Here is a 922,746-nt window from a genome sequence, read left to right on the forward strand (position 1 = left end):
ATGAGGGAAAAATGAATAAATTCAAGCTCGGCGCAGCAGCATTAGCAGTCACCCTGGCGACTGCAGGATGCGCAAACATGTCAGATACGGAGCGCGGCACGGCAACCGGCGCAGGTGTTGGTGCAGGTATCGGCGCACTACTCGGTGCCGTAACCGGCCCGGGCGGCGGTGGGCGCGCACTCGGCGGAGCAGCCATCGGCGGTGCTATCGGCGCGGTTGCTGGCAATATCTGGTCAAACAAGATGGAAAAGCAGAAACAGGCAATGCAACAAGCCACCCAAGGTACCGGCGTGCAAGTCAGCCAGACTGCGGATAACCGCTTGAAACTGGCAATACCTAGTGATGTTTCGTTCGCGACCGGCCGTGCCGATATCACGCCTAACTTCCGACCTATTCTGGAACGATTTGCGACGACGTTGGCCGACAATACTGCCACCACGGTCACCATCATCGGCCATACCGACAATACCGGCAGTGATGCAATCAATGATCCTCTGTCGTTACAACGTGCAGCAAGTACGCGCAACTATTTGACAGCACGCGGTATCTCACCAAATCGTTTTGGCATCGAAGGCCGAGGCTCGCATGAGCCAGTAGCGTCCAACGACACCAGCTTCAATCGCGCACAAAATCGCCGCGTTGAAATTTACGTCGCAGAACCACAACAAACTCAGCAACGCTAGTAGCTGAGTTAAAAGTAACCGGTGAATACGATTAAAGCCGGTTGCGATTGCCCAACAAAAAGCCGACTCAATGAGTCGGCTTTTTAATGCGTTCGTAATTTAACTCACTGCACGTGAGTTAAATTTTACTTTGCAGAAGCAGAAGCAGCAACCGGAGCAGCAACAGCGCTCGCGGAAGCCGAGCCAGACGCAGCCGCGGCAGCAGGCGCTGGAACAACTGGGTCTTTAAACTTTCCACCCGATGCATTCACCATGAAGACTACTGCGCGGGCGACTTCAACATCATCAAGATCAGGGTTACCACCTTTGGCTGGCATCGCACGCAAACCGTTAATCGCATAACCAATCACTTTGTCCTCGCCATCCGCAAGGCGCGGTCCCCATGCACTTACATCGCCAAATTTAGGCGCGCCAGCGGCACCGCTACCATGGCAAGCGACGCAAGTCGACTTGTACACTTCTTCACCAGTCAAAAATATCCGTGGTGCATTAACGTCTTTAAAAGTAAAACCTTCATCCGCGACTGGCTTCAATCGGGTTGCTATCGCTTCCGGAGTCTGTCCCTCAGATCCAGCCCCCGTTTTTTGCGCATTGGTGACGAACTCCACCAATAGCACGATACAAATAATAGGGACTAAAAAGCCTGCCAGAATAGCGATAATCAACTGTTTTGGCGTCTTGATTGCAGATTGTTCTTCGTTGTGTGCGTCGCTCATGTTTCCCTCAGTACAATTTTCAAAAACCGGTGGGCAAATACAGACGCGCGTAAAAAAAGACAGAACAACGCACGGTCTCTCGCCAAACCCTTGATTATAGTCGTAATAATCACAATTTGGGACGATAAAGCAACGTAATTCATGGACGAACACACCGAAAAACGGTATCCTTCGTACCTCTCATATGCGGCTGTAGCTCAGTGGATAGAGTATTGGCCTCCGAAGCCAAGGGTCGCTGGTTCGATTCCAGCCAGCCGCACCAATGAAAAGTATAAATATCAAAGAGTTACGCGCTTGGTGCCCGTGGCTCTTTTTTGTTTTCTACGGCCGACATCGCTTCGTGTAACCGCTGCGTAACCCCTCTCGATAAATACGAATGCAATGGCTTGATATCTATACAGCGTTTAATTTAATTAACGAAATTTTAAGTGCAGTATTTTATGCAAGACCGTTTCTCATCACGAATTTCGGAATGCCAAGTCGGGCAAATTAAGGCAACATAACGGGATGAACCGGGAATCTAAGGTGGACTGACGTGGCATCCCTATTCACCGCCTAAAAAGGTACAGCAAGCTGATGCCAGGTTCTTAAAAGTATCCTCGGCGTCACTGCCAGAGGAACAATTTTCACCCTGCCATCCATAGCCTGAATAACTAAACCGCGCTTGCCATTAGGTTGGGTTACGATTACCGGCGACGATATTGAAGCTGGCACGCGAATCGACATCTGATGCGGTGGCAAGGTTGGAAATGGCGCTTTTGACGGCGTGCTACCGGTCGTGAAATCTATTAACATAAGCTCTGAAGAAGGCGCATTATCCAAACCGGTATGGACGCCGGGTGTCATTGTCATAATAACCAACATGCCATTCAGTATTTGTAATTTTCCAACCACGCGCTCACCCCGATCCGGGAGTTCAACATACCATCCGCGCTGATTACGCCAGTTAATAGCATTTTTGCTGATCGTCCGACCGCCCTCAATACGGGAGAGCGTTTGTTGCTGCAACTGATAGGCGCCATCAATGGTCGTCACGCCATCAGGCTTCTCCCATAAGGCATAAACTGCCTGAACCTGGGTATCCGCAGGATCGCTTATCTCGAATAACTTCCCGGTCCCAAACATAATCATGCGTCCACCATTGGGATGACGTGCCATCACCGGCTGTTGAACAATCGGCTGAGGCTTTCCCTGGCGATCATGCGCGACATACAATGGCCGACGTTGATAACCGACAGTCCACGCATGCGGATCGGTGCTTTCCAAATCGAATTTCCACACATTGCCGCGTAAATCACCGGCATAGGCGGCGATAACTTCTCTGTGAGCGTTAAAGAGCAGGGCTGGCGTTGACAACCCGTTTGGTGCGGTTTTCCCCCCGTGTTCGGTATGAATTTTTTTTATCAGCGAGCCATCGGCGACATTCACCAGATAGAGCGTCGCTTTATTATTTTTGCTGTCGTAGCCGTTTCCGTATAAAGCCGCCCACTGCCCGTTACGTAACCGCACGACTGCGGCCTCACCAAACACATGCCCCATATCGTTATCGATCACACCGCCGCGCAATGTATCTGATCGCTCCCACATCACGCTCTTAGCACTCAAAGCATCGGGCGAGCTAACGTCGAGCGCAAAAACGCTTTTAGCACCCGCGCCAGTTGAGCCAAGGACGATTGTTTTCCACATCGGAGTTGATGCGCTTCCTCGTTGTAGATAAGCGTCGCCTTCCGTCAACTTGCCATCGACAAAATAGTGATGTTTGTGTTTATAATTTGGATCGCTGAGTAAGTGCAAATGTGGAAACACTGCATGGGGAATATACGCAAATCGCTCCGCACCGGTTGTGGCCTCGAATGCGTGCAACATACCGTCATTTGCACCGACATACAACATCGCCGTGCGCGCACTTTTTGCCCTTTCGTAATCCTGATAGATGCTTCCGCCGCCGTGAATATCCGCCAAAGCCGTATAACCCAAATGCGTGTTCTTAACATAAATCGGCAGCGAATTAACGATATCGCCTAACCTGCTTTTACGACTCCTGAAATGACCGATCTGATGCGACGCTTCTAAGGCTGGATCGCCCCGCACATAGGCCAACATTTCGATCGATCCTATCGTCGTTTTTTGTTGTTCCGTTAATCCGGACCATTGAAAGTCAGTAGCGCTGTTAGTCTCTGGATTCCAAGTCGCGATATTGCGCACTTTCCAGCCAGGAATGTGTTTCTCTGCATCCCATAAACGTGCTCCAACGCTACCATCGGCCTTGGCGTGATAGGCTTTTAACTGACCACTCCAATCATCGGCAGTAAAACTTGCGCGATACACAATCGATGCGTTATCGAGCAATGGATTGTTATAAATCAGACCAGAAGATCCTGCGGAAGTAAAAAATGGTAACTGAGATATACGACCGAAAGCAGGAGTAAAAATCGTGAGTCCGATCAATACAATCCCTGCTCTATAGATTATTTTTCTCAACATATTTTTTCCGCTCATGGCATTCTCCAGGTTCCAAATCTATAGTGATCACAGTCGTAAATAACTTTGCAACAATACCGTCACATTAGTGGTGACGCCGACACCACGTGCAGTAATGCGATAAGCCTTTAGGGGATCGGCAGGATTCAAGCCAAATTCGTAGTCACCGGTAAGCGCCATTTTTTCAATCATGCAACGGGGCGGCTTGACGAGGCCAACACTACTAACAATATGAGACGGAAGGCCGATAGAAATTACGTCACTACGCCAGTTTTCCGACAACTCCCAATGGTTTTTCCCTTGACTAATGCCGTCGGCAATAGGACCTTGCGGTAACTGAGGTGGAAACACCGCATGCGATATCGACAGTTCTTGGGCTAATTTTTCGCAATAGCGGAGCATTTGTTCCGCGGCTTCAAAAGCAAGTTGCTGACTCCGCAAATTTCCAGCCATTTTCTCTTCCAGAGTGACGTTACGAATTGCAGCAACACCAATAATCGTCATCACCAAAAGAAAAATCAGCGTTACCGGTAGTGCAATACCACGTGACTGGATGATCAGTTTTTTTATCGTCCAGATTACTGGCACGTTTGCTTTCATCATCAATGCACTATTCACTTTCACGGAACGAATATCGTCGTAAAACAGCGCACATCTTGATCGGTTGCAGCATTCAATGCAGCGGTTCGGCATTGTGTTTTATTGAGCACGCTTTCGCTGTCATTTGCCTCGCTTTCCGTACGGTTGCCTGGCTCTCTGAAATACACGCTAACGGCGAAACCCTTGGCCACGGAACCAGATATTTCACCCCAACCGCCAGCCATAGCATTCGCAAGCGCCGTGCGCCATTCGTAAATATCAAGAGCCGCAATTTCCGCATGCGTACAAGAAGAGGAAATAGCGCAGCCAGGCGCTTGCGGCACATCGCCGTTAGCGGGTGGATAGTTTTGTAAAGCCGGACTGTAATAACCTGCACGCGCACCCTGGATATTGGCGCGCACACGCTCAGCGAGATTGTGGCTATACGTGGCGGCTATCGCACGGTAATGGGCAACTTTTTGATATCGCAGCGCGGCCATTTGTAAGCCAGCCAGACCCATTAAAGAGAAGGCGGTAATCACGATAGCGATCAACACTTCAATAAGACCAGCGCCACCCGGATGATGTAATTTCACTGCGGCCAACAACTAGCCAAAGCCTTTCCGCTCAATGCTCCCACGCAGCATATGAGCGGCTTGGCAACACCCAAAGTCTGACAAAAAAACATCAACCCAGCGCAAATAACCATTATTTAATCTCATAGAATCAATGGCTGGAAATTATAGTCATCACGGACTGACTCAACAATAGGGAAAATACCTAAATCGTGCGAGTGAGGGCGGTATATATACTCACTTTGGATACACAATACAGCCTTGTAAACTGAAACCAAAGTGAAAAGCATTATTAGACTCTCTCAAAAAATTAATTTGCACTAAAGGTAACGCATCGAACCATTTTTCGGGCGAACTTTCTCTCATCAACTTTGTGGTCTCGCATATGACAGGTTTATGCGCTAAACCATCCAGGCGCTAACAATTTATCGCCGACATTTATGCGATATCCACAACGTATTATTTTGAAAATATAACCTCTTTTTTTACACGAATTAATAGCTTCACTCATTCCTTATCTGGAGATCGATGCATGAAAAAAATTAAAATATTTCCGCTGATTTTTACCGTTTTATTACTGTCCGTTTTGGGAGGATGTGCTACCGAAAGTTCGACGGCTGTTCCTGTTCAACAGGTAGAAACTGCTGGCAAACCGTATGTTGGTCAGCGCACCCAAATTGCGGTCGGAAAATTTGATAACCGTTCTAGTTATATGCGCGGCATTTTTTCTGATGGTGTTGATCGTCTTGGTGGTCAGGCAAAGACCATTTTGATCACGCATCTTCAGCAAACTAACCGATTTAATGTCCTTGATCGCGATAATCTGCAAGAAATTCAGCAGGAAGCAGCGATCAAAAAACAAGCTCAACACCTCAAAGGCGCAGATTTTGTCATTACTGGCGATGTCACCGAATTTGGGCGGAAAGAAGTCGGCGACCAACAGCTTTTTGGCATTCTTGGACGTGGAAAGATTCAAACAGCTTATGCCAAGGTCAACCTGAATATTGTCAACATTAAGACCTCCGAAGTCGTATTTTCTACGCAAGGGGCGGGAGAATACAATCTTTCCAACCGTGAAATCATCGGCTTTGGCGGCACTGCTAGCTACGACTCAACGTTAAACGGAAAAGTACTCGATTTAGCGATGCGCGAAGCGATCAATAAACTCGTCTCAGCCATCGATTCTGGCACATGGCAACCGACATTAAAAAATAACTAGAGCCTGATTAAAAACATGAAAAAATTATTTAGTAAACGATCAGTTTTGCCGATTGTGTTCTTGGGCTGCGTCTTGCTAAGTGGATGCAACACCGCACCAAAGACGCTTTATCAGTGGGAAGGCTACCAGCCCCAAGTATACGAGCACTTTAAAGGCGAACAGGGCGCAGAACAACAAATCAGCATTCTAGAACAAGATCTGCAGAAAATTCGCGCGACAGACGGCATGACTCCACCCGGCTATCACGCGCATCTGGGTATGTTGTATGCAGAGATCGGAAAAAACGATCAGATGGCGCAGGAATTTGAGACAGAAAAAACACTGTTTCCTGAGTCTGCAACCTACATAGATTTTCTATTAAAAAATTCAAAAAAATAAGGAAATACCTATGTTAAAAAAGATCCGAAATGGATTTGTATGTTTGTCGGTAATGCTTTTGGCTACCGGGTGTGTTGCACCCGTCAAGCAAATTGATCTGACTGCATTCAAGCAAAGTCGTCCCAAAACAATTTTGGTATTGCCACCTCTGAATGACTCGCCGGATGTAAAAGCGACATACAGCATGCTGTCGCAATTAACTTATCCGTTAAGTGAGGCTGGTTACTACGTACTGCCCGTGGCTTTGGTAGATGAAACGCTTAAGCAAAATGGCCTGACAAGCGCCAGAGATATGCATGATATTGCACCTGCCAAGCTCCAAAAAATCTTTGGTGCAGATGCGGCCTTGTATGTAAATGTAAAAAAGTACGGCGCAATTTATACCGTGCTTAACAGTGCTGTGGTCGTAACGGCCGAAGCGAGGCTAGTCGACTTAAGAACTGGGGATGTCTTATGGAATGGTTCAGCGACGGCATCAAGTAATGAAGAAGGTAACAACGCCAGTGGTGGATTGATCGGTATGTTAGTGACTGCAGCTATCACGCAGATTGCCAATAACATTACAGATAAAGGTTTCTCGGTGGCTGGTGTCACCAGTCAACGATTGCTCTCCACCAACAAGCCTAATGGTTTATTGTATGGTCCGCACTCACCTAAATACGGAACTGATTGATCTAACGAAAAAAGGGGCATGCCCCTTTTTTTTCCACCATGCGTCTAGTTTTAGGTAATCCTTGATCTGTCAGCGCTGTAGGCATCCTAAGTCTTAGCCGCTACTTTTTTTTACGCGTCCACAATGAGGTTTGTGTTGAGCCCATTCATAATGGCGCTGGTGGGGTTGACATTTACGCAGCCGTCAACGCGATGCCGGGGTCAGTCGAAATTGTTGGGTGCTTGCGATACCGTTTCCATCAAGACTTTGTATTGTTCTTGGTTGATGGGGTAGTTGTGCATCCGATAAATTTTGGCTAATGTACCCACTGTGATCACTTCTATTTCCCCTGCTTATTTAACAAGCAGGGCATTTAATCACATGGGTCAGTTTTAGGCGATCGTCAACAAGCAGCTGGCGTAGGATTGGAAGGCTTGGCTGCGGGCGTTTGTAAATATGCGGGATAGTAGGATTGCTAAACCTACTCTTTTTGCAAATAAAAATGTTGATTATTGCAAAGTAATTTTTGAATGTGTATGCATGTTAAGAGCTGCTTGATTAATCACAGTCTCTAACGTCATCAGTAGTTATTGGCCTCGCTAAAACGGTATCTTTATCAACGATTAAACGACTTAATTCAAACTGACATGATCCGCTTGATGGGAAAATCAATTCATAGTCTGCATTTACCCTTGGAGTGAAACCTACCTTTGCCATGCAGCCTTGATAGTATCTCGTGTAACTTGTTGTTCCGGTTGACATAGTACTAGCGCCAGCAGGCATTAGAAACGTAAATATTACAGGTCTATTTGCAGACAAGTACGCCTCCGCCGCTACAAATCCTTTTTTTTCTGAAAATGTAGTGGTTGGTATTCCTATTTTTTGACCGTTTAAATTTTTCTCAAATCCGAAAAGATAACTACTCGCAATATGTCCACCACCTGATAAGTTTTTAGGTAAACATTGGCTATTCGGATAGCCAGTCGACCCTCGATAATCGTTGAATACTTTTGGAATGATGACACGGATTCTAGCGCGCTCGCCATCTTTTGGCTCAGGAAATGTAACATTATTTTTTATGGCAGCACACCCCAAAAGCATAAGTGGGATGTTAAGAACTAAAAGAATTTTTTTCATAGAATTTTTCGTCATTTTTTTACTTGAAATCAAAACGTACATCTTTGACGATTTGGTATTTTCCCCAGTTAAAATTGCAAACCCGTGCAACTTCAACTTGATCTTTACTAACTGGTACGCATCCTCCTGATATCTCCACACTTTTCTCTCCCTGCTTTGAGAGAGGGAATTCAATTGTTAGGCCATCTGGAATCGTATGTTTTAACTTCACGTTTTCGACAAAATCATCAACTAAAGAAAAAATGATCACCTTGTCTGCTTTCAACGTGTAAACATCATGCTTAAAAATGTCTCCTGGCGTTAAGCACATTTGAATTTCAGTGTTTTCAATTTTTGTTTGCCTACAATCAGGCGTGGCGGCGTAAACAGCGCTTGATAACGTGAAGGTAATCGTTAAAAAAATTAGGTGTTTTCCCATGGGGCGTTCTTTCTAAGTAAAAATAATTCGGTTTCTCAACTGAGCAATATTAAAATTTCTTAAGAAAAATATACAAAAATCGAAATAAAATCCAATGCAATACCCGACCGTCGAGGTAATTTCTTATGCAGTTCATCACTGAGATTTTAGCCTGCCAAGCCATTGCCCTTTTTTCTTGTTAGTCTCGAACCCATAGTCACTGAAAGTTACCGCAGCTCTCAGTGAACAGCGCAATCCGCTCTGCGATAGTCATGATTTATTCCTACCGGCCCCAATCAATGGAAATGGAGAGGCAAGGTTATAGAATGCTCGGGGAGCGAAAATCTCTTAAAAAAAATGTCGCTATTTTAGCGAATTCATAATACTTATTTATGAAAATTATAGCTATTACAGTGCAATTTACCAATAGGTAAAAGACCTAAAAAATTATGCTTAAAACCGCATATTTTTCTAGAAAAAATATTGAATTTTTGTGCAGCCCGGAGACGCCGCGGTGATGTTTGCTTTAACTGGTATCGCGATTGACGCTGACGCTGACACCGAAGCCGCTGCAGCTTCTGTTTTGGGAATCGGCTCTAGTGATTTGACATTAAGGGACGTGGCGTGTCCGACGGTGATGGGTTAATCTACCGTCAAGGAATTATTAAACCGGCCTGCGATCTACAAAAATTGAAAGGGTTAGCAGCCCCTTTGTTAAGGAGTGCATAAAAGCGTATAAATCGACAGTATATTTTCCATTACTGTTCGCGGCTAGTTGCTTGGCAAGCGTTTTTTCATCAGGATGCAACTGCCGGTTATTAGCGACTATTTTTGTGTGTCATCTTCTTTATAGCTATTTTTTACTTTTTTATAGTTGTTATCAAAGGGCTTAATTTTTAACATTGCAGAACGGCTCGAAATACCACCCATAGCTCCAATTACAAGTCCAATACAAGACACTATCGATGTCGGATCAAATGCAAGACCTATAAAAATAAGGGCGACACCCGCCACACAAAGAACTCCTCGAATGAGGGGAGTAAAATTTCCGTCTTTTATAAATATGTTCATTTTGTATGATTGACTTCGATTTAGTTATTGCATTTGTGGGGAGTTTTTAGTTGCCTCTGCTGTTTCATTAATAACAGGTGCAAAAAGAGGAAACCTTTCTGACAAGAAGAAATTACCAATATCAATTCCACTAACGGATAAATAATTCCTAGGGTTCGGCTTTAACAATTGCTCCATTCCACCGGCTCTCAATCCTAGCAAGGTTGCCATAAGTGCGGCACTTTCAGCAACTAGAGTATGCGGCCCAGGTATAACACCAGCGGCAGCAGCCCCAAATCGTCCTGCTTGCGTAGCAAAGAATCCCGCAACATCTGCCATCTGATCTCTGGTCGGCAGCGGAGGATTTACCCTCACCACCGAACATTGCGCTCCGACACAATGTGCCTTTGCAATGGATTAAATATCCCCGACGAATTGTTCATGTTAAACGCCATATTTTCTGTCGGAGACCACCCCTAATTACCACCGGAATTTTGTGCAATGTATGTCATCAAATCCCGAGAAATATTGGAAGGAATCTGCTGTACTAATTGTTGCTTGCCATCTTTCCACCACCGACCATTTCGCACCATCATCGTAGACCGTCCCCGTATCGCCATTCACATCGACAATTGCGCCTGCATCGACGCCTTCTCCCAATGCCTTGTTGTTTGCCGAACGCATGGCATCTTCAACTTGCTCAACCGTGTATTTTCCATCGCTGTTCGCGGCCAGTCGCTTGGCAAGTGTTTTTTCATCAGGATGCAACTGCCGGTTATTCGCTATAAAAAATTAGATCATTTTGCATCCTCTTTTTCGTAACTGTCTTTCGCTTTTTTATAGCTGTTGTCAAATGGTTTTAAACCAAGTGTTTTTGCCCGACTACCATATCCTCCCATCGCCATGATCGCTAATCCTACAGAAGCTCCAATAATACGAATGTTTTGATTCTTTAATAAGCATAAAGAGGCTGTTATTATAAAAAATCCAATCAATAGAAGGATAGATACTGCTATACCCGTCAGGTTACCGTTACGTATTACATAAAATAAAAATTTTCTCATTCCTTGTTATCTCCATTTATCCAGTCCTTGGATTGCTCTGAAAACCGATTATTTTTTATATTCTCTAAAAATTCATTTGTAATAGGAGAGGTTAGACGTCCGCCCGATAATTTATCCGTAGCAAGACCAATTGCGCCAGTTATTCCGTCAATAAATACTTGTCCCACGTTCGGCCTCAATACCTGTTCAAACGCCGCCGCCCCAAATCCAGCAATAGTCGCCGTCCACGCCATCCCAAACTGAATGGCCGCTGCACCCTATGCTGCCGCATTCGGTTGCGATGCCAGAAAAGTCCCATAGGCTGTTGCCGCTGCTGCAAATCGGCCAGCCTGTGTAGATATATCGCTGGCTAAATCTGCACCTTGATTACGTTGTGCATCCCGCTCCGCCTGCGTTCTCGGAGGCGCAATTCCAGCAGCACAATCGGCGGCAGCTGCGCCGCAATGTGCTGTAGGGATTGGCAGTATATTTCTCGTCACTGGCGCTGTGTATTCACTATTGCCAGCATACGTGATCAAACTCGGTACAACATTATTATTGGTATTGCCTACAATATAGGCACGTAATGCCGCATCGTCCGGTGCAATTTGTTGCGTAAAGATGGGTTCTCCCTCTGCGGTTGTTCCAACTCTCATCCATGTGCCGTCGCCCAGATTTGTACCAATGATCGTATCTGGACTAGCTCCTTCCGTCTGACCATCTTTTGTCATCGACATGCCCCGCATTTGCTCTTCAACTTGCTCAACCGTGTATTTTCCATCGCTGTTCGCGGCCAGTCGCTTGGCAAGTGTTTTTTCATCAGGATGCAGGGAGCGGTTGTTAGTATCGGCATTCTTCCCAATCATGCCGCCAGCGCCAGCACTCTCCTTACCACCTCCCGCCAATGCCCCAGAAGCAGCACCGATCAAGGTCGCTCCCAGTCCCATCATATCGTTATAAGCCTGCAATCCTGCTTCGGTACTGGTGTCATAACCATTGTTCAGCAGATAGTCACTGATGATCGGTGACATCTTTTCCACCACCATGCCTGCGATCATGCCACCCGCGATACTGGTGTCGCCGAGCTTGGCCTGGATTAATCCCACGATGCCGTGCATGGCGATCTTTTGTGGGGAGCCTTCTGCAAATTTGAAACTCTTTGCGATGTCGCCGACCATGCCATTTAACGCCGCGCCAGCGAGGTCGGCGGCGCGTTGATTCTCTTGCGCCTTCTTTTGTTGTGCTTGCAGTTCTTGCGCCTGTTGCAGGGTGAGTGTATTGGCGAGGGTTGCATTGGCGGTGCTGGCGTCGCGCTCGGTGAGGGTGTCGGCATTTGCCTGACTCTGCGCGTCGGTCTCTGCATCACCCGTGCCGGTGATCGTTACCGTGGCGGGGCTGATGACACTCTTCGTCTGGCTGGTTTCATCGTTGTCTTTCGGCATGCCTGCGCCACCGTTGAGGTTGCCGAGGACGTTGGCTGCAATATTACTCATCAGGCCGCCGCTGGAGAAGCCTGCACTGAGGCTATCGGAGGCGGTGTGTTGCTGGTTGATCAGATCGCGGCTGGTCAGGCTGGCTGTGTGCAGTGTGTTTTTATCAGTTTCTGCGGTGCTGGTGATTGCACCGCCCTGTAGATCAGTATTGCCTTTGACGTTGATGTCAAAGCCACCGCTGCCAGCGGCGATTCCGCTTTGCCCGACCGCACTGTGATAGTTGTGTTCAACGGTCTGTTTGGCGTAGTTGACACTGCCGGTGGACACGCCGGCACAAATCGGTGGAATGCAGAGGCTGACGCTGAAGCCGCCGTTTTCCTGTTTGCTGTCGTAGTTGTTCTGGTCTTGCAGGGTGACGATGTTGAGATTGCCGCCGATGGTGGCTTTGACTTTATCGGCCGCAAGTTGTGCGCCGATCAGGTTGGTGTCGCCGCCGCTCTTCATCGTTAAGTGATCGGTCGCCGTGATTTGGGTGTTGTCATAGGTGGTTTCGCTGCCGTTGGCGTGGCCTTTGGACAGGGATGCGCCGAGCTGGAAACTGAGGCCGGTTTGTTCGCCGTTGGAACCCAAGGTCGCACCAATGCCGGCGTTGCTGCCGCTATTCGATGATTGTAGAGTGGCGGTGTTTTTGGCGGCGAGTAAATTGATATTTTTGGCGGCATCGAGCGCAATGTTCTGCGCTTGCAGTTTGGCGCCTTCCATGGTGATGTCGCCTTCCCGGGCGGTGATGGCAATGTTGTTGGCTTGTAGGGTGGTGCCGCGTGCTTGCGTGGCGCTGTTGCTGCTGTCCTGTTTGCTTTGACTGGTGCCGAGGCTGACGCTGACACCGAAGCCGCCGCCGCTTTTGTTCTGCGGATTCGGTTTGAGCGATTCGGCAGTGGTGGAGCTGATCTGACCGCCGCTGACGAGTTTGTAGGCGTCGTACCCCGATTTGAGTGCCAGCGCGCCTTTTAATCGATCATTGTCGGTATGTTGCGCTTCGGTGACTTGATCGCCGATGCGGGTGATGGCGCCGCCGATGTTGCCCGTTAAACTGCTGCCCAGGGTGACGCTGTGAGTTTCCGCATGGGTTTTACTGGCGGTGGCGTTGTGCACGGCTTGCAGATCAACGGCGTTACCGGCGAGGGTGATATTGTTCTTAGCCAGCAATTCGGCCCCTTGGGTGATGACGTTGCCTTGCCCTGTTCCCTTGTAGTGATTGTCTAATCCTGCTTGCAGATTCAAATTGCCAGCGTTGGCAGAAATCAGACTGGTGCTCTGGGTGGTGGCGTTTCCCGAGCCGGTTTGGGCGGCGCTGGTGTTGCTGAAATTGGTAAAACGCCCATTGAGTCCACCCTGAATGCCGAAACTGGTGCCGCTGTTGTGGCTGGCTGTGGCCGAGGTGTCGGTGTTGGCAGCGGCGAGGACATTGACGTTGCGTCCGGCGTAAATGCCGACATCCTGATCGGCGGTGATCGCACTGGCGGCAATCGTGGTGTCACGGCCACTGACCATGTTGACGTTGGCACCGCTGATGCTGCTGCCAATCTGCTGCGTACTGGTCCCGTTTTGTTGTTGATCCTGGGCGCTGTTGCCATAGCTGACGCCTTCGAGGAGATTGGCAGAGAAGCCGGATTTCTTTTCTGCGACAGCGTAGCGCGTTTGACTGGTTTCTTGCGCCGTGACAATGTTCAGGTCCCGCCCGGCATTGAGCGTGACGTCGTGTTGCGCAATGATCTGGCTGCCTTGGAGCGTGGCGTCACGCCCCGCCACGATGGCGATGCTGTCACCGGTCACACTGCTGCCAACGACTTGGGTAGTACGCTGTTGATCTTGCATGTGCGAACTGCTGGAGGACATGAAGCCGCTGCTGCTGGTGTAGATCTCCTGATCCTTGGTGGTGGTTTGTGCGGCGGCGACGATGTTGACATCGCGTCCTGCTGCGGCAGTCAATGCCGCGTCAGCGTGCAGGGTGGACGCCTGGGCGTTGATATCTTGTCCCGCGGCAAGGGTGAGGTTGCCGCCAGCGTTTATCTGTGTGCCGTGGACTTGGGTCTGACTTTCGTTGAGATGGTTTTGGTCACCATACGTGACATTCGACGTGGCTTGCGTGGTGACGGTGCTCAGATTGATATCCCGACCCGCAATCATGGCGGCGTCGCCAGTGGTGGTGATCGCCGTAACTTTTAAGTTGATATCGCGCCCACTTTGAATACTGAGTTGATCAGCGCTGACGCTGGCAACTTTGCTGATGCCGACGTTGACGCCATTTTTGCTGCTGGCGCTGGAGGTGATGCTTTCCATGGACACATCGCGCCCCGCCAGGATGCCGACGCGGTTGCCAGCAATGCTGCCGCCGTTGTTGATGAGGTCGTTGTCGGCGACTAACATGGTCGTGCCGGTCTTGGCATCGCTGCGTAGCGTGCCGGTGTTGTGAATGTCGGTGGCGTGGATTAAGGTGTTGTTGGATGCCTGCAACGTGCCGCCGTTATCGAGCGTGCCGTTGATGCTGAGGTCGATATTGCGACCGCTCATGACGGCGCCGGTAGGACTGACATCGCTGGCGTCCACTCTTGCCAGATACACCACGGGAACCAGGACGCTTTGCGTGCTGCCATCGGGCAATGCCACATTTTGCGAGACAAGCCAGACGATATCGGTGGTGAGCGCGGCCATTTGGGCCGCGGTTAAGGCAATACCCGGCGTCAATTGGAATTGCTCGGCACTGGCGACGCCGCTGCCCATCAAGGCTTGGTATTGTTCTTCGTTGGTGGCGAAGGTTCCCAAAAAGCGTTTGCCTGTAAGCTCCGTGATTTGATCATTGATCAACTTTTGTTCATAGAAGCCATCACCCAGCCGTTTTTGGGTGGTCATCGGATCGATACCGAGACGTCCTAGCAGGTAATCGCTGGAGATGAAGTTTTTGTAATTGGTGAACTTGGGATCGGTCTCAACCAGGAAGGGCGAGTGGGGGTTTTGGACGATAGGGAACAGTTGGTTATTGCCGATGCTGATATTCGGTACGGGCACGCCTGGTTTGCCGACTGTTTGGGGCGTGCCGGATGTGCCGGTGTTGCCGCCCGCAGCACCATCGGCTGCGCCTACCGTTTGACCGTCACCGACTAAGTCATGCCCGCCTTGATTGCCACCGATGGTGCTGTTGTCCCCTGCGGGCACCGTGTTGTTGTCGACGCCAGTGCCAACGGCGCCATTGTCGCCCTGGTTTGGCTTGGTTAAATCCAGTACCGTCCAGACCGGTAACGTAAACTGCTGTGAAGGTAAATTGACATCGTAGGCCTCGCCGTTGTTATCGTAGATGTAATGATTCTGATGCGGGTGTCCGTCTACCCAGTGATAGTAATTGTGACCGGCGGTCATCTGGTTGGTGGTCGTGATTTCGCCGGGCGCGCCGAGGTTGGTGATGTTGCCGACCTGACCGCCTAACGTGCCGCCAGCAATGATGGTGCTTTTGTCATTGGTGACATCGCCCGATAAGGTCATGTGGCGACCGGCGGTGATGTTACCGGGATCGCTGGACGTGACGGTGGTTTTTTGAACAATCTGGGTATAGTCCTGTTTGTAGAACTTTTCAAAGCGGTTGCCGTCCGGCAATACCAAGACGATGCCGCCATCGCCACTGTCGCTCCACGTGATCTGATCGGCGTTGTACCAGATGTCGGAACCGTAAGCGCGGTATTGCGTGACACGCCTGGTCTGTGCGGGATCGATCACCAGATGAGTGGTGAAATGGTTGTTCTGGTTGGTGAGCGTGGCTGTTTGGAACGTTAAGTCATTTCCTGCATCGATAGTGGCGGAAGCATTGATGATCGATGCTGCATTCCCTATTGCTTTGTTCTCCACATCCAACGCGCCACCCAGCACCATATTATTCAAGCTTTGGAGGGTGGCGTGTTCGCGGTTGAGGATGGTGTGCGCGCCAATCGTGAGATCGTTGCGTGCAGCGATGACACCGGCTTGATAAGTCGACCCATCGCTATTTAAGATGCCATCATTGGTCATCGTTTGCGCACCGATGGCGACGTCATCACCATAGATACGACCGAGGTTATAGACCGCGTTACTCGCTCTTATGACGGTATTGCCATTGCCCGCATTGATCAATGCACCGTACTGGTTGGTGACGTTGGCGGCTGACAAACCGAGATGACGCACGGCTTCGAGATTGCCTGCGTTAGTAAGTGTGCCGGTGGTGGAGACATGCAGATCACGATTGGCCGTGAACGTATTGCCGACAGTATTGGTGTAATCCCCTTGCAGATTGATGGTCGCATCCTGACCGGCGATTACTTTGCCCTCTCCGATGATGGTGTTGGCGTTGATGGTGGTATTGTTGTCGCTGCCGATATTGCCCGCTGCATTGGTCACGTTGCCGCTGGTGGAGAGCGCAATGTTGCCACCATCACCAGCGGTGTTACCGATTTGCCCATTGGTATTATCCAGGCTGGCGAGCGTCAAGGCGATATCGCCACCCGCACTGACTTTACCGGCGTTGTTGTTGAAGGTTGCATTGGCGTGATTAGCCTTGAGATGGCGTGCTGCATACAGACTGCCTTGCGCATTGTTGATACTGTTGGCAATGGCGAGTGTTAGATCATTAGCTGAGATGACGTGACCTTGCGTATTGGTCAGGTAATTTGCGGCAAGTGTCACATTACCGTTTCCGCTGATGGTCCCGGCATCGTTGGCAATGTTGCCAGCGCTGTTGATGGTGGTTGCCCCCGAACCGCTGTTGGCGATACGTCCGGCCGAATTATCTATGCTTGCACCAGAAAGAGTGAGTGTTGCACCCGCACCGTTCGCTTCAATGCGACCATTCTGATTGAGGATTGCCTGTCCGGCATGGGCAACAAGTGCATTGTCGCTTTGAATGACACCAGCATTGTTGTTCAGCACATTATCCGCGTTCAATAACAAGTCATCTTTGGTGTAGATCGTGCCGTCAGCATTGCCGATATCCGCTGCATGAATAGCGGCGCTACCGGCACTACCGATGAAGCCGCCGACGCCATCGGCAGCGCTGTTATTCAAACCTTGTTGCAGGGCTATAGTTAATGCCGAAGTACCGAGATTTTGAATGGTCCCGCCCGCATTATTGAGGCTGTTGGCATGCACCGTGAACCCATTCTTCATGGCTTCGGCTTTGCCGCTGACGTTGTTGAATTGTGCGAACGCCTGTAACGCAAGACTGTCTCCACCGAGATAACCGCTGTTGGAATTATCGATATCGCCGTTGCGCGCGGTAATCGTGGTTGCCCCTGCACCGAATACACTGCCTCCGGCATTATGGACGCTACCGGCATGCACCTGCGTCGCACCATTGGAACCGATGGTGCCGCCCGCATTTTGTAAAGCACTCTCGCCAACGTCAATGGTGAGTGCGCCCTGTCCGGCTAAAGATATAGTGCCACCGTTGTTGTTCAACTGCCGTGGCGTGAGAGTCAGATCGGTGCTGTTGGTTTGTATCACACCACCGTTGGCATTATCGAGTGTGTCGGTGACGTCGATAATGCTGGCGTCTTTGCCAAACTGGGCGATATGACCGCCTTGATTCGAGAGATTGGTGGCGTGAAGCGTGAGCTGATCGGCGTTGATTTTACCGTTGTTATTATTGAGTTGCGCGATGGTCGCATTGATCTTCGCCGCGTCCAATGTACCTTGTGCATTATTGAGCAATGCTGCTTGTAGCGCTAACGTATTGGCGGCCGCTAACCGTCCACCATCGTTATTGAGTTGATTGCCGATGTGCGCTGAGAGGTTGTTTCCAGCGGTGATACTGCCACTATTGATCGCATTTGCAGCGGTAAGCGCGACATCGCCATTGCCGCCGATGACGCCACCTTGTGCGCCATCGGCTGTCGTGCCCGCGATATTGCGCAATACGCCGCTTGCGTCTAAAGATAGTCCGCTGGCGTCGAGCGAGGTGATGCGGCCAGCGGTGTTGTCGATAGTGGCGGCGCTGGCTGTTAAGGCGTTGGCCGCTTGTAGGGTGCCTTGCGTATTGCGCAGGTCACCTGAAAGCTTGAGCATTGCATCACGATTGGCGATCAGCGATCCGCGAGAATTGTTCAAGCTAGTGCCAGTAAGCAGTAACGCGCCATTGGTGGCGATGCGGCCATTGACGTTGCTAATTGCGCCAGAGTTAATGGTTAATGCACCGCCGCCAGCTTGGGTAACAACACCGGCATCGTTCATAAAACTAGCTGATTGCAGATTGCTATTATTGGCATTAGTGGCGATGACGCCAGAAGTGTTATTCGTTATGCCGCTGGTAATGATGTTGGTATCGCTTGTACCGGACTGCGTGACACTCCCAGAAATATTGGAGAACGCACCGGAAGTGCTGTTAAACGAAGAAGTGTTAATGACGCCATGGTCATTGACTACCGTGCCAGTCGCCTGCAATACCGTGCCGCCTGCCGCCTGAATATTTCCGCCAGCATGGAGGATATCACCATTCGTTGCCGTCAATGTCGTCGCACCATTCGCGCTGGTGTGTGCGCCAGTGAGGTTCACACTAGCGCCCGTCATCGTGACATTATTGCCAGCAGTATTCTGACCTGTCGCGGTTAATTGCCCGTTGGCATTCAGTACCAGATTTCCGGCTTGCGTAGCCTGTCCGTTCGCATCGATACCGGCAGCTAAAATGCCGGTCGAGTTGATGCTGTTAGCTACAACACTGAGGTCGGATTGCGATGCCATTGTGCCGCTGTTGACGACTTGCCCCGTGCTGTTGATGCTGGCGCGCTGTGCGTAAAGAGTGCCGGTGTTGTCGATATCGTCGTTGCTGCGTATCGTCATCTGGCCACCAGCATGGGTTTTACCGTTGAGCGATACTTTGCCAGCCGCATCCAATACGAAGTCGCCGGAAGAAGCCATGTCGCCATACGTTCTTACGCCGACGCCCGCTTCCGTACCCACCAATTTAATCTTTTGCGCATATAAGCCACCAAGCGCAGAGGAATCGATGGCGACGGTCGGTTGCTCGCCGTCACCTTGTATGACCTCAATACCCGTCATATCAGGCGTGACACTATTGGCACCGGTGACGAACCCCAGATTCCGGGCTTGTAATTGCGCATTGAACGCCACTGAGCGTGAAATCAGCGAGAGGCTGTCGTTTTGTAGGGCGTTAATACCGTCACCATCGACTGCGATCTGGCCGCGTGTGACGCGATAAGCGGCCAGGCTGCCGTCACCGCCGAACTGCGCCACACCGGTCGTGAGGGTGACATTGCCACCGTTGATTACGCCGAAGCCATTCACGGATAAACCGTTCGGATTGGCGATAATGACGTCGGCGCGTTGACCGGCGACCTCAATGTAGCCATTGAGATGACTCGGCGCTACACCCATCGTTTCATTCAAAATAACGTTGGCACTCGTGTTGATCTGGGCGTTACCCTGAATGTATCCTGAGAGTGTGGTATTGACCGATGTCGGACTATTGTTCAATATCACGCCGTTGCGATCAACGTTAAAATCGGTGTAGCGATTGTGGCTCAGACCGGACCCATTCGGCTGCACAATCTGCACGACCGGTACGCCATTGCCAGCGCGATCGATGATGGGCGCAGGGCCACCATTCTTATAGGCAATCATTTGTGCGTGCACCGTCGTCACCTGCCCAAAGGCCGCCGCCACCAACACGCTCAAAAGTGCAAAACGCATCAGCGGGAAGGAGTCATTTGCCGGTGTATTGCCACCGGTTGCGCCTTTACCGCGGTTACGCGTGTTCTCGGCCACGGCTATGAACGTGCCGGAGGCGTGGCTAAACAGCGTGCGATAGGCGTTTTTATTCATGGGACAACTCCAATGCAACAAATCTGGTCTGATCTGTAAATGATGAGTGGAAAAAAACAGGAAGGACCCGTTTTTTAATATTGATATGTCACGTTAAAGCCAATGGATGGTGTAGCCGTTTTAAATTGCGCAGGTTTGTACAAAGACCATCCCGAAAACAAGTCATAGGTAAAACCTTTGTAGCCGCCACGCACGCCCACAGTTGCGCCAGCCAGGGTGTCACCGACTAAATACTGGACCGATGGTCCATAAACCTTGCCGAAGTCGACCGCCACATAGACCGACTGGGCCGTATTGGCAATCGGTAGACTGAGTTCATTGCGCAGGTAAAATCCTCGCTCGCCGGTCAGGGTTAATTCACCATCGAATCCGCGCACGGTGTATCGGCCACCGATAGAAAACTGATCTGTTGTATAGAGCGGAGAACGGGTGTTTTGCCCACGGAAGGTGGCGATGTAGGTCAGAGGTTGCGACGCCATTTGAAATGGCGCAACCAAGGTTACATCGACGGTTTGCATCGTGTACATAAACGTGGGGTAATCGGATGAACGGCCTTCTGGATTGCCCATGCCACCAAAAGCAGATGTGCCCCACCGATTAGCTAAGGTGACATCAAGCTGGGCATTGCCGATGTAATGGGTATGCACCCAACCGAGTTCCACAAACGCGGTATTGCGCTTTTGAACGCCAATGTCGACATCATCGATTGCGGTAGTGCTCCATCGCTTACCGACTTTGAACTGCCAGCTATTTTTTTGCGATGGATCGCGCTGGAATTGTTGTGTGACTTTGAATTCGAGATTCTTTGATTTGCCACTAGAGATATGGTCTTCGTTATTACCAGCAATCTTTTGGTGATAGGAATAGTCACTGGCAGAAAGTGCATAATTCCAATATCCCATCGGCACTGCGTAATACAAACTGTGGCCGCCCGTACCATGATTGTCGCCTTGACGATCAGCGTCGGTACTAATACCCAGATTGAGAATGTCAGAGACACCCAGTACATTATTCAATCCCAGATTAAAGCCACCTTGATATTGCCCAGTGCCTTTTGCGCCACCGTCATCAAAATTTGCGCTCAAGGTATAGGGTTTAGTGCGTTTGACGTCTAACATCACATCGCTCTCGCCAAGTGCATCGGCCGGTACGATCTGCATATCGACATCCTGATTCGGCACACGCTTAAGTTGTTCTAAACCCTGTTCGAGATCACGCAGATTAAGCAATTGACCCGCACCGGTTGGAAACGCATTACGTGGTGTGCCATGCAAACCCGAATCTGTATAACGGATGGCGTGAATCACGCCAGGTACCAAGGTCAGTGTGAGTGTTCCTGCTGATAAATCCTGTTCAGGAATGCCAATCCGCGTGGTGCTGTAACCATTTTGCATAATAAGGTTGGTCAGGCGCTGCACAATGACATTCAACCCTTGTTGACCGATACATTGGCCACTGTATTGATTCAGGTAGTTTTGTGCGAAACGAAAAGGATCGAAAGCCAGCTGACTTGCACCGGCTACGTGGGCGGCAGGTGATAGCTGCAATGGCACGACTAATTCAAATTGATTCATCTGAAAACAAGGTGACTCGTCAGGTAGCGTCAGCGAATGAATATCTGCTAAAGATCCAGTGGCGACAGCTGTTGGCAACACCACATTGGGTGCTTGCAATTGGCGCACGCGCTCAGCGGCCTCAAGCTGGCTGCGCCGACGTTGCTCTTCGCTGGCGGGAGTTTGGATAGCCTGACTATTGGCGTCGGAAAAAGTGCCTGTGAATAATAAAAATAAACCGATACTGTATTTAACTATGCTTAACCGCACATCACTTTGCTTGAGACAAATACTTTTTTTCATGAATTGCTTGGAGAGCCTTTACTAGAGCTAATACGGTGTAGACGAGACTTCGCACAAACGGGATGTCGTTTAATCGGACGTCATATGTTCTTGGAGCTGAATAGAGGACCGATTGAGTGCGCTTTTTTGTCTTCCGACGCTATTAGTCATAAATTATCAATGCAACAATATGACTATTCTTAAGAACCTTGAAACCGGTCGGTCGAAATTATAGCCATTGAAGGTTGATATAACCAATAAGTAAAAGACCTAAAATATTAGGCTTCAAAGTGCATATTTTTTTAGAAAAAAACTTAGGTGTGATAGCAAAACAGGAGAGAATTTAAAGGCAATGATGAAGGTTTTTTGTTTGAAAAAAAACTTAATCAGATACTTAGAACGTTGCTTGATAAACTATTTTTGACATTGTTTCGTAAATATTTTCGTAGCAGAGTTCATAATCAGCTGCAAAAAAACGCACATAAATTTTCAGAAATTGTATCCGGCAATAAGCCTAATCAATTGCCGCAAGACGTAACGGAAAAGTGATGCACACTTTTAAGCCGCTTTTTTTTGATGGCGCTGAAAGCAGAATCGACGCATGATGCGCCGCAGCGATATCACGCACGATCGACAATCCCAATCCAGCCCCGCTTGGGTTCAATTGTTGGGCTGAAGGTGCGCGGTAAAAGGCTGCAAAAACACGCTCGCGGTCCGCTTCAGGAATGCCGCTGCCACTGTCCTCGATTTCAAATAATCCGTGCTGAGTTTGATCGTCACGTCGCACGCGCAAAATAATTTTTCCATTCGGTGGCGTATAACGAATGGCGTTATCTACCAAATTCGTGATCAACTCATGCAGCATCAGAGGATTGCCGTTGATTGACACATCTTCTTCAGCATCAAATGATAAATCGAGTTGCTTCTTGACCGCTTGCGGTGCCAGTTCTACACCGACCTGACGCACTGCGGCGGTGAGCGACAGCGGTACCATCCCACCTTCGGCAACACCATGCTCCGCGCGCGCCAAAGTCAGTAGTCGATTCGCCAGATGTACCGTTGCATCAGTAGTCGATGCCATGCTGTGGACGATCTCACGAATATCACGTATCGATTGGGGGTCCTGTGGATTTCGTTCAAGTTCTCGCAACGCCAATTCTGCCTGCGTTTTTAATACGGTAAGCGGAGTACGCAACTGATGCGAGGCATCGGCAATAAAACGGCGCTGACCGGTAATCAAGGTCTGTAGACGTCCCATATAGCCATTCATCGCAGCGACCAGCGGCCGGACTTCCGTATGTACCTGACTTGCATCGAAATCAGTCAGATCGGTCGGCGTTCGGCCTTCAACGGCTGTCTTCAATTGCATTAATGGACGCAGCACTATTCTGACCGCGAACCATACTAACAACGCAGTGACGGTCACCAACAAGCCCTGCCGCCACAAAGTACCAAACAAAATTTGTCGTGTCAGCGCACTCCGCGCATCCATCGTTTCTCCTACCTGAATGAGGGCGATACCACGCATCGAATCGTCATACACTGGCTGGTAAAGTGCGGCTATGCGCACCGGTTCGCCACGGTAGATCGCGTGATAAAAACGCACCAGCGCAGGATAAATTTCTGAACGCGGGATGTTTGGTGGAAGCGCTGGCAAATCTTCGTAGCCGGAAATAAATTCACCTTTCGTCCCGGTCACTTTGTAATAAATCCGTCCCAGCGTGTCGGTCTCAAAACTATCCAGCGCAACGTATGGCACGTCAACCACGACCTTGCCATCAACGATCGACACGCGTTCGGCCAACGCTCGCGTCGAGGCCAGCAAAGCCCGGTCATACGCCAGATCAGCCACATCCAGCGCATTGCGATACACCGAGACAGCGTCTAGCGCTACCAGCAATAACAACGGGATAAGAAGCCAGCGTAATAATTGACTACGCAAGGTCCCAAGCGATTTTTGGGAGGCTTTATTCGACGCTTTTTCAGCGGATGCTGCAGAAAATATTGGCGGACGCATTATTCTGCTTGCGCCTCCAGCAAATATCCCAAACCGCGCAAAGTGGTAATGGCGACCTGACCGGTTTGATCGCTTGCCAACTTCTTGCGTAGTCGATGAATATAAATTTCAATCGCATCCGGATTGGCATCATCAGCGAGTGAAAAAACCTCATCAAAAAGCTTTTCTTTCGACACCACGCGACCAGCACGCGTCATCAATACCTCCAGCACCGCATGTTCGCGCGGGGTCAATGCTAAAAGCGATTCTCCATAAGTGAACATGCGCGAGACGGTATCAAACTGTAACGCGCCACAGCTATAAATCAAACCTTCGTTACCTTGCGCACGCCGCACCAAGGCCTTTACCCGCGCCTCAAGTTCTGCCAGCTCAAAGGGCTTGGCCAGATAGTCATCCGCGCCCAGATTCAGACCTTGCACACGATCCTGTACATCGCCGCGCGCGGTCAGAATCAAGACCGGAACTTTGCTGCCGCGGGCACGCAGACGCTTCAGGACTTCTAGTCCATCCATCTTTGGTAAGGTCAAATCTAAAATTACCAGCGCGTATTGCTGTGTATGCAAGAGAGAATCCGCGTCGGCACCGTTCATCGCGCATTCGATCGTCCAATGCGCATCTCGCAACGCCTTTGAGAGCCAACGCGATAATTCCACGTGATCTTCAATTAATAGAATACGCATAATCGTCAGAAGCCGTTTGAATGAGTCGCCAATATTTACATAGAATGGTCAGTTTGGCAAAACGCAGTTATTAGCTATGAAAAAAGTTAAAAAAAGCGCGCATCAGTATTAACCGATATTGTATTGCGCAGAGAGGCGCATAAAAATACAACATTTTTGATTCGATCCAGCGCTGAAAGGAAACTGAAAGATTCGACCGGCTATGATGCAATTAATTATAAAAACCCCTTGTTCCATTTCTGCCCTAATCGTCCTTGAAGTTTAAATAAGGTCGGTTGTATTTACACCCAGAAGGTGTAATAGCGACAGAGATGCGATGACAACACTAGATTGTGGGTGGAGACAATGAACTTTCGAACAACTTTGGCATACGCCAGTGCGGTCTGCTTGCTATCGACCGCTTTTGGCGTGTCTGCCAATACCATTGTGTCAACAAAACTGCCAAGCGGTACGCAATGTCTGGTGCCGGCCAAACCAGGCGGTGGCATGGATCTATCGTGCAAGCTTATCCAAAAGGGCTTGCTGCTTCCTTCTATTCATTATAAAAATCAGAAAAACGATATTCCTCTACGTATCAGTTATATACCTGGCGGAATCGGTGCAGTAGCGTGGAACGCAATCGTGACGCAACGCAGCGCCGAGGCGCAAACGCTGGTGATATTTTCTGGTGGTTCGCTGATCAATCTGGCACAGGGAAAATATGGACGCGCCAGCCCCGACCACGTGCGCTGGGTGGCGGCAGTCGGTGCCGATTATGGCATGATTGCCGTGCGTAGTGATTCGCCTTATAAGAATTTGGGCGATCTGATGAAAGCCTTAAAAGACACCCCATCCAAGGTCACCATTGGTGCTTCTGGCACGGTCGGTAGTCAAGATTGGCTGAAGGTATCCTTACTCGCCAGACAACGTCAAATTGATCCGAAAACCTTACGTTTTGTCGCGCTCGAAGGCGGTGGTGAATCATTTACCGCATTGCGCGCCGGTCATGTTCAGGTGGTATCTGGCGATGCGTCAGAAGCGACGCTGCACGCGCGGGATAGCGAGATTCGCATTCTAGCGATACTGTCCGACAACCGCTTGCCCGGCGCATTGGCGAACGTACCAACAGCGCGGGAACAAGGCATTAATGTGAGTTGGCCCATCATTCGCGGGGTCTATATGGGCCCGCACATATCCGATGCTGATTATCAGCACTGGGTCACCGCTTTCGACCAGATGATGGCGGCGCCTGAATTCAATCGTTTGCGCGCTGAGAGCGGACTTTATCCGTTTTCCCTGACCGGAAAAGCACTCGCCGACTATGTCAAAAAAACGGTAGATCAATACGGACAACAGGCAACCGCGCTGGGGTTGATGCGGTAGTCAGTTGATAGTTCGTCGGACAATAGTTCGTCGGCTGATAGTTATTCAGAAAATATCGTTTTTGCAATAGCAACAATGCTCGCTCGGTACACCCATGCCTACACAACCAATAATCAGGAGATAACACCTATGCTTACACCAAAAAAATCGTTGACCTTGTTGGTCACAGCAATCTCGCTAGCCGCCACCGGAAGCGTATTGGCGCAGACGCCCGCTGGATATCCTGCGGACTATAACAAGATCATTGAAGCGGCAAAAAAAGAAGGCAAGGTGGTGATTTATAGCGCCACTGATTCAAAAGCAGCCGAACCGCTGATCAAGGATTTCAGTGCCCTTTATCCAGGTATTAAAGTCGAATACAACGATATGAATTCGACCGAAGTCTACAACCGCTTTATCTCCGAGGCCGCTGCGGGCGGCACGACCGCGGATCTGCTGTGGTCATCCTCAATGGATCTGCAAGTCAAACTAGTGTCCGAAGGTTACGGTGCTGTGTATAAATCGCCGGAAGTGGGTGCGATTCCAGCTTGGGCGAACTATAAAGACACGGCGTACGGCACAACTTACGAGCCAATCGCGATCGTCTATAACAAGCGTCTGGTACCGGCCGATGAAGTTCCTACTTCACACGCGGCATTCACAAAACTGCTGACCACCAAAGCGGATAAATATCGTAATAAAGTCACCACTTACGACATCGAAAAATCGGGCGTTGGTTTCTCTTTCATTACCCAAGACGCACAAGATAATCCAAAATTCTGGGAACTTGCTACGGCACTTGGCGATGTTGCGGTGCGGGTTCAGTCTTCTACCGGCACGATGCTGGAACGGATTTCATCGGGTGAAAATCTGATCGGCTACAACATGTTGGGTTCATACGCGCTCAGCCGTGCAAAGAAAGACCCTTCGTTAGGGGTGGCGTTCACCACCGACTATAACCTGGTGATGTCACGCGTGGCGTTTATCAACAAATCGGCGAAAAATAGCAATGCGGCTAAATTGTGGCTCGATTATCTATTGTCGAAACGAGGACAAACTATCGTCGCCAATGAAGCACAGTTATTTGCGATTCGTAGCGACGTAACCGGTCCCTCAACAATGTCAGAGTTGACCAAGCAACTTGGCACGGCACTCAAACCGATTCCTGTTAGTCCAGCGCTGTTGCAATATCTGGATCAAACCAAACGTCTAGCTTTTCTGAAGCAATGGAAAGCGGCGGCGGGTAAAAAGTAATCTCTGGAATGTGACTGTTCGCAGCATTTTGTTCAAACTATTTAATAGCAAACTGCGCTAACGGTCGGTATCTCGCGCCTTTGCCAACTTTTACTTTTCTCTAACTGACTCTATCTAACTGATTTCTGAAAGTCGACCAACTGTCGTGTCCCTTACCAGGCGCAGGACGGAAGGTCACTTCACGTCTAAATTCTGAAGAGCGGTTGGTATTTGCGCTGATTTCACACGCCGTTCGCACGGGGATCACGCTTTTTTGGCACTCATTTTTTATCTGCATTCTGATCTGGACTGTACACACTATGCACACTCTTTCTGCTTCACATTCGCTAGCGCGCCGCACGTGGGCAGCGTGGCTTTTTCGCCTGAACTGGCCGCGCGGGCTGGTGGTGACACTGACCGCGCTGGCCGTGTTTGTCCCGCTGTCACTGATCTTTTATCAAAGCTTCTTGTCAGCACCCTTTTTTGCGCCGATAAAAGAATTAAGTCTGGAGCCGTATCGCTTTATATTTGACGATCCGGATTTTCGGCAGGCATTTGCTAATGGCATGATGCTTGCCGCCGGTCTTGCGTTGATTGCGGTGCCATTGGGCGGCATGTTGGCGTTTTTGATGATCCGTACTGACCTTCCCGGTCGTAGCTGGATCGCACCGTTGTTGCTTGTTCCTATTTTTGTCTCGCCGATGGTGATCGGTTTCGGTTATGTCGTATCGATGGGGCCGGTTGGCTTTTATACCGTCTGGGTCAAAAACCTGTTGAGTCTGGTTGGATTTGAAGGCGATCCGTGGAATGTGTATGCGTTTCCCAGCATTGTTATCATCGCTGGCCTGACCCATGTGCCGCATGTTTATCTGTATGCGTCCGCAGCACTCAAAAGCTTGGGTGCAGATGTCGAAGAAGCAGCCCGCGTCGCTGGTGCCTCGCCGCTTCAGGTTGCGCTGAATGTGTCTCTTCCGATGATCACGCCAGCGCTGGCGTATGCCGGTGTTTTGGTATTTTTCCTGGGCTTTGAAGTATTCGGATTGGTACTGGTATTGGGCGATCCTGAAGGTCATCTGGTATTGCCAACGTATTTATACAAACTCACCAACAAGCTCGGAACGCCGTCTTATCATTTGATGGCGGCAGTCGCCGTGTGTCTGGTTGCGGTTACGTTTCCATTAGTGATGATGCAGCGTTGGTTGCTGCGTTCGGCCAACAAATATGTCTCTATAAAAGGGAAGGGCGCACGCCAGAAGGCGCTGCCACTTGGAAAGTGGAAATGGCCTGCGTTTGCACTCATCGCGATGTGGATCATTTTCACCATCGTGATACCTCTTTCGGGTATTGCCTTACGTGCATTTGTGTCGCATTGGGGTTACGGCGTTTCGCTGGTAGACGCATTTACTGTGCAACATTTCATCGATGTCTTTGAGCAGCCATCGTTGATGCGCGGAATTCTTAATACTGTATTGATCGGCGTCATTGGCGGCGGTATCACGGTGGCCTGTTATTGCTGCATTGCATTGGCAATGCATCGCAAGCCGGACGGCATTACACGCTTTCTCGATTACAGCGTACTGGTCCCACGCGCCGTGCCGGGATTGTTGGCTGGTCTGGCATTTTTGTGGGTGTTCCTGTTCGTGCCTTCGGCGCTCAATGATGTGTTCAAGGGTCACGATAACTTCTTTGCGCACTGGATGGTAGATAGCGTGATTCCGGTCATGCGTGAACTACGCTCGACGATCTTTTCAGTATGGCTTGCGTATTCGGTTGTATGGCTGGCTTACGGCATGCGCCTGATCACCACAGCGCTATTGCAAGTAGGACCGGAGCTGGAAGAAGCCGCACGTGCAGTCGGCGCACGACGCGGTCAGGTCACCCGTCATATCACACTGCCGCTGGTACGTTACGGCTTGCTCGGCGCATGGCTGATGGTGTTTCTGATTTTTGAGCGCGAGTATTCCACTGCCGTCTATCTGCTGTCGCCGGGTACTGAAGTGATCGGTGCATTGATTGTCTCTTTATGGGCTTCGGGTTCGGTCGATCTGGTGGCGACGCTTTCTTTCATCAATATATTTTTAGTGGCTATCGGCCTCGGTATCGCGCTGCGCTTCGGCGTCAAGTTGCACGATTAAACCATCTTATTCAGGAAACGTATCATGAGCGAATTAAGTGTCAACAATCTCTATCTGGACTACGGCACCGGAGCCAGTGCCAATCAGATTTTAAAAGGTGTTTCGATGGAATTACAACGCGGCGAAGTCGTTGCGTTGTTGGGCCCATCCGGCAGCGGAAAAACAACATTGCTGCGTGCTGTCGCGGGACTCGAATCACCAAAATCCGGCACGATTCAAATCGGTGAACGTACCGTTTTTAATGGCAACGGCAAGCTGGAAATACCTGCCGAAGAACGTAATCTCGGTCTGGTATTTCAGTCGTATGCATTGTGGCCGCACAAAACCGTATTTAACAATGTCGCTTACGGTTTGCAGTTACGAAAAATGGGTAAAACCGACATTGCCGAGCGGGTTAACAACACCTTAACGCAACTGGGTCTGGGTCATCTTGGCGAACGCTTTCCGCATCAACTTTCCGGTGGTCAGCAACAGCGGGTAGCGATTGCGCGCGCTCTGGTTTACAACCCGCCAGTTATTTTGCTCGACGAACCACTATCGAATCTGGATGCCAAGCTGCGCGAAGAGGCGCGTGCATTTTTGCGCGAGCTAATCGTGCGACTCGGCCTGTCTGCGCTGATGGTCACGCATGATCAGGCCGAAGCGATGGCGATCTCGGATCGCATCCTGTTACTCAATAACGGCAAGATCGAACAGCAAGGTACGCCTCAAAGTATGTATCAGACCCCGGATACACTTTTCGTCGCCGAATTCATGGGTAGCAATAATCAATTGCCGGCAAAAGTGCTGCAGCGTGACGGTGATCTGGCGCTGCTGGAAGTGGAGGGCGGCACGGTAAAAGCCACTGCACGTGGTAGCAACAACGGCAAAGAGGCAATCGGGATCATTCGCCTTGAGCAGGTGCGCATCTCCAGCGAACCAGTCGAAAACGCCATCAAACTACCTTTATCCACGTGCATGTATCTGGGTGATCGCTGGGAATGTCTGTTTAAGAATGGTGACGCCGTAGACACCGTAGGACTGCGTGCTTACGCCAACCACCGACTTGATCCGGGCGAGTACTGGTTGCAGTTGCCGCAAGAGGCGCTGTGGGCATTTTAATGACTGAGCGCTGTTAATCAGGGCCGCTAATGAAATGACATTTTGTCGGTTCCTTAGATGTTATGAAGCTTTTTTGTAGTCCCACCGTTGTCCCATCATTGCCGCTGTAGATGGCAAGAAATTTAAGCAAATCACTAGAGGAAGACGAAATGAAAAGAAGTTTATTCGCCGCAGTTGTACTCAATACCTGTGCGCTGACCGCTTATGCGCAAAGCAGCGTTACCGTGTACGGACTGATCGATACTGGTGTGGAATACACCAACAACGCCAATGCAAAAAAAGATGGCGTCGTCCGTCTAAGCTCGGGTGCCATGAACACGTCGCGCCTTGGATTTAGAGGTGCTGAAGATTTAGGCGGCGGTTTGAAAGCCATATTCCAATTGGAAAGTGGTTTCAAAGTCGACACCGGCGAATTTGATAGCCCAGGTACATTGTTCGGTCGTCAGGCAAACGTCGGTCTGGAAGGCGCCTTTGGTCGGATTATTGCCGGTCGTTCATACACGACGACGTACGACTTTATTCTGCCGTTCGATTTGATGGGTTACTCGGGCCAATATTCCTGGGTTACGTCCGGCAATGCAACCGGTGGTCGCAAAGATGGGATGATTACCAACGCGGCCAATATCATTAAATACCAAGGTACTTTTGGTGGCGTCAAACTCGGCGCAACGTATGGATTCGGCGAAGTCGCTGGCAATAATAGCGATAGCGCTAAATACGCACTTGGCGTGGGTTATGTCGTTGGCCCGATCAGTCTGGCAGCGGCTTATGATCGCTCGAACGGTGCTGCCGTTCCGGCATTACGGAACGATTACGACAAAGCCACCAGCATTCATCTAGCTGGATTATATCAATTGAACGACGACTGGAAAATGAACCTCGGCTATCGCAATTACAAAAAAACACTGGCCAACAACGGTGCGGATTTGCGTAGCGACATGTTTTGGGGCGGCGCCAGCTACCGCGTGACGCCGGTGTGGACCCTGATTGGTCAAATCTACTATCAAAATATTAAAAATGTCGCGAGCGGCAAAGATGCCGACCCGATTATGTACTCTGCACGCGCCAAGTATGCCTTGTCAAAGCGTACGGACTTGTACCTTAGCGCCGCTTACGCCAAAGCCAAAAACAACCAACTGGTTGGGGTGTCTCGCGACGATGCTGGATTTAGTAATAGTCAGACCGGCGTGATTGGCGGTATTCAACATCGCTTCTAAAAACCAATCAAACAGATAATTCTTCCGCTGGAAAACACGGTTAATGTTTTTGAAAGTGTTTGAATCTGACTCTATAGTATCTGATGGAAGCCCGGTTGTAGGTTGATCGGGCTTTACCAATTGACGATTGGCGGAGCGAAATACCGCTTAAATCGATTCAAAAACGCCAGCAATGCGATTTTTCTGAACCTTATCCCAGCCAAATACTTTGCCGTTCATCGCCACGTAGACGCCATGCGGCAAAAATTGTGCGACGCCACAGGCAAATCCCAGATTAAACAGCGCATCCGAATTGGCAATCTCGTACGGAATCATGGCACCCGTGACCACGATTGCTTTGGCGAGATTGGCAGCACCCAACACCGCGGCGGTATCCTGCATGGTGTCGGTGCCGTGAATGATGACGATTGCCTCTTCCACCGCGTGCGTGCATGACGCCAGCACCCGGCGGCGGTCAATGTCTTGCATGTCGAGCGAATCCAGCAATGGCAATTCTTCCAGTTCTAGGTCTGCAGTGATGCGCGCGCGTGCAATCACTTGCGGTAAATGGCTGGCGGCAAAAGTCAGCTTGCCAGCGATTTCGTCATAGTGCTTATCAAATGTGCCGCCGGTGGCGATGATGCGGAGTGCCATACGCGTTAACTTTCCTTTTTTGGTGGCTGGGTATGTTGGTCATTGGTATTAGTGCGCTGTATTTCACGACGACCGGCTTTACGTCCACCGCGCCGTGAGAACAGATAAATCAGGTAAAGCAATATTAAACCGCCGAGACCCATTCCCCACGGCAGCAACGCTATTATCGGTGACGTGGGACCGCCCTGGCGTTGTATTTTTACCTGATCTGCCGTTATCGTCGCACCGTCCGGATTGCCGTATTGCTTCAGAACATAATTGCTCAATAAGGCAATCTGCGGATCAGTCAGATGTTGGGCAAATCCCGGCATGAAAGCCTCGTCGCTCTTTCCGTTGCTCTTTCCGTTACGTGACACGCCGTTAAGGATCACCATGAGGAGATTGCTCGGGTCCCGCGCGCCCACCACGGTGTTGTGAAATAACGATGGATAGTAACCACCCACTACGCCGGAACCGCTGGCTGAGTGACAGCTCGCACAATTTCCACTAAACAACTCTGCGCCACCGGACGCGACAATACTATTCGATACTAGCGCGATACCGCGTAAATCTGCGTCATCTTGGGATGGCGCTCCCCACGCGTAGCGCGGCTTGAGATCGCCTTCATTATGGATCGCCGGAACGCTGCGCAAATAAGTCACTATCGCCTTCACATCGGCATCGGTGAGATATTGCAGGCTGTGTTCGATCGCCTCGGCCATGCCACCGCCAGCGGAAGCTTTGTCTGGCACCACGCCGGTTTGCAAATATTGCACCAGTTCGGCGTCCTTCCAGCCGCCCACACCGCTGACGGCATCCGGCGTAATGTTATAGGCTGTCCAGCCACCCAATTGGGCACCGCTAAAGGCGAGCTTGCTATTGACGCCCATCGTGATATTGCGCGGGGTATGACATTCCTGGCAGTGCGCCAGTCCTTCAACTAAATACACGCCACGGTTCCATTCCACACTTTTGGCGGGATCGGGCTGCCAACGTCCTGGTGTGAAATTAAACAAATTCCAGCCCGCCAGCAATTCGCGCTGATTGAGTGGAAACGGTAGCTTGTTTTCCGGTGTTTTTTGGTTAATGGCGGGCAAACTGAATAAATACGCCTTGATTGCTAAAACATCGTCGCGTGAAAGTTTGGTAAATGAGGTGTACGGGAAAGCGGGATAGAGGTGTTCGCCGTGCTTTCCGATACCGAGATGCAGCGCACGGATAAACTCTTCGTCAGTCCAGGTGCCGATACCGGTTTCTTTGTCAGGCGTAATATTCGGCCCGTAAATGGTGCCGAATGGCGTCGCTAACGGATAGCCACCGGCAAACGGCTTGGCTTTGTCTACGGTATGACAGGCGATACAGTCAGCAGCTAGCGCCAGATACTCTCCGCGCTTGATCTGATCGGCACTGCTGGCCGGATTGGTCGCCGTAGCCATCGCTGCCGCCGATGCGCGTGAAGTCCCGTCAGACACCACCACATCGGCCGCCACCTGCGGTACCGACGTGACGACAGCCGCAATCGTCACAGGCAAGACTGAGTAAGTTGCCACACCCAAAGCGATGCTCATCGATAACGACACTAATAAGGATTTAACATAAGGAGCCGTTTTCATAGGACTGTCCTCAAGGTATCAGCGATGCGCAACGATAAGGCGGCAAGGGTCAGCGTGCAATTGACTGTTCCTGCAACCGGCATCACGGCGCTGCTGGCGATGAATAAATTTTCGTGATCGTGCGACCGGCAATGGGCGTCAACCACCGAATCGCGTGGATCGCCGCCCATAATCGTGGCACCCATAATATGGTTATTCGGGGCGAAATCATCCTCGAATTTGACCTCGGTTCCGCCAAACATGGCGGCGATACTGGCATAGGTTTCATGCGTCAGGACCGCGCTTTTTTTTACATAATCATCGATGGCGTAGGTAATCTCAGGTTGCGGAATCCCAAGCGCGTCGCGTTTTTCAGTGCTGGCGCGTATGCGGTTATCGGGATTAGGCAAAATATCGTGGAAACTGTTGAGATTGACAGTGCGGGCTGCCCGACGACGAATTTCTGCGTCCAGTTTTGAGCCGACCAATCCTTGCTGCAACGCAGCCTGCGCTGCGTGATTGGTCTGCGCCATGTTGTTTAAATGGAGTTTTTTACCTGCATATTCTGATCGAAAAGCGCCATCTCGCATATCGACTATGGACGTCATTTCAATCGGCCCACGTCCCGGCCACATGTCTTCGTTGGCAAGAAAAGTAACACCCGTACCGGGATGGTCCATCAAGTTGCGACCAACCTGATCAGAACTGTTGCCCATGCCATTCGGATGTTTATCATCGGTCGAAATCAGCATTAACTTTGGAATTTCAATACCATTTGCCGCCAGCACAAAATATTTTCCCGTCACTCGGTAGGTCGTGCCATCGGGATCTTTGTAATGCACCGCCGTGACATGGTCCTTGCTATCGACTTCGATACGGTACACCACGGCGTTCGGTAGCACTCTGGCACCAGCTTGCTCCGCTTTTTCGACGTGAATAATGCCGCTGTACATAGCGGCAATCGGGCAAATCGGCATGCAGTTATTGTTGCCGCAGCAGTTGGGACGTGTGTCATAGACGCGACTATTACGTGCCACCGGTTCAGACACCACTTTGTGACCGTTAGCATTGACGACGGCGCTAAAGCGCTGGTCATTCCACGACAACGGCAGATGATCCATTGGATACGGCTGCCTGCGCGGGGAGCCAAGATCGGTGCCATCGTTAGGGCCGGAAACGCCCAGTTCTACTTCAGCACGATAATAATAAGGCTCTAATTCGTCGTAGCTGATCGGCCAGTTTCGACCCACGCCGTAAAGATCTTTTATCTTGAAATCATTAGGCAAAAAACGCCATGCCGCCGCCGCCCAATGCCATGTCGTACCGCCGACCGCGCGGATGTATTGCGAGTTGTATTTATGCTCGCCTTTAAGGATCAGATAATTGTTTTCTGGCGAGTATTCTGGATGCGGCGCGTATTTGGTCGAAGGGTAAGGCGAGATGAAGTCATCTTTGCTGGCAGTATTGCGATAGTTTTCAACAATGCGCCAACGCTCCAGCCGTGGCCCGGCCTCTAACACCAGCACCGAGATGCCAGCCTTCGCCAATTGATGCGCGACCAGCGCGCCAGCCACGCCGGAACCGACTACGACGACGTCTGCAGATAAATTATCAGCCATCCTTATACCCTCGCTTTCATGGCCACTAGTTGCGCGGGCTTTTTCACCCAATAGCCGGGAGCAGCACGACAATAAGTCGGCACCACCACGGCATCGCGTACCGGATCAAACATGAGGGCTTGATCAAATGCAATCACTTTTGCCTGCACGCCGCTACCAACGACACCCAAATACCAGGCACTGACGATTTGATGCAAAACCTTGCTCAGGTCAGCGTTATCAGCAACCGCTCCAACCAACGCATCAACATCATTGATTTTTTTGATCTGCACAAATTGCCATAGATCAGCGGAATGCTTTTCGAACTCAACGAATTGCGCACTGAGCACCGCATAAAGGCGCGCGCTGACTGCCGAATTAGGTTTCAGTTTGGCGGTAAGCAATGCAGATAAGGCAAGAAAATCACTCTGCTGCTGAGTTTTCAGATTAGGTGCTGTGGTGACGCTAGTTGTTGTTTGCGCCGAGGCTTGCTGTAACCAGCGTGGCAGACTTATCACGGCAAAGCTTGCACCCGCCAGCAAAAACAGATCGCGTCGATTAAGGCGATAGGGCGATGTAGTAACGCTTAAATCATTATAAGGGGTTGCATGCGTGTCGCCAGGAAGGTTACGCTTGAGGAATTGATGGTCGCTTTGATGGCTACCTTGATGGTAAGCGCGATTATTATCCGAATTATCAAAATGACTATTGGATGGACCGTCTGGTTGATTGTTGGCTGGCGTGCCGTGTTGGCTTGATCGTTGGTCGATTGAGTGATCTGGACGTGGCTTCATGTGGCGAGTCCTTTCTGCCTTGTGGATGATCCGATTATACTGACGGGAGCTTTTTAATTGCGGGACCTTTTGCTAACATTTTTAGATGACATTTCCCTTTGACTTTCATTAATGCAATTTAGTTCATGAAACCTATAGCCCCCGGCACAGTCATCTTTCATCGCTATCGTGGATATGGCGTTATCGTCACGGTCAATTTGCTGACCGGTTGGATTTCGGCGCGTTTCGGTAGCGAAATACGCACGCTTGATCTAAATTTGTCCTCGGACGAGATCCAACATGCAGATGGCGAACCGATACTGTTTCGACATGCCCCGCCGGATCGGATGCCGCATGCGCGCCTGATGGCGATGCTGCGTGAGTTACACAACGCCGGTTATCAGCGTTTGTATTTATACACTTGGCCGAAACCCTCCGGCATGCATTGGCGCTGGCATTTATTTTGTGGCCGCCATAACTGGCTGGAGCGACCACGACGCGAGGGATGGTATGGCTCGGGCGCTGATTACAACTTTAATCCGATTCTGGGATGGGGCGACAATCCCGGAGCCTCGGCCAGTGAACTTGCCAGTTCACTGGCGCAATTCGACCCGCAAGGCTTTGCACAAGCGTTGGGCGATGATGAAGAGCACACGCGTTGGTTCGCCACGATTTGTGATGCGTTATTGCCGGATTATGCGTTTAGTCTGGCTTGGGATGCGAACGGCGCAGGCGGGCACGCGGCAAAGGCTGCAAGCATGCCGGATAGCTTGCCGGTTATCCCGGTCCGTAGCGGAGTACCGGAATACAGCGGACCGGCATTGCCGTGGCCGCCAGGATGGGCAAGGTTGTGGCACGGCGCCAGACGCACCGAGATACAGAACAATATCATCACGCTTAAGCTTTACGATTAAGCGCGGCGGTCTATAGTTAGCGATTCGCTAACGCAGCAGGATTTAATACGTTCTCTGGCGTATCGTTAGCGAAGTCCACGACGTTCTGTAGCGCAGTACGGAAATATAATTCATACCCGTCTTTTTCTACGTATCCTAAATGCGGCGAGGCCAACACGTTGTCCATTTTTAGCAAAGGGCTATCGTGCTTCAAAGGCTCGGACTCATACACATCAAGCGCCGCAAAACCGGGGCGTCCTTGTTGCAGTGCTGGCAACAAAGCGTCAGTCGCCACCAATTCGGCACGGCTAGTATTAACAAAAATCGCGGTCGGCTTCATACCTGCTAAATTTTCTGCTGTGACGATTCCACGGGTTGCCTCGTTCAAGCGCAGATGGAGCGACAAAACATCCGCTTCGGCAAAGAACTGCTCCTTTGAACTGGCGACCAGATAGCCATCTTCCAGCGCGGCAGCACGGCTGGCATCGCGGCCCCAGATCATCACGCGCATACCGAATGCTTTTCCATAACCGGCCACCATACGACCAATTTTTCCGTATCCCCACACCCCTAACGTGCGCCCTTTCAAGGCAACACCGAGACCGTTGAATTGCGGTTCTGACGATGCCGTTTGCCACAAACCTTGTTGTAAATTATGCACGTATTGCGGTATCCGTCGTGCCGCCGCCATAATTAATGCCCAAGTCAATTCAGCTGGTGCAGTCGGGTCACCAGATCCCTCTGTAATGGCAATATTTAACGCTGTAGCGGCGTCTACATCGATGTGACCACTTACTTTTCCGGTTTGAGAGATGAGCTTCAAATGGGGTAATTTTTGTAGTAGCGCTTTAGAAAGTACCGTCCGCTCACGAATGAGAACCAAAACCTCAAAACTGGCGAGACGTATCGCTAACTGGCCGCTTCCACGCGCAGAGTTGGTAAATACCTTCACTTCATGATCTTGTAATAATGCAAAACATTCGAGATGTCTGACGGCATCTTGATAATCGTCAAGTATGGCTATTTTCATATTATTTTTCGCGAGGAAAGATTTGAGGGAGTCATAAATTCACGATCTCGTAATAAAGCAACGGCATACGCAAAACCGCAAATACCTTACTACATTAGTTGGTCATTATTACTACAATTCGAGTGTACAATTAATACCTACTTGCCAGTAATTGCCGATCTGCACCATAGAAAAATAACATAAACACACCGATAAAGGGATGGTACAGCATCACAGTTTAATGCTCGGCAAGTTTGAAAAGAGTCCATTTTTACCGAATATAGAACACAGATAAAACACATGCTTTTGTTTTAAAAGATAAAAAACCAAAGTTAAGTAGCGTCGCCGCCAACCCGAGAATATTGCCGGCCAGTGATCATGAAGCGGCGGCCTGCCATTGCACCCAAACATTTCTAAAATTTCTATATTGGAGGTAGTTTTATGAATCACCCTTACAGCGCTCACATATTACGCGCCCTGGCCGTTACGCCGCCAGCCTTTGTCAAACAGCAAAAACTGATTAACTGGGTAAACGAGATTGCAGCGCTGACCAAACCAGAAGCCATTCATTGGTGCGACGGCTCTCAAGAAGAGTACGATCAACTGTGCGCTGAAATGGTCGCTGCTGGCACCATGAAAAAGCTGAATCAGGCCAAGCGACCAAATAGTTATCTGGCGTGTTCCGATCCTTCGGATGTCGCCCGCGTGGAAGATCGCACCTTTATTTGTTCTGCACAAAAAGAAGATGCCGGTCCGACCAATAACTGGACCGATCCAGCTGAAATGCGGATCACCATGGCAGGCTTATTCGAGGGCTGCATGCAAGGTCGGACTATGTACGTGGTGCCGTTTTCGATGGGTCCGCTCGGCTCTGATATCGCCCATATCGGGGTTGAACTCTCCGACTCCCCGTATGTGGCGGTCAATATGCGCATCATGACGCGCATGGGCAAAGCGGTGTACGACGTGTTGGGCACCGATGGCGAATTTGTACCGTGCGTGCACTCAGTTGGCGCGCCGCTGCAAGCCGGTCAAAAGGACGTGGCGTGGCCTTGCAATCCGACAAAATACATCGTTCACTACCCTGAGACGCGTGAAATCTGGTCGTATGGATCAGGCTACGGCGGCAATGCTTTACTCGGCAAAAAATGCTTTGCGCTGCGTATCGCCTCGAACATGGGGCGTGATGCTGGCTGGCTGGCAGAACACATGCTCATTCTTGGCGTAGAGTCTCCTGCCGGCAAAAAACACTATGTGGCCGCTGCATTTCCATCGGCATGCGGTAAGACCAACTTTGCAATGCTGATTCCACCGGTCGGTTTTGAGGGCTGGAAAGTCACCACTATCGGTGATGATATCGCCTGGATCAAACCGGGTGCCGATGGTCGCTTATATGCCATCAATCCAGAAGCGGGTTATTTTGGCGTCGCTCCCGGCACTAACGAAAAAACCAACTTCAATTGCATGGCGTCAATGCGAGACAACACCATCTTCACCAACGTCGCTTTAACCGACGATGGCGACGTCTGGTGGGAAGGCATGACCAAAGAAGCACCGGCGCATCTGATCGACTGGCAGGGTAAGGATTGGACACCGGCAACCGCCAAAGAAACTGGCGCGAAAGCCGCTCATCCGAATGCCCGATTTACGGTCGCTGCGACACAAAATCCGGTCATTGATGCGGCTTGGGATGATCCTGCCGGCGTACCGATTTCTGCATTTATCTTCGGTGGACGCCGTTCGACTACCGTGCCACTCGTTACAGAGGCGCGTAACTGGGTCGAAGGCGTATACATGGCGGCTACCATGGGCTCGGAAACTACTGCTGCGGCAGTCGGTCAGCAAGGCGTGGTGCGCCGTGATCCGTTTGCGATGCTGCCGTTCATCGGCTACAACATGAGCGACTATTTCCAGCATTGGTTAAATATGGGGCGCAAGATTGCCGCTTCTCCAGCGGAGATGCCGAAGATTTTCTGCGTCAACTGGTTCCAAACCGATGACGACGGCAAATTCATCTGGCCTGGATTTGGCGACAACATGCGAGTCTTGAAATGGATGCTGGACCGCCTGGATAACAATGCTGGCGGCGTGGAACATCTATTCGGAACAACACCACAGTTTAGCGATTTGCAATGGGATGGTCTTGCGTTTAGCGAACAGCAATTCGATCGAATTACATCGATAGATAAAGCTGCATGGCAGGCCGAAACTGCGCTGCACACCGAGTTATTCGAGAAACTGAAGTATCACCTGCCAAAGGAACTGGCAGAGGTCAAAGCGGCACTAGAAAAACGTCTCGCGCAGTAACCGTTTGATGGCATCCACTGTGCCAAAGTAATCCCATAAGCGCAATCGAGGTCCGGTTGCGCTTTTTTGCTTTTTAAAGGGATCTATATATATTTTTTTAATATATTTTCACTAAATATTACTTAAACCACAATTCTCACATCACAACGCACACTTGCAAGACGGGCAAAAAAAACCCACCAGCGCACCGCGTGGTGGGTAGAATCCACCCGGGGAGGATGGAGGAGACATTCGGTGAGGCAAAAAAAGTGTTAGGGTTGTGCCAGATACCGTACAAAACGATGATGCAAAAACGATCAAAAAATTACGCTTCCAAAATTACTACAACAGCAACTTAGACTGTCGAATGGGGCGAGATATACGCCGCCAGTTTCTGCAACGGCGCGTGCAACACATACATGATCGGAAATGCGATTGGCCATAAAGTCAGCCAATTTTCGATCCAGGTGCTGAAAAAATGTCCCTCAACACCAAACCACATCAACCGCATCAAAGCCGACATTAAGCCGGTCAATACACAGGATAAAACAAAAGAAGGCAACATTGACGCCAGACTGCGAGACTTTGGCCACGCATTAGCGTTAGGCTTGGGCGGGCGAATTGCTATTTGTCGCTTATCTATCGAGGCAAACTGTTGCTCTCGATCCGAATAGGTGTGCCGCCCCATATCGCCTCCAGAACTAGTTACTACTTGCTAACAAACGTAGTTCAGCGGCCAGACTTGGTTGGCTACCCGCCTCATCATTTGCCATGCGCCGCGCCAACTTGCGGCCGACCATCTTGTTTTCTGCTATGCGACTTTCCAACGATTTGCGTGGCTTGATTAGTAACAACGCCGCGCGAAAAAGGCCGCGTAATAACGGTTTAAATATCATGCCCAGCACTATCGCAACACACAATCCGATGATCGGCCACACCAACGTGCTGGCGGTTTCTCCGGCAAGGCGCATCAACGGAGAATCTAATAAAGCGGCGGAGGAAGTAAAGGCTAAAAATGACATGATATCTGGCTTGTTAATAATATTGATCTTGTGCATTGCAGTATATTATTTGCCGGACCACTGATCCAATCGTGATTTTGGATATCTGTTATGTCTCTTGCGTATACCTTCTTAAGCAAAATTTCGCTGAAAAGTAGAAATTCACCAATAGGTTTTCATCAGTCCGTTGATGATCAAACAATCATATTAGACTTTTGATAAGCATCATATTGCATCGCAATATATTTATAAAACTCTCGAAATTGTATTAGCCCCTTTTTCTCAACAGTTATACACTTAATGAATGCACTTATTTTGCATCTAAACTATCGATAGCCCGCTATTAACCGGATTATCATTACTGACACTCGATAACTGACCCTGGCCCGAACATGAGCTTTCTGACGCTTGATTTAAATTTACTGCGCGTATTCGACGCAATAATGACTGAGCAAAATCTCACTCGGGCCGCCAGTCGTCTGGCAATGACACAACCAGCAGTCTCCAACGCGCTCAAGCGCTTGCGCTATTCGCTCAATGACGAACTGCTGATACGCACCGCACACGGGGTCAAACCGACCCAATATGCAGAAGAACTATGGCCATCGGTACGACGTGCGCTGACTGATCTGGAAACGGCAATTACCCCCGAAACATTTGACGTCTCGCGGGCGCACACTACCTTTCAAATGGCAATGGCTGATGCAACAGCAGCACTATGGTTGCCGTCGCTGGTGCGCACCATTGAACAAGAAGCACCGCAACTGAATATCAGAATGGTCCCGCTAACCACACGTGATCCACGCCAAATGTTATTGCGTGGTGATGTTGATCTGGCAATTGGTTTTTTCCCCGGCGTGACAGCGCAGTTAGCCGGTAGTCAGACCACTTCTGCCTCACCGGTGCACCACGAACGCTTATATACGGGCGAATACGTGTGTGTCATGCGTAAGGATCATCCGCTGGCACAAGTTCCGCTCACGCTGGATGGGTATTGCGAGGCGCATCATCTACTGGTCAGTTTTTCTGGCCGGGCGCATGGGTTGATCGAAGAAATATTAACGGGCTTAAATCGCAAGCGCCGGATTTTGCTCACGGTAAATCAATTTTTCACGGCTGGCCGGGTAGTTGCCAGTTCAGATCTTGTTACCGTATTACCACGCCATTTAATTGGCGCCACCGGAATGACCGACGTGCTGGTGGCACGTGAGCTTCCCTTTGCCACGCCGGCCGTGGATGTCGACATGCTTTGGCATGAGCGCGACGTGCGCAATCCTGCGCACAAATGGTTACGCGCCCATCTGGCGGCAACAGCTCACGCGAAATTTACGCAGGAAATTGTCGAGAAAAAGTAATAGCGAGTAATTGCAAATAAACTGCAAATAAATTGCAACAATAGTGAGCAAATAAAAGCGATCTATTTGTTCGCGCAATAGTTGAGGCAAAAGAGATTGAGGTCAATATGTCGGTGTTAGATCACGTTTCCATTGCGGTTCCCGACTTTGCTACTGCCAGACCTTTTTACGACGCGATCATGTGTGCCTTAGGCGTCGAGAAGGTCTACGATCTCGACGATGCCATGGGTTATGGAACACGTTGCCATGCGGGCGAAGATTCTCACACCTATCTCGCTATTTATTTATAGCCAGATGCCAACTTCAATAACAAACGCCACTGGTGCTTTAAGGCAAAGACCCGCGAGCAAGTTCGTGGCTTTTACCACGCAGGAATGGAACAGGGTGGTCGTGATGATGGCGCACCAGGTTTACGGGTTGATTACCATCCCGATTATTACGGCGCCTTTTTGATTGATCCTGCAGGCAATCGCGTTGAAGCGGTATGTCATCGCGCGGAGTAAGTTGACCAGTGAATATCGACGATAAAGCTGCCCTACGGATGGTAAAGATTCGGCAGTCGCTCGTTCCCATTTAATTACGCCGAACAGTACAGAGCGACCTCCAAATCATCCATCATCCATCATCCGACCAAGCCAATCGTCATACAAATTACTCCGCAACCGTTATTGCCGCTGAAACGCAGCCAGTTGACGATATTGCTGTGAAAGTTGCTGTGGAATAGCGGCATAAATCGGCCATAATTGTTTATAAATCGCCACACTTTCGGGATGCGGTTGATGATGATGGGTCGATCCCACCATATCGGCAATCGCCTCAAGCGAGGATATGCGGCCTAACGCGTATAAACCCAATACAGCCGCGCCGAGGCACGACGACTCAACACTTTCCGGCACCACCACTTCCCGATCAAAAATATCTGCCATCATTTGGCGCCAAAGCGCAGAACGGGCGAAACCACCGGTCGCCATCATACGCCTGGTCGGTCCGATCAACTCTTCGATTCCCGGCAAAATGCTATACAAGCTGAAAATGACGCCTTCCAATGCAGCGCGAATCATCTGCGGCTTACCGTGGTGCAATGCCAATCCGAAGAATGAGCCGCGGGCATCGGCATTCCATAATGGCGCGCGCTCACCAGCCAGATAGGGATGAAATAGCAGACCATCAGCACCAGCCCTGACTTGTTGCGCGATGTCCATTAACGCTTCGTAAGGGTCGCGGTCGCAACGCAATGCCTCGGCCGCTTCTTGCGTCGCTAACTCGTCTCGCACCCACCGTAAAATACTGCCACCATTGTTAATCGGTCCACCAACTACCCAATGGTTTTCGGTCAATGCATAGCAAAAAGTACGGCCCGCCGGATCGGTCACAGGACGCTCAACCACTGTGCGCATCGCACCGGATGTGCCGATAGTGACCGCAACCTGTCCGGGCGCAATCGCATTGACGCCGAGGTTGGACAAAACGCCGTCATTCGCACCGATAATAAACGGCGTTGTGGTCATTAAGCCGAGTTGCTGTGCCAAGGTTGCTGGCAAATCGTCTAAACGATGTGTAGTCGGAACCAGTTGCGACAGTTGTGCTCTGTCAACCCCGATCAATGCCAGCGCAGCCTTGTCCCAATCCATCTCAAACAAATTAAACATACCGGTCGCAGAGGCGATGGAATGATCGACCAGCCATTGTCCGAACATGCGATGCATCACGTATTCTTTAATGCCGACAAAACGTGCACTACGCGAAAAAACATCCGGCTGATCATGCCGCAACCACATCAATTTGCATAACGGCGACATGGGATGAATCGGCGTTCCGGTCCGAGAATAAATCGCATGACCGTCCATTTCGTCACGAATTTTGTTGGCCCATGCGCCAGCCCGATTATCGGCCCACGTAATACTGTTGGTCAGCGGCTGATCATTTTTGTCGATCGCAATCACGCTATGCATGGCAGCGCTAAAAGAGACCAGAACAATTTCCGCAGGACGCACATGCGCGCTGATCCCGGCTTGTTTGACGGCCTGCGCGATACTGGTCAAGACGGCTGCGTAGATTTGTGCCGGATCTTGCTCGGCCATATCTGCTGCTGTTGATATTAAGGGATACTCCACCGCAAATTGGCTCACAACTTGACCATTTATCCTGAACAACACGGCTTTGGTACTGGTCGTGCCGATATCCACACCGAGCATAAATTCCTGAGTATTTTCCTCAACACTTCTTTGATTATTTTTAATATTGCGTTGCACCATAGGTGCTGTGTTCTGTGTTGATTGGAGTGACATCGTATTTCCTCGGAATTTGTTCTTTAATTCATAATGCACAAAAGCATCTACTTCAACCAATAGCGTCGGATGGTATAGCCGTTACTTTCAGGTCAACTATCGCCATTGCTATCAACATTACTATCACTAAAGCCATCATCAAACAATTCTAACCTGTGTTGCGGTCAAAACGATAGGCTCTAAAATGTATACTAATGAACAGTTTGGTAGCGCTATCATTTAATGGCGTATCTTGGACGACTCGTTATTTTCTGTCAAATTGTGTCCGAAAATAGTTTGGTTATTTTCTCTGTTAATTTGCTTTCCAGAGAATCTTATAAAAAACAAAACCGATCTCGCTCAATGACCCCGATAAGCGTTTCTTGGTCAGGTATTAAAATTTATCTAATCCTGAAAATTACAACAACATCACAACACTCGAAAATAGACGATAAAGCCAGTGCTAAAGCGCGTAAGATCAACTTTTAAGTAAAAAACTTGTTAGCGCGGACCGGTCAATTCACAGAAATAGAACGCACTATATGACTAAAGCAGAAACCCTGATAATAGGTAAAAACGAAAAAAATAGTATCTTGAGTACAAAAAAACAAGCGACAAAACAAACCACAAAACAGGATACGGAAGCGGTGAGTGCAAAAATCAACCTCGCACGTCGCGGACGTTCCACCGGCAGAGTGACCATTACGGACGTGGCAAAGGCTGCGAATGTCAGCCCAATGACGGTGTCGCGATCAATCAAATCTCCTGCTTCTGTCCAGCAAAATTTACGTGATCGCATTACCACCGTAATCAAAAAACTAGGTTATGTGCCGAACCAGGCCGCAAGCACGTTGGCGTCATCGAAGTCGCACGTAATCGGTGTCATCGTACCGTCGTTGACCAATGCGGTTTTTATCGATACGCTCAGTGGAATTCGCGATTGCCTCGGACAAGCAGGTTATCAATTTTTAATTGGAGAGAGTCGCTACTCTGCCGATAAAGAAAGTGAACTGATCGCAACCTATATGGCGCATGCGCCAGACGGTTTTTTGCTCACAGGTATTGAGCAGCAAGAATCTGCGCGAGTGATGTTGGCATCCAATAATATTCCGGCAGTCCGAATGTACGATCTTAGCAAAAGCAGTCATGATCTGACCGTCGGCTTTTCGCAAAAAAAAGCGGGCTACAGTGTTGCCAGACATTTCATCGAGCGCGGCTATCAACGTCCCGCGTTTATGGCAGCCCAGCTAGATCCCAGGTCAATGAAACGGCGCGAAGGTTTTAGAAAAGGTTTGATGGAAGCTGGACTGAATCCGAATCTGGAAATTCTGTTGCCAGTACCTTCGACCATCGAACTTGGCGCGCAGTTACTCGCCAAAATTCTGGCGCAGACCCCGAATTGCGACGCGGTATTTTGTTGCAACGATGACTTGGCCCTTGGGGTGCTATTTGAATGTCAGCGCCGTGGCATTGCAGTGCCAGCGCAAATGGCCATCGTTGGTTTTAATGATCTGCCGTGGGCCGCCCAATCCATTCCGGCAATTACCACAATCGTCACGCCACGCTACGACATCGGTTACGTCGCCGCCGAACTCTTACTGAAAACGTTAAAAGGCAAACCGATAGAAAAAGCCCGAATAGATCTCGGCTTTGAACTGGCAATTAGAGGAAGCACCTGAAAAATCGCCAGCGTGGGTGCTTTGGGAAAGCCCCCCGCCAGGGCGTTTTAGCATAAGTTCTGAGAGTATCAAGACTATCGAATTGGCAACTTTGTGGTATGTTTTACTTCTTCCATCACTGCGTAAGTATGGGTTTCACGCACACCTTTCAGCTGTAATAACGATTTCCCCAAAAACTCGCGATAAGCGTTCATGTCTTTTACCCGCGCCTTAACCAGATAATCAAAGCCGCCGGCGACCATATGGCACTCTAAAACCTCTGGGATTACCTGTACGCTTTTGCTAAAGGCATCAAACACCTCCGGGGTCGTACGATCCAAGACCACTTCAATAAACACGAGCAACGCGACATCCAGAAGTTGGGGATTGAGTTGAGCCGTGTAATGCATGATGTAACCAGCATCCTGCAATTTACGTACGCGCTCGAGACAAGCCGCTGGTGATAAATTGACGCGCCCTGACAAGTCTACATTGCTAATCCGGCCATCGTTTTGCAATTCGGATAGAATTTTTTTGCTTATTTTATCTAGCATTTTGCTTGTTTCCGGAAGAATTTTATTCGGTTAAATTTTCGCATTAATAACAAAATTTTGATAGAGACCTGTATTACCAGAATAAATCCATCGTGATGCCGCCTACAATCGAACGATTCGCCTGCACTTAGCATTATTCAGCAATTCTACCCGTTCCTCCCTTATTTTATTGTTTTTTTACCTATTTTGAGAAAATACCATGCCGACGCAATCCACGTTGACTTCCTCGCTGGGCGCAATCCCCTTCACCGAATTTCATGCTGAAGTGATTCGCAATCCATCGCCTTTGCGTTCAGCGATCACCGCCGCCTATCGCCGTGATGAATCGCTTGCGGTGCAATGGTTGCTAGGCCAGGTGGAAGATAGTTCGAGCGCAAGAGTGGCGAGTGCCCAACTGGCGAGCAAACTGGTGCAATCGGTGCGCGACAAACGTACACGTGCGTCGGGTGTAGACGCGTTAATGCATGAATTTTCATTGTCGTCAGAAGAGGGCGTGGCGCTAATGTGCCTTGCTGAAGCGTTATTACGCATTCCCGATCATCAGACCGCAGACCGATTAATCGCCGACAAAATCAGCAAAGGTGACTGGCGTCGTCATCTGGGCGAATCGCCATCAATGTTCGTCAATGCAGCCACCTGGGGCCTTCTGATCACTGGCAAATTAGTCAGCACCAATAGCGAGCGCGGTCTCGGTTCGGCGCTGACCAAACTCATCAGCAAAGGCGGTGAACCGCTAATCCGCAAGGGTGTAGACGTCGCTATGCGAATGCTGGGCAACCAATTTGTCACGGGGCAAACCATCGCCGAAGCGCTCGTCAACAGCCGCGACAATGAAAAACGCGGTTATCGCTACTCATACGATATGTTGGGTGAAGCCGCATTAACCGAAGAAGATGCGGCTGCGTATTATGTTTCCTATGAAACAGCGATTCACGCTATCGGCCGCGCCTCGAATGGTCGTGGGATCAAAGATGGTCCAGGGATTTCGGTAAAATTATCCGCCCTGCATCCACGCTATTCACGTGCTCAAAAGCATCGCACGCTGACTGAATTACTGCCACGCCTAAAAAAGCTGTTGCTGTTAGCCAAGCAATACGACATTGGTTTGAATATTGATGCCGAAGAAGCTGATCGACTTGAACTTTCTCTGGACTTAATGGAAGCGTTGGCTTTCGATCCTGACCTTGCCGGTTTTGAGGGTATTGGCTACGTCGTACAAGGTTATCAAAAGCGCTGCCCGTTCGTCATCGATTATCTGGCTGATCTGGCGCGCCGCAGCGGTCAAAAGTTTATGGTACGACTAGTTAAGGGCGCGTACTGGGACGCTGAGATTAAACGTGCGCAAGTCGATGGCATGCCCGGCTATCCGGTCTACACCCGCAAGGTCTATACCGATGTTTCCTACCTTGCGTGCGCCCAACAATTATTAGCTGCAACGGATGTACTTTACCCACAATTCGCCACACATAACGCGCGGACATTGGCGACTATTTATTGCTGGGCAGAAGAAAAAGGGATTAACGATTATGAATTTCAATGCCTGCACGGTATGGGTGAGACGCTCTATGATCAAGTCGTGGGAAAACAAAATCTGAACAAACCATGCCGAATTTATGCGCCCGTCGGATCGCATCAGACACTGCTGGCTTATCTGGTGCGTCGCTTGCTGGAAAATGGTGCGAACTCGTCGTTTGTTAATCAAATCGTGGACGAAAATGTTTCCATCGATATGCTGATTGCTGATCCATTGGAAGAATCCCGTAAGCTCGGCGGTGAACCGCATGCCAATATCGTATTGCCGCGTGCATTGTATGGCGCTGAAAGAAAAAATTCGGCTGGTGTTGATCTCAGCAACGAAGATGTTTTGCGTGACATCGATACCGCATTTCAGCAATTCCGCAGCAATCAATGGCAAGCCAAACCTTTACTTGCCGTCGATCAAGTTGGTGAGGAAACTACAGTTACGGCAACACGCGAAGCCCAGAAAATTTTGAATCCGGCCGATCATCGCGATATCGTTGGTACCGTAGTCGAGGCTAGCGCTGATGACATTGAAACCGCTCTGCATGTAGCAACATCTTACGCCATGGACTGGCAAACAAGGAAGCCCGCAGATCGGGCAGAGGTGTTAATGCGAGCTGCCGATTTGTTTGAAGAAAATCAGTTTGAATTGATTGCGCTGGCTATCCGTGAAGCTGGAAAATCGTTACCCAATGGCGTTGCTGAAGTGCGTGAAGCGGTTGATTTTTTACGTTATTACGCCGCCCAAATTCGTCATACGCAAAACGCGTTGGCGCTTGGTCCAGTAGTGTGCATCAGTCCATGGAATTTCCCATTAGCAATTTTTGTTGGTGAAATCAGCGCGTCGCTGGCAGCAGGAAATGTCGTACTTGCTAAACCGGCTGAGCAAACGCCATTGATCGCCACACGAGCAGTAGAATTGTTGCATCGAGCTGGTATTCCACGTGCTGCCCTGCAATTATTGCCGGGTCGTGGTGATACCGTGGGTGCCAGATTAACCGCTGATCCACGTGTAAAAGGCGTTATTTTTACTGGGTCAACGGAAGTTGCGCAATTGATTAATCGCACGCTTGCAGATCGCGCAACGAAGGAAAAAGTTGATCTGCCATTCATTGCTGAAACCGGCGGTCAAAATGTATTGATTGTGGACTCCAGTGCACTTCCGGAACAGGTCGTGGTTGACGTGCTGAGTTCGGCTTTTGATAGCGCTGGCCAACGCTGTTCTGCCTTGCGCGTTTTATGTTTGCAAAATGATATCGCAGACAAAACAATCCATATGCTGAAAGGTGCAATGCAAGAATTGTGTATTGGCAATCCCGATCGTCTGATTACCGATATCGGCCCAGTTATTGATGCTGAAGCGCAAGAAAAATTATTGGTGCATATTGATAAGATGAAGGTGACAGCAAAAGACTTCTTTCAATTGCCATTATCTGAGGCAGAAAACCATGGCACATTTGTATCCCCAACTTTGATTGAAATTGGTTCGCTGGGTGAATTGAAACACGAAGTTTTCGGTCCGGTATTACATGTTTTGCGCTATGCCCGCGAACAGTTACCGCAGCTCATTAACGCGATTAATGAGAGCGGTTATGGGCTCACGCTTGGGGTGCATTCGCGCATTGATGAAACTATCGATTTCATTTCACGCAGTGCACATGTCGGTAATATTTACGTCAATCGGAATATTGTTGGCGCAGTAGTGGGCGTGCAACCGTTCGGTGGAGAAGGTAAATCAGGGACCGGTCCAAAAGCGGGTGGCCCGTTATACCTGAAACGTCTGCAGCGCAACGCCGAAGCTAATTTAGGCGCGCATACCATTCACGAGGCCAATACGATTGTTCAAGAAGGCACGTCAGCATTGCAATCCTTATTGGGCTGGGCAAAAACGCACGGCCATCAACGTATTGCCGCGTTAGGTCAGGAATATATTCATCATAGCTGGCTTGGAACATCGATGGTCTTGCCGGGACCAACGGGTGAGCGTAATACGCTGTCGTTCGCACCCCGCGGTGCGGTGTTATGCAGTGCACGGACGGTCGCAGTCATGTTAAATCAGCTCGCAGCCGTACTTGCTACTGGCAACACACCAATCATCGAAGCGGCATCATATGCTTTAATACCAAGCGGATTACCAAAAGCTGTACACGACACTATTCGTATCATTGACACGGTTAGCAATACGACTGACCGTGCCGATAAAAATACTATCGCGTTACATTTTGCCCTGGTTGATGCTGCCGATCTGGAGCGACTGTATCCGTTATTGGCTGCCCGCGAAGGTGCTCTTGTGCCAGTACTTGAAACATCGGAATATGCACCAATTCCATTGTGGAGATTAGTGGCCGAACGCGCCCTATGCGTGAATACTACCGCAGCGGGAGGAAATGCCAGTTTGATGACGTTAGAAGCTTAAGGCTTCAACCTCTTCTGGCTTTATTGCGTGCTCGCGGGGCCATCGTTTAAAGCGATGGCCTTTTTTATTTGTGAAATTGCACAGAACGTCGATATTAGGCATTGGTGACATTCATCTTTAAACGTGAACTTTATTGCCGCGCTGTTTTACTGGCTATGCACCTAAGCGGCGTGAATCGATGCTAATCATCTTTTTATGAATCACTTTAGCGACGCCATCTGACACTAATCTCTGATTTAGGCATGTATAAATTCGTAGACATCCGATATTATCGTAATAGGTTCATGCGTAAACATTGCTTTTCTTCAAGCTATTAATCTGGTTAAATAGGCTGAATAAAGACTCAAAATACTCTTTTTACTACCTAACATCGCACGACGGCACCGCAAAAAACCATGCTTTTAACATGGTAGTGCTGAAAGATATATTGCATTCGCTGCCTGAGAGTTTGATGTGTGCACATCGACCAAGTGACTAGTTTTCACGTGATAAGTCCACGCTAACGATTTACTCTCCGATTGAAATTTGCAGCATGTCTAACCCCATATGTTTATCCCCATATTGATATGACTACTACCAAATTTCGCCTGTTAAAAATTTTTTCATGGTGTCTCGGCGGCTTATTTATTCTGCTGGCGTTATGCGTGGTTTTTATGCTGACTTTCGATTGGAATCTGGCACGCCCATGGCTAAATCAGCGCGTTAGCGATGCTGCAGGCCGCCCCTTTGCAATTAACGGTGATTTGTCATTACATTGGTTTAATCCGCAAACAGAAGAAACCAGTTGGCACAAATGGATTCCGTGGCCACAACTTACGGCGCAAAATATTGTGCTGGCCAACCCCGATTGGGCAAAAACCGGTCTGCATATGGTTGAAGTGGGTCAGGTCACCTTTACGTTACAGCCGCTACCGCTACTTGAAAAACGCATCATCATTCCGAACCTGCAACTCGATACGCCGGTCGTCATGCTTGAACAATCTGCGGATGGTAAGAATAACTGGACCTTTCCTTCAACAGGGCCGAGCCAATGGAAAGTAAACCTGCAAAAAGTGGTGTTAACGCAAGGCACGATACGGTTGCTGAGTCCAATAAAAAAAATTGATATCGACGCGCATATTGCGACTCTGCCGACCACTACAAAAGAGGGTTATGGGTTAGGTTGGAGTGTAAAAGGTAGTTTTAACAAAGCAGCAGTCAGCGGTAAAGGCAAAGCCGGCGCAGTATTATCGCTGGAGAATGTGAATGCGCCCTATCCACTAGAAGCGGACGTGCACATCGGAAAAACCATCATCGCGATCAAAGGAAGTTTAACCAAACCGAGCGATCTGGCCGCGCTCGATTTGCGTTTAACACTATCCGCAACAAGTATGGCTGATTTGTATCCGTTGACTGGTATTTTATTGCCAGCAACACCTCCGTTTTCCACAGAAGGACGCTTGATCGGCAACGTCAAGCCTGGCGGCGGCGAGTGGCGTTACGAGAATTTTAACGGTCACGTCGGTTCAAGCGATTTATCCGGGACACTCGATTATATGGCACGAGATCCAAGACCATTATTGAAGGGCACATTGGTATCAAATCAGTTGCGCCTGGTCGACCTGGGTCCGTTAATCGGGGCAGATTCCAATGCAAGTAAAGCTAACCGAGGCGTAGCACCAAATCAACCCGCCGACAAAGTGCTTCCGACTGAGCAGTTTGATACATCTCGTTGGGGCAGTATCGATGCTGATGTAAAATTTACCGCTAAAAAAATCATCCGGTCTGAGGCCCTGCCTATTCAAGACCTCAAAACGAATATCCATTTAAAAGACAGCCAACTATCACTGACGCCGTTAGATTTCGGTATAGCGGGTGGAAACCTGATTTCAACCATCAGGCTGGACGGTAGCGGTAAAGTTATGAAGGCCAAAATAACGCTTTCAGCTCGGCACCTGAAAATTAATCGTCTTTTCCCAACCCTTGAGTCAGCCCGCGCCAGCCTTGGTGAGATCAATGGTGATGCTGCCTTGATGGGTACGGGCAATTCTGTTGCAGCGCTAATGGCGACGTCTAACGGCGAACTCAAAACGTTGATTAACCAAGGAACCCTGAGTAAATTCATACTGGAGGCAGCCGGTCTGAACGTCGGTAATGTTGTCCTGTCTAAACTCTTCGGCGATAAACAGGTAAAGCTCAATTGCCTGGCTAGCGACTTTGTGATTGTCAATGGCGTCATGCAGACACGAACATTCCTACTGGATACGGATGATGCAATGATTACCGTCAATGGTCAGATTAATCTGAAGACCGAGGTTATGGCGCTGAATGTCAAACCAAAAAGCAAAGGTCTACGCATAATTTCCTTCAGATCGCCTCTATACGTCGCTGGGACCTTCAAAAACCCAGATGTAGGGGTTGATAAGGGTATCCTGGCATTAAAGGCTGGCAGCGCGATTGCGCTTGGCGTTCTATTTCCGGTCGCAGCGATCTTGCCACTGGTGAATATCGGCTCTACCCAGCAGACAGATTGCGCGTCGTTACTTGCAGAAGTCAAACTTAAACCTGTGATACCTCCGTCAGCACATTGAAACTTACAACTAGACTTTCACTAGATGTCTAAGCATGTTTTACTCGGCTTATAAATAGCAGTCGCTAATCATTCCATTAAGCGCCTTCAAAAATTGCAGCAAACGCCCTCCGCGCCAAGCGCTTCCTTCGGACGGTCAGGCGCTTTCCTATTCGGAGCGCAATTCAAGGTCAGGTAATGCTCGACAATCGCTTCTTGAGGTGCAAAAAGCGATTGTATCGTTCGTCCCGGATGCTTAGAGCGTTCATTCTGGCTTCTATAGCGTTTCATTCCTATTTCGACTCCTTATTTTGATTCCTTACTTCGCAAATTTGCACCAAATGTGAATCGCCTTAGGTGATTTTATGCACTAAGTGCCTCATTGGGTAAAGCCCCAATAGCCCAAATTGACATGCAATATGCCGTACGCGAACTAACCAGATGTGCTGGCTGATGTCGTGCTTAATATTTTAAATGAATAGAAGTAATGTGGATAAGGCTGTGGATATGTCGATCTATTAATGGGGATATCTCGTTATTGTTGACGCATTTCTTTTTTATTCAGCAACTATCCTTTACTCATACAACGTTTACTCAAGCTTTATTCACTCTTTAACAGTATGTTTACAAACAGATTTATGCTGTTATCCACAGAAAATGTCGTCGTTAACTATTACTACTATTTATATCTATAAATCGTTAACTAAAGAGATAAAAAAGATTTTTTCAAAAAAATAGAGCAAAAACCAGGTGTTTCACTCAGTTAAATCCGTTTAACTGACCTATTGAGAATTTAATTCTGCAAATAGTTGTTTGTAAGCTGTTTGTTTAAATGTGTTTTACTCGCAAATATGCTTAAAGCTTGGCTTTGATCGGTCTGTAGCCCGTGCAAGTTAAACGCTAGATGGCTTTGTTCTAGCTTTGAAAGAGGTAGAAAAAGGGATAAAAGAATAAAATTTTCTTTAGCGACATCAAAAAAACATTTTTCAGCTTAATACCGGATTAAAAAAGCAATTTTCTGAATAAAGCTGTGGATAACAAGTGAATAAGTTGTGGAAAATGAGGGTTTCTTGGTATATGCAATTGTTATTCAACAGATGCTCTCAAGTAGTACAGCGTTTACTCTGACGTTATCCTTGTTCTACGTTGCTGTTTACAAAAAGAAAATTGACGTTATCCACAGAAAAGGTGGTCGTTAACTACTATTACTATTTATATATATAAACAAGTAAACACTAATACGACTTTGAAGTAAGCGATATAAGACGAAGATTAGACAAAAACGTCTGTTCAAAAAATGTCTGGCAAGATTAAAGTTAAGTGAATTCGTAATAGCGCATGAAAGCGAATCAACTTATATCGGTCCAGTGCTTTAAGGTCTGTGGATAAGTCTTTGGATATCGAGATGAATAAGTTGGGTACAACCTACTAAATCTTAATAAACATTTTTTTATCCACCAGTTATGGTTAATGAATACATTGTTTAAGAGGGACTTATCCTTATCCTAAGTCATTGTTTTTAAATGAGATTTCTGACTTGTACACAGAAAAGTAGGGTGTTAACTACTACTACTATTTATATATATAAATCTATAGATTAAAAACATAAGGAAAAAAAGAGTAAAAGCGACTTTTTTTGGCAACGTTTAAAACAAAAACGAGCATTTATTCCGTTTGTAAAAAACAATTTATTCCTTTAAGGAATCATTTCTTATTGCCAATAGAAGGATAGCTTGCCTATATTTTTGTTGTCGGTAAGCTCCTAGTAAGCAACAAAGTGGATAAATAAGCATTTATGAATAAACAGGATATGAGCCCACGTTCTTTTAGGTGAAAAGTTAGTGATTTTTAAACATGACACTTGATGGCCTGCCAAATCGTATGAATGTGATTTTACAAATTGATGGTCGAGTCAAATTAGTCTCTTTGACTTGTCGTTAAAATAATATTTCTTAATTGCAACATATTATTAAAATAATTAATATCCACTTATAAAAAGCCCGCCAACAAAACTGATGGACGAGTCTTAAAGACTAAGCGACCAAGCTTATAAATGAGGATGACAAATGGAAGTAGCAGGAAAGTACGACTACATTATTGTTGGAGCAGGAACTGCGGGTTGTGTATTAGCTAATCGATTGACACGAAACCCCAATGTCAATGTGCTATTGATTGAAGCGGGAGCAAAAGACGACTACATTTGGATACATATCCCGGTAGGTTATCTTTATTGCATTAATAATCCACGTACCGATTGGTTGTATCGGACTGAGCCTGATTCTGGACTGAACAATCGCAGCCTGATTTATCCACGCGGAAAGGTGCTTGGTGGATCTTCTTCCATTAACGGCATGATTTATATGCGAGGCCAAGCCCGTGATTATGATCAATGGGCGTCAATTACTGGTGATACGTCCTGGCGTTGGGAAAATGTTTTGCCACTTTTTAAGAAAAGTGAAGATCACTACAATGGAGCGAGCGCTTTTCACGGAGTGGGCGGAGAGTGGAGAGTGGAAAAACAGCGATTGTCATGGCAAATTCTGGATGCTTTTCGGGATGCCGCCGCTGAGACGGGTATCCCAAAAGTGGATGACTTCAATCAGGGTAATAACGAGGGTGTAGGTTATTTTGATGTCAATCAAAAGCGTGGAATTCGATGGAATGCGTCAAAAGCATTTTTACGTACCGCAGCGACCCGCGGAAATCTAGAAATCATGACCGGTTGTCATGTAAAACGGCTTCAAATTAATGCCGGTGAAAATGGTTTGGAATGCACAGGTGTTGAATTTTTAGGCGGTGGCAAAGAATGGTCGGCAGAAGCAGCTAAAGAAGTTCTATTGTGTGCTGGAGCAATTGGTTCGCCGCATATTTTACAATTTTCGGGAATTGGCCCAGCCACGCTCTTGCAGCAAAACCATATTCCGGTTGTGCATGATTTGCCGGGTGTTGGAGAGAATTTACAGGATCACTTGCAGATTCGCATGGGATTTAAAGTCTCGGGCGTGAAGACGCTCAACATGATGGCGAGCAATTGGGTCGGGAAAATGAAAATTGGATTTGAATATTTGCTGTCACGCAGCGGTCCAATGTCGATGGCGCCATCGCAGTTAGGTGCGTTTGCTAAATCCGATTCCACCCAGGAAACACCTAATTTGCAGTACCACGTGCAGCCATTATCATTGGAAAAATTCGGCGATCCTCTGCATAATTTTCCTGCATTTACCGCCAGCGTTTGTAATTTGCGACCAACGTCTCGTGGTCATATTCGGGTCGCGTCGGGTGATCCTATGGTTGCCCCGAAAATCACGTTAAATTACCTTTCTACCGAGCTTGACCGTAAAGTAGCTGCGGCTTCTGTAGTGTTAACAAGAAAGATTGCTGCGGCCCCCGCATTGCGAAAATATGCACCAGCAGAGTTTATGCCGGGTAACGATTTTCAAACCGAAGAAGACCTGATTCGCGCTGCGGGCAACGTGGGTACGACTATTTTTCACCCCGTCGGTACTTGCATGATGGGTAAAGTAACAGACAAATTAGCGGTAGTTGATAGTAAATTACGTGTAATTGGCGTAAATAGACTGCGTGTAGCAGACGCTTCAATAATGCCAACGATTACTTCAGGAAATACAAATTCACCAACTATTATGATTGCCGAAATGGCGGCTAAATTTATTTTGGAGAAGGTTTCTGAATAGATCGGGCTTACGGCTAGATTTGCCAAATCAGGGTTACCGACAGTTTAACCAACATCTTGGTAACCACGCGATTTTCTGTGGCTTAAATTACCATAAAATGTTGTTGATTTGAGTTTAGTACTTATACGTATTGCTCAGTGTTCTGGTCCTCTGTACTATCCGTCAAACCAGTTTCAGTTGCTATCAACCTAATAAAAAATTTGTACCGATGGCTTGTCACGGCGCAAAGAAAAACCCTAAGGAGACAGGATGAGCGATTTCATCTTAGAAACGAAAAGCCTGACTAAAGAATTTAAAGGCTTTACGGCGGTAAGTGATGTCAATTTACAAGTTGAGCGCGGCCATATTCATGCTTTGATCGGTCCTAATGGTGCTGGCAAAACGACCTGTTTTAATCTGCTAACTAAATTTTTGATTCCGACGACCGGACAAATTTTGTTCAATAATCGTGATATCACCCTTTCTGCGCCTGCACAAATTGCGCGACAAGGGATTATTCGTTCTTTTCAGATTTCAGCCGTGTTTCCGCATTTGTCGGTGATGGAAAATGTTCGCATCGGTTTGCAACGCAATTTAGGCACCTCTTTCCACTTTTGGAAAAGTAGCAAAAGTCTTTCCCAGTTACGGGATCGTGCAATGGAGCTGCTGGCAGAAGTTGATTTGACGGAATTCGCTGATACCTTAACCGTTGATCTTCCTTATGGTCGTAAGCGGGCATTGGAAATTGCGACAACACTAAGTATGAATCCGGAACTAATGTTGCTTGATGAGCCGACGCAGGGAATGGGACATGAAGACGTGGATCGGGTTACAGCGTTGATTAAGAAAGTTTCGGCAGGTAGAACCATCCTGATGGTTGAGCACAATATGAGCGTAGTTGCCGGTATTTGCGACAAAATCAGCGTCTTGCAGCGCGGCGCGATTTTGGCAGAAGGCGACTACAAAACCGTGTCAACTAACCCACTTGTAATGGAAGCGTATATGGGTACTGAAGCAAGCACACTCGAAGGAGCGCATTAATGCCGTCTGTTATGTCTCAGCAAGGTTCTGAAAATACAGTGGAAAAATCCAGTAATTCGGTTAAACCACCTGCGCTTTGCATTACCGATCTGCAAGCTTGGTACGGCGAATCACATATTTTACACAGCGTGAATTTGACGGTAAATGCCGGCGAAGTAGTGACTTTACTGGGCCGTAACGGTGCTGGGCGGACGACTACGATGCGCGCGATCATGGGATTAACAGGTACGCGTAAAGGGTCTATAAAGGTCGGTGGTGTTGAAACTATCTCCTTACCAACGCATAAAATTGCGCATCTTGGTCTGGGTTATTGTCCTGAGGAACGCGGTATATTTTCTTCGCTTTCTACCGAAGAAAACTTGCTCTTGCCGCCGTCTGTTTCGAAAACTGACAAAGGTATGTCAATAGCAGAAATTTACGACATGTTTCCTAATTTGGAGGAGCGTAAAAATAGTCAGGGAACCCGGTTGTCTGGTGGTGAACAGCAGATGTTAGCGGTGGCGCGTATTTTGCGTACGGGCGCGCGGCTGCTGTTGCTTGATGAAATTTCTGAGGGCCTTGCACCGGTGATTGTTCAAACTCTAGCGCGTATGATTTTATTGTTGAAAGAGAAGGGTTACACCATCGTTATGGTGGAACAGAACTTTCGATTCGCAGCGCCGTTAGCTGATCGCTTTTATGTGATGGAACATGGACAGATAGTGGAAACATTTGGTGCCTCACAATTACAAGAAAAAATGCCCGTATTGAATACGTTACTGGGTGTTTAAAAAATAGTAGTCAATACAAAAAAACAAAAATAATAAAGCAAAAACAATAAAGTAAAAATAATACTAATACATAAGCTGATCACACTAAATGCGTGATTGTCAGGTAAAAATGGAGAGCAAATTGAAGATTAAATTGAAAGCAGTATCACTCGCAGTATTTTCCACACTGGCGTTTGGCGTCGCTGGATCTGCCACGGCACAGATATCTGGCGATACAATCAAGATTGGCTTTATTACCGATATGTCGAGTGTGTATTCGGATATTGATGGCCCTGGCGGTGCAGAAGCAATCAGAATGGCTATCGCTGATATGGGTGGAAGCATTAACGGCAAAAAAATCGAATTAATCGTGGCCGACCATCAAAATAAAGCGGACATTGCATCAAGCAAAGCGCGCGAATGGTTTGATCAGCAAGGCCTGGATATGTTGATCGGTGGGACCAATTCCGGCACTGCGCTGGCGATGGCAAAAATTGCTGCTGAAAAGAAGAAGCCATTTTTTGAAATCGGCGCGGGTAGCACACGTTTGACTAACGAAGAGTGCACGCCTTACACGGTGCATTACGCGTATGACACCTATGCATTGGCTAATGGAACAGGTTCTGCAGTCGTCAAGCAAGGCGGTAAAAGCTGGTATTTTCTGACCGCTGATTATGCGTTTGGAAACTCGCTGGAAAAAGATACAACAGCCGTGGTGAAGGCATCAGGCGGAACTGTTTTAGGTGCAGTCAAGCATCCGTTAAATGCATCTGATTTTTCTTCATTCCTGTTGCAGGCACAAGCATCCAAAGCGCAAATTATTGGATTGGCAAACGCCGGTGGCGACACCATTAATGCGGTCAAAGCAGCAAACGAATTTGGTATTACCAAGACTGCCAAACTGGCAGGTTTACTGGTCTTTATCAATGATATTCATTCGCTGACATTGAAGCAGACCCAGGGAATGTATTTGACCGATAGTTGGTATTGGGATCAAAACGATGAATCACGTGCCTGGGCCAAGCGATATTTTTCAAAAATGAAAAAAGAGCCATCGAGCTTGCAAGCAGCCGACTATTCTGCGGCCACGCAATATCTGAATGCAGTGAAAGCCATCGGTACCGATGATGGTGAAAAAGTGATGGCACAGTTGCGCAAGACAAAATTTAACGACATGTACACCAAAGGCGCCTACTTGCGCCCTGACGGACGCGTGGTGCATGACATGACCTTGTATCAGGTTAAGGCACCGGCAGAGTCAAAGTATCCATGGGATTATCTCAATAAAATTCAAACAATCCCTGCGGAAAAAGCATTTATGTCTAAAGCAGATTCTAAATGCGCGACTTGGAAATAATTGATGTAGTTGATATTAGCAGGTAGCAGGATTTTTGATATTTGTTAATACGATGCTCTTTGTCGCTGAATAAGCTGCAACTGAATTACAACTAAGTCCGTCACTCACGGCATGTCGTTTGCCTGACGCAATATGCGTCGTGAAACATATGCCTGAGTATTTTTTTATGATTCATCACTATTCCAGTTCTGTCCAAAATTCTTCTGCCGTCATGCTTAAAGTGAGCTTAGGCGTCAGCAAGGATACTGTTAGCTGAAGTAATCGGTAAGTAACCTGTTGTCAGGTATATTCTCGATTAATTTGACGAAAATTCAGGACCGAATTGAGTGTGATTTTATGATGACATTGCCATGGAATTGTTCGGCATCCCTCTGCAAGCCTTGATGAGTCAGCTACTGCTGGGCTTGGTCAATGGTTCTTTTTACGCCATGTTATCGCTCGGCCTGGCGGTAATCTTTGGCTTACTTAATGTAATTAATTTTGCGCACGGTGCGTTGTACATGATGGGCGCATTTTTGGCCTGGATCGGATTGTCTTATTTTAATCTGAACTATTGGGTCATGCTCGGTCTGGCACCGTTGATCGTTGGTGTTTTCGGCATCATCATCGAAAAAACCATGTTGCGCTGGCTGTACAAACTTGACCATCTTTATGGTCTGTTGCTGACCTTCGGTATTACGTTGATGGTAGAAGGTATTTTTCGCTCGTTTTACGGGGTTTCCGGTCAACCGTATTCGGTCCCTGACTTGCTGAGCGGTGCGACTGATATCGGATTTATGATATTGCCAAACTACCGTGCGTGGGTCGTATTTGCGTCGCTAGTCGTTTGTTTTGCGACCTGGTTTGTCATCGAAAAAACTAAGCTTGGCGCCTATTTGCGTGCTGGTACGGAGAACCCAAAACTGGTTGAGGCTTTTGGTATCAACGTGCCATTGATGGTGACACTCACCTACGGTTTCGGTGGTGCGTTGGCTGCCTTTGCCGGCGTGCTGGCGGCGCCGGTCATTCAAGTCTCTCCGTTGATGGGTTCCAATCTTATTATCGTTGTTTTCGCGGTGGTAGTGATTGGCGGCATGGGTTCAATCATGGGCTCTATCATTACTGGATTAGCGTTGGGTGTCATTGAAGGTCTGACGCGTGTTTTTTATCCCGAAGCATCGGCTACCGTGGTCTTTATTGTCATGGCAATCGTTTTGATGATTCGTCCTGCTGGTTTGTTCGGCAAGGAAAAATAGAAAATGAGCTATTCCGTGCGCTATTACCTCTCGGTAAAAAAACGCTATAACAAACAAGTTATCAACGACGCTAATCGTATGCAAGGATGGTCAGCATGAATAAAAAAGTTTTCTATGGTGTGATATTGATCGCCGCGCTGGCAGCGCCGTTTGGTATCTATCCCGTATTTTTGATGAAAGTATTGTGCTTTGCATTGTTTGCATGTGCTTTCAATTTGCTGATTGGTTTTACTGGTTTGCTGTCGTTCGGTCATGCTGCGTTTTTCGGCGGTGCCGGTTATGTTGCTGGTTATACGTTGACGAAATTGGGCTTGCCAACAGAAGTAGGGCTGATACTCGGCACCTTGACGGGCGCATTGATTGGCTTGGTCATGGGTAGTCTGGCGATTCGGCGACAAGGTATTTATTTCACGATGATTACCCTGGCGCTGGCACAGATGGCTTATTTCGTTTGCCTGCAAGCGCCGTTTACTGGCGGTGAAGATGGTCTGCAAGGCGTACCACGCGGCAAGTTGTTAGGCCTGATCAGTCTTGATAGTGACTTAACTTTATATTACGTTGTGCTGGCGATTGCGGTGCTTGGATTCGCATTGATAGTACGGACGATTAATTCACCTTTTGGTCAGGTGCTGAAAGCCATCAAGGAAAACGAACCGCGTGCGATTTCACTTGGTTACGATGTGAACAGGTACAAATTACTGGCGTTTGTTTTATCGGCGGGACTTACTGGGCTGGCGGGTGCAACCAAAACGCTTGTGTTGGGCTTTGAGACGCTTACAGACGTGCACTGGACCATGTCTGGCCTTGTGATATTGATGACGTTGGTTGGTGGCCTTGGTACGCTGACGGGGCCTATTGTCGGCGCTGTGATTATCATTGTGCTTGAAAATAAGCTGGGTGATATCGGCAGTTGGTTGGCCGTAGTGACGCATGTCGACTGGTTTAATGGTTTAGGTGAATCGGTGACGATTGTGACTGGCTTTATATTTATTGTCTGCGTGCTGGTGTTCCGGCGCGGGATTGTCGGTGAAATCGGAGCGTTGTTTAAGCGCCGGGTGGCTGATAATTAAACAGTTTCAGAACAGCTTTGGTGACAAAACTGTTGCACCGTTTAAAGCCCGCGCAGAGTAGTTGCGCGGGCTTTTTTAGTTTCTGTTTGCTCTGTTATTGTCACGATATATTGTTACGATATGTGCGGTCGTCAGTTTGCTGCTACCAGCTTGTGTCGATGATTTTTTTATCGGTATTTGATGGGTATCGCAAAAGGCGGTTTGCCCGTTTGCTTTATGACTTCAACCTGGATTCCGAGACAAGTCTCGACCGTCTCCGAGGTCATGGTAATGGTGGGCGCATCCTGTACCAGTATCGTTCCATCGTCCAGGTTCCCATTATTTTGACCTTTGAAATAGGGACAGAATGGATTTGAATCATCCCGTTATTACCGACGAAAATCATAATCGGTAACGCGCTGACAGCGGCGGCGGTTAAGATTACTTTTAATGCGCCATTGTCGACCTGACGTGCAGTTTGCCGCGCTGCCAGACGGTATGCTTGCGTGCGGCTCAGACCAACATCACGCAGTATGCTGAAAAATTGATGCTTGTCAGTCATACCGTTCGATGCCGCCTGGAACCTGGCAACACCGATGGCCGCTGCCGCTTCGCGATGACGTAATTTTTATTGCAGTTATTGCAGATGATTGGAAATCACTTCTGCCTGAGATGTGTCGGAGTTTAAAAACGCTGTCGTAGTCTGCTTGGATTGAATGGAGTCGCGCATGATTATTTTTCTTTTTATTATTGCAATTTAAGTCCGACAGTGAAACTGCGACCGGGTGCGGTATAGGCGTCTTTCACATTGGAACTTTCTGCTAAGCCGCGTACATCTGACCAATTCCAATATTTGCTATCGAATAAATTGCTTACTCCTGCGTACAGCGTGGCAAATTTGCTGAAGTTCAATCCGGCGCGCAGGTCGGCGATAGTAGAGGAGGGTGGCGCGAAATAGGTCGGCGTAGAAATATCTTTACGGCGCTTGCCGCACTGATAGTTGATGTCTGCCTGCACAAACCAACGTTCGCTTGGTTCGTAGCGCAATCCGAGCACCGCCATGAAGGGATTGACGGTGTCGAGCGGATTGCTTTGGCCGTTGGACCGCGTCGAACCTTTGGTGTAAGCCATACCGGTTTTGATACCGATGCCGTTCGAAAACTGCCAATCGAGTCTTCCTTCCAATCCGCTAATTCGGGCCTCACCGCGATTGATGTATTGAAAAATGTAAGGATCGACGTAGGGACGACCGCTGCCGCTGACAATTTCCTGTGAGATAAAGTTTTGATACCGGCCAGTGAATGCGGCCGTGCTGTAACGCAGCACGTTGCCTAAGTCGCTATTGATTTTGCCGCGCAACCCAATCTCTATCGTAGTGCTGGTTTCAGGTTTTAGATCAGGATTGCCGACAGTGGCATAACCGAACATCGGATTTCCGAAGCTATTGTTGACCTGATCTGGCGTCGGAGTGCGGAAGCCGCGTGCGTACTGAATGTAGGGTACGAGTGCTGGATTAATTTCAAGCATCAAAGCCAGTCTCGGCGAGATGGTGTTGCCGCTTGCGGGCGTGGCGTGACCGGTGTAAGCCGGATCGTTGCTTTTGGGTGTTAGCCGATAGGAATCAAAGCGCAATCCAGGTACCAGCGTCAAACCATCATATGGAGTGAGTGCAATCTCATCTTGCAAAAAACGCCAAACAATCCGTAGTCCGTGTCAGGGAAGGCTTTGTTTGGAAAAGGAGCCTCTCCAACGCCCGGTACGGTACCGTTACGCGCACCGCTGATGCGGGCCATGCTGGTGTCGACGCCCTAGATTAAGTTATGCTGCAGGCTGCCCGTGCTGAATCCACTTTTTGCCTGGGCCGAACCGCCGATTGTGTTCTCTTTATAGATATTGTCGCGGGTCCGATCAGCAGTAGGTCTGCGCTGTTCATACGAAGTTTGATGATTGTTGGCGTCTTGATAATGGAATTTCACGTGGGCGTTCTGGAGCAGCCAACTGCCATTTTCTTTGTTATCGCTGAATTCGTAATCAAAGCTGACACGATTGCGTTCGACGCTGTCTTTTGCGCGCAGGGCCAAAGTGGTCGGCGTAATGGCTAACAAGACGTCTGAAGTAGTCTTCCCTTCTTGATGGGTAAGGGTAAGGGTCAATTTGTCGCGTGGACTTGCTGTGAAGACCACTTTGCCGAGTAATGAATTGCTGTCACTGTCTTGAGGAGTTGCGGCATCACGATTCGGCCCGAGGATATGACGTTGGCCCTGGTTTGTGACTTCATGGTCCTGTCTTTTATTGGCGATTAACATGGCTTCAAAGCGTTCACCGTCGAACGCCGCTACCGCCGTAGTAGAGATACTGCCATCAATGGAATTGTAGGATGGTTTGATAGAAAAATATGTTGGTTTTTTGAAGATATCAAGAAAGTCGCCGGGGTCTTCGGTGATGAAGTTGACCGCACCGGTCAGGCCATCGCTACCGTACATGGACGAGGCGGGTCCGCGCAATATTTCCACCCGTTTGTAGAGATCCATCTCGCCATAGTCGCCGCGCCCGGCCTCTAAAGGGCCGAAGGAAAATGCACTCGGCAAACGAATGCCATCTTCCATTAGCAAGATACGATTGCCTTCTAGCCCGCGAATATTGATGCCTTCGTTGCCGCCACGACCGCCAGCAGTGGCTGCGGATGCGGGGCGGTAGGGCCCGCGTCGAACCGTAACACCGGGTTCGTATCGTAGCAAATCCTTAATATCCTTGGCTTGCTGCTCTTCCATGGCGGCGGCATTTATGACTGAAATACTGCTCGGCGTTCTGGATAAAGGCTTTTCGGATCGTGAAGCTGTTACTGATATTTCTTCCAGAGCAAGATCGGGATGAGAGTTATAGGCGGCTAGCGTTGATGTTGTGGCGGGGCTTGTTTGCAGCGACTGCGCTGAGCTCGGTAACGAGTAAACAGTGGCAACGAAAGCGATAAAGCGAATAACAGCGCGAGTAGAAGGGCTTGTGCCCGCGCGCATGGCGGCGGTAGGCTTCGATAAAGGAAGCTGGGATGAAGAGGCAAACATACGTACTCCAAGGTCAATAAAAAGCTTATTGGCTGGCGACGGTATGTTGCGGCTGGCTTAGATAAGTTGCGGGAATGGAAGCTTGCGTGAGCAGGAAGTCGCTACAAGACTAATGAAGAATCATTATAGATGAGAATAATTCCTATTTGCAAGGTTTCCGTTGTCCGTGGCGACCTGAAGTTAAGTCGGTCAGGTTGGGGCAGGTGATTGTCTGCTTGCCGCATCAACTTTGAATGAATGGGCAGTAAAGAAGGGCGGTTATTGTTGTGTATAGGTAAAATTGTGGGCTGTAACCTGGTAAAGATTTTTTACATTTACATTTACGTGCCGTGTACTGGATCATCTTATATCGGTATCATGCGACAAATCGCGGCCACAATAGGGATTGAACATGCCTGACTTAATATTTAACTTTGGGCTTCTCGCCATAGCCGGATTTCTCGCTGGATTAATTGACGCCGTGGTGGGTGGAGGAGGATTGATCCAAATCCCGGCTTTATTTTCCATGTTGCCTAACACCGTGCCAGCGACGGTACTTGGAACCAACAAGTTGGCCGGTATCTTTGGCACGACTGCTGCTGCCATCAACTATGGGCGAAGAGTTCGTTTGGCCTGGCGGGCAGCGTTGCCCGCAGCAGGTGCCGCTTTTGTATTTGCATTTCTGGGTGCATATACGGTCACTCATATACCGACGGATGCGATCCGTAAAAGTCTGCCATTTATTTTGCTAGCGGTTGCGGCATACACCTTTGCCAAGAAGGATTTCGGCAGTATTCATGCGCCCCGCCATAATGGATCTAAAGAATTGGTCATTGCGATACTGATTGGTTGTGGAATCGGATTTTATGACGGTCTTTTTGGTCCTGGCACAGGTAGCTTCCTGATTTTCTTATTTGTGCGGTTTTTTGGATTTGACTTCCTCGCTGCCTCTGCTGTATCAAAGGTTGTGAACGCCGCGACCAATTTTGCGGCATTGCTTTGGTTTGGCTACAGCGGACATATTCTTTGGCAACTCGCGTTGCTAATGGCGATCTGTAATGTCGCAGGTTCGCTAGTGGGTACGCGATTGGCCATAAAGCACGGCAGTGGATTTGTTCGTAAATTATTTTTGGTGGTGGTATCGGTCTTAATATTAAAAACAGCTTACGATGCGTTTTTAAAATAATAAATGGTTTCACGTGGAACAACGGGGTTTCAAAAACGAAAGATTTGTTTGGTTTAAGATAGTGAACGTCAAAACGAGTCGCAATTGTTTCACGTGGAACCATCCGTAAATCCGCCTTTACATATTTTCGCGAATCGTTTGAACATATCTCTCGGATAAGTTTGTTACTTACTAATGTTTGAATTGTGGTAAAAGCTCAAGTGTCGTGGGAACACGGCTGCTTTACCACAACCGAGTCAACAAGTGGGCGGTCAACGTGAAATGGATTTATAATCACGCCTCTGTTCACCCTCTCATCGAGGCGCATTATGCTCTTTCCTACAAATTTTGATGTAATCGTTGTCGGTGGCGGTCATGCCGGTACCGAAGCTGCCTTGGCCTCTGCGCGTATGGGTCAAAAAACCTTGCTGCTAACCCATAATATCGAGACTTTGGGTCAGATGTCATGCAATCCCTCCATTGGTGGCATTGGTAAAGGCCACCTCGTAAAAGAGGTTGATGCAATGGGTGGGGCGATGGCGATCGCGACCGATGAGGCTGGTATCCAGTTCAGGATATTAAATTCATCCAAAGGCCCAGCAGTGCGCGCCACGCGTGCTCAGGCAGACCGCATACTATACAAACAGGCGATACGTTCGCGGCTCGAGAATCAGCCGAATCTATGGCTATTCCAGCAGGCTGTTGATGATCTGATCGTTGAAGGCGATCGTGTGATAGGTGCGGTCACGCAAGTTGGTATTCGCTTCCTTAGTCGTGCTGTGGTTCTGACCACCGGAACGTTTCTCGATGGAAAAATTCACGTTGGCTTAAATAACTATGCGGCGGGCAGGGCGGGTGATCCTCCTGCGATTTCACTATCAGCTCGCTTGAAAGAATTGAAGCTGCCGCAAGGCCGGCTAAAAACCGGTACGCCGCCACGGATTGATGGCCGCACAATCGATTTTTCGGTCATGCAGCCGCAACCAGGCGATCTGGATCCCGTTCCGGTGTTTTCGGTGATGGGTAACGCGGCAATGCACCCAGCTCAGATGCCTTGCTGGATTACGCACACCAATTTGCAGACGCATGACATTATTCGTGCTGGCCTTGATCGTAGCCCGATGTACACCGGAGTCATTGAGGGTGTCGGCCCGCGATATTGCCCATCGATCGAAGATAAAATTCATCGCTTTGCAGGCAAGGACTCGCACCAGATTTTTCTGGAGCCAGAAGGCTTGACGACCAATGAATATTATCCGAATGGGATTTCTACAAGTTTGCCGTTTGACGTACAGCTGGCATTGGTCCGATCAATGAAGGGACTGGAAAATGCCCACATTTTGCGTCCCGGTTACGCCATCGAATATGACTATTTCGATCCACGCGGCCTTAAAGCATCATTGGAAACAAAACTCATCAACGGACTCTACTTTGCCGGTCAGATCAATGGCACAACAGGCTACGAAGAGGCGGCCGCCCAAGGCATGCTGGCGGGCTTAAACGCGGCTTTGCAGACGCAAGAGCGTGATGCCTGGACCCCAAGACGGGATGAGGCTTATCTAGGCGTGCTGGTCGACGATTTGATTACGCAAGGTGTACTTGAGCCGTATCGTATGTTCACCAGCCGTGCCGAATATCGCTTAAGTCTGCGTGAGGACAATGCCGATTTACGTTTGACTGAGATTGGCCGTCAGTTGGGTTGTGTTGGTGATGCGCAATGGGAGCAATTCGAGAAAAAACGCGAAGCCGTCGCGCTTGAAATGGAGCGGCTGCGTTCTACGTGGGTGAACCCACGCATTTTATCCGATGCAGAAGCTGAGAGAGTTGTCGGAGTGGCAATTCATCGCGAGTACGCGCTATCGGATTTGCTGCGTCGTCCCAACGTCTCTTACGATGCATTAATGACGCTAACGGGCATTGACGGTCAGGACTTGGGTGGGCCCGGCGTTGCGGATGGTACGGTCAAAGAGCAGGTCGAAATTCAACTCAAATATGCTGGATATATTGACCGTCAGGCGCGTGAAGTAGAGCGCCACGAGCATAGTGAAAATCTTAAATTTCCAACAGACTTTGATTACATGCAAGTGCAGTCGCTGTCGATGGAAGTGCGCCAAAAATTGCATCAGCATCGTCCGGAAACCTTCGGCCAGGCCTCTCGCATAGCAGGCGTGACGCCTGCCGCATTGTCCTTGTTGCTGGTACACGTAAAAAAAGGCACGATGAAAAAAATGGACAAGCTAGCTGATAAAAGTGATCAGGCGGCGTAGGACTTATGGCTTAATTAACGCCGAATTAATGCTTGATTCACGCTTAATCGCTATGCATTATTGCCGCAACATGGTCGAGATACTGAAGGAATGTCAGGATGAGTGAAGTAGATACCAGTGCTGGCGGCGCGCTCGCCGCCACTTTGCGGGATGGCGCGAAGACTTTGGGCATAGCGCTCAATGGCCTTCAGCAAGCGCAATTGTTGACCTATCTGGCGATGCTGGCGAAGTGGAATAAAACCTATAACCTGACGTCGATTCGCGAGCCGGATCAGATGATGACGCATCACTTGCTGGATTCACTGGCGGTGGTTCCTGCCTTTTCTGGTGCACAAAACGTGCTGGATGTTGGGGCCGGCGGTGGCTTGCCTGGGATGATATTGGCGATTTGGGCGATGACATCGCAGCCGGATATGCGCGTTTCCATGATCGATACGGTACATAAAAAAACGGCATTTTTGACGCAAGTTAAGGCAGAAATGGGACTAAAAAATGTCCGTGTTCACACTGCCAGAGTTGAAGAACTTGAAGTACCACAAAAGTTTGATGTCATTACCTCGCGTGCTTTTGCCGAGCTTTCAGACTTTATCAACTGGTCGGCGCATTTATTGGCAGACGGTGGTCAGTTTATCGCCCTGAAAGGTCTGCAACCAGCCGCAGAGATTGAGCGGCTACCAGCAGGATGGGAAGTCGTCGAGGTACGTCGGATCGCAGTGCCGGGGCTGGACGCCGAACGTCATTTGATTACCATTAAGCGAGCGATAGGATGATGAGAAATATTATATTTTCAATATCTTTTTCATTTTTTGCCATATTAACACCTTCAGTAACCCTCGCCCAAAATGTGGTGGCGGTGCCGTCCATCGATTTAAATCGGTACGCCGGTAAGTGGTATGAGATTGCACGTTTTCCGAATCGCTTTCAAAAGTCCTGTGCCGGTAACGTTACCGCTGAATATCGCACGCGCGTGGACGGGCGTATTGACGTGATAAATCGCTGTCAAAAAAATGATGGCTCGGTGGATGAAGCCATTGGGGTTGCTCGTCTCGCAGATAGTTCAGGTAGCGCTACCAATTCCAAATTAAAAGTGCGCTTTGCGCCAGCGTGGTTGTCATGGTTGCCGTTTGTTTGGGGTGATTATTGGGTATTGGATTTGGCACCCGATTATTCTTATGCGGTAGTGGGTGAACCCGGGCGTAATTATTTATGGATACTTTCGCGATCACCCAGCTTGCCAGAATCCAGTTATCAGGCCGCGATTCAGAAGGTTGCGAGGCAAGGGTTCGACGTGAGCCAACTCGTTAAAACCAAGCAAGACTGAGCTCTTTATGAACGCTTATTTTCACCTACTTGGTATCACTGAAGTGTGGCATTTAATTGCTGCGATGGCGGTGTTTTTGATGTTGCCGGGACCAGGCACGTTTTGCATTCTGACGAGCGCTGCCAAGAATGGTTTGCGTGGCGGATTTGCTGCCTTGATCGGGATGATGGTGGGCGATGCGGTACTGATGTTTTTGGCGGCGATCGGGGTTGCGGCATTGTTGCACGCGAATCTGCTGTTATTCAAAGGCGTGCAAGCTATTGGGGCCATCTATCTTGTCTATCTTGGCATTAAATTATTGCGCGCAAAAGGGAAGGGCGAGCCCGAAAGTAGAAAAGTGACTGTCGATGCCGGTGTTTCTTTTTCCCATACCGTGGATTGGCGTCGCGGGTTTTTCGTGACCTTGATCAACCCAAAGGCGATCATTTTTTATATGGCTTTTTTTCCGTTGTTTATTGATCCGGTCTCACAACGTGGCAGCATTACTTTTCTGACGATGGCTGCAATCATTTCCAGTTGCAGCTTGATTTACGGTAGTCTACTTGTGGCAGTCGGAAATGCAGCGGCTAAACATTTGGCGCGTCACCGCCTTCTCGCTGCGTTTGCTTCCAAAACGGCAGGGATTTTTCTGATAGGTTTTGGCATTAAAATCACGACGAATTAAATACATTTTGTGGACGTACGCAAAATTGCTCCAGCAACGATAGTCGGATTGTTACCTTGACCGGGCCTGGATGTTTTTTATAGGTGATCCAAGTTAATGCAATTTTACAAGTGCGTTGTCGGAACAATTTTGCGCAAGCCTTAACGCACTACATACTAAAAAAATATCACCTTATGGCAAAAATTTTCTGCGTCGCCAATCAAAAAGGCGGAGTTGGCAAGACCACCACTGCTGTGAACCTAGCCGCTGGCCTGGCGCAACTAAATCAGCGTGTATTGTTGGCTGACCTCGATCCGCAAGGCAATGCAACAATGGGTGCTGGCATCAACAAAGGCACGCTAAAAGGATCGATCTACGAGGTATTACTCGGGATGGCTGATATCAAAAGTGTTCGCGTTGTGTCGGAAACCGGCAATTTTGATGTGCTGCCCGCCAATCGCGAGTTAGCTGGTGCCGAAGTCGAAATGGTTGAGCTGGAAAATCGTGAAAAGCGTCTCAAGGATGCGATTGCCAGCATTGCGGATGACTATGATTTTATTCTGATTGATTGTCCACCGGCACTATCGTTGTTGACGTTAAATGGACTGTGCGCAGCAAACGGTGTAATTATCCCGATGCAGTGCGAATACTATGCCCTCGAAGGGCTGTCGGACTTGGTGAATACCATCAAAAAAGTGCATGCCAATTTGAATACCGATTTAAAAATAATCGGTTTGTTGCGCGTGATGTTTGATCCGCGTATGACGTTGTCGCAGCAGGTGTCGGCAGAGCTTGAGCAACACTTTGGCGATAAAGTTTTTAAAACGGTAATTCCGCGCAATGTGCGTCTGGCCGAAGCGCCATCGTATGGGATGCCCGGTGTTTGCTTTGATCCCGCCTCCAAAGGTGCGCAAGCTTATATTGCGTTTGGTGCCGAGATGGTCGAGCGCATCAAAACAATGTGATTGGCAAGGTAAATTAATATGGTTACGAAAAAATCAAAAGGTTTGGGGCGCGGTCTGGATGCGTTGCTAGGCGGTTCCACTGATATTACCGAAGCGGTGCCAACCATCGCAGGCGCGCCCTCGGTGCTGCCGGTTCTGGTGATGCAGGCCGGTAAGTATCAGCCGCGTACCCGCATGGACGAAGGCGCACTGACCGAACTGGCCGCATCGATAAAAGAACAAGGTTTGCTGCAGCCGATTTTGGTGCGGCCAATTGCCTTGCGCAATGGTGCGCAGCATTATGAGATTATTGCCGGTGAACGACGTTTTCGTGCGGCGCAAATTGCTGGTCTGACCGAAGTGCCGGTATTGGTCAAAGATGTCGACGATCAGACCACCGCAGCCATGGCGTTGATCGAAAACATCCAGCGAGAGGATTTGAATCCACTAGAAGAGGCGCAAGGTATCCATCGTCTGATTACCGATTTTGATTTCACCCATGAAAAGGCGGCGCTGTCGGTAGGCCGATCACGCAGTGCGGTCTCTAATCTGCTGCGTTTGCTCAATCTCGCCAAGCCGGTTCAAACCATGCTGATGGCGGGCGACATTGACATGGGCCATGCGCGTGCATTGCTGGCTGTCGACGCCGCTACACAGATTACGTTGGCGAATCAGGTCGTGGCCAAGCGGATGTCGGTGCGAGACGCGGAAAAACTGGTTACGCGCACGACAGCCGAACAGAATGCTATTGCGCGACCGGTCGGCAAAGGCAAGGAAAAATCTCGCGATATCGCACGGCTGGAAGAAGAACTGTCGGATATGCTTGCCACGACGGTGGCAATCAAGACCGGTGCAAAGAATCGTGGCCAATTGATTATCGATTTCTCCGATCTTGATACGCTGGATGGATTAATTGCACGGTTGAGAGGCCCCGAATAAAAATATCTTCGGTATCTTCGGTATCTTCGGTGTCTCTTGGATATAGTGATCGTCGTATTGCGTGTTTACCATTTAATATCCTGCATTCTAGTCTTGATAAAGAAGTGGCTTTATTATGCCCGTGCCATCCGCCGTATCAGCTGCCGCAGCGCCAACCATTCTTCTGTTGCCGGGACTTAATAATTCTGGCGATGGTCACTGGCAAACATATTGGGAGCAGATGTTGCCAACTGCTCAACGCGTGCAGCAGCAAGATTGGGACACCCCATGCCGTCAAGATTGGGTTAATACTCTGGACGCAGCAATTCAGGCATCGAACGGTCCCGTGGTTTTAGCTGCACACAGTCTGGGATGTGCACTGGTGGCGTGGTGGGTAGCGGAGCATGGTAATTGCCAAGGGAGTGCAGCAATGGTCAAAGGTGCGCTGCTGGTCGCGCCGCCGGACGTGGAGCGCGCCGACTTCCCAGCCTCGGTACGTGACTTCGGGCGGATGCCAAGGATGGCGTTGCCGTTTGATACCATCGTCGTTGGATCGGACAACGATTCTTGGTGTGAAATAACCAAAATACAAAGTTTTTCGGTCGACTGGAAGGCCACGTTTCACAATATTGGTGCACTTGGTCACCTAAACGCGGCGAGCGGGTTGCGTGATTGGCAACAAGGTCGGACGTGGTTGGCGCAAGTTGGTCGCATGCAATCTGTTGTATAGAATCATATAAGCTCATGATTCTTTTGCAAAAGTTTGACGAAAACAACACGCTGATCGTATAATCCGCGGGTTTCTAAAATTGCCGTAAGCGCACCTTTCTGACGCACGGCATTGAATAACATGGGATCAATATGTTGCGTATTGTGCTCTTGCAATTTATTGTCACTGTGTTTGTGGCAGGTGTAGCAGGATTATTGGGCGGTATGACGGGATTTATTTCTGCACTGCTCGGTGGATTGTGTTGCGCGGTACCGAACGGACTATTTGCATTACGACTTTTTTTCAGCGCGCGGAAACCTGGCGGCGCTGATCCGATATCCTTTTTTATCGGTGAATTTATCAAAATTGCTACGACGGTTGCGCTCTTGGGCGCAGTTGTATGGTTGTACCACGGTGTTAATTGGCTGGCTTTTGTCGTCAGCTTCATCGTGGTGCTGAAAAGTTACTTTATCTTACTATTTAGACGCCAATCATGACTGCAGCTGTACTCGACGCACAACTTACCCCCTCCGAATATATTGTCCATCACCTCGGACATCTTGCCACCGGTCACCAATCCAAGATTGTGGACTTTTCAATCATTAATATCGACACCGTTTTTTGGTCCGTTTTTGCGGGTGTCGTTGGCTGCGTGCTGATGTTTCTGGCAGCGCGTAACGCGACCGCCGGTGTACCTGGACGTTTTCAGGCTTTCGTCGAGATGATGGTTGAGATGGTAGAAAACCAATCGAAAGAAATCGTCCACGGTGATCGCAGTTTTATCGCGCCACTTGCATTGACCGTATTCGTTTGGGTTGCTTTGATGAACTCGCTCGACTTCTTGCCGGTCGATATGTTTTCGAGCTTCTTTAAACTGGTTGGTCTGGATGGCATTATTTCCCACCATCGCGCCGTACCAACTGCCGATTTGAACGGCACAATGGGTATCGCGTTGGGCGTTCTGGTTCTGATGTTGTATTACAGCGTCAAGATCAAGGGCGTTGGCGGCTTTGTGCACGAATTGCTGGCTGCACCGTTCGGTATTTGGCTTGCCCCGTTTAACCTACTTTTGAACCTGATTGAATTCGCTGCAAAAACCGTATCTCTGGGGATGCGACTGTTCGGCAATATGTATGCCGGCGAATTGTTGTTCCTGTTGATTGCATTGCTGGGTTCTGCGGCGACCACTTTTGGTTTCGTCGGACACGTAATTGCCGGTTCGATTTGGGCGATTTTCCATATCTTGATCGTGTTGCTACAAGCATTTATTTTTATGATGCTGACGTTGGTCTACATCGGCCAGGCGCACGAAAAACATTAAGCTTTGGATGTTAAATCCGCTCTAGGCGCGCAGGCATTTAGCCAAGCGTCACGAGCGGGGATCCACATCGGTTGGTAGGTTTTGTAGTTTTTATTTTTTTGATTTGCCTTTTGTATTAACTTTAACTTTGAAGGAATTGTCATGACGGATCTCTCTTTTGTTGCTTTGGCTTGTGGTTTGATTATTGGTTTGGGCGCAATCGGTGCTTGTATCGGTATCGCTATCATGGGCGGTAAATACCTTGAGGCATCCGCACGCCAGCCAGAACTGATGAACACTTTGCAAACTAAAATGTTCTTGCTAGCTGGTTTGATCGACGCTGCGTTCCTGATCGGTGTTGGTATCGCCATGTTGTTCGCTTTCGCAAATCCATTCGTCCCTAAGTAATTCGGGCAACATAGCCGATTCTCATTTTGCTGAAATTATTTCAGCACACGTTATTCTGAGAAGGAAATTACCGTGAACTTAAATGCAACATTGTTTGCGCAGTTCGTGGTCTTCTTTATCCTCGCCGGCTTCACGATGAAATTCGTGTGGCCGCCGTTGATGAAAGCGCTCGATGAGCGCACCAAGAAGATTGCGGACGGCCTAGCAGCCGCTGATCGCGGCAAGGCAGATCTGGCAGCCGCTGAAAAGCGGGTACAGGCAGAACTGGCGACAGCGCGTGACGAAGGTCAGAAGCGTATTGGCGAAGCCGAAAAGCGTGCGCAGCTAATTATTGATGAAGCCAAAAAAACGGCTTCAGACGAAGCGGCGCGTATTATCACGAATGCCAAAGCCGATGCAGATCAGCAAGTAACCAAAGCGCGTGAAGGTTTGCGCGGCGAAGTTGCTACTCTGGCCGTCAAAGGTGCAGAACAGATCTTGAAGCGTGAAGTCAATGCAGCGGCACATGCCGACTTGTTGGATCAACTGAAAACAGAGCTGTAATCATGGCTGAAATCGCAACGATTGCCCGCCCTTACGCAGATGCGCTGTTCCGTGTAGCCAAAACGCAAGATTTGGCTGCGTGGTCTGGTTTGATTATTGAGATGGCGCAAGTTGCCGCCCATCCTGATGTGCTTACCCTGGCGCGTAATCCTGCGGTGACACATCAGCAAGTTACTGACATCTTTCTTTCGTTATTGACGTCACCATTGTCTGTCGAAGCCAAAAACTTCGTCACCACATTGGTTGCCAATGGCCGTTTGATAGCATTGCCAGAAATCGCTGAACAATTCCACGTGCTGAAAAATGCCGAGGAAGGTGCCGCCGATGTTGAAATCGCCAGTGCTTTTGAGCTGTCTGCTGCACAAGTGCAAGAACTGCTGGTCACGTTGGAAAAGAAATTCGGTCGCAAGCTCAACCCTTCTGTCAAGGTTGACAGTACGTTAATTGGTGGAGTGCGCGTGGTGGTTGGCGATGAAGTGCTGGACACATCGGTACGCGCCAAGCTGCAACAGTTAAATGTCGCGTTAACGGCATAAGACAGCAGACTTTTTACTGAGCCTTAGCGAGCGTGGTGAAGATAGGGCGCACGGAGTGGAGCAACCGGAACGGTCTTAGACCATGAGGATTGTGAGCACCGCGCAACGCATTATTCGCGAGGCGCAGCAGGTTCCGAAAAAGTCTATTGCGGTAACAGCCGCGGTAGCTAAACTATAGCAACTGCATCAATTGCGTCAAACTGAGTGGCCCGAGTCCTTAGCGTAAGCCAAAGAGAAAAATTTTAGGAGTTAGTATGCAACTCAACGCGTCTGAAATCAGCGAACTGATCAAGAGCCGGATTCAAGGCCTTGGCGATACCGCTGAGATTCGAAATCAGGGCACGGTTATCTCCGTGTCCGACGGTATCTGCCGTATCCATGGTCTGTCTGACGTGATGCAAGGCGAGATGCTGGAATTCCCAGGCAATACATTTGGTCTGGCACTGAATCTGGAACGTGATTCTGTCGGCGCCGTTATTTTGGGCGACTTCGAGCACATTTCTGAAGGCGATACAGTCAAATGTACTGGTCGTATTCTGGAAGTGCCGATCGGTCCTGAACTACGTGGTCGTGTTGTCAATGCGCTGGGTCAGCCAATTGACGGCAAAGGCCCGGTCAACGCTAAGTTGACAGCGCCAATCGAAAAGATTGCACCAGGCGTTATTGCCCGTCAATCAGTTTCTGAGCCGATGCAAACCGGTATCAAGTCAATTGACTCGATGGTCCCGATTGGTCGCGGTCAACGTGAACTGATCATTGGCGACCGTCAAACTGGTAAGACTGCTGTTGCGATTGATGCCATCATCAATCAAAAGGGTCAAAACGTTACATGTATTTATGTTGCGATTGGTCAAAAAGCATCATCGATCAAAAACATCGTACGCTCGCTGGAAGCACACGGCGCGATGGAATACACAATCGTTGTCGCAGCGTCGGCTTCTGAGTCGGCCGCGATGCAATTCGTCTCGCCTTACTCTGGCTGCGCCATGGGTGAATACTTCCGTGACCGTGGTGAAGATGCACTGATCGTCTATGATGATTTGTCAAAGCAAGCTGTTGCATACCGTCAGGTATCGTTGTTGCTGCGTCGTCCACCGGGTCGTGAAGCGTATCCTGGCGATGTGTTCTATCTCCACAGCCGTTTGCTAGAGCGCGCAGCACGCGTGAATCCAGCTTATGTCGAGGCTTTCACCAAAGGTGAAGTCAAGGGCAAGACTGGTTCATTGACTGCTTTGCCAATCATTGAAACACAAGCTGGCGACGTTTCTGCTTTCGTTCCAACCAACGTTATTTCGATCACTGACGGCCAGATTTTCCTGGAAACGTCGTTGTTCAACGCTGGTATCCGTCCTGCGATTAACGCTGGTATTTCGGTATCGCGCGTTGGTGGTGCTGCTCAGACTAAAGTTATCAAGAACCTGTCCGGTGGTATTCGTACCGACTTGGCACAGTATCGTGAATTGGCTGCGTTTGCGCAGTTTGCTTCTGATCTGGATGCGGCAACCCGCAAACAGCTGGATCGTGGCGCACGTGTGACTGAACTGTTGAAGCAAGCACAATACTCGCCATTGCCGATCTCGTTAATGGCAGTAACGTTGTTCGCGGTCAACAAGGGTTTTCTGGATGATGTTGAAGTGAAGAAATTGCTGGCATTCGAAGCAGCTTTGCATGACTTCATGAAAACTAGCCACGCGCCATTGTTGCAAAAGATCGAAGAAACCAAGCAACTCGACAAAGATGCTGAAGCTGCGTTGTCTGCTGCAGTTGCTGATTTCAAAAAATCCGACGCGTATTAATTCTCTGGGGCTATAAGGAGTAATAACTCATGGCTACAGGCAAAGAGATACGCGGCAAGATCAAAAGCGTAGAAAATACGAAAAAGATCACGAAGGCGATGGAAATGGTCGCGGCGTCCAAAATGCGTAAAGCGCAGGAACGGATGCTGGCGGCTCGTCCCTATAGTGAGAAGATTCGTCATATTGCTTCTAACTTGTCGCAAGCGAATCCGGAATACACGCATCCGTTCATGACTAAGCAGGACAATGCCAAGACGGTTGGTTTTATCGTTGTCACAACCGATAAAGGTTTGTGCGGCGGTATGAATACCAACTCCTTGCGTCTTGTTACTGCCAAAATGCGTGAACTGGAAGCAGCGGGTAATCAGATTCAAGCAGTCGCAATTGGTAATAAAGGCCTGGGTTTTCTGAACCGGGTTGGCGCAAAAGTCATATCGCACGTGGTGCAACTCGGTGATACGCCGCATCTGGACAAGTTAATTGGCCCGGTCAAGGTATTGCTTGATGCATACGAAGAAGGTCGTCTGGATGCGGTGTACCTGGTGTACACCAAATTCATTAACACGATGAGACAAGAACCGCGACTAGAGCAATTGCTGCCTCTGTCAAACGAACGTCTCGCGGCCGACAATGATGGTGCCCACGCGTGGGATTACATCTATGAACCGGACGTACAAAGTGTTATTGACGATTTGTTATTGCGCTATGTAGAAACGCTGATTTATCAAGCGGTTGCAGAGAACATGGCGTCTGAGCAATCAGCGCGGATGGTCGCAATGAAGTCGGCAAGCGACAATGCCGGTAACGTGATTGGTGAGTTGAAGTTGATTTACAACAAGACTCGTCAGGCTGCGATTACTAAGGAATTGTCGGAAATCGTTTCCGGTGCGGCGGCAGTTTAGGTCACACAGTCAACGATTTTAAGGGCTCCTCAAAAAGCCGCAGTGAACGAATCAAAGTCAGGTCGTCGATGCAACAAATCCGGAAGCCGCAATGGGCACGGTGAGGATCGCAGGTTCGACATTGGTTCGTGTAACAGGTTTTTAGAGGTCGCCGCACGCAACGACCATAACGCGCAAGCGTTCAACTGAATTTAATTTTATATATTGAAGGAACGAAAATGGCTGATGGCAAAATCGTTCAGTGTATCGGCGCTGTTGTGGACGTTGAATTTCCACGTGACGCGATGCCTAAGATTTACGATGCCTTGAAGATGGAAGGTTCGGAACTGACACTGGAAGTACAACAGCAACTAGGCGACGGTATCGTTCGTACTATTGCGTTGGGCACCTCTGATGGTCTGCGCCGCGGCATGATGATCAAGAATACTGGTAAGCCAATTATGGTTCCTACCGGTAAAGCAACACTTGGTCGCATCATGGACGTACTCGGTAATCCTATTGATGAATGCGGTCCGGTAAGTCACGCGACAACAGCTTCTATTCACCGTAAAGCTCCTGCGTATGACGATTTGTCGCCATCGCAAGAGTTGTTGGAAACAGGTATCAAGGTTATTGACTTGGTTTGCCCGTTTGCCAAGGGTGGTAAAGTTGGTTTGTTCGGTGGCGCTGGTGTTGGTAAGACCGTCAACATGATGGAATTGATTAACAACATCGCTAAAGCGCACAGTGGTTTGTCCGTGTTTGCCGGTGTTGGTGAGCGTACTCGTGAGGGTAACGACTTTTATCACGAAATGGCTGATGCAAAAGTGGTCGATCTGGAAAATCCAGAGAACTCTAAGGTTGCCATGGTCTACGGTCAGATGAATGAGCCGCCGGGTAACCGTCTGCGCGTTGCGTTGACTGGTCTGACGATTGCCGAAGGCTTCCGTGACGAAGGTAAAGACGTGTTGTTCTTCGTCGATAACATCTATCGTTACACATTGGCTGGTACCGAAGTATCTGCGTTGTTGGGTCGTATGCCTTCTGCTGTGGGTTATCAACCGACACTGGCTGAAGAAATGGGCCGTTTGCAAGAGCGTATTACGTCGACTAAAACTGGTTCGATCACATCAATTCAAGCGGTGTATGTTCCTGCCGATGACTTGACCGATCCTTCGCCAGCAACGACGTTTGCTCACTTGGACTCCACCGTTGTGTTGTCACGTGATATCGCTTCGTTAGGTATTTATCCAGCGGTTGATCCGCTTGATTCTACTTCGCGTCAGTTGGATCCACTCGTGGTTGGTCAGGAACACTACGACACAGCACGTGCTGTGCAAGGTATTCTGCAACGCTACAAAGAATTGCGCGACATTATTGCGATTCTAGGTATGGATGAGTTGGCACCGGAAGACAAACTGTTGGTAGCACGTGCACGTAAAATGCAACGTTTCCTATCGCAGCCGTTCCACGTTGCTGAAGTATTTACCGGTGCACCAGGTAAATACGTTTCGCTAAAAGATACGATCAAGGGCTTCAAAATGATCGCTAGCGGCGAACTCGATCACCTGCCGGAACAAGCGTTCTATATGGTCGGTACAATTGAAGAAGCAATCGAAAAAGCCAAGAAAATCAACTAAAGCATAGCGATGTTGGTTGCGTGACGTTACTCGAACACAGGGATTGACCGTAAGGTCGATGTCTGCGCAGTGTAAGCGTGTAAGTAACGTAGTTGGCATCTGTTATGACAGTTTGATTGAACGGGTAAATGAGGACTGACGCAAAATTGTCCCGGCAAGACGCGCGGACGTAGACAGTACGCTAGTACGGCGAGGACAGCACAACGCCGCCGGGCTGATTTTGTGCAACTTCTATACATAAGGGTCTAACATGGCAAACACTATTCACGTTGACGTGGTTTCGGCGGAAGAGCTTATCTTTTCTGGCGAGGCTGAATTCGTCGCGTTGCCGGGTGAGTCAGGCGAGTTGGGGATTTATCCTCGTCATACGCCGCTGATCACGCGTATCAAGCCGGGTGCGGTACGCATCAAGGTGCCAGGTCAGGCGGAAGACGAATTCGTATTCGTTGCTGGTGGCCTGCTGGAAGTGCAGCCTGATACCGTCACCATTCTGGCCGATACTGCGATTCGCGGTGCCGATCTGGATGAGGCGAAAGCGACAGAAGCCAAGCGTTTGGCAGAAGAAGCATTAACCAATCAGGAATCGAAGATCGATTATGCAAAAGCCCAGTCAGAATTGACGACAGCAATTGCGCAGTTGGCAGCGATCCATAGATTGCGTTCAAAAGGCCGTTAATTCAGCAATCGGTACAAGAGATTGTTCCGATTTGGACGATGGTAGCAAACAAGCAGCTTCGGCTGCTTTTTTGTTGCCCGTGCCTTGCACGCAATGTGGTTGCTAATGAGCGGTAAGTATTCATCGGGCGCGAAATAGACTTCGTGTTTCTATCCCGATACAGATAAGAGCAGACTCAAGTAAGATAGGGTCATCACTGTCTTGTCTAAAATATACCGAGATATGCCGAGATATAACGAGAAATCCCGATTAACGCTGGATTCACGCCGTATTAAAGTTGTTGCACCAAAGTAGCAGCATTCGATGCCATCAGCGCGCTAACCTGAAGAGGAAAATCCTCCATGCCAGCAGCACCCATATCGTTATTCCTGTCTTCCGAACCCATCATTGCGATAGTCGGCATGTCCAATCGACCTGATCGCCCGAGTTATGGTGTAGCCCGCTATATGCAAGAGCATGGTTATCGGATTATTCCGGTCAATCCTATGTATGTAGGTACTCACATCCTTGGACAGCTTTGCTATAAAGATCTTTATGCTGCTGCGGGCGCTTTAACCATGGACAATTTAAAGATCGATATTGTTGATTGTTTTCGCAAAGCGAATGATATTCCCCCCGTTGTTGGTGAAGCTATCATGATCGGGGCGAGTACCATCTGGATGCAACTTGGCATCGTTAATCAGGATGCCGCCGACAAAGCCATCAAGGCTGGATTAACCGTTGTGATGGATCGTTGTATTAAGATCGAGCATGCCTTGGGTAATTTACACGGCGTATTGTAATTTTTTTAGAATATCAAAAAATTAATTTACTGTTGGTATCGGGCCTTTATTAAAGACCTGGATGTTTTCCTTAAATCAACGATTATGGTTGGATGACCGCCGGATTCGGAATGAAATGCGGCAGTCTGAAGTGTGCTGCTCGTTTATATAAAATGAATATGGCGTAATAAAGGAGTATTCGATGTCCGCTCAGAGTGAATTTCGCGCTGGTAAAAAGACTAAGCTTAAAGATGGGGATGCCAGCAAAAAGCCGCTTTCTAGCGGTGACAAGGATAAAGACAAGCAGAAGATACTGTCGTTGGCGACTGAAATCGGCCTGCAACAAGATTTGCTGTATGCCGGTCAACATCACAAATTGCTGGTTGTTTTGCAGGGAATTGATACCAGCGGAAAAGATGGAACGGTTAAAGGTGTGTTCAGCGAGGTCAATCCTGAGGGCATAAATATTGTTAGCTTTAAAGCACCAAGTCCGATTGAAAAAGCGCATGATTATCTATGGCGCGTCCATCAGCAAGTGCCGCCATCCGGCGAAATAGCGGTGTTTAACCGTAGTCATTATGAGGATGTTTTAATAACGCGGGTGCACGACTGGATTGATGATGCCGAATGCGAACGGCGTTATACGCATATTCGCGATTTTGAACGGATGTTGTCTGAGACCGGCACGACCATTATTAAATTTTTGTTGCACATCTCGAAGGACGAACAGGCTAGTAGATTGCAAGAGCGTATTGATGATCCGGCAAAAAACTGGAAATTTGATCTGCAAGATATGGAGGAGCGGAAAAGCTGGGATACATATCAGGATTTATTTTCTCGCGCTATTCAGGCAACTGATGCCGATCACGCGCCGTGGTATGTGATTCCAGCCAACTCCAAGACCCACCGTAATGTGGCGATAGCGAGTATCGTGCTTGAGACGTTACAAACATTGAAACTTAAACCACCCGCAGCCAATCCAGCGTTGGTCGGCCTCAAAATCGTGTAGGGTGTTGCTTTCAGGAGGATCCAGGTGCGACGATGGTTACCCGAATTAGTAGCGCTGCCGCTGTTGCCTTGGCTGATTTTTCAAGGCCGACGTACGCGCAAGATTACGCCGCGTTTGCCAGAGGCGGTCGGTCCGACCACTGGCTTGGCAAAGTCAGAAGTATTTGCCAGCAACCAGTCGGAGCCGGGACCACCAGCCTTGCAGTTACTGTCTTTTGGCGAATCACCGGTAGCTGGCGTCGGCGTTGCGACTCACTATGAGGCCATTACCGGCCAGTTCGCTGCCGCACTGGCGATACGGTTGGAGCGTCCGGTTGCATGGCAGGCGATGGGAAAGAATGGGGCGACGTTGCATAGCGCCATCAAAATCTTATTACCTCGCATTACCGAAAGAACGGCGCTGCAACATGTCGATGTGGTGCTCATAGCATTTGGCGTTAATGACAGCACAGCGTTTCGATCGCGGCGTCGTTACGCGGCTGAGTTGAAATATCTTTTGTTGCAACTACAACTGCATTTATCACCGCGTCTAATCGTCGTGGCTGGCGTACCGCCGCTCCATTTATTTCCCGCATTGCCGCAACCGTTACGCTTTGTGCTTGGCCTTAAAGCGCAAGAATTGGATATTGCGACTGAGAAAATCGTTGTCGAATTGTCGCCGCACATGAACGTGACACGCGTGCCGACTTTAAAAAATATGACCGATCCCGCTTTGCTGGCGTTTGATGGGATGCATCCGTCGGTCATCGGTGCTGCGACTTGGGGGCGCCAGTTAGCTGCCGCGGTGGCCCCACGTCTACAATATCGGAGTAAAAAAACGTCGGAAGTGGCGACAGCCAACGGAGCAGAGTAAGGCGGTTTTTTTTAAGCATTACCTTGTCCGCAGCAGTTCTCAAAATAAGTCTGTGCAGGGCAAAAAATGTTCTATTTGAGCCAGTGATTTGATATCTGATCGTAGTCGCCAGTGGCTTTCAATTGATGCATCCAGGTATCGACAAACTCTTTAAATGGCACGTCGCCACGCGGCAGCATGAACGCTTTTTCGGCAAACTGGAGTGGCTTGTCGGGATTAATTGCACACAACTCAGGATGTAATTTTGACTGCCATAAAGTCTCGCTGGCGTCGGTTACCATGATGTCCGCTTTTCCCGCGACGATTTGATCAAAAATAGTGACATTGTCAGGATGCGCGATGAGTTGGGCTTGCTTGAAGTGGGTCTTGGCAAAGCGCTCATTGGTTCCACCAGGATTGACAATAGCGCGTGTCCCGGGAACGTCTATTGCCGCCAGCGACTGAAATTTCGCCACATCTGTACAACGTGCAATCGCAGATTTGCCATCGACCATGTGAGAGACTGAAAACGAGACTTTTTTCTGCCGATCAAATGTGACTGAAACGCCGCCCATCGCAATATCGCATTTTTCCAGAAAGTCGTTGGTGAGTGTTGACCAGGATGTTTTGACGAATTGGGCCTGAACCCCTAGAGTTTTTGCTAATGATTGCGCCAGATCAACATCTATTCCTTCGAAGGTCTGGTCGGTTTTGTAAAACGTGAATGGCTTATAGTCGCCAGTCATGCATACGCGCAGTTTGCCGGTCTGCAAAATTTGATCGAGACGTGATGGAGGTGTATCGGGCGCAGCCAATGCGGACGCTGACAGCGAGATGGCAACCATTGCAGTAAATGTCGTCAGTGCGTAAAAATACGTTTTTTTCACAAACTCTCCGGAGTGATGGGCATATCGTTGACAGGTAAGAAGTAGAAAAAAAGCGAGATAAACAACTGGTTCCTTGCCAATTAAAACCATGCAAACTATTTTAGCGCGTTGTGCGATTCCTATTTGACTCTTTGCATTGTCTACTGCGCAAATTGGTGTGACCCAACTCGTTACGTAAGGTCGTGGTAACGTTATTCTTTTGTGCTGTTGTGATCGCAATGTTTAATATTGCGGCTGGCAACGCACCTGCATTTCCTGACAGGAGTTCATTATGTTGCAATTAAAAGACGCTTCTTTATTTCGCCAGCAAGCTTATATCAACGGTGTCTGGTCCGATGCCGATAACGGTGAGACTTTTCCTGTCACTAATCCCGCTACCGGCGAGACTATCGGCACGGTTCCTCTAATGGGTACGACCGAAACCAGACGTGCGATTGCTGCCGCTAACGCGGCCTGGAAATCATGGCGTCGTAAAACGGCCAAAGAGCGCAGCGTGGTTTTGCGTAAATGGAATGATCTGATGTTGGCGAATGCGGATGATCTGGCGCTGATCATGACATTGGAACAAGGCAAGCCGCTGGCTGAAGCCAAGGGTGAAATCACTTATGCAGCCTCTTTTATTGAATGGTTTGCTGAAGAGGGTAAACGCGCTGGCGGTGACACCATTCCATCGACCTCGCCAAATAATCGTATTGTTGTGATCAAGGAGCCGATTGGCGTTTGCGCGGCGATTACGCCTTGGAATTTTCCCGCAGCGATGATTACCCGCAAAGTGGGCCCGGCGTTGGCTGCGGGATGTCCGATGGTGCTGAAACCTGCGGAATCCACACCTTTCTCAGCGTTGGCGCTGGCAGTACTGGCGGAGCGCGCCGGTGTTCCAGCGGGTGTGTTTAGCGTTGTCACAGGCGCTGCCCGTGTCATCGGTGCAGAAATGACCAGCAATCCGATTGTGCGTAAGCTGACGTTCACCGGGTCAACCGGCGTCGGACGTTTGTTGATGGAGCAATGTGCACCAACCATTAAAAAACTATCGTTGGAACTGGGTGGAAACGCACCATTCATCGTCTTCGACGACGCTGATCTGGATGCCGCCGTCGAGGGCGCAATGGCGTCCAAATACCGCAACGCCGGACAGACCTGCGTCTGCGCCAACCGCTTGTACGTGCAAGCTGGCGTGTACGATGCATTCGCGGAGAAACTGGTAGCTGCAGTGGCCAAGTTGAAAGTCGGTGACGGTCAACAAGAGGGCGTCACACAAGGGCCGTTGATTGATCAAAAAGCAGTTGAAAAAGTTGAGCAGCACATTGCCGATGCATTAAGCAAGGGCGCGCGCGTCCTGGCGGGTGGCAAGCGTCATGCGTTGGGACATAGTTTTTTTGAGCCAACGATTTTGGCCGATGTCACTTCCGATATGGTGGTGGCGCGTGAAGAAACTTTTGGCCCGATGGCACCGTTGTTTCGCTTTACCACTGACGATGAAGTGGTGGCGATGGCCAACGATACCGAATTCGGACTAGCCAGCTATTTTTATTCACGCGATATCGGCCGTATCTGGCGCGTGGCAGAAGCGCTTGAGAGCGGCATAGTCGGTATCAATACCGGCCTGATATCTACCGAGGTCGCGCCATTTGGTGGCGTCAAGCAATCCGGTCTGGGCCGCGAAGGTTCGAAATACGGTATCGAAGACTATCAGGTCATCAAGTATTTGTGCATGGGCGGAATGTGATTCGTTGAAATACGTATCCTAATAATCCGGAAAAAATGGGATCGATTTGTCGATCCTTTTTTGATTCATTTTATCAAGGTCATGTCGTTGATATAGCACCACTCCATAAATGATATTTTCGTGCGCAGCAGAAATCTTTTTGCGTTGCTATAATCGTGCCTTACACCAATTTCCTGGTGTGCCTTCGGCGGTCGCGATCATTGTTTCCAGTTGCGTTACTTATCATTGTGACCCCGTTTCCAGATTGATCCTCACATGATGTCCTTGCCTTTATTCGCCCTGGCCGTTGCCGCTTTTGGTATCGGTACCACTGAGTTCGTCATTATGGGATTGCTGCCCAACGTGGCACGGGATCTGGGGGTATCGATTCCGGCTGCTGGAATGCTGGTCACCGGCTACGCGCTTGGGGTCACTATCGGCGCACCTATTATCGCCATTGTTACCGCTAACATGCCGCGCCGTAACGCATTGTTAAGCCTCATGGGTTTGTTCATTGTCGGCAATGTGTTGTGCGCGTTATCGCCAAATTACACAGTGTTAATGGTCGCGCGCGTAGTCACTGCGTTTTGTCATGGCGCGTTTTTCGGTATTGGTTCCGTTGTGGCCGCTGGCCTAGTTGCCCCGAATCGGCGGGCGCAGGCGATTGCGTTAATGTTTGCGGGACTAACTCTCGCCAACGTGTTGGGCGTGCCTTTCGGCACCGCTCTCGGCCAGTTGTTGGGTTGGCGGTCAACTTTCTGGGCGGTAACGGTCATCGGGATCTTGGCGGTGATCGCACTGGCAGCATGGCTGCCAAAGCAGATCGTTATGCAAAAAAGTAGTTTGCTTCAAGAGTTTAGGGTTCTTGCTGATCGCCAGGTATTAATGGTGCTGGCAATTAGCGCGCTGGCGTCGGCTAGTTTGTTCTCGGTGTTCACCTACATTACGCCCATACTGGAAGATGTCACAGGCTTAACACCGCATGCGGTAACGCTGGTGTTGTTGATTTTTGGTGTTGGCTTAACCGTTGGAAGCGCGCTGGGCGGCAAATTGGCAGACTGGCGTTTGTTGCCCTCTTTGATTGGATTTTTGATTGCGCTGGCGATTGTGCTGACCGTGTTTTCCGTCACCATGCATACGCCGGTTGCAGCGGTAGTGACGATTTTCATATGGGGTGTACTGGCTTTCGCCATCGTACCGCCGTTGCAGGTGTTAGTCGTGGATCGTGCCAGCGAAGCCCCCAATCTTGCGGCCACGTTGAATCAAGGTGCATTCAATCTTGGCAATGCGACAGGTGCCTGGGTTGGCGGCATGGCGATTGGGGCCGGTTTTCAATTAACGGTGTTGCCATATGCCGGCGTTGTCATGGTGTTAATGGCGCTCGCCCTTACGCTGTGGTCAGCATCTATTGGACGCACAAGTGGTTTGGCAATGACTGCTGGCGACTAGTTTAGCCAGCATTTGACGGTCATCCCCTTTCTAGCTGGTCAGTGAACGTATCAGAAAACCTCAGCATCAATGCCGCAGGCTGTGATTAGAATGAGATAATGCCGCATTCCAAAAGCTTGAGATTGCCTTCGATGCCCCAATTTGCCCCTCTTAAGAACGACACATTCCTACGTGCATTGTTGCGTCAACCAACGGATTACACGCCGTTGTGGCTGATGCGTCAGGCGGGACGCTATTTGCCTGAATACCGCGCAACGCGCGCGCGCGCAGGGTCTTTTCTGGGCCTGGCAAAGAATCCCGACTATGCCACCGAGGTCACGATGCAGCCGCTGGATCGGTTTCCTCTCGATGCTGCGATTCTATTTTCCGATATTTTGACAGTGCCGGACGCAATGGGTTTGGGATTGTTCTTTGCCGATGGCGAAGGGCCAAAGTTCGAACGTCCGTTACGGGATGAAAAAGCGGTGATGGCATTGTCTGCTCCCGAGATGGGCAGTCTTGACTACGTTTTCAACGCTGTGACGCAAATTCGGACGGAATTGGACGGCAAGGTTCCACTTATCGGTTTCTCTGGCAGTCCGTGGACGCTGGCGTGTTATATGGTTGAGGGCGGCGGTTCGGATGATTTCCGCACGGTTAAAACGATGTTGTACAACCGCCCTGATCTGATGCACCACATTCTCGCGATCAACGCTGCTGCTGTGGCAACCTATCTGAACGCCCAAATTGACGCCGGTGCGCAGGCTGTGATGATTTTTGATACATGGGGTGGCGCGCTTGCAGATGGTGCATACCAGTCGTTTTCATTAAATTACATGCGTCAGGTGATGAGTCAGTTAAAGCGGGAAAAAGATGGTGTGCCTATTCCTGCAATCGTCTTTACCAAAGGCGGCGGCTTGTGGCTTGAGCAGATCGCGGATATCGGGGCTGATGCGGTCGGACTGGACTGGACCGTCAATTTGGCCGAGGCGCGCGCTCGCGTAGGACATAAAGTAGCGCTACAAGGCAATCTTGATCCGGTGGTCCTGTTCTCGAATCCTGAACAGATTCGCGCTGAGGTGGGTCGTTTGTTATCGGTTTATGGACCGCCTTCTGCTGGGCATGGACATGTATTCAATCTCGGTCATGGTATTTCCCAGTTCACACCGCCGGAATCAGTCGCCGTGATGGTCGAGGCGGTGCACGAGATGAGTCGTAAGATGCGCTGATAAGTAGCGTCAAGACAAGGGTGTGTGGGATTGAAAATTTCGAACGCCTTTTTTACGCGAACCAGTCATTCTTTCCTTGTACATTGTGAACGACTAAATTGCCCGATCAGGATATTGGTTTAGTGGCTAGCGATAGTCAGCGCTCTGGTTTGGTGCTGTTTTACGCTAGAAATATTTTTCCTTAACACAGATTTAGCGTCGAATTAGACTAGTTATGCACAATAATTATTTGTTGCATCGCAGAAATTTTGCGTATCAATATTTTTAATTTGCCGTATTTTTAAAATTGTAAGTCATTGAATTATAAGAAGTTTTTTTTGCAATTACTTTCGATTATTTGTGAGAACTGGCGCGGGATATGACGCTAGGACCTTTTTTAGAAGGGTTACCCACAAAGTTATCCACAGGCACTGCGTGACTAAAAAAAAGTGCTTATGAAACCAGTACTTAACGCGTTTCCTCATGTTTTGCATGAGGTAAGCACACAAGACCGAAAAGATATCTGGATGCGATGGTCGCGGTGTTAGCCATCAAGTTTTTTTGAGCTTGATATTGATATGCGCTATTCGTGCTTGCAATTTTATTCAGTTCGGTTCTTTTTTATTGCGAACATAGTGGACTTGTGCACAAATTATCGGTTGCGGTGGATGTTGGGAAAAAATATAAAAATATATTTTTTGTGAATCGAGGACTTTGTAAGTCATTGATTTTTAAGGTCATTTTTAGTGCACTCAGTTTGGGCAATTCATCGAGTCCCGCGTATATACTGCGTTTGCGGCTGTCAAGTGGATGTTATCCACAAAGTTATCCACAGAACCTGTGGATAGTTTTAAAAGCGCTTATGAAACCGGCAGTTAGCTTCTTTCCTCAGGATTCACATTAACTTCGTGAAACAATGCATTCTTCAGGTTGTCCTTGACACCCCCCTTGACAGCAGTTTTGACTATCGCTGGCAGTCAACGAGTGATGCAGACGCCCGCCCGCAGATAGGTCAACTTGTGCAACTCTCGTTCGGTCGACGTGAGGTGGTTGGGATGATCGTTGGCAGCAGCGCGCATAGTGAGGTTCCAGCCGCGAAATTAAAGGATGTGCAAGCCGTACGATATCAGTTGCCGGCGCTGTCGCCTCATTGGTTGGCTTTATGTCAATTTGCGGCCGATTATTATCAGCGTCCATTGGGAGAGGTGGCGTTGCCGGGTTTGCCGAAAAATTTGCGCGCTTTAACCACAGTTGCGCTTGACCGCGGCTTAAAGAAACTACATCAGGTCAGCGTTGCGCACGATGCTACGCCAATCGATGTTCCGCCGTTGAACCCAGCGCAACAACGCGCCGCCGACGCAATTGCCAGTGCTACCGGCTTTGCGCCAACATTGTTGTATGGCGTTACCGGCAGTGGCAAAACCGAGGTGTATTTGCAGGCGGCAGAAAAAATATTGTCGCATGGTAATGGTGAGAACAATCCTGCCCAAATTTTAATCCTGGTTCCTGAAATCAATTTGACGCCGCAATTAGAGGGCAATATCCGTGCGCGATTTCCTGGTGTCATGGTCGCAACATTGCATAGCGGACTGGCTGAAGGCGAGCGCATGCGACACTGGCTCGCTGCTCATTTAGGGCAAGCCCGCATCATTCTCGGGACCCGACTTGCGGTGCTGGCGTCGTTGCCGCATTTACGCCTGATCGTTATTGATGAGGAGCATGATCCATCCTATAAACAGCAGGAAGGCTTGCGTTACTCGGCTCGCGATCTGGCTGTCTGGCGTGCACACCAGTTAAAAATTCCTATCGTTCTAGGCTCGGCGACACCCTCGCTGGAAACCTGGCATCACGCGCAGTCAGGGCGCTATCGAAAACTTGAATTACGTGAACGCGCAGTGAAGAATGCTGTTTTGCCGGCTGTGAAACTGGTGAATATGGAGCACGACAAACCGATTGAGGGTCTGACCTCTACGTTGATCAGCGCTTTAAAGCTGCGCTTGCAACGTGGTGAGCAATCGCTGTTATTCCTCAACCGACGTGGTTACGCACCGGTGATTGCCTGTGATGCTTGCGGCTGGGTCAGCAACTGCACGCGCTGCACTGCGTATATGGTGTTGCACAAGCCTGAACATCGACTACGCTGCCATCATTGCAGCCTCGAGTTGCGCATCCCCAAGTCTTGCCCGACCTGTGGCAATGTTGATTTGCAACCATTGGGGCGCGGGACGCAACGTCTGGAAGAGGGTTTGCAGGCGATGTTTCCGGAAGCGCGGGTTTTGCGGATTGATGCTGATTCAACGCGTCGCAAAGGCAGCGCTCAAAGCGCCTTCGATAGCGTGCATCGGGGCGAGGTCGATATTTTGATCGGTACGCAAATGGTCGCTAAAGGGCATGATTTCAAAAATCTGACCCTTGTCGGAATTTTGAATCCTGACACGGCCTTGTTCTCCCATGATTATCGCGCCAGTGAGCGCTTGTTTGCCCAGCTAATGCAGGTTGCCGGTCGCGCCGGTAGGGCAGCACAAAAAGAGGGTGGCAGCGTCAGTGAGGTGTTGATTCAGACGCGTTATCCGCAGCATCCTTTGTATTCGGCAGTGATCGCGCATGATTATGATCACTTTGCCAGCTCTCTTTTGGCTGAGCGGCAACAAGCGCATTTGCCGCCGTATATTTATCAAGCGCTATTACGCGCTGAGGCAAAGGAGCTTGAAACAGCGATAGCGTTTTTGCAAGAGGCCGCAACCTGCCTGGAGCATGGCGGTATTACGATGAATGATCCGATCCCCATGACGATGACGCGTGTTGCTAATGTGGATCGGGCGCAGCTCTTGATTGAATGCCCTTCAAGACCGGGCTTACAAGCTTTTCTTACTGATTGGATGGCTGTCTTGCGGACCATCAAGACGCGCGCCAAATGGTCGCTGGAAGTCGATCCGGTGGACATCTAACGAGTATAAATGATGTCGTATTAATATCAAAATGCAGTGTTCAATCGACTCTTCAATTTACTTGAGCACCGGTTATCCGTTCGTTTCGCATCCAACCTATCCCAATTTTCCGCCGGATTAAATGCGTAAGCGATACTGAATGTACCTTGCTTCATCCCGCCACCGTCTCGTTTTGGTATGAAATGTTGTCAAAGTAGGCCGGAAATTTCTTAAAATTGCCCGCTTAAGCATCATTATCAGAATTGTTACCCTCATTTTGGGAAAGTTCTCATATCTCGGAGGCGCATCTATAGCTAACCTTAGTTCCTAGGAAATCAATATTAAAACGGATAGTCACAAAATTATCCATTTGATATTTATTTGGAAAATCGAAGCGATCTTTGATTTTCAATGTTTGATTTTAAGGAGAAAGCATGCGAAAGATCCGACTGCGACAACAACAGATAATTTTAGCCGACGATCATCCCGTCATTATTGCCGGCGTGCGTGGCTATATTGATCGCTGTGCAGATCTTTCGGTGGCCGCAATTGCTAATTCGACTGATCAGTTACTGGCGCGATTAAAGGATACTGAATGCGATATTTTAATCACCGACATCTCAATGCCGATGCGCCGTATGAGTGATGGTTTGACACTACTTTCCTACATTAAGCGGCATCATCCGCAGATATGTTTAATCGTTCTTACGATGAATATGATGCCAGCCGTGTTGTATCAAATTATAAAAAGCGGCGCTGACGCTGTATTGCATATGAATGATGAAATTTCATCTATCCGGGATGCAATCGAGGGGACCGCGAATAGCACGCGCTATATCGGTAAATCAGTGCGCGAGATTTTGCGTGGTGGTCCGGTTGGGCAAATGCCAACAAAGCGCGAAACGGAAGTATTAAGAATGTATGCCGATGGCCATACAATGCAGGAGATAGCGCTACGCTTGAACAAAAGTGTGAAAACCATTGCCTTACAAAAAACCTCTGCGATGCGAAAAGTTGGTCTGCGTAATGACGTGGAACTGGGACGCTATTCAAGTGGCGGGATAACCCCTGACAACTTCATTTAATGTATTGCTAACCGACGATTTTTTATGGATGCGGTATGAATTTTGGTTGTCTATAAGTTAAGTTAGGCAAGTTCGTGTCAGCTTAAAAAATTCCTGTGCCGGAGGCTTGATCACTGATTGCGACTGTAGATAAGCAAGCGGATAAGTAAGCGATAAAGTGGGCAACTAATTAAGCAACTAGGTGGGCGACGCGTAAATTGGCTCTCACCCTCGCTGAAATCGCTATACTTGGTTAACACCGTCCAATCGTCGTATCGAGCAGCCAGGAAATCAGAATTAAATGAATAGTATCAAGCAAGATTCCGCATCGAATAGTCAATCACAGTCGCAGTCCAAGCATGAGATTCGACCTGGTCAATCCATTGAACTGTTAAAAGAGTTGCACATCTTGACCCGCGACGGCAAGTTGAATCAGGATAGTCGTCGCAAACTCAAGCAGGTGTATCACCTCTATCAGTTTATCGAGCCTTTATTGCAAGAAATCCAACGTGAGCATGCGAGTGTTCAACTGGTGGATCATGGCGCCGGTAAGTCCTATCTTGGATTTATTTTGTATGACTTATTTTTTAAGACGTTGAAGGACGGCTCGCATATTTACGGCATTGAGACGCGTGAAGAGCTCGTTATAAAATCGCAAGAATTAGCACGCAAATTGGCATTTCCTGGAATGTCGTTCCTTAACTTGTCCGTGGCTGACTCAACCGAGTCGGGATTGCTCCCCGAGCGCGTTGACGTGGTGACCGCATTACACGCATGTAATACTGCGACAGATGATGCAATACAGTTCGGCTTAAAAAAGAAGGCCCGCTTCATGGTGCTTGTGCCTTGTTGCCAGGCCGAAGTGGCCGCGGTATTGAAGAAAAATAAGGGCAAATCTCTCGGCAAGGAAGCGCTTACAGAAATTTGGCGGCATCCATTACACACACGTGAATTTGGAAGCCAGGTGACGAACGTTTTACGGTGTCTTCAACTGGAAGCGCATGGATACCAGGTCAACGTGACAGAGCTTGTCGGTTGGGAGCATTCCATGAAAAATGAATTAATTATCGCGACTTACAAAGATTTACCGCGTGCTCGACCCATACAACGGTTGCAAGAAGTGTTGCAGACTCTCGGGTTGGAAGAAATGCAGGAACGATTTTTTACACTGCCTGTCGGACAAGTTGAAAGCTAACTTTGTTGTAGAGTGACGGGGAATCGTCGAAAGTAATGTATTGGATAAAAGATATTTTATTTTAATCTCGACAATCCCGACGCTCACTAGTATTAGGTTTCATAACCTAGGAACGTAATAGCTTTATCGAATCGCTGTACAGTTTTTTTGGAAAAGTGGCGTTCCCATCGCGCCATTTATTTAAGGAGAGTGAAATGTCGAAAACTAGTGGTTCACATGCAGTCAATGAGTTTACAAAGGCTCCGCCGACCGAAGAGGGATTGACCGAGACCGTACAAAAAATTAATGCCGGGGCCGACGAGTTCGGACTTTTAAGTCATCCCGGACGCGTAGCCCTGGTGCAGAAGGTTACCGAGCAATGGGAGCAGGATTTTGTTGCTGGCTTTCACATTTCAGATGATCTTTCAAAAGCTGGCAAGGAATACGCTGCCATTGAGCAGGGTGATAAATATCCCAGTCTTTCAGATTCCGTGCGTGAAGCCGTATTAAGGCGGTTCGATGATCGCCACGGCGACGGTGGTCCTCGAAGCTGGCAGCAATTAAATGGTTCATAGCCGATAGCTGAGTGCGCTGGTTAAAGACGAAACTTAAACATCGCTAAATAAAATCATGCGAAGAGCAGTCGATATGCTGTCTAAGGCTGGCGCAAATAGCAGGTATTAAAAGAGTCTTTCGTTACGCCACATTACAGCGATAGTCGGCACAATTGCTTGAGTAGTGGAAACGTGTCACATGTGATCATGCACTATTCAGATTGCTGAAAATAAACTATGAAAATGGGAGTAGAGAAATTTCTCAGGGAGGTGAAACACCTCCCCACTTCTTCCCTCTTATCGTTCGACTAAATACCGCTAGCAATGCGGGATCAAAATGGCTTGAACCTCTAAGCGAATGATTTATTGACTCCAGATCGTTATTAAAAATTTAACGTCAACGTTTTAAAGCATGCGATGTCTTTTGGTGCGACCCACGCATCCTCGCTGATACTTACACCCGCTATGCGAATAAGAAGACGCCATTTCACCAGTCATAAAGTGCGGACTTTCTATCTATTTACACGAAGCCGGGCGGGCATCGGGATCGTCGCACCGAAAATGGGCCGCTGAACAACCAGTCAGCAGGGAGCACAGTACTAAAATAGCGAATGTAGCCTTCATAATCGGTTCCCCTTTAGGTTGAGCTGAAGCTGGAATTAGTCCAATCGTCGACATTGGCGCATTTCACATTTGAACAGCGCCTGTTGTCCATTTTGACAGGAAGTTTGATATGTCTCAACACCCGTTGTCCTGGCGATTAATTTAGCACTCATTGTCGGCTCGCAGCCGCTCTGACGTGCTAACCGTTCCACTTGCGCCCCCATTTCGCCTGAAGTTACTGTACTTGTTGCACTGGTCGTGTTTGGTTGACTGGAGCGGTCAGGTAGCGGCATCGTGATGATTTCTTCCGATGGGCTGAGAGAATCCTTGATTGATACCGGTGCTTCGCTAGCCATATCACCCAATTCGGCTTTGATGCTGGCGACAATATTACGGGTCTGATCGGGGCCGGAAATCAAGCTTTTCGACCGACTGCTTCGTACTTCAATCAAATAAGAAGGCACATTGCGTCCGGCTGGCGATATCGTCACGCTGATCACTTCTGTGCCACTCATCAACCCGGAACTACTTTGAGCGCGAATGCGGCCCTGAGCCTTGCTTTCATCCATTATTGTGAGGTTGCGTGTCACGCTACGGATCGCTGCGGTCCATACGTCGTCGTATGAGCGCGCCTTGGCCGTAAATCTCAGGCCACTGTCGTTCGGTTGAGATTGCCAATCGTTTCCGGTCGTGCAACTGGCTAATAGGAGTACTGCAATGCAAGCTGCAAAAAGTTTTTTCATTTTTCTGCTTTCGATAAATTAGTCGTTTATTCCTGCATTGTTTATCAGGGATAGTTGATCCGGAACAATAGTCCGTCCATGCGGTTCAACATCTTTGCCATAGCGATAGGATAACATCGTGCGTCACAATCTTCGAAAAACACCAATTAAGCTTCCTAAAAATAAACATCTTTCTCAGTTGTTCGTACGTAATTACGGGGGGTGATGCAAAGAATCACGGCATCCCATCTTGGATAATCAGCGCGGTTCCGACCCTATTAGTCCTGTGCTGTAGTCGTATTCTTGCTCCAGATTTGGGAGTAAGGGGAATAAGAAGAGGGCGATCCAATCAAGCTCGCGAGGAATGCGTGTTGCTATGGCATTATCACTTTGCCTTCCCTCTTTTGTATCGAGAAAAAAGAGCAAAGTCGGTGATCATGATGTTGGGAACACTCCGACGTCGATATTTCCAACTATAGGATGCACGCAGTTTCATGACAGCCAACTTGAACTTTCGATTGTCGCGCCGGATGGGCTTGATGTTTTTTATCTCCGGTGCAGCCGCGCTGGTGTATCAGGTGCTTTTTGCCAAAGAGTTGGCGCTCGTGTTCGGCAGCACTGCGGCGGCGACCTTTACCGTGTTAGCAACTTTTTTGGGCGGCATGGCAATTGGCTCTCTGATTGGAGGCGCACTTGCTGCGCGGGTAAAGCGCCCCGTGTTGGTATACGCCTTGGTCGAGTTGGCAATTGGGGTTTATTGTGTCGCCACACCAACACTATTTTCTTTCATTCAATGGATTTATGTGGCGCTGGCTACCGATTTATCACCGGAGGCACCGAGCTTGTTAGTGCTTCGCGTAGGACTCGGTGCGGGGGTGTTATTGGTACCCACAGTGTTGATGGGTATCACGCTTCCTTTATTGGCGCAGGCGCTGAATCCCCTAGGTGACCGTTTGGGTAAAGCGGTGGCCTGGCTTTACGCTTGCAACACGACAGGTGCAGCACTCGGCGCGCTGTTGACCAGTTACGCGGTTATTCCATTTTTTGGGGTGCGCATGACAACAGTCATCGCCGCTATCTTGAATCTGTTGGTGGCACTGGCGGCACTCGAACTCGCAAAAAAGCTGCATACGGCATCTCGTGCTCTACCCATTGTTAACACACCAAACAGTGATGTAACGCATCCTGCAAAAGCCGGCGAGCATCAAGACATTGTCCCTGTCGGTTCAGGCATCCTTGCCGGTGCGTTAGTGGCGTTGGGTCTCGGTGGCGTACTTTCCCTCGGGCTTGAGGTGGTGTACGTGCATTTGCTATCCATCGTCGCGGGCAACAGTGTGTATGCATTTGGTCTGATGTTGGCGACTTTTCTTGTCGGCCTGGCAATCGGCGGTGAATGCGGACGACGGTTACTGGAACGCTCTGGCACTGATCGCCCGGCATGGCTTGCCGTGACCCAGATTGCATTAGCAGCGACGGTTTCGCTGGGAGCGTGGGGTTGGGACATGATTCCCGTATGGTTTATTGGGTTTGGTCAGATTCCGGCATTCGCTTCTTTTGAATCGCGTGAGATCGTACGGGGATTGGTGTGCGCGCTGGTCATGATTCCTCCCACGGTCTGCATTGGCGCAAGTTATACACTGGCGATGGACCTTGCTACTTCGTCCACGTCCTCACGGCGTGGTATCACCATGCTCGGGCTGAGCGCGGCGCTCAATACGCTTGGTAACATCGCGGGCGTTTTATTGTTCGGTTTCGTTTTGTTGCCATGGCTTGGCGGCTTGGTAGTGAGCAAAATAGTCGCTGGAAGTGCGCTCCTGATTGCGGCGGTGGTCACCGTATCTGTTGCCACACATAGAACGCGACAGCGTTTAGGATCGGGCTTGGCGGTCGTTATCGTGCTGATCTTGATCAGCCCGAGTCGGCTGGATTACAACACGTTGAGTAAAGGTGCCAACGTCTACTTTACCGCGCAAAACTGGGGCACTGTAATTGATCACGCTGAAAGTATTGATGGCGGCTTAACCATGGTAACCCGTCACGCCAACCATGCCATAAATGGTGGCGTGGTGACCACATTGCTGACCAATGGAAAATTTCAGGGAAACGATGCGAAGAAGGGCGAAGTCCAGGCCCAAATAGGCTTTGCTGCCTTACCTTTGTTGCATCAGAATTTGCGAAACAACGCCCTTGTCATTGGTTACGGCACTGGTGCCACGAGCCGGGTTTTACATGACGCCGGATTTGCGCACATCGATATCGCAGAGCTTAGCCGTGATGTCGTGGCAATGGCTAATCGCTATTTTTCGGGTGTTAACGGTGGCGTGTCGTATTTGGCGCGGGTCCAGACGCACATTACCGACGGTCGTAATTTATTATTGCTAACGCCCAGAAAGTATGACGTTATTAGTATTGAAATTACCTCGATCTGGTTCGCTGGCGCGGCGTCGCTCTATAACCGTGAGTTTTATCAACTGGCGCGCTCACGGTTACGTCCTGAAGGCGTTCTGCAGCAATGGGTACAACTGCACCACATGGCGTCGACCGATTTGCTAACCATCATCGCCACGCTCCGCGCTGAATTTTCTTACGTGTCGCTATACGTAGTGGGTGGTCAGGGGATCTTAATCGCTACCAACGATGCTGCCCGGTCACACGCATCACCGGCCATCACGGCTGCGCTCGACACTTCACCGCAGCTCCAGTCAGTGCGTGAATTGGCCGGGCGGCACTTTGCCAGTATTGCCGATGACCTGTTGTTATCGCCAAATATGGTGGATACATTGTTGAACCGCTTCAGCGTGCAGCGTGAGAAATGGATTTCTACCGATAACAACTTAAAGCTGGAATACAACACGCCAAAGGCCAACGCCAATTCGCCTGACCGATCGTTCGAGGCCAATCTGACGCTTTTGCGTACAGTACCAAAACGCTAATCGTTATTGGTTGGTCGTTTAATTACCGGCCATCGCCAGCAAGTCACTGGCTTATCGCAGCAAATTTCCCAATACCTCAAGCTTGTAATAGTGTTTTTCATTATTTTTCTTACACAAAATATGCTGAAGCGCGCTTGTTGATGCCGATGTTTTGATCTGAGGAATATGGCGCTCCCATTATTTGGGAATAATATTTTGAAAGTTGAGAATTTTGGTCAATGATTAGTGCATGAGTGAAACTTTCCTCCCTGGCCCTGACAATCAACCGTCCACTTCATCGCCGAAAGCTGCGGCGACGCGTGAGCGGCCATTAATGGTGCTGTCAGTCATTGCATGGCACGGAAAACCGATTACCGTCAAGGAATTGAAGGAAGCAACAAAACTACCGCAAAGGGCGCTATACCGCCTGCTACTTCCTCTAAAAAAATGGGAATTAATACAAGAGCAAGACAATCTTTACGCTCCCGGTCCACTCAGTGTGCAACTTGCATGGGGCTTCAATCTCACCTCTTATCTCGTCACCAATGCGCGAACCGAGATGGAGAAGTTGATGAAACTGTGTGACGAAAGTGTTGGGCTGATGGTTGCCGTCAATAATCAGGTCGTGTGTCTCGACATGGTGGAGAGCCTGCAATCCCTGCGCTCTTCTTTTTCTAAAGGGCGCTCTCAACCTTTGCTGCGCAGTGCCTCCGCCAAAGCCTTGCTGGCGCATTTGCCGCTGTCGATAGTCGATGAAGTCATTGCTGTGCAGTTATCTGGTCAACCAAAAGAAGAGAGCCGGTTACGTGATGAGTTATCGACAATACGCGCTCAGGGATATGCCGTAAGTGAAGGAGAGGGCGATATGGGCGTTTGGGGTATTAGTACGCCCATTTTTAGCAAGTCAGATCACATGGTCGGCACGATCACATTGATGTCGCCTGCCATCCGCGCCGAGGACCAGCAACAAAAATTGATTGGGGTTGACGGTCAAGACCGCGATCGCGATCAGCGAGCGCTTAAAGTTGTATTGACAGGTATTTCTATAGGGGAAAAAATGCATCATCGTCGCTTCTTTATCGCACTTTTATTCGCAGTTAATTTTATCGTACCAACGTTGGCTAGCGCCCAATCGCCAGCTGTTATTCGTGTCGTTACCGATTCGACTTTTCCTCCTTTTGAATTTTTCAAGGACGGAAAAAGAACCGGCTTCGACATCGAATTAATAGAAACGCTGGCCAAGATAATGGGTAAGAAAGTCGAATGGACCGACATCGACTTTAAAGGCCTGATTCCGGGATTGATTTCTAAACGCTTCGATGTTGCCGCCTCGGCGATTTATATCACTAGTGAACGACGTAAAGTAGTCGATTTGACGGACCCTTACTATCCTGGCGGGTTAGTCATGGTGGTCAAGAGCGGCGACAACCGCATTCTTAAACCAGACGATCTGAAAGGCAAGAAAGTCGCGGTTCAGGTAGGGACGAAATCGGTGAACTATCTCAAGGAATACTATCCGCAGGCGCAGCGCGTTGAAGTCGAGAAAAATCAGGAGATGTTTAATCTGGTCGAAATCGGACGCGCCGATGCAGCGGTCACAGGAAAACCGGCCGCGTTGGAATACGTCAAAGTACGTCCGAGTTTGAAGGTCATCGATAAGCAGGTCAGCGTCGAATTGTATGGTTTCGCGGTGCGGAAAGACTTGCCGGAATTGACGCTGGCGTTGAACGCTGCACTCAAGAAATCGAAGCTGGATGGCAGTTATGACAAATTGGTCAAAAAATGGTTGGTTATGCCCAGCAAGCAATAACAGCAAGCCAAACAAATTTATAACAAATGAAATGCAGACTGAAATACAGGAGAAATTCCATTGAGCCTTGATTTTTTACCAGTGCTGAGCGGGTGGACTGATTTGGCGCGTGGCGCATTGGTCACGATCGAAATTACGGCAGTGTCGCTGCTGATGGGTTGTGTACTTGGGTTATTGGTCGGAATGGGGCGACTTGATCGGAGCAAACGACTCCGCTATGGATTATGCACAACCTATGTCACGGTCATTCGGGGCACGCCATTGCTGGTTCAATTGTTTCTGCTGTTCTTTGGTTTGCCTGAGCTCAATATCCTGCTACCGGCCTTTGCTTGCGGCATTTTAGGGCTGGGCATTTATTCTGGCGCCTATATTTCGGAAATTGTTCGCGGCGCGATTCAATCGATTGAAAAGGGGCAAATGGAAGCCGCCCGTTCGCTTGGCATGTCTTCCGCCACGGCAATGCGCACCATTATTCTGCCACAAGCCGTCGTGCGCATGATTCCCCCTTTGGGTAACGAGTTCATCGCATTGATCAAGAACTCGGCGCTAGTGTCGCTGCTGACGATCGCCGACCTGATGCACGAAGGGCAAAAAATTATCAGCGTCTCGTATCGTTCGCTGGAAGTGTATTTGGCAATCGCGCTGGTATATCTGGTGCTAACCAGTCTCACCATCGTGGCCTTGCAAAAGATTGAACGTCATCTAAGAGCTGGAGGGGCAGTGCAATGACATCCATCATCAAACTAAATGGTTTAGCCAAATCATTCTCAGGCAATCGCATTTTGCATGGCATCAATCTTGAAGTGAAGCCCTCTCAGGTGATCGTCATCATCGGGCCGAGCGGCTCAGGGAAAAGTACCTTACTGCGCTGCTGCAACGGTTTGGAAGTAGCAGAGAGGGCGATATTGAAATCTGCGGCAAAAAACTGTTGCGCGATAGCCAGATGCTTTCGAACCATGATCTTAACCATCTCAGAGAGCAAGTCGGGATGGTGTTTCAATCGTTTAATCTGTTCCCGCATTTATCCGTACGGGGAAACGTAACGGTTGGGCCGCGCAAAATTCAACGGCATGAATAACCACAGCGCCTAAACGTTAGCCCGTGAACTATTAGCAAAAGTCGGCCTTGCGCACAAGGCCGACGCGATGCCTGCGACCTTATCGGGCGGTCAGAAACAACGGGTTGCGATAGCCCGCGCATTAGACATGAAGCCTGAAGTCATGCTGTTCGATGAGCCAACGTCAGCGCTTGATCCAGAATTAGTCGGAGAAGTGTTGCAAGTCATGAAGGCGCTCGCTAATGAAGGCATGACAATGCTGGTCGTCACGCACGAAATGGGTTTTGCGCGCGAGGTGGCGGACATTGTTGTGGTGATGGCCAAGGCACCGATTTTTGAATTTGATGGGAAGAGCAGGTGGATTCGTCGCTCACTGCGGGGCCAGCGACTGATTTTAATGTCATGACCCGACGACAACAGCACACGCACAAGTTAATCTGTCTCGCGGTGTCAGGTCAGCTTCGCGTTCCCGCCCCTCATCTTGATCAGATTAACGTTGTGTATGTAATGCGAGGTGGGCTAAATATCGACCATCCAACGCAAGTCATATCACGATTGGCACCCGGCGATGCTGTTTTGCTGACGACACAAGACGACGAACTCATCCTTTCTGCTACGGACGCAGAGGTGATGTTGGTGAGCATTGGAAAAGCGGCGGAACTATAGTCCAGGAAGCGAGATTTACGGCAACCTTGAACAATTACTTACCAATACAAAATCGTGAAAAAATAACGCCTAACAAATCGTCAGGCGTGAAGGCGCCGGTGATACTGTTCAGTTTATCTTGTGCCAATCGCAACTCTTCGGCAAATAAATCCAGCGATTGATCACTGACAGCGTTGTCTAAAGTAGCGTGTTCCGAGGCGAACTTCAGATGTTCGCGGGCGGCTTTGAGCGCGATCAGGTGGCGCTCGCGGGCTAGATAGCGCGACTCGCCGGTTTGTTGCCAGCCAGCAATGCGAAGTAGTTCTATGCGCAGCAGATCCATGCCCAGATTATCTGTTGCAGAGAGGTAAATGTGCGTTGTATCGCCCATCAGATCGACTGCCGGACGATGTCCCGACTCATCGATTTTGTTCCAGATTCGAATCACAGGTACGGCCTGAGGAAAACGCGCGACAATTCGCTCGTCAGCCAAAGCCGGGCCGTGATTGGCGTCCAGCATATGCAGAATGACATCGGCTTTTTCGACCGCCGTCCAGGTACGTTCGATACCAATGCGCTCGACTTCATCGTTGGCCTCTTCTGCATCACGGATACCGGCGGTATCGATAATGTTGAGCGGTATGCCTTCGAGTTGGATGGTTTCTGTCACCTTATCGCGCGTGGTTCCGGCGATTGGTGTGACGATGGCCACGTCCGAGCCAGCCAACGCGTTGAGTAGTGATGACTTACCCACGTTAGGCTGACCCGCCAGCACGATATTCAACCCATCGCGCAGCAATGCGCCTTGGGCGGCCTGACTGAAGACATTATCAAGCGTGCTACGGATATTTTCTAACTGGCCGCGTGCATTGGATTTTTCGAGGAAATCGATTTCTTCTTCAGGAAAATCGAGCGTCGCTTCGACCAACATTCGCAGGTTGATAACCTGCTCCACCAGACTATGAATGACTTTGGAAAAAGCACCAGAGAGCGATTCGGATGCCGATTTGGCCGCCGCTTCTGTGGATGCTTCGATCAGGTCGGCAACAGCTTCTGCCTGCGCTAAATCAAGCTTATCGTTCAGAAAGGCGCGTTGTGTAAATTCGCCCGGTTCCGCCATGCGCAGATCAATTTCCTGGCCCGCTTCGAGGCAACGCGCCAGCAACATCTGCATCACGACCGGTCCGCCGTGACCTTGCAATTCCAGCACGTCTTCGCCGGTATAAGAGTGTGGCGCTTTAAAATAGATCGCCAGCCCTTGATCAATAATACCGCCTTCGGCATTTTTGAATGGTAGATAGGTGGCGTGACGTGGCATCAATTGGGCTTCGTCCACGCCGCAGACGGCTTGTATGATTGTGCCCAATTGTTTGCCGGAGATGCGGACGACGCCGATACCACCGCGGCCAGGGGCGGTAGCAATTGCAGCGATAGGAGAGGAATTTAGTGACATTGATGGATTGTACGTTTGATACTTGGCCGATAGTGGTTCGCAGAAACAAAAAAGCCCGTGAATCAATATTCACGGGCTTTTTTACGACAGTGTGTCGCTAACAATCATGCTCAGCGTACCGCTGCTTTGGTTTAGCTCTTGCTTTCCATGTTTTTGGTAATCACCCATTGCTGCGCAATTGACAGCACATTGTTGGTGATCCAGTAGAGCACCAGACCCGATGGGAAGAAGAAGAACATAACCGAGAAAATCAGCGGCATGAACATCATCACTTTAGCTTGCATTGGATCAGGCGGTTTCGGATTCAGCTTGGTTTGGATGAACATGGAAATGGCCATCACAACCGGCAAAATGTAGAAAGGATCTGGTGCAGCCAAATCATGAATCCAGCCGAGCCACGGCGCATTTCGCATTTCCACACTGGCGAGCAATACCCAATATAGAGAAATGAATACCGGAATCTGAATCACGATCGGGAGACAGCCGCCGAGTGGATTGATCTTCTCGGTTTTATACAACTGCATCATTTCCTGATTCATTTTTTGCGGCTCGCCTTTATGACGTTCGCGGATGGCCGTCATTTTCGGCGTGACTTTTTTCATTTTTGCCATACTGCGATAACTTGCCGCCGACAGCGGGAAGAACAATAGCTTGATCATGATTGTCAACGCGATAATGGTCCAACCCCAATTGCCCAGGACTTTATGGATCTTCGTCATCAACCAGAAAATCGGTTTAGCGATGATCGTCAGCCAGCCATAGTCTTTCACCAGTTCCAGGCCTGGGGCAGTGGCCTCAAGCACAGCCGATTCTTCAGGTCCGGAGAACAAGCGTGAATCCATGGTGACGCTGGCACCCGGTGCAATCGTGCCGAGTGGCAGAACGTTACCAATTGCATACAGATTCGTAGCAACTTTTTTGGTGAAAATTTCGCGTGGTGCGTTTTCTGGTGGAATAAATGCTGAAACAAAATAGTGCTGCATGATAGCGAACCAGCCGTCGTTAGACTTGGTTGCATGCTCTGCTTTCTTCTCCTCTATCTTTTCGAAAGCAAATTTCTGAAACTTGTTCGCTTCGGTATAGACTGCCGCACCAGTGAAGGTGTTGACGAAGCGTTGCTCGCCCTCGGGCTTGTTACCGTCACGTACCAATTGCAGATACAACGAAGGCGTGATTGCTGCAGTGCTTTCGTTGGTGATCGTGTGTTTCACATCAATCGCATAATCGCCGCGTTTAAATGTAAAGGTTTTTGTCAGCTTGACGCCACCCTGCGTGGACTCCAGCACCAGTTGAACCTGGTTACCATTATCCAACGACCGGGCACCGGGCAAAGCAACAAAAGTTGATTTGTGGTTGGGGAAGTTGCCACCGATTAAACCAGTGTCGGCCAGGTAAGTGCGCGTAGGGCTTGAATCGAACAACACTAGATTCTTGGTAGGATCAACCGTGTCGCGTTGTTTGAGCAACTCGAGGCGCTTTAATTGACCACCAATTGTGTCGATTTCGGCTTTGACAACATCGGTAGTGATGGTGATCGTTTCGCCTTTTGAAGCGGCTGCCGTATCAGGCACAGCGCTAGCTGGTGAAGCGGTTCCGGCAACACCGGCAGTTTGTGGCACGTCATTGCCAGCCGCGCCAGGAGTCGTTGCACCAGCAACCGGTGTGGAGCCGGCAGCACCGGCAGCGCCCGCAGCAGGTGCTGTCGGATTCGCGTTCGGAAAAAACATTGACGCGTTGCCATTATGACGTTGCCAGTTATCCCAAAGGAACAGCAGCGACAGGGAAAATACAACCCACAGGACGGTACGTTTGATATCCATAAGAGTAGTTCTCTAAGATTCAGGAATGGCTGCATCCGCATGGTCGTTCAGCGGAAGTTGCAGAGGGTTTGGCAGAGGATGCACAGGATGCGGCGGACGCAGACGGAGAGGATGGTACCGGATCGATTCCACCAGCGTGCCATGGATGACATTTTCCCAGCCGACAGGCGGCCAGAATGCTGCCCTTTAAGGCACCATGTGTACGAATTGCTTCGGCAGCGTAATCGGAACAGCTTGGATAAAAACGACAGTTCTGGCCCAAAAATGGGCTTATTCCCAATTTGTAACATCGCAACAGGAACAGTAAAGTCGCTTTCATGATTGCTTTCCGCATCTCTTTCGGCATCTTATTTTGTAGCACTTTTGAATCTTAAGATGCGCATCGCGTGCCCATCGTCTGTCGTCCGTCGCCTATTTATTAAGCGGCGGTGACAATACATTGTGAGGCGAATAATTTGACTAATTCGCTCCGCAACTCCCGCTTCAGATTTGCAGTCGTGGCAGGACCTGCTTTGGTGTTTACCGGTTTGGATAAACGCACAATACAGTCGATGGGCGGCAAAGATGTCAGGCGAAACAACTCACGCGTAACCCGTTTAACGGTGTTACGCGTAACAGCTCTCGGTGCCAGTCGTTTTGCGGCAACTACGCCTAATCGCGCCTTAGCATCAGGCAAGGGATTGACGCGTGTGTACAAAACAAAATGGGCAGTCCTATAGACTGGGCGCAAACGAAAAACGGATGAAAATTCATCCGTTTTAACGATGCGTCGGTCACGGGGAAAGCTCAGTATAGAACTCGATGAAGAGTTCTCTGAACGGTCGCCTGTCACGCAAGCTGCGCCGAGAATACGGCTTAAGCTGCTAGACGTTTGCGGCCTTTGGCGCGACGTGCATTCAGCACAGCGCGGCCGCCACGGGTTGCCATACGTGCGCGGAAGCCGTGGGTACGTTTACGACGTACGACGGAAGGTTGGTAAGTACGTTTCATTATGGTCTCGCTAATCAGCAGAAATAAATCGGAAATCGGATCTTTACACTTTGCGCGTTGCCAGCCGTTCGAGCTGGTCCGAACCGAATTACTGTTTTAACGCAGTGTCGGAGCAGTCAATTCGAGCAGTTAAGTTTGCAATCTCGCAATTCAACGTGCGGTGAACCTTGGATTAGAACGCATTTTCTGCTTGTTTGTCAATCACTTAGCGTATTTTTGATGCGCAACGCGTTGACCCGACAACGCAGAAAGTAAACGCCGTGCCTGTGGATAACTTTCCTCAGCAAGGGTAGAATAGAAGCTTATTGTGGCATGCGCTCTCTCTATTGGCGATATTTCAGAACCCTATAATGGGCTGAATCTGACTTAATCACTCGCTTATTTACTGCGCGCTTAGTAAAAGCAGCCGTCGATAGAGCAAAAAGAGCCACACAGGAACCGACATTTACCAACGTAAATATTGGTTCGTATAGAACAGAAGTCCCGATCATGGTTGTGGCTAGGATCCAAAGCAGGTATTAAAAGGTCCGGCCTGGAGCGCAATGATCTTCCTTCCACATTCTTTCACTTAGACGATTCATGGAAAATTTCTGGCAAAGTTGCTCCGCTCAGTTGGAGCAGGAGTTGACGCCTCAACAATTTAGTGCGTGGATAAAACCGTTATCCCCGATTGATTATGAGGATGGCAAGCTACGTATCGCAGCGCCAAATCGATTTAAGCTTGATTGGGTCAAAACACAATTCGCCAGTCGCATCACGACGTTGGCGGCAGAATTTTGGGAGGCGCCTATTGATGTTCAGTTCATGCTGGACCCGCGCACCAATGTTGCCCGCAAACCAAGTGTTTCGACGATGCCGGTAGCGCTGGACGGTGCGCATCCGAATTCGTCGCCGACATTTGGACATGGTGGCAGCAGCAACCACTTTGATCGTATGCCTGAAGCGCAGGCAGAATCGAGCGCCGTCATAGCGCGTCGCGACCAATCGCGGATTAACACGGAGTTAAGTTTCGATAGTTTCGTAACCGGCAAAGCCAATCAGCTGGCCCGTGCCGCAGCGATCCAGGTGGCGAATAATCCGGGTGTTTCCTATAATCCATTGTTTTTATATGGTGGTGTCGGTCTTGGTAAAACGCATCTGATTCATGCGATCGGCAACCAGCTTCTAGCGGATAATCCCTCGTCCAAGATTCGCTACATCCACGCTGAGCAATACGTTCGCGACGTAGTGACCGCTTACCAACGTAAGGGTTTTGACGACTTCAAGCGTTACTATCATTCTCTCGATTTGTTGTTGATTGATGATATTCAATTCTTCGGCGGCAAGAGTCGCACGCAGGAAGAATTCTTTTACGCCTTCGAAGCATTGATTGCAGCAAAGAAACAAATCATTATCACCAGTGATACCTACCCAAAAGAAATCACAGGCATGGATGATCGCTTGATTTCGCGCTTTGACTCCGGTTTGACGGTAGCCATTGAGCCACCGGAATTAGAAATGCGTGTCGCTATCTTGCTTAAGAAGGCGGCATCTGAAGGCGTTACCTTCTCGGATGACGTTGCTTTTTTTGTTGCAAAACATCTGCGCTCAAACGTCCGTGAACTAGAGGGAGCGCTGCGCAAGATTTTGGCGTACTCACGTTTTCATGGCAAAGACATCACCATTGACATCGTCAAAGACGCGTTGAAAGACTTGCTTTCCGTACAAAATCGCCAAATTTCTGTCGAAAATATTCAAAAGACGGTCGCGGATTTCTTTAACATCAAGGTCGCCGACATGTATTCCAAAAAGCGCCCTGCGAACATTGCGCGGCCACGTCAGATTGCAATGTATCTGGCAAAAGAGCTTACGCAAAAAAGTTTGCCAGAAATTGGCGAACTTTTCGGTGGCCGGGATCACACCACTGTATTGCACGCCGTACGCAAAATCGCCGGCGACCGGACCAAAAATCCCGAATGCAACCACGAACTGCACGTTTTAGAGCAAACCTTAAAAGGTTAGGGCTACGAATAATGATGCAGTTGGCGAGTTATCCACATTTGTGCCTTTCAGCCTGTGGATAACCTGGAGATTAGTGATGGTAGAGTCCGCGCAAGTGTGGTTTTTTTACAGTGCGAAATACTGCTCCAATCTCATTGAAAAAATGCAAAAGTGCGATTTTAAATCGATAAGTGTGGGTGAATTTCCTGTCGGAAACGTAAAATAGCACCATAAACCGGATGATAATGTACAAGTCTCCGATACTTTTCTTATTGATGTCATTCATAAGTAGTCGAAGTAAGTTACATTGTTAGGTTGGTTCAAGGCCACTCAGAATGGTTAAAATGAAGCGATATTTGTTGAATTTTAGATAATAAGGATATAGCTATGCAATTGGTCAAAACTAACCGAGATACTCTTCTCCGGCCACTGCAGATCGTGAGTGGTATTGTCGAGCGTCGGCACACATTGCCGATTCTGGCCAATATCCTCATTCGCAAGGACGGCGAAAAAGTCTCTTTTCTGTCTACTGACATTGAAGTGCAAATTACGACCAATGCAAATGTTGGCACTGGCTCAGAAGTTGTCGCAACGACTGTTGCTGCACGTAAACTTCTCGATATTCTGCGCGCATTGCCGGAGTCCGGTGAAGTCTCGCTGACACTGAGCAATAAGCGGATGACAGTGCAATCCGGCAAGTCCCGATTTGCATTGCAAACGTTGGCAGCTGAAGAGTTTCCGACCGTCGCCCAAGCTGAGCATTACAACGCCACCGTCACGTTGCCGCAAAAGACCTTGAAGCATCTCTTCAACATGGTCCATTTTTCGATGGCGCAGCAAGATATTCGGTATTACCTCAACGGTTTACTATTGGTGCTGGATGGCAATAATGTCATCGCTGTCGCCACCGACGGTCACCGTCTGGCGTTTTGCCAGGTCGCGACAGAGCAAGAGTTTGCCCGTCAGGAAGTCATCATTCCACGCAAAACCATCATTGAGTTGCAACGCCTGCTGGACGAAACCGATGAGCCGGTTCAGTTGGAAATCGCCAACAATCAGGTCAAATTATCGTTCGCTGACATTGAGTTGATCTCGAAACTGGTTGAAGGTAAATTTCCTGACTACACCCGCGTGGTGCCAAAAGGTTATAAGAACGATTTCACCATCGGCCGCGATCGTCTGCTGCGCTCGTTGCAACGCGCTGCAATTATGACCAGCGACAAGTTCAAGGGCGTGCGTTGGGTTGTCACACCAGGCAGTCTCAAAATCAGCTCAACCAATGCCGATCAGGAAGAGGCGATTGAAGAGCTAGAAATCGACTACGGCGGAGACAGTGTGGACATTGGTTTCAATGTCACGTATTTGCTCGACGTATTGAACAATTTGAAGGGCGAGAACGTTAATATTGCCCTCGGTGACGCTAATTCATCCGCGCTGATCACTGTCCCGGAAAATGTTGATTTTAAGTATGTCGTGATGCCAATGCGGATTTAGTGTCTGCAAAGGATATTGTGGCGTCGTGCCACTTAGCATTATGTGAAATGATGCGATATCGCGTCATATCACAAGTCGCATCGCAAGTTATATCGGGTCGCAAAAAATCGTCAAAGTAATGCCATCGTGACGTTGGGGCTTCGGCCCCTTTGCCACATTTAAGAAATCTGCACGTTGCGGATTTCCGCTTGGATTCACGTTTTTGTAGCAGTCTATTCAGAAGGTAGCCATGTCATCAATCCCACAAGACAACACCAATCAGCCGGTACCAGATACGTACGGCGCGTCCTCAATTCAGATCCTCGAAGGTCTGGAAGCAGTACGAAAACGTCCGGGGATGTACATCGGCGACACTTCAGACGGCACCGGCTTGCATCATCTGGTATTTGAGGTATTAGATAACTCGATTGATGAATCGTTAGCCGGTCATTGCACCGAAATCAACGTCACGATTCACTCTGATAATTCGATTTCCGTCACCGACAATGGTCGTGGCGTACCAACCGGCATCAAGTTTGACGACAAGCACGAGCCTAAGCGCAGCGCCGCAGAGATCGTCATGACCGAGTTACACGCGGGTGGCAAATTCGATCAGAACTCTTACAAAGTTTCTGGCGGTTTACATGGCGTGGGTGTCTCTTGCGTCAACGGTTTATCGAAGCTATTGAAGCTCACGATTCGTCGCGATGGCAAAGTGCATTACATGGAGTTTGTCCGTGGCGTCCCACAAGATCGTGAAATCGAAACCATCAATGGCATGATCGTATCGCCGATCAAAGTCATTGGCGACACCGACAAACGTGGCACCGAAGTTCACTTTTGGGCCGACGAAGAAATTTTCACGCACGTTGAATTTCACTATGAAATTCTAGCCAAGCGTATCCGCGAATTATCGTTCTTGAATAATGGCGTACGCATCAAGTTAACCGACCAACGTTCCGGTAAGGAAGAACTCTTTGCCTTCGAAGGTGGTACGCGTGGTTTTGTGGAATACATCAATAAAAACAAGAGCGTATTACATCCAACGATTTTTCAGGCAACCGGCGAAAAAGAGGGCGTAACAGTCGATGTTTCCATGCAATGGAACGACGCCTACAACGAGCAAGTCTTATGCTTCACCAATAACATTCCGCAACGCGATGGCGGAACCCATTTGACCGGATTACGCGCAGCAATGACGCGCGTGCTCAACAAGTATATCGAAGAACACGATTTCGCCAAACGCGCCAAAGTTGAAACCAGCGGCGACGATATGCGCGAAGGCTTAACTTGCGTCTTATCGGTCAAGGTGCCAGAGCCAAAATTCAGCTCGCAAACCAAAGATAAACTGGTCTCCAGCGAAGTCCGTTTGCCTGTAGAAGAAATCGTCGCCAGAACACTCAACGACTATTTGCAAGAAAAACCAAACGACGCCAAAATTATTTGCGGCAAAATTGTCGAAGCCGCTCGCGCGCGTGATGCTGCGCGTAAAGCGCGTGAACTGACACGTCGTAAAGGCGTCATGGACGGACTCGGCTTGTCATCCAAACTGGCCGATTGCCAGGAAAAAGATCCAGCACTCTGCGAACTTTATATCGTCGAGGGTGACTCAGCGGGCGGATCAGCCAAGCAAGGCCGCGACCGTAAATTTCAAGCGATTCTGCCATTGCGCGGTAAAGTCCTGAACGTCGAAAAAGCACGCTTCGAAAAAATGCTTTCGTCTGAACAGATCACCACCCTGATCGCCACCTTAGGCACGAGTATCGGACCAGACGAATTCAACGCCGACAAACTGCGTTATCACCGCATCATTATCATGACCGATGCGGACGTCGATGGCGCCCACATCCGTACCTTGCTGCTGACATTGTTCTATCGGCAAATGCCACAACTGGTCGAGCGCGGTCACATCTACATCGCGCAACCGCCGTTGTACAAGGTCAAGCACGGCAAAGACGAACGTTATCTGAAAGATGACGTTGAAGAAGTCCAGTACATGATGCAAGTCGCCTTAAACGATGCATCGTTGATTCCAAGTACCGGCACCGATCCAATCAGCGGCCCAGCCCTGACAGAATTGGTCCGTCAATACAACACCGCCAACGCCATCATCACGCGCCTGACCCGCGCCATTGACGGTGCGGCCCTGACCGCCATCATGACCGGCGTCACGCTCCAACTCGACACCGTAGAAAATGCTGAAATTTCAGCGCAGGCGCTCACCAAAGAAATCGGCGATCCTGCGGTCACAGTCGTCGTCAGGTCCGACGAGCTAACAGAAAAACATCAGTTACGTATCCAGCGCATGTATCACGGCAATGTCAAAGCCAGCATCATCGATAGCGATTTTGTCGCCAGTTCGGACTACAAAGTTCTATGCAACGCCGCTGCCACATTCAAAGGCCTCATTGGCCCGGCCGCAATGGTCCGTCGCGGAACCGGCGAAAAAGTCAAAGAATTCGCCATCACCGACTTCCATCAAGCCATGGCATGGCTGCGCGACGAAGCCGAGCGCGGCGTCAGCAAGCAGCGCTATAAAGGGCTGGGCGAAATGAACCCAAGCCAACTATGGGAAACCACCATGGACCCAACCGTACGCCGCTTGCTAAAAGTCCAGATCGACGACGCGATTGCCGCCGATCAAATCTTTATGACGTTGATGGGCGATGACGTGGAACCACGTCGTGCGTTTATTGAGATGAATGCTTTGCAGGCTGGGAATATTGACGTTTGATGTTGTCGGGTGACACGGAAAGTGAAATTTGTGCCAAGTAAGTGAAATAGTAGTGACACAGATAGTGAGAAAATCGTAAAAAGTGGAAAAACCAACCCAACAGGTTGGTTTTTCCACTTTTGGAGTCTGATAGGTTCCCGTGATTCGAGTGAGTGACCGTTTGCGGTAGTTTGGCACCTTGGATTTGCCACAGAAGAGCGAAATTAAGCTCCGCCGAATGAGTTTGGCATACCATGATAGATGTGACGGTCAAGCCGCTTTTTTGCCTTGGGGGCCGCAGTCATCTCAGGAAATGTGCGCGGTACCAAATACGAATCCACCCGAACCAACATTGCGCTTATGGAACAGACTGAACCAATATCAGCGGAATAGCGCTACCACTGGCGTATCGCGCTCGAATTAAAACTTCGAAAATCTAATGGAGACGCGTTCCAGGATTTCTTCTCCAATGTAATGGCCCATTTGCGGATATAAACAGACGTATTGGCGCTGAAATCTCAGCAAAGACAGTTAAATGTGCGTTAGACGTTTTAACGGACGCTAGGCAAGTGACTCATCAGGGTGAGCGCCGCTGGCGCCGATATCAATCAAATATCGAAGGATCTAAAGGATATACGAGCGATTAATTTCCTTGCGCTAACTTTTCTATGCTGCTCTACCTCTTGCAATCTACTGATAACATGACACTTTTATAAAGGACATGGCCGTACTGTGTCCTTTATGATTCGATAGTTTGTCCAATAGAAAGAAGCTGATGGCCTACACAGACATCAACAGCGAGGACCGTCTGGTGCAAGCCACCTTTGCCGACCATCTGCAAAAAGTGCTCGGCTGGGATAGTGTTTGTGCGTGACCTGCGAACGGCGCTGACCAGGCTCAATCCACAACTGCCGCCCGATGCGATTAATGAGGCGGTTACTAAGCTCTCTCACCACGATTTTTCGCGCACGTTGCTGCGGCATAATCAGGCATTTTACAAGTTAATACGGGATGGCGTGCCGGTGAGTTTCCGCTGGTACGCCATTATTCAAACACGATGAATTAACCAAGCGTATTTTTGGTGACTATGTTTCGCGATACGACTTCAAGCGCAGTGAAGAGGATGGTGCCACGGTCAAGTTAGTTTATGACAATCGTGGCGAGAAACTCGGGTTGGCGCGGCTAGACTTAAATGACAAGATCGCCGCCGTCGATCTCTGTTCCTTTGACCACGCTCAGGGCGCTGATCCGACGAAGATTTTTAGCGTATCGTTAAATATTTTGAAGATCCCGCGTTCGCACCGAAAGAATACGCAGTCCAACCCACTACCGCGATATTCGCTCGAATGAGTCATAGCTCAACGAATCGATCACTTCGGGAGGCACCTTCACTTACCGGGTACACTAAACAGTATTCCGCGCCCCAACTGCGCGATCTTATAAAGGCTATCTAATGAGCAATGCAAATTTATACATCCCACCCAAAGTTTGGTCCTGGGATCAGGAAAGCGGCGGCAAGTTTGCCAGCATCAACCGCCCTGTCGCTGGTGCCACGCACGACAAGGACCTGTCAGTGGGACGCCATCCGTTGCAGCTTTATTCGCTCGCCACACCCAATGGCGTCAAGGTGACGATCATGCTTGAAGAGTTGCTGGCCTTGGGCCACGCCGGTGCGGAATACGACGCCTGGCTGATTCGTATCAATGATGGTGATCAGTTCGGCAGTGGATTTGTTGGGGCTAACCCCAACTCCAAGATCCCGGCCCTGATGGATCACAGTGGTGAAACACCGGTGCGGGTGTTTGAGTCCGGCGCCATTCTTCAGTATCTGGCCGAGAAGTTTGGTGCCTTCCTGCCCAGCAGCGGCGCGGCGCGGGCCGAATGCTTGTCCTGGCTATTCTGGCAAATGGGCAGTGCGCCTTTTTTAGGCGGAGGCTTTGGTCATTTTTATGCTTACGCACCTGAAAAGTTCGAGTACCCTATCAACCGCTACGCGATGGAAGTGAAACGTCAGCTTGATGTGTTGGATCGCCAACTGTCAGAGCACCGCTTCCTGACGGGCGACGACTATACGATCGCTGATATGGCGGTATGGCCATGGTACGGCGCGCTGGTCAAAGGTCAACTTTACGAGGCCGGTGAGTTCCTCAGCGTGCATGCGTACAAGCATGTATTGCGCTGGGCCGATGAGATTGCATTGCGTCCAGCTGTCGTGCGCGGACGCAAGGTTAACCGCGCGTGGGGCGAACCCTCCGACCAACTACTCGAGCGTCATGACGCCAGCGATTTCGACCTCCGCACTGAAGACAAGCTTGCCCCTTCCACCTAGGGCAAGTCTCGCTGAACTGGTACGATGGTGACAGGCTAAGAACCGCTGTACCAGTTGTACCCCTGGTCTTCCCAATAGCCGCCGGGATACTCGTTGGTGACGAAGATCGCTGCAATGTGCTTGGGGTTCTTGAAGCCGAGTTTGGTCGGCACCCGCAGTTTTAACGGATAGCCATACTCGGTTGGTAGCGGTGAAGTGCCAAAATCTAATGCCAGCAAAGTTTGCGGATGCAATGCGGTTGCCATGTCGATGCTGGAGTAGTAGCGGTCGGCACATTTAAAGCCGACATATTTTGCCGTCGTATCAGCACCGATATGGGCCAGGAAAGTGCGAAACGGCACGCCGCCCCACTGGCCGATGGCGCTCCAGCCTTCGATGCAAATATGGCGCGTGATCTGCGACTCCTGTGGTAATGCCCTTAATTGCGCCAGGTTCCAGTTGTCCTTGTTACGCACTAGTCCAGAGACTTCCAGCTTATAGGTATCACCATCGATCTCCGGTGCGGAATCTGCGTCATAAAAAGCATTGAATGGAAACGGCTTGGTGATCATGCTGGCCGGATAGGTTTGCGCCAGATGATTGGCGCGAAACAACATACTTTGCACACGATCATTCCAGCGTGACATTGCCCACAATACCTTGTCGACCTGATCGCCATCCTGCAGGTTGCAGCCGCTTAGTAGCGATAACGCGCCCAGTGACAAACCCGAACGCAGGAACAGGCGGCGCTGCAGTTGCACCAGTTCAGGTTGTAGCTCACTGTTTTTCAGCAGTTTGTTTTTTTTCTCGCTCATCATTGCTGCTCCTGCTTGATAAGTTTTTTGCTGGAGTGGCGGGGTGCCCGTCCGGTTAGCATGGGCAGCAGCGTGCTCGGCACGATCAGCACCAGCGCCAGATGCACCACCACGAAGCCGACGATACCGGCCATGGCGATGAAGTGCACGCGGCGTGCAATGTCATAGCCGCCGAATAGGTCGACCAGACCATCCAACTGCACCGGTTTCCAGATCGATAAACCGGACGCTACCACCAGCACGCCAAGCAGCAACACGCCGATATACATTAGACGTTGCACGGTGTTATAGACGCCTGGCTGATGCGCCAGCTTTAAGGTCAACGCATCTTTTACATCGCGCAGCAGGGCACTGAATCGTAGCGGCAGGAAATGACGGCGGAAATGACCAGCGAGCAGGCCGTAGCCAAGATAGATCAGGCCGTTCACACCCAACAGCCACATCGCCGCCAGATGCCACGCGATCGCGCCGCCCAGCCATCCACCGAGAGTGGCCCAATGCGGAAAACCAAAGCCGAACAGCGGCGAGGCGTTGTAAATCGCCCAGCCGCTCATTACCATACAGACGATGGCGAAGGCGTTGATCCAGTGCACTATGCGCACCAGCAACGGATGAATGATGCGGCGGGGGTTATCGGCAGTCGCCATGAATACACCTTATCAAAAATCGTTACGGTCAGCTGGCCAGCCCGGCTGCCGGGTCGGCGGGTCGCCGGACCGCCGACTTCCCGCGATACAGCTTTACATCGGCGGCACTACGCCGTTGATTCCAACCAGGGCGCGACTTACTACTTCGCTACCATCGGCGGCTTTGGTAACAACAAATACGCCATGGGCGCCAGCAACCAGTAAGCTGCGGTCAGCTTTGTTGAGGCTAACGATTGGGACATCGGCCGGTACCACGATTTTCTTTTCACCATCAGGATACTTGACGGTGATGGTGCGGCCGCTGGTGACGACGACATCGCCGACAGTACCGTTGGTCATAGTGCTTTTCTTACCCAAGTCCCAGGCGTAATGACCTTCTCCCGATTTCATCCCCGCCGGAAAGACGGTTACTTCCAGCGCCTTCAGGTTGCCATCAGGTAGCGGTATGGCGGCGCTGCCGATGAAACTGTCTGATTTGATATCAGTGATGGCGGCATGGCTGACCGACATCACCGCCAGGTCGGACGCCAGTTTTAAGGTTAGTTTCTTACCGGCTTTGGTGCTGACTTCGAGAGTGTCTGGCGTCACTTTTTGAATTGTGGCGCGTACCCGCACTGGCGCTGCCGCAGCGGTAGTTTGGGCGATGGCGACGCTGCCATAGGCGAGCAAAGTCGTTGCAGCCAGGGCGGGAACAAGCCGACGTAAAAATTGTGCAGTTGTCATGGGAATAGTCTCGGTAGTTGCTGGGAAGTTCATAGTAGGCGTGCCGAAGTGTCTTATCGGTGACAGTTGAATGACAATATTGTCATTATTCGTGGCGCGCGAATTGATAGAATAGTGGCATCACCATCAAGGAATTAGCATGGCTATCCTCGTCATCGAAGACGATCCAAAAACCGGCGACTACCTCAAAAAAGGCCTGCGCGAATCAGGTTATGCGGTCGATTTGATTCGCAATGGCAGCGACGGTTTACACATGGCCCTGGAGAATTCCTATGACCTGGTCGTGCTGGACGTTATGTTGCCCGGTACCGACGGCTGGAAGATCATGACTGCGATCCGCGCTCGCCGTGATTTGCCGGTCATCTTCCTGACCGCGCGCGACCATGTAAACGACCGTATACGCGGGCTAGAGTTGGGCGCCGACGATTATTTGGTCAAGCCATTTTCGTTTACCGAACTGCTGCTGCGGATTCGCACTTTGCTGCGTCGCGGCGTGGTGCGTGAGGCGCATGCGCTGGATTTTTTTCAGGTTGCCGATTTGCAGCTTGATCTGTTGCGCCGCAAGGTCACGCGTCAGGGTGTCGATATCGTCCTCACCAACAAGGAATTTCTTCTATTGCATCTGCTAGTCAAACGCCAGGACGAAGCCTTGTCGCGCACCGTCATCGCTTCCGAAGTGTGGGACATGAATTTTGACAGCGACACCAATGTGGTCGACGTCGCCATTAAGCGGCTACGCGCAAAAATCGACAATCCCTTTGATCACAAACTGATCCACACGGTGCGTAGTATCGGCTATATGTTTTCTGAAAATCCATGAATCTCTGGCGTACCCGCTCACTGACCGTACGCGTCTCTTTTCTGTTCGCGCTGATTGCCTGCGCTATTGTTACCAGTCTCGGCATGTACTTATATTCGTCGGCACGACAGGCGCTGGAAACCCGTGCCGATTATGGGCTGATTGGCAGAGTAGAGCATTTCCGCACGCTGCTGCACGATCTCTACAACGTCAAGCAGATGGAAGATAGACCGACATTGTTTGAAACCATGCTGGGTAGCGAGAATGATGTACTGATGTTTGCCTATCCGGGTCAGGCACCGTTCGTACGTGTCAATCCGGATAATATGACGCCGCCGCCAATGTCGCCGGTGGGCTTGAATCAACCCTTAAAATTACCAGCACTGCAAACAGGTGAACGCGCCGATGGCGTCCGCGTACGCTGGATCTCGGCCGAGGCAGAAGTAGGGAGTGAGGGCACCAAAGTAGTGATCGTCGGTGCCCATGTGATGACGCAAGAATCGCATATGCTTTCTCAATACTATTGGCAGGTGATCGGTGCCGCTGCAACATCGGTGCTGCTGGCAGCGCTGTTCAGCTTCCTGGTGCTGAAGCGCGGCTTTCAGCCGTTAACTTCGATGGCCGGGCGCGCTGCCGAAGTCAGTCCGACCAATATTGCCGTACGCCTGCGCGAAGAAGACGCGCCGCAAGAGTTGCGGCGGCTAGCCCAATCTTTCAACGCCATGCTGGATCGGCTTTCCGACGGCTATGAACACCTGTCGCAGTTTTCGGCCGACCTCGCGCACGAGATTCGTACGCCGATCGGCGCCATGATGGGACTGACTCAGGTGACCCTGAACAAGGTACGCAGTGTCAGTGAATACCAGCAGGTTCTGGAATCGAATCTGGAAGAACTACAGCGCCTCAGCCGTATTGTGGAAAACATCCTGTTCCTCGCGCATGCGGACCATGCTGGTCTCGCTGTCGAAAAAACACCGCTGGTACTGGCCGATGAGCTGCACAAGATCGCCGAGTATTTTGAGGGTATGGCTGAAGAGCGCGATATCAAACTGGTGGTGGACGCGAGTGGAGAGCTGCAAGTCAGTCCGGTAATGTGGCGTCGCGCGGTCAGCAACCTCGCTGTGAACGCGGTGCGCTATGCGCTGCCGGGAAGTATTGTGCGACTTAGCAGCAAGCCGCAAGCGCAGGGAACATGGGTTGAAGTGGAAAATCAGGGTGATCCGATCCCGCAAGAACAGTTGGACCGCTTGTTCGACCGTTTCTATCGCGGCGACAAATCGCGCAGTGAATTTACGGAATCGAACGGACTCGGGTTGGCGATTGTACGCGCCATCATGCTGGTGCACGGCGGCAGGGCCGAGGTAAGTTGTTCAGCGGCGGGACTGATCCGTTTTAGCCTGTATTTCCCACAGACGCCGCAGGAAATACCCGCACGAACCTAAGAAAATGGCTCGCGCTATTGTAGCGCGTGCAACAGTCTGCTGACAGTATTTTGCTATCAGGCCTGGCGCAGAAGGGATGGGTCGCCGTTCAGTGCAAACGGCAGAGCACGGGCCCAGCGATTGGCGGAAAGCGAAAACGTCAGCGAGCGAACCTGGTGATACCACCCGGCTGGCACATACAGGAGCTCGCCAGCATCGACAATGCATTCGATCATTGTCGCCTTACGCGCTAGCGGAAATGTGTCGAAATCCGGTGCTTCTGGGTTAAACGGCGAGCCGACCAGGATCGCATTTGCCTCGCTGGTATAAAGGAATTCGTCTTGATGCGGCGGGGAGAGAAAAATCCGTTTGGTGCCCCATATCTGCGCAAAAATATTATCGTCGTAGTCGCAATGCAGCGGTGTCACCGTTCCTGGAGGGCCAAGCCAAAAGCGAGGCGGACCCATCTTGCCAAAATAGGCAGGCCAGTAGCACAGCTTATTCAATGCGCGTAATTCCAAATTACCCAAATAGGGCGGCAGGTCCTGCGGGTCAGTGGCGACAAGATCAAGATACGCAAGCATAGACATATCCTGCATGGCCCGATCAGGCGCGAATGCAGTATTGACATAGTCGCCTACCCTGGCGCGTACTGGCAAGTCGCCAAAGTGGTCGCGCAACGTTTGCGGTGTGAGAGCCGACAGAGGCCACCTTTGGACAAGTCCCGTGATCACAAATGGCAAGCCTTGTGCGGCACGCGTGCGAAACGCCGCAGTATCAAGTATGCCAATTCGAGGCACCGCGGAAATAGACGGAAGCGCGCGTCCGATGCGCCGTATCGCGTCACGCACTTCTTGTACTGACGTGATTCCGCGAACCAGCGCATCCTTGCGCTCTTGCGCCTGCTTTTTTGCGATAGCGTCCTCTGGTGTCTTGGCGTTTAATGCAAGCATAGGTGGCAACCGTGACGATACACGCGGTTGTGGCAGTGCTTGATTACTGCTGATCGAATTTTTCTCTGCTGGCATATGTTCCTATACGGTTCTCTTTTGGCTGAAGGTGGTTAGTGATCAAAAGTGATGATTGACCGATGGTCCTACTTTTGGTCCATCTCCATTCACACCGCCGCCCCTTCACTCTCAAGCCATGAGCGGAACAACATAACAAGATCATCTGCGGATTTCCCATCCGGAACATAGGTGCAATAGCTGCGCGACGGCAAACGCGGTCCGGTGAACGGCGCGACAAGTCGGCCAGCGGCGAGATCGCCTGATACCAGCGCCGTCGGTCCCATTGCGATGCCTATTCCATCGATGGCAGCTTGTAATGTCAGATAGAAGTGGTCGAAGGTCAGCGTGGCGGCGGGCTTGAGCGCCGGTATCTGTGCGCTCACTAACCAGTCCGGCCACAGCCGCGGAAGACTCGACGTGTGCAGCAACGTATGCTGCCGCAAATCCTCTGGCATGCATAGCGGCAGTCGCTGCAAAAGTGCCGGACTGCAAACCGGCATTCTCTCCTCGGACAGAAAAGGTCGCATTGCGTAGCCATAAAAGGTATCCGGACCGCCGCGGATGATGATGTCGTAGATATCTTTTAGACTCTCCACTGACTCGTTCGACGTTTCTACCCTAACGTCCACGTCGACATGCTCAGCGCCGAACTTGGCCAGTCTCGGCACCAGCCAGCGCAGCGTGAATGTCGCGGATGCATTCACGGATAGTGTGCGGGAGGCTGTTGTGGGAAAGCCATATTGTGCGGTTGACCGTGAAAGCTGCTCGAACAAGGGGCCGATTTCCGCTAAATAGGTCTTCGCCGCCGGAGTGAGCACCACGCGCCGGTTGTGTCGTTCAAACAATGGTGCGCTAAGCCACTCTTCCAGCAGGCGCACGTGCTGACTTATCGCACCTTGCGTCACATGCAATTCCGTAGCTGCCTCCTTGAAGCTACCGAGCCGACCTGCGGCCTCAAAGGCACGCAATGCATTGAGTGGAGGCAATATTCGCTTCATTCAGGATAGTTTTTTTAACGTGAACGTCCAATTTATCTGGTTTGTCAGCTTGCTGCAAGATAGATATCCTACTTACATCACGCCTAATCGGCGTAAATAGCGATGAGATGGCGAAAGAAAGCGGAGGGACATCCTTGCGTTCGCGGCTCATTCGCAGCTATCTCGCGCTAATTGATGGCACTTTTACGGCTGGCGCACCCGCCAGCGCGCTCTTTTTTTCAGGAACCCGCATGCTCAGTTATACCGGTGGTCTCGTCCTCTTTGCTGCTTTGCTGCACGCGAGCTGGAACGCGATGTTGCACGGCAACCGTGACCGGTTCCTGTCCATGACGTGGATGAGCATCGCCATCGGAGCGGTCTCCACGGTTGTCGTCCTGTTCATGCCATGGCCGCCCGTCGTAGCGTGGCCGTACATCGTCGCATCGGGGCTTGTGCATATCGCCTACAACGTCAGCCTTGTGCGGTCATATCGCCACGGTGATCTGGCGCAAGCGTATCCAATTGCGCGCGGCTCGTCGCCATTGCTTGTTACGCTTGGCGCGGCGCTGTTCGCACACGAGGCCATTGGCCCTTTGCACGTTCTCGGGATTGTGATGATATCGGGCGGCATCATCGCGCTCGCGCTGCAAGGGCGTCACGTGTCGCGCGCGGGTGTGCTGGCCGCGCTGACAACTGGCGCGACGATCGCACTCTACACCGTGATCGACGGCATCGGCGTGCGCTTATCCGACGGCCACGCGGTCGCCTATACTGCGGCGATGTTCCTGTTCTATTGGATGATGCCGGTGCTGTTCGTCGCAAAGCGGGGGCTTGCGGCGATCTGGACGCCATTACGGACGGCACCCATGTCGGTCAGTTCGTCTGTCGCTGGCGGCCTGGTGTCAATCGCGGCGTATGGCATCGTGATCTGGGCCATGCAGTCCGGTGCGATGGGCGCGGTATCGGCATTGCGCGAGACCAGCGTGGTGTTCGCCGTGCTGATGGGGCGCGTGTTTCTGGGGGAAGCAGTCAATGGCAAGCGCTGGTTTGCGTGCGTGATTGTTGCGGTTGGGGCGATTTGTCTGGGGCTTTGATTGCGGGTATCTGTTGCCATCAACTAATTTACCCCTTAATTGCAGGGATCGGCTTTCCGCTATGTTTGAGCAGGTTTAACTACAAATATTCAGAAGTGGTGGTCCTATCAATAGTGCCTCACGGTCAGAGTCAGCCCATTTTTTGGAACATAAAATTATTTACGAATCTGTTTTGATTTTCTTGCAGAAAGGTCTTCGTTTTCGAATATTTCAAGGAATTTGCTATTGTGACCTCGACCTACAGAAGGGTCGCATTCACAAAGATCATTACTTACTAAAAATGTCGGAATGCGTGCCGGTACGCTCGAAGTAAACCGCCTCAGCGTTTGGGGTGTAAATCAATACCCAATCCGGCTCTATATGAAGGTCACGGTTTGGCTTCCATTCACCTTTTAGAGGATGATCACCCAGTTCTCGCGGAAGAGTATCTCCCAAAAGAATCAAAGTAATGACATCGCGTAGCTTTTGCATATCCTTGCCGCGCTTTTCCGCTTGTTTTACGTCTAGTTTGAATTGTCCGGAATACTTTGGCAGCCGCATTAAATACCTAGCTGTTTAAACAGATCGGTCGCATCGGCCGCGCTAAAGATATCTTCGCCTCTTTGGCTTTTACGTAGCGTTTCAGCGGTCAACGCATTTGGGGTTTCATAGTCAGCAATGTAAAGACGCATCAAATCCCGAATAATTTGGGCGGCAGGACGATGACGATCTGCCGCGACAGCCATAAACTGGTCCCGTAATGCGGACTCCATTTTGATTGACATTTGTACTTCTTTAACCATTTTGGCCTCCCTGTGAATGATGAGCATCATCATTATACTAAATACCGTTATGCTACTTAATAGATACTCTTTAAGTATCTTAAAGGTATCTTATAAAAATGCTTTGCAGCACAATCAAGGCTAATGTTGTCACCATGCACAGCGGGATGAGGAACAACGTGGGCAAGATATGATCCTGATTGAAGTTTCGTCACCGCTATCGGTAAAAGCCCGTATCGCACAAGCTCTGCGATGGATCATTGTATGAAAGTCATCGCGCGACAATCAACCTTCACCAAATAGCGCGTGATGTCCATAATCTCTTGGCCCTATAGAGAAAGGGAACAGGTTTAGAAGCCTGATATATCCAAAGCGCACAGACCGCGAAAGGGTCATTTAACGTACGTTCAACTTGTTGCGCCTTTTACGGGTGGCAATAGTGGTGAGACTTCGGCCTGCCCGTTGCTTTGGATACTGGTCTTCTAACTCCGCTATTTGCCGCCCACCCTAATTGGAAGCAGGGCGCGGAGTAAACATTATCCAAGAAGCAGACATGCCAACCCAACCCAACCCAACCCAACCCAACCCAACCCAACCCAACCCAACCCAACCCAACCCAACCCAACCCAACCCAACCCAACCCAACCCAACCCAACCCAACCCAACCCAACCCACCTCGTCAACTGCTCCCGAGGCACTCCATCAAGCATTTTCATGGTTACCGCTCCACCTTAGAGCCGATCCACACGCACAATTTATTGCGATGACCACGGATGTCTGCCTAGGCATTCAGACCTGCGTTGATCTCGCGTATTTCAGTACGATGGATAGAGGTAGCGATACAACGCCAATGCTGGATATTGCAGATACGGACCGCTTGCTGCGCCTAGTGTCTATGTCGTCTCAGATGCTGGCGAACGATGCAGAAAGCCGAATTGATCAACGCAAGCACCGCTCTGACAAAATCCGCTCAGTGACTGATACAACCGATCCTCAACCTTAAAAGCACATCGGATCGTCAGGAAAAGAATCGGTCAATGATTTCCTGTCGCAACGGAAGCCCGCTGGCCCGGGCGCGCTGAAGCACGGTCCAGAAATAACGGTAGGTTGCGCGGTCATGTAATTCATTTTCATGGCTGATTGGTCCCCACGCGACGTCGCTGGCGGCGAGCAAAATATCACTGGCTTTCTGCACCTCCGACGATGCTGGACGCATAGCCGTCACGATCGGCATGATTTGTCCGGGATGTACGCTCCACATGCGCAAAAAACCGAATTCGTGGCGAGCGCGGTGGGCATCCTGTCCCGTTGCTGCGGGGTCGCGTATCGACAACGACACATTGTGGGCTGGCACTACGCCATACGACAAAGCAGCGGCGACGATATCGCATTTGGCACGTACTACCAGCGCGTGTTCGAATTGCTCCGGGCTTCGCATTGCAGAAAACGGGATAGCGCCCTGATGTCCACTGACGAAATCCATCAGCCCAAAATCCAGCACCTGCAAGCCGGGCAACGCGGCGATACCAAATACATCGCGCAAAGCGCCGTGCGTTTCGATCAGAATATGGATGGGAATATCACGATGCAAGCCAACCGCAGCACGGCGTTGTTCGATATAGTCGATCATTCTGGATGCATCGCCGGTGCTGCCTACTTTCGGCAAAGTCAAATAGGCCAGCCTCTCACCGGCCTCACCGATAAGAATATCAATATCATCGCGCCAGAACGGTGATGACGGATCATGGATGCGTGCACCGATCATGCCATGGCGATTGGCCGTCGAATTGATGACGCTAGCGGCCATGTGCGCGTGCTTTTGTTCCTCTCCCGCAGCGGCGCCATCTTCACAATCACAGGTGACGTCGAATACCGGTCCATAGTCTTGCTGCAATTGCAGCGCTTTGACCATCAGCTTTTCGCTGCCAGCATAGTGTTCGCAGGACGCGATGACCGGTGCAGACTTTTCACCTGCAAATAATGCCGTGGCAGGATGCGCGGCAATACTGACGCTAGTTTGGTCAGCTTGCATGGAAGATTCCATCTTTTATTCTTTCGTCGATAAATTAAATATTACGTTTGTGCACTTCGCCATTACGTTCAAAGTCACGTTCAAATCGCCCGCTGTTCGCGCAGCATGGCAATCGCTCGCGCGTCGAGTCCGAGCAAAGTGCGCAAGATGGTGTCTGTATCAGCACCCAAAGCGCCACCGAGGTGACGCAAAACTGCCGGCGTCTCCGACAACATCGGTACCGACACTGGCACCACGATTTCCCCGACGCGGGCGTCATTAACGGTGACCAAATCGCCCCGGGCAGCGTATTGCGGATCTGAAAAGATGTCATCAATACCCATTACCGGACCGCAAGGCACGCCCGCCCCGTCGCATCGCGCTATCACGTCTTTCAAGCTGTGGTCGCCGATCCAGCGTGCAATGGTGGCGTTGATCTCGCCGCGTCCGGCAAGCCTTTGGGGGTTGGTCGCATAACGATCCGGCCGCGCCAACTCAGGTTGTTCCATCAGGATTGCCAGACGTTCGAATATCTTGTCGCTTGAACAGGCCAGTGCCACCCACTTACCTTCTTTGGTCTGCCAGTGGCCATGCGGTACAACGTGCCCGACATCCGCACCCATGCGCGTGCGCACGTGGCCGAATTTTGCATACGCCGGTGCCAGTTCGTCGAGCAGGCGAAATACCGATTCATACAAAGAGACATCGATAACCTGTCCGATGCCGGACTGCTCGACCGTGCGCAATGTCAGTAGAACGCCAATCGCGCCCCACATGCCGCTGATGTAATCCGCTAACGAGGTAGAACCGGGTACCACAGGCGGACCGTCGGCCATGCCAGCCAGTTCGGCCAGTCCGCTGAATCCATGTGCGACGCGAGCGAAACCCGGCCGCTCGCGGTACGGTCCGGTCTGGCCATAGGCGCTTACACGCAGTAGCACAATGCGTGGATTTACCGCACGCAGAACCTCAAATCCGAGGCCCCATTTTTCCATCGTCCCGGGACGAAAGTTCTCCAAAATAACGTCGGATTGTTCGACCAGTTTCAGGAACAGGTCCCGACCCTCGGGAATCCGTAAATCGACTGTTGCAAAGCGTTTGTTACGCGCTTCACTGAGCCAGATCAACGTATCCCCGCATTCGGTCGGGGTGCCGAATTTGCGCAGCGGATCGCCAGTGCCCGGTTGTTCGATTTTGATCACTTCCGCGCCAAAATCCGCCAATATCGTGCCGGTGAAAGGGGCGGCGAGAAACGTGGCGATGTCGAGCACGCGTATGCCTTGCATCGGTTGCGATTGACTGTTAGCCCCAGCGTTGCTTACGGTATTCATCGTGCGACGTTCACTGCAGGAGAGGCCTGCTCAATAATATAAGCCGCACGTTGCTGGATCGAACGCGCTAATTTTGCATGCGCCAGATCGATCAATACGCCTTTCGAGCCGAAAGCACCATTGCCTTGGGCCGCTGACAGCGCAAGCTCTTCAAGCACGTTGGAGGCCCAGGATAATTGGGAAGCGGCAGGAGAAAACACCTCGTTTGCGATGTCGACCTGGCTTGGATGGATAGCCCATTTACCTTCAAAGCCCAGCGCTGTCGCGCGCACGGCAGATGCCCGATAACCCTCAACATCGCCAAAGTCTGCATAAGGCCCATCGATCGCCCGCAAACCGTAGGCACGGCAGGCGTTGGCGATGCGCGCTAGAGCAAAATGCCATTGGTCGTTCCAGTGGCGCTGACGCAAGCCATTCTGATCGGGCGCGGTAAGGACCGTATAATTTGGACTAGACGTGCCAAACACCACATCGTTAGTGCGCATATCGACGGTGTAATCGCCGACCCCAAAAATCATCGCCTCAAGCCGGTCGGAGGAGGCCGCGATCTCTTCGGCATGGGCGACACCTTGTGATGTTTCGATCAATACTTCGATACCGACGCGTTTGGCGCGGTTCTGTTCACGTTCGATTGCGGTCAGGATTTGCGCTACAAACTGGACATCAAATGCAGAACCAGCTTTCGGCAGCAATATCATATCCAGGCGTGGACAGTGCGTCACTATATCGATCAAATCGCGCAATGCCCATGGGGTATCGAGACCATTAATGCGCACCGCCACGGTCTTGTTACGCCAGTCGATGTTATTCAGGGCCACAATTGCATTTTTTCTGGCTTCATCCTTGCGATGATCGGCCACCGCATCTTCCAGATCGAGGAATAAGGTATCGACTGCACTATTTGCCGCCTTTACAAAGAATCGTTCGGACGTGGCGGGAACAGCCAGTTCAGAGCGTTGCAGCCGTTTGGTTCTGGGCTGGATGATAGTTGCAGACATATTTTCCTCGAATCGATGAAGGCACTGGGTTTGAAATTGATTCCGGCCGATGCGTAAAAGCTGCCATAGCGTCACTCAGCGGCGGTTAGCAGTGCAATGTGAACAGGCGGACAAGCGCAACAAAATACCGGTCCGGAATCTCATTGCAAGTGTACGAACAGCCGACTTGCTTAGACAAGCGCAATTAACTGATCGATTCTGAAGATTTTCTTAACAATGGGATGGATCGAGGTGTGGATTAGGAACAGGCGCATAAATCACTGTTTCCGCCAACTAAAGACTCTTATCACGCAGGTCATCTAAAACTTCAGTATCAATTACAATAGTGCTAATCCGAGACATTAATAAGAAAAAATGAATATTAATTTGAAGCTGCTTCACTCATTTCTGCTGGTCGCTGACCATAGCAGTTTCCGCGAAGCGGCCGAACGTGCGAATCGATCACTGCCTGCTATCAGCATGCAAATCAAGCAGCTGGAGAGTCAGCTCGGCGTGGTGTTGTTCCATCGCACTACGCGACGCGTCGAATTGACGCGTGAAGGTGAGCATTTGGTCATTAGCGTGAGAAAATCGCTGGCAGAAATCGAAGCGGGACTGATGCAATTGAAAAGCGCCGTGGATATTCAAACTGGCCAAATCACGTTTGGATGCGTCCCCACCGTCGCTAGTACGCGTTTACCCGCGATCTTAGCTGCCTTTGCGGAGGCTTATCCAGGGATCGTGATTACGTTGCGAGAGCTTGCCGCAAAAGAGTTAATGGAGGCCGTGAGACGCCGTGATGTCGACTTCGGGATTGGTCCGAAAACCGAAAAAATGAATGGCTTTAATTTTCAATCGATTCTTGAGGATGAATACTTTGCGCTGGTTCCACCAAATTACAAAACCACGCGCAAGACCCGCATCACAGTTGAAGAGTTAGGGAAGTTGCCACTGCTGAAGTTAAGTGCCGGTTCGGCTTTGCGCGGGCATATTGATATGGTGTTGCAATCGCGCTTTCCTGACCTTGAAACAAAATTTGAAATGATGCAAGTGACGACACTGATCGCCATGGCGGAGGTGGGATTAGGGGTTGCTCTGTTGCCGAAAATTTCTCTTCCTAAGCGTTCGACACTGCGCGCATTGCGGATCGTCGAGCCGGAAATCAGTCGTGAAATCGGTATCATCTCGATCAACGCGCACACGCTTTCTCCTGCGGCCACGCGGTTGGTGTCGTTCGTCGAACGCATGCTTCCGATGGATGACGCGAACGCTAAGTAATCATTACAAACATCCATGTCGTCTTGGTGTTCAGTGTGTTTTCAGTATCCGGTAGATCGCGGCGGGATTTCGAATTATTCAATTAAGCTAATGAATGCCTTACATAATTTGATTAGACTTATTGAATGCACTTTTCTAACATGGATGCATTAACCCAGTTTGAAAGGTATGCGATGGACTCTACCATTTTTCGTCAGGCGATGAGACAGCAGGTTGGTGCCGTTGCGGTGATCGCGGCCGGTGCCGACGGTGGCCGCACTGGCATGACCGCCACCGCCGTTTGCTCCGTGTCCGATACGCCTCCGATGGTTCTGGTGTGCGTCAATAAAAACGCCAGTGCACACGCCCTGATTAAAAGTGCGGGCCATTTTTCGGTCAACTTTCTGTCGGCGCAACAGGAAGATATCGCGGATTGCTTTTCGGGTGGGACCGGTTTGAAAGCCGAAGCGCGTTTTGCATTCGGAACCTGGTCCACGTTGCAGACCGGCGCACCGGTACTCGCCGATACGTTGGCGAGTCTCGATTGCGAACTGATCAATGAACATCAGTACGAGACGCATTCGATTTTCATTGGGCGCGTACGTGCTTGCAGCAAGGGCCTGGAAGACGAACCGCTTGTTTATTTTCGTGGAAAATTTACCAGCTTGCCCGAAGGTGTGGCTTTGTAAGAAGCACAAAATGCGGCAATATGCGGATACGGAATACGCACTTCACGTGACCGCAATTGCGGTCACGATTGCTGAGCGCAGAATCTAGCGATACATCTTTTTCCAGTCACCAGAGTTAGGGCGCGACAAGCCTAGATTTTCCCTCAACGTCGTGCCTGCGTACTCCTTTTGGAACAATCCGCGACGTTGCAGTTCTGGTACCACCAGCTGCACGAATTCTCTGTAGGTTCCTGGCATGTGCGTAGCGGCTAGTACGAAACCATCACATGCACCGCCAGTGAACCATTCTTCGAGCTGGTCGGCGACATCCGTTGGGCTGCCCACGAAGGTTGGCAATTCCTTGGTGGTTCCACGGCCACTAAATTTGAGGAATTCCGCTAGCGTTGGATTCTTTTTGCCACTCGCCAGAATGACCCGATCCAAAATGGCGCGCAATCCCGAAATCGATGAAAGTTCATCATCGGTAAATTGGTCATCCGGCCGCTTGCTTGAGAAATCGAAATTCAGCACTTCGGATAATAGTGCCAGCGAATCGATCGGTTGCACCAGCGCATCAATTGCAGCACGCCGGTCTTCGGCTTCGGCTTTACTGGATGCGACCACGGCATAAATTGCGGGAGCAACCCTCACGCTGTCCGGGTCCCGGCCATGCGCGGCAAGTTTTGCTTTGAATTCCTGATACCGTTTGCGCGCAACCTCGATATTGGGCTGAATGACGAATACCAGCTCGCCCCAGCGTGCAGCAAATTCACTACCGCGCCCACTTTGGCCAGCTTGTATCAATACCGGATGCCCTTGCTCTGAACGTGGTACGGTGAACGGTCCACGCGAGTTGAAAAATTCTCCATGATGGTCGAGGCGGCGCACTTTGTCCGGATCGGCAAACAGATTTGCTGCCTTGTCACCCACCAGCGCCCCTTCATGCCAGGTGTCCCAGTGACCAAGCACAACTTCGAGGAATTCATCGGCACGGTCATAACGCAAATCATGTTCCTGATGCTTGCTCACGCCGAAGTTGTTGGCTTCTGAATCGTTGAGCGAAGTAACGACATTCCAGGCCACCCGGCCGCGCGTCATGGCATCCAGTGTGGAAAACACACGAGCGACATGAAACGGTTCGTAATAAGTCGTTGAATAAGTCGCACCGAGTCCTAACTGTTTGGTCGCCAGACCCATCGCGGTGAGCACAACTACCGGGTCCAGTTTTACCGCCCGCACGCCGTTACGCACCGTGTCGGCATGGCTATCGCCATAGACATCTGGCATTGCGAGTCGGTCATCGAAAAACGCGAGATGAAATTTTCCCGCTTCCAGCGTGCGTGCGATGTCTTGATAGTACTCAGGTGTCAGATATCCGGCATTGGTTTCAGGGTGGCGCCAAGAGGCGACCAGATTCGAGCAGTTCTGCGCCTGTAGGAATGCAACCAACGCCATTTGTTTATTAGCCATGTCATCCTTGGATCATAGGTGTCGCATTAGCGCGACGATGATGCATGTTAAAAATAGGCTACGGCTACGTCCAATCAAATTATGTTAGGGATTGCTCAGTTATCTTGAATAGTTATTTTGGGACGTACGCAACTTCACAGGTGGTAATTAGCCTTATCCATTACTCGTCTTTTTTGAAGTATCGGTAAGATTATTTGATTTGTGACCACTCTATGGTTCTGATAGCATCATTTGACCCTCAATATTGTCAACCTACACCCAGATCGGAACAGCATGAGCAGGAAGAAGAAGGCAATCAGCACCAATATCGGGTGGAGTAACGCCAGCAGCATTACCTTGTTTGGTAAAGACTTTGTTTCCGAGATTCTGGGAAATCTCAATCTGGGCGATATGGGCTTTCTGGAGCTGACCGGCCGCATACCTAATCCCAATGAATCGCGGATGTTCAATGCGATGGTGGTCTCGCTGGTAGAACATGGTCTTACGCCAAGTTCGATCGTCGCTCGCATGACGTATCTGGGCGCACCGGAATCGCTGCAAGGCGCTGTCGCGGCGGGTTTGAATGGTCTGGGGTCCGTGTTTGTGGGCAGTATAGAAGGCGCGGCAAAAATGCTTTCAGAAAGCATGCCCGTGCCCGATGCAGAGGCTGACTTTGCAGCGTTAGCAGTCACAGCAGTGACGTCGTTCCGTGCGCAAAAGCGTATCGTGCCAGGGATTGGACACCCGTTTCATAAACCCATTGATCCACGTACGCCACGACTCATGGAACTAGCCCGCGAGACCGGTTTTGATGGTCCTTATCTTAAGCTAATTGTAGCGATTGCCGAGGAGGCAGCCCAGCGTAGCGGTAAGCTATTGCCGGTTAACGCGACCGGTGCCATTGGCGCATTGTGCTGCGAAATGGGATTTGACTGGAAAATTTGTCGTGGTCTGGGCGTAATGGGTCGCGCTGTTGGACTGGTCGGACACATCCTCGAAGAGTCGCGCAACCCGATGTCTGAAGAGATATGGCATTCGATCGAAGCGCGTGCCACGGCGCATATGAATCCGGATGCTGAGCCGGAGTAAGCGGCGGTCTTCAGAAGATAAATTAAAAGATAAAAAAACAGAAGGAGATCGCGACATGCAAGCAGGTATTTTTGTTAAAGATAAAGTAGTACTGGTAACAGGCGCAGGCGGCGGCATTGGTCGCGACTTTGCATTGGCACTGGGCCGTGAAGGTGCGAAGGTCGTCGTGAATGACCTCGGTGCAACCGTTAAAGGCGAGGGCCGTGACTTGTCACGTGCAATATCGGTAGTCGACGAGATTGTTGCCGCTGGCGGCGAGGCCATTGCCAACGGTGACAGCGTTGCCGATTGGGACGGTGCGAATGCCATGGTGCAGCAGGCGGTGGATACCTACGGCAAGATTGACTGCGTCATCAATAACGCTGGTATTTTGCGTGATAAGTTTTTCTTCAACATGAGCAAGGAAGAATGGCTCGCGGTCATTGACGTTCATCTAAATGGACCATTTTTTGTATCGCGCGCCGCGGCACCGTATTTCAAAAGCCAGCAGTCGGGTTCTTATATTCATATGGTGTCAACCTCGGGCCTGATCGGCAATCTTGGCCAAGCAAATTATTCTGCAGCCAAGCTAGGTCTGGCTGCACTGTCTAAATCGATAGCCATGGATATGGCAAGGTTTAATGTGCGCTCCAATTGCATTGCTCCCTTCGCGTGGAGCCGCATGATCGATGGAATGCCAACTGAGACAGAGGAACAGAAGGCACGCGTAGCGCGGTTGCAGCGCATGGATACCGCAAAGATTGCACCACTGGCTGTCTATCTGGCCAGCGATGATGCCGTCGATGTGTCGGGTCAGGTGTTTGCGGTGCGTGCGAACGAGATATTTCTCATGAGCCAAAGTCGTCCGTTGCGATCCATGCACACCGAAGAAGGCTGGACGCCACAGACGCTCGCCGACCGCGTGATCCCGGCAATGCGTCCAAGCTTTTATAAGCTGGACCGTTCGCAAGATGTGTTCGATTGGGACCCGGTCTGAAAGTGAGTTGTCATGGCGATCAACGTTGATTTCGTAAAAAATTGGTCCTCGCCAGTGGTGCGGCAGACTTACTCGGAAAAGGACGCCATCCTGTATGCGTTGGCATTAGGGTATGGCAGCCAGCCGAATAGTCCTGACGAGCTACGGTTTGTGTATGAAAAAGGGATGCAGGCGGTTCCTACTTTGGCAACGACGTTGTGTTATCCAGGCTTTTGGATCACCGATCCCCGCACCGGTATCGATGCCTCAAAAGCGGTGCATGGCGAACACAAAGTCATTTTTCATGCGCCGCTTCCTGCAAAAGGAAACGTCCGTGGCCAAAGCCGCGTCGTTGATTTGATTGATAAGGGGCCGGAAAAAGGTGCCTTACTTATCTTTGAGCGTGATATTTATAACGATGATACCGGTGTTCTTTTAGCGTCTATTGAGCATCGGACGGTGTGTCGGGCGGATGGTGGATTTTCGACAAATTCAGCCAATTTGCACAGTCCCGTAGCATCTGCGCCTTCGCCATTGTCGAAGTCACCTGCCACCGCTCCATGGCTGCAACGTGACGCCGATTATTCCGTCGACATTGCCTCATTACCACAGGCTTCATTGATTTATAGGCTTAGTGCAGACCCGAATCCGCTACATGCTGACCCGCAAGCTGCACGCGCAGCCGGGTTCTCGCGTCCCATAATGCATGGGCTTTGCACGTATGGAATCGTAGCCAGAGCGATCATGGCCGTCTGTTGCGAAAACAATGCGGATGCCTTAAAGACACTCGGAATTCGGTTTCTGGCACCGGTTTTTCCCGGAGAAACAATTCGTACTGAAATATGGAAAGACAGTGACGTTTTGCATTATCGCTGTCTTCTACCTGATCGCAATACAATCGTGATCGCTACAGGCACGGCTGACATAGCTTGAGCGAGCCAGCGTAGACTAACGAAGCAGAATGAATGCGGATTTGTCCCGGACCGGTTTGATTCGTTGATCTGGCCTCAGGCAGCAGCCTGATGCCAGATATCGGTCAGATCGCCCCATCCAGCTTTAAGTCCTCGCATTCCTGCTCTGTCAATCCAAGTACGTCACGAAGAACTTCAGCGTTGTGCTCACCGAGCTTGGGCGGATCGCGGCGATACGTCGGCGGCGTGCGTGACATCCGGATAGGGCTCGCTATCGCACGCACCTGACGGCCATCCGTCGTGCTAAGGTCGCGCACCATCTCGCGGGCGATGACCTGTGGATTAGCAAAAACCTGTTTTAAATTATTGATCGGACTTGCCGGAACACCGGCTGCATCCAGCAAGGCCTGGCATTCTGCCATTGTGCGTTTGGCCATTGCTGCGGAAACCAGTCCGGATAGGATATTTGCGTTGCGCATACGCAATTCGTTTCTGCAGAAACGGGGATCTTCGGCCACACCCGGCATTTCCATTGCCTTACAAAAGTTTCGAAACTGCCCATCGTTTCCTACAATTAGCATCAGGTCCCCATCACTGCAGGCGAAGCTATCACTCGGGTACACCGATGCCAGTCGATTGCCGGCACGTTGTGGCACATCGCCAGTGGCCAGGTAGTTCATGCCGAGATTAGACAGCGCCGAAACCTGTACATCGAGTAGTGACATGTCGATGTATTGACCCAGGCCAGAACTATGGCGCTCGTTCAGGGCCGCCAAAATGGCGACGGAAGAATACAAGGCGGTCATCAGGTCTGAGACCGCCACACCAGCCTTACGCGGGCCAGCGCCCGGCGTGCCGTCCGGATTGCCGGTCAGGCTCATCAATCCGCCCATAGCCTGCACGATGGTGTCATATCCGGGCCGCGCACTATACGGGCCGGTCTGACCGAAGCCAGTGATGGAGCAGTAGATAAGTTTGGGATTAATCTTTGACAGAGCGGCATATCCTAAGCCGTAACGCTCCAGCGTGCCAACCTTATAATTTTCAATGAGTACATCACTTTCGGCTGCAAGGCGTGCAATCAGCTTACGGCCGCTTTGCGTGGCGAGATTGATGCCGATGGAGCGTTTGCCGCGATTGCAGGACCAGAAATAAGCCGATTCATCGAGTGGTGTCTGCGGCGCACCTGCCACAAAAGGAGGTGCCCATTGGCGCGAGTCGTCGCCGCTGTCAGGACGCTCGACCTTGATCACATCCGCGCCGAGGTCGGCCAGCACCTGCGCCGACAACGGTCCTGCCAAAACCCGTGACAGATCCAGGACGCGCACGCCATCAAGCGCGCCTTTAGCACCGGTGGAGGAATTTTCAGCTTGCTTCATGCTTGCCTTTGCTCGAAGAACTTATAGATGGACCAATTGCCGTCGCAGACCAAAGGCTTAAAAAGGGGTGGGTACTTGATGCAGGCGACCATTAAGCTCGTTGACAATGCATCAGCAGTCGTCGTTTAGCTGCTTATTTAGCGACCTGATGATGGCTTTTTCCACACTGGTTTGCGTTTCTCTACAAATGCAGACAGGCCTTCTTTCGCATCGTCGGTGCCAAAGACGGTACAGGCGAGATTCACCGCTGCCGCCACGCCTTGTCGGTAATCGCCATCAATGGCGCGGGTGAACGCGGTTTTCCCGAGCTTCATCAGCTCTGGTGATTTGTCCGCCAACACCTTTGCCAGCTTGCGTGCTTCGTTTAGTAAATCAGCGGCCGGAGCAATGCGGCTAACCAAGCCCAGTTGCAAGGCTTCCTGTGCATCAAACGATCTACCGGTGAACAGCAGATCGAATGCACGATAGCGTCCCACCAGCCGGTGCAAATGGGTGTAGTGGACAGCGGGTAGCAACCCGATATCCAATTCCGGATAGCCAAAGGTGGCAGTATCCGCTGCAACAATCATGTCGCAGGTGATCGCCACGGACATGCCACCGCCGCGCGTCGTACCCGCAATCGCCGCAATCGATGGCTTGCCCAGATTGAACTGTACATCGCACAACTCGACGTAAAGCTTTTGCACCGCTTCATGAAATTGCGTCGGAGAACTTCTCAGGAAATCACCCAAATCCTGACCAGCGCAAAACCGTCCGGGTATGGCACTACCAATGATGACAGCCCGCACTTCGCTGTCTTGTCCCGCCTGCCTGAGCATTGCCAGAAAACTGTCCATCAATTCCCGCGTAATGGCATTGACCGGCGGATTATTGAACAGAATCTCGGCAATGTTATCCCGAACCTCGTATTGAATGACTGACATGGCTGATTTCCTTTACGTGCGAGAACCGGGATTCAGGTGGAATCGTCTAGTAGCTCTGTGCCGTGATGCGAAATGATAAGTTTAGCGTGACCATGCAACAAGTCAAATAATGCGAAGCATTATTAAACTTAACTAATGAGTCGGGGAAGTCTTTTAGCTCTAAAACGGTGTCTCCGGCTTGCTGATGATGCGCTCTCAAACGCCGATATTGAAAACATAAAAACTGAACAATGCTTCAGATTATTTTATTTGTTTTCGTAAAGGGACGGCAGTAATATTTTGGCACAGGACTCACTGCATCCCAATCGCACTGCGGAATTGGTCCAGAAAACTATAAAAATGAGAAAGGAGACGCTATGTTATGTTCCGCTCGGCTCGCCCGGCATCTTGTGATTCCAGCCCTTTTAGCAAGCGCTTCCGTGAGGCATTCGTCTGCCGTTGCTGCCACTGCGTTTGCCGCGTACCGCAGCTGATATGGAATTATCGCAACTTTTTAATGTGGTTCAGTTGGGTAATGCGCTCGCGCTGTCATCATTGTTGACGATCCTGGCCAGCGGCCTCGCATTGATCTTCGGTTTGCGTGACGTGATGAATTTCGCCCACGGTGCGCTGTACATGCTTGGTGCTTACCTCGGCTACACATTCTCGGGCTTGTTCGGTTTTTGGGTTGCACTCTTGATTGTTCCGATTCTACTGGCGCTGGTGGGACTAGCATTTGAGTATGGTGTCATGCGCGCATTTAAAAATCGTTCGCAGATGGAGGTGGCGCTAGTCACTTTTGGTCTGGCCCTGATCCTGGTCAAGCTGGTGACGCGCATCTGGGGTACTTCACCACTGTCGGTACAAGCACCACTATCACTGTCGAAGGCCATCGACCTTTTCGGTCATCCTTATCCGGCTTATAGAATATTCCTGATTGTGGTGGGATTTGGTACGTGTCTGGCACTGGCTATTTGGCTTAAGTGGACCCGCTCGGGCATGCATGTGCGTGCCGTCAGTCAGCAACCACTGGTTGCTCGCATGATGGGCGTCAATACTGATCGTCTTGGACTCGTTGTGGTATGCCTCGGTACCGGCTTTGCCGGACTGGCTGGCGTGCTGGCCGGACCTTATCTTTCGGTCGATCCCAGTATGGGCGCGAACGTGCTGATCAGTTGTCTGATTATCGTCGTTATCGGCGGGCTAGGCAGTATTGGTGGTGCAATCGCTGCGGCTGTGGTGTATGGATTTATCCAGGTCATCGGCGCGGTCATCTCACCGACACTGGCTGTGCTAGCGCCTTACCTACTGCTATTTTTTGTGTTGCTATGCCGCCCGCAGGGGTTTGGACGAGGAAGGGTCGCATGACGCGCTCAACACCAACATTGGGCGTCGAGGTTAAATTGCCAGCGATCGCCCCGCGCAATACGCTATCCGGATCGCTGAAGGCGGCTTTGATCGTGACGGCACTTGTCATCCTGGGCTTGTTCATTCCCTCGCTCGTCAGCAGCAGCTTTTATCTGGGGCTGATGATCAATACAATCGTGTTGGGAGTTGCCGCGATATCGATTGGATTTCTGGCCCATCAATGCGGGCTCATCATGTTTGGCGCTGCGGGTTTCACCGGCGGCGCTACGTACTTGTTCGGCATTGCAGTGACACAGTTCGGATGGAACGTCACGGCGGCCGCAGTATTTTGTCTGCTTGCAGCTACGCTATTGAGTGTGCTGATCGGTGCATTAGTGGTGCGTGCCCGACCGTTGCCTTTTGCGATGCTGACGCTAGCGCTGGCGCAAATGCTGCGCTCTCTTGTCATGCTGACCGATTTCAGATCCGTCACGGGTGGTGACGATGGACTCACGATGCAATGGGACGGATTGTTCTTTGGCCTGAATCAGGCGCAGCTTTCCCGACCGAGCACTTTCTGGCCGGTGGCATGGCTCGCCTTGTGCGGCGTCATGTTGCTGGCATGGGTGGTCGGTCGCTCGCGCACCGGACAAATCTTGCGCGCAACCCGCGCTAACGAAGAGCGCATGCGGTTTTCTGGCTTCAACACTTACTTGCCACGTGTATTCGCCTTCGCTCTGGCTGGCTTTATTGCTTCCGTTTCCGGTTTGCTGATGGCCTTGAATATGGCTTTTGCATCGCCCGAGCTGCTTGACTTTGCAACCGGTAGCAATACGCTGGTTGCCATGCTTGTCGGTGGCTCAGCCACCGTTGGTGGTCCGGTGTTGGGCGCATTACTCTTTGTAGTTGGACAGGATCGCTTTGGCGCGAGCGGTAACCTTGAGTTACTGACCGGTATAAGCGTAGTGCTGGTTATCGCTGCTTTCCCCGAAGGGATGATGGGATTTATTCGCCGCGGCTTACGTCGCATTACAGGACGCCATCATGTTGCGCATTGAAGATCTCGGCGTTTCTTATGGCAGTGTCAAGGCGCTCGAAGGTATCAACCTCGACATCGCCCAGCGTGGCGTGCTACATGGAATAATCGGCCCCAACGGTGCTGGCAAATCCACGCTGATGGACGCCATCACTGGCCGCTGCAAGTTGACGCGCGGACGCGTATTTGTTGACGGGCAGGATATCACTGACCGCTCCGTCATCTGGCGTCGTCGTCTTGGTATGTCACGCTCATTTCAGCGCACCAGCATCTTTCCCGGCATCAGCGTAGGTGAGCAACTGGAACTGGTAAGCAAGCAACTCTGTGAGACCGACTTGCGCGGCATCGTTGACACGCTTCAGTTGGGCGCAGTCTACGACCAGATCGCTGACAGCATTGCCTACGGCGACCAACGTCGGGTGGATATCGCGCTAGCCCTAATTGGCAAGCCAAGTCTGATGTTGCTCGACGAACCCGCCGCTGGTCTGTCAACTGCCGAGACCATCATATTATTCGAACATCTGGTCAAGATAGTACGGGAGCGAAATGTCACGGCCGTAGTGGTCGAGCACGACGTGGATGCCGTGTTCCGATTTTGCGATTCCATCACCGCGATTGACCTCGGCAGATTGCTGGCGACCGGCTCACCTGCCGAAGTGCGTGCCGATCCACGTGTCATCACCGCCTACCTTGGAACCGAAGCATGAAATCAAATCCGATGATCAGCACGGCTTTCAGGCCGATCCGGCCAGTCCACCGGAGCCCGGCATGAGCTTTATCCGGGTTAGGGGCCTCCGCGCAGGCTACGGCAAATCAGTCGTGCTGCGGGATATTGATCTCGATATTGACGAGGGCGAGGCAGTGGCCGTAGTGGGGAAAAACGGTGCAGGCAAGTCGACCTTACTCATGTCATTTTTTGGCGCTACTACGATCAGTGGCGGCTCCATTGAGGTCGGCGGAAGTCTGCTCAACAAGCTCCCGGCATACGCAGCGGCCAAGCAGGGCGTCACGATTTCACCGCAAGGTCGCATGATCCTCCCGCATCTGACAGTAGGTGAAAATTTATTGCTTGGCGCAGCCTGCGGGCGCAAGGGACATTGGACTGTTGAGACGGTCAACCGCCTGTTTCCAATATTGCAGGAGCGACGCGACAAGATGGGCAACGCGCTTAGCGGCGGCCAGCAACAGATGTTAGCGGTGGGCCGTGCCCTGCTGGGCAACCCGCGCGTGTTGTTGCTGGATGAACCTTCTGAAGGTTTATCGCCAGTGCTGGTGGACGATCTGGCACGGGTATTCAACCAGATTTGCGCCGCTGGGACTGGCATCCTGATGGTTGAGCAACACCTGAATCTGGTACGGCGGATTAGCCAGCGCTTCGTGGTGATGGCTAAGGGCGAAATCATTGATCGTGGTCAGACCGACAATATTGACTCGGCGCAGCACAGCGCTGCGCTGGCTTTTTAACTAAAAAAAATGGGGACAACGATGATAAAAAAGCTGTTGGCAATAGTGGTTGCCACGACGGTGATGCAAGGCAGCGTGTTAGCGCAGGAGAGCATCAAGGTCGGATTGGTCAATATCGACTCCGGCCCATTCACCGTTTTGGCACCGTTCGTGCAGGATGGTGCCACGTTTGCCATTGAAACGCTGAATGCGCAGGGCGGCGTACTCGGTCGCAAATACGCGTTGATCACCCAGAATCACGTCGGTACACCTGCCGCAGCGATTGCTGCCGTCAATCGGCTGGTAGAGCAGCAAGGCGTTACGTTTATAGCAGGTTTGAGCAGTTCCAGCACGTCGCTCGGTCTGGCGCCCAAGTTGGCATCCATGAATGCCCTATTTCTGGATACAACCGCTGCCGCGGATGACCTGACAGGAAAAAATTGCCAGCCTAATTATTTTCGCATTGGCGTCAGTGACGGTTACTACATCAAAGGCTTCCGCACCTTGCTCAAGGAGAGCGGCACTAAATCGTGGGATTTGCTCATGGGCGATTACGCGCTCGGTCACGACTATGCCAAACGGTTTTCGGCATTGGTGCAGGAAAAAGGCGGTTCGGTTCAAAAAACACTATTCCCGTCCATGACAGCGCCCGACGTGGGCAGTTATATCTCCCAATTACTGGTCAAGCCGGCCGATGGCCTGATGGTGGTCTATCCGGGAACCGGCGGCATTACGCTGGCCAAGCAACAACAACCGTTCGGCCTGTTTTCCAAGTACAAGTCTGTGCTATCGGTGTATTCCACCAACGACACAATCATCAGCGCCCAAGGCGATACAACGGCTGGCATGGTGTCCACGCAAAGCTATTACTGGTCCATGCCAGGCAGTCGGAATGCGGCTTTCGTCAAGGCGTTCGAGGCACGTTTCAAGCGCAAACCGACCTATCTTGATGCGGACGCTTACATGTCATTTGAAGTCCTGAACGCCGCTATTGCCAAGGCAAAGTCAACCGATTTGGTGGCGGTTCGCACGGCGCTGGCTGGCTTGAAAATGATGTCCATCGTGGGTGATGTCGAAATGCGTGCCGCCGATCATCAACTGTTGCGTCCGCTGGTAGTGGTGCAGGCAGTAAAAGCAGGTGAGGGCAAGGGCGACTTCGTCCTGAAGTCAGTCGAGCCGGTAGCGCAAGCGGCACCCGAGGCAAGCAGCGAATGCAAGATGTAGGAATGCAAAATGACGCACGTGGCCGCAACGCGACCACGCTGTATTTTCTACTTAACAAGGAGACGCAAACATGATAAGAAAAATGTTGGTAATTGCAGCGACAGCAATGGTGATGGTGCAGGGCAGCGCCTTTGCGCAAGAGACAATCAAACTTGGCCTGATTAATTTTGACGCCGGACCATTCGCGGTGTTTGCGCCGTTCGTCAAGGATGGCGCGACGCTTGCGGTGGAAACGCTCAATGCGCAGGGCGGTGCACTTGGACGCAAATATGAACTGGTCACCCAGTATCATTCAGGCGCACCGGCTACCGCAATTGCGGCCGCCACGCGCCTCGCCGAGCAGCAGGGTGTGTCTTTTATCGCTGGGCTGAGTAGTTCAAGCACGTCACTTGCGCTGTCTCCAAAGTTATCGGCCATGAACGTGCTGTTCCTCGACTCCACTGCCGCATCGGATGATCTGACCGGCAAGAATTGTCAGAAAAATTATTTCCGCGTCGGGCTCAATGACACCACCTTCATCAACGGCGTGCGCGCCCTGTTAAAAGATAGCGGAACAAAATCCTGGGATCTTTTCATGGGCGACTACGCACTAGGCCATGATTACGCCAAACGCTTTACCGCGCTGGTGCAAGAAAACGGCGGTACTGTCCAGAAAACCCTGTTTGTTTCCCCATCCGTGGCCGACGTTGGCAGCTACATCTCTCAACTACTTGTTAAGCCTGCCGATGGCTTGATGGTGCTGGCACCGGGCACGGCTGGCATAGTTCTGGCAAAGCAGCAGCAACCATTCGGTTTATTTGCTAAGTACAAATCGGTATTTTCGGTATTTTCCACCAATGAAACCATCATCGCCGCGCAAGGGGATGCCACTGCCGGCATGTTGACGCCGCAAAGCTACTTCTGGTCCATGCCGGGAGCACGCAATGCTGCCTTCGTGAAGGCCTTCGAAGCCCGTTTCAATCGTAAACCGACCTTTGTTGATGCCGATACCTACCTTTCTTTCGAACTGTTAAACCAAGCCATACTCAAGGCAAAGTCCACCGACGTCGCCGCCGTGAGGACAGCACTGGCTGGCCTAAAAGCCGCCACTATCGCGGGCGATGTCGAGATGCGGGCAGCGGATCACCAGCTTCTGCGTTCTCTCGTCATCACGCAGGCCACCAAGGTGGGCGACGGCAAGGGCGACTTGACGCTCAAATCGGTGGAATCAATGGCAAAGATCAGTCCCGAACTGAATACCGAATGCAAGATGTAAATTTTCAGGCGGTTGTTTCACTCCGCTGCCCTGAGTTTCAAATGATTACCCTCTCACCTGGTAACTAAAAATGGCCAATTTTTCATCAACTACAGCTTCCATCCTGCCCCGCCCTCGCTTCATCGAGACCTTGGCAGAAAAGCGCTTGTTCATCGACGGTCGCTGGGTGGCCGCACAATCAGGGCAGACCTTTCCCACTACCGACCCCGCCACTGGCGAGCTGTTGGCAAATATTGCAGATGGTGGCGCAGCCGATATTGAGGCTGCGGTGATCGCAGCGCGGCAGGCTTTTGAAGGGGCATGGGGTAAAACCAAACCGATCGAACGACAACGATTGCTGTTGCGTCTGGCGGATCTGGTAGAGCGTGAATACGCCCAATTTGCGCTGCTCGACACATTAGAAATGGGCATGCCGATTACGCGTAGCACTGCGGGTCAGCAGCGCGTGCTAGGCATGATTCGCTTTTACGCCGGACTTGCCACGGCCATTCATGGTCAGACTATCCAAAATTCGATACCCGGCGCAGTCCTGTCGTACACCGTCAAAGAACCGGTGGGCGTTGTGGGTGCCATCATTCCTTGGAATGGCCCCTTAAGTCAGGCCATCTGGAAGGTCGCGCCGGCGCTGGCAACTGGCTGCACCGTGGTTCTCAAGCCAGCGGAGCAGGCTTGCTTGTCTTCCCTGTTGCTGGCAGAGCTGATCGCGGAGGCTGGATTCCCACCGGGCGCATTTAATGTTGTCACCGGCGCTGGTGAAGCGGGTGCGGCGTTGGCTGCCCATCCCGGCGTCGACAAAGTTGCTTTCACCGGTTCGACCGAAACCGGACAGGCGATCGTGCGGGCATCGGCAGGGAACCTTAAACGCTTATCGCTCGAACTTGGCGGTAAGTCGCCCAACATTGTGTTCGCCGATGCCGATCTTGATGCCGCAGTTATCGGTGCGGCGAATGCGGTTTTCACCAACTGTGGTCAGATTTGCGTCGCTGGCACCCGCTTGTTTGTAGAGCGAAAAATTTACGATGAGTTTATCCATCGGGTCGCGGATATCGGTCGCAAGATGGTCGTCGGAATGCCGCAGGATCGCGCGACCGAAATGGGACCGCTGGCATCGACCCAGCAGCTGGAGCGGGTAATGCGTTACATCGACAGTGGTATTGCAGCGGGCGCCAACCCGATTGTCGGCGGTGCGCGCGCACTGGATGGCGCATTGTCCAACGGTTGCTTCGTGCAGCCGACTGTGTTTGCTAACGCCAAAGACGATATGCAAATCGTTCGCGAGGAAATCTTCGGGCCTGTTGTCAGCGCCATGCCTTTTGACGATATCGAAGAAGTAATCCGGCGTTCAAATAACACACCGTATGGTCTTGGTGCTGGTGTATGGACCCGCGATCTCAGCAAGGCCCATCGGATGGCGGCAGCGCTGCAAGCTGGCACAGTCTGGGTGAATTGCTATCTGCAACTGGATGCCGCGATTCCTTTTGGCGGTTACAAGATGAGTGGCTACGGACGTGAATCAGGCACTGAGCATCTCGACTACTACCTGAGCACCAAGTCGGTAGTGATCAGAACGGACTGAGCCTCTCCATGCAGACCTTGCGTGTTGGTGGAAAAAATGATTCAACGATCAGATCAATCTGCTCGTTGAATCGATTGACGATAAGCGTAAAAATAAAACGAAACCCGTGAAATGACCGATAACAACGCAGAATCAGGTGATGCCATGAATAGCTACCAAATCGTTGAATGGGGCAAACCGCTCCAGTTGCGCCTGCGCGAAAAGCCAGAGCCGCAAGGGGAAGAAGTCCTGGTAAAGATAGCGGCAGCGGGCGTTTGCCATAGTGACTTGCATATACGCGACGGGTTTTTTGACCTCGGAGGAGGGCGACGCCTGACCGCCGAGCAGTTCGGCTCAAAATTGCCATTGACGCTAGGGCACGAAATGGCCGGTACGGTCGCGGCACTCGGCCCCCAAGCGGTAGGCCCGGAAGTCGGAACGCCAGTCGTGGTCTATCCGTGGATAGGCTGCGGGGTTTGCACCGCTTGCCTTGAAGAACGCGATACCGATTGCGAGGCGCAACGCAGTCTGGGAACGCGCCGCGACGGCGGTTTTGCCGAGTACGTCATCGTACCGAAGGGCAGATATGTCGTGCCAACCGGCAATGTCGATCTCAAACTGGCATCCACCTTCGCCTGCTCGGGCCTGACCGCATACGGCGCTCTCAAAAAAATGCCGCACATGTCAGCCAATGATCGCCTGTTGATCATCGGTGCGGGTGGCTTGGGATTGGCATCGATTGCGATTGCGCCTTTAGTGACGGACGCCGTGCTGGTCGTCGCCGATCTTGATCCAATCAAGCTGGCGGCGGCAACGCAACAAGGCGCGCAGCTTGTATTCGATACCCGCACACCCGAGGCCGCCGCCGCCCTCAAACTGGCAGCCGGAGGACCGATTCGCGGGATCATCGATTTTGTCGGATCAAGGGAAACCGCGGAGCTGGCAATGGCCGTCGCAGTCAAAGGCACGGTGATTGTTATTGTCGGGATGATGGGCGGCAGTCTTGAGATTCCGCTGGCGCTGCTGTCCCCGCGCAACCTTACCATCCGTGGTTCTCACGTCGGGACGCTGGACGAATTGAAAGCGCTGCTGCAATTTGCGCAAGAAGGTCGATTGCCCGCGATACCAGTAACAACCCGACCCATGAGCGAGATCAACGAGATTTTAGATGATCTGGAGGCGCGTCGTTTTGTTGGGCGTGTGGTGACGGTGCCTTGAAGGGGGTTGTTGCGCCGGGTGCATACACAAATGCAGCGCGTCGCAAGAAGCGCTGTTATGGTTTGTTTCGCCACTTAGCCAGGCGGGCGTTGCATTCGAATTGAGGCAGCCGTGCGCCCGAGGCCAGCATCGCGTCTAAGCCATTTGCAGCCTGTCTGGCGGATATGATTAGATGTTCTACAAGACGGTCAAGTAGCCAGAGCGCGCCATATACCTGCAAACCGTCTTGCTGAGCTTGTCGTCGCAATTGCCCATCGCCAGTCAGCAAGGGGCGACCTGTGTCTTTCGCCAGAAGGTAACACGACACGTCAGCCAGTGAACTGTTGTTTTGTTCGATGTTGAGCTCAGACAAACGTGAGATGAGCGCACTGTCCAGCACTTCTATTTGAAGGCCTTGCTCAATTACGCTTCATGATCAAAGTCGTTCAACTCAAAAAGTACAAAATCTGTGCAGCAGAGCGTGAAAGGTAATCGAAATAACACGCTCAGAAGCCCTGCATGTCTAAAATCTATCCAAATATTTGTATCGCTAATATAAATTCGCTTCATTCTCGCCCCAGCGGGTCGGACAAACTGGTGTCAAAAGTGCCGACTGGTTGTTGGAGAAATTCTGCAGCGCGCGAGAGGGTGAAAATATCTTCGGCAAGCCCCCAAAAAACGAGCGATTCAAATCGTCTTGGACGCTCTGATAGGAACACACCAGGTTCATTCTTGCGCCAGCCATTCACGCTGAATTGAATGTTGATAGATTTGTACCCAGGCTCGCTGAGCAAACTGAGGTCCTTCAAACGGCGCAAAACGACTTGCATGGAAACGCCATATAACTGTTTGGCATTCAACAATTCGCGTGGATGAACCCGAGAGCGCTGATGGTGACCGAAATCAGTCTTGACGCGTTCTGCCGGATAGAGGAACGCTCCGGCAAATCGATGACAGCAAAGTTCTTTTATTTTTTCGGGCATTGAGGCTGGAAGTGCCATCACCCAGTGGCCGAGTTCGTGCGCTGCAGTAAAACGCATGCGTTCACCCGGACGGCTAGCATTAAGTGCCACCAGCACATGTTCCTCATCTTTGGTAGCCGCGCAGGCGCCATCAAAATCATCACAACCGCTTAAAAGCGCTACCTTGATGCCATGCTCTTCGAGCAGTTCGGTGAGATTGGCGATGGCGTCGCCACCTATCTTCCATTGGTCTCTTAGAGTTGATGCTGCATTTTCTGCGTCCTCAACTGAGATAACGGAGATAGATCGAGGAGCCATGACCGGGACGCTATTATCGGCGGCGTCAAAACATTTTTCGAGTTCGATATAACGTTCAAGATGTTCGCGGATTTGCTCTTCCACTTGCTCCTGACGATATCGCGGCATTTTTGCCAATTTTCGAAATTCCAGCGGAGCGAGAGAAACAGAATCTTTGCGGAAAAAATATTCCGGTTTTACCTCTAACGCTTTGGCCAATTGAATCAGGCGAGTTGAGTTCGGGGTAACTTTCCCCTGTTCGTACTTGCTCAGCCCTTGTTTGGTCACGTCGCCCAATTTTTGGGCTAAGCCATCAAGGCTCAGACCCCGTAAAATTCTGGCGCGTCGAATGCGATCGGCAATCATTGTTATCTCCTATGGTTGACAAAATATATTTTTCTTCTTAATTTGTCAACCATAGTCAGCATAAATCGACTTTGCTGGCCTGCATGAATCCACAATGCGGCAATCAACTTTCACAAAATTTGGCGTGATGCTCTATACTCCTTTAGTCCCTTAGAAAAAGGGGAACTGGTTTGACGACCTGACAACACAGAAGCACACAAACGGCGCAATGCCGGTTTTTTTTCGTGTGTACGTATCGTGCCTCTTTGGGCGGTGGTGGTGGGGAAGCCTTCGGGCTTGCCGGTTTTCTTTTGTGTACCGGTTCGTCAACCCTGTTATTTACCGCCCACCCGTTTGACGACGGGAGGTGATTAACTACACACAAAGAAAACATAATGCCTAACATTACGTCTTACCCTTTCTGTTCACCCGTTATTAGACGAATTCCTAAACAGCCGCCAGACCTATCCGATATAGTCTGTCACGCCGTTGGGGAGATGTCATCATGACCGACGCATCCAAACCGACCCAGTCAACAGCACCCGAGCCACTCCATCAAGCATTTTCATGGTTGCCGCTGCATCACAGAGCCGATCCGCACGCGCAATTTATTGCGATGACCAAGGACGTCTGCCAAGGGCTCCAGACTTGCATTGATCTGGCGCATTTCAGCACGATGGATCGCGGCAGCGATACAACGCCGATGTTGGATGTTACTGATACGGATCGTTTGCTGCGGCTGGCTTCCACCTCTTTACGGATGTTGGCGGATGCTGCGTCAAGCCGGATTGATGGGTTGGATAATCTAAATCGGCATGGTGTGCTGAGGACGGAAAAATAATTGAAAAAGCCAACCGAACCGGTTGGCTTTTTCAATATAAACACTTACAAAATCCAGTCAAAAATTCACTAATAATCCTGGCGAATAATGGTTGACCAATACTTAGAACGAATGGCTGACGCCCGAATAGAAGGCGTTCTGATTGACGCCAACAGCGCTAGTACCTGTCTCTACAGCAAAGCTGGTGAGTGCGCTGTTGCGTACAGTACCGATACTTGCATACAGCAGAGTGCGTTTGGACAAGCTGTAGTTTGTGCCCAGCGTGAACAGGTTGGCACTGCCGCTATTTTGGTTCAGCTTGACGTGATACGCGCCAGCGATCAGGGTCAGGGCAGGTGACAACTGGTAGTTAGCGCCTAGCCAAATCTGGTTCGCCTTGTCAGGATTGCCCGTGCTGCCGGTCATGCCGGGCGCGGATAGATTTTGATAACCGGCAAATAACTTCAGTCGGTCGATTGTGATCGTACCGCCTAGTGTCAACTCTTTTGAGAATTGAAACAGGGAAGAGTATTGGCCATTCGCGTCATTGGCGTAGTCATACATCGCGCGCAATTCATAGCTTGGCTGAATGAAAGCCAGTGAAAGACCGCCAGTGCTACCTTTTTTGGTCGAGCCAGCCACTTCACCCATGCCATACACGCCTTGGGCCGTGAAGCCGCCAATGGTTGGAGAGATGTAGTCGATTTCGTTGTTGTAGGTTGGCCAGTTACGTCCTTTTACCAGCGTTGCCGTGCCCATTGCTTGTTGTCCACTGGAATCCAGCGTCCAGACCACATCTGCGTATTCTGGTCAACGTGACCGCTCATTCTGGCCGATCGTGACCGCTGCGCCTGCGATGTTGTTACGCGGTTAAATTGTAATGTCTGCGGTCACGATGGGTCGATAGTTTTCTCCTTTTTGCTGGTTTTAGGTCGTTCTGCGCCACGCAGTGAATCGCCGGTCAGTGTCAGCCGATGATTGCGCTGCAGAATGCGGTCCAGGATGGCGTCGGCAATAGTGGCGTCGCCAATCCAGGCATGCCAATGGTCAACAGGAAGTTGACTGGTAATAATCGTCGCTCTGTTTGCCGCCCGGTCGTCAATCATCTCCAGCAAGTCGGAACGGGTCGTGCTGTCGATCGCGCCCATGCCCCAGTCATCAAGTACCAAGACATCGATCTTGGCGAGTTGGAGCAGCCATTTCCCAAAGCTGCCGCTGCCGTGCCGGATGCGTAGTTCTTCCTGTAGACGGGGTACGCGTTGATAAACAGCAGAGTATCCGCGCCGACAGGCGTACTGTGCCAGTGCGCAGGCCAGCCACGATTTGCCAGCACCGGTCGGTCCGGTAATGAGAATGCTGTGGCCAGCACTGACCCAATCTCCCAGCGCCAGACTCATCACTTCACGGCGGTCGATGCCACGCCCCGAGCGGGCATCAATGTCTTCAATCGCCGCTTGTGCGTATTTCAGGTGGGCGTTCTTAAGCAGGCGCAGGAGCTTGCGGTCATTGCGGCAATGGACTTCGCGATCAACCAAGAGTGCCAGACGTTCCTCGAAACTCATCGCCGCCATACTGGCCTGCGTCAATTGTTCCTCCAGTCCGGTCGCTAAGCCATCGAGTTTTAAGGTCCGCAATTGGGCCAGAGTGGTATGCATCATCATCGTTGACATCCTCATTGATAGTAATCAGGGCCACGCACATGGGCATGGTCAGGACTGACCCAATCGCCAACTGGGGCACACGGTGTGCGATCACGGTTATTTTTGAGAATGTCACGGACGTGGCGGTATTGGCAGGCACCGAGCTGTAAGGCCAGCATGCATCCTGCTTCAAGACGTGGCTTGCCGTAGCGCTTGGCCAATGACAGCAGACCAAGACAGGCACGGTAGCCGTGCTCGGGATGTCTGTTCTCGGCCATCAGACGCGTCACCGCCTCCGCTGTCGCCGTACCGATGGTCTGTCCCCAGTGAATCAGTCGCTGTGGCGTCCATTCCAATTGCGCACGATGCGCCACCGGCATATGCAGGGTGTCGGTGGTGAACCCGCCTTCGCCACTGTTGCGCGGATGACTGGCGACACGTTGACCGCGATGCAGGATTTCCACTGTCGTCGCTGTCATCCGGGCTTCCAGCACCTGACCGACCAGGGCTTGCGGCACACTGTAGTGATGGCGGCCGATCTCAACGTGGTAATCGTTATGCACCCTGACAGTCTTGAAATGCGCCATCTCATAACATTGCAATGGCAAAGGCCGTAGCGCCGGGACATCGAGTTGGGCAAACGCACTGGCGCGACTACCGGGTAGCTTCTGAAACGGCTTATCGTTAAGTACGCTCAGCAGCGGTGCGATGGCGACATCGACCTCGTGGACGCTGCTAAATTGCTGATGTCGCAGACGCGCCATGATCCAGCGCTCGACGATCTGCACTGCTGATTCGGCCTTCGCTTTATCCTGAGGATGACGCGGACGGGCTGGCAAGATGGAGGTGCCGTAGTGGCGCGCAAAATCGCGTACGGTGTCGTTACTGCGTGGTTCGTAGCGATTGGCGTCGGCGATCATAGCCTTCGGATTATCGGGAACAATCAACTGCGGTACCCCGCCGAAGAAGCGCAGCGCACGCGCTGTCGAAGTGAGCCAGTCGGCCATCGTCTCACGCGGCGTAGCACAGGCATAGGTGTAGCTCGATGCGCCCAGAGCAGCGACGAAGATGTGGGCACGGCTACCATCAGTGAGACCGATAGTCGGACCAGCATAATCAATGAACAGTTTCTCGCCAGCCCGGTGAATCTGGCGCATAGAGCGTTTGAGCTGTTTGGCAAACTGCCGGTAATTCACGCAGAACTGTGAGTAGGCATAGGTCTGGTGCTGGGCATAATCGGCACGATACTCTTCCCATAGCAACATCAGCGTCATCCCCTTGCGCCGCAGTTCGTGATGCAGCCTGGCGTAATCTGGCTGGACATGGTCTCGGGTCCGTTCTGGCGTGACCAAAAGCCGGTGCGCCAACTCGGTGTCGTCTACATCTTGCACCGCCGACCAGTCCAAACCGGCAACGGCGGCCAGGCCGACATACTTGGTGACGACTCCTTTTGAAATCCCCAGTGCTGCGGCAATCTGCTGGTGCGATAGTTTGGCATCCAGTTTTAAACGTAATACGTCTTTTATCTTACGCATAGTGATCCTTTGTACGGGCACGTTGTCTCCAGACAAACTGGAAGCGTACCCGTTCGGTTGCTCTATGCGTAACATCATCACGGTGCTGTACGACACCATTCCGGTATCGTGACCGATGATTCTGCTATCGTGACCGCCGATTCTGGTCGGGCTTGAAATCGGTCACGATAGACCGGAATGAGCGGTCACGATGCGCCAGAATGGTCGGTCACGATAGACCAGAATCGGTGGTCACGATCGGCCAGAATACCCAACATCGCTAGGAAGTGTCAGGTCACGACCAATTTTCAGAGTACCAAGGCTGCCGCTCAAACCGACTAACGAACGACGTGTCCACAGACCCGATCCACCGTTGACCGTGCCAGTGCTGCCGTCAAAGCCGTTTTCCAATTGGAACAGCGCTTTCAAACCGCCGCCCAGATCTTCGTTGCCTTGAAAGCCGAACATGCTGGTTCCCCAGACATTGCCATCAACACCCCATTTGCCGCCAACGATGGGTTTGTTGTTGGCATTGACGCTGCCGGTAAGCTGGTTACTTTGATAATTAATGCCGTCAACGACACGGCCGTAAATCGTGACGTTGGTTTGCGCTTGCGCGTTGCCAATGCAAGCACAAGCGAGTAGGCCAGCGACAACGACTGGTTTTGCCAGCAGCATTTTGAAAATTGTTTTCATTTCATCTCCTAGGTACAACACATGGTGTTAAACACCGATTCCGAGCTTTAAGTAACTCGATTTTTATTGTCAATTAAATAAAATATTTCTCACCTACAAGGCTTCGTCTCATAGGAGAGTGATCAACGAACAATTAATAAAGACAGTTGATTTATTAATTAAATGCGAATATATTACGAATCAGAAATGCGGTAAAGGACTTATCGATAAAACATAAAATATTTTTTAGATAACGTTGTTTGACGTTGCTTTCTATCTAATTGTTTAGAACCGGAGGAGACATAAATGAAACTTAAAAATCGCGTTGCCCTAGCTGTTTTGACCATGGTCGCAGGATTGGCCGCTGCCGCTGATCAACCGATCATCGGGCTGATCACCAAAACTGATACCAATCCGTATTTCGTAAAAATGAAGGAAGGCGCACAAGAAGCCGCTAAAGCCAAAGGCGCTAAGTTGCTGACAGCCGCTGGCAAGTCCGACGGCGATAATGCTGGTCAGATCGCGGCGATTGAAAACATGATTGCGGCGGGTGCAAAAGTTATTCTGATCACGCCAAGCGACGCCAAGGCGATCGTTCCTGCGTTAAAAAAGGCGCGTGACCAAGGCGTGATGGTGATTACCTTAGATAGTCCGACTGACCCGCAAAATGCGGCGGACGCGCTGTTTGCGACGGATAACTTCAAGGCTGGCGTTCTGGTTGGTCAATATGCCAAAGCAGCCTTTGGTGACAAACCGGCCAAGATCGCCACGCTGGATTTATTTCCTGGTCATCCGGTCGGCATCCAGCGTCATGATGGGTTCCTGCAAGGCTTTGGCATCAAAAAAGGTGATGCAAGCATCGTTTGTATGCAGGATAGTTTTGGCGATCAGGCTAAAGGTCAGACTGCGATGGAAAACTACCTGCAAAAGAATCCCGAGATCAACCTTGTCTACACCATTAATGAGCCTGCCGCAGCTGGCGCTTACAAGGCTTTAAAAGCCGCAGGTAAAGAAAAAAGCGTGATGATCGTCTCTGTCGACGGTGGTTGCGACGGTGTGCGCAATGTCAAGGGCGGGGTAATTGCGGCGACTTCCCAGCAGTATCCGCTACGGATGGCGTCCCTCGGCGTTGACGCGGGTGTCGACTACATTAAAACCGGCAAGAAGGTCAGCGGTTACGTTGATACCGGCGTCATGCTGATTACCGATAAAAAGCAAAAAAATATCGACAGCAAAGATAGTGCATTTGGCCTGAACGCTTGTTGGGGCATGAAGTAATGTGAACCGGGGCTGGCGAGTAAGCGATCGATTTGAGAGTCAGCTTATTTGAACGCTGCGTATTTAGAAGCCGACCCAACAGATGATTGCAAGGTCGCTTTTAAAGCTAATCGCCGCCAGCCCATTTCCTGAACCAATAAGGATACCAATTTATGAAGCGTTACTTAGATCATTTGCCTCCGCTGTCTTCGCTGGGGCCGTGTATTGCGCTATTAGTCGCATGTCTGTTTTTTTCAACGCAATCCGACCGCTTTTTGAGTGGAGAGAATTTTTCTCTGATTCTGCAACAAGTGATGGTGGTTGGTGTGATTGCCATAGGCCAGACGCTAATTATTTTGACGGCCGGTATTGATTTGTCTTGCGGCATGGCAATGGCGTTAGGTTCGGTTGTGATGACCAAATTCGCTACCGAACACGGCGTGCATCCGTATCTTGCCGTGATATGCGGGTTAATGGCCTGCACGTTGGTTGGCTACCTGAATGGCGCGTTAGTGACCAAGGTCAAATTACCTGCATTTATTGTCACACTCGGCACGATGAATATTGTCTTTGCGATTACGCAGGTGTATTCCGGGGCGCAAACAGTGACCAATCTGCCAGACGCATTACTATTCTTTGGCAATACCTTTCATATCGGCCAGACCAATATTACCTACGGCACGGTGCTGATGTTGGGGCTGTATCTGCTGACGTGGTTTTATCTGCGTGATACTGCGCCAGGACGGCATATTTATGCCGTCGGCAATAACCGTGAAGCGGCACGGCTGACCGGTATTGCGACCGATCGCGTATTACTCAATGTGTATATGCTGGCCGGTTTGTTATACGGCATTGCCGCACTTCTTTCTGTCGCCCGTATGGGCGTGGGCGATCCGCAAGCGGGCCAGACCGATAATCTGGATAGCATCACAGCGGTGGTGCTGGGTGGTACTAGTCTGTTCGGTGGACGCGGCATGATTGGCGGTACGCTGATCGGCGTCATGATTGTGGGCGTATTCCGCAACGGCTTGACCCTGATGGGCGTGCCATCCGTGTTTCAGGTGATGGTAACCGGTATTCTGGTCATTCTGGCAGTTGCTACCGACCAATTCACGCACAAGAAAGGTTGAAAATGACGACGAATAATTCAGCCATCATTTTTCAGGCACGTGGCATTACCAAACGGTACGGGCATGTGACTGCGCTTGATGGCGTCGATTTTGATCTGCGTGCCGGTGAAATTCTGGCCGTGATTGGTGATAACGGTGCTGGCAAATCCAGTCTGATTAAAGCTTTATCGGGCGCTCTCGTTCCCGATTCCGGAGAGATGCTGCTGGACGGTCAACGGGTCCAGTTTCGCTCGCCGATTGATGCGCGTCGCTATGGGATTGAGACGGTTTATCAGGATTTGGCTGTCGCGCCAGCGATGACCATTGCTGAAAATCTGTTTCTTGGGCGTGAGATATTGAAAGCCGGTTTTCTGGGAAAATTTCTGAAGGTGATCGATAAGAAGAAAATGCTGGCAGAAGCAATCAAGCATATGCAGGATCTGAAAATCGGTATCCGTTCCATGAATCAGGCGGTAGAGACCTTATCCGGCGGTCAGCGTCAGGGTGTTGCTGTAGCCCGTAGTACGGCGTTTGCCAAGCACGTCGTGATTCTTGATGAGCCGACGGCGGCGTTGGGCGTCAAAGAGGGCAATATGGTGCTTGAACTGATTCGACGGGTGCGGGATCGGGGCCTTTCGGTGATACTGATCAGTCACAATATGCCGCATGTGTTCGAGATCGCCGACCGCATTCACATTCAGCGGTTAGGCAAGCGCGTGGCAGTAGTCGATCCCAAGCACATCAGCATGTCAGACACGGTTGCCGTAATGACCGGTGCAAAAAATCCTGAAGACCTGCCGAAAGATGCCCATGCTTAAAGGTATCGACGCGCTGTTATCGCCGGAATTGCTGAAAATACTCTGTGAAATGGGGCACGGGGATGAAGTTGCGGTGGTAGATGCCAACTTCACTGCCGAGTCGTTGGGGCGGGGAAAACCGATTGTCAGGTTGCCGGGATGCGATTTGTATCGAACCTGTGCAGCCGTGTTGTCGGTATTTCCGTTAGATGCCGCAGTGACGCAGCCGGTCGCTTACATGCAAGTGTCTGATAGCCCGGCCGGATTCACGTCGACGGTTCAGTTATCGGTGATTGTGTTGTTGGAAGTGGGCGATTTGGCTAGGCCGGAACAATGCGAAGCGATGGAGCGGTTCAGTTTTTATGAGCGGGTTAAGCAAGCTTACGCGATTGTGCAAACGGGTGAGATGCAATCTTACGCCAATTTTATTTTCAAAAAAGGCGTCATTAACTGACAATTAGTAGCGTAACAATTAGCAGCACACTGAAGTTGACACATTGAGAGACGGTAAGATGCACCCCACAAGGGCGATGCTGAAAACTAACCACTTCCATGTCGCGCAAACCTGAATGCCTTGTCACGCAGAAGTGCTCTCTTGCGAGGGAAATGTGTTGTACGGGCACGCGGATGGAAAAGTGTGTAATTATGCCGCTGATGCTCTCCTGCAAGGAGCACAAATTGACGATAATGCGCAAGAAATTCATACTCTTACCTCAGAAAGGAAGCGGTAAAGCGCCGCTTCTATTAACATGAAAAATGAACACACGGAATCATCGGTGAGCCAGCCAGTCGACGACGACAGCGAATGGCTCAGACCGCGTGGTTCAAATCAGATTGGAATGAGTCAGTTTAATGAGCGCGTTGTACTGCAAGCAATACGATTTCACGGCAGTATGCCAAAAGCTGACCTTGCCCGACTCACCAAGCTCAGTACGCAAACGATCTCAATCATCATTAATCGTCTGCTCGAAGAAGGATTGGTGATAAAGCTTGCACCGTTGCGCGGCAAGGTTGGCCAACCATCCGTCCCGATAGCGCTCAATCCGGACGGTGCTTTTTCTATTGGTATCAAGATTGGTCGCCGTAGTCTGGACGTGTTGCTGGTCGACTTTGTCGGAAACGCACGCGAGCGGTCATCGTTGTCGTACGCGTTTCCCGACGCCGATGTGTTGTTTAACGAAATTGAACAGCAACTCAAGAATATGAATGGGCTGCTGGGTCCTAGACGCGCAGGGCGACTCAGCGGTATCGGTATCGCAGCACCGTTGGCGTTGGGTGGGTGGCAAACGCTTCTCGGCATGCCTCCCGAGCAAGCCGAAAAATGGAAGCAGCTTGATATCAGGGAACGCGTGCAAGGAATGACAAACCTGCCGGTCGAGTTCGCCAAAGACACTGCGGCAGCCTGTGTTGCGGAACTGGTCGCTGGGCGTGGCAGAAGTATTAAAAGTTTCTTGTATGTGTTTGTTGATACCTTTATCGGCGGCGGCCTTGTCATCGACAGTCATTTGCGAGGCGGTCTTCATGGGAACGCTGGCGCCCTTGCCTCGATCCCGCTCGGGCTGGCGAAAAGTGACAGCAAAACGGCACCTGATCAACTGTTGAGTGATGCGTCGCTGTTCAAACTGGAACAATTATTTGGCGCCGCGGGGCTGGACCAGGCTGCGTGCTTTGATGCCCGCGCATTGCAAGCGCCTTGGGTCACGCATACGCGCGCCTGGCTCGACGATGCAGCGCGTGCGATTGCACTTGCGATTAACAGCGCAACCTGTTTGCTGGATTTGGACAAAATTATTATCGATGGCTCTTGTGATCGAACACTGCTCGAAAAACTCCTTGAAGAAGTAGAAATTTCGCTCGGCTATTACAATTGGGAAGGGGTTATGCGTCCGGAAATTCTCGCCGGTACTATCGGCTCGGACGCCCGGGCAATAGGTGGCGCGCTGTTACCGCTGTATGCCAACTTTGCCCCGGATCGGGATCTGTTTCTCAAGTTAAGCAATTAACGTTGAAAGCACTTGCTGGATTCGTCATTGTTCGACACTGAAGGTGGTTGCTGGCAACCAAAAGGTAGGTCCCAACACAGTTACGCCACCGGCTAATGCAACGAGTCGGTTTTATCATCAATGAGCGAATAACGAGAATATTATGATAGCGACAATAGGGGAAGCACTGGTGGATTTGATCGAGCAACCGGACGGGCGTTTTCAAGCCTGTCTTGGTGGTTCGGTATGTAATTTCACGGTGGGATTAGCGCGACAAGGCGTCCCCACCGCCTACCTCAACCCGCTGTCACAAGATAAGTTCGGGAAGAAATTTTATTCTCTTCTTACCGACAATGGCGTCCATCTGGGTGCAAACGCAACGAGTTCGTGGCCGACTTCGCTCGCGGTGGTCAGTCTTGATGCGCAAGGTTCGCCGACTTACGCCTTTCACCGTGAAGCGGTGGCGGATAGGGATGTCAGCGCCGAGATGTTGATTTCACGCTTCCCAGAAGGCATGGAATTGCTGCACACGGGCGGACTGGCATTGGTCCCGGATGATCTGGAAAAGATCCTCACTGCGATAGACGAAGCAAAAAATCGTGGTGCCATTGTGTCGATTGATGCCAATTTGCGACCGCTGGCGGTGGCACATCGTGATGACTATATTGAAGGCGTCAAACGCGCTATTGCCCAGTCGCATATCGTCAAAGTCAGTGACGAGGATCTGGAGATTCTTGGTTTTGGCGCGCCGTCCCTTGCCGAACTGGCCAACATTTTATTTCAAGCATCAACGTTGCAACTGATTGCATTGACGCGCGGTGCGCAAGGTGCCGCATTGCTGACGCGTGCTCATCAGGTCGAATTGCCGACTCCAGGAGCGCTAAATGTGGTTGATACGGTCGGGGCGGGCGATTGTTTTCATGCCGGATTGATCGCTTATCTAAGGCGTTCGGACAAGTTGACCTCATCCCGGGAACTGGCCCAAGTTGATCAACATTTTTTGCGCGGTGCACTTCAACACGCGATTGCAGCGGCCAGTATTAACATTACGCGAGTGGGTTGTGATCCTGCGTCTTGGGAAGAGACTGAGCAATTTGTTCCTAGTCTCTGAATTCTGATTGGCATGATTGATCAATCCACCGACCCTATGACCCTGACAGCATACAGTGGAGTCAATGGGACGGGCCTGAACCTCGGATACACATCGGTTTTAGATATTCTAAATTTCCAGAATAATAAACTCTGTTTATGGGTGTCACTGATTCTGATAATGACATACGTTCGGTTGTGTTTTCTTATAACGGAAATAACACGGGCGACACAATTGGAATGGATGACATTTCGTTTGCAAGTAACGCCGTTGCTGAACCAACAAGCCTGGCATTGCTTGGACGAGGTCTTTTCGGTTTTGTAGCATCCCGCCGCAAATCATCGAAAAACCAAAACGCATAGATCTTCTTTTCTGGTGCCGTTCAAACGTCGCCGCGTGCGTCGTTTTTCGTTTACCAGTGCTTTATGTCGTCGAATTACCCAACGTTGCAACACTGACAAAGCGCCAACCTTAACGGGTTCGCTTTTTTATTTACATCGCTGACTCGCTGACTTTTTCTCGATCTTGCGTGTTGAAGGACCTGAAAAATCCACCTCGCCATAGCGGACCGACCATGAGCACAACGCGGCGTTTGAGAGATGGTCCATCAAACCTATTACGAGCACCAAAAATGCTAGAGCGATCTTTCAAACTAAATCGATCCGCACGTCCAATTTATTGAGGTAAGTGTGAAGATGCCTTGGCTTTGCAACGTTGGTGCAATAAACCCAATCGTCAGTGATTCGGTCCAGTCGAGCAATGCTTTACTCTCCACCTTTTTCTAATGGTTTTGCCCGCAATCTGCACACCGACATCCAATACTCCAAGCTCAATCGCACAGTATTTTTGATTGTTCGGACTGGATCCAAATGCCGAATATAATAAAAGACGGAAAACCTTTCACTTTCGGTGATGGTGGTCCGATAAGAAGGGAGATCAGTTCCACGGGCATCCGTGCCTATCGGCGCTTTGACGGCACCCTTCCAATAAAAATACTCGCGTAGAAGCGCAGACAATGCAGAGGAGGAAGAAGATGAGCCGTTATGGGTCACCCATGCCATGAACTTGCTTTGCTGAAGATTTTCGCTTCGTGGAGCAGGATCAATACGAAACATATGTCTATAAGGGAAAGGTATTACTTCGGCTGCGTGGGCCACTTGTTCAGCAGGGATACATGGACTCCAGCGGGTCGAATCGCGACTTGAACGACTATAAAAATTAAAAAATAAACGACAAGTCGATGTATCGGTCGAATTTTCTGCGCGTCCATGCCATGCTTCAGGTGTAAAAAAGATGACGTCGCCAGCTGCACCGGTCAACTGGGCTTCGCGCTTGTGATCAAGCATGATGTTTGACATGCAAAAAACAGGTGGTGGCGTATTCCGATGAGTGCCAGGAACGAGGCAGGTACTGCCGCTGCGCCAACCAATATCGTCCAACGGCATCGTGATAGACACAGAACCATGCTCGTCTTTGTGATAGCCCATTCTTCCAGTGCCCGGAGGAACTACTTGTAGCCATACGTTGGACAAATAAAAATCCCGGCCAACGACCCGCTCTATGGTTTCATAAACAGCAGGATTTTGTAAAGGCAAAAAAAGATCCGGCTCTATAAAACCAGCGTTATGATAAATCAGCGTAGGGGCGCGATCGTTGGGTAAGGGCGGCGTTGTTCGGGGGAGCATCTTTGTCGATCCAAAACCCTCAGAATGATCAAATCCATTGGGATATGCCGCTCTTAATCTATTGGCCGCAGCCAATACTCGATCCACAACTTCCGGTCCATTCGGTTGAACAAAACGAAAATACCCGTTTGTAAAAAACTGCGCCAGATCGTGCATGCTAAGTTGATTTGGAATGGACATGGGAACCTGACCGAAAGTTTATAATTAAATATCGAATGGTAGAGGATAGCCGTATTTACTACCCTGCAAGGAAAATATTTGAGATGGCGAATACGTGCGCAAAGCTTTCGGAGCAAACGGCTGGGGATAGCCATAATGGGCGATCATCACCGCCTTTTACCCAGCTCAGAGAACGCGGTGAACGCCAAGGGCGCAGAGAGCGTTTACCGCAATAAGCCGCTGGTTTGTCCAGGGAAGCGCTGATTTATTCGTTTAAAGATGGTTGCGGTGATGTGCGCCGTCATTGGCCCGACCGGCTATGATTCTGACGTCATGTCTTATGACGATGTTTGTCGCGACGACTATTTCAAGACGGAAATAAAAGTGCTAATTTTTTGAAAGCAGGGGAAATTTTAGAGGGGCGTTCTACACTGGAAGCCGCTTCACATCGCGACAAAACTACCTTTGTACCAAGCAATTGAGAATTTATTCTACGGACGATTCGCATGGTTTAAATCATGGCGCGTGTTGAGCCAAACTATATGCAAAGAATAGGCATTGGTGACTTTGGTGAACGACAAAAAAGCCACTGTAAGCAAAGAAAGGGCAAAACAAACGCCCTCTCTTGCACAGCGCAACAACGGTAATTATCTCGCCCTGACGCCACTCACGCCCTGATTGTGGTGCGGCGCAAGGCGCAGCGCGTAATACAGGATGGTCAACAGTACCAGCCATAACGGACCAACCATGAGCGCAACGCGGGTGTCCGGGAAATAGGCCATCAAACCTATTACCAGCGCTAAAAATGCCAATGCGATCCATGAGCCATAAGGCCAGAAAGGCATCTTGAAAGCGAGCGCTTTCCGTTCGGTTGGAGACAAAGATGCGCGGAAGCGCATTTGCGTGACCAGAATCACGCCCCATGTCCAGATCGCGCCAAAGGTTGACACTGAGGTGACCCACATGAACACTTTTTCTGGCACCAGATAGTTTAGCAATACTCCGAATAACAGCGCAACGACCGATGTCAGGACCGCCCAGCGTGGCACGCCGTTGGCCGATGTTTCAGCAAATGCGCGTGGTGCGTGACCTTGTTCTGCCAGATTAAACAACATCCGACCGGTGCTGAAAATGCCGCCGTTGCATGACGATAGCGCAGCGGTGAGGACGACAAAGTTAATGATGCCAGCGGCAGTCTTGATGCCAAGGCGCTCAAAGGTCATGACGAACGGACTGCCCTGGACGCCAATTCCATTCCATGGATAGATCGATAGGATGACAAACAGCGCGCCGACGTAAAAGATCAGAATGCGCCAGAACACCGAGTTGATGGCATCCGGGATCGATTTTTTGGGATTGGCTGCTTCGCCCGCGGTCAGGCCGATCATTTCTACGCCCAAATAGGCAAACATGACCATCTGAAATGACATGAGCACGCCTTGTACGCCGTGGGGTAAGAATCCTCCGTGGCTCCATAGATTCGAAATACCGATGGCAACGCCATGATTACCGAGGCCAAAAATGATCATGCCAAAGCCACCGACGATCATGAGTACGATGGTGACCACTTTGATCAATGCGAACCAGAATTCAAATTCACCATACGCTTTCACCGCTAATAGATTGACGGAACCCATCGCGGCTAATGCGGCTAATGCCCAAATCCAGCGTGGCACGTCAGGGAACCAGATACCCATGTAAATACCGACGGCGGTAATTTCTGCGATACACGTCACCAGCCATAAAAACCAGTAGTTCCAGCCAGTCAGATATCCCGCCAACGGGCCTATATAGTCTTTTGCATAGCGGCTGAACGATCCTGCAACCGGGTTGTGTACGGACATTTCACCCAGTGCGCGCATGATCAGAAATATGACTGCACCGCCGATAATGTAGGCCAGCATAATGCCGGGTCCAGCCATTTTGATGGCATTGGCTGATCCTAAGAACAGCCCGACGCCGATTGCTGCGCCAAGTGCCATGAGGCGAATCTGGCGTTCGCCCAAGCCACGATGAAGGCCCTGATCGGTTTTTTTCATTGTTTCATCTCCTGTTTTTTTTAACGTATGGACAATCAGATTGCCAATTTTTGGAACGGCAATCTGACGTAGCCTTGTCCCGGACCTGCTGTTAATATTTTTGAACGCAATGCGTTAGCGGCTAAGGAAGCATCGTTTTAAGATGTCATAGCGCCCTCTGCGCCACGATTATTTCCTTACCGACGATTCCTCCAGCCGGTGTTTATTGCTGCAAAAAGGCCATCTAATTCAATGTAGCGCTATGCTAACGCTCAGTAAGTAAGATTTGTAACCAAAAAACAGTTGAATTTCAGCAATAAATCATAAATAGATAAGCAGCTATGACAACGGCTTTAAGGGGATATTAAAAATGTCGCCGGCTTCTGAACCGGCAGTCAAGCCGTGTGTCAAAGTGTGTGTCCAGGATTTTGCTTAATGTTTCGATAAGAAGTTTTTTCGGACAAAATATGTGTATTGCTTTTAACCAATTGATCTTATCAATGCCGAGAAGGACGAGTCAGTTGTCGCTAATTTTGCATTTATGATCAAACGAGGATAAATATATGTTGCCAGGTGCGGAGGCAAATCCCAATGCGTGGACGGGTGTGGAAATGATTTTCATCTGCCTGTTTGCTTCGCTTTACTTTTCCTGCCTGTTTTTTTCTATCTGGAAAGGGTGTCGATCCGTTCGCCGACGCTGGTACTGGATAACCTGCGCAGGGCTTATCATTGTCGGGACGACGGGTATGATCTTTGCCGTTCCGGACTCACCAACCAGCGGCGAAATGCCGCGCCAATTCGGGCTTGGCGCAAGCCTCATGATGTTAGGTTTACTCGGCACAGCTATTGGTGCCACTCGCGGATTACTGCGTCGCGCCTTTGGTCGGCTAGTCCATTGAATTCGAGTTGGTTGAAGGGGCTGTCCATTTAGATTTACCCAGCGCTAAGATGATGCGCCGAATACCAAAGAACCGGACTTTTTGATTGATGTCGTGTCGGTGTGCGTGTGCACAGGCGGCCTCTAATTCAAATGCATTCCGCGCCGATCTCGTCGCCGCAATGTCTGACGATAGTTTCCCGCCGCACCAATCATGTCGTGTCTAGACAAAGATCAACAAAAAACTTCGGCCAGGATTGCTCCAATGCCGTTGATGAAAGCTTGCTCTATCAAACTAAACTTTCTCATTAAAAAAGGACCGTATGATCCTTCGACTTATCAGTGGTTTGGTCTTGACCTTGGCATTACAGAATGCGGTATTTGCGGGCCAAAGCTGTTCAGAAACGACCCCGAGTCCCAGCTCTGTCCGGATGGCCTTCAATAGCGCTAGCAAGCTTTCAAAAACACTAGACAAGGAACAGCCACAAGTTGCGTTAATTGCCCGCGTCGGCTCGGATTTGTCTAAGTACGGATTACGTTATTCCCACATTGCTTTCGTTCTTAAAGATCCAGCATCTGGTACTTGGCGCACCATGCATTTGCTCAACGCATGCGGTACTGCTACCTCGGCAATCTGGAAAGAGGGTTTGGCTAATTTTTTCCTTGATGATTTATTTAGCTTCGATTCGCTGTTAATGATTCCGTCTCCGGCGGCGCAGAAAAAAATTCTGGCAAAGCTTTCAAATCCAGCCGATTATCTTGCTTTATTTACCCCGCATTACAACATGCTGGCCTATTCATTTGCGACCCGTTATGAAAATTCGTATCAATGGGTATTGGAATTGCTAACCGTTATGCTTGCTGAAAACGTAAAAATAGACAGCCGTGAAAAAGCGCAACAATGGTTAAAGTTGATGGAATATGAACCCACCACGTTGGCGCTTGGTCCGATGACAAGGCTAGGCGGTCGCCTGTTTCGTGCAAATATTGCGTTCGACGATCACCCTGGCAAGCGGCGATACGCGGATCAAATTGACATCGTCAGCGTGGTGTCAATGACGCATTTCCTGAAAAAAATTGATCCTGCAGCAAAGCTAATCTTTGTGGCGGAGCCTGAAGTAGCGCCGCCATCTACTGCATTGGCTGCGTATCCATGCGAAGCGCCTGATCGTCCGTAAAAAGTTAGGACCTAATCCATGCTTCGTCACCGCTTAAACTTTTTGGTGCCGAAGCGGATTGAAGTAATAACATTAAGTTCTTGGCGCGCGTTTTAACCTATCGGACTGTCAAAGTCAGCACAATAGTCGGCGTTCTCAAAGACCAAGTGCAACACCTTCTGCTGTAAGGTGCCGCCATGGCGAAAATTTACAAACATTTAACTACTCAGGAACGCGCCGTCGTCATGACCATGCGCGACGACCTGTGCTCCACCCGATCCATTGCTAAACGCCTTTGCCGTTCAGCCAGCACGATTAGCCGCGAACTCAAACGCACCAGCGGTGCCGGCGTCTACGATGCCAATCTGGCCCACGCACAATGCCAGGCGCGTCGTGTCCTGCCGCGACGTCTTCCCAAACTGCACGCGGACGGGGCCTTGTTCCAGGTCGTCCGGCATCAGCTAAAACTCCTCTGGTCGCCGCAGCAAATAGCGCGCAAACTCAGGGCCCTTTGGCCCGACAATTCTGAGAAATCTGTGTCCCACGAGACCATCTACAACGCCATCTACTTGCACCCACGCGGCGAACTCAAGCGTGAGCTGATTGCCTGCCTGCGTCACCACAACCAGGTCCGTAAGCCACGCAGCCGTGGCACCGATCGCCGGGGTCAGATCCCAGATATGCAGAGCATCCACATCCGGCCTCCAGAGGTCGAGGACCGCCTCATTCCCGGCCATTGGGAAGGGGACTTGATCAAGGGTGCCGGCAACCGCTCATCGGTGGGCACGCTGGTCGAGCGCACGACCGGCTTTGTGGTGCTCGCCAAGATGGACAACGCAACCACCAAAGCGGTCGTCGACAGCTTCTCGGCGGTGCTCAACCGCGAGCCGGCAGCGATGCGCAAGACCATGACTTACGACCAAGGGCGCGAGATGCACGGCCACAAAATCCTCACCGAGCGCACCGGTGTTCAGATCTATTTCGCCGACCCGCACAGCCCTTGGCAGCGCGGGTCAAATGAAAATACCAACGGCTTGTTGCGCCAATACATGCCCAAGGGTTCGGACCTGTCGATCTACTCTCAGGACGAACTCGACGCCATCGCCTTGTCGCTCAATACGCGTCCAAGAGCAAGGCTCGATTATGAGTCGCCACTCGTCGTTTATACTCAGCACATCGCGTTGCTACAACATCCGACTGACACTGTTAATTAACCCAGTGTTGCGCTTGGTATTTGAAACCGCCGTCCTTTAACATCATTGGCAATGTGGGAAGTCCATTCACCTCAGACACCCACGTTGGCAATTCATCTCTCTTTGCCTTCAATTAAAGATAAGAAAATTTCGCATTGCTCCTAAGATAAATCGTTAACAAGTAGTAAATGCGAATCATTTCTATTATAATTGCCCAAGAAGCGTTTCTCTTGCGCAACTTTCATCCCTTCTGGTTTTACCTTAACAAGCTTTGTTAACCGCGCGTCATCGCGTCCCGATCGTGTCCAGCTCCAGCACTCCGTTAAACAATACGCTTGCGAGTTTCAAAACTATCTACAGCAATCATCACGGTTGGTTGTATAGCTGGTTATGGCGCAAACTTGGTTCGAGAGACGACGCGGCGGAACTGGCGCAGGATACATTTGTGCGTTTGTTGGCCAATAAATCTGCAACAGGTCTGCTTGAGCCACGCGCTTATCTGAGCACGATCGCTAATGGGTTGGTCGTCAATCATTGGCGGCGATTGTCATTGGAGCGGGCTTATCTGTCTGCGCTGGCGGCGCGACCAGAGATGGCAATGCCATCGCCAGAAGAGCGCGCCTTGGTGATGGAAACCTTATTTCAAATTGATACGATGCTCGATAAGTTGTCGACCAAGGCACGGCAAGCTTTTTTGTTGGCGCAACTCGACGGGCTGACGTACGGTCAGATTGCGATTCAACTTGGCGTTTCAGATCGTATGGTGCGCAAATATATGGCGCAGGCAATGTTGCAATGCGTATTACTGGTGGAGTTGGCGGGATGATCGATAAAGGCGTTTATCTGCCGCCTCCGCGCGCCAATCCGCCGGGTTCGGGCGCAAAAGACTTTAGCGTGTTGCAGGAAGCGGCAGAATGGTTTGCCGTGCTGCGATCCGAGAAAGCAAATGCCTACGATCACCGCCGTTGGGCTGTGTGGATCAATGCCACACCGTTGCATGCTGAGGCGTGGAGTCGTGTCGAGGCGGTCAATCAACAGTTTGGGTTGTTGTCTGCGGTACCAGCACACGCAGCGCTATCGGCACCCGGGCGCCAGCGACGCACGTTGGTGAAGTCTTTGGTCGCGCTGTGCGTCATGGTTGCTGTTGGTGATACGGCTCTGGATACCTATTCGGCGCGCACTTATCTGGCCTCGATGAAAGCGCAATATCGGACCTATATCGGGCGAACGCGTAAGCTGACACTTGAGGATGGTACTGTCGTGTGGCTCAACACTGACAGCGCGGTGGATGTTTACTACACCGGTTCTACGCGGCAAATACGATTGCGCGCTGGTGAAATATTAGTGCAAAGCGCACACGACACACAAATTCCTGCCCGTCCGCTGGAAGTATCCACGCCAGACGGTCAGGTGCGCGCACTCGGAACGCGGTTTACCGTGCGATATCAGGAAACCGGGTCGGCTGTTGCTGTGTTCGAAGGAGCAGTGGAGATAAGTCTGGCTAAAAGTAACGCAATCCAGTTGGCGCAAGCCGGATTCGCACGTGATTTCGGTGTTAGCTGGATCGGTGCGTCCAGAGTCAGCGACGAAAGTCGCGCAGCGTGGGTGAATGCATTGCTGACACCGGATAACATGCGTCTCGACGATTTTTTGGCAGAGTTGGGCCGTTACCGTCATGGTTACTTGGGATGCGCTCCCGAAGTGGCGTATTTGCGGTTGGTGGGCGTCTATCCGCTGGCCGATACTGACCGTATTCTGACGACGCTGGCAGCAACGCTGCCGGTTCATATCAGACGCAGATCATCGTGGTGGGTGACTGTAGAAGCGCTCTGATATTTTCTGTTAAGAAATATTTTTATAAAAATGGTTCCGCTTTTGGGATATCGCTTGGCAATGGATAAACAGTTGTTGCCATTGATGATTACCTTAAGGATTTCCATGTCTACATCCCATTCTCCGCACACCGTCCGGTCTCGAAATAAGCGTCATACTTTACATAACCTTCGGAACCCGCTGCCGTTGCCCTTTGTATGGCAACTCTGCGGGTTCGCGCTGCTGTCGGTTCCATTGTTGACGTCGATATCTGCTCAAGCGCAAGGGACCGCCGCAGTGACACACAATGCAGTGGTTAAAAGTTATGACATTGGCGCTGGCGCGTTGGGATTGGCGTTGCGTCAATTTGCTAGTCAGGCCGGTATTCTGTTGTCAGCGGACGCCAGTCTGATGGAAGGTAAGTCCAGTTCGGGGTTGCATGCAAATGTGGCGGTTCCGCAAGGTTTGCAGCAGTTGCTGGTTGGCACAGGGTTGACCGCAGTGGTGCAAAACGACGGTGGCTACATTATTATCCGTGCGCCTCAGGTGAGCGACGCATCCTTGACGGAATTACCTGAAATATCGGTCAACGCATCCGCCGGCAGCGGCTATCGTCCTGCACCGAATTCAACGACGCTGCGCTCGGACGCGCCGGTGCTGGACATTCCGCAAATCGTCAACGTCGTACCGGCGCAAGTTCTGAACGACCAGCGCCCGCGCAATATGGACGACGCACTGATCAATGTTAGCGGCATCACACAGGGAAATACCTTGGCTGGCACGCAGGACACGATCATGAAACGTGGTTTTGGGGGCAATCGTGATGGTTCAATTATGCATAACGGCATGCCGTTAGTGCAGGGCCGCGGGCTTAATGCCGCGGCTGAAAGTATCGAAGTATTGAAAGGGCCATCGTCGTTGATCTACGGTATTATGGACCCGGGTGGCGTCGTCAACGTGATCAGCAAAAAGCCGGAGCTGTTGCGCCATACCACGCTTTCGGCCACCGGTTCTACCTACGGTGGCGGCAAAAATGGCGGTGGAGTCACGCTGGATACGACTGGTGCTTTCGGCAATAGTGATCTGGCTTACAGATTGATCTTCGATCAGGTTGAAGAGGACTACTGGCGCAATTTCGGTACGCATCGGGAAACCCTCTTTGCGCCTTCGTTAGCCTGGTATGGACGCGATACGCAAGTCGTAGCCTCTTACGAACACCGCCAGTTTTTGTATCCATTTGATCGTGGTACAGCCATCAATCCGACTACCGGCCGACCGCTGGATATTCCGGCCACGCAACGGCTGGATGAGCCTTATGATCGCATGCAAGGGCAATCGGATTTGGCGCAACTGACGGTTGATCACCAGATCAATGATGTCTGGAAGGCGCATATCGGTTTAAGCTATAACCGCGAAACTTATGATGCCGAACAGCAGCGTTTATTCGGCGTCAACATCATCACAGGTGCGCTAACACGCAGCCACGATGCGACCCATGGCGCGTTAATTATGGATAGTTACGGCACCGCGTATTTGCAGGGCAGGGTTGATATCGCGGGTTTGCGCAATGATATCCAGTTTGGTACCGACTCTGAATACCGACGGATTTTCCGGGGTGATCTCTTGCGCGGCACCACGACCACGAATGGCAACTATTTGCGTCCGGTATATGGTCAGGACAAGTCGGTGTCCACCGTTTCGGCCTCTGACAGCGACCAAAGCGACCAGTTACACAACAGCGCGTTATTCTTTCAAGATTCACTTTATCTGGGTAAAAAATGGATTTTGGTGGGCGGCGGGCGTTATCAGACTTGGTCCCAAATCGCGGGTCGTGGTCGCCCATTTACTGCAAATACCAACACCACCGGTTCGATATGGTTGCCGCGTCTCGGTCTGATTTATAAGGTGTCGGACGAAGTCTCGTTGTATGGCAGTTATACCAAGTCGCTGAAGCCAACGTCGACTATCGCGCCGCTGCTTTCGGGCAATATTATCGACTCCTCGGTTGAACCAGAACAGGCGACTTCGTTTGAGTTGGGCACCAAATTTGATTTTACGACCGCGCTGACCGGAGCCATCGCAGTATTTGATATAAAAAAGAAGAATGTCCAGATTGTGCAATACAACGCGACTTCCAACCTGAACGAATATCGCACCAACGGTGCGGCGGCCTCTCGCGGTATCGAAGTCGATCTTACGGGTCAGTTAACCGAGCGCTGGAGTCTGATTGGCACGTATGCCTACATCAATGCCAAGACCACAAAAGATCCGCTTTATGCTGGCTATCGACTGGCTAACGTAGCCAAACAAACGGCCTCGCTGTACGCAGCGTACGATGCACGTCAGATTTTTGGAAATGACCAATTGCGGGTGGGCGGTGGTGCTCATTATGTCGGCGCACGGGCCATTGATTCTGCCAATACCTTTGAAATGCCGGGTTATACCGTTGCCGATGCGTTTGCCACTTACGACGCAAAAATTGGCGGTCAGGCCGTCAAGTTTCAGTTAAATATCAAGAACCTGTTCAACAAGACTTACTACCCGTCCGGCGTCAATCGGTACTTCGTTTCAATCGGCGATGCGCGTCAGGTCTCGTTCGTCACCAGTGTGGATTTCTGACCTATGAAAACGATTAATGATGCTTTTCCATCGCTGGCCCTGCGAGGCTTGAATGCGCTAGGTGCAGCGCTCCTGTTTGCTGGCGGCGCGTTGTCCGGCAATTCTGCGCTGGCGCAAGAAAATAGCTTGTTAGCGGCGATCACACACCACTACGCTGCCTGGCAGTGGTCATAGTTGGGGTTTTGCGGCACAAGATCCGACCCGTCCTTACCTTTTTATTGCCCGCCGTGAAAACGGACTCACGGTGTTTGATGTTGAAAAACAGCGCGTAGTACGCTCTCTCGATAACAGTGTGGGCGCAAATGCCGTGGTTTTCGTGCCGAGTGTGGATCGGGCTTACATTACCAACATGGACGGTTCTCTGACGATCGTGCGGTTATCCGATCTGATGACGCTGAAGCGCATTCCGGTAGCCGACGCAAACCTGAATAGTGCAGTCTACGAACCCGTCACTGGATGGGTGATTATCGCCAGCGGCCGCCGTGCAGACAAGTCGACTTTATTCGTCCTCGATCCAAAAGAGGACAGAATCGTCGCGCAACAAGATGTCGACGTCAAGAAAATTGATCCTCTTGTCGCTGTAGGTGACGGCACGATATTATTACCGATGCGGGATGAAGGCAAGGTCATGCGTATTGCAGCAGCAAGTCTGAAGACTAGCGCAATCTGGCGCTTTGATGGCTGTACGCAGCCAAGCGCACTGGCGCTTGATCCGCAAAATCGCCGGTTGTTCGTGGCTTGTCGCGGCAACTCACCTATTTTGGTTGTGGCCGATCTCGACAGCGGTGCGTTAAAGGCATCATTGCCCATCACGCATGCGGTCAATGCAGTTGCTTACGACGCAAAACGTCGGCGACTGTTGGTAGCAAGCGGTGTAGATGCGAATCTGACCGTGATCGCGCAATCGGGGCCAAATGACTATCGAACATTGGGTTTTGTCGGCACGCGACCCTGGGCGCACAATATGGCTTACGACCCTCAACGCGGTCAGGCGTATTTGTTCACGATGGATTTTACGCAACCAGCTCCGGGGCCGGACCTGAAGAAGCAAGATCCACAGTTTCATGCGGACTCGTTTTCGGTTTTGACGATGCAATTGCGGTAATACGGCACATGCGCATCTGGCGGCAATATCAATATAGCGCCGACCTGGCGCTGATGTGATTGGTTACACAGGCGCTAGCATGCATGGAATAATAGGCGCGGCAAAATTGTTTTGCCGACACTTACCAGACCATGATCAAAAAAAATAACCTTAGCGCATCCGCCAGTATTCCGCGCACCACTACGATCAATGACGTTGCGCGGGAAGCACAGGTCGGCAAAACCAGCGTCTCGCGTTATCTGAACGGCGAGATGGATGCGTTGTCGGAAGAGTTGCGTAAACGGATAGCGCGCGCTATCCAAAAGCTCGATTTTCGGCCGAATCAGATGGCACGTGGTTTAAAGCGAGGCCGTACGCGTCTGATCGGCATGGTCGTGGCAGATATCACCAATCCTTATTCGGTCGAGGTGATGCGCGGTGTTGAAGCTGGATGCCAGCAGCACGGCTATATGTTGATGTTGTGCAATTCGGCCAACGAACTGAAGCTTGAGCAACGCTATCTGGAGTTGCTAACTAATTATCGGGTAGAGGGATTGGTGGTCAATCCAATCGCGCTACCGGAGGAAGATCTGGAAGCGATCACGCGCACTGGCGTTCCGTTGGTGTTGATCGATCGTCGCGCCAGCCGTATTAAATGCGATATGGTTGGCCTCGACAATGACCAGGCTGCGAGGCTGGCGACGCAACATTTGCTGGATCAGGGTTATACGGCAATTCATTTTTTGACCGAACCTATCGGACTGATCAGTAGTCGCCAGGAACGCCACCACGCGATGCGCGCACTGGTTGATGCCAGCGCCGGAAAATGTCTCAGTGTCACCTCAGAAGTTGATCTGCGTGAACCGGCTACGCTTGATGCGGCATTGCGGCACTGCCTGGCGAGTACTGCCTTGCACCGGACTGCCATTTTGGCAAGTAACGGTCGCGTGCTTTTACGCGCGGCGCTTGCCTTACGTGAATTGGGCGCGCAATGGCCGAAGGATATCGGATTGCTCGGTTTTGATGATCCGGAGTGGGCAGGTTTGGCGGGCGCGGATATTTCCAGTATCCGGCAACCAACTTTCGATATAGGCCATGCCGCTGTCGAATTTTTGATACAGCGTATTGATGGTGTGGCAACTTCTGCGCGAGTACTCAGTTTTCCGGGCGAGTTAAAGATACGGGGCTCAACCCTCAACGAGATATCACAAAAAAAACCTTGACGAGGCATTTTTTACCGGCTATCTTGGAATCGGTTCCAAGCTATTTTTGCCTTATGAATTGTTTCTTTATGGGGAAAATTAATTAGTCACCAATTTTTTACGTCATAAAATGGAAACGGTTCCATCGCGTTGAATTGAAAAATAATGGAGCGTGTCACGCCGAAATTCAGGGTAAAAAAATAAAATATTCGAACATCTGCTGCACCGAGCCAACAGCGCCGTCAGCAAATCAGGAGACAGTTTTGCCGTTACCAAAGATCGTTATTGTCGCCTCATCTTTTGGCATAGAGTCCGTCATCAAACAAGGCCACGCCACGCTCGTGCCGCTTGCGGTGGCTGCCGGTGCGGATGGTATTGAGATCCGGCGCGAGCTATTTCATGATGCCGTTTGCCATAGCGTTGACGCGCTGCAAGCGCTGGCAAAAACACTCAATAGTCAACAGTTGCTCGCTGTGTATTCCGCGCCCACACCGTTATTTCTCGACGATGGCGCGCTCAATCTGGATGCACTTTCGGATCTGTTGCGCGAGGCCGAAGCATTAAACGCATCGTCCCTCAAACTCCAACTCGGGCATTTCGCGGGTGACGTTGACGTTAGTGCGTTGCGCGCCACATTGGCGGCCAGCAACGTTGCGTTATTAGTCGAAAACGGACAACTCCAAACCGGTGGACGAATCGCCGACTTCACCAATTTCTTCGCCATTTGTAGTATGGCAAAACTGCCTGTCGGAATGACTTTCGATATAGGCAACTGGATATGGGCGGGCGAAGATCCGCTCCGGGCGGCGCAGCAATTAACTCCCTACGTGCATTACATCCATTGCAAAGGCGTGGAGGGCGAAGGCATGCGGCGTTTTGCGGCCGCGCCCAATGAAGATACGCTGGCTTACTGGCGCAAGTGTCTGGCAGTATTGCCAAAGACCGTCCCGCGTGGAATCGAATACCCGCTGCCTGATCAGGGAATCGGGCCCGCCGCGAAGCAACATGTTGCACAGTTACGGTCGGTTTGACTATGGACGATAAAGGTTATTGAGGGTTATTGCCTTTGGACGTTATTTAATTTAGATGTGATTGCATTAAAAATGCCATATCAGGATTTACGGAGAATGTAATGAAAGAACTTGATGTTGTGACTTATGGCGAAGCCATGACCTTGTTTGTTGCCACCGAACCTGGCGATTTGGGTGACGTCACTTCCTTTGTCAAACGGGCCGCGGGTGCCGAGCTTAACGTCGCTATCGGGTTGGCGCGTTTAGGTTTTAAGGTTGGCTGGGCCAGTCGTGTCGGCGCGGATTCCTTCGGGCGTTTTATCCTCAAGACACTCAACGACGAGAACATCGATACGGGTGCAGTGACCATTGATGACCGTTATCGCACCGGCTTTCAATTAAAGTCGCGCAGCGACGATGGCAGCGATCCGCAAATCGAATACTTCCGTAAGGGTTCGGCGGCCAGTCATTTGTCATTGGCCGACTATAAGCCGGAATACTTTGGCGCAGCGCGTCATTTGCATTTATCCGGCGTAGCGCCGGCAATTTCTGAAACCTCATTCGAACTGGCGCTGCATATCGCGCAGGAAATGCGCGCCGCAGGAAAAAGTATCAGCTTCGATCCCAATTTGCGCCCAACCTTATGGGCCTCACGCGATGTGATGATCGCACGCCTGAATAAGCTGGCCGCCTATGCCGACTGGATCATGCCCGGCTTAGAGGAAGGACGGATTTTGACAGGATTGCAAACACCGCGTGAAATTGCAGACTTCTATCTGTCGGGCGGTGCTAAAGGTGTCGTCATCAAGTTAGGTGAAAAAGGTGCCTACGTACGCACCGCCGACCGTGCGTTAACCGTCGAAGCATTGCCGGTCGCAAAGGTAGTCGATACGGTCGGCGCGGGCGACGGTTTTGCGGTCGGCGTGATCAGCGCCCTGCTGGAAGGGCGCGATCTGGCGTTTGCGGTAGAGCGCGGTAACCGTATCGGTGGCATGGCTATTCAAGTCATCGGCGATAGCGAAGGATTGCCCACCCGCGCCAGATTGGATCAGGAAGAGTTGGCGATAATCTGATTTGTTTCGGATGAAGGCTGGATGATTTTTAAGAAGCCGATCTGAATAAAAAAACAAGATTCAACAAGTAATTCAAAAATTAAAATTCACTCTCAACATAGATTCAAAACTAAAGAGAAAATCATGGAGACAAAAACATTAGCAGTACGGCGTTGGTGGTACATCATGCCGATTATATTTATCACATACAGTCTGGCATATCTGGATCGCGCCAATTACGGTTTTGCCGCAGCAGCAGGGATTAACAGCGATCTCGGCGTCTCGCATGGCACGTCATCGTTGATCGGTGCTCTGTTCTTTTTGGGCTATTTCTTCTTTCAGATTCCAGGCGCGATGTATGCGCAGCGCGGTAGTGTCAAAAAGCTGATTTTCTGGAGCCTTATTTTGTGGGGCGCGTGCGCTGCGATGACCGGAATGGTCAGCAATATCCCCATGCTGATGGTGATCCGCTTTACGCTTGGCGTGGTCGAGGCAGCGGTGATGCCAGCGATGTTGATTTATATCTGTAACTGGTTCACCAAAACCGAACGCTCACGTGCCAACACGTTTTTGATCTTAGGCAATCCCGTCACGGTGTTGTGGATGTCGGTCTTATCAGGTTATCTGGTCAACAGTTTCGGCTGGCGTCACATGATGATCGCTGAAGGTATACCGGCAGTAATATGGGCGGTTATCTGGTGGTTTGTGGTGCAGGATAAACCGGCTGAATCGACCTGGTTATCACCGCAAGAAAAGGCTGATATTAAAGCCGCGCTGGAGTTGGAGCAAGCGGCGATGAAGCCGGTCCGCAATTATGGTGAGGCATTCAAGTCGCCAGCGGTCATGAAGCTTTGTGCGCAATATTTTTGCTGGAGTATTGGTGTGTATGGCTTCGTATTGTGGCTGCCATCTATCCTTAAAAATGCGTCGTCTATCAGTATGGTCGAAACCGGCTGGTTATCCGCAGTTCCTTATCTGGCGGCGATCATCGCCATGTTGCTGTCGTCATGGGCGTCGGATAAATTGCAGAATCGTAAGCTGTTTGTATGGCCAGCTTTGTTGTTGGCCGCATGTGCTTTTCTGGGTTCGTTCCTGATCGGGACCGGTCACTTTTGGTGGTCTTACACGTTACTGGTGATTGCCGGTGCCGCGATGTATGCGCCTTACGGTCCATTCTTTGCAATTGTTCCCGAGCTTCTCCCTAAGAACGTTGCCGGTGGCGCGATGGCGTTGATTAACAGCATGGGTGCGCTCGGTTCTTTTCTGGGATCGTATGTGGTCGGGTATCTCAATGGCGCAACCGGAAGTCCGTTGGCGTCCTATCTGTTCATGGCAGGTGGTTTGCTGATGTCGGTGTTGCTGATGCTATGGGTAAAACCGCCAGTGGAAGTGGTCGCGCCGCGTCATTTGCAACCGGCAACACGCTAACTATCCAAGGTGAAATACAAGCTATGCAACCAATAATCGTACTCTACAAAAAAGTGCCGGAAGATGTGCTGGCAATGTTGCAAGAGCGCTCTAAAGTACTGCAATTTGACAGCGTCAATGACGGTAATCGGGAGGCGTTCATCGCTGCATTAACCAACGCCGAAGGCATGATCGGTGCGAGTTTAAAAATCGATGCCGCGATCCTTGATGCTGCACCAAAACTGTTGGCGATTTCGACAATCTCGGTCGGGACCGATCAATTCGATGTAGATGATCTGACCCGCCGCAATATCGCGTTGCTGAATACACCAGACGTTCTTACACAAACCACTGCCGATACCGGCTTCGCTTTGATTCTGGCGACTGCACGGCGGGTAGTGGAAATGGCCGATTATGTGCGTGCTGGTGAATGGACGCGTAGTATCGGCGAGGCGTGTTTTGGTACCGACGTGCAAGGGAAAACGTTGGGTATTATCGGGATGGGTCGCATCGGCGGGGCTATCGCCCGACGTGCCGCATGTGGTTTTGGGATGCGGGTGTTGTACACCAACCGCACGCCCAACGTCGCTGCCGAAAAAGCCTACGGAGCGCAACTTACACCGCTCGATGATTTGCTGAAGACCTCCGATTTTGTGTGTGTTACCGTACCGCTAACGCCCCAAACTGAACGCATGATTGGCGCGCGCGAGTTGGCCTTGATGCCATCCCGGGCTATTCTGGTCAACATTTCACGCGGCAGTATTATCGATGAGTCGGCGTTAATAACCGCTCTGGAAAACGGTCAGCTTCGGGGCGCAGGGCTTGATGTATTTGAGCGCGAGCCGTTGCCGCAAGATTCGCCGTTATTGCGCATGAAAAATGTCGTCGCGCTTCCGCACATCGGTTCGGCTACGCATGAAACACGGCACGCAATGGCGGTCTGTGCAGCGCAAAATTTGATTGATGCTTTGGATGGCAAATATTCAGGGAACATTGTCAATCCAAAACGCTAACCCGACCAATATCTTGATTGACTGTATTGATGACACAACGCCCTCTTCAGTATTTCCACTATTTTTTAAAATGGAAATACTGAAGAGGGCGTCATTTTTTTACCTGTGCAGTGCGCTATCGAGGTGATCCGAAACATTCTGGCGATAGGTTACCGCCAACGCAAACGACATCCATCACGGATGTCGTTTGAAATACTTCTAACCCATTAACCGCAAGCTTTGCCATGATCGGCGTGATAGCCCTTGGTTTTTGCGTCAGCTTCTGACATGTAAGCACCCGCTTTGGTTTTGCCGTAATACTTGGTGTTTTGGCAGTGATACACCTTGGTGCTGGTATTTGCCCACACTAAACCGGGACCGCCACCGGGAGCGACCGCCGAGCTAGCAGTCGACGCTGCGCTTGGGGCAGCCATTGGTTTTGATGCTGGCGCTGGTGTTGCAGCCGGTGTCGCTGCTGGTGTTGTGGCTTTGGTCGCATACCAATCCTTCACGCCTTTATGGCCAGAACATGCACCACTTTTGGTTGCGCCGGAGTAATAAGTGCCATCTTTACATAGGCCGGTGCTTCCTGCGGGAGCGCCTGCCGGTGCCTGGGCATAGCTTCCGGCCGATGTCAGCAAAGCTAAGGCCAAACTTGCGGAGAGTAATAAAGTTTTCATTTTAAGTTCCTATACAGTAAGAAAAGTAAAAAAATCAGGTAAAAAGAGGAAAATGTTAGCCTTCTTGTATGCAACAACTAGCCCGATTTTGTCGATTTACTTTGATGGCGCGGGTTGTGTCGTTGCGGCTTGATTTTTTTGTTCAGCAGCTTTTTTGTTGGCCATATGGCGTCCAACCACACAACCACCAGCCGCACCGAGTACGGCATGGTGGCCCGCCACATGACCGGCAACGCCACCTACTGCAGCACCCTTCAAACAGCCTTTGGCCTCGACCAGTCCAGAGGTTCCGGCAAGGGTGAGTGCGCAGGTCAGCACAAAGATAATTTTTGATCGCATAATGATTCCTTTTCAAAAAATGTACGTCTGATAGCAATACAGAAACGCGCCTAAAGCCAAACTGGTTGACCCAGTAACAATTGTTTGCAAATAACCCCAGATGGTATTGTATATAGTTGATTTTAGGCAACGTAAGCGACGTTTGCCTCGCCTAATTATTGAGCGTTAAGTTGTGGCTTTCATCGGTGGCCGATGAGCAAGTTGCCCACATTCTTCCAGCAGCTCAACCCCTATCAAACCAGGTGGCTATCAATTCTCATTTTTCATTTTTCATTCAATAAAAAACGGCATGACCTGGGCCATGAGCGCTTCTGGTGCTTCTTCCGGAATATAGTGACCGCAGTCGAGGGCCTTGCCGGTGACGTTTTTGGTGAGTAGCTGCCATTCGTTGAGAGGATCGAAACACTTTTCGATGACGCCATGCGCGCCCCACAAAACTAACGTATCGCACTGAATTTTCTTGCCGTCGGCGAGATCCTTACGTTCGTGTTCAAGGTCAATGCTGGCGCTGGCGCGATAGTCTTCGCAAATGCCGTGAATGGTGGCTGGATCACTCAGACAACGCAGGTATTCAGCATACGCCTCCGGCGTAAATGGTCCGAGACCTGCGCTGCGTGCGCCGATGGTGTGCTCTAAATAGGCTTCGGGATGCGCGCCGAGTAGTATTTCGGGAAAGGGAGCGGGCCTGATTAAAAAGAACCAATGATAGTAAGTGCTGGCAAATTCCATCGTAGTTTTTTCATACATTGCCAGCGTCGGCGCAATGTCCAGCAAAACCAGTTTGAGAATCGCATCAGGATGGTCAAGTGCCATACGGTACGCAACGCGTCCGCCGCGGTCATGTCCCATGAGTAAAAATTGCTTGAAACCTAACGTTTTCATTAAGTCAATTTGATCCTGGCCGACGGTGCGCTTGGAATAATTGCTGTGATCAGCCAATCCGACTGGCTTGCCGCTATCGCCGTAGCCGCGCAAATCAGCAGCAATTACGGTGAAGTGTTGCGCAAGTTGTTGTGCCACTTTATGCCAGATCACATGCGTTTGTGGATGGCCGTGCAACAAAAGCAACGCTGGTCCATTGCCTCCGCGAACATAATTTATGTGCGTACCGTTGACCTCAGCGACGTGACGTTCAAATCCTGTAAACATGGTGTTTCTCCTCTTTATATTTGGATGAATTGTATAGCGCTTCTGTTGTTAATATTTCATTACAATCTGTCTTTAAAAGCCCGAAGTGGAGTGACGCCGAACTTGTTGTCGCATCTTCCCGCACCGCGGCACAACTAAAGGCACACTGACATTAGCTTAACCGGTGTCAGTTAAACCTTTCAGTAACACTGGCAAACGCTATTAGATCATCCAATAGAAACAAAGCAGCTTCAACTTGCATCTTGATAAGTCGCAACCTATACTCGGCGGGTAGCAATAGCTTTAGGTGTTTTGCGTGCAGTCGTGCGTAAAATTAAACGGGAAGTCGGTGCGTGCCCAGGCATTAATCCGACGCTGCCCCCGCAACGGTAAGCGAGTAAAAAGTTTGCAGTACGCCACTGTGCCAACGCATGGGAAGGCGCGAACTTCGAAGTCTGTCAGCAGATTTCACCTCGTGAGCCCGGATACCGGCCTAAAGTGTTATGCAGTTTGTGTCGCGGCGGGCGATTCAGATGGATTGCCTTGCCTTCCTGTGCACCCCGTCTTGTATTTCCTCGTCTTTTGCTGTCGCGCTTTCTGCATTCTTGCTGCACCTTTATGCCTTCCTGGTCACACTCCGTTCTGGTGCGGAGGCCGTGTGCCAGTCATATCGTTGTAAGTTATAAAAAAGGAAGATCGCTATGGCAATATCCTCAACTGGTCTTATTGATCACATTGTTACGGCAGCCCCTGCCGCCACCTGGAAAGATCGCGTTATTCCAGCATTGCTGAGTGCAATAGTCGGTCTATTGCTGGTTTACGCGATGGGGTTTTCTCACAACATGACATTGCATAATGCGGCGCATGACGGTCGTCATTCGGCTGGATTCCCATGTCATTGAGCGGGACTAACACTGGTGATTTTTTAGCAATAAAGCCGGGGGTTAAGCGCTTTATATCGTCAGTTCTGCTGGCTGGATTATTCGCCGGATTGGTACTCACCGCGGTGCAAAAAATACAAGTAACGCCGATTATTGCTCAGGCGGAAGTTTACGAGGAAGCGGCTGCACATGCGGCTGCAATCAAACCAGCGTCAGCGATAGCAAGCCTGCCTCCAGCGTCATCGGTGTCAACGTTGCCACCTTCCGCGACAGAGCATCATCACGAGGCGCAGGAATGGGAGCCGACCAACGGCATCGAGCGCACGCTTTATACCGTGATGGCAAACGTGACGATGGCGGTCGGTTTTGCACTCTTATTGGGTGCAGCGATTTTGCTACGTGGTGGCATTAGCGGTTGGCAAGAGGGATTGTTGTGGGGACTTGCCGGATATGTCGTCGTATTTGTTGCCCCTTCACTTGGCCTTGCCCCCGAAGTGCCGGGGACGCAAGCTGCGCCATTACTTGACCGGCAATTGTGGTGGACTGCTACAGCGACGCTGACAGCCATTTCTTTGGCTCTCCTCGTTTTTGGGCGTCATTGGTCGTTGAAATTGCTCGCTGTAATGTTGATTTTGACGCCGCATTTATTGGGTGCGCCAGAGCCGCAGATACACGGCGGTGCAGCGCCAGCTGAGTTAGCGAGGGCGTTTATTGTCGCAACAGCGATTGCAAACGGCCTATTTTGGCTTGCTTTGGGAGGCGCTTTCGGCTTTTTGAAGCGTCAATTTGGCGACCCCAAAGGCTAAATTTATCGCAAAAAAAGTAGCAGTCGAGCAAGTGTATTACGTAATATTACGTTTTATTTTTGACCGTGATGCAATTAAATGGAACTAGCTGATTGTGGATATGTTTGATGGATCAATTGCTGTTTTTATGTGCAATTTTTGATTCCTCTCATTCTTAACAATCATCATAGTCCTTCTATGAAATAACTGCACTAGCTGTTGTATGTTCCAAAGAAAAGCTTATGAGAACCCATTCCCGACACATTTTTATGTGTACCGGCCCACGTTGTACTGAAGATGGTGTGCGTGCTGAAGCCATGTTCGGCATTCTTGGCGCTGCCATTGATGCACGGCCGGAGTTGCGCGTTAAGCGCACGCGCACCCACTGTATGGTTGCCTGCAAAAATCAAGGCCCGTTGGCGTTGGTCTATCCGGAAGGAATATGGTATCGCTGCGAAGATGCGACCGCTATTGAGCGCATCGTCACCGAGCATCTTGAAAACGGTCATGAAGTGACTGATCTGGTGTTTCATCGACTTGGTAGCGGCGACGTCGTAACAGAGAAAGAAACCGATGTCTGACGCGCCACCTTATTCTCCTGGTTCTGCCATCGCGTTGCTAACGCACACCGCCAATGATTTAACGGTATTGCTCAGCGCTAAAAGCCAATTGCCGCAGGATTTTCCGCTCGTGACCGGGATCAACCTGCAAACGCTAGATAAAGAATCTCACATCGCTGATCTGTTGTCGGGTGATCTGGCTGGCACGCGGATTATTATTTTGCGTGTGTTGGGACGATTGGGAGGCGTGCCGGGTTTTAACGAACTACTACGCCATGCACGTGACAATGGTTGTTATCTGATTGCCATCAGTGGCACGGGTGAGCCCGATCCTGAACTCGCCGCCGTCTCGACCGTCTCTTCAGCCGTGGCAGAGCAAGCGTTGTCTTATTTTCATGCCGGTGGCAGTGTCAACCTCGCGCAGTTGTTGCGCTACCTTTCGGATCATCTGATGTTGACCGGGTTCGGCTATCTACCAGCGCAACCTTTGCCGGACCATGGCATCTATCACCCCGATCTGGCGGAGGGCGCGACGACAGCCGATTGGATGGCTGTGCACTCGGCGCAGGATAAATGTGACCGGCCGGGTGTTGGCATCGTGTTTTATCGCGCCCATTGGATGAGTGGCAACACGCGCTTTATCGACGCGATGATCGCGGCACTGGAACAACGCGGCATGAACGTTTTGCCGGTGTTTACATCCTCGTTGCGCAGCGGCGCCGATGGTGAATCCAACTTGCCGACCGCGTTGCGGTATTTCACGGCAGACGGAAAAAGTGGTAAACGGGAAAAAAAATCAGCGCTAATCGATGTCTTGATCAACACCACCGCGTTTGCCATGGGCGAGATTACCCCGGGCGGACCGACTCCCGCCGGATGGTCGGTATCGGTGCTGGAACAACTTAACGTTCCCGTGTTGCAAGCGATCACCAGCGGCATGACGCAAGATCAGTGGCAACAATCTGCGCGGGGTATGAACCCGCTGGATGCGGCGATGAACGTGGTTTTGCCAGAGTTTGATGGCCGTATCATTACCGTCCCCATTTCTTTCAAGACCAAAGCTGCCAGCGCCGCTGGTCAGATGATGGAATATGCACCGATGCCGGATCGCATCGCCAGAGTGGCGGGACTGGCACAGCGATTTGCGCGCCTGAAACATACGCCAAACGCGAATAAGCGCGTGGCATTTATTTTTACCAATGCCAATAGCAAAGCCGCCCAAATCGGCAACGCGGTCGGCCTTGATGCGCCCGCCTCGTTGATGGCAATTCTGCGGGCTATGCAAGCGCGAGGTTACCAAACGGGGGAGTTGCCGGAGAACGGCACCGCCTTGATTCATGACCTAATTGATCGCTGCGCGTACGACAATACCTATCTCACCGAACAGCAGTTACGCAACGCGGTTGGACGCGTTCCAGCCGCACAATATGCGCAGTGGCTGGCCGATTTGCCGCCAGAAATGCAAGCGCGCATGGTCGCCCAATGGGGCGCAGCACCCGGTGCGGCCTATGTGCACGACGATCACGTAGTGTTGGCAGGAATCGCGTTAGGCAATACCTTTGTCGCATTGCAGCCGCCGCGTGGCTACGGGATGGACCCGGACGCGATCTATCATCAGCCGGACTTACCGCCGACGCATCACTATTACGCGTTGTATCGCTGGCTGCGTGACACATGGCGCGCCGATGCGATCGTCCATGTCGGCAAGCACGGCACGCTGGAATGGTTGCCCGGCAAAGGTGTTGGCTTGTCGGAAAATTGCTTTCCCGATGCGCTGCTCGCGGATATGCCCTTGTTTTACCCGTTCATTATCAACGACCCGGGCGAGGGCGCACAGGCCAAACGGCGCGCGCACGCGGTCGTTGTCGATCACCTGACACCACCGATGACCACCGCCGACACATACGGCGCATTGGCCCAGTTGACGCAATTGGTGGATGAGTATTATCAGGTCGAAGTACTGGACCCCAGCAAGTTGCCGCTGTTGCAGCAACAAATTTGGGAACTGGTCAAACAGACCAATCTCGATTCTGATTTACAGGCAAGATTGCTGCACCACGATCATGACCACGACCACGACCACGACCATGACCACGGTCATGGAAACGGCGCACACGATCACCATGATCATGAAGCAGAGCATGATCATCCCCATGCTCACGACGACAAACTACCCGCCGCGCTCAGTACGTTGGACGGTGCGGGGGTTGCGCATCTAATCGAAGATCTGGACGGTTATCTGTGCGAACTTGGCGCGGCCCAAATTCGCGACGGATTGCATATTCTCGGCGAGCGTCCAGCCGATAATCAGTTAGTAGACATGCTGGTTTCGCTGGTACGACTGCCGAATCAGGATGTGCCGGGCTTGCAGGAAGAAATCGCCAAACTCTTTGGCTTGAGTATGGATATGTTGCTCGACAACAAAGGTCGTCGTCTAAACGCCGATCCCGCGCTGGCACGTTTGGCGCAGTGCGCGATTGTGACCCGCGCCGATGCCTTAGATGCGATTGATGTGTTATGTCGCCAACTGTTCGTCGCACTGCAAGAAAAAGCCTTCTCCACAGACGCCATCGAACCGGTTTTGACCGCGTTATTCGGCGGCGTCGCGGGCGCGGAAGCTGCCACTCAGCCGTTAATGCAACCGACCCTCGTTGTCACTGCGGCACGTCCTTTCAGCATGTTATCTCAGGCAAAAAAGTTTCAGATCAAAAGCAGCGTTGCGCGACCAGCTAACAAGATTGCGCCCGCATCGCTCATCTCATCCCAAACGACTGAGCGCTTTGTAGGATTGCGTCGGGTCATCACCTTCGCCTGTACCAATTTAGTCCCCAATCTGGCCCGTGCGACAGACGAAATCGATAATCTGCTCAATGGTCTCGATGGTGGCTATATTCCGGCCGGTCCGAGTGGATCGCCGACGCGAGGCATGGCGCACATACTGCCGACCGGGCGCAATTTCTATTCCGTCGATCCTCGCAGCGTACCTTCGCAATCGGCCTGGCGCGTGGGTCAGCAACTGGCGAATGAGGTCCTAAGCAGACATCTGCGCGAAACCGGCGCCTATCCCGAAAGTGTCGCCATCAGCATCTGGGGAACCAGCGCGATGCGTACCCATGGCGATGACGTAGCGCAGATTTTGGCGCTGCTTGGCGTGCGTCCGCTGTGGCGTCCGGAAAACCGTCAACTCACTGGCGTCGAGGTGATTCCGCTAGATCAACTCAAGCGCCCCCGTATCGATGTGACGACGCGTATCAGCGGTTTCTTTCGGGATGCGTTTCCGCAGTTGATTACACTCATTGATGACGCGGTGAACGCCGTGTTGATATTGGATGAGCCACTGACGCACAATTTTATCCGCAAACATTATCTGAACGAACTCGACGGCTGGCTCGGCAAGGGCATGCAAGAGACCGAAGCCAAACGGCGCGCTACGTATCGGATTTTCGGTGCCAAACCGGGCAGTTACGGTGCGGGAATTCTGCCGCTTATTCAGGAAAAAAACTGGCAGGCCGATACCGACTTTGCCGAAGCTTACGTCAATTGGGGTGGTTACGCGTATGGGCGTGAGGCGCAAGGGATCGATGAGCGCGACGCCTTCAGTGTGCGTTTATCCGGTGTACAGGTTGCATTGCATAATCAGGATAATCGTGAACACGATATTTTTGACAGTGATGATTACTTACAATTTCACGGCGGCATGATTGCGACCATTCGCGCCCTTACCGGCACGCAGCCCAAGCATTATTTTGGCGATAGTCACGATCCGGCCAGAGCGCAAGTGCGGGACCTGAAAGAAGAAACGCTGCGCGTATTCCGCTCACGGGTAGTGAACCCAAAATGGCTTGCCAGCATACAGCGGCATGGCTATAAAGGTGGTCTGGAACTGACCGCAACCGTTGATTATTTGTTTGGTTACGATGCCACCGCGCAGGTCATGGACGACTGGATGTACGAAGAGGTTGCCAGCACTTACGGCTTCGATCCAACCATGCAACAGTTTTTACAGGAGGCCAATCCATGGGCGCAAAATGCCATCGCCGAACGCCTGTTGGAAGCGGCCAGCCGAGGCATGTGGGCAGCGCCAAAACCGGAAACACTGGACGCATTACGGGAGCTGTATCTGCGCAGCGAAACGCTACTGGAAGCGCGGGGCGAAACCCCGCGTGCTGGCTGATGCCAAAATGAAGTCACATCGAGCTGGGATGTAAGCGTTCATGTGAGCGCGCATTTGAGTGCGTTAGTCCATGTAGAAAGGTCCAGCAACGTTGCTGGATTCGGATAAATAAGTATAGAGCTATGACAATATTGAATTTTCCTTTTTCCGCCATTGTCGACCAACCGCAGTTGAAGACCGCGTTGCTGCTGTGCGCGATCGACCCGACCCTTGGCGGTGTGTTGATTCGCGGCGACAAAGGCACCGCAAAAAGTACCGCCGCACGTGCCTTGCCAGCGATTCTGCCGCGCATTGAGCGGACCGTGGGATGTGCCTTTAACTGCCGCCCCGATGAGCCGTCAAGTTTATGCGATGCGTGTATCGATTCGGCTCGGACAGTTACGTCGGCGAGCGTACCGTTTGTGACCTTGCCGCTGGGTGCAACCGAAGATCGTGTCCTCGGCACGCTGGACTTGCAACGCGCATTGAAGGGCGACGCACGTACTTTTCAACCGGGTTTGCTGGCCGCCGCACATCGTGGAATTCTCTATATTGACGAGGTCAACTTGCTGGCCGATCATCTGGTCGATGTGTTGCTTGATGTGGCAGCGATGGGCGTCAATTCGGTACAACGGGAAGGTCTTTCGGTCAAGCATCCGGCGCGTCTGACGTTGATTGGCACGATGAATCTGGAGGAGGGAGACTTGCGACCGCAATTGCTGGATCGTTTTGGTCTCATGGTTGAGGTGTTCGCGCCGCGCGACAAAACACTTCGGTCAGAAGTAGTACGGCGTCGTATCCGGTATGAAGCCGATCCGACCGCCTTTTCTACACTCTGGTCGGTACAGCAAACAGCTTTGCTAGCCCAACTCACCGCTGCCCAAAAATTGCTGCCAACGGTCGAAATGAGCGATGCATTACTGGATCTGATCAGCCATCTTTGCTGCGAGTTTGAGGTTGCCAGTTTGCGTGCAGACATTGTTATGCACAAGGCGGCACGTGCATTGGCTGCGCTGGAAGGGCGCACAAGTGTCACGCCCGAGGATATCCGTCAGGCCGCGCAACTGGTATTGCCGCATCGTCGTCGTCGCAAGCCTTTTGAGCAGCCGGGTTTGGATCAAAATAAGCTTGATGAGTTGATGCAACAGACCACGGCACCTGATTTGCCATCGCCATCATCCAACGATGCATCAGAACATAATCCGGATCAGCAGGATGACACGGGAGACGACACGGGAAAATCGAACGACGCCGAACAGCATCAGGTATTTTCCATCGCCGCAGCCGCCAACGCCCGCCAACTCTCGATCTCCGGTATCAATGCCCACGGTGCAGCAGTCGTTGCCGGTCGCCGTAGCGACATTCAAGATGCTTCGCAAGGACGTATGGTGCGCAGTATTCCTGATCCGCATCCGCGTAGTCTGGCGATTGCCGCAACGTTGCGCTCTGCCGCGCTAAGAGATCCGCAAGACTTTCAAGTGACGAATCAAGATTTGCATGCGCAGGTCCGGGTAGGGAAAACGGCGAATCTTATTTTATTTGTTGTCGATGCTTCCGGCTCCATGGCAGCGCAACGTCGCATGGAAGCTGTGAAGGGCGCGGTGTTAAGTTTATTGACAGACGCTTATCAGCGCCGTGATGAAGTCGCCGTTATCACTTTTGGCGGCCAGTCCGCGCAATTGTTACTGGCACCGACGCGTGGGATTGATCTTGCTGAAAAGAGTTTGCGTGAACTTCCCACCGGTGGCCGCACGCCTTTACCGCATGCTTTGCAGTTGGCTTGCGAACTATTGCAACGACGCGCACAACAAAGCACAGCGGCAACCCCATTGCTGGTAATTCTCAGTGATGGCAAAGCCAACGTTGCGCTAACCACCGGCGGCGATCCATGGCGCGAGACCCTCGAATTGGCCGCACAACTGTTTGATAATGGCATTGCAGCGCTGGTGCTGGATACGGAAGATGGCTATTTGCGTCTGGGCCGAGCGGCGCAATTGGCCGAAGCGTTAGGTGCTGAATGCCTGACGTTGGAGCAACTCACTGCCGATAATCTGGCGTTGACGATTAGGGCGCGCATGCAATAAAAAGAGCGTGAAAAATCGTCACCGTCATCGTCATCCTCTTGATGACTGTTTATTTTATTTATGCTGTTTTGTATTGAAAGTTTTTTATGATCATCTGTATCGGCGCCGGTCCCGGCGACATTGGCTATCTCACACAGCGTGGCGCAGAATTGATTCGTGCTGCGGATGTCGTGGCGGGGTTTGATGCGGTCGTTAATGTTATCCAGAGCATCATTCCAGCGACTGCCGAAGTGGTCCTCATGAATTATCGTGATCAGGTCGCGCAACTGGATCTGGTGGCCAAAGCGCATCACGAAGGCAAACGCTGCGTCGTGGTGTTTATGGGCGATATTCACTTTAGCGGTTTTCAGTATCTGGAACGGGTTGAGCGTGCTTGCGGTCATTCTGTGGAGACTTTGCCAGGTATTTCATCGGCACAAATACTGGCTTCGCGTGCGAAGGTTTGTTTTGACGAAACCACGTTCATTACCTTCCATCGACGTGGCGATTTGACGCCGTTCAAGCGTCATCTGGTGCACGTGCTTCAGGATGCGCGCAATGCGATTGTTATTCCGTGTCCATGGGATGCCGCCCGTTCGTTTATGCCGCCGCATATTGCGACTTATTTGCTGGAGCAAGGTATTGATCCACAACATCCAACCGAAGTCTGGGAAAATCTGACACGCGCCGAGGCCGAGTGGCATGGCACGTTGGCAGAATGCGCACACAAGACGTTCAGCGACATGAGTATTATGTTGATACGGACGTTGGCACCGATGGATAGCCAGATCGAAGCGGCACCGGAGGCCAAATGAACCTTGCGCCTCCAGCATCCTCAGTCAGCGGCTTTGGCATCGTCATCGCCGGTCACGGTAGTCGCGATCCCGACGCCGTGCGCGAATTCGAGGCCTTGGTCACGTTGGTTCGCGCACGTGCGCCGCAGCATGCGGTGTCACATGGTTATCTGGAGTTTTCCAGCCCGACTATCGGTGATGCACTTGTTGCGGCAGTCAGTGCCAATGTGGCCGCAGGATCGACGCAGATAGCGGTCGTACCAGCCGTGTTACTGGCTGCGCGCCATGCCAAGAACGACATGCCCGCCGAAGTGCTGGCGATGGCGCGCGATTATCCGGCCATTGATTTTCACTTCGGTGCGCCGTTGAATTTACATCCGCAATTGTTGCAGCTGGCGCAAGAGCGCATCATCGCTGCCGAGGCCACATCCACCCAGACCATCCGTCGATCTGATACGTGTCTGGTGTTGGTGGGGCGCGGCACGACTGATCCTGATGCTAATAGTGAAGTTTCCAAACTGGCGCGGATGCTGGAAGAAGGCATGGGTTTCGGTAGCGCTATGGTGTGCTACTCAGGGACCGCCAAGCCACTTGTTGCGGATGGCCTCCGCGCTGCCGCACAGTTGGGATTCGCACGGCTTGTAGTGCTGCCTTTCTTCTTGTTTGATGGTGTATTGGTGAAGCGTATTTACGCCGCCGTGGACGATCTGCAACACCGCGAGTCGAATGTGGATATCGTGAAAGCCGGGTATTTCGGTGCACATCAACACGTCGCCGATGTCATTATCGAACGGGCGCGTGAGGCGGTCGCAGGCCGCGCCGATATGAACTGTAGCTTGTGCAAATATCGGGTGCAAATTGTTGGCTTTGAAGAGCAAGTCGGCGAACCACAGCGCGCCCACCATTTGCTGGTGCGCGGGTTGCTCGAAAAAGAGCTGCAAACTATGGCGGAGCCGACGACAGCGGTAGCAATGCCGTATGTGCCGCATCCAATTGAAGCCGAAAGTTTTCGCATCATCGCGGCAGGGCGTGACTGGTCGGCGTTTCCTGCTGCGCATCTCACGGTGCTACAACGTCTGGTGCATACCAGCGGCGATTTTAATGCGGTCGATAATATTTTTGTGTCGGCGGGTGCGGTTGAAACCGGGATTCGTGCTTTATTGCGCTGCAAGCAAATTGTCACGGATGTGACCATGGTGCAGACCGGATTGAAACGCGCTTTGCTGGAACAGCTCGGTATCGAAACCTGGTGCGGCGTCCATGATCGGGAGACCCATTTACTATCCGCTGCGCAAGGCATCACGCGCTCGGCGGCAGGTATGCGGCGTGCGTTTGAAAAGTTTGGTAATGACATCGTGTTAGCGATTGGTGATGCGCCTACCGCGATCATGGAAGTGACGCGGTTAATTCGTGATCACGGTTGGCGACCACAATTGGTGATTGGTTTACCGGTCGGCTTTGTGGGAACCCGCGAGAGTAAAGAGGATTTGCGCCGCTGTTTGCAAGTGCCACGCATTACGAATAGCGGCACGCGCGGGGGATCGCCGTGGGCCGCAAGCGTGGTCAATGGTCTGATGATCGACGCGCAGAATCAGCTTGCCGGGTATGTACCCGTCTGACGCATCTGCACCGGATGCCGAACGCGCCGAGTTCGATCTCGGCGTGTTGGCACCAAATGGTCTGAAGCGTGGACGCACAACCGGTAGTTGTGCAACGGCGGCAGTCACGGCGGCTTTGCGGTTGATGTTACACGGCGAAAAAGTACAGGAAGTTGACGTTTTTTTGCCAGACGGTAAGCATTTTTTGATCGTGCCGATTATGAAAGTTTGCTGGGTTGATGATGACGCGCAAGAAACCGTTCGGGCTGAAGTATTAAAAGATGGTGGCGACGATCCTGATAGCACGCATGGGGCGACAATCTTCGCCGAAGTGCGACGTAATGCGATTGGTGAAGTGCGGTTTTTTGCGGGTGAAGGTGTTGGTACTGCAACACAACCGGGTTTGCGCGTCGCAGTCGGTGAACCGGCGATCAATCCTGTGCCGCGCGCGATGATGCGGCAAGCAGTGGCGATGCAATTGCAAGGTTTGGCGAACATCGTCGTAGCGGATGCAGGCTTCGATCTTACCATCGGCTGCATGAACGGCGCAGAGATTGCGCGCAAGACTTTCAATCCCCGATTGGGGATTATCGGTGGCATCTCAATTTTGGGAACCTCGGGCATTGTAGAGCCGATGTCGATGGCGTCCTGGATCGCCTCCATCGAAGTATATGTACGCGTGGCGCTGGCTGGCGACGCAGACAGCGTGGCGTTTTTGCCCGGCAAGATCGGGCGTGAGTTTGCTAAAGACGTATTGGGTTTGCCGGAAAAACGTGCGGTACAGATCGCCAATTTTCTAGGCGACTCACTGGATTTTACGCAAACTGCGCTGGAAGAAGAAGGTCGCCGATTGTCGGTGTTATGGCTAGCTGGACATCCGGGCAAGCTGGCAAAGGTGTTGGATGGTGTCTGGGATACCCATTCCAGTAAAAGCAATATGGCCATGGGCGTAGTGGCACGCGTGGCGGCAGAGCGCGGTTATCCGGCTGCTTTGGTGGAGGAGCTGGCGAACGCCAACACAGTGGAAGCGGCAATGGAACGGTTAAAGGGCGCAGCGACTGCGCATGATGCGCAAGCGTTGTGGATGGATATGGAACGACGGATTGCTGTCTGCGCACAAAGTCGCGTGCCAGCGGTAGATCGGGTCGAAGTGCGCTTGTTTGATTTACACGGCAATGCTTTAGGGCAGCGCGATGCGTGAATGTGGATTGCAGGAGTCAAGTTTGACCGAATTAAAGGTGACTAAAATTAGTAAAGAAAATAACCTCGGCACTTTCTGGGGCGTTGGTGTCGGGCCGGGACCATCAGGATATCTGCCATTGGCAGCGCTGGAAGTTCTACAAAAAGCGGATTTGATTTACGCGCCACGTGCACGAAGTGCGGATACTTCGGTGGCGTTGCAATGTCTGGCTGGGATCGAACTAGGGCTTGAACCTGGATCGCCGCGTTTGCGCGAGATTGAATTTAATATGGACCCGGATCGTAATGTGCTGAGCGAGCATTATGCGCAACTGGCAGACGCTATTGCCATGGAGCTTCGGGCCGGTCGCAATGTGGCGTATTTGACCATTGGCGACACCATGACTTATTCGACTTATGGTTATGTATTGGCTGCATTGCTGACACGATTGCCGCATTTGCCGCATCGCACCTTTCCGGGGATTACCAGTTATGCCGCTGCCGCTGCCGCACTGGGCTGGCCGCTTGGAGAAGGTAAGGAGCGCACGTTGATCTTGCCATGCCCGGAAGATGCCGCGGCTTTGCGTCAGGAGATCGACACGCATGATGTCGTGGTGTTGATGAAAGTCGGCGCACGTCTACCGTGGGTGTTGGCCTTATTGCGTGACATGGGTATCGCTGAACATTGCGCCTTTGCGCGGCGGATTGGCCTTTCGGGCGAATTGATCGCAGCAGACGTGACCACGCTATCGGCGACCGAAGCGATGGGATATCTGGCGACGCTGCTGATTCGCAAAACACCGAGAGAAACTAGATAGTATGGAGAAGAGATAGTATGAAAGTTTACTTCATTGGTGCTGGTCCGGGCGCACCTGATTTGATTACCTTACGCGGTGCCAATTTGTTGGGTAAAGTTGGCATGGTGATGTACGCGGGATCGCTGGTTCCGACCGCGATGTTGCAGCATTGTCGCGCCGATGCGGAACTGTTAGACACGGCGACGCTTGATTTGGAACAGCAGCAAGCCTGTTATCAGCGTGCGCTTGAAAACAATTGCGACGTTGCGCGATTACATTCCGGTGATCCAGCGATTTATGGTGCCACTGCGGAACAGATGCGGCGGCTGGAGGCATTAGGAATCGATTACGAGATCGTGCCCGGTGTGTCCTCGTTCACTGCTGCGGCGGCGATGGTGCAATCAGAGCTCACCAAACCGGAAGTGTCGCAAACAGTGATTTTGACGCGGGTATCGGGACGTGCCTCGGCGGTGCCGGAGGCCGAAGCTATTGCCAAGCTGGCAGAGCATCGCGCCACTATGTGTATTTTCTTGTCGGGTCCGCATCTGAAGAAAATTGTGACCGATTTGCGTTTGCACTATCCCGCTGATACGCCAGTGAAACTGGTCTATCGGGCGACCTGGCCGGAACAGAAAATTTACGAAGGGACGCTCGCGACCGTGCTGGCAGAAACCAAACGCGGCAGCTGGAACCTGACCACGATGATGTTGGTGGGCGCAGCGTTGGGTCACGGCGAGCAGGTTGAATCAAGCTTGTATTCAAAGGAGTTTACGCATCTGTTCCGCGTGGTAAAGAAGGGAAAAAGAAAGCCAACAAGAAAGTAGATCAGCAAGTGGACGAGGACGTCGGACAGCAGGTGTCCGTTGAGTAAATCTGCCGACAGTTCTCTGGGCATCTGGTTAGTTCGTGCAGAGGCGGAACCGTTGGCTGCGGTGTTGCAATCGCATTTGGGTGGTGTGTGCTATCGACCTTGGCTGACATCCGTGGATACACTCGCCGAAATACCTGCCACCACTCAAAATAGTAATCAGAAGAAACTATTTGAGACGCACTATCGTCAACATTATCAATGGATTTTCATGGGCGCAACGGGTATCGCCGTGCGTTTTTTAGACGGATTGCCACAAGATAAACTGAGTGATCCAGCAATGGTGGTTGTGGATGAGGCCGGCCGATTTGCGATATCGCTGTTGGCTGGGCATGAAGGCGGTGCCAATCAACTTGCCTATCGCGTCGCTGCGGCGATTGGCGCGACGCCTGTGATCACCACCGCGACCGAGGCGATCAAGCCGCTCGTTGTTGGCGTTGGTTGTCGCAAAGATGTCTCGGCTGAGCAGATAGCCGCGGCTGTGTTGCTGGCATTGGGTCCGCGCAGTTTGGCGGAAGTAAGAGAAATTGCGACGGTTGATCTGAAAGCGAACGAACCTGGTTTGCTCGCATTTTGTCATCAGCATGCTTTGCCATTACGCATTTTTTCGCATGCAACGGTGGCGTCCCGCGCATGGGTTTCTCAAACATCGGCATGGGTACAACAGAATGTTGGGTTAGATGGCGTGTGCGAACCATGTGCCTTGATTGCTGCGCCGCGTGGTGCATTGATCGTACCGAAGACGGCGCTCAATGGCGTGGCGGTAGCGGTAGTGGAAGATCAGTTAATAAAAACCTACACATCGTAATGTAGCAAAGATGCAATAAAAAGAAGTTGAATCCGAAGGAGTAAAGAGAAATGACGGGTGTCTTGAATTTGGTATCGGTTGGACCTGGCTTTGCCGATCTGATCATTCCGCGTGCCGAAACGGCTTTGCGTGAAAGTAGCGTGATCGTTGCCTATGAGTTGTATCTGCGCTGGATTGCGCCGTGGATTGTCGGCAAAGAAATCCATACGCCGCCGCTGACGCAGGAGCGTGAACGCGCATTGCTAGCCATCGAAAAGGCGCGTGCTGGCGCGACCGTGGCGCTGATTTCCAGCGGCGATATCGGCATTTACGCGATGGCCGCACTGGCCTATGACGAAATCCGCGAAGACGATACTTTTACCGTCAACGTGATTCCCGGCGTCACCTCAGCCAACGCGTGTGCATCGTTGTTGGGTTCTCCGCTATCGCATGATTTTGCGACGCTGAGTTTGTCGGATTTGTTATGTCCTTGGGATTGGATCGAGCAACGCGCAAGCCACATCGCGCAGGCCGATCTGGCCTGTGTATTGTATAACGTGCAGAGCGCAGGACGGCAGGAAGGCGTTTATCGGATTCTCAATTTGATGCTGGAATTCAAAGCGCCGACAACGCTATGCGGCGTGGTCAAGAATGCTTATCGGCCCGGGCAAGAAGTCGCCATTTATTCGCTGCAAGAGTTGCTGACGCTTAAGTTTGACATGCTGACCACGATTGTGATCGGCAATCGATTTACGCAGCGCAAGCGCGGACAGATTTTTACGCCGCGTGGCTACAATGACTGGCGTGCGCCGGAAACAGAAGATGCGCGCAAGAGCGATAATAATACGGGCGTGGATAGCGGCGTCACTTTCCCCAAGGAGGCGACGTGGGTGTTTTCCGGCACTAGTGACGGTAACGCGTTGGCTAGTTTGCTGGCGGCTGACGGTAAGCCGGTAGTGGTTTCTGCCGCGACGGAATATGGCGGCGAGGTAGCGTTGCAAGATTGCCCGGGACTAATCGTCTGGGCGGGACGACAAGGGGTTGAGGCGCGTCGGCAAGCGCTGGTTAACAGTCGCGCCCGGGTCTTGGTAGACGCGACGCATCCCTATGCCAATCTGATTTCCGAACAGTTGATGCGCCTGTCGCAAGAATTGGGTATTCCTTACCTGCGCTATGAACGGCCGGGCGGGTTGACGGATGCGTTAGCAACGGCTGTCGCCAGACCGGAAAAAGCCATAGTGTGCGCAACGATGGAAGAAGCTGCGGAACGTGCTATGGCAATTGGCAAGCGGATTTTTTTGGCGACCGGTTCGAAGGATTTGGGTAGTTTTTTGCAAGCGCCTGACGCACAGAACACACAATGGTTCGCTCGCGTTACGCCTGAACCTGAAAATATTCAACGCGCCATTGATCTTGGTATGCCACGCAGTCATATCTGCGCGATGCAAGGCCCATTTTCGCAAGACTTCAATCAGGCATTGTGGCGTGACTGGCGCATTGATTGTGTGGTCACCAAAGACTCGGGCGAAGCGGGTGGGTATCAAGCTAAGGTGGATGCCGCCGCCGCGCTGGGGATTCCGTTGCTGGTAGTTCAGCGGCCAATTATGTCTTATCCTTTTACGGCGACAACTTTTGATGCAGTGCAAGTGCAGCTTCAGCAGTGGGATGCGGTATTTTCAACGCCATGATGAATGCAGATAACCATAGTCATTGCATGAGGACGCCATAATGCAGCCACCGATTCCTGTCACCATCGTTACGGGCTTTCTCGGCTCGGGAAAAACCACGTTGTTGAGTGGACTGGTGAAGCGACGTAATCGACGCCGCTTGGCGTTGCTGATCAATGAATTCGGTGAGATGGCGGTAGACGGTGTCTTGATGCGCGAAGTTGTTGATGGTAGCGATGGCGGTGATGATCACATCCGTATCCATGACTTTGCGCATGGTCTGATCGCGTATGGCAATGATGCGCAATTTATCCCTGCCATGCTGCAGATTGCCGAGCGCCGTGCCAACGTCGATCATGTGCTGATTGAGACGTCGGGTCTGGCATTGCCGACGGCTGTGATGGAATTGTTGCAAGGGCCGGAACTGGTCGCGACCTTTGTGCTGGATGCGACATTAGCGGTCGTCGACACCCCGTTATTATTGGACGATGCGTTTGAGTATGGCGCGGATGAGGCGGCAACGAGATTAAAAAGCGCATCAGCCAATGACTCGATTGCGACGCTCTTTGACCAGCAACTGGCCTATGCCGATGTGGTGGTGTTGAACAAAATAGATGGACTCGATGAGGGCGCTTTGCTGCTTGCAGAAAGCCGTGTGCGTGCACGTGCACCGAATGTACGTTTTCTGGAGTTAGCTTTTAACGCGCAACTCGATATTCGCCTTGCGTTAGGGTTGCGTTTGCATCAGGCCAAAGAACTGGCGCACAGCCATACTTATTCCCCGATCAGTCGTATGCCGGAGTCGGATGCGACGGTGTTGCCACACCAAAATCGGCTGAACGGCCATGTGCATTCTGGCATGGCGGCACACAGCCACGGCCTTGCCACGCATAAACACTTTCATGAGCAGGATCCGGGCTGGATGTCGTTTACCCTTCGCAGCACGGGCGAGCAATCGGCCGATCAGCTAAAAACGGCTGTAATCGCGGTATCACGCGCAACGCCCATCCTGCGAAGCAAGGGCTTTATTCGTAACAAGAGTTCTACGTCTACCTTGCTATTGCAGGGTGTGCGTACACGCGTCACCGTGACTGAAATGGCGCGTGCTGAAATAAATACAGCATCGACTCAGCAGTCTGAGCTGGTCTTTATTGGTTATCACTTGCGTCGCGCGCAGGTGGCGGCGTTATTGTCCGACTTGACCGGTACTGTCTGGAAATAATGGCGTTAGCAGACGCAAAATAGAAGTTACAGAATACGGAGAAAATACAATGAAAACCGACGAAGCATCCCATAAGCGTATGACCCAGCGGCATAAGGAAGGCTTTGAAAAAAAGAAGGCCGCCGCACAAAAAGAAAAAGGCCTGTTGATCGTCAACACTGGCACGGGCAAGGGAAAGTCCACTGCTGCTTTTGGCATGGGGATGCGTATCCTCGGTCATGGCATGAAGTTGGGCGTGGTGCAGTTTATTAAAGGCGCGCTGGAAAGTGCCGAGCGCACTATTCTGGGCGGACACGAAAATTGTGATTTCCATGTCGTCGGCCATGGCTACACGTGGGATACGCAAGATCGTGACGCCGACATGAAAACCGCAGCGGTTGGCTGGGCCGAAGCGGTGCGGATGATACAAGATCCATCGTACGATATGGTGATTCTGGATGAGCTGAATATTGTGTTGCGATATCAGTATCTGGAATTAACCGAAGTACTCGCCGTATTCGCCGCCCGACGCGAGATGTTACATATCGTCGTCACCGGTCGGCATGCCTCGGATGCGCTGATTGAGGCCGCCGATCTGGTGACGGAATTCCGTCCGGTAAAGCATCCCTATCAAACGCAGGGAATCAAGGCGCAAAAAGGCGTTGAGTTTTAACTATGTCTGATTCTGTGATTCGCTTCCCCGATGCGCCGCAACATCAAGTGCCGCACCATCGGGTGCCGGCCCTCTTTATCAGCGCGCCCGCTTCGCATCACGGCAAAACAACCGTGACCGCTGCGTTGGCGAGGTATCACACATTGCGTGGATTGCGGGTACGTGTGTTTAAGACTGGTCCGGATTTTCTCGATCCCATGTTGCTGGCGCTGGCGGCTGGCGGTGGTCATCCGGCGTATCAGCTTGATCTGTGGATGGCTGGGGAAGAAGCTTGCAGAAAGATGGTCTGGGATGCAGCGCAGGATGCTGACCTGATCTTGATTGAGGGTGTGATGGGGCTGTTCGATGGTCAGCCTAGTAGCGCAGATTTAGCCGTTCTGCTGGGCGTTCCCATACTGGCGGTGATTGATGCTACCGGCATGGCGCAGACCTTCGGTGCGGTGGCGTATGGTTTGGCACATTTTCGCAAGGATGTGCCGTTTGCTGGCGTGCTGGCTAATGCTGTTGCCAGTGCGCGGCACGCAGAGATGTTGCAAGAAGGGTTGCGTCCGGATTTGAACATCCCGTATTTTGGCGCTTTGTTACGCGGAAAAGATTTCGCGTTGCCAGAGCGCCATCTGGGCTTGGTGCAAGCGGCAGAAGTGGTTGATCTGTATGCGCGGCTTGATCGGGCGGCGGAGGGGATCGGCAATACCAAATTGGCAGACTTGCCGCCGGCAGTTACATTTGAGCGATCCCAGGTCGATGATCTTTTACCGACTTTGACCACACCATTGTGTGGCGTACGAATAGGTATCGCGCAGGATGCTGCATTTTCTTTTCTCTATCCTGCCAATCTGGATTGCTTGCGCGAGATGGGCGCAACGTTACATTTTTTCTCACCACTATCCGATCACAGTCTGCCCGATGTTGATAGTCTGTATTTTCCCGGTGGTTACCCAGAGCTTCATCTGCAATCGCTGCAAGACAACCCATCCATGAAGGCGGCCTTGAGAGAACATCACGCCAACGACAAACCGATTTTCGCCGAATGCGGTGGCATGTTATATCTTCTCGAATCGTTGACCGATAAAGCAGGTAAGCGGGCCAACATGGTCGGTTTGCTGCGCGGTCACGCTATTATGCAAGGGCGCTTGCAAGGGCTTGGTTATCAGTCTGCGGCAATGCCGGGCGGTGTTTTGCGTGCACACACTTTTCATCATTCGGTGATCGAGACGGAGATGATCCCGATTGCGCGTGGTGAACGACTGCATAATACCTCTGCGGGAGAAAAGATATTTCAGCAAGGTCATCTCGTTGCCAGTTATTTACATTGTTATTTTCCGTCCAACCCTGTTGCGGCCGCGCAGCTATTTTTGCCATAAACAACGATGAACCGATTTGATGATGCCGAGATAGCGGCGGTCTACAAGGCAATTGCAGAGCGCCGCGATATGCGCCACTTTCTGCCCGATCCGATTGATGCGGCCTTATTGGAGCGTGTGTTACAGGCTGCGCATATGGCGCCCAGTGTCGGTTTTATGCAACCGTGGCGCTTTATCCGCATCACTGACGCGGCTTTGCGGCTAAAGATGCACGCCTTGGTGGATCAGGAACGCATCCATACCGCTCACGCTTTGGGTGAACGGGAAGATGCTTTTATGCGCCTCAAAGTTGAGGGAATACGCGACTGCGGCGAATTGCTGGTGGTGGCGTTAATGGATCGTCGGGACGCGCATATCTTTGGCCGCCGCACATTGCCTGAAATGGATCTGTGTTCGGTCTCGTGTGCGATCCAAAATATGTGGCTGGCGGCAAGGGCGGAAGGAATTGGGATGGGTTGGGTATCGTTATTTGATCCTGAGGCATTGCGCCAACTATTGCATATTCCTGCTGACGCCAAACCGCTGGCGATATTGTGTCTTGGTCATGTCGAGGCTTTTTATCCACGTCCGATGCTTGAACTGGAAGGTTGGGCCAAGCGTCAGCGGCTACATGACCTAGTGTCGGAAAATGCGTGGGTTGAGGCGCATCCCGTGGTGACAGATCAACCATTGGAGGGAAAACACGATGCATGACAAATCGGGCCGTTCCAAGGTCGTCCGAACGTTGGTGTTAGGTGGTGCACGCTCCGGCAAAAGTACCTACGCCGAGCGGCTGGCCCAAGCAACGCAGCGTGAGGTGATTTATATTGCGACCGCTGCCGTCGAGGATAGTCATACCGATAGTGAAATGCAGGCGCGGATCGCACTGCATAAAGCCCAGCGTCCGGCGCAGTGGCACACGGTGGAACAGCCGCTGATGCTAGGCGCGGCGATTACCGAATGGAGTACGCCCGAGCGCGTTGTATTAATCGATTGTCTGACAGTGTGGTGTGCCAATTTATTGTTTTCCGAGGAAAAAAACTATCCTGATATTGGCAAAGTCATTCCACCCGAATTGTTCCATCAAGAGCGCGCCGCATTTTTACAGGCACTTGCCGATGCTAAAGGTGACGTGATTTTGGTTTCTAACGAAGTCGGAATGGGCATCGTGCCGCAGGGTGCGATATCACGCTGGTTTGTCGACGAGGCCGGTCGCCTCAATCAAGCCGTTGCTGCTGATTGTGAACGGGCGGTATTCATCGCCGCCGGTTTGCCGCTCATGTTAAAAGACACGGCATGTTGAGCGGTCTATCATTGACTACGCTGGCAGTGTTGGCGATCGCTGGCGTTGCGCTGGACATGTTATTGGGCGAGACGCGGCGCTGGCATCCGCTGGTCGGCTTTGGACGGATTGCCACGCTGTTGGAACGCAAGCTGAATGCTTGTTCGCCTCACCATCCAGGTCAACATCCCGCCGCTGTCTGGTGTATTTTGCGTGGTGTGTTCGGCTGGACATTGGCGGTGTTGCCAATCATTCTGCTAACGATATGGGCATTGTCTATCCTGCCCGCTATGGTAGCGCTCATCGTTCACGCTGTCCTTCTTTATCTCTGTATTGGCTTGCGCAGTCTCCGGGATCATACGGTGCCGATTGCGCAAGCACTGAGCGCCGATGATCTGGTAACTGCGCGTCATCTGACGTCGCGGATTGTCAGTCGCGATACCGGTCAGGCGCAGCCTGTCGATCTATCCAAAGCGGCGGTAGAGTCGTTGCTGGAGAACGGTAATGATGCGGTTTTTGGTACGCTTTTCTGGTTTGTGGTTGCTGGCGGCCCCGGTGCCGTGTTGTTCCGGTTGGTGAACACACTGGACGCAATGTGGGGCTATCGTAACGCGCGATATAACTGGTTCGGCCGCTTTGCCGCACGGGTTGATGATCTCTTTAACTGGGTCCCGGCCAGACTTACCGCTTTGTCGTATGCGGCGCTGGGCAAAACGCGTCTGGCATTCACATGCTGGCGGACGCAAGCGCCCGACTGGCCGAGTCCTAACGCTGGCCCTGTCATGTCGGCTGGTGCGGGTGCGCTGAGGCTGGCGCTTGGCGGCGCTGCGTCTTACGATGGGGTGATGGAAAGCCGACCGCCACTGGGCGCTGGCGTGGAACCCTGCGCGGAAGATATTCGCAGAGCATGGAAATTAGTATTGCGAACGACGATTTTGTGGCTGGTTCTGCTATCCATTGTGGCTGTTATTTTAATGTTGAGAACTGATCATGCGGTGTAAATATGCTTGAGCACGGGGGAGATATTCACGCGGCGATTGCCCACTTCGGACGCCCTCGGAGTGAGTGGCTGGACCTTTCCACAGGTATCAATCCGCATCACTATCCTGTACCGATGTTGGCATTGGATGCCTGGCATCGCTTGCCTGAAGCGGATTCCGGTCTGGCAATGGCGGCGGCGCACTATTATGGCGCCCCGGCGATGCTGCCGGTAGCCGGTACGCAAGCGGCGATCCAGGCGTTGCCATGTTTGCGCTCAACATCGCGGGTGGTGGTCGCAGCGCCGGCTTATGCGGAACACGCCCATTGCTGGGCGCGGGCAGGCCATACAGTGCGCGAGGTTGTTTACGCAGAATTGGAAACGGTGGTCGCCGATTGCGATGTCATGGTCGTGTGTAATCCAAATAATCCGACTGGCGCAACGGTTGCCCCGCAGATATTGCTGGAGTGGGCCGCGCAGCTTGCGGCACGCGGTGGCTGGCTGATCGTGGATGAGGCGTTTGCTGATACGACGTCAGCACTCAGTGTGGCGGCATGGTCTGATCAACCGGGGTTGATCGTACTGCGTTCAGTGGGGAAATTTTTTGGGCTGGCCGGATTGCGATTAGGTTTTGTAGCGGCAGAAAAAACGCTGCTGTCGACTTTGGCGGATCAGTTGGGACCGTGGTCAGTTAGTGGGCCAGCGCAGACGATTGGTGTTGCAGCGCTGTCCGACGCGCAATGGCAGCAGCACACGCGAGATCAATTGCGCAGTTATGGGCAACGTCTGCATGTGTTATTGGCGGCAAATAACATCGAAAGCAGCGGCAGCGCTTTGTATCAATGGTGGCCCGAACCGGCGGCACAAGCTTTCCATCAACATATGGCGATGCGGGGAATATGGGTGCGGCTATTTACGCGTGGCGCTGGTGGAATCCGGCTTGGTTTGCCATCGGATGAAGCTGGATGGGAACGTTTGCAACAGGCATTGGTAGAGTGGAAAACCGACGAGAAGTCGCATCAAGTATGAATATAAAATGTGATAATAAAATGATCTTTCCCTATAAAACGCTGATGATTCAGGGAACAACCTCGGACGCTGGCAAGACCACTTTAGTAGCGGCTTTGTGCCGCTTACTGGCGCGTCGCGGGATAAAGGTAGTGCCTTTTAAACCGCAAAATATGGCGCTCAATAGCGCAGTCACCGTGGGTGGTGGAGAAATCGGACGCGGTCAGGCCTTGCAGGCGTTGGCGGCGGGACTGCCACCGCATACCGACATGAATCCGATTCTGTTAAAGCCATCCAGTGACATCGGCGCGCAGGTGATTGTGCATGGGCATGTGCGGGCCGACATGAACGCACGCGACTACCATCAATACAAAACCACGGCGATGACAGCGGTGCTGGAGTCGTATCACCGTCTGGCAGCGCAATATGAGGCGATCATCGTGGAAGGCGCAGGAAGTCCCGCTGAGATCAATTTGCGGGCGCGGGATATCGCCAATATGGGCTTTGCCGAGGCGGTCGATTGTCCGGTCGTGCTGATTGCGGATATTGATCGTGGCGGCGTTTTTGCCCATATTGTAGGGACGCTGGATTGTCTGTCCGATAGCGAGCGTGCGCGTGTGGTGGGCTTTGTGATTAATCGTTTTCGGGGTGATATAAGTCTGTTGCAAGGCGGTTTGGATTGGCTTGAGGCGCGCACAGGAAAGCCAGTGCTGGCGGTGTTGCCGTATCTGCATGGCCTGACCCTGGACGCCGAAGATGCGATCCAATCGGAACAAAACGGGAAAGGCGCATTTCGCGTGATTGTGCCCTTGTTGCCACGCATCAGTAATCACACTGATTTTGACGCCCTACGTGCGCATCCTCAAGTTGATTTACGGTTCATTGCAGCGGGTCAGCCGCTTCCTCCCGCTGATCTGATTATTTTGCCGGGCAGCAAAAATACGCGTGGTGATCTGGCATGGCTGAGGGAGAATGGATGGCCAGAGGCATTGCAGAGACATTTGCGCTACGGCGGCAAAGTGATCGGTATTTGCGGTGGCTTTCAGATGATGGGCAAAAGTGTGATGGATCGGCATGGCGTGGAAGGCACTGCTGGCGTGACGGACGGGCTCGGATTGCTGGAGATGGAGACCGAAATGACGCTCAACAAGCAATTGACGCAGGTTGCGGGCCGCTGTGCGTTTGCAGATGCCAAGGTAAGTGGATATGAAATACACATGGGTATTTCACATGGCGCAGCACTTTCCAGGCCTGCGTTTTTTATTGATGATTCAAATGAAGTCTCTGGACGGAGTGCGGCAGAAGGCGCTCGATCAGCCGATGACCAGATTCTTGGTACTTATTTACATGGGGTTTTCGACACGCCCGAGGCTTTGCGCGCTGTATTGGCTTGGGCTGGTTTGGGGGACGCAGTGCCGCTCGACCTAATGGCGCTGCGAGAGGCAAGTATCGATCGTATCGCTGACGCAACACTCCCACTATTAAGGGCTTTGGAAAAATTGCGTTGATCTCCGCCAACTTGGGTTATCGTGCCGGTTCTATAGTGCAAATCCAGTTGTAGCGCGCATGTACCAGCTCTTTTGCTAAGAAAATTAAGCCACACCATCCACTATCAAACAAAGTAACTATGTTCACGATTTTCAAAACGGTACTCAGCAAGGTTGACCGACGCCTCCGCATAAAACTTTTTGGTATCTATGGATTCTTGCTGGTCTTCAATATTGTGGCATGGGGTTGGGCAATCATTGCCTTCCAGGGTCGCCCGGTTTTGCTTGGCAGCGCATTTCTTGCTTACAGTTTTGGCTTGCGTCACGCAGTCGATGCCGACCATATCGCTGCTATCGATAACGTCACACGAAAATTAATGCAGGAAGGGAAGCGTCCTGTTGCAGTTGGATTCTTTTTTTCATTGGGACACTCGACAGTCGTGTTGCTGGCGTCGATAGCCATCGCAGCGACGGCGTCGGCGCTCACAGGAGAAATGGAAGAATTCAAAGTAATCGGTAGCATCATCGGTACGTTGATATCGGCTTTTTTTCTGATCATTATCGGTATCATCAATCTGATGGTATTTCGGTCAATTTATAAAGTGTTTAAGCATCTCCGTAACGGTGGCGAATATGTTGAAGAAGACATTAACCATCTACTTAATAACAGGGGTTTTCTGGCCAAAATTTTTCGGCCGATGTTTGCCATGATATCGCGTAGCTGGCATATGTATCCGCTCGGTTTTTTGTTTGGGTTGGGATTTGATACGGCGACAGAAATAGGTTTGTTGGGAATCGCAGCGACTCAGGCTTCGAACGGTATCCCAATCTGGTCGATTTTGATTTTCCCGCTATTATTTGCCGCCGGAATGTCGTTGGTCGACACACTCGACAGCACGCTAATGCTAGGGATTTATGGCTGGGCTTTTGTAAAACCGATTCGAAAACTGTACTACAACATGACAATTACGTTGGTGTCGGTATTTGTTGCGCTGGCAATCGGTGGTATCGAAGTGCTGGGATTGATCAGCGAAAAATTAGTTTTGGAGGGAAAATTCTGGAACTTCATTAATACCTTGACCGGAAATTTTGGCAGTCTGGGATACGCTATTATTGCCTTCTTCATATTTAGCTGGATGGCATCAATCGCCTTCTATCGGTGGCGTGGTTACGATAACCTTGCCCCGGAACAATCTTCACAATAAACCTCATCCGTATCAGGGCGATGCATCAGAACGCCATATAGAATAGCCGGCGATGACGATGATTCTTTGATCGTAATATCGTCGATCTCAGTCATTGACCGGTTTAGTACGACCGTTATTGCTGTAGTTGATTTTTATTGAATGTTGTTGCCGAGGCTTTTTACTTGATTTTATTACTTGATTTTATTGTTGAATTTTATGGCTGAATTGAACCGGCATAAAAATACCATTCCTGCGATGTAGTTACCAGGAAGTGCTTAGCGCAATCCATCTCCTCATTTTGGCTTATATCTTTAGTTTAGTCGGCATATTTAGCTAAGGATTGAAAGTCTGCGCATCCGCGGATATTTCCTTATCCGCATCAGCATCACTATCACTATCATCCGGCTTAATTTTCTTGTTTATGAAATATAAGTGACCGGAGAAATGTCTTTCGATTTTCCACTTCTCCTCTATCTACTTAGCCGCCGCACAACAGACGATTAACTAAAAAATCTCGCCCTTTTTGTGCAATGGTACCTGCACGTGCCTCAAGCGATGCATCAACGGAATACGTAAAAATAGTTCAACAATTTATGTCTTAGCGTAAGCGTGGGTGGCAATGCGCTTACTAAGAAAATTCTAAGTATTACAAGAATAATCTACATCAAGAATTAGGAATGTCTTAGTGAGAAAGAGAGTTCTCTTGTAGGTATACGAACTTTTTTTCTGGAAAATAGACTTCTTTAAAAGGAAGCAAGCAATGACAACTACCAAGACAGGCTTACGCGTCGCGGTCCTGCCTCTGTGGCTGGCCATTTTGATGACCACGGCACATGCGCAACAGGCAGTGCCGGCGGCTCCCATCGCTCCAATGCCGACCGCTGCCACGGAAAAATCTCTCGTGCATGCGGTACTAAGTGCGCATAAAGTGCAGACCAAGGACGGTAAAGAAATATTTTCCGACGATGCTCTTCATGCCCGTCCGGGTGACGTAATCGAATACCGCGTTTTATACCGTAATGCAGGCGTGCAGGCGGTCGGCGATGTGCAGGCAACGTTGCCACTTCCAGAAGGCGCTACATATCAGTCTGAAAGTGCGCGGCCGATCAGTTTCATGGCGCGTATTGAAGGTGTGCCGGAGTTTTCTGATGCGCCGATTAAACGCAATATTGTGGAAGCGGGTCGGACAAAAGAAATCATTGTTCCAACCTCTGAATACCGTGAACTGCGCTGGAATCTTGGCGAATTAGCGGCAGGCCAAAGTAAAACAGTCAGTGCACGTATTGTTGTTCCCGGCGGCGCTATGTATGGCGTAAATAAGGTATCAACTCAGTAGCGATAAGTCTGGTGATAGCGGACTGAATCGATGTTTAAGTAAAAAAAATCATATGTTTTTCTGTCGTTTTCTTTCTTATTATTAGATCAGTTCAAAAATAACGCACTCAATACCTAATTTTCACGTTAAGAAATATTTCAATCAAGACGTAAAAAAATAGCAAGTGAAGAGTTTTTTCTACGTATTTTGAAATAAATCTGTCGAGAACATGCGCTACATCACTGAGAGTCTTAACGCTACGATTCGCTGAAAATTGCTGCGATATTAGCTGCGCATTATTCGATGTCAAAGCAACTCCTGGAAATAACGGCTTTCACTGCAGCGCGAAAGTTGCGGTTCGCTGTTGGATATGGTTGGCGGGCACAAACGCTCATTCTGACGCTCAATTCTGACATCGCACGTCAGACCCTCAGAAGCGGGTTCAACCAACGTCAGTTAGGAATGTTGGGTAATAAAAATAGTAGAAATATCAATCGAAAAAAGTGGTACTGCCTTATCTATCGTCGATCCATAGTGTGATCTGCGCAATTTTTTATTGATAGCTCAGTCAGTATGTTTGCTTTTTAGTTATTAAATAAACGAGGATTAACCAAAATGTTTTCACCAATAAGCCCTCTTAAAGATCGGCACTCTACGCGCTGGCAATGTGCTGTTGCCTGGATGATGACGGCGGTACTTCTAAGCGGCGTCGTGTCGCCAGTACTAGCGAAATCACGGATATTAGAGGGCGGGGCGCAACTTGGTACCGCAGCGACAGCGAAATATACCTTGCCTTCAGGACTTGTACAGAGTGCGACTTCCAATGTGGTCATCACCAAAATTCAAAATGTGTTTAGTTTGGCGCTTGAAGGTGACACTACGATTAGCGGTGTAAATAAATTCCACAACCGCATCCGCAACACGGGTAACGTGGCTATTAAAGAAGTCACATTGACAGCGTCAGACTTCTTGAACGTTTCTCAATATACCGTCTGGAGCGAGGGTAAAGAGACCATTCTGACCGCTGCATCTCCATCGTTTACTTTAGCGTTATCTGATACTGGTCTGGAGCCTGAAGAGTTGTTTTCATTTGAGGCGACGATACTTCAGGTGGCAAGCGATAAAGCTGCGCACGTGTCACTCACTGTGAGCGGTCCTGAGAATGCATCAGCCAAACTAATACAAGAATATGATCCGGCTATAGGCACCTTTGCAATCCGTCCAATTGAAAAGAAGATTGATATCGCACGTGGCGGGTTAGATACAAAAGATTTTGTTTACCTTTTTGATATTGATACCAAAGACGCCAGTACAACATATATGGGAATGACCGTTGACCTTTCCGGCGAAGCATTGAAAGGGCTGTCCTTTGATAAAAAGAACGGTTATCAAGTCTCAATACATAATGGCGATAATGTATGGGAAGCATTGGAACCAGGTACAGTGAGGCCGTGGGGGGAAGGTTATAAAGCCAAATTGACACAGGTTGATGACCAAAAATTCTTTCTCGCTCTAGAATTCCCTGCAAACGCCAAAACGGATAAAGCACAACTTCGATTTGTGGTTTTAGCAGACGATACCGCTGCATTAGGCTCTAGAATTCTACAGGCTGAAACGGGAAAAATTGCGGACATGAGCGCTACTGGTCTTGGCGCTGATTCTGCAAAAACACCGCCAATTAATGTCAATGTGACCGGTATCCTGCGTCGTGAATTGGGGCTTAGCTTGCCAGTCGGTGAGAGTGGAGACCACGCTGCTGTACCGGGACAAATTGTTAGTCTTAAGGCATTGATCGAAAACACTGGCGAAAGTGAAGATACTTTTGTGTTGTCGAGTGAAAGCGCAGATCTGCCAAAAGAGACGAAACTGGTATGGATTACCGGGACGCCGAATGACGATAAAGATGCGCCTGCAATAACGCTTGCTGCTGGAAAAAAACAAGTGATCGAACTTCAGGTTCAACTAGCGCCCTCCAATACGGAGGATGCCGTATCAGTCATGGCTGCAATTGCACATAAGATCACCATCAAAGCAACGCCAGAAAATAATAAGGATGAGGCGCTTACCAAGAAAGTCTCGTATACATTGGCGCTTGGCGATCGCACAGTAAGTCTGGTCGGTATTGCTGGAACTAATGAAGAAAGAATCGTTAATCATGTCGTTGTAGCCAATGATTCAAGCACAACTTTCAAGATACGCGTTAAAAACACGACTGAAGTCGCCTCACATGAAGCCTATATTGTCGGCGTAAAAGAGTCAGCCGGATTAGGTGTTCGCCTTTATCCAGCCGATGCCGGTGGCATATGTGGACCGGATGCTGGCAGTTTATCGTCATTCGATACCGGATTGATCTCAGGTGGGACGGATAAAGACCTTTGCGCGCAAGTGAGCGGATCAGCCACTAACGGTGGTCTTGGTAACCGCACTAAAGCAGGCATAGTGCTTGAAGTAGTGTCCAAGATTGAACACAACGGAAAAACCAAAGCTGAACTGCCGCTGAATTTATACGTGGCACAAAGTGAGACGATCCAGGACCAAACGCCGACTAAAGTGATTGAACCAAATGGGGTTGTCAGCTTTTATCACGAAATTCTCAATACCAGCGATATCAAACTTACCATCACTAAAAGTGATCTCGTCACCAAGATGGAAAGCGGCTGGACAGTTACGGCTACCTTGGTAGATGTCGATGGAGAGCCATTGCCAGCTCAATCTATCGAACTGGAAAGTAAAGAAAAAGTGCGTATCCAACTGACGATCACTGCGCCAGCAAACGTGCCGACGACCGAAACAGCCAGTATTCTGACCGTCAATGGTCAATTCCAATACACCGCAGTAACGCGTTTGCTCGGTGAAAATACCTATAAATTAATCGGCATATTTGACGGAAAACTAGTCAAGGAACAAGCGCTGGATGCTTCTTGTGACAGTTTGCCGGATGGCAAACTGTTTGGACAAAGCGAGATCATCGCCAAGCCAGCTGCATGTATTTGGTATCGCCTGACATTAGAAAATACAAGCGGAGTGGATTATGCGGATCTAGCAATTACAGATACGGCGCCAATGCATTCTGTGGTTTCTACGGACGCACCAAATCAACCTACATTGACGCTTATTGCTAAAGATGGAGCGGAGACGCCAGCGACCGCGCCAGCAGTCGCTAACGGACGAGTGGACGGACACCTTGATGCACTCGAAAATCAACAAAAAGCAGTACTCAAGTACCGCGTAAAAATAGATGGCCTACTTTAATTCGTAAGTCATTAGCTACTCGCACCGGTGTTATATCGGTACGAGTAGCTATTGCCATGTCGTCATGTTGATAAAGCCCTACTGTTGGTTGTCAAGATATTTCTCATTCGCTAGGTTCATTTAGCGGGCGGTATGTATTTCGCTCGTGGAAGGTACCGCTATTTTTTGTCTCGCTATTTTTTAATTCATTTTCTGTTTAACGCGCCGCGTCGTGTTCTAGCGGATCGGCCGGATGTATCAACATGCATATTCGTTTTTTTCAATTCTATAGTTTGCTTCTGTTAGGAAGCCTTTTTCTATTGCTTTTTATGGCGAGCGGCGCGTCCTATGGTCGTGCTCCTGCCGCGGATGCCGTCCTCAGTGTTCAGGCCCATGCCAGCTATAAAGAGGGGATCACTGGTTTAGCGCGTAGCGTTGTATCCAATCTGATACGCGTTAAGATCGCACCCGTAGAATATGTCACTTTTTCTGGGAATGGCGCTGTGCTCGCGCAGGCAGGGATTCGGTTAGTCGTTCCGCTGCGCTTGCATAATGCAGGGAATGTTACTTCTCAGTTGTCATTTTCCGCGGTATCCGTTAACGATGCAGCACCTGCGTTTTCGCTGAGTGCGCCAAAACTATACCGTGACGTGCGGCAGAGTGGTGAGTTTGACCCCACCGCGCCTTTGATTACTGACTTTAATCCATCCTCTCCTGCTGGAATTGGTTTGACGATGGAAGCAGACGAAACAGTCGCGTTGCTGATGGTCGCCGAAGTACCAGCCGACGCTGTGGGTAACGCTGCGCTTGAATTGATTGCAACCACTGTGCGTCAGCAAGCGCAAGCACGTATCGCTATCAAGGCCGCAATTGCCGACAGTGCATTATTGCGACTGGCGATGCAAGCTGCACCTTTATGGTACGCGGAAGACGGCGTCGTCAAAATGACGCTCAATGCGAAAAACATCGGTGCGTTTGCAGCTACCGGAGTGAGTAGTGTGAATAGCCTTCCCGTGATCATTGATGGGCAGGCACAATCCGTCGTTTTGTTGCGCCAAAACATTCCCGCGGAAGTCGCTTACGTAGCCGCTTCGCTAGTTGCGGAAAATGCGTCGATACAACGGTTGTATCGATACGATAGCGATCCGCAGTTTCAATATCGGACTATCAAGGATGGCGCAGGCGCATCTGCCATAACCAGTGCATCTGGTGAATCAACCGTCTCTGGTTCTGCAGTGTCCGGTCCGCGCGTGGCAGAGATCGCGCTGGCGATGCATGCGCTTGGCCCACATTCAGCTATGCAGGCGACGTTTACGTTGAAGGTTGGGCCGTCTGCACCGGACACGTTGACACTCCAAAGTGAAGGTTGGGCCGCTAATACCAACGCGCAAAGTAATCCGATTTTGCTGCGTCGGGCGATCACGGCAAGACCTGATATCGTGCCTTTTATACAATTTACCGATGTGGGTTTAGGTAATGGGGGTGAGTACATACTTCGCGTGAACAACATTGCTGGCGCTGTTACCGATAAACCCATGGTCTTGACCACTCATCTACCTGATGGCATTCGTGCCGCCAAAGTAGATGCAGGTAAACAATGGCAATGTGAAATCAGCAGTGTCAGTTTATTAAGTTGCACGACCTTGCAATCTTTGGCTGAAAATCAATTCAGCACCGATATTATTGTCAACGTGCTTGTTGATGAGACTGCGTTTCCTGCAGGAGAAAATTCCGTCTGGCTGCCGGGTACGGTGGCGGTCAGTGGTGGTGGCGAACCAGAAGCCAACACGACGAATAACCTTCTTCACTTTAAGAATAAAGCAACACGTGGCGCGTCCTTGGCGGGCAGTGTATGGATGGACCGAGGTCATACCGGAACCTACGATAGTGGTGATACGTTGTTAGCCGGATGGCGTGTCCAGCTTCAGACAGATCGCACCGCAGAGGTTTCTGCGAAGATTACTGAGACAGCCACCAGCCTTGCTAGTGTTGCGACTTATCGCGGCGTAGTGACTAGCGCACCTGATCCTATCGTTAAAGAGGCGGTCACCGACGCTCAGGGTCATTACAGTCTGACGGGTATCCCCGCCGGTGGTCCATATCGCTTGCGTTTTCTCGCACCAGGCGGTGCACGCGTGGGTACGCCGCAGGATGGCGTCATTGGCTCTCCACAGGCGAACGCGGAGCGCGATCAGGAAACCGGCGAGCTTGTATATGCACGTATCGAGGATAACCAGAATTTTTCGGAACAAAATCTACCAGTGTCATATAGCGGTCGTGTATTCGACGCCACGACGCGCAAACCGGTGGCGCAAGCAACCGTGCGTATTGCCATTGATGGCGGGGGCTTTGATCCTGCCAGTTATCTCGTCGGGAAGCCGGAAAAAGGCACAATAACCACTGATGCCGAAGGTTATTTTTACTACGCTTTTACTCCAAGCGCACCCGCTGGCAACTATACGTTATCGGTTGAAGCAGCTGGATATGAACCGGAATTTTCACGGGCTTTGCCACCGTTGGATACGCCGATGCATCTATCCGCCACGGGCCAAATTCCGCAGGTAATCCGTGCGGCGGAGAGCGCTGTTATTCCGGTTGCTACCGCTCCGGTCGTCTATTACAACAAAATCCAGCGGGAAGCGAATGCATCACGGCTGGTGAACAATCTATTGGCGATCGATCTGGTTGATGTTAGCGCTGGCGACGTGCTTTTCTTGCGCAAAGAGTCGGATCGCAGGGAAGTCGAATTGATCGACTTTTTAAATTACACGCTAGTCTTAAAATATAGTGGAAAAGTGGCGCGCAAAGGCTTCGATATCGCTGATCAATTGCCACAAGGATTTTCTTACGTGCCTGGTTCTGCGCGTATTAGCACCGGCGACACCGAGAACGGCGCAGGCGTTGCCCTTGAACCAGAGACGCGTGGCAATCTGTTACGCTTTGTGGCGGCCGATACCGTATTACAGAGCGACGCACCAGTGCGAATTCAGTACCGTGTCAGCGTCGGCGTGAATGCACGCGAAGGTGTGCGTGCAGAAAGTCGCGCCACCGCGCATTCGGGCAATCTGAGTTCCAATCAAGCCAGTGTTTCTGTTAATGTCATCGGTGGCGTATTTACCAGCGACGCTTACGTTCTGGGCAAGGTTACACTGATGTGTAGTGACCAGGATTATGCCGGTGGCGATGGCAGCGCTGATACTGCCAATACCATGGGCGTTCCAGGTGTACGTATTTATCTGGAAGATGGTACCTTCGCAGAGACCGATCAGGATGGAAAATACAGCATCTATGGCGTCAAACCGCTCACGCATGTGCTGAAGCTGGATAACACGACATTACCTGTTTCAGCCATTCCGCTGGCGACAACCAATCGTCATGCTGGGCGTGGTGAAAATCAGTTTATTGACTTGCGAAATGGGGAACTCGGTCGTGGTGACTTTACACTCGGTTGCGGCGCAGGAACTCTGGCGGATGTGCAGGTTCGGCGTGAAAAAGCGGCGGGTAATATCTCAGAAATCGAAACCGTCATAAAGCGGCGTTTTGATGTCGACCCATCCACACTAGACGGCAACAATACGGGCGGTAATCTTAAATCACTTCCGGCTACCGGACGAATCGGTGGCGGCGCGGCCAAGACGACGTTATCGACGTTGGCGACGTTAGATAAGTCGGCGCACAACATGACCGAAGGCGTATCAGCATCAAGCTCGGCATTAGCAACAGCTCCAGCATCACCGTCCGCACCAATATCTCGAGATTCCAGCCATTCGGTGACCACGACCTTATCCGATAATGTTGTCCGTTCTTTACCAGAACAGCAAGAGCGACCATTACAGAAAATAGAATCTGGCGATGTCCCTGTGTCGATTGAGGCAGAGCTACGGAATATGGATGCAGCGCTCGACTTTGTAGAGCTGAAGGATGCGCAGATTACGCCAACACGACAGATGCGTGTTCGTGTCAAAGGGAGTGTGACCGTCGGCGGGGCAGCAGCAAAAGCCATAAGGTTACAAGTGAATGGTGAATTTATTGGACTTGATCGTGTCGGCTCACGCAGTGAACTTGCATCGCGCAACATTGCTGTATGGGAATATATCGGCGTGTCGTTAAAAGCCGGTAAAAATGATCTGACGATAAGCCAAGGAGAGCAGCAGAAAAGCATCACCATCACGGCACCGGGCGACTTTCAAAATCTCATGATCGAAGTTGAGGGCCATGCCGAAGCTGACAGCAAAAAACCACTGCGCGTGCGCGTGCACGTCACCGACGCTAATGATATCCCTGTAACAGCGCCCACTCGGATCACGCTGAGTGCTAGTGCAGGGCAGTGGCTGGATGCCGCTGGTTTAGCTGGCGATAGTGTCTATAAAGGAATCATTAATGATGGTGTCGCCGCGTTTGATCTCATTCCGCCAGAGCAACCTGGCACACTCGTATTGCGGGCGATCAGTGGCCCGATTCAGGCCTCACGAGAAATTCAACTGGCTGCATCACTGCGGCCGATGTTAGCGACCGGTATCGTTGAGGGCGTAGTGAGCCTTCGCAACGGTTTGATCCGTCCTGTAGGAGAGCGTGATAGTTTCGAAAACGAACTGAGTCGCCTCAGCAGCACATGGGATAACGGCAAAATCACCGCCGGCGGTCGCGCAGCCTTCTTCCTTAAAGGCAAGGTAAAAGGCGAGTATCTCCTGACCGCCGCGTATGACAGTGAGAAGGACGTTAAGCAGCGCTTATTCCGCGATATTCAGCCCGAGCGCTACTATCCCGTTTATGGTGATTCCTCGGTGCGTGGCTTTGATGCCCAATCTACCAGCCGCCTTTATTTGCGGATTGACAAAGGTCACAGCTATTTGTTGTACGGCGATTTCTCTACCCAAGACGCAACTGGCGTGCGTCAACTGACGCAATACAACCGTGGTGTCACCGGTATCAAACAGCATTTTCAAACTGATGGTGGGCGCGTCAGTGGCACATTCTTTGCCAGCCGCGATAGCCTAACTCAGCGTGTTGTTGAAATTAGTCCAAATGGCACGTCCGGTCCATTTTCGGTGTTCGGTGCTGACTATCTCGAAAATAGTGAACGCATTGAGATCATCACGCGAGACCGTAATATGCCGACACGTATCCTTGCTACGCGGGTGTTGTCACGGTTTGCCGATTATGAAATTGAAACCATGAGCGGGACGCTATTGTTTAAAAGTCCAGAACCCTCGACCGATGCGAACTTCAATCCCAATACTATCCGCGTGACCTACGAATCAGACGGCAATGGTGCCAAATTCTGGCTATACGGCGGCGACATGCAAGTGCGCGTCACGGATGCTATAAAACTTGGTGCTGTCGCGATAGAAGACCGCAATCCAGTCGACCCACGTGCACTGCGCGGACTGACGTTAGAGGCCGATCTTGGGCGCGGAACATCGCTGGTCGGCGAGCTGGCGCAAACCGATACTGCCAAAGGTCTTGGGCGCGGTAGTCGGGTAGAGCTTAAGCATCAAAGCGCGGCACTAAAAGCAGGCATAACAGCGGTGCAGGTTGATGGAGATTTCGATAACCTGAATTCGCCCACTTCGGGCGGACAGATCGAAGCGCGCGCGGGTGCTGAATATAAGCTGGACGAACGGAATACGCTAAAGGCTGAACTGGTGCATGCCAGAACGTTAGCAAAAACCGGCAACGCTTCGGGTAGCGGATCTACCAACGTTTCTCCCGACACCAAACTGGAGGGAGCGCTGATCGGAATCGAACACGCATTCGATAGCGGAATACGGGCAGAAATTGGGACCAGGATGGTGCGTGGCACGGCGCAGGGCGTCAACGCAGATGGCGACATGGACACTGATGATTTGAACCTGAATACATTACGCATGCGATTGGGAACGCGTGTTCCCGGTGTGCCGAATGCCAGTGTTTATACTGAGTATGAGCGCGATATGCGTGATGCCGATAAACGCCTTCTGGCTTTCGGTGGAGAGTATCAGATAAAGCCCGGCACCAAGGTTTACGGACGGCACGAAGCACTATCGAGTTTGGGTAATATCTATGAACTTGGCGATAACCAAAAGACCAGTAATTACCGCACTGTGATCGGGGTAGAAACCGAATACATGCCGCAAGCCAGTTTGTTTAATGAATATCGTCTGGGCAGTGCCATTGATGGGCGCGATGCGCAGAACGCATTCGGTCTGCGCAATGGCTGGAATGTCGCACCCGGCTTGCGCCTCAATACTACCTTCGAACGTACCAAAGCGCTTAGCGGGAGCAACACGGATGAAGCCACCGCAGTGACCGGACAGGTCGAATATCTTGCTAACACGCGTTGGAAGGGCGGCGCAGGCTTGGAGTTGCGTCGCAGCGCGCTGGAAGATGCGATGTTGAATACGCTTGGTCTCGCGTTCAAGCTTGATCATGACTGGACTTTTTTGGGGAAGAGTGCCGTCTACATGGTCACCGGCCGTAACGGCAATAGTACTAACGGCGTGCGCGCGCGACAACGTCTGGGTATGGCGTATCGCCAGACCAAGCGCAATAAGCTTAATGCGTTGGCTTATTACGAACACCGTGTAGAAAATGGTCGTCTGGCTGCTATACAAGCAACCACTCGGCATGTGCATCTGATTTCTTCTCACGCCAGCTATCGCCCGTACGACGCATTGACGGTCTCCGCTCGGTACGCGTTCAAGCACGTCACTGAAACCGGTCACGGACAGCGCAGCGCTATGCATGGGCATTTGCTATCCGGTCGGCTTGCACGCGATATCACTGCCAAATGGGACGCCGGAATCGCCGGATCATTTTTTACCAGCAGCCTTGGTGAACGACTGCACGCGATCGGTGTAGAAGCTGGTTATCAGGCCAGCCAGGACCTTTGGGTTTCGGTGGGCTATAACGTATTCGGTTTTGAAGACAGGGAGTTCAGCCAGTTAGCTAATACCTCGCGTGGGATGTATTTCCGACTGCGCTACAAGTTTGATGAAAGCAGTTTGTAATATGAATTCCACCATTATTAAGTTGGTCAAAACAATTGTCCCATTAGCCCTTATACGGGTCGTGTTATGCAGCGTGTTGTTGTTGTTGTTGTTGTTGTCTGTCGCTGGGTGGGCGCAGGCTAAAGGTATAAGCACGTCGACAGAAACGGCAAACGTGGGCGACCAGAACGTCACCCTTAACAGTGTAAAAGACGACTGGGGCAACGAGTGGCCGGATGATGGATTGTGGTTGAAACCAGACGGCCCTACGCATCAGGTTGATAACCCGCTAGGCGCCATATTTAAATTTAGCGGTTTTGGTCGCAGTAATACCACAGCATTTGGCGTAAGAATGCGGACGAAGATTCCTGGTGAAAATTGGAGCGGTTTTCGGGAGGAAATACTGAGTGCGGAGAATATTGGATTAAATATTTTTGAGGTCGGCGTTCAGGAAAGCAAGGGCTGGTCTCCCGGTACGATTGTTGAACTCCAATATAAACCGAGGGAGGGAAATTCAGTCGCCAAAAACTGGACTGAACCAAAGCAATTCCGAATGAGCGCTAAGCCAAAGCCAGCAGTCTGGCGTTATCCGGCGAATAATACCGATCATATAAGACCGGATAATCTATTTCAAATTGGCGCTAATTCTAGTTCTGCTGCTGGCGAGGCGATTGCCACTGGCGCGAATGCTGGTGTCGATGGCGTAATGGTGTTGACGAATAGAAACGGCCAACCTGCGGTACAACAAAATCAAAATATAGCTCCGCTTTCTGTCGGAGGTGCTTTTACAATTGATATTATTGATAGTAATAACTGGAAACCAGGCGATACCGTTGACGTGACAATGTATGTTCGACGAGATGGAATTTTTTCCGATGCATCCATAACCCGAACATTTCACATGACTTATCCCGCGCCAAGCAAGGTGGACTGGGTCAGTCCGGCTAATGGCAGCCAGTACATTCTGGTGCAGGATAATCCATTACACATCAGTGGTAAGACTGATACGGGAGTGGATCAGGTGAGCGTATGGTGGAAAGAATTGGGTACGGATGGTACTGGTTCATACGAACCTGCGGTTGGTACGGTGTTAGATAGTAGTAATAATTTTGACGTCCAGATTGCCGGAAGTGTTAACTGGAAAGCAGATTCAACTTACGAGGTGCAATTCAAAGTCCACAGCGGAAAATTTTCTTCAGGATGGTCAGCAGTACGACAGATATATGTTCAGTATCCAGCACCGACGCGCCTTGATTGGATCAGCCCCGCTAGCGGTAGCGACTATGTTCCTGTGCAGGGCAATCCATTACATATTAGCGGTAAAACTGACAAGCGAGTGGACGCGGTGAGCGTAGGGTGGAGAGAGACAGGTACTGAAAGTTTTTATGAACCTGTGGTTGGCACGGTGTTAGATCGTAATAACAATTTCGATGTTCCGATTGCGGGGAGTGTTAATTGGAAAGCAAATACAACTTATGAGGTGTTATTCAAAGTCCACGCCGGAAAACTTGAATCAGGATGGTCGGAGGTACGACATATCAATGTTCCTCCTCCAGCACCTACACGTGTGGAGTGGGTGAGTCCAGCCGCTGATAGTTTGTTCAACACATTAGTTGGCAAACCGCTCACTATCAGCGGCAAGACCGATCCCGGCGTCAATCAAATCAATATAGCCTGGTGTAAAGAGAGTCATCTTGTTTGTGGTCAGACGCTTTTTCAAGATATCCCTGTGGTCGGCTCAGATGGCATCTTTAGCAACGTGCCTCTTCCAGACAGTCTGAACTGGGATCCTGGATTACCCTATATGTTAAAGTTTTATGCCAAACGAGATGGCGTATCATCGTTGGTCTCTGTGGAGCGACGCGTTCTGACGGCGCGCCCTGTACCGAAAATAGTAGAATGGACTACCCCTCCGGCAAATTATGTCTACCGTCCTTCAGTCGGCAACCCATTGCGCATCAGCGCGGTGACCGAAACCGGCGTTACACAAGTCAACGTTTTTTCAAAACGGCAGGGGAGCAATGACTCTACAGGCGTGTCTAAGACATTCGACGTTAAGCTCGATTACAATTATTTTTTTGAAAATATTCCGATCGAGGATAGTGTTAACTGGAAACAAAAAAATAGTTACCAGGTAAGAATCGCGGTCATTCGTGATGGTCTTTCATCTGAGCCGATCATCCGTAATTTTAACGTTCCTTACGAAGCGAAGCGCCTGGATTGGATCAATCCCATGACGGTGGAAAGCTTGTACGCACCCGGAGAGGGAAAGTCGTTGCGCATCAGTGGACAAACCGATCCTGATGTAACGCACGTCATCGTACGCTCAAAACTAAAGGGTGGAACTTACGGCCCCGAATCGATAACGAAAGTCGTTCTCAATGGCGAGAGTATTTTTGAAAATGTTGAGATTCTCGATAGCCCAAATTGGAAGATTGGTCAGTCATACGAGTTGCAATATAGAGTGAGAGCGGATTTTCTGACGTCAGCAAATTGGTCGCCTTCTCGCTTCATACACGTGATACCGCCACAACCAGTCTGGGTCAGTCCGGGTATCGATAGCTGGCTCAGTCCGTCGAGTGACAATCTCCTGATTATTTCCGGCAAGACCTTGCCTGGCGTTAATCAAATGAATGCCAGGTGGTGCACCGAGGATCATAAAATCTGCGGCTGGACGGAGGATCAGGATATTGCCACGGTTGGCGAAGATGGAATTTTTCGGTTCCCGTTAATCGATAGCAAGAATTGGCAAAATGGCAGGAAGTATGACGTCAATTTTCGGATTAAACATGGGGGTGTTGAATCTCTGGCATCCGTGGAACGACGATTTCAGGTTGATACTGTAGCGCCGGAAATCACACTTTTGCAGCAATCGATGTCGGATGAGGGCAACTATGTACTTGGTGGAACCGTCACGGATAAAGCTTCAGGCCTTGGTGTTAATGGTGATGGCAAAAAAGCACTTACGATTCGCTGGCGCTCCGATTCAAAACAGAAATGGTCAAATCCGATCTCTGCCGATGTGTTGTCATCTAATACTTTTGTGTTCGGTTTGACTGCGACGCAATTAGACAAAAATTGGACCGTAGAAGTAGAAATTTCGGCAACCGACCGCGCTGGTAATATCAATAAGCAGCAGGTATTTTTTGCCGAGCCAGCTGTAATCAGACTAGATGTCACGCGGACGAACTGGGAGTCAGCGACCATCGACGGGCACCGTACACGGGATGAACGCGAGCAATCGAACCCACTCGCGACGTCGGCCTCCAAAGGAAGTCGCCCTATTGCGTCTGCAGGAAGCGAAATGTTTGCGGGTGATACTTTTTCGTATAGCGTGACCGTGACTGGTGAAAAAGGCAAAGCCACGAGCCTTAACATTAACTACACGCTGCCGGATGAATTGGAACGCAACGGTGTGCCAGTTCTGACGCTTAGCAAGCCTGGATCTGTGGCGCTAAATCCGAACTGGGATGGCACTAAAAATCAATCAGATATGCTGGCAGAGGGTGCGCATCTCAACACGAAAGAGACGCTCAATATCAGCGTGCCTGTACGCATCAAATGGGATGCTGTGAAAGCACCCGAAAGCCACATTGGCGTCACTGCGGACGGCATCGAGGATCCGGGATATACCGACGTGGTAGTGCTGGTTCCCTATCAGGGTGAGTTAAAACTGGTAAAGCGCGTCGATAAAGAAAGCGCTAATGAAGGCGATACGCTTGCGTACACCATCAAGTTCAGTAATACATCCAATACTTTTATTGTGATGGAAGAAATACGAGATCCGATTGACCCACGTATGACGTTGGAAGATTTGTCTTGCGGCGATGATATACCGGCTGATATTACTTGCGCAGTAACCGCCTCGGATACGGCAGCGATCTGGGAATTTACAGGATACTTACCTTCAGGAGTATCGGGGTCGGTGGGATATCGTGCGACGATTACCAAGCCAAAGTGAGTATTGAAACGGGTTGTCGATGCGGACGCATCACGAAAATTCTTAACATGTATTTAGTGTACTCAAACTGTTAATAATGGCGACTAATATCGCTCATGGTGGAATTTGCTCACTACCTGTTATCCCGTCATCCCGGTTGACAGGTTTCGCAGGGAACAAGTGTGGTGTTTGAGTGATGTTATCCCTATGGGATAAATGTGATTGTTTGGCCCATTTTCATCTTAAAAAATGGTGAGCCAAATGATCGGCTGTTTGATTGAAGGGCCTTCGTCAAATTCAAAAAACGTATAACGATACAAATTTTGATTCGTTTTTTAACCTTGCGCGACATGCTACCGTGAGAGTCTGTTCTGCTGTTCAGTCCTTTTCAACTATAAGGCCAGCGAGACCAAACAAGGCGATGACATAGCATGGCGGAATATTTGAGTGATGGGCAACAGCAAAAAATCGCCGAGTTGTTGAGCAATCGCATAGCACGGTCCGAGTGGCCAACCTGGTTGTTGGTATTGCTCATTTATGGCGGTTGGGGTGCAACTTTGTGGTTTCGCTCCCGCCTTACTTTACTGCCCACGACCCTGTTATTGATTGGCTTTTGTGTCTGGTTTATGTCCTTGCAGCACGAAATTATGCATGGGCATCCGACGCGCTATCTCTGGCTAAATAAAATATTGGCATATGCACCGCTGGCAGTCTGGTATCCGTATTCGCTCTATCGCCAAAGTCACTTGCAACATCACAATGACGCGAATCTGACCGTGCCGGGACTTGACCCGGAAACCCATTATGTTGATGCCGCAGTATGGCAAGCAAGCGGTCACCTCATGCGCACCTTATATCGCTGGCGCAAGACTTTTTGGGGGCGGATGCTGGTTGGGCCATTGATGGCAATCATCTCGACGTGGGGGACCGCAATAGAGGAAATTTTGCATGGTGATATGCGCCATGGTCGGATGTGGCTGACGCACGGAGGATTGCTTGTTGGTATGTTGGTCGGGATACAGCATTTTTTCGATATTCCCTGGTGGTATTACCTGTTATTTATTGCCTATCCCGCCATGTCGGTGGCGATGGTGCGATCCTATTTTGAACATAGGGCAGCGGCTGATTGTAAGCATCGGATCGTGATCAATGAGGCGGGGTTGTTGATGCGCATCTTATTTCTCAATAATAACTACCATTTGGTGCATCACGATTTGCCGCGACTGCCTTGGTATTTGATCGCACGCGTGTATCAGGAGGATCGTGCTGATTATCTGTCGCGCTGTGGTGGTTTTCATCTCCACGGATACCGTGAATTGATGCGGGATTATGGGTTCAACCCAATCGACGATCCATTGCATCCGCTGCCCCCGAATCCCTGCGCGTTATAGTAGAACGGCCAAATTCGTTTCTAATGATAATGGTCGTTTCAGCAATGTGCTCGGCGTATTTCTGGATTTGGGCGTGCCTTGGTCCGCTTTAAGCGGGTATTTCAACTCACTTTTTCAATGCGCTAGCCGAGTAGGTATCTCCGATTAAATTCGCAACGGAATTTTCTTGCCAGGAATTGAGGCGGAACAGTGACGAACGCAGGCCTCAATAGATCTTTTTGACTCCAAAATCAATCACGTTACAGCGGTGGCTAATTGGCTAACTAACCGGCAAAGATGCCTATACGAGGTCAAGTATTGATTTTCAGCTTGTAGTATTCAAAGACTTTCCAATCGCATACGCTCTAAAATAGGGCAACTCGCTAAAATATTTTAAAAATGCAGACTTGGAAAGTAGCGCTGCCGATGTATAACGTCGGCCCAACATTGACCGCAGATTACGAGCGTTTTCTGGAGGCCGTTATTGCGGTGCTGCGCGCGCGCGGATGGACAGACGCGATTGAGGTGGTGCGCGATATCGACGATCTGGAGCATTTCTGGCTGCGTTCTGATCTCTTGCTGAGCCAAACCTGTGGCTATCCGTTGACAACCTCTTTGCACGGTCAGGTACAACTTCTAGGTACGCCGACTTATGATGTTCCCGGTTGCAGTGGCGTTTCTTATCGTAGTTTACTCGTTGTCCGGGCTGATGATTCGGATGCGGGAATGCTTCGGCCGATGCCCGCGTTAGCTGATTTCCGTGGAAGTACTGGCGTTGTCAATCAGTTGAATTCCCATAGCGGGATGAACGCCTTGCGCCATACCGTGGCACCTTTTGCCCACAAAGGCTATTTTTTTGATAAGGTACATGTATCGGGCTCACACCTCGACAGTCTGGTGATGGTGCAAAATGGGTCGGCAGATGTGGCGGCAATTGATTGTGTGACGTTTGCTTATGTCGCCCGCGCTTGTCCAGATAAAGTCTTTGGATTGCGCATTTTGCAAGAAAGTCTGGCGGCTCCGGGTCTACCATTTATTGCGTCTTTACAGCTTAATCAAACACAGTCTGTCATATTAGTAGAGGCCTTAGAGAAGGTGTGTGTAAATCGGCAGATCGCTGAGCCACTGCGCATCACTGGCTTGGCGCTTACTGTAGAAAAAGACTATCAAGCTATCATGGCGATGGAAGAATTTGCGATTGCGCTAGGCTATCTGCGGTTAGCATAGGAATTGATAAGGATAATGACAAAAATGACTATTCACTCTATGCGGCGAATGCGCGGCTTTTTAGCGCGGTTGACATTGATCGGCGGATGCGTAATAGCCGCTCATGGAGCGACCGCAGCATCGCCCATCGCACTGGCTTCTACGGCTTCAGGCGCCACCGTTTCACCTTGGTGTGCGAGTGGCAAGATCGTCAAATTTGCCGGACTCAATTGGGAGAGCGGCTCCGTTTTGACCGAGGTGATGCGCTCCGTCATGGAAAAAGGATATGGCTGCAAGACTGAAAGCGTTCCCGGCAATACGGTAGCGATGGAAGTAGCGCTGTCGAAGAATGACATTCAGGTGCTGGCCGAAGAGTGGGTAGGACGCAGCGATGCGTGGAATACGGCGGCGAAAGCTGGCAGCGTGATGCCACTCGGCAAAGTCATCGTGGGCGCCAGTGAAGGTTGGTACGTGCCCGAGTACGTGATAAAGGGCGACGCAAGTCGCGGTATTAAACCGATGGCACCGACGCTGAAATCAGTCGCTGATCTGCCGACCTACAAAACGTTATTCAAGGATATGGAAGAGCCATCAAAAGGACGTTTTCTGAATTGCCCAACCGGTTGGACGTGCGAAGGTGTCAACACACAAAAGCTCAAGGCTTATAAACTGACCGACAGCTACGTAAATTTTCGTCCCGGCACCGGACCCGCATTGGATGCGGCGATTACGTCGGATTATCAACGCGGCAAACCATTGCTGTTTTATTATTGGGCTCCTACTGCGCTGATGGGGAAATTTAAATTTGTAAAATTACAAGAGCCTGCATTTAATGAGGCATGCTTCAAGACTCTTGCGAACAAAGATACGCCAAATCCTTGCGGTTCAGCCGCGCCCGAGGCAGTGATTCAGGCTGGCGTTTCTACTGTTTTTAATAAGCAGGACCCAGTATTGAGTGCGTTTTTATCGAAGTTCAATATCCCACTCGACTTGCTGAATAAGTCGCTTGCCGACATGGCTGAAAAGAAACTGGCACCGCCACAAGTCGCTCAGATTTTTCTACAGCAGCATCCTGAAATATGGAAAAAATGGGTACCCGTGGATGTCGGTGCCAAGATCAGTGCGAGTGTGAAGTAATATGTTTTTTTCGCTCTCCTTAAAGTCAGCCATTAATAGCGGCGTTGATTGGTTGGTCACCCATTACGGCGATCATTTTCATGCAATCAGCGATGCGGTATTGACGTGGGTGCTGGTTCCGCTGGAAACCGCCTTACGCGCAGCGCCGCCGTGGTTGATCCTTCTGGCAATGGGATTGATGGCGTGGCACGCAACCCAACGTATTGTGATCAGTCTGTTGCTGGTGGCTTTGTTGTACCTGATTGGCGCGTTTGGTTTGTGGGATAAATTGATGCAAACACTGGCGCTGATGTTGGTATCAACGTTGATAACGTTATTGATGGGCATTCCGCTTGGGATATTGATGTCGCGCAGCACGTGGTTGCGTAAGGTATTATTGCCAGCGCTGGATGTGATGCAAACTTTGCCGACCTTTGTTTATCTGATTCCGGTATTGATGCTTTTCGGCTTGGGCAAAGTCCCTGCGATTTTTGCAACGGTGGTGTATGCGTTGCCGCCCTTGATTCGATTGACCGATCTTGGTATCCGTCAGGTCGACACCGATCTGACTGAAGCGGCCTGGTCTTTCGGGACCAGCAAATGGCAATTGCTGATCGGTGTGCAATTGCCGTTGGCCCGACCCAGCATCATGGCCGGAATTAATCAGTCCACCATGATGGCGCTTGGGATGGTGGTGATTGCGTCCATGATCGGCGCGCGCGGGCTTGGCGAAGACGTTTTACAGGGCATTCAGACGCTCGATACCGGCACCGGTTTGCAAGCGGGTATAGCAATTGTGATTCTGGCTATTGTGATTGATCGCATCAGCCAAGGTTATGGCCTGACGCGCCGCCAGCGTATTGCGCTTAAACAACCGCAGACCAAAGAGCAAACGCTGAAATGATCAAAATCGAAGCACGCCAAATCGTTAAAATCTTCGGTCCTCACGAACAAGAAGCGCTGAAGCAATTGCGCAATGGCAAAACCAAAGCCGACATTTTGCAGCAGCACAATTGTAATGTCGGTCTTGATCACGTCAGCTTACAAATCGCAGCAGGACAAATTTTTGTCATCATGGGATTGTCAGGTTCAGGAAAATCGACGCTGGTGCGCCACTTCAATCGCCTTATCGATCCGACGGCTGGTGAAATCTTCATCGATGGTCAAAATATCTTGACGCTGGATGCCGCAGGGCTGCGTGACTTGCGCCGCCGCCGAATTAGTATGGTGTTCCAGAATTTTGGTTTGTTGCCACATCAAACCGTGTTGGAGAATACGGCATATGGATTGCTGGTACGCGGCGACAACCGTGCTGAAAGTCTGGTTATCGCACGTGACTGGATTGAGCGGGTTGGGCTGACTGGGTATGAGGGCAATTACCCCGATGCCCTTTCCGGCGGCATGCGCCAGCGCGTCGGTTTAGCGCGTGCCTTGGCAATGGATACCGATATTGTGTTAATGGACGAAGCTTTTAGTGCACTCGATCCGCTGATTCGTAGCGAAATGCAAACGCAATTGCTGGACTTGCAGGCGACGTTGCAAAAGACAATTGTGTTCATCACGCATGATCTTGACGAAGCGTTGCGGATTGGAACCCGCATCGCCATTTTACGTGATGGAAAATTGGTGCAAGAAGGTACGCCAACCGATATTTTGCAAAATCCGGTAGACGATTATGTGCGACGCTTTGTGGAAAAGCGGGAGGTGGTATAGATGAGAAGTATTGTGCGATGTCATGCACAATATTGCTCAACAATTGCCTTATTTTCGTTTGGTCGGCGTAAACACTCTGCCATGGATCGCTGAAAGAATGGCTTCGATGGCCGGATGCTTGATTTTACGTTCATTCGATACGGCGTAAAACTGCTCATGGACCTGATCCAGCTTACCAATTTGTTCTGCGCCAAATTGTTCCTGAACGTCTGCTGCAAGCGCGGATGGTGCAGGAAATAATCCCAATCCGCTCCGTCCAAACGTATTCAACAACGCATTGTCATCGAATTCTCCGACCACGTCCGGGCGCAGATTGCGGGTTTCAAACCAGTGGTCGATGCGGCCGCGAATCAGATTGTTGCGCGTAGGTAGCAGAAGCGGTGCGCCGTTGAGGCTGGTCGGAAATTGGTCGCGATAGCGCTTTGCCAGTTCCGGCGTGCCAAATAACGCAATGTCGCTTTCACCCAGCAAATGGCTAAATACACGCAACGTGGTGCCGGATGGTACAGGACGGTCGGTCAGTACAACGTCGAGTTTATGTACCGTTAAGTCGCCTAGAAGTGACTCGAATTTATCTTCGTAACAGATTAGTTTGACCCGCTCTGGTAGTCTCAATGCGGCTTCCAGCAAGCGCGATGCGATCAGCTTCGGTAATGAGTCAGAGATGCCAACGGATAGCCGCAACATGCGGTCCTCGCTCGTGGCGGCAAGTGCCTCTTGCATTTGTTCGCCCAAGAGAAAAATCTGATCGGCATAACCTAATGCCATCCGTCCGGCCTCGGTCAGCACCAGTCGGCGTCCCTGTGGGGCCAGTAACGCCTTACCGATTGATTGCTCGAGCAGAGAGAGTTGCATGCTGATTGTCTGCACTGCTACGCCGAGCCGATCGGCTGCACCGGTGACGCTGCCTTCCTTGGCAACGACCCAGAAATAGTGGAGATGTCGAAAGTTTAATCCTGTTGATTTCATTGTTCTGTTTTTCCGAAGTAATACTTCAATTATCTTCGCTTTTTAAATGATTAGGGCAACGTTATGATGATTTTTCCTAAAACGAATTGGAGTCATTATGAAACCGACGATCGTTGCAAAAGGGGTAAAACTCAGCGCCAGATTACGCGAGTATGTCATTCATCGTCTTCGCATGACGCTCGACCGCGCGCACTACAGTATTCAGACTTTGAAAGTCCGTATTACGGATCAAAACGGTCCGAAGGGCGGAATGGACAAGCACTGCCAGATTCATTTAACCATGCCAGGGTTGCCTACGATTGTGGTGATCGAAAAAGGTAACGATATTGCCGCTATGGTGGATCAGGCTGCGCAGCGCGCCGCACAGGCAATTGACCGTTTGTTGTCCCGGGCAAAATCGATCCATCACAAGAAATTTGCTGCAACCGTCGCGACTGTTGCGGCCATGGTGACCGCCGACATTGCTTTGCCAGTAACAGAGCCGACGCTCATTTAATTTATTTTATTTTCACGAAAGGATCATGCATGAATAACCGTTACAACACACTCAGAAATAGCGCCTCCAGGTATTCGACGACCACGGTCCTGGATGGCGCGGCGCGGCAGGTTTTGCGCAACACCTATCTACTACTATCGCTTTGTCTTGGCTTTAGCGCAATCACGGCTGGCGTCACAGCTGCACTGCGTTTGCCGGGGCCGGGCATTCTGATCACGATCGCTGGATACTTTGGTCTGCTGTATTTGGTGACCAAAAATCGGGACCGTGGTTTGGGTGTGGCGATGGTGTTCGCTCTGACCGGCTTTATGGGCTATACGCTCGGTCCGATTATTAGTCATTACTTAAAGATGCCAAACGGCACTATGACGGTGATGATGGCGCTGGGTGGTACTGCGGCGATTTTTCTGGGTATGTCGGCTTACGCGTTGTTCACCAAGCGTGATCTGTCGTTTATGCGCGGGATGTTGACGGTGGGTATTCTGGTGGCTTTTGTTGCCGCACTGGCAGGAATTTTTCTCCAGATACCGGCGTTATCGCTGACGGTATCCGCGGTCTTCGTGTTGCTGATGTCAGGAATGATTCTTTATGAAACTAATAATATTGTAAGAGGTGGAGAAACCAATTACGTGATGGCGACGGTCAGTCTGTTCGTGTCAATTTTTAATCTTTTCACCAGTTTGTTGCAGCTATTGGGATTCGCTAACAAGGAATAAATAAGTACGCTGCCCAGGTGCGCTACCTACGCAAAATGACGACGCATCGCACCTTTGTATGTGGCTTGTGTATTTGATTTCTACTTCGCATATTTTTGTTAAACATCATCACTTCACGATCCTCGCTGAGGTTATTTCAGTGAGGGTTTTTATAGTCAACCATTGGAGGTTTCCATGTATTGCCCTGTATGTAAAGAGAAAGAGCTCGTTATGAGTGAGCGTCAAAATATCGAGATCGATTATTGCCCAAGTTGCCGCGGTGTCTGGCTTGATCGTGGTGAGCTCGATAAAATCATTGAGCAATCGATGCTTGAAATAACACCGGTTATCGAGCCGCCGATCAGATCTACGCGGCAGCAACCGAACTATCGCTCGGAACATCATGAGAAAGATTCTTCATCGTACGATAATCGCCATCGCCCCAAAAAGAAAGAGAGCTTCTGGCAAGAATTGTTCGATTGAGATGCCGTTGTTTTCGGCAGAAAAGGGTTTAAGAGGGCGCAAAACAGAGGATAAAAACATCCTGGTTTTGCGCCTTTTTCTTGCCTAAATTAATGTTACAGGTGTTTAGATGCAAGTCAGGATCGTTTTTCTTTGAGTCTATTTTGTCCTCAAAATTTTTCTATCCAATTGGTATTGAACAGGCGTTGAACGTTGCGTTAAGGATGCCAGCACACAGTTTGTGCGGTCCCACCATTGTCGAAGGCGGTTTGCTGATTTGCCTGGTCAACGGATAATGTTGCACAGCTGGTATCTTGAACCTGAGTCCCAATCGCGGTGGCCGTGAGCGTAAAGGCCGTTGCGGTCTGGATCGGAAGCGTAATCGTGTAGTAGGCCTGTGGCGACGCCAGAGGAAAGGCCGGGAGCGAAGCGCACGCCTGATTGTATGTAAAATTCTGGGCGTAACACCGTTCCAGTATGACCTGATTCTGGGATAGCGCGTTTAACGCATCGGCGCGATGTGATTTCAGCACGTAAGACGTATAACTTGGGTACGCAAAAGCGGCAAGAATCCCGATAATCGCGACCACGACCATGAGTTCGACAAGGGTAAAAGCCCGTTGCAGTTGCCTCGACAAATGAAATGGAGTTGTGTGCATACGCATAGTGCGCGCCTTTTATTGAAGTTGCCACCACGTCAAGCGTCGTGGTGTGTTGTTCGGATCACGAATAGACTTCTGCTGTCCTCCGGATTGGGTAATCAATTTGATGATTTGATTTTTTGAATTCGGACCGATTGGGATTGGGGTGCTGGAATAGCCCGTACCAAGCGGAAGACCGACGGCATTTGAATCAAGCGCATTAATAACGCCATCGCCGTTTGTATCTAGTTGTGGTTGTGAAAAGGCACCGCCGGTCTTAAAATTTAATTCCAGGAACGTGGCGGTAAACCCCGCATTGCAGGTATTCGCCGCCGGTGGCGTATTCAAGGTCGTTATAAATGCCCCATCAAGCAACCCCGGAGCCGTGACCACGCGTTGCCCGGCCACCAGCAAGTCGTCATACCAGCCTAACTTTTTAGTCCAGTCAATCGGCGTGCTGGTATCAAACAACAAACCTCCCGCGCCCACTGTCAGTGTTTGCACTTGCAGATTACTGCGGGGGGGGACGGTGGTATTTCCCGGTTTGTCCCAAATGGCATAAATGGTCTGTTTTAACTGATCGCTCAAATCTGCGACGGTCAGCAATTGGCCAGTGCCAAACAAGATGAATTGACCTTGCAGGCGCGGATAATTCGGATGGAGTGTGACGACGGGTGCGACAGTGATCGGTTGAATATTGCCGCTCGCATCGCGTGCCTGAAACAACAACCGTACTTGCCATTTCGATGGGGTAGCATTGGATACATCAATTGCCCAAAGATTGCCTTGTAAATCGCCGGCATAGACTTGCGTGACAGGCTGAGATTGCAGACCATCTGCATTTCCTACCGAGACGGTCGACAAGCCTTGCGCAAGCATGCTATTGCACGCCCCCGACACGGCAGCGCATAAATCTATTTTGGCAATAGTCTGTCCGGTACTTGGGTTGATCGCGTAGAGAACGGCCTTGTTGTTGGGGCTGTTATAGCCGTTACCGAAGAAAACCGCAAAATTCGGTGTAGCCGTAATCGGCGCAATTTGAGGCTCACTGTAGCTGAGGCCCATGTCGGCATCGGTAAATTCCCACAATACCTTGGCTGCTAGTGCTGCTTCGGTCGTCAAACTTTGCGGATTGGTTATATCGAGAGCATAGATGCTTTTTCCACCGCCGCCTTCGCCACCGACCAAAATGGTATGCCAGGTTGTATCGGGAAATTGGACATCGCCAGATTGTGGCGATCCGTCTACAAAGAAGAGATGGTTTTGATTGTAAATAGGGATCGTTAATGCTTGCAGATTGGGAAGGACAGCGTTCGGTATAAAAGCAAATTTTTCCGCACCAGTGGTTGCATCGAAGGCGTGCAGCATACCGTCATTTGCGCCGGCGTAAAGCATAGGTTGCCGTGCGGCCTGAGCCTTCTGAAACGCGAGATAACTAGTCGTCAAATACGCGGCGTTGGGTGTGCCGACATATAGTGGCTGACTATCGACGATATCTCCAAGAATATGTGACCGATTGCGGAAAGTGCCGCCGTTGCGCTTTTCCAGAGCCGTATTGCCGCGGATGTACTGGAGACGACTCTGTCCAAGATTATCGTTAGGTTGCATCAAAAGCTGTTGGGCCGGACTTAGGTTTACCCATTGATAGGGCACGCCATTGCCGCCTGAGTTAAGAGCTGGGTTGGTGGTGGCGACGACGCGCCCGGTCGACCATCCAGTTCCAATAACTTGCGTATCCAATAAAGATTGTGTAGTCGCCCCGCCCCATGGCGAAATGGTGGTTGGGATGCCATTTTTGTCGAGCGCCGTTGGGATGATACTGCCGGTCCAATCCTGATAGGGCGTGTCGTTTGGATTAAAACTGGCTTGATACTCGACCACGGTCCCATTCTGGAGAGACGGTGAATTGACGGCGGCGGCGGTCGTTGACTGGGTTCCTTTTTGAACCGAAACTAAAATAGTATTGAGATCGTTGACAAGATCACCTGGGCTGCTGGCGGGATAATAGTTAGCCGTTCCACCAGCGATTGCCATTGCTTGCAATGTGGCCGCGGCTTGCGGATTTACCGCGGGATCTACTCCGGCCCCTAAACCAATGACGTAAGTGCTGATACCAGCCGCATTCATGTTGGTAAGATTGGTAATCGTATCAATCAGCGCCTGGTCATTGCCCGGATTGGCGGTATTGAGGGAGCCATCCGAATTGAAATTGGCGGTCACGCCATAACCGACGGCTGCTGCACTACCTAATGGAGGCCAATATCTGCCGGCCAGATCCTGAGTTGGTAACCCGTCAGAAATGAGCACGACATATTGTTTGGGGATACAAGCAATGGTTGATCCTGCTACGCTCGCCAGATAACTTTGCGCCTTTGCCAATAATCCGGCGGTTGGTGCCTGACCAGCCACTGCCTTGATCTCAGCGGTGTTAGTGTTGTTGGTTTCGGGCGCTAAATAAGGTAAAAAAGCACTTACCGCAGCGGTCACTGTGGTGGTGGTCGGGGCTGCTCCCGCGGAAGTCATTGGAACAACAACATTTCCCGAGGTGGCGGATTGGCCTCCACCGTAGCCAAATCCACGCTGCACATACATGACCTGTCGTGAAAACGGTACGTATCCGGCGTTAGTGGGGCCGGTTGACTGATTGGCAGAAGGGGCGCTAAATTGGTAGGAAACATTAATCGACCCGCTGTTGTAATTACCTAATGAGTAATTTGGCGGAAATGGCGTGCTGGGGCTAATATTTCCATAGTTAATGTAGACGCTGGCCTGCGATCCGGCATAGAGAACATCATTGATGGTTGCGTCGTCGCTGGATGCGCCAATTTGCATATACTGCGAGTTTGCTACCGCCGAGGCAGAGTACAAACTGGAACCTATAATCGAAGCGCAATTATTTTGTACCGTCGCGCTTGCGGATGGGTAACCAAAACATGGATTGGTAACATAACGGTTGCCGCTTACCTGAGTATTGGTAAAGGTGAAACCGCTCGTTGCGGGAGACATGTAATACACCCACGTTGTATAAATCCTTGTGTTGTTTGTACTGTAGTTAAGGAGCGCAAAGTCGGTATTTTGCATGTAGGCCTGGATAATCGCCTGGATGCCGCCTTTGGCTACGTTCAGCCGACTGGCCCCGTTATCGGCCAGATTGCCGTTCTGACTGACCGTGTAAGGCGCATTGCCTGCCAGGTCGGCTGCCTGTATTGGTGGCGTGAAACCGGCAGGTACAAAATAGGTTACCGGGGAGCTGGAATTTTTTAGGCTGGCTAATCCGCTCGGCACACTACCAGACCCGATCATGATCGCGCCGCTTAGCGTCCCATCCATCGATTCTGAGTTACCCAGCGCAATTAAGACCTGCGGATGCGCTGGTGTGGATACGGTCAACGGTACCTGAGAAATCGCGAGCGTCACGCTAGGCTGGGCGTTTGCAGGAGGAATCGTTGTTGACGAAGCTAGCAAGACTGCCGCCGCCATTACGGCAGCAATGGCAGGCAGGTATTTCAAGCGCATCCTCGATTTTTGTTGTTGCTGCATACGTCGATCCTCTCATTTCTTCCGCGCTACTGTAAGTGATGCGAAGTGGCGGCTGACTTGTTACTTAATTAATCTTGCGCGCATATAGCGCTACTGTTGAATTTGTACCGTTGCCTGCAGCAATACCGGTGCGCCGCCACTGGCCCCAACTGCCCGCGCCGTGACGCGAAAGACGCGCGTGACTTTTTTCATGTTTTGACCCGGCAATACGACTGAGGGCAGAAGCTCAATAAAGTAGGCAGCGGCGGTGTTGGAGTTTCCCTGAAAGCTTGAAATCACCGCCGCACCACTCCAAAGAATGGTGGTCCACAATGGCGGATTGGCTGGGTTAAACAAATACAAGCCGTTGCCATTAGATTGAAAATTTCCTACCGGATAAGCACCCGCGAGGAGATTACTTTGGGCTTGATTCAGTGCCGCTTCAGCGGTTTGAAAGGCGATTTGCACATCGGCACTGTTGGTGGCGATGCGGGTTTGGGTACTATTTAACGCCACCAATCCGAGGGCGAGAATGGTCAACATTAACACTAGCATAACCGTGATCAGCAATACTGCCCCGCGTTGCGCGCGTGCTTTTTGTCCGCGAAAAGCACGTGCGCTAAAAGGTGGAACACTAAAAGAGCGTGAGGGAGTTTTCATGCCGCATTCCTCAGGTTGATCGTCATTTCATAGACGTGCCGTAAACGGCCATCGGCGGGCACCGTAACAGTGGTATTCAAGACGGTAAATTGGCGGGAGCTCGCATTTGATGTGGTCCCCGAACCAACTTGGCCCTGTATCAGAAACCCCAGGCGCACCGAATAGACTTGTGTCCAGTCTGTTACTGCATTGGCAGAAACATACTGGGTCAGGATGTTATTTGTGCCGATCCCATATAAAACCTGCATCGCTTCAACCCCCGGCACCAATGGCAGATCGGTCCAGACGCCATTGTTATAAGTCGATCGCATTAGCGCACTTTGATCGCCGCCGACACCTTGCGCTACATAAAAGGCAGTTTGTTGCAGGGGCACAAATAGCGCACCGGTTTGATAGTTGACCGCGAATACGCTAGTACTATTTGTACCAATCGCACCTCCAGTAGCCGCATGGGTAATGGTATTTCCGGCAATAGCGGTGATTTGAAAAATACTTGATTTCAGGCAATCAGAGACGATTCCGAGCTGACCAACTGCCAGACCTGTTGTATTCTGCAAGGTCATCGTTGCCGCACCTAACGGAATAACGGTCACCCCTACCGGCGGGGTATTCGGCATTGCACCCAGCAAAATCAGCACGTCACTGCCCGCCTGGACTTTGCCCGTCAGCGTCGCGTCTAGCGTCGGACTCCAATCGGTGGCGATCACATCATTCGCACTATTATCTTGCACGATAGTCAAGGTAGCGCCGCTGCCAGCATAGCCAAACAGCGCATTGATCGATGTTCCCAGCGTACCCAAAGGCGGCGGGCCACCGGCGTTAAGGTTGGACAAAGATTGCGTCAATGATGAACAACCATTAAAGCCTGCAGCGCGTATGACCGGCGTGACTAGTCCCGCAATAGCATTCTCTGCATTTTGGATGCTCGCTTGCGAATTCGTGGATTTGTAAATCTGCGTTTCCGCGAGATAAACGCTGATGATCGCGCCTACTAAAAATAGCCCAAGCGTGATGGCGATCATGAGCTCAATTAATGAAAACCCGCGGACGTTTTTATTTATCGGCTTCAAAGCGGGCCTCATAAGAGTGTCTGCACGGTAAATTGCGCCAGATTGGCGCTGGTCCCTTGAGTCTGCGTGGACGCCCCTAGTTTGCTTTGCGCTGGGGAGTCATCCCATTGCACCGTCACGGTAACCAGCGTGTTGTTACTGGTTGCTACGGCAGCGGTAACGACAGAGCCACGTCCGTTTGGTAATTGCGCGATATCCTTAGCAAGCCAGTACCATACGTCGTAGGCGGCTAACTGAGCCACGCTACAGGCCACAACGCTGCAATCGGGAGGGATCGTCGCCGGAGCGGCGGGAAGGACTGCGCCGGTCAGTAAATTATTGACGTTATAACTACCGCTAACGGCAGCAGGACTGTTAGCGCGGACGCGGTCGATGATGTCATAGGCTGATTGGACGGCCTGTTGTTTGAGATAACTCGCGCTATTCGCTTTGTGCGCTACCAACAACATTCCGGCAATACCGATCATGCCAAAAGCAAGTACAACAAGTGCAATCAGGACTTCCAGCAAGGCAAATCCGGTGCGGCGGTCGATGGTTCTTTTTTGACTCATGGCATTCCACCTTTTGCGCTTACTTTATGCTCACCGTTTGTGCTCATTTTTTACGATCATTTTTTTTGAATACAATCATTCGCTAAGGACAAACCAACGCGCCACCCCATACAGCGGTACCCGGCGTAGGCCCTTGCTGAATTGACCCCGTGACAATAACCTGAAGCGATCGTGCATAGGCCGCACCGCGGGTATCGCAAATTTTGAAATTGGATTGCGTGGTAGCAAGGCCGCGAGGGTCGAAGGTGATCGCAGTGGCCGTTACGCCACCAAAAGCCACCGCCGATAGCAACGGATCATTTGGTCCTGCACGATAGCTTTGCAAAAGCGTACCGATGCCCGCAGTGGGAACTGTTTTAACAATCCAACCGGTATTCCAGTTAGCGCCGCAAGTGACAGAACCGGTTGCGCCGACGGGGCAAACCTGCGTAGTGCCATTTTGCGTCAGCGCGCTAGCGCGGGCGTAATTCAGCGCGCTCATAAATGCATTTGCTTGCCCAGTCTGGCGATTATTGAGTAGCAACGTATTGAATGATGGCAGAGCAAGCGAAACTAAAATTGCGGCAATGGCAATCGTGATCAATAGTTCAATCAACGTGAACGCAGCAAAGCTTGAACGCTTGATCACTGAATTTTTCATCAAAGGTCGTTTAACTGAGACGTTAAATAGCCGCCATGTTGATAGGACATTACGGACGATATAAAAAAGATGCAGATAAAACGTGCATCGTCGCTAAACAGGCAAACGCACAATATAGAGGGAAGCGTGAATAAGTTATCTTGATGCAAGTCTGATGTCGCAACTTCAGGAAAAGAATACGTGCAAACCTTGTTTAAACAAAACTTTTTAGACGGACGGCAATTTTTTCCGGATCAGCGGTATTGGTCTCTGCAACGGAATATAAAATAAGGCAAATAAAATGGGATGTTGCGCTGTTTCAACTATTTTTCTGTGCTCAATCAGCGCTGTTTTCAGCGCTGTTTTTTGAACAAACATCGACGTTAGTTCGAGCGGCACTAAGGCTTTTATTTAATACACATCGCGCCGATAGCGCCCTTTGGCGATCAAGTCATCCAGCGCCGCTTCGCCGAGAATGTCGGTGAGTACGCTGTCAATCCCTGCGGCCATTCCATCCAGACTTCCGCAAACGTAAATAACCGCTCCGTCCTGGAGCCATTTGCGCAATTTATCCGCCGCCATACGCAAACGATCCTGAACATAAATTTTTTCTGGTTGATCTCTCGAAAAGGCGAAATCTGCGCCAGAGAGGACGCCGTCAGTCAACCATTGCTGAATTTCATCGCGATACAAGAAATCGTGCGCCAGATTGCGTTCACCGAATAACAACCAATTTGTGTGCTGGCCGGCGTGCGCCCGCGCACGCAAATGACCGCGCAAACCAGCGATACCGGAACCGTTACCGATGAATATGGACGGTGCGTCAGCAGCAATCAACTCGAAGGCAGGATTCGGCAACAAACGCATCTCTACTTCAGAACCCAGCGGAAGGTGTGCGGTAAGCCAACCGGATGCCAGACCAACACCATCTTCATGCATAACCTGACGCACTAATAAGTGGACGCTGCCATCGTTTGGAATTGAGGCGATGGAATAGCGACGCGTGCCGAGCGGTTGTAATTGATCGGCTAATTGTTGCGCGGTGACCGCCAGCATTTCGTTGTTGTGATGCGGCAATATACTCCGAGACAATATTTCACCGAGTGTGATTTCTTCGCCGTTATGGGTGATGATTGTCGCCGCTTTCAGCGCCAGTTGTTGGAGAAAAAAATCGACGCGCGCAATCGAATGGCGTGGTCTGACTTCAACCAATGCGCCAGAAATCCAATGCGTTTGGATTGCGTTCGGCAGGGAAAATTCCAGATGGAAAATAGGGTCGCCCTGACTGCCTGGATTGGATTGTCGGCGCGCATTCAGTCGCCATGATTGGTAAGCACCTGGTGAACGTTGGTCGTCAGATTCCGTAGTTACCGAAATGGCTATTGTCGTGCCTGCAACTTCGCTTAAAGAATGCTGCCAACGGGATAATGCAGCGCTATCGCCGTTATCGACTTCTATCATCGGAAAAAATGCTTGCGCGCCCTGATTTTGTAGCCAGTGATCCAAAGTATGGCCGAAACCACAAAACTGTGGATAAGCGCTGTCGCCCAATGCCAAAATGCCGTAGCGCAGATCTGGTAAAGAATGCCGTGAGGATGGCGATAATGGGGATAATTGTCGGGCAAAGCGTCGTGCGCTATCCGGTGGATCGCCCTCGCCAAAACTACTGGCAACCAATAGCACGCGATGGAAATGGCGTAAACGCTCGGGGTCCAACGTCGCAAAAGACTGTATAGACACCGATACGCCAGCCGCCTGCAACGCGGCTGCACTGCGTAAGGCGATACTCTCGGCAAATCCGGACTGGCTTGCGAAGGCGATCAGGAGTGGTGGCAGTGGCGGTGTTGATACTACGTTATCGCGCGTGGAACCAGCAGGATCGATCTTGGGGCCAGTGACGTTTTCAAGTGCGGCACGTTCGGTGCGCACCATGCGCTTTTTACGCCGACGATCCAGATATAACATCCAGCCTGTGATGCCGAAGAGCGGCAGTCCGAGCCCTGCGAGCGTCATGATGATGCGGCCGGTTAGTCCGAAATAACTGCCCATATGAAGCGGGTACACGCTGCCAATCAAGCGCCCGCCAGCAGATTTGTCGACATAGCGCTCAATTTTAGAAACTTTACCCGTCTGTGGCTGAATCAGCATTTGATTGCGGGCCCTTTCATGCGGCGGGTTTGCGTCGAGGTAGAAAATTTGGATTGGCTTACCGGGTTGTTCTGGCAAGCGCAAACGGGCGTTACTGTAGCCGCCGGTTTTTGCCGTCTCTTCCAAAAACGCCTGCCATGTCAGTGTCAAATCCAGATGACTCGCGGAATCATTCGATGAAGCCGTTGCATCGTCCGGTTTTTGGCGTCGTCCAGAAGATTTATCACCGCGTCCGGCACCTGTTTTTTGCATCCCATCGGCTTGTTTAGATGGCATTTGTTTGGCACTTGGCGTGTCATTGGCCAGCCAATTTGCCCCATCTTTAAACCAGTCGAAGGCCCAATACAAACCGGTCAGGCTAAAGACTAGATACATCACTAGCGCCCAGGTGCCGACCACCGAGTGCAAGTTCCACAAAAACGCACGTCCTGTCATTGAAAAATTGATATTGGTCCAGTTGCGCCACGCCAGCGGACGCCGCGGCCAGCGGAGATATAGTCCGGACAGCGCCAGAAATAGCAGGCACAGCGCGACACTTCCTGCGACCACTTTACCGATGTCTCTAGGAAGAAGGAACCAGCGATGCAACCGTTCCACAAAGGAAAAAAATTCATCACCTTGCAATGCTGGAAGCAACGCGCCAGTGACCGGATTGACATACCGTAGTTCGCCACGTTTTGCGCCCGGCTCTGGCGCAAAATTGACCCGCGCCGCCATATGTGGGTCGGCGAAGACCGTCACCTGTGCGACAGGATGGGATGGTTGTGCGCTCTGTATCCGCAAGATCAACTGATCCGGCGTCAGTGGTGTGATCTTGTTAGAGGATAACGTCATCACTCCGGGGTTCAGAAGATCCAGCAACTCTTCCCTGAACGATAATATCGCACCCGAAAGGCCAACCAGCATGAGCAAAGTTCCGGCAATAATGCCGATGAACCAATGCACTTGAAATAAGATTTTCTTAACCATATCGGGGAATCAAAAGGGAAGAGTGGTGAGTGGCTGGCAGATTTTTCGACCGTTGTCGTTGCATTGCAGATTGCGTTTTTTATGCAGACAATTTTGCAACGCTACGTGTTTCATATCGGAAGGTCTATGCTCACCTTGTTATTTATTCGGGATTATTATGCGGCATTATAGCTTGGGATAGTAATCATTATCATTCGCATTAAATGAATATTTAGCGCGAGACCTGTTCGACCATTATGTAAGCTCCCCAAGTTTTAAGGCAGTTGTTACGGTCGTTTCGTTTAAAAAGATAAAGAAAGAGTAAAAGCAGATTTTAAAGTAACTGTACAAAAACACAGTTATTCTATGTTTCTCAGTATAATCAGGCAGCGTATCTTCTAGTTGGTTGGCGGTAGGATTGATTAAGCGTCAGTTCTCATTTGTTTATATTTTAGTGATTCACACCACCATGACGATCAAACCCGTAATAGCGGCGGACATTATCGACAATCTCACACGTTGCGGATGGGCTAATCTCAAGAATCCTCTTTACCTGCAGTATCACGATGAAGAGTGGGGTGTGCCTTGTCACGACGAAACGCGGTTATTCGAAATGCTCAATCTGGAAGGCGCGCAAGCGGGTCTCAGTTGGGAAACTGTTCTCAATAAACGTGAAAATTATCGGATTGCGTTCGACCATTGGGATGCCGAAAAAATCGCGCGCTATGATGCCGATAAGGTGGCGGAATTGATGGCGAATGCTGGCATTATCCGCAATCGTCTGAAAATCGCTGCGACAATTAATAACGCACAAGCCTATTTGCGTTTGCGCGATGAGTTAGGTGGATTGGATGCCTTTTTATGGGCTTACGTCGATGGCAAGCCAGTGCGGGGTAACTGGTTTAGTGGGAATCCCAGCCCTGCGAAAACACCACTTTCCGATCGCATTTCAAAAGACATGCTCAAACGCGGATTTAAATTTATTGGTTCGACCATCATTTACGCTTACCTGCAAGGCGTTGGTCTGGTTGACGATCACACAGGTGAATGCTTCCGCCATCATAGTGGGAAGAAGTCCAAGAAGAAGTGAGGGCTTACGTCAATCGCCCCAACTGCGTTGTGCTTTCCTAGCCACCTCGGCGGCCCCGTATTAGCGTACTGTCTTCGTTGGCAGGGTTGGTAAGCCCGTTGCTGAGATGGTTTTACGGCAGTCCTAAAAGGTAAAGGAGTGGCTGGAACAGAGCAGTTAAGTTTCGCCGAAAAGTAAAATCGGGAATGGTGTGTAACAGTGCAGACTTCACCTGAAAATCACCAACGTCACCTCGGGTCAATATCAGTTGAAGTCCGCATTCTTAAAAATTACGCAAGTTAGTTAGTGCACGCTATCGATCCTTAACCGGAAAACGCCTGAATCCCTGTTTGCGCCCGACCAAGAATCAATGCGTGCACGTCATGTGTTCCCTCGTAGGTATTGACCACTTCCAGATTCACCATATGACGAATCACGCCATACTCATCGGATATACCGTTGCCACCTAACATGTCGCGTGCAAGCCGTGCCACGTCCAGCGCCTTGCCGCACGAATTGCGTTTCATCATGGACGTAATTTCAACCGCAGCGGTTCCTTCATCCTTCATTCGGCCGAGTCGCAAGCAGCCTTGTAATCCCAGTGTGATGTCGGTTTGCATATTTGCTAGTTTGAGTTGCACCAACTGATTTGCCGCCAAAGGTCGTCCAAACTGTTGACGATCTAGCACGTATTGTCGCGCCCGATGCCAACAGTCTTCGGCGGCCCCGAGTGCGCCCCAGGCGATGCCGAACCGTGCAGAATCCAAACATGTGAAAGGCCCCTTTAGGCCCCTCACGCCCGGGAGCAAATTTTCTTCGGGTACAAACACCTGATCCATCACGATTTCGCCAGTGATTGATGTGCGTAGGCCGACTTTGCCGTGAATCACTGGCGTTGATAATCCCTTCCAGCCTTTTTCCAGTATGAAGCCGCGAATCACGTCATCCTCAGTTTTGGCCCACACCACAAAAACATCGGCAATCGGCGAGTTAGTGATCCACATTTTTGCGCCTGATAACTGATAGCCGCCGTCAACTTTTTTGGCACGTGTGACCATACTGCCCGGGTCAGAGCCATGATTTGGTTCAGTTAAACCGAAGCAGCCAATTGTTTTTCCACTTGCCAGCGAGGGTAAGTATTGTTGCTTTTGTGCTTCGGAGCCAAAAGCATTGATCGGCACCATTACAAGCGACGATTGCACACTCATCATCGAACGATAACCAGAATCAACGCGTTCGACTTCGCGTGCTATCAACCCATAAGCAACATAACCTAAGCCACCGCCACCGTATTCCGTCGGGATCGTCGCGCCTAGCAATCCTAGCTCGCCCATCTCGCGAAAGATACTCGGATCGGTTTCGCCATTGCGAAACGAAAGCAGAACGCGCGGCGCAAGCTTGTCTTGCGCATAAGCACGGACCGCGTCCCGTACCATGCGTTCGTCGTCACTTAGTTGCTGATCTAGCAATAACGGGTCAGACCAATTGAAAGCTGCTTTAGGTTGTGCCATGTAATTTTCCGGTTGATGTTCTGCGTGATTGCTATATTGACCGCTGCTGTTGGTCGTTGTTTTGAGACCGCATTTTCAGGTTCACTTCGGGCTAATTGGAATAGATAGATTTCGTTAGATTGCTGATTGCAGCTTCGCCGTGATGGCGCTTTGATCATTTTATGGTAATCGATTTGTACGTATTTTGTATCTGTTTATCTACCGATTTGACTTGGGCTCTCACGTGGCCATTATCATTTTGTATGTGATTTTGTTTGTGCGCATCTTGATGATCGGTTTCCGTAGCGGGATAGACGCGAGTATCATCACGTCATTCGCAAAAAATAAGGGAAATTAGTTGTATTTTTGCTACTTTTCTGTTCGGTTCAGTATTTCGTCGACTGCATCGCAATATCGTCGCATCGTCATCGCACCGTCATAGCGCCATGAGACACCTTGCAATGCTACTCGACCGCGTCACTCCCTATTTTTACCTTTTCAGGATTTCACATGTCAACAGAACACTTTATCCCCGGCAAAGACGCCTCGCTAGAATCGTCGATCAGCTCTATGCAAGGCAAGCTGGAGGCGCTTGGTTTTCATATCGAAGAACGATCATGGCTTAATCCAGTCGATGGTTGCTGGTCGGTGCATATTCGTGATCGTGATTGCCCGTTGCTGTTTACCAATGGCAAAGGCGCGACTGAACAAGCATCACGTGCAAGTGCGTTGGGCGAATTTTTTGAGCGGCTTTCGTGTAATTATTTCTGGACCCATTTTTACCTAGGTGAAAAAGTGGCGAATGGCCCATTTGTGCATTATCCACGTGAAAAATGGTTTGAACTGAATGACGAAAGCGAAACATGGCCAGCGGGTTTGCTGACCCCGGAATTGCAAAAATTCTATAATCCGGAAGGCACAGTCGATGCCACGATGCTGGTCGATTACAACTCTGGCAACGAAGATCGCGGCATTTGCGCGATTCCTTACGTACGCGAACGTGATGGCGAGACCGTCTGGTTCCCGGTTAACATTATCGGCAATTTGTACGCCAGTAACGGTATGTCAGCCGGTAACACGGAAGCCGAAGCACGCACCCAGGCACTGTCGGAAATCTTTGAGCGCGACGTCAAGTTCCGCATCATCAAAGATGGTCTGTGCTTGCCGGATGTGCCGGAAGAAGTCATCGCACGTTATCCTCGTATCGCCTCCGGGATTCGCGCTTTGCGTGCCGCAGGCTTTGGTATTCTGGTCAAAGACGCGTCGCTCGGCGGGCAATATCCGGTGATGAATGTCACCTTATTAAATCCAACGGACCAAGGCTGTTTCTCCAGCTTTGGCGCTCATCCGCGCTTTGAAATCGCCTTGGAACGGGCATTGACTGAATTGCTGCAAGGCCGCGCGCTGGATGCATTAGGCGGCTTTCCGGAGCCGGGGTTTGATCTGGAAGAAATTGCACATTCACAGAATCTGGAAATTCACTTCGTCGATTCCAGCGGTATCATCAGCTGGAACTTCTTGCGTGATACACCGGATTTCGCGTTCAGCGACTGGAACTTCAGCAACACCACTGCCGAAGATTATGCATGGTCGATCGCCGCCATTCATGCCAAGGGTCACGATATTTATATCGCCGACTTCACCCATTTGGGCGTCTATGCGTGCCGGATTCTAGTACCCGGCATGTCAGACATTTACCCTGTCGAAGATTTGGAGTGGGATAACGTCAGCGTTGGCAATGAAATCCGCGAACCGATTCTGTTCCTGGCAGATCTGGACGATGAAGAATGCACCGATTTGCTGGGTGAATTGAATGAATTGGGATTAGCAGATCAGCGACCAGTTGCTGCATTGATCGGTTTGGTTGCCGACGTTGGTACGTTGTGGAAAGAACTACGTGTCGGTGAATTGAAAACGCTCCTGGCATTGGCCATCGGCGACCGTGAAGCGATTCGTGAAGGCTGTGACTGGATACGTCACTTCAATCAAATTAGCGCAGACCGTCAATTGGTTTATCGTTGCATCGAAAGCCTGATCGGTTTAGATGATGCCAAACCTTACGCCGCCGCCTTGCAACACCTATACGGCGCTGAAACAGTGCTGCAAGCGCATGCATTGCTGAATCGTGAACAACGGTTCTTTGGTATCAAATCGCCGGGCCTGAATCTCGAAGGTTGCGATATGCATCAGCGCTGGTTGGCGGCTTATGCCAAGGTACAAGTGGCTAAGTGAGGCAATAAGCATGATAGGAAGCTCGGAGTAACTCAAGATCGTCTGTGGCCTTGACTACAGGCGATTTTTTTGGGCTACCATCGACTCGAATGACTACCTAACGTCTTGACCCGCGCTTTCTGTCGACGTAATTCGCACGCTTTTTGCGGTTGAAATTGACTGTTTTAATAATTAAATCTATGAGCAAATTAACCTTAGACCGCATCCTGCAATCACAGGGTGTCGGTACGCGCAAATATTGCCGCACGTTGATTGATGATGGCGAAATCAGCATCAATGGTGAAGTAGTGAACGACTACCGGGCCAAGATCGCAACCGATGGTTTGGTCTTTGTGTTGTTTGATGAGGAATGGGTATATCGCGAGCGCGTCTATATTGCTTTACATAAACCGCCGAATATTGAGTGCTCCCGTAAGCCGAGTCATCATCCGGGCGTTTTGTCGATCTTGCCGGAGGAATTTACCTGGCGCGAACTGCAACCGGTTGGTCGCCTGGATCATGACACGACGGGTTTGCTGTTGATGTCGGACGACGGCACTTTTATTCATGCGCAATCTTCGCCGAAGCGCCATGTTCCTAAAGTGTATGTCGCGACCACGCACGATCCGGTGACACCAGAACTGGTCGCGCAATTGTTAGATGGCGTGCAATTAAACGATGAGCCGGCTCCGTTGAAGGCGGTCAGTTGCGCCATGATTGACGATAAACATATTGAGATCGTGCTTGAGCAAGGTAAATATCATCAGGTTAAGCGCATGTTGGCCGCAGCCGGAAATCATTGCGTCGCGCTGGAACGCACGGCAATTGGTGCAATGACGCTGGCCTCTCTGGCGTTGGAAGAAGGGGATTGGTGTTATTTGACGCCGGAACAACGGGCATTGCTGATACCGGCCTGAGATTGATCCTAAAACCGCGGCTAAAAAAAATAGGGAGAAAAGCGTTTGGCTTTTTCTCCCTATTTTGTTTTGCTCATTCTGTCATTAGCAATCTTGGAAGAGATTCGCCAACGGAATGCATATTTAGATCAATGCGAACGGATCATGGTGCCGAAAGCCTGCTCACTCAAGACTTCTAGCAGCAATGAGTGTTCAATGCGACCGTCGATAATATGGACTGCGTTGACGCCAGCTTTGGCGGCATCCAGCGCCGACGAAATTTTTGGAAGCATACCGCCAGAGATGGTGCCGTCTTCAAACATTTCGTCAATTTCGCGTGCTGACAAATCCGTTACCAGATTGCCTTCTTTATCCTGAACACCAGCGATATTGGTCATCATGATCAATTTTTCTGCGTGCAGGATTTCCGCTATTTTGCCCGCTACGACATCGGCATTAATATTGTAAGCCTGACCGTCTGCGCCGAAACCGATTGGCGAAATAATAGGAATGAAGGCATCGTCCTGCAACGCTTTTACCACGGCAGGATTGATTGCCTCGATTTCACCGACGAAGCCAATATCCAGAAACTGTCCTGGATTTTGCTTGTCCGGCATTTTCATCCTGCGTGCCCTAATCAGACCGCCGTCTTTGCCGGTTAAGCCAACTGCCTGACCGCCGTAGTGATTAATTAACATCACGATATCTTGCTGCACTTCGCCACCTAATACCCACTCGACGACTTCCATGGTTTCTTCGTCGGTGACCCGATGGCCCTGAACAAAGATACCTTGCTTGCCGATTTTTTTGAGTGCGTTTTCGATTTGCGGACCGCCGCCGTGCACGACTACCGGATTCATGCCGACCAGTTTTAACAAAATCACGTCGCGGGCGAAGCCATGTTTAAGGCGTTCGTCTGTCATCGCATTGCCGCCGTATTTGACGACAATGGTTTTGCCGTGAAATTTTCGGATATACGGTAATGCCTCTGCCAGAATTCCGGCTTTTACTTTTGGAGGAATGTTGGCAAGTTCATCGGTCAAGTCGAGCATGGGATATCCTGCGATAGTCTGAAAAAGGTGAGCAAAGAGCCGTGGATAAGCGTGGATGTCTGCGAGGTCAAAATTGGCCAACAGCAATCCGCAATTAGGTGTGCGGCAATGGGCGCGATTTTACATGGAAAAGTCGGAGCTTGTTGGGTGCAAAGCAGGGATGTTCGGATAAAACACACAATCACCCTTTTTGATCGGGATAATCGCTGATAAATGACGGCGCAAAGGAGGATTACATCGATCAATTTTATTGCTAAATAATTATTAACCGAATTGATGTCAAAGTTTGATGCAAGGCGTCACGACCAAAGCTGAGCGCAGTCATCGTAGAGGATAATGTGGTGCGGGTCGGGGGCGGGTTGAAGTAAAAAATGCGGTGGCGCGCCAGCATTTACACATTTCATGCCTTGCCTAAAATGTACTGGTTATGGCAACGATGTGTACTTTCTTGGTATTGTATTAACTCCGGGTGTGAGGGATCGCAGCACACCCGGTGCAATCAGCATTGCAGATTTACATCCGTCATTGGCTGACGTGGATCATTTCACGGACGATCGGATAGACTTCTTTGTTCCAGCGTCGTCCGCTAAACACGCCGTAATGTCCGACACCGGTTTGCATGTGGTGTGACTTCATGTAGCCCGGAATGCCGCTGCAAAGGTCGTGCGCAGCCATCGTTTGCCCGATTGCGCAGATGTCGTCATGTTCTCCTTCTACGGTCAACAGAGCGGTGCGTTTGATCGCCGCGGGTTTGATCAGGCGTCCAGCACATTCCAGCTTGCCCAACGGCAACGCGTACTCCTGAAACACATCGCGTATTGTGTCCAGATAAAACTCTTCTGTCATATCTAGCACCGCGAAATACTCTTGGTAAAAGGTGCGAGTGGTGTTGGCTTTTTCCAGCGCGCCTTCCACCAAATCGGAGTACAGCCCTTTAAATGCATTCACGTGGCGTTTAAGGTTCATGCTCATGAACGCGGAAAGCTGCAGGAATCCGGGATACACACGGCGCCCGCCGCCGGGATGGCGCTGCGGGACGGTACTAATCAGGTTCTTTTCAAACCATTCAAATGGCTTGCTGGTGGCCAGTTCGTTCACTCCGGTCGGATTGACCCGGGTGTCAATTGGCCCGGCCATGAGTGTCAGGCTACGCGGTTGGGCGGGATTACCATCTTCGGCCATGATGGCAGTGGCAACCAGAGCGGATACACAAGGCTGGCAGATTGCCACCATATGCGATCCCGGGCCCATCACCTCTAGAAATGCGATGAGATAAAGTGCGTATTCGCTCATGCCAAAAGGGCCAGCATCTAACGGTACGTCCCGGGCATTGTGCCAGTCGGTGATGTAGACGTCGTGATCCGCCAGCATAGTGCGCGCAGTTTCACGCAGCAACGTCGCGAAATGGCCGGACATGGGTGCGACGATGAGTACGCGCGGCTGATCGGTCACCCCCTCTTTCTTAAAATGCAGCAAGGTGCAGAACGGCATGACGTGCGCGACTTCTTCATGCACCAGTACGTCGTGAGTGCTATCTCCTTCGCCTACGTGTATGGTGTTGAGGCGAAAGTCGGGTCGGGTGTGGGTAACTTCAGTGCTTGCAAACATCTCATAAGCTGCAGAAAGTTTACGAACGCCTGGAGCCGCACTTAAAAAAGGGTGGGACATGGCCGTGACGGCGGCCTGTGTAAATAAACGCATCCCCGCCATCATGTCGGAATGCGCTTGATAGACTTGATACTTCATGAGTGCTCCCTTGCCCGAGAGTGGGCGATGCTGAAAGGCATTAGCAAGTTGCAGGCCATCGAATTTCTGGCATGAAGTTTGCTGAGCTGTTTCTGAAATTGTCGATTATCGAGCGACTCCGCCCACATGCGTTAATGACTAGGGAATCTGCATCATGGCACAAGCTACTCTCTCCATCAGCAGCAAGAATTATTCGTCGTGGTCGATGCGCGGCTGGCTACTGGTTAAATTCTCCAAACTGCCATTTGATGAGCAGATCATATCGCTTGATGATCCGGCTATGCGTGCCGAAATCCTATTACTGGCACCGTCGATGTTGGTACCTTGTTTGTTGCATGACGGGGTTAAAGTGTGGGATACCCTCGCGATAGGCGAATATTTACATGAAATCAAGCCTAAGGCGGGTTTACTGCCAGCTGACCGCGGTGCGCGTGCACATTGTCGCGCCGTTTGCGGTGAAATGCATTCAGGATTTTCTGCTCTGCGTTCCGCGTTGCCAATGAATTTGCGGGGCCAATTTAAGGAATTCAAGGTTTGGGCGAGAGCGCAAGCCGATATTGATCGCATTGTCACCATCTGGCACGAATGCTTTAATACGTATGGCGGACCATATCTGTTTGGCGCGACACCGTGTATAGCAGACGCTATGTATGCGCCAGTGGTAACGCGCTTTTTGACATACAACGTCAAGTTGGACGCCGTTTGTGCAGCCTATTGCGAATGTATTATGGCTTTGCCGCAAGTGCAAGAATGGGTGGAAGCGGCGAAGTTGGAACCGGTCGAGATTGAGGAACTTGATGCTGAGTTTTAATCATTGATTAATTGCCGTATAGGCATCTAGTTCTGTATTTTCTTTTGTGATTGTTCTTTTATTCTTTAGGGCCGATACCTGACATCGCGCTTTAATGTCTCTGAATAGTCCATTGCCAGCGTAAAAATGACGCTAAAAAATCTCATTCTTTAGTCAAGGTGGGATTTTTTTGACTGCATTGATTCTGTCGAATTTCCTTTGCGTTTCCTTGGGTTCATTATTTCCCTTCATAGGTAAAAAAGCGCTACGCCTCTTTGATACTGAAGAGTAGAGTTGCCTTATCATGGTGCAATCAGACGCTCCTTTTGGATGCATGATGGGTGCCAATATGGTGCGTGAAAATGACATCCGCTTACACACGGTCCAGGTCGGCAACGTGAATTTCTTTTTTCGTAGTTCTTATGAGATTTTGCTGCGGACAAGCGCCAATGAATTTGCTAATTTGCGGCAAAACAAGAGGCAATCGCCGCTAGTGTGTTGGGTATTCGCTGATTCCTGTGGGATACTTTATCGTGCAGAGCAGCGTTAAGGGACCCATTGAGGGTAAGAATAACGGGGCGCAATGAAGTGGGGAATCAACATGGCGGAATGTTTCGTTTGCAAGAGGCAATTTATCTGCGGCGTCCTTTCGCGCAGCGCGTCGACTTGTTGGTGTCAGGCGCTACCGGCGCTAATGCCTGTGCCATTAATGTTGGCAACAACGCCCACAATATCGTCAAATGTAGCGCAACCAGGTTGCTGCTGTCCGGAATGTTTACAAATTTTATTGCTTTTGTAGCAAGTTTAAATCCGACAAATAGTCTTTAGCCTTCGAAAAGTGCCGATTTCGCTTAACTTCGTTCGGGAAGTGTCGCTTCATCGCAGCTACGCACTTCCTTGTGGGTAAAGGTGGCGACGACCTTGGTTAACTGTGCCGAGGTCTGAGCGTTTAACAGCCGTAATTGGAAGGCCACCTTGCCAGCTGTTGCCTTACGCGCTTCTACTCGTATGCCGATCAGACCCTTTTCTTCCAGGCGGGCAACCTGAATTTGCGAGGCCTCTTCAGATTTGAATGTGCCGAGAGAGATGCCATAAAGGAGCGGTGGCGCATCTTGGATGACAAAGAAATCGGTGATGCCAAGGCCGAGCAATTCCTCCCCTTTTTTATTCGCCGCGTCTTGGCTCCCAAACGAAGGCAAGTACACGCGATAACTGGCAATTTCTTGCACTGGGCGGCGGATTGGCTGCACGGTTGGCGCGACTTCAGCTAACTGACTGGCAAATCGCCTTGCTTCAGCAGCGCTGAAATTGCCTACTTCAGTGCAGGCAAAGGCGCTGTTGGCAGCACTGTCTGTGCCATCTTTCTCGCCACCACCTAGATTAGCGGTTGAGGTAATCGCGGCATTATTTGCATTATTTGCACTATTTGAATTAGTCACACCGTTCTGGTTGGTCCTTGCGCTATTGCCTTTTTCACCCTCAGCCTCGGTTACTGGAACCAATTTAATTTTGTCCGCTTGCAATTGGTTAGTTAAACGGGCGGGCTCTCTTCCGTTCGAGATGAGGCCGATGCCCTCCACATAGCCGTGCTGTAACGCAAACAAACCTGCGTTGATTAATAGCAGCAACCAGAAAAATATTTTCAACATAAAGTGTTATTCGCTCAACGTTCGGTTTCTGCGGCAATGCTGGTCCACAGGCCAGTCAGGACCAAATGGTCAACTCTTTCATGGGGCGATGTCAGATAGGGTGCAATAACGCCAGCACTTCCACCCGTAAGAATACATTTTATTTCCATTCCCGGATGATGTTGGGTTTGCAGCGTCAATGCGGTCGAAATTGCGCCAACCTGCGCGGCGATACAACCGCTCATGATGGCATCCTCGGTGTTGTCCGCAAATGGTGTCGTGATCACGACATGGTCAAGGATGCGTGGCAACTGTGCCGTGCCGTGCGCCAATGCGTTCGCCATCAAGCCCAATCCAGGCAAGATCATACCGCCTATAAACGTGCCGTCGGCATTGATGACGTCAATCGTCGTGGCGGTGCCGCAGGTTGCCAATAACAGGGCTTGTTGTGGATATAGCCGATGTGCGCCGATTGCCGAAGCAAAGCGATCACAACCGAGTTGCATGGGATTGCGATAGGCGTTGCGAACGCCCGCCAGCTGCGGCACGGAGGCAAACCATTCCGGCAAAATACTGCTATCGAAGGCCAGTTGCAATATTTCATGCAGACGTGCACCAACCTTACTGCCCGCGACATTGGAAATCAACACGCGCGTTATCTGAAGGCCGCGCCAAAGGCCAAGCAACTCCGCAATTTCGTTATGCGCCACAGAGCCAATGTCTCGCCATATAGGAGGAGCGGTGGCATGGCCGAGGGTCGGAATAGTTGCCAAGGCCCACTTTATGCGCGTATTGCCAGCATCAATTAACAGTAATCCCATTCTTACGTTTCCTTTACCCGCAGCGAAATGTCGCCCGCCATGATAGCGACAGGTAACGCATCTTGCGCGGTTTGTAACAAAAATCGACCGATCTTATCAATCCCCAGCGCTGTGCCCTCATATAAAACCTTACCCTGATCCAGAATAACCACTTGTTGTCCTGCATGCGCGTGGAGTTGATTCCAGCGTGACACAAATGGGTTGAGGCCATCGTTTTGAAATTGTTGTAATGCGTGGGTCAGGTTGGATAGTAACGTCGCCATTAGCGCGTTGCGATCAGCCTCGACAGGGCAACTATCGGGTCCTGATCTTGGCAAATTGGCTATCTTGCGCTCAAGTTGCTGTTGTATATCAACCGGGATGGCAAGATTGATACCGACACCAATCACCGCCCAAGTGGAACGCTCGGCGTACCCGTTGGGCTGAGCGCTGCCACTCGCGGTTTCAATCAGAATGCCGCCCAGTTTGCCGTCGCTCTCGCCGTCCACTAACAGCAGATCGTTAGGCCATTTTAATCGAATGCCGAAATCGGTCTCTGCATTTTCCTGCTCCTGAGCGGCGCCAAAAGTCTGGTGCAAATACTGGTTTAAGCCGTCAGCAATCGCCACGCCGACGGCTAGCGGCAAGCCAATCAATTTTTGTAGGGGGCGATCAAAACGCCATGCCAGCGAAAACATCAACGCAGCGGATGGCGCCGAAAGCCAAGTGCGTCCAGCGCGTCCTCGACCAGCGGTTTGCTGTTCGGCAATGCGCAGCATCGGTCCAATAATCGCGTCGCCGTTGTGGTGCGCGTTTAGACCGGATGACCCATTTTGTGACCCTTGCGGGTTTTGTATTAGCGTCAGAAGGTCGGCGTTGGTGGAGCCGGTCTCAGCCACGACCTCAATTGTGATGTGATCGGGAAGTGATGCCGAAAGTGCAAAGATGCGCTCTGCAGAAAGAGTAGATGTCATGCCGCGCATTGTAGCGGATGCGCGCTGTCGTCAATTATTTCTTGGTGTGTATTTGCCATTGATGGAGACGAGGATAAGTATTTTGCGTATAAAAGTCTTGGTGCGGCGAGATTTTGTATCCATTCTCACTTAAACTTGATGCATGCCAAAATCCGATGTCCAACTCCCCGCGATCGCTCTCGCTCATCTTCATGATGGAGGTGATAACAAGACCGAGGACGGTGGTAGTGGCGATGTCAATGTCGATACACGCGTGGCAATGGTCCGCGGAAACTGGCAAGTCAATGCGATGGCGCAACCGGGCGTTATGCGAGGGCTGCAGTCAAGATTGAAAATGCTGGCAAGGCGCGCTGCACGGCAATCTCTCCAATGGGATTTGTCGCAGGTTACAGCGCTCGATCATATCGGCGCGCAATTATTGTGGAACGCATGGGGAAAAAAACGCCCGGATTCGCTGGTGCTTACGCGTCAGCAAAAGGATTTCTTCAAGCGCCTCGAAGATGCTGGGCCATTATCTTTGCCACCGCCACCACCGCGACGGCGATTGTTGATTGTCATTTATGATTGGGCGCGCGTCGGATTGGATCATCTGAGCGGCTTCGTCGCATTACTCGGACAATTTATCCTGGACTTCAACCGCATGGTGCGCACGCCGCGTCGGGCACCGTGGAAAGAGATATCCGCAAACATTTACCACATCGGTTTTCAGGCGTTGGGAATTACTGCGATTGTCGGGTTTCTGATTGGCGTAGTGTTATCGTTTCTCTCCGCGCAGCAATTGCACACTTTTGGCGGCGACATTTATCTCGTCAATATTCTCGGGATGAGTATCATCCGCGAACTGGGACCATTGCTGGCAGCCATTTTAGTGGCGGGGCGCTCCGGTTCTGCCATCACCGCGCAACTGGGTGTGATGCGGGTGACGCAGGAACTCGACGCGATGGAGGTAATGGGTTTGCCGCATGGCTTCCGTTTAATCTTGCCGCGTGTGATCGCTTTATTGATCGCGATGCCGTTGTTGGTGATCTGGACGGATGCGATTGCATTACTCGGTGGGATGACCGCGGCGCAGTTACAACTCGGATTGTCACCGACGTATTTTCTACAGCAATTGCCGGGCGCAGTCCCTTTGCCCAACTATCTGATTGGGCTTGGCAAAGGTGCGGTATTTGGTGGACTGATCGCCCTGGTCGCTTGTCATTTCGGTTTGCGCATTGAACCTAACACTGAAAGCCTTGGTCAAGGTACAACAACCTCCGTGGTCAGCGCGATTACTATTGTGATACTTGCTGATGCGGTGTTTGCAATTCTGTTTAGCGGGGTTGGATTTTGATGACTAATTTGCTGAGCAATCCACTTTTATCGACTCGACCATTAACGCCAGCCCCGCAGCCGGTCATTCAGGTCGACAAACTCTGGACCCAGTTCGGCAAGACAGTTGTTCTGCAAGACCTTGATCTGACGATTGAACAGGGTGAGATTGTTGGCGTGATCGGTGGTTCCGGTTCTGGAAAAACTACGCTCTTACGCCAAATTTTGGGCCTGAATCGACCTACGCGCGGCACCGTATCGGTCTTAGGGTTGGATATCAGTAAAGCTAGCGTTGATCAAATGGCTGCGTTACAAAACCGTTGGGGAATGTTGTTTCAGATGGGCGCGTTATTTTCTGCGCTGACGGTGCTGGATAATGTGGCGATGCCGCTGCGTGAGCTGCGTGCATTACCGGAAAGTCTGATTCTGGATGCCGCGTTGCTGAAGTTGCAATTAGCCGGCATTGGTCCCGAGCACGCGCTTAAAATGCCCTCTGATTTATCGGGTGGCATGATTAAACGCGTTGCCCTGGGGCGGGCGTTGGCGCTAGAGCCAGAATTATTGTTTTTGGATGAACCCACCGCTGGCCTGGATCCTGCGTCGTCCGCAGCGTTCGTTAAACTAATTCTGTCGCTGCATAAGGATATGCGCTTGACGGTTGTCATGATTACCCATGATCTGGAATCGTTATTGGCGATGTCGACCAAAATCGCTGTGCTGGCCGATAAACACGTTCTTGCCTACGACACGCCCGAGCAGGTGATGAAGATCAAACATCCCTTTATAGAAAATTTCTTCCTCTCGGCGCATTGTGAGCAGGACACAGTAGGATAGGCAGCATTATGGAAAATAAAGCACATGCGTTAATTGCCGGACTATTTACCGTCGTCTTATTGTTGGCGGCGATCTTTGGCGTCATGTGGTTCAACGGTGACCGCGTGCAGCGGGTACCGTATGAAATCGCCACCAAGCTGTCGGTTCCGGGCCTTAATCCGCAGGCGGACGTCCGGTATCGCGGTCTCAACGTTGGCAGAGTCGATACGATTGTTTTCGATCCGCAAAGTCCGGGGCAGATTCTAATTCGCCTGAAAATTAATCTTGATACCCCGATGACGCCGGCCACGTATGGTACGCTGGGTTATCAAGGCGTGACAGGGATTGCCTATATACAGTTGGATGATGATGGTAGCAATCCTGCCAAACTGGCCAGCAGCGCCAGTAAACCGGCGCGCATTACGCTGCGGCCGAGTTTGTTCGATAACATTCAAACCAAAGGCGCGGCAATTTTGTTGCAGGCAGAAGAAACCGTTGCCAAATTAAATGGTTTGCTCGCCCCTGCGAATCAACAAGTGATGGTGGCGGCGTTTAGTGATGTCAGTAAAACGGCGAATGCGTTTGAATCGATACCGCGACAGTTAGAGCCGACTCTCGCCAAGCTACCGGCGATGACCGAGCAACTGAATCAGGCATTGATGTCGATTACGACCCTATCCCAAAATATGACTGTACTGAGTCATACTTTGAATACCTTGAGCACCAGTTTACAGGGTCCGAATGGCGCGGTGTCCAGATTGTCGGCAACAATGGCGAACGTGGGATCAGTCGCCGATAGTGTGCAATACGACGCGCTGCCACGGTTTAATGTGCTGGCGTCAGAGGCGCGTTCGTCGGTACGTGCATTGAACGAGACGCTAGAACACTTTAATCAGCAACCGCAAAGTATTTTGTTTGGCAGCAAAGGCGTGCCGCCGGGGCCGGGCGAAGCGGGTTTTATTGCCCCTGTCAAATAAAATAGGCATAAGGAAATCGATGAACAAATTGAATGCGCTCTTTAAAGCTGTACTGGTGTTGTCCATTGTGGTTTTGGTCGGCGGTTGCGCTGCGCCAGCGGGTGTCTATGCCCGGTATGATTTTGGCCCTTTACCAGCGCTTGTAAGTTCGCCGACTGCGGCGATGATGACCTTGCCAGCTATCAGTCTGGCAGACGTTACTGCGCCAGCAGGATTGGATAATACGATGATGATGTACAGGTTAGCTTATGCGAATGATCTGCAATTGCGCCCGTATGCGACTTCACGCTGGACCATGTCACCGGCGCAGTTATTCAGCCAGCGTCTGAAGGCGCGTTTCGGTCAGGTTGGCGGTGCGGTGGTTTCTGTTTCGGACGGAGCACTTAATGTTCCAGTATTGCGGATCGACATGGATGATTTCAGCCAGATCTTCGACAGCGCTTCGCATAGCGTCGTAAAGGTCACCATTCGGGCGTCCATCTTTAATGGCCGACTTTTGCTAGGCCAGAAGATGTTCAGCCATTCAGTTGCTACGCCCACTCCAGACGCCGCTGGCGGTGCACGCGCTTTTTCAGTTGCCAATGATGCATTAATTGATGATCTGATGGAATGGTTAGCGGCGTTGCCGTTGAAGAAGTAGCTGAAAAACCAGGACTATGACAGCAGTACCAACAGAAGCACCTGCAAAAATAGCCGCCGAAATATGGCAGAAACAATCTTGATTCAGACTAGCAGTACGCGCTGTCTAATCCCACCCTCATAAAATCATCACCGGATGGTTAAACTTATGCCGGTAAAATTTACTTTTAAGCAATAAGGACAGATTGCAATGACTGGTTCGTCATTAATTATTGAGCGTAGCTCGTCATCCCCGTCGTCATCGTTTGCACGTGTCAGTTTATTGATATACCTGCTGCTGATTATTTATGCCAGTTGGTATCCGTTCAGCGGGTGGCGCGACGTTGGATTGACGCCGTGGGCTTTCTTATCGGCACCGCTGCCGCATTACTGGACCTTATTTGACGTCTGGACCAATATTGTCGGCTATATGCCGCTCGGGCTGTTGACCGTATTGGTGCTGCCGCGCAGAATTCCACTGACATTGACAGTCATCCTGGTCACCTTGGCCGGCATCTTGTTTTCGGGAGTGATGGAAGCGGTGCAGACGTATCTGCCCACGCGCGTGTCATCCAATCTTGATCTGTTAACCAACAGTATCGGTGCGCTGTCAGGCAGCATTATTGGCGCTATTTTCCGCTATCGGTTTAGTCCGGAGAACAAATTGCTGTTGCTGCGGGAACGGTGGTTCAATCGTGAAGCCAGCCATGGCATGGTCATGATTGCATTGTGGCCGCTGGCGCAACTGGCGCCATTGAATCATCTGTTCGGGTTTGGGCAAGTCACATCCATGCTGTCGACCTGGTTGTCGGACTGGTTTGAGCAGCCGATTGATCTGGCCGCATGGATGACCAACGACGTACAGCTATCGGCCGAACAATACTGGATGACGGAATCGATTATTACCGCTTGTGGTCTGGTCAGTGCGGGCTTAATGCTGATGATCGTGTTACGCAAAGACGCGCCGAAAGTCGCACTGACGTTCCTATTGATATGGGTAACGCTTTCGGTAAAAGCATTTGCGTCCGCGTTATTATTTACCCCGGAGAATGTGCTGGTCTGGTTAACCCCGGGAGCGTTGACCGGATTGCTGGTCGGTGCCGTGGTGTTGGTTACATTTGGATTTACACCGCAGCGCGTGCAACGCTGGGTTGCGGCATTGGCGGTGTTCGTCAGTTTGGTCTTTGTTAATGTTATCCCGGACAATCCTTACTACGTCGAAACGTTACAAACATGGTCATTAGGTAAATTTCTAAATTTCAATGGTGCGGCGCAGTTTTTAGCACTTTTGTGGCCATTTTTTACGCTTTGGTTTTTATTCCACCCTATGCACCGAGCGAAACGAAATGACTCCGGTGTATGATTATATTAACTATCCTAACTACTTTCTTTTTAGAGCTGTCCAGCTATGAGCGATAACCTGAGCGAAATTCCCTCCACCGAACCAACAGAAATTGGCTCCGTACCGCCTTTTTATGCCCATCATGTGTTTTTTTGCCTAAACCAGCGCGCACCGGGTGATCGAGTATGTTGTGCCAATAACGGCGCGCAAGCCGCCCAAGAGCATGCCAAGCGCCGTATCAAAGCACTCGGTCTGGCTGGCGACGGCAAGGTCAGAATCAATAAAGCCGGTTGTCTTGAACGTTGTGAAGAAGGCCCTGCGTTAGTTATTTATCCAGAAGGCGTCTGGTATACCTACGTCGATACGGAGGACATCGACGAAATTATCGACGTGCATATCGTCGGTGGAAAAATCGTTGAGCGTTTGAAAATTTAATTCCGAGAGTTTATACGTCATTATTTTTCAGCATAATATCCGCCTTATTATTTCTATCATTGGCTGACATGGACGAACAAAAATCCCCCTGAATGCGATACTATTTTTAGTCGCCGGGTATGTCAGCCAATTCGTTGAGAATCAAACGAGAAGACATGAACGCACAGACCACCTCTTTTTCTATTACCGGTCCCGCTGGCGCACTTGAATGTGCGCTGGACCTTCCCGCTTCGGATCAATTTCCAGAGCCAAGAGGTTTGGCGCTGGTCGCCCACCCACATCCGCTATATGGCGGAACCATGGACAATAAGGTTGCACAAACCTTGGCGCGTGGATTTCTGGCATTGGGATATGTGGCGGTTCGGATGAATTTCCGCGGTGTCGGAAATTCTTCCGGGGTCTACGATGAAGGTCGTGGTGAGACCGATGATATGGCCGCGTTGCTGGTCCACATGCGCGAAAAATATCCCGCATTGCCACTAGCGCTTGGTGGTTTTTCATTTGGCACTTTTGTGCAGTCACAATTGCAGCAACGGTTGATTACGGCCGGTTCGCCAGCAGAACGGTTGGTATTGGTTGGCACTGCTGCTGGAAAATGGCCAATGCCGACAGTTCCCGCAAACAGTATTTTGATTCATGGTGAACTCGATGAAACCATTCCGTTAAGTGCGGTATTTGAATGGGCGCGTCCGCAAGACATTCCGGTTATCGTCATTCCTGGTGCGGATCATTTTTTTCATCGCAGATTGCAACATATTAAGAACTTGATGGTCGAAATGTGGCATCGGGAATCCAAGGCCGGCTAAAGCGGCTATGCACACAAAATAATGAGTCGAAATGGCATGTCATTGTTCGGCGATTTTTGTCGATATTGGACTTGAAATCGTGACCACGTTATCTTGCGCAACTGAGGAGGCTATAATTCCGGTTAATTGTTTTTTTGTAGTTCCCTGGTTAAGTGCGTCTTTACCCTCTGGTTCTGCTACCTATTCATCCGTGCGATAGCTGTTTGCTGTCTGTCGTGCCAACGTCCTTAACACCGACTTCACCGATTTCATTCACTTATACCCTATGAAAAAAATATTCGCAGCCTTAGCTGCAACACTCTTGTCCGCTTCGGTTGCTTTTGCCCAGACATTGCCACCGCCATCCGTCGCTGCCAAATCCTGGTTATTGTTGGATACCACCAGCAATCAAATCGTTGCCTCGGGAGATGCCGATTTACGCGTCGAACCCGCATCGTTAGCCAAGATCATGACCGCCTATGTCGTGTTTGACGCTCTGAAGGACAAAAAACTGACGCTCGATCAGATGGTGACCGTCTCCGTACGCGCCTGGAAAGTTGATCCGAGCAGCTCGAAAATGTTTATTGATCCAGCGACGCCGGTATCGATCAGTGACCTGTTATATGGCCTGATGGTAGTTTCGGGTAATGACGCAGCAGTGGCATTGGCCGAAGCAGTATCCGGTACTGAAGACGCATTTGTGGTGCAAATGAACCGCGAAGCGCAGCGCATGGGCATGAAATCGACCCACTTTGGCAATCCGCATGGCCTGCCGAGCGCCGATACCTACACAACGTCACGGGATCTGGCGGTACTTGCCGCCCACGTTATCGTTGATTTTCCAGAGTTTTATAAAATCGATTCAACAAAAACGTTTACCTATAACAAGATCAAACAACCCAATCGCAACCGCTTGCTCTGGTCCGATCCTTCTGTTGATGGCATGAAGACCGGTCATACTAACAGCGCCGGTTATTCGATTATTGCATCTGCCAAACGTCCCAATGGTACTGGCGAACGTCGTTTGCTGGCAGTTGTTGTGGGGACCAACTCCGACCAGACGCGTACGCAGGAAGCGCAAAAATTATTGAACTGGGGTTTCCAGAACTTTGACACCGTCAAGCTCTATTCAAAGGGACAGGCGCTGGCCACGCCGCAGGTATGGAAGGGGTCAAAAAGCGAAATCAAGGTTGGATTTGACCGCGACATATTCGTGACGGTACCAAAAGGTGTCGCCGAAAAAATCAAACCAGTATTGGAGCGTACAGATCCGCTCATCGCTCCCATTGGCCTCGGCAACAAGATCGGCACATTGAAGATTATGGTGGGCGATACCGCGCTGACGCAGTTGGATGTGCTGGCCTTGGAAGAAGTGAATCAGGCGAGTATTTTTGGCCGGATCTGGGATTCGATTCGTTTGTTCTTCAAGAAGCTTTGGTAGTCTATTCAAATTAATCGGTTGAATGAGTGAATGAGTGAATAGCGCCCCTGTCATGCACGTGACCGGGGCGCAGTTATGTGGCGATGATGTGACTTCATTGGCTAGTTGCATGGTCAACGTGGATTTTTTTCGCGCGCCGCAATAATGTGATCGGTCACTAAACTCGGTAACAGTCGCAATATTGTGTTTTGTAAAACGAACACCAGTTAAAAATTTAAAACAGCATCCGGTTTCTCCAACAAAATCACGCGCTTAAACTCCGCCTGTATCCGTGCCAGCGCATCTTCCGATTCGGCCTCAAAACGCATGACTGCCACCGGCGTGGTATTCGATGCCCGCACCAATCCAAAACCATCCGAATATTCGACGCGCAGCCCATCAATCTTGATAATCTTATCAGCACCGGGAAACTCCGCTTGCTCTTGAAGAGCGGCAATTAGCGTGAAGTTTTCACCTTCGGCCAATGTTAATTGCAACTCAGGCGTACTAGTCGATTGCGGTAGTGCATTGAGCACCGCAGACGGATCACTTTCCCGACTTAACAATTCCAGCAATCGGACACCAGCATACAAGCCGTCGTCAAAACCATACCAACGGTCTTTGAAAAACACATGCCCACTCATTTCACCGCCCAGCGGCGCACCGGTCTCACGCATCTTGGCTTTGACCAGTGAATGGCCGGTTTTCCACATCAGCGGCTTGCCACCGTGCTGCGTAATCCATGGCGCCAGATGGCGCGTGCATTTGACGTCGTACAAAATTTCCTGGCCCGGATGACGGGTCAGGACATCAGCGGCAAACAGCATCAATTGCCGATCCGGATAAATGATTTGACCATCTTTGGTGACGACGCCCAGACGATCGCCATCGCCGTCGAACGCCAGGCCAATTTCTGCGTCAGAGGTTTGCAGCGCCCGAATGACATCCTGCAAATTCTCCGGATGCGCTGGATCGGGATGGTGGTTCGGAAATGTTCCGTCAACCTCACAAAACAATTCTTGCACTTCGCAACCCAGGGCGCGATAGAGTTCTCCGGCAAACGCACCTGCCACGCCATTGCCGCAATCGACCACAATTTTCATCGGCTTTGCTAGTTTGACGTCACTGAGAATGCGCTGAAGATAGGCTCCCTTAATATTGTGGGTGCAGTAACCACCCGGATGCTGGACTTGCGCGGCGGCCGCTGTCGCCGCACCTGAGACGATGCTCCGATAGAGTGCCTGAATGGTTTCACCATACATAGCTTCACCCGCCAGAACCATTTTGAAGCCGTTGTAATCGGGAGGATTGTGACTACCGGTGACCATGACGCCGGATTGTGTGCCCAACATATGCGTCGCAAAATACACCATTGGCGTGACGACAACGCCGAGGTCAATCACATCCACGCGCAAGTCTTGCAATCCTGCTACAAGGGCCGCCGCCATCTCAGCGCCCGATAACCGGCCATCACGGCCGACTATGACGGTTTTTTGACCTTTCGCAAGCGCGGCCAAACCGAAAGCCCGACCGATTTGCCGGGCTACATTAGCATCGAGCGTTTTATTTATGACGCCGCGGATGTCGTAGGCTTTAAATATAGAACTTTGTATTGATGGCATCATTTTTAATCCGTTGCTGAAGAGAAAAGTCATAGAACATAAACAACGCCAAAAAGTCTCTCTAATTTCGCTTGTATATGTCCTCGAATCGCACGATATCGTCTTCTCCGAGATAGCCGCCGGATTGAATTTCTATGAGATGCAATGGCATTTTCCCGGGGTTTTCCAGTCGGTGTTTTTCGCCGATAGGTATATACGTTGATTCGTTTTCAGTAAGAAATTTCTCCTCGTCTCCGCAGGTAATGCGCGCTGTTCCGCTTACCACGACCCAGTGTTCGGCGCGATGATGGTGCATTTGCAGCGATAGCTTTCCACCAGGATTAACTGTGATGCGCTTCACCTGGAAACGATTGCCAAGGTCGATTCCCTCATAACTTCCCCAAGGCCGATAGACGGTTGTGTGATTCAAATGTTCGGTACGATTATTTTTTTGCAATTCTTCGACGATCTTTTTTACTCTTTGAACCTGATCTTTATGAACTACCAATACCGCATCCTTGGTTTCGATAACTATCAGATTCTCAACGCCGACCACTGCCACCAAGCGACTTTCTGCACGAATCATTGAATTTTTAACATGGTCGGTATACACGTCGCCACGGAGTACATTGCCTTCGATATCGGCATCCAGTATTTGCGACAACGCAGACCACGATCCGACATCGTTCCAGCCTATCTCTGCTGGGACCACGACTGCATGGGCAGTGTGTTCCATTACTGCATAGTCGATCGACTCGGATGGACATTCCGCAAAGAGAACCTCATCGAGACGACAGAAGTCCAGATCGCTGTAGGCGTCCTTGAACGCTTTCTGACAACTGACGGCGATTGCTGGACGAAAGGCGGTGAGTTCTTCTAGGTAGCGCGACGCCAGAAACAAAAACATCCCACTGTTCCAGCTATAAGCAGGGTCTGCAATGAGCATTTCCGCGGTCGAACTATCTGGCTTCTCTACAAATCTTTCAACGGCGTAACAACCTTCAGTTCCGTCTGCCAACTTGCCACGGCGAATATAGCCGTAGCCAGTCTCCGGCCCGGACGGCACTATACCGAAGGTTGCCAGAGCACCGTTGCATGCAGCTTGTGCCGCACGCTGCACCGCCACATGAAAAGCCTTAACATCCGCAATCATATGGTCGGCAGGAAGCACTAGCATGAGTGCCTCTTTATCCTCTTTTAATAAAAAATGTGCGGCAGCGGCCACCGAAGGAGCAGTATTTTTTCCGCATGGCTCCAGTAAGATGCCCATGGGTGCCACACCGATGGCGCGCAATTGCTCTGCCACAAGAAATCGATGTTCGTTACCGCAGGTGATGAGCGGCGGCATCAATTCAGTCCAATCCAATAACCGCAACAGCGTTTCCTGCAACATCGAATAATTAGAGCATAAGGGCAATAGTTGCTTGGGCAGTGCCTCACGCGATAATGGCCATAAGCGTGTGCCGGCACCGCCAGCGAGAATAACCGGATAGATTCTCATGCGGCACCTACCGGCAGGACTGCGTTGAGGTCCCATCTGGGCTCTTGCAGATTATATTGTGACTCTGGCTTCACTAAAGTTGGCGATTCTATTGATAATACCGGCGTCAACACCGGCAGCGCTACCGATCGCTTATCGCGGGCATCGCCCCACGCGTGATGACCGGCTTCTGGTAAGTGCACCATTTCACCGGCACGGTTCACGCTATAGTCTTTGACTATAACCATTTCTTCGAGATAAGCGCCAGGGAAAATTCGCGTGTATTCAAATAAGGCGCTACGCACCACCTTCGAACCGGAACAAATGTGACTGCCATGTCCGATCCAGGTCGGCCCGATGATGGTAGAGCCAGCCTCAATCTGGCAACCGGCACCAATATAAACTGGCCCCTGAATGATCGTGTCTTGCCAGTTAATCTGGGTATTGAGACCCACCCATACACCATCGGCAATAGGTGTTCCCGGGACTTGAAGTTGCGCCACCTGGCCTAAAAGAACGCGTTGCATCACGCTCAGATAATCGGTGACGGTGCCAATGTCAATCCAGTTAAAGAACCGTTGTTGGGCGTAAAACGGTAGACCCTTTTCAGCCATCAACGGAAACAGATCAGAGCCGATGTCGAAGATCGTGCCAGAAGGAATCAGATCAATGGCCTCGGGCTCAAAGATATAGATTCCAGTGCTCGCAAAATTGGAGAGTGCTTCTTCTTGTTTCGGCTTTTCCTGAAACGATTTGATCCGTCCATCGGAGTCGGTCACCACCACGCCATAGTTATCGACTTTATCCCACGGTACTTTTTTGGTGATTACACTGACCATTGCACCTTTTTGCTTATGTTCAAGCAGCGCGGAAGCCAAATCCAGATCAATGAGCGCATCGCCACATATTACAATAGTCGTATCGTCGAAGAAGTTCGCAAACTCCTGAATTTTCTTGATGCCGCCAGCAGAACCTAAAGGTTCAGCAATCAGTTCCCCGCGCTCGTTGACATAACCTTCAAAGGAATAGCCGATCTGAACGCCGAACTGACTTCCATCCCCGAAGTAGTCTTCAATTTTTTTGTGCAAATAACTCACGTTCACCATAATATTTCGCACGCCATAACTGGCAAGAAATTCGACCAGATAAGCCATTACCGGTTTTCCCATAATCGGTATCATTGGTTTCGGAAGATCATAGGTCAAAGGACGAACCCGCGTACCCTTGCCAGCTGCCAATATCATTGCTTTCATTTTGTATACCTCGAAAATTTAATATTTAATTGCGGCTAATATTTTCAAATTTCCACCTGTCCGTCATGCCCTAAGTGCGGCGTTGTTACTTCAGACTTTAAGGTTTGTCGCGTGTCTAATTGATCTGTTGGGACGGTCGCCACGATGCTTCTGGCATGCAATCAAAAATTGGATAATGTCGATGGTGTAGCGTCGAATTAAGCGGCGGGGTTCAAGCCATAATCGATACAACCACTCGAGCCGGATGCTTTGTAAAAAAATGGGCGCGCGTGTTTTTTCGCCACTCCAAAACTCGAACAATGCCCCGACGCCGATCACGACATTTGCATGTAGCTTGCTGCGATTCAATAGTATCCATTCCTCTTGAATCGGATTGCCGAGGGCGACCAGCACCACTTCTGCATGAGAGAGGTTGATTGCGTCAATTAATTCGGCGTGATCATGTTCAAGGCCGGTATATCCGTCGCACTTGCCTACGACCGTCTGGCCTAACGCCATCTGAACATGTTCAACTGCTTTGGCGAGAGTTTCGGGCTTTGCCCCAAGCATAAATACACGCAGTGGTCTTTGTACCCCAGAAAAAAAATAGGGGATGAAATTCGTTCCGTTTAAATTTTCCGTAAATTTTTCACGACGGAACAAAAATGCGGCAATATCCAAGCCAATGCCATCATTAACAATGGTGGTGGAATTACTTTTCATTGTCCCTAGGAGATAGCGGCACTCAACGATAAAATTCGTGTTGGCAAAAAATAGTGACACCTTTCGTTCTTTCTTTACGGTTTGACGCAAGTATCTGGCCAATACTGGTGAAGTCGTCCTAGTGACCGGATAACCCGCGATAGCAATACATTTTTCTTCATTCATCAATAACTCCCTAAAAAAAACTTCTTACTACGCGGCCGCAGAGCAGTGCAACGGGCCACCGGTCAAAGTATTTCACTTGATGATCGCGTAAAGAATCGACGAACCCGCAGTGCTGCCATCAGCATTTCGTGCCAGGAACTGTTGAATGCTCTTATTTTCCAACCGGTAATAACGACGATGAATGGATACAAGAGGCAAGACACAAGTACGCCACCGCCAATAGAAGCCACATCGGTTAAATGATCCGGGATACACAGTAAATAGACGCTGAGTCCTACAAATAACATCACGCTGCCGACTAGAGGCGGAGCCAGCGCGTGCCACATCATGCGAAGGTTTAGATTAAGTATTCGATTCAGAAATACCTGCGAAATCGGATACACCAGCAAAAAGGCCCCACAAAATGAGAGGCTCATTCCGATCAATCCGAAGTTTTGAAAGATCGCAGAAAATCCTGCTGCCAGTAGTAATTGGATTATTCCCAGCAGTACTGGAACACGATTCTTACCCATCGCAAAAAACAGATAATCATTTAACTGCGTGACCGAGGACAGCAAATACAACACTGCTAATGCAGCAATCGTTGGTGCGGCAGGCAACCACTTCGTGCCGAACACTATCGCTACCAAAGGCTTCGCCAGCACCGCTTGAAAACATAGCAATGGCGCAACGCAGAAAATAGTGATCCCGAGTATTTTTAAATATCCTCTACGCAGCGCTGCTAAATCGGTACCCGCATCGGAGAATACGGGTAGTGCGACTTTGTGCATGGAGCTGGAGATGACCAGATACACGGCCGAGGTGACGCGCTTGGCAAGGTTATAGACGCCGGTAGCATATGGGCCAAGCAGTAAACTGACTAGTAATGCATCACCGTTGGTATTGACAAAACCAAGCAAACCGGACAATCCGACCTGGCGAATATCTGCCAGATAACGGCGCATCAGGGCGCTGTCGAAAACCATCCGTGGCAGCCAGCGACTTTGGGCAACAACCAACAGCAGGCCGAGACCGGATGCCGTTACCTGCTGTACTACCAGAGACATGCCGCCCCATCCATGCGCGGCCAGATAGATGCCGACCAGGCCACCGACGGTTATGGAGACAATGGACCGCACAGCGAGTTGTCGGAACATCATGTTGCGCACTAACCTGGCTTCATAGGCGCGCACTAAACCGTAAAACACAATCGATAAACTCATGCCTTGCAGCACCACTTTTAGGTCGGGTGCGCGAAATAGTGCAGAAATCAATCCAGCCGAAAAAAACATCGCGCCAGCGAGCACCAGGCTTGCCAACATGCAGCAGGTGAATACCCAAGAGTAAAGGCGGTCGGTTGGATCTTTTGTCCGCACGATGGGCATAGCAATCGCATCGAATACGACAAGTCGGGTGAAGAGGATAAAAAGATGGGCGGTCGTCAGCAAGCCAAAAGCATCGGGCGCAAGAAAGCGCGCCAGAACGGCAAAGATAATGAAAGACAAGGCTTGCTGAGCAAGGTTATCTACGATCGACCAGATCGAACCTGAAGCAACACCGCCCGATTGATTAATCTTCATCGCGGCGCTTCGTTCCATTTGATGTTCGGTTTCCCCATCATGTGTGTTCCTGTTTTTCGTTTATATTTTTGAAGTGGTCAACAATGCGTATTGGCTGAATACTCATTGATGTCATGCCACGTAATTGCCACATGAGTGCCGCATAAGTGCCAAGTAAATGCTAAATAAGCGATACAACAAGAGTGACATTTAGGCCAACTCAAGAGGGTTACATCGCTTGCTTTAACACCGCCATTTGTGGTTTCTCACCGTTTGCGTCGGGCAGCAGGTTGTATGGATATTCTGCTAACCATGGACCAGTCGACCAATAGGTCCAGCCGCGCCACGCCGAAGCGTTTTTTGTACTGTTGACAATGGCCGCTAACGCTGCCAAACATGGTGAAGTGGGATAGACCCCTACCTCCCCAAGAAATAAACGGTGTTGCGTCGAGATTGCCCATTTCGTCAGCTTTGACATGACCGTGGTTAATATTGCGGGATCAACACAGGTGTTATGGGTGCCCGAGAAATCTTCATCCGCATACTGATGAGTTTCGATCAGGTAATTATTTGCTGCGTCATGAAATGTGCGAAACGCATCCGCATTTGATACTCCGCTAGCGTCTGCAAACCACGCATGTGCACCACTCCAGCTTCCGCCCGCAACCAGAATCAGATTTTTGGCACCATTTTTCCGTAAAGCATCAACTGTTTCCTGCGCTGTTGCAGCCCATTTCGCTATCGGCAACTTACTTGGTTCGTTCATCAAATCGAACGCGACGTTAGTTGGGTCCCTGAAGTGCGGCAGTAACCGCTTCCAAAGATCGACCAGAGCGGCCGGTGGCACGGTAACCGAGCCGATAGGCTGACCGCGATATTCACCGTAATTGTGCACGTCAAGAATGATGCAGACATCCAGCAAACGTGCATCGGCGACTGTATCCATCATTAATTTGAGCTGCGGCGCGTCAAGGTCGCCGAATAGCGCTGGTTGGATTCGCTCCCATAAAAAAGGCAGCCGAAAAGTATTCATTCCTTGTGATTGAAAATGGCGCATATCGGCGATATCGGGATAGATATAATCGTGAAAAACTAATCCCGGTAACTTATTTGCGGCAAACTCCGCACCGCTTAAATTGACGCCGGTCAGGCGTTTGCTATCAAGGCAATTAGCAACTGCGCCATGTGTTATTGCAAAACAGCCCGCCAGGACGGCGAGAAACATTTTGACCGAAAATCCACTCCTCAAAGTGTGGCGGTGCGCAAATCTTATGGTATTTATAAAGGATTGTAATACGTCGCTACAGAAGTTTTTCATGGTCAGTTACCACCCTTGACGGAGAACGGTTGTGTACTTTTTGCGACTGGAAATAGCCCTAGGACCCTCTTCTTTAAACGATTTCCGAGAGATTTAATGAGGCGCGCTCCAGGCTTCTCGATATACTGAAAGTTAAGCCAGGAAACCAGCAAGACGATGATGACAAGTGAGGTGAAGAAAATAATATTAGCCCCGATCGAAACAAGATCAGCAGGCTGCCCTGGAAGAATTTTTTTGTATAAATACAGCACAGGCATATGCAGTAAATAAATTGAAAAGCTGCATTCACCGCAAAAAATAACTAACCTGTTTTCAAGAAATAATTTTCCAATGGCGGACGGAAACGTAAAACTGAAAACAAGAAAAGCGCCAAAAATTGCCGTCAATATGCTGTTGTAAAATTCTTTATTATCTGCGAATGGTAAAGATATCAATCCCATCTCCATTAATACTACCAACGAGACTAGAGCCAAATGTAAGAGCGTCATTGCTTTTCTGCCTTGTCCCTCCTTAATTTTTGAACGCATTGCACCAGCAATAACGCCGAACAAAAAAAAGTGCAGCTTTGAGCCCACAAAAGTTCCAGGGAAAATATCCCGGTATGACAATAAGACTATGCTGCCGAGAATCAAAGCCAGAAGGGCAACAATATCGAATCGCACCACGAGACGGCTGGCCGCAGCCCAGATAAAAATAAAGAGAAAATAGAATTCAACTTCGGGCGTAATGCTCCAGAAAACAGCTATGTTTCCGGAAAAAAGAATATGGCGAATAATATTTCTGTTTGTAATATCGTAAATAAAATGTGGATCAAGTTTCGTACTGATGATGTAAGCGATAAAAATAATAAACAAATAAGCAGGCGCGATTCTTGAAAATCTGGAGATTGCATACTCGATCACATCTGACGCCGAGAAATTTTTTTCTATGTAAAGATAAGCCATCAAAAAACCGCTGAGCGAAAAGAAAATCGTTACGCCGATTTCGCCGGAAAAATTTGTTCTCAGAGGAAGCGAAAACCAACTTACGAAATGCGTATACATCACCATTAACGCTGCTATTCCACGTAATCCGGTAATTTCATTTATTTTCGTTTTTGTCATGGCTGTATTAGACTCAATGTTATTCAAAACTATTTTTGATTAAAAAAAAGATAAGGCGTTTTAACGTGACATCATATTTTTTAAAGACATCTGCATATTTATTGGCGATATCTCGCCAGATCACGTCAGCGTCGACGACATGCTGTAATACCTGAGGGCAAAGGGGAGCCGGTATTGCCGTGAAATGGAAGTCTCAGAACACCGATACCATTCACCACCGCGTCAGGTGCGAGGAATTCCGCAGAGTTTCTAAACAATCGGTTAAGCGTCATAACCTTCAGAGGTTGGTCATGGTGTTCCCGCTGCTGTCGGGCGATATTTTGTACCACGTCTTCCATGCCACCGAAGGAAGGAGAACGTTGACGCACAATGAGCACGGCTTTAATAGGCATAGTGAAAGTCCTTTATGTTCGGGAGAAGGCTGCAGCGCATCCGGATGTCGCTGGTAATGTCATTTTTTGACGCGCTGCCAGGCAACCGACAAGGAACCAGAGAACGCCAGCGGTCTTCAAAGCGAATAACGACGTTCCGCTGACACTTAAGATCAGCGACATGTATAGGGTGATAGAGGCCCGAAAACGATCGCCTCTTTCGTCCTCCATGTTTACCAACCAGAACGCGATCCATAAAAAGAGACATAGCACCACACCAAGCCTTGTCAGCAGAGACGGATAGCCCATATCGCCGAAATAGATGTCAAATCCAACTCCACCAAATATCATTCCTAAGTCCAGACTCAGCAGCATCTTGCCACTAACGAACAGTCGCCCGATCACGCTATCGCTATACCGACCGTCAAAAAATAGGGCAATGCTCAACAGCATTCCTACGATAAGTAATGGCAAAGCAATCATCCAGATATTTTTTTTACTGAAAGGGATGCAGCGCATCAACACCAGAAAAGCTAAAGTAATCAATCCGTAGCGCGAGTCACTTAATGCAATCATCGTCATGGCTGCAAACACAAAGAAAAGCATGTTGACGAGATCGTTACTTCGCTTAGATAAACCCCACGCTCCGATGATCACCGCAAAATTACCAAGCGATACTGGCTCAAGAAAAATCGACGATATTCGGTGACCGCCAAGTAAGGCTGGCAAGATCGTTCTCCCAATGCCCTCCGGCCGCATGCCGTTCAGTCCTAAGACGCTGCCCTTAGTCCAATTCGAACCTGCTATCAGGCCGCCCTGAGTGACGTAATACGAAAAGATATTAAAAATACGGGAAAACGCATCCAGAAAAAATAATTCGAAAAAACCAAAAAATAGCACCACGAGCACCATCATTTTGAGTACACGGTCGGCATAATTGCTATCCCCAATATGACGCCCAAGAGCGTAAAACAGGAGTGGAATCATCACGTCCCGGAAACCCTTTGGATCTAGTTGGTTACGAAAAATCGCCATCAAAAACAGGTATGTCCCGACCAACGCGGCAACTGCCAGAAATTCAAGTCTGATGTGTCGGACCAATACCAGGAGAGCGGCAAGATAGATGAACGCTTCTGTTAATTCCACGCCAGCCATGGAAATGGGATGAATATTCGTATGGATCGCACACAAGACTGTCTGATACACCAATGCGCCGATCAAAATCCAAAATACCAGACCTTTATCCGGTATCTGTAGATCGAGCTGTCGAGGGAAAATAAAATTCCTGATGGCGGATAAATAATGCATATGGCTTATTGACCTTTAATAACGCAAAACGATTAAATCGGCCCTAAGGCGGTGCGATTGCTAATCACGGGAGCCACCGATGCTCGAAATCCTCGACTAAGTCCTCAATACCAACAATTCCTTTATCCCAGATTCAGTTCGTCCGTAATAATCAATCGACCGATTTCACTTTGGCATGCTCGGTATTGCCCTATTAATGCTGGCAAGCGTGGGCACATTTGGCACTGGGGTATCCCTGCCGGAGCCGACCCCGCGATGCGTCAATTCTTTTAATACAGCGAGTGCCACTCCAAGCATCAATCCCATCAAAATCGACAGAACGACGTTAAATTGAACATTGGGGCTCGACGGATGCATTGGTGTCGTTGCCACACTAAGTAAAGACACATCGGATTGATTGGAATTGCCTTCGAGATTAGAGCGGGTCAGGCGTAAATGGACGGCGTCGTAAGCGTGCTGTGCGTTATCAACATCTTCGACCAGAACTGCAAGCCCATCGCGGAAGCGGTTGAGTTCGAATATCCTGGTTCTTTGTGCCGCAAGTGCGGCGCGCACTTCGGCCTCACGCTGACGTAATATGCGGCCGTTATGCGAAGAGCCGTTATTTGTTGCTTTAATATTGCTGCTTAGCGCATCACGCAGGCCGTCTACTTCCGCTTGTGCAGCCTGATATTGAGGGTGATTAGGTGCCAGATTTTGTGATAACAGCGCAAACTTTGCTTCAGCTAGCGCCAGTGATGATTTCAGCGTCTGAACCAGCGAATTCGCAATGACGTCCGGCGAATCTACACCGCCACTACCCATTGCCTGTTTACTGCGTGACGACGCTTCCATTGCCTGTCCCTGAACGATCACCAACTGACTTGAAAGATCATTTAAACGCAGGGTTTCAACGTCCAGACGTTTATCGGTACTTATTAGTCCGTGCACTTGCTGGTATTCGGATAGGTTATGTTGTGCCGTTTCAAGGTTCGCGCGCAAGGTCTTGATCCTCTGTGCAAAATAGATTGCGGCTTGTCGTAACGGCGCTGCCTTGATTTCGAGACTGACCTGTTGATATGCCTTGGTGAAACCATTTGCCACAGTTGCGGCGAATATTGGATCGTTGTCTCTGACATTAATTTCGACCACGCTACTTTCTCGCGCTGGCGTCACATCGACCATTTTTAGCAACATATCAGCTAGCAAGTCGCTGATCGAGTCGCTACTTGCGATTTTGTCCAAACGCTGGCGTAAAAGTGGATCGTTCGCCAGACCTAGATTGGCAACAACTTTTAATGCCACAGTCTTGCTGGTAATGATGTCCATCTGAGTCGCCATGTAACCGGTAGCTAACTGTGCGGGCAAAATCTCTCCCGACACCGGATCGGTACCTTTATAGTTAATCAGTATCGTGCTTGATGCTTTGTACATTTTTGGTAAAAGTAGACTGACACCAGCAGTCACCATCACCACCAAAAACCATGTTATGAGCACGATTTTGTAACGAGTACGAAGTATGGTTAACAGTTGATAAAAATTCATGACTGCACCTTTGAAACAAAGCTAGTAAAAAATAAAATTAATGGCGCCGGCAATCCGGCGCGCACACATATTCATTGACTGGTGGATGCCCTGCCAGGCGCCTTTTTATAGAAAGCTATGGCGGTTATCAAAACAGACTTTCTTTGACGTACACGACATCGTCCGGTAACAATTCATCGTCATTTTTTACGCCAAACGTATGCACTTTTCCTGCTGTATTTTGACGCTTGACGCGTAAGCCGTTTTCCGTGCCGCGCGGTGTAAGGCCGCCGCCAACAGACAACGCTTGCATCACGCTCATATGCCGCTCTAGTCGATACCCGCCGGGATGTTGGACTTCACCGTAGATATAAAATTTAGGTGCCTGCTCGACGTACACCATGTCACCACTGATCAGCGGCATATTCGGCCTCATGTCAGCGGAGTGAACCATGTCGACAAGATCGACAATCTGCTTGTTAACTACGCCATTACGCGTAAAGATAATGGTTGCGGTATCGCCACCATTAGGACCAACACCGCCGGCTAGGGCAAGCATATCGGTGACAGTGCGTGGGCCATCAATGGGATACATGCCCTGGTGCAAAACGTGTCCAAGCATCGAAACCTTTTGACTTTGTAGTTCCGTGACCATGATGTTGACTTGTGCCGTGCGCAAAAAGCCACCGCTGACTAATAAGCCCGCGATCTTTTTTTCCGTGTTCGATGTCGATAATCCTGCCACCCCGACTTCACCTATGAGTGGAAAGGTAATGCTTCCGGTCTCACTGACTTTCGTTTCCAGGTTTAAATCACGATTTCCAAATACGGTTATTTTTACGACATCACCGGCGCCAAGCGGAATATCGGCCGCATGCGCGCTAAATGCTGCTAGCGCCGCTAGAACCACTAACAGTTCAAGTACGACTAAGTAAATTTTTTTTATCATTGTGCGCATCTTCATGAGGTGTTTCACCGTTGCGGAAAATTTGATCAGGGGTTCAGTTACCATTTTCTATTTCAGGTAGCGTGATGGTGCTGCCAATCGACCAATATCGATGCTGATAATAGTCATCATTTTTGTTTACTGCCGTTGCCGGGTGTGACTTTTTTCCAGATTGCTATCGCTTTTATCGACATACTCAAGTTTGGCGAACGGGCGTAAACGGGCAATTTCTTTTGCCGCTATTTCCTGCATGTTTTTTGCCATCAGGAAGCGTTCAATCTGCATTTTTTCCAACGCTGGCGGAACTGGGTTATCCACCAATTTTGTCACTGCGGAAAGTAAATTCCGGTCGCCATCTTTTAAAACAAATAGACGATTTTTTGCAAGGCTATGAAGCTGGTTATAGATATCAGCGGGCAACTCAGCGCTATCATAGGAAACGGCAGTTCTTATATACACAATTTTGTGCGCAGTCAGCCAAGCCTCTACCTGATCAAGTGATTTTCCCGCGTTCATTACCCCTTTTAGCTGGTTGGTGAAATTCGCTGAGGCAATACTTAATTGGTCGACATTAAGCAATTTTCGATGCGTGAACAATTCGGATGACTCCGAAAAAATTCATTCACATTGTTCTTGGTCGGCTGGTCGATTTTTCCTGTTTGTGTTTCCAGATACGCCTGCACGATTGCCTGTGTTTTGTAGCGCTCAATAATCTGTAACACTTTTGGATCACGGTCCAATTTTTGTCGCCGCGCTTCCTTCAACAATAATTTCCGGTCGATCAGCACTTCCAATGTTTGATTTCGCTGGGCTGGTGTAACTGCCACATTGCTGTCATTTACCGGATTTTCGTGTGCCAGTTCGTCCTCAAGTTGGCGCGTGGTAATTTCCTCTTCATTTACCCGTACCAAAATCTTGCTGGTATTCGTATCGGTATTGGTATTGGTATCACCGCACCCGCATAAGCTCAAGGCAGCAAGCGGCACGAGAAGCGACAATATTTTCAATATGGTTATCCTATTGCGGCTTAAAGCTGCACTAACGTAAAAGAGAGCATAAAAATTTTTTGAGCAACTCAAGGTGCGACTCCCGCCAATAAATACCGTCATTCTATTTTTCTCATGGCTAGAACCTTCACGCCTCGTTACCAGCTACGAAGGGCAAAGCCCGTATCTGTTGGCAGAATATTTCGTAAGTCTGGCGTGGCGTATAAGCTGAATGAAGCCGAATGCAATCCGATCGATACTCTGACTGAACGACGGCGTACCTGATACAGCAACAAGCAAAGCCCCGTCAGAAGTAGTGTCCATGACGCAGGTTTTGGTGGCGTTTGTTTTCTAAAACTTCTAAAGAGGTAATAGCGTGAATCATCCGCGGCATTGGTATGTGAGACCGTTTTTTGGGATACGTGATTTGCCTCGACGGAAGCGTGGGATTCTATCGTTGCAGCATCTCCAGGTCGGAAGATGCCGCCTGACTTATCAGACGCGATAAAGAAACCATGCCGCGTTATGGCAGCGTTCCTTAGACTTAATTGAGGGACAGAGATGGCTTGCTGAAAACTCACGCAATCAATATTTGGGGAGATAGTGTGACTGCTATCGCCAACGCTTACGTCAATTTTTTGGGCTGACCACAGGGTGTTGATTTCGTGCGATGAAAAATGAATAGATGGCGTTGTGGCGCTAACAATGCCAGCGTGCCCTGAGCTCATGAAACCCAACAACAGCATAACTATTTTCATCATATTTCCTTTAAGGATATGTACTGAAACGCGCAACACTTGTATGCAAAATTACCATCTTCTTCACCGATTCCACCTACCGGGACGCACGACTTAATTATTAATAGGCATTGTCTTTTTTTAATACTTCCTTGACCGTGCGCATGATAATTAACAGGTCCAGTCCTAGTGACCAGTTACGCAAATACTCCAAATCAAATTCGATCCTTGACCGCATTTTGTCCAGCGTGTCGGTCTCACCCCGGAAACCATTTATCTGGGCCCATCCGGTTATCCCGGGCTTTACTTTGTGTCGCAACATGTATCCCTTAATCAGTTTTCGATACATTTCATTGTGTGCAACGGCGTGAGGACGAGGGCCGACAATGCTCATGCGACCTTGTAAGACATTGATAAATTGCGGCAATTCGTCTAGCGATGTACGGCGTAAAAAGCCGCCAAAACGGGTCACCCGGATATCGTTTTTGGTAGCCTGATCCACCACCGCCCCGTCTTCACAAACGCCCATTGAACGGAATTTGTAGACCACTATTTCTTCCCCGTTCAAACCGTAGCGACGCTGTGCAAAAATGATCGGGCCTGGCGACGATAATTTCACACCAATTGCAATAGGCAACATAATTGGTAACAACATGATCTGAATCAGTAGCGCCAGGACGATATCGCTGCTGCGCTTTAGAACGCTCCGTAAGCCGGTGAATGGCGTTTCACAAATTCCAATGACAGGAATGCCGCCGACGTGATCAAGTCGCGCCTGAATAAGATCAAAGGTATAAATGTCGGGCACAAAATAGACGGATGCCGTCGTGTCTCTCAACTCTTCCATTAAGGAGGAGGAACCCGCATTTTCAGACATTGGCAGACAGATAAAAATGGTCCTAATTTTATGCGTACACGCGTAGAGAGCAACGTCGGCGATCAGGCCAAGATAGGGGCGTGACGGCATTGGGACCGCATACTTTTGGTTGAGCGCTAAGTGGTCATCAAAAAATCCGTGTACGTCCATGCCCGCATTACTGCGGGATGTCAAACGTCGTAGAATATCGGTCCCTAGATTATTCGCTCCGACGATGATAGCCGAGCGCACCTCCCGGTCTTTGCCAATATTGAATGCCAGCCGATAGGCAGTCAAACGACTTAATAAAAGCGCGAATGGCGCAAGCGTAAACCAGGTCAAGACGACTTGATCCGAAAATTCATATCGAAGCCCGGTACCCTGGCCAATTAGCGCCAACAGGCAAACGACTACTGCCCATCCCATAAAAATATCTGTTGCAAAAGCCAGTTTTTTCCCAGCATGTAAAGTGCGGTAAAGATCAATTTGTTCGTAAATAAACGAAGAAATAAAGAAGGCAATAATCATTAACGCCAAATAATTACCGGTAAACATTTCATCCTGAACGACGATGACCAAATAGAGAAGCCCAAGAATAATGGCTGGATCGAGCAAACGCTTGAAGAACGAAATGAGGGGGATATCATTCTCGGTCATTTTGTCTTACCTTAAAATACATGGCACGTATTGGCCGTGATGTCGTTGCTTGCGTATCGACCTGTAGCAATGGCCAGAACTTCTGTATCGCAGGCCTTTGATAGTGCGACCCGCTGACGAACAAAAATTTCTTCCTTTCGTAACAAGTCGAAACGGAGTATTAGAGGTGACCTCTGATAACTTGCTGATCACACCCAAATCCTGGGCCGCCGCTGAACTTGCCACTTTCAATAAATTATTTTTGTCTTTCATACCGTAACCAATATAAGGCGTGAGGAATCAAAGAGTGGTGTCATGAAATCAGTTGCAATGAGGTCGCCAATGTCCCCCAACGCAGCAATGCAGGAGTAAATAGGTAGTACTAAAATGGGTTTCCAACGTAACGATTGAGGCCCAGTGAGGCGTTTTAAACCTTTGCTCATTTAGCTATCTTTCTTTAATCGTCAAGACGCAGCTGGACGCAAAAATCCAACGTTCGAAAACATTTTTTGGTACGTATCGCGTTAATTTGTGGGAAAGACCGTCTTCCGACAATAAGGCCTTACTCTTCGGGTTCGCAAATAAATGTCGGTGTAATCAAAAACGGTAACGACCTGACAATTTGGTGTCAGATTTCTCCTTACCTGGGATCAACTTACGGTTTAATTCCACTTCAATCCAGCACGCAAACATAGGTTGTCCATCGACGATCACTGGTCGTCCGGCTCTATGTGCTTGAAATCCCGCGCGTCGCAACAAGCGCTCAACGCCAAGTGGTGAGACGGTGATGAGCCGCTTAGCCCCATGCTCGGCAGCACAGCGAATTGACTCCTGCATCAGGTTAATTGCAATCGGCGAAGAAAATTCGCCCATGGCCGAATTTGTTTGATGATTGAAATCCATCGCAGCAAAGCGAGATAACTCCCAGACCTCTGGTGTGTGGGGCATGGCCATGCCATGGAGAAGTTGGGGAAATACTTCGCCCAAGAGGTAAGGCGAGGTAGTGGGTAATAAACGGGCGCAGCCGTTCAAATTTCCATGTTCGTCATGCGCGACCACGTACACGGTATCTGGACGATCAAATTGATCTAACTCTGCCCCATTGCTACTCTCAAGGTTCCATTCAAGTGTTTCAATAAAGACTTTATGCCGGTACCTTGACATTTGCGTGATTAACTCGCTTGTTAAGAGGTCTCTAGCGCCCGAAATAACGTTCATTTTTCCACCCCAGAAAATTCTTATTTTTTTTCATATTGAAATGATGACGGAGTTCAAAAAGCTAGGTAACTGTCACTAATTACAGTCTTACGACGTAACAATAACGACTGATACTTGCTGACACTAAATGCACTTTTTGGTAATTTAATTTGCGCCTAAATTTTCGAACAGGATTGAGTCTTGAAAGCTGAGGCGGGAATATCAGCGGTGAATGGAGGTGTCGGTTGGATAGCCGCTGTATCACTTTGATTATTTTTCACGTGAGCCGAGGGATCTGTCGCTTGATTAGGCGTCCCGAACAGGCACCGCGGTAGCATGCAGATCATTCGATGTGTGCGAAAGTTGGACGGTAATAGAGTCGAAATGGAGGAGAAAATATTAGGTCGCAGCGCTGCATCAGGCGAAGATTTACTGGGAGTTATCTGATTACTTAAATAGCTATTTCGTGAGCCATTTTTTTGAGATGGAGAACTGGTTTGGTGAACTCTGCGTGTCGATGCGGCATTAGTATTTTAAATAAGATTTTAAGCACTATTTTACGTGCTACTGGACTTGCCGAGCGACACACGGTGATTTGCTCTTGCACTACCGGCTGTTAGTTAAATGTGTCACTAAATTCTTCCAGAAGAGCGATTTTTCGATTGCCGGATATCTGCTCGACCTCTCTGCTCATAACGATGCTGCTTGGTATCCGGCCCAATGTGGATGGAGGCTGTCGAGTACCGCATACGGGGGCTCAGCCCTGAAATGAAAAGGATCGGCTCTTTATGAAGAAGCTCTTCACATTGCAACCGCATATGCACCCATCGAGATGCGACTAGTTGTAAACGGATCATTTTAAGGGGGGGCGAGTTGAGTTGATTCTTGTGATGCATTTATTTTAGAAATACGGTAAATCTGAAAAAAAATTGAACGGCGATAGAGTTAACTGCTATCGAAAATTAACTGGAGCGGCAGATTTTTTATTTATTGACATTCTGGTCATGGTTGTGCTGATAAGTTGTCCTTCTACAAAAGAAGAAAATCATCGAAAGATATTCCAAAAATACAAATAATTGCGTGTATATTTCCTGTGTGACATTTTAACGGACATTATTTATGCATAAAAAAATTGTGAGGGAGTATGAATAGCTTTCAGGGAGATCAAGTTCAAGCCTTACTAACCGCAGAGAACGAGGCTGCCTTTTTTGCCGCGCTATCTGGTGCTGCTCATAAACTTGGATTCGACTATTGCGCGTACGGTATGCGGATGCCGCTTCCTATCTCTCAGCCGAAGTTGGTCATGCTCAACAACTATTCGAGAGCATGGAAACAGCGTTATTTTGAACAAAATTACCTTATGACCGACCCAACGATCGCACACGGCATGCGCTCAAGCATGCCATTGGTCTGGTCGGAAGAAATTGGTGTCAAATCTCGCCCTTTTTGGGAGGATGCCCACGCGCATGGTCTCGGTGTGGGTTGGGCCCAATCTTGCCACGACACAAGAGGCGTGGGAGGGTTGCTCAGCTTATCGCGCTCTGATGAAGCACTCTCATTAAAAGAACTGCATCACATCACGTCAAATTTAACCTGGCTGACCCACACCGCGCATGAGGGATTGACTCGATTGCTGGTTCCAAAGTTGATGCCGGAGGCTGTTGCGCGACTAACCGCGCGAGAAGTCGAAGTCCTTCGCTGGACCGCCGACGGTAAGACTTCTAGTGAAGTTGGTCATATCATGAATATTGCAGAGCGGACGGTGAATTTCCACATCACTAATACGCTAATAAAACTTGGCGCAGCAAATAAAGCCGGAGCCGTCATTAAGGCAGCAATTTTAGGATTGCTATAACCGGGGTTGGAGGAGCGTAAAAGAATGTGGGGCGCGTTGGATATCTCCCATTTCCACGTTTGACTATTTATGTTTTGCTATTAATAATTATTCCAGTATCTGGATATTTGGAATGAGAATTGGATAGAGCAAAGTTGTTACAATGTAGTACCGCGGGCGTCGAATTTCTATACTTTTTTTGCATACTCTGCTGTTCATACTTGTGCAAGAATCAAATCCCCCACCTTCTTAAGAAAATAATCATGCAAGATTCCATCGTCTATCTCAATGGCGTGATGACGCCCCTGTCCGACGCACGTATTCCTGTGCTGGATCGTGGATTTATTTTTGGTGACGGTGTGTATGAGGTCATTCCAATGTATTCCGGCAAAGCATTCCGTGCCAAGCATCATATGGCCCGCTTATTTCGTAGTCTTGCGGCGATAGATATTCCAAATCCGCATAAGGTTGAAGAGTGGATGGCCTTGATTAACCAAGTGGTCGCGCCTTATGGACAAGACGACCAGATGGTTTATATTCACGTTACGCGTGGCGTGGCGAAGCGGGCACATGCGTTTCCCAAAGACGTGATTACGCCCACGGTTTTCATCATGACCAATCCTTTGGTTCTGCCAAGCGATGCGGTACGCGCCAAAGGCGTATCATGTATCACTATGGAAGACCAACGTTGGCTGCATTGCGAGATCAAGTCGATTTCTTTGCTTGGCAACGTACTGGCAGCGCAAAATGCGGCTGAGCACGGTGTAATGGAAGCAATCCAATTCCGTGATGGATTTCTGACTGAGGCGTCGTCGTCTAATGTCTGGATTGTCAAAAATAACGTCCTGATGGCGCCCCCCAAGAATAACCTCATTCTGGAAGGCATCCGTTACGGTTTGATCGAAGAGCTTTGCGCCGCACATGATCTTCAGTTTGTTGCGCGCCAGATTTCGCGCGCGGAAGTAGTTGAGGCCGATGAAGTGCTGCTGTCATCGGCAACCAAAGAAATTTTGCCTGTGACCGTTATTGATGGCAAAACTGTTGGAAACGGTCAACCTGGCCCCATTTATAAGGCGTTATATCAAGCCTATCAGGGAGCGAAAGCCGCCTTGTGTGATTAAGGTGACCTTGATAGCTTGATTTGTCCCTCGGGCAACGTGTCTTTTGCTATGTTGCCTGATTTTTAGAAAGCAATCGTTATGACTATGCCGACCATTCCTCACGAAGACAGCCTGATCGTCTATCCGAGCGATTTTCCTATCAAGATTATGGGGCCAACGCACGACGCATTTGCGGAAACGATCGTCGGCCTAGTGGTGCAACATGACCCAACTTTTCATATCGATAAGCTTGAAGTACGACCATCCGCTAAAGGCAATTACACTGGTTTGACAGTCACTGTGCGAGCGACTAGTCGTGAGCAACTTGATAATTTATACAGCGCATTATCGACTCATCCGATGGTGAAAATGGTTCTGTAATCGTAATTATCAGGTTAGTGTATTGCGATCGGACGCTTGCCGAGCCAATGATTATGGACTAGTTATGCTATGGCATCGCGCGTGCCGTTTCGCGAGCGTCGAAAATAGGTTTGTGTCAATCGCAAAAATAAACAGTTGTTCTGGTTAACCGGGCCAACTGTTTTGTGCTTTAAATTCTGCTATTTCTTGTGTTAACCAGCCGTGAAAGGCTTGGACCTGTGGTTTATTCATGGCCTCCGGTAAGCAAGCAAAATAATACGCATTCGGACATAGCACGACAACATCGAACAACCGAATTAACTCACCGGCGGCGATTTCTTGTAGCGCGATGGCATGCCGCGTCAAGGCGATACCAAGCCCATCCGAGGCTGAGCGAAGTAGCATCGATGCATCTTGAATTCTCAAGCCACGACTTGGTTCTGGTAGCGTTATACCTGCAGCCTCAAACCACGGTTGCCAGGACTCCTCTGAATCCATGCGCAACAGCGTGCATTGCGCTAAAGCCTCTGGCTTTTCTGGCAAATGGCCTTGCCGATAACGAGGGCTGACGACCGGATAATAAAAATCATCCATCAATTTTTCCACCACCAATCCCGGATAGTGCCCGACGCCAAAGCGAATACCAACATCGATCTGTTCCTGCGCGAGGTCCTGGAGTTGGCTTGATGATTGCAGTACGACTTCCGTATCCGGGTGCAGGTCAATGAATTTCCATAACCGCGGTGCCAGCCAACGTGCGGCAAATGACGGTAGGGCTGAAATAGTGAGTCGTTTTTGCTTGGCATCGATTTTCAAGGCCTCTGCAGCAAGCGCAATTTCAGTCAGCGCTTTGCGTATCGTTGTGGCAAACCGTTGGCCTTGGTCAGTGATTGCGATGCGCTTGCCGTGGCGCGTGAATAATGCGAGGCCTAATTCGACCTCAAGCGCACGCACTTGATGGCTGATCGCACCGGGCGTCAGGCGTATTTCCTCGGCAGCGCGCGAAAAACTGTCATAGCGTGATGCCGCCTCAAAAGCCCGCAAGGCAGAAAGGGGAGGAAGTTTGCGTAGGTCGGCCATAGTTGTCGCGCATCCCTATGTGAATAAAATTAGCAAGAACGCGTGCAATTACTCGTTTTGTTTTACCGAATGTGTTGACTAGAATGTTGTTAGCGGTCCAGCAAAGATTTCCATCAGCTGCAATTAGGGGCTGACAGAGATTATCCGGGTGGATTATAGAACTATACCAGCAGTTATCGGAGAAACATGATGAGAAATTTATTCACTAAAGAGATGCAACAGCCATTAGCCCTCAACGCAGGCCAAGTGTTGTCGATGCAAGCAGAATCTGCAGAAATATTGCAAGTTTCCAGCGGTCGTGTCTGGGTCACTATTTCTGGTCAAAGTGACGATTACTGGCTGAATGCAGGTGATTATCTCAACGTGGCCGCTGGTAGTCTCATGGTTCTTGAGGCCGACAAGGGCCGTAGTGTGATGCATTTGCGTCCTCAAATTCCGGCAGTAAGTCGATTTGTTCAGTCTGGTCGCCTAGCGTTACTGAGCTAAAGCGATTGGCGGCATAGTTTTCGGCAAAAAAGACGTGGAATACCACGTTCTTGTTTTTCGAGAACATGGCGGATGACTGGGACTAGACTGCTTGGAAATTGATGCTGGCAATCGCCATGGGCTAGCAGGACGGATCGGCGAATTAAAGACTCTCTTCGCGCCATTGCAAAGAACCATGGCAGATGTCATTTGCCTCTCGCTGAAATCCCGGTGCTGCAGAAAGTGGTAACGAAAAGCACATGCTGACCACGTCGGTATGAGTCACTTCAGCCAAGATTGCACCGCTTTGCTGTAGCAACCGTCGTAAAGGTCCTTCCAAGGCATACGGTACAGCGGCGCGCAGCGTGACAGTCACGACCAATGCGATTTTTTCTGCCGTTAATAGGGCTTGTGCCACCGTATCGGTATAAGCACGTACTAGACCCCCAGCGCCCAATCGAATGCCACCATAATAACGAACCACGACCGCCAGAACCTGTTCCAAATTCTGATGGCGTAATACATTGAGCATCGGCAAACCAGCGGTACCGCCCGGTTCGCCATCATCCGATGCGCCAGAATGACCGCCAGCCAACAGCGCCCAACAAACATGGGTGGCATTCGGGTGTTCGCCGCGCAATCTGGCGATTTCAGTCAAAGCTTCAGGTCGTCCGGCAACAGCGGTGACAAAACCGATAAACGTACTTTTCTTAATATCAATTTTGCTATGCGCAGGTTGAGCTAAGCTAAATGCCATGTTTGATCCGCGTTAATTGGTCGTAGAAATAGAGTTTTTATTGATAAAAAGACATTGGAGTCTAGAAATACTCTTGCTCGAAAGGGTGTTGCTTACATAAATGCTAGTCATGTCAGTTAGGCCCGGGCAGATTACATTGAAGTAAAGTCACCTGAAGTTGATGCGAACTATCGCACGCAATCCATTTTTCGTTATGCCAATTGGTGAAATGTCACACACCTTTTAGGCGACCTTCCAATTCCCTACTTCTAGTTTACAACATACCGTCATTTGACCCGACCGCCAGATCGGTTATCCTGATGTTCCAGAATAGCTGATCGACTTTGCTGCGGTTGTTTTTCTCTATTCCCTCTTAACAGCACTTGTTTTAACACCTTTATTGTCGACATCTCTATGCCAAGAATTATTTCTGCCAATCTCAACGGTATTCGCTCCGCCACTAAAAAGGGTTTTTTTGAATGGATGAGCAAACAATCTGCCGATTTTATTTGCGTGCAGGAGTTGAAAGCCCAAGCTCCTGACATGTCGCCTGAAATGCTCGCGCCAGAAGGTTACGTCGGCCACTTCCACTATGCGGAGAAGAAAGGCTATTCAGGCGTTGGACTTTACAGCAAACGCGCCCCAAACGCGGTCCGGATTGGATTTGGAAACCCGGAGTTTGATGCGGAAGGCCGTTACGTTGAATGTGACTTTGGCGATCTAACGGTGATTTCACTGTATTGCCCATCAGGATCGTCCGGCGAAGAACGTCAATTAGCAAAATTTCGCTTTATGGAAAGTTTTCTACCGCATTTGCAAGAGTTGAAAGCCAGCGGGCGGGAAGTCGTGATCTGCGGCGACTGGAATATCGCCCATCACGAAATCGATTTGAAAAACTTCAAAGGGAATAAAAAGAATTCCGGATTCTTGCCTGAAGAACGCGCTTGGCTGACCCAGTTATTTGATGAGGTCGCGTTAGTCGATGTGTTTCGGACGGTGGACCCACGCCCAGAGCAATACACCTGGTGGAGCAATCGCGGCCAGGCTTGGGCTAAAAATGTTGGTTGGCGTATCGATTATCATATCTCGACGCCAGGCATTGCCGCAAAAGCACACACCGTCGCCATCTACAAGGATGAGCGCTTTTCCGATCATGCTCCGCTGACGATTGATTACGCGGATCAATAAGTTTAAAAATAAGCTTTAAATTCCGGCAAAAATTGGATAGGTGAGTTGCCTCATCTTTTCCACTTACCTGCGCCGATAACTCCCTGCATTGATTGTCATATTCCGCGCTTGGTTAACGCGTGTTCAATTATCGAGCTGTGTTGTTCACGCTAAAAACTAGCCTGTAAAAGTTGGCAGCTTTACCCATCCACCGTACCGCTACCCAGTGAGCGTTCACGGTGGATTTTTGCCGGATTCTTTTCACGAAACGGTAGCTCTTTCCCGGTTTTATTTCGTCGCCGTCAAGCCGACATTTTCCCTCTAATATCGCCAATATTTCGTTACGAAAACGAAGTAGCGTCCGGCTGCGCTGGGACCGCATCCGCAGTCCGCCACGCCTAAAAAATCGTGTCTCTTTTTTCGATTTTTTTGCAATTTATTCTGTGCGCTACCTGTCATTAATCGCATTGACTGCCTCCCTTCTCAAAATGTAACTTTGCCATCAGAAATGCCATATAAAAAATATTTTTTTGGCTTATTTTTTATGCGTCGCCGAATAAGTGGCCTTTTTTTTATTCAGTAGAAACATCTATAGATGTCAATTTTAAAAGGCACAAACGTGAATAAAATTTATAAATCTGTATGGAATGAAGCTACTGGTTCTTGGATAGTTGTCTCCGAGAATGCTAAGGGCAGAGTTAAAAGTAGCAAGGGCAGCAGATCCACCGCTATTCTGTCGATGACTGCACTGGCGTTCATTGGTATTCCAGCTTTGAACAGTTTTGCCCAAAGCTATATTGCCCCTGCGGGCAACAGTTACAGCCAGACATTAACAACCGTGAGCAATGGAAATACGGCTGCCTTCACGACCCCGTTCAATGCGAACGCGGTGGTAGGAAATGGCGCCATCTTCAATAGCTACACACTCAATACGGCCAATGCCGCGAACCTGCCAAATCTTCAAAGCAATCCTATTGCATTGCCCTTGAACCTCAATAACTACTGGGCTGTTAGCCCTACAAATCAGAACGCTTCAGTCACACAAGTGGATCCGGTGACGAAAGTGAATCGGACAGTTTCTGTATATACCGACGCCAGCCTTAGCTATGCCACAATCGGAGACGCGGGGAATTTCGGATTTATTGTCGCAACGCCCGGCACTGCCAATTTATATATTCAGGCCGGGATGGCGAGCGTCGACCACACAGGCGGCACACTGAACGTCAATATTGGTGATAACGTCAACACCACAGACAGTGGGAATGCGTTAAAGATTGCCGCGAGGCAAACGGATATTACTTTTGCCGACGGTACGGGTAGCGCTGCCAGCAACATTAACTGGACGTCAAAAAATCGTATTATTTTCGAGAGCACGCCGGTCATCGCTCCGGTTGCGGCGACAACTATTCAAGGCTACGTTACGCAATTTGGAGGGGCTGTCATCGCGCCGGACGGTGCGTTGTTTTCCGTCACAAATCCGGTCGCCTTGCAAACCTACAACGCCTATCTTATTAGCTTGGTGACAGGATCATTCGGCCTCACTCAGGCGGCTTACAATGCCGCCTTTAAACAAGCATTGGGAGCAGAGACGCCGATTACGGTGAGTGCCCCACAATGGACCAACGGACAGGCCAATACGACGGACGCTGCTGCCCTTGACGTCAAATATCTGAGTGTCATGCACGCTTCCGGCACCAATGCAACGGCGACACTAACAGGCACCGGTGTATTGGAAGTTGCGGGCTCGACTGACGGCGCCTTACGCGCTGATGGAGGGGGGCACATTATTAATAACGGCCTGCTATCTGTGATGCAGTTCAGTGGCAGCACACTTCGGTCAATTGCGATGACGATTGACGGGGCCGGCAGCACTGGCGTCAACAGCGGCGTCGTTACGTCTGGGGCATGGCTGAATGCCGACGGCACGCGAGTGCCGCAAGGACCACTCTCACAAGGTAACCTATATCAAAGCTTCGGTGCACAAGTGACCAATAATGGTGTCTTTACGAATACCGGCATCATTAATGCGGCGTTAGAAGGAGGGCCAGCGCAAGCAATCGGAATTTTTTTAAATGGTGGCGGCGCTGCAGCGAGTAACAGCGGGATTATTAATATTAGCGAGAGTTGGGGCAGCACTAATGCATCGGCACCAAATGGTCAAGCCTTCGGCGTTCTGATCCAGGGAGCCGGCAGCTTTGTTAATCAAGCGAGCGGTACCATTTATATTGGACGTGCACCGCAAGCGCACGCAGGGGACATAGTTCCTGACGTCGCCATCAATAAGGGAAATGTCATCAACGCTGCCATCATGACGAATGGTAACAATGTTTCTATTGTGAATGACGGTACGTTGACGCTCGGGTCGCTAGTCCAGGATGCGGCGGGAATTGCCGTGCTCGGCGCGACGAATTTTAGTGCCACCAATAATGGCGCAATAAATGTCAACGGTGGCGCTGGGCTGGCTGCCCCGCTTCAAAATGTCGGCTTTCTAGTGCTGGATTCAACTGTGGGTACTGGCGCTGGCGCGATCAACAATGGTGCAATTTCTGTAGTCGGCGCGAATAATGTCGGAATTAAAGTTCTCGATACAGGCAGTTTCGGATCTGAAATAACGTCCACGATCGCGGGCAGCATTACGGTAGCCGGCGGTATTGATCCGACTTCTGGAACACGCAATTATGGCGTCTGGGCCGAGGGAACCGGCAGTGGTGTCGCGACTGCCAATATTGACTCCGCAATCAATTTGACAGGGGTTGGCGCTATCGGTGTGTTGGCACGTGGAAACGCCGTGATTAATGTAGGAGCAGACGTGTTGCGTGATTTTGGCAACACGGATGAAATCGGATTTTTTATTGACGGCGCACATGCCAAAATAAATGTTTCGGCCGCGAATCTGATTGTAAATACCGATCGATCGACGCTGTTTCGCATTGCTGACGGTGCCAGTTTTAGTGGTCAGGGATTGAAGATGACCGCCAGCGGTATCAATAGTACTGCGTTGTTAGGTACGGGCTCAGGTACGGCGATCAAAATCGATAATGCGGTGATTAACGTCAACAACGCTGGCGCAACTGCCGTACTGATTGAAGGCGGGGCTACCGGCGATATTAGCGCATTGGCTGACATCAACCTTAATAGTGCAGGTGCCATTGGCGGCGTGGTCGATGGTCAGCAGCATAGTTTGACTGGGGCGCTGGTCGGGACACCCGATGCGGCGACCAGATTGACATCCGCAAAAGCGCTCACCGGCAGTGCGGACAATATCGTTGGCTTCATTACACGCAATTTGGGACAGCTCGATAACAGCGGTAATATTGCCCTCACCGGTACGGATAGTATGGGTATTGATGTCCAGCAGGCTGGACGTTTGAATAACACGGGAACCATTACCGTGGGTGGCGGTGTTGGAGTCAGGGCATCGGGTAGCGATGCAGAAATTTCCAACCTCGGCACGGTGACTGTCAATGCAGGAGTTGCTGGTGTGCAATTGGTGAATGGCGCGGCTTTGACATTGACCGGCACCAACAATAGGATTACCACCTCTGGCGCCGCCAGTGGGGTGCTGCTTGATACCCATGCCGCTTCACTCGACGCCAGCAATTTGACTATTACAGCCAATGGAACCGGTGCAGGTATCGAAAACAAGGCTGAAATCGGTGCTGTCAAACTCAACAACGTAACGATCAACGCCAGCAGTGGCTCGGCCATTCGTACAGCCACCAGTTTTGATCCAACCTCCAGCGTTACGCTGAACGTTCTGGGAAGCGGAACAGGTATTGCGTTCCAACAGTATGGCACCGGCGCAGATGTCGCCAGCAATGTGGTAGTCGGGCCGCGTTACGCGATCAACGTATCGGGTGTGAGTGGAACCGGCATCCAGGCAAAGACCACCGGCGATGTCATTACCAGCGGCTTGATAACTGTCAGTAATACACGCGGCGGTGCAGCGATAGTGGCGCATGATGCTGCCACGATTACCAATACCGGAACTCTCTCTTCCGCTAGCATCAGTTCTATTGGTGTCATTGATGCTTCTGGTACCACCGCTAAGATGATTATCAACTCTGGGACCATCGTTGCAGCAAGCAACGCTAACGTCGCGATTCTGGGCGGTGACGGCGGCGACAAGATTAGTCTGGTCGGTGGCGCAGTGACCGGTAAAATCAACGGTGGTTCCGGTGCCAATACGGTCAACTGGACCGGGGGCACACTCGCGGGTGAAATTAACCTGGGTTCAGGGAATAATAACAAGGCGTTGGTTGGTGCTGTCGACCTTGCAACTACACGTCACGTCACGGCCAATGCCGGTACCACGGGCAATACACTGGAATTTTCTGGCACCCAAAACGCCAGTCGTGGCTTTGGCTCGTTTACTGCAGACGATATGACGCGGGGCCTTAATATTGGTAATAGCTATAATGCCATCACGCTATCAAACGGTGCAGATATGCGCGTTATTGGCGATCTATCGATGCAGAGTGCCGCCTCTTCCCTTAACGTGGCCGATACTACTTCCGTATTGCGTATTGGCGGCAGCGGTGCTACCGCAGGTAGCGTATTAAACCGTAACATTACAGATAAGGGCAATGTTGTATTCGATAATCTCGATATCCAGAGTTACGGCGGTGCGATCAGTGGTAGCGGTAACATGACGCGTGATCTGACCGGTACAACTACCCTGACGGGTGGGAATACTTATAGCGGGATTACCACTGTCCTCGGCGGGACGCTGGCCGCGGGGGCGACCAATACCTTCAGTGCCGCATCCGTGCACACAGTTAATGTTGGGGCGACGCTGGATCTGGCAGGTTTTGATCAACGTATCGCGGGTCTGAACAACGGGGGTACTGTGCGTCTGTTTTCTTCTTCCGACGCACTCTTGGCTGGTACTCAACTCACCATCACCGGCCCGATAGCTGGCAATGGAGGCACGGTACTTTTAGGTTCTAAGCTCGGCGTAGATAGCAGTGCGACGGATGCCTTAGTATTGAGTGGTACCGCAGCCATCGCACAGGGAATGACAAATTTGCTGGTGGTGAATCGCGGCGGGCTCGGTGCGCTGACCACAGGAAGCGGCATCCCTGTCGTGTTGGTACAAAATGGAGCGACAGCGGATGTCGGGACGTTTGTGCTCGCAAACGCTGGTGGCCATATCGATGCGGGCGCTTATCAGTACCATCTGACGGATGCGGCTGGTACACGTTATCTGACCACTTTTGCGGCAGTTCCCGATATTAAAGTTACCACCAATCGCGCCTATCGTAATGAGGTGGCCTTGTATAACGCGCTGCCCAATATATTGCGGCAAGGTGATTTGGCAATGCTATCCACCTTGCATCGGCGTGTTGGCGATGAAAATAGGCAGATTGTGGTAGACGATGGCAGTGATGAAGGTTGGGTCAATGCAAATCGGCGCGGCTGGGGGCGTGCTATTGGCGGTAACATCAATATGGCTCAGGCAGGCGACGCGAGTTTGAGCAGTCACGCCAACATGGGCGGCTTTCAGAGTGGCGTGGACATTTACGCAGGTCACAATTGGGGCGTCGGCGTATATGTGGGCGCGCTTGAGACAAACAGTAGCGTCAACGGAAACGTCGGAGGTATTTTTGGAAGCGCTGGCACGATGCGCTCAGATAGTAAATTTATAGGTGGCTATGGGACGTACCTGGACAACGGTTTCTATACCGACTTAGTGTTTCAGTATGGCATGCACCGACTTTCTGTTACCGCCCCGACCACACAATCAAATAGTAATGCGTTTAGCACTATGGCATCGATTGAGGTTGGCAAGCGCTTCTCCTTGGGCCATGGGTGGGCTCTGGAGCCTCAAGCACAACTGATTTATGGTCGTAGCAAGCTCGACACCGTAGATATCGCAGGAGCCACTGTGCAGCAGGATGCAAATGGAAAAGTATTTGGCCGCCTTGGAGCCCGTATTACGACGGACATGGCGACTTCACTCGGACATCTACAGCCTTATGCACGCTTAAATCTATGGCATGGATTTTCAGGGAAGGACACAACGACTTTTGTGAATCCTGCTGCGACAACGCCAATATCAACAAGTGTCGGTTACACCTCAACCGAAACAGCGCTCGGATTAACCTTGCAGCTTGCCCCAATGACTAGCCTGTATGGTGAGGTAGGAAAATTATTCAGGGTAGGTAACAGTGACGATGCTCAGGTCAGATCATCGGTCGAAGGTTCAATTGGATTGAAAATTGGTTTTTAAACAGTTGCGCCGCATGCAGAATTTGTTTTAGCTGTATGTGGCAAACTGGTGGTGAAGTGATATAAAACGATATTCAGGGTCGTACTTCACCATCTATAAAAACCTTTAACTCCCCTTCGCCAAATTGCATCCATGTTTCATTTGTGGTCAACGGTGAAGTCACGATCACGGCGACGCGATCTTTGGGCGTGGTTACCTGAGAAAAATCGACTGTGACATCTTCGTCCGATAGTTTCGCCTCGGCAAATGGAAACTGGCGGATGATGTAATACAAATTGGTCGAGCAATGGGCGAAAAGTGCCGACCCATCGGATAGCATCATATTAAATGTGCCATGTTGCGCGATCTCTTTAGTCAACTCTTGCAACGCCATCGTTAATTGGGCCGTCGTCGGCAAGTTTTCGCCGAAACGTTGTCGTAACTCTTGCAGAATGTAGCAAAAAGCCAACTCGCTATCCGTATTGCCAACCGGACGAAAAGCGCCATTTAACGTCGGTGCGAAAGCCTTAAGATCGCCGTTGTGTGCAAATACCCAATAGCGACCCCATAATTCGCGCACAAACGGATGACAGTTTTCCAACGCCACCTGGCCTTGCGTCGCTTTGCGAATATGGGCGATGACGTTTTTTGACTTAATCGGGCAACGACGAATCAACTCAGCCACCGGTGAGGCAACAGCGGCCTGGTAATCGACGAAATGGCGTACGCCATTGCCTTCAAAAAAGGCAATTCCCCAGCCGTCGCTATGATGGTCGGTTTGACCGCCACGGGTCGAAAATCCGGTAAAACTAAATACAATGTCGGTCGGGACATTGCAATTCATTCCAAGTAACTGGCACATGGTTTCAGGTCAAGAAGTGGTATAAAAAGCCGCTTTACAACGAATCAACAAAGCGAAAACAGACTGCTAACGTTACCACGTGCAAGTCGTTTGACAAAAAAGAAATATCAACACGAGCAGTAGCCTATTAAAAATCAAAGATAACTACGGCACAACCTGCGCGATTTTCCACCTTTGAGACTTCAAAGTACCAAAGCATTCGTAGTCACCGATTGATGAATCTGATAACTTTGGATGTTAATGATTTTGGGAGCAAGGCGTCATGGATCAATTGGCGGCGATGCGTGCCTTTCGGCGGGTGGTGGAAAATGGCAGTTTTACCGCTGCCGCGGCTGAACTCAACCAGTCGCACACCATCGTTTCACGACAAATACGCCAGCTTGAAATTGAGCTGGGTGCACAGTTGCTCAATCGTACTACGCGCCGCTTTTCGCTAACCGAGGCAGGGCAGGAATATTACGAGCGATGCAAACAAATACTTAATCAACTGGATGACGCGGCAGAAGCCATATCTTCCCATCAGGCGAGGCCGTCCGGCACGCTGCGCATCAACGCACCGCAAGCATTTGGCACCATCGAACTGTCAAGTTGGCTGCCGACATTTGTGATGGCTCATCCACAGTTACGGGTGGATTTGGTCTGTAACGACCGTTTTGTTGATCTCATTGAGGAGGGCTTCGATGTCGCGCTGCGTCTGGCGCATGACTTGGCAGACTCGACCCTCATCGCTCGGCGACTTGCAGTAAGTGATTTACTGTTAGTGGCTTCTCCCGACTATCTTCAGCGGAATGGCATTCCACAAAATCCGCTGGAACTGGCGACCCACAATTGCCTGATATATTCTCTCGCCTCGAAGCCAAGCCTATTCACTTTCACGGCAACCGATGGAACGTCGCATCCGGTTGCGGTGCGCGGCAACTTGCAAGCCAACACCGGTATTGCGCTTCGTTCGGCAGCGCTCGCCGGTTTGGGTATCGCTGCAACCGCCTCTTTTATCGTGCATGAAGATTTACGTCGCGGCGCTTTGGTGCACGTATTGCCGTCATTTACGTTAAAGCCACGTGAGTTGTATGTGCTGTATCCACAAAATCGTCATCTTTCGCCGAAGGTGCGCGCTTTTGTGGAGTTTGCGAGTGACTGGTATCGGACGCCACGCTGGTAGTGATCGGCATGCTGTCAAAACGGCGGCCACCTTCGAGGGAGCGATGCGGGTCATTTTTTTGGGAAGATTGACCGCCGGTTCGCGCATTACAGTTTTGCGACCACGGCCCTTTGTTGCTGCGTTAAGCCGCCATAACCGTATGCCGCGGCGCGTGCATCGTGCACGTGTACATAACTTTCATGATGCAAATCGCCGAGCAAATCTGCCATTGCATTGAATACTGCGGCGATATAGGCGGCTTTTTCATCAGCCGTATTCGTTTCATCGGTGATACGAATAGCCAAAAAGAAGCTGGTTTTGTGTTGCGCGTGCAAACTCTCTCCCCCGACAAACCAATGGGCCGGATCGACGTGCGAAATAGCAATCGAGGTAAGCTCCGGTTTCTTATGCAAAATGTCCGCAGTCAATTGCGAAAGCGATTGCGCAACCTTGGCCGACGTTATGGCAATTGGCGGAGTTGATAGAAGTACAGTAAGTATGGGCATGATGTGCTTTCAATAGTATTTCGGACTGGCCCGCAACGCCCCAGCGGCGCTGTGCTTTCCTGGCTGCTGCTGATCTCGGGGAACCCGTCGGTCAGATGGAGACCAAAGTGTAGCCGCGCCGGAATCCGCAATACAGCCATCCCTAAACACATAATTCGTGCAAATTACGCACTAATCGTCACCAATGGATCGCTTAGTGTGATCGAAAGCAGGTTCGCACTCTTTGTCTTCTCTGTGCTAAAGGCAATCGATCCATCGATCCATCAATCTGCAAGTGGTAACGGGCTTGGTGGTTTGATCTCTTCCAGGCAAACCATCGATTTAACGCCCGCCACGCCCGGGACCTGCATCAACCGGTCGGTCAAAAATCCGGACAGCGATTTCAAATCGCTCGCCACTACTTTGAGCAAGTAGTCAAAATCGCCAGAGATGGTGTAACACTCAAGAATTTCCGGAAATGCGCGAATCGCTTGTTCAACCTTGCGGACCTGTTTGAACTGCTCACGCGCGATGTTCAAGCTGACAAATGCCGTAACGCCCAAACCAATCGCCGCAGGTTCTACTTGCGCCGCGTAACCACGAATAATGCCGTCCTTTTCGAGCCGCTGCACCCGCCGATAGCATTGCGGTGCCGATAGATTGACCCGATCCGATAACTCGACATTAGACGCCCGCCCGTTCGCCTGCAACGTGCGCAACAAAATTTTGTCATATCGATCCAATTTTTCCATTTATCATCTCATTCCTGCACGAATCATGCGTTTAAGTAGCGAAACATGCTTCATTATGCACAAATATTTTTATGCTTTGTGATTATCATGTAATCATAAACTGTGACCGGAGCGCATCATGAAAAACCCAGCCATCGCACTAGAAAATCGCTACAGTGCGCATAACTATTCACCTTTGCCTGTCGTTCTCAGCAGCGGGCGCGGCGTGTGGCTTATGGACGAAACAGGCAAGCATTATCTCGACATGATGTCCGCCTATTCGGCAGTCAGTTTCGGTCACAGCAATCCCACTTTAGTCGCAGCCTTAACCCGTCAGGCCAACCGGCTCGCCGTGACTTCCCGTGCGTTTTATACCGATCAACTCGGCCCATTTTTGCAGTTGCTGTGTGAAATGACCGGACAACCCAAAGCGCTGCCGATGAATAGCGGTGCAGAAGCTGTCGAAACCGCGCTTAAGGCCGCGCGGAAATGGGGCCACAAGGTGAAAGGAATTCCTGATAACAGTGCCGAAATCATCGTCTGCAAGGGTAACTTTGGGGGACGCACCACGACTATTATCGGATTTTCATCCGAGCCGCAATATCGTGACGGTTTTGGTCCGTTTCCGTCAGGCTTTGTATCAATACCGTTTGGCGATGCAGCAGCGCTGGAAGCGGCAATTACACCGCGAACAGCCGCTTTTTTGGTCGAGCCAATTCAAGGTGAGGGCGGTATTATCGTCCCGCCCGATGGCTACCTCGCTGCGTGCAGAGAAATTTGTACACGCCATAATGTCCTCCTTATTTGCGATGAAGTGCAAACCGGATTGGGTCGTACCGGCAAGCTACTGGCTTGCGACCACGAAAATGTCGTACCGGACGGCCTGATTCTGGGCAAAGCGCTAGGTGGCGGCTTGTTGCCAGTATCGGCATTTTTGGCACGAGAAGACGTCATGGCCGTGTTTACACCGGGCGACCACGGCAGCACTTTTGGCGGCAATCCGTTGGCCGCTGCGGTTGGTCACGCCGCGCTATCGTTGCTGCGCGATGACCATCTGGCGGCAGCCGCTGACCGCATGGGACAGCGCTTGCAAAGCGGCTTGCGCGCGATGTCGCATCCGGCCATCCGTGCAGTGCGCGGCAAAGGGTTGCTGATCGGGATGGAACTGGACCCGTCCATTATTTCGGCCCGCGCATTTTGTGAAATATTGCTGGAGTTAGGCATGTTGTCAAAGGACACGCATGAAACCGTGGTGCGGTTTGCGCCGCCGTTGATAATTAGCGCCAGCGAAATAGACACCGGACTCAACATCATTCGTAAGGCACTCGAAGCAATACCATCGGTCACCGCGCCAGCGGAACGGAGCTACGCATGACTTACGCCGGATATGACACGGCGCAAGCGGGCATCGAAAAAAGTGAATTGGTCGAAGCCAATGTCGCTAGCACGTTGAGCGCCACAAAATCAACTTACTTGATGTGTGCGCCAGATTACTTTGAAGTCGCATACGTCATCAATCCGTGGATGGCGGGCAATATTGCGCATGCCGACCACGATGTTGCCAGTTTGCAATGGGAACAATTGGTCAGTGAAATTGCCTCCGTTGCCATCGTTCAACAGATTCCTGCCAAAGCTGGCGTGCCTGACCTCGTGTTCACCGCTAACGGCGGCGTAGTACGGGGAAATAAAGTGGTGCTCTCCCGATTTCGCCATGTTGAACGACAAGCGGAAGAAAGTCATTTCGAACATTGGTTTGCGGCGCACGGATTTGAAGTGTTAAAACTGGCATCACATTTACCATTTGAAGGGGCGGGGGACGCCTTGTTAGACCGTCATGATGACTTGTTGTGGTTTGGACACGGCCATCGCTCTGACGTGGCTTGCGCAGAACCGCTTTCTCAACTGTTGGACGTTGAAGTACAACCACTGCGTTTGGTCGATGCGCGGTATTATCATCTTGATACCTGTTTTTGCCCGCTTGAGGGCGGCGAAGTGATGTATTTCCCGGACGCTTTTGATGCTGCATCACAGATAGCTATTGCGGCCCGTGTTCCCCCGCATCGACGTTTGATTGTCAGCGCAGACGACGCCTTGCATTTTGCATGCAATAGTGTCAATTGCGGCCAACACATTTTTCTTAATTGTGCATCGGTGGCGTTGGTTAATGTGCTCACAGAGCATGGCTACATCGTGCACCAAACACCACTCACCGAATTCTTAAAAGCAGGAGGCGCGGCTAAATGTCTCACTTTAAAACTAAATGAACCTGTGCCGTGCCAACAAACCATCCCTTCAGTTATCAGGCTAGTGGATGCTGTCGATTGCCAGGAATGATCCATACCAGCGCGTTAAGCTATTGTTTCAAAGAACATAACCCTTTGATTTAACGTATAATTTCTTCTATCCACCGTATGTCTAACCCGGCGCTGCCTGCGACCGGGTTTTTGCATTTTTTTGACTGCGGATCAATACCTGTTCATTTCAAAGACTAAAGTAAGCCTATGAAGCCCGTCGTCAACCAGATATCTCCTACCGAAACCCATTTGCGGCAGTTATTGTCGCAGCGTATTTTGATACTCGATGGCGCGATGGGCACCATGATTCAGCAATACAAGCTGACGGAGGAAGATTATCGCGGTGGTCCAGTTGGGCGCTTCATCGGCTTTCAAGGTCCCGGTCGCGAATTGTTTGTCAAAGGCAACAACGAATTACTGTCGTTGACCCAACCGCATATCATCAGCGAAGTGCACGAACAGTATCTGGCCGCTGGCGCCGATCTGATCGAGACCAACACCTTCGGTGCGACGACCGTTGCGCAAGACGACTATCACATGGCGCATCTGGCGTATGAGATGAACGTTGCCTCAGCGCGTTTGGCACGTGCCGCCTGCGACAAATATTCGACCCCGGACAAGCCGCGCTTTGTCGCTGGCGCGTTGGGACCGACACCAAAAACCGCGTCAATTTCGCCAGAGGTCAACGATCCGGCGGCGCGTAACGTGACGTTCGATCAACTGGTTGCGGCCTATCTGGATCAAACGCGCGCGCTGGTCGAAGGCGGGGCCGACGTACTCTTAGTCGAAACCATTTTCGACACGCTCAATTGCAAGGCCGCTTTGTTCGCAATTGATACCTTCTTCGAAGAGTCCGGTCTGCGCTTGCCGATCATGATTTCCGGCACCGTCACCGACGCATCGGGACGTATTTTATCGGGCCAGACTGTGCCCGCGTTCTGGAATTCGATTCGCCATGCCAACCCGCTGACCGTGGGCCTCAACTGCGCACTAGGCGCGGCCTTGATGCGGCCGTATGCCGAAGAATTGTCCAAGATTGCTGACACCTTTGTCTGCATCTATCCAAACGCCGGTTTGCCCAATCCAATGAGCGATACCGGGTTTGACGAAACGCCGGATGTGACTTCATCGCTGCTAAAAGATTTCGCCGAAAGCGGCTTCGTCAACATCGCTGGCGGTTGCTGCGGCACCACGCCGGATCATATTAAAGCCATTGCCGATACCGTCGCCAGCATTGCGCCACGCGTTGTTCCCGAGACGACGCACGAGATGCGTCTGTCCGGCCTTGAGCCTTTTACCATCGACGACAGTTCGCTCTTCGTCAACGTTGGTGAACGCACCAACGTCACTGGCTCGAAAGCCTTCGCTCGATTGATTCTTAACGAGCAATACGACGAAGCGCTGGCGGTAGCGCGGCAACAGGTCGAAAACGGCGCTCAGATCATCGACATCAACATGGATGAAGCGATGCTGGATTCGTTAGCGGCGATGACCCGTTTCCTCAACCTGATCGCCTCCGAACCGGACATCGCACGCGTGCCGATCATGATCGATTCGTCGAAGTGGTCGGTGATTGAGGCGGGCTTGAAATGCGTGCAAGGCAAGGCCATCGTCAACTCGATTTCGATGAAAGAAGGCTTGCCGGAATTTATTCGCCAAGCCACATTATGCCGCCGTTATGGCGCTGCGGTAATTGTGATGGCCTTCGATGAAAAAGGTCAGGCCGATACCTACGAACGCAAAATTGAGATATGCAAGCGCGCATACGATATTCTGGTCGAACAGGTTGGCATTCCCCCGGAAGATATTATTTTTGATCCGAATATTTTTGCGATTGCCACCGGTATCGAAGAGCATAATAATTACGCCGTAGATTTTATCAACGCCACGCGCTGGATTCATCAGAATCTGCCGTACGCCAAAATCAGTGGCGGCGTATCGAACGTCAGCTTCAGTTTCCGCGGCAACGACCCGGCGCGTGAAGCAATTCACACAGTATTTTTGTATCACGCGATCAAAGCTGGCATGACCATGGGAATCGTCAACGCCGGTATGATGGGCGTGTACGACAGCCTGCCCGCTGAGTTGCGCGAACGGGTCGAAGACGTGGTGTTGAATCGCCGTGATGACGCGACCGAACGCATGATTGAAATCGCCTCTACTTTGAAGGCTGGCGCCAAGAAGGAAGAAGAAACCCTGGAATGGCGCAGCGGCACGGTGCAGCAGCGCTTGTCGCATGCGTTGGTGCAAGGTATCACGCAATGGATTGTCGAAGATACCGAAGAAGCACGTCAGGAATTGCTGGATAACGGTGGTCGTCCGATCCACGTTATCGAAGGTCCGTTGATGGACGGTATGAACGTCGTCGGTGACTTGTTCGGTCAAGGAAAAATGTTCTTGCCGCAAGTGGTGAAATCGGCACGCGTGATGAAACAAGCGGTTGCGCATTTGATTCCGTTCATCGAAGAAGAAAAACGCCTTGATGAAGAACGCACCGGCATCGCCGCCAAGCCGAAGGGAAAAATCGTTATCGCGACGGTCAAAGGCGACGTCCATGACATCGGCAAAAACATCGTTTCAGTGGTCTTGCAATGTAATAATTTTGAAGTCGTTAACATGGGCGTCATGGTCCCGTGCTCTGAAATTCTGGCAATGGCAAAGGCAGAAAATGCCGACATCATCGGTCTTAGTGGTCTGATCACACCGTCGCTGGAAGAAATGGCCTACGTCGCTAAAGAAATGCAGCGCGATCCTTATTTCCGTAGCGTAAAAATGCCGCTGTTGATTGGCGGTGCAACCACCAGTCGCGCCCATACTGCGGTCAAGATTGCACCTAATTATGAAGGTCCGGTGGTGTATGTGCCGGATGCATCGCGTTCCGTGTCAGTGGCGCAATCGCTGCTGACGCCAGAACAGCGGGATCAATACGTTGCCGAAATCGCCGTTGATTACGAGCGTATTCGCGTCCAGCACGCCAACAAAAAAGCCGTTCCGATGTTGAAATTGGCAGATGCGCGGGCCAATCGTACCAAGTTGGATTTTGCGCCGGTAAAACCGAAATTCATAGGCCGTCGCCTGTTCAAAAATGTGGATCTCGGCACACTTGCTCGCTATATCGATTGGGGTCCGTTCTTTCAAACCTGGGATTTGGCAGGTCCGTATCCCGCCATTTTGACCGATGAAGTGGTTGGCGATGCTGCCAGCAAAGTATTCGAAGAAGGTCAGGCTTTGCTGAAGAAAGTCATTGACGGACGCTGGCTGACAGCCAACGGCGTGATCGCCTTGTTACCGGCAAATACAGTCAACGACGACGACATCGAAGTCTACACAGACGATACCCGTACGCAGGTTGCTTTCACCTACTACGGCGCACGCCAGCAAACGGTAAAACCGATCATTGATGGCGTCGCACGACCAAATCAATGCCTCTCCGATTTCATCGCGCCGAAGTCATCCGGCATCGCCGATTACATCGGCTTGTTTGCAGTCACCGCAGGCATCGGCATCGAGAAATACGAGAAGCGTTTTGAAGATGCGCACGACGATTATTCGTCCATCATGCTGAAGTCATTGGCAGACCGTTTAGCCGAAGCATTTGCAGAATACTTGCATGAACGGGTGCGCAAAGATTTGTGGGGTTATGTGCCGACTGAAGACCTGTCAAGTGAAGCATTGATCAAGGAATCTTATAGCGGTATTCGTCCTGCGCCAGGTTATCCTGCGTGTCCTGAACATACCGTCAAGGCCGACATGTTCAAGGTATTGCAATGCGAAGAAATCGGCATGCTACTCACAGAATCCTACGCGATGTTTCCTGGTGCGGCGGTATCAGGTTTCTATATGGCCCACCCGGAATCGAAGTATTTTGTCGTCGGCAAGATCGGTGACGATCAGGTCAGCGATATGGCGAAACGGCGTGACGTGCCGAAGGAAGAAATCGAACGCTGGATGGCACCGAATCTGTAACGTTATTGTTCAAGCCCTTTGTCTCAAAGGGCTTTTTTTATATCTCAAATACGATAGCGGTTGGTATCGATGACTGTGTTGATAGGCGCGCGCTGATCGTTGATGAGGATTACCGCTGTTCAAAGTCTTTGCTGAACCGCCTTGATCAGCGTTGATTATATGGCGCGTTCTTAGTTCGTATCCAGCAATCGGCAGTTGCGCAACTGGCTTGCGTCTGCGCCACTACATGCGGTCCGTTCCTCACCGTTCTATTCAGAATGGATACACCCCCGATACTAAGTCGAACACCTAACAAGCATTCAAACATCGTAAAAATGCAAACAATAGCGTTGATACTCGTCGTAAATTTCGATGACCAACTCTATTGAGAATGCTATGACAAGACAGGACGCATTACCAACGCGATTCGGAGTGGACAAAAAATGAGTCTACCCATTGCAGTCGCCATGACAACCCCGTGCAGTGATCGTAAGGGAGTGGAATGCGCAATAGAAATTATGCAGCTCCGTGACATCCCCGACATCATGGAAAAAATGGGCTGGCCTATCGCCGCACAGATTATGCGGCACTGGTTCGAGAACGACTCTGGTTGGGTGATGCCCAACGACGTAAAAATAGGGAAATTTGATCCTTGTAAACTGACGCCAGCGGAGTATGACGACCAGATTATCAAGATGGCGTGGTTACTGAAATTTCCGCGTGCGGTGGAGGCGTTTGATGATGTTTTGGAAAATTGGGCAACGGATAATGGAAAGGATGAGCTTGTTAAAAAATTAATAAAATGGGGTTGGAAACCAAAATCGATAGAGCCATGCAAGTTAGGAAGCCGCACCCTGTCTGCGCGTGAACTAGATAGTAAGTGCCAGGTGAATTACCGAGAATTTGGCACAAAACTAGATGTTATGGACGAGCTATACGGTGCTGTTGGCAAGGGCATTTTTAAACTGGCCGTAGTCGGCGAAACAAGCACCAATTGGTTGCTGCAACAGGACATATTTCATGTCAAGCATATCGGCATTTACTTACGCGATACCTACGACTTCAATACTACTAGCACTTTTGAAGAAATGGTTCCTTTGGGGGTATGGAGCAAAACGCGGTTACTTCCAAAAGATGAAATGGCTGCTTACATGTTGTTGTACAGCGCTATAAACAAAACAAACATGAGTAAACAATTTCCTAGTGTGGTCCCTGCCTTTAACGACGACTTCCGACGCTACCAAACGCGCCATAAGACAGGTGGGGATTTTGTGGTGTATTCGGATGTGATGTGGGTAAAAGTACCTAAAAAAATGGAGATAGCGCTACCGTGGCAAAAATCAAAATCAAAATCAAAATAAAATGGATTTTCATATTAATAGCTCTTCCTGTACTTGCCTATTTTACGTATAAAAATTGGCATGAGGGAACGCCTTACGGAGAAAAACAATATAGCCCGAATAAGGAGTTCTATTATCAGCGATACAAAGTCTTCACCATTGAGGAGTGGATTCCGTACGTGCCGATGCCAGGAGGAGGTTCTGACAGTTTGTTTTATGTAGACGGTTACGTCAGGGGATATACAGCAAACGGAGATTTTATTGGAGAAGCGTACGCACACGGAATGCCGATGGCAAACATATTCTGGATATATGACTTTCTTGTCGTGATGGATGGTGCTAGTAACAATGATGATGATGGACGAATTAAGTTTCCAAAAGATGTAGGTTTTCCATGATAAAAATCAGAAGAAAATGGCTTTTCATATTAATAGCCCTTCCCGTGCTTGCTTATTTTTCTTATGAAAATTGGCATGAGGGAACGCCGTACGGCGAAAAACAATATAGCCCGAATAAGGAGTTCTATTATCAGCGATACAAAGTCTTCACCATCGACGACTTGATTCCCTTCATGCCGCTGCCGGGCGGAGGTTCTGACAGTTTGTTTTATGTAGACGGTTACGTCAGAGCATATACGGCGGCCGGAGACTTTATTGGAGAAGCCTACGCACACGGAATGCCAATGGCAACCAAATCTTGGTGGCGCAATAAACTCGCAGTGATGGATGGTGAGGAAAGCGGCAAGGATGGCGAGGGCATAATTATCCTTCCGGGAAGTTCAAGCGAGCCATGATAAATATCAGAAAAAAATGGCTGTTCACATTAATAATGCCTCCTGATTGTCTATTTCAATATGTAAATATTCACCAGAAAATTCCATACGAAGAAAAAATATAGTCTGAACAAATTTTTGTTCTGTTAATAAAAAGCGGCCTGCTTAACATCTCAACAGGCCGCAAGTTTCATCATGATATTTTCCAATACGCCACATTCAGCGTCAATCCCACCAGCTCAATTTAATCCAGCAGTCTCCACTTAAACATCAATAGCCGCTTGCGAGTGCACCCGATTGCGTAATTCAAATTTTTGAATTTTCCCAGTTGAGGTCTTCGGTAGCGTACCAAAATACACGGCTTTCGGCACTTTGAATCCTGCCAGAATATTTTTACAAAAAATGATTATTTCCGCTGCCGTTACTGTTGCCCCTTCTTTTAACTCGACAAAAGCGCATGGCGTTTCTCCCCATTTTTCGTCCGGCTGGGCGACTACTGCGGCGGCTAAAACGTCTGGGTGGCGATAGAGCGCTTCTTCGACTTCGACGCTCGAAATATTTTCTCCTCCGGAGATGATGATGTCTTTGCTGCGATCCTTAATTTTGACATAGCCGTCGGGCATGCACACGCCGAGATCACCGGTATGAAACCAGCCACCTTCAAATGCTGCTTGTGTGGACTTTTCGTTTTTGAGGTAGCCCTTCATGCAGATATTGCCGCGAAACATGATCTCGCCAATTTCTAAGCCATTGGCTGCTACTGGTTGCAGCGTCGTCGGGTGCAATACGGCGAGCGATGTTTGCAGGTGATAGCGCACGCCTTGCTGTGATTTTTTGACGGCGCGGGCGTCGACGCTGAGTCCACTCCAATCGGCTTGTTCTGCGCACACGGCTGCGGGACCGTAGGTTTCGGTCAATCCATAAACGTGGACCAGATCGAAGCCCATTTCTTCCATTTTTGCGAGTACGGCGGCGGGCGGCGGCGATCCTGCGACCATGCCGCGTACGACGCCCTGTATGCCATCGCGCCATTCGGCGGGTGAGTTGGCTAATGCGGCATGCACAATCGGGGCTGCGCAATAGTGCGTAATTTTCTGTTCTTTGATCAGGTCAAATACCAGCTTTGGTTCAAACTTGCGCAAACACACGTTGACGCCGGCGCGCGCGGCAATTGTCCATGGAAAACACCAGCCGTTGCAATGAAACATCGGCAGCGTCCACAGATACACAGGATGCTTCGGCAGATCCCATTCGAGGATATTCGATATGGCATTCAGCGTTGCGCCACGATGGTGATACACCACACCTTTAGGGTCGCCCGTTGTGCCGGAAGTGTAGTTCAGTGCTATCGCGTCCCATTCATCCGTTGGCGGCTCCCAGACAAAATCGGTATCGCCGGTTGCCAGTAACGCTTCATAGTCGGTATCGCCAAATGGCGCGGCTTGCGGCCCGAGCAAATCATGCACGGCAATAATCGTCAGACCAGCAATCTGCTGTGCGAGTTGCCCCGCCAGTTCAGCGAATTCGGTATCCACGACGAGGACTTTGGCTTCGGCATGGCGCAGCATGAAGGTCAGCGAGGTCAGGTCGAGTCGAATGTTCAGCGCGTTTAGTATGGCGCCTGCCATCGGAATGCCAAAGTGCGCCTCCACCATCGCGGGTGTATTCGGCAGCATGACGGCGACAGTGTCGCCTTTTTTGACGCCAAGTCGCTGCAAACCGCTGGCAAGTCTTTTGGTGCGGTCGTATGTCTCGCGCCAGTTTTGCCGGAGTTGCCCGTGCACAATCGCTAGCCGGTCGCCGTAGACCTCGGCGGCGCGAGCGATGAAATCGATGGGCGTGAGCGCTACAAAGTTGGCTTGATTCTTGCCAAGGCCGGTGTCGAAATCTGCTGCCATGCTAGTCTCCTGATGGAATATGCCACTATCCTGATTGGTTTTGTTATTGTGTAATGGCGTAATGGTGTAACAGGCGTTAGCCTATCACTTGCTAGGCATTTTGTTTGTCATGCAGACGACAGGTTGCGCAATTTGGACAAAAAATATTTAGCTATTTCCATTCTCATAGTAGATGCCATGACAAGTGTCGGGTTAAACCTTTTTGATCAGCTCTCCATGCATGCGTGGTTTTTGGCGCTGGCTCCGGAACATCAGACGCTGGTAGCAAAAACGACAGTGATCCAGCATTTTGCCCCAAGGGAATTTGTGGCACGCCGCGGCGTTATTTCGCACTATTGGATCGGTGTGCAGCGCGGATTAATCAAGCTGGCTATCTACAGCGCAGATGGTCGCAGTTGTACGTTTTCAGGTATTCCTGCCGGTGGTTGGGTCGGTGAGGGCAGCGTGATCAAACGGGAGGTGCGCAAATATGACGTGATTGCAGTACGCGACGCTGAGATTATGTTAATTCCGGAGCAGACGTTTCATATTTTATTAGCTGAAAGCTTGCCGTTCACCGCCTTCGTTATTCGGCAACTGAATGAGCGTATGGGCGAGTTCATTGCTTCGTTGCAAAACACGCGGTTGCTAAGTGCCGATGCGCAGGTTGCTCAAGCGATTGCGCAGTTATTTCATCCTGTGTTGTACCCCCGCACGATGGCGGTACTCGCCTTTTCTCAAGAGGAAATCGGTTTGTTGACCGGATTATCACGCCAGCGCGTCAATCAGGCGTTGCAGGAACTGGCCAGATTGAATCTGGTGACAACTTCCTACCAATCGATTCAGGTGGTGGATCTGGATGGATTGCGGCGCTTTGGTTTGGCGGAATTATGAGACTGATTGACGGGCTTGGCGGTAATGGAATATGTTTGCCGCATTGAATTAACATCCAAGATTTGCCGATGAAACGGTGGATGGATTTTTGTTGGAGTCTCGAGCGGACTCCAACTGCTGGCTCAAAGCGTCTATTAATTTTCGAGTTTATGAAACGTTTTATCAAGATTATCTTGTGCACGCGCAAGTTTGTTTTGCTGGGTATTTAACCACGCGACGTCCTGCATCAATTTCTCTTTTTCAACCGCGAGCATGCGTTCGGTTTCACTGCGCTGCGGTCCGCCCAGGCCTTTGCTGGAAGACAGCATATTTTGTGCGGTCAACGATTTTTTGTAACGTTCTTGCGTCAATGGAAATTGCGTTTCGGTGAACCCGAAGACCTTCACTGCTTGGGCATACTTTTGTTGCACGATGTCAAAAGGTATGTCGGTCGGCTTGAGCTTATTGGTGCGACCGTAGGTAACGAGATCAGAGGCAAAGTGATGACCTACGCGGAACGGAATATCGGAGTCGCGTTGCAGGATATCGGCCAGTTCCGTTGTTGTCGAATAGTCTTCGTCTACTTCTTGCAACGAGCGTTTTTTGTCGATGATCAGGTTGTCCATCAGATCGGCCAGTTTGATGAAGGCGTCGGTGGTCATGTCCAGCGTCTTTTCGACCTGATCGCGTTTGTAATCCGGCATCCCTGGCGTGACGTTGTGTGCCTCTAACTGGAATGTCATTGACCCACCAACGATATCACTCGCTTGCAAGCGAAGGATATTGAGGGCGTAGGGATTGCGTTTTTGCGGCATGATGCTGCTGGTCCCGGTCAGGCGTCCTTCCTGAATCATGATCCAGGGATAAGGCTGGTGGTATTGGGTGTGAATGTCTTGCATCAAAATACCGATCATCAACGCCGCATTGCTGCATAACGTGACGAGTTCGACGCCCTGATCCAGCGCACCTAACTGGGTGGCATCGTACGAGTTCTCGATGACGCCATCAAATCCCAATAATTCTGCCAGTCTTCGCCGATCCACTGGAAAGCTTGATGTGCCCAGCGCCGCGCCGCCTAACGGACTTTGATTAAGGCGTGCATAAGCCTCTTGCAAGCGGGTGCTGTCGCGACCAAACGCAGACGCAAATGCGAGCAAATAATGCGCGTAAGTCGTGGGTTGCGCCTGCACGCCGTTGGTATAGGCGGGGACGATGGTGTCAAGATGCTTTGCGGCTAGCGCAAGGAACTCGGCTTTCGATTTGTTCATCGCATCCATCAGTTTTAAGGCGCGCTCGCGTTGCATCAGGCGACGGGTCGTTGACAGGATGTCCTGACGGCTGCGACCAGAATGCATGCGCGAGCCATCCGGCCCAGCAATGGCAAGGATCAGCGGCTCATATTGTAGATAGTCTGCTGGTCGTTTCGCGCCGGGCTGGTCACCGTTCTGGATGACTTGGTCGACTGCGGAGGCGATCTTTTTACCAAGGGCGGGCGGCACAATGCCTGTTTCTACGACCATGACGGTCGAGGCCTTGTTCATTTCGCCTAGAAAGTGAAAGTTGTCGTGCAAATCCTTGCCAGTTGGTGCGTCTGCTGCGGCATACGCTAGTGAGCATGCGATCAGAGGAATGAGCGCCAATATGCTGATCCGTCGGGAAAATGGGGAGAGAACGGACATTTGAATGGTCTTGAGATGAGGACGGGACATTTTTTGCCTGGGTTGCGCTGGTTGGAGCGTCGATTCTAATGGAATGCGGGTCATTGCCGTGATTAAATACACCATGTACACACCATGTACACCCCATTTACACCATGCACACCATGCGAACGTAAAAGGGGCGTGTTCTGCAAGACGCCCCTTGGTTCTGCCTTGAATCGATGCGATATTTAAATCGCCGCTTGTTAATTAACTTATTGGTTGGTCAACTAATGCTCTCACTTATTACGTGAGCGTTTAGCGCGTCTATTATTCAGCGCCCAAATGAATATATCTAAACAAGAAGACCGCGGCAATAATCCACACCACCAGTTTCACTTCCTTAAATCGGCCGGTGAACAATTTCAATGCGGCGTAGGAAATAAAGCCGAAGGCGATCCCGTTGGCGATGGAGTAGGTGAACGGCATCATTAATACCGTAATAACTGCAGGTACGCTCTCAGTGCTGTCGTCCCAATCCAGATGCGTGACTTCGCGCAGCATCAGACAAGCGACATAAAATAGTGCTGGCGCGGTCGCATATCCAGGAACTGCTCCGGCCAATGGTGCAATAAACAGGCACGCCAGAAATAGGATCGCCACGGCCAGTGCGGTCAGTCCGGTCCTACCACCGGCTTGCACGCCCGCCGCGCTTTCGATATAAGCGGTGGTGCTGGAAGTGCCGAGAAAGGTGCCAGCCACAATCGCTGTGCTATCTGCCAGCAAAGCACGGTTAAGGCGTTCCATCTTGCCATTCTTGACCAGACCAGCGCGCGTGGCGACACCGATCATGGTGCCGGTGGCATCAAACAGCTCTACCAGAAAAAATACCAGCACGATGTTCATGACGCCCATCGATAGCGCACCCATGATGTCGAGTTTGAACAAGGTCGGCATGACTGATGGCGGCATGGAAAATATGCCCATAAACTTGTTGCCGCCGATCAGAAAGCTCAGGATAGTCACCGTCACAATGCCGATCAATATGGCACCCTTGACCTGGAATCGGTCGAGCACGACGATGATCAGAAATCCGACAATCGCCAGAATCGCAGGGATTTGATGCAGATCACCCAACGAGATAAAGGTGGCCGGATTGGCGACCACGATGCCAGCAGTTTTGAGAGAAATAAGTCCCAGAAATAGTCCGATACCGGCTGTGATGGCTATTCGGATACTGGGGGGAATCCCATTGACGATGATTTCTCGGACGCCGACCAGACTGATGATTAAAAACAGGCAGCCAGAAATGAAGACCGCACCAAGCGCCACTTCCCAAGGTACACCCATTCCTTTGACCACGGTATAGGCGAAGTAGGCGTTCAGTCCCATTCCGGGCGCCAGCGCAATAGGATAGTTGGCATAGCACGCCATGATCAGTGTACCGACCGCGGCCGCGATACAGGTCGCCACGAATACGGAGTCTTTTGGCATACCGGCGTCGCCCAGAATCGCCGGGTTGACGAAGATGATATAGGCCATCGTTAGAAACGTTGTGAGTCCGGCGATCAGCTCGGTACGCACGTCGGTGCCATTGTCCTTCAGCTTAAAAAATTTCTCGAGAAATTGCATGGTGTCTCCTTTATTATTGTAAGGCCGCAGTGGTCGACGTCCACAGTTGCCCTTTTGACCTGTTTTTAGTTTTTGTGAGGTTACTCGTTAGTTGCGCATTAAGCAGCGTTCGGGCAACGTAATGTGTTCCAGATTGCGGGCTGGAGGATGCTTCCTTGCGAATAATAGGTATATAAAATAGATGATAACTGCGCTCGCCTGATTTTACTTATTATGGATGCAAGTAAAAGATAAACGTCCAATTAGGAATATTGTTATTTCTAATTGCAATTGCAGGGCAAAACGGCACACGTCAGCGCATAGCAATTGTTAATATTTATGGTACTAAATGATTACTATAATGAAGGTGATCCATGCTGAATCATCGTAGTTAATGTTGGTGAAAGATGACGCATAGTAATAATTGAAAAGTTTTGGGTCGATAAAAAGTAGATACAAGACCGGTATCAACCAGCCAGCATCAAAAACCGTATCGATATTTCATTCTGCAAATAGTCGACATCATCGGTATAGCGCACTCGTCAACGTGCGCGACTGCTAATCTATAGTGTATAAATAAATCATATTGGAGTCTTTCTTGTCTACTGCCATCCAAACCACCGCACCATCCGGCGCAGCCAGCAGCCCAATTCGGTTTTTTTATCGTGGCGAGGTGCACACGGTCGACCGCGCCGCACCAACCCGTACCATTCTCCAGCATCTGCGCGAAGATCTGCATTGCACCGGAACCAAGGAGGGTTGCGCCGAGGGCGATTGTGGTGCCTGCACTGTGGTGATCGGTGAAATCGGCGCTGATGGCGTCCAGATGAAATCAGTGAATTCCTGTATTCAATTTTTGCCAACGCTGGATGGCAAAGCCTTGTTTACAGTCGAGGATTTGAAACAACAGGATGGCGCGTTGCATCCGGTACAACAAGCAATGGTTGAATGCCATGGCTCGCAGTGCGGCTTTTGTACCCCCGGCTTCGTCATGTCGTTGTGGGATTTATATCTCAAAAACGAAGGCGTGCACGCGCTTTCGTCATCGCCCGCGACATCTGCTGCGCCAACTAGCCAATGCTTGCAATCCCAGCAATCCATCCAATGGCAGCCTTTGCAGCGCCAGGATATCGATCTGGCATTGTCCGGAAATCTATGCCGCTGTACGGGTTATCGTCCGATTATTGATGCGGCGCACCGAATGGGCGAGTTGCCGCTGGTCAATTTCGACCGCGACAGATTGCAGGCATCGTTGCAGCTACTACAGCGCGACGAACTGTTTACCTATAGTTACGAAGGACAACATTTTTACGCGCCGCGCACCTTACAACAATTGGTCGACATCCGCGCCATGAATCCAGCGGCGCGCATGCTGGCGGGATCGACCGACGTTGGTTTATGGGTCACCAAACAAATGCGCGACCTTGGCGACATCATCTTTTTGGGGCAAGTCAAAGAACTCGCCACCGTCGTCATCAAAGACGGTCAACTTCACATCGGCGCAGGCGTCACACTTAACGATGCGTATTCAGCGCTCAGCACGCATTACCCGGAATTGCGTGAGATGTGGCAACGATTTGCTTCGTTACCGATTCGGAATGCTGGCACACTCGGTGGCAATGTCGCGAATGGCTCCCCGATTGGCGATTCTCCACCATGGTTGATCGCACTCGGTGCGGAAGTGGTGTTACGCGGACCGACCGGTCAACGCGTGATGCCATTGGAGTCGCTCTATCTGGATTACATGAAAAAAGACATGCAACCCGATGAGTTCGTTGAATCGGTCAGGGTGCCGCTTCCAAATGGCGCTACGCAGTTCCGCACTTACAAACTGGCGAAGCGGTTTGATCAGGATATTTCTGCGGTATGTGCCGCGTTTTCTGTGGTGATGGACGGCGACAACATTGGTGCGATCCGTATCGCTTTTGGAGGCATGGCGGCGACACCGAAACGCGCCGCCAAAGCCGAAGCATCGCTAATTGGGCAGCCTTGGGACGAAACGCGTTTGCAATCGGCCATGGCCTTATTGGCAGAAGATTTTGCACCGTTATCAGACATGCGCGCATCCAGCACCTATCGGATGAAAACAGCGCAGAATCTATTACGTCGCTTCTGGTTAGAAACCCGTATTGACGCGCCGTTACGGCCGGACCAGGTTAATGCGTTTGCCAGCGTTGCGTGCGCTGCCTGACATTAAGCGCCATTCGGCATAAGGAAGAAAGATTATGAATACCCAAACTGACGCTTTTTTAAAAACTGATAGTGGCGCACCCGCCGATAAGACTACCTGGGCGGAAGTCGGCCAGTCACATCCGCACGAATCGGCGGTTCTCCATGTACTGGGCGAAGCTACCTATACCGACGACATACCCGAAGCGCAAGGCACGTTGCACGCCGCGCTCGGGATGTCTCAAAAGGCGCATGCGCGGATTCGTTCGATCAATCTGGAAGCGGTCCGTAGCGCCACAGGCGTGGTCGCGGTCTACGTTGCCGGCGATATTCCTGGTACCAATGATTGCGGTCCGATCATTCATGATGATCCAATTCTTGCCGATGGTCTGGTCCAATATGTCGGACAACCAATATTTGTGGTCGTCGCCGACAGCCACGACAACGCCCGCCGTGCAGTGCGCAAAGCGGTGGTCGACTATGATGAACTGCCAGCGATTTTGACGCCGCAGGCAGCGCATGCGGCAAAGTCGTATGTGTTGCCGCCGATGCATCTGGCACGCGGCAATGTTGAGTCGGCGTTTGCCAATGCGCCGCATAAATTAAGCGGCGAGTTGCTGGTCGGCGGTCAGGAGCAATTCTATCTGGAAGGTCAGATCTCGTATGCGATTCCCAAAGAAGGTAACGGCATGTTGGTTCAATGCTCGACCCAGCATCCGTCCGAAATGCAGCACGTTGTAGCGCACGCGCTGGGTTTGCACGCGCACAATGTGGTGGTTGAATGTCGTCGTATGGGCGGCGGATTTGGCGGCAAGGAATCGCAATCGGCTTTATGGGCAGCGGTTGCAGCAATATCTGCGCATAAATTAAAGCGTCCTGTCAAACTGCGGGCTGATCGTGACGATGACATGATGGTGACTGGCAAGCGGCATTGCTTTCATTATGAGTATGAGGTCGGTTATGACGACGGCGGACGCATAGTTGGCGCGCGGGTACAGATGGTCAGTCGGGCGGGTTATTCAGCCGATTTGTCGGCACCGGTTGCCACGCGCGCGGTCTGCCATTTTGACAATGCCTATTATTTGTCAGACGTAGACATCAGCGCTATGTGCGGCAAAACCAATACCCAGTCGAATACGGCGTTCCGGGGCTTTGGCGGACCGCAAGGTGCAATTGCGATTGAATACATACTCGACGAGATTGCGCGTAATCTTGGTCGTGATGCGTTGGATATTCGCAAACATAATTTCTATGGTCGTAATGAGCAAGAAGGCCGCAATGTGACGCAGTACGGTCAAATAGTCGTCGACAACGTCATCCATGAACTGGTTGAAGAGCTGGAAAGTACCAGTGACTATCGCCAGCGCCGTGCAGCTATCGATACTTTTAACGCCAACAGTCTGGTGCTCAAAAAAGGCCTCGCGCTCACGCCAGTCAAATTCGGTATCGCCTTTAACGTCACCCACTTGAATCAGGCCGGTGCGCTAGTGCATGTCTACACCGACGGCTCTGTGCTGGTCAACCATGGCGGCACCGAAATGGGGCAAGGCGTTAACACCAAAGTTGCGCAGGTTGTCGCGCACGCGCTGGGTATTCCTTTGGCTTTAGTGCGCGTCACGGCAACTGATACTAGCAAGATTGCCAATACGTCCGCCACCGCAGCCTCCACTGGCGCTGATTTGAACGGTAAAGCAGCACAAAATGCAGCGCACAAAATACGTCAGCGTCTGGCCGAATTCTTCATCACCTTATATGCGGGCGATGTGACGGCGGTGACCTTTGCCGCGGGTCTGATACAAATGGGCGAACACAGCATTACTTTCGCTGATCTGGTGCAAAAAGCGTATATGGCGCGAGTGCAGTTATGGTCCGACGGATTTTATGCCACGCCGGGTTTGTATTGGGATTCCAAGACCATGACCGGTCATCCATTTTCTTATTTTGCCTACGGTGCTTCGGTCTCCGAAGTGGTGGTCGATACGCTTACTGGCGAGTGGAGACTGTTGCGCGCAGATGCTCTTTACGACGCGGGTGAATCGCTCAATCCCGCACTGGATATAGGGCAAGTTGAGGGGGCGTTCATTCAGGGGATGGGTTGGCTAACCACCGAAGAATTGTGGTGGAACAAGGATGGTAAGTTAATGACGCACGCGCCATCGACTTACAAAATTCCGGCCATATCCGATTGTCCGCAAGACTTCCGCGTGCGCTTGTTCAAGAATCGCAACGTAGAAGACAGTATTCATCGCTCCAAAGCTGTTGGTGAACCGCCATTATTGTTGCCTTTCTCGGTGTTTTTTGCGATCCGTGACGCCGTTGCCAGCGTCGTTGATCATCGCTACAACCCGCCGTTAAATGCGCCAGCGACCAGTGAAGCAATCTTGAATGCGATTACGGCGGTTGAAGCGATGGCCGCTGGTGCTTGAAATGGCGCTAGTTGCAAAGCCAGCTAAAGCGCTGTAAATCGAAAATTGATGCAAACGTCGATCACTGCACATGATCTTCAAAAAAGGTAAACCGCCATGACACTTTGGTTAAATGCATTGATCACGCTGATGAAGCAGCCGACACCGGCCAATCCAGCGATCTTGATCACGGTCGCGCAGGTCGAGGGTTCCGGCCCGCGCGCGCCTGGCGCAAAGATGGTGGTGACGACGTTGGCGCAGTTTGACACCATCGGTGGCGGTCACCTGGAGTTGTGTGCCATCGACATCGCGCATCAGATGCTTTTGGATGCCGAATCGGATGCCTTTAGCGGAGCCGGTGAACGGCGCTTGCAACGATTTTCGTTGGGGCCGGCGCTTGGCCAATGTTGCGGCGGTGTGGTGCATTTAGCGTTTGAACGCGTCGATGCCAATGCCGCAGAATATTTTAATTATCTACAATTACGCCTGCGCAAAGCCGAGGACAGCTGGCGTTTGGTTGCCTTGGATCGCGTCGACGGCACGGAAAGCGTGAATAGCGCAGCCGCGCCTAGTCTCTGCGATGTAGATGGTCGGCGCCTGCACGGTCCTGGTATGTTGCCGCGGTTACCGGCCTTGATAGATGGCGCAATGCTGATACGCGATAGCGCAGGTCAGCGCTGGTTACTGGATGGTTGCCTTGCGCCGCGGCCACAATTATTTCTATTTGGCGCAGGCCATGTCGGCGCAGCCATCGTTCGCGCGTTGGCCGATTTGCCTTGTCGGATAACCTGGATCGATGAAAGGGAAGAAATGTTTCCCGATCATCAGCCTGCCAATGTCACGATAGAAGCCACTGACATTCCCGAAGCCGTGGTCGCCAGCGCTCCGGCCGGCGCAAGCTTTTTGGTGATGACGCATAACCACGCGCTGGATCAACGCTTATCGGAGCTTATTTTGCAGCGCGACGATGTGGCGTGGTTTGGTTTGATTGGTTCAAAAACCAAGCGCATGCAGTTCGAGCATCGACTCGAAGAGCGCGGCATACCACCGCAGCGATTGGCCGAGATGGTGTGTCCAATCGGCATTCCGGGAATCATTGGCAAAGAGCCAGCGGTGATCGCTGCTTCAGTGACGGCACAACTGCTTCAGGTGTGGGAAAGCATCGGCCGCACATTGCCGGTCACGCCTGTTTTATCCGCTATATCCGAAGTTTCCAGCGTGTCGAATACAGTAGCACCGCAGATGTTTAGTGACGCTGGAACGCTTCTCTAAGATTCTCTTCGGTTTGGTAAGTTACTTTCGTATATAGATACCAGAAACACTTGGATGTTGAAACATGTGTAAACCGCATCTCAGAATAGATGTAAAAAAATAGATTTTGATTACTAAAGGAATGTATCTCATGGCAGCAGGCGACAACACCGCGCAATCCGATCACGCAACGCTTCAGGCCTATCGCGCCAGTGTGTTGCACTTTACTGCGGATCCTGCAGACCCCGCGCATCAAGCCGATGCGATTTGCTGGTATGAAGATGGCCTGTTGTTGATCAAAGGCGGACAGGTGGTCGCGGCTGGGGATTATCAGTATTTAAAAGGATCGCTGCCAGACGGTCAAGAAATCCACGACTATCGCGGCAAGATCATCATGCCGGGTTTCATTGATACACACGTTCATTATCCGCAGACCGATATGATCGCGTCGCCATCGCCGGGTTTGCTGCCTTGGTTGGAAAAATATACTTTTCCGACCGAGCGCAAGTTCAGCGATCCGGTGCATGCGCGCAAAGTGGCAGATTTTTTTCTGGATCAGTTACTACGTTGCGGGACCACAACCGCGATGGTGTATTGCACCGTGCATCCAGAGTCCGTCGAGGCTTTTTTTGCGGAAAGCGAAGCGCGCAACCTGCGGATGGTCGCCGGCAAAGTCTTGATGGACCGACATTGCCCCGATTTTCTGCAAGACACTGCCGAACGCGGTATCCGTGAAAGTGAAGACCTGCTCAAAAAATGGCACAACCGCGGGCGTCAGATGTACGCCATCACGCCACGCTTTGCACCCACGTCCAGTGACGCGCAATTGCAACTGGCGGGCGAATTGGCAGCGGCCTATCCTGACGTCTATTTGCAGACGCATGCGGCGGAAAATACGGATGAAGTGGCGTGGGTCAAATCACTGTTCCCAGATTCGCGCAGCTACATGGATGTCTACGACAAATATGGCATGCTACGCCCACGCTCAATGTATGCGCATTGCGTCTGGTTAGACGACAGTGATCGTCGGCGCATGGCCGAAACGCAATCGGCCATCTCGGTCTGTCCGACTTCCAACCTGTTTCTGGGTAGTGGCTTATTCGATTTTGAACGGGCTGATACGCATCGCGTGCCGTTATCATTAGCAACCGATGTTGGCGGCGGAACCAGTTTTTCGATGCTGCAAACCATGAATGAGGCATACAAAGTCGCCCGCATGGGCGGCACGTTTTTGCCAGCATTGCAGATGTTTTACATGGCGACACTGGGTGGCGCGCGCAGTATGCAACTGGAAAACACGATCGGCAATTTTGTCGCCGGTGCGGAGGCGGATTTTATCGTGCTGGACCCGCATGCCACGCCGCTGCTGGCGCGACGCACCGCTAATACTGACGGCCTTGAAGAGCTACTGTTTGCAATAGCATTGCTAGGGGATGATCGCAGTATTCTGGCGACTTTTGCGGCGGGGAAACGCGTTTATCAACGCTAACCTGATAAATGATAAAGCCACGCATTGCATCCCTGCACCGCGTGGCTTTCATACTCTCACCGTTCTATTGCTATACGGACGACGCACTTCGCAATGAAGGCCGTACCTTAAGACCGTAACGTATAGCGATTATTGCTAACGCATTGATAGCGACGCAGCACGTTGCCGCTGTCATCCACGCTTTCCAGATGCACGTCGAATTGCCACAATCGCGCCATGTGTCGTAATACTTCATCTGTGTTCTCGCCCAGCGGTCGGCCGTCACTGCGGAAGTGACGCAAAGTCAGGCTCCGGTCACCGCGGGTATTGACCGACCATACCTGAATATTCGGTTCACGATGATTGATGTCATATTGGCGTGACAGCGTTTCACGGACGTACTGATAGCCCGACTCGTTATGGATTGCCGTCACCTCCAATTCACTTCGGTTTTCATCATCTTGCACCGAAAACAAATGCATATCGCGGATCAATTTGGGCGACAGATACTGGGCAATAAAACTTTCATCCTTAAAGTTACGCATCGCGTAATGGAGCGCTTCAAGCCATGGCGTTCCTGCTAATTGAGGAAACCATTCGCGATCTTCATCGGTGGGATGTTCGCAGATGCGTCGAATATCGCACATCATTGAAAACCCCAATGCGTAAGGATTGATCCCGTTGTAATACGATTTTGTGATCGGTGGTTGATACACCACGCTAGTATGCGAATGCAAAAACTCCATCATAAAACCGTCGGTCAGATGACCTTCATCGTAGAGCGTATTGAGCAAGGTGTAATGCCAAAATGTCGCCCATCCTTCGTTCATCACCTGGGTTTGTCGTTGCGGATAGAAGTATTGCGCGACTTTACGCACGATACGAATGACCTCACGTTCCCATGGCTCTAAAAGCGGGGCATTCTTTTCGGCAAAATACAGCAAGTTTTCTTGTGGTTCTGGCGGAAAGCGGTTTTCATCCTGCGCGGTGGCTTCTTCTTTTTTGGTTGGCAAAGTCCGCCACAACGCATTCACTTGTGACTGGTTGTATTCCTCACGCTCTCTGGCTTGCTCGCGTTCTTTCAGCAAAGACAAATGCTGCGGACGTTTGTAGCGATCGACGCCGTAATGCATCAGGGCATGACAAGAATCCAGCAATTCTTCAACGCGATCAAATCCATGGCGCTCTTCGCATTCCGCGATGTAATTACGGGCGTACACCAGATAATCGATAATGGCGTTTGCATCTGTCCACAGCTGGAATAAATAGTTGCCCTTGAAGAACGAATTATGGCCATACGCGGCATGCGCTACCACCAGCGCTTGCATCGTCAGGGTATTTTCTTCCATCAGATAAGCGATACAAGGATTCGAATTGATCACGATTTCGTAGGCCAGACCCATTTGCCCACGTTTATAGCCGCGCTCTGTCGATAGGAAATGCTTGCCGAATGACCAATGGCGATAATTCACCGGCATCCCCGATGACGCGTAGGCATCCATCATTTGCTCGGCAGTAATTATCTCAAGTTGAATGGGATAAATATCGAGCTTATACGCTGCTGCGACGCGCGCGATTTCGACGTTATATTGCTCGATTAACTCAAAAGTCCAGTCGGATGGACAAGGTAACGGCGATTTGCGCTTGTTGATATCAGCACGTGCATTCATACGTTCACCTGTTTTTCAAACAGTTCACGAAATACCGGATAAATATCGCTCGCGTGCTGAACCTTCTTTTGCACGAACTGGCGATAATCCGGCACTATTTGCGCGTATTCCATCCACAAATTTTGCTCTTCAGGAACTACCTGAATGTAAGCAAAATAACGCGAACGTGGCAATATTTTTTGTTCAAGAATTTTGCGACATTTTGGTGAGTCATCATTCCAGTTGTCACCGTCTGACGCCTGCGCGCCATAAATGTTCCAGTCACCCGGTGGATAACGGTCATCGATGATTTTAGACATCAGCTCAAGCGCGCTCGATACGACCGTACCGCCGCTTTCCTGCGAGTGGAAAAAGGTGTCTTCATCGACTTCATCGGCGCGCGTGTGATGGCGAATAAAGACCACTTCGATGTGTTCATAGTTACGCGTGAGAAACAGATACAGCAAAATAAAAAAGCGTTTAGCGAGATCTTTGCGTTGCTCGTCCATTGATCCTGACACGTCCATGACGCAAAACATCACCGCCTGACTTGACGGTTGCGGCTGACGGACGCGGTTGACATAGCGCAAGTCGAAAGGATCGATAAACGGGATACGCCAGATGCGCCCCTTCAGATGATGAATGTCATCAGCCAGACGCTTGATTTCTTCGCCACGGTCCTCTGTATCATCCTTCAGCGCTTCCATCAATAGCTCAAGCTCGCGTAGTCGCGCCACCAGCGGCGAACCTAGCGCAATGCGTCGTCCCAGCGAACTACGTAGCGATCTGACAATATCGATATTGTTGGGAGAACCGTCAGTAGAGTAACCGGCCCGCATATTTTTCCAGGTCGGTGCTGTCATCAGATTGGTTTTAATCAGACGCGGCAGCTCCAGGTCTTCGAAGAAATATTGCATGAACTCTTCACGCGACAATTCAAAAACGAAGTCATCCTGGCCCTCGCCCTGATCACTTGCTTCGCTACCACCGCCGCGACCCGAGCCGCCGTCCGGGCGCGCAATCCGGTCACCTTGAAGATAATCCTGATTGCCGGGATGAACTACCTCACGCATGCCACCTGATCCGTGTCGAAAGACCGGTTCGGAAATATCTTTACGGGGAATGGTAATACTCTTGGATTTTTCGATTTCTGTGATACCGCGGTCACGTACCGCTTCTGTTACCGAACGTCGAATATCGTCGCGATAGCGACGCAAGAAGCGCTCGCGGTTCGCGATGCCCTTGTTCTTTCCAGCCAACCTACGGTCAATTATCTGATGTAACACGGTACAGTCTCCTGATCGGAATGTATCTGGGAGCTGCCACCGGTATCGCTTAATCCCTTAACCGATACCAGACTTACAAAAGCAGCCCTGTGCAGTTACAGTTCACACCACCACCGCAGATAGGGTCGTCTATCTTTCTACCGTCCATGCTCTGACATGATGTGGGGCTAAACGGCGCTCCGAATCCTCAGCGGTTCCTCAACTGTTTAAGGCCATTCCGCGTTCTTCGCACCATTTAGCTCCCATTCAGGTCTTATCAGCAGACGGTAAAAAAAGTTTATGACGATTTACGTACCCGCAGATACCATTCGCAGAGAAGCCTTACCTGCTTGGGGGTATAACCTTTAGTCACCATGCGATTGACAAAATCTTCATGCTTGCGCATCTCGTCAGCTGAGCCTTTCGCATTAAATGAAATGACGGGAAGCAGATCCTCCGTATTCGAGAACATCTTTTTCTCGATGACGACACGCAGTTTTTCATAACTGGTCCAAAGTGGATTCTTGCCACCGTTCGAGACTCTGGCCCGCAGAACAAAATTAACAATCTCGTTACGGAAATCCTTTGGATTACTGATGCCGGCTGGCTTTTCAATTTTCTCCAGTTCGGCGTTCAGTGCAGCCCTGTCAAAGCTTTCGCCGGTGTCATGATCACGGAACTCCTGATCCTGAATCCAGAAATCCGCGTACGTGACATAACGATCAAACACGTTTTGTCCGTACTCAGAATACGACTCCAGATAAGCGGTCTGGATTTCTTTGCCAATGAACTCGGCGTATCGTGATGCGAGCGTGTCCTTGACGTAAGAAAGATATTTTTGCTCAAGTTCCTGAGAGAATTGTTCTCGTTCAATTTGTTGTTCCAGCACGTACATAAGATGGACAGGATTAGCAGCGATTTCAGCCGAATCAAAATTGAACACTCGCGACAATATCTTGAAAGCAAAACGGGTAGAAACGCCGGTCATTCCTTCATCAACACCGGCATAGTCGCGGTACTCCTGAAACGACTTGGCCTTCGGATCGCTGTCCTTCAGATTGTCGCCATCGTAGACCTGCATTTTAGAAAAAATATTTGAGTTCTCGGGCTCAGCAAGACGCGTCAGAATCGAAAACTGCGCCATCATTTTTAATGTTCCTGGCGCACATACCGCTTTGCCAAGTGAAGAGGTACGAATCAACTTTTCGTAAATCTTAATTTCTTCTGAAACACGCAAGCAGTAAGGCACTTTGACGATGTAAATACGATCCAGCAGCGCTTCATTATTCTTATTGTTGCGGAAGGCTTTCCACTCAGATTCGTTTGAGTGCGCCAGAATAATGCCGTCAAACGGGATCGCACCAAATCCTTCGGTTCCTTTAAAGTTACCTTCCTGCGTGGCGGTTAGCAACGGATGTAAAACTTTTATCGGCGCCTTAAACATTTCGACGAATTCGAGCAAACCCTGATTCGATAAGCATAATCCGCCAGAGTAGCTATAAGCATCGGCATCATCTTGTGAGTATTGTTCCAGTTTGCGAATATCGACTTTGCCGACCAGGGTAGAAATATCCTGATTGTTTTCGTCGCCTGGCTCCGTTTTTGAAATGGCGATTTGACGCAGAACGTTAGGGAAACGTTTGACCACCCGGAATTTACGGATATCACCGTTATATTCGTGCAGACGTTTTACTGCCCACGGACTGAGGATGGACTTGATGTACCGACGTGGAATGCCGTATTGTTCTTCTAGAATTCCGCCGTCTTCGTCATAGTCGAACAAACCCAGTGGCGATTCGTTCACCGGCGAACCTTTAATGGAGTAAAACGGTACATGCTCCATTAATTGTTTCAGACGTTCTGCGATAGACGATTTGCCGCCCCCAACGGGACCCAGCAAATACAGAATTTGTTTTTTCTCTTCGAGACCTTGAGACGCATGACGGAAATAAGCGACGACTTGCTCGATCACTTCTTCGGCGCCATAAAATTCTTTAAAGGCCGGATAGACTTTGATGACTTTGTTGGCAAAAATCCGCGACAACAATTGGTCCTGACGCGTGTCGATTTTTTCGGGTTCACCGATTGCCATCAGCATGCGTTCACCCGCCGTCGCATACACGGTGGGGTTGTTCTTACAAAGCGTCAGATACTCTTCAAGTGAAAACTCTTCTTCTCTGGTCTTGTCGAACCGACTCGCAAAGCTGCTGTAAATATCCATATCACCCCCGCATCAACGATGTTGCGAAAAACGAACTGAACAAACAATTGCTACTACGTAGGATTTCTCACCATGTGTATGAGTCTGTTTAGAGCCCGCTAAATGCAGTTGAATGCATCTGAATTGGCGCGGTATTTAACAGAACAGGAATCCACACTTTTGATTCTATATGTTTTTCTCGAACGCAACCGAGAATTTATGTAAATAGAGGTTACAGACAACAGCGAATTTTCTATGCGTTTATGCGTTTTTCGTTCCACGGCGCGACCTTTGGTAGCAACAACATGCCGGGCAAAGCCAATACGAAGCATAGAATAAAAAAGTTAAACCAGCCAGTTTCGGCAATGATGTAACCGACCGAAGAATTGATAAACGTGCGCGGAACAGCTGCCAGACTTGTGAATAGAGCAAATTGCGTCGCGGTGTAACGCGGGTCTGTCGTGCGAGCAATGTAGGCGACGAAGGCGGCTGTCCCGAGTCCTACACCGAAAGCCTCCGCACCGATCACGATGGCCAGTACAAACGGTTCCGCACCGACATTCGCCAGCCATGCAAAGCCGAGAATCGTCACCGCTTGCACCACACCAAAAATCCATAGCGCACGATTGATGCCAATTTTGACCATCCAGATGCCGCCGATAATGCCACCCGCAACACTCGACCAAAGACTGGTTGTTTTGGAAATCGCGCCGATCTGCGTCATCGTAAAGCCGAGATCAATATAAAATTTGGTCGCCAGCGCCGTTGCCATACTATCGCCAAGTTTATAAAGAAAAATAAAACCAAGTACCCACAGCGCACTTTGCCAACCATTACGGGAAACAAATTCTTGAAACGGCAACAGTACGGCAGCACGAATATTCTTCGGTGGGTCGCCGTATACTTTTGGTTCTTTAATGAGCAATGTGCATATTAATCCAGGCAACATAAATCCGGCTGTAATCCAGAATACCTGATGCCACGGCAGGATATCGGCGAGGACCAACGACAGCGCGCCTGGCACCATTCCCGCAACTTTATAGGCATTAACGTGGATCGCACTGCCCAGACCTTGCTCGCTATCGGGCAGAATTTCACGTCGATAGGCATCAATTACGATGTCCTGACTGGCCGACAAGAACGCCACCAGCGACGCCATCGCCGCTATTTCGGACAACTGGTTGATCGGGTCGAACATTCCCATGACGCCGATAGCGATAAACAGCGCCACTTGCGTCAGCGCCATCCAGCCGCGCCGGCGGCCCATGCGACCAAAGTGGAAGCGGTCCATTAGTGGCGACCATAAAAATTTCCACGTATAAGGAAACATGACTAACGCGAATAACCCGAGTGCTTTGACGTTCAATCCGGATTTTGCAAGCCAGGCTTGCAACAAACTCAGTAATATAAAAAGCGGTAAGCCAGAAGTGAAGCCGAGAAAAACGCAGATCAACATGCGTCGGTTCAGATAGTGATGCCAGGGTTGTGAGGTTGAAGTCATTAATGCGCCCATAACCGGGCGTTAGTAATCAAAATGAATAATGGGACTTATGCAGGTGGGGCGATTTTGCGCAAGTCCGTTGCCTATTTTTTGCGAAAGCGAAATACCGCTAAACTACCGCGCCAGTTTGGTAAAAATGATACAGGATTGCCATCGTGCAATGCTACACATTCGAGCACTTCAAGTCCCACTTCGTTCGCCAATTCTTCAAAATCTTTGATGGTTGCACAACGTAAATTGGGCGTGTCGTACCATTCATAAGGCAACAATTTGGACACCGGCATACGACCGCGCAGCAGCGCCATGCGATGTGGCCAATAGGCAAAATTGGGGAACGATACAATTGCTTCGCGGCCAACGCGTGCAATATCACGTAAAACACCCTCGACGTTTTTCATCATTTGCAACGCTGAAAGGCACAAGACAGTATCGAACGCGTTATCGGCAAATAAGGCTAACCCCGTTTCTAAATCCTGCTGAATGACCGATACACCGCGCGATACACAGGGAGGAATTTTGCTATCGTCGATTTCAACGCCATAACCGGCGCATTGCTTGTCAGTTTGCAAGTAATCCAGCATTACCCCATCGCCGCAACCCAAATCCAGCACCTGAGATTGTTTGGGGACCCAATGGGCGATGAAGGCAAGATCGGGCCGTAGATCACTTAGTTGTTCAAAGTTCATGTTTTTCTCCGGCGCTATTTTGTGCTATCTCATTGGCGTCTGGGCGCAATACGTTAGTGATGGCACCGCCTTGATTGATCGCTTTCCAAATGCGGTTGTAATATTCACGCACCACATTTTGATAGCGGGCGTCCTCCAGCAAAAAAGCGTCATGACCGTGCGGTGCATCAATTTCTGCGTAGCTCACGCGTCGGCGGTTGTTCACCAAGGCCTGAACGATGTCGCGGCTCCGTTGTGGCGAGAAGCGCCAATCGGTCATGAACGACACCACGAGAAATTCTGCACGGGTTTTTTCCAGCGCGACGGTTAAATCGCCGCCGCATTCTGCCGCGGGATCAAAATAATCCAGCGCCTTGGTAATGAGTAAATAGGTATTCGCATCGAAGTATTCAGAGAATTTGTCACCCTGATAACGCAAATACGATTCAATCTCGAAATCGATACCAAATCCGAACTGATAGCTACCCGAGCGCAGATCCCGGCCAAACTTTTCTGCCATGTCATCGTCTGACAAATACGTGATGTGCCCAATCATGCGCGCCACCCGCAAGCCGTTCTTCGGTACCACGCCATGGGCGTAGAAATCGCCGCCATGAAAATCTGGGTCAGTCAATATAGCTTGCCGTGCAACATCATTAAAGGCGATATTTTGCGCCGATAGCTTCGGTGTAGACGCAATCACCACGCAATGCAGCAAGCGCGTTGGATACAGCAAACTCCAAGCCAGCGCTTGCATGCCGCCCAACGACCCGCCCATCACGGCAGCAAACTGCGTAATGCCAAGTGCATCGGCAAGTCGTGCTTGCGCTTGCACCCAATCTTCCACCGTGACGACAGGGAAATTGGCGCCGTACGGTTTGCCTGTTGTCGCATCGATGTGCATCGGCCCGGTAGAACCAAAGCATGAGCCAAGGTTATTGACACCCATGACGAAGAATTTATCGGTATCGACTGACTTTCCGGGACCAACCATGTTGTCCCACCAGCCGACGTTCTTCTCATCATCGGCATATTTGCCAGCGACGTGATGCGAGGCATTCAACGCATGGCAAACCAATACGGCGTTGGATTTGTCAGCATTGAGCGTTCCATACGTTTCATAGACGAGGGTGTAATTAGACAATGACGCACCGCTTTGCAATGTGAGCGGTGTCGCAAAGTGCATGGATTGCGGTGAGACTATTCCTGAAGACATGTGTGGTGGTGTCGCAACGTTATGGATGACTGAGGTTTTAGTTTATAAGGAAGACTGTCGCAACATTGCCCCAGCGGCAATTTGCTCTGATGGCCCTGTCAGCGCCAGCGTCAAATGTCTCCTCCTGATTAAACAATAAAAAAGCCCGAAAGCTTGCGCTCATCGGGCTAAATCAAGGGGGCTTGCAATGCAAGCTCGCTTTAGCCGTATTTATTCGACATTCCTTTTGGAAATGTCACGCGCCCGCAAGCTGAGGTAGTTAACCGTTCAAATCGGCGCTGTTTGTTGCTACGCAACGTAGCAACGGTATTAAGAATAACCAAGTCAGGGGCTGGCGTCAAATGCTGCGGCTGACTTGTTGGTCCAAAGGTGTAATGTTGCCTTTTGAAGCGCGTTGGCAGCCTCGTTAGAGGCCATCTCACAATGCGATTCTAACTAGGTAAGTGCGCTTCCAGCGCCCGAACTTGCTCTTGTGCTTTCTCTAGCAGAGCGTTCGTCGCTTCTAAGACTTCTTGCACGGTAGGTTTGGGAAGTCGGTCTTGCTGGCTGTCAAACGCCATCGACAGGGCTGCAAGGATTGCAGAAGTGCGGCTATGTAATAACGTAAGAGTATCGAGGATTTCGATAGTGCGGAGGGTGCGGGTTGGAGTGTTTGCAGACATTGTCAACTTTTCGGGTGGTGTTCGAAGGAGCAATAAAATATTCACGCGAAAAAAAACGGTATTGCGCCGTTTGTGCGTTTTGGATATTTCAGGATTCGAAGCCCGTTCCCCTCTTTGTCAGGGACCTTTTTAGTATCTGGCATTTTGGACGAACGCGCAAGTTTTAGAGGCTACTTGTTAGCCTAAAGTAGTAATGGTCCTGTTTAAATTTGGAAAGTAGCGTTTCTGTGAAAAACTTTTCTGCTGACCCCGATGATTCAGTTCAAACAAAAATTCGCTCTTCTCGAACCGTAGTAAACAGTATTCTGACGTTGCGGATCAGGCGTTCAATTGCATCAAGGGCGTATTCGTCAGGCGCTGGACAGGAAAGAAATGGACGAGATACCTACAAAAAGTGTGGATTTCTCGATAGAAGAGGGGAATTCCTCCAAAAAGTGAAGATTTTTCGGGGAAAGTTATAAAATTTCGAGCATAACGTCACTGTTGAGAAAGTGTTCACGTTGCTGCAAATAAAACGGGACCAAACAGGTGGGCGGCAAATAGCAAGTTTGGTAGACCGATATCCAAAGCAACCGGCAGGCCGTAGCCTCCTCACTATTCGCCACCCATAGATGGGTAATCGTCCCCTACGCGCTGCGCATTTGATTGATTGCCGTGGCAATCGCGCTGGGTTCGGTGGTGCGCAGAATTTTCTTAGTTTGCGCGGTTAACATTTCGAGATCGCTATTTAGAATTTCTTGCTTTACTGCCAATAAATGGATTGGGTCCATCGAAAATTCCAGTAATCCCATACCGAGTAGTAAACGTGTGTATTTGATATCGCCAGCCATCTCGCCGCATACGGAGACCGGAATTTCGGCTTTGCGTCCCATTGCGATGACGCTCGATAGCAAGAACAATACTGCTGGATGGAGGGGATTATAAAGGTGTGATACCTCGTGATCGACGCGATCAATCGCCAGCGTGTATTGAATCAGATCATTGGTACCGATCGATAGAAAGTCCATGCGCTTGATAAACATCGGCAGCGCCAAAGCGGCGGCCGGGATTTCGATCATGGCACCGATCTTGATATCTTCATCAAACTTGATCTTTTCATCGCGTAGTTGCTGCTTGGCTTGCGCAATCATTAATAAAGTCTGATCAATTTCAAACACGTGCGCCAGCATGGGTATTAGTAACTTGACTGTGCCGAAGGCGGAGGCGCGCAAAATAGCGCGTAACTGCGTCAAAAATAATTGTGGCTCAGCAAGGCAATAACGAATCGCGCGTCGCCCAAGCGCGGGATTGAGCGCGGTCTGCTCGCTCGTATCGAGCGGTTTGTCTGCACCCACGTCAAGCGTGCGGATGGTGACGGGTCGGCCCTTCATGGCAACTACCGCCTGTTTGTAGGACGCAAATTGCTCGTCTTCTGTGGGAAGTTGTTGCTTGATGCCAATGCGGCCCATAAACAAAAATTCAGAGCGAAACAAACCTACACCATTCGCGCCAGATTCCATCGCCGGCGCACAATCGTCGGGCAGTTCAATGTTCGCCAACAGCGTAATCTCAACTCCGTCTAGCGTGACTGCGCGGGTTTTTTTGAGTTTGCCGAGTTTTTTTCGGGCTTTGATTTGTTGGGCTTGTTGCTCACGAAATCGTTGCAATATCAGTGGAGATGGATCAACGATGACCACACCGGCCAAGCCATCAATGATGATCCAGTCGTCCTGCTTGATCAGCAACGAGGCGTGGCCCATACCGACCGCGGCAGGGATATCCAGACTGCGTGCCACGATTGATGTGTGCGAGTTTTGGCCGCCCTGATCTGTGATAAAACCAGCGAAGGCACGGTTGCGGAATTGCAACATATCAGCTGGAGAAATATCGTGGGCGACAACTATGATGTTGGGGGAAGAGGCACCGTCGACGTCGACCTCAAGTTCCGGCAACTTTGTCGCCGTTCCCATCAATATTTTTAATATTCGCTCGCCGACTTGCTGAATGTCGGTTTTACGCTCACGTAAATAAGGGTCTTCGATCTCATCGAATTGTGCTGAGACTTCGTCAATTTGCGTGACCAGCGCCCATTCGGCGTTGTACTGGCGCTGGCGAATAATCTCCAGCGGAATTTCGGCCAACATCGCGTCGGCCAGAATCAGCAAATGCACATCGATGAAAGCGCCTAATTCGGCGGGTGACTCTTTGGGTAGCTCACTACGGATGGTTTGTAGCTCTTTGCGGACGGTAGCGACGGCGGTTTCCAGACGCTGCACCTCGGCTTCAACTTGGGTTTCAGACACTAAATAGTGTTTGACGTCCATCGCTGTTGGCGCCAGCAAATGCGCCCGACCTATCGCAATACCGCGCGAAACCGGAATACCATGTAAGGAAAAAGATGCCATCTGTTCAGCCCGCAGTGAATGGGTGTCTCAAAATGATGGAACAGTCTGTAGCAGTGTCCCTCAAGGCGTCGGCAATTGCGCAAGGCAATGATGGCAGACGCTTTGTTGAACACTTTCGGACTATTCTAAAATTGCCAAAGCGGCGTAAATTTGCGTTAGTCTTATTTTTTCTATCTCGCTTTACGGTACTGCTATGACCTCAGCGCTGCGCTGTGGTTTCTTTTTTTGCAGCAGATTATTCGCCTTCGCCAAACTTGTCTTCGATGAGCTGATTGAGTGCATCAAAACACTCTTTTTCGTCTGAACCTTCGGCTTCCAACAACACGGTGCTGCCTTTGCCTGCTGCCAACATCATGACGCCCATGATTGACTTCGCATTGACACGGCGATTGTTGCGCGAAATCCAGACTTCACATTTGAATTTGCTGGCAAGTTGGGTGAATTTAGCCGATGCACGGGCATGAAGACCTAATTTGTTGACGATTTCGATATTTTTTTGAATCATGGGGTTCTTTATCTTTGTTTTGTTAATACCCGACAGCGCACCCGGCTAATTTTTCATTGTTGGCGAATAGCAAGGAGTAAATATTGGATACATATTACATAGAGGCGGTAAGAAATGTGGCAACAAAATAGCAATCTCTCAAATGCAAGGACATAACGTAAAGTGCGGCTTGCGTGGTCGGCAAGTTATCGCTTTTAAGCCCGGTATGTTGATCCAGACACTAAATAACTTATTGCGACTTATTGCGGCTTATTGTGAAACGCGAACCCGATTGTCGACCCGCACAGCGCCACCCTGGCCGCCAGCAAGCGCCATCTCTGCCACCACATCGAGTGTGTCATTACGATAGGTGAGTGCGCGCAACAGCATCGGCAAACTGATTCCTGCAATTACCTGAGTTTGCGCGCCACTGCATAATGGCAACGTGCAGTTTGATGGCGTACCGCCCATCACATCGGTAATCACCAGCACGCCAGATCCATCGTCCAAACGGTCCACGGCTTGTTTCGCCAATAATTTAACATCGGCCGGATTTTGATCCGCGATGACATCAATTGCCTCGAACCGTTCCGGCACCTGACGGAAAACATGCGACACGGCAGAAACGAAGGCCTGACCAAGCGGCGAATGCGTTAATAGGAGAATGCCAACCATAATTTTTGATACCAGACCCGCAGAGCGGATAAAAACGAATGTGCCGGATGGCATATTGCGCGGTAATTTTAGGCGCTTTCGACAAAGTGCGTATTAAACTTGCACATTACATCCGCCTATTCATTCTGTTTACATCCAAATAATGGATTTATAGTCAGCCATTCATTTTCGCCGCCGCATCTTCAGATGCGTGCTTAGTTAAGCTTTAGCCTGAACAGCTGCTTCCAGCGCGTTAATAAACATCTCTGCCACGTTAAAACCAGCCTGCTGCATAATTTCCTGAAAGCAAGTCGGACTAGTGACATTCACTTCTGTTAAATAATTGCCAATTACATCTAATCCTACCAGTAACAGACCACGTTTGACGAGTATTGGCCCTAGCGTTTCACCTATTTCGCGTTCACGCGCTGTCAGGGGCTGGGCGACGCCCAAACCACCAGCTGCGAGATTGCCGCGGACTTCACTCCCTTGCGGAATGCGTGCCAACGTGAAGGGTACGACCTCACCGCCGATAACCAAGACGCGCTTGTCGCCGGCGACTATTTCCGGAATAAAGCGTTGGATCATGATGGTTTGACGTCCATTATTGGTCAATGTTTCAATAATGGAGCCAAGATTCAAGCCGTCGGACTTGACGCGGAAAATACCAGCGCCGCCCATACCATCTAATGGTTTGAGGATGACGTCCTGATGCTCTTCGTGAAAGGCGCGCAAGCGTGCGGAATCTCGCGTTACCAAAGTAGGTGAAATAAACTGCGGGAATTGCGCTATCGCCAGTTTTTCGTTGTGATCGCGAATCGCCTGCGGTTTGTTAAAGACCTTTGCGCCTTGTTTTTCAGCCAGCTCCAACAAATACGTGGTGTAGATGTATTCCATGTCGAATGGTGGGTCTTTGCGCAACAAAATGGCGTCGAATTCAGACAGAAACATCGCGCTTGGCGCGGCTGCCCGATACCAATCCTTGTTGTCGCCAGTGAGCGTCACACGTGCAACATTGGCTGTGACGATGCCGCTTTCCAGCGCCATGTCTTGTTGTTCAAAGGCATAGATTGTGTGACCGCGTTTTGCGGCCTCGACCATCATGGCGTACGTCGTATCTTTGTAAATCTTAAAACTGTCGAGCGGGTCGGCGAGGAAAGCAATTTTCATTATCAAGCCTTTATTGGAATCTTGTTTTTTAATAACTGTCATCAAAGACAGGTGAAATCCTAACCCAGGTTAGTAGATTTCAGGATTCGGATCTGTTTTTTCCATTTCCAGTGACGCTGCCAGTAACGCCAGTCGGGCCACTACGCCATACATGTAAAAACGGTTCGGCGCGGTCGTCCCCGGTTTTGCAAGCAAATCAGGTAATGCGTGCTGTTGTGCAAACGCTAACGGTACGTAATGTGCGCCGGGAGCGTTTAGATTTTCATTGATCCCGCGCTCAGCGTGTACCCGGTAAAAACCGCCGACCACATATCGATCTATCATGTAGACCACAGGTTCTGCAACGGCATCATTGATGTGTTCAAAGGTATGAACACCTTCTTGAATCACGACATCGTAGATTGCCTGACCGCCATCGGCTATTTTGTTGCGTTGCTTCAGGCTAAGTTCTTTTACCTGACCGGCATCGGTGACGCTTGTCACGCCCATGCCGTGCGTTCCTGCATCGGCTTTCACGATCACGAACGGCTTTTCCTTAATGCCGTATTCCTTATATTTTTTGCGGATCTTGGATAGCAAGGAACTAACGCTCGAGGTCAAAGCCTCTTCACTGGCCTGTTCCTGAAAGTTAACCTGATCGCATTTGGTGAAAAATGGATTGAGCATCCAGGGGTCGACATCAACCAGTTTTGCAAATTTTTTGACCACGTCATCGTAAGAGGAAAAATGGCTGCTTTTGCGGCGCATCGTCCAACCAGCATGCAAAGGTGGCAACAAAGTCTGCTCGTTCAGATTCTCCAGAATTGATGGAATGCCTGACGATAAATCGTTGTTAAGCAAAATCGTACATGGATCGAAGTTTTTCAAACCCAGACGGCGTCCGTTATGCGAGCGTTCCAGCGGCTCTAACGTCACGGTTGTGCCATCTGGCAACTCTATGGTGACCGGCTCGGTAACATCTTCGGCTAAAGAACCTAGTCGGACATTTAAGCCGGTTTGCCGGAAAATTTGCATGAGGCGTGCAACGTTCTGCAAATAGAAAGTGTTGCGAGTATGCAACTCGGGCAATAACAACAAATTCTTTGCATCAGGACAATATTTTTCAATCGCAGCCATCGCAGCCTGCACCGCTAGCGGCAACATTTCCGGCGATAGATTGTTAAATCCACCAGGAAACAGGTTGGTGTCTACCGGGGCTAGTTTGAAGCCCGAATTACGCAAATCGACCGAGCAGTAAAACGGTGGCGTGTGCTCCTGCCATTCCATCCGAAACCAGCGTTCAATCGCCGGAGTGGCGGCGAGAATTTTCTTTTCGAGATCGAGTAACGGGCCGTTAAGGGCAGTGACGAGGTGCGGAACCATAGAAACTCTTACACTTTCATGTTTAGACGCTGTTAAGCGCTTTTAGGTGCCAGCGGGGCATGCCTCATCAAACGACGAAACTACGGCTGCGCTTGAGTGATCTCGATTTTAACGGGAATTACCGACTCGCAACGTGCGAGAGAGGAGATTTAGGTGACGAGATCAACCGGACCGGGCTATCAACATTAGGGCAATGTGTGGTTTTTAAAGCCCTGAATATGAAAAAGCGCCCCGATTGGGGCGCTTCTGTTTGTTTGCCTGCGTGATATTAATAAATATACACCGGACACCACCGGACCAGGCTGCAGTCCGCGGCTGTATCAGGCAATATTAATACTATTAACCGTGATAAGCAGACTCGCCGTGGCTGGAAATATCCAGACCTTCGCGTTCTTCTTCTTCTGTAACACGCAGACCGATCACGATGTCGACCAGTTTGAAGGCGATAAATGCCACCACGCCGGACCAGATCACTGTAGTCAACACGCCTTGCAGTTGAATCCAGAGCTGACCGCTAATCGAATAGTCAGGAGCAACAGCGTTGGTGACATAGTCGTAAATACCAACACCACCAAGGCTAGGCGCAGCGAACACACCGGTGAGCAGTGCACCTAGAATACCACCTACGCCATGCACACCGAATACGTCTAGTGAGTCATCAGCGCCGAGGAGTTTCTTCAGGCCAGTTACGCCCCACAAGCAAGCAAAACCAGCAATCAAGCCCATCACCAACGCACCGCCAACACCGACGAAACCAGCGGCAGGAGTAATGACAACCAAACCGGCAACCGCGCCAGATGCGCCGCCCAACATGGAAGGCTTACCCTTGCCAACCCACTCACCCAAACTCCATGTCAATACTGCACCAGCCGTTGCGACCAGCGTGTTGATGAAGGCCAATGCTGCGCCGCCATTTGCTTCCAGACCGGAACCGGCGTTGAAACCAAACCAACCAAACCACAGCAATGAAGCACCAACCATGGTCAATGTCAGGCTATGTGGCTTGAAAGCTTCTTTGCCGTAGCCTACGCGTTTGCCGATAACATACGCACCGACCAGACCGGCAACCGCTGCGTTGATATGAACAACCGTACCACCCGCATAATCCAACGCACCTTTTTGGAACAACCAACCAGCAGTCGCCGACGCTTTTGCTGCTGCAGCAGCATCAGTGAAGCCATCAGGACCAGGCCAATACCAAACCATATGGGCAATTGGCAAGTACGAAAAAGTGAACCACAACACGGTGAACGCGAGGATGGCGGAGAATTTGGCACGTTCAGCAAATGCGCCGATGACCAATGCGCAGGTAATCGCAGCGAAAGCACCTTGAAATACGACGAAGGCAAACTCTGGCAATACAACGCCTTTGCTGAATGTTGCCGCCAATGAGTCTGGTGTCATTCCATTGAGGAACAACCGGCTCATGCCGCCAATGAAGTCATTACCTTCGGTAAATGCGAGACTATAGCCATAGACGATCCACAGAACAATCACCAGCGAGAAGATGGTGAAACATTGCATCAGAACCGACAACATGTTCTTGCTGCGAACCAAGCCGCCGTAGAACAGGCCGAGGCCTGGCAATGTCATTAAAATCACAAAAGCGGTACATACAAGTAGCCACGCAGTGTCGCCCTTGTTAGGCACGGCTGGAGCAGGTACGGCAGGAGCGGCAGCAGTAGCAAGTGCGCCAGTTGCGGCAGCCGCAGGCGCGACGACTGCAGGAGCAGGCGCGGCAATTACTGCAGTGCTGGTAGCGCTGGCCGCAGCTGAGGCCGACGTCGAAGCGTCATCGGCAGCAGAGGCTGGCAGCATAAAGCCGACTGCGAGCATGAGTGCGCAAAACGCCAAAAACGTGGCGAAAAATCTCTTGATGTTCATTTTAAAAGTCCCCTTAGATTGCATCTTTGCCGGTTTCACCGGTACGAATACGAATAACTTCTTGCAGATCGAGAACGAATATTTTGCCGTCACCGATTTTGCCGGTACGTGCTGCCGTTTCGATCGCCTCAACTGCACGCTCTAGAATACTGTCATCAACAGCTGCTTCGATTTTTGTTTTTGGCAAAAAATCGACGACATATTCTGCACCGCGGTACAACTCGGTATGGCCTTTCTGGCGTCCAAAACCTTTTACTTCCGTGACGGTAATGCCTTGTACGCCAATGGCGGACAGTGCCTCACGGACTTCATCAAGTTTGAATGGTTTGATAATCGCAGTGATCAGTTTCATGTTGACCTCGTTTAGAAAGTTTTTGCGAGAGAGAAGACCAGGCCGTTTTTGCCGAGATTTTTGCCGTTAGGGCTGACATATGCGCCGTTCTTGGCATCAGTTCCGACGAAAGCAGCGCCTAGAGTAACGCCATATAGGCTGTCAAAGGTTTTAGTGACGCCAACTTTCCAATCGTTATAACTGGCAAAGCTAAAGTTTTCGACTGTTTGATGGCCAAAATGCAGACCCAGCGTGACACCGGAAGCAACATCAAAATTGGCACCCAGATCGTAATAAGCGCTGTTCTTGCTGTTGACTGTGCCGAACAAGTTAGTCAGCGCATGCGAATATTTGAAGTAAGCTGGACCGTAACCAAGTTGACCGTACAGTTCGAAAGTATTGGCATTTTTGCCAATAAGACTGTAGTTGTTACCGGGATAGTAGTAATACAGACCGCCGACGTCATACGTGAAACCGGCTGGAAGATCGCCGCGCTTACCTGCATAGAGATCCCACTCAATATTGCCTTTGCCATTAAAACCGCCAGCATTTACTGAGTCTTTAATCCATTTGATGTTTGATAACCAGGTTCCGGCATAAAGGCCGGTTGGGTTATTTGTGTAATCGACGCCACCTTGAACGGCGGCATCAAAGCGACTTTGTGATATGCCGCGGAAGCGGTAGTCATTTACCAAGCCGATGTTATAAGCAACTTGATTATCAGGTACCGGTTCGGCTGCGGCCGGTGCTACAACTGGAGCGTCGTCGGCGTAAGCAAAACCGGCAACCAGTGTTGTCGCTACTGCTGTGGCAAGTATCAGCTTATAAGTCAGCTTTTTCATTTATGAGTCCCTTGGGTTTAGATGCATTAAGATTATAGTTAGACAGCAACTTAGTTCAGTCTTCTACTAGCAGGACTCATGCCAACTACATATCAACTAGTTTGTATGCGCTTATGGCACGATTCATAATTGATTTTATGCATTGTTGCTAGTTGTGGTCCTTTTCTATGGTAAAACTAGCAAAATTTAGCACCATAGTAGTGCGATTTTAGCTTTTCGCACTTAAATGGTGAGATGAAATTGGTGTTCTGGAAGCGTTGATGGCGATGCTGTGCTTGATTTGGCCCGATGTTTAGGTGAAGACATCGCGCTCATCTGTCAATTAAGTGCCGAACTGGCGCTTAAATAAGCACCTGGGTAAGCACCTGAATAAGCACATAATTAGTGCGAATTTCAATTCCTTCATTGCGCAAAACAGAACAAAACCAAGGATCAATATGTCTCTCGAAAACGCCGCACATATAGAAGGTTTGCTGCCGGGCTGGCAGCCTGCGCGGGTTCCACCTGGTGTTGTGCTGGAGGGGCAAAATGTGTTGTTAGTACCGCTTGATGTTAAACGCTATGCGGAGGCTTTATATAGTGTGGCGACCGGTGATGGCGCGGATGTCGGTCAATGGGATTATCTGGCGGTCGGACCTTTCGAAGATCAGATCAGTTTTACGAGTTGGCTGAGCGAATGCGAAAAAACCAGAGATCCCCTATTCTTTGTCGTTACTGATAGGCAAACCGGTGCGGCACAGGGCATTGTGAGTTATCTAGGTATCGCGCCAGAACATGGATCCATTGAAATTGGGCACATTTGGTTTAGTGCTGCTATGCAACAGTCCAGCAAGGGTACTGAAACGATTTATCTTTTAGCGCAGCATGCGTTCGACGATCTCGGTTATCGACGTATTGAATGGAAATGCGACACGCGTAACCAGCGGTCGCAACAGGCGGCGCTGCGTTTTGGTTTTACGCCCGAAGGCATTTTCCGCCAACATCGCGTCAACAAGGGGCGAAATCGCGACACTGCCTGGTTTTCGCTCATAGATCACGAGTGGCCGCTTCAACGTGCTGCTTTTGAGCTTTGGTTAAATGGGACAAACTTTGATGCAAATGCGCGGCAGATACAGTCATTGGGCGAGATTCGCGCCAACTTGTTGAATGGCGGATCGGATAAGTCGGTCTGACATCAGCCTAACTGATGCAAGCCGGTTGTGATTGGTTGCAAGCGCTTCCTCCGCAAGCGTGGTTGTGCGTTACTGCGGAAAAGTCAGGGCGCAAGGTGCGCTTTGAACGTCGGCGGTGAGCGCCCAAAACTTCTCGTAACAACACCAAGAAATTATCTTAAGATGCAGTTTGGGTATACCCTCGTTCGCGATGAGATGAGGTATCATTTTTTTATTCTCAGTATTGTTAGTATTTATAGGAGCACCACCATGAGTAAGCCGACTTTTTTTGAAGATATGCAGTCGAAAATTAATAAGGCAATTGAAAACTCGCCAGCGAAAGACGTTGAAAAAAACGTCAAGGCGATGTTGAGCAGCGGCTTTTCAAAGCTTGACCTCGTTACCCGTGAAGAGTTTGATGTGCAAGCGCAAGTGTTGGCAACGACGCGCGAAAAACTGGAACTGTTAGAGGCGCGCGTCACTGAGCTTGAAGCACAACTGAAGCGTCCATGAGATTGGACAATACGTTCGCTCTACAGCATCTGCAATATTGGAACAGGCGGCAAGACCGATGACGTTGGCAGTATTGAAAAGTCGGGCGCTTGCAGGAATGCAAGCCCCGGAAGTCACGGTTGAAGTACATCTTGCGAACGGATTGCCGTCCTTTACCATCGTTGGTTTACCGGAAACCGAGGTCAAGGAATCCAAAGATCGGGTACGTGCGGCCCTTCAAAACGCTTGTTTTGAATTTCCCTCGCGCAGGATAACCGTCAATCTTGCACCGGCGGATTTACCTAAAGAATCAGGTCGTTTCGATTTGCCCATTGCACTAGGCATTTTGGCTGCGTCTGGTCAAATGCCCGCGGATCAACTCGGTCATTACGAATTTGCTGGCGAGCTCTCGCTCTCGGGCGAACTGCGCCCAATTCGCGGTGCGCTGGCGATGACGTTTGCGATGATGACAACCAGCGCGACCGCCGCGATTTCTGACAATGCCGATAGCAATCGAGAGCCACCCCCAAAAAAACAGCGCGCATTTATCTTGCCGCGCCAAAATGCTGACGAGGCCGCCCTGGTCACAGATGCCGCGATTTATCCGGCGGATTCGTTGTTGCATGTCTGTGCGCATTTTTCAGCAAAAGACGCTGAAGGAAGACTAACCCGGCATATCGCCGCGCCGCAGATACGCACGCCGCACTATCTTGATTTCAGCGATGTAAAAGGCCAACTCCAAGCCAAGCGCGCGCTTGAAGTCGCTGCTGCTGGCGGTCATAGCGCGCTGTTAATCGGTCCTCCCGGTACCGGAAAGTCCATGCTGGCCACGCGCTTTGCCGGTATTTTGCCGCCGATGACCGATCAGGAAGCGTTGGAATCAGCAGCCGTGCAATCGTTGACCAGTGGTTTTTCCAGCAGCAGTTGGAAGGTGCGGCCGTATCGTGCGCCGCATCACACGGCGTCTGGCGTGGCGCTGGTTGGTGGTGGTGGTACGCCGCGTCCCGGGGAGATTTCGCTGGCCCATCGTGGCGTATTGTTTTTGGATGAGCTTCCCGAGTTTGACCGGCGGGTTTTAGAGGTTTTACGTGAACCGCTGGAGTCTGGACGCATCACCATTTCCCGCGCTGCCCGTCAGGCGGATTTTCCCGCATGTTTTCAACTAATCGCTGCCATGAATCCCTGTCCGTGCGGTTATCTTGGCCATATATCAAATAAGTGTCGCTGCACGCCTGACAATATCGCGCGATATCAGGACAAAATTTCTGGCCCTTTACTGGACCGGATTGATATGCAGATTCAGGTCGGATCACTACGGCACGATGAGTTAAAAAAACAAGCCGATGGCGAATCGTCGAGCAAGATCGCAGACCGTGTTGCGCAAGCCCATGCGATACAACTGGCGCGACAAGGGAAGGGTAATAATGCGCTGTCGACCAATGATATCGATGCTTTTTGCAAAGCAGATGCAGCGGGCGAACAATTACTGCAAACCGCGATGACGCGTCTTAATTGGTCGGCGCGTGGCTATCATCGCGTGCTAAAAATTGCGCGTACGATTGCGGATCTGGCGGCCTGCGAAAACATCGCGCAAGCGCACGTGGCGGAAGCGATCCAGTATCGTCGGGCGTTGCGAGAGAAATAGCGCTATGTGAAGGTTATAACGCAACAAATGGCAGATTAATATCCGGTTAATCCGGTTGGTTAATAGAACCGTGATTACGCATGTAGGTTTGTGGTCCCATTGCGGTGATTTGCTGATCGATTAACGCTTCAAAAGGAGTAAGTAGCGCGTCAAAATTGCGCGGTGCTTCTATGACATTGAGCGCACAAACAATTGCTTCTAGTGTCGAAACCATGCCGGGCGCGGGTGTTTTACGGACGCGATAGCGCGACTGCAAACCGGCTGGCAGAACGAAGCGCGGCAAGGTGGCTAGCGCGGGATTAACGTGCAGCAGCTTGCGTGCCTTTCGCCAGGTACCATCTAAAACGACGATTAACAATGGTTGGGATGCAAGTGTGTCTTCTGTGTAGACAAGCGGTTGCGCATCGTCGCTGGGGAATAACAGGCAAGTCTGATATTCCGCTTGAGAGATTAGCGCTGGCAATTTCGGAAATACTTCACCGATAAGAAGTTCTGCGTTCACCAATCCCAGCGCTGCCAGACGAGCTGTGTTCAAGGCGTGGTTTGCCTCACTGGGATGTTGCAGAAGCAATATCCGCGTGCGACTTTCGATGCGCGGAATCAATCCGCATAGGCAGTGACTTTGCGGGCGCGCGCACTGCGCGCATCGCATCCGTTTTTTCGTGGTCTCAATGGCATGCATTACTGTCACTTGTTGGTAGGAAAGCTATTTAAATATAAACAAAACAAACAAGTCGTGGAGTTAGGGAACAATAAGTGATCAATACTTATTCAGTCAATTAGCCATTCTGTACCGATACCTTGTGCGCCAAATGAGCGATTGATATATTAATGGCAATTAAAAAGGGTAATAGTTTTAATATTTTGGCAATAACACACCGTTTTGTCACATCTGGTTGCAATTGACGTTAACGTTTTGCATTAAATGCGTGACAAAAATGCCCTAAGGCGTAGTATTGAATTCAGAGGGTTCTATTCATGGTTTTGACTCTGAACAAAAGGAGTGCGCCAAAATATTTACACGATCTGGCTTGAAAACTGCTTATCGATCATCACCTTCTGTCTAACTTTACAGGGAGCGCATATGAACCTGATCTACAACAGTGACCAATACAGCGTCGTCGAATTCGGGGCAGATGAGCATCGGGAAGCGTTACGCTTTGGCGGTTACGAAATTGTCGATAAGTCATTTAAACGTGAAATTTTTATTGCAGGAGCCTTGGCAGAATTCTTTCGTCAAGGCGTGGAAGAACTAATCGCCTCCGAGCCAACTATCGAAGATATCGATGCTTTCCTTGGTAATTACGATGCTTTAATGAGTCAGCCGGTCACTTTGCAATAAGCTGTTTTGGATTTGATGTTCTTTTTTAAGAAATTAAATTGAATGAATTGAATTTAGTGAATTATGAAGTATGCATCGAAATGATTGGGCTGATAATTGATAATCAATTGATAGCCGCTAATCCATAAACTCAGTAATGCGCTGTTGAATATGCACTCGAAAAGTCAAAAATAAGAAAGGGAGCCATTGGCTCCCTTTCTTATTTAAAACATCTTTTGCTGCAATTGGTCCGATTATCGAAGATCGGACCGATACATAGATGCAAACTTTAAATCTCAACCTTGGTACCCAACTCGACCACACGATTAATAGGGATGTGGAAGAAGTCTGATGGTTTAGCGCCATTGGCATACATCCAGGCGAATAACTTTTCACGCCATAACCACATGCCAGGTAATTTGCTCGGCACGATCGTATCGCGGGCCAGGAAGAACGAGGTGTCCATCAAGTCAAACTCGTGTCCGAATTGTTTATTGGTTAAATTCATGACGGTGTTGACGTCCGGCGCTTCTTTGAAGCCAAACGCGGCACGCAGCAAATAAACCTCGCCACCCATTTCTTTCAGCGTCAACCGCTTATTGTCGTCAACGTAAGGGATATCCCATATGCTGATCTTCAGGAAGAAAACACGTTTGTGCAAAATCCGATTGTGCTTGAGATTGTGCAGCATCGCAACCGGCACCGTGGCAATATTGCCAGTAAGAAAGACTGCCGTACCATCAACCCGATGTGGTGGATGGGCCAGCAGGCCTTCAATGAACGGTTCAAGCGGAATACCCTCATCCTGACTACGTTCACGCAGCAGCATGCGACCTGAATACCAGGTGATCAGCAGGAAGAAAGTGATCACGCCGAGCAGAATAGTGAACCAGCCACCGTCAGGGATTTTCATCAGGTTGGCAGCGAAGAAACCGAAATCGACGATAAAAATAGCACCGATAATCAGCGCCACGACTAATGGATGCCACTTCCATAACGTGCGCATGACCACCGCTAGGAGCATCGTCGTGATCAGCATTGTGGCAGTCACGGCAACACCATACGCTGCAGCAAGATTGTCTGACTTCTTAAATGCCAGCACGACAGCGACAACCAGCACCAGCAACATCCAGTTGATGACCGGGACGTAAATTTGACCACGCTCATCTTCTGAAGTGTGCAAAATACGCATGCGGGGGACGAAGCCCAACAGAATTGCTTGGCTTGTGAGCGAGAATGCACCGGAAATTACGGCTTGAGAGGCGATCACAGTGGCAAAAGTGGAAAGAATCACCATCGGCAAAAGCAATGCATCCGGGACCATTAGATAGAAAGGATTCGATACCGCGGATGGGTTCACAATCAAGTTAGCGCCCTGGCCGAAATAACATAGCAGCAGACAAGGCATGACGGTATACAGCCAGGCAAAACGGATAGGCCTGACGCCAAAATGTCCCATATCCGCATATAGCGCTTCTACGCCAGTGAGGACCAGCACAACTGAACCGAGTACAACAAACGCAAGTTGCGCATGTTCCACCATAAATTGGAGCGCGTAGTAAGGATTTACCGCAGCCAGAATTTCCGGTGCTTTCAGAATGTTATAAATACCGAGCAGACCGAGGGAGATAAACCACAGCAACATCACCGGACCGAATAGCTTGCCCACTATTGACGTGCCATGTCGCTGGATCAAGAAGAGGACGATGATAATGGCTACGGTTAATGGAATAATGAAATGTGCTAATTGCGGCGCTGCGATGCCAAGACCCTCAACCGCGGATAGCACCGAAATGGCGGGTGTAATCACCACGTCGCCATAAAACATGCATGCACCGAACACGCCAAGCATCATGAGCCATTTGGCCCAGCGCGAGCCGCTTTTGGCGGTGCGTAAAGCGAGTGCCATCAGCGCTAAAACGCCACCCTCGCCATTGTTATCGGCGCGCATCACTAAATAAATGTACTTCAGTGTGACGACGACCATAATCGCCCAAAATAGCATCGAAATGATGCCCATCACTGCGCTGGATGAAAAGGGAATGCCGTGTTCCGGGCTAAAACTCTCCTTTAGTGCATACAACGGGCTTGTGCCAATATCGCCAAACACGACACCCAAAGCACCAAGCGTAATGACATGTAATCGTGCTGAGGTAAAAGGTGTCTTGCTACCGCTTTGCGTATTACTCATGGTTTCTTTCTTATTTATGGCGCCTATATAAACCAGGTTATTAAATGTGTCCTGTGCTTAATATTTGCGTCTGTCCCGTTTTGTTATCTGAAAAATAACGGATTTTACATGCTGTGATGCACTGCACAATTTGCGGGATTCTACGCTTGAACCCGAATACCAACCAGTAACTAGGGTTAAACGTTGCAAAAATACGTCGCCCATCTTGCCAGTATGGCTATAAAAATGTGGATTTTTTATGCAATCCATTAACCTCATAATCATCACAATAAATGACCCCGGGCGAGTATTCAACATGCCGAACGTCCATGATTATGTTGGATTTTTAATCAATAGTTTCTAAATTAACCATGGCATAAGCAAACTTGTTCGCGCATCACAGCTCGGCCTCTTGCGCCCCTTTTTCCTGCGCCCCTTTTAATACCAGCGCCCTGTCATACAAGGCGTTTTTCTTTTGCCCGCTGATTTGCGCTGCCAGCGATGCCGCTTGCTTAACGGATAGTTCTGCCAGCAGAATTTTGAGAATTCGATCGCCTTCCGCACCGTCATCCACTGCCACCGGCGGTGAGTCGATGAGAATGACAAATTCTCCTTTTTGGCGCATGGGATCTGCCGCAAGCCATGTAGGTGCGTCTCCCAAAGGGCAGCGGTGTATGGTCTCGAACAGCTTCGTTAACTCACGCGCCAGAACGATCTGTCTAACTGGGCCAAACGCTTGGACCAACGCATCAACGGTCTCTATGATGCGATGTGGTGCTTCATACAAGACCAGCGTCGCCGCGACGTTGGCCAAACTAGCCAATACCGTTTCTCGTTGACGCGTTTTACTTGGTAAAAAACCTACAAATTGAAATTGATCGTGCAACAGGCCACTAACCGAAAGCGCTGTAATAGCTGCCGATGGTCCTGGCAACGGTAAGGCACGCAAACCAGCTTTTATAACAGCGTCAACGATTCGCGCGCCTGGATCGGAAACTCCAGGCGTACCGGCATCAGAAACCAGTGCGATACGCTCGCCCGCTTGCAGTCTGGCAACGATCTTTTCTGCTGCTTCGTGCTCGTTGTGTTGATGCGCCGCCAGAAGCGGCTTGGAAATACCATATCGATTGAGCAAATGTGCCGTGTTTCGGGTGTCTTCGCAAGCGACCGCGTCAACCAGCGACAGGACATGCAGTGCGCGCAGACTAATGTCGCAGACATTTCCGATTGGCGTGGCAAGCACATATAATGTCGACAGCGGATATGTTTGCAGACTAACCTCCGAAAGAATCGGTAAGGTAAGAAGGTTGCTGGCAGAATGTTCAGTCATGGAGAGTTATCAATGTTATACAAATGGGCAAAGCCGTTGTTGCTTGTGTTGGCCGGTGTCATGATGCACGGATTGTCCCCCGCTGCGCTGGCAAACACAACAGTTGTGGAGCAGGTTGCCAATGATATCGGCGATGATCATATCCCACTGGCGAGTATTGCCTTGTTATTACCGACGCGCTCGGGACCGCTGGGAAGTGCTGCGGAGGCATTAAGAAGTGGTTTTCTTGCTGCCTATGAGCGCGATAAAAGTGGTCTTGCCGTTACCGTGATCGAGGCGACTGATACACCAGCCGACATGCTTGCTGCCTATCTTGCGGCGAGTCCGCATTACGATATTCTGGTTGGTCCGTTATCGCGTACGGGGATGACTGCCATCGTCAAAAATGGGCAGATAACCAAACCGACTGTCGCCCTGACGCAACCGGACTTATCCGCTGCCGAAGAGACCAGATTGCCACCGTTATTGCTGCCTATTGGCTTGTCGATTGAGGCTGAAGCGCGCCAGGTTGCCGATTGGATCGGTGTAGAGCAAGGCCCGGGCAAAGTGTTTGTGATTGCCACCGCCGCTAGTTGGCAACGACGCGTCGTTAGTGCTTTTGTGCAGCAGGCCGCCAGTGCTGGACTGGTGACTGAAGTGATGACGATCAGCATGACGCAAGGCGTCGCCAACGCTGGTGCTATGGATCAGCTCAACCAACGTATCCAAACTGAAAATCCGAGGGCAATATTTGTCGCGTTGACCGCCGATCAAGCCTCGCAAGTGCGCACGTCCGTCGGTCCAGAGACGACTATGTATGGCATCTCTCAATTAAATTCTTTAAATGGCGGTGATAGCAAGCGCCTGGCAGAACTGAGTGGTGTGCGATTGCTGGATATTCCTTGGCTACTCACGCCGGAAAATCCTGCCATGAGATTATATCCGCGGCGAGTGGCGAGCGAAGGCGGGGCGCATAATGCGGATCTGGAACGGTTATATGCACTCGGCATTGACGCTTTTAACGTCAGTCGCCAGATTGCCAAGCGAAATATCGCTTTTCAGCTTCGGGGTGTTACGGGTCAGTTGAATATCGGTTTTGGCGTCGGTACTCCGGCTTTCGAGCGGACCGAGCCAACGGCGGCGTATCAGGATGGCGTCGTTGTACCGCTTGAAGATCGCTAACTATAGGAACTGATTTAAGGCACCGATTACAGGAATCGACGGTAGCCGATTGAAGCGCAGAAATGTAAAAAATAAGTGAAGAATCCGAGCGAAGAAAACTAGGCGATGAATTTTTTCAAAAATTTGCTAATACCTGATCGTCGCAGCACACGCCAAATTAGTGGACAACTGGCAGAAGACGCGGCATTAGATTATCTGCAGCATCGTCAACTTACGCTGATTGAGCGAAATTTTAGTTGCAAGGGTGGCGAAATCGATCTGATTATGCTGGACGGCACGGGTCAAGGACGATTGCAAGAAGTGACGCCTTCTCCACATCGCCTGGTTGCTTTCGGATCGGCGTCTGCGACGGCTTCGCTCGTTTTTGTCGAAGTCCGGCAGCGTGCCGATCGACGGCATGGTGGGGCAGCAGCCAGTGTCACCGCTAGTAAACAACGCCGCCTGATTATCGCTGCGCAACATTTTTTACAGCGTTATCGCCAACCACCGGCTTGCCGGTTTGATGTTATTGCCATCGACGGAGAGGTCATGGAATGGATAAAAAATGCTTTCGACGCGTGATGATTCGCAGTGCGCCGCACAGACTAAAAGATACCTGAAACACGAATAATGAAACCATGCTGGCCAATCTGCTACTCTAATTAACTCTTTTATAAACAGCCTATTATGATCAATCAACGTATCCTGGCGCATTTCCAAGAAAGTGCCGAACTCAAAACCAACGCTGCGGCGGAATTAGTACAACCAATTGCAGCGGCAGTTGAACTAATGTTTTCTGCGTTGTCAAACGGGAACAAGATTCTTTGCTGTGGCAACGGCGGCTCCGCTGCGGACAGTCAGCATTTTGCAGCAGAACTGGTCGGCCGATTTGAACGTGAGCGGTTGCCGTTGCCTGCAATGGCGCTCAGCACGGACACATCGATCATTACAGCGATCGCCAATGACTATAGTTACAATGAGATTTTTTCCAAACAGGTTCAGGCCTTTGGACAAGCGGGTGACGTGTTACTGGCTTTCACGACATCCGGCAATTCCGCTAACATCCTTGCGGCGATTGACGTAGCACTTGAGCGTGATATGCGGGTAGTGGCGTTGACGGGCAAAGGTGGTGGCGCCATAAATCAAAGATTGACCGATGCAGATGTCCATATCTGCGTGCCGCATGATCGTACCGCGCGCATTCAAGAAGTACACCTGCTGACAATTCATTGCTTATGCGACGGCATCGATGTCGCTTTATTCGGAGGAGATGTGAATGATTAGTGCACAAAGTCGTTGGAATACGTTACGACGTCCGTTGATGACAATAGCTTTATGCGGCGCGGTAGCGATGAGCGTGCAAGGTTGTGTCGGATTGTTGCTTGGCGGCGCGGTAGTCGGAGGATTTGCGGCAACTGATCGTCGTACGCTGGGTGCGCAAACCGATGATAAAACGATTGCTATTAAAGCCGAGTCACGCATTGTCGGTATCGTCGGAGAGCCAAGTCACATTAATGTGACCAGCTTCAATCGCCGCGTATTGATAACCGGCGAAGTGCGCGATGATGCTGCGAAAGTTGCCGCAGAACAAGAGACGAAAGCAATCGAAGGTGTGCATTCAGTCCTCAATGAATTGGTAGTCGCTGAGCCATCATCTTTTGGGCAACGTTCTAACGATACGTACATTACGAGCAAGGTCAAAGCTTCCTTGCTTGACGCAAAAGATGTCTTTGGCAATGCGGTCAAAGTCGTCACTGAGCGTGGGGTCGTATACTTAATGGGCCAGGCGACCGAACGTGAAGCCAAGCGTGCGGCGGAAATCGCGGCCGGCGTTGATGGTGTGCAAAAAGTCGTTAAGGCCTTTGAGTACATGACGGAAGAAGAGTTGACGCAGTTGTCGTCGGCACCTCAGAAATAAAAAAGTAACAAAAATAGCAATAAAAAGCTAAAAAATCGATGGATAGCGTTTGGCAGCGCGGGCTGGTCAATAACCGACACCCGCGCTGACCAAAGCGCCAGATTGTTAATGTTGATGCTATGAAAGCAATATGAGTAAGTCTTGCAGTGATCTCGATTTTTTGGGTGAACGTAAGCTGCCGAATGGGGTTTCTGACTATGCATGTGGATGGCAGGGGCCAAGATTATTGGCTCGATATGGCAAGGCTAATTCTTCGATTCTTTTTGCTCCCTCTTGGGCAAGTAACGCGTTAGATTGTTATTCGATTGGCAATCCTTGCGTCTACTTCAGCAAGTCGCTAGCCAGATGACTATAATGAAGGTCTTCTGGCCTGATCGGTATTGGATAATTTATGCAATCTCAAGTAGACGCCGCACCCCGCAAGCCGCTCTGGATAAAGCTTGCAATCGCGATCGTGATTGTGGCAACAGGCTTGTTTGTCATGCTGTCGCTTTCGCATAAAAATCCTGCACCGGACGTCAGTTTCACGAATTTGAAAGGCGAGCAGGTCTCTCTCAAGAGTTTGCGTGGCAAAGTTGTGATGGTCAATTTCTGGGCCACTAGTTGTACTACCTGTGTCGGTGAAATGCCTAAAATGGTGGCAACTTACGATAAATATAAAGCCCAGGGTTTGGATTTTGTGGCGGTCGCCATGAGCTACGATCCCCCAAACTATGTCCTGAATTTTGTGAAAACACGCGGTTTGCCGTTTCAGGTAGCGTTAGATACCAACGATAAGATTGCTAATTCATTTGGTGACGTCAAACTGACACCGACTACTTTTGTCATCGACAAAAAAGGCAATATTATTAAGCGTTATGTGGGCGAGCCCTCTTTTGCTGAGCTGCATCAATTGCTCGATAAGGCCTTAGCAGCATGATCAATTGATGATCTTGATCGCAAGATCGCAAATCAAATAATGAAGGCGCATGGATTTTCTATGCGCCTTTTTGTTTGTCGACTGATTTACCGTGAAGTCGCCGCCCGCGATGCCGTATCGTATAGCCCCGACGCCGTTCGTAACAATTTAGCCGTCTCGCCCAGGCTTTGATTCGATAAGCCGGTATCCGATAGCAGTGGAATGAGGCATTCCTCTCGCACTTGACGGTATGCCTGAGCTAGTGCATAGCCTTTCTCAGTTGCCGAAAAAAAAGCCTCTTTGCCGACTTTCTCGCTCGCTACCAAGCCCGTTTTAACCAATTTTTTTAGCGCATAGCTAGCAACGTGCGTGTCCTCAATATTCAGTACGAAGCAAATATCGGCTAATTTTTTTTTGCGCTCGCGGTGGCAAACATGATGCAACAAAGACACCTCAATTGGTGTCATATCTTTTACGCCAGCCGCCGCCATGCAACGTGCCATCCAGCGGTTAAAAGCATTGCCAGCAATAATTAACGCATATTCAAGTTCAGATAACTCTGAGGTACTTTCCGACGCCAGATGCGCCGATGACAGTATTTTTGATGGGGTATTCATGTTGTGTCCCGGTACACCTTTGAAGGCGTCAAAATTAAATAAAAAACAATCTATGAATCTACGCGAAATTAGTCTAAAAGCAGTATGTGCCGTATAGTTGCTATTATGAAACAATCGCTAAGCACATAAAAGAGGCTTCGTTTGCATGCTAATTGAGAATTGCTTTTCAGTGTCTTGATTTATTGATGAAGACGTGAATTTGCCCAAGGATTCATGGTTCGAAGATGATGATTTGAATACGATTTATGATCTATTTACATACAATTTATTGACATTTTATTTTTGATGGCCGATATTGCTAGTTTCTTTATGCTAATTACTGTTTAAGTCGCTTAACTTGACTTAATCCATCACCATCATGCACCGCTTTGTAGCGTGTGGAAGGAAATAAGCGAGATGACCGAGTCCAAGCTTCAACCGACCCTGGATCAGGCGGAAATTCATTTTTTGGGCGAAGGTTCCCTGACATTAACTGTCGGCGGCATCGGCAGCGTTGCAGTCAGCGCAACACTGGATTGCCAGCAGCGTTTGTGGGCCATTGCGGCTAAAGCAAACGCGTGGCCGCACGTTCGTGATGTTGTCCCTGGGATGAATAATTTGACGATATTGTTTGACCCATTGATTGCTGACTTCGATGATCTGGCAGACAAATTATTAACCGCCTGGAATAAATCGACAGCTGTCACTAAGAGCGGTCGTCAGATTGACATTCCTGTAGTGTACGGCGGAGACCGCGGTCCTGATTTAACAGCGGTTGCAGAACATACCGGATTGTCCGTAGCGGAAGTGATCCGGCGCCACACAGCTGCTGATTACGTCGTTTTTTTCCTTGGTTTTCAACCTGGTTTTGCGTACATGGGTGGACTAGATCCGTTGCTAGCTACTCCGCGTCGCCGTGAGCCACGCTTAGTTGTGCCCGCCGGTTCGGTCGCCATTGGCGGCAGCCAAACTGCCATCTATCCCGCCGCATCGCCCGGTGGATGGCAGTTAATTGGTCATTCGGATGTGCGGTTATTCGATCCATCCGCTGCGTCGCCAACACTGTTGCAACCCGGTGACCGGGTGCGCTTTGTGGCTAGTGGGGATTTATCATGATTGACGTCATCCGCGCTGGTCGCTTGAACTCCATCCAAGATATGGGGCGCAGCGGCTTTCGGCATTTGGGCATCTGTCAGTCGGGCGCCTTGGACCGCATCGCGCTCGCTATTTCAAATAAGTTGGTCGGTAATGCAATTGATGCCGCGGGGCTGGAAATCACGCTCGGTCCTTGCGTATTGCGCTTCACTGCTGACACACGGATTGCTGTTGGCGGTGCTGATTTTGCGGCGACACTTGACGGTAGAAGCGTTGGGCCATGTTGGAGTATTCCGGTCAGGGCGGGTCAGACTTTAAAATTGCATTCGGCAAAAAAAGGTATGCGTGCCTATATTGCCATCGCAGGTGGACTTGATGTTGCTTTGCAGCTGGGTTCACGTTCGACCGATATGTCTGCCGGATTTGGCGGCCATTGTGGCCGAGCACTTTTGGATGGAGATCAATTGACGATGGCGGTGCCGAATCCGGCCTCGTCACCTATCCGGTGCGCCCCTCGATTTGGCGTTCGCGCACCCGATTGGTACGACTTGGACACAGAATCGAAGTACGCACAACCAATGCAGATTCGGGTAATTCCTGGTTCGGAATATGCGCTGTTTTCGGTGGCGGCACAACGTGCTTTTTGGAAAAGCGTATGGACACTCACTCCGCAAAGTAACCGTATGGGATTTCGCTTGTCGGGGCCGGAGTTGAAGACTAAAAAGAGCGTTGATATGCTATCGCACGGCGTTTTTCCCGGCGTCATTCAGGTACCACCAGCAGGTCAACCAATCGTCTTGATGGCCGATGCTCAAACCACCGGTGGCTACCCAAAAATAGGCGTCGTCATCGCCGCTGATATTCCCAAGCTTGCACAGCTTCGCTTTAATCGGACGCTACAGTTTATTGAGTGTAATGCCGAACAAGCTCGCCAGGAGCTCATTAATGAAACGTTATATCTGGAGCAAATCGATAGGGCCATGACGTGGCTGCATCCGGAAAAAAAATGACGCGAAAATGAAGGAGTAACTGATGAAGAAGACGACAAAAAAAGAGGTAAATTTGGCAGATATTTCTACGTCCACTTTATTGCCTGATTCGACGGAGATTTCTGCGATGCCGTTGACGCATCATTCTTCTCAAACGCGAGATGTGGCCCTTAACGTTGACCTGAACGCTGATCTCGGTGAAGGTGGTGCCAGCGATCAGGCCTTGCTCGCATTGATCAGTTCCGCCAATATCGCCTGCGGTTGGCATGCCGGCAGAGCAGTGTTGATGCAGCAAACGGTTGCATGGGCGATACAGTATGGCGTTGCCATTGGTGCGCATCCTAGTTTTCCTGATCCCGATAATTTTGGTCGGACCGAGATGCATTTGCCAGCGCAAGAGATTTACAGTGGCATGCTTTACCAGATCGGCGCGCTGGCTGCGATTGCGGAAGCACAAGGTGCGCGGTTAGTCCACGTCAAGCCGCATGGCGCGCTATATAATCAAGCTGCGCGCGATCCCAAATTGGCCGCTGCGATTGTGGCAGCGGTTCGTGATTTTGATCCCGCTCTGGCATTGTTTGGCTTGGCCAATAGCGCGTTGATTACCGCCGCTAGAAAGGCGGGCCTGGTGGCGGTTGAAGAAGTTTTTGCCGACCGTGGATATAACGCTGATGGCAGCCTGGTCAAGCGCGGCACACCGGGTGACATGATTGAGGATGAAGAGAAAGCGCTGGCACAAACAATCAGCATGGTCCGTGATGGCAAGGTGCAGGCGATAAACGGCTGTTGGGTTCCGTTGATAGCGGATACAGTATGTTTACATGGCGATGGCGCACATGCATTGGCTTTTGCTCAGCGCATTCGCGCTTATTTGGCGCAAGAGGGTATTGCCGTGACTGCCCGACGCGGGCCGGAGATTGCCTCCGTGACAGACGATTTTTCGCTATTCCCATTACTAAAGTAATCCGCACCAGAAGCATCAACGACGCACCAGTTAGCAATCTTAATATTGGAAATATATGCACTCTGCAGTCAGTTTGTGGCCTTTAATCGGCGTCGTTGTGATCATTGCGGGTTTTATCCTGCGCTTCAATCCCATGCTGGTGGTCGCCGTTGCCGCGATAGTGACCGGGGTCGCTGCACAGTTTCCGGCCGAACAGGTGCTTGCAGAAATCGGCACTGGTTTTATCAAGACCCGTAATTTACCTTTAATCATCCTGCTGCCGTTGGCCATCATCGGACTACTTGAGCGGCACGGTTTGCGCTTGCATGCGCAAAACTGGATTGGGCGTATCAAGTCGGCGACTGCTGGACGTTTATTGATCGTTTATCTGGCCGCGCGTGAATTGACTGCCGCTATCGGTTTGACTAGTCTGGGTGGTCATCCGCAGATGGTGCGGCCGCTGTTGGCTCCGATGACCGAAGGGGCCGCCGAAACCCGTTATGGCAAACTGACCGATGCTGTACGCTTCAAGTTACGTGCTTATGCTGCCGCCACGGATAATATCGGCCTATTTTTTGGTGAAGATATTTTTGTAGCCTTTGGTGCAATCGTCTTGATGTCCACCTTTCTGCATGAGGCTGGTATCGACGTCGAACCGCTACATATTGCGTTGTGGGGTATTCCCACCGCGATTTCCGCCTTCATTATTCATGGCTATCGCCTATCGCGATTAGACGCGGCGCTGGATCGGGAGATGAATTATCAACCGCATGCAAAGACCGCCACCTCAGCGTCGACGACCAACCAGGATGGAACTAAGTCATGATTATTTCAGTTACTTATCTTTATTATCTGGTTGGTGTGATTCTCGCCATTACTGCTGTGATGACGTTACGCGACAGCAGCAACCCACGTCGTTGGTCTAGTGGTTTATTTTGGGGATTATTTGCGGCAGCTTTTTTGATTGGTGACCGTTTGCCACCAGCACTGGTCGGACTGGGCGTGATTTTGATGGCGTTGATCGCCGGTTTAGGATGGGTCGGGGCTGGTAAACATGTTGAGCTTCCGGATGCGGCGCGGCGCGCCAGTGCCGGTCGGCTCGGGAATAAATTATTTGTTCCTGCTTTAGCAATTCCTATCGTGACGGTCATTGGTACGGTCCTGCTGCACAACGTCAAATTTGGTGACAGCTTTTTGCTAGACCCGAAAAATACCACGCTCGTCAGCCTCGGAATAGGCTGTATCGTCGCGCTGGGATTGGCTTGCTGGTTGACACATGACACGCCTGCGCAATCGATGCGGGAATCGCGACGCCTGACCGAAGCGCTGGGTTGGGCGGTAGTGTTGCCGCAAATGCTGGGAATGCTCGGTTTGGTGTTCTCTGACGCCGGTGTCGGCAAAGCGGTCGCGCACATCACTACGTCATACATCAATATGGATTATAAATTTGTCGCCGTCATGGTGTACGTGTTTGGCATGGCGCTTTTCACGGTGGTGATGGGCAACGGTTTTGCTGCGTTTCCGGTCATGGCTGGCGGTGTCGGTGTGCCGGTATTGGTCGGCGTATATGGCGCAAATCCAGCCGTAATGGCCTCAATCGGGATGTTCTCCGGCTATTGCGGCACGCTCATGACGCCCATGGCAGCGAACTTTAATATCGTACCGGCAGCGTTGCTGGAGTTGCCGGATCGAAACGCTGTAATTAAGGCCCAGTTGCCTACCGCGCTAGTGCTTTTAGTCGTTAATGTGTTTCTTTTATATTTCTTGATGAACCGTTAAGTTGGGTGTGAGATCGATTAGCCGGCGCACAGGTAAACACTTCAGACAAAGAACCGGCTGATGGAATCGTGCATAGGGAATAATGTTGGAATGCTGAATACGCTTTAGTTCAGCGTATCCAGCAAGCGAGATGGTGCAGCGTAGAAACATATTTCGAAAAGCAAACCGTTATTGGATGCTTTTCGATGTAATCGTATTATTTTTTTGCATCATTCATTTTGGCATTGCTGCCAAAACATCGTGCGCCTGCTCATCCGCATGATACGAACTACGCACCATTGCGCCGACCGCAGCATGGACAAACCCCATTTTGTACGCTTCTTCTTCGTACATTTTAAACGTATCAGGATGCACGTAGCGACGCACTGGCAAGTGGTTGCCGCTTGGCATCAAATACTGGCCGATCGTCAGCATGTCAACGTCATGCGCGCGCAAATCTCGCATTACTTGCAATACTTCCTCGTCCGTTTCGCCCAACCCCACCATGATGCCGGACTTGGTCGGAACCTTTGGATGCAGCGCCTTGAAACGTTTGAGTAAATTGAGCGAGTAATCATAATCCGAACCCGGACGCGCTTCTTTATACAGGCGCGGTGCAGTTTCCAGATTATGGTTCATGACGTCCGGGGGAGCTGCATTGAGGATTTCAAGTGCGCGGTCCATGCGGCCGCGGAAGTCAGGCGTCAGGATTTCAATCCGCGTGTTGGGTGACAATTCGCGGACGCGACGGATACATTCGGCGAAATGGCCTGCACCGCCATCGCGTAAATCATCGCGGTCAACGCTGGTGATGACAACATAACTCAGGCGTAATTCGGCAATGGTTTTTGCCAGATTTTCGGGTTCGTTGACATCTAACGGATCAGGACGGCCATGGCCGACGTCGCAGAACGGGCAGCGGCGGGTGCATTTATCACCCATGATCATGAAGGTTGCCGTGCCCTTACCGAAACACTCACCGATGTTGGGACAACTGGCTTCTTCACAGACCGTCACCAGGCTGTTGGCGCGCAGAATATCTTTGATTTCATAGAAGCGTGTGGTCGGCGATGCCGCCTTGACGCGAATCCAGTCCGGCTTTTTGAGGCGCTCAATCGGAATGATTTTGATTGGAATGCGCGCAGTTTTGCTGGCACCTTTTTGCTTTTCTAGCGGATTATAGGGCGCGGCCGGAATAGCACCAGTATTAGGGGCGAGGGCAGCTTTAGCAGTATCAACAACGTGTAGTGGAGTAGTTTCTGTAGTCATAGTCTAAGTAATCTTCTTTGGTGAAGCATCAACCGAGGCGTTCAATCAGTATGTGAGCGAGTGCTAACTGCACTGCAGATAACGCCGCATCAGTCCCCAACGTTTTCATATCGATCGTCGCCAAGCCTTCGTAGCCGCACGGATTGATCCAGGAAAATGGTGTCAAATCCATCGCAACATTGAGCGAGACGCCATGATATGTGCAGCCGCTGGCGCGAATTTTCAACCCGAGCGCTGCGATCTTAGCACCTTGCCATGGGCCATCGGCCATGTAAATGCCGGGTGCGCCGGATTTGCGCTCACCAGCAAGATTATACGCTGCGAGGGTCTCGATCACCGCTTGCTCAATGACGTGGACAAATTCACGTGCAAAAAGACGGCTTTCTGTGCGTTTTCGGCGCAAATCGATCAGTAAATAGATAACTACCTGACCGGGGCCATGATAAGTGACTTCACCTCCACGATCAGTTTGTACGATCGGAATGGCATGCGGTGCCAGAACATGGCCCGGATCGGCAGCAAGCCCCAGCGTGAATACGGGCGGATGCTCGACGATCCATAACTGATCAGCGGTGTCGGAGGTGCGGGCGTCAGTGAAGGCGCGCATGGCGTCAAAAGTGACCTGATACGGTTCGTTGCCACGCTGGATTATTTCGGGGGAAGAAGAAAGCGGCATAGGCGATAGTGTACCGAAAATCGGGTGATATCGGGTTAGTCAGATAAATTGTCTTTTTGTTCACACTTGAAAACGACGCTTTATATTTTTGCGAACCTGGATCAACTGTCTGGTAGAAGAGTTGGATAATGAATAACGTTAAAGTGCCTAAGTTGCGTTAGTCTGAATTTGGCGTTTTTACGCAGAGTTGCTCGAGCGCAAATCTACGTGGGCACGTTGTTTGCAATTGATTACCCGTTGGCGTGAACACCATTTAAAATGATGCGATGTGTCGGATTTCTGTATGAAAGCGACAAAATTTGTCACCGAATTGGTTATTTTAATCTGCATGCTTACCGTCTGGAAACTATCTTGAATAATTTACGTCAGCAGTTTATTGCGTTTTCTGTCGCCTCGGGCGTTCTGCGGTTTGGTGATTTTGTGACCAAAGCGGGGCGCACTTCGCCTTATTTCTTTAACGCCGGATTATTTAACGAAGGCGCAACGCTGGCGCAGTTATCGCAGTTTTACGCCCGCACTTTGCTGGACTCCGGGGTTGAGTTCGACATGCTGTTCGGTCCCGCTTATAAAGGCATTACGCTGGCGTCGGCAACGGCAGTCGCAATGGCTGCCGAAGGCCGCAATGTAGCATTTTCGTATAACCGCAAGGAAGCCAAGGATCATGGCGAAGGCGGCACTATCGTTGGGGCCAAGTTGGAAGGGCGCGTAGTCATTATCGATGACGTCATTTCGGCCGGTACTTCGGTACGTGAATCAGTAGCGATGATCCGCGCTGCCGGTGCAACCCCATGTGCGGTCCTGATCGCACTGGACCGGATGGAGCGCTCAGGTAAGGACGATGCGCTTTCCGAGAAGTCAGCAGTGGAAGAAGTGGGTCGAGAATTTGGATTGCCAGTGATTTCAATAGGCAATTTAAACGATTTGCTGACGTATATTTCGGCTGCCGGTGCGGACCCGCAGTTGGCGCAATATAAAGACGCAGTGGCTTCTTATCGTACGCGTTATGGCGTGAACTGATTATAAAAAATGTTGACTCCATCATGCGCCACAGTTGGCGTATATGTTCGTTCATTGCTATCTGTTCGAGGCAAACCTTGGTTGCCAGGATAGTACCCATATGGATTGGTTGGCGGGATGAATGTTAGCTAGCGCTAGGCGATGTAATGCAAAATGGGCTCACACTGACTGGCGGCGTTAATTTGCGGATAAGCGCATGAATTCAAGCGTAAAGATTCAACTAAAAACGCGACTAATGGCACAACGAATGCACAGCTTCACAAGTGCATTGAGTTTGCCTTGTCTGACTGTTTTTACGATGATTTTTATAGGTGTTATTTGTGCGTTGCCGTTGCCAGTGCGCAGCCAGATTTTTACTTGCAAGGACTCCGCAGGACGGACGATGACTTCTGATCATCCTATGCCAGAATGTGCTGATCGGGCGATGCGTGAACTCAGTAATACCGGTTTGTTACGGCGCGAAATCCCCGCGCCACTCAATGCTGAACAAAAACGGCAGCAGCAACTGCTGGAAGATAAGCGTCGCTTAGCGGTTGCAGTGGTGGAAGAGCAGCGCCAGCAAGATAGAGCATTGATGGCGCGCTATCGTAGCGAGGGTGATATCGCAGCGTCGCGGCGTTATTACCTTGGTCTGTCGCAAGATATGATTAAACGCGATCAAGCGTTTATATTGGATGCAGAAAATCAATTGAAGCAGGCGCAGGCAGATACAGAATTCTATAAAAATAGAAAGCTTCCCGGCAACGTCCAATGGCGTATCGACGATGCGCAGCATGCTTTAGAGAGCGGTAAAACCAGCTTGAATGCGCATCAAAAAGAAGCCGCCGGAATCAATGTTAAATTTGATGAAACGTTAGCGCGTTACCGGGCGCTAACCGTTAGCCAGTCAACCGCCTCGAATCGCTGATGACGCGTTTTGTATGGGTAGCAGAGCCATGTGCGAGTGCGGCAAGTTTGATTGAGCCTAATCAGGTCGGGGCGGTATACCTTTTGACCTGATTGCGTGATTAGCCCCGACCTTTTTTTCAGCGTCTACGATGCCAGTTTTTGTTTCAATAATTCTGTCAACTGGGTAGGATTGGCTTTGCCCTTACTGGCTTTCATCGCCTGACCGATGAGCGCATTAAATGCTTTTTCCTTGCCGGACCGGAACTCTTCAACCGATTTGGTATTGGCGGCCAATACATCATCGATGATCTTTTCTAACGCGCCGCTATCCGAAATCTGCTTCAGACCTTTGCTATCGATGATCTCATCAGCCAACGTATCCTGAGAAGCTTTTGCGTCCCACATTGCGGCAAACACTTCTTTGGCTATTTTGTTGGAAATAGTGCCGTCAGCGATACGTTGCAGCAGCAACGCAAATTGGCTCGCGCTGACCGGTGCGACGCTGATATCAACGTCTTCACGGTGAAGTGTCGATGAGATATCGCCCATCAGCCAGTTAGCAGCCGGTTTGGCCTGGTCTTTGCCCGCTATGGTTACCACCGCTTCAAAATACGCGGCCATTGCCTTCGATTGGGTCAAGACGATTGCATCGTAGTCCGACAGACCATATTCGCGCATAAAACGCTCACGCATCGCTCCCGGCAATTCCGGCATGGTCGCCCGTACGCGTTCGACCCATTCCCGGGAGATGACCAGCGGTGGCAAATCAGGGTCCGGGAAGTAGCGATAATCCTGCGAATCTTCCTTGCTGCGCATTGAGCGTGTTTCTTTTTTATCAGGGTCGTAGAGGCGTGTTTCCTGGCGAATCGTGCCACCGTCTTCAATGGTTTCGATTTGGTTCTGAACTTCGTAATTGATCGCCTCTTCAAGGAAGCGGAACGAGTTCAGATTTTTGATTTCACGCCGCGTACCGTATTCCTTTTGTCCGACCGGGCGTACCGAAACATTGGCATCGCAGCGGAAAGAGCCTTCCTGCATGTTGCCGTCAGAAATACCCAGCCACATGACTAATGCATGTAATGATTTGGCGTAAGCAACCGCTTCTGTTGCGCTGCGCATATCTGGTTCGGTGACGATTTCCAGCAATGGTGTGCCGGCACGATTTAAGTCAATACCGGTCATGCCTTGATAGTCTTCGTGGAGCGATTTTCCTGCATCTTCTTCCAGATGCGCGCGCGTCAGCTGAACCGAGCGAATTTCGCTCTTTCCGTCTTTTTCCATCACGAACGACACCTTGCCACCTTGTACAACCGGAATCTCAAACTGACTGATTTGGTAGCCTTTAGGCAAATCCGGATAAAAATAGTTTTTGCGTGCAAAAACGGATTGTGGCGCAATGACCGCATCGACCGCCAGACCAAACTGGATAGCGCGCTCAACGGCGCCACGATTAAGAACCGGCAATACACCGGGTAATGCCAGATCGACCGGACTGGCCTGGGTATTGGGTTCAGCGCCGAATTGCGTAGAGGAGCCACTGAAAATTTTTGATTTGGTCGAAAGCTGTGCATGCGTTTCAAGACCGATTACGACTTCCCATTGCATAATTTTCTCGTTTCTTTTCTGTACGTGCGCGATGGGCCTTATTGACCATATTGAAAGTGTCGCCAACTCAGGCAATCGCGCACAATGCTGTGTTTATTCTTCGTGACGGCACGTGCCGGTTTTTAAATTTACCGACAATTCCGTAAAATTTACTCTTGAGCCGCACAACGCCGGACAGCTCGGTTTAATGCTTAACGTGTCACCATCGCGTTGCAAGCGGATACTGCAGTTTTTGCCATGATTATAAAAATCAAAACCACGTCGATCTCGTGCCGCCACTGGATCTTTTAGGGTGACACGCCAGCCCGGTTTATCGCCACTCTGGGTGACTTCGGCGACCGGTTCGTCGCTTTCATCCACGCTGCAATCGAAACCGTGCATCGTCCGATACTGATCCGACTCCCAGCGAAAAGTTTTTATCTTGGCGCCATCCAAATGTATTTCGCCTTCGTCGGCCAAAATAACTTTTTCACCGCCTTCAGTATGGGTCGTATTGCAGCCAAATTTGGTCTGCAATTCTTGCGCATACACGGATGTCGACAGTAGCGTTATGGCCAGTAGGATCAGCATCGTAACAAAATAGCGGTGCAAACAGGTGTGGATGACGCGCATGGCGAATTTCTCGTTTCGGTTAGTTGGGCGACCGCAAATGCCAGTCGGTTACGCGTTGATATTGGTGTGCAACGTTAAGCAGCTTCGCTTCATCAAAATAGCTTCCGATAATCTGCAATCCAACCGGACGCTGCGCATTTTTTTCTCCCTGCCCAAAACCGCATGGAATCGACATGCCTGGCAAGCCAGCCAGACTACTCGATAAGGTATAAATGTCGGCTAGATAATTCGCCACAGGATCATTCGCTTTCGCGCCTAAATCCCACGCTACGGTAGGTGATACGGGGCCCATGATGACGTCACATAAACGGTTAGGGCCAGTTAGTGCCTTTTGAAAGTCTTCTGCGATCAGGCGACGGATTTTTTGCGCTTGCAAATAATAGGCATCGTAATAACCGTGCGACAACACGTAGGCACCTACAAGAATACGACGTTTGACTTCTTCGCCAAATCCCTCAGCACGCGATTTTTGATACATATCGGCCAGATCTTTGTAATCGGCTGCGCGATGTCCGTAGCGGACGCCATCGAAGCGACTCAGATTGGACGACGCTTCGGCTGGCGCAATCACGTAATACACGGGAATTGATAGTTCAGTTTTCGGGAGTGAAATATCGACCAGAACGGCACCCAATTTTTCGTACTCGCTCAAGGCTGCGCGCACCGCTTGTTCAACGTCGGGGGCGAGGCCGCTACTAAAATATTCTTTTGGAATGCCGATTCGCAAACCTTTGATATCGTCGTTCAGGCCAAGAGTAAAATCTTCTTTTGGGCGCTCCAGACTGGTGGAGTCGCGCGGATCAAATCCAACCATCGCATTGAGTAACAAAGCACAATCTTCTGCAGTTTGAGCGATGGGCCCGGCCTGATCCAATGACGAAGCAAAGGCGATCATGCCGAAGCGAGATACGCTTCCGTAGGTCGGTTTGATGCCCGTGACGCCGCATAGCGACGCGGGTTGACGGATTGATCCGCCCGTATCGGTTGCGGTGGCCGCTGGCGTTAATCTTGCGGCCACAGCCGCTGCCGAACCGCCTGATGAGCCGCCCGGAATCGCGGTTTTATCCCAAGGGTTTTTAACGGCGCCGAAATGGGAGTTTTCGTTCGATGAACCCATCGCAAATTCATCGCAGTTCAGCTTGCCCAGGTGCACCATGCCGGCATCTTTAAAATGCGACACGACGGTTGCATCGAAAGGGCTGACGTAATTTTCCAACATTTTGGAGCCGGCAGTGGAACGCCAGTCACGCGTGACAAAAATATCTTTGTGCGCGATCGGTAGGCCGGTCAAGGGTGTGGCGTTATTTTGAGCCAGCCGTTGGTCGGCGTTGCGCGCTTGTTGCAAGGTCAACTCGGGGTCTACGTGCAGAAAAGCATTGAGATCACTTTGCTGAATACGTGCCAAAAATTGTGTAGTCAGTTCCACAGAAGAAATTTTCTTATCGTGAAGCAGTATCGACAGTTGTTTAAGAGTTTTTGTATGCATGTGATGGAAACTTGCCGGGTAAATAAGGAATGATTCATTCGCTGCACATCGTCCGAATTAATTGCATTAATCGTAAGATACGGACAAAAGATGTGTTTTCAGCAATTCATATTTCCTAGGGTTTTCTGCCGGTGAGTGTTGCGCAAATGGCACCGGTTTGCCGTTTTATTATATTTTCGATGCACGGATGGTCGCTCCATGATGCGTCGAAAATAGCGCGCCTGACGTTAGTGAATAGTGGTTATTGGGTTATTGCAGATAAATAATTAAATGAATTAATTAATTTATTTATCACTCGAGTGCGTTATATTTCTTTAAAGAAAATTATTCGATGACTTTTGGAACGAGATAGAGGCCGTCCTCGGTTGCGGGTGCAGTGCGTTGGTAATCCTCGCGGCGGTTGGTTTCGGTAACAACGTCGTCGCGCAGGCGCAATGAAAGATCTGTCTGCAGCGCGGCAATCGGATGACTTAACGGCTCAACACCCGTGGTATCAACGGCGCTTAGCTGTTCCACCAATGAAAAAATGCCATTTAGTTTATCTAAGGTGGCCGTGGCCTGGTCTTCGGTCAGCTCAAGGCGGGCGAGATGGGCAATACGTTTAACGTCGGAAAGGGCTAGAGACATATGTTTTGGTGGCGCAAAATGCGCTGCTGAAAGTGTTGTATGAAGGTCTTTAATGTCGATAAAACTTCTTAAAGCTTTGTAAAAGGCCAGCATTTCTAGCCTTTTGTCGATCAATGTCTTTCAAATTATAAGGTAGAATGTCGGGTCCATGCCGCATGTCGCAGAGGTGCTGCTTTAAAAACACTCGGAAAACAGCTTAGGCCAAGAATGTGGTTGCAAATATTGCAACTATAATGCGTTGTTAAACGTGTCATATTTAGGGTTGGGCCGGTTAACTGATTTTTAAAGAGCGCTGAAGAAGGCCATGCGCTGATAATAGATTCCCCTTATAAAACGCTTAGGCGCACCATTGTTGCGCATCAGGACAATTCATGTTTGGATTTTTACGCAGTTACTTCTCGAACGATCTGGCGATTGATCTAGGTACCGCGAATACGCTTATTTATGTACGTGACAAAGGCATCGTTCTCGACGAACCCTCTGTGGTTGCTATCCGCCAACAAGGCGGTCCCAATGGTAAAAAAACAATTCAGGCGGTAGGGCGCGAAGCCAAGCAAATGCTGGGTAAGGTTCCTGGCAATATCGAGGCGATCCGGCCGATGAAAGACGGCGTTATTGCCGATTTCACTGTCACCGAACAAATGCTTAAACAGTTCATTCGCATGGTTCACGATACGAAGATGTTCAGGCCTTCGCCGCGGATTATTATCTGCGTACCTTGCGGTTCTACACAGGTTGAACGCCGTGCAATTCGCGAGTCGGCATTGGGCGCGGGCGCTTCTCAGGTATTCCTGATTGAAGAGCCAATGGCTGCAGCAATCGGTGCAGGTTTGCCGGTTTCTGACGCGACTGGTTCAATGGTGGTCGATATTGGTGGTGGCACAACCGAAGTCGGTATCATTTCATTGGGCGGCATGGTCTACAAAGGCTCAGTACGCGTTGGTGGCGACAAGTTTGATGAGGCTATTGTTAATTACATCCGTCGCAACTACGGCATGTTGATCGGTGAACAAACCGCGGAAGCAATCAAGAAAGCTATCGGTTCTGCATTCCCGGGTTCTGAAGTGAAAGAAATGGAAGTAAAAGGGCGCAACTTGTCGGAAGGTATTCCGCGTTCGTTCACTATTTCCAGCAACGAAATCCTGGAAGCGCTGACTGATCCGCTCAATAACATTGTTTCTGCAGTAAAAAATGCCCTTGAACAGACGCCTCCGGAACTTGGTGCGGATATTGCCGAAAAAGGCATGATGCTCACGGGTGGCGGCGCTTTGCTGCGTGATTTGGACCGCCTGTTAATGGAAGAGACCGGTTTGCCGGTCATCGTTGCCGAAGACCCATTGACTTGCGTGGTCCGCGGTTCTGGCATGGCGCTGGAACGGATGGACAAGCTGGGATCGATTTTCTCGTACGAGTAATTCACCTAGATAGGGTGTGCTGCCATATCTTCATGCTTCGGCTTTCGATTTAAGGCAGTGCAACGATGGCTGAGACGGTTTTTTCCGGACTCGGCCCTTCGTGTCGATGGGCGAACAGCCACGGTGCTCCGTGGTCGTCCTTGATTATTTGGGGTGATTTTCGGTGATCCGCAGTTGTTTGCGGCTCGCTTGATACTCTCGTCAGGCGATCATTTTTAGTGCATTTTTCTTCAATTTAGTCACCAATAACCTGTTTGCCATCAATGGAATACAGCCCGCCTCCCCTCTTTAAGCAAGGTGCTTCGGCACGCGGAAAGGCGATTGTTTGTACGTTGCTGGCGCTCACGCTGCTGATCGTCGACGCGCGTTTGCATGCGCTCGTCCTTCTGCGACAGGCAGTCAGTACCGTGCTTTATCCGGTCCAGGCCGTAGCGCTCATGCCGCGTGATGCTACCTATCGGATGATCGATTATTTCTCGACATTGTCGTCGGTAGAAAAAGAAAACCGAGAATTGCGTACCGTACAGGCATCGCGTGCGCAGCAATTGCAACAAGCGCAATTGCTGGCAGTAGAAAATGTTCAGTTGCGTAAGTTGTTGGGTGCGCAACAACAACTGGCAGTGAAATCGGTAATGAGTGAAATTCTTTATGACGCGCGTGATCCCTTTACGCGCAAGGTCGTGGTTGATCGTGGCTCCCAGCAGGGCGTTCTTACCGGACAGCCGGTCATTGACGACGCGGGCATTGTTGGGCAGGTCACTCGCGTATTTCCTTTTACCTCTGAAATCACATTGTTAACTGATAAAGATCAGGCTATTCCGGTGCAGGTTTTACGGAATGGTTTGCGAAGTGTCGCGTATGGTCGCGGTCAATCCGGATTTCTCGATTTGCGTTTTATGGCGGCCAATGCAGATGTCAAAAAAGACGATGTATTGGTGACCTCGGGCATCGACGGCGTGTATCCGCCCGGCTTGACCGTCGCGAAAGTGGTTTTGGTTGAAAATAAATCTGCCGATGCATTTGCACATATCGTCTGCGCACCTGCGGCCGGGATTGACCGCCACAGACAACTACTGATTTTGCTGGTTGATCCAAAACCGGCACCGCGCCCGGATGATATTGTCAAACCGAGTAGTGGAAAAGTCGATACGCTGAGCAAGCGCCGCTTGACTGACAGCCCTAGAGAAAAAGCGCAAGAAGCAGCAAACGCGGCGAGTGAAGCCGACAAAGAAGCGAACAAAGATGCGATGAAGAATGCCGCCCGCGATGCGAAGGCCGAGCTTGCGCGAAAAAAATTGCAGGAACGTAGCCGATGAGTCGCCCACACTATATTTTATTGCCTGCTAATCCGCTTTTTATCGGGATGACGTTACTGCTGGCTTTTTTTCTGAACCTGATGCCTTGGGGCCAGTTGCCGGGTGTGCCTGATTTTGTTGCATTGGTATTGGTGTTCTGGAGCATTCATCAGCCACGCAAGATCGGCATCGTTATCGCGTTCTGCATGGGATTGCTGGTTGATGTGCATGATGCAACGCTGTTGGGGCAAAATGCATTGGCGTACACACTACTTTCGTATTTCGCAATCATGATCCATCGGCGCGTATTATGGTTTTCGCCATTGGGTCAGGCTCTCCACATATTACCGTTACTCTTGTTGACGCAAGCGGTGCAACTCGTTTTGCGTCTGATTATCAGTGGCAAATTTCCCGGCTGGTTGTTTTTTACGGAAAGCCTGGTCAGCATGCTTTTATGGCCATTGCTTAGCTGGATGTTATTGGCACCGCAACGACGTGCCATCAATCGTGATGATAATCGACCGATCTAATTATGCGACATCGCTTTGGGCGACGCCGGTCGCTCTTCTCTGCGCCAGAATCTCACGGTGCAAACCTCATGACAGAATTTAAGAATACGGAACGCGAGCTACATAACTTCCGGATGCGGATCACCGCTGCGGTGGTATTCGTGTTGTTTTGTTTTTCCCTCTTGGTGGCGCGATTTGTCTGGCTGCAAATTATTCGTCATGACGTTTACGCAGCGCAAGCCGAGGAAAATCGCATTTCGTTAGTTCCTATCGTTCCCAATCGCGGACTGATTCTGGATCGTAACGGTGTCGTGCTGGCGCGCAATTATTCTGCGTACACGCTTGAAATCACGCGCTCCAAAATCAACGGTAAACTTGAAGATGTGATTGATGATTTGTCCAAGTTAATCGACATTGAGCCGAAGGATCGGCGGCGATTCAAAAAATTGATGGATGATTCAAAAAGCTTTGCCAGCTTGCCTATTCGCACGCGATTGACTGACGAAGAAGTGGCAAAGTTTACGGTACAACGTTATCGCTTCCCCGGCGTTGATGTTCAGGCGCGCTTATTCCGTGAATATCCACTCGGCGACGTCGCCGCGCACGTGATCGGCTATATCGGACGCATCAGTCAAAATGACGCCAAAGCAATCGATGAAGGCGACGATGCGGCTAATTACAAAGGTACCGATTATATTGGCAAGGAAGGCCTTGAAAAGAGTTACGAAAGCCAGCTTCACGGCACCACCGGTTACGAAGAAATCGAGATATCAGCGAGTGGGCGTGCCGTGCGAACTTTATCGCGTACGTCGGCCATACCCGGCAAAAATCTGATTCTTTCCATTGATATTGAATTGCAAAAAATCGTGCAGAAAGCCTTTGGTGATCATCGTGGTGCGCTGGTGGCAATTAACCCTGCAACGGGCGACATTCTTGCCTATGTGTCGCAACCAAGTTACGATTTGAATCTGTTTGTCGATGGCATTGATCAGCAAAGCTGGAACGAACTACTCAATTCTCCAGACCATCCGCTCATCAACCGGCCAATGAATGGTGCGTATCCTCCGGGTTCTACCTACAAGCCATTTATGGCCTTGGCCGGGCTTGAACTAGGGAAGCGTACACCACAGCAAACAATCAGAGACATGGGATTTTTCATGCTCGGAGGTCATCGTTTCCGCGATGATAAGGTGGGTGGCCATGGCGTGGTTGATATGTATAAGGCGATTGTTGAATCCTGCGATACGTATTTCTATATGCTAGCCAACGATTTGGGTGTCGATGCGATTCACGATTTTATGAAGCCGTTTGGTTTCGGACAGATCACAGGGATCGATCTCGAACATGAGCGCAAGGGATTGCTACCATCGACCGCATGGAAACGGTCGGCCTTTAAAACTGCTGCGCGTCAGAAATGGCAAGGCGGGGATACTGTTTCTCTGGGAATTGGTCAGGGTTTCAACACCTTTACACCGCTGCAGATTGCGCATGCGACGGCTACGCTGGTGAACGATGGCATTGTCATGAAGCCGCATCTGGTAAAAATTATTGAAGATGGCGTGACGCATCAGCACACGGTGACGGTGCCAAAAGAGAGTTTTAGAATTCCGTTAAAGCAGGAAAATATCGATTTTATTAAGCGTGCGATGGTGGGTGTGACGCACGAAGGTACAGCAGCGCGGGTTTTTGCCGGTGCTGGCTATGAATCAGGTGGCAAAACCGGTACCGCGCAGGTATTTACGATCAAGCAAAACGAAAAATACAATCAGCATGCCGTCGGTGAGCGCTTCCGTGATCATGCGTTGTACACCGCTTTTGCGCCGGCAGATAAACCGACGATTGCCATCGCCGTCATTGTCGAAAACGGCGGTTTCGGTGCGGCGGCGGCGGCGCCAATCGCACGTAAGGCATTAGATTACTATTTGCTGGGAAAACGGCCTGAAGACAAAGATAAGCCGAGTGTCCTCATGCCAGGATTAGACGAATCGGCTCCGGTCACCGAAAGCAAGCCTGATGCTGGCGATGTGGATATGTATAAACCGGGCGCTGAAACGCAGGGTAATCGAGAGTAGATGTCTTTAGCTTAAATGGCGATGTGACTGAAGTTTTGCTTTGTTATGTTGATGCTTACATTTAATGTAACTATTTGATCTCAGTAGTTTAATTAGAACTGAACAATGAATTTGTCCCCAAAAAATTCCTGGTGGCGTCAGATTAGATCGCATGTTGCGATCTTTGATGGCCCGTTGTCGCTGATCATTTTTTTGATTTTGTCGGTTGGAATCGTGACGTTATATTCTGCCGGAATTGACTTTCCAGGACGCGTGGAAGATCAATTGCGAAATATTTTGGTGGCGTTCGTCGTGATGTGGATCGCGGCCAGCATACCGCCGCAAACCTTGATGCGATTTTCGGTCCCCATTTATACCGTTGGTGTTGCATTATTAATTGCGGTAGCGATGTTCGGCATGGTCAAAAAAGGCGCACGTCGTTGGATAAATTTCGGTGTCGTGATTCAACCTTCCGAGATTATGAAAATCGCCATGCCGCTGATGCTGGCGTGGTATTTTCAGAAGCGCGAAGGCATGATTTCCTGGCGCGACTATCTGGTTGCCGGACTGTTGCTGGTAGTGCCGGTCGGTTTGATCATTCGCCAACCGGATCTGGGAACGGGGACGTTGGTACTCGCCGCTGGGTTTTATGTTATCTTTTTGGCAGGCTTGAGCTGGCGTGTACTGGTCGGTTTGGTGATTGCCGTGCTGGCTAGTTTGCCGGTAGTCTGGACCGTGTTGCATGACTATCAACGCCAGCGTGTGATGATGTTGATTGATCCGACCTCTGATCCGCTCGGCAAAGGATTTCATATTATTCAGTCAACTATTGCTGTGGGTTCCGGCGGCATCTTCGGCAAAGGCTGGCTTAAAGGCACGCAGTCGCATCTCGAATTTATCCCCGAGCGGACCACCGATTTTATTTTTGCAGTGTTCTCAGAAGAGTTCGGATTAATTGGAAACGGGATTTTACTATTTCTCTATGTATTGCTGATCGCACGGGGGCTCATGATTGCAGCCAATGCGCCGACCATGTTCACGCGTTTGCTGGCGGGCTCGATCACGATGATTTTCTTTACCTATGCGTTTGTTAATATGGGGATGGTCAGTGGTATTCTTCCCGTAGTTGGCGTACCACTTCCTTTTATGAGTTACGGCGGCACGGCCTTGGTAACACTCGGACTGGGCGCCGGAATTTTGATGAGTATTCAACGGCATCGCAAATTAATTCAGACGTAACGATTGTTGATTGAAATATCTATCTTTTTGCGATGCTGCACTGCACTGCTTATCCAGTTTTACTGTTTATGAAAACATAAATCGATCCAGTAGTTTCGTTAAGTCTTACCTTTTTAGTCCTTTGTGGACTTGTCATTTAAATCATAATTTGGGTTGCCGGGCTAGTCTTTATATACGTTATCAGCCTCACGAATTGCTGCGATATTAAGTCGGGACCGATCAGATTCATCCGATTGACTAGGAAAACGTCATGATATTTCGCAACGTTATCTCCCATCACCTCAACCGCTTTATCGACTTACGCCGAATAATAAGCGCGTTAGTGCCGCTGTTGATCGTGGCGGGTTGTAGCACTGCGCCGCCAGCACCGGATGGCCGCTCGGCCCCCGCGACCCAAGCCAAGTCATCCTCACGCAGTGCATCTGGTGCGCCGGTGATGCCCGCCGCTGGCTCCGGTCGCGGCGGCTACTACAAGGATGACGGTCCCGGCGATAATATCCCGGACGGTTTGCAGAACGTCGCCGATGCCGTCCCCAAGATTGAACCGTATTCTCGTACCGGAAATAAGCCTTATGTCGTATTTGGGAAAACTTATACGCCTTTAATTGATGAAAAACCGTTCACCCAGCGCGGCATTGGTAGTTGGTACGGGAAGAAATTTCACAAACAACGCACCTCTTCTGGCGAGCCGTACGATATGTACAAAATGACAGCGGCGCATCCCACGTTGCCGATTCCTTCCTACGCACGCGTGACAAACCTGAAAAACGGTAAACAAGTGGTTGTCCGCATTAATGATCGTGGACCTTTTCACTCTACCCGCATTATTGATTTGTCTTACACGGCAGCGCTGAGATTGGGTTATTTGGGCACTGGTAGCGGCGAACTTGAAGTGGATCGACTGCTGCCTGCGGACATTCTTGCGATGAATAAAACGGCAAGTACAACGGTGACGGAAGCAGTCGAAGCGCCTACAGCAATGGCGGTAACGGCCCCGACCGTGGATAGCATAGCGTTGGAATTAACGCCCCCCCAACTTACGGTACCAAGTCAAAGCATCGATAGCGTGGTTGTCAACAAACGGCCAACCGAGAGCCAAGGCGACAGCAATGCCGCCGCGCAAGGGTATTATTTGCAGCTTGGTGCGTTCTCCTGGAAACCCAATGCCGAACTGGAGCGGCAACGATTGTTGGAGAAGTTACCGGGGATCGTGAGCGCGCTGGATGATGTAGTCGTTGGCGGTATTTATCGCTTATATGCCGGACCGTACGCTAGTCGTCCGGCCGCGGAAGAAGCGGCAGCACTAGTACGGCAACGTGCTTCGGTAGTTGCGATCATCGTATTGAGGTAGTTTTCATTCGTTTCATTGTTGCTTAATTTCGAAGTCAAGTATCCCAAATTCAGTCAGGGATTGATTCGATAGTTTTTTCCCTTCTCTCAAATTTCAGTGCTTTGCAAGCATGCATCGCACCTGCGGAAACGGCTTTCATCGCCTAAACCTGTCCCAAGTCATCAAAACGTCATGCAAATTTCATACGCATGACATATTTGTTCGCGATACTTCGTCCACTCATGCTGCGCATACTTTTGATGCTGCGTTCCCTCTTTGTACACCACAGATTGGTATTAAAAATGATGCTTGAAATTAACGGCTTATCGAAAACATTCCGCGGCGGATTTAAGGCGTTGAATCAGGTCAGCTTGTCTTTTAAGTCCGGAGAAATGGTGGCACTGATCGGTGCGTCAGGCTCAGGTAAGTCAACCTTACTGCGTCATCTGTCGGGTTTGATGGCCGCAGATGTCGACGGTGGTGAAGTCCATGTCGACGGGCAACCCGTGCAGCAGAATGGATTGATAAATCGGAACATTCGTGCGGTGCGCGCAAATATTGGATTTGTTTTTCAGCAATTTAATTTAGTCGGTCGTCTGCCAGTCCTCACTAACGTACTGACCGGCGGCTTATCACGCATGCCATTGTGGCGTAGTTGTTTCAAACTATTTACAGCAGAAGAAAAAGCGTTGGGGATGGCGGCGTTGGCACGGGTCGGTATTTCGGATCATGCGTATAAGCGGGCATCGGCCTTGTCAGGCGGTCAGCAACAACGCGCTGCAATCGCTCGCACGATCGTGCAAAAGGCGCGCATTGTGCTTGCGGACGAGCCGATCGCCTCGCTTGATCCTGAATCTGCACGTCGTGTGATGCAAACATTGGCGGACCTTAATCGTGAGGATGGGACGACCGTCATTGTGTCCCTGCACCAAGTCGATGTTGCACTACGCTTTTGTGCACGTACAGTGGCGCTAAACAAAGGTCGCGTGGTATATGACGGCCCATCCAGCGCGTTGACTGAACAAATGTTGCGCGACTTATATGGTACTGAAGCAGAAGATATTTTAGGCGGATCGAACACCTTAACGCGCCCGAGGATTGATGTCCCGACTATGTTTGATACAGTACGAGTTCGGGTCGCGTCGGCCTGAAAATTAACAATAAAATGCAATATTTTTTCAATACGCATTGGACTGGTTACTACCAAAAGTCAGCCAATGCTGACTAGCAATTAGATACTAATCAGCATGCGCTGACACCTGATCAAGCCATAAAAATTCTCCCACATTTATATTTAATTTTCCTTCAAGGTACTGACATGCTTAAGAAATTTATCTCCACTGTTGCCATGGCTGTTGCGGTATTCGCAACGGGTGTCGTACACGCTCAAGATGCAGAAAAGTCGATCAATTTCGGTATTATCTCCACTGAGTCTTCGAAAAATCTTAAGCAGGATTGGCAACCCGTTTTGGATGAAATGAGTAAGAGGATTGGCATGAAAGTGAATGCCTTCTTTGCTTCTGATTACGCTGGTGTGATCGAAGGCATGCGATTCGGCAAAGTTCAATTGGCATGGTTTGGAAATAAATCAGCGATGGAAGCGGTTGATCGCGCCGGTGGTGAGGTGTTTGCGCATGTAGTCAATCCCGATGGCTCTGCAGGTTATTACAGCATGGTCGGCGTATCGAAAGATAGCCCGAATAAAAGCCTCGAAGATGTGTTGAAAAATGCAAAGACCCTCAACTTTGGTATCGGCGATCCAAACTCGACATCTGGTTTCCTGGTGCCGAGTTACTATATTTTTGCTAAAAATAATCTTGATTCGAAGACGGCATTCAAGACTATCCGTAGCGCAAATCATGAGTCCAATATTCTTGCTGTCGCCAATAAGCAAGTCGATGCTGCGGTATTTGCGTCCGACACGTTGGATCGTATTACTGCCCGTCAGCCAGAGACAGCCAGCAAAGTGCGCATCATCTGGAAATCTCCGCTGATTGCCGCTGATCCTTTGGTATGGCGCAAAGATTTGCCGACGGCAACTAAAACCAAAATCAAGGATTTCTTTCTGAACTATGGCAAGACAGGCCCGAATGCCGCGCAGGAAAAAGCGCAATTGGAAAAATTGCAGTTCAGCGGCTTCAACGATTCCAGTGATGCACAGTTGAATCCGGTACGGCAGCTTGAGTTGTTTAAAGATAAAAATAAAATTGAAGCAGATACGAGTTTGAACGTTGATGAAAAGAAAGCCAAGCTGGACGATATCAACCGCAAATTGACCGAATTGGCAAAAGCGTAAAAATGACGACGTTAGCGCCAACGAAAGTGCATAAACCCAGCGCCAACATGCCGCTGCCAGTGCCGCCAAAGCAGTCTATTGCACGCACCTTATTTTGGGGCGTGCTGGTGGCGATCTTACTGGCGTCCTGGAAGGGTGCGGATATGCGCCCACTGGAGTTGTTGCGAGACGGTGGCAATATGGGCGTGTATGCAGCGAGCTTTTTTCCACCAGATTTCCATGACTGGAGAATCTATCTGGAAGAGATGCTGGTCACCATTCAAATCGCAGTATGGGGCACGGCTCTCGCTATCGTGTGCGCTGTTCCGTGTGGCTTGCTGGCATCGTCGAATATTGCACCGCCATGGGTCACGCAGCCTGTGCGCCGTTTGATGGACGCGGCACGGGCGATTAACGAAATGGTGTTCGCCATGTTGTTTGTGGTCGCGGTTGGACTAGGGCCATTTGCGGGCGTGCTGGCATTATTTGTCGCCACGACCGGAACGTTATCAAAATTGTTTTCAGAAGCGGTTGAAGCCATTGACCCGCAACCAGTTGAAGGCATCCGCGCCACTGGTGCACACGCACTGGAAGAAATCGTGTTCGGTGTATTACCGCAGGTAATGCCGCTGTGGATCTCATACGTACTATATCGTTTCGAAGCGAACGTGCGCTCCGCGACGGTCGTCGGCATGGTCGGCGCGGGCGGTATCGGCGTGATCTTGTGGGAAGTTATTCGTAGTTTTGAATATGCCCAAACTTGTGCTGTTCTATTAATGATCGTAGTGGCTGTGACGTTGATTGATCTGGCCTCTTCGCGCTTACGTAAATTGTTCATTTAGTTACCCGGATTGGTGGACTAAAAAGGTGAAGATTCTGAATCGACACCGAGGCGGCAACAAACTGTTATTCTGGAGGGCGAAAATTACTATTCGCCCTTTTTTTTCCTCCGCTCGCGTTTTTCCGCAAAATATGAATACACCCTCCAGCGCTAGTATGCCTTCTTCCCATAATTTCATGATACGGCTTGCAACGGTTGACGATGCTGCGACACTGGTTGCACTGTTGGCCGAAATGGACGAACCTTCCGGAGAGCAAGTGCGATTGAATATCGATGGCGCGCGTGACATCGTGGCGCAGATGGCGTCTTATCCCAACTTCCGCGTGTTCCTGATCTTTGCTGATGGTGTGGCTGTCGGTACCTTTAGCCTGTTGATCTTTTGCAGTCTTGCGCATGATGGCAGTGAGCAAGCCATACTGGATGCGGTCGTCATTAGTCGTCAATGTCGCGGCGAGGGAATCGGTAGCGTGATGCTGGAACATGCCTGCAAAATAGCGGCTGACGCTGGTTGCTACAAAATCGCGTTATCATCGAATCTTAAACGTTTGGATGCCCATCGCTTTTATGAAACCTATGGTTTTCAGCAACATGGAATTAGTTTTTCGTTGCCGTTATAGAGGTTTTTATTCTTAGTCGAAATTAAAGGAAGATGCGCGCCATACGTTCAGATCAGCAACAAAAATCGTAAAGGGGCATCACTTGCCAACTGATTTAATTACCGTTGTGTCCGGCGATGGCGCAGAGGTTTCGGTGTCATTGCATGGTGGTCATATCTGTTCCTGGCGTACTGCTGACGGCATCGAACGGCTGTTCTTGAGCCCACTGACAAAGTGGGATGGACACACGGCGATTCGCGGTGGAATACCAGTAATATTTCCCCAGTTTGGGAATCGGGGATCACTGCAAAAGCACGGTTTTGCGCGCACCGAACAGTGGACCTTGGTCGCATCCGAGGTCGGCGAAAATGGCGATGGATTGCTGCATCTCACTTTGTCCGATTCAACCGAATCAAGGCTGCAATTTCCCTATCATTTCAAGCTGGATTTGCATATTACCTTTTCTGGCGCATCGCTTGATATAGCGTTATTGGTGACGAATACGGGCCAACAGGCTTTTAGCTTTACATGCGCGTTGCACACCTATTTAGCGGCAGAAGTTGAGCAAGTGGCGATCAACGGCATAGGTGGTTTACGGCGTGAAAATAGTGTGCCTGATAGTCCCCTGAATGTCGATGCCGATGGCATTTTGCGTATTAATTCAGAAGTGGATAGTATTTTCTTCGAGGCTGGCGCGCCAGTGACGTTGGTCACCAATAATGCGATGGTGACGATGCAGCAAAACGGCTTTGCAGATGCTGTGGTGTGGAATCCATGGATCGAAGTGAGTAAAAGTATTCCCGATCTTCAGGATGATGCATATAAACATTTTGTTTGTATCGAATCGGCCGCCATAGAAAAGCCACTAACCCTCGCCGCCGGTGCGCAATGGGACGGACATCAGCAACTCACAGCCTGCGCGCCATCTATCATGACTTCCTCTGAAAAGTAGTGACGGTTAGATTGATTGATGACTTTCGGACGAACGTCATCCTGGCAGCAAATTAGCGTGCACTAGAAAAAATATCCGCTAGTTGGCGTCCCGCAATTTCGATCGGTCCGCTGTTGTCGATATACGTGACATCGTCGTCTTCTTTAGCAGTGAATGCCGCACTCCGTAACAAACGGCACGCTAATGCCGATCCGGATTCACGCTGTCTATTTTCAATACGTTTTCTGATGAGTTCAGGATCGGCAATAATCCAGATAACTTTCGCCTGTGGGAATAATCCTCGTAATTGGGTGATGTATTCACGCGATCCATTGACGATCACGTCTCGCCCCGTTTTCAAGTCTGCTTCAATACCTCTGCGGATTCCATAGTATGTGTCGTTAGCTTGCCAGGTCATGCTGAAGCAGTCTTCTTTTTCCGCTTGCAAAAATTCGTCCGCGGTCATCGTTTCATGTGCTTCGCTAACGTGGGCAGGACGCGTGATACTGCGTCTGGCGAAAATCGACCTGGTATCGTCCGGCATTTGCGTCTGGACCCATTGCAGCAGTGCGTCTTTGCCGACTCCCGAGGGACCAACAACAAAAAATAAGCGGCCCTCCGCGGGTAAATCAAGTGAATTTGTATGATGAGAAGGCGCAGATTTCAAAAAAAGAAAATGCTTCCAAACCGTCATCGCCGCACCGGGTGAAGACTCCTTGAAAATAGTCAAACCATCGATCATCAATGGCGTCGTTAGCGCATTGGTGTGAGTGGAAAAACAGCTCTCTGCGGCGTCGCGGATTACCGCTACAGTCTCGCTATTTTGCGATGCTAAGGCATCGGTCAGCGTCATGTGAAATCGATATTCCTCTTCCGTATATTGATATCCCCATCGTGCGAGCAAGGCTTCCTGGCGCGCACTTAATGCAACTTTCCTACGCTTGGATAATTCTGCCGCAGTCGGTTTCGCTCTGAGCAGATCGAAGTAGCGCACGCAGCGCATAGCGAGGGCGCTAATTAATTCCTTGCTAGCGGGATCTGGCGTTTGCAATGCCAGAAAAGCGCCAAGAAAATGCACGCCGACGTCTTTGACCTCAAACGAAATTTGCGTATCAGAAAAGGACTGCGCCATGCTCACAAGATGCTCTTCCGAAAAGCCTTTTGCTAACCGAAATGGCGCTTTTAAAGTCGCATGGAATCCATAACGACGCGCATCCGTCGTCATTTGATGTAATGCGGCCGTTGATACATTGTCGATGCTCGGTTGCGTGCAAGATATGTCGGTTGCGGCATCACGGCCCAACCAATGGCTGCCTGCAGTCCACCAACTGACGTTGTGGACAGGTGCGAAATAGAGAGCGTATCTGGCAGGAAAGCTGCCATCGACAATGTCACTATCAATGCTTGCAGCAATGCGTCCGGTGTTTGTCATAGAAATTAGCGCGTCAGATACGCGAAAGTAAGCAGGTTCACAGGTCAATACAAAACTGTACCGAACGAAAGAATATTATGCCGTGCAGAAAATATACATCGCCTATCCTGATAGTTTAGGCTTCAATTGTTACCGCGTTTTGACAGGATGACACAACTATATCCGTCATCAATTAATATATATTCCGCGGTGCAATGTCATCAAGCTTTAACATTACGATGTTCCAATGTCTGGATGGAATCTCAAACAATTACTTCAGCGCACTCAGCCCGTGCGTCCTGGATGTCGTTATTGGCTAAAGCGCCAGGCCCTGTTTTAATTGAAGCGGTAAGTCAATATACGCGACAACACGGCTTGCTTCCTTCCTATATCTGGTTGCGCCGTCCGGAGATTGGATTAGCAATGGTGCGCGCACGCACGGGAGGGACCGGCCAGCAATTCAATTTGGGTGAAATGTCTCTTACGCGTTGCGCATTACGCTTGTCTTCTGGTCAGATGGGCGTTTCTTACGTTGCGGGACGCGACGCGCAACATGCTGAATGGGCGGCGCTATTTGACGCCCTGATGCAAGGCGATGCTGCCGGCCAAGTTGAGCAAATGGTCTTGTCCCCAATCCGGCAGGCGCTGGCCGCACAACGTGCTTTAACCGAATCCCGTGCCGCTGTTACGAAAGTCGATTTTATGACGATGGTCCGTGGAGAGAATGAATGAGTGCAGTTTTTGAAGCCACACTATTACCGGCGTGGAACGATCCTGTGCACGATGCACAATCCACCTTTCGGGCAGTCCTTAAAGCGTTGTCTGAGCCAGGTTCGATACAAACCGTTGTGGCCGATATTCCATTTCCTGCACCGCTATTTCTTTCGACCACCGCGCTTTGTCTGGCACTTGCAGACGTTGACACTGCGATGTGGCTAGACGTTGGTGCCAACAGCGCCGCGCTTAACGCTTATTTGCGTTTTCATTGTGGTTGCCGGTTGGTGGAAGATGGAAAGTTGGCGACCTTTGCCGTTATGACTGATCCTCTCCAATTGGCCGGTGTAAACGCGTTGGAAAAATTCGCAATCGGCACCATGGAGTATCCAGATCGTTCGACCACGCTATTTGTTCAGGTACCCAGTTTGATTGATGGCCCGCAACGGTCTTTGTTTGGGCCCGGAATCGCACATCAACGCGTTATCAACGTTGCCGGTCTGCCTGAAAATTTTGATGCAATATGGCAAAAAAATATTGATCAGTTTCCCCTTGGTATTGATCTCATATTTTGTCATGGTTCTCAGATGATGGGTCTTCCGCGCACGACCAATATTGCCAACTGGAAGCCGTGATCGGCCCCATAAATCACGCAGGTTGATGGAGTATTAATTATGTATGTTGCAGTCAAAGGTGGCGAAAAAGCCATCGAAGAATCCTATCTGGCGTTAGCCCGCACTCGCCGTGGAGATCCTGCGCTGCCGGAGCTCACGGTTGCACAAATACGTGAGCAAATGCCGCTGGCCGTCGCACGTGTAATGACCGAAGGATCGTTGTATGACCGTGATCTGGCGGCACTGGCGATCAAACAGGCTAGTGGCGATTTGATGGAAGCCATTTTTCTGTTACGTGCCTATCGCACGACCTTGCCGCGACTACTATCCACGGTTCCGCTGGATACCGCAAAGATGGTGATTGAACGACGTATTTCAGGGACATTTAAAGATGTTCCAGGTGGCCAGATATTAGGCGCGACCTACGACTACACTCAGCGCTTGTTAGACTTTTCACTGGCTGCTGAATCGACTTTGCAGGTTGTAGTCGAGACATTGCCGCCATCAGATAGCATCTGCGATGGCAACCCAGAGAACACGGCTACCATGCCGCGTGTACTGGACTTTTTAAATGCCGAAGGTTTGATTGAGCAAGAACATATTCCTGAAGGCGACCCAGCACCCGGAGACTTAACGCGAGACCCATTAGCGTTTCCGGCGCAGCGCGATATCAGGCTGCAAAATCTGGCGCGTGCGGACGAAGGGTTCGTCCTGTCAATGGCTTACTCTACGCAACGTGGCTATGCCAACAGCCATCCGTTCGCCGGAGAAATACGTCATGGAAAAGTGAACGTGGAAGTGATCCCGGAAGAGCTTGGTTTTGCGATCGATATCGGCGACATTGAAATCACTGAATGCCAGATGGTGAATCAGTTTGCCGGTTCACACACCGAGGCAGCACGATTCACACGAGGTTATGGATTAACGTTCGGCTACAACGAGCGTAAGGTGATTGCAATGGGATTGATGGACAGGACTTTACGCTGTCAGGAACTGGGCGAAGAGGCCAACTCACCGGGGCAAATGGCTGAATTTGTGCTCTACCACTCGGACAATGTTGAAGCCTCGGGATTTTTGCAACATTTGAAATTACCGCACTATGTTGACTTTCAGGCCGAGCTTAATTTGATTCGTGCGTTACGCCGGCAGAGCGCTGATGCAGCCGATGCAGCGGATGCAGCAACGATGCCCAATCACAGCGCGAGTCTCTCGGAAGTTGAAGACGACTTGTCCGATACGGAAGCATCAAGTTTTGATGTGCAGAAAGCAGCATGATGGAATCTATTATTAATCAGCCAACGCAATCCCAGGCTTCAACCCAGCCGGAGGCGGGTTACAACTTTGCCTATCTGGATGAGCAAACCAAGCGCATGATTCGCCGCGCCATTTTAAAGGCGGTCGCTATTCCTGGTTATCAGGTGCCGTTCGGTGGACGTGAAATGCCGCTGCCATATGGTTGGGGAACGGGCGGTATTCAAGTCACCGCTGCGGTGATCGGGCAAAGTGATGTGTTAAAGGTGATTGATCAGGGTTCCGACGATACCACCAATGCGGTCAATATCCGCCGCTTTTTTCGTCGCACGACCGGCGTCGCCACGACGGAACGCACGACCGAAGCAACGTTGATTCAAACGCGGCATCGGATACCGGAAACACCGTTATCGCCCGGCCAGATCATGGTCTATCAGGTGCCGATTCCCGAGCCGTTACGTTGGCTGGAACCAAGTGAACAACAGACGCGTAAATTACACGCGATGGCTGATTACGGCCTGATGAGCGTGGAGTTGTACGAAGATATTGCGCGTATGGGTAAAATTGCGACGGCTTATGATTATCCGGTAGTGGTGAATAATCGCTACATGATGCGGCCCTCGCCGATACCCAAATTTGACAATCCAAAATTGCATCAGAGTCCCGCTTTGCAATTATTCGGTGCGGGCCGTGAAAAGCGTATTTACGCTGTTCCTCCTTACACCTCTGTCAAAAGTCTAGACTTTGAAGACTATCCGTTTGAAATTGAAAGCTGGGATCAATGCTGCAGTTTATGCGCCGCTGAAGATAGTTTTCTCGACGAGATTATCGTCGACGATCACGGCGCACGGATGTACGTTTGCAGCGATACCGATTATTGCCAACAGCGTGTGTTAGCGGAAGAAAATAGGCTGTCGCCCACGCCGCATCCATCAGCGATAGAGTGTCAATCATGAATAGCCAAACTCTTTCATCGCCGCTTTTAGAAGCCAAGAATTTGACGCACCGTTTCGGTACTTTCTCTGCATGCGATAACATTGATTTGCAGCTGTATCCTGGCGAAGTGCTGGGTATTGTGGGTGAATCTGGCTCTGGAAAAAGCACGCTGCTAAATTGTTTGGCAGGTCATCTGGCGCCGAGTGAAGGACGTGTATTGTTTTCGACCCGCCACGAGGGCGTCGTCGATCTGTATCAAATTAGCGAAGCACGTCGTCGGTTGTTGTCGCGCACCGATTGGGGTTTCGTGCATCAAAGCGCGCGGGATGGCTTGCGTGCCAATGTATCTGCGGGCGCGAATGTCGGCGAGCGTCTGATGGCAATTGGTTCACGGCATTACGGCGATATTCGGCAAGAGGCATTGCATTGGCTGGATCGGGTTGAAATCGATGCCAATCGGATCGATGATTTGCCCCGTCATTTCTCCGGTGGCATGCAGCAACGATTGCAAATTGCCCGCAATCTGGTGACCAAACCGCGGTTGATTTTTATGGACGAGCCGACGGCTAGTCTGGATGTTTCGGTGCAGGCGCGACTGTTGGATCTGTTGCGCCAACTGGTGTCGCAATTACATGTCGCTGCGGTGATTGTCACGCACGATCTGGCAGTTGCCAGATTGCTAGCGCATCGATTGATGGTGATGCGTCAGGGACGCGTTGTGGAACAAGGTTTGACTGATCAGGTCCTCGACGATCCACAGCATCCTTACACGCAGTTGCTGGTCTCATCCGTATTGCAAGCTTAGACGGTTGCAGGCTTAAACAATTGCGAACTCAAAAAATATGATGGACGAAAATAGTATGCATTCTTTAAGACGTATCGAAGCAAGGCAGCTTTCAAAAGCGTTTGTATTGCATCTGCAAGGCGGTTTGCACATGCCGATTTTTTCCGATGTGGATATGGATGTCGATGCCGGTGAATGTGTGGTGATTCATGCGCCGTCGGGTGCAGGAAAAAGTACATTGTTGCGCTGCCTGTATGCGAACTATCGCGCTAGCAGCGGAAGTGTCAAAATTCGGCACACGCTGGAAGACGGCGCGGACGCTGATTGGGTTGATTTAGCCACAGCGTCGCCGCAACAGATTCACGCCGTACGCAAAACTACGTTAGGCTTTGTCACCCAGTTCTTACGCGTCATCCCGCGTATCAGCACGCTCGATTTGGTTGCCGAGCCGTTGATCGTTAAGGGTGTCGAGGTTGATGAGGCTAAGGATCAGGCGAAGGCCTGGCTGTCACGTCTGAAGATTCCGGCGCGGTTATGGCAAGTGCCGCCGGCGACATTTTCAGGTGGTGAACAGCAACGCGTAAATATTGCGCGTACCCTGATTAGTGACTTTCCGATATTGTTGCTGGACGAACCGACGGCATCGCTCGATGAAGGGAATCGTGATACGGTGATCGCCATGATTCAAGAAGCGTGTGATCGTGGGACTGCAGTGGTGGGGATTTTCCACGATGAGTATGTGCGTCGTGCATTGGCGACGCGTCTATTTCCGCTGGCGGCGATCCAATCAGTCGAATTGGCAACTTAACATGATGAATAGAGTCTCAGATAGAGTCTGACACAAAATCTGATGCAAAGCCTGATACAAAACCTGAGATACATTTAAAATTCATCAGCGACGCTCCCAATAGCCAGTTGCCAGTGCGTTGTATGCGCAAATATTTGTCGGTTCTTATAACGTTATTATTTTAGGAAATCTCTGATTAAGTAGAGTAAGTTCTGAGCAAGCGTTACGAGCGGTTCAGGTTTTAGGCTGGAAGCAATCGTACGCATGTACGAAAAGCATCATAGACCTGAAATTGGATCCCCCAGTAGCTTAATCAGCACTTCCTTAGCTTTGTTGGCTTACGATCACTATGACCATACTCTCCGCCATAAAAAATGCGCGCATCGTTACGGCGCAAGAACATTTTATCGGTAACCTTTCGGTTGCCGCAGACACCATCGCCAACGTTGCCATTGGCAACTCTCAGGTGGGCGAGGATTGGGAGGGTGATTATCTGATCCCTGGAATGGTCGAACTGCATACCGATAATCTCGAAAAACATTTGATGCCGCGTCCAAAAGTGAACTGGCCAATCCTGCCAGCCATTCTGGCGCATGATGCACAAATTGCGGCCGCTGGTATCACGACCGTACTAGACGCATTGGGCGTTGGTGATATCGATCCGGAAAGCGTGCGTAGCACGATGCTCGCAATGTGTGTTTTAAATATTCAGCGTGCACGCGAAAAAGGTCTTTTGCGGGTAGAGCACTTTTTGCATTTGCGGCTTGAACTGGCAGAAGAAAATCTGCTTACAATGTTTTTGCCGTTCTTGAACGATCCGTCTTTAAAGCTCGTGTCTCTAATGGATCACACGCCCGGACAGCGGCAGTGGACCGACCTCAGTCACTACCGTATCTATACCACTGGAAAACGGGGATGGAGCAACGAAAAAGTAGATTCAATGCTGGAGAACATGCTTGAGCGCCAGGTGCGCTATGCAGACGATAATCGTCGCCGTATCGTCGAGAGTTGTAATGCGATCGGCAAGCCGATGGCGACGCACGACGACACTACCGTTGCGCACGTGACTGAAGGCGTTGCTGAAGGCATCAAGATTTGTGAATTTCCTACGTCCCTGATTGCTGCGCAAACTGCACGGCAAAACGGTTTGGGTACCATCATGGGCGCGCCGAATGTGGTACGAGGCGGTTCGCATTCAGGGAACATCTCGGCGGCCGAATTGGCGCGCGCTGATTTACTCGATGTATTGTCGTCGGATTACGTGCCAGCGAGCTTGTTGCATGCAGCATTTCTGCTACAAAAAGAAGGGTTCAGTTTGCCAAAGTCGATCAACACCGTCTCGCGCAATCCGGCCCGTATGATTGGCTTCGATGATCGCGGCGAGATTGCGCCCGGTTTGCGTGCAGACTTTTTGCGGGTTCGCGTGGTCGATGATATTCCCGTGATTTTGCAAGTGTGGAAGTCGGGGCAGCGGGCGATCTGATCGACGGAATTGCCGGGTATGTACCTTCCGGTTAATCAAACGCCCCATCAGCCATTGGAAATGCGCGTATAAAGTCGTTCGCCGGCAAGCGTTTCCCGCCAGGTTTTTGCAGTACGGTGAGCCGCAATGCATTCGCACCACAAGCAACGATGACACCATTTTGCGGATCGGCGCTGATTACTTGCCCTGCGCTATACTGATTGTTTAGGTTGCTGTCGAGAACGACTTCGGCATCCCATATTTTTAATGTCACGCCTCCGAAAGTGGCAAACGCCCCGGGGAAGGGATTAAACGCACGAATTTTTCTATCCAAACTATCTGCTGGCAAATTGAAGTCTACAGCCGCCTCTTCTTTGGTAATCTTTGCCGCGTAGGTCACGCCAACGTCCGGTTGCGGTGTCGCCGGTAGTTCATTTTTCTCCAGCTTGCCAATTGCCTCCACAATCATTCTGGCACCGAGCACCGCCAACTTATCGTGCAGACTACCGGTGGTGTCGCGATCGCCAATCGGCACGTGTTCAATCAACATCATCGGACCGGTATCCAGACCTTGCTCCATTTGCATGATGGTCACGCCGGTTTCTGTGTCACCGGATTCAATGGCCCGATGTATCGGAGCCGCACCGCGCCAGCGCGGCAAGAGTGAACCATGAATGTTAATACATCCATGGGGCGGTATCTTCAGAACGCTGAGAGGCAAAATGAGGCCATAAGCGGCGACTACCATCACGTCATGCGGCGTGGCCTTTAATAACGTGTGCGCGTCTTGTGCGATGTCGGGATATTTTCCATCCAATCGCAACGAGACCGGCTGTGCGACGGGTATATCATGCGCGAGCGCAAACGCCTTCACTGCGGAGGCATGCAATTGCATACCGCGGCCAGCAGGGCGATCAGGCTGTGTGAGTACGAGCGTGATCTCATGCCCTGCGTCGTGAAGGGCTTTTAAGGCAACGGCGGCGAATTCAGGAGTTCCGGCAAAGATTATTTTCATACCAGGATTTTATTACGGATGAGTTTGTTTTGCTGCTTATGAATGCTATTCACTATTTGTTTTTAGCAAAAGCGACAAGATAGTCGTCATGCAATGGTGATGCATCACACACCATAGATGACAGCAGCTTGATCAAATTGGAATGATAAGGAATATTTAACACGGAAGGTTTGACACGGATGCATTGGCCCCGCAAGTGGTGAGGTGCGTTGCAGGCGACCGAATCGGTCTTGATGGTATGGTCGCCAGAAACGGCTGATAGTGAGTTTATCTTTTTTAGCATTGTTTTAGCTAAAAAAATTGCCTGCATGAGTGCTAAATGCAGGCAATTTATAGAGGCTTAAAGCGGAGGCTTAACGCTTAACAATTATCGCTTAAGTATTCACCCATACTTTCTTGTTAGCGATATTGCTTTTCCCGCTTCAGTTCTCGTTCTTCTTTAAGCATCTTTGCTTTGATGCGGTTGCGCTTTAACGGCGACAGATATTCGACAAACATCTTCCCTTTAAGATGGTCCATTTCATGTTGAATACAGACCGCAAGCAGACCTTCAGCGTCAACTTCAAATGGTTTTCCATCAGCATCCAATGCGCGCACTTTGATGCGCGCTGGACGTTCGACGCCGTCGTATATTCCCGGCACTGAGAGGCATCCCTCGTCGTAGATTTGCTTTTCTTCGCTGGCCCAGAGAATTTCCGGGTTAATAAAAACGCGCAGTTCTTTACCCGTGTCGGAGGTATCAATCACCAACAGTTGCTCATGGACATCGACTTGGGACGCCGCCAAACCAACGCCGGGAGCCTCGTACATTGTCTCGGCCATGTCGGCAATTAAGCGCTTAAGACGGGCGTCAAAAACGGTGATCGGCCGAGCAATTTTTTGCAGGCGGGCATCGGGGTAACGCAAGATATTTAATAGAGACATACGGTTCTGGACGACAATAAGGCGATTCGAAAATGGTTTATCACTTGCTAGTTTCAGCGTTTATAGGCAAAATTTGATGCGCTTTGGCAAACATTTTTACAACTATTGTGGGTGTGTACAGCAGTATTTTACGCGGCAAACCATGCAATTGCATTTTGTTAGTCAATTCCAGTTTAACGCATTGATAGTCCGCAAATCACCTTACTCACCTGGCCGACCAATTCGCTGGCTCTACGTAGCAGCTGCGTTGACCATTAAGGGTGGGGAAAAAGGTGGTTGGAAAGGTGCGTATTGATGCACTAAGGATGCGCTAACTTAACGCCACATTTACCGGAAACAACATGAAAAAGTTTAGCACAGCTGCACTCCTTCTCGCTTTTGTAGCTGGCATTGGTATTTTGCCAATCTCCCAAGCGCAAACGACGGCAAAGGCGCGCTGTGCGTTTTTGCCCAATGCACCAGATCAGCATGTCGTCGTGCGTGGCGATACGCTGTGGGGAATTTCGGGGCATTTTTTGCAGAATGCGTGGTGCTGGCCGCAAGTGTGGGGAATGAACCGAGAGCAAATTCGAAATCCTCATTGGATTTATCCTGGACAGATCGTTTATTTTGACCGCGCGGCGGGTCGACTGCGACTCGGCACGCCAACTGGCGGCACGTCTGGCACGATTAAGTTGTCGCCACAAATTCGGGTAGAAGGTCTGGGAAGCGAAGCGATCTCTGCGATTCCGGCGGAGGAAATCGCGCCGTTTCTTTCGCAGCCGTTGATCATTGAAGAGGACGGATTAAATAACGCTCCGCATATTGTTGCCGTACAGGAAGGTCATGTAAATTTGGGCCGTAATGATCTCGCTTACGTGCGTGGCGATCTTAAGGGCGGTACCTCATTCCAGGCTTTCCGTCCCGGCAAACCCTTGAAAGATCCGGTCACTGGCAAGGTCATCGCCTATGAGGCAGTATATTTAGGCACGTTGAAACTGGAGCGTGCAGGCAAAGCAGAAAATGAAGCGGATACCTTCCGCATCGTTGAGTCGAAGGAAGAGATGAGCGTCGGAGATCGTTTGGTGGCAGTGCCGATTACCGCCATTTTGAACTACGTACCGCACCCACCTTTGGTTGACGTCAATGCGCGCATTGTCTCGATTTACGGTGGGGTTGCCAATGCAGGTCAGAACCAGATTGTCACCATCAATAAGGGTGCAGAAGACAACATGGAGGTTGGCAATGTGTTGCAGTTATACCGATTTGGTAAAACCATCGCCGATCCTTTAGATGGAAAAAAAGCTGTGAAACTTCCCGATGAGCAATACGGCACGTTATTTATCTTCAGAATATTTAGGCATATTTCTTACGGATTGATCATGCAAGTTCGCGATACAGTGGAGGTCGGCGATATTGCCAGATCACCAGAGTAGACGGGCTAAGTGTTGCAAACAGAAAATATCCTCAATATTAGTAACGATGCCGCTGTCATTGAAACGCCATTCACAGCGGCAAATACATTCTCCCAACCACCCGGCCAGCCAGGGGTTGCTCAATCGGTGTTTCAACCGATGTTGGCGAGCGATCTTGCAGACTGGCTTAGGTTAGAGCAGACGGAGGGTGTCGGATCTTCCACCGCACGCCGTCTGATGGCTGCCTTCGGCCTGCCAGCCAATATTTTTTCCAGCTCGCTAACCGCTCTCCAAAACGTTGTCTCGCACAAAATTGCGTTGGCGCTGTTGGCACCGTTATCGGATTTGACTAAACAACGGATTGATTGTGCTTTGGAATGGGCGCAGCAGAAGGGCAACCGGATTCTGACGCTGGCCGATAACGACTATCCCGCGACGTTGCTTAATATTTCTGATCCGCCATTAGTTCTATACGTGAAAGGTCGGGTTGAATTGCTGGCGCGACCTTCACTGGCAGTAGTTGGTAGTCGCAATGCAACCGTGCAAGGCACCACTAATGCCGAGCGATTCTCTGAGACCCTGAGCCAGCGCGGACTGACGATTATTTCGGGTCTGGCGCTAGGCATCGACAGCGCTGCGCATGTCGGTGCGTTGCGCAACACGCGCCAAACCTTTGACGCGGGGAGCACAGTCGCGGTGATCGGGACCGGCGCGGATATCGTTTATCCGTCACGCAATCGCAGTCTGGCCCATGAGATTGCAGAATTTGGCTGTATTGTTAGTGAGTACCCGCTTGGCATGTCGGGTATTGCGGCTAACTTTCCGCGTCGGAACCGGATTATTTCAGGGCTGTCTGCCGGAGTTCTGGTGGTAGAAGCCGCCGCCCAGTCCGGTTCGTTGATCACCGCCCGAATGGCGGCGGAGCAGGGCAGAGACGTTTTTGCGATTCCCGGGTCAATTCATTCGCCGCTTTCTAAAGGTTGTCATCAGTTGATTAAGCAAGGAGCCAAGCTCGTTGAGTCAGCGCAGGATATCCTGGAGGAAATGGCATCCTTTGTATCGCCGGCGCGTCCAGCTTCTGCGGTCTCAAAGCAAGGTGAATTACTAGCGCAGCCATTATTGTTTTCTACGCCATCAGAAGATAGTGAGCATACGCGCTATGTTGATGATCCTTTGCTAGCCGCTCTCGGCTTTGATCCGGCGAGCATCGACATGTTGGCAGCGCGCAGTGGTATCGATATCGCACTATTAAGTGCGCAGCTATTGACGCTTGAGCTAGAGGGTTTGGTAGAGTTGCTTCCAGGCGGTGTTTATCGGCGCATCGGCCAATAGAAACAATTTTACTGCTGGTCGCGCATCTTGATATCAATCCGCTTGGGTCTCGCGTGAATTTTGGCGTAGATTCAAGCTTAGATTTCAGCGAATTTTTTTACCGCCAGTTACACATGTCAGAATGACACTTTCGGCAGAATGCGTTAAATCCTGCGATACTGGTATAAAGGTATCTATAAATTATGGGTAAATCACCTTATTTGGGCGTTTAATCGATTGTAAAGACCGCAATTTTGCGATAATTGTCTAGGATTTTCGCAAAAATGCCCCAATTGGGTTGTATCCTGGCAATCCACGCGGCCCAACCTCTCCTCGCTGATTGCTGTTTTTGCAAATAGTTTTAGCAACTTGTTTTAGTCCAATCTTAGCGATACAGTAGAACCATGTTTGAAGTCCTAGTTTACCTATATGAAACATATTACCGTCCCGATGCCTGCCCGGAACCTGAGGCCTTGGTCAGGAAACTGACGGCAATTGGTTTTGAAGATGATGAAATTACCAAAGCGCTTGGCTGGCTGACTGATCTGGCTGTAAGTAATCACTCTTACGCTGACCGCTATCCTCAGCAAACTGCATTTTCATTTGGCATGCGGATATACGCGCCGCAAGAAATGGACGCACTTGGCACAGAAGCAATAGGCTTCGTTCAGTTCCTTGAGTCAGCTAAGATGCTCAATCCGGTACAGCGCGAAATCGTCATCGAACGTGCTTTAGCCGCAGGGGAATCGCTAATATCACTCGATAAGCTTAAAGTAATCGTGTTGATGGTGTTGTGGAGCCAAGGCAAAGAGCCGGACGGATTGATGTTTGATGAGTTGTTTCTTGACGACGATGAAGACCCGGAACCGCGCCTGTTGCATTAGAATTGGCAGCGCAGGCTTCTTCGACCATTAATTGTAAGCAACGGCAGCGCTTGCCGGGCTTGCGATATTCCCAATAACCCGCTTATCATTGGCCGCTTAATCACTGCCGTATTCTATGTTGGCTGTTATAGTGTGCGAGAGTTGCCTTTTGGTAAGCTAATAACTCCTTTCGATAACGCTGTATTTCGCAGTTGTTTGGACCGAGTTGTTCCGACCCAGCTGTTTCAATCCGGCCGATTCAACCCAATTGTTTTAGCCCGGTCGTACCAACGTAGCAATGATTAAGTTCTGCATTTCACCGACTAGTTAAACGAGTATTTAGCTGTAACATGCGCCAACTCATTTGATGGGAAAGCGCGCCACTTTCGAGACCATATTTATGAGCAAGACCCTCATCATCGCCGAGAAACCTTCTGTCGCGAACGATATCGCGAAGACGCTTGGCGGCTTTACCAAGCACGATGAGTACTTTGAGTCCGACGAATACGTGCTGTCATCAGCTGTCGGTCACCTGCTGGAAATCGCCGTACCTGAAGAGTTCGATGTCAAACGCGGAAAGTGGACCTTTACCCATTTACCGATGATTCCGCCGTATTTCGCGTTGAATCCGATCGCCAAGACCGAAGCCAGATTAAAAGTACTCAACAAGCTGATCAAGCGTAAAGACGTCACCGCACTGATCAATGCCTGCGATGCCGGACGTGAAGGCGAACTGATTTTCCGCCTGATTGCGCAACACGCCAAAGCCAAACAGCCGGTCAAACGCCTTTGGTTGCAGTCAATGACGCCGGGCGCTATCCGCGATGGTTTCGCCAATTTGCGTGCCGATGAAGATATGTTGCCATTGGCCGACGCCGCCCGTTGCCGCAGTGAAGCTGACTGGCTGATCGGTATCAACGGTACCCGCGCAATGACCGCGTTTAACTCGAAAGAGGGTGGTTTTTATCTGACCACCGTTGGTCGCGTACAAACGCCGACACTCTCGATCGTGGTCGAGCGCGAAGAGAAGATTAAAAAATTCGTTCCGCGTGACTTCTGGGAAGTGCGGGCAGAGTTTATCTGCGCCGCCGGTATTTATGAAGGTCGCTGGCTCGATACGCAACACAAAAAAACCGAGAATGATCCCGAAAAACGCGCCGAGCGTTTGTGGAGTCTGGCTGCCGCAGAATCGATTGTTGCGGCTTGCCGCAACAAGATGGGCAACGTCACCGAAGAATCCAAGCCAACCACGCAAATGGCGCCGGGATTATTCGACCTGACCAGTTTGCAGCGTGAGGCTAACTCGCGCTTTGGATTCTCCGCAAAAAATACGCTCGGTCTTGCACAGTCTTTATATGAGCGCCACAAAGTCCTGACGTATCCGCGTACCGATTCGCGCCATTTGCCGGAAGATTATCTGAGCACGGTCAAAGAAACGCTGGAAACCGTGTCGGAGAACAACAACTATCAACAGTTCGCCGCGCAGATTCTCAACAAAGGTTGGGTCAAGCCGAACAAGCGTATTTTCGACAATAGCAAGATCAGTGATCACTTTGCGATCATTCCGACTACGCAGGCACCGAAGAATCTGTCCGAGCCTGAGCAAAAATTGTACGATCTGGTCACCCGGCGCTTCATGGCGGTGTTTTTCCCTGCCGCTGAATTTCAGGTGACTACACGCTTTACGGAAGTTTCCGGTTATCAGTTCAAGACTGAAGGCAAGGTCATGATCAATCCGGGATGGCTGGCGATTTATGGCAAGGAAGTCGCGGACGAAAAAGATGCAGAAAACAGCGGCACATTAGTTGCCGTGGCCAGCGGCGAGAAGGTCAAGACCGACAAAGTCACAGCCAACGGATTAGTCACCAAACCGCCAGCGCGCTATACGGAAGCCACGCTGCTGTCCGCGATGGAAGGTGCTGGCAAGCTGGTTGATGATGGTGAACTGCGCGAAGCCATGGCCGGTAAAGGTCTGGGCACGCCAGCCACGCGCGCGGCCACTATCGAGGGTTTGATCTTTGAACGCTACATGCTGCGTGAAGGCCGTGAGTTAATTCCGACCGCCAAAGCGTTCCAGTTAATGACGCTCTTGCATGGCCTGGGTGTTGACGAATTAACCGAGCCTGAGTTGACCGGCGAATGGGAGCATAAGCTATCGCAGATGGAAAAAGGCAAAATCACGCGCGAAGAGTTCATGCGTGAAATTGCCCAGATGACCCAAACCATCGTCAAGCGCGCCAAAGAATACGACAACGACACGATCCCTGGCGACTACGCAACATTGGTTGCGCCGTGTCCAAATTGTGGCGCTGTAGTCAAAGAAAATTATCGTCGGTTTGCTTGTACAAAATGCGAATTCTCAATGAGCAAAACGCCGGGAAGCCGCCAATTTGAAATTGCAGAAGTCGAAGAGTTGCTGATCAATCGGACTATCGGCCCGTTACAAGGTTTCCGCTCCAAGATGGGACGTCCGTTTGCGGCCATCCTCAAAATCAGTCGCGATGAAGAGATCAAGAACTCAAAACTTGAGTTTGATTTCGGTCAAAACGACGAGGCAGGCGAAAACGGTGAAGGCGTTGATTTCACCGGTCAAACGCCCGTAGGACCATGCCCAAAATGTGGCAACGGCGTATTTGAACTGGGTCTTGCGTACGTTTGCGAGAAGAGCGTCGCCAAGCCGAAAGAATGTGATTTCCGCAGCGGCCGCATCATCTTGCAGCAAGAAATCTTGCCCGAGCAAATGGCGAAGTTGCTCAATGAAGGAAAGACCGATTTGTTGCCGGGCTTTGTTTCCCAACGCACACGTAGGCCATTCAAGGCATTTCTGGTCAAAGGCAAGGACGGCAAGGTCAGTTTTGAGTTTGAAGAACGGAAGCCAAAAGCACCGGCTAAAGGGAAGGCCAAAGCGGCAGTCGTTGATGGTGACGCAGATGCTGATACAGCAGACGTCGCAGTGGTCAAAACCGCGGCCAAAAAAGTCGTCGTAAAGAAAACTGTGGTGAAAGCGGCTGCCGTGAAGAAGGCCGTCGCCAAGAAACCAGCAGTTAAAAAAGCAGTGGTGAAGCGCGTGATCGCAAAAGCCAAAGCGGCATAATTGCACTAACATGTAGTTAGGTCGCGATTATCGATGCGATAGCATTACAAAAAGCCGTCAGTGGCAACGCTGGCGGCTTTTTGTTAAGGCGTTTTCTTCTGGCGCTGCTGCGTTTAGCTATTAGCAAACAGGATCGGCAGCGCCTGTTTTGCGGACGACTCGTGCGAGCCCAGTAACCGAAATACATACGCGTCGCGCAAATTTGGTGCCGGGGCTGAATAGAACATTAAACAATGTATAGCGGTATGAGGCCGAAAGGGCGCCTGTCGCGCTATATACCACATATGAGTGTGAGCCGGTAATTGTGGTCATGCTATTGGATGTGAGGCTGTGGAAAAGCCTTATTACTGGCGTGGTATCAAAACGGCCAATAGAAACGTCTACAATCCATCCTTGAGACCAATCGCGCTCAATGAGCTCATAATCGCCGTCCGGATCATAATCGTGTCCCCGTGATCGGCTGTTGTAGCTAGCGCCACCGCCGCGACACACAATTATGTTAGGTCTGTCAGGCATGACAATGTCGTAAGCCGCGCACACTCTTACCATTCGACCCCGCATAATCGCCTCTGATCGGGCGAACCGATTCGCGGCCAAGAACAACTTGACGTTACTGGCGACGCGGATATCAGTCACAAAATCACGCATGGATGGCAACGCTATCGCTACCAGAATTGCGACCACCGCAATCGTAATAATTAGTTCGACCAGCGTAAAACCTTTGTTCGGACTAAGCATAATGGCTACCTTCGTAGGTGCAACAAGCAAGTAAGAGGGAGGAAAAACAGGGCGATGTTATTTGCGGAGAAACTGCAAAGCGATAAAGATCACCCACGATCCGGCGCAGAAAGGCATGTCTTTTTAAGAAGATAGAATGCTCATTCTGCAGGAAAGTGCTGTGTAAAGATTTAAGAAAAATCTGAAAATGGGGGGAGACTTATCTATAAAAATAGATTGAGTACTAGCGCATTTTGGACGAAGTGTTTTGGAGTGGGCCGGATTTTCAGAGACACGGCCTGAAAGTCAATTTTGTGACCGTAATTTACGCATTATAAAAAAGACAAATCGGCGGTGATCACGCCGAACCGCATTTAGCCTGTTTTTCAGTCAAGATTTGCAGGTTGTGGAAAGGGTAGTAAATTCTCGTATTCCACATAAACTTGAGCGGAGTCTCAGCTTGGTGCATAAACACATAAACACATAAACACATAAGCAGTTATACGCCTAAGAAGGAAATAATTATGCGCCAAATACGCTGGAATATTGCGGTTTCGCCGGACGCAGATTAATCGCTTCGTATGTTCCTTGCTAGTCGGGGCGGTCGAAAAGGTGATCTTTCCCGGTTTATTGAGGAGGCCGTTCGCGCTCATATTCTCGAGCTAACGGCCGAGCAGACAAAAATGGCCAATACGGGCGTGAGCGAGGTCGATCTGACAGCCATGGTTGATGAAGCCGTGCAATGGGCCCGGAACCACTGATGCGGGTGGTACTTGATACGAAGGTCTTATTGTCCGCACTTATTTCCCCTCATGGCGCACCAGACGCGATTATCGGGCTTGGCGCGCAGCGAAATTTGAGGTTGTCAATTCATTGGTGCAACTTGATGAATTGCGCCGCGCCAGTCGATACCCCAAATTCAAAGCAGTATTGCAACCCCATCAGGTGGGCACGATGGTCAACAATTTTCAACAGGCAATTGTTTTAGATCGATTCACATCAGACGTTGAGGCTGATGACCCGAATGATGCGTTTTTGCTCGCTATGGCGCTCGCAGGCGATGCTGACTATCTGGTGACTTGAGAGCGGCGGGCGGGTCTATTACAGAGAGGGAGCTTTGGTCGAACACGGATTCTTACTCCCAGCGGATTCCGCCCCGAAATTCTTTAATATTGCAAACGATGTAAGCGTCGCTAACAGGGCAGTCAATCGCAGAATATTTGAGTCTCTGCGCCGCTTTAGGGGGTTGCGGAATGTTGCCAAAAAGAAGTGCAAACAATGACACTTCCTTAAGCGATCGGCATTTCAACATAAATTGCCCCACATTTTTGATCAATTTTTAAGTCAGGGTTTGCCGGTTGTCGCTTTTTGAAACACTCGCAGCCCGACACTTAGAAAAAATGATCCTCTACTTCGCTAGGCGTTAGTGGCAGCTAATCGGACGTGAATCATCTAATGCTTCCTGTTCCTTGGCTCAGAACAGATCATCATGCGCTTTGTGATCGGTAGCGCCTTCCAGCCGCAACAAGAAGCCTTTCCGCTCCAAGCCACCCGCATAGCCGGTTAGCGCCCCAGAGGCTCCTAAAACCCGATGGCAGGGCACGATAATGGAGACCGGGTTGCGCCCGATTGCCGTGCCGACCGCTCGCACCGCATTGGCCCGCCCGATCTGCACGGCATGCTGACCGTAGGTGGTCGACTGGCCGAAAGGAATGGCGATTAAGGCGTCCCATACGGCGCGTTGAAACGCCGTTCCATGCAACGCCAGCGGCAGATCAAATTGCTGACGAACGCCTGCGAAGTATTCATCTAACTGCTGTGCAGCTTCTTTGAGGTGCGGATGGTCGGGCGCCAGTATCCATCCATCTTTTCCCTTGAAATGACGGTGCACCTCAAAATACATGCCGCTGATACCGGCGTCGGTCGCTGCGATCAATAGCGTGCCAACCGGACTGTTATGGGCGACGTAATAAGTGACATCGACGGTTTTGAGTGTGTTTATCGATACGGTATTCATAGTGTTTGCCATAAAAGTAATGCCGCGTAACCGCGCCATGGTGACCATGCGGTAGCTATCGCGGCGAGTTGTTTTTCAGTCAGGCGACCGCCAGCTTCGGCCATCGCTTTTTGTAGTCCCAGATCGCCAGCGGGAAATGCATCCGGAAAGCGTAAAGCGCGCAGAGCAATATAGTGGGCGGTCCAGTTGCCGATTCCCGGTATCGCGGTTAATTGTGCGATTGTTTCGGCGAGCGTTGCACCGGGTCTGGTGGGTAGATTTCCATCGGCTGCATGCGCAGTTGCATAGCGCGCCATATTCCGGATAGTCTCAGCACGCGAGGTCGGAATACCAATGCTTGCCAGTGTAGACGCAGGTAAATTCGTCAGCGTTTCTGCGTCCGGAAAATGATGTGTGATTGTAGGAAAGGGCGTCTCGCATAATGACCCGAATCGACTCACCAATCGTGCCGTCAATGTGCTCGCGCCAGCTACACTGACTTGTTGCCCTAGTATTGCCCGCACCGCAAGCTCAAAAGGCGCAAACGTGCCCGGAACTCGAATCCACGGTTGGCGATGTTGAACGGATTGCCCATCAATGCGGTTTGCCAGCGCTGGGTCTAAGCGTAAATGCGCAGTGATTACCGCGGGGTTGGCATCCAGATCAAACAGATTGCGCAGCCGCGCCAGAATCGGCATTAGCATCGGGGTCAGTGTCGGCGAAATCTGTACTTCCAATTGTTGCTGTCTGGCGAGGTGCGTCACGCGCAGCCAGCCGCTGACGTTGTCGAGTCGGATACTACGAATGTAGGCCGGACTGGCGTGTGCCAGTTGCACTGCTTCGACGCCTGCAATCAGGCGTGGCTGCAAATACTGCAAGATGGAAATCCATTCCAGCGGCGGGCGATACGCCAACCGCACAGTCACCACATCTTCCATCGGATTTGAGTGTGCGGTACCAGGTTTATGCTGTCGACGCAATGCGGTCGGTGCCATGCCGTAACGTGCGTTAAAGAGGGCGTTAAAGCGCCGGATACTGCCAAATCCGGCGGCGTCGGCCAGCTCGGTCATCGATAAGTGGGTTTCCTGCAATAGTTTTTTTGCAAATAAAAGACGCTGGGTTTGCGCCAGCTCAACTGGTGAAACGCCGAAGTGTTGCAGCAAAACCCGCCTTAACTGGCGGGAAGAAAGCCCGACTTCTGCTGCCAATTGCTCAAGTCGGCCGCCCTCGGTATTTTTATCTTCGGTGCTATTGGTGATGCTACGATTGTCGCTGTTGCGGTTCAGCGCACCCGCAGTAATGCGTTGCCACACTGCATAGGCCAGATTTTGTTGCAATGCGTAGGGCGCTAATTCTGGACGACAACGAAGACATGGGCGAAAACCTGCGGCTTCTGCCGCTGCTGCGCCTGTATAAAATGTGCAGGACGAAGGGCGCGGTGTTTTGGCAGTGCAGATTGGGCGACAGTAGATTCCGGTAGTGCTGACACCGACAAAAAAGACGCCGTCAAAGCGACTATCTTTGGCAGCCAATGCGCGATAGCAACTCTCATCATTGAGCGTTTTGGTGCTTGATTCAATTTTGGTGTCGATGATTGGTGGCGGCAATAATGACGTACTAAGTCGATGTGAAAGTAGAGTTTTCATGCTCTATTTATACGCCGTAGGGAAGTTGGCGTCTAGCCGTTTTCGGACGCGTAAATAGACGCCTGGAATAACCTATCTGACGTTTTGCGCTACATTAAATCATTGCGAGCAATTAATCCTGCTTGCTCGCAATGGCTTGATGGAAAATACTTGCGATGAACGATGGTAATCGAATATTCGAATAGTCGCGTAACGACTATCGATGGCTTTATTATTTAATGATTCGCGAACCGATCGGTGGCCCTGATTAATTGATCCAAAATGCCCGGTTCCGTGACAGCATGACCAGCATCAGCAATCATTATCAATTCGCTGTTTGGCCAAGCGTTATGCAACTCCCAAGCCGTTTGTGGTGGACAAATGATGTCGTATCGGCCCTGCACAATAATGCCGGGAATATCCCGCAGTTCTCCGGCATTCATAATCAACTGATCGGGCGTAAAGAATCCCGCGTTGACGAAGTAATGATTTTCGATCCGCGCTACCGCCAATGCATGATGCGCTTCAGCAAATTCTTCCACAAATTGCGGGTTCGGTAGCAAGCTAATCGCATGTCCTTCCCACGTACTCCACGCTTGTGCCGCAGCGAGTTGGGTTTGCTCATCGCCGTCATTCAATAGCCGATGATACGCCGCCATCAAATCGCCTTGCTCAGCCACTGGCACAGGGGCGATAAATTCTTGCCAGGCTTCCGGAAAAATCATCGATGCGCCACATTGATAGAACCAGTCAAGTTCTTGCTGTCGTGATGTAAAAATTCCCCGCACGATCAATTCGGTAACGCGCGGCGGATGCGATTGTGCATAAGCTAGCGCCAGCGTGCTTCCCCATGAGCCGCCAAAGACTTGCCAGCGCTCAATTTTTAGCATGATGCGCAACCGTTCAATGTCGTCGACCAGATGCCAGGTTGTATTCGCCTCAAGATGCGCGTGGGGTTTGCTGCGGCCGCAACCGCGTTGATCGAATAGTACGATCCTGTACCGTGCCGGATCGAACAGTCGTCGGTGATTGTCATTGCAACCAGCACCCGGGCCGCCATGCAAAAACAAGACCGGCTTACCGGCAGGATTGCCACATTCTTCCCAATACACCTGATGACCGTCTCCAACTTCGAGCATGCCTTGTCGGAACGGAGCAATCGGCGGATAAAACCCTCGTAGATTATTTGTACTTAACTTGTTCATATCCACTCCATCATCAATAGCCCTGAGGAGATGAACAATAACTGAAATCGGCCAAAATAGTAAAAAAACGCACAGAGTGGCCCACAGGATAAAAAATCAAAGATGTTCGGAAAACAGCGTTGCAGGATGCGTTACACTTGGTTTTGTTCAAATTAGTGCAGTGTCGCGTAGGCTCATTTAGGTTCATTTAGGTTCACGTCGTCAGCGCTTCCTCTTCATAGCGCAGAATGATCGGGATTCGTTTCGCTTCATTTGTCATTTCTGGAGTCAGAAGTCTATGGTATTGTCACCTTCTCCTAGCGCCCGTTTAGTCGTTCAAAGTCTTGAAGCCTCACGTATCCGTGAAGTGGCAAATGTTGGCATTGGACGCAGTGATGTATTGCCTTTCTGGTTCGGGGAACCGGATCAGGTAACGCCAGCCTTCATTCGCGATGCCGCGAAAGCAGCGCTTGATGACGGCGATACGTTCTATACCAGCAACTATGGCATACCGCCGTTACGTGAAGCGCTTGCTGGCTATTTATCCGCATTACATCAACCACTGGACGCTAGCCGCGTTGCCGTCACTTCCTCTGGCGTATCGGCGCTGATGTTACTGTCTCAACTGATTTTGAGTCCGGGTGATCGGGTTGTGGCGGTCACACCGTTGTGGCCCAATGTCGTCGAAATCCCTAAGATTTTAGGTGCTGAAGTCGTGCGTGTGCCACTACAATTTGGCGAGGTATGGGATCTCGATATCCAGCAATTAATTGATGCACTGACGCCAGGCACAAGGGCGGTGATGATTAATTCCCCCAACAATCCGACCGGTTGGGTGATGTCGCGTGCGCAACAGCAAATCGTTTTGGACCATTGCCGTCAGCACGGCATTTGGATCGTCGCGGATGATGTGTATGAGCGGGTCGTGTATCGCCCATCCATAAGCGGACGGTCCAACGATACGCAAGCCCATGACGATAAGCTCTGCGCGCCTTCGTTTCTGGATATTGCGGAACCCAATGATCGACTTATTTCATCCAATAGTTTTTCAAAAGCGTGGTTGATGACAGGATGGCGTCTGGGTTGGTTGGTCGCCCCGCCGACCTTGATGACTGATCTGGGTAAATTGATCGAATTCAATACCTCGTGTGCGCCCGGATTTGTGCAACGTGCGGGTATTGCCGCCGTTGAACGCGGGGACGATATTATCGCCACTACTATTGACCGCTATCAAACCGCGCGCGACTTTTTATATCAGCGCCTCAATGCGTTGCCGGGTATTACCGCGCCGTTGCCCAAAGGGGCGATGTATTTATTTTTTCGCTTGGATGGCGTTACTGACAGTTTGGCATTGTGCAAACAACTGGTGCGTGATGCTGGCTTGGGATTGGCTCCGGGAAGTGCATTTGGTCCTGAAGGTGAGGGCTATATTCGTTGGTGTTTTGCCAGTTCGGTAGAACGTCTCGCATCTGGCGTGCAGCGGTTAGAGAAGTTTTTATTAGCACGATGAAGGCGTTATCTTTACGCTTTTAATCCTTCTGCCCGATAACAAAAGGTCACGCATCATTGGTCTTGGCAATCGCAAGACCAATTTTTTTGTGTAACTGGTGACGTATCGTGCCATTCGCTGGTGTATCGATTTTCCAATTTGCGTGCAAATTTGTTTGGCAATTCCGTCCACCAATTCCCCCGCTAATTCATCTCCTGATTCATCCAACGATTCGCCCACCAATTTTTACCTCCAATCGGCGCTCAGCCGGTTTGAAACAACCACATCCAGCCATTTCAAATAGTCAACGGTCAAGAGCCCTTCGATTGCTAAGGTAATTCTCGCCGCATTGCTCTCTCTTTTTATGACATCCCAAGTGGTGTTAAATGTGCAACGCCTCATAGGAGGCGAAAGCCTCATTTTGATCTGCAACGATTTTTTAATCTTCGTTTTTTTGTTAGTTGTCGCCAAAAAAGTATCTACATAGACTGATATTTCTGTATGCATTTTCAGCAAAGTCTTATCTCTTATTAGAATTCTCTGATGTTTTTTATCATTTCAAATCTTTACTATAGAGCGGCTTTCTTCCCGGCGAATTTTTCTCGCCAGACGCATTTTACTGGAAGCTTACATCACTTAAGGGATTTACATGAAACTGAAATTAGCCGCAACTATCGTCACTTTGACTTTCGCAGGTATCGCATCACAATCAGCCATGGCTGCGGGTATTCCTGATGGTCAAGTTGCTTTTTCTGGAAAAATTGAAGCGACTACTTGTACCAACAAAGGTATGAACTATGTGAATCTGGGTACGCTAGCACTAAGCGATGCTTCGATGAAAAAACCAGGCGATAAAGGTATCAACAATCGCTTTTATATCGATCTGGAAAACTGCGACACGACTGCAATGAAAAATGCAACCGTGCAATTTTCTGGCACTACCGATTCGATTGATGCTGCATTGCTGGCAGTCGATGTCGGTAACGGTAAAGGTCAAGGCGTTGGTGTTCAAATTATGGACGTAGATGGCGCATCAATTCTGGGTGCTGACTCGCGTGCGTATCCATTGCTCGACGGTGTTAACAAGCTGCCATTCGATGCACGTTTTGTTCGTACCATGGCTGAAGCATCACAAATGATTGCTGGTGATGTTACTGCTGTTGCGCAATTCAACATTACTTACAAGTAATCAACAGGCTATCAGTAAAACAGCATTGGTTCAGCATAAATCCGGCTTAAATTCAGCTTCAAAATAGCTGAAAGATAGATGGAAAATTGCTGCAAATTGGCAGGTAATTATGCCAGGGCGGTCGTTGGTAGTTTTATGCCAAAGGCCGCGCATCAAGAAACAGTTTAGCGCAATCCAATCAACGCATTTCTCGGTTCGCTTCCTGATTCATTTCTTTGCCATACCTCCGACGCAAATACGTCCGAAAGCCAGCTACAGCGCTGGTCGCCGTTTGAGGGGTATGCATACTAAGGATACTCATGTTTCAAAAACATTTTGCGCACACCTGCGTGGGCGCGTTGTTGTCCCTTGGATTTGCGTTGCAGGCCGCAGCCGGGGTCAGCGTAGGCGGAACTCGCGTAATCTATGATGCGACAAAACGTGAAGCGTCTGTTTCTATTCGTAATTTAGGCACTTCTCCGTATGTCGTGCAGACCTGGGTCGATGCTGGCAAGGAACGCGTTGCCGGTGATAAAACGCCGCTGGTCGTTACGCCGCCGCTATCCCGTCTGGATGCCGGTAAGGAAAATATTCTCCGCATTGTGCGCGGTGGCGGAGCATTGCCCGAGGATCGTGAATCGGTACTCTGGCTAAATGTAAAAGAAATTCCGACCAAAATAGAAGAAAAGAATGTGCTGCAAATTGCGTTGCGTACGCGCATCAAAATATTCTACAGGCCGGCCGCCATGCCAAGCTTCGAAGGTGGCTCGCTAGCGGCTCCGGCTGCGCTTCAGTGGGCTTTGGTGCCGGCCACCAACGGCGTCGGCAAGGCATTAAAAGTCAACAACCCGACACCCTATCACGTCACTTTTGCGTCGCTGACAGTACACGGCGCGACCAAACAGGAGATTGATCTCGATATGGTTCCGCCATCCGGTGAACGTATTTTTCCTTTGACAGTTGCGCAAGGCGACGTGCACGCCGATGCGACCGGACCATTGCAAATCACCTTTTCTACCATCAACGATTATGGTGCGCACTCTGATTCAAAAGACATCATGGTAAGTCTCGCCAATACGCAGGACAGGGCGGAGTAATGCAAAAGACTGGCAGAGTAGAGGAGCCGAAATGAGTGGGTCAAAAAATAAAGCCGGCGTGTTGATGGCAGCACATCTTGACCACATTTTGGTTGAAACGATGGAACCTGTTTTGGATTCCGTTCTGGATCAGAGTGCAGGACAATCTTCAGCCAACACTCTAGTTTCAAAGAAGCAGACGCGTCTGAATTTAAGCCGAAAATTGGAATCCATAGCGACGATAGCGGTCAGGCAATCTGCCGAAGCCATCTTCTTGCCACATACAACGCGACATCCAAAATGGCGACTGAACACAATTCAGAGTGCTTTGGCGGCTATTGCACTGGTGATGGTGCCGCAATGGGCATGCGCGGCGGATACCGATTTGGAGTTTAATGCGTCCTTTTTAAGTATTAGCGGCAATCAGCCGACAGCCGATCTTTCCGTATTTTCCAAGCGCAATGTGGTGTTGCCCGGTATCTATTCTGTCGATATTTATATCAATGAAAATTTTAAAGAAAGACGCGATATTCGCTTTTCAAAAGACGATAACGGCAAGGAAGTAACAGCCTGCATCACGCGTAAAATGTTGAGTCGTTGGGGTGTGAACCTTGCCGCATTTCCCGCAATACCCGCCAAAGTTAAGACCGATGCCGCCAATACAATGGGGGCTAACGGCACAGCGTCTGCGGACAACGCAACTAATATTCCCGATGAACAATGTATTGATATTTCAACCCTTATTCCCGCCGCGAATGTGACCTATGATGCAGGGCAATTTCGACTTGATGTCAGCGTTCCGCAAGCAGCAATGCGACGGGTGGCGCGTGGCACGGTGAATCCAAAATTGTGGAATACGGGCATCACCGCGGGTTTGCTGGATTACCAGATTAATATGGGCCACTCCGATGGCGACTCGCGCAATACTGTCTTCGCAGGGCTGCGCAGCGGCGTCAATGTTGGCGACTGGCGCGCGCGTACTTTTTCTACTTTTAGCCCCAACCGCAATGGCCGTGGCGGCTGGCAAACGGTCAACGCTTACGGACAACGGGATATCACTTCGCTCAAGAGTCAACTGGTGGTGGGCGATGGCAGTTCGCCCGGCGATATTTTTGATGGCGTACAGTTCCGTGGCGTGCAGATGCAAACAGACGAGGCGATGTTGCCAAACAGCCAGCGCGGTTACGCCCCCACTATTCGTGGCGTAGCACAAACTGCTGCCAAAGTAGCAGTGCGACAAAATGGCTACATCATATACACGACCTACGTTGCGCCGGGACCATTCGTCATCGACGATTTGTACTCCACTTCGGGCAGCGGCGATCTGGAAGTGACCATCACCGAAGCCGATGGCCGCGAGACCAAATTCATCCAGCCATTTGCAGCCTTGCCGGTCATGATGCGAGATGGTGCATGGCGTTATAGCGCGACTGCTGGTAAATATCGCAGCGGCTATTCCGGCAGCACGCCAGTCTTTGTGCAGGCCACAGTGACACGTGGTTTGCCGGCAGGTGTCACCGTGTATGGCGGCGCAAATATCTCGACTATTTACGGTTCTGTGTTGGTTGGTACGGGTATCAATTTACATAGCTTTGGGGCGTATTCGATTGATGTGGCGCACGCCCGCACACAAGCGAATGGCGGATCAGAATATCGGGGTAGCTCGATTCGGTTTCGCTATGCTAAATCCTTCGCGTCATCCGGGACCAATTTCTCCGTACTCGGTTATCGCTACTCAACGCGCGGCTATCGTACTTTTGCCGAGGCGGCACAATTGCAGGACATGGCACCCGGATACGCTTTGTATAACCAGCGCAGCCGCATGGAAGGTACCGTATCACAACGTATCGGCACCGATAGCGCAATGTACTTTACCGCTGGTCAGCAAAGTTACTGGGGACGACGGGCAAAAGACAACACTGTTCGCCTTAGTTATAACAGTCGTTTCAGACAAATTAATTATGGCGTTTACCTCGATTACAACACCTACGACGGCGGTCGTTCCAACAAACAGATTAGCGTCAGCCTGTCCATGCCACTAGGTGGAAAAGATGGTTACGTTGGTTACGGCGCATCACGCAATGATCAAGGCAATCTGGTCCAGAATGCAAGTTACACGGGGTCGGCGTTCGATGATAGTCGCCTGACTTATGGTGTCTACGCCGACAAGAGTACCGACGGTGGGATGTCGGGTAGTGGAACCATGACGTACTTGTCGCCAGTTGCGCGTTTCGACGCCAGCCGCAGCCAGGGTCGCGGCTACGGCCAGACCAGCATGTCGGTCACAGGTGGTGTTGTGGCACACGCTGATGGCGTGACGTTATCGCAGTCGTTGGGCGAGACCGTTGCCGTGGTCAACGTGCCGGGTGGAAAAGGGATCCCGATTGAAGGCTACGCCGGTATCGAAACCGATGCTGCCGGAAACGCAGTGATTCCCTATATCAGTCCCTACAACAAAAATCGAATCGCATTGCGGACCGAGGAGTTAGGTAACGATATTGAAATTGCCAACGCCGTGCAAGATGTTATTCCCCGGCGCGGCGCGGTGGTACTAGCCAGATTTGAGGCGCGAGTCGGTCATCGCGTGCTGTTCGAATTAACAGACGCAAACGGCAGATCCTTGCCGCTTGGCGCACGCGTTGAAGACGATGACGGACGCGAACTGGGCATTGTCGGGCCTGACGGGCAAGCGTATGTCACCGGCCTGGAAAACGAAGGCAGCCTGACCGTTAAATGGGGCAAAAAGCCCAACCAGCAATGTCAGGTTCCTTATGCCATCGACGGCAATGTGACGGAAAGCAGCGCCTTCAAAGAAATAACCGCGAAGTGCAACATTACGGAAGAAATTTAAGATGATCAAGCAAACAAAGTTGTTCGCCAAGACCGGTGAAGCGGCTCCCCCTGGGCGATTACGGGCGCAGATTGAAAAGATGATCTGTGCAGGTGTTTTGATGTGCGCGGCAAGTGGTAGTTGGGCTGTTTGTCATGTGGTGTCGGGATACGTGGCGAAGCAAGTCCAAATCGATGTTGGCAATATTATTATTCGAGACCAGCCGATAGGTAGCGTGCTGGCAGAAAAGTCGGTCAATATTCCCGTCATAGGAAAAAGCGAAATTATGGCTTATTGTCCGACAGGCGAAGGAAAGGCCTTACTAATTGGTGAAGTTGAACCCCACTTTCGTCCCAACTCGACTTACCCGAATGTATTTGATACGGATATTGACGGTATTGGCCTTCGGATGACGCGGGTAATGGCTATGGGGGAGGGGGCTGAATCGAAAGAGCATCTGTATCCTCATACGCTCATGGAAGAAGGTTTGCGACGTTTATATATTGGATCACAATTCAAAATTGAGGTCATCAAAACGGGGCCGATACCGTACGGGGGCGAGCTGAAAATGGGGCGCTTTACGAATTACTATACCGGTGGTGAGGGCCCAGGAAAGCCCATGATTACAACGACGTTGAGTGGTAGGGGGATTACTATTATTCCGGCCAGTTGCACGCTCGATCCGGGATCTAAAACGATTCAAGTGGATATGCCGAAAACCGCACTCACTGATTTTAAAGGTGCTGGCACAGCCGGTCCATCGAAGTCCTTTGATATCGTTCTAAATTGTTCGGATATAGGAAACGAAAATCAAGACACTTATATGCAATTTGACACCCCCAATGCTATTAATGGCCTCGTGGGTGTGGCTGGATTAACGATTGAGCCGGGTGTGGCGCAAGGAATTGGCATTCAGTTATTGGACAACGCGGGCGCACCGATTGCATTTGCCACGCCGCAAAAAATGGGAGCGCATACAGGCGAAGCTGGTCAGCAGAGAGTCAGATTGCAAGCAGCCTATTTCCAAATCTCTAATAAGCCAACAGTTGGTGTGGCAAACGGTGCAGTCACTTTTACGTTGAGCTATAAATAGACTTGATGCGTATTGATTGTGGTTGAGGGCGCTTTACCTTTCATGGCTGTCCTTGCCATTATTCTTATAAAAATAATGGTAATAGGCATTGCGCTTCTATCAAAATTAACGATTTTTATTTTGATTAAATCGGCTGTCATAAAATAGCGTAACGGCTGTTAGCGGATCATAAGGAGAATCGATTGACGCCATTTTATCAAATCAGAGGATTGATTTTAGAGCGTACTTCGTGCCCCTCTCCCCCTACATGGCAGTTAAAAGTCTTCACGTTATTTTTTATTTTATGTTGTCTGTGTAAAGCGCATTTTCGGAGCGATATCGCTTTATTTCCTGCGTCACCGCAAGGTGTTTTTGGTCGATAAAACAGTCGCACTGTGGCGCACTATCCGCAGTTTTGGATCAACACAATTAATTTCTATCAGGTGATGTAAATCACGCGCGAAAAAGTTTGCCCATCTGCGCACAATCTACAATGTAGTAGTCAACATTCACATCGCATTTCTTCCTATATCTCGGCCAATATTGGTGTTATTTTTAAATCTGTTTATTTCAAAATCTGTGAAGAATCGAGAAATATCTGATGGAAAATTCACTGCATAGACTCACTTATCTTGGTCAAATAGAGATTTATCTCGCTAAAAAAAAGAGTCTGCTGATATTAAATAAAAACTACTTACCAGATAATTTGTGCATGGGTGATTGCAACACCCTTAAGGATAAACACACAACATTCTGGGTGTTTATTCCTGAACTTAACGTGATTTTACATCCGGCATGCTGACCACTCTCACGGCGCCTTTTCTGGTTACAGATGCTATTTGCTATTTGTATTAACGCATCATCATTGGGCATCATGCAATCTTAGTTGATTGATTTCCATAAGTTGTTATGGGCCGTTAGTGATGTTGCTAATCAGCAGGCAAAAAATAGCAGAGAAAAAAATGGTGCGTTCATTGAACTTATCACTTGAGCGTATCAGATATCTGCCGATTGTGAGATGTCGAAAACGGGTAAGAATCTTTTGCTAATTTTTGGAAAATAAATATGACTATGTTAAAACTGAAAACTTCTTCTTCACTGATCCTGGCTGCTATTGCTTTGACGGTTTCTGGTAGTGCGTTCAGTGTGCCCGCAAGCGACTTGGGCGGTAATCGATCGGAATCTGTTTTGGTCGCAGGTGGTACTATTTCTGGCAATTGGAACAGTGAGGGAATGCGCGTATCAACTTCACAACGTGGTGTTGCAATTGGTGTAAATACCTACGCAACTATTGACGCCACAGCAGTAAAGCCGGGCGCCACTTGGTACAAAGAGAATACATGGGCAACCGCAGTGGGTGCTGATGCCCGTGCATGGGGATATCGTAGTACAGCTATCGGTGTTAAAGCCGTTGCTGGTGATATCAATGGTAGTTCCGGTAATGTTCTGGAAAATACGACAGCAGTTGGTTATGGCAGTCAAGCCTCAGCCTCGTCAACCACTGCAATCGGTTCTAACACCAGTGTAAGACAAAGTGGCGGCGTAGCACTCGGTTCCGGTTCTGAACTGGATGCGTCACGCGACTTGACACCGCGAGAGGACAAAGATGTTTTTGTTGGTAAGAAAACAAAGCTTACTTTCGCCGTAGAAGATAGTCGTCAAGGTCCGGTATCGATTGGTTCGTATTACTACGGCCGTTCCGAAGGGCTTGGCGGTCACCGTCAAATCAAACGTGTTGCAGATGGTTCGGAAATGAGCGATGCGATTACCGTACGTCAATTGATCGAAGTTATCACGCCGTTTGACAATAGCATGGCTTCCATGGAAGAAAAACTAGATGCTTCGGCAGCTAAGTTCGACGAAGCAGCGGTTAAACTGGATGCCGCAGCAGCGCAATTAGTTGCCGCAGAAGCGAAGGTCGCTGCTTCAGAAGTCAAGGTTGTTGCCTCGGAAGCGAAGTTAGCAGAATCTGCAGCTAAGTTAGATGCGTCGCAAGCTAAATTTAAAATCATCGAAGATAGCCTTATTGCTCTTGAAAAACGTGTGAAAACCATTGAGGGTGGTCCTTCGAAATAAATAAAATACATTTTATTTATTTCTAATTTGTACGTAACGCGTACCAAGTTAGGACCTAGCCAGTAGGCAACAAAAATGGTTCCCGGCAAAATGCTGGGGACCATTTTTTTCGTTTCTCAAACGGTTTTTTCTACCGCGTATAAAGGTCTGCAAAAAATGCCGTACACGGGCAAATTTTCATGCGCTAAGCGTTCTGGCCATACGTAATATATTGATATTCAAAGATCGATTTTTACCCTTTCTGTTCCAATCTGAATTGCGCACGTACCATCCCACTGCACCCATGAACCTTGAATTCGCGATTAATAAAACACCCATGGTGTTGCCAGATGCGATTGTGGATGGGCGGCTAGGTCCAGATTCAATCAACTCTCTCTGAATGTTGTAAAATATTAACCTTTGTCGGCAAAAGCATACATTTTGTAGCCACCCTCTTGGTTCGTCCATCGCACCCATGTAGCTTTCAGAGAATCTCAAAACGGTTTTAAAGCGGCTTCCAGTGTGGAGGTTTAAGACCACGTGCGCGTGTCTGATGGCGGCATGGCAGCGCGTTGCGATCAAACCGTTTTTGTGTCAATCGGACTCAGCGTGTGGAAGTTGCGATGGCACAAAAACGTAGCCCACGGTTTCCGGTCAATATAACAAACGCGCATCGGCAAACATGAATTGGCCAATACAAATAAGCCAGGATGAGACATGCCGATGTTTCGCGTCACTAGTGCACAGATTGCGATAAATGAAAATTATTACCTTGCGAGAAGAGTGGTTCTCGGCGATGCAAAAAAATATGTTAGCTGGCCTCACATCCTCCTTCGCCTTAGTCCCTGAATGCATCGCCTTTGCGCTTGTAGCGCAAGTCAACCCGCTGATGGGGCTTTACGGTGCCGTGATCATCTGTACATTGACCGCTATATTTGGTGGTCGTCCGGGTATGATCTCCGGCGCTGCCGGGTCTATGGCCGTTGTCATCGTCGCGTTGGTGGTGCAACACGGCGTCGAGTATTTGTTTGCGACCGTGGTTCTCAGCGGTTTGTTGATGGTGTTATTTGGCGCATTGCGTCTTGGTAAATTGATCCGCATGGTCCCGCATCCGGTGATGCTTGGTTTCGTCAATGGCTTAGCGATCATCATCGCCATGGCGCAACTCGAACACTTTAAGCAGGCCACGGCTCAAGGTCCGCAATGGTTGCAGGGCACACCTCTTTTGGTGATGGTCGTTCTGGTCGGCTTGACCATGTTAATCGTCTATCTATTGCCGCGCCTGACCAAGGCCGTACCACCGGCGCTGGTGGCAATTGTGGGCATTGGATTATTGAGCCAACTGCTGCATTTGCCGACGCGTACTTTGGGGGACATGGCTCATATCGCGGGCGGCTTGCCCAGTCTGCACTTCCCCAGCGTGCCTTTTAGCATGGAGACACTGCGGATCATATTGCCCTATGCGGTACTGATGGCGATTGTTGGGCTGCTGGAGACCCTGCTCACTTTCAACCTCACTGACGACATCACTGAGACGCAGGGCCAGCCAAATCGCGAATGTCTGGCATTGGGCGCGGCGAATGTCGTATCAGGTTTGTTGGGCGGTATGGGCGGTTGCGCCATGATTGGTCAGACCATGATCAACCTGAGTTCTGGCGGTCGCTCGCGGCTTTCCGGCTTAACCAGCGGTATCATGATGTTGATGTTCATTTTGTTCTTGTCGCCTTTGATCGAACGCATTCCGCTGGCCGCATTGGTCGGGGTCATGTTCGTCGTGGCCCAGCAAACCTTCGCGTGGGGATCGTTAAGAGTATTGGGCAAAGTGCCGCGCCACGACGCCTTGGTGATCATCGCAGTCACCGTGATTACCGTGTTCACTGACCTTGCGACCGCCGTGCTGTGCGGCATCGTTATCGCCGCACTGAATTTTGCCTGGCAGCATGCTAGCGAGATGCGTGCTGATATCGTTGAAAATCATTCGGGTGAAAAAACGTACACACCCCACGGTACATTATTCTTTGCCTCAACCACGCATTTTCAGGGCCTGTTCGATCTACAAAACGATCCGGTCCACGTTATAGTTGATTGCCGGCAACTTCATCTGGCCGATCATTCCGCTATCGCTGCTGTGGAGGCATTGTTCGAGCGTTATCAAAAGGCTGGCAAACAATTGCGGGTGACCCATTTGTCGGACCGGAACCGGTTGTTGTTGCAACGTGCAGGACTAGAGATCAGTATGGGCTAACTGTACAAATGGGCTTAATCCATGATCGAAAATCGCGATAGATCGGTCTTTCGCAGTCTTTCCTGTATTTAATAATGTTCCTTGCACCTTTTCAATCTGATGCTATTATTAAGGCGCGCAAACGTTTGCGCGCGTGATTACAGCTGATTAGCCAAGCATCTCGCGATGCGCTACAGGCGATTCAAAAAAGATAATGATAAAGATAACAGGAGACTTTTAATGAAATTCAGACCCTTCCACACGTCCGCTCGCACGCGTTTGAAATTGATTGCGGCAACTATTCTAGTCTGCGCTTTACCTGCCATTAGTCTGCCCGCGATGGCGCAGACCAAACCAAAAGTCGCGTTGGTGATGAAGTCGCTCGCCAATGAGTTCTTTTTGAATATGGAAACAGGTGCTAAAGATAATCAAAAAGCTAACGCTTCAAAATATGATTTGATCGTCAACGGCATCAAGGACGAAACAGACACTTCCAACCAGATCAAGATCGTCGAGCAGATGATTATTGCCAAGGTTAACGGCATGGTGATCGCGCCCGCCGATTCAAAAGCGTTGGTTCCAGTGATTAAGAAAGCCATCGACGCCGGGATTATCGTGGTGAATATTGACAACAAACTGGATGATGGCGCGTTGAAGGAAAAAGGCATCGTTGTACCGTTCGTTGGTCCTGACAATCGCATGGGCGCTAAATTGGTCGGTGATTATCTCGGCAAACAAATTAAAAGCGGCGACAAGGTCGGCATCATAGAAGGTGTCTCGTCCACCTACAATGCGCAACAACGCACCGCAGGTTTTCAGGATGCGATGAAGGCGGTTGGCGCGAATGTGGTCAGCGTTCAGTCTGGTCAATGGGAGCTTGATCCCGGCAACAAAGTAGCCGCCGCGATGCTGAATGCCCATCCAGATATTAAGGCGCTGTTAGCTGGTAACGACAATATGGCATTAGGCGCAGTCGCTGCGGTTCGTGCGGCTGGCAAAACTGGCAAGGTGTTGGTCGTCGGCTATGACAATATCAATGCTATCAAGCCGATGTTAAAAGATGGTCGCGTGTTGGCCACAGTTGATCAGTTTGGTTCGCAACAGGCAGTGTTCGGTATCGATACTGTGTTGAAGGCGCTTGCCGCCAAGAAGACACAATCCGGGCTTTCTGGCGTAGTTGAAACCAAGGTGCAACTAGTGACCAAAGATACTAAATAAAGTCCAAAGGTGGATGATCACAAGTGTGATCATTTATCTATTTTGGGGCATTGCTCAGTACATATAAATAGTGCATAGCGGATAGGCAATCTTGTGCGATCGCCTATCCGCTTTTGTGTACTTTTTTATACCGTCCCACATCGCAATGTTGCCTGTTTTTGCAACCCACGCCACGTCTGGTGGAGGCCGTATGTCCGATACATCTCACGTTTTATCGCGTAAAAATAAGTCGCAAGTTGGTAACAGCAATGCTGCGATTGTTATTCCATTGCTATCGTTAAGCAACATCGGCAAGAGTTACGTAGAGCCGGTACTTGGCGGCGTTTCAATGGAGATTAGCGCTGGTCAGATTGTGGCACTGACGGGCGAAAATGGCGCTGGAAAAAGTACATTATCAAAAATAGTATGCGGCCTGATCTCTGCTACGCAAGGCAATATGTTACTAGATGGTCAGCCGTATCAGCCGACTTCACGTCAGGCCGCGGAGAAGCTCGGCATTCGGATGGTGTTGCAGGAATTAAACTTGATTCCCACGCTGAGCATCGCAGAAAATCTTTATTTAGAGAAGTTGCCGAGTCGCTTTGGCTGGATCGACAGACCGCGACTGGAAGCCATGGCGCGTACCCAAATGGCGGCGGTAGGTCTGGCCGATATTGATCCGTGGACACACGTTGGCGATCTGGGCGTTGGTCATCAGCAAATGGTTGAAATTGCACGCAATCTGATTGGCGAGTGTCGTTTGCTGGTGCTAGACGAGCCGACCGCCATGCTGACCGATCGTGAGGTCGAATTACTATTTCTGCAAATTGCCAGACTCAAAGCGGAAGGCGTGGCGATTGTCTATATCTCGCATCGTCTGGAAGAACTCAAGCGGGTGGCTGACCGGATTGCGGTGCTGCGCGACGGCGAACTGGTGTGTGATGCGGATATTCAAGGTTACACCGCCGACGATCTGGTGAAACTGATGGTCGGACGGTCCATCGATGCCGAGCGCGAGCATGGTACACGCACGTTTGGTGCACCGTTGTTGCGCGTACGTGATCTGGGGCGCGGCGGCGTGGTTCATCCGACTTCGTTTGATCTGCGCGCTGGTGAAATTCTTGGTATCGCTGGTTTGATTGGGTCGGGACGCACAGAATTGCTGCGATTGATTTTTGGTGCGGATCGCGCCGATCAGGGTGAAGTATTCTTCGGCCAAAATACGGTCGCAACAAAAATACATTCTCCACAAATGGCGATTGCCGCTGGCCTTGCAATGATTACAGAAGATCGCAAAGGGCAAGGCCTATTGCTGTCTCAATCGATTGCGGCCAATACCACGCTCGCTAAATTAGGCAGTGTCAGCAACGCCGGATGGATCAATAGCGATACCGAAATGGCTGTGGCCGATGACTATATCGGACGTCTCAAGGTCCGCTGTCGTAGCGGCGCGCAAGCGGTCGGCGAACTATCCGGTGGCAATCAGCAGAAAGTGGTGATTGCTCGCTGGCTATATCGGGATTGCCCCATCATGTTATTTGACGAACCGACACGTGGAATCGATATTGGTGCCAAGTTTGAGATTTATCAGTTGCTTACCGAGCTGGCGAAGCAGGGAAAAGGACTGATTATCGTGTCGAGTGATTTGCGTGAATTGATGTTGATCAGTGACCGCATCGCTGTGATGAGTGCCGGACGCATGGTGGAAACGTTTAACCGCGGCGCATGGAGTCAGGATACGATTTTGCAGGCCGCTTTCAGCGGCTACGCCAAAGCGAAGGATGGCGGGGCAGCGAGTGTAGCTAACGATGCTGCGCATGCCGCCTAGGTTAGGCGATTCTCCTTGCAAATAGTGATACGCTTTTTTTGAACCTTTTTAAGTGCCGAAGATGACAAAAACTTCTCTAAAAACCGCCATGTCTGGCATGTTGAATTATGTTGGGCTAATTGGCGCGTTGCTGGCAATGTGCGCACTATTTTCTGTTTTGAGTGAGAACTTCCTCACGATGGAAACCTTCAAAACGCTGTCCAACGACATCCCGACGTTGGTAGTGATGGCGGTCGGCATGACCTTTGTCCTGATTATTGGCGGTATCGATTTGTCAGTTGGATCGGTATTGGCGCTCGCCGCTTCGGTGCTATCGACAGCAATGGTGCAATGGGGATGGAGCTTGTTTCCGGCCTGTGTATTGGGCGTTTTGGCTGCCACTTTATGCGGTGCGGTAACCGGTTCAATCTCGGTCGGTTGGCGGATACCTTCTTTTATTGTGTCGTTAGGTGTTTTAGAAATCGCTCGCGGAATGGCGTATCAGGTCACCAATTCGCGCACTGTGTACATTGGCAGCGCCGTCGATTCGATCAGTTCACCGATTGCATTCGGTTTATCACCCGCATTTTTGGCCGCGCTGCTGATCGTTATCGCTGGTCAGTTAGTGCTCACTAAAACGGTGGTCGGGCGACACTGGATCGGCATCGGTACTAACGAAGAAGCGATGCGACTAGCTGGTATCAATCCACGACCAAGCAAGATCACGGTCTTTGCGTTGATGGGTTTGCTGTCGGGTGTGGGCGCGCTGTTTCAGGTTTCCCGACTGGAAGCGGCCGATCCTAATGGCGGCGTTGGGTTGGAATTGCAGGTGATTGCAGCGGTTGTGATTGGCGGTACCAGTTTGATGGGCGGTCGTGGTTCGGTAGTAAGTACGTTTATCGGCGTGCTGATTATTTCTGTGCTGGAAGCCGGATTGGCGCAAGTTGGCGTGAGCGAGCCGATGAAACGCATTATTACCGGAGTTGTGATTGTTGCTGCGGTAGTATTCGATGCTTACCGTCGCCGTAATGAACGCGCTGCATAAGTTTGCAAATAAGGTTCCAAATAAGGTTCCAAATAAGGTTGCCAAAGTGCCCTGCGACAGCAGGCAAAACAACCGACCGAGGGTCTTACCAGTGGTTTAATTAAGGCGGTTTTTTTAGATAACGTATAGCGAACTAGTCAATCTCAGATGGCAACCATAAAAGAAGTCGCGCGGGCGGCGGGCGTGTCCTACACAACCGTATCGCATGTGTTGAATCGGACCCGACCTGTCAGCGATGGCGCGCGTGAAAGAGTGATCGCAGCAGCTGCGGCACTTGGTTACGTACCGAGTGCATTGGCACGGTCGCTGAAAATTAAGACTACCGGCACAATCGGCCTGATTATTCCCAACAATACCAATCCGTACTTTTCTGAGGTTGCACGGGGAATTGAAGATAGTTGTTATGCAGCCGGTTATAGCGTCATCTTGTGTAATTCGGATGATGATCCGGCCAAGCAACGTGATTATCTGAACATGCTGTTGAGCAAGCGTTGCGATGGTTTGATCGTGGCGATGCTGGGTTTGGCCGATGGCGAGTTGCTGCGCAAAATGAAGGTGCCTGCGGTACTGCTTGATCGGGCCAGGAAAGATTTAGCAGAGGATTTGGCGATCGATTTGGTCGCGGTCGACAATGTTGGCGGCGGCGCTCTCGCTGCGCAACATTTGTTGGCATTGGGACGTACGCGTATCGCCTGTATTGGTGGCCCAGAGGAAATTGCGGTATCACGCGAACGGATTGCCGGTCTACAGCAGACATTGACGCAAGCCAACATAGCCTTGTCTGAAGCGCTATGTGTTTATGGCGACTTTACGAGTGCTGGTGGCTATGTTGCGGCCTGTGCATTGTTAGATATTGAACCGTCGCAACGTCCCGATGCCATTTTTTGTTGTAACGATTTAATGGCAATTGGCGCATTGCGGGCCGCTGCCGAGCGCGATATCGCAGTACCGGAAGCGCTTGCAGTGATCGGTTTCGATGACATCAATCTGGCGCAATTTGTCCATCCCACGTTGACGAGTGTTGCACAGAACACGCGCAGATTGGGTCAACTGACGGCCGAGTGTTTATTGGCACGGATTGCAAGGCCGGATCTGGATTCGCAACAGCATACTATTGCGCCAGAATTACATATCAGAGGCTCGACGGTCACTGTGGTTGGTACCGGGAATAAAAAATAAAAAAATGACGATAACGATCGTGGCTATATTAAAATTTTCAGCAAAAAAACAACCCGAATGTCGGTTCTGGCAAGTATTGGATTTATATAGTCTGTCGTCTACATAAGTACAACCAGAAAAGTTCAGCGCCGCCAGGCGATTTTGTATAAGCCCTAATGGTAATAAAAGTAATAGGAAAGCAGCAAATGATTGTTGTCATCGGTAGCATTAATATGGATTTAGTGATGCGCGTGCAGCGTGTACCGCATCCTGGAGAAACATTGTCGGGTGGACAGTTTCAAACCATTCCCGGCGGCAAGGGCGCTAATCAGGCGATCGCTTGTGCGCGCCTGAGTCGTCAGTCTGGAACGGTCGCGATGGTTGCGTGTTTGGGTGAAGATGCCTTCGGTACAGAATTACGCGCAGCGTTAAGGCATGATGGGATTGACGATACCCACGTTCACAGCATCGCAGGAACGTCATCCGGCGTAGCAGTCATTTCGGTTGATGCCACAGGCCAAAACAGTATCATGCTGGCCGCGGGTGCGAACGATGCACTGAGCCCTGCGCACATTGATGCGGCGCATGACTTGATCGCGCTGGCGAAGGTAGTCGTATTGCAGCTTGAGACGCCATTGGCGACCGTGCGTTATGCGATACAAATGGCGCATGCATTGGGCAAAATCGTTGTCCTCAATCCAGCTCCTGCGCAATCGCTACCAGTGGAGTTATTGCATCAACTGTCGTATCTGATTCCGAATGAGATCGAAGCCGCGATGTTAGCGGGGTACGCTACATCCAGTCTGGAAAGTGATTCAGAGATTGATGCTGTCATCGGCGAATTACGTAGTTTGGGTTGCACCAATGTGCTGGTAACGCTCGGCGCAAAGGGCGTACGCGCTGCCCTTGCGGACGGTACGCACCATTTCGCAGCGCAACCAACAACGGCGATTGATACGACTGCTGCCGGTGATACATTTATTGGTGGATTTGTGGCGGCGCTGGCTGATGGTGAAACTGAAGCGGATGCAATTAATTTTGGTCAACGCGCTGCGGCCCTAAGTGTGGCGCGGTTTGGTGCGCAGACCTCTATTCCTTACCGCCGCGAGCTGTTGCAGAATTCTGCATCGGTGTAGATATTTTTTGTTAGCAGAATCGTTTCAACCGTTTTTATAAACATCCCAAAACCATCATGAAAAAAACACCATTACTGAATATTGCCCTGTCGCAGTTGATCGCCTCGCTTGGTCATGGTGACATGGTCGTGATTGGCGACGCTGGACTGCCAGTCCCATCCGGCGTTCCGCTAATTGATTTGGCGCTCACGCATGGGGTGCCCGGATTCATCGAAACCGTGAAGACAATATTGAGTGAAATGCAGGTGGAACATCACGTTGTAGGAGACGCGCTGGCGCATAAAAGTCCGCATTTGGCAGCCCAGCTTGAGAGTTTTGGTTTGCCCGATAAGCGCGTGTTATCGCATACAGAGTTCAAAAAACTGACGCAAGGTGCGCGTGCTATCGTCCGGACTGGTGAATGCACGCCATACGCCAATATCATTTTGGTGGCTGGCGTTGTATTTTGAATTAACCTACAGTCTTGGCGTGAGTGGTTCACAAGATGATCTGATCTGGCATTGGCAACTCAGTTAGAAACGCGTTAACTTAGTCCGCGATTGAGTAGGCAACTGGACCAGCAACCGACGCGCCTTTGATGCCGTGACGTTTGAGGGCAGCGGCGACGAATCCGCACGATTTCATTTGCTCGACGAAATCACTGAGAAATGTTGCCGCATCGGCATTGCGACTTTTTGGTAGACCCATCGCCTGTTGAATCACCATGAAACGCTGGTCGAGTAGACGCAGGCCACCAGCCCGCGCCGCATCGGATTCTAACTGTTGCTTGACTCCCGCGGCAACCTCCGCGCGCTCCTTCAAAAAAGTGTCGACCACGGTGGGTGACGACGGTGCGCGCACGATGGTCGCTTGCTTTAGTTCGCGGGTTAAATACAGATCATAAGCACTGCCTTTGCCTACGACTATGCGGTTCTGAGCGATATCGACTTGCGCGTTGGAGGTGATTGGCGAATCTTGCTTCACCAAATAAAAACCTTCAATCAGGACATACGCGGCAGTGAAGGCAATGTCGGCGCCACGCACCGGATCAATGGCAAAAAATCCGATGTCAGCTTGTTCGGCCGCGACCGCCTCGACCGACTTCCCGGCTGTGTCGAATACAATCAACTCTAGTTCTGCACCGAGTAATGCTGCGAATTCTCTGGCAAGATCGACTGAAACGCCTTGTGCGCCTTGTGCGTCATCCGCATGCGCCAGAATTGGATTGCCGAGGTTGATCGAAGCACGTAATTTTCCGGTAGGCGTAAAAGCGTCTCGGATTGCCGGTGTCAGCGCCAAGGTCATCGTTGTTCTCCTTCTGTAATGGGTGCGTTAATGCATTGACACATGTTGATCTGTTATTTTTGATGCACGGAAGATATTCCGCCGTTTCCGTGCGCACTGCATAAAGCCGATAATAGCACTTGGATTCAGGCCGATCCGCATTAGGCAACTCTTTAGTAATTAACCCAATGTTATGTTGCAGCCAACGTCATTCTTGTCCAGATCGAGGATTAAATTTTAAAATGGGCAGTGTAAAATCGCCCTCGATGGAACATTTGGTAAGGGAATAAACGCTGTAAACTTGATAAATAGTTAAATTGCGCGAGTACAATACAGTTATGAACATTTCGCTACAGGAACTCGAAGAAGCCATTAATTATTGGCGTTTGCAACGCCCAGCGATTGGTGAGGAATGCGCGTTGTCACCCGAGGTCAACGCGTTGGCGACCGTCTATGCATTGATGATTTTCAATCAGATATCGACTGTTTCGCTGGATACGATCGACGGCATTGCGCAAAAGCTGATCGCAGCCTGGCGAAATCAGCGAGCGGCTTGAGCTATTTTTACCGCCGTCGCCAACTTTAACCAAGACTACGCGTTGACCTCATTAGAGCGAACTTAGCCTCATTAAGCCGTCAAATGTCGCGCTTGCCGCTGCGGTGCAACTGTTGGTGCATGCTCTTTGGCGATGCTCGGCTTTGGCGTATTGGGTAGTTTTGGCGGTTGACCGGCGTAATCCGTACTGAGTACCGCGTTCACCGTCGCGTCACTCAAGCCTTGCAAGCGCAACCATTGGCCGACTAATCCCGCCAATCGGTCCATCGCGATCCGATGTGTCGCATCGGTTTTTCCATACAGCCAATCCGAAAACGCCATAAAACTAAAGAATGGCGTATCGCCGAGAATGATCGGCAGCGTGTGGGAAAAACGTCCAGAATTGGCCACCAGATCCCAATAACGTGAAAACCGGACTAGTCGCTGCATGGTGGCAAAGTCGATCAGGTTGGTGGCGAGAATGGTGTACGGCGGATGTGGATCAAAGACCAGTCCGAAAGTCTGGGTATGGCGAATGATGGGCGTGCCGCGCAAACGTTTTAAGATGCCGAACTGGATTTCGTGCGGTTCCAGCGCCACCAGTTTGTCGAAGCCCTGTGCAAAACTGTCGACATCTTCGCCGGGCAGACCTGCGATCAAATCGACGTGTAAATGGGCGTGTGATTCAGTAATCAGCCAGCGGATATTGTCGGCAGCTTTCTGGTTATTTTGTTTGCGGCTGACCAGCGCCTGGACTTCCGGATTAAAGCTTTGGATACCGATTTCAAATTGCAGTGCACCGGCGGGAAATTTGGTAATTGCCTCTTTCAACGCATCCGGCAAATGATCGGGGACTAATTCAAAATGAGCGAACACCGGATCATCTGGATTTGCAGCTAGTTTATCGAGAAAAAATTGCAGAATCTTGAGACTGGTTTTGACATTGAGATTAAAAGTACGGTCGACGAATTTGAACAAGCGCGCACCACGCGCATGCAGTGATTCCAGCTCGGCCAGAAAATTGTCGAGCGCGAATGGCCACGCGGTTTTATCCAGTGCCGATAAGCAAAATTCACACTTGAACGGGCAGCCGCGCGAGGCTTCGACATACAGGGTGCGGTGGGCGATGTCATGGTCACTGTAAAGTGAATACGGCAGGGCGATATCTTCCATCGGCGGCTGTTTGCCGATATGCGTTTTCATCAGCGGTTTGGGGCCGTTAATGATTTGCTGACAAAGGTCGGGGAAGGTGATGTCGCCCCATCCGGTGACCAGGTAATCAGCCAGTTTGACGATCTGTTGCTGTTCTGACTCATAAGATACTTCCGGGCCGCCAAGTACGATCACGATCTCGGGAGCGACACATTTCAGCATCGCTACTACCTTGGTGCACTCTTCGATGTTCCAGATGTAGACGCCAAATCCGATAATGGTGGTGCTGCCATCGGTGGCCTTGTGGGCTATCAGTTTTTCGACGATGTCAGTGGTTTTTGCACCGATGACGAATTCGTGGAGATGGGTTTGCTCACGCAGTGCGCCCATATTGGCTTGCAGGTAACGTAAGCCGAGCGAGGCGTGGGAGTAACGCGCGTTTAAAGTGGACAACAGGATGGTCATAATGGGCTTGGCAGACGCGCAATAAGCTAATTGATGCACGATTTTACGCGTCTTAGGACCGCATTGTGTTTTGTCGTGTTAATACGGGCAATGGAATTGAGGTGTAGAGAATGACCGGCATGGACTTTCGCCCTGATTTATTCCAGATGTAAGGGTGATGGGGACGTTTTGCTAACGGCGGGCACCGTTAGCTTATGTTACCAAGTTGACTTAACTTCTGGGCTGTTGACGATGCCTTGCCCGGAGTTCGTGGGCGCTCATGAGCGTTCCCTTCAAATCGAAAACTGCCGCGGCCGCTTCTTGGTTTAAATTGTTAAAAGCACCATGTAAAGTATCCAATAGAACCTCTGGTCCAGCAAAAGCATTCAGCGCAGAGATTTCCAGTTCGATCAAATTATCATGTTTCATGGGTTTTACCTCAGGGATGGTACATGCAGTGTTTCGGTGAAAGAGGCTTTAAGACGTATTCACTCCGCGCACGATGCGCATAGTTTCCTTTCTTTAATGCGTATGCAAAATCCCTGTTCCAACACAAACCCCATCCGGCCCGGCGCCAGGCTGGATGGGGTTGAGTATAAATGCCAGCATGTCTTTATGCGTATTGCCTACCCTATTTGAGAATGTTTAGATTTTATAAAAGCGGGGAGGATGGAACGTTACGGACAAAGTCAGTAGCTTCGTTTAAAGTATCCGTTAAGTATTCACTTATAACGGGAAGTTTAATATCATTAACCAGGCCTAGGCTCTGACTCACGATAGACTTATTACTAGCGCCGCCCGCGACAGCATCCAGTTCCCAGACTTGCAATGCGATTAGATTGCCATTCTTCATGATATTCACCTTTTAGGTGGTTAAAAAACTGTTGTCGATAAACGTTTTGTCAATGATGGTCACTGCTGCGCACCGAGTGCTACTTACGCCTTGTTTATAAAGTGTAAGGAAGTTTATTCAGGCTTTAAAAGCAGATGGCCCACCCAACGCGAAACTGCTTTTACCCGAGATTTTTTTCGATGTCGATATGTAGATTCGTCGATATGATCTGGCGTAAAAATCCTGTGCTGAGATTTCCAGTTTGATCAAATTGTCATGCTTCATGCGTTTCACCTCAGGTATGGTTCATGCAGTGTTTTGGTGAAAGAGGCTTTAAGCCGTATTCACTCCGCGCACTATGCGCATAGTTTCCTTTCTTTAATACGTATGCAAAATCCCTGTTACAACACAATCCCCATCCGGCCCGGCGCCAAGCTGGATGGGGTTGAGTACAAATGCCAGCATGTCTTTATGCGTATCGCCTATTCTATGTGGAGATATTTTTTTATAAGAGAGGGGAGAATGGAGCGGCACGGACTACTTTAGTGACCCCTTCTACCTTATCTGCTATGTATTGGGTTAGGTCGGCTGGAGAATTGGGAAGTTTAATATCATTGACCAGGCCTAGGCTCTGACTCAAGATATGCTTATTACTAGCGCCCCCACCGACAGCATCCAGTTCCCAGACTTGCAGTGCGATTAGATTGCCATTCTTCATGATATTCACCTTTTAGGTGGTTAAAAAACTGTTGTCGATAAACGCTTTGTCACTGATCGTCAATACGGTCACTGCCTGCTGCTTCCTCCAGGTTCGCAAGGGCGGAAGGAGTTCTATTCCAGCTTAAAAAACAAATGGTGTTTTTTAGTGTGACAGTTTGCATACCGGAGATTTTTTCTCGATGTCGATTTGTGGATCGGTCAGCATGTTCTGGCGTGCAAATCATGTGAAGTGATGCGAGGTAATAACCTGTGATAAATAACAGGTTTCTCTTGCCGCTCAACATGATCGGGATGCGTTTATTTTGTCGGTGATACCAGCAAAGTTTAAGTCTACGGCAGGAACAATAGATTTAGGATAGAACAAAAAAATATTTCCACAAGGAAAATTATTTGCTTTAGATAGAATTATTTTGGTGACTCGATCAGTTGCAAATTCGGGATAAGTATTTCGAGGTTATTGACAGATTTTCTCGGCATATACAGACCCTGTTTCAGGGTCTGTATATGCCCATCAATTTCTTGGAATGCCATAAAATATTATTTCCATTGAGAAATTTTACGAGTTAATATTCAGTGTCGGTTGGCAACCTAAGCGTCAAAAAATTTCTCCGAATATTTGCGGAATCAACCGTTTTCATGCGAGGCTAAAACGCGCCACGGCGCAGCATTCCTTTACTTCATTTCATCGATCCACGTTGCCTATGCCTCTATTTCGAGAACAAGCGATAGCCGCTCAACAGGCTAACTATCTGAATGGAATCATATTGATTCGACCGCTGTCAATGTCAGTTCTGACAGGTTGCGCATTCATACTGGCGTTGCTGCTCGGAGCGTTTTTGACTTGGGGCAGTTATACCCGTCACAGCACCGTAACGGGCCAATTAATTCCAACGTCCGGTTTTATCAAAGTCTATGCAATGCAGCCCGGCATCGTGGTCGAAAAGCGGGTGACCGAGGACAGTAATGTCATCGCTGGCGAAGTGTTGTACGTATTGTCGGGCGAGCGCGACAGCAGTAGCGGTGGCCCTACACAAGCGGCTATCAGCGCCGCAGTAATACAACGACAGGTCAGTCTGCAAAGCGAGTTACAAGCCATGCGAAGTTTGCAGCAGCAAGAGCGTGGCGCATTAATCATCAAGATTACTGGCACGGATGCGCAACGTCAAAATCTTGCTGGTCAGATCGACGGTCAGCGCGCCCGTGTCGCACTTGCGCAACTGACAGAAGCGCGATATCACGGCTTGCTGAAACAGGATTTTATTTCTCAGGAACAGTGGCAGCAAAAGCAGGAAGAATTGCTTGATCAGCGCAATCGCCAGCAAAGTCTGGAGCGTGATCGTATAAGCGTTGTGATCGAACTTGCGGCGCAACGGAATGCACTTGGCGCTTTGTCTTTGCAGCAGCAGAATCAGTCAGCACAGATCGAGCGTAGCTTAAGTAACGCCTCGCAGGAATTGAGCGAAAGTGAAGCGCGTCGGCGGTTGGTAGTTAAGGCCCCTCAAGCGGGGAGGGTAACTGCAGTGTTGGCCGAAATGGGACAAACCATAGACCCGACCCACCCCTTGCTCAGCATCGTCCCATCGGGCGTTAGTTTGCGCGCTGAGCTTTATGCGCCGAGCCGCTCAATCGGTTTTGTGCGCGTCGGTGATCAGGTGTCGTTGCGTTACTCAGCTTATCCCTATCAAAAATTTGGACATCAACGCGGTACCGTAGAAACGGTGGCGCTCACTACTTTATCTGGGAGCGAATTGGGCGGCACCGCCAGCGGTGCAAAAGAGCCCTTGTACCGTATCACCGTGGCATTGCAAAACCAATCCGTACGCGCCTATGGAAGTCCGCAACCATTGCTGGCGGGTATGTCGCTAGAGGCCGATATCGCGCAAGAAAAAAGACATTTGTATGAATGGGTGCTTGAGCCGTTATATACATTGATAGGAAAACGCTGATGAAAGTTCGTTGATGATGGTGGCCCCGCTGTCCTTTGGTTTTGCTACGTCGTTGCCGCTGATCTTACAAACCGAAAGCGCCGAATGCGGCCTTGCGTGCGTTGCGATGGTGGCTGGCTATCATGGTTATCGGAGCGATTTGGCGACATTACGGCAACGCTTCCCGGTTTCGTTAAAAGGGTCAACATTAAGTGATTTGATCCACGTCGCGACCCAATTATCGATGGCGTCGCGCCCGATCAAGCTTGACCTTGATGCGCTTGACCAGTTACGCCTGCCGTGTGTGCTGCATTGGAATTTTAATCATTTTGTCGTGTTGCAAAAGGTGGGGCGCCGCACAGTGACGATACACGATCCGGCAACAGGCATCCGCACCTGCACGCTGGAGGAGCTGTCGAATGCTTTCACTGGTGTGGCGCTGGAATGTTGGCCAGATCCCGGATTTAAGACAGCGGAAGAAACCAAGCGTGTGCGTTTGCGCGATTTGTTGGGACATGTCAGCGGCTTATACCGATCGTTCGGTCAGATTATTTTGCTGTCGCTGGCGCTTGAAACATTTGCACTGGTGAGCCCGTTCTTTATGCAGTGGGTGATCGATAATGTACTGATATCGTCGGATCATGATTTGTTACTAACGCTGGCATTGGGGTTCGGATTTTTGCTGGTACTGCAGCAATTGATTGGCCTGGTCCGCAGTTGGGCAACGATGTATATGAGCACGACACTCAATGTGCAGTGGCAAGGTAACGTCTTATCGCATTTGCTGCGCTTACCGATTGATTGGTTTCAGAAACGCCATCTGGGTGATGTCGTGTCGCGCTTCGGTGCAGTCGGCGTCATTCAACGCACACTGACGATCTCCTTTCTGGAGGCGCTGCTTGATGGCGTAATGGCGACGTTAACGCTGACGCTCATGTTTCTCTATAGTCCTTTGCTGGCATGGATTGCAGTCGGTGCGATGGTGTTATATAGACTAGTGCGCTGGGCCTGGTTTGCGCCACTGCGGCGAGCAACTGAAGAACAAATCATTCACGCTGCTGTTCAGCAGACACATTTTTTGGAGACCATACGCGGCGTTAAAACCATCAAGTTGTTTCAGCGCGGTGATGCGCGACGTGTGGGTTGGCTGGGATTGCTGGTCGATCAGATCAATGCGGATCTGCGCACCCAAAAGCTTAACCTGCTTTACAAATCGCTCAATGGCATGATCTTCGGCATCGAAAATATTTTGATCATCAGTCTTGGAGCAAAGCTAATCATGGAGGGAAATTTCAGCGTCGGTGTGCTGATTGCTTTCGTTGCCTATAAAGGACAATTCGATTCGCGCGTGAGTTCGCTCATCGATAAATGGGTCGAGGTCAAGATGCTGAAACTGCAAGGAGAACGACTGTCGGATATTGTGTTGCAAAAGCCGGAACCGATGGCGACCAACGATGAAAATCCGGATGGACTACCCGCAACGCTGGAGGTAATAAATGTGCGCTTTCGCTACAGTGAGCGCGAGCGCGACGTACTGAGTGACGTATCGTTCATGGTTCGAGCCGGAGAGTCTGTGGCTATCGCTGGTCCGTCCGGTGGCGGCAAGACGACGCTAATGAATATTTTGTTAGGCGTGCTGACGCCGACCGAGGGCGAGGTGCTGATAGGAGGGCGCAACCTTGAGCGGGTGGGTCTGTCTACTTTGCGCGGTATGGTCGCTACGGTGTTACAGGACGATGTTTTGTTCGCCGGATCGATAACTGACAATATCTGTTTTTTTGATCCTGCGGCGGATCGGGAGTGGATCGGAGAGTGCGCGAGGCTGGCGGCAATTCATGATGACATTGTCGCTATGCCTATGGCTTACAACACAATGGTGGGTGATATGGGAACGGTGTTGTCGGGCGGTCAAAAACAGCGCGTGTTGCTGGCGCGTGCTTTATATAAGCGGCCGAAGATATTGTTTCTCGATGAGGCCACCAGCCATCTGGATATCGCCCGTGAACGGCTGGTTAATGATGCGGTTAAATCGCTGCACATTACACGGGTGATTATCGCTCATCGACCAGAAACAATCGCATCAGCCGACCGCGTGTTAATACTTGAAGACGGCAAACTGACGCAGCAGCCACCGGCACAACCGGCATGAATAGCCAAAGCATGACGACAGGTCGGAATGCCATACGGATGGCAGTATGGATGTGTTATCTGACAGTGTTTGCCGCAAAGTCATGTTTGGCGATAGATTTTTTGCATGATCCTTTTGGTGTGAACGTCGCTGTCTCACCAACCATTGACAAGAACATGGCTTTAGCTGGTGTATGTGGCGGGCTGACTTTGCCGACGGTATTAACGATGGCCGAAGCTGTCAGTCGCAGCCTGTGTAATAACCCGCAAACCGCTCAGAGTTGGGCCGGTGTGAAAGCGCAGGCTGCTTCTGTCGGCAGCGCTCAAGCGGCGTATCTGCCACACCTGAATGCCAGTGCGAATGTAGCGAAAGTGGCTAACCGGATTACGATTCCCGACTATCCTGCAGCTTCTAGTGCGCTGAGTGCGCGCAGTAGTGACGTGAACTTAAGCTTGAACTGGGTGTTATATGACTTCGGACTGCGCGCTGCTAATCTGGAGAGTGCGCGCCAGTTGCTAAATGCTGCGGTGGCAGCGCAAGATGATGTGTTGCAAACTGTGTTTTTAAGCACGGCGACCAGTTTCAACGCAGCACAAGCAGCGCAAGCCGGGTTATTGGCAGCTCAGGATGCGGAGCAGGCAGCGGCACAGAGCTATCGCGCGGCCCAAGCTAAATACGTGGCAGGAGCCGGCTCTCTTGCCGATAAGTTGCTGGCGCAAACCGCTTCTGCGTCGGCCGTGGTGCAACGCGTTCGCGCTGACGGCGACTGGCAGACTGCATTAGGTGGTTTGGCGAGTGTTATGGGCCTGCGCCCCGATACGCCGTTGCAGTTGGCGGACATCGGCATGGAGGCGGAAGATGTTGGGCCAGCGCCGGTTTTTGAGAAAGCTGTTGGAGAGTTGATCGAGGCGGCGTTGAGCGTGCATCCAAAAATTATTGCGGCGCGAGCGCGGTTGCAATCGGCGCAAGCGCAGGAGGAAGCAGCGCAGGCGCAAGGAAAACCGACGCTGTCGCTGTATATGACGGGTGATCGAAGCGATACGCCTATCAACCAAGTGGCGTCTCGGCAGATCAATAATAGTCGCAGTATCGGCTTGCAGATCAATATTCCATTGCTTGATGGTATCAGTCGCAACTATCAGGCACGCGGCGCGCAAGCGGGCGTTGAAAGCGCTGCTGCGGAGTTGGCAGAGACGCAGCGAGTGGTGGCGCTAGAAGTCGGGAACAGCGCCAAGAGTTTGCACACTGAAACAGAGAGCGCAAAAGCAACATTGATATTGATTCAGAGTGCGCAGCAGTCGATGGTCGTGGCGCAAGGCAGATACAAGGCGGGCGTCGGTACCATGTTGGAACTATTAAAGGCGCAGAGCGAACTGGCCGCTGCTGGGCAGCAGCGTATTATTGCGCTAACGCGAGGACAAACTGCGCGCCTCAGATTGGCAGCCAGCCTGGCACGCTTACGGATGGACGTTCTATAATTGCCGTGTAGGATGTGCCTGCGCAGGGACTCAAAATGTGGACTGCAAGCGTAAATCGATCATGTGGCGGCTTCAATTGGTAAGGTGCATTGCTGGGTTAATGCTATGCTCACAGTTGGTAAAAAAACAGCGCATGTAAGTTGATCAGGCGATAATTTTCCTTTTTTGCATGGTTGATTTTCAATGGCTAAGCGACAACTGAGTGATAACAAGGAATGGTGGAGTAAATGTTAGCGAACTATGTAGTAGTCGGATTGGAACTGAGTGTGGTGGTGATGATCGGTTTGGCAATCTATTTAATTAGAAAAAAATGAAGTATCGACAAGAAATCGATTCGTCGTCGGATGACTTGCTTCATCAAGGAGGTTTACAATAATGTGCTGGCATTGAGACTGTAGAGTCAGTTCTCGGCATGAGACTCTTAGCAAAGTGAAGTTGCGGTTGGCCGTGTCGCTGATTAATGGATGCGCCAAAGCAAGATAACGTCATTGGCTTAATGCATAAGTAGTTGCTTATCGGCACCACATTAGTAAGGTCGGGTAAGATTAGGTTTCTATTACCGCAAAGGATGGCGTCACATGACCAGTAAAGTTACGAGTAAACGTGCTGCTAGCGTGGCATCTCCCCTTAAAGCGACAACCTCTGGCGCAACCAAGGTCATTCCTGCTAAGGGTATGAAAAAAGTCGATAAACCGGCTATCGCAAAGGCAGTTATCAAGGCCGATACCGCACCAAGCTCCAAGGCCAGCATTAAACGAAGCATCAAGGACGGCAGCAAAGCAGGAGTTGAATCGACGACCAAGCCGAGTAATGAGTCAGGTAGTAAGCCAGTCACGAGGCCGACAACTAAACCAGCCGCGAGTCCCCGCATTGTATTGGTGTTGCAGGGCGGTGGCGCATTAGGTGCATATCAGGCTGGCGTCTATCAAGCCATGCACGAACACAACATGACGCCGGATTGGGTGGTGGGTACTTCCATTGGCGCAATCAATGCCGCTATTATTGCCGGTAACTCGCGGGAGTTAAGACTCGCACGCTTAAAAGAATTCTGGGATTCGGTCTCGCATAAAGATCTGGTGGACATGGCGCAAGTGCCGGATGCTGCGCGCAAGTCCAGTACCTGGTGGACAACGTTAGATACGGTGTTACGCGGCGTGCCGGGTTTTTTTAAGCCGCGCCACATTAACCCATTCGCGCTGGGTTTACCGGTAGAGCCGGAACAAGCAAGTTTCTATGACACAGCGCCGTTAGGCGAGACTCTGGCGCGATTGGTTGATCTGGATTTTCTGAACTGTCCCGACAGTATTCGGCTAACGGTCAGTGCCATGAAGGTGACGACTGGCGAATTGGTCTGTTTTGACTCCGATCAGCGCAAAATCGGTATCGAACACGTAATGGCTAGTGGCGCGTTGCCACCCGGTTTCGCCCCGGTGCGCGTGGATGGCGACTTGTATTGGGATGGCGGTTTGTACTCGAATACACCTTTGGAAATCGTGCTCGATGATCAGGATGATCGGCCCGATAAACCGCGGGTTGATACGATCTGCCTGATGGTGGATCTCTGGAGTGCAGAAGGTGAAGAGCCGCGCACCCTCGATGAGGTTGAAACGCGCCAGAAGGATGTGACATTTGCATCTCGATCACAGCGCCACATTGAAAACTATTTACTCAATCATCAGTTACGCCGCACAGCGCGGGCGTTATATGAAAAATTACCAGCAGAAGAGCGGAGCAAAGCCGATCTCAAACAATTTGCTGGCCTCGCCGACACCAGCACCATCCATTTGGTGCGGCTACGCTATTCCGGTCATGATTGGAATATGGCCTCGAAGGACGTTAATTTTTCGCGTGGTTCGGTGCAATGGCGTTGGGAGCAAGGCTATCAAGATGCATTGAAGGCGATACAAAGTGCAACAGTCGGCATGTTTGGCAGAACCGATGCAGGGCTGGTGATCCATGATCTGATTGAGGTCCCCGCTTGACAGGTCGGCAGCTGTGAACCGATTAACAACAACGTTGACATTGCGATTGTTGCCATCGCTAAGGCTGCTTCCCCACCTCATTCTTACCCTGAGTTGCGTGGTTGCGGCTGGCGCTGAAGTGTCGACAGATCGTCCGGCAATGGTGGCGCCTGACGATGTCAACTGCGCGCGTCTTAAAAGTACACGCGTCATGCGACCGGGCGCGCCTGTGAATTGCTCCCAATTGCAAATAGTGCGTTTCTCTTATATCGGCTTCGATGATCGCTTACACAATGACGGAGAAGTCATGGTGATGGCGGCGGTTGCGCCGGAGGTGCGCACTATTTTCTCGCTATTGCTGGCACGCCGCTTTCCTTTGGCCGGTGCGCATTTGATGAATAGTTATCTTGGGGATGACGATGCGTCGATGGCCGATAATAATACCTCCGCTTTCAACTATCGGCCGATAACCGGCGGTGGTGCACCGTCGTTACACGCATACGGTTTGGCGATTGATATTAATCCTCTACAAAATCCCTATTTGCTCCGCTCTGGCAATGGAAGGGTGGATGTTAGTCCAGCGGCCGGGAAGGCGTATGTAGCGCGTTTACCATTAAGACCTGGAATGGTCGACGATCAGGTAGTCCAGATTTTTGCCGCGCATGGATTCCCGATTTGGGGCGGCGATTGGCGTAAACCGATTGATTATCAGCATTTTCAAGTGAGCAGAAAGACCGCGGAACACCTGGCCAAATTGGGACTCAAAGAAGGACGCACGTATTTTGAAAATAGCATCCAGGCCTATCAAAGCTGCTTAGTGCGAAACCGGAAAATGTCCGAATCTAAAAGATTTTGTACCCTTGCAGAATAGGTGCTGTTGTGGGATAAATACAAGTGTCGAGAGACAAATGTTAAATCATTCGTTTATATTTGTTGCGTCGCACAATAGTTCTTGACGTCATATTTTCTATATGTAAAATACGTTTTGTTGCAGTGCACCATTTTGGTGGCTGATCTTTAGCAATACTACTTATAATTTAGGAGAAGAACATGTTTTCATTTCAAGAGCAGTTTTCCGCAGCCACTAAAGCCCATTTCGAAGCGCAACTCGCACTATTGAACACGCTGACTACTAAAGCATTCGAAGGCGTTGAAAAAGTTATCGAATTGAACATGAATGCAACTAAAGCGTCGATGGAAGAGTCGAGCGTTTCGGCCAAGCAATTGTTGGGCGCGAAAGATGCGCAAGAATTTATGTCGATATCGGCATCACAAGCTAAGCCAAGCGCAGAAAAAGCAGCCGCTTACGGTCGTCATTTGCAAGGTATCGCTACTGGTACACAAAATGAATTGACTAAAGCAGCAGAAGTACAAATTGCAGAAACCAGCCGCCGTATTAACGCGTTGATTGATGAAGTTAGCAAGAACGCTCCAGCAGGTTCGGAAAATGCAATCGCGATTCTGAAGTCTGTCATTGGCAACGCTAACGCTGGTTACGAGCAATTGACTAAGTCAGCTAAGCAAGCCGTTGAAACATTGGAAGCTAATGTAAATAACGCAACAACTCAGTTTGCACAAACAGCTGAAAAAGCTGCGCGCGCCGCAACGCCTAAGAAATAATATTCGCATTAATATGGTCAGTCGAACATTGGTTCGGCTGCATCAAGAGGGCCACTTAGTTTGCTAAGTGGCCCTTTTTGTTATATGCGGTGAAAGGACTATTGTGTGCCGCTTGCATTGCGGTTTTGTGGTGCGCCAAGGGATTGATTGGTTGCACATCAACCGTATGACGGGTTCACTCGTGTGGCAATCCCAGATCCCAATAGGGCGTGTCCCCAAATTGCTCTCCCAAAAAATCCACAAAGGTGCGAACTTTGGCAGACAAATGCCGACGGCTGGGATATGCCGCGTAGATAGAAAGTGTCTCGCTGTGATATTCGGGTAGCAACATGACAAGTCGCCCCGCGCGAACATCATCACCGACAATGAACGAAGGTTGCCGAATAATTCCCATCCCCGCTATCGCAGCTTCACGCAACAGATCGCCGTTGTTCGTGTTAAGTCCGCCTTTGACATGCACAGCAATCGTTTTGCCATCGCGTAAAAAACGCCATTCATCACGCGGTGTCGAGTAGGCATAATTCAAACAGACATGGTTTTCCAAGTCTATCGGATGTTGGGGGGTACCATTTTTTGCAAGATAGCCGGGCCCAGCGCACAACAAAACCCGCGCCGGTGCGATTTTCCGCACAACTAAACTTTGTCCTTGTAGTTTGCCGATTCGGATCGCGAGGTCGTAACCTTCGTCGACCAGATCAACGATGCGGTCCGATAAGGAGACATCAAGTACGACATTAGGATATCGCTCAGCGTAAAGCGGTAATACGCGGCCAAGATGATTCACTGAAAAAGATACCGGAACGTTAATACGCAATATCCCGCTCGGGTTCGCCGCGCTATTGCTGGCTTCCGTTTCCGCTTCATCGAGATCAAATAAGAGCTGGCGACTGCGCTCAAGATACGCGGTTCCGGTATCGGTGAGGCTAATCCGGCGGGTCGTGCGATTAAGAAGGCGCGCGTGCAAATAGGCTTCAAGGTCAGCAATGTGGCGGGTCACCGATGGATTTGAGATATCCAATGCCCGCGCCGCGGCCGATAAACTGCCGCAATCGGCGACTTTGACAAACACTTTCATCGATTCAAATAAATTCATAACGACGCACTATTATTTTGGAATTCGGAATGATCATTTTCTACGAAGCCTATTTTTCTTTCAAGTGAAAAAATATATAGTGAATATTCGCAGTTTGAGGGCTTGTTTCAACGGCTGGCATCAACGGCTGGAATTAACGGCTTGTATCACAGCTCGTTTCAAGGCCATTTGAGCGGCTGGCGTAGCGTGATTCCCAGCCTTTTCAATTTTTTACATTATTAGCGGAGAGATTTTATGAGCCATGTTGTCACCCGTCGCATGCCAGCGATATTTTTTGGTCATGGCAGTCCTATGAACGCCTTGCAGGATAATCGCTACACCGCCGCTTGGGAACAGTTGGGCGCGCGCGTAACCGCCTTGAAGCCAAGGGCAATTTTATCTATTTCAGCGCATTGGTACACGCGTGGAACCAATGTTACGGCGATGCCAATGCCGAAAACTATTCATGATTTTGGAGGGTTTCCGCAGGCCTTGTTTGATATTCAGTATCCAGCCCAGGGCGATCCTGCGTTAGCGGCCCAAGTGCGTGACTTGCTGGCACCGATGACGGTTGAGATGGATGATTCCTGGGGGTTGGATCACGGTACCTGGTCGGTTCTGGTGAAGGCTTTTCCAAAAGCCGACGTGCCGGTTATCCAGTTGAGCATCGATGCAACGCAGCCAACGCAATTTCATCTTGAACTTGGACGGAAATTAGCCGTTTTGCGCGAGCAAGGCGTGTTGATTATCGGGAGTGGGGATGTGGTGCACAATTTGCGGCTGGCAAATTGGGACCCACACGCACCGGCTCGGGATTGGGCGATGCGTTTCAACACCACTATCCGAGAAAGCTTATTGGCTGGCGATGTGCAAAAAGTGACGGATTACGCTGCACTTGGCGAAGATGGACAATTGTCAGTTCCGACCGCCGAACATTTTTTGCCATTGCTATATGTGATCGGTACGCAGCAGGATGACGAATCGATTTCAATCCCGGTAGATGGCATTGAAATGGGCGCGATCAGTATGATGTCGGTGGTCGTTGGCGCGCTAGGGGATTGAAGCGGTAGAGCGACGCCGGCATGTGTTCAACGGCTATCGCTCTGCGCTATTTTTGCGTCACATGATCTCCTGATCAGGCTAGTTGCCGGTGCTACTGGTCATGCTCAGCGCCACCGCTTCTGCAACACGAATGCCATCAATTGCCGCGGACATAATGCCACCCGCATAGCCCGCACCTTCGCCAGCAGGGAATAAACCGACAGTGTTCAAACTTTGCAGGCTGTCGTCGTGGCGCTTGATCCGCACCGGCGAAGAGGTGCGGGTTTCCACGCCCGTCAGTACCGCATCCGCCATAGCAAAGCCACGGATTTGTTTATCGAACGCGGGTAACGCCTCGCGCATGGCGGTGATGGCATACTCCGGCAGTGCCAAACTGAGGTCGCCAAGCTGCACGCCAGGTTTGTAGGATGGCAATACCGTGCCGAATTCAGTTGAGGCGCGACCCGCCAAAAAGTCGCCCACCAGTTGTCCTGGTGCGTTGTAATTGCCGCCGCCCAGTTCATAGGCACGCGACTCCCAATGTTCCTGCAAGGCAATTCCGGCCAGCGGATGATCGGGGTAATCAGCCGGCGTAATACCGACCACGATGCCGCTGTTAGCGTTGCGTTCATTGCGCGAATACTGGCTCATGCCGTTGGTGACAACGCGTCCCGGTTCGGAGGTTGCCGCCACGACCGTGCCGCCAGGACACATGCAAAAGCTGTATACCGCGCGGCCATTAGCGCAGTGATGCACCAATTTGTAATCGGCAGCGCCAAGGATAGGGTGACCGGCGCTTGGGCCAAATCGACATTTATCGATCAGTGATTGCGGGTGTTCAATGCGAAAACCGACCGAAAATGCCTTCGCCTCGACGTAAACACCGCGCTCGAAAAGCATTTGAAAGGTATCACGGGCGCTATGACCGATTGCCAGCACTACATGGTCGGTGACAATGGTCTCGCCGCTGGCGAGGATCACGGCACGGATTTGCCCCTTATCGATATCCAGATCCTGGACTTTTTGCTCAAAACGAAACTCTCCGCCCAGCGCTTCAATCGATGCACGCATTTTCTCGACCATCTTCACCAAACGGAAGGTGCCGATATGCGGTTTGCTGACGTACATGATTTCTTCCGGGGCGTCTGCCGTGACAAATTCGGTCAGCACTTTGCGACCGTAGTGCTTTGGATCTTTAATCTGCGTCCATAATTTTCCATCGGAGAAGGTTCCTGCGCCACCTTCGCCAAACTGTACATTCGATTCGGGTTGCAGCTCGCGCTTGCGCCAGAGGCCCCACGTATCTTTGGTCCGTTCGCGCACCGCTTTGCCACGCTCCAGGACAATTGGTTTAAAACCCATCTGCGCCAAAATCAAGGCAGCAAACAGTCCACAAGGCCCGGTGCCGATCACAACTGGTCGCGACTTTTCTGTACCGTTTGCATGCGCTACAAATTTGTACTCCATGTCTGGGGTTGGCGTCACATTTTTAAGCGCCTTGAGACGTTGTTGCACCGCCGCCTCATCTTCCAATTCGACATCGACCGTATAGGTCAGCAACACTGCATTCTTTTTGCGGGCGTCATAACTTCGACGAAAAATCGTAAAGCCAAGCAGCGCGGCCGGTTTAATTGCTAACCGGTCCAGAATCGCGCTGCGGAGCGCGTCTTCCGGGTGGTCGAGCGGTAGCTGTATTTCGTTCAATCGCAACATGGGTGTTCCGGTATTTTTGGTAAATAGTAAGTGCCGATATCATTGGACTGATTCATGGGTCGAATGCATCGGACGGATCTTATGGGCCTGTCGGACCTGCGGGTCACGGCTGAATGGATGCATTTTACCTTAGCGCTCGCCCATTCCGGCTTTTACCACAGTCGATTCCCGTCGAATTTAGCCTGAGCAGGATAAGCAGCGTGAGAGGTGTTTCAAACTGTGTCAAAAACGCTGAAAAACCGGTTGTTTGGTCAAATTGGAAACAAAAAATTACAGTTAATGTGAAAGTGCTGGCCTATATTACTTATCAGGACTTGCTCACATTAAAGGAGAATTTTCATGAAGTTCAAATCGATTCTTTGCGTCAGCTTGCTCGCAGTGAGCGCTGGATTCATAGCGCCGATAACGCAGGCACACGCACAGGTGGTCGTCGGTATCGGGGTTGCTCCGCCGCCTCCACGCTATGAGGTTGTACCGCCACCGCGTGGCGGCTTTATCTGGGCACCGGGCTATTGGCGCTGGAATGGTCGTCGGCATGTCTGGGTCGGCGGACATTATATGCGGGCGCGTCCCGGCTATCGTTACCATGCACCGGGTTGGGAGCACGGTCCCCGCGGCGACTGGCGGTTCCGTGAGCGCGGTTGGGAAAGATAACTTTTTGGTGATGATGGCCCTGATGCGTTTGGGTCATCATTGTTTTTCTTACGTATTCGTACGTTTTATTGCTTTTTCGATATTTATTGGCGAAGTGCACTCCAAGTAGCCGCACGCCTTTATGCATCTTTTTTGTCTATTTGAAGTCTTCTAGAAATATCGATTCGTGATTGAAGATTTTTGCAGGATTGGTGTCGCGAACGGTTTTTAATTCATCGCCAGCTACATGTTTACATTAATTGGATTTTTTCCGACGCTGCGTCCGCAAGAGAAAACGTGCAGGATCGACGGCCGCCGCCAGCTCCGCTTCGATCGGTAACGGCTCACCGTTCAATTCTGCCGCCAGCAGTTCGGCTGCGAGCGGTGCCCAGATCAACCCACGCGAAGCAAATCCCAGCAATCCATACAGGCCAGGAAATCGCGGCAGATCTTTCAGTTGCGGTTCACGCAGTGCAGAGTTTGTTATCGGATCTGGAAGGGCACCGATTAACGGTAAACGGTCGGTGGAGACACAGCGGAAACCCACCCTTCCAGCGAGTGGCAGTTGCGCCGTATCGACTTTCCAATCGGGTAAAATTTTCTGAAGACGGACAATATTTTCATTCTGACTTTTTTGCCGCAATATCTCCTCGTGGTCTTCGTCATACGTCGCACCCAAGCTGTGCCAACCGTCAGCGGCCGGCGTTAAATAGCCATCTCCACACAGCACTTGTGTGATGTTTGGGGCGCTGTCCTCATGGAGGTAGGTAACCTGACCACGAATGGCTGTTAGTGGCAGATCGCGGGTTTGTGGAAACGTTAGCGCACCCATTCCATTTGCCATAATCACCACCGGCGCACTGGCAATCCCTTTTCCTTTGTCGTCGCATACTTGCCAACCATCGACCGTTTTTATGAGCGAGCTGACCGACCTATTAAAATGCATTTCCAATCGTTCACCGCAAGCCTCCAGCATTGTCTGACATAAGCTACGCGGATGCACCCATCCGCCGCCGGTAAACCGCCAACCGCCATGGTTCACTTCGGTTCCGAGTAGCGCGCTGGCGGCCGACTGCGTGAGCCATTGCGCATAGTCGTTTGGATGCGTGGCTTGCGCCGCCCAACGCCGTTGCGCATCGGCCTGATCGGCGTCGCGCGCAATCTGAAGTACACCGCAACTTGCACCCGAGAAGGCATTGCCTATACCGCCGAGACTTTCCCATACATGGCGTGCGAAAAGATACGCGGCACGACTCAAGCGCGAAGTCGGATTATCATCTCTTGATAAAACCGGCATGAAAATGCCGACGGCGTTGCCGGATGCTTCTTGCGCGATATCGGCATGACGCTCGATCAGGCTGACTTTCCAGCCGCGCAATGTCAGCCGTTGGCAAGCGGCAGCGCCCGCTAATCCTGCGCCGATAATAATCGCGTGACGCTGATTCTGAGAGGGATTGCTAGTTGGCAAAGTTGGCTGCCAGCGTGGCAAAAAATACGCGATTGCAGTGTTTGCAAAGCCGGCAGAATTTTTTGTATTGTCGACGATGGCAGGATTCTCAAAAACAAATCCGGCTTGCTCCAAACTTTTTTGTTGTCTATCGCTCAGATCAACAATAGTTAATCTTGCGTTGGGAATCGCTAGTCGATTGAGTCTTCCCAGCAAAGGTAGTGGCCATAGTTGTTGCGCTGGACCATGGACATAAAATGTATTTATACGGGCTTCAATCTGTTGTAAGCATTTACCGCTGTCGCCAATCATCAACGTCAATACGATCTTGTTGTGCGCCAGATAAAGACGATGAAAGCCCGCCATCAAGGTTGGCCAGACCGCACGTAATTCCTGCGCGTGCATCGCCCATTCCGGCCATGTTGCGTGCGCTTCGGTCAGTTCCGCGATGGAAAATGAGGTTGGCATCAACGCCAAATAATGTAACTGTTGTGGGCGCTCGGGATGTTCGCACCAACTCTGCCATGTAGCGAGAAAATGACCACCTGCATCGAACGCTGTATCGAGAATTGTGAAGCAATCCTGTTGCTGCCATTGATCGATAGGCGATGCAATGCCGAGCAAGTTATTCATTGATGTATTGGCTGAAGTATTTACCGATTTTTCGACGACGGTATCAATGATGGTATTAATCGATTCGTCACGCGCTATTCCTTCCGCCGAAGCTGGATCGGATTTGTCAGGAGGAGGCGCGCCAGGCAGAAAAGGTGGGACAGATTTGTGCATGCGGAGAGTGTAACGACATTTCCTTTCAATAGATGTAATTATGACTGCAAGGCGAATTCTTCGTTAGATGGATTGGTAAGTTTGTGGTTGGCATTGTTTGCATAAGACTCAGTAAAGAATAGTTAATTTCGACACTCGCTTCTTAGCTCGCCTCATTTTTGATTTGCCATTCCCTACAAGAACCAGAATCTTCTTAGAACTATTCACGACCATTCCCGTTTATTATTGCCGCAGAGTTTTTCACCTCCACGATTGCAAGATTGTAATAAAGATAAAGATTGCATTCAATCGTCCTCACGTTCGTAGCGGAAGGTCTTCCATCATGTCCAGCAGTCGCACTTTCAGCGCATCTGGCAGCGCTATTCCAACACGCTTGAATCAACCTGCGCTGGTCCACTCAGTCTCTGCGGAACAGAGGGACTGAACGCGTTGTTTCACTAAACCGGCGTGCTGATAAAGCCCGAAGCCTTGAGTTGATGATCGTACTGTACGGCAACGGTGGATTTGTCTGCAGCGCGGTTGGTAACAAAGAAACCGGACAACAGCACTATCTAAGCCCTGCCTATTTTTTCGATTTACCTGAAAGCCAAAAGACAGGAGTTCCATGCCACCGAATATCAAAGACCTATTTTTTACTGAAACGACCCATGTTGATGAAGTCAACTGTCGGGCTACCATGAGTCGGCAATGGTTATTGGAGAATCGTAATGGTGTTGGTCGGCATCCGATTTCGGTCGACAATCACCTCGATTTTTATATCTGCGCATCAGAAGCATTTCCCCACATTGTTAAAGATATCAACGCGGCTATAAAAAGCATTGACCTGATCTGCTGGGGTTTTGATCCCGGCATGGAAGTGACAGATCGCAACGCAAAGGATTGGCCGCGTAGTACCACTTACGGCGATTTATTGCGTGAGAGAGCTAGTAGCGGCGTGACGGTGCGTTTGCTGGTGTGGTTCGCTGATGGATGGTTTGGCCCTATTGGTCGTGTGGCAAGCAATCTTTACGGTCATCCTAAATGGGGGCGGGCCAACAAGAGCGACCCCAACTATGCGCGTGCCAAATTTTGTGAAGACTGGTGGGATGATGCGATGGCTGGACGTATTCCCAATCTGCATGTGCGTTATCGCTCAGCTGATGCTGGAGCGATAACGGCGAGCCTGAAAGGAGAAACGCCAGGGTTTACGGATATTGAAGTGTTAGGCCTGATCCGCGTAGCAACGCATCACCAAAAGCCGATTCTGATTGATGTCGAACTGCGAGAGGAAGCGGTCGGCTACGTGATGGGACTCAATTCCACCACCGACTATTGGGATACGCCTGCGCACCTTTATAACGATGAGCGACGCGGGCATCAACGCGAAGGCGGAGCGGATAAGCGCAATTCTGGGCTCGGACTTAAACCATTCCGTGACTACGCGATTCGGGTGAAGGGTAAAGCGCTGCATTGCCTGAACCGGAATTTTGTGACCGCATGGGACAAGGCCAAACGGAACTGGGACCCTGTGCCTGAATCCTCTAAAGTGTCTGCCATACAGGGAGAGACGGGCAAGAAAAATTCCAATACTAGCCGTGCCAAACTTGTTAAAGACATGTTGGACGAGACCTTCAAGGGCCCGATTGTCAAACTGGGCAGAGGCGATAGTCAACCGGGTCGGTTGCAGTCCACGCGAGAGGCGATCACGCCGGATGCTTTTAGGCTTCTTCCTTCCGGCACAACGCGGCAGATGGCGCAGATCGTGCGTACGCAACCCGAAGAGTCGGACAAAACCATTCAGGAAGCCTACTGGCTGGCCACCAGTCAGGCGCGCAATTATCTCTATATCGAAAATCAATACTTTCAGTACACACCATGGGCAGAACATCTGAAAGCCATGCGTAAGCGTTATGTTAAGCGTATGCGGGAATGTGGATGGGGAACCAATGTCCCCGATTTATATGTCTTTATCGTCATTCCCGAAGCCGAGCGCCACGGGATGGTCCCGCGCACCTACGATACCGTGGCCGAACTGGGCCAAGCCCAGACCATGAAGAACTACGATGAGGCAGTCAGGCAGCAACGTGAATGGAGTTTGGGCTTTTTCAATCAATGGATTGCGACTCCTTTCAAGAAGCTTATGTCGCTTGGGAGGCTGATACCGTCAATTGACGAGATCACCAAGGCGGATATTGTCGACTCGGCTGCGCGTGCACCGGTAAGCGAGGCGGAGCTCGATGACATGGGCATCAAAGTCCTGATCGCTAAACTGTATACACAGGATTCACATTCGAACCGATGTCGTGAAATTTACATCCACAGCAAACTGATGATTATCGATGACGTCTTTTTAACGCTCGGCAGCGCCAACATGAATGTGCGCAGCATGGTGGTGGATAGCGAAATCAACATCAGTTGTGTGAATGCGGAATTTGCACGGGGCGCGCGGGAAAGGGTATGGGGAAATTTGGCGGGAGAGGAGTGGGATGGTGGTGATGGAAACCCATTGAGTATTCAAAAAACTCACGAAGGTTGGGTGAAAAAAATGAAAGAAAATGCCAAATTTGTTGATAAACAAAATGGGCGGATTCAGGATTTCATCGTCACCTACTCCGACCAGCGAGGGGGAACTGGCGTTACTGGCGTCCGCGTGGCGCAAGCCCCTGCTGCCGCTACCTATAACGAGGCATTGGCATGACAGTCCAATGCAGTGGGCAACCGGTTTGGAAAAATGGGATGCTCACCTTGCTCAACGTTATTTCACCCGCGCCAAACCGGACCCGATGCGGATTAGGCCGCTGGTCATCAGCGCTTTTTCTTTTTATTTCACTTACACTGACAGCCTGCTCCATGGATAACACACTTCCCCGTCACCAAATTCCCCCTCTCTTTTTTCCGCACCGTACCGAGTTCCTCTGCAAGCATGAATTGACGGTAACGCCGCCAGTGGATCCGCAGGCAGAAATCTGGTATCAACAGGCGGTGGCGCTGGACACGCCCACGCTCTGGAAGGAGGACCGCGACTGGCCGCAAATTCTGGCGCTGTACACCAAAGCAGCGGAGCGCAAGCACTGGAGGGCGATGAACAATCTGGCTACGTTGTATCAGACCGGGGTGTGGGGGTTGATCGATTCGGATAAACTCTTGGTGGCACGACAACCGCAGGTGGCGATGGCACTGACAGAAGAGGCGATGCAGATGGGCGTACCTCTGGCGTACGCGGTGATGGGCAATTATTACGCCGATGGCTTTATCGTCAAGCCCGACCCAACCAACGCGTGGGCGTTCTGGCAGCAGGCCGCCGAGATGGGGAGCAGTTATGCCCAGTTCACGATTGGGCGCAGTTTGAATTCTGGTAGCGACGCGCCCGAACGTGGTCGGTGGGCCAATGTGCCGATCGCCCTCAAGATGCTCGAATGTGCGTTTTCACAGGGCAATGGGGACGCCGCGCAGGCGCTGGGAATCGAATATAACATTATTCAAAAAGACAACGTGCGTGCACTTCATTACCTGCATGAGGGCGTCAAATTCGGGAGTTGGGCTGCGGCAAATAATCTGCGTAGTAAATTTGAATCTATCAAAGGTCTCACGCCTTACGGCATCGATACTTCACGCGCTGATCGCTATCTAGTCTTCAGCGATGCACTCGGACGCAATCGCGACCTCCGCTTCCCCAACCTGGACAAAGTGCTGCCTTTACCGCCCGCCGACCTGCCGCAATGGAACGGTAACAAAGAAGACCTGATCAACGCCGCCAAACAGGTGGTGCCAATCCCACCCCCTCCGGCACCCACGCCTGGAGCGGACTTAACCGGCCGTGCACATATCCCGCAAGGGTGGGTATTGCCAGAATATCCCAAGATACCCTATGCTTTGTTGAGAGAGGGGCATAATCATGTGTCATCGGAATACGAGGGCGTCAGAGTGCCTTTTAGCGGCTATTGGCTGCCTCAGTTGCTGGCGCGGACCAGCTATGAGGATCTGCTTTTTGATCGCCAGCAGACCCCGCAACGCTATACCGATAACGAAGGGTTCGACAATCTGCCCCATTTTCTAGGGCCAAAATCCGGCCGTATCATGTGGCATTTTAGAGGCGATCCCGAGCAGTTGCCGGTCCCCGCCCGTATCGGACAACTCAGCAGCGGTGAATGGCGCGAAGCGCGGGCCAATCCGGTCCGCACTGAGTGTGACGGGGCAGAAACCTGTCCCCACACCGGCATCTGGCAACCGCTCTTGCCGGACGAACATCCCCTCAAAGCACTGGTTAACTGGCGCTGGCGCCAAACCTGGGCCGTCAAGGGACAACCTTTTCCCGATCCGCAGCAGGATTGGCTGGTGGATGTAGCGAACTATGCGGTGAAGTGGCGACTGATTGAGATGGGTTAGGTAACTTTCAGATTTCAATAATGACAGGCTGTCGTGGTGGCCCATACCACGATAGCGCCATAAGACTTTAGAACTGGTGTTAACCCACCTTAATGCACGTCATTGATAGAGCGCTTGTTGACATGCATTTTTAGTCTTTGAATGCGGAGAGGGGAAAGTTGTAGGACATAGTATTTCGGTAAATAACACCATATCAGGCAGGTCCGATAGCGTGATGATCATCGACCTATAAGTGACCAGATTCTCCCTACAATAGCTAACTACATAAATAATCGCGGATTATTCTTAATTTTGAAAATGGCATACATTTTCAGAAAGTTCTTAGCACTATTGATGATCATTACCGCTTAATATTGCCACAGAGTTTTTCACCTCCACGATTGCAAGATGCGATAAAGATTGCATTAAATCGTCCTCACGTTCGTAGCGGAAGGTCTTCCCCCAATGTCCAGCAGTCGCACTCTCCGCGCATCTAGCAGCGCTATTCCAACACGCCTGAATCAACCTGCGCTGGTGCCGATTAGTCTCTCTGGCACGGAAGGCATGAACGCATTATTCGATTACACCGTCGTGCTGATGACACCCGAATCCTTGATCCATCTGAGTGAAGATATCGGCAATGTCAATCTTGACGATTTCATTGGTCGCGAGTTAACCATCATGATTGCATTGGATGGCAGCGGTGGATTTATCGACAGCGTATTTGCTGACAATCTGCTTGGCAACATCGGTGCTGGGACGCGTGAAATCTCCGGCTTGATCACCGCCGCCAGCATGCTGCGCCAGGAAGGACGTCACGCGCTGTACGAAGTCACCTTGCGCCCATGGTTGCATCTGGCGACACTGACGACCGACTGCAAGATATTTCAGGATCAAAGCGTGATCGAGATCATTGATCTGCTGTTTGCCGACTACGCCTTTCCGCTCGACAAGCGTCTCATCGAGACTTATCCCAAACGCGACTATCAGACCCAATACAACGAAAGCGACTTTACGTTCTTTAGCCGATTGTGCGAAGAATGGGGAATCAACTATTTCTTCGAGCATGATAATGGCGTCCATCGACTGGTCTTAATCGACAGCATCGGCGCGCATAAGAATTCGCCCAGCAGCGCCTATCACGTGGTGCAGTTTCATACGGAAGGCAAACATATCGATGAAGAGTGTATTCATGCCTTTTCACCCGTACATCAACTTACCTCCGGCCAGTACACCACGCGGGATTATGACTACACGCGCCCCAAGGCCAATCTCACCGCCAACCGCTACGATCCCCGCCCCACCGCACACAATCAGCAAGCCGTCTATCAATGGCATGCCGACGCGCATTATAGCCAGCCGAAGGCGGGTTCCGGTTCAGCAAGCACCAACCCGGAAAGCCAGAATGATCCGTTTGCCGAAGGCGATTTCATCGCCCGTTTGCGCATGCAAGCCTTACACAGCGTCGGCCAACGAGCGCAAGGCCAAGGCCATCTACGCGGCATGGTGCCCGGTTGCATCTTTACGCTAACGCGTCATCCGCAGACCGCCGCCAATGCCGAGTATGTGATCCTATCGACCACACTGAGGATCGACGAAGCCGCGCAAGAAACGCAGGCGTCCGACAATGCGCATCGGCAACGTTATCGCGTCCACGTCGATTTTACGGTGCAACCGGCCAGCGAGAACGTACGACCGCAACGGTCTACACCCAAACCGTTGACCCACGGTCCCGCCACCACCATCGTGGTCGGTCCGCAGGGACAAAACATCTGGACCGATACCCTCGGGCGCATCAAGCTCCAGTTTCCATGGGACCGCCTCGGCCAACACAATCATCAGAGCAGTTGCTGGGTCCGCGTCGTCGCACCGTGGGCTGGCAATCAACTCGGCGGCATGCATATTCCCCGCATCGGGCAAGAAGTCATCGTCGACTTTCTGAGTGGCGATCCCGACTTGCCGCTATGTACCGGACGGGTGTACAACCAACTCAATACGCCACCGTGGGCATTGCCGAGCCAGAGTGCGCTATCCGGATTTCGCTCACGGGAACTGACACCTGACGGCGGCAATGCGGCCAGCGGACGCAGCAACCATCTGGTCATGGATGACACCGCTGGCAAAATCCAGAGCCAGCTCAAAAGCGATCATCAGCATAGCCAATTGAGTTTGGGCCACATTACACGCATCGAAGACCACGCCTGTCGTAAGGAATCCCGCGGTCAAGGATTTGAACTGCGCACCGACGGGCATGGCGCAATCCGCGCTAAAACCGGTCTGCTGATCAGCACCGAAAGCCGTACTCATGCCAGTCACCACATCACCGATCTGGGCGAGACGGCACAGCGCCTGATCGATGCGCACGGTCAACAGCAAAGCTTTGGTGAACTGGCGCAGCAACATGGTGCGCTTGAAGCCGATGAGCACAAAGCGGTCACCACTTCACTCACCGATCAGAACGACGCGATTCAAGGGACCGGCGGCAACAACGGAAACAACGGCAACGTCAAAGAAGGCAGCTTTCCCGAATTAACCGCACCGCATCTGATACTCGCCAGTCCAGCGGGGATCGCTACCACGACGCCGCAATCGACCCACATTGCCAGCGGGGAGCATGTAGCGCTCACCAGCGGACAGGATATGAGTTTGTCGGTAGGACAACGGCTCATCGCCAGTGTCAAAAACGGCATCCGCCTGTTTGCCTACAACGCCGGTATGAAAATGGTCGCCAGCAGCGCCGACATTGATGTGAAGGCATTAAAGAGCAGCCTCAACATTTTAGCCAAACTCAATATTACCCACACCGCCAACCGTATCGTCATCAATGCTACCGAAGAAGTCATGATCAATGGCGGCGGCAGCTATACCAAATACAACGCCAATGGGATTGAGAGCGGAACCAGTGGCGCGTATCTGATACGCGCGGCAAGCAAAGAGGTAATCGGTCCCAAAAGTTTTGGCGTCAATGTCACCGGCCTTCCCGCAGTCGACGTCTACGACGAAACTTTTCGGGTGCTCGGCATGACTGGCTTACCGCAGCCCGGCGCGGACTATCGACTGCAGGAAGAAGACGGACATTTCTCTGAAACCGCAGAAAAAGGTACCACGCCATCAGTCCATACCAAGCAAACACAATCGCTCAAATTCGACCTTCATTTTCCCACCATCGACACCAGCAATGACAACAAGGAATAAATAACATGGCAGATACCTTCGTCATCGGCACTACCAACAAGATACCGAATAGTTGTGTCGACTTAATCTGTACATGCCCAGTCATGTGGTCGCGAGCGACACAATTTGCCTATCTGCGGATGTGTAATCACAAACCAAAAACGCAGGAATATCATCTGATTGACAGCTATGTTGTGCGCGCACGACGCATTTCAGCGACCTATGCGCGGCTTTATCTTGAGCAAGAAAAATTTAGCCAGCCAGAAAAAAAAGGCCGCTTCTACTGGGCCGCGCTGGCAGCTTTTGCCAGCAAAACCGTTGCCTGTTCGCTCGAATTATCACGCGTGAAAATGATCCACGTAATCCATCAAGGGCTGGCTAAAGGCAATTTCTGGTTATTTATGGATATCGCCGCTACCCATGCTTACTGGGCAATGGAATCGCCGAGTTTTAAACAATGCGCCTCCGCCCGAGCCAAAGTCGATGAATTGGTCCCAACGGTAACAGCGCAAATGAAGAAATTGCCCTGGCATGATGAGGCGATGGCGACATTGCGGAATTTGCCAATCACGCCAGAGATCGATCAGGCGTTTGACAAAATGATGGAGTTTGAGTCCGCTTCAAAAAAACAAAAACCGATTAAACAACTTGAGCATCTGATGCTGGTTGCCAACCACGAACAACGCAAGATACTGCAACCGCTCATTTATGACGATCCCTATTTTTCCTGCTGGCTTGAGATGCAACGGTGGCCAGTAGTGCAGCAGATAACGCCGGCTTTGGAACTGGTATTCACCCATGCATGCAGCACCGATGATCCTACATTGAAATCGACCGCACCAAAAAAAACGGTATTGGAGAATGAAGACAGTCGCATGGATTGGATTAAGTTGGCGGCCCAGAAATTTCACGGTTTGATGCAAAAGCGTGCGCCTTTTATGGAAAAAGAGCTCTGCATCATGGCAGGGTGGGTCAGCTTGCCGGATACGATTATTCATTTAAATGAAATGCCACCATCGTGAGCAAAGCAGGGCGCAGATGGATTGTAGTGTGCAGCCTGTTGTTCGCCTGCGTTGTGTGCATGACGTGGTGGCGCTGTGCGTATCTGCCGTGGCTTGATCATCCCCTCATCAACTCTCTACAAAATCATTTATTCAACGAAAAGGTCGACATGGCACAAACAGAGATCACGATACGCTTAGGTCAGCAAGGTCAGGATTGGGCAAAAATGTACCCGAGGCAATTAAAAGTTAACGATAAGAATGCCAATGGCGAAATGGTGTTTTATGAAATCCATTGGACGCGTATTCCTTATCAGCAATCCCTTGGTAACGTGCATATTGATAATGGTACCTATAGCTTTACTACTCCCTTTGTTCTGAGCGTCATGGGGGTGGCAGTGCCGGGCGATACGCCAGAGGAGGGAATTGAAAATTTTTCACTGGGAGTCGGCATGTCAGAAGCAACGGTACTTCATCCCGAAGCCCAAAGACAGTTTTACGCGCTACTCAAGACTATACAAAAAGCAGGTTGGAAGCGATATATCGATGTTGATTTTCCCCGAATCAGCGGACGTGACGCACTGGTGTATTCGCAGATGGTCGAAAGTAGTCACCCGATTGATCCCGACTATATCCCGACCTTTCAGGAATGGATGTGGATTAGAAATTATGCTCACTGGAATTTTTATGCCAACGGCGTGTACCTGGACGTATCTTTTCAGAGAGGTATGGAAGTCGATCCTAACAAGCTAGGCGCTTACTTAATTTCACTGGAATTTGAAACCAGAAATGCGTGGGAGCGAGCGCATTTTCAGGGAAAAGAGCGATCACGCTGGAGAGAACTCTACCCGCCAACCCGCCAACACCTGAAAACCATGCGCCCCATCGCCGAGCAGAAAATTCGCGCCGAGGGTAAATATCATATCGATGAAAGTTACCGTAATCCCGACGATGACAGGCCTGAATCCACATAAATCGTCGTCCTGAGTTGTCCTTTTTGTCAAAATTATCGCTCTGCCAAGATCGTCCAGAAAGGCTATCTATTACGCGGTGCGGCTACGGCGGGTAAGCAAACAAATAACTAAGAGATAGGGAAATAATATGCAAAACCGATTAACCATGCTCCCCGGAGCAGGAACCACTGGCACGGGATCAAGCGTTTTACTTACTCAAAAAATATACCAGTTTTACTTTTATCGATCAGGCTCGATTGCGGTATCAAGGTTTTTTGGATGCGTTTTTGAAGCAACTCAAGAACCTTTCGCCTGCCTTACAAAACGATCCGGACGCTGACTTTTATCAGACTCGGCACGAATACGAATACAAAGAATTCCTGCGCCAGATGATACCTATGGAGCAAGGGCTGGCGCTACTTCGGTCCACGCCTCATAAGACCGAAGCATATGAAACGCTTTCGCTTCCAAGTTTTATAGGCCAATTATTTGGTCGATATGCAGATGAAAAAGGTGTGTATTACGATCCTTTTTATATTGCTTTAGGGATGACCAATGAATATCCCGGAAACAGCATTCATCCGAGCAACCACACCGCCTTTGTAAAGGACGTCATGAACGCTTCAGTTATCAACTTTACTCAGGGCATCACGGTATTTGAGTGTAAAAACTACGTGCCTTTCCATTTAGTTGACATGAATAGCCTACGTCAGTCCCAGAAATGGACCTATGAAACCCTCTTCTTCGAACCCGAATGGCCGATCCCTCGTATCTTCCCGGAATATCTTCCATCATGCCCGCCGTATAACCATAACCATCAGGATCAAATCTTCACCGGCGGGACCATTCCCACTGACGGTATCTGGGAGCCTTGGTTTATCATGCAGATCTTCAAAAATACCGATCCGGCGAAAATGGCTGCAAAAGTCGGTTGCCCTAATTATTTTTTAGCCGGCGCGGTTGCCACCGAATATCAATTGGAAGGCACGGACACGTGGGAAGAAGTCTGGTGGCGTTTGCTGTGGGAAGACAAGCGCTATCTGGATGGCACGATTCCCGCTGAGGAAGCGGACTATCTGAAAACCAGACCGCCGGTCGCGCCGCAGATATTTACAGATCATAAAGCTTATCCGGGTGATGTGTGTCCAATAACCGGCAACTGGCATGCACCGCATATGCAAGGCAAAACGGTGCGATTGGAGGCCGGGAATATCATGGCCGGATCAAAAATTAACGCCGCGGGTAATGCTGTGACCTGGTATCTCAAAGTCTGAGGCGAGCCTCATCACCACACAAGGTTGATCTTGTCTGGCTGTGGTGATGTTTAGTATCAGTTCTCGCAGATGGTTGAACGTTGCGATCTTGTTGATAGCGCGTCAACTTCTACGCAAACTGGCTTACTTTAGCGCTACCAATACCAATAGCAGTGAATATAGCAATTAGTAAGTTCGCTGCACGCTATACCCGCGTTCACGCAGCAGCGCTTGCACGCTCGTCTGGCCGACTAGATGCAACATGCCAATACCGGCGAATGCGGTTTTGTTTGACTTGAGCAGCTTCTCGAAGGCATCGGCTAATGCAGGATTGCGTCCGTCCAATAGCGCGCGTTGTATAAATTGACCGGTGAAGGTATCGTCACTAGTCATTTCTTTTAGCAGTTTTTCTAATCCGACCAAATCGCCGCTACGCCACAATGCCACCAGATCAAGCGCTTTTCTTGCGCGGATCGGATCATCCAGATCGTCGACCGTATCTTGTAAAAAACGGTTTTGATCTGCGACGGACAAGTTACCTAGTAAAGACAACTGATATTCGACACTTTCCAGGCCTATCAACGGTTTGTTGTGCGTCTGCGCATAATTGGAAAGATAGTTGTCGACGCCTTGTTCCTTCGGGAAGCCATTTCTGGCGTATTCTTCTGTCGTCAGCATGGTCGCCAATAGCCAAGGCTTCATCCGAAGGACGTCGGTTGGCGCCATATGGTACTTTTCTAGCAATGCGTGCACTTGTTGCGTCAAAGCGGCCGGTATATCTTGCGTGGATGAGCTGTCATTGGGATATAACGCATAGTGTTGAATGAGTCGGTTGAGCGTCGCCGTGTCGCTGGTGTCGATTTCAATGGCCACGCGTGACGATTGATCTAAAGCCCTCATGACTTGTGGTGCGAGCGGGAAAAAATCCGCGCTGCCGACGTGGATGGTGCCAAATAAATAGGCGGTATGGCCGTCGCGTTGAATCTTAAATAATGCGCCGCCTTGACGAACAGCCTTGGTTGGCGGGGTGGCCGCTTGGGTGTCGATGTCCCTGGCGAAGGTGGATGCTACATAAAATCCAGCGAGGAAAAAAGGAACCAAGTAATGCGGGCGGCGATACCACGCACGCGTTCGGCCGATACACGGCCCAGCAAAGCCGCAAACCTTTTTAAACCGATCACTCAAACTGACTATAATCTGGCGCAGCACACGTTCTCCCTGATGCGTTTTATTTAACGGCGTTTGAAGGTTTTCGACATATTGTATCGTTACTGCCGGCATGACTTTGTTGGTGGCTAGACTGACCTTTACGAGCGTAGTGTCAGAGTCTCTTTATTTGTTTAAGAGGCAACATTTTACGCATGGCAGCCATAACGTTAACAAAACCTGGTGACAAATGATGTTGGCAAATACTACACCGGTCTGGCTGTTCGACCTGGACAACACGCTACATAACGCTTCGCACGCCTTTTTTCCGGCGATCAATGACAATATGAATCGCTTCATTGCGCGTGCACTGGGGACGGACGGGGTCGATGCGGATGCGGCGACCGTCAATGCGGTGCGGACTGACTATTGGATACGTTATGGTGCCACGTTGCTGGGAATGGTCAAGCATCACGGGGTGCGCGCTGAGGACTTTTTGCGCGAAGCACATCGTTTTGACGATCTTTACGGCATGATCCGTGCTGAACGTGGTCTGATTAGTCTGCTGAAACGTTTGCCCGGTCGAAAAATATTATTAACCAATGCACCACAACGTTATTCCCATGATGTTATGCGTCATTTGGGGCTGCACCGTCAATTTGGCAAACACATCTCAATTGAGTCCATGCACGTGCATCGGCAACTCCGGCCAAAGCCGTCACCACATTTATTGCGTAAGTTGATCGCACGGGAAGGAATCGCCGCACATCGTTGTATTTTGGTGGAAGATACGTTGGCTAATTTGAGAACGGCCAAGCGGATCGGCATGCGGACGGTGTGGGTGACAGGGTATTTGTCCAAAACGGCCAAAATTTCGACCCAGAGCGGGCAGTTGATGCACCCAAATCTGACAAAGCGCACCCGTTACGTCGATGTCAAAGTAAAATCCGTGCGGCGACTGGCAAATAACCTTCATCGGCTGCGCTAAGTGCGAATAAAACCCCGTTCAGATTGGTCGTACCGACGCAGGTAGTGCGACGGTACGACAATGAGATACAACATCTAAGCGGTTTTTTGGTTGGACTTAATGATTAACAGATCTGACTGATACGAAAATAAGATATGGCAACAAATAAACCTGGCGAACGTAAGCTACAGATTCTTCAAACGTTGGCAACGATGCTCGAACAACCCAAGGGTGAGAAGATCACCACTGCTGCTTTGGCCGCAAAACTGGCGGTGTCGGAAGCGGCGTTGTATCGCCATTTCGCCAGCAAGGCACAAATGTTTGAGGGTTTGATTGAGTTCATTGAGACTAGTGTTTTTGGCCTGATCAATCAAATTACCGAACAGCAGGAGAAGGGTTTGTTGCAAGCCCAAGCGGTGGCTTTAATGTTGCTCAATTTTGCCGAAACTAATCCTGGCATGACACGTGTCATTATCGGCGACGCCCTTATTAATGAAGATGAGCGATTGCAGCTGCGAATGAATCAGTTTGTGGATCGCATTGAAATGTCGTTGAAGCAAGCATTGAGGATCGCTGCCAGTCAAGGTGAGGCTAACGAGCAGGAAGCGACTATCCGTGCCAATATATTGACCAGTTTTGTGCTGGGACGCTGGCAACGTTTTGCCAAGACTCGCTTTAAGCAAAAGCCGTGCGAGGACGCAGCGCAGCAAATCGCCTTAATTTTGGTGTAATAGCGCGACGTTAATGCTGGTATCGGGTGCGAACGAGCCAGAAGCGTCGAAGTATGGTTGGGGACACAACGGGTAAGTCTCAAAAAAACAGCGCGACTATAACGCGACAACCGGCTCGTAAAAAAGCCGATCATCATAAAAGGAGTCTTTGAATGAAAAAAGTATGGCTAAGAATCGCCCTTTCATCAGCGGTTGCGCTGACACTAAGCGCTAACGTTACGGGTGCTTTCGCACAAATTAAGGTCGGTGTCAGTGTTTCTGCGACCGGACCTGCTGCTTCGCTAGGTATACCGGAAAAAAATACCTTTGCTTTGTTGCCGAAGGAAATCGCAGGGCAAAAAGTAGAATACATCGTATTGGACGATGCTACCGATACCACAACTGCTGTGAAAAACGCACGCAAACTGGTGACTGAAGATAAGGTCGATTTGCTGGTCGGTTCCACTACAACTCCTAATTCGCTGGCGATGAGTGATGTTGCTGCCGAGTCCGGTACACCGATGATTTCGATGGCAGCTTCGGCTTCGTTAGTTGAGCCGGTTGATGCGAAGCGTCGCTGGATATTTAAATCACCGCAAAATGACTCACATATGGCGACCGCGATCGTCGCTCACATGGTGGACGCAGGCGTTAAAACCGTCGCTTTCATTGGATTTTCGGACGCCTACGGCGAAGGCTGGTATCGCGAATTTTCAAAATTCGCCGAAATGCGCAAGATCAAGATCGTCGCCAGTGAGCGTTTTTCTCGCCCGGATACTTCGGTGACCGGACAAGTGCTGAAAATTCTTAGCGCCAACCCGGATGCAGTATTGATCGCGGGCGCTGGCACGCCAGCCGCATTGCCACAAAAAACATTAAAAGAGCGCGGATACAAGGGCAAAATCTATCAAACGCATGGCGTTGCGAATAACGATTTCCTGCGCGTTTGCGGCAAGGATTGCGAGGGCACCTTCTTGCCAGCCGGACCGCTGCTGGTGGCGGAGCAATTACCAGATAGTAATCCGGTTAAAAAATCGTCAATGGCCTATCGCGCCGCTTATGAAAAAGCGTATGGCGTCGGCAGTGTCTCAACTTTTGGTGGACATGCATGGGACGCGGGCCAGCTTTTGGCGGCAGCAACGCCTTTTGCACTGACCAAAGGCAAACCGGGCACCAAAGAATTTCGCGCTGGTTTACGGGATGGTATCGAAGCCATCAAAAATCTGGCGGTTTCTCACGGCATCGTGAATATGAGTCCAACCGATCACGTCGGCTACGACCAGCGTTCGCGGGTGATGGTGGAAGTCGTTGGCGGCAAATGGAAACTGCTCGGCGCGGCGAAGTAGTTGAAATAGCTTCTGCTTTTTACTCGTTATTGTTGCCGCTGCCAGAAGCTCCACAAGCTCCTCCGCCAGCGGCAATCTCATTTTAAGCACGCATGTTGTACATCGCTGAGTACGTCGTTGAGTACGTATTCAGGCTTCCTTTGCAGTACTCTTTTTAGTACGTATTTAGGTAAAACTATGGACGGTTCAATTGCCGTGATCCTGGCGCAGGACGGCATTACTAGCGGCGCTATTTATGCGTTGCTGGCGCTTGCGTTAGTGTTGGTCTTTTCGGTGACAAGGGTGATTTTTATCCCGCAGGGTGAGTTCGTTGCCTTTGGTGCCTTGACGATGGCGGCGTTGCAGGCGGATAAATTTCCGCTATCGGCAACCTTGCTGGTGGCATTAGGCTGCCTTAGTTTTGTGCAAGAAGTCTGGGCCATTATCAGTACGGCTGAGTCGCGTCTGAAGGCAAAACGAAGTATCCCGGTTGCCGCTCTTAAATTTGTTTTTCTTCCCGTCGCGATCTACGCGCTGACGCGCTACTACGGGCATGCCAGTTTGCCGATGGTGTGTCAGGTTTTGTTGACGCTATTGATCGTAGTTCCGATGGGCCCGATGATTTATCGACTGGCGTTCCAGCCTTTAGCCGAGGCCAGTACGTTGGTTTTGCTGATCGTTTCGGTCGCTGTCCATTATGCGTTGATGGGGATCGGCTTGTTAATGTTTGGCGCTGAAGGTTCGCGCACGTTGCCATTTTCGGATGCGCGCTTTGAAATAGGCGGTCTGGCGATCACCGGCCAGAGTACAGTCATCATTGGTGTATCTGTTGTGCTGATTCTGGCGCTCTATGTGTATTTTGAGCGCACCTTGTCGGGCAAAGCGCTGCGGGCGACAGCGGTGAATCGTCTTGGTGCGCGGCTGGTTGGTATCGGGACGACGCAAGCGGGACGGTTGGCCTTTACGCTGGCGGCGGGATTGGGCGCATTGTGTGGCATTTTAATTGCGCCACTGACGACAATTTATTACGACAGCGGGTTCCTGATCGGGCTGAAAGGATTTGTCGGCGCGATTATTGGCGGTCTGGGAAGTTATCCGATTGCCGCCGCCGGTGCTTTGTTGGTTGGTTTGCTTGAGTCTTATTCGTCATTCTGGGCCAGCGCGTTCAAAGAAGTCATCGTATTTACATTGATTATTCCGGTCTTGTTGTGGCGTTCGCTGACGAGCAAGCACGTTGATGAGGGAGATCAATAATGCGCATTGAGCAAACTTTGCGACCCTTTCAATGGTCTTTGATCCTGGTGCCGATCTTCGTCCTTCTTGTTGCGCTGTTGCCGGTTTTGCCGACACCGGAATATTGGATCACGCTAGCCAACTATATCGGCTTGTATTCTATCGTCGCGTTGGGTCTGGTTCTGTTGACTGGCGTGGGTGGTTTGACGTCTTTTGGTCAGGCGGCTTTTGTCGGTCTGGGTGCTTATACCACCGCTTATCTGAGTACACGGTTTGGTGTGTCGCCCTGGATCGGTTTGTTGGTTGGGCTGATCGTAACGATGATCGCTGCCTTCAGTATTGGCGCTATCACGATGCGTTTGTCTGGCCATTATCTACCACTCGGAACCATCGCCTGGGCGCTATCGTTATTCTATCTATTTGGGAATCTGGATTTTCTCGGAAAGTATGACGGTTTGAATGGCATACCCTCAATCGACCTGTTCGGCATGACGCTTGATACCGGGCGCAAGATGTATTACCTGATTTGGGCGATGCTTCTGCTGGCCTTATTGGGGATGCAAAACTTGTTGCATTCGCGCTTGGGACGCGCGATCCGGGCACTCAATGGCGGCGGAGTAATGGCGGAGGCGATGGGCGTCAATACAGCGTGGATCAAGATCGTTATTTTTGTGTTGGCGGCATTGCTGGCAAGTGTCTCTGGCTGGTTGTACGCGCATCTGCAACGCGCAGTTAATCCGACGCCATTTGGTCTGAATGCCGGTATCGAATATTTGTTTATGGCTGTCGTTGGTGGGGCCGGTTACGTATGGGGCGCCATTCTTGGTTCGACGTTGTTGACGCTATTGAAGGACCAGTTGCAATCGTGGCTGCCCAAGTTATTGGGATCAAACGGTAATTTTGAGACCATCGTTTTTGGCCTTTTGATGGTGTTGTTATTGCAGCGTGCACGCGATGGATTGTGGCCTTATTTACGTAAATTATTGCCGCAAAAACAAACCGTTATTGCGCCTAATGCTGCTACGGCATTGACTATGCGCCTCAAGCCACCGCACGGTGAAATCTTGCTGGAGGTTGATGGTGCGCGCAAGGAGTTCGGAGGTTTGGTGGCGGTGAATGACATGTGCTTTAACGTCGCAGCGGGAGAAATCGTCGGGCTGATCGGTCCCAATGGCGCAGGTAAATCAACGATGTTTAATCTCGTCACCGGCGTTTTGCCATTGACTAGTGGCGCGATTAAATTCCGGTCATTTGGTGAGTTGCGTCAAATCACCGGTTTACCATCGCGCCAAATCGTGCCGCGAGGTATTGCTCGTACGTTCCAGCATGTGCGTTTGTTGCCGACGATGACAGTTCTGGAAAACGCTGCGATAGGTGCACATTTACGCGGTGAAACCGGTGATGTCGTGGGTGTGCTAACCGGCATGTTGCGGCTCAATAAAGCGGAAGAAAGCGGCTTGCTATTCGAGGCTAAACGGCAACTTGAACGGGTGGGTTTAGGTGATTTACTGTACGAAGAAGCCGGCAGTCTGGCGCTGGGACAGCAACGTATCCTGGAGATTGCCCGCGCGCTGTGCTGCGATCCGACGTTGTTGCTGCTGGATGAACCGGCTGCGGGTTTGCGCTATCAGGAAAAACAGGCACTGGCCGCATTGTTGCGCAAACTGAAAGCGGAAGGTATGAGTATTTTGTTGGTCGAGCATGATATGGATTTTGTGATGACACTGACGGATCGTCTGGTAGTGATGGAGTTTGGTACCAAGATTGCCGAAGGCCTTCCCGCAGAAGTCCAACAACACCCTGCGGTGCTGGAAGCCTATCTGGGAGGGATCGATGACTAATCCAGCAAGTAATCCTATTTCCGCACCGGTTTTGGAAGTCAGCGATTTGCACGTTGCCTATGGCAAAGTTGAGGCGTTACATGGCGCTACTTTGCGAGTCGGGGCTGGTCAGATCGTTACCGTCATTGGCCCTAATGGTGCGGGTAAATCAACCATGCTCAATGCCCTTGCCGGTGCCATGCCGAATAACGGCAGCGCACGTGGCAAAGTGCGTTTTTTAGGGCATGACATGCAGGGCGTTTCGATTGAAGAGCGAGTGGCCAGCGGTATGAGTCTGGTGCCGGAGAAGCGCGAGTTATTTGCCAGCATGAGTGTAGAAGACAATTTGTTGCTCGGGAGTTATCGGCGTTATAAAGCACGAGAAAAAGGATACGCGGATCAACTATCGGTAGTCTATGATCTGTTTCCGCGCCTGCAGGAACGACGCAAGCAACAGGCTGGCACGTTGTCTGGCGGCGAGCGTCAGATGCTGGCGGTAGGGCGCGCATTGATGGCTAAACCGCAACTGTTGATGCTGGACGAACCGAGTTTAGGTCTGGCGCCGCTGATCGTGAAGGAAATTTTTCACATCATCGTGCGGTTGAAGCAAACCGGGGTGGCAATCTTGCTGGTCGAGCAAAACGCGCGTGCGGCGTTGCAAGTAGCCGACTATGGCTACGTTTTGGAAACCGGGGATATGGTTATGGAGGGGCCAGCGGCTCAGTTGGCGAGCGATTCTAAGGTCATCGCGGCTTATTTGGGACTGGCAAAAAAGCCGGTTTAAAATGGCTCCATGACTTATGGAGTACAGAAATTGCTCACTCTGACAACTAAACGTACCGAAAAATCAACCTGCAATGCATTAATTTCACAAATATGATAAATTCTTGCTTCGGTTGTTCTGGGTGTAAAAACACGGATAATCGTATACGTTCTCAGGGCGGGGTGAAATTCCCCTCCGGCGGTAATGGCACGCAATGTGTTTAGCCCGCGAGCGCTTGTTAAAGAGGCCGATAATTCGCCCCTTTGAGAAGGTCAGCAGACCCGGTTTGATTCCGGGGCCGACGGTTATAGTCCGGATAAAGAGAGAGCGGGATGCAGTGTAGAGCTTGTTCAAAATAGGTGGTCGTTGCTGACATTGACATGCAATATAGATGTTGATGACGGCTCCGTAATCGGTGGCGAACTGGTTTTGGGTGGTGCTTTTGCATACCTTGTTAATCCCTATCAATCCAAAACGCCCTGTTTTTTTATGCATCATCTAAAAACAGGAGTATTCAAATGCTGCAGCAATTCGCCTTTTCAACATCAAAAGCACAAACGGTTCAGCGCGTCGCTTTCATTCAGGCCGGTTGGCATCGTGACATCGTCGACCAATGTCGTCTGTCCTTTATTTCTGAAATGATTAATCAGGGCTACGAAGAGTCGAGTCTCGATTTTTTCGAAGTCGCCGGTGCTTTTGAAATTCCATTACACGCCAAGGTGCTGGCCAATAGTGGGAATTATGCCGCTGTAGTCGCCGCTGGTTTGGTGGTCGATGGCGGTATTTATCGTCATGAGTTTGTCGCCGAAGCGGTGATTTCAGGGCTGATGCAAGTGCAATTGGAAACGGGCGTACCGGTTCTTTCTGCTGTCCTGACCCCGCATCATTTCCATTCAGGCGAAGAGCATCAAAAATTCTTCTTTGACCATTTCCTGGTCAAAGGCGCAGAAGTCGCAAGAGCGTGCGCATCGACGATAAGCGGGCTTCGGGCTTTGCGCGGGTTGAGTGCGGCTGAATCAGCAGTAAATACGCCAAGGACACTGCAGACCGCCTGAAGAATGGTCGGCGTCAGGCGCTTGCTAGCCTGACGCCGAACCGCTTATCGATCGCTAACTGATAAGCGCCAACCGTTTTGAATAACGACAACCTGATCTGTCCACGGTTATACCGTTTAGTGCATTGGCAGAACAGCATCTGATGTTGCGTGAGTTAGTTGAGCGAATCATTCATATCAGATTTCGTACACAGGAATTTAAAGTCCGGCGCACACCGGACAGTGCGCATTCCGTCCCACACCAATACGATGCCACGCCATCGTCCGGGCATCCAGCATCAATAGTTGCCCGGCCAACGAACTGCCAATCCCAACGATCAACTTCAACGCCTCAGCTGCTTGCATACTCCCAATAATGCCAACCAATGGCGCAAATACCCCCATCGTAGAGCACTGAACCTCTTCAAACTCACTATCTGGTGGGAATAAACATGCATAACAGGGCGAACTTGCCGAGCGTGGATCAAACACACTTATCTGGCCATCAAACTGAATTGCCGCGCCGGAAACTAGCGGCACGTTATGCAAAACACAGACACGGTTGATCGCCTGGCGGGTCACAAAATTATCGCTACAATCAAGAACGACATCGGCATTTCTGATCAGCTCGCCCAAGTATGTTTGATCCGCACGTTCAGCTACGCAAATGACATTGATATCGGGATTTATTTGCGTGAGTGCAGTTTTCCCTGATGCTACTTTGGGCTGACCAATACGATCAGTTGTATGCAGGATTTGTCGTTGCAAGTTAGTCAAATCGACGGTGTCATTATCCACTAACGTAATGGTCCCGACGCCGGCGGAGGCAAGATAAAGCGCCGCAGGCGAGCCTAAACCGCCTGTACCAATGATGACTGCATGCGCTGCCAACAATTTTTCCTGACCCTCAATATCGATGTCGTCAAGCAAGATATGACGGGAGTAACGCAGCAGTTGTTGATCGTTCATGGTATGAGCTATCGTTTTGTGATGGGGATAAGGCGCGAGGTGTTGCTAATCTCACTAAGCAGAAAAGGAAAAAAGCCGCATCAATCTCGATGCGGCTTTAGTTGTTTCGTTGATTAGTGAGCGATAGACCTAGCTTTTCGGACGATTATTTTTTATCGTCTTTTTTGACGCCGTCTTTTTTTACATCTTTCTTGTCGACTTTGCCCGAAGTAGCATCTTTTTCCAGGTCAGGAGTCGGTTGCACTTTTGCTAATTGTACCGGTAAGCCCTTTAAGAAATTCAATGCCTGTGCTAGTTGGAAGTCATCTTTTGAGCCAAATTCTAAGGGCTTACGTTTTTTGGAAAGGGCAATCAGGCGCTGATCTTCTTCCAGTTCATCGGCTTTTGGTGCGGCAGCAGCCTCAGCTTCTTTGTCTTTGTCGTTAGTCAAATGCTTGGTCAAGTCTGCCTCACGCACGCGCAAACCTTTGAGCAGATCACCGTCAGCATATTCATCAACCATCATGTCTGGCACGATACCTTTGGCTTGAATCGAGCGGCCATTCGGCGTGTAATAACGTGCAGTCGTCAACTTGACAGCAGTGAGGCGATCCGGCGGCAAGGCGACGATGGATTGCACTGAGCCTTTGCCAAAGGTTTGCGACCCCATGATGGTAGCGCGTTTGTAATCTTGCAATGCGCCGGCCACGATTTCAGATGCTGAAGCAGAACCCGTATTGACGAGAACCACCAACGGAATCTTTTTAACCGCATCGGGCAACTTTGCTAATCCGTCCAGGCCAGGGCCGGAGGCGTAAAACTCTGGCTTTGCGTAAAAGGTTGCTTTCGAACTTGGTAACTGGCCATTGGTGGTGACGACGACCACATCTTTCGGCAAGAAAGCGGCAGAAACGCCGATCGCACCCGGCAAAACACCACCCGGATCGTTGCGTAAGTCCAGCACCAACCCTTTCATTTTTGGATCCTCGGCGTACATGGCTTCGATTTTCTTGGCCATGTCGTTGACGGTCGGTTCCTGGAATTGTGTAATACGCACCCAGCCATAGCCCGGCTCAACTACTTTAGCCTTGACGCTTTGTACGCGGATTTCCTGGCGCGTGATGGTGATGACAATCGGCTTGTCTTCATCTTTACGGGCGATTGTCAGCTTGATTTTGGTATTTGGTTCGCCGCGCATGCGCTTGACTGCCTGATCCAGCGTCATTCCCTTGACTGGGGTCGCATCGAGACGTGTGATTAGATCACCGGCCTTGATGCCAGCGCGGTAGGCTGGAGAATCTTCGATCGGTGAAATTACTTTGACGTAACCTTCTTCCATCCCGACTTCAATGCCGATACCAACAAATTTCCCCTGCGTCATCTCACGCAGTTCTCTGTAACCTTTTTTGTCCAGATACGAGGAATGCGGATCCAGCGACGCGACCATGCCGGAAATGGCTTCGGTCAGCAGTTTTTTGTCGTCCACCGGCTCTACATAGTCAGACTTGATGAGTCCGAAAACGTCGGCCAGTTGCCGTACCTCTTCAAGTGGCAGCGGCGCTGTCGCACTTTTCTGCGCAATGGCATCGAATTGGATCGAAGCGGCTATGCCAGCAACTACGCCTAAACCGATTAGGCTGATATTCTTTAGCTTACTTCCCATGTTTCACCTAATAGTTACCCAACTGCTGGGGTCAAACGCACGGCCCTGATGCCGAATTTCAAAGTATAAACCTGATTGTTCGTTGCCGCCGCTGTTACCTGCATTCGCAATGACATCTCCGGCTTTAATAATATCCCCAGGCCGCTTTAATAGTGCCTGATTGTTGCCATAAATGGTCATGTATTCGTTGCCATGATCAAGAATGATCAAGTTGCCAAAGCCGCGTAACCAGTCCGCAAATACGACCCGGCCCGCAGCCACGGCCTTGACTTGCGTTCCTTCCGGTGCGCGTATAAATATGCCTCGGGAGGGAGGGCCATCGCCGCGCTTACTACCAAAACGATTGGCCAGCTCACCATGTACGGGTTGGCGCAACAGTCCACGTAAGGACGCAAACGGTTTGCCATAGGACGGGTCCGGCGAACTGGCTTCAGGAGTTTCATCATTGTGCACTATTGGCGCTATCGGTGCTATTGGTGCAGCATTCGCTGGTATTGCTGCTAGCGCCACTTGTGCAGGCGGTTGATCGTCATCAATCGGATCGGGGGTAAAGGCAGGAGTTTTTACTAGTGGCGTATGTTGCTCCCCAACTCGTGCTTGCTGGCTCGTTTGCGCGGCGTTTTGCTTTTGGGTCAAAGCAGCACGTTGCCGTTGTTGTTTCAGCTCTTGCGCGCGTGCGGCTTGTGCTTGCTTCAGTGCCAGTGCCTGGGCTTTTGCTAATGCAGCAGCCTGGGCGGCGGCTTGCGCTCTGGCTAGTTGCTCTTGACGGCGCTTTTCACGAAGGGCGGCCTCGGCTTTCTTTTGTGCCTCGATTAACACTGCCAACTTGTCGACTAGCCCTGCCAGACGCTGTTCGTCACGGGCGGTCTTGCCGACCTCCTGGCGTTGGGCGATCAGTTTGCTGGAAAGTTGCGTCAACAGCATTGCTCGGGTGTTTTTTTCTTTTTCGAGGACGATTTTTTGATTCTTTTGCTCAAGAGCGATTTCGTCGAGTTCATTTTTGGCGTTTTGCGTAGCCGCCTGATTTGCCTCGATGGCCTGCAAGTTAATGCGGAGCGCCTCAATCAACTTAGCCTGGGCTTTTGACACGTAGCCCATGTATTGCAATTCGCGGTTGATTTTGTTCGGATTGTCGCCCGAAAGTAGTAATTTGATACGATCTTCATTCCCGGCTATGTATTGTCGGCGTAACAGAATGGCCATCTGGTTTTGTTGGGCAGCGACTGTTTTACTTAATTCTTGGTGTTTTTTTGATAAGTCATTGAGCGTCGACTGCGTCTGCGATTGTTCGCCAGAGAGGTCGAACAGGGCGCGGTTTGCTTTCGAAATAGCGGCTTCAGAATCGGCCAATGCGTCGGCGGCATCGCCTTTTGCCGTCTCGGTCTTGTCGATATCGCTTTTTAACGCAGTCAATTTTTGCTGTAGTTCGTCGCGCTCAGTTTCGGCGACCTCTTTTTGTTTGCTGCGTTCGGTGATCTTTGGTGTTGGTGCGGCCGCGGCATCGACGACGGGTATCGCCGTCATGCCAATAGTCAGTGCGGCAAAAAACGCCATAGCGAGCGACAGCTTTGGCGTTGTTACTTGCCGTGCACATGCATGTGCACGTTCGCGCATGCCGCACCCGGTTGCCCGGGGCGCATGGATCCATCTCATCAGGGCGATATTTATTTCGCTTTCCCCTGATTGGCAACTGCGTGCATCGCTGCAGCGATGGCGTCCTGGTCGCCCAGATAGTAGCTCTTGATCGGTTTCAAATCAGCATCAAGTTCATAGACGAGTGGCTGACCATTTGGCACATTCAGGCCGACGATATCGTCGTCGCTGATACCGTCCAGCATTTTAATCAGCGCGCGCAGACTATTGCCGTGCGCCGAGATGATGATGCGCTTGCCGCTTAGAATGGCGGGTGCGATGCTGTCATTCCACGCTGGCAAAACGCGTGCAACCGTATCCTTGAGGCATTCTGTGAGCGGGATTTCTTCACGCTTCAGACCAGCGTAGCGTGGATCGTCGAACGATGCGCGCGGATCGTTTTCATCCAGTTTGAGCGGTGGTGTGTCATAGCTGCGGCGCCATACCATTACCTGTTCGTCGCCATATTTAGCAGCCGTTTCAGCTTTATTTAGCCCTTGTAGCGCGCCGTAGTGACGTTCATTTAAACGCCAGTCGTGTTTCACCGGAAGCCACATCAAATCCATTTCGTCGAGTGTGCCCCATAAAGTGCGGATGGCGCGCTTGAGTACCGAGGTATATGCCAGATCGAAGCTTAATCCAGCTTCTTTGAGTAGTTTTCCTGCTTGCCTGGCTTCGGTCACGCCTTTTTCGGTCAGGTCAACGTCAACCCAGCCGGTGAAGCGGTTAGCCAGGTTCCAGGTAGATTCGCCGTGGCGCATTAGTACAATTTTATACATAGTAAGGTAAAAAGTAGTGAAAAAAGGGAAATTCAAGAAAATCAATGCATGCAAACCAATACGAACTGGATGGTGCTTCCGCTTCTATTTTATAATGTCGGGATTAACTAATACCATTGGATCACTGTGAAATTCTTGATTGATAATATTTTTGTGCTTGGATTGGTCATTTTGTCAGGCGGAGCACTGATTTTGCCCTTGCTACAACGACGCGGCAACAAAGTAACAACATTACAAGCAACGCAACTCATCAACCAAGGTAAGACTTTGGTGTTGGACGTACGTGACGCTGAAGGCTATTCTGCTGGTCATCTTATCGACTCTAAAAATATTCCGCTGAAAGATCTCACCACCCGCTTGGTGGAAATAGAAAAATTCAAGGCTAAGAACGTAATTGTAGTCTGTCAGAGCGGAACGCAATCATCAAAAGCGACTGCGCAATTGGCCAAAGCAGGTTTTCAGCAGGTCTACAGTCTCGACGGTGGTATTGCAACCTGGCATACCCAAGGTCTGCCGACCATCAAATAACGTAAAAAAGAGAACCCAATGACTGCTCACGTCTTAATGTATAGCACTGCTGTTTGTCCGTATTGTATGCGTGCCGAACAATTGTTGAACGCGCGCGGTGTTACGAATATCGAGAAGGTTCGTATTGACCTCGATCCGCAGCAACGCGATGAAATGATGAAAAAAACCGGACGTCGTACCGTTCCTCAAATTTATATCGGCGATACGCACGTCGGTGGCTTTGACGATTTGAACGCACTGGATCAAGCGGGCAAGTTGCAAACTTTGCTACAGGGTACTTCGGAACCTATTTAATATTTTATTGCCTGATGTGATCATTGCCAATGTCAGACAACTTGCCCGGCATTGGAGCTATGAGCAATATGCATCAGGCTCTACGTACACTGAAGCATGTTCTCATCGAACATGTTTGATTGGGCGATACTGTAAATGTTAGACGGTTTTTAATTTTTGTTATACCCACAGGACTTACGTAAAATCGTCTCAGCAGTGTTAGCGTTGTTATGCCGCTAGCTATCTGAGCATTGCTACCGTCGTTTTCTCGTCGGTCTGCTTTGCTGGGACAATTCTGCGTGAGTCCTAACCCAGTCTATGGATGGAAATTCTGTCCCTTTTTAAATTTACTGAAAGAGTTTTATGGCCGACGAAATTAAACAAACTGAAATTACCGAGTCCAATGATCAGCCAGTTTTTCAGATTCAACGTGTATATCTGAAAGATTTGTCGCTTGAGCAACCGAACTCGCCAGCTATTTTTCTGGAGCAAGACGCGCCACAGATAGAAGTTGCTGTTGATGTCGGTGCAGAAGCATTGGCTGAGGGAATTTTTGAATCGACTGTGACGATTACCGTTACCGCCAAGATCAAGGATAAAGTTGCTTTTCTGGTTGAAGGCAAGCAAGCCGGTATTTTTGAAGTGCGTAATATTCCAGCAGAACAATTAGATCCATTATTGGGCATCGGTTGCCCAAATATCGTTTATCCGTACCTGCGTGCAAATATCGCTGACGCCATTACCCGTGCTGGTTTCCCGCCGATCCATCTGGCTGAAATCAACTTCGAAGTGTTTTATCAACAGCGTACACAAGCACTTGCTGAGCAACAGGGAAGCAAAGACAGCATTACTGTAGATGGTAGCAACGCGATTAATTAATAGTCGTCTAATGCCGATTTCGCCGCCGATCAATTATTCCAGGCGGCGAGTACTGATGATTTACCAATTGCGCCAGGACGCTTCCATGTTGAAGGTTTCCTCGCGCGTTAGTAGTAAGGTAGTAAGTGGAGACGATGGAATGAAACTTGTACGCGCGACCGGTATGGTAATGACGTCATTAGTGGCGTCGGTATTAGCGTTTGGCGCAGTCAACGTAGCGCAAGCGCTCGACTTCAAGGCGGTTGGTGCGGTTCCTGTCATTCTGTACGATGCTCCCTCTGAAAAAGGTCGGCGCGTAGCTATCGCACCACGTGGCATGCCAGTCGAAGTCGTATTGACTTATGGCGATTGGACCAAGGTGCGTGACGCCAGTGGCGATTTGTCATGGGTGCAGTCGGCTGGACTAATCGGCAAGCGTAATTTACAAATCAAGGTCGCTAACGCCAAGATCAGGGCGAATCCAAGTGATACCGCCGCCCAGGTATTCAGCGCCGATAAAGGCGTGTTGCTCGAATTGGTCGAGCCCGTTGCATCCGGTTGGGTGAAAGTGCGGCATCGCGATGGTCAGAGCGGATACATAAAAGCGACCGATGTTTGGGGTAGTTGAGTTGACTATCTAACACTTGTTATTTTTGTGGGCTTGCCTGTTTGGTAGGGCTGGTCGATCTTCTTTCTTAGTTGATTAGTTGCGCAGTCGCCGACAGATGGGTTAATGCTACGGCATCCGATACCGCGGTAATCGTAGTCAAGGCGGTCGTCGTAGCGGTGGTAACACCACAGCAACGGCGCCGCAGCATCGGCTGCCGCAGCATCGGCTGCCGCAGCATCGGCTGCCGCACCAATCAACAGCATGGTTATTCTTTCCGCATTTTTTACTCTATGATCGGCCTTTTGTGTCCGCTGAATCCAATCCAATGAATATCACGATCCTCGGCGCTGGTGCATGGGGTACCGCATTGGCTATCGCATTAGCGCAACGTCACAACGTTTTGTTATGGGGGCGGAATGAGGCAGTGATTGCCGCCGCCGCAATGCAGCGCGAGAATGTGACTTATCTACCTGGTTTTTCATTGCCATCTAATGTAATCGTCACAGCTGATTTTGCGGAGGCGATCACGCATGTGTCGACGAATACGGACGTGAACGACAGTTTATTGATCGTCGCTTCTTCTGTGGCCGGATTACGTTCTCTGGCGGAGCAATTACGCGGCCTATCGTTACCAAATATTGTCTGGCTATGTAAAGGTTTTGAAGAGAAAACGCGATTGCTGCCGCATCAAATTGTGCGCCAGGTGTTGGGGGATGCGATTCCAGCGGGAGCGCTCTCAGGACCTTCGTTTGCCCAGGAAGTGGCACGCGGTCTTCCTTGTGCGCTGGCGATAGCAACTGACGATGCTGGTCTTTCAGAGCGCGTAGTTGCGGCGGTGCATGGTTGCAATATCCGCGTGTATTCGACTGATGACATGGTCGGCGTCGAAGTCGGTGGTGCGGTTAAAAATATTATGGCAATTGCCACAGGTGTAGCCGACGGTCTTCAGCTTGGTCTGAATGCGCGGGCAGCATTAATCACCCGTGGACTGGCAGAAATTACGCGACTTGGCATCGCCTTGGGTGGCCGCAGCGAAACCTTTATGGGTTTGTCTGGCCTCGGTGATTTGATCCTTACTTGCACCGGCGATCTTTCGCGCAACCGTAAAGTCGGCCTCGGATTAGCCTCCGGTAAAAGCCTGGAGACTGTCGTGGCAGAGTTAGGCCACGTTGCGGAGGGAGTCCGTTGCGCGTCAGCGGTGCGGGCCTTAGCGCAGGAACTAGGAGTGGATATGCCGATTACAAACGCCGTTGCCGGCGTGTTGTTTGACGGCGATGAACCGGGTGCGATGGTGGAGTTGATGTTGGCACGCACACCTCGCGAAGAATCGGCTTAAATCAAAAAAACGGAGTGAAAGACGGTTTATCCGCAATTCACTCCACTGACTCCGGTTTCTATTGACGATGACGTTAGTGTGAAGACGCATTGCGTGCGGGCTGCATGCGATAAACCTGTCGGCATCGTTGCACATCTACGTTTGCTTACAGCACATACCTTGATAAATCTTCGTTCACAGCCAGTGCACCAAGACGTAAATCAACATAAGCTGCATCAATCGTTAGCGTTTTTTCACTGGTATTGGTCGCCGCGTAAGAGATTTCTTCCAGCATTTTTTCCATGACTGTATGCAATCGACGAGCGCCGATATTTTCCGTTTTCTCGTTGACCGAAAACGCTATTTCAGCCATACGCTTAATACCTTCTGCTACAAACTCCAACGTGACGCCTTCGGTCGCCAGCAATGCTTCATACTGCGCAGTCAGGCAAGCATCGGTGCCGGTCAGAATGCGCTCAAAATCGGCAATTGATAGTGAGTCGAGTTCGACCCGAATCGGGAAACGTCCTTGCAATTCGGGGATCAAATCCGATGGCTTTGCCAGATGGAAAGCCCCCGACGCGATGAACAATATATGATCGGTTTTGATCATTCCGTACTTGGTATTGACAGTTGTTCCCTCGACTAACGGTAACAAATCGCGCTGCACACCGGCACGCGACACGTCTGCACCGCCATTTTGAGAGCGGGTCGCGATCTTATCAATCTCGTCCAAAAATACAATACCGTTTTGCTCAACGTTAAAGATAGCTTTTTGCTTTAGTTCATCTTCGTTAAGCAGTTTTGCGGCTTCTTCTTCGACTAGAATTTTCAGCGCTTCCTTGATTTTGACCTTGCGACTTTTTTTACGGTTATTACCCATTCCGGAGAACATCGACTTGATCTGCTCAGTCATTTCTTCCATACCTGGCGGCGCCATGATTTCCATCTGTGGCGCACTTTCGGCCAATTCAATTTCAATCTCGCGGTCATCGAGCGAGCCTTCTCGCAGACGTTTGCGAAAGGTCTGGCGGGTGTTGTTGCCCTTATCTTTTGCATCAATTTCCAGTGGTGCATCTTGCTCTGGATGAAACCCAAAATCACGCGCCGGTGGGACCAAAATATCGATGATACGGTCTTCCGCTGCGTCTTCTGCACGTGATCGAAGCTTACGCATTTCAGATTCACGGGTTTGTTTGATGCCGATATCAATCAGATCCCGAATGATTGTCTCGACGTCGCGACCAACGTAGCCGACCTCGGTGAATTTGGTTGCTTCAACCTTAATGAAGGGCGCATTTGCTAATTTGGCCAAGCGGCGGGCAATTTCTGTTTTACCAACGCCGGTGGGCCCAATCATCAAAATGTTTTTTGGGGTGATTTCGTGGCGCAATGGCTCGGCGACTTGCTGACGACGCCAGCGGTTGCGCAGCGCAATCGCTACTGCACGCTTGGCTTTGTCCTGCCCGACGACATGTTTATCGAGTTCAGAGACGATCTCTTGCGGAGTCATATTCATATTCATATTTTTTCGGTTCCGAGGTGGTCCGGTTCGTTGCTAAATGCGCGCTGGTTAAGGTCAGTTTATGGACGACCATCAGGTGTCGGGCGCATTTTTTGCAGGATTAAATTCGTACAATTAATTAAGGGTTTCTATGATGTGCGATTGATTGGTATAAATACAAAGATCGCCAGCAATCACAAGGGATTTTTTGACTACTTCGGCAGGTGATAGTGTTGTGTTCTCTTGCAGCGCTTTGGCTGCGGACTGTGCGAACACGCCTCCGGAGCCAATTGCCCCAATTCCATCTGTGGGTTCAAGTACATCGCCATTGCCGGTAATAACCAGTGTGGTATCCCTATCCGCTGTGAGCAGCATCGCTTCCAGGCGACGCAGCATGCGATCAGTGCGCCATTCTTTAGCTAAGTCTACCGAGGCGCGCATCAGATTGCCTTGATGCTTTTCCAGTTTAGCCTCAAATAAATCCAACAGCGTAAAAGCATCTGCGGTTCCACCAGCAAAACCGACCAGTACTTTACCTTGATAAAGTGTGCGCACTTTGCGTGCAGTGCCTTTCATCACGACGTTGCCGAGAGTTACCTGGCCATCTCCACCAAGCGCAACGCTATTTCCGCGTCGTACGGAGAGGATGGTGGTGCCATGAAATTGTTCCATTTTACTTGCCTAAAAAAAGCGGACCGCACGTGTGGCAGTTGGACGAACTGCACGAATCGGACCAACTATGCGGCGTCCGGATGTCGGACGTCTTCGCATATATTCATTACCGTAGGATACAACTCAGACAATCCCGCGTGTATTTAAAAAAATGGGGGCGGCGTGCGTGATTACAAGCACCGGTTGGCGCAAATTAAAGTCACTTAACTTTGTGGATGATTTATCTTCACGTAATTAAATGTGCGTGACGTAGTCGCTGTTGCATATTTTAAAGCGCATGCGTTGTTACGCATCAACTTACTAACTTTAAAACAATACTTGAGGGAACGGTAATCCGAGACGATTGCTGTGTTGCTACAGCGTTGCACGTTTGAAAACCTTTCGGTACTGTGTGTACTTCTTTATAAGTATCATGAACTATCTATAAGCAGGACCGATTGCCAGATATCAGACCTACTTTTAATTCTTGCGCGTAGAAATGCTGATGACGTCTTGAAGTCCCATAACCTTAAATAGCGCTGCCACTAGATGGTTTACCTCGTGAAGCTCGATTTTTCGGCCTTGTTCAATGATAGGCAATAGCCCATTCATTAATTGCCCGGCGGCATTAAAATCTATGCGTATCAGGCGGGAACAGTCTATAAGCGTCGGATTGTGGTTAATCGCGTACGTTTTAATCTTTAGCAAAAGTTCATCAACCCGTCCTTCGATCAAAATCGGCATCAGAAAGTGTTCTCGACTCTTTATCGATTGCTGGTTTAGCGTATTTTTGTCTAGAGCAACAAGGACTTTAGATTTTGGTGCGATGAAAGGTGGAGGAGATACTTCAAATGTAATACTGTAATCGATGCTAACGTCTTCGAAAGCTTGCTCATTATTTAATAAATGCAAAATTTCCAGCAATAGTAACCACGGAGCTGCAGTTTCATCACGGCGACCAATGCAAAGAATAGATCGAATAGCTTCGGTAAGTTGGTTGGGAGCGACCAAAATGAGATCGATACCGGATTTTTGAAGTTTCCTTAATGTCCGCAACAAAAGCCCGCAGCCGATCGCGTCGACGGAGGTTATACGGGTGAATTCCAGTCTTAAAGCAGGATGACTTACCGCCAGTTTCTGAGCCCGCTCCAGGTACTTGGTGACATTTGCGTCAAGCTTGCCCGAGAACGATACTGCTGCGATAGCAAGATCTTGGACTTGTAAATCGGTGTGGGGGTTAAGTGTGAGTTGCTCGTCCCAAGCGGGGGGAGAACTCTCAAATTTATGCGCATAATTAACTGACAGGTCATCGAATTGCTGTTGTTTATTATCGATCCGGTAAAGATCCAGTAACATCCACCACACACTGGCAGTAGCTCCCCCTAGATCGTCTCCCTCTATTGCTTGTTCAAGTAGCTGCTCCGCGATTTCGGATTGTGAGCTGGCGAATAGCAATGCTGCCTCTTCAACCACCGCTGGCGTGTCTGAAATCGCGACCTGAATAGTCCCAACCTTAGTGTCCGCTGCTAAAGAATCTTTTTTTCGGGTCGTCCCGGGAGCGTTTTGGTCATTCTGGGCACTCACTATTTTTTTATTTTTGGCAGTATCGGACAGCATGGTATTTAGAATCGTCGTGGGATAGACGAATTCTGAGGACATCTCCGACTCGATTGCATCGATTTTCATTGCGGTGGAATTGGGCGGTGGTGCGTTTGGTCGAGGCGTCTCGATCCCTTGTTCAGGCGTCCTATTGCTGGCGGGCTGAATTGAAACGGTGCTCTGGGCAGCCGCTATATCTGCAGCGGCTTTGGCGTTTTGACGAGCTTGTTTGCTAAAAATCGAGAAAATCCCCACATTGATCCTAGCTGATGAATTGATGGTCGTTGATAAGGAGGTAAATCGAGCGGCTATCTTTATAGTGTAGTCGGATATGTATGTAGAAATAGTGCTTGCTGCCCCATTTTTAGGTAAAAGCTTATATTTGACACGGCTCGGTTGATTTGTAAATGCCGGGCGATGGCAAAAAATATTTAAAATGGTGCATTAATATTTTAAATAAAATCACTGAACGTAATGCTTTTCCGTTGTGCTCGGGGCGAGTGATCTTTTATTGGATGGCGCTCTTGAAACAACATTTTTTTGGCTAAGGATAAGGTGTGATAACTTTTAACTATACGAAGGAATAGATTCTTATCTAAAGCGACTTAAGGTCAATTACTTTGTAGATAGGATGAGAACCATGATGCACAAGCGTCTCTATTTAGCGCGCGTTAAGGCCGCTATTAAGCAAACATCAAGGCTTTTAAGGCCTATGTGGGAAGATAACTAATGTTAGTCGTCGCATAACCACCGTTAAAATTGCAACGGGGAAAGTCTGGTGGTTGAAGTCACTATGCGCTGATAATGGATTCCCCGCAATGCATAAAGGATGGCGTGCCTATTTTAGAATAGACAATGCAGCATTGCGGGGCGAGGGGATCGAAGCCGATTGAGTCGGCCAGAGAATTAATCCCCGTATAGCTTTTGTTTCAGTTCACGCCGTTGCTGCGCTTCTAGTGACAAAGTCGCGGTAGGTCTTGCCAACAAACGGGGGATGCCAATGGGCTCGCCGGTTTCTTCGCACCAGCCATACTCACCGGCATCGATTGAGGCGATTGATTGTTGCACTTTCTTCAATAATTTGCGCTCACGATCACGTGTTCGCAGTTCCAGTGCGTGTTCTTCTTCTATCGTGGCACGATCAGCAGGGTCGGGTACAAGCACTGTTTCGCGCAGGTGTTCAGTAGTTTCTCCGGCGTTTTTCAGCAGATCAACTTCCAGCTGTTTTAGACGCGCTCTGAAGAAAGCCAGTTGTGCCGCATTCATGTAATCCGCTTCGCTCATCGTAACGAGTTGCGCTTCGGTTAATAAAGGGGCATCGGGGGTGGGGTTGGTTATTTTGGTAGCCACTTCGGGTACTTTCGATACGACGTATATGTCAATTTTATCCGTTAACTCAGTACGTGAGGGTAAGATATTTGTAATGCCCTCAATGTTTCTCGTACTGAATCTGGCCGCGGGGAATTCTTTTCTTTGAGGCAATCACTAGCGGTCAAATGCTGGGAAGCTTACTTCAACATTGAATCGCTTTTGTTGTCATCACGATCATTATTTCTTACTTGATCAGGGATTCTACAACAGGTTTGACCTCAAAGCGTTCAGGTTCTTTCAAATGTGGTAATTGCTATGCAGGTTCTTCAATATTCTTTTCATTTTATTGCATGATCTGGCTGCAATCATCAATGCCAGTTTGCACTATCACCACACTATTTCTTGCGTGCAAAACTGCCATACTTTATACCAGACATTGCTCCAAACCGCGAATAAAGATGTCTTTAGGTAGCTTTTTACCTATGAAGACCATTTTACTGGAAGGGATTTCGCCCTCATCCCATTTTCCACCGACATCACTGCCCATAATCTGGTGCACGCCCTGAAAGACAACTTTCCTATCAGCGCCATCCATAAATAATATGCCTTTGTAGCGCAGCATGCGCGGTCCATATACCTGAATCATCCCATCAAGGAATTCTTCGAGTCGCGCCGCTTCAAAAGGTCGCTCGCTTTTAAAAACAAAGGCTGCAATATCATCGTCATGATGTGCGTGATGATGATTGTGTGCGTGACTTTCATTTTTCGCATCATGTGCATGGCCTTCTTGATGCGAAGGGTGTTCGCATTCATCGCCGCTATGGTCGTGATCATGGTGATCACCGGGGGCCTCTTCGGCTGCCAGAAAGTCAGGATCGATTTCTAGTTTTGCGTTCAGATTGAAGCCGCGGATATCGAGGATTTCGGCAATTGGCGTATGCGCCGGATCAAGTTTGACTATTGCGGCGCGCGGGTTGATGCGTTTCAAGCGCGCAGTCAGTGCGTTCACTTCAGCCTCGCTGACCAAATCTGTTTTTGATAATAGCAGTTTGTCAGCGAAGCCGACCTGACGTTGGGCCTCTTCTTGCTGATCAAGTTGCTGCATCGCGTGTTTTGCATCAACGACGGTGACGATTGCATCGAGCATAAAGTGAAGCGCGACTTCCTCGTCAACGAAGAAGGTTTGTGCAACGGGCCCCGGGTTAGCCATTCCGGTGGTTTCGATGATCACATGATCGAAATGTAACTCTCCGGCGTCACGGCGACGGGCTAGTGAACTTAAGGCGATGATCAGATCACCGCGAACGGTGCAGCAAATACAACCGTTGTTCATCTCGATGATTTGTTCGGTGCTATCTTGCACCAAAATCTCATTATCGATATTTTCCTGGCCGAACTCGTTCTCTATGACGGCGATTTTGTGACCGTGCGGTTGCTGCAGAATACGGTTGAGTAGTGTAGTTTTACCTGCGCCAAGAAAGCCGGTAAGGATAGTTGTCGGTATAAGTGCCATGATGTTTTTTAAGCGTCAGTGAGCTGAAGTGGAAATGGAAGGGCGGCTTGGTTGTGTCGTAATGATGGTGCCGTATGGAGTCGATCACCTGTTGGATGCAGGCTTAATGTTCTAAGTTTTTCTACATGGTGGGAGCAACGGGCCCATGGACCAGATCGGTCTAGTGGGCGCAATCGGCGCACCAGCCTTTGATCGTTAATTCAATGTCATGCCCTTCAAAACCTTTGCCGAGCGACCCCTGCAGGGCTTGCTGCAAATGCTGACGCAGCAACGCAGGCGATGCGGTAGTTGCCGTTTCTCTAGGTTTTGTTGTTGCGTCCGTTAGGACTGGCGCCAGTACGTCGCCCAAAAATCCTGCCTCACCGCTACCATCCAGGCAAAAAACTTTTGCACAGCGGGTGCATTTAAAATGCCCATGTTGATGCTGCGCGTGCAGCGCTGAATGGGCTGAGGTGGACTCGGTATGTTCAGCGCCAGCGCTATAGAGAAAAACGCGGTCATCGCCAGCAATTTTGTGGGCCAGGCCCGCATCGGTCAGACAATCAAGTGCGCGATATAAGGTCACCCGATCTAACTCTGCAAATAAATCCTGCATATCTTGATGTGACACAGCGCAGCGCGCTTCCAGCAAGGCGGTCAGCACTTTTACTCGCGCAGTCGTGATGCGCACTGACGATAGTCGCAACTGCCCCTCCGCTAGCTTAGCCGCTTGTGAAGGCAGCGCGGTGTGGTGTGCGGCTGGAGAGTTTTTCGTCCCAGATTTAACTTTGATGTCAGCGGTCATGCGAGAACAGGTGGAGTAATCGTTGGTAAAGATCGATTATGCCCCAAATTGCAATTGAGTTGCAATTGAGTTGATTTTTTGAGTGAGGGCAGATTAGTTCTCTCGCCAGGCGAAATCAAATCAACTATCGATTAGATCGCAAATTATTCTTTTGGGACTTTTTTGGCGCGAGGATGGGCGGCGTCATAGACTTGCGCAAGGCGCTGAAAATCAAGTGACGTATAGACTTGGGTCGAGGCGATTGATGCATGGCCTAGCATCTCTTGTACCGCGCGTAAATCGCCGGAACTTTGTAAAACGTGGGAGGCAAACGAATGGCGTAATACATGTGGATGAACGTCAGTCGGGAGGTTGAGCGTCCGCGCATGGGCTTTCAAGCGAAGTTGAATCACTCGCGGTGATACACGGCTACCGCGCTCAGTTAAAAAAAGTGCGAAGGTGTTGTTCAGCTTTGCCGCATTCTCTTTTACCAATGTCATGCGTAAAGGCAGCCAGTCTGCGATAGCTTGCAATGCCGGTTGTCCCACTGGGACTGATCGCTGCTTATTGCCTTTGCCGGTTACCCTGACTTCTGCCGCGTCCCAATCGATCCAGCCGGACGAAACATGTCCTGCTTCATTCGTGTAGCGAATGTCGAGCCCAGCTAGCTCGGAGACCCGCAGCCCACTCGAATATAACAACTCGAACATGGCGCGATTGCATGCCGACAAGGTCGGGCCGTGCGAATTGAGAGGATTGGCGCTGGCCACCAGCCGTATGGTGTCATCGGCATTGAGTGCTTTTGGTAGTGGTTTTCCACGCTTTGGTGCTTTGACGCCGTCGACGGGATTGCTGGAAAGCGTAGTATGTTCACTTAACCAACTATAAAACCCGCGCCAGGCCGAAAGTTTGCGTGCGATTGAACGCGCATTGAGGCCGCGAGAATGGAGTTGTGCGGCAAATTTTCGAATATGTGCATGGCTGAGAGTCGCAAGGTCTGGATTGGCATCTTCAGAAGCGTTATGGAGTGCGCGACTCAGCGCTATTAACTCCGAAAGATCTCGCGCATAGCTACTGACTGTATGCGGCGACAATTTTCGACCATAGCGCAGATTATCCAGATACCTGTTAACGTCCGATGAAGACGTTAACAGTTCAGAGGACACATTATCGTCACTCGACATGGTATTGGATCGATCAGTGCAGTAGACAGGCCAGCGCTGCGCTGGCGGTGTCGCCTATCTTACTCAGGAAGTCGGTTGCCATGTCGGCACTAAAACGCTCCGGGTCCGGCGAGCTTAAGACTAATAATCCGAAAGTGCCGGATGCAGGATCGCGTCGTAATGGCAGCATGGCGATTGATTGTGTTTCAGTTGGATGATCAAGCCAGGAAGCCGCTTCAAAATCATTATTGGACCCACAAAAAGGGACGCGCAAGCCATTTGCAAAAAGCTTTGAATCGGCAGATGCTGGCGCAGCAAACCACGTATGCGAAAATTCATCAGCAACGTTCCACAGCCGCATGGTGGCTTGAGGTACGTTGAAGATCGTCTGTAGCCCGGCGATAAGCGTATGGGGCATATCGACATCATTTCGGGCTAGAAGCAGGCTACGTGACCATACTTGCAATTTGTCCGCGATGCCGTCATTTTCTTGCGCATTTCTTGCCATGTCGGCGAGGCGAAGATCTTGCACCTTTATTTTTTCCCGCAATATTTCCATCTGACGCTCTTGCAGGGAGATGGCGCGACCAAGCAAAGGGCTGGTCAATTTGATTTTGCCGAGCAACTCAGCATGCTCCACAAAGAAATGTGGCGTTTCTGCAAGATATTCTGCGACGGTATCGGGATCCAGTTGGCTGCTCATAGTGTGCGATTGAATATTGAGAGTAGAGAGTTGAGTGAGCAAGAATATCATCACTATGGCGATGAACCATAACTAATGCCTCAGCAAAAATTTTTTTGATCCCGAAAATAACAAAAGGCCCACATGATTTTTCATGTGGGCCTTTTGTATTTCTAACTAAGCAGACATTTCCGCGTTACCGCAGATATGACTAAATTACATTAGAACTTGTGACGGATACCAACAGTAACAGCAGTTTGGTTACCTGTGTTTCCAGTTGTGTCGCCTTCAACGCCTGGGTTGACAGCGTTTTTAGCGCGCAGGTATGAAGCAAATGCATACAAGTCAGTACGCTTCGACAAGAAGTAATCAGTACCCAAGTTGACTTGTGTCAGTTTGCCTTTTGGCGAACCAGCATCAACGAAAGTTAAGTTGCTGTATTGAACGCTAGCCAACAAATGCAAAGGTGCTGTCAAAGAATAGTTAGTACCCAATTCAAAGATGTCAGCTTTGCTGTTGTTGATGCCGCCGATAGCGAAGGCCGAAGCCAACGAACCACCGACAGGAACAGCCGCTGTTGAGCTAGTAGCCAATGGCTGCTTAACACGTGACCAGTTACCGTACAAACGTGCAGGACCAACTTGGTAACTAGCACCTAAGCTGAACACTTTCAGAGCTGTATCGCCGGCATTGCCAGAAAATACTGGAGCACTGTTAGTCAAAGAAGTATCGCTAGATGTGGCGCCTTTTTTCGACTGGTAGTAAGCAGCGTACAGGCCGAGTGGGCCGTTCGCGTATTGACCACCGATACCGAAAGATTGACCAGCAGTAGTTTGACCAGCAGTTTCGCCGAAACCGTAGATCGCGCTAGCAGTGAAACCAGACAGGTTTGTCGTGTTGTAACGGATCGAATTCTGGGTACGTACACCTTCCAAACGGTCCAGATTGTGGCCAACCGCGCCAGTTACGCCACCGAAATCTTGAACCGAAGTCCATTGGCTAACGTCATCCAGAATATCAGTCTGACGACCCAACAGAACTGTACCGAATGCATCGCTGCTCAGACCAACAACAGATTTACGACGGAACAGATTTGTCGAACCTTTGTCGCCTTGCAATGCACCAGTGTCATTAGCGAAGCCAGTTTCCAATTGGAAAACTGCTTTCAAACCGCCGCCTAGATCTTCAACGCCTTTGAAACCCAGACGTGAACCTTGGACGATGCCGGAGTTGACAGCAAACTTGCTACCAGTTTTACCAGTAGTAGTGTTCAGTGCTTTGTTTGTGTAAGTGACGCCAGTATCAACGATACCGTAGATTGTTACTGAGCTTTGAGCTTGTGCTGCACCTGCGATTGCGCCTAGTACGGCCAGTGCGATTAGTGATTTCTTCATTTGACGTCCTTTATTTGGAAAAGCCTGCTTAAGGATCCGTACATCTGTCGGATGGGTGAACATTAATGGGTCCGGCTGTCTACTCTGGCGCTTTGGTCTTATGTAGTGCTATAAATTTGTCGAAATTGTCAGGTGTTGGTGTTTGTGTTGTATTTTTGTGACACACAAGCGGCGACCTATCGTTGTACTAAATCGGTAATCTTCTGCTATGCATTGGTAATTTTGCATGTATTACATTGCATTGTGCTGACAAAACACTACGATTTCTTGTACTTGTATTACATGATAATTTTCTTTTCGGATTGATGGACGGCGAGAGCCTTGTCGGGTGACCGTTTTTTACCAGTAATAAGCCGCTATTGATACGAATTACGACATAGGACTTGCTACTTGTTGTCTAGTTACTTCTTTATATCAAAGGCTGACTTGTTAAGCGCATCTGGAAAACCTCGCCACGATGTTTCTTATCCCTAAATTAAGGAAGGCTCTTTAGCCAATAAATTGCAAAAATTTATTCTGCTGCTATATTTTGTAACTTATCCGACGTTAATCATAAATAGAACACTAATCGCCGATATTGCGCTAAGTTGGTGTAATGTTTTCTATATTGGTTGACTGGGCCGTTTTGCCGGATCGTTAAAATTAAAGAAATATCACTTTGTTGTATTAAAGCTGCGAACTTTATTCTATTTTGTTATCAAATAAAGGATTCTTCATTTATCGGGGATAATTTACGCTTTTGCATGATGGGTGTTTATGGCTAAACGGGAAGACTTAGCAATTATTAGGGCTGCGCGTGCTGGACAGGCGGCGGCCCAGCTCGCGCTCGGTCAACGCTACCTCTTTGGCGGGAACGGTTTGCCACAGAGCTTTCCGACTGCATTACATTGGTTGGATCGTGCTGCGCAACAGCAAGAGGTAGAGGCTTGGATCTTAATCGGGACGTATATTCAGCTTGATGTCGCCCGTGGTGCTACCAACCCGCTAGATTTATGCGCTTGGTATGAGCGCGCGTTTGACGCAGGCGTGATGCAGGCCGGATTGGTTTTAGCGCAATTGGTATTGGACATCAACATTCCAATCGATGAACGGGCTGCTTTAGAGGCTTATAAGCCTAAAGCTTTACAGGCACTGGAGGCAGCGGCGCATGCCGATATTCCCGAGGCCCAATGGCTATTAGCGCAGCACGCGGCGAGGATCGATCAAACGGCCGCCGCGCTTGTCAATTCGCACGCTGCAGAAGCCGATAGTAACGCCGGTAAAATGACGGGTGGTGCACATGTTGGTCTGCCGAGTCGCTCAAGTAATGCTTCGCGTTCCAGCCAAATGAACGGGGCTGATGAATTGACCGGTGAAGTTGCCCATCGGGCGCCAGTATCCGGCGCTGAAGCGACCGGTGCGACGCTGTCCTGGACCGCCCGCGCAGCTGACGCCGGAATCATGCAAGCACAACATTCGCTGGCGCAGATAGCCTGGGAAAAGCGCGACTGGACGGCGTTTTTAGAACGCGGCTTACCGTTGGCACGTGCCGTCGCGCAGCAATATGGTGGCGAATTGGCACAATTGCATGCTCCTTCCGAATCTTTGGCGAGGCGTGTGGGTGAGGCAAATCTGTTGTTGTTAACGCGCTGTGCCCGCGCACTGATGATGACTACTGGATTTGATGCTAACGAGGTCCAGCAATTTTTAGAGTTGGCGGCCTCGGCTGACGACAAATCTGCTCAGCTCGATTTGGGGCTTTGGTATGCGCGGATGGATAGCGATGGCGGACGCATCATTGTTGGTGCTGGGTCAGCCAATTATAAAAAAGCGATACGTTGGCTGACACATGCGGGCGAGCGGGGATTATCCGAAGCTTGGTATGCGTTGTCACGAATATATTTGAAGTCTGAATTTTCTCAACGTAATTTGGTTGATATGCAACGCCATCTGGAGCATGCGGCTGAAATGGGGCATCGTGCAGCGCAGCTGGAATGTGGCGTCAGTGCGTGGCGCAATCGTCGTGAAAAGTTAACGAACGATGTTCAAGCGGTTTATTGGCTGCAAAAAGCAGCGACGCAAGGCAGTATTGAGGCCCAAACGTTGCTGACCAAGATTGCTGACCGCGCGCGTCCTATGGCGTGGGCCGTGAGCGCGAAACAACAACTGACGCGTGAGTTGGTCGCCGGTCATCCTTTTCTCGCGGCGCGTATTGAACTCGCCTTGTTATTTGGATTAAGTCGGCCAGAGGCTTTGTTGCTGGATTTAAATCAAGCTGATTGCGGTCACTGTCTGGTGGTGGATATCCGTACGTCTTACGCTCGCAGTAAGCGGCGGTTGGTGTTAATTGAGACGGGCGACGAGCGTCAGGCATTGAATCGGCTGGCGCGATTGTTCGAGGATGTCGATTGTGGCCCGCATGGTCCAGAGGGAAATTATCGGCAACGCTTGTATCGTTTTAAGACAGCACTGCCGGGTTTGGAGATGACGGATGCCGATACAGCGACCGAAGATGGTGAAGAGTTCGCTGAAACGTCTAACCAACTGAGCAACTAAGATTGCGTATTTAAATACGGGCGCCCAAATAGCGCGCCGCGGCCAAACGCTATGCTTAAGTACTTAGTTTTTGGCTTAATTAAAAATTAACGAGAAAATTTGCGTTGTAAAGTAATGAGTAATCAGCAATAAGTAGTTAGGAAGTTATTGGGTTTAATTTTTTACAACGCGCACCTTCCTGGCTACGTTCGTTGATACGTTCGTTTTTACGTTCGTTTTTACGTTCGGCCTGCATCGATATCTATTTCACCTTCGAACACGGTCACGGCGGGACCGGTGAGTCTGACCGGTTGTCCAATGCCATTCCATGCGATAGATAGATCGCCGCCGTGAGTGCAGACTGCTACCGGTGAATCCAGCAACCCACGTTGAATACCCGCGACAACCGCAGCGCACGCGCCAGTGCCACAAGCTAAAGTTTCGCCCGCACCGCGTTCATACACGCGCAACTTGATCTGATGGCGATCAACAATTTGCATGAACCCAGCGTTGACGCGTTTTGGAAACCGCGGATGATGCTCAATGATAGGACCATCCACAAGAACCGGCGTGGCCTCAGTATCGCTGACGACCTGAATCGCATGTGGATTACCCATCGATACAACTGAAAACAGGATTAACTTGCCGTTGATTTCGAGTGGCCACAACGTGTCCGTACCTTGGCGTTCGCCTTGTAGAGCGCTTGCGTCAAAAGGTACGTCGGACGGCGCTAAAACAGGAGAGCCCATGTCAACAGTAATAGAGCCATCGTCTTCCAGCATTGGCTCGATCACGCCGCACATGGTTTCTACTTTGATGGAGCGCTTTTGGGTGAGACCTTTTTCAGTAACAAATTTGACGAACGCGCGCGCACCGTTCCCGCACTGCTCAACTTCTCCGCCATCAGCATTGTAAATGCGGTAACGGAAATCAACGCCCGCCGCTTGGGGTTTTTCAACGACCAACATCTGATCGGCACCGACTCCAAAGCGACGGTCAGCTAGTGCTTGCCATTGGACTTGTGTGAAATCGATATGCTGATTAATCGCATCAATGACAATGAAATCGTTACCCGCGCCGTGCATTTTTGTGAATTTGAGTTTCATGGTGTGATTATAGGGCGGTAAGAGAGAAAGTGCGCAACACGACGCTTCTGTAAAGTTGCCAGTTTTTTTGTCTCGTTACGTTATTTAGCGTTAAAAGTTCAAACTTGGTTTTCTTCATTTGATTAATAAGGCCCAGGTTCGCCCTGCGGTCTGGTTTTAAAGCGCTTATGCGCCCAAAAGTACTCTGCTGGCGCTTCGAGTATCCGCTCTTCAATAAATGCATTCATGCGTCGGGTCGCTTCCGTGACATCGTTGCCTGGATAGTTTTCCCAAGCCGGGTAAAAGGTAACTTTCCAACCTTTATAGCCCGGCAAGTACGTCGCGATCATCGGAACCACGCTGGCTTTGGTGGCGGCGGCAATTCTGGCGAGTGCGGTGAGTGTCGCTGCAGGAATGCCAAAGAATGGGACAAATTCGGCATCTTTGGTTCCAAAATCCATATCAGGCAACATGATGAAGGGAAATCCCTCCCGCATCGCACGGATGATTGGTTTCACACCTTGTTCGCGCGTGAATAATTTGACAGGGCGAAAACGCGACCGACCTTTAAGCAAAGCAGCATCCACCAACGGATCTTGTTGCCGAGAGTAAATGGTGCAAATCGAGAGCGACGAGTTGAGTACTAACGCAATGCCTGGAATTTCTAGACAGACAAAGTGCGGACATAGCAAAATGGTAGGTCCTGCACGGAGTGTGTCGAGCGGTAAGTCAGATTCAATTTTTATCAGTCGTTTGAGGCGCGCTTCAGAAGCCCACCACAACACACTGCGTTCCAGAGCGCTGCGTGAATAGGCTTGAAAATGGCGCCGTGCCAATATGACGCGGTCTGCTTCTGGCATATCAGGAAAACACAACCGCAGATTGATTAACGTAATGTGGCGACGTGGTTTCATGATGATGAACAGCAACGATCCTAACGCTTCGCCAAGAGGGCCAAGTATCCAGAGCGGCAGCCAATGTGTCAGCCATAACAAGAAAATCAGCGCTCTCATGGACGGTCCTTATTATCGGGCGCTATGTCAGTTGGCGCGCTGACGCCGGGCGGCGTTTTATAGCGGTTGTAGCTCCAGATATACTGGGATGGGCAACGGGCGATTAGTTTTTCCATGGCGATGTTGATCGCATGGGCTTGCTGTTTTGGGGTATTACCTAACTCTTCTTCAAATGGCACAAACCGAATGACAAAACCACGGCCAAAAGGTAGGCGTTCGGCATACGAAAGAATAATGGGCGCGCCACTCATTTGATGCAATTTGGCCGATAAAGTCATCGTGTAAGCCGCTTTGCCAAAAAAATCGGCCCAGACGCCTTCACCGTTTTGTGGCACCTGATCGGGCAGCAACCCGATGGCCTGACCTTTTTTGAGGGCTTTTAGCAAGGCACGCACGCCCGTTAGATTTGCTGGAGCGAGGTGCAAGTTAGGGCGCGCGCGCGCGCCTTCAATCAAGGGTTTTAATGCGGCTTTGCGTGGCGGTCGGTATAGCGCGGTGAGCGATGTTTTGGCGGCAATTGCTTGAGCGATGATTTCAAAACAACCCAAATGCGGCGTCAAAAAAATGACCCCAGTTTTGGCGTCAAGCGCGGCCTGTGCCAACTCCCAATTTTCGATGCTGGCCGTACGTAATACCTTCTCTGGCGGCGCGCACCAGACAAAAGGAAGCTCAAACATGCTTTTGCCGGACTCGCGAATCGCTTGAGACAAATAGCGTTTATAACCGGCACGGGCAAGGTTAGTTTTTAATTTGCGTCGATACGATGGCGATAACAAATATACCAGCCAACCGACAGCAGAACCGATTGCGTGCAACGCAAATAGCGGTAATTTAGATAAAAGTTGAAAGAGTTTGACAAGCATTGGACGGTGGGAAGGGGCGTTTTGCCGAAAAGTTGTAAAAGGCGTAAAATAACATACGTAGGATAAACAAATACATTGATGTACTTATATTAGTGTTTAATAATTAGCTAATGCAACTAGCTTATTCGTCGGCTTGTTAGCTAACTTAAAAAGCATTAACTTAAGCATTAACTTAAGCAGCAACTTAAGCAGCAAATCGATAAATCGCTTATTCTATTAGCGTTACATTCAATGTGTAGCAAGAGTTGCAAGAAATTGGACCAGCCAAATCAGTCATTAATTTGGATCATGCCAGTTTCGCCGGATTTACAGGATTTCACCCGCCGAGTTAATAGACAACTTGCGAAGCGGTATACAAATTTCGCTAAAGCGTCGCAGGCTCTACAGTAGGACTGCGGCACGGTCACCACTGTATTTCTTTCTGGCAGGAGCCTGTTATGACACATGAATACCTCTTCACCTCTGAATCCGTTTCTGAGGGACATCCCGACAAAGTCGCGGATCAAATTTCCGATGCTATTCTGGACGCCATTTTGGCCCAAGATCCAAATGGACGCGTTGCTGCCGAAACATTGGTTAATACCGGTCTGGTTGTTCTGGCCGGTGAAGTCACAACGTTTGCTAACGTCGATTACATCAACGTGGCACGTGAGACCATCAAGCGCATCGGTTACGATAATGCTGACTTCGGTATCGATTACAAAAGCTGCGCGGTGCTGGTGGCGTACGACAAGCAATCGCCGGACATCGCTCAAGGTGTTGATGAAGGCAAGGGATTGGATCTGGATCAGGGCGCGGGCGATCAGGGTTTGATGTTTGGTTACGCTTGTGACGAAACCCCGGAACTGATGCCAGCCGCTATTTATTACGCACATCGGATTGTTGAGCGCCAGTCGCAATTGCGCAGAGACGGGCGTTTGCCATGGCTGCGTCCGGACGCAAAATCACAGGTGACGCTGAAGTATGTTGACGGTGTACCCGTCGCGATTGACACGATTGTGTTGTCAACACAGCATGCGCCTGAAATGCAACACAGGGCTATTGAAGAAGCCGCCATCGAAGAAATTATCAAGCCAGTCGTGCCGAAAGAATGGCTACAAAACACGCGTTATCTAATCAATCCTACGGGGCGGTTCGTCATCGGTGGACCGCAAGGGGATTGTGGATTGACTGGTCGTAAAATTATTGTGGATACTTACGGTGGTGCCGCACCGCACGGCGGCGGCGCTTTTTCGGGCAAGGATCCATCAAAGGTCGATCGTTCTGCCGCCTACGCTGGCCGTTATGTCGCCAAAAATATCGTTGCAGCCGGTTTGGCGACGCGTTGCCAAATTCAGGTGTCATATGCGATTGGTATTGCTAAACCGACCTCCGTGATGGTAACGACGTTCGGAACTGGCAAGATCAGCGATGAAAAACTGGCCCAGCTGGTATTGGAGCATTTTGACCTGCGTCCAAAAGGTATCGTGCAAATGCTTGATCTGTTACGTCCAATCTATGAAAAAACTGCTGCATACGGACACTTTGGTCGTGAAGAGCCAGAATTTACCTGGGAACGCACTGACAAAGCAGCGGCGCTCAAAGCAGCAATTTGATTGTGTTTCGATAGTAGCAGCGTGACGATTTTGTAACGCCATCATTTACCGCCTATGCTAATCACTCGCGTTAGCTAGCGCGGAATCGACGGGAAGTAGGCTTCGGCTAAAACGGAAACGTTTCGGCTGGATGTCCTGCTTTCGCGTTGTCTTGTTTTTGATTTATACCGTCCAATTGCCTCAGAACAGGCGCAAAATACTGATTAATTGATGCTTTGCGGATACCTAACTACTTGATACACTGAGTTGTTTCTTCTGCAAGATTCATTCAGCAGCATCGGTCGCTTTGCCGTGCATATTTCATTTTGTAGTTTGTGCTTATCGGGTTTTACCTATCATGGCCGCAATCAAATCTTCCGCCAAACAGACGACTGCCGTTCAAATGCAGCCGCCCAGACGCCGTCCAGTGACAAGCGGGGTGTCTTCTTTTCGCATTGCTGCTTGGCTGATCGCGATTGTGGTCTTAGTTTTGGTCTTGACGCTGCATATGCTGACCGCGTTATTGGCAGGATTGCTGGTGTATCAATTGGTGCGTTCATTGACGCCACTGATCGAGCGCCGCCTCACCAGTGAGCGCTCACATCTTATAGCAGTTGTGTTGCTTTCTACGGTTATTATTGGCGTTCTCACCGGCATTATTCTGGGTTTGGTAGCGTTCTTCCACGGTGGACCTGATCGCATGTTGGTCATTCAATCCAAGTTGATGGATGTCATCGATCAGGCGCGTACGCAGATGCCGACGGTACTGCAACGATTTTTGCCGGATGATATCGTTGGTACTCGGCAAATGGTCACCGAATTTATAGAATCCCATAGCGGCGAACTTAAGCTGGCGGGAAAAGAAGCGGTACAAGTCTTTATTCATGTGTTGGTTGGTATGGTATTGGGAGCGATGGTCGCAATGACTGCAGAACATCCATTGCCGGTACTACAGCCCTTGGCTTCTGAGTTGTTAGAACGCGCAAGATTGCTGGCCGACGCTTTTCGTCGCATCGTATTTGCGCAGATTAAGATCTCGTTGCTCAATACCACCCTGACGGCAATTTTTTTGCTGGTGATATTACGCTTGGCGGGCGTCCATTTGCCATTGACCAAAACAATGATTGTAGTCACTTTTTTGGCTGGATTACTTCCTGTAATCGGCAACTTAATTTCGAATTCCGTGATCGTTGTTGTGGCATTGTCAGTTTCTTTATACGTTGCATTGGCCGCACTGGTATTTCTGATTGTGGTTCATAAGCTGGAATATTTTTTAAACGCCCGGATTGTCGGTTCGCAAATTAATGCACGTAGCTGGGAATTGTTGCTAATGATGGTTCTGGCTGAAGCAGCGTTCGGCTTGCCCGGATTGGTGGCAGCACCGGTTTATTACGCTTATATTAAAAGCGAACTTTACGAAATGGGCTGGGTTTGAGGTTGGCTAGACAATGATTGTTTTCTTTTTAAGTACCGAATAAATATCGAATAAATAGTCAGCGAGAACTGAATAAGTATCGAATAAGCACTGAAAATTGTTACAGACACCTTTCCAAAAAGTGTCAATAAACTTTATTTTTGCGCATTTGGCATGATCCAATCGCAAAGCCATGAAAGCAATGGCAATTTGATTTAGAATACTGACTTCGTGCCAAGGAGCGTTGCGACAGACACAGTCTGCCAGGCTTGGTATCGTCTCTACAAGCAACCGCGCTCACGTTACTTTTTTTCTAACGAAAGGAGGGCGTGATGAACGCCGTTGTAATGAAATCCATCCCTACTACTCTTGTTTCTTCCGATTATGTGGTTGCCGATATCAGCTTGGCTGGTTGGGGCGATAAAGAAATCCGCATAGCCGAGACCGAAATGCCAGGTCTGATCGCCATTCGTCAAGAATTTGCGGCGGCGCAACCGCTGAAAGGCGCACGCATCACCGGTTCGATTCACATGACGATTCAAACCGCAGTGTTGATTCAAACGCTGGAAGCGCTTGGCGCCAAAGTGCGTTGGGCATCATGCAATATCTACTCAACCCAAGATCACGCGGCCGCGGCAATTGCTGCCGCTGGAACGCCGGTATTCGCTTTTAAAGGCGAATCGCTGGATGAGTATTGGGAATTCACGCATCGCATTTTTGAATGGCCGGGCGAAGAGCAAGCCAACATGATTCTCGACGATGGTGGCGACGCTACTTTGTTGTTGCATCTCGGCACGCGTGCAGAAAAAGACGCGTCAGTGTTGAGCGATCCTACTTCGGAAGAAGAAATTTGCCTTTACAACGCCATCAAGAAAAAGCTGGCAACGTCACCGCAATGGTATTCGACCCGTTTGGCACAAATTAAAGGTGTCACCGAAGAAACCACAACCGGTGTGCATCGTTTGTATCAAATGCACAAGGAAGGCAAATTAGCTTTCCCTGCAATCAACGTTAACGATTCAGTCACCAAGTCAAAGTTTGATAACTTGTATGGCTGCCGTGAGTCATTGGTTGACGGTATCAAGCGTGCAACAGACGTCATGATTGCCGGTAAAGTTGCCGTCATCGCCGGTTATGGCGATGTGGGTAAAGGTTCTGCGCAAGCAATGCGGGCGCTATCGGCCCAAGTGTGGGTGACAGAAATCGATCCAATCTGCGCGCTGCAAGCAGCGATGGAAGGTTATCGCGTTGTGACCATGGATTATGCGGCGGAGCACGGTGATATTTTTGTTACCTGTACTGGCAATTATCACGTCATCACCCACGACCATATGGCGAAGATGAAAGATCAGGCGATTGTCTGCAATATTGGCCATTTCGATAACGAAATCGAAGTCGCTGCATTGAAGAAATATACTTGGGAAAACATCAAGCCACAAGTCGATCACGTTATTTTTCCCGACGGCAAACGCATCATCTTGCTGGCTGAAGGTCGTTTGGTCAATTTGGGTTGCGGTACTGGCCATCCATCGTATGTAATGAGCTCGTCGTTTGCGAATCAAACCATCGCGCAAATCGAATTATTCGCCAATACGAAGGCTTATCCAATCGGTGTTTATACGTTGCCGAAGCATTTGGATGAAAAGGTCGCACGCTTGCAATTGCAAAAACTGAATGCACAACTTAGTGTGCTCACGGAAGAGCAAGCGGCCTACATCGGCGTGAAACAAACCGGCCCTTATAAGCCGGAACAATATCGTTATTAATATTGACGAAACAGGGCCAAATCAGCGGCCTGTGTGAACAATTCTGCGCTACGCGTTAAATCGCTATTTGTCTTATTTGTCCTGATTATTTAAGTGGTGACACTCGAGACGAATGACTTTTTAAAGCTGGCTTTGATATCAGATAAGGAATAGCGAAGAGATGCTTCAAGCTATTCCGATTTTCACACCAGACGGCTTCAAATCGTGTCGTTTTGGGGGGTGGAACTGGCAATCAGCCGGGGTAATTGGCCTGATTGGTTGTGCGAATATAGGCATCATACAAGTTACAAAATAGGAGAAATGAATGCGTTTGTTGGTGACGTGGTTAATTAACGCGCTGGCGCTGCTGGCGGTGCCATATTTGATGCATTCAGTGTCGGTCGATAGTTTTGGTGCTGCGCTGGTTGCTGCATTGATTCTGGGTTTCGTGAACACGTTGATTCGTCCAATTTTATTGGTATTGACTTTGCCAGCGACGGTATTGACGTTGGGTTTGTTCATTTTTATCATCAACGGCTTGATGTTTTGGGTGGTTGCGCAATTGGTTGGTGGCTTTCATGTTGCCAGTTTCTGGGCGGCAGTTGGCGGCGCCATTTTGTACAGCATCGTCTCGTGGGCCTTGTCTACTTTGTTACTGAAAAAAAATTAAATGTCTTCTCATAATTTCAGCATTGAATTTTTCCCACCAAAGACGCCAGAAGGCGCAGAGAAACTACGCGTAACGCGGGCAAAACTGGCTGAACTGCATCCGAAATATTTTTCGGTCACGTTCGGCGCTGGTGGTTCAACGCAAAAAGGAACGCTTGACACCGTACTGGAGATTCGTGGCGAGGGACATGATGCCGCTCCGCATATTTCTTGTCTGGGCAGTTCTCGCGAATCCTTGCGTGCCATCCTGACGCAGTACAAAGAGAACGGTATTAAGCGCTTAGTCGCCTTGCGTGGAGATGCCCCGAGCGGTTACGGCGGCGTGGATTTTTCATCAAGCGAATTTCGTTATGCGAATGAGTTAGTCGAGTTTATTCGTATCGAAACAGGCGATTGGTTTCATATCGAAGTGGCGGCTTACCCCGAAATGCATCCGCAGGCAAAATCGCCGCAAGACGATGTGCAACGATTTGCCGCCAAGGTAAAAGCTGGCGCGAACGGTGCCATTACGCAGTACTTTTACAACTCTGATGCCTATTTTCGGTTTGTAGAGGAAGCGCAAAAATTAGGCGCGACTGTGCCCGTTATTGCCGGAATCATGCCCATTACTAACTATTCGCAGTTAATGCGTTTTTCGGATATGTGCGGTACCGAGATTCCGCGTTGGATTCGCCTAAAGCTTGCCGCTTACGGTGATGATACCGAGTCGATACGCGCATTTGGTCTTGATGTGGTGACGCAGTTATGTGAGCGCTTGCTTGCTGGCGGTGCACCGGGTTTGCATTTTTACACACTTAACAATGCTGCGGCTACGACTGCAATCTGGCAGCGCCTGAAGTAAATTTTTCGGAACCTGCTGTGCTCCGCACCAGCGTGCGATTGGGCTTCTTGGTAGAACCTTGAGGGTACGGTTCCGAAAAAAGTCTAATGCGTTATTTGACGTATTATTTAACGCATTCTCTGACACATTAATCATTCTTAAAAGCAAGCGCTCTCCGTAAAAATCCGGTCCAAAGCGATATCGTGATGCGCGCCATCAAAGCCCACCAATCCAGCTGAATAGCCAATGCCAAGTGCGATTGGTCGTGGTTCTATTGCGAGGGTGCGATCATAAAATCCACCGCCATAACCGAGGCGTAGCCGTTGCGCGTTAAAGCCGACGCACGGTATCAATAGCGCCCTTGGAATGACTACTTCTCCGTTCGCCGGGATTGCCACACCAAAGCTGTCTTTGATCATGGCTTCACCTGGTTGCCATCGGATGAACTGAAGCGGCGCATTTTTGCCAACGACGACTGGCAACGCCAACTGCACACCGCGTGCGATCAATGTCTTATAGGCTGGTCGCAAATCCGGTTCGTCGCGTATCGGCCAATAGACGCCTAGTACGCCCGATACCGGAAATCTGCCCGATGTGACTTCAGAATTGCCGTCTGATAAGGCCGTTGCCCAGTCGATAACCCGTTCGCCAATGGCAGTATCGAACGTTAGGCGCTGATCTGCTGAAATGGCTTTACGCGCAGCCAGCAGCGCGATGCGTAAAAGTCCCTTTTCGGCAACGTTTTCATGGCCCGAATCAGACGCATCACATGCTATGCTTGGGTTGGTCATTGGTACTCGCAGATTGAGGGTTGTTAAGGTATGTATAGAGCAAAATTCGCAACAAAATGGGTAGTTAGTGTAATGTTTTCGGCTGCGGCATCGGTGGCGATAGTGCCAGCGGCCACGGCACAAACGAACTCCACAACCACTCTTGGCAATGTCAGTAACGTTGGCGATCAGGATGCAACGTTTCTCGCCCTCCGCGATGCTTCGCGCGCCAACAAGACTGATAAAGTGGATGCATTGGCGTCTGTGTTAAGCAATTATGACATCCCTTCGTATGTTGACTATTATCGTCTGAAACCGCGCATCAAGGATTTGGTCGCGCCGGAACCAGAGATACGTGAATATTTGGCGCGTTATGACGGTACGGCGATTGCGGATCGCTTACGTAATGATTGGCTTCTTGAACTCGGCAAGGCCGGTATCTGGAATACGTTTGATCAACAATATCCGTTGTTTGCACTGGACGACGATACTCAGCTTAAATGCTACGCGCTGACATCTAAAGCGTTAAAAGGCGTGAATGTTGCCGATGAGGCGCGTGCGTTGTTGATTACGCCGAAGGATTTCGGGCAAGGTTGCACTGATTTAATCGGCACGCTGGCGCAAAATGGTCAATTTACGCAAACCGATTTATGGTTTCAGGTGCGGCAGGCGGTTGAGTCCGGTTTTGGTGGCGTGGCTCGTCGGATGGCTCCCTTTATGGACGCTACTGACGCGCAAATAGCGCAGGCGATTGATCGATCAGCGTCTGTTGTCGCCCGCGGACCGGGTGCTGACCGCGTGGGGCATGAGCTTTTTATCATTGCGTTAGGCCGCGTAGCTAAAAATGATCCATCTCAAGCCGCTGCTGCATTGACTGCTTCTGCCGATCAGTTGAAGGCATCGGAACGCTCACTTGGTTGGTCGCAGATCGCGTTGCCAGCGGCATTAAAGCTTGATCCGCGAGCCGTGGATTATTGGCGGGCTGCACAGGGCGCACCGCTCTCTCAGGATGGGTATCAATGGAGCGTGCGTTCGGCGCTGCGCGCGGGTGACTGGAAATTGGTCAAAAGCAGTATTGAAGCAATGCCTTTGCCCTTGCGCGACGATCCGGCCTGGGTTTATTGGTTAGGCCGCTCGTTGATGGCCGATGGACGCAACGAACAAGCGCAAAAACTATTTCAGTCGATTGCAGATCAAACCAATTTCTACGGACAATTGGCGCTGGAAGAGATGGGACAAAAAATAGTTGTCATCGGAACGCCTTCAGTGATCACACCGCTCGAATTGGCACCGATGCAAAAAAATGCTGGTTTTCAGCGCGCCTTCCGCTTTTTCGATATGGGACTGCGGTTTGAAGGCACGCGCGAATGGAACTGGGAGTTGCGAAAAATGACTGATCGCCAGTTATTGGCGGCGGCCGAGTTTGCGCGTCAGAGTGACGTTCTGGATCGGATGGTCAATACCTCGGATCGGACTAAAATCGAAGTCGATTTCACTCAACGCTTTCCTTCGCCGCATCGCGAAATCATGACCACGAATACAAGCGCGCTGGGATTGGATATGGCGTGGGTGTATGGCGTGATTCGCCAAGAGTCGCGTTTTGTTAAAACGGCGCGTTCACATGTTGGTGCATCGGGTCTGATGCAGTTGATGCCGGCAACCGCACGATATGTGGCTAAAAAAGTAGGCGTGACAGGTTTTACGGCGGATCAGGTGAACGATGTCGATACGAACATCATGCTGGGTACCAATTATTTAAGCATGGTCCTCAATGATCTGGACGGCTCGTTACCCATGGCGACCGCTGCCTATAACGCCGGTCCGGGACGACCGCGGTCATGGCGTGCAACGTTGCCCGGTAGCGTCGAAGGCGCTATCTTCGCTGAGTCGATTCCATTTAATGAGACGCGCGGTTATGTGAAAAATGTGCTTTCCAATGCCACTTACTATGCGGCGTTATTTGATGGTCGTCCGCAATCGCTGAAGGCGCGTTTGGGAAGTGTGGCACCGAAAGGTATCACAGTATCGGCGTTGCCATAAGCTTAAGGAACGGTGGTGGCGATATGGACATTTTTATTTGTAAACAACGCTGAAAGATAAGCTATGCAAACTACACAACGCGACGCTACTTTGTCTGAAGTATTGAAAAATGCCGGTAAGCCGGGTATGACGCTGGTGATCGGTAATAAAAATTATTCGTCTTGGTCGATGCGTCCTTGGGTCGTTCTGAAGGCGTTTGGTGTTCCCTTTAATGAAGTCCGGATTTTATTGGATCAACCGACCACGGCGAACGATATTTCGCGCTATTCTGCGGCAGGGAAAGTGCCCGTGCTAATAGTCGGCGATTTGCATATTTGGGATTCACTGGCGATCTGCGAATATCTGGCGGAGCAGTTTCCAGAAGCCGGTATGTGGCCAAAAGATAGCGCCGCAAGGGCATTTGCGAGGTCGGTTTGTGCTGAGATGCATTCTGGTTTTGCTGGTCTTCGTTCTGCGATGTCGATGGATATTCGCGCCCGTCATCCGGGTCAGGGTCGCACGCCGCAATCGCAAGGAGACATTGGACGGATTAGCGAGATATGGGAAGACTGTTTGTCGGAGTTCGGTCACCATCGTTTCTTGTTCGGCGATTTTTCAATTGCGGATGCTTTTTTCGCGCCAGTGGTCATGCGGTTTCGCATCTTTGGTGTTTCGTTGGCGCCAGCGTTGCAAGCCTATGTTGAGCGCGTACAAGCGCATCCTGCTGTTGCTCAATGGGTGCGTGAAGCAATCGAAGAGCCGGAAGTCTTGCCGGACCACGGTTGATGATGGCGGTTCCATCCTTGATGTACATGTTATCTGAAGCTTTTTTTGAGTTTGTTCGGCATTCAGTTTATGCAGTTGCACTATATCGACGATGAAAATATTTGTAGTGGGTGGCGCGGTGCGCGATGAGTTACTTGGTCTTGCGATTAAAGACCGCGATTTCGTAGTGGTTGGTGCCACGCCGGAAGAGATGTTGGCGCGCCGTTTTCGCCCGGTAGGAAAAGATTTTCCGGTCTTTTTGCATCCCGATACGCAGGAAGAATATGCGCTGGCGCGGACCGAGCGTAAGACTGCACCCGGTTATAAGGGGTTTGTATTTCACGCCGACCCTGACGTCACGCTTGAGCAAGATTTAATCCGCCGCGATCTGACGATCAACGCGATCGCCCGTGGTGACGATGGCGCGATAGTTGATCCTTTTGGTGGACAAGCAGATTTGCAGGCGCGGATATTTCGCCACGTGTCGGATGCATTTGCAGAAGATCCGGTGCGCATCCTGCGCGTCGCCAGATTTGCTGCACGATTTACCGAATTTTCAGTCGCCCCCGAAACTAACGCGCTGATGCAGCAAATGGTGGGCGCGGGGGAAGTGGATGCTTTGGTACCGGAACGGGTGTGGCAAGAGTTATCACGCGGGTTGATGGACGCGTGTCCGTCACGCATGTTCGAGGTGTTGCGCGGGTGCGGCGCATTGGCAAGAATCTTACCTGAACTCAATGTTCTTTGGGGTGTTCCGCAGCCGGAAAAATATCATCCTGAAATTGATACCGGCAAGCACGTCATGATGGTGATTGATATGGCTGCCAAAGAAAACATGCCATTGCCAGTGCGCTTTGCGGCTTTGATGCATGATCTTGGTAAGGGTGTGACGCCAGTCTCTGAATGGCCAAGCCATCATGGGCATGAAGGTCTCGGTGTGAAGTTGGTTGAGCAGGTTTGTAAGCGCTTGAAGGTGCAGAGCGAAGTACGCGATCTGGCAGTTATGACCACGCGCGAACACGGCAACATTGGCCGTGCTTTCGCGTTACGGGCGAAGACCATTGTTACTTTATTCGGGCGTTGTGATGCGTTTCGTAAGCCACAGCGATTTCTTGCTATGCTCGATGCAACAGAATGCGACTATCGCGGCAGAACCGGTTATGGAGACCTACCATTTCCACAAAAGCCGTTCCTGCAAGCGGTATTGCGTGCGGCGCAATCGGTGAATGCCGGTGAAATTGCTGGTGGCTTCGCGCATGCGCCGCAACGTATACCGGACGCGCTACACGCTGCGCGGACTGCTGCGGTAGAAGCGACAATATTGTTGGCGAGACCAACCTTGCCGAAACCGCCACACACCACGGATCCAGAAACCTCATGAGTGCTGCGGATAATCCAGTAATCGTCAAAATGCCAAGACCCACCATCTATGTGAAGGAGTTGTCGCGGCATGCGCGCAAGCGATTGTTGCGTCACTTTTTAGCGTTGGATAGCGGCGATCGGCTATTGCGGTTTGGCTCAGTATTGCCGGATACATTGGTGACGCGTTATGTCGAGGGTTTAGATTTTGATCGCGATACTATTTTTGGCGTGTACGACCGCAAATTACGATTGCTCGGCGCGGGTCATCTGGCATTTGCTCCACGAGAAGCGTTGCCATCCATGCGCGCCGCCACCACCAAAGAGCGGGTCGCCGAGTTTGGTGTCTCGGTATCGACGATTGCACGCGGCATGGGCGTTGGTACGCGCTTGTTTGAGCGTGCTGCGATTCATTGCCGGAATGCCGATATCGATACGTTATATGTGCATTGCCTGTCGTCCAACAAGGTCATGATGCATATTGCAAAAAAAGCCGGGATGACGATTCATCGCGATTATGGCGAGGCTGACGCTTATCTCAAGTTATTACCGGCCAGTCCAGCGACGGTTATTCTAGAGGCCATGCAAGAGCAGGTGGCGACGCTTGATTACACCTTAAAAGCGAACGTGCGCGCTGCGTTGAAGTGGCTGGGCAATTTGCCGGGTTTCAAGCGTAAATAGTGTAAGCCCGGTAAGCCTGGCAAGACCGAGTTCAATTGTCGTAAATGAAAAATAATATTAAAGCAGTGGTAATGCAGTCGTATCCTTTAATCGCTGTAGTGCGAAGCTCGATTTAACATCTAACACCGCCGGATGGCGCAGCAGCGTCTCCATCATGAAGCGCGAAAAATGCGTCATGTCTTCAACGTGCACCCGCAACAAATAATCCATTTCACCAGTCATCGCGTAACAGGCTACGACTTCTGGCCAATGCGTTACCGACGCCGAAAAATCATCCCGTGGGGAATGCGTAATGGGCGTATTGGGGCGACTGCCGCTGGGTTGCGAAGCGCCATGTTTTTCCAGCCGGACGTTGACGTAAGCTAGTAGACCCAATCCAATTTTTTCCGGTGCGAGCAATGCGACATATTGGCGAATGACACCCGCTTCTTCCAGTCGTTTGATGCGTCGCAAGCAAGGGGACGGCGACAGGTTCACGCGCTCTGCCACCTCTTGATTGGTGAGGCGTCCATCTTCCTGCAAAATTGCCAGAATTTTGCGATCAGTTTTATCAAAGTCTATTGCGGCCATAAAAAACCCTTAATTAAATAATTTGAGCAATATTCGTGCCGTAAATATAGATTTTACAGCCACTTTGCAATTATCTGCTAGCCCCGTCCACTTATACTTAAATGCAGGAGTGGCGATAGAAGCGCGACATGGATAGCATTTTTGTTTGTAAAATCAAATATGGGTTATGCGGGCTATCCGAGGCATTCAAGTCAGCTTCACGCCACTTATCAGATCAATAACGCATTGAGGAGACCGGCATGGAATTTCAACCTTGGGATAATCCTATGGGGACCGATGGCTTTGAATTTATCGAATATGCAGCACCAGATCCAGCAGCGATGGCGGCGTTGTTTGAAAAAATGGGCTTCACAGCGATTGCCCGCCACCGCCATAAAGCCGTCACCTTGTATCGTCAAGGTGACATTAATTTTATAATCAATGCCGAGCAGGATTCTTTCGCACAGCGTTTTGCACGTCAGCATGGACCGTCGGTTTGCGCGATTGCGTTACGCGTCAAGGATGCCGCCTTTGCTTATAAGCGCGCGCTGGAACTGGGCGCATGGGGTTTTGACAATCGAACCGGCCCGATGGAGTTAAATATCCCTGCAATCAAAGGCGTGGGCGATTCCTTGATTTATTTCGTGGACCGTTGGCACGGCAAGAACACCACAGGCGGAATTGGCGATATCAGTATTTACGACGTCGATTTCATTGCCATCCCTGGCGCGGAAACAAAGCAGACCGGATGTGGTTTGACATACATCGATCATTTGACGCATAACGTGCATCGCGGTCGTATGAAAGAATGGGCGGATTTTTACGAGAATTTGTTCAACTTTCGCGAAGTGCGATATTTCGATATTGAAGGTAAGTTAACCGGATTGAAGTCCAAAGCGATGACCTCGCCTTGCGGAAAAATTCGCATTCCGATTAACGAATCGTCCGACGATAAATCACAAATAGCAGAATATCTTGACCTGTATCATGGTGAAGGGATTCAACACATTGCGCTGGGAACGGATGATATTTATACCAGTATCACCGACATGAAAGTCCGCGATGTCGCGTTTCAGGACACGATAGAAACCTATTACGATATTGTGGACCGGCGCTTGCCTGCGCACGGTGAACGACTGGATGATTTGAAACGTTTGCGCATTCTGATTGATGGCACCAGTAATGCCACTGAGCGAGAGTTACTGTTGCAGATATTTACGCAAAATGTGATCGGGCCGATTTTTTTTGAGATTATTCAGCGTAAGGGGGATCAAGGTTTTGGTGAGGGAAATTTCCGGGCGCTGTTTGAGTCCATTGAGCTGGATCAAATCAAGCGAGGCGTGCTTAAGGACGTGACTGTAACCCCGCCGCATTGAGTTAATAATGGATACCGATATCCAATGATTTTTAGGAACTGATGATGAACACACGTGCAAACAATGATGTCCTGAGCGTGGCCAGTGCGGATGATGACGCACTAATTAATGCGGTCAGCAATAAAGCAAACGTGACGGCAGACGCGAAGCCAGATCATGGCGTAAATACAGCAGATTTTTTTGCAACAGTTGCTGAAAAGTCAGACGGAGTGGGCCTTCGCGGCGACTACCGAAAAATCGATGCCAACTACGTGGTTCAGCAGGATTGGGACGCCTATACACCGGAACAACATGCGCTCTGGCGACGCCTGTACCAGCGTCAGGCCAAGCTCATCCCGGGACGTGCGTGTGACGTCTTTATCGAGAGTCTGGAACGTTTGAATATTGGCGATGGCATTCCGCGTTTTGAGGACACGTCAGCACTTTTATTGAAGGCAACCGGCTGGTGTTTGGTAGCTGTGCCGGGACTGATCCCTGATCACACTTTTTTTGATCACTTGGCAAACCGCCGCTTTCCCGTGACCGTGTGGCTGCGCGAGCCAGAAGAGTTTGACTATATTGTTGAGCCGGATGTTTTTCATGATTTTTTTGGCCATGTGCCGTTGCTGTTTAATCCTATTTTTGCCGACCATTTGCAAGAGTATGGCAAAGGCGGTTTGAAAGCGTTAAAAGTCGATGGTCTGGCAATGTTGGCACGGTTGTACTGGTACACGATTGAATTTGGTTTGATCGAGAGCCCGTCAGGTTTGCGTGTGTATGGCGCGGGTATTTTGTCGTCTGGTGGAGAGATTGAACACAGCCTGACCAACCCTGCTGCAAGGCGGATTCCGTTCGACCTGGAACGGATTATGCGCACCTTATACAAAATCGATTCGTATCAGGAAACCTATTTCGTCATTCGTGATTTTCAGCAGTTATTTGATGAAACGGCACCAGATTTCTTGCCACTTTATCAAGGGATAGCCTCTATGGAGCCGCTGCCAGCGAATGCGTTACAAATGGGTGAAACTAATCTGCCGCATAACTAACTTAACGGCGTTATAAAGCGCTTAAAAAGGCATCGCGGATTGCAAAACCATGGACAAAAAAAACGGATTCTGCCGCGGTGGGCAGAATCCGTAACTAGTGAATAAGGGAACACTAGAGGGAGGTTTATCCGAAGCGACCGGTCCAGGGGAGGTCATCAGCCGCTCCAAACAAGACATCATTACACCCTTAACACTTGATGTTTTCCACGGGACTTACGCCTTGTTACAGTTGTTACCATATGCCAAGTTTTCTTTGGACCAGTATTATTTGCCGTAATACTCCGCAATCTCGTAGCCCCTATAGTGCATCAGGACGAAACTTGGCTTATCATGGAAATGCAGCAAAATTAATGCACATAAAGAATGATTCGCTCATAAGGCGAAGACGTTTTAATCATGCTTGTGCGTGTACATGATCTTTATCCAGATCCTTACAAAGATACATACACAGGCGTAGTGCAATCAAAAACATAATTTTTGGCACGGAGACTGAATGAACGCACCACTAACAGCAGAATTGCTGACCACTGACTCGCCTTTAGCGACTCCCCCTGAATCTGGCGATGTTTCCATCTCCCATTCTGTTCCCATATCGCTAGACGACAAATTCACGCTTGAGCGCGGACGGGCGTTTATGACCGGCACGCAAGCGATCGTGCGGTTGCCGATGTTGCAACATCAGCGCGACGTTTTGGCTGGCCTAAATACCGCCGGATACATTACCGGTTATCGCGGGTCGCCATTAGGCGGCGTCGATTTGATGGCGGCCAAGGCAAAAAAATATCTCGACGGACACAACGTTAAATTTCATCCTGGCATGAACGAAGATCTCGCTGCCACTAGTATATGGGGCACGCAGCAAGTCAATTTGTTTCCCGGTGCGCAATATGATGGCGTATTTGGGTTGTGGTACGGCAAAGGTCCGGGTGTAGATCGCTGCGGCGACGTTTTCAAACACGCCAATATGGCGGGCACCTCGAAATATGGTGGCGTACTTGTCCTGGCAGGCGATGATCATGCAGCAAAATCGTCCACGACCGCCCATCAAAGTGAACATATTCTGAAGGCATGCGGGATTCCTGTTTTATACCCATCATCGGTGCAAGAATATCTCGATTACGGTATGCATGGCTGGGCCATGAGCCGTTATACCGGGCTGTGGGTATCAATGAAATGCGTGACCGATGTGGTTGAGTCGGGTGCTTCGGTTGAGCTTGATCCTGATCGCGTGAAAATCGTATTGCCAACGGATTTTGAAATGCCTGCGGATGGCTTAAATATACGCCTTCCGGATACCGTGTTGGGTCAGGAAGCCCGCATGAACAATTTCAAATGGTACGCCGCGCTGGCGTATGCACGCGCCAACAAGCTCAATAAAATTATCTGGGATAGTCCGCGCGCCCGAATCGGTATCATTACCGCTGGTAAATCCTATCTTGATACGAGGCAGGCGCTCGCCGATCTGGGGATTGATGAGGGAATTGCACGCGATATCGGCATTCGATTGTTCAAGGTCGGTATGACCTGGCCGCTGGAAGCCGAAGGTGTGCGCGAATTTGCGCAAGGTCTTGAAGAGATTCTGGTGGTCGAAGAAAAGCGCCAAATTTTAGAGTATCAATTGAAAGAAGAGTTGTACAACTGGCGCGATGATGTGCGTCCGCGCGTGGTCGGAAAATTTGATGACACCGGCGAATGGAGCAATCATGGCGCGGGTCACGGTGATTGGTTGTTGCCTGCAACCTATGAGTTGAATCCGGCGCAAATTGCGCGTGCGATAGCCACGCGGATTTCAAAATACTTTGCCGGTCATCCAGTTGAACAGCGCGTTAAGGAGCGGGTGGCTTATCTGGAAGCGAAAGAAGCGCTGCTTAATATCAGCAGCAAGCCTGACCCTAACAAAGATCGCGTGCCGCATTTTTGTTCTGGCTGTCCGCACAATACCTCGACAAAATTACCAGAAGGTAGTCGTGGGTTGGCCGGTATCGGTTGCCATTACATGGTGTTGTGGATGGATCGCGAAACATCCACCTTCACGCACATGGGCGGCGAAGGCGTCAACTGGATTGGTCAAGCGCCGTTCACCAGCGAAAAACACGTTTTCGCCAATCTCGGCGATGGTACGTATTTCCACTCAGGGTTGTTAGCGATCCGGGCCTCGGTCGCGGCCAAAGTAAATATCACCTATAAAATTTTATATAACGATGCGGTCGCGATGACGGGCGGTCAGGCGTTTGACGGGCCGCTTGACCCAGCGATGATTTCACGCCAAATCGCCGCCGAAGGCGTATCACCGATCATTGTTGTGACCGATGAACCGGATAAATATCCGTCATCAACCAATTGGGCACCTGGCGTGACTATCCGGCATCGCAGCGAATTGGATGCGGTGCAACGTGAGTTGCGGGAAATTGTCGGTGCGTCTGCCATGATTTACGATCAAACCTGCGCGTCAGAAAAGCGCCGCCGCCGGAAACGCAACGAGTATCCAGATCCAGCCAAACGTGCAGTGATCAATGAGGCAGTCTGCGAAGGTTGCGGTGATTGTAGTGTGCAGTCCAATTGTCTGTCGGTTGAACCGCTCGAAACCGAGTTTGGTCGTAAGCGTCAGATTAATCAATCATCCTGCAATAAGGATTTTTCTTGTGTCACTGGTTTTTGTCCGAGCTTCGTTACTGTTGAAGGCGGCAATTTGAAGAAACCGGCCAAGCTTGTCGCCAAACCTTTAGCAACCGATTCTGCAAAGCAAACGGTGGAAGCGGTCGCGAGTTTGCCGACGCCAATATTGCCAACAACGACAAAGCCCTACGGCATTCTGGTCACAGGAATCGGTGGTACCGGCGTGGTCACTATCGGACAGATTCTGGCGATGGCCGCCCACGTTGAAGGTAAAGGTTGCTCGGTACTGGACATGAGTGGTCTGGCACAAAAAGGTGGACCGGTGATGTCGCATGTGCGGCTGGCCGATCATCCCGACGATTTGCATTCGACCCGTGTCGGTACCGGCGATGCTGATCTCGTTATCGGGTGCGATGCAATTGTGACCGCTAGCCGAGATGCTTTGTCGCGGATGGGCGAAGGACGCACGTTTGCAGCGATCAATGCCACGCGTACGCCCACGGCAGCATTTGTAAAAAATCCGGACTGGCAGTCACCGGATGCCGCCGCCGAGAAAGATATTCGTGCAGCTTGCGGTAATGATCGCGTTGAGTTTATCGATGCAGGTCGCATCGCGACGGTGTTGATGGGTGACGGAATTGCGACCAACATGTTTATGTTGGGTTACGCATGGCAAAAAGGCTGGGTGCCGCTGACCGAGGCGTCGTTGTTGCAGGCGATTGAATTGAACGCGCTACAAGTTGCGTTTAATAAACAAGCGTTCTTATGGGGCCGCACGGCAGCGTGTGATCCGATTGGCCTTGATCAGCGTACGCGTATCAACGATAGTCCGGCGCAAGTGATCGCGTTTAAGCGGACCCCAACGTTGGACGATGTGATATCGCGCCGGGTGGCATTTTTGACTGCATATCAAGATGCTGCTTACGCAGAGCAATATCGGACCTTTGTTGGACGCGTTCAGCAGGCTGAGCATCAATTGCAGCTAAATGGCGGAAGTCGGGGATCATCACAGTCGTCACGCTTAAGCATGGCCGTCGCTAACTATCTGTTTAAATTGATGGCCTATAAAGATGAGTATGAGGTCGCACGGTTGTATACCGATGGTGCCTTTAGTCAAAAAATTGCTGGGATGTTTGAAGGCGATTACAAGATTAAATTCCATCTCGCGCCTCCGCTATTTGCCAAGCATGATGCCAACGGACATTTGATCAAGCAGGAATTTGGCCCTTGGATGATGCGTGCATTTGGCGTACTGGCAAAGTGTAAATTTCTGCGTGGCAGCAAGCTGGATATTTTTGGCTACACAGCAGAACGTAAAGAAGAACGCGATCTGATCACGCATTATCGTCAAACGATCGACGCGTTGCTTCCCCGATTGACATCGGAAAATCTGGCAAGCGCAGTGGCGATTGCCAGTATTCCTGAAGAAATTCGGGGTTATGGGCATGTTAAGGATCGGCATTTAGCCGCAGCAAAGGTGAAAGAGCAGCAGTTAATCAAGGAGTTTGATCACCCTTCGCCGGAAGCGCACGGTGTGGCGAAAAGTTCTATTGCTGCTTAATATGTAGATTTTCCATGCAGCAAAGCGTGTAGGAATAAGTTGAATAAAAAAATGACCGGAAATTCTGGTCATTTTTTATGGCTGATGCGATTGCATCATGTTTAGACTGATTTCAGATTTGTAAGGAAGCCTATTCAGCCACAAATTCTTGATAACCCCGCGCGCGTAGGGCGCAGGCTGGACACGTTCCGCAGCCATATCCCCAATCGTGTAGCGTCCCGCGCTCCCCTAAATAACAAGTGTGCGTATCGGCGCGAATCAGATCGACCAGCGCATCGCCGCCAAGTTCTTGCGCTAATTTCCATGTTTGCGACTTATCAATCCACATTAAGGGTGTTTCCAGCTTGATGCGTGTTGCCATGCCGAGATTGAGAGCGACTTGTAATGCCTTCATGGTGTCGTCCCGGCAGTCCGGATAGCCGGAGAAGTCGGTTTCACACATGCCGCCAACCAGAACATTGAGACCACGGCGATAAGCGACGGTTGCGGCAACGGTCATAAATAACAGATTGCGGCCTGGAACAAAGGTATTGGGTAGGCCATTTTCTTGCATGACGATCTCGACATCCTCCGTCATGGCGGTGGAGGAAATTTTAGAAATCAGGGATAAATCGATGACATGATCTTCTTCTAATTTCGTATTCCATTCGGCCGATTGGGCGCGCAATTTTTGCAATAATATCGGACGTTGCGTCAGCTCAACAGCATGCCGCTGACCGTAATCAAAACCGATGGTTTCCACTCGATCGTAGCGTGACAATGCCCACGCCAGGCATGTAGTTGAATCCTGACCACCGCTGAATAGAACTAATGCACCGTTTGGGACTGTCATATATGTATCTTTTTATTAAGTAAAAATTATTATGGCGATCGCTGCTCGGCGGTCGTCACATCGGCAAAGTTACCTTTGACAACGACATCCACTCGTTTATCCATTCGTCACGGATGAACGGACTTAAACGTTAAGCGATGGCGCATTTTCTCATAAGCGCCAAATATCATCTCGCAAAAATAATCAGCCTTGATCGGCTGTTCCCACTAAATGGGTGTCGTTATTTACTGATTTTGGCCAGTGTCTGGTCGACAAAATCATTATTAGGATCGGTAAAGCGGATGCGCACCGGATACCATTCAAGTGATGGTGCCAGCCAGATATCTAAACGCTGTTCAGTTGCATCAGGTGGCGGCTCTCTAAATATATGCACGGCGTCCACCTCGCCCGTCCCGGTCGTAATTTTTTCTTGATTAATGACTTTGAAGGTCCACGGCTCGGCGTCGCGTTGACCAGCGACGAAAAACACCCAGTCTGAACCGGGTTTGAATTGTTTGGCGGCCGCACGCGCGACCGCGACCAGCTGCCACACAATACTAGTTCGGTCCTGTTCGCCACCTTTGATCGGATACGATGCATCGGAGGGAGAAAAGGTGATTGTTCCGCCGGTCGCATCGCGATTGAATGTCGTCGTAGTAACGCTTTTACGGAAGCGCTTATCGGTGAACTGGGTTGGTGCTAAGCCGTAATCGTCAATTTTTCCATCACTTTTAGCTTCCAGGATTTTTCCTAAAATCATGGCTCGGGTGATGGCTTCGACGCTATAGTCGCGTCCATCCGTTTGCCATTTGACCACAGCGTCGCCGCTAATCGAAAGACCACTTTGTCGCGCTCTGATCGTATAGTCTAGTTGGGCAGACGGTGGCAAATTAACTGGCCGTTTCGTGACCGTGTGATCTGTATTTGCAGAAAATGCGTAAATGCTAGCGCTGCAAAGCAGTGCGGCAATAGCAATACGTGCATACGAATGCGAGAGAATTTTCATAGTCTTCATTTAAAATATGGCCAGGAAATTCGACCAAAAGAGCGTTTCACGCGCAAGCAAAAAACGGTGAATGGTCAGTTAGGTATTGTTGATGTATTAAGTTGTTCAGTTAAGCAGCTTAAGTTTAGACAGCGACATATCCAAATAGTCCCCATTATTTTCGGTGAAGCGCAATTTAACCGGATACCACTGCTGTTGCGGGGCTAACCAGATGTCGAGAGTTTTCTCGTATGAACCTTTTTGCGGCTTTCGCGCCAGATGCCAAGTCATGACGGTTCCAGTGCCTACTTTGATTTCTTCCTGCCCCAGGATTTGAAAACGCCAGGTTTCGGCATCCTTGTCTCCTGCGACAAATAAATCGATGACACCGCCCGGAACAATTTTTCCCGCATCGCCACGTCCTATACTGGCCAATTGCCAGACGATGCTGGCGCGGTCTTGCTCACCACCGGTGCGCGGATAGCTATTGGCTGAGGCAGAAAAAGTAATATTGTTAGGCTCGCGTAAGAAGTGCGTGCTAGTGGCTGGTTTGCGGAATTTTTTCTCGGTGTAGAGCACCGGCGCTACGCCATAGGCGTTGATCTCGCCCTCGCTCTTAAAGTCCAGGGCGCTAATGAACAATACGCCCGCTTCGCCATTGATCGTGTAATTGGTACCATCGGTTTGCCACGTAATTTTTCCGCCGCCATGATAAGTTTGCCCTTTATTGAGAGCCTCAACGTCGTATTTCAGTTCGGCAGATGGCGGCGGTTTGATGTCGTAATGTACAGCGGTTGGCGGTGGCGGTGCAACTGGCTCGACTTTCGGTACGGGTTGCACGGGCGCGCCACTGGATGCATCGCCGGTTGATGCGGTTTCTGGGCCATTGCCATTAATGGCGGCTGGCGCTGTATTGTTGGTGATGTTGTCGGACACGCTATTCGGAATAGGTGTTCTGGTTTCTTTGATCGGCATATCCGGAACTTCAGGTTCCGAAGGCTTTGATTGTGGTCGGTCAGCTGTTTTTCTCTGCACTTTGCGTAATACGGGCGAAGGCTTGGGGGGAATCGGCTTTGGCGCCAAAATTGGCTTATCTACCGGCGGCAATGGCTTTAGCTCCGCTATGATGACTGGAGACTTGTCAGACGCAATTTTAGGCACTGTGAGCAAGTTGCTGCCCCAATTGATCAGAAAGAGATGCAATAGAAGTGAAGCCGCGAGCACAATCAGCCAGCCACGTGATGCCGTTCTGTTTGGTTGTGTATTGCGCGTGTCTTTGGTCGCGTCTGTGGAAGGCCTCGTCATTTACGTAGTGTAAACCGAACGCTGCCGGTGTGCCTTATGCCGCTTGGAGCGCGTTGGTTTAATAATGAGATCGCACACCAACTGGAAAGTCCCGATCGGTAAATATAATGACCTCTTCAAGTCATTCATGATTCTTCGGAGAAATGTCATGGTGATATTTTATGGAGTTCTTTTGTCGCAGAAAATGGATGATTGATAGTACGGTAAAAATAAACCAATGATTCCTTGATCGGTCACAACAAAGCGTTTGTGGGCGGTATAGTATGCGATGGTGGCAAAAATAAAATGTGGACAAAATAATTTAAGGAGATTCATATGAGCAATCCTAATTTTCTCGGAGCGGACGCGATGTCGAACAGTGTTGATTTCATTAAGAAAATGTGGGGCGGAATGGGCGTGCCTGGCATGGTAGTGCCGATCATTTCGGTTGAGGAAATAGATAAGAAGGTCACAGATCTGAAAGCTGTCGAAGGTTGGCTTAGCCTCAATCTAAATATGTTGCGGACAACGATTCAAGCGCTGGAAGTGCAAAGTGCAACATTGACCGCCTTGAAGTCAATCGGTGCGCTGATGCCATCTGCCGATGGCAAGGCAACTGCGCAGTTTACCGATACCTCAGCAGCCGAGAGCGTTACCGAAGGTGCGGCCGCCTGGGCAACAATGGCTTCCCAATTTCCATTTTCGTTTATGCCAGAAAAAGCGAAAGCGGCAAACGAAACAGTACCTCAGCAAGCTGCTGCGCCGATTGCTGAACCACCGGCTCCTGCCCAGCCGGAGGACGTCGCTACGGAAAATCATTCTACTAGTGCGTCAGATGCGTCGCCGGCGGCTAATACCGGCGTTTGGTGGGATGTTCTACAAAACCAGTTTAAGCAAGTGGTGAGTGGTGTTATGGCGGCTGAGGCAGCGATGCCGAAAGAGCCGAAAGCGTCAACCAAGGCCCGAAAATCTGCAGCCAAACCAGGGGAAACTGCGAAGAGTAACCCAACCAAAGTGAAACCGAAGGTTAAGCCGGGTGCAGCCTCGAGAGCGACCAAATCAACCACTGCCACAGCGAGAACCAAGCTCAAGGTTGGTACCGCTAAAGCTTCGCCAGTCTCTCGCAGTAAGAAAATAGAGTTGAAATAAGGTTTTTGGATCAGTTGCGCAGCAGGTTGGATGTTGACCCTCTGCGCAATCGTTGGGTAGGTATCGGGCTAGTTTTGTAAGATTGTATGGCCGCGGTCTGGTGTGTCACTGGCTTTCGCCCCGCGTTTCAATAAGCGCATGAGGGCACCTAATACGGGTAGCTTTTCGTATAGTTCTTCTGCCGCATCCCAATAGTCGCGATGGTAGATAATATAGCCGTCGTTATCCAAGCGAAAATGCGTAGCGCCGCGTATGCATTGATCGGCGCTAGAAAAACGTTTCATCCGAAAGTAAAACTCCCACGTCATGAAGGCCGTGTCGCCCTGATGCATATGGTGCGTAATAACGAAGCGCGGGTCGTCAACCTGGACAAACATATGCGTAAATAAATGTTTAATGGCAGGCAGTCCTGTGATCTCATTGAAGGGATCTTTGAACCATGCATCCCGGGCGTAAATTAGTGGGATCAACGCCAAATTATCGAGAGATAAGGTCTCAAAGAACGTCACGATCCGCAACAAATTCTTATGTTGATCACCCCGCTGATCATCCTGTTGCTCGGTCAATTGTTGTTGATGAGTTGTATTCATAGCCCAGTCACCTTGTGTATCAACGCGAAGTAAGCACGATAAGGCAACAGGCGTGCAAAGCGCAGCCAGTTGGTAAACCGTTTGGGGAAATGAATGTGAAAGTGACCACGTTCAACGCCTTCAATCAGCGCTTCAGCGGCGCTTGAGGCCGACATCATGGCAGGCATTGGAAAGTCATTATCAGCAGTCAGGGGCGTGTCCACAAAACCTGGATTGATCAGATACACCCCAATTCCCCGCGGGTGCAGATCAAAATAGAGACATTCCGATAAATTGATTAGCGCCGCTTTGGTTGCGCCGTACGCCATCGCCCTTGGTAGCCCGCTGTAGCCTGCGACCGATGCCACAATGCCAATCGCACCTTGACCTTGTTTCAACAAAACGGGCAAAGTAGCATCAAGGCAGTGCATGACGCCGCGTAAATTGAGATCAATCAGGCGGTTGGCGAGTGTCAAATCAAAACTATCGACGCGCATTTCACCATAGCCGCCCGCAACGATCAATATCAGATCAATACCGTGCCACGCATTGAGAATTTGGTCCCGCGCAGCAAGCACGGTGTCGTGCTGAGTAATGTCGAGCACAACAGTGAGGGCATTGTGCTGACCGGCGGCAATCTCGTTCAGTCCTGTGGCGTTACGCGCCGACAGAGCAACGCGAGCGCCTTTTGCCAGAAGCTTGCGAGCAGTTTCCGCACCGATACCGCTAGAGGCACCGATCACCCAGACACGTTGCTTATGCCAGTCGCGGAGTGGCGCATTCATCGGATTCATGAGATTCATAGTGTCTTCGAAATAAAGGCTGGATGGCTAACTCTGCTTTTCACTGTTTAAGGGCGCTTATTAAACGACAAACTAATGTCGCCGACCTTAAAGCCGAATTTGCTCATTACTGCATGATTGAGCATGACGCGTTGATCCATTTGGACCATTAAATCATCGAGGCTGACATTGATGATACGTCCATCCACTGGCAATGCCAGAACGTATTTCCAACGTAAGGTATTACCATCGGTAATACCAATTGCTTCCCCTACGATGTCAGATGCGGTACCAATGAACTTGTTTGGCCCCACTTTTTTCAAAGTCCAGATGCGGCGTTGTTTCGTGCCATCGGAATAAGTGAAGTCCTCATCCAGAGTGCCGGTGTCACCTTCCCATTTACATTGAATGACGACGGTAAAGCGTTTGACTACTTTACCGGAACGATCTTGAAACATACCCCAGGCGTCCAGCGTGCCATTGAAGTATTGCTGGAGGCTGAGCGTTGGTTTTTGGTCTGCATAAATATTACCCTCGGATGTCGTGCTGCATCCATTTAATAAGACGATGATTCCCACCACCAATATTTTTAAAAACGATTTCATACTGTTCTCCGAAAAGGATGATGTCCGAAAGTGACAGACGGGCGCTAAAGGTTGTTCATAGGTCGCTTTGAGATTGCTTAAACGTGGCGCAAAGGAGCCCTCCATAGGATCATTGCGGCAATGAGCTTTAGCGCGCATGGGAGTACTGCATAACCAATTGCCAGCGCTTGCGCGCCTTGGTGATTGATAAGGTGTGGCTGGTAGCCAAGGTATTGCAGCAGTGGCAATGAAATGCCAGCTGCTAAAGCCAGATTGATTTTGGTCGCCCAGCTCCATATACCGAAATAAGCGCCTTCTTTTTGAGAGCTATGACCGCCATTCGCGATCACGCCAGCGAGCAGAGCTGGCGGCAGTAACAGGTCGGCTCCCAATGCAAAACCGGACATGATGCATATGAGCGAAAAGGGCAGCATATCACCGGCCGTTAATCCATAAGCCCATACAAAAGCGGCGATCGCCAACAGCATTGCGGTGAACCAGACGCGGGCTTCACCGAAGCGTCGGGCTAGCGCAGACCAGCCTGGCATTGATATCGCACCAGCCAAAAAGTACAGCATCAGAAATAAACCACCATATTTTCCGAGTTGCAATTGATCATCTACAAAAAATAGGAATAACGTTGCCGGTATCGCCGCCGCAATGCCATTCACTACAAAAATGCCGAACAGCCAGCAAAAGCGAGAATTTCCAAATGGCAATAAAACTCCTGACAGAAATGCTCCACGATCCGTCGTCTCCATGATAATTCCATTTGAAGGACCAGGCTTTGGGGCGAGCTTAAGTATGAATGCCGATGCAACCAGCAGGATGACGAATATTGGTGGTAACCAGCGAATGCCCAGCAAGCTGGGTAGCGCCGCTGCAAGCACCACGCCAATCAAACCGCAAGCCTCGCGCGTTGCAGTAAGACGTGAGCGTTGTTCCAAAGCTTGCGTGAGGGCTGCGCCCCAACTTTGATGGGCTATCGTACCAATACTAAAGCCAACGTACACGATGAGCAATGCCAGTACTAGCCACGACAGTGGAAATCGCTCCGCAAACGCAGGCGGTAAAAATAGCGCACTGAAACCAATCGCCAATAAGGGCACTCCCAGCCAGATCGCATTTCTGAATCGATCTTCGGTGTGTGCGTGGTCAAGCCAGCGACCAATTGCCGGATCGATAAATGCATCAAACAAGCGGGTTATCAGCAAAATCAGACCGATGAGAGACAGTGAAATACCAAATCTGTCGGAATAAAATTGTGGAACATAGACGTACACCGGTAATGCAACCAGCGCCAGTGGTAAACCAAACAGGCCATATTTGAGAAGCGCAGGGAATCCTAATAGTGTCATTCGTGCTGTGTTGAATTGGTTGAAGTAGTCGCATTCATCAAAAGCGCTTTGCGTAGCGTGGGACTTGTCGTTTTTGGTGAAAGCCAAATGCCAAAAAATGCTGTTGCGAAATGTGGATCGTTGATTTCTCCGATCATTTTTCCATCCATATAAAAACGCGTGCCGACATTTGGAAGAAATATCCCGGTAATATGCGATCCGTCGATCACGTGAGGGAAAATGGATTTCATTTGACTAAGCCATGGTCCGTATTCTGCGTCGCTACCGCTGCCAATTTTCCGCATTTGATCGATGCTGCTTTCAGCAATTTTACTGCCGTCGAATGACCGGCTATAGCGTAAATCAAGTGCAAAGCTCGCAGCATCAGGCGCTGATGGTTGAAAACCTTTATCTCCGACCCAAAGCTGCGCGTCATAAATGGATAATCCAAACCAGCGGAATTTTCCTTGGCCAGCTAGTCGCGCATGAGGGAGCGCGTTGCCTATATGGGCTGGCGCGCTGATGGCTGGGTTGACAATCGGATTGTCATGCATTCTTCCAGCGTCGTCGGCCGCGATAACGTTGCCGAGGGAAGCTAGCGAAAACGCACAAGTTAATAAATACCGGCGCCATTGGCTCATCTGAACCATCAACATCTTTTCTCCTTACAATCTCAGACTTTCCGTCATCCCGAACTGCCGTCAACCTTCTTTTTTGCAGCAGGAAGTTTTTATTTCTTTTGCAAGGTGAATTGGGCTACGTTGATACTGCCGGCAATAAATCCCGCTTCGCAATACGCCAGATAAAAATCCCAGGTTCGTAAAAATCGATCATCAAAGCCTTGCGCGCGTACTTTTGGGAGCTGCTCTTTAAATGCGCGACGCCACTCGACCAACGTGCGGGCATAGTCCAGTCCAAATGAAAGGGTATCGACTACCTTTAAGCCATGGCTTTCAGCCTGCGCGCGGAACGCCGATGGCGATGGCAGCATACCGCCGGGGAAAATGTATTGCTGTATGAAGTCGGTACCGCGGCGATAACGTTCGAATAGTGTATCGTCAATCACAATGGTCTGGATACAGGCGCGCCCACCAGTTTTTAGATTGCTCGCAATACAGGAGAAATAACTCGGCCAATATTTCTCGCCGACTGCCTCAAACATTTCGATCGAGGCGATTCCGTCGAATTTTCCCTCTACATCCCGATAATCTTGTAATAGCAGTTCAACCCGATTGACGACACCCGCGTCTTGCAGCCGCTGATTGGCAAAGTGTAGCTGTTCAGTAGACAGCGTGAGACCAGTAACGTGAGCGTTGGCTTCACGAACCGCAATTTCGGCAAAAGCGCCCCAACCGCAGCCGATCTCCAAAATACGGGAGTTGGCTGGAAGACGTAGTTGGCTGAGTATGCGGCGATACTTGGCATCCTGACCTTGCTGTAGATTTTCAACATGATCATCCGAAAATAATGCGCTCGAATACGTCATGGAAGGATCTAGCCATAATTGATAGAAGTCATTGCCGATATCGTAATGTGCATGGATATTTTTGCGACTGCCAGTTTTGCTGTTGCGATTAAACAGATGTTTTACGCGATACAAAAAATTCCCCCACCAAGTTCCGTAGATCACCGATTCAATCACCTGCCGATTACGGATGAACAGTTCGATCAGTCCGGGTAAATCGTCTGTACTCCAATGGCCGTCAATAAACGTTTCTGCAAAACCGATGTCGCCTGACTTCAGAGCCGCGTTGAAAACGTCCCAGTTTTTTAGCATCATCGTGACGGGACGAGCGCGCTCATCAGCAACGTTGCCATAAGTCGCCGATTGTCCATCGGGAAACTCCATGATTAAAATGCCGTGATCAAGTTTTTGCAATAGCTGAAGAATAAACTGCACACGAGCCGGGAAGTGTTTTGTCGATATGCCATCGTAATCTTGCGCGTTACCGTAAGCGCTGGAACGGGTAGAGTTGGTGTTCATCTGGATACCTCGTTAGAAGGTGGAGCGGGTTTGCTGTAAAAGGGAACGCGCTTGCGCCATAGCTTTAGCGCTTGCCAATGAATGCGAAGAATGACGCCGACAGTCATGATTGGATAGCGGAAAAATGCACGCGCGACGAGCCGGTCGGATAGCGGCAAAAGTGGCTCCGCTGTGCCTGAAACACTCGTGAGAATTAAGGGTCCACTGGCATCGTCATATTCGATGCGCGCTGTCGTGCGCTCGGTCAGCAGGGTTTCATGTTGATTTTGCGTGCGCATAAATCTAAAACGATAAGCGCCAGCGACTTCGCAGAATGGTGAAACATGAAACATTTTGTTGGCGCGCAATTCTGTGCCGAATGTAATGCTGCCGCCATCTTGGGTTTTGCCGTCGAGCAGATAGCTGTGCTGCTCGCCAAAAGTATTGCGTACTTCGCATAGCACCGCCCTTAAGCTGCCATCCAGACGATGACAGAACCAAAACGACACCGGATTGAACACATAACCAAGTACACGTGGAAACGTCTGAAGCCAAATTTCGCCGTCGGCATCATCGATTCCTTCGGTTTTCAGCGTTGCATCTATCCAAGCCAACGGAGTTTGTCGTCCATCGCCATAATCACGATCATGAAACGACAAAAAATTAAATTTGTTACGTGAAAAAAAATGGCTATCAAAATTTGACTCACCCAGTGCACGTAAAGGTATGCGAAGGTAATACACGCCATACGTGAATGCGTGATGTACCGGACGCAACCGGGTATGGCGGACGTTACCGAAACACAGTTGTACGTGATTAGAGGGAGAGGGCATGTTCTTTCTCCTGTGCTAAGCCGCGATGCTCTCAATGGGCATAGACAGTGCCGGTTTAATGTTGTGAATGATCTCTGGTTGGCCAATAATGGCATTTGCGACGGCTAGTCCCGATTTGAGACCGTCCTCATGAAATCCGTAACCGAGCCATGCACCCGCGAACCAGGTGTTATTTTGTCCTTGAAGCTTCTCGAATTTGGGTTGCGCGGCAATCGCCGTAGCATCGAATATAGGATGGGCATAGTCGAATCGGCGTATCACGCTGTGCGGTGCCGGTTGTTCGATCGGGTTGAGCGAAACAATCAAAGGTGTTTTAAAAGGAAGCGGCTGCAATTGATTGAGCAAATAGTGGACGCACACCTTGGGATCGTTACCATTCTCGCTTTGATAGTTCCAGGCCGCCCAGGCTTTGCGGTTGCCTGGCAACAAACTGTGATCGGTATGCAGTACTGCGTGATTGGGCTGATATTGGACCGCTGACAGGAGTTTTTTTTCTTGCATGGAAATATCTTGCAACAATTTCAAGCTTTGATCGCTATGTCCGGCCATGACGACATGGTCGTAGGTGCAACTGCCTTGATGGGTTTGAATCACCACCTGGCAAACGTCATTAATGTAAGCCCGACGCACGCCGGTTACGGGAGTCTTTAAATATTTATGAGGAATCGCTGCTATTATTTTTTCAACATATTGTCGGGCGCCACCCTTAACGGTGTGCCATTGAGGTCGGTCATTCACTTGCAGTAATCCGTGATTATGACAAAAGCGAATAAAACTCGACACTGGAAAGGCGAGCATTTGTGCGGTTGGGCAAGACCAGATACATCCAGCCATTGGAAGCAAATACCAGGTTTTGAATGCTTGGCTATAGTTATTGTGCGACAAGAACTCTCCTAGCGACATCCGCCCGAGGGGTGAGTTTTTGTCGTTGGCGAGTAAGGTCGCTTGCTTATTGAAGCGCAGAATGTCGCGGATCATTCCTATATAGCGCGGATTAAGCAAATTACGGCGCTGCGTAAATACGCTGTTGAGATTCGTACCTGACCATTCCAGTGTGCGTTTTCCGAGGCAACCATTGATGGGGATTTTGACGGAAAACGACATATCGGTAGCGACCGTTTCGACTTGCAATTCGTCGAAAAGATTGACCAGGTTGGGGTAAGTTCGGTGATTAAATACCAAAAAGCCGGTGTCGACGCCATAAGTCTGCCCTTCCAGGGTCACATCGACTGTGTTGGTATGACCGCCAAAATAATCATTAGCCTCATAAAGCGAGACATGATGACCAGCCTGCGTTAAGCGATACGCACAGGAGAGGCCTGAAATACCAGAACCAATAATCGCTATTTTCATCTTGCCTCTCCTGGGGTCACGTTAATTTTCATTAATCTTTTATATAGATGCCCTTTTTAAATACGGGACTTAATCATCCTGTTATTGATACGGCGCTGCATCGCGTTTGGATTCAAATTAGTTTAATGGTGCATTTGATAATATATGAAGATGAATCCAATGCGCCGTAATTGGCGTATATAAAAGCGTTGCAGGAAGGAAAATGTGAAACTTCTTGTGAAAAGTGAATCGTGACGATGAAAGCTTTTTCAGTAGTTATTTCAATGCAGATGATTGAATCTGACGACTACACAGCTTATAAATAGGTTGCTAAGGTAATTCTTGGTAAAATCAGGGCGTTAACCCATCTTGTAAGGTATGTATGCTGTATCCCGAACTGTTTAAATCGCTGGAACAAGTCCGTTGGAACATGGAGACCGATATTCCGTGGGACAAATTCGACGCTTCCCAACTTTCCGATGAGCAGGCTCAGACGATTCGCATGAATGCAATTACAGAATGGTCAGCGCTACCTGCGACAGAAATGTTTTTGCGCGATAACCATGGTGATAGCGATTTTTGCGCATTCATGTCAGTGTGGTTCTTCGAAGAGCAAAAGCATTCGCTGGTATTGATGGAGTATCTGCGGCGTTTTCGGCCCGAGTTGGTTCCGACGGAAGCGGAACTTGATAAAGTGCGCTTCGAATTTGATCCTGCGCCGCCACTTGAAACGTTGACAATGCATTTTTGCGGCGAAATTCGTCTCAATCATTGGTATCGTTGTGCATCTGAGTGGCACACCGAACCGGTTATCAAGCAGATTTATAAAATTATTAGCCAGGATGAAGCGCGTCATGGTGGTGCGTATTTGAAATACATGAAAAAGGCGCTGGTGGAAGTTGGCGATACCGCGTCTGCTGCGTTCGCTAAGATTGGCGTATTGATGGCATCTGCACGCCGGACTGAAAAGCCCTTGCACCCGACGAATCTGCACGTGAATAAGACGTTATTCCCGAATGATACGGTTCAAAGCCGGTTGCCTGATCCAGAATGGCTCGAGCGCTGGCTTGATGACCAGATTCAATTTGATGGCGTGTGGGAAAAGAAAGTAGTTGATCGCATATTGCACAATATGTCATTGCTATTTGAGCGTAGCTTTTCAACGGTGCAGGAGTTGAATCGTTACCGTAAAGAGATTGTTGCGCGTTTAGCTACATCGGCCGTCGCGCCGGTCGTGAACGTTTAGTTATTCGCTGCAAACGCTTAAACTGGTTAATATTGTGATAAATATTGACGCCATATTTTAAGATGGTTCCATTAAAGCCGCACAATGTTGCGGCTTTTTTTATTGCTGATATATATAAGTCAAATAAGTTACATGAGCGCTATGATTACATTCGAACAAAAAATTGCTTCCAGAGCTGAATTACGTACCCGCATCGCTGCTTTGCCGCAGCCGGTAGTGTTAACTAATGGTGTTTTTGATATTTTGCATCGCGGTCACGTCACCTATCTCGCACAAGCGCGGCAGGAAGGCGCGTCGCTCGTGGTCGCAGTGAACACGGATGCGTCGGTTAAGCGTCTTGGAAAAGGCGATGATCGGCCGATTAATACGTGTGCCGATCGCATGGCGGTACTCGCAGCCTTAGAAGCGGTAAGTCTGGTGGTTGAGTTTGATGAAGATACGGCGCTTGAAGTTGTGCAGGAAGGTCGACCAAATATTTACGTTAAGGGCGGCGATTATCAGATGGACGCGATTCCTGAGGGACAAGCGGTTCTCGCGTATGGCGGCAAAGTGGTTGCCATACCTTTTGAGCATGATCGTTCGACGAGTAAGTTGCTATCTAAAGTCCGTCAGGGCACTTAGCCATTCGCTATCGACCCTGATTCGTTTGTTTTTATTGTCGTCCAGTTGTTCGCCCGCGACAATCGATAACGCAGAAGTGATACAAAGGTAAAGGCGAATAGTTATCCGCCTCTCCATGCTGTTTCCATCAATGTTGGTGCATCGTACCGGGCTTGCTGCTCATATCGTCAACGCTGACGGAGACGTCAATTTTTCCCGCTTTCTGAAACGTTAATGTCATTGGAAACTTGTCGCCTACTTTAAGCGGTTTCGTCAGCCCCATTAGCATAATGTGAAAACCACCGCCGGGCGCCATGTTTAGCGTGCTCGTCGGCTGTAGCTCAACTTCTCCTACTTCACGCATTTTCATGACATCGCCATCCATCCTCATCGTGTGAATCTCCACTGATTTCGCAGCAGGCGAGGTCGCGCTGAGTAACTTGTCTGTGCCGGGTCCCGTATTCTCTATACTCAGATAGGCACCGCCGCTGGGTTGGCCCGGTACGGTTGCACGGGCGTACGGATGGTCAATTTTTAACGCGCCAAGTTTGTAGTCATGCGCGCAAACAGACGCACTGATTATGCATGCAAAGACCGAGACGATAAGGCGTGGAAACATGATATTCCTTTAACTAATAGTGGAGCAACACAGCAAATGACCATGATTGGGGATTGGTCATGTGCCGTTATTAAATGCGTAATGCGACTGAGTAATACCGTTGGACTTAACAACTCGGTGCAAGAAAAATAGCAGCGCGCACTAAATCGAAGCACCGATTATAGCAATTACACCGTTTCGCTAAGGTCGTCGAAAGATAAGCCACCGATGTCTGTCAAGCAGCCAAACACTCGAATATCCATACAAAATTTCTAAGGCCGAGAGGATGGCGACCGAAAGCCGATGCTTTAAGCACTTTCTACAGCGGGATCGTTATTATTAGGCACCCCCTACAAAACCGTTTTGACGCCATGCCTCATACACGACCACAGCTACCGTATTGGACAGGTTTAAGCTCCGATTATCGGGGCGCATTGGTAGACGGATACGCTGAGACTCTACAAACGATTCGCGTAGTTCGGGATCCAGTCCGCGCGTTTCAGATCCGAACACGAACACATCGCCCGGTTGAAACGCAATGTTGGCAAAGGGCGTAGAGCCATGCGTAGTCATTGCAAACATCCGGCTTGGATCGTAGTTGGGTTCAAGTTTCATGAAATCGATAAAGGCGCACCAATTGGGATGCACTTTCATAGTTGCATAGTCGTGGTAATCCAAGCCCGCTCGTCGCATTTTTGCGTCGTCTAGCGGGAATCCAAGCGGTTCGATCAAATGCAACTGTGCGCCGGTATTGGCACATAGTCGAATAATATTGCCGGTGTTCGGCGGAATTTCAGGCTCAACCAGTACGACATGAAACAACGGTGTTCTCCTTCTATTTAAGTTGTGTTCGGGCAAAGACAATATTAGTGACACGGACGGCTCCGAAGCGTTTTAATGTACGCGCGAGCTCGTTTAGTGTTTCACCGGTCGTCATTACATCATCAATCACGCCGATATGGCGTCCGGAAATGAGTTTGACCGCTTGGGGCGGGACGGTAAAAGCATTGCGCAAGTTTTGGCGGCGCTTATGCAAGGCCAGCTTCGCTTGTGGCAGAGTATCGTGGGGGCGCTGTATTAAATTGGGCTGTAGAGAAATATTCAACAAGCGCGATAGCGGTTTAGCGATTTCTAAAGCCTGATTGAAGCCCCGTTTAGCGATTCGCTTTGGGCTGAGTGGGACCGCAGTTAATATATCAGGTAAATTGTTCGCTATAACTGGTCGGCGTAGTGCGGCATCGCGCAGCATTCTCGCAAATACTGGCGCGAGCGCCAATTGTCCACCAAACTTTAGTGTTAGTACGAGTTGGTCGCCGGGCGCAGCATAGTCAATCGCTACCACCGAAGCATCAAAAGCACGCTTTTGCTTCAGGCAGTCACCACACAAACCGCATAAGTCAGGCGTTTTTCTGCTAATGACGGGCAGAGGGTTTGCGCACTGCTGGCAACGTACTGTTTCATGTGAAAAATAGCTTTGATCGCAGCCGGCACAAATGACGTTTAGACCGATTTGACCGCACAACGCACAGCATGTCGGCAGCCCATCACGCAGAAGAGCGGGTATTTGTTGCGACCAGCGAAGTAGGGCTTTAAGCATCAATGGATCAGCGTATTTGGTTGAAATTGCTCTATATATGTTTGTGGGGACTTTTATGACGTACGTCGCGTAATTGTGCAACGGTGTAAACTAAGTGAATTATCGCACTTCATTTAACCGACAGATTTTAATGCCAATCTCATCCTCTTCACCATCGTCGCCCTCATCTAATAAGCCTTTGGCTTATGCTTTGAATGACGCAGTTTCCAGCGCTCCAATAGATTTGCATCGGGTACGCACATTATTTGCCGATCCATCCTGCGTGCGGGAGTCCGAATTTTTGCGCCGCGAGATTTCAACAAGAATGCATGAGCGCCTAGCGCTGGTTAAAATTTTGCCGAAACGTGTCCTCGACGCGGGATGTGGCGATGGGCCGGATATATATACATTGCAGCAGCGCTTCGCCCAAGCTCGCATATTAGGGTTGGATGCATCGTTCGGAATGTTGTCAGCAGCACAAAATCAGCAAGAGGCAGCGCAGTCTTCAGTCAATCGCCTGTTAAAGAAGTGGCTGCCTATAAAGAGTAGCAGCCTGGAATCGGACCTGCTCTGCGGTGACTTCGCAGCGCTACCGCTGGCGCGTGACGTTGTCGATTTGGTGTGGTCCAATCTGGCATTACATTGGCATCCGCAGCCAGATCGTGTATTTGCTGAGTGGCGAAGAGTCTTGCGAGTTGATGGATTGCTAATGTTTTCTTGTTTTGGTCCAGATACTTTCAAGGAGTTGCGTGGTGCGTTTGCGGCGGCAAATCCTGTGTCGCATATGCCGTTGTTACCGTTTGTGGATATGCATGATTTTGGTGACATGCTGGTGAACGTTGGTTTTTCGACGCCGGTAATGGATATGGAAACAATCACTGTCACTTATGACACGTTAGAGAAGCTACTGGCTGATGTGAAGTCCTTCGGTGGTAATCCTCTTGTAACACGTAGTCGTTCTTTGGTTGGTCGTGCGGCATGGCAGCGCGTAGTGGATGCGATTGAAGCGACGCGCAGAGCGGATGGCAAACTGCCGCTGACATTCGAAATTATTTACGGCCACGCCTTCCGACCAGCACCAAAAAAGACGGCTAATGGAGAGTCTGTAGTGCGCTGGGATTTGGATAAGAAAAGATAATTTAATTTATATTAAAAATTGCTTGCCAGTGTTGAGATGTGTTGCTATAGTTCGGCCTCTGTTGAAAACGACGCGAAATACTGAGTACGGCGCAAGCGGTGCGAAGGGCGAAATTGGAGGCGGAAACGAGGTTGTAAAGTGGGGTGTTTTGAGCGGTAGTTGTGAGTTGATTTGGTTTTAAATTGTTTCTAAAATGATTTAAAAAGAAGTTGACGAAAAGTTCGAAGTGCCACATAATCTCATCTCTCTGCTGCTGACAAACAAAACGCTTTGTCAGCGCTGCGAACACCGAGCGTAAGGTTGGGTGTGACGCCAAACAGAGACAGTTCTTTAACAATTAACAGCCGATAAGTGTGGGCGTTTAATGAAAGTGCAGCGTGAACTACTTCGGTGGTTTGCGTATAACTTAAAACATTAAATGTTCACAAAAGAAGAAAATAGGATATTTGCCTGAGTCAAATTGGGGAGATAGCCTGTCAGTATTTTGAGTGAGCGATAGCAGCGATGCTAGGCAGCAATGCCACAAAACAGAGATTAAACTGAAGAGTTTGATCCTGGCTCAGATTGAACGCTGGCGGCATGCCTTACACATGCAAGTCGAACGGTAACAGGGAGCTTGCTCCGCTGACGAGTGGCGAACGGGTGAGTAATATATCGGAACGTGCCTGGTAATGGGGGACAACTAGTCGAAAGATTAGCTAATACCGCATACGCCCTACGGGGGAAAGAGGGGGCTTCGCAAGAACCTCTCGTTATCAGAGCGGCCGATATCTGATTAGCTAGTTGGTGAGGTAAAGGCTCACCAAGGCTTCGATCAGTAGCTGGTCTGAGAGGACGACCAGCCACACTGGGACTGAGACACGGCCCAGACTCCTACGGGAGGCAGCAGTGGGGAATTTTGGACAATGGGCGCAAGCCTGATCCAGCAATGCCGCGTGAGTGAAGAAGGCCTTCGGGTTGTAAAGCTCTTTTGTCAGGGAAGAAACGGTCTTGGTTAATACCTGGGGCTAATGACGGTACCTGAAGAATAAGCACCGGCTAACTACGTGCCAGCAGCCGCGGTAATACGTAGGGTGCAAGCGTTAATCGGAATTACTGGGCGTAAAGCGTGCGCAGGCGGTTTTTTAAGACAGGTGTGAAATCCCCGGGCTTAACCTGGGAATGGCATTTGTGACTGGAAGGCTAGAGTGTGTCAGAGGGGGGTAGAATTCCACGTGTAGCAGTGAAATGCGTAGAGATGTGGAGGAATACCGATGGCGAAGGCAGCCCCCTGGGATAACACTGACGCTCATGCACGAAAGCGTGGGGAGCAAACAGGATTAGATACCCTGGTAGTCCACGCCCTAAACGATGTCTACTAGTTGTCGGGTCTTAATTGACTTGGTAACGCAGCTAACGCGTGAAGTAGACCGCCTGGGGAGTACGGTCGCAAGATTAAAACTCAAAGGAATTGACGGGGACCCGCACAAGCGGTGGATGATGTGGATTAATTCGATGCAACGCGAAAAACCTTACCTACCCTTGACATGGCTGGAATCCTTGAGAGATCAGGGAGTGCTTGAAAGAGAACCAGTACACAGGTGCTGCATGGCTGTCGTCAGCTCGTGTCGTGAGATGTTGGGTTAAGTCCCGCAACGAGCGCAACCCTTGTCATTAGTTGCTACGAAAGGGCACTCTAATGAGACTGCCGGTGACAAACCGGAGGAAGGTGGGGATGACGTCAAGTCCTCATGGCCCTTATGGGTAGGGCTTCACACGTCATACAATGGTACATACAGAGGGCCGCCAACCCGCGAGGGGGAGCTAATCCCAGAAAGTGTATCGTAGTCCGGATTGTAGTCTGCAACTCGACTACATGAAGTTGGAATCGCTAGTAATCGCGGATCAGCATGTCGCGGTGAATACGTTCCCGGGTCTTGTACACACCGCCCGTCACACCATGGGAGCGGGTTTCACCAGAAGTAGGTAGCCTAACCGTAAGGAGGGCGCTTACCACGGTGGGATTCGTGACTGGGGTGAAGTCGTAACAAGGTAGCCGTATCGGAAGGTGCGGCTGGATCACCTCCTTTCTAGAGTTTGCCCGGACATTAAGCGTCCACACTTATCGGTGTGTTAGTTAGAAGAAGAACAGTCATATTAGGAACGTGCTAATCAGGACGGGTCTGTAGCTCAGTTGGTTAGAGCACCGTGTTGATAACGCGGGGGTCGTTGGTTCGAGCCCAACCAGACCCACCAGTTATAGAGGTACGATTTAAGGGGGGCTTAGCTCAGCTGGGAGAGCACCTGCTTTGCAAGCAGGGGGTCATCGGTTCGATCCCGTTAGCCTCCACCATTTACTTTTCCGGGCACACCGCCTGGTGCATAAAGTAAGCGTAAAAAATCAAACCTAAGTCAGTATTTGCGCGGGGTAGTAGCGTGAAATAAAAGCGATTTAGGTTTGATCTTTTTAAGATCATTGGCTGTTTGTTCTTTAACAATTTAGAAGAAGTAAAGATTCGTCTGCGCTACGACAGTAGTGTGGATGGGTATGATTGTATCAAATCAAAAAGTATTAAAGAGTTCTCAAAAGAGCATACGTAAGTATGCAAATGCGATAACACTTTGGATACGGCAAACGCTAAAGTAATACTCATAAGTAATATCCTATAACCGGTTTTTGGTCGTGAACGCGATCAGAGGCTAACGTTATAGGGACAAGTGAATAAGTGCACATGGTGGATGCCTTGGCGATTACAGGCGATGAAGGACGTAGTAGCTTGCGATAAGCTGCGGGGAGCCAGCAAACAGGCTTTGATCCGCAGATTTCCGAATGGGGAAACCCACCCTTTATGGGTATTGCATACTGAATACATAGGTATGCAAGGCGAACGTGGCGAACTGAAACATCTAAGTAGCTACAGGAAAAGAAATCAACCGAGATTCCCAGAGTAGTGGCGAGCGAAATGGGAACAGCCTGCACGATTTAGCATCAGCGATAATGGAACACTCTGGAAATAGTGGCCATAGAGGGTGATAGCCCCTTACATGAAATCGGTGGTGTGGAACTAAGTGTGCGACAAGTAGGGCGGGACACGTGTAATCCTGTCTGAACATGGGGGGACCATCCTCCAAGGCTAAATACTCGTAATCGACCGATAGTGAACCAGTACCGTGAGGGAAAGGCGAAAAGAACCCCGGAAGGGGAGTGAAATAGATCCTGAAACCGTGTGCATACAAACAGTAGGAGCGGACTTGTTCCGTGACTGCGTACCTTTTGTATAATGGGTCAGCGACTTACATTCAGTGGCAAGCTTAACCGTATAGGGAAGGCGTAGAGAAATCGAGTCCGAATAGGGCGTTCAGTCGCTGGGTGTAGACCCGAAACCAAGTGATCTACTCATGGCCAGGATGAAGGTGCGGTAACACGCACTGGAGGTCCGAACCCACTAATGTTGAAAAATTAGGGGATGAGCTGTGGGTAGGGGTGAAAGGCTAAACAAACTTGGAAATAGCTGGTTCTCTCCGAAAACTATTTAGGTAGTGCCTCAAGTATCACCATCGGGGGTAGAGCACTGTTATGGCTAGGGGTTCATTGCGAATTACCAACCCATTGCAAACTCCGAATACCGATGAGTGCGAGCTTGGGAGACAGACGCCGGGTGCTAACGTCCGACGTCAAGAGGGAAACAACCCAGACCGCCAGCTAAGGTCCCAAAGATTGGCTAAGTGGCAAACGAAGTGGGAAGGCTAAAACAGTCAGGAGGTTGGCTTAGAAGCAGCCATCCTTTAAAGAAAGCGTAATAGCTCACTGATCGAGTCGTCCTGCGCGGAAGATGTAACGGGGCTAAGCCAGTCACCGAAGCTGCGGATATGTACCTATTTATAGGTCATATGGTAGGAGAGCGTTCTGTAAGCCTGCGAAGGTGTCTTGTAAAGGATGCTGGAGGTATCAGAAGTGCGAATGCTGACATGAGTAGCGATAATGGGGGTGAAAAGCCTCCACGCCGTAAGCCCAAGGTTTCCTGTTCAACGTTCATCGGAGCAGGGTGAGTCGGCCCCTAAGGCGAGGCAGAGATGCGTAGCTGATGGGAAGCAGGTTAATATTCCTGCACCGTCGTGTGATGCGATGGGGGGACGGATCGCGGAAGGTTGTCCGACTGTTGGAATAGTCGGTTTTTGGCTCAGAGAAGGCTGTTAGGCAAATCCGGCAGCGTAATTCAAGGGGTTGAGACGAGTGAATTTATTCATGAAGCAATCGGAAGTGGTTCCAAGAAAAGCCTCTAAGCTTCAGTCACACGAGACCGTACCGCAAACCGACACAGGTGGGCGAGATGAGTATTCTAAGGCGCTTGAGAGAACTCGGGAGAAGGAACTCGGCAAATTTGTACCGTAACTTCGGGATAAGGTACGCCCCGGTAGCTTGACTGGCTCGCGCCAGAAGGGTGAAAGGGCTGCAATAAAAAGGTGGCTGCGACTGTTTAATAAAAACACAGCACTATGCAAACACGAAAGTGGACGTATATGGTGTGACTCCTGCCCGGTGCTGGAAGATTAAATGATGGGGTGCAAGCTCTTGATTGAAGTCCCAGTAAACGGCGGCCGTAACTATAACGGTCCTAAGGTAGCGAAATTCCTTGTCGGGTAAGTTCCGACCTGCACGAATGGAGTAACGATGGCCACACTGTCTCCTCCCGAGACTCAGCGAAGTTGAAATGTTTGTGATGATGCAATCTACCCGCGGCTAGACGGAAAGACCCCATGAACCTTTACTGTAGCTTTGCATTGAATTTTGAACCAATCTGTGTAGGATAGGTGGGAGGCTTTGAAGCGTGAACGCTAGTTTGCGTGGAGCCAACCTTGAAATACCACCCTGGTTTGTTTGAGATTCTAACCTTGGTCCGTTATCCGGATCGGGGACAGTGCATGGTAGGCAGTTTGACTGGGGCGGTCTCCTCCCAAAGTGTAACGGAGGAGTTCGAAGGTACGCTAGGTACGGTCGGACATCGTGCTGTTAGTGCAATGGCATAAGCGTGCTTAACTGCGAGACTGACAAGTCGAGCAGGTACGAAAGTAGGACATAGTGATCCGGTGGTTCTGTATGGAAGGGCCATCGCTCAACGGATAAAAGGTACTCTGGGGATAACAGGCTGATTCCTCCCAAGAGTTCATATCGACGGGGGAGTTTGGCACCTCGATGTCGGCTCATCACATCCTGGGGCTGTAGCCGGTCCCAAGGGTATGGCTGTTCGCCATTTAAAGTGGTACGTGAGCTGGGTTTAAAACGTCGTGAGACAGTTTGGTCCCTATCTGCCGTGGGCGTTGGAAATTTGAAGGGGGCTGCTCCTAGTACGAGAGGACCGGAGTGGACGAACCTCTGGTGTACCGGTTGTCACGCCAGTGGCATTGCCGGGTAGCTAAGTTCGGAAGAGATAACCGCTGAAAGCATCTAAGCGGGAAACTTGCCTTGAGATGATATTTCCCGGGAACTAGATTCCCCTAAAGGGTCGTTCGAGACCAGGACGTTGATAGGCTGGGTGTGGAAGCGTAGTAATACGTTAAGCTAACCAGTACTAATTGCCCGTGAGGCTTGTCCCTATAACCTTAGCAGGTTATAGATTAAGCTAATGAGATATGTGTTTGCCTGAAAAGTGCAATCATACCCAGCAGTGCGGTGACACACCCTTGTCACTGCACTGCAGTAATACAAAACTTTACTTCTTCTAGATTGCGTTGTTTGTTGCCCCATTGGGAACACACGACACTACAGTTTATGCCTGATGACCATAGCGAGTTGGTACCACCCCTTCCCATCCCGAACAGGACCGTGAAACGACTTTGCGCCGATGATAGTGCTGCAACCAGTGTGAAAGTAGGTCATCGTCAGGCTCTTATTAGAAAACCCTCTCCGAGTAATCGGGGAGGGTTTTTGCTTTGCAGAAACGATTTATGCAATGACAACCAACAACACTCAACACCCAACCCTCAACAACATTAACCGCGCATCAGCTACCCCGCGACCGGACAAGAGCCAGCAAGCCAAGCGCACTCAGCGCTCACGAGCAATATCTACTGTAATCTTCACATTTCGTGACACTCAGCCTAATCTTGAGATGCTTAGCTATGCGATCTCCTGCCGTCGCCATTGGCTACCATCTTCATTACCTACCCGCCGCTCTTCAGTACACCATTGGCAATCGCTTACCCATTATGCGTATTCTGGTCAACGTGACCGCTCATTCTGGCCGATCGTGACCGCTGCGCCTGCGATGTTGTTACGCGGTTAAATTGTAATGTCTGCGGTCACGATGGGTCGATAGTTTTCTCCTTTTTGCTGGTTTTAGGTCGTTCTGCGCCACGCAGTGAATCGCCGGTCAGTGTCAGCCGATGATTGCGCTGCAGAATGCGGTCCAGGATGGCGTCGGCAATAGTGGCGTCGCCAATCCAGGCATGCCAATGGTCAACAGGAAGTTGACTGGTAATAATCGTCGCTCTGTTTGCCGCCCGGTCGTCAATCATCTCCAGCAAGTCGGAACGGGTCGTGCTGTCGATCGCGCCCATGCCCCAGTCATCAAGTACCAAGACATCGATCTTGGCGAGTTGGAGCAGCCATTTCCCAAAGCTGCCGCTGCCGTGCCGGATGCGTAGTTCTTCCTGTAGACGGGGTACGCGTTGATAAACAGCAGAGTATCCGCGCCGACAGGCGTACTGTGCCAGTGCGCAGGCCAGCCACGATTTGCCAGCACCGGTCGGTCCGGTAATGAGAATGCTGTGGCCAGCACTGACCCAATCTCCCAGCGCCAGACTCATCACTTCACGGCGGTCGATGCCACGCCCCGAGCGGGCATCAATGTCTTCAATCGCCGCTTGTGCGTATTTCAGGTGGGCGTTCTTAAGCAGGCGCAGGAGCTTGCGGTCATTGCGGCAATGGACTTCGCGATCAACCAAGAGTGCCAGACGTTCCTCGAAACTCATCGCCGCCATACTGGCCTGCGTCAATTGTTCCTCCAGTCCGGTCGCTAAGCCATCGAGTTTTAAGGTCCGCAATTGGGCCAGAGTGGTATGCATCATCATCGTTGACATCCTCATTGATAGTAATCAGGGCCACGCACATGGGCATGGTCAGGACTGACCCAATCGCCAACTGGGGCACACGGTGTGCGATCACGGTTATTTTTGAGAATGTCACGGACGTGGCGGTATTGGCAGGCACCGAGCTGTAAGGCCAGCATGCATCCTGCTTCAAGACGTGGCTTGCCGTAGCGCTTGGCCAATGACAGCAGACCAAGACAGGCACGGTAGCCGTGCTCGGGATGTCTGTTCTCGGCCATCAGACGCGTCACCGCCTCCGCTGTCGCCGTACCGATGGTCTGTCCCCAGTGAATCAGTCGCTGTGGCGTCCATTCCAATTGCGCACGATGCGCCACCGGCATATGCAGGGTGTCGGTGGTGAACCCGCCTTCGCCACTGTTGCGCGGATGACTGGCGACACGTTGACCGCGATGCAGGATTTCCACTGTCGTCGCTGTCATCCGGGCTTCCAGCACCTGACCGACCAGGGCTTGCGGCACACTGTAGTGATGGCGGCCGATCTCAACGTGGTAATCGTTATGCACCCTGACAGTCTTGAAATGCGCCATCTCATAACATTGCAATGGCAAAGGCCGTAGCGCCGGGACATCGAGTTGGGCAAACGCACTGGCGCGACTACCGGGTAGCTTCTGAAACGGCTTATCGTTAAGTACGCTCAGCAGCGGTGCGATGGCGACATCGACCTCGTGGACGCTGCTAAATTGCTGATGTCGCAGACGCGCCATGATCCAGCGCTCGACGATCTGCACTGCTGATTCGGCCTTCGCTTTATCCTGAGGATGACGCGGACGGGCTGGCAAGATGGAGGTGCCGTAGTGGCGCGCAAAATCGCGTACGGTGTCGTTACTGCGTGGTTCGTAGCGATTGGCGTCGGCGATCATAGCCTTCGGATTATCGGGAACAATCAACTGCGGTACCCCGCCGAAGAAGCGCAGCGCACGCGCTGTCGAAGTGAGCCAGTCGGCCATCGTCTCACGCGGCGTAGCACAGGCATAGGTGTAGCTCGATGCGCCCAGAGCAGCGACGAAGATGTGGGCACGGCTACCATCAGTGAGACCGATAGTCGGACCAGCATAATCAATGAACAGTTTCTCGCCAGCCCGGTGAATCTGGCGCATAGAGCGTTTGAGCTGTTTGGCAAACTGCCGGTAATTCACGCAGAACTGTGAGTAGGCATAGGTCTGGTGCTGGGCATAATCGGCACGATACTCTTCCCATAGCAACATCAGCGTCATCCCCTTGCGCCGCAGTTCGTGATGCAGCCTGGCGTAATCTGGCTGGACATGGTCTCGGGTCCGTTCTGGCGTGACCAAAAGCCGGTGCGCCAACTCGGTGTCGTCTACATCTTGCACCGCCGACCAGTCCAAACCGGCAACGGCGGCCAGGCCGACATACTTGGTGACGACTCCTTTTGAAATCCCCAGTGCTGCGGCAATCTGCTGGTGCGATAGTTTGGCATCCAGTTTTAAACGTAATACGTCTTTTATCTTACGCATAGTGATCCTTTGTACGGGCACGTTGTCTCCAGACAAACTGGAAGCGTACCCGTTCGGTTGCTCTATGCGTAACATCATCACGGTGCTGTACGACACCATTCCGGTATCGTGACCGATGATTCTGCTATCGTGACCGCCGATTCTGGTCGGGCTTGAAATCGGTCACGATAGACCGGAATGAGCGGTCACGATGCGCCAGAATGGTCGGTCACGATAGACCAGAATCGGTGGTCACGATCGGCCAGAATACCCACCATTAACCGTCACGTCAAATACCCCACACCAAAATAAACACTTTCCTGTAAGGCTTTACATTCTGTGCCAGTCTTCGGTGAACAACACTCCTGAGAGAGATACACTTCCACAGCAAAAAGGCCGCAAACCAAAATGGCGCGGCCTTTTTGCTAATAAATACATTAAATTTAAGCCTTGTCAGAGACTAAACTTTCCCTGCCAACAATAAACATTCGCCAGCGCTAACATTTAAAAGTGATAAGCCGCCCGGATTACAGCGAAATTTGCACCGCTATTGGGCTCCTTAATTCCACCATTAGAAAAATGCTGCAATTTCAGACCAAGGTCCAGACCATTGCTAAAGACATAGCCGACGCCAATGTGGTCACCGAACTCAAATGCTGTAGAAAAGCGACGGCTATTGTTATCGTATAAATGCGACATCAAATGCACGCCAATGCCAGCTTCGGCATAAGTACCTTTTTTATCATCTGCCTGAAAACGGAATACTGGAGTGAACCCGATATCTGTCATTTTTCTTTGCTGACCAGGTGCGTTCTGATACTGATTTTCCCGAAATTCAGTCAAACTCAAGTCCCAGTAACCGCCGATATGCGTGCCGTTTGATTGCCACCACTTGGTTCCCCAATCCCATTGAGTTGCCGCACGGACAAATTGGCTTTTGTTCCCAGTACCAACCTCGAGCGAAGCAGAGTCAGGTGTGTAATTGATTGCATAGGCCGCCTGTACACCAGCTAATAAGCATCCGATTGTAAGGATTTTGAAACCTATTCGTTTTTTATGCATAAAGACTTTCGACAAAGAAATATAAGAGGCAGGTAATGATCTACTAGGATGAGGCAAAATTAAATGGCGGGATGCGCTGCTAAATAATAGTTCAAAATCGAAATTTTTGCAGAATAAGTGATTATGTAGGCTCTTCAAAATACACGTCAATATTTAAAGTCATGGCGCGATCCTGAAGTGGCTTATTGCAGCCTGCACCAACGTATTTTAACGACGGATAGCGTTGCATCTTGCTATTGAAATACGGTATGCCGACAAATCTAAATGTGTAGAATTATCTATCAAGCGGACAAATCGTCATACCGGATTTGAAGACCTGATATGTAAAGTACGTCCCGAATTAATTTACATCAATCAATTAATCTCAACGCAGCTAAGCCACCAGCGAGGGCGTTGATCACTTCACCACCTGTAGATATGCTTCTGCTAGATTAACCCAGTAACTTGCCCCAATAGGGAGCAATTCGTCGTTGAAGTCATAGCTGGCATTGTGTAAGTTGCAAGGGCCGAGTCCATGACCGCCGTCGCGATGGTCGCCGGAGCCATTGCCGAGAAACACATAGCAGCCAGGCTTACTTTGCAACATGAAAGCAAAGTCTTCTGCTCCCATTGTCGGCTCAACCGTTGCATTAACGTTATCGGCACCAGACATCGACTGCATCACAGAGACGGCGAATGCCGTTTCTGTCGGATGATTGACTAGCGGTGGGTAATTACGGTGGAAGCGAAAGTCCACTTCAGCGCCAAATGCTGCGCCTGTGTGATGTGCAATATCACGCATCCGCTCCTCAATTAAATCGAGCACATCGACCGAAAATGTACGAACCGTCCCGATCAATGTAGCCTCATCTGGAATCACATTCGTGGCACTGCCCGAGTGTATTTGCGTGATTGAGAGGACTGCGGAGTCGTTCGGATTCACATTTCGGGCTACGATAGTTTGCCAGCTCTGAGCTATTTGTACGGCGATCATTACCGGGTCAACGCTCTTGTGCGGCTGCGCCGCGTGTGATCCTTTGCCTTTAATAATGACTTCAAACTCATTACTTGATGCCATCATTGGGCCGGGTGTTACACCGAATTTACCGGCGGGCATGCCGGGCCAGTTATGCATGCCAAATACCGCTTCCATAGGACATTGCACAAAAAGACCATCGTCAATCATGCGCTGTGCGCCAGCACCACCTTCTTCCGCTGGCTGAAAAATTAAGTAAACAGTGCCGTCAAAATCACCATGCAAAGATAAGTGCCGTGCGGCACCTAGCAGCATGGCGGTGTGGCCATCATGACCGCATGCGTGCATTTTCCCCTCATGTTGAGAGGCATGCGCGAAAGTATTTAATTCTTGTACCGGTAGTGCATCCATATCGGCGCGCAGACCGATCGCACGTTCACCGTTACCCTTTTTTAGAACACCAACTACGCCAGTAATACCCATTCCACGAATGACTGGTATGTGCCATTCTGTTAATTTTTCGGCGACTACGTCGGCTGTGCGTTGCTCTTTATAACAGAGCTCGGGATGGGCGTGTAAGTCGCGCCGGATAGCTTGAATTTCTGACTGAAACTGGATAATCGATTCGATCAACTTCATAGGTTTCTCCGCATTGTGGACATGGCATTGCCGCTACGACGGGCAATGCCTAAACCTAGATTAGAACATATAAAAAAGCCGGTACTTGCAAAAGCAAGTGCCGGCCAGGTCTATTCCTACCAATGTCACAGAACTTTTATGACAACAGATTAATTTCAATAGTATGAAATTAACGTAACCGCAACTTGTAACGTGCTGCAAGCGTTGCGATCACACTGAGTATGGCGCCAGCAATGACATAGAAAGTCACGGCGAGCTTGTTTTCAGTCGCGGCAATTAACCAGGTGATTGTCATGCCTGCAAAACCGCCAAAAATCATCACGGCGATGTTATAGCAAAGTGACATACCGGTGCCCCGCGTCTGAACTGGAAAGATATCCGATAGCAGCGCAGGCATGGATGCAAAATACATCGTCATTAAAATGCCGATGATGCCTTGCACTAGAAGCAAATTTAAAAAGCTTGGATGCGTCGATAAATAAGAAAATAAAGGATAGGTAAGGACCACAAACAGAATGCTGCTTGTCAGCATAAAAGGTGTTCTACCGTATTTATCGGATAGATGACCAACCAACGGTGAGAAAAGCATCATGATCACCCCGGCCATGATCGTTGCACTAAATGATGCAGTCGATGTCATGCCAAGCTGTTTTACCGCATACGTAGGCATGTAAATGACCAGGTACACCGACACGGTTGCCATGATGACGCTGCCCGTACCGATTAGCAGACGTTCTTTTTGAAATGTCATAATGTCGCGCAATGGCGTACTGGTTGCGCTGGCGGCCGAGAACTCAGGCGACTCTTCCAGGTTTTTACGGATGTAATAGCCAGCCGGTCCGATGAGCAAACCGAACAGAAACGGCAGACGCCATCCCCATCCTTCTAATTGCTCAGTCGATAATTGCGAGGACAATACAGCACCGAAGCCCGCAGCCAATAAAATACTCAGGCCCTGGCTGGCAACTTGCCAACTGGAAAAAAATCCGCGTCGATGCGGCGCATGCTCAACCAGAAAAGCGGTGGAACTTCCGAATTCTCCACCTGCTGAGAATCCCTGAATGAGTCGGGCCAATACAATTCCGGCGGGTGCCCAAAGACCGATCGAGGCATAAGTTGGCATGACGGCGATCATCAATGTGCCGATCATCATTAGCATGATGGAAAACGTCAAAGCAGCCTTGCGTCCGACGCGATCCGAGTACGCGCCAAGTATCACCGCACCAAGAGGGCGCATAAAAAAAGAAACACCAAAGGTTGCAAATGTGATCAGTAACGATACCGTTTGGTTCTCTGTTGGGAAAAATAGTTTCGCAATCGTCACCGCAAATGCACTGTAAATTAGCACGTCAAACCACTCCAATGCATTCCCAATCGAGGAGGAAATGACGGCACGCCAAGTTTGCGGATGATGGTCTGGTATGAGGGATGCGGAGCTACTTTCTTTAATGATCATCGGGGGTTCCTATCGGATGGCTTGCGATTTGTGATTGTTAGCCGGTCAGTTCGGCATGTTGCGGGCGAAATCTTCTAAAGAAAGGTAAGATTCTTCATAGTTCAACGCAGCTGCATTGTCAAAGATAGTAAACCAGTTTGTATATATAGGCATGTAATTTGCATACGAATTTGTCGTCTTCTGTCTTCTCTGACCAATGTCATCGAACACGTTATCAAACATGCCATCGAACATTGGCGATCACCAAAGGAACTCTATGAATAGCACCGCCCCGATTTCAGCAGCATTGCTTCAGCCATCACCAGACGTCATGACGATGATCGAACGTCTGATTGCTTTTCCGACAGTTTCGCGAGATTCCAATTTAGGTTTAATTGAGTGGACCCGTGATTATTTGGCAGGGCTTGGCGTTACATCAAGGTTGACGTACGACTCGACAGGTAAGAAAGCAAATTTGTTTGCCACGTTAGGGCAGGGTAAAAAGCCCGGGCTGATTCTATCGGGGCACACAGATGTTGTGCCGGTCGAAGGCCAGGCTTGGGACACCGATCCTTTCAAGGCGACGATCAAAGATGGGTTGATTTATGGTCGCGGTTCAGCGGATATGAAGAGCTACATCGCCACCGCGCTCGCGCTCGCACCGAAATTTTTGGCAGCCGATATGGAAGCGCCATTGCATTTTGCTTTATCGTACGATGAGGAAGTTGGTTGCATCGGCGTGCAAGGCTTAATTAAGGATCTGGAAGAGCTAGGATTGAAACCGGCCGGTTGTATCGTTGGTGAGCCGACGTCAATGCAGCCGATCATCGCCCACAAAGGCACGAATCGATTCCGCTGCTGCATTACCGGGCGCGAAGCACATTCAAGTTACACAACGATGGGTGTGAACGCGATCGAATATGCCGCGCGTATCATTGTTTATATTCGACAGATGGCCGACCGCTTTGCACAACTTGAAACCCGTGATTATGGTTTTACGGTTCCTTATACAACGATGCAAACTGGTTTAATTCGAGGTGGACTTGCATCGAATATTGTTCCTAAGGAATGTGCTTTCGATTTTGAAGCGCGTACCATGCCGGGCGTTGATGCTGAGCGTTTGTACCAGGAAGTGCAAGATTTCGCCGCGAAGCTTCTGCCCGAAATGCAGCTGATTGAGCCGAATGCGAAGATTGCTTTCGAATGGCTGGCCTCCGCGCCAGGCTTGAATACGAAAGAGCATGACGCGATTGTACAACTGGCGGCTTCATTGTCGCGTAACCATACTACTGGTGCGGTCTCTTATGGGACTGAGGCTGGACTATTTCAGCGCGCAGGAATTCCAACGGTGGTGTGCGGTCCGGGCAACATAGAACAAGCGCATCGACCTAACGAGTTCGTCGCGTTGGAGCAGGTCGCCCAATGTGAAGCATTCATGCTGCGTTTATTGGACCCGATGCCTCAATTTCGTTGAAATAAATCAATTGGCAATTATGGGTAAGCGGCCTTGTTTATAGCAAGGCGGTTTCAAATACCAAGCGCAACACTGGGTTAATTAACAGTGTCAGTCGGATGTTGTAGCAACGCGATGTGCTGAGTATAAACGACGAGTGGCGACTCATAATCGAGCCTTGCTCTTGGACGCGTATTGAGCGACAAGGCGATGGCGTCGAGTTCGTCCTGAGAGTAGATCGACAGGTCCGAACCCTTGGGCATGTATTGGCGCAACAAGCCGTTGGTATTTTCATTTGACCCGCGCTGCCAAGGGCTGTGCGGGTCGGCGAAATAGATCTGAACACCGGTGCGCTCGGTGAGGATTTTGTGGCCGTGCATCTCGCGCCCTTGGTCGTAAGTCATGGTCTTGCGCATCGCTGCCGGCTCGCGGTTGAGCACCGCCGAGAAGCTGTCGACGACCGCTTTGGTGGTTGCGTTGTCCATCTTGGCGAGCACCACAAAGCCGGTCGTGCGCTCGACCAGCGTGCCCACCGATGAGCGGTTGCCGGCACCCTTGATCAAGTCCCCTTCCCAATGGCCGGGAATGAGGCGGTCCTCGACCTCTGGAGGCCGGATGTGGATGCTCTGCATATCTGGGATCTGACCCCGGCGATCGGTGCCACGGCTGCGTGGCTTACGGACCTGGTTGTGGTGACGCAGGCAGGCAATCAGCTCACGCTTGAGTTCGCCGCGTGGGTGCAAGTAGATGGCGTTGTAGATGGTCTCGTGGGACACAGATTTCTCAGAATTGTCGGGCCAAAGGGCCCTGAGTTTGCGCGCTATTTGCTGCGGCGACCAGAGGAGTTTTAGCTGATGCCGGACGACCTGGAACAAGGCCCCGTCCGCGTGCAGTTTGGGAAGACGTCGCGGCAGGACACGACGCGCCTGGCATTGTGCGTGGGCCAGATTGGCATCGTAGACGCCGGCACCGCTGGTGCGTTTGAGTTCGCGGCTAATCGTGCTGGCTGAACGGCAAAGGCGTTTAGCAATGGATCGGGTGGAGCACAGGTCGTCGCGCATGGTCATGACGACGGCGCGTTCCTGAGTAGTTAAATGTTTGTAAATTTTCGCCATGGCGGCACCTTACAGCAGAAGGTGTTGCACTTGGTCTTTGAGAACGCCCAAGGTGTGTACGTGCAGTTCGATATAGTAGAAATTTTCATGTCGATGGATTAATTCTGATAAGTTATCTGTCGATAATTGTTAAATGCACTTAATAATTAAATGCTAATTAACTGTTAAGTCAACGGTATACGTTGCTCCGAATTAATCCATTTTCACCCAAACGATCATGACCACAACTATTGTCCGTGCCGCTTGCCCGCACGATTGCCCCGATACCTGCGCGTTGCTGGTGACCGTCCAGGACGGTGTTGCGACTGAAGTGCGCGGTGACCCTGATCACCCGAGTACTGCAGGCGTTCTTTGCACCAAGGTTTCACGCTATACCGAGCGGACTTATCACAAGGACCGATTACTCCACCCTATGAAGCGGGTGGGTGTCAAAGGTGAGGGCAAGTTCGTTCGCATTAGTTGGGATGAGGCACTGGATACTATTGCAACGCGCTTGGGTGCAATTGCCGCACGCGATCCGCAAGCGATACTGCCCTATAGTTACGCCGGAACCATGGGATTGGTGCAGAGTGAGTCGATGTCGATGCGATTTTTTAACCGAATCGGGGCTTCGCTATTGGACCGCACTATCTGCGCGGCGGCTGGTGGGGCCGGTTATAAATATACGATTGGCGCTCGCGTAGGAACAGATCTTGAGCAGTTTCAAAATGCCAAATTTATTGTAATTTGGGGTGGGAATCCGATCGCCTCCAATCTGCATCTATGGATGCGCGTGCAGGAAGCCAAACGCCATGGTGCGAAGCTCATAGCGATTGATCCCTATAGATCACTGACCGCGGAAAAATGTCACCAGCATATTGCTCTGCTGCCAGGAACCGATGCGGCTCTGGCGCTGGGCATGATGCATGTCTTGATTGGCGAGAATCTGCTGGATCATGATTACATTGCGCAACATACGATGGGCTTCGATCAATTGCAAGAGCGTGCTTTGGAATGGCCACCAGAAAGGGTTGCCGAGGTGTGCGGCATTACTGCGCAAGAGGTTATTCAGCTAGCGCGCGATTATGGAAGCGCTGCGCGCGCGGGCGATGGCGTGGCCATCCGTGTCAATTATGGCTTGCAGCGTGTTCGCGGTGGCGGGATGGCTGTGCGTAATATCGCTTGTCTGCCAGCGCTGGTAGGAGCCTGGCGTCACGCCGCTGGCGGAGTGCAATTATCGACATCCGATAGTTTCCCGAAGAACCTGCAAGCATTGCAACGTCCGGACCTTTTGAAACATCATAAGATGCGATTGCGGACGATCAACATGAGCACCATCGGAGATGATTTGCTGCGTGAAACGTCGGCCGATTTTGGCGCTAAAATTGAAGCGCTGATTGTCTACAACGCGAATCCGGTTGCGGTCGCGCCACAATCGGGAACGGTCGCCCAAGGCTTCGCGCGCGAGGATTTATTCACGGTAGTGTTGGAGCATTTTCAGACCGACACCGCCGATTACGCCGATATCCTCTTGCCCGCAACAACTCAACTTGAGCACGCTGACGTGCACTCGTCTTACGGCCATTTGTACATGCTGGCGAATAACCCTGCGATTGCGCCGTTAGGCGAGGCAAAGCCGAATACTGAAATATTTCGATTGCTGGCAGCACGCATGGGATTTGACGATGATTGTTTTAAAGAGTCAGATCATGCGATTGCTGCACAAGCTTTTGATCGTCGAAATGAACGCGCGATTCATTTTGACTGGGACGCGTTAAAGCAAAAGGGATGGCAAAAACTGAATGCGCCGGCTGCGCCATTTGCTAACGGTGGGTTCCAAACACCATCGGGTAAGTGTGAGTTCTTTAGTGCCAGTATGCTGGCGGATGGATTGGATCCATTGCCGACTTATATTGCACCTTACGAATCAGTCGCAAGTAATCCTGCATTGGCGGCTAAATATCCTTTAGCCATGATTTCGCCACCGGCACGAAATTTTTTGAACTCCAGTTTTGTAAATGTACAAAGTTTGCGTGATACCGAGGGTGAACCGCATCTCGATATGCATCCGGCCGACGCACTCCAGCGCGGGATAGCGACTGGCGACACGGTTCGTATTTACAACGATCGCGGCACCTTCGTCGCCAAAGTCAGGGTGACTGATAAGGCGCGAACGGGATTGGTCGTGGGCCTGTCTATCTGGTGGAAAAAATTTGCTCCCGACGGAAAAAATGCCAACGAAGTGACGAGTCAGCGCTTAACCGATATGGGACGAGCGCCTACTTTTTACGACGTATTGGTTGAAGTCGAGGTAATCTGAAGCGCTCGCGATGAGTTACTTTTAAGACGGTGGTCGGCGGCGTTTTTTTGACTCCTGATACCTTCGTTGTCGAGAAGACGGAGGAGGAAAACTTCATATGATCGCATTGCCGAAAACCCTATTAATGGCGCGTTTAACGGCGCTGTTACTCAGGTTGTTGACAGCGTTGTCGGCAGTCTTAATGACAGCGTTAATGACCGGCTGTACGCAGCTTGGTTATTATGCCCAGGCAGCGAATGGAGAGCTTTCGCTGCTAGCCGATGCGCGCCCCATTTCTGTGTGGCTGGATGATCCAGCCGCCAGTGATAAGTTGAAGTCGCAGTTGCGAACCGTTAAAGAAATTCGTCAGTTTGCTGTCAGTGAATTGGGCCTACCGGACAACGGAAGTTATCGCAATTATGTGCAACTGCAGCGCAAGTTTGTACTGTGGAACGTGGTCGCCGCGCCCGCGTTATCGCTAACACCAAAACAGTGGTGTTTCCCCATTGCGGGCTGCGTTTCCTATCGTGGTTACTATAACCAGCAAAGCGCCCAACAATACGGCGCGCAACTTCGCAGTGAAGGTTACGATGTGCAAGTGCTGGGCGTGCCGGCCTATTCGACATTGGGCTGGTTTAATGATCCGGTGATGTCGACTTTTATTAACTATCCGGATGCAGAGTTAGCGCGGTTAATTTTTCACGAGCTGTCGCATCAATTGTTGTACGTCAAAGGCGATACCGATTTTAACGAAGCATTTGCCACCACGGTAGAGGAGGCCGGCGCTGAGCAGTGGCTGGCGGTGAATGGAGATGAGAAACGACGGCGCACATACGCGGAATTTGAAGGTCGCAAAACCGAATTTTTAGCCCTGCTATTAAAGTACCGTCAGCGATTGATGGATGTTTATTCAGGCGATCTGAGCGACGCCGCAAAGAGGCAGAATAAAATCCGTATTTTTGCCGCACTCCAGACAGAGTATCAGGTACTGAAAGCGCATTGGGGTGGTTACGTGGGTTACGACCGCTGGTTTGCTGAGCCGCTGTCGAATGCACATCTGGCATTGGTCGACACTTATTACGCGCTTGAACCGGGATTTCGTGGATTGCTGGCGCAGCAAAAAACCTTTCCACAATTTTATATTGCCGTCGGCAAGTTGGCGGCGCTGCCCAAAGAAGAGCGGCGTCGTCAGTTAATCGATTTGGCATCTGCATCGGCAAAGCAAAAAACGAGCGCACTGGAAGGAAGTCATAAAGCGCTTGATTTTTAGAATAAATCGTCTATCAGGCGGCAACATTGCATGCCTGCTTTTGCCGAGGAGTTACTCGAATATGGTGCAAAACACTTGCAAGTGCGCGTCATGACCGATAGCATCGCGGTAGAATAAAACAATCGTGCTTTTTTATGTGAAAACAGATTCTTTTAAAATTCATTCACTTCTTCTATGCGCTATTTTATAAATTTTTCCCGGCTTAGTCGGATTTTGGGAGTTAACGCTAACAAAATGGCTGATGATCCTTTTTATAAGATTGCATTAATAACAACGAGAGACTAGGGCAGACCATGGATAAATTTTGGCTTAAATCGTATCCCGAAGGCGTTCCTGCCGAAATTGATTACACCCCGTATCGATCTTTAGTGCATTTGCTGGAGGAGGCATTTCAAACGTATGCTGGGCGTAATGCCTATGTTTGCATGGGCAAGTATCTGACCTACGCTGAGGTTGATCAGTTATCGAGAAAAGTGGCCGCATGGCTACAAAGCAAAGGCATGCAAAAAGGCGCGCGGGTCGCGATTATGATGCCAAACGTTTTACAATATCCCGTGGTGATCGCGGCCATTTTGCGTGCCGGATATACCGTCGTCAACGTTAATCCTCTCTACACGCCGCGGGAACTGGAACATCAGTTGAACGACTCTGGTGCGGAAGCGATTTTCGTTTTGGAGAACTTTGCTACGACGTTGCAACAGGTACTCACTCGCACCAAGATAAAACACGTGGTTGTCGCCACGATGGGCGACTTGATGGGCGCTAAAGGGTTGATCGTCAATTTGGTGGTACGGCACGTTAAAAAAATGGTGCCGGTATTTTTATTGCCCGGTTCCACCCCATTTAAGCGTTTGCTGTCGGAGGCTGGGTCCATGACCTTGACGCCGATTGCGACGACACAAGAGGACGTCGCATTTTTACAATATACCGGCGGCACAACCGGCGTGTCTAAGGGTGCAACGCTGTCTCATCGCAATGTAATTGCGAACGTGTTGCAAGCGGAAGCGTGGCTTTCACCGGGCTTGGATAAAGGCCCCGAGATTGAGCAACTCGTGTTCGTCTGCGCCTTGCCGCTTTACCATATCTTCGCCCTGACCATATGCGGCATATTTGGTATGCGCGAAGGCGCGCTAAATGTATTGATTCCAAATCCTCGAGACATCGCCGGTCTGATCAAGGAATTATCCAAGTATCAAATCAATACGTTTCCAGCGGTGAACACACTGTATAACGCACTGGTCAATCATCCCGATTTTGCGAAGTTGGATTTTTCTAGTTATAGAGTCTGTGTCGGCGGCGGTATGGCAGTACAAAAAGTAGTCGCTGATAAATGGATGGCAGTGACCGGTTGTCCTATTATCGAAGGTTACGGCCTATCGGAAACATCGCCCATTGCCTGTGCCAACCCGCCGACGATTACAGCCTACAATGGCACCATCGGATTGCCATTGCCATCAACTGAAATCGTGATCCTCGATGATGCTGGAAATCCGGTCGCGTTGGGAGAAGCCGGTGAAATCGCCATTCGTGGACCACAAGTCATGGTCGGTTACTGGAATCGTCCGGACGAAACCGCATTGGTCATGACGCGAGATGGATTCTTTAAGTCTGGTGACATCGGTGTGATGGACGAGCATGGTTATACCAAGATTGTCGATCGTAAAAAAGATATGATTTTGGTCTCAGGTTTCAATGTCTATCCGAATGAAGTTGAGGGTGTGGTTGCTGAACATCCAGGTGTGCTGGAGTGCGCATGTATCGGCGTGCCGGATGAACATGCTGGCGAAGTCGTTAAGCTATTTGTTGTGCGTAAAGATCCTTCACTAACTGTAGAGGAATTGATGGGTTATTGTAAAGAGCAACTGACCGGTTACAAGCGACCGAAATATATTGAATTCCGCACCGAATTACCGAAGACTAACGTCGGTAAGATTTTGCGACGTGAGTTGCGCGACGAAAAGGTGCCGCAAAAAGAAGCAGCATAAGTTTGCTCATATGGCGTTTGCTTATACGATAGTGCGATATAGAAATCCCCGAAATGCTTAACGCATCTCGGGGATTTTGTCGGTCTAATTTATTTGATGATGAGCTGGCGTGATGCTAAAACCGTTTTACCATTCTGCGAAACTACCATCCTTGTGACGCCAGATCGGATTACGCCAGCGGTGACCAAGGGTAGCGCGTTCTTTTACATATTCCTCATTGATCTCAATCCCCAGACCCGGCCCTTGTGGGATGGTGACATAGCCTTCGTTATAGGCGAATACGCCAGGATCGACCACATAGTCGAGTAGATCGTTGCTCTCGTTGTAATGAATACCCAAGCTCTGCTCCTGAATGAATGCGTTGTATGAAACCGCATCAACTTGCAGGCACGCTGCCAGCGCGATTGGGCCGAGTGGGCAATGCAGGGCAACGGCCACATCGTAGGCTTCGGCCATGGTGGCAATCTTGCGCGTTTCTGTGATGCCACCGGCATGCGACACGTCGGGCTGAATAATATCCACGTAGCCTTCGCTGAGAATGCGTTTGTAATCCCAGCGCGAATACAGCCGTTCGCCGAGGGCGATTGGCGTACTGGTCAGATGCGCTATTTCTTTTAGTGCCTCATAGTTTTCGCTCAGAACCGGCTCTTCAATAAACATCAGTTTGTATTGTTCAAGTTCCTTGATCAAAATCTTCGCCATTGGTTTATGCACGCGGCCATGGAAATCGACGCCGATACCGATATGCGGACCCACGGCATCGCGGACTGCTGCAACATTGGCCAGCATCGCTTCGACTTTTTCATAAGAATCGACGAATTGCAACTCTTCCGTGCCATTCATTTTGACGGCACTAAAACCACGTGCGACGGCATCTCTTGCCGCGGCTGCGGTGTCTGCAGGACGGTCGCCACCGATCCATGAATACACCTTGATGCTATCGCGCACCGGGCCGCCCAATAGCTGGCTGACTGAGACCCCGAGATCCTTACCTTTAATATCCCACAGCGCCTGATCGATACCGGCTAGTGCGCTCATGTGTATGGCGCCGCCGCGATAAAATCCGCCACGATATAGTACCGTCCAGTGATCTTCGATGTTGCGCGGATCTTTGCCGATCAGATAGTCGGATAACTCTTCTACGGCCGCCGCGACGCTATGGGCACGGCCTTCAACGACTGGCTCGCCCCATCCCACGACACCTTCATCAGTTTCGATCTTTAAAAAGCACCACCGCGGCGGCACAATGTAAGTGGTAAGTTTTGTGATTTTCATGCAGTCATCTCCTTATTATTCTATGGCGTTCTATTGCCGATCAAGCCGCCCACCTAAGCGATGACGGCACGCCAGGCAGCGATAAATTGTTCTGCGTTCAGTCGCACTTGTTCAGCATGCATACCGGGTTTATAAAGGGCAGAACCAAGACCAAATCCAGAAGCCCCGGCGGCCACAAAAGCCGCCATATTTTCTGGCGTAATACCGCCGACAGGGACCAGTGCAACACTCGCCGGAATCACCGCCCGCCACGCTTTTACGACGATGGGGCCGAGCTGCTCGGCAGGGAACATTTTAAGAATATCCGCGCCAGCGGCCAATGCGGCAAACGCCTCGGTGACAGTGGCGACGCCAGGAGCGCAGGCTAGCCCAGCCTGCTTTGCAGCGCCGATCATGGTGGCGTCGCTGTGCGGCATGACAATGATTTCACCGCCTGCATTTTTTACCTCGATTACTTGCGCCTGGGTTAAAACAGTTCCTGCGCCGACGACGCAATCATTGGCCAATGCAGACCGTAACAGACGAATACTTTCAAACGGCTCGGGTGAGTTTAATGGCACTTCAATGACGCGGAATCCTGCGGTGTAAAGTACCATGCCAATAGCCGCGACTTCGCCGGGATGAACCCCGCGTAAAATCGCGATCATGCCGCATTGTTTCATCGCATTTTTTAACATCTGGTGGTCCTTAATATAATAAATATCTGTTGCAATATTGTGTCCATGCTGGCGGGCGACATCAGACTGGCACTGCGTTAGCGGAAACCAGTCCCGCCTGTTTCGCCAGCATCCATAAGCCACGCTCAGTCGCTTTTGCTGTCACGGTAGCGCCTTTTATTTCATAGATATCTAATGCCGTTTTATAACGCGCGCACAACGTAGCGTCGCCAATCAGGATGATTTGCTGCGGCTGATGTACCAACTCCTCCAGCGATGCACGCAACACCGCTATCTCATGGCCAATCAATAGTCCTGAGAGATATTCGCGTTGTCCGCTGCCGTCCAGCGCATCGGTTAAACCTAATGTGCGGGTACTGAAAATCGTAGAAAGTACGCCGGCCCTTCCTGCAACGGTCTGCGCCACTTCAAGGCCACGCGAAAAAGCCAAATGATTGGCCGTATTTTTTTCAGTATCAGCGCCGAAGTCAAAGGCGGCATCCATTTGCATGGTCCGTCCCAAAATAGTATGCGCACACAACGCGGCGTAAACTTCGCCGGTCATGAAGGTGTCGAAATGCTGGATAGTCGGCTCGGTACTATGCTGATGCACGCGTACCCATTTTGAGTGTGTACCCGGCAGACCGATCAATACATCATCTACTGAATGCTGATGCTTTCCGCGCTGTTCGGCTGCTATCGCTAATGCACCGATGACTTGTGTTTCTTCCCCGCGCATAACGTTGGGCAAGGTGGAATGTTGTATCAGGCCCGGCACAATATGGACGACTAATCCATCGGAGGTTTGTACAGTTTTTAACGTTTTTCCGATCTGATTAATGGCAATCGGTATCGGCAAGTAAGGCGCTTCACACCAGCCTTGCATACTGCCAATCATGCCGCAAGCGATGATCGGTGTTGGTGGTGCTGCCGCTAACCAATCGCCACAGGCTTGTCGAAAAGCGAGTTCGAAGCCAGCTTTGTCGCCCAGCGCTTGTTGGTTTTCGGTAGTAACAGTCGGCAAATGCATAATTCCCGTAGAAAGCGCCCGTTGCTCAAGCACCACACCTTGATGACCGATGCGGTACGCACGTAATGACGAGGTGCCCCAATCCAAGGCAATTAATTGGGTTTGATTCATGAGTTTATCTTCCACGTTACCTTCATCATTGTCCTGGCGTTTGGTGTCTGTTATTGATGCCACTAAGCCACTAAAGCGGGGCCTGACTGGTCTGATCGTCGGCCAATCGTGACCTTTGCATTTCTTTGATGCGGCAATTCCCGCATTTCATTTAAGTCCCAAGTCAACGTCGCCGATGACCGTGGCGCAAAGCGTCTTTGAAGCGGTTATCGCACTCTAGACCTTCATATTTATTTTGTCAATATATGAAACTACGTCCCAATATGTGGGATTTTAATACTATTTTGTGTAAAATGCGCTACGGGACATTCATTATTCCTGCCTGTAATATGCATCCAAATAGTGGGGTGATTCTGGTTTGATATCGATTTATAAAAAGAAAGTGTTGAATATGACTAAGCCAGCGGCGACAGTTGAGGTTTCCCAAAACGGCTTGAACCCTACCGGCACACAAACTTTGTCGCGCGGCTTGGCTGTAGTGCATGCAGTCGCCGCTGGCGCGCGTGAATTGATGGACATCGCTTCTGCCGTGGGCACTACCCGCAGCACGACGCATCGGCTCGCCAGTTGTCTGGTGCAGGAACGTTATTTGCGCTTTAGCTCGAGTACCGGCTACGCGCTTGGCCCTAAATTAATTGAGCTGGGGTTTCAGGCGCGCGAAGAAGTATCACTTTCCGTGGTCGCAAGGCCCTATCTGGAATCGCTCGCAGAGCAAACCAATGACACGATTCATCTCGCCGTACGGGATGTGGATGACGTTCTTTATCTCGACAAAATTTCAGGCAAAAAGGGTCTGGAAATGCGCTCGCGCGTGGGGCATCGCATGCCAATTGCCACCACCGGCGTCGGTAAAGCTTTGATGCTTGGCCTGAATGAGGAAGGATGGAAGGATTTGTACGAGAAACGGTCTTTTGTGCATACCGTCGATAGCCTAAAGTTATTAAAAAAAGGGAGCTGGGGCGACTTTCTTGAGCAAATGCAGCAATACGCAAAAGGAGATTTTTCCTTTGATCTGGAGGACAACGAACCATCAATCCGCTGCGTCGCAGCGCCCATTCGTGACGCTAGCCACATGATCGTTGCGGCTATCAGCGTGTCCAGTACCTTGCCTTACATGCCGCACAAGCGAATGCAGGCACTGATCCCCATTGTAAAAAAGGCTGCCGCGGCGATTTCGGGTGAGTTGGGCAATTGTCAGAGGAATTGATTTCATGGCATTTGCATGCCTATCGCCTAACAATTGCCGCACGCTGACTACTCTGGCGCATTTACTGAACGGCACATGCGCGTGGCGAACCTGAGCCGCACATCTTGCAGTTAATCCAATTGTGGGATTTGTCTGGGTTTACGATTTAGGTCGGTGGCAACGTAGGTCAACGTAGCTTCGGTCACTTTAACGATCTCTGTTTGCAGACGGTTGCGTTCGGCGTAGACTTCTACATAGACGGTAATCGAAGTATTGCCGACTTTGACAATTTCCGCGTAAAAGGACAACAGGTCGCCGACGAACACCGGATTTTTAAAAACAAACGAATTCACTGCAATGGTTGCCACGCGACCGTTGGCGCGACGGGTTGCTGGTAAAGAGCCAGCGACATCCACTTGGGCCATAATCCAGCCGCCAAAGACGTCGCCGTAGACATTGGCGTCACTGGGCATAGGCATCACGCGCAATTGTGGCATTTTTCCAACTGGCAATATATCCGCGTTGGCCGTGTTAATTTGTTCAGTCATGTTGTTAATCCTTTAATCCTTTAATCCTTAAGGGCTACAATAGTAGCTTGGCCTTCAGCATAAACTATTCCACAAGATTCTATCCATGCGTCGTTACTCTACTCCCTCTACAGATGCCTCCAATCTAGCGTCTGCGCCCGCTTCTAAACGGAGCGACTGGTCCACGTTAAAAACGTTGATACCCTATTTGTGGACTTATAAATGGCGCGTTTCGCTAGCGCTATTATTTTTGGTCGGTGCAAAAATGGCAAACGTTGGGGTTCCACTGGTCCTTAAGCGACTGGTCGATAGCATGACGATTACGGCATTGCATCCGCAGGCCATGCTGGTTTTGCCGCTGGGTATATTGGCAGCATATGGCGCGTTGCGACTGAGCACAACCTTATTTACCGAGTTGCGCGAATTTGTATTTGCGCGGGTCACGCAACGTGCAGTGCGGACCATTGCGCTGCAAGTGTTCAGGCATTTACATGCGCTATCGCTGCGATTTCATTTGAATCGACAAACCGGCGGTATGACGCGCGACATTGAACGTGGTACCCGCGGTATATCGTCTCTGGTTTCGTACACTTTATTTAGTATTTTGCCGACGCTGGTTGAGATCACGCTGGTGCTGAGTTATCTGGCTATTCATTACGATATCTGGTTCACGGTTATCACCGGCGGCGCATTGGTTATCTATATTACTTTCACCGTTGTGGTGACTGAATGGCGTACCCACTTTCGGCGCACCATGAATGCGCTCGACTCGAAAGCCAATACCAAAGCGATCGACTCTTTAATCAATTATGAAACCGTCAAATATTTTGGCAACGAGGCCTATGAAGCCAAGCGCTACGATGATGGCTTGAGTGAGTACGAAACCGCTGCGGTGAAATCGCAAACCTCATTATCGCTGCTCAATACGGGACAGTCTCTGATCATCGCCATCGCGGTGACGTTGATTCTGTGGCGCGCAACCCAAGGGGTCATCGACGGTAAGATGACATTGGGTGATTTGGTATTGGTCAATTCGTTCATGATCCAGTTATATATTCCGCTCAATTTTTTGGGTGTTATTTATCGTGAAATCAAACAAAGCCTGGCCGATATGGAGCGCTTGTTTTCGCTACTTGATGAGAACCGCGAGATTGCCGATGCGCCGGATGCCATGCCGCTATTCACCACCGGTGCGCAAGTCCATTTTTCACATGTCGATTTTAGCTATGAAAGCAATCGCCAAATTCTGTTTGACGTCGACTTTACGATCCTTGCCGGCACGACTACTGCAGTGGTCGGGCATAGCGGTTCAGGCAAGTCGACGCTATCGCGTTTGCTGTTTCGTTTTTACGATATCAACGAGGGGAAAATTACGATCGATGGGCAAGATATCCGCGCTATTACGCAAACGTCTTTACGTCAGGCGATCGGCATTGTGCCGCAAGACACCGTGTTATTTAATGACACTATCGAATACAACATTGCTTACGGTATGCCGAGTGCCAGCAAAGCACAAATAATAGCGGTGGCGAAAGCGGCGCATATTCATGATTTTATTGAATCGCTTCCAGATGGCTATGCGTCCATGGTCGGCGAGCGGGGATTAAAATTATCGGGCGGAGAAAAGCAACGTGTGGCGATCGCGCGTACCTTGCTAAAAGATCCGGCGCTATTAATTTTTGATGAGGCGACTTCTGCCCTCGACTCTAAATCCGAGCAGGCAATCCAGACGCAATTAAAAGAAATTGCAAAAAACCGAACCACGCTGGTGATTGCGCATCGTTTGTCGACGATCGCCGATGCCGAGCAAATTCTGGTGCTGGACCACGGGCGCATCATCGAACGCGGCACGCATAGTCAATTGTTGGCGACGGATGGCGCTTACGCACAAATGTGGGCGCGCCAGCAAGCTAATCCTGAAGAGGCTTCGCCAGCATCGTCACCGTCTGTTCCCCAGATGCCGCTTGCAGAAGTCTGATGGCGTTTGTGTTCAGCTGAATGTGTGATTTTCAGTCGTAAAGGGGCTAACCAAAGAGGGTTGGTCGACGTAATCGACTGACTTGCTGAACATTGAAATTAACCGATCTGATACGGTTAGTGCACTTAAAGTCAGCATTGAACTATTTTTGTCCCGCATTTGATATTTTTTTGCACGGTGAGGGACCCTTCCAAGACCGACTTCGCGTTACGATAGGGGAATGGAAAGCAAATGGTTAGAAGACTTTATTTCGTTGGCCGAAACGCATAGTTTCAGTCGTTCTGCAGAGCTGCGTCATGTCACACAGCCTGCGTTTTCGCGCAGAATACAATCGCTGGAGGCCTGGCTTGGCGCAGATTTGATTGATCGCACGTCGTACCCGACGCGGTTAACGCCATCCGGCGAAGTTTTTTACGAGCAAGCGATGGAAATGCTCGGGCAGATTAACAATGCGCGAGCGCTCATGCGCGGCAAGCGCCCGACCGGATTAAATACCGTTGATTTTGCCGTCCCGCACACGTTGTCATTAACGTATATGCCGCGCTGGATTCGCTTGCTTGAGACGGATTTCGGTGCGCTCACTACCCGTTTAATTGCACTCAATGTCCACGATGCGGTCATGACAATGGTCGATGGTGGTTGCGATTTGTTGTTGTGTTATCACCATCCGCGTCAACCGGTGCAACTCGACTCCGGTCGTTATGACATGCTCACGTTAGGTAGTGAAGTGCTGCGTGCTTATGCCCAATGCAACAAAACTGGAGTACCCGATTATTTATTCCCCGGTAGTAGTGACACGCCTTTGCCTTTTTTGTCCTATACCAGTAACGCCTATCTCGGACGAATGGTGGAATTGATTTTGGCCGACGCCAAGAAGCCACTACATCTGGATAAGCGCTATGAAACGGATATGGCGGAAGGCTTAAAAATGATGGCGCTCGAAGGGCATGGGGTCGCCTTTCTGCCAGAGTCCGCTGTGACGCGGGAAGTCAAACTTAAGCAGTTGGCGCGCGTGGACGATGGCGCAACTGAGTGGGAGGCAACCATGGAAATTCGCTTATATCGTGAACGCCCAACTGCGCAACGCCCCGGCAAACCTGTGGTGGCGCGGCTTTGGTTTTACTTATTACAGAAGCAAGAGTTGAAGATGCCAGCGCGCAAAACGAGTGAATTGACCAATACGGTAAAAGCAAAGAAAAAAGCAAAGTAAAAAACCAAGAAAAACGAAGAAAAAGCAAACCAAAAAAGTAAAGTAGCAAGATGCATTTTAAGTGAGCACGTGGTCCGGAAAACAGTCGATCAGGCCGATTTAATCGTATCCATGCAAAAAATGCATAATGGCATGCATACAAAGCATTGGAATTGAGGCACCCCAATGTTTTACGATTCGCTGCGAGATTAATAGGGCTGTTTTGTGCGCCTTACCTCACCTTATTTGCACCTCATTGCAACCTACGGAGCGCGTTCTAAAATGTCTATTCAGCATGAAGTTCCTTCTTATTTGTCGACACATGGCATTGGTCCATGGGGCGATTACCTTGAACAAATCGATCGTGTAACGCCTTATTTGGGCTCGTTAGCGCGTTGGGTCGAAACCATGAAGCGGCCAAAGCGTATTCTGATCGTTGATGTACCGATCGAACGCGACAACGGCACCATTGCCCACTTCGAAGGTTATCGCGTACAGCACAATACTTCACGCGGCCCAGGAAAAGGCGGGGTGCGTTTTCATCAGGACGTAACCTTGTCGGAAGTAATGGCATTATCCGCATGGATGACTGTTAAAAATGCCGCCGTCAACGTTCCGTACGGTGGCGCAAAAGGCGGTATTCGCGTCGATCCCAAGACCCTTTCGCCAGGAGAGTTACAGCGCATGACGCGCCGTTACACTAGCGAAATAAACATCATCATCGGTCCCAATAAAGATATTCCCGCCCCGGACGTTAACACTAACGAACAGATCATGGCGTGGATGATGGACACCTATTCGATGAATCAGGGTAGCACCGCCTCCGGTGTCGTCACTGGAAAACCAATTTCCCTCGGCGGCAGTCTGGGACGGCGTGAAGCCACCGGCCGAGGAGTATTCGTGGTCGGCTGCGAAGCCGCCTCTAAGCGCGGCCTGGATATCAAAGGCGCGCGTGTTGCGGTGCAAGGATTCGGTAACGTCGGTGGCATCGCCGCACGCCTGTTTTCTGAGGCTGGCGCTAAGGTCGTCGCTGTCCAGGATCATATGAGCACCATCGTGCGTGATAGCGGTCTGGATGTCGTGGCATTGCAAGATTACGTCACTAAAACCGGCAGCGTTGCTGGATTTCAAGGCGGTGAAGAGATTGCCGACCGTGCACTCTTTTGGGCGACCGATTGTGATATTTTGATTCCTGCTGCGCTTGAACAGCAAATCAACGTTGATACTGCTCACACTATTCGTGCCAAGATCATTTTGGAAGGTGCAAATGGACCTACTACACCTGCGGCTGACGATATTTTGCACGACAAGGGTGTATTGATCGTACCGGATGTTATCGCCAATGCGGGCGGTGTGACCGTGAGTTATTTTGAATGGGTGCAGGATTTTTCCAGCTTCTTTTGGACGGAAGATGAAATCAACTTGCGCCTGACCCGGATCATGCGAGAGGCCTTCACCTCGGTGTGGCAACTGGCAGAGGAGAAGAAAGTATCGTTACGAACAGCGGCATTTATTATGGCGTGCACCCGTGTTTTGCAAGCGCGTGAAATGCGTGGCTTGTATCCTTGATTAAGGATACGCTATAGTCGTCTATTTTTTGCGTGCATCATTTTGGGTCGTTGTCAGGCAGGCAATTGATGCCGGAAGGGTTTGGAGTTTGGATAGTGCCGAATTTTGGCACTGTCTGCTACTCACATCGGGCTGGGATGAAGCCATTAGCCGACTTAGACAACCAATCGGACACCGCCATCGACGAATGTTGCCGCTGGCTTGAATCTTGCGTCACAATCGAGAATGCGGTTTTAGCGCATCTTTTAAGGGAAAGTGTAGTTATGATGGAAGGCAAGGCCAACACTGGCGTTATACAAAAAGATCGCATTGTCGGGTCGGGTCCTATAAAGTATTTAGCATTGATGCTCAGCGGATTTCTCATCAGCACGGCGTCCATCAGCGCACATGCTGACATATTAGACAAGATTCGTGACACCAAAACGATTACGATCGCCTATCGTGATGCCTCATTACCATTTTCTTTTCTTGATCAGAATAAGAAGCCAATTGGTTATTCCATCGATATATGTTTGAAAATCGCGGAAGCGGTTAAGCAAAAATTAAAATTATCACAATTAACAATCGCTTATGTCCCGGTGACATCGGCGTTACGTATCTCGACAATCGAGTCCGGCAAAGCAGACCTTGAGTGTGGGTCAACAACGAATACGCCAGAGAGACGTCAGCATGTCGCATTCACGATTGCGCATTTTATCGCTGGGGTACGAATGGTTGTGAATACTGATTCAGGTATAAAAAACTGGCCGGATTTGCGCAACAAGAAGGTTGCCTCGACTAAGGGAACGACGAGTGTGAAAACCTTGAGTGATCGCGGTCAGGTACGGTCACTTAATATCGTTTTATTGGAAGGGCGCGAGCACGATGATTCATTTCGTATGGTTGAGGACAAAAAGGTTGATGCATTTGTGATGGATGATGTGCTGCTGTATGGCTTGCGCGCGGCATCAAAAAATCCAGCTGCTTACCAAGTGGTTGGCGATGCGCTGAGTACCGAGCCTTACGCGATTATGTTACCCAAAGATGATCCTGCTTTTAAAGCATTAGTTGATCTTGAAATGGCGCGGTTGATTCAGGATGGCGACTTAAATAAACTCTATCAAAAATGGTTTCTTAATCCGATAACTGCAAAAAATAATATAAATCTGAATATGCCGATGGGTTATTTGCTTAAAGAGTCGCTACGTTTTCCATCGGATCAGGTTGGCAATTAATCTCGATTAGCGATGATATTTTTTGTAAAATGTCAGTTCACTGCCGTTAACAATAGTGCGAAAGCAGGACAGCGTAGTAGTCGAAATAAGTAAAAGACTTATTTTTTATATCGCGTTGGTAGCAGGGCAGATAAAGTTTTTCTGCTGCGGTGTTGATTTTGTTAAACTAAACAATTATTTTCCGGGGAGTCGTTATGAAGGTATCAAAGTTAATCGTTGCGTTAATCAGTATTGGTGTGATTGCTGGCGCAGCCCAAGCTCAAGAACTGACCGGTACGCTTAAAAAAATCAAGGATACTGGCACCATTACGCTGGGTGTTCGCGATTCCTCAATTCCATTTTCATACCTTGACGATAAGCAGTCGTATCAGGGTTATTCAATCGATTTGTGTATGAAGGCAGCCACTGCCATTCAAAAACAACTGGGTATGACTGCGCTAAATGTCAAGATGGTACCCGTCACGTCCGCGACACGTATTCCGTTGATCTCAAATGGCGCAATTGATTTGTCCTGCGACTCCGCTACCAACAATCTGGAACGTCAGAAGGTTGTATCCTTTGCGCCAACAATGTTTGTCACAGCAAATCGTTTGTTGGCTAAAAAAACCTCTAACATCACTAAACTTGATGATTTGAAGGGCAAGACGATCGTGTCGACTTCCGGAACTTCTAACCTGAAGCAAATCACCGAATTGAATGGTGAGCGCAAATTGGGTATGAATATTTTGGCGGCTAAAGATCATGCCGAAGCTTTCCTGATGGTCGAGACAGGTCGCGCGGTTGCCTTCGCAATGGATGATATTTTGTTGTCATCGTTAGCTGCTAGTTCAAAGGCGCCAAAAGACTATTCGATCACGACTGAAGCATTGTCAGTTGAGCCATACGGCATCATTGAGCGTTCAGGCGATTTGCCATTCAAAAAGGCAGTCGATACAGCGTTGACCAACGTGTATAAATCAGGCGAAATCAACAAGATCTACGCGAAGTGGTTCTTGGCGGCGATTCCACCAAAGGGAATCACGCTAAATATCCCGATGAGCCCAGAGCTGAAGGCGGCGTTTGCCAAACCAACAGATTCGGGTGATCCAGCGACTTATGCTGCAGTACCGGAAGCGCAAAAAGAATCTTCCAAGAAAAAATAAGATGCGGGCATCTTAAACAAAAAGGGGGGCGAAAGCCTCCCGTTTTATTTCCGATGTAAAAGTTGCTGTGATGCACAAATTTTTTTTTTAGTCCCAGCACTGTCATTGGTAATAATCACTAGCAGTCAGTCGAGCTGAATTAACGGTATGGAAGTGGATAGATTTTTTCGTCTGATAAGGCGAAAGAGAGTAGCGGCATAGCTAGCTATGCAATGACGAACAACTAAGCGGCCGAAAAAAGACGCCATTTATAACCGTCAAATTTGGCTGGACTGACTACTAGTGTAATAGAGGGACTCAATATGCATTACAACTGGAATTGGAACATTTTCTGGCAAATGTCTCCCGATGGTGTCAGCACCTATATGGAAACGTTGCTGGCAGGGCTGAAATGGACGCTAGCGCTGTCCGCTTTGGCGTGGATTATGGCGCTTGTGATTGGTACTGTCGTCGGTACGATCCGCACGATGCCGAATAAATGGGCCGTGCGCATAGCCAATGGTTATGTTGAATTATTCCGTAATATTCCATTGCTGGTACAAATGTTCCTGTGGTATTACGTGATGCCCGAACTGGTTCCGGCCGGACTCGGCAATTGGCTTAAAAGTTTGCCGAATGCATCGTTCATCACCGCGTTTCTCGCGCTGGGATTTTTTACTTCGTCCCGCGTCGCCGTACAAGTTTCTGCAGGGATTCATGCATTGCCACGCGGCCAAAAGCTCGCTGGCACAGCACTTGGATTGACACTTCCACAAACTTATCGGTTTGTGCTGTTGCCAATGGCTTTCCGAATTATCGTACCAGCGCTTACCAATGAATTTGCCGCGATCATCAAGAACAGTTCGGTGGCATTGACTATTGGTCTGGTTGAGCTGACTGCCGCCACCTATTCGATGCGCGAATTCACTTTTCAGACTTTTGAATCGCTGACTGGTGCAACGGTCATCTACATCATCATCTCTAGCTTAGCGTTGTTGTTAGCGCGGTTTTTGGAGAAAAAAACAGCGGTACCGGGTTTTATTACCTCCGGCAGCGCTAGCACGGGAGGTCATTGATCATGTTTGCGAATTTTGACTTTAATGTGATCGAACGGTCGTGGGTATATCTCTTTACGACTGGTATGAAATTTACGTTGATGCTGACCATTTCGGCGATGATTGGCGGTATTTTCTTCGGTACTATTTTGGCGATGATGCGTTTATCGCACAGCAAAACGATCTCGTTCATTGCAACCAGCTACGTTAACCTGATTCGTTCTGTGCCTTTGGTGCTGGTGATTTTCTGGTTCTACTTCCTGATGCCGTTCATTGGCGCCTGGATTACCGGCGCTTCACAACCGATTCAAGTCGACGCATTTTCATCCGCACTCGTGACCTTCATCTTATTCGAAGCGGCGTATTACTGCGAAATCATGCGATCCGGTATACAGTCGATTCCACGCGGTCAGGTGTCAGCAGGTTATGCACTGGGTATGAACTATTGGCAGATGATGGGCAACGTTGTTTTGCCCCAAGCTTTCCGCAACATGATTCCGATCCTGTTCACGCAAACGATCGTATTATTCCAGGATGTTTCATTGGTGTATGTATTGGGATCAGTGCCCGAGTTTGTCACCGTGGCGTCAAAGATTGCCCAGCGTGATGGCCGTCTGGTGGAAATGTATCTGTTCGTGGCAGTAGTTTATTTCGTGATGAGTTTTGGCTTATCTACGCTGGTAAAGAAACTGCAGGAAAAAGTTGCGATTATTCGATAACGTGCATCCGTTGTCGTTGCTTCGTAGCGCGGCAATAGAGAACACTTGCAAAACTGTATTCAGCAATTTGGAGAAAACTTCATGATTAAACTTAATAACGTCAGTAAATGGTACGGTCAGTTTCAAGTACTGACCGATTGCACCACCAGCGTTGCCAAGGGCGATGTTGTTGTCGTTTGCGGTCCTTCCGGTTCCGGTAAGTCGACCCTCATCAAAACTGTTAACGGTCTTGAGCCTTTTCAAAAGGGTGACATCACCGTAGATGGTATTTCGGTGGGAAATCCAAAAACAAATTTGTCAAAACTGCGCGCACGTATTGGCATGGTGTTTCAAAACTTCGAACTTTTTCCACATCTGTCGATTCGAGAAAATCTGACAATCGGTCAAATCAAGGTGTTGGGTCGCAGCGTTAGTGAAGCGACTGAAAAGGGTTTGAAATATCTCGACCGCGTAGGTTTGAGCGCGCAAAAAGATAAATTTCCGGGCCAGTTGTCAGGTGGTCAGCAGCAACGTGTCGCCATCGCCCGCGCGTTGTCGATGGATCCGATTGCGATGTTATTCGATGAGCCGACTTCAGCACTGGATCCTGAAATGATTAACGAAGTGCTCGACGTGATGGTTGGTCTGGCGCAAGAAGGCATGACCATGATGGTTGTGACGCATGAAATGGGTTTCGCCAAGAAAGTTGCGAACCGCGTCATTTTCATGGATCAGGGCCTGATTGTGGAAGACTGCAAAAAAGAAGAGTTTTTTGGTGCACCTCGCTCTGATCGTGCGCGTGACTTTTTGGCGAAAATTATCCATTAAGCAAAAAGCGAGCGCTCATCAGATGCTTGTGAAGTGCTTGTTAAGCAGTCACACAACGTTGTTGAGCGCTTACTACTCAATGCAGCGATATTTGTACAAATAGTAATTGCCACTAAGGTAACGTTAATAAAAGCCGCGTCAGGTTAAAGCTGAAGCGGCTTTTTCATGCGGGCAATGGAAATATCACGTTGACCTGAGAATAAGGAGCAATGAAAAGCGAATAGCGAATAGTGAATGTATGAAGACTGGAATCATTCGTCTTTTATATCAAAAGGGACTTTTCTCCCTAAGTGGGACGACGAAGTGCGGCTTAGATTCGCTTGGAATGGTGGTGGATAAGTCGCTCATCGGTGTCGCTGCTGTAAAATACTCACATTCCCCTAACGACGATGCCATGCTTGCCGCTAAACCCTATCTCCGTGCTTTAAAAATCGACCCGGTCAAAGAAATCGACTTTGATGCCTATCCTTTTTGTATTCCCGCTGTCCGAGAGTTAGAAAAGTTGGACTTTCATGCGGATGTGACATTTTTGGTCGGCGAAAACGGCGCTGGAAAATCAACGCTATTGGAAGCGATGGCGGTGGCATGGGGATTTAACGCTGAAGGCGGCAATCAAAATACCGGCTTTTCGACGGCTAACGCGCATTCAGATTTACACAATTATTTAAGAACAGTTAAAAGTTTCAAGCGTCCGAAAACGGGCTATTTTTTGCGTGCCGAAAGTTTCTTTAACGTCGCCTCTAACATTGAAGAGTTGGATGCAGAGCCCGGCCTTGGCGGATTAATTGGTCCGTCTTACGGCGTCAGATCGTTGCACAAACAATCGCACGGTGAAGCTTTTTTAGCGTTATTGCAAAACAAATTTCGGCCCAATGGCTTTTATATGCTGGATGAGCCAGAGTCGGCGCTTTCACCTAATCGACAGCTAGCAGCGCTGGCCATCATTCATCGGCTGGCGCAAGCTAACTGTCAGTTCATTATCGCGACGCATTCCCCTATTTTGCTAGCGTATCCAAACGCTAGAATTTATTTGCTGGATCAGAGCGGTCTGACAGAAACGCGCTATGAAGATACTGAGCATTACACGACTACCCGCCATTTCCTGAATAATCCGGCTGGCATGCTGGAGCAACTTTTTGCAGAAGAGAATGAAGATGACTGATAGCTTGACCATCACCCGACCAGATGACTGGCATTTGCATTTACGCGATGGTATTGTGTTGGCAAGCGTATTGCCGGATACGGCACGCCAGTTTGCCCGTGCGATTGTGATGCCAAATTTGAAGCCGCCCGTCACCTCTGTCGCGCAAGCAGCGGCATACCGGGAGCGTATTTTGGCGGTCGTACCGGAAGGTGTGTCGTTCGAGCCGCTGATGACGCTTTACCTGACCAACAACACGCCACCGGATGAAATTCGTCGCGCCAAAGAGAGTGGCTTTGTGCATGCCGTGAAATTGTATCCCGCTGGCGCCACCACCAACTCCGACGCCGGTGTGTCGGATCTCGCTAAGTGTTACAAGACGCTGGAAGTCATGCAAGAACTTGGCATGCCGTTTTTGGTGCATGGCGAAGTGACTGATCCAACCGTCGATATTTTTGACCGTGAAGCTGCCTTCATTGATCGTGTAATGCAGCCATTGCGTCGCGATATGCCGGAATTAAAGGTGGTTTTTGAGCACATCACTACTAAAGACGCAGCCGAATATGTTGCTAGCGCCGACGGGCCGATCGCGGCGACAGTGACGGCGCATCACTTGCTATACAACCGTAACGAGATTTTTAAAGGCGGGATTCGTCCGCATTATTATTGTCTGCCTATTTTGAAGCGGGAGACGCACCGTTTGGCGTTGATGCAAGCGGTGACGTCCGGAAGCGATCGTTTTTTCCTGGGTACTGATTCTGCGCCGCATGCAAAAGGTCTTAAAGAGCAGGCGTGTGGTTGCGCGGGTTGCTACACTGCATTACATGCTTTGGAGCTTTATGCACAAGCTTTTGATCAGGTCGGCGCGCTGGATAAATTAGAAGCTTTTGCCAGTTTCAATGGGCCTGCGTTCTATAACCTGCCACGTAACCAAGGGTTTGTGACGCTAAAACGTCAGTCCTGGACCATTCCAGCCGAACTGCCGATGGGAGACGCGACGGTAGTGCCGTTGAATGGCGGGGAGTTAATGAGCTGGCAACAGGTTAGTTAGTTAACTGAGGAAACCGTTTGAGGCAACATGTGTCTACCGAAAATCGCACTGGCTGGTGCGATTTTTGCATGTAAACGCATGACTATGGCGTCTTGATGGGTTGTTATACTACCTACTAATGCGTCTGTTAGGATGCAGCTTCGAATAAATGATGTTTCACGGGCTTTGTAGCATGCATAACCTTCGTATCGTGGTTGTCAATCCAGTTGCCATAGAGGGCGACAACGATCCTGCGTTCATCGCGCAGGCGGAACGTAGCCACGCCCTGCGTATTGGATTGCTGGAGGCTGGCTACAACATCATTGCCTCGTTGCCAGCCGACCTTTACTTGCCGGAACGTATTGCGCAAATGCAACCGGACATGATCATCATAGACGCTGAATCCGACGCTCGAGATGTCCTGGAACATGTCGTCATTGCGACCCGCGATGCACGTAGGGCGATTGTTTTGTTCACCGAAGATGAAAAGAAATCCAGCATGGAGGCCGCTATGGCCGCTGGAGTTTCTGCATACATCGTGGCAGGGTTACAGACCGCTCGCATTAAGCCTGTGCTGGAGGTGGCGATGCTGCGCTTCAATCAAGAGCAGAAGCTTTTAACTGAGCTATCGGACACTAAAACAAAATTGGCTGATCGGAAGGTAATTGATCGGGCCAAAGGTTTGTTGATGGAGCGTCAACAACTCAGTGAGCAGGATGCTTATAAAAAATTGCGGCGCCTGGCCATGGATAAAAATTTGAAGTTGTCTGAAGTGGCGCAACGGATTATCGACGCCAATGATTTGTTGGGGTAACGTTCATCGCGAACGGAATCCCTGGATTCCTTGTTAATCCGTCCAATTTCTCCCTAGTTCTTACTCAGCTCTTTACATTTTCCCTTATGTTCTGCACCAATAAAAGCTAACACATTTGGTGCGGCGCACACACGCAGTGCATATTTTCGGACCAAATGCGATGAGTTGCTGCAAGGAATGCTGGCACGTTGTTTGCGTATAGTAGATTACGCGCCAATGCTGGCGCTTCTGGATATGGCCAACGGCGGTCTGTCCAACTAAGACAAAGGTGTCTTCCCGCAATGATTTGCTCATTGTGGGACGATGCCTTTTTTGTTGCCAAAACAAAGTGGAGCTACAGCAATGGAATCAAAAGTCGCAGTGCCTGAGAGCGCTCCAGCTACGTTAGAAAATGTTAAGCGCCGTCAACTCATTCAAACAGCGACGATTGCCGCAGGAGCCAGTATGTTGGGATTAGCTAGTAGCGGCGTTTGGGCAGCCGGCTCAGATAAGCCGGAAAAAACTGAGGTCAAGATCGGCTTTATTCCACTGACGGATTGCGCCTCTGTTGTCATGGCATCGGTGCTTGGTTTCGATAAAAAATACGGTATCAAAATTGTTCTGAGTAAAGAAGCCTCATGGGCTGGCGTGCGCGACAAGCTCTCCAATGGAGAGCTGGACGCCGCACACGTGCTTTCAGGTTTGATTTACGGCGTCCAAATGGGGATCGGCGGACAGAAAAAGGATATGGCTGTGTTGATGGGCCTCAATAACAATGGTCAAGCCATTACCTTGTCTAAAAAGCTGGCCGACAAAGGCGCTGTAGATGGACCATCGCTCGCAAAATTGATGGCTACCGACAAACGTGAATATACCTTCGCCCAGACATTTCCGACCGGGACGCACGCCATGTGGCTGTATTACTGGATGGCGGCGAACGGGATCAACCCGATGAAAGATGCAAAGGTCATCACGGTCCCGCCGCCGCAAATGGTGGCCAATATGCGGGTGGGAAATATGGATGGCTTTTGCGTTGGCGAGCCTTGGGGGCATCGTGCGATTGTTGATGGCGTCGGTATCACCGCCATCACTACGCAGGAAATCTGGAAAGATCATCCGGAAAAAGTATTAGGTACTACCGCCGAATTCGTGACGAAAAATCCGAACACTTGTCGCGCGCTGATTGCGGCCGTATTAGATGCCAGCAAATGGATTGATGAATCGCTGGCAAACAAGAACAAAATGGCAGAAACGATTGCCGATAAATCGTATGTTAATACCAGCAAAGATGTGATCGATCAGCGCATTATGGGGCGCTATCAGAACGGCCTTGGTAAGACTTGGGACGATCCTAATTACATGAAATTCTACAACGGCGGTTTGGTTAATTTCCCGTATCTGTCGGATGGCATGTGGTTCATGACGCAGCATCGCCGCTGGGGTTTGTTGAAGAGCGATCCCGACTATTTGGCCGTTGCTAAATCGGTGAGCCAGATCGACCTCTACAAAGAGGCTGCAACGATGACAAAAACGAGTGTGCCAAAGGATGTCATGCGCAGTTCAAAGTTGATGGATGGCGTTGTATGGGATGGAAAAGATCCTAAAGCCTATGCGGCTTCGTTCAAGATCAGAGCCTAAGCAGAAGCGTCGCTAAGCGGCATGGGCTATGTGAATGGCCCATTTCCTCATACACATATGCATGGCTGAACTGGAGACTGAATGCATCGGATCCAGAGCATCGATTAATTCAGGAGTGACAATGAACACAATCGCAAATTCCGCCACGTGTGTCAATGGCAACGCCTCGGCAGTTGAAAAAGTGGAAGTGGGCAACTCTACGATGCTGGATGCGGCGCATCCCGCAGCAACGATGGCAGAAACCGAACCTGAGATCATGAAGTTATCGGCCAGAACGATGCGCCGCCGCTCTACCATGAGTCCGGGTCTAACGGCGGTCCTTGCACCGTTATTTGGCCTGGCATTTATGATTCTGGTATGGCAATTGATCGCGATCAATAATAGCCAGTTTCCTACGCCGATGGTGACGTTGAAGGAGGCGATAAAATTATTTTCTGATCCGTTTTATCGCACGAGTCCCAATGATCAGGGGATCGGCTGGAATATTCTGGCGTCTTTACAGCGCGTGGGAATTGGATTCGGTCTGGCCGCTTTGGTCGGGATTCCACTGGGTTTCATCATTGGGCGTTTTAAGTTTATGTCCAGTATGTTCGGACCGATTATCAGCTTGCTGAAACCGGTTTCTCCTTTGGCCTGGCTACCGATTGGTTTACTGGTTTTCAAGTCAGCCAATCCGGCCGCCATCTGGTCGATTTTCATTTGCTCAATCTGGCCGATGGTGATCAACACCGCAGTGGGCGTTCAACGTGTGCCGCAGGATTATATGAACGTCGCGCGCGTACTAAATTTATCCGAATGGAAGATCGTCACCAAGATACTTTTCCCCTCGGTTTTGCCGTACATGCTGACGGGTGTGCGGCTAGCGATAGGGACGGCGTGGTTAGTGATTGTCGCCGCCGAAATGTTGACTGGTGGAGTCGGTATCGGATTCTGGGTGTGGGATGAATGGAATAATTTAAACGTTCCTCATATCATCATTGCGATTGTCGTGATCGGCGTGGTTGGGCTCCTGTTGGAACAGCTTCTGGTGGCGCTGGCGAAGGCGTTTACTTACGAGGAAGTCAGTACCTGATTGGATGTATAGACTCGAAGGATTGGCTGATGAATTGCAGCGGTAGCCGATCCTTCGAGTTCTGCTCCGGGTTATCAATAGACAGTAATAACTATGTGGTTTAAATACTGCATATAGATAACTGCAAAGCATCGACACAAAACATCGAAACAAGGGGAAAAAAATGGCACTCCGTGACGAAAAATTTATTAATATTCATCAGGCCGAAATGGTGTTTCACACGCGCAAAGGTGACTTCCACGCGTTACGTGAAATTAATCTGACAGTGCAAAAAGGTGAGTTCGTCACACTGATTGGCCACTCAGGATGTGGCAAGTCAACTTTGCTTAATCTCATTGCTGGCCTGTTGCAGCCGAGCACTGGTGTTTTATTATGTGCAAATCGTGAAATTGCCGGACCATCGCCTGAGCGCGCTGTCGTGTTTCAAAATCATTCTTTGTTGCCATGGCTGAGTTGTTACGAAAATGTATTTCTCGGCGTTGAGCGGGTATTTTCTGCAACTGAAAATAAGGCCAGACTGAAAGATCGCACTAACGCAGCATTGGCGCTAGTCGGTTTGGCGACGTCGGCGCAAAAACGTCCGAATGAAATTTCGGGTGGTATGAAGCAGCGAGTCGGCATCGCTCGGGCCTTGGCAATGGAACCCAAAGTGTTGCTGATGGATGAGCCGTTCGGTGCCTTGGATGCATTGACGCGCGCCCACCTCCAAGATGAGTTGCTGAAAATCGTTGCGAAAACTGAGTCGACGGTGGTGATGGTGACGCATGACGTTGATGAGGCTGTATTGCTTTCTGATCGGATCGTCATGATGACCAATGGACCTGCAGCAACCATCGGTGAAATTGTCGATGTACGCTTGCCGCGCCCGCGTGACAGAGTGATACTCGCTCAGGATGCGTTATATGCAGAATACAGAACCACTGTGTTGGAGTTCTTATATCGCAAGCAAGTCCGCTCCACGGAACAGGCAGCCTGATCAACGACAAAAACAGCGATCGGCGACGCCATTCATAAACGGTTGATATGTAAACAGTTGAATGCGTGGCGCAGCGCCCTGTAAAATGTGGGCAAAATGCCCACCACGCCCTTATCCTCAGCAGAACACTTCCTTGATGTCATCGACTGGCGACAGCCTTGGCTCGCACCACTGCGTGCGTGCGGTGCGCTAATCGGCATCCACGACTGGCGTTTGGCGATTAACACCATTGCGGGCGAGCGCGATGTACGCAATCATCGCGGCTTCCCGATTGTTTTTGTGCCGCAAGCGGCTTTACCTTCTGCCACTGCCTATGAAGCCTTCATTGGCGAGACAGGCAGCGTACCGACGCGTGAAAATTTGCATGATTTTTTTAATGCATTGATATGGCTATCGTTCCCGCTGAGCAAAGCGCGTCTGAATGCGCTGCAAGCAACTGAATTGTCCAAGGCTGGTACGTTATCGGGCAGCGGTAAACTACGTGGCGCAGCGCGCGACGCGGCGACTATTTTTGATGAGAATGCTGCCTTTCTGGTGGTGCGCGAAGGTCCCGTCGGTGGCATATTGGTTGCGGCGCTGAGAGAGCACCATTGGTCCGAGGCTTTCGTTTCACAGCGCCCGACCTTTAGTGCCGCCGATGCGCAGGTGTGGCTGTTCGGGCATGCGTTAGTGGAAAAACTGGTCAATCCCTATAAAGCCATTACTGCGCACACGTTCATATTGGTCGCGCCCGATAGTTTTTTTTCGCAAGACATTAACGCGAGAAGAAGCTGGATTGATCAGCGTATCGCAGCACATTTAGTGGCGCACGGGATGACCATTGGCCAACTCACGCCATTGCCGGTGCTTGGAGTACCGGACTGGTGCGCCAATCAGGATCAAGCGTTTTATGATGATGTCGCCGTGTTTCGACCAAAACGCAGGCAGGTGTTGTAGGAAATCACTGCGCCGCCTGATAAAATCAGGTCATTACATTCGATGAGTGCGCAATAATTATGCAATTCTTAGACAAAGTGATTGTTGATTTCGATCGTGCCTTGCGGGTGATGGGTGGCATTGCATCAGCATCGCGTCCTAACCCCGCATCGCAAGTAGTTGACGTTGTATTGGACGCCGATCAGCAGCGTCACAGCGCCGGTTTGATGCGCGTTAATCATGTCGGTGAAGTCTGCGCGCAAGCGCTGTATGACGCACAAGGTCGATTTGCACAAGCGCAAACCGTCAAACAACAATTTGCAGAAGCTGGGCGCGAAGAAGAAGATCATTTGGCCTGGACAGCAGAGCGTTTGCGTGAACTAGGATCGCATATCAGTTTGCTGAACCCGCTCTGGTATGTCGGCGCATACGCTCTGGGAACCGTCGCTGCGCGATTGGGAGATGCACGCAGTCTTGGGTTTGTTGCTGAAACAGAGCGCCAGGTTGAGGCACATCTGACCAGTCATCTGACTGAATTGCCAGAACAAGATGCAAAATCGCGTGCAATCGTGATCAAAATGCGGGAGGACGAAATGTCGCATGGAGCCGCTGCTAAAGCCTTGGGAGGGACGGATCTTCCGTTGCCTGCGAAAAAGGCAATGCAGGTCATGTCGAAGGTCATGACGAGCATTGCTTATTATATTTAGCGCAAATGTTGTGGGTAGACGGACTTGTTCAGTTCGGCGGGAGAGTGAGGTATGACGACACTTTTACCGGAACGCCGCACCTTTTGCCTTACTTTGCCATTCATTAGTTGAGTTGAACCTTGCTGGTCTTCCCGCCCGATTTCTCGCTTAACTGGTTGGCAGAAGCTCTGCCAAATCGTCGACGATCTCATAAGAGTGTGTCATTTCCGCCATCTTTTCCAGCATGATCGATGCTGAGCAATATTTTTCATGCGACAACTTAATAGCACGTTCCACGACGTTTGGTTTCAGGTTACGGCCACGTACGGTGAAATGGAAATTAATCTTGGTAAATACTTTAGGGTCTTTTTCGGCCCTTTCGGACGTCATCTTGACCTCGCAACCGCGAATATCTTGCCCGCTTTTCCGCAGGATGAGTACGACATCGTAGGCGGTGCAGCCGCCAGTCCCGGCCAATACTAGTTCCATCGGGCGCGGTGCCAGGTTACGACCGCCGCCATCGGGTGCGCCGTCCATCGTTACTGCGTGACCTGAGCCTGTCTCAGCCAAAAACGTCATGCCGGACAAGCCTGTCCAGCGTACTGTGCATTCCATATGTTCTCGCTGAATATGTAAAAGATGGCGCTAGTTTAACTGCTCTTGTTGTTTGTGGTTTGACGATGAGCGCATTGATCTGGCCTGCGCGGTAATAAAACAAGCAAAAAAGATAAAATGTTGCGTCGCATCATTTTATCTTTAGAGAAACGTATATGGTTAGTCAAAAAATGAGCAATATGAACTATGCGGATGGGTTATCTATAGATAAAACTTGCAAATTTGAGTACAAATTTAATTTGTAGTTTTGTTCTTGCGCTGCACAATTTCGTCTGCTAGTATGGATTGATTGGTTGTTGCTTTCGAAGCTGGCGACCAACAATGTCTCCTCCACTCTCCTCGTAGTGTGGATTCAAACCCGAAAAAGCTGTTTCGGGTTTTTTTTTGCTAGCTGTATAAATGTACTTCGCCTCCCTACAAGCCGCTTGCAGCGGCCAAAATTACAACAGTTTCGTGCGCTGCTTGGGAAAACTCGGTAGTTACATCAATGAATTTGACGCCAAGTCCTTGAAAACGTTATAATTTACGACTTTTCCGTTTGCTCAGGAAAAGATTACAAGGCAGAGTCTGGCGTTAAAAGCAACACAACAGCACCAATATTGCGGTGCGGTTGATAGTGCCGGAACCACCATTTGAGCAAATTAAACTAGTTAGGAAGTCAACATGAAAACTTTTTCCGCTAAAGGACATGAAGTCCAGCGTAATTGGTACGTGGTTGACGCGACGGACAAAGTCCTCGGACGTGTTGCCAGCGAAGTGGCACTCCGATTGCGCGGCAAACACAAACCTGAATTTACTCCGCACGTCGACACTGGCGATTTCATCGTCGTTATCAACGCTGGCAAATTGCGTGTAACTGGCGCAAAAGCAACCGACAAGACGTATTTCCGTCACTCCGGTTACCCAGGCGGTATCTACGAAACCAATTTCCAGAAAATGCAACAGCGTTTTCCAGGTCGTGCGCTAGAAAAAGCGGTCAAGGGCATGTTGCCTAAAGGCCCGCTTGGCTACGCCATGATCAAGAAGCTGAAAGTGTACGCAGATGGTTCCCATCCGCACGCTGCGCAGCAACCACTAGTACTTGAACTCTAAGGAATCGACATGATCGGTAACTATAATTACGGAACCGGCCGTCGCAAGAGTGCAGTTGCGCGCGTCTTCATCAAGTCCGGCTCAGGTCAAATCATCGTCAACGGCAAGCCAGCGAATGAGTATTTTTCGCGCGAAACCGGTTTGATGGTTATTCGTCAACCATTGGTCCTGACTAACAATGTCGAAACTTTCGACATCAAAGTCAATGTCAGCGGTGGCGGCGAGTCTGGTCAAGCTGGCGCGGTGCGCCACGGCATCACTCGTGCATTGATCGACTACGACGCAACTTTGAAACCAGAACTGTCAAAAGCTGGCTTCGTAACACGTGATGCACGTGAAGTTGAGCGTAAAAAAGTCGGTCTGCGCAAAGCACGTCGGGCAAAACAATTCTCGAAGCGTTAATATTTGCTTCTGGAATCAAGAAAAACCGCCTGGCTTACGCCCGGCGGTTTTTTTTACTTGTGTGGATCGGATTGTAGAAGCAACATAATATTTTGCAGTCGGAAAAAAGCAGCAAACGTGTGCGTGAGATGGTTATCCAGTGCAAAAAAAAGGCCTTGGTATGGCCGTATTAGTATCTCAACTAAGTACTTGTTAATATACCAATTAAGTTGCCAGATAATTCTCCGACGGGCGCAATTTGAAGTTGTCGCTTAATATTTTGCCTAATTTCACAGGGTAAATGTCGGTCTATGGAAAGTTGTTTCTACGAGGCTGCTAAAATGCAGCGTTATTCCAATCTTTCGGCGCTACTCGCGTAGATAGAGGGTGATAATTTGGAATTAATGTGCAATCAAATGTTATAACGGGTTGGCACTCATGTTGCCGTATTGTTTTCATGCAAGGACAAAAAAATGATTAAGGTTGGAATTGTTGGTGGCACTGGATATACCGGTGTCGAGTTGCTGCGTTTGTTAGCAACCCATCCTCAAGTGCAACTTATGGCGGTCACCTCACGAAAAGAGGATGGAACGCCGATTGCTGACATGTATCCGTCTTTGCGCGGCCGCATTGCGTTGTCCTTTTCAAGCCCTGAAAATGCCCACCTGGAAGCATGCGATGTCGTATTCTTTGCAACCCCGCACGGCGTCGCGATGGCGCAAGCGCCGGCGTTGCTGGCAGCAGGCGTTAAAGTCATCGATCTGGCTGCAGATTTCCGGTTGCAGGACACGGCAGTATTTGAAAAATGGTACAAACTATCGCACAACTGCCCTGATTTGCTGAGAGAAGCAGTTTACGGCTTGCCGGAGTTGAATCGTGCAGCGATTAAAGAGGCGCGTATTGTCGGCAATCCCGGTTGCTATCCAACGACTATGCAGTTGGGACTCGCGCCGCTGCTAAAAGCCGGAGTAATTGATGCTTCAAATCTCATTGCCGATTGTAAATCAGGCGTTTCGGGAGCTGGTCGTAAAGCGGAGGTGGCAATGTTATTCTCCGAGGCGAGTGACAATTTCAAAGCTTACGGTGTATCGGGTCATCGACATTTACCCGAGACGCTGGAACAGTTGTCCAAGCTAACGAAAGATAAAGTTGGCTTGCTGTTCACACCGCATCTGGTGCCTATGATTCGTGGCATGCACTCCACGATATACACACGTCTGAATCAAAAAATCGATAACGTTGCGTTGCAAGCGCTGTTTGAAGATACTTACAAAGATGAGCCTTTCGTTGATGTGATGCCTTTTGGTGCGCATCCCGAGACGCGCTCCACACGCGGATCGAATATGTTGCGTATTGCATTGCATCGTCCGAATGATGGCGATACCGTCGTGGTGCTTGTGGTTCAGGATAATCTGGTGAAGGGGTCATCTGGTCAGGCCGTTCAATGTATGAATTTGATGTTCGGTCTGGAAGAGACGACCGGTTTGATGCACGTTCCTGTCATGCCATGACGGCGGGGGATTATCAGCGCGGGAAATCTTTCGTCTTGGTGCGATGAAGAAGACGTTATGGCGACGACGGATGTCGATTTCAGCGCCCAAAATGAGTGTCAAAAGTCATTTTCCATGGCCGTTGAAAATTGTTTCTTTAGTGGTGATGATTGGAGTAGCGGTCGCGCTAACGTTTTGGGTCTATGAATCCGGTCGAAAATCTGCTGGCGCTCATATGAGCGCTGCCGAGAGTACGCGTACCGTGTCCGAACTAAAATCACAGGTTGTCGAGCTGAGCGCAGAGCGAGATCGTTTTTCCAGCGTTGTAAATGCATCGGAGAGCCAGTCGAATATTGCGCAGGCAACGCAAGTCCAGCTAAGTAAGCAGATCGCAACGCTGGAAGCGGATAATGCCAAACTGAAAGAGGATTTGGCATTTTTCGAGGGCTTGCTACCCACAGCCACTGGCGGAGATGGTATTGCGATCCAGCGCTTGAGTCTTCAGTTAATGTCGCCGACACAGTTGCGTTACCGCGCTTTGATTATGCAAGGTGGCAAAGTAGGGCGGGATTTTATTGGCGACGTTCAGATAATTGTGACTTTAACAGTGCGCGGCAAGAGCGTCGTGTTGTCCTTTCCGGAGCAAAATACGAATACAGTGGAGAAAGCGGGCTTTCAGCTCGACTTCAAATATTATCAGCGTGTTGACGGTGTATTAACGCTCCCGGATGGCGCGGTGGTTAAAACGTTGCAAGCAAAAGTACGCCAAAGAGGTAGGGTTCTTGCTCAGCAAACCGCAGATATTTAGCGTGGTCTTGTTTCTATTGTTCGCTCCGTTAATATGGCGCAGTATAGTAGTTCTGGGAAATATACTACTACCCGTTGGCATCAGAGGAATCACATGTTTAACCGTAAAGCAAAAAGCACAATCGATAGTTTGATTGGTGCAATGACAAGTATTCATGGCGATGTGCACTTCAAGGGTGGTCTGCGCATTGATGGGCACATTAAAGGAAATATTCTGGCCGAAGAGGGTTTAAGCTCGATGCTGGTGATTTCAGAGAAGGCTAAAGTAGAAGGCGAGATACGGGTTGCGCATCTGGTGGTCAACGGTGAGATAGTTGGAAACGTTTACTCTTCTGAGCTGCTTGAATTACAGCCAAAAGCCCGCATAACTGGAGATGTAAGTTACAAAGTGCTTGAAATGCACAGCGGCGCACTGGTGACTGGAAAGTTGACGCATGATCAAGTGACTGAACCAGCGTTAAAGTTGCTGGAAACGCGCGTAGTGCCTCAGATTGCGCAAACGTTATCGATACCCGAGTTACCGAATGGCACAGAGGCCGCATAAAAAATGTGACTTAGCGTATAAGTAGATTCGGGTATGCGTAAAGAGTAGTGTAAATAACGGGCTTTAGTGGTGGCGATGCGACAATCTGCATGATTGCTGCTAAAAGTCTATAATGACGTATTGTATGTTCCCGCAGGAGCTAGAAATGAATGCTGTCGCTGAAATCCAAGACGTTGTATCCCCGATTCTTTTTTCTGATAGTGCGGCCTCGAAAGTGGCGCAACTAATCGAGGAAGAGGGCAATCCAGATTTAAAATTGCGCGTTTTTGTGCAAGGTGGTGGTTGCTCCGGCTTCCAATATGGTTTCACATTTGATGAAATCGTCAATGAAGATGACACTACCATGAGCAAGAACGGCGTCCAGTTATTGATTGACTCCATGAGTTATCAATATTTGGTTGGTGCTGAAATTGACTACAAAGACGATCTTGAAGGCGCGCAATTCGTCATCAAAAATCCAAATGCGACCACTACTTGCGGTTGCGGATCGTCCTTTTCAGCTTAGTTTTAGTGTTGAATTGTGTGGAAAACGGCTACATGAAAATGTCTGGCTGATTGATCGCGCAATTTGCAATCATTTTGGTCGTCAAGAAATCAAAAGACACTTAAGTTATTAACTTAAGTGTCTTTTTGTATGTGCCCCAGTCACTCTACAGTTGGTGTTTGGAGTACGTTATCCCGCTGGATACAGTGCTCCCAAAATACGTGGTCCGACCGCACCAGTCACAGCGGGGAGATTTCCAGGTAGTCGCAGATCAAAACGTTGGGCTAACCAAGCGAACGCTAACGCTTCCACGTGATTCGGTGCAATACCGAGCGCTTCCGTCGATTCTACCTGGACCACTAAACCACGTTTTCCCAGTGCGCGGCCTAACATCTGCATGAGATAAGGGTTATAGGCACCGCCTCCGCAAACGACGACCAACTTGACGTCGGGGGCGTGTAATGCAATTGCGTCGGCGATAGTTGAGGCGGTTAGAGCGGCCAGCGTAGCCTGTACATCCGCAGGTGAAAACTGTGGGAATAGCGATAGTTTTGCTGCTAACCAAGCTTCATGAAACAGGTCGCGGCCGGTACTTTTCGGTGGCGGCAGAGCAAAGTAAGGCTCGTCAAGACAGGCTTTTAAGAGTAACGGGATCACAGTGCCGCCAGCCGCCCACGCGCCATTTTCATCGTAATCCTTGCCTTGGTTCAGCTTTACCCATAGATCCATTAATACGTTGCCAGGGCCGGTGTCGAAGCCGATATCGAGAGCGTTTCCTCCCTCCTTGGTTTGTTGGCGCAGGATGCTGATATTCGCCACGCCACCAATGTTGACAACCACGCGGGTTTCCACAGGATTGGCAAACACGGCTTGGTGGAAGGCTGGCACCAAAGGCGCGCCTTGACCGCCAGCGGCAATATCGCGGCTACGAAAATCAGCAATCACGTCGATTCCGGTAAGTTCGGCCAATAGTGAGGGATTGTTGGTTTGGCGGGTAAAGCCCAACTCTGGTCGATGGCGGATAGTTTGACCGTGCACACCAATAGCACGCACTTGATCGGCGCGCAGACCAGCATCGATCAATAGGCGCTCCACGCAGGCCGCGCAGTGTGTTGCTAACGTATTGGCGACCAGCGATTCACGCTCAATTTCATTGTCGCCAGCTTGTTGCAACGTCATTAACTCCCTGCGTAACGCCGCAGAAAAAGGCACATAGGCTGACGCCAGCGTTGTTGCCCGATGTTGGTTGACGACATCGTTCGGGAATGACGCCATGACACCGTCGATGCCATCCAGGCTAGTGCCCGACATCAGACCAATGAATAAAGTGGTATTCGCGTTGTGCGTAGTCATAAAAAACCCGTTGTTGGATCACCTGATTTTACAAGGACTGATCCATCAACGGGCTTTTTGAGTTGCCGGAAGGCTTAATAAACTATTGCAACCGTCAGGATTTAGCCGCTATTGGGGCAATTTTATTGAGTGCGGTCTTCGTATCTGGCTGTAGCAGGTCGAAGCGATGTGACATATCGTTTGCTACAGCGCGAAAACGTTGAAGCTTCGGACCAGCGAGCGCTTGCATCGTTGGCGCAACGACGGTCATCGGATCAAGTGGTTTATCGGCGACACGGTATTCGTAATGCAAATGTGGTCCGGTAGCCCATCCAGTCATACCAACAAAGCCGACGACGTCGCCTTGACTGATTTTGCTGCCACGGCGGAAACCTGTTGCGAAGCGGCTCATGTGCGCATAAACGGTGGAAATATTGCCAGCATGTTTAAGGATTACCACATTACCGTAGCCATTTTGCACACCGACGAAATCAACTACGCCATCACTTGCTGCATGGATAGGCGTTCCGGTTGGGGCCGCAAAATCGACGCCGCTATGCATTTTCCAGCCACCCAAAATCGGGTGCGTACGCATGGAAAATCCTGAAGAAATACGAGTGAACGCCAATGGAGATTTTAAAAATGCTTGCTTCAGTGACGAGCCGTCAAAGCCATAATAGCCACCGCCTTGCGTGCTCTTGGCATCGTCAAACCAGACTGCCTGAAAAGTTTTCCCGCCGTTGACGAATTCGCCTGCGAGTATGCGGCCAGCACGCACAAACTGGCCGTTTTGCCAAAAAGTCTCGTAGGCAACGTTAAACCGATCACCACGCTTCAGGTCGGACGAAAAATTAATGTTGGTGCCGAACATATCGATGATCTGGGCCGAAACCGTATCGGGAATTTCTGCATCATCGGTCGCTGCAAATAGTGATGAGCGGATGACGCCAGAATGCATTTCAATGCGTTTTTCTAAGTTGGAGGTTTCTTCTGTGGCACTAAATTTGTCACCGTTGCGCGTTACTATCAGATTTTTAGGCGCATCTCCGTCTGTACGGGTAGCGCGCATCCACTGTAAATCGCCTTCAGTATCGGTTTGAGCCTGTACCATGCTGCCCGGCTTGAGGCGTAACATGTTGCGAGCGATAGCATCGGATTTAATAAAATTTGCAGCGGCGGCGTCGTTAATGCCAAGTCGGGTCATCAGAGCGGCTAATGTATCGCCCGCACGCATTTTATCTTCGGCGACGTAGAGGTGATCCTGGGATTCTAGCGCAGTGACTTGCTGCTGTAGACTTGGCAGCTTGAGTTCTTCTGCGATGGCTCTGACGTGAATATCAGAACTCTCTGGCGTGATCGGTGATACTCCAGCAGCGCCGAAGGCGCAGACGACGAGAAACAAGGCGGAAGCCGAAACAATGCGGGTTTTACGTGATGAACCAGTCAACAGCTTTAAGCTGGGACGAATGTTCATGAATTTATCTTTAAAGGACATGGAGCTATACGTTAAAATTTGCCGTTTGTACCGATTCTCGTTAATGTTCTTGTGTTGACAGACACTATGGCAGGGGTTTTAGGGAATCGAGGATTATATCAGATCACAATTTGCCAGTAATAAAAATGTCAAATAATTAACTTTTCGAGTTCTTTCAGGTATTACATGGACCTTTTATCCGACGTGAGCGCCGTTGTGAGCGTCAACTTCGTATTCGCTTTGTTTGAGCTTTGTTATTACGCTTTGTAATTGAGTTTCGTCGCTGAACTTTGCCGTCCAGCTTAATGCACTAAATTTTAGAACTTACTAGGCTACACACAAGAAATAAACTATGTCTTTATCCCCAAATACCACGCCTGCGTTGTCTGCGAACGCAGCACCCGAAAACAAAACACTGATCCTTTCCGATAAGGTACAGGAAGCATTGGCTATCGCCAAACGCGGTACGGAGGAGCTGCTGATTGAAGCGGATTTTGCACGCAAATTGCAGCGCTCGGAGCAAACGGGTAAGCCTCTTCGGATTAAACTCGGACTCGATCCCACCGCGCCGGATTTACATCTTGGTCACACCGTCGTTCTCAACAAGATGCGTCAGTTGCAGGATCTGGGTCATCAGGTCATCTTCCTGATTGGTGATTTTACCTCGATGATCGGTGACCCATCAGGGCGCAACATCACGCGTCCGCCATTGACACGTGAACAGATCGAAGAAAACGCCAAGAGTTATTTTGCCCAGGCCAGCCTGGTGCTGGACGGAGAGCGCACCGAAATTCGCTACAACTCGGAGTGGTCCGATAAGTTGGGCGCGCGCGGCATGATTCAGTTATCGGCCAAATACACAGTCGCCCGGATTCTGGAGCGAGAAGACTTTACCAAACGCTATAAGGCTGGTACGCCGATTTCTGTGCACGAGCTGCTTTACCCTTTGATGCAAGGTTACGACTCTGTTGCGTTGGAATCCGATCTCGAATTAGGTGGCACTGACCAAAAATTCAATCTGCTGGTCGGGCGCGAACTGCAAAAAGATTATGGACAAGAGCCGCAATGTATTCTCACCATGCCGCTGTTGGAAGGCTTGGATGGCATCGAAAAAATGTCGAAATCCAAGGGAAATTACATCGGTATTACAGAACCCGGCAACACCATGTTCGCAAAAATCATGAGTATTTCGGATGTCATGATGTGGCGTTATTATGAGTTGCTGTCGTTTAAATCGCTGGCCGATATCGCGGGATATAAGGCGCAAGTTGCTGGCGGTCAGAATCCGCGTGATATCAAGGTCGCACTGGCCCAGGAAATCGTAGCCCGTTTTCACAGCCAGCAAGCGGCAGAAGACGCGCTTGCCGATTTCAACAATCGGGCCAAAGGGGGAATTCCAGACGATATCCCGGAAGTCAGCATTAGTGGCGCACCGATGGGTATTGGCCAGTTACTCAAGCAAGCCAATTTGTGTCCATCCAGTTCTGAAGCTTTACGCATGGTGGAGCAAGGCGGGGTGCGGATTGATGGCGTGGTGATTAGTGATAAAGCATTGAAAGTTGATGCCGGTACACTCGTAGTTCAGGTGGGAAAGCGTAAATTTGCACGTGTCACTTTGCGCTAAGTCCGATCCTTACACAGCGTTGTAAAGCGAGCGTTTTACAACCTGATTAATTTTTAATGCAAGGCGGCTTAATTTGATCGGACTCATTCAGCGCGTAAGTGATGCCAGCGTGGTGGTCGATTCAGTGACTATCGGAAGGATTGATGTCGGACTCATGGTGCTGGTGTGCGCTGAGCGAGGCGATACGGAAAAACAGGCCGATGCGTTACTGACAAAAATACTCGGTTATCGCGTATTTTCCGATGCTGCTGGCAAGATGAATCGCAGCGTCATTGACGTTGCCGGTGGATTGTTGTTAGTGCCGCAATTCACCTTGGCTGCGGATACTAACTCGGGAACGCGCCCATCCTTTACACCCGCCGCAACGCCGGATGACGGTCGGCGCTTGTTCAGTTATTTCGTGACCCAAGCCGCGACCAGGCATGCGGACGTTGCGACAGGTTTATTCGGTGCCGATATGAAAGTGACGCTGACGAATGATGGCCCTGTGACGTTTTGGCTGCAAATTAAGCCGCCGACGGTGACGGTTGCTTGATTTTCTGCGACTGATCGAACGTGTTGTGAGCAAAAGGTAATAAATTGGAGAGCGTGTTTCAGGTTTTTTTTGCATGATATTCAGAAGCACTATTCCACGTAGTACGGATTCCAACAGGCGCGCATGCAGACCACAGAAATTTTATTGATTCGCCACGGCGAAACAGACTGGAATAAAGACAAGCGGCTACAAGGGCACCTCGATATTGCGCTTAATGCGGAAGGTCAGCGCCAAGCGCAAGCACTTAGCGCTTGTTTGGCTGAGTTGACGTTGGATGCTGTTTTTTCGAGTGACTTGCAGCGCGCTCGCGACACTGCTCAACCGTTGGCAGCACAGCATGGATTGACGCTGGACGTTCATGCTGACCTAAGGGAACGTTGTTATGGCGTGATGGAGGGATTGCGACGTCCTGAAATTGCAGAGCGCTACCCGGAGGCTTTTAATGCATTGAATACACGGGAATTGGATGTGCGTTATCCGCCCGGTGTCAATGTGGCTGAGACGCTAAACGAGTTTTCGGAGCGCGCAATGGGTGCAATGCAACGGATACTTGGCAACACCAGCCACCGTAGGATTGCTATCGTCAGCCACGGAGGATTTCTCGATTGTATTTATCGCCATATTGAGAATAGGACGATGAGAGAGATGCGAAAGTTCGATATTTTGAATGCCAGTATCAATCGCCTTGTATGGACCGGCGCGCAACTAAAACTGGTCGACTGGGGCGATGTCAGCCATTTAAGGTATTTGAATAACATTGCTCTGGATGAGATAGATCGTTAAGTCATTGATCGCCAAACAATCGGTTCGTTGTTCCGCATGATGAAATGTAAATGTGACGTTCTTTCGGTTGTTCCTGACAAGCATCTCAATGCGTAAGTTGGTTAGTACGCACGGTAATATCCGCCAATTAGACCAATTGTTTGTGCTAATCTTCTCGAGTGGGATCACCATAAAACATTCGGGGCTAGCATGAAATTCAGTTTGTTTTCCTCCTGTGCGCAACGCGCAGCTGCTGTGCTCCGCGCATCTGGACTTAGTCCGCCCGGCGCACCGCTCGTGGCGGCGGATGACAGCCTGTTGCAGCCGTCAAATGTTGCCTTACTTGATACAGAGCGCCGCAATGCAGAGCGTCTCTCTACAGAGCGTCTCTCTACAGAGCGTCTCCATACCGAGCGTCAAAAATTAAATGGCGTGCTGCATCAATTATTGCGCGAGTCCGCTCAAGGAAGCGGGGATCGCAAAAGTTTGCAGCGCGTTTGTGAAGTGATTTTATCGGCAACAAAAAAATTGCGTCTGGTGTGGATTGGGTTTTGTCCCGACGATGCCGCGGCGATGATTGTGCCGGTCGCGTTCACGGGGCCGTCTATGGCCGAATCTTCTACATGGGCTTTGCCCAAAGATAGTTTCGATTTTATTGCCCCTTACACCCAGGTTGTTGATTGGCACGCCGCGCAAGAGTCTGAATTTCACGCATTATTTTCGCCTTGGCAGCACAATCAACAGTACTGTTCGGTGACTAATGCTTTAGCGATTCCTTTGCGCGCAGAAAAGTCCAAAATGCGTGGCATGATTGTGTTTTATGCCGATGATTCTTGCTATTTTAATGATATTGGAATGGCTTCATTTCAGGGCCTTGCACATATTTGTGAAGTGATCTGGAAGCAATCTCATCTCACCTTTCTGCTTACTCAACATGCGCGTCTGGATCGCTTGACCGGATTATTGAACCGGCAAAGAATCGCGCGTGCGTTTGAGCGCAATGCCGCCCTCAGCGCCAAGGTCAATTCGACCCAAGCTTTATCAATCATATACTGCTGTTTACATGATTTTAACAAGCTTAGTGCTTTGTACGGATGGGTCGCCGCCGACAATATGCTGGCTTCTTTTGCCAAGGCGACGCTGTCCCAGATGCGGGAGAAAGATCAGGGAGGCCGATGGGGTAGTACCGAATTTTTGTACGTATTGCCCGGCGCAGATGCTGCGTTGGCGGAAGATTTGATGATGGCGTTTATTACCTATTTCAAGGAGTCGCCAGTCGTCGCAGATAATTGGTCGATTCGCATGGGGTTTTCGGTCGGCGCGGCGACTTACGGGATTGACGGTACTGGATTAGATGAGTTGTTGCAGCATGCGAGCCAAAATATGCGCAATTCGGCGACACCAACTGTGGCTTATGACAGTCCAGCATATAAAGATGTCGTGCGATGGCGCACTGCTGCGTCTGTACTCAATACGTCTTCTGAGTCTGGTCCGTCAGAATGATGCCTGATGGAATGAATTACCACAATAATTGAAATAATCAGGTTTGCAGGGAGGACGACCATCACAATTTAGCGCGATTATTCTCATTCGCGATAAAATATGGTCTTTCTACGTTTAACGCTCATCTTGCGCGACCTACATTGCCGTGAATATTGGCCCGTACCTGCTCCGTAATAATATCTTTGTAGCACCGATGGCGGGTGTTACAGATCGCCCTTTTCGACAACTTTGCAAAGAGTTAGGGGCGGGCTATGCAGTTTCCGAGATGGCAGCATCTAATCCGCGCCTATGGAAGACTGAAAAAACCTCACGCCGCATCAATCACGATGGTGAGATGGCACCTCGGGCAGTTCAGATTGCCGGTGCTGACCCGGTCATGATGGCGGAGTGCGCCAAATACAACGTTGATCACGGCGCTCAGGTGATTGATATCAATATGGGCTGCCCGGTCAAAAAAGTGTGCAACAGCTGGTGTGGGTCGGCTTTATTGCAAGATGAAAAATTGGTGGTGCGTATTTTGGAGGCGGTAGTGGCAGCGGTTGATGTGCCCGTGACATTAAAGTTTCGCACCGGCTGGGATCGTCTTAATAAGAACGCCCTGAATATCGCGCGCCTGGCTGAAGAGAGTGGAATCGCCATGTTAACGTTGCATGGAAGAACCCGGGCCGATGCGTATCGCGGCGATGCCGAGTACGTCACTATCGCGGCTGTGAAGGCTGCGGTGTCGATTCCAGTGGTCGCAAATGGTGACATTACGACCCCTGAGAAGGCACGTCAGGTATTGGAAATGACCAAGGCTGATGCCATTATGATTGGTCGCGCCGCGCAAGGGCGACCATGGATATTTCGGGAGATTGACCATTATTTGCGGACGGGAACGTATTTGCCAGCGCCGTTGGTTAGCGAGGTCCAGCAGTTAATGGCCGAACATTTACGGGCGCATTATAGTTTTTATGGCACGTATTTAGGTGTCCGGACTGCGCGCAAACACATCGGTTGGTACGTTCGTGATCTGGCGGGTGGCGAAGAGTTTCGTCAGCGTATGAATTTGCTGGAAGATTGCGAGCAACAGCTTGCTGCGGTAAATAGCTTTTTTGAAATGCAGTTTGCGCATGGCGAGCGGTTACAATACGGTGTAGTAGCGCAGATGGCTGCTTGAAAAAAAGTGCTTGGATCAGCGTGACCATTGAGTAAAAGACTATGCGAACATCGTCAGTATTGTGAAAAATGCGGCCTGGATAAGATAAAAACACCACAAAAATACGACAAAAATATCGATTAAAGCAAGCCGAAACCGAGATTGAAGCCAAGTTCGGATCGTGCTGGCTATGTGTTTTAGTCAAGTTAATAACCTCTAAGAATTAAAACAGCAAAGCGAAGAATGAGCAAAGAAAGTATTCAGGACGTTGTCAAGAAAAGCCTTGAGAAGTATTTTAAGGATTTGGGCGAGCAACCGCCGACCAATGTATATGACATGGTGATTTCCACCGTCGAAAAACCGGTGCTGGAAGCCGTCATTGCGCGCGCCGAGGGAAACCAGTCGCACGCGGCTGAGATGCTGGGAATTAATCGCAATACATTGCGTAAGAAACTACAGCAGCACGGTTTATTGTAATTTTTTCATCTCGAAACGAGCAAAACAAAAAGGTGTGGCAGATGCCGCAGGGCCGCGAACGTTTATATCCGCGTACAAGCAGCCATCCCTGCATGGCTGGTGACTAGCAAATCGCCCCGCACTGGTATCACGCCGGCACATGCTGCTTTGTTTGTTCATTATTGTTAGCAACGTATTATTTCCCGAGTTCCCACCATGATTAAGCAAGCCCTCATATCTGTCTCCGACAAGACTGGCATTATCGAATTTTCCCGCGAGCTGATTGCATTGGGTGTAAATATTCTGTCGACCGGCGGCACTGCCAAGCTTTTGGCTGAAAACGGTATCAAGGTGACCGAAGTGGCAGATCACACCGGCTTTCCAGAAATGCTGGACGGACGCGTGAAGACCTTGCATCCTAAGGTGCATGGTGGCATTTTAGCCCGGCGTGATTTCCCGGCGCATGTCAGCGCATTGGCTGAGCATCAGATACCGCTCATCGATATGGTGGTGGTCAATCTCTATCCTTTTCAGCAAACTATTGCAAAAGACCAATGCACATTGGAAGATGCGATTGAGAACATCGACATCGGCGGCCCCGCCATGTTGCGTTCGTCCGCTAAAAATCATAAAGATGTGATCGTGCTGTGCGATCCAACCGACTACGCCAGGGTCTTGACCGAGTTGAAGGCGAATGAGGGCGAGGCGACTTATGAGACCAAATTTACGTTGGCGAAGAAGGTTTTCGCACACACTGCCCAATACGATGGCGCAATCACCAACTACTTCACTTCTCTTGGTGAAGATAAGCAGCACGTGACGCGTAGCGCATATCCAACCACGCTCAATTTGCATTTCGAAAAAGTACAAGAAATGCGTTATGGTGAAAATCCACACCAATCAGCGGCGTTTTATCGCGACATTCAACCGATTGAAGGCGCGCTGGCGAATTATCGTCAATTGCAGGGAAAAGAACTATCCTTCAACAACATCGCCGATGCCGATGCTGCGTGGGAATGTGTAAAGAGTTTCGACGAAACGGCTTGTGTCATCGTAAAACATGCGAATCCATGCGGTGTGGCGGTTGGCACGTCCACGTTAGAGGCTTACAGTAAAGCATTGCAAACCGATCCGACCTCGGCTTTCGGCGGCATTATTGCGTTTAATCAACAGGTCGACGGTAATGCGGCTGAAGCAGTCGCCAAACAATTTGTTGAAGTCGTCATTGCGCCATCGTTTACGGATCAAGCCAAGCAAATTTTCGCTGCCAAACAAAATGTTCGCGTTTTGGAAATTCCACTCGGTAACGCACGTAATATCCATGACATTAAGCGTGTCGGTGGCGGCTTGCTGGTGCAAGCACCAGATGCAAAAAATGTTACCTTGGCAGAAATCAAGGTAGCCAGCAAAAAACAACCGACTCCTCAACAGTTGCAAGACCTGATGTTTGCCTGGCGCGTTGCCAAGTTCGTTAAATCGAACGCCATTGTTTTTTGTGGAAATGGCATGACGCTGGGTGTTGGCGCTGGTCAGATGAGTCGGGTCGATTCTGCACGCATCGCATCGATCAAAGCCCAAAACGGCGGGTTGTCGCTGGTCGGCTCGGCGGTTGCTTCAGACGCGTTCTTCCCGTTCCGTGATGGCCTCGATGTTGTTGTTAACGCTGGCGCCACCTGTGTGATTCAGCCAGGTGGTTCGATGCGCGACCAGGAAGTGATTGATGCTGCCGATGAACATGGCGTCGTCATGCTATTGACTGGCATTCGCCATTTCCGTCATTAAGTTGCCGCTAACAAGTTGCTGTAACCGACTAAGTTAATCGACTAAGTTAATCCGAGATAGCAACAAGGTAGTTGTTATAAACTTCGCAGCCATCTTGACCGGTCGTTTTATCCGGTCTGGTTGGTTGTAATCAATGAGCGTATTCAGCGGGCACGAAGGCCTGGCTTGAGTTTTCGCACGACGATTTATCGATCCGTATGATTTACACAGATAGAAGCTTTGCTGAGGTAGTCCGTTAACTATGAGAATCCTCGGTATTGATCCCGGTTTGCGTACCACTGGCTTTGGCGTTATTGACAAGCAAGGACACAAACTTGCCTACGTGGCATCCGGCACGATCAAGACACCGGACGCCAGTTTGCCGGAGCGTCTGAAAGTTATTTTGGCCAGTGTCTCCGAAGTGGTAAAGACTTATTCGCCGGACTGCTCGGCAATAGAGATCGTTTTTGTTAATGTAAATCCACAATCCACGCTGCTACTGGGTCAGGCCCGTGGTGCTGCAATTTGCGCGCTGGTTAGTGCTGATTTACCTGTCGCCGAATATACCGCTTTGCAAATCAAGCAAGCGGTAGCGGGGCACGGTAAAGCACAAAAGCAACAAGTCCAGGATATGGTCCAACGTTTACTGTCTCTGCCGGGTTTGCCGGGGACTGATGCTGCCGACGCCCTGGCCGTAGCGATTTGTCATGCGCACTCGGGGGATGCACTTGCAGCACTGGCGGCGCTTGCACCCTCGTTGGCGAAAAAAGGATTACGTGTAAAGGGTGGTCGTTTGATCGGGTAAATACCTTCGGTGTACTCAGGGCACTGGAAAGCGATACGACCGTCATTTTTTTGCCGAATTGGTGATAATCTTATTTTTGCAATATCGTTTTAATCTTGGCTTCAGTTTACCTTAATGTGTTTTTCTTCATGCTTTTTCTATTTTTTTCGCTATCCCAAAATCTGACTTCTTCCTCTGTCCTTTTTACCCTCCCAATTTGAATTGCTTATTGACTCGGCGCACCTGCGATGAACTCTTCTTTTCGAGTTTGTGTCCAGTTGTGGTCAAAATCCGAATTGCATTAGTCAAAAAATGCACAATTTAAGAGCGCATAAGACACCACTAAACACATGTGTTTATCTCATAAGAAACTTTTATAGTATTCGGTAAGTCCTTCATTAATAGAGGTATTTGGTTTTTTGTGGTTTCGAGGTTTTGTCGGCAAAGTTACGCTAAGTCATTGACTTTACACAAAAATTTGCAATTTACATGGACTAAATGGCTTGACCTCTTATAAGGCATACTCTAAAGTGGGTGGCAGTGTGAAAAAGTGTGTTTTTGTGGGGCGTTTTTGTTGCTCATAAAAACATTTTTTGCGCTGTTCACAGTATTCAACAAGGAGTCTGCGGTGTTTCAGGGTGCGTCAGCATTAAATCTCGATGCGAAAGGACGGATGTCAGTACCGTCAAAGCATCGTGACGCGCTGACCGTTCAATGCGAGGGTCGCCTGACCGTCACCAAACACCCGCACGGCTGCCTGCTTCTATTTCCACGTCCGACATGGGAGACCCACCGCGAGAAAATAGCGGCGTGGCCAATGTCGGCGCGTGCCTGGCAACGTATTTTTCTTGGAAATGCTTCTGATGTTGAACTCGATTCTGCCGGGCGCATTTTGATCGCTCCGGAATTACGCGTCGCAGTTGGTCTATCGCGAGAAGTAATGTTGTTAGGTATGGGAAGCCATTTCGAGATTTGGGATGCAGCCAAACTGGCTGAAAGCGAGTCGCAAGCAGTTGCGGCTGGCATGCCCGATGTTTTAAGTAACTTTTCATTCTGACGGCGCCAAGATGACTGAACAATCGGTGCCCGAATTCCAGCACCGCACGGTGTTGCTGGATGAGGCTGTAGAAGCATTAAACATTGTTGGACCACGTGCCGATGGCGTGTATGTCGACGGTACCTTTGGCCGTGGTGGACATAGCCGCAAAATTTTAGAAAGCCTTGGACCGATGGGGCGTCTGATTGCGTTCGATAAGGATCCGCAAGCAATTGCGACCGCGAACACCATCACCGACCCGCGATTTGAGATCGTACATGACAGTTTTGCGACGATGGCTGAAGCGTTGCGGGATCGTCATATTGCGCAGGTAGATGGTGTATTGCTAGACCTCGGTATTTCTTCGCCGCAAGTTGATGATGCAAGTCGGGGATTTAGTTTTCGCGCCGATGGACCGCTGGATATGCGTATGGATACCACGCGAGGCATGTCTGCAGCGGCGTGGCTGGCGATAGCGGATGAACAAACAATTGGAAAGGTAGTGCGTGATTATGGGGAAGAACGGTTTGCTGTTCAGATTGCAAAGGCGATTGTTGCTGGCAGGGCAGTCCAGCCAATTTCAACCACACGACAGCTTGCCGCGATCGTGGCAAACGCTGTCAAAACCCGCGAGAAGGGCAAAGACCCGGCCACTCGCACATTTCAAGCTATCCGGATTTACATCAATAAAGAGCTTGAAGAACTCAAAATAGTGTTGGATCAGGCGTTCGAGCAGATGTCTCTGCAAGGGAGATTGGTTGTGATCAGTTTTCACTCGCTGGAAGATCGCATCGTCAAGCAGTATATGGCTTCCAAAGCCAAGCTGCCGCAGCCAGACCGTCGCTTACCGATTCTTGCTGTCGATTTGCCGCAACCTCAGTTAAAACTAGTCTCGCGTGTTAAGCCATCGGACGCCGAAGTGACTGCCAATCCGCGCTCACGCTCAGCCATTATGCGGGTCGGTGAGCGTCTCGCCAGCAGCGCAAAATCAGGTCTCATGACAGGTGATCAGTCATGATCGGGCGTGTCAACGCGATGTTGACGGTAATGCTCGTTATCTGCGCGCTGGCATTGGTCAATGCGCAATATCAGGAACGTCAGTTATTCATCGAACTGGGGCGCGCCCAAAGCCAGGCGCGGCAGCTGGATATAGAGTGGTCCCAACTACAGCTTGATCAATCTACTCTCGGCAAAAATGCCAGGATCGAGGCCGGTGCGCGGCGTGACCTGAATATGGTGCCATTGACGCCGCAGCGCACCCAGTACTTAACGATGGGGGCCAAATGACTCGCAACCCTCCGCGTACCGCCGCATCCAAAGGCATGCCATTTACCGCAAGCCCTGTATTGAAAGTCAAACTCCCGGTTTGGCGTTCACGCGTTGTGCTGTTTATGTTATTTGCAGCTTTTTTTGCTTTGGTGGCAAGAGCGTTATGGTTACAAGGCGTATCTACCGAATTTTTGCAAAAGCAAGGCGCTTCTCGTTATGCACGCACGCTAGAGTTGCCAGCGACGCGTGGCAAGATTACTGATCGCAACGGTCAGGTATTGGCCTCATCGGTGCCGGTCAAAGCAATCTGGGCGATTCCTGATGATGTACAGCAAGCGCCCAAAGAAAAGTTGCAAGCGCTGGCAAAATTACTTGATATGACGCAGGCCGAGTTAAATAAAAAGCTCGATTCTGATCGAAGCTTTGTCTACCTCAAGAGGCAAGTCGAGAAAGAGGCGACGGATCAGATAGCCAAGCTTGGTATTGCCGGGATCGAAACGCGTCCCGAATATAAACGCTTCTATCCTGAGGGTGAAGTAGCGGCGCACGTGGTCGGCTTTACCAATATCGAAGATGCAGGACAAGATGGGATGGAACTGTCACAACAAAAAACGCTGGCAGGAGCTACTGGTAGCCGCCGTGTTATCAAGGATCGTCTTGGTCGGATTGTCGAAGATATTGAAGCCGTCAAAGAGCCGCATGACGGTCGCGATCTTGTCTTGTCAATAGACAGCAAAATTCAGTACATTGCTTTTACTCAACTAAAAGAGATGGTTGAGAAGAGCAAAGCCAAAGCCGGAGCCATTGTAGTGGTCGACGCCAAAAGCGGCGAAGTGCTGGCACTCGCCAATCTGCCTAGTTATAATCCTAACGATCGATCAATACTCACCGGCGCGCAACTGCGCAATCGCGTGATGACCGATACTTTTGAGCCGGGATCGACGCTAAAACCATTCACGGTGGCATTGGCGCTTGATACCAATCGTATTCAACCTGGAACCACGTTCCAGGTGCCGGATAAAATGACGATCGGTACGGCAACTATCGGTGACTCACACCCGCATGGATTGCTTAGTATGACTGTTGCTCAGATTATCCAAAAATCGTCCAACCTCGGGACGGCACAAATAGCCTTGCAGATGCCAGCCGAAGAAATGTGGGAAATGTTCACCACGGTCGGTCTTGGACAGCAACCAAAATTTGGCTTCCCCGGTGCTGTCGCCGGTCGCGTCCGTCCGTTCAAATCATGGCGTCCGATTGAACAGGCAACCATGAGTTACGGCCATGGAATATCTGTATCACTGATCCAGATGGCACATGCCTATACCATTTTTGCGCGCAACGGCGACTTGATCCCGTTGTCATTCAAAAAAGTCACTACCGATCCGATTGGTCAACGCGTCATTTCTGAAAAAACGGCGTTAACCATGCGTGCAATGCTCGAAAGAGTAACTGCGCCCGGAGGTACGGCACCGAAAGCACAAGTGCCCGGATATCGTGTAGGCGGAAAAACGGGCACGGCTTACAAAATTGAAGGTGGTAAGTACGTTAAAAAGTATATTGCTGATTTCGTCGGTTTCGCTCCAGCGTCGGATCCTCGCTTAATTGTTGCTGTAATGATTGATGAGCCTAGCAACGCCTACCGTTATGGTGGTGATTCCGCTGCGCCAGTTTTTGCCAGTGTGGTGGGAAATGCATTGCGTACCTTAAATGTGCCGCCTGACTCTAATATTACCGACATCATCATTCCGACTGATGGTCCGAAGGAGAGTTTCTGATGACTATCAGACGATCCCCGCCATCTGCGTTAAACACACTAACCAAGTTGGCGTCAATCCAGACATGGTTGGAAGGACTTGTAACGGCGGCATCTCCGACAGTCCGACTAGTCTCCGATTCACGAAAAATAAGTGCCGGAGATGTGTTTTTTGCCTACCCCGGCGATGGCGCCGACGGCCGTACATACATTGCCCAAGCCTTGGAAAAGGGCGCTGTTGCAGTTGTATTTGAAGTACACCAATTCGAATGGAATCCGGATTGGACCGTTCCGCATCTGGCTGTAGATGGCCTGAAAAAACTCGCAGGCCCGATAGCGAATACCTTTTATCAGCAGCCTGACCGCGATATGAGCGTTATTGCCGTGACCGGAACCAATGGCAAGACCTCGTGCAGTCAATGGCTGGGCCACGCATTGGCACAGCTCGGGCAAACGACTGGCGTCATCGGCACGCTCGGAATTGGTACTTTTGTACCGCGCCAACGTGCTGAATTTACGGTTACCGGCTATACCACGCCTGATGCGATTCTTTTACAGACTGAACTGTTGAAGCTGCAACAAGCGGGCGTGCAGGCGCTGGCGATTGAAGCCTCCTCTATCGGGCTGGATCAAGGTCGCCTCAATGGCCTGCATGTCGATATTGCTTTGTTCACTAATTTCACCCGTGATCATCTCGACTATCACGGCGATATGGCAACTTACGAGTTAGCTAAGCGCGCACTTTTTGAATGGCCGGGTTTGCAACACGCTGTGATCAACCTTGACGATGAGATGGGTTTGCGTCTGGCGCGGCAAATGCTACAAGAAGGCGGTTCGGCAGCCGTTATTGGTTATGCCTTGACGGATGCGGCGATGGAAAGTGCTGCCGTTTTAGGTGAATTTCCGATACTGCGCGCGACGGCAGTACGCACCAGCGCCAGCGGTACGGCTTTTCACGTCGTCTCATCATTCGGTTCAGGCCAGATTAAAACGCATCTGGTTGGCCAGTTTAACGTCAGTAACGTGCTAGGTATTTTAGGCGTTTTGCTTGCCAAAGGAGTCGTATGGGATACCGCGGTCCAAGCGCTTGAGCGGTTAACCGCTGTTCCCGGACGCATGGAGCAATTTGGTGGTCAGGATGCGCCATTGATTGTGATTGATTACGCGCATACTCCAGATGCATTGGAAAAAACATTACTTACATTGCGTCAGGTCGCACAGCAACGTGGCGGTGAGTTGTGGTGCGTATTCGGTTGTGGCGGAGATCGCGATCCGGGCAAGCGGCCGCAGATGGGTGCCGTTGCAGAGATTGCCGATCATGTGATCGTCACCAGCGACAATCCGCGCAGCGAAGATCCGGGCCAGATCATTGCACAGATTCTTGCAGGGATGAAATCAGCGGCAACCGTTCAAACGCAGGAAGATCGGGCGGCGGCGATTCTGCGCGCTGTGCGCAAGGCGGGTAAAGCGGATGTAGTGTTGTTGGCTGGCAAAGGCCATGAAACCTATCAGGAAATAAAAGGAAAGAAATTACCATTTTTGGATGCTGATCATACGGCCCTGGCGTTGGCGTCACGTGCCACGATGAAAGGTGGCCCGATATGATCAAGATTCCGTTTACTGCATCAGTCGATGATCTGCAATCCTGGCTGCAGTCCTGGCAACAGACAGTGAGTCTTGCCAGTATTAATGGCAGCGGCAGCGTTGCCGCTGGCGACATTGCCATCACCGGCTTAACAACCGATAGCCGGGCTGTCGTGCCGGGAAACCTGTTTGTCGCCTTACGCGGAGAGCGCTTCGATGCGCACGATTTTTTGGATCAGGTTATAGCGCAAGGTGCAGCAGCATTAATCGTTGAGCGTGCGCCGACCAATTTATCCGTACCTGCGCTGATCGTGGCAGATACGCGCAATGCACTTGGCGCGATTGCTAATGGGTGGCGTCGACAATTCTCTTTGCCACTGATCGCCGTAACCGGCAGCAATGGCAAAACCACGGTCAAGGAGATGATCGCCGCGATTTTGGCTGCCGCGTTCGGTGTTGACGGTTATCTGTCCACACGTGGTAATTTCAATAACGAAATAGGTGTGCCGCTCACCCTGCAACGGCTGGATGCCAGCCACCGGGCGGCGGTGATCGAATTGGGAATGAATCACCCCGGCGAAATAGCGGTACTCGCTGCTATTGCCGCGCCAACGGTTGGACTGGTGAATAATGCGCAGCGCGAACACCAGGAGTTCATGGCCAGTGTCGAAGCCGTGGCTTTAGAAAATGGCGCGGTAATGAGTGCCTTATCAGATGGCGGGATTGCAGTTTTCCCTGCCGATGATCCTTTTACGCCACTGTGGCGCGGGCTTACTGCTGACAAAGGTGGAGGCGTGCGGTCGCTGACCTTTGGCTTTTCTGCTGATGCCGATGTGCACTGTACTTATCAACCAACGGCATTTGGCAGCATCTTACACGTCACAACACCTAAACAAACGTTCGCGGTACGACTCGATGCAGCTGGTGAACACAATGTGCGGAATGCACTGGCCGCCATTGCTTGCACATTGGCTATCGGTATTGAAATATCGGCGATTCAGCAAGGACTGGAATCGTTTGTCCCGGTCAGTGGTCGCTTGCAGCGCAAACAAGCACAACATGCCGGGTATGCGGGGGCGTTAGTTATTGATGATACTTACAATGCCAATCCGGATTCGGTACGCGCTGCAATTGACGTACTGGCGCAATCTGCCCCGCCGCGATTGTTGATACTGGGTGATATGGGTGAAGTCGGTAACGACGGTCCTGCATTCCATCAGGAAATCGGAGAATATGCCCAGCAACGCGGAATTACCCATTTACTGACGCTGGGTGCGCTAGCAATTGATGCCACTAAAGCTTTCGGCGTATCAGCGCAACATTTCGAAGATATCGCGGCATTGATTGCCACTGCCGACTCACTCATGACGCCCGCCACAACGGTACTCGTCAAAGGCTCTCGCTTCATGAAAATGGAGCGTGTCGTCGCGCATCTGGTCAGCGCACCTGGCGTCAGGGATTTATCAACACCGTCATCATCGTCATCACCACAGGAGACGCACTAATGCTGCTTTGGCTAGCGCAAATTTTTCAGCAGGATCATAGTTTTCTGCGCGTATTTAATTTTCTCACTTTCCGTGCGGTCTTTGCGACGCTGACGGCTTTAGCGATCGGCTTGATTGCAGGACCCGGCGTGATTCGTATGCTGGCGCGCCTGAAGGTTGGTCAGGCAGTGCGCACCGATGGTCCGCAAACACATTTGATCAAATCCGGCACACCAACGATGGGTGGCGTGCTCATTCTGATTGCGATTGGCATTTCGACGTTGTTGTGGAGTGATTTGAGTAATCGCTTTGTCTGGATCGTATTGTTAGTAACGTTCGGGTTCGGTGCAATAGGTTGGGTCGATGACTATCGCAAGGTCGTCTATAAAGATCCAAATGGCATGCGTTCGCGTGAAAAATATTTCTGGCAATCGCTGATCGGTATTGTGGCAGCGATCTGCCTGGCATTTTCGGTTTCCGGCGCAACCAATATGCAAGTCTGGGATTTGTTTGTGGCTTGGATTAAATCTGGATTGAGTATGGATCTGCCGCCGAAAGCAGATTTGATTGTGCCATTTTTTAAGACCGTCAGTTATCCGTTGGGTGTATGGGGCTTCATGGCACTGACGTATTTTGTCATCGTCGGGACCAGCAATGCAGTCAATCTGACTGACGGTCTTGATGGTTTGGCGATTATGCCGACTGTCCTCGTCGGCGCGGCGCTGGGTGTCTTTGCTTATTTAACCGGTAATTACACTTTTGCACGATATCTGCTAATTCCGCATATTCCTGGGGCTGGTGAATTACTGATTTTTTGCGGTGCAATGGCTGGCGCAGGACTTGCGTTTCTTTGGTACAACGCTTACCCGGCCCAAGTCTTCATGGGCGATGTTGGCGCACTTGCTTTGGGTGGCGCACTCGGCACAGTTGCCGTCATTGTGCGGCAAGAAATATTGCTATTCATCATGGGTGGCATCTTCGTCGTAGAAACGCTATCGGTGATGTTGCAAGTGATTTATTTCAAATACACAAAGAAGCGTTTTGGTATTGGACGTCGCGTCTTGTTGATGGCGCCGTTGCATCACCATTATGAGCAAAAAGGCTGGAAAGAAACACAGGTGGTCGTCCGCTTCTGGATCATCACGATGATGTTAGTGTTGTTTGGTTTATCCACGTTGAAGTTAAGGTAAGAGCGGTAATGAATTACATCGGCAAACATGTTCTGGTGCTGGGCTTGGGTGAGTCGGGACTGGCAATGGCATTGTGGCTAGCGCGCTGCGGGGCCACGCTGCGCATCGCTGATACGCGCGATGCGCCTGAGCGTTTACAGCAATTGCTGCAGGCGGTTCCTGATGTTGAGTTTGTGGGTGGCGTCGAAGATGGCAGATTCAATCCTTTGCTTTTAGACGGCATCGATTTTGCCGCAGTAAGTCCAGGTCTGGTACCGGACGCGGAGTTGAAAGACATCATTCCGGCGGCCTTGCTCGCCGAAATTCCTGTGTGGGGAGAAATTGAACTCTTCGCCCAAGCGCTGGCAGCTTTGCGTGAAAGTCAGGAATATCACCCGAAAGTGATCGCCATCACTGGCACTAACGGCAAAACCACGGTGACCAGTCTGACCGGTTTGCTATGTCAACGATCAGGTTTAACTGTACAGGTCGCAGGTAATATCAGCCCTGCTGCATTGGATGTTTTGCGCACCGCTTTGGATACGGAAACTTTGCCGCAAGCATGGGTATTGGAGTTATCCAGTTTTCAGTTGCACACCACTTATAGTTTGCAAGCGGATGTGGCAACAGTATTAAACGTGACCCAGGATCATCTCGACTGGCATGGCGAGATGGCGGCTTATGTTGGAGACAAGGCACGCATTTTCGGCGAAAACACACTTCGTGTTTTGAATCGTGACGATCCAATCGTCATGAAAATGGCCGACGCCACCAGCATTACCTTTGGTGTTGATGAGCCGGATAAGGCGAATTGTTTTGGCTTGACCAATGAGAACGGCATGCAATGGTTAGTGGTGGCTTCCGAGGTCGCAGAAGAAACTGAAAAGAAACGTGGAAAGAAGCATCAGGTCGAAGCATTGCCCATCAGTATCAAGCGCTTGATGCCAGCCGATGCCTTGCGGATTCGTGGTCAGCATAATGCCGCCAATGCATTAGCGGCTCTGGCTTTAGGGCGAGCGATCGGTTTGCCATTTGCCTCGCTGTTGCACGGTTTGCGTGAATACCGTGGCGAACCACATCGAGTGGAGTTGGTCGCCAGTATTGACGGCGTTGAGTATTACGACGACAGCAAAGGCACTAACGTTGGCGCTACTGTTGCTGCCCTTAATGGTTTAGGGCGCGGACCCGACGGCGGTGCCAGCGCGAACCGGTTGGTTTTGATCGCGGGCGGTGACGGCAAAGGACAAGACTTTACCCCGATTGCAGAACCATTAGCGCGTTATGGACGGGCGCTGGTGTTGATTGGTCGCGATGCCGATGCGATTCGCCATGCGGTCAACAGCGAACTGCTGGCCGCCGGAATCGATATCGTCGATTGCGATACGTTGGAGCAAGCGGTGCAACGTGCTGCTGAGCTTGCGCATGCTGGTGATGCAGTGTTGTTGTCACCGGCGTGCGCCAGCCTCGACATGTTCCGCAATTATGCGCACCGTGCTGAGGTGTTCGTGGCTGAAGTGCGCGAACTGGCATTGGCACGTGGCGAGGTAAGCTTATGAAATTCGCATTCCCATTCTTTTTAGGGAGTAGCGATAAGTCTGCGGAAAAGCCGCGGGCACCAGTTTCACCTATTCCTGCTCGTGCACGTTCTGTCGATGGCATGAAGCCGGGCATTCAGCGTTCAAAAATGATGGAGTACGACCAACCGCTGGTGTGGGTCGTGGTGTTGTTGATGTTGCTTGGTCTGGTAATGGTGTATTCGGCTTCTATCGCGTTACCGGATTCGCCTAAATATGCGAGCTACAAAAGTTATAACTTCTTGCTCCGTCAGGCAATTTTTATCTGCGTTTCTATGGTCGCAGGGTTTGTGACGTTTCGTATTCGTATCGCCACGTGGCAACGTTGGGCGCCCTATTTGTTTGTGATTACGTTGGTATTGCTGGCGATGGTATTGGTGCCCGGGTTAGGTAAGGGCGTCAACGGTGCCAAACGCTGGCTCTCGTTTCGCGTCTTTAATTTGCAGCCGTCGGAATTAATGAAGCTGTTCATCGTCCTCTATGCCGCCAACTATACCGTGCGCAAACAAGAGGTGATGCATAAGTTGACTAAAGGTTTCTTACCGATGACGGCAGCCGTCGGCGTGGTGGGACTATTGCTGATGTTGGAGCCAGATCTTGGCGCACTCGGTGTAATCGTCTGCATTGCAATGGGGATTTTATTTTTAGGCGGCATTAACGGGATTTGGTTCGGCGGTATTACAGCGATGCTGGCCGTGATGTTTTCGATGGTGATCTGGTTGTCACCATGGCGTCGAGAACGGATTTTCGCTTACTTGAATCCATGGGATCAAGACAATGCTTTAGGCAAGGCATACCAACTGTCGCATTCCTTGATTGCGTTTGGGCGTGGCGAAATATTCGGCGTCGGGCTTGGTGCCAGCGTTGAAAAATTACATTATTTGCCGGAAGCGCACACCGACTTCTTGCTGGCAGTGATTGGTGAAGAACTCGGTTTTGTTGGTGTGCTGGTAGTGGTGATGATGTTTTATTGGATCATCAAGCGTGCCTTTGAAATCGGCCGTCAGGCGATCGCCATGGAGCAGGTTTTTGCCGGATTGACTGCCAAAGGTATCGGTATTTGGATCGGTGTGCAGACATTTATTAACATGGGCGTCAATCTGGGTTTGTTACCGACTAAAGGATTGACGTTGCCGCTGATGAGTTACGGCGGATCAGGTGTCTTGATTAATTGTATTGGGTTGGCGATTTTGTTGAGAATTGATTACGAGAATAGAGTCATGATGCGCGGGGGGCGGCAATGAAAAAATTGCTCATCATGGCCGCTGGTACTGGCGGACATATTTTCCCCGGTTTAGCGATTGCCGACACGATGCGGCAACGTGGCTGGCAGGTAACGTGGCTCGGAACGACGCATGGCATGGAGGGCGATCTGGTGCCGCAGCATGGTATCGAGATGGATCGTATTGCGTTTTCTGGATTACGCGGAAAAGGCCTTGCGCATTCATTGCGTGGCGTGTGGCGGTTACTGGCCAGCTTTCCAGCCTGTTTTAGCTTCATTGGCCGACGTAAGCCCGACGTTATTCTCGGTATGGGCGGTTACGTCACCGTGCCGGGAGGAGTGATGGCACGGTTGCGTAAGGTGCCGTTAGTGTTGGTGAATGCGGATGCAGGGCTGTTGTTGTCAAATAAAGTATTGGCGCCTTTAGCGCAGCGTGTTTTGTTTGGATTTCCGGCAGAATTTGGTGCCGCAGCCAATAAGGCGCTGGTCACAGGCAATCCTGTGCGTCAGGAAATCATGCAATTGCCTTTGCCAGAGCAACGTTATAGCGGTCGTATCGGCCCGCTGCGGTTACTCGTAGTGGGCGGCAGCTTGGGCGCTAAGGCGCTCAATGATTGTTTGCCGGCAGCATTGGCGCTGATCCCGCTGGAATCGCGACCAAGTGTGACGCATCAATCTGGCAAGCAGCATATTGCAACCTTGCAAGCGGCCTACAAAGCGGCCGGCGTCGCAGCCGAAGTGGTGGCTTTTATTGACGATATGCCACGGCGCTATGCTGATGCCGATCTGGTGGTCTGTCGTGCTGGTGCGATTACGATTTCGGAATTGACGGCGGCGGGCGTTGCTAGTGTGTTGATCCCGCTGGTGGCTTCGACCACTTCGCATCAGCGTGACAACGCCAAGTGGATGGCGACAAAACAAGCGGCAATTCATCTGCCGCAAAACGATTTAAGTAAAGAGCGCTTGTCTGGTTTGTTGATGCGCATGACGCGTCAAGATTGTCAGGCAATGGCGCAGGCAGCCTACGAGAACGGCCGCCGCGATGCAAATCAAACCATCGCGCAGGTCCTTGAAGAATATGTAAGCACGGAAAGTAGTCATGAAACATAAAGTAAAAAATATTCATTTTGTCGGTATCGGCGGCTCAGGAATGAGCGGTATTGCTGAGGTGTTGTTAAATCTTGGCTACACCGTGTCCGGCTCCGATCTCGGCAGCAACGACGCCACGCGTCGACTGGCTAAACTTGGCGCTAAGGTCATCTTGGGCCACGCCGCCGAAAATATTCAAAACGCTAACGCCATTGTCACCTCGACGGCTGTAAAAGAAGACAATCCGGAGGTTGTTGCCGGTCGCGAAAAGCATATTCCTATCGTGCCACGTGCCGTCATGTTGGCAGAATTGATGCGCCTCAAGCGCGGCATCGCGATTGCCGGTACGCACGGCAAAACGACCACGACAAGTCTGGTTGCCAGTGTGCTGGCTGAAGGCGGTCTTGACCCGACTTTTGTTATCGGCGGTCGGCTTACCAGCGCCGGAGCCAATGCCAAATTAGGTTCAGGCGATTTCATCGTGGCCGAGGCGGACGAGTCGGATGCTTCATTTTTGAACTTGTCCCCGGTGATTGAAGTCATTACCAACATCGATGCCGATCATATGGAAACCTATGATCACGATTTCAACAAGTTGAAGCAGGCCTTTGTTGAGTTCACGCAGAGGTTGCCATTTTATGGTGTTGCGGTGCTATGCATAGATGATGCAAATGTGCGCGACATCATGCCGCAGATTTCCAAGCCAATCACCACCTATGGCTTCCATGAGGAAGCTCAAGTGCGGGCGATTGATGCCAGGCCGGTTGCCGGGCATATGGAATTTACCGTGATTCAGGATGGCTATGCACCAATGCCGATCAGTCTCAATCAGCCCGGCATGCATAACGTGCAAAATGCGTGTGCCGCAGTGGCGATTGCGCGTGAACTCGGCGTTGCCGATGGCGCGATCCAAAAAGCGTTAACGGAGTTTCATGGCGTTGGTCGCCGCTTTACCCGATATGGTGAAATCTCGGTTCCCGCCACGGATACGCAGCCTGCCGGCACGTATGCATTGGTTGACGATTATGGTCATCATCCGGTCGAAACGACGGCGACTATTTCGGCGGCGCGTGGTGCTTATCCGGGCCGGAGACTCGTATTAGCATTTCAGCCGCATCGCTATACCCGGACCCGCGATTTGTTCGAAGACTTCGTCAAGGTGTTGTCCACCGTCGATGTACTCGTGCTGGCAGAAGTTTATGCTGCCGGAGAAACGCCTCTTGTGGCGGCGGATGGACGTGCATTGGCCCATGCGTTACGCGTGGCAGGAATGGCTGAACTGGTATTTGTTGAGAAAATTGCGGATATGCACGCGGCGATTGTCAACATAGTACGCGATGGCGACGTTGTGATGACAATGGGTGCAGGTTCTATCAGCAGCGTACCCGCGCAACTGGTCAATCAAACTGCATCCGACTAAGATTTTTAGAATTGTTTTGTGTTTTGATGCGTATTTTGGGATCGCTCGGATGAATAAGATATGCGTAACATAGTAAGCGAGATACATTAGCAATACGGTCAAAAACATACTGAGTAATACAGCGATAGTGAGCAAGTGATGAGTACAAAATCTATGACCAAGCAATTCGGAAAAGTCGGCGTCCTGTTCGGCGGGCGATCGGCTGAGCGCGAAGTATCTAAAATGTCCGGCAACGGCGTTGTGCTGGCACTCAAAAACCAGGGCGTTGATGCGCACCTGTTCGATCCGGCTGAACGTAGTCTGGCGGAATTGGCCGCTGAAAAATTTGATCGCGTCTTCATTGCGTTGCACGGCCGCTTTGGCGAAGACGGCACGCTTCAAGGAGCGCTGGAACAACTCGGTATTCCTTACACCGGTCCGGGCGTGATGGCATCTGCGATTGCGATGGATAAGGTAATGAGCAAGCGCGTCTGGCAGAGTCTCGATTTGCCAACACCACGTTTTCTTGTCCTGGATTCCGCGAGTGTATCGAGCGACGAGCTGCGTCAATTGCCGGATGCGCTTGGCTTGCCATTGATGCTCAAAGCCCCGCATGAAGGTTCGACAATTGGCATCAGCAAGGTAACCGGTTACGCAGACATTGATGCTGGTTTCGCCTTGTGTGCAAAATACGATGAAGTGGTCCTCGCAGAAGAATTTATCAGCGGACGCGAGTTGACTGTGCCAGTGTTGGGCGCAGGTCGGACCGCGCGCGCGTTACCCATCGTAGAAATCCGTGCACCGGATGGTAACTATGATTATCAGCACAAATATTTTACCAATGACACTACCTATTTATGTCCGGCGCCGTTAGACGACGTATTGACGCAGCGCATACAGTCATTAGCGGTACAGGCTTTCAATGCACTTGGTTGCAAGGGGTGGGCAAGGGTTGATTTTATGTTACGGGATAGCGACAACGCCCCGTTCATTTTAGAAATCAATACATCGCCGGGGATGACAAGCCACTCGCTGGTGCCGATGTCAGCCAAGCAGGATGGATCAAGTTACGAAGAATTATGTGTGGAAATACTGGCGTCAGCATCACTGGAATTGCGGCACGAGAGCAACGAGACGCCAATCTGAAAAGGTTGATATTTCGGTCAGGACACATTTTAACGAATTTAATACGTAGCAAATACGAGCGATAAAGATAGCAATTATGTGGCAAGACATCAAAATATTGAACGTAACTTCCAATGCCCTGATTGGGCTGGTTTTGCTCGTCTTGTTAGCCTCCGGTGTATGGTGGCTGGCCCAACGGCCTATGTTTACGTTAAAGGTTATCCGGGTTGAGGGAGCGGGGCAAGGCGAGATACGTCGGGTTAATCCATTGACGATTCGTGCCAGTGCTTTGCCGCGAATTAAAGGTAATTTTTTTACAGCGAATCTGGATGCGGTACGCGTAGCGTTTGAGTCGGTTCCATGGGTACGCAAGGCCTCGGTGCAACGCGAATGGCCGAACCAATTGGTCGTCACGATTGAGGAACACCAGCCATTAGGCACGTGGGACGACGATGGACGGTTGTTATCGGTTAAAGGTGATTTGTTTATTGCCAATCTGGATGAGGCAGAAGAGGACGGCGATCTGTTGAAATTTGGTGGTCCAATCGGTAGTGAGAAAGACGTTCTTGCACGATTCATGGATTTCAAGAAATGGTTTGCGCCGCTCAAATTAACACCTACAGATGTGGAGCTTTCTCCGCGTTATGCATGGAGCGTTAAATTGGATAACGGTATGACCGTGGCGCTTGGGCGGGAACAAAACAAGGCAACCTTGCAGGATCGTGTTGGCCGGTTGGTTGAGATTTATCCGCAGTTGTTGTCGCGTTTGCAGGACCGGATTGAAAGTGTGGATATGCGTTATCCGAATGGTCTGGCGTTAAAGGCGAGTGGCCTTGGTGCTGGATTGGGAAATAAAAAATAATAAGCGGAATATTATGACTAAAGACGCAAAAAACTTGATCGTTGGCCTTGATATCGGCACTTCCAAAGTGGTGGCGGTAGTAGCTGAGGTTCTGCCTGATGGACGACACGAAGTGATCGGGCTCGGTCAGCATGAATCCAGAGGCTTGAAAAAAGGGGTAGTGGTTAATATTGAGGCCACAGTAGAGTCGATCCAGCGTGCGCTGGAAGAGGCTGAATTGATGGCGGATTGCAAAATCCGCAATGTGTATACCGGTATTGCCGGTAGCCATATACGCAGCTTTAATTCCAGTGGCATGGTGGCGATCAAGGACAAGGAAGTAACGGCAGCAGATGTCTCGCGTGTGATCGAAACAGCGAAGGCTGTCAACATTCCGACCGATCAGCAATTGCTGCATACGGTGCCGCAAGAATTTATCGTCGATAGCCAGGACGATGTGCGTGAACCAATCGGGATGAGCGGTATCCGACTTGAGGTCAAGGTGCATATCGTTACCGGCGCAGTGTCGGCGGTACAAAACATTGTCAAATGTATTCGCCGCTGTGGTTTGGAAGTATCGGACCTGATTTTGCAGCCAATGGCTTCGGCCGATGCGGTGCTCACTACTGATGAAAAAGAACTTGGCGTCGTGCTGGTTGATATTGGTGGCGGTACAACCGATGTAGCGGTATTCACGGAAGGCGCGATTCGGCATACGGCCGTGATCCCGATTGCCGGTGATCAGATCACCAACGATATCGCGATGGCGTTACGGACGCCGACTGCGGAAGCGGAAGAAATCAAGTTGCGTTACGGCGTCGCAAAACAGATTCTGGCTGATCCGGGCGAAACGTTGGAAGTACCAGGTCTGGGTGATCGCAATTCGCGCACGCTGTCACGTCAGGCGTTGGCTGCCGTGATTGAACCACGCGTCGAAGAATTATTCGCACTAGTGCATCAAGTTGTGCGTGAGTCGGGGTATGAAGAGGTGCTCTCTAGCGGCATTGTGTTGACCGGTGGATCGGCACTGATGCCCGGCATGATCGAGCTGGCAGAAGATATCTTTTTGAAGCCAGCACGTTTAGGCACGCCACACTACAACGGCCAATTGGCTGACGTGGTGCGCAGTCCGCGTTACGCGACGGTGCTGGGTTTGCTGTTGGAGGCGAAAAAGCAGTATCTGCGTGGCTATATTGTGACGCGTCAGGAAGGCTCTGCGAAGGCAGTCTGGCAACGTATGAAGGAATGGTTTTTAGGGAATTTTTAAGTGTTGGAATGTGGTGTAGATGGGGTCAGACACAACTTCTGAAGTTGCAGTAAAAGGTCGAGGCAGTACAAAGAAGCAAAGTAGAAGCAGCAGATGTGGCAATACATTATTTAAAATTGGCGTGGTTAATGTTATTTGTGTAACGCGCAGTTGTCAGTTGCTAGGCCTCACACCGCGTGATGCCTATTGACTGGATGCTGCAACTTTATAAGGAAACATCATGGAAATCGATATACTTGACAATGCAACGCTGGGTACCGTGATTAAAGTCGTTGGCGTCGGTGGCGCTGGTGGCAATGCGGTTCAGCACATGATCAACAAAGGTGTCTCGGGAGTCGAGTTTATCGCTGCCAACACCGATGCCCAGGCGCTGAAGCACTCCAAAGCGCACAACGTTATCCAGATCGGTGAGACCGGTTTGGGTGCGGGGATGAAGCCTGAAGTAGGCCGCCAATTAGCGGAAGAGTCACGCGCGCGGATTGAAGATGCGCTGCGTGGTGCGCACATGGTATTTATTGCGGCCGGTATGGGCGGCGGTACTGGCACCGGTGCCGCGCCAGTCGTCGCACAGATCGCCAAGGAACTTGGCGCGCTGACAGTGGCGGTGGTGTCCAAGCCATTTTCGTACGAAGGTCAAAAATGCATGGACCTCGCTGACGAAGGCTTGGAAGCGTTATCACAACACGTTGATTCGCTGATCATCATTCTCAATGAAAAACTGGAAGAGATTTACGAAGACGACAGCATGGTCGAATGGCTGGAACACGCCGATGACGTACTCAACAATGCCGTCGCCGGGATTGCAGAAATCATCAATGTGCCGGGTCATATCAACGTCGATTTCAATGACGTCAAGACGATCATGGGTGAACAAGGCAAGGCGATGATGGGGACGGCAACTGCGCACGGCGTTGACCGCGCACGTCTGGCGGCAGAGCAGGCAGTTGCATCGCCATTGCTGGACGGTATCGATCTGTCGGGTGCACGTGGCGTGCTGGTCAACGTCACCGCAAGCCGCAGTCTCAAAGGTAAAGAAATCAAAGAAGTAATGGCTACCGTTCGTGCGTTTGCTGCACCGGACGCATCGATTGCACAAGGGATCGCTTACGACGAAACCATGGGCGACGATATCCGCGTTACCGTGGTCGCAACCGGTCTTGGCCGTGCGCGCAAATCGGTTCAACTGGTGCAGCCACAAATGTTGCGCACGGGAACGCACAACGAGCCGATGATGCAACACGGTCACGCCAATTCACATTCTGTCGGCCACGGTAGTTCGTCGTTTGACGGGATGAAAGCGCCAGCAGTATGGCGTCGTGAATCTGCGTCGGACACAGTACGCGCTCTGGAAAAGAATGGCATGGAAACATATGACATTCCGGCTTTCTTGCGCAAACAAGCGGACTAAGCAAGCCGACTAAGCAAGCGGACTAACCGAAAATGGCTATTGTTATTTGAAGCAAGACCAGTCAACGGTTGGTAGCGGTTTGTCCGCCAGGAAACGTTGACTGTAAATCGCTTCAACCTCTGCAGAAATGTGGGGAACAAGGCATACTTTAGAACGTCGCGACCTTTTTGGCGCGGCGTTTTTTTTAATCTTTTTATTTAAATATTAAGATTAAAAATTTAAGAATAAAAAAACAGACGGTAGTTCGTTGAGTGTAAGAATTCAGCGGATAAAGTGTTAATAGATTATTTGGCTGCGCCATAAAGTGGCGAGCAATTCTTATCCATTTTGTAGTACCAATAAAACCACCCAGATATAAGGACAATCATCATGACAATCAAAATCGGCGATACCTTGCCTGAAGGCCAATTAGCAGAATTCATTGAAACAGAAACGGAAGGTTGTTCGTTAGGACCAAATACTTTTAACGTCAGTGATTTAGTAAAGGGCAAGAAAATTGCCTTGTTTGCTGTGCCCGGTGCATTTACGCCGACCTGTTCGGCAAAGCATCTGCCCGGTTATGTTAAACACGCCGCGGAATTCAAAGCGAAGGGCGTAGACGAAATTTGGGCCATTTCAGTCAATGATGCGTTTGTTATGGGCGCTTGGGGCCGCGATCAAAAAGCGACCGGTGCCGTGCGTTTGCTAGCTGATGGAAATGCATCTTTCGTAAAGGCGTTGGGTCTGGACGCAGATTTTAGCAAAGCAGGCATGGGAATACGCTCACAGCGTTTTTCTGCGTTTATTGATGATGGTGTAGTTAAACAATTGAACGTTGAAGCGCCGAAGACATTTGAAGTATCGACGGCGGAAGTACTGTTGTCGCAAATATAATATTGAGTCGGTTGCGACCCATTTGCTGAACGAGTTATTGGTAATTAAACGGCGCGATTGCGCCGTTTTTTATTGGGGCTCCTATAATTAGCGCATTTTGCGTCGAAGATGGCCCTAATCCGTGTTTTTTATCCCACAATGACCACACTTCGTTACAGTCGCTGTTGGCGGCAACATCTATAATGATGACATGTTGAAACAACGCACCATCAAAAAAATTGTCAAAACCGTCGGTATCGGATTGCATTCCGGAACCAAGGTTGAGTTGACCTTGCGCCCGGCAGCGATAAACACCGGTATTGTTTTCCGTCGTATCGATCTCGATCCAGTCATTGACTTTCCTGCAACCGCCACTGCGGTGGGCGACACGCGAATGGCGTCAGTGCTGTCCAAAGATGGTCAACGCGTATCGACGGTCGAGCATCTGCTTTCGGCATGCGCAGGTCTCGGCGTTGATAATTTATACGTGGATCTGACCGCGGAAGAAATTCCCATCATGGATGGTTCTGCCTCGTCTTTTGTGTTTCTGCTGCAGCAGGCCGGTTTGGAAGAACAAGGCGCGGCGAAAAAGTTTATTCGAGTCAAAAAAACGGTGGAAGTCAGGGAGGGCGAGGGCGACAAGGAAAAATGGGCGCGGCTCGAACCTTGTGACGGTTTCAAGCTGAAATTCTTTATTGAATTTCATCATCCTGCTGTCGATGGGACAGGACAAACCGCCGAAGTTGATTTCAGTTTTGAGTCCTATGTGAAAGAAATTGCCCGTGCGCGCACTTTTGGGTTCATGCAGGATGTTGAAACTCTCCGAGGAATGGGCTTGGCGCGTGGTGGTTCATTAGAAAATGCGATCGTGATGGACGAGTATCGTATTTTGAACAGTGACGGCCTGCGCTACGAAAATGAATTTGTGCGGCACAAGATATTGGATGCTATTGGTGATTTGTATCTTATCGGCCATCCGTTACTTGCCAGTTACACCGCTCACAAGTCCGGTCATGCGATGAATAATCAATTATTGCGCGCACTGTTGGCACAACCCGATGCGTACGAAATTGTCAGCTTTGAAAACCTTGCATCTGCACCTGATACGTATCAGCGTCAGGTTGAGCAGGAATGGGCGTTGAACTAAGCAGCATTGTCTCGTTAGCGTGGATCAGGTGATTAAATTTTCACTTTGAGCGCTAACGATGGACTTTTTTTGCTGCATCATTAATTCCCACCATCCCACCATCCCACCATCCAATTCCTACGAGATAGATTGTTTAATTGGCAATTTCTTTTATCGTGTCTAATGGCATGCCGCAGTCATTCAGCGTAACCATGAATATATTCGGTCTGCGCGCTTTATCTACTCTGTTCGTCTGTGTATCTTTTGACCATTGCGGCAAGAGCCGCTTTCAATGCTTCGTTGCGCGGCGACTCTTCTAATGCTCCAGCCAGATGCGCGAATGCGGAAACTGCAGTCGGCGTGAGGCTAAATTGTTTAATTGGCGTTAATTTTTGTAGGCTTTGGCTTACTTGTACTTTGATCCGAATTCCATTAACCTGCCAGTTCTCCGCAAGTAAATAATTCTGAAGTTTTGGTAGTTGTTGTTTTAACTTCGTTGCTAATGCCGCGTTTGGGGCCGAGAGAACTAGTTGGCCTGATTCAAAATGCAATACCTCGCACGCTTCAAACATGCTTGGTAAGCCAGCGGCACACTGTTTTTGTAAAGCCGCCATACGAGTAAGGGTTGGCAGCAGCGCTGCCATTTTGTCGTTGTCGCGCAGGAAGTCAGTGGCCTCTCGGGAGATCCATTTGGACGACTTCGAACCGGCCGCTTGCATAAATGAAGAGGAAAATGAGAGTTTGCGCATGATCACGAAACGATATCACACCTATTACGCGAAGGGCGATCTAACCGCTATTGGCGAGCGGCCGCGATGCAAGTAATTCTTCTGCATCCCCGTTTCTCTCGTGCTAAATCGATCACATTAGGTGGTCGTCATATTGCAATGTTGATCGTGTTATTTCTGATAGCGGTATTATTGACGACGGTGTTGCTGTATTTTCTGACATTTCGTTATGCTGGTAGCGTATCTATACCTTTTATGAAGACGCCAGTCTCCTTCAGCAACACTGGGAGTGTTCCTGACAATGATAAATTTTTGAAAGAAAATCTCGCCGCAATGGCCATTAAATTAGGTCAGATGCAGGCGCAGTTGCTCCGCCTTGATGCATTGGGCGAGCGCGTTCAGGGTTTGGCGGGTGTGAAGCCGGAAGAGTTTAATTTCAAAGGGACACCGGGAACTGGCGGCGCAGAGCCGTCCAGCATGAATGAACGGAAGTCACGGGCGTTCGGCATTACTGAGTTCCAATTAGCGCTGGATTCGATGGCGCGTGATATTGGTCATCGGGCCGACTATATGGATGTGCTTGAATCCACATTAATGAGTGACAAAATCAAAGCAAAGCTGTTGCCGACCAACCAACCGGTTGCAGTAAATTACAACTCATCCAGTTTTGGATGGCGAGTGGATCCTTTTACCGGCCGCAGTGCGTTCCATGAAGGGTTGGATTTTCCGGCAATGACCGGCACGCCGATTGTTGCAGCCGCAGCCGGAGTAGTTATTGCCGCAGAATATCATCCGGCCTACGGCAATATGCTCGAGATTGATCACGGCAACGATATCGTTACTCGTTACGCACATGCCTCCAAATTATTGGTAAAAGTGGGTGATATCGTGCAACGCGGACAACATGTTGCGGATATTGGCAGTACCGGACGTTCTACTGGACCGCACCTCCATTTTGAAGTCAGAATCAAAGGCGGCGCTCAGGATCCGCGCAAGTTTCTTGCGGCTGGTACCGATCAGGCAAAAATGGCGGTATTGATCGGGAGGTAGTTAATTTTTTGATACTTTATTAAATGTCAATATACAAAAGTCTGATACAAATTGGATAAGGGGGATTGTTTCCTCGCGCATAACCCCAACGTGACGGAGGTCACATGATAAAATCTTGTACTTATGCGGTTATAGGACTTAAGTAAAACCGCCTCAGCGGAGTCATGCCTACCAGCGTTACATCCCTAATGCCATCTTTATTAGGGCTAGCTGAGACCATTTTGCATACATCCTAAGTTATAGTCTTACGGCCTGGTTTTAGTGATTTTGGGCTTGTTATGTATTTTGTTCGCTTCGCCTTCCTTAATTGTTTAAGGCTCGCGCTTCGCCTTTACGTTAATGGCTGATATAAACGGAGCAGTTTGTGTGAAAACGCGCAATAACTCCGATACTTTTTTTAGAATCCAAGCATGTCATTACTGACCCAGATTTTCGGTAGCCGCAACCAGCGACTGCTCAAGCAATACCAAAAAACTGTAGGCCAAATTAATGGCCTCGAGTCGACAATGGAAAAATTGTCGGACGCGCAGTTGAAAGCTAAAACGGCCGAGTTCAAACAGCGCATCACCGATGGTGAAAAGCTGGATGATATGTTGCCGGAAGCGTTTGCAGTGTGTCGTGAGGCTGGCAAGCGGGTTCTCAAAATGCGCCATTTCGATGTCCAACTAATTGGTGGCATGGTGCTGCATTACGGCAAAATTGCCGAAATGGGCACCGGCGAAGGTAAAACGTTAATGGCAACGTTGCCAGCGTACCTGAACGCCTTGTCAGGCAAGGGCGTTCACGTGGTCACAGTGAATGATTACCTCGCACAGCGCGACGCTGAGTGGATGGGGCGCTTATATAGTTGGCTTGGATTGACTACCGGTGTGAATTTGTCCGCGGTAGAGCATGACGACAAGCAAATTGCTTATTTAGCTGATATTACTTACGGAACGAATAACGAATTCGGTTTCGATTATCTGCGCGATAACATGGTGTTTGAAGCCGGTGATCGTGTGCAGCGGGTGCTGAATTTTGCGATTGTTGATGAAGTCGACTCGATTTTGATCGACGAAGCGCGGACGCCACTGATTATTTCTGGTCAAGCTGAAAATCACACCGATTTGTATCAAAAAATTAACTCCTTGCCGCCGCTACTGACACTACAAGTTGGTGAAGAAACGCCTGATGGCAAAGGTAAAGTTGAGATTCCGGGCGACTATACCAAGGATGAAAAAGCGCATCAGGTCTTGCTGACCGAAGCCGGGCATGAAAAAGCCGAGCAAATTTTGACCAATATGGGTCTGTTGGCAGAAGGCGCGTCGCTGTATGACGCGGCTAATATCAGTCTGATACATCATTTGTATGCCGCTTTACGCGCGCATTCCCTGTACCACAAGGATCAGCATTACGTTATTCAAAACAACGAAGTCGTTATCGTCGACGAGTTTACCGGCCGCATGATGCAGGGACGTCGCTGGTCAGATGGTTTGCATCAGGCGGTTGAGGCCAAAGAAGGCGTTCAGATTCAGAACGAGAACCAGACCTTAGCGTCGATCACGTTCCAGAATTATTTCCGTATGTACGGGAAACTGGCTGGCATGACCGGTACTGCCGATACAGAAGCCTACGAATTCCAGGAAATCTACGGTTTGGAAACCGTGGTTATCCCACAAAATCGTCCGAATCAGCGTAAAGATCGCCAGGATCAGGTTTATAAGACTTCAACTGAAAAATACAACGCAATGCTGATCGATATTCAGGATTGCTATGAGCGCGGACAACCAGTGCTGGTGGGTACTACTTCCATCGAAAATTCAGAGTTGCTGTCAGGTATTCTGGATAAAGCCAAATTGCCGCATAACGTTTTGAATGCCAAGCAACATGCACGCGAGGCGGAAATTATTGCGCAAGCGGGTAGTCCGAAGGCAATTACGATCGCCACCAATATGGCGGGTCGTGGTACCGATATCGTATTGGGTGGCAATGTAGAGAAACAGGTGCAGTTTATTGAGGCAAACACTGAGCTCGGCGACACCGAAAAACAATTGCAATCAGCCAAGCTGGTGAACGAATGGCAGTCACTGCATGATCATGTGACGAACGCCGGTGGTTTGCATATCATTGGTACTGAGCGTCATGAGTCGCGCCGGGTAGATAATCAGTTACGTGGTCGGGCAGCGCGTCAGGGCGATCCTGGATCGTCACGCTTTTATTTATCATTGGACGACGCATTGTTGCGGATTTTTGCTGGTGATCGGGTGCGCTCCATCATGGATCGCCTGAAGATGCCAGAAGGCGAACCAATTGAAGCGGGTATCGTCTCGCGTTCAATTGAGTCCGCTCAGCGCAAGGTAGAAGCGCGTAACTTCGATATTCGTAAGCAATTGCTTGAGTATGATGACGTTGCCAACGATCAGCGCAAAGTGATTTATCAGCAGCGTAATGAGTTGCTGGAATCCCGAGACGTGTCGGAGATGGTTGGTTCGCTACGTCACGGCGTCCTAAACGATACTTTCCGTACCTACGTGCCAGCGGAATCGCTCGATGAGCAATGGGACATCCCGTCGCTCGAAGCGGCGTTGACCAACGAGTTGCATCTAGAAATTCCGCTCGCCAAGGTGTTGGAGTTAGAGCCTAATCTGACCGATGATGAGTTGTTGGACCGCGTGTTAAATGCGGCAGATGCTGAATATGCGGCGAAAACGGAAGTCGTTGGAAAAGAGTCATTTGCTGGTTTCGAACGTAGTGTCATGCTGCAAAGCGTTGACAGTCATTGGCGTGAACATTTGGCCGCGCTGGATCATTTGCGTCAAGGTATTCATTTGCGTGGTTATGCGCAGAAAAATCCGAAACAGGAATACAAGCGCGAGGCATTTGAATTGTTTGGCCAAATGCTTGATCTCATCAAAAATGAAGTTGTGCGTGTGGTGATGACGGTGCGCATCGAAAACCGCGCAGAAATTGATGCGGCGGAAGAGGAGTTGTCGCACTCACATTTGGAAAACGTCCATTTCCAGCATGCTGAATTTAATCCGAATGCAGGCGCCGAAGAGCTGTTGGCCCCGACTGCACATCCGGACGAGGCAAGATTACAAGCCCTTGTTGACGCTGTACCAAAAGTGGGACGTAATGATCCATGTCCGTGCGGAAGCGGCAAGAAATACAAGCAATGTCACGGTCAATTGGCTTAACGTGATTTTCGTAATTGATTGGTAAAGGCCGTTATCACCTGCGTTGTCTTTAAGCAGAGCGTATGCGCCACCTTTCAAACTGCAAGTGGTGTCCAACTCGTTGCGAAGTTGCTTAGATGCTGCCCTTAAGTCGCTTTTAAGTTGATTTTAAGCTGCTCCTAGCTGCAAAAAAAAGTGAAGGCAGAGCCGGGAAACCAGCTCTGCCTTTTTTTCCGCCCTGCCAGTGCCATCGATTGCACCGATTCCTGCTTATCCGATTTAAAATAGCTGCCTTGATTGATCGCAGTACGCACATTTTTTATCTGTTATGCATAGTTAGCGGCATTATTTCAGCGGCATGAAGGCTAATGGCTATGGCGCAAGATGCGGAACAGATTTTAGCTACTTTTCTTTTTATTTTCCCCGCAAAGGATTCTCATGGCCGTCAATTCCCCCATTCCCGTTGCTTCTGATCTGAAGCCCGTAGCCGGTATTGAACTCGGTTATACAGAAGCCGGTGTGCGCAAAGCTAATCGTAAGGATTTACTGGTCATGAAACTGGCCCCAACGGCGACCGTCGCTGGTGTTTTTACGCTGAATCGATTTTGTGCCGCGCCGGTTCAGGTCAGTAAAGCCCATCTTGAGGCTGCACGCGTGTCAGGTGAGCCGATTTGTGCGTTAGTCATTAACACAGGCAATGCGAACGCTGGCACTGGCGAAATGGGTCTGGCAGCGGCCAATAGAACCTGTGTCGCATTAGCGGAACTGATTGGATGCAATCCAGCCCAAGTTTTGCCATTTTCAACTGGCGTCATTTTGGAGCCTTTACCGGTGGATCGGATCGAAGCTGGGTTGCCAGGCGCGCTTAACAATCTGTGCGCTGATAATTGGTTCAATGCCGCAGAAACCATCATGACCACCGATACGCAGCCTAAAGCGGCATCGCAAACTGTGATCGTCGCTGGAAAGAAGGTCACAATGACTGGTATTAGCAAGGGCGCTGGCATGATCAAGCCAAACATGGCCACCATGCTTGGTTTTCTGGCAATGGATGCCAAAGTCGCGCAACCAGTATTGGATCGCCTAGTCAAGCAAGCGGCTGACCAATCTTTTAATTGCATCACCATTGATGGCGATACGTCGACCAACGACTCCTTCATGCTGATTGCAACGGGCTTGGGCGAGTTGGAGGTCAACAGCTTTGATTCGCCTGAATATAGCGCGCTGGCAGCGGCCGTGACTGAGTTGTCGCAGCGTTTGGCGCAAGCCATTATTCGCGATGGCGAAGGAGCGACTAAATTCATTACCGTTACGGTAGAAGATGGTTTGAATGTTGAGGAATGCAGGAAGATTGCCTATTCAATAGGGCATTCACCGCTGGTTAAAACTGCTTTTTTTGCTTCCGATCCTAACCTCGGCCGGATTCTGGCAGCGATCGGCTACGCTGGCGTTGATGACCTTAATGTCGAAAAAATAAATCTTTATCTCGATGATGTCTGGGTCGCCCAAAATGGTGGACGCAATCCTGATTATCTGGAGGAAGACGGTCAACGGGTAATGAAGCAAAGCGAAATCACTGTGCGCGTGAATCTTGGGCGCGGTGACGCCACAGCGACCATCTGGACCTGCGACCTTTCGCACGAATATGTCACCATTAATGCCGATTACCGCTCTTGATTGACTGATGGCGATCCATCGGACTCAATTTCCATCGCCGTTTGAATAACTGGATTGACTTTATATGACGCAATTAGACCAATTCCTACTCCGTGCTGAATCTATGCTGGCACGTCTTGAGGCAATTTTACCCAGCGCCAATGCCGAACCTGACTGGCAGTCGGCAATCGCCTTTCGCTGGCGTCAACGCAACGGTAGTCAAGGCGGTGGCTATTTGCAGGCGGTGCGTCATATATCGAATATCGGCTTATCGGACCTGCACAATATCACCCCGCAAAAGACGCAGATTGACCAGAACACCCGTCAATTCGTTGATGGCAAACCGGCTAATAATGTACTGCTTACCGGTGCTCGTGGTACCGGCAAATCGTCGCTCATCAAGGCGTGTCTGAATCATTACGCTGATCAGGGCTTACGTTTGATCGAAGTCGACAAGGATCACCTTTCGGATCTGCCGGACATTGTCGATTTGGTTGCTGGTCGTGCCGAGCGCTTCATCATTTTTTGCGATGATTTATCGTTTGAAGAAGGCGAGAGCGGCTATAAGGCGCTGAAGGTCGCGCTCGATGGCAGCATTGCGACGCAATCGGACAACGTATTGATTTACGCCACGTCCAATCGTCGTCATCTGTTGCCTGAGAAAATGTCAGACAACACCTCTTACAAAACGACCGAGGATGGCGATTTACATCCAGGTGAGACCGTTGAAGAAAAAATTTCACTTTCTGAGCGGTTTGGTTTGTGGGTGACGTTTTATCCGTTTAAGCAGGATGATTATCTGGATATTGTGGCGCACTGGCTTGGCCATTTCGGCTGTAACGCCGCGCAAATTGCAGATGCGCAAGGCGATGCGCTGCGCTGGGCCTTGCAGCGTGGGTCGCGTTCGGGCCGGATAGCGTGGCAATTTGCCAAGGATCATTCCGGTCGGATGACGTCATGAATGTTGGCTAATAACTGAGTACTAACTACTAAACACTAACGGTGGTCATCAAACAATGGTATCAAAATAATGACAGCGAACAGTGCACCCATTAACGTCGCAGTGGGTATTTTGATGCGGCCCAATGGAGATGTTTTGTTGGGCCAGCGGCCAGAGGGAAAACCTTACGCCGGCTATTGGGAGTTTCCGGGCGGGAAAGTTGAAAGCGGAGAAACGATCTTTGCAGCGCTGCAACGGGAGTTCATGGAAGAATTAGGCGTCGAGATCATCTCGGCCGAACCATGGTGTGGCGTGCAGCATCAATATCCCCATGCAAACGTGCGATTGCATTTTTACGTGAGCAGGGATTGGCGTGGCGAACCCCAAAGTCTCGAAGATCAGGCGTTTGCCTGGCAAGGCAGCGTTGCGGTAGAGCCGTTGCTTGAGGCGACCATTCCGTTAATTGCATGGTTGGATCAACTACGAACAGTAGCAACGACGACAGCGAGTAGTTTGGATGAAAGATTGACAATTGGCTAGCGCCCATGAGGTCAATGATAGCTTACAAGCAACGCACAAACTAGCGCTAGAGAAGCTGCTTTGGCGTTTGCTCCTTGCGGTGAACGCTATTGCGCCAGCTTATTGTCGTCATCAATATCATCTGGCGGGTTGACCGCCGGAATTGTGTATTTCTCTTCGGCCCATGCGCCAAGATCAATTTGCTTGCATCGCTCAGAACAAAAAGGGCGAAATTTGTTGGCTTCGGTCCATTCAACTTTGGCGCCGCAGGTAGGACAATCGACAATAGCCATATATTCAGAAATCTTAAATCAAAAATTGCAAAGAGTCAGTTCGAACGGGACTTCACCTTCGAAAGCTTTAGGTTTGAGGTCGCCGCCCTGAGACGTATAGCGTATCCAAAGCATGTATTTATTGGCAGATATTTCAGGGATTGCACCGAGTTCCTCATCGAGCGTTATACGCAACATCTGATAAGACTTGCCTTGCAGCATTTGCTGATAGCTACCGTTATCGGCGCTGATTTTGATTGGGTGGCCGGTCTCGCGAAGCAAGCGCAAAACGATGCCAATTGCATCAAATAGTGGGGCAAGCGGCGCAAACCAACTTAGGATGTCTGCGTAGCGTTTTTCCGCGGAATGCTGTTGCCATGCGTAGTATGACGGCAAATCGAATTCACATGCGCCGCCTGGAATAATGGTGCGACCGCGAATACTCATTAACCATTCGTTTTCACGGATATGCTGACCAGTTTTGCCCTGCATTCCCTTCAATGCCTCGCTGGTTTGATCCAGTTCGTCCAGCACCGCGTCCAGCATTTCGGGGAGTACGTTTGGATTTGAACGGAAGCCTAATAATGTTTGTCGCTGGCGCTCAAGTTCTTGCAGCAGGTCCATTTTCAGATCGGCGCGCCCGGCAACTTCCAGCATCTCGAAGATGGTGGATAGCGCGACGTGATGTTGTAAGGGACTTTCCTGACTGACAAAAAAAACGAATTTTTCGTGCAAGTCTTCCAGTCGCAACAACGTACGTATGCGCTCGTTGAAAGGATATTCGTAAACGATCAAAATGACATCCCTTTATGTGTGGGCACGACAAGTAGTGATTCTGACCGATGCGAAGCGAAATTACAAACTCTCCGCCATTTTTCTTTAGACCGGCGGTACTAAAGACAGGTAGAAAGCATGCAATTTATCCACTTGAGGCACCAATGCCGCAACATTAGAGTTGTTAAAAATAACATCATTTGCCACTTGCAAGCGCTGCGTCCGTGTTGCTTGTACGGCCATGATCGCTTGCACTTGTGATGCGGTCATCGTATTGCGTTGCATCACTCTTTCGATTTGCGTCTGCTCGTCACAATCAACGACTAATACGCGCGTTACGCGTTGTTTCCAGCTACCGGACTCCACTAATAACGGAATTCCCAACATCACGTAAAGCCCGCGCGCCGCCTGAATCTCCAGCGCAGTTCCGGCACGAATTAAAGGATGCAGGATTGCTTCGAGGCGCTGTTTGGCAGTGGCATCTGAAAATACAAGTTCGCGCATTTTTTTGCGATCCATGGCGCCGTTCGGCGCAATGAAATCGCGACCAAATGCGGCGTGGATCGCTGCGATGCCAGCGCCATTGGCGGCAGTCAGCTGATGGGCGATCATATCAGTATCGATGACTGCAACGCCGCGCTCGGCAAACAGATTAGCAACGGTGGTTTTTCCGCTCCCGATACCGCCCGTTAAGCCGATTAAAAACGGCACAGGTAATATGGCGTCTAGTGGATTTGAATCCGATATCAAGGGTTGGGCCATGTTGAGGTTATACGACAAAACCGAAATAGGCTTCTAAAATCGGGTGGCCGTAGAGCAATGCAAGTAGTCCTGCTCCCGCCAGATAAGGTCCAAACGGAATAGGTTTGTCGCGCCCCCGACGGCTGAAAATGATCAGCAAAATTCCTACAAATGCGCCCACCAGCGACGAAAAAAGAATAATAACCGGTAGCATCTTCCAACCCAGCCATGCGCCTAAAGCGGCCAATAGCTTAAAGTCGCCATAACCCATGCCTTCTTTACCGGTTGTCAGCTTGAACAACCAATATATTGACCATAATGCAATATAACCAGCCGCGGCGCCGATAACCGCGTCGATTAACGGTACAAAGGTTCCACCAATATTAATGAGCAGACCACCCCATAATAAGCTCAAGGTCAGATCGTCTGGAAGCAATTGCGTATCGGCATCGATGAATGTCATGGCCAGCAAAAAATAGACGAACAGCAACGTTGCCAATCCCGTCCAGCCACTTCCAAACCGCCAGATCAGGAAGCCTGAAAGTAATCCGGTCACCAATTCGACGATAGGATAGCGTTTCGAAATAGGTGTCTTGCAGGACGCGCATTTGCCGCCTAATACGAGATAACTTATTACCGGAATGTTCTCCAGGGCACCGAGTTGGTGATGACATTGGGGGCAAGCGGAGCGGGGTAAGGTCAGATTGTAGCGATCAGTGTGCGGCAATTCCTTGCCACTTTCCTGCGCAACGTAGTTGTCGGATTCGCGTTGCATCATTTTGGGCAAGCGATGTATGACGACGTTTAAAAAACTGCCAATCAGCAATCCAAAAATAGCGGCAAATAGGGCGGGAATCAGACTTCCTGCGGGTGCAAATAAGACACCACCGAACGCGTTATTCTGTAAAAACTCATTCATCCGTGTGGTCGCTTTGAGAGGTTAGTGTGGCTTTATTCGTTTGGCAGATATTGCCTGGACCAATCGGTTTTATCATTCTGTGCTTTTTCGAATTTTAACATTGCGTTAGCCTCGCAATAATAAGAAAGGGGCAAAGCGTAAAAATTGATACGCAGCAAAATGCAATGGTAGTTTTATTACAGCACGGATAGGGGGGATAAGGTGATTTTAAACGGCAATGTTATGGGGTTTTCTTAATTTTCTCCATGCCATAAAGAGCTCGGAATATCGTTGGATACATCTCTTTAGCGAAGCAATAACCCCTCTAATCGAGGCCAAAGATCAAATAAGGCGCATGTGCTTTAAAAGAATATACCTAAATAATAGGTAGGTAATACAAATAATAATTGTTTTACAGGTATTGCATTCGACGTTATAGTTTTGAGCGATCAGAATGACAATCACCTTAAAGATCAACGCTTTACAAAAAGTGTCATGCGCCAAAAGTAGTACAACTAGCGATCCAGCAAATAATCGCAATGGATCAGAGTGGTTTTCTGGCTCATTAAAAATTTTTGAGGAAATGCATCAGGCCCATGCGACTGACCCTTAGACAATTGCAAATATTTCTTGCCGTGGCGCAAGAGGGAAGTACCACAGCGGCCTCAAATGCGGTTGCCTTGTCGCAGTCCGCGACCAGCGCGTCCTTAAATGAACTGGAGATGCTGTTAGGGATTCAATTATTTGACCGGGTTGGAAAACGTCTGTTACTCAATGATAACGGACGGTTGATGTTGTCGCAGGCGCGACAAATACTGGATGCGGCTATGACGATAGAACAACAATTTATGACCTCTATGGCGTCTACCGGTGGCGGCATGCGCATTGGTGCAAGTTCGACGATTGGCAGCTACTTATTGCCGACCATGCTTGCTAGTTCGATTCATCGCGATGCGGACAGCTATCCACGGATCACGATTGCCAATACGGCAGATATCACAACAGCGGTCAGCAATTTTGAGGTGGATATCGGACTTATTGAAGGTCCCAGCCACCGTTCAGATCTGGAAGTAGAACCGTGGATACGGGATGAGTTAATTATCGTCGCCGCACCGACGCATGCTCTTGTCGTGAGTAAGTCAGCCGGAAAAGTATCGTTAAAATCACTGCGGGGCGCAGGTTGGTTGATGCGTGAGGCAGGGTCTGGCACGCGTGAAGCAGTTGAATATGCGCTGCTACCCCATCTGCATTCAGTACGAACGGTATGCGAGTTCAGTAATTCCGAAGCGATCAAATATGCTGCGGCGGAAGGCTTGGGGCTGGCTTGCCTGTCACGTTGCGTGGTCAAAGATATTATTGAGATGGGACGATTGGTCGAGGTCAAAACAGTGCTGCCAGAACTGAACAGACAGTTTTATCTAGTACGTAGTAGATATAAAATCCTATCGCCTCGGTTGCTGCATTTTCACAAATTTTGTCAGGAATGGACCCGATAATACTGCATCAAAATGACAGCATTTTTGCTGCAATGTTTGTCCTAAGTGAGTTCTTCTGCAGAGTGTGTTGAGTCAATCCGTCGCCAGCTTGTGCCAGACCAGAAGGCAGGCGATTCAGTCAGGTTATATGTTTTAGCGAGCCATAAAACTATCACTACACGCGCAAAATCGTTCCAGCGGCATTACACCTTCTAACGTACTGTCTGCATGACTAAAACCCTATTGCGTAAGACCGAAATAACCATCACCAAATCAAGGAGATTTTATCCATGAACGCCAAGCTGAAAAACCTTGCCTTATCTGGCGAACCCGAAATATCCCCGCTGCCTGACCTATCCACGTTATCTCCAACTTCGCGGCGTCGCTTCATGCGCGGAGCGAGTTTGCTCGCAGCAGGTCTGGCGGCCAACCCGCTCGCAAGTCTCGCCGCAACCATCCAGGCCAAAGACGACGGCGTAACCTTTGCTGATGGTCCGCGGGAATTGATCGCCTATCCGCAAAAGCGTCCGCTGATTCGGGTTACGACCCGCCCACCACATTTAGAGACGCCATTCGAGGTATTTAATCACGGTCCTATTACGCCTAACGATGCGTTTTTTGTGCGCTATCATCTGGCAAATATTCCCACTTCGGTTGATCTGAAAACTTATCGACTGACGGTGACGGGACTGGTCAGCAAACCCTTGAGTCTCTCTCTGGCTGAGCTGAAATCATTGGCTGAACCGGTCGAAATAGTGGCCGTTAATCAGTGTTCAGGGAACAGTCGCGGCTTTTCATCGCCGCGTGTGTTTGGCGCACAGTTGGCGAATGGTGCCATGGGCAATGCGCGGTGGGTGGGCGTGCCACTCAAGACTGTACTTGAAAAAGCCGGTGTTGGCGCGGGAGCCAAACAAGTCACCTTTAACGGCCTCGATCAGCCGGTATTGCCCAGCACCTCAGATTTCAGAAAAGCGCTGGACGTCGAGCACGCGTTAAGTCCAGACGTGCTGCTTGCCTGGAGCATGAACGGAGAAGATCTTCCCTATTTGAACGGCTATCCTTTGAAACTGATAGTACCCGGTTATTTTGGTACTTACTGGATCAAGCATCTGTCCGAGATCGAAGTCATTGATCACACTTTTGACGGTCACGATGCCCTGTTCATGACTACCGCTTATCGTGTGCCGGATAACGACTGCATGTGCGTGGCGCCAGGCACAGCGCCTGATAAAACCAGACCAATCTCGACCTTGCCAATACGCAGTTTTATCACCAACGTCGCCAATGGCGGTGTATTGGCATCCGGTCGCATGGTGGAACTTAAGGGCATTGCTTTCGACAGCGGTGCTGGCCTGAGAACGGTCGATGTCTCTATCGATGGCGGACAGAGTTGGCAGCCCGCCAAACTCGGTCGTGATCTGGGACGCTATTCCTTCCGCGAGTGGAGTTTGCCGGTACGTTTCAGTCAACGCGGTAATGCCGTGTTGCAGGTGCGAGCCAGTAACAAGCAGGGCGAGGTACAGCCAGCCATTGCCAGCTGGAATCCCGGCGGATATCGACGCAATGTCATCGAATCGACCAACGTCACCATCGCTTAAGGAGAATGCTCATGAAACGTCTTGTAATTGCATGTGCTGGCCTCTCATTAGTCAGCGTTGCGCTGCTGGCACAGGCCGCACCTAACATCAATACACTGCCGCCCGAAACAGCAAAATTAACCTTCTCAGCTTTGCCCGGTTATATGATCGCGATGCAAAAATGTGCCATTTGCCATTCAGCCGATTATGTCAAATATCAACCGCCGGGGATGACGTTAACGCAATGGACCGCTGAGGTCGGTAAGATGCAGCATCTGTATGGCGCACCGGTCACCGATGACGATGTCAAAAAAATAGGTGCCTATCTGGCTGTGACTTATGGCACCGCCAAAGAAAGCGCTTTACCCGCAGAGCTGAAGACTGCTGCGGTTAACGCGCCTGAAACAGCGCTGAATCCCAGCGCTACGACGCCAGCTTTGCCGGTCGGAAAAAGTATCGATGCCAAAGCACTCCTTGCGGCTAATAGTTGCCTGAGTTGTCATGCCATCGACCAAAAAATCGTCGGTCCGTCCTATCACGATGTCGCACTCAAGTATCACGCTGATCCTGAAGCGGTAAGCAAACTTGAAACCAGTATTCGCAACGGCGGCGCTGGTAAATGGGGCGCGATTCCGATGCCCGCCTTTGCACAACTAAAGCCGGAAGAGCTGCGCGCATTGGCCGAGTTTGTGTTGAAGCAATAAATTTAACCATGTTGTGCAGACCGTTGCGCAACATGGTTAACGCTGCATTGCAGCGCAAACGCACCGCAACCACGGTTAAATGACCTTATCGATTAGTAATGCGTTATACAGCGTTAGTGCTGATGCGGTCATTCATTCTGTCGATACGACGTGCCGCCATTTCTGCGAGAAGTTGGGATGACGATAATGCGAGGCGCAGCAAGGTCTCGGTATCGAGATTGTTGAGCGTTGGCATCGTTCCATCATCTCTATCCGTATTACTCAAATGCGCCAGATCAATGCATGTTTTTACACCTTGGCAGATATCCACTGTCAGGGCATAAAATTGCGCATGCTCGTCGCCTTTAAGCTGAGGTAAAAGCCATGAAAACGATGTATGGAATGACTCTGTTGCGGAAGCTGACGGTGGAGTCCTGGATGGCTCGGTCATGATTGCACCTCGCACTTGGTGAGCAAGTTTGCGACAGCGTCGGCTTGGTTAAGTAATTTATCGAAGATTTGTAAATCAGATTGTCGGTGCGTGATGATTCTTTGCATTTGTGACTTCCGTAAGTGGCGGTTTAACCGCGCCCTTCCGGAAGGTATATAGCAGGGACAAAGACCGATACCCACAGCGACCGGCAACCCGAAGGTTCCCCACCATTGCCGACCAGTGACGGCGCAACAAAGGTAGAAGCACGAAACGGCATTACGCCGTATGTGCGCTGTAGGTAATTCAGGCGACTAAACCCGGTCCCCTTTTTCTCAGAGACGCGATGAGTATAGAGCAACATCGCGTCTTTTTGAAGCGCCAATTGTTATTCGGTACTGATCACCCATCTAATAGGCAACGCTATGGAAGCTACGTCGTCAGCCTATTTTTGTGCAACTAGAATTGCTTTTATGTCGGTCTGGGTAGTAGGATGGTTGGCCTTCTCAATTCAAGATAAATTGTTTTTGTGAAAACGAGATTGCGTGCAAGGTTATTGCAACCAACGCGGTTGCAGCGCATGGTATTTATCTCCTTCATAATTAATCATTTCAGCATCATAATCACCAATTTTCTGTCCTTACGCACACTGCTTATCGACCATTATCATATTCACAAAAGGGACTATATGAATACGCACGCACCATCTCGTGTTGCCGTCGTCACAGGAGGTGCCCGAGGGATTGGACGCGCCATTGGCGAATGGTTTCTTCGCCATGACTACAAGGTCGTCCTGTTGGATCGGGAAAACGCCATTCTGGACCAAACCGTGGCGGTGATCGATCGTCCCGATGATGTGTTAGCGGTCTACTGTGATGTGTCTGATCCTGCGCAGGTTGACCGGGCCGCCGGAGAAGTGATCGCAAGGTTCGGCCAGGTTGATGCGCTGGTGAATAACGCTGGCGTGGCTATCTTCAAGCCGACGCTAGAGATGTCCTTTGACGAGTGGCGCGCAATTATGGCAACGAATCTCGATGGCGTATTCCTTTGCTCGCAAGCCTTCGGCACGCTGATGGTGAACAACGGAGGCGGTGCTATCGTCAACATCGCATCAATCTCGGGCTTGAGAGCCAGCACGCTACGCATGGCTTACGGCACCAGCAAGGCTGCGCTGATCCACATGACAAAGCAGTACGCGGTCGAATTCGGCAGTGTCGGTGTGCGTGTCAATGCCGTCGCACCCGGTCCGGTCGAAACTGAAATGGCAAAGCTGGTCCACAGTGCGGCGATCCGTTCAGACTACTACGACGCCATTCCACTAGGCCGGTATGCCACCACCGAAGAGATGGCCAACGTCGTCGGATTTCTATGTAGCGACGAGGCCAGCTATGTCAACGGGCAGGTCGTGGCGGTTGATGGAGGCTTTGACGCCACCGGTGTTGGCCTCCCGACGCTGCGGCGGCAGAAAGCCGGGGCAGGGCAGACTAAAGAATAAAATCCGACGACACGATTCGGCAGGAGCCGTTTTGAAGGCGCAGTTCTTTGCGTTGAGAGGCGATATCGTGCATGACTTCGACCACGTATTGCCGTTGGCGCGGTGGTGCGCCAACCTTCTCAGGCATCAAGCTGGCAACTGCGATCGCCTTTTCCACGTTTCCGGTCAACGCCACTCCGCTAACAGAGCATTTCGAGCATCTGGTGCATTCTGGAAGCGTTGGCGGCTTCGGTCTGGTTTCCAGGCGGCCTATGCTAACCGCATCAACGGCATAACGGAGTTGGATTAACTCTCGCGGAAATGCAAGCGCTGCGGCCGTCCGCACAACATCAGCAATGTGGTTAGCAAACACACCAGCGATTACATATAATCCAATTGTCTTACTGCCAGTGGTTTCCTTCACTTTTCCGACCATAAACGGACTGAAGATGCTGCCTGGTTGACCAAATGAATTGATGAAAGCGATACCTGTTGCAGTCACCATCTGAAAGTCGTGCAGACAGTTTATGCAGTTCCATCTTGAAAGCTGCAAACATTCACACCACCGCACCGAGTTTAAAGATCGGCAAGTACATCGCAATGACAAGTCCGCCAATCAGGACGCCCAAGATGACCATAATCAAAGGTTCCATCAAACTCGACATGGATGCCACTGCATCATCCACTTCAGCCTCATAGAAGTCAGCGACTTTACCGAGCATTTGGTCGAGCGCACCGGACTCTTCACCGATTGAGACCATTTGCGTCACCATATTGGGGAACACTTCGGAGTTTTGCATGGCGACTGTCAAACTGGTACCTGTACTGACTTCACTTTGAATTTTTTTGGTCGCGTCCAGGTAGACTGCGTTGCCGGAAGCACCACCGACGGAGTCCAGCGACTCTACTAAAGGAACGCCCGCCGAAAACATAGTGGCAAGTGTGCGAGTCCAGCGTGCGATGGTCGCTTTACGTATTACGGCACCGAAGATGGGCGCTTTTAATAGGGCAACATCCATAAAGCGCTGTACTTTTAATGAGCGTCTCCATGATTGGAACAGCAGGTACAGTCCGCCGAAAATACCGCCAAAGATGAAGTACCAGTTTGCAACAAAGAAGTCGGATATCGCCATCACAACCAACGTTGGGCCGGGTAAGTCAGCGCCAAAGCTCGCGAATACGGTCTTGAACGCAGGAACGACCCAAATCATGATAACTGCGGTGACGACGAAGGCGACGACCAGGATTGATACCGGATAAAACATGGCCGATTTGATCTTACTTTTGATGGCGAGTGTTTTTTCTTTGTACGTGGCCAGACGCGCCAACAAATCTTCGAGAATACCTGCCTGTTCACCCGCGCCGACCAGATTGCAAAATAGTGGATCAAAGTAGAGCGGAAATTTTCGAAAGGCCTGATTCAGACTTGTGCCGGTTTCCACATCCGCCCGGATATCGTTAATTAGCTTCGACACAGATGGATTGGCATGTCCCTTGGCGACGATGTCAAATGATTGCAATAGCGGCACGCCAGCCTTCATCATTGTTGCCAATTGACGAGTGAATAACGCGACGTCTTTTTCGGAAATTCTTTTGCCGCTGCGGAATGTCTTTTTCTTTAGCTTGACGACCAAAATGCCTTGCCGGCGCAACGTAACATTGACCAGCGTTTCACCGCTGGCACGCATCTCACCGCGGACCAATCGTCCTTTTTTGTCTTTACCTTCCCAGGCGTAGATAAATTCTTTGACCTGGCGCGCACTTGTGGTGTTTCGCGCATTTGGTGTAGCAGTTGCCATGACTTTCTTCCTCTTTATCAGGGTTTACGCAAAATCATCCAAGTTGTTCAGATCGCTCTGGTTTCGCGGTAGTTGCTAACCTTACAGTTGCCATGTTTTCATTGGTATGTCGTACTGGAACGATATTGCGTAAGTCCTATTCATGCATCTAGTTATTGGTGCAGCCGAGCACTTCTTCGAGGCTGGTCATTCCTTGTTTGACCTTGATCAAACCTGATTGACGTAAAGTGCGGACTCCCTCCAGTTTTGCCTGTGCCTCAATTTCCAGCGCGGTACCATGCGTCAGAATGATACGTTCTAACGCTTCGGTAATCGGCATAATTTGATAGATACCAACGCGGCCCTTGTAGCCCGTGCCATTACAGCGCTCGCAGCCAAGCGGTTTATACGGCGTCCAGGTACCATCGAGATCATCCTCTGCGAGGCCTGCCTCGATCAGTGCTTCATCCGGAATAGAGACTGGTTGTTTACAACTACATAGTCGCCGCGCCAAACGTTGTGCAGTGATCAGGATCACGGATGACGCAATGTTGAATGGTGCTACACCCATGTTCATCAGTCGTGTCAGCGTTGATGGCGCATCGTTGGTATGCAACGTAGAAAAAACCATATGCCCGGTTTGCGCGGCTTTGATCGAAATATCCGCCGTCTCTAAATCGCGGATCTCACCAACCATGATGATGTCGGGATCTTGTCGCAGGAAAGCCTTAAGCGCCACTGGAAATGTCAGTCCGGTACGATCATTGATGCTCACCTGATTGACGCCGGGCAAGTTGATCTCGACCGGATCTTCAGCCGTCGATATGTTGATGCTGGGCTGATTGAGAATGTTCAGGCAGGTATAGAGGGAGACGGTTTTACCTGAACCGGTTGGTCCTGTGACCAGCACCATTCCATATGGCCGCTGGATGGCTTCCATCAAAATTTCTTTTTGCTCGGGATCATAACCAAGTGCATCGATCCCCATCTGGGCCTGACTTGCATCCAGAATCCGCATGACGATTTTTTCACCGAACAAGGTTGGTAAGGTACTTACACGAAAATCGATTGCACGGGTCTTGGACACAACAAGTCGCATGCGGCCATCCTGCGGCACGCGTTTTTCGGAGATATCCAGTTTTGACAAAACCTTGATGCGAGAGGCGAGTTTTTCTTTGATCGATAACGGTGGTTGGGCCATATCGCGTAAGACCCCATCTACACGGAAGCGAATGCGATAAAACTTTTCAAACGGTTCAAAATGAAGATCCGACGCACCTTGATTGATGGCATCGGTTAATATTTTTTGCAAAAAACGCACTACCGGCGCGTCGTCGATTTCATTGGGTGCATCAATCGCAAGCGGAGCGTCTTCCTCTACGAAGTTTATGTCGTCCGAAACCCCGATCATTTCGTTGAGGGTTTGCTCGTTGCTTTTCGTGTACTTTTGAATCTGTTTTAGTAAGGCGGGATGTTCGGCAATGATCGGTTCGACCATCAACTCTGTATGAAACTTGATTTGATCGAGCGCCTGCGTATTTGTTGGATCTGAAATCGCGACATAAATTTTGTTGCCGCGTTTTGCCAGGGCCAGAACTGACTGACTTTCCATCAACTTGGTGTCAATGGCTTTTGCAGGTAACAGACTTATATTAAAGGCGGCGAGATCCACAAGTGGATAGCCAAACGTTTCTGCGCAAAATTGCGCAAGGCCTGAGGCATCCAATTGCCCGCTTGCAAGCAATGCATCAATAAAGCGCATCTGTTCATTGCTGGCGGTTTTATGTAAGCCGTCAACTTGATCGACTGTCAGTCGTCCGGCCTGCACCAGTGCACGCGCCAATCCGGACATTGGACTGCTTAGATTAATATTAGGAAGAACTGCAACCATAGAAAATTTACGTAAAAAGAGCTACTCGGGCAACCGCCATACCGACGATCATGCCTTTGCGAAACTGTTCTGTAAAGACTTTGTGCGCGATTCTGTCGTAGTTTTAGGCGATTACTTAAGTAACGTGTTGTTATAAAGTTGTCTATAGTAAATAACATCCTTTACTTAATAGTCTGACTAGTTAAATCCTGTCGCAAGTCACTAGCCAGATTGCCATGCGAAGAGTTGCATGCTTTATAACGCGGGATGGGCTATTTGCTGCGTAAGTGGTTGGCAGGACGAATGAGCTTGGCGACCTTGATTGCCTGATTCTGTACTTGCGTGATTTCGATCACACAACCAGAAATTTTGACGCTGACGGTATTTTCAGGAATATCCTGAAGCCATTCGAGTACCAACCCATTGAGTGTTTTAGGTCCGTCGATCGGAAAGTTTAAGCCCAGACGTTTGTTGATATCACGCAACGATGTGACGCCCTCAAGACGGCATTCACCTTTATCATTCCAACCAAAACTATCAGCGCGCGCGGCACCTGGTTTGGAGGTTGTGAACTCGCCGATCATTTCTTCGATAATATCTTCTAGTGTTACCAGGCCATGCACTTCACCATATTCATCAACGACGATTCCGAGGCGCTCATGGTTTTCTTGAAAGTATTGCAATTGGGTAAAGACGTCGGTGCCTTCCGGTACGAAATACGGCGGTGTTAGCAGTGCGCGAAAATGGTCAACGGTGAGTTCGTCCTCTTGGTTGAGGAGTGCCATTGCCTTGCGCACGTGCAAAATGCCAACGATCTGGTTGATTTCACCTTCATATACCGGCAATTTGTTGTGATAACAGGTTGTTAATTGATGCTGAATTTCCTCTACCGAAACCGATAGATTCAATGCTTCGACCTGTGCTCGGGGTGTCATCACATCTTCGACCGAGATTTTTTCGAGATCGAACAGATTTAATAGAATGCTTTTATGTTTTTGCGGCATAAAATTGCCGCCCTCTAGAACGATTGAACGCAACTCTTCCGGCGATACACGCAAATCCTGAGCGTGCTTGCCGGTCTTGATGCGCAATACTTTTAATATGCCGGATACAAATAAGTTGACGAACCAGATAATGGGTTTAACCAACGTCATTAAGGGTTTCAGTATGAAGCTGGTGAAAAGGGCGATACGCTCGGGATAGGTCGCGCCAATGACTTTGGGTGTGATTTCACCAAATACAATTAACAGGAACGCAACGCAAGCGGTCGCGATGGTGATGACTTTTTGGTGATTGCCAAATGTATTGATGGCAATGGCAGTCACCAACGCCGTGGCAAGCGCGTTCACCAACGTATTGATGATGAGAATAAGGGATAACAGTTTGTCGGTGCGGTCAAGCAACCACATTGTGGTAGTCGCCGCTTTGCTTCCACGTTTGGAAAGGTGCCGCAGACGATGTTTGTTGGCCGCCATCAGCGCTGTTTCCGACATGGCGAAAAAAGCCGACAATAAAATTAGTAAACCAAGTGCAAGAAATTGCACCCATAAGGGAACGGCATCCAAAGGGTCACCGTATAAGGTATGTGGAAGGGAAAGTAGAGATGGTCATTTTTACATGGAGTGAAAGATGTTGAGTTAAAAAAGCAACTCTTTTCTTGAGGTCGGATTACATACAAACACATTATGCGATCCAGAACTTCACTCCGGTATTCCTTATTTTCCTGAATGGATACTACTTGTTGTGATAGCACTGGTGAGAGGCTTTGAGCGCACTTCTTGGTTGCTTCTTTACCGCTTACGGAGTCTGACTTAATGACTGAACTCGTTGCTTCAACGCATTGTTAAACTTAATGTTTTTACTTGGTTTTCAACTCAGTTACTTAATCAACTCAGTTACTTAGCTCAGTTATGTAACTGCGCTAATTAGCTCAATGATTGCGGTCCACTGCAAACGACGCTAACTCTAGCAACGAGGTTTTATATTCGCTCTCTGGCAGCTTTGCAATCGCAGCGGTGGCTAGCTGTGCTGATTTTTTCGCTTCGGCTCGCGTGTAATCGAGCGCTCCAGAATTTGTTATTGCTGAAAGAATAGCATCAAAATGTTGCTCGTCGCCATTTTCGATGCAACTGCGTACCAGCGCGCGCTGCTCGCCGTTGCCATGCTGCATTAAATAGATCAGTGGAAGGGTGGGTTTGCCTTCGCGCAAATCGTCTCCCACATTTTTTCCGATATCTGCCGCATTGCCAGAATAATCAAGCACGTCGTCAATGAGTTGGAAAGCCGTGCCCAGTGAGCGGCCGTATTCGCCCGCCGCGTCAATTGCACTATCATTTGCACCCGCAATGAGCGCGCCTATTTGGGCTGCCGCTTCAAATAACTTTGCAGTTTTGGAGCGAATAACTTGCAGATAGCGCTCTTCACTGACATCCGGATTGTGCATGTTTAACAATTGCAGCACTTCACCTTCTGCGATGACATTGGTGGCATCAGCGACGATTTGCATGACGCGTGGATTGCTGACATCAACCATCATCTGGAAAGCGCGAGAGTACAAAAAGTCTCCCACGAGGACCGACGCAGCATTACCAAACATCGCATTCGCAGTTTTGCGACCACGGCGCAACGATGATTCATCGACTACATCGTCATGTAACAGGGTCGCGGTATGGATGAATTCGATGACTGCGGCGAGTTCATGGTGCTTGCACCCCTCATAACCAAACGCCTGTGCCATCAGAAGTACCAGCACGGGACGCAGGCGTTTGCCGCCAGCACTGATGATGTATTCAGCAATCTGGTTGACCAAAGGAACTTCGGAATGCAATTTTTCACGAATGACCGCATTAACCGCTTCCATATCGGTCAGGATCGGGTTCATGATGGACTGCTGAGTTGGAATATTGAGAGCGACGGACAAAATAAAGACCTGTTCGTAATCGTTAAAATCGTAAATGCCAACATTATACGACGTCAGCCTTGGAAGGCTGCTTCGTTTATGCATCATGGACTTATTTTGGCACTATTTAGGTGTAATACTTGTTGTGCGCGATGAAGTTGGGCAGAGCAATTTGCACACTCCGCGTCCATTTTCATCAGCCAAAGTCTGGCGTTACCATCCGCCAGACCCGGACTCAGCCCTTCAATTTGGCGAATGCCGCAGCCATCGCGCTATTTGCCGATGCGGCAACTGGTGCGGATTGTTGTCGTTGATGCTGGGAAAGACGTTTGGCGTCGTTACGGTCCCCGCGTTGTTCCGGTTTGCTACCCGGCACCGGCGCACTATCATCCAATCGCATGGTTAACGCAATTCGTTTACGCTTTTCGTCGATTTCCAGTACTTTCACCTTCACGACTTGTCCGGCTTTCACCACGCTGTGCGGATCTTTGACGAAGGTGTTGGATAATGCAGATATATGGACTAATCCATCCTGATGCACGCCGATGTCTACAAATGCGCCGAACGCTGCAACGTTGGTGACAACGCCCTCTAATATCATGTCTGGGCGCAGATCGCGCATTTCTTCTACGCCATCTTTGAAAGTGGCGGTGGTGAACTCAGGGCGGGGATCGCGACCTGGTTTTTCCAGCTCTTTGAGGATGTCGGTAATAGTCGGTACGCCAAATTTCTCGTCGGCGTATTTGGCGGGATTGAGCGATTTCAATAGTTTGTCGTCGCCAATGACGCCTTTCACATCCTTTTTGATGTCGGCCAGAATTTTTTCGACCAACGGATACGATTCAGGATGAACTGCGGACGCATCGAGTGGGTTATTGCCGTTCATGACGCGCAAGAATCCGGCGGCTTGCTCAAATGTTTTATCGCCAAGACGAGGCACTTCGCGCAAACCGGCGCGTGAGGTGAACATCCCTTTCATGTCGCGATAAGTCACAATACTTTGCGCGACGCTGGAATTGAGGCCAGATACGCGGGCCAGCAATGGTGCGGATGCCGTATTTACGTCAACCCCGACCGCATTCACGCAATCCTCGACCACAGCGTCAAGCGAACGCGCCAATTGGGTTTGACCTACATCATGCTGATATTGCCCAACGCCAATTGATTTTGGATCTATTTTGACCAGTTCGGCCAACGGATCTTGTAGGCGGCGGGCAATCGACACCGCACCGCGTATCGATACATCCATGTCTGGTAGTTCGCGTGAAGCGAATTCGGATGCTGAGTAGACCGATGCGCCAGCTTCTGAAACAACGATTTTGGTCAACTTGAGTTCAGGGCGTAGTTTGATCAAGTCCTGCGCGAGCTTATCGGTTTCACGCGAGGCTGTGCCGTTTCCGATCGAAATCAGCGAAACGTTATGTTTTTCCGCCAGTTGCGACAAGGTGTGCAGCGAACCTTCCCAGTCGTTACGTGGTTGATGGGGGTAGATCGTGCTGGTACCGACTACTTTGCCAGTGGCATCGACAATCGCGACTTTTACGCCGGTACGCAATCCTGGATCGAGGCCCATGGTGGCGCGTGGTCCGGCTGGTGCAGCCAACAAAAGCGCCTTCAAATTGAGCGCGAAAACGTGGATGGCCTCGACTTCGGCTTTTTCGCGCAGGTTGGTCATCAGCTCTGTTTCCAGATGCATGAAGACTTTGACGCGCCAGGCCCAACGTACGGTGTCGGATAACCATTTATCGGCGGGACGATTTTTGTTACTGATACCGAAACGCGCGGCAATACGCCCTTCGCAGGGATTGTGTGGTGCGTCCCACTTTGGCTTTTCTTCCTCGGTATTGAGTCGCAAGACCACGTTCAGCATCTCTTCACGCCGCCCACGGAACAACGCCAGCGCGCGGTGTGATGGAATGGTGCCGATGGTTTCGGAGTAGTCAAAATAGTCTGCGAATTTTTCGCCAGCGTCTTGTTTGCCTTCGATCACTTTAGATTCGACTACGCCGTGCTCTGTCAGATATTCGCGCAAGGCTTGCAGCAGCGATGCATCTTCAGCAAAACGCTCCATCAGAATTTGACGTGCGCCGTCAAGCGCAACCTTGGCATCGGCGACGCCGGGATTGTCGCCATTGTCGGTGCTGAAAGCGGGCTTGAAATATTTAATCGCCTCCTCTTCCGGTAGCAATTCTGGATTGGATAACAGCGCATCGGCCAATTCGGTCAAACCGGCTTCAGCCGCGATCTGAGCTTTGGTGCGGCGTTTTAATTTGTACGGTAAGTACAGATCTTCGAGACGGGTTTTGTCTTCCGCCAACGAGATGGCGCTCAGCAATGCCGGTGTCATCTTTCCCTGTTCCTCAATCGAACTCAGGATAGCGGCACGGCGTGCCTCGAGCTCGCGCAGATAGCGCAGACGCTCTTCCAGGAGGCGCAACTGAATGTCATCGAGGCCGCCAGTGGCTTCTTTGCGGTAACGGGCAATAAATGGCACCGTCGCACCTTCATCCAGCAGGGTGACAGCAGCGGCTACTTGGGCTGGTTTGGCAGCGAGTTCTAGGGCAAGACGTTGTTCGATCGAAGGCAGCATGGGTGTCTAGAGAATCAGATTCAGGCGTTGGACAAGAAAGCGATCATACGCAATTCAGATAAATTCGCTAGTCTTGACAAGCTTAAAAACATGGTTTTTGTAAAAAGATGATGAGAATTGGGAATGAAATACGAGTAGTTACGTGCTTTAGTCTCCGTGAGCGCCCCACAAGGGATGTTCATTTGCTATTTTCTTACGGCAAGTATATTTATAAAATTTAATCTGCCTGTATAAAATGCGGGTCGAGCATTTGGACGTAATGTTCGCGCTTTTTTCAATCGGGGTTTGGCGTGATTGGTTCATGTCTTATCTCGGCTGCGCTTTTTAAGCGCCCGCCGCTGACACGTGCAATCCCGGCTAAATCCTGCCAACTTTGTATCGCTTCAAACGGCAGCGTCTGCAATAACGCGATGACGGCTTCGGCCTGATCATAGCCGTGCTCCATGAGCAACCATCCGCCTTGATTTAAATGGTCCGACGCATTGTTAGCGATGATGCGCAAGGCGCTTAGTCCATCTGCATGATCGGTAAGTGCGTTAAGCGGTTCAAAGCGCAGATCGCCTTGCGAGAGATGGCGGTCGCCCTCAACAATATAAGGCGGATTTGCGACGATCATGTCAAAACGCTGAGGCGTTGATTTGCCTAGTGCATCTGATGTATTTAGGGCCGCGTACCAGTCGCTATGTACCAGATTGAATTTGTCGGCACGTAAAGCCAAATGGCGCGCAGCATTGCGGCGTGCGACCGCTAACGCTTCGATGCTGACATCAACTGCCGTGACCTGCACATGCGTGCGCGTAGCCGCAATAGCGATAGCAATAGCGCCAGAACCGGTGCCGAGATCTAAGACGGTTTGAGGCGTGATGTTCTGACTTGGTTGTGCATCGGTCAGGCGTTCTAACGCCAGCTCTACCAACAATTCGGTGTCTGGGCGGGGAATCAAAACGTCTGGCGTCACTTCCAGCATGAGTCCAAAAAATTCCCGTTCACCGAGAATGTAAGCAATCGGCTCGCCCTCCATGCGGCGACGGAACAGCTGCGTTAAAAGCGCCGCTTGCTGAGCGTCGACGCTACGCTGATCTTGTGTGATCAGTTGTGTGCGGGTAAGACCTAGCGCGTGCATGATCAGCAGGCGATTCTCGAGCGGTTCCAGTGGCGCGGTTTTAAGAATCCCCGCAACGCTGAAACCGTGCTCGATAGCGAATGCCGTTTGGGATGATGCGGACGGCGTCGTTTGTTGCTTATCAGTCATTCAAAATCGCCGTGGTTAGTGCGTTTGAGCAAAACTTTACCCAATATAACGGTCAATACGACAAACCAGAACAACGACCATTGCGGAATGGATAAACCGAGAATTGCATCGTAAGAAGCCGAGCATAAGGCCCAGGCGTCGACTTTAAAGACGGATGGCAACAGGGTGGCGGTCGGCAATGCGTTTAACGGGGCTTCCAGCGCGTCACGACCACAAGTCGTTGCAGGGTGCGCAATAACCCACAGATGCCAGCCCGCGGTTGCAGCACCACCAAGACCCGCGATCATGCCGATCGCCGCACTGGCTTTACGAATACTGTCGGGCATGCTGGCCGAAACCAGACAAATCAATGCGATGATCGCAAAGGCGTAACGCTGGATCACACAAAGAGGGCACGGCTGCATGTCTTTAACATGTTGCAAATAGAGGGCGGCGCCGATCAGTGCAAGGGCGATAAAAGCGACGGCTAGCAAAATGTGTTTAGATGATTTCATTTTTTTATTGAGGATGGTTAATGTCGATCAACGCATTACAGGCGTGGTGTGTTCGTAGCGTATTGCTTTGAAACCTTGAAGCGGTGATACAACCCAATTTAATATTCATACTCAGACTTGGAACTCTACAGCGGCATTTGGTTGCATTTTGTCATGCATCAGTATAAATCAGCTTACCTTAAAGGTGACTCTAAAAACCTTAACGAGCGGATTTTTCACCCCGCCGGGCAACGCCGGATTGCAGCGTCCTGCGAAGAAGTGAATTCGACTGATCGCAGGCTGCGCCTCCGACATGCCAGCTTGGTTTGAGTGTTTGTTTTATCGTTCGTCAGCCAGGGCGGCCAGCAATTCAGCCTGATGTTCGGCTGCCAGCGCATTGCTTAATTCTTCAAGATCGCCATCCATGATGTGGTCGAGTTTGTATAACGTCAGGTTGATACGGTGATCCGTCATGCGTCCTTGCGGAAAATTGTAAGTGCGTATCCGCTCGCTACGATCCCCGGAGCCGATCAGCGATTTGCGGGTTGCGGCTTCTTTCGATTGTTGTTCGCGCAACTGGCCATCTTTGATGCGAGCGGCTAGGACTTTTAGCGCGGACGCCTTATTTTTGTGCTGGCTACGATCATCCTGACATTCGACCACGATTCCGGTGGGGAGATGCGTGATACGGACCGCCGAGTCGGTCTTGTTAATATGCTGACCACCGGCACCGGATGCGCGATAGGTATCGATACGGATATCTGCCGGATTGATCGCGATGTCTGCAACTTCATCTGCTTCCGGCATGATCGCTACGGTACAAGCGGAGGTGTGAATTCGGCCCTGCGTTTCCGTGGTTGGTACGCGTTGCACACGATGCCCGCCTGACTCAAATTTCAGTTTGGAGTAAGCGCCAAATCCAACCAGGCGCACGATTACCTCTTTGTAACCGCCGACTTCGGAATCCGATGCCGATACCATTTCGATCTGCCAGCGATTGCGTTCTGCAAAACGCGTGTACATGCGCAATAAATCTCCCGCAAAGAGAGCTGACTCATCGCCGCCGGTACCTGCCCGAATTTCCAGAAAGATATTGCGTTCGTCGTTAGGGTCTTTTGGCAGCAACATTTTTTGTAAATCTGCTTCCAGTTGCTCCATGCGAGATTTGGCGCTATTGATTTCTTCTTGCGCAAATTCGCGCATGTCAGGGTCCGACAGCATGCCCATGCCGGTCTGGACATCAGCATCGGCTTGCGTATAGCTTAAATACAGAGCAACTAACGGCCCCAACTCCGCGTGTTCACGCGACAGCTTACGATAGCTGTCCATGTTGGAAGTCGCTTCTTCCTGATTTAACAGATCGTTAACCTCGACCAGTCGATTCGACAATTGGTCAAGCTTGGCAAGCATTGATGGCTTCATAGCGTACTTTGGTGGCTTGCAACGAGGGAATCGCTGCGGATGGTGAGCAAAAAAGATATTGTGCAAAAACAGGATGTGCCGACTCAATATGCTGAGTGGCAGACGATAGCGGATGGCTTCGCTAACGCTTGCTGCGGAATAGTTGTGGCAGCAGGACTGCGAGGCGAGCACGTTCGTCGCCTTGTGCATTGTGCAGCGCTTGTTGTGGTCCGTGCAGAAATTTGGCAGCGAGACCTTTAGACAGTGCCTCAAGAACGGTATCGATGTCCTCACCTTTGGCGAGCATCTTGCGTGCCCGTTCCAACTCCAGCATTCGCATTAACTCACTGCTTTCATGCAGATCCTGAATCACAGGGACAACAGCGCGCGTGTCGATCCAGTGCATGAAGGATTGCACGCGGGTTTCGATAATGGCTTCGGCTTGCGATACAGCGGCCAGACGACTTTCCATACCGGTCTGGACGACGGAGGCCAGATCATCCACCGTGTATAAAAATACGTCGTCAAGGCGACCAACTTCACTTTCGATATCACGCGGTACGGCCAGATCGAGCATAAACATTGGTTTGTGGCGACGCGCTTTGACCGCGCGTTCCACCATGCCTAAACCGATAATCGGCAGCGACGACGCAGTACATGAAATAATGATGTCGTAGTTGCCTAACTGATCTGGCAAGTCGGCCAGGCGTAGCGCTTGACCGCTAAAGCGATGCGCCAATATTTCAGCACGGTCAAGCGTACGATTTGCCACGGTCAGAGTTTTTGGATTCTGCGCGGCAAAATGCGTGGCGCATAATTCAATCATTTCTCCAGCACCGATAAACAGCACGTTCTGACCTGAAATGGCGTCGAAAATCCGTTCCGACATGCGTACAGCAGCGGCAGCCATTGAGACGCTGTGCGCGCCTATTTGGGTAGTGCTGCGAACCTCTTTTGCGACAGCAAAAGTGCGTTGAAATAATTGATGTAAATAAGTCCCAAGGCCACCGACGGCTTCCGCATGGCGCACAGCATCCTTCATCTGACCGAGGATTTGCGGTTCGCCCAGCACCATTGAATCCAATCCGGAGGCGACGCGAAAAGCGTGACGTGCCGCGTGGTCATGCGGCAATGTATACAAATGCGGACGCAGATCAGCGTATGAAAGCTTGTGATAATGCGCCAGAAAATGCGCGGTGGAATCAATTGCCGTGTCAATGTTGCGGGCTTCGTTCGTCCCGATTACGCTGCCGGACAGGTCACTTGCGGCATATAACTCGGTACGATTGCACGTCGATAAAATCGCTGCTTCGTCTGTGACACCGGACGCGCTGTTGTCACTAAACCATGCACGCGCCGCCGTAACTGCCTGACCAATCTGGTCAGCAGGGAAAGCCACCTGTTCGCGCAATGAAACGGGCGCGGTGGTGTGGTTAAGTCCGACGGCTAGCAAGTGCATTTTGGTAACAACTCAAGAGGAAAGAAGGGGACTCTTTATAGCTCGACATTATACCCCGCAGCGTGGCTGTTGAGATTAAGTGCGCATTTCTTGATGGAATGATAATAATATACAAGAATTGATTGCCAACGAACATGGGACGCTCCCGGCAAATTAAGCCCCGAAATGTTTTTTGGCGCAACAAAATATCCCTTTAGTCAGACTGTCGACAAGGGCAAGATAATGGTAAATGTGGTGCCTTCGCCAACAACACTGCAAAAAGATAACGTGCCGAAATGGCGTTCGATCACTGTTTTGACGAATACAAGGCCAAGCCCTACGCCGTCTGTTTTAGGTTGGTCAGGAATGTTGACGCGCTGAAAACGTTGAAATAATTTTGCCTGATCGGCGGCCGCAATGCCATAGCCTTGATCCTGCACCTGGCAAATGACGTGCAAAGGTGTGCCGTCGGATCCCTTTTCTACACTGTAGAGCAGGCTACACGTGATGGTCGTTCCTGCGGAACTGTAGTTGACCGCGTTAGAAATCAGATTGCACAAGGCGCGCGCCATCAAGGAGCGGTCAATTTTAGTAATAAATTCGCCCTCCGCGATCTTTGTAATCAAGGTGATTTTTTTGTTATTGGCTAGTGTCCACATTTCGTCGCTAGCATCCAAAACAACGTCTTGAAAGTCGACTTCTTCAAGCCGATAAGACTCTGATTCAGCGCGTGCCAGTTGGACAAAGTTATCGGCCAGTCCCAAGGTTTTGCGGGAGGCGCGCTCGATTCTGGAGAAAAATTCCTCTTGAGGTAACGCTGAAGACGGGTCACTTTGTAGTTCCAATAACGCTAAAATTGATGCTTGTGGTGCACGCATATCGTGCGATAAAAAGCGTAACGTTTCATCCCGGCTGCGCTCTGCGGCACGAATACTGGAGATGTCCACGATACTGACAATCCAGCCGCTAAGAATCTGTCTGGCCGAATAGCAGGGCGCACTCTTGATTAATAAATCGCGTCCTTTTTGGTCTTGAACGGAAGTGCCATTTGCGAGAGCGGGCTGATACTGGATGTCAAGCAAATCGGGCCACGAGAACGGATGATGCGGCGCGGTTTCAAATGACGGTGGTGATGCGATGTAAGAAAACAATGGCGGCAGGTTTGCGCCGTAAATGTTATGGATGTTCAATGTTGCGAAGTAATCATTGGCCACCCGATTGACGACAACGATGCGACCATCAATAGTGGTGATCAATGTTGCGTCCGGCAAACTATCGAGATTGTCAGAAATGAACTGGCGTAAGTCGCGCACCCTGCGCGCCGCGGTGCGCATCGCGTTGATACGCTGTTCGAGTACGTCTTCACCTTGATAAAGTACGTTGCCGGGAAGGATTGCTTCGGGTAATAAATGCGGCTCCTGATCTAGCAGCATAAATTCTTGTCCGAGGTAGGAAATAGCTGCTTCCAAACGACACCAACTCCACAGCGGATAGGTTAGCCCCGTACCTATCAGGGCTGCACTGGGTGCGACCCACAATCCATGGGTGAACATGAAGTAGCTGGCCGCGACGGTGGTCGCCATCAGTACGGCGGTCAGGAATAAGGAAAAGCGAGGGGTGAGCAGCAAGTAACTGAATAACGCGAGCAATACCGGGAGTATGCTCAATAAGGTAGTCTGGAGGGTTGGCGCGATGTTTATGGATCTGTGGTCCAGCAAACTGGCTAAAATATTGGCGTTGATCTCGATACCCGGCATGACCCCCGATGTTCCCGAAACAGGTGTGGGAAAAGCGTCCGCCATGCCGACCGCCGTGGCGCCTATCAAGACGTATTTATCTTTAAAAAAATCTTTTGGCACCTCGCCTTTGAGGACCGAAACATATGGAACCGAGCGGAATAGTCCAGAGCCGCCCGCGTAAGGAATATGCATTTGATAGTCGCGTTGCCATTGTCCCGCCGCCACCGTGGGGCCGTTTGCATCCGTCGATCCTTTTAAGTTGTTGTCGACGCTGCTGTCCTTGCCAAGGGGATCAAGAGGATGATTGTCATGCCGGCCTGCGCTTAGATGCGCACCAGGCAATTCGCCGCGAGAATCGGTCACCGCTTGCCCGCCAATGTCAGCTAAAGCCAGCGCAAAGTGTGACCACCAAATGCCATTTTGGCCCTCTTTTAGAAATACGCTGCGTGCCACCCCATCTTTATCAAGCTCCAGATCAATATGACCAATGGCGCGTGTAGTGTGCAGAAATTCCGGGATGGGCAACAGGCTTGTGACGCCACTTCCCATCATCGCCGTGACCATCGGCAACACGACCTTATTGCTGGCCTGTAAAGCCTGCGATAGTGCTGCGTCATTATTGGGTGAGGTGGCAGTCGTGAGCGCTTCAGGCTCCGTCATGATCACGTCCAGACCAATTGCTTTTGGTCTGGCCTGCATGATCGTGTTGATAACCTGCGCATGCAGAGTGCGCTGCCATGGCCAACGTCCAAGTTGGGAAATACTGTAATCGTCAATTCCGACAATAATAATGTCATCGCGCGCGGGACGCGAATTGAAGCGCATAAATTGGTCATAAAGCGGAAGATCAAGTTGCATCAAACCGTTTTGATAGCCGAGCGCCGCAGTGAGCGAGAGTAATGCGATGGTGAGCGCCAGCCATTGACGTAACGCTACCCGTTTAACATTGCCAATGAAGGCACTGCTGGTCGGTTCGACCATTCTATGCTCCGAAATGGGTGGTTTCCGTTGGTGGCGTTTTAAAAGCCAGTTGGCGTGATATCACCTGTATTGATGAGCGGTGCACCGTCACTGGTTCTCCACAATCCGCCAATGACGATTTTTTGGGCTTCAGAAAACTCGCCAGTGTAGCCATCAGAATCAATCGCCTTGACGCGCACAAAGTAAATCCCGTTAGGCGGATTTGCGATCGAAATTTCCGGAGCTGTTGATTCTTGCGTCAAAAAAAGCGCCGTAAACGCAGCATCACGGGCTATTTCAATCACAAATGTTTGACCGGATTCCCCGTGCCACCTAAAAGCCAGTGTGCTGCCGGCTGGTTCAATTTTTGGTAGTTCCAATGGCGCCATCAGGGTAACCGCCTGCGCATCGCCGAAAGGACCCTGATCATCTTTGCCGTCTCGTGTCACCACGGTTGCGACGTGCCAGAAATAAGGACCAAGTGCCAATTTTGGTGGACTGAATTGCGCGGATGTCAGGGTCGCATCATCGCTGACCAGTTGTGTGAACTGGTCAGCGGAGGCGATCTGGATATGATAATGAATGGCGTCGGGGACTTCGGACCAGCTTAAGGATGGATTGGCAATTCGCGCCTTTCCTTTTGGACCGATAGGAAAAGGAGGTTCCGGGCGGGCTTTGAGTTTGAATGCGGTGATGGATGGATAACCTTCGAGACCCTGATTGTCGATGGCGGTCACGCGTGCAAAATAGTTGCCGTCGATCAGCCCATCAAGTCTGATTTCAACGGTATCAGACTCTATTTCGGACAACGTATTCTGGAACGCCTGATCGGTCGCAATCTGTGCCCGATAGCGCCGCGCACCCTGCAATGGATCCACGGTAAGGCGCACGGTTGGTCGTTGCTGTAAAGCAGAGTTTCCCGTAAGCGTTGGCTCTGGAAGCAATGGCACTGCCTTGCTTACTGCTTGCGCATCGGTTATTGATCCTTGTCCAGCCTGTAAGGGCAATCCCGCAGGGCGATTGTTTTTGGCTACGGCAACGGCGCCATGCAACACCTCAGTTGCCATCTTGTTATCGCTGACATTGACCCTGAAATTGGTGCCACGAACGCCAGCAACGGCAAGTGGTGAGCGGACCTCAAAGCGTCCTTTATTTTCTTTCAGCGGGGATACCCGAGAATCAACGCGTCCACGTACAAGCGTAATCTCCGTAACCGGGCTTTGTGTGAACCGGGCGCTTCTTAAGTGGCTGAGTTTTATCTGACTGTTGGAGGGCAAAGCTACTCGTGAGTTGTCTGCAAGCGCCAGCGTGATAAAACTGTTGGGGCCAGTTTCAATGCGCGCACCCTCCTGAAGCGTTGTGTCAATTGCCAGGGGAATATCTTTTCCGTCGGCGGTATTTGCGCTAATAGCCCCCGAGAAAGCAACTATTCTTGCGCTAGCGGGAATTTGTTCCAGCAATGCCACAGGAATAAGGATCGGTGTGCCGATGGGAATGGTGCGTTCATTAGGAATTTTGTTGATCTTTTGGAGCGCAACCCAGTTACGACTCGTGGTCGTCAGGTACTCGGCAATCGTACTTAGCGTATCGCCTTTGCGTGCCCGATACGTGATGGTGGAGGGCGCAACACTGAATGAGTCAGCGTCCAATTTTATCGATGGAGCAGCAAAAACCGGTAAATAGGGGCCCGTTAATAACAACAATAAACTGCCTCGCCATAATTGCTCAAAATTCGTCTTTTGATCCGTCTTTTTTTTGGGGTTCCTGCTGTACGTCGGGTGTTCGATGTAATGCTGCATTTTTTCTCCGACGACCGTTTTACGCGTGATTTGCGCATTCGCGCATTATTCCGACAGTTGTTCCAAACGATATCCGTAGCTATACACAGGTGCAAGTCGAAAACCGTTTTCTGGTCGTAATTGTAGCTTACTGCGAACCCGTGAAACGTGCGTATCCATCGTGCGCGAGGGAATGTCGATGTCACGCGACCACACTGCTTCGAGAATGTATGCACGCGATAGCGGACGACCCATGTTGCGGAAAAAAAGCAGCGCTAAATCGAATTCTTTTTGCGTAATTTCAATTGGCACGCTACTGACGGTCAGGCGTGCAGCGCGGGTTTCGAATATGTAGTGTCCGAACGTAATTTCCTCGCTCGCATTTTGAATGGGATAAGCGCGACGTAATAATGCTTGTACCCGCGCCACCAGTTCACCACGGCGGATAGGTTTGATCATGTAGTCGTCAGCACCAGCCGCGAGTCCGGCCACAATGTCATCCTCGCCAGAGCGACTGGTCATGAACAACACCGGCAGTTCGGGCGGCAATTTCTCTCGCACCCAGTGCAAGACTTCGGACCCACTGAGATCGGGCACTTGCCAATCGAGGATGAGCATGTCGTAGCTCTCTCGTCGCAACTGGCTCAAGATTTCTTTGCCGCTTTGAAAAGGATGGCAAACATGGCCGCTAGCGGTCAGGACTTGGCAAACCAGATCGGTTTGGCTCAAATCATCGTCAAGGACAGCAATTCTCATAGTTTTCTATTATTGGCTTAGTGTTAATTATTGTAAGCCAGTTAGAGCCGATAGCTTGGCCAGTATCCTGACTGCCGATGAAATAGCGAGTGTCCCTGCGTTTTCCCTAGTCTCAAGCTTCGCTGTTGTTGAGGTGTCGGCGGTAATGAGTTTATGTTAACACTTATCACTCTTTGATAGATGCTCTATATGAACATTTTTGTAATGTACGTGTGGCATTGTGTACGTTTTCCACAGCTGCACTAACGCCATTATAGTAGAAATGTGAAATACTGAAAATTAACGCGTTACAATATTAACTCTATCGCAACATTATTCTGGGAGGTGACCTGAAGCGATATTTTTGAGGCGCTAATCGAGCAAAGCACGCAACTTACGAGATCAATAGTGAGGAAATAGCGGACGCGACAGGCGTCCGCAGGTAAAGACTTGGCAGAGCGCTACTTGTAAAAGTAGATGGACTCAAATATCAGGCAGCACAACATTAACATCTAATATTTCCAGGTCACCTTGGCGATCCAGTGAAATTTTGATATCGCTGGCATTGACTTTTGTGTACTTGGAAATAACTTCAATTAATTCTTTATGGAGTGCCGGTAAAAAATCAGGACCTTGGCGACCGCTACGCTCACGTGCAATGATAATTTGCAGGCGCTCCTTAGCGGCAGATGCGCTTTTCGGTTGCTTGGTGAACAAGAACGAGAGTAGAGCCATATTACTTCCCTCCAAAGAGGCGCGAGAGCAAGCCCGGTTTTTGATAGTTGGCAAAGCGCAACGGCACGTCTTCGCCAAGGAAGCGGGAGACCACATCCTCGTAAGCCATAGCGACATCGCTACCTTTTACGTGGATGGCCGGGTTGCCTTGATTTGATGCGTGTAGCACCGCTTCTGACTCAGGAATAATACCGATCAAAGGAATGCGCAAAATATCCTGCACATCGGTATGAGATAACATCTCACCCGCTTCAACGCGCTTAGGTGAGTAGCGGGTAATGAGCAGATGTTCCTTGACTGGTTCTCCGCCATTTTGAGCGCGGCGCGACTTGGCCTGAATGATCCCCAAAATCCGGTCTGAATCACGCACCGACGATACTTCGGGATTGGTCACGATGACGGCTTCATCGGCGAAGGTCAGCGCCATTACCGCACCGCGTTCAATACCCGCTGGCGAGTCGCATACAATAAATTCAAAATCCATTTTTGCCAGATCGTTCAATACACGTTCAACGCCTTCTTCGGTCAGCGCGTCTTTGTCTCTGGTTTGTGATGCTGGAAGAATAAACAAGTTATCGCAATGTTTGTCTTTAATTAAGGCCTGATTAAGTGTTGCTTCGTTGTTAACTACATTGATCAGGTCATATACTACGCGTCGTTCGCAGCCCATGATCAGATCAAGATTGCGTAGGCCAACATCAAAATCCAGGACAGCAGTTTTATGACCGCGCATGGCCAGGCCTGAGGCAAAGCTGGCGCTGGATGTCGTCTTGCCGACGCCCCCTTTACCAGATGTTACAACGATGATTTTTGCCACGAAAACTCCTATTTTTTTAAGAATTAAAACTATGATCTGGAAGGCGAATTAAGTGATATCACATCAATTCGGTCGCCGTTAAGCTGAATTTGTGCCGCCTGTCCCTTCAATTCTGCAGGAAACCCATGTTCAAAGGTCCGATATACACCCGCTATCGATACCAGTTCAGGCTCCATCGCAGTGGCGAAAATACGTGCTTTGGTATCGCCGCTGGCACCCGCTAGCGCCCGGCCGCGCAAGGGCGCATAAACATGGATACTGCCATCTGCAATGATTTCGGCACCGTTATTGACCATCGCTGTAATGATCAGGTCGGAGCCACGGGCATAAATGCGTTGACCGGCGCGCACTGGCGTGTCGACGATCATGGGTTGCTGGAGTGGTGTAGCCGCCGATGTGGCTAGCGTCGCCGGAGGCTGGGATACCACCACCTCTGGGGCGTTTATAGTCAGCACCTCAGTCGGTTGGACAGCGGGGGCATTGGGTTCTGCTCTGGGCGCGATGACGGTATCAATACTGAGGCCATTCGCGATAATCGCAGGATGAATGGTATCCGGCGCATTGCGTACTGCAACTGCATTAAGTTGATACGTTTTCAGCAGTTTGACGAGGGCGCTCCATTCAATGTAGTCATTTGACTCGCCCAAAGCTGCGATGTCGATTACGGCAAATTCATTGTCAAAAAAGTCCGCATTGCCGCCGGTCATCTCTTTTAATGCGTCATCTAAAACGGCAAGATCCACGTCATGAAGAATGACTGAAACTGCTACCACCGTTGCTATCTTTATTTCAATTGGCTTGCGTGTCTTATTTTTGGGCATAAAGCAACAGATTGAATAAGCGAACCACAGTGCAACCAGAGGCCGCTAACGACTCGCAAATAGGGTTAGGAATCAGTTTGGCATGCATAAAAATAACGTATCCAAAAAAACTTGGAATGAACGATCTTACCAAATCTCCGCCCGATAGCAAAAAAAAGCTACGTCGGCGGTTGCCTCGCGACACATAAGTGGTAAACCCGCGACAAATCGAAGAAAAGCGCCGAACCTCAGATAATGTCCCGGTTATTGAAAGAAAATGAAAGATAAGGACCGTTTTATAGCCAACACAGGAAGCGTTTGTTGGCTATTTAACGGGGCAATGGCTCACGCCTTTTTATTTCTTGTAGCCGTTGCCTGTTTTGATAGAAAGCGGCAAGCAATGGCGATTTTGTTATGAATAGCGTCTATGCGTAGATTAACGAACTTATCGAACGCAGGTCAACTGCGGTTTAGGCGCAGTTCTAATTGCGTAATCACGCGCTGCAAATTCGCTTCCTGGTCTTTAGGAACAGTCAAAAACCGGCACCCGAAGTGATAAACCGGATCATTAAACGTTTGGCTATTATGAATAAAGGTGATTTGTATATCCAAAGTCATTTTTCCCAAATCATGAAAGTCGAACGTGGCGTCTGTTAGGTTCATAGCAATAGCAAGCTCACCGATACTGGCATCGGTCGAGCGAAGTCGAACCCCCGATGGTGACAAGTCGACAATGTAGAACGACATCCGGCGTTGATCCGGCAAGGTGGCGGTACAAATATAGGGATTATTCGTCGGTGTCTCTACGCGGAAGTGTTCGCGTCGTTGGATGCGATACAGACTTTCCGGTAATTGCGACTTAAATGCTGGCAGGCCGTCATAAAGCTGGGGTTCGGGATGGCCGCAAACAAACTGGATATGCGCACCGGATTGCAAGCTCGAAAACAGATTTTCTCCAGACTCCTGATGCTGTTGATTTTCAGCATCACTGCCGCTGTAATCGTAGAAAAAAGAACCTGTCGTTTCATCGACTGCCAAAATACGCGTGATGATGCGTGATCCTGATCTGCCGAAGGAAATACTTAGTGGGTCTTTTTGGTGCGCGAGTTGGCGCAGTACGTACACGACTTCTTTCGGATGGATGACCCGAAAATCGTCCAATGCGGCGAGTGATGCCGCCAATGTTGGCGAAGGAGGGAGATCAGTGCTTGTTTCCGATACTGGACTGGTGTTTTTCATATCTTTCCAATGTGTATCAAAACTCGCTTTTAAATGCGAGAAGCAGAAAAAGAGAGCAATTGTCACAAATATTACCTACTTTATGGCAGCTTGAGACAGTTTTTTGCGGGCAAGTATTTAATCTACGCCATAGCCATCAAACTTGCCAGGCATCATCTCTGTAAATAACGCACTCGTCGAGGGTGACCGTGTTCGTCACCGCAAAGACGTCAATATGGTATCTGGCATCGGCGCGCTTAATTGCCGCTTTATTGTAGACTCCATGCTTAGCGCCCAGCGATAAATGTATGCCGCACATCCTCTCATAAGTGCCAATATCGCTCACCATACGGTTTTGCGAAAATGCACGATTCATACCAAAACCAAGTTCACGCAGCCAGACTTCGCCTTCGGACGCGCGGATGTTTGCCAGCACCTGATCAAACTCAGGCGTGGAATCAATGGCCTCCGTCACGCGGCCTTTGACGATCACCAGCGTGATCGGCGTAGCGGGTTTGTTGACGTGAAATTGCGTGTCGCCGAAAACAAAAATACGTACGCGGCCATTGACTGCTTCCAGGTCTTGCGCTTCGGTAAAAACCTCACCAATAGGAAACTGACCGCCGACATTTTTCATGCCGCTATAGTCACCAATGTTGAGTTTTGCAGATTCAAATGGCGAGTCAAAAACCAGGATTTCGCCGCCGCTATCGATGACGCCGATGCTCGCGCTATCAATGCGCGCCTTCAGTGCGACCCCAACGTCGCGATAGTACGTCGGGTCATAGGCCAATGCGTCGATGTAATACAGCGCTTCTGGTCCGGTCATGCGCGAAAGATGAGGATGTTCTATCACCTTTAATGCGCGTTTAAAAAGTTCAACGCGCAGTCGAAACGCTTCAAGCCTAAAGTTGGTGGATTGAATCAATATCACCAAATCGTTCGGCGCAAGGGGTGTAAAAGAGGCAAGCACTACTTCGGGCGTTACTGCGTCGAAGTCGATAAAGGTGGCAGTTGGAAGGCATCGCCGATACGCTTGCGTCAACGCTACTGAGAGAGTAGAGCGGGTATCAAACACCACTAACGCAGCCTGCGCTGGACTGTGTTCGATCGCTATCGATAATACGTCGCGGAGATGGTTTGCTGCCTTACCGACAACCGTCTCGGTAATAAGGTCGCAGACTGGTTCGGAAAGTGTTGCGCTCGGAGTGGAGGTCATTGTCATTTCATCGCATCAAAAATAGTAAAAACGTCACGCGGCCCGGCTTTTCGGGTGTAGCGACGTTTTCTATTGGAGACACATTTTAATCGACAACCACATCAGTGCACGAATAACGTAAGGATGAATGCCAAGACTAGATACAGCGCGAAGTCTGAGACTTCATGCTGTCATTTTAAATGACAAAAAAACCATGCGTCCCATCAAGCGCTAATTGATCCACTAAGCCATACTCCCAATCGAGATAGGCTTGCATGGCAGCGGCTGGATTGTCGGTACCTTCATAAGGACGACGGTAGCGATCTATTCGCGGCGATGCCAGCGCTGATTCACCAGATTCTTGGGGAAGCCCGGCTGCAATCCACGCGGATGTGCCACCTTCTAGCAGCCACACCGGCGTCGTTGTTAACGCTTGCAGGTCTTTGAGGATATAGCGTGCCAGCAAACTCGTGCCGCAAGTGAGTACATAGCGACATGCTGGCGGAACGTTATCCAGCGCGGCGGCGAGTTGCGAGCGGAGTGCAAACCAAGCCCCGGGAATGTGGTGTTTGACATAATTGGCGCTGCTGGTGAAATCAAGGATGACCGTTTCGCCCTCGGCGGCGTTGCTTGGCAGGTCATTTTCCAACCAAGCCGCAAGCCCTTGCGCTGTCACACTGTTTGCGGTTGGTACAGGCGGCAGAAAGGCTTGATCGTTATCGGCGTTCGTACCCTGTTGCGTGAAGTCTTGCGGTCCAGCACCATCAATGACGAACACTTCCCATCCCATTTGCGCTAACCAGGATGCGGTCATATTGGCGCGCACGCCGTCATCATCGGACAGGACGATACGCGCACCGCGCACCGGCGCAGCGTGATCGGTTTCTTGCACGAGCTGCCCACCCGGAGCAGAGCGAAAGTCGGGAAGGTGACCGGCTGCGTATTCCTCGGGCGTGCGCACGTCGAAGCGATAAGTCGTCCGCGTGTTGTCTTTTTTCCATTCTATTAATGTTTGGGACTCGTCTTGTAACGATACTCTTGATACGCGCGCCTTATCAGCCACTTTGCGCGCTGCACGTTGCGCCTGCGCGTGATCCTCAGGCGATAGCGAACCAGAGTCGGCAAATTGGCGAGTTTTGCGGGTATCCAGCGTTTGACCGGCCAGCGTCCAGCCTATCGTGCCGTTGCGTAGTGCAGAAACCGGGTTAGGAATACCCGCATTGACCAGAGATTGTGTGCCGATGATGCTGCGCGTGCGTCCAGCGCAATTAACGATGACGCGGGTTTCGGGGCGCGGCGCAAGCTGTTGCACGCGTAATACTAATTCTGCGCCAGGTACGCTGATGCCAGTGGGAATACTCATCGTGTTGTATTCATCAAACCGACGCGCATCCAGAACCACCACATCCGCATTGGCATTCAATAGCGCCTGCACTTCTGGCGCCGACAGCGAAGGGGTGTGACGTTGTACGTCAACCAGTTCGCCGAAGGCTTTGCTCGGCGCATTCACATCGCGGAAGATTTCACCACCGGCGCTGCGCCAGCCAGCCAAACCGCCATCCAGCAACTTGATGTTGCGATAGCCAAGTTGCTGTAAACGCTGCGCAGCATTTCTCGCAAGGCCTTCGCCATCGTCATACACGACAATCAACGTATCAAGCCGCGGTATGCGTGCGGCACTATCCAACTCAATTCGAGACAGTGACATATTGGCAGCAAATAGCGGATGAGCTTCTGCGAACGGCGCCTCTTCCCGCACATCCAGCAATGCGATTTCCTTGCGCTGCAATAATGCTGTGCGGCATTGTTGATAAGAGATCGTCTCAAAAATTGGTTGAGAAGAACTGACATCAACAGAGTGTGGGACGTTTGGCGTGTTCGTGGAAGGGGATGGCGTCAGGCGGGTCATGGATCGTTGGGATGAATTTATTTAAATGGTTATTGAGTTTTGTTGCATTTTGTTGGATTCAGCAGAGCGATCCCAAATATTGGGTAATAGTGTGTTGGAATAGCCCGAAATAAACTGTTTGGTGCCGCCATCTTCCGTGTAGACCGAGCGTTGCACAGCGCCGATGTTCGCACCATAAACATGGATGCTGATGGATGGCCGGTCGATGAACGCATTCTGTACTTTATGGATATCGCCGATCGTGGGCGAGACGGCCTCGACATCTCCCGGCAATAGATGGGTTGGCGCGCCAACGGGGGTGAAGCGACCATCCCGATCTTTATCTGGCTGATAGCTTTGCGAATATTCAGCGCCCCGCAACATGCCGATCAATCCCCATACGGTATGATCATGAATTGGTGTGGCTTGTCCGGGACCCCAGACAAAGCTCACAATCGAAAAGCGCTCACGCGAATCTACGTGGAGCAAAAATTGTTGATACCGTTCTGGATTTGGAAGCGCGAATGCAGGCGGTAGCCAGTCGTCGACAGCGATAAGCTGTCGCAACAACGCGCCGCCATCGCGCAAAATCTCGGCCTCCGAGGGTCTGCGGTCAAGCAATTCCGCCAGTTCCCCGATAAAACCCCGCAGACGGGCTACGTTCGGCGCGTTATTTTTTCCGATATTTATTGAGTTTGACAGTGGAGACATGCTGACACGCCTTATTTCTGTAGCGGAAAACTACGATCGAAACCATTGGAAACACTGATCTTATGCTGGATGATACCCGCTTCCGCATAAACGTCGGCAGTATGTTGCTGGGTTTTGATCACAGTATCATCAATCGGTATCCATTTGCCCTGTCGCCGCTCCCAGGATAGTTTGGCTACTTCTTTTGGTACACCAATAAGTTCGGCTAATGACGCGGAATAGGCATCTATATGATCGTTAGACCAACGTTGAGATCGCACCAGGCGTTGCAGCAGATCCTGTAGTGCAGCGTGTTTGGGTTTGATGGCGTCCTCATGGACGATCAGATAACTAAGCCCGGCTGACAAGCCGCGCCCATTCACAACAATTTTCGCGTGGTCAGTCAGTTCAGCCGTTGCCGTATAAGGCTCCCATGTCGCCCAGGCATCAACGGAATTGCCAGCTAACGCCGTCTTGGCGTCAACTGGTGACAAAAATCTAAAAGAAACATCACTGGCCTTGAGGCCAATAGATTGAAGCGCGGCCAGCGTCAGATAGTGACCAATGGAGCCTTTTCCGGTAGCGATGCGTTTTCCCTTCAAACTGGCCGGGCCGGAAAGTGGAGAATTTGCATTGGCAATAATGGCTGTACCAAAGGGATCTGATTTGTTCACTCCTATCGCTTTGAGCGGTGCGCCAGCCGCCAAGGCAAATACCAGTGGTGCATCACCTGCGTAGCCGACGTCGACTGCGCCAGCATTTAAAGCTTCCAGTAACGGCGCTGCGGCCACAAACTCCGACCACTTGATGTCATAGGGCAGATTTTTAAGTTCACCGGCGGCTTCCAGTTGCGATCTTAAGCCGCCTTTCTGATCCGCTACCTTGAGTAGTATTCTGGCCGGTACATCGCCCGCTGATGCCAGTGAAGTGGCTGCAAGACCAAGCGTCATCAAGCTAAGTCCGATGAAACGTTGCAAGCGAACACTGAATAGATTAGACATTTACTTCTGCTTTCGTTGAGCGATACGATCGGCGCTGCGTGCAGCAACTAGTTGCCGTGTTAGCGGTATCAATTTTCGGCCGTAATCGATAGCATCCTCCAATGGATCAAAGCCGCGGATCAAAAATGTCGACACACCAAGATCAACGTAATCTAGCAGCGCATGGGCAACCTGTTCCGGCGTCCCGACCAACGCTGTTGAATTGGATCGCCCACCAATTTCTTTGGCAATCGCGGTCCATAGGCATCTATCGTGACGATCGCCGCGTTCCGCTGTCGCTAACAGACGCCGCGCACCTTCGCTTTGTTTTGAATCACCCGATGCGCTGCTTAAACCACTGGCTTTACGAATACGCCTGGTTTCCGCCAGGATACTTTCAGCGCGTGCCCATGCAGCCTCTTCCGTATCTGCCAGGATGGGGCGGAATGACACAGAAAAGCGTGGTTTGCGACCGTGTTTTTCCGCTTCCGCGCTGACTTGGCGAATGATGTCTCGTACTTGTTCATGGGTTTCTCCCCATAGCGCATACACGTCGGCATGTTTGCCCGCGACCTGCACGGCGGGTGGTGAAGCCCCGCCAAAATAAATGGGAATATGCGGTTTTTGTACTGTCCTGACTTCAGAGTAACTATTTTTGAATCGGTAATATTTTCCCGCATGGTCGAACGGTTGATCATTGGTCCACACTTTGCGCAAAATGCCGAGATATTCATCAGTGCGCGCATAGCGTTCATCGTGGGATAAAAAATCGCCATCGCGTTGCTGCTCTTCATCGTCACCGCCAGAAATAATATGTACCGCCAATCGTCCACCACTGAGTTGATCAAGCGTCGCGAACTTGCGCGCTGCCATTGTAGGTGCAATAAAGCCGGGACGGTGGGCAAGCATAAAACCGATTTTTTTCGTGGCAGCGGCAGCGTGGGATGTCACCAAAAATGGATCGGCATCGGATGAGTGCTGCGCGATCAAAATCCGATCAAAACCTGATTGTTCATGCGCTTGTGCAAAGCGTGCGATGTAATCCGGATCCAGCGCCGGTCCTTGTGCCGGATGAATTTCAGATACTTTTTTCGGACCGATCATACCGATGAATTCGATGCTCATAGTGGCTCCTGACAAAGCTGACGTAAGTGTAAAGAGTCAGGCTAAAGGATCGTCTTAGTAATCCCAACGAATAATTCCGTATGTCGATATGCGGCCGATCACCAAAGAAAATTTTGCGCGGGAACGTAATGTGCCATAACGCATCTAATCACCCATTAGTGTTGTGGTCATTTTGGAAACTCAATAAAAACTAGATAATATGACAATATTAAAGTGCGTTTTTTGAAGAGAAAAGAGGTTATCGTGCAAACTAAATGCCCGCTTTTCTATTAAACTTAGGAATAAATTCTGAAGAGGTACGAGTCAATTTATTATGAAAATAGATGATATAGACGCTTTTGTCGCCACCGTGCGATGTCAATCCATTAGCTTAGCTGCAGAAGCATTGCAACTAACGCAGTCTGCGATCACTCGCCGCGTACAAAACTTCGAGGAAGAATTGGGTGTTGAACTGCTTGATCGCACCACTAAACCACCGCGCCCCAATCCCATGGGAAAAGTGGTGTATGAACAGTGCCGCGTCGTACTGCGCGAAGTTGAAGAGCTGCGCGATATGGTGGGAACTGAAGTTGCCCCCGTCGGTACTTTTCGCCTTGGTATTACACAAGCCATCGGCGACGTTGTTCTATTGGATGCACTTAAGCAACTCAAAGGTACTTATCCGGAACTGAGCACGCAGGTATCGACCGGATGGGGAACGCAATTAGTTGCCAAGGTCGCCAACGGCGAGATGGATGCCGCAGCAGCGCTGTTTCCTTCCACTAAGGTGCTTCCTGATAATGTTATTGGTGAGACATTAGGACGTGTTGAATTGGTGGTGGTTGCGGCGAAGGGAATGATGACAAAACGCAGTTATAAACTAAAAGACTGTCATGATATTGGTTGGGTCTTAAGTCCGGATGGCTGCGGTTTTCGTGCGGTGTTACAACGGGCGCTGATCGGTCAGGGATTATCGTTCAAGGTTGGCCTGGAATCTTTCGGCGCTGATCTTCAACTTGGTCTGGTTGCCGCCGGACTTGGTTTGGGTTTTATGCCAGTCCCGCAACTGGAGCGCAGTGCGCACCGCGATCAATTGGATATCATGAATATTAGCGACTTTAAGTCGGTCCTCGATATCTGGCTGATTCAATCACGTTTGCCAACCCCGTTGCAGCAAGCAGTTGATTTTTTCAGTAATTCGGTTGCCACTGCTTTTTCAGACAAAGCAACGGTTTTAGACATAAAGCCTCGTCGGCAGCGGGCAGCTTAATAGGTTACCCCTTTTTTTGAAGGGGCAACTTATTCGATAGGACGGGTGAATAAAGCTATTCCTATAATTAATATTATTTGGATAAGATTATTCCCTCCCCAAAAAAATGCGGTGCCGCACCAATTGGATGCGCATCAAATTAAAATAGCGCATTCCCGTCTTCAATTCTTTATCAATCTTCGATAAACCGTTACGGTCAAGGCCAATTCATATTGGCATAAGATTTGCTTAGTAGTGATTAACAGAGTCAATGATGATTCCGTACTATCAACTATTACGCAGATCTAAAGAAGGATCTGCCAGGACAACGGCGTCCACCTAGCTAGGTATTTTTACCGAGCTAAGTGGGCGCCTTTTTGTTTTTATGGGAAAAAGATCATGACCAGCAAAGCTACCAGCATCAAACTTTTTAGTTTTAGTACGCCGCAAATGCGCGCCTTCCATCTGACCTGGATGGCTTTCTTCGCTTGCTTCTTTGCATGGTTTGCCTGTGCACCCTTGATGCCCGTTATTAAGGGCCAATTCGGTTTAACTATCGGGCAAATCGCCAACATTAATATTGCCGCAGTCGCCGTGACGATTTTGGTTCGTTTAATTATCGGGCCAATGTGTGATCGCTACGGCCCACGTAAAACGTATACCGGTCTTTTGCTGCTAGGAGCGATTCCGGTATTCGGCGTGGCGTTCTCGCAAAGTTATGAAAGTTTTCTATTCTTCCGTTTATGCATCGGTGCGGTGGGTGCCAGCTTTGTGATTACGCAATATCACACCTCAGTGATGTTTGCGTCGAACGTCGTCGGGACTGCCAATGCTGCTGCCGCCGGTTGGGGTAATGTCGGCGGTGGTGCTGCGCAAGCATTGATGCCATTGTTGTTGGCCGCGGTGTTAATGCTCGGCGTCAGCGAAACCATGGGATGGCGCCTTGCGCTGTTGGTGCCGGGCGTATTGATGGTGATCATGGGTGGCGTGTACTGGCGCTATACGCAAGATTGTCCTGAAGGTAATTATGCCGAGTTGCGCGCTAAAGGCATTACGGTAGAAGGCGGCAAAAAAGGCGGCTGGGCAAGTTTCCGTGCTGCCAGTCTTAACTACCGTGTATGGCTTCTATTTGTCACCTACGGTGCTTGCTTCGGTGTAGAAATCTTTATTCACAATATTGCTGCCATCTACTACGTTGATCATTTTGGTCTGTCATTGAAAAGCGCCGGTATGGCCGCAGCAAGTTTTGGATTGCTCGCATTGTTCGCCCGTGCTTTGGGTGGCTGGTTATCCGACAAAGTGGCTTTACGCGGCAACCTCAATACGCGTGCCACGTTGCTGTTCGTCATGATGATTGGCGAAGGTTTGGGCCTGCTCTGGTTTTCACATGCAAATAGTGTGACGTTGGCGATCTGCGCGATGTTGACTTTCGGCCTGTTCACCCACATGGCATGCGGCGCAACGTATGCATTAGTGCCGTTTATTGACCGTAAAGCATTGGGCGGCGTAGCGGGCATCATCGGCGCTGGTGGAAACGTCGGAGCGGTTTTGGCGGGGTTTTTGATGAAGGGTTTGGGCGACGTTCAAAGCACCTTGAGTGTGCTGGGTATTTTGGTCACAGTCTCCGCACTGTGCGCCATCGCGATTCGCTTTAGCGCGGCACACAATGCCACCGAGCAAGTCCTCGACAGCAACACCCTGGCCGCTTAAGGAGCCGCAGATCATGAAAATTATCGTCGTTGGTCATGGCATGGTGGGCCACAAATTTCTGGAAAGCCTGGCTGACAGTGGCGCTCCACATCTGGAAGTAACCGTCTTGTGCGAAGAGCCACGCCCAGCATATGACCGGGTACACTTGTCAGAATTTTTCTCTGGAAAATCAGCAGAGGATTTGTCATTGGTTCCTGACGGTTTTTTTGAGCGCGATAATATTTTGCTCAAACTGAATGCCAAGGCCAGCGTCATTGATCGTGTTGCCAAAACGGTGACAGTGAGTACCGGTGAAACGCTGCCTTACGACAAGCTGGTCATCGCTACCGGTTCTTATCCTTTTGTGCCACCGGTGCCTGGAAAGGATCGCAAAGATTGCTTTGTGTATCGGACTATCGAAGATTTAGAGGCGATGCTTGAATGTGGTCGTCGCTCAAAAACCGGCGTCGTTATCGGCGGCGGTTTGCTTGGATTGGAATGTGCCAAAGCCTTGCGCGACATGAATCTGCAAACGCACGTGGTTGAATTTTCACCACGTCTGATGGCAGTGCAAGTCGATGAGGGCGGTGGACGTGTTTTGCGCGCCAAGATAGAAGACCTTGGCGTCACCGCGCATACGCAAAAAAATACAGTCGAAATCGTCGATGGCGAGACCGGCACACACCGCATGAACTTTTCTGACGGCAGCCATCTTGATACCGACATGATCGTGTTCTCTGCCGGTATTCGTCCACGTGATGAATTGGCGCGTGTCAGTGCGCTGGCAGTGGGCGAGCGCGGCGGCATCGTGATCGACAATAGTTGCCTGACCAGTGATCCTGATATCTACGCGATTGGCGAATGCGCACTATGGAACGGAAAGACTTTTGGTCTGGTCGCGCCAGGTTATGACATGGCACGTATCGCAGCCAAACATCTGCTGGGCGAAAACGCCGAATTCAACGGTGCCGATATGAGCACTAAACTCAAATTAATGGGCGTCGACGTTGCCAGTATTGGCGATCCGCACGGCAATGTTCCCGGTAGCCGTTCGTATCATTTCACCGATGAACGCAAGCAAATCTACAAGAAGATCGTCGTCTCCGATTGCGGTAAATTTTTGCTAGGCGGCGTGATGGTTGGTGATGCCAGCGAATATGGCACGCTGTTGCAAATGATGCTGAACCGCATAGAACTACCCGAAGCGCCTGAGTTCCTGATTCTGCCGCAAGCCGACGGTAACGCCAAGCCTGGTTTGGGTGTCGATGCGTTGCCGGATGCGGCACAAATTTGCTCGTGCAATAACGTCTCCAAAGGTGATTTATGCGCAGCAGTATGTGGCGGCGCAACGAATATCGGCGACCTGAAAAGTTGTACTAAGGCGGGTACTTCATGCGGCGGTTGCGTGGCACTCGTCACGCAGATCATGAAGTCAGAAATGAAGAAGCAAGGTCTGGCGGTTAACAACCATGTTTGCGAACATTTTCCCTACAGCCGTCAGGAGCTTTATCACCTCGTCAGAATCGGCAACATCAAGACTTTTAATGCATTGATCAGTCAGCATGGAAAAGGCTTGGGTTGCGATGTGTGCAAACCGGTAGCTGCCAGTATTCTGGCTTCTTGCTGGAACGATTTTGTGCTCAAAAAAGAACACGCTGGCTTGCAGGATTCGAACGATTATTTCCTCGGTAATATTCAAAAGGATGGTACCTATTCTGTCGTGCCACGTATGGCTGGTGGCGAGGTCACGCCCGATGGTCTAATCGCAGTCGGTCAGGTCGCAAAAAAATACGGCCTATACACCAAAGTCACTGGCGGTCAGCGCATCGACTTGTTCGGCGCCCGGGTTGAGCAATTGCCGCCGATCTGGGAAGAATTGATCGCAGCAGGTTTTGAATCAGGTCATGCGTACGGCAAGTCGCTGCGTACCGTTAAATCATGTGTCGGTTCAACCTGGTGTCGCTATGGTGTGGACGACAGTATGGGTCTGGCAATTGAGCTGGAAAATCGCTACAAAGGTTTGCGTTCACCGCACAAAATAAAATTTGGCGTATCCGGTTGTACTCGCGAATGCGCCGAAGCGCAAAGCAAGGATGTCGGGATTATCGCCACCGAAAAAGGCTGGAATCTGTATGTCTGCGGCAATGGCGGCATGAAGCCACGGCACGCTGAATTATTGGCCTCCGATCTGGATAAGGCGACGCTGATTCAGACTATTGATCGGTTCCTGATGTTCTATGTTCGCACCGCAGACCGTCTGCAACGCACCAGTGTCTGGCGCGACAATCTTGAGGGCGGTCTTGATTATCTGAAAGAAGTGGTCTTGCAAGACAAGCTACACATTGCAGCCGACCTGGAAGCAGAAATGCAGGCAGTCGTCGATACGTATGAATGTGAATGGAAAAAAGCGGTTAACGATCCAGAAACACGTAAGCGTTTTCGCCATTTCGTCAACACCGATCAAGTTGATGAAAACGTCGTCTTTATGGAGGAACGCGGACAGATTCGTCCGGCAACGTTAGTTGAGCGATCGGCCCGTGTGATTCCGATTATTCCGATAGTGGCTGCGCTTGCAGAGACGGTCTGATTGCTCGCCCATTGAAATCAGGAGAATAAATATGCATAGCGATACCCAATTGGGGCAGCTGGATAACTGGATTTCTGTCTGCGAACTCGACCAGATCTTACCAAACACAGGTGTGTGTGCATTGATCAACGGCGCGCAAGTGGCGCTGTTTCATGTCATTGACGGTGAAGACCGTGTATTCGCGATTAGTAATTTTGATCCCCATTCTCAGGCATCGATTTTGTCGCGTGGCATGGTCGGCAATCTTGGTGAGCGTATCGTCGTAGCATCGCCGATGTACAAGCAACACTTTGATTTGCAAACCGGAGAATGCCTGGAATCTCCAGAACACTCGGTCAGCGCCTATCCGACGCGGGTTGTCGACGGAAAGGTGTGGGTCGGCGTATGACCACAACACCAGGCAAGCAGGCTAATCGAACAAAACCATCGCTGGTGGTCATCGGTAACGGCATGGCTGGTATGCGCACGGTTGAAGAGTTACAAAAGCTGGCACCGGATTTGTACGACATTACCGTGTTCGGGGCCGAACCGTATGGCAATTACAACCGCATATTATTGTCGCCCGTGCTCGCTGGCGATAAAAGTGTGGAAGACATTATGTTGCATACACGCGAGTGGTATCAGGAAAATAATATTACGTTGCATGCCGGTGATCCAGTTGAGATGATTGATCGGCGTCGTCGCCTTGTGCGTTCGCGCGCAGGTCTTGAGGTCTCGTATGACCGACTGTTGCTGGCTACCGGTTCCACCCCTTTTATTATTCCTGTACCGGGACATCAATTGCCGGGCGTGATTGCGTTTCGAGATATTCAGGATGTAGAAACTATGCTGGCAGCCGCACGTGATCATCGCCATGCGGTCGTGATCGGCGGCGGCTTGCTGGGTCTGGAAGCCGCCAACGGATTGCTGCGTCAGGGGATGGACGTTACCGTAGTGCACGTGTGTGATAGTTTGATGAATCAACAGTTGGACAAGCCAGCATCTGCGCTCCTGAAAAAAGCGTTGGAATTAAAGGGCTTGCGCATCATGCTCGATACGCATACCAGCGAAATCCTGGGGTCCGAGCGGGTGACAGCCGTGCGTTTTAAAGATGGTAGTGAGATACCGGCTGATCTGGTCGTCATGGCGGCAGGCGTGCGACCCAATATTGCCCTCGCGAAAAAAGCCCTTCTGCATTGTGATCGCGCGATTGTGGTTGACGATACATTGCAAACCTATGATCCACGGATTTATGCAGTTGGCGAATGCGTCCAGCATCGCTTGTCGACGTTTGGTTTGGTCGCGCCGATTTGGGATCAGGCGCGGGTGTGCGGTGCGCATCTGGCCGGTGCTGGTCATCGTCGTTATATCCAGCAAGCGACCGCGACCAAGCTCAAAGTAACCGGCGTTGATCTGTATTCTGCTGGCGATTTTATTGGTGGTGATGGTAGCGAAGATCTAGTGCTGCGCGACCCACGTCGCGGTATCTATAAACGATTGGTATTGAAAGGCAATCAGATCGTGGGAGCGGTACTATACGGAGATGTGAAAGATGGTCCGTGGTATTTTGATTTGATTCAAAACAAGACCGATGTCTCCTCGCTGCGCAATCAATTACTATTCGGCCAGGCGCTATGCGTCCAGGCCGCTTGATGAGGAATCTCCCGTGAATCTCTCCCAGCCTCCGCTGTCATCTGCGCTGTCATCTGCGCTGTCATCTCTTGAGGCATTCAAAGGCGACCTGATACCAAAAAGCGTATTCACGACATGCCCTTACTGCGGTGTCGGCTGTGGTGTTGCCGCTATAGTGCTGGCTGATGGAAAAATCGGCGTCACAGGAGACGCTGCGCATCCTGCGAATAAAGGGCGTTTGTGCGTCAAAGGTTCGGCATTGGATGAGACGGTTGATCTTCAGGGCCGCCTTCTCTATCCGCAGATTAGGGACGCCGTCACCAATTTGATGCAGCGTTCAAGCTGGGATCAGGCGCTGGATAAAGTAGCGTCGGGATTCAATGACATCATCGCCCGTCACGGCCCGGACGCGGTGGCGTTTTACGTATCCGGTCAGCTACTGACCGAGGATTATTACATCGCCAATAAGCTGATGAAGGGTTATATCGGCAGCGCCAATATCGATACCAATTCGCGTCTGTGCATGTCATCAGCGGTAGCGGGGCATAAGCGTGCGTTTGGTGAAGATCTGGTGCCGGTGTGTTACGAAGATCTGGAACTGGCTGACGTGGTGGTATTGGTTGGGTCGAACACCGCCTGGTGTCATCCCATCCTGTTTCAGCGCATTACCAAAATCAAAGAATCTCGACCAGATATGAAACTGATCGTGATTGATCCACGCCGCACCGCGACCTGCGAGTCTGCCGATTTGCATCTGCCGGTCAAGTCAGGAACCGATGTCTGGTTGTTCAATGGATTGCTGCACTATCTGGCAAATAACGGCATGACCGATAGCGGCTTTGTTGATGAGTACACTAATGGTTCCAGCGAGGCGCTTGCCGCCGCCGCAGCCAGCAGCCCTGATCTGCTCACCGTCGCTAAGATATGCAAACTTGACCCCCAAGATTTGCTAACGTTTTATCAGCTATTTGCCGGATCAAAAAAAGTCATCACTGCTTTTTCGCAAGGTGTTAACCAATCGTCGTCCGGCACCGACAAAGTCAACAGCATTATCAATTGTCACCTGATCAGCGGACGTATCGGTCAGCCCGGCATGGGACCATTTTCGATTACAGGCCAACCCAACGCAATGGGTGGTCGTGAAGTCGGTGGGCTGGCGAACATGTTGGCTGCGCACATGGATCTGGATAATCCGGCCCATCGCCGCACGGTTCAGACCTTCTGGGATTCGCCCCAGATTGCCGATAAGGTCGGACTGAAAGCGGTTGATCTGTTCCAGGCAATCGAACAAGGTAAAGTCAAAGCGGTGTGGATTATTGCCACCAATCCGATGGTCAGCTTGCCGGATGCCGATCAGGTGCAACGCGCCCTGTCCAAATGCCAGCTCGTGGTCTGCTCCGATATCATTGAAAAAACCGACACCAATGCGTTTGCTGACGTGCTGTTACCCGCTTTGGGCTGGGGTGAAAAAGACGGGACAGTAACCAATTCAGAGCGCTGCATCTCGCGTCAGCGTGCATTTTTGACCGCACCTGGAGAAGCCCGCGCCGACTGGCAAGTATTGTGCGATGTAGGACAGCGCATGGGGTTTGGCGGATTTGATTTCAGCAGCCCGCACGAAATTTTTGATGAGCATGCACGCTTAAGCACTTTTGCTAATGGCTCGGCCGCAGGCGATGTCACGCCGCGAGTGTTTAATATCGCTGGCCTGACCGGCATGGATAAAGCGCAATTTGACGCTTTGCAGCCTATCCAATGGCCAGTGTCGCGTGACGCGGCAGGTGAGCTGATCAGTACTCAACGACTGTTTGCAGATAACCGTTATTCCCACCCGGATGGCAAGGCCCGCTTTATCGCCACGCCACCGCGCGCGCCGATGCATGCGACGGATGAAGACTTTCCGCTTAACCTGAATACCGGTCGTGTGCGCGATCAGTGGCACACAATGACCCGTACCGGGAAATCAGCAAAACTGGCTGATCATGTGCAGGAATCTTTTATCGACATGCATCCGCAAGATGCATTGTTATACGGCGTGCGTGAAGGCAGTCTGGCGCGTGTTTCATCAAAGTGGGGTGCGATGGTGGCCCGGGTGCAACATGGCGGCGGTATCGCCCGTGGCAGCATTTTTGTACCCATTCACTGGAGTAATCAGTCCGCATCCGATGCGCGTATTGGTGCCGTGGTCAATCCCGTGGTTGATCCGGTTTCCGGCGAACCAGAGTTCAAAAATACACCCGTCAGAGTCGATGATTTTCCGGTCGCCTGGCACGGCTTTATTCTCAGTCGTAAGGAGCTGGACTTGGATAGCGTGACACACTGGACGCGGATTCAGGGACGCACATTTGCGCGGTATGAATTCGCCGGTCGAAATATTATCAACGACCATGGACAGTGGACGCGTGAATTATTAAAAATCGCCGATCCTGATGCTGACTGGCTAGAATACGCCGATACCACCGCAGGCGTGTATCGGGCAGCGCATCTGGTGGATGATCGGATTGATATTTGCGTATTTATTTCTCCGCGACCAGATCTTCCATCAAGAGCCTGGCTGGCGAGTTTGTTCGCAAAAGACTATCTTGAAGATGCAGATCGCGTCGGCCTTTTGATCGGGCAACCAATTGAAAAAGGGGCAGATGCGGGACCGACTGTCTGCTCGTGTTTTGGGGTTGGGCGTAATACGATTTGCAGTGCTATTCGTGAGCAAGGATTGACGACGGTGACGCAAGTGACGACTTGTCTCAAGGCTGGCGGGAACTGCGGATCTTGTGTTCCTGAGATTAAAAAATTACTGGCTACTACGCTGGTGGAAGAAGCGGTATCCCACTAATCACCGCACGGTGAAGAAAGCGAGGCGACAGTTCAGTCGGCAAAGTGTCTATTGCAATGTCACGCCGCGCCGTTAGAATAGCGGCATGACCGCCTCTACTTTCTTCCCGTTACAAAGTCCTTTTGATGAAGGCTATCTTGACGTCGGACAAGGGTATCGCCTTTGGTTTGCGCAATATGGCAATCCTGACGGCATTCCGCTGCTTTGGTTGCACGGCGGACCCGGTAGCGCCAGTAGTCCACGCCACCAACTATTTGCCGATCCGTCGGTCTATCGGCTGATCCTGTGCGATCAGCGTGGTTGTGGTCGCAGCACGCCAACTGGCGCAACCAATTACAACAATACCGAACGGCTACTACAAGATATAGATGCACTGCGTCACCGTTGCGGCCTAGGGAAAATCCTTTTAGGCGGCGGCTCGTGGGGCGCTTGTCTGGCGCTGGCTTACGCCCAACGTTGGCCGTTAACCTTGCTTGGTGTGGTGTTACGTGCGCCTTTTCTAGCGGGAAATAGTGATATTGATCGGTTTTTTCAACCCCGCCCTGATATCGCGGATACAGCGTGGGAGACGTTTGCCGCGCACGTACCGGCGCATGAAAGATCGCAGTTGTTACCCTATATCGCGGACCAGTTTTCAACCGACGGTTCACAGGTGTCGGTGCTGGCGCAAGCATGGCATCGCTACGAGGCAAGCCAGGATCAGCCTGAGGTGATCGTTGAAGCCAATTTTGATTATGTTGAGGTGGAGAAGCTGACGCAACGCTATCGAATTCAGGCACATTACCTGATCAATCATTGCTTCCTGAATGAGGCAGATTTGCTGGACGCAGCGGCCAGTTTAAGCAGTTTTCCGGTTGCTATCCTGCAAGGCCAGGATGATCGGATATGCGATCCCGACAATGCGGTTAGATTGCATGCGCGAATAGCAGGAAGCCGCTTGCGCATGGTCGTGGGTGCTGGCCATAATCCGTTCCATCCCGATATGGCGACAGCATTGTTAGAGGCGCTGAATTGTTTTGCCTTGGACGGAAATTTTGAACATTGGTGACCAGGTAATGAATTGGTGATCAATTGATGCACATAATTATTTCTTTACAGCCAAGGCTGTAAAACCATCATTCAGTGTCTTCAAAAACACAATGACATCCTTGATTTCAGCATCAGTTAACGCTGGACTTCCGCCGATCTTTCGATCGAATGGCGGCTCAACGTTGACGTTAGCGTGATATTGCAACGGCAAATCATTGAATTTCATAACCTGACCATTCTTTCCACGGGGATACCATTTCTGCGGTTGGGTATCGCGTTCGACGTAAAATTTCAACACCTGTTCCAGACTCTTGAAAGCGCCGTTATGGAAAAAAACTCTGCGCGTAGCCACATTGCGCAACGAGGGTGTTCTGAATAGTCCGCAATATTCTGTTTTGTCGCGCAAATCGGTCCGATCAGGCCCGCATAAACCCATATCAAAAAATGCCGGATCAGCATTCGACGGGATGTGCATATTGCGCGGTACGCCGATCGCAATCAAACCATAGTCAGTAAATTGCGGAAATCCGCCATCCGGTTTGATCGCGCTGATATGACAAGACGCGCAATTACCTTTGGCGGGATCATTGAATAGGGCCAGACCACGCAATTCCTGTTTGTTGAGCGCTGTTTGATTGCGTAGAAATGCATCGTATTTGCTGTTGTAGGGATAAAAATCTGCAGGGCTTTCCTGAAAGATTTCCAGTGCCATTGTTGCTTGTGTGAACGCGCTCTGCGGATGATCAAAAATATCCTGACCTAACGTTTGTCGGAACAATACAGCGTAGGAAGATTTTTTCAGTTTCTCTACAACAGCGGCCGGATTGAGATTACCCATTTCGTGGGCTGACAACAAGGGAATCGCCGCCTGATCGTGCGCTGAAGAGGCACGACCATCCCAGTTACGACCACCGGTTGGACCGGCATCGATACTATCGTCACCGTCATTGTCATAAAAGTGTTCAGTAAAAGCCGGGACGTTTTGCAGATAGCGCAGAGAGGGGACCGCCCTGGTTCCCAACGTTGCCATTTTCTTGCCGCCCAACTGGACCGCCAGATTATTCGGTGGTCCAAAGGCGTGATCGGGACTATGGCAAGAGGCGCAAGATAGCTTGCCCGAGGCCGATAATGTGCGATCAAAAAACATCACACGGCCCAACGCAGTCATCGCTGCGACGCTGGGTTGCTTCTTAATGTTTGGCGCATAGGCGGCTCCAAGCGAAGCGGGCGCTGTCTGATTTACGGTGTTGGATGCCAAGCTAGTCGCCAAGGCGGCACTTGGTCCGATGCCAATGACGATTAAAACGGCGATGCCACGCAACCAGCTAGTTCCAATACATGGCTTTAACGATGTCATCAGATATTTTTGCACGGCGGAGTTGGTGCTGATTGAAACATCTTTCGGTTCTCGGTCCATGTTGATGGAGTGCAAGATTATCATTTTCCTGTGACTGTTATATGACGGCCTACCCTACTATCCTAATATGACACTATTGATCATATCCGGTGCGTAGAGTGATAGTTGTAATTAGTTGCACTTAATTGTAATTTTGATATTATATTATTTCTCATGCGACCTAATTCATAACGTTGACATATTAGAAGATTACGATGGCTTTTTTTGTCGCTTTAGGAATGTAATGAACCCATTATTTTATCCACTCAAGTTGTCGCTATCGATAGTGATTTTGTCGTTTGGGCTCAGCGCTTGCACAGGCATTGGCAATACTGATTTTGCGGGCAACTTGGGTGGCAATCCTGGTGATATGACCACTGGGCAGGTAATCGGCAGCTACTATGAAAATGCACGGGTTTGTTTTGAAGATAAGGTAAAAAAAGCCACCTGTGATGCGCGGTCCGCGATTGTTAAAACAGGCGGCGATGGATCGTTCATGCTTCCCGGCTCTGCGGTGCTTCCAGTCGTGGCCATGATCGATAATGAATCGATTGAACATGAAGTACCTGGTGATTTAGGTAATGAAGTAGGCCGCACATTGATTTTTCGTGCGCCATCAGGACACACGCGCTTTATCAGTGCGATATCAACGGAACTTGCCGCAGCGATGGACACCAATGGTCGTAATTTTGTGGACGCCAGCACAAAATTAGCCGCAAAATTAACTATAGATCCCGCCACTTTGACGAGTGACTTCAATCAGCTTTCTGGTGAGAATGCAGCAAAAATTCACGCTGAAAATACTGCGGTTACGGCGGTGATAGCATCCGTGATCGCAACTCCGACGGCCACCGCTGTCAATGCCTTTATAGGGGACACACTCAATAAAGCGCTGGCGATGCGCAATATACAGACTGTCGTCGTGATCTATGCCGAGAATCGGGGTTTCGATAATCTCTATGGTTTATTCCCCGGTGCCGATGGTATTCCTGGCGTTAATCCAAGTTCGCGTTCTGCTGCTTATCCACAGAAAGATTTTGACGGTAATACGCTGCCTGCGTTGCCGCCGAGTTGGGGCGGGATGACTGCGGCAGGTCAGACAAAAGTGATTACGCAAGCGCAGACAGCCAACTTCCCGAACAAGCCGTTTCAAATTGACGACGTGAACGGCCCCGTATTTACCGATTCGTCAGTGGTCACGCGTGATCTGGTGCATCGTTTTTATAACAATCAGATGCAAATCAACGGCGGCAAGAACGATCAGTTTGCGGCCTACTCGGATGCTGGCGGTTTAAGCATGGGTTACTACGATGGCAGTAAAATGAAACTGTGGGATATCGCCAAAAAATATACGCTCGCCGATCGTTTTTTCATGGGCGCATTTGGCGGCTCCTTTCTCAATCACCAATATCTGATTTGTGCCTGCGCGCCGACTTATCCGCATGCTGATAACGCCGCTTCTCCAGCCAAAAACAATATTTCGGCTGTTGATGTTGATGCCCAAGGCAACATGTTGCGACTGACTCCCGGCATTGGCAATCCTACTTCTGTACTGAACGGTGCACCGGTCTACCTAAAGGACAGCACGCTCACGCCGAAGGATGCGTCCGGAATGTTTTATGCTGTCAATACGATGCAACCGTTGTATCAGCCGAGCGGTAACGCCGCCGTCGCTGATGCCGCGTCAAGCTATGCTGACGCCAGCAAAGCGACGACATTACCTGCGCAAACACAGCGCACCATTGGTGATCAACTATCTGCAAAAGGTGTCAACTGGGCCTGGTATTCTGGCGCATGGGATGCCGCGTTAGCTGACGCATCGAGTGCGCGCCGCAACGTCATCTATGCAGGCAAAATTCAGTTCCAGCCTCATCATCAACCGTTTAATTATTATCGCCGTTTCGATCCGGCAACCGCCAGTGGCGTTGCCGAACGCGCAAGTCATCTGAAGGATTTTGACGCCTCTTTTTTACAAGATGCCGCAGCGGGAAAACTCCCGCCAGTGTCTTTTTATAAACCGCAAGGTAACCTGAATCAACATCCCGGCTACGCCAATGTCGCCGATGGCGATGCCCATATCGCCGATGTGATCACCAAATTACAAGCCAGCCCGCAATGGAAGAATATGCTGATCGTCGTGACCTATGATGAAAACGGTGGTTTCTGGGATCATGTTTCACCACCAAAGGGCGACCGCTGGGGACCCGGAACGCGTCTGCCTGCAATTTTGGTTTCGCCGTATGTAAGGAAGGGTTTTGTCGACCATACGCAATACGACACCGCATCCATCTTGCGCTTCATTACGGGTCGCTACGGGTTGGTGGAACTCGATGGTTTGAAAGCGCGAGACGCAGCGTTAGTGGCGAATGGCGGAGCGGCGATGGGCGACTTGAGTGGCGCGTTGGCTGTGGTGCCTCAGGAGTAGGGAGTTGTTAATAATACTTTGCGATAGCAACATAGCGGCGCCGTGATTGGAAAAACCGGTAAAACGGTCGCCGACCTGAAACAGTGCTTTGGGGATGATAATCTGGATCGCCCCCTCTGTTGCTTCAGCGTTACCGAGGCGTCCACAAACTCGAATACGTAAGGTTATCAATACGATCAACATGGCAACCTTACCCGCACGGACCTAGAGCAAGATGGTCGACCTTACTGCAACACTATTGCTAACAACGGCAATCACTTAACTGCAACCACCAGTGATGCGGGTGCTGTCTGCGTTACTGTGGTAGTTGCTGGGCTCGTTGCCAACGCGGTTCCTGTCGGATGCCAATGCCGATTAAAACCTTTATACCGCACATCATGCTCGTGCCAATGCATTGGTTTAACGATGTAGCCAGATTTTTTGCGTGGTGGAGTTGGTACTGATTGGATATCTTTGGATTCACGTCAACGATAACGGGGTACCCGTATATCATTTCGTGTGGCACCTATATAGCTGGTATTTCATGTAATTGACGTGCTAGAAAAATACTTCTAGCATCAGCGAATTCATATAGTTGACATATTAGGGAATGCTATGGGTTGTTTTGTGGCTTTAGGAATGTGATGAATGCATTTTTTTATTCACCCAGGTTGTGTCTATCGCTGGCTATTTTGTCGTGTGGTCTGAGCCCTTGCAGCGGGATTGTCAACACTGCCTCAGCGGGTATCTTGGGTGGTAATTCCGGAGATGCCACGACTGGTCAGGTCATCGGTGGGTACTATGAAAATGCACGGGTTTGCTTTGAGGATAAAGTAAAAAAAGCGACCTGCGATGCGCGCTCCGTGATTGTTAAAACAGGTACGGATGGATCGTTTAAGCTTCCCGGATCTGCGGTGCTTCCGATTGTGGTAATGATTGATAATGCGGCGATCGAACACGACGTGCCCGGTGATCTAGGTAACGAAGCAGGCCGCACATTCATTTTTCGTGCGCCATCAGGACACACGCGCTTTGTCAGCGCAATATCAACTGAACTTGCCGCAGCGATGGACACCAATGGCGGCAATTTTGCGGATGCCAGCAAAAAATTGGCCGCAAAATTAACTATTGATCCCGCCTATCTTACCGGTGATTTCAATCATCTATCTGGTGAAATCGCAGCAAAAATTCATGCGGAAAATAAGGCAGTCACGGCGGTGATAACATCCGTGATCGCTGCACCGACGGCCACCGCTGACAACACTCCGATCGGGGATACAATTAATAAAGCGCTGGCGATGCGCAACATACAAACTGTCGTCGTGATCTATGCCGAGAATCGCGGTTTCGATAATCTCTATGGTTTATTTCCCGGCGCTGATGGTATTCCTGGCGTTAATCCGAGTTCGCGTACTGCAGCTTACCCGCAAAAAGATTTCGATGGTAATACGCTCCCTGTATTGCCGCCAAGTTGGGGCGGGATGACTGCGGCAGGTCAGACTACCGTGATTACGCAAGCGCAGACAGCCAACTTACCGAACAAGCCGTTTCAAATTGACAACGTCAACGGACTCGTATTTGCCGATTTGTCAGTGATCACGCGTGATCTGGTGCATCGTTTTTATAACAATCAGATGCAAATCAATGGTGGCAAGAACAATCTGTTTGCGGCCTACTCGGATGCCGGCGCTCTCAGCATGGGTTACTACGATGGCAGCAAAATGAAACTGTGGGATGTGGCGAAAAAATATACACTCGCCGATCGTTTTTTCATGGGTGCATTTGGTGGCTCGTTCCTCAATCATCAATATCTGATTTGTGCCTGCGCACCGACTTATCCAGATGCCGATAACGCCACTTCGCCTGCCAAAAACAGCATTTCAGCTGTCGAGGTGGATGCCAGTGGCAACCTGGTGCGACTGACTCCCGGCATTGGCAATCCTACTTCTGTGCTGAACGGTGCGCCGGTCTACTTAAAGGACGGCACACTCACGCCGAAGGATGCGTCCGGGATGTTTTATGCCGTCAATACGATGCAACCGTTGTATCAGCCAAGCGGTAATGCGGCCAGCGCGGACGCGACGTCCACCTATGCTGACGCCAACAAGGCAACGACATTGCCTGCGCAAACACAACGGACCATTGGCGATCAACTATCTGTCAAAAGTATCAAATGGGCTTGGTATTCCGGCGCGTGGAACGCCGCATTGGCTGACGCATCAAGAGCGCCTCGTAATGTCATCTATGCTGGAAAAATCAATTTTTAGCCCCCTCATCAACCGTTTAATTATTATCGCCGTTTCGATCCGGCGACCGCCAACGGCGCTGTCGAACGCGCCAGTCATATGAAGGATTTTGACGCCTCTTTTTTACAGGATGCCGCAGCAGGAAAACTTCCGCCGGTTTCCTTTTATAAACCGCAAGGAAATCTGACTCAACATTCCGGCTTCACCAACGTCGCCGAAGGCGATGCACATATCGCCGATGTGATCGCCAAATTGCAGGCCAGCCCACAATGGAAGAATATGCTGATCGTAGTGACCTATGATGATAACGGTGGATACTGGGATCATGTTGCGCCGCCAAAGGGCGACCGTTGGGGGCCGGGCACGCGTCTACCTGCAATTCTCGTTTCGCCCTATGTAAGGAAGGGTTTCGTCGATCACACCCAATACGACACTGCATCCATCTTGCGCTTCATTACGCGTCGCTACGGGTTGGTGGAACTCGATGGTTTGAAAGCGCGAGACGCAGCGTTAGTGGCGAATGGCGGAGTGGCGATGGGCGACTTGAGTGGCGCGTTGACGGTGGTGCCTCAGGAATAAAGTATTGGTGGTAATAATTGGGGTGTCAGCGCGGCGGTGAAACGGAGATGGTCAACGTGAATTGGCTTAGTCAAATAGCTTAAAGTGTTTGATGCTAATGCTTACATATTGTCAATACGCCAAAGTGCTTGCAGTATATAAGTAAAAAAATTGACAAATCTTACCGCGCTTGAAAAACATCCAGAACCTGTTGCCGTAGTTTGAGGACAAATAAGTTGCCTCAAAATGTCCTGACAAAATGTGATCAGGACGTTTCCATTAGGATTATTTCGGCTCATAGGCGAACAACTATATATTGCGGTTATAGGCCTTTTTTTTCCTCCTTTTTTGAGGAAAATAATTGACACAAAAAAGGATCAACGTCCCGCGATGGCTCCAATGGAATGGACGCACTCTTTCAAACGGCAACGTGCCAACATGGGAGTATTACCCCTAAATAAAAGGAGCGTCCAAAATGAAGATGACTTCGATTGGAATCGATTTAGCAAAAAATGTATTTCAAGTTCATGGCGTCGATGATCATGGAAATGCCGTGCTTCGAAAGAAACTAGATCGCGTAAAAATGGCTGAGTTCTTTATTAAACTGCAACCGTGTTTGATTGGAATGGAAGCGTGTGGCAGCGCACATTACTGGGGCAGGAAGCTGACCGGGATGGGACATACTGTGAAACTGATGGCTCCTCAATTTGTGTGGGCCTATGTCAAGACCAATAAAAATGACATGGCCGATGCAGAAGCAATTTGCGAGGCCGTTTCTCGACCTAATATGCGCTTCGTTCCAATAAAAACGGACGAACAACAAGCTGTTCTGTCATTGCACCGAGTGCGTCAGTCTTTTATCAAAGTGAGAACGGCTCAAGCAAACCAAATTCGCGGATTGTTGTCGGAGTTCGGCATAGTTATTCTGCAAGCAATTGCGAACATCGCCCGGCGCCTCCCGGAACTCAGGGAAAAATCAGATTAGCCGGCAAGCTTTCGAGATCTGCTACAACATTTATATGATCACTTGAAAGACATGGATAAACAGGTCGATGAAATGGATGAGAAAATTCAACAATGGCACCGTTCTTCAGAAATGAGCAGAAAACTTGCAGAAATACCTGGAATAGGTCCCATCACTACCACGGCATTAGTGGCTTCAATTGGAGATGAAGTGATGGCAAACCAGGTTAGACCGTGGTCAGGAAAACCTGTAATGCGACATGCGCTTCGAGCGCGTGGTTCTGATTAGGACCTGGCCAGCAAGTTCCATCAGGGACAGAGGCGCAAACCTCAATGAAAGTCCGAATATATAGCTGCAATCTTACCCTTATACTCATCATCGATTTAATGCTTGGCAAACTGAGGGCGTCCATATATGTCGCATTATCCAAACCTGCGTGCCGATCAGGCAAACTACTGGGTCCCTGAGTAATGGACGAATCGAGATGCTCAAATTTAACGGAATGCGATTTCCAATCGACGTGATTTTGGTCTGCGTCCGCTGGTACGCAGCCTACCCGTTGAGTTACCGCCACCTGTAAGAAATGATGAAAGAACGCGGCGTGGTTGTTGATCACTCATCGATCAATCGTTGGGCGATCAAATTCTTACCGCTGCTGGAAAAAGCATTCCGCAAATACAAGCGTCCAGTTGGTAGAGGCTAGCGAAGGGATAAGACCTATATTGAAGTCAAAAGTGTCTAGAAGTGACTCTATCGATCCATGGACAAGGAAGGCAATACGATTGACTTTCTATTGACCGCCAAACGAGACAAAGTGGCTGCACAACGTCTTTTCGACAAGGCCATGCACACGCATGGCGCTCCTGAAAAAGTCACGATGGATAAAAGCGGTACCAACCAAGCGGCGATCAATGCGATCAATGAGATCAATGCTGGCAGAGAAATTCGGATTGTCGTTCGACAGGTCAAATACCTCAACAATGTGTTCGAGCAGCACCATCGGGCTATCAAACGCGCGACCAAACGATGCGAAATTTTAAATCAATGCGATCCGCTCAAAACGTACTGGCCGGCATCAAACTCATGCACATGATTCGCAATGAACAGATGATCGTCACAGCAGAAAATATGATGTCGTTTGCCGATCAATTTTAGGCTTTGGCAGGATAAATCCGTTCGGTTTGAAGCTGGATCAAAAAACTACGAGCAGTCCGATTTTTCTCTGTTAATGCGACAAAGCCAACGCGACGACCAGCTTCAAGTTCTCTTGGGCATCGCGGGAATACTCTCCATGAAATGTAGTACATCCCCCCCTTATCACACGCGGTCACTTGGTTTAATGTTTGATTCATAAAAAAATACGATGACAACCGTCGCGCTTCATAGCCAAGGGTACTTGACGCTCGCCAAGGGGATTCATAATGAATAATTCGCATGTAATTTTAAAGCACATCGCTGTCGCGCTATGCTTAATTGCTGCTTACGGAGTTATACCTGATGTTGCAGCTAATCCTCTTTTTGCGAGACAAACAAGTCTGAAGTGTGCGTCCTGTCACACTATTTACCCTGAGCTAACGCCCTTTGGCCGAAAATTTAAGCTGGGAGGCTATACGCTGGGAGAACGCGAGAAGATTCCACTTTCTCTGATGGCGATCGTTTCGGCTAATTCGATTAAAAACAATACTGACAAATCGACCGGCGATCAGCTTTTCGGGAAAAATCGCGAATTTGTCGCAGAGGCTATCAGCCTCTTTTCTGGCGGCAAATTTAGCGACAACGCCGGGGGTTTCATCCAATGGACCTACAACAACATCAGCACATCGGACAACCGGAATTTTTCAGGGCACAGTGCGCTTGATAACACCGATCTGCGCTTTGTGAAAATGGCTGGGACAGATGAAAAACCGACGTTTTTTGGTGTGACATTGCATAACAACCCTACCGTTCAAGATGTCTGGAATACCACACCTGCCTGGAGCTATCCGTACTATAGCCCGAGTCTTGCAGCCCCAGGTCGTGGCGTTCCAACGTTTCTTGAATCGGGTGCGCGGGTCGCCGGGATTGGGGCATATGCATACGTGCTTGATTCGCTGTATCTGGAGGCGACCTCCTATCAGACGGCGAAAGGTCCGCTTTCGGTCTTGCGCGCGGGCACTCCCGATAATCAGAGGGTATCGCTATCGGGGTCTAATCCTTATTGGCGCATCACCTATACGTTCGGCGATGAAAACCAGAATTTAACAGTCGGCCACTTTGGAACAACAGTCTCCTTAAAAGGGCAGGATGGAATCAACCCCGGGGACCAATTCCGCGATCTGGGGTTCGACGCGCAATACCAATATTTTAGTAAAGATGCCCACCATATCGTCACCGCTCAAGCTTCCACGATCAAAGAAAAAGCGGAGTGGCGATCCGGATTCCCCAACAGAAATGACAATCCCAGTTCGAGCCAACGTTCTACCCGCGCCAAGATCACCTACCTTCTAGACCGGACTTATGGTTTTACGGTCGCCGGGTTCAATGTTGCAGGGGACGCCGACTTCTTAAGATTTGGGACAACTAATGGGAAGCCGGATACAAGAGGGTATATCGTCGAACTAAATTATTGGCCGCACTACACATTCGATTGGGATCCTCAGGCGAACGTCCGACTGGGACTCCAGTATACGGGCTACACCAAGTTCAACGGGGCCAAATCTAATTACGACGCGACGCTCAGGGACGCTAAAGACAACAATACCCTTTACCTTTACGCGTGGTTAATGTTTTAAGAAGCACTATCAAGCATCAGTCGCTTCCCACTTCGCGCAAGCCCAATCTATTTAGGGAAGCAAGTCTCGTTTTGGATATTACATCGGGAGCAGAAGCCATGAATAAGACCAAACCAATATCGCGCCGGAGTATGCTCCGTCAAAGCACTGTGATGTTGGGCTCAATCGTTATTATTCCTATCGCGATTTACTCGCGGTGCGCAAATGCGGGGTCCGCGAGTAAGGGAATGCTTAATTATCAAGATCATCCCAGGGATGGTCAAAGGTGCGCCGACTGCGCTGCATTCAGGCCTTTGTCCACCCCAGATACAGTTACTGGCACTTGTAAAATTGTGGCAGGACCGGTCAATCTTAGCGGCTGGTGTATGGCGTTTTCGTCAAAGTGATGCGTGTGAAATAAATGTAAGCGCTCAGTCACCCGATAGCGTGCCGCGCCCGGCTGTCCGTATGATTCAGGACGCATCCACATAACTGACATTGCGTTTGGGCAGCAAGCCATACTGCGGCCTTAAAAGATTGACGCCACGTCCAACCGCCACTGCGCCAGCCTGGGCGAGGCATCGATCTTGCCTACACTGCCGGTCAAGATCTTGTTGGCAACGCTGGCTGCCATGATTTCTCATCCAGATAGCCAAGAGTTTGCATGCATTGGGTTAGGCGTGCCCGTGTTGCAATTCGAAACACCTGATACACAATCTCGCTGTGTAAGTGACCGATACGTTCGTACAATAAAATCACTCTCAACGTTCTCTGGAGTATCAAATGGAAGTCAGTCAATCAACACCGCGTATGCATCCATTAGTCGCCGGCGCGGCAGGATCTGTTATCTTGGCAAGTCTGCTTGGCGTCGCAGCGATTGCGGGCTTGCTACCGAATTCTCACGGGAATGCAGTGGGATCGCAAGCGCCAGTAGCAACGCCTGCCGCACAGATGGCGATGTCGGTTCCCGCGGCATTGCCGGCGGGCGCACCGGTCTTAGTACAGACACCCAACGGTTACCAATACATGCAGCCAGTGGCTTCACCTGCGGTGGCGGGATATCAGGTTGCCCCGACGCCCAGTATGACTAAACAAAAAACGGTAGTCCATCATGTTTATCGGCATCATGATTCATCTTATGCACAGGCCCAATATGAAGCGCCGATCCAACAGTCCCGCCAAGTAGCTCAAGCCAGTCCGGTGTCACAAATGAGTCCGTTGGGAATAGCTACCGGCGCGGTGATCGGTGGACTCTTGGGACATCAGGTGGGCGGCGGAAACGGTCGTACGCTTGCAACCGTTGCAGGTGTAGTTGGTGGCGGGTATTTAGGTAATACGGTGGCCAAGAATTACGGCTATTAATTGATCTGTGCTGGCGCTAAGGAATGGATCATTAGCTGCGGCAAAGTCAACGCCGCAAGTCAACAGGCCAATGCAATATCGCGTGTGGCTGATCGGACTGGTAGCGGCCAGCCCAGGAGAGCCTGCAAAAGGTGGGGAGATGAGTTGGTTGCCCGTGCTGTTGAAATGACCTGTCGTTCGCGCGGGGCTTACGCAAATCGCTGGCCGAGGTTGATCTGACACCGAAGACGCCGAGATTGGCGGGCGACAGTTCACCATTGAGAACCGCTACTCTGACCTGCACCAGGCAGTGCGCGCGTTCGTCGGTCCAGCGCATCTGGCGATATTTGGCCATGCGGTGGCTAACAACCAGATTCACTCCCATTTGGCGATGCTGCTGCTGATTGGCAGGCCCGTCCGATAACGGGCACCATAGTTGGACCGCAAGATGACATCTTTTATAAGTTGTTCCAATGGACGTGTTCGGAAAAGCAGCATGAGTATGCAAGAAATAAAATCCTTACCGGATGAGTCGGTATAAGCTATTCAATTCTTTCCGTCACATAGTTAACTTCTTTTCCGTCCCAATGATATTCCAGGTAGGCGGCATGGTTGCATTCACTCAAAATGGCAGTTTTGAATGCCGCGACACAGGTACCATTTTCTCGTCTTACACTTGGGTAGCAAATCCCATTCGAGCCACTTTCACGGATTTCTTTTCCTAATGATTGGGAAGATAAATAACTCTTCAGTGAAAATATCTCTGGATGGGTGTCTTTGTCGGGAAATAAATCTGTCACCAAACCTTTAACTCGCGTTTGGTAAAGACGCATTTGAAGGTAAATCGGCTCCTCATGTGTTGCCAGCATAAAGGCTGCAAAATGACGTTTCGTTTCTGCTATGGTAGTTTCTTTTTCTTTTGCCGCATAAAAAACACCATAACTCCCATTCGAAAACCGGCTTCCATCAGGGTTGAGGTGCGTGAAGGCTACCATGATGGGGCCGCTGCCATTCCCATATATGCGCTCACTTTCTGGTTCCAAAGAAATTTCGCCGATTTCATTTCGAATACGCGGATTTGTCATCGCTTCAATTTCATAGAGCGCGTCAAAGTCTGCGGCTTCGGCCACGCGATCAAATATATAAATGGAAGGAAATCTGGTTGAAATAATTCTGAATCAGGGAAGCCAATCGAGTGTCATCTCCGGCAATTGCATTACGACCATCCACCACGAGCAGCATCAAGATATTGGCGCACCACAAACAAATCAGCCACATTCCCTGACAGCATGCGATCCAGCGCACTTTGCCCGCCAAATAGAGGAGTATTGTTTGGCTTGCTAATCCAGGCATCAGCGGAAATAGTATTTGGAAGTAATATTTGTAAGGATTTATAGATGCCTAGCAAATAAGAAATCCGCTCTAAGGTATCGCGACTGAGCAATGCCGTTCGGGCGCTTTATTCCACTTGAAATAGGCCGCACGGCTAGGATTGCCTAGCAAAATGATTTCTTGGTCGTTTTTTAAATGCCAGTCGCGGGCAATATTAAAGAAGGCTCTTAGCCCTGCGCTCGACAGTCTTTTAGGGGCAACTGTAGCTATCTTTGGGTGTAATACAGGGCGTTCTCAAAGACCAAGTGCAACACCTTCTGCTGTAAGGTGCCGCCATGGCGAAAATTTACAAACATTTAACTACTCAGGAACGCGCCGTCGTCATGACCATGCGCGACGACCTGTGCTCCACCCGATCCATTGCTAAACGCCTTTGCCGTTCAGCCAGCACGATTAGCCGCGAACTCAAACGCACCAGCGGTGCCGGCGTCTACGATGCCAATCTGGCCCACGCACAATGCCAGGCGCGTCGTGTCCTGCCGCGACGTCTTCCCAAACTGCACGCGGACGGGGCCTTGTTCCAGGTCGTCCGGCATCAGCTAAAACTCCTCTGGTCGCCGCAGCAAATAGCGCGCAAACTCAGGGCCCTTTGGCCCGACAATTCTGAGAAATCTGTGTCCCACGAGACCATCTACAACGCCATCTACTTGCACCCACGCGGCGAACTCAAGCGTGAGCTGATTGCCTGCCTGCGTCACCACAACCAGGTCCGTAAGCCACGCAGCCGTGGCACCGATCGCCGGGGTCAGATCCCAGATATGCAGAGCATCCACATCCGGCCTCCAGAGGTCGAGGACCGCCTCATTCCCGGCCATTGGGAAGGGGACTTGATCAAGGGTGCCGGCAACCGCTCATCGGTGGGCACGCTGGTCGAGCGCACGACCGGCTTTGTGGTGCTCGCCAAGATGGACAACGCAACCACCAAAGCGGTCGTCGACAGCTTCTCGGCGGTGCTCAACCGCGAGCCGGCAGCGATGCGCAAGACCATGACTTACGACCAAGGGCGCGAGATGCACGGCCACAAAATCCTCACCGAGCGCACCGGTGTTCAGATCTATTTCGCCGACCCGCACAGCCCTTGGCAGCGCGGGTCAAATGAAAATACCAACGGCTTGTTGCGCCAATACATGCCCAAGGGTTCGGACCTGTCGATCTACTCTCAGGACGAACTCGACGCCATCGCCTTGTCGCTCAATACGCGTCCAAGAGCAAGGCTCGATTATGAGTCGCCACTCGTCGTTTATACTCAGCACATCGCGTTGCTACAACATCCGACTGACACTGTTAATTAACCCAGTGTTGCGCTTGGTATTTGAAACCGCCCAGTCTTAGAAATCCTATTTGTATATAAATGGACTTATTAATTATATTAATCTACAAGTGGATAAAGTGCCAGAAAGCTTACGTTTAGCTGCAAAACGATGCATACATTCAATTTTTTGTTTTTTCGTTATATATTTATATTTTGCGCTAAAAAAATCGCCCATCAATGATTGACCGATAACGGTTCAAAGATGGGCGATGCCACTCGCTTGCATGGCGACGAGCAATCCTGGCGTTGCTATTTCGGCATTCTTCTTAGACGCTACTAAGCAGCTTCAGATCCGCATGAACCGGAAGCCACTCGATAAAACCAGCGCTTAGTTACTTAGTTATTGAATGTTAATTCGGCGTTATAGCCGGGTTGGACCCATAACGTGTTGCGGTATTGACTTTTCAACGTCGTGAATTTATCTTTTCCAATCATTTCACCGGCACGCAAGGTAACAAACTCGCTATTGATAAAGTCCGCCAAATGTTTCGGCCATTCATAATGACCATTTGCGCCCTTTGTCACTGCGAATGATTTTTGGGTTTGATGGCCTTCTGGGTCGGTCAGTGTAATGCGCACGTTGCTGCCGATCTTCAGGTCGCCGGTTGAGGTGATCGCACTGGCGTTTTTCCAGGTTGGCGCACCGTCAGTTGCCGGGTTTACCGTCACCGTTACTTTTGCATCTTTTGCTTGCGACCAGATCACGTTGAGATACTGGCTATATTGCGGTGCAAAGGACCCATCTTTCTGTTGGACGCCTGCGCGGAATTGCGTGGTGTTATTGAGTTGATCGGCGACATACTTGGGCCTGCGATAATGGGTATTACTACCGCTAGGCAAGATGATGTCGATACTCGTTGGTTTGGCGTTAGGCGCTGTCGCGGTAACATTTACCATACTGCCAATCGGTAAGTCACTGGTTGCATTGATCTGTCCAGCCTTGATCCAGGGCCGGCTAATGATCGGCTCATTGATACTTTTGAGCACTTGGCCGGTATTGGCCAGATTACCGCGGGTTTTAGGCCATGGACCTTTCGCCAGCGGTGTACCGTCGCCTTCAATAGCCATAATGGCGCGGGAATAAACCGCATATAGTGTGCCATCCAAGCCTAGTGTCAATTGCTTGATGCCAGAATAATCGGCGCCCAATTTTTTCCAGATAGGCTCGCCTGTGGCGGCATTGAGCGCGTAGAGGCCGTCTTGAGAAGCAACATAGACTGTGCCTGGAATACCTTCTTCTGGTTTACCCTGGCTGACGACCGGGGTCGCAGCGACAGTTGCATTACTCATATCTGGATTGTCTTTGAACTGATAAATCCAGATAGGACCTTGGCCGACGCCCTGTGCGTTTAGTTTCAGCCCGGCGATAGCACCGTAATACTCTCCCTTCTTCTTTACATCGAAAGGGAAGTAAATCCGTGATCCCGCGATAATCGGCTCGGCGACCCCTTCGTAACCGATATACGCTTTTGCCCTTTTAAAACTGAGCAGAGACTTAAATGATTGATCCGGATAAATGGCATAAAGCGTATATTCACCAGGCTTGTAGTCAGCGGTAGGGGGAAGGTGAGGATTGTCAGGATTGCTCTGGCGGTAGCCTAATGAATACACGATATCGTGGTCACCCATCACCGGTTGGAGCAAGCGCACCGGAAGTTCTTTGCCGGCGGCTGTGATTTGATCCCGATCAGGATGAAATGTGTGGACGTGTCCTTTAAATACCGTGCCTTCGCCGAATTCAGTCAATGGTGAATCAGTTACCTGTGTCGAGATATGTACGGCACCATCTGCGCCGACAATCGGCGAGAGTGGAACGTATCCAAGCCTGATTCCACCCTTCTCGAAAGTGCAGGCTACCTCGTCAAGTTGTTGTTGCCACTTAATATGGCCGTCAAAGCCGACGCTGTATAGCTTATGAAAGGCTAATGTATCTGTCACCGCCTGGCAGCCGTTGAAATACAGTCTTTCATCCATGCCTAACGCGCCAGCGTTTGCCCGCATTCTTTTTACCCCGACATTCTCGATATCATCGGCTGGCAGTGTGGTACTTTGAATAATTTTACCGGAGATGCGATCAATGAACAGTAACTCTGTGTGATCCTCTTTTTTTGCGACGATGACATCATCTTTAAGTAATAAGTTATTAAACGATTTTCCGTGGCTGCCGGTGCTATCAAGTTGGTAAATATGTTCCCATTTTTGTTCGAATTTATTACTTGCGCCTTTGAATGAAAGTAGGCCGTATGCATTTGGCGCTGCGCTATCAGTTCGAGGCAACTTACTCATACCGGTATATAAATCGCCTTGTGCATCCACTACTATGTCTTGAAACTGTGTGAACGTCGCAGCAGTACTCGGTTTATGTAACCATTTTAGATCTCCAGCATCAGCATAGGCCGCGTTGGAGATGAATGTCATCACGATTGCCAGCGGAAGGATGCGCAAAGCGGGGCGTTTCAGATTGGATACGATTTTCATTGTCTTATTTGATTCCTGGGATGGGTGTTACGGTCGCGTGACGTGATATGCGCCATTTTGCAATGGGGTGTGTGAAATGGATATTAGCGGGATTTAAAGGCTACATATTTGCCGGTTATATAAAATGTTAATAGTTTATATTGTCTAAAATATATGCTCATGTGAAATATAAATATTTATAAAAGCGGATTTTAAATTATTTTAATAATTGCGACAAATACGCTTTGGTCGTTATATGTGTAAAACACACTATTCATAAAATATTTATTTGATGGTGAAGGCGTTACCGTGTCAATGATTAAGATTAATCTGATATGAGGCGATTTTATTATGGGAGATAAATCTTATGCGGGAGAATAATCTCGTCAGCGTAACGAGGGAATTTTTTTATATAAATTAATAGTATGTTTCCGCCATTAATAATGGGATATTAGAAAGAGTGAGACTTATATTTTCATTATTATTATAATAATAATGTTCATGTTCATGTAAAAGTCTATCCAGAATGTATCCAAGATAAATCTTGAAATTATTGTCCGTATCGTTCAAGAGTAATCGCGTATAAAAATAGATTCTTCTATATTTTTGATGGTCGCGGCGTGTAGTCGCTTTGGCTCGGTAAGCTTGGACAAAATTGAATGCGGATGAGAGGTGAGATGGCAGCAGTTATGTATAGCCGTCACGTATAACCGGCATGAAGTCTTCAAAAAGCTGCGGCTTTTTTGAGGTAGTGCTGTGAGGAGGTTCTTGCGGATGGTCCGATTATTGGCTCTGACAGGCAAAGCCAACTTTTGCAAATCTGAAATATTTAGGACGGAATACTCAGCACTGCATCGCGCTTGCTGAGGAGATGACTGCGCAATATCGCTGAGAGTCTTTTTCCATCTCTAGCTTCAAGTGCCTCGATCATTTCGCCATGTTCATGTGCGGCGTTGTCCCATTTTTGTGCTTGAAAATTTGATTTGAAGCGCAACGCTTTGAGACGTCGATTCAGGCCCAGATAGGTTTGTCGCAGTACGGAGTTTTTGGCTGCTTCATTAATGCGGTCGTGTATCTCTTGATTACGCACGTAATAGCCCGGTAAGTCATTTTGCGCTTTACAAGCCAGCATCGCGTAATGAAGCGCTTTGATTTCGGCTAGCTCAACCGCGGTAATCCGCTCACAAGCCAACTCTCCCGAGAAGGCCTCAATGCCACTCATCAGCTCAAATGTTTCCCAGATTTCGCTTTCTGTCATCTTTGATACCGACGCGCCGCGATTGGGGGATATCTCAATTAAGCCTTCTGCTGCGAGCACTTTCATTGCCTCACGCAGCGGCGTGCGAGAGATGCCTAGGGTTTCGCAAAGCTCTCGCTCGTTGAGTTTCATGCCAGGTATAAGAACGGCCTCGACGATGAGGTTGCGCAAATGCTCGACCACCGTATCGTGCAGTCGCTGACGCTCTAATTTGGGTAGCAAAGGTTGCGTTGGTAAGACAACTTCGCCCTCAATTGTATTTTTCATTCAAAAAATCCTATTCTCTATCCCGCAATTTTATCATCAAGTGAGGAATTGCCCGAAAATTGTGTTATCCAAGATAGGTAGAAAGTAGGATATCTTTCCGCTAATAACCCTATAAATCTTACATTTTTATTAAATTAGTACCGTATGGCTCAATTCTCCTCAACAGAAAGTTTACTTTACGTTTTGTATTTTGGCTGATAAAGTATTTTGTATTCAAAATTCAAAATACTTTAGAGGCACATATGCTAACACTTGATTTCCATCCAGCCGGTCGTCATTTCTTGCAAATTCCAGGCCCAAGTCCTGTTCCAGACCGTATCTTGCGGGCGATGAGTTATCCCACTATCGATCATCGCGGGCCTGAATTTGGTGCGTTAGGCTTGCAAGTATTGGCGGGCATCAAGAAGATTTTTAAAACCGAGCAGCCGGTTATTATTTATCCCGCGTCCGGGACTGGCGCGTGGGAAGCAGCATTGACCAATACGCTTAGTCCGGGTGACGCGGTGCTGATGTACGAGACCGGGCATTTTGCGACGCTGTGGAAAAAAATGGCGGAGGCGTTAGGTCTTAAGCCGGAGTTTCTTGGTCTGCCGGGCGTGGAGGGATGGCGACTTGGTGTGCAGGCCGATTTGATCGAAGCGCGGCTGCGCGAAGATACGCGCCATGTTATCAAGGCGGTGTGCGTGGTGCACAACGAAACGTCGACCGGCGTGACCTCCAATATCGCGGCCGTGCGTAAGGCAATCGACGCCGCAGGCCATCCTGCATTACTGTTGGTTGATACGATCTCAGGATTGGCGTCGGCCGATTATCGGCATGATGAATGGGGCGTCGACGTGACCATTTCAGGTTCGCAAAAAGGGTTGATGTTGCCACCTGGGATTAGCTTCAATGCTGTCTCAAAAAAAGCCATTGCGGTGGGAAAGCAAGCTACATTACCGCGTGCTTTTTGGGATTGGACCGACATCATAGAAATGAACGCAACCGGCTATTGGCCGTACACCCCCAATACCAATCTTTTGTATGCGCTGTCCGAGGCACTGGATATGATTTTGGGCGAGGGTCTTGATAACGTGTTTGCACGCCATCAGCGTCTTGCCGCGGCATGTCGTGCAGCAGTTCAGGCGTGGGGACTGGAAGTGCAGTGCGCTGATCCCGCCGTGTATTCGCCCGTGCTGACCGGCGTGATGACACCAGTTGGTTTTGATGCGGATGCGATTCGCAAGACGATCTATGAAAATTTTGATATGTCGCTGGGTACCGGACTAGGCAAGATGAAAGGCCGTATGTTCCGCATCGGTCACTTGGGCGAAGCCAATGATTTGACCTTAATGGCGACGCTTTCCGGTTGCGAAATGGGGCTGAAACTTGCTGGCGTGACATTGGCGGGTAGTGGCGTCCTGGCGGCGATGGATTATCTCTCCACGCACAAGAGCGCATCCATGCTGAAAGCGGGCACATAACAAGCCACAAACCACAAACCATAAGTCACATCATTACTGCCCGAACCAAGCAGCCCACGTGCTCCATTAGCGACGCTGCCCGTTGACCACAAAATCGCAGAGACGATTTATGGTGAGCGGCAAGAAATAACGCTTTAGCTTGACGACCAATACATATTGGAGACAACCTTGAAACACCTACGCTTTCGCGCGACCACCATCGTGCTTCTCATGCTTTGCCTGATGTATTTCATCACTTATCTGGATCGTGTGAATGTGAGTACCGCCGCGGCAGGATTCGGCAAAGAGTTCAATCTTTCTAAAACCGAAATCGGTCTAGTCTTTTCCGCCTTTGCTTATCCTTACCTTGTATTCCAAATTATTGGCGGCTGGGTCAGCGACAAATTTGGCGCGAAGCGAACGCTGATTTATTGCGGTATTTTGTGGGCCATTGCAACCATTCTGACCGGCTTTGCTGGCGGTCTGACGTCTCTATTGTTGGCGCGTCTTTTGCTCGGATTGGGTGAGGGCGCAACATTTCCCGCCGCGACCTCAGCGATGGCACGCTGGATACCGAAAGAGAAACGCGGATTTGCGCAAGGTATTACGCACGCATTCGCCCGTATCGGTAACGCAGCCGCGCCAGCGGCAATCGTTTTCGTCATGGTGCAATACGGATGGCGAGAATCGTTCTACATCTGCGGCGCGTTAAGCCTGGTTTGGGTGCTTGTATGGGCTTTTGTATTTACCGAAGATCCCACCAAGCACCCGCGCATAACGCCCGAAGAATTGGCTGCGATGCCAGCGCCCAAAACAGGCAATACCAAAACGCCGTGGGGGCCGCTCTTTAAGCGAATGTTGCCTGTCACTATTGTGTATTTTTGCTATGGCTGGACGTTGTGGTTATTCCTGAGCTGGATTCCGCAGTACTTTTTGCACAGCTATAACCTCGACATGAAGAAATCCGCTATCTTCGCCTCCAGCGTCTTTTTTGCCGGTGTCGTCGGCGATACGCTGGGCGGGATTGTCAGCGATAAATTGTTGATACGCACCGGCAATCTGAAGATCGCCAGAAGTTACATGGTGTCTGTCTGTATGTTGCTCACCTTGTTGTCGTTGCTGCCGATCATCTTTACCCATAACCTTTATGTCTCGATAATCTGTCTCAGCGCGGGCTTCTTCTTTGCGGAAATGACGATTGGTCCGATGTGGGCTATTCCAATGGATATCGCCCCCGAATCGGCGGGTACAGCCAGCGGCATGATGAATACGGGTTCGGCACTGGCAGCGATTATTTCACCGGTTTTGTCGGGCTATTTAATTGACCGATATGGTAGTTGGGAATTGCCATTTGTCGGCAGCATGATCTTGATGGCGGTAGGTGTGGTGCTGGCGTTCCGTATGCAGCCAGAGGCGAAGTTTGCCTCGGCCGATGGGCTCAAGGCGACGATGGCATCCAAAGTGCAGGTTTAGTCTGCACGCGTACGATGATTAGGTGGCAATATGACGTCCGGGGTGAGCGTGGCAGGAATAATGTTTTGCACGTTTTCCCGCTCGTTTCATCCGACCATTCAACCATCCACCATCTAATGTAGAGAGATTTTATGAGCACAATATCCGCGACCGATTCTGCGACTGATTCTGTAAATGCGTTAGCCGATATCTTGAGCGTCGCGTATAACGGCAACACCACAATATCGGTACCAGCAGCGCTGGAACCAGAGAATAGTGACCGCGCTTACGCGGTTCAGCAACGCATTCTGAAGAACTGTCATGTCAGCATCGGCGGGTGGAAAATCGGAGCGAAGTCCGATATCGGACCGATTCAGGGCGCGCCGTTGCCACAGCTGCGCATTTATGCGGCGTCTGCTTCAACACCTGTTTCAATTGCGCTAAAAGACTATCCCGTGCTTGGTCTTGAACTGGAGATATTCTTTTCATTTAACAGGGATTTCTTGCCGCAATCTGAGCCGATTCCAGAGCAAGAAGTATTAGAAAGTATCAGCGGGTTTGGTGCTTCCATTGAGATCGTTTCAAGCCGGGTAAATGGTTGGCGCGATGCGCCCAAGCTAGTCCAGCTTGCAGACTTGCAAAATCACGGTGCATTGATGATTGGTCAGATGGTCGCATACCGTGGGGATTTTTCTACGTTGAATCCGGTTGTTGATTTGCGTCTCGACGGCGTTACTCTGTTTAGCGGAGTCGGTCAAAATCCCGCTGGTGATCCGCGGCGGTTGTTATGCTGGCTAGTTAATCATTGCAGCCAAAAAGGGCTGGCATTGTTAGCCGGGACCGTTATCACTACGGGTTCCTATACCGGCGTGGATTTCCCAACTCAGGGCGGCAGGGTGACCGGTGAAATTGCAGGACTTCCTGCCGTCACTTTCGAACTGATTTAGGTCACATTTTTAGCACCTCTTAAGCCGATTTTTAACCTCAATTTGACGTTGCTTTCTCGTCGCTTTCTATTTTTATCGTGAGTCCAATTATGTTGATTAAGCCTATTTTTCTCGCTCCACCAAGCAGCGGCAATGGTTCAGTAATAGCGACTCTGTTAAAACGTGAAATGCGCGGAGATGTTTTGTTTGGAAAAGCAGACCGTGGCAGATACGCCACGGATGCCTCCATTTATCAAATCATGCCGATCGGAGTGGTCGTGCCGCGCGATCAGAAGGATCTCTTGCTGGCACTCGACATCGCGCGTAGCCGTAAGATGCCGATTTTAGCGCGGGGTGCTGGCACTAGTCAGTGCGGGCAAACAGTCGGTGACGCGCTGATTATTGATAACAGCAAGTGGCTCAATAATGTGATTGACTTTGATCTGGAAGCGCGCACTGTCACGGTCGAGCCGGGAATTGTGCTCGATCATCTGAATGCGTGGTTAAAACCGCATGGGTTATGGTTTCCTGTCGATGTATCGACCGCGGCACAATGTACATTGGGCGGCATGGCGGGTAACAATTCTTGCGGTTCGCGCTCGATTGAATACGGCAATATGGTACATAACGTGCTGGCAATCGACGCGGTACTTGCCGATGGCGTGCAAGGTCGGTTTGGCCGGCTGGATCAGATGCCCGATAGCGGGCGCCTGCACGACATCGTGCTGGGTCTGCAACGGATTGCGCAACGTGAGCGAGATGAAATTATTGAACGCACACCAAAGGTTTTGCGTCGCGTCGCCGGTTATAACATCGATATCTTTGATTGCCAGAATCCACGGGCGTATACCGATGATGGCATGGCTAATCTGGCGCAGATTCTCGTGGGTTCTGAAGGCACGTTGGCCTATACCCGACAGATCACGTTAGCACTGCTGCCGATACCGGAACACAAAGTATTGGGCGTGGTGAATTTCCCCACCTTTTATCAAGCCATGGATATGGCGCAGCACATCGTCAAGCTTGGACCGACCGCTGTGGAGCTGGTAGACCGCACGATGATTGATCTGGCGATCAGTAATCCGGCGTTTCGTCCAGTGATAGAAAAGGCATTGATAGGAAAGCCCGCAGCGATTTTGCTGGTTGAGTTTTCGGGCGAAGATCTGGATGTGCAGCGGAAAAAATTATCTGCGCTGGCGGAGTTGATGAGCGATCTGCATTTGCCCGGTTCAGTGGTGCAGATGTCGCAGGCTGGTGAACAGAAAGCTTTGTGGGAAGTGCGCAAGGCGGGATTAAATATCATGATGAGCATGAAGGGCGATGGCAAGCCAGTGTCCTTCATCGAAGATTGTGCTGTGCCGCTTGAACATCTGGCCGAGTACACAAGTCAACTCACTGAAGTCTTTCATCAATATGGGACGGAAGGCACGTGGTACGCGCATGCCAGCGTAGGAACCCTGCACGTTCGGCCGATTCTGGATATGCGGCGAGAGGGCGCAAAGGACATGCGCGAAATCGCCGAAGCGGCATCGGCATTGGTGCGCCAATACAAAGGCGCGTACTCAGGAGAGCACGGCGACGGACTCTGTCGCGGTGAGTGGGTGGCGTGGCAATATGGGCCAAAACTGAATGCAGCCTTTGCCGAAATCAAAGATTTGTTCGATCCTGAGAATCGCTTCAATCCCGATAAAATCGTTCGTCCACCAAAAATGGATGACCGTAGAAATTTCCGTTACGCGCCGGGTTACCGTGAATTGTCTTTGGTTCCCGCACTTGATTGGTCACAGTGGAACGTCAACCGTGATCCGCTTACAGGCGAAGAGACTGCGCCCGGCACTGGCGATGATCGCACAGGCGGATTGGCCAAGTTGGTAGAAATGTGTAATAACAACGGCCATTGTCGTAAGTTCGATGCAGGAACAATGTGCCCAAGTTATCGTATTACCAAAGATGAAAAGCATGTGACGCGCGGTCGCGCTAACACTTTACGTTTGGCAATGTCTGGTCAGTTAGGAGAGGACGGTCTTGCTAGTGAGGAAGTGAAGGAAGTATTAGATCTGTGTGTTTCTTGCAAGGGATGTAAACGCGATTGCCCAACCGGCGTGGACATGGCTAAGATCAAGATTGAAGCGCGCGCCGCATGGACCAGAAAAAACGGTCTGCAACTACGCGATCGTCTGGTTGCTTTCATGCCACGCTATGCGCCGTATATGCGTAACGTTGGCGGAGCGCTGGCGCTGATAGAAGGGGTTCCGTATCTTTCCGGGTGGATAAAAAAATCGCTGGGATTGGCACCGCAGCGGTCCTTTCCACGCTTCCGAAAATCGTTTTTGGGCAATGCAAAAACGAGTACGCCGGACGTCCATCAGCGTAAAGAAGTTCTCTTGTTTGTGGACACGTTTAATAACTATATGGAGTCGGAGAACGCTGTTGCCGCACAGCAGGTTCTGGAAGCCGCTGGATATACCGTGCGGTTTAATATTGTTCCCGGTCAGCGACCGTTATGTTGCGGTCGGACCTATTTATCTGCGGGATTAGTCGAAGAGGCAAAGGCCGAGGCGCGGCGTAGTCTGGATGCATTGATGCCGTTTGTTAATCGGGGTGTACCGATAATTGGTCTGGAACCGTCCTGTTTGCTCACGCTGCGCGATGAGTTTTTGAGCTATGGTTACGGCGAGGAGGCAGAGAAGTTATCAGGCTCCGCTTATTTACTTGAAGAGTTTTTGGTAAAAGAGCAAAAGGCGGGGCGCTTCACGCTGGACCTGAAACCGCTACCGACTAACAAAGTATTGCTGCACGGTCATTGTCATCAAAAGGCATTTGATGCTTTTAGTCCGGTGCAGACTGTCCTAAAATGGATTCCCGAAGTTCAATTGTCGGTGGTGGAGTCGTCCTGTTGCGGAATGGCAGGAAGTTTCGGTTACGAAGCGGAGCACTATGAAGCATCACTGGCGATGGCTGAACTGGCATTGCTTCCTGCGGTGCGCAAGGCGGGTAAAGGCGCGATTATCGTGGCCGACGGGACCAGTTGCCGTCATCAGATTCATGACGGGACCGAGGGAGAAGCGATGCATGTCGCGTGCGTTCTTGCGCTGGCGTTGGCTGGTAGTCAATGATCGCAGGCTCGCCAGAAGTCCGTCGGATCTGCGCGGCTCGATTTCATAGATCACCGAGATAACATAATTAACAGAGAAAACGGAGATTGCTTCATTTAGCGATCATCGTCGTGTTTTTTGGCTTCTCCTTCCCACATCAGGGTGATGCGCATCAACTTTTTGTTTGCCCTTGATCAAATAGATAGCTTCCAATTCCGGCGTCAGATCGTTGGATGCCGCGACTAGCGTATACTTTCCTATTCCAGGCAGGGTTAAGCGGTCTCACGTCGGCATTCCAAAAAATCCCAAGATAGCTAACTTCTCAGTAAATTCCGTATTAAAGCAATGTTATTTCGACATCGATCCTACGACCGAATTTTTTCAAGAGTTTCCTCTGCTACTATCATGTCCGAATTGTTCAATAGTCACCACGTTCCTAACTTTTTTAGCGTTTATTGCAGGGAGAAAAACCTGGTGAGGATGTGATTGATGGAAATTTTCGTTGGTGTAATCATTTTTTAGGCCCATTTAGGGGCTGAGCACGCAGCTACACTATGTTTCACAATTTAACGTGAAGAATTTTTGCGAATTGTTTAAAATCCATTTTTCGGATTTACTTAGACATTTCGAATAACATTTGTTCGGTCCCCATCAGGGGCAGTTGACCTCCATCGGTAAAATGAGTAAAAAGACAACGCAAACAACCAGTTCGCTGAAAGTACGTGCACGGCGCAGGACAGTGATCGGTATTGCCTTGTCGGTTTTACTTCATGTGGGTCTGCTGACGTTTGTATGGTTTCAGATGGATGAGGATGTGCCGCCTCTGAAGCCAGACGCCGCGCCGCTGGTGGTTTCGCTTATAAAAAGTAAGCAGGAGACACCTTCCAGAGTGGTTTCGTTGCCGCAGCCGAAAGCCGTGCCGCATCCGCCCGCCAAGCCGGTTGTTCGGCCTAAAACACCGCCTAAACTCGCCGCACGTCCGTTACGTCGCCCAACGCGTCCGACCTCGACAGCGCGTATAACGCCTGCACCCTCGCCAATACAGGCGACGTCACCGACCGATACGATTAAACCCGCGCCGCCAGAAATGGATATGAGCACGATGCTCAACTCCGCCCGTGATCGCCGACGTGCTGAAGCCGAAGCCGAGGGACGCCCTGACCCTGATCCGGGTGCGCCAGCAGAAAGCAATGCACCTGCTGATAATGCGGTTGCAAAGGCGAATATTCAATTTTTAGCGCGCAAAGGCGAAGGCGGTGGCGGAATATTCCAGATCATCAGCAAAGGGCCACGCGTCGCGCAATACGTATTCCGTGGGTGGGGCGCAACCGCCCGCGAGAGCCGCCGTCAGACGATTGATGTGGATGCTGGTTTAAATGGCGATATCAATGCCGCTATTATAAAGAGCATGATCGAACTGATTCGCAAGCGCTATCCGGGCGACTTCCAGTGGGACTCGCAACGATTGGGGCGGGTCATCACGCTGTCAGCCAGAGAAACTGACGCCCAGGCTTTGCAGGCATTCCTAATGCTGGAATTTTTCGGCCGGCCTTAAGCGTGATGGTGGGTCAGCACCAACCTACCAGTGGCGGGCTACTTGATCAACGGCAATAGTTGACGAAAAGCCGGGTGTTCACTATTGCGTACCCATTCGTAAGCCACCATTTCGACCGTAACGAGTTGCGCCCCGGCTTGCTGTAACCGCGCCAGTGCGGCGTCGCGGTCGCTTTCCCGGCGCGATCCGACGGCATCAACCACAACCCGTACCACAAAACCGTGCGCCAGCAGGCCGAGTGCCGTTTGCAGCATGCAAATATGCGCTTCGCAACCCGCTATGATAATTTGTCGCCGCGGGCGCGGCAGGATACCTAGCAATCCGTCTGCGCAGGCATTGAAATGGATTTTGCTGACAGTCGTCTGGCACAGTTGCTTAATAGCATCTTCATTCCCGCCAAGTTTGGTTGGGCTCTGTTCCGTTCCAATGATGGGCACGTTGACCAATTGCGCGATGCGGCCCAGACGCACCGCTTGCGCTGTGACCGTTTCACCCTGATGAATCGCAGGCATCAGGCGTGACTGGAAATCCACTAACAATAAAGTTGATTTTTCGACGTCGATCAGCATGGTGTTCTCCCTTAATTTTTATATTTTCTTGCGTTGACTTTATTTGCAAGCGCGGGGATCGGCGGCGGCGCTGGTCCTTACTTTTAATTATAGAACCACCACGCGATCAGTGAAGGATGTTTTGTATTCTGGTCGCATCTGTGGCGCTATTGTAAAGCGGTGTTCCAATGGCATAATCGGACAACGTATTGATTTCGCTAGCTAACGATTGCCCACACTTCGCAGGAACTTCAACCATGATTACTGTGCACCATTTGAATAATTCGCGCTCGCAGCGGGTACTTTGGCTGCTAGAAGAACTCGGCCTGGAATATGAAGTAAAACGCTATCAGCGTGATCCAAAAACCATGTTGGCGCCGCCATCTTTGCGCGCCATTCATCCGCTTGGGAAATCGCCGGTGATTACTGATGGCGATAATACAGTCGCAGAATCGGGCGCAATCATCGAATACCTGATTCAGCAATATGGCGGTGATCGTCTGAAACCGCCGATTGGGAGCAAAGATGCGCAACGCTATACCTATTGGATGCATTATGCAGAAGGTTCTGCGATGCCGCCATTGCTGATGAAATTGATTTTCGAACGCCTGCCGAAGCCGCCAATGCCGGCGTTTTTGAGGCCTTTTGCCAGACTGATTTCGGGCGGCGTACAAAAAAGTTTCATTGATCCGCAACTCGTCACGCATTTAAATTTCATGGAAGCCGAACTGGGAAAAAGCACCTGGTTTGCTGGAGAGGATTTTAGTGCAGCTGATATACAAATGAGTTTTCCGCTAGAGGCGGCGAATATGCGTGCCGGTTTAGATAAGACGCGCCCACGCCTGATGGCCTATTTGCAGCGGATTCATGCGCGGCCTGCTTATTTGCGTGCGATCAAAACAGGCGGCAAGTACGATTTTATGCAGTAACTTAACTGCTAGGTATTAAGTCAAACAAGCCTATGTCGGTTTGCATTTAAGCCTGTTATGTTTTTAAAACAGTGTATGCGCCACAATCAACGAGGACGCACCTCCAATAAGCGCTGACTGTTTCCACTTTAAGGGGTTTCGATTGAAAATCATTGGCTTAATCGGCGGCATGAGTTGGGAATCGACTGTGCCGTATTATCGTCAGATCAACGAGGCGATTAAAGAGCGTCTGGGTGGCTTGCATTCTGCAAAGATCATCTTGTATAGCGTCGATTTTCACGATATCGAACAGTTGCAGCACGTGGAAAATTGGGACGCAGCAGGAGCGTTGCTTGCTGGCGCCGCACGCTCGCTTGAATTGGCTGGTGCCGACTTTTTAGTTCTTTGTACAAACACCATGCACAAGATAAGCCCTGCCATCGAGGTAGCCGTGCGCATTCCTTTGTTTCACATTGCGGATCCAACCGCTCATCAAATCAAACAAGCGGGGATTATGACGGTCGGTCTGCTTGGTACCCGCTTCACGATGGAACAGGATTTTTATCGCGACCGACTGTGTACACAGCATGGGCTTAAAGTGCTGATCCCAACGTTCGAGGACAGGGAAACGGTTCACCGAATCATTTATGAAGAACTCTGCCTTGGGAAAATTGTTGCTGATTCCCGGGCTGAGTATCGCAAAGTGATGGCCAAACTGGTGACGCAGGGCGCGCAAGCAATTATTCTTGGCTGTACCGAGATAGCGCTTCTGGTCGGGCCACAGGATTCAGAGGTGCCACTGTTTGATACTGCTAGTATCCACGCGCGCGCGGCGGCTGATTGGGCGCTTTCAGCGACGTGAGCGTTTAGACGGATGTCATCATATTGTCGCAATTGAGACGATGATGTGGAAAGCGGCGCGCGCTGCTGCTTTGGTCGTTTGATCGCTTGGCAATCGTGTCTGGATTAGTCCTAGGACTATTCTCGACAATTTATGTGCGTTTAATGATATGGCGCTGTCAGAATATCGGCAATCCCAGTAGAATCAAAACAGACCGATTGAAATTGCTCCGTTCGGTCAGGCCGCTGTGCAGGCAAAGTTTTTAATGTGATTTTTTATCATTTGACCTGTTCGAGTATTCAGAAATTTGGGTATGCAGGTATCTAGGGAGAAGCAATGTTCAAAACTGAAAAATTTACAGACCCACAAGCCGCCGTTGAGCGTGTTTGCGCCATCTACGAACATAACACCGCGTTGTTGCGGGATGCTTTTAAGCGGTTTTCCAGCGGCGAAGTTTTACCGGGGCGGGTGCGTGCCTGTTATCCATTTGTGCGTATTACGACCGAAATCAATACGCGCGCGGATACCCGTCAATCGTTTGGATTTGTTGCCGGCCCAGGCGTTTATCAGACCACGTTGACGCGGCCTTCGTTATATACCAATTATCTGGTTAGTCAGTTCAAATTGTTGCGCGATAATCACGACGTGCCGCTGGAAATTGGCGTCAGTGAATTACCGATTCCCGTCCATTTTGCTTTTTCTGAAGGCATTCACGTCGAGGGTAATCTGGACCCGGAACATTTGCGCCATCTTCCAGACGTATTCGATTTGCCTGATCTGGCGTCAATGGATGATCGGATTGTTAATGGCACCTATCAACCGCTACCGGGCGAGCCACATCCGCTTGCGTTATTTACCGGGCCACGCATCGACTATTCGCTACATCGTCTGAAGCATTACACAGCGACCTCGCCGGATCGTTTTCAACGTTATGTGTTGTTTACTAACTATGCGTTTTATGTTGATGAATTTATCCGCATGGGACGCGAATTGATGCAAGCGACCGACGATCCTGAGCAGCGCGCCTATCGTCAGCAATACACCGCGTTTGTCGAGCCCGGCGATCTGACAACCTGGAACGCTAATCTGGATGACTTGCCTGCGGATCGCACCATCACGGGGATCGCACCTGCGCGTCAGCCGCAAATGCCAGCCTATCACCTGCAACGTGGCGACGGTACAGGTATTACGCTGATTAATATTGGCGTTGGACCATCCAACGCCAAGACGATTACCGATCACGTCGCAGTGTTGCGACCGCATGGCTGGATTATGCTCGGACATTGCGCGGGCTTGGCGGCATCACAACGCATGGGCGATTATGTATTGGCGCATGCGTATGTGCGGGATGATCATGTCCTGGATGATGACTTGCCACTTTGGGTGCCGATCCCGGCATTGGCCGAGGTTCAGTTGGCGTTGCAGGATGCAGTGGCACATATCACGCAGTTGGAAGGGTACGAACTCAAGCGCATCATGCGTACCGGCACCGTGGCGTCGGTCGATGATCGCAACTGGGAACTGCGCGATCACAGAGTGCCGTTGTTACGTTTTAACCAAAGTCGGAGCATCGCGCTGGATATGGAAAGCGCCACTGTTGCCGCAAATGGCTTCCGCTTTCGAGTACCGTATGGCACGTTACTATGCGTCTCCGATAAGCCGTTGCATGGTGAAATAAAATTGCCTGGAATGGCAAATCGCTTTTATGAACAACGGGTTAATCAACATTTGAAAATAGGGATCAAGGCGTTGGAATTATTGCGTAATCAAGGCGTCGAGCAATTACATAGTCGCAAGCTACGTAGTTTTAGCGAGCCTGCATTCCGTTGATATTTTTTAAAAAATTTGGAAAGGATACTAATGCAGTATCGGCATTTTAAAGGTGGCATTTATGACTTCATTTGCGAAGCCACGCTGGAGTCTGATCCGACGGTGACGATGATCGTCTATCGCGCGGCGAATGGCGCAATCTGGACGCGGCCCCGCAGCGTTTTTTTTGAAGAGATCGAACGCGACGGAAAAATCACACAGCGTTTTGTGGCGATTAAAACCGACGCTCAACAATAGCGATAACTGATAGCGCTAATGGCATTAGCAATACGCTTGATGGTTGAGTAAAAAAATCCTGGCAAAATATTCTGTCAGGATTTTTATTATCAGGTTTGCGCTTTTTTCGTCTTGTAGACCATCATTCCAAACAAGCATGCGCCAGCTAGCAACGCTAGGGCAGCAACACTGAGCGATGCTGTGAACGACCCAGTACGTTTTACCAGATAAGTGGCTAGCGGAGGTCCAATAATTTGGCCCAAGCCGTAAACGGCTGTCAACCAACCCATCAGGCTACGCGCATGATCGCCATACAAGCGCCGTGCTTCGCGCATCGCGAACAGTGTGATGGCGGTGAATGGCAGGCCGAGTAACAGACAACCAATTGCAAAGCCTGATACCGTCGGCAACGCAGTTCCCATCATCACTCCAATCGCTTGCAGCACATAACAAATCGCGAGTAACAGGCGGTTGTCGTAGCGCATCGGTATGCGGGTACCGAGCAGCGCACCTATCGCAACACCGATGCCGAACAGAGGCCAGAGTAAATCGGGCCAATGCGAGTGGGGCAAAGCCTGCCGCGCTATGACTGGCAGGAAAGTGGCTGTGATGATGTAGCCAAATCCACCCACTCCATAGATCAGTACCAATTCGGTGGCCTGGCGTCTGACCTGAAGTGGTTCCGATGCATGAATGCTTTCGGCAAATGGTGCTGGCGTATCGGCAGACTTAGAAAAAGTGCGCCACACGCTTGCACTGAGGACGAGCGCTAACGCACTAAAAAGTAGCCATCCCTGCGCCGCCGACCAATCGTGCGCGACCATTGTGCTGGCCGGCAAACCAGTCACTAAAATGCCGATGCCAGGGCCGCAGTAAATAATGCCGCCTAAAGCTGGAGCGCCGAGTTGGGTCAAGCGCTGTAAACACCAGCCGGATGCAAATACAAATACGAGTGAACTGGTGATGCCGGATAGCGTGCGCAATAAGATGAGCAACCGCAGATCGGGGGCGTTCGACAACCCCATGCCAAGCGTCAGTAATACGGTGGCGATCAATCCGAAGCGAATAAAATGGGTTGGACTGCCGCGCAATATGACGCATAGCATTGCGCCAATAAAATAGCCGATATAGTTGGCGGTCGCCAGCCATCCGCCCGTGGTGAGATTGATCACGCCATCGTGCAGCATGATGGGTAGCAGCGGTGTGAAGGCAAAGCGCCCGATTCCCATGGCGACAGCCAGCGTTAGTGCTCCAGAGAGCGCAACCCACAATGCTTCCTTGCGCATGACTGCTGACGACATTTCTTCTGTTGACAGGACGGCGGGCATTATTTGCCCTCCCTCCGCTGTATGGTAAGGCTTTCTCTGCCGATTACCCAATTGTTGTTGCCGACTTTATCGTCAACGATCACGCGAGTGAGTGAATGTTTGCGCAGTCCATTGGCTAACAATTGGGATGCTCCGGTAATGCGTGCAGTTTTTTGTTTGGTGGTTCCGTCCTGAGTCATTTTAATGCTCACGTGAGGCATGGTAATAGTCCTGAAAAGTGCGTTGGATATGAGGATGCTGCATATACATTGACAAACGCATTCTTAAAATTGAATAATAAATAAAGTAAGAATGAAGGTAACAACGCTGGTAACAACTTGGGTAACAAAGCAGCTAAAAGCAGGTTGGGGCCGGACGAGGGCTTCATATCTATTGAGATGCTCCCCTTAAGTCGGTCATCGTTAAAGGATAAGTTCGACTGCTGGAAGAATTGGCTGTAGAACGATATGTTGCAGAGCGAACCTTGCTGCCACACCTTAAAACAAAGCATGAACCCACGCCGCTCCCTGCCGTTGACCATGCCACAATTTGCCATTTCCACAGTTTACCAGAAGCGACTATGTCCCAAGAAAATCCACAAAACCCGCTGCACGGCATCACCCTCGAAAACATTTTGATCGCCTTGGTCGATCATTACGGTTGGGAAAAGTTGGGCCAACTCATTGATATACGTTGTTTTCAGAGCGATCCAAGTATTAAATCCAGCCTGACATTTCTCAGAAAAACACCTTGGGCACGCGAGAAGGTGGAAACCCTTTATACCAAATTGAAGGCATGAAATTGATTCCGTAGTTAGCGCTGTGGTAGTTTATGTCAGCGCAATGGTTGGTATTTAGTCAAATGGATGCCGCGTCAAATACATTTTCCCGTCTAAACTCCCAGAATCTGTGGGCTTCCAACATCATCGCTATTCGCTAAGGAGTGCCAAATGGGCCGCAGTATTCTTGATGAATTACACATTCACCCCGCTATTCGGAGCAAAATATCGCAGGAAAATGTTGATATCGTGCAGGAGGTACAGACGGCAATTGCGGCGCATCCGGTGGTCGTTGTTGGCATGGCGCAGAATCCTTTTCCAAAGAAAGCACGCAAGGCGCTGGACGCGCTCGGCACGCCTTACATGTATCTTGAATATGGCAGTTATCTAAAGGGCTGGCGTCGGCGCAGTGCTCTCAAAATGTGGAGCGGATGGAGTACTTTGCCGATGGTGTTCGTGCGCGGCACGTTGATTGGCGGAGCCAGTGAGTTGCAAATTCTTATTGATAATGGCGGCTTCGGTCGCTTGCTTGCTGAAGACCCGATTAAGTAATGTTGCTGCGGTAGTGCGATATTGCTGGCAGATAAACATGCATACACGTCTGCCTGACAGCGCAATCCGGATCTGGTTGAACCATGATCCCGATCGGTTAATTGGGCAGAAATCAGATCGTAATTAATCAGGGTCAGAGTCAGTTATCCAGATAAAATGATGTATCTACAACTGAAGTGTTGCTCGTTATGGCTCGCCTTGCCCGTTTAGTAGCTCCTCATCAGCCACATTATCTGATTCAGCGTGGCATCGATCAGCAAACCATTTTTCGCGATAATCAAGACTATCTTGCCTTTTATAACTGGCTGAAGACTGCTGCGCGACAGTTTAAGGTGGGGATTCACGCTTACCTTTTGATGGGAAACCAAATCCAACTACTGGCAACTCCATCCGACGCAGAAGGATTAGCGCGCATGATGCAGTGGGTAGGGCGCTACTATGTACCGTACTTTAACCAACGATATGCACGGGTTGGTACGCTCTGGCAAGGGCGTTACAAGGCGGCAGTCATCGATCCCGAGCAATATTTGATGAAATGCAGTCTGGCAATTGATTGTTATCCGGCTCACGACGGTTTGGAAGTGGTGTTGGGGCAGTTTGCCTGGTCGAGTTATTTGCATCATGTCGGTGTTAAATCCGATCCGCTAATTTCCGATCATCCCCTTTACTGGGCGCTGGGGAATACCCCTTTTGACCGGGAAGCTACCTATAAAGAACTTGCTGAGCAAGTACTTACTCTTCCTTGGGATGATGGATTAATTAAGGCGGTCGGAAAAGGTTGGGTACTTGGATCGGAAGCATTCAAGTTTCGCTTGGAGCAACAATACAACCAGCGGGTGCGTCCGGCGAGGCGAGGGCGCCCCTTCAAAATAGTGGCCACTACTGCTGCGGATTGAACCATTAAAAATACAATGATTGGCACTAATACGCGCCTCCGATGATGTCCGTTATGGCCTCTACGTCGCGGCTAATTAATCTGTGTTTATATTCACTCTGTCCCTAATTTAATATTTCAAAAAATTAAGCTTGCTTAATGCTACTCTGACCCTAATTATTCTAGTTGTAGTCTGTTCGACTCTGTTCTATTCTTATAACCTTACTGATAGAGTGGTGGAGCACGGAATGCAAAAGAGTCAATTGGGGCAAACGTCACATGCTGTGCCCGCACAAGGTTTATACGATCCGAAAAATGAACATGACGCTTGTGGTGTCGGTTTCATCGCGCACATTAAAGGCAACAAAAGCCACTCTATCGTTGAGCAAGGTTTGCTTATCCTGAAAAATCTGGATCATCGGGGTGCGGTTGGCGCGGATGAATTGATGGGTGATGGTGCTGGTATCCTGATTCAGGTTCCAGACCAATACTATCGTGAAGAAATGGCGAAGCAAGGTGTGGCGTTGCCACCGCCGGGTGAGTTTGGCGTCGGCATGGTTTTCTTGCCTAAAGAGAACGCATCACGCATCGCCTGTGAGCAGGAAATTGAGCGCGCCGTATTGCTCGAAGGTCAAGTCGTGTTGGGTTGGCGCGATGTGCCAGTTGATGTCGATATGCCAATGTCGCCGACTGTGCGTGAAAAAGAGCCGGTCATCCGTCAAATTTTCATCGGTCGCGGTCCAGACATCATGGTCACCGATGCGCTTGAACGTAAGCTGTATGTTATCCGCAAATCTTCCGGTCACGCGATTCAAGCCTTAGACCTATTGCACGGCAAAGAATTTTTCGTGCCGTCAATGTCAGCCCGTACCGTCGTCTACAAAGGTCTTTTGTTGGCGACGCAAGTTGGCGTGTATTACAAGGACTTACAAGATCCGCGCTGTATTTCAGCGTTGGCGCTGGTTCACCAACGGTTTTCGACCAATACGTTCCCTGAATGGCCACTGGCCCATCCTTACCGCCTGATCGCCCATAACGGCGAAATCAACACCGTTAAAGGTAACTTTAACTGGATGCGTGCGCGCGAAGGTGTGATGAAATCGGCTGTGTTGGGCGACGATCTGCAGAAGTTGTTTCCACTGATTTATGAAGGCCAATCCGACACTGCATGCTTCGATAACGCGCTTGAGTTGTTGTTGATGGCGGGATATCCGATTGCGCAAGCGATGATGATGATGATTCCCGAGGCGTGGGAAAATCACACCACGATGGATGACAATCGACGTGCATTTTATGAGTATCACGCTGCCATGATGGAGCCGTGGGACGGCCCTGCCGCGATGGCGTTTACGGATGGTCGTCATATCGGTGGAACACTGGATCGCAACGGTTTGCGTCCGGCGCGCTATATCGTCACTGACGATGATCTGGTCGTGATGGCATCCGAATCCGGCGTCTTGCCGATTCCTGAATCAAAGATCATTCAAAAATGGCGTTTGCAACCCGGTAAAATGTTTTTGATCGACCTTGATGCCGGTCGCATCATCGACGACAAAGAACTCAAGGACATGTACGCCAATGCCAAGCCATACAAGCAATGGATTGAGTCGGTGCGTATTAAGCTCGACGCGTTGAAGGAAGAGCCAGCGCAATCCGGCTCGACAATTCCACTTCTGGATCGTCAGCAATTGTTTGGTTACACGCAGGAAGATTTGAAGTTCCTGATGTCGCCAATGGCCGCTAATGCGGAAGAGGCGATTGGTTCGATGGGCAATGATTCGCCGCTGGCTGTCATGTCCAATAAGAACAAGACGCTGTATAACTATTTCAAGCAATTGTTTGCGCAAGTAACCAATCCGCCGATCGATCCGATTCGTGAGGCGATGGTGATGTCGCTGGTGTCTTTTATCGGACCGAAGCCAAACGTACTTGATACCAACAACATCAATCCACCGATGCGCCTTGAAGTATCGCAACCGATTCTGGACTACGCGGATATTGCCAAGTTGCGCAATATCAGTGCCCATACCGGTGGCAAGTTTAAGTCGCATGAGCTGAACATTTGCTATCCCGTCGCTTGGGGTAAAGAAGGCATCGAAGCACGTCTGGCCTCGTTGTGTGCTAAAGCCGTTGATGCGGTTAAATCAGGTCACAACATTCTGATTATTTCTGATCGTAAGGTCGACGCTGAACAAGTCGCCATTCCGGCCTTGCTGGCAACTTCTGCAATTCATCAACATCTGGTTACCAAGGGTTTGCGCACTTCGACAGGTCTGGTGGTTGAAACTGGTTCAGCACGTGAGACGCACCACTTTGCATTGTTGGCCGGTTACGGCGCGGAAGCAATTCATCCGTACCTGGCGATGGATACGCTGAGTGAAATGGCGCACGGTTTGCCAGGCGCGTTGTCGCCAGAAAAAGCGATCTATAACTTTCAAAAAGCCATCGGTAAAGGCTTGTTAAAAGTCATGTCGAAGATGGGTATTTCGACGTATATGTCGTATTGTGGCGCACAGATTTTTGAAGCTATCGGCCTCAACAAAAACATGACCGACAAGTACTTCAAAGGCACCTCATCGAACGTTGAAGGTATCGGCGTATTTGAAGTTGCTGAAGAAGCGCTGCGTCTGCACCGTGCTGCGTTTAGCAATGATCCGGTGCTGGCTAATGCGCTTGATGCCGGCGGCGAATATGCGTATCGTATTCGCGGTGAAGAGCATATGTGGACACCGGACGCGATTGCTAAATTACAGCACTCGACCCGTTCTAATAATTTCAACAGCTACAAAGAATACGCGCAGTTGATCAACGACCAAACCAAGCGTCATATGACGCTACGTGGTTTGTTTGAGTTCAAGCTCGATCCAAGCAAGGCTATTGCGCTGGATGAAGTCGAGTCGGCAAAAGAAATCGTCAAGCGCTTTGCGACCGGTGCGATGTCTCTGGGTTCGATCTCGACAGAAGCGCATGCCACGTTGGCAGTTGCCATGAACCGTATCGGCGGCAAGTCGAATACCGGCGAAGGCGGCGAAGACGTGAATCGTTATCGTCAGGAGTTGAAGGGCATTCCGATCAAGAAGGGTGACACGCTGGCATCGGTGATTGGTCCTGAGAATATTGAGGTCGATACACCATTACTTGCCGGTGATTCGCTACGCTCAAAAATCAAGCAAGTCGCCTCTGGACGATTCGGCGTCACCGCCGAATACCTGACTTCTGCCGACCAGATTCAGATCAAGATGGCACAAGGCGCGAAGCCGGGCGAAGGCGGTCAGCTACCGGGTCATAAAGTGTCTGAATACATTGCGCGATTGCGTTTCTCCGTGCCGGGTGTGGGATTGATTTCACCGCCGCCGCATCATGATATTTATTCGATCGAAGATTTGGCGCAGCTGATTCACGATCTCAAAAACGTCAATCCAAAAGCGTCGATTTCGGTCAAGCTGGTGTCGGAAGTTGGCGTTGGTACGATCGCCGCCGGTGTCGCTAAAGCGAAGTCTGATCACGTTGTGATCGCGGGTCACGATGGTGGCACGGGCGCGTCGCCATTGTCATCCGTCAAACATGCCGGTTCACCGTGGGAATTAGGTCTTGCAGAAACCCAGCAGACACTCGTGTTGAATGGTTTGCGTAGCCGTATTCGGGTGCAGGCTGACGGTCAGATGAAGACCGGCCGTGACGTTGTTATCGGTGCTCTGTTAGGCGCGGATGAGTTCGGTTTTGCGACTGCACCGCTGGTCGTTGAAGGCTGCATCATGATGCGCAAATGCCACTTGAATACATGTCCGGTTGGTGTGGCGACACAAGATCCTGTATTGCGTGCCAAGTTCTCCGGCAAGCCGGAACACGTGGTTAACTTCTTCTTCTTTATTGCCGAAGAAGTGCGTCAGATCATGGCACAACTTGGTATTCGCAATTTCAACGATTTGATCGGACGCTCAGATTTCCTCGATAAAGCGAAAGCGATTTCGCATTGGAAAGCGCAGGGCCTGGACTTCTCAAGAATCTTCTATCAGCCAGCGCTGCCAGAAGGCGAAGTCTATTACCACACCAAAGAGCAAGATCATGGCTTGCACAAGGCACTGGATCATAAGTTGATTGCACAAGCCAGAGCCGCGATCGATAAGGGTGAGCGCGTATCGTTTATTTCGCCGATCAAGAATTTGAACCGAACCGTTGGTGCAATGTTGTCAGGTGAAGTTGCCAAGAAATATGGTAACGACGGTCTGCCGCACGACACCATTCATATCCAGTTGCAAGGTACTGCCGGTCAATCTGCCGGTGCGTTTTTGGCGCACGGGATTACACTTGATCTGGTGGGCGAAGGCAACGATTACGTCGGTAAGGGATTGTCGGGCGGACGCATTATCGTTCGTCCTAACACCGAGTTCCGTGGTCGGGCAGTGGATAATATCATTGCCGGCAACACCGTCCTGTACGGCGCAACTGCCGGTGAAGCTTTCCTGAACGGCGTAGCTGGTGAGCGCTTCGCAGTACGTAACTCGGGCGCCATTGCAGTGGTCGAGGGAACTGGCGATCATGGTTGTGAATACATGACCGGCGGCACGGTAGTGGTGTTGGGCGAAACTGGCCGAAACTTTGCAGCCGGTATGTCAGGTGGTCTGGCGTATGTTTACGATCCTGATGCGCAGTTTGCATCGCAGTGCAACTTGTCGATGGTCACGTTGGAGAAAGTACTGAGTCAAGGCGAGCAGGAAGCGACCATCGACCATGCGATCTGGCATGCGACAACCCGTGCTGATGAAGCGCAAACTGATGAAGCGATTTTGAAGGGCTTGATCGAGCGTCATTTCAAGTACACCGGCAGCACGCGTGCGCGTTATCTGCTGGATAACTGGGTCGCTTCGCGCGCAAAATTCGTCAAGGTATTCCCGACAGAATATAAGCGCGCACTCGGTGAGTTGAACGCAGCGAAAGACGCTGCGCCATTAGCCAAGGAAAAAGTCGTCGCTTAATTTTAAGGTTGGCTTCAGGCTGTTTGGATTCTCCGAATCCGGCAGTGTGAGGCCAATATAACGATATCGATTTACTGCGCGACCCCTTTGTAATGAACAGTGAGCAAGGATCCGGATCACAAAAATCCGGATGCCATGTGGATCAATGCAGGGTGGATCGCTTAGCTAAGAATGTGAGTGGAAAATGGGTAAAGTAACGGGCTTCATGGAATATAGCCGCATGCCAGAGACGTACGAGGCACCGCTGGCACGTAAGAAACATTACAAAGAATTTATTTTGCAGCTTGGCGATAAAGAAGCCAAGGTACAAGGCGCACGCTGCATGGATTGCGGTATTCCGTTCTGCAACAACGGTTGTCCCGTGAATAATATTATTCCTGACTGGAATGATCTGGTGTATCGCGGCGCGTATCAGGAAGCGCTGGACACACTACATTCGACCAATAATTTCCCGGAATTCACCGGTCGTATTTGTCCTGCGCCTTGCGAGAGCGCGTGTACGCTGGGGATTAACGATGATCCGGTCGGGATCAAATCGATTGAACATTTCATCATCGATAAAGGCTGGGAAAACGGTTGGGTTGTCGCACAGCCAGCGCTGGTAAAGACCGGTAAGAAAGTCGCGGTAGTTGGTTCCGGCCCAGCAGGTCTGGCGGCAGCGCAACAGCTAGCGCGCATCGGACATGATGTGACTGTATTTGAAAAGAGCGATCGTATCGGCGGCTTGCTGCGTTATGGTATTCCTGATTTTAAAATGGAAAAAAGCCATATTGACCGTCGCGTCGCACAGATGGAAGAAGAAGGCGTTGTTTTCCGTACCGGCGTTTTGGTCGGTAAGGATTTTCCTGCTAATGTGAATAATTGGTCTAAAAAAACAGTTTCTCCGGAAGAGTTGAAGGCAGAATTTGACGCAGTGGTGATTGCTGGTGGTGCCGAGCAGCCACGTGACTTGCCAGTGCCTGGTCGGGAATTGAAGGGCGTCCATTTCGCGATGGATTTCCTGCCGCAACAAAACAAGATCAATGCCGGCGATAAGGTCAAGGATCAAATTCTGGCTGGCGCGAAAAACGTGATTGTTATCGGCGGCGGTGATACCGGATCGGATTGCGTTGGTACGTCTAACCGTCAAGGCGCAACATCGGTGTCGCAATTCGAGTTGATGCCAGAGCCACCAGAAACAGAAAACAAGCCGATGGTATGGCCATATTGGCCAATCAAATTGCGTACATCTTCGTCGCACGAAGAGGGCTGTGACCGTGATTGGGCGGTTGCGACTAAGCGTCTTGAGGGCAAAAATGGTCGGGTTGAAAAGCTGATTGCTGCCCGCGTCGAATGGAAGGACGGCAAGATGCAGGAAGTGCCGAATTCCGAATTTGAAATGAAGGCGGATCTGGTATTTTTGGCGATGGGATTCGTCTCTCCTGTGGCCCAAGTGCTGGAGGCGTTTGGGGTTGATAAAGACGCCCGGGGCAATGCCAAAGCAACGACCGATGGCGATGGTTCGTATAAAACCTCGGTCGATAAAGTATTCGCGGCGGGTGATATGCGTCGCGGTCAGTCATTAGTGGTCTGGGCAATTCGGGAAGGTCGTCAGTGTGCACGTGCAGTCGATGAGTTCCTGATGGGCGCATCAGTACTGCCTTTGTAAAACAGGTTGTAACGACCTTTTTCCTTTAACTACGATTGCGCTGTAAACAATATAGAGCAATAGCAGAACTAAATGAATTTGGCCTTATTGACAAAAACAGGTTCGCATCTAGCATGCGGACCTGTTTTTTTATTTTTGTAGAACAGAAGCCGCAAAATCGGCCAATTAATAAATATAAATTGTATTATTGGCAATGTTTGGTGTGGATACCCACAGTCTTTTGTTACGATAGATTTATGCAGCGCAATTCAATCTTTATATTAAGATTGAATTGTTTATTTCTTATGAGAACTTGTTTTTTATATCTTTAAGGTGCATTTTATGTCGTCGGATCAAACTCTAATGTTGCAAGTGCACTACAATGTCGCCTTTGATCTAAACGGTGGGCTTAGTGGGTAATATTGTCGAAATCCGAGATGTGGAGTTTAGCTATGGTGATCGGCCGATCTTATCGTCCCTTAGTATGGACTTCCCGCGAGGAAAAGTTATCGCGATCATGGGTGGCTCCGGATCAGGAAAAACGACCATTTTGCGACTGATTGGCGGCCAATTGCAGCCAAACGGCGGGAAAATCGTTGTTAACGATCAATTAGTCGCTACGCTTAACAAGTCAGATTTGTACGCTATGCGACGTAAGATGGGTATGTTGTTTCAGAATGGTGCTTTATTTACCGATTTGTCGGTATATGAAAATGTCGCCTTTCCGATACGTGAGCATACCGATTTGCCAGATGAATTATTAAACAACTTGGTGTTAATGAAATTACAGGCTGTCGGTTTGCGCAATGCAGCACAACTTATGCCGTCTGAAATATCCGGTGGGATGGCGCGTCGCGTCGCGTTGGCCCGTGCGGTAGCGCTAGATCCATGCTTAACCATGTATGACGAGCCATTTGCCGGACTGGACCCTATCTCGATGCGCGTGACCGCGTCACTGATTCGTAAGCTCAATGATGCATTAGGTTCAACTTCAATCGTGGTGTCACACGATGTGGACGAGTCGTTCGCTATTGCAGATTATATTTATTTCCTATCGCAAGGGAAGATCGTTGCCCACGGCACGCCGGATGAAATGCGAGCCTCAAGCGACCCGTTTGTGAAGCAATTCGTTTACGCGGAAGCAGATGGTCCGGTGCCTTTCCATTATCCAGGTAAGTCGTTCGCGGCCGATCTTGGCCTGGAGGCGCGTCCGTGATCGTTAGACTATTTGAGTCAGTTGGCAGGAGTGTGCGTGAAACCGTATCTGGCATTGGTAGAGCGACGCGGATATTTTTTGCCATTTTGCGGGCTTCCGGAGGCTTGCTAAAGCGCCCTCGACTAATTACCGATCAGATCCATTTCATCGGTAATTATTCGATGCTGATCATTGGTGTGTCGGGTCTGTTTATCGGATTTGTATTGGGTTTGCAGGGTTACTACACGCTCAATAAGTATGGCTCCGAACAGGCGCTGGGTTTGTTGGTCGCCCTGTCGCTGGTACGTGAGTTGGGTCCGGTAGTGACGGCGTTGCTGTTTGCCGGGCGCGCTGGTACATCGCTGACTGCCGAAATCGGGCTGATGAAAGCTGGCGAGCAGTTGGTCGCGATGGAAATGATGGCGGTTGATCCTTTGCAGCGCGTGATCGCACCGCGCTTCTGGGCCGGAATTATTGCAATGCCGTTGCTGGCAGCGGTCTTTAGCGCGCTCGGTATCTTGGGCGGCTACGTTGTTGGTGTACGTTTGATTGGTGTTGATGAAGGTTCTTTCTGGTCTCAAATGCAGGCAGGCGTCGATGTTTGGAAAGACGTCGCTAACGGGGTCCTGAAAAGTGCCGTGTTTGGGGTAGCAGTGACTTTTATCGCGTTGTATCAAGGTTATGAGGCCAAGCCAACTCCAGAAGGTGTTGCGCGTGCAACAACAAGAACCGTCGTGATAGCGTCCCTGACTGTGTTGGCACTGGACTTCTTGTTAACTGCATTAATGTTTAATTAAAACGCCGCTTAGAGCGACGATCGATGTAGTTATTTGGTAACGCATTGTGTCGTTCGATACTTTTTATTAGTACCTATGGCAGTATATCGAGGCAGACAAAGTGCTTCGGCTGGCATTCTTAAGGTGATAAATATGCAACAAAAATCTGTGGATGGTTGGGTCGGCTTATTCGTCGTGTTTGGTGCGCTGGCACTTATTTTTCTGGCTTTTAAAGCCGGTAATTTGGGTGGCGCATCGTTTCAGGCCAGTTATCCCGTGATATCGAAGTTCGATAACATCGGCGGTCTGAAGCCACGCGCGCCTGTGAAGAGTGCGGGTGTTGTTGTCGGGCGGGTGGGTGCGATCAATTTTGACGACAAAAACTTTCAAGCTGTTGTAACGTTAAATATGGATGAGCGTTACAAATTTCCGGTAGACAGCTCGGCCAAAATTCTGACCGCGGGTTTGTTGGGTGAACAATATATCGGCATAGAAGCTGGCGGCGATACCAAAGATCTGGTCGCTGGAGAAAACATCAAAATGACACAATCAGCGATCGTGCTAGAGAATCTGATCAGTCAGCTTATTTATAGCAAGGCAGCGGACGGAAAGGATAGTTCCCAATGAAAACCACGACGCTCGTTAGTGCTTTAGCTGTTGTAGCGGTCATGAGCGGTTGCGCAACCACCGGTGGCGCCAGCAATCCACAGGATCCGCTGGAAGGCTTCAATCGGGCGATGTTCACAGTGAACGATAAATTCGATCAAATTGCCTTGAAGCCTGTGGCGACTGCGTATAGAAACTGGTTGCCGTCTTTTGTACAAACCGGGGTTAATAACTTTTTTGGTAACCTTGCTGATGTATGGAGCGCAGCTAACGGCTACTTGCAGGGCAACGGTGTGGATGGTACGACGGCCGTGATGCGGGTAGCAGTCAATACTACGTTCGGTCTGGGCGGTTTGCTGGATGTCAGTTCGGCAGCTGGCTTACAAAAAAAGAACAAAGATTTTGGTCAAACGCTAGGCGTATGGGGCGTCGGTTCAGGTCCTTATCTGGTGTTACCGTTGTTTGGTCCATCCAATATTCGTGATGCAGCGGCGTTGCCAGTAGATTTCTACGGTGATATCTGGACTTACAAATATCCAGTGCGCTGGCGTAATACCGGATCGGTGGTACGTTTGGTTGACAAGCGTGCTAACTTACTTGATGCCTCTACATTACTTGAAGATGCGGCCCTTGATAAATATGAATTTGTGCGTGATGCGTATACGCAGCGCCGTCAAAGTCAAATCGATGGTCCAAATAAAGAAGACAACTAATAGCGGTGATTTTTCGGTGGTTGCGTAGGAAATGGTTACAACTATTTTTATTAGGCAATCCTTACGCCGGAACAAGTTAAGGAATGCGGCGTCATAGTAAACGTTACAGTTCGCGTTACAGTTTGGATGTGAAATACATTCTGCCCATCAACAAACATTGCGTAAAGTTATTAAAATATGAATACTATAAAAAAATATTTGGCGTTAGCCATGACACTTGGTGCTATGACATTGGCTGGTTCTGCTTTTGCTCAGGAGGCGCCAGATGCGCTGGTTCAGCGCATTAGTCACGAGGTTATTGATACTGCTAAAGCCGATAAGAGCATCCAGGGTGGCAATCAGCAACGCATTCTCTCGCTGGTCGAAGAAAAAATTATTCCATACGTTGATTTCGACCGCATGACGTCGCTTGCTGCAGGGCGTTTTTGGAGAGAAGCAACGCCTGACCAGAAAAAACAGTTAACCGCACAGTTCCGTAGTCTGCTGATCTTTACTTATTCTGGCGCTTTGGCGCAAGTCCGTGATCAAAAAATTGACTTCAAGCCAATGCGTGGAAGTCCTACAGATACAGACGTTGAAGTTCGTTCGCAAGTGATTCAACCCCGTGGCGAGCCTATTCAACTTAATTACCGCATGGAAAAGCTGGCAGACGGCTGGAAAATTTATGATGTCAACGTATTGGGCGCATGGCTCGTTGAGTCTTATAAAGGGACCTTTGCTTCAGAAATCGGCCGTTCGGGGATGGATGGTCTGATTAAAATGTTAACTGACAAGAATAAATCCCTCGCCGCTAAAAATAGCAAATAATTAAATTGCCTGATTAAGTGATTAGAGATAATCACTTAATGTGTTTATCAGGCGTAACTAAATAAATTTGTATCAATAAACTTAAAATTAATAAGTGTCAGTAAGTTTTTGAATTAGTCACTATCTAGCAGTTAAACATAGTTAAATATTATTGATCGACCACCATGTTCAGGCCTTCTCATTCTCTTACTGTCAGTAACGCCAAACTCGCCCTTGAAGCGGGACTTCGGGCGATCGCTGGCGGCGAGACCGAAATTGATTTGGGCGACGTGGTGGCGGTAGATTCTGCCGCAGTAGCAACGTTGCTTGCGTGGCAATGTGCCGCGCTCAATCAAGGGCTTTCGCTCCACTTCTCCAGCTTGCCTTCCAATCTGGAAAGCCTGATTGATTTATATGGTGTATCGGATTTGCTGTCCCCTGCGACACAACCGATCATGATCGACTCCCCCGTGACCCCACATCACTGATCTTTAGCATTGCTTTTGCCTTCTGTTATCTCCTCAATTCTGCCCCTGTTTCCCTATTCATTTGTGCCTGAGTGCAATACGAATTTGCGGCAAACTGTGGATTAAAAACGTATTTAGTTATTCGCTTTCAGATTGGGTTTGTGCCCATAGCCGGTTGCCTTTCGGGAAATCCCCTATAATTGAGGGTTCCGTGCATCACAATTTCATTGTAGTGTCATTGCGCGCTATCCCTTTTAAGAGTAAATCGAGCCACTATGGCGGCCATACAAATTACCAACGTCAAAAAACGTTACCAGTCATTGCAAGCATTGGATGATGTTTCTCTTACTATCGAAGAAGGGGAGTTCTTTGGGTTGCTTGGGCCTAACGGCGCAGGGAAGACGACTCTGATTTCGATTATTGCCGGATTGAATCGGGCTGATACAGGTACCGTCAACATTCATGGTCACGACGTGATCAGTGATTTTCGGAACGCGCGTCGTAAGCTTGGCGTCGTACCGCAAGAATTAGTATTTGATCCATTTTTCACCGTACGTGAGACATTGCGTTTGCAATCCGGCTATTTCGGACTGAAAAATAATGATAAGTGGATCGACGAGGTAATGGAAAATCTCGATCTGACCAGTAAAGCCGATGCCAATATGCGCACGCTATCTGGCGGTATGAAGCGTCGGGTTCTGGTGGCGCAAGCACTTGTGCATAAACCACCCGTGATAGTGCTCGATGAGCCGACAGCAGGTGTTGACGTTGAATTACGCCAGACTTTGTGGAAATTTATTTCCCAGTTGAATCGCGACGGTCATACAGTGGTGTTGACCACGCATTACCTGGAAGAGGCGCAAGAACAGTGTAATCGCATCGCGATGTTGAAACGGGGCAAAGTAGTTGCTCTCGATACAACTGCTGGTTTATTAAAACGCATATCAGGTTCACAATTGATTGTGCATTTGCTCCCAGGTGTGTCATTGCCAGAGGCTTTGCATCCGCTAGTATTGCAAGCCGGTAGCCATGAAGCAGCGGGTAAGTTTGCCTTACGGGTTACCGCGTTTAACGAAGTCGAGCCGATTTTGGCGACCTTACGGACCGCTGGCGTCGTCATTGATGACATGTATTTGCAGCAGGCCGATTTGGAAGACGTGTTTTTGCAAATTATGGATGGTAAAAGCGTGGACGGAATAAACATGGGCGGTGCCCGATGATTGGTTTTCAAACGTTATTTTATAAAGAAGTATTGCGGTTTTGGAAGGTCGCCACCCAGACTGTTGGCGCGCCGATTCTGACGGCAATGTTGTATTTGCTGATTTTTGGTCACGCTTTGAAGGGTCATGTTCAAGTGTATCCGGGCGTGGAATACACCGCGTTTCTGGTTCCTGGTCTAGTGATGATGAGTGTGTTGCAAAATGCATTTGCCAATACGTCGTCGTCTTTGGCGCAATCTAAAATGACTGGTAACCTGGTATTCGTCTTACTACCGCCGCTGTCACACTGGGAATTGTTCGGCGCTTATGTACTGGCCTCGGTTGTCCGCGGTGTCGTTGTCGGCGGCGGCGTCCTGCTGATTACGGGATTTTTTGTTGATTTATCGTTTGTTGCGCCGTGGTGGATCGTTATTTTTGCGGTATTGGGTGCAGGATTCTTAGGCACTATGGGTTTAATTGCAGGGATTTGGGCTGACAAATTCGATCAGTTGGCTGCGTTCCAAAATTTCCTGATTATGCCGGCAACATTTTTGGCTGGCGTATTTTATTCGATTCATTCGCTGCCGCCATTTTGGCAAGCGGTCTCCCATTTCAATCCTTTCTTTTACATGATTGACGGATTTCGTTATGGATTTTTTGGTCAGTCCGACGTTAATCCGTTTATTAGCCTCGCTATTATTTCGGTGTTCCTGTTGGTTCTGGCTACTATAGCGGTCCAGATGTTGAAGCAAGGGTATAAGTTACGCCACTAATTTTGGCTATCACGTCGGGCAACTGCCTTAAGCCACAAATCTAAGCCATGACGTTCACTGCGTTAAGTCACTAGTGACTTAACGCAGTGACACCGTTAAACTAGGGCAGTTTTGAATTAAGCTGGTTTTTAATGAGGTTCCTCGAACGAACTCATCAAACAGTTGCGCCACTCCGTTCACTGAGATCAATCACTACTGACTGAATTCAGTGACACCACCAAATTAATGCAGTTTTAAATCAATCAGGTTCTAATTATGTTCCCCACACCCGAACTCGTCAAAAGCTACATTGCGGCCGGCCTTACTTGCTCGCACCTGGAAGTTGAGGGCGATGGCCAGCATTTTACGGCGGTAATTGTTTCGGAAGCCTTCGCCGGACAGCGTCTGATTCAGCGTCATCAAATCGTTTATGCCGCATTGGGTGACCGCATGCGCGAAGAAATTCACGCGCTGTCGATGAAGACCATGACGCCTGAAGAGTTTCAAAAAAAGAGTGCATTGGCCTCTGATCAAAGTTAAGAAGAGTAAATATGGATAAATTGTTGATTCAAGGCGGTAACCGTCTGTCTGGTGAAATCATTATTTCTGGTGCAAAAAATGCCGCGCTGCCGATTTTGTGCGCCGGCTTACTGACTTCGGATCAGCTGGAGTTGGCTAACGTGCCAAACCTGCATGATGTCTCGACCATGCTAAAGCTATTGAACCAGATCGGCTTAAAGACCAAGCAGGAAGGCCACTCAGTGATATTGCAGGGCGATGCCATCACCAATCTGGAAGCGCCTTATGAGTTGGTGAAAACCATGCGCGCATCGATTTTGGTATTAGGACCGATGCTGGCCCGCTTTGGTGAGGCGAAAGTCTCGCTGCCAGGCGGTTGCGCCATTGGTTCGCGTCCGGTTGATCAACATATCAAGGGCTTGCAAGCGATGGGTGCTGAGATCAACATCGAAGCGGGTTATATCCATGCAAGGGCCAAAAAGTTAAAAGGTGCGCATATTGTTACCGATATGATCACTGTTACCGGTACTGAAAATTTGCTCATGGCCGCAACGCTGGCTGACGGCGAAACCATACTCGACAATGCCGCGCGTGAGCCGGAGGTGACCGATCTCGCGCATTTGCTGGTCGCGATGGGTGCCAAAATCGAAGGTATTGGTACGGATCGTCTGGTGATTCAAGGCGTTGAACGATTGCACGGTGCGTCGCATGCGGTCATTCCTGATCGTATCGAAACCGGTACTTTCCTGTGCGCTGTGGCTGCGACTGGCGGTGATGTACTGTTGAAAAATACACGTAGTCATACCCTGGATGTGGCGCTCGACAAGTTGCGCGAAGCAGGTGTTATATTGACTTCGGGCGACGACTGGATTCGCGTTCAAATGGCAGCACGGCCTAAAGCCGTTAGCTTCCGCACTACTGAATATCCAGGATTTCCGACCGACATGCAGGCGCAATTCATGGCAATGAATCTGATTGCGGACGGGACTAGTCATGTGACTGAAACGATTTTTGAAAATCGCTTTATGCACGTCCAGGAAATGAGCCGACTCGGCGCTTCGATTGACGTTCAGGGTAATACTGCCATGGTCAAGGGTGTCGATAAACTGTTTGGTGCGCCGGTGATGGCAACTGATTTGCGCGCGTCGGCATCGTTGGTGATCGCTGGTTTAGTTGCGCAGGGCGAGACATTGATTGAACGGATTTACCATCTGGATCGTGGTTACGATCAAATGGAGCGGAAGTTGTCAGCAGTTGGCGCTAAGATTGAACGCATAAAGTAAATCGATTCATAAGCCGATACTCAAGCCGATTCTCAAGCCGAAATTCGGCTGAATGTGACTGAAAGAAACAAATGAGTCAAAAATTAACCCTGGCATTGTCCAAGGGGCGCATCTTCGAAGAAACCTTGCCATTGCTGGCGGCGGCTGGCATTGTCGTGACGGAGAACCCGGAAACGTCGCGCAAGCTCATTTTGCCAACCAACGATCCATTGGTGAACGTTATCATTGTTCGTGCATCTGATGTCCCGACCTACGTTCAATACGGTGCTGCCGATTTTGGCGTGGCCGGTAAAGATGTTTTGCTTGAGCACGGCGGTGAGGGTCTTTACCAGCCGATCGATCTGAATATTGCTAAATGCCGAATGTCGGTTGCTGTATTTGCGGGTTTTGATTATGAAAAAGCGGTGCGCCAAGGTGCACGTCTGCGGGTTGCTACAAAGTATTTATTGACGGCCCGCGACCATTTTGCGGCCAAAGGTGTGCACGTTGACTTAATTAAATTGTACGGCTCGATGGAGTTGGCGCCGTTGGTCGGTTTGGCGGATGCGATTGTCGATTTGGTTAGTACCGGCAGCACATTACGCGCTAATCATCTGGTTGAGGTCGAGCATATTATGGACATTTCTTCGCGCCTGGTTGTCAATCAGGCGGCGTTGAAATTGAAGCACAAGCAGCTTCAGCCAATTTTGGAAGCCATTGAGAAAGCATCAACCAGAGCACTTTAAGAAACTATCGCGAACACAATCATGACCCTAAAAATCAGAAAACTGAATGCTAACGATGTTGATTTTCAAGCCCAGCTTTCGGCTCTGCTGGCATTTGACGCGACTGAAGATGATGCCATTGACCAGTCGGCTGCGCAGATTCTGGCCGATGTAAAGGTACGTGGTGATGCGGCAGTTTTAGACTATACCAAGCGGTTTGATCGATTGGATGCGCAGACCGTCTCAGCGTTGGAAATTGGTCAGGATGAATTGCAGGCTGCGTTGATGCAATTGACACCGGAACGTCGTGTTGCATTGCAAACCGCTGCAGACCGCGTGCGCGCGTATCACGAACGTCAAAAGCAAGAATGCGGATCAGATGGCTTTAGCTACACCGAAGCAGACGGAACCGTTTTGGGTCAAAAAGTCACACCGCTGGATCGCGTCGGTATCTACGTGCCGGGCGGCAAGGCCGCCTATCCGTCGTCGGTCCTGATGAACGCGATTCCCGCCAAGGTCGCTGGCGTCCAGGAAATCATCATGGTCGTGCCAACGCCCGATGGTGTTAAAAATGAACTGGTGCTCGCCGCTGCTGCAATCGCAGGCGTTGATCGGGTTTTTACCATTGGTGGTGCGCAAGCTGTCGGTGCATTGGCCTACGGCACGGCAACTATCCCGCCGGTCGATAAGATCGTCGGACCGGGAAATGCCTATGTCGCGGCTGCCAAACGTCGCGTGTTTGGAACCGTCGGCATCGATATGATCGCCGGACCTTCAGAAATTTTAGTGATTTGCGATGGAACGACCGATCCGGACTGGATCGCGATGGACCTGTTTTCGCAAGCGGAACATGATGAGTTGGCACAGTCGATTTTGTTGTGTCCTGACCCAAATTACCTCGATAAGGTCGAAGCCAGCATAAATCGCCTGTTGGCGGATATGCCGAGACACGACATCATTCGCACGTCGCTGACCAATCGCGGCGCGCTGATTACTGTGCGTGACATGGAACACGCGTGTGAGATCGCCAATCTGATCGCAGCTGAGCATCTGGAGATTTCAGCCGCAGATCCGCAACAATGGGCCGATCAGATTCGTCACGCAGGTGCGATGTTTCTGGGGCGTTTCTCGTCCGAGGCTTTGGGCGATTATTGTGCGGGTCCAAATCACGTGTTGCCAACCTCGCGTACTGCCCGGTTTTCATCGCCGCTCGGTGTCTACGACTTTCAAAAGCGCTCAAGCATGATCCATATCAGCGAAGCCGGCGCACAAACGCTGGGCAAGATCGCAGCCGAACTCGCTTATGGCGAAGGTTTGCAAGCACATGCGCGCTCAGCCGAGTATCGCCTGAAAGACAGCGCTAAATGATCGTGCAGATGACTACGCCGCGGTTGAAATGCTGAGCTGGCAAAACAAAATTTATGGCGAGGATGCCTTACAAGGCATGGCCCGTATCCCGGATGGCTCGGTTGATTTGTTGCTCGCGGACCCGCCATACGGTCTGGGCAAGGATTATGGCAATGATTCCGACAAACTGGATACCGCTGCTTATTTGCGCTGGACTGAAGAATGGATCGATGCGGCGCTACCGAAGCTGAAGCCAAATGGCAGCCTTTATATTTTTCTTACGTGGCGATACTCGCCAGAAATATTCGTGATGCTGAAGCAGCGCATGACGATGCTCAATGAGATTATTTGGGACCGCCGCGTGCCTTCCATGGGCGGCGGCACTCGACGTTACTCTTCGGTACATGACACCATTGGTTTTTTTGTACGCGGCAAGGATCATTATTTCGATCTTGATGCGATCCGGATTCCTTACGATGTCGAAACCAAGAAAGCCCGTTCGCGATCCATATTCGTTGGGGCAAAATGGCTGGAATTGGGCTATAACCCGAAGGACGTATGGAGCGTATCGCGGTTGCATCGTGAACATCGTGAACGCGAAGATCACCCCACGCAAAAACCATTAGAAATCGTCGAACGTATGATCAAAGCATCCTGCCCGCCTGGAGGAGTCGTATTTGATCCGTTTATGGGGAGCGGCACGACAGCCGTTGCAGCCCGACGTTGCGGTCGAAACTTCGTGGGATTTGAATTAAATCCCGACTATTGTGCGTTGATCGAGCAGCGCTTAGCCCAGCTCGACGGTGAAAAATCATTTGACCCGGCGCCAGTCTGAGATTGCTCCGTTTCATTAAGGATGCGTTAACGAAGGCGGTGTTTCGGGATAATCAGTCGTCATTGAAAACTTGGGCTGAAATACCGGTAAAATGGGGCGCAACCTCCGAATCGGGAAATTGGCCTGGATGCACCTGTTCAAGGACCTAATTTAAGGGCTTGGCGCAAGGACCCAATTCAACGTATACGCTTGTAATGTATCTGTGAGATGTATTTGTAACATGTATCTTGTAACTCCCTATTCTTGATGCCCCGAACAGGGGTCTTTTATCGTCACTTTGGTCCAATCTGAACATGTCTACCGCCCGTACTGCAGCGATTACCCGCAACACCAATGAGACGCAAATTCGCGTCGCTATCAATCTTGATGGTACCGGTCAGCAAAAGCTGAATACCGGTGTACCTTTTCTCGACCATATGCTGGATCAAATTGTGCGTCATGGTCTGATTGATATTGAAGTCGAGGCGGTTGGCGACTTGCATATTGATAATCATCATACGGTAGAGGATGTCGGTATTACGTTAGGACAAGCGTTTGCCCAGGCGATAGGCGATAAGAAGGGTATCCGACGCTATGGTCACGCGTATGTGCCGCTGGACGAAGCGCTGTCGCGCGTAGTGATTGATTTCTCCGGTCGTCCGGGCTTGGAGTTTCACGTGCCGTTCAAACGTGCCATGATTGGATCGTTTGATGTTGATCTGACCCACGAATTTTTCCAAGGCTTCGTCAATCATGCGTTGGTTTCGTTGCATATTGATAATCTGCGTGGCGATAACGCACACCATCAATGCGAAACAGTGTTCAAGGCTTTCGGTCGTGCCTTACGCATGGCAACTGAACTTGATCCACGCTCGGCTGGCACTATTCCATCGACCAAGGGCAGTCTTTAAACTGAAGACCGTGAATAGGCGCGGCACCGGTGCAGGTTAATCTGCAATGTTGCCAAATGTCTCATAAGTGCAAGGCACGGTAGGTTGTCTTTGTGTCAAGTTATACTGCGTTTGAGATTGTTATTCGGCTGATTCTCTTGATTCCGTTATCGAAATCAAGATGCCTTAACAGATTACAATTGTCAGATATCGTGTGACGTCAAGCCTGACCGTGAATCGCATTTCCCGTCCGAATTTACTTTTTATTATGAAAAAAATTGTTATAGTTGATTATGGCGTCGGCAATTTGCGCTCGGTAGCGCAGGCCTTGCGTCAGGTAGCGCCAGAGGCTGACGTGCGTATTTCAGGTGATGTCGCCGAGATTCAGTCGGCTGACCGCATCGTATTACCGGGTCAGGGAGCAATGCCGGATTGCATGCGCAGCTTGCGTGATTCTGGTGTGCAAGAGGCAGTACTCGTAGCGGCACGCAATAAACCGTTGTTGGGCGTATGCATTGGCGAGCAGATGTTGTTTGACTGGAGCGACGAGGGCGATACGCCAGGTCTGGGTTTGTTGCCGGGCAAAGTGGTGCGTTTCCAACTCGACGAACAGTTGCAGGAAGATGGTTCGCGTTTTAAGGTCCCCCAAATGGGATGGAATCGGGTTCATCAGTCACGCTCTCATCCACTATGGCAGGACGTTGCTGACGACGCGTATTTCTATTTCGTTCATAGTTATTATGCGGTTCCGGCAGATCCTGCTCACACTGTCGGCGAGACCAATTATGGTGCGCCATTCAGTTGTGCGGTCGCACGTGATAATATTTTCGCGACGCAGTTCCACCCGGAGAAAAGTGCCTCTGCGGGTCTGCAGCTTTACAAGAACTTCGTCCACTGGAACCCCTGATTGCGTGATGGTAGCTGGCTAGCCGGTTCGGGTGTTTGGCTGATTTAGCGCCCTCTTGATTGGCTTGTTCAGTTTTTAGTGCGTAATATGCAGCGCTTATATCGGTTTCATATTTATTTTTACGTTTATTTTTTTAACCTACTTCTCAAATTGTAGCCATGCTGCTGATACCTGCAATCGACCTGAAAGACGGTCACTGTGTTCGCCTGAAACAAGGTGACATGAACCAAGCCACTGTATTTTCCGATGATCCGGGCAAAATGGCGCTGCATTGGCTAGAGCAAGGCGCACGTCGTCTGCATCTGGTTGATTTGAATGGCGCTTTTGCTGGCAAACCGAAAAATGAGTCAGCCGTTAAATCCATCATCAAATCAGTTCGCGAGTTTGCATTAGCGCACGGCATTGATGAAATTCCGGTGCAATTGGGCGGCGGTATTCGTGATCTCGACACAATTGAACGTTATCTGGACGATGGATTGAGCTACATCATCATTGGCACTGCTGCGGTGAAGAATCCTGGCTTTTTACACGATGCCTGTAGCGCTTTTCCAGGACAAATCATTGTCGGCCTTGATGCGCGGGATGGCAAAGTGGCGACCGATGGCTGGAGCAAACTGTCGGGCCATGAAGTCATCGATCTGGCGAAAAAATTCGAAGATTACGGTTGCAACTCGATCATCTATACCGATATTGGTCGCGATGGCATGATGGGCGGCGTAAATATTGAGGCAACAGTCAAACTGGCCCAAAGTATGTCGATTCCTGTTATTGCCTCGGGCGGCGTCCACAATATTGATGACGTTGAGGCTTTGTGTGCGGTGCAAGACGAAGGGATTGAAGGCGTTATCTGCGGTCGGTCAATTTATGAAGGCACACTCGATTTGCGCAGCGCGCAAGAGCGTGCTGACGAACTGACGGAGTCAGCTGACGCGGAAGATGATTTGTCGGAGCAGCCGGACGCTGATCAATCATGACACTCGCCAAGCGTATCATTCCTTGCCTGGATGTGACCAATGGTCGCGTTGTGAAGGGCGTTAATTTTACCGAGCTGCGCGATGCTGGGGACCCGGTCGAAATTGCGCGTCGTTATGATGAGCAGGGCGCGGACGAGCTCACTTTCCTTGATATTACGGCTTCTTCGGACAACCGCGATCTGATTCTTGACATCATCGAAGCGGTAGCCTCGCAGGTATTTATTCCATTAACAGTCGGCGGCGGTGTACGTGTTGTTTCCGATGTCCGCCGTTTGTTAAACGCGGGTGCTGACAAGGTCAGCATTAACACTTCTGCCGTCACTAATCCGCAATTAGTCGCAGACGCGGCCAGCAAATACGGTTCGCAATGTATTGTCGTCGCCATCGATGCCAAACAAACGGCACCCGGAAAATGGGAAGTCTTTACGCACGGCGGTCGCACCGCGACTGGGCTGGATGCGATTGAGTGGGCGCAAAAGATGGAGCTACTTGGTGCCGGTGAAATTTTGTTGACCAGCATGGATCGTGATGGCACCAAGGCTGGATTCGATCTGGCGCTGACGAGTAGCGTCTCTAACGCGGTGAGAATTCCGGTGATTGCTTCCGGTGGCGTCGGTGGTTTGCAGGATCTGGCTGATGGTATCAAAATTGGTCGTGCGGATGCAGTATTGGCGGCGAGTATCTTCCATTATGGGCAACATACGGTACAAGAAGCCAAACGTTTTATGGCTGCACAACAAATTCCGATGAGGCTGGCATGAGTGTGACCTGGTTAAATAAAGTGAGATGGGATGAGCACGGTTTAGTGCCGGTCATCGCGCAAGAAGTCGGATCTGGCGATGTGTTGATGTTTGCCTGGATGAATCGTGATGCACTCGCAAAAACGGTTGCTCTGGGTGAGGCGGTGTATTGGAGCCGTTCGCGCAAGAAGCTTTGGCATAAAGGTGAAGAATCTGGTCACGTGCAAAAAGTGCATGAAATCCGCCTGGATTGTGATGAAGATGTCGTGCTGTTAAGAGTTGAGCAAGCCGGTGACATCGCATGTCATACGGGGCGCCACTCTTGTTTCTTCCAAAAGTTTGAAGGTTCGGAAAAATCAGGTCTCTGGAATGCCGTAGAGCCAGTCCTGAAAGATCCGAAGATAATGTATAAATGAATAATGAGTCTGCATCATGAGTGAAACGTTACGGCGGTTGTCCGAAATTATCGAGTCGCGCAAGTTAATCAATGGCGGAGACCCGGAAAAATCGTATGTTGCCCGTTTGTTTTCGAAGGGCGACGATGCGATTTTGAAAAAAATCGGTGAAGAAGCGACCGAAACCGTGATGGCGGCCAAGGATGCGCGGGTCGATGGCGATAAATCACATGTGCTATATGAATGTGCCGACCTTTGGTTTCATTCGATGATCATGTTGGCGCAATTCGATTTAACGCCGCAGGATGTATTGGACGAGCTGGCGCGCCGCGAGGGTTTGTCCGGTATTGAAGAAAAAGCGAATCGCAAGCTGATTGCACGCGAAAAAGAAGAATTACAAGAAATTCCGGTTGTACAAGCAGTGCAAAACAAACAATAACGCGTGACAAAAAATTGCATCGTTAAAATCTGAGTTTTTGCGCCGTAGCAAAACTAATACCACTATGGCGCTATCAATCCGTGGAGATGAATTTGGACAACTGTATTTTTTGCAAGATCGCTTCTAAACAGATATCATCCAATCTCATTTACGAAGATGACGATGTAGTGGCTTTTCATGATCACAACCCGGCCGCACCGGTTCATTTTTTGATTATTCCAAAGCAACACATTTCTACTCTTGCAGATTGTAGCGAGCAACATGCAGCGTTGCTAGGTAAAATGATGTTATTAGTTCCGCGTCTGGCCGAAGAGCAGGGTTGCGGCTACAAAATCGATGCGGAAGGCCAGTCAAGCGGCGGCTTCAAGACTTTATTCAATACCGGTCCAGATGGCGGTCAAGAGGTATACCATTTGCATGTGCACGTTATCGGTGGGCCACGTCCCTGGAAGGGGCAACATTGAGGTGTAGCTGAACTGAAAGCTGAGCCTTTAGGCAAGTTCTAAAGGCGTCATCAACTGTCTTATGATGGCGGCGCAAGATTGCAGGACCGAATTTAGTAATTAAAATTTGTATGTGTACAAGTAAATAAGCACACAGTCCTGCCAGACTATTACTGTCTGGCACTGTGGTCATAGCGTTCCGGACATCATCGTTCGGCAAGGAGATAGTATGGGTTCGTTCAGTATTTGGCACTGGTTAATAGTGCTGGTTATCGTGATGTTGGTATTCGGTACCAAAAAAATTGGCAATATGGGCGCTGATCTTGGAAAAGCCGTTAAAGGCTTTAAAGACGGTGTTAAAGGCGAAGAAGAGAAAGAAGCCGAAGCGCAAGCAGTCAAACCGACCATTGACGTTGCAGCCAAAGAACAGGATAAAACCGGCCGTTGATTGAATGACTCCGGCATAGTGTTGTTTTGCCGGAGTTATGCACATTCAGCGTTTGCCGCAATCACCTCATGATTGATATTGGCCTCACGAAACTAGCAGTAATTGGCGTCGTTGCACTGGTTGTGATTGGACCGGAAAAATTGCCGACCGTAGCACGCATGGCGGGCTCGCTGTTTGGTCGCGCCCAGCGCTATATCAATGAGGTCAAATCCGAGGTCAGTCGTGAGATTGAGCTTGAAGGTTTGCGCAAGATGCAAAAAGACGTGCAGGACGCGGCCAGTGGATTTGAGGACAGTGTTTCACGGACAATCTCGGATACCAAAGATTCGTTGCACGCGGCATGGGATGACAATCTCACAGACACGCCGTTAGTGACAGGCAACGTCGAACAGCTTGCGCGTAAAGCCAAAAATTTTCGCAAGAAAAAACTCGCTAAAAATAGCGCTATTCCGGGCTGGTATAAAAGCCAGAATGGCCGGAAAGCGCGTGTTATCTCAGGCGCTGCGCGTGTTGCAAAATACCGTCCTGCCGGCCGGACCAAAAATAACTCTTCTTTTTACGCATGAGTTTGATCGTCGGTCACAATCTCGTTAATAATTCTGATGGTATGTGTCCATCGGGTTTTCCCTATTTACGCCAGCAGGCTAGTCTGCACAATAACGTTGGTGTGAACCATGACTGAAGAATCAAAAACCAGCGCCGTCGAGGAAACATTTATCTCGCATTTGGTGGAGTTGCGCAATCGCATCATGAAGGCGTCAATCGCGGTTATCGTGGTCTTTCTGTGCCTGATGCCTTGGGCGGCAAATATTTACGATCTGTTGGCCGCACCAATGATCGCAGCACTTCCGACCGGTAGCAAAATGATTGCTACCGGCGTGATAACGCCTTTTCTTATCCCGGTCAAGGTAACGTTGCTGGTGGCGTTCGTTATTGCCCTGCCGTGGGTTCTGTATCAATTGTGGGCATTCATTGCTCCAGGTTTGTACGCGCACGAAAAAAAGCTCATCGCACCGCTGGTGATTTCATCATCTGCCCTATTTATCACCGGGGTCGCTTTCTGTTACTTCCTGGTGTTTAAGGTCATTTTTCACTTCATTAACAACTTTGCACCCAAATCCATTTCGGTCGCGCCGGATATCGATAGTTATTTTGATTTTGTGATGACGATGTTCATCGCTTTCGGCTTGACGTTCGAGGTTCCAATCGTTGTGATCGTGTTGGTGCGTATGGGTCTGGTTTCGCTTGAAAAGCTGAAAGCAATTCGACCTTATGTCGTGGTCGGGGCGTTCGTCGTCGCGGCGGTGGTCACGCCGCCCGACATTATGAGCCAGTTATTATTGGCGGTGCCGCTGTGTCTGCTATATGAAGTCGGCCTTCTTGTTGCCCCTTTGTTCGTCAAGGCAACCCAAGCGCCGAAGGATGCTGAAGAAACTATCTGACGTTTTGTAGCGCGGCGCGATGGCTCGTCCGCGCTTCAACTTGATAACTGAGTTATAGCGCTGCACGAAATTAGGCTGACCACTGACGTCATCCCCATCATGCGCCCATCATCGTTGGTCTATCGTTACCCTAATTTTATCTCTTTCTTTATCTCTTTCTTTATCTCTTTCTTTATCGCTCTTATCATTCGAATGTGTTGATTTGACGCAGCCAACTGACCAGCGGATAGGCATCCTTAAAGCTGGCGATAAGTTCTTTTTCCATTGCCTCGCCGAGCATTTTATTGATTGGCTGCTCTCGACGCACCAAGAAACTTTTCAGTCGAATATAGTCAATGTGAGGCGATGCAGCGTCAAAACCTTTGGGCGGCCGCACTAATTGTTCGCCAATTTGAAGGCCGTTGTAACTTCCAATTAATTTTTTATTTTTTATTAGCTTACTAAAGCCAATGTTATCGCTCACGATTTGTTGGCGGATAGCCCGTAAACGATCAATCGGCGGTATATATTCTCCTGCCGCGATGCGCAACATGCCATCGGCATTGACGTGAAAATAGTACATTGGCCCGCCGCCCTGGCTTGGTCGCTTTAGGCCGCTAGCTGTTATCGCGGCAGAAAACGTTGTTTTATACGGATTTTTATCGTGCGAAAAGCGCATGTCCCGGTTAATTCTAAACAGCGCTTTTTTAGGATTACAGGCCGCCACTGCAGGATCGAAACGTGTAATTTCCCCGATAAGGCGAATGACTAACTCGAGAAACTCCGCCCGCAAGATGTCGTAACGTGGTTTGTTCATCACAAACCACGCACGATTATTATTTTCCGATAATTCGGCCAAAAATTGCGTCAGGTCGCGCACGTGCATCAAGTGCTCTCTATTCTTGTTCTTGTTGTTTGAGGAGCGGACGCTTGCCAATTAACAGATCAATCGCCATTTTTTTCGTTTTACGGATCACTTCCATTTTGACCTTGGTACCGGGCGCAAATTTTGCGACCACATTAAGTAGGTCCGTCGTGTCTGCAATCGGCGTCTCATTAATTGCCACCAGAATATCGCCGGGTTTTATGCCGGCCTTATCTGCTGGACCATTTTTCAGAACGCCCGCAATAATTGCGCCCTTTTTCTGCGCCAGGCCAAAGCTTTCCGCCAGTTCAGGGGTAATATCTTGTGGCTCAACACCAATATAGCCGCGCACCACGCTACCGGTATTGATGATTGATTCCATGACCGTTTTAGCGGTTGATACCGGAATGGCGAAACCGATCCCCAACGAACCACCGGTACGAGAGTAAATTGCTGTATTGATACCGAGCAGATTGCCATTGGTATCAACCAGTGCGCCGCCTGAATTGCCGGGATTGATCGCGGCGTCGGTTTGAATAAAATTTTCGAATGCGTTGATACCGAGATGACTGCGACCAAGTGCGGAAATGATTCCCATGGTGACAGTCTGACCGACCCCGAACGGATTGCCGATTGCCAATACGACGTCACCTACGCTGGCCTCATCGATATGGCCGAGCGTAATCGCTGGCAAGTTTGGCAAGTCAATCTTAATCACCGCCAGATCGGTGTCAGGGTCACTACCGACGACTTTCGCGGTGGCGGTACGCCCATCTGCCAGTCCCACTTCAATTTCGTCAGCGGCTTCGACCACATGGTTATTGGTCAAAATATAACCTTGAGAACTGACGATGACGCCCGAGCCGAGGCTAGACTGCTTTTCTTCTGGCTCTGATCGGTCGCCAAAGTATTTTTTGAATAATGGATCCTGCAAAAGCGGATTCGGCGAGGCCTTGGCTTCTTTTGTAGTGAAAATATTCACGACCGAAGGCATGGCGAGCTTTGAGGCATCGCGGTATGAATTCTGGGCCTTTGTGCCGGGAACTGCTTCTTGAATTGGCACCTTGGAGGTGGCAATATGTAATCGCGTGTTGGCGCTCAATCCGCCGTTAACCCATTCGGGTTTGAGGGTGGTTAAAATGAACCAGATCGCTAAACCGATGGTGACGGTTTGCGCAAACAATAGCCAGAAACGTCGCATATAAGAGGTCTGATAATGCATCAAAAGTTGGTGAGTAAAAAGCCGGTAAGCCGCGTGCAACTTGAAAAATATATGGCAGAAATGCTAAATATTACACAATACCGTGATTATTGCCCAAATGGCCTGCAGGTGGAAGGGCGCACTGACATATCCACACTGATTACTGGCGTCACCGCTAGTCAGGCTTTGCTTGAAGCAGCGCTTGAAGCCGGTGCTGATGCGATACTTGTGCACCACGGTTACTTCTGGCGAGGCGAGGACGCGCGGGTGATTGGGCCTAAACACAATAGACTGAAATTGCTTTTGACGCACGACATTAATCTATTTGCCTATCATTTGCCACTAGATGCACATGCGACATTGGGGAATAACGCGCAGTTGGCAAGCGAACTGGGACTGGTTGAAAATGGACGTTTTGGTGAGGATAACCTTGGCTGGCTGGGTTCCGTCGCTGATCCTGCGGTCCGGACAGTGGGTGATCTGGCGCAATTAATTGAGCGAAAACTGCGGCGTCAGCCAACGCTGATCGGTGACCCGTCGCAGCCGTTGGGGCAGATTGCCTGGTGTACCGGCGCGGCCCAAAATTTATTGGGTGCTGCGATTACGGCGGGTGCAAGCGTATATATGAGTGGTGAAATTTCGGAGCCGACCGTCCATTTGGCGCGTGAATCCGGCGTCGCCTATCTGGCCGCGGGACATCACGCCACCGAACGCTACGGCGTGCAAGCCTTGGGCCAGCACCTTGCGGAACACTTTGGCATGACGCATCAATTTATTGATATTGATAATCCAGTTTAAATATTCTGCTTAATCCGTTTAGTCGTCTTATTTGATTCCCTTAACGCTGTATCAGGGCTGGTATGCAAAATTTAGTAGAAACGGTACGCATCGATAAATGGTTGTGGGCGGCCCGATTTTTTAAGACCCGTTCACTCGCTACAGAGGCGGTTCTTACCGGCAAGGTCGCCCTGAACGGCGATCGGGTCAAGCCTGCGCACAATGTCAAAGTCGGTGATACGTTGGCTATCAACAATAGTGCCAACGAATGGGAGGTCGTCGTGCAGCGCCTCGCCGACGTGCGGGGATCGGCTGCGATCGCACAAACGTTGTATACGGAAACCGAACAAAGCCTCAAAAAACGCGAAGTTGTGGCAGAAGACCGAAAATACTTTCACGAGCCGACGATGCGCATAAAAGGACGCCCAACCAAGCGCGACCGGCGATTGATTGATAAAAATCAGACATGAAGTCCGAAGAAAAGCTAAATAATGAGCGGACTGGACGCCCCAAACGGACACCAGACCTGTTTTTTTTTGGCGATTTACCCATTTATTTTTAGAGCGCTTTGATGTTTTCGTGGCGCAATAAAATTGCTTTTATTTTAAGTAAATTGACTTGATTAAATTCAACAATAATGACTTATCACTGTCTTGGCAGAGGTAAAAGCGCATCACTAGAATTTGCCCTCTAACGTATGTCATAGGACTATTTTTGGTGCATAATAGAACGGTCGTTCGTATTATTTCTACGAGCAGATTATTAACTATTAGGACTTACGCAAAACCTTCCCAGCAATGGAATTGTCAAACCTGCCGACGACGTCGGTATGTTAGTTTTGGGCCGCCTAGGCCGGGCCGTGCAGGTCAGGCCTCGCCGGTGGCTAGAAGAGCACAACGCCGTTGGGGCGATTTTGCGTAAATCCTAAAAAAGATGGGAATACTGTGGGACATACAATCATGGGCACGCAAACTAAATTTATGCGAAAAGGCGAACTCACGCGCGTTGCCATTCTCGATGTAGCGCTTGATCTTGCCAGCCGCAATGGCCTGGAAGGGCTCACGATAGGTTTGCTGGCTGAAAAAATGAGCATGAGCAAGTCGGGTGTATTCGCGCATTTCGGCTCACGTGAAGATCTGCAAATTGAAGTCGTCAAACTTTACCATCGTCATTTTGAACAAGAAGTATTTTATCCAAGCATCAAGGAAGCACGCGGATTACCTCGCTTGCGCGGCATGTTTGCGCGTTGGATCAAACAAGTCACGATCGAGATTTCATCCGGCTGTATCTACATTAGCGGTGCAGTTGAATACGACGATCGTCCGGGACAAATCCGCGACCAATTAGTATCGATGGTCGATACCTGGCAAAAAGCTTTATGCCGTTGCGTGCGCCAGTCAATTGAATCACATCATCTGCGCACCGATACCGATGCCGACCAATTAGTCTATGAGATGTATGGCTTGATTTTGGGTTTACATCACGATGCCCGCTTTCTAAAAAAAGCTGGTAGCGAAGAACGTGCGCAAGCTGGCTTTGATCGCCTCATTCAAAGTTATCAAAGTAATCGCAGCAACATGCCAGAACAAAAAGACGCCAGCAACACGGTGTCAGCAAAAAATCTAACTTCGTCTGCGCATAAAGCAGTCTGACAAATTTAAATATCAGGAGAACACCATGGGTCAATACGTCGCGCCGCTGCGGGATATGCAATTCGTTATGCACGAGTTGTTACATGTCGAAGATGAACTGAAGCAGTTGCCGAAGCATGCGGAGATTGATGCGGATATCATCAATCAGATATTGGAAGAGGGCGGTAAATTTACGTCGCAGGTATTGTTTCCGCTAAACCATTCCGGTGACCGCGAAGGATGCGCGCACGATAAAGAACATAAAACTGTTACCACGCCAAAGGGCTTCAAAGAAGCTTATAAGCAATACGTTGAAGCCGGTTGGCCCGCGCTGTCGTGCGTGCCGGAATTTGGTGGCCAGGGTTTGCCGCTGGTGATGAATAATTCGTTTTACGAGATGATGAATTCTGCCAATCAAGCATGGACTATGTATCCTGGCTTGTCGCACGGCGCTTACGAGTGCTTACTTGAGCATGGAACGCCAGAACAAAAAGCGGTGTATCTGCCAAAGCTGGTATCAGGCGAATGGACCGGCACCATGTGTCTGACCGAATCGCATTGCGGCACAGATCTTGGCATGTTGCGCTCAAAAGCCGAGCCGCAGCCGGATGGTTCTTATCTGATTACGGGCAGCAAGATTTTTATCTCCGCTGGTGAACACGATATGGCCGACAACATCCTGCATTTGGTCCTGGCACGGTTGCCTGATGCGCCGCAAGGATCAAAAGGGATTTCGTTATTTTTGGTGCCGAAATTCTTGCCTAATGCAGATGGCACTCTCGGTGCACGTAATCCAATCACATGCGGTGCCATTGAAGAAAAAATGGGTATCCACGGCAATTCAACCTGCCAGATGAATCTGGATGGCGCGGCAGGCTGGATTATTGGCGGTCCGCATAAAGGCTTGAATGCGATGTTTGTGTTCATGAACGCGGCGCGTCTGGGTGTCGGCATGCAAGGTCTTGGTCTCACGGAAGTCGCTTATCAAAATGCCTTGGTCTACGCCAAAGACCGGATACAGATGCGTAGCTTGTCAGGTATCAAAGCGCCGGATAAAGCTGCCGATCCGATCATCGTGCATCCAGACGTGCGGCGCATGCTATTGACTGCCAAGGCCTACGCAGAAGGCGGCCGTGCATTCTGCACCTATGTTGCCTTGCAAATTGACAAGGAATTAAATCATCCCGACGAAGCGGTGCGTAAAGATGCGGCTGATGAGGTGGCATTGCTGACGCCAATCGTTAAAGCGTTTATCACGGACAACGCCTGGATCGCCACTTCAGAGTGTATGCAAGTCTATGGCGGCCATGGTTATATCGCTGAATGGGGCATGGAGCAATATGTGCGTGATGCCCGTATCAACATGATTTATGAAGGTACCAATACGATTCAGTCATTGGATTTGTTAGGCCGTAAAGTGTTGATGGATAACGGCGTCAAGTTGAAGAAATTCGGTGCCAAAGTGCAAGCTTTTATCGAAGAGAATGGCACGGACGAAGCCTTATCGGAGTTCATCACGCCGCTGGCCGATTTGGGTGATAAGGTCACTAAACTGACGATGGAAATCGGTATGAAGTCGTTCCAGAATAAAGACGAAGCCGGTGCCGCTGCGGTACCCTATTTGCGCGTAGTTGGTCATTTGGTGTATGCGTACTTCTTTGCACAGATGGCAAAAATAGCGTTGGAAAAGCAAGACAGTGGCGATACCTTTTACGTGTCTAAACTAGCAACGGCGCGCTTTTACTTTGCCCGTTTATTGCCAGAAACAGCCATGTTGATCCGCCAGGCACGCGCCGGTTCGGCTAGCCTTATGGCGTTGGATGCTGACCTGTTTTAAATTTTTTGCATAGCGGTTGGAAGCTTCCTCTATGCATTTTTCTGTATTTTTCGTACCAGAATTGTTAAATTAAGGAGACAACAGTGTCCAATTTTATCGTTAAAAAAGTCGCCGTTCTCGGTGCTGGCGTAATGGGTGCACAAATTGCTGCGCACTGTCTAAATGCCAAGGTGCCGGTCATTCTGTTTGATTTGCCAGCTAATGAAGGTCCGAAGAACGGGATCGTGCTGCGCGCCATCGAGAATTTGAAAAAACTCAGCCCCGCACCGTTAGGAAACAAAGACGATGCAGCGTTGATTGAGGTCGGCAACTACGAAGACAATCTGGCCTTACTTGGCGATTGCGATCTGATCATTGAAGCGATTGCCGAGCGCATGGACTGGAAGCACGATCTTTACAAAAAGGTCGCACCGCATATCGCGCCTAATGCTATTTTTGCCTCGAATACTTCTGGCCTGTCGATTACCGGATTATCCGAAGGTTTTGATGATGAATTGAAAGCGCGCTTTTGCGGTGTGCATTTTTTCAATCCCCCGCGCTACATGCATTTGGTTGAACTGATTCCTACCGCGTCGACGCGTCCGGAAATTTTGGATCAGCTAGAAGGCTTTCTGGCTACAACACTTGGTAAAGGTGTTGTACGCGCCAAAGATACGCCAAACTTCATCGCCAACCGTGTCGGCGTGTTCGGTATTTTGTCGACGGCGCATCAGGCCGAGAAATTTGGTCTGTCGGTCGATGTCGTCGATGATTTAACCGGCGCCAAATTAGGCCGCGCCAAGTCCGGCACGTTCCGCACCGCTGACGTCGTGGGTCTGGATACGATGGGACATGTCATCAAAACTATGCAAGATAGTTTGAAAGATGATCCATTTTACGGCGTCTATACAACCCCGCCATTGCTCTCCAAGTTGATTGGGCAAGGCGCATTGGGCCAAAAAACCGGTGCTGGATTCTATAAAAAAGTCGGCAAGGATATTTTGCGTATTGATGCTGCGACAGGTGACTATGTTGCTGGCGGCGGCAAGGCCGATGACTTGGTGGCCCGCATCCTGAAAGATAAAGATCCAGTTAAGCGTATGAAAGCATTGCGCGAATCGACTAACCCACAAGCGCAATTTCTATGGTCGATTTTTCGGGATGGCTTTCACTATATTGCCATTCATCTGGATGCGATTGCTGATAACGCACGCGATATCGATTTCGCGATGCGATGGGGTTTTGGCTGGAGTGTTGGCCCGTTTGAAATCTGGCAAGCTGCCGGCTGGCAACAAATTGCTGGATGGGTGAAGGAAGATATCGATGCGGGCAAAGCATTGTGCAACGCGCCATTACCGGCTTGGGTCTTCGATGGTCGCACTGGTGTGCACAGCGCTGATGGCTCTTATTCTCCAGCGAAGAAAGTCAACGTTGCACGATCTGATCTGGCGGTATATCAGCGGCAATTGTTCCGTGCTCCGTTGGTAGGTGAAGGTGTCGCTGCCGGTACTACTGCCGGTACGACTGTATTTGAAGATGAATCGGTCCGTCTCTGGCATCAAAACGACGAAGTCCTGATTATTTCGTTTAAGACTAAGTTGCATGTCATCGGACCGGGTGTTATTGCAGGTCTGAACATGGCCGTGACTGAAGCCGAAAAGAACTTCAAGGGCTTGGTGTTGTGGCACGCGGATGCCGCAAATGGCGGTGCGTTCTCCGCCGGCGCAGATTTACAATCGATGCTTCCCCTGTTTATGTCAGGCGGCGTCAAAGCCATTGAACCGATGGTCGCGCAGTTGCAGCAGGCTTTCATGGGCTTGAAGTATGCGAGCGTTCCGGTGGTTGCTGCGGTGGCTGGTTTGGCGTTGGGCGGTGGCTGCGAATTGGCCCTGCACGCAGCCAAGCGTGTTGCGGCTCTCGAATCCTACATCGGTCTCGTCGAAGTCGGCGTCGGTTTGATTCCAGCCGGTGGTGGTTTGAAAGAAGCAGCAGTGCGCGCAGCGCATGACGCCAGCGGCAACGACATTCTGCAATTTCTTAAGTCCTCATTCCTCAATGCAGCGACTGCGAACGTGTCGAAGTCGGCATTGGAAGCCAAGAAGATGGGCTATCTGAAGCCGAGCGATGTCATCGTTTTTAATACGTATGAATTACTGCATGTCGCCAAGGTTGAGGCCCGTGCGATGTTCGATGCTGGATATCGTCCGCCATTGAAAGCCCTGATTCCGGTCGTTGGTCGCAGCGGTATTGCAACCATCATGGCGCAACTGGTGAACATGCGCGATGGTGGTTTTATCTCGGCGCATGACTACAAGTTGGGTTGCATGGTGGCTGAAATTGTCTGCGGCGGGGAAGTCGAAGAAGGCAGTCTGGTGAACGAACAATGGCTGTTGGATCTTGAGCGCAAAGCCTTTATCGAACTGCTGAATCATCCAAAAACGCAGGAGCGCATCATGGGCATGCTGCAAACCGGCAAGCCGGTCCGCAACTAATAACGGAGATTTAAATGACTAAACAACTTCAAGACGCTTATATCGTTGCCGCGACCCGGACGCCAATCGGTAAAGCGCCCCGCGGCATGTTCAAGAACACCCGTCCCGACGACTTGTTGGTGCGTGTACTGCAATCAGTGATGGCGCAAGTGCCGGATCTGGATCCTAAACTAGTTGAAGATGCGATCATCGGCTGCTCGTTTCCTGAGGGCGCACAAGGCCTGAATATGGCGCGTAACGGCATATTGCTGGCTGGCTTGCCGAACACTATCGGTGGCGTCACCGTTAATCGCTATTGCGCCTCCGGCATTACTGCCATTGCAATGGCAGCCGACCGGATTCGTGTTGGCCAGGCCGATGTCATGATTGCTGGCGGTGCTGAGTCAATGTCGATGGTACCGATGATGGGCTTTCATCCATCGGTCAACATGAACGTCTTCAAGGACGAAAATATTGGCATGGCGTATGGCATGGGTCTGACGGCAGAGAACGTTGCGAAGCAATGGAAAGTCTCGCGCGAGTCGCAGGATGCATTTGCTTTGCTGTCGCATCAGAAAGCGATTGCCGCTCAATTGGCAGGTGAATTCGATGACGAGACGACCTCGGTTGATATCATTGAGCGCTTTCCAAATTTGGCAACCGGGCAGATTGATATCAGTACCCGCACGGTTAATCGTGACGAAGGTGCGCGTGCCGAATCGACCTTGGCAGCGTTAGCTAAATTGAAGCCGGTATTTTCGCCTAAAGGCAGCGTCACAGCTGGTAATAGTTCGCAGACCTCGGATGGTGCCGGTGCGTTGATTTTGGTCAGCGAAAAAATTCTCAAGCAATTTAATTTGACGCCGCTGGCACGTTTTGCCTCGTTTGCAGTTCGGGGCGTGCCGCCGGAAATCATGGGAATTGGTCCGAAAGAAGCGATACCGGCTGCGTTGCGCGCTGCGGGTATTACGCAAGACCAACTGGACTGGATTGAATTGAACGAAGCGTTTGCGGCGCAGGCATTGGCGGTGATTCAGGACCTTGGACTTGATCCGTCGAAGGTCAATCCGATGGGCGGCGCAATTGCTTTAGGCCATCCGCTTGGTGCCACCGGTGTGATTCGCGCCGCGACCACAATTCATGCGCTACGTCGCAAGAATCTGAAGTACGGCATGGTCACGATGTGTGTCGGGACCGGTATGGGTGCGGCGGGAATTTTCGAACGTATGTAAGAAGCGTTACTGCTTTGACGTTGATCACATTAAAAGCCGTACTGCTGTTGCTGTGCGGCTTTTTTATTTGGTAAACATTAAAACTTCTTAAACAATTTTTGGCTAATTTTCGAGATAATGCATTCGACGAGAACCAGCATAATCGATAGTTATATTTTGCCTTACAGGAGAATAAATTGGATATTTTGACGAGCAAAGAAAGTGGCATATTGACGATCACAATTAATCGTCTTGAGAAAAAAAATGCGCTGACCGCGGCGATGTATCAAACCATGGTCGATGCGATGAAAGATGGAGAAAGCGATGCGTCCGTGCGTGTGATTCTGTTCGTTGGACAGTCGCAAATATTTAGCGCAGGCAATGACATCGAAGACTTTTTGAAAAATCCGCCGAATAGTCAAAGCAGTCCGGTCTTTCAATTTTTATGGCAAATCAGCCATGCCAGCAAGCCTTTAGTTGCGGCAGTCGCTGGCGCCGCAGTTGGTATCGGTACCACCATGTTGTTGCATTGCGATCTGGTTTACGCATCAGACAATGCCCGATTCTCAATGCCTTTTAGCCAGCTTGGTTTATGTCCTGAGGCGGCATCGAGTTTGCTGCTTCCCCAACTCGCGGGTTATCAACGTGCGGCGGAAAAATTACTCCTCGGTGAAGCCTTCGATGTCACCGAAGCGCATGCCATGGGGTTGGTGAATAAAATATTGCCAGCAGAAGATTTGCTAGCCTTTGCCCACGCTCAGGCTGCGAAATTGGTGGCGTTGCCTGCCACCTCAATTCGCATCTCCAAGCAGTTGATGAAGGGTGCGCAAACAGCCGCGATTGAAGCCCAAATGACGCAGGAAATCGCCCATTTTGGCGTAATGCTGAAAGCGCCGGAAGCTAAGGAGGCGTTCACAGCATTCTTTGAAAAACGCCGCCCGGATTTCGGTCAGTTTAATTAACGCTAAGGTTCTCAGAAAACAGAAATGCCTTTGGTTCGGTGGTGTTCTGGTTTTAACCGGTCACCATTTCTACGCGATAGTCGAACAACATTTTCTGCAATGCAACATGAATGTTTGTTGACTTTGGTTTTTTGGTTCTATATATTTATAAAACCAAAAAAAGAAACTTCATTTTAAATGGCGTTTGCATTCTTTAAAAGAGGATCAAAAGCACATTTTTCATTTTTTTGGCAATTATTAACACCTTAAAGCGGATGTCAGTTTCACTGTGGATCCGCTATTTATTTCTCATTGGCGGTACATTAAACATATAAAACCGTGATTCATTCGTAATGAGGGCGGATTCAAATGCAGCGGTTGAGCCAACAAATTGCCCGGTAGCTGCGAACGTCAGCTGCGATAATTTAATTGCGTATGTTGCATATGCTGGGTAAAAAAAGCTGTTAAACCCTTTAGCGTTTCTGAGAAAAATATGCAGCAAGAAGACACTGTTGAATCAGTTCAACGATTGCCGACCGATCCTGCCGAGGCGATTATTGCGACGATTCTTTCGTTGAGAGACATCACTAAGCGATTTCCCGGCGTGCTGGCATTGGATCGTGTCAGTTTCGATTTGAAAAAGGGCGAGGCGCATGCGGTATGCGGTGAAAACGGTGCAGGAAAATCTACTCTGATGAAAGTCATCAGCGGAGTATTTCAAGCCGATGAAGGGACTATTCTTTATAAGGGTGAGGTGCGCCAGTTTGGATCTAGCGTAGAGGCGCAGGCCGTTGGTATTGCCATCATCCACCAGGAACTGAATTTGGTGCCGCAACTGTCGGTTGCGGAAAACATCTTCCTGGCGCGTGAGCCGAAGAAAGGTTGGTTCATCGACAAAGCTAAAATGTGCGCAGACGCGCAAATGTATCTTGATCGTCTTAAGTTGCAGGTTAAGCCAACTGATCTGGTGAAGTCGCTGTCAGTGGCGCAGCAACAAATGGTTGAGATTGCGAAGGCCTTGTCATTAAACGCGGAAGTCCTGATCATGGACGAGCCGACTTCTTCCCTGACCGAAAGCGAAACCGAGCAGCTTTTCAAGATCATCAACGATCTGAAAAGCAAAGGTGTGTCGATTATTTATATCTCGCACCGCCTCGATGAAATGCAACACATCATTGACCGGGTGACGATCATGCGGGACGGGAAATATGTTAGTACCGATGACTTTTCATCCATTAGCGTAGACCAGATAGTAACCAAAATGGTCGGCCGCTCGCTTGATAGCAAATTTCCCGAACGGACCTCCGTCCCCACCGAAGAGACATTACTTTCGGTCAAAGAATTGACCCGAAATGACGGCATTGGCCCAGTCAGTTTTACTCTGCGACGTGGCGAAATTTTAGGGTTCGCCGGGTTAATGGGTGCGGGTCGGACCGAAGTCGCACGTGCGATATTTGGCGCAGACCCGATTACTGGTGGGCAAATATTTTTAGGCGATAGCGAGGTGATGATCGATTCACCGATTGACGCCATCAAGCATGGGATTGCCTATCTTTCCGAAGACCGGAAAAAAGATGGACTATTAATAAAAATGTCGGTGGCGAGCAATATTTCATTGACTAATATTGATGCTGTTTCGGACCGATTTGGTTTCATACAGTTTGCGAAGGAAGAAACGATCGGTCAGGAATATGTGCGAGTTCTCGATATCAAAACGCCTTCATGCCATCAGATCGTAAAAAATCTCTCAGGTGGAAATCAACAAAAAGTCGCGATCAGCAAATGGCTTTTCCGCGGCTCGAAAATATTATTCTTTGACGAGCCAACACGTGGTATCGATGTCGGGGCCAAATTCGCGATTTACACATTACTCGATAAGCTTGCTGCCGACGGCATTGGCGTGGTGATGATCACGTCGGAGTTGCCGGAAATTCTCGGCATGACCGACCGTGTTGCAGTTTTTCATGAGGGAAAAATAGCGGCAATGTTGACTACAAAAAATACCTCTCAAGAAGAGATCATGCATCACGCATCCGGTCGATCCGGGATATAAAAATTAAAATAATCTGGAGACAAAGAATGAATGAAAAACAAAAAGATCTGGTCCAAAAGTTCGCCGCATTGGGCAGTTTATTGATTTTGTGCATTACGTTTTCGATGACTAGCAGTGCGTTCTTTTCGATGAGCAACGGGATGAGTGTTGCCTTACAAGTGACATCCATTGCGTATTTGGGTATCGGCGCGACCTGCGTGATCATTACCGGTGGTATCGATTTGAGCGTCGGCTCTGTGTTGGCATTGTCGGGCGTTGTCGCAGCGCTGGCGGTCAAGGCGGGCGTGGCGGTACCGTTGGGTATGTTTCTCGGAATCTTGGTTGGGGCGCTGTGTGGTGCGATAAACGGCTTCTTTATTACCAATCTAAAACTTCCTCCTTTTATTGCCACGCTTGGGATGATGTTGGTAGCGCGGGGTGTGGCATTGCAAATTACTGGCGCGCGTCCTGTCTCAGGGCTTGGTGACGCGTTCGGCGTCCTAGGAAACGGTGCATTGTTTCGGATCGTGAAGGAAACCACAAACGGGTTTCCTGATGTCGTGTTTCCCGGCATTCCTTATCCCGTCATCATCATGGTAGTTCTTGCGGTGCTGGTGTCAATTATGTTGAGCCGTACCACTTTCGGCAGACACATCTATGCGGTGGGATCAAATGCGGAGGCTGCACGTTTGTCTGGTGTCAACGTCGCCCGTGTCACTTTGTCGACTTATGTGATTTCGGGCGCGCTTGCGGGTCTTGCTGGCTGCGTACTGATGTCACGTCTGGTCACCGCACAGCCGAATGAAGGCGTCATGTATGAACTCGACGCAATTGCCAGCGCGGTCATTGGTGGCACGTCTCTAATTGGCGGTATCGGTACCATTTCGGGGACTGCAATTGGCGCTTTTGTCATCGGGATTTTACGTAACGGTTTGAACATGAATGGTGTTTCAAGCTTCGTCCAGCAAATCATTATTGGCGTAGTCATTCTGTTGACGGTCTGGATTGATCAGATGCGCAATCGCCGCTAGAACACTGCCTGATGCGGGACGACCGCTTTGGGCGTTGTAAATACGTAGTTTAATAAAATTGGACTCACGCCAAACCGTCCCAATAACGCGTGCCGACGAAGACAGTACGCTAGTACGGCTAGGAAAGCACAACGTAGTTGGGGCGATTTTGCGTAAGTCCTAAAATATAGAGGAGAACAAAGATGAATAACTTCAAGAAATTTTCTATCGGGCTATTGACCGCTACGCTGGCGTTTTCAATTCACTCAGCGCTTGCAGCCGGTGGAGAAATCGCGGTGATTGTGAAGTCGGCAAACTCCAATTACTGGCAGAACGTTCAAAAGGGCGCAGCAGCGGCGCTCAAGGACACCAAAGGTTACACAATGTCGTTTCAGGGACCGGCGTCGGAATCTGCGATTGCGGATGAAGTCAGCATGGTGGAGAACGCCGTGAACCGAAAAGTGGCCGGTATTGTGTTGGCCCCGTCAGATCCTGATGCGCTGATTCCGGCAATGAAGAAAGCCTGGGAAGCCAAAATTCCCGTGATCCTGATTGACTCTATGGTGTCGGATGGCGGCAAAAAATATTATCAGTCCTTCCTTTCCACGGATAACGATGCCGCTGGCGCGCTGTGTGCGAAAGAGTTGATCGCCAAAATTGGTACGACTGGCAAGATCGCGGTGATGTCGTATGTTGCGGGCGCTGGTTCAGAAATTGGTCGTGTCGGCGGCTTTAAAAAATATATTGCGGATAACTCCAAGCTGCACATTGTGAATACTTTCTATTCGCAATCGCAAATGGCGACCGCACTGAATCAAACCACTGATGTGCTGACTGCTAATCCTGATCTAAAGGGAATCTTTGGTGCCAACGAACCGACCGCAGTCGGCATGGCTCGCGCACTCAAGCAGTCGGGCAAAGCTGGGAAGGTCGTGGCAATTGGTTTTGATGGTAATCAAGATCTGCAAGAGTTTGTAAAAGATGGAACGATTGATGCGACGGCGGTGCAAGGTTCTTATCAAATGGGTGCGCTGGGAATCAAAACGTTGACCAGTGTGATCGAAGGAAAAACCGTGCCGAAGTTTGTCAATACCGGCGTTGTGATGGTAAGGAAGAAAAATATTGATCTTCCCGAAGCCAAGAATGTTTTGTATTAATTGCCGGACGCAAATAAAAAGGTCGTTAAAGCATCCTGTGAGTCATGGCGGAGGCGTTGCATATTGATGATGGATTTGCAGGCTTCCGCATGCAATGCGATACCAATCTCGCCATGGCTAAAACGACTCATGGATACTCTTTCGTTTCTTTTTTAAAAGAAATGGGAAGGGTATCCAGGTAGTACTCAGGAAATGCAGATTTCGTAATGAAAAGAGATAAATAAATGATGAAAACCCTTGTCTGTGAAAGCCCTGGCATCCTGCAAATGGTGCAAAGACCCATGCCACAACGTGGGCCGGACGAAGTGTTGATGCGTGTCAGGCGGGTCGGTATTTGCGGCACGGATATGCATATCTATCAGGGCACGCAACCCTATCTTGATTATCCAAGAGTGATGGGTCATGAATTGTCGGGGGAGGTTGTAGAAGCACCTTGCACGTCTGCGTTAAAGGCGGGTGATACCGTCTACGTCATGCCTTATATATCTTGTGGCATTTGCGTAGCTTGCAAAAAAGGTAAAACGAATTGCTGTACCAATATTCAGGTATTGGGCGTTCATCGCGATGGTGGCCTGACGGAGTATTTGTCGATTCCGTTGGCATTTGCTTTTAAGACAGACGGCATCTCGCTGGATGATGCTGCGATGATTGAATTTCTTGCGATTGGCGCGCACGCCGTGCGCCGTGCCGCGATTCAAGCGGGGCAGAAAGTGTTGATCACCGGAGCCGGACCTATTGGTATTGCCACGGCATTGTTTGCGCGTCTGCGCGGCGCAGAAGTGTGTGTATTGGATACGCGGATTGATCGACTTCAGTTTTGTCGTGATGCGATGCAAATTTCCCATACGGTTGAGGTCGGTGAGACGGATAAGTCGCAACTGGCTGCGATGACTAACCAAGATTTTTTTGATGTGGTATTCGATGCAACCGGCAATACGAAAGCAATGGAAAGAGGATTCGAATTTGTCGCTCATGGTGGAACCTATGTGCTGGTTTCGATTGTTCGCGGTGATATCTCGTTTTCCGATCCTGAATTTCATAAACGTGAAATGACATTGCTTGGCAGTCGTAACGCAACCATGGAAGATTTTAAAGAGGTTTTAAAAGCAATGCGTGCCGGCTTGGTACCGACAAAACTGCTGAATACCCATCGCACCACCATGGATGCGCTTCCTGTGGTTTTTTCGGAATGGCTTAAACCGTCGGCAGGCGTCATCAAAGCGATCGTTGAATGTTGAGCTGGTGAATGCGTCTAATACTGTCATTTGACACAAGCCGCTTTCAAATCGCCTTCTTTAGGCGCACGCTGATTGGTACAAAAGTGAAGTGCCAAAGCGTAGAAAAACGTTTCACGGCATCGCGACGGTGCGAGCCAATGTCAAGAGTTTAGCATCGTGAGGACTCGTTTTTTAATGGTAAAATACTATGCAATTATCTTCCCAACCTTCTGTGGTTTCGACTAAGCGCGACACTGCGACTGCACGGTCAATATCTCATGTCAAAACCGCCAACCATCTTCAAAAAAACGACCAACTTTCTGTTGGGGTTTATTGCGCAAAACATGACTGTGTCAGAGGTACTGCCTTCGGAGCAGTATCTGGCAACGGTATGTCACGCGAGCAGAACGGTGGTGCGCAGTGTGATTGCTTATTTGGACGAACGCAGATTAATCAACGGTTTAACCGACCGTCAGTTGATCAGGCTTCCAATCGAGGACGATTATTTCGATGTCTCGGAATTGCAATCAGGACTGGAACGTATCCAGCAAGTGATGATGGAGCGGGTCTTCCAGAAAGATATGCAGCCGGGAGCCGAATTTTCGGAAGCAGAACTAGCGCGAGAAGCGGGGACCAGCACCGTGAGCATTCGGGAGTTTTTGATCGGTTTTTCTCGCTTCGGGTTGATCGAAAAAAAGCCCCGTGGCGGTTGGCGGCTGTGTGCGTTCGATCTTTCATTTGCACGCGAACTGGCAGATATGCGTCAGATGTTCGAGGTGGCTGCGGTCGAACATTTCTGCAGCTTGCTACCGACCGATCCGGCCTACAAAGAACTCGATCGACTGATTGTCAAACACGCACAATTAGAGCCGAAAATGAAGACCCGATATGGCGAGTTTCCCGCACTCGATCGCGAGTTTCATACGTTCCTTATCGGTCTGTTGCGCAACCGGTTTGCGCAAGAATTCTACGATATTGTTTCTTTCGTTTTTCATTACCATTATCAATGGGACAAAGGCGAGGAAATGCAGCGCAACAGTTATGCCTTGAAAGAGCATCTGGCGATTCTGCATGCGCTTTCCGAGCGCAATCCGGAAAAGGCGCTCGACTGTATGCGCAGCCATTTGGATTCCTCTCGCACGTCCTTGATGAAATCAATCCGTACGCGAGGATAGGTTTTTCTGCAGACTTAAATCGCTTTATCACTTTCCGTGCCGGTGCAGATTGCTTTCTGCGTCGGCTTAACATCGCCCAACTATTTTCTTTTCAATTTAACTTGCTTAAGGGGAATGCCGCATGGTGACCTCAACCAGACCCACGCCTGCGTCGTCTGTACTGCTGATGTCGGCACGGGATAACTGCGTGATAGCACGGTCGGCCTTGCGCGCTGGCGACGTGGTACTGATTGACGACCGGGAAGTCTTGTTGACGCAAAATATCGACATTGGCCATAAGTTGGCACGTTGCGCACTTCAGGTTGGTGACAAGGTATTGCGATACGGCGCACCAATTGGCAGCGTTTCGCAACCTATCGCCATTGGGCAACATATTCATACCCATAATTTGGAGAGTGATTACATTCCGACCTATACCCTGAGCGGTGAAGGTCATCATTTTATCGAGAGGTAATACCGATGAGTGCTAGCGAAATTTCTGGCTATTTGCGCGCTGACGGACGCAAAGGCATACGCAATATTGTAGTCGTCGCCTATATGGTTGAGTGCGCTCATCATGTGGCGCGGCAAGTGGTGAACGTGTTTCCTAATCAACCGGTACATCTGATTGGGTTTGCCGGATGTTTTCCCAACGAATATGCTGATCAAGTCATGCGGCGTCTGGTGACGCATCCAAATGTAGGCGCGGTTTTACTCGTTTCGCTGGGATGCGAAGGCTTCAACAAAAATGGATTAGCCGAGGTAGTTGCCGCCAGTGAACGTCCGGTGCACACGATTACGATTCAGGAAAACAAAGGAAGTCGGGCCAGTGTCAGTAGTGGCGTTGAATGGGTTCAATGGGCGCTTGACGACATTGCACGGCAGCCGAGAGTACCTATGGCGCTTAGTGAGTTGGTCGTCGCCACCATATGTGGCGGTTCAGACAGTACCAGCGGCATCACTGCAAATCCGGCAGTCGGCTATGCGTTCGATGTGCTGATCGATGCTGGCAGCACTTGTATTTTTGAAGAAACGGGCGAACTGGTCGGCTGTGAATATCACATGAAGAACCGCGCAGTGACACCAGAACTCGGCGATGCAATTGTGCAAACTGTTGAGAAGGCGGCGAATTATTACACCATTATGGGACACGGCAGTTTCTCTCCGGGCAATGCAGATGGCGGCTTGACGACGCAGGAGGAGAAGTCGCTAGGTGCATACGCCAAGAGTGGAGCGTCATCTATCTGTGGGATTTTAAAGCCGGGTGATCAAGCGCCAGGCGGCGGTTTATATTTGCTGGATGTCGTGCCTGATGGCGAGCCGCGCTTTGGGTTTCCCAATATCTCCGACAATGCTGAAATCGTTGAGCTGATCTCCTGCGGCGCGCATATTACTTTATTTACGACGGGGCGCGGTTCGGTGGTTGGATCGGCGATTTCACCGGTGATCAAAGTCTGTGCCAACCCGCACACCTTCGAACAATTGTCTGACGATATGGATATCAATGCCGGACGAATTTTGAATGGCGAAGCGACATTGGCAGAAGTCGGCACCGAAATTGTGACGATGGTGTGCGATGTGGCGAATGGTGGTTTGAGCCGATCAGAAGAGTTGGGACATCAAGAATTCATCCTCACCTATAAACGATTTGAGCCGTCCGGTCCGAGCTGTTTTCCGCTGCGCTCGCTGTGAATGAGTTGGGTAGCTTGAGTATGAAAGACTTAGCCTGAATTTATCTTTCGTTCGACGTTTAACCTCAAAAAGTGTTTTTTTACGTCTTTAAATTGGATCAATTATGCTTGCTAAAGCGTCTTCTGCGTTGCCTCGCAGCGGGTTATCACTGACAGCATTGGGAATGGGCTGCGCTGTTATTGGCGGGCTTTACATAGCGACTAGCGAAGCGGATGCGCGCGCTGCCTTGGATGAAGCTTGGGCGCTTGGACTACGGTATTTTGATACCGCGCCCTATTATGGTTTTACCTTGTCAGAACATCGCTTAGGTGCGGCATTGCGCGAGCGCCCACGCGACGAATATGTGATTAGCACCAAAGTCGGACGCCTCATGAAACCAGATAAGAGTGTGCGTGCGGGCGAGAGTGATTGGGCTGCGCCGCTGCCGTTTCGCCCGATGTTCGACTATAGTTACGACGGCATAATGCGCTCGCACGAAGATAGTTTGCAACGACTTGGGCTGACGCATATTGATGTGCTGTTTGTGCACGATATTGGGCGGATAACGCACGCTGACAGGCATGACCACTATTGGGGGCAACTGACTGTGGGTGGCGGCTTCAAAGCGCTCGATGATCTGCGCAGAAGCGGACAGGTTTCGGCAATTGGCCTCGGCGTCAACGAATGGGAGGTCGTCTACGCCAGCATGCAGGAAATCGATCTGGATTGCACGCTGTTGGCCGGGCGGTATACATTGCTGGAACAGGCAAGCCTTTCACCATTGCTCGACGCCTGCCAACGTGATGGAAATGCCATCGTCATTGGAGGGCCGTTTAACTCGGGCATACTTGCTGGCAATCCAAAATATAATTACATGGATGCACCAGCAGATATTGTTTTGCGCGTCAAAGAGTTGGAGGCGGTGTGTCTGGAATTTGCGGTCCCATTACCTGCTGCAGCGCTGCAATTTCCGATGGCGCATCCTGCCGTCGTATCGTGTATTCCTGGCGGCAAAGACGTTGCGCAGCTTCGTCAAAACGTAGCCTGGTTTGATATGCCGATACCGACAGAACTATGGACAACGTTAAAATCGCGCGGGCTGATCGACGAGCGCGCACCGGTTCCGGTCAATATTTAACCTGAAAGTATAAGCATGCGAATTGATGCCCATCAACATTTCTGGTTGCTTGCAGATCGCGGCGGCGCATGGCCGCCGCCTGAGCTGGCTGTAATTTGCCAAGATTTTTTGCCCGACGATTTGAAGCCGCATTTAGCCCGGAGTGGGATAGACGGGACGGTATTAGTACAGACTTTACCGAGCGAGGATGACACTACTTTTATGCTCGGGCTGGCGGCGCGTTATGCATTTATTCAGGCGGTTGTGGGATGGGTCGATTTGAAAGCGGCAGATGCTTCCGAAAGAATACAAATGCTCGCCATGCATCCGAAACTCAAAGGACTCCGTCCAATGCTGCAGGATATCCCGGATGACGATTGGATAGCCGACCCCGCACTTGCGCCAGCTATCGATACGATGCAGCGCTATAACCTCAGTCTCGATGCATTGGTTACGCCGCGCCACCTATCTTCTTTGCTGGTGTTTGCGAATCGTTTTCCGAACATGCCGATAGTTATTAATCATGCGGCTAAACCGTCGATTGCAAGTGGCGATATCACATTGTGGAAACAGAACATGACGCGGTTGGCGGCGTATCCGCAGATACATTGCAAACTATCCGGATTGGTAACGGAGGCAGCGCTGCAATGGCAGGTCGCTGACCTTCGGCCAGTGGTTGATCATGTGCTTGACGCTTTTGGTGCGGATCGGGTGATGTGGGGCAGCGACTGGCCGGTAGTGGATCTGGCGGCGGATTACGGACGCTGGACAGAGACGACCGATTTGCTTCTTGTTGGCTTGGGTGATTCAGACAGAAAAAAAGTACTCGGCCTGAACGCACAAGGTTTTTACCGCATCGATTAGGAATTAAAAATGCAAAGAATGGGAATGGTGATCGGTATCGATCCTGCTAGTATCGTTCAATACAAGGCTTTGCATACGGCGGTATGGCCGCAGGTGTTGGCGACATTGAAGGCAGCAAATATTCGCAACTATACAATTTTCTTACGTGAGCCGGAAAATCTTCTTTTTAGCTATTGGGAGTATTACGGCAAGAATTTTGAAGCTGACATGGCGCAGATTGCAGCGGACCGGATGACTCAAAAATGGTGGGCGGTGTGCGGCCCGTGTCAATTACCGCTGGCGTCAAGGGGCGATGGTGAGCATTGGGCAACGATGGAAGAAGTATTTCATATGGATTAATGATTCCGTCATTCGAGACGGAAGGTAAATGTCTATTTTATTAAATTTGTATCGGAGGGGAAATGAAAGCCCCAATAAAAAAACCCGACATAACGTCGGGTTTTTGTCGATGGCACGTACCTGACGCCATCTTGGGTATGGCTATTTACATTTTAGCTTTGGTATCTTGCGCAGCGTCTTGCACCTTCTGACCGCCCGACTGGACGTCTTTGCCCATGCCTTCGAACGTGTTACATGCTGATAGGATACCGAACAAGCTGATTATTGCTGCGATCGAAACGATTTTCTTGATCATGGTTGGCTCCTGTGCTGTTAATAAAAGTGCTGCATCTACGGTGAAAATTCTGTTGTACTCATTTTGACTGATCTCATTAGTTGAGAAAAGACAGCCATAAGATTAACTTTTCTCGAAGATTGTGTCCATAGTCAACGCATATTTTTGTTGTTTCCAGGAAAATAGGGCCTGACATTTTCATTCGGCATGCGTATAACTATAAACCGATAGAGCGCAGCTGAAGCAGTAATCCACCTACGCCATCCCACAAAATCTGTACGCCGATACACAGTAAGATAAATGAATACATACGCAGCATGACTGTTGTGCCAGTGTCGCCAAGCAGCCTAACCAGCACACCGGCAAAGCGGTTACTGAAATACACAGCGACTGAAGCTAAGGCTAATGCGGCGACCGCAGCAACCAGTGTGATGATAACGGGTACCTGAGGAATCCGAAGGCCAGCACCAAGTGTGATGGCGACCGAAATTGATCCGGGGCCGACAGTAAAAGGGAAGGTGAGCGGGTAGAAGGCTTTTTTTGAAGCCAGTTCTTTGGTCCACAGCGATCCTGGAATGGTTTCTACCTTCTGAACCTCGTCCATGCCCAGCAATTTCCAGGCGGTGGCGATGACCAGCAGGCCTCCGGCGACCTTCACAACCGGTAGTGAGATGCCAAAAAATGCCAGAACATGCGTGCCGATAAACATTCCGGCAACCAGTAAAATAAACGTATTAACGGCGACGCGCCACGCCAGCGCGTTGCGGGTGGCATCTGAAGCGCCCGCCGTCAACGAATGAAAAATGGGTGCGTTACCGGGGGGATTCATGATCGGTAATAGCGCGGCCAGGACAAAGAAAACAGTTTTTACAAACGCGAGTAGGTGAAATTGCATGGGGTCTGGAGTGTCGTCGTGGGCTGACTAGCTTGTGAGGCGGCGGGATTTGCATTGTTTATGCACGAGCAGATTCTAGACCGACGAGGGTTATGCGGCAAGAGTTTAGGCACCAAACGCAAAAGGACTGCTCTCAATGCTGGGTGTCTCGCCATTAATCAATTGCAATAATAGCGTTGCGCTGCCGTGGGCTAGTGTCCAGCCGAGACCGCCATGCCCGACATTCAGATACAAATTGGGTACTGGCGAGGCGCCAATGATGGGAACGCCGCTTGGGGTAGCAGGACGCAAGCCGGTCCAAGGCGACAGCTCGGTGTCAGAAAGGTCTATGCTGCCAGGAAACAGAGCATTGACACCCTGTTTTAGCTCATCAATCGCACGATTGGGGATGTGTCGATCGAGGCCGACTATCTCCACCCGACCAGCGACGCGCAAACGTTCGCCAAGTCGCGCATAAACGATTTTCTTTGAAAGGTCGGTAATCGACACTTTGGGCGCTGCGGCTTGATTAGCACTGTTTCGGAGTGGGATCGTAATGCTGTAACCTTTGAGCGGATACACCGGCAAGTCGAATCCTGCCTGAAGCGCAAAGGCGGTGCTGTATACGCCCATCGTCAGCACAAATTTATCAGCGGCGATTTGTTCGCTTCCGGCATGGACCGCGGTTAGCGCACGGTCACGCATTTCAAGCTTGCCGATGCGTTGGGAATGCGCAAAACGAAACCGTGGATTCTGCGACATCGCTGCTACCAGTTGTCTACAAAACATAGCGCAATCACCCGCTTCCTCACTTGGGGTATAGACGCCACCGACCCAATCGCGCTTTGCATTGGCTAAAGCCGGTTCAATTTCCATGCAGCGGGTGGCGTCGATAACTTCTTGCTGGGAACCATATTGCGCCTGAAACGCCACTTGCTTACGCGCCGCAACTAAGCCTTTTTGATCTGTGAACATGACCAGTTTCCCCGCCGTTTTATGCTGAAAATCGAACGGCATTGCGTGAATGGTGCGTGCTAACTGATCACGACTAAAAAAAGCCAGGCGCAATAAATCAATTGTCGTTTTTTGCGTGGTGTTGGTATTACATGCTGCTAAAAATCGCAGTAGCCAGCGCCACTGTGCGGGATCAATTTTAGGGCGCAGCGTGAGAGGTGAGTCAGCGCCAAATAAATAGTGCGGCCAATGCGTCCAGACCGAGGGATCAGCCAGCGGCGCGACATAAGAAAAGCTCAGTTGGCCGCCATTAGCAAAACTGGTCTGTGCGCCGGGTTGCGCTTCGGCATCCACTAACGTGACCTGATGACCACCTTCCAGCAGGCGATAGGCAGACGTTACACCGATGATGCCAGCCCCTAAAACGCAAATATGCATGTTTGTTCCTATGACCAAAAGTGAGATGCAGTGTGGAAATGGATGTGAGCGTGGTGGAAGTATCAGCTACTCTGTCGCTATATTGTCTACAGCAGGGCAATCCGCCAGACATTATTTCATGTGTCTGCGGCTCACTATACGGATTGCGTCGGTAACTGTCACATGCCGTTTTGGCATGGTGCATAGCACCATTTTGCGCGTGAAAGCAGCGTGAGTGACCGCAAATAGCTGGTGTTATCTGATGGTTTAGTGGAATCTGCCTTTGCTGCTGGTCCACACTGAGGTAGAATGCCGCTTGAAGTAAGCCAGACAACCGCTGGTCATTCGGTGCAAGCTGCGTGGCGGGAGGAAGGTCCGGACTCCATAGAGCAGGGTGACGGTTAATGGCCGTCCGCCGTGAGGCGAGGAATAGGGCCACAGAGACGAGCGTATTAAGTTACGGTGAAACGCGGTAACCTCCACCCGGAGCAATTCCAAATAGGCACGCGTTGATGTTGCTCGCGGAGCGTGCGGGTAGGAAGCTTGAGCGCTGGAGTAATTCAGCGCCTAGAGGAATGGTTGTCATAACGGGCGGGCGCAAGCCTCATCGTCGTAACAGAATCCGGCCTATCGGCTTACTTCATTCTCTTTCAATTAATTTGCATATCTGCCAACTGCAGATATGCAATTATCTTTTTTCTGTACGACATTTCCCCTTTCAGTTTTCCTCTCAAGTGTCAGTTTCAGTTTTGGCTAGTCATTGTTTTTTTTCGTCAAACTTTTAAAACCGCTGAATCCAGTTTTAAATTACCGGCGTATATGACTCTGCAAGCTCCGAAAATTGACTCTCTTAAGGAAATTATCATGCGCAAATTCAGCACCGTAATCACACTCTCCGCCGCTTTGTTGGTCGCCAACGTGGCGTTTGCCGAAAACACCGTAATGGTCGGCGGACAAAGTATGTACCCAAGCAAAGATATTATCGATAACGCTGTCAATTCAGCTGATCACACGACACTCGTCGCAGCAGTAAAAGCGGCTGGGCTGGTTGATACACTGAAAGGAAAAGGTCCTTTCACCGTATTTGCACCAACCAACGAAGCTTTTGGTAAATTGCCTGCCGGTACGGTCGATACGCTGGTAAAGCCAGAAAACAAAGCAACATTGACCAAGATTTTGACGTACCACGTTGTACCAGGAAAATATGATTTTATGGCGCTTTCGAACGCCATCACAAAAGGTGGTGGTCAAGCTGAATTGGCGACAGCTAGCGGCGGTAAATTAACCTTCAAGAAAAACGGAATGCACAACATTGACGTCATCGACGAAGGTGGTCACGTAGCCAGCATCAGCACATATGATGTCTATCAATCGAATGGCGTTATTAATGTAGTCGACAGTGTTTTGATGCCAAAATAAGTCATTCGTTTTACCTCTCCTGATCAGTCGGTTCAATTCGACTGCAGGACCAGACATTGAACAGCAGCAGTGTATCGCGCATAGAGAATGCCGATTTCTGCTGCTTGCAAGCTAACCGATCCAAGGTGGCTGTGATTTGGACGACATTCCCATGTCGTCCTTTTTTTTGGTATGAATAGTTCGCTGGTGTGATCGAACGAATGATGGCGAATCCTATTATTTTATTACCCCAATGGCGCGCATTTTTTATCACGACTTTTAGTCGTGCCGTTAACTATGTTGCTGACCACCGTATTAAATATAAAGATAAATTATTTTTTTTAACATTTTAATTTTGTGATGTTTGTAAATGAGCGAACGTCGTAATTTTTCCGGCGAGCGCGCTCGCAGCAACGGTGTAAGGACTCGCCAGCCAGACCTGGCCGGGACCGGACCGACCTGGAAAATTTCTGTTTATTGCGCTGATGGTGACATCATTCGCATCCGTTGATTGGCCCGGGCCGCAGTTGGCGCAAGAGCCGCAACCCGGTAGGATCATTATTGCGCCAGCTTTTTCAAACACTATCATATAGCCTTGCTCTTCGCAGTAACGACGTACTTCGAGTGTGCCGAACTGCAAGAATAGTGTAGTGTGCGGTGGCACGGTCATGTTGCGTGCAACGCCCCAACTCAGCACTTCGTGATAAAAATCAAAGTCATGCTGTTTGCCAGCGGTACAAGATCCGCCATAGGCAATATTGATAGGAATATCCTGCATCAAGCTATCGGCTGTGATTCCGTTGCCAGGATCGCCGGGGCTTGCCAACATCGCGGAAATAGCCGCTGCGTCGATGACAACGCGCTTTCGGTAATGCGTATCGGCATCGCTGACCATCCAGTCTTCGATTACAAAGTCGATCCCACGTCGTTGCTTTAAGAATGCGACCGTTTTATCGTCGGGTTCCACAATGCCGGTAAAGCCGCCCAACTCCGCAACCATGTTGGTTAGGGTGGCGCGTTCATCGATATCCATCGCGCGAATGGCAGAACCACCGTATTCAAATACTAGGCCTATTGCATCGCCTGCACGAATAAAATCCATCTGTAATAAATGCAGTACGATATCTTTTGCCGTCACGCCTGGCCGCAAGCATCCATCGATTTGAATACGGATGGTTTCAGGCACTTTGCAGCGTACATAGCCAGTCATCCAGCTATTAGCGATTTCCGTTGCGCCTGCTCCAAAAGCGAGGCATCCCAGCGCACCAGAATGCGGTGTGTGCGAGTCGGTGCCAGCAATTACCTGACCGGGCAGCGCATAGTTTTCAGCCATCATCGCGTGACAGATGCCCTCTGAACCGGCACTGTCTGTTAGCTTTCCGTGCGAACGAACGGGATAGTCTTGCGTAAAGCGAGTATGCCCTTCGGTCAGATTGGCAACACCTTGCAATAAATTGTCGCGTACATGCGGCAGACTTTGCGCCGCCAGAACTAAATGATCCTGAAAAGCGATGATGCTTTCAGGATGATGCAACGTGACCGGATTGCCGAAAGCGCGGTGCATTAAATGCGTGCACATACCGGTGAAATAATCGTGGCTGAAACGCCAGTCCGTGGAAATAAATGTGCCTTGTCCACGTTCAGCATGCGCGATATCTGGATGTAAATGCCGATCAATAATTTTTTCAACCAGGGTTTTTCCATGACTTGCCGAAGTGGTATTTGATCGCTGTTCTGGGGCGGGCCACGATGCAGACTTACTATAAGCAAGCAGACCACCGCAACGAATAATATCTTGCGTCAATTGATCGCGCCCTTCTAAAAAGGCATCGATAGGAATAGATTCACCAGCGTTGATGCGATCCAGAATCGAAAAATCGGTCGTCGTCAAAATCCCGATATTGTCGCAATTTTGTTGATAGATACGCTCAAAACTTTCAGCGATAATTAATTTAATTCCGGCCGATAGTTCTGCCAACGGACTTGATTCACGTGATGAACCTTTGCCGTAACGTTTGCCAGCCACCGTCACCTGAAAACCACCGTCTTTAATCGCGTTTTTTTTGATTGGATGTTCGCCGCCCGTTTTGAATCCTACGTACGGAACATCTCCGAGACGCTCGTCATACACCATCATGACCGTAACGGGCGTGATTTCGTCCGTGGATACGTCATCACGCAACGGAAGGGCGTCTGCCAGGCGGATATTTTTACCCTTCAGTTGCGTCACAATACAATCGGCATCTTGCGACAAAAAGAGTACACGGCCATTAAATTGCATTAATTTTTCCATCATGCGCTTTTGCTTCCAATTGCTGTTTTGAGTGTTTTCAATAACCATGGATGTTTGACGAGATGGCGGTCTTCAAACTCGCGTATTTGATCCATCTTCCGTAACGTCAATCCGATGTCATCCAGACCTTCCAGAAGACAGAGCTTGCGGAAAGGATCGACCTCAAACGTATAGTTAATAACGCCATCTGCGCTGGTAACGGTTTGTTGCGCAAGATTGATGCTTAACACAAATCCGGGCGTGGCTTCAACCGCGTTAAACAGACAATCTATCGCTTCTTCGCTAAGAATAATCGGCAATAATCCGCTCTTAAAACAATTGTTGAAAAAGATGTCGGCAAAGCTGGATGCGATCACGGCACGAAAGCCGTATTGATCCATCGCCCACGGCGCATGTTCACGCGATGATCCGCAACCAAAATTTTGCCGTGCAAGCAAAATGGATGCGCCTTGAAAGCGCGCCTGATTGAGGACAAAATCAGGATTGAGCGGCCTGTTGGTGCAGTCTTGTCCAGGCTCGCCATGATCGAGATAGCGCCATTCATCAAATAGATTTTGACCGAATCCAGTGCGTTTAATCGATTTTAAGAATTGCTTGGGGATGATAACGTCGGTATCCACGTTGGCACGATCGAGCGGTGCGACTAATCCCACAAGGTGATTAAATTTTTTCATCATTAGTACCTTATAACGATCTGATATCAACAAAATGTCCGGCAATGCCAGCCGCTGCCGCCATGGCAGGACTGACCAGATGCGTTCGCCCGCCTGGGCCCTGACGTCCTTCGAAATTTCTGTTTGACGTAGAGGCGCAACGTTCGCCCGGTGCCAGACGATCGGCGTTCATCGCCATGCACATGGAGCAGCCGGGTTCGCGCCATTCGAAGCCGGCATCCAGAAAGATGCGATCCAGACCTTCTTGCTCGGCTTGTTGTTTTACCAGACCAGAACCGGGTACGACCATTGCCAGCACGACGTTGGCAGCGCGCCGTTTACCACGCACGATGGCCGCGGCTGCACGTAAATCTTCGATGCGCGAGTTAGTGCACGAGCCGATAAACACTTTATCGATGGCGATATCGGTGATCATGGTGTTGGCGCTGAGGCCCATATAAGCCAATGCCTTTTGCATGCCGTCGCGTTTTGTCGCGTCTTGCTCATCCTCTGGATCGGGAATGTGTCCGTTAATCGAAACAACCATTTCCGGCGAGGTTCCCCACGTTACCTGCGGTGCTATCACACTTGCGTCAAGGGTGACGGTAGCGTCGAAAATAGCATCGTGATCGGATTGCAGAGACCGCCAATAGTCAAGCGCCTGATCCCACTCTGCGCCGGTGGGCGACAGAGGTCGGCCTTTGACATAAGCCAGCGTGGTGTCGTCAAAGGCGATCATTCCAGCCCTTGCACCGGCTTCTATCGACATATTGCAGACGGTCATACGGCCTTCCATCGACAAATTGCGGATAGTTGAACCGGCGTATTCGATCGCATATCCCGTTCCGCCAGCGGTGCCGATGGTGCCGATCAATGCTAAAACGATGTCTTTGGCGGTGACGCCAACAGCTAATTGGCCTTCGACTAATACCAGCATTGATCGCATTTTTTTGGTTAGCAATGTTTGCGTGACCAATACGTGTTCAACTTCTGATGTGCCGATTCCGTGCGCGAGGCAGGCAAAGGCGCCATGCGTGGAAGTGTGGGAATCGCCGCAGACCACGGTCATGCCAGGCAGCGTGGCGCCTTGTTCCGGTCCGATCACGTGTTCGATACCCTGGCCCATATCCTGCAAGCCGAAAAAAGTCAGCCCGTAGGTTTTTGCATTCGCGTCAAGTGTGTCGACTTGCAGACGCGAAATTGGATCTTGAATACCTTGGCTGCGGTCGGTCGTTGGCACGTTATGATCGGCGACAGCAAAATTGGCAGCCACACGCCAAGGTGTTCTTTGCTCCAGTCTCAAGCCCTCAAATGCTTGCGGGCTGGATACTTCATTGATGATATGACGATCGATATAAAGAAGACTGGTACCGTCACTTTCGGTAGTGACGACGTGCGCGTCCCAGAGTTTGTCGTAAAGGGTTTTGGCCATGAGGTTTCATGCAGAATGATGTAGAGATGCAGAAATCATACCGGCAGCCAGTAGCGGGTGAAGTGATCACTGGCGATGACAGGCGTCTCGATTGGAGATGATTGCACAAACGCCATGCTTAAGATACGTAGTGAGGGTTAGGACCTATTGACGGTGGCCGATGGTGACCGATTCTTTTACTTATTCACCAGAAAGTTGACCAGCGACGTCGCCGTAGCGGTCAATTGGTCGCGCTGATTGAAAATAATAACCAGATGGCGAATAGCCCACGGATCTCGAATGGGAACCAATTTCACCGCCAATGTATTTAAATATAACTCGCCGATTTGTTGTGGTACCACGGCGATGCCGAGACCGACATGGACCATGCGACACAGCGCGTCCAGACTGCTGACTCTGATCTTGATTTTAAGTTGCGCACCAAGATTGATCGCTTCTTGTGCCAGAAGTTGGGTAAGCGTAGCGTCCGCACCGAGGCTAACAAAGTTCTCATTCACGATTTCCGTTAATCCAACCGATGTTTCGGCGCTCAGCGGATGGCTGCGCGGAACCATTAAGAAAAGGTGATCGGTGCGGTAGGGTAAATATTGGAACTGTTCCAGACCTGCGATTGCATTGCAAATGCCTAAATCGGCATTGTGTTCTCGAATGCTGCGCATTACCTCTGTGCTGTTTTGCTCTTCCAGATCAATATCAACATGGGGAAAAATGCGTTGGAACGCAGCGATATCCTCTGGCAAAAATTGTACGATGGAGGACAAATTTCCGACCAGACGTACTTTGCCCTTAGCCCCGCTGGAAAACTCAGAAAGCTCTGCGCCTAGCGCTTCTATGCTGGCAATCACCGCTAGCGCATGGCGTAGCACCGTTTCACCAACCGGCGTGACTGAAATACCACGCGATTCGCGGTGTATGACGGGTAATCCGATCATTGCCTCGATTTCACCGATACGACGGCTGACCGCAGAAGGCGCGATGAATTCGCGTTCGGCGGCGCGCGCGATATTCTTCTCCTGGCAAACAGCGACGAATAAACGGAGTGAAGTAAGATCGATTTTTCTGAGGAGATTATTCATGTAGTGAGTTTTGTTATAGGCATCTATCGATCTCATTCCTGAATCATTGCATGCAAAAAATGGCCTGCTTCAGGACCGACAGCTTGCAATATACCAAATGGCTGTCAGTCATTGCGGAGTTGATGAAATTTCGTTTAACGCTGAAGATCAGCGGAGCTCCGACTAATCTTACCTTCGATGCCGAATAATGTGGTTTTAAGCGTGTTCTCGGCATGATTCGACACCGCTGATGAGGTTTCGGATGGTGCTTTTTAAGACTTGGGATTGCACCTCGGTTGAGGTTGATGCTGACGACGACGCTAGTGTGACGTTTACGTAAACGTCAATTCTTGCTATTCTTCAGAAAATAATTAGAGAACGTCGCGCCGCATACGCGCTAACAAAAATCACTCATCAGGAGACCGAACAACATGGATTTTGAACTGTCAGAAGAGCAACGAGCGTTTCAGCAGACGGCGCGCGATTTTTCCGTTGGTGAATTTGCACCGCACGCGGCGCTCTGGGATGCCGAGGGTATATTCCCCACAGATGCTATTGCCAAGGCAGGTGAACTAGGATTTTGCGGTCTATATACGCCGGAAGAGGCGGGCGGTCTGGGCTTGTCACGTCTGGATGCGACTATCGTATTTGAGGAACTGGCGCGAGGCTGCACGTCCACGACCGCCTATCTGACCATACACAATATGGTGAGCTGGATGGTCGCAAACTGGGCGACCCCGGCATTTAAGCAGCAATGGTGCGAGCAGTTGGCGAGCGGCAAGAAACTGGGATCGTATTGCCTGACCGAGCCGGGTGCGGGATCGGATGCGGCGTCACTAAAAACCAATGCTGTTCTGGAAGGTGATACTTACGTTCTGAATGGTTCCAAGGCGTTTATTTCTGGCGCTGGTGCGACGGATCTGTTGGTGGTGATGGCGCGCACTGGCGGCGATGGCGCCGGTGGTGTCTCGGCATTTGTAGTGCCAGCCGATACGCCAGGAATCAGTTATGGCCGTAAAGAACAAAAAATGGGCTGGAACAGTCAGCCGACCCGTACGATTAGTTTTGATAATGTGCGTATTCCTGCGGACCATTTAATGGGGCAGGAAGGCGAGGGATTTCGGATGGCGATGCGTGGATTGGATGGTGGCCGCATCAATATTGCAACTTGTTCAGTCGGAACTGCACAGGCTGCGCTGGATGCCGCGCACGGATACATGAACGAGCGCCGTCAATTCAAGCGGCCGTTAGCTGATTTTCAGGCGCTGCAATTTAAATTAGCCGATATGCAGACGGAGTTGGTCGCGGCGCGCCAGATGGTGCGTCTGGCGGCGTGCAAACTCGACGCCAAAGACGCAAATGCCACGACCTATTGCGCCATGGCGAAGCGTTTTGCGACCGACATCGGATTTCAAATTTGCAATGAGGCGCTGCAAATTCATGGCGGTTACGGCTATATTCGTGAATATCCGCTTGAGCGCTATTTCCGCGACGTGCGCGTCCATCAAATTCTGGAAGGCACTAACGAAATCATGCGCGTTATTATTGCCCGCAATCTATTAAGTAACGGTTCAAACGAGGATGTACGATGAGTCAAATAATTTCTCCTGACATGCCGCAGCCGGTATTGTTTGAGGAGCGAACGGCCGAAAACGGTAAGCGTATCGGTATCGCGACACTCAATGTAGAGAAGACCTTAAATTCGATTTCGCTGGAAATGGTCGATTTGCTGGATCCGCAACTGCGTAAATGGGCGGCAGATCCCCAAATCGCCATCGTCGTGTTGCAAGCGGCTGGCGAAAAAGCATTTTGTGCCGGGGGCGACTTGCAGCATTTGTACCACACGATGCTCGAACACCACGCGACGGACGACCCCGAAAATATCCAGGGAAACCCCTACGCTGGTGCATTTTTTGAGCGGGAATACCGGCTAGACTATTTGATTCACACCTTTCCCAAGCCAATTCTTGCCTGGGGACATGGCATTGTCATGGGTGGCGGGATTGGTTTGATGTCCGGCGCGAGTCATCGCGTGGTGACCGAAAAATCGCGTTTAGCAATGCCAGAGATCACGATTGGTTTGTACCCAGACGTCGGCGGGACCTGGTTTTTAAACCGGATGCAGGGACATGTTGGCCTGTTTTTGGCGCTGACCGGTGCATCGATTGGTGCCGCTGATGCGATTTTTGCCGGTTTGGCCGATGTCGAAATTGCTCAGGCGAATAAGCAAGTGGTATTGGACGCTTTGTTGAAGCAATCGTGGACGGGCGATGAAGATGGGGTTTTATTGACGCGGTTGTTGCAAAGCCATGCGTCTTTCTCGGCTACATCAGTGCCAACTCCATTGAGCGCCCACCTTGCATTGATCAATCAACTTTGCAGCCAGCCAACCTTGCCAGAAATTGTCGACGCCATTCTAGCGCTGAAAACGGACGATGTGTGGCTGCAAAAAGCAGCGGCAACGTTGCGTGCCGGCAGTCCGGGCTCTGCTGGCTTAATTTATGCCCTACTTCGTCGCGGTCGACATCTGTCTTTGGCCGAAATCTTCCGTTTAGAGTACGTCGTGACCTTGCACTGCGCGGCTCGCGCAGATTTTTCCGAAGGTATTCGGGCATTGATCATCGAGAAGGATCGTCAGCCAAAATGGCTGCATGCAGGTTTAGCAGACGTTAGCCGGGATTGGGTGAATGGATTTTTTGAGGGGCCATGGGCTGTGGTTGGTCCTTCAAAACATCCGCTAGCGGATTTGATTTGATGCAATGAACGCTTAAAGCAAGATTTCCGTGACGGCCACCGGCGGTCATGGAAAAATGAATTGTTTTTTTTGCATGAGATGCGCGTTGTTGCGAATTTTCGGTAGGATGGATATTGTTGAAGATGTGGGTTTTGAAATTTCATCAAATTTTATCGTGTCAGCAAAGCGCACAGTGTGTTTCAGGACTTATTACTCCTTGCTTATTACTCCTTGATAACAAGGCCTATTACCCTTTATACTTCGAAGGTTTTAGGTTGTGCGCACCGGTAGGTCACATGCATTGAGGTATTCCACAATGATCCGGCGTGAATGGAATTTGAAGCGGAATTGCGCAATAGCACCGCGACAACTTGCAAGTTTTTACGCGAGCATGTGTGTCACGTCACTATTGGTGGCCACTGTGTGGACCGTGCGCGGCGCTTGGTTTGTGTTGGTGTTTGCAATGCTTGAAATGCTGGCTGTTGGCTTGGCATTTTTGGCTTACGCACGACATGCAACAGATCGCGAGCACATTACTATGCAGGACGATTGCCTAGTAGTGGAAGTAGTACAGGCACAAGAAGTTCGACAGTACAGACTGGCATTACGTTCAATCCGGATTGTGGGGAAATCTTCTCGTAGAGAATTGATTTGTCTGGAAGCGGACGGTGTCCGGGTTGAAGTAGGGCGGTTTTTGACGGAATGGAGGCGGCGTGAATTTGTGCGGGAGTTGCAGCAAAACCTCGAGCACAAAGGCGCGTCTGGTGGTTGATAGAATTATAATTTTGGGCTTTTGGGGTAATCATGAAATATGCGAAGCGCCTTATATCGTTGATGCTTGCTGCGCTTTCCATCACGGCACTGCCGTCTTGGGCAGTGAAAGACAGCGTTGGCGGTCCTGCGGTACTGCAAATGAATTTTCAGCCACCGGTGACGCAAATTGCGCAGCAGATTTACGATCTGCATACCTGGATGCTGATTATCTGTCTGGTAATCTTTGTTGCAGTTTTCAGTGTCATGTTCTATTCGATTCTGAAACATCGTAAATCACGCGGTCACAAGTCGGCCAGTTTTCATGAAAGCACAACGGTCGAAATCGCCTGGACCGTGGTTCCGTTCCTGATTGTTATCGGAATGGCGCTGCCAGCGACCAAAACGGTCGTGGCTATGAAAGATACTTCGAACGCCGATCTGACGATCAAGGCGACGGGTATGCAATGGAAGTGGGGCTACGATTACCTCAAAGGCGAGGGTGAAGGCATTTCTTTCTTGTCTAATCTGGCCACGCCACATGAGCAGGTTGTTGACTCAACAAAAGTAAAAAATGACAATTATTTGTTAGAGGTCGATAACGAAGTTGTCGTCCCGATCAATAAAAAAGTCCGCATCATCACGACTGCTAATGATGTAATCCACTCGTGGACCATTCCAGCATTTGGTGTGAAGCAAGATGCCATTCCTGGTTTTGTTCGCGACACTTGGTTCAAGGCCGAAAAAATCGGTACTTACCGCGGTCAGTGCGTTGAACTCTGCGGTAAAGACCATGGTTTTATGCCGATTGTTGTAAAAGTCGTCAGTGACGCCGATTACACCAAATGGGTTGATGGCAAGAAGAAAGAAATGGCTGCGCAAGCCGACGATCCTAATAAAGTCTGGACTATCGACGAGTTGAAAACACGCGGCGAAAAAATCTACACTGCCAATTGCGTTGCTTGTCATCAGGCGAGCGGTAAAGGTATCCCCGGAGCGTTCCCTGCATTGGACGGTGATCCAGTTGTGAATGGCCCGCGTGCAGAACAAATTAATGTATTGCTAAACGGTAAGATTAACGGCGCGATGCAGATGCCGGCGTGGAAAGCTGTGTTGTCGGATACCGAGATTGCCGCCGTAATTACGTATACCCGTAATACATGGTCCAACAAGGCTGCAGAAAACATTGTTCAACCGGCTGAAGTGCTGGCTGCGCGCAAGTAATTGAATTAGGAGATTGAGATGAGCACAACCGCAGTCGATCACGCACACGATCATTCTCACGATCATGACCACGATCACCACGATCACGCCCATGATGTACCGACGGGCTGGCGTCGCTGGTTGTTCGCGACGAATCATAAAGATATTGGTACCTTATATTTATGGTTCTCTTTCACGATGTTGCTTTCGGGCGGCGTTCTGGCAATGTTGATTCGTGCTGAATTATTTGAGCCAGGCTTACAGTTTTTTAAGCCAGAGTTCTTTAATCAGCTGACAACAATGCACGGCATCATCATGGTGTTCGGCGCGATCATGCCGGCTTTCGTGGGTTTTGCTAACTGGATGATTCCGCTGCAAATTGGCGCTTCAGACATGGCTTTTGCACGGATGAATAACTTTTCATTCTGGTTATTGCCACCAGCGGCGATTTTATTGCTGACATCATTTCTGGTGCCAGGCGGCGCGACTGCTGCGGGCTGGACTTTGTACGCACCACTATCGACCCAAATGGGCCCTGGGATGGACATGGCGATTTTTGCTATCCATATCATGGGTGCATCGTCGATCATGGGCTCAATTAACATCATCACTACCGTACTGAATATGCGTGCGCCGGGTATGACATTGATGAAGATGCCGATGTTCTGCTGGACCTGGTTGATCACTGCTTACTTGCTGATTGCCGTGATGCCAGTATTGGCCGGTGCCATCACCATGACATTGACCGATCGTCATTTCGGTACATCGTTCTTTAACGCGGCCGGCGGCGGCGATCCTGTGATGTACCAGCATATATTCTGGTTCTTTGGTCACCCAGAGGTCTACATCATGATTTTGCCTGCGTTTGGCATCATCTCGCAAATCATCCCTGCCTTCGCACGTAAGCAACTGTTTGGTTATGCATCAATGGTGTATGCAACCGCGTCAATCGCGATTCTGTCATTCATCGTTTGGGCGCATCACATGTTCACCACTGGTATGCCAGTGACTGCGCAATTGTTCTTCATGTACGCAACGTTGTTGATCGCGGTGCCGACTGGTGTGAAGATATTTAACTGGATCGCAACAATGTGGCGTGGTTCGATGACTTTCGAGACACCTATGTTGTTCGCAGTCGGTTTCATTTTTGTGTTCACCATGGGTGGCTTTACGGGGCTGATTCTGGCCGTGACGCCAATCGATATCCAGATGCAGGATACTTATTATGTCGTGGCGCATTTCCACTATGTTTTGGTGGCGGGTTCGTTGTTCGGTTTGTTTGGTGGTTACTACTATTGGAGCCCTAAGTGGACTGGTTTCATGTACAACGAAACACGCGGTAAGATTCACTTCTGGGCGTCTTTGATCACATTTAACGTTACGTTCTTCCCAATGCATTTCCTGGGTTTGGCGGGTATGCCACGTCGGATTGCAGATTATCCAGCGCAGTTCACCGACTTCAACATGCTTGCATCAGTCGGTGCATTCGGTTTCGGTCTGAGCCAGCTTTACTTCTTGTTCTTCGTTGTCATCCCATCGATCAAAGGTGGCGTAAAAGCCCCTGCGAAGCCTTGGGATGGCGCTGAAGGATTGGAGTGGACGATTCCAAGCCCAGCACCGTTTCATACCTTTGAAGTGCCACCGATTGTAAAATGATAGGAAAGGCAGATGAGAGTCTGCCAACTCACCCATGTCAGATAGAAAAAAACCAAACAACCTGCGTACCGCGCTGCTGTTAGCAGCCGTTGCGCTGGCGTTTTTTGTAGGCATATTTGTTAACCGGGTCTGGTTCACCTGATGGATGCACCAAAGCCAAATGGTGAAGGGCGTGCTTACGCGCTACAGTTAAATCGAAAAATGCTCGGCAAGCTTATTGTGATTGCCGTATTGATGTTTGGTTTCGGCTATGGACTTGTGCCAGTGTACAAATCCATTTGCTCATTGACCGGAGTCAATTTTTTGACTCCGCAAGATAGTACTGTCGTTGCACCGACGAATACGCAGATTGATAAGTCCAGAACGATTACGGTCGAGTTTGATGGAAATGCGCGCGGACCTTGGCGCTTCCGTCCTGCGGTGAGTAGCATGCAAGTGCATCCCGGTGAAATGACGCAAGTCATTTACGAAGTCGTTAATAAAGAAGCGCGGACGATGGATGCGCAGGCGATTCCCAGTTATGCACCGATGCAAGCAGAAGCATTCTTTAAGAAAGTGGAGTGTTTTTGCTTCACGCAACAGACGCTCGGACCAAATCAGGCCAAAGAATTTCCGGTCGTGTTTTATATTGATCCTAAGTTGCCTAAAGATGTGAAGTCGATTATGTTGTCTTACACATTTTTTGAGATCAGCAAACCAGTAGTGGCAAAGCCAGCTTAGCATCCTGACAAGACTGTCATCATGTTGCAAGACAGGATTAGATGGCGGCGATGCGCTGTTTGGCAGAAAGAGTGCAAATTTGTGGTCTGGCTGTTAAGGCGATAAAAAGCAGGTTAAAGGGTATTACATGTCAGAACTGAAGAAGGCAAGTCGCCGTAAAGTGTCATTTGGCGCAACCGTCAAAGCGGTATTGTGGGGATTCTTCGGTGTACGTAAAAAGAAAGATTACGAAAGCGACGCAGCGGGTTTAAACCCAATCCATGTAGTGATTGCCGGCGTTATCGGTGCAATCATTTTCATCGTAATATTGATTACGATTGTGAAGTTGGTCGTCGCTTAGTAAGCTCCAAAAATAAGCTCAAAAAATTATTTAAATGTGTATCGGGAGATGGAAATGAGTTCTCAACAAGGTAATGTGCCTTACTATTTTGTGCCTGGTCCATCCAAATGGCCTGTGTTAGCCGGTGTAGCGCTGCTGGTGACAATGTTAGGTGCGGCAGCCTGGGTCAATAGTGTTGCCTTCGCTCCGGAAGTGTGTGTTCTCGGTATATTGGGATTGCTAGTCGTTTTGTACAAATGGTTCGGCGACGCGATCCACGAATCTGAGGGCGGACTTTATAGCCCACGTATCGATACATCATTTCGGTGGAGTATGAGTTGGTTCATTTTCTCCGAGGTCATGTTTTTTGCTGCTTTCTTCGGCGCATTATTTTATGCACGTAGTATTTCCATGCCTTGGCTGGCAGATCTTGATCACAAAATATTGTGGCCCGATTTTGCTGCGCATTGGGGTAACACTGGCCCCGCTGGCACGATTGAAACATTCCGGACGATGGGGCCTTTCCCGATCCCAACCATTAACACTGCGTTGTTGTTGACATCTGGTGTGACTCTGACGATCTCTCATCATGCGCTACGCGCTGGTCATCGTGCCAAAACAGCTTTTTGGCTGGCGGCGACGATACTGCTTGGTGCTACTTTTATGTGTTTTCAGGCAGCTGAATACATGGAAGCGTACCAAGATTACAACCTCAGACTGACTTCCGGCATTTACGGTTCAACCTTCTTCTTACTGACTGGCTTTCACGGCTTCCATGTAACAATTGGCGCGATCATGTTGTCAGTCGTCTTGTACCGTGTGTTGAAGGGTCATTTCACACCGGATAACCATTTTGCGTTCGAAGGCGCCGCCTGGTATTGGCACTTTGTAGACGTTGTGTGGCTCGGTTTGTATGTTGTCGTGTATTGGCTGTAAGTTACTTACAAACAACCGTAGACATAAAGAAAGGCCGCACTTCGGTGCGGCTTTTTTACTGCCAGAAATTAAGTGGTAAATAGGTTAACTGTGTGCTTTGAAAACATCTGAATCGCTATGGTAGCTTCAGCATCCCGAGTCAGGCTGCTCCATCTACATGCTCGGCCCGGATACTGGATTGACGCACATGCATCATGGGCCAGTCGCACAAGTCAGCGCTACGCCGGATGGGCGTCCTGTCAGGCTCTAGCGGATGCCAGTTGGCTGGATATAACCAAGTTTGTAGGCTACCAATATCAGAATGAACAGGGTCACCGAGAAGCCTACGCGAAGCGCTAAAGCTTGTACGGTACGATTGCTTTTTCCTTTGTCACGCATCAGAAAAATGAGCGCGGACGCCAGACTAGCGATGATCAGAATGAAAGCGATGGCAACAATGATTTTCATGGAATGGCTTAAGGAATCAATAACTAAGGCGATATTGTAATGCGATTCAGTTTCAAATTCAGATTCCGTTTTAGGTTGATCCCGTTTGTGGCCACCGTGTTGCTGGTCGCGTTGGGTGTTTCGCTAGCGCAATGGCAGACGCGACGGGGTGATCAAAAACAAGCGATTGAAAATGCCATTAAACAGCGCGGCGCTGAGGCCCCGATTCGTCTTAGGGCTGCGAATGAGAGCGCTGATCAGCTAGAATACCGGCGCGTGACCGTCCGGGGTGAGTTTGCGCAGGAGTGGCCGATCTACCTGGATAATCGCAGTTATAAAGGTAAGCCCGGATTTTATGTGCTGATGCCTCTTAAAATCGAGAACTCAAAGGTACATGTTTTGGTCCAACGTGGTTGGTTACCACTCAATCCACAAAATCGGGCGATTCTATTACCGTACCCAACCCCAAGCGGTGTAGTCGAAGTGGGGGGTGTGGTGCGCAGTCGTGTTGGTCGGGTGTTGCAACTGGGTCAGCCGGCCACACTTAAGCCGGGCGCTATTGTACAAAATCTTGATATCGCTGCCTTGGCAACGGTAAGTAAATTTCAGTTGCAACCGCTTTTGATTGAACAGACAGGCAATAACCAAGATGGTCTTATTCGCGACTGGACCAGTCCATCGCTAGGTATTCAGATGCATCGCGGTTATGAATTCCAATGGTACGCGCTGGCCGTCATGGCCTTCCTCTTTTTTGTTGTAACAGGATGTAGACAGGGAATCAAAGATGCAAAAAGCTCCTCTGACCGTGAACATGAATAATCAGCCCGCAGAAAACCCGGTAAAACAGCCTTTGGCGCTTGATGGCAAAAAGGTGAAGCGGAATGGCCGCCTGAAAATGCTCCTCATAGTCGCTGTTTGTGCCGCGCCAATGATTGCTTCTTATTTCACCTACTATGTCATCAAGCCAGAGTCGCGTACCAACTATGGCGATCTGCTTGATCCGTCCCAATATGCAATTCCTGAGCTAGGGATTACGGAGCTCGATGGTACGCCAACAACGCTGGGTGCTTTTAAAGGCAAGTGGGTGATGCTGCAAATCGGCAGTGGTGATTGCCAGAAGAAATGTAAAGATACGTTGTTCGAACTGCGCCAGCTAAGATTGATGCAAGGCAAGGAGCGCGAGCGGATTGAGCGGGTGTTGTTGATTACCGATGACAAACCGTTGGATATGCCAGGCTTGCAACCTTTTGAAGGGACCCGGTTGTTGCGGGTTAAGCCGGATTTGTTAAAAGCCTGGTTGCCAACCGATGCAGGAACGACCGCGAGCGATCATATTTATCTGATCGATCCGCGCAGTAACCTGATGATGCGCTTTCCCAAGGACTCGGACCCTTATAAAGTGAAGGCCGATCTTTCTAAACTCCTGCGGGCTTCCGCGATCGGCTAATGTCAAATTTACTTCAGCTCGGTGCAATGGGGATACTGGTGGCGTTGTTGGCGCTCAGTGTCGTTTGGGCCTCCAAAGACACTAACAAATACCGCAAGCTTGTGTGGGTCACCCTGTTTTTGACATTTGACCTCATCATGTTCGGGGCATTTACGCGTCTGACGGATTCAGGCCTTGGTTGCCCCGATTGGCCCGGTTGTTATGGCCACTCCAATCCATTGTTGGCGCATGCGCATATCAGTGCAGCGCAAGAGGCAATGCCAACTGGTCCGGTGACGCTGATTAAGGCGTGGATTGAGATGACGCATCGGTACTTCGCGATGGGTGTGGGTGTCTTGATCATTGGATTAATGGCAGTGGCATGGATGCGTTGGCTGAAGCCAGTCGCAATCACAGCGTCCAGTGCATCCGATACGACGCTTAAACCTGCGCAAGGTGTAGCACCTAAAATCGTCCTTAAGATAGCATCCAATTCGGGCTCTGATACTGCTCAAGGCCGTGTTAAGTTACCTTCGGCGCAACGCGACCCCAAGTTTTCCCCTTGGTTTCCGACATTGTTATTTTTTGCAGTATGTTTGCAAGGCGCGTTCGGTGCCTGGACTGTGACGATGAAGTTGCAGCCGATTATTGTCACGACACATTTGTTGCTGGGCTTAACCTTATTAGCATTGCTAACGTGGCTGGCCGCACGACAAAATGATCACCGACCGGTTTCAGCGGCGGGACGTCAACTAGCCGTTCCGGCGTTGATTGGGATGCTGTTGTTGATTATGCAGATCGCGTTGGGTGGCTGGGTAAGTACTAACTACGCGGCATTGGCGTGTAATGATTTTCCACTTTGCCATGGGATGGTGATCCCGGACATGGACTTCGAGCATGGATTTACACTCTGGCGGCATTTAGGTAAAACCGCTGATGGTGAGTACTTGCCATTTCAGGCGTTGACCGCAATTCATTGGACGCATCGAATGTTTGCTTTCGTCGTGATCGCCTTTGTTGGTTGGCTTGCTTGCAAAGCGCGACGAGTCGACGGACTGCGCAAGACGGGTAATTGGCTGCTGATTATTATTGGAGTGCAACTACTGACAGGGCTGGCGACAATCTACTTTAATTGGCCGCTCGCCATTGCTGTTGCGCACAACGGTGGTGCGGCACTGATTCTGGTATTGCTGGTCATGTTAAACTATAAGACGAGACTTCCCGCCGCAAAGCAGTTCGTACCGGTGGTACAAGATAACCCAGCACAAGCTGACCGCATTACTTCAAATTAGTGACCGCATGACGACCATAACCGCACCTCGAAATCGCGTGGCCCAATATTGGGCATTGACCAAGCCCCGCGTGACCCAATTGGCAGTTTTTTGTGCCGTTATTGGTATGTTTCTAGCAACTCCTACACTTCCGGATTGGCAGCGTGTGGTGGCTGCGACGATTGGTATCTGGCTTTTTGCAGGGGCTGCTTTTGCTGTGAACTGTCTGGTTGAGCGCGAAATTGACTCACGCATGGCGCGTACTGCGCGGCGACCAATGGCGATGGGTGAGATCACTGTTCCCCAGACGTTAATCTTTTCTGGTGTCATCGGTGGAATTGGTAGCTGGGTTTTGTATACTTTTGTTAACGGTTTAACAATGTGGCTGACTTTAGCGACGTTTATCGGTTATGCCGTGATTTATACGATCATCCTCAAACCTGCGACACCCCAAAATATCGTTATCGGCGGCTTATCCGGCGCAATGCCGCCTGCCTTGGGTTGGGCAGCCATTGCAAATGACGTGCCGATGCAAGCCTGGATTCTGGTTTTGATTATCTTCGTCTGGACACCGCCGCATTTTTGGGCGTTGGCGATGTATCGCCGTGACGATTATGCTAAATCCGGATTGCCGATGTTGCCAATTACGCATGGATTGAAATTTACACAGTTTCATATCTGGCTTTACACCATCGCATTGGTTGCCACCACGATGCTGCCGTTTGCCGTCGGTATGAGCGGGTTGATTTATCTGGTGAGTGCAGCCATTCTGGGTGCTATTTTTCTATGGTACGCGTGGCAGATTTACAAACATTACACGGACTTGATTGCGCGCAAAACTTTTGCGTTTTCGATCATTTATTTGTCGCTGCTGTTTGCTGCTCTATTGGTTGACCATTACCTGAAATTTTGAGATGCACGGTGCGTCCGTTATTGAAAGTCTGAATGAAACGTTTCTTCTCAGTTTTAAGACCAATTGCCGCTTCTTGCATTGTTATTGCTATGGGCTTATCTGTGGCAGCATGCGGTGATAAGCCAGCAACCACTGGTAGTGCTGGCAGTGCTGGTATTTCTGGCGGCGGTAGTCAGGAAATGACATTGTCTCCACAAAACAGCAAATTCATTAACACGGATGTAACCGGCCTTGGTTATGCGCGCGATTTCGCTCTGACTGACCATAACGGAAAGCCACGCACGCTAGCTGACTTTAAGGGCAAAGTGGTCGTTGTTTTTTTTGGTTATACCCAATGTCCTGACGTCTGTCCTACGACGATGGCCGAGTTGTCGAGCGTGATGAAGGAGTTAGGGCCGCTGGCTGATAAAGTGCAAGTGTTGTTCGTGACGGTTGATCCTGAGCGCGATACGCAGGCGCTGCTAGCCCAATATGTTCCCGCTTTCGATCCACGCTTTCTCGGGCTGTATGGTGATTTGGCGGCGACTGAAAAAGTCGCTAAGGAATTCCGCGTTTTTTACCAAAAAGTACCAGGCAAGACGTCGGGTAGTTACACGATGGACCATACGGCGGGTAGTTACGTCTTTGACCCGGAAGGTCACATCCGCTTGTTTGTACGCAATGGCCAGGGACCAGATCCGATTGCGCATGATTTAAAAATGCTGCTGTCTTAATATTATTATTCTATAAATGTTAAGGGTGTAGGAATAAATATCCGAACTGGTATTTTGGTGATGCGTTTTAAATCATTGCTATAAACAAAAAGCGCCAGTCGGCGCTTTTTGTTTTTTTAGTGATTTAGTTAATTCAATTCAACTCAATCTTATTAATAAAATAAATTAAGAATAAGCCACTAAAGAACTTTTCATTTTCTTGAGTGCCACTGCTTCAATTTGACGAATGCGCTCGGCGGAAACACCGAATTCTTTTGCCAGTTCATGCAAGGTGGCACCAGAACCATCGTCATTCGCTAACCAGCGCGACTCCACAATGCGGCGTGAACGGTCATCCAATTTGCCTAAAGCAGACTCGAGACCCTCTGATTGCATACGGTCGTATTGTTGGGCTTCCAGCACTTTGGTCGGCTCTTGCATATCGGATGACAAATAGGCGATAGGTGCAAATTTATCATCGTCGTCATCGGTTGGCGCTTCCAAAGCGATGTCACGACCGGTTAGTCGGGTTTCCATCTCAATGACTTCTTCGCGTTTTACGTTAAGCGTTTTTGCCAAGTCGTCAACTTGCGTCGGTGTCATCGCGTCGAGACCGATTTTATGGCTACGCAGATTGAAAAAGAGCTTTCGTTGTGCTTTGGTTGTGGCAACCTTAACCAGCCGCCAGTTTTTCAAGATGTATTCATGCATCTCGGCCTTGATCCAGTGCATCGCGTAGGACACCAGACGCACACCTTGATCAGGATCAAAACGCTTGACGGCTTTCATCAATCCGATGTTGCCTTCCTGGATCAGATCGGCGTGCGGTAAGCCATATCCCAAATATCCACGTGCAATAGAAACAACTAAACGAAGATGAGACAGTACGAGCTTTTGCGCGGCAGCCAGATCGTTATTTTCACGTAATTTTTGAGCCAGCGAAATTTCTTCGTCGTGAGTCAACATAGGCAGGCGGTTAACAGCCGAAATATAGGCGTCGATATTGCCTAAAGTGCCCGAAAATCCAAGCGCTAAGGCGCCCGATTCGGCTGGGATTAACGCAGTCTGTACCGATGGATTTTTCATTGTTTCTCCTAGCTATCAGATGGAATTTTCTGCCAACAGGGTGTAAACCATACTGATTTGATCAGGTATTCTAGCACTCCCACTTGTAGAGTGCTAATCGATTTTATTAAATGGTGAGGATAGTTACTCACTATCAATAAAAGTTAATGATTTATACTTTTGAGCATGTTGGAGTGGCTTCATAGGGGGGAAGTTCGTCGCAACGATACTAAATAGTGTGACAGTGTGTAACGTGATTTTTTACGTAATAGATTGCGGATTAGATTCAAAACGGTACCAATAATCTTGGCGACGATGCCCCCGGTTTGGTGAAAGGCCTGGATAAGACCGCAAAGTGAGGGTGGTTGAGGATTAAGTCGACCGGGTAATGTCTGGAGAGTTTTCGATCGTGAGGGCTATTGGACGGATTGATATTTAAGTGGCGATATCGTCAGTCAGGGTGAGCCATTCGTCGTACGGGGAAGTGGAGAGCAAAGCGCGAATTTTATCGATGTGCGTGGCGTCCGCGATACTGATATAAAGCCGAGCAGGACGATCACGGAGCAAGCGATTCAGCGTTACCCGTAATGTAAGCAGGCCAATGCAACAAAGACAGCCAGGGGCGACACGTTTGATGTGAAGCGTGAAATGCGTTGGCTCCGGCGGTGATTTACCGTCTGGCAGGCCTTCGAGGATGACACCGATGATTCCTGGCATTTGCTGTAATGATGTTGCCTCGGTTTTGATCGACAACCAGACGGCACTTTCTCGTCTGGTTGCGGACGGGCCGGTTACCAGTGTAAGAAACGGTGGCAAAATCGATGACAGGATCGGTGGCACAAGGCATTGCGACGGAAGAGACAAATCGCTTTATCCGCCTTTTTTCGTTAATTTTCCCGGATCGACTCCCAATTGCTTGAGCTTTCGATACAAATGCGTGCGTTCAAGTCCAGTTTTTTCAGCCACGCGCGTCATGCTGCCACTTTCCCTAATTAAATGATACTCAAAGTAGGCGCGCTCGAATGCATCCCTTGCTTCACGCAATGGTAGACCAAACGAGGATGAAAACAGATTGTCTGACGTCAACATTGCCACGGGAAGTGGCGAGAGATGTGGCGTTTCCGCAGTCGACGCAGCACCAAAATTGTTGCCACTCACCAGATCAGGCATTTCATTGGAAATAACCGGTTGCGCAAACATGGTCGGCGCACGGGATGATTTAGGCCCTTGGGATAAGCCTTGTTGCACCGCTTTGAGCAGTTTCTGTAATGCAATTGGCTTTTCAAGAAAGTTTAAAGCGCCGATGCGCGTTGCTTCCACTGCAGTATCGATAGTGGCGTGACCCGACATCATGATGACTGGCATTGTCAGTAGCCCATCACGCTGCCATTCCTTAAGCAGGGTTACACCATCGGTGTCAGGCATCCAGATATCTAGCAGCACCAGATCAGGCACGCCATTTTGCCGAAATTCACGTGCTTGCTGCGCGTTTTCTGCGGTCGCGACAACATGCCCCTCATCTCCTAAAATTTCGGAGAGTAATTCTCGAATTCCCATTTCGTCATCAACGACCAGGATATTAGCCATGCGTTAGCTTTCCCATTTTCTGTTGCATTCAATCATAATTTTTAAGCCGGACATTCCGGTCAAATTTATGCGATTGCAGCACTATTTCTGTGCTTGTGTTTAATTGTTAAAAATTTGATTACACGCTTAAATTCTGACAAGGATCTTACTACGCAACCTTTAGGCTTGGTACGTGCGCCGCCCGACTTTTCTCATTTATCCCAGTTCAATTTGATTTCGGTATTCCTTCGTCGCAGTCTCCATACAGTCAGCAGCAACAGGATTGCACGTACGAAATGCTTTTTCTGGGCAGACTGGATGAAACCGACTCTTTAGAAACCGAAGTATCTGCTAAGCATGCCCACGCTTTTCAGTATCGCGCGGCGCTTGGGATCGTCCAGTATATTTTCACTGCGGCCGACGTTGCAGCATATCGCAGCTTCTATATCCAAGCATACATCCTATAACGCCGATGTCCTACTTTATAGAAAATCTGCCAAATAATAGGAAAGAGCGGACATCAAATAATTTTTTTGTCATCACCAGTGAATGTACTAGGTGCTAACTTTAACAGCAAAATTAATATTTTTGCGCCCTTTGTGTCACTGCGATTGCGTAAGTCGATCCGTCCACCATGTTCATCAACGATTTTTTTGACCATGGGCAAACCCAAACCGGTGCCGCGTGGCTTCGATGTGATGTAGGGTTCAAAGGCGCGTGCCAGAATTTTAGATGAGAAACCTGGGCCATTATCTGTGATGGAAAAACGCACAGCGGTACTCGGTTGACCGTCCGAACCCTGATAACTGATCCGTTCGGTTACTACGTCAATCCGTGGTGCCGCGACCTCTGCGGTGGGATCTGTCACGGCATCTTGCGCATTTTGTAGGAGATTGTGGATCACCTGGCGCAATTGCGTAGCATCACCCATGATATGCGGCAGGTTTGGTGTCAATGAAGCATGGATCATATCGCGCTCATCACCGGCGACATAAAGGTGCAAAATTTCGGCCACCAGAACGTTTAAATCGAGTGCGCTTAATACTGCCGGCGGTGTTTTTGCGTAATCGCGGAAGTCATCCACCATTCGTTTCATGGCAGCAACCTGATTCACAATTGTCGAGGTACTTTTCTTCAGAATTGCGGCATCCTGCGTCATCAGTTTATCCTCCAGCTTCATTTGGAGTCGTTCCGCAGATAGCTGAATCGGGGTCAACGGATTTTTAATTTCATGCGCCAGACGACGCGCAACCTCGCCCCACGCAATCGATCGTTGCGCTGAAATAACGTCTGAGATGTCATCAAACACCACAACGTATCCATCCCGATTTTCTACAGGAAGGCGCGAACCACGTGCCAGCAACGATATATCGTCACTGTCGATATTATCGATTCTGCGGGGGATTTCAATTTGTTGCTGCCAATGCAGTCGGCTCTCGCCGATTTTTCCTGCTGCAAACTGTGCATTTTGTTCTGAAAATGCCTTTGTAATAATTTCCGCGAAATGAGCTAAACCGTCAATGATATTCAGCGGCTGGCCAATATGTGGGCTCAGATCGTATTGCAAAATACGATGCACCGATTGATTACTGGTGACCAAATGAAAGTCCTCATCAAGCACCATGACGCCTGCTGACATGTTCGCCAATACCGACTCCAGATAGGCTTTGGCATTTTCCAGTTCGTTACGATTTTTTTCGACAGATGCCCGTGCATCCGATAATTGTCGGGTCATCATATTGAACGATTGGGTCAACGTACCGAGTTCATCGGAGGTGGCAATGATGGGGCGCGGTGATAGATTTCCCTCCGCCACAGCTTTGGTACCCTCGGCCAATAACAAGAGTGGTTTGGCAAGATCGCTGGCAATCAGGAATGCGCTAATGATGGCGCCAAAAATGGCGAGTAGCAGTGTCAGAGTGAGCGTTACGAGGTAAATTTTACGTAACCCGGAGCGAGCCAGAGAGCGCTCCTGATATTCACTTGACGCGGCCCGTAACGCCTCCGCATTGGTCGCTAAATAAGAAGGTACGGGCTGCGAGATTTGCAGGAAACGCGTTTCATTTTGTAGTGATAACGTTTTGATCGGTGCTGGAATTTCGACGATGACATGCAAACGCAAATTGTTATTTGCCTCGTTGATCGATGAGGCAGACAAATCGGTTGGATTAGTTTTTTTAGGCGTTCCTATGTCATCACTATTTTCTAACTCGCTTTCGATAGCTGAAAATCCACGGCTTTGTCGCGCCTGCCTTAACATGGCAGATGTCGGGAGAACCGGCGAAAGCGTTCCGAGACGTCCTCCCACCGAAGCAATCAGTTGTCCATTGCTGGCAAGAATTGATGCTTCGATATTTTGGTCGCGCAATCGCGTCAACTGGGAAACCTGGCCGGAACTTGTCTCTTCAGATAATTCAAGGGCGATGCCCTTGGATTTGGTAATCAGATCTGATAAAGATGAGTTGAGTGCTGCTCGTCCGAGGTTCAAGCCAGATTCCAATGCTGCCTCGACCCGAACGTCAAACCATGACTCGATTGAGCGTGACACGAATTGAACCGATACCAAATATATGATAACGCCGGGCAAGATGCCGATCACGGCAAAGAGCAAGACCAGTTTTGCCATCAACCGCGAGCCGAACTTGCCGCGTTTGTAACGACTATAGAGTCTTCCCAGCAGAAGGCAGACCAAGCCTAATAACGCCACTGCGACTAGCGCATTGAGGCCAAACAACCAAGAGTAGTATTTGTCGAAAAAAACGGAATTCTCTGATGCCGAAGCGAGCAGAAAGAGAAGAATGCTGATGATCGCGCCACCGACGATCAGTAAATAGCGGATTGCACGTGGCACGTTACTCTGCCTTGTAGTTGAAGGTCTTCCAGTCGGAAGAAAGACGCCAGTCGCTATTATTCAACGCGTTTACCTGGAATGGCTTTGGTAGTTGCGCCAGATCAAGTCCCATTCGGACGGCAACGCGGTAGATTTCGCCAACTTGTAGCGCGCCTTTGTCAGCGATTATCCAGCGACTGGGACGGCGGATCAAGGAGAGCGCGTCGTCTAGCGAGTCGAAGCTTTGCTGCAAACTGCCATTGATAGCGGCTTGATAGCGACGCGTCAGAACATTATAGGAAATGCGGATGGTTTGTGCGGCGTTGATCGCTTTTTCATCAAACCAATACCAGCGCGGCCGTGTTAATTCGACCTCCGTGGTGAAGTACAACGGAACGCCACGATTGATGGCGTCTTCTAGTCCGCGATTGAGTTCAAACGAAAATGCCGCAGAAAGGCGGTAACCATCATCACTGGTTTCAATCCGCGCCCTCGTCATGTCGGCGCCATCAGCCGCGTATGCCGTCACAGTGCCAAAGGACAGCGCCATCATGAAAGCGAATAGGAGCTTCAACAGCACGTTCTCAAGCAGCGACAGGCGCAAGAAATTCTGCGTAGTGCGGTGTTTGTCAACCGCATGTAGTGCAGTAACTTCCGATTGCTGAGAGCCGGACGCCTTCACATCGACCAGATTAGCATCGCTTGGGCGACGGTTTCGAAAGAGGTCTAATAGTTGTGCCAAAGGTCGCGTCACTGTTCTCGGGCCGGATCAAGTCCGGGAATAATGTGAGTAAATTAGAAAGATTGCATGCTTTCAAGCAGCGTCATTAATCTGTCATTAATGACGCTGCTTGCTCTAAATGATTTGTCGATCATCAGCGCTCAGTCAGAATTCAAGCTTTCTGGAAGAGGGCGTAAAATAGACCATCATGATCTTGCTCATCGCTCATTGTCGGTATTAACTGGCCCGGTGCGGTCAACCTGATAGCTTGATTGCGTTGTGCAAATGCCACAGCTTGAGCCTCCGACTCTTGCGGCCATAATGAACAGGTTACGAGCAACAATTTACCATCTGGTCGTAGCATCTGCCAAAGGTTGTCCAGTATATCTGCCGAAAGTGTTGCAAGTTGGTCGGTATCTGTCCCACGCCGCAGCCACCGAATATCGGGATGGCGGCGAACGATACCGGAGGCGGTACAGGGAACGTCAGCCAGAATACGGTCGAATTGTTGTCCATCCCACCAGCCGTTTGTCGTGCTCGATACGCTTTCCGAGTTGTCAGGATGAGCGCCGATGCGCGCGTCGCCTACTTGTAACGTTGCGTTCAGCTGCAGTCGTTGCAGATTTTGCGCTATGCGTTGCAGTCGCTTGGCATCGTGATCGAGCGCGGTAACCGTGACATCGGCCAGTTCCAGCAAATGACATGTTTTGCCGCCAGGCGCGGCACAAGCATCTAACACTCGCATGCCATCCTGAAGATCCAATAAGGGTGCTGCCAATTGCGCGGCCGCATCCTGAACTGACGCCAAACCATCTTCAAAACCGGGAATTTGGTTCACTGGTAATGGTTTGTCGAGACGTACCGCAACCGGACCAATTTGGCGGGCGCCAATATTATTTTCTGAAAGGAGCTGCAAATACTTTTGAACGCTGATCTTGCGTTGGTTAACGCGCAATGTCAGCGGCGGCGGCTGATTGCCGCGTGTCAAAATTGCTTGCCAGTCTTGTGGATAAGCCGCTTGCATCTGGTCAATCCACCACACTGGATAATTCCACAATGCCAAAGGATTTTTGTTTGCTTCCGCGGTAAGCGTATCGCGTTCGCGTAAAAAGCGTCTTAGTACCGCATTGACCATGCCTTTTGCGTGTGCGATGTTAAAGTCTGAAGCAGTCGCGGTGACGGCTTGATCCACCACGGTAAAGTGGTCATAAGCGGGCTTGTCGACCTCGGCCAGCAAACTTAGTGCACAGCACAACAAGCCATGTAGCAGCGACGGTTCGGGTGCTTTGCTGGTCAATGCCGCAATCAGTACTTCGGCCAAGCCGACGCTGCGCATGGTCCTATATGCGATATCCTGGATCGCTCCTCGCGTCGCGGCGGGCGCGGCGGATTGGGCAAATACCTGTGATAACGCCTGCGGTAACGATGCACCGTCGCGTACCATAGCGATAGCCTGACCCGCACCCAATAATGCGTAAGCTAGCGATTCAGTTTTAAGGGTAGAAAAATTCAATCTGTTTTTTACGTCCGGCCGTAAAGAAGGAACCTTCGAAGCAGGTTTAGCTTGAAGTGCCGGCTGGTGGGACTGGTGCGACGACTGTAATGGGGATCGCGCCGGTGAGGGCGTCGGCGATCTTGCCGGTGAGCGCGTTGTTGATGGCGAGGCCGGTGTGATGGCTTTCTTTACGACGCGAATTTTATTTTTGTCCATAATTGGTGTTAAACAGCCTTAAACTTTAGTGAGAGCAAGCTTGATACCCAGCGCGATAAAAGCGGCGCCAACGGTGCGTTCCAGCCATTGCTTGATATGAGGATTGTTGCTGGCATGACGGCTAAGTGTGCCAGCTAACATTGCAGTACCACTGTTCCAGCACAACGACATCAGCGCAAATACCCCGCCCAGTATTAAGAAGGCGAGTATTTTATGCGGTGAGTCAGGTTTTACGAACAGTGGGAAAAATGACAAGAAAAACAAAATAACTTTCGGATTCAGTACATTGGTAATCAGCGCCTGGACGAAAATCGTACCATGTGCGCGCACATCTTGGGTTCGGACGCCTTTGGTCAATTGATCGGGTTTTTTGAATAGCATTCTGAGGCCGAGGTAAATCAAATAACCGCCACCAACAAGCTTGATTATCATAAAAGCCGATGCAGAAGCGGCCAGCAAAGCCGTTAGGCCGAATGCGGAAAGCGTACCATGAACCAGACATCCTGCAGTAATGCCGAGTGCAGACATTAAGCCAGCGGAGCGACCTTGCGCCACGCTACGACCAATTATATAGGCAGTGTCCGGGCCGGGCGTGGCATTTAATAGCAATACAGTCACGCAAAACAGGCCCAAACTGGTGATGCCAAAATAGCTTGTCAACATTGGTTTTCGTCGCCGCATCGAATGTGAAGACGTGATTGTAACGGCATGCGTGGCGGCTGCGGGCAGAGACTGTCGATTTCCGCTAAAGTAATGCGTTATCTCATCTATTCCAAGAGCCTGTCGGACTGTAGGGTAATCGCCTAAAAATGATCTGAACGGCCCCTATTTCAGCATTTTTCTGGCCATTAGCTCCTTATGGTGCTTCGACGCGGGGAAGCGTGTATCCACGCTTAGCCCACCGCTTAGCCCGTTTTTTGCTGCGATTCCGTAAATTCGTTTACCTCTTAGGCAATTCTTGTTTGTCATCGTCATGCGATCACGTTACTTATTGCGCAGTAGTAAAAGAATTGAAGCATCGCATGCGTATTATATTTATCTTAAAGGCAACTGTATGACTGCAACATCGGCATCACCGGCCAGCACTTTGGCACCGGCCGCGATTCCCACCTGGATTACGCTATTACTGGCGATCGCTTGTGGCGCTATTGTGGCTAACTTGTACTATGCGCAACCACTCATTGGCCTGATCAGCGCGACGATCCATTTATCGCCAGCGGCGGGTGGGTTAGTCGTCACGTTATCGCAAATAGGTTATTGCCTTGGGCTGCTGTTTGTTGTCCCTCTGGGCGATCTGATTGAAAATCGTCGTTTGGTTGTTATTGCGTTAATTATCTCTGTCATCGCGCTAATCGCCGCGGCACTTTCGCAAAATGCATGGCAATTTTTGCTGGCCGCGTTAGCCATTGGAGTGAGTTCGGTTGCCGCGCAAGTGCTGGTTCCGTACGCTACTTATCTGGCGGCACCGGAAAAGCGCGGTCAAGTAGTCGGTAACGTGATGAGCGGCTTGTTGTTGGGTATCCTGTTGGCGCGTCCGATGGCGAGTCTGATTGCCAATTTTTGGGGCTGGCATGCCGTGTTCGCTATGTCGGCGGTGGTGATTTGTGTTTTGGCGATAGTTTTGACGCGGCATTTGCCGCCACGCTATCCAACTAGCGGAATGGCCTATGGTCGCTTGCTTCACTCGATGTGGGGATTGCTTACCACTACGCCGATATTGCGCCGTCGTGCCGCTTATCATGCCCTGTTATTTTCGGTTTTCAGCATGTTTTGGACAGTGGTTCCGATGGTACTGACAGGGCCGATGTACAAATTGTCTCAATTCGGTATTGCGTTATTTGCGTTAGCCGGCGTGATGGGTGCCATTGCCGCTCCGATCGCCGGGCGATTGGCTGATAGGGGTTTGACGCGACCGGCAACTGGGGTGGCGATAGTATTGGTATTGATTTCCTATCCCGTTGCACATATTGGCACGGCTGGATCGCACTTTTCGCTCGGTATGTTGGTTGTGTCGGCGTTGCTGTTGGATATGGGTATATCGGCCAATTTAGTGCTCGGTCAACGCGCTATTTTCTCGCTTGGCGGAGAGGTGCGTAGTCGATTAAATGGCTTGTATATGGCTATATTTTTTGCAGGTGGTGCAGTTGGCTCTGCAGTGGGCGGTTGGGCTTATGCGCACGGTGGTTGGAATTTGGTGTCTTGGTTCGGTCTTGCAATGCCTTTGGTGGCGTTGCTTTATTTCTTTACCGAGCTCAAGAAGGAAAGTCCATCGAGCGCCAATCTGGACGCTTGTTAGGTGCTTAGTGGCCTAGTGGCCGATTTTTGCGACTTATTTGCTATTTTGGTATTGGTCGTGCATGGGATGACTTTACATGCAATTGATACCGATGTTGGTGCCATTTCAACAAACGCCATGATACTGCCTGGCAGTGGGCGGTTGTTGAAAGTGAGTTTTGGTCGCTTAAAAGACTAATCTTCTCGTTCTCAAATACCCCAGAGTACGTCGTTTCCAGCCTTGTTGGCTGCCACTAACATATCCAGCAATGGCCGCGTGCGTGCTGCGTAAGCCACGCGTTCTGTCGTTTCGTGACCGTGGTCATCGCCATTTTCTCCGTGATGGGCGACTACGTCGCGCTCAACTTCGGCCGATTTTTCGTGCGCCGATGTTCTGGCGATTTCACCTTGCAGCAACTCGACTGCATGACCGGTTTCGGCGGCGGTGATGACACCAATTTTGGCTTCTTTGTGCAGCAATTCAAAAATGCGTTGAACATGTTGCTCATACATCGTGACGTCGGGTGACGCCTTGCATTTAAAGGTAATTAACATAAAGCCTCAGCATATATTATTGTTGATGAAAGACGACTTCAGGATACCTGTTTGTTCTTGTCGTCGCCACTATTGTGACTTTTCGTTACATCCGAGCAAGGTTATTCAGTCTTGTATGAATACTATGATATTGGTTTTCTTGAGGTGTCGCAACACGACAATCAAACCAAGCAGGGCGCCTTTAGCTAGCTTTGAATGATTGCATAAAGGTTTCCACGCTCTCGGTTGATACCGCTTTTTGCGGACCAATCACAATGACCTGATAAATGTATTGCCCCTTAGCTTCTAAATGGGCGAACAGCACTTTCGGTTGACCGTTATTTTCTGGGGGACCGAGCGCTTCGATATCAATTTTGCTCACATTGCCCTGTGGACCACCGGAAACAGCGCTGGCAGACTCGGACTTAACGCTACCATTAATATTTTTGACGAGCGCTATTTTCATCGCTTGAATTGCCGAAGTTGCCTGATTAATATCATTTAGTTTTGCGCTGCCCACAGCGAATACGATACCGTCAACTTCAGTTGCAGTCATCGTCATGTTCAGTTTGATGCCATCCAGATCAACCGAGCGTGAAAAGGTGGATGGCTTGGATGGTAGTAGAACACTAAAAGGGGCATCATTTCCTTGCACCTGACGCCAGTTAAATGTGGGCGAGCACGCGATGATCAATAGGATAAGCGATATACCTACTGACACATACGCTGCACGCCTGGATGAAGCGAAAGAATTTTTAAAAGACATTTTTAACAGAATAAGTATCGAAGTAAATATCAGATTAATGGCAAATTGTGGGTGGTTCACCTTACCTAAAGGTGTCTCATTTTTACGGTATCTGATGCTGAAAAGTCCGGACGCCCAAAATCACGCCCGTGCCCAATAATATTATCCCCACTATAACTGCCGCACTCGGTGCAGTGCCGCGCAGTATGAACGCATACAGCAATGCTGCCAAGGTTTCGAAAACAATGAGTTGCGCTAGCAACGTGGTCGGCAAATGTTGGCTTGCCTTATTCCAAAGAAGCGTTCCGATCCACGACGCGCAAAATCCGATCAATAGCATCAGCCCGATGAATAGCCCAGGGCGCGGTCCGAACGGAAATGGGTAGAGATCGCCAGATAATTTCAGATAAACAAAATAGCCGAGAAAGCCAATCAGCGCGAGTGGCAACGTGGCCAGTCCCTGCGCTGATGCCCACGTTGTTGAGCTGATATGTGGATTCGCCTTGAGGTAGCGTGAATTGACAATAGGATACCAGGTCCAGGCGGCGACAGCGGCGATAGCGATCAGACAACCGAGGACATAATCGGATACAGAGCGGTGATGGGTGGCGATTTTCATGTGCGCTAATTCTGCGCTATTGACACACAGCAAGCCGATCAGAATGATGGCGACGGAGGGCAATAGGAGACGCCACGCGACGCTGTCCGCACCATGTCCGGGTGACCAATTTGAACATACTGAAATGACGACGGGAAGGGTGCCGATGATCATCGTCGGCAGCGGTGCATCCGCCAGTTGGATGGCTGTTGCCAGCGCCGCGTAATAGAGCAAATTACCGACCAATGAAAGTTTTAACGCGGCCCGCCAATCGTCCCGCCTAAGCGTTCCGATGCGTTTGCTGTCGACTAACGCCGGGATAATGGCAATCAGACCAAACGCTAGATAACGCCCAAGCGACAAAACAATGCCTGGATAGTCGGCTAGTAGCAACGGCGTTACAAACACCATGCCCCACACTAATCCAGCGCCTAAAGCGCAGAGTACGCCGATTAACAAGAGCGCTCTTGCAGGTGACTATTTTTTGGAGGGAGTTTCACGCAGCACAATTTAAATAGTTTAATTAAAAATCGATAAAATTCTATTGGAAGAGTTTGCTTGGATGCAAGGACTGAACGTCGCACAGAATGCCACATTGCGCCACGTTGCACCAAGTTTAAGATAACCGTGCCAAATGACGCCGCACCGACAATACCGCGCCAATTAATCCCAAGCCTGCGCTGATAGCCAGTAACGCCACCGTAAAGTTGAGGTCTAGCGGCAGCAACAAAAACTCGGAGGCGTACAGTCGCGCGAATTCGGCGATGGCCTGATTGAGCGGCTGCAATCCCAAGGCGACGCCGCCCAGTGCCACGCCGCCAGCACACAAGCCAAGCAAAGCGCCGGAATAATAGAAAGGGCGGTGGATGTAGGCATTCGTCGCGCCAACTAATTTTGCGACGATGATTTCTTCGCGTTGCGTCAGGACCTGCAAACGAACTGTATTGAATACGACTGCGACCACCACAACCGCCAGTGTGACGGCCAGAAATAGCAACATCAGGCGGGTAATGTGTAACAACGCCGCCAGACGTTTTACCCAGTCTGAATCGACTTGAACGTTATCAACTCCGGGTAACGCCTTTAATTGCGTGGTGATGGAGTCGATCTGATTGGCCTCGGTCAGATTATTAAAGCCGGACAATTGCAACACGTACGCATCTGGCAGCGGATTTTGCCCGAGCGTGGTGAGTGCGTCAGCCAAACCGGTTTTGCCTTTCATGTCGTCCAGTGCCTGTTCGCGTGGGACGAATCTGACTTTAGCGTTCTTATCGTGCTGCTGCAAAATAGACCGGATAGGTGCGCCCAGCGCGGTGGCTTTCTCGCGTGAGATGTCCATCGCAGCGAACACGCTGATTTCCGGCTGTACCGCTAATTGCTCGGATACCGGACGCACGTTTTGAAGCAGTGTTAAGCCAGCGAACGGTAACGCGAGCGCAATGGCAACCACTAAAACGTTCATGGCGAAGCTACCGGGCGCCTTGCCTAAATGTGAAATCGCACCGGCAATTGCCGAGACGTGCTGTCGTAGCCATGTTTTCATTTGTTGCCTCGTGCCCCGGAATTTTGCCAATGGTCGACGATTTGCCCTTGATCCAGAAATATCACATGGTTGGCGCTGTGTAAAAACTGTTCATCATGGGTTGAAATCAGGCACGTCACACCCGCTGCATGGAAGGACTTCAATGCATTAAGAACGTGATCCGCGTTGTCGCGATCGAGGTTGGCGGTGGGTTCGTCTGCCAGAATAATTTGTGGTCGATTGACGATCGCACGGGCAATCGCCACGCGTTGTTGTTCGCCGCCGGACAGCGTCTGAGGCTGGGATAAGGCTTTATCGATCAGGCCAACTTTGTCGAGCGCGGCGCGCGAACGCGTTTCCGCTTCGATGCGTGTCGCGCCGGTGACGAGCAAAGGCAGCATCACATTGGCCAACACGGTGCGATCTAGCAGCAACCGTTGCTCCTGAAAAATCAAGCCAAGATTACGTCTCAGATAAGGGATGCCAGACGCCTTTAACTTGCCAACGTTCTGACCACTGACCGTCAATGTGCCACTACTTGGCCGTTCGATTGCACCAATCATTTTTAATAACGTGGATTTACCCGCACCTGATGGACCCGCCAAAAAGATCAGGTCGCCTTTATTGATCGTTAGTGTAATGTCGCGTAAGGCAAAAATGTCGCGTTCATATTGTTTTGAGACTTGGCTAAATTTAATCATTATTTAAAAATATGTTAAAAATGCGTAAATAGTTCATCAAACACAAACTAACTCAGAATAAAAGAGCGTTAGCGCAACAATGCATCCACAAAGTCGGTCGCATCAAATGGTTGCAGGTCCTCGATTTGCTCACCCACGCCGATAAAGTACACAGGAATTGCGCGGTTTATCGCTATGGCGGCCAATATGCCGCCCTTTGCGGTACCGTCCAGCTTCGTGATAACCAGACCGGTCAGGCCAAGTGCATCATCGAAGGCTTTGACTTGCGCCAGTGCGTTTTGACCGGTATTGCCATCAATCACCAATAGAATTTCGTGCGGAGCAGATGCCATCCCCTTGGCGATAACTCGTTTTACTTTTTTCAACTCATCCATCAGATGTAGCTGGGTCGGTAGACGGCCCGCTGTATCGATCATCACAACATTGGTTCCGCGTGCCTGTGCTGAATGCACTGCATCAAAAGCCACCGCTGCCGGATCGCCGGATTCCTGCGCGATAACGCTGACATTATTGCGTTCGCCCCAGATGGTTAGCTGCTCGCGGGCAGCAGCGCGAAAGGTGTCGCCTGCGGCCAGCAAAACCGATTGCTTATGTGCTTGCAAATGTTTGGCGAGCTTGCCTATTGTGGTGGTTTTGCCAGCGCCGTTGACGCCCGCTATCATCATCACCAGAGGTTGATGTTTACCGATTTCCATCGGCTTTTGCAGCGGCTTCAGCATAGAAATCAAAATAGAGCGCAACGCGGCTTTGACTTGAAGGGCTTCGGTCAGGCGTTCATCCTTAACCGTTTTCTTCAGTGCCTTCAACACAAAGTGGGTCGCTTCGACGCCTGCATCGGAGACCAAAAGCGCGGATTCCAACTCTTCGTACAGGTCATCATCGATTTTTGCGCCGACGAATAATGTGGTGAGATTGGAAGACGTTTTCGATAGGCCGCTTTTTAAGCGGGTGATCCATGAGCGCTTCTGTTCGGCAGCAACAGCCGCGGGAACGATGAACTCTTCCTCGTATTCTTCCTGATATGCTGTCGTTGCAGCGACGGCATCTTGCGGCGCTGGCGAGACAAAGATCGGGTCCGGTTTGGCTGGTATGACGGGCGCAGTGCTGATCGTCGGTGCGTCCGGCTTTGTTTTAACGGTCGGCAGAATCAAGTCTGCTTGAATAGACTTTTCAATCGTATCGACCGCATCAGAAGGGAGCGCCTCACCCTCTTTCGAAGAGATGAATTCTGTTGGCGTCGATGATGGCTCTGACGCAACAACTTGTTCTGGATCAACCGCTTTATTAGTGAGGCGATCCAGCCATGAGCGCTTGGGCGCAACTATTGGCACTTCCTCTGAGGGCGGAATGTCAATTTGTTGAGAGATCGGTTCGGAAATGTCTGTTTGCGATGGGTCCGGCAAAGGTGCTGGCGCATGAGGTTGCAACTCAGGCAATGAATCGACGTCAACTTTGGGTTTTTTCTTGAAGAAACTAAACATCAGTGGCCTGGGGTCAGAAAGGCATTCAAATAGGGGCAGTGCGGCGGCAGTAACGACACACCGCGCAGAAATTAATCGCAAGGTACAATCCCGGCATTCTATCAGAGCAATGCCCATCGAATTCAACATGGCTTGCAGTCCAACCAGCGAAGAAAGCAAATGAAGCAAAGTAAAAGACCAGCTCCGGTGCATCGTCAACCACCGGTTCAAGCGCGTCAGGTACGCATCATCGGCGGCCAATGGAAGCGTACGCCCTTGGCTGTGATCGATAGCGAGGGATTGCGGCCGACCCCCGATCGGGTACGCGAAACAGTATTTAACTGGTTGACGCATATACTAGATGGCCGTTGGTCCGAGATCCGTTGCCTCGATTTATTCGCAGGTACCGGCGTTTTGGGTTTTGAAGCAGCGAGTCGTGGTGCCGCAGCGGTCATGATGGTGGAGCATAACACCCCGGCGGTGCGTCAATTAGAGGCGACCAAGTTAAAATTAGATGCAAGTGTGGTAACAATCCAACGCGCAGATGCCTCGACTTTTTTGCAAACGTTGATCGCAAAGCCGCTAACTGATGTCGAGAGTAGCACTGAAAAACCGCGTTTTAACCTGATTTTTCTCGATCCACCGTATCATCAGGGTTGGCTGGGCAAAACACTGCCTCTATGTGAACGCTTGCTTACAGAGGGCGGTCTGATATATGTTGAGGCGGAATGTTCGCTAGTGGAAGCGGACGGAACAGCCTCGCCAGAATGGATGTCGGGTTGGCAAGTGGTGCGTGCTGACAAGGCAGGAATAGTGTTCTATCATTTGTTGCAACGACAGCAACGCTAAATTTGCGTATTTATCAGGCATAATGCGCGCTCTGATTGGGGCACTTGAGAGGAAACAAGATGGTCACAGCTGTATATCCAGGAACATTCGATCCACTAACGCGTGGTCATGAAGATTTAGTGCGCCGCGCATCGGGATTATTTGATAAGTTGGTAGTCGGCGTCGCTGACAGCAAAAGCAAAAAGCCTTTCTTCTCTTTGGAAGAGCGCTTATCGATCGCCAATGAAGTGTTGGGACATTACCCGAATGTACAGGTGGAAAGCTTCTCCGGACTGCTTAAAGACTTTGTGCGTCAGCATGATGCCAACGTCATCATGCGTGGTCTGCGTGCTGTGTCGGATTTTGAGTTTGAATTTCAGATGGCCGGGATGAACCGCTACTTGCTGCCAGATGTAGAAACCTTGTTTTTGACGCCATCGGATCAATACCAGTTTATTTCGGGCACGATCGTGCGGGAAATTGCAACGCTGGGTGGCGATGTGTCTAAATTCGTTTTCCCATCGGTTGAAAAGTGGTTAAAGGAAAAATTGACTGCGCAGGCTGCGGTTCAGCAAGGTAAAGTATAAAATAGGGGTCATGGCGGCGTTTGGCCGCGCAAGACTGAATAGAGCAATTCATGGCATTAATTATTACTGATGATTGTATTAATTGCGACGTATGCGAGCCAGAGTGCCCGAACGGCGCGATTTATATGGGGCCGTTGATTTACGAAATCGATCCGCATAAATGCACCGAGTGCGTCGGGCATTTTAACGAGCCGCAATGCCAGCAGGTTTGTCCTGTGAGTTGCATTCCTCTCGATCCCGCATGGCATGAAAGCAAGGAGCTACTGCAAGCGAAATACGAGCGCTTGCAGGCTGAGCTGAAAGTCGGCCTTTCGTAACTGCCGCAGTGGTGTTTGGTTTTCCTATTCAGCTATGTGGGCCAGCCTATTCCCGACCTTGAATACTGTTCTCTTCGGCATCTTTTGCAAGCCCGTTATTAGGGCGATTTTGTGTAAAGCCTCAGCGTAAATGCTTAATTTGTTAAGAGATTTACACTGTGAGGTCAAATGTCGGGTCCGGCATGTCAGCTGCGGACGCCGTCAAAATGCCAATTCAATCTCAATTTCCTGTCCGACTCGCAACACTTCCCCCTCTCCCTCTAGCAAAATGGTGTTCATGCCAAAGGTAATGCCGCCATCAACTTTTGGATTTGCGCGATAAGTTTGCAAAATATCGATTGGGTCAGGTCCGGGTTTGCCGGTGGCCTGGTCTACTGATGGGATAGGGCAGCGCGGGCAAGGTTTTACGGGTTGCAAGCGTATTTTGTCGATGCTGAAAGTCTCGACAAAATCTTCTTCAAATGGCTCCACACCATCAATCACAATGTTAGGTCGAAAGCGATTCATCGGTAGCGCAACGCGTCCCGTAATCCGTAATTTTTGATTTAAATCATCCAGTGACGCTTGTGATATCAGGAGGATGGGATAGCCATCAGAAAACAGCGTCGGCACCTCTCGTCCCCCGGTCCATTTTTTGCTCGCCAGACGTTTAATGGCTGGATCAAAATGCACCAATCGACAAGGGATGCCAACTGCTTCAGAAAACCAGTCAGCGATAACATCGCCACAATCCTGTGCGCTCAGGCTATCGTCCCAGACAGTGACCGTTAGTGAAGTCGGCATTGGTAGAATCGTCCCGACTTCCGAATTATCCACAGCGTGCGGCACGTTCAGCGTCTGCATTCCCGGCGCTGTCACACGCATCCCGTCTGAGTGCAGGCTCGGCACGATCAATGCCATCTGCGGAATTTCACGTTGCGTTAAAAATTGACCCGCCAAATCCACCACCATCCATTCGCGATCGTTCGCCTGTTCACATCGCAAGCCCGAGCGCGTCATGGTCGCCTCTGTCAATGCTATTCCAGTGCAGGATTTGATCGGATAAATAATCAATGAGGTGATGGTTGGCATACGAGGATTGCTTTCAATCTGTGGTTTATAGCTGAACGTTTATAACGCAATTTGTAGCTAAAGTTTATAGTTGAAGATATCGGTTATGCCGTACCTTTATGCGCATCGCCGATGATTTGGTGCAACCAAGCGCGCAATAAACTAAGGTTGCTATTTTGGCAGAATTGCGTGGCCATACTGCAAAATAAGCACCACGCGCAGGAGCCCGTATATCAAACTGGCTGCCGACAGCAAATAACCGCACCAGGCGACCGCTGGTGAGATGGTGATGGACGAGACATGAGCGTGCCAGTGCGATCCCCTGACTCGCAGCGGCAGCTTCGAGCAGATGCATCGGATCGTCGTAGACGGGACCGCTTTGCGGTTCACGGCCTATTATGCCAGCCGCCTTTAACCAGACTTCCCAGCCGCTATAGTGCGCATAGCGCAGTAGCGGCAAGGCAGATAGCCCGCCGGGAGTAATAGCCGGATGCGCGACCAGAAATGCAGGGCTGCACACGGGGAAGGTCACTTCCTCCAGTAATTTTTCATTTGGTGTTTGCAACGTTAGCTGCGTACCATGACGTCATCTCCTCCTTTTAGGATATTGTGCATGAAGCTCTCTTTTCGTATTTTCGCCATATTTTCGCTGGGTTATTTTGTTTCTTATCTGGTTCGGGGTATCAATTTACCGCTAGGGCCATTGTTGAGCAGCGAACTTGGGCTGTCGCCAGCCCAACTTGGTTTGTTGACGAGCATATATTTCTTCGCATTTGCTGGTTGCCAATTACCACTAGGTATTTTTCTTGACCGTTTTGGTCCACGTAAAGTCCTCGCATTGTTGCTAATAGTGGCTGTATTAGGTGCGCTTATTTCCGCTAATGCGCATAGCTTTGGTACGTTGTTAGTTGGTCGGTTTTTGTTGGGTGTCGGGACTTCAGCCTGCATGATGGCTGGCCTTAAGGCGATTATTGCTTGGTTTCATCATGAGCAATTACCCATGATGAATGGTGCGCTATATGCCATCGGCGGCCTTGGTGCGATGGTGACTGGCACGCCTGTCACCTGGGCGCTCGGCTTGACTAGCTGGCGCATGTTGTTCGTCATCGTTGCTGTCGGCACTGGTTTCATTGTATTGGCCTTATTATTTTTGGTCCCTGAAAAAGACGATCAACATCCAAAAAGTACCTTGTCCTCGCAAGTGCGCGGGGTACGCGACATTTTTCGGAGTGCACTGTTTTTGCGTACAGCACCTTTAGTGATGATTAGTCAGGGTGTATTTTTGGGCGTTCAAGGTTTATGGGCTGGTCCTTACTTGCGTGATGTCTCGCATCAGTCTCCAGCCGCAGCCGCAGCCCTTGTAACGGTAATTGGGTTAGCGATGGTGATCGGTGCTGCAGGGTTTGGATTGCTGGCGCGCCGCCTGCAAAAAAATGGTATTTCCATTCATGCGACCGCTGGTGCGGGCATGTTGTTATTCATGGTGTCGCAGTTACTGATTGTATTGGGTGCGCCAGTTCCTCTTTGGCTGTTATGGGGCTTCTACGGTATGACCGGTACGGCAGGCGTACTGACGTACGCATCGTTAACTAAAGAATTTCACGGACATCTTGCCGGGCGCGTCAGCACGGGGCTGACACTGGTCATGTTTGTTGGTGCTTTTATCGTGCAATACGGGTTTGGTTTATTGCTAAATGCGTGGCCGCATGAAGATGGAAGTTATGCTGTCAGGGCGCATCAAGCCAGTTGGTTGATCGCTTTGGCGGTGCAAGTCTGCGCATTCTTTTGGTTTTGCCGGAAATTGCCAGTGCTTGAGGCGGACGTTCGTGTCCAAGCTTAAGCTCGGCAAGCTTAGACAAACGCAAACAAATCGTTAGGGTAGTTCTCAATGTTTTTGCTGAACGCCACAATCATCGTCGCGACCAAAATAATGGAAGCCGTGCAAAAAAATATTAGTGCCGAAATCGCTTCTCCAGTAACGCGTCAAGACAAAAAGAAGGAGTAATATCATGAGCAACTTTACCTGCGTCATCAGTGTGCCTGCAAAGTTAGGTGAGTGCCCGCGTTGGGATGAAATGACCCAACGCTTATACTGGGTCGATATTCTGGCACCAGCGATCCATTTTTTTAGCCCGACCAGTGGTGAACATCAAACCTTGCCGGTCGCAGAGCATATTGGTTGTTTCTCGCTGGCAGATGATGGTGGATTTGTAGCCGGTATGCGCTCGGGAATCTGGTTATTAAACGCAGAAGGGAGGCAAGTCACAAAGCTGGCCGATAACCCTGAAGATCAGGCCCATAGCCGCTTCAACGACGGACGTTGCGATAGTGAAGGCCGGTTCTGGGCGGGTACATTGGATGAGCCGAAAGCGGGTAACAACGCCCATTTATATCGCTTCGATACACGCGGTCTGGCCGTAATGGACGCCGGTATACTTACATCGAATGGTCTTGCGTTCAGCCCTGATCAACGCTGGATTTATCACTCGGATACGCCAAATTTTGTGATCTACAGGCATTCCTACGACGCCGCTAGTGGCGCGGTCGGGAGCAGGGAAGTATGGGTGCAATTTACACCTTCAGCCACCGATCGGGGACGTCCTGATGGCGCTGCGATAGACAGCGAGGGTTACTATTGGAGTGCGCTATATGAAGGTGGTCGGGTAGTGCGGATTTCTCCTGCGGGAGATATTGTGGAGACCTATCCGTTGCCAGTGCTTTGTCCGACCATGTGCGCGTTTGGCGGCGACGATTTAAGGACCTTATACGTTACCAGCGCGAGCCAGGGTCGTCCCGACGCTGAGTTGCTGCAACACCCGCAATCCGGCGGCGTCTTTGCTATGCAGGTAGATGTGCCCGGTTTGAGGGAGCCACGTTTTCGGACCGCGGGCGCTCAGGCTGCTAATCGATAATCGGAAGCGCGTTGTTTTGCGCTTCATTTAGCGTGCTCGTTTGTGTTCGCCCCAGTAGCCAAACTCGTCTTCATGCACGTCAATATCTAGCTCCAGAACGCGTTGCTGAAGTTGATCTTGCGCGTCCCGAACTGCCTTGTTATAAATGGATGGTCCTATCTCATCGAGTATGAAAGCCAGTAATGCACCCGCTTGAAGATTCCCGATTGACTCTTCCATGTGTTCGTCGAAATAACGTTCAATTGATTTAATCGCCTCGTGACGTGTTTCTTTTTCCAGTTCAATAGTCATTTGTTGCCACACTTAACGATTTTCCAGCGTGAATTATGCCATTTTCCGCGGAAAAATTGGATCCATCACTGTTAAAACCGCATGTCAAACTTCGAGGAAGAGGAGTGGTAGTTAAGATGTTGGCACAATATCGTGTCGAAAATACTGCGCAGAGGGACGGAGAGTGACCGATGCGGCTTGGCCGAGAAGAAGTACGCGAGGTGACGTGCTTAAGTCATCTTAACAAGCGTAACTTCGTATCAAAAAAATGTATTAAATATCATTTGTATTTCAAGCGTGAGCGGCGGTACTAAGCACTGAATACCATCCTCTAAGCCGATGGACGACCATGTCGCTCTATCGGGAAAGGCATCAAACTAACCGCCCAAGCTTATAAGTCAGAACATTTTCAGACAAATTACATTTTATGTTCCATGTGGCGATGGTGCTTCATCTTCATCCGCTTTTGAACGGCATGGTGGCGCTGTACTGCTGCCGCATGCTCTGACTCCATACGGCGATCATTACGCGCGTCTGGATGGTCGGATAAGCCCTGCGCTTGCGCAAACGGTGAAAAAGCCAGGATTAACGCAGCAACGGCAAGTAGTTTTTTCATTTTCAATCCTTCGAAAAGTGGGAAATCACAATCCGCATCAACAGCGGCCTGACTTAAAAACGCTGCTAACGATATTCGGTTGACAGCTTTGGCGCGACACATGATCGTGTCCTATGGGAATAAATCGCAAATATAATTATATTTATACCAAATAAATATGGAAAAAACATCTTTAATGCGCCAATAACCGCATCGCATAATCTTTCTTTTTGTCCGAATAACCGGACGCAAAGAAAGATATTTACATAACGAGGTTGGCTAGAATACGTTTAATCTCAGGCCGCTCTCATTTCAGGAGGACGATAGTGGATTGCAAGAAAAGAGATCGTTATCCCATTCCCCTTCCACCATCTTTTCCCGTCGCCAATTCAAACAGATCAAATGCATCGTTGTATAAGAACGATTTTTTTACTGGCTGGCGATATTCTCCGGAGGTGGCGTAAGCGATGACGTTTTGTTCGCAGTCATGCTTGGTCCTTGCAATAATTGAGTCGGTTTTATCACCATCTATATTTTCAGCTACCCAATAAGTTAACTTCATTCGCTCTCCGCGGTGTGATGTCAGTTTTGCCGTTCTTTAGGCTGCCTGAAATCATTATCCGCTTTACTGAGATATGGGTGGGGCATTTTAAAGGGTGAGAAAGGCTCTTCGCCTTCGCTATTGCAGCGAGGGTTGGATCAAAGCCAATTATTGATGTGCTGCAAAATCTAAAGTCGCTAATGGTCACGCCAACAGATTCCCGCGCGGACACAATCAGACAATGACGACCACGCGCGCATACCGAACTGCCGGAGTAGGTTGAGGCGCGATGCACTCGCGTCAAATCGACGTCAATGCATCGCTATTTTGAAACGTTTAACAAGCTGGCGATACGATTAATGTGTCGTCCTGGCTGTTTGATCTGCGTTATTTTTGCGCCCTGCCTGACTGCTTGAAGTTGGAGTTGAAGCATCTTTTTGCTGTTGCTTGTCCGGTGTCTCTGGGCGCTCATTAATAGTTTTCAGAATGGCGTCGCTTGACGACTGCCACGTGCTTTTGACGATATCGACCACCTGTTCAGCGGTAGAAGGTATATTTTTGGTGAGCTCTGTCAACAGCCCCGAGCCATGACGGCTCGCTTCAGCGATGTTTGAAGCAATCGCCTTATTACATGCATCCTTAGTGGCAGAAGCAATACGCATTGCTTCGTTAGCGTAATAAGTTGCGCTTTGCATTTCGCGCTGATTGTGCGAGGCGCTGATGGAAAAAAATCCTGCGAATTTTTCGCATCCATAAGCTCCTTGGCAAAAACCATCGATTCTGCCAGAGTCGCTTTGATGACATCCATATTGAGCCTTGTCAGTTCCTCAATACGCTCGTTTAATTTGTCGCTTAAGGTCGATGCTATGGCGTGCTGCGCTTCAGCATGTGCTTTGATGGTCGCGGAAACCTGTTCGGGAATAGTAAGCATGACCTGCTCCTTGAATAGTAGATAAGGTGTAAAGAATTCCGGTGTTGGATGTATTTACTCGTTCGGCAGACTACGTGAGGCGCAAATTATTGCGAATACGCATATCCGCTCACGACCAGCGAAATAAGCGGATCCGATAATATGACGCTACGGGACTCCACTTTGGTAGGTTTGATATGGTCAGTTTGACGACGCATTTTTTTTGGTATATCGGTTGCCAAAAAATGGGCGCCCATCGCAAACCATTCGTCGTTAGATATGATGCGCTGCGCCAAGGGTAGTAATTCCTCCTCTTCCATCGCGAGTCGTTTCAGCAAGTTGTTGCAAGAGCGCTCAATGGAAGAATACAACTCAGTCGTATCGTTGGAACTTCTCTCGGAGCTGACTTTGGCCCAAGCTTTCACTTCATCGAGTATCTTCCTTCCAATCACCTTAGATGATTCCATCTCGGATAAGCGGCGATCAGCTTGATGCGTGACACTCTGGATTGCGGGGATGACGTATGTCTCAATTTTGCGCTTGCGACATCCAGCGGCAAGTCTGGAGAATTGCTTGATGACAGATTTGCGCGTGGCAACGTCAAGACGCTGGCGGTCTGCATTGATCTGCAGTAGTTGTTGTGCAGCGGACAACAGAAAATGCAGTCTCTTTTGCTCCATCGAAAGACTGAGAAAAGCATAAGTTGTCGTTAGCATATCTTCTCCAGAGTTTCATCACGCGAATGAGCGGAAGGCCTAGTGATGCATGGCGCATCAACGACCAGCTAAAAGCATAGAAAAAATTATAGGTCGGAAAAATGAAACCACAAGCAAGTTTATGGGCTTATTTTATGTCCCGATTTTCTCCTTTTTTTATGCGGGATCTGAGTGATTTTTTATCTTAAAGATGGTCGCAAAAGTCCAAAAAAGTGCAGATGTGATCCTTATTGGCCTGACCTTGTATTTATTGGTGCGTTAATACCGTGGGCTACAAAAGAGTCGAAGAGGGTTGCTGCGAGTAAAGAATTATCGAAAACGCCTTTGATAATTTACATCTTTATTTCTTATGAGAAATTAAGATGCTGTCTAGCAATTAACATAGTCCAAAATGAGGTGTCTAAAGCAGGCGCAGCTTGACCGAAACCAAGCTGCGCCCATCTTAATAAAATCCTCGATCGTTTAGAAAAGCCAAAATGGTTGAAGTGTGGCAATGGCAATGGCGCTGACGCTGAAGCAAGTGCCAAGTACCAAGTACCAAGTACCGCGTTGTAGTTGGTGCGCTGCATAATGAACATCTCATGTAGTAATTGGGTGACCTTCCGATTGCGCAGCCGACCAATCCCCCGACTTCCCACCGTGCTTTTCCAGAACCCGAACATCTGAAATGATCATCCCTCGATCGACCGCCTTACACATGTCGTAAATTGTCAGCAGCCCGATTTGAACAGCGGTCAGCGCTTCCATTTCGACGCCGGTTTTGCCGATTGTTTCTGCCTGCACGGTGCAACGAATACTGGACAGTGGAACATCGATAGAAAAATCGACCGTGACTCGCGTCAGTGCCAGTGGATGGCACAGCGGTATCAGGTCACTGGTGCGTTTGGTGGCCATAATGGCGGCAATGCGGGCGATCCCGAGGACGTCACCTTTCTTGGCGCTCCCGGACGTAATGAGCGCCAATGTTTCCGCCTGCATGCGGATGGTGCCACCGGCGATGGCGATGCGATGCGTGTCTTGCTTCGCGCCGACATCGACCATGTGCGCCTGACCGCTTTGATCAAAGTGGGTTAAAGAAGAATCTGGGGACGTTTTATGTGTCATGGGTTGATAGTTTCGTAAGTCGCGAGGCGGTCTGTTGACGGTCATCCTGCGTGTAATAATTGTTATTTAAAGGCGATTATAAAAATCGCGCTTTAAGCTTGCGCTTTAATACAGTAATAATAAAAGTGCCGATTGAACTGAGTGTGTCATGTTGGATTGGGATTACCGATAGGGAACAAAAATTCTCTGTCGGTATCATAGCACCGTGGTTTTTATATTTTATCCTTCCCTTATTTAATCGCTGAAAATTTTTTGTTCCGATGTCAGGAGTTGTTCATTGTCAATACGTTCTTTTTACCTTAACGCGCGCCCACGCCGATTCTTTTTATTGGGTTCAACCTCGGTGAGTAGGGTGCTGTTGCTATTGTTCGCACCTGCGTTTGTTGCGGCACAAAATTTACCCGTATTGGGCGATGCTGACCGGTCTACGCTGTCGCCGTTGATGGAGCGCAAATTGGGCGAAGAAGTCATGCGGGATATCCGTCGTGACCGAGATTATATGAACGATGGGCCGCTGCTCGAGTATTTGAATAATTTCGGAAACAAGTTGGTATTGGCGCGACCTGACGTACGCGGTGAAGCAAATTTTGATTTCTTCTTTTTTGCGGTGCGAGACCCGGTTTTAAATGCTTTTGCATTGCCGGGTGGATTTATCGGCGTGCATTCCGGCTTGATATTGGCCGCGCAGAGTGAGTCGGAATTGGCTGCAGTGCTTGCGCATGAAATAGGGCACGTTACGCAGCGTCATCTGGCGCGCATGCTGGGCCAGCAAAAGAACGATTCAATGATTGCATTAGCCTCGATGTTGCTGGGTGCGTTGGTTTTACGCGGCAGCGGCGATGCTGGCGCTGCGATCATGATGGGCGGTACTGGTTTTGCGATGCAGCGACAACTCAGTTTTAGCCGTGATGCCGAGCGTGAAGCGGATCGAATCGGCTTAGCGATTTTGGGGGAGAGTGGTTTTGAGACTTCAGGAATGGTGGCTTTTTTTGGTCGGCTGCAATCAGCATCCAGAAACTATTCGGATGCCGTACCCGCATACTTGTTGACCCATCCTTTAACTACGGAAAGGATCGCCGATATTGAGGCCAGAATAAGGGATCAACGTTATAGACAGCACGCGGACAGTCTGGATTTTCAGTTGATACGCGCACGCGTGCGCGTGTTGCAGGATACTTCCGAAAAAGGCCTGCGAGATGCGCATTTAGTGTTTGAAAATCAGCTTAGATTGCATGTAAAGCAGCAAACCGTCGCTGCTAAATACGGTTTGGCTTTTATTGCGTTTAAACAGAATGCGTACGATAAAGCGGAACGTCTTTTAACGGAAGCGAGCGCGTCGGCAGCACCTGCGAAATCGAGCCTTGCATTGAGCGACCTTGATATCGAGATTAAGTTGGCATCGAACCGTACAGCGCAGGCGTTGAAATTGATTGCTACCGCAATGGATGAGTTCCCGCTAGCGCGTAGCATGGCTTATCAGTATGCGAACGCGTTGATCGCTGATAAGCAGTTGGCTGAGGCCGCCGCTTATCTAAGAGAGCAATCGCAGCTTTATCGTCAGGACGCGGATATACAGGATCTATTGGCCAAGGCATACGCTGCACAGGGTAAGCAAGCGCTGCAACACATGGCGCTGGCTGAGTCGTATGCATTAACCGGCAGTCTGCCTGCAGCAATTATTCAGTTGGAGATAGCGCGCAAAGCACCGGACGCGCAATTTTATGAGCAAGCGGTGATTGATGCTCGTTACCGAGAATTGAAGGAACGCTGGAAAGATGAGCAGGAAGATACAAAAAATCGGTGACACTCGTGATGCCGAGTTGGATTGTGGTTATTCCAGCTGGCGCGGCCGTTGCTCAAACTTGAATTTGCCAGGTAATTCAGCCGTTGAAGTCCGCTCGACGTTAAAAGTTTTTTCTGCAATCTGCCAAATCAGCGTGGCTTGGTCTGCTGAAGAGGCAATCCATTCCAGCAGGCGTTCGTCAGCAACCGCTAGCCCATTCATGCGCAAGCCGGTCATCCAGTCGGCGATGTCACGGTCATCGAGCGCTGAGACCTTGTTGCCGGCTACAAATAGTGGTTGCCCTTGCTCGGTGAGCAAAACCTGATCAATCTCGGTCAACACTTCTCCGGTCTGCAGTACGATCCCTAGCGCAGGATCGGTGTGCGCTATGTAAGGCGTCAGCGCCAGATCCACATAGACGCATTGCGGACCATTTTGAAAATATCCGCGCCCTAGCGCGTCGATGCTGTAATTACGGTTGATGAAGGCGCACAAAGCGGTGTGCATAATCTTGTTGCCGGGCAAATCATGTCGTTGCGTTTCTTCATCACGCATGCGCCAGGCACCGCGTGCATCGAGTGCCAACCAGCCGAAACACGCTGGCACATCGGGCCATTTTTGCATTGCTTTTTTGACGATGTCATCCATGTTGATGCGGTCCTTTATCGATCTGTCGCATGTTAATAGTATACTTTTCAGCTTCTTAAGAGAGCGCTAAGTGCGCCCTAAAAACCATAGTAAGCGCGCTTGATGCTCAATGCCAGAATCGTCTTGAGAAATTATCCGTGCGTTATCGGTGCGACCACAGGTGGGTGAGCATCGGAAATGCGAGATTGATTCGTGTATCAGGCTTTTAAAGATCGTCCTACGCGGTCAATAGAAATTGTACAACGCGCCGCGGTAACCAGTCGACGCGGCCCGGTAGAGAACCTACCGGAAAGCCCACGTGTCCACCTTGTGCCGGATATTCTAACGTGACGCTAGAAGCTGCGCTGCGCGGCAAATGGCGCGGCGGAAGAAATGGGTCATTCTGGGCATTGAGTATCAACGTTGGTACGACAATGTCGCTCAAAACATGCTTTGCACTAGCCCGATTCCAATAATCGTCTGCATCACGAAACCCGTGTAACGGCGCGGTGACGACGTTATCGAACGCATGCAAATTAGTAGCGCTAAGCATGCGTTCACGATCAAATAAACTTGGAAATTGCGCCAGCTTATCAAGCGCTTTAGTTTTCATAGTGCGCAGAAAAACACGTGTATAGAGCATATTAAAGCCCTGCGATAACGCGTTTCCACCGCCCGCCAGATCAAGTGGCGCTGAAATAGCGCAAGCAGCATCAATCAGGTTGGCCTGTTGTTGTGATTCGCCAAGCCAGCAAAGTAATGCATTGCCGCCCATAGAAGCGCCCGTCGCGTAGAGTTTGCTGAATTTTTTTTGTGAACGTGAGTCAGCTAATCGTCGCAATATCCAATCTACTTCTGCCGTATCGCCGGAGTGATAAAAGCGTGGGGCCAGATTAATTTCACCTGAACAGCCGCGAAAATGCGGGGCCGCGCCGGACCAGCCAAGAGAAGCCGCATAAGCCATCATCGCGCGCGAGTAATGGCTGGCGGACGAGCCCTCCAGACCATGAAACATGACGATCATGGGTTTGCCCGGCTGTCCGTCAACGAAGTCAATATCAATAAAATCGCCATCCGGAGCGGTCCAGCGCTCGCGGCGATAAGCGACCTCCGGTTTGGCAATGCACGTCGACGGATAGATTGTTTGCAGATGTCCACCCGGTAGCCATAACGGGGCGATGTAAGGGGAATAGGGAAGGGCGGATATCATCTGGTTTTAGTGAGCATGCAGTTGTGCGCATAGGTACACTGCGCAACAGCCCGGGCCAGGTATTGGATTACTCGGCTATTTGGGGTTTATTGCACTGTTTATTATATTGGTTATTACATCATTTTATGACGTTATTTCCTCAGTACTACCACCACTGTACCGCAATGCGGATGTTCCCGTTACCGTCGACTAATTTTGATGATCCATACATTTGTGCGGGCTGACCGAAGCGACTATGCCGATCTGCAAAAACCGGAATGGCGATGACCGATACTGCAACGCTGGATAAATGTTTTCAGGTCGATGGATCAGTATTACTAGGAGGTACAGAGTTTTTTACAAATTGATCGCTACCGGGTGAAAGACATGAATACAGACGAGCGCGACTCCATGCGGCCTCACCTCCGCATTGCAGTTTTAATGAAGCAGGTTTGCCGCCAAAATATCTTCGGGTGCCTGACCGGGTGCAATCGACGCGTGGTGCAATACGATGCGCCAACCGCTTGGCGTTTTCATGTAGGCGTTGGTGGTCAGGATATGCATCTCCTGGCTTTGTTCGCCGCTTCGGTTTATATCTTCAACGAGGTTATGAATGCTGGTAGACATGTTGTGCGAGACGTGAACTTGGCGGGCTCTGATATGCACGCCACCGCGTTCAAACAAGGTCTCATACGCGCCACGAATTGCCGCATGGCCGACCAGACGCGGGGCGCCTGGATGGACACAAACGATTTCTTCATCATCTGCCCACAACGCCATCATTGCCTCAATGTCGGCGCGGCTCAGTGCGTCGTAAAATGCGGTTTCGGCGTCATCGGCTGTGCCGTGTATTAGTTTTGCGCGTGGCATGCTTACTCCTGTTACAACATAAATCAGACTCCAAATAACGACCGAAAATGCCGTCCGTTAATCTTTATCAGTGCGTTGTCATTCGTGATTTTTAACGGTCTACATCTGATATGCCTTTAGTGATCTTTTTAGTGACCTTTAATGACAGCGCCAGCCTTCATTGCATAATTTGTGCCGCAATATGGACATTTGGCACTTCCGGTTTTACTCATATCCAAAAAGACACGGGGATGTGAAGACCATATCGGCATCAGCGGGTTCGGGCAATGTGCCGGTAAGTCTTTTGCATCGAGTTCGACGACTGCTTGCGGGTTTGTTACTGTACTCATTTAATTCTCCGGATTGCCGTTTGCTAAGTGGTGATGATAATGTGCTATGCCACGTAACAACTAACCTTCACAAGTCGGTTCTCACGTGACACTACCTATTGGGGCTGATTTAAACTAACGTCAGCCATTCTTTATATTTGGACGATTTACCCCCAACCACATCAAAAAACATACTTTGAATTTTCTCCGTGATCGGACCGCGTTTGCCTTCACCAATGGTGCGGTTGTCCAGCTCGCGGATCGGTGTGATTTCGGCAGCCGTGCCGGTGAAGAATGCTTCGTCGCTGCAATAGACTTCATCGCGGGTGATACGTTTCTCGATGACCTCGATACCGCTATCGTGGGCCATCGTCAACACGGCGTCACGCGTGATGCCGTCGAGACAGGATGCGAGATCGGGAGTATAAATTTTGCCGTTCTTGACGATAAAAACGTTCTCGCCAGAACCTTCGGATACATAGCCGTCGGTGTCCAGCAGTAAAGCCTCATCGTAGCCATCGGTCAGCGCTTCCTGATTTGCCAGGATCGAGTTGATGTAATAGCCGCTCGCCTTTGCCCGCACCAGCGATACATTGACATGATGGCGGCTGAATGAGGATGTCTTGACGCGAATACCTTTAGCCAAACCATCGTCACCCAGATACGCACCCCATGGCCACGCCGCGATGGCGACATGGATAGTGTTGCCCTTTGCCGAGATACCTAATTTTTCCGAGCCGATCCAGACTAGCGGGCGCATGTAGCAGGATTCCAACTTATTTTCGCGAACCACTTGCAGCTGCGCGTCGATTAAAGTCTGTAAATCGTAAGGCACCTTCATCTGAAAAATTTTAGCCGAGTTCAACAGGCGCTGTGTATGCTCCTTCAGCCGAAAAATCGCCGTTCCTTCCGGCGTCTTGTAAGCACGTACACCCTCAAAGACCGCCATACCGTAATGCAACGAGTGCGTTAATACGTGAATATTGGCATCACGCCAATCGATTAATTGACCATCCTTCCAAATTTTCCCGTCGCGGTCTGCCATAGACATAGTGAAATCTCCGGTGATTCTGTCATTGGGGATTGTCGAACCGTGTTTAGCGCGACAAGCAACAACATTGTCTGAACATTTTAACGGATTCAGAACACCGTCACCCTTAAGAATCGCAGTTCCGCCGCAACTTTGTTTGGCTTTTCTTTTGTTGTGACAATGCATTGTTGGGGCCAAGGCGTTTTAAAGTTGATAACGCTAAATAACGCGGTAAAGTTGGTTTAGGGCTAATTTGTTCACATTGATAACGCTTCCTGACTGGCGTGATGATCCTGCATCGTTGATCGAAACGACGCCATCTTCCCTTATTGTCGTAGCAACGTGGGGTGGTGGGAAAATATTAGCAAAGCCCTTGGTTAGGTGACTGTTAACCTCACTTTGATCGGCGTAATTAAAGCAAGTGGGGATTTTGGTTTGGATTATGTTGCTTAATCGTAATGCTCAAAGGCAAGTCAAGCCAAAACGGTGTTTTTGATAGGGCGAGTGGGGTAAAATAACGCCTTTTCCTCCGGACATCTGCCTGATCGACATGAAATTTAATCGACTGAGCGACTTGATCGCGCAAGACCAACTTCAGGGAAAGCGTGTGTTCATCCGCGCTGACCTTAACGTGCCACAAAATAACAACGGTAGTATTTCTGAGGATACCCGCATTCGCGCCTCAATTCCGGCGATCCGCATGGCGCTCGACGCTGGTGCGGCGGTGATGGTGACCTCTCATTTAGGGCGACCGACCGAGGGCGACTTTCAGCCAGCTGACACGCTTGCACCGATTGCTGCCCGTATGGCGGAACTATTAGATCAGCCTGTCGAATTGCGTCAAAACTGGGTTGACGGTGTTGAAGTGGCGCAGGGTCAGGTTGTATTGCTAGAAAATTGCCGGGTCAATAAAGGCGAAAAAAAGAATGACGACGCGTTGGCGCAAAAGATGGCCGCCCTTTGTGACATTTACGTCAACGATGCATTTGGTACCTCGCATCGGGCTGAAGCAACAACGCACGGAATCGCCAAATTTGCACCAATTGCCTGCGCTGGCCCTTTGCTAGCTGCAGAACTGGACGCGCTTGGCAAGGCACTCAATCAACCCGCTCGTCCTTTGGTGGCGATTGTCGCTGGCTCTAAAGTGTCGAGCAAACTGACTATACTCAAAGCGTTGTCGGATAAGGTCGATAATCTTATCGTTGGCGGTGGCATTGCGAACACGTTTTTGCTGGCAGCTGGCTTCAAAATCGGTAAATCTTTGGCAGAAGTCGATTTGGTCGATGATGCGAAGGCTATTATTGATCTGATGGCCCAGCGCGGTGCATCGGTGCCAATTCCGGTTGACGTCGTGTGCTCTAAAGAATTTTCGGCGGCAGCAACTGCCGTTGTAAAAGACGTTAAAGACGTTGAAGATGACGATATGATTCTGGATATCGGGCCTAAAACAGCCGCTATATTGGCCGAGCAAATTGCGAAGGCTGGTACCGTGGTGTGGAATGGTCCCGTAGGCGTATTTGAATTCGACCAGTTTGGCGAAGGCACAAAAGTGCTGGCGTTGGCGATAGCAAACTCGAAAGCCTTTTCGATTGCTGGCGGTGGCGACACGCTGGCGGCGATAGCGAAATACCAGATTGCCGACAAGATTGGTTACATCTCGACCGGCGGCGGCGCTTTTCTGGAATTTTTGGAAGGTCGGACATTGCCTGCGGTAGAAATTTTGGAACAGCGCGCTGCCGGCTAGAATGCTGTTGACGTTCCGGCGCGTTGGTCATGCATTGGTAATATTTATGCGCCGGCGCTTTAGATGATGTTTCTCTTGGCGCGTGGTTCCTGACTGAATAAATGTTAAGACATTGCAGATCTTAGCGAGCAGTGAGGTAGCAATACTTAAGTAGCAATTAGTAGGTGGGAGTGAAAATAGGGAGTAAAACTAAAATCTGCCGAAGCAGATGACTTAGCATTAACGTGGTTTTTAACGTAGTTTTAAGTACTCACTTCACATAAAGGTTGTCATGCAAAGAGCTACCAAGATCGTCGCCACTATCGGACCTGCATCAAGCGATGCCGAGACTTTAACGCGGATGTTTAACGCAGGTGTCGATGTAGTACGTTTAAATTTTTCGCATGGCAAGGCGCAGGACCATATTGATCGCGCCCTGCTGGTGCGTGAAATAGCGGCTAAGTGCGGTCGTCAGGTAGCGATCATGGCCGATTTGCAAGGTCCGAAAATTCGCGTTGGTAAGTTCGAAAATGGCAAGATTGAGCTGGTAAATGGGTCTAAATTTATACTCGATTCCGATTGTGAACTTGGCAACCAGGATCGAGCCGGACTTGACTACAAAGCACTGCCGCGCGACCTGAAAGTTGCTGATGTGCTGTTATTAAATGATGGCCTTATCGTGTTGGTGGTTGAGCGGATAATCGGCAACGAGATTCATACCGTGGTCAAGATTGGTGGTGAGTTGTCAAATAACAAGGGAATTAATCGTCAGGGTGGCGGTCTATCTGCACCGGCGTTAACTTCTAAGGATATGGACGACATCAAGACGGCAATGAGTTTCCAGGCAGATTATGTCGCCGTATCATTCCCAAAAAACGCCACCGATATGGAAATGGCGCGGCAATTGGCGAACGTGGCTGGCGAAGCCTACAACCACAAACCGATGATGATCGCCAAGATCGAACGGGCCGAAGCGATTCCTGTTTTGCAATCGATTCTGGACGCTTCCGACGGTATTATGGTGGCGCGGGGCGATCTGGCGGTAGAAGTTGGTAATGCGGCGGTACCGGCGTTGCAAAAGCGTATGATCAGAATGGCACGTGCATCGAACAAACTCACGATTACGGCAACCCAGATGATGGAGTCGATGATTGTGAATGCAGTGCCGACACGGGCTGAAGTATCGGATGTTGCTAATGCGGTACTGGATGGCACCGATGCTGTTATGACCTCGGCAGAAACAGCATCCGGGCGTTATCCGGTAGAGACGGTGGAAGCCATGGCGGCCATTTGTCTGGAAGCGGAAAAATCGGAAGACTGCAAGCTCGATGCCGATTTCCTGAATGTGACTTTTACCCGCATCGATCAGTCGATTGCTTACGGCGCGCTATTTACCGCGCATCATTTGCGCGTCAAGGCAATTGCGGCGTTGACCGAATCCGGTTCGACCGCGCTGTGGATGAGTCGGCATAACATCGATATCCCAATTTTTGCGCTTACGCCAAGCGTTCAGACCCGTCGCAAGGCCGCGCTGTATCGCAACGTAACAAGCCTGGAACTCGCCAAATCAACAGACCGTGAAGCGGTCCTGAAAGATGCGCAACATCTGCTGGTGGCGCAAGGCGCGGTACAACCCGGTGATCTCGTGGTGTTGACGTGGGGTGAGCCAATGGGCCAGATCGGCGGCACGAATGCATTCAAAATCATGAAGATCGGTGAATACTGATTCATCGACGCACACCTATTTTATTACTATCGGAGTATCAATATGCCTCTCGTATCCATGCGTCAATTGCTCGATCATGCAGCTGAAAATAGTTATGGTATCCCAGCGTTCAACGTTAATAATCTGGAACAAATCACCGCGATCATGGAAGCCGCCGATGAAGTCGGCGCACCGGTCATCATGCAAGCTTCGGCTGGCGCACGCAAATATGCTGGCGAAGCATTTTTGCGTCACCTGATTGAGGCAGCGGTTGAAGCCTACCCGCACATTCCCGTAGTGATGCATCAGGATCACGGCCAGACGCCATCGGTCTGTATGGCGGCGATTCGTTCGGGCTTTACATCGGTGATGATGGACGGCTCATTGACCGCAGACGGTAAAACGGTTGCGAGTTACGAATACAACGTCGAAGTATCACGTAAAGTCGTTGAATTTTCGCACGCCATTGGTGTGACGGTTGAAGCTGAACTGGGCGTGCTAGGCTCTTTGGAAACCATGATGGGTGACAAAGAAGACGGTCACGGCGCCGATGGCAAAATGACGCGTGAACAGTTGCTGACTGACGTTGCTCAGGCAGCAGATTTTGTTCAGAAAACACAATGTGATGCACTGGCAATTGCGATTGGTACTTCGCATGGCGCTTACAAATTTTCGCGCAAGCCAACGGGCGATATTCTGGCCATCGAGCGTATCAAGGAAATCCACGTACGTATCCCAAATACCCATCTGGTGATGCACGGCTCTTCGTCGGTGCCGCAAGAATTGTTAGCGGAAATTCGTGAATTTGGTGGCGATATGAAAGAAACCTACGGTGTTCCAGTTGAAGAGATTCAGGAAGGTATTCGTCACGGCGTTCGCAAGATCAATATCGATACCGATATCCGTCTGGCAATGACCGGTGCGATTCGCCGCTATTTGATTGAAAATCCAAGCAAATTTGATCCACGTGATTATCTGAAGCCAGCACGTGAAGCGGCTAAAGCAGTGGTAAAGGCGCGTTTCCTGGCGTTCGGTTGTGAAGGTATGGCCGCCAAGATCAAACCAATGTCATTGGAAAAAATTGCAGACAAGTACAAAAAAGGCGAACTTTCCCAGATCGTTCAATAAAGACTGATTTAAGATCGGACACGCGTGGTGAGCGGAGCGCGATGGTAGAAGCAATAATGGAGAATGCGGAATAGGCCTTAATGTGAATTTTTATGTGGCCTATTTTGTATTTTATTTATCCTTCAATCTGTCGCTTTTGTGCCTACCCGCAAACCGATCTTAAAAATGTCAGTGAACGTGTAACAAGCTGGTGAACATGCAATAAATCGTTGAATGCGTAATAATCGACATTAAAAGACCAGGCGGAGATTATTCTCCCCGCCTGGTTTCTACTTTTGGAACCACCATGACAAGCCTATATAAATCTTCCATTAAGTCGTTGCCACTGCTGGGTACCGGAAAAGTGCGCGACAACTACGCGGTCGGCACTGATAAAATTTTGATACTGACCACAGACCGCTTATCTGCCTTTGATGTCGTGATGAGTGAGCCGATTCCCGGCAAAGGCAAGGTATTGAATCAGATGAGTGATTTCTGGTTTGAGAAACTGGCTGGCATCGTACCGAACCATCTGACGGGCATTGCACCCGAAAGCGTCGTTGCGCCGGATGAAGTGGATCAGGTTCGTGGTCGTGCAGTTGTTGCAAAGCGTCTGGAGCCAATCATGGTCGAGGCGGTGGTGCGTGGTTATATCATTGGTTCGGGATGGAAAGATTACCAGGCAACCGGTGCAATTTGCGGCGTGACTTTACCCGCTGGATTGCAACAGGCAGCAAAACTGGATGAGCCAATTTTCACGCCAGCGGCCAAAGCCGAAATGGGTGAGCATGATGAAAACATTAGTTACGACGATATGGAGCGCCGGATCGGTACTGAACTCTCGGCTAAAATTCGTGAAATCAGTATTGAGTTATACAAAACCGCAGCCGAATACGCTGCCACGCGTGGCATTATCATCGCTGATACCAAATTTGAATTCGGTCTCGACCAACAGGGCGTGTTGCATTTGATGGATGAAGTGTTGACGGCTGATTCGTCGCGTTTCTGGCCTGCAGAAAGTTACGCGGTCGGCATTTCTCCGCCATCATTTGACAAGCAGTTTGTGCGTGATTATCTTGAGACAGTCACAAGTTGGCACAAGACAGCACCCGCGCCAGCATTGCCGGTCGATGTCATCGAAAAAACCGGTGCGAAATATCGGGAGGCGTTAGAAAGCCTGACCGGTCAAAAACTGAAGGAGTAATGATGGACGCAAGCCAAAAAGAATCACCGCTGATCGGTGTGGTCATGGGTTCGTCCTCTGACTGGGATGTGATGCAACACGCCGTCGCGATATTGACGGAGTTTGGCGTCGCGCATGAAGCGCAGGTGATTTCCGCACATCGCATGCCGGATCAGATGTTTGCCTATGCCGAGACAGCGCGTGAGCGTGGCTTGCGGGCGATCATTGCTGGTGCGGGTGGCGCTGCGCATCTGCCCGGCATGATCGCGGCTAAAACCATCGTACCGGTGCTGGGTGTGCCGGTGCCCTCAAAGTATTTGCGGGGCGAAGATTCGTTGTTGTCGATCGTCCAGATGCCCAAAGGGATTCCGGTGGCAACCTATGCAATTGGTGAGGCCGGTGCGGCAAATGCAGCTTTGTCTGCGATAGCAATGTTGGCTTGCACTGATGATGTGCTAGCCGAAAAGTTGCTGTCGTTTCGCGCCAAACAGACGCAGTCAGCACTTGACATGACATTACCTCCGGCGTGAGCCGTTAGCAAAACTCGATCAAACTAACAAGAAGCAAGTATGAAGCAAACTTTACCTTTGAATGATACGGCCTTGATTCCAGCGACGACGCCGGCTACATGGCTTGGTGTGATGGGTGGCGGTCAGTTGGGGCGCATGTTTGCACACGCGGCGCAAGCAATGGGTTATAAGGTTGCGGTGTTGGAACCTGCTCAGGATTGTCCCGCCGCTCACGTTGCGGAGCGGCACGTTTTGGCAGATTACGATGACGAAGTTGCTCTGGCAGAACTGGCCGCGTTATGTGTGGCCGTAACGACAGAGTTTGAAAATGTGTCGCATCATAGTCTGGCATTTTTAGCCGAAAGTACCTTCATCGCACCGAAGGCTGCGTGCGTTTCCATCGCGCAGGATCGCATCGTAGAAAAAGAGTTCTTCACGCAATGCAGCGTCCGTTCAAAAGTACTTCCTGCACCCTATAAAAGCATTGCGTCACTGGCTGACATTGACAGCGTACCTGCCGATCTCTTCCCCGGAATATTGAAAACAGTCCGCTTGGGTTATGACGGCAAGGGGCAATCCCGGGTGACTGATTTGGATGCGTTACGTGCAGCCTATTCGGAAATGAACGGCGTCCACTGCGTCCTAGAAAAAATGCTGCCATTGGCATATGAAGTGTCGGTATTGGTTGCGCGCGGCGTGGACGGGCAGGCCGTCGTGTATCCGATTGCGGAGAACGTCCATCGCGACGGCATCTTGTTCACGACGACTGTGCCAGGACCAAATGTCGGTGTGGAAGCGGCGGAGCGCGCACAAAATGCGGCGCTGGCAATCATTGAGCAGCTTGGTTATGTTGGCGTACTATGCATCGAATTTTTTGTGTTGGCAGACGGTTCGCTGGTGGTCAACGAGATGGCGCCGCGTCCGCATAATAGCGGTCATTACACTATCGACGCATGCATTACGAGCCAGTTTGCACAGCAGGTTAGGGCGATGGCACGGATGCCACTGGGGGATGTAAGACAGCACTCTCCTGCGATCATGCTAAATATTTTGGGTGACGTTTGGTTTGACGCGGGCAGCGATGAGGCTCGCGAACCAGCCTGGGATAAGATCGCGGCGCTTCCCGGTGCAGCGCTGCATTTATATGGCAAAACGGAAGCCCGCCGCGCCCGCAAGATGGGCCATATCACCTTCGTCGCCCCGAGTCTGGCCCAGGCAAATGCGCAACTGGTTACCGCTTGCGCTATTCTAGGTATTGTTTTGTAATGAATGTGCCATCTGATCCTCGTTTGAACTCTGGCATGCCTGAGCTTGCTTCTAAAGCCGCCCCTAAAGACGCTTCTAAAGCTGGCTCTACAACCTCAACCGACGCTTTGATCATTGATATCAAGGCGATCCAGCGTGCGGCGCGCATGTTGGAAGCGGGTGAGTTGGTTGCGTTTCCAAGTGAGACGGTCTACGGTCTTGGTGCAGACGCAGAAAATCCCGCAGCGGTAGCGAATATTTACGCAGCCAAAGGGCGCCCTTCAAATCATCCTGTCATCGTGCATATCGCACCGGAGGCAGATCTTGGCTTTTGGGCGCAGGCTATTCCACCGCAAGCGTATCAGTTGATTACGGCATTTTGGCCTGGACCGCTGACGCTGATTTTGCAGCGTGCAGATCATGTTTCCAGTGCGCTTTCCGGCGGGCAGACTTCCATTGGTATTCGCTGTCCTTCGCATCCTGTTGCGCAAGCTTTGCTGCGCGAGTTCAAAGCTGGGAAGGGCGGCATTGCGGGTCCATCTGCCAACAAATTCGGTCACGTCAGTCCCACCACTGCGCAGCACGTACGCGATGAATTTGGTGACGGGGTCAACAGCCCCATTGCGTATGTGTTGGACGGTGGGCAGAGCGAGGTCGGGATTGAGTCCACCATCATCGACTTATCCCGAATAGCGACTCATGGACCGGTGCTTTTGCGACCTGGCGACATCAGTACAGCAGAAATCGCCGCAGTGTTAGGCGCACCCGTTCACGCCGCAGATAGTGGTGCACCGCGTGCCTCAGGGACGCTGGAATCACATTACGCGCCACTAACACCGGTATTACAGATAGCGCCGGTGGATTTGCTGGCAGCTTTATCGCAAATGCATCAAGATGGACAACGACTGGCTTTGATTTCTTACTCGGCTGGCGCGGAGAAAACTGTCCCGCTAGTCGCTCACTATCCGATGCCTGAAGCTCCGCATGGCTATGCTCATAATTTATACGCCGCCTTGCGTGACCTTGATCAAGCCGGGGCCGATATGATTGTCGTCGAGGCACCGCCTCAGGACAATGCCTGGCAGGGCATTAACGATCGCCTGCGCCGCGCCGCATATGCTTTGACAGATAAATTTTCCCAATACAAGCATCTGTAGTGGCTTTGAGGAAAAAATACCACACCCCAAGTATAGTCAAAAAGATTTAAAGCTGGCATAGTGCTTAAAGAAGAATAGCACGCACGTTCTTTTTAATGGCAAAGTGTAATGATGAATTGCGACAATATCATCTAATAGCTATATGCCTATAACTAAAAATAAATAATAATAGAGCGCCGCCGGATTAATCCTTGTTCATTGGCAGGCGCCGAAATAGTAATGACAGTAGTTGCAGGGAACAAAACCCAACGCACTATTTACATTTGATTTAAGTCAATCCTGGAGAAGACGCATGAAGAAACATTTTTCTGTACTACCAAAAATCGCAGCGTTAACCTTGCTGACAATGGCTGCTTTACCCGCTATGGCGCAGCAGGCTGGCGATAATATTGTTGGCTTGGGTTGGTTTCATTTGGCACCACAGGACTCAAGTCAAAACCTGAGTGTTTCTGGCCAAACTATTCCCAATACTGGCGCTGGTGTTGGCAATGCAGACACTCTCGGTTTGCAATTCAGTCATTTCTTTACCGATAATTGGGTGTTATCTGCCGATGCCGGAATACCGCCAAAATTCAAACTGGATGGCCAAGGCATTCTTCAAGGAACCCATATCGGTTCGGCTAAGCAGTGGAGTCCAGCGGTTTTGGTCAAATATTACTTCGGTGATAAAAATAGCCAATTTCGTCCATTCGTAGGTGCTGGTGCTACGTATGTCTGGTATACCGATGTGCAATTGGATAATGGTTTTCAACAGAAGTTGAGCGGCGTTATCAGTCGCGGTCAAACCGGTGCTTTGCGTACCAGCGCTGATTTAAGCAGTTCTTTGGCACCCGTTATCAGTGCCGGTGCTAGCTACAATTTCGATGCGCATTGGTCTGTCGGTCTCTCGGTTTCTTACATTCCGTTGAAAACAAGAGCCGACTTGACTACAAGTACGCCAAGTGGCGATGTGCACAGCACTACGAAGCTGACACTAGACCCTATCGTCAGCTTCTTGTCAGTTGGTTACAAATTTTAAATAATTGCTCAAGTTCGGCCCTGAAAGGGCTGAAGTAAAGGCTGGAACAACGGTTGAACTTAGGGCCGGACTAAAAAACCTCGATCATATCGAGGTTTTTTTTACGCCAGATTTCTGGAATACCGAAATCTGTGAAATCATGAGGGAAAGTATGCACGTGGGCACGGAGTACGTTAAAGTCACTATTAATGATAAATCCACAGGGGAATGCGTATGGCTAACGAAACTGCAGTGTTAGGCGGTGGTTGCTTTTGGTGTCTTGAAGCTGTTTATCAGGAAATCAAAGGAGTCGAACATGTTGAGTCCGGTTATACCGGCGGGCATATCGTGGAGCCGACTTATGAACAAGTGTGCGATGGCACTACTGGCCATGCAGAAGTGGTGTTAATCAACTTTGATAATGAAATCATTTCTTTTCGTGCATTGCTGGAGATATTTTTTACGATACATGATCCCACTACACTTAACCGGCAAGGCAACGATATCGGGACGCAATATCGTTCGGTTATCTATTATCAGTCGCCGGAACAAAAAGAAACCGCTAAGCATGTATTGGCAGAGATGGCGTGCGTATGGGATGCACCAATTGTGACAGAACTATCGCCTGTTGAAATCTATTTCAAGGCCGAAGACTATCACCAGAACTATTTCAAACAACACCCGCTTCAAGGATATTGCGCGTTTGTCGTGGCGCCAAAAGTTGCCAAACTGCGGAAAACCTTTATGGATAAGGTCAAAGCTTAATAGCGTGCTGTTTGACGTACGACGCAACCATTTTGTAGGAACAAAAATCTGACCAGGATTCATCCGGTCAGCACGTCCATACCGACTAAAAAACAAGCTCCTATTAGGAATTGACTTGGTCTTTGCATCGAACGTCTGGCCGCCGGAGGGGACCGAAATGGGGGCGCTTGTGCGCCATCTGGACTGGTCCAAAACCGCGCTTGGCCCAATGTCTGATTGGCCTCCGAGCCTTCGTATTGCTGTCACGATGGCGCTCGATTCGCCGTTGCCGACAATCGTACTTTGGGGACCTGATTTAATCCAAATTTATAACGATGCCTATCGACCGATTCTTGGGCTGCGCCATCCCGCAGCGTTCGGCCAGCGAACCAGGGATTGCTGGCCCGAAGTGTGGGACTTTAATGCGGTCCTCTATAACCGTGTACTCAGCACAGGGGAGCGCGTACATCTGGAAGACCAAGAGTATGTGATTGCTCCTTCCGGCATCTCTGAAACGCGCTACTTTACGGTCATCTACGCACCAACGCGGGATGAAGCGGGCGATGTCCGTGGCGTATTTGTGATCGTTGCCGAAACCACGCGGCGGGTTCTCGCCGAGCGTGAAAACATCACTTTGTTAAAAGCCACCCAATTTGCAGCCGGTCAATTACAGCATATGTTTGATCACGCACCCAGCTTTATGGCGCTTCTTAAAGGGCCTGAATATGTGTTCAATATTGTCAATGCTGCCTTCATGCGCCTTTTTTCGCGGTATGACGTACTCGAAAAAACGGTAGGGCAAGCGGTACCAGAGTTCGAAAGTCAGGGCTTGGTGAAATTGCTTGATCAAGTTTTCGCTTCTGGCGAGCCATTTTTGGCTTATGAAATGTCGGTGTATTTGAGAGATAGCGTAGATGGCCGCATCAAGGAATACCATCTGGACTTTGTATTTCAACCGATCAAGGATCACAACGGTGATGTTAGCGCTATTTTTGTAGACGGCAGTGATAAGACCGAACAGCGCCATGCGCGCCTTGAGCTGCGTCGATTGAATCAAAAATTGACTGACAAGGTGGTGTGCCTCGAAGAGGCGCAAACCGAGCTGTTTCAGTCTCGATCAACGTTGCGGAAGCTCATCGATCATCAGGAAAGTATTAAGGAAGACGAGCGCAAACGCATCGCACGCGACATCCACGACGATCTAGGAGCGGTCCTTACCGGTATCAAGGCAAATGTCTCCGTTTCCATCGACCGTTCTGCACGCGGTGGGCTTCCTGAAGATCCGCTGCTGATAGAAGCGGTTGAGCAAGCCGATGCGGCCATCGGAGCGGTCCGTCGAGTGATAACCGAACTACGTCCAAGCGTTTTGGATCAGCTGGGCGTCTGGGCCGCGTTGGAATGGTACGCCGGGATAATCGAAGAGCGCACTGGGCTGCAATGTCAGTGGAGCATTAGTGAAAGTGCCGCTGGAGTCGATTTGGATTCCGACCGCAGTACCATGCTATTCCGCATCGTTCAGGAAGCGCTCACCAATGTGGTACGTCATGCTGGCGCGAAGCAGGTAAAAATTAGAATTTTTCACTATAAGCGCACGATTATCGTCAAAATTAAAGACGATGGAAAAGGAATTGGTAAGCAACAATTACGCGACGGAAAATCCTGGGGAATTCTTGGCATGCATGAACGTACCCGGCATTTTGGCGGCGAGTTGAGTATCTCGGGCGCCTTGGGTGCGGGCACCGCGGTCATATTGCGACTGCCACTTAATTAGTCTGATATAACAATGGCGAACCGTTTCATAGACGCCTGCTTTTGAGGCCGAACCCACGGCCGACAATTGTCGCAGACGTCCGCTTTAGCCAAGCGGTTACCGTCTCATTGTTGCCATGGGGTAGTGTGTTTACAACGACTGAACCGAAACGATTTTATCGCATACGGATAGGGTCAGACGGCGTTGTCAGCCTCCTTATCAGATAATATCTTTACTCACTATCGTAAATATATTTGCGTGACCAGGGTAGCGTTGCAGCGCTGCGACCAGACTTTCGACAGATGACCTGATATAGCGACATCCAGTCGCGCTCAAAACCATATGCACTGCCGGCAAGATACAGACGCCAGATACGAAACCGACGATCATCGGAAGCTTGCCTGACTTCGTCCGAGCGGGCCTCGATATTATCGGCCCATATGCTGCACGTTTTAGCATAATGGCGACGCAGGTTTTCGACATCCATGACCTCAAGGCCGCCTTCCTGCATTGTTTTGAGAACGAATCCAATATGGGGTAATTCACCATGAGGAAATACATATTTTTCGATAAATTCGCCACCACCGTATGGTGACTCACCGTTATCGATATCGGTTGAGGTGATGCCATGATTCATGGCCACGCCATCGTCTGCCAGCAGTGATTGGATACGCGAGAAATACATCGGGAGATTTTTGAGGCCAACGTGTTCAAACATGCCAACGCTGGTGATCCGATCAAATTTTCCGGTGACATCACGATAGTCCTGTAAACGGATCTCAATTTGGTCAGTTAGTCCAGCTTGGGCCACGCGTTCTTTGGCTAATGCGTATTGATTTTCGGAGAGTGTTACTCCCACGCATTTGGCGCCGAATTTGTGTGCGGCACGCAACACGAGCGCACCCCATCCACAACCAATATCTAATAATGTCTGACCCGGTTGTAGTTGAATTTTGGTCAGAATATGATCAATTTTTTTAATTTGTGCAGTGTACAGATCTTCATCGCCGTTCTCAAAATAGGCGCATGAATAGACCATATTTTGATCTAACCACAATTGATAGAATGCATTCGAAACGTCGTAGTGATAATGAATCGCTTCAGCATCCTTAGCCTTGTTGTGGCGAATACTGCGCGTGACTCGGCCAAATTTTCCTTCGGGCTTCAGATAGGCGGCGGCTAGTCCATTTGCGACGGTAATGATTTCCTTGAGCTTGCCTTCAACCTCGATTTTACCTTCCACATACGCTTCGCCCAGATTTGATAATGAAGGTGTCAGCAGATAGGAGAGAGAAGAAGCATGAGGAACGCGAATGGTAACGTCGGGAGAGGGCGCGCTACTGAAGTCGAAACGCTGCCCGTTCCACAATTCAAGCCGCAATGGCAAAGCAGCGTGAGTGCGGATTTCTTCCACCCAATTTTCAAGTTTTTTTTCCCAGAACATTTTCTATTCTCCTCAGAATAATAACTGCGACTATCGAAAATACGCTTTTGCAAGCTTCATTCAGTCATTGTTCGTGGGCATTCGCGATCACTTTATCATTTGTTTTTATTCGCTGTTATGGCTGCAACCGTTCTCGTTGCCAAGTACCATTTATATTTAGCCGATACACAATGCGATCATGCAATCGAGATCGGCGACCCTGCCAAAATTCTACCGTATCTGGAATAAGTTTGTATCCGCCCCAATTTTTTGGACGTTCCGGGTGATCACCAAACTTTTTTTCGGCCTCTAAATAGTGGGCCTCAAGTAATGCGCGATTTGCGATTGGATGACTCTGATCGGAAGCAATCGCACCTATCTGACTACGCAATGGACGACTGGAAAAATAGGCATCGCTCTCGGCTTCCGAAACACGGTCAACACGTCCTTCCAGACGTACCTGACGTTCTAATTCAACCCAGTGAAAGAGCAGCGCTGCAAACGGATTGTGTGCAAGATCTTGACCTTTTCGACTGGCGTAATTGGTGAACCATGTGATGCCCTGTGCATCGAAATTTTTTATCAGTACGATGCGCGAGGATGGCCTTCCGCTTTCGTTGACAGTGGCCAGACTCATCGAATTTGGTTCCGGGACTTGTGCCTTGATAGCCTCGCCTAACCATTTTTCAAATTGCGCCAGCGGCTCACTGAGCGTGTCCGCTTTCGATAAGCTGGCTTGACTATAGTCGGTGCGAAGATCGGCGATTGACGTGGTGATCTTGTTAGTGTCGATACTCATACGGAAATTCCTCTACGGCGTTGCATAGCTGTTCCTAACAGGGTCATTTGTGCGGCGCTAAAAATACGTTTTGCCATTGGCGCGATCCACGTTTCTTCCTTCTCCATATGTGCCAGATAGAGAGTCGAAAAAAGTGAGACGTCGTCACCGGAAAGCTCAGCACTTTGACCGGATTGCACCGCTAACAGTTGCGCGCTCAACTGATGCCAGAGTTGCGCCATTTGCTGGTGTTCATCAATAATTTCCGGCCCTAATCGTCGCAAAACCTCAGCATCTTCATCTTTTGCAGTGGCTGTCAGCATTGGAAATAAATCCTGCTCTTCATCGTCGTGATGATGTGGTGCAGCTTTATTGAAGTAGCGCAGAATACTGGTTGCCGCTTCTTGCGCCTCTTGGTTGGCGCCATGTTCTGACAAGTGTGTTCGCAACCGCTCAAGCGTCGCAAGTTGTTTGCGGATTCGCTCATGGCAGTGTTTGAGGACGGCAATCGGCTGACCAAAATCGGGCGCTGTTTCGAAAAGTGAATTTTCCATAGTTATCCTGGTGACGATTAATTAAGATGATTGATGATCATTGTGCGTCATGTTTTGTGTCATGTTGCAGGAATACGTAATTGATGAATAGATCCTATTAGAACATTTGTGCTGATGCAGCGTAAATGGCGTAAAAATAGGTCAGGATGGTCGTAAAAAATGTGCAACATAGTGTTTATCAATTGATTCAGTCAGAGGCAGTATCCGCGATCAGAATCAGACTGATATGATAGAAATACGCTGGCAAGAATGTATCGGTAAAATAGGGACGCTAATCATCAGTCCTGAATCGGCGCATTGCAGAACACAGAACGCTTTGGTTAGCCTTCAACATTATGTCGCAATAGTGGCTTTTTCATCACTTGCCCATGCTTTTATGTTGTCGGTTCATTTTCTGTTACTTGCCTGTTTTTGCCACAATTGTTGCAAAATAGAATTTCAATTGTTGTTTAATCGTCATTTATTATCCTACTCTTTGTAAACACTTATGTCTTCATCCGTTTTGCCCGTCAACGTGTCTGTTCATCCCGATTCCACCAGCGCAGAGGAGTTCGATTTCGACCGTCGCTTTGGTGGTATCGCTCGCCTTTACGGTGCGCCAGCGCTGGCGCGTTTTCGGCTAGCGAATGTCTGCATTATAGGGGTAGGCGGTGTGGGTTCGTGGGCGGTTGAAGCGCTGGCGCGTAGCGCAGTCGGCCATCTGACCATGATCGATCTGGATAATTTGGCGGAGTCTAACGTCAATCGCCAGATCCATGCGCTTACCGATACGCTAGGACAGGCCAAAGTGACCGCGTTGGCAGAGCGCATTAAACAGATCAATCCGTATTGCCAGGTCACTGAAGTGGAAGATTTTGTGACGATCGATAACCTCGAGGAAATGCTGGGTGGCAAGCGCTATGATTATGTGATTGACGCCATCGACAATGTACGCGCCAAGACGGCAATAATCGCCTATTGCCGTGATCACGCTATTGGCTTGATTACCATTGGCAGCGCGGGGGGGCAATTAGATCCAACCCGCATTGAAATTCGCGATTTGGCACGCACGGAGCAAGAACCGTTGCTGGCCAAGGTACGTAAGCTGCTTCGCTCGCAGCACCGATTCCCGCGCGGTGAAAAAAGTAAATTTGGTATTGATGCTGTATTTTCGACTGAACCTGTGCGCCTACCTGTTAATGAAGATGTTTGCGCAATTGATGACAAGGCAAACACTTCTGTTAATACCTCAGTCACGGGTTTAAATTGTGCGGGTTATGGCTCTGCAGTCGTCGTCACGGCGAGCTTTGGGCTGGCCGCCGCGGCCTACGTATTACGCAAGCTTGCCGTTGATACCGATTCAAAAGCTGCATTATGAACAAGTATTGATAGGCGTAATCGAACAGTATTCGCATTGATGCAAGCGGGTTTCAGATCACTGACTAATTGGGTCGGTAAATTGGATTATATTCGCCACCTATTCTTACACGGCGTTGAGGCGGTGAATGATTGAGGGTTGACATGCATGGCTCAGCTAACTAGAATTCGCCTCATTATGTTTCTTGGAGTTTCAATTTTGGACAGTAGTTCTAGACCCTGTGGATGGGCAAACAGCCTGTCACAATTCGCGTAAGCATTAGCAGACCTCATTCCGCTTCAGCCCGCGACTTGTGACGATGAATTACACATTTTTGTAATTTGTTGCAATGCATTTTGCAATAGCGTGCTGTGGTATCGCATTTTCCGGTGATCGTTATCGTCATCGCACATTCGTATACTCCCATCCTTTTTGATTGATCTTAGTCGTTTGCCGGCGCGCGGAATCGTTGCGTCGCTCAGGACTAAATGTTGTCTACGCATACCGTTTCGGAATGTGTGGCAGCTGACGCTGAGGTGTGGATTATGGAATGGCAAGTTTTTTTAGTGCGGGTTTTACTCGCGCTCACTCTAGGTGCGTTGATTGGCGCAGAGCGTCAGATGCGTCAGCGTATGGCAGGATTGCGTACTAATGCTTTGGTAGCTATCGGCGCTTCGCTGTTTGTGATGGTGTCAGCGTTTGAAACCGATCCGCAAGGGGCGACGCGCATCGCCTCCTATGTTGTATCCGGTATTGGGTTTTTAGGGGCTGGCGTGATCATGCGCGAAGGCGCGAGTGTGCGTGGCTTGAATACGGCGGCAACCCTATGGTGTTCAGCAGCTGTCGGCGTGTTATGCGGCTTGGGGCATCCACTTGAAGCGGCGATTGGTGCGGCAGCGATTCTGGGCACCAATGTCTTGTTACGCAGCGTCTCACATCTGATCAATCGGCAAGACCTGCAAGGCGCAACCGAGATTGAACAGGTTTACCGTCTCTCTATCGTTTGTCGCCCTGATGACGAGGTACAGGTCAGGACATTGATGTTGCATATGCTAAATGGCATGCCGCATCTGGTGGTGCAATCATTGCATAGCGAAGATCTGCCTTCCGGTACGCAACTAGAGGTGCGCGCGGACCTTATCACGTCGCCTAGTAATCATTTACAGCTTGAACAGATCGTTAGCCGTGTCAGCCTTGAAAAAGGCGTCAGCGCAGCGCGTTGGGCCGTTCTCAGCGATATAGAAAACTAGAAAGGAGATTGATATGACTCTCGAAAAATGGGGAAAATTCTTCAGAAACCATCTTCCCCTTGCTACCGCAGCGATGTCAGCCAACGTCGTAGCCGAACAGCGATTACCGTATCGTGTAGTCACATTGTGTCGCACGGCCGATGCAATTCAGGTCGAGCAGTTAATTCGGCAGCAGTTGGGGCGCGGTTGTACCGCACAATATTATCCGGGCGTGGCCGTCGGCAAAGGCAATCTGACTAACATTACGGTAGAAATACGCTGTTCGATACATGAGCGTGCTGATGTGGTGCGCCTGGTGACGCGATTGGGTCTGGAAAAATGCGTGCGTAGCGTCATGTGGGAAAGTATTCCGAAGAAGCTAGCTGCCTGAATGCACAGCTTCATCAGTCAAAGTATCGGCTAAAAAGTATTAGCTGGCATCTGACCGCCAGATGCCAGCTAGTGTCGCAGAAGATATGACCAGCCTGAATCTGAAAGGGCAGCAACAGGACGATCCGGCGGGTGCTTTTTTGAGTGCGAGCAAATATAAATCTACGACATCTTCGATATGCACGTTGGACCAGATATTGACGCCCTTTCCGACAAAACGTCCAATGCCGCTTTTGCGTGCTTGCGCCACCAACGGCGGTATTTGAACGCTGTACGGATTTAGTTTTAGACCATTGCCATAAATCATCGTGTTGCACAAGATGACCGAACGCACACCGCGCCCGGCAGCATCAATGATTAGCTTATCGAGCGCGGCGCAGTCAGCTTTTTCGGGCGCAGGTGCATAGGCAGTGTCTTCATCAAAAATTTTCTCAGAGGCCCACTCGCCACGTGCATCGTCCCCAACGACACTTGATCCGCTGGTATGAATAAACACTTTACCCGAACCAGTTAGCGCATTGAGCAAAGTCTCGACTGCTGGCAGATTGTCGGAACTAGCAGCATTGATTACCGCATCTGCACAGGACGCTTCTCGTGTCAGCATCAACTACTGGGATTTTCTCAATATGATGCGGGCAATATCTGGCCGCTAGCTTTGCATGGGCTGGGAATTGTTTGTTTAGCTGACTTTATGACGCGGGGTGATATTGTTGCAGGACGGTTGAAGTCACTGTTAACCGATGCTTACAATGGTGATGATCAAAAAATTCATGCTGTCTATTATCGGAATACGCAGTTGTCACGCCGGATTAGTTGTTTTTTAGAATTTTTGCAGCAAAAGTTATAAACGTCGCGTTAGCGGATGCTTGGGGATGATTGCATTGCGGCGATCCGACGAAGCTCCCAACTCGCCGTTCGATATCGGGTGAGATGGAGAGTCAGCAAATGTTTTGGGATGACCCACAATGGTCTGAAAAAAATGACCGTAGCTAAACCATGCTGCATTTTCATAGCGCATTAATTCTTTGCTCAATAAGTAACGGTTACCGCCACCGTGTCGGTGTAAGTGCTGGCTGGCTTGCTCTGGCCCGGAGGTATGCGACCATACACAGTGTAATGGTGCGTTGTTGGTGTTAATAGGATGAGGTAACTATCGGTCACGGTTTGGGTTCCGGCGCTGCCATCTCCCCAGACGATCAAACGGGTAGGATCGCTATACAAATTATAGTTGAGGAAGTTCGTCCCGGAAATCAGTGTTCGATTGATATAGGTTCCGCTGCCAGTGCTGAGACCTATGGTGTAACTACCAATACCAGCCGCTACTTGAGCGGTGCATGTAATGGCGACATCACCGATACCATCGTTGTTGGTCGCGAGAGTTGCGAAATAATTGGAGAATGATGTCGCCGTAGCCGCCACGGTGCAGGTGGAAAGCAGCGCGTTGGCGCTTAAAGGGAGGACTAATAGGCTAATCGAAATAGTCGATTTTAAGTTGTTTTTCATTTGGCCTCCTGATGGCACGTAAATGGACCGAGCCTCGGCAACATCTGTGGGTGGCTTGTCGCTGCAATTTGAATGCTACAACGGGGTTGTGCATCGTCGTTAAGTACAACGATGGTGGCCGGATAGATTATCTGCGGTATAAAGAGTTCCCCGTGTAATGCTATTTCTTGTTCTGCCTGATCGCCATTTACCCGAACCCGCGTACCGTTCGGAAATGGCGTGCCAGTTTCATCCACGAGAATCACAGTTGCGCTCTGACTCAGACGTGCGGTGAATTTCAGCAGACTACCTGAGCGTGGGCCCGGAACGACCGATTTTTGTTCCAATTCTAGGGTCATCGATAACGGCAGACCCGCGTCATCCAGATACACATTATTTTTCTCATACGGAATCAGGCGCGGTACGAAGCCGACACCGTTTTTGTCAGTCTGGCCCACCTTGACATTATTGGCATAGATATCGATCGGCTGAGTGACCGGCACCTCAATTATCGCGAAACTTTGATCCAGCCAACGCGATGCGCGCACATGTCCACCCATCAGCGCAATGCCACCACGCGCCTCCAGTTGCAGATTGCTTTGACCATTTATGCGATTGGCACTCGCGTTATATTCGCCTGTGGTTCCGACGTAATTAACGCCGATATCCTGGCCACCGCTTACGAATACCGACTCACGTGCGCGATAACCCCAACCGCCTTCTGCAGGTGCAGCTTGCTGGTATTCGGCGCTCAGGAACTTACTACCCTTTTGTCCGCTTGCTGTCATTTGAAACGTGTTCTGGTGCGACAGTGGAATGACCCAAACGACATTAACTGATATTGGACGATCATCAGTCAATGACTTTAGCAATCCAACGCTGACATTACCGCTTCTATGCAAATTGTAATTTGCACCGACATTGATAGCGCGTACGTTGTCCTGGCCGCGATTGATTTGGCTGACGTAGCCGAAAGCAACGTTGGTATTGGCCGTTATAGAGACATTGGCCTGGGCTTGGAATTGTTCCGCAGGCGGAAGCGTGTCATGGTCCAGGCCAAGTTGCCAAAAGCGCGAACCGGCAAGCTGCGAGCGCAATGTAAATGCATACCTGTCGCCTTGCCGGTCGAACTGAAGGTATTGCGAAGTGTCGCGCCCACGTTCGGAGCTGCTGGCGGCAAGGCCAGCACTGAGCAGGCCAATATTGCCAAGCGCGGCAGCCGCACCGAAGCCAAACGATTGACGTCCGCGCATGATTTCTCCGTGGCCTTCTACGGTAGTAACATTACTGATGCCATAACGTAAGGTGCCAGAACTAAAACTCTCCGTAGTAACTATTCCGACTCCCAAAATTGTTGCGCATCGCGCCGATTTCGTAAGACTCGTCCTTGCTTCCCTGTTTCAGCAATTGCGTGCTGGTGATATAACTTTGGGTGTAAACCTGCTGGCGTCCGAGTACATCATGAACCACCATTTGCACGTTGCCCTGACCCGCAGATACTGGCACATTGTTGATCGCGAACGGCCCGGTGTCGACCGGCTGCTGAAGTCTCAAAATATTATTAACGTAGATATCAACAACTGACGGCACTGCTGCGGTACCGTTGAATGTCGGAAGCGGGATTGCCTGAAAACCAGGAGTGGTAGAAAATTTTGTATGCCATTGCACTCCGCCGAAATACACCTGGCGCGAAAAAGAGCTGGTTCCCGTAATGCTATCGCCGACGACCAATGTTGCCTGCTGCGTTGGAAAATCACGTGTGTACTGGCTATCAAGGCGGAAGACCGAACTTTTCTGGATCAGATCTAGACCCACGAAGCGGCTGGTAAAGGTGCCTCCGCCAGAAAAAATACCAAGTTCGGCTACGCCAGAAAGATTATTTTGATTTATCCCGCGTGTGTAATTGACATCGTAGTTTAAAAAAGCGCCAGTTGTTGACGGCTGTTCGACTAACGGTGACTGATCGCCAAAATTGAATTGGGCACCGACGAAGGCGGCCGGTGGCGCAAGGATGTTCAAGGTTTGGGTTGCCTCCTCGATCTCGATCTGTACACCCGGTATGGCGTCCAGCGATATGTAGCTGACTTGATTGCGCTTGATTGGCACAACGTCATGTAAGCGCAATCGTGCATTGGTCAATACCTCCAAAGGTATTAGAATTTGATTTGTCGCGGTACGCACGATAAGTGTTGCATCTGCAACTTTTTGGTTGTTGACGACGACATCGAGCAACAAGTCCTGCTCCGCCTTTTGGCCTGACACTTGTACGGGTTTCAATTCTGCCGCTGATTGTTGCTGTGCGAGCTGTGAGACTTGTTGTGGTGTCGCCAAAGCCGGTCCCTGACAGGCGATAAGGCTAGCGAGAAGGTACTTTATCTTCCAACGTGAGATTTTCTTCAGACTCTCCCTTGTCCGTTTGTATCCGTACACGAACCTTTCCGGCATGAATTTTTCCGTTTCCCAGCGACCACCCTTTGTGTTGCCCAGATAAAACATATGCAGGCGTTCCAATATCAAGAACGTTACTGCTATCGATGTTATTTAACTGCAGGCGAACAATTTTTTGATGAAAGTTACCTTTATTGATCGCCGTTAACATGACACCGGTGGGTCCCTGCGTTAATTGCCAGGACATTTTTTCTTGTTTTATTGGTGGTGCGATAAAAATGGGAATACTGACCTTTAGCAAAGTCTTTAATCCAGGTGGTTGTGGACCACTTGGCGGTACTTGTTCGATCAATAGCCGGTATGTTTTTTCAGATGTTGCGTTAGCAGGGTCACGTTCGCCGAACCGCAAAAATTGTGTTTGCCCTGGAGCAATTGTAAATATAGGCGGATTTAACAGCAGCGCGTCGGTCGCCTTCAATACTTCGACCCTACCATCGGTACTCCAGTCGATTGCGCCGACTTGTATACGCACCGGGTCATCTCCGGTGTTTCTGATGCGCAACACACCTGATGGGTGCTCTGTAGTCAACTCGAATCCGACCGGGTTGACGTTAAACGACGCGCTCATGGCAATCTGGGGCAAGGCGGCAAAAATGACAGCACACCCAAGGGTAAGTGCCCCAACTGATTGCCTACTATTGAGTCCTTTTTTTAGCGCTATACGTGGTGTCATTTAAAAGGTTACCGTTGCCACAACTGAATCGGTATACACCGCCGCTTTTGTGGACGTCTGACCGAATGGAACACGTGCGTAAATTGTACTAATCGTCGGCACAGCGGTAGCCACGACTGCTGTTGGTGCAGTAGCAGCGGTATTGCCCCAGGTTACCGTACGTCCAGTGTCGGAAAATAGGGAATAGTTAAGGAACGACGGTGTGCCGCCACCGCTGGTCAGACGCCGCAATGGTATAGCGTCTGTGGAACCCGTATTTGAATTGGCGCCTTGCCCAAGGGTAATAACCGGCGTGGCACCGACCGTGCAGTTCGTGGTGACAATGGCTGTTACGTCCTGATTGGTGGTGGCATTGGTCACAATCGGGTCATAGGTCGTCGTGAAACCAACTGCCACGATGCTGCAACTGTTAGTGATTGTTACCGTATTGAGCATAGTGGAGGTTGCCGTTGCGGCTTGGGCGTTTGCATACCCAATGGACAATATGGCAATAAGAGTTGCACTAGGGATAGATTTTTTTATCATGACGTTAACTAGCTCGCATTTCAACGGTTTATTTCGATCGGTTTCTACTAGGTAGATACAGTCATGTTTTCGAAGTTAGCTATGTCCCAATGACTCCTTGAAATGTGCTGATGTGGAAATTATAGTTTCTTGTGTTTAATTTTTCAAGGTGAGTGCATCAAAGCAATGTTAACGATCGTTAACTAGTGGTGTATTTGCGACAATTCGCGCAATTCCCAGTCGCCTGCAATGAGATAAAAAATGAAGAAAAAATGGCGTTGAACTGCGATCATATTTATGCGTCAGATTACTTCTTTATATTCATAGAAGGCGGCCATGAAATCCTTCGCTAATTTGATAACCCTAGCTGCACTGAGTGTGGCCTTGGGCGGCTGCGTAGCAGTTCCTTACGCAGATGGGTATAGGCATGATGACGGGTATCGGCATGATCATGAAGGGGGTCGAGATGATCGTCATTATTAAGCTTTGAAGCAAGGAAAAAAATTATTGTTTGCGCGTCAAATCGCGTTGGCGAATAGCGCTCCTGAATTATCGGGAAATAATAGGAATTTTTACTTTTATAATTTATTTTTTTAGAAAATTAAACCTGTCTTCGGGATCTAAATTAATAGCTTTTTACATCTGATTTATTGCCCACTTTTTGAGCTTATTGCGCGCTTATTGTCAGATTTAGCGGCAGGTCTGGATAGATAAAAAGACTGATGCGCGTTGGACTATTTTTGGCGTATTTAACACGTTGGCGTGCCTACGCAATCGATTATAGATATCGATCAATAACTTTTAGCAAAATTGTCCCATCATTAACGTCAGCAGCGCTGCGGCGACGGCAGCGAATAAGCGGTTTCAGGTTGGAGCGAAACGTGCTGTCAGCTAAGAGGCGCAGTCGGATATCTTGCTTTTACATCATCTTAGTGTATGTATCGGGCAGACAATAGCGGTAACTACCTGATTTTGAGAGGGATTTCGGCGGTTGGTATTTCTTGTGGGATGTATTCCGCTGTACAATTATGCAAGTATCCAACTACACTAAACAGTATGAAAAATATACCAATTCGTAAAAGTGCCCCTGCCAGCGCTGAAAAAAATAAAATGATCGCCAAGCCGCTGGCAATATCCAAGCCTAAGGCGGTTACCAAGCCGAAGGCAGTGGCAAAACCGAAGACTGTTGCAAAACCCAAGGCAGTCACCAAGCTGAAGGCAGCTGTCTCCGTTTTAACCAAAGCTGGTGTGCCAGAAAAGCCCAATATGATAGAGGGCATACGTGACGCCGTTTCTCGCCTCAAGCGCGAACGCATCATCGCGGTGGCCGCAGAAATGTTCTACAACAACGGCTTCAACAATACAACGTTGGAAGCGGTGGCAGAGAAGATGAGTGTCACCAAGCCCTTTATTTATTCCCATTTCAAATCCAAGAACGACTTGCTGGCAGAAATATGCTCTCTTGGTATCCGCGCGTCTTTGGATGTGTTGAATCAGGTAGTCGCATCGGAAGGGTCAAACACCGAAAAAGTGAGAGCGATGGTGCGTGATTTTATGCTCGCCGTACTCGAAAATCAGGAGCACATTGCGATCTACACGCGTGAGCAAAAGCATTTGTCCAAGGAGGACTCCGATGCGATTGAAAACATGCGTCGCGAATTTGATCTCAAGCTGTGCAAACTATTAACCGACGGGGTCACCGCTGGGGAATTCAAGGTCGATGACATCAAGATGGCATCGCTCGCTGTTGGTGGCATTGTGAGTTGGTCGTACGCCTGGTATCGTCCCCATGGACGTTTAACGGGGGCTGAAACGGCCGAACGTATGGCGGATCTGGTTCTTGCTATGATCCAGGTTAAATGATGCCAGTGTAACCAACTGACGATGCACATTGAACGGGTCTGCCGTTCGATGTTGTCATAACGAGACTGCTTTGGCTGCCTTTTAGTCGCCTGCCAAATGCCGTTATGGGTGCTGAGCCCAACCCGGTAATTCCTACACGGTAACCGCGCCTATTTGTCTATCAGGCTGCTGGATTGCGGCTGTCAATAGTTTGGCGTCGCAGGCTGGCATAGATAACATTCGCGGGTCTCGTTGGTGTGGTCAACTATATTTCGCCTTATCTCTTGCCTTAAATCTCGCCTTAATCGATTCATTCTTTTATTTATCCATCCTTCTAAATTTCGCGTTGATCCTATCTATCCTTATCGATTAATCGATTGCAATTCGCTCTAGACACCCTTTCTGCGTTTTCTCACAATGCCTGCATTTACGGTATCAGTTCGCGGTGTTTTTCTCGCGTGGTTTCAATCAAATTCATTAGCGGGCATCTCACCTTAGTAAATAGGAATGAAATATTTATACTTATTGGTATAATAAAATACTAATAAAATATTTAAATATACTATTTAGTAGTGTATTATTCTTTTTCGGATAATGTGACGTAGCACGCGCTTCCGCTTAGCGTTTTAAGCGTCGTATGTCGAATACATCGTCGGCAATTCATTGCTCCCAGAGAATTCATAGAATGTGCTGAGAACGAATAGATAAAAAACACCCAGACTAAAAACGATCCAGCTTATACCGTTGTCGGTGCAATCAAATCACGATCTGGTAAAGAAAGCGCAGATGTAGCGATTCGACATATTTTTTAAAATTCAATAATTATTTCAATAATTATGTAAGTAATTAATAATTATGTTGTGAAATGCCAAGTATCATTCGCCGATTATTTTTGTATTGTGATGTATAACGAGTGTAAGTTGCTAACGCGCAATGGCCTAATTTGTTTAGCACGAAAGCTATATGCGCTTAGTAGCGATTCAACCAACAGAAGGAAACGTCACATGTTTTTATTGGAGTGGTTCGAATGAATCCTCATTTGGTGCTTGTTGAAAATGCACTTCAGGTGCTGCTTACCGGTATCGTCGTCGGCGGCGTCTATGGTTTGATGTGTGTCGGACTTGGACTTATTTTCAGCATGATGCGGGTGATTAATTTTGCTCAGGGTGAGTTCCTCATGCTGGGCATGTATGTCGCCCTGTTTATATTTCACCAGATTGGTAACGCGTTTGGATCTGCGCTGGGACCGTATGCCGGCCCCGTGATCAGCGCGCTGATAGCGGGCGTGGTGGTATATGTTTTTGCCATCATTCTTCACCCATTAATACTGGGTCGAGTTTCAGGAACGCGGGTGGCGGGTGTGGACGGAGATGGCCATTATCCACAACTGACTATCACATTGGGCCTGTCACTTGTGCTGTCAAACGGTGCGCTCATCCTGTTCGGGTCCGAGCCACGCACAATCCAGACGGCACTATCTTCCACTGCTTGGGAGATCGGTCCATTGATCGGTCCCGACGTTTCGATATTTTTGAATAAGGCGCGTGCGGTCTCATTTGTGGTGGTGTTGTGCGTCGTGGCAGCGGTTGCCTTGCTGATTACGCGTACGCGCGTCGGTAAGACTTTACGCGCCGCAGCCGATAATGCAGAAGCCGCAATTTATATGGGTATTGATGTGGGACGATCGCACCGGTTTGCATTTGGTTTGGGGGCGGCGATTACCGCCATCGCAGGCGGTTTGCTGGCCAGCTCCTACCCGTTTCAGCCGTACGTTGGTGTTGAGTTCGTGGTCATCATGTTTGCGGGCGTAGTGCTCGGTGGTATTGGCAGCATTACTGGCGCCTTTTGGGGCGGAATGACAATCGGTCTGGTTCAACAGCTGTCTACATTGGTGTTGCCGGTGCAGCTGCAAAATGCGGCGATCTTTGCGGTATTCCTGCTCATCATTATCATGCGGCCCCAAGGCCTTTTTGGAAGGACTGTTGACCGTGCCTAATACTGTGCTTACCTCTGTACTTAATCCTGTATTCAATGCAATACCCAAGTTTCTTCAGCCCGCCAAAGGCGGCGCAGTCAAATTGATCGTGTTGTTGGCAGTGCTATATCTTGGGCTCACGATGCTGGTAAGCGATCCTTACTATGGCCAGATATTGACGCTGACGCCCATATGGGCAACGTTGGCGGTGTCATGGAATCTTTTCAGCGGTTATTCAGGATTGATGTCGTTTGGGCATGCCGCATTCTTTGGCCTGGGCGCCTATACGGTGGTTCTGCTCGAAGTGAAATTCGGGATATCGCCATGGATCGGCATTCCCATCGCCGCCTTTGTCGGTGGTTTGTCCGGTGCATTGATCGGCGCCTCAACTTTTCGTCTGCGGGGTCATTACTTCGCATTGGCTATGTTGGCTTATCCGCTCGGAATACTATATGTTTTCGAGTGGCTAGGTTTGCAAGAGGTGACTTTTCCAAGGCATCTCAATTCGCCGATTCTGCACATGCAGTTCGCAGATGTGCGTTTCTACGCCGTCCTGGCTGTCATCCTATTGCTGATTGCGATAGGCATTAATCTGCGAGTTGCGCGCTCACGTTTTGGATTGTCGCTACTTGCGATCAAGCAAAATGAGCTCGCCGCAGAAGCGGCCGGGATTGATCCATTTAGCTGGAAGTTGCGCGCGATTGTGCTATCGGGCGCGATTGCTGGCGCTGCTGGCGGTCTGTATGCAGTCGTCATGCTGATCGTCACGCCGAACGCCGTATTTGGCATGTTGATATCGGCCCAGGCATTAATTTTCAGCCTGTTCGGTGGTGTGGGAACGATTGCCGGGCCTGTCATCGGTGCAATGGTGTTAGTGCCGGTTAGTGAACTTCTCAATGCAGAGTTAGGAGATAAATTGCCGGGCATCCAAGGCGTGGTGTTCGGACTCGCGATTATCCTGACCGTTCTGCTAGCGCCCGAGGGCATTTTGCCGAAGATACTCGCTGTTTTTGCAAAGCGAAAAACGCTGAACCAACGTGCTGGTATCAGTACCAATCCCGACGCAAAGCTTCCTGCTAATATTTCCATACCGACGCCGAAGGTCAGCACCGCTGGGTGTCACAGCGAAGTCGCCTTAAGCGTGAAAGCACTGTCCAAATCGTTTGGCGGTCTGCATGCGGTCAGCGAGGTATCGTTCGATGTTTTCCGAGATGAGATTCTTGGCGTTATCGGACCTAACGGTGCCGGTAAAACCACGCTATTTAATTTACTCAATGGTATTCTCCCTGCAACCAGAGGCGAGGTTATATTCGGCGGTCGCGACATCATCGGTCTCAGGCCTTATCAAGTCTCCAGATTGGGAATCGGCAGAACGTTTCAGGTAGTGCGGGCATTCGGTCGTCTGACTACGTTGCAAAATGTCGTGGTTGGGGCCTTTGCCAAAGAGCATCGGGATGAAAAGGCGTATGCGCTCGCCCATGCAGCGCTGATCCAGGTCGGTATGGAAGCGGACGTCAATGTTCTCGCTGGAAGTTTGACGATGATGCAGTTGCGGTTAATGGAACTGGCACGTTGTCTGGTATCAAAACCAACACTCATTTTGCTGGACGAAATTCTGGCCGGTCTAGGTACAGATGACGTTGAGCACCTGATCCCCATCATACAAAATATTCGCAACACTGGTGTTACCGTGGTCATCATTGAACACACGATGCACGCCATGGTGCGCCTTGCCGATCGTTTGCTGGTCCTTGATCATGGGTGCGTTCTGTCGACTGGCGAGCCGTCCGCGATCACTAATGATCCTATCGTCATCGAAGCATATCTCGGCAAGAAATGGAGCGCCCGTGCTGCAAATAAATAACCTATCGGTTTCCTATGATGGGTTAAAAGCCCTGGTCGATATCAATTTAGAGGTAGCTGATGGAAAGTTTGTCGCCATTGTCGGCCCCAATGGTGCCGGCAAGACGACGCTTTTCAAAGCAATATCCGGTGTGGTCCCGATTGCTGCCGGATCCATATTTTTTGACGGTATCGACTTGTCCACCGTAGCGCCCGCGCGCCGCCCCCATTTGGGTATCGCGCACGTGCCGGAAGGTCGTCAAGTATTTAAAAGTCTCACAGTATTGGAAAACCTGGAAATGGGTGCGCGTACCAAGGACGCAACCCAGCACTGGACGCAAAGCCTTGATCAAATCTATGCACTATTTCCGAGATTGGCTGAGCGCAGCAATCAGTTTGCCGGCACGCTCTCAGGTGGGGAACAACAGATGGTGGCAATCGGTCGCGGTCTTGCGTCCAGGCCGAAGTTATTGATGTTTGATGAGCCATCAATGGGTCTGTCACCGGCAATCGCCGATTCCATCTTTGAATGTATAGAAAAAATTTATCGTGAGAGTAAGGTCGCCGTTTTGCTAGTGGAGCAACGGGTCGCCGAAGCCTTGCAAACCTGCGATCACGGTTACGTCCTGGGATCGGGAAGGGTGATCCTTCAGGGACCCCCAGACGTGCTGATCAATGATCCTAATGTTAAACGCGCTTATCTGGGCATGTAACAAATTGGTTGCTGATTTTTTCTGTAATCGGTTTAGATGTTTATTTACTACAAGGAGACTGTATGAAGACCAATAAAAAAAATAATCTATTGAAGGCAGTGGGTTTGTTTGCATCCGCCTTGCCGCTCATGGTGATGTCGTTACCGAACGCTTATGCCGTACCTGAAGACGTAAAAGTCGCGTTGATCGTTCCGCTTTCAGGTGCTTGGGCGCGTAATGGTGAGTTGCAGCGTAAGGGTGCTGAAATGGCGATTGATGATATCAATGCGTCCGGCGGTATTAAAGCGCTTGGCGGCGCGAAAATGCGGTTGGTGGTCGCTGACACCGGCGATTCAGTTGAAAAAGCAAAGAATGCGATCCAGCGACTCTTGTCGCAAGAGCCTAGTCTTATCGGTGGATCCGGTGCTTTTCTTAGTTCATTGACGCTTGCCGTCACCGAAGTTTCTGAACGTGCCGAACTGCCTTGGTTATCGCTCTCCTACAGCGATCAGATTACCAATCGTGGTTTTAAATATGTGTTTCAGACTTCACCGATTGCGAGTGTTCAAGCTGAAACCGTCTTGCCGATTCTGGTGAAACTGTCGACCGATAGCACAGGGAAAGCACCGAAAAACGCCGGAATCGTGATGGACAATACCGCGTCTCCGGCGAGTTTTACAAAAGGTATGCGCGAGAGTGGTTTCGCCAAATACGGCATTAACCTGATCACTGATCAGGTGTATACGCCGCCTTTGGCTGATGCCACTTCCTTGGTGCAGAAGCTGCGTAATACGCGTCCCGATCTGGCTTTTATGCTGACGACAAACGTGCCTGACACCAAGCTGCTGTTGGAAAAAATGAACGAAATGGGCGTCGGTTCAGGCAAGATTCCTGTCGTTACAAACGGTGGACACATGGGCGCGCCAGAATTGCTTAAGGTTGTTAAAAAAGAGATGCTGGAAGGCGTGATGGTCGTGGTGGCAAACTGGGGCGGGAAGGGCGACGAGAAGCTGTCGGAGCTATTTAAGAAGCGTACAGGTGAGTCTTGGATGACCCAGGACAGCCTTTCAACCTACGGCGACATGTGGATATTTAAAGATGCGTTGGAGAAGGCTGGCGTTGCTGACCGGAAAAAAGTGGCGGCTGCAATCCGGTCAATGGATACGTCGGAAGGCGCAGCGAAATATTTTGCTGGTGGACATTTGAAATTTGACGAAAAAGGCCGACGTGTTGGATCGGGGATCGTTATTCTGCAGTGGAGAAACGGTGTGCCGGTTCCGGTATATCCGGCTTCTCTTGCCGTGGCTAAACCGGTCTGGCCAAAGCTGCCTTAAATAATTTTAACGCGTTGTAATTGGTTTTAAATCGCCCCATGATGTAAATAAAGCCTCCGCTTGCTACTTGCAGGGAGGCTTTATTTTTTTGGATCGGATGATTAAACGATTTCCGTTTGACTGAAAAGCCAGTCGCGGAATGCTTTGATTTTTCTACTGTTCATCCGCGCCGCGCGATAACACACAAAATGCATTTCTCTGGCAAGTGGGCGAAACGACGTTTTGCCTAATTGCACCAACTCGCCGCTCGCGATCTCTTGCGTGGCTAGTCGCGTGCTTTCAAGCGAAACGCCAAGACCGTTGAGCGCCGCAGAAATAGCCAGCGACCCGCGATCGAATGACAAACGTGGTCTGTCTGGAAGCGTTAGCCCGTGTAGGTCGAACCAGTTTTGCCACGTTACCGGGCTGAGTTGTGAGTCGATCAGGGTGAAATGCGCCATCTCGTTGAGGTCAATTTCCGCGCTGCCTTTGAGTAGCTTTGGGGAACATAGCGGAGCGATGACCTCGGTTCCGAGCGGCTCAATGGTGACGCCCGACCTTTCTTTCGCCGAGCCGTAAGCAATCGCAATATCAATCTCTTCATGCTGGATCAGATCGATTGGATCGGCACTGGACGACATCCGAATGGTAATCAATGGATGTTCCTGCATAAAATGGGGCAAGTGCGGGCCGAGCCATTTTGACGCAAAACTTGGTGTGCAATGCACCGCAAGGGATTCGGTCTCTTCCGGCAAACTCAGATCAGCGCAGGAAGACTCAATCAAGTCAAATGCACGCGATAGGCCAACCAGCAATTGTTTGCCGTCTGGTGTGAGCTCGACTCGCCGCGTGAGTCTGTCAAATAATGGTTTCCCAAAATAGGTTTCAAGTCCATGAACCTGATGGCTGATTGCGGACGGTGTGAGATGCAATTCTTTTGCTGCGAGCGCAAAGCTTCCCTGCCGGGCAGCGGCCTCAAAAGCGCGTAGTGAAAAGAAGCTTGGAAATTTTCTCATGTGTTATAGGTGAATTAGATTCATCATTCGTGAAAAGGTATCGTTTGTCAAGGTGTCTCGCAAGTTGGATCATGATAATAACCATCACCGTAGTGGACCAGACCGGAGTCTGCTTAGCATTATCGCAGGACCGGCAGCATGTCCGTTTGATGGTGAATTATTACTATAGTCGCAACAATTAAAAATGAAATTAAAAATTACAGTATTTAAAAACCACGTCTAAAAACGAAGTAATAAGGAGAAGATCATGTCTGAAGTTATCGAGCGCGTATCGCTATACCAGCCAAAACAAAAAGGGCTTAAATTCCCGAGCATTCCAAAATTTGATAACCACGCTCAAGAGCGCCAGCATCGCAAAGAAAGACTCGTTGCGTCATGCCGCGCGTTTGCAGTACACGGTTTGGATTACGGTTTTGCAGGTCATTTAACAGTGCGCGATCCAGAGTTCCCAAATCTGTATTGGACCAATCCAATGGCAGTCCACTTCTCCCAGGTAAAGGTATCAAACCTGATCCTGGCCGATCATAAAGGCGAAGTGGTCGAGGGCGATTATGCATTGAATCGCGCTGGATTTGTGCTGCATTCAGCGGTGCACGAATTGCATCCAGAGATCATCGCAATGTGTCACGCGCATACGATCTATGGCACGGCTTGGGCCGCGACCGGACGTTTATTAGATCCGATCACCCAAGATGCAGCGGTCTTTTTTGAAGATCACATCGTCATTAATGACGAAGCTGGCGCGGTAGCGGTTGAAGAAGGCGCAGGATATTCAGTTGCCGGTCAATTCAAGGACGTTAAAGCGGTGATTCATCAGAATCATGGCTTGATGACCGTCAGTCGTCACAGCATCGAATCTGCAGCGTTCTGGTTCATTGCGCTGGAACGTGTTTGTCAGCAACAATTATTGATTGAGGCGAGCGGTATCAAGCCAACATTGGTGACACCAGATCGTGCCCGTTATAGTCGCGAGCATGTTGGCAGTCCTTACATCGGCTGGTTGCATTTCCAGCCGCTTTACGAGCATCTGGTCGCGACACAACCCGATATGTTTGACTAAAATTTGCCTGACGTGTGGGGAAATACCTGCAAATTTTGCTTCCCCCGCCGTAATACAGGTTAGCCTATTTATTTAGCGAAATGGATGAACCTGAATAAAATGACTAAAAAATACTAAAACCTACGCGAAAACGTCCCAACTAAGGAGTGCAGACGAAGACAGTACGCTAGTCCCGGGACGGGTAGGTGGCTAGTAAAGACAACGCAGTCGGGGTGATTTCGCGTAAGTACTAATTAAGTATCTGAGATGCCCACGGCATACCCAGAACATAAGCTAAAAACCAGGAGATAACATAATGTATAGCCCAACGGTTGACGAAGTCAGCGCGCGTACGGACGAGTCCGCAACTTACGCTAAGGTCATGTGGCGGCTGATTCCCTTTTTGTTCTTGTGCTACGTGTGTTCCTATCTGGATCGGGTGAACGTCGGCTTTGCAAAACTGCAAATGATGAGCGATCTCAATTTAAGCGAAGCCGTTTATGGGCTTGGTGCAGGAATGTTTTTTGTTGGCTATTTGCTCTTCGAAGTGCCGAGTAATCTCATCATGCAAAAAGTTGGTGCGCGTCTCTGGATCGCCCGAATTATGGTGACGTGGGGTGTGATTTCTGGCGCAATGATGTTCGTTACGACACCAACAAGTTTTTACATCATGCGCTTTGTTCTCGGCGTTGCCGAGGCTGGTTTCATACCCGCCATATTGCTCTATCTCACTTATTGGTTTCCTGCATCGCGACGCGGCAAAGTGACGGCGCTTTTCATGACCGGTATCCCTATGTCAGGCGTTATAGGTGGTCCACTGTCAGGCTGGATTTTGCACGCGATGAGTGGGTCGCATGGTCTAGCCGGATGGCAGTGGCTGTTCTTTCTGGAAGGTATTCCCACTGTGATATTGGGCGTCATGGCGTTCTTTTATCTGGACGATAAAATTGCGGACGCTAAATGGCTTTCACCAGCGCAGCGCACGATGCTGGAAAAAAATCTAGCGGCAGACAAGCATGGCAAGACCTTACATTCACTACGCGACGGATTTACTAATCCCAAAGTATGGTTATTGAGCTTCATCTACTTATTTTTCACGATGGGATTGTATGGCGTTAGTTTCTGGCTTCCGACCATCGTCAAGGCAAGTGGTGTATCCGACCCCCTCAATATTGGTCTGCTCACGGCTATTCCTTACGCAGCAGCAACGGTAGCAATGATCGTGGTTGGTCGCAGTTCGGATATGCGCGGAGAGCGCCGTTGGCATCTTGCCATAGCTGGCTTTGTCGGTGCTGTGGGCTTAGTATTTAGTGTGATGTACGCGCAAAATACGACTATCGCGATGGTTGCCTTGACGTTTGCAACGATGGGAATCATGACCACAATTTCACAATTTTGGGTCTTACCTCCAACGATACTTACCGGCGCGGCAGCGGCAACAGGCATCGCCCTTGCTAACTCGATTGGCAGCGTCTCCGGCCTGATCAGTCCATATCTGCTTGGATGGGTAAAGACGGTGACCGACAGCACCAACAACGGCGTGCTCGTTCTCGCAGCAAGCCTGGTTATCGGAGGATTGCTGGTGTTCACAGTTCCGGCAAAGTTGGTTAATCGTTAGACACCTATGCGGCGTAAAAATAATCTGAGTCGCTAACGATCAAAAATTTTTTGATCGGAAAATACGTTAGAGCAAGCCTTTCCTGGCGCTATAAAAACCAGGCTGGAACAGATTTGCAAACTAATCTGATGGATGCAAGACAATGAAAATGACAAAGCTCGCTCGGCTTCATCGCCGCAGGCGACCTTTGTCATTTTTACATTTTAGACACATTCAGACCGGTCCTTCACTTGATAGAATTGCGCAAGCTCGCCTTGTTATTCAAAGAAGCGAGCCATTACAGCGAAGAGTCCTCTACAATTCGGCCATGCAAGGATCAAGGAGTGTCTTTTGGCCATGAATTTTCATCAGTTACGCTGCTTTCACGCGGTTGCCCTACACGGTAGCTTTACGGCGGCTGCGCGTGCGTTATTCGTCGGGCAGCCAAGTATCACCACGCATGTGAAAGCGCTTGAACAACGGTTTGGTGTGGAGCTGTTTTCACGGCATGGGCACATCGTCGAATTGACCGATACGGGGCAACGCTTGTTATCGATTACTCACCGTATTTTTACGCTGGAAACAGAGGCTGAAGAAACTCTGCGAGCCGCTGGCGGATTGCTGGAAGGACGCATCAGGGTGGCCGCTTTCGATCCGGTTCAGGTTACCCAAATGGTGGTTGCTTTTGGCAAGCGCTATCCAGAAGTCCGGGTGTCGGTGTCGTTTGGCAATTCCGGTGAATTGAGTGGAAGTTTGTTGGAATTGCAGTCAGATGTCGCGGTATTGCCGCGCCTGGGAGACAAGCGGTTTTTCTCGGTCCCTTATCGTCGGGCAAAGATCGCATTACTGGTAGGAGCAAGCCACCCTTGGTTTGAGCGCAGTGATATTCATGTCGGAGAGTTGGAAGGGCAGCGAATCGTCACTCGAGAAAGTGGCTCAATGCAGCAAAAGGTCTTTGATGATTATTTGGCCGATTGTGGCGTCAGTGTGCGTCGAGTATTAGAGATCGATAGTCAGGACGCGATACGCGAAGCCATTGCTGCGGGTGTCGGCGTGGGTATCGCGCTGGATGCCATTTATCAGGATTCGCGGCTTCGGATACTCACGATTGCAGAGGCACCGATGTTTATTGATCTGGAACTAGCCTGCCTGGCAGAGCGCAAAGAAGCGCCGGTAATCAAAGCCTTCTTCGAGGTAGTACAAGACTTACGCAACGATCTTGATTGCTTGAAGGAGGCGGAAGAGCAGAAAGTCGGCGGTTAAGCCGGTTCATCACCGCGCACAGCATGGCCGGGTAATGAAAAAGACAGCGTCAGGATGATGATCCTGACGCTGTCCCTTTATTGAAAGACGAAGAGCGCAGAGTTGCTCTTTCGCTTTGCCGATTTTCCTTTGCAGGAATTACTTCTTGGTCGATTGCTCCAGCGCCTCAAAGCCTTCCATCACAAACTGCGTCCGTACATCACCTTTCAGATTGTCACTCTCAGTCAATATCTGAACAATCTTTCTGGTCACCATGCGACGTTGTGCGATTTCTTCTTCGATAGTTGCGCCTTCTGCGACTTCCATCACATTACCGCTACAGTAACTATTTGGCGCGCCATTGACGGATTGTAGCCAGTCGTAGAAGTTTTCTGCACTGGCTTTCGGGTTAGTGCCTCGGACAGCATCACGCAAAAGCTTACGGAACATAAAGACACCAGCATCGAACTTGGTTGGATTTTCCAGCGCGTGCACAGCAATAGGACGCTGACTGATAATCGCTTCATAGTCGCCAGGCGCTTGTTGCGCGTCTTTATAGCAATCGCGTTCACGATGGTTTGGAGGAATCGGCGGGAAATCTTCCAGCTTGTATTTTCCAAAACGTTCCGGACGGCGCATCGCAACCTGGCCTTCCAGAAAATCAATCGTCTCGTAACCAACCATTTGCTCATCACCAATACCGCGGGTATCGATGTTTGGTCCCATCACGCGCCAGCCGATCATCTTGCTGTTTTCGTCATCCACTGGAACAGTCCAGCGTACGATATGAAAGCGGCTGAACAATTTCTTGGCAGCACCGTCTTCTGACGTGTAAGCATGTAAGCTCAAATTGGGCAATGCTTGATGTTGTACGCGAATGAAAAGACGATCCTTGTCTACGCGTCGTGCACCAGCGCATGCCAATCCACGGCCCTCATGGATGGGAATAAATTGCATGTCGGGCGCGACTTCCATCGACGCAGCACCAACTTCGTTAAAAGTAGTGCCTTGAAAGTTTTCATCCACCACGTTAGACGAATTATGCAGCGCTGTCGGATGATAATTATCCGCAGCATTGTCCTGAACTTGCAACCAGTTGCAATGCTGGAAGTTGCTGTAAGGAACTAGCTTATCGGTCGCATGGACGGTGAAATTTGATTCCCACTCAGGGAACGGTGGTTCTTTTTCTGGTGAGCCCATGTAAGCAAAGACGAGACCGTGGCGCTCGAAGGCTTTGTACGCACCTTGTTGAATCGAGCATGCAAATTTTGCGGCTTCTTTCTCTTCGCCCTTTGGATATGGAACATGCAGGCAAGTGCCATCAACATCAAATACCATGCCGTGATAACAGCAACGAATGCCGTGTTCTTGAATGGCACCGTATTCCAGCGACGCGCCGCGATGGACGCAATGGGCGTGCAGAACGCCAATGGCACCGCTCTTATCGCGGAAAGCCACTAATTCTTCATTGAGAATTTTTATAAATTTTGGCGTATCGCCCAACTCCATCGACATGCATACCGGATGCCAGAAAGTGCGCATGTATTCGCCCATTGGCGTACCCGGCCCGGTTTCGGTCAGCTCTGGATCATGCCCTGGCGTTTTGCTCGTAAAGTAGCCACCGTATGGGATGAGCTTCTTCGGCTTCGAAGATTCAACCAGCTTCGCATTATCGACTTTCGTATCCATCAATTGTCTCCTCAATCAACCATTATTCGGTGGGATCATTTGTCCCTGAGCTAACGATACGTGGCAGCCTTATAAATGTCGAATTCAATTTTTGGATGAACTTCATCTGTAAATCCGAATGTGTACTTCAAAATTTCTTGTTTGGTCCCGAATGTCCTTATTTGTAATCCAGATAGGGTTCATACATTATTACCATTGGACGTATCAATGGCTGGGATTTACGATTTATCATCAGGAAAAAGCTTGGTTTTCATACGCTTTCAATCCTTTTCATCGTTGGTGTCATTAAATCCAAAATGAAGCCCAGAAGAATAGCATCAGCCAATCGTAATGATGCATTGCAGCATAAAAACACTAGAGACTCGAGGCCCACAATGCAAGATATACCATCACAAACGCGTTCATCCCCAACATCCTTGTCGCTGCTTGTCCGGCAGATCAGGTTTGAGGCCGTTGGCATTAACTCCTTCGAATTGGTACACCCTGCCGGAGAGATGTTGCCAGCCGTCACCGCCGGTGCGCATATCGATATGCATCTTGAGGGCGGTGTGATTCGGCAGTACTCGCTGTGCAACGATCCGATCGAACGTCACCGGTACGTTATTGCGGTTCTACGCGAGGAAATCGGTCGCGGTGGATCGCGCTTGATGCACGACAATCTACGGGTGCGAGATGTGGTATCGATCAGCTACCCGAGAAATAATTTTGGCCTGATTAACGACGCAAAAAAACATGTTTTGTTAGCGGGTGGCATCGGAGTGACGCCATTAAAGGCGATGGCCCATTATCTGGAAAGCACAGGTGAGGATTACGAACTGCACTATTGCGCCAAAGGTGAAGACCATGCCGCGTTCCGTGAAGAATTTGCTGCTCAGGTTGAAAAGGGAAAGGTCATTTTTCACTTCGATGGCGGCAATCCACGGGATGGTTTAGATATCGTTAAACTGTTGGAAGAACATGTTGAAGGCACACACGTTTACTATTGTGGCCCCGCGGGCTTCATGGCAGCTTGCGCAAAAGCCGCTCAGCATTGGCCGCGTGACGCAGTTCACTTTGAACATTTTAAGGCCCCAGAACCGGTCAAGTCGGAAGCTGTCGCTGCGAATTCCGCGATCTTATCGGATACATCGGCTACCTCTTTTGTGAAGATTGCCAGCACCGGGGCCTTATTCGCCATGTCGGAAGATAAAAGCATCATCGAAATACTCGCTGATAATGGCATCGAGGTGGAGACCTCATGTCAGTCTGGATTGTGCGGTACTTGTAAAATGCGCTATCTGGAAGGGGAAGTCGACCATCGCGACTTTATTCTCTCTGACGAAGAGCATCAGAACTATTTAACGGCTTGCGTTTCACGTCCTAAAAGTCGGTTGTTGGTACTCGATTTGTAAACTGTTTTCAGGTGAGTTCTGAAAAATTATTTTCCTGAAAAACACATAAGAAACACGTCTGCATAAGCTCAGCCGGGAATATTGCTTCCCGTCTGACCTTATAAAATCACCGTTTTCAGCAATAGACCAATCACCGCACACGCAGCAATGACGTGAATGACATTTCGTTTGAAACGAAATAAGGCAATCGTTGCCGCCAGAGCGATCAACGCCGATATCCAGTCAAACGGTGCGCCAAAGCCTTGCGGCCAAAGCACGTGGTAGCCGAAGAACACCGCAAGATTGAGAATCACGCCCACCACAGCTGCCGTGATGGCGGTCAGCGGCGCGGTAAATTTCAGGTCGCCGTGCGTCGATTCAATCAGCGGGCCACCGGCCAGGATGAACAAGAACGAGGGCAGGAAGGTGAACCACGTTACCAGTGACGCCGCCACCGCACCGGCCAGAAACAACGATTCTGGACCGAACAGCGCTTTCACATAGCCGCCCACAAAACCAACAAAAGCCACCACCATGATTAGCGGCCCCGGCGTGGTCTCGCCCAGTGCGAGGCCATCAATCATTTGCGTTGATGTCATCCAGCCATAGTGGCTGACGGCACCTTGGTAAACATACGGCAATACGGCATACGCACCGCCGAATGTCAGCAACGCCGCCTTGGTGAAGAACCAGCCCATTTGCGTCAACGTGTGATGCCAGCCATAGATCGCGGTTAGCGCGCCCATTGGGATCACCCACAATAAAGCACCGACGATGATTATCTGACATAGTCCAAGCCAACTGAACCGTGCGTGTTCCGGTGTCGGCGTATCGTCGTCAATGAGCGCTGCGCCAAACGATTTTACCGCTTTGCCATGACCACCCATCGTGAACTTATCCGGTACCATCCGACCACCGAAATAGCCGATTATTGCCGCTGTCAAAATGATTGCAGGAAACGGCACGTTGAGGACCAACAGCGCCAGAAAAGATGCTGCGGCAATTGCCCAAAGTATCTTGTTTTTAAGTGCGCGCGAGCCAATGCGGTACGCCGCCTGGATGACGATGGCGGTCACTGCCGGCTTAATGCCATAAAACAACCCAGCTACCAGCGGCAGACTGCCAAATGCAATATACAACCACGACAGCGCAATCAGGATCACCAATGATGGCAGCACAAATAATGCACCCGCTACGATGCCGCCCCACTTGCGGTGCATCAACCAGCCGATATAGGTCGCCAACTGCTGCGCCTCTGGGCCTGGTAAAACCATGCAATAGTTTAAGGCGTGAAGGAAGCGTCGCTCAGAGATCCATCGCCGGTTTTCGACCAACTCCTGATGCATGATCGCAATTTGACCTGCGGGTCCACCGAAGCTGATAAAACCTAATTTCAACCAAAAAGTGAATGCCTGCCAAAAAGGGATAGGCAACGGTTTGGTATTGAGGCTTTCATTTGCAGGATCAATGAGAGATGTTTCCGAAGTAGTCATATCAGATGTGCCATTCGCTTGTAAACAGTGGAAGCAATCCGTCAGGCATGATCGTTGCTGATCGCCCAAAAAAACGCATTATTAGTGCAGCTGGGAATCAGAGTTATTTACATTTAACCTCGCAGAAGCCTAGGTAGGAATAGCAATGTCGCAGGTGTTTCGGTCAGTGAGCAACACGGATTTGTCCCAAGATTCGCCTAACCGTGATTATAATCGTACTCGTATTGTCGATGCGTCATCAATCTTGATTTTGTTGTTGATTTGCAATTCATGGTTGATTTGTAATAGAACGACGCAGGAAGACAAACTCAGGGCTCTTCTGATTGAGAAAAGTGGGTGCGATCAGTGGGAACGGCGGTCGGATGGGTGGATTTGCGTTTCTTGCGACGCATCGTTTAGAGGCAGATAAAAGATAGATTATAAAAAGGTAGATTACCGACGCATTTGCAAGATCGCAGGGCTAAGCCGACCGACGCATCTGAACGTTTCTCTTTTTTGCCTGACTAAGTTACGCATGAAGGTTTCGCTAGTTGCATTTTGTAAAGTATCAGTGAGCGCCGTTACGCCGCGTCCGCGTTATCGGTCATATTAGGTATACGTACACAGAATGGAGGGCCATACGGTCCATTAGCACCACAATCTGTTTCGGTTAGCCCATGACCATTCTTCCCCTATTTATTGGAGATTGCCCCGCCCATGATAAATCGCCGAACTTTTCTCCATTCCGCCGCTGCCACAGCCACGCTTGTAGCGCTCGGCGTTCCGATGGAAGCCATTGCGGACAATCGCGTTAAGCTTGGCTCCGCATCAACTTTTTCTTTTGATACGCTCATCGCGCAAGCAAAAGTGTTAGCGCAAGCACCGTATAAACCGCAAGCGACCGCCCCGCGTGCGATTCTCGACAAAATCGATTACGCAGCCCACGGCAAAATAAAATACAAAACCGATTACGCCTTGTTTGCTGAAGGCCCTGGACAATTCCCGGTCACTTTTTTTCACCTTGGCCGTTTTTTTCAGTCGCCGGTACACATGCACCTCATCGACGACAGTGGCAAGGTTCCCAAGGCGCGTGAGATTGTCTACGACGAGAGTTATTTCGATATGCCGGTAGATAGTCCGGCGCGAGATTTGCCGCGCGGCAGCGGGTTTTCGGGTTTTCGTTTCCAGGAAAGTCGGCGCGGTGATCAGGACAAGCTGGACTGGCATAAGAACGACTGGGTGGCTTTTCTCGGTGCCTCTTATTTTCGCGCGATTGGTGACCTTTATCAATATGGTTTATCTGCCCGTGGTATTGCCATCGACGTTGCACAAGCCGGAAAGTCAGAAGAATTTCCTAACTTCACCCATTTCTATTTCACCGTTCCGGACGATAACAGCGACACAGTGACCGTCTATGCCATGCTGGATGGGCCAAGTATCTGTGGCGCGTATAAATTCGTTATGCAACGCGGCGCAGGCGTCACCATGGAAATCGATACCGCTTTATTTTTGCGGCGCGATATTGACCGATTCGGCATCGCGCCAGTGACGTCGATGTACTGGTTTTCTGAATCAGTAAAAGGGACGGGGACCGATTGGCGACCTGAAGTCCATGATTCCGATGGTTTAGCGTTATGGAGCGGGGCGGGTGAACACATCTGGCGACCACTGAATAATCCCGGACAAACCACCGCTTCAGCCTTTGGCGACACCAATCCGCGTGGTTTTGGTCTGCTACAGCGCGATCGCAATTTTGATCATTATCAAGATGGCGTCCATTACGAACGCCGTCCCAGCCTTTGGGTGCAACCGTTAGAAGGTTGGGGCCAAGGGACAGTGCAATTAATCGAAATTCCAACCGATGATGAGATTCACGACAACGTTGTAGCGATGTGGGTGCCCAGCGCCAAAGCGGTTGCCGGTAACAGTTATCGCCTGCGCTATAAATTGGATTGGCAGAAGGACGAACCATTTCCGAGCACGCTTGCCCGTTGTGTAGCGACGCGCCTTGGCAATGGCGGCGTACCCGGTCAACCGCGGCCGAAAAACGTGCGTAAATTTATGGTTGAATTTTTGGGCGAGCCGCTAGAAAAACTAGCCTTTGGTGAAATGCCGGAAGCGGTACTAACTTCATCGCGTGGCACCTTTTCTTATATCTTCACCGAAGCGGTTCCCGATGGCGTAGCAGGTCATTGGCGGGCCCAGTTCGATCTGACAGTCGAAGGCCCGGAACCTGTTGATATGCGTTTGTATCTGCGTCTTAAAGATCAAACGCTTTCGGAAACCTGGCTGTTCTTATACAATCCATTTGAAACGCGATCAGTTTACGGCAGTTGATGATGACGTGGATGTCAGTATAATTTTCTCCGACATTTTTGAGATGGTTTTCAGCCCATCGATCTGCGACGTGCATCTTGCAGCGATGGGTTGATATTTTTGAATCGCATATTGTGAGGGATTATTTCGGTCGCCAAGATGAACCGATCTCATCCTCACAGCAACTGGCTGGCACTGTTAAAACGCGATCAGCGCGTCTTCTAGGTCAATGGTAAATGTAGTATTACTGCAGTCCCGTTGAGGGATGATCCTGCAATATTAAGTTCACCGCCAAACTGACGTGTGCGCTCGTGCATACCCAGAATACCCCACGCTTCACCGCCGAGTAATTGTTGGGGTTTGATGCCTTTTCCATCATCTCTGACTTCAGCAATAATGACGTTTTCTTCGCACCGCACGTCAATCGTCACCTTTGATGCCGCTGCGTGGCGGACCACATTTGTGAGCGATTCTTGCACGATCCTAAACAGCATGGTGCTGCGTTCTGGATCGAGCTCGACATCCGCGGCGCTTTGATTAATGTGGCATCTGCATTCCAATCCTGAACTCGCCTGAATCTGGTCGGCATGCCACTCCAGCGCGGCCCATACGCCAAGGTGGTCCAGCACACTAGGGCGTAAATCGGCGATGACCCGCCGCATGGTTTCAATAGCTGTATCGGCTTGTGCCGCCGCCTCGTTGAGGAGTGGATCTGATGCATTACCAGCCAACATGGAACGTTCATTAGAGACTGAAACATTGGCTTTGATGCTAGTTAGCAAGCTGCCCAATTCGTCGTGAATTTCACGCGCGATACGCTTTCGCTCATCCTCTTTTACTTTTTCCTGATGGTCCGATAGTTGCCGCAGCTGCGTATAAGATTGCTGCAATTCGACTTCTGCCCGGGTTTGATCCGCGCCTAATTTGTCGACCGTCAGCATGCTTTGTTGATGAGAACGATTAATTTCTTTCAAGTAGACCAGCATCATCACCGATGAAGAAATCAAGCCACTGAAGCGACCAGCGTACCAACCCAAAGATAAGCGGCTGCTACCCGCCATGGTGATAGCGTTATCGCATAACAGCGCTATCAAAGCAGTGCCAAGCCACACATGCAAGACATTACGGAAGCGACAAGCTCGCCATAAAAAAAACAGCGACAGCACAATCAAAACCTGCAACCCGGGTGCAATGCCAGTGCTGGTAATGCCGCTATAGTCACCATTCGTATCCAAAACAGGAAGAAAATCGCGGAATATGGTGACCATTGCCACCTTCGCAGCCAGGGCAGCGATCAAAACAATGGAGGCGCGGCGTAACGATTGCTGGTGATCCGTGGTGACATGGTTGGGACGGCGTAGTTCGCTCCAGGCAAAAACCAGGATACCAATGGCAGGACCGGCATGCCAAAACAGCCACAGCCAACTACTGGTTTGCGTGCCACCGAACAGCACACGTCCCTCGATAAATATTCCCGGAAACGACAAAAACTGCAGCACCAATATAACAGCAGTATATAAACATCCGGCGCTGAGATGCAGCAAAGCGACTGATCGCGTCGCCTTATAGTGACCGTATATCTGATAAGCGGTGATCAGGTAGGTGCCAATCACCGTGGTCTGATAAGTAGCCAGAAACGCTGGAATTTTAGGCCATTTTATTTGCGCGAATGGAAGCAAAATCAACGTAACGAGGATCAACCCTGCGCAGATCCTCAGTGCAATTTTTCGCTGTCTTAGCGTAGCCATACGAATGGCTGGTGAAGAATCGACGCGATCAAAAGGGGTCAACGGCAGATCGGTTGCGAGCCCGGTATACATGATGGCTAATCTCCGTATTTGAGTTATCGGCAGCAATAGTGGCGCAAATACAGGGCCGCAACTCAGAGGCGCAATGCCGGCACGCATGAACTGGCTAGTGATAAATAATTATATTTTTGCCTATGATCGCTTAAATCCCGCACTATAGATAGATTGAATTTTAGATAACAAGATTAAATTAGTCATACCGATGCTTTGATAGACGGAAATCGATGGAAATAGACAGAAATACTTCTTTTCTATGTGTTAAAAAAACAACCATTGAACCTTCAATCCTTTCATCGGCGACCGTCGGTGACACCGGGACCTATGTGGAGAATCTGCCGTGGCGGGAATGTATGACGCGCTATGACCGTCCGCATTCGTTCTTTTATCTGTATCCGCCGTACTGGCAGACTGAAGGGTATGGCGTCGACTTTGGTTTCCACGAGTATCAGCAGATGGCGGATTTTATGCGCACTTGTAAGGGCAAAGTCATGGTTAGCATTAACGACCATCCGGATATCCGGGCGGTGTTTGACGGCTTTACGATGATGGGGCTGGATATTAAATATAGCTTGGGCAGTGTGCATGGCCAGCCGGAGAGTAGTCGGGAACTGGTAATTACCAACTGGGATGCATGGTCTGTAGGGCAGCTTTTTTGAAATAATGACCTGATGTTGTCCTTTCAGGCGAGCGGTCAGTGGCTTCACCGCAGGCACGATTATGCGCATCCGCTGGAGCAAAGTCGATACGCTACTTTCAGTAGCGTATCGCTCTTTTGCTTGTGAGTAATTTTCATACTGATAATTGTTTTGAGCGCATTTTATGCTAAATTATTACATCATTCGAAGTCTTAGAAGCAAAGCGAAAGGACCGCTTATATTTTTTTGATTGGAGTGCCCATGTTAATAACTCACGATGAAAGTTTAATCCGTCTTTTTGTTTTTAAAGTGCAACGCTTAGCCGGGCGGGCAGATGCCGGGCATAACGTCGCTGCAGAAATTAAAACACTCGTTGAAGAGGCATGCGATTGTTTCGCCACAACATTAAACACTGATGCAACGGCGAATCGGGACGCCTTTAAGTACCGGTTAAAGCTTTACGCGGCGCTGGCCCACAGCAGCCGTCCTCAGCTTAAAAATGCGTTTGAATTTGCGGCCTCACTCCTCAATCCATATCAACCTCGCTAACACCAAAACAGGTTGTAGCTTGAACAGCATCCATTATCAGCAGTGAACTAGCATGACGCTGGTCCTCACGATTGGAGATTGTTGCTCTTTGAAAGAAGCGTTTTAATATCAGTCGGTCCTTTAAAGTAATTTGACAAAATGTAATTCATAGGATACAGTTGTGTATGAAGACTATTCAGACAACTGCCACTTTTGATCACTGGTTTGTAAGCTTGCGAGACAGAACTGTTAGAGTGCGCGTTCAAATGCGTATTGATCGTGCTGAATTGGGTAATTTTGGTGATTGTGAGCCAATCGGCGAAGGGGTTTCTGAAATGCGTATCCACACGGGTGCTGGTTACCGCGTGTATTTTGTACAACGTGGTAGCGAGATCGTGATTTTGCTCGCGGGTGGCGATAAATCTACACAGAGCAAAGACATTAAAACTGCGCTCGAACTCGCACGACTACTTTAGGAGAACCTTATGGAAAACATCACACTACATAAATGGGATTCTGCCGAACACCTGCAAACCGAAGAGGATATCGTTGCTTATTTTGACGCGTGTCTGGAGGAAGCCGGTGACGATGCGTCTTTCATTGCACACGCGTTGGGGACGATTGCTCGTGCGCGGGGGATGAGTCAGGTCGCACGGGATACCGGGTTGGCGCGGGAGAGCTTATATAAAGCGCTTTCCGGTGAAGGGAATCCGGAATTTAGTACCATTCTGAAAGTAATGAAGGCGCTCGGACTCAAGTTACATGCCAGCGCGGCATAAATCGTTTCCCTCAAAAACCGCTTAAATGCCGTAATAGCGAGTCTCGAATTAACGCATGATCTTCCGCACTAAAACCGAGTAAAGGCCGGGCCGCATAGCGCACTTCCGGCCCTTTTTTGGTTACCTTGTCCGTCAATCCCTCCTGATGCACGCGCGCAATGCGCGCCACGCGTCCAAAGAAACCCAGCGATAATTGATTTTCATCCTGCTGGATGTTGAGGCTTTTTTGCTTGCGTATCTTGGCAAACATCGCGGCCTTTTGCCGTTTGAATGCTTAACTAAGCGGCATTGCGCACTTGCCAGTTTTCGACAAGATTAGGCTGCTTAGGTATTCTTGCTTATTGCTGACTTGCGCCGTGATGCAACGAAGCCCAGAATACCAAGGCCGAGTAGCGCTACGCTAGTCGGTTCAGGAACGGCCGCACTGGTAACGAAGTTAAAATTGTCTACCCCATATGGATGAAAACTGCTTCCAGTCCCCGTCCATGTAACGCTCGTTATGTCTGCGCTTGATACAGATAGCGTTGTCCAATTATTAATTGCGCCAAGCGCCACACTAACTGAGTCTACAAGAATGTTGCCGTCATATGCGTTAAACTGGATTGTCTCGCTAGAGGAGCCATTCGACCGTGAAAAATCAGCAGAAACGTTTGTTGCGGAAGAGGCAAACGTTACGGTCTCGCTATAGCTGCTATTGAATCCTAAAAATTGACTACCGTTTGTTCCCTCTAGACCCCAGTTTCCCGGGTTACCTTTGCTATTTCCACCGACTGTCCCGAAATTGGTAAGACTAAATGCAGCTGCAGCTGTGCCAGCATAAGCAACACCGCTAGCAGCGGGGGCTTCGTCAAAAGTGATGACGGTTGCTTGGGCGCAAAATGTGCTCAAACTTAGAATGAATAAAAATGCTGCGTTCTTGATTTTCATGGTTTTGTTCCTGTTTAAGTAGGGCAGATTGATTTCCTTAGACAGTAAGCAAAAATAATGCCATTTGTATAACCCATTGATATGTATGATATTTTATTTAATTCGTTAAAAAAATCCTTACAGTGTGTAAAATTTACTGACACTAAATATTGATTAACTGACGCAACACCGAATCCCGAATCAACGCGTGATCCTCAGCACTAAATCCCAACAAAGGCCGGGCCGCATAGCGGACTTCCGGCCCTTTTTTGGATACCTTGTCCGTCAGTCCCTCCTGATGCACCCGTGCAATGCGCGCCACGCGTCCAAAGAAGCCGACCGATAGCTGATTTTCATCCTGCTGAATTGTGAGGCTTTTTTGTTTGCGTATCTTCGCAAACATCGCGGCCTTTTGGCGTTTGATGCGACCGCTTTTGCCGCGTAGGTTCTTGCGTTGTTTGCGCGCCGTATAGGCCTCGCCGTCCGGTGTTTGCTGGCTGACAATGCGTTTCACCTGACTGCGACGTAAATCCTGCGCGACCTGTTTGTTGACGGCGCGGCGCTGGGCCGGTGCGAGCTTTAACAGCAGTGCGCCAGCCCACTCTTCAATCGCTTGCAGATCGTCGCTCATGCGGGTTGGGCAGGTGTATGCCATTCAGCCAATAACGACTCGCCTTGGTACAAGATCCAGAAGCCGTCGCTGTAGTTGGGTGTGGGTTGTGACTCGGGTGGATGGCTTATATTAAGTCTGCCGCCATCACGTTTGACGATGACGCGTTCGGTCAGGTCCAGCTTGAGCGACAGATCAATCGTTTCATGATTATTAAAATCCACGTCAAAGCCGATCCCGGTTCGTCGGAGTTCCGCATTATTGAGTAAGTCGTTTTGGTGGAGCGCAATCCACGCCAGCAGCGGCACCATGATCGCGTCCGGATCGCCGCTGTAGTCGGTGATGATGATGTTCAATTTGTAGCGGTATTCATACGACAGCGATGCAGTGCCGGTGGCGACGACATTACCTTGGTCGGCAAAGATCAATAGCTTATCCGGATTCTGCCGCAGGTCGGGATTGGCCGTTATTAAATGCTCTTTAAGGCTGTTTGGTTTGTACATCGCTAATCTCCTGTTGGCACTCCACAATCATGTCGACCTGTGCCGCACACATGGCCCATGCGGCTTCGGTGCGTTCGAGCGCAAGGTGCAACGCGCCGTTAGTGGTCGGTGCCGTTGCTGGTAATTGGCAGCGGGTGACTGGCGGACAGCCATTGACGATAAGCGTCGGCACCGGTGAGGGAGGGACGCTGGCGCAGCCCGGCAATAGCGTCAGGCAAAGGAGCAACAGCCCAAGGGCGAATGGAGAGGTCATGGTGGAGTTGGTCAATCAGGATTTCACGTTCGGACAAGGTGACGGCCATACTGGCCCGCGCCGCTTGTAGTTTGATGGTCGCCTGACGCTGTTTGACGTCGGCGGCTTTTAAGGTGGCGATGAGGCGGTCACGCTCATTCACTCCTTGTTCGGCGCGAGCGGCCTGTTCCTTGACGGTGATCAGGCTGGCGCGTTGACTAACAATGACGGTTGCCATGCTACCCATTAACAGCACACCAACGAGAATTTTAACGATCAGCTCCATAACCCGGCCCTTGTCCCTTTGTGATCGATGGTCAATACCTGACGCCGTGGTGTCACCCCTTCGGCCGCAATACCCAGATGGACCCAGACTGCGGACCCGGCGCGTTCGTAGATCAGTTGATCGAACTGTAAATAGGAGTGTTCGAGCTTGCGACAGATCGCCAGCGGCGTGCCGAATTCGACTGCCGTAAAATCATTGGCTAACCCGTCGAGATGCGCGCTGTTGCGTGCGCCGCCGACCGCCCGGTTCAATGCCGTGCAGCGAAATCCGCTTGAAATGCGCATCGCCGCACCGCCCAGTTCGAGCCGGACCAGCTCATCAAACTTGGCCAGACGCCGTAGATTCACGGCGATGGCTGGCGGTGGCGTGTTGTCGATGCCGAGGGTGCGGGCGGTGTCGCTGCGCACGAATTCTGTCAGCGTAAAGTGTTCAGTGAGGTGGTCAGTCGAGATAGCCATACGGATCTTTCAAAAGGTGGGCGACATTGCCCCTGGCACGGCACACGATGATGCATAAGGCAAACGCCAGTCCGGCTTGCGCCAGCGACACCGGCGCGTGCCCGAGCAGAATATCCAGGGCACAACTACCGGTCAGGGCAATCAGCAACCATGCCAGCGACGATAGGTGGATCCGGTAGTTCGCCAAACCGCGCCGATAGCACAGCAGTTGCCCGCACGCCGCGCCATAACAGCACAACGCGATAGCAGTCACGACTTGTTGCACGGTATCAATCATGGCGGTTCCCCTTGCGTAACCATTCCGGTAATGCGATGGATTTGATCAGATCGATACCATGCAGAGTCAGCGCGATCACCGCTGCCGAGGCTAAGAAGGCAGCGACCCCGGATTGTTTAAGTGGCGTGTTGTTCATGACTTCCGGCGCGGCCAGATAACCAATCGCCAGCGAAATGACCATATAGACCAGTCGCTGCAACAGCGGCAAATTCTTGCTGGTAATAGCCACCAAGGTGGCACCGGCAAAGGCACCGATTAAGGCATTGCCATCGATCCCAGGAAAGATCGAGGACAGACCGATGCCTGCGGCGGTGGTCATGAATAAAGAGGTACTGCCGGGTTCGGCCATAGTGTTTCTCCCTTATGAATCACGGATTAGTCCCACAGACTGATGGTCTGGCGGGAAGGTGTGGCGGTGGTAGCCGGTTCTGGCAAGGTAACGAGCCGACCGTGGGCGATAAACGGCCCGTCGTCGGCCAGACCGGGATTCAGTTCCAGCACGGCTTCGACCACGCTGGCGGTCGCGCCCAGATGCCGCCAGCACAGCAAATCAAGCGTGTCGTATTGTTGGGTGCGGACCAGCATGGTTATCCTTGTTAAATCAACTCGACCGTTAAATGATGCCGTTGCAAGATATCGGCAATCGCCCAATGCGCGTTACGCCGTTGTTCACCGGGACCGTCGTCCAAATACCCCATGGATTTCTTGTCGGCCATGGATGACGCGGTGGTGTCGTAATCGCGGTATTTTTCGAGCAGGTCGGCTTTGGCGATGCTGTAGACAGCACGCCGGTAATGAATCAATAACTTACTTTCACGGTTGATCTTTTTAGCGGGGACAACTTCCAAGGTGCTGAAGCCGTTCTCTAGCTGTTCGTCCTGCCATGCGTCCAGTTCACCATTCACGTGCAGAATCGCTTCGGCCACGGCCTGGACTAACCGTGGCGTGGTGACCGTGCCGTCGAGCCGCATCGCGTCACGCATGTGATGCAAATCGATAGCCGGGAACCAGCCGTCGTTTTCGACGATAGTCGGATCCGTGGTCTCGTTGGTGGTCAAGGGCATGGGGGACCTGGCGATAAAGCTCATGATCACTTTCAAAATAGACGGCGGTGGGCGGGAGTCAGAGCTGTCACATTAATGTGCATCTCATCGACCCGCGCCGCCGTGCGCCGTTGGGTGCTTGGGATTACGCCTTACCCTTTGCCGATGTGGCGGTGGTCTTTTTGAGACGACAGGTCAGGCGTTCAATATCTTTTTTAACGCCGACCCGGCTGTCGAGCGCGAGGGCGCGGGTCAGATGCGGCAAGGCGAGACGGATCGCCGCGGGAGCCACCTCGGCGACGTTGTCGGCGGCGATGGCACTTTTGTCCAGCAGCGCATAGGCCAGTGCTTTATGCAATTTGGCCCGTGCCTGATCCGGCGCATCGCGGCTTTCGGTCAGCGTCATGACTTCGGGCAAGATGGTGCGGCCGACAGCGGGTGTCATCTGGCCGGATAGGGCCGCTTCAGCAAACTCGTCCATCAGCATGGTCGGAATATCGCGGTTGTACTGGTCTGGTAAGGTCAGCGCATGGGTGATCGCATAGGCGGCTATGCGTAGTGCTTGCGCATAATCGCCGACATCGATGCACCACACTAACAAGGTGGTCAGCACGTCATCCTGTGCGCCTTTCCCGGCACTCAACACCCCGTCAATCCAGTCCTGATACTCGGGCAGGGTCTCGGCTTTCAGTGCAATCTTTTGCTTGACCGACTGAATCTGCTTTAAGCGTCGACGGTCTTCGGCCAGCTTGTAGAGCATCAGCTCGTAGGCGCTGCCTTCGGTTAATTGCCCGGATGGGGTGTTGCCCGCTGCCTTGGCCGCCAGCGCCCGTGCCTTGTGACGCAATGCGGGAGAAAGGTGGGCCATGGTTATTCTTTCGGTGTCGTGGCGTCAACCAGCACAATGTTTTCGATCATGGCACCGAGGCCAAAATCTTCGACGACATACGCGTCATTCGACGATTCGTAATTTTCGATGCGGTCACGTTTGGCTTCATCGACCACGCGACGGCGGCGGGCCGACTCCTGCCAGTAGATCGACAGATTATCGAAGCGGGTGATCAGGATCGCGTTGTCAGGGAAATACGGCACGCTGACTGCTTGCAACCCACCGAGACGCTTTTGGCTGACGATGATGTCGGCGGCGAGTGTTTCGGTCGGAGCCTGATTAATGTTGATCAGTGGAAAATATTTGTCGTGCAGCAGTGCCCGACCGACGATGGCGACTAAGCCATTGTCTTTCTGGTACCACGGATCGAGCAGGTGGATTGCGTCATATACGGCGGCGTCCAGATTGACGTAATCGCCGATGATGTCGGCATTGCTGCCGATGTACATTTTGCCGGGGGTATGACCCTCTTGCATCACGCGCTCGGGCGCTTGTTCACGGAAGTGCTGCGGCCAGCCTTTGTTCACGTCCTCCAACATCGGATGGGCGACGATATCCGTATCGGTGGCGATGCTGATGCCATTAAAACCGATCACCATGCGGTCGAGCGCCTGACGTTTCAAAATGGTGTTCGCAATGCGGCTCTGGAAGTCCGGAAATTTGGCCCACGCATCTAAGGTCTGGTATTTGATGTGCGTATCGAAATTGGTCTTTTCGCAGCGGTATTTGTGACCGTCGAGCGTGGTTAAGTCGCGGGTCTGGCGATCTTTATTGGCGGTGTTGGTGCGGCTGGCTATCGGGCCGGAGATGCCGAGGCCCAGCTTTTCGCCTTCCTGTTCGGTGACACCAATGATGTTGATTTTCTTTAAAAATTCGCTCGACTCCTGCATCTTGGTTTCCAGCTTTTGCTGGATGGTCGGCGCGACGGCAAAGGTCGATGCAGCGCTGGCCGTGTCGTTCAATACTTGCAGGCGGGCGGTGTAATGGTCAAAGGCAACGCGGGTAATTTTTTTCATTTTATACACTCCGGCAATAATGTTTGTTTAAAGGGAACCTTGCGTTCACTAGCGATGCGCGCTTAAAACTCGGTCTGGTCCATGCCGCTGCCACCGGTCGCGGCGGGCCGGTTCGACGGATTGCCGTCTTGCGTATCCATCTGCTGTTTGAAGGTAGCTAATTCAGTCGTTACACTCGCCAGTGCCTCTTGCAGTGTGGCAATCTGCTTTTGTGCGGCGGTGAATTGGGTGGTGAACGATTGCGCCGTGTCGCTGGCATGCAGCGCGACGGCTTCTAAGGCTTCACTGACATCGTTAAAACGGGCGTCGTCGCCGTTTTCTTTTTGGGTAAAACGTTTCAGGATATTGTTGATGGTCGTCGTAAATTTACTGGGTACCGGATTGGTGCTCTCTTCAAATTCGAGCGTGACTTCGACCGCTTCAGAAAATACGTTATCGGCATGTTGTTTGCGTTCTGCGAACAGGTTAATGGCGCTGGTGGAAGCGAACGTCAGGACGCTGGTCCCGAGACTGGCCGGACTATCGGTGATGCCAAGACCCACCAGATAAGCCTCATTGCTGCCAGCAAAGGTGGGATTGATCTCAATACTGGTGTAAATCTTTTGCCGTTCTTTGCTCATGGCCACCAGCGACGGGGTCGGGTCAATCTGCGCAAATAGCGCCAGTTTGGTCACGCCATCGAGTTGAATTTCTTCGGCTTTGACGGCGGTCACGTCACCGTAGGCACGAAACGGACTATCGGGCAGCGCACTGCGGATATGCTCCATCCAGAGCCGTGCACCGTACTTGTCGGGATTAAAGGTCTTCGCCATTTGCGCAATTTGCTGGCGCGTGATCTCGCGCCCGTCGGTGGTGGCACCTTCGATGGCGACACGGAAAAATGTGGATTTAGTAGGCATGGTGTGCGCTGGTCAGCGTAAAAGTGGTCAGATGTCGCCATGGTCAACGACAGCGCGCCCTGATTCAATGCGCAGGGGGTTAGTAAGGCGCTTAGTGGCGCTTTGCTAGGAGCGTTACACGCGCGTGACCCCTACGCTTGCGGCATGTCAGAAAACACCGCTCTCCCTACCGCTGAAACCGATCCACGCCGACTCGCCAAATTTTTATACTGGCAGGGTTGGCAAATTTCTGCCGTCGCCGATTATCTGAAATTAAAACGTTCCACAGTCGAAAGCTGGAAGCAGCGCGATGGCTGGGACAGCGCGCCCGTATTGGAAAAAGTGGAGGCAGCATTGGACGCCCGCTTGGTCCAGTTGATCGCTAAAGACGGCAAATCCGGCGGTGATTTTAAAGAGATCGATTTGCTGATGCGTCAGGTGGTACAGACCGCCCGCGTGCGTCGCTATGAAGCACCCGGCGGCAATGAAGTGGATCTCAATCCGAAGCTGGCGAACCGCAACGCAGGACCCAAGAAAAAGCCGATCCGCAATGAATTCAGCGACGAACAGCGCATCCAGTTGCTGGACGCCTTTCAGGATTCCCTATTTGATTATCAGAAGGTCTGGCACCGCAACAGTGACCAGCGCACGCGGGTGATTCTCAAATCGCGGCAGATCGGCGCGACCTGGTATTTTGCCCGCGAGGCGCTGGCCGATGCGATTGAAACCGGACGTAATCAGATTTTTTTATCGGCGTCCAAAGCGCAGGCGCATGTGTTTAAGCAATACATTATTCAATTTGCCAAGGACGCCGCCGGGGTTGAATTGAGTGGTGATCCGATTGTATTACCGAACGGTGCGCACCTGTATTTTCTTGGTACCAATGCGCGCACTGCGCAGGGCTATCACGGCAACTTTTATTTTGATGAATTTTTCTGGACGCATAACTTTGCCGAGTTAAACAAAGTCGCCTCCGGCATGGCGCTGCATAAGCAATGGCGCAAGACCTACTTTTCGACACCGTCGTCGATTACCCATCAGGCCTATCCGTTCTGGAGCGGCGACGGGTTCAATAAACGCCGCGCTGTGGCCAATCAGATCGCCATCGATCTGTCGCACAAACGGTTGGCGGCGGGCTTCACTGGCGAGGACAAAATCTGGCGCCAGATCGTCACCATTCTGGACGCCGAGCGCGGTGGCTGCAATCTATTCGATATCGACGAATTGCGTAATTTCGAATACAGCCCGGACCAGTTCGAAAACCTGCTGATGTGTAATTTTATCGACGACACCCAGTCGATTTTTCCGCTGATGGAGTTGCAGCGCTGCATGGTCGATACCTGGGTCGAGTGGTCCGACTTTAAGGTGTTTGCCACGCGACCGTTTGGGAACCGGGCGGTCTGGATCGGCTACGATCCCTCGCTCACTGGAGATAGTGCTGGGTGCGTGGTGCTGGCTCCCCCGTTGGTTGCTGGTGGCAAGTTCCGCATCCTGGAGCGCCATCAGTGGCGTGATATGGATTTCGAAGCACAGGCCGAGGCGATCCGGCAAATGACGCTCCGTTATAACGTGGAATACATCGGCATCGATACCACCGGCATGGGGATAGGCGTCTTTCCGTTAGTGCGCCAGTTCTTTCCGGCGGCTACCGCGATTACCTATTCGGTCGAAGTGAAGACCCGCATGGTGTTAAAGGCTAAAAACATCATCAGTAAAGCCCGGCTCGAATTCGACGCCGGATCGATCGATATCGCGCAGGCCTTTATGGCGATCCATAAAACGCTCACCGCCAGCGGTCGGCAAGCTACCTACGAAGCAAGTCGCACCGATGCCACCGGCCATGCCGATCTGGCGTGGGCGTGTATGCACGCACTCGACCACGAGCCGTTTGAAGGCGGTCATTCCAACACCCAATCCTTTATGGAGATTTATACCTCATGAGCAATAAGCAACAGGCGCGATTCCGTGCCGACAACATGGGCACGGCTACCACCACCGACCTCGCTACCACCGCAATCCCGACGACGAGCGACAAGGCAGCAAACGCCGCGGCAGGCTTCGAAGCCTTCACGTTTGGCGATCCGACGCCGGTACTCGATCACGCCGAGATCCTCGATAGTTTGGAATGCTGGTCGAACGGGCGCTGGTATGAGCCACCTGTCAATTATGCCGGGTTGACAAAATCGTTTAACTCGAGCGTCCACCACAGCAGCGCGATCTACTTCAAAGCCAACATCCTGACCTCGACGTTTGTGCCGACACCTCTACTGTCACGCGATGCGTTCAAACGGCTGACGCTGGATTTTTTAACCTTTGGCAATGCGTACCTGGAGAAACGGGTCAGCCGCAGCGGCAAGCTGTTGGCGCTGGCGCATGCGTTAGCCAAGTACGTGCGGCGCGGGCGCGATCTGGACCAGTATTATTTCGTGCGCGGCTGGCAGGAAGAGTATGCGTTTCGCACCGGCTCACTGTGTCACCTGATGGACCCCGACGTGAATCAGGAAGTCTACGGCGTGCCGCAATATCTGAGTGCATTGCAGTCGGCGTGGCTCAACGAAGCAGCGACCTTATTTCGGCGCAAGTATTACAAGAACGGTTCCCACGCCGGATTCATCTTTTACATGACCGACGCGGCCGCAAACAACGCCGACGTGGACAACCTGCGCCAGGCCATGCGTGACAGCAAGGGGCCGGGCAATTTCCGCAACCTGTTCATGTATGCACCGAATGGGAAGAAAGACGGCATTCAGATTCTGCCGGTCTCGGACGTGGCGGCGAAGGATGAATTCTTCAACATCAAAGGCGTGACCCGCGACGACGTGCTGGCTGCACACCGCGTGCCGCCCCAGTTGCTCGGCATCATGCCCAATAACACCGGCGGCTTCGGAGCCGTCGAACCGGCAGCGCGGGTGTTCGCCCGCAATGAACTGGTCCCGCTGCAATCGCAGTTTTTAGCCATCAATGATTGGGCCGGACAAGAGGTCGTGAAGTTTGACGACTATGTACTGGTAACCGGCGAATCCAAGACCAATGAAAGGGCAGCATCATGAGCGACATCGCGGACCGCGCCGACTGGCGCATTGCCCACGAGATGACGACCGCGCTGGCGCAAGTGCGCCGCATACCATTGTTGCAGGCCGATCACCACTGCCATTTCTGTCAGGCACCCATAGCATCCGCGTTGCTCTTCTGTGATGTGGACTGCCGCGATGACTACGAGCGGGAGCAGGCAGCGCTGAGACGCGCCGGACGATAACCCGCCTCTATAGCCCGATGCCGCGCACGCTGCGAGTGCACCACACCCCAATTGACCGCCTTGCGCGGTCTTTTTTACGTCCCGCGTTGCATTGTTTTTTTGATCTTATTGATGTCCGCCAGGCCCAGCGCCGCGCACTACCCACCACGCCTGCGGGCTTCATTAGATGCACTGGTATTAGTGCACCGTGCAACGCCGCCACAGCCCCGCCCTGAGCGGGGCGCGGGGGGAGTAACTCTGCAACAGCGTGACGCAGTTTGATGCAGCTGGAGCCTGTTTTAATATGCACAAGCGCTAGTGCACCAAAAAAATTGTGCATCAAAAAACCATTTACGTATTTTTCTATGAAGCAATTTTTTTCGGGTCGTTTTTTGATCAGTGAAGTCTTCAAAGAACGCGGTCACGTATTCATGTACCACGTTGGTCAGCATTAATTTTTTTCACTGCAGCGTTGCATCGTGCCGCAGCGGACATAAAACATTGACGCTTTCACCATACGCTAGGGAAGTACTGACTAATTAGACTTTTTATGACAATTTTATCTTTAACTCCTTGATTTATAAAAAGATCAAACTTGCATTTCAGAATTAATCAGCGCTTCCCTAGCAGTTCGATGCCGAACGTCCAACGAGTCCGCGAGCGGCACGGCCCGACTGGATCGGCGAATTCAAGCTTAAGCCGTACTCATCAATTTATATTCAGGTCCATACACTTTAATAATTGCGACGTCGACCTTCCGTACCAAGTAGCAGAGAATGCTCGCTGCACTTTGGCCGGAGAGGCAATTTGGTTGGAGATAAGCAACTGCGCTAACAATCGCGATTTCTGAGGATTGAGATCAAGGGAAGCTACAAAGCCAAACTTGTCGTCGTCAACTTCAACGTTGCGATTTACAAATCCTGACGGTACCCTAGTGGATTGAACGACTACTATACCGTTCTTGACAGCCCGTTTAAGAGCATTCATCGCCTCTTTTGATGTGTTACCGTCTCCCACACCGGCAAGTACGATTCCCTTTGCCTTGCTCGCGATAGCATCGTCAATCTGCACGGCATCCATATTGCTATGAGAGTACACAATATCTACGCGCGGTAACTGATCGTTGTTTGGTAGGGTGAGAATATATTGATGTCGATCCGCGGGCGGATAAATGTAGCGGACGCTTCCGGGATCAACGTATCCGATCGGCCCCGCATTTGGAGAGGCGAAGGTCTCCAATGCAGTAGTATTCGTTTTCGTCGCCCAGCGCGCAGCCTGAATTTTATCGTTTAACACGACCATAACGCCTCGCCCCTGCGGCTTGGGACTCGCGGCCACCTCGACTGCTTCATAGAGGTTTCCGGGGCCATCTGCACTGATAGCGGTCGATGGACGCATCGACCCAACAAGCACCACCGGTAATTTTGTGTGCAACACTTTATCCAGGAAAAAAGCGGTCTCTTCCATGGCGTCGGTCCCATGCGTTACGATTACTGCATCGTCCTCGCGGCGATCAAAAATTTGCTGGATGCGATGAGCAAGCTCAAACCAGATTTTGTCATTCATATCTTGCGATCCGACTGAAGATATTTGCTCTGCGCTAATGCGGGCCAACTTTTCGATTCCAGGAACCGATTGATTTGCTGTTGCCCGGTGATGCCACCCGTAGAGTTATATCCAATCGCTGATCGTGGGTCTGCTTGACCAGCAATAGTTCCGCCGGTCGCTAGAACAATGATGCGGGGCAAGCTAGCTGCCGCCTCTGAAGCAACAATTTCTTGAGCCGTTTGAGTAGGCTCAACAGCACTCGCAGTTTGCACGCACATGATTGCTGCTAGCGCCATAGAAACTAATGTCGTTTTTGGGCGCTAGTCAAGAAATATTTGATAGTATTTATTAATTTTCATCTAACATTTCTATATGATTAATTATCGTTTTCCGAAAATATTTTGTGAATCGCTTGAACAATCAAATGCATGCTTGCTCCGCTCTGAATCATGTTTTCGCGAACGAAACTTTACGCCCAAAAAGTGGAGTAAATATTAAACTGAATACATAATTTTTGTCGGCGTTAATACTTCTCGTGCGCAATTTCGAGCAGTGTCAAGGCGTCGGTTTCTCCTTCCAGATTGTATTCGGAGCGCTGTCCATGCCAATATGCAATCGCCATGGTTGCGACGCCGTTGCCTGTGGTGTTTGTCATCGTGCGGATAGGGTCCATTAAGCGGTCGACACCGAGAATGAGTGCTAAACCAGCCAATGGAATATCTGGGAACATCGTGAGCGATGCAGCAAGCGTGACAAACGATCCCCCCGTTACGCCCGCAACACCTTTAGAGGTGAGCGGGAATACGAAAAGTAGTGAAACCTGTTCACCAATACCGAGGTGCAAGCCTGCAGCCTGTGCAATGAACATAGCTGCCAATGTCATGTAGATTGAAGAACCGTCGAGATTGAACGAATAACCCGCCGGAACCACGAATCCAATTACACCCTTGCTGCAACCAGCACTTTCCAATTTCTTCATAAGACCAGGCAAGGCGGCCTCAGATGAAGCTGTGGTGAATGCAATAATCATCTCCTCCTTAATGTAGCGCAAAAACTTCAGCAAGCTAAAATTTGCCAATTTTGCGACCGTACCAAATACAATCAAAAAGAACAATCCACAGCCGAGATAGACGAGACCAACCAATTTAGCGAGCGGCATAAGCGAAGCCAGCCCGAACTTCCCAAGTGTGTAGGCTACGGCACCAAATACGCCAATCGGAGCAAGCTTTAAGACGACATCAATAACCTTGAAAACTGCTTCCGAGCAAATATGCAGTAGCTGAGTGACGGGAGAGGCACGTTCTCCCATTGCGTAAAGCGCGTAGCCGAACAACAGTGAAACGAGAAGAATTTGTAACATGACACCGCCCGCGAGCGCATCGACAACGGTCTTCGGAATAATATTAAGTATGAAATCCACCGACGACAGGGCTTTACCACTCTCTGCAAATTTGGCCGCAGTCACCATGCCATCTACCGGAATAGTGAGACCGACGCCCGGCTGGAAGATATTCGCGAGTACCATGCCCAATATCAAGGCAATCGTGCTGACAATTTCGAAGTAGAGAAGCGATGATAGCCCTAAACGACCAAGGCCCGAACCTTTCTTAATTTGTGCGAAGCCAGTGACAATAGTCAGAAAAACGAGAAGACCTGCGACCATCTTGATGAGTTTCACGAAACCCACCGCAAGAGGATTGAGATCTGCACCGAAACTAGGATAGATTAATCCTACTGCGGCACCAAGGAGCAAACCTATCGCAAGTTGGAAGGATAACGTATAGTATAGAGGCTTTTTAGTAGCCATAATTGCCTCGGGAGCTTGAACATACAACTTTGGGGTTATCACACTCGACTAAAAAATTCAGGTTCATTTCAAGAATTATCCAGCCTGTAAGGCGGTTTTTTTTCATGTAACTGTCTCCTCCAAAAATATTTTTCAAACAAATTGCGTTTGACCGTGTCAGCTAGTAAAAGAATTGAGAGCCCGATGCTTGTCTGGGGTGGATCGCTACTAGATGCGATTTATTTTTCTCCGTTAATCATCGACGACGTTCTTCAGGAATAAATGCAATGACTTGTAATTCGATGGAATAACCATGGTGCAATGCAGGAACAGGCACAATGGCACGAGCAGGCGTGTGGACGCCGAGAACCCGGCTATATACTTTGTTAAATGCAGTCCAGTTTTCTACGCCGACCATATAGACGGTCACCTGAATTACATCCGCATAAGTCCCGCCCGCAGCCTCAATTACTTTTTGACATTGATTAAGGACGGCCTCTGACTGCGCCTCAAAATCATGTTTTTTTGGTTCGATCAGATTTAGTGCTGGAAGCATTCCCGATAAGAATACAAAGCCGTTCTGTTCTACTGCTTGTGCATAATGACCAAGTGGCTCGGGTGCTTCGAGGGTATGAATGATTTTCATGGATATATTGCTTTCGGCAACTTGAAATTTTCGTCGGACCTGCGCTCGGATGAGATTCAAACAATTAATTAGGCAATAAATTTTGCAAAGGACTGCAGATCCACGTTGCCGCCACTAATGATGATTCCAACCTTCTTACCTTCAATTGGATAGGCATGATGGAGGGCCGCCGCAGACGCAAGACATCCGGTCGGTTCAACCACGATCTTCATTCTTTCAGCAAAGAATTTCATCGTTTCAATGAGTTGTGAATCAGAGACGGTAACGATCTCGTGCACATGGCGTTTTATTACATCAAAATTGTGATTTCCAATGTGGGTTACCTTAGCGCCGTCTGCAATTGTGTCGGGAACATCGATGTGAACTATTTTTCCCGTGCGGAAGGATTGCTGACCATCGTTCCCAGCTTCAGGTTCGACTCCAATGACATTGCATTTTTTGCTCATGATTGACGCAGCCAGTGCAGATCCGGCAAGCAATCCGCCACCGCCAAGACAGACTAGTAGAGTATCCAACTCGCCAACCTCCTCGAATAATTCCAGCGCCGCTGTCCCTTGTCCGCAAATGACGTCGGCATGATCGTAGGGAGGAATGAGTGTCATATTCTTTTCTTGTGCAAGCTTGCGTCCGATTTCTTCACGATTTTCCGTATACCGGTTATAGGTGAGGACTTCCGCGCCATAGCCTTTTGTGGCTTGAATCTTTAGGACCGGAGCATCCTCCGGCATGATAATGACTGCGCGGATCTTGAGAAGACTGGCGGCGAGGGCAATTGCCTGGGCATGATTTCCGGATGAGTAGGTCAGTACGCCATTGCGACGTTGCTCTTCAGAGAACTGAACCAATGCGTTGTAGGCACCGCGAAATTTGAATGCCCCAATACGTTGCAGGTTTTCACATTTGAAGAATAGTTCGGCACCAGCGATTTTGTTTGCTGTGCTCGACGTAAGGACAGGTGTGCGATGCGCGATGTTCTTGATACGTTGCGCAGCATTTTGAACGTCGCTGCCGTGAAGCTGAATAGTTTTTGTCATGACACTCTCTTCTATCGATATAAACCAGAAGAACTAAGTGTAAGACCGAATATTCAATTGTTGTTGCAACACCCTGTTGCAGAAATCGGGTGCAATAAATCAGACTTAGGTAACTTATTAAGAAGATATCCAAGCTCGATTGTCAATTCATCTACAGAATCGACCACACGATAGGCGTTCACGAACTGATAATTCATGAGCAAATTGCTGCGTATTACTATGCACTTGATGCCAGCGGCTGTGGCAGCAGCAAGTCCGCGCGGTGAGTCTTCTACCGCAATACAATTCGCGGCAAGTACACCAAGCTTCTTTAAACCGAGAAGATAAGAATCCGGGTGAGGCTTTGGTCGTAACTTTTTGTTTCTAGTTAATACGAAATCAAAGTAATTGAGAAATTGCAATTTGCCGTGCATCAGATAAAAATCTTCTTTGAAAGAAGCGGTCACAATACCCATGGGAATTTTTCGATATAGGCGAGCCAATAAATCCGCAATTCCGCTTCTAGCCAGACCGGTGGACTGATGCAACGCGGCAGTGTAAGCGGCATTTCTGGCCTTCCTTAACTCCGATATTTTTCGGTCAGAGTAACCTCTTTCACGTAAGAGATGCCATGCGCCCCGGTTGTCTTCGAGGAACCATGCAATAAATTCACCAGGAGACAAATCAATTCCCTGTTCTGAAAAAATTTCTCGATTGGTTGCATAAAAAATCTCTTCGGTGTTGACAAGTACGCCGTCGTTATCCCACAAAATACCTTTGATCATTAACTAACCTTGCTATACATTAAGAAAACATTTAACGATATCTGCTTATTCTATTGTCGCGTCATTTAGTGCAACACCATGTTGCGTTAAACCTCATCAGGAGTCGGAAAAATGCAAGGCAGAACGCTATGGGAACTCAAGGTATTCTGTGCCGTCGTCGAAAAGCACAGTTTCGTTACAGCGGCACGCATGATGGGCATCTCTCCTAGCTCCGCTACAAGAACTGTCCAGTCACTGGAGGCGCAACTTGGCGTTCAATTACTTCAACGTTCACATAAGCTGCTCAGCCTATCTGGCGCAGGTGAAGTTTACTACGATTTCGCGAAAAAGATGCTCGAGGTTCAGGCTGAAGCAGAAGATGAAATTACGAACCTTCAATCGGGAGTAACTGGATCGATTCGATTTTCAGCACCTGAAATTTTCAGTCGTTTTTTTCTCCCCGAGCAAATCGGAATTTTTACGCAAGATTTTTCGGACATGCGAATTGATGTTCTCTACACTGATATCATCGTCGACCCCATTCAGGAAAATCTGAATTTTTCAATTCGCGGCGTATATCCAACCTCAAGCGAACTCATCGGTTATCCCTTATGGAGTTATGACCGGATTCTTTGTGCTAGTCCTGCGTATATTAAAAAGCATGGTACACCGATTGAACCCGAGGATCTGAGTGGTCATACCATCGTGCTGCACACAGCTCCACGTGTTTTAAAAGACTGGTATTTTAAGTCTGATGCACGAACCCTGAGAATGCATATGCCAGCGACTCATCGTGTAAACAGTGGAGCCGGGTTGTATGAGTTGATTCGCACTGGAATGGGGGTAGGACGCCTAGCGAGTTGGGTAACAAAGACAGCAATTGAAAATGGAGAGTTAGTCCATCTTTGTCCTGCTTATCGATTAGTTTCCTCGTCAGGGAAAAGTCCTCAAATGCATGCCGTATATGGATCAAAAGGATTGCCGCGTCGTGCCCAAATGCTATTGGAATTGCTTAGGGCGAAAGGACTTGAGCAAGGATTTGAGACACTGCAGAGGTGAGCGGGAATAATAAATGGCTGGGAATATCGTCCAGATTAACTCCGTCCACTGCACTGTAAGAGTTCTGTCTTAATTAGGTGATCGGTCAATATGGTGGTTCTATTGCATTTGCCTTCACTGATCCATAGCATACTTATATTTTTATAGGATAGTCGGCCTGCTACCTTAATGTAAGAAGCATAGGCATACTCACTTCGGATTTTTTTGCGATGAGCAGCCCGCTTTTTATTCGGACAATTCGGACAATCCCAATGTTGTAAGAACTGAGGGTAAAGAGCACGTTGATGCACAATCTTTGCTTCGTAAATAAAAAAGCCACCGCGCCGGTGTTGGCGTTTCTGGACGGTCTTTTTTGCTAATTGCGGTGCATATAATAGCGTAACCTGATGATTAGTTTAAATTTTGCTGCGGACTTGTAATCAGTAGCGTTTCTCGTCTCACAAGAAAGACTTGTCACTTACTAAATAGTTATGAATTGGTATCTTGCAGGGGCATCGTACAGCCAGCGTAGTCCAAGAACTAGGGCTTAAGGCTACCGCCCAAGCCTGGGCGAAATTTGGGCGAAAACGGAGACATTTTTAGCCATCGCCAGACCTCGCAGTATTTGTAGCCCTTGTATTTGCAAGGCCTGCGATGGTCTGGTGTGGTGTATCTTGGTGGGGCGGCGTCACTCACATTTATCTTTGTAATCGTTGCTGGTCATTGATTTCGACATTTTTAATAATTTAAATGCCCCCAAATATAACCCAGGATACTGCCGGCTTCAGATAGCGGGCGTTGGAAGTCGCTGGACTTCAGCTACCGAAAAAAAATCACTATTCGGTAGCGTCCACCCCATTATTTATTTTCTGTTATCCGCACATCTTCTCGCCCTTTCCCGCGATATGGATCAAGATCCACGCCCTGGATTTGAGGCACCCGCTTGTAATCGACATTTCCAGCTCGCCAATAGCGGGTGACAGATACGCCGGCACCTTGCTCCCGAGGATGCCGACATAGACGCACCAGCTGATCCCGAATTTCCTCAAGCCTAGCATTGGTGACTTCAGCCTGTCGCTTGGCAAGGAGAAACGCTGTCGCAGTTTCGGACCAGATCTCATCGTCGCGAATGACTGTGTCGCCATCGATTAACGGTGGTGGAGTGTCAAATTCCAGAAAACGCTGAAACGCCTCCCAGCCTTGGTGTATCGTTGTCATCGCAGCTTCATCGCGGACGATCAGATGCAACAGACCTTGAGTGCCATCGAAGACCCAAAGATGGGCGGCTTGGGCTTCGCTTACCATCAACTGATGCTGAATCTGGAGCGCGTAATGTGCTGGAACACGTCCAGCGGAAACCTCCTTCCACAGATCAGATCGTGTTCCCCGCATCGGGCACTTGATTTCAACAATCAGCTGTCCGTCTAGCGTCATGCCATCCAGACTGGCAGAATAGGCACCCTCCTGTAATACCAGCGGCTGCATGATGTTGCCGGTTTGGATCTCGTAGGCGAGTCTGGCTGCCGGCTCCAACTCTGTTCCACGTTGCATGGCAGCATTAGCGGCCGGTAGTAGTCGCTCTGTTTTCATCAGCCATAATTGATATGGCGTGGTCCACGGGCTGATACCCAGCACGGCGGCAGACTCTGATGCATTGCGCATAGTCAGCCGATAAGTGTGCCATTCGCCACTTCCTTGTACCAGTTTTGAGATGGCGTTCATGCTGCTCTCCTTTTTTCCAGTGAACGAATCACTCGCGAATATTCAGCCGAAGGGATATCGCTGAGATCCTGAACGCCAAAGTAAGCAAATACCCGTTCTATCTCGGTGCCCACTTCCAGCGCCAGTTTACGTATCAGGGCCTGCTGCGTTGCATTGATGGTGATGCTTACTGGTTTATTCTTCTTGACCACTAAAGCTGCTGGTTTGGGCCCTGATGCATTGCCGTCATTAGCGGCGGGGATGTCTGTCGTGATGGGCTGAGGCAAGTCTTCGCCTGCATAGATGTACAAACCCAGACCATGTAATGCAATTGCCTTTACCAGGCACCGCTGGATACTTGAATTGATTTCGAAAGCGGTCGGAGCAAGAATCGGTCTGTTGCGGCCATCCAGTACCGGGTGAATTTGACTGAGTGTAATACCTTGCACGGTGACAGCGACTTCGACGAAGACGCCAGACTCAGTTGCCAAAAATGGTAAGCCGTCAAAGCGACGCACCTCCCACGTCGCTGTCGGGTCGGCCGTCCGCAGTTGTGCCACCGCGTATGGCCAGCTCAGATAGCTAAACCCACCTTTCTTCTCGATATGATCGGAGACATCGATAGCATTCAGGCGGCTGAAATAGTTGATAGTGTGCGATTGCATGATGGACTCCAGAAGGGATACATTGGAATGCAAAACACCCGGCGAACGGAATATCGGCAGGGTGTTGTAATGGGCGATAAATGACTGCCCGGAAGATTGCGAGAGATTCATTTGATTGCGCCTGGATCACCGCCAAAGGTTCTGGCGGTTTACCTGAGCAAAAGGACTGTCGATAGAGCGGTACAAAACTTTGTCAGGCTGCTTCTGCCAAAGTGAGCACAGGGATTGGTTCTAAATTCTCTGGTTGCAAGAGGTAATCCGCTGCTCGTTGCGCCTGTGATGCTGCTGTAAAAATCAGGCGTCGATCACCCCGCAGTGCTTGTAGCCAGCTGGCGATATAACTGGCGTGTTGTAGCTGGCCTGCCATATGGCAGTGATTGCACAAAAATGCTGCTCCCATTTCCGCTACCAGCTCCTCGAATGCATAGGCATCAATCCCCTGTCGCTTGCCTAAGACGCGATCGCAGCGGGAGGAATGACCAGTCCAGTGAGTGAGCTCATGCAATGCAGTGGCGTAGTAGTCCTTCGCCGTAAAGAAGTTGAGCTTGGGCGGCAACTGGATAAAATCGTCGGCAGAATGGTAAAACGCACGCTTGCCACCATGACGGATTAAGGCGCCCGAGCGATTGAGCAGCTGCTCGGCGCAATCAACCGCATTCCAATCGGGCGTAGTAATAGCGACCTGTTGTAAGTTAACTGGTAATCCTTCCACCTGATCGACATTGAAAACGGTGAAGGATCGCAGTAACGGAACAATACGACGATCCCCATCGGCTTGTCCGCTAGCCAGTGAAGGTGCTGCTGCTGGTGCCTCGCCAACTTCGTGCATTTTAAAAAAGACGATGGCCGTTCCATGTTCGCCCCGCCGCACATGCCCACCGAGTTCCTGAGTCTGATGAAACGTTAGCCAGCGGTTACGCGCATATCCCAGCGCTATTGACTGCAGATTGAGCAGTAGTACATTGATCCCACGATAGGCACGTCCTGTGGTCAGATTCGCCGGGTTTGGATCAACCTCGCCATCAGACCAGGGACAAACCCATGGTGGAGTGCCCGCTTCCAGTGCATTGATGATTTGATTGGTGACAGTTTGGTAAAGGTCGATACGCTGCTTGGTCATGATTAGCTCCTGAAATGGAAAAAGCCCCGGCAAGTGAAACTCGGCGGGGCAGTCAACGGAATGATAGGAATTAGTGGTTGCGAACGACTTCCAGCAGAAACCATAGGTGCTGGATCAAAAAAGCTAAAATCATCGCAATGAATAAAAATAATCGGCATGCCATTATTTTTTCCTCGGATTTAATCGTATGAACCCAGGGTGGTATTTATTGCCTTGGACATGTCCGAATAAGCGCTTGGCACCACTGGTTGCGAGGCTGGTGAGTAAACCTGCGATAGTAGCGGCCATCACGCCAGTAAAACTTCCCCAATGTAAAGCCAATACGAGAGCAGTTACGCCGAAATCCATCAGCAGGTCGTAATGCAACATACGCAATAACGTCTGATGCGGCAGCTTAATCATTAACAGCAGAACGGCAAAGAAAACAGCAAAGCCCAAGATGAACATGAGGATCTCCTTCAATTGGTGGATGAGTATCGAACTTCAATATGAACGACACAAAAGCAGCAATGACTGCAGTGCGCGGTTTGTGCGCGGTGCAGAGGATCATTAGATGTTGCCGGAGTCGGAGAGTGTTTTAATTTTTCCTGCTAGCAAAAAGAGACTCCTTACCTTCGCTGATAAAAGGAAAAACGAACTGGGGGTAGGGTAATAGAGCAAGGGAGAGGGAGGGGCCCATGCGTAGGTGTTTTAAAAAAAATTTACAAAAAATCAGCGTTTTATTTTTATTTAGTTGATGTTGTTGCGATTGATCTGTGCCTGTCAGTGCGTAGCTTTTTAGGCATACAGGCCGGTATGAGACCGGTATATTACGTGGGCTTCTGTCACAAGTTCCGTGGTGACCGTCGGCATGATAAAAAATTAGGATTTTTTGCGCTTAGCACGAGCATCAACTCGCTTCATAAACTCTGCGTCGTTGTGGGAAATTCTGATATCTTCTGGATGCGCTGCTAGATTACGAAAGGCATGCAACTGCTGGCTCCACTCATGCAAGCGGTCATCAATTACCTTCGTATTGCGTAACATATTGATCCCCTCTCTAAGCATGATTTTTTTCTCCGACTTTGATACAAGTAAGTCGAGGCACAGGGGCTTCCAGCGCCCGTCCTAGCATTACACAAGCGGCGATATTGGCACCCGCTTGCAGCGAGCGGTCGGCTTCGTTCAGCGAGTCAGAAACTACGTTTGGAAACGCCAGCTTGAGAAAGCTTTTGGCGGCTTTGGGTAGACGCGAATGATATCGCTACAGCGATCTTCGTATGCATCTACATCTTGAAAACCGAGCTGGTCTGATTCATGGCTAGAATTAAGTTGAATCTGGGGCAATTCCAGATGAATACTTTCTTCCCATAAGGTTGCCCATCGTCTTGATCGGAAAAAAAAGCGTTCAGCGCGCCTTGATTCGATTGCAGCTACCTTGGCTTTGCAGTCGGGGCAATCGACGATAAATGTCGGTGCCTGAGGGGTCATAAAATTTTAAAAAATATTAGTCTGGATGTTTTTCTTGTCATCGCTATGAGTGCCAGTGGGATTATTCTCGCTTATGGCGGGAGACCTTCAGCCGATGGTGTTCGATTCCCCTACTTGCCATCTCCTTCCGCTTTGGCCGACATTTTCTGTAATTTATTAAATCTGTTTTCCGCCAACAAATTTACTTTCGCAGCACTGCCCAGATGAAAAATTTCATTCGCTCGATTTAAACGATGGTGAAGTGGAATTACCATCCCATCGACTAACTCTGCAAAACCAACGTAAGCGCTCCTTTGACCACTTCTGGTAAAGCTTCCCAGATTCGGGATGATGATGTCCACCTACGATAAAGGGACATCTATGGAAGAGAATCATTGAGAATTATCGTGCGCTCTGATCCTCAAGCGCTCACGAGACGGTCGTTGTCAGTATGATCGTCGTACCAAACGCGAATTGGTGGAAGCCAGTTTGCAGCCAGATATATCGGTCGCCAAACTGGCGTACCAGCATGCCCTGAATGCCAATTTATTGCGCAAGTGGATTGTGCAATACCACCGTTAGGCAGATACGGGACCGGTCACGGGTGTCCCGGCACTCCGCTCTGCATTTATTCCAGTAGTGGCGGTTGACCCGGTATCGCCGGTGAGGATGTCGACGCTACTTGCCAGATTGCCCGATGGGATTGAGTTCGATGCCCACTTCGCTGCCCGTGACGAGGTATTGTCGCCCCTTGAAATGCTTTGCCAGTGGCCATGTTCCGCCTCAACCCGGGACTGAAGGTGCATGTGCACCGGATGCGGCCGATGGTCGCAAGAGCATTAATGGTCTTGCCGCCATCGTCGAGCAAGCGCTGGGATTGGATCCCTTTGCACCGGCCGTGCATGTCTTCTATAACCGGCGGCGCGCTCGCATCAAATTGTTACTGTGGGATCGCACCGGATTCTGGTTAATGTTCAAGCGACTTGAGGCTGACCGCTTCGCTTGACCGCGCGAAGCGGCGGTCCTCGAACTGAATGTCGAATAATTACACTGGTTGCTCGATGGCATTGACCTCGCGGCCATGCACAAACATCCGCAGCGCACCTATACGCGGGCAAGTTGAGGTCAAGCAGTGTCATTTCACCCGGGTGTTGTCGGTATACAACAGGAAATGGCCTGATTTTGAAATGACGTACACCTATACTGCGCAACATTCCAGTATGTTCTCAGTCATGGCACCTACACCGCTCCACTCCTCGCTTACCACTGATGAATTTCAAACGCTCATCGACCAGCGCGATGCTGCGCTGGCCGAATGCAGTACGGTATGGGGTGAATGTGATGCTGTGCGGGGCGAATTGCGCGTCACGCAAGTCGAGCGCGATCTGCTCAAGGAACAGCTCAAAGCCCTTTCAGCGTCGATTATTTGGTGTCGCGAGCGAAGCGCGCAGCGCCGATCAATGCGACCTGTTTCTCAATGAGGCAGAAGCGCTGGCTGCAAACGCTGCTCTACTATCACAAGAGAGCGACGTAGAAATTACAGTTTCAGGTCATCAGCGCAAGAAACCGGGCCGCAAGCCATATCTATAAATGCCGCGTGAATAATGTACCGGATAGCGCACTTGAAACGGCCGTGAATGGCGCGTTAAAAGTGTACCAATCCCAGCCTGTAGTCTTATGCCCTTGATGGTGCATAAGAAAGGCGGAAAGGATGTTTCCCGTGGACATATACGTCAAAGTACGTCGCGCCGTGATGGTCGAGAACAAGAGTGAGCGTGCGGTTGCGCGCTACTTCGGTATCCATCGCAATACCGTCAGGAAGATGTGCCAGTTCGCGGCACCGCCGGGATATCGGCGAGCGCCGGCCCCGGTCTCTCCGACGCTGGCACCGTTCGCAGCCATCATCGACGCCATTCTCGAGGCCGATAAGCAAGTCCATGTGAAACAGCGCCATACGGCGGTACGTATCCGCGAACGATTACGTGACGAGCATGGTTACGACGGTAGCTACACCCTGGTGCGCGAGTACGTCAACGGTGTGGCCAGCCGGCAGAAGGAAGTGTTCATGCCACTGGCGCATCGCCCCGGCCATGCCCAGGTCGATTTCGGCGAAGCCGACGGGTACATCGGCGGCAAGAAGGTCCGCTTCCACTATTTCTGCCTGGACATGCCGCATTCGGATGCGTGTTTCGTCAAGGCGTATCCGACCGAAGACACGGAAGCCTTTCTGGACGGTCATCTTGCTGCCTTCGCGTTTCTCGGTGGCGTGCCGCAATCAATTCTGTACGACAACACCAGGATTGCAGTGGCCAAGATATTAGGCGATGGCCAGCGCCGACGGACCCATGCCTTTGCCGAATTGCAGAGTTATTACTTGTTTGATGATAAATTCGGACGTCCCGCCAAAGGTAACGACAAGGGTAAAGTGGAAGGACTGGTCGGCTACAGCCGACGCCACTTCATGGTGCCATTGCCGGTGGCAGATGACTTCGCTGCATTGAATAGCCAATTGCTGGACGGCTGCCTGAAACGTCAGCGTGCCGTGCTGCGTGGTCAATCTGACACCATCGGCCAGCGCCTCATCCATGACCGGGCGGCATTGATGCCGTTGCCGGTAACGCTCTATGACGCCAGTCACAAGCAAACCAGCCGGGTATCATCGCAATCGTTGGTCCGTTACCGCACCAACGACTATTCGGTACCGACGCAATACGGTCATCAGGCGGTGCTGGTCAAAGGCACCGTCGACTGGGTCGACATCTATCTGGTTGGCAATCCGGAGTGCATTGCGCACCATCGTCGCAGTTATGCCAAAGCGGACTTCGTGGTGAACCCGCTGCACTATCTGGCGTTGCTGGAGAGGAAGCCGCGTGCGCTTGACCAGGCTGCACCGCTGCAAGAGTGGGCATTACCAGCGGCCTTCGAGCGATTGCGACGCCTGCTGGAAGCGCGCATGGACAAGCGTGGGCGCAAGGAATATATCCAGGTCCTGCGGTTGCTGGAAACCTTCAGCATCGGGCAAGTCGAGCGTGCCATTGGCCAGGCCCATCATCTGGGCGTGCTCAGCTTTGATGCCATCAAACACCTAGTATTGTGCGCCATCGAACGACGACCACCCAAGCTGGATTTAACCCTGTATCCGTATTTGCCGAACGCCACGGTCGGCACGACCGATGCCGGCAGCTACCTCAGCTTGCTCAGCGGGAATGCGCTACTGACGCAACCTGTTACCGGAGACCTCGCATGAACGCCAACAGCGCGGCGCTGTCCGAGACCACCACGGTGGCACCGCAGGTACTGTTGGTCAACCACTTCAAAGCCCTGAAGCTGCCGACCTTTGCCCGGGAGTATGAGAAGGTCGGCGCCGACTGCGCGCGTGAAGGCGTAGATTACCCACGCTATTTATTACGGTTGTGCGAACTCGAACGTATCGACCGTGAACGCCGCACGATGGAGCGGCGCATCCGTCTGGCCAGGTTTCCGGTGACCAAGAGTCTGGATACCTTCGACTTCATGGCGATGCCAACCTTAAACAAATCCCTGGTGCTCGAACTGACACGCTGTGAGTGGATTGATAAGCGCGAGAACGTCATCGCGTTAGGACCTTCGGGTGTTGGCAAGACGCATACTGCGCTGGCACTAGGATTAGCTGCCTGTCAGAAAGGACACAGCGTTGCCTTTACGACGGCCGCCGCCCTGGTCCATGAACTGATGGAAGCGCGTGACGAGAAACGACTGCGTGCCTTGCAAAAGCAACTGACTAACGTGAAGTTACTGATTATCGATGAACTGGGCTATGTGCCGTTCACAGCGGTCGGTGCGGAATTGTTGTTTGAGGTCTTTAGCCGACGCTATGAGCACGGTGCCACGCTGGTGACCTCGAATTTACCGTTTGACGAGTGGACCAGCGTCCTCGGTTCGGAGCGGCTGACTGGCGCCTTGCTTGACCGGCTTACCCATCACGTCCACATCCTGGAAATGAACGGCGAATCGTATCGATTGGCCACCAGCAAGAAACGGCAACAGCGCAATGTCAAACCAAACAGCACTGCTGAAAAAGGAGGGGCCAACCCGTAAAAGCAACGTCTTGAGGGAACGGGCTACGCTGCGCTGCGCCCGCCACCCCAACTCTGCAGAGTATAGAAATGTGCATTGAAAAGAGAACAATTCAGGCCCTCAACGGCTCTATTTATTAACCCGGATTGGTACACTTTTAACGCGCCATTTGGTACATCTTTACTCCGGCATTGACATTTGATAGGTTGTTAGGGCCTGTCCCCAATTAACGGTCTTGTAAACTCTCGCTGAAGCTGCTATTAAGCAGTATTGGATAAAAGGTTACTGGAAATGACAGTGAGACGTTACAGTCTGAGCGAAGAGCAATGGGAGCAAATAAAATGGCTATTGCCGGGCAAAGCAGGCGATGTTGGGGCGACCGGTAAGGACAATCGTTTATTTGTTGAAGCGGTGCTGTACCGCTATCGTGCGGGAATACCGTGGCGCGATTTGCCGGAGCGATTTGGTTTGTGGAAAACAGTCCATACGCGCTTTAGTCGTTGGGCGGTGAACGGTGTGTGGGAGAAGGCGTTTGATAACTTAGCGCAAGCGGCAGATAACGAGTACGCGATGATAGACAGTACGATCGTGCGCGCCCATCAGCATAGCGCTGGCATGGTGGGTGTTCAAAAAAAAGACCCGTGAAGCGATAGGCCGCTCCAGTGGTGGCTTAAGCACCAAAATTCATGCCACCGTTGATGCGTTGGGCAATCCGGTGAATTTTTATCTGACACAAGGTCAATGTTCCGATCTTGAGGGAGCTGAAGTGTTGATCTCAGAGTTAACAGCGCCAATGGTGCTGGCCGACAAAGCTTACGATGCCGATGCCCGCATGATCACGCCGTTGAAAGCGGCCGGAGGAACCGCGGTAATACCCTCGAAGAAGAATCGGAAACAACCGCCTGACCATGACAAGTATCTCTACAGAGAACGGCATTTGGTGGAAACATTCTTTTGCAAACTTAAGCAATTTAGAGCCATTGCAACCAGATATGACAAGTCAGCACGAAATTTCCTTGCCGCTATTCACCTCGCTGCATCGGTCGTTTGGCTGGCGTAAATAGCGACACTTATATAGTTTAACTTTTTTACAATAACGCTAATTGGGGACACGCCCTAATTTCAATAATAATTGAAGTTTTTTTAAGTAATTTATATGGTTATTTTATCAATATATCTTAATATATTAGAAACTCGATAAATACTGTAGTCGTGTGTTTGTACAGAATATGAAGGCTTGCGATGCTCAAGTATTGACGCTCCCCAATTGGGTTAGTTTTCGGTCGGCGTCAACAAGCAAGTTTGTCGGCCGCCATAGTTGCATCATTAGGATTAAAACATGCCGGATTGGGGCATCTGCACTCCTCGCAAAGCAGACTCTAAGGTGCTTATGATTTCTTCCAACGCTGCGTCATTCAGGGCTAGCGGGCTAGCGTGGATCCACTAGATATCGTCAAAACGCCACCACATAAAATGTACACCATGCTTAACGCATGCTCGGCAATATGCGAAGAGGGCAGTTTTTCTTTTAGCGATCCGTTCTTTGTCTTTAATGGTGGCAGCAAGTTCAAGTGCGCGGCCAGATATTCCCAAGCGTTGTGCTCGTCATTACTCAGACCTTACCCAACTGTGTCCAAATATTAATCAATCACATTACGTGCTGCTTCGATAGGGATCTTGAGCGACGTGGGCAGCGATTTATCGAAAAGTCTAATTGGTGGATTTCTCAGAAATTTGCCGATCTTCCACGCTAAATCTGAATACCGAGCAGGAAGAATTTGGTGGGATAACTCTTTTGAGCGCGTGATCCAATGAGTAGTTATCTCTTTGTTAATATTGTCCGCATCGGACAAGTGAAATTCTGTTCTGTCTACTCGAACGCCGCTCATCGATTCAGACCAATAAATACCCTATGGGTGCCGCTCGCTTCTACGGAAGTGGGGGAAAAGAATGCGACGATATCAGCAAATGCTCCATTTGCTATTTTTCTTGCGCCAAGCTCGCCCGGTTAGGATAGGTCGATCGCAATAGGCTAGATAGAGCAAACTCATCAAGCTTTTTAATGGGTTGATCGGCATTTTCTATTACAACTTGTATTGCAGCGTGAATTTTTAACGTCATCGAATATCATTCCTGGATTACGCTGGTTCGAGTAATAAATTGAAAAGAAACTGCTCCAGAGAATGATAGACTGAAAATGTTTTTTTAAATAACGCTTCTTGGCAGTACAGTAATGGAAAACGAGATGAATTTAGATAAACAAAGCACTCTTGCAGATATCGCGATAAGCTACGGTGAATTGATCCCGATCATGCGGATCAACGGTTTATATTTGGCCTGCTATTAAATTCGATAGGGGATTGTGTGCAATATGGTTCGGCCGCATGATCCATCAGCCTTCAAAAAATGGCTTTTGACTAAATATTGGCCCAGTTGAAGCCATGACCGTATGGATCGATCGCACACAGGATGATGCGTATGTCGAGATACGCTTGCTGTTAGCCGGCAGTGAATGTTTGACGAAGCTCGGACCTCCTAACGATTACTCAGAAATTCGTTTGAGTCCCTACAAATCCGTGCGCGAATCTAATTGGTGCTACAGAGCGAGTTTTGACATGACTGAGAGTGGTCTACCCGACACTTCACGATTGGACGTAGCCAAATAAATTGTCCTGTCGCAAGAGTATCACCATAATTTCATCAAACTTGCCTGTCATACATCAACGGGACGGATCCGCGAGAAACGAATTTTGCTAGTTCTAATTGCCCAGCGCTAAATGGTTACGCCCGTCAGATTACAATGGAAAGATTGTCAGCGATTGGTGAGACACTTTGATAAGATGATTTCAGTCGCTGAAAATCTTCCCCTTACTAATGAAATGGAAGTGGAGCGACTTGTTCTACAGCGCGTTGGACCAGATATTTTTCGGCGTGAGCTGCTCAATTTCTGGAGCGGTCCTTGCTGTATTTCCGGTCTTAATATTCCCTACTTGTTACGTGCCTCGCATTCTCGGCCATGGGCCAAATGTGCGACAGATAAAGAGCGCTTGGATGTCTACAATGGCTTGCTACCAGCACCGCATCTGGACATGCTTTATGACGGCGGGTGGATCGCCGTGGAAAATAACGGGGAGGTCAAGCTCTCGGAATCACTTTCTATGGACGCACGCACCAGACTCAATTTCTGCGAACCAATGCAAGTAGATGGTCTGCACGCAAAACATTATTCCTACCTTGATTATCATCGAGACTTGATATTCCGCCGTTGATCATGGGTGTGAGAGCTCAGCGTTGCTCAGAAGATTATATTTTTTAGGAGATGCCGTGGTAACTGATTCCGAATCATCATCTGATTGGACAAAGAGTAATAGCGCTCTCTTAATATTGGGATTTTGCTGGGTGGTGCATGGATTCAGGCGCTCCGATCAATGGCCGGCGCCAGTTTAGGATACGGTAAGGCGGCTACTTTAGACTGAGTCTTCCATCCTGTGTCTTGGTTTGGTGATCCCCTTTTTCGGTGCGCTACTTCTGGTTGCAGCTATTGGTTTGATGGTCAGTTGGATAGTGCGGCCTTGGCGAAAACGTGCCTTACAGATAGCGATGTCGTTCAGTATTCTTGCATTTGTTGCACTGCTGATGGGGAGAGATCTCGAGATAACGTTCGCTAAAAACAGTTCAGTCAGTGTTAAAGAAACAGTCCCAGTTCCTGCAATAGTTTCTCCTCTACCGCCACCAGCGGTTGATCAGAAATAACTTTATGCTATCTTCTTGTCGCCCTTGAGCGCCACCATGTCGGCAAAACTGCCGTCAGGTGACATATCGATTTGGGCGTCTTTTTGACCGGCGTATTTGTCTGAAATATACTTGACGAAGAGCGGGACCAGCACGTAATTCTTGAACTGTGAGCCATCCATGTCGCCCGTAATTCATCGCAACTTTTTCACAGTGAGCTATATGAGTTCAGATTTTTTAATGGCCATTGGGGTATAAACTTTCGTTGGTCTGGATGGTATTTATTACTGCGCATAGATTATGGGTAGGGAAAATACCAGTTCCAAAGTTCTAAATCTTCTGGTCTTTTTTTAACTTCGCCCTGAATTAAACTTAACCTATTGTTTTATATGGATTATTTTTAATATTTCTTCTATCATTTCTACTTAATATCCCGAGACGGAGGATGCGTTGCTCACTACTAAACACCAACATTTTGTGGATGAGTACTGCATTGATCGCAATGCCAGTCGGGCAGCGCGTGCTGCAGGATATAGCGCTGTATCGGCCAAAGTCACAGCAAGCCGCCTGCTAACCAATGCTAACGTACGAGCGGCCGTGGCAATACGAGAAATGGAAGCTGAACAGGCGTTGGATATGACGCGGGGAAGCGTTTTAATGGCCTTGCAAGAGGCTTTCGGGCTTGCCAGGCAGCAGCGCAACCCTAATGCCATGATCGCCGCTTGCAGAGAGATCGGACGCATATGCGGATTTTATGCACCCGAGCGGGCAATAGTGATGTTAACTCCTAGTGCGCGGAAGGATGTTGCCGGGTTTGAAGCAATGACTGATGTGGAGTTAATGCAAGTTATCACTAGCCTTGAGTAAGCCTTAATAATACTCGTATATGCATGCCGCCTCGATGGCGGCTTGTCATATAAAGGGACCTATCGGAGTTCTAAGTCATTGATTTTAAAGGAAAAAATATCCGATACGGGAGTGTCGGATATCGAACGTAAGTGATTGAATTTAAACATATTTTTTCTCGATAGTGGGTGCCTCTCGATATATCGGGCTATCGGACGTTCTGTATCGGGGGATCTATAATCTTCAGGACACCGGTTTTCCCTCGCTGCTTCTGAATCAAGTTTCTGGCAATAGCAGCATTAATGAGCTTGCGCACTGCTAATATTCCCATTTTGAATGTTTTCTGCTCGCCGCCAAATTGTTTTTCAAAGGCGTTGGCCGAATAGACGCGCCCTGCAGCAGTTTCCGATTTCAGTAACGCGATCAATATCTCCTCAGGTTTGGGCGTGGATAGATGCTCATTAGATACATGCAAAATGCCATGCTCGCCACGCATCAGTACGACATCGTTTTGCGGTGGCCCGTAATTATTTTTGGTCACAGCCGCCAGCAAATAATTGTGTCGCAGGTTTTCGGGAATTCCATATGATTTCCTGGCGTCTTCTTTACTGGGTCTACTGAGGTTCATTTGCCAACGCACACCGTCTGTCATCGCACTTGAACCTCTTGATGCATTTTGATTAGCTTCTCCTGCGCTCTGGCTGATTTTATTGGCATGATGTAAAACAAGTACAGTTGCGCCAGTTTGCTGACAGACGCGTTCCAATGATTCGACAAATCGGGTGGTATCTTCTGCTGCGTTTTCATTCCCGCCTCGGAAACGGGACGCTGGATCAATGATGATTAACTTCAAATTGGTTATTTGGTTGGCTGTGAGTATCAAACGATCGGCATAGTCCGTTAATGTGACGCTTCCAGCGGGTAGACTGCGGGTCATTTGATTGTCGATACCTGTCATTGATTTGGCATGGACTCTCGATTCAATATCGCTGATTTTGGTTGGTGAGGTTTGTCCTAGGGACGCGACTACATTATGTAGGCGTCGATGTATTTCTTCGGTGTCTTCTTCGCCAAAAAGAAGTAGCGACGCTCCGACCTCTCCGATTTCCCAGTAGTCGACAAATTTGTCTCCAGTAGCAAGGGAGACTGACAATTGTAGTGCGAGCATGCTTTTTCCCGTTCCGCCAGGTGCGATGATCATTCCGACTTTCCCATAGGGCAGGCAATCGTTCAACAGCCACTTTCGTTGAGGCGGTGGATTACAAATCATATTGTGGACTTTTGCCTCGTTAAGATCGAATAGCAGAGAAATGTCGCCGCCAACTCTGGCCACTGGGTGGTTATTTTGATGTGTCCTCAAAATGCCTTCGCAAGTCGACGTAACTATGTCGTGGTCTAGCGGCGGGGTATTGGACGCATTCCACCCGAGTGCCATTAATTTGACGACTTGAATTTCCTTGCCTTCACCTATCCATTTACCTGCCAACTTGGTAAGGTGATTGGTACGTTCCCCATCCGAGCAAATGCGGTAAGGATCTGTGCCACATTTGACCTGCTGATTCACCCCAGATGAATTTACGGCATTACCTTTGGATGGTGAAGTTTCCTTTACATGCGCGACACCCAGTGCAGTCATGAGCGTTTGAAAATTATGGACGGTGTTAATTGCAGACGTCATTTAATTTTCCTCATAAATGGTTGTCATTACGGGTGGACCTTTTCGATGATAAAAACCTGGTATGCGCATCACTCGAGCGAGATCGACTACGGTGGGATCGCCATCGAAACGGTTAGCAAGGGCTGTTTGCGCTGATTTAAATTGCTCTAACGGGCAGTCATTCACGCGCCAATAGGCATGCCAACGCCCGGGACTAGATTTCACGATAATGTTGGGTGACATGCCGGCTTCAAGGATTGACTGCAACGGAGCCCCGTCGAGGTCGACGAAGACCGCTCTGACGTGGGTGACATTAGCGTTGGTACGACAGGTTTTATAATCGGACTTAACGATGCCATCGCCTCGATTGACCATGACGAAGATGCCGGCACCTTGTTGATTAAGAACGTCTAATTCAATTTGGTGCTCTGCAAGTGTGCCATGCAGCACCCGGCTAAGTCGATGGTTTTTATTTTTTTCATCATGGAAGGTCTGAAACGTGAAGATGCCTTCAGAGTCTAAAGTTTGTAGAAATTTTTCTGCTAGGGCGAGATCAGCTTTCATCTGTCTGTCCTTTTTTCCTGATGACTCCGTTAAAGGATGCATTGAGACGATACAGCGCCAATAAGTTATCGGAATCAAGCGGATCGGAGGAATTTGTTCGTGCCAAGGTGATCGTACTGCCATCCGGCCAACCGATCATGTTTAGCTCGCCTCCGGTAGCGCGAGCAATTCTCCTTTTTTTTCTGAATGTGTCGAAGTAAGAGGAGCCATAGCAGAGGATGATACTCAAATCAGGAACGATAAAAAATGTTTCAGTAACTTGCTGAGAGGTGAGCCGGCCGTGACGATAGTTCATTTCGTGTCTCCTGAACCTTTGTTTCCGGCCGTGATTCGCGTGTCAATCCAGTGATTTATTGTTGAGTCAAGCCAACCAACGGATCGCTGCCCCAGTAATATGGGCGCTGGAAAGGTGCCTTGTTTGATAGCGGCATAAATGCTGCTGCGAGATAAACCTGTACGGATTTTGACTTGTGGAAGTCTGAGGATGGAATACGACATGTTTGCACCTTCTCGGTGGTTGTTGAACATGTCTTCTCATTCTATTTCGAGAAAATTTTAAAGGTACCCTTTCACTAAATTCTCTATGGATAATGTTTGTTTAATCTTTATATTTTTTGGCGTTCGATCTACTGATTGCATAAAAGGGTTCATCCCACTGGCGGACACCCTTTCGATTACTCTTAAACACCCGCGGTGCCTTAGTAGCGCACAGGTGTACAGGAAGAATGATTCCAGCAGCTATTGTCTAGGTTAAGGACTAGTTGCGACTATTTGGTATTTCCCCGCCCCCCTTTTTTGCCGTTGGCTTTACCCTGCTCAATTTTTTCTTCCCACGCTTTTTTAGCAGGTTGAAGATTATCAATTTCACTCTGCAACCGAGAATTCTCTATTGTAAGTCTGAAATTTTCTCCACTTAGTTCAGAACACATCACGTGAGCCTCTGCCAGAGTCGGAGGCAGCGTGATACCACACCCAGTACCCGTCATTGAGAGTAGGTTTGCACTGGCTCCGTCGCCAAGAATAGGCGGTAGATCTTGAAATTTCGAAGACCATTGTTTTTTTGTGTTTACCCAATCCATTAATTTCCCGAAAGGAATCATTTCATTTTCGATTTTTTCTAACTGTCCTTGATCAATAGCGTAGGTAATGCGCTTACCAACCTTTTCAATCACTCCTCCTAACTTTTCATCCGTTGGGCGAACTCTCTCGGCAATAAATGTAATGACATTCCGTATCGATACCATTTCATTCATCCCCGGGATTGATTTCTCAATTGGATTCTCCCGTCTATTTTCGAATGGTTTTTTGTTATTTTTATTTGGAGTCAGCTTCATTAGTTTCTCAATGTTGGGTTATGCAGCTTTTCCAAACTCCCCGCTTACGACATTACTGGCAGATAGCCCATCCATATAATCCGCCCAAGCCTGCATCATTTTCCTGCGTTCTGGTAGATGCTCTGCGTAGTTATAAGCCGCTCTAATCGAATCCCGTTCAGCATGCGCCAGCTGACGTTCTATAGCATCACGGTTCCAGCCCTGTTCATTTAGCAAGGTTGACGCCATGCTGCGAAAGCCATGTCCTGTCATATCGTCAGATCCGTATCCCAGCCGACGAAGTGCGCCATTAACCGTGTTCTCACTCATCGGCCGACCATTTGTTCGAGCACCAGGAAATACGTATTTTCCTTTGCCCGTTAGAGGCATGATCTCATTGAGTATGGCGACCGCCTGAATCGATAATGGGACGATATGGACCGCACGCATTTTCATCTTCTCAGCGGGAATACGCCATTCAGCGGTATCCAAATTGATTTCAGACCATTCCGCTTTTCGAAGCTCACCAGGGCGAACAAACAACAGCGGCGCAAGTTGCAATGCACATTTGGTAACGAAGGATCCGGTATAGCCGCCGATGCAGCGCAATAATTCCCCGACAGCTTTAGGCTCAGTAATAGACGGATGATGCTTTTCTTTTGATGGTGGAATCGCACCTTTTAGGTCACCAGAAGGATCGCGCTCAGCACGCCCGGTCGCAATTGCATACCGGAAAATTTGGCCACAATTTTGATGGGCTCGGTGTGCTGTCTCGATCGCTCCCCTTTTTTCAATTCTTCGGAGGACGTCCAGCAATTCAGGCGCTGAAATTTCTGAAATCGGGCGAGAGCCTAGCCAAGGAAAAATGTCGCGTTCAAGTCGACGGATAATCTTGTCGGAATGACTAGCAACCCAGTTAGGGGCATATTTGGAAAACCATTCCCGTGCGACTGATTCAAAACTGCTGGTTGCACTTGCAACTGCTGCAATTTTCTTAGCCTTCTTTTCTGCCCCTGGGTCTAATCCCTGGGAGAGCAGAATGCGGGCGGCGTCACGCTTTACTCTTGCGTCTTTGATCGTCACTTCAGGATAGACACCCAAAGCAAGCCGTTTTTCTTTGCCGAGATGACGATATTTTAAGCGCCAGTAGCGTGCGCCTGTCGGCGTGATTTCCAGATACATGCCTTTCCCGTCGGAAACCCGGTAGGTTTTCTCGCGGGGTTTGCTTTTGCGGACTTCTATATCTGTCAGAGGCATGGGGGCATCTCTCGGAGACAAAATCGGGAAAATGGAATGTGCCCCCTAATATTCCCCCTCGTGCCCCCAGATGTCAATACACCCCCTTGGACCCTATAGGAAGGTGAAACAATAAAAAACCGCATTCTCACAGGGAGTTATGCGGTTTTTTGACTTTCTTTGAACTTCTTGAAACATGTTAGTGGTGGAGGCGGCGGGAATCGAACCCGCGTCCAAAAGCCCTCTACAGACAGTTCTACATACTTAGTGCTGTCATTTGATTTAGCCCAACCGACGCGGACGCACACGCTTCGTTCAGACGAGTTACCTAAATTTAACTTTTAGCCAAGTAACCCGACTAAAAGCGATTCTCTGTAAATGACTCTACTGCTGTTTGACCAGCCCACCCCAGAGACGAGATGGTGTAGAGCTAACCGGTTATTAAGCGGCTAGTGCGTACGAGTTATCGTTTGCAGTTATAGTTTTTCTGGTTGTATTTACGAGGTAGCCAGCCCTCGGTATGCCCTGCGCTGCTTTGTAGCCCCTGTCGAAACCAGGTCGCCCCCAAGCAGTTGCTATTGTAGCGCAATTCGGTGTCTCTCAGTAAACGCGTGGTGGCGTAAAAAGTGGACATATTATTAGCGCATGCTTTTTGTTTAAAGAATTGGCGATGAATTTGATGTGTATTTGCTGGCTTAAAAAACTTCTCGATGCGGAGAAGTGACATAGTTTTGGTAAAATTGTGGCTATCGAAATATGATGCGTCCGCGCATTTCTGTGCGGTAGTACTATTCATTAGACCGCGAAATAATTTGCTGTGATAGCGCCCTTCACGTACTTAAAAAAAAGTAAATAATGAAGCTCATACTATTTTCTATACTGATTGCTTTTGCAGTCGCCGGATGCGGGTCATCGACTTCGGGGCCTTCTGAGAAGGTTGCTAAAGTGCAGCGCGACCCTGTTGCGGTAAGCTTGCCACCCATCCCTAAAAAAATTGAAAAGTCACCTGATCCAAAACCGGAAGAGGCCGGTTTTGGGACCGTGGTGATATTGCGTGATCCTGCGCATCCTAATCCTGGCTGTATGATCGGTGTGTATTTGAATAAACAATTAGTCCACCAATTTGATGCAGACCAAAAGGCGACATTTATTCTCCATTCGGGAGATCAGGTGGTGGCTGTGGATAACTCGGACGGTCGCAGCAGTTGCGCGATTGTTGCAGGGGAGCGGCACCAATTGCTGTTTACGCTGAAGGCTGGCGATGTGAAAAATTTGCACGCGCAGTTGTTACCGGGAAAAGGGGCTGTGGTTGAGGCGAGCGAGCGCTAAACCGCTGATGCATAAATCCGGCAGCTATTCTTATCGCTTATCGGACGATTGTGGTCAATTCAATGGGCCATTTGAGGTCCGTTGTGTAAACAATCGCATTCAGCAGTGAGCATTCGGCCTTGATGCAGCGATCAATCCTGCTGCAAGGCTAGCTTAAATGCTTGAACGGTCGCTTATGATGCGGTTGGTGATGATTGCACCAACTTTATGCGCCTTCATCGCTGTTCATTGGGGATCGGGTTGCTAGCCCTTCTAACGCGCGGCGAATGAAATTCACCTGCTACAAGAAGTCGCTTATTATTCCATCCCGATCTTCCTTGATCAAAACACAAGACTGTTTCTGTAGGCATTTTATTTCAGCGCAAAATCGACACGACTTGGGGCGCCTTTATCTTTGATGCCATCGGCTGTGAGCTTGGGCGCGATTAGGAAAATCCGTTCCAGAGGAATTTTGCCTTTGATTTCTAAATAGATACGGACGGCTTGCGCACGTTGATCTGCCAATGACCGCAAGTCATCCGGTGTCACTTTGGTATTAGTGAGTATTAGCTGTTCCATTTCGGGCACTGGTAAAGACTTCGAGAATCCAATGACATTTTTTGGCTTGTCGAATTTTTCGTTTTTGTAGACTTTCTCCATGTATTGCGTTTTATCCGCATCGGTCAGGGCGATTGCAGTCGGTGCTGATGGCGATGCTGCATCAGCGTCATCAGCCTCTGCATCCGATTTTCCTTTCGTGCCGGTGTTCTTTTGTTTTAATGCGATGATTTTGTTATTGAGTATCTCTTGACGCAAACCGACATTGTCGGTTGCAGGATCAACCCGCCCGATGATGTCTAGTTTCAATGCAGGACGATCCAGCAGTGCCTTGGTGAGCGTATTGAGTTTGGTCGTGGTCGCAGCGGTCAACATCGCTGAACCTGGCTTGAACTCGGCATATCCCAGTTCGTCGCCGCCACCGAATGCGGAGCTGAGTAACGCAAACGGAGAGGTAACGGCTTTTGCGATCAGGTTAATGAAGACGCGCAAGATAATGCCGCCAACAGAAAACTGCGGGTCTGATAATGAGCCAGAAATTGGTAGATTGATGTCGATCTGACCGTTGCGGTCTTTCAGTAACGCGACGGCTAACCGAACGGGAAGTTTGGTGGCGCTGGGGCTATCGATTTTGTCACCAAATGTCAGTTGATCTATGCGGACATGGTTTTGCGCCGTCAGTTGCTGTTCTTCGATTTTATAATTTACATCCATCGACAGCTTGCCTTTGACGATCGCATAGCCAGCATATTTAGCGGCATACGGTGTCAGGCGCGGTAGTTCGACGCCGTCCGCGCTGGCTTTGATATCCAAAAACATGGGTTTGAATAAGGGATTGAGTGATCCGGAGATAGCCACCGGCGCATCATTATCGATCTTGCCTTTGAGGTCAATTGCAGCTGGCGCAGGTTTGTCCGATGCAACAGCGCCCACGCTTCCGGTCATGCCGGTCATGTTGGCCGTGTAGTTCGGCTTAACAAAATTATCGGTGAAATTAACGTTGCCGTTGTTTAAGACGACTTGGCCGATCCGAATAACCGGTGTATTTGCATCGTCTTGTGTTGGTGGTGTTGCGGCGACGACCTTGCCATCACCTTTGATGGGGTTGTTCACACCACTTTCCGGTGCGGCCGCGGCTTTTATTTCCGATGCCGAGCTGTCGGTTTTTTTGGGGCCGGATGTCGTGGCGGGTTCGGTGACGATCGATTTCTTGCCTGATTTCGAGACCACGATATCTTGGAAGTTTAATTTTCCCTCGGGCGATAGGATGGCGCGTGTATAAAAATCGTCAAGGGCGATTTTGCCCAGGTTGATGGTCTGATGTGATCCGTCGATGTTGGCATTGATTCCGCTCACATCAAGTGATTTCCATTTCAAAAAGTCCGCACCATTCTCTTTATCAATAACGCGGAAATTGGTCAAACGCAGCATCCCGTTATAGCGTGCAATCAGCGGATTTTTTCCTAACGGTGGCGTCAGCAGAAGTTTGCCTTTGGCGTTGGCCTGGCCGGAAGATAGAGTGACATTTAACAGATCTGCGAAATAAGGCTGCAGCGCTGCAACCGGCAGACTTTGCGCATCGATGGCAAGGTCAAGGGTCTTAAACTGTGGCGACGCATTGCCATTTACGGATAATTTTCCACTTTTGTTAAGTTGGGTTTGTAGCGCGATTTTGACTGTCTTGTCACGCTTGCTGGATACGTTGTCGACTTTTAAGTTAAATCCATCAGCACGTAAATTAACGGGTGGCGTAACGGATTTGTCGCTATAAATAAGCGTGCTGTCAGTGACTGCAATGCTATTCAGATTAGCTACCCATTCTGGATCTGTTGTTTTTGTTTTTACAGTTGGTGCTTTGACTGTTTTGGATTTGGATTCGCCAGCTTTGATGAATTGCTGAAGATTGATGTTACCTTTCGCGTCACGACGTACGTCAGCTTGCACGCCCGCCAAGGTGAACGCGGTAGCATTGAAGGTGCGCGATTCGGTATCGATCGTTGCGTCCTCAAGTTTGATTTTTTTAATTTGCACACTACCGTTCGCGCTCGATTTAGCGGTAAGTTTTACGTCGCCCACCTCGGCGTTGAGTTGCGTTAACGCCACTTTAGCACCGCTGATCGCGACGGCTGTTTTGAGTGTTAACTGGCCGGATAAATTTGCGGCTAGTGTATTGTTAAGATACGGTTGATATTGCGCCAGTGGAAGTGCATCAACGCTTGCTTCGCCGTTGATTGAGGCAGTTGCGGGTGTGACTTGACCATTAAATTTTATTTCCTGCGCTTCGGCGGCGACTATTGATGCGGAGATCGTGGCTGGCTTTGCATCGGCAGCGAGTGAGAGATTTTTGACATCAACAGTGAGGTTTTTTAATTGTGTGTTGAAGGTGGGCGCGGCGTTTGCGGCATCTGACCAATTAATAATACCTTCATGAATAGTGAACTGGTCCAAAGTGAATTGAGGTGATGGCTGTGCGGATTTGGCAGCTTTTACGTCGGCTTTGTCAGTGCCTGGCGTGTTGCTGGAAGACGACTTGCTGGTGGCGAGTGCGGCCCAATTGAGAGCGCCGTCTGCATTCAACGCAGCCCATACTTCGGGAGCTTGAATATTTACTTTTCCAATAGTAGCGCTCGCTGTGAGAACGTCAAATTTATTGATGTGCGCGTCTATGGTCTGGGCTTTGAAAAGCGGTGCGGCGTGCTTGTCGGCGAGCGAGACGTCGCTGAGTTTAATGTCGCCAGAGAGGTTAATTTCTGGTTTGTCCTTGGCGCGGACGAAAGTGAGGTCGAGGTTGGTCGATAGTTTACTACTCTGAATCATGAGAGGTAACGGCACTGGTGAAAAGGCCACATAACTGGCAACATCGAGTTGATCGATATCGATTACCAGCGCTGTATCGAGGCTGCTGGCAAAAGGTTTAGAGCGACCTTTCAGTTCGAATGGCGATCCATTCACTTTCATGGACAGGCTCGGTTGTACGAAGGAATTTATCGCGCTGTCAAAATTGGAGATGTACGGCACGCCAATATTAAGCGCTGTGATATTGACCTGTTTATCCGTCACTTTGTCGTCAAAGGTAATAGCACCGTTTTCCAGCCGAATATTTTTTACTGAGAAATGTGTTTCTCCCGCGGTCTTCGGTTTGGCCAATATGCGATCAATAATGTCGGAGTAATTATAGCGGCCGATGCCTTCAGCACTGGTACGAATAATGTGCACGTTGGGACTGGATAAAGTCACCTCCTGAAGTACCGGCGCTAACCTAAAAATCGACGTGACGGAAGCATCGACCAACAGATTTTTTGCTGCAAAGGCGGGTGTTATTTTGTCAATTTCGTATAGCGTGAAGTCTGAAGCGTTGAGGGTTAGGGTGAACGGATTGAAGCTTATGTTTCCGATCGTCGCCTTGCGACCAAGTTGCTGTTCGATTTGTTGCTCGGCCAGATGTTTTGTCAGCGGTATTGCAACCCAGCTTAAAGCAGCTAAAACCGCAAGTACAGCAACGGTAAAACCTGTCCAGCGAAGAGTACGGCGAAGCCAAATGGTGCGATTCGAATTGGTCATAGAGGTATCCTTGCTGAGCGACGACTATCAATATACCGCCAGAGTGGATTGTTTGCCAGAGTGTTAGTTGGAGTCGACTTCGTCAACGATGAAGTTTGGACGCGGCAGCACGGGCCAGATTTTTGCCTGACCGGGCATGATTTTGATATTTAACGGTGCCTGAATGTGAGCTGAAAGCGCGTCGAAAGCAGCCGGGCGTGAGACCCCGCCCAATCAAGTGCGGTATGCATTTGCAGACTCACATGCCGCTCTTGATAGGTGTTTGGGTTGTGCTTATTGCGCCAATGATGTCTGTATCAGTCCCATTAATGCGGAGGGTGTATCGGCGAGTGCATCTGCGTTCCATGTGACCGGCTCTGCATGGCCGCAATAACCCCACGCTGCCGCAACCGTTGGCATTCCCGCGGCACGTCCGGCTTGAATATCGCGCAGATCGTCACCAACATACCAGCATTCGTGCGGCGCCAGATTCAAGCGTCGGGCAGCTTCTAATAGAGGAGCGGGGTGCGGTTTCGGATGCGCCATTGTATCGCCAGAAATCACGCAACCAGCGTGTTGTAGGCCTATTTGTGGGATCAAAAGATCTGTAAATCGCGCGGCTTTATTGGTGACGACGCCCCATGTGAGACCGTGTTGGTCCAAATCCAGGAGGAGTGCCGGAACGCCGTCGAATAAACTGCTTTTTTCTGCGAGCGAAGCCGCATAGTTATCCAGGAATGCAACGCGCAAGTCTTCATAACCATCGTCACCAGGTTTAAGACCGAATGCGACTCCAATCAGGCCACGTGCGCCGGCAGATGCAAAAGGCCGCAACGCATGATATGCGGTAGTTGATAAGCCGCGTTCAAGTTGAAGCCGGTTCATCGCCGCGGCCAGATCCGGTGCAGTATCGGCAAGCGTGCCATCAAGGTCAAAAAGAATCGCACGTGGTATTGGCAAAGGCATAAGATTTTGTGGAGATTATCGAAAAGTAGTTAGTACGACTGACGCTAAGGTATCCCCGCATAACGAATGGTCATTGCATGGGTTATCTAAATCATTACAGCAAAGAGTTTCCGCCCGGAGTGAGGCGGAGGATAAGAATTGTGAGGTTGGCTGAAGACGTTGGTTTAAACAACGTCATTTTTCCGCTCGGGTGCAAGCAATCAGATAGTTGACGCTGATATCTTGATTGAGTGAATAGATGCGGGTAATCGGGTTATAGCTCATCCCTTTTAGGCTATCCACCGTTAATCCAGCGTTGCGGGCAAACTGTGATAATTCGGCAGGCGTGATAAATTTTGCGTAGTCGTGCGTGCCTTTTGGCAGCATTCGTAATAGATATTCAGCACCGAGGATGGCGAAAAGATACGATTTTGGATTTCGGTTCAGGGTGGAGAAGAATACTTTGCCACCAGGTTTCACCAAAGTAGAGCAAGCCCTGACAATGGATGCCGGATCGGGCACGTGCTCCAGCATTTCCATGCAGGTAACGATATCAAATTGACCCGCTTCACGCACTGCCAGGTCTTCGGCTGCAATTTTTTCGTAATGCACTTGGACGCCGGATTCCAAGCCATGCAAATCAGCCACTTTGAGGGCTTTCTCTGATAAGTCGATCCCGGTGACAATGGCGCCTTTTTTTGCCATTGATTCTGCCAGGATGCCGCCACCGCAGCCGATATCGAGGACTTTTTTTCCAGTAAGGGCGGCACGCGCGTTAATCCACTCAAGACGGAGCGGATTGATTTCATGCAATGGGCGAAACTCAGCATCTGGATCCCACCAACGGTGAGCAAGATCGCTAAATTTTTGGACTTCTGATTGGTCAACGTTCATAGACATAATGATAGCTGGAATTAAGTAGTTTGCGGAATTCCTTTGGCTGGCAGTCTATTTTGTCTAAATCGCCATTTTGTGGGTGACTAAATGAAGCATACATCTATCAGGAATCTGACGCAAAAATATGACGCAAGCGAGCAATCGCGAGGGGAAGGCAAAGCAAAGATGCACCATTGGATGTTATTACGGAATGTGAACGCCTGTAGATAATGTTAAAAGGCAATACGCACAAGTAATAACGGAGGGAGGTGTTGGAAATAAAAGTCAGACACAGAGTTGCAAAAAAGGACGAAAAAAAACCCTGCCGAAGCAAGGTTTTTTGATCGTGCTTAAATCGATTACTTGGATGTACCAACGACTTCGATTTCAACGCGACGGTTTTTAGCGCGGCCAGCAGCGGTCTTGTTATCAGCGACCGGTTGTGACTTGCCTTTACCTTCGGTGTAAACACGATTTGATTCAATACCTTTGTGAACCAAATATGCTTTTACAGCTTCAGCACGACGGATCGACAGTTTCTGGTTGTAAGCAACCGAACCGATAGAGTCAGTGTGACCGACAGCGATAATGACTTCCAGGTTCAATCCACCCAGTTTAGAAGTCAAATCGTCAAGCTTCGCTTTGCCTTCTGGCTTCAGGACAGCTTTGTCGAAGTCAAAGAACGCGTCAGCAGCGAAAGTAACTTTTTGTGAAGTTGGAGCAGCGGCGACTGGAGCAACTGGTGCCGGAGCTGGAGCAGGAACTGGAGCAGCTTGTGCTAATTCACCATCACAACCCGGTACTGAATCAGCAGGTGTCCAGTAGCCAGTGTGCCAGCACAGACCGTACGGATCACGAGCGATTGTGCCGCGCGCATCTTGTACATAAGCACTGGTAGGGGTTTTAGCTTGGATATCTTTAATTTCCTGCGCGGAGGCAGTCAGTGCGACGACTGCGGACGCAGCGAAGACGAGTTTTGCTAATTTATTCATGTTTCTCCTCTCGGTTGAGATATCCGCAGATTAACTGCGCAACTAATATACGACATCAAAAATTGGATAATACCACGTGGTTCGAGCTGTTACATGTGAAATTGGCTACATGCAATGGCACTAGGCATCATTCTGCCACAGGCTTCTATTGGTAGCTAAGTATGGCAAAAGCTAGCACCACGTTTTTCTCGCTTCGTTGTTTTCGCACAACATGCTAATTTGAAAACATCTCTGCGGACATCATCATATATTGGTTTTCAGAACTATACGAATTATTTATGACTGGAAGCTTGTTTTATTGCACTTTAATGACTACTCGTCGATTGGGTGCCAGGCATTTCAACAGATTGCTGCGACTTGATTTTTCACTGCAAATCGTCACTGCCTGAGATTTTCCTGCACCTATGATGGTTATTCTGGTAACAATTCCTTTGTTCTTTAGATAATTAGCTACGCTTTTTGCCCGTTGTTCAGATAATTGTTTGTTGTAGTTGTCTGTGCCGAGTCGGTCAGTATGTCCTGTTATTGTTATAGCATTTATTATCCCGCAGTGACGTAATTGCGGCAGAACATCTTTGTCAATTTGCTCGCCAGCAGCAGGCTTGAGCGTACTTTTTCCGAAAGTAAATGTTTGGTCACCGTTGAGAATTGTAGAAAATTTGCACTGAATAGGGGCAATTGGCGGCTCTGTTGGTTCGGCTGTTGTTAGCTTGATCAGTTCAGGTGCCGTTGCTTTCATAATGGGCGGTGCGAGTTGTCCATCACAGCCGGTCATGGCGGCTTGATCGTCCCAATATCCAGAGCGCCAGCAAAGGCCAAATTGGCTACGTGCGATGGGACCGCGGTTGTCCTGAAGATAAGCGTTACCTGAAGGAGGCACTTGAATGTCGGCGCTCTGGGCAAACGCAATGGTTGGCGCAAAATGAGAGGTGGCGCCTATTAATAGACTAAGCGCGAATACTTGACGCATAAATATGTTCCTGAGCGAAATGGCGGTTGTGACATTGTTTCGGACTTTGGTAACGGTGTTCTGCGCTCAATGGAACGAAATGAGACTTGGCGCAAACGCCGACCTAAAGGTAGCTACTAAAAAGTGAAAAGATGGTGGTGCTGAGGGTGATACCAAAAATAAGCGGACATGATGATTAATTTGATGGGCGTGATGATTTTGATGGGTTGCATTTAAGCATATTTATTGTGGGCAATACATCCATTTAGCGTGTTATGTCTAACTGCTGACTTTGGGAAAAGCCGAACAGCGAGCGTCACGTGCTAAAATCACGCGTCTTAATGTGAACCTTTGGCTGCATTCCCGGCTGAACTTGATGATTCTTAGTGAATCCATCAAAGTCACCCGATAGTTATTAAAAAGGAATGCCAGACCATGGTCAGCTTTTATCCGTGATCTATCAACCTAAGTAAAGACTCGCCGACTCGCTAATGGATCAATTCGCTAAAGAAACAATACCGATTTCCCTCGAAGACGAAATGCGCAAGAGCTACCTCGATTACGCTATGAGCGTCATCGTTGGGCGTGCGCTGCCCGATGTACGCGACGGCCTCAAGCCGGTGCATCGTCGGGTTTTGTTTGCCATGCATGAAATGAATAATGTCTGGAACCGTCCCTACGTGAAATGTGCGCGTGTGGTCGGTGAAGTCATGGGTAAATATCACCCGCATGGCGATCAATCGATTTACGACACCCTGGTGCGTATGGCCCAGAGCTTTTCCCTGCGCTATATGCTGGTTGATGGGCAAGGTAACTTCGGTTCCATCGACGGTGATGGCGCTGCTGCGATGCGTTACACCGAGTGCCGACTAGACAAAATAGCCAGCGAAATTTTGGCAGATATCGATAAAGATACTGTTGATTTCGTCCCTAACTATGATGGCAAGGAAAAAGAACCATCGGTATTGCCGACGCGGATTCCCAACCTGTTGATCAATGGTTCGTCTGGTATTGCCGTAGGTATGGCGACCAATATTCCGCCGCACAACATTACCGAAGTCATCAACGGTGCGCTGCATGTATTGCGCAATCCCGGTGTGACCATTGATGAACTGATCGAAATTATTCCAGCACCGGACTTTCCGACCGCCGGAATTATTTACGGCGTTACTGGCGTGCGCGATGGTTATCGCACAGGCCGTGGCCGCGTGGTAATGCGTGCCAAGACGCACTTTGAAGAATACGGTCGCGAAGGCAGGACTGCGATCATCGTCGACGAGCTGCCGTATCAGGTTAACAAGAAGGCGTTGCTGGAACGCATCGCTGAATTGGTCCGCGACAAAAAGCTCGAAGGTATTTCTGACCTGCGTGATGAGTCCGACAAGTCAGGTATGCGCGTCGTGATCGAACTCAAGCGCGGTGAAGTCGCTGAAGTCGTACTTAATAACCTGTACAAGCAAACGCAGTTGCAAGACACGTTTGGCATGAACATGGTGGCGCTGGTTGATGGTCAGCCGAAACTTCTGAACCTGAAGCAAATGCTGGAATGCTTTCTCTCGCATCGTCGCGAAGTGGTCACGCGCCGTACCGTTTTTGAGTTGCGTAAGGCCCGTGAGCGTGGCCATGTATTGGAAGGTTTGGCAGTCGCATTAGCCAACATCGATGATTTCATCGCTATCATCAAGGCAGCGCCGACGCCACCAGTGGCGAAAGCTGGCTTGATGGAGCGCTCATGGGATTCATCGGTAGTGCGCGATATGTTGCAACGGACCGGTGCAGAAAATACGGCTGGTATTAACGCATTCCGTCCCGAAAATTTACCTGTGCATTACGGTATTCAAACTGATGGCTTGTATAAGCTGTCGGACGATCAGGCGCAAGAAATTCTGCAAATGCGTTTGCAACGTCTGACTGGCCTGGAGCAAGACAAGATCGTCAACGAGTACAAAGATGTGATGATTACTATCGCTGACTTACTCGATATTTTGGCGAATCCAGAGCGCGTTACCGTCATCATTACTGACGAAATGAACGCAGCCAAAAATGAATACGGCATTGGTAACAAAGACGAGCGTCGTTCGCAGATTGAGTTGAATCCAACTGATCTCGGCACTGAAGATCTGATCACGCCGCAAGATATGGTGGTGACGTTGTCGCACACCGGTTACATGAAATCACAACCGGTTTCTGAGTATCGCGCGCAAAAGCGTGGCGGCCGCGGCAAGCAGGCAATGGCAACCAAAGAGGATGACTGGATTGATCAGTTGTTCGTCGGCAATACGCACGATTACATCTTATGCTTTAGTAACCGTGGTCGTTTGTATTGGCTGAAAATTTGGGAAGTGCCACAAGGTTCGCGCAATTCACGCGGCAAGCCGATTGTAAATATGTTCCCGTTGCAAGATGGTGAAAAAATCACTGTTGTATTGCCGTTGTCGGGCGATAACCGGACTTTCCCGGAAGATCGTTACATTTTTATGTCGACTAGCCTTGGCACAGTCAAAAAGACGCCGCTATCCGACTTTAGCAATCCGCGTAAAGCAGGAATTATTGCGGTGGATCTGGACGAGGGCGATTTCTTGATTGGCGCAGCGCTGACTGACGGTCAACACGATGTCATGTTGTTCTCGGACTCCGGCAAAGCAGTGCGTTTTGACGAAAATGATGTGCGCCCGATGGGTCGTACCGCCCGTGGTGTGCGCGGTATGAATCTGGAAGATGGACAACAAGTTATCGCCTTGCTGGTTGCTGAAAACGAACAACAATCGGTCTTGACCGCGACGGAAAACGGTTACGGCAAACGTACTCCGATTACTGAGTACACGCGTCATGGTCGTGGAACCAAGGGAATGATCGCGATTCAGACTAGCGAGCGCAACGGTAAAGTTGTTGCCGCTACGCTGGTTGAGCCTAGCGATGAAATCATTCTGATCACAACCGGTGGCGTACTAATCCGCACGCGGGTTGCTGAGATTCGTGAAATGGGACGCGCGACGCAAGGCGTTACCCTGATCGCAGTCGAAGACGGCACTAAGCTGAGCGGTTTGCAGCGGGTAATGGAAAGTGACGTTGAAGAGAGTATTACGGAAGAAGGCGCAACAGCTGATGGTTCGCCGGAAGCGCAAGCACCTTCTGCTCCTGACGTTGCAGGTGATAATGTTGCTGGTGACAGCGATGAAAGCGGTCCTGCCGATCCTGCGTAATTTTCGTTAGAAAATCCGGTCAATCAGGAGAATGCTTCTCTTACTTGACCGGATTGTTGTTTGGGAGAGTTGGATCATCACGGTGGTGTGCGTGGTGAAGATACCTCTTCGGTTGCTTGTACTTCTTCTGCAGTTTATTAAATTTTTCAAAATCTCGCTGTCCCCAGCTTCCCTTGCCGAGTGTCAACATGCCTATTTATAATTTTTCTGCTGGTCCTGCTGTATTGCCTAAAGAAGTGCTACAACAAGCTGCTGCAGAAATGTTGGATTGGCACGGTAGCGGCATGTCGGTCATGGAAATGAGTCATCGCGGCAGCGAATTTATGTCGATACTGAACGCCGCGCAACGCGATTTTCGCGAACTGCTGGCCGTTCCTGATAACTATAAAATCTTGTTTCTCCAAGGTGGTGCCATCGCCGAAAATGCGATCATCCCAATGAATCTGGCTGCACGTCTGAGCGCGGATAACTTACTCCCCGGAACTGCCGATTACATCAATACCGGATCTTGGTCGACTAAGTCGATCAAGGAGGCCAAGCGTTATTGCGAGGTCAATGTGGCGGCGTCATCAGAGTCGCAACAATTTGCACAGATTCCGCCGCGCGCGAGCTGGAAATTGTCGCAAGACGCTGCCTATGTACATATTTGCACCAACGAAACTATTGATGGTGTCGAATATCAATTTACCCCTGATGTCAGGGTAGAAACCAACGGTGCGCCATTGGTGGCGGATATGTCGTCACATATTTTGTCGCGTGTGGTGGATGTCTCAAAATACGGTGTGATCTATGGTGGCGCGCAAAAAAATATCGGTCCAGCCGGTTTAACCATCGTGATAGTACGTGAAGATTTGCTCGGTCACGCAATGCCGGGTTGTCCCTCCGCTTTCGACTGGAAAATCGTTGCCGACAATGATTCCATGTACAACACGCCACCGACTTACGCGATTTATATCGCTGGTCTGGTATTTCAGTGGCTCAAGCAGCAAGGTGGCGTGGCAGCAATGGAGCAGCGTAATATCGCTAAAGCTGGTTTGTTGTACGACTATCTGGATTCAACCAGTTTTTACCAAACCAAGATTGCGCCAGATTGCCGGTCGCGTATGAACGTTCCATTCTTTTTACAGGACGAGTCTCGTAACGACGAGTTCCTGATCGGCGCAAAAGAACGGGGTTTGGTGCAGCTCAAAGGACACAAATCGGTCGGTGGAATGCGCGCCTCGATTTACAATGCGATGCCAATCGCGGGCGTAGAAGCGTTGGTCGCTTATTTGAAAGAGTTCGAAAAACGGGCTGAGCCGACCAAATAACGACTAAAGTGAAAGTGCATGACAATTGGGTTAGTTAAACGGTAAGCTTAGTGTTGGCCCAAAGCAGCGGACGAGGCAAATAGCACCTCAATCTCTCGGTCGACATGAACCTAAGCCACATGCTCCAATTCTGGCAATCAAAACTTTGACAGCATTTTAGTCGTTTTAATAAAGCGTCAGAAATGACATTAGGAACTTCAGAGCAAAAACGAAGCAAAAACAGAGTAGCAATGCGGTAATAGCACAGCAAAGCAGGCAAGAAACCGATTCCGCAATAAAGACGCAAGAAAGCGACGCGACCGACCACCATGATCCAGCAAAAACTTCTACCGCTACGCCAGAAAATTGACGACATTGACGCGCAAATTCTGGTGCTGTTAAACAGTCGTGCCCAGTTGGCGCAAGAAGTAGGGCATGTAAAAGCTGAAACCAACGCCCCCGTGTTTCGACCGGAGCGTGAGGCACAGGTATTGCGCAGTGTCGCGGACCGCAATCCGGGCCCTTTGCAATCGGGCGATGTGCAAACGATTTTTCGGGAAATAATGTCGGCATGCCGAGCGCTGGAAAAGCGCGTCACGGTCGCCTATCTTGGACCAGCTGGCACGTTTAGCGAGCAAGCTGTATATCAGCAGTTCGGGCATGCGGTTGACGGCTTGGCCTGTGCGTCGATTGACGAAGTGTTCCGTGCTGCGGAATCAGGAACAGCGGATTTTGGCGTAGTACCGATTGAAAATTCATCCGAAGGCGTTATCAACCGGACGCTCGACTTGCTTTTGCAAACGACATTGCGGATTAGCGGCGAAGTGGCTATTCCGGTGCATCACAGCTTGATGACCAAAGACGGAACCACAGATCACGTCACGCGGATTTGCGCACATTCGCAGGCGCTGGCGCAGTGCAACGCATGGCTCAATCAGCATTATCCGAATATTGAGCGGCTCGCGGTGGCGTCGAATGCTGAAGCGGCCCGCATGGCGAGTGAAGATCCGACGGTGGCCGGAATTGCTGGTGAGATTGCTGCGCAGACTTATGGTTTGCAAATTGTCAGCGCGCATATTCAGGATGATCCGCACAACCGTACACGTTTTGCAGTGGTTGGCCGACTACACACAACCCCGAGTGGCAAGGATCAAACTTCGTTGGTGTTGTCGGTACCAAACAAAGCCGGTGCGGTGTACAGCCTGTTGTCGCCACTTGCAAGTCATGGAGTATCGATGAGTCGTTTTGAGTCGCGACCAGCGCGCATGGGTGCATGGGAATATTATTTTTATGTTGATGTCGAGGGCCACGAGCAGGACGAAAAAGTGGCCAAGGCACTGACCGAACTTAAGCAAAATGCGGCTTTTTTCAAGTTGCTCGGATCATATCCGCTGAGTCTTTAGCGTTTGATTTTATTACTGACTTTGTGCCTGACTTCGCTGCTCGTATTGAATGATCAGTGGCGAAGGCTAAAGGCTGAGACTGTCATGGCTTGCGCCACGCAATACAATGACTGAAAATTTACTACTATTTTTATAGAAAGTGCACGATGTCGATTCAATTAGGGCCAGATTACGTTCGTGCCATCGCGCCTTACCAAGGTGGCAAACCAATAGCTGAAGTTGCGCGCGAGTTCGGGCTTGATGAAGCGAAGATCATTAAGCTAGCTTCTAATGAAAATCCGCTGGGTATGCCGGAATCTGCCAAATTGGCCATGCAAGCAGCGGTCGCTGATATTGGCCGCTATCCGGATGCTAACGGGTTTGAATTGAAGGCCGCTATTACGGCCAAATATGATGTACCAGCAGAGTGGATTACGCTGGGTAATGGCAGTAACGATATTCTTGAACTTGCTACCCATGCGTTTGTGCAGCCGGGTCAAGCCGCAATGTATGCCGAGTATTCCTTTCTCGTGTACGCGCTGGCGACTCAGGCGGTCGGCGCGCGTGCGATTGTGGTGGCTGCTAAAGATTTCGGTCACGATCTGCTGGCGATGGCGGCGGCGATTACGGATGACACGCGTTTGATTTTTATCGCGAATCCGAACAATCCAACCGGAACCTTTATTCCGGCAGCGGAACTTGAGGCTTTCTTGCAGCAAGTACCTGCCCATATCGTGGTCGTTCTGGATGAGGCATATAACGAATACTTACCGCCGGAATTGCAATACGAATCAATTGCCTGGGTGCGTCAATACCCGAATTTATTAGTCTCACGCACGATGTCGAAAGCGTATGGACTTGCGGGGTTGCGTATCGGTTTTGGCATTGCACAACCTGCGATCACCGATTTGCTGAATCGTATTCGTCAGCCGTTCAATGTCAATTCGTTGGCACAGGCGGCAGCCGTTGCAGCGCTGAACGATAAACCATTCTTGCAACGCAGCGCAGAAATTAATGCCGCTGGGTACGCGCAGTTGACAGCCGCGTTTGACGATCTGAAACTGAGTTACGTGCCATCGTTCGGTAATTTCGTGATGGTTAAAGTGGGTGACGATGTTGACGCCGGTTCACGTGTCAATATGGCTTTGTTGAAGCAGGGCATCATCGTTCGGCCGGTGGGAAATTATGGCTTGCCGCAATGGTTACGGATCACAATAGGATTGCCGCATGAAAATGCTGCTTTTATCGCAGCGCTAAAGTCCTTGTTAGCTTGATGTAATCGGGACGGTTGTCACTTTATCTTTTTTCCATTCCTGTCGAAGCCTTCATCGTGTTTAAGAAAATTGCTATTTTTGGGGCCGGCCTGATTGGCGGCTCATTTGGATTGGCGCTCAAGCAAGCGGGCATGGTCCAGCAAATTGTGGGTGCGGGACGGAGTCTCGCCTCATTGCAACGTGCGCTAGAGCTCGGCATTATTGACGCCATCGCAACGTCGGTGGCGGATGCCGTTGCGGACGCCGATCTGGTATTGATTGCGGCACCTGTCGCTCAAACCGGAGCGATCCTTGCCAGTATTCAGCCTCACTTGCAAATCGGCACTATCGTCACCGATGCGGGTAGTACCAAAGGCGATGTCGAAGCATCGGCACGCTTGGCTCTGGGTGTAAAAATCGGGCAGTTTGTGCCCGGTCATCCTATCGCAGGACGAGAGAGTAACGGTCCGGGCGCTGCCATTGCAAGTTTGTACGTGGGTAAAAAAGTCGTACTGACGCCGTTGCCGGAAAATAGCGAAGCAGATATCCAGCGCGTTGCTAATGCGTGGAAGCAATGCGGTGCCCATATTCACCGTCTTTCCAGCGCTCAGCACGATGTGGTATTTGCGTCGGTGAGTCATTTGCCGCATGTGTTGGCGTATGCGCTGGTCGATGATATTGCCAGTAAGCCGCACGCTGATGTGTTGTTTCAATATGCAGCCAGCGGCTTCCGGGACTTTACACGTATCGCCGGATCATCGCCGGAAATGTGGCGGGATATCTCACTGGCAAATCAGGACGCATTGTTACAAGAGCTTGATGCTTATCAGATAAAGTTGTCGGAAGTACGTGCTTTGCTGGCATCTCGCGACGGTGCGGGTCTTGAGGCTATTTATCAGAATGCGCAACAAGCGCGCCAACGTTGGATCAGCGCCATCGAAGCGGCGGAAAAACAGAACAAGGAAGGTGGAGATTAATGCAGAACCAGCAGACAAAACAGACCAAAAAGCACTATGCGAAATATATCGACTTACATCCGGTCGTGAAATGTCAGGGCACGGTGAAATTACCCGGCTCTAAAAGTATTTCCAATCGCACGCTATTGTTGGCCGCGCTGGCACATGGCACGACAGAAATTCACGATCTGCTGGCCTCTGATGACACGCTTGTCATGCTGATGGCGTTGAAGCAATTGGGAGTCGACTGGGAGCAAGCGGAGGGGTCGCAAAACTACACCATTCACGGCTGTGCCGGACGTTTTCCGATCCATCATGCAGACTTGTTCATGGGCAACGCGGGTACCGCGATTCGGCCATTGACGGCCGCTTTGGCAGCGATGGGTGGCGACTATACGTTGCACGGCGTATCGAGAATGCATGAGCGACCAATCGGCGATCTGGTCGATGCGTTAAATGCTATCGGTACCCGGATCGATTACACAGGCGTTCCGGGTTATCCGCCATTGCACATCCATCGCGGTCAGTTACATGCGCAACGGATGTCGGTGCGCGGCAATGTGTCGAGCCAGTTTTTGACCGCTTTGCTGATGGCTGCACCGTTAATGGCGCAAGATCATGCGGTAACGATTGATGTCATCGGTGAATTGATTTCTAAGCCATACATTGAGATCACATTAAATCTGATGCAACGGTTTGGCATTTTAGTTGAGCGTGAAGGCTGGCAGTCGTTTTTCATTGCAGCCGGTCAACAATATCAAAGCCCCGCCACGATTCATGTCGAAGGCGACGCCTCATCGGCATCCTATTTTCTGGCCGCTGGCGCTATTACGGGTGGTCCGTTGAGAGTGGAGGGGGTCGGCAATAATAGTATTCAGGGCGATGTCCGTTTTGTTGAGACCTTGCAACAAATGGGGGCCAATATTACGATGGGCGATAATTGGATCGAAGTGTCATCCAACGGTGGCTTGAAGGCTATCGATGCCGATTTTAATCATATCCCGGATGCGGCCATGACGATTGCGATCGCTGCCCTATACGCGGACGGTCCCAGTACTTTGCGCAATATTGCCAGTTGGCGGGTCAAGGAAACTGATCGCCTGAGTGCCATGGCAACGGAATTGCGCAAGTTGGGTGCGACCATCGAAGAGGGCGAAGATTATCTGCGGGTTACGCCGCCGACGACTATGCAACCGGCCACGATCGATACATATGATGATCATCGTATGGCGATGTGTTTTTCACTTGCCTCCCTTGATGGGGCAGCGCTGCGTGGTACGACGGTACGGATTAACGATCCAAAATGTGTGGCAAAAACATTTCCGGATTATTTTGAGGTCTTTGCCAAGCTCGCTGAGCAAAAGTTACTGTAAGGCGACATGCTGACTATTCCTTTTGCTATCGAAGATATCGCCAGATCGGTCTCGGACGCGACCATCGCACGTGCTCAGGAATACGTCCAGCAGCAACGCGTGATGGTCCTAGATGACGACGGCCGGAATGGCCTGACGAGTCGCGTGCGAGGAAGTCGGAGCAATACATACGATCAAAAAATCACACTCGCTGACAACGGCGGAAGGCTCAATGTCGAGGGTATTTGCTCTTGCCCCATAGGTTATAACTGCAAACACGTTGCAGCGGTGTTGATCGAGTATTTGGAACGTGCCAAGCCGTCGACTAACGTAGCGTTAAATCACGCCAACAGTCAGCCAATTACCGGCGCGCAACTGCCGCGCGTGATCGGTAACTGGTTGCAAAGGGTAGAGGAAGAGTTGGTTGTCAAGCCGATGGCGATCTCAATGCATCGCGCGGCAGTATCATCCGATTATCAAATTGTTTTTGCACTCGTGCCGACACAAAATGGCAAGCAGGTTCTGCTCTATCTATGCAAAGCAAGGCTGCGAAAAGATGGACGCTTCAGTGCGATCAAACCGCTTGGCGATAACTATAATTTCTACAATGCAATCCGTGATTTTTTGCCTGAGATTGATCACGATACGGTGAGTTTATTTATCGCGCTGGTCAGCCGAAAAAATCAAGGTACGCCGTACTATCAATCTCAAGTTCAGCAAAACAACTGTGAGCTAACCGGAAAACTGGGCGCGCAATTATTGCGGTTATTATTAGAACAGAAGAGTTTGATGTGGGCCAATTCGTCTACCGACTTAAGTAAAGGACAGGCGCATTTTCTATCATTGTCAGAGGCGCGCGATGCGACTCTGCAATGGAGTGAGCAGCGCCAGCAAGAGTCCCTGGATGAGCCGCGTGAAGCGCCTCATACAAAATGGGCACGACCTCTCGGTCAATCGACTAAGACAGCAATCGAGGTGCCGCGAGAGGTGTTTAAACTGGTTTGGCAATTTGTGTCAAATGGATCGGATAGCACGGATTCCACCGCTGAACATGGCGAGACAATTGACTACGTTTTACCGACCGCACCGCCTTGGTACATCGATAATCTTTCTTGCGGCGAACTGAGGTTACCTTCGGCCTTTCATCATATTGCGCAAGAGGATTTGATTAATGTGGTCGCGCAAGCACCGCTGATTGACGCCGGCAACAAGCGGCAAGTCGCACAATTATTACTCAGCCAGGGTATCAGTGATGTGATCCCGATGCCGGTCGATATTCCTTTTTCTGTGCTGGAGGCAATAACGCCGCAGCCGATATTGGTATTGGACAGCGTGTCTGACGATAACGGGGTGATACACGATTTTGCGCAACTATTTTTTTCCTACGATGGCGCGATTGTCACGACGGAATTTAGTCCCATATTTCAGCGCAATAGTCCAAAGGGCGTTGAAAAGATTTTGCGTAATCAGAGTCTGGAAAATGCAGCTATTCAAACATTACTGGATGTGAAGCTGCGTGAGGTCAGTGACGATAATCATTTTCTTATGCGCCGTAATCCTCCTTTCGTGATGCAAAGCGAAGCAGCATGGCTACACTTTGCTAAACAAGATTTGCCTGCGTTAATTGCGGCTGGCTGGAAGATAGATAAATCACCTGACTATCGTTTTGATGTCGCTGAAATTGAGGATTGGTACGCTGATATCAATGATGCGAATCATCGGGAAACACGAGAAGATGATGGGCAAGATGGTGATATGCAAGGCAGTCACACGCCCGAAGTGGATGCCGATCCGGCTGGCAATCCATGGTTTGATCTGGCGTTGGGCATAGTCGTCAAGGGAGAGCGTGTTTCTCTGTTGCCACTGTTAATTGATTTGATCCGGCAAGCGCCGGATGACTTTAATCAGCGCGCTTTGGCGCAACGCCCTGATGATGAAGAGTTTTTGATGCAACTGGAAAGCGGACTACGCGTAGCGTTACCGTGGGGTCGCATCAAACCTATTTTGAGTACTTTAGGTGAGTTGTATTTTACCGATAGAGTAGGCGATTCTGTCCGTCTTTCAGTGCTCGATGCAGCACGTCTGGCGGATTTGGAAGGTCATGCCGAGTTACGCTGGATGGGTGGAGATCGTTTGCGTCAGGTCGGCAAAAAACTCAACAGTTTTGGCGGCGTTCAGCAAGTGGCGGTGCCGGATGGTTTACAGGCGACCTTGCGCGATTACCAGCGCGAAGGTTTGTCCTGGATGCAGTTTCTGCGCGAATATGATTTTGCGGGTATTTTGGCTGACGATATGGGCTTGGGCAAAACCATTCAGACACTTGCACATATTTTGATCGAAAAAAATGCGGGTCGATTGACATCGCCTGCGCTAGTTGTCGCGCCCACCAGTCTGATGTCGAATTGGCAGGAAGAGGCAGAACGCTTTGCGCCAGGATTGAAAGTCCTGGTATTGCAGGGAAAACAGCGGCTGGCCTATTTCGATCAAATCAATGACGTCGATATCGTGCTGACTACTTATGCACTGTTGCCGCGCGACGAAGAGCGTTTACGTGCATATCAGTATCATTTGTTGATTTTGGACGAGGCGCATTATATAAAAAATCCGCGTTCGAAAGCGGCACAAAGTTTAAGTCTGTTGAAAGCACGGCATCGGCTATGCTTGACTGGAACGCCACTTGAAAATCACTTAGGTGAACTGTGGTCGCAGTTCCATTTCTTGTTGCCGGGTTTGTTGGGATCAGAAAAAGACTTCAATCGAGATTTCCGTACGCCGATAGAAAAATACGCTGACGATAGTCGAAGAGCGCTGCTGGTACGACGAATCAAGCCATTTTTGTTGCGCCGAACCAAGGATGCCGTGGCGAGCGAATTGCCGCCCAAAACGGAAATGGTGCGGCATGTCGAACTCTCCGGTCCGCAACGTGATCTATACGAGACGGTGCGGCTGGCGATGGATAAAAAAGTCCGTGCAGCAATTGAGAGCAAAGGCGTGGCCGGCAGTCACATCATTATTTTGGAGGCATTGCTTAAACTGCGGCAGGCATGCTGCGATCCACGGTTGGTAAAGACGTCGACCGACGAAAGTGCCCGATCAACGCATGTTCCTTCCGCTAAGTTGTTAGAGTTAATGGAGATGGTGGACGAGTTGCGTCAGGAGGATCGGCGAATTTTGATCTTCTCTCAATTTACCAGCATGCTGGCACTGATCGCTGAAGCGCTGACCGCCGCAAACGTTAGCTACGCATTACTTACAGGCGAGACAAAAGATCGTGGCGCTGTAGTGCGGTCCTTCCAAGACGGTGACGTGCCGGTTTTTCTGATTAGTCTGAAGGCCGGTGGCGTGGGTTTGAATTTAACCGCAGCCGATACAGTTATCCATTACGATCCATGGTGGAATCCGGCGGCTGAACTGCAAGCAACCGACCGCGCCTGGCGAATTGGCCAGGATAAACCGGTATTTGTATACAAGCTCATTGCTAAAGGCACGGTAGAAGAAAAAATTCAGGCCTTACAAGGCAAGAAAGCAGCGTTGGCTGAAGCCATCCTTGGCACCACCGGTGAAGCGCTAAATGTGAAACTGACAGCGGAAGATTTGCAAGCCATCTTTGAGCCGTTGGTTTGAACTACGGTTGCGACAGTGGCGATTGCGCTGGTTTTTGTTTACGCGATATTTTTCGATAGGATTCCCTAATAACGTTGCATGCGCGACAATCTGATGTTGTACGTCGTTTTTTATATTAAGAGCTACGACAACCCCCATTTTCCTATTTATTAACAATTTGACTCTTCATGCCTAATTCTCAGACACCCGTCATTACTATTGACGGACCAACCGCTTCAGGAAAAGGGACGGTGGCACAAAAAGTAGCACAGCGCCTGGGCTTTCATTACCTTGACTCAGGTGCGTTGTATCGCCTCACCGCGCTGTCAGCGATACGCCGAAATACGGCCCTTAATGACGAGCATGCGCTTGCAAAGGTAGCTGAGCATTTGAACTGCCAATTCGATGGCGCGCACATATTTTTATCTAAAGAAGATGTTACTGAGGCCATTCGAGTAGAAAAAGTTGGTAACACTGCATCAAAAATCGCTGCGTTGATGCCAGTCAGGCAAGCCCTTTACGGATTACAACTGGGCTTCCACAAGGCACCAGGCCTGGTCGCGGACGGTCGGGACATGGGATCGGTGATTTTTCCGCATGCTGTGCTGAAGGTATTTCTGACAGCGAGTGTTGCAGCCAGAGCGCAAAGACGTTACAAGCAATTGATTGACAAGGGAATTTCTGCTAATATGCAAGACCTCACAAATGATTTGAGTGAGCGTGATGACCGTGATACCCATCGCAGTTCTGCGCCACTTAAAGCTGCTGAAGGGGCATTTCTTCTGGATACTTCGGAACTCACCGCGGAACAAGCGGTTGAGCAAGTACTTGGTTGGTATGCGTCAGTGAAGCCAGTCATCAAGCTGTAATGTGTTGCTGGTTGTGTGGCTGAGCGGATGGTGCGGCAATATGTTGGTTGCCTTGCACGCATTACTTAAGGATTATTTAAGAATTACGTCAGCATCAACCGCAATCGCTTTTGATTTTTATCGCGATGCCTTGGCAATATTGCAATATCTGATGAGTAAAGCGTCAAAAAACATTAAAAGTAGCGCCTGTTAAATAAACATTCGACACATGTCGAACGCTATTTAAACCGGTGGCATCACAATATTTGTTCAGTAGATGTTGTTTAATTCGTTGTACCTAGCTGTTCGATCCGTCGCAAAGTTGGATCGGACATTTAAAAACCTAACCCTTTATTGATCGTATTCTGGTTGTTGTGCTTATCTAAGAGTTTATTATTTAGGTCGTTTGAATGCGTCGCAATACTGGCAAAACTAGTCAAATCCTATGTCAATCACTGTTCTGTCCTCTACCTCTGGCGAAGCGAGTGCTTTCGCCGCACTATTTGAAGAATCGCTGTCACGTCAAGACATGCGTTCTGGTGAAGTGATTTCTGCTGAAGTCGTTCGTCTTGATCATAACTTCGTTATTGTCAACGCCGGCCTGAAGTCAGAAGCGTTCATTCCAATTGAAGAATTTAAAAATGACCTCGGCGAACTCGAAGTAAACGTTGGTGATTTCATCTCCGTTGCTATTGAATCGCTGGAAAACGGTTTCGGCGACACAATCCTGTCGCGTGACAAAGCTAAACGTCTGGCATCTTGGCTCTCGCTTGAAAAAGCGATGGAGTCTGGCGAGATCGTCACTGGTACTGTCAATGGTAAGGTTAAGGGCGGTCTGACTGTTCTGACAAACGGCATTCGTGCTTTCTTGCCGGGCTCGCTGGTCGATACGCGTCCTGTTAAAGACACGACGCCTTTCGAAGGCAAGACCATGGAATTCAAGGTCATCAAGCTAGATCGTAAGCGTAATAACGTTGTGTTGTCACGTCGCGCTGTAATCGAAGCATCGATGGGCGAAGAGCGTCAAAAACTGATGGAAACGCTGAAAGAAGGCACCATCGTTAATGGCGTAGTCAAAAATATCACTGACTATGGCGCATTCGTGGATCTGGGCGGTATCGATGGTCTGTTGCATATCACTGATTTGGCATGGCGTCGTGTGCGTCACCCATCAGAAGTGTTGACAGTCGGTCAAGAGATCACTGCTAAGGTTCTGAAATACGATCAAGAGAAAAACCGTGTCTCGTTGGGCGTCAAGCAATTGGGCGACGATCCTTGGACCGGTTTGTCACGTCGTTATCCACAACACACACGTCTGTTCGGTAAAGTCACTAACCTGACTGACTATGGCGCATTCGTTGAAGTCGAGCAAGGTATCGAAGGTCTGGTTCACGTTTCAGAAATGGACTGGACTAACAAGAACGTGGCACCAAACAAAGTCGTTCAATTGGGCGATGAAGTTGAAGTCATGGTTCTGGAAATCGACGAAGACCGTCGTCGTATCAGCCTGGGTATGAAGCAATGTAAAGCTAACCCTTGGGACGATTTTGCGATCACCCACAAGAAGGGCGATAAAGTCCGTGGCGCGATCAAATCGATCACTGACTTCGGCGTGTTCATCGGCCTGGCCGGTAACATCGATGGCTTGGTTCACCTGTCGGATCTGTCATGGACAGAAACTGGCGAAGAAGCAGTCCGTCGCTTTAAAAAGGGTGACGAGCTGGAAGCCATCGTATTGGCTATCGACGTTGAGCGCGAGCGTGTTTCTCTGGGCGTCAAGCAATTGGAAGGCGATCCATTCAACAACTTCGCAGCAATGAACGACAAGGGTTCACTGGTAACTGGTACGGTTAAGTCGGTTGAGCCTAAAGGTGCTGTGATTCAATTGTCTGAAGAAGTTGAAGGCTACTTGCGCGCTTCCGAAATCTCCCGCGATCGCGTGGAAGATGCCGGTACTCACCTGAAAGTTGGCGATGTGTTGGAGACAATGGTCATCAACGTTGATCGTAAAGCACGTGGTATTCAGCTTTCGATCAAAGCAAAAGACAATGTTGAAACACAAGAAGCAATGCAGAAGATGTCTACTACAGACTCTAACGCTGCTTCCGGTACAACAAGTCTGGGTGCGTTGTTGAAAGCTAAATTCGACAACAAGAACTAAGAAATAGTTAAGCGAGCACGCTAATGACAAAGTCGGAGCTGATTGCCCGCTTGGCCGAGCGTTATCCGCAGCTGGTTGCTAAGGATGCGGATTACGCGGTCAAAACGATACTTGATGCAATGGGCGATGCTTTATCGACAGGTCAGCGCATTGAGATTCGTGGTTTTGGCAGTTTTGCGCTAAACCGCAGACCGCCGCGGATTGGTCGCAACCCGAAATCAGGGGACAAGGTAATGGTGCCGGAAAAGCGGGTGCCACACTTCAAGCCTGGTAAAGAGTTGCGTGAACGAGTCGATGCTATGGTCGGGCAACCAATCAAAGAAGACTAAGTTGTGCGTACGAAATAAAAACGGCATCTTCGGATGCCGTTTTTTTTCACGTACAATTTCAGTTATTTACGTAATTGTGTATGTGATCGTGTATTTGGCGTCATAACTGATCTATATAAATTAATCTATATTAATTGATTGATATAAATTGATTGGTATATACAGTTGAGTTACGTATGTTGGGAACATCAGAACACGCCGGAGGTGCTCTGATCGTTGTAAAGTTGTACATTGGGTTTATCGGAACAGGTATAAAAGCGATGAACGGGCAGCACGCCAGTTTGTCTGACGCAGAGGCAATGCTGTCTTTACATCACCAATCAGGAACCGCATTATGAAAATTATTTCCCGAGTTATTGCAATTTTATTATTCTTGGTTTTCTTTGGTTTCGCATTGAAGAATACACAGGAAGTGACACTCGAATTCCTCCTAAATTACCAAATCCGTGGTCCACTAGTTTTAATCCTCTTAGGCTTCTTCGGTTCTGGTGCAATTCTAGGTGTATTGGCAATGGCGCCAGCTGTGTTCCGCCACCGTCGCAGCGCCTCCAAATCCCAAAAAGCACTTGCATCGATGCAGCGGGAGCGTGAAGCCCAGCGGCTCGCGAGCGCCGAAGCACCGCCACCGGACAGTATCCGGAATAGTTAATGCCGTGCAACATCGCATGTGGAATCGTCAGCTTCTATAAAAGGCTAGTGCGTATCATGTGCGATGTGCGAGTGCATTAATGTGTCAGCAAAACGGAGCGCAAAAGTCGAGAGTGTAAATAGTTAACAAACTTTCTATTGAACGAACTGGCGCCATAGTTCTCCCCCGAACTATTACCGATCTTTTAGCGATCTATTAATCGTCACACTATATGCAGATAATACGTCCGTATGGAATTTGAAACCTGGTGGTTGTTGGGTATCCCAATCTTTTTTGGTTTGGGTTGGATCGCAGCACGCGTGGATATCAACCAATTGATATCCGAGTCGCGCAGCCTGCCGCGCGGCTATTTTAAAGGGTTGAATTTTTTATTGAATGAGCAGCCCGATAAAGCGATTGATGCTTTTATTGAAATTGTAAAACTTGATCCTGAGACTGCAGAATTACATTTTGCACTTGGCAATTTATTTCGTCGTCGAGGTGAAACCGAACGCGCTATTCGCGTGCATCAGAATTTACTTGCTCGCCCCGATTTGGAGCAGGAACATCGGTTCCATGCACAATATGAATTGGGTCAGGATTACCTGAAGGCCGGCTTGTTGGATCGCGCCGAAGAAAGCTTCAATTTATTGATCGGGTCCACGTACGGTGCTCAAGCTGGACGCGCATTACTCGAAATTTATCAACGTGAAAAAGAATGGCAGCGAGCGATTGAAGCTGCACAAGCATTGCAAGAAGCCGGTGCTGGCGGACGTCAAAAAGAGATCGCCCAGTTTTACTGTGAGTTGGCTCAGGACGCGTTGGTTGATGGCCATCCTGACGATGCCAAGGTATTGTTGGACAAAGCGTTAGCTAACGATCGTAATAGCGTCCGAGCGACAATGTTGTTGGGTGATGTTTATCTGGCAAAAGACGATGCAGAGGCCGCGTTAGTGGCCTGGCGTCGGGTTGAGCAGCAGAGTGTGCCGCACGTCGCGCTGGTTGCTCAGCGACTAATGGATGGTTATCGTACCGTTGGTCGTCCTCACGAAGGTGTCAATTTGTTACGCTCTTATTTGGCAGAAGCATCCTCGATCGATCTGTTGGAAGTGGTGTTTAAGGCCGTGCTTGAATTGGATGGCGTTGAAGCGACGAATAGTCTGGTGAGTGATGAACTGCGCCGTACTCCGACACTGCTAGGCCTCGATAAGCTGCTAGAGGCACGGCTCATGATCGCTGCACCAGAAATGCATTCAGAGCTCTCTGTAGTTAAAAATCTGGTGCACGGTTATACCCAGAAACTGGCGCGTTATCAGTGCAGTCATTGCGGTTTTAAGGCGCGTCAATTTTATTGGCAATGCCCAGGTTGCAGTCGCTGGGAAACCTATCCGCCGCGTCGTACTGAAGAATTGAATGTGATGAATTAAATGCAATATATTAAGATTGGGTTTCATATTTTCACTATCTAACGACGACGCTAAAGAATGCGGAAGATAGGTTATGAGGCTGCAAAGCAGCAACCAAGTATCGGGGTATATTTAGCGGCGTTCGAAGTGACGGTCGATAGGTCACGGGTAGTTAACCTTCAATCGTATTTTTACGGTTGAAATACAGTAAAGCGCAATACGGAAAAATATGAAAATAACAATTATCGGAACCGGTTATGTTGGTTTGGTCACGGGCGCTTGCCTAGCTGAACTTGGCAATGACGTTTTTTGTCTTGATTTGGACGAAAAGAAAATCGCTATCTTAAATAGCGGTGGCATCCCAATACACGAACCAGGTTTAGCCGAAATCGTTGGTCGCAATCGGGCGAACGGTCGCTTACGGTTTTCGACTGATATTGCCGCCAGCGTTGCCCATGGTCAGATTCAATTTATTGCAGTTGGTACGCCGCCTGATGAAGATGGTTCGGCCGACTTACAATATGTGCTGGCAGCTGCGCGTAATATCGGTAAATACATGATTGATTTCAAGGTGATTGTTGATAAGTCGACGGTGCCGGTCGGTACTGCAGACAGAGTTACTGCCGCGATTCGGGCTGAGCTGGCGAACCGGACACCAGGCGATGCAGGTATGAAATTCTCCGTAGTATCCAATCCGGAGTTTTTGAAAGAAGGCGCTGCGGTGGACGATTTTATGCGTCCGGACCGTATCGTGATTGGCTGTGATGATGGTGCCGACGGCAAGACTGCTCATGCATTAATGACGCAGCTTTACGCACCGTTTAATCGGAATCACGAGCGCACGTACTGGATGGATGTGCGTTCTGCCGAGTTCACTAAATATGCTGCGAACGCAATGCTGGCAACTCGCATTTCATTCATGAATGAATTGGCCAATCTTGCAGATAAAGTCGGTGCTGATATTGAAGCTGTGCGTCATGGTATCGGGTCAGACCCGCGTATCGGACATAGCTTTTTGTATGCCGGTTGCGGTTACGGAGGTTCGTGCTTTCCTAAGGATGTTCAAGCGTTGGAACGTACTGCACGCGGTTACGATCAAGAGTTGTTGATTCTGCGGGCAGTAGAACAAGTTAATAATAATCAAAAACACGTGCTGGGAAATAAAATCGTTGACCGTTTTGGCAGCGATTTGACTGGTAAACACTTTGCATTATGGGGTTTGGCATTCAAACCTAATACAGACGACATGCGCGAAGCATCATCGCGTGTTTTGTTGAGTGAGTTACTGGGCCGCGGCGCGTCGGTAGCAGTGCATGATCCGGTTGCCATGGTGGAAGCCAAACGTGTCCTTGAGTTGGACTTTGCTGCCACACCGGAGTTATTGGAGCGACTGCATTTCTGCGAAAACCAAATGGCAGCCTTACAGGACGCGGATGCACTGGTCATCGTTACTGAGTGGAAAACATATCGTAGCCCTGATTTTCATCAGGTTCGCACGTATTTGAAGGCACCGGTGATTTTTGATGGACGTAATTTATACGAGCCAACAGTGATGAGCGAGATCGGTTTCGAGTATTACGGCATTGGTCGCTCGGTACTGGCGCGTAAGTGAGGGCAACCAGTATGAAAGCCAATCAGAAAGTGGAAGTCTCACAAGTTTCACAAGTGGTTCCTGCTTCGTTTGAAAGCGTTCAAATATTGGTGGTCGGCGATGTCATGCTAGATCGCTATTGGTTTGGCGAAGTAAGCCGGATTTCACCAGAAGCGCCGGTACCGATAGTACGCGTTGAAAAGCGTGAAGAGCGCTTAGGTGGCGCGGCTAACGTTGCCCGTAATATCGCTACGCTTGGCGGTGGTGCCGGTTTGCTTGGTGTGGTTGGCCAAGACGAGGCGGGCGACGTTGTGGATAGCCTGTTGACTGAGTTAGGGATCAATAGCTTCCTGACGCGCGACCCGGCCATTTCGACCATCATCAAGTTGCGTGTGATTGGGCGACAGCAGCAGTTGCTGCGGATCGATTTTGAAGAACCGCCAACCGACACTGTTTTGCGCGATAAATTGACTCGTTTCAACACATTATTGCCGCAATATGGTGTGATCGTTTTATCGGATTACGCTAAAGGGAGCTTGGTCAATGTCGCTGATATGATCGCAGCCGCCAAGGATGCGGGGAAATGTATTCTCGTTGATCCCAAAGGAGACGATTTTTCACGGTATGCGGGCGCTACGATATTGACCCCGAATAAATCTGAATTGATGCGGATTGTCGGTACCTGGAAAAGCGAAGAAGAACTCACCACGAAGGCACAAAACCTACGTCAATCGCTAGCACTGGAAGCACTTTTGGTGACGCGGTCAGAAGAGGGAATGACCTTGTATACGGATCACCAAGTGGTTCATTTTCCGACCATGGCGCGTGAAGTGTTCGATGTCTCCGGTGCAGGTGATACGGTGATTGCGACGATGGCGGTCATGATGGGTGCGGGTTTTCCGATTGCTGAGGCGGTGGCTCTGGCAAATCGTGCTGGCGGTATTGTGGTTGGTAAGCTCGGGACTGCAACGGTCACGCATAAAGAACTGTTCCCATAAGCCAAGTCCTAGAGTGTGATGAGAATGGCCGTTTTTAACAACAACGGCTTCCTATAATGAGCACGGCGTATTTACGTCAGGTTCATTAAATGAACTCATCACACTAAAAGAAAGAGGACTGCATGCTAAAAAAATTATTCCAGATCACGGCAATGTCAATTGTCACCATGAGTATGGCATTCGCGCAAGTTGACGTGAATAAGGCCGATAAGGCTGCGCTTGATAGTGTGAAGGGCGTAGGATCATCGACGTCTAAACGCATTCTTGACGAACGTACCAAAGGTGGCAACTTTAAAGATTGGCCTGATTTTGAAAAGCGGGTTAAAGGGATTGGCGGCAAAAGTGCTGTTAAATTGTCGACGGCTGGATTACAAGTCAATGGTCAATCGAAATCGAATGTCCCAACAAAACCTGGAGTGAAAGCCGAGCCCAAAAAAGAAGCGGTTAAAGTACCTGTCAAATAGTAGAAAAGAATTTGGCGACATGGTGTCGTATTAATTAATTGTATTGCTCATCTTTTGAAAGCTCCTTGGAAATAAGGAGCTTTTTTATTTTTTTGCGATCAAATTGACCGTGATGAATAGCTTTTAATTAATCGCTTCTGACATCATAAACGTGACTTGGTGATGGCTTGAACTTAGCTGACCCATTAGCGTAATTAGCGAGTCACTTAGTGGTGCATTGAACAATGCAACTAGGGGCCCATTTCACGCGAATAGTAACGGCTTCTGAATCGTATTCGTATTTGATTTGGTCGTACTGCATACGCACAATAAAGTCTCATATTAGAATAGGTCTTTTGCCTCTTCTGCTAAGCGTAAACTATGCCCTATCTCACTATCGAAGACACAATCGGAAACACGCCGCTGGTTCAGCTAAAGCGCATTTCAGCCGACATTACCGCCCAGCGTAACAATATTATCCTCGGCAAGTTAGAGGGAAATAATCCAGCCGGCTCAGTCAAGGATAGAGCTGCGCTGTCGATGATTAAACGCGCCGAAGCACGCGGTGGCATAAAGCCAGGCGATACTCTGATTGAAGCGACTAGTGGCAATACTGGCATTGCCTTAGCAATGGTAGCGACAATGCGCGGTTACAAAATGGTGTTGTTAATGCCAGAAAATTTGAGCGAAGAACGTCGCCAAAGTATGGCTGCGTACGGTGCCAAAATCATATTAACGCCTAAGACAGGCGGCATGGAGTACGCGCGCGATCTGGCGCAAAAAATGGAAAAAGATGGTGAGGGCTTGATTTTGGACCAGTTTGCTAACCCGGATAACGCGTTGGCGCATTACGAAACCACAGGCCCTGAAATATGGCGTGATACCGGCGGAAAAATTACCCATTTCGTCAGCGCGATGGGGACCACCGGCACAATCATGGGTGTATCTCGATACCTGAAGGAGCAAAATCAGGCCATACAGATTATCGGTGCACAGCCGGAAGAGGGGTCACAGATTCCAGGCATCAGAAAATGGCCGGAAGCATATATGCCGAAAATTTACGATCATGCACGCGTAGATCAAATTGAGTCGGTTAGTCAATCTGCAGCCGAGCACATGGCACGCAGACTAGCAAGTGAAGAGGGTATCTTTTGCGGGATATCCGCGGCAGGCGCCTGCGAAGTAGCGTTGCGTATTTCTCAACAAGTAGAAAATGCAACAATCGTGTTCATCGTCTGCGATCGCGGGGATCGATACTTATCAACGGGTGTTTTCCCTGCGTAGCTGTTATGAGTGGATATTACATTAGTGCGCTTGCAATCTTGTAATGTTGCAAGCGCACTAAACCAAACCAGATAACAAACGCAGGGCGTAGCGACGACCACATTACTTTTGTTGTTCTGCCTCGATTTTATCTTTTGGCTTAAATTGTTTGTCGCTGATACGGAATTTTTCACGACGATCACCCATCAAGGCGCGTAGTTCACTAATAGTGAGGCTGCTAACTTCATGCATACGAATCAACAATGAAGCGCCGACCGGCAGGCGGTGGTGGCGAATCTTGCTAATTACGGGTGGAGCAACTTCTAACGCACGTGACAAGGCGGCATCATTTTTCAGATGTAACTTATCTATGAGAGAGTCAAGCAAATGGTTTGGGTCGTAAGACACTTGCTCATCCAATTTGTTGCTTTTTGGCGCTTCTAATGAGGTATTCATAGTTCGATAGATTCCATTTATTCTGATGTTGAATAGGGAAGGTTTGCGCTAAGTATGTCGAAATATTGCGCGGCTGTAACCTTCAGCTTATTGGCGAAGTTGCAAGTAGCTTTATTTTATACCGATTCTATGTATTTTTTGTCAAAAAGAAACACTTTAAAACAATTCAAAATAGCGGTAGTAAAAAAACAACAAAATTGGATTTTAATAACTTACTTTGAACTCTAACAACTTCTAGCAGGTTGGATGATGATTTCTAGTAAAAAGTTGCAAAAACTTAATTTTATTTTTTGCTCAATGATTTATAGTGCTTTTCCGTCACTTTATTCTTCTTAAAGTATTTTGACAACATCTTTAAATTCTGCAGTTTCCTTCCAAATTTGACACCTTTTACCTCGCTTTGTGTTGACGGCTCAGGCTTCAATGCCCGATCTTTATCGATTGTGAATTCTTGCGTGTGTTTGTGTTTCAGGGGATGGCTTGCTTTCACCGCATTTTAAAAAACTCTGTTGGGCGACATGAGCACATGGATCCCAACTGGAAATATTACATGCTTGCTTTAACGCTTATCCATGGCAAATACGATGAACGCGACATACCGATTGATTTTGCGTTTATGTCGACTGAAAAAAGGAAAATCCTGTGGTCCTTTGATTGGTGATGTGCAATTTTCAAAGCGAAAAATGTTGCTGTGATAGATATTCTTCCAGATATTATTTCAGGATTTCTTTTCTTCCAAGGTAGCTGCGACGTCTAGTTTCCCCCAGCCTAAAATACCCAAGTCCTCCATGGTTTGCACATTTTTTTCAAAAATCTCAGCAGCTTCAGGGAACGCTTCTATCGCATTATCTAGACTTGCTTCGCGCAATAAATGCAGCGTCGGATAAGGCGAGCGATTGGTGTAGTTGGCGATGTCTTCCGGTTCTGTGCCGGCGAACTGATAATCAGGATGAAAACTGGCTATTTGAATTTCACCTTCGAGATCGAGGGTTTGAAGCAGGGCATCAGCGTCGTCCAGAAAATCGTTGTAGTCCAAAAAATCTTGTAATACGTGAGGGTGAATTAATAGCGTTGTATCAATTAAAGCCGGATCTGCCTGAAATAGAAAATCCAGTTCAGTTTGTAGGTCAGTGTGCAGGTCTGCAACATTTTGCGCACCGCTGACGACGAAGCGAATTTGATTTTTGACATATACCGCCTTGGCGAAAGGGCACAAATTCAGGCCAATTACGGCGCGCTCAACCCAGTGTTTAGTATCGGAAATGACTTGCTCAGTGAATTGGGGCATGGTGATTAATAATAAAATGAATAAAAAATCAGCACTTTGGGCGCAAATTTGCCCATCTGAAGTGCAAAGCGTAGAAGTGATTAAAGAGCAATGGGCGGCGCACAAAAGCCATTTGCCTAAAAAAGCACACTATATATCGTCCACAAAAAAACAAAACGGGTTATTCTTCCGGTCGCGAACCGACCACTGCGCACGCAAGGCGCGTATGTTGGGGTTTGTGTTGTCATGTTGATCCACGCAACCACCACCAATAAAGCTCCGTATCATGGCCCTTAAAGCAACTATTTTTAAAGTCGATCTGCAAATTGCGGATATGGACCGTCACTATTATCAAGAGCATGCGCTTACTATCGCCCGACATCCATCGGAAACCGACGAACGGATGATGGTGCGTGTGTTAGCTTTTGCGCGTCACGCTTCTGAAGCACTGGTTTTTAGTAAAGGATTATGGGATGTTGATGAGCCGGATATCTGGGAGAAAGACCTGACCGGTGCCATCAATTTGTGGGTTGAGGTTGGGCAGCCGGACGAGAAGCGTATTTTGAAAGCTTGTGGGCGTGCAGGGCAGGTGGTGGTTTACTGTTACAGCAGCACCAGTCATATCTGGTGGGCGCAAATAAGTAATAAAGTGGCGCGTGCCCGTAACTTGACTGTCATCAATCTGCCTGCTGGCACGAGTATCGCGTTGAGCAAACAGGCTCAGCGCAATATGCAATTGCAATGCACTATTCAAGACGGTCAAATCTGGATGAACGCCAACGACGAAACGGTTCAGGTAGATTTAACGACCCTTCAGGGTTAACTTTCAGTCGCTGGGCTTCTGCTGTCTGGTATCTGACTAGCGTGTATTGGGCGTAGCAAAGAAATCGATGATCCTGATGGCGATTTTTTCTCTCTGATCGCGCAGTATATATCATCAATCATAGAGCATTGTTTTGCCACGATGGACCACCGTGGCAGCCAAAGCAGGGAACTAGCGGCCTGCACGTGCCGCACTAACTGAGCGCCCCAAATCAATCACCGACATAGCGTAAAAGAAACTGCGGTTATATTTGGTAATGGCGAAGAAATTATCCGTGCCAAGCCAATGTTCGGTCGGTGCGTTGCCATTTTGCAGGTCGACCAGACCAAAGCGCATATTGCTGCCGCCAGCCAGCGCTGCTTTTGACATCACGCCCGCGGCCGTCAATTCATCCAGAGAAAATTTTGCTTCCAGACCTTGTCCGATAAACGCTTGCCAGCGGTTTTCGCTACTGGTATCGGTCGCCACGGTTGCCGGAAAAACGATCGGCTCGCCCGTTTTCCAGCCGTGCACCTGCAAGTAATGGGCGACACTTCCAATGGCGTCAATCGGCGAGTTGCGCAGGTCAATTTTTCCGTTTCCATCAAAATCGACTCCGTATTGACGAATGCTACTAGGCATAAATTGTGGCCAGCCGATGGCACCAGCGTACGAACCTAACAGCGAAAAGGGATCGATATTCGACTCACGGGCAAACAGCAACGTGTTTTCTAATTCTTTACGGAAAAATGCCATACGCGCGTCGCGGGTTGGTGTGTTTGGATAGTCGAATGCCAATGTGGTAATCGCATCCATTACGCGAAAATTGCCAGTATTTCGGCCATAGACGGTTTCAACGCCAATGATACCGACAATGATTTCAGCTGGAACACCGTACTGAGCTTCCGCGCGAGCAAGCGCATCACTGTAGGTATCCCAGAATTTGACGCCAGCTTTAATACGGATTGGCTCAACGAAACGTGCGCGATACGCGACCCAGTTTTTAGGCTTGCCCGGAGGACCTGGTTTCATTAACTGGATTGCGCTATCGACTAAACGTGTTTTGTTAAACACGGCTTCTAATTCTGCGCGGGTAAAACCGTTCCTGGCGACCATTTGATCAATGAAAGCAGAGACAGTTTTCCATTGTCCGAAATTGGTGAACTCATTATCGTCACCAGTAGCCGGCGCAATGCCTGAGTCCACTAATCTTGGCGGCGGCATCGTAGCGGCGACACTATTCGGGAGATTGCCCGACGTAGCGGTTGGAGCTGCAGGAGCGCCCGCATTGAGGGGACTTGATGGCTTGGTTATTGGCGGATTTACGGCGCAGGCAGCAGTTAACATTGCGATCGCCAACGCTGCGTAAAGTCGAGACCGTTGCAGTAATTTTGGCAAGGAACATGGCAGTAAAAGAGCGGGTAACGTGGCGCGAATGAGAGGTTTCATCAAGATTTTGAAAGAAAAGGTTTAAGTTTTTTAAATTGTATTTTTAATGATGCCAGCGAGACCTGGTCAACACCACTGTTGGTGCTATAGCGCAATGTTTCATAAGCAGTAAGAAAGAGTGCCACCGCCTTTTTTGCCTGTGGCGTCAGTGGTGATGCATCCTTACACAGGCGATCACGATACGCGCCTGGACCTTCGTAAACTTGTCTGGTCATGTCTATGCCATATCGCGCCATTCGACTGCAGAAGCCTGAGTATACCTTATCAATTGGATCAATCTTGTTTCGGACCCACAGTAAGGGCAATGCAACAACTGCCATGGCGAGTGAACCAAGGCCGATCATTAATCCAACCAACATACGCCAGTCAAGTTGTTGAATACCAAAATATTGCAGCAGATTTTTTTGCCTGTCCGGTGTGTAATTCAGCACCCATTGATTCCAGTTATTGCTGAGTGCCTCCCAATTTTCCCGGACAATATGCAGCTTATTCCACCAACTGTTGGGCGAAGTCCCGATATTAATCAAGCCGCCTAAAAAACTCCGTGACATGACTTGGTTCAGAGGTTTTTGAATGCGTTCGGGTGCAACCGCGGCGGTGGGGTCAACCCGTGTCCAGCCGCTCTCCTTCAACCACACTTCGGCCCATGCGTGTGCGTCCGATTGTCGCACTGTCATAAAATCATCTACGGGGTTAAATTCACCACCTTGATAACCAGTAACCACGCGTGCAGGGATGTTTGCAGCACGCATCAAGACCACGAAGGCGCTTGAGTAGTGTTCGCAAAAACCAGCGCGGGTGGAAAATAGAAATTCATCTACGCTATCGTGACCGAGAAGGGGTGGTTCCAGCGTGTAGTTAAAATTTTCATTGTGAAAAAAATCAAGCGCCGCATGGACCACCTCGGCATCATTAGCCGCTTTGGATCGCAGGGTCTCGGCAAAAGCGAGGGTACGTGGATTGAAACCTTCTGGCAAACTTCGGGCTTCACGCAGAACCGCTGCTACATCGGTGTCAGCTGCTGGCAGAGCACCTTGGTTATGAATAACAGATCTCACGTCGTAACGTGTCCGTTCGGTAATCGGCCGATCCGATAGGATTTCACGGTCAGCGTTGATGAAGATGTGAGCGGCGGGATTAGCTTCTAATGTAGGCGGTATTTCCGGGGTTTCCAAGGCGAATAGCCAGCGTTGATTACTCGCTTCCATAGTGACCTGCTGACGCACGATCTCGGTACTTGTCTTATTCGCTGTGAGGGCATTCGGTTGTGGCAATGGGAGCGTTGATGCCGACCTCCGCGTCCATGTGCGTCCATCGAATTTGCTCAACACTGCGCCACGCCAATAGCGTTGAGCAGGTGCGGGTGCGGGATCAATAAATTTGATACGAAACGCAATATCATCGGACATCGCCAGTTGTGAAATCGTGCCCGGTGCCATGCTGTCAGACATCCCGGTGTGCCCGCCAGATGCATCTCCGGGCATACTCCATAGTGGCCCTTGAATGCGCGGAAATAACAAGAACAGCACCAGCGTGAGCGGCACTGCAAGCATCAGAATAAACCCGCCCATACGCAGGCGCTGTCTCAGATGCGGTATTGCACCTGTAAATTGAAAAGATAATTGTGCCGTTAATAGCACGACCAGCGTGGCAATCACCAAGAACGCGGTAAATATGGATTGAGAATAGAAAAAGGTCGTGAGGACGAGAAAGAAGCTCAGAAAAAGCACTACAAAAACGTCACGGCGAGCGCGCATTTCTAATAATTTGAACGTCAGTAATAGCACCAACATGCTGACCCCGGCATCGCGCCCAAACATCGTGTGCTCGTTCAGATATACGCCCAGCATCGTCAACGATGCCAATGGCAATAACAGACCTAGCGGCGGCAGGCGATTGCCTCTCCAGGTTATCGTGCCACGCCACATCAACACTAGCGTGCATGTTAGTGACGTCCAAACAGGTAGATGGGCAATATGCGGTAACAACACCATTGCGCAGGCAAGCAGCAATAGTAATGTGTCGCTTTTGTCGCGGGCTAAAGCGTTGAAATGATTGCTGAGCCAAAAAGCGCCAGCTTTAGTATTTGTTGACGTTGGCAAAGATGTTGAGCCAGATTCTGAATTGTTTTGCTCAATGACGTCACTCATGCGTGGCCCTCGAACAGCGCAAGCGCTTGCAAACATGCTTGCTGATGGCTCGCACCGATAGCCGCAGAATATGTGATATCGCCAATGCGAAACGCGTACGGCAAACCTAGCATCTCGGCCTCTAATATCCAGCGCGTCATCCGAGATAATTTTGCCTCCACATCCATCGTATAGGGCAGTGCTGCATAATCGATGGTCAAATCGCTGGCAGCGCCATCGTCGAAGTATTTGGTAATTAAATGTGCGTCGTCACCAGAGCTGAGCTTAGCAATTTGTCGCCATGCCAGATACTTGAGTGAGTCGCCCGGTTGATAGGCGCGCACGCCAGCAAAGTCCTCGTGACCAGCGTGTGCGTTGCCGGTGCTACTTTCGCGTGCGGTTACTGGTAGTGGCGGTGCCGATGCTGCGTCCTCCGGTTGCGGATAGACCAAAACGGTTCCATCTGGCTGCCAATAACACCAGGCTCGCAAAAATCCTAGAGGAAAGCGTGTTTGCAGGCGCACCCGCGGCGCTGCCAAGAGGCCCCGCCTTGGCGTAGCTGTCGTCAGTATCACGCCATAAGCGGTCGATGCGGCGACATCAACGGGCTGCTCCAACTCCGGCAAGTCTTTACCGATAAAACCCAGCCAGATGGCATAACGAGCGTGTTTGCGGCGATTGATCAGGCGTAATGCGAACAGCGCCTCTTGGCCGGAAAATACAGGCGCGTTATGATCTGACGTCAGATATAAAAAAGCCAGATTACGAAAAGTTAGATGCATGTCGATCGTCGCGCAAGCAGCAAGTACAAACGTCAGTGCAAAGCCCAGACTGAGGTTGTAATTAATCGATCCAATGAACAGCAGAACGAGAATGCCAAAAAAGGCACAACCGGCGCGGGTCGGCAATATATAGACGCGTCGCTGGTCGAGAAAAACTTCGCCATCCTCCGCTTGCCCTTCACGCGGCTTGAACGGAAACCGTAACGGAAGCGTAAGATGAAACGGCATCCGGGGTTTCGCCCTGCGCTCTGATTTTCGGGGCGCCCTGGTGGATTGAGTCGTCGGCATAGTCATGAGCCGGCGGCGCTTAAACGGGGACGGATTTTAATAATTGCAAGACCAAATCGCGACTTCCGATAGCCGTTCCACCACCATTGCGTGATTTCAGCGGGCGTAATCGATGCGCGGTTACCGGCACCAATACCGCCTGCACATCCTCGGGAATCACGTGGTTGCGCCCTTCCATGGCGGCCCATGCCTTGGCGGCCTGCACTAACGCAATTGCGGCGCGAGGGCTCATCCCTTCTACAAAAAAAGCTTCCTGGCGCGATGCTTGGGCCAATGCCTGAATATAGTCGATCAATGCTGGAGAAGTATGGATTTCTCGCAAACTTTGTCGGGCCGTAATCAATTCTTCAGGTTCCATCACCTTTTGTAGCGACTTGAGTAATGTGCGACGATCTTCTCCCATCAACAGCGCGCGCTCTGCCACTGCATCCGGATAGCCTAATGAAAGACACATTAAAAAACGATCAAGCTGAGACTCCGGCAGCGCAAATGTACCGACCTGATGAGAGGGATTTTGTGTCGCAATGACAAAAAACGGTTCAGGTAAGTCGCGCGTCCGACCTTCCGCAGTCACTTGCCGCTCCTCCATCGCCTCTAACAATGCTGATTGGGTTTTTGGCGTTGCGCGATTGATTTCATCAGCGAGCAAAACTTGCGTAAAGACTGGACCAGGGTGGAACAGAAAATTATTCTTTTCCCGATCAAACACCGAAATACCCACAATATCGGCAGGCAGCAGGTCGCTGGTAAACTGAAGTCGGTTAAAGCGCAATCCCAGCGAGATCGCCAACGCGTGCGCTAGCGTCGTTTTGCCAACCCCCGGAACATCCTCAATTAAAAGGTGCCCACCAGCCAATAGACAGACTAACGCCTGCCGAATCTGCATCTCCTTACCGACGACAATTTGATTAACTTGTTTAGCGACTGCATGGAGTTTTACGAGCATGAGACCTTCGATGTGGTGCAAAGGGGGTGAAAAAGCGAGGTGACCTGTAATTTAATTAATCTGTTACTGAGATTAGCGCGGTTCGTATATTAATTCGGAATTAAATGGGTTGAGCGCCACAAATCGAGAATATTTTGATTGCAAATAAAGCAAGTATCTTGTTCTTCAATTCTGCATTTTCTTGGGTACACTGTACGTAAGAGATTATAGATTTAGAAAATAGATTTTAAGCTAGCAATTCGATAACTAGAAAAATAAAATGACAACAGCCTTTTATACGCATCCCGATTGTAAATTGCATGAAATGGGGGAATGGCATCCGGAGTCTCCGCAGCGGTTGCAAGCCATTGAAGATCAGTTGATATCCAGTCGTATTTCACAGTTACTGGATTATCGAGACGTCCCAAATGTCGCCGAGGCCAGTCTGGTAGCGGCTATCGAACGCGTGCATAGTCCTGAAGCAATCGAACTGGTGCGGGCCAATGCATTGGCTTTGGCTAAAAGCGGCGTGGCCCACTATCCGCTTGATGCAGATACTTTTCTTAATAAATATAGCTGGCAAGCGGCCTTGCGCGCTGTGAGCGCAGCGCTGACAGCGACTGATGCCGTCATCGCTGGCGAACTCGATAACGCTTTTTGTTCGGTCCGACCACCGGGTCACCACGCCACCAGCGCGGCTCCGATGGGGTTTTGCATGTTCAATAACGTCGCGATTGCCGCCCGCCATGCGCTCGAAGTGCATGGTTTAGAGCGTGTAGCGATTATTGATTTCGACGTGCATCACGGCAACGGCACTGAACAGGCTTTCCTGGACGACCCACGGGCGCTGATGGTCAGCTTCTTCCAACATCCGTTTTATCCGTTCAGTGGCATCGAAGCGGCACCTGCGCATATCATCAACGTGCCCGTTCCTGCATATTCCGGCGGCGACGTCGTGCGAAAGTTGGTGACCGAGCAATGGTTACCGGCGCTGCACGCGCACCAGCCACAAATGCTGTTTATTTCGGCAGGATTTGACGCCCATCGCGAAGACGATATGGGGCAAATGTCGCTAGTGGAGGCGGATTATGCGTGGATCACTCAGCAAATGACGCAAGTGGCAAAACAGTACGCGCAAGGGCGAATAGTCAGCTGCCTTGAGGGGGGCTATCATTTGTCGGCGTTAGGGCGTAGTGTTGTTGCTCATTTGAAAGTATTGGCTGAGCTAGAATAATCTGCGAAAACCGTTGTTTGTGGCACAAGTTCGTGATGATTCCGCAGGGAAGTCCGTACAATAGCGGTTTATTTTCGTCAGACAAGAAAACGCATGTCCATACAATGGTTCCCCGGCCACATGAACGCTGCCCGCAAAAAGGCGGCGGAAGCCATGGAAAAGGTCGATATGATCATCGAAGTGCTGGATGCCCGCATTCCGCAGGCCAGCTGTAATCCGATGATCGAGCAACTGCGACTGTTTCGTCAGCGTCCTTGCCTCAAAATCCTGAACAAAAGTGATCTTGCGGACCCGGTTGCAACACAGACCTGGATCAACCATTACAACAGCCAAAAAGATGTCAATGCTGTCGCGCTAAGCTGCAAGAAGCCATCTGATGTGTTGAAAGTGCCGGGTTTGGCGCTGGCGCTGGCGCCACATCGTGGCACACCGCTGAAACCGCTGCGGATGATGATCATGGGCATTCCTAACGTCGGAAAATCGACATTAATGAATGCATTGCTGAAAAAGCGCGTTGCCGCAGTCGGCGATGAACCTGCTGTCACCAAAGTACAGCAGCGTTTGTACCTCAACAAAAACATGGTCCTGATCGATACGCCAGGTATGCTATGGCCCAAGATTGCGTTGCCAAGCGATGGCATGATGTTGGCCGCTAGCCATGCAGTCGGCGTCAATGCACTCATCGAAGAAGAAGTCGCAACCTATCTCGCCGACGTCTTATTGCAGCGCTATCCCGAGTTGGTAGCGGCGCGGTTCGGCATGAAAATCACCGACACCACCGACGGCGTGGATGTAATTGAAGGTGTGGCAATTCGTCGCGGTTATCGTCTCAAAGGCGGTGGCTATGATATTGAAAAAGCCGCAAACACGCTGTTGCAAGATTTTCGTACCGGCGCGCTGGGACGTATCTCGCTGGAAACGCCACTAAGCCGCGCAGACAGCCTCGCACAACATGCGCAAGAGCTTCTGGAAAAGCAACAAGCCAAGGATGACATCATCGCCGCGGCAGAAGCTGAAGAACGCTTTTATAATCCGCCTCGGGATGTACCTGAATCGTAATGGATAGATGCCAAATGATAGGGTTGGTTATTTCTACCGGCCCTGTCTGGTTGTCAAACATGCGGGTGATCGTGAGGGCGCGCTTTGAGGATAATTACGCGCAGTCACGGTAACGGGTCTAGTTTGTGGCAAAGACTTGGCCCGTTACGCGAACCGAAACCATTCTGTTTGCCAGTGGAACACTGCACCATCTCGCTTCGCCAGAGTCGTTACTACTAGTTTGCCAGCGTAATCATCCTCCTCAGTCGCCGGTTCTCCTCTTCACACTCCTCATCCTCTTTATTAGAGACGCCTCAGTGCTATCGAATTTAGATCGTCATTTGTACACGGTTGCGTGTTATCTCGCTTGCGTCGAATATTTAAAGCACAAAAATGCAGGGGCAGTAATGGACGGTGAGCTAAATAAAATGCCGACCTCAAATTGGAGTGCGTATTCTGGTCAACGTGACCGCTCATTCTGGCCGATCGTGACCGCTGCGCCTGCGATGTTGTTACGCGGTTAAATTGTAATGTCTGCGGTCACGATGGGTCGATAGTTTTCTCCTTTTTGCTGGTTTTAGGTCGTTCTGCGCCACGCAGTGAATCGCCGGTCAGTGTCAGCCGATGATTGCGCTGCAGAATGCGGTCCAGGATGGCGTCGGCAATAGTGGCGTCGCCAATCCAGGCATGCCAATGGTCAACAGGAAGTTGACTGGTAATAATCGTCGCTCTGTTTGCCGCCCGGTCGTCAATCATCTCCAGCAAGTCGGAACGGGTCGTGCTGTCGATCGCGCCCATGCCCCAGTCATCAAGTACCAAGACATCGATCTTGGCGAGTTGGAGCAGCCATTTCCCAAAGCTGCCGCTGCCGTGCCGGATGCGTAGTTCTTCCTGTAGACGGGGTACGCGTTGATAAACAGCAGAGTATCCGCGCCGACAGGCGTACTGTGCCAGTGCGCAGGCCAGCCACGATTTGCCAGCACCGGTCGGTCCGGTAATGAGAATGCTGTGGCCAGCACTGACCCAATCTCCCAGCGCCAGACTCATCACTTCACGGCGGTCGATGCCACGCCCCGAGCGGGCATCAATGTCTTCAATCGCCGCTTGTGCGTATTTCAGGTGGGCGTTCTTAAGCAGGCGCAGGAGCTTGCGGTCATTGCGGCAATGGACTTCGCGATCAACCAAGAGTGCCAGACGTTCCTCGAAACTCATCGCCGCCATACTGGCCTGCGTCAATTGTTCCTCCAGTCCGGTCGCTAAGCCATCGAGTTTTAAGGTCCGCAATTGGGCCAGAGTGGTATGCATCATCATCGTTGACATCCTCATTGATAGTAATCAGGGCCACGCACATGGGCATGGTCAGGACTGACCCAATCGCCAACTGGGGCACACGGTGTGCGATCACGGTTATTTTTGAGAATGTCACGGACGTGGCGGTATTGGCAGGCACCGAGCTGTAAGGCCAGCATGCATCCTGCTTCAAGACGTGGCTTGCCGTAGCGCTTGGCCAATGACAGCAGACCAAGACAGGCACGGTAGCCGTGCTCGGGATGTCTGTTCTCGGCCATCAGACGCGTCACCGCCTCCGCTGTCGCCGTACCGATGGTCTGTCCCCAGTGAATCAGTCGCTGTGGCGTCCATTCCAATTGCGCACGATGCGCCACCGGCATATGCAGGGTGTCGGTGGTGAACCCGCCTTCGCCACTGTTGCGCGGATGACTGGCGACACGTTGACCGCGATGCAGGATTTCCACTGTCGTCGCTGTCATCCGGGCTTCCAGCACCTGACCGACCAGGGCTTGCGGCACACTGTAGTGATGGCGGCCGATCTCAACGTGGTAATCGTTATGCACCCTGACAGTCTTGAAATGCGCCATCTCATAACATTGCAATGGCAAAGGCCGTAGCGCCGGGACATCGAGTTGGGCAAACGCACTGGCGCGACTACCGGGTAGCTTCTGAAACGGCTTATCGTTAAGTACGCTCAGCAGCGGTGCGATGGCGACATCGACCTCGTGGACGCTGCTAAATTGCTGATGTCGCAGACGCGCCATGATCCAGCGCTCGACGATCTGCACTGCTGATTCGGCCTTCGCTTTATCCTGAGGATGACGCGGACGGGCTGGCAAGATGGAGGTGCCGTAGTGGCGCGCAAAATCGCGTACGGTGTCGTTACTGCGTGGTTCGTAGCGATTGGCGTCGGCGATCATAGCCTTCGGATTATCGGGAACAATCAACTGCGGTACCCCGCCGAAGAAGCGCAGCGCACGCGCTGTCGAAGTGAGCCAGTCGGCCATCGTCTCACGCGGCGTAGCACAGGCATAGGTGTAGCTCGATGCGCCCAGAGCAGCGACGAAGATGTGGGCACGGCTACCATCAGTGAGACCGATAGTCGGACCAGCATAATCAATGAACAGTTTCTCGCCAGCCCGGTGAATCTGGCGCATAGAGCGTTTGAGCTGTTTGGCAAACTGCCGGTAATTCACGCAGAACTGTGAGTAGGCATAGGTCTGGTGCTGGGCATAATCGGCACGATACTCTTCCCATAGCAACATCAGCGTCATCCCCTTGCGCCGCAGTTCGTGATGCAGCCTGGCGTAATCTGGCTGGACATGGTCTCGGGTCCGTTCTGGCGTGACCAAAAGCCGGTGCGCCAACTCGGTGTCGTCTACATCTTGCACCGCCGACCAGTCCAAACCGGCAACGGCGGCCAGGCCGACATACTTGGTGACGACTCCTTTTGAAATCCCCAGTGCTGCGGCAATCTGCTGGTGCGATAGTTTGGCATCCAGTTTTAAACGTAATACGTCTTTTATCTTACGCATAGTGATCCTTTGTACGGGCACGTTGTCTCCAGACAAACTGGAAGCGTACCCGTTCGGTTGCTCTATGCGTAACATCATCACGGTGCTGTACGACACCATTCCGGTATCGTGACCGATGATTCTGCTATCGTGACCGCCGATTCTGGTCGGGCTTGAAATCGGTCACGATAGACCGGAATGAGCGGTCACGATGCGCCAGAATGGTCGGTCACGATAGACCAGAATCGGTGGTCACGATCGGCCAGAATACCCATTGGAGATTGTGGCGTTTTCAATGGAGCTTTTTTCTTTTAACTGTTGGCGCTAGGTGCAATCAACTAGCTATAGCTTGGTGGGCGCTCAAGGAAACCGGTTCTGTCAGTTTTTTTTCGATAATAATAGCCTGCACCATTGGTGCTGAGGTACTAGCTAAACCTTTGTTGGGCTGGACCGGAGATCGTTATCCGAAAATGAAAATAGTCCGTGTTTGCAATGTTTTATCAATGACTGGTGCTGCTGGACTGTTGATACTTTCGTTCCTTGATCATTTTTCAGCAATTCTAGTAACAATGGCGATGATGGTTCTTGGAGTGGCAGTCGGGATTAGAGATCCAATCCAATCAAGTATTATTCCGCAGCTAGCATCTCCCGGCAGGGCTAGCGCGGCTTTCAATCAGAAAGCATTATTGTCATCTATTGCAATGCTTCTGGGGCCGGCTATTGCTGGATTACTTGTATCCACATTTGGGGTAGTACAAGCCTTGAGCATTGATTTGATTATTATCGTTGCTGCCCTAATCATGATATGCAAGTTCAATGTAGATGAGTCAGCAACGACACGCCGAACTATTGCAGACGTGGACAAAGTACCATTCATTACTCCTTGGCATGTACTAATTAGTTCCGGGTTTAAGGTCGTTTTTAAGGTGAAAATGGAGTTCTATCTTGCCTTGCTCGCAATGATGATAAATCTGGTGCTTTTTCCCTTTTTTGCTGTAATAGTTCCATTCTACGTGCAAGAGACTGTTCATCTTCCTGCTTGGTATATAGGATTGCTAGATTGCTCATTTGGGATTGGCATTTTGCTGGCAAGTAGAATAATGGCACGATTGGCCAGGCAACGTCTATTTAGAGACCATCTGATAATGGCAGGGTTCGGACTACTTGGTCTGAATTTATTAGCCGTTGGATTCAGCTTTGCGCCTTTTGTTTTACCAATCTTTTTTATTTTAGGCGGGATGGGATTAATTTTCATTAATGTGAACACATCAATGGTCAGAACCTTAGCAACACCTGCGGAGTTTAGAAATCGAATGGCGGCTACCGTGTCATTTTTCTCATCATTGGCGATCCCAATAGGCAGCCTGATTATGGGCTTTGCGATAAGCAACTATGGAGTAGAAGCAACATCTAAAATTACAGGAATGGCTATATTAGTGCTGATGTTTGGTGTGGCAATCATCCCGAATATTCGCCTATTTATGAGAATGTCAGAAGATGAACTTGATGAGGCTTATAGTCGAATATATCCAGCTGCTTTTCAATGACTTTGCATTTATCGACATACAGAGGCGCGGGACAGCGGATACCGCTTGTAAGTGTTTACTATCCCGCCCGCTTAATCAGCTCTTCAACATACATCGCAAATAATTCGCGCCCATCCTGACCAAACATCCTAATGCGCCCTGTGTGCGTCAACAGCAGCAAGCCGACGCAATGGCCGAACAGGGCGGTGGTTTCTCTGGCGGCTAGCGCATCCGAACATCCCAATTCTTGAAGACCTGTCGCGACACCGCTTAACGCATCCTGCAGACGTTGATTCAGATGCTCGTTGAGTGCTGGCGTGAGGCCGAGCGGTTTCATTTCCTGGAAAAAATAGAATCCTAAATCGAGTTCTCTTGGATTTTTCAGATAGAAATCGTAAAACGCCATGGCGTCGTGGGATACGCGCCTGGCTGCGGGAAGGTCGTGTTGATGGCCTTCGTGGACCGCTGAATTGAGCTGCTCGAGCGATTGCTTGAGCAGGTCGCCGTATATTTCTTCCTTGTTTTCGTAATGATTATAGATGGCGCTTGCGGTGTAACCTGCCTCGCTGGCAATGGCGCGGACATTTGCTTTCAACAGGCCATCTTTTTCGAATACCCGCCGCGCTGCTTGCAAAATCATCTGACGTTTTAAATCATTCACTGCGCGCAAACGTACCGCGCTGGGTTTGTCCGTTTTTTTTGCTGTGACCACGTCGAAGTCCAATGAAGCATCATTCGCACCGTTGTCAGTGTTCTCACTGTTGTTAATCGGGTTTGAAATCGATGCGACCGGCAATATTTTCATGTTTGTTGGCTTATTCATGAAAGAAGTTTATCACGTGAAAGACCGTTATGTGAATGCTTGACTTTAAAATGAACAGCGTTCATATTAATGATCATTACTCAAAAATGAAAGAAATATCATGTTGATGTCTTCTGCTGAATATCGCGACTCGCTCCGCAGTTACAAGCCAACTGTGTATGTCAATGGCCGGTTGGTCGAGTCTGTTGCCGATGAGGCGGCGTTTCTGCCGGGCATTAACGCGCTCGGGGTGACGTATGATTATGCGTTGGAAGAGAAGTACGCTCCGATCATGTTGGCCAAACAGCACACCTCGAGCAAGCAAGTTAACCGGATGCTACACATCAACACCAGCAGTGGAGATTTGCTCAACAAGCTGGAAGCGGTGCGTCTCTTATGCCAAGAGACCGGATGCGCGCAGCGCTATTTGGCGCATGACGCATTAAATGCGATTTACCAGGTAACGCATCGGATCGATGCCGACAAAGGCACCACTTACGGGCAACATTTTCTCAACTATTTGCATGACGTGCAGGACCGCGATCTGTCGTTGGGCATTGCTATGACGGACGCTAAAGGTGACCGCAGCAAGAAGCCGCATGAGCAAGCTAATCCCGATAGCTACGTGCATATAGTTGAACGCACTGCGAAAGGGATCGTGATTTCCGGTACCAAAGCGATTGTGACTGGCGCGCCTTATATGCACGAATTTCTGGTCATGCCGTGTCGGAATATGACGGAGCAAGATGCTGAGTTCGCTGTATGTTGTGCGGTCCCTTGCGATGCGCCAGGATTGACCATTGTGGCCCGTCCTGCCGGCCGTCCGGGCGAAAAGGCGGCACTGTTTAGCAACAAATTTGGACAATCTACCGGCGTCGTGATTTTCGATAAAGTTTTTGTTCCGTGGGAGCGGGTGTTTTACGCTGGTGAATGGGAACATTCCGGTTATATGACCTATAACTACGCGACGCATCATCGCCATAGTTGCATCGGTGCGCGTGCTGGCTTTGGCGATTTGCTGATCGGCGCTGGTGCGCTGATGTGCGAAGCGAATGGCTTTGATCCGGGTAAAGAAAATCATTTGCGTGAACAAATGGTGGAACTGATCAAGATAACCGAAGGTTTTTACGCCTGTGGCGTAGCGTCGTCGGTCTATGCCAAGATGGATGCGGGATCGCAGAGTTTTGTGCCTGATCCGGTATTTTCCAACATCGGCAAGTTGTTGTTATCGACCCAAATTTACGACATGCATCGCATCGCGCATTACGTTTCTGGCGGGCTGATTGTCGCCTTGCCGGGACCGGATGAAGATCATAATCCAGCGACCGCTGCATCGCTTGCCGAGGTATTGCGCGCCAATCCGGACGTGCCTTACGAAAAGCGGATTCAGACTGCGCGTTTTATCGAGGACTTAACCGCGTCTTATCAGGGTGGCTGGTATTCGGTCATCAGCTTGCATGGCGGCGGATCGCCCGCAGCGATGAAACAGGAAATTTATCGCAATTATCCCATCGGTAGCAAGGTGGAATTGGTTGAGCGATTGCTGGATCGTGGTTTGGTGGATGAACCGGGACGTGCGATTACCGCAAACAAGCAGCCGGGAAAATGTTGCGATACAGGCTGTACGCCGCCAGGAAAGGCCGTCATGGTGGACATGCCATTGACGACTAAACGATTGGAAAACGAGTGACTTTAGCGGCCTTCTGCGTGGACGGTTTGAGTGAACCGCACATGAAGGATGCGTATGCGCGCTACGCTAAATATTGAAGGGTAGGGTGTGTAGTTGAAATGCCGGTCCAGTATTGCCAACTAATGACAACTCAACCACCGGCGGTCACCCAGCGAAGATGGCGTGAATGCACGTCAACTTCGCTGGCGTTAAAAGCGACCTACTTACCAGGACGGAATGACCGAACTTTTGTATTGCTCTAAAACGTATTGTTTCACTTCAGGGCTATGGTAAGCCTTCAGCAACTTGGCGACCCAAGGCTTGTTTTTATCTTCTGTACGTACTGCGATGACGTTGGCATACGGGCCACGGGCGGCTTCGATTGCGATGCCGTCTTTGGTTGGGCTAAGGCCTGCTTTTTCTGCAAAATTGCCGTTAATAGCAGCTGCGTCAAGGTCATCTAACGAACGCGGCAATTGCGCTGCATCGATTTCGACAATCTTCAATTTCTTTGGATTTTCAGCAATATCCAGCGGTGTCGCTTGTAGTCCTGCGCCCGCTTTCAGTTTCAATAATCCTTGCGCTTGCAACAACAGCAATGCGCGGCCACCGTTGGTTGGGTCGTTCGGAATACCAATACGTGCACCGACCTTTAGGTCTTTTGGCGACTTGATTTTTTTCGAGTAAAGACCCATTGGGAACGTAATGGTGTAGCCGACGTTGCTCAATTTGTAACCACGATCCTTGATTTGCGCTTCCAGATACGGTAAATGTTGATAGCTGTTTGCATCAAGATCACCAGCCGCCAATGCAGCATTTGGCTGGATGTAATCGCTGAATTCAACAATTTGAATAGTCAGGCCATCTTTGGCAGCTATTTTTTTGACCACTTCCAGAATTTCTGCGTGCGGACCGCCGGTCGCACCGATCTTGATCGGCTTGTCCTGCGCCAGGACAGGAGTCGATACCAAGCTGGCGATGACGCTCAAGCCAGCAAAAAATTGGACTAATTGACGTCGGTTCATTTCTTTCTATCCTTTTGTAAATGGGCTTGTAGGTATCCGATTTTGTCAGAAACTTTACTTGCATTGGGTATTGATGATTGAATGCGGGTATTGCGTGAAGACAGAGATTTTACCAACGGCTATATCAACGGCTATAGCGATGGCCATTCAGCCTATCCAGACTGCATTATTTAAAAATGATCACCGATACTATTTGTGACTCAAGCGGCGTACAAGAACATCGCCTAAAGTTTGAACCAACTGCACAAACACAATCAAAATCAGTACGACGGCAAGCATGACTTCGGGCAAAAAGCGCTGGTAGCCATACCGAATTCCTAAATCGCCGAGACCGCCGCCGCCAATCGCGCCAGCCATCGCCGAATAGCCAACCAAGCTGACAAACGTAATCGTCAGCCCGGCAATAATACCGGCGAATGCTTCCGGGATCAGCACTTTATAGACGATTTGCCAGGTGGATGCGCCCATCGCCTGTGCCGCTTCAATCAAACCGCGATCCACTTCACGTAGCGCCGTTTCGACCAGTCGGGCGACGAAAGGGGCTGACGCCAGGGTCAGTGGCACAATTGCTGCCGCAGTGCCGATTGATGTGCCAACAAAAAAACGGGTAAAGGGAATGACTGCCACCAGCAAAATGATAAACGGCGTTGAACGGACCGCATTGACGATCAATCCGGCAATACGGTTAAATGCCAGATTCGGCAGCACACCATCGCGACCGGTCAGGTGCAACGCAATCCCTAATGGAATGCCTAGCACCGCGCCCAGAACGCCGGAAATGCCGACCATCATCAAGGTCTCGCCGAACGACGATAGGAATAGACTGAGCATTTCAGATGACATGGTTTAACTCCTCCACGGTAACGCCTTGCGCGCTTAAATAAGTCATGGCGGCAGCGATATTGTCGCCGCTACCATTGGCTAAAATTGCCAGAGAACCAAATGCCTGGCCTTGAATTTCATCAATCTGACCGTGCAATATGCTGAAGTCCAGATTGAATTTGCGCACGACTTCGGACAGCAACGGTTGATCCACGCTATCTCCGGTAAAGGCAAGCCGGAACAGATGGTCAGTGCCGTCAGCCGCATCGCTGCGCGCCAGGCGCGCACGCAAGCGTTGTAGCACGCCAGCGGGCAGATCTTGCGCGATCACGTCGCCGATCATGGCACGGGTCACAGGATGCTTAGGAGAGCGGAAAATATCGATGACTTCGCCATGCTCTATCACTTCACCAGCTTCCATAACGGCCATCCGGTCGCAGATCATCTTGATGACTTCCATCTGATGCGTGATCAGCACAATCGTCAGACCAAGCTCCTGATTGATTTTGCGTAATAATTCCAGAATCGAACGCGTCGTTTCAGGATCAAGTGCAGAAGTCGCCTCATCCGATAACAATACTTTCGGCGCATTTGCAAGCGCGCGCGCAATGCCAACGCGCTGTTTCTGACCGCCGCTAATCTGTGCCGGATAGCGATCTCTTAAATCTGTGAGGCCGACCAGTTCCAGTAATGGTGTCACTTTTTTGCTGATTTCGGCTTTTGACAAACCTGCAAGTTCCAGCGGTAGCGCGATGTTGTCATAGACCGAGCGGGACGATAGCAAATTAAAATGCTGAAATATCATCCCGATTTCACGCCGTGCTGCCCTTAGATCGGTGGCGTTTAACGCAGTTAAATCTCGGCCATCAACAATGATCTTGCCCGAAGTAGGTCGATTGAGAAGATTAAGCGTACGCACAAGCGTACTTTTACCAGCCCCGCTACGACCAATAATCCCAAAAATTTCGCCCTTGTTAATCGTCAGATCAACATTGCGCACTGCATCTACCGGCCCATTACTGCCTTCGAATCGCTGAGTTACTGCTTGTATTTTTATCATTTAGGAATAAAAAAAGGCAGCTGACTGCCCCAACTTCGACAATCCGCCGCCAATATAATTTTTATGTAAGTGCTTATTTTATAAGGATTTTGTATTCCGGCAAAGTATCTTTTAGGTATTCCCATATTACCCAACCGCATAAGTGTCGGACCTACGCAAAAACGCCCCAGCTGCTTTGTGCTTTTCTTGCCGCCAACGTGGCCCGGCACTCGCGTGCTGTCTGCGTCGGCACGCCTTGCTGGGACGGTTTTGCGTAGGTCCTGCGTACTCGGTTCAGTAACAGCCTCTCAGGGGCTTGGTGTTCTGTAGCTTTCATCGAGATTAAACCAGCAAACGCAAAAAAGCCCGCAAAAAGCGGGCTTCATATCCAAAGCAACCATCCACCCTCAACAAAATAAAGAAGATGATACAGCGACTCTGTGGGATCGCTGAGAACCGTAGCGAGCGCCGTAAGGTTGTAGCCGAGAAGCGCAGCCGTACGCAGGTACGGCGAGCATCGCAGACTACAAGATTACGGTGCGCAGTAGGTTATCAACGATCAATCTCACTACATCATGCCGTCCATGCCACCCATGCCACCCATACCACCCATACCACCAGGCATACCACCACCTGATTTGTCGTCTGGTAATTCAGCGATCATTGCGTCAGTTGTCAGGATCAGGCCAGCAACAGAAGCAGCGTTTTGCAATGCTGAACGTGTTACTTTTGCTGGATCAAGAACACCCAGCTCAACCAAGTCACCGTAAGTACCGTTAGCAGCGTTGTAACCGTAGTTACCTGTGCCAGCCAATACTGCATTGATGACAACCGATGGCTCGTCGCCTGCGTTAAATACGATTTGACGCAATGGCTCTTCAACTGCGCGCAGCACGATTTTGATACCAGCATCTTGATCGGCGTTGTCGCCTTTCAGGTCTTTAACGTTAGCACGTGCGCGCAAGAAAGCAACGCCGCCGCCAGGAACAACGCCTTCTTCGACTGCAGCGCGCGTAGCGTGCAATGCATCTTCAACGCGTGCTTTCTTTTCTTTCATTTCGACTTCAGTAGCTGCGCCGACTTTGATCAGTGCAACGCCGCCAGCCAACTTGGCAACACGTTCTTGCAACTTTTCACGGTCGTAGTCAGAGCTTGCTTCTTCGATTTGGGCGCGGATTTGCTTAACGCGTCCTTCGATCGAGATTGCTTCGCCAGCGCCATCGATAATGATAGTGTTTTCTTTGCTGATTTCGATACGTGCAGCTTGGCCTAGTTCTGCCAATGTTACTTTTTCTAATGTCAGGCCGACTTCTTCAGCAATCACTTGACCACCGGTCAGGATAGCGATGTCTTCCAGCATTGCTTTACGACGATCACCAAAGCCTGGTGCTTTAACAGCAGCAGTTTTCAGGATGCCGCGGATGTTATTGACGACCAAAGTTGCCAGTGCTTCGCCTTCGACGTCTTCTGCAATGATCAGCAGCGGACGGCCCGACTTAGCGACTTGCTCCAATACCGGAAGAAGATCACGGATGTTAGAGATTTTTTTGTCGAACAACAGAACGTAAGGCTGTTCCAGAGCAACAACTTGTTTTTCTTGGTTGTTGATGAAATATGGTGACAAATAGCCACGGTCGAATTGCATACCTTCGACGATGTCTAGTTCGTTTTCCAGTGATTTACCATCTTCAACAGTGATAACGCCTTCTTTACCGACTTTGTCCATTGCCTTAGCAATGATTTCACCGATATCGGTGTCGGAGTTAGCAGAGATCGAACCAACTTGTGCGATTTCTTTGCTAGTAGTCGTTGGCTTAGCCAATGCTTTGATTTCAGCAACGATGGCGACAACAGCTTTGTCGATACCGCGCTTCAGGTCAGTTGGGTTGAAACCGGCTGCAACATACTTGAAACCTTCGCGCACGATAGCTTGTGCTAACACGGTTGCAGTAGTAGTACCGTCACCAGCGTTATCTGAAGTCTTGGAAGCAACTTCTTTAACCAGTTGCGCGCCCATGTTTTCCAGCTTGTCTTTCAGTTCGATTTCTTTAGCAACTGAAACACCATCTTTAGTAACGGTAGGAGCACCGAAGCTACGCTCCAGAACCACGTTACGGCCTTTAGGGCCCAGAGTGACTTTAACTGCGTTGGCTAGAATATTGACGCCATTAACGATCTTGGCACGTGCATCATCACCAAAAATTACTTGCTTTGCTGCCATGTTGATTCTCCTGAATACGGTTGAATGTAGAGCGTAGAGATCGAAGCGGCCTTATTGCGAAAATTGCAATGGGCTTCGATCAATCTGAACTATGAATTACTTACCTTCGACGATAGCGAAGATGTCTTCTTCGCGCAAAATCAGTAGTTCCTGGCCATCGACCTTCACTACCTGACCTGCATATTTGCCGAAAAGAACGCGCTCACCGACTTTAACTGCCATCGGGCGAACTTTGCCGTCTTCCAGAATCTTGCCGTTACCAATAGCCAATACTTCACCTTGATCAGGCTTTTCGGCTGCTGCCTCTGGCAGAACAATACCTGATGCAGTTTTTGTTTCAACATCTAGACGCTTAACGACGAGGCGGTCATGCAAAGGACGAAGATCCATGTGTAACTCCTTCAAAATTCAACAAGTTATAATTTTTGCAGCAACATTGCAGCAACGACTGCACCGATTAGTTTGGCTTTTACAATGTGCCGCACAGAAAAAGTGACTAGGTCAGGGAGATTGTTAGCACTCTCACCTAACGAGTGCTAAGTATAGGGGTGGTTAGTTGATTTTTCAAGAGTGATGTTCTGTACTCTCTTTTTTATTTACCAAAGCCGCTACAATTAATCACAGGCGGCAATATTAATTTTTTGTCAATAAAAATACAAAGAGGTTTTGTTACAAGGGAATCTTGTCGTGAAAGCAGGGTTGCCGCTATGATGATCTGGCATGAACGTTTGGGCGTGGTCTCCAAATCTGCCACTTCTATTTTTAAGGTCTTAAAGAATGCGTATTCGTAATCTGGTTTTTCATACTCATCCACGTCTGGTGCTCGCTGTGATCTTTGGTGGCGTCATCTGGGCACTCTTGCCGAATGGGTCGACCATTACCCGTGGGCTCATCAGCTGGAACGCCGGTGTGTGGGGATATCTGATCGCCATCTGGTGGATGATGGTGAGAGCTGGATCGGCACAAGTTAAAAAGCGGGCCGCGATTGAGGACGAAAACGACAGCATGATCTTGATGCTGATTTGCATTGCGGCGATCGCGAGTATCGCAGCGGTCGTTTTTGGGTTGTCTCAGGCCAAGGACTTTTTGCCGGGGCCGAAGGAAGTCCGCTATCTATTTACTGGATTGACCGTTCTCGGATCGTGGTTTCTGGTTGGCACCATGTTCACCTTGCACTATGCGCGACTGTTTTATAGTTCTGGTATTGGACCGGCACCTTTACGGTTTCCTGAGGGCGAAGAAAACCCCGATTATTGGGATTTTCTCTATTTTTCGTTCACATTAGCGGTGGCAGTACAAACCTCGGATGTGAGCGTCATGACCCGCTCAATGCGTAAGACAGTATTAGTGCAATCGATATTGACGTTTTTATTTAACTCGGCGATTCTCGGTTTGTCGATCAATATTGCTGCGGGTTTGATCTCCTAAGATTCTCACGAGCGTGGTGCAAAGAGTGTCCGAAAACACCGCATGTCGGGGACGCTTGGCCCACCATATCTCTCTACGGTGCCGGCATAAAAAAAGCGGCCAGCAAATGCTGTCCGCCTTCTAGACGCTATTTCTATCGGCTTATTCTCAAGCCATTTTTAAGCCATTTTTAAGCCATCCTAAGCCATTCCTAAGCCCACTTTTTTACTGCCAGCCATACCGTTTGGCATACCAACCCTTCATCATCTGCGTCAGCACCGCATACGCACCCAATATCAGCAATAGCCATGGGAAGTAGCTCAGCGGCAGCGCTTGCAGTTTGAAGTAATGCGCCAAAGGCGACATCGGCAGCAAGATTCCAATCGCCATGATGATGACGGTCATGCTGATGAGCGCCCACGAAGCACGGCTTTGGAAGAACGGTATCTTGCGGGTCCGTATCATGTGTACGATCAACGTTTGCGACAGCAAGCCTTCAATAAACCAGCCCGACTGGAACAGGGTTTGGTGCTCGTTGGTATTGGCGCCAAATACGTACCATAGCAAGGCGAAAGTGGCGATGTCAAAAATCGAACTGATCGGACCAAAAAAGATCATGAAGCGACCGATTTCTTTCGGGTCCCAACGCTGTGGTTTTTCTAAGAATTCCTTATCCACATTGTCGAACGGAATCGTAATTTGTGAGATATCGTAAAGCAGATTTTGCACTAGCAAATGCAGCGGCAACATGGGCAAAAAGGGCAAAAATGCACTCGCTACCAGTACAGAAAAGACATTGCCGAAGTTGGAGCTGGCCGTCATCTTGATGTACTTCAGCATGTTCGCAAACGTCTTACGACCTTCCAGAACACCCTCTTCCAGCACCATCAAACTCTTTTCCAGCAGAATGATATCGGCTGCTTCTTTCGCGATATCGACCGCAGTATCGACCGAAATACCGATGTCTGCTGCGCGTAACGCAGGCGCGTCGTTGATGCCATCGCCCATGAAGCCGACCACGTGGCCGTTGTCATGCAGTCTACGCACGATACGTTCTTTATGCGTCGGACTGAGTTTGGCAAATACGGTGGTTTTTTCGACTGCAATCGCCAGGTCTGCGTCGCTCATATCTTCGACGTCAGAACCCAGCAACATGCCATCGACGGTCAGGCCAACCTGACGGCAAATTTTGGCCGTTACCAGTTGGTTGTCGCCAGTCAAAATTTTGACCGTCACGCCGTGTTTTTTCAATGCATCCAATGCGGGTTTGGTCGATTCCTTTGGGGGATCGAGGAAGGCAATGTAACCGATCAGCACCAAATCCGACTCGTCGGCCACGCCATAGACTTCCTTGGTCGGCGGCAAATCTTTAGCGGCCACCGCGACGACGCGTAAACCTTCTGCGTTGAGGCTGGCAGTAGTCTCGTGGATTTCTTTGAGAAGCTCAGCACTAAATGGCACTACCGTCCCGTTGTGACGGGCGTGGGTACAAATGGAGACGATCTCTTCGACCGCGCCTTTGCAAATCAATTCATGATGATCCTCACGTTCGCTGACGACCACCGACATCCGGCGCCGCTGAAAATCGAACGGGATTTCATCAACCTTGCGGTACGCAGAAGCCAGCGCCATTTCGCGTTGCAGCTCGGCATGATCCAGGACCGCCACGTCAAGCAGGTTTTTAAGGCCGGTTTGATAGTGACTATTCAGGTAAGCGTATTCCAACACCAAGTCATCCTGCTTACCTAGAATATCGGTATGCCGCTCCAGAAAAATTTTATCCTGTGTCAATGTGCCGGTTTTATCCGTACACAAGACATCCATCGCACCAAAATTTTGGATCGCATCCAGTCGTTTGACAATCACCTTCTTGCGCGAGAGTGCGACTGCACCCTTAGCCAGCGTCGAGGTGACAATCATCGGCAGCATTTCCGGCGTGAGACCAACCGCGACGGATAAGCCAAACAGAAACGCCTCAACCCAGTCTCCTTTGGTGAAGCCATTCAGAAAGAAGACAATCGGCGTCATCACCATCATGAAGCGAATCAATAGCCAGCTGACTTTATTGACACCAAGCTGAAACGCAGTCGGCGTGCGGTCGGTGGCGGTGACGCGTTCGGCCAGTGCGCCAAAATACGTTTGATTGCCGGTCGTGACGACAATCGCAGTCGCTGACCCGCTAATGACGTTGGTGCCCATGAAGCAAAGATTGTCCAGCTCCAGAGGATTGTTAGTTGCTTCACCGCGATGCTGTAGAAATTTTTCTACCGGTAGCGATTCGCCGGTCATGGCGGCTTGGCTGATAAACAAATCCTTGGCTGTCAGCAAACGCAAATCGGCTGGAATCATATCGCCAGCGGATAGTTGGACGATGTCGCCCGGAACCAGTTTTTTGATCGCCAGTTCAATTCGGCGCGCACCCTTTGGATGCAAAGTGACATCAAAATAGCGCAACGCTTCATCGGCAATATCGGAAACCAGATCATGGCGCAATACGGTTGCGGTATTACTGACCATTTCCTTCAACTTATCGGCTGCACTGTTTGAACGTGATTCCTGCACAAAGCGCATCAGCGTCGATAACACCACCATCGTCCCGATGACGACGGTGGCTTTCATGTCTTCGGTCGCAAACGATACCGCCGCCAGAACGGTCAGCAGAAGATTGAATGGATTCTTATAGCACTGCCATAAATGCGCCCACCACGGCAACGGCTTTTCATGCTCGACTTCGTTAGGGCCAACTACAAGCCGAATTGCATCAGCCTCGGAATCGGTCAGGCCATCAGTACGGCTTTTCAATTGTTCCAGCAAACTCGGTAGATCGGCCCGCGCAGCTTTGAGCAAATGCTGGGCTAGCGTTGGTGGCACTTCATTTGGGGTCGGCGTACTACTAAACATGTCGCTACTGAAGCGGCGGAAATGTCGGTCCATACCATGGGCATGAACAAACCTGACAAAGGAGTCTTTCAAGAGATTCAAATTCATAGCGTTATTTTTTCTATATAGAATTCTCGGCCGCGTTGATCTGTCCCGCCCAATCAGTTGGACTGCTATTGGGCACACGCGTGACTGCTCGCGCAATCGTGGCGTTTCAAGGTCATCACTAAAGTCTCCGATACTGCTAACCGATGGTGAGTTCTTTATGCCGCCGCAGATTTCTACGACTATGCATCTGACACCATTACTAAGGGCCAACACTTAACTGAAATTTTAGGGATTGCCTTATCAGGACTACTGGAATTACTTCCAACTCTTCACGGCCTGTCATTAATGTTAACGATATGCATATCGATATTGACGACATACAATCGACGACAGACGGGGCAAAAAAATCAAATCCTCCTACTGCAAAGGGTAAAACTGTAAAATTAACCGGTGATCTTTTAACGATAAAGATGATTGCCTGCGCGAGCATGTAAACTACTTCGCGATAGTAACGCCAACTGGGTATAAACCTTGCACCAAATTGATACTAACTTGGTACGCAATTGTCACCAGCGGGACTGTTGACGCAACATCGCTACCAACTGTTGTCGCTCACTATCGGCGTTTCGTCGGATGACGCGTCGTCGCAACGTCTCGCCAACACTCCACAGCGAGCGTCAACTCAGCGCTAATTGACGAAAACGCGGTCATGGCAATGCGTGAACGCAGAAACACACAAGCAATGCTGACGTAATTTAAGTAACTATCTTTATCGGGTAATGGAAATCTACGATCAAAGCAAACACATTCAAACACATTGTCTGCAAAGATCTTTGGGATACCATCATTCGCCAGCGGCGAGATGACGGCAGGGGAAGCCTGCGTTATCTTGCCGAGACGATGCCAGAACGGGTCTGGCAACAACTGTCACTCGAACAAGTGCCCATGAATGGGGCTCCATAAAATGAA

790 protein-coding genes, 3 tRNA genes, 3 rRNA genes, 2 other RNA genes, 13 pseudogenes and 3 riboswitches are annotated in these 922,746 nt (G+C 50.1%); of the genes and pseudogenes, 489 read left to right on the top strand and 322 right to left on the bottom strand.

Annotated features, from left to right (window positions below):
* Positions 1-11 precede the first annotated feature (11 nt).
* A complete protein-coding gene (locus RGU75_RS07180) occupies positions 12-683 on the top strand; it encodes an OmpA family protein (protein WP_322234412.1) in 672 nt (223 codons plus the stop codon).
* 125 nt (positions 684-808) lie between these two features.
* Here the strand turns inward: RGU75_RS07180 and RGU75_RS07185 are convergent, their stop codons facing one another.
* Positions 809-1,399, bottom strand: a complete 591-nt coding sequence (locus RGU75_RS07185) for a c-type cytochrome (RefSeq protein ID WP_322234415.1) — start codon at positions 1,397-1,399, stop codon at positions 809-811.
* Between the two features lie 186 nt (positions 1,400-1,585).
* On the opposite strand from RGU75_RS07185, the gene RGU75_RS07190 reads away from it, so the two are divergent.
* Positions 1,586-1,661: transfer RNA gene (locus RGU75_RS07190), tRNA-Arg, on the top strand.
* 293 nt (positions 1,662-1,954) lie between these two features.
* Here the strand turns inward: RGU75_RS07190 and RGU75_RS07195 are convergent.
* Genes RGU75_RS07195 through pilV (RGU75_RS07205) form a run of 3 tightly spaced genes read right to left on the bottom strand, consistent with a single transcriptional unit; the run spans position 1,955 to position 5,055 of the window.
* A complete protein-coding gene (locus tag RGU75_RS07195; RefSeq protein ID WP_322234418.1) occupies positions 1,955-3,898 on the bottom strand; it encodes a pilus assembly protein in 1,944 nt (647 codons plus the stop codon).
* Positions 3,899-3,928: 30 nt separating this feature from the next.
* On the bottom strand, positions 3,929-4,504 hold the full coding sequence (locus RGU75_RS07200) for a pilus assembly PilX family protein (protein ID WP_322234420.1): 576 nt from the start codon (positions 4,502-4,504) through the stop codon (positions 3,929-3,931).
* A complete protein-coding gene (pilV, locus tag RGU75_RS07205; RefSeq protein WP_322240311.1) occupies positions 4,501-5,055 on the bottom strand; it encodes a type IV pilus modification protein PilV in 555 nt (184 codons plus the stop codon). The genes RGU75_RS07200 and pilV (RGU75_RS07205) overlap by 4 nt, the downstream gene beginning before the upstream one ends.
* 511 nt (positions 5,056-5,566) lie before the next feature.
* Here pilV (RGU75_RS07205) and RGU75_RS07210 point away from each other — a divergent pair.
* Genes RGU75_RS07210 through RGU75_RS07220 form a run of 3 tightly spaced genes read left to right on the top strand, consistent with a single transcriptional unit; the run spans position 5,567 to position 7,304 of the window.
* Positions 5,567-6,253, top strand: a complete 687-nt coding sequence (locus RGU75_RS07210; RefSeq protein WP_322234423.1) for a CsgG/HfaB family protein — start codon at positions 5,567-5,569, stop codon at positions 6,251-6,253.
* A gap of 15 nt (positions 6,254-6,268) precedes the next feature.
* Positions 6,269-6,631 (top strand): DUF4810 domain-containing protein, encoded by a 363-nt coding sequence (locus RGU75_RS07215; protein WP_322234425.1) that lies wholly within the window; start codon positions 6,269-6,271, stop codon positions 6,629-6,631.
* Positions 6,632-6,641: 10 nt separating this feature from the next.
* On the top strand, positions 6,642-7,304 hold the full coding sequence (locus RGU75_RS07220) for a DUF799 domain-containing protein (RefSeq protein WP_416186793.1): 663 nt from the start codon (positions 6,642-6,644) through the stop codon (positions 7,302-7,304).
* A 537-nt stretch (positions 7,305-7,841) separates the two neighbouring features.
* Here the strand turns inward: RGU75_RS07220 and RGU75_RS07225 are convergent.
* Both RGU75_RS07225 and RGU75_RS07230 read right to left on the bottom strand, forming a co-directional pair.
* Entirely contained in the window at positions 7,842-8,420 is a 579-nt protein-coding gene (locus RGU75_RS07225) for a hypothetical protein (RefSeq protein ID WP_322234428.1), read from the bottom strand.
* Between the two features lie 19 nt (positions 8,421-8,439).
* On the bottom strand, positions 8,440-8,838 hold the full coding sequence (locus tag RGU75_RS07230) for a hypothetical protein (RefSeq protein WP_322234430.1): 399 nt from the start codon (positions 8,836-8,838) through the stop codon (positions 8,440-8,442).
* Between the two features lie 496 nt (positions 8,839-9,334).
* Between RGU75_RS07230 and RGU75_RS07235 the strand changes: the two genes are divergently transcribed.
* The gene (locus tag RGU75_RS07235) at positions 9,335-9,463 is read left to right on the top strand and encodes a hypothetical protein (protein WP_322234433.1); all 129 of its coding nucleotides are present in this window, start codon (positions 9,335-9,337) and stop codon (positions 9,461-9,463) included.
* Positions 9,464-9,642: 179 nt separating this feature from the next.
* Here RGU75_RS07235 and RGU75_RS07240 read toward each other — a convergent pair whose 3' ends face one another.
* From RGU75_RS07240 to RGU75_RS07280, 9 genes are all read right to left on the bottom strand, one after another.
* Positions 9,643-9,888: a hypothetical protein gene (locus tag RGU75_RS07240; RefSeq protein ID WP_322234435.1), complete on the bottom strand. Its 246-nt coding sequence runs from the start codon at positions 9,886-9,888 to the stop codon at positions 9,643-9,645.
* 24 nt (positions 9,889-9,912) lie between these two features.
* Positions 9,913-10,206: a hypothetical protein gene (locus RGU75_RS07245; RefSeq protein ID WP_322234438.1), complete on the bottom strand. Its 294-nt coding sequence runs from the start codon at positions 10,204-10,206 to the stop codon at positions 9,913-9,915.
* A gap of 141 nt (positions 10,207-10,347) precedes the next feature.
* Positions 10,348-10,635 carry a hypothetical protein gene (locus RGU75_RS07250; protein ID WP_322234440.1) on the bottom strand — a complete coding sequence of 96 codons (288 nt, stop codon included), beginning with the start codon at positions 10,633-10,635 and terminating at the stop codon, positions 10,348-10,350.
* Positions 10,636-10,664: 29 nt separating this feature from the next.
* On the bottom strand, positions 10,665-10,931 hold the full coding sequence (locus RGU75_RS07255; protein WP_322234443.1) for a hypothetical protein: 267 nt from the start codon (positions 10,929-10,931) through the stop codon (positions 10,665-10,667).
* Entirely contained in the window at positions 10,928-11,164 is a 237-nt protein-coding gene (locus RGU75_RS07260) for a hypothetical protein (protein WP_322234446.1), read from the bottom strand. The genes RGU75_RS07255 and RGU75_RS07260 overlap by 4 nt, the downstream gene beginning before the upstream one ends.
* Before the next feature lie 24 nt (positions 11,165-11,188).
* Positions 11,189-20,203: a hemagglutinin repeat-containing protein gene (locus tag RGU75_RS07265; protein WP_322234449.1), complete on the bottom strand. Its 9,015-nt coding sequence runs from the start codon at positions 20,201-20,203 to the stop codon at positions 11,189-11,191.
* A 74-nt stretch (positions 20,204-20,277) separates the two neighbouring features.
* Positions 20,278-22,059, bottom strand: coding sequence for a ShlB/FhaC/HecB family hemolysin secretion/activation protein (locus tag RGU75_RS07270; protein WP_322234452.1), 1,782 nt, complete (start codon positions 22,057-22,059; stop codon positions 20,278-20,280).
* 493 nt (positions 22,060-22,552) lie between these two features.
* A complete protein-coding gene (locus RGU75_RS07275) occupies positions 22,553-24,055 on the bottom strand; it encodes a sensor histidine kinase (RefSeq protein WP_322234455.1) in 1,503 nt (500 codons plus the stop codon).
* Positions 24,055-24,735, bottom strand: a complete 681-nt coding sequence (locus RGU75_RS07280) for a response regulator (RefSeq protein WP_322234457.1) — start codon at positions 24,733-24,735, stop codon at positions 24,055-24,057. The genes RGU75_RS07275 and RGU75_RS07280 overlap by 1 nt, the downstream gene beginning before the upstream one ends.
* A 336-nt stretch (positions 24,736-25,071) precedes the next feature.
* On the opposite strand from RGU75_RS07280, the gene RGU75_RS07285 reads away from it, so the two are divergent.
* The 5 genes from RGU75_RS07285 to RGU75_RS07305 all read left to right on the top strand — a co-directional run bounded on the left by RGU75_RS07285 (position 25,072) and on the right by RGU75_RS07305 (position 31,762).
* Positions 25,072-26,097 carry a Bug family tripartite tricarboxylate transporter substrate binding protein gene (locus RGU75_RS07285; protein ID WP_322234459.1) on the top strand — a complete coding sequence of 342 codons (1,026 nt, stop codon included), beginning with the start codon at positions 25,072-25,074 and terminating at the stop codon, positions 26,095-26,097.
* 129 nt (positions 26,098-26,226) lie between these two features.
* Positions 26,227-27,330, top strand: coding sequence for an ABC transporter substrate-binding protein (locus RGU75_RS07290; RefSeq protein ID WP_322234461.1), 1,104 nt, complete (start codon positions 26,227-26,229; stop codon positions 27,328-27,330).
* Between the two features lie 299 nt (positions 27,331-27,629).
* On the top strand, positions 27,630-29,444 hold the full coding sequence (locus RGU75_RS07295) for an iron ABC transporter permease (protein ID WP_322234464.1): 1,815 nt from the start codon (positions 27,630-27,632) through the stop codon (positions 29,442-29,444).
* Between the two features lie 24 nt (positions 29,445-29,468).
* Positions 29,469-30,545: an ABC transporter ATP-binding protein gene (locus tag RGU75_RS07300; RefSeq protein ID WP_322234467.1), complete on the top strand. Its 1,077-nt coding sequence runs from the start codon at positions 29,469-29,471 to the stop codon at positions 30,543-30,545.
* 149 nt (positions 30,546-30,694) lie between these two features.
* Positions 30,695-31,762 (top strand): porin, encoded by a 1,068-nt coding sequence (locus RGU75_RS07305; RefSeq protein WP_322234469.1) that lies wholly within the window; start codon positions 30,695-30,697, stop codon positions 31,760-31,762.
* Between the two features lie 147 nt (positions 31,763-31,909).
* Here RGU75_RS07305 and RGU75_RS07310 read toward each other — a convergent pair whose 3' ends face one another.
* The 4 genes from RGU75_RS07310 to RGU75_RS07325 are packed head-to-tail and all read right to left on the bottom strand — an operon-like array spanning position 31,910 to position 36,358.
* Entirely contained in the window at positions 31,910-32,395 is a 486-nt protein-coding gene (locus RGU75_RS07310; protein WP_322234471.1) for an asparaginase domain-containing protein, read from the bottom strand.
* A 5-nt stretch (positions 32,396-32,400) separates the two neighbouring features.
* Entirely contained in the window at positions 32,401-33,987 is a 1,587-nt protein-coding gene (locus tag RGU75_RS07315) for a cytochrome c (RefSeq protein WP_322234472.1), read from the bottom strand.
* Positions 33,984-35,585 (bottom strand): GMC family oxidoreductase, encoded by a 1,602-nt coding sequence (locus RGU75_RS07320; protein ID WP_322234475.1) that lies wholly within the window; start codon positions 35,583-35,585, stop codon positions 33,984-33,986. The genes RGU75_RS07315 and RGU75_RS07320 overlap by 4 nt, the downstream gene beginning before the upstream one ends.
* Positions 35,586-35,587: 2 nt before the next feature.
* Complete coding sequence (locus tag RGU75_RS07325) at positions 35,588-36,358, bottom strand: sorbitol dehydrogenase family protein (protein ID WP_322234477.1); 771 nt, start codon at positions 36,356-36,358, stop codon at positions 35,588-35,590.
* A gap of 125 nt (positions 36,359-36,483) precedes the next feature.
* On the opposite strand from RGU75_RS07325, the gene RGU75_RS07330 reads away from it, so the two are divergent.
* Complete coding sequence (locus RGU75_RS07330; protein ID WP_322234479.1) at positions 36,484-37,251, top strand: L-asparaginase; 768 nt, start codon at positions 36,484-36,486, stop codon at positions 37,249-37,251.
* 16 nt (positions 37,252-37,267) lie between these two features.
* Here RGU75_RS07330 and RGU75_RS07335 read toward each other — a convergent pair whose 3' ends face one another.
* Complete coding sequence (locus RGU75_RS07335) at positions 37,268-38,260, bottom strand: D-2-hydroxyacid dehydrogenase family protein (protein WP_322234481.1); 993 nt, start codon at positions 38,258-38,260, stop codon at positions 37,268-37,270.
* A 420-nt stretch (positions 38,261-38,680) separates the two neighbouring features.
* Between RGU75_RS07335 and RGU75_RS07340 the strand changes: the two genes are divergently transcribed.
* A complete protein-coding gene (locus RGU75_RS07340) occupies positions 38,681-40,546 on the top strand; it encodes a phosphoenolpyruvate carboxykinase (GTP) (protein ID WP_322234483.1) in 1,866 nt (621 codons plus the stop codon).
* Between the two features lie 334 nt (positions 40,547-40,880).
* Here the strand turns inward: RGU75_RS07340 and RGU75_RS07345 are convergent, their stop codons facing one another.
* Both RGU75_RS07345 and RGU75_RS07350 read right to left on the bottom strand, forming a co-directional pair.
* The gene (locus RGU75_RS07345) at positions 40,881-41,213 is read right to left on the bottom strand and encodes a DUF2798 domain-containing protein (RefSeq protein ID WP_322234484.1); all 333 of its coding nucleotides are present in this window, start codon (positions 41,211-41,213) and stop codon (positions 40,881-40,883) included.
* 13 nt (positions 41,214-41,226) lie between these two features.
* Positions 41,227-41,547, bottom strand: coding sequence for a hypothetical protein (locus tag RGU75_RS07350; RefSeq protein ID WP_322234486.1), 321 nt, complete (start codon positions 41,545-41,547; stop codon positions 41,227-41,229).
* A 371-nt stretch (positions 41,548-41,918) separates the two neighbouring features.
* Here RGU75_RS07350 and RGU75_RS07355 point away from each other — a divergent pair, with 371 nt between their 5' ends.
* Together RGU75_RS07355 and RGU75_RS07360 are read left to right on the top strand one after the other, a co-directional pair.
* Positions 41,919-42,881 (top strand): LysR family transcriptional regulator, encoded by a 963-nt coding sequence (locus RGU75_RS07355; RefSeq protein WP_322234488.1) that lies wholly within the window; start codon positions 41,919-41,921, stop codon positions 42,879-42,881.
* A 107-nt stretch (positions 42,882-42,988) separates the two neighbouring features.
* Positions 42,989-43,384: pseudogene (locus RGU75_RS07360) on the top strand (VOC family protein).
* A 162-nt stretch (positions 43,385-43,546) separates the two neighbouring features.
* Here the strand turns inward: RGU75_RS07360 and gntK are convergent.
* Positions 43,547-45,076 (bottom strand): gluconokinase, encoded by a 1,530-nt coding sequence (gene gntK / locus RGU75_RS07365; protein WP_322240314.1) that lies wholly within the window; start codon positions 45,074-45,076, stop codon positions 43,547-43,549.
* Positions 45,077-45,795: 719 nt separating this feature from the next.
* Here gntK and RGU75_RS07370 point away from each other — a divergent pair.
* A complete protein-coding gene (locus RGU75_RS07370; protein WP_322240316.1) occupies positions 45,796-46,827 on the top strand; it encodes a LacI family DNA-binding transcriptional regulator in 1,032 nt (343 codons plus the stop codon).
* Between the two features lie 74 nt (positions 46,828-46,901).
* Here the strand turns inward: RGU75_RS07370 and RGU75_RS07375 are convergent, their stop codons facing one another.
* Complete coding sequence (locus RGU75_RS07375) at positions 46,902-47,360, bottom strand: Lrp/AsnC ligand binding domain-containing protein (protein WP_322234490.1); 459 nt, start codon at positions 47,358-47,360, stop codon at positions 46,902-46,904.
* Positions 47,361-47,559: 199 nt separating this feature from the next.
* Here RGU75_RS07375 and putA point away from each other — a divergent pair, with 199 nt between their 5' ends.
* From putA to RGU75_RS07415, 8 genes are all read left to right on the top strand, one after another.
* The gene (gene putA, locus RGU75_RS07380; RefSeq protein ID WP_322234493.1) at positions 47,560-51,297 is read left to right on the top strand and encodes a trifunctional transcriptional regulator/proline dehydrogenase/L-glutamate gamma-semialdehyde dehydrogenase; all 3,738 of its coding nucleotides are present in this window, start codon (positions 47,560-47,562) and stop codon (positions 51,295-51,297) included.
* A gap of 566 nt (positions 51,298-51,863) precedes the next feature.
* Positions 51,864-53,867: an AsmA family protein gene (locus tag RGU75_RS07385; RefSeq protein ID WP_322234495.1), complete on the top strand. Its 2,004-nt coding sequence runs from the start codon at positions 51,864-51,866 to the stop codon at positions 53,865-53,867.
* 2,044 nt (positions 53,868-55,911) lie between these two features.
* Positions 55,912-57,540: a GMC family oxidoreductase gene (locus tag RGU75_RS07390; protein ID WP_322234497.1), complete on the top strand. Its 1,629-nt coding sequence runs from the start codon at positions 55,912-55,914 to the stop codon at positions 57,538-57,540.
* Positions 57,541-57,789: 249 nt separating this feature from the next.
* On the top strand, positions 57,790-58,560 hold the full coding sequence (locus RGU75_RS07395) for an ABC transporter ATP-binding protein (protein WP_322234499.1): 771 nt from the start codon (positions 57,790-57,792) through the stop codon (positions 58,558-58,560).
* Between the two features lie 11 nt (positions 58,561-58,571).
* Complete coding sequence (locus tag RGU75_RS07400; protein WP_322240318.1) at positions 58,572-59,330, top strand: ABC transporter ATP-binding protein; 759 nt, start codon at positions 58,572-58,574, stop codon at positions 59,328-59,330.
* A gap of 127 nt (positions 59,331-59,457) precedes the next feature.
* Positions 59,458-60,666, top strand: coding sequence for an ABC transporter substrate-binding protein (locus tag RGU75_RS07405; protein WP_322240320.1), 1,209 nt, complete (start codon positions 59,458-59,460; stop codon positions 60,664-60,666).
* 350 nt (positions 60,667-61,016) lie between these two features.
* Positions 61,017-61,901, top strand: a complete 885-nt coding sequence (locus tag RGU75_RS07410; protein ID WP_322234502.1) for a branched-chain amino acid ABC transporter permease — start codon at positions 61,017-61,019, stop codon at positions 61,899-61,901.
* A gap of 95 nt (positions 61,902-61,996) precedes the next feature.
* Positions 61,997-62,971 carry a branched-chain amino acid ABC transporter permease gene (locus RGU75_RS07415; RefSeq protein WP_322234505.1) on the top strand — a complete coding sequence of 325 codons (975 nt, stop codon included), beginning with the start codon at positions 61,997-61,999 and terminating at the stop codon, positions 62,969-62,971.
* A 262-nt stretch (positions 62,972-63,233) separates the two neighbouring features.
* Here RGU75_RS07415 and RGU75_RS07420 read toward each other — a convergent pair whose 3' ends face one another.
* From RGU75_RS07420 to RGU75_RS07430, 3 genes are all read right to left on the bottom strand, one after another.
* Positions 63,234-63,512, bottom strand: coding sequence for a ChuX/HutX family heme-like substrate-binding protein (locus tag RGU75_RS07420; RefSeq protein ID WP_322234508.1), 279 nt, complete (start codon positions 63,510-63,512; stop codon positions 63,234-63,236).
* 185 nt (positions 63,513-63,697) lie between these two features.
* Positions 63,698-64,636, bottom strand: coding sequence for a TonB-dependent receptor (locus RGU75_RS07425; RefSeq protein ID WP_322234510.1), 939 nt, complete (start codon positions 64,634-64,636; stop codon positions 63,698-63,700).
* Positions 64,637-64,758: 122 nt separating this feature from the next.
* On the bottom strand, positions 64,759-66,012 hold the full coding sequence (locus tag RGU75_RS07430; RefSeq protein ID WP_322234512.1) for a TonB-dependent receptor plug domain-containing protein: 1,254 nt from the start codon (positions 66,010-66,012) through the stop codon (positions 64,759-64,761).
* Between the two features lie 391 nt (positions 66,013-66,403).
* Here RGU75_RS07430 and RGU75_RS07435 point away from each other — a divergent pair, with 391 nt between their 5' ends.
* The 17 genes from RGU75_RS07435 (at position 66,404) to RGU75_RS07515 (ending at position 81,738) form a co-directional block, all read left to right on the top strand.
* Complete coding sequence (locus RGU75_RS07435; RefSeq protein ID WP_322234514.1) at positions 66,404-67,177, top strand: sulfite exporter TauE/SafE family protein; 774 nt, start codon at positions 66,404-66,406, stop codon at positions 67,175-67,177.
* A 308-nt stretch (positions 67,178-67,485) separates the two neighbouring features.
* Positions 67,486-69,423: a tRNA uridine-5-carboxymethylaminomethyl(34) synthesis enzyme MnmG gene (gene mnmG, locus RGU75_RS07440; RefSeq protein ID WP_322234516.1), complete on the top strand. Its 1,938-nt coding sequence runs from the start codon at positions 67,486-67,488 to the stop codon at positions 69,421-69,423.
* 98 nt (positions 69,424-69,521) lie between these two features.
* Positions 69,522-70,193, top strand: a complete 672-nt coding sequence (gene rsmG / locus RGU75_RS07445) for a 16S rRNA (guanine(527)-N(7))-methyltransferase RsmG (protein ID WP_322234518.1) — start codon at positions 69,522-69,524, stop codon at positions 70,191-70,193.
* A complete protein-coding gene (locus RGU75_RS07450) occupies positions 70,190-70,744 on the top strand; it encodes a lipocalin family protein (RefSeq protein WP_322234520.1) in 555 nt (184 codons plus the stop codon). The genes rsmG and RGU75_RS07450 overlap by 4 nt, the downstream gene beginning before the upstream one ends.
* Before the next feature lie 7 nt (positions 70,745-70,751).
* Positions 70,752-71,408 carry a leucine efflux protein LeuE gene (gene leuE / locus RGU75_RS07455; RefSeq protein ID WP_322234522.1) on the top strand — a complete coding sequence of 219 codons (657 nt, stop codon included), beginning with the start codon at positions 70,752-70,754 and terminating at the stop codon, positions 71,406-71,408.
* A 173-nt stretch (positions 71,409-71,581) separates the two neighbouring features.
* Positions 71,582-72,352: a ParA family protein gene (locus RGU75_RS07460; RefSeq protein ID WP_322234524.1), complete on the top strand. Its 771-nt coding sequence runs from the start codon at positions 71,582-71,584 to the stop codon at positions 72,350-72,352.
* An 18-nt stretch (positions 72,353-72,370) separates the two neighbouring features.
* A complete protein-coding gene (locus RGU75_RS07465; RefSeq protein WP_322234526.1) occupies positions 72,371-73,270 on the top strand; it encodes a ParB/RepB/Spo0J family partition protein in 900 nt (299 codons plus the stop codon).
* A 115-nt stretch (positions 73,271-73,385) separates the two neighbouring features.
* On the top strand, positions 73,386-73,979 hold the full coding sequence (locus RGU75_RS07470) for an alpha/beta hydrolase (RefSeq protein ID WP_322234528.1): 594 nt from the start codon (positions 73,386-73,388) through the stop codon (positions 73,977-73,979).
* A 131-nt stretch (positions 73,980-74,110) separates the two neighbouring features.
* On the top strand, positions 74,111-74,455 hold the full coding sequence (locus tag RGU75_RS07475; protein WP_322234530.1) for an ATP synthase subunit I: 345 nt from the start codon (positions 74,111-74,113) through the stop codon (positions 74,453-74,455).
* Positions 74,452-75,279 carry a F0F1 ATP synthase subunit A gene (atpB, locus tag RGU75_RS07480; protein WP_322234532.1) on the top strand — a complete coding sequence of 276 codons (828 nt, stop codon included), beginning with the start codon at positions 74,452-74,454 and terminating at the stop codon, positions 75,277-75,279. Before RGU75_RS07475 ends, atpB begins: the two co-directional genes overlap by 4 nt.
* Positions 75,280-75,420: 141 nt before the next feature.
* Positions 75,421-75,666 carry a F0F1 ATP synthase subunit C gene (atpE, locus tag RGU75_RS07485; protein ID WP_038494309.1) on the top strand — a complete coding sequence of 82 codons (246 nt, stop codon included), beginning with the start codon at positions 75,421-75,423 and terminating at the stop codon, positions 75,664-75,666.
* A 72-nt stretch (positions 75,667-75,738) separates the two neighbouring features.
* Positions 75,739-76,209: a F0F1 ATP synthase subunit B gene (locus tag RGU75_RS07490; RefSeq protein ID WP_322234536.1), complete on the top strand. Its 471-nt coding sequence runs from the start codon at positions 75,739-75,741 to the stop codon at positions 76,207-76,209.
* 2 nt (positions 76,210-76,211) lie between these two features.
* Positions 76,212-76,745 carry a F0F1 ATP synthase subunit delta gene (locus tag RGU75_RS07495; protein WP_322234537.1) on the top strand — a complete coding sequence of 178 codons (534 nt, stop codon included), beginning with the start codon at positions 76,212-76,214 and terminating at the stop codon, positions 76,743-76,745.
* A 254-nt stretch (positions 76,746-76,999) separates the two neighbouring features.
* Positions 77,000-78,541, top strand: a complete 1,542-nt coding sequence (gene atpA / locus RGU75_RS07500; RefSeq protein WP_322234539.1) for a F0F1 ATP synthase subunit alpha — start codon at positions 77,000-77,002, stop codon at positions 78,539-78,541.
* 29 nt (positions 78,542-78,570) lie between these two features.
* Complete coding sequence (atpG, locus tag RGU75_RS07505; RefSeq protein WP_322234541.1) at positions 78,571-79,443, top strand: F0F1 ATP synthase subunit gamma; 873 nt, start codon at positions 78,571-78,573, stop codon at positions 79,441-79,443.
* Positions 79,444-79,661: 218 nt separating this feature from the next.
* Positions 79,662-81,062 (top strand): F0F1 ATP synthase subunit beta, encoded by a 1,401-nt coding sequence (gene atpD, locus RGU75_RS07510; protein ID WP_205322638.1) that lies wholly within the window; start codon positions 79,662-79,664, stop codon positions 81,060-81,062.
* 250 nt (positions 81,063-81,312) lie between these two features.
* Positions 81,313-81,738: a F0F1 ATP synthase subunit epsilon gene (locus RGU75_RS07515; RefSeq protein ID WP_205322637.1), complete on the top strand. Its 426-nt coding sequence runs from the start codon at positions 81,313-81,315 to the stop codon at positions 81,736-81,738.
* A 271-nt stretch (positions 81,739-82,009) separates the two neighbouring features.
* On the opposite strand, the gene RGU75_RS07520 is transcribed toward RGU75_RS07515, so the two are convergent.
* On the bottom strand, positions 82,010-82,141 hold the full coding sequence (locus RGU75_RS07520) for a hypothetical protein (protein ID WP_322234544.1): 132 nt from the start codon (positions 82,139-82,141) through the stop codon (positions 82,010-82,012).
* Here RGU75_RS07520 and RGU75_RS07525 point away from each other — a divergent pair.
* From RGU75_RS07525 to RGU75_RS07535, 3 genes are all read left to right on the top strand, one after another.
* Entirely contained in the window at positions 82,140-82,520 is a 381-nt protein-coding gene (locus RGU75_RS07525; RefSeq protein ID WP_322234546.1) for a CoA-binding protein, read from the top strand. The genes RGU75_RS07520 and RGU75_RS07525 overlap by 2 nt on opposite strands.
* 181 nt (positions 82,521-82,701) lie before the next feature.
* A complete protein-coding gene (locus RGU75_RS07530; RefSeq protein WP_322234548.1) occupies positions 82,702-83,508 on the top strand; it encodes a PPK2 family polyphosphate kinase in 807 nt (268 codons plus the stop codon).
* 24 nt (positions 83,509-83,532) lie between these two features.
* Entirely contained in the window at positions 83,533-84,360 is an 828-nt protein-coding gene (locus RGU75_RS07535; protein WP_322234550.1) for an SGNH/GDSL hydrolase family protein, read from the top strand.
* Positions 84,361-84,431: 71 nt separating this feature from the next.
* Here the strand turns inward: RGU75_RS07535 and RGU75_RS07540 are convergent, their stop codons facing one another.
* Positions 84,432-85,184 (bottom strand): transporter substrate-binding domain-containing protein, encoded by a 753-nt coding sequence (locus RGU75_RS07540; protein ID WP_322240322.1) that lies wholly within the window; start codon positions 85,182-85,184, stop codon positions 84,432-84,434.
* Between the two features lie 313 nt (positions 85,185-85,497).
* Here RGU75_RS07540 and gabD point away from each other — a divergent pair, with 313 nt between their 5' ends.
* The 7 genes from gabD (at position 85,498) to RGU75_RS07575 (ending at position 95,307) form a co-directional block, all read left to right on the top strand.
* Positions 85,498-86,952, top strand: coding sequence for an NADP-dependent succinate-semialdehyde dehydrogenase (gabD, locus tag RGU75_RS07545; protein WP_322234552.1), 1,455 nt, complete (start codon positions 85,498-85,500; stop codon positions 86,950-86,952).
* Positions 86,953-87,210: 258 nt separating this feature from the next.
* Positions 87,211-88,380 carry an MFS transporter gene (locus RGU75_RS07550; RefSeq protein WP_322240324.1) on the top strand — a complete coding sequence of 390 codons (1,170 nt, stop codon included), beginning with the start codon at positions 87,211-87,213 and terminating at the stop codon, positions 88,378-88,380.
* 131 nt (positions 88,381-88,511) lie between these two features.
* Entirely contained in the window at positions 88,512-89,588 is a 1,077-nt protein-coding gene (gene hemE, locus RGU75_RS07555; protein ID WP_322234554.1) for a uroporphyrinogen decarboxylase, read from the top strand.
* A gap of 887 nt (positions 89,589-90,475) precedes the next feature.
* Complete coding sequence (locus RGU75_RS07560) at positions 90,476-92,515, top strand: primosomal protein N' (protein ID WP_322234556.1); 2,040 nt, start codon at positions 90,476-90,478, stop codon at positions 92,513-92,515.
* A gap of 413 nt (positions 92,516-92,928) precedes the next feature.
* Positions 92,929-93,579 (top strand): response regulator, encoded by a 651-nt coding sequence (locus RGU75_RS07565; protein WP_322234558.1) that lies wholly within the window; start codon positions 92,929-92,931, stop codon positions 93,577-93,579.
* Positions 93,580-93,859: 280 nt separating this feature from the next.
* A complete protein-coding gene (locus tag RGU75_RS07570) occupies positions 93,860-94,753 on the top strand; it encodes an SAM-dependent methyltransferase (protein WP_322234560.1) in 894 nt (297 codons plus the stop codon).
* A 194-nt stretch (positions 94,754-94,947) separates the two neighbouring features.
* Positions 94,948-95,307, top strand: a complete 360-nt coding sequence (locus tag RGU75_RS07575) for a hypothetical protein (RefSeq protein WP_322234562.1) — start codon at positions 94,948-94,950, stop codon at positions 95,305-95,307.
* Between the two features lie 638 nt (positions 95,308-95,945).
* On the opposite strand, the gene RGU75_RS07580 is transcribed toward RGU75_RS07575, so the two are convergent.
* Entirely contained in the window at positions 95,946-96,632 is a 687-nt protein-coding gene (locus RGU75_RS07580) for a hypothetical protein (protein WP_322234564.1), read from the bottom strand.
* Positions 96,633-97,105: 473 nt separating this feature from the next.
* Here RGU75_RS07580 and RGU75_RS07585 point away from each other — a divergent pair, with 473 nt between their 5' ends.
* The 6 genes and pseudogenes from RGU75_RS07585 (at position 97,106) to RGU75_RS07610 (ending at position 103,056) form a co-directional block, all read left to right on the top strand.
* Positions 97,106-99,544: a fused MFS/spermidine synthase gene (locus RGU75_RS07585; RefSeq protein WP_322234567.1), complete on the top strand. Its 2,439-nt coding sequence runs from the start codon at positions 97,106-97,108 to the stop codon at positions 99,542-99,544.
* A gap of 616 nt (positions 99,545-100,160) precedes the next feature.
* Positions 100,161-100,436, top strand: a pseudogene (locus tag RGU75_RS07590) (IclR family transcriptional regulator domain-containing protein); the annotation flags it as partial.
* A gap of 144 nt (positions 100,437-100,580) precedes the next feature.
* Positions 100,581-101,333 (top strand): transporter substrate-binding domain-containing protein, encoded by a 753-nt coding sequence (locus tag RGU75_RS07595; protein ID WP_322240327.1) that lies wholly within the window; start codon positions 100,581-100,583, stop codon positions 101,331-101,333.
* Positions 101,334-101,393: 60 nt separating this feature from the next.
* Positions 101,394-102,062, top strand: a complete 669-nt coding sequence (locus tag RGU75_RS07600; RefSeq protein ID WP_322234570.1) for an amino acid ABC transporter permease — start codon at positions 101,394-101,396, stop codon at positions 102,060-102,062.
* A pseudogene (locus RGU75_RS07605) lies at positions 102,059-102,730 on the top strand (amino acid ABC transporter ATP-binding protein); the annotation flags it as partial. The gene RGU75_RS07600 and the pseudogene RGU75_RS07605, both read left to right, overlap by 4 nt.
* A gap of 62 nt (positions 102,731-102,792) precedes the next feature.
* Positions 102,793-103,056, top strand: coding sequence for a hypothetical protein (locus tag RGU75_RS07610; protein WP_322234573.1), 264 nt, complete (start codon positions 102,793-102,795; stop codon positions 103,054-103,056).
* Between the two features lie 34 nt (positions 103,057-103,090).
* On the opposite strand, the gene mnmE is transcribed toward RGU75_RS07610, so the two are convergent.
* The 5 genes from mnmE to rpmH form a co-directional block, all read right to left on the bottom strand.
* Positions 103,091-104,488: a tRNA uridine-5-carboxymethylaminomethyl(34) synthesis GTPase MnmE gene (mnmE, locus tag RGU75_RS07615; protein WP_322234576.1), complete on the bottom strand. Its 1,398-nt coding sequence runs from the start codon at positions 104,486-104,488 to the stop codon at positions 103,091-103,093.
* 131 nt (positions 104,489-104,619) lie between these two features.
* On the bottom strand, positions 104,620-106,308 hold the full coding sequence (yidC, locus tag RGU75_RS07620; RefSeq protein WP_322234577.1) for a membrane protein insertase YidC: 1,689 nt from the start codon (positions 106,306-106,308) through the stop codon (positions 104,620-104,622).
* A 19-nt stretch (positions 106,309-106,327) separates the two neighbouring features.
* Positions 106,328-106,627 (bottom strand): membrane protein insertion efficiency factor YidD, encoded by a 300-nt coding sequence (gene yidD, locus RGU75_RS07625; RefSeq protein ID WP_322234579.1) that lies wholly within the window; start codon positions 106,625-106,627, stop codon positions 106,328-106,330.
* A 99-nt stretch (positions 106,628-106,726) separates the two neighbouring features.
* The gene (locus tag RGU75_RS07630; RefSeq protein ID WP_416186794.1) at positions 106,727-107,140 is read right to left on the bottom strand and encodes a ribonuclease P protein component; all 414 of its coding nucleotides are present in this window, start codon (positions 107,138-107,140) and stop codon (positions 106,727-106,729) included.
* Positions 107,141-107,163: 23 nt separating this feature from the next.
* Entirely contained in the window at positions 107,164-107,298 is a 135-nt protein-coding gene (rpmH, locus tag RGU75_RS07635) for a 50S ribosomal protein L34 (protein ID WP_061535510.1), read from the bottom strand.
* A 579-nt stretch (positions 107,299-107,877) separates the two neighbouring features.
* Here rpmH and dnaA point away from each other — a divergent pair.
* From dnaA to yghU, 6 genes are all read left to right on the top strand, one after another.
* Positions 107,878-109,299 carry a chromosomal replication initiator protein DnaA gene (gene dnaA, locus RGU75_RS07640; protein WP_322234582.1) on the top strand — a complete coding sequence of 474 codons (1,422 nt, stop codon included), beginning with the start codon at positions 107,878-107,880 and terminating at the stop codon, positions 109,297-109,299.
* Positions 109,300-109,665: 366 nt separating this feature from the next.
* On the top strand, positions 109,666-110,772 hold the full coding sequence (gene dnaN / locus RGU75_RS07645; RefSeq protein WP_322234584.1) for a DNA polymerase III subunit beta: 1,107 nt from the start codon (positions 109,666-109,668) through the stop codon (positions 110,770-110,772).
* 229 nt (positions 110,773-111,001) lie between these two features.
* A complete protein-coding gene (gene gyrB, locus RGU75_RS07650; RefSeq protein WP_322234586.1) occupies positions 111,002-113,485 on the top strand; it encodes a DNA topoisomerase (ATP-hydrolyzing) subunit B in 2,484 nt (827 codons plus the stop codon).
* A gap of 845 nt (positions 113,486-114,330) precedes the next feature.
* Positions 114,331-114,525, top strand: coding sequence for a hypothetical protein (locus RGU75_RS07655; protein ID WP_322234588.1), 195 nt, complete (start codon positions 114,331-114,333; stop codon positions 114,523-114,525).
* A 13-nt stretch (positions 114,526-114,538) separates the two neighbouring features.
* Positions 114,539-114,814, top strand: coding sequence for a hypothetical protein (locus tag RGU75_RS23950; protein WP_416186854.1), 276 nt, complete (start codon positions 114,539-114,541; stop codon positions 114,812-114,814).
* Positions 114,815-114,917: 103 nt separating this feature from the next.
* The gene (gene yghU / locus RGU75_RS07660) at positions 114,918-115,793 is read left to right on the top strand and encodes a glutathione-dependent disulfide-bond oxidoreductase (RefSeq protein WP_322234590.1); all 876 of its coding nucleotides are present in this window, start codon (positions 114,918-114,920) and stop codon (positions 115,791-115,793) included.
* 35 nt (positions 115,794-115,828) lie between these two features.
* Here the strand turns inward: yghU and RGU75_RS07665 are convergent, their stop codons facing one another.
* The 3 genes from RGU75_RS07665 to RGU75_RS07675 all read right to left on the bottom strand — a co-directional run bounded on the left by RGU75_RS07665 (position 115,829) and on the right by RGU75_RS07675 (position 117,990).
* The gene (locus RGU75_RS07665) at positions 115,829-116,587 is read right to left on the bottom strand and encodes a molybdopterin-dependent oxidoreductase (RefSeq protein WP_322240332.1); all 759 of its coding nucleotides are present in this window, start codon (positions 116,585-116,587) and stop codon (positions 115,829-115,831) included.
* The gene (locus RGU75_RS07670; protein WP_322234593.1) at positions 116,587-117,234 is read right to left on the bottom strand and encodes a cytochrome b/b6 domain-containing protein; all 648 of its coding nucleotides are present in this window, start codon (positions 117,232-117,234) and stop codon (positions 116,587-116,589) included. The genes RGU75_RS07665 and RGU75_RS07670 overlap by 1 nt, the downstream gene beginning before the upstream one ends.
* Positions 117,235-117,327: 93 nt before the next feature.
* Complete coding sequence (locus RGU75_RS07675) at positions 117,328-117,990, bottom strand: hypothetical protein (protein WP_322234594.1); 663 nt, start codon at positions 117,988-117,990, stop codon at positions 117,328-117,330.
* 106 nt (positions 117,991-118,096) lie between these two features.
* On the opposite strand from RGU75_RS07675, the gene RGU75_RS07680 reads away from it, so the two are divergent.
* Both RGU75_RS07680 and RGU75_RS07685 read left to right on the top strand, forming a co-directional pair.
* A complete protein-coding gene (locus RGU75_RS07680) occupies positions 118,097-118,777 on the top strand; it encodes a heavy metal response regulator transcription factor (RefSeq protein ID WP_322234596.1) in 681 nt (226 codons plus the stop codon).
* Positions 118,774-120,198, top strand: a complete 1,425-nt coding sequence (locus RGU75_RS07685) for a heavy metal sensor histidine kinase (RefSeq protein WP_322234597.1) — start codon at positions 118,774-118,776, stop codon at positions 120,196-120,198. The genes RGU75_RS07680 and RGU75_RS07685 overlap by 4 nt, the downstream gene beginning before the upstream one ends.
* Before the next feature lie 56 nt (positions 120,199-120,254).
* On the opposite strand, the gene RGU75_RS07690 is transcribed toward RGU75_RS07685, so the two are convergent.
* Complete coding sequence (locus RGU75_RS07690) at positions 120,255-121,205, bottom strand: cupin-like domain-containing protein (RefSeq protein WP_322234600.1); 951 nt, start codon at positions 121,203-121,205, stop codon at positions 120,255-120,257.
* A gap of 89 nt (positions 121,206-121,294) precedes the next feature.
* On the bottom strand, positions 121,295-122,185 hold the full coding sequence (locus RGU75_RS07695) for a LysR substrate-binding domain-containing protein (protein ID WP_322234602.1): 891 nt from the start codon (positions 122,183-122,185) through the stop codon (positions 121,295-121,297).
* A 230-nt stretch (positions 122,186-122,415) separates the two neighbouring features.
* Here RGU75_RS07695 and RGU75_RS07700 point away from each other — a divergent pair, with 230 nt between their 5' ends.
* The gene (locus RGU75_RS07700) at positions 122,416-123,258 is read left to right on the top strand and encodes a DMT family transporter (RefSeq protein ID WP_322240335.1); all 843 of its coding nucleotides are present in this window, start codon (positions 122,416-122,418) and stop codon (positions 123,256-123,258) included.
* A 267-nt stretch (positions 123,259-123,525) separates the two neighbouring features.
* Here RGU75_RS07700 and RGU75_RS07705 read toward each other — a convergent pair whose 3' ends face one another.
* Positions 123,526-123,798, bottom strand: a complete 273-nt coding sequence (locus RGU75_RS07705; protein WP_322234604.1) for a type II toxin-antitoxin system YafQ family toxin — start codon at positions 123,796-123,798, stop codon at positions 123,526-123,528.
* Positions 123,798-124,022, bottom strand: a complete 225-nt coding sequence (locus RGU75_RS07710) for a hypothetical protein (protein WP_322234606.1) — start codon at positions 124,020-124,022, stop codon at positions 123,798-123,800. The genes RGU75_RS07705 and RGU75_RS07710 overlap by 1 nt, the downstream gene beginning before the upstream one ends.
* A 550-nt stretch (positions 124,023-124,572) precedes the next feature.
* On the opposite strand from RGU75_RS07710, the gene RGU75_RS07715 reads away from it, so the two are divergent.
* The gene (locus tag RGU75_RS07715) at positions 124,573-125,022 is read left to right on the top strand and encodes a hypothetical protein (RefSeq protein ID WP_322234607.1); all 450 of its coding nucleotides are present in this window, start codon (positions 124,573-124,575) and stop codon (positions 125,020-125,022) included.
* A gap of 15 nt (positions 125,023-125,037) precedes the next feature.
* Here RGU75_RS07715 and RGU75_RS07720 read toward each other — a convergent pair whose 3' ends face one another.
* The 3 genes from RGU75_RS07720 to RGU75_RS07730 form a co-directional block, all read right to left on the bottom strand.
* Entirely contained in the window at positions 125,038-126,051 is a 1,014-nt protein-coding gene (locus RGU75_RS07720; protein WP_322234609.1) for an HpcH/HpaI aldolase/citrate lyase family protein, read from the bottom strand.
* Between the two features lie 80 nt (positions 126,052-126,131).
* Positions 126,132-127,361: a CaiB/BaiF CoA-transferase family protein gene (locus RGU75_RS07725; RefSeq protein ID WP_322234611.1), complete on the bottom strand. Its 1,230-nt coding sequence runs from the start codon at positions 127,359-127,361 to the stop codon at positions 126,132-126,134.
* Entirely contained in the window at positions 127,358-128,359 is a 1,002-nt protein-coding gene (locus RGU75_RS07730) for a CoA ester lyase (RefSeq protein ID WP_322234613.1), read from the bottom strand. Before RGU75_RS07730 ends, RGU75_RS07725 begins: the two co-directional genes overlap by 4 nt.
* 354 nt (positions 128,360-128,713) lie before the next feature.
* On the opposite strand from RGU75_RS07730, the gene RGU75_RS07735 reads away from it, so the two are divergent.
* Together RGU75_RS07735 and RGU75_RS07740 are read left to right on the top strand one after the other, a co-directional pair.
* Complete coding sequence (locus RGU75_RS07735) at positions 128,714-129,616, top strand: LysR family transcriptional regulator (RefSeq protein ID WP_322234615.1); 903 nt, start codon at positions 128,714-128,716, stop codon at positions 129,614-129,616.
* Positions 129,617-129,741: 125 nt separating this feature from the next.
* On the top strand, positions 129,742-130,284 hold the full coding sequence (locus tag RGU75_RS07740) for a flavin reductase family protein (RefSeq protein ID WP_322234617.1): 543 nt from the start codon (positions 129,742-129,744) through the stop codon (positions 130,282-130,284).
* 84 nt (positions 130,285-130,368) lie between these two features.
* Here RGU75_RS07740 and RGU75_RS07745 read toward each other — a convergent pair whose 3' ends face one another.
* Positions 130,369-131,733 carry an LLM class flavin-dependent oxidoreductase gene (locus tag RGU75_RS07745; RefSeq protein ID WP_322234619.1) on the bottom strand — a complete coding sequence of 455 codons (1,365 nt, stop codon included), beginning with the start codon at positions 131,731-131,733 and terminating at the stop codon, positions 130,369-130,371.
* A gap of 273 nt (positions 131,734-132,006) precedes the next feature.
* Between RGU75_RS07745 and RGU75_RS07750 the strand changes: the two genes are divergently transcribed.
* The 3 genes from RGU75_RS07750 to RGU75_RS07760 are packed head-to-tail and all read left to right on the top strand — an operon-like array spanning position 132,007 to position 134,689.
* Positions 132,007-132,801 (top strand): citryl-CoA lyase, encoded by a 795-nt coding sequence (locus RGU75_RS07750; RefSeq protein WP_322234621.1) that lies wholly within the window; start codon positions 132,007-132,009, stop codon positions 132,799-132,801.
* A gap of 55 nt (positions 132,802-132,856) precedes the next feature.
* A complete protein-coding gene (locus tag RGU75_RS07755) occupies positions 132,857-133,777 on the top strand; it encodes an SDR family NAD(P)-dependent oxidoreductase (protein ID WP_322234623.1) in 921 nt (306 codons plus the stop codon).
* Positions 133,778-133,789: 12 nt separating this feature from the next.
* A complete protein-coding gene (locus RGU75_RS07760; RefSeq protein ID WP_322234625.1) occupies positions 133,790-134,689 on the top strand; it encodes a MaoC/PaaZ C-terminal domain-containing protein in 900 nt (299 codons plus the stop codon).
* A gap of 103 nt (positions 134,690-134,792) precedes the next feature.
* Here the strand turns inward: RGU75_RS07760 and RGU75_RS07765 are convergent, their stop codons facing one another.
* The gene (locus RGU75_RS07765) at positions 134,793-136,046 is read right to left on the bottom strand and encodes a CaiB/BaiF CoA-transferase family protein (protein ID WP_322234627.1); all 1,254 of its coding nucleotides are present in this window, start codon (positions 136,044-136,046) and stop codon (positions 134,793-134,795) included.
* A 137-nt stretch (positions 136,047-136,183) separates the two neighbouring features.
* Positions 136,184-136,969 (bottom strand): enoyl-CoA hydratase/isomerase family protein, encoded by a 786-nt coding sequence (locus RGU75_RS07770; RefSeq protein ID WP_322234629.1) that lies wholly within the window; start codon positions 136,967-136,969, stop codon positions 136,184-136,186.
* A 474-nt stretch (positions 136,970-137,443) separates the two neighbouring features.
* Here RGU75_RS07770 and RGU75_RS07775 point away from each other — a divergent pair, with 474 nt between their 5' ends.
* The 8 genes from RGU75_RS07775 to RGU75_RS07810 all read left to right on the top strand — a co-directional run bounded on the left by RGU75_RS07775 (position 137,444) and on the right by RGU75_RS07810 (position 146,026).
* Positions 137,444-138,316, top strand: coding sequence for a branched-chain amino acid ABC transporter permease (locus RGU75_RS07775; RefSeq protein WP_322234631.1), 873 nt, complete (start codon positions 137,444-137,446; stop codon positions 138,314-138,316).
* On the top strand, positions 138,313-139,353 hold the full coding sequence (locus RGU75_RS07780) for a branched-chain amino acid ABC transporter permease (protein WP_322234633.1): 1,041 nt from the start codon (positions 138,313-138,315) through the stop codon (positions 139,351-139,353). Before RGU75_RS07775 ends, RGU75_RS07780 begins: the two co-directional genes overlap by 4 nt.
* Positions 139,340-140,038 carry an ABC transporter ATP-binding protein gene (locus RGU75_RS07785; RefSeq protein ID WP_322234636.1) on the top strand — a complete coding sequence of 233 codons (699 nt, stop codon included), beginning with the start codon at positions 139,340-139,342 and terminating at the stop codon, positions 140,036-140,038. The genes RGU75_RS07780 and RGU75_RS07785 overlap by 14 nt, the downstream gene beginning before the upstream one ends.
* Complete coding sequence (locus RGU75_RS07790) at positions 140,004-140,795, top strand: ABC transporter ATP-binding protein (RefSeq protein ID WP_322234638.1); 792 nt, start codon at positions 140,004-140,006, stop codon at positions 140,793-140,795. Before RGU75_RS07785 ends, RGU75_RS07790 begins: the two co-directional genes overlap by 35 nt.
* A gap of 21 nt (positions 140,796-140,816) precedes the next feature.
* Positions 140,817-141,998: an ABC transporter substrate-binding protein gene (locus tag RGU75_RS07795; protein WP_322234640.1), complete on the top strand. Its 1,182-nt coding sequence runs from the start codon at positions 140,817-140,819 to the stop codon at positions 141,996-141,998.
* Between the two features lie 70 nt (positions 141,999-142,068).
* Entirely contained in the window at positions 142,069-143,253 is a 1,185-nt protein-coding gene (locus tag RGU75_RS07800) for an ABC transporter substrate-binding protein (protein ID WP_322234642.1), read from the top strand.
* Positions 143,254-143,323: 70 nt separating this feature from the next.
* Entirely contained in the window at positions 143,324-144,829 is a 1,506-nt protein-coding gene (locus RGU75_RS07805; protein ID WP_322234644.1) for an aldehyde dehydrogenase family protein, read from the top strand.
* Positions 144,830-144,940: 111 nt separating this feature from the next.
* Positions 144,941-146,026, top strand: a complete 1,086-nt coding sequence (locus RGU75_RS07810; RefSeq protein ID WP_322234646.1) for an alcohol dehydrogenase — start codon at positions 144,941-144,943, stop codon at positions 146,024-146,026.
* Positions 146,027-146,081: 55 nt separating this feature from the next.
* On the opposite strand, the gene RGU75_RS07815 is transcribed toward RGU75_RS07810, so the two are convergent.
* Positions 146,082-146,405 carry a hypothetical protein gene (locus RGU75_RS07815; protein WP_322234648.1) on the bottom strand — a complete coding sequence of 108 codons (324 nt, stop codon included), beginning with the start codon at positions 146,403-146,405 and terminating at the stop codon, positions 146,082-146,084.
* Between the two features lie 166 nt (positions 146,406-146,571).
* Positions 146,572-147,630, bottom strand: coding sequence for an XRE family transcriptional regulator (locus tag RGU75_RS07820; RefSeq protein WP_322234649.1), 1,059 nt, complete (start codon positions 147,628-147,630; stop codon positions 146,572-146,574).
* A 484-nt stretch (positions 147,631-148,114) separates the two neighbouring features.
* Here RGU75_RS07820 and RGU75_RS07825 point away from each other — a divergent pair, with 484 nt between their 5' ends.
* Positions 148,115-148,450, top strand: a complete 336-nt coding sequence (locus RGU75_RS07825; RefSeq protein WP_322234650.1) for a hypothetical protein — start codon at positions 148,115-148,117, stop codon at positions 148,448-148,450.
* 102 nt (positions 148,451-148,552) lie between these two features.
* Here the strand turns inward: RGU75_RS07825 and RGU75_RS07830 are convergent, their stop codons facing one another.
* The 4 genes from RGU75_RS07830 to RGU75_RS07845 all read right to left on the bottom strand — a co-directional run bounded on the left by RGU75_RS07830 (position 148,553) and on the right by RGU75_RS07845 (position 152,279).
* Positions 148,553-149,224 (bottom strand): porin, encoded by a 672-nt coding sequence (locus RGU75_RS07830; RefSeq protein ID WP_322234651.1) that lies wholly within the window; start codon positions 149,222-149,224, stop codon positions 148,553-148,555.
* A 95-nt stretch (positions 149,225-149,319) separates the two neighbouring features.
* Positions 149,320-150,090, bottom strand: coding sequence for an IS21-like element helper ATPase IstB (gene istB, locus RGU75_RS07835; RefSeq protein WP_322232626.1), 771 nt, complete (start codon positions 150,088-150,090; stop codon positions 149,320-149,322).
* Positions 150,091-150,101: 11 nt separating this feature from the next.
* Positions 150,102-151,625, bottom strand: coding sequence for an IS21 family transposase (gene istA, locus RGU75_RS07840; protein WP_322240175.1), 1,524 nt, complete (start codon positions 151,623-151,625; stop codon positions 150,102-150,104).
* A gap of 210 nt (positions 151,626-151,835) precedes the next feature.
* Positions 151,836-152,279, bottom strand: a complete 444-nt coding sequence (locus tag RGU75_RS07845) for a porin (protein ID WP_322234652.1) — start codon at positions 152,277-152,279, stop codon at positions 151,836-151,838.
* 285 nt (positions 152,280-152,564) lie between these two features.
* Between RGU75_RS07845 and RGU75_RS07850 the strand changes: the two genes are divergently transcribed.
* From RGU75_RS07850 to RGU75_RS23955, 7 genes are all read left to right on the top strand, one after another.
* The gene (locus RGU75_RS07850) at positions 152,565-153,536 is read left to right on the top strand and encodes a sugar ABC transporter substrate-binding protein (protein WP_322234653.1); all 972 of its coding nucleotides are present in this window, start codon (positions 152,565-152,567) and stop codon (positions 153,534-153,536) included.
* Between the two features lie 152 nt (positions 153,537-153,688).
* Entirely contained in the window at positions 153,689-154,645 is a 957-nt protein-coding gene (locus RGU75_RS07855; protein WP_322234654.1) for an ABC transporter permease, read from the top strand.
* A 2-nt stretch (positions 154,646-154,647) separates the two neighbouring features.
* Entirely contained in the window at positions 154,648-155,442 is a 795-nt protein-coding gene (locus RGU75_RS07860; RefSeq protein ID WP_322234656.1) for an ATP-binding cassette domain-containing protein, read from the top strand.
* On the top strand, positions 155,435-155,875 hold the full coding sequence (locus RGU75_RS07865; protein ID WP_416186855.1) for an RbsD/FucU family protein: 441 nt from the start codon (positions 155,435-155,437) through the stop codon (positions 155,873-155,875). The genes RGU75_RS07860 and RGU75_RS07865 overlap by 8 nt, the downstream gene beginning before the upstream one ends.
* A gap of 295 nt (positions 155,876-156,170) precedes the next feature.
* Positions 156,171-157,424: an ROK family transcriptional regulator gene (locus tag RGU75_RS07870; protein ID WP_322234658.1), complete on the top strand. Its 1,254-nt coding sequence runs from the start codon at positions 156,171-156,173 to the stop codon at positions 157,422-157,424.
* 142 nt (positions 157,425-157,566) lie between these two features.
* Positions 157,567-158,514 (top strand): carbohydrate kinase, encoded by a 948-nt coding sequence (locus RGU75_RS07875; RefSeq protein WP_322234659.1) that lies wholly within the window; start codon positions 157,567-157,569, stop codon positions 158,512-158,514.
* A 218-nt stretch (positions 158,515-158,732) separates the two neighbouring features.
* The gene (locus RGU75_RS23955; protein WP_416186856.1) at positions 158,733-158,855 is read left to right on the top strand and encodes a PEP-CTERM sorting domain-containing protein; all 123 of its coding nucleotides are present in this window, start codon (positions 158,733-158,735) and stop codon (positions 158,853-158,855) included.
* Between the two features lie 402 nt (positions 158,856-159,257).
* Here the strand turns inward: RGU75_RS23955 and RGU75_RS07880 are convergent, their stop codons facing one another.
* Both RGU75_RS07880 and RGU75_RS07885 read right to left on the bottom strand, forming a co-directional pair.
* The gene (locus RGU75_RS07880) at positions 159,258-160,334 is read right to left on the bottom strand and encodes a phytanoyl-CoA dioxygenase family protein (protein ID WP_322234661.1); all 1,077 of its coding nucleotides are present in this window, start codon (positions 160,332-160,334) and stop codon (positions 159,258-159,260) included.
* A gap of 650 nt (positions 160,335-160,984) precedes the next feature.
* Positions 160,985-162,376: an amino acid permease gene (locus tag RGU75_RS07885; protein ID WP_322234662.1), complete on the bottom strand. Its 1,392-nt coding sequence runs from the start codon at positions 162,374-162,376 to the stop codon at positions 160,985-160,987.
* A 542-nt stretch (positions 162,377-162,918) separates the two neighbouring features.
* Here RGU75_RS07885 and RGU75_RS07890 point away from each other — a divergent pair.
* From RGU75_RS07890 to RGU75_RS07950, 13 genes are all read left to right on the top strand, one after another.
* Complete coding sequence (locus RGU75_RS07890; RefSeq protein ID WP_322234663.1) at positions 162,919-163,254, top strand: hypothetical protein; 336 nt, start codon at positions 162,919-162,921, stop codon at positions 163,252-163,254.
* Between the two features lie 301 nt (positions 163,255-163,555).
* Complete coding sequence (locus tag RGU75_RS07895; protein WP_322234665.1) at positions 163,556-164,410, top strand: DUF2145 domain-containing protein; 855 nt, start codon at positions 163,556-163,558, stop codon at positions 164,408-164,410.
* Between the two features lie 176 nt (positions 164,411-164,586).
* A complete protein-coding gene (locus RGU75_RS07900; protein ID WP_322234666.1) occupies positions 164,587-165,603 on the top strand; it encodes an IS30 family transposase in 1,017 nt (338 codons plus the stop codon).
* A 280-nt stretch (positions 165,604-165,883) separates the two neighbouring features.
* A complete protein-coding gene (locus RGU75_RS07905; RefSeq protein ID WP_322234668.1) occupies positions 165,884-166,408 on the top strand; it encodes a sigma-70 family RNA polymerase sigma factor in 525 nt (174 codons plus the stop codon).
* A complete protein-coding gene (locus RGU75_RS07910; protein WP_322234670.1) occupies positions 166,378-167,415 on the top strand; it encodes a FecR domain-containing protein in 1,038 nt (345 codons plus the stop codon). The genes RGU75_RS07905 and RGU75_RS07910 overlap by 31 nt, the downstream gene beginning before the upstream one ends.
* 105 nt (positions 167,416-167,520) lie before the next feature.
* Positions 167,521-170,013 (top strand): TonB-dependent receptor, encoded by a 2,493-nt coding sequence (locus tag RGU75_RS07915; protein WP_322234671.1) that lies wholly within the window; start codon positions 167,521-167,523, stop codon positions 170,011-170,013.
* A gap of 3 nt (positions 170,014-170,016) precedes the next feature.
* Complete coding sequence (locus tag RGU75_RS07920; RefSeq protein ID WP_322234673.1) at positions 170,017-170,187, top strand: hypothetical protein; 171 nt, start codon at positions 170,017-170,019, stop codon at positions 170,185-170,187.
* 70 nt (positions 170,188-170,257) lie between these two features.
* Positions 170,258-171,118, top strand: coding sequence for a hypothetical protein (locus RGU75_RS07925; RefSeq protein ID WP_322234675.1), 861 nt, complete (start codon positions 170,258-170,260; stop codon positions 171,116-171,118).
* 131 nt (positions 171,119-171,249) lie between these two features.
* Complete coding sequence (locus RGU75_RS07930; protein ID WP_322234677.1) at positions 171,250-172,320, top strand: LacI family DNA-binding transcriptional regulator; 1,071 nt, start codon at positions 171,250-171,252, stop codon at positions 172,318-172,320.
* A 242-nt stretch (positions 172,321-172,562) separates the two neighbouring features.
* Entirely contained in the window at positions 172,563-173,330 is a 768-nt protein-coding gene (locus RGU75_RS07935) for a TIM barrel protein (protein WP_322234679.1), read from the top strand.
* Between the two features lie 101 nt (positions 173,331-173,431).
* Positions 173,432-174,382: a sugar kinase gene (locus RGU75_RS07940; protein ID WP_322234681.1), complete on the top strand. Its 951-nt coding sequence runs from the start codon at positions 173,432-173,434 to the stop codon at positions 174,380-174,382.
* A gap of 123 nt (positions 174,383-174,505) precedes the next feature.
* On the top strand, positions 174,506-175,789 hold the full coding sequence (locus tag RGU75_RS07945; protein ID WP_322234683.1) for an MFS transporter: 1,284 nt from the start codon (positions 174,506-174,508) through the stop codon (positions 175,787-175,789).
* Between the two features lie 23 nt (positions 175,790-175,812).
* Positions 175,813-176,781, top strand: a complete 969-nt coding sequence (locus RGU75_RS07950; RefSeq protein WP_322234685.1) for an NAD(P)-dependent oxidoreductase — start codon at positions 175,813-175,815, stop codon at positions 176,779-176,781.
* Positions 176,782-176,987: 206 nt separating this feature from the next.
* Here RGU75_RS07950 and RGU75_RS07955 read toward each other — a convergent pair whose 3' ends face one another.
* From RGU75_RS07955 to RGU75_RS07965, 3 genes are all read right to left on the bottom strand, one after another.
* The gene (locus RGU75_RS07955) at positions 176,988-177,440 is read right to left on the bottom strand and encodes a DUF3761 domain-containing protein (protein ID WP_322234687.1); all 453 of its coding nucleotides are present in this window, start codon (positions 177,438-177,440) and stop codon (positions 176,988-176,990) included.
* Between the two features lie 96 nt (positions 177,441-177,536).
* On the bottom strand, positions 177,537-177,779 hold the full coding sequence (locus tag RGU75_RS07960) for a hypothetical protein (protein WP_322234689.1): 243 nt from the start codon (positions 177,777-177,779) through the stop codon (positions 177,537-177,539).
* Between the two features lie 270 nt (positions 177,780-178,049).
* A complete protein-coding gene (locus RGU75_RS07965) occupies positions 178,050-178,928 on the bottom strand; it encodes an alpha/beta hydrolase (RefSeq protein WP_322234691.1) in 879 nt (292 codons plus the stop codon).
* 267 nt (positions 178,929-179,195) lie between these two features.
* Positions 179,196-179,419, top strand: a riboswitch (cobalamin riboswitch).
* A gap of 189 nt (positions 179,420-179,608) precedes the next feature.
* On the opposite strand from RGU75_RS07965, the gene RGU75_RS07970 reads away from it, so the two are divergent.
* The 30 genes from RGU75_RS07970 (at position 179,609) to RGU75_RS08115 (ending at position 225,058) form a co-directional block, all read left to right on the top strand.
* Positions 179,609-179,809: a CbtB domain-containing protein gene (locus tag RGU75_RS07970; protein WP_322234693.1), complete on the top strand. Its 201-nt coding sequence runs from the start codon at positions 179,609-179,611 to the stop codon at positions 179,807-179,809.
* Positions 179,800-180,594 (top strand): CbtA family protein, encoded by a 795-nt coding sequence (locus tag RGU75_RS07975; protein ID WP_322234695.1) that lies wholly within the window; start codon positions 179,800-179,802, stop codon positions 180,592-180,594. The genes RGU75_RS07970 and RGU75_RS07975 overlap by 10 nt, the downstream gene beginning before the upstream one ends.
* Positions 180,595-180,815: 221 nt before the next feature.
* Positions 180,816-181,154 carry a ferredoxin gene (locus RGU75_RS07980; RefSeq protein ID WP_322234697.1) on the top strand — a complete coding sequence of 113 codons (339 nt, stop codon included), beginning with the start codon at positions 180,816-180,818 and terminating at the stop codon, positions 181,152-181,154.
* A complete protein-coding gene (locus tag RGU75_RS07985; RefSeq protein WP_322234699.1) occupies positions 181,147-185,307 on the top strand; it encodes a cobaltochelatase subunit CobN in 4,161 nt (1,386 codons plus the stop codon). The genes RGU75_RS07980 and RGU75_RS07985 overlap by 8 nt, the downstream gene beginning before the upstream one ends.
* A gap of 122 nt (positions 185,308-185,429) precedes the next feature.
* Positions 185,430-187,370, top strand: a complete 1,941-nt coding sequence (locus RGU75_RS07990) for a putative cobaltochelatase (protein ID WP_322234701.1) — start codon at positions 185,430-185,432, stop codon at positions 187,368-187,370.
* Between the two features lie 86 nt (positions 187,371-187,456).
* Complete coding sequence (locus RGU75_RS07995; RefSeq protein WP_322234703.1) at positions 187,457-188,164, top strand: cobalt-precorrin-7 (C(5))-methyltransferase; 708 nt, start codon at positions 187,457-187,459, stop codon at positions 188,162-188,164.
* Positions 188,161-189,762: a precorrin-8X methylmutase gene (locus RGU75_RS08000; RefSeq protein ID WP_322234705.1), complete on the top strand. Its 1,602-nt coding sequence runs from the start codon at positions 188,161-188,163 to the stop codon at positions 189,760-189,762. Before RGU75_RS07995 ends, RGU75_RS08000 begins: the two co-directional genes overlap by 4 nt.
* Positions 189,749-190,942 carry a cobalt-precorrin-5B (C(1))-methyltransferase CbiD gene (cbiD, locus tag RGU75_RS08005; protein ID WP_322234707.1) on the top strand — a complete coding sequence of 398 codons (1,194 nt, stop codon included), beginning with the start codon at positions 189,749-189,751 and terminating at the stop codon, positions 190,940-190,942. The genes RGU75_RS08000 and cbiD overlap by 14 nt, the downstream gene beginning before the upstream one ends.
* Before the next feature lie 22 nt (positions 190,943-190,964).
* Positions 190,965-191,738: a precorrin-2 C(20)-methyltransferase gene (cobI, locus tag RGU75_RS08010; RefSeq protein WP_322234709.1), complete on the top strand. Its 774-nt coding sequence runs from the start codon at positions 190,965-190,967 to the stop codon at positions 191,736-191,738.
* 17 nt (positions 191,739-191,755) lie between these two features.
* Positions 191,756-192,541 carry a precorrin-4 C(11)-methyltransferase gene (gene cobM, locus RGU75_RS08015; protein WP_322234711.1) on the top strand — a complete coding sequence of 262 codons (786 nt, stop codon included), beginning with the start codon at positions 191,756-191,758 and terminating at the stop codon, positions 192,539-192,541.
* Positions 192,542-192,580: 39 nt separating this feature from the next.
* A complete protein-coding gene (locus RGU75_RS08020; RefSeq protein WP_322234713.1) occupies positions 192,581-193,393 on the top strand; it encodes a cobalamin biosynthesis protein in 813 nt (270 codons plus the stop codon).
* 50 nt (positions 193,394-193,443) lie between these two features.
* Positions 193,444-195,060 (top strand): precorrin-3B C(17)-methyltransferase, encoded by a 1,617-nt coding sequence (gene cobJ / locus RGU75_RS08025; protein WP_322234715.1) that lies wholly within the window; start codon positions 193,444-193,446, stop codon positions 195,058-195,060.
* 40 nt (positions 195,061-195,100) lie between these two features.
* Positions 195,101-196,261 carry a GTP-binding protein gene (locus tag RGU75_RS08030; protein WP_322234717.1) on the top strand — a complete coding sequence of 387 codons (1,161 nt, stop codon included), beginning with the start codon at positions 195,101-195,103 and terminating at the stop codon, positions 196,259-196,261.
* Positions 196,262-196,310: 49 nt separating this feature from the next.
* Positions 196,311-196,913, top strand: a complete 603-nt coding sequence (cobO, locus tag RGU75_RS08035) for a cob(I)yrinic acid a,c-diamide adenosyltransferase (protein WP_322234719.1) — start codon at positions 196,311-196,313, stop codon at positions 196,911-196,913.
* A gap of 2 nt (positions 196,914-196,915) precedes the next feature.
* Positions 196,916-198,277 carry a cobyrinate a,c-diamide synthase gene (locus tag RGU75_RS08040; RefSeq protein ID WP_322234721.1) on the top strand — a complete coding sequence of 454 codons (1,362 nt, stop codon included), beginning with the start codon at positions 196,916-196,918 and terminating at the stop codon, positions 198,275-198,277.
* Positions 198,278-198,283: 6 nt separating this feature from the next.
* Positions 198,284-198,970, top strand: coding sequence for a 5,6-dimethylbenzimidazole synthase (gene bluB, locus RGU75_RS08045; RefSeq protein WP_322234723.1), 687 nt, complete (start codon positions 198,284-198,286; stop codon positions 198,968-198,970).
* Positions 198,963-199,559 (top strand): bifunctional adenosylcobinamide kinase/adenosylcobinamide-phosphate guanylyltransferase, encoded by a 597-nt coding sequence (gene cobU / locus RGU75_RS08050; RefSeq protein WP_322234725.1) that lies wholly within the window; start codon positions 198,963-198,965, stop codon positions 199,557-199,559. The genes bluB and cobU overlap by 8 nt, the downstream gene beginning before the upstream one ends.
* Positions 199,553-200,539 carry an adenosylcobinamide-phosphate synthase CbiB gene (gene cbiB, locus RGU75_RS08055; protein ID WP_322234727.1) on the top strand — a complete coding sequence of 329 codons (987 nt, stop codon included), beginning with the start codon at positions 199,553-199,555 and terminating at the stop codon, positions 200,537-200,539. The genes cobU and cbiB overlap by 7 nt, the downstream gene beginning before the upstream one ends.
* Positions 200,540-200,541: 2 nt before the next feature.
* On the top strand, positions 200,542-201,546 hold the full coding sequence (gene cobD, locus RGU75_RS08060; protein ID WP_322234729.1) for a threonine-phosphate decarboxylase CobD: 1,005 nt from the start codon (positions 200,542-200,544) through the stop codon (positions 201,544-201,546).
* 20 nt (positions 201,547-201,566) lie between these two features.
* A complete protein-coding gene (locus RGU75_RS08065; RefSeq protein WP_322234731.1) occupies positions 201,567-203,033 on the top strand; it encodes a cobyric acid synthase in 1,467 nt (488 codons plus the stop codon).
* Positions 203,034-203,152: 119 nt separating this feature from the next.
* Positions 203,153-204,217, top strand: coding sequence for a HoxN/HupN/NixA family nickel/cobalt transporter (locus tag RGU75_RS08070; RefSeq protein ID WP_322234733.1), 1,065 nt, complete (start codon positions 203,153-203,155; stop codon positions 204,215-204,217).
* Positions 204,218-204,959: 742 nt separating this feature from the next.
* Positions 204,960-205,535 carry a hypothetical protein gene (locus RGU75_RS08075; protein WP_322234735.1) on the top strand — a complete coding sequence of 192 codons (576 nt, stop codon included), beginning with the start codon at positions 204,960-204,962 and terminating at the stop codon, positions 205,533-205,535.
* Positions 205,536-206,129: 594 nt separating this feature from the next.
* Positions 206,130-208,766 carry a hypothetical protein gene (locus RGU75_RS08080; protein WP_322234737.1) on the top strand — a complete coding sequence of 879 codons (2,637 nt, stop codon included), beginning with the start codon at positions 206,130-206,132 and terminating at the stop codon, positions 208,764-208,766.
* Positions 208,767-209,008: 242 nt separating this feature from the next.
* Positions 209,009-215,734, top strand: a complete 6,726-nt coding sequence (locus tag RGU75_RS08085; protein ID WP_322234739.1) for a carboxypeptidase regulatory-like domain-containing protein — start codon at positions 209,009-209,011, stop codon at positions 215,732-215,734.
* A gap of 1 nt (position 215,735) precedes the next feature.
* Complete coding sequence (locus RGU75_RS08090) at positions 215,736-219,674, top strand: hypothetical protein (RefSeq protein WP_322234741.1); 3,939 nt, start codon at positions 215,736-215,738, stop codon at positions 219,672-219,674.
* A 410-nt stretch (positions 219,675-220,084) separates the two neighbouring features.
* A complete protein-coding gene (locus RGU75_RS08095) occupies positions 220,085-221,044 on the top strand; it encodes a fatty acid desaturase (RefSeq protein WP_322234743.1) in 960 nt (319 codons plus the stop codon).
* 378 nt (positions 221,045-221,422) lie between these two features.
* On the top strand, positions 221,423-222,250 hold the full coding sequence (locus RGU75_RS08100; protein ID WP_322234744.1) for a phosphate/phosphite/phosphonate ABC transporter substrate-binding protein: 828 nt from the start codon (positions 221,423-221,425) through the stop codon (positions 222,248-222,250).
* Positions 222,251-222,274: 24 nt separating this feature from the next.
* Entirely contained in the window at positions 222,275-223,366 is a 1,092-nt protein-coding gene (locus tag RGU75_RS08105) for an ABC transporter substrate-binding protein (protein ID WP_322234746.1), read from the top strand.
* 1 nt (position 223,367) lies between these two features.
* Complete coding sequence (locus RGU75_RS08110) at positions 223,368-224,249, top strand: proline/glycine betaine ABC transporter permease (RefSeq protein ID WP_322234748.1); 882 nt, start codon at positions 223,368-223,370, stop codon at positions 224,247-224,249.
* Positions 224,246-225,058 (top strand): betaine/proline/choline family ABC transporter ATP-binding protein, encoded by an 813-nt coding sequence (locus RGU75_RS08115; protein ID WP_322234749.1) that lies wholly within the window; start codon positions 224,246-224,248, stop codon positions 225,056-225,058. The genes RGU75_RS08110 and RGU75_RS08115 overlap by 4 nt, the downstream gene beginning before the upstream one ends.
* 48 nt (positions 225,059-225,106) lie before the next feature.
* Here the strand turns inward: RGU75_RS08115 and nhaR are convergent, their stop codons facing one another.
* On the bottom strand, positions 225,107-226,027 hold the full coding sequence (gene nhaR / locus RGU75_RS08120; protein ID WP_322234750.1) for a transcriptional activator NhaR: 921 nt from the start codon (positions 226,025-226,027) through the stop codon (positions 225,107-225,109).
* Between the two features lie 97 nt (positions 226,028-226,124).
* On the opposite strand from nhaR, the gene RGU75_RS08125 reads away from it, so the two are divergent.
* From RGU75_RS08125 to RGU75_RS08135, 3 genes are all read left to right on the top strand, one after another.
* Positions 226,125-226,523: an HPF/RaiA family ribosome-associated protein gene (locus RGU75_RS08125; RefSeq protein WP_322234751.1), complete on the top strand. Its 399-nt coding sequence runs from the start codon at positions 226,125-226,127 to the stop codon at positions 226,521-226,523.
* A gap of 29 nt (positions 226,524-226,552) precedes the next feature.
* Positions 226,553-227,239, top strand: a complete 687-nt coding sequence (locus RGU75_RS08130; protein WP_322234753.1) for a Bax inhibitor-1/YccA family protein — start codon at positions 226,553-226,555, stop codon at positions 227,237-227,239.
* A 174-nt stretch (positions 227,240-227,413) separates the two neighbouring features.
* On the top strand, positions 227,414-227,701 hold the full coding sequence (locus tag RGU75_RS08135; RefSeq protein ID WP_322234755.1) for a zf-TFIIB domain-containing protein: 288 nt from the start codon (positions 227,414-227,416) through the stop codon (positions 227,699-227,701).
* Between the two features lie 197 nt (positions 227,702-227,898).
* On the opposite strand, the gene RGU75_RS08140 is transcribed toward RGU75_RS08135, so the two are convergent.
* The 7 genes from RGU75_RS08140 to RGU75_RS08170 form a co-directional block, all read right to left on the bottom strand.
* A complete protein-coding gene (locus tag RGU75_RS08140; RefSeq protein WP_322234757.1) occupies positions 227,899-228,345 on the bottom strand; it encodes a type IV pilin protein in 447 nt (148 codons plus the stop codon).
* A gap of 12 nt (positions 228,346-228,357) precedes the next feature.
* Positions 228,358-231,861: a pilus assembly protein gene (locus RGU75_RS08145; RefSeq protein WP_322234758.1), complete on the bottom strand. Its 3,504-nt coding sequence runs from the start codon at positions 231,859-231,861 to the stop codon at positions 228,358-228,360.
* A 90-nt stretch (positions 231,862-231,951) separates the two neighbouring features.
* Positions 231,952-232,500 (bottom strand): pilus assembly PilX family protein, encoded by a 549-nt coding sequence (locus RGU75_RS08150; RefSeq protein ID WP_322234760.1) that lies wholly within the window; start codon positions 232,498-232,500, stop codon positions 231,952-231,954.
* Complete coding sequence (locus RGU75_RS08155; protein WP_322234762.1) at positions 232,497-233,582, bottom strand: PilW family protein; 1,086 nt, start codon at positions 233,580-233,582, stop codon at positions 232,497-232,499. Before RGU75_RS08155 ends, RGU75_RS08150 begins: the two co-directional genes overlap by 4 nt.
* Positions 233,579-234,121 carry a type IV pilus modification protein PilV gene (gene pilV, locus RGU75_RS08160; RefSeq protein ID WP_322234764.1) on the bottom strand — a complete coding sequence of 181 codons (543 nt, stop codon included), beginning with the start codon at positions 234,119-234,121 and terminating at the stop codon, positions 233,579-233,581. Before pilV (RGU75_RS08160) ends, RGU75_RS08155 begins: the two co-directional genes overlap by 4 nt.
* A gap of 82 nt (positions 234,122-234,203) precedes the next feature.
* Positions 234,204-234,761 carry a GspH/FimT family pseudopilin gene (locus RGU75_RS08165; RefSeq protein WP_322234766.1) on the bottom strand — a complete coding sequence of 186 codons (558 nt, stop codon included), beginning with the start codon at positions 234,759-234,761 and terminating at the stop codon, positions 234,204-234,206.
* A gap of 390 nt (positions 234,762-235,151) precedes the next feature.
* Positions 235,152-237,857, bottom strand: coding sequence for a sulfite reductase flavoprotein subunit alpha (locus tag RGU75_RS08170; RefSeq protein ID WP_322234768.1), 2,706 nt, complete (start codon positions 237,855-237,857; stop codon positions 235,152-235,154).
* Positions 237,858-238,305: 448 nt separating this feature from the next.
* On the opposite strand from RGU75_RS08170, the gene RGU75_RS08175 reads away from it, so the two are divergent.
* The gene (locus RGU75_RS08175) at positions 238,306-238,926 is read left to right on the top strand and encodes a DNA-3-methyladenine glycosylase I (RefSeq protein WP_322234769.1); all 621 of its coding nucleotides are present in this window, start codon (positions 238,306-238,308) and stop codon (positions 238,924-238,926) included.
* 302 nt (positions 238,927-239,228) lie between these two features.
* Here the strand turns inward: RGU75_RS08175 and RGU75_RS08180 are convergent, their stop codons facing one another.
* On the bottom strand, positions 239,229-240,416 hold the full coding sequence (locus RGU75_RS08180; RefSeq protein WP_322234771.1) for an acyl-CoA dehydrogenase: 1,188 nt from the start codon (positions 240,414-240,416) through the stop codon (positions 239,229-239,231).
* Positions 240,417-240,905: 489 nt separating this feature from the next.
* On the opposite strand from RGU75_RS08180, the gene ycaO reads away from it, so the two are divergent.
* Both ycaO and RGU75_RS08190 read left to right on the top strand, forming a co-directional pair.
* Positions 240,906-242,627, top strand: a complete 1,722-nt coding sequence (gene ycaO, locus RGU75_RS08185) for a 30S ribosomal protein S12 methylthiotransferase accessory factor YcaO (RefSeq protein ID WP_322234773.1) — start codon at positions 240,906-240,908, stop codon at positions 242,625-242,627.
* 179 nt (positions 242,628-242,806) lie between these two features.
* Positions 242,807-243,523 (top strand): pseudouridine synthase, encoded by a 717-nt coding sequence (locus tag RGU75_RS08190; RefSeq protein ID WP_322234775.1) that lies wholly within the window; start codon positions 242,807-242,809, stop codon positions 243,521-243,523.
* Positions 243,524-243,651: 128 nt separating this feature from the next.
* Here RGU75_RS08190 and argB read toward each other — a convergent pair whose 3' ends face one another.
* Both argB and RGU75_RS08200 read right to left on the bottom strand, forming a co-directional pair.
* On the bottom strand, positions 243,652-244,554 hold the full coding sequence (gene argB, locus RGU75_RS08195; RefSeq protein WP_322234777.1) for an acetylglutamate kinase: 903 nt from the start codon (positions 244,552-244,554) through the stop codon (positions 243,652-243,654).
* Positions 244,555-245,076: 522 nt separating this feature from the next.
* Entirely contained in the window at positions 245,077-246,300 is a 1,224-nt protein-coding gene (locus RGU75_RS08200) for a polyhydroxyalkanoate depolymerase (protein WP_322234779.1), read from the bottom strand.
* 154 nt (positions 246,301-246,454) lie between these two features.
* Between RGU75_RS08200 and RGU75_RS08205 the strand changes: the two genes are divergently transcribed.
* The 3 genes from RGU75_RS08205 (at position 246,455) to RGU75_RS23960 (ending at position 247,889) form a co-directional block, all read left to right on the top strand.
* Positions 246,455-247,111: a glutathione S-transferase family protein gene (locus tag RGU75_RS08205; RefSeq protein ID WP_322234781.1), complete on the top strand. Its 657-nt coding sequence runs from the start codon at positions 246,455-246,457 to the stop codon at positions 247,109-247,111.
* Between the two features lie 283 nt (positions 247,112-247,394).
* Positions 247,395-247,640, top strand: coding sequence for a hypothetical protein (locus RGU75_RS08210; protein WP_322234783.1), 246 nt, complete (start codon positions 247,395-247,397; stop codon positions 247,638-247,640).
* A gap of 51 nt (positions 247,641-247,691) precedes the next feature.
* Positions 247,692-247,889 carry a cysteine-rich CWC family protein gene (locus RGU75_RS23960; protein ID WP_416186795.1) on the top strand — a complete coding sequence of 66 codons (198 nt, stop codon included), beginning with the start codon at positions 247,692-247,694 and terminating at the stop codon, positions 247,887-247,889.
* A gap of 52 nt (positions 247,890-247,941) precedes the next feature.
* On the opposite strand, the gene RGU75_RS08215 is transcribed toward RGU75_RS23960, so the two are convergent.
* From RGU75_RS08215 to RGU75_RS08225, 3 genes are read right to left on the bottom strand one after another with little or no spacing between them, the layout of a single operon-like run.
* Entirely contained in the window at positions 247,942-248,739 is a 798-nt protein-coding gene (locus tag RGU75_RS08215) for an SPOR domain-containing protein (protein ID WP_322234785.1), read from the bottom strand.
* 14 nt (positions 248,740-248,753) lie between these two features.
* Positions 248,754-249,539, bottom strand: coding sequence for a type III pantothenate kinase (locus tag RGU75_RS08220; RefSeq protein WP_322234787.1), 786 nt, complete (start codon positions 249,537-249,539; stop codon positions 248,754-248,756).
* A gap of 2 nt (positions 249,540-249,541) precedes the next feature.
* Positions 249,542-250,492: a biotin--[acetyl-CoA-carboxylase] ligase gene (locus RGU75_RS08225; protein WP_322234789.1), complete on the bottom strand. Its 951-nt coding sequence runs from the start codon at positions 250,490-250,492 to the stop codon at positions 249,542-249,544.
* 259 nt (positions 250,493-250,751) lie between these two features.
* Here RGU75_RS08225 and RGU75_RS08230 point away from each other — a divergent pair, with 259 nt between their 5' ends.
* From RGU75_RS08230 to RGU75_RS08265, 8 genes are all read left to right on the top strand, one after another.
* Positions 250,752-251,825, top strand: a complete 1,074-nt coding sequence (locus RGU75_RS08230; RefSeq protein ID WP_416186857.1) for an MlaE family ABC transporter permease — start codon at positions 250,752-250,754, stop codon at positions 251,823-251,825.
* Positions 251,825-252,637, top strand: a complete 813-nt coding sequence (locus tag RGU75_RS08235) for an ABC transporter ATP-binding protein (protein ID WP_322234792.1) — start codon at positions 251,825-251,827, stop codon at positions 252,635-252,637. Before RGU75_RS08230 ends, RGU75_RS08235 begins: the two co-directional genes overlap by 1 nt.
* An 8-nt stretch (positions 252,638-252,645) precedes the next feature.
* On the top strand, positions 252,646-253,593 hold the full coding sequence (locus RGU75_RS08240) for an MlaD family protein (protein ID WP_322234794.1): 948 nt from the start codon (positions 252,646-252,648) through the stop codon (positions 253,591-253,593).
* Positions 253,594-253,612: 19 nt separating this feature from the next.
* Positions 253,613-254,233 (top strand): ABC-type transport auxiliary lipoprotein family protein, encoded by a 621-nt coding sequence (locus tag RGU75_RS08245; protein ID WP_322234795.1) that lies wholly within the window; start codon positions 253,613-253,615, stop codon positions 254,231-254,233.
* Positions 254,234-254,422: 189 nt separating this feature from the next.
* Positions 254,423-255,574 (top strand): VanZ family protein, encoded by a 1,152-nt coding sequence (locus RGU75_RS08250; RefSeq protein WP_322234796.1) that lies wholly within the window; start codon positions 254,423-254,425, stop codon positions 255,572-255,574.
* Positions 255,575-255,619: 45 nt separating this feature from the next.
* Complete coding sequence (locus RGU75_RS08255; RefSeq protein ID WP_322234799.1) at positions 255,620-255,988, top strand: (2Fe-2S) ferredoxin domain-containing protein; 369 nt, start codon at positions 255,620-255,622, stop codon at positions 255,986-255,988.
* Positions 255,989-256,143: 155 nt separating this feature from the next.
* Positions 256,144-256,794: an alpha/beta hydrolase gene (locus RGU75_RS08260; protein WP_322234801.1), complete on the top strand. Its 651-nt coding sequence runs from the start codon at positions 256,144-256,146 to the stop codon at positions 256,792-256,794.
* 265 nt (positions 256,795-257,059) lie between these two features.
* Positions 257,060-258,214, top strand: coding sequence for a D-alanyl-D-alanine carboxypeptidase family protein (locus RGU75_RS08265; protein WP_322234803.1), 1,155 nt, complete (start codon positions 257,060-257,062; stop codon positions 258,212-258,214).
* Positions 258,215-258,420: 206 nt separating this feature from the next.
* Here RGU75_RS08265 and RGU75_RS08270 read toward each other — a convergent pair whose 3' ends face one another.
* The 16 genes from RGU75_RS08270 to RGU75_RS08345 all read right to left on the bottom strand — a co-directional run bounded on the left by RGU75_RS08270 (position 258,421) and on the right by RGU75_RS08345 (position 275,914).
* Complete coding sequence (locus RGU75_RS08270) at positions 258,421-259,815, bottom strand: phosphomannomutase/phosphoglucomutase (protein WP_322240339.1); 1,395 nt, start codon at positions 259,813-259,815, stop codon at positions 258,421-258,423.
* A gap of 61 nt (positions 259,816-259,876) precedes the next feature.
* The gene (locus RGU75_RS08275) at positions 259,877-261,295 is read right to left on the bottom strand and encodes a mannose-1-phosphate guanylyltransferase/mannose-6-phosphate isomerase (protein WP_322234805.1); all 1,419 of its coding nucleotides are present in this window, start codon (positions 261,293-261,295) and stop codon (positions 259,877-259,879) included.
* Entirely contained in the window at positions 261,292-262,527 is a 1,236-nt protein-coding gene (locus RGU75_RS08280) for an NDP-sugar synthase (protein ID WP_322234807.1), read from the bottom strand. Before RGU75_RS08280 ends, RGU75_RS08275 begins: the two co-directional genes overlap by 4 nt.
* Before the next feature lie 90 nt (positions 262,528-262,617).
* Positions 262,618-263,394 (bottom strand): WecB/TagA/CpsF family glycosyltransferase, encoded by a 777-nt coding sequence (locus RGU75_RS08285; protein WP_322234809.1) that lies wholly within the window; start codon positions 263,392-263,394, stop codon positions 262,618-262,620.
* 62 nt (positions 263,395-263,456) lie between these two features.
* Positions 263,457-264,971: a lipopolysaccharide biosynthesis protein gene (locus RGU75_RS08290; protein WP_322234811.1), complete on the bottom strand. Its 1,515-nt coding sequence runs from the start codon at positions 264,969-264,971 to the stop codon at positions 263,457-263,459.
* A gap of 190 nt (positions 264,972-265,161) precedes the next feature.
* Positions 265,162-266,157 carry a glycoside hydrolase family 5 protein gene (locus tag RGU75_RS08295; RefSeq protein WP_322234813.1) on the bottom strand — a complete coding sequence of 332 codons (996 nt, stop codon included), beginning with the start codon at positions 266,155-266,157 and terminating at the stop codon, positions 265,162-265,164.
* Positions 266,158-266,252: 95 nt separating this feature from the next.
* On the bottom strand, positions 266,253-267,353 hold the full coding sequence (locus RGU75_RS08300; protein WP_322234815.1) for an acyltransferase: 1,101 nt from the start codon (positions 267,351-267,353) through the stop codon (positions 266,253-266,255).
* A gap of 125 nt (positions 267,354-267,478) precedes the next feature.
* On the bottom strand, positions 267,479-267,745 hold the full coding sequence (locus tag RGU75_RS08305) for a hypothetical protein (RefSeq protein ID WP_322234817.1): 267 nt from the start codon (positions 267,743-267,745) through the stop codon (positions 267,479-267,481).
* A 12-nt stretch (positions 267,746-267,757) separates the two neighbouring features.
* Entirely contained in the window at positions 267,758-269,032 is a 1,275-nt protein-coding gene (locus tag RGU75_RS08310) for a polysaccharide polymerase (RefSeq protein WP_322234818.1), read from the bottom strand.
* Between the two features lie 165 nt (positions 269,033-269,197).
* Entirely contained in the window at positions 269,198-270,556 is a 1,359-nt protein-coding gene (gene epsF / locus RGU75_RS08315; RefSeq protein WP_322234820.1) for a chain length determinant protein EpsF, read from the bottom strand.
* A gap of 127 nt (positions 270,557-270,683) precedes the next feature.
* A complete protein-coding gene (gene epsE / locus RGU75_RS08320) occupies positions 270,684-271,484 on the bottom strand; it encodes a polysaccharide export protein EpsE (protein WP_322234822.1) in 801 nt (266 codons plus the stop codon).
* A 135-nt stretch (positions 271,485-271,619) separates the two neighbouring features.
* Positions 271,620-271,997, bottom strand: a complete 378-nt coding sequence (locus tag RGU75_RS08325) for a hypothetical protein (RefSeq protein WP_322234824.1) — start codon at positions 271,995-271,997, stop codon at positions 271,620-271,622.
* Positions 271,998-272,038: 41 nt separating this feature from the next.
* Positions 272,039-272,488 carry a SurA N-terminal domain-containing protein gene (locus tag RGU75_RS08330; protein WP_322234826.1) on the bottom strand — a complete coding sequence of 150 codons (450 nt, stop codon included), beginning with the start codon at positions 272,486-272,488 and terminating at the stop codon, positions 272,039-272,041.
* Positions 272,489-272,625: 137 nt separating this feature from the next.
* Positions 272,626-273,228, bottom strand: coding sequence for a hypothetical protein (locus tag RGU75_RS08335; RefSeq protein ID WP_322234828.1), 603 nt, complete (start codon positions 273,226-273,228; stop codon positions 272,626-272,628).
* Between the two features lie 97 nt (positions 273,229-273,325).
* The gene (locus RGU75_RS08340) at positions 273,326-274,717 is read right to left on the bottom strand and encodes an undecaprenyl-phosphate glucose phosphotransferase (protein WP_322234830.1); all 1,392 of its coding nucleotides are present in this window, start codon (positions 274,715-274,717) and stop codon (positions 273,326-273,328) included.
* 576 nt (positions 274,718-275,293) lie between these two features.
* Positions 275,294-275,914 carry an acyl-homoserine-lactone synthase gene (locus tag RGU75_RS08345; protein ID WP_322234832.1) on the bottom strand — a complete coding sequence of 207 codons (621 nt, stop codon included), beginning with the start codon at positions 275,912-275,914 and terminating at the stop codon, positions 275,294-275,296.
* A gap of 1,123 nt (positions 275,915-277,037) precedes the next feature.
* Between RGU75_RS08345 and RGU75_RS08350 the strand changes: the two genes are divergently transcribed.
* The 3 genes from RGU75_RS08350 to RGU75_RS08360 all read left to right on the top strand — a co-directional run bounded on the left by RGU75_RS08350 (position 277,038) and on the right by RGU75_RS08360 (position 279,208).
* A complete protein-coding gene (locus RGU75_RS08350) occupies positions 277,038-277,748 on the top strand; it encodes a LuxR family transcriptional regulator (protein ID WP_322234834.1) in 711 nt (236 codons plus the stop codon).
* 242 nt (positions 277,749-277,990) lie between these two features.
* Positions 277,991-278,848 (top strand): D-amino acid aminotransferase, encoded by an 858-nt coding sequence (locus RGU75_RS08355; protein ID WP_322234836.1) that lies wholly within the window; start codon positions 277,991-277,993, stop codon positions 278,846-278,848.
* An 84-nt stretch (positions 278,849-278,932) separates the two neighbouring features.
* Positions 278,933-279,208, top strand: a complete 276-nt coding sequence (locus tag RGU75_RS08360; RefSeq protein WP_322240341.1) for a DUF493 family protein — start codon at positions 278,933-278,935, stop codon at positions 279,206-279,208.
* Between the two features lie 144 nt (positions 279,209-279,352).
* On the opposite strand, the gene gcvA is transcribed toward RGU75_RS08360, so the two are convergent.
* Positions 279,353-280,267 (bottom strand): transcriptional regulator GcvA, encoded by a 915-nt coding sequence (gene gcvA / locus RGU75_RS08365; RefSeq protein ID WP_322234837.1) that lies wholly within the window; start codon positions 280,265-280,267, stop codon positions 279,353-279,355.
* A 186-nt stretch (positions 280,268-280,453) separates the two neighbouring features.
* Here gcvA and RGU75_RS08370 point away from each other — a divergent pair, with 186 nt between their 5' ends.
* Positions 280,454-280,753, top strand: a complete 300-nt coding sequence (locus RGU75_RS08370; protein ID WP_322234838.1) for a DUF2917 domain-containing protein — start codon at positions 280,454-280,456, stop codon at positions 280,751-280,753.
* A 142-nt stretch (positions 280,754-280,895) separates the two neighbouring features.
* Here the strand turns inward: RGU75_RS08370 and RGU75_RS08375 are convergent, their stop codons facing one another.
* A complete protein-coding gene (locus RGU75_RS08375; RefSeq protein ID WP_322234840.1) occupies positions 280,896-281,489 on the bottom strand; it encodes a YigZ family protein in 594 nt (197 codons plus the stop codon).
* Between the two features lie 393 nt (positions 281,490-281,882).
* On the opposite strand from RGU75_RS08375, the gene RGU75_RS08380 reads away from it, so the two are divergent.
* Together RGU75_RS08380 and RGU75_RS08385 are read left to right on the top strand one after the other, a co-directional pair.
* Entirely contained in the window at positions 281,883-282,656 is a 774-nt protein-coding gene (locus tag RGU75_RS08380) for an exodeoxyribonuclease III (protein WP_322234842.1), read from the top strand.
* Between the two features lie 598 nt (positions 282,657-283,254).
* Positions 283,255-288,867 carry an autotransporter domain-containing protein gene (locus tag RGU75_RS08385; RefSeq protein WP_322234844.1) on the top strand — a complete coding sequence of 1,871 codons (5,613 nt, stop codon included), beginning with the start codon at positions 283,255-283,257 and terminating at the stop codon, positions 288,865-288,867.
* A 73-nt stretch (positions 288,868-288,940) separates the two neighbouring features.
* Here the strand turns inward: RGU75_RS08385 and RGU75_RS08390 are convergent, their stop codons facing one another.
* Complete coding sequence (locus RGU75_RS08390; protein WP_322234846.1) at positions 288,941-289,708, bottom strand: class II glutamine amidotransferase; 768 nt, start codon at positions 289,706-289,708, stop codon at positions 288,941-288,943.
* Between the two features lie 262 nt (positions 289,709-289,970).
* Between RGU75_RS08390 and RGU75_RS08395 the strand changes: the two genes are divergently transcribed.
* The gene (locus RGU75_RS08395; protein ID WP_322234847.1) at positions 289,971-290,870 is read left to right on the top strand and encodes a LysR family transcriptional regulator; all 900 of its coding nucleotides are present in this window, start codon (positions 289,971-289,973) and stop codon (positions 290,868-290,870) included.
* Between the two features lie 86 nt (positions 290,871-290,956).
* On the opposite strand, the gene RGU75_RS08400 is transcribed toward RGU75_RS08395, so the two are convergent.
* Both RGU75_RS08400 and RGU75_RS08405 read right to left on the bottom strand, forming a co-directional pair.
* The gene (locus RGU75_RS08400; RefSeq protein WP_322234850.1) at positions 290,957-291,355 is read right to left on the bottom strand and encodes a 4-oxalocrotonate tautomerase family protein; all 399 of its coding nucleotides are present in this window, start codon (positions 291,353-291,355) and stop codon (positions 290,957-290,959) included.
* A 263-nt stretch (positions 291,356-291,618) separates the two neighbouring features.
* The gene (locus tag RGU75_RS08405) at positions 291,619-292,086 is read right to left on the bottom strand and encodes an Lrp/AsnC family transcriptional regulator (protein WP_322234853.1); all 468 of its coding nucleotides are present in this window, start codon (positions 292,084-292,086) and stop codon (positions 291,619-291,621) included.
* 118 nt (positions 292,087-292,204) lie between these two features.
* On the opposite strand from RGU75_RS08405, the gene rocD reads away from it, so the two are divergent.
* The 6 genes from rocD to RGU75_RS08435 all read left to right on the top strand — a co-directional run bounded on the left by rocD (position 292,205) and on the right by RGU75_RS08435 (position 300,437).
* Complete coding sequence (gene rocD / locus RGU75_RS08410) at positions 292,205-293,440, top strand: ornithine--oxo-acid transaminase (protein WP_322234854.1); 1,236 nt, start codon at positions 292,205-292,207, stop codon at positions 293,438-293,440.
* Positions 293,437-294,399, top strand: coding sequence for a dimethylarginine dimethylaminohydrolase family protein (locus RGU75_RS08415; RefSeq protein WP_322234856.1), 963 nt, complete (start codon positions 293,437-293,439; stop codon positions 294,397-294,399). The genes rocD and RGU75_RS08415 overlap by 4 nt, the downstream gene beginning before the upstream one ends.
* A gap of 167 nt (positions 294,400-294,566) precedes the next feature.
* Positions 294,567-298,325, top strand: a complete 3,759-nt coding sequence (metH, locus tag RGU75_RS08420; RefSeq protein WP_322234858.1) for a methionine synthase — start codon at positions 294,567-294,569, stop codon at positions 298,323-298,325.
* A gap of 422 nt (positions 298,326-298,747) precedes the next feature.
* A complete protein-coding gene (locus RGU75_RS08425; protein WP_322234860.1) occupies positions 298,748-299,665 on the top strand; it encodes a DUF6402 family protein in 918 nt (305 codons plus the stop codon).
* On the top strand, positions 299,635-300,042 hold the full coding sequence (locus tag RGU75_RS08430) for a hypothetical protein (protein WP_322234862.1): 408 nt from the start codon (positions 299,635-299,637) through the stop codon (positions 300,040-300,042). The genes RGU75_RS08425 and RGU75_RS08430 overlap by 31 nt, the downstream gene beginning before the upstream one ends.
* Entirely contained in the window at positions 300,039-300,437 is a 399-nt protein-coding gene (locus RGU75_RS08435; RefSeq protein ID WP_322234864.1) for a hypothetical protein, read from the top strand. The genes RGU75_RS08430 and RGU75_RS08435 overlap by 4 nt, the downstream gene beginning before the upstream one ends.
* A 242-nt stretch (positions 300,438-300,679) precedes the next feature.
* On the opposite strand, the gene RGU75_RS08440 is transcribed toward RGU75_RS08435, so the two are convergent.
* Positions 300,680-302,314, bottom strand: a complete 1,635-nt coding sequence (locus RGU75_RS08440) for an acyl-CoA synthetase (RefSeq protein WP_322234866.1) — start codon at positions 302,312-302,314, stop codon at positions 300,680-300,682.
* Positions 302,315-302,491: 177 nt separating this feature from the next.
* On the opposite strand from RGU75_RS08440, the gene RGU75_RS08445 reads away from it, so the two are divergent.
* Positions 302,492-303,187, top strand: coding sequence for a Crp/Fnr family transcriptional regulator (locus RGU75_RS08445; protein ID WP_322234868.1), 696 nt, complete (start codon positions 302,492-302,494; stop codon positions 303,185-303,187).
* A 134-nt stretch (positions 303,188-303,321) separates the two neighbouring features.
* On the opposite strand, the gene RGU75_RS08450 is transcribed toward RGU75_RS08445, so the two are convergent.
* Positions 303,322-304,875 (bottom strand): argininosuccinate lyase, encoded by a 1,554-nt coding sequence (locus RGU75_RS08450; protein ID WP_322234870.1) that lies wholly within the window; start codon positions 304,873-304,875, stop codon positions 303,322-303,324.
* Positions 304,876-305,133: 258 nt separating this feature from the next.
* Positions 305,134-306,435 (bottom strand): NCS2 family permease, encoded by a 1,302-nt coding sequence (locus tag RGU75_RS08455; RefSeq protein ID WP_322234872.1) that lies wholly within the window; start codon positions 306,433-306,435, stop codon positions 305,134-305,136.
* A 577-nt stretch (positions 306,436-307,012) separates the two neighbouring features.
* Between RGU75_RS08455 and xdhA the strand changes: the two genes are divergently transcribed.
* The 4 genes from xdhA (at position 307,013) to guaD (ending at position 313,728) form a co-directional block, all read left to right on the top strand.
* Positions 307,013-308,605: a xanthine dehydrogenase small subunit gene (xdhA, locus tag RGU75_RS08460; protein ID WP_322234874.1), complete on the top strand. Its 1,593-nt coding sequence runs from the start codon at positions 307,013-307,015 to the stop codon at positions 308,603-308,605.
* Between the two features lie 34 nt (positions 308,606-308,639).
* Positions 308,640-311,009: a xanthine dehydrogenase molybdopterin binding subunit gene (gene xdhB, locus RGU75_RS08465; RefSeq protein ID WP_322234876.1), complete on the top strand. Its 2,370-nt coding sequence runs from the start codon at positions 308,640-308,642 to the stop codon at positions 311,007-311,009.
* Between the two features lie 96 nt (positions 311,010-311,105).
* Positions 311,106-312,260: a xanthine dehydrogenase accessory protein XdhC gene (gene xdhC / locus RGU75_RS08470; protein WP_322234878.1), complete on the top strand. Its 1,155-nt coding sequence runs from the start codon at positions 311,106-311,108 to the stop codon at positions 312,258-312,260.
* Positions 312,261-312,390: 130 nt separating this feature from the next.
* Positions 312,391-313,728, top strand: coding sequence for a guanine deaminase (gene guaD, locus RGU75_RS08475; RefSeq protein ID WP_322234880.1), 1,338 nt, complete (start codon positions 312,391-312,393; stop codon positions 313,726-313,728).
* A gap of 107 nt (positions 313,729-313,835) precedes the next feature.
* On the opposite strand, the gene RGU75_RS08480 is transcribed toward guaD, so the two are convergent.
* The 15 genes from RGU75_RS08480 to RGU75_RS08550 all read right to left on the bottom strand — a co-directional run bounded on the left by RGU75_RS08480 (position 313,836) and on the right by RGU75_RS08550 (position 331,976).
* Positions 313,836-315,377 carry a SpoVR family protein gene (locus RGU75_RS08480; protein ID WP_322234882.1) on the bottom strand — a complete coding sequence of 514 codons (1,542 nt, stop codon included), beginning with the start codon at positions 315,375-315,377 and terminating at the stop codon, positions 313,836-313,838.
* Complete coding sequence (locus tag RGU75_RS08485) at positions 315,374-316,642, bottom strand: YeaH/YhbH family protein (RefSeq protein ID WP_322234884.1); 1,269 nt, start codon at positions 316,640-316,642, stop codon at positions 315,374-315,376. Before RGU75_RS08485 ends, RGU75_RS08480 begins: the two co-directional genes overlap by 4 nt.
* A 277-nt stretch (positions 316,643-316,919) precedes the next feature.
* The gene (locus tag RGU75_RS08490; protein ID WP_322234886.1) at positions 316,920-318,842 is read right to left on the bottom strand and encodes a PrkA family serine protein kinase; all 1,923 of its coding nucleotides are present in this window, start codon (positions 318,840-318,842) and stop codon (positions 316,920-316,922) included.
* 232 nt (positions 318,843-319,074) lie between these two features.
* Positions 319,075-320,322, bottom strand: a complete 1,248-nt coding sequence (locus tag RGU75_RS08495) for an AmpG family muropeptide MFS transporter (RefSeq protein ID WP_322234888.1) — start codon at positions 320,320-320,322, stop codon at positions 319,075-319,077.
* 83 nt (positions 320,323-320,405) lie between these two features.
* A complete protein-coding gene (gene metW / locus RGU75_RS08500; protein ID WP_322234890.1) occupies positions 320,406-321,008 on the bottom strand; it encodes a methionine biosynthesis protein MetW in 603 nt (200 codons plus the stop codon).
* Entirely contained in the window at positions 320,998-322,203 is a 1,206-nt protein-coding gene (gene metX, locus RGU75_RS08505; RefSeq protein WP_322234892.1) for a homoserine O-succinyltransferase MetX, read from the bottom strand. The genes metW and metX overlap by 11 nt, the downstream gene beginning before the upstream one ends.
* 431 nt (positions 322,204-322,634) lie before the next feature.
* Positions 322,635-322,865 carry a hypothetical protein gene (locus RGU75_RS08510; protein ID WP_322234894.1) on the bottom strand — a complete coding sequence of 77 codons (231 nt, stop codon included), beginning with the start codon at positions 322,863-322,865 and terminating at the stop codon, positions 322,635-322,637.
* A 626-nt stretch (positions 322,866-323,491) separates the two neighbouring features.
* Positions 323,492-325,249: a phosphoenolpyruvate--protein phosphotransferase gene (gene ptsP, locus RGU75_RS08515; protein ID WP_322234896.1), complete on the bottom strand. Its 1,758-nt coding sequence runs from the start codon at positions 325,247-325,249 to the stop codon at positions 323,492-323,494.
* Positions 325,250-325,484: 235 nt separating this feature from the next.
* Positions 325,485-325,754: an HPr family phosphocarrier protein gene (locus tag RGU75_RS08520; RefSeq protein ID WP_322234898.1), complete on the bottom strand. Its 270-nt coding sequence runs from the start codon at positions 325,752-325,754 to the stop codon at positions 325,485-325,487.
* Positions 325,755-326,003: 249 nt separating this feature from the next.
* Complete coding sequence (locus RGU75_RS08525; RefSeq protein ID WP_322240343.1) at positions 326,004-326,408, bottom strand: PTS fructose transporter subunit IIA; 405 nt, start codon at positions 326,406-326,408, stop codon at positions 326,004-326,006.
* A gap of 198 nt (positions 326,409-326,606) precedes the next feature.
* Positions 326,607-327,557: a glutathione synthase gene (gene gshB / locus RGU75_RS08530; protein ID WP_322234899.1), complete on the bottom strand. Its 951-nt coding sequence runs from the start codon at positions 327,555-327,557 to the stop codon at positions 326,607-326,609.
* 69 nt (positions 327,558-327,626) lie between these two features.
* The gene (gshA, locus tag RGU75_RS08535; RefSeq protein ID WP_322234901.1) at positions 327,627-328,919 is read right to left on the bottom strand and encodes a glutamate--cysteine ligase; all 1,293 of its coding nucleotides are present in this window, start codon (positions 328,917-328,919) and stop codon (positions 327,627-327,629) included.
* 339 nt (positions 328,920-329,258) lie between these two features.
* Complete coding sequence (gene amt, locus RGU75_RS08540; protein WP_322234903.1) at positions 329,259-330,803, bottom strand: ammonium transporter; 1,545 nt, start codon at positions 330,801-330,803, stop codon at positions 329,259-329,261.
* A 13-nt stretch (positions 330,804-330,816) separates the two neighbouring features.
* Entirely contained in the window at positions 330,817-331,155 is a 339-nt protein-coding gene (locus RGU75_RS08545) for a P-II family nitrogen regulator (protein ID WP_322234905.1), read from the bottom strand.
* Positions 331,156-331,166: 11 nt separating this feature from the next.
* A complete protein-coding gene (locus RGU75_RS08550) occupies positions 331,167-331,976 on the bottom strand; it encodes a TorF family putative porin (RefSeq protein WP_322234907.1) in 810 nt (269 codons plus the stop codon).
* Positions 331,977-332,413: 437 nt separating this feature from the next.
* Here RGU75_RS08550 and RGU75_RS08555 point away from each other — a divergent pair, with 437 nt between their 5' ends.
* The 3 genes from RGU75_RS08555 (at position 332,414) to RGU75_RS08565 (ending at position 335,264) form a co-directional block, all read left to right on the top strand.
* Positions 332,414-333,148: a GNAT family protein gene (locus RGU75_RS08555; protein ID WP_322234909.1), complete on the top strand. Its 735-nt coding sequence runs from the start codon at positions 332,414-332,416 to the stop codon at positions 333,146-333,148.
* A gap of 249 nt (positions 333,149-333,397) precedes the next feature.
* Entirely contained in the window at positions 333,398-333,640 is a 243-nt protein-coding gene (locus RGU75_RS08560; RefSeq protein ID WP_322234911.1) for an accessory factor UbiK family protein, read from the top strand.
* Between the two features lie 58 nt (positions 333,641-333,698).
* Positions 333,699-335,264, top strand: coding sequence for a YifB family Mg chelatase-like AAA ATPase (locus tag RGU75_RS08565; protein WP_322234913.1), 1,566 nt, complete (start codon positions 333,699-333,701; stop codon positions 335,262-335,264).
* Positions 335,265-335,310: 46 nt separating this feature from the next.
* Here the strand turns inward: RGU75_RS08565 and RGU75_RS08570 are convergent, their stop codons facing one another.
* Positions 335,311-335,946, bottom strand: a complete 636-nt coding sequence (locus RGU75_RS08570; protein WP_416186796.1) for a tRNA-uridine aminocarboxypropyltransferase — start codon at positions 335,944-335,946, stop codon at positions 335,311-335,313.
* Between the two features lie 402 nt (positions 335,947-336,348).
* Between RGU75_RS08570 and RGU75_RS08575 the strand changes: the two genes are divergently transcribed.
* Positions 336,349-336,606 carry a DUF3567 domain-containing protein gene (locus RGU75_RS08575; RefSeq protein WP_322234915.1) on the top strand — a complete coding sequence of 86 codons (258 nt, stop codon included), beginning with the start codon at positions 336,349-336,351 and terminating at the stop codon, positions 336,604-336,606.
* Positions 336,607-336,874: 268 nt separating this feature from the next.
* Here the strand turns inward: RGU75_RS08575 and RGU75_RS08580 are convergent, their stop codons facing one another.
* Positions 336,875-338,776 carry a potassium transporter Kup gene (locus RGU75_RS08580; RefSeq protein ID WP_322234916.1) on the bottom strand — a complete coding sequence of 634 codons (1,902 nt, stop codon included), beginning with the start codon at positions 338,774-338,776 and terminating at the stop codon, positions 336,875-336,877.
* Positions 338,777-339,152: 376 nt separating this feature from the next.
* Positions 339,153-340,085 (bottom strand): 16S rRNA (cytidine(1402)-2'-O)-methyltransferase, encoded by a 933-nt coding sequence (gene rsmI / locus RGU75_RS08585; protein WP_322234918.1) that lies wholly within the window; start codon positions 340,083-340,085, stop codon positions 339,153-339,155.
* A gap of 12 nt (positions 340,086-340,097) precedes the next feature.
* Between rsmI and RGU75_RS08590 the strand changes: the two genes are divergently transcribed.
* The 5 genes from RGU75_RS08590 (at position 340,098) to RGU75_RS08610 (ending at position 344,062) form a co-directional block, all read left to right on the top strand.
* Positions 340,098-341,246, top strand: a complete 1,149-nt coding sequence (locus RGU75_RS08590) for a penicillin-binding protein activator (RefSeq protein WP_322234919.1) — start codon at positions 340,098-340,100, stop codon at positions 341,244-341,246.
* 105 nt (positions 341,247-341,351) lie between these two features.
* Positions 341,352-341,807 carry a YraN family protein gene (locus tag RGU75_RS08595; protein ID WP_322234921.1) on the top strand — a complete coding sequence of 152 codons (456 nt, stop codon included), beginning with the start codon at positions 341,352-341,354 and terminating at the stop codon, positions 341,805-341,807.
* Between the two features lie 105 nt (positions 341,808-341,912).
* Positions 341,913-342,509 carry a phosphoheptose isomerase gene (locus RGU75_RS08600; protein WP_322234923.1) on the top strand — a complete coding sequence of 199 codons (597 nt, stop codon included), beginning with the start codon at positions 341,913-341,915 and terminating at the stop codon, positions 342,507-342,509.
* Entirely contained in the window at positions 342,502-343,143 is a 642-nt protein-coding gene (locus RGU75_RS08605; protein WP_322234925.1) for a BON domain-containing protein, read from the top strand. The genes RGU75_RS08600 and RGU75_RS08605 overlap by 8 nt, the downstream gene beginning before the upstream one ends.
* Before the next feature lie 391 nt (positions 343,144-343,534).
* Entirely contained in the window at positions 343,535-344,062 is a 528-nt protein-coding gene (locus RGU75_RS08610; RefSeq protein WP_322234926.1) for a TlpA disulfide reductase family protein, read from the top strand.
* An 86-nt stretch (positions 344,063-344,148) separates the two neighbouring features.
* Here RGU75_RS08610 and RGU75_RS08615 read toward each other — a convergent pair whose 3' ends face one another.
* Positions 344,149-344,658, bottom strand: coding sequence for a winged helix DNA-binding protein (locus RGU75_RS08615; protein WP_322234928.1), 510 nt, complete (start codon positions 344,656-344,658; stop codon positions 344,149-344,151).
* Between the two features lie 423 nt (positions 344,659-345,081).
* Between RGU75_RS08615 and pxpB the strand changes: the two genes are divergently transcribed.
* The 5 genes from pxpB (at position 345,082) to RGU75_RS08640 (ending at position 349,443) form a co-directional block, all read left to right on the top strand.
* Positions 345,082-345,753, top strand: coding sequence for a 5-oxoprolinase subunit PxpB (gene pxpB, locus RGU75_RS08620; protein ID WP_322240347.1), 672 nt, complete (start codon positions 345,082-345,084; stop codon positions 345,751-345,753).
* Complete coding sequence (locus RGU75_RS08625) at positions 345,750-346,742, top strand: biotin-dependent carboxyltransferase family protein (protein ID WP_322234930.1); 993 nt, start codon at positions 345,750-345,752, stop codon at positions 346,740-346,742. The genes pxpB and RGU75_RS08625 overlap by 4 nt, the downstream gene beginning before the upstream one ends.
* A 106-nt stretch (positions 346,743-346,848) precedes the next feature.
* Entirely contained in the window at positions 346,849-347,685 is an 837-nt protein-coding gene (gene pxpA, locus RGU75_RS08630; protein ID WP_322240349.1) for a 5-oxoprolinase subunit PxpA, read from the top strand.
* Positions 347,686-347,740: 55 nt separating this feature from the next.
* On the top strand, positions 347,741-348,490 hold the full coding sequence (locus RGU75_RS08635; RefSeq protein ID WP_322234932.1) for a DUF969 domain-containing protein: 750 nt from the start codon (positions 347,741-347,743) through the stop codon (positions 348,488-348,490).
* A complete protein-coding gene (locus tag RGU75_RS08640) occupies positions 348,487-349,443 on the top strand; it encodes a DUF979 domain-containing protein (RefSeq protein ID WP_322234934.1) in 957 nt (318 codons plus the stop codon). Before RGU75_RS08635 ends, RGU75_RS08640 begins: the two co-directional genes overlap by 4 nt.
* A 213-nt stretch (positions 349,444-349,656) precedes the next feature.
* On the opposite strand, the gene lipA is transcribed toward RGU75_RS08640, so the two are convergent.
* Entirely contained in the window at positions 349,657-350,691 is a 1,035-nt protein-coding gene (lipA, locus tag RGU75_RS08645; RefSeq protein WP_322234936.1) for a lipoyl synthase, read from the bottom strand.
* Positions 350,692-350,719: 28 nt separating this feature from the next.
* Positions 350,720-351,367, bottom strand: coding sequence for a lipoyl(octanoyl) transferase LipB (gene lipB / locus RGU75_RS08650; RefSeq protein ID WP_322234938.1), 648 nt, complete (start codon positions 351,365-351,367; stop codon positions 350,720-350,722).
* A 351-nt stretch (positions 351,368-351,718) separates the two neighbouring features.
* Here lipB and pyrE point away from each other — a divergent pair, with 351 nt between their 5' ends.
* Positions 351,719-352,384 (top strand): orotate phosphoribosyltransferase, encoded by a 666-nt coding sequence (pyrE, locus tag RGU75_RS08655; protein WP_322234940.1) that lies wholly within the window; start codon positions 351,719-351,721, stop codon positions 352,382-352,384.
* Between the two features lie 196 nt (positions 352,385-352,580).
* Entirely contained in the window at positions 352,581-353,291 is a 711-nt protein-coding gene (locus RGU75_RS08660) for a hypothetical protein (RefSeq protein WP_322234942.1), read from the top strand.
* A gap of 125 nt (positions 353,292-353,416) precedes the next feature.
* On the opposite strand, the gene gatB is transcribed toward RGU75_RS08660, so the two are convergent.
* The 4 genes from gatB to gatC all read right to left on the bottom strand — a co-directional run bounded on the left by gatB (position 353,417) and on the right by gatC (position 357,602).
* Positions 353,417-354,877 carry an Asp-tRNA(Asn)/Glu-tRNA(Gln) amidotransferase subunit GatB gene (gatB, locus tag RGU75_RS08665; protein WP_322234944.1) on the bottom strand — a complete coding sequence of 487 codons (1,461 nt, stop codon included), beginning with the start codon at positions 354,875-354,877 and terminating at the stop codon, positions 353,417-353,419.
* A gap of 93 nt (positions 354,878-354,970) precedes the next feature.
* On the bottom strand, positions 354,971-355,489 hold the full coding sequence (locus RGU75_RS08670; RefSeq protein WP_322234946.1) for a hypothetical protein: 519 nt from the start codon (positions 355,487-355,489) through the stop codon (positions 354,971-354,973).
* 19 nt (positions 355,490-355,508) lie between these two features.
* Positions 355,509-356,975, bottom strand: coding sequence for an Asp-tRNA(Asn)/Glu-tRNA(Gln) amidotransferase subunit GatA (gatA, locus tag RGU75_RS08675; RefSeq protein ID WP_322234948.1), 1,467 nt, complete (start codon positions 356,973-356,975; stop codon positions 355,509-355,511).
* 324 nt (positions 356,976-357,299) lie between these two features.
* The gene (gatC, locus tag RGU75_RS08680; protein WP_322240352.1) at positions 357,300-357,602 is read right to left on the bottom strand and encodes an Asp-tRNA(Asn)/Glu-tRNA(Gln) amidotransferase subunit GatC; all 303 of its coding nucleotides are present in this window, start codon (positions 357,600-357,602) and stop codon (positions 357,300-357,302) included.
* A gap of 371 nt (positions 357,603-357,973) precedes the next feature.
* Here gatC and RGU75_RS08685 point away from each other — a divergent pair, with 371 nt between their 5' ends.
* From RGU75_RS08685 to RGU75_RS08735, 11 genes are all read left to right on the top strand, one after another.
* Positions 357,974-359,017 (top strand): rod shape-determining protein, encoded by a 1,044-nt coding sequence (locus RGU75_RS08685; RefSeq protein WP_322234952.1) that lies wholly within the window; start codon positions 357,974-357,976, stop codon positions 359,015-359,017.
* 263 nt (positions 359,018-359,280) lie between these two features.
* A complete protein-coding gene (mreC, locus tag RGU75_RS08690; protein WP_322234954.1) occupies positions 359,281-360,333 on the top strand; it encodes a rod shape-determining protein MreC in 1,053 nt (350 codons plus the stop codon).
* Complete coding sequence (gene mreD, locus RGU75_RS08695; RefSeq protein WP_322234957.1) at positions 360,330-360,842, top strand: rod shape-determining protein MreD; 513 nt, start codon at positions 360,330-360,332, stop codon at positions 360,840-360,842. The genes mreC and mreD overlap by 4 nt, the downstream gene beginning before the upstream one ends.
* 68 nt (positions 360,843-360,910) lie before the next feature.
* Positions 360,911-362,893, top strand: coding sequence for a penicillin-binding protein 2 (mrdA, locus tag RGU75_RS08700; RefSeq protein ID WP_322234959.1), 1,983 nt, complete (start codon positions 360,911-360,913; stop codon positions 362,891-362,893).
* 105 nt (positions 362,894-362,998) lie between these two features.
* Positions 362,999-364,111, top strand: coding sequence for a rod shape-determining protein RodA (gene rodA, locus RGU75_RS08705; protein WP_322234961.1), 1,113 nt, complete (start codon positions 362,999-363,001; stop codon positions 364,109-364,111).
* 250 nt (positions 364,112-364,361) lie between these two features.
* A complete protein-coding gene (locus RGU75_RS08710; RefSeq protein ID WP_322234963.1) occupies positions 364,362-365,462 on the top strand; it encodes a septal ring lytic transglycosylase RlpA family protein in 1,101 nt (366 codons plus the stop codon).
* A 284-nt stretch (positions 365,463-365,746) separates the two neighbouring features.
* A complete protein-coding gene (phnC, locus tag RGU75_RS08715; protein WP_416186858.1) occupies positions 365,747-366,592 on the top strand; it encodes a phosphonate ABC transporter ATP-binding protein in 846 nt (281 codons plus the stop codon).
* Between the two features lie 167 nt (positions 366,593-366,759).
* The gene (gene phnD, locus RGU75_RS08720) at positions 366,760-367,737 is read left to right on the top strand and encodes a phosphonate ABC transporter substrate-binding protein (RefSeq protein WP_322234967.1); all 978 of its coding nucleotides are present in this window, start codon (positions 366,760-366,762) and stop codon (positions 367,735-367,737) included.
* Positions 367,738-367,784: 47 nt separating this feature from the next.
* On the top strand, positions 367,785-368,558 hold the full coding sequence (gene phnE / locus RGU75_RS08725) for a phosphonate ABC transporter, permease protein PhnE (protein WP_416186859.1): 774 nt from the start codon (positions 367,785-367,787) through the stop codon (positions 368,556-368,558).
* A 154-nt stretch (positions 368,559-368,712) separates the two neighbouring features.
* Positions 368,713-369,174: a GNAT family N-acetyltransferase gene (locus tag RGU75_RS08730; protein ID WP_322234972.1), complete on the top strand. Its 462-nt coding sequence runs from the start codon at positions 368,713-368,715 to the stop codon at positions 369,172-369,174.
* Between the two features lie 82 nt (positions 369,175-369,256).
* Positions 369,257-370,105, top strand: coding sequence for a D-hexose-6-phosphate mutarotase (locus RGU75_RS08735; protein WP_322234975.1), 849 nt, complete (start codon positions 369,257-369,259; stop codon positions 370,103-370,105).
* Between the two features lie 52 nt (positions 370,106-370,157).
* Here the strand turns inward: RGU75_RS08735 and phnN are convergent, their stop codons facing one another.
* Positions 370,158-371,516 (bottom strand): phosphonate metabolism protein/1,5-bisphosphokinase (PRPP-forming) PhnN, encoded by a 1,359-nt coding sequence (gene phnN / locus RGU75_RS08740; RefSeq protein WP_322234976.1) that lies wholly within the window; start codon positions 371,514-371,516, stop codon positions 370,158-370,160.
* A 234-nt stretch (positions 371,517-371,750) separates the two neighbouring features.
* On the opposite strand from phnN, the gene phnG reads away from it, so the two are divergent.
* From phnG to RGU75_RS08775, 7 genes are all read left to right on the top strand, one after another.
* The gene (phnG, locus tag RGU75_RS08745; protein ID WP_322234978.1) at positions 371,751-372,227 is read left to right on the top strand and encodes a phosphonate C-P lyase system protein PhnG; all 477 of its coding nucleotides are present in this window, start codon (positions 371,751-371,753) and stop codon (positions 372,225-372,227) included.
* Positions 372,224-372,844: a phosphonate C-P lyase system protein PhnH gene (gene phnH / locus RGU75_RS08750; RefSeq protein WP_322234980.1), complete on the top strand. Its 621-nt coding sequence runs from the start codon at positions 372,224-372,226 to the stop codon at positions 372,842-372,844. The genes phnG and phnH overlap by 4 nt, the downstream gene beginning before the upstream one ends.
* A gap of 39 nt (positions 372,845-372,883) precedes the next feature.
* Entirely contained in the window at positions 372,884-374,098 is a 1,215-nt protein-coding gene (locus tag RGU75_RS08755; protein ID WP_322234982.1) for a carbon-phosphorus lyase complex subunit PhnI, read from the top strand.
* Positions 374,098-375,030 carry an alpha-D-ribose 1-methylphosphonate 5-phosphate C-P-lyase PhnJ gene (locus tag RGU75_RS08760; protein WP_322240354.1) on the top strand — a complete coding sequence of 311 codons (933 nt, stop codon included), beginning with the start codon at positions 374,098-374,100 and terminating at the stop codon, positions 375,028-375,030. The genes RGU75_RS08755 and RGU75_RS08760 overlap by 1 nt, the downstream gene beginning before the upstream one ends.
* On the top strand, positions 375,027-375,815 hold the full coding sequence (phnK, locus tag RGU75_RS08765) for a phosphonate C-P lyase system protein PhnK (RefSeq protein ID WP_322234985.1): 789 nt from the start codon (positions 375,027-375,029) through the stop codon (positions 375,813-375,815). Before RGU75_RS08760 ends, phnK begins: the two co-directional genes overlap by 4 nt.
* A gap of 55 nt (positions 375,816-375,870) precedes the next feature.
* Positions 375,871-376,602: a phosphonate C-P lyase system protein PhnL gene (gene phnL / locus RGU75_RS08770; protein ID WP_322234987.1), complete on the top strand. Its 732-nt coding sequence runs from the start codon at positions 375,871-375,873 to the stop codon at positions 376,600-376,602.
* Between the two features lie 328 nt (positions 376,603-376,930).
* Positions 376,931-378,064, top strand: coding sequence for an alpha-D-ribose 1-methylphosphonate 5-triphosphate diphosphatase (locus tag RGU75_RS08775; protein WP_322234990.1), 1,134 nt, complete (start codon positions 376,931-376,933; stop codon positions 378,062-378,064).
* A 31-nt stretch (positions 378,065-378,095) separates the two neighbouring features.
* Here the strand turns inward: RGU75_RS08775 and fmt are convergent, their stop codons facing one another.
* Together fmt and def are read right to left on the bottom strand one after the other, a co-directional pair.
* The gene (gene fmt, locus RGU75_RS08780; protein WP_322234992.1) at positions 378,096-379,058 is read right to left on the bottom strand and encodes a methionyl-tRNA formyltransferase; all 963 of its coding nucleotides are present in this window, start codon (positions 379,056-379,058) and stop codon (positions 378,096-378,098) included.
* 399 nt (positions 379,059-379,457) lie between these two features.
* The gene (def, locus tag RGU75_RS08785) at positions 379,458-379,982 is read right to left on the bottom strand and encodes a peptide deformylase (protein WP_322234995.1); all 525 of its coding nucleotides are present in this window, start codon (positions 379,980-379,982) and stop codon (positions 379,458-379,460) included.
* A 341-nt stretch (positions 379,983-380,323) separates the two neighbouring features.
* On the opposite strand from def, the gene RGU75_RS08790 reads away from it, so the two are divergent.
* From RGU75_RS08790 to RGU75_RS08805, 4 genes are all read left to right on the top strand, one after another.
* Positions 380,324-381,397 (top strand): LysM peptidoglycan-binding domain-containing protein, encoded by a 1,074-nt coding sequence (locus RGU75_RS08790; protein WP_322234997.1) that lies wholly within the window; start codon positions 380,324-380,326, stop codon positions 381,395-381,397.
* Between the two features lie 138 nt (positions 381,398-381,535).
* A complete protein-coding gene (gene dprA / locus RGU75_RS08795; RefSeq protein WP_322240356.1) occupies positions 381,536-382,708 on the top strand; it encodes a DNA-processing protein DprA in 1,173 nt (390 codons plus the stop codon).
* A 383-nt stretch (positions 382,709-383,091) separates the two neighbouring features.
* Positions 383,092-383,571 (top strand): DUF494 domain-containing protein, encoded by a 480-nt coding sequence (locus RGU75_RS08800; protein ID WP_322234999.1) that lies wholly within the window; start codon positions 383,092-383,094, stop codon positions 383,569-383,571.
* 379 nt (positions 383,572-383,950) lie between these two features.
* The gene (locus RGU75_RS08805) at positions 383,951-386,644 is read left to right on the top strand and encodes a DNA topoisomerase III (protein WP_322235002.1); all 2,694 of its coding nucleotides are present in this window, start codon (positions 383,951-383,953) and stop codon (positions 386,642-386,644) included.
* 120 nt (positions 386,645-386,764) lie between these two features.
* Here the strand turns inward: RGU75_RS08805 and RGU75_RS08810 are convergent, their stop codons facing one another.
* On the bottom strand, positions 386,765-387,382 hold the full coding sequence (locus RGU75_RS08810) for a GspH/FimT family pseudopilin (protein ID WP_322235005.1): 618 nt from the start codon (positions 387,380-387,382) through the stop codon (positions 386,765-386,767).
* 560 nt (positions 387,383-387,942) lie between these two features.
* Between RGU75_RS08810 and RGU75_RS08815 the strand changes: the two genes are divergently transcribed.
* Both RGU75_RS08815 and RGU75_RS08820 read left to right on the top strand, forming a co-directional pair.
* Positions 387,943-388,122, top strand: a complete 180-nt coding sequence (locus RGU75_RS08815) for a ribbon-helix-helix domain-containing protein (RefSeq protein ID WP_322235008.1) — start codon at positions 387,943-387,945, stop codon at positions 388,120-388,122.
* A pseudogene (locus RGU75_RS08820) lies at positions 388,122-388,531 on the top strand (putative toxin-antitoxin system toxin component, PIN family). The gene RGU75_RS08815 and the pseudogene RGU75_RS08820 overlap by 1 nt, the downstream one beginning before the upstream one ends.
* 304 nt (positions 388,532-388,835) lie before the next feature.
* On the opposite strand, the gene RGU75_RS08825 reads toward RGU75_RS08820, so the two are convergent.
* From RGU75_RS08825 to pip, 3 genes are all read right to left on the bottom strand, one after another.
* Complete coding sequence (locus tag RGU75_RS08825; protein ID WP_322235010.1) at positions 388,836-389,378, bottom strand: methylated-DNA--[protein]-cysteine S-methyltransferase; 543 nt, start codon at positions 389,376-389,378, stop codon at positions 388,836-388,838.
* Positions 389,375-391,003 carry a DNA-3-methyladenine glycosylase 2 family protein gene (locus tag RGU75_RS08830; protein ID WP_322235012.1) on the bottom strand — a complete coding sequence of 543 codons (1,629 nt, stop codon included), beginning with the start codon at positions 391,001-391,003 and terminating at the stop codon, positions 389,375-389,377. The genes RGU75_RS08825 and RGU75_RS08830 overlap by 4 nt, the downstream gene beginning before the upstream one ends.
* A gap of 215 nt (positions 391,004-391,218) precedes the next feature.
* A complete protein-coding gene (gene pip / locus RGU75_RS08835) occupies positions 391,219-392,187 on the bottom strand; it encodes a prolyl aminopeptidase (protein WP_322235013.1) in 969 nt (322 codons plus the stop codon).
* Positions 392,188-392,464: 277 nt separating this feature from the next.
* Between pip and RGU75_RS08840 the strand changes: the two genes are divergently transcribed.
* The 13 genes from RGU75_RS08840 to rbsD all read left to right on the top strand — a co-directional run bounded on the left by RGU75_RS08840 (position 392,465) and on the right by rbsD (position 410,872).
* Positions 392,465-393,676 (top strand): pyridoxal phosphate-dependent aminotransferase, encoded by a 1,212-nt coding sequence (locus RGU75_RS08840; protein WP_322235015.1) that lies wholly within the window; start codon positions 392,465-392,467, stop codon positions 393,674-393,676.
* Between the two features lie 628 nt (positions 393,677-394,304).
* A complete protein-coding gene (locus RGU75_RS08845; protein ID WP_322235017.1) occupies positions 394,305-394,844 on the top strand; it encodes a fimbrial protein in 540 nt (179 codons plus the stop codon).
* A gap of 299 nt (positions 394,845-395,143) precedes the next feature.
* Entirely contained in the window at positions 395,144-395,920 is a 777-nt protein-coding gene (locus RGU75_RS08850; protein WP_322235019.1) for a molecular chaperone, read from the top strand.
* 31 nt (positions 395,921-395,951) lie between these two features.
* On the top strand, positions 395,952-398,750 hold the full coding sequence (locus tag RGU75_RS08855) for a fimbria/pilus outer membrane usher protein (RefSeq protein WP_322235020.1): 2,799 nt from the start codon (positions 395,952-395,954) through the stop codon (positions 398,748-398,750).
* Position 398,751: 1 nt separating this feature from the next.
* Positions 398,752-399,822, top strand: a complete 1,071-nt coding sequence (locus tag RGU75_RS08860; protein ID WP_322235022.1) for a fimbrial protein — start codon at positions 398,752-398,754, stop codon at positions 399,820-399,822.
* 1,050 nt (positions 399,823-400,872) lie between these two features.
* Positions 400,873-401,877 (top strand): hypothetical protein, encoded by a 1,005-nt coding sequence (locus tag RGU75_RS08865; RefSeq protein WP_322235024.1) that lies wholly within the window; start codon positions 400,873-400,875, stop codon positions 401,875-401,877.
* Positions 401,878-402,613: 736 nt separating this feature from the next.
* Positions 402,614-404,101 (top strand): SulP family inorganic anion transporter, encoded by a 1,488-nt coding sequence (locus RGU75_RS08870; RefSeq protein ID WP_322235026.1) that lies wholly within the window; start codon positions 402,614-402,616, stop codon positions 404,099-404,101.
* Positions 404,102-404,320: 219 nt separating this feature from the next.
* Positions 404,321-405,298: a sugar ABC transporter substrate-binding protein gene (locus tag RGU75_RS08875; RefSeq protein ID WP_322235028.1), complete on the top strand. Its 978-nt coding sequence runs from the start codon at positions 404,321-404,323 to the stop codon at positions 405,296-405,298.
* Between the two features lie 190 nt (positions 405,299-405,488).
* The gene (locus RGU75_RS08880) at positions 405,489-407,105 is read left to right on the top strand and encodes a sugar ABC transporter ATP-binding protein (RefSeq protein ID WP_322235030.1); all 1,617 of its coding nucleotides are present in this window, start codon (positions 405,489-405,491) and stop codon (positions 407,103-407,105) included.
* A 61-nt stretch (positions 407,106-407,166) separates the two neighbouring features.
* Positions 407,167-408,129 carry an ABC transporter permease gene (locus RGU75_RS08885; RefSeq protein ID WP_322235032.1) on the top strand — a complete coding sequence of 321 codons (963 nt, stop codon included), beginning with the start codon at positions 407,167-407,169 and terminating at the stop codon, positions 408,127-408,129.
* Positions 408,130-408,276: 147 nt separating this feature from the next.
* Positions 408,277-409,308 (top strand): LacI family DNA-binding transcriptional regulator, encoded by a 1,032-nt coding sequence (locus tag RGU75_RS08890; protein WP_322235035.1) that lies wholly within the window; start codon positions 408,277-408,279, stop codon positions 409,306-409,308.
* A 185-nt stretch (positions 409,309-409,493) separates the two neighbouring features.
* Complete coding sequence (rbsK, locus tag RGU75_RS08895) at positions 409,494-410,423, top strand: ribokinase (protein WP_322235037.1); 930 nt, start codon at positions 409,494-409,496, stop codon at positions 410,421-410,423.
* Between the two features lie 56 nt (positions 410,424-410,479).
* Positions 410,480-410,872 carry a D-ribose pyranase gene (rbsD, locus tag RGU75_RS08900; RefSeq protein ID WP_322235039.1) on the top strand — a complete coding sequence of 131 codons (393 nt, stop codon included), beginning with the start codon at positions 410,480-410,482 and terminating at the stop codon, positions 410,870-410,872.
* Positions 410,873-410,951: 79 nt separating this feature from the next.
* Here the strand turns inward: rbsD and RGU75_RS08905 are convergent, their stop codons facing one another.
* Positions 410,952-411,707 carry an ABC transporter substrate-binding protein gene (locus RGU75_RS08905; protein WP_416186797.1) on the bottom strand — a complete coding sequence of 252 codons (756 nt, stop codon included), beginning with the start codon at positions 411,705-411,707 and terminating at the stop codon, positions 410,952-410,954.
* Positions 411,708-412,024: 317 nt separating this feature from the next.
* Here RGU75_RS08905 and RGU75_RS08910 point away from each other — a divergent pair, with 317 nt between their 5' ends.
* Entirely contained in the window at positions 412,025-412,243 is a 219-nt protein-coding gene (locus tag RGU75_RS08910; RefSeq protein ID WP_322235041.1) for a DUF3717 domain-containing protein, read from the top strand.
* 71 nt (positions 412,244-412,314) lie between these two features.
* Here RGU75_RS08910 and RGU75_RS08915 read toward each other — a convergent pair whose 3' ends face one another.
* Both RGU75_RS08915 and RGU75_RS08920 read right to left on the bottom strand, forming a co-directional pair.
* Positions 412,315-413,838, bottom strand: coding sequence for a B12-binding domain-containing radical SAM protein (locus tag RGU75_RS08915; protein ID WP_322235042.1), 1,524 nt, complete (start codon positions 413,836-413,838; stop codon positions 412,315-412,317).
* Between the two features lie 210 nt (positions 413,839-414,048).
* Positions 414,049-414,246, bottom strand: coding sequence for a hypothetical protein (locus tag RGU75_RS08920; protein ID WP_322235044.1), 198 nt, complete (start codon positions 414,244-414,246; stop codon positions 414,049-414,051).
* Positions 414,247-416,070: 1,824 nt separating this feature from the next.
* On the opposite strand from RGU75_RS08920, the gene RGU75_RS08925 reads away from it, so the two are divergent.
* The 6 genes from RGU75_RS08925 to phaP all read left to right on the top strand — a co-directional run bounded on the left by RGU75_RS08925 (position 416,071) and on the right by phaP (position 424,481).
* Positions 416,071-417,315, top strand: coding sequence for an HlyD family secretion protein (locus tag RGU75_RS08925; protein WP_322235046.1), 1,245 nt, complete (start codon positions 416,071-416,073; stop codon positions 417,313-417,315).
* Between the two features lie 10 nt (positions 417,316-417,325).
* Positions 417,326-419,443, top strand: a complete 2,118-nt coding sequence (locus RGU75_RS08930) for a peptidase domain-containing ABC transporter (protein WP_322235048.1) — start codon at positions 417,326-417,328, stop codon at positions 419,441-419,443.
* Positions 419,440-420,900 (top strand): TolC family protein, encoded by a 1,461-nt coding sequence (locus RGU75_RS08935; RefSeq protein ID WP_322235049.1) that lies wholly within the window; start codon positions 419,440-419,442, stop codon positions 420,898-420,900. Before RGU75_RS08930 ends, RGU75_RS08935 begins: the two co-directional genes overlap by 4 nt.
* Positions 420,901-421,478: 578 nt before the next feature.
* Positions 421,479-422,882: a patatin-like phospholipase family protein gene (locus tag RGU75_RS08940; protein WP_322235050.1), complete on the top strand. Its 1,404-nt coding sequence runs from the start codon at positions 421,479-421,481 to the stop codon at positions 422,880-422,882.
* Between the two features lie 13 nt (positions 422,883-422,895).
* On the top strand, positions 422,896-423,732 hold the full coding sequence (locus RGU75_RS08945; protein WP_322235052.1) for a M15 family metallopeptidase: 837 nt from the start codon (positions 422,896-422,898) through the stop codon (positions 423,730-423,732).
* 179 nt (positions 423,733-423,911) lie between these two features.
* Positions 423,912-424,481, top strand: a complete 570-nt coding sequence (gene phaP, locus RGU75_RS08950; protein ID WP_322235054.1) for a TIGR01841 family phasin — start codon at positions 423,912-423,914, stop codon at positions 424,479-424,481.
* A gap of 175 nt (positions 424,482-424,656) precedes the next feature.
* Here phaP and RGU75_RS08955 read toward each other — a convergent pair whose 3' ends face one another.
* The gene (locus RGU75_RS08955) at positions 424,657-425,574 is read right to left on the bottom strand and encodes a LysR family transcriptional regulator (RefSeq protein WP_322235057.1); all 918 of its coding nucleotides are present in this window, start codon (positions 425,572-425,574) and stop codon (positions 424,657-424,659) included.
* A gap of 234 nt (positions 425,575-425,808) precedes the next feature.
* On the opposite strand from RGU75_RS08955, the gene ygiD reads away from it, so the two are divergent.
* Positions 425,809-426,615, top strand: a complete 807-nt coding sequence (ygiD, locus tag RGU75_RS08960; protein WP_322235060.1) for a 4,5-DOPA dioxygenase extradiol — start codon at positions 425,809-425,811, stop codon at positions 426,613-426,615.
* Between the two features lie 78 nt (positions 426,616-426,693).
* Here ygiD and RGU75_RS08965 read toward each other — a convergent pair whose 3' ends face one another.
* Complete coding sequence (locus RGU75_RS08965) at positions 426,694-428,307, bottom strand: NAD(P)/FAD-dependent oxidoreductase (RefSeq protein ID WP_322235063.1); 1,614 nt, start codon at positions 428,305-428,307, stop codon at positions 426,694-426,696.
* A gap of 339 nt (positions 428,308-428,646) precedes the next feature.
* Between RGU75_RS08965 and RGU75_RS08970 the strand changes: the two genes are divergently transcribed.
* Complete coding sequence (locus tag RGU75_RS08970; RefSeq protein ID WP_322235066.1) at positions 428,647-428,961, top strand: YXWGXW repeat-containing protein; 315 nt, start codon at positions 428,647-428,649, stop codon at positions 428,959-428,961.
* Positions 428,962-429,196: 235 nt separating this feature from the next.
* Here RGU75_RS08970 and mnmC read toward each other — a convergent pair whose 3' ends face one another.
* Positions 429,197-431,173 carry an FAD-dependent 5-carboxymethylaminomethyl-2-thiouridine(34) oxidoreductase MnmC gene (gene mnmC / locus RGU75_RS08975; RefSeq protein ID WP_322235068.1) on the bottom strand — a complete coding sequence of 659 codons (1,977 nt, stop codon included), beginning with the start codon at positions 431,171-431,173 and terminating at the stop codon, positions 429,197-429,199.
* A gap of 604 nt (positions 431,174-431,777) precedes the next feature.
* On the opposite strand from mnmC, the gene RGU75_RS08980 reads away from it, so the two are divergent.
* From RGU75_RS08980 to RGU75_RS09010, 7 genes are all read left to right on the top strand, one after another.
* A complete protein-coding gene (locus RGU75_RS08980; RefSeq protein WP_322235070.1) occupies positions 431,778-433,850 on the top strand; it encodes a phospholipase D-like domain-containing protein in 2,073 nt (690 codons plus the stop codon).
* 7 nt (positions 433,851-433,857) lie between these two features.
* Complete coding sequence (locus RGU75_RS08985; RefSeq protein WP_322232404.1) at positions 433,858-434,010, top strand: hypothetical protein; 153 nt, start codon at positions 433,858-433,860, stop codon at positions 434,008-434,010.
* The gene (locus RGU75_RS08990) at positions 434,003-435,538 is read left to right on the top strand and encodes a DUF6396 domain-containing protein (RefSeq protein WP_322235072.1); all 1,536 of its coding nucleotides are present in this window, start codon (positions 434,003-434,005) and stop codon (positions 435,536-435,538) included. Before RGU75_RS08985 ends, RGU75_RS08990 begins: the two co-directional genes overlap by 8 nt.
* Before the next feature lie 444 nt (positions 435,539-435,982).
* Positions 435,983-438,712, top strand: coding sequence for a type VI secretion system Vgr family protein (locus RGU75_RS08995; protein ID WP_322235075.1), 2,730 nt, complete (start codon positions 435,983-435,985; stop codon positions 438,710-438,712).
* Positions 438,713-438,717: 5 nt separating this feature from the next.
* Complete coding sequence (locus RGU75_RS09000; RefSeq protein ID WP_322235078.1) at positions 438,718-439,713, top strand: DUF2515 family protein; 996 nt, start codon at positions 438,718-438,720, stop codon at positions 439,711-439,713.
* Positions 439,714-439,862: 149 nt separating this feature from the next.
* Entirely contained in the window at positions 439,863-440,666 is an 804-nt protein-coding gene (locus tag RGU75_RS09005; protein ID WP_322235081.1) for a hypothetical protein, read from the top strand.
* Positions 440,667-440,833: 167 nt separating this feature from the next.
* On the top strand, positions 440,834-441,919 hold the full coding sequence (locus tag RGU75_RS09010) for an Imm72 family immunity protein (RefSeq protein ID WP_322240361.1): 1,086 nt from the start codon (positions 440,834-440,836) through the stop codon (positions 441,917-441,919).
* Positions 441,920-442,084: 165 nt separating this feature from the next.
* On the opposite strand, the gene RGU75_RS09015 is transcribed toward RGU75_RS09010, so the two are convergent.
* Positions 442,085-443,107 (bottom strand): TraB/GumN family protein, encoded by a 1,023-nt coding sequence (locus RGU75_RS09015; protein ID WP_322235084.1) that lies wholly within the window; start codon positions 443,105-443,107, stop codon positions 442,085-442,087.
* 190 nt (positions 443,108-443,297) lie between these two features.
* Here RGU75_RS09015 and RGU75_RS09020 point away from each other — a divergent pair, with 190 nt between their 5' ends.
* The 7 genes from RGU75_RS09020 to RGU75_RS09050 all read left to right on the top strand — a co-directional run bounded on the left by RGU75_RS09020 (position 443,298) and on the right by RGU75_RS09050 (position 450,917).
* On the top strand, positions 443,298-444,032 hold the full coding sequence (locus RGU75_RS09020; RefSeq protein ID WP_322240363.1) for a pyrimidine 5'-nucleotidase: 735 nt from the start codon (positions 443,298-443,300) through the stop codon (positions 444,030-444,032).
* 134 nt (positions 444,033-444,166) lie between these two features.
* Positions 444,167-444,742 (top strand): nucleoid occlusion factor SlmA, encoded by a 576-nt coding sequence (gene slmA / locus RGU75_RS09025; protein ID WP_322235087.1) that lies wholly within the window; start codon positions 444,167-444,169, stop codon positions 444,740-444,742.
* A gap of 152 nt (positions 444,743-444,894) precedes the next feature.
* Positions 444,895-446,067 (top strand): ABC transporter substrate-binding protein, encoded by a 1,173-nt coding sequence (locus RGU75_RS09030; protein ID WP_322235090.1) that lies wholly within the window; start codon positions 444,895-444,897, stop codon positions 446,065-446,067.
* Between the two features lie 177 nt (positions 446,068-446,244).
* Positions 446,245-447,300, top strand: a complete 1,056-nt coding sequence (locus tag RGU75_RS09035; RefSeq protein ID WP_322235093.1) for a branched-chain amino acid ABC transporter permease — start codon at positions 446,245-446,247, stop codon at positions 447,298-447,300.
* Complete coding sequence (locus tag RGU75_RS09040; protein ID WP_322235096.1) at positions 447,300-449,120, top strand: branched-chain amino acid ABC transporter ATP-binding protein/permease; 1,821 nt, start codon at positions 447,300-447,302, stop codon at positions 449,118-449,120. Before RGU75_RS09035 ends, RGU75_RS09040 begins: the two co-directional genes overlap by 1 nt.
* Complete coding sequence (locus RGU75_RS09045) at positions 449,113-449,883, top strand: ABC transporter ATP-binding protein (RefSeq protein ID WP_322235099.1); 771 nt, start codon at positions 449,113-449,115, stop codon at positions 449,881-449,883. Before RGU75_RS09040 ends, RGU75_RS09045 begins: the two co-directional genes overlap by 8 nt.
* Before the next feature lie 143 nt (positions 449,884-450,026).
* Positions 450,027-450,195, top strand: a riboswitch (FMN riboswitch).
* A gap of 185 nt (positions 450,196-450,380) precedes the next feature.
* Positions 450,381-450,917 carry a 6,7-dimethyl-8-ribityllumazine synthase gene (locus tag RGU75_RS09050; protein ID WP_322235101.1) on the top strand — a complete coding sequence of 179 codons (537 nt, stop codon included), beginning with the start codon at positions 450,381-450,383 and terminating at the stop codon, positions 450,915-450,917.
* A gap of 197 nt (positions 450,918-451,114) precedes the next feature.
* On the opposite strand, the gene RGU75_RS09055 is transcribed toward RGU75_RS09050, so the two are convergent.
* The 4 genes from RGU75_RS09055 to gpmA form a co-directional block, all read right to left on the bottom strand.
* On the bottom strand, positions 451,115-451,864 hold the full coding sequence (locus tag RGU75_RS09055) for a molybdopterin-synthase adenylyltransferase MoeB (protein ID WP_322235103.1): 750 nt from the start codon (positions 451,862-451,864) through the stop codon (positions 451,115-451,117).
* 145 nt (positions 451,865-452,009) lie between these two features.
* Entirely contained in the window at positions 452,010-453,506 is a 1,497-nt protein-coding gene (locus RGU75_RS09060) for a S41 family peptidase (protein WP_322235106.1), read from the bottom strand.
* A gap of 3 nt (positions 453,507-453,509) precedes the next feature.
* Positions 453,510-455,030: a murein hydrolase activator EnvC family protein gene (locus RGU75_RS09065; protein ID WP_322240365.1), complete on the bottom strand. Its 1,521-nt coding sequence runs from the start codon at positions 455,028-455,030 to the stop codon at positions 453,510-453,512.
* A gap of 140 nt (positions 455,031-455,170) precedes the next feature.
* A complete protein-coding gene (gene gpmA / locus RGU75_RS09070; RefSeq protein ID WP_322235109.1) occupies positions 455,171-455,917 on the bottom strand; it encodes a 2,3-diphosphoglycerate-dependent phosphoglycerate mutase in 747 nt (248 codons plus the stop codon).
* A 126-nt stretch (positions 455,918-456,043) separates the two neighbouring features.
* Between gpmA and RGU75_RS09075 the strand changes: the two genes are divergently transcribed.
* The 4 genes from RGU75_RS09075 (at position 456,044) to RGU75_RS09090 (ending at position 458,204) form a co-directional block, all read left to right on the top strand.
* Entirely contained in the window at positions 456,044-456,445 is a 402-nt protein-coding gene (locus RGU75_RS09075; protein ID WP_322235112.1) for a rhodanese-like domain-containing protein, read from the top strand.
* Positions 456,446-456,463: 18 nt separating this feature from the next.
* Positions 456,464-456,739, top strand: a complete 276-nt coding sequence (grxC, locus tag RGU75_RS09080) for a glutaredoxin 3 (RefSeq protein WP_322235115.1) — start codon at positions 456,464-456,466, stop codon at positions 456,737-456,739.
* 342 nt (positions 456,740-457,081) lie between these two features.
* Positions 457,082-457,597, top strand: a complete 516-nt coding sequence (gene secB / locus RGU75_RS09085; RefSeq protein WP_322235118.1) for a protein-export chaperone SecB — start codon at positions 457,082-457,084, stop codon at positions 457,595-457,597.
* Between the two features lie 139 nt (positions 457,598-457,736).
* A complete protein-coding gene (locus tag RGU75_RS09090; protein WP_416186798.1) occupies positions 457,737-458,204 on the top strand; it encodes an SH3 domain-containing protein in 468 nt (155 codons plus the stop codon).
* Positions 458,205-458,209: 5 nt separating this feature from the next.
* Here the strand turns inward: RGU75_RS09090 and RGU75_RS09095 are convergent, their stop codons facing one another.
* Positions 458,210-458,512 (bottom strand): hypothetical protein, encoded by a 303-nt coding sequence (locus RGU75_RS09095; RefSeq protein WP_322235121.1) that lies wholly within the window; start codon positions 458,510-458,512, stop codon positions 458,210-458,212.
* On the opposite strand from RGU75_RS09095, the gene RGU75_RS09100 reads away from it, so the two are divergent.
* Positions 458,512-459,522: an NAD(P)H-dependent glycerol-3-phosphate dehydrogenase gene (locus RGU75_RS09100; RefSeq protein ID WP_322235124.1), complete on the top strand. Its 1,011-nt coding sequence runs from the start codon at positions 458,512-458,514 to the stop codon at positions 459,520-459,522. The two genes, RGU75_RS09095 and RGU75_RS09100, sit on opposite strands and share 1 nt — an antisense overlap.
* 145 nt (positions 459,523-459,667) lie before the next feature.
* On the opposite strand, the gene hslU is transcribed toward RGU75_RS09100, so the two are convergent.
* The 9 genes from hslU to RGU75_RS09145 all read right to left on the bottom strand — a co-directional run bounded on the left by hslU (position 459,668) and on the right by RGU75_RS09145 (position 470,081).
* Positions 459,668-461,020 (bottom strand): ATP-dependent protease ATPase subunit HslU, encoded by a 1,353-nt coding sequence (gene hslU / locus RGU75_RS09105; RefSeq protein ID WP_322240369.1) that lies wholly within the window; start codon positions 461,018-461,020, stop codon positions 459,668-459,670.
* Positions 461,021-461,140: 120 nt separating this feature from the next.
* On the bottom strand, positions 461,141-461,677 hold the full coding sequence (gene hslV, locus RGU75_RS09110) for an ATP-dependent protease subunit HslV (RefSeq protein ID WP_322235127.1): 537 nt from the start codon (positions 461,675-461,677) through the stop codon (positions 461,141-461,143).
* A 459-nt stretch (positions 461,678-462,136) separates the two neighbouring features.
* A complete protein-coding gene (locus tag RGU75_RS09115) occupies positions 462,137-463,510 on the bottom strand; it encodes an STAS domain-containing protein (protein WP_322235129.1) in 1,374 nt (457 codons plus the stop codon).
* A 651-nt stretch (positions 463,511-464,161) separates the two neighbouring features.
* Positions 464,162-464,539 (bottom strand): RNA polymerase-binding protein DksA, encoded by a 378-nt coding sequence (gene dksA, locus RGU75_RS09120; protein ID WP_322240372.1) that lies wholly within the window; start codon positions 464,537-464,539, stop codon positions 464,162-464,164.
* Between the two features lie 451 nt (positions 464,540-464,990).
* The gene (locus RGU75_RS09125; RefSeq protein ID WP_322235132.1) at positions 464,991-466,079 is read right to left on the bottom strand and encodes a GTP-binding protein; all 1,089 of its coding nucleotides are present in this window, start codon (positions 466,077-466,079) and stop codon (positions 464,991-464,993) included.
* A gap of 160 nt (positions 466,080-466,239) precedes the next feature.
* Positions 466,240-466,863 carry a transcriptional repressor gene (locus RGU75_RS09130; RefSeq protein WP_322235134.1) on the bottom strand — a complete coding sequence of 208 codons (624 nt, stop codon included), beginning with the start codon at positions 466,861-466,863 and terminating at the stop codon, positions 466,240-466,242.
* Between the two features lie 143 nt (positions 466,864-467,006).
* Positions 467,007-468,026: a tyrosine recombinase XerC gene (gene xerC / locus RGU75_RS09135; protein WP_322235137.1), complete on the bottom strand. Its 1,020-nt coding sequence runs from the start codon at positions 468,024-468,026 to the stop codon at positions 467,007-467,009.
* Positions 468,027-468,039: 13 nt separating this feature from the next.
* Positions 468,040-468,708, bottom strand: a complete 669-nt coding sequence (locus RGU75_RS09140; RefSeq protein WP_322235139.1) for a DUF484 family protein — start codon at positions 468,706-468,708, stop codon at positions 468,040-468,042.
* A gap of 200 nt (positions 468,709-468,908) precedes the next feature.
* A complete protein-coding gene (locus RGU75_RS09145; protein ID WP_322235141.1) occupies positions 468,909-470,081 on the bottom strand; it encodes a porin in 1,173 nt (390 codons plus the stop codon).
* A gap of 756 nt (positions 470,082-470,837) precedes the next feature.
* Here RGU75_RS09145 and RGU75_RS09150 point away from each other — a divergent pair.
* Entirely contained in the window at positions 470,838-472,616 is a 1,779-nt protein-coding gene (locus tag RGU75_RS09150) for a tetratricopeptide repeat protein (RefSeq protein ID WP_322235144.1), read from the top strand.
* Between the two features lie 218 nt (positions 472,617-472,834).
* Here RGU75_RS09150 and dapF read toward each other — a convergent pair whose 3' ends face one another.
* From dapF to RGU75_RS09165, 3 genes are all read right to left on the bottom strand, one after another.
* Positions 472,835-473,701, bottom strand: coding sequence for a diaminopimelate epimerase (dapF, locus tag RGU75_RS09155; protein ID WP_322235146.1), 867 nt, complete (start codon positions 473,699-473,701; stop codon positions 472,835-472,837).
* Positions 473,702-473,823: 122 nt separating this feature from the next.
* A complete protein-coding gene (locus RGU75_RS09160) occupies positions 473,824-474,693 on the bottom strand; it encodes a lipid A biosynthesis acyltransferase (protein ID WP_322235149.1) in 870 nt (289 codons plus the stop codon).
* A complete protein-coding gene (locus RGU75_RS09165) occupies positions 474,690-475,556 on the bottom strand; it encodes a lysophospholipid acyltransferase family protein (protein ID WP_322235151.1) in 867 nt (288 codons plus the stop codon). Before RGU75_RS09165 ends, RGU75_RS09160 begins: the two co-directional genes overlap by 4 nt.
* Before the next feature lie 437 nt (positions 475,557-475,993).
* On the opposite strand from RGU75_RS09165, the gene metK reads away from it, so the two are divergent.
* From metK to metF, 5 genes are all read left to right on the top strand, one after another.
* Complete coding sequence (gene metK / locus RGU75_RS09170; protein ID WP_322235153.1) at positions 475,994-477,151, top strand: methionine adenosyltransferase; 1,158 nt, start codon at positions 475,994-475,996, stop codon at positions 477,149-477,151.
* Positions 477,152-477,488: 337 nt separating this feature from the next.
* The gene (locus RGU75_RS09175) at positions 477,489-478,565 is read left to right on the top strand and encodes an AI-2E family transporter (RefSeq protein WP_322235155.1); all 1,077 of its coding nucleotides are present in this window, start codon (positions 477,489-477,491) and stop codon (positions 478,563-478,565) included.
* A gap of 209 nt (positions 478,566-478,774) precedes the next feature.
* A riboswitch (S-adenosyl-L-homocysteine riboswitch) is annotated at positions 478,775-478,850 on the top strand.
* Between the two features lie 26 nt (positions 478,851-478,876).
* Entirely contained in the window at positions 478,877-480,310 is a 1,434-nt protein-coding gene (gene ahcY / locus RGU75_RS09180; protein WP_416186799.1) for an adenosylhomocysteinase, read from the top strand.
* A gap of 304 nt (positions 480,311-480,614) precedes the next feature.
* Positions 480,615-480,959: a phage holin family protein gene (locus RGU75_RS09185; protein WP_322235158.1), complete on the top strand. Its 345-nt coding sequence runs from the start codon at positions 480,615-480,617 to the stop codon at positions 480,957-480,959.
* The gene (metF, locus tag RGU75_RS09190) at positions 480,960-481,799 is read left to right on the top strand and encodes a methylenetetrahydrofolate reductase [NAD(P)H] (protein WP_322235160.1); all 840 of its coding nucleotides are present in this window, start codon (positions 480,960-480,962) and stop codon (positions 481,797-481,799) included.
* Positions 481,800-481,936: 137 nt separating this feature from the next.
* On the opposite strand, the gene RGU75_RS09195 is transcribed toward metF, so the two are convergent.
* Entirely contained in the window at positions 481,937-482,569 is a 633-nt protein-coding gene (locus tag RGU75_RS09195; protein ID WP_322235163.1) for a 5-formyltetrahydrofolate cyclo-ligase, read from the bottom strand.
* Between the two features lie 72 nt (positions 482,570-482,641).
* Here RGU75_RS09195 and RGU75_RS09200 point away from each other — a divergent pair, with 72 nt between their 5' ends.
* The 4 genes from RGU75_RS09200 to RGU75_RS09215 all read left to right on the top strand — a co-directional run bounded on the left by RGU75_RS09200 (position 482,642) and on the right by RGU75_RS09215 (position 487,372).
* Entirely contained in the window at positions 482,642-484,588 is a 1,947-nt protein-coding gene (locus tag RGU75_RS09200; protein WP_322235165.1) for a lytic transglycosylase domain-containing protein, read from the top strand.
* A 63-nt stretch (positions 484,589-484,651) separates the two neighbouring features.
* Positions 484,652-485,353: a glutathione S-transferase family protein gene (locus tag RGU75_RS09205; protein ID WP_322235168.1), complete on the top strand. Its 702-nt coding sequence runs from the start codon at positions 484,652-484,654 to the stop codon at positions 485,351-485,353.
* A gap of 91 nt (positions 485,354-485,444) precedes the next feature.
* The gene (locus RGU75_RS09210) at positions 485,445-486,713 is read left to right on the top strand and encodes a multifunctional CCA addition/repair protein (protein WP_322235172.1); all 1,269 of its coding nucleotides are present in this window, start codon (positions 485,445-485,447) and stop codon (positions 486,711-486,713) included.
* Positions 486,710-487,372: a GNAT family N-acetyltransferase gene (locus tag RGU75_RS09215; protein ID WP_322235175.1), complete on the top strand. Its 663-nt coding sequence runs from the start codon at positions 486,710-486,712 to the stop codon at positions 487,370-487,372. Before RGU75_RS09210 ends, RGU75_RS09215 begins: the two co-directional genes overlap by 4 nt.
* A 57-nt stretch (positions 487,373-487,429) precedes the next feature.
* Here RGU75_RS09215 and RGU75_RS09220 read toward each other — a convergent pair whose 3' ends face one another.
* On the bottom strand, positions 487,430-487,942 hold the full coding sequence (locus RGU75_RS09220) for an Lrp/AsnC family transcriptional regulator (RefSeq protein ID WP_322235178.1): 513 nt from the start codon (positions 487,940-487,942) through the stop codon (positions 487,430-487,432).
* Positions 487,943-488,181: 239 nt separating this feature from the next.
* Here RGU75_RS09220 and hppD point away from each other — a divergent pair, with 239 nt between their 5' ends.
* The 3 genes from hppD to RGU75_RS09235 all read left to right on the top strand — a co-directional run bounded on the left by hppD (position 488,182) and on the right by RGU75_RS09235 (position 494,502).
* On the top strand, positions 488,182-489,297 hold the full coding sequence (gene hppD / locus RGU75_RS09225) for a 4-hydroxyphenylpyruvate dioxygenase (protein ID WP_322235181.1): 1,116 nt from the start codon (positions 488,182-488,184) through the stop codon (positions 489,295-489,297).
* A gap of 41 nt (positions 489,298-489,338) precedes the next feature.
* A complete protein-coding gene (phhA, locus tag RGU75_RS09230; RefSeq protein WP_322235184.1) occupies positions 489,339-490,325 on the top strand; it encodes a phenylalanine 4-monooxygenase in 987 nt (328 codons plus the stop codon).
* A 493-nt stretch (positions 490,326-490,818) separates the two neighbouring features.
* Positions 490,819-494,502, top strand: a complete 3,684-nt coding sequence (locus tag RGU75_RS09235) for an indolepyruvate ferredoxin oxidoreductase family protein (protein ID WP_322235186.1) — start codon at positions 490,819-490,821, stop codon at positions 494,500-494,502.
* A 130-nt stretch (positions 494,503-494,632) separates the two neighbouring features.
* Here RGU75_RS09235 and queC read toward each other — a convergent pair whose 3' ends face one another.
* From queC to RGU75_RS09250, 3 genes are all read right to left on the bottom strand, one after another.
* Positions 494,633-495,334 carry a 7-cyano-7-deazaguanine synthase QueC gene (queC, locus tag RGU75_RS09240; RefSeq protein ID WP_322235188.1) on the bottom strand — a complete coding sequence of 234 codons (702 nt, stop codon included), beginning with the start codon at positions 495,332-495,334 and terminating at the stop codon, positions 494,633-494,635.
* Positions 495,335-495,554: 220 nt separating this feature from the next.
* Positions 495,555-496,319 carry a DUF3108 domain-containing protein gene (locus RGU75_RS09245; protein ID WP_322235190.1) on the bottom strand — a complete coding sequence of 255 codons (765 nt, stop codon included), beginning with the start codon at positions 496,317-496,319 and terminating at the stop codon, positions 495,555-495,557.
* Positions 496,320-496,424: 105 nt separating this feature from the next.
* Positions 496,425-497,603: a DUF3108 domain-containing protein gene (locus RGU75_RS09250; protein ID WP_322235192.1), complete on the bottom strand. Its 1,179-nt coding sequence runs from the start codon at positions 497,601-497,603 to the stop codon at positions 496,425-496,427.
* Between the two features lie 315 nt (positions 497,604-497,918).
* Between RGU75_RS09250 and RGU75_RS09255 the strand changes: the two genes are divergently transcribed.
* The gene (locus tag RGU75_RS09255; RefSeq protein ID WP_322235194.1) at positions 497,919-498,731 is read left to right on the top strand and encodes a PhaM family polyhydroxyalkanoate granule multifunctional regulatory protein; all 813 of its coding nucleotides are present in this window, start codon (positions 497,919-497,921) and stop codon (positions 498,729-498,731) included.
* Positions 498,732-498,799: 68 nt separating this feature from the next.
* Here RGU75_RS09255 and RGU75_RS09260 read toward each other — a convergent pair whose 3' ends face one another.
* From RGU75_RS09260 to RGU75_RS09295, 8 genes are all read right to left on the bottom strand, one after another.
* Complete coding sequence (locus RGU75_RS09260; protein ID WP_322235195.1) at positions 498,800-499,321, bottom strand: nuclear transport factor 2 family protein; 522 nt, start codon at positions 499,319-499,321, stop codon at positions 498,800-498,802.
* The gene (locus RGU75_RS09265; protein ID WP_322235197.1) at positions 499,318-500,103 is read right to left on the bottom strand and encodes an SDR family NAD(P)-dependent oxidoreductase; all 786 of its coding nucleotides are present in this window, start codon (positions 500,101-500,103) and stop codon (positions 499,318-499,320) included. Before RGU75_RS09265 ends, RGU75_RS09260 begins: the two co-directional genes overlap by 4 nt.
* A gap of 47 nt (positions 500,104-500,150) precedes the next feature.
* On the bottom strand, positions 500,151-500,687 hold the full coding sequence (locus RGU75_RS09270; RefSeq protein WP_322235199.1) for a DUF3833 domain-containing protein: 537 nt from the start codon (positions 500,685-500,687) through the stop codon (positions 500,151-500,153).
* Positions 500,688-500,764: 77 nt separating this feature from the next.
* Positions 500,765-502,024 carry an MFS transporter gene (locus tag RGU75_RS09275; protein ID WP_322235200.1) on the bottom strand — a complete coding sequence of 420 codons (1,260 nt, stop codon included), beginning with the start codon at positions 502,022-502,024 and terminating at the stop codon, positions 500,765-500,767.
* A complete protein-coding gene (locus RGU75_RS09280; RefSeq protein ID WP_322235202.1) occupies positions 502,021-502,659 on the bottom strand; it encodes a chalcone isomerase family protein in 639 nt (212 codons plus the stop codon). Before RGU75_RS09280 ends, RGU75_RS09275 begins: the two co-directional genes overlap by 4 nt.
* A gap of 74 nt (positions 502,660-502,733) precedes the next feature.
* The gene (locus tag RGU75_RS09285; protein WP_322235203.1) at positions 502,734-503,987 is read right to left on the bottom strand and encodes a cyclopropane-fatty-acyl-phospholipid synthase family protein; all 1,254 of its coding nucleotides are present in this window, start codon (positions 503,985-503,987) and stop codon (positions 502,734-502,736) included.
* Entirely contained in the window at positions 503,984-504,799 is an 816-nt protein-coding gene (locus tag RGU75_RS09290; RefSeq protein ID WP_322235206.1) for a DUF1365 domain-containing protein, read from the bottom strand. Before RGU75_RS09290 ends, RGU75_RS09285 begins: the two co-directional genes overlap by 4 nt.
* A 15-nt stretch (positions 504,800-504,814) precedes the next feature.
* The gene (locus RGU75_RS09295) at positions 504,815-506,152 is read right to left on the bottom strand and encodes an NAD(P)/FAD-dependent oxidoreductase (protein ID WP_322235209.1); all 1,338 of its coding nucleotides are present in this window, start codon (positions 506,150-506,152) and stop codon (positions 504,815-504,817) included.
* A 361-nt stretch (positions 506,153-506,513) separates the two neighbouring features.
* On the opposite strand from RGU75_RS09295, the gene RGU75_RS09300 reads away from it, so the two are divergent.
* Positions 506,514-507,377: a ferritin-like domain-containing protein gene (locus tag RGU75_RS09300; RefSeq protein ID WP_322235210.1), complete on the top strand. Its 864-nt coding sequence runs from the start codon at positions 506,514-506,516 to the stop codon at positions 507,375-507,377.
* Between the two features lie 141 nt (positions 507,378-507,518).
* Positions 507,519-507,998, top strand: a complete 480-nt coding sequence (rfaE2, locus tag RGU75_RS09305; protein WP_322235212.1) for a D-glycero-beta-D-manno-heptose 1-phosphate adenylyltransferase — start codon at positions 507,519-507,521, stop codon at positions 507,996-507,998.
* 127 nt (positions 507,999-508,125) lie between these two features.
* Here the strand turns inward: rfaE2 and RGU75_RS09310 are convergent, their stop codons facing one another.
* The 3 genes from RGU75_RS09310 to RGU75_RS09320 form a co-directional block, all read right to left on the bottom strand.
* On the bottom strand, positions 508,126-508,596 hold the full coding sequence (locus RGU75_RS09310; protein ID WP_322235213.1) for a copper chaperone PCu(A)C: 471 nt from the start codon (positions 508,594-508,596) through the stop codon (positions 508,126-508,128).
* A gap of 318 nt (positions 508,597-508,914) precedes the next feature.
* Positions 508,915-509,397: a tRNA (cytidine(34)-2'-O)-methyltransferase gene (locus RGU75_RS09315; protein ID WP_322235216.1), complete on the bottom strand. Its 483-nt coding sequence runs from the start codon at positions 509,395-509,397 to the stop codon at positions 508,915-508,917.
* A gap of 13 nt (positions 509,398-509,410) precedes the next feature.
* Positions 509,411-510,172: a ComF family protein gene (locus tag RGU75_RS09320; protein WP_322235218.1), complete on the bottom strand. Its 762-nt coding sequence runs from the start codon at positions 510,170-510,172 to the stop codon at positions 509,411-509,413.
* A 130-nt stretch (positions 510,173-510,302) separates the two neighbouring features.
* Between RGU75_RS09320 and RGU75_RS09325 the strand changes: the two genes are divergently transcribed.
* From RGU75_RS09325 to RGU75_RS09355, 7 genes are all read left to right on the top strand, one after another.
* Positions 510,303-511,289 carry a methyltransferase domain-containing protein gene (locus RGU75_RS09325; RefSeq protein ID WP_322235220.1) on the top strand — a complete coding sequence of 329 codons (987 nt, stop codon included), beginning with the start codon at positions 510,303-510,305 and terminating at the stop codon, positions 511,287-511,289.
* Between the two features lie 536 nt (positions 511,290-511,825).
* A 16S ribosomal RNA gene (locus RGU75_RS09330) occupies positions 511,826-513,358 on the top strand.
* Positions 513,359-513,447: 89 nt separating this feature from the next.
* Positions 513,448-513,524, top strand: a tRNA-Ile gene (locus RGU75_RS09335).
* Between the two features lie 21 nt (positions 513,525-513,545).
* Positions 513,546-513,621, top strand: a tRNA-Ala gene (locus tag RGU75_RS09340).
* Between the two features lie 359 nt (positions 513,622-513,980).
* Positions 513,981-516,863, top strand: a 23S ribosomal RNA gene (locus RGU75_RS09345).
* Positions 516,864-517,041: 178 nt separating this feature from the next.
* Positions 517,042-517,154 (top strand): 5S ribosomal RNA (rrf, locus tag RGU75_RS09350).
* The 16S, 23S and 5S rRNA genes sit together here with 2 tRNA genes alongside, the layout of an rRNA operon.
* Positions 517,155-517,219: 65 nt before the next feature.
* Positions 517,220-517,552, top strand: coding sequence for a hypothetical protein (locus tag RGU75_RS09355; protein ID WP_322235222.1), 333 nt, complete (start codon positions 517,220-517,222; stop codon positions 517,550-517,552).
* A 16-nt stretch (positions 517,553-517,568) separates the two neighbouring features.
* Here RGU75_RS09355 and istB (RGU75_RS09360) read toward each other — a convergent pair whose 3' ends face one another.
* From istB (RGU75_RS09360) to RGU75_RS09380, 5 genes are all read right to left on the bottom strand, one after another.
* Entirely contained in the window at positions 517,569-518,339 is a 771-nt protein-coding gene (istB, locus tag RGU75_RS09360; RefSeq protein ID WP_322232626.1) for an IS21-like element helper ATPase IstB, read from the bottom strand.
* A gap of 11 nt (positions 518,340-518,350) precedes the next feature.
* Positions 518,351-519,874, bottom strand: coding sequence for an IS21 family transposase (gene istA, locus RGU75_RS09365; protein ID WP_322240175.1), 1,524 nt, complete (start codon positions 519,872-519,874; stop codon positions 518,351-518,353).
* A 462-nt stretch (positions 519,875-520,336) separates the two neighbouring features.
* Positions 520,337-520,894 (bottom strand): acyloxyacyl hydrolase, encoded by a 558-nt coding sequence (locus tag RGU75_RS09370; RefSeq protein ID WP_322240375.1) that lies wholly within the window; start codon positions 520,892-520,894, stop codon positions 520,337-520,339.
* 397 nt (positions 520,895-521,291) lie between these two features.
* The gene (locus RGU75_RS09375; protein WP_322235224.1) at positions 521,292-522,488 is read right to left on the bottom strand and encodes a M20 aminoacylase family protein; all 1,197 of its coding nucleotides are present in this window, start codon (positions 522,486-522,488) and stop codon (positions 521,292-521,294) included.
* Between the two features lie 169 nt (positions 522,489-522,657).
* Entirely contained in the window at positions 522,658-523,944 is a 1,287-nt protein-coding gene (locus RGU75_RS09380) for an MFS transporter (RefSeq protein WP_322235226.1), read from the bottom strand.
* Positions 523,945-524,200: 256 nt separating this feature from the next.
* Here RGU75_RS09380 and argE point away from each other — a divergent pair, with 256 nt between their 5' ends.
* Positions 524,201-525,397 (top strand): acetylornithine deacetylase, encoded by a 1,197-nt coding sequence (gene argE / locus RGU75_RS09385; RefSeq protein WP_322235230.1) that lies wholly within the window; start codon positions 524,201-524,203, stop codon positions 525,395-525,397.
* 77 nt (positions 525,398-525,474) lie between these two features.
* Here argE and RGU75_RS09390 read toward each other — a convergent pair whose 3' ends face one another.
* Positions 525,475-526,491, bottom strand: coding sequence for an IS30 family transposase (locus tag RGU75_RS09390; protein ID WP_322234666.1), 1,017 nt, complete (start codon positions 526,489-526,491; stop codon positions 525,475-525,477).
* Positions 526,492-526,708: 217 nt separating this feature from the next.
* Here RGU75_RS09390 and RGU75_RS09395 point away from each other — a divergent pair, with 217 nt between their 5' ends.
* The 3 genes from RGU75_RS09395 to RGU75_RS09405 all read left to right on the top strand — a co-directional run bounded on the left by RGU75_RS09395 (position 526,709) and on the right by RGU75_RS09405 (position 532,024).
* Positions 526,709-528,790, top strand: a complete 2,082-nt coding sequence (locus RGU75_RS09395) for a molybdopterin oxidoreductase family protein (RefSeq protein WP_322235232.1) — start codon at positions 526,709-526,711, stop codon at positions 528,788-528,790.
* Positions 528,791-528,887: 97 nt separating this feature from the next.
* A complete protein-coding gene (locus RGU75_RS09400; RefSeq protein WP_416186800.1) occupies positions 528,888-530,039 on the top strand; it encodes an aminopeptidase in 1,152 nt (383 codons plus the stop codon).
* A 293-nt stretch (positions 530,040-530,332) separates the two neighbouring features.
* The gene (locus tag RGU75_RS09405) at positions 530,333-532,024 is read left to right on the top strand and encodes a long-chain fatty acid--CoA ligase (RefSeq protein WP_322235234.1); all 1,692 of its coding nucleotides are present in this window, start codon (positions 530,333-530,335) and stop codon (positions 532,022-532,024) included.
* A gap of 126 nt (positions 532,025-532,150) precedes the next feature.
* Here RGU75_RS09405 and dgoD read toward each other — a convergent pair whose 3' ends face one another.
* The 3 genes from dgoD to RGU75_RS09420 all read right to left on the bottom strand — a co-directional run bounded on the left by dgoD (position 532,151) and on the right by RGU75_RS09420 (position 535,096).
* Positions 532,151-533,299, bottom strand: coding sequence for a galactonate dehydratase (gene dgoD / locus RGU75_RS09410; RefSeq protein WP_322235237.1), 1,149 nt, complete (start codon positions 533,297-533,299; stop codon positions 532,151-532,153).
* 53 nt (positions 533,300-533,352) lie between these two features.
* Positions 533,353-533,976 (bottom strand): 2-dehydro-3-deoxy-6-phosphogalactonate aldolase, encoded by a 624-nt coding sequence (locus tag RGU75_RS09415; RefSeq protein ID WP_322235239.1) that lies wholly within the window; start codon positions 533,974-533,976, stop codon positions 533,353-533,355.
* 61 nt (positions 533,977-534,037) lie between these two features.
* Entirely contained in the window at positions 534,038-535,096 is a 1,059-nt protein-coding gene (locus RGU75_RS09420; RefSeq protein WP_322235241.1) for a 2-dehydro-3-deoxygalactonokinase, read from the bottom strand.
* Positions 535,097-535,487: 391 nt separating this feature from the next.
* Here RGU75_RS09420 and RGU75_RS09425 point away from each other — a divergent pair, with 391 nt between their 5' ends.
* On the top strand, positions 535,488-536,303 hold the full coding sequence (locus RGU75_RS09425; RefSeq protein ID WP_322235243.1) for an IclR family transcriptional regulator: 816 nt from the start codon (positions 535,488-535,490) through the stop codon (positions 536,301-536,303).
* Positions 536,304-536,413: 110 nt separating this feature from the next.
* On the opposite strand, the gene RGU75_RS09430 is transcribed toward RGU75_RS09425, so the two are convergent.
* Positions 536,414-536,830 carry an acyl-CoA thioesterase gene (locus RGU75_RS09430; RefSeq protein WP_322235245.1) on the bottom strand — a complete coding sequence of 139 codons (417 nt, stop codon included), beginning with the start codon at positions 536,828-536,830 and terminating at the stop codon, positions 536,414-536,416.
* A gap of 85 nt (positions 536,831-536,915) precedes the next feature.
* Between RGU75_RS09430 and RGU75_RS09435 the strand changes: the two genes are divergently transcribed.
* The 16 genes from RGU75_RS09435 to coq7 all read left to right on the top strand — a co-directional run bounded on the left by RGU75_RS09435 (position 536,916) and on the right by coq7 (position 554,733).
* Positions 536,916-538,787, top strand: a complete 1,872-nt coding sequence (locus RGU75_RS09435) for an ABC transporter ATP-binding protein/permease (protein ID WP_322235247.1) — start codon at positions 536,916-536,918, stop codon at positions 538,785-538,787.
* A 220-nt stretch (positions 538,788-539,007) separates the two neighbouring features.
* Positions 539,008-539,997 carry a LysR family transcriptional regulator gene (locus RGU75_RS09440; protein WP_322235250.1) on the top strand — a complete coding sequence of 330 codons (990 nt, stop codon included), beginning with the start codon at positions 539,008-539,010 and terminating at the stop codon, positions 539,995-539,997.
* A gap of 261 nt (positions 539,998-540,258) precedes the next feature.
* The gene (locus tag RGU75_RS09445) at positions 540,259-541,545 is read left to right on the top strand and encodes a Glu/Leu/Phe/Val dehydrogenase (protein WP_322235253.1); all 1,287 of its coding nucleotides are present in this window, start codon (positions 540,259-540,261) and stop codon (positions 541,543-541,545) included.
* Between the two features lie 95 nt (positions 541,546-541,640).
* Entirely contained in the window at positions 541,641-542,759 is a 1,119-nt protein-coding gene (locus RGU75_RS09450) for an amino acid ABC transporter substrate-binding protein (protein ID WP_322235256.1), read from the top strand.
* 194 nt (positions 542,760-542,953) lie between these two features.
* The gene (locus tag RGU75_RS09455; RefSeq protein WP_322235259.1) at positions 542,954-543,901 is read left to right on the top strand and encodes an amino acid ABC transporter substrate-binding protein; all 948 of its coding nucleotides are present in this window, start codon (positions 542,954-542,956) and stop codon (positions 543,899-543,901) included.
* Between the two features lie 302 nt (positions 543,902-544,203).
* Positions 544,204-544,956, top strand: coding sequence for an amino acid ABC transporter permease (locus RGU75_RS09460; RefSeq protein ID WP_322235262.1), 753 nt, complete (start codon positions 544,204-544,206; stop codon positions 544,954-544,956).
* Between the two features lie 2 nt (positions 544,957-544,958).
* Positions 544,959-545,654: an amino acid ABC transporter permease gene (locus RGU75_RS09465; RefSeq protein WP_322235264.1), complete on the top strand. Its 696-nt coding sequence runs from the start codon at positions 544,959-544,961 to the stop codon at positions 545,652-545,654.
* Between the two features lie 81 nt (positions 545,655-545,735).
* Positions 545,736-546,461, top strand: coding sequence for an amino acid ABC transporter ATP-binding protein (locus RGU75_RS09470; RefSeq protein WP_322235268.1), 726 nt, complete (start codon positions 545,736-545,738; stop codon positions 546,459-546,461).
* A gap of 394 nt (positions 546,462-546,855) precedes the next feature.
* Positions 546,856-547,623, top strand: coding sequence for an AAA family ATPase (locus RGU75_RS09475; RefSeq protein ID WP_322240380.1), 768 nt, complete (start codon positions 546,856-546,858; stop codon positions 547,621-547,623).
* Positions 547,616-548,653, top strand: coding sequence for a dihydroorotase (gene pyrC / locus RGU75_RS09480; protein ID WP_322235271.1), 1,038 nt, complete (start codon positions 547,616-547,618; stop codon positions 548,651-548,653). Before RGU75_RS09475 ends, pyrC begins: the two co-directional genes overlap by 8 nt.
* A 172-nt stretch (positions 548,654-548,825) precedes the next feature.
* A complete protein-coding gene (locus RGU75_RS09485; protein WP_322235274.1) occupies positions 548,826-549,446 on the top strand; it encodes an ANTAR domain-containing response regulator in 621 nt (206 codons plus the stop codon).
* Between the two features lie 342 nt (positions 549,447-549,788).
* The gene (locus RGU75_RS09490) at positions 549,789-551,063 is read left to right on the top strand and encodes a CmpA/NrtA family ABC transporter substrate-binding protein (protein WP_416186801.1); all 1,275 of its coding nucleotides are present in this window, start codon (positions 549,789-549,791) and stop codon (positions 551,061-551,063) included.
* A gap of 277 nt (positions 551,064-551,340) precedes the next feature.
* A complete protein-coding gene (gene ntrB / locus RGU75_RS09495) occupies positions 551,341-552,135 on the top strand; it encodes a nitrate ABC transporter permease (RefSeq protein ID WP_322240385.1) in 795 nt (264 codons plus the stop codon).
* A gap of 163 nt (positions 552,136-552,298) precedes the next feature.
* Positions 552,299-553,111, top strand: coding sequence for an ABC transporter ATP-binding protein (locus RGU75_RS09500; RefSeq protein ID WP_322235276.1), 813 nt, complete (start codon positions 552,299-552,301; stop codon positions 553,109-553,111).
* A 96-nt stretch (positions 553,112-553,207) separates the two neighbouring features.
* Entirely contained in the window at positions 553,208-554,047 is an 840-nt protein-coding gene (locus tag RGU75_RS09505; RefSeq protein ID WP_322235279.1) for a DUF3025 domain-containing protein, read from the top strand.
* A 59-nt stretch (positions 554,048-554,106) separates the two neighbouring features.
* Positions 554,107-554,733, top strand: coding sequence for a 2-polyprenyl-3-methyl-6-methoxy-1,4-benzoquinone monooxygenase (gene coq7, locus RGU75_RS09510; protein ID WP_322235282.1), 627 nt, complete (start codon positions 554,107-554,109; stop codon positions 554,731-554,733).
* Positions 554,734-554,880: 147 nt separating this feature from the next.
* On the opposite strand, the gene RGU75_RS09515 is transcribed toward coq7, so the two are convergent.
* Positions 554,881-555,327: an OsmC family protein gene (locus RGU75_RS09515; protein WP_322235285.1), complete on the bottom strand. Its 447-nt coding sequence runs from the start codon at positions 555,325-555,327 to the stop codon at positions 554,881-554,883.
* A 663-nt stretch (positions 555,328-555,990) separates the two neighbouring features.
* Between RGU75_RS09515 and rplM the strand changes: the two genes are divergently transcribed.
* The 6 genes from rplM to erpA all read left to right on the top strand — a co-directional run bounded on the left by rplM (position 555,991) and on the right by erpA (position 560,146).
* The gene (rplM, locus tag RGU75_RS09520; protein WP_108442890.1) at positions 555,991-556,419 is read left to right on the top strand and encodes a 50S ribosomal protein L13; all 429 of its coding nucleotides are present in this window, start codon (positions 555,991-555,993) and stop codon (positions 556,417-556,419) included.
* 9 nt (positions 556,420-556,428) lie between these two features.
* Positions 556,429-556,821 (top strand): 30S ribosomal protein S9, encoded by a 393-nt coding sequence (rpsI, locus tag RGU75_RS09525; protein ID WP_108442889.1) that lies wholly within the window; start codon positions 556,429-556,431, stop codon positions 556,819-556,821.
* 452 nt (positions 556,822-557,273) lie between these two features.
* Positions 557,274-558,311: an N-acetyl-gamma-glutamyl-phosphate reductase gene (gene argC / locus RGU75_RS09530; protein ID WP_322235288.1), complete on the top strand. Its 1,038-nt coding sequence runs from the start codon at positions 557,274-557,276 to the stop codon at positions 558,309-558,311.
* A gap of 91 nt (positions 558,312-558,402) precedes the next feature.
* Positions 558,403-559,098, top strand: a complete 696-nt coding sequence (locus RGU75_RS09535; protein WP_322235291.1) for a DUF6776 family protein — start codon at positions 558,403-558,405, stop codon at positions 559,096-559,098.
* A gap of 93 nt (positions 559,099-559,191) precedes the next feature.
* Positions 559,192-559,641 carry a polymer-forming cytoskeletal protein gene (locus RGU75_RS09540; protein WP_322235294.1) on the top strand — a complete coding sequence of 150 codons (450 nt, stop codon included), beginning with the start codon at positions 559,192-559,194 and terminating at the stop codon, positions 559,639-559,641.
* Positions 559,642-559,786: 145 nt separating this feature from the next.
* On the top strand, positions 559,787-560,146 hold the full coding sequence (erpA, locus tag RGU75_RS09545; RefSeq protein WP_322235297.1) for an iron-sulfur cluster insertion protein ErpA: 360 nt from the start codon (positions 559,787-559,789) through the stop codon (positions 560,144-560,146).
* 168 nt (positions 560,147-560,314) lie between these two features.
* On the opposite strand, the gene RGU75_RS09550 is transcribed toward erpA, so the two are convergent.
* Together RGU75_RS09550 and RGU75_RS09555 are read right to left on the bottom strand one after the other, a co-directional pair.
* Positions 560,315-561,478, bottom strand: a complete 1,164-nt coding sequence (locus RGU75_RS09550; protein WP_322235299.1) for an anhydro-N-acetylmuramic acid kinase — start codon at positions 561,476-561,478, stop codon at positions 560,315-560,317.
* A gap of 94 nt (positions 561,479-561,572) precedes the next feature.
* Positions 561,573-562,931: a M23 family metallopeptidase gene (locus tag RGU75_RS09555; protein WP_322235301.1), complete on the bottom strand. Its 1,359-nt coding sequence runs from the start codon at positions 562,929-562,931 to the stop codon at positions 561,573-561,575.
* A 352-nt stretch (positions 562,932-563,283) separates the two neighbouring features.
* Between RGU75_RS09555 and tyrS the strand changes: the two genes are divergently transcribed.
* The 25 genes from tyrS (at position 563,284) to lpxC (ending at position 591,716) form a co-directional block, all read left to right on the top strand.
* Complete coding sequence (gene tyrS, locus RGU75_RS09560; RefSeq protein WP_322235304.1) at positions 563,284-564,555, top strand: tyrosine--tRNA ligase; 1,272 nt, start codon at positions 563,284-563,286, stop codon at positions 564,553-564,555.
* A gap of 73 nt (positions 564,556-564,628) precedes the next feature.
* Positions 564,629-565,090: a D-aminoacyl-tRNA deacylase gene (gene dtd, locus RGU75_RS09565; protein ID WP_322235306.1), complete on the top strand. Its 462-nt coding sequence runs from the start codon at positions 564,629-564,631 to the stop codon at positions 565,088-565,090.
* Positions 565,091-565,213: 123 nt separating this feature from the next.
* Positions 565,214-565,873 carry a histidine phosphatase family protein gene (locus RGU75_RS09570; protein WP_322235308.1) on the top strand — a complete coding sequence of 220 codons (660 nt, stop codon included), beginning with the start codon at positions 565,214-565,216 and terminating at the stop codon, positions 565,871-565,873.
* A 189-nt stretch (positions 565,874-566,062) separates the two neighbouring features.
* Positions 566,063-567,355, top strand: a complete 1,293-nt coding sequence (locus tag RGU75_RS09575) for a GGDEF domain-containing protein (RefSeq protein WP_322235311.1) — start codon at positions 566,063-566,065, stop codon at positions 567,353-567,355.
* Between the two features lie 145 nt (positions 567,356-567,500).
* Positions 567,501-568,514: a tRNA dihydrouridine synthase DusB gene (dusB, locus tag RGU75_RS09580; protein ID WP_322235313.1), complete on the top strand. Its 1,014-nt coding sequence runs from the start codon at positions 567,501-567,503 to the stop codon at positions 568,512-568,514.
* Positions 568,515-568,736: 222 nt separating this feature from the next.
* Positions 568,737-568,970: a Fis family transcriptional regulator gene (locus RGU75_RS09585; protein ID WP_205322319.1), complete on the top strand. Its 234-nt coding sequence runs from the start codon at positions 568,737-568,739 to the stop codon at positions 568,968-568,970.
* A 195-nt stretch (positions 568,971-569,165) separates the two neighbouring features.
* On the top strand, positions 569,166-570,731 hold the full coding sequence (purH, locus tag RGU75_RS09590; RefSeq protein WP_322235317.1) for a bifunctional phosphoribosylaminoimidazolecarboxamide formyltransferase/IMP cyclohydrolase: 1,566 nt from the start codon (positions 569,166-569,168) through the stop codon (positions 570,729-570,731).
* 241 nt (positions 570,732-570,972) lie between these two features.
* Entirely contained in the window at positions 570,973-571,515 is a 543-nt protein-coding gene (gene ruvC / locus RGU75_RS09595; RefSeq protein WP_322235320.1) for a crossover junction endodeoxyribonuclease RuvC, read from the top strand.
* A gap of 607 nt (positions 571,516-572,122) precedes the next feature.
* Positions 572,123-572,551, top strand: a complete 429-nt coding sequence (gene mraZ, locus RGU75_RS09600) for a division/cell wall cluster transcriptional repressor MraZ (protein ID WP_322240388.1) — start codon at positions 572,123-572,125, stop codon at positions 572,549-572,551.
* 10 nt (positions 572,552-572,561) lie between these two features.
* Positions 572,562-573,548: a 16S rRNA (cytosine(1402)-N(4))-methyltransferase RsmH gene (gene rsmH / locus RGU75_RS09605; protein WP_322235323.1), complete on the top strand. Its 987-nt coding sequence runs from the start codon at positions 572,562-572,564 to the stop codon at positions 573,546-573,548.
* Positions 573,545-573,817, top strand: coding sequence for a cell division protein FtsL (gene ftsL, locus RGU75_RS09610; RefSeq protein ID WP_322235325.1), 273 nt, complete (start codon positions 573,545-573,547; stop codon positions 573,815-573,817). The genes rsmH and ftsL overlap by 4 nt, the downstream gene beginning before the upstream one ends.
* On the top strand, positions 573,814-575,577 hold the full coding sequence (locus tag RGU75_RS09615; protein WP_322235328.1) for a penicillin-binding protein 2: 1,764 nt from the start codon (positions 573,814-573,816) through the stop codon (positions 575,575-575,577). The genes ftsL and RGU75_RS09615 overlap by 4 nt, the downstream gene beginning before the upstream one ends.
* Positions 575,577-577,160 carry a UDP-N-acetylmuramoyl-L-alanyl-D-glutamate--2,6-diaminopimelate ligase gene (locus RGU75_RS09620; protein ID WP_322235330.1) on the top strand — a complete coding sequence of 528 codons (1,584 nt, stop codon included), beginning with the start codon at positions 575,577-575,579 and terminating at the stop codon, positions 577,158-577,160. Before RGU75_RS09615 ends, RGU75_RS09620 begins: the two co-directional genes overlap by 1 nt.
* A complete protein-coding gene (locus tag RGU75_RS09625) occupies positions 577,157-578,644 on the top strand; it encodes a UDP-N-acetylmuramoyl-tripeptide--D-alanyl-D-alanine ligase (protein WP_322235333.1) in 1,488 nt (495 codons plus the stop codon). Before RGU75_RS09620 ends, RGU75_RS09625 begins: the two co-directional genes overlap by 4 nt.
* Entirely contained in the window at positions 578,644-579,813 is a 1,170-nt protein-coding gene (gene mraY, locus RGU75_RS09630; protein ID WP_322235335.1) for a phospho-N-acetylmuramoyl-pentapeptide-transferase, read from the top strand. The genes RGU75_RS09625 and mraY overlap by 1 nt, the downstream gene beginning before the upstream one ends.
* An 8-nt stretch (positions 579,814-579,821) precedes the next feature.
* Positions 579,822-581,348, top strand: a complete 1,527-nt coding sequence (gene murD, locus RGU75_RS09635) for a UDP-N-acetylmuramoyl-L-alanine--D-glutamate ligase (protein ID WP_322235338.1) — start codon at positions 579,822-579,824, stop codon at positions 581,346-581,348.
* Complete coding sequence (ftsW, locus tag RGU75_RS09640) at positions 581,345-582,610, top strand: putative lipid II flippase FtsW (protein ID WP_416186802.1); 1,266 nt, start codon at positions 581,345-581,347, stop codon at positions 582,608-582,610. Before murD ends, ftsW begins: the two co-directional genes overlap by 4 nt.
* Positions 582,607-583,698, top strand: a complete 1,092-nt coding sequence (gene murG / locus RGU75_RS09645; protein ID WP_322235340.1) for an undecaprenyldiphospho-muramoylpentapeptide beta-N-acetylglucosaminyltransferase — start codon at positions 582,607-582,609, stop codon at positions 583,696-583,698. The genes ftsW and murG overlap by 4 nt, the downstream gene beginning before the upstream one ends.
* A complete protein-coding gene (gene murC, locus RGU75_RS09650) occupies positions 583,688-585,097 on the top strand; it encodes a UDP-N-acetylmuramate--L-alanine ligase (RefSeq protein ID WP_322235343.1) in 1,410 nt (469 codons plus the stop codon). The genes murG and murC overlap by 11 nt, the downstream gene beginning before the upstream one ends.
* 138 nt (positions 585,098-585,235) lie before the next feature.
* Entirely contained in the window at positions 585,236-586,222 is a 987-nt protein-coding gene (locus RGU75_RS09655; RefSeq protein WP_322235345.1) for a D-alanine--D-alanine ligase, read from the top strand.
* 76 nt (positions 586,223-586,298) lie between these two features.
* Positions 586,299-587,063 carry a cell division protein FtsQ/DivIB gene (locus tag RGU75_RS09660; protein ID WP_322235346.1) on the top strand — a complete coding sequence of 255 codons (765 nt, stop codon included), beginning with the start codon at positions 586,299-586,301 and terminating at the stop codon, positions 587,061-587,063.
* Between the two features lie 13 nt (positions 587,064-587,076).
* Positions 587,077-588,309: a cell division protein FtsA gene (gene ftsA, locus RGU75_RS09665; protein ID WP_322235348.1), complete on the top strand. Its 1,233-nt coding sequence runs from the start codon at positions 587,077-587,079 to the stop codon at positions 588,307-588,309.
* Positions 588,310-588,529: 220 nt separating this feature from the next.
* Positions 588,530-589,717: a cell division protein FtsZ gene (ftsZ, locus tag RGU75_RS09670; protein WP_322235350.1), complete on the top strand. Its 1,188-nt coding sequence runs from the start codon at positions 588,530-588,532 to the stop codon at positions 589,715-589,717.
* 369 nt (positions 589,718-590,086) lie between these two features.
* The gene (locus RGU75_RS09675; RefSeq protein WP_322235353.1) at positions 590,087-590,590 is read left to right on the top strand and encodes a peroxiredoxin; all 504 of its coding nucleotides are present in this window, start codon (positions 590,087-590,089) and stop codon (positions 590,588-590,590) included.
* A gap of 190 nt (positions 590,591-590,780) precedes the next feature.
* The gene (lpxC, locus tag RGU75_RS09680; RefSeq protein ID WP_322235357.1) at positions 590,781-591,716 is read left to right on the top strand and encodes a UDP-3-O-acyl-N-acetylglucosamine deacetylase; all 936 of its coding nucleotides are present in this window, start codon (positions 590,781-590,783) and stop codon (positions 591,714-591,716) included.
* A gap of 215 nt (positions 591,717-591,931) precedes the next feature.
* On the opposite strand, the gene RGU75_RS09685 is transcribed toward lpxC, so the two are convergent.
* On the bottom strand, positions 591,932-592,444 hold the full coding sequence (locus RGU75_RS09685; RefSeq protein ID WP_322240393.1) for a hypothetical protein: 513 nt from the start codon (positions 592,442-592,444) through the stop codon (positions 591,932-591,934).
* Between the two features lie 66 nt (positions 592,445-592,510).
* Between RGU75_RS09685 and RGU75_RS09690 the strand changes: the two genes are divergently transcribed.
* From RGU75_RS09690 to RGU75_RS09710, 5 genes are all read left to right on the top strand, one after another.
* Positions 592,511-593,473, top strand: coding sequence for a M23 family metallopeptidase (locus tag RGU75_RS09690; RefSeq protein WP_322235359.1), 963 nt, complete (start codon positions 592,511-592,513; stop codon positions 593,471-593,473).
* A 410-nt stretch (positions 593,474-593,883) separates the two neighbouring features.
* A complete protein-coding gene (gene secA, locus RGU75_RS09695) occupies positions 593,884-596,649 on the top strand; it encodes a preprotein translocase subunit SecA (protein WP_322235362.1) in 2,766 nt (921 codons plus the stop codon).
* A 417-nt stretch (positions 596,650-597,066) separates the two neighbouring features.
* Positions 597,067-598,305 (top strand): bifunctional glutamate N-acetyltransferase/amino-acid acetyltransferase ArgJ, encoded by a 1,239-nt coding sequence (gene argJ, locus RGU75_RS09700; RefSeq protein ID WP_322235364.1) that lies wholly within the window; start codon positions 597,067-597,069, stop codon positions 598,303-598,305.
* Between the two features lie 64 nt (positions 598,306-598,369).
* On the top strand, positions 598,370-599,245 hold the full coding sequence (locus tag RGU75_RS09705) for an ATP-binding protein (protein ID WP_322235366.1): 876 nt from the start codon (positions 598,370-598,372) through the stop codon (positions 599,243-599,245).
* Between the two features lie 69 nt (positions 599,246-599,314).
* Complete coding sequence (locus RGU75_RS09710) at positions 599,315-599,764, top strand: NUDIX domain-containing protein (protein ID WP_322235368.1); 450 nt, start codon at positions 599,315-599,317, stop codon at positions 599,762-599,764.
* A gap of 86 nt (positions 599,765-599,850) precedes the next feature.
* Here RGU75_RS09710 and yacG read toward each other — a convergent pair whose 3' ends face one another.
* The 4 genes from yacG to RGU75_RS09730 form a co-directional block, all read right to left on the bottom strand.
* The gene (gene yacG / locus RGU75_RS09715; RefSeq protein ID WP_322235371.1) at positions 599,851-600,036 is read right to left on the bottom strand and encodes a DNA gyrase inhibitor YacG; all 186 of its coding nucleotides are present in this window, start codon (positions 600,034-600,036) and stop codon (positions 599,851-599,853) included.
* A gap of 18 nt (positions 600,037-600,054) precedes the next feature.
* A complete protein-coding gene (gene zapD / locus RGU75_RS09720) occupies positions 600,055-600,810 on the bottom strand; it encodes a cell division protein ZapD (protein WP_322235373.1) in 756 nt (251 codons plus the stop codon).
* Positions 600,811-600,894: 84 nt separating this feature from the next.
* On the bottom strand, positions 600,895-601,551 hold the full coding sequence (coaE, locus tag RGU75_RS09725) for a dephospho-CoA kinase (RefSeq protein ID WP_322235375.1): 657 nt from the start codon (positions 601,549-601,551) through the stop codon (positions 600,895-600,897).
* 7 nt (positions 601,552-601,558) lie between these two features.
* Positions 601,559-602,449 carry an A24 family peptidase gene (locus RGU75_RS09730; RefSeq protein ID WP_322235376.1) on the bottom strand — a complete coding sequence of 297 codons (891 nt, stop codon included), beginning with the start codon at positions 602,447-602,449 and terminating at the stop codon, positions 601,559-601,561.
* Between the two features lie 575 nt (positions 602,450-603,024).
* Between RGU75_RS09730 and RGU75_RS09735 the strand changes: the two genes are divergently transcribed.
* The 3 genes from RGU75_RS09735 to RGU75_RS09745 all read left to right on the top strand — a co-directional run bounded on the left by RGU75_RS09735 (position 603,025) and on the right by RGU75_RS09745 (position 606,184).
* Positions 603,025-603,924, top strand: coding sequence for a LysR family transcriptional regulator (locus tag RGU75_RS09735; RefSeq protein ID WP_322235379.1), 900 nt, complete (start codon positions 603,025-603,027; stop codon positions 603,922-603,924).
* A 368-nt stretch (positions 603,925-604,292) separates the two neighbouring features.
* Positions 604,293-605,501 carry a molybdopterin-dependent oxidoreductase gene (locus RGU75_RS09740; protein WP_322240395.1) on the top strand — a complete coding sequence of 403 codons (1,209 nt, stop codon included), beginning with the start codon at positions 604,293-604,295 and terminating at the stop codon, positions 605,499-605,501.
* A gap of 11 nt (positions 605,502-605,512) precedes the next feature.
* The gene (locus RGU75_RS09745; RefSeq protein WP_322235381.1) at positions 605,513-606,184 is read left to right on the top strand and encodes a c-type cytochrome; all 672 of its coding nucleotides are present in this window, start codon (positions 605,513-605,515) and stop codon (positions 606,182-606,184) included.
* Between the two features lie 103 nt (positions 606,185-606,287).
* Here the strand turns inward: RGU75_RS09745 and RGU75_RS09750 are convergent, their stop codons facing one another.
* On the bottom strand, positions 606,288-606,614 hold the full coding sequence (locus tag RGU75_RS09750) for a hypothetical protein (protein ID WP_322235384.1): 327 nt from the start codon (positions 606,612-606,614) through the stop codon (positions 606,288-606,290).
* A gap of 130 nt (positions 606,615-606,744) precedes the next feature.
* Entirely contained in the window at positions 606,745-606,957 is a 213-nt protein-coding gene (locus tag RGU75_RS09755) for a hypothetical protein (protein ID WP_322235386.1), read from the bottom strand.
* Between the two features lie 324 nt (positions 606,958-607,281).
* Here RGU75_RS09755 and RGU75_RS09760 point away from each other — a divergent pair, with 324 nt between their 5' ends.
* On the top strand, positions 607,282-608,088 hold the full coding sequence (locus RGU75_RS09760; RefSeq protein ID WP_322240398.1) for an SDR family oxidoreductase: 807 nt from the start codon (positions 607,282-607,284) through the stop codon (positions 608,086-608,088).
* On the opposite strand, the gene RGU75_RS09765 is transcribed toward RGU75_RS09760, so the two are convergent.
* The 22 genes from RGU75_RS09765 to RGU75_RS09870 form a co-directional block, all read right to left on the bottom strand.
* Positions 608,078-608,572 carry a hypothetical protein gene (locus RGU75_RS09765; protein ID WP_322235389.1) on the bottom strand — a complete coding sequence of 165 codons (495 nt, stop codon included), beginning with the start codon at positions 608,570-608,572 and terminating at the stop codon, positions 608,078-608,080. The genes RGU75_RS09760 and RGU75_RS09765 overlap by 11 nt on opposite strands.
* Positions 608,573-608,624: 52 nt before the next feature.
* Positions 608,625-609,866 (bottom strand): type II secretion system F family protein, encoded by a 1,242-nt coding sequence (locus RGU75_RS09770; protein WP_322235392.1) that lies wholly within the window; start codon positions 609,864-609,866, stop codon positions 608,625-608,627.
* A 148-nt stretch (positions 609,867-610,014) separates the two neighbouring features.
* Positions 610,015-611,736, bottom strand: a complete 1,722-nt coding sequence (gene pilB, locus RGU75_RS09775; protein ID WP_322235394.1) for a type IV-A pilus assembly ATPase PilB — start codon at positions 611,734-611,736, stop codon at positions 610,015-610,017.
* Positions 611,737-611,987: 251 nt separating this feature from the next.
* Positions 611,988-613,280 (bottom strand): HlyC/CorC family transporter, encoded by a 1,293-nt coding sequence (locus RGU75_RS09780; protein ID WP_322235397.1) that lies wholly within the window; start codon positions 613,278-613,280, stop codon positions 611,988-611,990.
* Positions 613,281-613,645: 365 nt separating this feature from the next.
* Positions 613,646-614,596 (bottom strand): octaprenyl diphosphate synthase, encoded by a 951-nt coding sequence (gene ispB, locus RGU75_RS09785; RefSeq protein ID WP_322240401.1) that lies wholly within the window; start codon positions 614,594-614,596, stop codon positions 613,646-613,648.
* A 253-nt stretch (positions 614,597-614,849) separates the two neighbouring features.
* Entirely contained in the window at positions 614,850-617,204 is a 2,355-nt protein-coding gene (locus RGU75_RS09790) for a Tex family protein (protein WP_322235400.1), read from the bottom strand.
* A 274-nt stretch (positions 617,205-617,478) separates the two neighbouring features.
* Positions 617,479-618,456 carry a peptide chain release factor N(5)-glutamine methyltransferase gene (prmC, locus tag RGU75_RS09795; protein WP_322235402.1) on the bottom strand — a complete coding sequence of 326 codons (978 nt, stop codon included), beginning with the start codon at positions 618,454-618,456 and terminating at the stop codon, positions 617,479-617,481.
* On the bottom strand, positions 618,453-618,950 hold the full coding sequence (locus RGU75_RS09800; protein ID WP_322235403.1) for a disulfide bond formation protein B: 498 nt from the start codon (positions 618,948-618,950) through the stop codon (positions 618,453-618,455). Before RGU75_RS09800 ends, prmC begins: the two co-directional genes overlap by 4 nt.
* Positions 618,951-619,268: 318 nt before the next feature.
* Entirely contained in the window at positions 619,269-620,351 is a 1,083-nt protein-coding gene (gene prfA, locus RGU75_RS09805) for a peptide chain release factor 1 (RefSeq protein WP_322235405.1), read from the bottom strand.
* A gap of 121 nt (positions 620,352-620,472) precedes the next feature.
* A complete protein-coding gene (gene hemA, locus RGU75_RS09810; protein ID WP_322235408.1) occupies positions 620,473-621,789 on the bottom strand; it encodes a glutamyl-tRNA reductase in 1,317 nt (438 codons plus the stop codon).
* A gap of 197 nt (positions 621,790-621,986) precedes the next feature.
* Positions 621,987-624,488: a CHASE2 domain-containing protein gene (locus RGU75_RS09815; RefSeq protein WP_322235411.1), complete on the bottom strand. Its 2,502-nt coding sequence runs from the start codon at positions 624,486-624,488 to the stop codon at positions 621,987-621,989.
* Between the two features lie 38 nt (positions 624,489-624,526).
* Entirely contained in the window at positions 624,527-626,266 is a 1,740-nt protein-coding gene (locus RGU75_RS09820; RefSeq protein WP_322235413.1) for a FecR domain-containing protein, read from the bottom strand.
* Positions 626,267-626,311: 45 nt separating this feature from the next.
* Positions 626,312-627,001: a response regulator transcription factor gene (locus RGU75_RS09825; protein WP_322235416.1), complete on the bottom strand. Its 690-nt coding sequence runs from the start codon at positions 626,999-627,001 to the stop codon at positions 626,312-626,314.
* Between the two features lie 462 nt (positions 627,002-627,463).
* Positions 627,464-627,715 carry a cell division topological specificity factor MinE gene (gene minE / locus RGU75_RS09830; protein WP_322235418.1) on the bottom strand — a complete coding sequence of 84 codons (252 nt, stop codon included), beginning with the start codon at positions 627,713-627,715 and terminating at the stop codon, positions 627,464-627,466.
* Between the two features lies 1 nt (position 627,716).
* Entirely contained in the window at positions 627,717-628,532 is an 816-nt protein-coding gene (gene minD, locus RGU75_RS09835; protein WP_205322277.1) for a septum site-determining protein MinD, read from the bottom strand.
* A 29-nt stretch (positions 628,533-628,561) separates the two neighbouring features.
* Positions 628,562-629,353 carry a septum site-determining protein MinC gene (gene minC, locus RGU75_RS09840; RefSeq protein WP_322235421.1) on the bottom strand — a complete coding sequence of 264 codons (792 nt, stop codon included), beginning with the start codon at positions 629,351-629,353 and terminating at the stop codon, positions 628,562-628,564.
* 438 nt (positions 629,354-629,791) lie between these two features.
* On the bottom strand, positions 629,792-630,571 hold the full coding sequence (locus tag RGU75_RS09845) for a flagellar brake protein (RefSeq protein ID WP_322235424.1): 780 nt from the start codon (positions 630,569-630,571) through the stop codon (positions 629,792-629,794).
* 136 nt (positions 630,572-630,707) lie between these two features.
* Complete coding sequence (locus RGU75_RS09850) at positions 630,708-631,775, bottom strand: hypothetical protein (protein WP_322235426.1); 1,068 nt, start codon at positions 631,773-631,775, stop codon at positions 630,708-630,710.
* A gap of 169 nt (positions 631,776-631,944) precedes the next feature.
* Complete coding sequence (locus RGU75_RS09855; RefSeq protein ID WP_322235429.1) at positions 631,945-633,657, bottom strand: rhodanese homology domain-containing protein; 1,713 nt, start codon at positions 633,655-633,657, stop codon at positions 631,945-631,947.
* A 21-nt stretch (positions 633,658-633,678) separates the two neighbouring features.
* Positions 633,679-634,347 carry a cysteine dioxygenase gene (locus RGU75_RS09860; protein ID WP_322235431.1) on the bottom strand — a complete coding sequence of 223 codons (669 nt, stop codon included), beginning with the start codon at positions 634,345-634,347 and terminating at the stop codon, positions 633,679-633,681.
* Positions 634,348-634,358: 11 nt separating this feature from the next.
* On the bottom strand, positions 634,359-635,327 hold the full coding sequence (locus RGU75_RS09865; protein WP_322235434.1) for an ABC transporter substrate-binding protein: 969 nt from the start codon (positions 635,325-635,327) through the stop codon (positions 634,359-634,361).
* Positions 635,328-636,431 (bottom strand): LLM class flavin-dependent oxidoreductase, encoded by a 1,104-nt coding sequence (locus RGU75_RS09870; protein WP_322235436.1) that lies wholly within the window; start codon positions 636,429-636,431, stop codon positions 635,328-635,330.
* A 313-nt stretch (positions 636,432-636,744) separates the two neighbouring features.
* On the opposite strand from RGU75_RS09870, the gene RGU75_RS09875 reads away from it, so the two are divergent.
* The 7 genes from RGU75_RS09875 (at position 636,745) to RGU75_RS09905 (ending at position 647,427) form a co-directional block, all read left to right on the top strand.
* Entirely contained in the window at positions 636,745-637,680 is a 936-nt protein-coding gene (locus RGU75_RS09875) for a LysR family transcriptional regulator (RefSeq protein ID WP_322235438.1), read from the top strand.
* 378 nt (positions 637,681-638,058) lie between these two features.
* Positions 638,059-639,369, top strand: coding sequence for an MFS transporter (locus RGU75_RS09880; RefSeq protein ID WP_322235439.1), 1,311 nt, complete (start codon positions 638,059-638,061; stop codon positions 639,367-639,369).
* A 13-nt stretch (positions 639,370-639,382) separates the two neighbouring features.
* On the top strand, positions 639,383-641,935 hold the full coding sequence (gene nirB / locus RGU75_RS09885) for a nitrite reductase large subunit NirB (RefSeq protein WP_322235441.1): 2,553 nt from the start codon (positions 639,383-639,385) through the stop codon (positions 641,933-641,935).
* 31 nt (positions 641,936-641,966) lie between these two features.
* Positions 641,967-642,323, top strand: coding sequence for a nitrite reductase small subunit NirD (nirD, locus tag RGU75_RS09890; RefSeq protein WP_322235444.1), 357 nt, complete (start codon positions 641,967-641,969; stop codon positions 642,321-642,323).
* On the top strand, positions 642,320-643,567 hold the full coding sequence (locus RGU75_RS09895) for an NAD(P)/FAD-dependent oxidoreductase (RefSeq protein ID WP_322235447.1): 1,248 nt from the start codon (positions 642,320-642,322) through the stop codon (positions 643,565-643,567). Before nirD ends, RGU75_RS09895 begins: the two co-directional genes overlap by 4 nt.
* Positions 643,568-643,580: 13 nt before the next feature.
* The gene (locus tag RGU75_RS09900) at positions 643,581-646,379 is read left to right on the top strand and encodes a nitrate reductase (protein ID WP_322235449.1); all 2,799 of its coding nucleotides are present in this window, start codon (positions 643,581-643,583) and stop codon (positions 646,377-646,379) included.
* A gap of 85 nt (positions 646,380-646,464) precedes the next feature.
* The gene (locus tag RGU75_RS09905; protein ID WP_322235452.1) at positions 646,465-647,427 is read left to right on the top strand and encodes an alpha/beta fold hydrolase; all 963 of its coding nucleotides are present in this window, start codon (positions 646,465-646,467) and stop codon (positions 647,425-647,427) included.
* Positions 647,428-647,463: 36 nt separating this feature from the next.
* Here the strand turns inward: RGU75_RS09905 and RGU75_RS09910 are convergent, their stop codons facing one another.
* Positions 647,464-648,765: a cytochrome-c peroxidase gene (locus RGU75_RS09910; RefSeq protein WP_416186860.1), complete on the bottom strand. Its 1,302-nt coding sequence runs from the start codon at positions 648,763-648,765 to the stop codon at positions 647,464-647,466.
* A 283-nt stretch (positions 648,766-649,048) separates the two neighbouring features.
* Between RGU75_RS09910 and acpA (RGU75_RS09915) the strand changes: the two genes are divergently transcribed.
* The 7 genes and pseudogenes from acpA (RGU75_RS09915) (at position 649,049) to RGU75_RS09945 (ending at position 659,088) form a co-directional block, all read left to right on the top strand.
* Positions 649,049-651,229 (top strand): acid phosphatase, encoded by a 2,181-nt coding sequence (gene acpA, locus RGU75_RS09915; protein ID WP_322235457.1) that lies wholly within the window; start codon positions 649,049-649,051, stop codon positions 651,227-651,229.
* A gap of 623 nt (positions 651,230-651,852) precedes the next feature.
* Positions 651,853-654,033, top strand: a pseudogene (gene acpA, locus RGU75_RS09920) (acid phosphatase).
* A 454-nt stretch (positions 654,034-654,487) separates the two neighbouring features.
* Positions 654,488-655,240: pseudogene (locus RGU75_RS09925) on the top strand (IS110 family transposase); the annotation flags it as partial.
* Positions 655,241-655,460: 220 nt separating this feature from the next.
* Positions 655,461-656,131: pseudogene (locus RGU75_RS09930) on the top strand (IS6 family transposase).
* Between the two features lie 266 nt (positions 656,132-656,397).
* Positions 656,398-657,747, top strand: coding sequence for a cytochrome C (locus tag RGU75_RS09935; RefSeq protein WP_322235459.1), 1,350 nt, complete (start codon positions 656,398-656,400; stop codon positions 657,745-657,747).
* Positions 657,748-657,974: 227 nt separating this feature from the next.
* Positions 657,975-658,133: a high-potential iron-sulfur protein gene (locus tag RGU75_RS09940; protein ID WP_322240403.1), complete on the top strand. Its 159-nt coding sequence runs from the start codon at positions 657,975-657,977 to the stop codon at positions 658,131-658,133.
* Between the two features lie 376 nt (positions 658,134-658,509).
* Complete coding sequence (locus RGU75_RS09945) at positions 658,510-659,088, top strand: glycine zipper 2TM domain-containing protein (protein ID WP_322235461.1); 579 nt, start codon at positions 658,510-658,512, stop codon at positions 659,086-659,088.
* A gap of 521 nt (positions 659,089-659,609) precedes the next feature.
* Here the strand turns inward: RGU75_RS09945 and RGU75_RS09950 are convergent.
* Positions 659,610-660,293, bottom strand: a pseudogene (locus tag RGU75_RS09950) (RES family NAD+ phosphorylase).
* Positions 660,284-660,669, bottom strand: a pseudogene (locus RGU75_RS09955) (MbcA/ParS/Xre antitoxin family protein). The pseudogenes RGU75_RS09950 and RGU75_RS09955 overlap by 10 nt, the downstream one beginning before the upstream one ends.
* A gap of 65 nt (positions 660,670-660,734) precedes the next feature.
* Between RGU75_RS09955 and RGU75_RS09960 the strand changes: the two are divergent.
* The gene (locus RGU75_RS09960) at positions 660,735-661,751 is read left to right on the top strand and encodes an IS30 family transposase (protein WP_322234666.1); all 1,017 of its coding nucleotides are present in this window, start codon (positions 660,735-660,737) and stop codon (positions 661,749-661,751) included.
* 356 nt (positions 661,752-662,107) lie between these two features.
* On the opposite strand, the gene RGU75_RS09965 is transcribed toward RGU75_RS09960, so the two are convergent.
* A complete protein-coding gene (locus tag RGU75_RS09965; RefSeq protein ID WP_322235463.1) occupies positions 662,108-664,249 on the bottom strand; it encodes a hypothetical protein in 2,142 nt (713 codons plus the stop codon).
* A gap of 808 nt (positions 664,250-665,057) precedes the next feature.
* Entirely contained in the window at positions 665,058-665,753 is a 696-nt protein-coding gene (locus RGU75_RS09970; RefSeq protein WP_322235465.1) for a GntR family transcriptional regulator, read from the bottom strand.
* A gap of 242 nt (positions 665,754-665,995) precedes the next feature.
* On the opposite strand from RGU75_RS09970, the gene RGU75_RS09975 reads away from it, so the two are divergent.
* The 5 genes from RGU75_RS09975 to RGU75_RS09995 all read left to right on the top strand — a co-directional run bounded on the left by RGU75_RS09975 (position 665,996) and on the right by RGU75_RS09995 (position 674,223).
* Positions 665,996-667,216, top strand: a complete 1,221-nt coding sequence (locus tag RGU75_RS09975; protein ID WP_322235468.1) for a pyridoxal-phosphate-dependent aminotransferase family protein — start codon at positions 665,996-665,998, stop codon at positions 667,214-667,216.
* A gap of 210 nt (positions 667,217-667,426) precedes the next feature.
* Positions 667,427-668,668: an MFS transporter gene (locus RGU75_RS09980; RefSeq protein WP_322240405.1), complete on the top strand. Its 1,242-nt coding sequence runs from the start codon at positions 667,427-667,429 to the stop codon at positions 668,666-668,668.
* A 131-nt stretch (positions 668,669-668,799) separates the two neighbouring features.
* A complete protein-coding gene (locus RGU75_RS09985) occupies positions 668,800-669,594 on the top strand; it encodes a fumarylacetoacetate hydrolase family protein (RefSeq protein ID WP_322235471.1) in 795 nt (264 codons plus the stop codon).
* 89 nt (positions 669,595-669,683) lie between these two features.
* Positions 669,684-672,689 carry an FAD-binding and (Fe-S)-binding domain-containing protein gene (locus tag RGU75_RS09990; RefSeq protein WP_322235473.1) on the top strand — a complete coding sequence of 1,002 codons (3,006 nt, stop codon included), beginning with the start codon at positions 669,684-669,686 and terminating at the stop codon, positions 672,687-672,689.
* Positions 672,690-673,347: 658 nt separating this feature from the next.
* Positions 673,348-674,223, top strand: a complete 876-nt coding sequence (locus tag RGU75_RS09995; RefSeq protein ID WP_322235475.1) for a hypothetical protein — start codon at positions 673,348-673,350, stop codon at positions 674,221-674,223.
* A 38-nt stretch (positions 674,224-674,261) separates the two neighbouring features.
* Here the strand turns inward: RGU75_RS09995 and RGU75_RS10000 are convergent, their stop codons facing one another.
* Positions 674,262-674,792, bottom strand: coding sequence for an isochorismatase family protein (locus tag RGU75_RS10000; protein ID WP_322235477.1), 531 nt, complete (start codon positions 674,790-674,792; stop codon positions 674,262-674,264).
* A 236-nt stretch (positions 674,793-675,028) separates the two neighbouring features.
* Here RGU75_RS10000 and RGU75_RS10005 point away from each other — a divergent pair, with 236 nt between their 5' ends.
* From RGU75_RS10005 to RGU75_RS10020, 4 genes are all read left to right on the top strand, one after another.
* Positions 675,029-675,700, top strand: a complete 672-nt coding sequence (locus RGU75_RS10005; protein ID WP_322235479.1) for a glutathione S-transferase — start codon at positions 675,029-675,031, stop codon at positions 675,698-675,700.
* A gap of 142 nt (positions 675,701-675,842) precedes the next feature.
* Entirely contained in the window at positions 675,843-676,541 is a 699-nt protein-coding gene (locus RGU75_RS10010) for an aspartate/glutamate racemase family protein (protein WP_322235481.1), read from the top strand.
* A 315-nt stretch (positions 676,542-676,856) separates the two neighbouring features.
* Positions 676,857-678,350, top strand: coding sequence for an AMP nucleosidase (locus RGU75_RS10015; RefSeq protein ID WP_322235483.1), 1,494 nt, complete (start codon positions 676,857-676,859; stop codon positions 678,348-678,350).
* Positions 678,351-678,380: 30 nt separating this feature from the next.
* Complete coding sequence (locus RGU75_RS10020; protein ID WP_322235485.1) at positions 678,381-678,587, top strand: DUF1653 domain-containing protein; 207 nt, start codon at positions 678,381-678,383, stop codon at positions 678,585-678,587.
* Between the two features lie 89 nt (positions 678,588-678,676).
* On the opposite strand, the gene RGU75_RS10025 is transcribed toward RGU75_RS10020, so the two are convergent.
* Positions 678,677-679,894 (bottom strand): YbfB/YjiJ family MFS transporter, encoded by a 1,218-nt coding sequence (locus tag RGU75_RS10025; RefSeq protein ID WP_322235487.1) that lies wholly within the window; start codon positions 679,892-679,894, stop codon positions 678,677-678,679.
* The gene (locus RGU75_RS10030; RefSeq protein ID WP_322235489.1) at positions 679,894-680,094 is read right to left on the bottom strand and encodes a hypothetical protein; all 201 of its coding nucleotides are present in this window, start codon (positions 680,092-680,094) and stop codon (positions 679,894-679,896) included. The genes RGU75_RS10025 and RGU75_RS10030 overlap by 1 nt, the downstream gene beginning before the upstream one ends.
* A gap of 359 nt (positions 680,095-680,453) precedes the next feature.
* On the opposite strand from RGU75_RS10030, the gene RGU75_RS10035 reads away from it, so the two are divergent.
* From RGU75_RS10035 to tatC, 28 genes are all read left to right on the top strand, one after another.
* Positions 680,454-680,672: a VF530 family protein gene (locus tag RGU75_RS10035; RefSeq protein ID WP_322235491.1), complete on the top strand. Its 219-nt coding sequence runs from the start codon at positions 680,454-680,456 to the stop codon at positions 680,670-680,672.
* Positions 680,673-680,822: 150 nt separating this feature from the next.
* Positions 680,823-681,203: a glutaredoxin gene (locus RGU75_RS10040; protein ID WP_322235493.1), complete on the top strand. Its 381-nt coding sequence runs from the start codon at positions 680,823-680,825 to the stop codon at positions 681,201-681,203.
* Positions 681,204-681,391: 188 nt separating this feature from the next.
* Entirely contained in the window at positions 681,392-682,099 is a 708-nt protein-coding gene (locus RGU75_RS10045; protein ID WP_322235495.1) for a transposase, read from the top strand.
* 262 nt (positions 682,100-682,361) lie between these two features.
* Positions 682,362-687,053: a glutamate synthase-related protein gene (locus RGU75_RS10050; protein ID WP_322240407.1), complete on the top strand. Its 4,692-nt coding sequence runs from the start codon at positions 682,362-682,364 to the stop codon at positions 687,051-687,053.
* Between the two features lie 184 nt (positions 687,054-687,237).
* Entirely contained in the window at positions 687,238-688,701 is a 1,464-nt protein-coding gene (locus RGU75_RS10055) for a glutamate synthase subunit beta (RefSeq protein WP_322235497.1), read from the top strand.
* A gap of 391 nt (positions 688,702-689,092) precedes the next feature.
* Positions 689,093-689,896, top strand: a complete 804-nt coding sequence (locus RGU75_RS10060) for an ABC transporter ATP-binding protein (RefSeq protein WP_322235499.1) — start codon at positions 689,093-689,095, stop codon at positions 689,894-689,896.
* On the top strand, positions 689,896-690,672 hold the full coding sequence (gene mlaE / locus RGU75_RS10065; protein WP_416186861.1) for a lipid asymmetry maintenance ABC transporter permease subunit MlaE: 777 nt from the start codon (positions 689,896-689,898) through the stop codon (positions 690,670-690,672). The genes RGU75_RS10060 and mlaE overlap by 1 nt, the downstream gene beginning before the upstream one ends.
* 132 nt (positions 690,673-690,804) lie before the next feature.
* Positions 690,805-691,278, top strand: coding sequence for an outer membrane lipid asymmetry maintenance protein MlaD (gene mlaD, locus RGU75_RS10070; RefSeq protein ID WP_322235503.1), 474 nt, complete (start codon positions 690,805-690,807; stop codon positions 691,276-691,278).
* Positions 691,275-691,970 (top strand): VacJ family lipoprotein, encoded by a 696-nt coding sequence (locus RGU75_RS10075; RefSeq protein ID WP_322235505.1) that lies wholly within the window; start codon positions 691,275-691,277, stop codon positions 691,968-691,970. Before mlaD ends, RGU75_RS10075 begins: the two co-directional genes overlap by 4 nt.
* Before the next feature lie 177 nt (positions 691,971-692,147).
* Positions 692,148-692,777, top strand: coding sequence for an ABC transporter substrate-binding protein (locus RGU75_RS10080; RefSeq protein WP_322235507.1), 630 nt, complete (start codon positions 692,148-692,150; stop codon positions 692,775-692,777).
* Positions 692,778-692,941: 164 nt separating this feature from the next.
* A complete protein-coding gene (locus RGU75_RS10085) occupies positions 692,942-693,244 on the top strand; it encodes an STAS domain-containing protein (RefSeq protein WP_322235509.1) in 303 nt (100 codons plus the stop codon).
* Positions 693,245-693,498: 254 nt separating this feature from the next.
* Positions 693,499-694,443 carry an ABC transporter ATP-binding protein gene (locus tag RGU75_RS10090; RefSeq protein ID WP_322235511.1) on the top strand — a complete coding sequence of 315 codons (945 nt, stop codon included), beginning with the start codon at positions 693,499-693,501 and terminating at the stop codon, positions 694,441-694,443.
* The gene (locus RGU75_RS10095; RefSeq protein ID WP_322235513.1) at positions 694,440-695,195 is read left to right on the top strand and encodes an ABC transporter permease; all 756 of its coding nucleotides are present in this window, start codon (positions 694,440-694,442) and stop codon (positions 695,193-695,195) included. Before RGU75_RS10090 ends, RGU75_RS10095 begins: the two co-directional genes overlap by 4 nt.
* A gap of 255 nt (positions 695,196-695,450) precedes the next feature.
* Positions 695,451-695,714 carry a BolA family protein gene (locus RGU75_RS10100; RefSeq protein ID WP_322235516.1) on the top strand — a complete coding sequence of 88 codons (264 nt, stop codon included), beginning with the start codon at positions 695,451-695,453 and terminating at the stop codon, positions 695,712-695,714.
* A gap of 11 nt (positions 695,715-695,725) precedes the next feature.
* Positions 695,726-696,976: a UDP-N-acetylglucosamine 1-carboxyvinyltransferase gene (gene murA / locus RGU75_RS10105; RefSeq protein WP_322235518.1), complete on the top strand. Its 1,251-nt coding sequence runs from the start codon at positions 695,726-695,728 to the stop codon at positions 696,974-696,976.
* Between the two features lie 71 nt (positions 696,977-697,047).
* Positions 697,048-697,701 (top strand): ATP phosphoribosyltransferase, encoded by a 654-nt coding sequence (gene hisG, locus RGU75_RS10110; protein ID WP_322235521.1) that lies wholly within the window; start codon positions 697,048-697,050, stop codon positions 697,699-697,701.
* 21 nt (positions 697,702-697,722) lie between these two features.
* Positions 697,723-699,048, top strand: a complete 1,326-nt coding sequence (gene hisD / locus RGU75_RS10115; protein WP_322235524.1) for a histidinol dehydrogenase — start codon at positions 697,723-697,725, stop codon at positions 699,046-699,048.
* A gap of 28 nt (positions 699,049-699,076) precedes the next feature.
* A complete protein-coding gene (locus RGU75_RS10120) occupies positions 699,077-699,862 on the top strand; it encodes a site-specific DNA-methyltransferase (RefSeq protein ID WP_322235526.1) in 786 nt (261 codons plus the stop codon).
* A gap of 293 nt (positions 699,863-700,155) precedes the next feature.
* Positions 700,156-700,752, top strand: a complete 597-nt coding sequence (gene hisB, locus RGU75_RS10125; protein ID WP_322235528.1) for an imidazoleglycerol-phosphate dehydratase HisB — start codon at positions 700,156-700,158, stop codon at positions 700,750-700,752.
* Between the two features lie 247 nt (positions 700,753-700,999).
* Positions 701,000-701,638, top strand: a complete 639-nt coding sequence (gene hisH, locus RGU75_RS10130) for an imidazole glycerol phosphate synthase subunit HisH (RefSeq protein WP_322235530.1) — start codon at positions 701,000-701,002, stop codon at positions 701,636-701,638.
* A 158-nt stretch (positions 701,639-701,796) separates the two neighbouring features.
* Positions 701,797-702,612: a 1-(5-phosphoribosyl)-5-[(5-phosphoribosylamino)methylideneamino]imidazole-4-carboxamide isomerase gene (hisA, locus tag RGU75_RS10135; protein WP_322235532.1), complete on the top strand. Its 816-nt coding sequence runs from the start codon at positions 701,797-701,799 to the stop codon at positions 702,610-702,612.
* Complete coding sequence (gene hisF, locus RGU75_RS10140; protein ID WP_322235534.1) at positions 702,609-703,373, top strand: imidazole glycerol phosphate synthase subunit HisF; 765 nt, start codon at positions 702,609-702,611, stop codon at positions 703,371-703,373. Before hisA ends, hisF begins: the two co-directional genes overlap by 4 nt.
* Positions 703,370-703,768 carry a phosphoribosyl-AMP cyclohydrolase gene (gene hisI, locus RGU75_RS10145; protein WP_322235536.1) on the top strand — a complete coding sequence of 133 codons (399 nt, stop codon included), beginning with the start codon at positions 703,370-703,372 and terminating at the stop codon, positions 703,766-703,768. The genes hisF and hisI overlap by 4 nt, the downstream gene beginning before the upstream one ends.
* A 16-nt stretch (positions 703,769-703,784) precedes the next feature.
* Complete coding sequence (locus tag RGU75_RS10150; RefSeq protein WP_322235539.1) at positions 703,785-704,186, top strand: phosphoribosyl-ATP diphosphatase; 402 nt, start codon at positions 703,785-703,787, stop codon at positions 704,184-704,186.
* Between the two features lie 92 nt (positions 704,187-704,278).
* On the top strand, positions 704,279-704,650 hold the full coding sequence (locus RGU75_RS10155; RefSeq protein ID WP_322235542.1) for a histidine triad nucleotide-binding protein: 372 nt from the start codon (positions 704,279-704,281) through the stop codon (positions 704,648-704,650).
* 208 nt (positions 704,651-704,858) lie between these two features.
* Positions 704,859-705,077 (top strand): Sec-independent protein translocase subunit TatA, encoded by a 219-nt coding sequence (gene tatA / locus RGU75_RS10160; protein WP_322235545.1) that lies wholly within the window; start codon positions 704,859-704,861, stop codon positions 705,075-705,077.
* 68 nt (positions 705,078-705,145) lie between these two features.
* Positions 705,146-705,643, top strand: coding sequence for a Sec-independent protein translocase protein TatB (gene tatB, locus RGU75_RS10165; protein WP_322235546.1), 498 nt, complete (start codon positions 705,146-705,148; stop codon positions 705,641-705,643).
* 108 nt (positions 705,644-705,751) lie between these two features.
* Complete coding sequence (tatC, locus tag RGU75_RS10170; protein ID WP_322235548.1) at positions 705,752-706,519, top strand: twin-arginine translocase subunit TatC; 768 nt, start codon at positions 705,752-705,754, stop codon at positions 706,517-706,519.
* Positions 706,520-706,703: 184 nt separating this feature from the next.
* Here tatC and RGU75_RS10175 read toward each other — a convergent pair whose 3' ends face one another.
* Together RGU75_RS10175 and RGU75_RS10180 are read right to left on the bottom strand one after the other, a co-directional pair.
* Positions 706,704-707,384: a DUF2461 domain-containing protein gene (locus RGU75_RS10175; protein WP_322235550.1), complete on the bottom strand. Its 681-nt coding sequence runs from the start codon at positions 707,382-707,384 to the stop codon at positions 706,704-706,706.
* Between the two features lie 10 nt (positions 707,385-707,394).
* Complete coding sequence (locus tag RGU75_RS10180; protein ID WP_322240409.1) at positions 707,395-708,564, bottom strand: Do family serine endopeptidase; 1,170 nt, start codon at positions 708,562-708,564, stop codon at positions 707,395-707,397.
* Between the two features lie 15 nt (positions 708,565-708,579).
* Here RGU75_RS10180 and RGU75_RS10185 point away from each other — a divergent pair, with 15 nt between their 5' ends.
* The 10 genes from RGU75_RS10185 to RGU75_RS10230 all read left to right on the top strand — a co-directional run bounded on the left by RGU75_RS10185 (position 708,580) and on the right by RGU75_RS10230 (position 721,610).
* Positions 708,580-709,362: a Nif3-like dinuclear metal center hexameric protein gene (locus RGU75_RS10185; protein WP_322235552.1), complete on the top strand. Its 783-nt coding sequence runs from the start codon at positions 708,580-708,582 to the stop codon at positions 709,360-709,362.
* Positions 709,363-709,424: 62 nt separating this feature from the next.
* Complete coding sequence (locus RGU75_RS10190) at positions 709,425-709,811, top strand: RNA-binding S4 domain-containing protein (RefSeq protein ID WP_322235554.1); 387 nt, start codon at positions 709,425-709,427, stop codon at positions 709,809-709,811.
* Between the two features lie 510 nt (positions 709,812-710,321).
* Positions 710,322-710,993, top strand: coding sequence for a TetR/AcrR family transcriptional regulator (locus RGU75_RS10195; protein ID WP_322240411.1), 672 nt, complete (start codon positions 710,322-710,324; stop codon positions 710,991-710,993).
* 25 nt (positions 710,994-711,018) lie between these two features.
* Positions 711,019-712,809, top strand: a complete 1,791-nt coding sequence (locus tag RGU75_RS10200; protein WP_322235556.1) for an acyl-CoA dehydrogenase C-terminal domain-containing protein — start codon at positions 711,019-711,021, stop codon at positions 712,807-712,809.
* 83 nt (positions 712,810-712,892) lie between these two features.
* A complete protein-coding gene (locus RGU75_RS10205) occupies positions 712,893-715,280 on the top strand; it encodes a 3-hydroxyacyl-CoA dehydrogenase/enoyl-CoA hydratase family protein (RefSeq protein ID WP_322235558.1) in 2,388 nt (795 codons plus the stop codon).
* A gap of 14 nt (positions 715,281-715,294) precedes the next feature.
* Positions 715,295-716,491, top strand: a complete 1,197-nt coding sequence (locus RGU75_RS10210) for an acetyl-CoA C-acyltransferase (RefSeq protein ID WP_322235560.1) — start codon at positions 715,295-715,297, stop codon at positions 716,489-716,491.
* Between the two features lie 176 nt (positions 716,492-716,667).
* Positions 716,668-717,432, top strand: coding sequence for an enoyl-CoA hydratase (locus RGU75_RS10215; RefSeq protein ID WP_322235562.1), 765 nt, complete (start codon positions 716,668-716,670; stop codon positions 717,430-717,432).
* Between the two features lie 472 nt (positions 717,433-717,904).
* On the top strand, positions 717,905-719,464 hold the full coding sequence (locus RGU75_RS10220; protein ID WP_322235564.1) for a sugar ABC transporter ATP-binding protein: 1,560 nt from the start codon (positions 717,905-717,907) through the stop codon (positions 719,462-719,464).
* 26 nt (positions 719,465-719,490) lie between these two features.
* Positions 719,491-720,474, top strand: coding sequence for an ABC transporter permease (locus tag RGU75_RS10225; RefSeq protein ID WP_322235565.1), 984 nt, complete (start codon positions 719,491-719,493; stop codon positions 720,472-720,474).
* 182 nt (positions 720,475-720,656) lie between these two features.
* Complete coding sequence (locus RGU75_RS10230; protein ID WP_322235567.1) at positions 720,657-721,610, top strand: ABC transporter substrate-binding protein; 954 nt, start codon at positions 720,657-720,659, stop codon at positions 721,608-721,610.
* Here RGU75_RS10230 and RGU75_RS10235 read toward each other — a convergent pair.
* The gene (locus RGU75_RS10235) at positions 721,607-721,741 is read right to left on the bottom strand and encodes a hypothetical protein (RefSeq protein WP_322235569.1); all 135 of its coding nucleotides are present in this window, start codon (positions 721,739-721,741) and stop codon (positions 721,607-721,609) included. The two genes, RGU75_RS10230 and RGU75_RS10235, sit on opposite strands and share 4 nt — an antisense overlap.
* Positions 721,742-721,837: 96 nt before the next feature.
* Between RGU75_RS10235 and RGU75_RS10240 the strand changes: the two genes are divergently transcribed.
* The 7 genes from RGU75_RS10240 (at position 721,838) to RGU75_RS10270 (ending at position 727,972) form a co-directional block, all read left to right on the top strand.
* Complete coding sequence (locus RGU75_RS10240; RefSeq protein ID WP_322240413.1) at positions 721,838-722,848, top strand: zinc-binding alcohol dehydrogenase family protein; 1,011 nt, start codon at positions 721,838-721,840, stop codon at positions 722,846-722,848.
* 257 nt (positions 722,849-723,105) lie between these two features.
* A complete protein-coding gene (locus RGU75_RS10245; protein ID WP_322235571.1) occupies positions 723,106-724,002 on the top strand; it encodes a GntR family transcriptional regulator in 897 nt (298 codons plus the stop codon).
* Positions 724,003-724,123: 121 nt separating this feature from the next.
* Positions 724,124-724,456: a UxaA family hydrolase gene (locus RGU75_RS10250; RefSeq protein ID WP_322235573.1), complete on the top strand. Its 333-nt coding sequence runs from the start codon at positions 724,124-724,126 to the stop codon at positions 724,454-724,456.
* Positions 724,457-724,461: 5 nt separating this feature from the next.
* Positions 724,462-725,673, top strand: coding sequence for a UxaA family hydrolase (locus RGU75_RS10255; RefSeq protein ID WP_322235575.1), 1,212 nt, complete (start codon positions 724,462-724,464; stop codon positions 725,671-725,673).
* A gap of 103 nt (positions 725,674-725,776) precedes the next feature.
* A complete protein-coding gene (locus RGU75_RS10260) occupies positions 725,777-726,790 on the top strand; it encodes an aldo/keto reductase (protein ID WP_322235577.1) in 1,014 nt (337 codons plus the stop codon).
* Between the two features lie 15 nt (positions 726,791-726,805).
* Positions 726,806-727,633 carry an amidohydrolase family protein gene (locus tag RGU75_RS10265; protein ID WP_322235579.1) on the top strand — a complete coding sequence of 276 codons (828 nt, stop codon included), beginning with the start codon at positions 726,806-726,808 and terminating at the stop codon, positions 727,631-727,633.
* 24 nt (positions 727,634-727,657) lie between these two features.
* A complete protein-coding gene (locus tag RGU75_RS10270) occupies positions 727,658-727,972 on the top strand; it encodes an L-rhamnose mutarotase (RefSeq protein ID WP_322235581.1) in 315 nt (104 codons plus the stop codon).
* 145 nt (positions 727,973-728,117) lie between these two features.
* Here RGU75_RS10270 and RGU75_RS10275 read toward each other — a convergent pair whose 3' ends face one another.
* The 3 genes from RGU75_RS10275 to RGU75_RS10285 all read right to left on the bottom strand — a co-directional run bounded on the left by RGU75_RS10275 (position 728,118) and on the right by RGU75_RS10285 (position 730,512).
* Positions 728,118-728,267, bottom strand: coding sequence for an entericidin A/B family lipoprotein (locus RGU75_RS10275; protein WP_322235583.1), 150 nt, complete (start codon positions 728,265-728,267; stop codon positions 728,118-728,120).
* 196 nt (positions 728,268-728,463) lie between these two features.
* Positions 728,464-729,141, bottom strand: a complete 678-nt coding sequence (locus tag RGU75_RS10280) for a MarC family protein (RefSeq protein WP_322235585.1) — start codon at positions 729,139-729,141, stop codon at positions 728,464-728,466.
* A gap of 105 nt (positions 729,142-729,246) precedes the next feature.
* Entirely contained in the window at positions 729,247-730,512 is a 1,266-nt protein-coding gene (locus RGU75_RS10285) for a D-amino acid dehydrogenase (RefSeq protein ID WP_322235587.1), read from the bottom strand.
* Between the two features lie 297 nt (positions 730,513-730,809).
* On the opposite strand from RGU75_RS10285, the gene rnpB reads away from it, so the two are divergent.
* Together rnpB and RGU75_RS10295 are read left to right on the top strand one after the other, a co-directional pair.
* An RNA gene (gene rnpB / locus RGU75_RS10290) (RNase P RNA component class A) lies at positions 730,810-731,137 on the top strand.
* A 218-nt stretch (positions 731,138-731,355) separates the two neighbouring features.
* Entirely contained in the window at positions 731,356-731,910 is a 555-nt protein-coding gene (locus RGU75_RS10295; RefSeq protein ID WP_322235589.1) for a fasciclin domain-containing protein, read from the top strand.
* A 328-nt stretch (positions 731,911-732,238) separates the two neighbouring features.
* On the opposite strand, the gene RGU75_RS10300 is transcribed toward RGU75_RS10295, so the two are convergent.
* The 4 genes from RGU75_RS10300 to RGU75_RS10315 all read right to left on the bottom strand — a co-directional run bounded on the left by RGU75_RS10300 (position 732,239) and on the right by RGU75_RS10315 (position 737,379).
* The gene (locus RGU75_RS10300) at positions 732,239-734,182 is read right to left on the bottom strand and encodes an aconitase family protein (RefSeq protein WP_322240416.1); all 1,944 of its coding nucleotides are present in this window, start codon (positions 734,180-734,182) and stop codon (positions 732,239-732,241) included.
* On the bottom strand, positions 734,182-734,856 hold the full coding sequence (gene leuD / locus RGU75_RS10305) for a 3-isopropylmalate dehydratase small subunit (protein WP_322240419.1): 675 nt from the start codon (positions 734,854-734,856) through the stop codon (positions 734,182-734,184). The genes RGU75_RS10300 and leuD overlap by 1 nt, the downstream gene beginning before the upstream one ends.
* A gap of 10 nt (positions 734,857-734,866) precedes the next feature.
* A complete protein-coding gene (leuC, locus tag RGU75_RS10310) occupies positions 734,867-736,267 on the bottom strand; it encodes a 3-isopropylmalate dehydratase large subunit (RefSeq protein WP_322235591.1) in 1,401 nt (466 codons plus the stop codon).
* Positions 736,268-736,443: 176 nt separating this feature from the next.
* Entirely contained in the window at positions 736,444-737,379 is a 936-nt protein-coding gene (locus tag RGU75_RS10315; protein WP_322235593.1) for a LysR family transcriptional regulator, read from the bottom strand.
* 374 nt (positions 737,380-737,753) lie between these two features.
* Between RGU75_RS10315 and RGU75_RS10320 the strand changes: the two genes are divergently transcribed.
* The 9 genes from RGU75_RS10320 to RGU75_RS10360 all read left to right on the top strand — a co-directional run bounded on the left by RGU75_RS10320 (position 737,754) and on the right by RGU75_RS10360 (position 745,640).
* Positions 737,754-738,914 (top strand): acyl-CoA dehydrogenase family protein, encoded by a 1,161-nt coding sequence (locus RGU75_RS10320; protein ID WP_322235595.1) that lies wholly within the window; start codon positions 737,754-737,756, stop codon positions 738,912-738,914.
* Between the two features lie 20 nt (positions 738,915-738,934).
* Positions 738,935-740,077: an enoyl-CoA hydratase/isomerase family protein gene (locus tag RGU75_RS10325; protein WP_322240423.1), complete on the top strand. Its 1,143-nt coding sequence runs from the start codon at positions 738,935-738,937 to the stop codon at positions 740,075-740,077.
* 295 nt (positions 740,078-740,372) lie between these two features.
* A complete protein-coding gene (locus RGU75_RS10330) occupies positions 740,373-740,828 on the top strand; it encodes a DUF2244 domain-containing protein (RefSeq protein ID WP_322235597.1) in 456 nt (151 codons plus the stop codon).
* A 32-nt stretch (positions 740,829-740,860) separates the two neighbouring features.
* Complete coding sequence (gene coxB, locus RGU75_RS10335) at positions 740,861-742,030, top strand: cytochrome c oxidase subunit II (RefSeq protein WP_322235599.1); 1,170 nt, start codon at positions 740,861-740,863, stop codon at positions 742,028-742,030.
* A gap of 18 nt (positions 742,031-742,048) precedes the next feature.
* A complete protein-coding gene (ctaD, locus tag RGU75_RS10340; protein ID WP_322235601.1) occupies positions 742,049-743,665 on the top strand; it encodes a cytochrome c oxidase subunit I in 1,617 nt (538 codons plus the stop codon).
* Between the two features lie 34 nt (positions 743,666-743,699).
* Positions 743,700-743,807 carry a cytochrome oxidase small assembly protein gene (locus RGU75_RS10345; RefSeq protein ID WP_322235603.1) on the top strand — a complete coding sequence of 36 codons (108 nt, stop codon included), beginning with the start codon at positions 743,700-743,702 and terminating at the stop codon, positions 743,805-743,807.
* Positions 743,807-744,385: a cytochrome c oxidase assembly protein gene (locus tag RGU75_RS10350; protein ID WP_322235605.1), complete on the top strand. Its 579-nt coding sequence runs from the start codon at positions 743,807-743,809 to the stop codon at positions 744,383-744,385. The genes RGU75_RS10345 and RGU75_RS10350 overlap by 1 nt, the downstream gene beginning before the upstream one ends.
* A 127-nt stretch (positions 744,386-744,512) precedes the next feature.
* Positions 744,513-744,725 carry a DUF2970 domain-containing protein gene (locus RGU75_RS10355; RefSeq protein ID WP_322235607.1) on the top strand — a complete coding sequence of 71 codons (213 nt, stop codon included), beginning with the start codon at positions 744,513-744,515 and terminating at the stop codon, positions 744,723-744,725.
* 54 nt (positions 744,726-744,779) lie between these two features.
* Positions 744,780-745,640: a cytochrome c oxidase subunit 3 gene (locus tag RGU75_RS10360; protein WP_322235609.1), complete on the top strand. Its 861-nt coding sequence runs from the start codon at positions 744,780-744,782 to the stop codon at positions 745,638-745,640.
* Positions 745,641-745,886: 246 nt separating this feature from the next.
* Here RGU75_RS10360 and RGU75_RS10365 read toward each other — a convergent pair whose 3' ends face one another.
* Positions 745,887-746,087, bottom strand: a complete 201-nt coding sequence (locus RGU75_RS10365) for a twin transmembrane helix small protein (RefSeq protein WP_322235611.1) — start codon at positions 746,085-746,087, stop codon at positions 745,887-745,889.
* A gap of 39 nt (positions 746,088-746,126) precedes the next feature.
* On the opposite strand from RGU75_RS10365, the gene RGU75_RS10370 reads away from it, so the two are divergent.
* Genes RGU75_RS10370 through RGU75_RS10390 form a run of 5 tightly spaced genes read left to right on the top strand, consistent with a single transcriptional unit; the run spans position 746,127 to position 750,389 of the window.
* Positions 746,127-746,885 carry an SURF1 family protein gene (locus tag RGU75_RS10370; RefSeq protein WP_322235613.1) on the top strand — a complete coding sequence of 253 codons (759 nt, stop codon included), beginning with the start codon at positions 746,127-746,129 and terminating at the stop codon, positions 746,883-746,885.
* Entirely contained in the window at positions 746,851-747,513 is a 663-nt protein-coding gene (locus tag RGU75_RS10375; protein WP_416186803.1) for an SCO family protein, read from the top strand. Before RGU75_RS10370 ends, RGU75_RS10375 begins: the two co-directional genes overlap by 35 nt.
* A 26-nt stretch (positions 747,514-747,539) precedes the next feature.
* Positions 747,540-748,784, top strand: a complete 1,245-nt coding sequence (locus RGU75_RS10380) for a COX15/CtaA family protein (RefSeq protein WP_322240428.1) — start codon at positions 747,540-747,542, stop codon at positions 748,782-748,784.
* A 7-nt stretch (positions 748,785-748,791) separates the two neighbouring features.
* Positions 748,792-749,676, top strand: coding sequence for a heme o synthase (gene cyoE, locus RGU75_RS10385; protein ID WP_322235615.1), 885 nt, complete (start codon positions 748,792-748,794; stop codon positions 749,674-749,676).
* Positions 749,677-749,708: 32 nt separating this feature from the next.
* A complete protein-coding gene (locus RGU75_RS10390) occupies positions 749,709-750,389 on the top strand; it encodes an SCO family protein (protein WP_416186804.1) in 681 nt (226 codons plus the stop codon).
* Positions 750,390-750,554: 165 nt separating this feature from the next.
* Here the strand turns inward: RGU75_RS10390 and rpoH are convergent, their stop codons facing one another.
* From rpoH to RGU75_RS10425, 7 genes are all read right to left on the bottom strand, one after another.
* Positions 750,555-751,454, bottom strand: coding sequence for an RNA polymerase sigma factor RpoH (gene rpoH / locus RGU75_RS10395; protein WP_322235617.1), 900 nt, complete (start codon positions 751,452-751,454; stop codon positions 750,555-750,557).
* A gap of 414 nt (positions 751,455-751,868) precedes the next feature.
* Positions 751,869-752,297, bottom strand: a complete 429-nt coding sequence (locus RGU75_RS10400; protein ID WP_322235619.1) for a GTPase — start codon at positions 752,295-752,297, stop codon at positions 751,869-751,871.
* A 6-nt stretch (positions 752,298-752,303) separates the two neighbouring features.
* A complete protein-coding gene (locus RGU75_RS10405; RefSeq protein ID WP_322235621.1) occupies positions 752,304-753,020 on the bottom strand; it encodes a response regulator in 717 nt (238 codons plus the stop codon).
* Between the two features lie 499 nt (positions 753,021-753,519).
* Positions 753,520-755,850, bottom strand: a complete 2,331-nt coding sequence (locus tag RGU75_RS10410; protein WP_322235623.1) for a sensor histidine kinase — start codon at positions 755,848-755,850, stop codon at positions 753,520-753,522.
* 1 nt (position 755,851) lies between these two features.
* A complete protein-coding gene (locus tag RGU75_RS10415) occupies positions 755,852-756,382 on the bottom strand; it encodes a DUF4390 domain-containing protein (RefSeq protein WP_322240432.1) in 531 nt (176 codons plus the stop codon).
* Between the two features lie 340 nt (positions 756,383-756,722).
* Positions 756,723-758,063, bottom strand: a complete 1,341-nt coding sequence (gene rsmB / locus RGU75_RS10420; protein WP_322235625.1) for a 16S rRNA (cytosine(967)-C(5))-methyltransferase RsmB — start codon at positions 758,061-758,063, stop codon at positions 756,723-756,725.
* A 216-nt stretch (positions 758,064-758,279) separates the two neighbouring features.
* Positions 758,280-758,924, bottom strand: a complete 645-nt coding sequence (locus RGU75_RS10425) for a LysE family translocator (RefSeq protein ID WP_322235627.1) — start codon at positions 758,922-758,924, stop codon at positions 758,280-758,282.
* A 391-nt stretch (positions 758,925-759,315) separates the two neighbouring features.
* Here RGU75_RS10425 and RGU75_RS10430 point away from each other — a divergent pair, with 391 nt between their 5' ends.
* Positions 759,316-760,557 carry an MFS transporter gene (locus RGU75_RS10430; protein ID WP_322235629.1) on the top strand — a complete coding sequence of 414 codons (1,242 nt, stop codon included), beginning with the start codon at positions 759,316-759,318 and terminating at the stop codon, positions 760,555-760,557.
* Between the two features lie 188 nt (positions 760,558-760,745).
* Here RGU75_RS10430 and RGU75_RS10435 read toward each other — a convergent pair whose 3' ends face one another.
* The 6 genes from RGU75_RS10435 to ftsY form a co-directional block, all read right to left on the bottom strand.
* Positions 760,746-761,090 (bottom strand): DUF1840 domain-containing protein, encoded by a 345-nt coding sequence (locus tag RGU75_RS10435; protein WP_322235631.1) that lies wholly within the window; start codon positions 761,088-761,090, stop codon positions 760,746-760,748.
* Positions 761,091-761,271: 181 nt separating this feature from the next.
* Positions 761,272-761,790: a hypothetical protein gene (locus tag RGU75_RS10440; protein WP_322235633.1), complete on the bottom strand. Its 519-nt coding sequence runs from the start codon at positions 761,788-761,790 to the stop codon at positions 761,272-761,274.
* A gap of 127 nt (positions 761,791-761,917) precedes the next feature.
* Complete coding sequence (locus tag RGU75_RS10445; RefSeq protein WP_322235634.1) at positions 761,918-762,871, bottom strand: DMT family transporter; 954 nt, start codon at positions 762,869-762,871, stop codon at positions 761,918-761,920.
* 157 nt (positions 762,872-763,028) lie between these two features.
* The gene (ftsX, locus tag RGU75_RS10450; RefSeq protein ID WP_322235636.1) at positions 763,029-763,955 is read right to left on the bottom strand and encodes a permease-like cell division protein FtsX; all 927 of its coding nucleotides are present in this window, start codon (positions 763,953-763,955) and stop codon (positions 763,029-763,031) included.
* Positions 763,952-764,635 carry a cell division ATP-binding protein FtsE gene (locus RGU75_RS10455; RefSeq protein WP_322235638.1) on the bottom strand — a complete coding sequence of 228 codons (684 nt, stop codon included), beginning with the start codon at positions 764,633-764,635 and terminating at the stop codon, positions 763,952-763,954. Before RGU75_RS10455 ends, ftsX begins: the two co-directional genes overlap by 4 nt.
* Before the next feature lie 68 nt (positions 764,636-764,703).
* Positions 764,704-765,630: a signal recognition particle-docking protein FtsY gene (gene ftsY / locus RGU75_RS10460; protein ID WP_322240434.1), complete on the bottom strand. Its 927-nt coding sequence runs from the start codon at positions 765,628-765,630 to the stop codon at positions 764,704-764,706.
* Positions 765,631-766,275: 645 nt separating this feature from the next.
* Here ftsY and rsmD point away from each other — a divergent pair.
* From rsmD to RGU75_RS10475, 3 genes are read left to right on the top strand one after another with little or no spacing between them, the layout of a single operon-like run.
* The gene (gene rsmD, locus RGU75_RS10465) at positions 766,276-766,944 is read left to right on the top strand and encodes a 16S rRNA (guanine(966)-N(2))-methyltransferase RsmD (protein ID WP_322235640.1); all 669 of its coding nucleotides are present in this window, start codon (positions 766,276-766,278) and stop codon (positions 766,942-766,944) included.
* A 59-nt stretch (positions 766,945-767,003) separates the two neighbouring features.
* Complete coding sequence (gene coaD / locus RGU75_RS10470; RefSeq protein WP_322235642.1) at positions 767,004-767,510, top strand: pantetheine-phosphate adenylyltransferase; 507 nt, start codon at positions 767,004-767,006, stop codon at positions 767,508-767,510.
* A 50-nt stretch (positions 767,511-767,560) separates the two neighbouring features.
* A complete protein-coding gene (locus RGU75_RS10475) occupies positions 767,561-767,827 on the top strand; it encodes a YfhL family 4Fe-4S dicluster ferredoxin (protein ID WP_322235644.1) in 267 nt (88 codons plus the stop codon).
* A gap of 201 nt (positions 767,828-768,028) precedes the next feature.
* On the opposite strand, the gene RGU75_RS10480 is transcribed toward RGU75_RS10475, so the two are convergent.
* Both RGU75_RS10480 and RGU75_RS10485 read right to left on the bottom strand, forming a co-directional pair.
* Complete coding sequence (locus tag RGU75_RS10480) at positions 768,029-768,898, bottom strand: MOSC domain-containing protein (protein ID WP_322235646.1); 870 nt, start codon at positions 768,896-768,898, stop codon at positions 768,029-768,031.
* Positions 768,899-768,962: 64 nt separating this feature from the next.
* The gene (locus RGU75_RS10485; RefSeq protein ID WP_322235648.1) at positions 768,963-769,442 is read right to left on the bottom strand and encodes a LysR substrate-binding domain-containing protein; all 480 of its coding nucleotides are present in this window, start codon (positions 769,440-769,442) and stop codon (positions 768,963-768,965) included.
* A gap of 48 nt (positions 769,443-769,490) precedes the next feature.
* Between RGU75_RS10485 and RGU75_RS10490 the strand changes: the two genes are divergently transcribed.
* Complete coding sequence (locus tag RGU75_RS10490; protein ID WP_322235650.1) at positions 769,491-770,717, top strand: MFS transporter; 1,227 nt, start codon at positions 769,491-769,493, stop codon at positions 770,715-770,717.
* A 169-nt stretch (positions 770,718-770,886) separates the two neighbouring features.
* The gene (locus RGU75_RS10495) at positions 770,887-771,789 is read left to right on the top strand and encodes an SMP-30/gluconolactonase/LRE family protein (RefSeq protein ID WP_322235652.1); all 903 of its coding nucleotides are present in this window, start codon (positions 770,887-770,889) and stop codon (positions 771,787-771,789) included.
* 27 nt (positions 771,790-771,816) lie between these two features.
* On the opposite strand, the gene RGU75_RS10500 is transcribed toward RGU75_RS10495, so the two are convergent.
* The 7 genes and pseudogenes from RGU75_RS10500 to moaC all read right to left on the bottom strand — a co-directional run bounded on the left by RGU75_RS10500 (position 771,817) and on the right by moaC (position 775,925).
* The gene (locus RGU75_RS10500; RefSeq protein WP_322235654.1) at positions 771,817-772,080 is read right to left on the bottom strand and encodes a DUF2164 domain-containing protein; all 264 of its coding nucleotides are present in this window, start codon (positions 772,078-772,080) and stop codon (positions 771,817-771,819) included.
* 397 nt (positions 772,081-772,477) lie between these two features.
* Positions 772,478-772,675 carry a hypothetical protein gene (locus RGU75_RS10505; protein ID WP_322235656.1) on the bottom strand — a complete coding sequence of 66 codons (198 nt, stop codon included), beginning with the start codon at positions 772,673-772,675 and terminating at the stop codon, positions 772,478-772,480.
* A 328-nt stretch (positions 772,676-773,003) separates the two neighbouring features.
* A complete protein-coding gene (locus RGU75_RS10510) occupies positions 773,004-773,216 on the bottom strand; it encodes a hypothetical protein (protein WP_322235657.1) in 213 nt (70 codons plus the stop codon).
* A 335-nt stretch (positions 773,217-773,551) separates the two neighbouring features.
* Positions 773,552-773,890, bottom strand: coding sequence for a hypothetical protein (locus tag RGU75_RS10515; RefSeq protein ID WP_322235659.1), 339 nt, complete (start codon positions 773,888-773,890; stop codon positions 773,552-773,554).
* A 41-nt stretch (positions 773,891-773,931) separates the two neighbouring features.
* Positions 773,932-774,126 (bottom strand): annotated as a pseudogene (locus tag RGU75_RS23965) (phasin family protein); the annotation flags it as partial.
* Positions 774,127-774,212: 86 nt separating this feature from the next.
* Positions 774,213-774,821 (bottom strand): hypothetical protein, encoded by a 609-nt coding sequence (locus tag RGU75_RS10520; protein ID WP_322235661.1) that lies wholly within the window; start codon positions 774,819-774,821, stop codon positions 774,213-774,215.
* A 579-nt stretch (positions 774,822-775,400) separates the two neighbouring features.
* Positions 775,401-775,925, bottom strand: a complete 525-nt coding sequence (moaC, locus tag RGU75_RS10525; protein ID WP_322235663.1) for a cyclic pyranopterin monophosphate synthase MoaC — start codon at positions 775,923-775,925, stop codon at positions 775,401-775,403.
* 283 nt (positions 775,926-776,208) lie between these two features.
* Between moaC and RGU75_RS10530 the strand changes: the two genes are divergently transcribed.
* A complete protein-coding gene (locus RGU75_RS10530) occupies positions 776,209-777,729 on the top strand; it encodes a M48 family metalloprotease (protein WP_416186862.1) in 1,521 nt (506 codons plus the stop codon).
* A gap of 27 nt (positions 777,730-777,756) precedes the next feature.
* Here the strand turns inward: RGU75_RS10530 and RGU75_RS10535 are convergent, their stop codons facing one another.
* From RGU75_RS10535 to RGU75_RS10555, 5 genes are all read right to left on the bottom strand, one after another.
* Positions 777,757-778,356, bottom strand: coding sequence for a DUF2946 family protein (locus RGU75_RS10535; RefSeq protein WP_322235665.1), 600 nt, complete (start codon positions 778,354-778,356; stop codon positions 777,757-777,759).
* 217 nt (positions 778,357-778,573) lie between these two features.
* On the bottom strand, positions 778,574-779,545 hold the full coding sequence (locus RGU75_RS10540; protein WP_322235667.1) for a YheT family hydrolase: 972 nt from the start codon (positions 779,543-779,545) through the stop codon (positions 778,574-778,576).
* Positions 779,546-779,962: 417 nt separating this feature from the next.
* Positions 779,963-780,394, bottom strand: coding sequence for a YybH family protein (locus RGU75_RS10545; RefSeq protein ID WP_322235669.1), 432 nt, complete (start codon positions 780,392-780,394; stop codon positions 779,963-779,965).
* Between the two features lie 128 nt (positions 780,395-780,522).
* Positions 780,523-780,723, bottom strand: a complete 201-nt coding sequence (locus tag RGU75_RS10550; RefSeq protein ID WP_322235670.1) for a zinc-finger domain-containing protein — start codon at positions 780,721-780,723, stop codon at positions 780,523-780,525.
* A gap of 109 nt (positions 780,724-780,832) precedes the next feature.
* Positions 780,833-781,753, bottom strand: coding sequence for a branched-chain amino acid transaminase (locus RGU75_RS10555; protein ID WP_322235672.1), 921 nt, complete (start codon positions 781,751-781,753; stop codon positions 780,833-780,835).
* A 529-nt stretch (positions 781,754-782,282) separates the two neighbouring features.
* On the opposite strand from RGU75_RS10555, the gene RGU75_RS10560 reads away from it, so the two are divergent.
* From RGU75_RS10560 to RGU75_RS10605, 10 genes are all read left to right on the top strand, one after another.
* Positions 782,283-783,476, top strand: coding sequence for a phosphoglycerate kinase (locus RGU75_RS10560; RefSeq protein ID WP_322235674.1), 1,194 nt, complete (start codon positions 782,283-782,285; stop codon positions 783,474-783,476).
* Between the two features lie 271 nt (positions 783,477-783,747).
* Positions 783,748-785,181 carry a pyruvate kinase gene (pyk, locus tag RGU75_RS10565; protein WP_322235676.1) on the top strand — a complete coding sequence of 478 codons (1,434 nt, stop codon included), beginning with the start codon at positions 783,748-783,750 and terminating at the stop codon, positions 785,179-785,181.
* Between the two features lie 42 nt (positions 785,182-785,223).
* Positions 785,224-786,288, top strand: a complete 1,065-nt coding sequence (gene fba / locus RGU75_RS10570) for a class II fructose-bisphosphate aldolase (RefSeq protein ID WP_322235678.1) — start codon at positions 785,224-785,226, stop codon at positions 786,286-786,288.
* Between the two features lie 286 nt (positions 786,289-786,574).
* Positions 786,575-787,471 (top strand): phosphoribosylaminoimidazolesuccinocarboxamide synthase, encoded by an 897-nt coding sequence (locus RGU75_RS10575; protein WP_322235680.1) that lies wholly within the window; start codon positions 786,575-786,577, stop codon positions 787,469-787,471.
* Entirely contained in the window at positions 787,471-787,980 is a 510-nt protein-coding gene (gene purE, locus RGU75_RS10580) for a 5-(carboxyamino)imidazole ribonucleotide mutase (RefSeq protein ID WP_416186805.1), read from the top strand. The genes RGU75_RS10575 and purE overlap by 1 nt, the downstream gene beginning before the upstream one ends.
* Before the next feature lie 39 nt (positions 787,981-788,019).
* Entirely contained in the window at positions 788,020-789,225 is a 1,206-nt protein-coding gene (locus RGU75_RS10585; RefSeq protein WP_322235681.1) for a 5-(carboxyamino)imidazole ribonucleotide synthase, read from the top strand.
* Positions 789,225-790,361 (top strand): L-threonylcarbamoyladenylate synthase, encoded by a 1,137-nt coding sequence (locus RGU75_RS10590; RefSeq protein WP_322235683.1) that lies wholly within the window; start codon positions 789,225-789,227, stop codon positions 790,359-790,361. Before RGU75_RS10585 ends, RGU75_RS10590 begins: the two co-directional genes overlap by 1 nt.
* Before the next feature lie 292 nt (positions 790,362-790,653).
* Positions 790,654-791,379: an OmpW/AlkL family protein gene (locus tag RGU75_RS10595; protein ID WP_322235685.1), complete on the top strand. Its 726-nt coding sequence runs from the start codon at positions 790,654-790,656 to the stop codon at positions 791,377-791,379.
* 213 nt (positions 791,380-791,592) lie between these two features.
* Positions 791,593-792,123, top strand: a complete 531-nt coding sequence (gene msrA / locus RGU75_RS10600; RefSeq protein ID WP_322235687.1) for a peptide-methionine (S)-S-oxide reductase MsrA — start codon at positions 791,593-791,595, stop codon at positions 792,121-792,123.
* Between the two features lie 115 nt (positions 792,124-792,238).
* Entirely contained in the window at positions 792,239-793,873 is a 1,635-nt protein-coding gene (locus RGU75_RS10605; RefSeq protein WP_322235689.1) for a PAS domain-containing protein, read from the top strand.
* Positions 793,874-794,084: 211 nt separating this feature from the next.
* Here the strand turns inward: RGU75_RS10605 and RGU75_RS10610 are convergent, their stop codons facing one another.
* The 3 genes from RGU75_RS10610 to RGU75_RS10620 all read right to left on the bottom strand — a co-directional run bounded on the left by RGU75_RS10610 (position 794,085) and on the right by RGU75_RS10620 (position 796,607).
* A complete protein-coding gene (locus RGU75_RS10610) occupies positions 794,085-795,296 on the bottom strand; it encodes a cyclopropane-fatty-acyl-phospholipid synthase family protein (RefSeq protein WP_322235691.1) in 1,212 nt (403 codons plus the stop codon).
* A gap of 115 nt (positions 795,297-795,411) precedes the next feature.
* The gene (pdxH, locus tag RGU75_RS10615; RefSeq protein ID WP_322235693.1) at positions 795,412-796,074 is read right to left on the bottom strand and encodes a pyridoxamine 5'-phosphate oxidase; all 663 of its coding nucleotides are present in this window, start codon (positions 796,072-796,074) and stop codon (positions 795,412-795,414) included.
* A complete protein-coding gene (locus RGU75_RS10620) occupies positions 796,071-796,607 on the bottom strand; it encodes a hemerythrin domain-containing protein (RefSeq protein WP_322235695.1) in 537 nt (178 codons plus the stop codon). Before RGU75_RS10620 ends, pdxH begins: the two co-directional genes overlap by 4 nt.
* A gap of 487 nt (positions 796,608-797,094) precedes the next feature.
* Between RGU75_RS10620 and tcdA the strand changes: the two genes are divergently transcribed.
* The 3 genes from tcdA to RGU75_RS10635 all read left to right on the top strand — a co-directional run bounded on the left by tcdA (position 797,095) and on the right by RGU75_RS10635 (position 799,563).
* Positions 797,095-797,964, top strand: a complete 870-nt coding sequence (tcdA, locus tag RGU75_RS10625) for a tRNA cyclic N6-threonylcarbamoyladenosine(37) synthase TcdA (RefSeq protein ID WP_322235697.1) — start codon at positions 797,095-797,097, stop codon at positions 797,962-797,964.
* Positions 797,965-798,488: 524 nt separating this feature from the next.
* Positions 798,489-799,193: an MgtC/SapB family protein gene (locus RGU75_RS10630; RefSeq protein ID WP_322235699.1), complete on the top strand. Its 705-nt coding sequence runs from the start codon at positions 798,489-798,491 to the stop codon at positions 799,191-799,193.
* Between the two features lie 13 nt (positions 799,194-799,206).
* A complete protein-coding gene (locus RGU75_RS10635) occupies positions 799,207-799,563 on the top strand; it encodes a hypothetical protein (RefSeq protein WP_322235701.1) in 357 nt (118 codons plus the stop codon).
* A gap of 39 nt (positions 799,564-799,602) precedes the next feature.
* Here RGU75_RS10635 and RGU75_RS10640 read toward each other — a convergent pair whose 3' ends face one another.
* A complete protein-coding gene (locus RGU75_RS10640; protein ID WP_322235703.1) occupies positions 799,603-800,166 on the bottom strand; it encodes an NAD-dependent epimerase/dehydratase family protein in 564 nt (187 codons plus the stop codon).
* Here RGU75_RS10640 and RGU75_RS10645 point away from each other — a divergent pair.
* Positions 800,161-800,409: pseudogene (locus tag RGU75_RS10645) on the top strand (LysR substrate-binding domain-containing protein); the annotation flags it as partial. The gene RGU75_RS10640 and the pseudogene RGU75_RS10645 sit on opposite strands and share 6 nt — an antisense overlap.
* Positions 800,410-800,591: 182 nt before the next feature.
* On the opposite strand, the gene RGU75_RS10650 reads toward RGU75_RS10645, so the two are convergent.
* The 5 genes from RGU75_RS10650 to RGU75_RS10670 all read right to left on the bottom strand — a co-directional run bounded on the left by RGU75_RS10650 (position 800,592) and on the right by RGU75_RS10670 (position 804,690).
* Positions 800,592-801,065 (bottom strand): spore coat U domain-containing protein, encoded by a 474-nt coding sequence (locus RGU75_RS10650; protein WP_322235705.1) that lies wholly within the window; start codon positions 801,063-801,065, stop codon positions 800,592-800,594.
* A complete protein-coding gene (locus tag RGU75_RS10655; protein ID WP_322235707.1) occupies positions 801,062-802,393 on the bottom strand; it encodes a fimbria/pilus outer membrane usher protein in 1,332 nt (443 codons plus the stop codon). Before RGU75_RS10655 ends, RGU75_RS10650 begins: the two co-directional genes overlap by 4 nt.
* Positions 802,359-803,375 carry a fimbria/pilus outer membrane usher protein gene (locus RGU75_RS10660; protein ID WP_322235709.1) on the bottom strand — a complete coding sequence of 339 codons (1,017 nt, stop codon included), beginning with the start codon at positions 803,373-803,375 and terminating at the stop codon, positions 802,359-802,361. The genes RGU75_RS10655 and RGU75_RS10660 overlap by 35 nt, the downstream gene beginning before the upstream one ends.
* A gap of 25 nt (positions 803,376-803,400) precedes the next feature.
* Positions 803,401-804,060: a molecular chaperone gene (locus tag RGU75_RS10665; RefSeq protein WP_322235711.1), complete on the bottom strand. Its 660-nt coding sequence runs from the start codon at positions 804,058-804,060 to the stop codon at positions 803,401-803,403.
* A 105-nt stretch (positions 804,061-804,165) separates the two neighbouring features.
* Positions 804,166-804,690 (bottom strand): spore coat protein U domain-containing protein, encoded by a 525-nt coding sequence (locus RGU75_RS10670; protein WP_322235713.1) that lies wholly within the window; start codon positions 804,688-804,690, stop codon positions 804,166-804,168.
* Positions 804,691-805,779: 1,089 nt separating this feature from the next.
* Here RGU75_RS10670 and RGU75_RS10675 point away from each other — a divergent pair.
* From RGU75_RS10675 to RGU75_RS10695, 5 genes are all read left to right on the top strand, one after another.
* Positions 805,780-806,532 carry a TetR/AcrR family transcriptional regulator gene (locus RGU75_RS10675; protein ID WP_322235714.1) on the top strand — a complete coding sequence of 251 codons (753 nt, stop codon included), beginning with the start codon at positions 805,780-805,782 and terminating at the stop codon, positions 806,530-806,532.
* Positions 806,533-807,538: 1,006 nt separating this feature from the next.
* On the top strand, positions 807,539-808,507 hold the full coding sequence (locus RGU75_RS10680; protein ID WP_322235716.1) for a branched-chain amino acid ABC transporter permease: 969 nt from the start codon (positions 807,539-807,541) through the stop codon (positions 808,505-808,507).
* Complete coding sequence (locus tag RGU75_RS10685; RefSeq protein ID WP_322235718.1) at positions 808,500-810,350, top strand: branched-chain amino acid ABC transporter ATP-binding protein/permease; 1,851 nt, start codon at positions 808,500-808,502, stop codon at positions 810,348-810,350. The genes RGU75_RS10680 and RGU75_RS10685 overlap by 8 nt, the downstream gene beginning before the upstream one ends.
* Entirely contained in the window at positions 810,334-811,041 is a 708-nt protein-coding gene (locus RGU75_RS10690; protein WP_322235720.1) for an ABC transporter ATP-binding protein, read from the top strand. Before RGU75_RS10685 ends, RGU75_RS10690 begins: the two co-directional genes overlap by 17 nt.
* Before the next feature lie 62 nt (positions 811,042-811,103).
* Positions 811,104-812,354: an ABC transporter substrate-binding protein gene (locus RGU75_RS10695; RefSeq protein ID WP_322235722.1), complete on the top strand. Its 1,251-nt coding sequence runs from the start codon at positions 811,104-811,106 to the stop codon at positions 812,352-812,354.
* A 101-nt stretch (positions 812,355-812,455) separates the two neighbouring features.
* Here RGU75_RS10695 and RGU75_RS10700 read toward each other — a convergent pair whose 3' ends face one another.
* Positions 812,456-813,349 carry a LysR substrate-binding domain-containing protein gene (locus RGU75_RS10700; protein WP_322235724.1) on the bottom strand — a complete coding sequence of 298 codons (894 nt, stop codon included), beginning with the start codon at positions 813,347-813,349 and terminating at the stop codon, positions 812,456-812,458.
* Between the two features lie 247 nt (positions 813,350-813,596).
* On the opposite strand from RGU75_RS10700, the gene RGU75_RS10705 reads away from it, so the two are divergent.
* From RGU75_RS10705 to RGU75_RS10715, 3 genes are all read left to right on the top strand, one after another.
* Positions 813,597-814,409 carry a class II aldolase/adducin family protein gene (locus tag RGU75_RS10705; RefSeq protein ID WP_322235726.1) on the top strand — a complete coding sequence of 271 codons (813 nt, stop codon included), beginning with the start codon at positions 813,597-813,599 and terminating at the stop codon, positions 814,407-814,409.
* Between the two features lie 295 nt (positions 814,410-814,704).
* Positions 814,705-816,006, top strand: a complete 1,302-nt coding sequence (locus tag RGU75_RS10710) for an MFS transporter (protein ID WP_322235728.1) — start codon at positions 814,705-814,707, stop codon at positions 816,004-816,006.
* Positions 816,007-816,342: 336 nt separating this feature from the next.
* A complete protein-coding gene (locus RGU75_RS10715; RefSeq protein WP_322235730.1) occupies positions 816,343-817,248 on the top strand; it encodes a LysR substrate-binding domain-containing protein in 906 nt (301 codons plus the stop codon).
* Between the two features lie 138 nt (positions 817,249-817,386).
* On the opposite strand, the gene RGU75_RS10720 is transcribed toward RGU75_RS10715, so the two are convergent.
* Entirely contained in the window at positions 817,387-818,916 is a 1,530-nt protein-coding gene (locus tag RGU75_RS10720) for a Rieske 2Fe-2S domain-containing protein (protein WP_322235732.1), read from the bottom strand.
* 374 nt (positions 818,917-819,290) lie between these two features.
* Here RGU75_RS10720 and RGU75_RS10725 point away from each other — a divergent pair, with 374 nt between their 5' ends.
* Entirely contained in the window at positions 819,291-820,307 is a 1,017-nt protein-coding gene (locus tag RGU75_RS10725) for a PDR/VanB family oxidoreductase (protein WP_322235734.1), read from the top strand.
* Between the two features lie 98 nt (positions 820,308-820,405).
* On the opposite strand, the gene chrA is transcribed toward RGU75_RS10725, so the two are convergent.
* Positions 820,406-821,779: a chromate efflux transporter gene (gene chrA / locus RGU75_RS10730; protein ID WP_322235736.1), complete on the bottom strand. Its 1,374-nt coding sequence runs from the start codon at positions 821,777-821,779 to the stop codon at positions 820,406-820,408.
* Positions 821,780-822,475: 696 nt separating this feature from the next.
* On the opposite strand from chrA, the gene RGU75_RS10735 reads away from it, so the two are divergent.
* Positions 822,476-824,095 carry a glucan biosynthesis protein D gene (locus RGU75_RS10735; protein ID WP_322235738.1) on the top strand — a complete coding sequence of 540 codons (1,620 nt, stop codon included), beginning with the start codon at positions 822,476-822,478 and terminating at the stop codon, positions 824,093-824,095.
* Between the two features lie 200 nt (positions 824,096-824,295).
* Here the strand turns inward: RGU75_RS10735 and RGU75_RS10740 are convergent, their stop codons facing one another.
* On the bottom strand, positions 824,296-825,894 hold the full coding sequence (locus tag RGU75_RS10740; protein ID WP_322235740.1) for a sensor histidine kinase: 1,599 nt from the start codon (positions 825,892-825,894) through the stop codon (positions 824,296-824,298).
* 212 nt (positions 825,895-826,106) lie between these two features.
* Here RGU75_RS10740 and RGU75_RS10745 point away from each other — a divergent pair, with 212 nt between their 5' ends.
* The 4 genes from RGU75_RS10745 to RGU75_RS10760 all read left to right on the top strand — a co-directional run bounded on the left by RGU75_RS10745 (position 826,107) and on the right by RGU75_RS10760 (position 827,824).
* Complete coding sequence (locus RGU75_RS10745) at positions 826,107-826,538, top strand: hypothetical protein (protein ID WP_322235742.1); 432 nt, start codon at positions 826,107-826,109, stop codon at positions 826,536-826,538.
* 240 nt (positions 826,539-826,778) lie between these two features.
* Positions 826,779-827,066: a hypothetical protein gene (locus RGU75_RS10750; protein WP_322235744.1), complete on the top strand. Its 288-nt coding sequence runs from the start codon at positions 826,779-826,781 to the stop codon at positions 827,064-827,066.
* Between the two features lie 164 nt (positions 827,067-827,230).
* On the top strand, positions 827,231-827,521 hold the full coding sequence (locus RGU75_RS10755; protein ID WP_322235746.1) for a type II toxin-antitoxin system RelE/ParE family toxin: 291 nt from the start codon (positions 827,231-827,233) through the stop codon (positions 827,519-827,521).
* A gap of 9 nt (positions 827,522-827,530) precedes the next feature.
* Positions 827,531-827,824, top strand: a complete 294-nt coding sequence (locus RGU75_RS10760) for an addiction module antidote protein (RefSeq protein WP_322235748.1) — start codon at positions 827,531-827,533, stop codon at positions 827,822-827,824.
* Between the two features lie 10 nt (positions 827,825-827,834).
* Here RGU75_RS10760 and RGU75_RS10765 read toward each other — a convergent pair.
* The 14 genes and pseudogenes from RGU75_RS10765 to RGU75_RS10830 all read right to left on the bottom strand — a co-directional run.
* Positions 827,835-828,077, bottom strand: a pseudogene (locus tag RGU75_RS10765) (phage virion morphogenesis protein); the annotation flags it as partial.
* A gap of 71 nt (positions 828,078-828,148) precedes the next feature.
* Positions 828,149-828,751 (bottom strand): PEP-CTERM sorting domain-containing protein, encoded by a 603-nt coding sequence (locus RGU75_RS10770; protein WP_322235750.1) that lies wholly within the window; start codon positions 828,749-828,751, stop codon positions 828,149-828,151.
* A 142-nt stretch (positions 828,752-828,893) separates the two neighbouring features.
* On the bottom strand, positions 828,894-829,361 hold the full coding sequence (locus RGU75_RS10775; protein ID WP_322235752.1) for a phage virion morphogenesis protein: 468 nt from the start codon (positions 829,359-829,361) through the stop codon (positions 828,894-828,896).
* Positions 829,358-829,843 (bottom strand): phage tail protein, encoded by a 486-nt coding sequence (locus RGU75_RS10780; RefSeq protein ID WP_322235754.1) that lies wholly within the window; start codon positions 829,841-829,843, stop codon positions 829,358-829,360. Before RGU75_RS10780 ends, RGU75_RS10775 begins: the two co-directional genes overlap by 4 nt.
* On the bottom strand, positions 829,821-830,048 hold the full coding sequence (gene lysC / locus RGU75_RS10785; RefSeq protein WP_322240441.1) for an Rz1-like lysis system protein LysC: 228 nt from the start codon (positions 830,046-830,048) through the stop codon (positions 829,821-829,823). The genes RGU75_RS10780 and lysC overlap by 23 nt, the downstream gene beginning before the upstream one ends.
* Positions 829,942-830,361, bottom strand: a complete 420-nt coding sequence (locus tag RGU75_RS10790; RefSeq protein WP_322240767.1) for a hypothetical protein — start codon at positions 830,359-830,361, stop codon at positions 829,942-829,944. Before RGU75_RS10790 ends, lysC begins: the two co-directional genes overlap by 107 nt.
* Positions 830,352-830,819 (bottom strand): D-Ala-D-Ala carboxypeptidase family metallohydrolase, encoded by a 468-nt coding sequence (locus RGU75_RS10795; RefSeq protein ID WP_322235757.1) that lies wholly within the window; start codon positions 830,817-830,819, stop codon positions 830,352-830,354. Before RGU75_RS10795 ends, RGU75_RS10790 begins: the two co-directional genes overlap by 10 nt.
* On the bottom strand, positions 830,803-831,096 hold the full coding sequence (locus RGU75_RS10800) for a phage holin family protein (RefSeq protein ID WP_322235759.1): 294 nt from the start codon (positions 831,094-831,096) through the stop codon (positions 830,803-830,805). Before RGU75_RS10800 ends, RGU75_RS10795 begins: the two co-directional genes overlap by 17 nt.
* Positions 831,089-831,445, bottom strand: a complete 357-nt coding sequence (locus tag RGU75_RS10805; RefSeq protein WP_322235761.1) for a putative holin — start codon at positions 831,443-831,445, stop codon at positions 831,089-831,091. The genes RGU75_RS10800 and RGU75_RS10805 overlap by 8 nt, the downstream gene beginning before the upstream one ends.
* A 26-nt stretch (positions 831,446-831,471) precedes the next feature.
* Positions 831,472-831,681 (bottom strand): tail protein X, encoded by a 210-nt coding sequence (locus RGU75_RS10810; RefSeq protein ID WP_322235763.1) that lies wholly within the window; start codon positions 831,679-831,681, stop codon positions 831,472-831,474.
* Between the two features lie 11 nt (positions 831,682-831,692).
* Entirely contained in the window at positions 831,693-832,160 is a 468-nt protein-coding gene (locus RGU75_RS10815; protein ID WP_322235765.1) for a head completion/stabilization protein, read from the bottom strand.
* Positions 832,161-832,284: 124 nt separating this feature from the next.
* On the bottom strand, positions 832,285-833,007 hold the full coding sequence (gene gpM, locus RGU75_RS10820; protein WP_322235766.1) for a phage terminase small subunit: 723 nt from the start codon (positions 833,005-833,007) through the stop codon (positions 832,285-832,287).
* 2 nt (positions 833,008-833,009) lie between these two features.
* Positions 833,010-834,044: a phage major capsid protein, P2 family gene (locus tag RGU75_RS10825; protein WP_322235768.1), complete on the bottom strand. Its 1,035-nt coding sequence runs from the start codon at positions 834,042-834,044 to the stop codon at positions 833,010-833,012.
* Positions 834,045-834,106: 62 nt separating this feature from the next.
* A complete protein-coding gene (locus RGU75_RS10830; protein WP_322235770.1) occupies positions 834,107-834,943 on the bottom strand; it encodes a GPO family capsid scaffolding protein in 837 nt (278 codons plus the stop codon).
* Between the two features lie 144 nt (positions 834,944-835,087).
* Here RGU75_RS10830 and RGU75_RS10835 point away from each other — a divergent pair, with 144 nt between their 5' ends.
* From RGU75_RS10835 to RGU75_RS10845, 3 genes are read left to right on the top strand one after another with little or no spacing between them, the layout of a single operon-like run.
* Entirely contained in the window at positions 835,088-836,863 is a 1,776-nt protein-coding gene (locus tag RGU75_RS10835; RefSeq protein ID WP_322235772.1) for a terminase ATPase subunit family protein, read from the top strand.
* Positions 836,860-837,972 (top strand): phage portal protein, encoded by a 1,113-nt coding sequence (locus tag RGU75_RS10840; RefSeq protein WP_322235774.1) that lies wholly within the window; start codon positions 836,860-836,862, stop codon positions 837,970-837,972. Before RGU75_RS10835 ends, RGU75_RS10840 begins: the two co-directional genes overlap by 4 nt.
* Positions 837,969-838,178 (top strand): DUF2116 family Zn-ribbon domain-containing protein, encoded by a 210-nt coding sequence (locus tag RGU75_RS10845; RefSeq protein ID WP_322235776.1) that lies wholly within the window; start codon positions 837,969-837,971, stop codon positions 838,176-838,178. Before RGU75_RS10840 ends, RGU75_RS10845 begins: the two co-directional genes overlap by 4 nt.
* 687 nt (positions 838,179-838,865) lie before the next feature.
* Here the strand turns inward: RGU75_RS10845 and RGU75_RS10850 are convergent.
* The 5 genes and pseudogenes from RGU75_RS10850 to RGU75_RS10870 form a co-directional block, all read right to left on the bottom strand.
* A pseudogene (locus RGU75_RS10850) lies at positions 838,866-840,001 on the bottom strand (asparaginase).
* A gap of 227 nt (positions 840,002-840,228) precedes the next feature.
* Positions 840,229-841,512 (bottom strand): cation:dicarboxylate symporter family transporter, encoded by a 1,284-nt coding sequence (locus tag RGU75_RS10855; protein WP_322235778.1) that lies wholly within the window; start codon positions 841,510-841,512, stop codon positions 840,229-840,231.
* A 235-nt stretch (positions 841,513-841,747) separates the two neighbouring features.
* Positions 841,748-842,137, bottom strand: coding sequence for a RidA family protein (locus RGU75_RS10860; RefSeq protein ID WP_322235780.1), 390 nt, complete (start codon positions 842,135-842,137; stop codon positions 841,748-841,750).
* Positions 842,138-842,205: 68 nt separating this feature from the next.
* Positions 842,206-843,171 carry a threo-3-hydroxy-L-aspartate ammonia-lyase gene (locus tag RGU75_RS10865; protein WP_322235782.1) on the bottom strand — a complete coding sequence of 322 codons (966 nt, stop codon included), beginning with the start codon at positions 843,169-843,171 and terminating at the stop codon, positions 842,206-842,208.
* Positions 843,172-843,224: 53 nt separating this feature from the next.
* The gene (locus tag RGU75_RS10870) at positions 843,225-843,935 is read right to left on the bottom strand and encodes an HAD family phosphatase (protein WP_322235784.1); all 711 of its coding nucleotides are present in this window, start codon (positions 843,933-843,935) and stop codon (positions 843,225-843,227) included.
* 111 nt (positions 843,936-844,046) lie between these two features.
* Here RGU75_RS10870 and RGU75_RS10875 point away from each other — a divergent pair, with 111 nt between their 5' ends.
* A complete protein-coding gene (locus RGU75_RS10875) occupies positions 844,047-844,973 on the top strand; it encodes a LysR family transcriptional regulator (RefSeq protein ID WP_322235786.1) in 927 nt (308 codons plus the stop codon).
* Positions 844,974-845,810: 837 nt separating this feature from the next.
* Here the strand turns inward: RGU75_RS10875 and RGU75_RS10880 are convergent.
* From RGU75_RS10880 to RGU75_RS10900, 5 genes are all read right to left on the bottom strand, one after another.
* Positions 845,811-846,674, bottom strand: coding sequence for a lambda-exonuclease family protein (locus RGU75_RS10880; RefSeq protein ID WP_322235788.1), 864 nt, complete (start codon positions 846,672-846,674; stop codon positions 845,811-845,813).
* Entirely contained in the window at positions 846,671-847,429 is a 759-nt protein-coding gene (locus tag RGU75_RS10885; RefSeq protein WP_322235790.1) for a DUF1071 domain-containing protein, read from the bottom strand. The genes RGU75_RS10880 and RGU75_RS10885 overlap by 4 nt, the downstream gene beginning before the upstream one ends.
* An 82-nt stretch (positions 847,430-847,511) precedes the next feature.
* The gene (locus RGU75_RS10890; protein ID WP_322235792.1) at positions 847,512-848,438 is read right to left on the bottom strand and encodes an ArdC family protein; all 927 of its coding nucleotides are present in this window, start codon (positions 848,436-848,438) and stop codon (positions 847,512-847,514) included.
* A 162-nt stretch (positions 848,439-848,600) separates the two neighbouring features.
* Complete coding sequence (locus RGU75_RS10895) at positions 848,601-848,885, bottom strand: hypothetical protein (RefSeq protein WP_322235794.1); 285 nt, start codon at positions 848,883-848,885, stop codon at positions 848,601-848,603.
* Positions 848,886-849,299: 414 nt separating this feature from the next.
* Positions 849,300-849,527: a DUF4145 domain-containing protein gene (locus RGU75_RS10900; RefSeq protein ID WP_322240443.1), complete on the bottom strand. Its 228-nt coding sequence runs from the start codon at positions 849,525-849,527 to the stop codon at positions 849,300-849,302.
* A gap of 777 nt (positions 849,528-850,304) precedes the next feature.
* Between RGU75_RS10900 and RGU75_RS10905 the strand changes: the two genes are divergently transcribed.
* From RGU75_RS10905 to RGU75_RS10940, 8 genes are all read left to right on the top strand, one after another.
* On the top strand, positions 850,305-850,469 hold the full coding sequence (locus RGU75_RS10905; RefSeq protein ID WP_322240445.1) for a transposase: 165 nt from the start codon (positions 850,305-850,307) through the stop codon (positions 850,467-850,469).
* Between the two features lie 130 nt (positions 850,470-850,599).
* A complete protein-coding gene (tnpB, locus tag RGU75_RS10910) occupies positions 850,600-850,893 on the top strand; it encodes an IS66 family insertion sequence element accessory protein TnpB (protein ID WP_322235796.1) in 294 nt (97 codons plus the stop codon).
* A 28-nt stretch (positions 850,894-850,921) separates the two neighbouring features.
* A complete protein-coding gene (locus RGU75_RS10915) occupies positions 850,922-851,368 on the top strand; it encodes a hypothetical protein (RefSeq protein WP_322240769.1) in 447 nt (148 codons plus the stop codon).
* A complete protein-coding gene (locus tag RGU75_RS10920) occupies positions 851,355-851,477 on the top strand; it encodes a hypothetical protein (RefSeq protein WP_322240447.1) in 123 nt (40 codons plus the stop codon). Before RGU75_RS10915 ends, RGU75_RS10920 begins: the two co-directional genes overlap by 14 nt.
* 121 nt (positions 851,478-851,598) lie before the next feature.
* The gene (gene istA, locus RGU75_RS10925) at positions 851,599-853,134 is read left to right on the top strand and encodes an IS21 family transposase (protein WP_322232686.1); all 1,536 of its coding nucleotides are present in this window, start codon (positions 851,599-851,601) and stop codon (positions 853,132-853,134) included.
* Positions 853,131-853,964, top strand: a complete 834-nt coding sequence (gene istB / locus RGU75_RS10930; RefSeq protein WP_322232684.1) for an IS21-like element helper ATPase IstB — start codon at positions 853,131-853,133, stop codon at positions 853,962-853,964. The genes istA (RGU75_RS10925) and istB (RGU75_RS10930) overlap by 4 nt, the downstream gene beginning before the upstream one ends.
* A 276-nt stretch (positions 853,965-854,240) precedes the next feature.
* A protein-coding gene (locus RGU75_RS10935) for an IS5 family transposase (protein ID WP_416186806.1) occupies positions 854,241-855,003 on the top strand; the annotation gives its coding sequence in 2 pieces (ribosomal slippage) (positions 854,241-854,587 and positions 854,586-855,003; 765 coding nt in all).
* 1,825 nt (positions 855,004-856,828) lie between these two features.
* On the top strand, positions 856,829-857,212 hold the full coding sequence (locus tag RGU75_RS10940) for an HNH endonuclease signature motif containing protein (protein WP_322235798.1): 384 nt from the start codon (positions 856,829-856,831) through the stop codon (positions 857,210-857,212).
* A gap of 486 nt (positions 857,213-857,698) precedes the next feature.
* Here the strand turns inward: RGU75_RS10940 and RGU75_RS10945 are convergent, their stop codons facing one another.
* The gene (locus RGU75_RS10945; protein WP_322235800.1) at positions 857,699-857,857 is read right to left on the bottom strand and encodes a hypothetical protein; all 159 of its coding nucleotides are present in this window, start codon (positions 857,855-857,857) and stop codon (positions 857,699-857,701) included.
* A gap of 268 nt (positions 857,858-858,125) precedes the next feature.
* Between RGU75_RS10945 and RGU75_RS10950 the strand changes: the two genes are divergently transcribed.
* Positions 858,126-858,542: a terminase small subunit gene (locus RGU75_RS10950; RefSeq protein WP_322235802.1), complete on the top strand. Its 417-nt coding sequence runs from the start codon at positions 858,126-858,128 to the stop codon at positions 858,540-858,542.
* A gap of 187 nt (positions 858,543-858,729) precedes the next feature.
* On the opposite strand, the gene RGU75_RS10955 is transcribed toward RGU75_RS10950, so the two are convergent.
* The 7 genes from RGU75_RS10955 to ssrA all read right to left on the bottom strand — a co-directional run bounded on the left by RGU75_RS10955 (position 858,730) and on the right by ssrA (position 863,857).
* Entirely contained in the window at positions 858,730-860,199 is a 1,470-nt protein-coding gene (locus RGU75_RS10955; RefSeq protein WP_322235804.1) for an AAA family ATPase, read from the bottom strand.
* Positions 860,200-860,742: a DNA-primase RepB domain-containing protein gene (locus RGU75_RS10960; RefSeq protein WP_322235806.1), complete on the bottom strand. Its 543-nt coding sequence runs from the start codon at positions 860,740-860,742 to the stop codon at positions 860,200-860,202.
* The gene (locus tag RGU75_RS10965) at positions 860,732-861,037 is read right to left on the bottom strand and encodes a hypothetical protein (protein WP_322235808.1); all 306 of its coding nucleotides are present in this window, start codon (positions 861,035-861,037) and stop codon (positions 860,732-860,734) included. The genes RGU75_RS10960 and RGU75_RS10965 overlap by 11 nt, the downstream gene beginning before the upstream one ends.
* Positions 861,034-861,270: an AlpA family transcriptional regulator gene (locus tag RGU75_RS10970; RefSeq protein WP_322235810.1), complete on the bottom strand. Its 237-nt coding sequence runs from the start codon at positions 861,268-861,270 to the stop codon at positions 861,034-861,036. Before RGU75_RS10970 ends, RGU75_RS10965 begins: the two co-directional genes overlap by 4 nt.
* Before the next feature lie 239 nt (positions 861,271-861,509).
* Positions 861,510-862,076 carry a hypothetical protein gene (locus RGU75_RS10975; RefSeq protein WP_322235812.1) on the bottom strand — a complete coding sequence of 189 codons (567 nt, stop codon included), beginning with the start codon at positions 862,074-862,076 and terminating at the stop codon, positions 861,510-861,512.
* 18 nt (positions 862,077-862,094) lie between these two features.
* Positions 862,095-863,312: a tyrosine-type recombinase/integrase gene (locus RGU75_RS10980; protein WP_322235814.1), complete on the bottom strand. Its 1,218-nt coding sequence runs from the start codon at positions 863,310-863,312 to the stop codon at positions 862,095-862,097.
* A gap of 182 nt (positions 863,313-863,494) precedes the next feature.
* Positions 863,495-863,857: a transfer-messenger RNA gene (gene ssrA / locus RGU75_RS10985) on the bottom strand.
* A 289-nt stretch (positions 863,858-864,146) separates the two neighbouring features.
* Between ssrA and RGU75_RS10990 the strand changes: the two genes are divergently transcribed.
* Complete coding sequence (locus RGU75_RS10990; RefSeq protein ID WP_322235816.1) at positions 864,147-864,620, top strand: hypothetical protein; 474 nt, start codon at positions 864,147-864,149, stop codon at positions 864,618-864,620.
* 351 nt (positions 864,621-864,971) lie between these two features.
* Here RGU75_RS10990 and RGU75_RS10995 read toward each other — a convergent pair whose 3' ends face one another.
* The 5 genes from RGU75_RS10995 to RGU75_RS11015 all read right to left on the bottom strand — a co-directional run bounded on the left by RGU75_RS10995 (position 864,972) and on the right by RGU75_RS11015 (position 872,480).
* Complete coding sequence (locus tag RGU75_RS10995) at positions 864,972-868,718, bottom strand: DUF748 domain-containing protein (RefSeq protein ID WP_322235818.1); 3,747 nt, start codon at positions 868,716-868,718, stop codon at positions 864,972-864,974.
* A gap of 273 nt (positions 868,719-868,991) precedes the next feature.
* The gene (locus tag RGU75_RS11000; RefSeq protein ID WP_322235820.1) at positions 868,992-869,663 is read right to left on the bottom strand and encodes an HAD-IA family hydrolase; all 672 of its coding nucleotides are present in this window, start codon (positions 869,661-869,663) and stop codon (positions 868,992-868,994) included.
* A gap of 174 nt (positions 869,664-869,837) precedes the next feature.
* Positions 869,838-870,536 (bottom strand): bifunctional 2-polyprenyl-6-hydroxyphenol methylase/3-demethylubiquinol 3-O-methyltransferase UbiG, encoded by a 699-nt coding sequence (gene ubiG, locus RGU75_RS11005; RefSeq protein WP_322240451.1) that lies wholly within the window; start codon positions 870,534-870,536, stop codon positions 869,838-869,840.
* Between the two features lie 341 nt (positions 870,537-870,877).
* Positions 870,878-871,510, bottom strand: coding sequence for an outer membrane protein OmpA (gene ompA, locus RGU75_RS11010; RefSeq protein WP_322235822.1), 633 nt, complete (start codon positions 871,508-871,510; stop codon positions 870,878-870,880).
* Positions 871,511-871,805: 295 nt separating this feature from the next.
* On the bottom strand, positions 871,806-872,480 hold the full coding sequence (locus RGU75_RS11015) for an OmpA family protein (RefSeq protein WP_322235824.1): 675 nt from the start codon (positions 872,478-872,480) through the stop codon (positions 871,806-871,808).
* A gap of 470 nt (positions 872,481-872,950) precedes the next feature.
* On the opposite strand from RGU75_RS11015, the gene gyrA reads away from it, so the two are divergent.
* The 16 genes from gyrA (at position 872,951) to cysM (ending at position 895,185) form a co-directional block, all read left to right on the top strand.
* The gene (gene gyrA, locus RGU75_RS11020) at positions 872,951-875,662 is read left to right on the top strand and encodes a DNA gyrase subunit A (protein ID WP_322235826.1); all 2,712 of its coding nucleotides are present in this window, start codon (positions 872,951-872,953) and stop codon (positions 875,660-875,662) included.
* A gap of 188 nt (positions 875,663-875,850) precedes the next feature.
* The gene (serC, locus tag RGU75_RS11025; RefSeq protein WP_322235828.1) at positions 875,851-876,972 is read left to right on the top strand and encodes a 3-phosphoserine/phosphohydroxythreonine transaminase; all 1,122 of its coding nucleotides are present in this window, start codon (positions 875,851-875,853) and stop codon (positions 876,970-876,972) included.
* Positions 876,973-877,280: 308 nt separating this feature from the next.
* Positions 877,281-878,354, top strand: a complete 1,074-nt coding sequence (pheA, locus tag RGU75_RS11030; RefSeq protein ID WP_322235830.1) for a prephenate dehydratase — start codon at positions 877,281-877,283, stop codon at positions 878,352-878,354.
* A 146-nt stretch (positions 878,355-878,500) separates the two neighbouring features.
* Positions 878,501-879,607, top strand: coding sequence for a histidinol-phosphate transaminase (gene hisC / locus RGU75_RS11035; protein WP_322235832.1), 1,107 nt, complete (start codon positions 878,501-878,503; stop codon positions 879,605-879,607).
* Positions 879,608-879,663: 56 nt separating this feature from the next.
* The gene (locus RGU75_RS11040; RefSeq protein ID WP_322235835.1) at positions 879,664-880,563 is read left to right on the top strand and encodes a prephenate dehydrogenase; all 900 of its coding nucleotides are present in this window, start codon (positions 879,664-879,666) and stop codon (positions 880,561-880,563) included.
* Entirely contained in the window at positions 880,563-881,915 is a 1,353-nt protein-coding gene (aroA, locus tag RGU75_RS11045) for a 3-phosphoshikimate 1-carboxyvinyltransferase (protein WP_322235837.1), read from the top strand. The genes RGU75_RS11040 and aroA overlap by 1 nt, the downstream gene beginning before the upstream one ends.
* A gap of 6 nt (positions 881,916-881,921) precedes the next feature.
* Positions 881,922-885,518 (top strand): DEAD/DEAH box helicase, encoded by a 3,597-nt coding sequence (locus tag RGU75_RS11050; RefSeq protein WP_322235839.1) that lies wholly within the window; start codon positions 881,922-881,924, stop codon positions 885,516-885,518.
* A gap of 167 nt (positions 885,519-885,685) precedes the next feature.
* Positions 885,686-886,366: a (d)CMP kinase gene (gene cmk / locus RGU75_RS11055; protein ID WP_322235841.1), complete on the top strand. Its 681-nt coding sequence runs from the start codon at positions 885,686-885,688 to the stop codon at positions 886,364-886,366.
* Positions 886,367-886,790: 424 nt separating this feature from the next.
* Positions 886,791-888,506, top strand: a complete 1,716-nt coding sequence (rpsA, locus tag RGU75_RS11060; protein ID WP_205322108.1) for a 30S ribosomal protein S1 — start codon at positions 886,791-886,793, stop codon at positions 888,504-888,506.
* Positions 888,507-888,529: 23 nt separating this feature from the next.
* Positions 888,530-888,835: an integration host factor subunit beta gene (locus RGU75_RS11065; RefSeq protein WP_168051627.1), complete on the top strand. Its 306-nt coding sequence runs from the start codon at positions 888,530-888,532 to the stop codon at positions 888,833-888,835.
* Positions 888,836-889,169: 334 nt separating this feature from the next.
* Positions 889,170-889,484 (top strand): LapA family protein, encoded by a 315-nt coding sequence (locus RGU75_RS11070; RefSeq protein ID WP_322235845.1) that lies wholly within the window; start codon positions 889,170-889,172, stop codon positions 889,482-889,484.
* Between the two features lie 230 nt (positions 889,485-889,714).
* A complete protein-coding gene (gene lapB, locus RGU75_RS11075; protein ID WP_322235847.1) occupies positions 889,715-890,890 on the top strand; it encodes a lipopolysaccharide assembly protein LapB in 1,176 nt (391 codons plus the stop codon).
* Between the two features lie 208 nt (positions 890,891-891,098).
* On the top strand, positions 891,099-892,481 hold the full coding sequence (locus RGU75_RS11080) for a UDP-glucose/GDP-mannose dehydrogenase family protein (RefSeq protein ID WP_322235849.1): 1,383 nt from the start codon (positions 891,099-891,101) through the stop codon (positions 892,479-892,481).
* An 11-nt stretch (positions 892,482-892,492) separates the two neighbouring features.
* Entirely contained in the window at positions 892,493-893,458 is a 966-nt protein-coding gene (gene rfaE1, locus RGU75_RS11085) for a D-glycero-beta-D-manno-heptose-7-phosphate kinase (protein WP_322235851.1), read from the top strand.
* A gap of 122 nt (positions 893,459-893,580) precedes the next feature.
* On the top strand, positions 893,581-893,922 hold the full coding sequence (locus RGU75_RS11090) for a helix-hairpin-helix domain-containing protein (RefSeq protein ID WP_322235852.1): 342 nt from the start codon (positions 893,581-893,583) through the stop codon (positions 893,920-893,922).
* 360 nt (positions 893,923-894,282) lie between these two features.
* Positions 894,283-895,185, top strand: coding sequence for a cysteine synthase CysM (gene cysM / locus RGU75_RS11095; protein ID WP_322235854.1), 903 nt, complete (start codon positions 894,283-894,285; stop codon positions 895,183-895,185).
* Positions 895,186-895,287: 102 nt separating this feature from the next.
* On the opposite strand, the gene RGU75_RS11100 is transcribed toward cysM, so the two are convergent.
* Together RGU75_RS11100 and RGU75_RS11105 are read right to left on the bottom strand one after the other, a co-directional pair.
* Complete coding sequence (locus RGU75_RS11100; RefSeq protein ID WP_322235856.1) at positions 895,288-895,620, bottom strand: hypothetical protein; 333 nt, start codon at positions 895,618-895,620, stop codon at positions 895,288-895,290.
* Between the two features lie 718 nt (positions 895,621-896,338).
* Entirely contained in the window at positions 896,339-896,908 is a 570-nt protein-coding gene (locus tag RGU75_RS11105) for a DUF1415 domain-containing protein (RefSeq protein ID WP_322235857.1), read from the bottom strand.
* On the opposite strand from RGU75_RS11105, the gene RGU75_RS11110 reads away from it, so the two are divergent.
* Both RGU75_RS11110 and RGU75_RS11115 read left to right on the top strand, forming a co-directional pair.
* Complete coding sequence (locus tag RGU75_RS11110) at positions 896,907-897,140, top strand: hypothetical protein (RefSeq protein WP_322235859.1); 234 nt, start codon at positions 896,907-896,909, stop codon at positions 897,138-897,140. The two genes, RGU75_RS11105 and RGU75_RS11110, sit on opposite strands and share 2 nt — an antisense overlap.
* Positions 897,141-897,173: 33 nt before the next feature.
* Positions 897,174-897,710 (top strand): YaeQ family protein, encoded by a 537-nt coding sequence (locus tag RGU75_RS11115; protein WP_322235861.1) that lies wholly within the window; start codon positions 897,174-897,176, stop codon positions 897,708-897,710.
* Between the two features lie 171 nt (positions 897,711-897,881).
* On the opposite strand, the gene mltB is transcribed toward RGU75_RS11115, so the two are convergent.
* On the bottom strand, positions 897,882-898,913 hold the full coding sequence (gene mltB, locus RGU75_RS11120) for a lytic murein transglycosylase B (protein WP_322240454.1): 1,032 nt from the start codon (positions 898,911-898,913) through the stop codon (positions 897,882-897,884).
* On the opposite strand from mltB, the gene RGU75_RS11125 reads away from it, so the two are divergent.
* Entirely contained in the window at positions 898,882-899,058 is a 177-nt protein-coding gene (locus RGU75_RS11125) for a hypothetical protein (RefSeq protein ID WP_322240771.1), read from the top strand. The two genes, mltB and RGU75_RS11125, sit on opposite strands and share 32 nt — an antisense overlap.
* A 79-nt stretch (positions 899,059-899,137) precedes the next feature.
* Here the strand turns inward: RGU75_RS11125 and RGU75_RS11130 are convergent, their stop codons facing one another.
* The 3 genes from RGU75_RS11130 to RGU75_RS11140 all read right to left on the bottom strand — a co-directional run bounded on the left by RGU75_RS11130 (position 899,138) and on the right by RGU75_RS11140 (position 903,283).
* On the bottom strand, positions 899,138-901,288 hold the full coding sequence (locus RGU75_RS11130; RefSeq protein ID WP_322235863.1) for a DUF3488 and transglutaminase-like domain-containing protein: 2,151 nt from the start codon (positions 901,286-901,288) through the stop codon (positions 899,138-899,140).
* On the bottom strand, positions 901,285-902,277 hold the full coding sequence (locus tag RGU75_RS11135; RefSeq protein WP_322235865.1) for a DUF58 domain-containing protein: 993 nt from the start codon (positions 902,275-902,277) through the stop codon (positions 901,285-901,287). The genes RGU75_RS11130 and RGU75_RS11135 overlap by 4 nt, the downstream gene beginning before the upstream one ends.
* 79 nt (positions 902,278-902,356) lie before the next feature.
* Complete coding sequence (locus RGU75_RS11140) at positions 902,357-903,283, bottom strand: MoxR family ATPase (RefSeq protein ID WP_322235867.1); 927 nt, start codon at positions 903,281-903,283, stop codon at positions 902,357-902,359.
* Positions 903,284-903,542: 259 nt separating this feature from the next.
* On the opposite strand from RGU75_RS11140, the gene RGU75_RS11145 reads away from it, so the two are divergent.
* Together RGU75_RS11145 and ylqF are read left to right on the top strand one after the other, a co-directional pair.
* Positions 903,543-904,496: a histone deacetylase family protein gene (locus RGU75_RS11145; protein WP_322235869.1), complete on the top strand. Its 954-nt coding sequence runs from the start codon at positions 903,543-903,545 to the stop codon at positions 904,494-904,496.
* 93 nt (positions 904,497-904,589) lie between these two features.
* Entirely contained in the window at positions 904,590-905,555 is a 966-nt protein-coding gene (gene ylqF, locus RGU75_RS11150) for a ribosome biogenesis GTPase YlqF (RefSeq protein ID WP_322235871.1), read from the top strand.
* 519 nt (positions 905,556-906,074) lie between these two features.
* On the opposite strand, the gene istB (RGU75_RS11155) is transcribed toward ylqF, so the two are convergent.
* The gene (istB, locus tag RGU75_RS11155; RefSeq protein ID WP_322232626.1) at positions 906,075-906,845 is read right to left on the bottom strand and encodes an IS21-like element helper ATPase IstB; all 771 of its coding nucleotides are present in this window, start codon (positions 906,843-906,845) and stop codon (positions 906,075-906,077) included.
* An 11-nt stretch (positions 906,846-906,856) separates the two neighbouring features.
* Positions 906,857-908,380, bottom strand: a complete 1,524-nt coding sequence (gene istA / locus RGU75_RS11160) for an IS21 family transposase (protein WP_322240175.1) — start codon at positions 908,378-908,380, stop codon at positions 906,857-906,859.
* A gap of 179 nt (positions 908,381-908,559) precedes the next feature.
* Between istA (RGU75_RS11160) and RGU75_RS11165 the strand changes: the two genes are divergently transcribed.
* A complete protein-coding gene (locus tag RGU75_RS11165) occupies positions 908,560-909,885 on the top strand; it encodes an MFS transporter (protein WP_322235872.1) in 1,326 nt (441 codons plus the stop codon).
* 58 nt (positions 909,886-909,943) lie between these two features.
* Here the strand turns inward: RGU75_RS11165 and RGU75_RS11170 are convergent, their stop codons facing one another.
* Positions 909,944-910,687 (bottom strand): TetR/AcrR family transcriptional regulator, encoded by a 744-nt coding sequence (locus RGU75_RS11170; RefSeq protein ID WP_322235874.1) that lies wholly within the window; start codon positions 910,685-910,687, stop codon positions 909,944-909,946.
* 100 nt (positions 910,688-910,787) lie between these two features.
* On the opposite strand from RGU75_RS11170, the gene RGU75_RS11175 reads away from it, so the two are divergent.
* Positions 910,788-912,356 carry a 4-hydroxyphenylacetate 3-hydroxylase family protein gene (locus RGU75_RS11175; RefSeq protein WP_322235876.1) on the top strand — a complete coding sequence of 523 codons (1,569 nt, stop codon included), beginning with the start codon at positions 910,788-910,790 and terminating at the stop codon, positions 912,354-912,356.
* A gap of 203 nt (positions 912,357-912,559) precedes the next feature.
* On the opposite strand, the gene RGU75_RS11180 is transcribed toward RGU75_RS11175, so the two are convergent.
* From RGU75_RS11180 to RGU75_RS11200, 5 genes are all read right to left on the bottom strand, one after another.
* Positions 912,560-913,360 carry a MetQ/NlpA family ABC transporter substrate-binding protein gene (locus tag RGU75_RS11180; protein ID WP_322235878.1) on the bottom strand — a complete coding sequence of 267 codons (801 nt, stop codon included), beginning with the start codon at positions 913,358-913,360 and terminating at the stop codon, positions 912,560-912,562.
* A 189-nt stretch (positions 913,361-913,549) separates the two neighbouring features.
* Positions 913,550-914,203, bottom strand: a complete 654-nt coding sequence (locus RGU75_RS11185) for a methionine ABC transporter permease (RefSeq protein ID WP_322235880.1) — start codon at positions 914,201-914,203, stop codon at positions 913,550-913,552.
* A complete protein-coding gene (locus RGU75_RS11190; protein WP_322235882.1) occupies positions 914,193-915,242 on the bottom strand; it encodes a methionine ABC transporter ATP-binding protein in 1,050 nt (349 codons plus the stop codon). The genes RGU75_RS11185 and RGU75_RS11190 overlap by 11 nt, the downstream gene beginning before the upstream one ends.
* Before the next feature lie 547 nt (positions 915,243-915,789).
* Entirely contained in the window at positions 915,790-917,442 is a 1,653-nt protein-coding gene (groL, locus tag RGU75_RS11195) for a chaperonin GroEL (protein ID WP_322235884.1), read from the bottom strand.
* A gap of 96 nt (positions 917,443-917,538) precedes the next feature.
* Positions 917,539-917,832, bottom strand: a complete 294-nt coding sequence (locus RGU75_RS11200) for a co-chaperone GroES (protein ID WP_322235886.1) — start codon at positions 917,830-917,832, stop codon at positions 917,539-917,541.
* A gap of 387 nt (positions 917,833-918,219) precedes the next feature.
* Here RGU75_RS11200 and RGU75_RS11205 point away from each other — a divergent pair, with 387 nt between their 5' ends.
* Entirely contained in the window at positions 918,220-918,870 is a 651-nt protein-coding gene (locus tag RGU75_RS11205) for a DUF1345 domain-containing protein (RefSeq protein WP_322235888.1), read from the top strand.
* A gap of 204 nt (positions 918,871-919,074) precedes the next feature.
* Here RGU75_RS11205 and mgtA read toward each other — a convergent pair whose 3' ends face one another.
* Entirely contained in the window at positions 919,075-921,837 is a 2,763-nt protein-coding gene (gene mgtA, locus RGU75_RS11210; RefSeq protein ID WP_322235890.1) for a magnesium-translocating P-type ATPase, read from the bottom strand.
* Positions 921,838-922,746 lie beyond the last annotated feature (909 nt).

Origin of the sequence: Glaciimonas sp. CA11.2 (assembly GCF_034314045.1) — a bacterium.
Taxonomy (GTDB): Bacteria; Pseudomonadota; Gammaproteobacteria; order Burkholderiales; family Burkholderiaceae_D; genus Glaciimonas.

Excerpts from the sequence above, each read along its gene's own strand:
- RGU75_RS08890 (WP_322235035.1), top strand. The coding sequence starts at position 408,277 with ATGGCAACCATAAAAGAAGTCGCGCGGGCGGCGGGCGTGTCCTACACA.
- RGU75_RS09710 (WP_322235368.1), top strand. The coding sequence starts at position 599,315 with ATGACAGCGAACAGTGCACCCATTAACGTCGCAGTGGGTATTTTGATG.
- rpsA (WP_205322108.1), top strand. The coding sequence starts at position 886,791 with ATGTCAATCACTGTTCTGTCCTCTACCTCTGGCGAAGCGAGTGCTTTC.
- RGU75_RS09150 (WP_322235144.1), top strand. The coding sequence starts at position 470,838 with ATGGCTAAACGGGAAGACTTAGCAATTATTAGGGCTGCGCGTGCTGGA.
- RGU75_RS10845 (WP_322235776.1), top strand. The coding sequence starts at position 837,969 with ATGAGCGACATCGCGGACCGCGCCGACTGGCGCATTGCCCACGAGATG.
- RGU75_RS09030 (WP_322235090.1), top strand. The coding sequence starts at position 444,895 with ATGAAAAAAGTATGGCTAAGAATCGCCCTTTCATCAGCGGTTGCGCTG.
- erpA (WP_322235297.1), top strand. The coding sequence starts at position 559,787 with ATGAATGCTGTCGCTGAAATCCAAGACGTTGTATCCCCGATTCTTTTT.
- RGU75_RS10225 (WP_322235565.1), top strand. The coding sequence starts at position 719,491 with ATGAATGAAAAACAAAAAGATCTGGTCCAAAAGTTCGCCGCATTGGGC.
- RGU75_RS10680 (WP_322235716.1), top strand. The coding sequence starts at position 807,539 with ATGAATCCTCATTTGGTGCTTGTTGAAAATGCACTTCAGGTGCTGCTT.
- RGU75_RS10390 (WP_416186804.1), top strand. The coding sequence starts at position 749,709 with ATGAAACGTTTCTTCTCAGTTTTAAGACCAATTGCCGCTTCTTGCATT.
- nirB (WP_322235441.1), top strand. The coding sequence starts at position 639,383 with ATGAAAATTATCGTCGTTGGTCATGGCATGGTGGGCCACAAATTTCTG.
- RGU75_RS07960 (WP_322234689.1), bottom strand. The coding sequence starts at position 177,779 with ATGCGATCAAAAATTATCTTTGTGCTGACCTGCGCACTCACCCTTGCC.
- RGU75_RS10085 (WP_322235509.1), top strand. The coding sequence starts at position 692,942 with ATGTTCAGGCCTTCTCATTCTCTTACTGTCAGTAACGCCAAACTCGCC.
- RGU75_RS08425 (WP_322234860.1), top strand. The coding sequence starts at position 298,748 with ATGAGTCTACCCATTGCAGTCGCCATGACAACCCCGTGCAGTGATCGT.
- metF (WP_322235160.1), top strand. The coding sequence starts at position 480,960 with ATGTCTTCTCATAATTTCAGCATTGAATTTTTCCCACCAAAGACGCCA.
- RGU75_RS07435 (WP_322234514.1), top strand. The coding sequence starts at position 66,404 with ATGCCTGACTTAATATTTAACTTTGGGCTTCTCGCCATAGCCGGATTT.
- cobJ (WP_322234715.1), top strand. The coding sequence starts at position 193,444 with ATGACGGGTGTCTTGAATTTGGTATCGGTTGGACCTGGCTTTGCCGAT.
- RGU75_RS08520 (WP_322234898.1), bottom strand. The coding sequence starts at position 325,754 with ATGATTCAAAAAAATATCGAAATCGTCAACAAATTAGGTCTTCATGCC.
- RGU75_RS10505 (WP_322235656.1), bottom strand. The coding sequence starts at position 772,675 with ATGAAAAAACTACTTGCCGTTGCTGCGTTAATCCTGGCTTTTTCACCG.
- RGU75_RS09235 (WP_322235186.1), top strand. The coding sequence starts at position 490,819 with ATGAACGCACCACTAACAGCAGAATTGCTGACCACTGACTCGCCTTTA.
- ftsA (WP_322235348.1), top strand. The coding sequence starts at position 587,077 with ATGACTAAAGACGCAAAAAACTTGATCGTTGGCCTTGATATCGGCACT.
- ftsW (WP_416186802.1), top strand. The coding sequence starts at position 581,345 with ATGAAATTCGCATTCCCATTCTTTTTAGGGAGTAGCGATAAGTCTGCG.
- RGU75_RS09910 (WP_416186860.1), bottom strand. The coding sequence starts at position 648,765 with ATGACATCGTTAAAGCCATGTATTGGAACTAGCTGGTTGCGTGGCATC.
- epsF (WP_322234820.1), bottom strand. The coding sequence starts at position 270,556 with ATGAATTTTTATCAACTGTTAACCATACTTCGTACTCGTTACAAAATC.
- RGU75_RS10315 (WP_322235593.1), bottom strand. The coding sequence starts at position 737,379 with ATGAGATCGATAGATGCCTATAACAAAACTCACTACATGAATAATCTC.
- aroA (WP_322235837.1), top strand. The coding sequence starts at position 880,563 with ATGCAGAACCAGCAGACAAAACAGACCAAAAAGCACTATGCGAAATAT.
- RGU75_RS08545 (WP_322234905.1), bottom strand. The coding sequence starts at position 331,155 with ATGAAACTGATCACTGCGATTATCAAACCATTCAAACTTGATGAAGTC.
- RGU75_RS07745 (WP_322234619.1), bottom strand. The coding sequence starts at position 131,733 with ATGGCTAATAAACAAATGGCGTTGGTTGCATTCCTACAGGCGCAGAAC.
- RGU75_RS10230 (WP_322235567.1), top strand. The coding sequence starts at position 720,657 with ATGAATAACTTCAAGAAATTTTCTATCGGGCTATTGACCGCTACGCTG.
- RGU75_RS07825 (WP_322234650.1), top strand. The coding sequence starts at position 148,115 with ATGACCGACGCATCCAAACCGACCCAGTCAACAGCACCCGAGCCACTC.
- RGU75_RS09970 (WP_322235465.1), bottom strand. The coding sequence starts at position 665,753 with ATGAAAAATACAATTGAGGGCGAAGTTGTCTTACCAACGCAACCTTTG.
- RGU75_RS11080 (WP_322235849.1), top strand. The coding sequence starts at position 891,099 with ATGAAAATAACAATTATCGGAACCGGTTATGTTGGTTTGGTCACGGGC.
- RGU75_RS08380 (WP_322234842.1), top strand. The coding sequence starts at position 281,883 with ATGCCAAGAATTATTTCTGCCAATCTCAACGGTATTCGCTCCGCCACT.
- RGU75_RS08255 (WP_322234799.1), top strand. The coding sequence starts at position 255,620 with ATGAGCGATAACCTGAGCGAAATTCCCTCCACCGAACCAACAGAAATT.
- RGU75_RS07880 (WP_322234661.1), bottom strand. The coding sequence starts at position 160,334 with ATGCACGATCTGGCGCAGTTTTTTACAAACGGGTATTTTCGTTTTGTT.
- purE (WP_416186805.1), top strand. The coding sequence starts at position 787,471 with ATGATGGACGCAAGCCAAAAAGAATCACCGCTGATCGGTGTGGTCATG.
- RGU75_RS09470 (WP_322235268.1), top strand. The coding sequence starts at position 545,736 with ATGATTAAACTTAATAACGTCAGTAAATGGTACGGTCAGTTTCAAGTA.
- phnC (WP_416186858.1), top strand. The coding sequence starts at position 365,747 with ATGCTTGAAATTAACGGCTTATCGAAAACATTCCGCGGCGGATTTAAG.
- RGU75_RS09445 (WP_322235253.1), top strand. The coding sequence starts at position 540,259 with ATGTCTATTCAGCATGAAGTTCCTTCTTATTTGTCGACACATGGCATT.
- RGU75_RS08965 (WP_322235063.1), bottom strand. The coding sequence starts at position 428,307 with ATGTTGCGATTGAACGAAATACAGCTACCGCTCGACCACCCGGAAGAC.
- RGU75_RS08355 (WP_322234836.1), top strand. The coding sequence starts at position 277,991 with ATGCAAGATTCCATCGTCTATCTCAATGGCGTGATGACGCCCCTGTCC.
- atpE (WP_038494309.1), top strand. The coding sequence starts at position 75,421 with ATGACGGATCTCTCTTTTGTTGCTTTGGCTTGTGGTTTGATTATTGGT.
- RGU75_RS09975 (WP_322235468.1), top strand. The coding sequence starts at position 665,996 with ATGCTAACACTTGATTTCCATCCAGCCGGTCGTCATTTCTTGCAAATT.
- RGU75_RS09275 (WP_322235200.1), bottom strand. The coding sequence starts at position 502,024 with ATGACACTATTAGGATTCCCTGCGCTTCTCAAATATGGCCTGTTTGGT.
- putA (WP_322234493.1), top strand. The coding sequence starts at position 47,560 with ATGCCGACGCAATCCACGTTGACTTCCTCGCTGGGCGCAATCCCCTTC.
- RGU75_RS07225 (WP_322234428.1), bottom strand. The coding sequence starts at position 8,420 with ATGAAAAAAATTCTTTTAGTTCTTAACATCCCACTTATGCTTTTGGGG.
- RGU75_RS08450 (WP_322234870.1), bottom strand. The coding sequence starts at position 304,875 with ATGTCCCGTCCTCATCTCAAGACCATTCAAATGTCCGTTCTCTCCCCA.
- RGU75_RS07475 (WP_322234530.1), top strand. The coding sequence starts at position 74,111 with ATGTTGCGTATTGTGCTCTTGCAATTTATTGTCACTGTGTTTGTGGCA.
- RGU75_RS10810 (WP_322235763.1), bottom strand. The coding sequence starts at position 831,681 with ATGCTGGTCCGCACCCAACAATACGACACGCTTGATTTGCTGTGCTGG.
- gpmA (WP_322235109.1), bottom strand. The coding sequence starts at position 455,917 with ATGTATAAAATTGTACTAATGCGCCACGGCGAATCTACCTGGAACCTG.
- RGU75_RS08510 (WP_322234894.1), bottom strand. The coding sequence starts at position 322,865 with ATGTCTGCAAACACTCCAACCCGCACCCTCCGCACTATCGAAATCCTC.
- RGU75_RS08325 (WP_322234824.1), bottom strand. The coding sequence starts at position 271,997 with ATGAACGCGGGAAAATCACTTGATCAGGTAGAGGCTTGGCTGACTGCG.
- RGU75_RS10695 (WP_322235722.1), top strand. The coding sequence starts at position 811,104 with ATGAAGACCAATAAAAAAAATAATCTATTGAAGGCAGTGGGTTTGTTT.
- RGU75_RS07240 (WP_322234435.1), bottom strand. The coding sequence starts at position 9,888 with ATGAACATATTTATAAAAGACGGAAATTTTACTCCCCTCATTCGAGGA.
- RGU75_RS07980 (WP_322234697.1), top strand. The coding sequence starts at position 180,816 with ATGAGAACCCATTCCCGACACATTTTTATGTGTACCGGCCCACGTTGT.
- RGU75_RS10370 (WP_322235613.1), top strand. The coding sequence starts at position 746,127 with ATGCGATTCAGTTTCAAATTCAGATTCCGTTTTAGGTTGATCCCGTTT.
- RGU75_RS09050 (WP_322235101.1), top strand. The coding sequence starts at position 450,381 with ATGCTGCAGCAATTCGCCTTTTCAACATCAAAAGCACAAACGGTTCAG.
- RGU75_RS09985 (WP_322235471.1), top strand. The coding sequence starts at position 668,800 with ATGAGCACAATATCCGCGACCGATTCTGCGACTGATTCTGTAAATGCG.
- cobD (WP_322234729.1), top strand. The coding sequence starts at position 200,542 with ATGCTTGAGCACGGGGGAGATATTCACGCGGCGATTGCCCACTTCGGA.
- yidD (WP_322234579.1), bottom strand. The coding sequence starts at position 106,627 with ATGAAAGCGACTTTACTGTTCCTGTTGCGATGTTACAAATTGGGAATA.
- RGU75_RS07410 (WP_322234502.1), top strand. The coding sequence starts at position 61,017 with ATGGAATTGTTCGGCATCCCTCTGCAAGCCTTGATGAGTCAGCTACTG.
- RGU75_RS07325 (WP_322234477.1), bottom strand. The coding sequence starts at position 36,358 with ATGAAGCCACGTCCAGATCACTCAATCGACCAACGATCAAGCCAACAC.
- hslV (WP_322235127.1), bottom strand. The coding sequence starts at position 461,677 with ATGGAACAATTTCATGGCACCACCATCCTCTCCGTACGACGCGGAAAT.
- RGU75_RS09755 (WP_322235386.1), bottom strand. The coding sequence starts at position 606,957 with ATGTTGCTCTATACTCATCGCGTCTCTGAGAAAAAGGGGACCGGGTTT.
- bluB (WP_322234723.1), top strand. The coding sequence starts at position 198,284 with ATGAACCGATTTGATGATGCCGAGATAGCGGCGGTCTACAAGGCAATT.
- RGU75_RS07565 (WP_322234558.1), top strand. The coding sequence starts at position 92,929 with ATGCGAAAGATCCGACTGCGACAACAACAGATAATTTTAGCCGACGAT.
- RGU75_RS09675 (WP_322235353.1), top strand. The coding sequence starts at position 590,087 with ATGACAATCAAAATCGGCGATACCTTGCCTGAAGGCCAATTAGCAGAA.
- moaC (WP_322235663.1), bottom strand. The coding sequence starts at position 775,925 with ATGACACATAAAACGTCCCCAGATTCTTCTTTAACCCACTTTGATCAA.
- RGU75_RS09295 (WP_322235209.1), bottom strand. The coding sequence starts at position 506,152 with ATGAAAATAGCGATTATTGGTTCTGGTATTTCAGGCCTCTCCTGTGCG.
- RGU75_RS09355 (WP_322235222.1), top strand. The coding sequence starts at position 517,220 with ATGACAACCAACAACACTCAACACCCAACCCTCAACAACATTAACCGC.
- ylqF (WP_322235871.1), top strand. The coding sequence starts at position 904,590 with ATGTCCATACAATGGTTCCCCGGCCACATGAACGCTGCCCGCAAAAAG.
- RGU75_RS10875 (WP_322235786.1), top strand. The coding sequence starts at position 844,047 with ATGCAAGGCAGAACGCTATGGGAACTCAAGGTATTCTGTGCCGTCGTC.
- dgoD (WP_322235237.1), bottom strand. The coding sequence starts at position 533,299 with ATGAAAATCACAAAACTTACCACTTACATTGTGCCGCCGCGGTGGTGC.
- RGU75_RS08215 (WP_322234785.1), bottom strand. The coding sequence starts at position 248,739 with ATGTTGAAAATATTTTTCTGGTTGCTGCTATTAATCAACGCAGGTTTG.
- RGU75_RS11090 (WP_322235852.1), top strand. The coding sequence starts at position 893,581 with ATGCTAAAAAAATTATTCCAGATCACGGCAATGTCAATTGTCACCATG.
- RGU75_RS10805 (WP_322235761.1), bottom strand. The coding sequence starts at position 831,445 with ATGGCCGAACCCGGCAGTACCTCTTTATTCATGACCACCGCCGCAGGC.
- pyk (WP_322235676.1), top strand. The coding sequence starts at position 783,748 with ATGCAAAGAGCTACCAAGATCGTCGCCACTATCGGACCTGCATCAAGC.
- RGU75_RS10180 (WP_322240409.1), bottom strand. The coding sequence starts at position 708,564 with ATGCGACGTTTCTGGCTATTGTTTGCGCAAACCGTCACCATCGGTTTA.
- RGU75_RS10250 (WP_322235573.1), top strand. The coding sequence starts at position 724,124 with ATGGTGACCTCAACCAGACCCACGCCTGCGTCGTCTGTACTGCTGATG.
- dapF (WP_322235146.1), bottom strand. The coding sequence starts at position 473,701 with ATGAAACTCAAATTCACAAAAATGCACGGCGCGGGTAACGATTTCATT.
- RGU75_RS08610 (WP_322234926.1), top strand. The coding sequence starts at position 343,535 with ATGCAATCTCAAGTAGACGCCGCACCCCGCAAGCCGCTCTGGATAAAG.
- RGU75_RS09625 (WP_322235333.1), top strand. The coding sequence starts at position 577,157 with ATGATCAAGATTCCGTTTACTGCATCAGTCGATGATCTGCAATCCTGG.
- RGU75_RS08760 (WP_322240354.1), top strand. The coding sequence starts at position 374,098 with ATGGAATCTATTATTAATCAGCCAACGCAATCCCAGGCTTCAACCCAG.
- gcvA (WP_322234837.1), bottom strand. The coding sequence starts at position 280,267 with ATGGCCGACCTACGCAAACTTCCTCCCCTTTCTGCCTTGCGGGCTTTT.
- RGU75_RS08910 (WP_322235041.1), top strand. The coding sequence starts at position 412,025 with ATGAACATTTCGCTACAGGAACTCGAAGAAGCCATTAATTATTGGCGT.
- hppD (WP_322235181.1), top strand. The coding sequence starts at position 488,182 with ATGGAATTTCAACCTTGGGATAATCCTATGGGGACCGATGGCTTTGAA.
- RGU75_RS10865 (WP_322235782.1), bottom strand. The coding sequence starts at position 843,171 with ATGACAAAAACTATTCAGCTTCACGGCAGCGACGTTCAAAATGCTGCG.
- RGU75_RS10490 (WP_322235650.1), top strand. The coding sequence starts at position 769,491 with ATGAAGCTCTCTTTTCGTATTTTCGCCATATTTTCGCTGGGTTATTTT.
- RGU75_RS10175 (WP_322235550.1), bottom strand. The coding sequence starts at position 707,384 with ATGCACGTGCGCGACCTGACGCAATTTTTGGCCGAATTATCGGAAAAT.
- RGU75_RS07930 (WP_322234677.1), top strand. The coding sequence starts at position 171,250 with ATGATCAAAAAAAATAACCTTAGCGCATCCGCCAGTATTCCGCGCACC.
- RGU75_RS10270 (WP_322235581.1), top strand. The coding sequence starts at position 727,658 with ATGGTGATCGGTATCGATCCTGCTAGTATCGTTCAATACAAGGCTTTG.
- RGU75_RS10915 (WP_322240769.1), top strand. The coding sequence starts at position 850,922 with ATGTCGAATAATTACACTGGTTGCTCGATGGCATTGACCTCGCGGCCA.
- pilV (WP_322234764.1), bottom strand. The coding sequence starts at position 234,121 with ATGAGTCAAAAAAGAACCATCGACCGCCGCACCGGATTTGCCTTGCTG.
- RGU75_RS08840 (WP_322235015.1), top strand. The coding sequence starts at position 392,465 with ATGGTATTGTCACCTTCTCCTAGCGCCCGTTTAGTCGTTCAAAGTCTT.
- RGU75_RS09765 (WP_322235389.1), bottom strand. The coding sequence starts at position 608,572 with ATGGTGACTGCAACAGGTATCGCTTTCATCAATTCATTTGGTCAACCA.
- mnmC (WP_322235068.1), bottom strand. The coding sequence starts at position 431,173 with ATGCACAAATCTGTCCCACCTTTTCTGCCTGGCGCGCCTCCTCCTGAC.
- nirD (WP_322235444.1), top strand. The coding sequence starts at position 641,967 with ATGCATAGCGATACCCAATTGGGGCAGCTGGATAACTGGATTTCTGTC.
- RGU75_RS10520 (WP_322235661.1), bottom strand. The coding sequence starts at position 774,821 with ATGCTAACGACAACTTATGCTTTTCTCAGTCTTTCGATGGAGCAAAAG.
- RGU75_RS07245 (WP_322234438.1), bottom strand. The coding sequence starts at position 10,206 with ATGGCAGATGTTGCGGGATTCTTTGCTACGCAAGCAGGACGATTTGGG.
- murC (WP_322235343.1), top strand. The coding sequence starts at position 583,688 with ATGAAACATAAAGTAAAAAATATTCATTTTGTCGGTATCGGCGGCTCA.
- RGU75_RS11070 (WP_322235845.1), top strand. The coding sequence starts at position 889,170 with ATGAAAATTATTTCCCGAGTTATTGCAATTTTATTATTCTTGGTTTTC.
- RGU75_RS09455 (WP_322235259.1), top strand. The coding sequence starts at position 542,954 with ATGAAGGTATCAAAGTTAATCGTTGCGTTAATCAGTATTGGTGTGATT.
- RGU75_RS10090 (WP_322235511.1), top strand. The coding sequence starts at position 693,499 with ATGGCGGCCATACAAATTACCAACGTCAAAAAACGTTACCAGTCATTG.
- RGU75_RS10210 (WP_322235560.1), top strand. The coding sequence starts at position 715,295 with ATGACTAAACAACTTCAAGACGCTTATATCGTTGCCGCGACCCGGACG.
- RGU75_RS07855 (WP_322234654.1), top strand. The coding sequence starts at position 153,689 with ATGAAGCGTTACTTAGATCATTTGCCTCCGCTGTCTTCGCTGGGGCCG.
- phnL (WP_322234987.1), top strand. The coding sequence starts at position 375,871 with ATGCATTCTTTAAGACGTATCGAAGCAAGGCAGCTTTCAAAAGCGTTT.
- RGU75_RS10960 (WP_322235806.1), bottom strand. The coding sequence starts at position 860,742 with ATGAAAGCTGATCTCGCCCTAGCAGAAAAATTTCTACAAACTTTAGAC.
- RGU75_RS09425 (WP_322235243.1), top strand. The coding sequence starts at position 535,488 with ATGACTAAGCCAGCGGCGACAGTTGAGGTTTCCCAAAACGGCTTGAAC.
- RGU75_RS09790 (WP_322235400.1), bottom strand. The coding sequence starts at position 617,204 with ATGCTGCCTTCGATCGAACAACGTCTTGCCCTAGAACTCGCTGCCAAA.
- mreD (WP_322234957.1), top strand. The coding sequence starts at position 360,330 with ATGAGTCGCCCACACTATATTTTATTGCCTGCTAATCCGCTTTTTATC.
- RGU75_RS08295 (WP_322234813.1), bottom strand. The coding sequence starts at position 266,157 with ATGTTTCTCGCCGTCCTGGCGGGCTGTTTTGCAATAACACATGGCGCA.
- mnmG (WP_322234516.1), top strand. The coding sequence starts at position 67,486 with ATGCTCTTTCCTACAAATTTTGATGTAATCGTTGTCGGTGGCGGTCAT.
- RGU75_RS09705 (WP_322235366.1), top strand. The coding sequence starts at position 598,370 with ATGACGCAATTAGACCAATTCCTACTCCGTGCTGAATCTATGCTGGCA.
- RGU75_RS07685 (WP_322234597.1), top strand. The coding sequence starts at position 118,774 with ATGAATCTCTGGCGTACCCGCTCACTGACCGTACGCGTCTCTTTTCTG.
- RGU75_RS09850 (WP_322235426.1), bottom strand. The coding sequence starts at position 631,775 with ATGACAATGACCTCCACTCCGAGCGCAACACTTTCCGAACCAGTCTGC.
- gabD (WP_322234552.1), top strand. The coding sequence starts at position 85,498 with ATGTTGCAATTAAAAGACGCTTCTTTATTTCGCCAGCAAGCTTATATC.
- RGU75_RS07335 (WP_322234481.1), bottom strand. The coding sequence starts at position 38,260 with ATGAAAATAGCCATACTTGACGATTATCAAGATGCCGTCAGACATCTC.
- RGU75_RS08525 (WP_322240343.1), bottom strand. The coding sequence starts at position 326,408 with ATGGTTGGCATTCTCCTATTAACGCATTCGCCGCTTGGTCAGGCCTTC.
- RGU75_RS10640 (WP_322235703.1), bottom strand. The coding sequence starts at position 800,166 with ATGCTGACACGAGAAGCGTCCTGTGCAGATGCGGTAATCAATGCTGCT.
- istB (WP_322232626.1), bottom strand. The coding sequence starts at position 150,090 with ATGATGATGCATACCACTCTGGCCCAATTGCGGACCTTAAAACTCGAT.
- RGU75_RS11110 (WP_322235859.1), top strand. The coding sequence starts at position 896,907 with ATGGTGATTAATAATAAAATGAATAAAAAATCAGCACTTTGGGCGCAA.
- RGU75_RS10750 (WP_322235744.1), top strand. The coding sequence starts at position 826,779 with ATGTTAATAACTCACGATGAAAGTTTAATCCGTCTTTTTGTTTTTAAA.
- RGU75_RS09990 (WP_322235473.1), top strand. The coding sequence starts at position 669,684 with ATGTTGATTAAGCCTATTTTTCTCGCTCCACCAAGCAGCGGCAATGGT.
- RGU75_RS07730 (WP_322234613.1), bottom strand. The coding sequence starts at position 128,359 with ATGTCTGCAACTATCATCCAGCCCAGAACCAAACGGCTGCAACGCTCT.
- RGU75_RS08605 (WP_322234925.1), top strand. The coding sequence starts at position 342,502 with ATGATTAGTGCACAAAGTCGTTGGAATACGTTACGACGTCCGTTGATG.
- RGU75_RS09660 (WP_322235346.1), top strand. The coding sequence starts at position 586,299 with ATGTGGCAAGACATCAAAATATTGAACGTAACTTCCAATGCCCTGATT.
- lipB (WP_322234938.1), bottom strand. The coding sequence starts at position 351,367 with ATGCCGCTTTCTTCTTCCCCCGAAATAATCCAGCGTGGCAACGAACCG.
- RGU75_RS10080 (WP_322235507.1), top strand. The coding sequence starts at position 692,148 with ATGAATACTATAAAAAAATATTTGGCGTTAGCCATGACACTTGGTGCT.
- RGU75_RS08335 (WP_322234828.1), bottom strand. The coding sequence starts at position 273,228 with ATGATGAAAATAGTTATGCTGTTGTTGGGTTTCATGAGCTCAGGGCAC.
- RGU75_RS10770 (WP_322235750.1), bottom strand. The coding sequence starts at position 828,751 with ATGAAAATCAAGAACGCAGCATTTTTATTCATTCTAAGTTTGAGCACA.
- RGU75_RS08445 (WP_322234868.1), top strand. The coding sequence starts at position 302,492 with ATGACAAGTGTCGGGTTAAACCTTTTTGATCAGCTCTCCATGCATGCG.
- leuE (WP_322234522.1), top strand. The coding sequence starts at position 70,752 with ATGAACGCTTATTTTCACCTACTTGGTATCACTGAAGTGTGGCATTTA.
- RGU75_RS09570 (WP_322235308.1), top strand. The coding sequence starts at position 565,214 with ATGCAGACCACAGAAATTTTATTGATTCGCCACGGCGAAACAGACTGG.
- RGU75_RS10510 (WP_322235657.1), bottom strand. The coding sequence starts at position 773,216 with ATGAAGTTAACTTATTGGGTAGCTGAAAATATAGATGGTGATAAAACC.
- ftsL (WP_322235325.1), top strand. The coding sequence starts at position 573,545 with ATGATCGGGCGTGTCAACGCGATGTTGACGGTAATGCTCGTTATCTGC.
- RGU75_RS09185 (WP_322235158.1), top strand. The coding sequence starts at position 480,615 with ATGCGTTTGTTGGTGACGTGGTTAATTAACGCGCTGGCGCTGCTGGCG.
- ompA (WP_322235822.1), bottom strand. The coding sequence starts at position 871,510 with ATGAATAAATTAGCAAAACTCGTCTTCGCTGCGTCCGCAGTCGTCGCA.
- RGU75_RS07330 (WP_322234479.1), top strand. The coding sequence starts at position 36,484 with ATGAAACCTATAGCCCCCGGCACAGTCATCTTTCATCGCTATCGTGGA.
- RGU75_RS08165 (WP_322234766.1), bottom strand. The coding sequence starts at position 234,761 with ATGAAAAATTCAGTGATCAAGCGTTCAAGCTTTGCTGCGTTCACGTTG.
- RGU75_RS09825 (WP_322235416.1), bottom strand. The coding sequence starts at position 627,001 with ATGAGAATTGCTGTCCTTGACGATGATTTGAGCCAAACCGATCTGGTT.
- pxpA (WP_322240349.1), top strand. The coding sequence starts at position 346,849 with ATGCCGTTGACGCATCATTCTTCTCAAACGCGAGATGTGGCCCTTAAC.
- RGU75_RS09540 (WP_322235294.1), top strand. The coding sequence starts at position 559,192 with ATGTTTAACCGTAAAGCAAAAAGCACAATCGATAGTTTGATTGGTGCA.
- ftsX (WP_322235636.1), bottom strand. The coding sequence starts at position 763,955 with ATGAAAACATGGCTACGACAGCACGTCTCGGCAATTGCCGGTGCGATT.
- RGU75_RS10595 (WP_322235685.1), top strand. The coding sequence starts at position 790,654 with ATGAAGAAACATTTTTCTGTACTACCAAAAATCGCAGCGTTAACCTTG.
- RGU75_RS09380 (WP_322235226.1), bottom strand. The coding sequence starts at position 523,944 with ATGATCATTAAAGAAAGTAGCTCCGCATCCCTCATACCAGACCATCAT.
- argC (WP_322235288.1), top strand. The coding sequence starts at position 557,274 with ATGATTAAGGTTGGAATTGTTGGTGGCACTGGATATACCGGTGTCGAG.
- RGU75_RS08245 (WP_322234795.1), top strand. The coding sequence starts at position 253,613 with ATGAACAAATTGAATGCGCTCTTTAAAGCTGTACTGGTGTTGTCCATT.
- RGU75_RS08925 (WP_322235046.1), top strand. The coding sequence starts at position 416,071 with ATGCCTCTATTTCGAGAACAAGCGATAGCCGCTCAACAGGCTAACTAT.
- RGU75_RS07265 (WP_322234449.1), bottom strand. The coding sequence starts at position 20,203 with ATGAATAAAAACGCCTATCGCACGCTGTTTAGCCACGCCTCCGGCACG.
- RGU75_RS08660 (WP_322234942.1), top strand. The coding sequence starts at position 352,581 with ATGAATTCAAGCGTAAAGATTCAACTAAAAACGCGACTAATGGCACAA.
- RGU75_RS07955 (WP_322234687.1), bottom strand. The coding sequence starts at position 177,440 with ATGAAAACTTTATTACTCTCCGCAAGTTTGGCCTTAGCTTTGCTGACA.
- RGU75_RS10255 (WP_322235575.1), top strand. The coding sequence starts at position 724,462 with ATGAGTGCTAGCGAAATTTCTGGCTATTTGCGCGCTGACGGACGCAAA.
- tatB (WP_322235546.1), top strand. The coding sequence starts at position 705,146 with ATGATTGATATTGGCCTCACGAAACTAGCAGTAATTGGCGTCGTTGCA.
- leuC (WP_322235591.1), bottom strand. The coding sequence starts at position 736,267 with ATGGCCAAAACCCTTTACGACAAACTCTGGGACGCGCACGTCGTCACT.
- RGU75_RS09245 (WP_322235190.1), bottom strand. The coding sequence starts at position 496,319 with ATGAAAATTCTCTCGCATTCGTATGCACGTATTGCTATTGCCGCACTG.
- RGU75_RS11145 (WP_322235869.1), top strand. The coding sequence starts at position 903,543 with ATGACAACAGCCTTTTATACGCATCCCGATTGTAAATTGCATGAAATG.
- RGU75_RS08345 (WP_322234832.1), bottom strand. The coding sequence starts at position 275,914 with ATGAACGTTATTTCGGGCGCTAGAGACCTCTTAACAAGCGAGTTAATC.
- RGU75_RS10670 (WP_322235713.1), bottom strand. The coding sequence starts at position 804,690 with ATGATAAAAAAATCTATCCCTAGTGCAACTCTTATTGCCATATTGTCC.
- ntrB (WP_322240385.1), top strand. The coding sequence starts at position 551,341 with ATGCGCCGCCGCTCTACCATGAGTCCGGGTCTAACGGCGGTCCTTGCA.
- RGU75_RS08815 (WP_322235008.1), top strand. The coding sequence starts at position 387,943 with ATGTTCCTTGCTAGTCGGGGCGGTCGAAAAGGTGATCTTTCCCGGTTT.
- RGU75_RS08180 (WP_322234771.1), bottom strand. The coding sequence starts at position 240,416 with ATGGCACAACCTAAAGCAGCTTTCAATTGGTCTGACCCGTTATTGCTA.
- rplM (WP_108442890.1), top strand. The coding sequence starts at position 555,991 with ATGAAAACTTTTTCCGCTAAAGGACATGAAGTCCAGCGTAATTGGTAC.
- lapB (WP_322235847.1), top strand. The coding sequence starts at position 889,715 with ATGGAATTTGAAACCTGGTGGTTGTTGGGTATCCCAATCTTTTTTGGT.
- RGU75_RS10545 (WP_322235669.1), bottom strand. The coding sequence starts at position 780,394 with ATGCCACGCGCAAAACTAATACACGGCACAGCCGATGACGCCGAAACC.
- RGU75_RS07965 (WP_322234691.1), bottom strand. The coding sequence starts at position 178,928 with ATGTTTACAGGATTTGAACGTCACGTCGCTGAGGTCAACGGTACGCAC.
- RGU75_RS08990 (WP_322235072.1), top strand. The coding sequence starts at position 434,003 with ATGGATAACACACTTCCCCGTCACCAAATTCCCCCTCTCTTTTTTCCG.
- hisC (WP_322235832.1), top strand. The coding sequence starts at position 878,501 with ATGTCGATTCAATTAGGGCCAGATTACGTTCGTGCCATCGCGCCTTAC.
- RGU75_RS07765 (WP_322234627.1), bottom strand. The coding sequence starts at position 136,046 with ATGAAGCAAGCTGAAAATTCCTCCACCGGTGCTAAAGGCGCGCTTGAT.
- phnG (WP_322234978.1), top strand. The coding sequence starts at position 371,751 with ATGGAATCTCAAACAATTACTTCAGCGCACTCAGCCCGTGCGTCCTGG.
- RGU75_RS09485 (WP_322235274.1), top strand. The coding sequence starts at position 548,826 with ATGCATAACCTTCGTATCGTGGTTGTCAATCCAGTTGCCATAGAGGGC.
- rfaE2 (WP_322235212.1), top strand. The coding sequence starts at position 507,519 with ATGATTACATTCGAACAAAAAATTGCTTCCAGAGCTGAATTACGTACC.
- RGU75_RS08390 (WP_322234846.1), bottom strand. The coding sequence starts at position 289,708 with ATGTGCCAGTTACTTGGAATGAATTGCAATGTCCCGACCGACATTGTA.
- RGU75_RS07875 (WP_322234659.1), top strand. The coding sequence starts at position 157,567 with ATGATAGCGACAATAGGGGAAGCACTGGTGGATTTGATCGAGCAACCG.
- atpD (WP_205322638.1), top strand. The coding sequence starts at position 79,662 with ATGGCTGATGGCAAAATCGTTCAGTGTATCGGCGCTGTTGTGGACGTT.
- RGU75_RS10425 (WP_322235627.1), bottom strand. The coding sequence starts at position 758,924 with ATGTTGACAAGCTATTTTGGCATCACCAGTTTGGGCCTGTTTTGCGTG.
- RGU75_RS09940 (WP_322240403.1), top strand. The coding sequence starts at position 657,975 with ATGCTTAATTATCAAGATCATCCCAGGGATGGTCAAAGGTGCGCCGAC.
- RGU75_RS07720 (WP_322234609.1), bottom strand. The coding sequence starts at position 126,051 with ATGCAAGCTGACCAAACTAGCGTCAGTATTGCCGCGCATCCTGCCACG.
- RGU75_RS08265 (WP_322234803.1), top strand. The coding sequence starts at position 257,060 with ATGAAAAAAATATTCGCAGCCTTAGCTGCAACACTCTTGTCCGCTTCG.
- RGU75_RS07580 (WP_322234564.1), bottom strand. The coding sequence starts at position 96,632 with ATGAAAAAACTTTTTGCAGCTTGCATTGCAGTACTCCTATTAGCCAGT.
- RGU75_RS07235 (WP_322234433.1), top strand. The coding sequence starts at position 9,335 with ATGTTTGCTTTAACTGGTATCGCGATTGACGCTGACGCTGACACCGAA.
- rbsD (WP_322235039.1), top strand. The coding sequence starts at position 410,480 with ATGAAAAAAACACCATTACTGAATATTGCCCTGTCGCAGTTGATCGCC.
- RGU75_RS08865 (WP_322235024.1), top strand. The coding sequence starts at position 400,873 with ATGTTAAAACTGAAAACTTCTTCTTCACTGATCCTGGCTGCTATTGCT.
- RGU75_RS08440 (WP_322234866.1), bottom strand. The coding sequence starts at position 302,314 with ATGGCAGCAGATTTCGACACCGGCCTTGGCAAGAATCAAGCCAACTTT.
- RGU75_RS07305 (WP_322234469.1), top strand. The coding sequence starts at position 30,695 with ATGAAAAGAAGTTTATTCGCCGCAGTTGTACTCAATACCTGTGCGCTG.
- RGU75_RS10745 (WP_322235742.1), top strand. The coding sequence starts at position 826,107 with ATGGAAATAGACAGAAATACTTCTTTTCTATGTGTTAAAAAAACAACC.
- RGU75_RS10455 (WP_322235638.1), bottom strand. The coding sequence starts at position 764,635 with ATGATTAAATTTAGCCAAGTCTCAAAACAATATGAACGCGACATTTTT.
- coxB (WP_322235599.1), top strand. The coding sequence starts at position 740,861 with ATGAAATATGCGAAGCGCCTTATATCGTTGATGCTTGCTGCGCTTTCC.
- RGU75_RS08250 (WP_322234796.1), top strand. The coding sequence starts at position 254,423 with ATGACTGGTTCGTCATTAATTATTGAGCGTAGCTCGTCATCCCCGTCG.
- mltB (WP_322240454.1), bottom strand. The coding sequence starts at position 898,913 with ATGCCGCCGCCAAGATTAGTGGACTCAGGCATTGCGCCGGCTACTGGT.
- RGU75_RS10405 (WP_322235621.1), bottom strand. The coding sequence starts at position 753,020 with ATGGCTAATATCCTGGTCGTTGATGACGAAATGGGAATTCGAGAATTA.
- RGU75_RS10650 (WP_322235705.1), bottom strand. The coding sequence starts at position 801,065 with ATGAAAAACAACTTAAAATCGACTATTTCGATTAGCCTATTAGTCCTC.
- RGU75_RS10535 (WP_322235665.1), bottom strand. The coding sequence starts at position 778,356 with ATGGATGACATCGTCAAAAAAGCAATGCAAAAATGGCCCGATGTGCCA.
- RGU75_RS10045 (WP_322235495.1), top strand. The coding sequence starts at position 681,392 with ATGGCTCGCCTTGCCCGTTTAGTAGCTCCTCATCAGCCACATTATCTG.
- RGU75_RS10720 (WP_322235732.1), bottom strand. The coding sequence starts at position 818,916 with ATGGATACGAAAGTCGATAATGCGAAGCTGGTTGAATCTTCGAAGCCG.
- dnaN (WP_322234584.1), top strand. The coding sequence starts at position 109,666 with ATGCAATTGGTCAAAACTAACCGAGATACTCTTCTCCGGCCACTGCAG.
- RGU75_RS08140 (WP_322234757.1), bottom strand. The coding sequence starts at position 228,345 with ATGCGTATGCACACAACTCCATTTCATTTGTCGAGGCAACTGCAACGG.
- RGU75_RS07975 (WP_322234695.1), top strand. The coding sequence starts at position 179,800 with ATGTCATTGAGCGGGACTAACACTGGTGATTTTTTAGCAATAAAGCCG.
- RGU75_RS08235 (WP_322234792.1), top strand. The coding sequence starts at position 251,825 with ATGACTAATTTGCTGAGCAATCCACTTTTATCGACTCGACCATTAACG.
- RGU75_RS08115 (WP_322234749.1), top strand. The coding sequence starts at position 224,246 with ATGATCAAAATCGAAGCACGCCAAATCGTTAAAATCTTCGGTCCTCAC.
- RGU75_RS10005 (WP_322235479.1), top strand. The coding sequence starts at position 675,029 with ATGATTACTGTGCACCATTTGAATAATTCGCGCTCGCAGCGGGTACTT.
- acpA (WP_322235457.1), top strand. The coding sequence starts at position 649,049 with ATGAACCCATTATTTTATCCACTCAAGTTGTCGCTATCGATAGTGATT.
- RGU75_RS07275 (WP_322234455.1), bottom strand. The coding sequence starts at position 24,055 with ATGCGTCCGCCAATATTTTCTGCAGCATCCGCTGAAAAAGCGTCGAAT.
- RGU75_RS10725 (WP_322235734.1), top strand. The coding sequence starts at position 819,291 with ATGCAAGATATACCATCACAAACGCGTTCATCCCCAACATCCTTGTCG.
- argJ (WP_322235364.1), top strand. The coding sequence starts at position 597,067 with ATGGCCGTCAATTCCCCCATTCCCGTTGCTTCTGATCTGAAGCCCGTA.
- RGU75_RS11115 (WP_322235861.1), top strand. The coding sequence starts at position 897,174 with ATGGCCCTTAAAGCAACTATTTTTAAAGTCGATCTGCAAATTGCGGAT.
- RGU75_RS10240 (WP_322240413.1), top strand. The coding sequence starts at position 721,838 with ATGAAAACCCTTGTCTGTGAAAGCCCTGGCATCCTGCAAATGGTGCAA.
- leuD (WP_322240419.1), bottom strand. The coding sequence starts at position 734,856 with ATGAAAAAATTTAATCACCTTGTGGGATTAGTCGCACCGCTCGATCGT.
- coq7 (WP_322235282.1), top strand. The coding sequence starts at position 554,107 with ATGCAATTCTTAGACAAAGTGATTGTTGATTTCGATCGTGCCTTGCGG.
- RGU75_RS09265 (WP_322235197.1), bottom strand. The coding sequence starts at position 500,103 with ATGAATCTCATGAATCCGATGAATGCGCCACTCCGCGACTGGCATAAG.
- RGU75_RS08920 (WP_322235044.1), bottom strand. The coding sequence starts at position 414,246 with ATGAAACATGATAATTTGATCGAACTGGAAATCTCTGCGCTGAATGCT.
- RGU75_RS08290 (WP_322234811.1), bottom strand. The coding sequence starts at position 264,971 with ATGGAACGAAGCGCCGCGATGAAGATTAATCAATCGGGCGGTGTTGCT.
- RGU75_RS09285 (WP_322235203.1), bottom strand. The coding sequence starts at position 503,987 with ATGAACACCAACTCTACCCGTTCCAGCGCTTACGGTAACGCGCAAGAT.
- RGU75_RS09585 (WP_205322319.1), top strand. The coding sequence starts at position 568,737 with ATGAGCAAAGAAAGTATTCAGGACGTTGTCAAGAAAAGCCTTGAGAAG.
- ycaO (WP_322234773.1), top strand. The coding sequence starts at position 240,906 with ATGTCAACAGAACACTTTATCCCCGGCAAAGACGCCTCGCTAGAATCG.
- tyrS (WP_322235304.1), top strand. The coding sequence starts at position 563,284 with ATGTCTTTATCCCCAAATACCACGCCTGCGTTGTCTGCGAACGCAGCA.
- hemE (WP_322234554.1), top strand. The coding sequence starts at position 88,512 with ATGCCCCAATTTGCCCCTCTTAAGAACGACACATTCCTACGTGCATTG.
- ispB (WP_322240401.1), bottom strand. The coding sequence starts at position 614,596 with ATGAACCCGATCCTGACCGATATGGAAGCGGTTAATGCGGTCATTCGT.
- murD (WP_322235338.1), top strand. The coding sequence starts at position 579,822 with ATGAATTACATCGGCAAACATGTTCTGGTGCTGGGCTTGGGTGAGTCG.
- RGU75_RS09100 (WP_322235124.1), top strand. The coding sequence starts at position 458,512 with ATGAATATCACGATCCTCGGCGCTGGTGCATGGGGTACCGCATTGGCT.
- ptsP (WP_322234896.1), bottom strand. The coding sequence starts at position 325,249 with ATGGCATCTTTTTCCTTACATGGTATTCCGGTTTCGCGCGGTATTGCG.
- RGU75_RS09465 (WP_322235264.1), top strand. The coding sequence starts at position 544,959 with ATGTTTGCGAATTTTGACTTTAATGTGATCGAACGGTCGTGGGTATAT.
- RGU75_RS09325 (WP_322235220.1), top strand. The coding sequence starts at position 510,303 with ATGCCAATCTCATCCTCTTCACCATCGTCGCCCTCATCTAATAAGCCT.
- nhaR (WP_322234750.1), bottom strand. The coding sequence starts at position 226,027 with ATGAAATCAACAGGATTAAACTTTCGACATCTCCACTATTTCTGGGTC.
- murA (WP_322235518.1), top strand. The coding sequence starts at position 695,726 with ATGGATAAATTGTTGATTCAAGGCGGTAACCGTCTGTCTGGTGAAATC.
- RGU75_RS09440 (WP_322235250.1), top strand. The coding sequence starts at position 539,008 with ATGGAAAGCAAATGGTTAGAAGACTTTATTTCGTTGGCCGAAACGCAT.
- rpoH (WP_322235617.1), bottom strand. The coding sequence starts at position 751,454 with ATGAAAAATCCATCGGTACAGACTGCGTTAATCCCAGCCGAATCGGGC.
- RGU75_RS07755 (WP_322234623.1), top strand. The coding sequence starts at position 132,857 with ATGCAAGCAGGTATTTTTGTTAAAGATAAAGTAGTACTGGTAACAGGC.
- RGU75_RS08210 (WP_322234783.1), top strand. The coding sequence starts at position 247,395 with ATGGTGCAATCAGACGCTCCTTTTGGATGCATGATGGGTGCCAATATG.
- RGU75_RS11200 (WP_322235886.1), bottom strand. The coding sequence starts at position 917,832 with ATGGATCTTCGTCCTTTGCATGACCGCCTCGTCGTTAAGCGTCTAGAT.
- RGU75_RS09980 (WP_322240405.1), top strand. The coding sequence starts at position 667,427 with ATGCTTTGCCTGATGTATTTCATCACTTATCTGGATCGTGTGAATGTG.
- RGU75_RS11065 (WP_168051627.1), top strand. The coding sequence starts at position 888,530 with ATGACAAAGTCGGAGCTGATTGCCCGCTTGGCCGAGCGTTATCCGCAG.
- RGU75_RS08980 (WP_322235070.1), top strand. The coding sequence starts at position 431,778 with ATGCCACCGAATATCAAAGACCTATTTTTTACTGAAACGACCCATGTT.
- RGU75_RS08805 (WP_322235002.1), top strand. The coding sequence starts at position 383,951 with ATGAGCAAGACCCTCATCATCGCCGAGAAACCTTCTGTCGCGAACGAT.
- RGU75_RS08870 (WP_322235026.1), top strand. The coding sequence starts at position 402,614 with ATGAAAATTATTACCTTGCGAGAAGAGTGGTTCTCGGCGATGCAAAAA.
- RGU75_RS09250 (WP_322235192.1), bottom strand. The coding sequence starts at position 497,603 with ATGACGAGGCCTTCCACAGACGCGACCAAAGACACGCGCAATACACAA.
- RGU75_RS07180 (WP_322234412.1), top strand. The coding sequence starts at position 12 with ATGAATAAATTCAAGCTCGGCGCAGCAGCATTAGCAGTCACCCTGGCG.
- RGU75_RS10880 (WP_322235788.1), bottom strand. The coding sequence starts at position 846,674 with ATGAACGCCATCTCAAAACTGGTACAAGGAAGTGGCGAATGGCACACT.
- RGU75_RS10345 (WP_322235603.1), top strand. The coding sequence starts at position 743,700 with ATGTCAGATAGAAAAAAACCAAACAACCTGCGTACCGCGCTGCTGTTA.
- RGU75_RS07185 (WP_322234415.1), bottom strand. The coding sequence starts at position 1,399 with ATGAGCGACGCACACAACGAAGAACAATCTGCAATCAAGACGCCAAAA.
- RGU75_RS10000 (WP_322235477.1), bottom strand. The coding sequence starts at position 674,792 with ATGCTGATCGACGTCGAAAAATCAACTTTATTGTTAGTGGATTTCCAG.
- RGU75_RS07700 (WP_322240335.1), top strand. The coding sequence starts at position 122,416 with ATGCTCAGTTATACCGGTGGTCTCGTCCTCTTTGCTGCTTTGCTGCAC.
- RGU75_RS08150 (WP_322234760.1), bottom strand. The coding sequence starts at position 232,500 with ATGAAAACTCCCTCACGCTCTTTTAGTGTTCCACCTTTTAGCGCACGT.
- RGU75_RS08935 (WP_322235049.1), top strand. The coding sequence starts at position 419,440 with ATGAATAGCCAAAGCATGACGACAGGTCGGAATGCCATACGGATGGCA.
- RGU75_RS08065 (WP_322234731.1), top strand. The coding sequence starts at position 201,567 with ATGATCTTTCCCTATAAAACGCTGATGATTCAGGGAACAACCTCGGAC.
- RGU75_RS09555 (WP_322235301.1), bottom strand. The coding sequence starts at position 562,931 with ATGAACATTCGTCCCAGCTTAAAGCTGTTGACTGGTTCATCACGTAAA.
- RGU75_RS10790 (WP_322240767.1), bottom strand. The coding sequence starts at position 830,361 with ATGGAGCTGATCGTTAAAATTCTCGTTGGTGTGCTGTTAATGGGTAGC.
- RGU75_RS10100 (WP_322235516.1), top strand. The coding sequence starts at position 695,451 with ATGTTCCCCACACCCGAACTCGTCAAAAGCTACATTGCGGCCGGCCTT.
- RGU75_RS09175 (WP_322235155.1), top strand. The coding sequence starts at position 477,489 with ATGGCCGCAATCAAATCTTCCGCCAAACAGACGACTGCCGTTCAAATG.
- cmk (WP_322235841.1), top strand. The coding sequence starts at position 885,686 with ATGCCTAATTCTCAGACACCCGTCATTACTATTGACGGACCAACCGCT.
- RGU75_RS10415 (WP_322240432.1), bottom strand. The coding sequence starts at position 756,382 with ATGATGGCGCTGTCCTTTGGCACTGTGACGGCATACGCGGCTGATGGC.
- RGU75_RS07585 (WP_322234567.1), top strand. The coding sequence starts at position 97,106 with ATGACAGCCAACTTGAACTTTCGATTGTCGCGCCGGATGGGCTTGATG.
- RGU75_RS08095 (WP_322234743.1), top strand. The coding sequence starts at position 220,085 with ATGGCGGAATATTTGAGTGATGGGCAACAGCAAAAAATCGCCGAGTTG.
- RGU75_RS08225 (WP_322234789.1), bottom strand. The coding sequence starts at position 250,492 with ATGACATCTACTCTTTCTGCAGAGCGCATCTTTGCACTTTCGGCATCA.
- RGU75_RS09255 (WP_322235194.1), top strand. The coding sequence starts at position 497,919 with ATGAGCAATCCTAATTTTCTCGGAGCGGACGCGATGTCGAACAGTGTT.
- RGU75_RS07785 (WP_322234636.1), top strand. The coding sequence starts at position 139,340 with ATGTTGCGCATTGAAGATCTCGGCGTTTCTTATGGCAGTGTCAAGGCG.
- RGU75_RS10995 (WP_322235818.1), bottom strand. The coding sequence starts at position 868,718 with ATGACCAATTCGAATCGCACCATTTGGCTTCGCCGTACTCTTCGCTGG.
- RGU75_RS07230 (WP_322234430.1), bottom strand. The coding sequence starts at position 8,838 with ATGGGAAAACACCTAATTTTTTTAACGATTACCTTCACGTTATCAAGC.
- RGU75_RS10815 (WP_322235765.1), bottom strand. The coding sequence starts at position 832,160 with ATGCCCTTGACCACCAACGAGACCACGGATCCGACTATCGTCGAAAAC.
- prfA (WP_322235405.1), bottom strand. The coding sequence starts at position 620,351 with ATGAAGCCATCAATGCTTGCCAAGCTTGACCAATTGTCGAATCGACTG.
- RGU75_RS07860 (WP_322234656.1), top strand. The coding sequence starts at position 154,648 with ATGACGACGAATAATTCAGCCATCATTTTTCAGGCACGTGGCATTACC.
- RGU75_RS11165 (WP_322235872.1), top strand. The coding sequence starts at position 908,560 with ATGGTCGGTCACGATAGACCAGAATCGGTGGTCACGATCGGCCAGAAT.
- RGU75_RS10705 (WP_322235726.1), top strand. The coding sequence starts at position 813,597 with ATGTCTGAAGTTATCGAGCGCGTATCGCTATACCAGCCAAAACAAAAA.
- tatC (WP_322235548.1), top strand. The coding sequence starts at position 705,752 with ATGACTGAAGAATCAAAAACCAGCGCCGTCGAGGAAACATTTATCTCG.
- RGU75_RS07255 (WP_322234443.1), bottom strand. The coding sequence starts at position 10,931 with ATGAGAAAATTTTTATTTTATGTAATACGTAACGGTAACCTGACGGGT.
- cbiD (WP_322234707.1), top strand. The coding sequence starts at position 189,749 with ATGTACCCGTCTGACGCATCTGCACCGGATGCCGAACGCGCCGAGTTC.
- secA (WP_322235362.1), top strand. The coding sequence starts at position 593,884 with ATGTCATTACTGACCCAGATTTTCGGTAGCCGCAACCAGCGACTGCTC.
- RGU75_RS09575 (WP_322235311.1), top strand. The coding sequence starts at position 566,063 with ATGAAATTCAGTTTGTTTTCCTCCTGTGCGCAACGCGCAGCTGCTGTG.
- RGU75_RS11205 (WP_322235888.1), top strand. The coding sequence starts at position 918,220 with ATGCGTATTCGTAATCTGGTTTTTCATACTCATCCACGTCTGGTGCTC.
- RGU75_RS10040 (WP_322235493.1), top strand. The coding sequence starts at position 680,823 with ATGGGCCGCAGTATTCTTGATGAATTACACATTCACCCCGCTATTCGG.
- gatB (WP_322234944.1), bottom strand. The coding sequence starts at position 354,877 with ATGCAATGGGAAGTCGTAATCGGTCTTGAAACGCATGCACAGCTTTCG.
- RGU75_RS09875 (WP_322235438.1), top strand. The coding sequence starts at position 636,745 with ATGAAAATAGATGATATAGACGCTTTTGTCGCCACCGTGCGATGTCAA.
- istB (WP_322232626.1), bottom strand. The coding sequence starts at position 906,845 with ATGATGATGCATACCACTCTGGCCCAATTGCGGACCTTAAAACTCGAT.
- RGU75_RS09405 (WP_322235234.1), top strand. The coding sequence starts at position 530,333 with ATGGATAAATTTTGGCTTAAATCGTATCCCGAAGGCGTTCCTGCCGAA.
- RGU75_RS08490 (WP_322234886.1), bottom strand. The coding sequence starts at position 318,842 with ATGGATATTTACAGCAGCTTTGCGAGTCGGTTCGACAAGACCAGAGAA.
- RGU75_RS09145 (WP_322235141.1), bottom strand. The coding sequence starts at position 470,081 with ATGAAGAAATCACTAATCGCACTGGCCGTACTAGGCGCAATCGCAGGT.
- RGU75_RS07315 (WP_322234472.1), bottom strand. The coding sequence starts at position 33,987 with ATGAAAACGGCTCCTTATGTTAAATCCTTATTAGTGTCGTTATCGATG.
- RGU75_RS09995 (WP_322235475.1), top strand. The coding sequence starts at position 673,348 with ATGAGTAAAAAGACAACGCAAACAACCAGTTCGCTGAAAGTACGTGCA.
- RGU75_RS07395 (WP_322234499.1), top strand. The coding sequence starts at position 57,790 with ATGAGCGATTTCATCTTAGAAACGAAAAGCCTGACTAAAGAATTTAAA.
- istB (WP_322232626.1), bottom strand. The coding sequence starts at position 518,339 with ATGATGATGCATACCACTCTGGCCCAATTGCGGACCTTAAAACTCGAT.
- RGU75_RS08135 (WP_322234755.1), top strand. The coding sequence starts at position 227,414 with ATGTATTGCCCTGTATGTAAAGAGAAAGAGCTCGTTATGAGTGAGCGT.
- RGU75_RS07550 (WP_322240324.1), top strand. The coding sequence starts at position 87,211 with ATGTCCTTGCCTTTATTCGCCCTGGCCGTTGCCGCTTTTGGTATCGGT.
- RGU75_RS08030 (WP_322234717.1), top strand. The coding sequence starts at position 195,101 with ATGCAGCCACCGATTCCTGTCACCATCGTTACGGGCTTTCTCGGCTCG.
- RGU75_RS08130 (WP_322234753.1), top strand. The coding sequence starts at position 226,553 with ATGAATAACCGTTACAACACACTCAGAAATAGCGCCTCCAGGTATTCG.
- RGU75_RS08455 (WP_322234872.1), bottom strand. The coding sequence starts at position 306,435 with ATGCAATTTCTCGAGAAATTTTTTAAGCTGAAGGACAATGGCACCGAC.
- RGU75_RS08395 (WP_322234847.1), top strand. The coding sequence starts at position 289,971 with ATGGATCAATTGGCGGCGATGCGTGCCTTTCGGCGGGTGGTGGAAAAT.
- RGU75_RS09000 (WP_322235078.1), top strand. The coding sequence starts at position 438,718 with ATGGCAGATACCTTCGTCATCGGCACTACCAACAAGATACCGAATAGT.
- murG (WP_322235340.1), top strand. The coding sequence starts at position 582,607 with ATGAAAAAATTGCTCATCATGGCCGCTGGTACTGGCGGACATATTTTC.
- RGU75_RS10320 (WP_322235595.1), top strand. The coding sequence starts at position 737,754 with ATGGATTTTGAACTGTCAGAAGAGCAACGAGCGTTTCAGCAGACGGCG.
- RGU75_RS08555 (WP_322234909.1), top strand. The coding sequence starts at position 332,414 with ATGTCTCTCGAAAACGCCGCACATATAGAAGGTTTGCTGCCGGGCTGG.
- RGU75_RS09260 (WP_322235195.1), bottom strand. The coding sequence starts at position 499,321 with ATGAATACAACTCATCAACAACAATTGACCGAGCAACAGGATGATCAG.
- RGU75_RS07715 (WP_322234607.1), top strand. The coding sequence starts at position 124,573 with ATGCCAACCCAACCCAACCCAACCCAACCCAACCCAACCCAACCCAAC.
- RGU75_RS08575 (WP_322234915.1), top strand. The coding sequence starts at position 336,349 with ATGAACCTGATCTACAACAGTGACCAATACAGCGTCGTCGAATTCGGG.
- RGU75_RS07195 (WP_322234418.1), bottom strand. The coding sequence starts at position 3,898 with ATGAGCGGAAAAAATATGTTGAGAAAAATAATCTATAGAGCAGGGATT.
- RGU75_RS08955 (WP_322235057.1), bottom strand. The coding sequence starts at position 425,574 with ATGAATTTATTTGAATCGATGAAAGTGTTTGTCAAAGTCGCCGATTGC.
- RGU75_RS08565 (WP_322234913.1), top strand. The coding sequence starts at position 333,699 with ATGACGTTGGCAGTATTGAAAAGTCGGGCGCTTGCAGGAATGCAAGCC.
- groL (WP_322235884.1), bottom strand. The coding sequence starts at position 917,442 with ATGGCAGCAAAGCAAGTAATTTTTGGTGATGATGCACGTGCCAAGATC.
- RGU75_RS07375 (WP_322234490.1), bottom strand. The coding sequence starts at position 47,360 with ATGCTAGATAAAATAAGCAAAAAAATTCTATCCGAATTGCAAAACGAT.
- RGU75_RS09035 (WP_322235093.1), top strand. The coding sequence starts at position 446,245 with ATGGACGGTTCAATTGCCGTGATCCTGGCGCAGGACGGCATTACTAGC.
- RGU75_RS10330 (WP_322235597.1), top strand. The coding sequence starts at position 740,373 with ATGATCCGGCGTGAATGGAATTTGAAGCGGAATTGCGCAATAGCACCG.
- RGU75_RS08995 (WP_322235075.1), top strand. The coding sequence starts at position 435,983 with ATGTCCAGCAGTCGCACTCTCCGCGCATCTAGCAGCGCTATTCCAACA.
- RGU75_RS07675 (WP_322234594.1), bottom strand. The coding sequence starts at position 117,990 with ATGAACTTCCCAGCAACTACCGAGACTATTCCCATGACAACTGCACAA.
- RGU75_RS08825 (WP_322235010.1), bottom strand. The coding sequence starts at position 389,378 with ATGAATACCGTATCGATAAACACACTCAAAACCGTCGATGTCACTTAT.
- RGU75_RS07910 (WP_322234670.1), top strand. The coding sequence starts at position 166,378 with ATGCGTATTACTGGTGGAGTTGGCGGGATGATCGATAAAGGCGTTTAT.
- RGU75_RS08040 (WP_322234721.1), top strand. The coding sequence starts at position 196,916 with ATGTCTGATTCTGTGATTCGCTTCCCCGATGCGCCGCAACATCAAGTG.
- RGU75_RS08775 (WP_322234990.1), top strand. The coding sequence starts at position 376,931 with ATGACCATACTCTCCGCCATAAAAAATGCGCGCATCGTTACGGCGCAA.
- rsmH (WP_322235323.1), top strand. The coding sequence starts at position 572,562 with ATGACTGAACAATCGGTGCCCGAATTCCAGCACCGCACGGTGTTGCTG.
- RGU75_RS07705 (WP_322234604.1), bottom strand. The coding sequence starts at position 123,798 with ATGCGGCTGCCAAAGTATTCCGGACAATTCAAACTAGACGTAAAACAA.
- RGU75_RS09390 (WP_322234666.1), bottom strand. The coding sequence starts at position 526,491 with ATGGCGAAAATTTACAAACATTTAACTACTCAGGAACGCGCCGTCGTC.
- RGU75_RS10325 (WP_322240423.1), top strand. The coding sequence starts at position 738,935 with ATGCCGCAGCCGGTATTGTTTGAGGAGCGAACGGCCGAAAACGGTAAG.
- RGU75_RS10890 (WP_322235792.1), bottom strand. The coding sequence starts at position 848,438 with ATGACCAAGCAGCGTATCGACCTTTACCAAACTGTCACCAATCAAATC.
- RGU75_RS10555 (WP_322235672.1), bottom strand. The coding sequence starts at position 781,753 with ATGTCTATGGCAGACCGCGACGGGAAAATTTGGAAGGATGGTCAATTA.
- cobO (WP_322234719.1), top strand. The coding sequence starts at position 196,311 with ATGAAAACCGACGAAGCATCCCATAAGCGTATGACCCAGCGGCATAAG.
- RGU75_RS11100 (WP_322235856.1), bottom strand. The coding sequence starts at position 895,620 with ATGAATACCTCATTAGAAGCGCCAAAAAGCAACAAATTGGATGAGCAA.
- RGU75_RS07725 (WP_322234611.1), bottom strand. The coding sequence starts at position 127,361 with ATGAATACCGTAAGCAACGCTGGGGCTAACAGTCAATCGCAACCGATG.
- xdhC (WP_322234878.1), top strand. The coding sequence starts at position 311,106 with ATGACACTTTGGTTAAATGCATTGATCACGCTGATGAAGCAGCCGACA.
- RGU75_RS10380 (WP_322240428.1), top strand. The coding sequence starts at position 747,540 with ATGGGGATACTGGTGGCGTTGTTGGCGCTCAGTGTCGTTTGGGCCTCC.
- RGU75_RS10220 (WP_322235564.1), top strand. The coding sequence starts at position 717,905 with ATGCAGCAAGAAGACACTGTTGAATCAGTTCAACGATTGCCGACCGAT.
- RGU75_RS09460 (WP_322235262.1), top strand. The coding sequence starts at position 544,204 with ATGCATTACAACTGGAATTGGAACATTTTCTGGCAAATGTCTCCCGAT.
- RGU75_RS10260 (WP_322235577.1), top strand. The coding sequence starts at position 725,777 with ATGCTTGCTAAAGCGTCTTCTGCGTTGCCTCGCAGCGGGTTATCACTG.
- RGU75_RS10285 (WP_322235587.1), bottom strand. The coding sequence starts at position 730,512 with ATGCATATTTGCGTTTTAGGGGCTGGCATCATCGGTGTAACGTCTGCC.
- RGU75_RS10015 (WP_322235483.1), top strand. The coding sequence starts at position 676,857 with ATGTTCAAAACTGAAAAATTTACAGACCCACAAGCCGCCGTTGAGCGT.
- RGU75_RS10860 (WP_322235780.1), bottom strand. The coding sequence starts at position 842,137 with ATGAAAATCATTCATACCCTCGAAGCACCCGAGCCACTTGGTCATTAT.
- rpsI (WP_108442889.1), top strand. The coding sequence starts at position 556,429 with ATGATCGGTAACTATAATTACGGAACCGGCCGTCGCAAGAGTGCAGTT.
- gshA (WP_322234901.1), bottom strand. The coding sequence starts at position 328,919 with ATGGTTCCGCACCTCGTCACTGCCCTTAACGGCCCGTTACTCGATCTC.
- RGU75_RS11125 (WP_322240771.1), top strand. The coding sequence starts at position 898,882 with ATGCCTGAGTCCACTAATCTTGGCGGCGGCATCGTAGCGGCGACACTA.
- gshB (WP_322234899.1), bottom strand. The coding sequence starts at position 327,557 with ATGAAAATTGCTTTCCTCGCCGACCCGCTCGACAGTTTTAAGATTTAC.
- RGU75_RS10835 (WP_322235772.1), top strand. The coding sequence starts at position 835,088 with ATGTCAGAAAACACCGCTCTCCCTACCGCTGAAACCGATCCACGCCGA.
- phnK (WP_322234985.1), top strand. The coding sequence starts at position 375,027 with ATGAATAGCCAAACTCTTTCATCGCCGCTTTTAGAAGCCAAGAATTTG.
- RGU75_RS10975 (WP_322235812.1), bottom strand. The coding sequence starts at position 862,076 with ATGAAGCTGACTCCAAATAAAAATAACAAAAAACCATTCGAAAATAGA.
- RGU75_RS10500 (WP_322235654.1), bottom strand. The coding sequence starts at position 772,080 with ATGACTATTGAACTGGAAAAAGAAACACGTCACGAGGCGATTAAATCA.
- RGU75_RS11105 (WP_322235857.1), bottom strand. The coding sequence starts at position 896,908 with ATGCCCCAATTCACTGAGCAAGTCATTTCCGATACTAAACACTGGGTT.
- RGU75_RS10540 (WP_322235667.1), bottom strand. The coding sequence starts at position 779,545 with ATGATATCCGCCCTTCCCTATTCCCCTTACATCGCCCCGTTATGGCTA.
- RGU75_RS11185 (WP_322235880.1), bottom strand. The coding sequence starts at position 914,203 with ATGTCATCTGAAATGCTCAGTCTATTCCTATCGTCGTTCGGCGAGACC.
- RGU75_RS10840 (WP_322235774.1), top strand. The coding sequence starts at position 836,860 with ATGAGCAATAAGCAACAGGCGCGATTCCGTGCCGACAACATGGGCACG.
- RGU75_RS07680 (WP_322234596.1), top strand. The coding sequence starts at position 118,097 with ATGGCTATCCTCGTCATCGAAGACGATCCAAAAACCGGCGACTACCTC.
- RGU75_RS10435 (WP_322235631.1), bottom strand. The coding sequence starts at position 761,090 with ATGTTAATTACCTTTAAATGCAAGGCGTCACCCGACGTCACGATGTAT.
- RGU75_RS07465 (WP_322234526.1), top strand. The coding sequence starts at position 72,371 with ATGGTTACGAAAAAATCAAAAGGTTTGGGGCGCGGTCTGGATGCGTTG.
- rpmH (WP_061535510.1), bottom strand. The coding sequence starts at position 107,298 with ATGAAACGTACTTACCAACCTTCCGTCGTACGTCGTAAACGTACCCAC.
- RGU75_RS09740 (WP_322240395.1), top strand. The coding sequence starts at position 604,293 with ATGCGCGGAGCGAGTTTGCTCGCAGCAGGTCTGGCGGCCAACCCGCTC.
- mraY (WP_322235335.1), top strand. The coding sequence starts at position 578,644 with ATGCTGCTTTGGCTAGCGCAAATTTTTCAGCAGGATCATAGTTTTCTG.
- RGU75_RS09550 (WP_322235299.1), bottom strand. The coding sequence starts at position 561,478 with ATGACTACGCACAACGCGAATACCACTTTATTCATTGGTCTGATGTCG.
- RGU75_RS11015 (WP_322235824.1), bottom strand. The coding sequence starts at position 872,480 with ATGCGTCAAGTATTCGCGCTTAGTCTATTAATAGGCGCCACCTCTCAT.
- ruvC (WP_322235320.1), top strand. The coding sequence starts at position 570,973 with ATGAGAATCCTCGGTATTGATCCCGGTTTGCGTACCACTGGCTTTGGC.
- RGU75_RS09870 (WP_322235436.1), bottom strand. The coding sequence starts at position 636,431 with ATGAGCATCGAATTCATCGGTATGATCGGTCCGAAAAAAGTATCTGAA.
- RGU75_RS08350 (WP_322234834.1), top strand. The coding sequence starts at position 277,038 with ATGAATAGCTTTCAGGGAGATCAAGTTCAAGCCTTACTAACCGCAGAG.
- gyrA (WP_322235826.1), top strand. The coding sequence starts at position 872,951 with ATGGATCAATTCGCTAAAGAAACAATACCGATTTCCCTCGAAGACGAA.
- RGU75_RS08305 (WP_322234817.1), bottom strand. The coding sequence starts at position 267,745 with ATGCCTATTAAAGCCGTGCTCATTGTGCGTCAACGTTCTCCTTCCTTC.
- RGU75_RS10620 (WP_322235695.1), bottom strand. The coding sequence starts at position 796,607 with ATGGAAAATTCACTTTTCGAAACAGCGCCCGATTTTGGTCAGCCGATT.
- RGU75_RS10945 (WP_322235800.1), bottom strand. The coding sequence starts at position 857,857 with ATGGATGGCTCACAGTTCAAGAATTACGTGCTGGTCCCGCTCTTCGTC.
- RGU75_RS07820 (WP_322234649.1), bottom strand. The coding sequence starts at position 147,630 with ATGATTGCCGATCGCATTCGACGCGCCAGAATTTTACGGGGTCTGAGC.
- RGU75_RS10675 (WP_322235714.1), top strand. The coding sequence starts at position 805,780 with ATGATCGCCAAGCCGCTGGCAATATCCAAGCCTAAGGCGGTTACCAAG.
- RGU75_RS08220 (WP_322234787.1), bottom strand. The coding sequence starts at position 249,539 with ATGGGATTACTGTTAATTGATGCTGGCAATACGCGCATAAAGTGGGCC.
- RGU75_RS10365 (WP_322235611.1), bottom strand. The coding sequence starts at position 746,087 with ATGAAAATCATTGTTGCCATCGCTTTCATTCTGATCATCGCTAGTCTG.
- RGU75_RS10495 (WP_322235652.1), top strand. The coding sequence starts at position 770,887 with ATGAGCAACTTTACCTGCGTCATCAGTGTGCCTGCAAAGTTAGGTGAG.
- RGU75_RS10980 (WP_322235814.1), bottom strand. The coding sequence starts at position 863,312 with ATGCCTCTGACAGATATAGAAGTCCGCAAAAGCAAACCCCGCGAGAAA.
- RGU75_RS09395 (WP_322235232.1), top strand. The coding sequence starts at position 526,709 with ATGACCACAACTATTGTCCGTGCCGCTTGCCCGCACGATTGCCCCGAT.
- RGU75_RS09055 (WP_322235103.1), bottom strand. The coding sequence starts at position 451,864 with ATGAACGATCAACAACTGCTGCGTTACTCCCGTCATATCTTGCTTGAC.
- RGU75_RS10375 (WP_416186803.1), top strand. The coding sequence starts at position 746,851 with ATGCAAAAAGCTCCTCTGACCGTGAACATGAATAATCAGCCCGCAGAA.
- RGU75_RS08270 (WP_322240339.1), bottom strand. The coding sequence starts at position 259,815 with ATGCCATCAATACAAAGTTCTATATTTAAAGCCTACGACATCCGCGGC.
- metH (WP_322234858.1), top strand. The coding sequence starts at position 294,567 with ATGAAGCCCGTCGTCAACCAGATATCTCCTACCGAAACCCATTTGCGG.
- RGU75_RS08830 (WP_322235012.1), bottom strand. The coding sequence starts at position 391,003 with ATGAAAACTCTACTTTCACATCGACTTAGTACGTCATTATTGCCGCCA.
- RGU75_RS09400 (WP_416186800.1), top strand. The coding sequence starts at position 528,888 with ATGATCGCATTGCCGAAAACCCTATTAATGGCGCGTTTAACGGCGCTG.
- RGU75_RS08340 (WP_322234830.1), bottom strand. The coding sequence starts at position 274,717 with ATGACCGAGAATGATATCCCCCTCATTTCGTTCTTCAAGCGTTTGCTC.
- RGU75_RS08640 (WP_322234934.1), top strand. The coding sequence starts at position 348,487 with ATGATTATTTCAGTTACTTATCTTTATTATCTGGTTGGTGTGATTCTC.
- RGU75_RS07470 (WP_322234528.1), top strand. The coding sequence starts at position 73,386 with ATGCCCGTGCCATCCGCCGTATCAGCTGCCGCAGCGCCAACCATTCTT.
- rsmG (WP_322234518.1), top strand. The coding sequence starts at position 69,522 with ATGAGTGAAGTAGATACCAGTGCTGGCGGCGCGCTCGCCGCCACTTTG.
- RGU75_RS07345 (WP_322234484.1), bottom strand. The coding sequence starts at position 41,213 with ATGGGGCGGCACACCTATTCGGATCGAGAGCAACAGTTTGCCTCGATA.
- RGU75_RS09370 (WP_322240375.1), bottom strand. The coding sequence starts at position 520,894 with ATGCATAAAAAACGAATAGGTTTCAAAATCCTTACAATCGGATGCTTA.
- RGU75_RS08240 (WP_322234794.1), top strand. The coding sequence starts at position 252,646 with ATGGAAAATAAAGCACATGCGTTAATTGCCGGACTATTTACCGTCGTC.
- RGU75_RS09505 (WP_322235279.1), top strand. The coding sequence starts at position 553,208 with ATGCCCACCACGCCCTTATCCTCAGCAGAACACTTCCTTGATGTCATC.
- RGU75_RS07310 (WP_322234471.1), bottom strand. The coding sequence starts at position 32,395 with ATGGCACTCCGCATCATCGCCACCGGCGGCACATTTGATAAGCACTAT.
- RGU75_RS08810 (WP_322235005.1), bottom strand. The coding sequence starts at position 387,382 with ATGCTTAGTCCGAACAAAGGTTTTACGCTGGTCGAACTAATTATTACG.
- yacG (WP_322235371.1), bottom strand. The coding sequence starts at position 600,036 with ATGGCTATTGTCGATTGTCCTACCTGCGGCGCCAAAGTTGAATGGACC.
- RGU75_RS09270 (WP_322235199.1), bottom strand. The coding sequence starts at position 500,687 with ATGAAATCGTTTTTAAAAATATTGGTGGTGGGAATCATCGTCTTATTA.
- RGU75_RS08105 (WP_322234746.1), top strand. The coding sequence starts at position 222,275 with ATGACTATTCACTCTATGCGGCGAATGCGCGGCTTTTTAGCGCGGTTG.
- RGU75_RS09730 (WP_322235376.1), bottom strand. The coding sequence starts at position 602,449 with ATGAATGAGTTTTTACAGAATAACGCGTTCGGTGGTGTCTTATTTGCA.
- RGU75_RS11130 (WP_322235863.1), bottom strand. The coding sequence starts at position 901,288 with ATGAGTGACGTCATTGAGCAAAACAATTCAGAATCTGGCTCAACATCT.
- RGU75_RS08230 (WP_416186857.1), top strand. The coding sequence starts at position 250,752 with ATGGTCCGCGGAAACTGGCAAGTCAATGCGATGGCGCAACCGGGCGTT.
- RGU75_RS08280 (WP_322234807.1), bottom strand. The coding sequence starts at position 262,527 with ATGAAAGCAATGATATTGGCAGCTGGCAAGGGTACGCGGGTTCGTCCT.
- RGU75_RS07450 (WP_322234520.1), top strand. The coding sequence starts at position 70,190 with ATGATGAGAAATATTATATTTTCAATATCTTTTTCATTTTTTGCCATA.
- RGU75_RS10095 (WP_322235513.1), top strand. The coding sequence starts at position 694,440 with ATGATTGGTTTTCAAACGTTATTTTATAAAGAAGTATTGCGGTTTTGG.
- RGU75_RS09200 (WP_322235165.1), top strand. The coding sequence starts at position 482,642 with ATGTTTTCGGCTGCGGCATCGGTGGCGATAGTGCCAGCGGCCACGGCA.
- RGU75_RS09090 (WP_416186798.1), top strand. The coding sequence starts at position 457,737 with ATGAAACTTGTACGCGCGACCGGTATGGTAATGACGTCATTAGTGGCG.
- RGU75_RS07260 (WP_322234446.1), bottom strand. The coding sequence starts at position 11,164 with ATGGCGTGGACGGCGACTATTGCTGGATTTGGGGCGGCGGCGTTTGAA.
- RGU75_RS09475 (WP_322240380.1), top strand. The coding sequence starts at position 546,856 with ATGCTTGCCGCTAAACCCTATCTCCGTGCTTTAAAAATCGACCCGGTC.
- RGU75_RS10990 (WP_322235816.1), top strand. The coding sequence starts at position 864,147 with ATGAAGCTCATACTATTTTCTATACTGATTGCTTTTGCAGTCGCCGGA.
- RGU75_RS11140 (WP_322235867.1), bottom strand. The coding sequence starts at position 903,283 with ATGCTCGTAAAACTCCATGCAGTCGCTAAACAAGTTAATCAAATTGTC.
- metK (WP_322235153.1), top strand. The coding sequence starts at position 475,994 with ATGACACATGAATACCTCTTCACCTCTGAATCCGTTTCTGAGGGACAT.
- RGU75_RS10150 (WP_322235539.1), top strand. The coding sequence starts at position 703,785 with ATGAGTGAAACGTTACGGCGGTTGTCCGAAATTATCGAGTCGCGCAAG.
- RGU75_RS09060 (WP_322235106.1), bottom strand. The coding sequence starts at position 453,506 with ATGGGAAGTAAGCTAAAGAATATCAGCCTAATCGGTTTAGGCGTAGTT.
- hslU (WP_322240369.1), bottom strand. The coding sequence starts at position 461,020 with ATGAATATGACTCCGCAAGAGATCGTCTCTGAACTCGATAAACATGTC.
- RGU75_RS08635 (WP_322234932.1), top strand. The coding sequence starts at position 347,741 with ATGCACTCTGCAGTCAGTTTGTGGCCTTTAATCGGCGTCGTTGTGATC.
- gatC (WP_322240352.1), bottom strand. The coding sequence starts at position 357,602 with ATGTCTCTAGCCCTTTCCGACGTTAAACGTATTGCCCATCTCGCCCGC.
- RGU75_RS07355 (WP_322234488.1), top strand. The coding sequence starts at position 41,919 with ATGAGCTTTCTGACGCTTGATTTAAATTTACTGCGCGTATTCGACGCA.
- RGU75_RS07865 (WP_416186855.1), top strand. The coding sequence starts at position 155,435 with ATGCTTAAAGGTATCGACGCGCTGTTATCGCCGGAATTGCTGAAAATA.
- RGU75_RS10710 (WP_322235728.1), top strand. The coding sequence starts at position 814,705 with ATGTATAGCCCAACGGTTGACGAAGTCAGCGCGCGTACGGACGAGTCC.
- RGU75_RS08090 (WP_322234741.1), top strand. The coding sequence starts at position 215,736 with ATGAATTCCACCATTATTAAGTTGGTCAAAACAATTGTCCCATTAGCC.
- RGU75_RS10475 (WP_322235644.1), top strand. The coding sequence starts at position 767,561 with ATGGCATTAATTATTACTGATGATTGTATTAATTGCGACGTATGCGAG.
- RGU75_RS09960 (WP_322234666.1), top strand. The coding sequence starts at position 660,735 with ATGGCGAAAATTTACAAACATTTAACTACTCAGGAACGCGCCGTCGTC.
- RGU75_RS10735 (WP_322235738.1), top strand. The coding sequence starts at position 822,476 with ATGATAAATCGCCGAACTTTTCTCCATTCCGCCGCTGCCACAGCCACG.
- ftsZ (WP_322235350.1), top strand. The coding sequence starts at position 588,530 with ATGGAAATCGATATACTTGACAATGCAACGCTGGGTACCGTGATTAAA.
- rocD (WP_322234854.1), top strand. The coding sequence starts at position 292,205 with ATGAAAAACCCAGCCATCGCACTAGAAAATCGCTACAGTGCGCATAAC.
- RGU75_RS09490 (WP_416186801.1), top strand. The coding sequence starts at position 549,789 with ATGGAATCAAAAGTCGCAGTGCCTGAGAGCGCTCCAGCTACGTTAGAA.
- RGU75_RS08170 (WP_322234768.1), bottom strand. The coding sequence starts at position 237,857 with ATGGTTAAGAAAATCTTATTTCAAGTGCATTGGTTCATCGGCATTATT.
- atpA (WP_322234539.1), top strand. The coding sequence starts at position 77,000 with ATGCAACTCAACGCGTCTGAAATCAGCGAACTGATCAAGAGCCGGATT.
- RGU75_RS09760 (WP_322240398.1), top strand. The coding sequence starts at position 607,282 with ATGAATACGCACGCACCATCTCGTGTTGCCGTCGTCACAGGAGGTGCC.
- RGU75_RS08905 (WP_416186797.1), bottom strand. The coding sequence starts at position 411,707 with ATGACCTTGGCGCTGACACCGGCAATCCGAGACGCTTTTACGCCTACC.
- RGU75_RS11135 (WP_322235865.1), bottom strand. The coding sequence starts at position 902,277 with ATGCCGTTTCATCTTACGCTTCCGTTACGGTTTCCGTTCAAGCCGCGT.
- RGU75_RS08915 (WP_322235042.1), bottom strand. The coding sequence starts at position 413,838 with ATGACCATCCTGTTGTCCACTTTAAACGCGCGTTACTCCCACGCCTCG.
- RGU75_RS07780 (WP_322234633.1), top strand. The coding sequence starts at position 138,313 with ATGACGCGCTCAACACCAACATTGGGCGTCGAGGTTAAATTGCCAGCG.
- RGU75_RS08300 (WP_322234815.1), bottom strand. The coding sequence starts at position 267,353 with ATGACAAAAACGAAAATAAATGAAATTACCGGATTACGTGGAATAGCA.
- RGU75_RS10550 (WP_322235670.1), bottom strand. The coding sequence starts at position 780,723 with ATGAGTACAGTAACAAACCCGCAAGCAGTCGTCGAACTCGATGCAAAA.
- pdxH (WP_322235693.1), bottom strand. The coding sequence starts at position 796,074 with ATGAGTATCGACACTAACAAGATCACCACGTCAATCGCCGATCTTCGC.
- RGU75_RS07340 (WP_322234483.1), top strand. The coding sequence starts at position 38,681 with ATGAATCACCCTTACAGCGCTCACATATTACGCGCCCTGGCCGTTACG.
- RGU75_RS09045 (WP_322235099.1), top strand. The coding sequence starts at position 449,113 with ATGACTAATCCAGCAAGTAATCCTATTTCCGCACCGGTTTTGGAAGTC.
- RGU75_RS11170 (WP_322235874.1), bottom strand. The coding sequence starts at position 910,687 with ATGAATAAGCCAACAAACATGAAAATATTGCCGGTCGCATCGATTTCA.
- RGU75_RS10350 (WP_322235605.1), top strand. The coding sequence starts at position 743,807 with ATGGATGCACCAAAGCCAAATGGTGAAGGGCGTGCTTACGCGCTACAG.
- RGU75_RS08070 (WP_322234733.1), top strand. The coding sequence starts at position 203,153 with ATGTTCACGATTTTCAAAACGGTACTCAGCAAGGTTGACCGACGCCTC.
- RGU75_RS10280 (WP_322235585.1), bottom strand. The coding sequence starts at position 729,141 with ATGCAATTTCACCTACTCGCGTTTGTAAAAACTGTTTTCTTTGTCCTG.
- amt (WP_322234903.1), bottom strand. The coding sequence starts at position 330,803 with ATGAACATCAAGAGATTTTTCGCCACGTTTTTGGCGTTTTGCGCACTC.
- gatA (WP_322234948.1), bottom strand. The coding sequence starts at position 356,975 with ATGCATACAAAAACTCTTAAACAACTGTCGATACTGCTTCACGATAAG.
- RGU75_RS09800 (WP_322235403.1), bottom strand. The coding sequence starts at position 618,950 with ATGAAATCATCTAAACACATTTTGCTAGCCGTCGCTTTTATCGCCCTT.
- RGU75_RS09965 (WP_322235463.1), bottom strand. The coding sequence starts at position 664,249 with ATGAAAATCGTATCCAATCTGAAACGCCCCGCTTTGCGCATCCTTCCG.
- cysM (WP_322235854.1), top strand. The coding sequence starts at position 894,283 with ATGCCCTATCTCACTATCGAAGACACAATCGGAAACACGCCGCTGGTT.
- RGU75_RS10885 (WP_322235790.1), bottom strand. The coding sequence starts at position 847,429 with ATGAATCTCTCGCAATCTTCCGGGCAGTCATTTATCGCCCATTACAAC.
- RGU75_RS08110 (WP_322234748.1), top strand. The coding sequence starts at position 223,368 with ATGTTTTTTTCGCTCTCCTTAAAGTCAGCCATTAATAGCGGCGTTGAT.
- RGU75_RS07710 (WP_322234606.1), bottom strand. The coding sequence starts at position 124,022 with ATGTCAATCAAAATGGAGTCCGCATTACGGGACCAGTTTATGGCTGTC.
- phnD (WP_322234967.1), top strand. The coding sequence starts at position 366,760 with ATGCTTAAGAAATTTATCTCCACTGTTGCCATGGCTGTTGCGGTATTC.
- rbsK (WP_322235037.1), top strand. The coding sequence starts at position 409,494 with ATGATTGTTGTCATCGGTAGCATTAATATGGATTTAGTGATGCGCGTG.
- RGU75_RS10795 (WP_322235757.1), bottom strand. The coding sequence starts at position 830,819 with ATGGCTATCTCGACTGACCACCTCACTGAACACTTTACGCTGACAGAA.
- guaD (WP_322234880.1), top strand. The coding sequence starts at position 312,391 with ATGGCAGCAGGCGACAACACCGCGCAATCCGATCACGCAACGCTTCAG.
- RGU75_RS07430 (WP_322234512.1), bottom strand. The coding sequence starts at position 66,012 with ATGTTTGCCTCTTCATCCCAGCTTCCTTTATCGAAGCCTACCGCCGCC.
- RGU75_RS07210 (WP_322234423.1), top strand. The coding sequence starts at position 5,567 with ATGAAAAAAATTAAAATATTTCCGCTGATTTTTACCGTTTTATTACTG.
- RGU75_RS09905 (WP_322235452.1), top strand. The coding sequence starts at position 646,465 with ATGACCGCCTCTACTTTCTTCCCGTTACAAAGTCCTTTTGATGAAGGC.
- ahcY (WP_416186799.1), top strand. The coding sequence starts at position 478,877 with ATGAACGCCGTTGTAATGAAATCCATCCCTACTACTCTTGTTTCTTCC.
- RGU75_RS08080 (WP_322234737.1), top strand. The coding sequence starts at position 206,130 with ATGTTTTCACCAATAAGCCCTCTTAAAGATCGGCACTCTACGCGCTGG.
- RGU75_RS09195 (WP_322235163.1), bottom strand. The coding sequence starts at position 482,569 with ATGACCAACCCAAGCATAGCATGTGATGCGTCTGATTCGGGCCATGAA.
- RGU75_RS07895 (WP_322234665.1), top strand. The coding sequence starts at position 163,556 with ATGATCCTTCGACTTATCAGTGGTTTGGTCTTGACCTTGGCATTACAG.
- queC (WP_322235188.1), bottom strand. The coding sequence starts at position 495,334 with ATGACAGTCCCAAACGGTGCATTAGTTCTATTCAGCGGTGGTCAGGAT.
- RGU75_RS08275 (WP_322234805.1), bottom strand. The coding sequence starts at position 261,295 with ATGAGAATCTATCCGGTTATTCTCGCTGGCGGTGCCGGCACACGCTTA.
- RGU75_RS10235 (WP_322235569.1), bottom strand. The coding sequence starts at position 721,741 with ATGAGTCGTTTTAGCCATGGCGAGATTGGTATCGCATTGCATGCGGAA.
- RGU75_RS08000 (WP_322234705.1), top strand. The coding sequence starts at position 188,161 with ATGAACCTTGCGCCTCCAGCATCCTCAGTCAGCGGCTTTGGCATCGTC.
- RGU75_RS10025 (WP_322235487.1), bottom strand. The coding sequence starts at position 679,894 with ATGCCCGCCGTCCTGTCAACAGAAGAAATGTCGTCAGCAGTCATGCGC.
- RGU75_RS08260 (WP_322234801.1), top strand. The coding sequence starts at position 256,144 with ATGAACGCACAGACCACCTCTTTTTCTATTACCGGTCCCGCTGGCGCA.
- pilB (WP_322235394.1), bottom strand. The coding sequence starts at position 611,736 with ATGGTTGCAGTTCTTCCTAATATTAATCTAAGCAGTCCAATGTCCGGA.
- RGU75_RS08495 (WP_322234888.1), bottom strand. The coding sequence starts at position 320,322 with ATGACTTCAACCTCACAACCCTGGCATCACTATCTGAACCGACGCATG.
- RGU75_RS09735 (WP_322235379.1), top strand. The coding sequence starts at position 603,025 with ATGCGACTGACCCTTAGACAATTGCAAATATTTCTTGCCGTGGCGCAA.
- RGU75_RS08550 (WP_322234907.1), bottom strand. The coding sequence starts at position 331,976 with ATGAAAAAGCTGACTTATAAGCTGATACTTGCCACAGCAGTAGCGACA.
- RGU75_RS08360 (WP_322240341.1), top strand. The coding sequence starts at position 278,933 with ATGCCGACCATTCCTCACGAAGACAGCCTGATCGTCTATCCGAGCGAT.
- RGU75_RS09815 (WP_322235411.1), bottom strand. The coding sequence starts at position 624,488 with ATGGTCGAACCGACCAGCAGTGCCTTCATTGGCAATGTTAAACGGGTA.
- RGU75_RS10955 (WP_322235804.1), bottom strand. The coding sequence starts at position 860,199 with ATGACGTCTGCAATTAACACCGTCCATAATTTTCAAACGCTCATGACT.
- RGU75_RS08790 (WP_322234997.1), top strand. The coding sequence starts at position 380,324 with ATGAAAAAGTTTAGCACAGCTGCACTCCTTCTCGCTTTTGTAGCTGGC.
- lpxC (WP_322235357.1), top strand. The coding sequence starts at position 590,781 with ATGTTGAAACAACGCACCATCAAAAAAATTGTCAAAACCGTCGGTATC.
- hisD (WP_322235524.1), top strand. The coding sequence starts at position 697,723 with ATGACCCTAAAAATCAGAAAACTGAATGCTAACGATGTTGATTTTCAA.
- RGU75_RS08175 (WP_322234769.1), top strand. The coding sequence starts at position 238,306 with ATGACGATCAAACCCGTAATAGCGGCGGACATTATCGACAATCTCACA.
- rsmD (WP_322235640.1), top strand. The coding sequence starts at position 766,276 with ATGAAGCAAAGTAAAAGACCAGCTCCGGTGCATCGTCAACCACCGGTT.
- RGU75_RS10430 (WP_322235629.1), top strand. The coding sequence starts at position 759,316 with ATGACTGCAACATCGGCATCACCGGCCAGCACTTTGGCACCGGCCGCG.
- RGU75_RS08570 (WP_416186796.1), bottom strand. The coding sequence starts at position 335,946 with ATGCATGCCATTGAGACCACGAAAAAACGGATGCGATGCGCGCAGTGC.
- RGU75_RS09535 (WP_322235291.1), top strand. The coding sequence starts at position 558,403 with ATGAGTGTCAAAAGTCATTTTCCATGGCCGTTGAAAATTGTTTCTTTA.
- RGU75_RS08205 (WP_322234781.1), top strand. The coding sequence starts at position 246,455 with ATGGCACAAGCTACTCTCTCCATCAGCAGCAAGAATTATTCGTCGTGG.
- RGU75_RS10855 (WP_322235778.1), bottom strand. The coding sequence starts at position 841,512 with ATGGCTACTAAAAAGCCTCTATACTATACGTTATCCTTCCAACTTGCG.
- RGU75_RS07970 (WP_322234693.1), top strand. The coding sequence starts at position 179,609 with ATGGCAATATCCTCAACTGGTCTTATTGATCACATTGTTACGGCAGCC.
- RGU75_RS10830 (WP_322235770.1), bottom strand. The coding sequence starts at position 834,943 with ATGCCTACTAAATCCACATTTTTCCGTGTCGCCATCGAAGGTGCCACC.
- RGU75_RS10300 (WP_322240416.1), bottom strand. The coding sequence starts at position 734,182 with ATGGAAAAATTAATGCAATTTAATGGCCGTGTACTCTTTTTGTCGCAA.
- dksA (WP_322240372.1), bottom strand. The coding sequence starts at position 464,539 with ATGAGCGAAGCGGATTACATGAATGCGGCACAACTGGCTTTCTTCAGA.
- RGU75_RS09895 (WP_322235447.1), top strand. The coding sequence starts at position 642,320 with ATGACCACAACACCAGGCAAGCAGGCTAATCGAACAAAACCATCGCTG.
- RGU75_RS08125 (WP_322234751.1), top strand. The coding sequence starts at position 226,125 with ATGAAACCGACGATCGTTGCAAAAGGGGTAAAACTCAGCGCCAGATTA.
- RGU75_RS11190 (WP_322235882.1), bottom strand. The coding sequence starts at position 915,242 with ATGATAAAAATACAAGCAGTAACTCAGCGATTCGAAGGCAGTAATGGG.
- metX (WP_322234892.1), bottom strand. The coding sequence starts at position 322,203 with ATGTCTTCAGGAATAGTCTCACCGCAATCCATGCACTTTGCGACACCG.
- RGU75_RS09690 (WP_322235359.1), top strand. The coding sequence starts at position 592,511 with ATGCAAGTAATTCTTCTGCATCCCCGTTTCTCTCGTGCTAAATCGATC.
- argB (WP_322234777.1), bottom strand. The coding sequence starts at position 244,554 with ATGCTCGACTTGACCGATGAACTTGCCAACATTCCTCCAAAAGTAAAA.
- RGU75_RS07665 (WP_322240332.1), bottom strand. The coding sequence starts at position 116,587 with ATGAGCGAGAAAAAAAACAAACTGCTGAAAAACAGTGAGCTACAACCT.
- RGU75_RS09655 (WP_322235345.1), top strand. The coding sequence starts at position 585,236 with ATGAGTACAAAATCTATGACCAAGCAATTCGGAAAAGTCGGCGTCCTG.
- RGU75_RS10755 (WP_322235746.1), top strand. The coding sequence starts at position 827,231 with ATGAAGACTATTCAGACAACTGCCACTTTTGATCACTGGTTTGTAAGC.
- RGU75_RS08560 (WP_322234911.1), top strand. The coding sequence starts at position 333,398 with ATGAGTAAGCCGACTTTTTTTGAAGATATGCAGTCGAAAATTAATAAG.
- ctaD (WP_322235601.1), top strand. The coding sequence starts at position 742,049 with ATGAGCACAACCGCAGTCGATCACGCACACGATCATTCTCACGATCAT.
- yidC (WP_322234577.1), bottom strand. The coding sequence starts at position 106,308 with ATGGATATCAAACGTACCGTCCTGTGGGTTGTATTTTCCCTGTCGCTG.
- RGU75_RS08845 (WP_322235017.1), top strand. The coding sequence starts at position 394,305 with ATGAAACTGAAATTAGCCGCAACTATCGTCACTTTGACTTTCGCAGGT.
- RGU75_RS08285 (WP_322234809.1), bottom strand. The coding sequence starts at position 263,394 with ATGAATGAAGAAAAATGTATTGCTATCGCGGGTTATCCGGTCACTAGG.
- RGU75_RS07775 (WP_322234631.1), top strand. The coding sequence starts at position 137,444 with ATGGAATTATCGCAACTTTTTAATGTGGTTCAGTTGGGTAATGCGCTC.
- RGU75_RS09320 (WP_322235218.1), bottom strand. The coding sequence starts at position 510,172 with ATGCTTAAAGCCCTACTTCGCTGGTCGCAACAAATACCCGCTCTTCTG.
- RGU75_RS09880 (WP_322235439.1), top strand. The coding sequence starts at position 638,059 with ATGACCAGCAAAGCTACCAGCATCAAACTTTTTAGTTTTAGTACGCCG.
- fba (WP_322235678.1), top strand. The coding sequence starts at position 785,224 with ATGCCTCTCGTATCCATGCGTCAATTGCTCGATCATGCAGCTGAAAAT.
- RGU75_RS07810 (WP_322234646.1), top strand. The coding sequence starts at position 144,941 with ATGACCGATAACAACGCAGAATCAGGTGATGCCATGAATAGCTACCAA.
- xerC (WP_322235137.1), bottom strand. The coding sequence starts at position 468,026 with ATGTCGAGTGACGATAATGTGTCCTCTGAACTGTTAACGTCTTCATCG.
- RGU75_RS10870 (WP_322235784.1), bottom strand. The coding sequence starts at position 843,935 with ATGATCAAAGGTATTTTGTGGGATAACGACGGCGTACTTGTCAACACC.
- RGU75_RS07495 (WP_322234537.1), top strand. The coding sequence starts at position 76,212 with ATGGCTGAAATCGCAACGATTGCCCGCCCTTACGCAGATGCGCTGTTC.
- ygiD (WP_322235060.1), top strand. The coding sequence starts at position 425,809 with ATGAGCCATGTTGTCACCCGTCGCATGCCAGCGATATTTTTTGGTCAT.
- RGU75_RS08885 (WP_322235032.1), top strand. The coding sequence starts at position 407,167 with ATGACAAAAACTTCTCTAAAAACCGCCATGTCTGGCATGTTGAATTAT.
- tnpB (WP_322235796.1), top strand. The coding sequence starts at position 850,600 with ATGCCCACTTCGCTGCCCGTGACGAGGTATTGTCGCCCCTTGAAATGC.
- RGU75_RS07320 (WP_322234475.1), bottom strand. The coding sequence starts at position 35,585 with ATGGCTGATAATTTATCTGCAGACGTCGTCGTAGTCGGTTCCGGCGTG.
- hisA (WP_322235532.1), top strand. The coding sequence starts at position 701,797 with ATGCTGCTGATACCTGCAATCGACCTGAAAGACGGTCACTGTGTTCGC.
- RGU75_RS07740 (WP_322234617.1), top strand. The coding sequence starts at position 129,742 with ATGCACTTTTCTAACATGGATGCATTAACCCAGTTTGAAAGGTATGCG.
- RGU75_RS09750 (WP_322235384.1), bottom strand. The coding sequence starts at position 606,614 with ATGACCGAGCCATCCAGGACTCCACCGTCAGCTTCCGCAACAGAGTCA.
- RGU75_RS07215 (WP_322234425.1), top strand. The coding sequence starts at position 6,269 with ATGAAAAAATTATTTAGTAAACGATCAGTTTTGCCGATTGTGTTCTTG.
- RGU75_RS07575 (WP_322234562.1), top strand. The coding sequence starts at position 94,948 with ATGTCGAAAACTAGTGGTTCACATGCAGTCAATGAGTTTACAAAGGCT.
- RGU75_RS10895 (WP_322235794.1), bottom strand. The coding sequence starts at position 848,885 with ATGTTCATCTTGGGCTTTGCTGTTTTCTTTGCCGTTCTGCTGTTAATG.
- RGU75_RS10185 (WP_322235552.1), top strand. The coding sequence starts at position 708,580 with ATGCATCAAAAGTTGGTGAGTAAAAAGCCGGTAAGCCGCGTGCAACTT.
- RGU75_RS09745 (WP_322235381.1), top strand. The coding sequence starts at position 605,513 with ATGAAACGTCTTGTAATTGCATGTGCTGGCCTCTCATTAGTCAGCGTT.
- pheA (WP_322235830.1), top strand. The coding sequence starts at position 877,281 with ATGATCCAGCAAAAACTTCTACCGCTACGCCAGAAAATTGACGACATT.
- RGU75_RS07385 (WP_322234495.1), top strand. The coding sequence starts at position 51,864 with ATGACTACTACCAAATTTCGCCTGTTAAAAATTTTTTCATGGTGTCTC.
- gpM (WP_322235766.1), bottom strand. The coding sequence starts at position 833,007 with ATGGCCCACCTTTCTCCCGCATTGCGTCACAAGGCACGGGCGCTGGCG.
- chrA (WP_322235736.1), bottom strand. The coding sequence starts at position 821,779 with ATGACTACTTCGGAAACATCTCTCATTGATCCTGCAAATGAAAGCCTC.
- RGU75_RS08370 (WP_322234838.1), top strand. The coding sequence starts at position 280,454 with ATGATGAGAAATTTATTCACTAAAGAGATGCAACAGCCATTAGCCCTC.
- RGU75_RS10190 (WP_322235554.1), top strand. The coding sequence starts at position 709,425 with ATGCAAAATTTAGTAGAAACGGTACGCATCGATAAATGGTTGTGGGCG.
- RGU75_RS08310 (WP_322234818.1), bottom strand. The coding sequence starts at position 269,032 with ATGCATTATTTATCCGCCATCAGGAATTTTATTTTCCCTCGACAGCTC.
- RGU75_RS09065 (WP_322240365.1), bottom strand. The coding sequence starts at position 455,030 with ATGACGGCGATACCCGTCGTCGATGCCGCGGCCGCACCAACACCAAAG.
- RGU75_RS10295 (WP_322235589.1), top strand. The coding sequence starts at position 731,356 with ATGCGCAAATTCAGCACCGTAATCACACTCTCCGCCGCTTTGTTGGTC.
- RGU75_RS07220 (WP_416186793.1), top strand. The coding sequence starts at position 6,642 with ATGTTAAAAAAGATCCGAAATGGATTTGTATGTTTGTCGGTAATGCTT.
- serC (WP_322235828.1), top strand. The coding sequence starts at position 875,851 with ATGCCTATTTATAATTTTTCTGCTGGTCCTGCTGTATTGCCTAAAGAA.
- RGU75_RS07540 (WP_322240322.1), bottom strand. The coding sequence starts at position 85,184 with ATGGTTGCCATCTCGCTGTCAGCGTCCGCATTGGCTGCGCCCGATACA.
- RGU75_RS10560 (WP_322235674.1), top strand. The coding sequence starts at position 782,283 with ATGAAATTTAATCGACTGAGCGACTTGATCGCGCAAGACCAACTTCAG.
- dnaA (WP_322234582.1), top strand. The coding sequence starts at position 107,878 with ATGGAAAATTTCTGGCAAAGTTGCTCCGCTCAGTTGGAGCAGGAGTTG.
- def (WP_322234995.1), bottom strand. The coding sequence starts at position 379,982 with ATGTCTCTATTAAATATCTTGCGTTACCCCGATGCCCGCCTGCAAAAA.
- phhA (WP_322235184.1), top strand. The coding sequence starts at position 489,339 with ATGATGAACACACGTGCAAACAATGATGTCCTGAGCGTGGCCAGTGCG.
- RGU75_RS08940 (WP_322235050.1), top strand. The coding sequence starts at position 421,479 with ATGACCAGTAAAGTTACGAGTAAACGTGCTGCTAGCGTGGCATCTCCC.
- RGU75_RS08730 (WP_322234972.1), top strand. The coding sequence starts at position 368,713 with ATGCCTTCTTCCCATAATTTCATGATACGGCTTGCAACGGTTGACGAT.
- RGU75_RS09415 (WP_322235239.1), bottom strand. The coding sequence starts at position 533,976 with ATGTTAAAAAATGCGATGAAACAATGCGGCATGATCGCGATTTTACGC.
- RGU75_RS07390 (WP_322234497.1), top strand. The coding sequence starts at position 55,912 with ATGGAAGTAGCAGGAAAGTACGACTACATTATTGTTGGAGCAGGAACT.
- RGU75_RS09420 (WP_322235241.1), bottom strand. The coding sequence starts at position 535,096 with ATGAATCAAACCCAATTAATTGCCTTGGATTGGGGCACCTCGTCATTA.
- RGU75_RS07520 (WP_322234544.1), bottom strand. The coding sequence starts at position 82,141 with ATGCCGACTATCGCAATGATGGGTTCGGAAGACAGGAATAACGATATG.
- gyrB (WP_322234586.1), top strand. The coding sequence starts at position 111,002 with ATGTCATCAATCCCACAAGACAACACCAATCAGCCGGTACCAGATACG.
- tatA (WP_322235545.1), top strand. The coding sequence starts at position 704,859 with ATGGGTTCGTTCAGTATTTGGCACTGGTTAATAGTGCTGGTTATCGTG.
- rsmI (WP_322234918.1), bottom strand. The coding sequence starts at position 340,085 with ATGACTGAACATTCTGCCAGCAACCTTCTTACCTTACCGATTCTTTCG.
- RGU75_RS11050 (WP_322235839.1), top strand. The coding sequence starts at position 881,922 with ATGCTGACTATTCCTTTTGCTATCGAAGATATCGCCAGATCGGTCTCG.
- RGU75_RS10700 (WP_322235724.1), bottom strand. The coding sequence starts at position 813,349 with ATGAGAAAATTTCCAAGCTTCTTTTCACTACGCGCTTTTGAGGCCGCT.
- RGU75_RS10575 (WP_322235680.1), top strand. The coding sequence starts at position 786,575 with ATGACAAGCCTATATAAATCTTCCATTAAGTCGTTGCCACTGCTGGGT.
- RGU75_RS09375 (WP_322235224.1), bottom strand. The coding sequence starts at position 522,488 with ATGAAGTTGATCGAATCGATTATCCAGTTTCAGTCAGAAATTCAAGCT.
- RGU75_RS07890 (WP_322234663.1), top strand. The coding sequence starts at position 162,919 with ATGTTGCCAGGTGCGGAGGCAAATCCCAATGCGTGGACGGGTGTGGAA.
- RGU75_RS09430 (WP_322235245.1), bottom strand. The coding sequence starts at position 536,830 with ATGACTGAACAAATTAACACGGCCAACGCGGATATATTGCCAGTTGGA.
- secB (WP_322235118.1), top strand. The coding sequence starts at position 457,082 with ATGGCCGACGAAATTAAACAAACTGAAATTACCGAGTCCAATGATCAG.
- epsE (WP_322234822.1), bottom strand. The coding sequence starts at position 271,484 with ATGATAAAAAAAATTTACTTAGTCGTACTTGAACTGTTAGTGGTTCTA.
- RGU75_RS08075 (WP_322234735.1), top strand. The coding sequence starts at position 204,960 with ATGACAACTACCAAGACAGGCTTACGCGTCGCGGTCCTGCCTCTGTGG.
- RGU75_RS10055 (WP_322235497.1), top strand. The coding sequence starts at position 687,238 with ATGGGTAAAGTAACGGGCTTCATGGAATATAGCCGCATGCCAGAGACG.
- RGU75_RS10970 (WP_322235810.1), bottom strand. The coding sequence starts at position 861,270 with ATGTTCAACAACCACCGAGAAGGTGCAAACATGTCGTATTCCATCCTC.
- RGU75_RS07800 (WP_322234642.1), top strand. The coding sequence starts at position 142,069 with ATGATAAGAAAAATGTTGGTAATTGCAGCGACAGCAATGGTGATGGTG.
- RGU75_RS08685 (WP_322234952.1), top strand. The coding sequence starts at position 357,974 with ATGTTTGGATTTTTACGCAGTTACTTCTCGAACGATCTGGCGATTGAT.
- RGU75_RS07525 (WP_322234546.1), top strand. The coding sequence starts at position 82,140 with ATGTCCAATCGACCTGATCGCCCGAGTTATGGTGTAGCCCGCTATATG.
- RGU75_RS10515 (WP_322235659.1), bottom strand. The coding sequence starts at position 773,890 with ATGCAAAGCGCAACTTATTACGCTAACGAAGCAATGCGTATTGCTTCT.
- RGU75_RS10020 (WP_322235485.1), top strand. The coding sequence starts at position 678,381 with ATGCAGTATCGGCATTTTAAAGGTGGCATTTATGACTTCATTTGCGAA.
- RGU75_RS08860 (WP_322235022.1), top strand. The coding sequence starts at position 398,752 with ATGATCAAGCAAACAAAGTTGTTCGCCAAGACCGGTGAAGCGGCTCCC.
- RGU75_RS09280 (WP_322235202.1), bottom strand. The coding sequence starts at position 502,659 with ATGTTGATGGTTCAGATGAGCCAATGGCGCCGGTATTTATTAACTTGT.
- RGU75_RS09290 (WP_322235206.1), bottom strand. The coding sequence starts at position 504,799 with ATGCCCTCTCCCTCTAATCACGTACAACTGTGTTTCGGTAACGTCCGC.
- RGU75_RS07610 (WP_322234573.1), top strand. The coding sequence starts at position 102,793 with ATGACCCGACGACAACAGCACACGCACAAGTTAATCTGTCTCGCGGTG.
- RGU75_RS07420 (WP_322234508.1), bottom strand. The coding sequence starts at position 63,512 with ATGACTGACAAGCATCAATTTTTCAGCATACTGCGTGATGTTGGTCTG.
- RGU75_RS07695 (WP_322234602.1), bottom strand. The coding sequence starts at position 122,185 with ATGAAGCGAATATTGCCTCCACTCAATGCATTGCGTGCCTTTGAGGCC.
- hisI (WP_322235536.1), top strand. The coding sequence starts at position 703,370 with ATGAGTGTGACCTGGTTAAATAAAGTGAGATGGGATGAGCACGGTTTA.
- RGU75_RS09865 (WP_322235434.1), bottom strand. The coding sequence starts at position 635,327 with ATGTCTAATCTATTCAGTGTTCGCTTGCAACGTTTCATCGGACTTAGC.
- RGU75_RS07990 (WP_322234701.1), top strand. The coding sequence starts at position 185,430 with ATGACAATATTGAATTTTCCTTTTTCCGCCATTGTCGACCAACCGCAG.
- coaD (WP_322235642.1), top strand. The coding sequence starts at position 767,004 with ATGGTCACAGCTGTATATCCAGGAACATTCGATCCACTAACGCGTGGT.
- phnE (WP_416186859.1), top strand. The coding sequence starts at position 367,785 with ATGCCGCTGCCAGTGCCGCCAAAGCAGTCTATTGCACGCACCTTATTT.
- minC (WP_322235421.1), bottom strand. The coding sequence starts at position 629,353 with ATGCCCAAAAATAAGACACGCAAGCCAATTGAAATAAAGATAGCAACG.
- minE (WP_322235418.1), bottom strand. The coding sequence starts at position 627,715 with ATGGCTCTACTCTCGTTCTTGTTCACCAAGCAACCGAAAAGCGCATCT.
- RGU75_RS10630 (WP_322235699.1), top strand. The coding sequence starts at position 798,489 with ATGGAATGGCAAGTTTTTTTAGTGCGGGTTTTACTCGCGCTCACTCTA.
- RGU75_RS09935 (WP_322235459.1), top strand. The coding sequence starts at position 656,398 with ATGAATAATTCGCATGTAATTTTAAAGCACATCGCTGTCGCGCTATGC.
- RGU75_RS07670 (WP_322234593.1), bottom strand. The coding sequence starts at position 117,234 with ATGGCGACTGCCGATAACCCCCGCCGCATCATTCATCCGTTGCTGGTG.
- RGU75_RS08600 (WP_322234923.1), top strand. The coding sequence starts at position 341,913 with ATGATCAATCAACGTATCCTGGCGCATTTCCAAGAAAGTGCCGAACTC.
- RGU75_RS09845 (WP_322235424.1), bottom strand. The coding sequence starts at position 630,571 with ATGAAAAACACCAGTCCAGTATCGGAAACAAGCACTGATCTCCCTCCT.
- RGU75_RS09130 (WP_322235134.1), bottom strand. The coding sequence starts at position 466,863 with ATGACCGCTGACATCAAAGTTAAATCTGGGACGAAAAACTCTCCAGCC.
- RGU75_RS07270 (WP_322234452.1), bottom strand. The coding sequence starts at position 22,059 with ATGAAAAAAAGTATTTGTCTCAAGCAAAGTGATGTGCGGTTAAGCATA.
- mrdA (WP_322234959.1), top strand. The coding sequence starts at position 360,911 with ATGACAGAATTTAAGAATACGGAACGCGAGCTACATAACTTCCGGATG.
- RGU75_RS10780 (WP_322235754.1), bottom strand. The coding sequence starts at position 829,843 with ATGTACAAACCAAACAGCCTTAAAGAGCATTTAATAACGGCCAATCCC.
- RGU75_RS09945 (WP_322235461.1), top strand. The coding sequence starts at position 658,510 with ATGGAAGTCAGTCAATCAACACCGCGTATGCATCCATTAGTCGCCGGC.
- RGU75_RS10275 (WP_322235583.1), bottom strand. The coding sequence starts at position 728,267 with ATGATCAAGAAAATCGTTTCGATCGCAGCAATAATCAGCTTGTTCGGT.
- hemA (WP_322235408.1), bottom strand. The coding sequence starts at position 621,789 with ATGCACTTGCTAGCCGTCGGACTTAACCACACCACCGCGCCCGTTTCA.
- coaE (WP_322235375.1), bottom strand. The coding sequence starts at position 601,551 with ATGGCCCAACCCTTGATATCGGATTCAAATCCACTAGACGCCATATTA.
- RGU75_RS09685 (WP_322240393.1), bottom strand. The coding sequence starts at position 592,444 with ATGCGCAAACTCTCATTTTCCTCTTCATTTATGCAAGCGGCCGGTTCG.
- RGU75_RS08970 (WP_322235066.1), top strand. The coding sequence starts at position 428,647 with ATGAAGTTCAAATCGATTCTTTGCGTCAGCTTGCTCGCAGTGAGCGCT.
- cobM (WP_322234711.1), top strand. The coding sequence starts at position 191,756 with ATGAAAGTTTACTTCATTGGTGCTGGTCCGGGCGCACCTGATTTGATT.
- RGU75_RS10200 (WP_322235556.1), top strand. The coding sequence starts at position 711,019 with ATGGGTCAATACGTCGCGCCGCTGCGGGATATGCAATTCGTTATGCAC.
- RGU75_RS09160 (WP_322235149.1), bottom strand. The coding sequence starts at position 474,693 with ATGAGAGCGCTGATTTTCTTGTTATGGCTGACACATTGGCTGCCGCTC.
- msrA (WP_322235687.1), top strand. The coding sequence starts at position 791,593 with ATGGCTAACGAAACTGCAGTGTTAGGCGGTGGTTGCTTTTGGTGTCTT.
- RGU75_RS08405 (WP_322234853.1), bottom strand. The coding sequence starts at position 292,086 with ATGGAAAAATTGGATCGATATGACAAAATTTTGTTGCGCACGTTGCAG.
- RGU75_RS11000 (WP_322235820.1), bottom strand. The coding sequence starts at position 869,663 with ATGCCTTTGCCAATACCACGTGCGATTCTTTTTGACCTTGATGGCACG.
- RGU75_RS09310 (WP_322235213.1), bottom strand. The coding sequence starts at position 508,596 with ATGTTTCCACGCCTTATCGTCTCGGTCTTTGCATGCATAATCAGTGCG.
- RGU75_RS07750 (WP_322234621.1), top strand. The coding sequence starts at position 132,007 with ATGAGCAGGAAGAAGAAGGCAATCAGCACCAATATCGGGTGGAGTAAC.
- hisF (WP_322235534.1), top strand. The coding sequence starts at position 702,609 with ATGACACTCGCCAAGCGTATCATTCCTTGCCTGGATGTGACCAATGGT.
- RGU75_RS08670 (WP_322234946.1), bottom strand. The coding sequence starts at position 355,489 with ATGCGCGTCATCCACACCTGTTTGCACCGCTATTTTGTTACGATGCTG.
- RGU75_RS09020 (WP_322240363.1), top strand. The coding sequence starts at position 443,298 with ATGTTGGCAAATACTACACCGGTCTGGCTGTTCGACCTGGACAACACG.
- RGU75_RS09515 (WP_322235285.1), bottom strand. The coding sequence starts at position 555,327 with ATGGAATGCACAGTACGCTGGACAGGCTTGTCCGGCATGACGTTTTTG.
- RGU75_RS10825 (WP_322235768.1), bottom strand. The coding sequence starts at position 834,044 with ATGAAAAAAATTACCCGCGTTGCCTTTGACCATTACACCGCCCGCCTG.
- RGU75_RS08480 (WP_322234882.1), bottom strand. The coding sequence starts at position 315,377 with ATGAATGCACGTGCTGATATCAACAAGCGCAAATCGCCGTTACCTTGT.
- RGU75_RS08875 (WP_322235028.1), top strand. The coding sequence starts at position 404,321 with ATGAAATTCAGACCCTTCCACACGTCCGCTCGCACGCGTTTGAAATTG.
- RGU75_RS10355 (WP_322235607.1), top strand. The coding sequence starts at position 744,513 with ATGTCAGAACTGAAGAAGGCAAGTCGCCGTAAAGTGTCATTTGGCGCA.
- RGU75_RS10610 (WP_322235691.1), bottom strand. The coding sequence starts at position 795,296 with ATGTTCTGGGAAAAAAAACTTGAAAATTGGGTGGAAGAAATCCGCACT.
- RGU75_RS07915 (WP_322234671.1), top strand. The coding sequence starts at position 167,521 with ATGTCTACATCCCATTCTCCGCACACCGTCCGGTCTCGAAATAAGCGT.
- RGU75_RS07515 (WP_205322637.1), top strand. The coding sequence starts at position 81,313 with ATGGCAAACACTATTCACGTTGACGTGGTTTCGGCGGAAGAGCTTATC.
- RGU75_RS07995 (WP_322234703.1), top strand. The coding sequence starts at position 187,457 with ATGATCATCTGTATCGGCGCCGGTCCCGGCGACATTGGCTATCTCACA.
- RGU75_RS07885 (WP_322234662.1), bottom strand. The coding sequence starts at position 162,376 with ATGAAAAAAACCGATCAGGGCCTTCATCGTGGCTTGGGCGAACGCCAG.
- RGU75_RS08985 (WP_322232404.1), top strand. The coding sequence starts at position 433,858 with ATGCAGTGGGCAACCGGTTTGGAAAAATGGGATGCTCACCTTGCTCAA.
- RGU75_RS08100 (WP_322234744.1), top strand. The coding sequence starts at position 221,423 with ATGCAGACTTGGAAAGTAGCGCTGCCGATGTATAACGTCGGCCCAACA.
- RGU75_RS08190 (WP_322234775.1), top strand. The coding sequence starts at position 242,807 with ATGAGCAAATTAACCTTAGACCGCATCCTGCAATCACAGGGTGTCGGT.
- RGU75_RS09435 (WP_322235247.1), top strand. The coding sequence starts at position 536,916 with ATGCGTCGTTACTCTACTCCCTCTACAGATGCCTCCAATCTAGCGTCT.
- RGU75_RS10120 (WP_322235526.1), top strand. The coding sequence starts at position 699,077 with ATGCTGAGCTGGCAAAACAAAATTTATGGCGAGGATGCCTTACAAGGC.
- RGU75_RS08375 (WP_322234840.1), bottom strand. The coding sequence starts at position 281,489 with ATGGCATTTAGCTTAGCTCAACCTGCGCATAGCAAAATTGATATTAAG.
- mreC (WP_322234954.1), top strand. The coding sequence starts at position 359,281 with ATGGAATACAGCCCGCCTCCCCTCTTTAAGCAAGGTGCTTCGGCACGC.
- xdhB (WP_322234876.1), top strand. The coding sequence starts at position 308,640 with ATGAATACCCAAACTGACGCTTTTTTAAAAACTGATAGTGGCGCACCC.
- RGU75_RS09770 (WP_322235392.1), bottom strand. The coding sequence starts at position 609,866 with ATGGCAACTGCTACACCAAATGCGCGAAACACCACAAGTGCGCGCCAG.
- RGU75_RS08595 (WP_322234921.1), top strand. The coding sequence starts at position 341,352 with ATGAATTTTTTCAAAAATTTGCTAATACCTGATCGTCGCAGCACACGC.
- RGU75_RS07760 (WP_322234625.1), top strand. The coding sequence starts at position 133,790 with ATGGCGATCAACGTTGATTTCGTAAAAAATTGGTCCTCGCCAGTGGTG.
- RGU75_RS07795 (WP_322234640.1), top strand. The coding sequence starts at position 140,817 with ATGATAAAAAAGCTGTTGGCAATAGTGGTTGCCACGACGGTGATGCAA.
- RGU75_RS07530 (WP_322234548.1), top strand. The coding sequence starts at position 82,702 with ATGTCCGCTCAGAGTGAATTTCGCGCTGGTAAAAAGACTAAGCTTAAA.
- gntK (WP_322240314.1), bottom strand. The coding sequence starts at position 45,076 with ATGCTCGGTGTGGATATCGGCACGACCAGTACCAAAGCCGTGTTGTTC.
- phnN (WP_322234976.1), bottom strand. The coding sequence starts at position 371,516 with ATGACAAACACCGGACGCATTGCTGCAAGCATTGATAGTGACATTGTC.
- RGU75_RS08580 (WP_322234916.1), bottom strand. The coding sequence starts at position 338,776 with ATGAGTAATACGCAAAGCGGTAGCAAGACACCTTTTACCTCAGCACGA.
- istB (WP_322232684.1), top strand. The coding sequence starts at position 853,131 with ATGAACGCCAACAGCGCGGCGCTGTCCGAGACCACCACGGTGGCACCG.
- tcdA (WP_322235697.1), top strand. The coding sequence starts at position 797,095 with ATGTCTTCATCCGTTTTGCCCGTCAACGTGTCTGTTCATCCCGATTCC.
- RGU75_RS08755 (WP_322234982.1), top strand. The coding sequence starts at position 372,884 with ATGTATGTTGCAGTCAAAGGTGGCGAAAAAGCCATCGAAGAATCCTAT.
- lipA (WP_322234936.1), bottom strand. The coding sequence starts at position 350,691 with ATGACTACAGAAACTACTCCACTACACGTTGTTGATACTGCTAAAGCT.
- RGU75_RS10265 (WP_322235579.1), top strand. The coding sequence starts at position 726,806 with ATGCGAATTGATGCCCATCAACATTTCTGGTTGCTTGCAGATCGCGGC.
- RGU75_RS09620 (WP_322235330.1), top strand. The coding sequence starts at position 575,577 with ATGACTATCAGACGATCCCCGCCATCTGCGTTAAACACACTAACCAAG.
- fmt (WP_322234992.1), bottom strand. The coding sequence starts at position 379,058 with ATGAAAATAATCTTTGCCGGAACTCCTGAATTCGCCGCCGTTGCCTTA.
- RGU75_RS09855 (WP_322235429.1), bottom strand. The coding sequence starts at position 633,657 with ATGACCCGCCTGACGCCATCCCCTTCCACGAACACGCCAAACGTCCCA.
- mnmE (WP_322234576.1), bottom strand. The coding sequence starts at position 104,488 with ATGTCACTAAATTCCTCTCCTATCGCTGCAATTGCTACCGCCCCTGGC.
- RGU75_RS08145 (WP_322234758.1), bottom strand. The coding sequence starts at position 231,861 with ATGCAGCAACAACAAAAATCGAGGATGCGCTTGAAATACCTGCCTGCC.
- RGU75_RS10245 (WP_322235571.1), top strand. The coding sequence starts at position 723,106 with ATGTCAAAACCGCCAACCATCTTCAAAAAAACGACCAACTTTCTGTTG.
- RGU75_RS08710 (WP_322234963.1), top strand. The coding sequence starts at position 364,362 with ATGATATTTCGCAACGTTATCTCCCATCACCTCAACCGCTTTATCGAC.
- RGU75_RS08435 (WP_322234864.1), top strand. The coding sequence starts at position 300,039 with ATGATAAAAATCAGAAGAAAATGGCTTTTCATATTAATAGCCCTTCCC.
- RGU75_RS10590 (WP_322235683.1), top strand. The coding sequence starts at position 789,225 with ATGAATGTGCCATCTGATCCTCGTTTGAACTCTGGCATGCCTGAGCTT.
- RGU75_RS09215 (WP_322235175.1), top strand. The coding sequence starts at position 486,710 with ATGAGTGCTGCGGATAATCCAGTAATCGTCAAAATGCCAAGACCCACC.
- RGU75_RS10715 (WP_322235730.1), top strand. The coding sequence starts at position 816,343 with ATGAATTTTCATCAGTTACGCTGCTTTCACGCGGTTGCCCTACACGGT.
- RGU75_RS10360 (WP_322235609.1), top strand. The coding sequence starts at position 744,780 with ATGAGTTCTCAACAAGGTAATGTGCCTTACTATTTTGTGCCTGGTCCA.
- pyrC (WP_322235271.1), top strand. The coding sequence starts at position 547,616 with ATGACTGATAGCTTGACCATCACCCGACCAGATGACTGGCATTTGCAT.
- cobU (WP_322234725.1), top strand. The coding sequence starts at position 198,963 with ATGCATGACAAATCGGGCCGTTCCAAGGTCGTCCGAACGTTGGTGTTA.
- RGU75_RS10480 (WP_322235646.1), bottom strand. The coding sequence starts at position 768,898 with ATGCCAACCATCACCTCATTGATTATTTATCCGATCAAATCCTGCACT.
- hisB (WP_322235528.1), top strand. The coding sequence starts at position 700,156 with ATGTCTACCGCCCGTACTGCAGCGATTACCCGCAACACCAATGAGACG.
- atpB (WP_322234532.1), top strand. The coding sequence starts at position 74,452 with ATGACTGCAGCTGTACTCGACGCACAACTTACCCCCTCCGAATATATT.
- phaP (WP_322235054.1), top strand. The coding sequence starts at position 423,912 with ATGTTTTCATTTCAAGAGCAGTTTTCCGCAGCCACTAAAGCCCATTTC.
- RGU75_RS09820 (WP_322235413.1), bottom strand. The coding sequence starts at position 626,266 with ATGCAGCATTACATCGAACACCCGACGTACAGCAGGAACCCCAAAAAA.
- RGU75_RS07850 (WP_322234653.1), top strand. The coding sequence starts at position 152,565 with ATGAAACTTAAAAATCGCGTTGCCCTAGCTGTTTTGACCATGGTCGCA.
- hisG (WP_322235521.1), top strand. The coding sequence starts at position 697,048 with ATGAGTCAAAAATTAACCCTGGCATTGTCCAAGGGGCGCATCTTCGAA.
- phnH (WP_322234980.1), top strand. The coding sequence starts at position 372,224 with ATGAGTGCAGTTTTTGAAGCCACACTATTACCGGCGTGGAACGATCCT.
- RGU75_RS10965 (WP_322235808.1), bottom strand. The coding sequence starts at position 861,037 with ATGAACTATCGTCACGGCCGGCTCACCTCTCAGCAAGTTACTGAAACA.
- slmA (WP_322235087.1), top strand. The coding sequence starts at position 444,167 with ATGGCAACAAATAAACCTGGCGAACGTAAGCTACAGATTCTTCAAACG.
- RGU75_RS07940 (WP_322234681.1), top strand. The coding sequence starts at position 173,432 with ATGAAAGAACTTGATGTTGTGACTTATGGCGAAGCCATGACCTTGTTT.
- RGU75_RS10740 (WP_322235740.1), bottom strand. The coding sequence starts at position 825,894 with ATGTATACCGGGCTCGCAACCGATCTGCCGTTGACCCCTTTTGATCGC.
- RGU75_RS09140 (WP_322235139.1), bottom strand. The coding sequence starts at position 468,708 with ATGAGCAGCCAACTGGATCCCGATACCGTCGCAGAATATCTTGCAGAA.
- RGU75_RS09300 (WP_322235210.1), top strand. The coding sequence starts at position 506,514 with ATGCTGTATCCCGAACTGTTTAAATCGCTGGAACAAGTCCGTTGGAAC.
- atpG (WP_322234541.1), top strand. The coding sequence starts at position 78,571 with ATGGCTACAGGCAAAGAGATACGCGGCAAGATCAAAAGCGTAGAAAAT.
- RGU75_RS07415 (WP_322234505.1), top strand. The coding sequence starts at position 61,997 with ATGAATAAAAAAGTTTTCTATGGTGTGATATTGATCGCCGCGCTGGCA.
- hisH (WP_322235530.1), top strand. The coding sequence starts at position 701,000 with ATGAAAAAAATTGTTATAGTTGATTATGGCGTCGGCAATTTGCGCTCG.
- RGU75_RS07805 (WP_322234644.1), top strand. The coding sequence starts at position 143,324 with ATGGCCAATTTTTCATCAACTACAGCTTCCATCCTGCCCCGCCCTCGC.
- dprA (WP_322240356.1), top strand. The coding sequence starts at position 381,536 with ATGTTGGCGAGCGATCTTGCAGACTGGCTTAGGTTAGAGCAGACGGAG.
- RGU75_RS07920 (WP_322234673.1), top strand. The coding sequence starts at position 170,017 with ATGAAAACGATTAATGATGCTTTTCCATCGCTGGCCCTGCGAGGCTTG.
- RGU75_RS09040 (WP_322235096.1), top strand. The coding sequence starts at position 447,300 with ATGCGCATTGAGCAAACTTTGCGACCCTTTCAATGGTCTTTGATCCTG.
- RGU75_RS10775 (WP_322235752.1), bottom strand. The coding sequence starts at position 829,361 with ATGAGCGACGATCTGCAAGCGATTGAAGAGTGGGCTGGCGCACTGCTG.
- RGU75_RS11175 (WP_322235876.1), top strand. The coding sequence starts at position 910,788 with ATGTTGATGTCTTCTGCTGAATATCGCGACTCGCTCCGCAGTTACAAG.
- RGU75_RS07985 (WP_322234699.1), top strand. The coding sequence starts at position 181,147 with ATGTCTGACGCGCCACCTTATTCTCCTGGTTCTGCCATCGCGTTGCTA.
- RGU75_RS07300 (WP_322234467.1), top strand. The coding sequence starts at position 29,469 with ATGAGCGAATTAAGTGTCAACAATCTCTATCTGGACTACGGCACCGGA.
- RGU75_RS09220 (WP_322235178.1), bottom strand. The coding sequence starts at position 487,942 with ATGGCCGCAATAGACTTTGATAAAACTGATCGCAAAATTCTGGCAATT.
- RGU75_RS07735 (WP_322234615.1), top strand. The coding sequence starts at position 128,714 with ATGAATATTAATTTGAAGCTGCTTCACTCATTTCTGCTGGTCGCTGAC.
- istA (WP_322232686.1), top strand. The coding sequence starts at position 851,599 with ATGTTTCCCGTGGACATATACGTCAAAGTACGTCGCGCCGTGATGGTC.
- RGU75_RS08800 (WP_322234999.1), top strand. The coding sequence starts at position 383,092 with ATGTTTGAAGTCCTAGTTTACCTATATGAAACATATTACCGTCCCGAT.
- RGU75_RS08855 (WP_322235020.1), top strand. The coding sequence starts at position 395,952 with ATGAGTGGGTCAAAAAATAAAGCCGGCGTGTTGATGGCAGCACATCTT.
- RGU75_RS10195 (WP_322240411.1), top strand. The coding sequence starts at position 710,322 with ATGCGAAAAGGCGAACTCACGCGCGTTGCCATTCTCGATGTAGCGCTT.
- mgtA (WP_322235890.1), bottom strand. The coding sequence starts at position 921,837 with ATGAATTTGAATCTCTTGAAAGACTCCTTTGTCAGGTTTGTTCATGCC.
- RGU75_RS10030 (WP_322235489.1), bottom strand. The coding sequence starts at position 680,094 with ATGCCTCACGTGAGCATTAAAATGACTCAGGACGGAACCACCAAACAA.
- RGU75_RS10665 (WP_322235711.1), bottom strand. The coding sequence starts at position 804,060 with ATGAGCGCGTCGTTTAACGTCAACCCGGTCGGATTCGAGTTGACTACA.
- RGU75_RS08415 (WP_322234856.1), top strand. The coding sequence starts at position 293,437 with ATGACTTACGCCGGATATGACACGGCGCAAGCGGGCATCGAAAAAAGT.
- rodA (WP_322234961.1), top strand. The coding sequence starts at position 362,999 with ATGAATTTGTCCCCAAAAAATTCCTGGTGGCGTCAGATTAGATCGCAT.
- RGU75_RS09210 (WP_322235172.1), top strand. The coding sequence starts at position 485,445 with ATGAAAATATTTGTAGTGGGTGGCGCGGTGCGCGATGAGTTACTTGGT.
- metW (WP_322234890.1), bottom strand. The coding sequence starts at position 321,008 with ATGAACTTTGAACAACTAAGTGATCTACGGCCCGATCTTGCCTTCATC.
- purH (WP_322235317.1), top strand. The coding sequence starts at position 569,166 with ATGATTAAGCAAGCCCTCATATCTGTCTCCGACAAGACTGGCATTATC.
- RGU75_RS07570 (WP_322234560.1), top strand. The coding sequence starts at position 93,860 with ATGAATAGTATCAAGCAAGATTCCGCATCGAATAGTCAATCACAGTCG.
- ubiG (WP_322240451.1), bottom strand. The coding sequence starts at position 870,536 with ATGAACGTTGACCAATCAGAAGTCCAAAAATTTAGCGATCTTGCTCAC.
- rfaE1 (WP_322235851.1), top strand. The coding sequence starts at position 892,493 with ATGAAAGCCAATCAGAAAGTGGAAGTCTCACAAGTTTCACAAGTGGTT.
- RGU75_RS07295 (WP_322234464.1), top strand. The coding sequence starts at position 27,630 with ATGCACACTCTTTCTGCTTCACATTCGCTAGCGCGCCGCACGTGGGCA.
- RGU75_RS09615 (WP_322235328.1), top strand. The coding sequence starts at position 573,814 with ATGACTCGCAACCCTCCGCGTACCGCCGCATCCAAAGGCATGCCATTT.
- RGU75_RS07770 (WP_322234629.1), bottom strand. The coding sequence starts at position 136,969 with ATGTCAGTCATTCAATACGAGGTTCGGGATAACATTGCCGAGATTCTG.
- RGU75_RS07280 (WP_322234457.1), bottom strand. The coding sequence starts at position 24,735 with ATGCGTATTCTATTAATTGAAGATCACGTGGAATTATCGCGTTGGCTC.
- RGU75_RS23960 (WP_416186795.1), top strand. The coding sequence starts at position 247,692 with ATGGCGGAATGTTTCGTTTGCAAGAGGCAATTTATCTGCGGCGTCCTT.
- RGU75_RS07460 (WP_322234524.1), top strand. The coding sequence starts at position 71,582 with ATGGCAAAAATTTTCTGCGTCGCCAATCAAAAAGGCGGAGTTGGCAAG.
- RGU75_RS09165 (WP_322235151.1), bottom strand. The coding sequence starts at position 475,556 with ATGCTTGTCAAACTCTTTCAACTTTTATCTAAATTACCGCTATTTGCG.
- RGU75_RS11180 (WP_322235878.1), bottom strand. The coding sequence starts at position 913,360 with ATGAACCGACGTCAATTAGTCCAATTTTTTGCTGGCTTGAGCGTCATC.
- RGU75_RS10800 (WP_322235759.1), bottom strand. The coding sequence starts at position 831,096 with ATGATTGATACCGTGCAACAAGTCGTGACTGCTATCGCGTTGTGCTGT.
- mlaD (WP_322235503.1), top strand. The coding sequence starts at position 690,805 with ATGCAACAAAAATCTGTGGATGGTTGGGTCGGCTTATTCGTCGTGTTT.
- prmC (WP_322235402.1), bottom strand. The coding sequence starts at position 618,456 with ATGACTGATAAGCAACAAACGACGCCGTCCGCATCATCCCAAACGGCA.
- RGU75_RS09860 (WP_322235431.1), bottom strand. The coding sequence starts at position 634,347 with ATGTCTCCACTGTCAAACTCAATAAATATCGGAAAAAATAACGCGCCG.
- RGU75_RS08155 (WP_322234762.1), bottom strand. The coding sequence starts at position 233,582 with ATGAGGCCCGCTTTGAAGCCGATAAATAAAAACGTCCGCGGGTTTTCA.
- yghU (WP_322234590.1), top strand. The coding sequence starts at position 114,918 with ATGAGCAATGCAAATTTATACATCCCACCCAAAGTTTGGTCCTGGGAT.
- RGU75_RS08590 (WP_322234919.1), top strand. The coding sequence starts at position 340,098 with ATGTTATACAAATGGGCAAAGCCGTTGTTGCTTGTGTTGGCCGGTGTC.
- cyoE (WP_322235615.1), top strand. The coding sequence starts at position 748,792 with ATGACGACCATAACCGCACCTCGAAATCGCGTGGCCCAATATTGGGCA.
- RGU75_RS07950 (WP_322234685.1), top strand. The coding sequence starts at position 175,813 with ATGCAACCAATAATCGTACTCTACAAAAAAGTGCCGGAAGATGTGCTG.
- RGU75_RS09125 (WP_322235132.1), bottom strand. The coding sequence starts at position 466,079 with ATGGCACTTATACCGACAACTATCCTTACCGGCTTTCTTGGCGCAGGT.
- RGU75_RS09205 (WP_322235168.1), top strand. The coding sequence starts at position 484,652 with ATGCAAACTACACAACGCGACGCTACTTTGTCTGAAGTATTGAAAAAT.
- RGU75_RS10585 (WP_322235681.1), top strand. The coding sequence starts at position 788,020 with ATGAAGCAAACTTTACCTTTGAATGATACGGCCTTGATTCCAGCGACG.
- RGU75_RS07350 (WP_322234486.1), bottom strand. The coding sequence starts at position 41,547 with ATGTCATTTTTAGCCTTTACTTCCTCCGCCGCTTTATTAGATTCTCCG.
- RGU75_RS07945 (WP_322234683.1), top strand. The coding sequence starts at position 174,506 with ATGGAGACAAAAACATTAGCAGTACGGCGTTGGTGGTACATCATGCCG.
- pip (WP_322235013.1), bottom strand. The coding sequence starts at position 392,187 with ATGAACAAGTTAAGTACAAATAATCTACGAGGGTTTTATCCGCCGATT.
- RGU75_RS08615 (WP_322234928.1), bottom strand. The coding sequence starts at position 344,658 with ATGAATACCCCATCAAAAATACTGTCATCGGCGCATCTGGCGTCGGAA.
- RGU75_RS07290 (WP_322234461.1), top strand. The coding sequence starts at position 26,227 with ATGCTTACACCAAAAAAATCGTTGACCTTGTTGGTCACAGCAATCTCG.
- RGU75_RS23955 (WP_416186856.1), top strand. The coding sequence starts at position 158,733 with ATGGATGACATTTCGTTTGCAAGTAACGCCGTTGCTGAACCAACAAGC.
- RGU75_RS09005 (WP_322235081.1), top strand. The coding sequence starts at position 439,863 with ATGGCACAAACAGAGATCACGATACGCTTAGGTCAGCAAGGTCAGGAT.
- RGU75_RS10635 (WP_322235701.1), top strand. The coding sequence starts at position 799,207 with ATGACTCTCGAAAAATGGGGAAAATTCTTCAGAAACCATCTTCCCCTT.
- argE (WP_322235230.1), top strand. The coding sequence starts at position 524,201 with ATGAATAGCACCGCCCCGATTTCAGCAGCATTGCTTCAGCCATCACCA.
- RGU75_RS08880 (WP_322235030.1), top strand. The coding sequence starts at position 405,489 with ATGTCCGATACATCTCACGTTTTATCGCGTAAAAATAAGTCGCAAGTT.
- RGU75_RS07870 (WP_322234658.1), top strand. The coding sequence starts at position 156,171 with ATGAAAAATGAACACACGGAATCATCGGTGAGCCAGCCAGTCGACGAC.
- cbiB (WP_322234727.1), top strand. The coding sequence starts at position 199,553 with ATGTTGAGCGGTCTATCATTGACTACGCTGGCAGTGTTGGCGATCGCT.
- RGU75_RS08200 (WP_322234779.1), bottom strand. The coding sequence starts at position 246,300 with ATGAAGTATCAAGTCTATCAAGCGCATTCCGACATGATGGCGGGGATG.
- RGU75_RS09500 (WP_322235276.1), top strand. The coding sequence starts at position 552,299 with ATGGCACTCCGTGACGAAAAATTTATTAATATTCATCAGGCCGAAATG.
- RGU75_RS08400 (WP_322234850.1), bottom strand. The coding sequence starts at position 291,355 with ATGCCCATACTTACTGTACTTCTATCAACTCCGCCAATTGCCATAACG.
- RGU75_RS08625 (WP_322234930.1), top strand. The coding sequence starts at position 345,750 with ATGATTGACGTCATCCGCGCTGGTCGCTTGAACTCCATCCAAGATATG.
- RGU75_RS08850 (WP_322235019.1), top strand. The coding sequence starts at position 395,144 with ATGTTTCAAAAACATTTTGCGCACACCTGCGTGGGCGCGTTGTTGTCC.
- grxC (WP_322235115.1), top strand. The coding sequence starts at position 456,464 with ATGACTGCTCACGTCTTAATGTATAGCACTGCTGTTTGTCCGTATTGT.
- RGU75_RS07845 (WP_322234652.1), bottom strand. The coding sequence starts at position 152,279 with ATGAAAACAATTTTCAAAATGCTGCTGGCAAAACCAGTCGTTGTCGCT.
- RGU75_RS10035 (WP_322235491.1), top strand. The coding sequence starts at position 680,454 with ATGTCCCAAGAAAATCCACAAAACCCGCTGCACGGCATCACCCTCGAA.
- RGU75_RS07690 (WP_322234600.1), bottom strand. The coding sequence starts at position 121,205 with ATGCCAGCAGAGAAAAATTCGATCAGCAGTAATCAAGCACTGCCACAA.
- RGU75_RS10075 (WP_322235505.1), top strand. The coding sequence starts at position 691,275 with ATGAAAACCACGACGCTCGTTAGTGCTTTAGCTGTTGTAGCGGTCATG.
- RGU75_RS10760 (WP_322235748.1), top strand. The coding sequence starts at position 827,531 with ATGGAAAACATCACACTACATAAATGGGATTCTGCCGAACACCTGCAA.
- RGU75_RS07900 (WP_322234666.1), top strand. The coding sequence starts at position 164,587 with ATGGCGAAAATTTACAAACATTTAACTACTCAGGAACGCGCCGTCGTC.
- RGU75_RS08085 (WP_322234739.1), top strand. The coding sequence starts at position 209,009 with ATGCATATTCGTTTTTTTCAATTCTATAGTTTGCTTCTGTTAGGAAGC.
- RGU75_RS07400 (WP_322240318.1), top strand. The coding sequence starts at position 58,572 with ATGTCTCAGCAAGGTTCTGAAAATACAGTGGAAAAATCCAGTAATTCG.
- RGU75_RS07595 (WP_322240327.1), top strand. The coding sequence starts at position 100,581 with ATGCATCATCGTCGCTTCTTTATCGCACTTTTATTCGCAGTTAATTTT.